844 protein-coding genes, 19 tRNA genes, 3 rRNA genes, 2 other RNA genes and 47 pseudogenes (2 of these 915 only partly in view) are annotated in these 922,746 nt (G+C 50.6%); 495 read left to right on the forward strand and 420 right to left on the reverse strand.

The features are described 5' to 3' along the window. Both RSJ68_01870 and RSJ68_01875 read right to left on the reverse strand, forming a co-directional pair. Nucleotides 1–406: the 5' portion of a DUF1853 family protein gene (locus RSJ68_01870; protein WNU97533.1), read on the reverse strand. Its footprint begins 446 nt before the window's first position; only the first 406 of its 852 coding nucleotides appear in the window; the start codon lies at nt 404–406; its stop codon lies off the left edge, out of view. A gap of 70 nt (nt 407–476) precedes the next feature. Beyond that, nucleotides 477–1,292: an RNA methyltransferase gene (locus tag RSJ68_01875; GenBank protein WNU97534.1), complete on the reverse strand. Its 816-nt coding sequence runs from the start codon at nt 1,290–1,292 to the stop codon at nt 477–479. Between the two features lie 183 nt (nt 1,293–1,475). On the opposite strand from RSJ68_01875, the gene RSJ68_01880 reads away from it, so the two are divergent. The 5 genes from RSJ68_01880 to RSJ68_01900 all read left to right on the forward strand — a co-directional run bounded on the left by RSJ68_01880 (nt 1,476) and on the right by RSJ68_01900 (nt 8,875). After that, the gene (locus RSJ68_01880) at nt 1,476–2,261 is read left to right on the forward strand and encodes an inositol monophosphatase family protein (GenBank protein ID WNU97535.1); all 786 of its coding nucleotides are present in this window, start codon (nt 1,476–1,478) and stop codon (nt 2,259–2,261) included. Between the two features lie 198 nt (nt 2,262–2,459). Continuing rightward, nucleotides 2,460–3,761, forward strand: a complete 1,302-nt coding sequence (locus RSJ68_01885; protein ID WNU97536.1) for a TolC family protein — start codon at nt 2,460–2,462, stop codon at nt 3,759–3,761. A gap of 39 nt (nt 3,762–3,800) precedes the next feature. After that, nucleotides 3,801–5,984, forward strand: a complete 2,184-nt coding sequence (locus tag RSJ68_01890) for a type I secretion system permease/ATPase (protein ID WNU97537.1) — start codon at nt 3,801–3,803, stop codon at nt 5,982–5,984. A gap of 92 nt (nt 5,985–6,076) precedes the next feature. Further along, nucleotides 6,077–7,303: an HlyD family type I secretion periplasmic adaptor subunit gene (locus RSJ68_01895; protein ID WNU97538.1), complete on the forward strand. Its 1,227-nt coding sequence runs from the start codon at nt 6,077–6,079 to the stop codon at nt 7,301–7,303. A gap of 261 nt (nt 7,304–7,564) precedes the next feature. After that, complete coding sequence (locus RSJ68_01900; protein WNU97539.1) at nt 7,565–8,875, forward strand: GTP-binding protein; 1,311 nt, start codon at nt 7,565–7,567, stop codon at nt 8,873–8,875. A gap of 255 nt (nt 8,876–9,130) precedes the next feature. On the opposite strand, the gene RSJ68_01905 is transcribed toward RSJ68_01900, so the two are convergent. Both RSJ68_01905 and RSJ68_01910 read right to left on the reverse strand, forming a co-directional pair. After that, nucleotides 9,131–10,360, reverse strand: coding sequence for an MFS transporter (locus tag RSJ68_01905; protein ID WNU97540.1), 1,230 nt, complete (start codon nt 10,358–10,360; stop codon nt 9,131–9,133). Nucleotides 10,361–10,868: 508 nt separating this feature from the next. Beyond that, nucleotides 10,869–12,128: a glutamate-5-semialdehyde dehydrogenase gene (locus RSJ68_01910; GenBank protein ID WNU97541.1), complete on the reverse strand. Its 1,260-nt coding sequence runs from the start codon at nt 12,126–12,128 to the stop codon at nt 10,869–10,871. A 324-nt stretch (nt 12,129–12,452) separates the two neighbouring features. Here RSJ68_01910 and RSJ68_01915 point away from each other — a divergent pair, with 324 nt between their 5' ends. After that, nucleotides 12,453–12,653: a hypothetical protein gene (locus tag RSJ68_01915; protein ID WNU97542.1), complete on the forward strand. Its 201-nt coding sequence runs from the start codon at nt 12,453–12,455 to the stop codon at nt 12,651–12,653. 6 nt (nt 12,654–12,659) lie between these two features. Here RSJ68_01915 and waaF read toward each other — a convergent pair whose 3' ends face one another. The 9 genes from waaF to RSJ68_01960 all read right to left on the reverse strand — a co-directional run bounded on the left by waaF (nt 12,660) and on the right by RSJ68_01960 (nt 21,623). Beyond that, nucleotides 12,660–13,682: a lipopolysaccharide heptosyltransferase II gene (waaF, locus tag RSJ68_01920; GenBank protein ID WNU98331.1), complete on the reverse strand. Its 1,023-nt coding sequence runs from the start codon at nt 13,680–13,682 to the stop codon at nt 12,660–12,662. Between the two features lie 95 nt (nt 13,683–13,777). Beyond that, a complete protein-coding gene (locus RSJ68_01925) occupies nt 13,778–14,374 on the reverse strand; it encodes an excalibur calcium-binding domain-containing protein (GenBank protein WNU97543.1) in 597 nt (198 codons plus the stop codon). Between the two features lie 321 nt (nt 14,375–14,695). Then, nucleotides 14,696–16,312, reverse strand: coding sequence for an FAD-dependent 5-carboxymethylaminomethyl-2-thiouridine(34) oxidoreductase MnmC (gene mnmC, locus RSJ68_01930; GenBank protein ID WNU97544.1), 1,617 nt, complete (start codon nt 16,310–16,312; stop codon nt 14,696–14,698). Nucleotides 16,313–16,486: 174 nt separating this feature from the next. Continuing rightward, nucleotides 16,487–17,377 (reverse strand): NAD(+) kinase, encoded by an 891-nt coding sequence (locus RSJ68_01935; GenBank protein ID WNU98332.1) that lies wholly within the window; start codon nt 17,375–17,377, stop codon nt 16,487–16,489. Between the two features lie 20 nt (nt 17,378–17,397). Further along, nucleotides 17,398–17,970: an SCP2 domain-containing protein gene (locus RSJ68_01940; protein WNU97545.1), complete on the reverse strand. Its 573-nt coding sequence runs from the start codon at nt 17,968–17,970 to the stop codon at nt 17,398–17,400. Nucleotides 17,971–18,146: 176 nt separating this feature from the next. Beyond that, nucleotides 18,147–18,941 carry an SDR family oxidoreductase gene (locus RSJ68_01945; protein WNU97546.1) on the reverse strand — a complete coding sequence of 265 codons (795 nt, stop codon included), beginning with the start codon at nt 18,939–18,941 and terminating at the stop codon, nt 18,147–18,149. A 12-nt stretch (nt 18,942–18,953) separates the two neighbouring features. After that, on the reverse strand, nt 18,954–20,117 hold the full coding sequence (locus RSJ68_01950; protein ID WNU97547.1) for a hypothetical protein: 1,164 nt from the start codon (nt 20,115–20,117) through the stop codon (nt 18,954–18,956). Nucleotides 20,118–20,316: 199 nt separating this feature from the next. Further along, the gene (gene gloB, locus RSJ68_01955) at nt 20,317–21,066 is read right to left on the reverse strand and encodes a hydroxyacylglutathione hydrolase (GenBank protein ID WNU97548.1); all 750 of its coding nucleotides are present in this window, start codon (nt 21,064–21,066) and stop codon (nt 20,317–20,319) included. 125 nt (nt 21,067–21,191) lie between these two features. Then, complete coding sequence (locus RSJ68_01960) at nt 21,192–21,623, reverse strand: type IV pilin protein (protein WNU97549.1); 432 nt, start codon at nt 21,621–21,623, stop codon at nt 21,192–21,194. A 331-nt stretch (nt 21,624–21,954) separates the two neighbouring features. Here RSJ68_01960 and RSJ68_01965 point away from each other — a divergent pair, with 331 nt between their 5' ends. The 6 genes from RSJ68_01965 to RSJ68_01990 all read left to right on the forward strand — a co-directional run bounded on the left by RSJ68_01965 (nt 21,955) and on the right by RSJ68_01990 (nt 28,605). After that, nucleotides 21,955–23,136, forward strand: coding sequence for an efflux RND transporter periplasmic adaptor subunit (locus RSJ68_01965; protein WNU97550.1), 1,182 nt, complete (start codon nt 21,955–21,957; stop codon nt 23,134–23,136). Nucleotides 23,137–23,231: 95 nt separating this feature from the next. Next, entirely contained in the window at nt 23,232–25,169 is a 1,938-nt protein-coding gene (locus tag RSJ68_01970) for a MacB family efflux pump subunit (GenBank protein WNU97551.1), read from the forward strand. Nucleotides 25,170–25,260: 91 nt separating this feature from the next. Then, complete coding sequence (locus tag RSJ68_01975) at nt 25,261–25,935, forward strand: glutathione S-transferase (GenBank protein WNU97552.1); 675 nt, start codon at nt 25,261–25,263, stop codon at nt 25,933–25,935. A 231-nt stretch (nt 25,936–26,166) separates the two neighbouring features. After that, nucleotides 26,167–26,643: a DUF1877 family protein gene (locus tag RSJ68_01980; GenBank protein WNU97553.1), complete on the forward strand. Its 477-nt coding sequence runs from the start codon at nt 26,167–26,169 to the stop codon at nt 26,641–26,643. A 213-nt stretch (nt 26,644–26,856) separates the two neighbouring features. Then, complete coding sequence (locus RSJ68_01985) at nt 26,857–27,147, forward strand: helix-hairpin-helix domain-containing protein (protein ID WNU97554.1); 291 nt, start codon at nt 26,857–26,859, stop codon at nt 27,145–27,147. A 75-nt stretch (nt 27,148–27,222) separates the two neighbouring features. Next, complete coding sequence (locus tag RSJ68_01990; protein WNU97555.1) at nt 27,223–28,605, forward strand: TolC family protein; 1,383 nt, start codon at nt 27,223–27,225, stop codon at nt 28,603–28,605. A 299-nt stretch (nt 28,606–28,904) separates the two neighbouring features. Here the strand turns inward: RSJ68_01990 and RSJ68_01995 are convergent, their stop codons facing one another. The 13 genes from RSJ68_01995 to RSJ68_02055 form a co-directional block, all read right to left on the reverse strand. Continuing rightward, nucleotides 28,905–29,168 carry an Arm DNA-binding domain-containing protein gene (locus tag RSJ68_01995; protein WNU97556.1) on the reverse strand — a complete coding sequence of 88 codons (264 nt, stop codon included), beginning with the start codon at nt 29,166–29,168 and terminating at the stop codon, nt 28,905–28,907. A 375-nt stretch (nt 29,169–29,543) separates the two neighbouring features. After that, nucleotides 29,544–29,861, reverse strand: coding sequence for an XRE family transcriptional regulator (locus RSJ68_02000; protein ID WNU97557.1), 318 nt, complete (start codon nt 29,859–29,861; stop codon nt 29,544–29,546). After that, nucleotides 29,858–30,196: a type II toxin-antitoxin system RelE/ParE family toxin gene (locus RSJ68_02005; GenBank protein WNU97558.1), complete on the reverse strand. Its 339-nt coding sequence runs from the start codon at nt 30,194–30,196 to the stop codon at nt 29,858–29,860. The genes RSJ68_02000 and RSJ68_02005 overlap by 4 nt, the downstream gene beginning before the upstream one ends. A gap of 562 nt (nt 30,197–30,758) precedes the next feature. Further along, the gene (locus RSJ68_02010; GenBank protein ID WNU97559.1) at nt 30,759–32,495 is read right to left on the reverse strand and encodes a DUF927 domain-containing protein; all 1,737 of its coding nucleotides are present in this window, start codon (nt 32,493–32,495) and stop codon (nt 30,759–30,761) included. Further along, nucleotides 32,492–33,616 (reverse strand): primase-helicase zinc-binding domain-containing protein, encoded by a 1,125-nt coding sequence (locus tag RSJ68_02015; GenBank protein ID WNU97560.1) that lies wholly within the window; start codon nt 33,614–33,616, stop codon nt 32,492–32,494. The genes RSJ68_02010 and RSJ68_02015 overlap by 4 nt, the downstream gene beginning before the upstream one ends. Continuing rightward, nucleotides 33,613–33,828: a PTS sugar transporter subunit IID gene (locus RSJ68_02020; protein WNU97561.1), complete on the reverse strand. Its 216-nt coding sequence runs from the start codon at nt 33,826–33,828 to the stop codon at nt 33,613–33,615. Before RSJ68_02020 ends, RSJ68_02015 begins: the two co-directional genes overlap by 4 nt. A 136-nt stretch (nt 33,829–33,964) precedes the next feature. Then, nucleotides 33,965–34,216 (reverse strand): hypothetical protein, encoded by a 252-nt coding sequence (locus RSJ68_02025; GenBank protein ID WNU97562.1) that lies wholly within the window; start codon nt 34,214–34,216, stop codon nt 33,965–33,967. Nucleotides 34,217–34,503: 287 nt separating this feature from the next. After that, nucleotides 34,504–35,046 (reverse strand): terminase small subunit, encoded by a 543-nt coding sequence (locus tag RSJ68_02030; GenBank protein WNU97563.1) that lies wholly within the window; start codon nt 35,044–35,046, stop codon nt 34,504–34,506. 68 nt (nt 35,047–35,114) lie between these two features. Further along, complete coding sequence (locus RSJ68_02035; protein ID WNU97564.1) at nt 35,115–35,813, reverse strand: hypothetical protein; 699 nt, start codon at nt 35,811–35,813, stop codon at nt 35,115–35,117. Between the two features lie 16 nt (nt 35,814–35,829). After that, complete coding sequence (locus RSJ68_02040) at nt 35,830–36,069, reverse strand: helix-turn-helix domain-containing protein (protein ID WNU97565.1); 240 nt, start codon at nt 36,067–36,069, stop codon at nt 35,830–35,832. Nucleotides 36,070–36,133: 64 nt separating this feature from the next. Then, entirely contained in the window at nt 36,134–36,349 is a 216-nt protein-coding gene (locus RSJ68_02045; GenBank protein ID WNU97566.1) for an AlpA family phage regulatory protein, read from the reverse strand. 146 nt (nt 36,350–36,495) lie between these two features. Beyond that, nucleotides 36,496–37,308, reverse strand: a complete 813-nt coding sequence (locus RSJ68_02050; protein WNU97567.1) for a hypothetical protein — start codon at nt 37,306–37,308, stop codon at nt 36,496–36,498. A gap of 15 nt (nt 37,309–37,323) precedes the next feature. Continuing rightward, nucleotides 37,324–38,556 carry an integrase arm-type DNA-binding domain-containing protein gene (locus RSJ68_02055; protein ID WNU97568.1) on the reverse strand — a complete coding sequence of 411 codons (1,233 nt, stop codon included), beginning with the start codon at nt 38,554–38,556 and terminating at the stop codon, nt 37,324–37,326. A 371-nt stretch (nt 38,557–38,927) separates the two neighbouring features. On the opposite strand from RSJ68_02055, the gene RSJ68_02060 reads away from it, so the two are divergent. Next, nucleotides 38,928–39,920, forward strand: a complete 993-nt coding sequence (locus RSJ68_02060; GenBank protein ID WNU97569.1) for a site-specific integrase — start codon at nt 38,928–38,930, stop codon at nt 39,918–39,920. A 190-nt stretch (nt 39,921–40,110) separates the two neighbouring features. Here RSJ68_02060 and RSJ68_02065 read toward each other — a convergent pair whose 3' ends face one another. From RSJ68_02065 to RSJ68_02080, 4 genes and pseudogenes are all read right to left on the reverse strand, one after another. Continuing rightward, a complete protein-coding gene (locus RSJ68_02065) occupies nt 40,111–40,632 on the reverse strand; it encodes a nucleoside triphosphate pyrophosphohydrolase family protein (GenBank protein WNU97570.1) in 522 nt (173 codons plus the stop codon). 111 nt (nt 40,633–40,743) lie between these two features. Continuing rightward, nucleotides 40,744–41,679, reverse strand: a complete 936-nt coding sequence (locus RSJ68_02070) for a DUF3596 domain-containing protein (protein ID WNU97571.1) — start codon at nt 41,677–41,679, stop codon at nt 40,744–40,746. Next, nucleotides 41,649–41,837, reverse strand: coding sequence for an excisionase (locus RSJ68_02075; GenBank protein WNU97572.1), 189 nt, complete (start codon nt 41,835–41,837; stop codon nt 41,649–41,651). Before RSJ68_02075 ends, RSJ68_02070 begins: the two co-directional genes overlap by 31 nt. A gap of 1,411 nt (nt 41,838–43,248) precedes the next feature. Next, nucleotides 43,249–43,821: pseudogene (locus RSJ68_02080) on the reverse strand (IS5 family transposase). A gap of 89 nt (nt 43,822–43,910) precedes the next feature. Here RSJ68_02080 and RSJ68_02085 point away from each other — a divergent pair. Further along, the gene (locus RSJ68_02085; GenBank protein WNU97573.1) at nt 43,911–44,888 is read left to right on the forward strand and encodes an IS30 family transposase; all 978 of its coding nucleotides are present in this window, start codon (nt 43,911–43,913) and stop codon (nt 44,886–44,888) included. Between the two features lie 10 nt (nt 44,889–44,898). On the opposite strand, the pseudogene RSJ68_02090 reads toward RSJ68_02085, so the two are convergent. The 3 genes and pseudogenes from RSJ68_02090 to RSJ68_02100 form a co-directional block, all read right to left on the reverse strand. Then, nucleotides 44,899–45,296 (reverse strand): annotated as a pseudogene (locus tag RSJ68_02090) (transposase). 1,045 nt (nt 45,297–46,341) lie between these two features. Beyond that, on the reverse strand, nt 46,342–46,674 hold the full coding sequence (locus tag RSJ68_02095; protein ID WNU97574.1) for a hypothetical protein: 333 nt from the start codon (nt 46,672–46,674) through the stop codon (nt 46,342–46,344). A gap of 19 nt (nt 46,675–46,693) precedes the next feature. Beyond that, nucleotides 46,694–47,480 (reverse strand): annotated as a pseudogene (locus RSJ68_02100) (transposase). 101 nt (nt 47,481–47,581) lie between these two features. Here RSJ68_02100 and RSJ68_02105 point away from each other — a divergent pair. The 4 genes from RSJ68_02105 (at nt 47,582) to RSJ68_02120 (ending at nt 50,755) form a co-directional block, all read left to right on the forward strand. Then, the gene (locus tag RSJ68_02105; protein ID WNU97575.1) at nt 47,582–48,388 is read left to right on the forward strand and encodes an integrase core domain-containing protein; all 807 of its coding nucleotides are present in this window, start codon (nt 47,582–47,584) and stop codon (nt 48,386–48,388) included. A gap of 84 nt (nt 48,389–48,472) precedes the next feature. Further along, on the forward strand, nt 48,473–49,102 hold the full coding sequence (locus RSJ68_02110) for a DUF4143 domain-containing protein (GenBank protein WNU97576.1): 630 nt from the start codon (nt 48,473–48,475) through the stop codon (nt 49,100–49,102). A gap of 32 nt (nt 49,103–49,134) precedes the next feature. After that, nucleotides 49,135–49,983 carry a hypothetical protein gene (locus RSJ68_02115; protein ID WNU97577.1) on the forward strand — a complete coding sequence of 283 codons (849 nt, stop codon included), beginning with the start codon at nt 49,135–49,137 and terminating at the stop codon, nt 49,981–49,983. A 112-nt stretch (nt 49,984–50,095) separates the two neighbouring features. Then, on the forward strand, nt 50,096–50,755 hold the full coding sequence (locus tag RSJ68_02120) for a phosphoesterase (protein ID WNU97578.1): 660 nt from the start codon (nt 50,096–50,098) through the stop codon (nt 50,753–50,755). A 209-nt stretch (nt 50,756–50,964) separates the two neighbouring features. Here the strand turns inward: RSJ68_02120 and RSJ68_02125 are convergent, their stop codons facing one another. The 22 genes and pseudogenes from RSJ68_02125 to tagF form a co-directional block, all read right to left on the reverse strand. Continuing rightward, entirely contained in the window at nt 50,965–53,034 is a 2,070-nt protein-coding gene (locus RSJ68_02125; protein WNU97579.1) for an RHS repeat family protein, read from the reverse strand. Nucleotides 53,035–53,174: 140 nt separating this feature from the next. Continuing rightward, nucleotides 53,175–53,498: a hypothetical protein gene (locus RSJ68_02130; protein ID WNU97580.1), complete on the reverse strand. Its 324-nt coding sequence runs from the start codon at nt 53,496–53,498 to the stop codon at nt 53,175–53,177. Nucleotides 53,499–53,510: 12 nt separating this feature from the next. Next, nucleotides 53,511–53,987, reverse strand: a complete 477-nt coding sequence (locus RSJ68_02135; protein WNU97581.1) for a hypothetical protein — start codon at nt 53,985–53,987, stop codon at nt 53,511–53,513. 51 nt (nt 53,988–54,038) lie between these two features. Continuing rightward, nucleotides 54,039–54,149: pseudogene (locus tag RSJ68_02140) on the reverse strand (RHS repeat-associated core domain-containing protein). Nucleotides 54,150–54,179: 30 nt separating this feature from the next. Then, nucleotides 54,180–54,473 carry a hypothetical protein gene (locus tag RSJ68_02145; protein ID WNU97582.1) on the reverse strand — a complete coding sequence of 98 codons (294 nt, stop codon included), beginning with the start codon at nt 54,471–54,473 and terminating at the stop codon, nt 54,180–54,182. Between the two features lie 9 nt (nt 54,474–54,482). Continuing rightward, nucleotides 54,483–58,778, reverse strand: a complete 4,296-nt coding sequence (locus RSJ68_02150; GenBank protein WNU97583.1) for a PAAR-like domain-containing protein — start codon at nt 58,776–58,778, stop codon at nt 54,483–54,485. An 83-nt stretch (nt 58,779–58,861) separates the two neighbouring features. Beyond that, nucleotides 58,862–59,998 carry a DUF2169 domain-containing protein gene (locus RSJ68_02155; protein ID WNU97584.1) on the reverse strand — a complete coding sequence of 379 codons (1,137 nt, stop codon included), beginning with the start codon at nt 59,996–59,998 and terminating at the stop codon, nt 58,862–58,864. 12 nt (nt 59,999–60,010) lie between these two features. After that, nucleotides 60,011–62,284 (reverse strand): type VI secretion system tip protein TssI/VgrG, encoded by a 2,274-nt coding sequence (gene tssI / locus RSJ68_02160; GenBank protein ID WNU97585.1) that lies wholly within the window; start codon nt 62,282–62,284, stop codon nt 60,011–60,013. A 142-nt stretch (nt 62,285–62,426) separates the two neighbouring features. Beyond that, nucleotides 62,427–65,984 carry a type VI secretion system membrane subunit TssM gene (gene tssM / locus RSJ68_02165; protein WNU97586.1) on the reverse strand — a complete coding sequence of 1,186 codons (3,558 nt, stop codon included), beginning with the start codon at nt 65,982–65,984 and terminating at the stop codon, nt 62,427–62,429. 31 nt (nt 65,985–66,015) lie between these two features. Next, a complete protein-coding gene (tssL, locus tag RSJ68_02170; GenBank protein WNU97587.1) occupies nt 66,016–67,281 on the reverse strand; it encodes a type VI secretion system protein TssL, long form in 1,266 nt (421 codons plus the stop codon). 24 nt (nt 67,282–67,305) lie between these two features. Further along, the gene (tssK, locus tag RSJ68_02175; protein ID WNU97588.1) at nt 67,306–68,649 is read right to left on the reverse strand and encodes a type VI secretion system baseplate subunit TssK; all 1,344 of its coding nucleotides are present in this window, start codon (nt 68,647–68,649) and stop codon (nt 67,306–67,308) included. A gap of 25 nt (nt 68,650–68,674) precedes the next feature. Continuing rightward, on the reverse strand, nt 68,675–69,301 hold the full coding sequence (gene tssJ, locus RSJ68_02180) for a type VI secretion system lipoprotein TssJ (protein ID WNU97589.1): 627 nt from the start codon (nt 69,299–69,301) through the stop codon (nt 68,675–68,677). 143 nt (nt 69,302–69,444) lie between these two features. Further along, nucleotides 69,445–72,096, reverse strand: a complete 2,652-nt coding sequence (tssH, locus tag RSJ68_02185; GenBank protein ID WNU97590.1) for a type VI secretion system ATPase TssH — start codon at nt 72,094–72,096, stop codon at nt 69,445–69,447. Between the two features lie 89 nt (nt 72,097–72,185). Continuing rightward, nucleotides 72,186–73,226: a type VI secretion system baseplate subunit TssG gene (gene tssG, locus RSJ68_02190; protein ID WNU97591.1), complete on the reverse strand. Its 1,041-nt coding sequence runs from the start codon at nt 73,224–73,226 to the stop codon at nt 72,186–72,188. Next, nucleotides 73,223–75,199, reverse strand: a complete 1,977-nt coding sequence (locus RSJ68_02195; GenBank protein WNU97592.1) for a type VI secretion system baseplate subunit TssF — start codon at nt 75,197–75,199, stop codon at nt 73,223–73,225. The genes tssG and RSJ68_02195 overlap by 4 nt, the downstream gene beginning before the upstream one ends. Further along, entirely contained in the window at nt 75,196–75,708 is a 513-nt protein-coding gene (gene tssE / locus RSJ68_02200; GenBank protein WNU97593.1) for a type VI secretion system baseplate subunit TssE, read from the reverse strand. Before tssE ends, RSJ68_02195 begins: the two co-directional genes overlap by 4 nt. A gap of 33 nt (nt 75,709–75,741) precedes the next feature. Further along, on the reverse strand, nt 75,742–76,557 hold the full coding sequence (locus RSJ68_02205; protein ID WNU97594.1) for a type VI secretion system accessory protein TagJ: 816 nt from the start codon (nt 76,555–76,557) through the stop codon (nt 75,742–75,744). Nucleotides 76,558–76,716: 159 nt separating this feature from the next. Continuing rightward, a complete protein-coding gene (locus RSJ68_02210) occupies nt 76,717–77,199 on the reverse strand; it encodes a type VI secretion system tube protein Hcp (GenBank protein WNU97595.1) in 483 nt (160 codons plus the stop codon). Between the two features lie 88 nt (nt 77,200–77,287). Then, the gene (gene tssC / locus RSJ68_02215) at nt 77,288–78,787 is read right to left on the reverse strand and encodes a type VI secretion system contractile sheath large subunit (protein ID WNU97596.1); all 1,500 of its coding nucleotides are present in this window, start codon (nt 78,785–78,787) and stop codon (nt 77,288–77,290) included. Nucleotides 78,788–78,820: 33 nt separating this feature from the next. After that, nucleotides 78,821–79,339: a type VI secretion system contractile sheath small subunit gene (gene tssB / locus RSJ68_02220; GenBank protein ID WNU97597.1), complete on the reverse strand. Its 519-nt coding sequence runs from the start codon at nt 79,337–79,339 to the stop codon at nt 78,821–78,823. Nucleotides 79,340–79,407: 68 nt separating this feature from the next. Beyond that, nucleotides 79,408–80,475 (reverse strand): type VI secretion system protein TssA, encoded by a 1,068-nt coding sequence (gene tssA / locus RSJ68_02225; GenBank protein ID WNU97598.1) that lies wholly within the window; start codon nt 80,473–80,475, stop codon nt 79,408–79,410. A gap of 4 nt (nt 80,476–80,479) precedes the next feature. Further along, nucleotides 80,480–81,031, reverse strand: a complete 552-nt coding sequence (gene tagF / locus RSJ68_02230) for a type VI secretion system-associated protein TagF (GenBank protein ID WNU97599.1) — start codon at nt 81,029–81,031, stop codon at nt 80,480–80,482. A 374-nt stretch (nt 81,032–81,405) separates the two neighbouring features. Here tagF and RSJ68_02235 point away from each other — a divergent pair, with 374 nt between their 5' ends. From RSJ68_02235 to RSJ68_02325, 19 genes and pseudogenes are all read left to right on the forward strand, one after another. Then, nucleotides 81,406–85,644 (forward strand): DUF6531 domain-containing protein, encoded by a 4,239-nt coding sequence (locus RSJ68_02235; protein WNU97600.1) that lies wholly within the window; start codon nt 81,406–81,408, stop codon nt 85,642–85,644. A gap of 11 nt (nt 85,645–85,655) precedes the next feature. Beyond that, nucleotides 85,656–85,988 (forward strand): DNA polymerase III, encoded by a 333-nt coding sequence (locus tag RSJ68_02240; protein WNU97601.1) that lies wholly within the window; start codon nt 85,656–85,658, stop codon nt 85,986–85,988. Nucleotides 85,989–86,397: 409 nt separating this feature from the next. Next, on the forward strand, nt 86,398–86,814 hold the full coding sequence (locus RSJ68_02245) for a CTP synthase (protein ID WNU97602.1): 417 nt from the start codon (nt 86,398–86,400) through the stop codon (nt 86,812–86,814). A gap of 287 nt (nt 86,815–87,101) precedes the next feature. Next, complete coding sequence (locus tag RSJ68_02250; protein WNU97603.1) at nt 87,102–87,836, forward strand: hypothetical protein; 735 nt, start codon at nt 87,102–87,104, stop codon at nt 87,834–87,836. A gap of 74 nt (nt 87,837–87,910) precedes the next feature. Continuing rightward, nucleotides 87,911–88,381 (forward strand): hypothetical protein, encoded by a 471-nt coding sequence (locus RSJ68_02255; protein WNU97604.1) that lies wholly within the window; start codon nt 87,911–87,913, stop codon nt 88,379–88,381. Between the two features lie 262 nt (nt 88,382–88,643). Then, complete coding sequence (locus RSJ68_02260; GenBank protein ID WNU97605.1) at nt 88,644–89,417, forward strand: RHS repeat-associated core domain-containing protein; 774 nt, start codon at nt 88,644–88,646, stop codon at nt 89,415–89,417. A gap of 4 nt (nt 89,418–89,421) precedes the next feature. Next, the gene (locus tag RSJ68_02265; GenBank protein WNU97606.1) at nt 89,422–89,640 is read left to right on the forward strand and encodes a hypothetical protein; all 219 of its coding nucleotides are present in this window, start codon (nt 89,422–89,424) and stop codon (nt 89,638–89,640) included. A 407-nt stretch (nt 89,641–90,047) separates the two neighbouring features. Next, nucleotides 90,048–90,437, forward strand: a pseudogene (locus RSJ68_02270) (hypothetical protein). A 189-nt stretch (nt 90,438–90,626) separates the two neighbouring features. Next, the gene (locus tag RSJ68_02275) at nt 90,627–92,024 is read left to right on the forward strand and encodes an RHS repeat-associated core domain-containing protein (GenBank protein WNU98333.1); all 1,398 of its coding nucleotides are present in this window, start codon (nt 90,627–90,629) and stop codon (nt 92,022–92,024) included. A 32-nt stretch (nt 92,025–92,056) separates the two neighbouring features. Further along, nucleotides 92,057–92,485, forward strand: coding sequence for a hypothetical protein (locus RSJ68_02280; GenBank protein ID WNU97607.1), 429 nt, complete (start codon nt 92,057–92,059; stop codon nt 92,483–92,485). A gap of 254 nt (nt 92,486–92,739) precedes the next feature. After that, nucleotides 92,740–92,997 (forward strand): hypothetical protein, encoded by a 258-nt coding sequence (locus RSJ68_02285; protein WNU97608.1) that lies wholly within the window; start codon nt 92,740–92,742, stop codon nt 92,995–92,997. A gap of 14 nt (nt 92,998–93,011) precedes the next feature. After that, complete coding sequence (locus tag RSJ68_02290) at nt 93,012–93,425, forward strand: hypothetical protein (GenBank protein WNU97609.1); 414 nt, start codon at nt 93,012–93,014, stop codon at nt 93,423–93,425. Nucleotides 93,426–93,556: 131 nt separating this feature from the next. Continuing rightward, nucleotides 93,557–93,838: pseudogene (locus RSJ68_02295) on the forward strand (RHS repeat-associated core domain-containing protein). Nucleotides 93,839–94,005: 167 nt separating this feature from the next. After that, the gene (locus RSJ68_02300) at nt 94,006–94,269 is read left to right on the forward strand and encodes a hypothetical protein (GenBank protein WNU97610.1); all 264 of its coding nucleotides are present in this window, start codon (nt 94,006–94,008) and stop codon (nt 94,267–94,269) included. A gap of 9 nt (nt 94,270–94,278) precedes the next feature. Further along, a complete protein-coding gene (locus tag RSJ68_02305; protein WNU97611.1) occupies nt 94,279–94,602 on the forward strand; it encodes a DNA polymerase III in 324 nt (107 codons plus the stop codon). A 77-nt stretch (nt 94,603–94,679) separates the two neighbouring features. Next, a pseudogene (locus RSJ68_02310) lies at nt 94,680–94,931 on the forward strand (type IV secretion protein Rhs). Nucleotides 94,932–94,975: 44 nt separating this feature from the next. Beyond that, nucleotides 94,976–95,719, forward strand: a pseudogene (locus RSJ68_02315) (RHS repeat-associated core domain-containing protein). Nucleotides 95,720–95,817: 98 nt separating this feature from the next. Next, nucleotides 95,818–96,624, forward strand: a complete 807-nt coding sequence (locus RSJ68_02320) for an integrase core domain-containing protein (protein ID WNU97612.1) — start codon at nt 95,818–95,820, stop codon at nt 96,622–96,624. A 129-nt stretch (nt 96,625–96,753) separates the two neighbouring features. Continuing rightward, nucleotides 96,754–97,328: pseudogene (locus RSJ68_02325) on the forward strand (IS30 family transposase). Nucleotides 97,329–97,400: 72 nt separating this feature from the next. On the opposite strand, the gene RSJ68_02330 reads toward RSJ68_02325, so the two are convergent. The 6 genes and pseudogenes from RSJ68_02330 to RSJ68_02355 all read right to left on the reverse strand — a co-directional run bounded on the left by RSJ68_02330 (nt 97,401) and on the right by RSJ68_02355 (nt 100,842). Further along, nucleotides 97,401–97,814, reverse strand: coding sequence for a hypothetical protein (locus RSJ68_02330; protein WNU97613.1), 414 nt, complete (start codon nt 97,812–97,814; stop codon nt 97,401–97,403). Beyond that, the gene (locus RSJ68_02335) at nt 97,804–98,088 is read right to left on the reverse strand and encodes a hypothetical protein (protein WNU97614.1); all 285 of its coding nucleotides are present in this window, start codon (nt 98,086–98,088) and stop codon (nt 97,804–97,806) included. The genes RSJ68_02330 and RSJ68_02335 overlap by 11 nt, the downstream gene beginning before the upstream one ends. Before the next feature lie 31 nt (nt 98,089–98,119). Continuing rightward, nucleotides 98,120–99,748: pseudogene (locus RSJ68_02340) on the reverse strand (portal protein). A gap of 12 nt (nt 99,749–99,760) precedes the next feature. Then, nucleotides 99,761–100,081 carry a hypothetical protein gene (locus RSJ68_02345; protein WNU97615.1) on the reverse strand — a complete coding sequence of 107 codons (321 nt, stop codon included), beginning with the start codon at nt 100,079–100,081 and terminating at the stop codon, nt 99,761–99,763. Between the two features lies 1 nt (nt 100,082). Then, a complete protein-coding gene (locus tag RSJ68_02350; GenBank protein ID WNU97616.1) occupies nt 100,083–100,529 on the reverse strand; it encodes a GNAT family N-acetyltransferase in 447 nt (148 codons plus the stop codon). A gap of 228 nt (nt 100,530–100,757) precedes the next feature. After that, nucleotides 100,758–100,842, reverse strand: a tRNA-Leu gene (locus tag RSJ68_02355). 133 nt (nt 100,843–100,975) lie between these two features. On the opposite strand from RSJ68_02355, the gene RSJ68_02360 reads away from it, so the two are divergent. From RSJ68_02360 to RSJ68_02380, 5 genes are all read left to right on the forward strand, one after another. Beyond that, complete coding sequence (locus RSJ68_02360; protein WNU97617.1) at nt 100,976–101,644, forward strand: hypothetical protein; 669 nt, start codon at nt 100,976–100,978, stop codon at nt 101,642–101,644. Beyond that, a complete protein-coding gene (gene ribA, locus RSJ68_02365; GenBank protein ID WNU97618.1) occupies nt 101,637–102,230 on the forward strand; it encodes a GTP cyclohydrolase II in 594 nt (197 codons plus the stop codon). Before RSJ68_02360 ends, ribA begins: the two co-directional genes overlap by 8 nt. Before the next feature lie 114 nt (nt 102,231–102,344). Further along, nucleotides 102,345–103,445 carry a conjugal transfer protein gene (locus RSJ68_02370; GenBank protein WNU97619.1) on the forward strand — a complete coding sequence of 367 codons (1,101 nt, stop codon included), beginning with the start codon at nt 102,345–102,347 and terminating at the stop codon, nt 103,443–103,445. Nucleotides 103,446–103,452: 7 nt separating this feature from the next. Further along, nucleotides 103,453–103,917, forward strand: a complete 465-nt coding sequence (locus tag RSJ68_02375; protein WNU97620.1) for a low molecular weight protein-tyrosine-phosphatase — start codon at nt 103,453–103,455, stop codon at nt 103,915–103,917. A 334-nt stretch (nt 103,918–104,251) separates the two neighbouring features. Continuing rightward, nucleotides 104,252–104,773 (forward strand): thioredoxin family protein, encoded by a 522-nt coding sequence (locus RSJ68_02380; GenBank protein ID WNU97621.1) that lies wholly within the window; start codon nt 104,252–104,254, stop codon nt 104,771–104,773. Nucleotides 104,774–105,280: 507 nt separating this feature from the next. Here RSJ68_02380 and pntB read toward each other — a convergent pair. From pntB to RSJ68_02400, 4 genes are all read right to left on the reverse strand, one after another. Then, a complete protein-coding gene (pntB, locus tag RSJ68_02385) occupies nt 105,281–106,666 on the reverse strand; it encodes a Re/Si-specific NAD(P)(+) transhydrogenase subunit beta (GenBank protein ID WNU97622.1) in 1,386 nt (461 codons plus the stop codon). A 108-nt stretch (nt 106,667–106,774) separates the two neighbouring features. After that, nucleotides 106,775–107,428: a LysE family transporter gene (locus RSJ68_02390; GenBank protein ID WNU97623.1), complete on the reverse strand. Its 654-nt coding sequence runs from the start codon at nt 107,426–107,428 to the stop codon at nt 106,775–106,777. A gap of 72 nt (nt 107,429–107,500) precedes the next feature. Beyond that, nucleotides 107,501–107,869, reverse strand: a complete 369-nt coding sequence (locus RSJ68_02395) for a hypothetical protein (protein WNU97624.1) — start codon at nt 107,867–107,869, stop codon at nt 107,501–107,503. Between the two features lie 190 nt (nt 107,870–108,059). Further along, a complete protein-coding gene (locus RSJ68_02400; protein ID WNU97625.1) occupies nt 108,060–109,601 on the reverse strand; it encodes a Re/Si-specific NAD(P)(+) transhydrogenase subunit alpha in 1,542 nt (513 codons plus the stop codon). 218 nt (nt 109,602–109,819) lie between these two features. Here RSJ68_02400 and gloA point away from each other — a divergent pair, with 218 nt between their 5' ends. Further along, nucleotides 109,820–110,227 (forward strand): lactoylglutathione lyase, encoded by a 408-nt coding sequence (gene gloA / locus RSJ68_02405; protein WNU97626.1) that lies wholly within the window; start codon nt 109,820–109,822, stop codon nt 110,225–110,227. 72 nt (nt 110,228–110,299) lie between these two features. Here the strand turns inward: gloA and RSJ68_02410 are convergent, their stop codons facing one another. The 3 genes from RSJ68_02410 to RSJ68_02420 all read right to left on the reverse strand — a co-directional run bounded on the left by RSJ68_02410 (nt 110,300) and on the right by RSJ68_02420 (nt 114,107). Further along, entirely contained in the window at nt 110,300–111,439 is a 1,140-nt protein-coding gene (locus RSJ68_02410; GenBank protein ID WNU97627.1) for a class I SAM-dependent RNA methyltransferase, read from the reverse strand. 185 nt (nt 111,440–111,624) lie between these two features. Next, nucleotides 111,625–113,013, reverse strand: a complete 1,389-nt coding sequence (fumC, locus tag RSJ68_02415; GenBank protein WNU97628.1) for a class II fumarate hydratase — start codon at nt 113,011–113,013, stop codon at nt 111,625–111,627. Nucleotides 113,014–113,225: 212 nt separating this feature from the next. After that, nucleotides 113,226–114,107 (reverse strand): YicC/YloC family endoribonuclease, encoded by an 882-nt coding sequence (locus RSJ68_02420; GenBank protein WNU97629.1) that lies wholly within the window; start codon nt 114,105–114,107, stop codon nt 113,226–113,228. Nucleotides 114,108–114,268: 161 nt separating this feature from the next. On the opposite strand from RSJ68_02420, the gene rph reads away from it, so the two are divergent. The 6 genes from rph (at nt 114,269) to RSJ68_02450 (ending at nt 121,214) form a co-directional block, all read left to right on the forward strand. After that, nucleotides 114,269–115,000, forward strand: coding sequence for a ribonuclease PH (rph, locus tag RSJ68_02425; protein WNU97630.1), 732 nt, complete (start codon nt 114,269–114,271; stop codon nt 114,998–115,000). Between the two features lie 377 nt (nt 115,001–115,377). Beyond that, on the forward strand, nt 115,378–116,595 hold the full coding sequence (locus RSJ68_02430) for an aspartate kinase (GenBank protein WNU97631.1): 1,218 nt from the start codon (nt 115,378–115,380) through the stop codon (nt 116,593–116,595). Nucleotides 116,596–117,022: 427 nt separating this feature from the next. Next, nucleotides 117,023–118,333, forward strand: coding sequence for a paraquat-inducible protein A (locus tag RSJ68_02435; GenBank protein WNU97632.1), 1,311 nt, complete (start codon nt 117,023–117,025; stop codon nt 118,331–118,333). Beyond that, nucleotides 118,330–119,991 (forward strand): intermembrane transport protein PqiB, encoded by a 1,662-nt coding sequence (gene pqiB, locus RSJ68_02440; protein WNU97633.1) that lies wholly within the window; start codon nt 118,330–118,332, stop codon nt 119,989–119,991. The genes RSJ68_02435 and pqiB overlap by 4 nt, the downstream gene beginning before the upstream one ends. After that, nucleotides 119,991–120,509, forward strand: coding sequence for an ABC-type transport auxiliary lipoprotein family protein (locus RSJ68_02445; protein WNU97634.1), 519 nt, complete (start codon nt 119,991–119,993; stop codon nt 120,507–120,509). Before pqiB ends, RSJ68_02445 begins: the two co-directional genes overlap by 1 nt. A 63-nt stretch (nt 120,510–120,572) precedes the next feature. Then, complete coding sequence (locus RSJ68_02450; GenBank protein WNU97635.1) at nt 120,573–121,214, forward strand: glutathione S-transferase family protein; 642 nt, start codon at nt 120,573–120,575, stop codon at nt 121,212–121,214. 90 nt (nt 121,215–121,304) lie between these two features. On the opposite strand, the gene RSJ68_02455 is transcribed toward RSJ68_02450, so the two are convergent. Next, nucleotides 121,305–122,345 (reverse strand): histidine kinase, encoded by a 1,041-nt coding sequence (locus tag RSJ68_02455; protein ID WNU97636.1) that lies wholly within the window; start codon nt 122,343–122,345, stop codon nt 121,305–121,307. A gap of 77 nt (nt 122,346–122,422) precedes the next feature. On the opposite strand from RSJ68_02455, the gene argH reads away from it, so the two are divergent. From argH to ispG, 10 genes are all read left to right on the forward strand, one after another. After that, the gene (argH, locus tag RSJ68_02460; GenBank protein ID WNU97637.1) at nt 122,423–123,802 is read left to right on the forward strand and encodes an argininosuccinate lyase; all 1,380 of its coding nucleotides are present in this window, start codon (nt 122,423–122,425) and stop codon (nt 123,800–123,802) included. Between the two features lie 225 nt (nt 123,803–124,027). Beyond that, nucleotides 124,028–124,687: a (d)CMP kinase gene (cmk, locus tag RSJ68_02465; protein WNU97638.1), complete on the forward strand. Its 660-nt coding sequence runs from the start codon at nt 124,028–124,030 to the stop codon at nt 124,685–124,687. Nucleotides 124,688–124,842: 155 nt separating this feature from the next. Then, complete coding sequence (gene rpsA / locus RSJ68_02470; protein WNU97639.1) at nt 124,843–126,528, forward strand: 30S ribosomal protein S1; 1,686 nt, start codon at nt 124,843–124,845, stop codon at nt 126,526–126,528. A gap of 10 nt (nt 126,529–126,538) precedes the next feature. After that, nucleotides 126,539–126,853, forward strand: a complete 315-nt coding sequence (locus tag RSJ68_02475) for an integration host factor subunit beta (GenBank protein ID WNU97640.1) — start codon at nt 126,539–126,541, stop codon at nt 126,851–126,853. A gap of 354 nt (nt 126,854–127,207) precedes the next feature. Continuing rightward, nucleotides 127,208–128,344, forward strand: a complete 1,137-nt coding sequence (zapE, locus tag RSJ68_02480; protein ID WNU97641.1) for a cell division protein ZapE — start codon at nt 127,208–127,210, stop codon at nt 128,342–128,344. A 118-nt stretch (nt 128,345–128,462) separates the two neighbouring features. Next, nucleotides 128,463–128,888, forward strand: a complete 426-nt coding sequence (ndk, locus tag RSJ68_02485; protein WNU97642.1) for a nucleoside-diphosphate kinase — start codon at nt 128,463–128,465, stop codon at nt 128,886–128,888. Between the two features lie 260 nt (nt 128,889–129,148). Then, nucleotides 129,149–130,243 (forward strand): 23S rRNA (adenine(2503)-C(2))-methyltransferase RlmN, encoded by a 1,095-nt coding sequence (rlmN, locus tag RSJ68_02490; GenBank protein WNU97643.1) that lies wholly within the window; start codon nt 129,149–129,151, stop codon nt 130,241–130,243. 2 nt (nt 130,244–130,245) lie between these two features. Continuing rightward, a complete protein-coding gene (gene pilW, locus RSJ68_02495) occupies nt 130,246–131,001 on the forward strand; it encodes a type IV pilus biogenesis/stability protein PilW (GenBank protein ID WNU97644.1) in 756 nt (251 codons plus the stop codon). A 4-nt stretch (nt 131,002–131,005) separates the two neighbouring features. Continuing rightward, nucleotides 131,006–131,878 carry a DUF4115 domain-containing protein gene (locus tag RSJ68_02500; GenBank protein WNU97645.1) on the forward strand — a complete coding sequence of 291 codons (873 nt, stop codon included), beginning with the start codon at nt 131,006–131,008 and terminating at the stop codon, nt 131,876–131,878. A 2-nt stretch (nt 131,879–131,880) separates the two neighbouring features. Next, nucleotides 131,881–133,146 (forward strand): flavodoxin-dependent (E)-4-hydroxy-3-methylbut-2-enyl-diphosphate synthase, encoded by a 1,266-nt coding sequence (gene ispG, locus RSJ68_02505; protein WNU97646.1) that lies wholly within the window; start codon nt 131,881–131,883, stop codon nt 133,144–133,146. A gap of 255 nt (nt 133,147–133,401) precedes the next feature. On the opposite strand, the gene RSJ68_02510 is transcribed toward ispG, so the two are convergent. Both RSJ68_02510 and nirK read right to left on the reverse strand, forming a co-directional pair. After that, nucleotides 133,402–134,157: a formylglycine-generating enzyme family protein gene (locus RSJ68_02510; GenBank protein ID WNU97647.1), complete on the reverse strand. Its 756-nt coding sequence runs from the start codon at nt 134,155–134,157 to the stop codon at nt 133,402–133,404. Nucleotides 134,158–134,577: 420 nt separating this feature from the next. After that, nucleotides 134,578–135,786, reverse strand: coding sequence for a copper-containing nitrite reductase (gene nirK / locus RSJ68_02515; protein WNU97648.1), 1,209 nt, complete (start codon nt 135,784–135,786; stop codon nt 134,578–134,580). 463 nt (nt 135,787–136,249) lie between these two features. Between nirK and RSJ68_02520 the strand changes: the two genes are divergently transcribed. Continuing rightward, on the forward strand, nt 136,250–138,505 hold the full coding sequence (locus RSJ68_02520) for a nitric-oxide reductase large subunit (protein WNU97649.1): 2,256 nt from the start codon (nt 136,250–136,252) through the stop codon (nt 138,503–138,505). Between the two features lie 236 nt (nt 138,506–138,741). Here the strand turns inward: RSJ68_02520 and RSJ68_02525 are convergent, their stop codons facing one another. The 3 genes from RSJ68_02525 to RSJ68_02535 all read right to left on the reverse strand — a co-directional run bounded on the left by RSJ68_02525 (nt 138,742) and on the right by RSJ68_02535 (nt 143,588). After that, nucleotides 138,742–139,989, reverse strand: coding sequence for a hypothetical protein (locus tag RSJ68_02525; GenBank protein WNU97650.1), 1,248 nt, complete (start codon nt 139,987–139,989; stop codon nt 138,742–138,744). 128 nt (nt 139,990–140,117) lie between these two features. Further along, a complete protein-coding gene (locus RSJ68_02530; GenBank protein ID WNU97651.1) occupies nt 140,118–142,535 on the reverse strand; it encodes a TonB-dependent hemoglobin/transferrin/lactoferrin family receptor in 2,418 nt (805 codons plus the stop codon). Between the two features lie 57 nt (nt 142,536–142,592). Further along, the gene (locus tag RSJ68_02535; GenBank protein WNU97652.1) at nt 142,593–143,588 is read right to left on the reverse strand and encodes a Slam-dependent surface lipoprotein; all 996 of its coding nucleotides are present in this window, start codon (nt 143,586–143,588) and stop codon (nt 142,593–142,595) included. Nucleotides 143,589–144,277: 689 nt separating this feature from the next. Between RSJ68_02535 and RSJ68_02540 the strand changes: the two genes are divergently transcribed. Then, on the forward strand, nt 144,278–145,798 hold the full coding sequence (locus RSJ68_02540; GenBank protein WNU97653.1) for a surface lipoprotein assembly modifier: 1,521 nt from the start codon (nt 144,278–144,280) through the stop codon (nt 145,796–145,798). 226 nt (nt 145,799–146,024) lie between these two features. Continuing rightward, a complete protein-coding gene (greB, locus tag RSJ68_02545; GenBank protein WNU97654.1) occupies nt 146,025–146,516 on the forward strand; it encodes a transcription elongation factor GreB in 492 nt (163 codons plus the stop codon). 114 nt (nt 146,517–146,630) lie between these two features. Here the strand turns inward: greB and rpsO are convergent, their stop codons facing one another. Further along, complete coding sequence (gene rpsO / locus RSJ68_02550) at nt 146,631–146,900, reverse strand: 30S ribosomal protein S15 (protein WNU97655.1); 270 nt, start codon at nt 146,898–146,900, stop codon at nt 146,631–146,633. A gap of 475 nt (nt 146,901–147,375) precedes the next feature. Between rpsO and RSJ68_02555 the strand changes: the two genes are divergently transcribed. Beyond that, nucleotides 147,376–147,861, forward strand: coding sequence for a disulfide bond formation protein B (locus RSJ68_02555; GenBank protein ID WNU97656.1), 486 nt, complete (start codon nt 147,376–147,378; stop codon nt 147,859–147,861). A 71-nt stretch (nt 147,862–147,932) separates the two neighbouring features. Here RSJ68_02555 and RSJ68_02560 read toward each other — a convergent pair whose 3' ends face one another. Continuing rightward, complete coding sequence (locus tag RSJ68_02560; protein WNU97657.1) at nt 147,933–149,351, reverse strand: sodium:alanine symporter family protein; 1,419 nt, start codon at nt 149,349–149,351, stop codon at nt 147,933–147,935. Nucleotides 149,352–149,723: 372 nt separating this feature from the next. On the opposite strand from RSJ68_02560, the gene RSJ68_02565 reads away from it, so the two are divergent. The 4 genes and pseudogenes from RSJ68_02565 to RSJ68_02580 all read left to right on the forward strand — a co-directional run bounded on the left by RSJ68_02565 (nt 149,724) and on the right by RSJ68_02580 (nt 152,991). Further along, nucleotides 149,724–150,452 carry a YebC/PmpR family DNA-binding transcriptional regulator gene (locus RSJ68_02565; GenBank protein ID WNU97658.1) on the forward strand — a complete coding sequence of 243 codons (729 nt, stop codon included), beginning with the start codon at nt 149,724–149,726 and terminating at the stop codon, nt 150,450–150,452. A 316-nt stretch (nt 150,453–150,768) separates the two neighbouring features. Next, entirely contained in the window at nt 150,769–151,668 is a 900-nt protein-coding gene (locus RSJ68_02570; protein WNU97659.1) for a zinc ABC transporter substrate-binding protein, read from the forward strand. A 233-nt stretch (nt 151,669–151,901) separates the two neighbouring features. After that, nucleotides 151,902–152,771 (forward strand): meta-pathway of phenol degradation family protein, encoded by an 870-nt coding sequence (locus RSJ68_02575; protein ID WNU97660.1) that lies wholly within the window; start codon nt 151,902–151,904, stop codon nt 152,769–152,771. Between the two features lie 40 nt (nt 152,772–152,811). Next, nucleotides 152,812–152,991 (forward strand): annotated as a pseudogene (locus RSJ68_02580) (hypothetical protein). A gap of 195 nt (nt 152,992–153,186) precedes the next feature. Here RSJ68_02580 and RSJ68_02585 read toward each other — a convergent pair. Further along, entirely contained in the window at nt 153,187–154,083 is an 897-nt protein-coding gene (locus RSJ68_02585) for an IS3 family transposase (protein WNU97661.1), read from the reverse strand. Continuing rightward, entirely contained in the window at nt 153,987–154,337 is a 351-nt protein-coding gene (locus RSJ68_02590; GenBank protein ID WNU97662.1) for a helix-turn-helix domain-containing protein, read from the reverse strand. Before RSJ68_02590 ends, RSJ68_02585 begins: the two co-directional genes overlap by 97 nt. A gap of 227 nt (nt 154,338–154,564) precedes the next feature. Here RSJ68_02590 and RSJ68_02595 point away from each other — a divergent pair, with 227 nt between their 5' ends. From RSJ68_02595 to RSJ68_02620, 6 genes and pseudogenes are all read left to right on the forward strand, one after another. After that, entirely contained in the window at nt 154,565–154,978 is a 414-nt protein-coding gene (locus RSJ68_02595; GenBank protein ID WNU97663.1) for a hypothetical protein, read from the forward strand. A gap of 229 nt (nt 154,979–155,207) precedes the next feature. Further along, nucleotides 155,208–155,639, forward strand: a pseudogene (locus RSJ68_02600) (hypothetical protein). Nucleotides 155,640–155,712: 73 nt separating this feature from the next. Continuing rightward, nucleotides 155,713–156,075 (forward strand): hypothetical protein, encoded by a 363-nt coding sequence (locus RSJ68_02605; protein ID WNU97664.1) that lies wholly within the window; start codon nt 155,713–155,715, stop codon nt 156,073–156,075. A 44-nt stretch (nt 156,076–156,119) separates the two neighbouring features. Next, nucleotides 156,120–156,440, forward strand: a complete 321-nt coding sequence (locus RSJ68_02610; protein ID WNU98413.1) for a hypothetical protein — start codon at nt 156,120–156,122, stop codon at nt 156,438–156,440. Nucleotides 156,441–156,582: 142 nt separating this feature from the next. Beyond that, nucleotides 156,583–157,164: a C39 family peptidase gene (locus RSJ68_02615; GenBank protein WNU98334.1), complete on the forward strand. Its 582-nt coding sequence runs from the start codon at nt 156,583–156,585 to the stop codon at nt 157,162–157,164. Nucleotides 157,165–157,293: 129 nt separating this feature from the next. Beyond that, entirely contained in the window at nt 157,294–158,955 is a 1,662-nt protein-coding gene (locus RSJ68_02620) for an electron transfer flavoprotein-ubiquinone oxidoreductase (GenBank protein ID WNU97665.1), read from the forward strand. A 375-nt stretch (nt 158,956–159,330) separates the two neighbouring features. On the opposite strand, the gene RSJ68_02625 is transcribed toward RSJ68_02620, so the two are convergent. After that, nucleotides 159,331–163,164, reverse strand: a complete 3,834-nt coding sequence (locus tag RSJ68_02625; protein ID WNU97666.1) for an FAD/FMN-binding oxidoreductase — start codon at nt 163,162–163,164, stop codon at nt 159,331–159,333. A 333-nt stretch (nt 163,165–163,497) separates the two neighbouring features. On the opposite strand from RSJ68_02625, the gene ffs reads away from it, so the two are divergent. Then, nucleotides 163,498–163,594: signal recognition particle sRNA small type (ffs, locus tag RSJ68_02630), an RNA gene on the forward strand. A gap of 409 nt (nt 163,595–164,003) precedes the next feature. On the opposite strand, the gene RSJ68_02635 is transcribed toward ffs, so the two are convergent. Continuing rightward, nucleotides 164,004–164,354, reverse strand: coding sequence for a helix-turn-helix domain-containing protein (locus RSJ68_02635; protein WNU97667.1), 351 nt, complete (start codon nt 164,352–164,354; stop codon nt 164,004–164,006). A gap of 215 nt (nt 164,355–164,569) precedes the next feature. Between RSJ68_02635 and cysI the strand changes: the two genes are divergently transcribed. Both cysI and RSJ68_02645 read left to right on the forward strand, forming a co-directional pair. Continuing rightward, nucleotides 164,570–166,324 (forward strand): assimilatory sulfite reductase (NADPH) hemoprotein subunit, encoded by a 1,755-nt coding sequence (cysI, locus tag RSJ68_02640; protein WNU97668.1) that lies wholly within the window; start codon nt 164,570–164,572, stop codon nt 166,322–166,324. A gap of 446 nt (nt 166,325–166,770) precedes the next feature. Beyond that, nucleotides 166,771–166,890, forward strand: a pseudogene (locus RSJ68_02645) (IS5/IS1182 family transposase). A 120-nt stretch (nt 166,891–167,010) separates the two neighbouring features. Here the strand turns inward: RSJ68_02645 and RSJ68_02650 are convergent. Beyond that, nucleotides 167,011–168,525: a polyamine aminopropyltransferase gene (locus RSJ68_02650; protein ID WNU97669.1), complete on the reverse strand. Its 1,515-nt coding sequence runs from the start codon at nt 168,523–168,525 to the stop codon at nt 167,011–167,013. A gap of 213 nt (nt 168,526–168,738) precedes the next feature. Between RSJ68_02650 and purF the strand changes: the two genes are divergently transcribed. Then, on the forward strand, nt 168,739–170,283 hold the full coding sequence (purF, locus tag RSJ68_02655) for an amidophosphoribosyltransferase (GenBank protein WNU97670.1): 1,545 nt from the start codon (nt 168,739–168,741) through the stop codon (nt 170,281–170,283). Between the two features lie 438 nt (nt 170,284–170,721). Here the strand turns inward: purF and RSJ68_02660 are convergent, their stop codons facing one another. Continuing rightward, on the reverse strand, nt 170,722–171,186 hold the full coding sequence (locus RSJ68_02660; GenBank protein WNU97671.1) for a winged helix-turn-helix transcriptional regulator: 465 nt from the start codon (nt 171,184–171,186) through the stop codon (nt 170,722–170,724). Nucleotides 171,187–171,322: 136 nt separating this feature from the next. On the opposite strand from RSJ68_02660, the gene RSJ68_02665 reads away from it, so the two are divergent. Beyond that, nucleotides 171,323–172,582: a D-amino acid dehydrogenase gene (locus RSJ68_02665; protein WNU97672.1), complete on the forward strand. Its 1,260-nt coding sequence runs from the start codon at nt 171,323–171,325 to the stop codon at nt 172,580–172,582. A gap of 245 nt (nt 172,583–172,827) precedes the next feature. Here the strand turns inward: RSJ68_02665 and RSJ68_02670 are convergent, their stop codons facing one another. The 7 genes from RSJ68_02670 to RSJ68_02700 all read right to left on the reverse strand — a co-directional run bounded on the left by RSJ68_02670 (nt 172,828) and on the right by RSJ68_02700 (nt 180,609). Beyond that, nucleotides 172,828–174,165: a DUF3482 domain-containing protein gene (locus RSJ68_02670; GenBank protein ID WNU97673.1), complete on the reverse strand. Its 1,338-nt coding sequence runs from the start codon at nt 174,163–174,165 to the stop codon at nt 172,828–172,830. Between the two features lie 71 nt (nt 174,166–174,236). Beyond that, on the reverse strand, nt 174,237–175,577 hold the full coding sequence (locus RSJ68_02675) for a DUF2868 domain-containing protein (GenBank protein ID WNU97674.1): 1,341 nt from the start codon (nt 175,575–175,577) through the stop codon (nt 174,237–174,239). A 353-nt stretch (nt 175,578–175,930) separates the two neighbouring features. Next, on the reverse strand, nt 175,931–178,156 hold the full coding sequence (locus tag RSJ68_02680; protein ID WNU97675.1) for an NADP-dependent isocitrate dehydrogenase: 2,226 nt from the start codon (nt 178,154–178,156) through the stop codon (nt 175,931–175,933). Between the two features lie 177 nt (nt 178,157–178,333). Next, the gene (locus tag RSJ68_02685) at nt 178,334–178,993 is read right to left on the reverse strand and encodes a hypothetical protein (GenBank protein ID WNU97676.1); all 660 of its coding nucleotides are present in this window, start codon (nt 178,991–178,993) and stop codon (nt 178,334–178,336) included. 160 nt (nt 178,994–179,153) lie between these two features. Further along, entirely contained in the window at nt 179,154–179,585 is a 432-nt protein-coding gene (gene nusB / locus RSJ68_02690; GenBank protein ID WNU97677.1) for a transcription antitermination factor NusB, read from the reverse strand. A 145-nt stretch (nt 179,586–179,730) separates the two neighbouring features. Further along, nucleotides 179,731–180,210: a 6,7-dimethyl-8-ribityllumazine synthase gene (gene ribH, locus RSJ68_02695; GenBank protein WNU97678.1), complete on the reverse strand. Its 480-nt coding sequence runs from the start codon at nt 180,208–180,210 to the stop codon at nt 179,731–179,733. 75 nt (nt 180,211–180,285) lie between these two features. After that, the gene (locus RSJ68_02700; protein ID WNU97679.1) at nt 180,286–180,609 is read right to left on the reverse strand and encodes a DUF2185 domain-containing protein; all 324 of its coding nucleotides are present in this window, start codon (nt 180,607–180,609) and stop codon (nt 180,286–180,288) included. A gap of 72 nt (nt 180,610–180,681) precedes the next feature. Here RSJ68_02700 and RSJ68_02705 point away from each other — a divergent pair. The 11 genes and pseudogenes from RSJ68_02705 to RSJ68_02755 all read left to right on the forward strand — a co-directional run bounded on the left by RSJ68_02705 (nt 180,682) and on the right by RSJ68_02755 (nt 191,623). Then, a pseudogene (locus RSJ68_02705) lies at nt 180,682–180,792 on the forward strand (IS5/IS1182 family transposase). A 193-nt stretch (nt 180,793–180,985) separates the two neighbouring features. After that, on the forward strand, nt 180,986–181,705 hold the full coding sequence (gene rnc, locus RSJ68_02710; GenBank protein ID WNU97680.1) for a ribonuclease III: 720 nt from the start codon (nt 180,986–180,988) through the stop codon (nt 181,703–181,705). Between the two features lie 188 nt (nt 181,706–181,893). After that, entirely contained in the window at nt 181,894–182,820 is a 927-nt protein-coding gene (era, locus tag RSJ68_02715; GenBank protein ID WNU97681.1) for a GTPase Era, read from the forward strand. 46 nt (nt 182,821–182,866) lie between these two features. Next, complete coding sequence (gene thrB, locus RSJ68_02720) at nt 182,867–183,784, forward strand: homoserine kinase (GenBank protein ID WNU97682.1); 918 nt, start codon at nt 182,867–182,869, stop codon at nt 183,782–183,784. Nucleotides 183,785–184,309: 525 nt separating this feature from the next. Then, a 16S ribosomal RNA gene (locus tag RSJ68_02725) occupies nt 184,310–185,850 on the forward strand. Between the two features lie 101 nt (nt 185,851–185,951). Next, nucleotides 185,952–186,028, forward strand: a tRNA-Ile gene (locus tag RSJ68_02730). A 5-nt stretch (nt 186,029–186,033) separates the two neighbouring features. After that, nucleotides 186,034–186,109, forward strand: a tRNA-Ala gene (locus tag RSJ68_02735). A 431-nt stretch (nt 186,110–186,540) separates the two neighbouring features. Then, nucleotides 186,541–189,432: ribosomal RNA gene (locus RSJ68_02740) — 23S ribosomal RNA — on the forward strand. Between the two features lie 93 nt (nt 189,433–189,525). Continuing rightward, nucleotides 189,526–189,639, forward strand: a 5S ribosomal RNA gene (rrf, locus tag RSJ68_02745). Together the 16S, 23S and 5S rRNA genes with 2 tRNA genes alongside form the textbook arrangement of a ribosomal RNA operon. Nucleotides 189,640–189,987: 348 nt before the next feature. Beyond that, the gene (locus tag RSJ68_02750) at nt 189,988–190,287 is read left to right on the forward strand and encodes a helix-hairpin-helix domain-containing protein (GenBank protein ID WNU97683.1); all 300 of its coding nucleotides are present in this window, start codon (nt 189,988–189,990) and stop codon (nt 190,285–190,287) included. A 443-nt stretch (nt 190,288–190,730) separates the two neighbouring features. Then, nucleotides 190,731–191,623: pseudogene (locus RSJ68_02755) on the forward strand (transposase). Between the two features lie 215 nt (nt 191,624–191,838). On the opposite strand, the gene RSJ68_02760 reads toward RSJ68_02755, so the two are convergent. Both RSJ68_02760 and RSJ68_02765 read right to left on the reverse strand, forming a co-directional pair. Then, nucleotides 191,839–192,816, reverse strand: a complete 978-nt coding sequence (locus RSJ68_02760; GenBank protein WNU97684.1) for an IS30 family transposase — start codon at nt 192,814–192,816, stop codon at nt 191,839–191,841. A 109-nt stretch (nt 192,817–192,925) separates the two neighbouring features. Further along, nucleotides 192,926–194,251 carry a sugar porter family MFS transporter gene (locus RSJ68_02765; protein WNU97685.1) on the reverse strand — a complete coding sequence of 442 codons (1,326 nt, stop codon included), beginning with the start codon at nt 194,249–194,251 and terminating at the stop codon, nt 192,926–192,928. A gap of 545 nt (nt 194,252–194,796) precedes the next feature. Here RSJ68_02765 and dld point away from each other — a divergent pair. The 5 genes and pseudogenes from dld to RSJ68_02790 all read left to right on the forward strand — a co-directional run bounded on the left by dld (nt 194,797) and on the right by RSJ68_02790 (nt 198,855). Continuing rightward, on the forward strand, nt 194,797–196,488 hold the full coding sequence (dld, locus tag RSJ68_02770) for a D-lactate dehydrogenase (protein WNU97686.1): 1,692 nt from the start codon (nt 194,797–194,799) through the stop codon (nt 196,486–196,488). Nucleotides 196,489–196,667: 179 nt separating this feature from the next. Further along, nucleotides 196,668–197,216 carry a carboxymuconolactone decarboxylase family protein gene (locus RSJ68_02775; GenBank protein WNU97687.1) on the forward strand — a complete coding sequence of 183 codons (549 nt, stop codon included), beginning with the start codon at nt 196,668–196,670 and terminating at the stop codon, nt 197,214–197,216. A gap of 154 nt (nt 197,217–197,370) precedes the next feature. Beyond that, on the forward strand, nt 197,371–198,459 hold the full coding sequence (locus tag RSJ68_02780; GenBank protein ID WNU97688.1) for an acyl-CoA dehydrogenase family protein: 1,089 nt from the start codon (nt 197,371–197,373) through the stop codon (nt 198,457–198,459). A gap of 85 nt (nt 198,460–198,544) precedes the next feature. Beyond that, entirely contained in the window at nt 198,545–198,715 is a 171-nt protein-coding gene (locus RSJ68_02785) for a rubredoxin (protein ID WNU97689.1), read from the forward strand. 5 nt (nt 198,716–198,720) lie between these two features. After that, nucleotides 198,721–198,855 (forward strand): annotated as a pseudogene (locus RSJ68_02790) (IS5/IS1182 family transposase). Nucleotides 198,856–199,047: 192 nt separating this feature from the next. Here RSJ68_02790 and RSJ68_02795 read toward each other — a convergent pair. From RSJ68_02795 to tkt, 5 genes are all read right to left on the reverse strand, one after another. Continuing rightward, nucleotides 199,048–199,137 (reverse strand) — tRNA-Ser (locus RSJ68_02795). Between the two features lie 81 nt (nt 199,138–199,218). Further along, nucleotides 199,219–199,309, reverse strand: a tRNA-Ser gene (locus RSJ68_02800). An 80-nt stretch (nt 199,310–199,389) separates the two neighbouring features. Beyond that, the gene (gene yaaA, locus RSJ68_02805; protein ID WNU97690.1) at nt 199,390–200,169 is read right to left on the reverse strand and encodes a peroxide stress protein YaaA; all 780 of its coding nucleotides are present in this window, start codon (nt 200,167–200,169) and stop codon (nt 199,390–199,392) included. A 159-nt stretch (nt 200,170–200,328) separates the two neighbouring features. Then, complete coding sequence (locus RSJ68_02810) at nt 200,329–202,341, reverse strand: LTA synthase family protein (protein ID WNU97691.1); 2,013 nt, start codon at nt 202,339–202,341, stop codon at nt 200,329–200,331. 397 nt (nt 202,342–202,738) lie between these two features. After that, on the reverse strand, nt 202,739–204,718 hold the full coding sequence (tkt, locus tag RSJ68_02815) for a transketolase (GenBank protein WNU97692.1): 1,980 nt from the start codon (nt 204,716–204,718) through the stop codon (nt 202,739–202,741). Between the two features lie 519 nt (nt 204,719–205,237). Between tkt and ccoG the strand changes: the two genes are divergently transcribed. The 13 genes from ccoG to RSJ68_02880 all read left to right on the forward strand — a co-directional run bounded on the left by ccoG (nt 205,238) and on the right by RSJ68_02880 (nt 210,804). After that, entirely contained in the window at nt 205,238–206,749 is a 1,512-nt protein-coding gene (ccoG, locus tag RSJ68_02820) for a cytochrome c oxidase accessory protein CcoG (protein ID WNU97693.1), read from the forward strand. Nucleotides 206,750–206,752: 3 nt separating this feature from the next. Further along, entirely contained in the window at nt 206,753–207,322 is a 570-nt protein-coding gene (locus tag RSJ68_02825; protein WNU97694.1) for a FixH family protein, read from the forward strand. A 351-nt stretch (nt 207,323–207,673) separates the two neighbouring features. Beyond that, the gene (locus RSJ68_02830; GenBank protein ID WNU97695.1) at nt 207,674–208,219 is read left to right on the forward strand and encodes a type IV secretion protein Rhs; all 546 of its coding nucleotides are present in this window, start codon (nt 207,674–207,676) and stop codon (nt 208,217–208,219) included. A 101-nt stretch (nt 208,220–208,320) separates the two neighbouring features. Then, a complete protein-coding gene (gene pgsA, locus RSJ68_02835; protein WNU97696.1) occupies nt 208,321–208,881 on the forward strand; it encodes a CDP-diacylglycerol--glycerol-3-phosphate 3-phosphatidyltransferase in 561 nt (186 codons plus the stop codon). Between the two features lie 85 nt (nt 208,882–208,966). Then, nucleotides 208,967–209,042, forward strand: a tRNA-Gly gene (locus RSJ68_02840). A 38-nt stretch (nt 209,043–209,080) separates the two neighbouring features. Continuing rightward, nucleotides 209,081–209,156, forward strand: a tRNA-Gly gene (locus tag RSJ68_02845). A 26-nt stretch (nt 209,157–209,182) separates the two neighbouring features. Further along, nucleotides 209,183–209,258, forward strand: a tRNA-Gly gene (locus tag RSJ68_02850). A 22-nt stretch (nt 209,259–209,280) separates the two neighbouring features. Beyond that, a tRNA-Gly gene (locus RSJ68_02855) sits at nt 209,281–209,356 on the forward strand. 27 nt (nt 209,357–209,383) lie between these two features. Then, a tRNA-Cys gene (locus RSJ68_02860) sits at nt 209,384–209,457 on the forward strand. A 10-nt stretch (nt 209,458–209,467) separates the two neighbouring features. Next, nucleotides 209,468–209,545, forward strand: a tRNA-Cys gene (locus RSJ68_02865). Nucleotides 209,546–209,569: 24 nt separating this feature from the next. Further along, nucleotides 209,570–209,659, forward strand: a tRNA-Leu gene (locus RSJ68_02870). A 198-nt stretch (nt 209,660–209,857) separates the two neighbouring features. Continuing rightward, a complete protein-coding gene (locus RSJ68_02875) occupies nt 209,858–210,301 on the forward strand; it encodes an Arm DNA-binding domain-containing protein (GenBank protein WNU97697.1) in 444 nt (147 codons plus the stop codon). After that, nucleotides 210,226–210,804, forward strand: a complete 579-nt coding sequence (locus tag RSJ68_02880; GenBank protein WNU97698.1) for a tyrosine-type recombinase/integrase — start codon at nt 210,226–210,228, stop codon at nt 210,802–210,804. Before RSJ68_02875 ends, RSJ68_02880 begins: the two co-directional genes overlap by 76 nt. Nucleotides 210,805–210,909: 105 nt before the next feature. Here the strand turns inward: RSJ68_02880 and RSJ68_02885 are convergent, their stop codons facing one another. Next, nucleotides 210,910–212,037 (reverse strand): PilT/PilU family type 4a pilus ATPase, encoded by a 1,128-nt coding sequence (locus RSJ68_02885; protein ID WNU97699.1) that lies wholly within the window; start codon nt 212,035–212,037, stop codon nt 210,910–210,912. Nucleotides 212,038–212,224: 187 nt separating this feature from the next. Between RSJ68_02885 and RSJ68_02890 the strand changes: the two genes are divergently transcribed. From RSJ68_02890 to RSJ68_02935, 10 genes and pseudogenes are all read left to right on the forward strand, one after another. Further along, on the forward strand, nt 212,225–212,926 hold the full coding sequence (locus RSJ68_02890; protein ID WNU97700.1) for a 5'-methylthioadenosine/adenosylhomocysteine nucleosidase: 702 nt from the start codon (nt 212,225–212,227) through the stop codon (nt 212,924–212,926). A gap of 141 nt (nt 212,927–213,067) precedes the next feature. Beyond that, a complete protein-coding gene (lepA, locus tag RSJ68_02895; GenBank protein WNU97701.1) occupies nt 213,068–214,861 on the forward strand; it encodes a translation elongation factor 4 in 1,794 nt (597 codons plus the stop codon). After that, complete coding sequence (gene lepB, locus RSJ68_02900) at nt 214,861–215,880, forward strand: signal peptidase I (GenBank protein ID WNU97702.1); 1,020 nt, start codon at nt 214,861–214,863, stop codon at nt 215,878–215,880. Before lepA ends, lepB begins: the two co-directional genes overlap by 1 nt. A gap of 312 nt (nt 215,881–216,192) precedes the next feature. Further along, entirely contained in the window at nt 216,193–217,077 is an 885-nt protein-coding gene (locus RSJ68_02905) for a DMT family transporter (protein WNU97703.1), read from the forward strand. 323 nt (nt 217,078–217,400) lie between these two features. After that, on the forward strand, nt 217,401–218,378 hold the full coding sequence (locus RSJ68_02910) for an ABC transporter substrate-binding protein (protein WNU97704.1): 978 nt from the start codon (nt 217,401–217,403) through the stop codon (nt 218,376–218,378). Nucleotides 218,379–218,675: 297 nt separating this feature from the next. Then, complete coding sequence (locus RSJ68_02915) at nt 218,676–219,473, forward strand: ABC transporter permease subunit (GenBank protein ID WNU97705.1); 798 nt, start codon at nt 218,676–218,678, stop codon at nt 219,471–219,473. After that, nucleotides 219,473–220,165 (forward strand): ATP-binding cassette domain-containing protein, encoded by a 693-nt coding sequence (locus RSJ68_02920; protein ID WNU98335.1) that lies wholly within the window; start codon nt 219,473–219,475, stop codon nt 220,163–220,165. The genes RSJ68_02915 and RSJ68_02920 overlap by 1 nt, the downstream gene beginning before the upstream one ends. Before the next feature lie 238 nt (nt 220,166–220,403). Beyond that, nucleotides 220,404–220,478: pseudogene (locus RSJ68_02925) on the forward strand (ABC transporter ATP-binding protein). 311 nt (nt 220,479–220,789) lie between these two features. Continuing rightward, nucleotides 220,790–221,404 (forward strand): CadD family cadmium resistance transporter, encoded by a 615-nt coding sequence (locus RSJ68_02930; GenBank protein WNU97706.1) that lies wholly within the window; start codon nt 220,790–220,792, stop codon nt 221,402–221,404. 282 nt (nt 221,405–221,686) lie between these two features. After that, entirely contained in the window at nt 221,687–222,784 is a 1,098-nt protein-coding gene (locus tag RSJ68_02935) for an NnrS family protein (protein WNU97707.1), read from the forward strand. A gap of 113 nt (nt 222,785–222,897) precedes the next feature. Here RSJ68_02935 and yciA read toward each other — a convergent pair whose 3' ends face one another. The 3 genes from yciA to rluD all read right to left on the reverse strand — a co-directional run bounded on the left by yciA (nt 222,898) and on the right by rluD (nt 225,596). Beyond that, nucleotides 222,898–223,335, reverse strand: coding sequence for an acyl-CoA thioester hydrolase YciA (gene yciA, locus RSJ68_02940; GenBank protein ID WNU97708.1), 438 nt, complete (start codon nt 223,333–223,335; stop codon nt 222,898–222,900). A gap of 103 nt (nt 223,336–223,438) precedes the next feature. Then, the gene (gene pgeF, locus RSJ68_02945; GenBank protein ID WNU97709.1) at nt 223,439–224,212 is read right to left on the reverse strand and encodes a peptidoglycan editing factor PgeF; all 774 of its coding nucleotides are present in this window, start codon (nt 224,210–224,212) and stop codon (nt 223,439–223,441) included. Nucleotides 224,213–224,471: 259 nt separating this feature from the next. Next, nucleotides 224,472–225,596 (reverse strand): 23S rRNA pseudouridine(1911/1915/1917) synthase RluD, encoded by a 1,125-nt coding sequence (rluD, locus tag RSJ68_02950; protein ID WNU97710.1) that lies wholly within the window; start codon nt 225,594–225,596, stop codon nt 224,472–224,474. On the opposite strand from rluD, the gene RSJ68_02955 reads away from it, so the two are divergent. Beyond that, nucleotides 225,595–226,401: an outer membrane protein assembly factor BamD gene (locus RSJ68_02955; protein WNU97711.1), complete on the forward strand. Its 807-nt coding sequence runs from the start codon at nt 225,595–225,597 to the stop codon at nt 226,399–226,401. The two genes, rluD and RSJ68_02955, sit on opposite strands and share 2 nt — an antisense overlap. A gap of 114 nt (nt 226,402–226,515) precedes the next feature. On the opposite strand, the gene ilvA is transcribed toward RSJ68_02955, so the two are convergent. Beyond that, the gene (ilvA, locus tag RSJ68_02960) at nt 226,516–228,042 is read right to left on the reverse strand and encodes a threonine ammonia-lyase, biosynthetic (GenBank protein WNU97712.1); all 1,527 of its coding nucleotides are present in this window, start codon (nt 228,040–228,042) and stop codon (nt 226,516–226,518) included. 214 nt (nt 228,043–228,256) lie between these two features. Between ilvA and RSJ68_02965 the strand changes: the two genes are divergently transcribed. Next, a complete protein-coding gene (locus RSJ68_02965) occupies nt 228,257–229,510 on the forward strand; it encodes a D-alanyl-D-alanine carboxypeptidase family protein (GenBank protein ID WNU97713.1) in 1,254 nt (417 codons plus the stop codon). Between the two features lie 85 nt (nt 229,511–229,595). Next, nucleotides 229,596–230,258: a YecA family protein gene (locus RSJ68_02970; GenBank protein ID WNU97714.1), complete on the forward strand. Its 663-nt coding sequence runs from the start codon at nt 229,596–229,598 to the stop codon at nt 230,256–230,258. A 72-nt stretch (nt 230,259–230,330) separates the two neighbouring features. Here RSJ68_02970 and RSJ68_02975 read toward each other — a convergent pair whose 3' ends face one another. From RSJ68_02975 to RSJ68_02990, 4 genes are all read right to left on the reverse strand, one after another. Next, the gene (locus RSJ68_02975; protein WNU97715.1) at nt 230,331–230,819 is read right to left on the reverse strand and encodes a DUF456 family protein; all 489 of its coding nucleotides are present in this window, start codon (nt 230,817–230,819) and stop codon (nt 230,331–230,333) included. 209 nt (nt 230,820–231,028) lie between these two features. Beyond that, entirely contained in the window at nt 231,029–231,988 is a 960-nt protein-coding gene (ttcA, locus tag RSJ68_02980) for a tRNA 2-thiocytidine(32) synthetase TtcA (GenBank protein WNU97716.1), read from the reverse strand. A gap of 144 nt (nt 231,989–232,132) precedes the next feature. After that, nucleotides 232,133–234,298: a heavy metal translocating P-type ATPase gene (locus tag RSJ68_02985; GenBank protein ID WNU97717.1), complete on the reverse strand. Its 2,166-nt coding sequence runs from the start codon at nt 234,296–234,298 to the stop codon at nt 232,133–232,135. Nucleotides 234,299–234,397: 99 nt separating this feature from the next. After that, nucleotides 234,398–234,607, reverse strand: a complete 210-nt coding sequence (locus RSJ68_02990; protein WNU97718.1) for a heavy-metal-associated domain-containing protein — start codon at nt 234,605–234,607, stop codon at nt 234,398–234,400. Between the two features lie 147 nt (nt 234,608–234,754). Between RSJ68_02990 and cueR the strand changes: the two genes are divergently transcribed. The 4 genes and pseudogenes from cueR (at nt 234,755) to RSJ68_03010 (ending at nt 237,303) form a co-directional block, all read left to right on the forward strand. Next, nucleotides 234,755–235,147 carry a Cu(I)-responsive transcriptional regulator gene (cueR, locus tag RSJ68_02995; protein ID WNU97719.1) on the forward strand — a complete coding sequence of 131 codons (393 nt, stop codon included), beginning with the start codon at nt 234,755–234,757 and terminating at the stop codon, nt 235,145–235,147. A gap of 10 nt (nt 235,148–235,157) precedes the next feature. Next, a pseudogene (locus RSJ68_03000) lies at nt 235,158–235,532 on the forward strand (transposase). A gap of 398 nt (nt 235,533–235,930) precedes the next feature. Next, nucleotides 235,931–236,716, forward strand: a complete 786-nt coding sequence (gene ygiD / locus RSJ68_03005) for a 4,5-DOPA dioxygenase extradiol (protein ID WNU98336.1) — start codon at nt 235,931–235,933, stop codon at nt 236,714–236,716. Nucleotides 236,717–236,721: 5 nt separating this feature from the next. Further along, a complete protein-coding gene (locus RSJ68_03010) occupies nt 236,722–237,303 on the forward strand; it encodes a DsbA family protein (GenBank protein WNU97720.1) in 582 nt (193 codons plus the stop codon). A gap of 313 nt (nt 237,304–237,616) precedes the next feature. Here RSJ68_03010 and RSJ68_03015 read toward each other — a convergent pair whose 3' ends face one another. Both RSJ68_03015 and RSJ68_03020 read right to left on the reverse strand, forming a co-directional pair. Beyond that, a complete protein-coding gene (locus RSJ68_03015; GenBank protein ID WNU97721.1) occupies nt 237,617–238,552 on the reverse strand; it encodes a dihydroorotate oxidase in 936 nt (311 codons plus the stop codon). A 251-nt stretch (nt 238,553–238,803) separates the two neighbouring features. Next, nucleotides 238,804–239,985: an aspartate aminotransferase family protein gene (locus RSJ68_03020; protein ID WNU97722.1), complete on the reverse strand. Its 1,182-nt coding sequence runs from the start codon at nt 239,983–239,985 to the stop codon at nt 238,804–238,806. 148 nt (nt 239,986–240,133) lie between these two features. Between RSJ68_03020 and RSJ68_03025 the strand changes: the two genes are divergently transcribed. Both RSJ68_03025 and RSJ68_03030 read left to right on the forward strand, forming a co-directional pair. Then, a complete protein-coding gene (locus RSJ68_03025) occupies nt 240,134–240,472 on the forward strand; it encodes a hypothetical protein (GenBank protein WNU98337.1) in 339 nt (112 codons plus the stop codon). Nucleotides 240,473–240,480: 8 nt separating this feature from the next. Further along, entirely contained in the window at nt 240,481–240,783 is a 303-nt protein-coding gene (locus RSJ68_03030) for an NF038104 family lipoprotein (GenBank protein WNU97723.1), read from the forward strand. 107 nt (nt 240,784–240,890) lie between these two features. Here RSJ68_03030 and RSJ68_03035 read toward each other — a convergent pair whose 3' ends face one another. Next, nucleotides 240,891–241,691 carry a phosphatidylserine decarboxylase gene (locus tag RSJ68_03035; GenBank protein WNU97724.1) on the reverse strand — a complete coding sequence of 267 codons (801 nt, stop codon included), beginning with the start codon at nt 241,689–241,691 and terminating at the stop codon, nt 240,891–240,893. A 219-nt stretch (nt 241,692–241,910) separates the two neighbouring features. On the opposite strand from RSJ68_03035, the gene uvrA reads away from it, so the two are divergent. The 3 genes from uvrA to RSJ68_03050 all read left to right on the forward strand — a co-directional run bounded on the left by uvrA (nt 241,911) and on the right by RSJ68_03050 (nt 245,896). Next, a complete protein-coding gene (gene uvrA, locus RSJ68_03040; protein WNU97725.1) occupies nt 241,911–244,781 on the forward strand; it encodes an excinuclease ABC subunit UvrA in 2,871 nt (956 codons plus the stop codon). Nucleotides 244,782–244,807: 26 nt separating this feature from the next. After that, entirely contained in the window at nt 244,808–245,461 is a 654-nt protein-coding gene (locus RSJ68_03045; protein ID WNU97726.1) for a hypothetical protein, read from the forward strand. Between the two features lie 285 nt (nt 245,462–245,746). Beyond that, entirely contained in the window at nt 245,747–245,896 is a 150-nt protein-coding gene (locus RSJ68_03050; GenBank protein WNU97727.1) for a hypothetical protein, read from the forward strand. A gap of 475 nt (nt 245,897–246,371) precedes the next feature. Here the strand turns inward: RSJ68_03050 and RSJ68_03055 are convergent. The 4 genes and pseudogenes from RSJ68_03055 to corA form a co-directional block, all read right to left on the reverse strand. Further along, nucleotides 246,372–246,470, reverse strand: a pseudogene (locus RSJ68_03055) (inorganic pyrophosphatase). 238 nt (nt 246,471–246,708) lie between these two features. After that, nucleotides 246,709–247,065 (reverse strand): annotated as a pseudogene (locus tag RSJ68_03060) (DUF5339 family protein). A gap of 182 nt (nt 247,066–247,247) precedes the next feature. Beyond that, entirely contained in the window at nt 247,248–247,730 is a 483-nt protein-coding gene (locus RSJ68_03065; protein ID WNU97728.1) for an acyl-CoA thioesterase, read from the reverse strand. A gap of 129 nt (nt 247,731–247,859) precedes the next feature. After that, the gene (gene corA, locus RSJ68_03070; protein ID WNU98338.1) at nt 247,860–248,933 is read right to left on the reverse strand and encodes a magnesium/cobalt transporter CorA; all 1,074 of its coding nucleotides are present in this window, start codon (nt 248,931–248,933) and stop codon (nt 247,860–247,862) included. Nucleotides 248,934–249,152: 219 nt separating this feature from the next. On the opposite strand from corA, the gene RSJ68_03075 reads away from it, so the two are divergent. The 3 genes from RSJ68_03075 to RSJ68_03085 all read left to right on the forward strand — a co-directional run bounded on the left by RSJ68_03075 (nt 249,153) and on the right by RSJ68_03085 (nt 250,951). Further along, complete coding sequence (locus tag RSJ68_03075; protein ID WNU97729.1) at nt 249,153–249,548, forward strand: hypothetical protein; 396 nt, start codon at nt 249,153–249,155, stop codon at nt 249,546–249,548. Between the two features lie 146 nt (nt 249,549–249,694). After that, a complete protein-coding gene (locus tag RSJ68_03080) occupies nt 249,695–250,654 on the forward strand; it encodes a DnaJ C-terminal domain-containing protein (GenBank protein ID WNU97730.1) in 960 nt (319 codons plus the stop codon). A 15-nt stretch (nt 250,655–250,669) separates the two neighbouring features. Then, nucleotides 250,670–250,951: a chaperone modulator CbpM gene (locus tag RSJ68_03085; GenBank protein WNU97731.1), complete on the forward strand. Its 282-nt coding sequence runs from the start codon at nt 250,670–250,672 to the stop codon at nt 250,949–250,951. 85 nt (nt 250,952–251,036) lie between these two features. Here the strand turns inward: RSJ68_03085 and RSJ68_03090 are convergent, their stop codons facing one another. After that, on the reverse strand, nt 251,037–251,456 hold the full coding sequence (locus RSJ68_03090; GenBank protein WNU97732.1) for a hypothetical protein: 420 nt from the start codon (nt 251,454–251,456) through the stop codon (nt 251,037–251,039). A gap of 188 nt (nt 251,457–251,644) precedes the next feature. Between RSJ68_03090 and RSJ68_03095 the strand changes: the two genes are divergently transcribed. From RSJ68_03095 to cls, 5 genes are all read left to right on the forward strand, one after another. Then, nucleotides 251,645–252,376 (forward strand): uroporphyrinogen-III synthase, encoded by a 732-nt coding sequence (locus RSJ68_03095; GenBank protein WNU97733.1) that lies wholly within the window; start codon nt 251,645–251,647, stop codon nt 252,374–252,376. After that, nucleotides 252,363–253,877: a uroporphyrinogen-III C-methyltransferase gene (locus tag RSJ68_03100; GenBank protein ID WNU97734.1), complete on the forward strand. Its 1,515-nt coding sequence runs from the start codon at nt 252,363–252,365 to the stop codon at nt 253,875–253,877. Before RSJ68_03095 ends, RSJ68_03100 begins: the two co-directional genes overlap by 14 nt. Next, nucleotides 253,874–255,097: a heme biosynthesis HemY N-terminal domain-containing protein gene (locus tag RSJ68_03105; protein WNU97735.1), complete on the forward strand. Its 1,224-nt coding sequence runs from the start codon at nt 253,874–253,876 to the stop codon at nt 255,095–255,097. Before RSJ68_03100 ends, RSJ68_03105 begins: the two co-directional genes overlap by 4 nt. A 119-nt stretch (nt 255,098–255,216) precedes the next feature. Then, nucleotides 255,217–256,278 (forward strand): uroporphyrinogen decarboxylase, encoded by a 1,062-nt coding sequence (gene hemE, locus RSJ68_03110; GenBank protein WNU97736.1) that lies wholly within the window; start codon nt 255,217–255,219, stop codon nt 256,276–256,278. Between the two features lie 305 nt (nt 256,279–256,583). Next, complete coding sequence (gene cls / locus RSJ68_03115) at nt 256,584–258,077, forward strand: cardiolipin synthase (GenBank protein ID WNU97737.1); 1,494 nt, start codon at nt 256,584–256,586, stop codon at nt 258,075–258,077. Between the two features lie 104 nt (nt 258,078–258,181). Here cls and RSJ68_03120 read toward each other — a convergent pair whose 3' ends face one another. Then, nucleotides 258,182–259,105, reverse strand: a complete 924-nt coding sequence (locus tag RSJ68_03120) for an RluA family pseudouridine synthase (GenBank protein ID WNU97738.1) — start codon at nt 259,103–259,105, stop codon at nt 258,182–258,184. A gap of 571 nt (nt 259,106–259,676) precedes the next feature. Next, nucleotides 259,677–259,877 carry a hypothetical protein gene (locus RSJ68_03125; protein ID WNU97739.1) on the reverse strand — a complete coding sequence of 67 codons (201 nt, stop codon included), beginning with the start codon at nt 259,875–259,877 and terminating at the stop codon, nt 259,677–259,679. Between the two features lie 452 nt (nt 259,878–260,329). Here RSJ68_03125 and hisS point away from each other — a divergent pair, with 452 nt between their 5' ends. Beyond that, on the forward strand, nt 260,330–261,625 hold the full coding sequence (gene hisS, locus RSJ68_03130) for a histidine--tRNA ligase (GenBank protein WNU97740.1): 1,296 nt from the start codon (nt 260,330–260,332) through the stop codon (nt 261,623–261,625). After that, nucleotides 261,626–262,255 (forward strand): tetratricopeptide repeat protein, encoded by a 630-nt coding sequence (locus RSJ68_03135; GenBank protein WNU97741.1) that lies wholly within the window; start codon nt 261,626–261,628, stop codon nt 262,253–262,255. A 261-nt stretch (nt 262,256–262,516) separates the two neighbouring features. Here the strand turns inward: RSJ68_03135 and RSJ68_03140 are convergent, their stop codons facing one another. After that, complete coding sequence (locus RSJ68_03140) at nt 262,517–262,750, reverse strand: Blp family class II bacteriocin (protein WNU97742.1); 234 nt, start codon at nt 262,748–262,750, stop codon at nt 262,517–262,519. A gap of 271 nt (nt 262,751–263,021) precedes the next feature. On the opposite strand from RSJ68_03140, the gene der reads away from it, so the two are divergent. Continuing rightward, entirely contained in the window at nt 263,022–264,479 is a 1,458-nt protein-coding gene (gene der, locus RSJ68_03145; GenBank protein ID WNU97743.1) for a ribosome biogenesis GTPase Der, read from the forward strand. Between the two features lie 42 nt (nt 264,480–264,521). Here der and RSJ68_03150 read toward each other — a convergent pair. Then, nucleotides 264,522–264,626, reverse strand: a pseudogene (locus RSJ68_03150) (IS5/IS1182 family transposase). Between the two features lie 325 nt (nt 264,627–264,951). Between RSJ68_03150 and hfq the strand changes: the two are divergent. The 9 genes from hfq to RSJ68_03195 all read left to right on the forward strand — a co-directional run bounded on the left by hfq (nt 264,952) and on the right by RSJ68_03195 (nt 270,149). Next, entirely contained in the window at nt 264,952–265,242 is a 291-nt protein-coding gene (hfq, locus tag RSJ68_03155) for an RNA chaperone Hfq (protein ID WNU97744.1), read from the forward strand. Nucleotides 265,243–265,332: 90 nt separating this feature from the next. Further along, nucleotides 265,333–265,902 carry a class I SAM-dependent methyltransferase gene (locus RSJ68_03160; GenBank protein ID WNU97745.1) on the forward strand — a complete coding sequence of 190 codons (570 nt, stop codon included), beginning with the start codon at nt 265,333–265,335 and terminating at the stop codon, nt 265,900–265,902. A 52-nt stretch (nt 265,903–265,954) separates the two neighbouring features. Continuing rightward, the gene (locus RSJ68_03165; GenBank protein ID WNU97746.1) at nt 265,955–266,329 is read left to right on the forward strand and encodes a SirB2 family protein; all 375 of its coding nucleotides are present in this window, start codon (nt 265,955–265,957) and stop codon (nt 266,327–266,329) included. 15 nt (nt 266,330–266,344) lie between these two features. Next, a complete protein-coding gene (gene folK, locus RSJ68_03170) occupies nt 266,345–266,839 on the forward strand; it encodes a 2-amino-4-hydroxy-6-hydroxymethyldihydropteridine diphosphokinase (protein WNU97747.1) in 495 nt (164 codons plus the stop codon). Between the two features lie 221 nt (nt 266,840–267,060). Continuing rightward, nucleotides 267,061–267,696: a deoxynucleoside kinase gene (locus RSJ68_03175; protein WNU97748.1), complete on the forward strand. Its 636-nt coding sequence runs from the start codon at nt 267,061–267,063 to the stop codon at nt 267,694–267,696. A 109-nt stretch (nt 267,697–267,805) separates the two neighbouring features. Continuing rightward, nucleotides 267,806–268,243, forward strand: a complete 438-nt coding sequence (locus tag RSJ68_03180) for a peroxiredoxin (protein WNU97749.1) — start codon at nt 267,806–267,808, stop codon at nt 268,241–268,243. 170 nt (nt 268,244–268,413) lie between these two features. Next, the gene (xerD, locus tag RSJ68_03185) at nt 268,414–269,289 is read left to right on the forward strand and encodes a site-specific tyrosine recombinase XerD (GenBank protein WNU97750.1); all 876 of its coding nucleotides are present in this window, start codon (nt 268,414–268,416) and stop codon (nt 269,287–269,289) included. 247 nt (nt 269,290–269,536) lie between these two features. After that, on the forward strand, nt 269,537–269,737 hold the full coding sequence (locus RSJ68_03190; GenBank protein WNU97751.1) for a (2Fe-2S)-binding protein: 201 nt from the start codon (nt 269,537–269,539) through the stop codon (nt 269,735–269,737). A gap of 163 nt (nt 269,738–269,900) precedes the next feature. Then, the gene (locus RSJ68_03195; GenBank protein ID WNU97752.1) at nt 269,901–270,149 is read left to right on the forward strand and encodes a glutaredoxin family protein; all 249 of its coding nucleotides are present in this window, start codon (nt 269,901–269,903) and stop codon (nt 270,147–270,149) included. Between the two features lie 545 nt (nt 270,150–270,694). On the opposite strand, the gene rfbD is transcribed toward RSJ68_03195, so the two are convergent. Then, a complete protein-coding gene (rfbD, locus tag RSJ68_03200) occupies nt 270,695–271,558 on the reverse strand; it encodes a dTDP-4-dehydrorhamnose reductase (protein ID WNU97753.1) in 864 nt (287 codons plus the stop codon). A 511-nt stretch (nt 271,559–272,069) separates the two neighbouring features. Here rfbD and RSJ68_03205 point away from each other — a divergent pair. The 3 genes and pseudogenes from RSJ68_03205 to RSJ68_03215 all read left to right on the forward strand — a co-directional run bounded on the left by RSJ68_03205 (nt 272,070) and on the right by RSJ68_03215 (nt 275,206). Then, nucleotides 272,070–273,476 carry a calcium-binding protein gene (locus RSJ68_03205; GenBank protein WNU97754.1) on the forward strand — a complete coding sequence of 469 codons (1,407 nt, stop codon included), beginning with the start codon at nt 272,070–272,072 and terminating at the stop codon, nt 273,474–273,476. 160 nt (nt 273,477–273,636) lie between these two features. Next, a complete protein-coding gene (locus tag RSJ68_03210) occupies nt 273,637–274,503 on the forward strand; it encodes a phosphoribosylaminoimidazolesuccinocarboxamide synthase (GenBank protein WNU97755.1) in 867 nt (288 codons plus the stop codon). Between the two features lie 210 nt (nt 274,504–274,713). Next, a pseudogene (locus RSJ68_03215) lies at nt 274,714–275,206 on the forward strand (IS30 family transposase). A gap of 57 nt (nt 275,207–275,263) precedes the next feature. Here RSJ68_03215 and RSJ68_03220 read toward each other — a convergent pair. The 5 genes from RSJ68_03220 to RSJ68_03240 form a co-directional block, all read right to left on the reverse strand. Further along, nucleotides 275,264–275,830, reverse strand: a complete 567-nt coding sequence (locus RSJ68_03220) for a peptidylprolyl isomerase (protein ID WNU97756.1) — start codon at nt 275,828–275,830, stop codon at nt 275,264–275,266. A gap of 149 nt (nt 275,831–275,979) precedes the next feature. Next, on the reverse strand, nt 275,980–276,543 hold the full coding sequence (locus RSJ68_03225; protein WNU97757.1) for a YceI family protein: 564 nt from the start codon (nt 276,541–276,543) through the stop codon (nt 275,980–275,982). Nucleotides 276,544–276,704: 161 nt separating this feature from the next. Beyond that, complete coding sequence (locus RSJ68_03230; protein ID WNU97758.1) at nt 276,705–279,152, reverse strand: DNA translocase FtsK 4TM domain-containing protein; 2,448 nt, start codon at nt 279,150–279,152, stop codon at nt 276,705–276,707. 170 nt (nt 279,153–279,322) lie between these two features. After that, entirely contained in the window at nt 279,323–280,687 is a 1,365-nt protein-coding gene (locus RSJ68_03235) for a sodium-dependent transporter (protein ID WNU97759.1), read from the reverse strand. Nucleotides 280,688–280,973: 286 nt separating this feature from the next. Continuing rightward, a tRNA-Pro gene (locus RSJ68_03240) sits at nt 280,974–281,050 on the reverse strand. Nucleotides 281,051–281,319: 269 nt separating this feature from the next. Here RSJ68_03240 and RSJ68_03245 point away from each other — a divergent pair. Next, complete coding sequence (locus RSJ68_03245; protein WNU97760.1) at nt 281,320–281,793, forward strand: FxsA family protein; 474 nt, start codon at nt 281,320–281,322, stop codon at nt 281,791–281,793. Nucleotides 281,794–281,883: 90 nt separating this feature from the next. On the opposite strand, the gene RSJ68_03250 is transcribed toward RSJ68_03245, so the two are convergent. The 4 genes from RSJ68_03250 to znuD form a co-directional block, all read right to left on the reverse strand. Continuing rightward, complete coding sequence (locus tag RSJ68_03250) at nt 281,884–282,444, reverse strand: hypothetical protein (GenBank protein WNU97761.1); 561 nt, start codon at nt 282,442–282,444, stop codon at nt 281,884–281,886. 127 nt (nt 282,445–282,571) lie between these two features. After that, nucleotides 282,572–283,072, reverse strand: coding sequence for a hypothetical protein (locus tag RSJ68_03255; GenBank protein ID WNU97762.1), 501 nt, complete (start codon nt 283,070–283,072; stop codon nt 282,572–282,574). Between the two features lie 477 nt (nt 283,073–283,549). After that, nucleotides 283,550–285,460: an alpha-amylase family protein gene (locus RSJ68_03260; protein WNU97763.1), complete on the reverse strand. Its 1,911-nt coding sequence runs from the start codon at nt 285,458–285,460 to the stop codon at nt 283,550–283,552. A gap of 453 nt (nt 285,461–285,913) precedes the next feature. Then, nucleotides 285,914–288,202: a TonB-dependent zinc receptor ZnuD gene (gene znuD, locus RSJ68_03265; GenBank protein WNU97764.1), complete on the reverse strand. Its 2,289-nt coding sequence runs from the start codon at nt 288,200–288,202 to the stop codon at nt 285,914–285,916. 58 nt (nt 288,203–288,260) lie between these two features. On the opposite strand from znuD, the gene RSJ68_03270 reads away from it, so the two are divergent. Further along, nucleotides 288,261–288,515 (forward strand): hypothetical protein, encoded by a 255-nt coding sequence (locus RSJ68_03270; protein ID WNU97765.1) that lies wholly within the window; start codon nt 288,261–288,263, stop codon nt 288,513–288,515. Here RSJ68_03270 and RSJ68_03275 read toward each other — a convergent pair. Together RSJ68_03275 and RSJ68_03280 are read right to left on the reverse strand one after the other, a co-directional pair. Further along, a pseudogene (locus tag RSJ68_03275) lies at nt 288,505–288,968 on the reverse strand (cupin domain-containing protein). The gene RSJ68_03270 and the pseudogene RSJ68_03275 overlap by 11 nt on opposite strands. Nucleotides 288,969–289,063: 95 nt before the next feature. Then, nucleotides 289,064–290,473 (reverse strand): leucyl aminopeptidase, encoded by a 1,410-nt coding sequence (locus tag RSJ68_03280; protein WNU97766.1) that lies wholly within the window; start codon nt 290,471–290,473, stop codon nt 289,064–289,066. Here RSJ68_03280 and RSJ68_03285 point away from each other — a divergent pair. Genes RSJ68_03285 through lptG form a run of 3 tightly spaced genes read left to right on the forward strand, consistent with a single transcriptional unit; the run spans nt 290,460 to nt 292,823 of the window. Continuing rightward, nucleotides 290,460–290,630, forward strand: coding sequence for a hypothetical protein (locus RSJ68_03285; protein WNU97767.1), 171 nt, complete (start codon nt 290,460–290,462; stop codon nt 290,628–290,630). The two genes, RSJ68_03280 and RSJ68_03285, sit on opposite strands and share 14 nt — an antisense overlap. Before the next feature lie 10 nt (nt 290,631–290,640). Beyond that, nucleotides 290,641–291,756, forward strand: a complete 1,116-nt coding sequence (gene lptF / locus RSJ68_03290; protein WNU97768.1) for an LPS export ABC transporter permease LptF — start codon at nt 290,641–290,643, stop codon at nt 291,754–291,756. Beyond that, a complete protein-coding gene (lptG, locus tag RSJ68_03295) occupies nt 291,753–292,823 on the forward strand; it encodes an LPS export ABC transporter permease LptG (protein WNU97769.1) in 1,071 nt (356 codons plus the stop codon). The genes lptF and lptG overlap by 4 nt, the downstream gene beginning before the upstream one ends. Nucleotides 292,824–293,092: 269 nt before the next feature. On the opposite strand, the gene aroD is transcribed toward lptG, so the two are convergent. Further along, complete coding sequence (gene aroD, locus RSJ68_03300) at nt 293,093–293,866, reverse strand: type I 3-dehydroquinate dehydratase (GenBank protein WNU97770.1); 774 nt, start codon at nt 293,864–293,866, stop codon at nt 293,093–293,095. A 456-nt stretch (nt 293,867–294,322) separates the two neighbouring features. Between aroD and RSJ68_03305 the strand changes: the two genes are divergently transcribed. Beyond that, nucleotides 294,323–295,738 (forward strand): SLC13 family permease, encoded by a 1,416-nt coding sequence (locus RSJ68_03305; protein ID WNU97771.1) that lies wholly within the window; start codon nt 294,323–294,325, stop codon nt 295,736–295,738. 109 nt (nt 295,739–295,847) lie between these two features. Then, nucleotides 295,848–296,357 (forward strand): peptidylprolyl isomerase, encoded by a 510-nt coding sequence (locus RSJ68_03310; GenBank protein WNU97772.1) that lies wholly within the window; start codon nt 295,848–295,850, stop codon nt 296,355–296,357. A gap of 772 nt (nt 296,358–297,129) precedes the next feature. On the opposite strand, the gene fghA (RSJ68_03315) is transcribed toward RSJ68_03310, so the two are convergent. Next, on the reverse strand, nt 297,130–297,957 hold the full coding sequence (fghA, locus tag RSJ68_03315; GenBank protein WNU97773.1) for an S-formylglutathione hydrolase: 828 nt from the start codon (nt 297,955–297,957) through the stop codon (nt 297,130–297,132). A gap of 8 nt (nt 297,958–297,965) precedes the next feature. Continuing rightward, the gene (locus RSJ68_03320; protein ID WNU97774.1) at nt 297,966–299,102 is read right to left on the reverse strand and encodes an S-(hydroxymethyl)glutathione dehydrogenase/class III alcohol dehydrogenase; all 1,137 of its coding nucleotides are present in this window, start codon (nt 299,100–299,102) and stop codon (nt 297,966–297,968) included. A 333-nt stretch (nt 299,103–299,435) separates the two neighbouring features. Here RSJ68_03320 and RSJ68_03325 point away from each other — a divergent pair, with 333 nt between their 5' ends. Then, on the forward strand, nt 299,436–300,242 hold the full coding sequence (locus RSJ68_03325) for a calcium-binding protein (GenBank protein WNU97775.1): 807 nt from the start codon (nt 299,436–299,438) through the stop codon (nt 300,240–300,242). 220 nt (nt 300,243–300,462) lie between these two features. On the opposite strand, the gene RSJ68_03330 is transcribed toward RSJ68_03325, so the two are convergent. The 5 genes from RSJ68_03330 to RSJ68_03350 form a co-directional block, all read right to left on the reverse strand. After that, nucleotides 300,463–300,960 (reverse strand): YbhB/YbcL family Raf kinase inhibitor-like protein, encoded by a 498-nt coding sequence (locus RSJ68_03330; GenBank protein WNU97776.1) that lies wholly within the window; start codon nt 300,958–300,960, stop codon nt 300,463–300,465. A 107-nt stretch (nt 300,961–301,067) separates the two neighbouring features. Next, nucleotides 301,068–301,727, reverse strand: a complete 660-nt coding sequence (ung, locus tag RSJ68_03335) for a uracil-DNA glycosylase (protein ID WNU97777.1) — start codon at nt 301,725–301,727, stop codon at nt 301,068–301,070. A gap of 103 nt (nt 301,728–301,830) precedes the next feature. Then, a complete protein-coding gene (gene dsbD, locus RSJ68_03340) occupies nt 301,831–303,636 on the reverse strand; it encodes a protein-disulfide reductase DsbD (GenBank protein ID WNU97778.1) in 1,806 nt (601 codons plus the stop codon). A gap of 304 nt (nt 303,637–303,940) precedes the next feature. Continuing rightward, the gene (locus tag RSJ68_03345; protein WNU97779.1) at nt 303,941–304,597 is read right to left on the reverse strand and encodes a response regulator transcription factor; all 657 of its coding nucleotides are present in this window, start codon (nt 304,595–304,597) and stop codon (nt 303,941–303,943) included. Continuing rightward, nucleotides 304,594–306,390 (reverse strand): histidine kinase, encoded by a 1,797-nt coding sequence (locus tag RSJ68_03350; GenBank protein ID WNU97780.1) that lies wholly within the window; start codon nt 306,388–306,390, stop codon nt 304,594–304,596. The genes RSJ68_03345 and RSJ68_03350 overlap by 4 nt, the downstream gene beginning before the upstream one ends. 236 nt (nt 306,391–306,626) lie before the next feature. Between RSJ68_03350 and RSJ68_03355 the strand changes: the two genes are divergently transcribed. Next, nucleotides 306,627–307,187 carry an NTP transferase domain-containing protein gene (locus RSJ68_03355; GenBank protein WNU98339.1) on the forward strand — a complete coding sequence of 187 codons (561 nt, stop codon included), beginning with the start codon at nt 306,627–306,629 and terminating at the stop codon, nt 307,185–307,187. A gap of 122 nt (nt 307,188–307,309) precedes the next feature. Here RSJ68_03355 and RSJ68_03360 read toward each other — a convergent pair whose 3' ends face one another. From RSJ68_03360 to rnr, 4 genes are all read right to left on the reverse strand, one after another. Next, on the reverse strand, nt 307,310–307,609 hold the full coding sequence (locus RSJ68_03360; GenBank protein WNU97781.1) for an IS3 family transposase: 300 nt from the start codon (nt 307,607–307,609) through the stop codon (nt 307,310–307,312). Between the two features lie 14 nt (nt 307,610–307,623). Next, nucleotides 307,624–308,205: a DDE-type integrase/transposase/recombinase gene (locus tag RSJ68_03365; GenBank protein WNU97782.1), complete on the reverse strand. Its 582-nt coding sequence runs from the start codon at nt 308,203–308,205 to the stop codon at nt 307,624–307,626. Continuing rightward, entirely contained in the window at nt 308,109–308,453 is a 345-nt protein-coding gene (locus RSJ68_03370) for a helix-turn-helix domain-containing protein (protein WNU97783.1), read from the reverse strand. The genes RSJ68_03365 and RSJ68_03370 overlap by 97 nt, the downstream gene beginning before the upstream one ends. Nucleotides 308,454–308,556: 103 nt before the next feature. Then, on the reverse strand, nt 308,557–311,049 hold the full coding sequence (gene rnr / locus RSJ68_03375) for a ribonuclease R (protein ID WNU97784.1): 2,493 nt from the start codon (nt 311,047–311,049) through the stop codon (nt 308,557–308,559). Between the two features lie 93 nt (nt 311,050–311,142). On the opposite strand from rnr, the gene RSJ68_03380 reads away from it, so the two are divergent. The 4 genes from RSJ68_03380 to RSJ68_03395 all read left to right on the forward strand — a co-directional run bounded on the left by RSJ68_03380 (nt 311,143) and on the right by RSJ68_03395 (nt 312,918). Continuing rightward, a tRNA-Leu gene (locus RSJ68_03380) sits at nt 311,143–311,229 on the forward strand. Nucleotides 311,230–311,266: 37 nt separating this feature from the next. Then, nucleotides 311,267–311,353, forward strand: a tRNA-Leu gene (locus tag RSJ68_03385). 94 nt (nt 311,354–311,447) lie between these two features. Next, nucleotides 311,448–311,538: transfer RNA gene (locus RSJ68_03390), tRNA-Ser, on the forward strand. A gap of 168 nt (nt 311,539–311,706) precedes the next feature. Next, nucleotides 311,707–312,918 carry an integrase arm-type DNA-binding domain-containing protein gene (locus tag RSJ68_03395; protein ID WNU97785.1) on the forward strand — a complete coding sequence of 404 codons (1,212 nt, stop codon included), beginning with the start codon at nt 311,707–311,709 and terminating at the stop codon, nt 312,916–312,918. Nucleotides 312,919–313,213: 295 nt separating this feature from the next. Here RSJ68_03395 and RSJ68_03400 read toward each other — a convergent pair whose 3' ends face one another. From RSJ68_03400 to RSJ68_03460, 13 genes are all read right to left on the reverse strand, one after another. Further along, on the reverse strand, nt 313,214–313,825 hold the full coding sequence (locus RSJ68_03400) for a phage virion morphogenesis protein (GenBank protein ID WNU97786.1): 612 nt from the start codon (nt 313,823–313,825) through the stop codon (nt 313,214–313,216). A gap of 51 nt (nt 313,826–313,876) precedes the next feature. Further along, on the reverse strand, nt 313,877–314,290 hold the full coding sequence (locus tag RSJ68_03405) for a phage tail protein (GenBank protein ID WNU97787.1): 414 nt from the start codon (nt 314,288–314,290) through the stop codon (nt 313,877–313,879). A gap of 12 nt (nt 314,291–314,302) precedes the next feature. Continuing rightward, nucleotides 314,303–314,521, reverse strand: a complete 219-nt coding sequence (locus tag RSJ68_03410; GenBank protein WNU97788.1) for a TraR/DksA C4-type zinc finger protein — start codon at nt 314,519–314,521, stop codon at nt 314,303–314,305. Then, nucleotides 314,518–314,775 (reverse strand): Rz1-like lysis system protein LysC, encoded by a 258-nt coding sequence (lysC, locus tag RSJ68_03415; GenBank protein ID WNU97789.1) that lies wholly within the window; start codon nt 314,773–314,775, stop codon nt 314,518–314,520. Before lysC ends, RSJ68_03410 begins: the two co-directional genes overlap by 4 nt. 53 nt (nt 314,776–314,828) lie before the next feature. Next, nucleotides 314,829–315,143, reverse strand: a complete 315-nt coding sequence (locus tag RSJ68_03420) for a hypothetical protein (GenBank protein ID WNU97790.1) — start codon at nt 315,141–315,143, stop codon at nt 314,829–314,831. Between the two features lie 13 nt (nt 315,144–315,156). Further along, nucleotides 315,157–315,696 (reverse strand): TIGR02594 family protein, encoded by a 540-nt coding sequence (locus tag RSJ68_03425; protein ID WNU97791.1) that lies wholly within the window; start codon nt 315,694–315,696, stop codon nt 315,157–315,159. Nucleotides 315,697–315,706: 10 nt separating this feature from the next. After that, nucleotides 315,707–316,081: a phage holin family protein gene (locus RSJ68_03430; protein ID WNU97792.1), complete on the reverse strand. Its 375-nt coding sequence runs from the start codon at nt 316,079–316,081 to the stop codon at nt 315,707–315,709. Then, the gene (locus RSJ68_03435; GenBank protein ID WNU97793.1) at nt 316,078–316,446 is read right to left on the reverse strand and encodes a putative holin; all 369 of its coding nucleotides are present in this window, start codon (nt 316,444–316,446) and stop codon (nt 316,078–316,080) included. The genes RSJ68_03430 and RSJ68_03435 overlap by 4 nt, the downstream gene beginning before the upstream one ends. Nucleotides 316,447–316,452: 6 nt before the next feature. Next, nucleotides 316,453–316,665: a tail protein X gene (locus tag RSJ68_03440; protein ID WNU97794.1), complete on the reverse strand. Its 213-nt coding sequence runs from the start codon at nt 316,663–316,665 to the stop codon at nt 316,453–316,455. A 1-nt stretch (nt 316,666) separates the two neighbouring features. Further along, nucleotides 316,667–317,152 carry a head completion/stabilization protein gene (locus RSJ68_03445; protein WNU97795.1) on the reverse strand — a complete coding sequence of 162 codons (486 nt, stop codon included), beginning with the start codon at nt 317,150–317,152 and terminating at the stop codon, nt 316,667–316,669. 139 nt (nt 317,153–317,291) lie between these two features. After that, nucleotides 317,292–317,951 carry a phage terminase small subunit gene (gene gpM, locus RSJ68_03450; protein WNU97796.1) on the reverse strand — a complete coding sequence of 220 codons (660 nt, stop codon included), beginning with the start codon at nt 317,949–317,951 and terminating at the stop codon, nt 317,292–317,294. A gap of 126 nt (nt 317,952–318,077) precedes the next feature. Next, nucleotides 318,078–319,085: a phage major capsid protein, P2 family gene (locus RSJ68_03455; GenBank protein WNU97797.1), complete on the reverse strand. Its 1,008-nt coding sequence runs from the start codon at nt 319,083–319,085 to the stop codon at nt 318,078–318,080. Between the two features lie 19 nt (nt 319,086–319,104). Next, a complete protein-coding gene (locus tag RSJ68_03460; protein ID WNU97798.1) occupies nt 319,105–319,908 on the reverse strand; it encodes a GPO family capsid scaffolding protein in 804 nt (267 codons plus the stop codon). 155 nt (nt 319,909–320,063) lie between these two features. Between RSJ68_03460 and RSJ68_03465 the strand changes: the two genes are divergently transcribed. Together RSJ68_03465 and RSJ68_03470 are read left to right on the forward strand one after the other, a co-directional pair. Continuing rightward, nucleotides 320,064–321,893 (forward strand): terminase family protein, encoded by a 1,830-nt coding sequence (locus RSJ68_03465; protein ID WNU97799.1) that lies wholly within the window; start codon nt 320,064–320,066, stop codon nt 321,891–321,893. A gap of 9 nt (nt 321,894–321,902) precedes the next feature. Continuing rightward, entirely contained in the window at nt 321,903–322,919 is a 1,017-nt protein-coding gene (locus RSJ68_03470) for a phage portal protein (GenBank protein ID WNU97800.1), read from the forward strand. A gap of 33 nt (nt 322,920–322,952) precedes the next feature. Here RSJ68_03470 and RSJ68_03475 read toward each other — a convergent pair. The 4 genes and pseudogenes from RSJ68_03475 to RSJ68_03490 form a co-directional block, all read right to left on the reverse strand. After that, nucleotides 322,953–323,132: pseudogene (locus RSJ68_03475) on the reverse strand (DNA cytosine methyltransferase). Nucleotides 323,133–323,381: 249 nt separating this feature from the next. Beyond that, a pseudogene (locus RSJ68_03480) lies at nt 323,382–323,999 on the reverse strand (DNA cytosine methyltransferase). Continuing rightward, nucleotides 324,000–324,197, reverse strand: coding sequence for a hypothetical protein (locus tag RSJ68_03485; GenBank protein WNU97801.1), 198 nt, complete (start codon nt 324,195–324,197; stop codon nt 324,000–324,002). Nucleotides 324,198–324,217: 20 nt separating this feature from the next. Beyond that, a complete protein-coding gene (locus RSJ68_03490; GenBank protein ID WNU97802.1) occupies nt 324,218–326,575 on the reverse strand; it encodes a replication endonuclease in 2,358 nt (785 codons plus the stop codon). Between the two features lie 84 nt (nt 326,576–326,659). Between RSJ68_03490 and RSJ68_03495 the strand changes: the two genes are divergently transcribed. Then, a complete protein-coding gene (locus RSJ68_03495; GenBank protein ID WNU97803.1) occupies nt 326,660–327,187 on the forward strand; it encodes a hypothetical protein in 528 nt (175 codons plus the stop codon). Nucleotides 327,188–327,347: 160 nt separating this feature from the next. On the opposite strand, the gene RSJ68_03500 is transcribed toward RSJ68_03495, so the two are convergent. The 5 genes from RSJ68_03500 to RSJ68_03520 are packed head-to-tail and all read right to left on the reverse strand — an operon-like array spanning nt 327,348 to nt 328,729. Then, entirely contained in the window at nt 327,348–327,482 is a 135-nt protein-coding gene (locus tag RSJ68_03500) for a hypothetical protein (GenBank protein ID WNU97804.1), read from the reverse strand. Beyond that, nucleotides 327,479–327,673: a hypothetical protein gene (locus RSJ68_03505; protein ID WNU97805.1), complete on the reverse strand. Its 195-nt coding sequence runs from the start codon at nt 327,671–327,673 to the stop codon at nt 327,479–327,481. Before RSJ68_03505 ends, RSJ68_03500 begins: the two co-directional genes overlap by 4 nt. A 23-nt stretch (nt 327,674–327,696) precedes the next feature. After that, complete coding sequence (locus RSJ68_03510) at nt 327,697–328,164, reverse strand: hypothetical protein (protein ID WNU97806.1); 468 nt, start codon at nt 328,162–328,164, stop codon at nt 327,697–327,699. Nucleotides 328,165–328,176: 12 nt separating this feature from the next. Next, nucleotides 328,177–328,479 (reverse strand): ogr/Delta-like zinc finger family protein, encoded by a 303-nt coding sequence (locus tag RSJ68_03515; protein ID WNU97807.1) that lies wholly within the window; start codon nt 328,477–328,479, stop codon nt 328,177–328,179. Continuing rightward, entirely contained in the window at nt 328,457–328,729 is a 273-nt protein-coding gene (locus RSJ68_03520; protein ID WNU97808.1) for a DUF1778 domain-containing protein, read from the reverse strand. The genes RSJ68_03515 and RSJ68_03520 overlap by 23 nt, the downstream gene beginning before the upstream one ends. Before the next feature lie 111 nt (nt 328,730–328,840). Here RSJ68_03520 and RSJ68_03525 point away from each other — a divergent pair, with 111 nt between their 5' ends. Continuing rightward, a complete protein-coding gene (locus RSJ68_03525) occupies nt 328,841–329,017 on the forward strand; it encodes a hypothetical protein (protein ID WNU97809.1) in 177 nt (58 codons plus the stop codon). On the opposite strand, the gene RSJ68_03530 is transcribed toward RSJ68_03525, so the two are convergent. Both RSJ68_03530 and RSJ68_03535 read right to left on the reverse strand, forming a co-directional pair. Next, nucleotides 329,014–329,277, reverse strand: a complete 264-nt coding sequence (locus RSJ68_03530; GenBank protein WNU97810.1) for a hypothetical protein — start codon at nt 329,275–329,277, stop codon at nt 329,014–329,016. The genes RSJ68_03525 and RSJ68_03530 overlap by 4 nt on opposite strands. Before the next feature lie 10 nt (nt 329,278–329,287). Next, entirely contained in the window at nt 329,288–329,416 is a 129-nt protein-coding gene (locus tag RSJ68_03535; protein ID WNU97811.1) for a hypothetical protein, read from the reverse strand. A gap of 115 nt (nt 329,417–329,531) precedes the next feature. Here RSJ68_03535 and RSJ68_03540 point away from each other — a divergent pair, with 115 nt between their 5' ends. Next, nucleotides 329,532–329,708, forward strand: coding sequence for a hypothetical protein (locus RSJ68_03540; GenBank protein WNU97812.1), 177 nt, complete (start codon nt 329,532–329,534; stop codon nt 329,706–329,708). A 66-nt stretch (nt 329,709–329,774) separates the two neighbouring features. Here the strand turns inward: RSJ68_03540 and RSJ68_03545 are convergent, their stop codons facing one another. The 3 genes from RSJ68_03545 to RSJ68_03555 form a co-directional block, all read right to left on the reverse strand. Then, the gene (locus tag RSJ68_03545) at nt 329,775–329,996 is read right to left on the reverse strand and encodes a hypothetical protein (protein WNU97813.1); all 222 of its coding nucleotides are present in this window, start codon (nt 329,994–329,996) and stop codon (nt 329,775–329,777) included. A 247-nt stretch (nt 329,997–330,243) separates the two neighbouring features. After that, on the reverse strand, nt 330,244–330,441 hold the full coding sequence (locus RSJ68_03550; protein WNU97814.1) for a hypothetical protein: 198 nt from the start codon (nt 330,439–330,441) through the stop codon (nt 330,244–330,246). Between the two features lie 40 nt (nt 330,442–330,481). Continuing rightward, nucleotides 330,482–330,676 (reverse strand): YdaS family helix-turn-helix protein, encoded by a 195-nt coding sequence (locus RSJ68_03555; protein ID WNU97815.1) that lies wholly within the window; start codon nt 330,674–330,676, stop codon nt 330,482–330,484. A 111-nt stretch (nt 330,677–330,787) separates the two neighbouring features. On the opposite strand from RSJ68_03555, the gene RSJ68_03560 reads away from it, so the two are divergent. From RSJ68_03560 to RSJ68_03600, 9 genes are all read left to right on the forward strand, one after another. Continuing rightward, nucleotides 330,788–331,456: a S24 family peptidase gene (locus RSJ68_03560; protein WNU97816.1), complete on the forward strand. Its 669-nt coding sequence runs from the start codon at nt 330,788–330,790 to the stop codon at nt 331,454–331,456. 33 nt (nt 331,457–331,489) lie between these two features. Next, nucleotides 331,490–332,146, forward strand: a complete 657-nt coding sequence (locus RSJ68_03565) for a hypothetical protein (protein WNU97817.1) — start codon at nt 331,490–331,492, stop codon at nt 332,144–332,146. After that, nucleotides 332,139–332,609 (forward strand): S24 family peptidase, encoded by a 471-nt coding sequence (locus RSJ68_03570; GenBank protein ID WNU97818.1) that lies wholly within the window; start codon nt 332,139–332,141, stop codon nt 332,607–332,609. The genes RSJ68_03565 and RSJ68_03570 overlap by 8 nt, the downstream gene beginning before the upstream one ends. 185 nt (nt 332,610–332,794) lie before the next feature. Then, nucleotides 332,795–333,169, forward strand: a complete 375-nt coding sequence (locus RSJ68_03575) for a hypothetical protein (GenBank protein ID WNU97819.1) — start codon at nt 332,795–332,797, stop codon at nt 333,167–333,169. 1 nt (nt 333,170) lies between these two features. Further along, on the forward strand, nt 333,171–333,674 hold the full coding sequence (locus RSJ68_03580; protein ID WNU97820.1) for a helix-turn-helix domain-containing protein: 504 nt from the start codon (nt 333,171–333,173) through the stop codon (nt 333,672–333,674). After that, entirely contained in the window at nt 333,671–334,102 is a 432-nt protein-coding gene (locus tag RSJ68_03585) for a hypothetical protein (GenBank protein WNU97821.1), read from the forward strand. The genes RSJ68_03580 and RSJ68_03585 overlap by 4 nt, the downstream gene beginning before the upstream one ends. Before the next feature lie 145 nt (nt 334,103–334,247). Further along, the gene (locus RSJ68_03590; protein ID WNU97822.1) at nt 334,248–334,679 is read left to right on the forward strand and encodes a hypothetical protein; all 432 of its coding nucleotides are present in this window, start codon (nt 334,248–334,250) and stop codon (nt 334,677–334,679) included. Continuing rightward, nucleotides 334,654–335,148 carry a helix-turn-helix transcriptional regulator gene (locus RSJ68_03595; GenBank protein ID WNU97823.1) on the forward strand — a complete coding sequence of 165 codons (495 nt, stop codon included), beginning with the start codon at nt 334,654–334,656 and terminating at the stop codon, nt 335,146–335,148. The genes RSJ68_03590 and RSJ68_03595 overlap by 26 nt, the downstream gene beginning before the upstream one ends. Next, nucleotides 335,145–335,558 carry a hypothetical protein gene (locus tag RSJ68_03600; GenBank protein ID WNU97824.1) on the forward strand — a complete coding sequence of 138 codons (414 nt, stop codon included), beginning with the start codon at nt 335,145–335,147 and terminating at the stop codon, nt 335,556–335,558. The genes RSJ68_03595 and RSJ68_03600 overlap by 4 nt, the downstream gene beginning before the upstream one ends. 51 nt (nt 335,559–335,609) lie before the next feature. Here the strand turns inward: RSJ68_03600 and RSJ68_03605 are convergent, their stop codons facing one another. Genes RSJ68_03605 through RSJ68_03615 form a run of 3 tightly spaced genes read right to left on the reverse strand, consistent with a single transcriptional unit; the run spans nt 335,610 to nt 339,787 of the window. Continuing rightward, nucleotides 335,610–336,851, reverse strand: a complete 1,242-nt coding sequence (locus RSJ68_03605; GenBank protein WNU97825.1) for a contractile injection system protein, VgrG/Pvc8 family — start codon at nt 336,849–336,851, stop codon at nt 335,610–335,612. A gap of 18 nt (nt 336,852–336,869) precedes the next feature. Next, nucleotides 336,870–337,319 carry a phage tail protein gene (locus RSJ68_03610; protein ID WNU97826.1) on the reverse strand — a complete coding sequence of 150 codons (450 nt, stop codon included), beginning with the start codon at nt 337,317–337,319 and terminating at the stop codon, nt 336,870–336,872. 11 nt (nt 337,320–337,330) lie between these two features. After that, nucleotides 337,331–339,787, reverse strand: a complete 2,457-nt coding sequence (locus RSJ68_03615) for a phage tail tape measure protein (GenBank protein ID WNU97827.1) — start codon at nt 339,785–339,787, stop codon at nt 337,331–337,333. Nucleotides 339,788–339,814: 27 nt separating this feature from the next. Between RSJ68_03615 and RSJ68_03620 the strand changes: the two genes are divergently transcribed. Beyond that, nucleotides 339,815–339,937 carry a hypothetical protein gene (locus tag RSJ68_03620; GenBank protein ID WNU97828.1) on the forward strand — a complete coding sequence of 41 codons (123 nt, stop codon included), beginning with the start codon at nt 339,815–339,817 and terminating at the stop codon, nt 339,935–339,937. A 256-nt stretch (nt 339,938–340,193) separates the two neighbouring features. Here the strand turns inward: RSJ68_03620 and RSJ68_03625 are convergent, their stop codons facing one another. The 12 genes from RSJ68_03625 to RSJ68_03680 all read right to left on the reverse strand — a co-directional run bounded on the left by RSJ68_03625 (nt 340,194) and on the right by RSJ68_03680 (nt 352,561). Beyond that, nucleotides 340,194–340,550 (reverse strand): hypothetical protein, encoded by a 357-nt coding sequence (locus tag RSJ68_03625; protein ID WNU97829.1) that lies wholly within the window; start codon nt 340,548–340,550, stop codon nt 340,194–340,196. A 66-nt stretch (nt 340,551–340,616) separates the two neighbouring features. After that, nucleotides 340,617–341,123, reverse strand: a complete 507-nt coding sequence (locus RSJ68_03630) for a phage major tail tube protein (GenBank protein ID WNU97830.1) — start codon at nt 341,121–341,123, stop codon at nt 340,617–340,619. Between the two features lie 9 nt (nt 341,124–341,132). After that, nucleotides 341,133–342,305, reverse strand: coding sequence for a phage tail sheath subtilisin-like domain-containing protein (locus RSJ68_03635; protein WNU97831.1), 1,173 nt, complete (start codon nt 342,303–342,305; stop codon nt 341,133–341,135). Nucleotides 342,306–342,420: 115 nt separating this feature from the next. After that, the gene (locus tag RSJ68_03640; GenBank protein WNU97832.1) at nt 342,421–345,978 is read right to left on the reverse strand and encodes a hypothetical protein; all 3,558 of its coding nucleotides are present in this window, start codon (nt 345,976–345,978) and stop codon (nt 342,421–342,423) included. After that, nucleotides 345,971–346,630 carry a hypothetical protein gene (locus RSJ68_03645; GenBank protein WNU97833.1) on the reverse strand — a complete coding sequence of 220 codons (660 nt, stop codon included), beginning with the start codon at nt 346,628–346,630 and terminating at the stop codon, nt 345,971–345,973. The genes RSJ68_03640 and RSJ68_03645 overlap by 8 nt, the downstream gene beginning before the upstream one ends. A gap of 9 nt (nt 346,631–346,639) precedes the next feature. Beyond that, complete coding sequence (locus tag RSJ68_03650; protein WNU97834.1) at nt 346,640–347,380, reverse strand: hypothetical protein; 741 nt, start codon at nt 347,378–347,380, stop codon at nt 346,640–346,642. Between the two features lie 65 nt (nt 347,381–347,445). Continuing rightward, nucleotides 347,446–348,468 (reverse strand): phage tail protein, encoded by a 1,023-nt coding sequence (locus RSJ68_03655; GenBank protein ID WNU97835.1) that lies wholly within the window; start codon nt 348,466–348,468, stop codon nt 347,446–347,448. Nucleotides 348,469–348,476: 8 nt separating this feature from the next. Further along, nucleotides 348,477–349,061, reverse strand: coding sequence for a phage tail protein I (locus RSJ68_03660; GenBank protein ID WNU97836.1), 585 nt, complete (start codon nt 349,059–349,061; stop codon nt 348,477–348,479). Next, nucleotides 349,058–349,951, reverse strand: coding sequence for a baseplate J/gp47 family protein (locus tag RSJ68_03665; protein ID WNU97837.1), 894 nt, complete (start codon nt 349,949–349,951; stop codon nt 349,058–349,060). Before RSJ68_03665 ends, RSJ68_03660 begins: the two co-directional genes overlap by 4 nt. A gap of 5 nt (nt 349,952–349,956) precedes the next feature. Continuing rightward, the gene (locus RSJ68_03670; GenBank protein ID WNU97838.1) at nt 349,957–350,283 is read right to left on the reverse strand and encodes a GPW/gp25 family protein; all 327 of its coding nucleotides are present in this window, start codon (nt 350,281–350,283) and stop codon (nt 349,957–349,959) included. Then, entirely contained in the window at nt 350,280–350,903 is a 624-nt protein-coding gene (locus tag RSJ68_03675) for a phage baseplate assembly protein V (protein WNU97839.1), read from the reverse strand. The genes RSJ68_03670 and RSJ68_03675 overlap by 4 nt, the downstream gene beginning before the upstream one ends. Nucleotides 350,904–352,066: 1,163 nt before the next feature. Beyond that, nucleotides 352,067–352,561 carry a hypothetical protein gene (locus RSJ68_03680; protein ID WNU97840.1) on the reverse strand — a complete coding sequence of 165 codons (495 nt, stop codon included), beginning with the start codon at nt 352,559–352,561 and terminating at the stop codon, nt 352,067–352,069. 29 nt (nt 352,562–352,590) lie between these two features. On the opposite strand from RSJ68_03680, the gene RSJ68_03685 reads away from it, so the two are divergent. Beyond that, nucleotides 352,591–353,383, forward strand: a protein-coding gene (locus RSJ68_03685; protein WNU97841.1) for an IS5 family transposase whose coding sequence is annotated in 2 segments (ribosomal slippage) — nt 352,591–352,854 and nt 352,856–353,383 — 792 coding nt in all. Because the reading frame shifts where the segments join, the coding sequence is not laid out codon by codon here. 216 nt (nt 353,384–353,599) lie between these two features. On the opposite strand, the gene RSJ68_03690 is transcribed toward RSJ68_03685, so the two are convergent. Next, the gene (locus RSJ68_03690; GenBank protein ID WNU98340.1) at nt 353,600–355,027 is read right to left on the reverse strand and encodes an acyl-CoA dehydrogenase family protein; all 1,428 of its coding nucleotides are present in this window, start codon (nt 355,025–355,027) and stop codon (nt 353,600–353,602) included. A gap of 188 nt (nt 355,028–355,215) precedes the next feature. On the opposite strand from RSJ68_03690, the gene RSJ68_03695 reads away from it, so the two are divergent. Then, nucleotides 355,216–355,908: a VIT family protein gene (locus RSJ68_03695; GenBank protein WNU97842.1), complete on the forward strand. Its 693-nt coding sequence runs from the start codon at nt 355,216–355,218 to the stop codon at nt 355,906–355,908. Between the two features lie 247 nt (nt 355,909–356,155). Here RSJ68_03695 and glgB read toward each other — a convergent pair whose 3' ends face one another. Beyond that, nucleotides 356,156–360,466, reverse strand: a complete 4,311-nt coding sequence (gene glgB / locus RSJ68_03700; GenBank protein ID WNU97843.1) for a 1,4-alpha-glucan branching protein GlgB — start codon at nt 360,464–360,466, stop codon at nt 356,156–356,158. Between the two features lie 275 nt (nt 360,467–360,741). After that, a complete protein-coding gene (locus RSJ68_03705) occupies nt 360,742–361,221 on the reverse strand; it encodes a peptidylprolyl isomerase (GenBank protein WNU97844.1) in 480 nt (159 codons plus the stop codon). Between the two features lie 573 nt (nt 361,222–361,794). On the opposite strand from RSJ68_03705, the gene RSJ68_03710 reads away from it, so the two are divergent. The 6 genes from RSJ68_03710 to RSJ68_03735 all read left to right on the forward strand — a co-directional run bounded on the left by RSJ68_03710 (nt 361,795) and on the right by RSJ68_03735 (nt 368,643). Beyond that, entirely contained in the window at nt 361,795–362,109 is a 315-nt protein-coding gene (locus RSJ68_03710) for a hypothetical protein (protein ID WNU97845.1), read from the forward strand. Nucleotides 362,110–362,243: 134 nt separating this feature from the next. Continuing rightward, nucleotides 362,244–363,611 (forward strand): FAD-binding oxidoreductase, encoded by a 1,368-nt coding sequence (locus tag RSJ68_03715; GenBank protein ID WNU97846.1) that lies wholly within the window; start codon nt 362,244–362,246, stop codon nt 363,609–363,611. A 139-nt stretch (nt 363,612–363,750) separates the two neighbouring features. Beyond that, the gene (locus RSJ68_03720; protein ID WNU97847.1) at nt 363,751–364,737 is read left to right on the forward strand and encodes a malate dehydrogenase; all 987 of its coding nucleotides are present in this window, start codon (nt 363,751–363,753) and stop codon (nt 364,735–364,737) included. 67 nt (nt 364,738–364,804) lie between these two features. Next, nucleotides 364,805–365,977 (forward strand): NYN domain-containing protein, encoded by a 1,173-nt coding sequence (locus tag RSJ68_03725; protein ID WNU97848.1) that lies wholly within the window; start codon nt 364,805–364,807, stop codon nt 365,975–365,977. A gap of 136 nt (nt 365,978–366,113) precedes the next feature. After that, on the forward strand, nt 366,114–367,040 hold the full coding sequence (locus RSJ68_03730) for a hypothetical protein (protein ID WNU97849.1): 927 nt from the start codon (nt 366,114–366,116) through the stop codon (nt 367,038–367,040). Nucleotides 367,041–367,329: 289 nt separating this feature from the next. Further along, nucleotides 367,330–368,643: a hemolysin family protein gene (locus RSJ68_03735; protein ID WNU97850.1), complete on the forward strand. Its 1,314-nt coding sequence runs from the start codon at nt 367,330–367,332 to the stop codon at nt 368,641–368,643. Nucleotides 368,644–368,855: 212 nt separating this feature from the next. On the opposite strand, the gene RSJ68_03740 is transcribed toward RSJ68_03735, so the two are convergent. Further along, nucleotides 368,856–370,322: a DUF3360 family protein gene (locus RSJ68_03740; GenBank protein WNU97851.1), complete on the reverse strand. Its 1,467-nt coding sequence runs from the start codon at nt 370,320–370,322 to the stop codon at nt 368,856–368,858. A 474-nt stretch (nt 370,323–370,796) separates the two neighbouring features. Between RSJ68_03740 and RSJ68_03745 the strand changes: the two genes are divergently transcribed. From RSJ68_03745 to RSJ68_03780, 8 genes and pseudogenes are all read left to right on the forward strand, one after another. Further along, a complete protein-coding gene (locus RSJ68_03745; protein ID WNU97852.1) occupies nt 370,797–371,273 on the forward strand; it encodes a Fur family transcriptional regulator in 477 nt (158 codons plus the stop codon). Beyond that, on the forward strand, nt 371,261–372,190 hold the full coding sequence (locus RSJ68_03750) for a GTP-binding protein (protein ID WNU97853.1): 930 nt from the start codon (nt 371,261–371,263) through the stop codon (nt 372,188–372,190). The genes RSJ68_03745 and RSJ68_03750 overlap by 13 nt, the downstream gene beginning before the upstream one ends. 152 nt (nt 372,191–372,342) lie before the next feature. Then, nucleotides 372,343–373,113 (forward strand): annotated as a pseudogene (locus tag RSJ68_03755) (phospholipase D family protein). A 90-nt stretch (nt 373,114–373,203) separates the two neighbouring features. Then, nucleotides 373,204–374,256, forward strand: coding sequence for an ABC transporter permease subunit (locus RSJ68_03760; GenBank protein WNU97854.1), 1,053 nt, complete (start codon nt 373,204–373,206; stop codon nt 374,254–374,256). A 35-nt stretch (nt 374,257–374,291) separates the two neighbouring features. Next, a complete protein-coding gene (locus RSJ68_03765; GenBank protein WNU97855.1) occupies nt 374,292–374,468 on the forward strand; it encodes a hypothetical protein in 177 nt (58 codons plus the stop codon). After that, nucleotides 374,465–374,848 (forward strand): type II toxin-antitoxin system death-on-curing family toxin, encoded by a 384-nt coding sequence (locus tag RSJ68_03770; protein ID WNU97856.1) that lies wholly within the window; start codon nt 374,465–374,467, stop codon nt 374,846–374,848. The genes RSJ68_03765 and RSJ68_03770 overlap by 4 nt, the downstream gene beginning before the upstream one ends. Before the next feature lie 30 nt (nt 374,849–374,878). Then, the gene (locus RSJ68_03775) at nt 374,879–375,901 is read left to right on the forward strand and encodes an ABC transporter permease (protein WNU97857.1); all 1,023 of its coding nucleotides are present in this window, start codon (nt 374,879–374,881) and stop codon (nt 375,899–375,901) included. 154 nt (nt 375,902–376,055) lie between these two features. Beyond that, nucleotides 376,056–377,597: a fatty acid--CoA ligase gene (locus RSJ68_03780; protein WNU97858.1), complete on the forward strand. Its 1,542-nt coding sequence runs from the start codon at nt 376,056–376,058 to the stop codon at nt 377,595–377,597. Between the two features lie 36 nt (nt 377,598–377,633). Here the strand turns inward: RSJ68_03780 and RSJ68_03785 are convergent, their stop codons facing one another. After that, entirely contained in the window at nt 377,634–377,798 is a 165-nt protein-coding gene (locus RSJ68_03785) for a hypothetical protein (protein WNU97859.1), read from the reverse strand. Here RSJ68_03785 and RSJ68_03790 point away from each other — a divergent pair. The 5 genes from RSJ68_03790 (at nt 377,785) to RSJ68_03810 (ending at nt 383,096) form a co-directional block, all read left to right on the forward strand. Next, complete coding sequence (locus RSJ68_03790) at nt 377,785–379,332, forward strand: dipeptide ABC transporter ATP-binding protein (GenBank protein ID WNU97860.1); 1,548 nt, start codon at nt 377,785–377,787, stop codon at nt 379,330–379,332. The genes RSJ68_03785 and RSJ68_03790 overlap by 14 nt on opposite strands. Before the next feature lie 150 nt (nt 379,333–379,482). Next, a complete protein-coding gene (gene trxA, locus RSJ68_03795) occupies nt 379,483–379,815 on the forward strand; it encodes a thioredoxin TrxA (GenBank protein ID WNU97861.1) in 333 nt (110 codons plus the stop codon). Between the two features lie 97 nt (nt 379,816–379,912). After that, nucleotides 379,913–381,937: an excinuclease ABC subunit UvrB gene (uvrB, locus tag RSJ68_03800; protein ID WNU97862.1), complete on the forward strand. Its 2,025-nt coding sequence runs from the start codon at nt 379,913–379,915 to the stop codon at nt 381,935–381,937. Between the two features lie 91 nt (nt 381,938–382,028). Further along, on the forward strand, nt 382,029–382,559 hold the full coding sequence (locus RSJ68_03805) for a hypothetical protein (protein ID WNU97863.1): 531 nt from the start codon (nt 382,029–382,031) through the stop codon (nt 382,557–382,559). 21 nt (nt 382,560–382,580) lie between these two features. Next, complete coding sequence (locus RSJ68_03810; protein ID WNU97864.1) at nt 382,581–383,096, forward strand: hypothetical protein; 516 nt, start codon at nt 382,581–382,583, stop codon at nt 383,094–383,096. A 136-nt stretch (nt 383,097–383,232) separates the two neighbouring features. Here RSJ68_03810 and RSJ68_03815 read toward each other — a convergent pair whose 3' ends face one another. Beyond that, on the reverse strand, nt 383,233–384,201 hold the full coding sequence (locus RSJ68_03815) for an IS110 family transposase (GenBank protein WNU98341.1): 969 nt from the start codon (nt 384,199–384,201) through the stop codon (nt 383,233–383,235). A gap of 519 nt (nt 384,202–384,720) precedes the next feature. On the opposite strand from RSJ68_03815, the gene RSJ68_03820 reads away from it, so the two are divergent. After that, entirely contained in the window at nt 384,721–385,116 is a 396-nt protein-coding gene (locus RSJ68_03820; GenBank protein ID WNU97865.1) for a DUF305 domain-containing protein, read from the forward strand. A 231-nt stretch (nt 385,117–385,347) separates the two neighbouring features. Here the strand turns inward: RSJ68_03820 and RSJ68_03825 are convergent, their stop codons facing one another. The 6 genes from RSJ68_03825 to RSJ68_03850 all read right to left on the reverse strand — a co-directional run bounded on the left by RSJ68_03825 (nt 385,348) and on the right by RSJ68_03850 (nt 391,411). Next, nucleotides 385,348–386,667: an MFS transporter gene (locus RSJ68_03825; GenBank protein ID WNU97866.1), complete on the reverse strand. Its 1,320-nt coding sequence runs from the start codon at nt 386,665–386,667 to the stop codon at nt 385,348–385,350. A 340-nt stretch (nt 386,668–387,007) separates the two neighbouring features. Next, nucleotides 387,008–387,856 carry an ABC transporter ATP-binding protein gene (locus tag RSJ68_03830; protein WNU97867.1) on the reverse strand — a complete coding sequence of 283 codons (849 nt, stop codon included), beginning with the start codon at nt 387,854–387,856 and terminating at the stop codon, nt 387,008–387,010. Beyond that, nucleotides 387,843–388,706, reverse strand: a complete 864-nt coding sequence (locus tag RSJ68_03835; protein ID WNU97868.1) for an SDR family oxidoreductase — start codon at nt 388,704–388,706, stop codon at nt 387,843–387,845. Before RSJ68_03835 ends, RSJ68_03830 begins: the two co-directional genes overlap by 14 nt. Before the next feature lie 156 nt (nt 388,707–388,862). After that, nucleotides 388,863–389,843, reverse strand: a complete 981-nt coding sequence (locus RSJ68_03840; protein ID WNU97869.1) for a PHB depolymerase family esterase — start codon at nt 389,841–389,843, stop codon at nt 388,863–388,865. A gap of 32 nt (nt 389,844–389,875) precedes the next feature. Next, nucleotides 389,876–390,322: a tetratricopeptide repeat protein gene (locus RSJ68_03845; protein ID WNU97870.1), complete on the reverse strand. Its 447-nt coding sequence runs from the start codon at nt 390,320–390,322 to the stop codon at nt 389,876–389,878. Nucleotides 390,323–390,493: 171 nt separating this feature from the next. Then, nucleotides 390,494–391,411, reverse strand: coding sequence for a LysR family transcriptional regulator (locus RSJ68_03850; GenBank protein WNU97871.1), 918 nt, complete (start codon nt 391,409–391,411; stop codon nt 390,494–390,496). A gap of 154 nt (nt 391,412–391,565) precedes the next feature. Between RSJ68_03850 and RSJ68_03855 the strand changes: the two genes are divergently transcribed. After that, nucleotides 391,566–392,708, forward strand: coding sequence for an alpha/beta hydrolase (locus tag RSJ68_03855; GenBank protein WNU97872.1), 1,143 nt, complete (start codon nt 391,566–391,568; stop codon nt 392,706–392,708). Between the two features lie 152 nt (nt 392,709–392,860). Here the strand turns inward: RSJ68_03855 and RSJ68_03860 are convergent, their stop codons facing one another. The 5 genes from RSJ68_03860 to xseA form a co-directional block, all read right to left on the reverse strand. Continuing rightward, nucleotides 392,861–393,610, reverse strand: a complete 750-nt coding sequence (locus RSJ68_03860; protein ID WNU97873.1) for a methyltransferase domain-containing protein — start codon at nt 393,608–393,610, stop codon at nt 392,861–392,863. A 222-nt stretch (nt 393,611–393,832) separates the two neighbouring features. Next, nucleotides 393,833–394,123 (reverse strand): CsbD family protein, encoded by a 291-nt coding sequence (locus tag RSJ68_03865; protein ID WNU97874.1) that lies wholly within the window; start codon nt 394,121–394,123, stop codon nt 393,833–393,835. Beyond that, nucleotides 394,113–394,922 carry a sulfite exporter TauE/SafE family protein gene (locus RSJ68_03870; GenBank protein ID WNU97875.1) on the reverse strand — a complete coding sequence of 270 codons (810 nt, stop codon included), beginning with the start codon at nt 394,920–394,922 and terminating at the stop codon, nt 394,113–394,115. Before RSJ68_03870 ends, RSJ68_03865 begins: the two co-directional genes overlap by 11 nt. 3 nt (nt 394,923–394,925) lie before the next feature. Continuing rightward, entirely contained in the window at nt 394,926–395,693 is a 768-nt protein-coding gene (gene pssA, locus RSJ68_03875) for a CDP-diacylglycerol--serine O-phosphatidyltransferase (protein ID WNU97876.1), read from the reverse strand. 547 nt (nt 395,694–396,240) lie between these two features. Continuing rightward, nucleotides 396,241–397,590: an exodeoxyribonuclease VII large subunit gene (xseA, locus tag RSJ68_03880; protein WNU97877.1), complete on the reverse strand. Its 1,350-nt coding sequence runs from the start codon at nt 397,588–397,590 to the stop codon at nt 396,241–396,243. A 151-nt stretch (nt 397,591–397,741) separates the two neighbouring features. Between xseA and RSJ68_03885 the strand changes: the two genes are divergently transcribed. The 11 genes from RSJ68_03885 to rfaD all read left to right on the forward strand — a co-directional run bounded on the left by RSJ68_03885 (nt 397,742) and on the right by rfaD (nt 406,830). After that, nucleotides 397,742–398,938, forward strand: a complete 1,197-nt coding sequence (locus RSJ68_03885) for a PIN domain-containing protein (protein ID WNU97878.1) — start codon at nt 397,742–397,744, stop codon at nt 398,936–398,938. Between the two features lie 52 nt (nt 398,939–398,990). Next, nucleotides 398,991–400,010 (forward strand): tetraacyldisaccharide 4'-kinase, encoded by a 1,020-nt coding sequence (gene lpxK, locus RSJ68_03890; protein ID WNU97879.1) that lies wholly within the window; start codon nt 398,991–398,993, stop codon nt 400,008–400,010. A 49-nt stretch (nt 400,011–400,059) separates the two neighbouring features. Continuing rightward, nucleotides 400,060–400,740 (forward strand): hypothetical protein, encoded by a 681-nt coding sequence (locus tag RSJ68_03895; GenBank protein WNU97880.1) that lies wholly within the window; start codon nt 400,060–400,062, stop codon nt 400,738–400,740. 49 nt (nt 400,741–400,789) lie between these two features. After that, entirely contained in the window at nt 400,790–401,371 is a 582-nt protein-coding gene (locus RSJ68_03900; protein WNU98342.1) for a DUF2059 domain-containing protein, read from the forward strand. A gap of 59 nt (nt 401,372–401,430) precedes the next feature. Next, nucleotides 401,431–401,613, forward strand: coding sequence for a Trm112 family protein (locus tag RSJ68_03905; GenBank protein ID WNU97881.1), 183 nt, complete (start codon nt 401,431–401,433; stop codon nt 401,611–401,613). Beyond that, complete coding sequence (gene kdsB, locus RSJ68_03910; protein ID WNU97882.1) at nt 401,610–402,371, forward strand: 3-deoxy-manno-octulosonate cytidylyltransferase; 762 nt, start codon at nt 401,610–401,612, stop codon at nt 402,369–402,371. Before RSJ68_03905 ends, kdsB begins: the two co-directional genes overlap by 4 nt. Nucleotides 402,372–402,381: 10 nt before the next feature. After that, nucleotides 402,382–402,900, forward strand: coding sequence for a 3-deoxy-manno-octulosonate cytidylyltransferase (locus RSJ68_03915; protein ID WNU97883.1), 519 nt, complete (start codon nt 402,382–402,384; stop codon nt 402,898–402,900). An 82-nt stretch (nt 402,901–402,982) separates the two neighbouring features. Beyond that, nucleotides 402,983–403,630 (forward strand): adenylate kinase, encoded by a 648-nt coding sequence (adk, locus tag RSJ68_03920; GenBank protein ID WNU97884.1) that lies wholly within the window; start codon nt 402,983–402,985, stop codon nt 403,628–403,630. Between the two features lie 348 nt (nt 403,631–403,978). Continuing rightward, the gene (gene pyrF / locus RSJ68_03925; GenBank protein WNU98343.1) at nt 403,979–404,719 is read left to right on the forward strand and encodes an orotidine-5'-phosphate decarboxylase; all 741 of its coding nucleotides are present in this window, start codon (nt 403,979–403,981) and stop codon (nt 404,717–404,719) included. A 54-nt stretch (nt 404,720–404,773) separates the two neighbouring features. Further along, nucleotides 404,774–405,736 carry an ADP-heptose synthase gene (hldA, locus tag RSJ68_03930; GenBank protein ID WNU97885.1) on the forward strand — a complete coding sequence of 321 codons (963 nt, stop codon included), beginning with the start codon at nt 404,774–404,776 and terminating at the stop codon, nt 405,734–405,736. An 89-nt stretch (nt 405,737–405,825) separates the two neighbouring features. Continuing rightward, the gene (gene rfaD / locus RSJ68_03935; protein WNU97886.1) at nt 405,826–406,830 is read left to right on the forward strand and encodes an ADP-glyceromanno-heptose 6-epimerase; all 1,005 of its coding nucleotides are present in this window, start codon (nt 405,826–405,828) and stop codon (nt 406,828–406,830) included. 81 nt (nt 406,831–406,911) lie between these two features. Here the strand turns inward: rfaD and dapC are convergent, their stop codons facing one another. From dapC to pdxH, 5 genes are all read right to left on the reverse strand, one after another. Next, complete coding sequence (gene dapC / locus RSJ68_03940) at nt 406,912–408,099, reverse strand: succinyldiaminopimelate transaminase (GenBank protein ID WNU97887.1); 1,188 nt, start codon at nt 408,097–408,099, stop codon at nt 406,912–406,914. Between the two features lie 278 nt (nt 408,100–408,377). Beyond that, complete coding sequence (locus tag RSJ68_03945) at nt 408,378–409,547, reverse strand: nitronate monooxygenase family protein (protein ID WNU97888.1); 1,170 nt, start codon at nt 409,545–409,547, stop codon at nt 408,378–408,380. A 321-nt stretch (nt 409,548–409,868) separates the two neighbouring features. Further along, nucleotides 409,869–410,795: an aldose 1-epimerase gene (locus RSJ68_03950; GenBank protein WNU97889.1), complete on the reverse strand. Its 927-nt coding sequence runs from the start codon at nt 410,793–410,795 to the stop codon at nt 409,869–409,871. A 74-nt stretch (nt 410,796–410,869) separates the two neighbouring features. Next, nucleotides 410,870–411,919, reverse strand: coding sequence for a pseudouridine synthase (locus RSJ68_03955; protein ID WNU97890.1), 1,050 nt, complete (start codon nt 411,917–411,919; stop codon nt 410,870–410,872). A 223-nt stretch (nt 411,920–412,142) separates the two neighbouring features. After that, a complete protein-coding gene (pdxH, locus tag RSJ68_03960; GenBank protein ID WNU97891.1) occupies nt 412,143–412,775 on the reverse strand; it encodes a pyridoxamine 5'-phosphate oxidase in 633 nt (210 codons plus the stop codon). Nucleotides 412,776–412,898: 123 nt separating this feature from the next. On the opposite strand from pdxH, the gene dut reads away from it, so the two are divergent. The 12 genes from dut to nrdD all read left to right on the forward strand — a co-directional run bounded on the left by dut (nt 412,899) and on the right by nrdD (nt 427,994). Continuing rightward, entirely contained in the window at nt 412,899–413,351 is a 453-nt protein-coding gene (gene dut / locus RSJ68_03965) for a dUTP diphosphatase (protein WNU97892.1), read from the forward strand. Between the two features lie 167 nt (nt 413,352–413,518). Next, nucleotides 413,519–414,910: a nucleobase:cation symporter-2 family protein gene (locus RSJ68_03970; GenBank protein ID WNU97893.1), complete on the forward strand. Its 1,392-nt coding sequence runs from the start codon at nt 413,519–413,521 to the stop codon at nt 414,908–414,910. Between the two features lie 122 nt (nt 414,911–415,032). Then, a complete protein-coding gene (locus tag RSJ68_03975) occupies nt 415,033–415,947 on the forward strand; it encodes a hypothetical protein (GenBank protein WNU97894.1) in 915 nt (304 codons plus the stop codon). Between the two features lie 955 nt (nt 415,948–416,902). Beyond that, complete coding sequence (locus RSJ68_03980; protein ID WNU97895.1) at nt 416,903–417,451, forward strand: hypothetical protein; 549 nt, start codon at nt 416,903–416,905, stop codon at nt 417,449–417,451. A gap of 190 nt (nt 417,452–417,641) precedes the next feature. Then, nucleotides 417,642–418,568, forward strand: a complete 927-nt coding sequence (locus RSJ68_03985) for a hypothetical protein (protein WNU97896.1) — start codon at nt 417,642–417,644, stop codon at nt 418,566–418,568. 411 nt (nt 418,569–418,979) lie between these two features. After that, a complete protein-coding gene (locus RSJ68_03990; protein ID WNU97897.1) occupies nt 418,980–419,519 on the forward strand; it encodes a hypothetical protein in 540 nt (179 codons plus the stop codon). Between the two features lie 322 nt (nt 419,520–419,841). Next, nucleotides 419,842–420,768, forward strand: coding sequence for a hypothetical protein (locus tag RSJ68_03995; protein WNU97898.1), 927 nt, complete (start codon nt 419,842–419,844; stop codon nt 420,766–420,768). After that, on the forward strand, nt 420,765–421,193 hold the full coding sequence (locus RSJ68_04000) for a hypothetical protein (protein WNU97899.1): 429 nt from the start codon (nt 420,765–420,767) through the stop codon (nt 421,191–421,193). Before RSJ68_03995 ends, RSJ68_04000 begins: the two co-directional genes overlap by 4 nt. 747 nt (nt 421,194–421,940) lie before the next feature. Beyond that, a complete protein-coding gene (locus RSJ68_04005; GenBank protein ID WNU97900.1) occupies nt 421,941–424,160 on the forward strand; it encodes a putative Ig domain-containing protein in 2,220 nt (739 codons plus the stop codon). After that, on the forward strand, nt 424,147–425,202 hold the full coding sequence (locus RSJ68_04010) for a putative Ig domain-containing protein (protein WNU97901.1): 1,056 nt from the start codon (nt 424,147–424,149) through the stop codon (nt 425,200–425,202). Before RSJ68_04005 ends, RSJ68_04010 begins: the two co-directional genes overlap by 14 nt. A 439-nt stretch (nt 425,203–425,641) precedes the next feature. After that, nucleotides 425,642–426,178, forward strand: a complete 537-nt coding sequence (nrdG, locus tag RSJ68_04015; GenBank protein ID WNU97902.1) for an anaerobic ribonucleoside-triphosphate reductase activating protein — start codon at nt 425,642–425,644, stop codon at nt 426,176–426,178. Between the two features lie 34 nt (nt 426,179–426,212). Further along, nucleotides 426,213–427,994: an anaerobic ribonucleoside-triphosphate reductase gene (gene nrdD / locus RSJ68_04020; protein ID WNU97903.1), complete on the forward strand. Its 1,782-nt coding sequence runs from the start codon at nt 426,213–426,215 to the stop codon at nt 427,992–427,994. A 201-nt stretch (nt 427,995–428,195) separates the two neighbouring features. Here nrdD and RSJ68_04025 read toward each other — a convergent pair. Then, nucleotides 428,196–428,466, reverse strand: a pseudogene (locus RSJ68_04025) (hypothetical protein). 190 nt (nt 428,467–428,656) lie between these two features. Then, nucleotides 428,657–429,529: a pirin family protein gene (locus RSJ68_04030; GenBank protein WNU97904.1), complete on the reverse strand. Its 873-nt coding sequence runs from the start codon at nt 429,527–429,529 to the stop codon at nt 428,657–428,659. Nucleotides 429,530–429,692: 163 nt separating this feature from the next. Between RSJ68_04030 and RSJ68_04035 the strand changes: the two genes are divergently transcribed. From RSJ68_04035 to RSJ68_04070, 8 genes are all read left to right on the forward strand, one after another. After that, nucleotides 429,693–430,049, forward strand: a complete 357-nt coding sequence (locus RSJ68_04035) for a helix-turn-helix domain-containing protein (protein ID WNU97905.1) — start codon at nt 429,693–429,695, stop codon at nt 430,047–430,049. A 124-nt stretch (nt 430,050–430,173) separates the two neighbouring features. Next, the gene (locus RSJ68_04040; GenBank protein ID WNU97906.1) at nt 430,174–430,659 is read left to right on the forward strand and encodes a DUF4189 domain-containing protein; all 486 of its coding nucleotides are present in this window, start codon (nt 430,174–430,176) and stop codon (nt 430,657–430,659) included. A 405-nt stretch (nt 430,660–431,064) separates the two neighbouring features. Further along, the gene (locus RSJ68_04045; protein WNU97907.1) at nt 431,065–431,889 is read left to right on the forward strand and encodes an amino acid ABC transporter substrate-binding protein; all 825 of its coding nucleotides are present in this window, start codon (nt 431,065–431,067) and stop codon (nt 431,887–431,889) included. Beyond that, a complete protein-coding gene (locus RSJ68_04050; GenBank protein WNU97908.1) occupies nt 431,879–432,595 on the forward strand; it encodes an amino acid ABC transporter permease in 717 nt (238 codons plus the stop codon). Before RSJ68_04045 ends, RSJ68_04050 begins: the two co-directional genes overlap by 11 nt. Before the next feature lie 9 nt (nt 432,596–432,604). Then, a complete protein-coding gene (locus tag RSJ68_04055; protein ID WNU97909.1) occupies nt 432,605–433,372 on the forward strand; it encodes an amino acid ABC transporter ATP-binding protein in 768 nt (255 codons plus the stop codon). Between the two features lie 191 nt (nt 433,373–433,563). Next, nucleotides 433,564–435,486 carry an ATP-binding cassette domain-containing protein gene (locus RSJ68_04060; protein WNU97910.1) on the forward strand — a complete coding sequence of 641 codons (1,923 nt, stop codon included), beginning with the start codon at nt 433,564–433,566 and terminating at the stop codon, nt 435,484–435,486. Between the two features lie 288 nt (nt 435,487–435,774). Next, complete coding sequence (locus RSJ68_04065) at nt 435,775–436,143, forward strand: nucleolar protein (protein ID WNU97911.1); 369 nt, start codon at nt 435,775–435,777, stop codon at nt 436,141–436,143. A gap of 150 nt (nt 436,144–436,293) precedes the next feature. Then, nucleotides 436,294–436,845, forward strand: coding sequence for a hypothetical protein (locus RSJ68_04070; protein ID WNU97912.1), 552 nt, complete (start codon nt 436,294–436,296; stop codon nt 436,843–436,845). 168 nt (nt 436,846–437,013) lie between these two features. Here RSJ68_04070 and folE2 read toward each other — a convergent pair whose 3' ends face one another. Beyond that, nucleotides 437,014–437,787: a GTP cyclohydrolase FolE2 gene (folE2, locus tag RSJ68_04075; protein ID WNU97913.1), complete on the reverse strand. Its 774-nt coding sequence runs from the start codon at nt 437,785–437,787 to the stop codon at nt 437,014–437,016. A gap of 181 nt (nt 437,788–437,968) precedes the next feature. Between folE2 and RSJ68_04080 the strand changes: the two genes are divergently transcribed. The 4 genes from RSJ68_04080 to hflX all read left to right on the forward strand — a co-directional run bounded on the left by RSJ68_04080 (nt 437,969) and on the right by hflX (nt 441,803). Further along, nucleotides 437,969–439,126: a PLP-dependent aspartate aminotransferase family protein gene (locus tag RSJ68_04080; GenBank protein WNU97914.1), complete on the forward strand. Its 1,158-nt coding sequence runs from the start codon at nt 437,969–437,971 to the stop codon at nt 439,124–439,126. 93 nt (nt 439,127–439,219) lie between these two features. Next, the gene (locus RSJ68_04085; protein WNU97915.1) at nt 439,220–439,678 is read left to right on the forward strand and encodes an META domain-containing protein; all 459 of its coding nucleotides are present in this window, start codon (nt 439,220–439,222) and stop codon (nt 439,676–439,678) included. 128 nt (nt 439,679–439,806) lie between these two features. Then, the gene (locus tag RSJ68_04090; protein WNU97916.1) at nt 439,807–440,586 is read left to right on the forward strand and encodes a ferredoxin--NADP reductase; all 780 of its coding nucleotides are present in this window, start codon (nt 439,807–439,809) and stop codon (nt 440,584–440,586) included. Nucleotides 440,587–440,612: 26 nt separating this feature from the next. Beyond that, on the forward strand, nt 440,613–441,803 hold the full coding sequence (hflX, locus tag RSJ68_04095; protein ID WNU97917.1) for a GTPase HflX: 1,191 nt from the start codon (nt 440,613–440,615) through the stop codon (nt 441,801–441,803). Nucleotides 441,804–441,990: 187 nt separating this feature from the next. On the opposite strand, the gene RSJ68_04100 is transcribed toward hflX, so the two are convergent. After that, the gene (locus tag RSJ68_04100) at nt 441,991–442,116 is read right to left on the reverse strand and encodes a hypothetical protein (protein WNU97918.1); all 126 of its coding nucleotides are present in this window, start codon (nt 442,114–442,116) and stop codon (nt 441,991–441,993) included. Nucleotides 442,117–442,535: 419 nt separating this feature from the next. On the opposite strand from RSJ68_04100, the gene RSJ68_04105 reads away from it, so the two are divergent. Together RSJ68_04105 and RSJ68_04110 are read left to right on the forward strand one after the other, a co-directional pair. Further along, complete coding sequence (locus RSJ68_04105; protein WNU97919.1) at nt 442,536–445,007, forward strand: heavy metal translocating P-type ATPase; 2,472 nt, start codon at nt 442,536–442,538, stop codon at nt 445,005–445,007. Nucleotides 445,008–445,137: 130 nt separating this feature from the next. After that, nucleotides 445,138–445,928, forward strand: a pseudogene (locus RSJ68_04110) (IS30 family transposase). Between the two features lie 21 nt (nt 445,929–445,949). Here the strand turns inward: RSJ68_04110 and RSJ68_04115 are convergent. The 18 genes and pseudogenes from RSJ68_04115 to leuC form a co-directional block, all read right to left on the reverse strand. Then, complete coding sequence (locus RSJ68_04115) at nt 445,950–446,648, reverse strand: DUF3108 domain-containing protein (protein ID WNU97920.1); 699 nt, start codon at nt 446,646–446,648, stop codon at nt 445,950–445,952. Nucleotides 446,649–446,808: 160 nt separating this feature from the next. After that, complete coding sequence (gene purN / locus RSJ68_04120; protein WNU97921.1) at nt 446,809–447,435, reverse strand: phosphoribosylglycinamide formyltransferase; 627 nt, start codon at nt 447,433–447,435, stop codon at nt 446,809–446,811. Nucleotides 447,436–447,651: 216 nt separating this feature from the next. Continuing rightward, nucleotides 447,652–448,473 (reverse strand): FKBP-type peptidyl-prolyl cis-trans isomerase, encoded by an 822-nt coding sequence (locus RSJ68_04125; GenBank protein WNU97922.1) that lies wholly within the window; start codon nt 448,471–448,473, stop codon nt 447,652–447,654. 129 nt (nt 448,474–448,602) lie between these two features. After that, nucleotides 448,603–449,043, reverse strand: a complete 441-nt coding sequence (locus RSJ68_04130) for a DNA polymerase III subunit chi (protein ID WNU97923.1) — start codon at nt 449,041–449,043, stop codon at nt 448,603–448,605. 121 nt (nt 449,044–449,164) lie between these two features. Beyond that, nucleotides 449,165–450,775 (reverse strand): NAD(P)-binding protein, encoded by a 1,611-nt coding sequence (locus tag RSJ68_04135; protein ID WNU97924.1) that lies wholly within the window; start codon nt 450,773–450,775, stop codon nt 449,165–449,167. A 67-nt stretch (nt 450,776–450,842) separates the two neighbouring features. Further along, nucleotides 450,843–451,235: an adenosylmethionine decarboxylase gene (gene speD / locus RSJ68_04140; protein WNU97925.1), complete on the reverse strand. Its 393-nt coding sequence runs from the start codon at nt 451,233–451,235 to the stop codon at nt 450,843–450,845. Then, nucleotides 451,232–451,393 carry a hypothetical protein gene (locus RSJ68_04145; GenBank protein WNU97926.1) on the reverse strand — a complete coding sequence of 54 codons (162 nt, stop codon included), beginning with the start codon at nt 451,391–451,393 and terminating at the stop codon, nt 451,232–451,234. Before RSJ68_04145 ends, speD begins: the two co-directional genes overlap by 4 nt. 3 nt (nt 451,394–451,396) lie before the next feature. Beyond that, entirely contained in the window at nt 451,397–452,929 is a 1,533-nt protein-coding gene (locus RSJ68_04150; protein ID WNU97927.1) for a DUF4178 domain-containing protein, read from the reverse strand. 270 nt (nt 452,930–453,199) lie between these two features. Then, a complete protein-coding gene (locus RSJ68_04155) occupies nt 453,200–454,222 on the reverse strand; it encodes an SPFH domain-containing protein (GenBank protein WNU97928.1) in 1,023 nt (340 codons plus the stop codon). An 86-nt stretch (nt 454,223–454,308) separates the two neighbouring features. Then, a complete protein-coding gene (locus RSJ68_04160) occupies nt 454,309–454,707 on the reverse strand; it encodes a DUF350 domain-containing protein (protein WNU97929.1) in 399 nt (132 codons plus the stop codon). Nucleotides 454,708–454,952: 245 nt separating this feature from the next. After that, nucleotides 454,953–455,015: pseudogene (locus RSJ68_04165) on the reverse strand (transposase). Nucleotides 455,016–455,133: 118 nt separating this feature from the next. Next, nucleotides 455,134–456,204, reverse strand: coding sequence for a 3-isopropylmalate dehydrogenase (gene leuB / locus RSJ68_04170; protein ID WNU97930.1), 1,071 nt, complete (start codon nt 456,202–456,204; stop codon nt 455,134–455,136). Nucleotides 456,205–456,270: 66 nt separating this feature from the next. After that, complete coding sequence (locus RSJ68_04175) at nt 456,271–457,134, reverse strand: DUF1444 family protein (protein ID WNU97931.1); 864 nt, start codon at nt 457,132–457,134, stop codon at nt 456,271–456,273. A 38-nt stretch (nt 457,135–457,172) separates the two neighbouring features. Continuing rightward, nucleotides 457,173–457,634: a YhcH/YjgK/YiaL family protein gene (locus RSJ68_04180; GenBank protein ID WNU97932.1), complete on the reverse strand. Its 462-nt coding sequence runs from the start codon at nt 457,632–457,634 to the stop codon at nt 457,173–457,175. Between the two features lie 64 nt (nt 457,635–457,698). Then, a complete protein-coding gene (leuD, locus tag RSJ68_04185) occupies nt 457,699–458,340 on the reverse strand; it encodes a 3-isopropylmalate dehydratase small subunit (GenBank protein ID WNU97933.1) in 642 nt (213 codons plus the stop codon). An 88-nt stretch (nt 458,341–458,428) separates the two neighbouring features. Then, entirely contained in the window at nt 458,429–458,566 is a 138-nt protein-coding gene (locus RSJ68_04190; GenBank protein WNU97934.1) for an entericidin A/B family lipoprotein, read from the reverse strand. A gap of 36 nt (nt 458,567–458,602) precedes the next feature. Next, entirely contained in the window at nt 458,603–458,740 is a 138-nt protein-coding gene (locus RSJ68_04195) for an entericidin A/B family lipoprotein (protein WNU97935.1), read from the reverse strand. Between the two features lie 154 nt (nt 458,741–458,894). Next, nucleotides 458,895–460,301 carry a 3-isopropylmalate dehydratase large subunit gene (gene leuC, locus RSJ68_04200; protein ID WNU97936.1) on the reverse strand — a complete coding sequence of 469 codons (1,407 nt, stop codon included), beginning with the start codon at nt 460,299–460,301 and terminating at the stop codon, nt 458,895–458,897. Between the two features lie 291 nt (nt 460,302–460,592). On the opposite strand from leuC, the gene gshA reads away from it, so the two are divergent. The 14 genes and pseudogenes from gshA to RSJ68_04270 all read left to right on the forward strand — a co-directional run bounded on the left by gshA (nt 460,593) and on the right by RSJ68_04270 (nt 475,435). Beyond that, complete coding sequence (gene gshA, locus RSJ68_04205; GenBank protein WNU97937.1) at nt 460,593–461,945, forward strand: glutamate--cysteine ligase; 1,353 nt, start codon at nt 460,593–460,595, stop codon at nt 461,943–461,945. A 148-nt stretch (nt 461,946–462,093) separates the two neighbouring features. After that, nucleotides 462,094–464,319 (forward strand): DNA internalization-related competence protein ComEC/Rec2, encoded by a 2,226-nt coding sequence (locus RSJ68_04210; GenBank protein ID WNU97938.1) that lies wholly within the window; start codon nt 462,094–462,096, stop codon nt 464,317–464,319. Nucleotides 464,320–464,455: 136 nt separating this feature from the next. Then, nucleotides 464,456–466,195: a potassium/proton antiporter gene (locus RSJ68_04215; protein WNU97939.1), complete on the forward strand. Its 1,740-nt coding sequence runs from the start codon at nt 464,456–464,458 to the stop codon at nt 466,193–466,195. Nucleotides 466,196–466,484: 289 nt separating this feature from the next. Continuing rightward, on the forward strand, nt 466,485–466,781 hold the full coding sequence (locus RSJ68_04220) for a helix-turn-helix domain-containing protein (protein ID WNU98344.1): 297 nt from the start codon (nt 466,485–466,487) through the stop codon (nt 466,779–466,781). Beyond that, nucleotides 466,685–467,581 (forward strand): IS3 family transposase, encoded by an 897-nt coding sequence (locus RSJ68_04225; protein ID WNU97940.1) that lies wholly within the window; start codon nt 466,685–466,687, stop codon nt 467,579–467,581. Before RSJ68_04220 ends, RSJ68_04225 begins: the two co-directional genes overlap by 97 nt. A gap of 158 nt (nt 467,582–467,739) precedes the next feature. Beyond that, nucleotides 467,740–469,086, forward strand: coding sequence for a replication initiation factor domain-containing protein (locus RSJ68_04230; protein ID WNU97941.1), 1,347 nt, complete (start codon nt 467,740–467,742; stop codon nt 469,084–469,086). 45 nt (nt 469,087–469,131) lie between these two features. Further along, nucleotides 469,132–469,422, forward strand: a complete 291-nt coding sequence (locus RSJ68_04235; protein ID WNU97942.1) for a hypothetical protein — start codon at nt 469,132–469,134, stop codon at nt 469,420–469,422. A gap of 4 nt (nt 469,423–469,426) precedes the next feature. Continuing rightward, complete coding sequence (locus tag RSJ68_04240; GenBank protein ID WNU97943.1) at nt 469,427–469,624, forward strand: hypothetical protein; 198 nt, start codon at nt 469,427–469,429, stop codon at nt 469,622–469,624. Between the two features lie 170 nt (nt 469,625–469,794). Then, nucleotides 469,795–470,037 (forward strand): hypothetical protein, encoded by a 243-nt coding sequence (locus RSJ68_04245; GenBank protein ID WNU97944.1) that lies wholly within the window; start codon nt 469,795–469,797, stop codon nt 470,035–470,037. A gap of 15 nt (nt 470,038–470,052) precedes the next feature. After that, entirely contained in the window at nt 470,053–470,364 is a 312-nt protein-coding gene (locus tag RSJ68_04250; GenBank protein WNU97945.1) for a hypothetical protein, read from the forward strand. Between the two features lie 344 nt (nt 470,365–470,708). Continuing rightward, nucleotides 470,709–472,403 carry an IgG-binding virulence factor TspB family protein gene (locus tag RSJ68_04255; GenBank protein ID WNU97946.1) on the forward strand — a complete coding sequence of 565 codons (1,695 nt, stop codon included), beginning with the start codon at nt 470,709–470,711 and terminating at the stop codon, nt 472,401–472,403. A gap of 8 nt (nt 472,404–472,411) precedes the next feature. Beyond that, nucleotides 472,412–472,693: a DUF2523 family protein gene (locus RSJ68_04260; protein ID WNU97947.1), complete on the forward strand. Its 282-nt coding sequence runs from the start codon at nt 472,412–472,414 to the stop codon at nt 472,691–472,693. 2 nt (nt 472,694–472,695) lie between these two features. Then, on the forward strand, nt 472,696–473,871 hold the full coding sequence (locus tag RSJ68_04265; GenBank protein WNU97948.1) for a zonular occludens toxin domain-containing protein: 1,176 nt from the start codon (nt 472,696–472,698) through the stop codon (nt 473,869–473,871). A gap of 602 nt (nt 473,872–474,473) precedes the next feature. Beyond that, nucleotides 474,474–475,435: pseudogene (locus RSJ68_04270) on the forward strand (IS110 family transposase). A gap of 209 nt (nt 475,436–475,644) precedes the next feature. Here the strand turns inward: RSJ68_04270 and dcd are convergent. From dcd to rdgC, 3 genes are all read right to left on the reverse strand, one after another. After that, nucleotides 475,645–476,211 carry a dCTP deaminase gene (gene dcd / locus RSJ68_04275; GenBank protein WNU97949.1) on the reverse strand — a complete coding sequence of 189 codons (567 nt, stop codon included), beginning with the start codon at nt 476,209–476,211 and terminating at the stop codon, nt 475,645–475,647. 71 nt (nt 476,212–476,282) lie between these two features. Further along, entirely contained in the window at nt 476,283–476,699 is a 417-nt protein-coding gene (locus RSJ68_04280; protein WNU97950.1) for an MORN repeat-containing protein, read from the reverse strand. 63 nt (nt 476,700–476,762) lie between these two features. Continuing rightward, on the reverse strand, nt 476,763–477,662 hold the full coding sequence (rdgC, locus tag RSJ68_04285; protein ID WNU97951.1) for a recombination-associated protein RdgC: 900 nt from the start codon (nt 477,660–477,662) through the stop codon (nt 476,763–476,765). Nucleotides 477,663–477,817: 155 nt separating this feature from the next. Between rdgC and RSJ68_04290 the strand changes: the two genes are divergently transcribed. Beyond that, a tRNA-Glu gene (locus RSJ68_04290) sits at nt 477,818–477,893 on the forward strand. Between the two features lie 542 nt (nt 477,894–478,435). Here RSJ68_04290 and recB read toward each other — a convergent pair. The 7 genes from recB to RSJ68_04325 form a co-directional block, all read right to left on the reverse strand. Further along, a complete protein-coding gene (gene recB, locus RSJ68_04295; protein WNU97952.1) occupies nt 478,436–482,077 on the reverse strand; it encodes an exodeoxyribonuclease V subunit beta in 3,642 nt (1,213 codons plus the stop codon). A gap of 346 nt (nt 482,078–482,423) precedes the next feature. Next, a complete protein-coding gene (locus RSJ68_04300) occupies nt 482,424–483,701 on the reverse strand; it encodes an O-acetylhomoserine aminocarboxypropyltransferase/cysteine synthase family protein (GenBank protein ID WNU97953.1) in 1,278 nt (425 codons plus the stop codon). Nucleotides 483,702–483,789: 88 nt separating this feature from the next. Then, nucleotides 483,790–486,555 carry a DNA gyrase subunit A gene (gyrA, locus tag RSJ68_04305; GenBank protein WNU97954.1) on the reverse strand — a complete coding sequence of 922 codons (2,766 nt, stop codon included), beginning with the start codon at nt 486,553–486,555 and terminating at the stop codon, nt 483,790–483,792. 182 nt (nt 486,556–486,737) lie between these two features. Beyond that, nucleotides 486,738–487,298, reverse strand: coding sequence for an elongation factor P (efp, locus tag RSJ68_04310; protein ID WNU97955.1), 561 nt, complete (start codon nt 487,296–487,298; stop codon nt 486,738–486,740). 40 nt (nt 487,299–487,338) lie between these two features. Further along, entirely contained in the window at nt 487,339–488,490 is a 1,152-nt protein-coding gene (gene earP, locus RSJ68_04315) for an elongation factor P maturation arginine rhamnosyltransferase EarP (GenBank protein WNU97956.1), read from the reverse strand. 48 nt (nt 488,491–488,538) lie between these two features. Further along, a complete protein-coding gene (locus tag RSJ68_04320) occupies nt 488,539–488,817 on the reverse strand; it encodes a hypothetical protein (GenBank protein WNU97957.1) in 279 nt (92 codons plus the stop codon). Between the two features lie 37 nt (nt 488,818–488,854). Then, nucleotides 488,855–489,799 (reverse strand): class I SAM-dependent methyltransferase, encoded by a 945-nt coding sequence (locus tag RSJ68_04325; protein WNU97958.1) that lies wholly within the window; start codon nt 489,797–489,799, stop codon nt 488,855–488,857. A gap of 337 nt (nt 489,800–490,136) precedes the next feature. Between RSJ68_04325 and RSJ68_04330 the strand changes: the two genes are divergently transcribed. Then, a complete protein-coding gene (locus RSJ68_04330) occupies nt 490,137–491,510 on the forward strand; it encodes a DEAD/DEAH box helicase (GenBank protein ID WNU97959.1) in 1,374 nt (457 codons plus the stop codon). Between the two features lie 217 nt (nt 491,511–491,727). Here RSJ68_04330 and RSJ68_04335 read toward each other — a convergent pair whose 3' ends face one another. The 3 genes from RSJ68_04335 to eno all read right to left on the reverse strand — a co-directional run bounded on the left by RSJ68_04335 (nt 491,728) and on the right by eno (nt 494,111). Beyond that, on the reverse strand, nt 491,728–492,222 hold the full coding sequence (locus RSJ68_04335; protein ID WNU97960.1) for a hypothetical protein: 495 nt from the start codon (nt 492,220–492,222) through the stop codon (nt 491,728–491,730). 307 nt (nt 492,223–492,529) lie between these two features. Further along, on the reverse strand, nt 492,530–492,808 hold the full coding sequence (gene ftsB / locus RSJ68_04340; protein WNU97961.1) for a cell division protein FtsB: 279 nt from the start codon (nt 492,806–492,808) through the stop codon (nt 492,530–492,532). A gap of 16 nt (nt 492,809–492,824) precedes the next feature. After that, nucleotides 492,825–494,111: a phosphopyruvate hydratase gene (gene eno / locus RSJ68_04345; protein ID WNU97962.1), complete on the reverse strand. Its 1,287-nt coding sequence runs from the start codon at nt 494,109–494,111 to the stop codon at nt 492,825–492,827. A 660-nt stretch (nt 494,112–494,771) separates the two neighbouring features. Here eno and guaB point away from each other — a divergent pair. After that, entirely contained in the window at nt 494,772–496,235 is a 1,464-nt protein-coding gene (gene guaB, locus RSJ68_04350) for an IMP dehydrogenase (protein ID WNU97963.1), read from the forward strand. 71 nt (nt 496,236–496,306) lie between these two features. On the opposite strand, the gene RSJ68_04355 is transcribed toward guaB, so the two are convergent. From RSJ68_04355 to RSJ68_04380, 6 genes are all read right to left on the reverse strand, one after another. Continuing rightward, nucleotides 496,307–498,214 (reverse strand): ATP-binding cassette domain-containing protein, encoded by a 1,908-nt coding sequence (locus RSJ68_04355; GenBank protein ID WNU97964.1) that lies wholly within the window; start codon nt 498,212–498,214, stop codon nt 496,307–496,309. A gap of 118 nt (nt 498,215–498,332) precedes the next feature. Next, complete coding sequence (purE, locus tag RSJ68_04360) at nt 498,333–498,818, reverse strand: 5-(carboxyamino)imidazole ribonucleotide mutase (GenBank protein WNU97965.1); 486 nt, start codon at nt 498,816–498,818, stop codon at nt 498,333–498,335. 79 nt (nt 498,819–498,897) lie between these two features. Beyond that, nucleotides 498,898–499,632, reverse strand: coding sequence for a tetratricopeptide repeat protein (locus RSJ68_04365; GenBank protein WNU97966.1), 735 nt, complete (start codon nt 499,630–499,632; stop codon nt 498,898–498,900). A gap of 4 nt (nt 499,633–499,636) precedes the next feature. Beyond that, nucleotides 499,637–500,305 carry an O-methyltransferase gene (locus RSJ68_04370; protein WNU97967.1) on the reverse strand — a complete coding sequence of 223 codons (669 nt, stop codon included), beginning with the start codon at nt 500,303–500,305 and terminating at the stop codon, nt 499,637–499,639. Between the two features lie 10 nt (nt 500,306–500,315). After that, nucleotides 500,316–500,501, reverse strand: coding sequence for a DUF3460 family protein (locus tag RSJ68_04375; protein ID WNU97968.1), 186 nt, complete (start codon nt 500,499–500,501; stop codon nt 500,316–500,318). Between the two features lie 134 nt (nt 500,502–500,635). After that, nucleotides 500,636–501,964: an anaerobic C4-dicarboxylate transporter gene (locus RSJ68_04380; GenBank protein WNU98345.1), complete on the reverse strand. Its 1,329-nt coding sequence runs from the start codon at nt 501,962–501,964 to the stop codon at nt 500,636–500,638. A gap of 331 nt (nt 501,965–502,295) precedes the next feature. Between RSJ68_04380 and RSJ68_04385 the strand changes: the two genes are divergently transcribed. The 5 genes from RSJ68_04385 to RSJ68_04405 all read left to right on the forward strand — a co-directional run bounded on the left by RSJ68_04385 (nt 502,296) and on the right by RSJ68_04405 (nt 506,997). Beyond that, the gene (locus RSJ68_04385) at nt 502,296–503,582 is read left to right on the forward strand and encodes a CAP domain-containing protein (GenBank protein WNU97969.1); all 1,287 of its coding nucleotides are present in this window, start codon (nt 502,296–502,298) and stop codon (nt 503,580–503,582) included. Between the two features lie 128 nt (nt 503,583–503,710). Continuing rightward, the gene (locus RSJ68_04390; GenBank protein WNU97970.1) at nt 503,711–503,944 is read left to right on the forward strand and encodes a cytochrome b6; all 234 of its coding nucleotides are present in this window, start codon (nt 503,711–503,713) and stop codon (nt 503,942–503,944) included. After that, nucleotides 503,941–504,381: a DUF971 domain-containing protein gene (locus RSJ68_04395; protein ID WNU97971.1), complete on the forward strand. Its 441-nt coding sequence runs from the start codon at nt 503,941–503,943 to the stop codon at nt 504,379–504,381. The genes RSJ68_04390 and RSJ68_04395 overlap by 4 nt, the downstream gene beginning before the upstream one ends. A gap of 208 nt (nt 504,382–504,589) precedes the next feature. Beyond that, the gene (gene ubiE, locus RSJ68_04400) at nt 504,590–505,327 is read left to right on the forward strand and encodes a bifunctional demethylmenaquinone methyltransferase/2-methoxy-6-polyprenyl-1,4-benzoquinol methylase UbiE (GenBank protein ID WNU97972.1); all 738 of its coding nucleotides are present in this window, start codon (nt 504,590–504,592) and stop codon (nt 505,325–505,327) included. Between the two features lie 455 nt (nt 505,328–505,782). Next, on the forward strand, nt 505,783–506,997 hold the full coding sequence (locus RSJ68_04405; protein WNU97973.1) for a pyridoxal phosphate-dependent aminotransferase: 1,215 nt from the start codon (nt 505,783–505,785) through the stop codon (nt 506,995–506,997). 550 nt (nt 506,998–507,547) lie between these two features. Here the strand turns inward: RSJ68_04405 and metW are convergent. Further along, nucleotides 507,548–508,129, reverse strand: a complete 582-nt coding sequence (gene metW, locus RSJ68_04410; protein ID WNU97974.1) for a methionine biosynthesis protein MetW — start codon at nt 508,127–508,129, stop codon at nt 507,548–507,550. After that, a complete protein-coding gene (locus RSJ68_04415; protein ID WNU97975.1) occupies nt 508,126–509,265 on the reverse strand; it encodes a homoserine O-acetyltransferase in 1,140 nt (379 codons plus the stop codon). Before RSJ68_04415 ends, metW begins: the two co-directional genes overlap by 4 nt. A gap of 157 nt (nt 509,266–509,422) precedes the next feature. Here RSJ68_04415 and RSJ68_04420 point away from each other — a divergent pair, with 157 nt between their 5' ends. Next, nucleotides 509,423–509,623 carry a hypothetical protein gene (locus tag RSJ68_04420; protein WNU97976.1) on the forward strand — a complete coding sequence of 67 codons (201 nt, stop codon included), beginning with the start codon at nt 509,423–509,425 and terminating at the stop codon, nt 509,621–509,623. Nucleotides 509,624–509,725: 102 nt separating this feature from the next. Here the strand turns inward: RSJ68_04420 and RSJ68_04425 are convergent, their stop codons facing one another. Then, nucleotides 509,726–510,622, reverse strand: coding sequence for an IS3 family transposase (locus tag RSJ68_04425; protein ID WNU97977.1), 897 nt, complete (start codon nt 510,620–510,622; stop codon nt 509,726–509,728). Then, on the reverse strand, nt 510,526–510,876 hold the full coding sequence (locus RSJ68_04430; GenBank protein ID WNU97978.1) for a helix-turn-helix domain-containing protein: 351 nt from the start codon (nt 510,874–510,876) through the stop codon (nt 510,526–510,528). The genes RSJ68_04425 and RSJ68_04430 overlap by 97 nt, the downstream gene beginning before the upstream one ends. A gap of 55 nt (nt 510,877–510,931) precedes the next feature. Here RSJ68_04430 and RSJ68_04435 point away from each other — a divergent pair. Next, nucleotides 510,932–511,408: pseudogene (locus RSJ68_04435) on the forward strand (IS5 family transposase). 222 nt (nt 511,409–511,630) lie between these two features. Here the strand turns inward: RSJ68_04435 and RSJ68_04440 are convergent. Continuing rightward, complete coding sequence (locus RSJ68_04440; protein ID WNU97979.1) at nt 511,631–512,059, reverse strand: Spy/CpxP family protein refolding chaperone; 429 nt, start codon at nt 512,057–512,059, stop codon at nt 511,631–511,633. A 255-nt stretch (nt 512,060–512,314) separates the two neighbouring features. Between RSJ68_04440 and rpe the strand changes: the two genes are divergently transcribed. From rpe to RSJ68_04460, 4 genes are all read left to right on the forward strand, one after another. Next, complete coding sequence (gene rpe / locus RSJ68_04445; GenBank protein WNU97980.1) at nt 512,315–512,998, forward strand: ribulose-phosphate 3-epimerase; 684 nt, start codon at nt 512,315–512,317, stop codon at nt 512,996–512,998. Between the two features lie 87 nt (nt 512,999–513,085). Continuing rightward, nucleotides 513,086–513,406, forward strand: coding sequence for a hypothetical protein (locus tag RSJ68_04450; protein ID WNU97981.1), 321 nt, complete (start codon nt 513,086–513,088; stop codon nt 513,404–513,406). Nucleotides 513,407–513,661: 255 nt separating this feature from the next. Continuing rightward, nucleotides 513,662–514,813 carry an ATP phosphoribosyltransferase regulatory subunit gene (locus RSJ68_04455; protein ID WNU97982.1) on the forward strand — a complete coding sequence of 384 codons (1,152 nt, stop codon included), beginning with the start codon at nt 513,662–513,664 and terminating at the stop codon, nt 514,811–514,813. A gap of 105 nt (nt 514,814–514,918) precedes the next feature. After that, nucleotides 514,919–516,217: an adenylosuccinate synthase gene (locus tag RSJ68_04460; GenBank protein ID WNU97983.1), complete on the forward strand. Its 1,299-nt coding sequence runs from the start codon at nt 514,919–514,921 to the stop codon at nt 516,215–516,217. 172 nt (nt 516,218–516,389) lie between these two features. Here the strand turns inward: RSJ68_04460 and RSJ68_04465 are convergent, their stop codons facing one another. Then, nucleotides 516,390–516,740 (reverse strand): RidA family protein, encoded by a 351-nt coding sequence (locus RSJ68_04465; GenBank protein ID WNU97984.1) that lies wholly within the window; start codon nt 516,738–516,740, stop codon nt 516,390–516,392. Between RSJ68_04465 and RSJ68_04470 the strand changes: the two genes are divergently transcribed. From RSJ68_04470 to aspA, 5 genes are all read left to right on the forward strand, one after another. Then, nucleotides 516,741–516,980, forward strand: a complete 240-nt coding sequence (locus RSJ68_04470) for an ABC transporter permease (GenBank protein WNU97985.1) — start codon at nt 516,741–516,743, stop codon at nt 516,978–516,980. Further along, nucleotides 516,977–517,459, forward strand: a complete 483-nt coding sequence (gene ybaK / locus RSJ68_04475) for a Cys-tRNA(Pro) deacylase (protein ID WNU97986.1) — start codon at nt 516,977–516,979, stop codon at nt 517,457–517,459. Before RSJ68_04470 ends, ybaK begins: the two co-directional genes overlap by 4 nt. Before the next feature lie 174 nt (nt 517,460–517,633). After that, complete coding sequence (locus RSJ68_04480; GenBank protein WNU97987.1) at nt 517,634–518,245, forward strand: DnaJ domain-containing protein; 612 nt, start codon at nt 517,634–517,636, stop codon at nt 518,243–518,245. A gap of 160 nt (nt 518,246–518,405) precedes the next feature. Continuing rightward, entirely contained in the window at nt 518,406–519,281 is an 876-nt protein-coding gene (locus RSJ68_04485; GenBank protein WNU97988.1) for a DMT family transporter, read from the forward strand. Nucleotides 519,282–519,460: 179 nt separating this feature from the next. Further along, nucleotides 519,461–520,858 (forward strand): aspartate ammonia-lyase, encoded by a 1,398-nt coding sequence (aspA, locus tag RSJ68_04490; protein ID WNU97989.1) that lies wholly within the window; start codon nt 519,461–519,463, stop codon nt 520,856–520,858. Nucleotides 520,859–520,987: 129 nt separating this feature from the next. On the opposite strand, the gene RSJ68_04495 is transcribed toward aspA, so the two are convergent. Continuing rightward, a complete protein-coding gene (locus tag RSJ68_04495; GenBank protein WNU97990.1) occupies nt 520,988–521,155 on the reverse strand; it encodes a hypothetical protein in 168 nt (55 codons plus the stop codon). Here RSJ68_04495 and RSJ68_04500 point away from each other — a divergent pair. Both RSJ68_04500 and RSJ68_04505 read left to right on the forward strand, forming a co-directional pair. Further along, a complete protein-coding gene (locus RSJ68_04500) occupies nt 521,154–524,300 on the forward strand; it encodes an ABC transporter ATP-binding protein/permease (protein ID WNU97991.1) in 3,147 nt (1,048 codons plus the stop codon). The two genes, RSJ68_04495 and RSJ68_04500, sit on opposite strands and share 2 nt — an antisense overlap. A 374-nt stretch (nt 524,301–524,674) precedes the next feature. Beyond that, on the forward strand, nt 524,675–525,217 hold the full coding sequence (locus RSJ68_04505) for a lipocalin family protein (GenBank protein ID WNU97992.1): 543 nt from the start codon (nt 524,675–524,677) through the stop codon (nt 525,215–525,217). Nucleotides 525,218–525,478: 261 nt separating this feature from the next. On the opposite strand, the gene RSJ68_04510 is transcribed toward RSJ68_04505, so the two are convergent. Then, entirely contained in the window at nt 525,479–525,985 is a 507-nt protein-coding gene (locus RSJ68_04510) for an HPP family protein (GenBank protein ID WNU97993.1), read from the reverse strand. 88 nt (nt 525,986–526,073) lie between these two features. On the opposite strand from RSJ68_04510, the gene RSJ68_04515 reads away from it, so the two are divergent. Both RSJ68_04515 and RSJ68_04520 read left to right on the forward strand, forming a co-directional pair. Next, a complete protein-coding gene (locus RSJ68_04515) occupies nt 526,074–526,610 on the forward strand; it encodes a TetR/AcrR family transcriptional regulator (protein WNU97994.1) in 537 nt (178 codons plus the stop codon). A 220-nt stretch (nt 526,611–526,830) separates the two neighbouring features. Further along, a pseudogene (locus RSJ68_04520) lies at nt 526,831–527,498 on the forward strand (class III extradiol ring-cleavage dioxygenase). Here the strand turns inward: RSJ68_04520 and RSJ68_04525 are convergent. After that, nucleotides 527,487–527,747 (reverse strand): hypothetical protein, encoded by a 261-nt coding sequence (locus RSJ68_04525; GenBank protein ID WNU97995.1) that lies wholly within the window; start codon nt 527,745–527,747, stop codon nt 527,487–527,489. The pseudogene RSJ68_04520 and the gene RSJ68_04525 overlap by 12 nt on opposite strands. Nucleotides 527,748–527,850: 103 nt before the next feature. After that, the gene (locus RSJ68_04530) at nt 527,851–528,708 is read right to left on the reverse strand and encodes a LysR family transcriptional regulator (protein ID WNU97996.1); all 858 of its coding nucleotides are present in this window, start codon (nt 528,706–528,708) and stop codon (nt 527,851–527,853) included. 107 nt (nt 528,709–528,815) lie between these two features. On the opposite strand from RSJ68_04530, the gene RSJ68_04535 reads away from it, so the two are divergent. Together RSJ68_04535 and RSJ68_04540 are read left to right on the forward strand one after the other, a co-directional pair. Next, entirely contained in the window at nt 528,816–529,046 is a 231-nt protein-coding gene (locus tag RSJ68_04535) for a DUF2798 domain-containing protein (protein ID WNU97997.1), read from the forward strand. A 151-nt stretch (nt 529,047–529,197) separates the two neighbouring features. Next, complete coding sequence (locus tag RSJ68_04540) at nt 529,198–530,058, forward strand: EamA family transporter (protein ID WNU97998.1); 861 nt, start codon at nt 529,198–529,200, stop codon at nt 530,056–530,058. Between the two features lie 64 nt (nt 530,059–530,122). Here the strand turns inward: RSJ68_04540 and RSJ68_04545 are convergent, their stop codons facing one another. From RSJ68_04545 to fghA (RSJ68_04555), 3 genes are all read right to left on the reverse strand, one after another. Further along, nucleotides 530,123–531,916 carry a 2-isopropylmalate synthase gene (locus RSJ68_04545; GenBank protein ID WNU97999.1) on the reverse strand — a complete coding sequence of 598 codons (1,794 nt, stop codon included), beginning with the start codon at nt 531,914–531,916 and terminating at the stop codon, nt 530,123–530,125. A gap of 250 nt (nt 531,917–532,166) precedes the next feature. Then, nucleotides 532,167–533,171, reverse strand: a complete 1,005-nt coding sequence (locus tag RSJ68_04550) for a 2Fe-2S iron-sulfur cluster-binding protein (protein WNU98000.1) — start codon at nt 533,169–533,171, stop codon at nt 532,167–532,169. 184 nt (nt 533,172–533,355) lie between these two features. After that, a complete protein-coding gene (gene fghA, locus RSJ68_04555; protein ID WNU98001.1) occupies nt 533,356–534,204 on the reverse strand; it encodes an S-formylglutathione hydrolase in 849 nt (282 codons plus the stop codon). Between the two features lie 449 nt (nt 534,205–534,653). Here fghA (RSJ68_04555) and RSJ68_04560 point away from each other — a divergent pair, with 449 nt between their 5' ends. The 10 genes and pseudogenes from RSJ68_04560 (at nt 534,654) to RSJ68_04605 (ending at nt 543,959) form a co-directional block, all read left to right on the forward strand. Next, entirely contained in the window at nt 534,654–536,366 is a 1,713-nt protein-coding gene (locus RSJ68_04560; GenBank protein WNU98002.1) for a proline--tRNA ligase, read from the forward strand. A gap of 16 nt (nt 536,367–536,382) precedes the next feature. Next, a complete protein-coding gene (locus tag RSJ68_04565; protein WNU98003.1) occupies nt 536,383–536,646 on the forward strand; it encodes a hypothetical protein in 264 nt (87 codons plus the stop codon). A gap of 132 nt (nt 536,647–536,778) precedes the next feature. Beyond that, nucleotides 536,779–537,033 (forward strand): hypothetical protein, encoded by a 255-nt coding sequence (locus RSJ68_04570; GenBank protein ID WNU98004.1) that lies wholly within the window; start codon nt 536,779–536,781, stop codon nt 537,031–537,033. 12 nt (nt 537,034–537,045) lie between these two features. Continuing rightward, nucleotides 537,046–537,531 (forward strand): helix-turn-helix domain-containing protein, encoded by a 486-nt coding sequence (locus tag RSJ68_04575; protein ID WNU98005.1) that lies wholly within the window; start codon nt 537,046–537,048, stop codon nt 537,529–537,531. Between the two features lie 170 nt (nt 537,532–537,701). Then, a complete protein-coding gene (locus RSJ68_04580) occupies nt 537,702–538,667 on the forward strand; it encodes a proline racemase family protein (protein WNU98006.1) in 966 nt (321 codons plus the stop codon). Next, complete coding sequence (locus RSJ68_04585) at nt 538,664–539,911, forward strand: FAD-dependent oxidoreductase (GenBank protein WNU98007.1); 1,248 nt, start codon at nt 538,664–538,666, stop codon at nt 539,909–539,911. Before RSJ68_04580 ends, RSJ68_04585 begins: the two co-directional genes overlap by 4 nt. Before the next feature lie 43 nt (nt 539,912–539,954). Further along, nucleotides 539,955–540,818 (forward strand): 4-hydroxy-tetrahydrodipicolinate synthase, encoded by an 864-nt coding sequence (gene dapA, locus RSJ68_04590; protein ID WNU98008.1) that lies wholly within the window; start codon nt 539,955–539,957, stop codon nt 540,816–540,818. A gap of 12 nt (nt 540,819–540,830) precedes the next feature. Beyond that, nucleotides 540,831–542,300, forward strand: a complete 1,470-nt coding sequence (locus RSJ68_04595) for an aldehyde dehydrogenase (protein ID WNU98009.1) — start codon at nt 540,831–540,833, stop codon at nt 542,298–542,300. Nucleotides 542,301–542,375: 75 nt separating this feature from the next. Continuing rightward, nucleotides 542,376–542,486: pseudogene (locus RSJ68_04600) on the forward strand (IS5/IS1182 family transposase). 21 nt (nt 542,487–542,507) lie between these two features. Next, nucleotides 542,508–543,959 (forward strand): alanine/glycine:cation symporter family protein, encoded by a 1,452-nt coding sequence (locus tag RSJ68_04605; protein WNU98010.1) that lies wholly within the window; start codon nt 542,508–542,510, stop codon nt 543,957–543,959. A 321-nt stretch (nt 543,960–544,280) separates the two neighbouring features. Here the strand turns inward: RSJ68_04605 and RSJ68_04610 are convergent. The 3 genes and pseudogenes from RSJ68_04610 to RSJ68_04620 all read right to left on the reverse strand — a co-directional run bounded on the left by RSJ68_04610 (nt 544,281) and on the right by RSJ68_04620 (nt 545,347). Beyond that, nucleotides 544,281–544,511, reverse strand: a pseudogene (locus RSJ68_04610) (SCP2 sterol-binding domain-containing protein). A gap of 242 nt (nt 544,512–544,753) precedes the next feature. Beyond that, a pseudogene (locus tag RSJ68_04615) lies at nt 544,754–544,929 on the reverse strand (DHHA1 domain-containing protein). A 181-nt stretch (nt 544,930–545,110) separates the two neighbouring features. Further along, the gene (locus RSJ68_04620; protein ID WNU98011.1) at nt 545,111–545,347 is read right to left on the reverse strand and encodes a DUF6429 family protein; all 237 of its coding nucleotides are present in this window, start codon (nt 545,345–545,347) and stop codon (nt 545,111–545,113) included. Between the two features lie 133 nt (nt 545,348–545,480). On the opposite strand from RSJ68_04620, the gene RSJ68_04625 reads away from it, so the two are divergent. Further along, nucleotides 545,481–546,341: a hypothetical protein gene (locus tag RSJ68_04625; GenBank protein WNU98012.1), complete on the forward strand. Its 861-nt coding sequence runs from the start codon at nt 545,481–545,483 to the stop codon at nt 546,339–546,341. A gap of 261 nt (nt 546,342–546,602) precedes the next feature. On the opposite strand, the gene alaS is transcribed toward RSJ68_04625, so the two are convergent. Continuing rightward, complete coding sequence (gene alaS, locus RSJ68_04630) at nt 546,603–549,227, reverse strand: alanine--tRNA ligase (protein WNU98013.1); 2,625 nt, start codon at nt 549,225–549,227, stop codon at nt 546,603–546,605. Between the two features lie 228 nt (nt 549,228–549,455). On the opposite strand from alaS, the gene RSJ68_04635 reads away from it, so the two are divergent. Beyond that, entirely contained in the window at nt 549,456–550,586 is a 1,131-nt protein-coding gene (locus tag RSJ68_04635; GenBank protein WNU98014.1) for a polyamine ABC transporter substrate-binding protein, read from the forward strand. Nucleotides 550,587–550,657: 71 nt separating this feature from the next. Here RSJ68_04635 and RSJ68_04640 read toward each other — a convergent pair whose 3' ends face one another. From RSJ68_04640 to trpS, 4 genes are all read right to left on the reverse strand, one after another. Further along, nucleotides 550,658–552,181, reverse strand: coding sequence for a phospholipase D family protein (locus RSJ68_04640; protein ID WNU98015.1), 1,524 nt, complete (start codon nt 552,179–552,181; stop codon nt 550,658–550,660). Between the two features lie 146 nt (nt 552,182–552,327). Continuing rightward, nucleotides 552,328–553,332, reverse strand: a complete 1,005-nt coding sequence (locus tag RSJ68_04645; protein WNU98016.1) for an adenosine deaminase — start codon at nt 553,330–553,332, stop codon at nt 552,328–552,330. A 17-nt stretch (nt 553,333–553,349) separates the two neighbouring features. Beyond that, complete coding sequence (locus RSJ68_04650; GenBank protein WNU98017.1) at nt 553,350–553,889, reverse strand: hypothetical protein; 540 nt, start codon at nt 553,887–553,889, stop codon at nt 553,350–553,352. Nucleotides 553,890–553,963: 74 nt separating this feature from the next. Beyond that, a complete protein-coding gene (trpS, locus tag RSJ68_04655; protein WNU98018.1) occupies nt 553,964–554,974 on the reverse strand; it encodes a tryptophan--tRNA ligase in 1,011 nt (336 codons plus the stop codon). 261 nt (nt 554,975–555,235) lie between these two features. Here trpS and clpB point away from each other — a divergent pair, with 261 nt between their 5' ends. Continuing rightward, entirely contained in the window at nt 555,236–557,809 is a 2,574-nt protein-coding gene (clpB, locus tag RSJ68_04660) for an ATP-dependent chaperone ClpB (protein ID WNU98019.1), read from the forward strand. A 112-nt stretch (nt 557,810–557,921) separates the two neighbouring features. Here clpB and RSJ68_04665 read toward each other — a convergent pair whose 3' ends face one another. Further along, nucleotides 557,922–558,830: a Dyp-type peroxidase gene (locus RSJ68_04665; GenBank protein ID WNU98020.1), complete on the reverse strand. Its 909-nt coding sequence runs from the start codon at nt 558,828–558,830 to the stop codon at nt 557,922–557,924. Nucleotides 558,831–558,963: 133 nt separating this feature from the next. Between RSJ68_04665 and RSJ68_04670 the strand changes: the two genes are divergently transcribed. Together RSJ68_04670 and RSJ68_04675 are read left to right on the forward strand one after the other, a co-directional pair. Further along, nucleotides 558,964–560,049 carry a metallophosphoesterase gene (locus RSJ68_04670; GenBank protein ID WNU98021.1) on the forward strand — a complete coding sequence of 362 codons (1,086 nt, stop codon included), beginning with the start codon at nt 558,964–558,966 and terminating at the stop codon, nt 560,047–560,049. A 206-nt stretch (nt 560,050–560,255) separates the two neighbouring features. Further along, complete coding sequence (locus RSJ68_04675; GenBank protein ID WNU98022.1) at nt 560,256–560,852, forward strand: LemA family protein; 597 nt, start codon at nt 560,256–560,258, stop codon at nt 560,850–560,852. Between the two features lie 126 nt (nt 560,853–560,978). Here the strand turns inward: RSJ68_04675 and RSJ68_04680 are convergent, their stop codons facing one another. Next, nucleotides 560,979–561,125, reverse strand: coding sequence for a hypothetical protein (locus tag RSJ68_04680; GenBank protein WNU98023.1), 147 nt, complete (start codon nt 561,123–561,125; stop codon nt 560,979–560,981). Between the two features lie 83 nt (nt 561,126–561,208). Here RSJ68_04680 and RSJ68_04685 point away from each other — a divergent pair. Further along, nucleotides 561,209–561,403, forward strand: a pseudogene (locus tag RSJ68_04685) (IS5/IS1182 family transposase). Between the two features lie 30 nt (nt 561,404–561,433). On the opposite strand, the gene lgt reads toward RSJ68_04685, so the two are convergent. Together lgt and RSJ68_04695 are read right to left on the reverse strand one after the other, a co-directional pair. Next, nucleotides 561,434–562,288, reverse strand: coding sequence for a prolipoprotein diacylglyceryl transferase (lgt, locus tag RSJ68_04690; protein WNU98024.1), 855 nt, complete (start codon nt 562,286–562,288; stop codon nt 561,434–561,436). 112 nt (nt 562,289–562,400) lie between these two features. Further along, a complete protein-coding gene (locus RSJ68_04695; GenBank protein ID WNU98025.1) occupies nt 562,401–563,531 on the reverse strand; it encodes a M14-type cytosolic carboxypeptidase in 1,131 nt (376 codons plus the stop codon). A gap of 308 nt (nt 563,532–563,839) precedes the next feature. Here RSJ68_04695 and argB point away from each other — a divergent pair, with 308 nt between their 5' ends. Further along, nucleotides 563,840–564,730, forward strand: coding sequence for an acetylglutamate kinase (gene argB / locus RSJ68_04700; GenBank protein ID WNU98026.1), 891 nt, complete (start codon nt 563,840–563,842; stop codon nt 564,728–564,730). A 149-nt stretch (nt 564,731–564,879) separates the two neighbouring features. Here the strand turns inward: argB and ppx are convergent, their stop codons facing one another. Beyond that, nucleotides 564,880–566,388, reverse strand: a complete 1,509-nt coding sequence (gene ppx / locus RSJ68_04705) for an exopolyphosphatase (protein ID WNU98027.1) — start codon at nt 566,386–566,388, stop codon at nt 564,880–564,882. 280 nt (nt 566,389–566,668) lie between these two features. On the opposite strand from ppx, the gene RSJ68_04710 reads away from it, so the two are divergent. From RSJ68_04710 to RSJ68_04720, 3 genes are all read left to right on the forward strand, one after another. After that, a complete protein-coding gene (locus RSJ68_04710; protein ID WNU98346.1) occupies nt 566,669–567,298 on the forward strand; it encodes a lytic transglycosylase domain-containing protein in 630 nt (209 codons plus the stop codon). Between the two features lie 129 nt (nt 567,299–567,427). Further along, nucleotides 567,428–568,810, forward strand: a complete 1,383-nt coding sequence (locus RSJ68_04715; GenBank protein ID WNU98028.1) for an MFS transporter — start codon at nt 567,428–567,430, stop codon at nt 568,808–568,810. Nucleotides 568,811–568,813: 3 nt separating this feature from the next. Next, nucleotides 568,814–569,329, forward strand: coding sequence for a single-stranded DNA-binding protein (locus RSJ68_04720; protein WNU98029.1), 516 nt, complete (start codon nt 568,814–568,816; stop codon nt 569,327–569,329). Between the two features lie 216 nt (nt 569,330–569,545). Here the strand turns inward: RSJ68_04720 and RSJ68_04725 are convergent, their stop codons facing one another. The 4 genes from RSJ68_04725 to RSJ68_04740 all read right to left on the reverse strand — a co-directional run bounded on the left by RSJ68_04725 (nt 569,546) and on the right by RSJ68_04740 (nt 571,934). After that, a complete protein-coding gene (locus RSJ68_04725) occupies nt 569,546–570,283 on the reverse strand; it encodes an SDR family oxidoreductase (GenBank protein ID WNU98030.1) in 738 nt (245 codons plus the stop codon). 14 nt (nt 570,284–570,297) lie between these two features. After that, entirely contained in the window at nt 570,298–570,996 is a 699-nt protein-coding gene (locus tag RSJ68_04730) for an antibiotic biosynthesis monooxygenase (protein ID WNU98031.1), read from the reverse strand. Between the two features lie 7 nt (nt 570,997–571,003). Next, complete coding sequence (locus RSJ68_04735; protein ID WNU98032.1) at nt 571,004–571,300, reverse strand: YciI family protein; 297 nt, start codon at nt 571,298–571,300, stop codon at nt 571,004–571,006. Between the two features lie 73 nt (nt 571,301–571,373). Next, entirely contained in the window at nt 571,374–571,934 is a 561-nt protein-coding gene (locus RSJ68_04740) for an NAD(P)H-dependent oxidoreductase (protein WNU98033.1), read from the reverse strand. Between the two features lie 243 nt (nt 571,935–572,177). Between RSJ68_04740 and RSJ68_04745 the strand changes: the two genes are divergently transcribed. From RSJ68_04745 to RSJ68_04755, 3 genes are all read left to right on the forward strand, one after another. Next, nucleotides 572,178–574,193: an N-6 DNA methylase gene (locus RSJ68_04745; protein ID WNU98034.1), complete on the forward strand. Its 2,016-nt coding sequence runs from the start codon at nt 572,178–572,180 to the stop codon at nt 574,191–574,193. Between the two features lie 32 nt (nt 574,194–574,225). Further along, nucleotides 574,226–575,584 (forward strand): restriction endonuclease subunit S, encoded by a 1,359-nt coding sequence (locus tag RSJ68_04750; GenBank protein WNU98035.1) that lies wholly within the window; start codon nt 574,226–574,228, stop codon nt 575,582–575,584. Nucleotides 575,585–575,717: 133 nt separating this feature from the next. Then, a complete protein-coding gene (locus RSJ68_04755; GenBank protein WNU98036.1) occupies nt 575,718–576,623 on the forward strand; it encodes a LysR family transcriptional regulator in 906 nt (301 codons plus the stop codon). A gap of 118 nt (nt 576,624–576,741) precedes the next feature. Here RSJ68_04755 and RSJ68_04760 read toward each other — a convergent pair whose 3' ends face one another. Next, complete coding sequence (locus RSJ68_04760) at nt 576,742–577,614, reverse strand: helix-turn-helix transcriptional regulator (GenBank protein ID WNU98037.1); 873 nt, start codon at nt 577,612–577,614, stop codon at nt 576,742–576,744. Nucleotides 577,615–577,699: 85 nt separating this feature from the next. On the opposite strand from RSJ68_04760, the gene RSJ68_04765 reads away from it, so the two are divergent. Next, complete coding sequence (locus RSJ68_04765) at nt 577,700–578,479, forward strand: SDR family oxidoreductase (GenBank protein WNU98038.1); 780 nt, start codon at nt 577,700–577,702, stop codon at nt 578,477–578,479. A gap of 80 nt (nt 578,480–578,559) precedes the next feature. Then, nucleotides 578,560–578,763 (forward strand): annotated as a pseudogene (locus RSJ68_04770) (IS5/IS1182 family transposase). Nucleotides 578,764–578,904: 141 nt separating this feature from the next. Here RSJ68_04770 and hemA read toward each other — a convergent pair. After that, nucleotides 578,905–580,158, reverse strand: a complete 1,254-nt coding sequence (hemA, locus tag RSJ68_04775) for a glutamyl-tRNA reductase (protein WNU98039.1) — start codon at nt 580,156–580,158, stop codon at nt 578,905–578,907. Nucleotides 580,159–580,307: 149 nt separating this feature from the next. Continuing rightward, entirely contained in the window at nt 580,308–581,099 is a 792-nt protein-coding gene (locus RSJ68_04780) for a polyamine aminopropyltransferase (GenBank protein WNU98040.1), read from the reverse strand. A gap of 242 nt (nt 581,100–581,341) precedes the next feature. Between RSJ68_04780 and RSJ68_04785 the strand changes: the two genes are divergently transcribed. The 4 genes from RSJ68_04785 (at nt 581,342) to panC (ending at nt 583,457) form a co-directional block, all read left to right on the forward strand. Next, nucleotides 581,342–581,417 (forward strand) — tRNA-Thr (locus RSJ68_04785). A 35-nt stretch (nt 581,418–581,452) separates the two neighbouring features. Further along, nucleotides 581,453–581,528: transfer RNA gene (locus tag RSJ68_04790), tRNA-Thr, on the forward strand. A 132-nt stretch (nt 581,529–581,660) separates the two neighbouring features. Further along, a complete protein-coding gene (gene panB / locus RSJ68_04795; protein WNU98347.1) occupies nt 581,661–582,449 on the forward strand; it encodes a 3-methyl-2-oxobutanoate hydroxymethyltransferase in 789 nt (262 codons plus the stop codon). A 171-nt stretch (nt 582,450–582,620) separates the two neighbouring features. After that, the gene (gene panC, locus RSJ68_04800) at nt 582,621–583,457 is read left to right on the forward strand and encodes a pantoate--beta-alanine ligase (protein ID WNU98041.1); all 837 of its coding nucleotides are present in this window, start codon (nt 582,621–582,623) and stop codon (nt 583,455–583,457) included. Between the two features lie 171 nt (nt 583,458–583,628). On the opposite strand, the gene RSJ68_04805 is transcribed toward panC, so the two are convergent. From RSJ68_04805 to dnaB, 6 genes are all read right to left on the reverse strand, one after another. After that, entirely contained in the window at nt 583,629–584,123 is a 495-nt protein-coding gene (locus RSJ68_04805; GenBank protein ID WNU98042.1) for a PilX family type IV pilin, read from the reverse strand. Between the two features lie 17 nt (nt 584,124–584,140). Then, nucleotides 584,141–584,713, reverse strand: a complete 573-nt coding sequence (locus RSJ68_04810; GenBank protein ID WNU98043.1) for a pilus assembly protein — start codon at nt 584,711–584,713, stop codon at nt 584,141–584,143. Continuing rightward, nucleotides 584,692–585,684, reverse strand: a complete 993-nt coding sequence (locus RSJ68_04815) for a prepilin-type N-terminal cleavage/methylation domain-containing protein (GenBank protein WNU98044.1) — start codon at nt 585,682–585,684, stop codon at nt 584,692–584,694. The genes RSJ68_04810 and RSJ68_04815 overlap by 22 nt, the downstream gene beginning before the upstream one ends. Next, nucleotides 585,684–586,394, reverse strand: coding sequence for a type IV pilus modification protein PilV (gene pilV, locus RSJ68_04820; GenBank protein WNU98045.1), 711 nt, complete (start codon nt 586,392–586,394; stop codon nt 585,684–585,686). Before pilV ends, RSJ68_04815 begins: the two co-directional genes overlap by 1 nt. A gap of 12 nt (nt 586,395–586,406) precedes the next feature. Further along, entirely contained in the window at nt 586,407–587,099 is a 693-nt protein-coding gene (locus tag RSJ68_04825) for a Tfp pilus assembly protein FimT/FimU (protein ID WNU98046.1), read from the reverse strand. Between the two features lie 156 nt (nt 587,100–587,255). Further along, nucleotides 587,256–588,662, reverse strand: coding sequence for a replicative DNA helicase (gene dnaB / locus RSJ68_04830; GenBank protein WNU98047.1), 1,407 nt, complete (start codon nt 588,660–588,662; stop codon nt 587,256–587,258). A 157-nt stretch (nt 588,663–588,819) separates the two neighbouring features. On the opposite strand from dnaB, the gene RSJ68_04835 reads away from it, so the two are divergent. Further along, nucleotides 588,820–589,401, forward strand: a complete 582-nt coding sequence (locus tag RSJ68_04835; GenBank protein ID WNU98048.1) for a superoxide dismutase — start codon at nt 588,820–588,822, stop codon at nt 589,399–589,401. A 327-nt stretch (nt 589,402–589,728) separates the two neighbouring features. Here RSJ68_04835 and RSJ68_04840 read toward each other — a convergent pair whose 3' ends face one another. After that, nucleotides 589,729–591,357 (reverse strand): ABC-F family ATPase, encoded by a 1,629-nt coding sequence (locus RSJ68_04840; protein WNU98049.1) that lies wholly within the window; start codon nt 591,355–591,357, stop codon nt 589,729–589,731. 99 nt (nt 591,358–591,456) lie between these two features. On the opposite strand from RSJ68_04840, the gene RSJ68_04845 reads away from it, so the two are divergent. Together RSJ68_04845 and RSJ68_04850 are read left to right on the forward strand one after the other, a co-directional pair. After that, nucleotides 591,457–591,651, forward strand: coding sequence for a hypothetical protein (locus RSJ68_04845; protein ID WNU98050.1), 195 nt, complete (start codon nt 591,457–591,459; stop codon nt 591,649–591,651). A gap of 23 nt (nt 591,652–591,674) precedes the next feature. After that, nucleotides 591,675–592,136, forward strand: a complete 462-nt coding sequence (locus tag RSJ68_04850; GenBank protein WNU98051.1) for a DUF4124 domain-containing protein — start codon at nt 591,675–591,677, stop codon at nt 592,134–592,136. A gap of 200 nt (nt 592,137–592,336) precedes the next feature. On the opposite strand, the gene RSJ68_04855 is transcribed toward RSJ68_04850, so the two are convergent. Together RSJ68_04855 and RSJ68_04860 are read right to left on the reverse strand one after the other, a co-directional pair. Then, nucleotides 592,337–593,344, reverse strand: a complete 1,008-nt coding sequence (locus RSJ68_04855) for an IS5 family transposase (protein WNU98052.1) — start codon at nt 593,342–593,344, stop codon at nt 592,337–592,339. A 79-nt stretch (nt 593,345–593,423) separates the two neighbouring features. Then, complete coding sequence (locus RSJ68_04860) at nt 593,424–594,302, reverse strand: cupin-like domain-containing protein (GenBank protein WNU98053.1); 879 nt, start codon at nt 594,300–594,302, stop codon at nt 593,424–593,426. Between the two features lie 146 nt (nt 594,303–594,448). Between RSJ68_04860 and RSJ68_04865 the strand changes: the two genes are divergently transcribed. From RSJ68_04865 to pnp, 11 genes are all read left to right on the forward strand, one after another. Beyond that, the gene (locus RSJ68_04865) at nt 594,449–594,784 is read left to right on the forward strand and encodes a hypothetical protein (GenBank protein ID WNU98054.1); all 336 of its coding nucleotides are present in this window, start codon (nt 594,449–594,451) and stop codon (nt 594,782–594,784) included. A 13-nt stretch (nt 594,785–594,797) separates the two neighbouring features. Beyond that, the gene (locus RSJ68_04870) at nt 594,798–595,388 is read left to right on the forward strand and encodes an aminodeoxychorismate/anthranilate synthase component II (protein WNU98055.1); all 591 of its coding nucleotides are present in this window, start codon (nt 594,798–594,800) and stop codon (nt 595,386–595,388) included. A 67-nt stretch (nt 595,389–595,455) separates the two neighbouring features. Then, nucleotides 595,456–596,490 (forward strand): anthranilate phosphoribosyltransferase, encoded by a 1,035-nt coding sequence (trpD, locus tag RSJ68_04875; protein ID WNU98056.1) that lies wholly within the window; start codon nt 595,456–595,458, stop codon nt 596,488–596,490. Nucleotides 596,491–597,005: 515 nt separating this feature from the next. Then, nucleotides 597,006–597,677, forward strand: a complete 672-nt coding sequence (locus RSJ68_04880) for a hypothetical protein (protein ID WNU98057.1) — start codon at nt 597,006–597,008, stop codon at nt 597,675–597,677. 20 nt (nt 597,678–597,697) lie between these two features. Continuing rightward, the gene (locus RSJ68_04885; protein ID WNU98058.1) at nt 597,698–598,753 is read left to right on the forward strand and encodes an HlyD family efflux transporter periplasmic adaptor subunit; all 1,056 of its coding nucleotides are present in this window, start codon (nt 597,698–597,700) and stop codon (nt 598,751–598,753) included. Nucleotides 598,754–599,086: 333 nt separating this feature from the next. Further along, entirely contained in the window at nt 599,087–601,087 is a 2,001-nt protein-coding gene (gene glgX, locus RSJ68_04890; protein ID WNU98059.1) for a glycogen debranching protein GlgX, read from the forward strand. Nucleotides 601,088–601,291: 204 nt separating this feature from the next. Beyond that, nucleotides 601,292–603,772, forward strand: coding sequence for a glycogen/starch/alpha-glucan phosphorylase (locus RSJ68_04895; GenBank protein ID WNU98060.1), 2,481 nt, complete (start codon nt 601,292–601,294; stop codon nt 603,770–603,772). 313 nt (nt 603,773–604,085) lie between these two features. Beyond that, nucleotides 604,086–605,522 (forward strand): MBOAT family protein, encoded by a 1,437-nt coding sequence (locus RSJ68_04900; GenBank protein WNU98061.1) that lies wholly within the window; start codon nt 604,086–604,088, stop codon nt 605,520–605,522. 15 nt (nt 605,523–605,537) lie between these two features. After that, entirely contained in the window at nt 605,538–606,614 is a 1,077-nt protein-coding gene (locus tag RSJ68_04905) for a DUF459 domain-containing protein (protein ID WNU98062.1), read from the forward strand. Nucleotides 606,615–606,727: 113 nt separating this feature from the next. Further along, entirely contained in the window at nt 606,728–607,837 is a 1,110-nt protein-coding gene (locus RSJ68_04910; protein ID WNU98063.1) for an SGNH/GDSL hydrolase family protein, read from the forward strand. Between the two features lie 235 nt (nt 607,838–608,072). Then, nucleotides 608,073–610,193, forward strand: coding sequence for a polyribonucleotide nucleotidyltransferase (gene pnp / locus RSJ68_04915; protein ID WNU98064.1), 2,121 nt, complete (start codon nt 608,073–608,075; stop codon nt 610,191–610,193). 398 nt (nt 610,194–610,591) lie between these two features. Here pnp and greA read toward each other — a convergent pair whose 3' ends face one another. Both greA and RSJ68_04925 read right to left on the reverse strand, forming a co-directional pair. Further along, nucleotides 610,592–611,068, reverse strand: a complete 477-nt coding sequence (gene greA / locus RSJ68_04920) for a transcription elongation factor GreA (protein ID WNU98065.1) — start codon at nt 611,066–611,068, stop codon at nt 610,592–610,594. 356 nt (nt 611,069–611,424) lie between these two features. Continuing rightward, nucleotides 611,425–614,565: a DNA translocase FtsK gene (locus tag RSJ68_04925; GenBank protein ID WNU98066.1), complete on the reverse strand. Its 3,141-nt coding sequence runs from the start codon at nt 614,563–614,565 to the stop codon at nt 611,425–611,427. A 130-nt stretch (nt 614,566–614,695) separates the two neighbouring features. Here RSJ68_04925 and RSJ68_04930 point away from each other — a divergent pair, with 130 nt between their 5' ends. Further along, nucleotides 614,696–615,373 (forward strand): energy-coupling factor ABC transporter permease, encoded by a 678-nt coding sequence (locus tag RSJ68_04930; GenBank protein ID WNU98067.1) that lies wholly within the window; start codon nt 614,696–614,698, stop codon nt 615,371–615,373. Between the two features lie 101 nt (nt 615,374–615,474). On the opposite strand, the pseudogene RSJ68_04935 reads toward RSJ68_04930, so the two are convergent. Next, nucleotides 615,475–615,978: pseudogene (locus RSJ68_04935) on the reverse strand (IS30 family transposase). A gap of 32 nt (nt 615,979–616,010) precedes the next feature. Here RSJ68_04935 and RSJ68_04940 point away from each other — a divergent pair. After that, nucleotides 616,011–616,621, forward strand: a pseudogene (locus RSJ68_04940) (integrase core domain-containing protein). Nucleotides 616,622–616,736: 115 nt separating this feature from the next. On the opposite strand, the gene clpP reads toward RSJ68_04940, so the two are convergent. The 4 genes from clpP to ppsA all read right to left on the reverse strand — a co-directional run bounded on the left by clpP (nt 616,737) and on the right by ppsA (nt 622,394). Beyond that, a complete protein-coding gene (clpP, locus tag RSJ68_04945) occupies nt 616,737–617,357 on the reverse strand; it encodes an ATP-dependent Clp endopeptidase proteolytic subunit ClpP (protein ID WNU98068.1) in 621 nt (206 codons plus the stop codon). 88 nt (nt 617,358–617,445) lie between these two features. Continuing rightward, nucleotides 617,446–618,756 (reverse strand): trigger factor, encoded by a 1,311-nt coding sequence (gene tig, locus RSJ68_04950; GenBank protein WNU98069.1) that lies wholly within the window; start codon nt 618,754–618,756, stop codon nt 617,446–617,448. Between the two features lie 329 nt (nt 618,757–619,085). Then, the gene (locus RSJ68_04955; protein WNU98070.1) at nt 619,086–619,772 is read right to left on the reverse strand and encodes a peptidoglycan DD-metalloendopeptidase family protein; all 687 of its coding nucleotides are present in this window, start codon (nt 619,770–619,772) and stop codon (nt 619,086–619,088) included. A 237-nt stretch (nt 619,773–620,009) separates the two neighbouring features. Continuing rightward, on the reverse strand, nt 620,010–622,394 hold the full coding sequence (ppsA, locus tag RSJ68_04960) for a phosphoenolpyruvate synthase (GenBank protein WNU98071.1): 2,385 nt from the start codon (nt 622,392–622,394) through the stop codon (nt 620,010–620,012). A 418-nt stretch (nt 622,395–622,812) separates the two neighbouring features. On the opposite strand from ppsA, the gene RSJ68_04965 reads away from it, so the two are divergent. Then, nucleotides 622,813–623,634 carry a pyruvate, water dikinase regulatory protein gene (locus tag RSJ68_04965; protein WNU98072.1) on the forward strand — a complete coding sequence of 274 codons (822 nt, stop codon included), beginning with the start codon at nt 622,813–622,815 and terminating at the stop codon, nt 623,632–623,634. Nucleotides 623,635–623,854: 220 nt separating this feature from the next. After that, complete coding sequence (locus RSJ68_04970; GenBank protein WNU98073.1) at nt 623,855–624,694, forward strand: DUF4198 domain-containing protein; 840 nt, start codon at nt 623,855–623,857, stop codon at nt 624,692–624,694. A gap of 106 nt (nt 624,695–624,800) precedes the next feature. On the opposite strand, the gene lolD is transcribed toward RSJ68_04970, so the two are convergent. Continuing rightward, nucleotides 624,801–625,487, reverse strand: a complete 687-nt coding sequence (lolD, locus tag RSJ68_04975; protein ID WNU98074.1) for a lipoprotein-releasing ABC transporter ATP-binding protein LolD — start codon at nt 625,485–625,487, stop codon at nt 624,801–624,803. Next, the gene (locus RSJ68_04980; GenBank protein ID WNU98075.1) at nt 625,480–626,730 is read right to left on the reverse strand and encodes a lipoprotein-releasing ABC transporter permease subunit; all 1,251 of its coding nucleotides are present in this window, start codon (nt 626,728–626,730) and stop codon (nt 625,480–625,482) included. The genes lolD and RSJ68_04980 overlap by 8 nt, the downstream gene beginning before the upstream one ends. A 235-nt stretch (nt 626,731–626,965) precedes the next feature. Here RSJ68_04980 and RSJ68_04985 point away from each other — a divergent pair, with 235 nt between their 5' ends. Continuing rightward, on the forward strand, nt 626,966–627,250 hold the full coding sequence (locus tag RSJ68_04985) for a hypothetical protein (protein WNU98076.1): 285 nt from the start codon (nt 626,966–626,968) through the stop codon (nt 627,248–627,250). Nucleotides 627,251–627,342: 92 nt separating this feature from the next. On the opposite strand, the gene recR is transcribed toward RSJ68_04985, so the two are convergent. The 3 genes from recR to RSJ68_05000 form a co-directional block, all read right to left on the reverse strand. Continuing rightward, nucleotides 627,343–627,963, reverse strand: coding sequence for a recombination mediator RecR (recR, locus tag RSJ68_04990; protein ID WNU98077.1), 621 nt, complete (start codon nt 627,961–627,963; stop codon nt 627,343–627,345). Nucleotides 627,964–628,039: 76 nt separating this feature from the next. After that, entirely contained in the window at nt 628,040–629,575 is a 1,536-nt protein-coding gene (locus RSJ68_04995) for a SurA N-terminal domain-containing protein (GenBank protein WNU98078.1), read from the reverse strand. A gap of 81 nt (nt 629,576–629,656) precedes the next feature. After that, a complete protein-coding gene (locus RSJ68_05000; protein WNU98079.1) occupies nt 629,657–630,010 on the reverse strand; it encodes an ArsC family reductase in 354 nt (117 codons plus the stop codon). Between the two features lie 120 nt (nt 630,011–630,130). On the opposite strand from RSJ68_05000, the gene RSJ68_05005 reads away from it, so the two are divergent. From RSJ68_05005 to RSJ68_05020, 4 genes are all read left to right on the forward strand, one after another. Continuing rightward, the gene (locus RSJ68_05005; GenBank protein ID WNU98080.1) at nt 630,131–630,988 is read left to right on the forward strand and encodes a folate-binding protein; all 858 of its coding nucleotides are present in this window, start codon (nt 630,131–630,133) and stop codon (nt 630,986–630,988) included. A 132-nt stretch (nt 630,989–631,120) separates the two neighbouring features. Beyond that, nucleotides 631,121–633,121 (forward strand): DNA helicase Rep, encoded by a 2,001-nt coding sequence (rep, locus tag RSJ68_05010; GenBank protein ID WNU98081.1) that lies wholly within the window; start codon nt 631,121–631,123, stop codon nt 633,119–633,121. 121 nt (nt 633,122–633,242) lie between these two features. Further along, nucleotides 633,243–633,605: a transfer-messenger RNA gene (ssrA, locus tag RSJ68_05015) on the forward strand. A gap of 1,171 nt (nt 633,606–634,776) precedes the next feature. Next, entirely contained in the window at nt 634,777–635,046 is a 270-nt protein-coding gene (locus RSJ68_05020; protein ID WNU98082.1) for a hypothetical protein, read from the forward strand. A gap of 466 nt (nt 635,047–635,512) precedes the next feature. Here RSJ68_05020 and RSJ68_05025 read toward each other — a convergent pair whose 3' ends face one another. From RSJ68_05025 to trpE, 11 genes are all read right to left on the reverse strand, one after another. Then, entirely contained in the window at nt 635,513–636,379 is an 867-nt protein-coding gene (locus RSJ68_05025; GenBank protein ID WNU98083.1) for an ATP-binding protein, read from the reverse strand. A gap of 8 nt (nt 636,380–636,387) precedes the next feature. Further along, on the reverse strand, nt 636,388–637,017 hold the full coding sequence (locus tag RSJ68_05030) for a riboflavin synthase subunit alpha (GenBank protein ID WNU98084.1): 630 nt from the start codon (nt 637,015–637,017) through the stop codon (nt 636,388–636,390). A gap of 19 nt (nt 637,018–637,036) precedes the next feature. Next, a complete protein-coding gene (gene trmB, locus RSJ68_05035; protein WNU98085.1) occupies nt 637,037–637,744 on the reverse strand; it encodes a tRNA (guanosine(46)-N7)-methyltransferase TrmB in 708 nt (235 codons plus the stop codon). 518 nt (nt 637,745–638,262) lie between these two features. After that, on the reverse strand, nt 638,263–640,050 hold the full coding sequence (gene lpdA, locus RSJ68_05040; protein WNU98086.1) for a dihydrolipoyl dehydrogenase: 1,788 nt from the start codon (nt 640,048–640,050) through the stop codon (nt 638,263–638,265). 87 nt (nt 640,051–640,137) lie between these two features. Beyond that, on the reverse strand, nt 640,138–641,757 hold the full coding sequence (aceF, locus tag RSJ68_05045; protein WNU98087.1) for a dihydrolipoyllysine-residue acetyltransferase: 1,620 nt from the start codon (nt 641,755–641,757) through the stop codon (nt 640,138–640,140). Between the two features lie 240 nt (nt 641,758–641,997). After that, complete coding sequence (gene aceE / locus RSJ68_05050) at nt 641,998–644,661, reverse strand: pyruvate dehydrogenase (acetyl-transferring), homodimeric type (protein WNU98088.1); 2,664 nt, start codon at nt 644,659–644,661, stop codon at nt 641,998–642,000. Between the two features lie 382 nt (nt 644,662–645,043). After that, entirely contained in the window at nt 645,044–645,661 is a 618-nt protein-coding gene (locus RSJ68_05055; protein ID WNU98089.1) for a Smr/MutS family protein, read from the reverse strand. A 94-nt stretch (nt 645,662–645,755) separates the two neighbouring features. Then, nucleotides 645,756–646,238, reverse strand: a complete 483-nt coding sequence (locus tag RSJ68_05060; GenBank protein WNU98090.1) for a GNAT family N-acetyltransferase — start codon at nt 646,236–646,238, stop codon at nt 645,756–645,758. 78 nt (nt 646,239–646,316) lie between these two features. After that, nucleotides 646,317–647,453, reverse strand: a complete 1,137-nt coding sequence (locus RSJ68_05065) for a 5-(carboxyamino)imidazole ribonucleotide synthase (protein ID WNU98091.1) — start codon at nt 647,451–647,453, stop codon at nt 646,317–646,319. Nucleotides 647,454–647,648: 195 nt separating this feature from the next. After that, complete coding sequence (locus RSJ68_05070) at nt 647,649–647,936, reverse strand: GIY-YIG nuclease family protein (GenBank protein WNU98092.1); 288 nt, start codon at nt 647,934–647,936, stop codon at nt 647,649–647,651. Nucleotides 647,937–648,173: 237 nt separating this feature from the next. Next, nucleotides 648,174–649,649 (reverse strand): anthranilate synthase component I, encoded by a 1,476-nt coding sequence (gene trpE, locus RSJ68_05075; protein ID WNU98093.1) that lies wholly within the window; start codon nt 649,647–649,649, stop codon nt 648,174–648,176. A 229-nt stretch (nt 649,650–649,878) separates the two neighbouring features. On the opposite strand from trpE, the gene aroA reads away from it, so the two are divergent. The 5 genes from aroA (at nt 649,879) to RSJ68_05100 (ending at nt 657,500) form a co-directional block, all read left to right on the forward strand. Continuing rightward, nucleotides 649,879–651,177 (forward strand): 3-phosphoshikimate 1-carboxyvinyltransferase, encoded by a 1,299-nt coding sequence (gene aroA, locus RSJ68_05080; GenBank protein ID WNU98094.1) that lies wholly within the window; start codon nt 649,879–649,881, stop codon nt 651,175–651,177. Between the two features lie 122 nt (nt 651,178–651,299). After that, entirely contained in the window at nt 651,300–652,241 is a 942-nt protein-coding gene (gene miaA, locus RSJ68_05085; GenBank protein WNU98095.1) for a tRNA (adenosine(37)-N6)-dimethylallyltransferase MiaA, read from the forward strand. Between the two features lie 15 nt (nt 652,242–652,256). Next, entirely contained in the window at nt 652,257–652,979 is a 723-nt protein-coding gene (gene tadA, locus RSJ68_05090) for a tRNA adenosine(34) deaminase TadA (GenBank protein WNU98348.1), read from the forward strand. A 141-nt stretch (nt 652,980–653,120) separates the two neighbouring features. Continuing rightward, the gene (mfd, locus tag RSJ68_05095; protein ID WNU98096.1) at nt 653,121–657,005 is read left to right on the forward strand and encodes a transcription-repair coupling factor; all 3,885 of its coding nucleotides are present in this window, start codon (nt 653,121–653,123) and stop codon (nt 657,003–657,005) included. A 237-nt stretch (nt 657,006–657,242) separates the two neighbouring features. Then, a complete protein-coding gene (locus RSJ68_05100) occupies nt 657,243–657,500 on the forward strand; it encodes a hypothetical protein (GenBank protein ID WNU98097.1) in 258 nt (85 codons plus the stop codon). A 1,292-nt stretch (nt 657,501–658,792) separates the two neighbouring features. On the opposite strand, the gene RSJ68_05105 is transcribed toward RSJ68_05100, so the two are convergent. From RSJ68_05105 to hpnD, 4 genes are all read right to left on the reverse strand, one after another. Beyond that, a complete protein-coding gene (locus tag RSJ68_05105; GenBank protein WNU98349.1) occupies nt 658,793–659,287 on the reverse strand; it encodes a contact-dependent growth inhibition system immunity protein in 495 nt (164 codons plus the stop codon). Nucleotides 659,288–659,511: 224 nt separating this feature from the next. Beyond that, nucleotides 659,512–660,231, reverse strand: coding sequence for an SDR family oxidoreductase (locus tag RSJ68_05110; GenBank protein ID WNU98098.1), 720 nt, complete (start codon nt 660,229–660,231; stop codon nt 659,512–659,514). A 112-nt stretch (nt 660,232–660,343) separates the two neighbouring features. After that, nucleotides 660,344–661,657, reverse strand: coding sequence for a hydroxysqualene dehydroxylase HpnE (hpnE, locus tag RSJ68_05115; GenBank protein ID WNU98099.1), 1,314 nt, complete (start codon nt 661,655–661,657; stop codon nt 660,344–660,346). Next, nucleotides 661,654–662,502 (reverse strand): presqualene diphosphate synthase HpnD, encoded by an 849-nt coding sequence (hpnD, locus tag RSJ68_05120; protein ID WNU98100.1) that lies wholly within the window; start codon nt 662,500–662,502, stop codon nt 661,654–661,656. The genes hpnE and hpnD overlap by 4 nt, the downstream gene beginning before the upstream one ends. A gap of 196 nt (nt 662,503–662,698) precedes the next feature. Between hpnD and hscA the strand changes: the two genes are divergently transcribed. The 3 genes from hscA to fdx all read left to right on the forward strand — a co-directional run bounded on the left by hscA (nt 662,699) and on the right by fdx (nt 665,429). After that, entirely contained in the window at nt 662,699–664,561 is a 1,863-nt protein-coding gene (hscA, locus tag RSJ68_05125) for a Fe-S protein assembly chaperone HscA (protein ID WNU98101.1), read from the forward strand. Between the two features lie 78 nt (nt 664,562–664,639). Then, nucleotides 664,640–665,002 (forward strand): TIGR02328 family protein, encoded by a 363-nt coding sequence (locus RSJ68_05130; GenBank protein WNU98102.1) that lies wholly within the window; start codon nt 664,640–664,642, stop codon nt 665,000–665,002. A gap of 85 nt (nt 665,003–665,087) precedes the next feature. Beyond that, nucleotides 665,088–665,429: an ISC system 2Fe-2S type ferredoxin gene (gene fdx, locus RSJ68_05135; GenBank protein ID WNU98103.1), complete on the forward strand. Its 342-nt coding sequence runs from the start codon at nt 665,088–665,090 to the stop codon at nt 665,427–665,429. A 135-nt stretch (nt 665,430–665,564) separates the two neighbouring features. Here the strand turns inward: fdx and RSJ68_05140 are convergent, their stop codons facing one another. Continuing rightward, nucleotides 665,565–666,176, reverse strand: coding sequence for a hypothetical protein (locus RSJ68_05140; GenBank protein ID WNU98104.1), 612 nt, complete (start codon nt 666,174–666,176; stop codon nt 665,565–665,567). Between the two features lie 260 nt (nt 666,177–666,436). On the opposite strand from RSJ68_05140, the gene iscX reads away from it, so the two are divergent. Beyond that, the gene (gene iscX, locus RSJ68_05145) at nt 666,437–666,634 is read left to right on the forward strand and encodes a Fe-S cluster assembly protein IscX (protein ID WNU98105.1); all 198 of its coding nucleotides are present in this window, start codon (nt 666,437–666,439) and stop codon (nt 666,632–666,634) included. Between the two features lie 7 nt (nt 666,635–666,641). Here iscX and RSJ68_05150 read toward each other — a convergent pair whose 3' ends face one another. Then, a complete protein-coding gene (locus tag RSJ68_05150; protein WNU98106.1) occupies nt 666,642–666,881 on the reverse strand; it encodes a hypothetical protein in 240 nt (79 codons plus the stop codon). A gap of 96 nt (nt 666,882–666,977) precedes the next feature. Between RSJ68_05150 and metF the strand changes: the two genes are divergently transcribed. Together metF and metE are read left to right on the forward strand one after the other, a co-directional pair. Then, nucleotides 666,978–667,856: a methylenetetrahydrofolate reductase gene (gene metF / locus RSJ68_05155; protein WNU98107.1), complete on the forward strand. Its 879-nt coding sequence runs from the start codon at nt 666,978–666,980 to the stop codon at nt 667,854–667,856. A gap of 135 nt (nt 667,857–667,991) precedes the next feature. Beyond that, complete coding sequence (gene metE / locus RSJ68_05160) at nt 667,992–670,268, forward strand: 5-methyltetrahydropteroyltriglutamate--homocysteine S-methyltransferase (GenBank protein ID WNU98108.1); 2,277 nt, start codon at nt 667,992–667,994, stop codon at nt 670,266–670,268. Between the two features lie 246 nt (nt 670,269–670,514). On the opposite strand, the gene RSJ68_05165 is transcribed toward metE, so the two are convergent. Both RSJ68_05165 and RSJ68_05170 read right to left on the reverse strand, forming a co-directional pair. Beyond that, nucleotides 670,515–671,234, reverse strand: a complete 720-nt coding sequence (locus tag RSJ68_05165) for an S-methyl-5'-thioinosine phosphorylase (GenBank protein WNU98109.1) — start codon at nt 671,232–671,234, stop codon at nt 670,515–670,517. A gap of 264 nt (nt 671,235–671,498) precedes the next feature. Beyond that, a complete protein-coding gene (locus RSJ68_05170; GenBank protein ID WNU98110.1) occupies nt 671,499–672,569 on the reverse strand; it encodes an AI-2E family transporter in 1,071 nt (356 codons plus the stop codon). Between the two features lie 232 nt (nt 672,570–672,801). On the opposite strand from RSJ68_05170, the gene purM reads away from it, so the two are divergent. Next, entirely contained in the window at nt 672,802–673,836 is a 1,035-nt protein-coding gene (purM, locus tag RSJ68_05175) for a phosphoribosylformylglycinamidine cyclo-ligase (protein WNU98111.1), read from the forward strand. Nucleotides 673,837–673,919: 83 nt separating this feature from the next. Here purM and RSJ68_05180 read toward each other — a convergent pair whose 3' ends face one another. Beyond that, the gene (locus RSJ68_05180) at nt 673,920–674,363 is read right to left on the reverse strand and encodes a DUF4124 domain-containing protein (protein ID WNU98112.1); all 444 of its coding nucleotides are present in this window, start codon (nt 674,361–674,363) and stop codon (nt 673,920–673,922) included. Nucleotides 674,364–674,531: 168 nt separating this feature from the next. Beyond that, nucleotides 674,532–675,014, reverse strand: a complete 483-nt coding sequence (locus tag RSJ68_05185) for a pyridoxamine 5'-phosphate oxidase family protein (GenBank protein WNU98113.1) — start codon at nt 675,012–675,014, stop codon at nt 674,532–674,534. Nucleotides 675,015–675,407: 393 nt separating this feature from the next. Between RSJ68_05185 and dnaQ the strand changes: the two genes are divergently transcribed. Beyond that, on the forward strand, nt 675,408–676,130 hold the full coding sequence (gene dnaQ, locus RSJ68_05190; GenBank protein WNU98114.1) for a DNA polymerase III subunit epsilon: 723 nt from the start codon (nt 675,408–675,410) through the stop codon (nt 676,128–676,130). Further along, nucleotides 676,127–676,816, forward strand: a complete 690-nt coding sequence (gene ispD / locus RSJ68_05195) for a 2-C-methyl-D-erythritol 4-phosphate cytidylyltransferase (GenBank protein WNU98115.1) — start codon at nt 676,127–676,129, stop codon at nt 676,814–676,816. The genes dnaQ and ispD overlap by 4 nt, the downstream gene beginning before the upstream one ends. A 107-nt stretch (nt 676,817–676,923) precedes the next feature. On the opposite strand, the gene crcB is transcribed toward ispD, so the two are convergent. Then, nucleotides 676,924–677,286 carry a fluoride efflux transporter CrcB gene (gene crcB, locus RSJ68_05200; protein ID WNU98116.1) on the reverse strand — a complete coding sequence of 121 codons (363 nt, stop codon included), beginning with the start codon at nt 677,284–677,286 and terminating at the stop codon, nt 676,924–676,926. Nucleotides 677,287–677,500: 214 nt separating this feature from the next. Between crcB and RSJ68_05205 the strand changes: the two genes are divergently transcribed. Continuing rightward, complete coding sequence (locus RSJ68_05205) at nt 677,501–678,064, forward strand: alpha/beta hydrolase (protein ID WNU98117.1); 564 nt, start codon at nt 677,501–677,503, stop codon at nt 678,062–678,064. 104 nt (nt 678,065–678,168) lie between these two features. Beyond that, complete coding sequence (gene hpnC / locus RSJ68_05210; GenBank protein WNU98118.1) at nt 678,169–678,984, forward strand: squalene synthase HpnC; 816 nt, start codon at nt 678,169–678,171, stop codon at nt 678,982–678,984. A gap of 317 nt (nt 678,985–679,301) precedes the next feature. Here the strand turns inward: hpnC and RSJ68_05215 are convergent, their stop codons facing one another. Beyond that, nucleotides 679,302–680,711, reverse strand: coding sequence for a tetratricopeptide repeat protein (locus tag RSJ68_05215; GenBank protein ID WNU98119.1), 1,410 nt, complete (start codon nt 680,709–680,711; stop codon nt 679,302–679,304). Between the two features lie 227 nt (nt 680,712–680,938). Here RSJ68_05215 and RSJ68_05220 point away from each other — a divergent pair, with 227 nt between their 5' ends. From RSJ68_05220 to RSJ68_05240, 5 genes are all read left to right on the forward strand, one after another. Next, entirely contained in the window at nt 680,939–681,370 is a 432-nt protein-coding gene (locus RSJ68_05220) for a type II toxin-antitoxin system RatA family toxin (GenBank protein ID WNU98120.1), read from the forward strand. After that, the gene (locus tag RSJ68_05225; GenBank protein ID WNU98121.1) at nt 681,363–681,638 is read left to right on the forward strand and encodes an RnfH family protein; all 276 of its coding nucleotides are present in this window, start codon (nt 681,363–681,365) and stop codon (nt 681,636–681,638) included. Before RSJ68_05220 ends, RSJ68_05225 begins: the two co-directional genes overlap by 8 nt. Nucleotides 681,639–681,704: 66 nt before the next feature. Next, nucleotides 681,705–682,283 (forward strand): aminoacyl-tRNA hydrolase, encoded by a 579-nt coding sequence (gene pth, locus RSJ68_05230; protein ID WNU98122.1) that lies wholly within the window; start codon nt 681,705–681,707, stop codon nt 682,281–682,283. Between the two features lie 27 nt (nt 682,284–682,310). Next, nucleotides 682,311–682,517, forward strand: coding sequence for a dioxygenase (locus tag RSJ68_05235; protein ID WNU98123.1), 207 nt, complete (start codon nt 682,311–682,313; stop codon nt 682,515–682,517). Continuing rightward, nucleotides 682,514–682,897, forward strand: a complete 384-nt coding sequence (locus tag RSJ68_05240) for a VanZ family protein (GenBank protein WNU98124.1) — start codon at nt 682,514–682,516, stop codon at nt 682,895–682,897. The genes RSJ68_05235 and RSJ68_05240 overlap by 4 nt, the downstream gene beginning before the upstream one ends. Before the next feature lie 89 nt (nt 682,898–682,986). On the opposite strand, the gene RSJ68_05245 is transcribed toward RSJ68_05240, so the two are convergent. Together RSJ68_05245 and lon are read right to left on the reverse strand one after the other, a co-directional pair. Next, complete coding sequence (locus RSJ68_05245; GenBank protein WNU98125.1) at nt 682,987–683,256, reverse strand: HU family DNA-binding protein; 270 nt, start codon at nt 683,254–683,256, stop codon at nt 682,987–682,989. 184 nt (nt 683,257–683,440) lie between these two features. Then, nucleotides 683,441–685,903, reverse strand: coding sequence for an endopeptidase La (gene lon / locus RSJ68_05250; GenBank protein WNU98126.1), 2,463 nt, complete (start codon nt 685,901–685,903; stop codon nt 683,441–683,443). Between the two features lie 200 nt (nt 685,904–686,103). Between lon and RSJ68_05255 the strand changes: the two genes are divergently transcribed. The 7 genes from RSJ68_05255 to RSJ68_05285 all read left to right on the forward strand — a co-directional run bounded on the left by RSJ68_05255 (nt 686,104) and on the right by RSJ68_05285 (nt 692,546). Further along, nucleotides 686,104–686,370: a DUF493 domain-containing protein gene (locus RSJ68_05255; GenBank protein WNU98127.1), complete on the forward strand. Its 267-nt coding sequence runs from the start codon at nt 686,104–686,106 to the stop codon at nt 686,368–686,370. 1 nt (nt 686,371) lies between these two features. Then, nucleotides 686,372–686,989 (forward strand): lipoyl(octanoyl) transferase LipB, encoded by a 618-nt coding sequence (gene lipB, locus RSJ68_05260; GenBank protein WNU98128.1) that lies wholly within the window; start codon nt 686,372–686,374, stop codon nt 686,987–686,989. Next, nucleotides 686,989–687,957 carry a lipoyl synthase gene (gene lipA / locus RSJ68_05265; GenBank protein WNU98129.1) on the forward strand — a complete coding sequence of 323 codons (969 nt, stop codon included), beginning with the start codon at nt 686,989–686,991 and terminating at the stop codon, nt 687,955–687,957. Before lipB ends, lipA begins: the two co-directional genes overlap by 1 nt. A gap of 62 nt (nt 687,958–688,019) precedes the next feature. After that, the gene (locus RSJ68_05270) at nt 688,020–689,777 is read left to right on the forward strand and encodes a hypothetical protein (GenBank protein ID WNU98130.1); all 1,758 of its coding nucleotides are present in this window, start codon (nt 688,020–688,022) and stop codon (nt 689,775–689,777) included. Nucleotides 689,778–689,859: 82 nt separating this feature from the next. Then, entirely contained in the window at nt 689,860–690,075 is a 216-nt protein-coding gene (locus RSJ68_05275; GenBank protein WNU98131.1) for a hypothetical protein, read from the forward strand. Then, nucleotides 690,072–690,626, forward strand: a complete 555-nt coding sequence (locus tag RSJ68_05280) for a hypothetical protein (GenBank protein ID WNU98132.1) — start codon at nt 690,072–690,074, stop codon at nt 690,624–690,626. Before RSJ68_05275 ends, RSJ68_05280 begins: the two co-directional genes overlap by 4 nt. 204 nt (nt 690,627–690,830) lie before the next feature. Further along, nucleotides 690,831–692,546: a DUF2326 domain-containing protein gene (locus tag RSJ68_05285; GenBank protein WNU98133.1), complete on the forward strand. Its 1,716-nt coding sequence runs from the start codon at nt 690,831–690,833 to the stop codon at nt 692,544–692,546. 93 nt (nt 692,547–692,639) lie between these two features. Here the strand turns inward: RSJ68_05285 and RSJ68_05290 are convergent, their stop codons facing one another. The 5 genes from RSJ68_05290 to RSJ68_05310 all read right to left on the reverse strand — a co-directional run bounded on the left by RSJ68_05290 (nt 692,640) and on the right by RSJ68_05310 (nt 698,348). Further along, nucleotides 692,640–693,653 (reverse strand): TniQ family protein, encoded by a 1,014-nt coding sequence (locus tag RSJ68_05290; protein WNU98134.1) that lies wholly within the window; start codon nt 693,651–693,653, stop codon nt 692,640–692,642. Then, the gene (locus tag RSJ68_05295) at nt 693,650–694,543 is read right to left on the reverse strand and encodes a TniB family NTP-binding protein (protein ID WNU98135.1); all 894 of its coding nucleotides are present in this window, start codon (nt 694,541–694,543) and stop codon (nt 693,650–693,652) included. Before RSJ68_05295 ends, RSJ68_05290 begins: the two co-directional genes overlap by 4 nt. Beyond that, entirely contained in the window at nt 694,540–696,402 is a 1,863-nt protein-coding gene (locus RSJ68_05300; GenBank protein WNU98136.1) for a DDE-type integrase/transposase/recombinase, read from the reverse strand. The genes RSJ68_05295 and RSJ68_05300 overlap by 4 nt, the downstream gene beginning before the upstream one ends. Beyond that, a complete protein-coding gene (locus RSJ68_05305) occupies nt 696,399–697,046 on the reverse strand; it encodes a heteromeric transposase endonuclease subunit TnsA (GenBank protein ID WNU98137.1) in 648 nt (215 codons plus the stop codon). Before RSJ68_05305 ends, RSJ68_05300 begins: the two co-directional genes overlap by 4 nt. A gap of 582 nt (nt 697,047–697,628) precedes the next feature. Further along, a complete protein-coding gene (locus tag RSJ68_05310; protein WNU98138.1) occupies nt 697,629–698,348 on the reverse strand; it encodes a helix-turn-helix transcriptional regulator in 720 nt (239 codons plus the stop codon). Between the two features lie 213 nt (nt 698,349–698,561). Between RSJ68_05310 and RSJ68_05315 the strand changes: the two genes are divergently transcribed. The 25 genes and pseudogenes from RSJ68_05315 (at nt 698,562) to RSJ68_05435 (ending at nt 709,652) form a co-directional block, all read left to right on the forward strand. Next, the gene (locus tag RSJ68_05315; protein WNU98139.1) at nt 698,562–698,816 is read left to right on the forward strand and encodes a helix-turn-helix domain-containing protein; all 255 of its coding nucleotides are present in this window, start codon (nt 698,562–698,564) and stop codon (nt 698,814–698,816) included. 68 nt (nt 698,817–698,884) lie between these two features. Further along, nucleotides 698,885–700,876, forward strand: a pseudogene (locus RSJ68_05320) (Mu transposase C-terminal domain-containing protein). Between the two features lie 39 nt (nt 700,877–700,915). Beyond that, nucleotides 700,916–701,829, forward strand: a pseudogene (locus RSJ68_05325) (AAA family ATPase). Nucleotides 701,830–701,918: 89 nt separating this feature from the next. Beyond that, nucleotides 701,919–702,185 carry a hypothetical protein gene (locus tag RSJ68_05330; protein ID WNU98140.1) on the forward strand — a complete coding sequence of 89 codons (267 nt, stop codon included), beginning with the start codon at nt 701,919–701,921 and terminating at the stop codon, nt 702,183–702,185. Next, entirely contained in the window at nt 702,178–702,315 is a 138-nt protein-coding gene (locus tag RSJ68_05335; GenBank protein WNU98141.1) for a hypothetical protein, read from the forward strand. Before RSJ68_05330 ends, RSJ68_05335 begins: the two co-directional genes overlap by 8 nt. A 2-nt stretch (nt 702,316–702,317) precedes the next feature. After that, on the forward strand, nt 702,318–702,656 hold the full coding sequence (locus RSJ68_05340) for a type II secretion pathway protein L (protein ID WNU98142.1): 339 nt from the start codon (nt 702,318–702,320) through the stop codon (nt 702,654–702,656). Beyond that, complete coding sequence (locus tag RSJ68_05345; protein ID WNU98143.1) at nt 702,653–702,826, forward strand: hypothetical protein; 174 nt, start codon at nt 702,653–702,655, stop codon at nt 702,824–702,826. Before RSJ68_05340 ends, RSJ68_05345 begins: the two co-directional genes overlap by 4 nt. Continuing rightward, a complete protein-coding gene (locus RSJ68_05350) occupies nt 702,819–702,989 on the forward strand; it encodes a hypothetical protein (protein ID WNU98144.1) in 171 nt (56 codons plus the stop codon). The genes RSJ68_05345 and RSJ68_05350 overlap by 8 nt, the downstream gene beginning before the upstream one ends. Beyond that, entirely contained in the window at nt 702,986–703,459 is a 474-nt protein-coding gene (locus RSJ68_05355) for a hypothetical protein (GenBank protein WNU98145.1), read from the forward strand. Before RSJ68_05350 ends, RSJ68_05355 begins: the two co-directional genes overlap by 4 nt. A gap of 193 nt (nt 703,460–703,652) precedes the next feature. Further along, entirely contained in the window at nt 703,653–704,480 is an 828-nt protein-coding gene (locus tag RSJ68_05360; protein WNU98146.1) for a hypothetical protein, read from the forward strand. Between the two features lies 1 nt (nt 704,481). After that, on the forward strand, nt 704,482–704,727 hold the full coding sequence (locus RSJ68_05365; protein WNU98147.1) for a hypothetical protein: 246 nt from the start codon (nt 704,482–704,484) through the stop codon (nt 704,725–704,727). A gap of 14 nt (nt 704,728–704,741) precedes the next feature. Continuing rightward, on the forward strand, nt 704,742–705,263 hold the full coding sequence (locus RSJ68_05370) for a host-nuclease inhibitor Gam family protein (protein WNU98148.1): 522 nt from the start codon (nt 704,742–704,744) through the stop codon (nt 705,261–705,263). Then, complete coding sequence (locus tag RSJ68_05375; protein WNU98149.1) at nt 705,263–705,508, forward strand: hypothetical protein; 246 nt, start codon at nt 705,263–705,265, stop codon at nt 705,506–705,508. Before RSJ68_05370 ends, RSJ68_05375 begins: the two co-directional genes overlap by 1 nt. A 167-nt stretch (nt 705,509–705,675) precedes the next feature. Next, nucleotides 705,676–706,110: a gp16 family protein gene (locus RSJ68_05380; protein WNU98150.1), complete on the forward strand. Its 435-nt coding sequence runs from the start codon at nt 705,676–705,678 to the stop codon at nt 706,108–706,110. Continuing rightward, the gene (locus tag RSJ68_05385) at nt 706,091–706,519 is read left to right on the forward strand and encodes a Mor transcription activator family protein (GenBank protein WNU98350.1); all 429 of its coding nucleotides are present in this window, start codon (nt 706,091–706,093) and stop codon (nt 706,517–706,519) included. The genes RSJ68_05380 and RSJ68_05385 overlap by 20 nt, the downstream gene beginning before the upstream one ends. Nucleotides 706,520–706,660: 141 nt before the next feature. Beyond that, nucleotides 706,661–707,167 (forward strand): TIGR02594 family protein, encoded by a 507-nt coding sequence (locus RSJ68_05390; GenBank protein WNU98151.1) that lies wholly within the window; start codon nt 706,661–706,663, stop codon nt 707,165–707,167. Beyond that, a complete protein-coding gene (locus tag RSJ68_05395) occupies nt 707,164–707,337 on the forward strand; it encodes a hypothetical protein (protein ID WNU98152.1) in 174 nt (57 codons plus the stop codon). Before RSJ68_05390 ends, RSJ68_05395 begins: the two co-directional genes overlap by 4 nt. A 2-nt stretch (nt 707,338–707,339) precedes the next feature. After that, nucleotides 707,340–707,504 (forward strand): hypothetical protein, encoded by a 165-nt coding sequence (locus tag RSJ68_05400; GenBank protein ID WNU98153.1) that lies wholly within the window; start codon nt 707,340–707,342, stop codon nt 707,502–707,504. A 2-nt stretch (nt 707,505–707,506) separates the two neighbouring features. Continuing rightward, the gene (locus RSJ68_05405) at nt 707,507–707,740 is read left to right on the forward strand and encodes a hypothetical protein (protein ID WNU98154.1); all 234 of its coding nucleotides are present in this window, start codon (nt 707,507–707,509) and stop codon (nt 707,738–707,740) included. Then, a complete protein-coding gene (locus RSJ68_05410; protein WNU98155.1) occupies nt 707,715–708,131 on the forward strand; it encodes a hypothetical protein in 417 nt (138 codons plus the stop codon). Before RSJ68_05405 ends, RSJ68_05410 begins: the two co-directional genes overlap by 26 nt. After that, nucleotides 708,028–708,348 (forward strand): hypothetical protein, encoded by a 321-nt coding sequence (locus tag RSJ68_05415; protein WNU98156.1) that lies wholly within the window; start codon nt 708,028–708,030, stop codon nt 708,346–708,348. Before RSJ68_05410 ends, RSJ68_05415 begins: the two co-directional genes overlap by 104 nt. After that, complete coding sequence (locus tag RSJ68_05420) at nt 708,345–708,671, forward strand: hypothetical protein (protein WNU98157.1); 327 nt, start codon at nt 708,345–708,347, stop codon at nt 708,669–708,671. The genes RSJ68_05415 and RSJ68_05420 overlap by 4 nt, the downstream gene beginning before the upstream one ends. A gap of 11 nt (nt 708,672–708,682) precedes the next feature. Continuing rightward, nucleotides 708,683–708,949, forward strand: a complete 267-nt coding sequence (locus tag RSJ68_05425) for a hypothetical protein (protein WNU98158.1) — start codon at nt 708,683–708,685, stop codon at nt 708,947–708,949. Then, the gene (locus tag RSJ68_05430; protein WNU98159.1) at nt 708,946–709,143 is read left to right on the forward strand and encodes a hypothetical protein; all 198 of its coding nucleotides are present in this window, start codon (nt 708,946–708,948) and stop codon (nt 709,141–709,143) included. The genes RSJ68_05425 and RSJ68_05430 overlap by 4 nt, the downstream gene beginning before the upstream one ends. Before the next feature lie 2 nt (nt 709,144–709,145). After that, nucleotides 709,146–709,652 carry a DUF1804 family protein gene (locus RSJ68_05435; protein ID WNU98160.1) on the forward strand — a complete coding sequence of 169 codons (507 nt, stop codon included), beginning with the start codon at nt 709,146–709,148 and terminating at the stop codon, nt 709,650–709,652. Here the strand turns inward: RSJ68_05435 and RSJ68_05440 are convergent. Beyond that, the gene (locus RSJ68_05440; protein ID WNU98161.1) at nt 709,649–709,918 is read right to left on the reverse strand and encodes a hypothetical protein; all 270 of its coding nucleotides are present in this window, start codon (nt 709,916–709,918) and stop codon (nt 709,649–709,651) included. The two genes, RSJ68_05435 and RSJ68_05440, sit on opposite strands and share 4 nt — an antisense overlap. A gap of 12 nt (nt 709,919–709,930) precedes the next feature. Here RSJ68_05440 and terL point away from each other — a divergent pair, with 12 nt between their 5' ends. From terL to RSJ68_05590, 30 genes and pseudogenes are all read left to right on the forward strand, one after another. Further along, nucleotides 709,931–711,553, forward strand: coding sequence for a phage terminase large subunit (gene terL, locus RSJ68_05445; GenBank protein ID WNU98162.1), 1,623 nt, complete (start codon nt 709,931–709,933; stop codon nt 711,551–711,553). After that, a pseudogene (locus RSJ68_05450) lies at nt 711,553–713,121 on the forward strand (DUF935 domain-containing protein). The gene terL and the pseudogene RSJ68_05450 overlap by 1 nt, the downstream one beginning before the upstream one ends. After that, nucleotides 713,108–714,433 carry a phage minor head protein gene (locus RSJ68_05455; protein WNU98163.1) on the forward strand — a complete coding sequence of 442 codons (1,326 nt, stop codon included), beginning with the start codon at nt 713,108–713,110 and terminating at the stop codon, nt 714,431–714,433. The pseudogene RSJ68_05450 and the gene RSJ68_05455 overlap by 14 nt, the downstream one beginning before the upstream one ends. A gap of 127 nt (nt 714,434–714,560) precedes the next feature. Then, entirely contained in the window at nt 714,561–714,977 is a 417-nt protein-coding gene (locus RSJ68_05460; protein WNU98164.1) for a phage virion morphogenesis protein, read from the forward strand. A 230-nt stretch (nt 714,978–715,207) separates the two neighbouring features. Further along, nucleotides 715,208–716,269 carry a phage protease gene (locus RSJ68_05465; protein ID WNU98165.1) on the forward strand — a complete coding sequence of 354 codons (1,062 nt, stop codon included), beginning with the start codon at nt 715,208–715,210 and terminating at the stop codon, nt 716,267–716,269. Further along, nucleotides 716,269–717,177 carry a Mu-like prophage major head subunit gpT family protein gene (locus tag RSJ68_05470; GenBank protein ID WNU98166.1) on the forward strand — a complete coding sequence of 303 codons (909 nt, stop codon included), beginning with the start codon at nt 716,269–716,271 and terminating at the stop codon, nt 717,175–717,177. The genes RSJ68_05465 and RSJ68_05470 overlap by 1 nt, the downstream gene beginning before the upstream one ends. A 65-nt stretch (nt 717,178–717,242) precedes the next feature. Next, nucleotides 717,243–717,653: a hypothetical protein gene (locus RSJ68_05475; GenBank protein ID WNU98167.1), complete on the forward strand. Its 411-nt coding sequence runs from the start codon at nt 717,243–717,245 to the stop codon at nt 717,651–717,653. Then, on the forward strand, nt 717,653–718,078 hold the full coding sequence (locus RSJ68_05480) for a phage protein Gp36 family protein (protein WNU98168.1): 426 nt from the start codon (nt 717,653–717,655) through the stop codon (nt 718,076–718,078). The genes RSJ68_05475 and RSJ68_05480 overlap by 1 nt, the downstream gene beginning before the upstream one ends. Then, nucleotides 718,062–718,723: pseudogene (locus RSJ68_05485) on the forward strand (phage protein Gp37). Before RSJ68_05480 ends, RSJ68_05485 begins: the two are co-directional and overlap by 17 nt. Beyond that, the gene (locus tag RSJ68_05490) at nt 718,710–718,901 is read left to right on the forward strand and encodes a DUF2635 domain-containing protein (protein ID WNU98169.1); all 192 of its coding nucleotides are present in this window, start codon (nt 718,710–718,712) and stop codon (nt 718,899–718,901) included. The pseudogene RSJ68_05485 and the gene RSJ68_05490 overlap by 14 nt, the downstream one beginning before the upstream one ends. Then, complete coding sequence (locus RSJ68_05495) at nt 718,901–720,322, forward strand: phage tail sheath subtilisin-like domain-containing protein (protein WNU98170.1); 1,422 nt, start codon at nt 718,901–718,903, stop codon at nt 720,320–720,322. Before RSJ68_05490 ends, RSJ68_05495 begins: the two co-directional genes overlap by 1 nt. Before the next feature lie 49 nt (nt 720,323–720,371). Beyond that, a complete protein-coding gene (locus tag RSJ68_05500) occupies nt 720,372–720,749 on the forward strand; it encodes a phage tail protein (protein WNU98171.1) in 378 nt (125 codons plus the stop codon). A 3-nt stretch (nt 720,750–720,752) separates the two neighbouring features. After that, on the forward strand, nt 720,753–721,118 hold the full coding sequence (locus tag RSJ68_05505) for a hypothetical protein (GenBank protein WNU98172.1): 366 nt from the start codon (nt 720,753–720,755) through the stop codon (nt 721,116–721,118). A 50-nt stretch (nt 721,119–721,168) separates the two neighbouring features. Next, nucleotides 721,169–721,327 (forward strand): hypothetical protein, encoded by a 159-nt coding sequence (locus RSJ68_05510; GenBank protein ID WNU98173.1) that lies wholly within the window; start codon nt 721,169–721,171, stop codon nt 721,325–721,327. 29 nt (nt 721,328–721,356) lie between these two features. Continuing rightward, the gene (locus tag RSJ68_05515; protein ID WNU98174.1) at nt 721,357–721,704 is read left to right on the forward strand and encodes a hypothetical protein; all 348 of its coding nucleotides are present in this window, start codon (nt 721,357–721,359) and stop codon (nt 721,702–721,704) included. Nucleotides 721,705–721,798: 94 nt separating this feature from the next. Then, complete coding sequence (locus RSJ68_05520) at nt 721,799–723,970, forward strand: PRTRC system protein F (GenBank protein ID WNU98175.1); 2,172 nt, start codon at nt 721,799–721,801, stop codon at nt 723,968–723,970. Further along, nucleotides 723,970–725,235 carry a DNA circularization N-terminal domain-containing protein gene (locus tag RSJ68_05525; protein WNU98176.1) on the forward strand — a complete coding sequence of 422 codons (1,266 nt, stop codon included), beginning with the start codon at nt 723,970–723,972 and terminating at the stop codon, nt 725,233–725,235. The genes RSJ68_05520 and RSJ68_05525 overlap by 1 nt, the downstream gene beginning before the upstream one ends. Continuing rightward, complete coding sequence (locus RSJ68_05530) at nt 725,225–726,400, forward strand: phage tail protein (protein WNU98177.1); 1,176 nt, start codon at nt 725,225–725,227, stop codon at nt 726,398–726,400. The genes RSJ68_05525 and RSJ68_05530 overlap by 11 nt, the downstream gene beginning before the upstream one ends. After that, on the forward strand, nt 726,397–727,059 hold the full coding sequence (locus RSJ68_05535; protein WNU98178.1) for a phage baseplate assembly protein V: 663 nt from the start codon (nt 726,397–726,399) through the stop codon (nt 727,057–727,059). The genes RSJ68_05530 and RSJ68_05535 overlap by 4 nt, the downstream gene beginning before the upstream one ends. 111 nt (nt 727,060–727,170) lie before the next feature. Then, a complete protein-coding gene (locus tag RSJ68_05540) occupies nt 727,171–727,518 on the forward strand; it encodes a phage GP46 family protein (protein WNU98179.1) in 348 nt (115 codons plus the stop codon). 25 nt (nt 727,519–727,543) lie between these two features. Further along, nucleotides 727,544–728,596: a baseplate J/gp47 family protein gene (locus RSJ68_05545; GenBank protein ID WNU98180.1), complete on the forward strand. Its 1,053-nt coding sequence runs from the start codon at nt 727,544–727,546 to the stop codon at nt 728,594–728,596. A gap of 1 nt (nt 728,597) precedes the next feature. Then, nucleotides 728,598–729,161: a YmfQ family protein gene (locus tag RSJ68_05550; protein ID WNU98181.1), complete on the forward strand. Its 564-nt coding sequence runs from the start codon at nt 728,598–728,600 to the stop codon at nt 729,159–729,161. 2 nt (nt 729,162–729,163) lie between these two features. Next, nucleotides 729,164–730,249 (forward strand): phage tail protein, encoded by a 1,086-nt coding sequence (locus RSJ68_05555; GenBank protein WNU98182.1) that lies wholly within the window; start codon nt 729,164–729,166, stop codon nt 730,247–730,249. 30 nt (nt 730,250–730,279) lie between these two features. Continuing rightward, the gene (locus tag RSJ68_05560) at nt 730,280–731,020 is read left to right on the forward strand and encodes a hypothetical protein (GenBank protein ID WNU98183.1); all 741 of its coding nucleotides are present in this window, start codon (nt 730,280–730,282) and stop codon (nt 731,018–731,020) included. Nucleotides 731,021–731,032: 12 nt separating this feature from the next. Continuing rightward, the gene (locus RSJ68_05565) at nt 731,033–731,293 is read left to right on the forward strand and encodes a hypothetical protein (GenBank protein ID WNU98184.1); all 261 of its coding nucleotides are present in this window, start codon (nt 731,033–731,035) and stop codon (nt 731,291–731,293) included. Beyond that, nucleotides 731,290–731,610 carry a hypothetical protein gene (locus tag RSJ68_05570; protein WNU98185.1) on the forward strand — a complete coding sequence of 107 codons (321 nt, stop codon included), beginning with the start codon at nt 731,290–731,292 and terminating at the stop codon, nt 731,608–731,610. The genes RSJ68_05565 and RSJ68_05570 overlap by 4 nt, the downstream gene beginning before the upstream one ends. A 3-nt stretch (nt 731,611–731,613) precedes the next feature. Next, the gene (locus RSJ68_05575) at nt 731,614–732,018 is read left to right on the forward strand and encodes a hypothetical protein (protein ID WNU98186.1); all 405 of its coding nucleotides are present in this window, start codon (nt 731,614–731,616) and stop codon (nt 732,016–732,018) included. Then, a complete protein-coding gene (locus tag RSJ68_05580; GenBank protein ID WNU98187.1) occupies nt 732,015–735,545 on the forward strand; it encodes a hypothetical protein in 3,531 nt (1,176 codons plus the stop codon). Before RSJ68_05575 ends, RSJ68_05580 begins: the two co-directional genes overlap by 4 nt. A gap of 189 nt (nt 735,546–735,734) precedes the next feature. Then, the gene (locus tag RSJ68_05585) at nt 735,735–735,851 is read left to right on the forward strand and encodes a Com family DNA-binding transcriptional regulator (protein ID WNU98188.1); all 117 of its coding nucleotides are present in this window, start codon (nt 735,735–735,737) and stop codon (nt 735,849–735,851) included. Nucleotides 735,852–735,928: 77 nt separating this feature from the next. Continuing rightward, nucleotides 735,929–736,708 carry a DNA adenine methylase gene (locus RSJ68_05590; GenBank protein ID WNU98189.1) on the forward strand — a complete coding sequence of 260 codons (780 nt, stop codon included), beginning with the start codon at nt 735,929–735,931 and terminating at the stop codon, nt 736,706–736,708. A 190-nt stretch (nt 736,709–736,898) separates the two neighbouring features. Here RSJ68_05590 and typA read toward each other — a convergent pair whose 3' ends face one another. Then, entirely contained in the window at nt 736,899–738,710 is a 1,812-nt protein-coding gene (typA, locus tag RSJ68_05595; protein WNU98190.1) for a translational GTPase TypA, read from the reverse strand. Between the two features lie 495 nt (nt 738,711–739,205). Between typA and bfr (RSJ68_05600) the strand changes: the two genes are divergently transcribed. The 5 genes from bfr (RSJ68_05600) (at nt 739,206) to recA (ending at nt 745,255) form a co-directional block, all read left to right on the forward strand. Next, nucleotides 739,206–739,670 carry a bacterioferritin gene (gene bfr / locus RSJ68_05600; protein ID WNU98191.1) on the forward strand — a complete coding sequence of 155 codons (465 nt, stop codon included), beginning with the start codon at nt 739,206–739,208 and terminating at the stop codon, nt 739,668–739,670. Between the two features lie 22 nt (nt 739,671–739,692). Then, on the forward strand, nt 739,693–740,166 hold the full coding sequence (bfr, locus tag RSJ68_05605; GenBank protein WNU98192.1) for a bacterioferritin: 474 nt from the start codon (nt 739,693–739,695) through the stop codon (nt 740,164–740,166). Between the two features lie 417 nt (nt 740,167–740,583). Next, nucleotides 740,584–742,869, forward strand: coding sequence for a formate C-acetyltransferase (gene pflB, locus RSJ68_05610; protein ID WNU98193.1), 2,286 nt, complete (start codon nt 740,584–740,586; stop codon nt 742,867–742,869). A 292-nt stretch (nt 742,870–743,161) separates the two neighbouring features. After that, nucleotides 743,162–743,974, forward strand: a complete 813-nt coding sequence (gene pflA / locus RSJ68_05615; protein WNU98194.1) for a pyruvate formate lyase 1-activating protein — start codon at nt 743,162–743,164, stop codon at nt 743,972–743,974. Between the two features lie 234 nt (nt 743,975–744,208). After that, a complete protein-coding gene (recA, locus tag RSJ68_05620) occupies nt 744,209–745,255 on the forward strand; it encodes a recombinase RecA (GenBank protein WNU98195.1) in 1,047 nt (348 codons plus the stop codon). A gap of 333 nt (nt 745,256–745,588) precedes the next feature. On the opposite strand, the gene RSJ68_05625 is transcribed toward recA, so the two are convergent. Next, nucleotides 745,589–746,629 carry a Gfo/Idh/MocA family oxidoreductase gene (locus tag RSJ68_05625; GenBank protein WNU98196.1) on the reverse strand — a complete coding sequence of 347 codons (1,041 nt, stop codon included), beginning with the start codon at nt 746,627–746,629 and terminating at the stop codon, nt 745,589–745,591. 118 nt (nt 746,630–746,747) lie between these two features. Here RSJ68_05625 and rbfA point away from each other — a divergent pair, with 118 nt between their 5' ends. From rbfA to truB, 3 genes are all read left to right on the forward strand, one after another. Continuing rightward, complete coding sequence (gene rbfA / locus RSJ68_05630) at nt 746,748–747,119, forward strand: 30S ribosome-binding factor RbfA (protein ID WNU98197.1); 372 nt, start codon at nt 746,748–746,750, stop codon at nt 747,117–747,119. Nucleotides 747,120–747,201: 82 nt separating this feature from the next. Beyond that, nucleotides 747,202–747,612, forward strand: a complete 411-nt coding sequence (locus RSJ68_05635; GenBank protein WNU98198.1) for a hypothetical protein — start codon at nt 747,202–747,204, stop codon at nt 747,610–747,612. A gap of 1 nt (nt 747,613) precedes the next feature. Beyond that, nucleotides 747,614–748,528, forward strand: coding sequence for a tRNA pseudouridine(55) synthase TruB (truB, locus tag RSJ68_05640; GenBank protein ID WNU98199.1), 915 nt, complete (start codon nt 747,614–747,616; stop codon nt 748,526–748,528). A gap of 179 nt (nt 748,529–748,707) precedes the next feature. On the opposite strand, the gene RSJ68_05645 is transcribed toward truB, so the two are convergent. After that, complete coding sequence (locus tag RSJ68_05645; GenBank protein WNU98200.1) at nt 748,708–750,051, reverse strand: polynucleotide adenylyltransferase PcnB; 1,344 nt, start codon at nt 750,049–750,051, stop codon at nt 748,708–748,710. A gap of 148 nt (nt 750,052–750,199) precedes the next feature. Here RSJ68_05645 and RSJ68_05650 point away from each other — a divergent pair, with 148 nt between their 5' ends. The 4 genes from RSJ68_05650 (at nt 750,200) to yddG (ending at nt 754,502) form a co-directional block, all read left to right on the forward strand. After that, nucleotides 750,200–750,595, forward strand: a complete 396-nt coding sequence (locus RSJ68_05650; GenBank protein WNU98201.1) for a hypothetical protein — start codon at nt 750,200–750,202, stop codon at nt 750,593–750,595. A gap of 78 nt (nt 750,596–750,673) precedes the next feature. Further along, entirely contained in the window at nt 750,674–751,648 is a 975-nt protein-coding gene (locus RSJ68_05655; protein ID WNU98202.1) for a class 1 fructose-bisphosphatase, read from the forward strand. A gap of 527 nt (nt 751,649–752,175) precedes the next feature. Then, on the forward strand, nt 752,176–753,228 hold the full coding sequence (bioB, locus tag RSJ68_05660; protein ID WNU98203.1) for a biotin synthase BioB: 1,053 nt from the start codon (nt 752,176–752,178) through the stop codon (nt 753,226–753,228). Nucleotides 753,229–753,593: 365 nt separating this feature from the next. After that, complete coding sequence (yddG, locus tag RSJ68_05665; protein WNU98204.1) at nt 753,594–754,502, forward strand: aromatic amino acid DMT transporter YddG; 909 nt, start codon at nt 753,594–753,596, stop codon at nt 754,500–754,502. A gap of 168 nt (nt 754,503–754,670) precedes the next feature. Here yddG and RSJ68_05670 read toward each other — a convergent pair whose 3' ends face one another. Then, a complete protein-coding gene (locus tag RSJ68_05670; protein WNU98205.1) occupies nt 754,671–755,714 on the reverse strand; it encodes a sulfate ABC transporter substrate-binding protein in 1,044 nt (347 codons plus the stop codon). A 317-nt stretch (nt 755,715–756,031) separates the two neighbouring features. Next, complete coding sequence (locus RSJ68_05675; GenBank protein ID WNU98351.1) at nt 756,032–756,658, reverse strand: NAD(P)H-hydrate epimerase; 627 nt, start codon at nt 756,656–756,658, stop codon at nt 756,032–756,034. A 316-nt stretch (nt 756,659–756,974) separates the two neighbouring features. Here RSJ68_05675 and RSJ68_05680 point away from each other — a divergent pair, with 316 nt between their 5' ends. From RSJ68_05680 to RSJ68_05695, 4 genes are all read left to right on the forward strand, one after another. Further along, on the forward strand, nt 756,975–757,241 hold the full coding sequence (locus RSJ68_05680) for a FeoA family protein (protein WNU98206.1): 267 nt from the start codon (nt 756,975–756,977) through the stop codon (nt 757,239–757,241). Between the two features lie 169 nt (nt 757,242–757,410). Then, nucleotides 757,411–759,279, forward strand: coding sequence for a ferrous iron transporter B (locus RSJ68_05685; protein WNU98207.1), 1,869 nt, complete (start codon nt 757,411–757,413; stop codon nt 759,277–759,279). After that, the gene (locus tag RSJ68_05690) at nt 759,276–759,404 is read left to right on the forward strand and encodes a FeoB-associated Cys-rich membrane protein (protein WNU98208.1); all 129 of its coding nucleotides are present in this window, start codon (nt 759,276–759,278) and stop codon (nt 759,402–759,404) included. The genes RSJ68_05685 and RSJ68_05690 overlap by 4 nt, the downstream gene beginning before the upstream one ends. A 116-nt stretch (nt 759,405–759,520) precedes the next feature. Next, the gene (locus tag RSJ68_05695) at nt 759,521–762,451 is read left to right on the forward strand and encodes a class I SAM-dependent DNA methyltransferase (protein ID WNU98209.1); all 2,931 of its coding nucleotides are present in this window, start codon (nt 759,521–759,523) and stop codon (nt 762,449–762,451) included. Nucleotides 762,452–762,604: 153 nt separating this feature from the next. On the opposite strand, the gene mpl is transcribed toward RSJ68_05695, so the two are convergent. Beyond that, nucleotides 762,605–763,981: a UDP-N-acetylmuramate:L-alanyl-gamma-D-glutamyl-meso-diaminopimelate ligase gene (gene mpl, locus RSJ68_05700; GenBank protein ID WNU98210.1), complete on the reverse strand. Its 1,377-nt coding sequence runs from the start codon at nt 763,979–763,981 to the stop codon at nt 762,605–762,607. A gap of 134 nt (nt 763,982–764,115) precedes the next feature. Here mpl and RSJ68_05705 point away from each other — a divergent pair, with 134 nt between their 5' ends. Beyond that, nucleotides 764,116–764,829 carry a class I SAM-dependent methyltransferase gene (locus tag RSJ68_05705; GenBank protein WNU98211.1) on the forward strand — a complete coding sequence of 238 codons (714 nt, stop codon included), beginning with the start codon at nt 764,116–764,118 and terminating at the stop codon, nt 764,827–764,829. Nucleotides 764,830–764,881: 52 nt separating this feature from the next. Here RSJ68_05705 and RSJ68_05710 read toward each other — a convergent pair whose 3' ends face one another. The 3 genes from RSJ68_05710 to RSJ68_05720 form a co-directional block, all read right to left on the reverse strand. Next, entirely contained in the window at nt 764,882–766,408 is a 1,527-nt protein-coding gene (locus RSJ68_05710) for an iron ABC transporter permease (GenBank protein WNU98212.1), read from the reverse strand. Nucleotides 766,409–766,683: 275 nt separating this feature from the next. Then, a complete protein-coding gene (locus tag RSJ68_05715) occupies nt 766,684–767,751 on the reverse strand; it encodes a PD-(D/E)XK nuclease family protein (protein ID WNU98213.1) in 1,068 nt (355 codons plus the stop codon). A 71-nt stretch (nt 767,752–767,822) separates the two neighbouring features. Beyond that, the gene (locus RSJ68_05720) at nt 767,823–768,722 is read right to left on the reverse strand and encodes an NAD(P)H-hydrate dehydratase (GenBank protein ID WNU98214.1); all 900 of its coding nucleotides are present in this window, start codon (nt 768,720–768,722) and stop codon (nt 767,823–767,825) included. Between the two features lie 128 nt (nt 768,723–768,850). On the opposite strand from RSJ68_05720, the gene RSJ68_05725 reads away from it, so the two are divergent. After that, a complete protein-coding gene (locus tag RSJ68_05725; GenBank protein WNU98215.1) occupies nt 768,851–769,510 on the forward strand; it encodes a cytochrome b/b6 domain-containing protein in 660 nt (219 codons plus the stop codon). Nucleotides 769,511–769,570: 60 nt separating this feature from the next. Here the strand turns inward: RSJ68_05725 and RSJ68_05730 are convergent, their stop codons facing one another. After that, on the reverse strand, nt 769,571–770,170 hold the full coding sequence (locus RSJ68_05730; GenBank protein ID WNU98216.1) for an ABC transporter substrate-binding protein: 600 nt from the start codon (nt 770,168–770,170) through the stop codon (nt 769,571–769,573). Nucleotides 770,171–770,297: 127 nt separating this feature from the next. On the opposite strand from RSJ68_05730, the gene RSJ68_05735 reads away from it, so the two are divergent. Next, nucleotides 770,298–770,801, forward strand: coding sequence for a DUF1841 family protein (locus RSJ68_05735; GenBank protein ID WNU98217.1), 504 nt, complete (start codon nt 770,298–770,300; stop codon nt 770,799–770,801). A gap of 184 nt (nt 770,802–770,985) precedes the next feature. Here RSJ68_05735 and radC read toward each other — a convergent pair whose 3' ends face one another. Continuing rightward, nucleotides 770,986–771,666 carry a DNA repair protein RadC gene (gene radC / locus RSJ68_05740; protein ID WNU98218.1) on the reverse strand — a complete coding sequence of 227 codons (681 nt, stop codon included), beginning with the start codon at nt 771,664–771,666 and terminating at the stop codon, nt 770,986–770,988. Nucleotides 771,667–772,544: 878 nt separating this feature from the next. Between radC and potA the strand changes: the two genes are divergently transcribed. The 5 genes and pseudogenes from potA to RSJ68_05765 all read left to right on the forward strand — a co-directional run bounded on the left by potA (nt 772,545) and on the right by RSJ68_05765 (nt 777,122). Then, a complete protein-coding gene (gene potA, locus RSJ68_05745; protein ID WNU98219.1) occupies nt 772,545–773,669 on the forward strand; it encodes a polyamine ABC transporter ATP-binding protein in 1,125 nt (374 codons plus the stop codon). A 15-nt stretch (nt 773,670–773,684) separates the two neighbouring features. After that, nucleotides 773,685–774,650 carry an ABC transporter permease subunit gene (locus RSJ68_05750; protein WNU98220.1) on the forward strand — a complete coding sequence of 322 codons (966 nt, stop codon included), beginning with the start codon at nt 773,685–773,687 and terminating at the stop codon, nt 774,648–774,650. Beyond that, nucleotides 774,650–775,540: an ABC transporter permease subunit gene (locus tag RSJ68_05755; protein ID WNU98221.1), complete on the forward strand. Its 891-nt coding sequence runs from the start codon at nt 774,650–774,652 to the stop codon at nt 775,538–775,540. The genes RSJ68_05750 and RSJ68_05755 overlap by 1 nt, the downstream gene beginning before the upstream one ends. A gap of 89 nt (nt 775,541–775,629) precedes the next feature. Further along, nucleotides 775,630–775,871: pseudogene (locus tag RSJ68_05760) on the forward strand (hypothetical protein). A 6-nt stretch (nt 775,872–775,877) separates the two neighbouring features. Further along, nucleotides 775,878–777,122, forward strand: coding sequence for an FAD-binding oxidoreductase (locus RSJ68_05765; GenBank protein WNU98352.1), 1,245 nt, complete (start codon nt 775,878–775,880; stop codon nt 777,120–777,122). 176 nt (nt 777,123–777,298) lie between these two features. Here RSJ68_05765 and RSJ68_05770 read toward each other — a convergent pair whose 3' ends face one another. The 6 genes from RSJ68_05770 to hscB all read right to left on the reverse strand — a co-directional run bounded on the left by RSJ68_05770 (nt 777,299) and on the right by hscB (nt 783,808). Beyond that, on the reverse strand, nt 777,299–778,126 hold the full coding sequence (locus tag RSJ68_05770) for a d-alanine-poly(phosphoribitol) ligase (GenBank protein WNU98222.1): 828 nt from the start codon (nt 778,124–778,126) through the stop codon (nt 777,299–777,301). 117 nt (nt 778,127–778,243) lie between these two features. Beyond that, on the reverse strand, nt 778,244–778,546 hold the full coding sequence (gene yfaE / locus RSJ68_05775) for a class I ribonucleotide reductase maintenance protein YfaE (protein WNU98223.1): 303 nt from the start codon (nt 778,544–778,546) through the stop codon (nt 778,244–778,246). 119 nt (nt 778,547–778,665) lie between these two features. Further along, entirely contained in the window at nt 778,666–779,799 is a 1,134-nt protein-coding gene (nrdB, locus tag RSJ68_05780; protein WNU98353.1) for a class Ia ribonucleoside-diphosphate reductase subunit beta, read from the reverse strand. Nucleotides 779,800–780,071: 272 nt separating this feature from the next. Further along, nucleotides 780,072–780,644 (reverse strand): hypothetical protein, encoded by a 573-nt coding sequence (locus tag RSJ68_05785; GenBank protein WNU98224.1) that lies wholly within the window; start codon nt 780,642–780,644, stop codon nt 780,072–780,074. A gap of 20 nt (nt 780,645–780,664) precedes the next feature. Then, on the reverse strand, nt 780,665–782,944 hold the full coding sequence (gene nrdA, locus RSJ68_05790; protein WNU98225.1) for a class 1a ribonucleoside-diphosphate reductase subunit alpha: 2,280 nt from the start codon (nt 782,942–782,944) through the stop codon (nt 780,665–780,667). 357 nt (nt 782,945–783,301) lie between these two features. After that, nucleotides 783,302–783,808, reverse strand: coding sequence for a Fe-S protein assembly co-chaperone HscB (gene hscB, locus RSJ68_05795; protein ID WNU98226.1), 507 nt, complete (start codon nt 783,806–783,808; stop codon nt 783,302–783,304). 82 nt (nt 783,809–783,890) lie between these two features. On the opposite strand from hscB, the gene RSJ68_05800 reads away from it, so the two are divergent. Continuing rightward, on the forward strand, nt 783,891–784,112 hold the full coding sequence (locus tag RSJ68_05800; protein WNU98227.1) for an alternative ribosome-rescue factor A: 222 nt from the start codon (nt 783,891–783,893) through the stop codon (nt 784,110–784,112). Here the strand turns inward: RSJ68_05800 and iscA are convergent. From iscA to iscR, 8 genes are all read right to left on the reverse strand, one after another. Next, nucleotides 784,072–784,392 carry an iron-sulfur cluster assembly protein IscA gene (gene iscA / locus RSJ68_05805; protein WNU98228.1) on the reverse strand — a complete coding sequence of 107 codons (321 nt, stop codon included), beginning with the start codon at nt 784,390–784,392 and terminating at the stop codon, nt 784,072–784,074. The two genes, RSJ68_05800 and iscA, sit on opposite strands and share 41 nt — an antisense overlap. 64 nt (nt 784,393–784,456) lie before the next feature. Continuing rightward, nucleotides 784,457–784,702 (reverse strand): recombinase RecA, encoded by a 246-nt coding sequence (locus tag RSJ68_05810; protein ID WNU98229.1) that lies wholly within the window; start codon nt 784,700–784,702, stop codon nt 784,457–784,459. A 624-nt stretch (nt 784,703–785,326) separates the two neighbouring features. Continuing rightward, entirely contained in the window at nt 785,327–785,713 is a 387-nt protein-coding gene (gene iscU / locus RSJ68_05815) for a Fe-S cluster assembly scaffold IscU (GenBank protein ID WNU98230.1), read from the reverse strand. 38 nt (nt 785,714–785,751) lie between these two features. Beyond that, a complete protein-coding gene (locus RSJ68_05820) occupies nt 785,752–786,354 on the reverse strand; it encodes a putative adenosine monophosphate-protein transferase Fic (protein WNU98231.1) in 603 nt (200 codons plus the stop codon). Further along, nucleotides 786,351–786,539 carry an antitoxin VbhA family protein gene (locus tag RSJ68_05825; GenBank protein ID WNU98232.1) on the reverse strand — a complete coding sequence of 63 codons (189 nt, stop codon included), beginning with the start codon at nt 786,537–786,539 and terminating at the stop codon, nt 786,351–786,353. The genes RSJ68_05820 and RSJ68_05825 overlap by 4 nt, the downstream gene beginning before the upstream one ends. Before the next feature lie 49 nt (nt 786,540–786,588). Continuing rightward, complete coding sequence (locus tag RSJ68_05830) at nt 786,589–786,717, reverse strand: hypothetical protein (protein WNU98233.1); 129 nt, start codon at nt 786,715–786,717, stop codon at nt 786,589–786,591. 383 nt (nt 786,718–787,100) lie between these two features. Further along, nucleotides 787,101–788,315, reverse strand: a complete 1,215-nt coding sequence (locus RSJ68_05835) for an IscS subfamily cysteine desulfurase (protein ID WNU98234.1) — start codon at nt 788,313–788,315, stop codon at nt 787,101–787,103. A gap of 29 nt (nt 788,316–788,344) precedes the next feature. Next, on the reverse strand, nt 788,345–788,791 hold the full coding sequence (gene iscR, locus RSJ68_05840; GenBank protein WNU98235.1) for a Fe-S cluster assembly transcriptional regulator IscR: 447 nt from the start codon (nt 788,789–788,791) through the stop codon (nt 788,345–788,347). 352 nt (nt 788,792–789,143) lie between these two features. Between iscR and RSJ68_05845 the strand changes: the two genes are divergently transcribed. After that, the gene (locus RSJ68_05845) at nt 789,144–790,316 is read left to right on the forward strand and encodes an alpha-hydroxy acid oxidase (GenBank protein ID WNU98236.1); all 1,173 of its coding nucleotides are present in this window, start codon (nt 789,144–789,146) and stop codon (nt 790,314–790,316) included. 130 nt (nt 790,317–790,446) lie between these two features. On the opposite strand, the gene RSJ68_05850 is transcribed toward RSJ68_05845, so the two are convergent. The 5 genes from RSJ68_05850 to RSJ68_05870 all read right to left on the reverse strand — a co-directional run bounded on the left by RSJ68_05850 (nt 790,447) and on the right by RSJ68_05870 (nt 795,138). Continuing rightward, on the reverse strand, nt 790,447–791,229 hold the full coding sequence (locus RSJ68_05850; GenBank protein ID WNU98237.1) for an RNA methyltransferase: 783 nt from the start codon (nt 791,227–791,229) through the stop codon (nt 790,447–790,449). A gap of 212 nt (nt 791,230–791,441) precedes the next feature. After that, on the reverse strand, nt 791,442–791,987 hold the full coding sequence (locus RSJ68_05855; protein ID WNU98238.1) for a sigma-E factor negative regulatory protein: 546 nt from the start codon (nt 791,985–791,987) through the stop codon (nt 791,442–791,444). A 72-nt stretch (nt 791,988–792,059) separates the two neighbouring features. Further along, complete coding sequence (gene rpoE / locus RSJ68_05860; GenBank protein WNU98239.1) at nt 792,060–792,659, reverse strand: RNA polymerase sigma factor RpoE; 600 nt, start codon at nt 792,657–792,659, stop codon at nt 792,060–792,062. A gap of 82 nt (nt 792,660–792,741) precedes the next feature. After that, nucleotides 792,742–794,112, reverse strand: a complete 1,371-nt coding sequence (gene tilS, locus RSJ68_05865) for a tRNA lysidine(34) synthetase TilS (protein ID WNU98240.1) — start codon at nt 794,110–794,112, stop codon at nt 792,742–792,744. A 66-nt stretch (nt 794,113–794,178) separates the two neighbouring features. Next, complete coding sequence (locus tag RSJ68_05870; protein ID WNU98241.1) at nt 794,179–795,138, reverse strand: acetyl-CoA carboxylase carboxyltransferase subunit alpha; 960 nt, start codon at nt 795,136–795,138, stop codon at nt 794,179–794,181. A 219-nt stretch (nt 795,139–795,357) separates the two neighbouring features. Here RSJ68_05870 and RSJ68_05875 point away from each other — a divergent pair, with 219 nt between their 5' ends. Beyond that, nucleotides 795,358–795,759 (forward strand): RNA-binding S4 domain-containing protein, encoded by a 402-nt coding sequence (locus RSJ68_05875; GenBank protein WNU98242.1) that lies wholly within the window; start codon nt 795,358–795,360, stop codon nt 795,757–795,759. Nucleotides 795,760–795,907: 148 nt separating this feature from the next. Here the strand turns inward: RSJ68_05875 and RSJ68_05880 are convergent, their stop codons facing one another. The 3 genes from RSJ68_05880 to RSJ68_05890 all read right to left on the reverse strand — a co-directional run bounded on the left by RSJ68_05880 (nt 795,908) and on the right by RSJ68_05890 (nt 799,299). Next, on the reverse strand, nt 795,908–797,026 hold the full coding sequence (locus tag RSJ68_05880) for a hypothetical protein (protein ID WNU98243.1): 1,119 nt from the start codon (nt 797,024–797,026) through the stop codon (nt 795,908–795,910). A gap of 244 nt (nt 797,027–797,270) precedes the next feature. Beyond that, entirely contained in the window at nt 797,271–799,028 is a 1,758-nt protein-coding gene (gene recD / locus RSJ68_05885) for an exodeoxyribonuclease V subunit alpha (GenBank protein WNU98244.1), read from the reverse strand. Between the two features lie 64 nt (nt 799,029–799,092). Continuing rightward, nucleotides 799,093–799,299, reverse strand: coding sequence for a hypothetical protein (locus RSJ68_05890; protein ID WNU98245.1), 207 nt, complete (start codon nt 799,297–799,299; stop codon nt 799,093–799,095). On the opposite strand from RSJ68_05890, the gene rlmJ reads away from it, so the two are divergent. The 4 genes from rlmJ (at nt 799,243) to RSJ68_05910 (ending at nt 803,187) form a co-directional block, all read left to right on the forward strand. After that, nucleotides 799,243–800,088, forward strand: coding sequence for a 23S rRNA (adenine(2030)-N(6))-methyltransferase RlmJ (gene rlmJ / locus RSJ68_05895; protein ID WNU98246.1), 846 nt, complete (start codon nt 799,243–799,245; stop codon nt 800,086–800,088). The two genes, RSJ68_05890 and rlmJ, sit on opposite strands and share 57 nt — an antisense overlap. Nucleotides 800,089–800,191: 103 nt before the next feature. Next, complete coding sequence (gene dinB / locus RSJ68_05900; GenBank protein ID WNU98247.1) at nt 800,192–801,250, forward strand: DNA polymerase IV; 1,059 nt, start codon at nt 800,192–800,194, stop codon at nt 801,248–801,250. A 130-nt stretch (nt 801,251–801,380) separates the two neighbouring features. Beyond that, complete coding sequence (locus tag RSJ68_05905) at nt 801,381–802,112, forward strand: phosphoadenylyl-sulfate reductase (protein WNU98248.1); 732 nt, start codon at nt 801,381–801,383, stop codon at nt 802,110–802,112. A 316-nt stretch (nt 802,113–802,428) separates the two neighbouring features. After that, nucleotides 802,429–803,187 carry a carbonic anhydrase gene (locus tag RSJ68_05910; protein WNU98249.1) on the forward strand — a complete coding sequence of 253 codons (759 nt, stop codon included), beginning with the start codon at nt 802,429–802,431 and terminating at the stop codon, nt 803,185–803,187. 142 nt (nt 803,188–803,329) lie between these two features. On the opposite strand, the gene cysD is transcribed toward RSJ68_05910, so the two are convergent. After that, entirely contained in the window at nt 803,330–804,244 is a 915-nt protein-coding gene (gene cysD, locus RSJ68_05915) for a sulfate adenylyltransferase subunit CysD (GenBank protein WNU98250.1), read from the reverse strand. Between the two features lie 271 nt (nt 804,245–804,515). Between cysD and cysG the strand changes: the two genes are divergently transcribed. Continuing rightward, the gene (gene cysG / locus RSJ68_05920; GenBank protein WNU98251.1) at nt 804,516–805,931 is read left to right on the forward strand and encodes a siroheme synthase CysG; all 1,416 of its coding nucleotides are present in this window, start codon (nt 804,516–804,518) and stop codon (nt 805,929–805,931) included. Nucleotides 805,932–806,015: 84 nt separating this feature from the next. Here the strand turns inward: cysG and RSJ68_05925 are convergent, their stop codons facing one another. Both RSJ68_05925 and RSJ68_05930 read right to left on the reverse strand, forming a co-directional pair. After that, nucleotides 806,016–806,234, reverse strand: coding sequence for a YdcH family protein (locus RSJ68_05925; GenBank protein ID WNU98354.1), 219 nt, complete (start codon nt 806,232–806,234; stop codon nt 806,016–806,018). 439 nt (nt 806,235–806,673) lie between these two features. Next, nucleotides 806,674–806,802: a hypothetical protein gene (locus RSJ68_05930; GenBank protein ID WNU98252.1), complete on the reverse strand. Its 129-nt coding sequence runs from the start codon at nt 806,800–806,802 to the stop codon at nt 806,674–806,676. Nucleotides 806,803–806,831: 29 nt separating this feature from the next. On the opposite strand from RSJ68_05930, the pseudogene RSJ68_05935 reads away from it, so the two are divergent. After that, nucleotides 806,832–807,624 (forward strand): annotated as a pseudogene (locus RSJ68_05935) (IS5 family transposase). A gap of 316 nt (nt 807,625–807,940) precedes the next feature. Here RSJ68_05935 and cas2 read toward each other — a convergent pair. The 9 genes from cas2 to cas3 all read right to left on the reverse strand — a co-directional run bounded on the left by cas2 (nt 807,941) and on the right by cas3 (nt 818,212). Continuing rightward, on the reverse strand, nt 807,941–808,234 hold the full coding sequence (gene cas2, locus RSJ68_05940) for a CRISPR-associated endonuclease Cas2 (protein ID WNU98253.1): 294 nt from the start codon (nt 808,232–808,234) through the stop codon (nt 807,941–807,943). Nucleotides 808,235–808,308: 74 nt separating this feature from the next. Further along, nucleotides 808,309–809,322, reverse strand: coding sequence for a type I-C CRISPR-associated endonuclease Cas1c (gene cas1c, locus RSJ68_05945; protein ID WNU98254.1), 1,014 nt, complete (start codon nt 809,320–809,322; stop codon nt 808,309–808,311). 10 nt (nt 809,323–809,332) lie between these two features. Next, complete coding sequence (locus tag RSJ68_05950; GenBank protein ID WNU98255.1) at nt 809,333–809,890, reverse strand: hypothetical protein; 558 nt, start codon at nt 809,888–809,890, stop codon at nt 809,333–809,335. A gap of 40 nt (nt 809,891–809,930) precedes the next feature. Then, nucleotides 809,931–810,581: a CRISPR-associated protein Cas4 gene (cas4, locus tag RSJ68_05955; GenBank protein WNU98256.1), complete on the reverse strand. Its 651-nt coding sequence runs from the start codon at nt 810,579–810,581 to the stop codon at nt 809,931–809,933. Nucleotides 810,582–810,595: 14 nt separating this feature from the next. Beyond that, nucleotides 810,596–811,462 (reverse strand): type I-C CRISPR-associated protein Cas7/Csd2, encoded by an 867-nt coding sequence (cas7c, locus tag RSJ68_05960; GenBank protein WNU98257.1) that lies wholly within the window; start codon nt 811,460–811,462, stop codon nt 810,596–810,598. Nucleotides 811,463–811,473: 11 nt separating this feature from the next. Continuing rightward, on the reverse strand, nt 811,474–813,252 hold the full coding sequence (cas8c, locus tag RSJ68_05965; protein WNU98258.1) for a type I-C CRISPR-associated protein Cas8c/Csd1: 1,779 nt from the start codon (nt 813,250–813,252) through the stop codon (nt 811,474–811,476). Next, a complete protein-coding gene (cas5c, locus tag RSJ68_05970) occupies nt 813,249–813,923 on the reverse strand; it encodes a type I-C CRISPR-associated protein Cas5c (GenBank protein WNU98259.1) in 675 nt (224 codons plus the stop codon). Before cas5c ends, cas8c begins: the two co-directional genes overlap by 4 nt. 97 nt (nt 813,924–814,020) lie before the next feature. Further along, nucleotides 814,021–815,850 carry a DUF262 domain-containing protein gene (locus RSJ68_05975; protein ID WNU98260.1) on the reverse strand — a complete coding sequence of 610 codons (1,830 nt, stop codon included), beginning with the start codon at nt 815,848–815,850 and terminating at the stop codon, nt 814,021–814,023. A 79-nt stretch (nt 815,851–815,929) separates the two neighbouring features. Then, nucleotides 815,930–818,212: a CRISPR-associated helicase Cas3' gene (cas3, locus tag RSJ68_05980; GenBank protein WNU98261.1), complete on the reverse strand. Its 2,283-nt coding sequence runs from the start codon at nt 818,210–818,212 to the stop codon at nt 815,930–815,932. A gap of 751 nt (nt 818,213–818,963) precedes the next feature. On the opposite strand from cas3, the gene RSJ68_05985 reads away from it, so the two are divergent. Both RSJ68_05985 and RSJ68_05990 read left to right on the forward strand, forming a co-directional pair. After that, a complete protein-coding gene (locus RSJ68_05985; GenBank protein WNU98262.1) occupies nt 818,964–819,173 on the forward strand; it encodes a heavy-metal-associated domain-containing protein in 210 nt (69 codons plus the stop codon). A 79-nt stretch (nt 819,174–819,252) separates the two neighbouring features. Beyond that, entirely contained in the window at nt 819,253–820,782 is a 1,530-nt protein-coding gene (locus RSJ68_05990) for an ABC transporter permease/substrate-binding protein (protein ID WNU98263.1), read from the forward strand. Between the two features lie 102 nt (nt 820,783–820,884). Here the strand turns inward: RSJ68_05990 and RSJ68_05995 are convergent. The 8 genes and pseudogenes from RSJ68_05995 to RSJ68_06030 all read right to left on the reverse strand — a co-directional run bounded on the left by RSJ68_05995 (nt 820,885) and on the right by RSJ68_06030 (nt 828,959). After that, nucleotides 820,885–821,514 (reverse strand): annotated as a pseudogene (locus RSJ68_05995) (IS30 family transposase). 88 nt (nt 821,515–821,602) lie between these two features. After that, nucleotides 821,603–822,325, reverse strand: a complete 723-nt coding sequence (locus RSJ68_06000; GenBank protein WNU98264.1) for a thermonuclease family protein — start codon at nt 822,323–822,325, stop codon at nt 821,603–821,605. 69 nt (nt 822,326–822,394) lie between these two features. Further along, complete coding sequence (gene rpiA, locus RSJ68_06005) at nt 822,395–823,066, reverse strand: ribose-5-phosphate isomerase RpiA (protein ID WNU98265.1); 672 nt, start codon at nt 823,064–823,066, stop codon at nt 822,395–822,397. A gap of 70 nt (nt 823,067–823,136) precedes the next feature. Next, the gene (ispF, locus tag RSJ68_06010) at nt 823,137–823,616 is read right to left on the reverse strand and encodes a 2-C-methyl-D-erythritol 2,4-cyclodiphosphate synthase (GenBank protein ID WNU98266.1); all 480 of its coding nucleotides are present in this window, start codon (nt 823,614–823,616) and stop codon (nt 823,137–823,139) included. Nucleotides 823,617–823,867: 251 nt separating this feature from the next. Next, nucleotides 823,868–825,727 (reverse strand): dihydroxy-acid dehydratase, encoded by a 1,860-nt coding sequence (ilvD, locus tag RSJ68_06015; GenBank protein WNU98267.1) that lies wholly within the window; start codon nt 825,725–825,727, stop codon nt 823,868–823,870. A 303-nt stretch (nt 825,728–826,030) separates the two neighbouring features. Next, a complete protein-coding gene (locus RSJ68_06020; protein WNU98268.1) occupies nt 826,031–827,485 on the reverse strand; it encodes a LutB/LldF family L-lactate oxidation iron-sulfur protein in 1,455 nt (484 codons plus the stop codon). Next, complete coding sequence (locus tag RSJ68_06025; protein WNU98269.1) at nt 827,482–828,183, reverse strand: lactate utilization protein C; 702 nt, start codon at nt 828,181–828,183, stop codon at nt 827,482–827,484. The genes RSJ68_06020 and RSJ68_06025 overlap by 4 nt, the downstream gene beginning before the upstream one ends. Next, the gene (locus tag RSJ68_06030; GenBank protein WNU98270.1) at nt 828,180–828,959 is read right to left on the reverse strand and encodes a (Fe-S)-binding protein; all 780 of its coding nucleotides are present in this window, start codon (nt 828,957–828,959) and stop codon (nt 828,180–828,182) included. The genes RSJ68_06025 and RSJ68_06030 overlap by 4 nt, the downstream gene beginning before the upstream one ends. A 427-nt stretch (nt 828,960–829,386) precedes the next feature. On the opposite strand from RSJ68_06030, the gene RSJ68_06035 reads away from it, so the two are divergent. Then, nucleotides 829,387–830,796, forward strand: coding sequence for an MFS transporter (locus tag RSJ68_06035; protein WNU98271.1), 1,410 nt, complete (start codon nt 829,387–829,389; stop codon nt 830,794–830,796). Between the two features lie 287 nt (nt 830,797–831,083). Continuing rightward, nucleotides 831,084–832,637 carry a YdgA family protein gene (locus RSJ68_06040; GenBank protein ID WNU98272.1) on the forward strand — a complete coding sequence of 518 codons (1,554 nt, stop codon included), beginning with the start codon at nt 831,084–831,086 and terminating at the stop codon, nt 832,635–832,637. 292 nt (nt 832,638–832,929) lie between these two features. On the opposite strand, the gene RSJ68_06045 is transcribed toward RSJ68_06040, so the two are convergent. Beyond that, nucleotides 832,930–834,471 (reverse strand): OFA family MFS transporter, encoded by a 1,542-nt coding sequence (locus tag RSJ68_06045; protein ID WNU98273.1) that lies wholly within the window; start codon nt 834,469–834,471, stop codon nt 832,930–832,932. 147 nt (nt 834,472–834,618) lie between these two features. Between RSJ68_06045 and RSJ68_06050 the strand changes: the two genes are divergently transcribed. From RSJ68_06050 to trxB, 7 genes and pseudogenes are all read left to right on the forward strand, one after another. Then, nucleotides 834,619–834,921: a hypothetical protein gene (locus tag RSJ68_06050; GenBank protein ID WNU98274.1), complete on the forward strand. Its 303-nt coding sequence runs from the start codon at nt 834,619–834,621 to the stop codon at nt 834,919–834,921. Nucleotides 834,922–835,063: 142 nt separating this feature from the next. Continuing rightward, a complete protein-coding gene (locus RSJ68_06055; protein WNU98275.1) occupies nt 835,064–835,792 on the forward strand; it encodes a hypothetical protein in 729 nt (242 codons plus the stop codon). Nucleotides 835,793–835,956: 164 nt separating this feature from the next. After that, nucleotides 835,957–836,958 (forward strand): porphobilinogen synthase, encoded by a 1,002-nt coding sequence (hemB, locus tag RSJ68_06060; protein ID WNU98276.1) that lies wholly within the window; start codon nt 835,957–835,959, stop codon nt 836,956–836,958. A gap of 185 nt (nt 836,959–837,143) precedes the next feature. Next, a pseudogene (locus tag RSJ68_06065) lies at nt 837,144–837,254 on the forward strand (IS5/IS1182 family transposase). A gap of 24 nt (nt 837,255–837,278) precedes the next feature. Continuing rightward, on the forward strand, nt 837,279–837,575 hold the full coding sequence (locus RSJ68_06070; protein ID WNU98355.1) for a helix-turn-helix domain-containing protein: 297 nt from the start codon (nt 837,279–837,281) through the stop codon (nt 837,573–837,575). After that, nucleotides 837,479–838,375 carry an IS3 family transposase gene (locus RSJ68_06075; protein ID WNU98277.1) on the forward strand — a complete coding sequence of 299 codons (897 nt, stop codon included), beginning with the start codon at nt 837,479–837,481 and terminating at the stop codon, nt 838,373–838,375. Before RSJ68_06070 ends, RSJ68_06075 begins: the two co-directional genes overlap by 97 nt. 219 nt (nt 838,376–838,594) lie before the next feature. After that, nucleotides 838,595–839,545: a thioredoxin-disulfide reductase gene (trxB, locus tag RSJ68_06080; protein ID WNU98278.1), complete on the forward strand. Its 951-nt coding sequence runs from the start codon at nt 838,595–838,597 to the stop codon at nt 839,543–839,545. 327 nt (nt 839,546–839,872) lie between these two features. On the opposite strand, the gene ftsH is transcribed toward trxB, so the two are convergent. Both ftsH and RSJ68_06090 read right to left on the reverse strand, forming a co-directional pair. Then, entirely contained in the window at nt 839,873–841,828 is a 1,956-nt protein-coding gene (ftsH, locus tag RSJ68_06085; GenBank protein WNU98279.1) for an ATP-dependent zinc metalloprotease FtsH, read from the reverse strand. A 64-nt stretch (nt 841,829–841,892) separates the two neighbouring features. Then, nucleotides 841,893–842,513 carry an RlmE family RNA methyltransferase gene (locus tag RSJ68_06090; protein WNU98280.1) on the reverse strand — a complete coding sequence of 207 codons (621 nt, stop codon included), beginning with the start codon at nt 842,511–842,513 and terminating at the stop codon, nt 841,893–841,895. Between the two features lie 108 nt (nt 842,514–842,621). Between RSJ68_06090 and yhbY the strand changes: the two genes are divergently transcribed. Beyond that, nucleotides 842,622–842,906, forward strand: a complete 285-nt coding sequence (gene yhbY / locus RSJ68_06095) for a ribosome assembly RNA-binding protein YhbY (protein ID WNU98281.1) — start codon at nt 842,622–842,624, stop codon at nt 842,904–842,906. Nucleotides 842,907–843,086: 180 nt separating this feature from the next. Here yhbY and thrC read toward each other — a convergent pair whose 3' ends face one another. Further along, nucleotides 843,087–844,499 (reverse strand): threonine synthase, encoded by a 1,413-nt coding sequence (thrC, locus tag RSJ68_06100; GenBank protein ID WNU98282.1) that lies wholly within the window; start codon nt 844,497–844,499, stop codon nt 843,087–843,089. A 143-nt stretch (nt 844,500–844,642) separates the two neighbouring features. After that, nucleotides 844,643–845,014, reverse strand: coding sequence for a hypothetical protein (locus RSJ68_06105; GenBank protein WNU98356.1), 372 nt, complete (start codon nt 845,012–845,014; stop codon nt 844,643–844,645). Nucleotides 845,015–845,162: 148 nt separating this feature from the next. On the opposite strand from RSJ68_06105, the gene RSJ68_06110 reads away from it, so the two are divergent. Together RSJ68_06110 and RSJ68_06115 are read left to right on the forward strand one after the other, a co-directional pair. Continuing rightward, entirely contained in the window at nt 845,163–846,575 is a 1,413-nt protein-coding gene (locus RSJ68_06110) for a hypothetical protein (protein WNU98283.1), read from the forward strand. Between the two features lie 332 nt (nt 846,576–846,907). After that, nucleotides 846,908–848,221 carry a replication-associated recombination protein A gene (locus RSJ68_06115; protein WNU98284.1) on the forward strand — a complete coding sequence of 438 codons (1,314 nt, stop codon included), beginning with the start codon at nt 846,908–846,910 and terminating at the stop codon, nt 848,219–848,221. Between the two features lie 216 nt (nt 848,222–848,437). Here RSJ68_06115 and RSJ68_06120 read toward each other — a convergent pair whose 3' ends face one another. Continuing rightward, the gene (locus tag RSJ68_06120) at nt 848,438–849,595 is read right to left on the reverse strand and encodes a sugar transporter (GenBank protein ID WNU98285.1); all 1,158 of its coding nucleotides are present in this window, start codon (nt 849,593–849,595) and stop codon (nt 848,438–848,440) included. Nucleotides 849,596–849,731: 136 nt separating this feature from the next. Here RSJ68_06120 and RSJ68_06125 point away from each other — a divergent pair, with 136 nt between their 5' ends. From RSJ68_06125 to RSJ68_06140, 4 genes are all read left to right on the forward strand, one after another. Continuing rightward, nucleotides 849,732–850,109 carry a hypothetical protein gene (locus RSJ68_06125; protein ID WNU98286.1) on the forward strand — a complete coding sequence of 126 codons (378 nt, stop codon included), beginning with the start codon at nt 849,732–849,734 and terminating at the stop codon, nt 850,107–850,109. 132 nt (nt 850,110–850,241) lie between these two features. Next, nucleotides 850,242–851,492, forward strand: coding sequence for a serine hydroxymethyltransferase (gene glyA / locus RSJ68_06130; GenBank protein WNU98287.1), 1,251 nt, complete (start codon nt 850,242–850,244; stop codon nt 851,490–851,492). A 163-nt stretch (nt 851,493–851,655) separates the two neighbouring features. Beyond that, a complete protein-coding gene (gene hemF / locus RSJ68_06135) occupies nt 851,656–852,561 on the forward strand; it encodes an oxygen-dependent coproporphyrinogen oxidase (protein ID WNU98288.1) in 906 nt (301 codons plus the stop codon). Then, nucleotides 852,561–852,725, forward strand: a complete 165-nt coding sequence (locus RSJ68_06140) for a hypothetical protein (protein ID WNU98289.1) — start codon at nt 852,561–852,563, stop codon at nt 852,723–852,725. The genes hemF and RSJ68_06140 overlap by 1 nt, the downstream gene beginning before the upstream one ends. A 420-nt stretch (nt 852,726–853,145) precedes the next feature. On the opposite strand, the gene tpx is transcribed toward RSJ68_06140, so the two are convergent. Together tpx and RSJ68_06150 are read right to left on the reverse strand one after the other, a co-directional pair. Beyond that, on the reverse strand, nt 853,146–853,640 hold the full coding sequence (gene tpx / locus RSJ68_06145; GenBank protein WNU98290.1) for a thiol peroxidase: 495 nt from the start codon (nt 853,638–853,640) through the stop codon (nt 853,146–853,148). Nucleotides 853,641–853,793: 153 nt separating this feature from the next. Beyond that, nucleotides 853,794–854,168, reverse strand: coding sequence for an MTH938/NDUFAF3 family protein (locus RSJ68_06150; protein ID WNU98291.1), 375 nt, complete (start codon nt 854,166–854,168; stop codon nt 853,794–853,796). Nucleotides 854,169–854,516: 348 nt separating this feature from the next. On the opposite strand from RSJ68_06150, the gene RSJ68_06155 reads away from it, so the two are divergent. From RSJ68_06155 to RSJ68_06170, 4 genes are all read left to right on the forward strand, one after another. Then, nucleotides 854,517–855,824, forward strand: a complete 1,308-nt coding sequence (locus tag RSJ68_06155; protein ID WNU98292.1) for a homoserine dehydrogenase — start codon at nt 854,517–854,519, stop codon at nt 855,822–855,824. After that, the gene (locus RSJ68_06160) at nt 855,817–856,251 is read left to right on the forward strand and encodes a hypothetical protein (protein ID WNU98293.1); all 435 of its coding nucleotides are present in this window, start codon (nt 855,817–855,819) and stop codon (nt 856,249–856,251) included. Before RSJ68_06155 ends, RSJ68_06160 begins: the two co-directional genes overlap by 8 nt. A 142-nt stretch (nt 856,252–856,393) precedes the next feature. Next, on the forward strand, nt 856,394–857,230 hold the full coding sequence (locus RSJ68_06165; protein ID WNU98294.1) for a neutral zinc metallopeptidase: 837 nt from the start codon (nt 856,394–856,396) through the stop codon (nt 857,228–857,230). 121 nt (nt 857,231–857,351) lie between these two features. Further along, the gene (locus RSJ68_06170) at nt 857,352–858,734 is read left to right on the forward strand and encodes a phosphomannomutase/phosphoglucomutase (protein WNU98295.1); all 1,383 of its coding nucleotides are present in this window, start codon (nt 857,352–857,354) and stop codon (nt 858,732–858,734) included. 152 nt (nt 858,735–858,886) lie between these two features. On the opposite strand, the gene RSJ68_06175 is transcribed toward RSJ68_06170, so the two are convergent. Continuing rightward, on the reverse strand, nt 858,887–859,315 hold the full coding sequence (locus tag RSJ68_06175) for a hypothetical protein (GenBank protein ID WNU98296.1): 429 nt from the start codon (nt 859,313–859,315) through the stop codon (nt 858,887–858,889). Between the two features lie 315 nt (nt 859,316–859,630). Here RSJ68_06175 and RSJ68_06180 point away from each other — a divergent pair, with 315 nt between their 5' ends. Then, the gene (locus tag RSJ68_06180; protein WNU98297.1) at nt 859,631–861,406 is read left to right on the forward strand and encodes an assimilatory sulfite reductase (NADPH) flavoprotein subunit; all 1,776 of its coding nucleotides are present in this window, start codon (nt 859,631–859,633) and stop codon (nt 861,404–861,406) included. A 293-nt stretch (nt 861,407–861,699) separates the two neighbouring features. Here RSJ68_06180 and RSJ68_06185 read toward each other — a convergent pair whose 3' ends face one another. The 6 genes from RSJ68_06185 to RSJ68_06210 are packed head-to-tail and all read right to left on the reverse strand — an operon-like array spanning nt 861,700 to nt 867,972. Next, complete coding sequence (locus tag RSJ68_06185) at nt 861,700–862,356, reverse strand: MarC family protein (protein ID WNU98298.1); 657 nt, start codon at nt 862,354–862,356, stop codon at nt 861,700–861,702. 11 nt (nt 862,357–862,367) lie between these two features. Next, complete coding sequence (rodA, locus tag RSJ68_06190) at nt 862,368–863,531, reverse strand: rod shape-determining protein RodA (protein ID WNU98299.1); 1,164 nt, start codon at nt 863,529–863,531, stop codon at nt 862,368–862,370. Next, nucleotides 863,524–865,563: a penicillin-binding protein 2 gene (gene mrdA, locus RSJ68_06195; GenBank protein ID WNU98300.1), complete on the reverse strand. Its 2,040-nt coding sequence runs from the start codon at nt 865,561–865,563 to the stop codon at nt 863,524–863,526. The genes rodA and mrdA overlap by 8 nt, the downstream gene beginning before the upstream one ends. A gap of 9 nt (nt 865,564–865,572) precedes the next feature. Next, the gene (gene mreD / locus RSJ68_06200) at nt 865,573–866,076 is read right to left on the reverse strand and encodes a rod shape-determining protein MreD (protein WNU98301.1); all 504 of its coding nucleotides are present in this window, start codon (nt 866,074–866,076) and stop codon (nt 865,573–865,575) included. 7 nt (nt 866,077–866,083) lie between these two features. Continuing rightward, nucleotides 866,084–866,923 (reverse strand): rod shape-determining protein MreC, encoded by an 840-nt coding sequence (gene mreC, locus RSJ68_06205; GenBank protein WNU98302.1) that lies wholly within the window; start codon nt 866,921–866,923, stop codon nt 866,084–866,086. An 11-nt stretch (nt 866,924–866,934) separates the two neighbouring features. Next, the gene (locus RSJ68_06210) at nt 866,935–867,972 is read right to left on the reverse strand and encodes a rod shape-determining protein (protein WNU98303.1); all 1,038 of its coding nucleotides are present in this window, start codon (nt 867,970–867,972) and stop codon (nt 866,935–866,937) included. 226 nt (nt 867,973–868,198) lie between these two features. Between RSJ68_06210 and gatC the strand changes: the two genes are divergently transcribed. The 8 genes from gatC to uvrC all read left to right on the forward strand — a co-directional run bounded on the left by gatC (nt 868,199) and on the right by uvrC (nt 877,105). Then, nucleotides 868,199–868,489 (forward strand): Asp-tRNA(Asn)/Glu-tRNA(Gln) amidotransferase subunit GatC, encoded by a 291-nt coding sequence (gene gatC, locus RSJ68_06215; GenBank protein WNU98304.1) that lies wholly within the window; start codon nt 868,199–868,201, stop codon nt 868,487–868,489. A 169-nt stretch (nt 868,490–868,658) separates the two neighbouring features. Next, nucleotides 868,659–870,116, forward strand: coding sequence for an Asp-tRNA(Asn)/Glu-tRNA(Gln) amidotransferase subunit GatA (gene gatA / locus RSJ68_06220; GenBank protein WNU98305.1), 1,458 nt, complete (start codon nt 868,659–868,661; stop codon nt 870,114–870,116). Then, nucleotides 870,116–870,988 (forward strand): DUF535 family protein, encoded by an 873-nt coding sequence (locus RSJ68_06225; protein WNU98306.1) that lies wholly within the window; start codon nt 870,116–870,118, stop codon nt 870,986–870,988. Before gatA ends, RSJ68_06225 begins: the two co-directional genes overlap by 1 nt. A gap of 100 nt (nt 870,989–871,088) precedes the next feature. Beyond that, nucleotides 871,089–872,519 (forward strand): Asp-tRNA(Asn)/Glu-tRNA(Gln) amidotransferase subunit GatB, encoded by a 1,431-nt coding sequence (gene gatB / locus RSJ68_06230; protein WNU98307.1) that lies wholly within the window; start codon nt 871,089–871,091, stop codon nt 872,517–872,519. A 147-nt stretch (nt 872,520–872,666) separates the two neighbouring features. Next, nucleotides 872,667–873,785 carry a class I SAM-dependent methyltransferase gene (locus RSJ68_06235; GenBank protein WNU98308.1) on the forward strand — a complete coding sequence of 373 codons (1,119 nt, stop codon included), beginning with the start codon at nt 872,667–872,669 and terminating at the stop codon, nt 873,783–873,785. A 40-nt stretch (nt 873,786–873,825) separates the two neighbouring features. Next, a complete protein-coding gene (locus RSJ68_06240) occupies nt 873,826–874,509 on the forward strand; it encodes a 16S rRNA pseudouridine(516) synthase (GenBank protein WNU98309.1) in 684 nt (227 codons plus the stop codon). Between the two features lie 304 nt (nt 874,510–874,813). Then, entirely contained in the window at nt 874,814–875,131 is a 318-nt protein-coding gene (locus RSJ68_06245; protein ID WNU98310.1) for a stress response protein, read from the forward strand. 138 nt (nt 875,132–875,269) lie between these two features. After that, nucleotides 875,270–877,105 carry an excinuclease ABC subunit UvrC gene (uvrC, locus tag RSJ68_06250; GenBank protein WNU98311.1) on the forward strand — a complete coding sequence of 612 codons (1,836 nt, stop codon included), beginning with the start codon at nt 875,270–875,272 and terminating at the stop codon, nt 877,103–877,105. Between the two features lie 48 nt (nt 877,106–877,153). Here the strand turns inward: uvrC and RSJ68_06255 are convergent, their stop codons facing one another. Further along, complete coding sequence (locus RSJ68_06255) at nt 877,154–877,981, reverse strand: SDR family oxidoreductase (GenBank protein ID WNU98312.1); 828 nt, start codon at nt 877,979–877,981, stop codon at nt 877,154–877,156. Between the two features lie 126 nt (nt 877,982–878,107). Between RSJ68_06255 and RSJ68_06260 the strand changes: the two genes are divergently transcribed. Further along, the gene (locus tag RSJ68_06260; protein WNU98313.1) at nt 878,108–878,566 is read left to right on the forward strand and encodes a cytochrome c; all 459 of its coding nucleotides are present in this window, start codon (nt 878,108–878,110) and stop codon (nt 878,564–878,566) included. 194 nt (nt 878,567–878,760) lie between these two features. Here RSJ68_06260 and RSJ68_06265 read toward each other — a convergent pair whose 3' ends face one another. Both RSJ68_06265 and RSJ68_06270 read right to left on the reverse strand, forming a co-directional pair. Then, complete coding sequence (locus RSJ68_06265; GenBank protein ID WNU98357.1) at nt 878,761–878,979, reverse strand: 4-oxalocrotonate tautomerase family protein; 219 nt, start codon at nt 878,977–878,979, stop codon at nt 878,761–878,763. Nucleotides 878,980–879,309: 330 nt separating this feature from the next. After that, on the reverse strand, nt 879,310–880,275 hold the full coding sequence (locus tag RSJ68_06270; protein ID WNU98314.1) for a tRNA-dihydrouridine synthase: 966 nt from the start codon (nt 880,273–880,275) through the stop codon (nt 879,310–879,312). A gap of 89 nt (nt 880,276–880,364) precedes the next feature. Here RSJ68_06270 and RSJ68_06275 point away from each other — a divergent pair, with 89 nt between their 5' ends. From RSJ68_06275 to RSJ68_06290, 4 genes are all read left to right on the forward strand, one after another. Further along, a complete protein-coding gene (locus RSJ68_06275) occupies nt 880,365–881,324 on the forward strand; it encodes a nucleoside hydrolase (protein WNU98315.1) in 960 nt (319 codons plus the stop codon). Between the two features lie 48 nt (nt 881,325–881,372). Beyond that, entirely contained in the window at nt 881,373–882,926 is a 1,554-nt protein-coding gene (locus RSJ68_06280; GenBank protein ID WNU98316.1) for a glycosyltransferase, read from the forward strand. Nucleotides 882,927–883,090: 164 nt separating this feature from the next. After that, nucleotides 883,091–883,852, forward strand: coding sequence for an endonuclease/exonuclease/phosphatase family protein (locus tag RSJ68_06285; protein ID WNU98317.1), 762 nt, complete (start codon nt 883,091–883,093; stop codon nt 883,850–883,852). 243 nt (nt 883,853–884,095) lie between these two features. Next, nucleotides 884,096–884,944: an RnfABCDGE type electron transport complex subunit B gene (locus tag RSJ68_06290; protein WNU98358.1), complete on the forward strand. Its 849-nt coding sequence runs from the start codon at nt 884,096–884,098 to the stop codon at nt 884,942–884,944. A 236-nt stretch (nt 884,945–885,180) separates the two neighbouring features. On the opposite strand, the gene RSJ68_06295 is transcribed toward RSJ68_06290, so the two are convergent. The 3 genes from RSJ68_06295 to RSJ68_06305 all read right to left on the reverse strand — a co-directional run bounded on the left by RSJ68_06295 (nt 885,181) and on the right by RSJ68_06305 (nt 890,895). After that, a complete protein-coding gene (locus tag RSJ68_06295; protein ID WNU98318.1) occupies nt 885,181–886,524 on the reverse strand; it encodes an aldehyde dehydrogenase family protein in 1,344 nt (447 codons plus the stop codon). 285 nt (nt 886,525–886,809) lie between these two features. Continuing rightward, entirely contained in the window at nt 886,810–890,358 is a 3,549-nt protein-coding gene (locus RSJ68_06300) for a calcium-binding protein (protein WNU98319.1), read from the reverse strand. A 378-nt stretch (nt 890,359–890,736) separates the two neighbouring features. Next, complete coding sequence (locus RSJ68_06305) at nt 890,737–890,895, reverse strand: hypothetical protein (protein WNU96094.1); 159 nt, start codon at nt 890,893–890,895, stop codon at nt 890,737–890,739. 1,108 nt (nt 890,896–892,003) lie between these two features. Here RSJ68_06305 and RSJ68_06310 point away from each other — a divergent pair. Then, complete coding sequence (locus RSJ68_06310; GenBank protein ID WNU96095.1) at nt 892,004–893,212, forward strand: uracil-xanthine permease family protein; 1,209 nt, start codon at nt 892,004–892,006, stop codon at nt 893,210–893,212. Nucleotides 893,213–893,264: 52 nt separating this feature from the next. On the opposite strand, the gene RSJ68_06315 is transcribed toward RSJ68_06310, so the two are convergent. The 7 genes from RSJ68_06315 to RSJ68_06345 form a co-directional block, all read right to left on the reverse strand. Further along, a complete protein-coding gene (locus RSJ68_06315; protein ID WNU96096.1) occupies nt 893,265–894,719 on the reverse strand; it encodes a TolC family protein in 1,455 nt (484 codons plus the stop codon). A 591-nt stretch (nt 894,720–895,310) separates the two neighbouring features. Beyond that, on the reverse strand, nt 895,311–896,423 hold the full coding sequence (locus RSJ68_06320) for an ABC transporter permease (GenBank protein ID WNU96097.1): 1,113 nt from the start codon (nt 896,421–896,423) through the stop codon (nt 895,311–895,313). Between the two features lie 148 nt (nt 896,424–896,571). After that, nucleotides 896,572–896,910: a hypothetical protein gene (locus tag RSJ68_06325; GenBank protein ID WNU96098.1), complete on the reverse strand. Its 339-nt coding sequence runs from the start codon at nt 896,908–896,910 to the stop codon at nt 896,572–896,574. Between the two features lie 263 nt (nt 896,911–897,173). Continuing rightward, nucleotides 897,174–898,070 (reverse strand): peptidoglycan DD-metalloendopeptidase family protein, encoded by an 897-nt coding sequence (locus RSJ68_06330; GenBank protein WNU96099.1) that lies wholly within the window; start codon nt 898,068–898,070, stop codon nt 897,174–897,176. Nucleotides 898,071–898,245: 175 nt separating this feature from the next. Next, a complete protein-coding gene (surE, locus tag RSJ68_06335; protein ID WNU96100.1) occupies nt 898,246–899,001 on the reverse strand; it encodes a 5'/3'-nucleotidase SurE in 756 nt (251 codons plus the stop codon). A 128-nt stretch (nt 899,002–899,129) separates the two neighbouring features. After that, nucleotides 899,130–899,969 (reverse strand): protease HtpX, encoded by an 840-nt coding sequence (gene htpX / locus RSJ68_06340; protein WNU96101.1) that lies wholly within the window; start codon nt 899,967–899,969, stop codon nt 899,130–899,132. 182 nt (nt 899,970–900,151) lie between these two features. Continuing rightward, nucleotides 900,152–900,754: a DUF4230 domain-containing protein gene (locus tag RSJ68_06345; protein WNU96102.1), complete on the reverse strand. Its 603-nt coding sequence runs from the start codon at nt 900,752–900,754 to the stop codon at nt 900,152–900,154. A 322-nt stretch (nt 900,755–901,076) separates the two neighbouring features. Between RSJ68_06345 and ribBA the strand changes: the two genes are divergently transcribed. The 3 genes from ribBA to mutL all read left to right on the forward strand — a co-directional run bounded on the left by ribBA (nt 901,077) and on the right by mutL (nt 905,429). After that, nucleotides 901,077–902,417, forward strand: coding sequence for a bifunctional 3,4-dihydroxy-2-butanone-4-phosphate synthase/GTP cyclohydrolase II (gene ribBA, locus RSJ68_06350; GenBank protein WNU98359.1), 1,341 nt, complete (start codon nt 901,077–901,079; stop codon nt 902,415–902,417). Between the two features lie 268 nt (nt 902,418–902,685). Beyond that, the gene (locus tag RSJ68_06355) at nt 902,686–903,309 is read left to right on the forward strand and encodes an EVE domain-containing protein (GenBank protein WNU96103.1); all 624 of its coding nucleotides are present in this window, start codon (nt 902,686–902,688) and stop codon (nt 903,307–903,309) included. A gap of 128 nt (nt 903,310–903,437) precedes the next feature. Further along, nucleotides 903,438–905,429, forward strand: a complete 1,992-nt coding sequence (gene mutL / locus RSJ68_06360; protein ID WNU96104.1) for a DNA mismatch repair endonuclease MutL — start codon at nt 903,438–903,440, stop codon at nt 905,427–905,429. Between the two features lie 70 nt (nt 905,430–905,499). On the opposite strand, the gene RSJ68_06365 is transcribed toward mutL, so the two are convergent. The 6 genes from RSJ68_06365 to RSJ68_06390 form a co-directional block, all read right to left on the reverse strand. Next, nucleotides 905,500–905,649: a hypothetical protein gene (locus RSJ68_06365; GenBank protein ID WNU96105.1), complete on the reverse strand. Its 150-nt coding sequence runs from the start codon at nt 905,647–905,649 to the stop codon at nt 905,500–905,502. Nucleotides 905,650–905,861: 212 nt separating this feature from the next. After that, complete coding sequence (locus RSJ68_06370) at nt 905,862–906,002, reverse strand: hypothetical protein (GenBank protein ID WNU96106.1); 141 nt, start codon at nt 906,000–906,002, stop codon at nt 905,862–905,864. Between the two features lie 290 nt (nt 906,003–906,292). Further along, entirely contained in the window at nt 906,293–906,973 is a 681-nt protein-coding gene (locus RSJ68_06375; protein WNU96107.1) for a Sir2 family NAD-dependent protein deacetylase, read from the reverse strand. A gap of 45 nt (nt 906,974–907,018) precedes the next feature. Beyond that, nucleotides 907,019–907,219: a hypothetical protein gene (locus RSJ68_06380; protein ID WNU96108.1), complete on the reverse strand. Its 201-nt coding sequence runs from the start codon at nt 907,217–907,219 to the stop codon at nt 907,019–907,021. 345 nt (nt 907,220–907,564) lie between these two features. Then, nucleotides 907,565–908,341: a ferredoxin--NADP reductase gene (locus tag RSJ68_06385; protein WNU96109.1), complete on the reverse strand. Its 777-nt coding sequence runs from the start codon at nt 908,339–908,341 to the stop codon at nt 907,565–907,567. Between the two features lie 237 nt (nt 908,342–908,578). Continuing rightward, the gene (locus RSJ68_06390; protein ID WNU96110.1) at nt 908,579–910,915 is read right to left on the reverse strand and encodes a TonB-dependent siderophore receptor; all 2,337 of its coding nucleotides are present in this window, start codon (nt 910,913–910,915) and stop codon (nt 908,579–908,581) included. A gap of 250 nt (nt 910,916–911,165) precedes the next feature. Here RSJ68_06390 and RSJ68_06395 point away from each other — a divergent pair, with 250 nt between their 5' ends. From RSJ68_06395 to ruvB, 7 genes are all read left to right on the forward strand, one after another. Beyond that, complete coding sequence (locus RSJ68_06395) at nt 911,166–912,935, forward strand: ABC transporter ATP-binding protein/permease (GenBank protein ID WNU96111.1); 1,770 nt, start codon at nt 911,166–911,168, stop codon at nt 912,933–912,935. Nucleotides 912,936–913,065: 130 nt separating this feature from the next. After that, the gene (locus tag RSJ68_06400) at nt 913,066–914,376 is read left to right on the forward strand and encodes a DUF2130 domain-containing protein (GenBank protein WNU96112.1); all 1,311 of its coding nucleotides are present in this window, start codon (nt 913,066–913,068) and stop codon (nt 914,374–914,376) included. Between the two features lie 248 nt (nt 914,377–914,624). After that, on the forward strand, nt 914,625–915,032 hold the full coding sequence (locus tag RSJ68_06405) for an NfeD family protein (GenBank protein WNU96113.1): 408 nt from the start codon (nt 914,625–914,627) through the stop codon (nt 915,030–915,032). A 39-nt stretch (nt 915,033–915,071) separates the two neighbouring features. Beyond that, nucleotides 915,072–916,031, forward strand: a complete 960-nt coding sequence (locus RSJ68_06410; protein ID WNU96114.1) for an SPFH domain-containing protein — start codon at nt 915,072–915,074, stop codon at nt 916,029–916,031. Between the two features lie 310 nt (nt 916,032–916,341). After that, nucleotides 916,342–917,595, forward strand: a complete 1,254-nt coding sequence (locus RSJ68_06415; GenBank protein ID WNU98360.1) for a multifunctional CCA addition/repair protein — start codon at nt 916,342–916,344, stop codon at nt 917,593–917,595. Between the two features lie 119 nt (nt 917,596–917,714). Then, a complete protein-coding gene (locus tag RSJ68_06420; protein ID WNU96115.1) occupies nt 917,715–918,023 on the forward strand; it encodes a hypothetical protein in 309 nt (102 codons plus the stop codon). Between the two features lie 71 nt (nt 918,024–918,094). Continuing rightward, a complete protein-coding gene (gene ruvB, locus RSJ68_06425; GenBank protein WNU98361.1) occupies nt 918,095–919,126 on the forward strand; it encodes a Holliday junction branch migration DNA helicase RuvB in 1,032 nt (343 codons plus the stop codon). A 118-nt stretch (nt 919,127–919,244) separates the two neighbouring features. On the opposite strand, the gene RSJ68_06430 is transcribed toward ruvB, so the two are convergent. Together RSJ68_06430 and nadE are read right to left on the reverse strand one after the other, a co-directional pair. After that, complete coding sequence (locus tag RSJ68_06430) at nt 919,245–921,269, reverse strand: recombinase (GenBank protein WNU96116.1); 2,025 nt, start codon at nt 921,267–921,269, stop codon at nt 919,245–919,247. 155 nt (nt 921,270–921,424) lie between these two features. Beyond that, nucleotides 921,425–922,216 (reverse strand): NAD(+) synthase, encoded by a 792-nt coding sequence (nadE, locus tag RSJ68_06435; protein ID WNU96117.1) that lies wholly within the window; start codon nt 922,214–922,216, stop codon nt 921,425–921,427. Between the two features lie 479 nt (nt 922,217–922,695). Between nadE and RSJ68_06440 the strand changes: the two genes are divergently transcribed. Further along, a protein-coding gene (locus RSJ68_06440; GenBank protein ID WNU96118.1) for a BCCT family transporter crosses the window boundary here: on the forward strand, nt 922,696–922,746 show its start. It continues 1,977 nt past the right edge of the window; only the first 51 of its 2,028 coding nucleotides appear in the window; the start codon lies at nt 922,696–922,698; the stop codon falls past the right edge of the window.

A 922,746-nucleotide genomic window follows, 5' to 3' on the forward strand; every position in this document is an offset into this window, starting at 1 on the left:
CGCTACCGCTGCCGTAATATTTGCAGGTCAGTTCGATGTGGTAGGGTTTGCCGTTGATGGAGGCGATGAAATCGGCGGCGCCTTGCATGAGGTCGTCTGAAAACACGGGCAGGTTGCAGGCGTGCAATTCGGTATGCGGCGCGTGGGCAAACCAAAATGCGATCAGGCGTTCGGCGTAGATGCCGAGTCGGTTGCTGAAGGGGGCGTGTTCGGCGAGATAGTTGTCCAGCGGGGCGGGATTGCCGTCCAAATCCAAAAGATAGCGGAAGCCGCGTTCGCCCAATAGCTCGCGGACGCTCAATTCGCAACCGCTTTGCCAAAGCGGCGGGGCGGTCAGCAGGGTGGCGAGGTCGCGGACGGTCGGGGTGGTGAGTTTCCACCATAGGGCATCTAGGGCGTAGTTCATGGCTGTATCTGGTTGATAGTTTGGCTGAGGTCGTCTGAAAACTTGCAATCAAGTTTTCAGACGACCTTTTTCAGTCTTTCTTCTTCAAGCGATGGCTGACGGTATTGAAAAAGCCGCGCAGGATGTCGATGTCTTCGGTTTGCGTGTTGGCGCGGCCGAACAGGCTTTGCATTCGGCGCATCAGGCGTTCGCTGTTGCGGCGGTTGAAGAATCCGATGTCGTCCATGACGTTTTCCATGTGGGCGACCATGCCTTTGATTTGTTCGTGTGTAGCGGCGTGGTCTTCTTGTTGCAGGTGGGTCATGGGCATATCGGTCTGGCTGAAGATTTCGTAACACACGACCTGAACGGCTTGGGCGAGGTTGAGCGAGAAATAGTCGGGATTGCCGTTGATGGTCATCAGACGGTTGCACGCCTGTACTTCTTCAATGCTCAAGCCGAAGGTTTCGTTGCCGAAGACGAGGGCAACTTGTTCTCCGCGTTGTGCCGCCTGCAATAATTCGGGAACCAGTTCGCGCGGGGTTTGCAGTGGCGCGGTGATTTCGCGGCGGCGGCTGGTAAGGGCGCAGGCAAGTGTGGTGTCGGCGAGGGCTTCGTCGAGTGTGGCGGCAATCACGGCGTTGTGCAATACGTCTGCCGCGCCGGAAGCGAGGATGAAACTTTCCTCCGGCAGTTGGAAATCTTTCGGGTTTTCGGGATTGAAAACGGGCGGTTGCTCGGTCATCGGCGTGGACATCAAATTCGGGGCGACAATGGTGAGGTTGTGCAGCCCCATGGTTTTCATGGCGCGGGCGGCGGAGCCGATATTGGCGGGATGGCTGGTGCGGGTGAGGATGATGCGGATGTTGCCGAGATAGTCGGGCAATTCGGGCTTGGCTGAAGTCATGTTTTGTTTTCGGTTTGTTCGGGAATCGGGTATAATACGCCATCTTTTTGTTTTCAGACGACCTTTCGCCTTTGGGCTTGAGAGGTCGTCTGAAATGTTCTTTAACAACGTCGGAAACGTACAAACGTTGCGTCCGGTGCAGATGCGCCGGACGGTATTTTACCTGATTTAGAAAGAAAACCCATGAATCCGTTTTTAAATACCGCTTTCAAAGCCGCCCGTAAAGCCGGGCAGATGATGATCCGCGCAAGCGGCAATCTGGATGCCGTCAAAGTTGACAGCAAGGCATTCAACGATTTCGTTTCCGACGTTGACCGCAATTCCGAGATGATTTTGGTGGAAGCGCTTAAAGAAGCCTATCCGCATCACAAAATCACTTGCGAAGAAGGCGGTTCTCACGGCAAAGCCTCTGCGGAATACGAATGGATTATCGATCCGCTCGACGGTACGACCAACTTCTTACACGGTCATCCCCAATACGCGATTTCTATGGCGCTGCTGCACAAAGGCGTGTTGCAGGAAGCTTTAGTGTACGCACCTGAACGTAACGATGTTTACATGGCTTCGCGCGGCAAAGGCGCGTTGCTCAACGACCGTCGTATCCGCGTTTCTTCCCGCATTGAGTTGAACCGCTGCTTGATCGGTACCGGCTTCCCTGTTGTCGACCAAAGCATGATGGACAAGTATCTGGCTATTTTGAAAGACTTTTTGGCAAAAACGGCCGGAGGTCGCAGAGAAGGCGCGGCTTCGTTGGATTTGTGCGCCGTGGCGGCCGGCCGTTTGGACGGTTTCTTCGAGTTCAACCTCAAACCTTGGGATATTGCCGCAGGCGCGCTGATTGTGCAGGAAGCCGGCGGTATCGTTACCGATATGTCCGGCAATGAAGGCTGGCTGGAAAGCGGGGATATTGTGGCAGCCAATCCGAAAGTGCTGGCGCAAATGTTGCAAATCATTAGCGTCCATCTGTAAACAGGAGGTCGTTTTCAGACGACCTTTTGCTCGTTTTTAATACGGTGTCGTGATTTAGCAATAGTAGGAATATCATCCATGTTACTTTCAGGAGCAGATAACTACCTTTTATCGCAATCTGAAAACAGGGATTCCGATTAATGATAATATGCTCAAAGAATTGATTTGCAACAGGCCTCCCCTCTGCCAATCTGATAAATGACGAACCGTATTGTTGTGAATAATATGAAGAAAAAAACTTTTTTGAATCGTCCCAAGACATCCGTTTTCCGCACCGGGCAAATTGCTGCCGCAGTGTGCGCGGCAGTATGCGCGGCAACGGCGCAAGCCTACCCTTTGCAGGCTATTTTAAGGGATGCCATGGTGTCCGACCCGATTGTGAAGGAAGCGAAAGCAACCGAAGATTCGGCCAAAAGTACGACGAAGGCGACCCGTGCGCGCCATTATCCCGTATTGACGCTGACGGGTACCAAAGTTTTGGCGCAGAAAAACAAATATTCCAGCAACGATATGAATGACGGTGTCGGCATACGCGGAACTTTGAATGTATATTCATGGGGCGCCATCAATGCGGCGGTACGGCGCGATAAAAACAGAGAGCAATACTACCATCATCGTTATTTCGAAAATCAGGAACGTCTGGGCAGCGACATCGGCAAACTCTATTTGACCGCATTGCGCGCGAAAGAAATCCTGCGCATCAACCGTCAGAGCTTGGTCCGACACAATAATCTTCTGAAAGATTTGAATATTATCGTGAAATACGATAGCGGCCGCCGTTCCGAACTCATTGAGGCGCGTGCGCGCCTGTTGCAGGTCGAGTCATCCATCGCGCAACAACAACGTACGATGGAGTTGGCGTTGAGCCGTTTGTCCCGCTACACCGGACGGCAGTTGACGGCAGAGGATTTGGAAGATCCGTTTGCCAACGACAGCGCGGAATCATTGGTTCGTCGTTTCAAAACAGCCGATAACAATACTAATCCTTCCTATCGGGCGCAGGTGGCAGAACGCGACAGCGTGAAGGCAGATTTGGACGTTTCCAAAGCAGAGCGCCTGCCCGCCGTGAATCTGGAAGGTAATGCGAACCGCGACAACAGACAGCTTTATTTAAATGTGGCATGGAATGTCTTGGACGTTGCCGCGCGCCATAATGTGCAGAAAAATGCCGATGCCCTGATTGCTGCCGAATCGAAATCCGAGCAAATTATGCGCGACATCACCGAAAAAACCCAAACCGCCGAAATCGACATGCGCGAGAGCGAACGCCGTGCCGATATTGCCGCGCAACATATTGCCGCTCAAAAAGACGTGGTTAAAACTTACGAGCTGCAATTCAAAATCGCCCGCCGCACGCTGACCGACGTTTTGGGCGCATACAACGAATTGTCCAGCATCGAGCAGGAAAACATTTCGGCGCGCAACGACTTCCGCGATGCCGCGTTGGATTATCTGGCTGCGCAGGCGCAAATGGCGAATTGGGCAGGCTTGAAGCAATAACATAAAATCTTAACATCATTACTCATTACGCGAATTATCATGAAAGCAATCATTGAACATATTGTGTTGGTTACCCGTCTCTTAGGGGCGCCTGTGTCAGAAGCCGCGCTGACGGCAGAGGTGGTGCGGGATAAAAAACTCAATGTCAACTATCATTCCCTCGTCGAAGTCTTGCGCAGCCACGGCTTCGAAAACACATTGTCCAAGCGCAATCTGGAAGACATTCCATCGCTTGCCGTTCCTGTGATGATCATTCTTCACAACGAAGAGGCTGCCGTCATTACCAATATCGAAGGTTCGGGTCGGAACAGGAAATATCATATCCGTCAGGTAGATGGCTTGGAGCAGCAGCTTGATCATGACCAGCTTTCCGGTCTGTATCTGGGTTACTGCTGGTTTATCAAGCCCAAAATGGCGGCGGACACGCGTTCCGAACTGCCTGAATACCACCTTCCCAAAGCATGGTTTTGGAAAGTCATTTGGCGTTTCCGCAGCTATTACTATCAAGTGATTTTGGCGACCGTCATTATCAACTTCCTCGCCTTGGTCAGCTCGTTGTATGTCATGAACGTGTACGACCGCGTCATTCCCAACCAAGCCTATGAAACCCTGTGGGTTTTGAGTATCGGCGTTGTCCTCGCCATTTTGTTCGAATTTGCCGCCAAGATGATACGCGGCCATTTGACCGACATCGCCGGTAAAAAAGCCGACCTGATTATCAGCTCCGCCTTGTTCCGTCGCGTGATGGCATTGCGCCTTGCCGACCGTCCCGCTTCGTCCGGCTCATACGCCAACAACCTGCGCGAATTTGAATCCGTACGCGAATTCATGACCAGTGCGAGCCTGTTGACTTTGGTGGACTTGCCGTTCCTGTTGCTGTTTATTTTTGTTATTTCGATAGTCGGCGGCAAACTGGCATTGGTTCCTTTGGCGATTATTCCGATTGTCGTCATTGTCGGCTTCATCGTTCAACGCCCCTTGTCGCGCCACATTAACGAATCCATGAAAGAAAGCTCGCAACGTTCAGGCCTTGCCGTAGAAGCCATTGAAGGCATCGAAACCCTGAAAACCAACAATGCGACTTCATGGGCGCAACAACGCTGGGACGAATACACCGCTAAAACCTCCGCTTCATCCATCAAAGTAAAAGATACCAGCAACTTCATGGTCAACTTCGCTGTTGCCATGCAGCAGCTCAATACTGTCTTTTTGGTCGTTGTCGGTACCTATCTGATTCATGCCGACAACCATGCGGAACGGATTACCATGGGTGCGCTGATTGCCTCCGTTATTCTGTCCGGCCGCGCGTTGGCGCCGTTGGCTCAAGTTGCCGGCCTTGCTACCCGCTTCCAACAAGCGAAGCTGGCGTTAAGAGGCGTGAACGACATTGTTTCCCGTCCGATCGAACGCAGCCCCGAACGCAAATACATTACTTTGGACAACGTTCAAGGCAATATCGCTTTTGAAAACGTAACGTTCAAATACAAAAACGAAAGCAACAACGCAGTTGACGAGTTACGCATCAACATCCGACCCGGTGAAAAAGTCGGTATCCTCGGACGTATCGGCAGCGGTAAAAGTACCATGCTGAAACTGGCGAGCGGTCTGTACGATACCGAAAAAGGCAACGTAACCCTCGACGGCGTCGATATGCGCCAACTTGATCCGAATTTCCTGCGGAACCAAGTCCTCCTGTTTAGCCAATCTCCACGCCTTTTCTTGGGAACATTGCGCGAAAACATGGATTTGGCGCGTACCGACAGCTATTCGACCGACCAAGACCTACTGACCGCACTCAAACGTTTCGGTCTGGACCAAATCATCCGCAACCACCCGAGAGGCTTGGATATGCCTTTGGGTGAAGACGGTTTGGGTCTGTCCGGCGGTCAAAAACAAATCATCGCCCTCGCACGCATGACGTTGCGCGACCCCAAAGTCGTCCTTTTGGACGAGCCGACAACCAGCCTCGACCAAGGTACCGAACGCATGGCATTGAACGCGATTGCCCACTGGGGACGCAACCGCACCATGCTCTTGGTCACCCACCGTCCGCAAGTGCTGCAAATCGTTAACCGCATCATCGTAATGGAAAACGGCAAAGTCGTTATGGACGGCCCGCGCGATTTAGTGTTGCAAAAACTGATGCAAAACGAGCAAAACAAAGTCAAAGCAGCACAACAAGCGCAGGAAAACCAACGTCCCGGCGAAGCGGCGCAAGCATGACGAAAAGGGAAAAGGTCGTCTGAAAACACAAGCAGAAAGCGTTTCAGACGACCTCTTTGAAAACAACAAACAGATACCGAAGATTCATCATTATGAGCGAAAACAACGTTAAATCCAAAGACCTGCATCTCATTAACGATTTGAATGCAGCCTTGCAAAAAGAAAAACACAGCGGCCAATTTTGGGTCATCATCCTGTTTTTCCTGCTGCTCGTCGTCTTTGTCGTATGGGCATACAACAGCACCGTTGAAGAAGTAACCCGCGGCAACGGCAACGTTATCCCCAGCAGCCGCGAACAAGTCATCCAAAGCCTGGACGCCGGCGTCATTACCCAAATGATGGTTAAGGAAGGCGATTTGGTCGAAAAAGACCAAATTCTGCTGAAGCTCGACGATACGCGCAGCCTTGCCGTATTGCGCGAGAGCGAGGCCAAAGTCCAAAACCTCGAGGCCACCATCGCCCGCCTGAAAGCCGAAGCTTACGGCGGCAAACTCACGTTCCCCAACAGCGTCAGCCCCGAACTCCGCCGCCGCGAAACCGCCGCATATAACGCCCGCCGCCAAGCCATGACCGATGCCGTACAAAGTCTGGTACAAAGCAAAGCGGCGCTTGACCGCGAAATCGCCATTACTGCACCTATGGTGGCACAAGGCGTCATGTCCGAAGTCGAACTCCTTAAAATGCGCCGCGAATCCAGCGATCTGACCCTGCAAATTGCCGAACGTCGCAACCGTTACAGAACAGATGCCAATAACGAACTCGTACAATCCGAATCCGAGCTGGCGCAATCCAAAGAAAACATGGCCATGCGCGCCGACCCAGTTGACCGCTCCCAAATCCGCTCCCCCATGCGCGGCATCGTCAAAAACATCAAAATCAATACCATCGGCGGCGTAGTCAACCCGGGCGAAGAAATCATGCAAATCGTCCCCGTTGACGACAAACTCCTTGTCGAAGCCTATATCCGTCCGCAAGACATCGCCTTCGTTCGCGCAGGACAGCCTGCACTGGTCAAAGTCAGTGCATATGACTACTCCATCTACGGCGGATTGGAAGGCAAAGTTACCCTTGTCGGCGCAGATACCGTCAGCAACTCCATGCAAAGCCGTGCCAACGATCTGAAGCTCGACCCCAACCAAGTTTACTACCGAGTCATCGTCCAAACTGAGAACAACGCCCTGAAAGACAAAAACGGTAAAAACATGCCGATTATTCCGGGCATGGTTGCCACAGTGGACATTAAAACCGGCGAAAAAACCATCTTCCAATACCTGATCAAACCGATTACCCGTATGAAACAGGCATTGAGCGAGCGTTAATTTCCCGAATCAAACTTGCTTAACAGTCAAAAGGTCGTCTGAAAAACCGGTACGGGTTTTCAGACGACCTTTTTGTCAGATAGGGAATATTTTGGCAGCGCTCATGCCTATCTGTACGGAATAGGGGCTTACAGTATTTTCAATCCAATCCGCTTTTTTACGAATATAACGAAATCATCTTTTTTTAAAACCAAGCATTCTTTCCCATTTTCAGACGACCTCATTAAAGTAACGTGCAATCCGAGAATTAAGGAAAGAACCATGACCGCAACCACCGCCCCGCTTTTGCGCTTCATCACCGCCGGCAGCGTCGACGACGGCAAATCCACCCTCATCGGCCGCCTGCTCTACGACAGCAAAACCCTACTGACCGACCAGCTCGACAAACTCAACCGCGCCGCCGAAAACGGCGAAACGCCCGACTTCGCCAGCCTCACCGACGGCCTTGCCGCCGAGCGCGAACAAGGCATCACCATCGATGTCGCCTACCGCTATTTCGCCACGCCCAAGCGCAAATTCATCATCGCCGACACGCCCGGACACGAACAATACACCCGCAACATGGTAACGGGTGCATCGACCGCCGACGCCGCCATCGTCCTGATAGACGCAACGCGCGTCGATTTTTCCGGCGGCGAACCCGTCCTCCTGCCACAGACCAAACGCCACAGCGCGATTCTGAAACTCTTGGGTTGCCCCAACATCATCGTCGCCGTCAACAAACTCGACCTGCTCGACTTCGACGAAACCAAATATCAGACCATTACCGCAGCCTACCGCAAGCTGGCGGAACAAATCGGCCTCCAAGCCCAAATCCACTTCCTGCCCATCAGCGCGTTAAAAGGCGACGACATCGTTAACGCCAGCAGCCAAACCCCGTGGTATCAAGGTTTGCCACTTTTACCCCTGCTCGAAAGCCTGCCCGTCAACCGCCAAAACGCCGCCGACCAAGCCGCCCATTTCCCCGTGCAACGCGTCGCACGGCAAGACGGCAGCAGCAGCGACGACTTCCGCGGCTATCAAGGCAGGCTGGAAGCAGGCCGTCTGAAAACCGGCGACGAGGTCAAAATCCTGCCTAGCGGACATACCGCCAAAATCGCCGAAATCTACAATCCAAACGGCAAAACCGAATCCGCCGAAGCAGGCGAAGTGCTGACCGTCACGCTCGACACCGACCTCGACATCTCGCGCGGCAACAGCATCGCCGCCGCCGACAGCCCCGTCGCGCCCGAACAGCAGTTTCAAGCCGCGCTGTGCTGGTTCGACGACATCCCGCTCAACCTGCGCCGCAAATACCTGCTGAAACACACCACCCAGACCACCCCCGTCAAAATCAGCGCGATTTCTTACGTTTGGGACGTGAACACCCTCAGCCGCGTCGAATCCGCCGACACGCTCAAACTCAACGACATCGGCAGCGTCAGCCTCAAAACCCAGCAGCCGATCGCCGCCGCGCCCTACGAAGAAAACCATGCCCTCGGCGCGTTCATCCTGATAGACGAAGCCACCAACCACACCGTCGCCGCAGGCATGATACGCAAGGCTGACCAAACGGACAGTTTTGAAATTTAAAACAAGGGCATCTTGAATTGAAGAGGTCGTCTAAAAAACCGAAGCAGAGTTTTTCAGACGACCTCTTCAGTTTGGCAGATTAAGGCAGGGAATATGGCAGGTAGGCTTTAAGCCATACGGCGTTGCCTTATCCTCAGCCAGCGCGGTGGGAAATCACAGTGAATTAAAATAACAAAATCGCGGCATGGCATTTTTCATTTGGATACATGGTAAAAGGTCGTCTGAAATCGGAAAGAAAGGTTTTCAGACGACCTCTCATGACGGCTCGTCTGAATCAAACAGGCTTCGGCACGCATACAGCAGCCCGCCCGCCAATACGGCAAGGCCCACCGCCGCCCAGTACGCATCGGCATAGCCGACCGCCTTTGCCAGCCGCAGGGCGGCGAAACCGGCCGCGTAACTGCCGAGCAGGATGACGGAAAATTGCAGGCTGCTGTCGAGTGCGGCAGTGGCGCGGTCGGATTTGTCCATCACTAACGCCAGTATCACCGGCAGCAGCAGCGTGTAGCTCAGGCTCAGGGCGATGATTTGCGCGGGCGGCAGCCAAGGGTGGACGCGGGCGAGCGCGTCGATGGCGGTCATGGACGCCAAAAGCGGCAGTTGCAGCGCGTAGAGCAGGAACACGAGTTTACGGCGCGGATAATTGCGCGAAAACCAGCCCGACAGTGGCGTAACAATCAGGCAGGCAACAGGAATGCACACCGCCAGAATCCCGCCCGTCTGCTTCGGGGTGAAGCCCAAATCCGCCAGCTTGGGCACAAAAGTCGCCGCCGCAAACGCATACGGCGCGGCAACGGCAAACAGCAAAACCAGCCACCGCCAGCCCGTTTCAGGCCGTCGCCAAAAGGAGATCAGCCGCGCCGCCAACGCCGTCAAACCGCCTTGCGCCGTCGGGCTTTCCGGCTCGCGGTAGCACAAGAGTTGCAGCAACATCAGCAGGCTGAACGCCAGCATAAAGCCCGCCGCCGCCGTCTGCCCGTATTCCTGATACAGCCACAACACCAGCGCGCCGCCGATTATCTTGCCGCCGCGCGCCGCCATCGTCTGAATTACACCGCCGAAACCGCGTTCGCGGTGCGGCAGGACGATGCACGACAAGCCCAGCATCGCGCAGCCGTACACCGCCGACATTGCCGAGAGCAAAACGCAGCAGGTCAAAAGCAGCGGGAAGTTCTGCGTGATGTCGGTGCAGGCCATCAGCCCGAACACCGCCGAAAGCCCCAGCGTCGCCGCCGGCAGCCAGCCGCGAAACCGCCCGAACCGCCCCGCCGGCCGCCGCTCCATCAGCGCGGCAAACAACACCTTCGCCGCTTCGATACCGCCGATTAAATGTATCCAGCTCAGTTGGTTCAGGCTGTAACCGTGGTTTTTCAAAATAGCGACCAGCGCGACCAGATAAAAACCGGTCAGCGTGAATTTGTAGGTGCTGCCGCCGATAAGAAGCAGCCAGTCGCGCGGGGCGGGGGATGCGGGGGTTTGCGGCATGGTGTTTCCTTGGTTTCTACAGGTAAGTCTATAGATTGGATCGCAACCTTCGTTTTCACGCTTGATAATGGTATCCCCGCATTTTTACTGTAGTAAGTATCGTTTCCTAAATCACCGTAGAATATGGTATGTCCCGAACTGCCATATAAAGTATCATTATGGTCCGTACCGGTAATGAGGACGGATGGGTTGTTTTTTAAAGAAAGCGATGTCTCAGCCATAATAGTTCTCCTGTGGAAAAATGGATGGCAAGAGTGAATAATAATTTATATCTAATTGAAATTAATAATTTTTTTATTATATGGCATGATGTCGATTGTATCGGGGAAAGCAATAATAGAGAAAGTATATTAAATTAATATATTATTTAGTATGTTAATTTAGAATTAGAAATAATCAGGTGAAATATTTGGTGTGCCGATAATAGGGAAAGTAAAACAGAAAAGGTCGTCTGAAAACTATTTTTCAGACGACCTTTTTACCGTTTATCACTCAAGAAAGCGACGGATTACTCCCGTACCTGTCCGTCGCCCAACACTATCCATTTCTGCGAAGTCAGACCGTGCAGGCCGACGGGTCCGCGGACGTGGATTTTGTCGGTGGAAATGCCGATTTCCGCGCCGAGGCCGTACTCGAAGCCGTCGGCGAAGCGGGTGGAGGCATTGACCATGACGCTGGCGCTGTCGACTGTGCGCAGGAAGGTGCGGGCATCGGTGTAGGATTCGGTTACGATGCTGTCGGTGTGGTGGCTGCCGTGGGTGTTGATGTGTGCGACGGCTTCTTCGAGGCTGTCGACGATTTTGACGGAGAGAATGGGGGCGAGGTATTCGGTGTCCCAGTCTTCTTCGGAGGCCGTCTGAATGTGGGACAGGATGGACAGGGTACGCGGGCAGCCGCGCAGCTCGACGTTGCGGGTGGCGTATTTCTCTGCCAGTACGGGCAGGATTTCGGCGGCGCGGCTTTGGTGGACGAGCAGGGTTTCCATGGTGTTGCAGGTGCCGTAGCGCGAGGTTTTGGCGTTGAAGGCGATATTGACAGCTTTTTCGGCGTCGGCGGCGCGGTCGATATAGACGTGGCAGATGCCGTCGAGGTGTTTGATGACGGGCACGCGGGCTTCTACGGCGATGCGGGAAACCAGCGATTTGCCGCCGCGCGGGATGACGACGTCGATAAACTCGGGGCTTTGCAGCATGGCGCCGACGCTTTCGCGGTCGGTGTTTTCAATCAGGCTGACGGCCGCTGCGGGCAGGCCGTTTTCAACTAACGCCTGCGTAATCAGTTTGGAGAGCGCCATATTGCTGTTGAAGGCTTCGCTGCCGCCGCGCAGGACGCAGGCGTTGCCGGACTTGAGGCAGAGGGCGGCAGCATCGACGGTTACGTTGGGGCGGGATTCATAAATGATACCGACAACGCCCAGCGGGACGCGCATTTTGCCGATTTGCAGGCCGTTTTCGCGGGTGCGGAATTCGTCCATTTCACCGACGGGGTCAGGCAGGGCGGCAATCTGGCGCAAACCTTCGCACATGGCGTCTATGGTTTTTTCGGTCAGCCGCAGGCGGTCGAGCAGGGCGTCGTTCAAACCTTTCTGCGCGGCCTGTTCCATATCTTGAGCGTTGGCGGCGAGGATGGCGGTTTGATGGTGTCTGATGAGTTCGGCAGTGCGCAGGAGTGCGGCGTTTTTTTGCGCGGTCTCTGCGGCGGCGACAACATAGGAAGCCTGCTTGGCGGCGGACGCGGTGCGGCGGACGTAGTCTTGGATGTTTTGCATGGTATTTCTGCGGAAAAAGTGGGAATGGGTTGATGATAAGGTCGTCTGAACGGGAATTCAATACAAAACAGGGTGGAGGCGGCTAACTTGCGGTTTGTTTCACGGCAGTATGGGGTTTCGAGGTCAATGGTGGAAAGGTCGTCTGAAAATTTGAAAGTGGGTTTCAGGCGGCAGTTAGTCGGGCAGTTATTCCCACTTCTGCATAGGCAGGGGCGGGAATAACGATGGTGGATAAACACCGTATCGGGAAGCGTTAGATTTTGTGGGCAAAGCCCACGCTACTTCTGTCTGAAAAGATAGGGTGAAGGAGAACAAGAAGCCTCTATGCCGTCATTCCCGCGCAGGCGGGAATCCAGAGATTTCAAGCCTTATCAATCTTTAAACATTCCTAAAAATCAAAGTCTGGATTCCCGCCTGCGCGGGAATGACGGCGTGGGTATTGCCATTTTAATCTGTTTTGGAAGGCAGGTTTCAGACGACCTTTTGTCGTATGGTCTTACTGCTGATTACAGGATTGTCGGTTGATGTTTATTAGGATTCCGTTTCCGCCAATTCCTCCGCCGCTTTTTGAACCATGTCCGGCGTGAGTTTGTTCAGGCAGTCGGTGTGTCCCAACGGGCATTCGCGTTTGAAGCAGGGCGAGCATTCGAGGTGCAGGCTGACGATTTTGGCTTTTTGGCTCAAGGGCGGGGTATGGTCGGGGCTGGACGAACCGTAGGCGGCGACGAGTTTGCGGTCGAGGGCGGCGGCGAGGTGCATCAGGCCACTGTCGTTGCAGACGACGGTGTCGGCGCAGGAGAGCAGGTCAATCGCTTCGGAAAGGTTGGTTTTGCCGCAGAGGTTGGTGCAGAGGCCGTCTGAAAGTCGGTTGATTTCTTCGGCGATGTCGAAATCTTTTTGCGAGCCGAACAGCCAAACCTGCCAGCCCTCCGCCAGATAGCGGCGGCCGAGTTCGGCAAAATGGCGCGCGGGCCAGCGTTTGGCGGGGCCGTATTCCGCGCCCGGACAGAAGGCAAGAACGGGTTTGTCGGTGTTTAAGCCGTATTTGGCAAGCGCAGCGGCGCGGCTTTCGGGGGAAATGGTGAAACGCGGGTTATCAGAATGTCCGTTGAAGTCCGCCTGCGTCGGGTGGGCGAGGGCGGTGTAGCGGTCAACCATCAGGGGCAGGGCGGCTTTGTCGAGTTTACGGATGTCGTTGAGCAGCAGATAGCGCGATTCGCCGACGTAGCCGGTGCGCTGCTTGATGCCGGTGGCGAAAGCGATGAGGGCGGATTTGAGCGAGCCGGGCAGGACGATGACTTGGTCGTAACCCTGTTTGCCCAGTTCGCGCCCGATGTGCCAGCGTTTTTTCAGTTCCAACGCGCCGTGTCCGAACGGGTTTTCGATGACGCGGCTGATTTCGGGCATACGCTCGAACACCGCCATCGACCATTTGGGTGCGAATGCGTCTATGGTGCAGCCGGGATGGAGTTCGTGCAGGCGGCGGTAAAGCGGCTGGGTCATGACGCAGTCGCCGATCCAGCTCGGGGTGATGATGAGGATTTTTTTGGACATGGTGGTAGGGTAGGTTTGTATTGCGCGATATTGTAGCCGATTTAAAAAGGTCGTCTGAAAAACATTTTCAGACGACCTTTTTGCATTGTGGGCGATTAATGCCAACGGCTGTCGTTTTCGCACGGAATACCGTCATGATCACCGTCCATTTTGGTGTTTGGGCAGTTTTTGATAAAAAATTCCGCCTCTTCCAAAGAGTTCATTTGGGAACAGTGCTGACGACTGTCGCATTTGAATGCAGTGGTAGTGTCGGTGGCGGCGGCGGAGCCGGTTGAAGCAGTTGAACCGTGTTTGAAAGCAGTACGCCCGCTTGCCGCGTCTTTCCATGCCTTGCGTTCGGCTTTCATCTTTTCGGCAACTTCGGACACCATCGTAACCGGTGCAGCCGCCGTTGTTTCCTGTACCTGACGGCGGTATTCCTGCCAATAGTTCCAGCCGAACCATCCGCCTGCGGCCAAGAGGGCAATGACGGGGATGATCCACAGGAGTTTGGAAAAGGCTGCTTTAAAAGGCTCGGGCTCGGGGGCGAAAAAGTCGGTTTCGCCGATGCAGTCGGAAGCGAAGCAGATGTTTTCCGCTTCGTCGCGTCCGCGTCTGCCTTTGATGATTTCAAACGATACGCGCTGACCTTCGGCGGGCGGGTGCGGCAGTGTGGTGAAGGCGGAGAGCGGGGCGAATATTTCCTTGCCCATGTTTTCTTCCCGGATGGCTCCGAACCTCCGATTATCGTTCCAGCGGATGATGGTTCCGTAATGACGCATTTTATCTATATAGAATAGTTGTTGTTTAGGTCGGTATTTTAAACGAAATCTATAAATGGACAAGAGGAAGGGTTGATATTTATATGTAAATTTCGGGTTTTAAAGTTAAGAAAGATATTTTTGAAAACAGGTTGTTAATATTTTTATGATTTTATGGGTACTTTGTTGTTGTCATGCCGGGGTCGTCTGAAAACGCGTCTTCATGTTTGAGCGAACGTGCTTTATCCGCTTTCAGACGACCAGTGTGTTGTATCAAAGCAAAGGCTGCTGCCGCACGATGGCGCGGATGATGGCGCGGTTGGGGTGCAGGGCGGTGCGCAGGCGTTGGGACAGGGGCTGGGGCAGGCTGAGGATGTCGGCGGCAATGGCGGCGGCGCAGACGGGGGCGGTGGCAAGGCCGCGCGTGCCGTGGGCGGTGTTGATGTAGGCGTTCGGCAGGTAGGGGCAGGGGATGTTGTCGAGGCGGTAGTTTTTATCCAGCGAGAGTTTGGCGTAGGCGGTTTGCATGGCGGCGATGTCGCCGAGCGCGCCGACGACGGGCAGGTGGTCGGGGCTGTCGCAGCGCAGGGCGGCGTGTCCTTGCGGTTTTGCAAAGGGGTCGTCTGAAAACGAGCAAGGCGAGTTTTGCTCAAACAATGATTGCGCCAATGGCGGGTTGAGCTGTTGCAGGGCGGCGCGGTTGGCGGTTTCTTCGTGCGGATGCCAAGCGTCGTCGTTGCTGTTGAGGACGAAGGTTGCGCCGTAGCAGTGTTGCCCTTGCCAGCTCGGGCTGATGTAGCTTTCACCGGATAGGGCGCAGCGCAGGCGTTTGGAAAAACCGCTTGCCGCCGTTACGCCGGTTTGCCCGCGGATTTGGCGGAACGGCAGGGCGGAGACGTTGGCGTCGGCGGCGTTCGGGCTGTGTGCGCCCATGCAGTAAATGATGTGGGTTGCGCTGAAGCTGCCGCGCGGTGTGTGTGCCGTCCAGTTTGCGCCGTCGTATTCGGCGGAGGATAAGGGCGTGTCTTCGTGAAACGCAATCAGCGGGTGATTCAGCAAGGCGCGGACAACGGCGGGCGGGTTCAGCCATACGCCCTGCGGCCAGTAGAGGCCGTCTGAAAAGACGTCTATGCCTGCAATTTGCGCGGCTTCGTCGGTGGACACGCTGCGGTAAAGGTGGGCGTGATGTTGCTGCAAACCCAATGCCTGATTGCGTTTGCGTTCGGATTCGTCAAAATTAAGATGCAACACGCCGTCGCCGCCCCATGCGTCGAAATCGGGCAACAGGTCTTGCAGCAGGCGGCGGGTGTAGCCGTAGCCGGCCAGCAGCAGTTCGGTCTGCTCGGTGTCGTGCGGCGAGATTTTGGCGTAGAGCAGCCCTTGGCGGTTGCCGCTGCCGCCTTGCGCCGCTTTGCCCGCTTCCAAAACGGTAACGCGCACGCCGTGTTCCGCCAGCTTGCGCGCGGTTGCGGCGCCGGCTATGCCCGCGCCGATAACCAGCGCGTGTTCGGGCGGAGTGGTGGCTTGAGGTCGTCTGAACCAAGGTTTGACAGGCTTGGGGGCGGCTTGCGGTACGGCTTCGGTCTGCCATTCGATACGGTCGAAATGTTCGTGCAGGCTGTCGGCGCAGTGTGGCGGGACAAGCCAGAGATGTACGTCGGGCAACAGGTTTTCCAGAAAGTTGACGCTGTTGAACTGAAGGCATTTCACGGCTTGGTCGAGGCGGGTTTTCAGACGACACTCCAACTCGGTCGGGGCATCGGACAAAGGAAAATCGGGCATGCGGTTTTCGCTCAGACAGGCAACCAGATGCAGCGGCGTGGGACGGGTTTCGATCACGCGGGCAAGTTCGGCGAGAGCGGGCGGGGTGTTCCAAGCGAGGATGGGCATAGCGGGGTCGTCTGAAAAAAGTAGGTAAACGGGTAAAAGTATCTCAGTAATTTTTATCGTCTTTTATCATCAATTTTTAGTGTAAATGATTGATGAATTTTGTTATTCCAGCCTGCGCGGGAATGACGGGATATCTGAAAACTGGGCAATCGGGTTTCAGACGACCTTTTGCGTTTATACGAGCTGTTCGCCCCAGTGGAGTTTTTGGCGCAGGGTTCGGAAGTATTGGTAGTCGGTAGGATGGAGGATGCGCAGGGGGTTGTGGTAGCGGCGGATGATGATGCGGTCGAGGTTTTGTACGTCGATGAAGGATTGTCCGTCGAAATGGACGCGGGCATCACCGCTTTGGGTAACGAGGATTTCGATTTCGGAGGTGTCGGGGATGGCGATGGGGCGGTTGGTCATGGATTGGGGGCAGATGGGCACGAGGGTGAAGGCGTGCAAGCCTGCCTGCATGATGGGGCCGCCTGCAGCAAGGGAGTAGGCGGTGGAGCCGGTGGGGGTGGAGACGATGAGGCCGTCGGAGCGTTGGGTATAGACGAATTCTTGGTTGATGAAGACTTCGAACTCTATCATTTGGCCTGCACCGCCGCGCGAGAGGACGGCGTCGTTGAGGGCGAGGGCGCGGTGGAAGGTTTGTCCGTCGCGGACGAGGGCGGCTTCGATGAGGATGCGCTCTTCGGGCAGGTATTTGCCTTCGAGGACGGGCAGCAGCTCTTCGGTCATGTTTTCGCGGGGGATTTGGGTGAGGAAGCCTAAATGCCCTTGGTTGATGCCGATAACGGGTACGGCGCGGGGAGCGATTTCGCGGGCGACGGAGAGGAATGTGCCGTCGCCGCCGAGGACGATGACGAGGTCGCAGTGTTTGCCCAAGTCGGATTTGCTGACGATGTGGCAGCCGACGGTATCTTGAACATAGATGCAGCGTTCTTCTATGCCGATTTCGTCCAGATAGACGGTGAGGCCGTGTCCCTGCAGGAAGTGGATGAGGGTGTGGGCGGTGTTTTGGATTTCGGGGGTATTGGGGCGGGTTACGATACCGATGTTGTGAAACGGGCTGTTCATAGGCATGGGTCGTCTGAAAATTAGTCTATCCAGATGTCGCGTTCGAGCCGGTCGAGGCGTTCGTTGAGGCGGGCGACGTCATCGCGCAGTTTGTCCACTTCTTCCATCCAGGCGGACAGGGTGGCGGCGTCGATAACGGGGGATTCGGGTTCGCGGGAAAAGTCGCTGATTTGCTCGGCTATGCTTTGTCCGATTTTTTTGACGGTTTGCCCGATGTTTGCGGCGCGTTCGCTGATGCTGCCTGCGAGTGAGTCGCCGAAGATGCGGGCGAGGTCGTCTGAAGCGTAGTAGCGCAGGCTGCCGAGTATGGGCAGGACGGTCATGCCGAGCATGAGGTCGCCTTCGAGGCTGATGTCGCCGACACCAGGTTCTTGTCCGGTGAGTATTTTGCGGATGGCGCTTTGGTGGAAGGTGATGAGGGTGTCGGCGGGTTGGTCGGCGGTTTCGAGGAAGCCGTCGTGATTGATGCGTCCGGTCAGTCCGAATCCGGCGAGGTTGAGGCTCAGGGTTTTGCCTGACAGGCGGGACAGGTCTTGTTGATGTTCCGGATTTTGCTGTATCAGGTGGTTGATAACGGGAAATAGGGCGGACATAGGGTGTTCTCGATACTTTCGGGCTTGGGGTTGTATAGTGGGTGAACTTGATTTGTGCGGCGATGTTTCGCCTTATCCTGATTTTGTCGACTCACTACGTTAAGTAAGACTGTGTTTTTTGGTTTTGGTTTTGCCGCTGCCGAAAGGTCGTCTGAAACGGTTGCGGAGCGCCAATTTTACAGGCTTAATCCGTCGGCGGAAACGGTATTTACAATTTTGCCGCCGCCGGTGCCGTCGGGCGCGAAATTGGGCGGTGGGAGGCCGAGTTTGGCGGCTTCGGCGGTATAGAAATCGCGGCGGGTCGGGTGGCGAGGTTCGACGATGTTGCGGATGCGCCTGCCGTTTGGATGGAGGGTCGTCTGAAACAGGGTTTCGACGGCGATGTCGCAGTGGACGATATTGACGGGCCGGTTGCCGCCCGGGATGTTTTGCTTTTGAACAAGGCGGCTGACGGGGTGGCGTTCGGTGCAATAAAGCCCGCCCAGACGCAGGATGTCGATGTTCGGCACGCCGCTGTCGAGCAGGTATTGTTCGGCAGCAAGGATTTGGCGGGCGGATTCGGTTTGCGGGTCGGGTATGGCAGTTTCGTCGCATTCGCGCGCTTTATCGCCGTAAACACTGGTGCTGCTGGTGAAAATCAGATGCTGCACATTGCACGCTCGGGCAAGTTCTGCCCATTGTTTGACGGTATCGGCGTAATGCGTCAGCGAGGATGGCGGCAAAAGGCAGAACCAAACGGGTTTGTCGGCGTGGTGCCGCCAAAAGCTTGTATCACGGGCAAGGTTCGCGCCTTGAAACACGTCGTCTTGATTGAGGTCGAGGGTGTCGAGGTGTATGGGCAGATTGATATCGTCCGAAGTCAGGCTGCGTTTGATAGCGGCAACGCGGCTGCCGTTTTCGTAAAGTTTCTGCGCCAAAGGACGACCGAGATAGCCTAAGCCTAAGATGGATGCGTCGGGGGAAGTATTCATGATTTTGATGGTTTAGATGTAGTCTTTTACGTTCGGGCTTCTGCCGAACACGGCTTCGTGAGATTGGCGGATACAGAGCCGGTTGAACATGATGCGTTGGGTTTGTTCGCCGTCGATAATCTTCACTTTGCCTTGCAGTTTCGGCGCGTCATGATGGAAAGTATTTTTAAAATCGTGCCAGCGTGCGGCTTGCAGATGGACGACGGCAAACATATCGTGGGAAATATTGACGCCGATGCTGATGAGTTCGGACGATGCCTGAATGCAGAAACCGCTGTCGCCGAAGAGGCACAGCCCCGTATCGTCGGGATAGCGGAACAGCTCGATTTTCACGGCTTGAGGTTCGGCAAAAACGGCGCAGAACAACCGCTCAAACAGCGACGGTTGTGAAACGCCTTCGCTCAACATGCCATACAGCCCTGAGAGCCAGTTGACATAGCCGAGAAAGGAAAAATGGAAATCCTGCATGATGGATTCGATGCGTTTCGGATCGCGGCGGCTGATGAGGCTGACGAACTCGAATCCCGCTTCGGGGAGCCGTGAACGCAGGATTTGAAGCAGGCGGTAGGCAAACGGGTTTTGATGGTTGCGGGGATTGCGCAAAATGCCGAGGAATTTGAGTCGCAGCACGCGCCACAGCGCATCGGGGACGTTGACTGAGTCTGTTTGGGTGAAACCGGCTTCGCTCGTTTTGGCGAAACTCGCGCTGCTCGTTTTAACGAAACTCGCTTCGCTCATTTTCAGACGACATCCGGGCAGCGCGCGCAAGTGTTCGCAGGCATCTTCGTAGCCGCTTTCGTGGCGGTTGAACCAGCTTTCGAGGTTGTATTGGTTGCCGGTGTTTTCAACGAAAGTCAGCGTGTAGAGGTTTTTCGCAGCCAGATTGCCGATGATGTTGACGCTTGCCGCTTCGGGCGGGGCGGCCGGTTTGGCAGAGTGTTTGCGTTTTTTCCCTTCATCATGCGGCTGATGGGGATGAGTGCCAAACAAGGATAGGGGCAGCCGGTAAACATTTTGGTTTTGCGGGCTGACTTGGGGATTGTGCGCATGCTGCCGTTGCTCGGTTTGGGCGATATAGTGGTGTTCCTTGGTCGGATTCGCCGTCAAAAGCGCATAGGGCTTGCTGCTACCTTCGGGCAGAGGCTGGTCGCCTAGGATGAAAACTTGTCGGGTCATGGCTTGGGAAAGGTCGTCTGAATGTGCCGATTATAGTTTATCGGGGCGAAAGTATTCAAAATCCCTGCAATAGATTGGAATGCAGGTTTTATGGCCGATTGAAATAAAAGGGCTGTCATTCCCGTCCGTGTTTATACAGGCACGGGAGAAGGCATCAATTGTTTGGGTTTGAATTGGCTGGATTGAGTTTTCAGACGACCTAAAACCGGTTTTTCAATTCCCGCAGCGCCGCGAACACTTCCAAACCGTTGTTCAATCGCTTCCCTGCCAATTCCTCAACCCGTTCGCGGACTTGGGGCAAATCGACCCGTAAAAACGGATTGATTTTGCGTTCATGCGCAAGGGTTACGGGCAGGGTCGGCGTATCTTCCGCCGCGCGCAAAGCCGCTTGAATATCGGGATTTTCCGGTTCGATAAATTCGGCGAAACGCAGATTAGAGGCGGTGTATTCGTGCGCGGGATAAAACAGCGTGTCTTCGGGCAACTGATTGAATCTTTGGAAACTGTCGTACAACTCTTCTATCGTTCCCGTAAACACCCTGCCACAGCCGGCGGAGAATAAGGTATCGCCGCAGAAAACGTGCAGACCTTCGGCGTTTTCCAAAAGATAGCTGACGTGGCGGTCGGTATGGCCGGGCGTCGCCCACACGGTAACCAGCCCGTCGCCAAAAGGAAACTGCGTACCCGCCGTAACCGTATGCGTTGCCACATCGATATCCGCTTCGCCGTACACGGGCGATTCCATAAAGCCGTTTTTGAGAGATTGAACTCCGCCGATATGGTCGTGATGCAGATGGGTAATCCACGTTTGCGCCAGCATCAGGCGGTTACGGACGAGGAATATCAAAACGGGCGTGGCATCGGACGGATCGACGCAGGCGGCGTGGTTGCCGTCTTGAATCATCCAAATGTAGTTGTCGTTTAGGGCTTTGACGGGGGTGATTTTCATGATGTGGTTTTCTGACTTGGAAATGGCAGATTTTAGCTGATGATGAAAAGGTCGTCTGAAAATCTTGAACAAGTTTTCAGACGACCTTTTATATGAACGGAGAAGAATGCGGCAGCAGGTTCGGATTATTTTTGGTCTATGTGTTCATATCCGGGACAATCTGCATTGCTTGCCCAAAAGATACCGTCGCTGTCGAGATAGACGGAGCAGGTCTCTTTGCTTTTGTATTCGTCATTCGGCTTGGCTTCGAGCAGGAAGCCCGAGGCGGACGGATTCTTTTTCTCTTCTGGGGTGTTTCGATAGTTGAAAAACTGGATGGTGAAGTATTCGTTTTGAACCAGGTCTGTTGCCGGGAAATTCTCAAACGTACGGTTTTGCGCGTAGAAGCGTTCGAGGTTTTTGGCATTGATCAGCAGCTCGGAACGGACGTTCTCCAAGCGGCTTTTACGGATAAAGCGTTCGTAGGAAGGATAGGAGAGGGTGGCCAGGATGGCGAGGATGACGATGACGATGAGCAGCTCGACCAGCGTGAAGCCTTTTTGTAATGTGTTTTTCATGATATGTCGTAATTTTTATTGTATGGGCGGGAATTCAGACTGTAATTATAGTTCTTTTCTCCCATTTTGAATGTTTGGATAAATTTCAGGATTGGGAAAATATGTAAATGCGTTGCAATATCTTGGAAATGGTTTTTTATAAAATGATTATAAAACAATTCATTATGATTTTATTTGATTTGCCGTTGACTTGGCTGGAGTAAAGGCTTGCAGTAAAATCCGCCCGTTTTCAGCGTTTTCGGCGCGTTTTCGGCGGATAAGTGTTGGGATTATGCGACATGAGTCGGGTGCCGGATTGAACAGATGAAATGGATGAATCAGAAAGTCAGTTATGGCAAAAATCATTAATAAATGGACGGTTGGAATAACGGTTGCTGCGGTACTTGGGTTTGCTGCGTGGTCTTATTTCCAGCCCGAACCTCAAACTTCTTACATCACGGAAACGGTCAAACGCGGCGACATCAGCCAGACGGTATCCGCTACGGGCGAGATTTCGCCGTCGAATCTGGTGTCGGTGGGCGCGCAGGCTTCGGGGCAGATTAAGAAGCTGTACGTCAAGCTCGGGCAGCAGGTTAAAAAGGGCGATTTGATTGCGGAAATCAATTCGACCACTCAGGTGAACACGCTGAATACGGAAAAATCCAAGTTGGAAACGTATCAGGCGAAATTGGTTTCTGCCGAAATTGCGTTGAACAGCGCGGAGAAGAAATACAAGCGCGAGGCGGCTTTGTGGAAGGAAAACGCGACGTCCAAAGAGGATTTGGAAAGCGCGAAGGATGCGCTGGCCGCGGCTAAGGCAAACGTTGCCGAGCTGAAGGCTTCCATCAAGCAAACCAAAATTTCCATTAATACCGCCGAATCGGAATTGGGCTATACCCGCATTACCGCGACGATGGACGGTACGGTGGTGGCGATTCCGGTGGAAGAAGGACAGACGGTGAACGCGGTACAGTCCACGCCGACGATTATCCAGTTGGCGAATCTGGATACGATGTTGAACAAAATGCAGATTGCCGAAGGCGATATTACCAAGGTCAAAGCGGGGCAGGACATTTCGTTTACGATTCTGTCCGAACCGGATACGCCGATTAAGGCGAAGCTTGACAGTGTCGACCCGGGCTTGACCACGATGTCGCTGGGCAGCTACACCACCAGCACGGACACGACTTCCAATGCGATTTACTACTACGCCCGCGCTTTGGTGCCCAATCCCGACGGCAAACTTTCTATCGGTATGACGACGCAGAATACGATTGAAATCAACGGCGTGAAAAACGTTTTGCTCGTGCCGACGCTGACGATTAAAAAACACGACGGCAAATCGTTTGTCAGCGTTTTGGGTGCGGACGGTAAAGCTTCGGAACGCGAGATTACGGTCGGTCTGAAAGACAGTATGAATACCGAAGTCAAAAGCGGTTTGAAAGAAGGCGACAAGGTGGTGATGTCGGAAATGAGCGCGGCGGAGCAGGCCGAGGCGGCACAACGCGCCATGCAGGGCGGTCCGCCGAGATAAATAGGCAATAGGTCGTCTGAAAGTTTTGTTTCTTAGCAAAATCCCCTTTCAGACGACCTTTCCACTCCACACATCATTATCGGTCGGAAACACTTATGAGCTTAATCGAATGTAAAAACATCAACCGCTACTTCGGCAGCGGCGCGAACCGCGTTCATGTTTTGAAAGATGTCAGCCTGTCGATAGAGAAGGGCGATTTCGTCGCCATCATCGGGCAATCCGGTTCGGGCAAATCTACGCTGATGAACATCCTCGGCTGTTTGGATAGCGCGACTTCGGGTTCGTATCAAATCGACGGCATCGAAACCGCCAAAATGGAGCCGGACGAACTGGCGGCATTGCGGCGCGAACGCTTCGGCTTTATTTTCCAACGCTACAACTTGTTAGGCTCGCTGACGGCGCGGGACAATGTCGCCCTGCCTGCCGTGTATATGGGCATGGGCGGCAAAGAGCGTTCTAATCGTGCGGAAAAATTGTTGCAGGATTTGGGTTTGGAAGGCAAGGAAGGCAACAAACCCAGCGAGCTTTCCGGCGGTCAGCAACAGCGCGTCTCCATCGCCCGCGCCCTGATGAACGGCGGCGAAATCATCTTTGCCGACGAACCGACCGGCGCGCTCGATACCGCCAGCGGCAAAAATGTGATTGAAATCATCCAAAAGCTGCATAAAGAAGGGCATACCGTGATTATGGTGACGCACGATCCCGGTATTGCCGCCATCGCCAACCGCATCATCGAAATCCGCGACGGCGAAATCATCTCCGACAGTTCAAAAAATCCCGAAATCCCCGAAAGCAAAATAGAACGCATCAAAGAAAAATCTTCGTGGCTGTTTTATTACGACCAATTCGTCGAAGCCTTCAAAATGTCGGTGCAGGCGATTATGGCGCACAAAATGCGTTCGCTCCTCACCATGCTCGGCATCATCATCGGCATTGCCTCGGTCGTGTCCGTCGTCGCTTTGGGCAACGGTTCCGAGAAAAAAATCCTCGCAGACATCAGCGCGATGGGGACGAACACCATCAGCATCTTCCCCGGGCGCGGTTTCGGTGACAGGCGCAGCGGCAGGATTAAAACCCTGACCATTGACGATGCCAAAGTCATCGCCAAGCAAAGCTACGTCGCTTCCGCCACGCCGCAAACCACCTCCGGCGGCACGCTGACTTACCGCAACACCGATTTGTCCGCCTCGCTTTACGGCGTGGGCGAACAATATTTCGACGTGCGAGGGCTGAAGCTGGAATCAGGCCGCCTGTTTGACGAGGGCGATGTAAAAGAAGACGCGCAAGTCGTCGTGATCGACCAAAACACCAAAGAAAAACTCTTTGGCACAGACGTCAATCCCTTGGGCAAAACCGTCCTCTTCAACAAACGCCCGCTGACCGTCATCGGCGTGATGCAAAAGGAAGAAAACTCCTTCGGCAACGCCGACGTATTGATGCTCTGGTCGCCCTATACGACCGTGATGCACCAAATCACCGGCGAGAGCCACACCAACTCGATTACCGTCAAAATCAAAGACGATGCCAACACCCAAGTCGCCGAAAAAGGGCTGACCGAGCTGCTCAAAACGCGGCACGGTACGGAAGACTTTTTCATGAACAACAGCGACAGCATCAAGCAGATGGTTGAAAGCACCACCGGCACGATGAAGCTGCTGATTTCCTCTATCGCCTTGATTTCATTGGTGGTCGGCGGTATCGGCGTGATGAACATCATGCTGGTGTCCGTAACCGAGCGCACCAAAGAAATCGGCGTGCGCATGGCGATTGGCGCGCGGCGCAACAACATCCTGCAACAATTCCTGATTGAAGCGGTCTTAATCTGTATTATCGGCGGTTTGGTCGGGGTAGGGCTGTCCACTGCCATCAGCCTCGTGTTCAACCAATTCGTTACCGAATTTCCGATGGAAATTTCCATCGGCTCCGTCATCGGCGCGGTTGTCTGTTCCACCGCCATCGGCGTAGCGTTCGGTTTTATGCCCGCCAACAAAGCCTCCAAGCTCAATCCGATTGATGCCTTGTCTAAAGATTAAGGTTTCAGACGACCTCCAAACCCAAAGGGTCGTCTGAAAACCCCGTTTGGCTATTGTCATCACAATGAACATACACACCGAGGAAAACCGAATGATTACCCTGCATGTATTGGCACAATCCCGCGCCCTGCGCATCGTCTGGCTGCTCGAACTCATCGGCGCACCGTATCAAATCAAAACCTACGCGCGCCATCCCGAAACCCAGCTGGCACCCGACGAACTCAAAGCCGTACACCCGCTGGGCAAATCCCCCGTTATCGACGACGACGGATTCGTGCTCAACGAAAGCGGCGCGATTACCGACTACCTGATTCAAACCTACGGCGGCGGACGCTTCATGCCCGAACGTGGCAGCCAAGATTACTGGCATTATCAACGCTGGCTGCACTATGCCGAAGGTTCGCTGATGCCCTTGCTTTTGCTCGGGCTGGTGTTCCGCAAAATAGAAAACGCCCCCATGCCGTTTTTCATCAAACCCGTTGCACGCAAAATCAGCGGCAACGTCAAAAACGGCTTTATCGAACCGCAAGCCGCCCTGCATCTAGCCTATGTCGAAAACGAATTAAACGGCAAAGATTGGCTGGTCAACAACCGGCTCAGCGGCGCCGACATCATGATGAGTTACCCGCTGCAAGCCGCCGCCGACCGCTTCGGATTGGCGGACTATCCCAACATCCGCGCCTATTTGCAGCGCATTGAAAACGACCCCGCCTATCAAACGGCGGTACAGAAAGCAGGCGGCCCGCTGCTGCGTTTGGATAAATAAGGTCGTCTGAAAAAGCAAAAGTCGGGTCAGACAGCCCGACACAACACCGAACACACGATTCACACAATACATTGCGAAAACAGCCCGAGCGTCGTCCGAATCCGCAACATATAGTAGATTAACTAAATCAGGACAAGGTGAGGCAACGCCGTACTGGTTTAAAGTTAATCCACTATATTTCAGACGACCCCTCCCGAAACAGGCACTTCAGCCTTCAATACAAGGAAACCTATGGACGTTTACGCAACATACACAGCCTATCCGCAAAGCGGCATCGAACAAATCAAAGCCTCCTCCGGCACCCCCGCCGCCGTATCAGAATGCAGCGCAGGCAAACTATGGGACGCGCTGCATTTCGTCCTGACCGGCAAAGGCTCGGACGATGCCGACGCGGCAAACCCGTTGAGCAAAGCCATTATCGGCAACATCCTGCGGCAGGACGAAGAAGCGGGCGAACACACCGGCTGGATCGACGATACCGAAACCGCCGAAGTAGCCCAAGCCCTGAACCAAGCCGACTTCGCCGCGCTGCTCGACGGCAAAACCGCAGCAGATTTTCAAAACAACCAAATCTACCCCGATATTTGGGGCGATGAAAAAGCCTTTGCCGAAACCCGCGCGGAATTGGCGCAGCGGTTTAAAGAACTTGCCGCGTTCTACCAAACCGCCGCCGAACAGCATTGCGGCGTGGTGGTCAGGATTTCATGATTTCAGACGACCTTTTTGAATGGGAAAAGGTCGTCTGAAAAAAGTAAGTCGGATACTTGTATCCGACATAAATTCAAATAAGAAATGGCTTTGTCGTTATTACTGCGCAGGCGGGAATGACGGCGGCGAAAGTAGCGTGGGCTTTGCCCGCGAAAACAAGTTGATCCATCCGATTGTAGGTTTTCAGGCGGCCTTCAAAACAAAGGGTAAAACATGAACCCCGACAAAGTACAACGAAGCAAGCTGAATACATTGACCGACCTGCCCAATGTCGGCAAAGCCGTGGCGGAGGATTTGGCTTTGCTCGGCATCACGCAGCCGCAGGATTTGGCGGGTCAGGACGCTTACGAAATGTACGACCGCCTGTGCAGCCTGACCGCAACCCGACACGATCCCTGCATGATCGACATTTTCCTGTCGCTGGTTGATTTTATGCAGGGGAACGAACCGAAGCCGTGGTGGCATTTTACGGAACAGCGAAAAGTGTTTTTAGCCGATAAATAAACGCAGCCGATGAGATTGTTCAGACGACCTCCAAACTTTTCAGGTCGTCTGAAACCTTAAACCGAAAGACACAACATGCAGACAAAACCTTTTTTTCAGACGGCCTTATCCCTGTCGCTCGCCCTTGCCTTAAGCGCGTGCGCCGTCCACGGCACCGACCAAAACCTCACGCTCGAATCGACGGGGCAGGTCATGAGCGCGGCGGAGACCGCCGAACGTTACGACGTGAACGGCAACTGGTGGGAAATCTACCAAAGCCCGCAGCTCAACGCCCTGATGACGCAGGCTTTGGAAAACAATATCGATTTGAAACAGGCGGCCATCAGCGTCAATAAAGCCCTGTATCAGGCGAATATTTTGGGGGCGGATTTGGTGCCGTCGTTCAGCGGCTCGGTGGGCGCGTCCACATCCAAAAACCTGAAAACCGGCAGCCATGGCAACACCTTCAGCAGCCAGCTCGGCTTGAGTTACGAATTGGATTTGTGGCGCAAACTCAGTGCCACCGCCGACGCGCAAGTATGGGAATACCAAGCTACGCAGCAGGATATGGCGAACACGCGCCTGACTTTGATCAACAATGTCGCCGACGCCTATTTCAATATCGCTTATCTCAACGAAGCCATTGAATTGGCGCAAAAATCCCTCAAACAATATCAGGAAATCAACCGCATTGCCGATGCCAAGTTCCGCTACGGCAGAGCCGATTCCAGCCAGCCGATGCAGGCGAAACAATCGCTCTTGAGCGCGCAAAACAACCTGATTTCCCTGAAAAACAGCCTCGACACGCAAAAACAGGTTTTACGCAACCTGCTCAATCTCAAGCCGAACGAAGCCATCGCCGCCGACCCCGCGCAATACCGCCTGCTGCCCGTCAAAGGCGTGAACCTCGACGTACCGATTACCGTGTTGGCGAACCGCCCAGACCTGCGCGCCGCCGAATACCGCCTGCAATCCTCGCTCCAGTCCGTCAAAGCGCAAAAACGCAGTTGGTATCCCTCGATTACATTGGGCGCGAGCTTGAGCACGTCATCTGAAAAAGCCAAAAGCGCGTTCAATATCCCGCTCTTGGGCGGCTCCGCCACCATCAACCTGCCGTTCCTCAACTGGCAGACCATGAAATGGAAAGACAAAACCGCCCAAGCCAATTTCGACAGTGCCAAACTCGACTTTGAAAAAGCCCTGACCACCGCGCTGAACGAAGTCAACACCAACTACCTCGCCTACCAAAACGCCCAAGCCGCGCTCAACAACCAAGAACAGCGTTACGCCTTGGACAAGAAAAACAGCCGCTACTACCAAGTGCGCTACCAACACGGCAAAAACGAGCTGAAAGACTGGCTCGAAGCGCTGAACACGGAATACGGCTCCGCCCAAAACGTGCTGAACCAGCGGTACGAAACGCTGAAATACGAAAACATGGTGTATAAAGCGATGGCAGGACGTTATACGCCGAAGTAGGAATGAACAAATTAATCGAAGATGCCGGTTCTTTATTTGACTGACCTGATGCACAAGAAATACTTACTTTAAAACCACGGCAAATGGCTAATTACGGCGGATTTAAGCATTGGTTCTTTCTGATTTTTCCGCACATCGCAAAGAGCAGCAGTCTCAATAGTTTTGTCGGTGCTTTTTTGATGCATTGTGCCATGCAACAACAAAAGCACCGACATTTTTATGCCGATTCGGGTAGATTTGTGTAAACGGGAAAAGACGAGAAACGGGGAACAATAAAATGTAATACTGAATAAAATTATTTATATACAAATGGTTGTATAAAAGTAGGGCGGAGATACAAGCAAGCAGCGGGCGTTTTCGGCGGCTTGGCGGGCTTCTACCAGTGATACGGTCGGATATTTGCCGATTGAAAGCGTTTTCCGTTTGCCGTTATACGAAAAGTCAAACCGCCATAACTTCCCGCCGTTCCTATTGATATACAGATACAAGCCCTTCCCGTCATTCAGCTTGAATGGTTTTTCGGAGGGTATGGCGTTTTTGATTTGGCGCTCGTTCAGCTTCATTTTTACGGTATTTTTTCGAGGTATTTTTCAGATACCGCAAAAGATACCGTAAATTTTAGGTTACTTCAATTAAGATGAATTAGACGGAATTATACAATCAGGAAGAAGACAATAGGATAGCAATCAGCCTGAAAGACCTGTATTTACTGAGATTGGTTGATGGTATTAGACAGGATTAAACGAAAAAAAAAACGCCTGAAATTTTCAAGCGTTTTTGTATGTTGGGATAAGACACAAACCAAAGGATTAATACATTGTTTTATATCATTAAAATAATCAAGAAATGAGGATATACCCCCAAATAACCCCCCATTTTGTCAAAGTCAAAATTTTTCAGGGGTAAGCATTACTCCACTTTAGCTGTTCGCCATCAGATTAGCGGCTGATATTCAGTTCCGCCGTTTTGCCTGTCTTAGCAAGCATGGTTAATAACGCATCTATCGTGAACTTGCTGATTTTGCCGTTTACCAAATCGGAAACACGGGGGCGGCTGGTGTTAAAGATTTCTGCCGCCTGTTCCTGTTTCAAGTTCTGCTCTTTTATCCATGCGCTGACGCTTTCGGCAAGCTGTAACTTGGTTCTGATAATCATATCGCTATGTGCCTTGAGTTTGGCGGCTTCGTCAGGCTGAAAACCCAAATCGGCAAAAACATTACCGCCTACCGGTGTAATATGCGTGGTTTTCGATGTCATTTTTCTATCTCCTGTATCAATGCCCTATATCGGCTCTTGATAATTGCTGTGTCTTTCGGGGCGGTTTTTTGGCTCTTCTTTTGGAAGCTGTGCAATACATAGACGGCTTTTTCAAACTTAGCCACATAAACCACTCTAAACGCCCCGTCGGGCAAACGTTTTCTAAGTTCCATAACCCCGCTGCCAAGACTAATCATCGGTTTAAAGTCTGTCGGCTCTAAGCCATTTTGGATCAATCCCAATTCATAGCCGAAATGCCTTACCGCTTCAATCGGAAAGGCTTTTAGGTCTTCTAGCGATGTATCACGCCATTCAATCGGCTTCTCTCTGTTCATGTATCAAATTTTATACAGATAAGCAGCAAGAGGCAAGAATAAAGAAAAAGCGTATATATACAAAAAAACGCAAAATCGTTTGGTACCTTTGGTACCAATGGCTAAAAGCCTTGCCAGTCATGGCTTTCACGGTACCAAAACACATATCTTAACTTTGGTACCGTTTGGTACCGCTCCTATTTTTTGGGCGTAACCATATGAATATAAAGGGGTACCAAATAGTACCAAATCGGTACCAAGTAAATTTATGTTCATTTGGTACCGTTTTTTCTTTATTTTTATATTGATATTCATATGGTTATAAATGTAAAGTTTTGTGGTTCCAAAGGTACCAAATGATTTTGCCTCGCGCATAGGGTTTTATCTGTCCGCGCGTATTGGTCTTGAAATTATTTATCCCTCGTCTGTCTTTGTCGGTCATGGCGGAAACAGGACGTAATTGTGCTATCAGCGCGCTTTGCCGTTTGGGTATGGATTGTCTGAAGTAATGGGCGCAAAAAAGCCCGCCTGTATCAGTCATGGCGGGCTTGGTGGGCGTTTTGAATTAACCCTATGCAAACGGTCAGTCGTCCAGTTCCATATTGGGGGTCAGCACATAAAACCAGCCGTTCCCTTTCCGCTGGTGTTGGTAGCCTTTGTTTTTGTGGTTGTATTTCAGCAATCCCCCGTCTGACAACACGCGGCAAACTTTCAATTCATCGAAGCTTTGGGCGATTTCATCGGCAAAGACGCGGCGGATTACCCATAATTCCAATTTCTCCCCCTCCTGTTTCCGATAGCCTGCATGGTCTTTGTTGGTACTTTTATCGCTCCAGTCCACAAACCTCATACCCAATGCGTATAGGTCGATAAAGTCCTCCGCCTGCTCGATGATTCGGCGGTCTTCGTGTTTCCCCGCCCCGTTGGTTTCCAGCCATTCATCAAAGCATTGTTTCACGCCTGCCATGCCTACGCCTGCGGGCAAGCCTGTAACGGGGGCGGCAAGCTCCAAAGCGGCGGCGGCAAGGGCAAAGCGTTTCGCCACTCTTCGCGCCTGCCCTGACAATTCGGGGACGGTCTCCATAAATGCGGTCATGCGCTCGTTTGCCTGCCGTTTAGCTTGTTCTAGGTCGTCTGAAAGCCGTCGGATGAACGCCCTGCCCGCCGCTCCGTGATATTGTTCGGCGGATTGGGCGATATGTTCGCTCAATAATGCGCCGCTCTCGAAGCCGTGCAAGGTGTCGTAAATACCGTATCGGGCGGCGGCTCTGATACTGGGCAGACGGGCGGCTTGCCCGGCGTTCCAATCGCCTTTGTGGTGTTTCAGGATGGAATCGGGGGTCTTTTCGCCTGTCGAGAACATCATCACTTTCCAGCGGCTCAAGGCGCGGTTGCCGCCCTGTTTTGCGCCTTGCACTTTGTTGATTCCGTTCATGACGCTGTAAACAGTGTCGCCGATGACGTGGGGGCTTGCCTGCCCGATTTCGTCCAATACCAGCAAGCCGTCATTGCGCGCGGCGGCGGTATTGGAAAAGCCTATTTTTGTGCCGCTCCAAGACAACAGGCTGCCCGATGGTCTGCCCCATACGCTCAAGGCTGCTTTGGCGGCGGTGGTCTTGCCGTCAGATGAATCGCCCGTCAGATGGAAACCGCCCGATTCTTCGCTCAACAGGGACAGCAAGGGGGCGGCAAAGGACGCGCCCAATGCCAGGCAAAGGCGGCTGTTTCCCGCTGCGTATCGGGCGATATTTTGCTGCCAGTCGCCAAGCTCTCCGTTTGGTCGGTATGCCGCCGCTTGGCTGGTGTCGCCGTTGTAGATGACGGCGGGGGTTTTGCCGTCTGCCGTGATGGTTTCGCCGCTGGGCATGATGTAGGTGTCGCCGTGCCAGCCCGCGCGGTCGGTAATGGTAAAGGCGGTACGGCTGCCCTGTGTCTGCAAATAATCTGCTAGTCTTTCCCTTTTTGCCCGCCCGCTCATGACGGTTAAGCCGTAACCCTGCAAACGCTGCCAGCCCTGAACCGTGCCGATTTCCGCTTGTGGGATGGCGGCGGTCTTGGTTTGGCGTGTGATTTTGTCCTGCCAGCGGATAACGCGGTAATACGCGCCGTCGTTGTCCTGCCCTGTGCCGATGATGTCGATAGGGTCGGAAAGCAATAGCGGCTCTGCTTCGATGGCTTCGCCTTCTTTGCTTGTCCTGACGTTTATCCACCATACGCCCCGATGGTCGGTATCGAAGCGGGGGCGCGGGCGGTATGGTTCGATGTCGTTGATGTTATAGTTTTTGGTGCTTTCCTGCTTCGCTGTTTCGGTATTTTTCATGCTGCTTTTCCTCCGGTGTTTTGTATGAGGTCGTCTGATTGGGTTTCAGACGACCTTTTTGCTTCTTTCAGTTCGTCCAATGCGTCATAGCCTGCCGTGTCGCTCTGCCATATGCGCGCCTTGATTCCCTGCTTGATGGCTCGAACTGCCAAATCATGCGCGGCTTTGAAACCTACGGGGCGCGGGGTGTCATTATCGGCAATAATCGCAATCTCTTTCAGGTCGTCTGAAAGCAGGTATTTCGCCAAGCTGTTTGCGCTCAAGGCGGCGGATAAGCCCCAATCGCGGGCTTGGAACAGTTCGCGGGCGGCAAGGGCGGTTTCTATGCCCTCTGCGATGACAAGCCGTCCGTTTTCAGGGGTGGGGAACAAGTGAACCGCCATGCCTGAAATGCTGCCCTGTTTGCGGCTCTGCATTTTCTTGGCGGGCAGGGCTTCGCCCGTTTCGGGGTGTTTGATTGCCAGCTTCTGATAATGCGGGGCATGTAGCCCGTCCTCTCCATATGGCTTGTCATAGGTCGTCTGAAAATAGGTCATGTGTAAGCCTTGAAGCCCTCCGCCCGTATCGCGGATGGCGCAAACCATACAGGGGAAACGACCGATAAAAAGCGGCTTGTCCTCCCCCGTCGTCCAATAATCCGCCTCTCTCAAAAAACGGACGTTTTCAGGTAACTGCACCATGTCCAAACCGCGTGATTTCAAATACTGCACGGCGGGGGAATCGGCGGTTATCGGTTCTGCCCCGTCCCACAATGCTGCAAGTTTGCCGATTTGGTCTTTTTCGGGGCGTGGTTGCGTCTGTGGGCGTGTGGGCGGTATCGGTAAGGGGTTTGCACCGCCCATGTTCAACACGCCCGCTACGGCGTGCAATGCTTCGTCAAAACCGCAATTCAGGTAGTGCATTACCAAGCCGAAACCGTCGCCCGCGCCGTTCTCCCAATGGCTGCAAATGAATGTGCCGTTGCCGTCCTTGTCGTCGTACCTGAAACGGTCTTTACCCCCACACGCGGGGCATGGCTGGTGTTTGTTTTTCAAGTATCGCTGGTCTATGCCGATGGCGGCGTGGATTTCCTGCCAGCGGTATTGCGCGGTGGCTTTGATGTCTTGATAGGTCGGTTTCATTGCTCTGCCTCCCCTGTTACAGGTTCTAAAACTATTCCCGCCATCGGGTCGGTCTCCCATATGGTCGGTGTTGTCTGTATTGCCTGCTCCGTGTCTGCATGGGCGGGCTGGTTACAGGCTCGGATTGCCAAAGCCATCAACAACACCCCAAACACCAGCAAAGCGCGGTTGGAATAGCGGCGGAAACGGTCGTTTTTGTCAGTCGGTTTCATGGTTTCATGTCCTCCATGCCCCAGCGCACCAAAAATATCAAGTATCGAAAAATCAGATACTTACAAAAACACTAGGGCGAAGTTTGCCCTATGCCGTCCAAAACGGGCGGCATAAAGGCGGGTGTTTTTCAGGGATTTAGCGGATTTGTTCGGCTGTCGTTACACTGAAAGCAGCCCATGCTTTTAGGTCGTCTGAAAGCGAAGCAATAAACGACTGACAGGCGGCAACGGCGGCGGCGTGTGATGGATAGATACCCAAACGGCGGGCGGTACATGAATGAACGTCAATATCGGCTAAATACGCGGTCGGTTCGTGGACGACGGCGCAAAAGCCTTGTTCTGATGGGTATTGAACGTCTTGGATTTGAATAGAATTTGAAGATTGCATTTGAAATGCTCCTAGTTAAATTGAGATTTGAGAAATGCCCGAAATAGGGGGCGGTGCTCTCTCCTGTAACTAGTCAGGCGTGGGCGTTGCCGCTACCACACACCGCCATAACTCGTGATAGGTCGTCTGAAATGCTAACGTTTGATAACATTACAAACGCCCGTAAAAGAATTTTGGCGATAAAAAATCAGCGTTTACCCTGCTGATTTGGGCTAGTTAATTTAAGAGAGAACCTAAATTCTGATTCTCAAGGCTCGATTTGTCAAATGATTTTTGCATTGGACGGGTTAAATTATTTTGTCCAGCACAATCAAGACAGTTGCATACTCAATGCGCGCTATGTCGTTTCCAACGATTCCGATGATGTCGGCAAGCGTAATTTCACTGTACGGCTTATTAAAAAAAGTGTTGCTGACTTGCTTTATTTCCTCTTGGCTTAACGGGCATTTGCGCTCTTCCTGTTTCACTTGGCTGATTTCCGCCTCTGCCTTGATTTCCGCCTTATCCACCAGCAAGCCCAGCATTTTTGCCTTGCCCATCGTTGCCGATACCGCCGCGCTGCTTTGCGGTGTAGGGGCTGCCAATGCGGCCGCCCGCGCCTGTTCCAGTTCGCTCAACAGGTCGCCCACCGTTACCGCGTGGCGTTGCCGTGCCTCTGCCTTGAGGTCATCTACCATCGCGGAAATATCGGGGTCTTGAAGCAGCTTATAGGCTTCATTCGTTACCGTTTCGGGCTTCATGTTGTCGGCGTTGTAGGCTTGCCGATATGCTTCGCTCGCATTACCCGTTTCCACATACAGACGGGCAAACTGTTCTTGTTTCGGGGTCATGTCCTTAATCCTTTTAGAACGCCGCCCAATAGCGATTTTTCAGCCTTTGGGCGGTTGTTTGAGTGTTGCTATTTCAAATTGTCCAAAGCCGCTTCTTTTTCTTTCTCCACGTCTTCCAAGATGTCGAAAATAGCGTTTTCTTCCCCGCCTGTGCCGTCCATCATGTTGAAGAAGCCGGGTAAACGTAAATCAATGATTCGATTTGGCAGGGATTGCCCATAGGACGGGCAATCAGCCCGCAAACCGTTTTCTTGTAGCTTCGTTTTCATCTCAACGGCGGCTTTACCGATTCCCACCAATTTCGCGGCAGCTTTGATATAGGCGCGCGCGGCTTCCATATACTCGGGCAAGTGGGTTTCTTCTATATCGATGACAAACATTTCATATCGGGAAACGAACAATAAATTGCGAAGCTCTGAAATGCGGTTCAGATGCTGGCGGCGTTCATCAAAAAGGCTTTCCAACAGTTCTTTTTGCGCTTCCAGCATATCGGCGGCGCGGTCTGCCTCTTCGCGTTTGGCGGCAATCTCTGAATCAAGCCCTTTGGCTTCTTCGCTGTTTGTGGGTTTGCCCATTTTCAATAAATTGGCAAATATGCCTTTGCGTCTGTTTCGTAGCCCCGCAAATTCATTGATAACCGCCTGCGCTTCTGTAACGCCCGCTTCTGCCGCTTCAATTTGGGCGGTCAGTTCGCTGCATTTGTCCTCTTCCTCTTTCAGTAACTTTTGGCGGGTCTCAAAAGTTGTCTTTGTATATTCGATATTCATAGTTAAAGCTCCTGATTTAATTGATTAATACGAATCGACCGCGTTTCACGGTTTCCCCGAATTGGTTGGTTACTTCTTCCATCACGGTAACGATGTCATGCCCCGCCCTGCGAAGCTCCATGATGCGCGTGTTGTAGCCCAATATGCCCATTTGGGAAAGCTCCCATGATGTAACGCTGCCCTGTTTCAATCGGGACAAAACGCGCTCTCGTTGACTTGGCGTTTTGGGTTTGCCGTTGGTAGAATAGCTGCTCATGCTTAATAATCCTTTCCGCCGTCTGAATGTCCGTTCAGGCGGCATTTGTTTTGCGCCTGATAAATCAATTTGCCCGCTCTTCGCGTTTGGCTGCCAGTTTTCCAAGATACTCTTCAATCTCACTGGAAAGCCAGCCGGTAATATTTTCGGAAAGTTTGATAGGCTTAGGAAAATCAGGGCGGTGATGGCGGCTCTTAGGGTTTGCCCAATTCCAGATAGTCGCACGGGAAACACCTAATTCACGGGCTACACTTTCTGCTCTTAATACTGTGTTATTCATTTACTTTGCCTTTCGTTTGTTTGGATTAACTGGGTGTATTTTGCGAAAGACAGGCAAACAAAAAAACGGAATCAGGATTTAACTTGACCTGATTCCGCTTGTTGAAAGCCCTATAAATAAAGGCTGGAAAGATAGATTACTTTTTTTTATTTTTCGGGTTTTCTTCCCGTTGCAGCCCAATCAGGGCGAATGATTTGCGCTATTTTATCTGCCATTGTTTGCGTGATTTTCCCTCCTGATTGCTCAATTACCCATTTAGCAATATCTGAATTATTTGGCTGTGTGTCTTTTTCAAGTGGGGATGCGTTTCCCCAAAATTTGGAAAATGCTTGATTGGCAAGTTGTAGTGTTTGTGGTGGGCTATTGTAATTAGCTTGTTTATTTTCATTTTGTGGGTGTGTTGATTTTAGACGGCTAATTTCATCTTGAAGATTGTGAATGAGTGTAGGATATTCCGCAAACTCACTAGTTGCCATAAATAAATCAGGTTTCGTTCTCTCTATTTTTTCAGGTAAGGTGTTAGAATTTCCTGTTAGATAATCAAGTAAGCTGCCTAACGTATCTCGATATGCGTTAGTTGCTTCTTTAGTGTTAAGCAATAATTTACTTTCGGGAATACCTCCAGATTCTTCTATTTCTATTAGTTCGTCATATAAAATAAAGTAGCAGTCATCATACTGATAAAAATCAAGCATGGAATCAGATTGAATTTGTGCATCGTGTAAATTTTCAGTAGTAAATATGAAACTACAAGAGTAAAAATCATAATCTAAAAGCCAAGTGGCAATATCTTGATAAGTTATCTCAAGAGATGATTTACCGCCCCGTTCTTTAAGTTCATCTTTAAAATCATTTTTTATTTTTTCAAATAAAGATTGAATAGTTAAATAGTATTTACTATTTGCCATTCGCTTAAATTCTCGTTGAAGAATATTTTTTTGTGCCTGTGTTTTTTTCATTTGTAGAATTTAGCCTCAATGTGCCTTGTTATATTCAATCAGTTGCAATGCTTGGTTGTATCGCTCCCGCAAATAGTCGCTATACCATTGCATAAATTCTTTGCGCTCATTCAGATAATCGGCGCGGTTATAGGCGGCGCGGATTTTGTTGTTTTCAATGTGGGCAAGTTGTCGCTCTATCGCGTCAGGGTTGAAACCTTGTTCATTCAAAACACTGCTGGCAAGCGAGCGGAAACCATGCGGGGTTACTCTGCCTTTGTAGCCCATGCGCTCAATGATTCGGCTGATGGTTGCGTCGCTGATAAAACCGTCCGTCTTGGTGCGGCTCGGAAACAGAAACGGCGTATTGCCTGTAAGCTCTTTCAGTTCTGCCAAAAGTTCAAGCGTCCAGTCAGCCAGCGGCACGGCATGGGGCGGTTTCGGCGCGGTCTTTTCGTGCTTCATACGCTGGGCGGGAACTGTCCATATTGCCGCGTCAAAGTCTATTTCATTCCATTGTCCGCCCCTTAGTTCCGTGCTTCGTAAAAAGGTCAGCATATTCAAAATCAGGGCTATTCTGTTTTGCGGCTCAATCTCTGCCAATATCAGGCGGCGAAAAAACTCGGTCAGTTCTTCACGGGGCAGGGCGGGGCGATGGTCGGTCTGCTTGGCGGGGATGTATTTCCGCAATGAATAGGCGGGGTTGGTTTCCACTACTTCAAGCATGACAGCATAGTCAAATATCGAGCCTGTCCATTCCCTGATTTTTTCCGCCGTATTGTTCACGCCCCGTGTCATTACGCCGTCGAGAACCGTTTTAATATCGCTTACCCTGATTTCCTGTATCGGCATTTCGCCGATAACGGGGAAAACGTCGGTTTCAAAATATCTCAACACTCGGGCGGCGTGGTTTTCTTTCCAGCGGATTAGGTTGTCAGAATGCCAGCGGCGGGCGATGGCTTCAAAGGTATTTAGGGCGGCGGCTTGCCGTTCGCGTTTTTCCTGTTGCTTGGCTTCGCTGGGGTCTTGCCCCGATACAAGCAAGCGGCGGGCATTTTCGGCGGCTTGGCGGGCTTCTACCAGTGATATGGTCGGATATTTGCCGATAGTAAATGTTTTCTCTTTGCCATCTATACGGTATTTCAGGCGGAAAATTTTCCCACCTGCTGGGGTAACTTCAAGATACAGGCCGCCCCCGTCAAATAACTTGGCTTTCTTTCCAGTATCAGACGGCTTGGCGGCTTTGATTTGGCGGTCGTTTAGGGGCATTGGGGGTATGTTTTTTATGAGTGTTGTCAGATTCCCCGAATCATACCCCCATATTTTGGTTTATTCAATTATACGGCATTGGGGGTATTTAGACATTTGGCAAGGGGGTTAATAGCCTGAAAGCCTTACCAGTATTGAATCTTGATTACTGCGTTAGATTTGATTAGACAAAAAAATAACCCCTGAAAGGGGTTAGGTGGTGCGGACGGAGTGCGATTAAACAGATAATAGGTTATGATTGATTAGTGTTAATTTGAATCTATTTAATATACGAAACAATATGATATAAATTGAAGATAGTTGATTATGATTGATTATGGTCTTTTATAACATATAATGGCTTGTCCCTAATTTGTCCCAAACCTATACCGATGGCAACAATCGAAAAACGGAACGGTAAATACCGTGTCAAAGTGCGCCTGAAAGGTGTTACCAAGTCTGAAACATTTACTTTGAAGTCTGATGCTGTTGCTTGGGCGGCGAGGACTGAGGCGGCAATTTTAGACGGCATTCAGGGAAATGCGCCAAAAAGCCTATACTTCGCCGACCTGATCGTCCGATACCGTGATGAAATCACTCCGACGAAACGAGGAAGTAGGGCGGAAACGTACCGGCTGAATCGTGCGCTACGGTCTGAATTGGCTGATATTAAGGTTGGTGATTTGCGCCCTTATCATTTTGCTCAGTGGCGCGATAATCGAAAAAAAGAGGTACAGGACGCAACAGTAAGGCGTGAACTGGAAACCCTTTCTGCCGTATGCCAAATGGCGGTCAAGGAATGGGGGCTTCTGCCGTCAAATCCTCTATTGCAAATCCGCCGCCCAAGTAAAGGCAAGGCGCGGAATTATATTCCGTCCGACGAAATTGTTTCGGCGGTGGTGCGCGAACTTGGTGTCGTCGATGATGTGCCTATTATCACGACAAAACAACGTGTCGGCTTAACTGTCCTGTTTGCCATTGAAACTGCGATGCGAGCCAGTGAAATCTGCAACATGGCTTGGCGGGATGTATACCTAAACCGTCGCGTCGTGCATCTGCCGATAACGAAAAACGGGAGCAGTCGGGACGTACCATTATCCAAAAAGGCGATGTCGATACTGGATAGATTGCCACGTTCTGATAGTGGTTCTGTGTTTGATATAAGCTCCCACACGCTTGACGTGATGTTCAGACGTGCGCGGGCTAGGGTCGAGGGGGCTGATGATTTCCATTTCCACGATACGCGCCACAAAGCATTGACGCGCATGGCGGCGAAAGTCGAGCCTATGCAACTAGCAAAAATTAGCGGTCATAAGGATTTACGCATATTGCTGAACGTGTACTATAACCCCGATATTGGGGAGCTTGCCGATTTGTTGGATTGAAAAAACCGCTTGTTAAGGCGGTTTCTTTATTTCTGTCGGCGGCGACGGATAAAGTCGTGTACTTCGGCTTTCGGCCATAACCGTTTGCGCGGCGAAATTACAAACGGCTTTGGAAAGTCAGACTGCTTGCAAGTCTGATTAACGAATGTTGCGCGTTTGACGTGTAGTAATTCCGCGCATTCTTGCGCTGTTAGATACATCTTCTGCCCTTTCGTATTTTCATCAGGCGGTATTTCCGCCGCCTGTCGGATTGGTAGTTATTCAGCCGACGGCGCATTATTGTTCCGTACAAACTCGCCAAATCGGGCTTAAAGTAATTTTCGCCTTTTACGATTTTCCCGTTCTCGTTGAAAATCGGATTGCCGTTTTCGTCAAACTTGCTCCAGTTTGACAAATTGACTTCTTTCAGCGCGCCGACCATATCAAAGCCCATCATATATCCCACGCCGATTGCCGTTACGATTTGGTCGCATAACGCGTCTAAAATCTCGATAGACTGATTTTCATCCATGCTTTCAACGCCTTTTAGATATGGGGCGCAATCACTCTTAAAACGCAACTCTTGCAAAGCCACATCATCGCAATGTAGATTCATGGCGTTGCACATTTCTTTGATTTCTTCAAAATGACAAGCAAACTGAACCATCACATCTTTACTGGTCGGATTTGGTTTTGCTGCCTTAAGCCAATTAATGATTTTTTCAATGTTCATTTATAAACTCCTATTCGATTTGTACGATGTATTCTTTTTTGTCATGCGGCTTGTTTTGGTTTACCGCCTGCGCTTGGTAGTAGGGGCTCAATCCGTAGGGAGTAATACAGGTTATGACGTTGATTTACTCGACCCTGTAATGGCGTGCTGCCACGGTCTCCAAGGTACTTTGTCATTCTCAAACAGGTTGCCGGTTTTTGGATTGATGAAAACGTATCCGCTTGCTAGTCCTGTTCTTTGCCATTGTCTGCGTAAGGCTTCCAAGGGGCGGCTATTGAGTTCGATGTCTCGGCAGCTGTGGGTTTTAGTGCTTTTGAGCTTGCCAGCCACGGATGCTTTGTTTACGCGCACGCACTGCCTCTGGAAGTCGATGTCCTGCCAAGTGAGGGCGATGAGCTCGCTGGTACGCATACCGCTGAAAAAGGCCAGTTCGAAGTAATTGTGAAACACAGGTTTGTTTTTCAGGTAGCCTAGGATGGATTCGGTCTCTTCGAGCGTAAACGGGTCGGGCGGCTCTTTCTGCACTTTGGCGTTGGCTAGATGCTGGGCGGGGTTGTCTTTTATCCTACCGTCGCGGAGCGCAAGAACAAACGGCTGCCGAATAACGGTGGCGACGTTATTGCGAGTTTTTGCGCTACAGTCTAAGGTAGCCAGCAGCCCGGCTAGGGTACTGTACTGGATACGGTCTGTCGGCATTTCGCCAATTTTAGGCAGGACGTGGCTGTTGAGCATGCCGCGATAGAGGGATAGTGTGGAGTGGGATAGCTGGTTAACGGTGGCTAGCCAGGCTTCGGCCATCTCACGGAAGGTGGGGCTGCGCTCCGTTTCTTCAGCCCGTTTGGAATCGGGGAAGAATTCGGCGTAGTCGAATACGCCGATGTCGATTCGGGTACATACTTCTTCCCAGAGTTTAGTAGCGTGCCGGATGTTAGCGGTGGTGGGCTTGAGCGGCAGGCTTTCCCAACATCGTTTACCCCGATACATGAACCATATTTTGATACTGCGATCGCGGATAACTACACCGGTTGGTATTCGTTTCGTTGCCATTTTTCTACCTCTTTTACGTTGATTAAGATGTGGCGGTCGGGCGCACGGTAGTAGTGGAGTCCCTCTACCCAAACGCCGGTGCTGATTTTGTCCCTTAAAGCCTTTTCTGTATAGCCTGACAATTCGGCGTAACGTTTCAACTGGATTTGGTTCAGCATATTCAATCCTCCATATGAGTAATTAGGACTTGCAGTAAGTGGTCGTAGTACCGTAGCCAACCATGTGGCGGACATCAGGTAACCTGAGTCGTCTTTCTGTTTGCATTTTTCCTCCAAATTTAGAGTTCGCCTTTAAGCGGCTTAGTTAATCCATTGTCCACGGCAGATTGTGTTCCACACTGCGTCGTGGCGGGTGATTTACCGTTGGGATAAGCAACAGTGTCAGGTGCGCATCCATTGCCTATATCGGTACCTGCTATATTAGCAGCAAGAAGCCCTAAAATTTTTTCAGCCCATTCTCAAAGAATGGATGAATATTGGCAGACATATGGCGGTTTGAAACGTGGAAAAGCCCTTGTTCACTGAGTGAATAACAGGTTACTTTGGATTGACGTAGTTAGTTATCCCTATAAAAAGTACGATAGTCACAAGTGCATTCATGTAATGGAACTAGGTTCTGTTAATGCTGAGTGCCGCACGGTTTTTAATATAAAGTAGAAATAACATTAAATATCAATGGATTGATATTTTTGAAATGGTTTCTACCCGAGCCCTTGGCAAAACTCACTAACCAGAGAACTTGGTCAGGCACACTTTCCCATCTGCTTAGTCTAATCAGGCACCGATTGAGCGGACAAGGTTCTAATATCCCCTACGCTGATGTAGGTCTCGTTGGTGTTATCCGGACTTGGTCCATCGGTGGCTGACAAAATCAGGTCCGCACATTGGTGCAAACGGAATCTGTACCACCACCGGCAATGACTATGATGCATGCCGGGTTAAAGGCACTTTAAGCTCGCTCACAGCATATCTGCACCGATTCAGAAAGTCATACCTACGGACAAAGGGCAGATTGTCGAGACCAAATCGGCAATCAAAAGGGGTATTGAGGTAGAAAGCAAGGTTCTCTGACAAGGCAGACAGCCTTGCTTGGAAGCAGGGATGGTTGCAAGGATCTAGTTCTTATTACTCACTGAAAGATAAAACCTAAGCAAGAGGTGATGATGCATACCAACGACCAGCAGCTATCTTCCCTAGTGACCGGAGAGTACCTAGGTCCGTTGTAGATGCTTCCGTTGCAGATGGTTCCGGTGTTGATACTGTTTTCATTGCCCGCAGCATTTGTTTTCATTCAATGATCTAATAAGCCATTTAATATTATCAATAGAATAGTCTATCGACATCTTTGATGTATACAGAATAACTGCTCCATCCAGCCTTCAGGCAACAGCCGGAAGCATCAATGACATGGTTGGAGACCTTTGTAAAATACCTCTCTTCACCTTTTCGCTAACAGCCGAAACCCAAACACAGGTTTTCGTCTATTTCCGCCCCTAATTGCTCCTGATTTTACCCAAATGCCCCCTTAATCCTCCCCGGATACCCGATAATCAGGCATCCGGGCCGCCTTTTAGGCGGCAACAGGCACACTTAGCCTGTTGGCCGCTTTCAACAGGTTCAAACACATCGCCTTCAGATGGCTTTGCGCACTCACTTTGAGCAGACCAAAATAGGCTGCCCGGGCGTAGCGGAATTTACGGTGCAGCGTACCGAAGCTTTGTTCGACCACATAACGGGTCTTCGACAAATATCGGTTGCGTTTGGTTTGCGCTTCCGTCAGCGGACGGTTGCGGTGGGCTTTGCGCATAATGCCGTCTAACAACTGATGCTCTTTCAGATGTTGCCGGTTTTCCTTGCTGTCGTAGCCTTTGTCGGCATAGACGGTCGTACCTTCGGCAATGCCTTCCAACAAAGGGGACAGATGGTTGCATTCATGGGTATTGGCGGGAGTGATGTGCAGTTTCTCGATATAGCCTTCCTCATCGGTACGGGTATGTTGTTTGTAACCGAGTTTGTAGAGGCCGTTTTTCTTTGTCCGGCGGGCATCGCTGTCTTTACTCGGTGTGGTTTGTCCGCTGACTTGTCCTTCTTCATCGACTTCTATGGCCTGACGCTGTTTGCTGCCGGCGGTCTGAATAATGGTGGGCGGATTCGCATTTGAAGTGCAACTTTCCATAACAGAAAAAGGCCAGTATGCGGTAGCATACGGCCTTTCCTGCAAGAAAGATTGCCATGGGCTACACACAACTGACCCAAGACGAACGATACCATATCCAATACCTGTCCCGCCACTGTACCGTCACAGAAATCGCCAAACAGCTTAACCGCCACAAAAGCACCATCAGCCGCGAAATCAAGCGGCACTGCATCCAAGGGCAGCAATACAGAGCCGATAAAGCCCAACGGCAAAGCCGGCTGACCAAACAGCGTAAGCGAAAACCCTATAAACTCGATTCGCAGCTGATTCAACACATCGACACCCTTATCCGCCGCAAACTCAGTCTAGAACAAGTATGCGCCTACCTGCGCAAACACCACCAGATCACACTCCATCACAGCACCGTTTACCGCTACCTTCGCCAAGACAAAAGCAACGGCGGCACCTTGTGGCAACATTTCAGAATATGCAGCAAACCCTACCGCAAACGCTACGGCAGTACATGGACCAGAGGCAAAGTACCCAACCGTGTCGGCATAGAAAACCGACCCGCCATCGTCGACCAAAAATCCCGCATTGGCGATTGGGAGGCCGACACCATCATCGGCAAAGGACAGAAAAGTGCATTACTGACCTTGGTCGAACGCGTTACCCGCTACACCATCATCTGCAAATTAAAGAACTTAAAAGCCGAAGACACTGCCTGGGCAGCCATTAGGGTATTAAGGGCATATAAAGCCAGAGTCCACACCATCACCATGGACAACGGCAAAGAGTTCTATCAACACACCAAAATAGCCAAAGCATTGAAGGCGGAAAACTATTTTTGCCGTCCTTACCATTCTTGGGAGAAAGGGCTGAATGAGAACACCAACGGACTCATCCGACAATATTTCCCCAAACAAACCGATTTCCGAAACATCAGTAATCGGGAAATACGCAGGGTTCAAGATGAGTTGAACCACCGGCCAAGAAAAACACTTGGCTGCGAAACGCCAAGTGTTTTATTCTTGAATCTGTTCCAACCACTGGTACCCTGGTGTTGCACTTGAAATCCGAATCCAAGGTGGCGTCAATGACGGCGGCGGATGCTTTCTCTACTTTTAAACCTTTTTCAGTCAGTTGGCAGTTAATCAGTTCGAGCAATTCGGACAGGGTGTCGTCTTGCGCCGCCGGTTACGGTAGCGGCATAAGGTGCTGTAATCGAGGATGCTCAGTTCGTCAAAACGGCAAAACAGGTTGAAGTCGATGCGGGTGATGAGGCTGTGTTCGAGTTCGGAATCGGAGAGGCTGTGCCATTGTCCGAGCAGGACGGCTTTGAACATGGACAGCAGTGGATAGGCGGGACGGCCACAGTGGTCTCTAAGGTAACGGGTTCTTTGACAATTCAGGTATAGTGGGAAGCGGTCGATGTGTTTGGCAATCATGGCTTGGGCGGTTTGTTGGAAGAAGGTGCTCATGAGAAATCCCCTAAATGTCTTGATGGGAATTTAGGGGATTTTGGGGAATTTTGCAAAGGTCTCGGCCTATGTAAAAAATCTTGGGTTAGTTAAAGAGTCATCAGCAATAAATTCTTTAGAGCCTTTGTTGTCATTGGAAGAGAAAAAGTAGCAAGGTAAACAAAACTTGGTAGCCAGTACAGAAAAATTCCAGCCATGGTTTGCCAGGCCGATGTACTAAGGTTCGTGTTGGAAAAATTTTTACTTAAGTTTGGGCCACATTTATTTTTTCACAGAGTGTTCTACTACTGTCTCATAAAAATAAAAAGATGAAGGACTGGTTTGCAAAGAATTATTTATCATTGGAGGAAGAGACTCTGAAAAATATGAGCGATATATAAAGATTTCGGAAAAATTTTTCTTGGGAGGTAAAACTTTTATTGTTTTGCCTCCCGAATTTTTTTGAAATTATAGATTTGGGAAAAGTGGAGCTATGATATGTCTTAGAGATTGCTTTTTTTGTTTAAAGCGCATACTTATATTTATATATACTATATAAGTACCTATTATAAGAATATATATATTATATATAGTATATATACATCGGTGATTTTGGAAATTTTGGCTGACTTCCCCCATCGGATTTGACACGACGGTCATCGGATTGTCGAGACGGGATTCAGTAAGAAGCCCGTCGGCATACTCCGAGTTTGGTCGTCAACCGAACGAGGGCGAAGCTGATTTTATGTTATCGGGTTCGGCTCGACAGCCTTCGGGTTGGTAGGTGGGTTGATGACAAAAGGGAAATAGTCGAGTATGCCAATATGAAGATGTATGCAAGCCGTTAGTTATGTCTGCCGAAGCAATAAATTCATCCTACACGGTACCAATGACCAATCGGGGGTTAACCAAACCAAGAGCAGATTCGCGAGATGAATCTGTCCACCCGATAATAAAAAGGCCACCCAATCAGGGCGGCTTGTTTATTGGCTGGCGATTTAGTTAATATTGGTTCCACCAATAATTATCAGAATTGTAGTTGGGATCCTAGGATACCGATGATGTTTTAGAAGGGCAGGGCTGAATATCTCTGGTTGAATGTAGATAGGTTATGGAAAGGATGTTTGATGCCTTGCACCTCCTCCACGAGCGCATTGATATCACTACGGGTCGAACGCAGTATCCACTGCTGTTCTGTTGAGCGTACTTGAAGTAGGGAAGCCCGTGTACCGTGCTCATCCCTTAGCGCCATCTGAACCCCGTCAAAAACGCTCTGTAGCTGCGAAAGGCCATACTCTAGTTTCAGCAGTTGTTCGGACGTGCATTTGTCGGGTAGGTTGCCTAACTGGAACGAACGGTTCTTTTTTAGTCGGGTTAGCGTATCGGTAAGCGTCATCATCAGCTGCTTCGTGTTATAGTCAATTAAAATCAAAATAGGACAGTAGCGCATCGTCAAATCGGGCGTAATCAGACAATACGGTTCGCAGATACCGCTTAATATTCGCCCACACCTTCCCAATCGGGTTGAGCTCGGGTGAATAAGGTGCAAGAGGCAATACCTTATGTCCCCATTTTTCCGCCATTTCCCGTAAGACACCCATACGGTGAAATCGCGCATTATCTAAAATAATCACCGGTTTTTGAGTCAATGCGGGCAGCAGGCATTGCTGAAACCACGCTTCAAAAAAGACTCCGGTCATCGTATTTTGATAAACCATCGGAGCAATCAGCCGGCTGCCGACTTGTGCGGACACCGGAGATAAGCGTCGGTATCTTTTTCCACTTATCTGCGCTTTCACTATTTGCCCTTTCGGGCTGCGGGCATAGGGACGGAACAGGTAGCGGTCAAATCCTGTTTCATCCAATAAACGCGTTGGCAGTCGGAAAATTCGGCCGGCTGTGTCAAATAATGCGTTACTTTGGCCGGGTCTTGTTCTTTGCAAGTGGCGGTCTTTTTTTGCGCGTCATCCCCATCTGTTTGAGTGCATAGCAAACGGCGGCTGGCGTACAATCAAAACGTTTGGCGATTTCATGCAGACAGGCATCCGGGTGTTGCCCAACATATTGAGCCGGTTTTTGCCTATCCAATTTGACGGCATTCAGACCGGTAACTTGATGTTTTAGGCTGCCTGTTTGTTTTTTAGGGCGAATCCACAGGTAAAGCGTGTTTCTTGACAAGTTAAACGTTGCTGCGGTTTAGCTGATGTTTTTGCATTGGTCGTAATAGTTTAAAGCTTTGTCCCTTAAGTCCGCAGCTGTAGAAACTAGTAGCGTTGTTTACAGTATTTCCAGGAGAATACTGAAACATGAACATGCACAAAAATACCCGCCTCACCCCGCACCACCGACAAGCCATTTGGCCGGCCTACACGCAGGGGAAGGAAAGCGTCACCTCCCCGGCACGCCGCTACCAAGTCAGCCGCGTCACCATCTACCGCGCCCTTAAAGCCGCAAGGGCCAAGCTGCTCAAACCGCAAACCAGTACCAACAACCGTTTCAAACAGGCAAAGTACGGAATGAAACGCTTGGCCAAGGTAGAACGCAGCATTCAGGAAAAACTCAAAAAGCAGGCCAAACGCTACAATAAATCCTACCCCGGAGAGCTGGTGCATCTCGACACCAAACGGCTGCCGCTGCTCAAAGGGCAGAAAGTCACCGATAAGCGGGATTACCTGTTTGTCGCCATCGACGATTTCTCAAGGGAGCCATACGCCGCCATTTTGCCGGACAAAACCGCAGACAGCGCCGCCAAGTTTCTGACCGAACACCTGATTGATCCCTGCCCATACCTGATTGAGTGCGTTTACTCCGACAACGGTACGGAATACAAAGGCTCGGCCAACCATGCTTTCGGTGTAGCCTGTTACGAGAACGGGATTGGTCAAAAGTTTACCCGGGTTGCCCGTCCGCAGACCAACGGTAAGGCGGAGCGGGTTATCCGTACCCTGATGGAGATGTGGCATGAGAAACAGTCGTTTGAGAGTCCGGAACATCGGCAAAAGGAGTTGTGCCGCTTTGTTAATTTTTATAACACTGTGAAGCCACACCGCAGTTTGAACGGCGATACGCCGTTTGAGGTCTTGCAGGCTTATTTTTCTCAACCTGTTGTGTAAACAACGCGACGATTTTCTACACAGCCCGCAACCGACTGGCAGGTTTACTATGCCTCGTATGTCGCCACCTATATCGAACGCGACGTGCGCCAATTGGTCAATGTCGGCAGCAGCGGCGATTTCACTCGGTTCATGATTGCTATTGCCGCCCGCAGCGGGGAGTTATTGAATTACAGCAGCGTGGCCCAGGAAATCGGCGTATCGGTGGATACCGTCAAGCGTTGGCTCACCGTGCTGCAAACATCGGGCATCGTCTATCTGCTGCAACCCTACGGCAACAACCACCTCAAACGCGCCATCAAAACCCCGAAAGTCTATATGCTGAACACCGGCCTGATGGCCTACCTGACCAAATGGCTGACGCCGGAAACCATTCAAAACGGAGCCAAGAGCGGGCAGTTTTTTGAAACCTTCATCGTGGGCGAAATCATCAAATCCTTCCACAACCAAGGCCAAGAACCGCCGATTTATTTTTACCGCGACACCAATCAAAAAGAAATCGACCTACTGATCGAACATCAGCAGATGCTGTATCCCGTTGAAATCAAGGCTACCGCCAATCCCAATAAAAAAATGGCCGCCGCTTTCAACCTACTGCGCAATACGCTGCCGGCAAACGAATTGGGCATTGCCCACGGTACGATTATCAACCAGTACCCGCAAAAAATCTGGTTGGCGGAGAATTTGGTTGCCGTGCCTGCGGCCTATGTTTGAAGCTACCGAAACCGCCCTTCAAGGAATGAACCATGCCCAACACCCTCGACACCCCCATCTCATCCGAACATCCCCACGACAGCACCCTATCCCCCTGCAAGCTCACCGACTGGACCTTCACGCGCTACCACACGCCCGGCAAATCCGAGTATGCAGTGGTGTACGGCACGGTCGCCCAAGACGGGGCGGGACGCTTTGCCGCAGGTGGCCGAATCCGCACTTCGCCCGTTACCCGATGGGCAGCACCGCTGGCCCATACGCACAACTCGATGTACTGCTTGCCTGAAGGTGCAGGCTGCTTTTGCGACCTGCCCGCAACCTTGCAGCCTGTCATCGACTGTTTGGGCATCGATCCTGCCGAAGCGGTCGTTATCCTGCAAAATGCCTTCATGCAGCCTGCACATGCCTTGCCTGAAACCGCCTGTTTCGGCGTTCCGGTGATGCGGCCGGCAGGGCAGGGCGATTGCCCGGTCGTCATGGAACGCCACATCGCCGAATTGCCGTTCTACCCGTTTTGGCGGGACAGCAGCATCGGTTCCGCCCAAAGCCTGATAGACGGACAAGCCGCCGTGTTTCTGCACGATTGGAACGCATTCTGCCGCCGGTTTGTTCGTACTGGCAGACACCGCGGCCAAACCGACTACACAGGCAATCAGGCGGAAGACGGCCAATACAGCTATTTCGGCCTGCCGATTGTGCATACGCCAGAACAGGATAATGCTCCTGCCATATCGGAAGTCGACATCGCCAAACTACCGTTTTACACCTATTGGCACATCGCCTGCGCTTCCAATGTGCACCGGTTAGCAGACGGCACACGCGTTGTGCCCCTTGCCGATTGGGAAGCCTTCTGCCAACGGTTGGTATTGACCGGCAGATAGGTGGGCAAAAAAGTGCAGGCTGCTTTTTATCGCCCCAACCCTGTTTCAGACGACCTCTAAAGCAGCCTGCACCTTATTTTTCATTGTCAGATGACCAGAAACCGAGTATCCCATGCCTCAAACCTATTTCACCGCCGACTGGCACTTCTCCCATCCCAACATCGCCCAATACTGCCCGCAATTCCGCTTGCAAAGCGATAACGCCGACGAGCTGAACGAATACCTGATCGACTGCTGGAACCGCGTTGTTACCCCGCAAGACACTGTGTACAACCTCGGCGATGTCTGTTTTGCAAAAAAGCCCGCACACATCGAAGCCGTGCTGCAACGGCTCAACGGGCAACACCATTTGATCTACGGCAACCACGACTACCTGATTCGGCAAAACGAAGCACATTTCCTCAACACGCGCAAAGCCGACGGCCATCCGTTGCTCTCGTCCGCCAGCCATTACCTGCGGCTCAAACTGCCCGAAATCAGCAATACCGCGATTTTGTGCCACTATCCCTTATACGAATGGGACGGCATCCACCACGGCCTATACCACCTCTACGGCCATCTGCACGACCGCATGGCCGCCGTCAAAGGGCGTGCCCTCAATGTCGGCTGGGATATGCACGGCCGTTTCCTGACCGCACAAGATATTGACAGCTTCCTGCGCGACCTCCCTGCCGTGCAGTATTTCGACGACAAGCAAAACGTTATTGTCGGCAACAGCACGGAAGATGCGGCTGCAAAAGTTCGGGCGAGATTGGCGGCATTGAACCAATGAGCTTTTATTTTAGAAATGAATTTTCAGGTAGCCTTGAATAGTGCAGGCTGCCTGAAAAACAGTCGGCAAAACAAAAGGACGGGTTTCCAATCCGTCCTTTTTGCATCAGCAATACCGCCAAGTGTCCCGCATAAAATGAATGATCTCGTTTAACGGCACAGGCGAAAGCGTAAACAGCTTGTCCCCTTCCTGCTTCTCCACTTCCAAAATCAACATACAGCCTTCCGACAACTTCCCCGGTCGGTCAAATTCCAATTCTTTGATTTTGACCAACCGGATGATGCCGTTGTCCGCCAAGTTCTGTCGGTATGCCTCGCCCGTGTGCCCGTAAAAATGGTAGGTAAACGCCAGCTGGTCCAGCACATCGGCAATCTCTTCCGCGCCGTAACCGCTTTGGCTGTCGGCAAACCGTTGCGGGCGTTCTCTTCTTTGCTCGGCACTTTCCATTGGTGCTGGGCGATGAGTTGGCCGTTTTCGTTGTAGTCGAAGCAGGTGATGCTGTGGCGGTTGGCGGCGCGGACGAGGCTGCCGTCCAAGTCGTATTGGTAAGCGGTTTCCTGAACTCGGTCGCTGCCGTCGCGGGCGAGGGCGTGGATTAAGCGTCCCAATATATCGCGTTTGAACTCGGTCATCCGCAGCGGGGTTTGGCTGTCGAGGTCGTCTGAAAGCGGGACAGCGTCTTTTTTGGGGACGGGCTGTCCGCCCAGCTGCGCCATCAGTTTGGCGGCAAGGGAGGCGTCGTCGCCGAATTCGCGCTGCTCGACCAGCTCGTTGCCGGCGTTGTAGCGGTAGCCGGTCAGCTTATGGTCGAAACCGCTTTCGGCAATCAGGCGGTCGAGGACGTCGTAGGCAAAGCGGTAGCGGGCACCGTTTTCATTGGTGAGGCCGACCAGGCGGCGGGCTTTGTCGTAATGGTAGCCGAAGGTATGCCCCAGCGCATTGGTGCGTCGGGTCGGCAGACCGTCTTGGCCGTATTCGTAGGAAGTGGTATGGCCTTCGCCGTCGGTATGGGTTTTCAGACGACCTGCGGCATCGTAGCCGAAGGTTTCTTTGCTGCCGTCGGGATAGAGGGCGAGGGTAAGGTTTTGGTCGGCGTCGTAATGGTATTCGGTGTGCTGTCCCAGCGCATCGGTAATGCGCGCCAGCTGACCTTCGGGGGTGTAGGCCAGACGGGTTTCGTAACCGGAGCAGTCGGTAATGAGGTCGGGCTGGCGGTTTTCATTATAGTGATAGGCGGTGCTGCTGCCGTTGGGATCGGTTACCGACAGCAACAGACCGTTGCCGGCGTATTCGAAACGGGTGGTATGTTTCAGCGGGTCGGTATGGGTCAGCAGGTTGCCCGCTTCGTCGTAGGTATAACCGTCATAACGGCCTTCCGCATCGCTTTTACGGATCAGGCGGTAGCAGTCGTCATAATCGAAATGCAGGATGGCGCCGTCGGGGCGGACGATGGCCTCTACCTGCCCCTCGTTGCTGTACTGATAACGGGTAACGCGCCCCATCGCATCGGTATGGCTGAGCAGACGGCCCAAACCGTCGCGCTCCATCAATACGGCGCTGCCGTCGGCAAACACCCGTTTGGTCAGCTCGTTGTTGTAATCGTAATGATATTGCTCGGTACGGCCCAACACGTCGGTTACCTCGGTATAACCGTCGTGATAGGTAAAGCGCCATTCCTCGCCCAAAGAAGTCCGGTTGCGCAACACCTTGCCGGTCGGAGTGTAATGGTCGTATTCGTATTCCGACACCAATCCCGCCGCATCCGTGTGCGACACCATCAGATTGTTTTTATAGCCGAAGCTGCGTTTGACGTTGCCGTCGCGGCCGATGACGCGCAGCAGGTCGCCGCTGCCGTTGTATTCGTAGCGGACCAGCGGGCTGCCGACCCGGACCGTTTCGCCGAAGACGGGCAAACCCTCCAAGAGCGACACCGACAGCAGCCGCATTTTGGGCGACTGTTCATCCGCCACATTGCCGAAGTTCAGCGAGAACCCCCGGCCGTTGCCGTCGATGACGTATTGCGGCAGACCGGTCAGCGGATGATAGACGAAACGCTGATGGTTGCCGTTGGCGTCTTCCACCGCCACCAGCGGGAAGAGGGTGGAATCTTCGTCCGAACCGTCTTCCGCGACCACCAAAGGCGCAAAACGCAGCGCTATCGAACCGTCCAGCGACGCAATGACATAATGCCCGTCCGGATTTTTACTGAACCAAATCTGTTCGCTCTCGAACAATACCGGTTCCTCATCGTCTTCATCGACTTCCGGCAGCGGGAACAAACGACCCTGTTTAGGTCGTCTGAAAAGATTTTCAGACGACCTGATAAGTCATTGGAACAAGAGGCTGCGTGCGTGCCTTGGGATATGCACTCTATATGTATGCAGGCTACGGCTTGCTGTATAGTTTTTTCATTTGAGGATCAAATTTGTTTTGAACCATCAAAATTTGTATCTAACCCATCTATATATTTCTCAAAATCAAGGTTATATAGTTTTTTTAAATTTCTAATCCAGATAACAAATTCAAAGAAAATCTTAATATTTTCATCAGTTATTTCAAATATACCGTTGTCTTGATGAGACTCTTGTATAGCTAAGATAATTCTCTTAAATATTTCTTTATTTTTTCTAATTTCATCAATAGGTAACGTTTGTAATCTATCAATAAAAAGTAATTCATCTTCAATACTTAAAATAGAGGGTAAGTTTTCCAATTTTTCATTTAGTTTAAAAATAGAATTCATATTATTTCCTGGTTAATATGGTGAATTTTTTAAAGGTATATGAGCTCCATTAGGGTCAGATTTAAATGGTCCCCATGTACCATCGGTTCTTAATGATCCTTTGGGACCTGTAATTCTGACAGTTGGTCCCTGAGCAGCATTGGATGTAGGAAATTTCACCTGTGCTGCGGGATTTGCACCATGCCCATGAACGGAATAAGTACCATCATTATATTTAAATCCACCGTTGGGGAATTTTTGAGGATCTGATTTCCATTGATTTTGCAAATTTTGTTTCTTAGCCCATGCCTGAATATCCTTATGATCTACTTTACCATTTTTTAAGAGTTTATCAGGGGATTTTGGTTTACCTAAGTTTTTGCATTTTCCAACACATTGTTTAGCAGCTTTATATCCCATCTTTCCTACTTTAGATAAGAGACTTATCGCTACTCTTCCAGCAACTAATAAGCCGGAAAGCAATGCGGGAATAAAAGCCCATAATCCCAATGGGTCAACCCACCCCTTTACATTCGGTGCAAACGCATACAGATTCCCCCCACCCATCAACCCAATCGGATCCTGATTTACAAACCGACCCGCATCAGGCTCATAATACCTAAAGAAGTTGTAATGCAGCCCCGTCTCACGGTCGGCGTACTGGTTTTGCAGGCGGGTCGGCTGATATTACATATCAAATAATCATATTCTTGGATATATAACTGTGTATTGATCTCCTAACTCCAACTTGAGTTTTTTAAATAATTTTTCACCTTCGTCTTTAAAAATATTTTCTTTCTCTATATTTTCAAATCCAGAGTTTAGAGGTTCATCTATATTTAAGGTTTCATCATATTTATTTGCCCACCCCAACAATTCTTCAGCAAGAGACTTAGATATTGGTAAAGAATATGGATCTATATTTCCAAAATTATCATCATCCATACCCCATATGGGAAAACATTTATAGTCAGGCATTAATTTAATTTTTTTCATTTTATCGTCCTATCTTATTACTCTACCTGCCGGATTTGCACCGACAATAAACCCGTTACTTCCAGTAGTAACCGCGATACGGCTTTTCTGCCCGTTTACCATTACTTCATAAATAGGCCTTCCCATATCTTTTCCTTGATGACCAACAATTTTTCCTTTTGTTACTGCATCCATTACGACAGATGGTACTTGTTCCCTAGATACCCCTATACGAGCAAAATCATCCCCATGTCTTTGGAGAATATGCTCTAACCCTGCCTTAGCATTTCCCTTCTCTAGAAAGACTACTTTTCCTGAGGCATCTCTTCCGGTAGCAATCAAATCATCAGGACTAAATTTTACTCCTTTAGATTTTAATTCGTTGACGTCTTTAGGATCAACTTTACATTTACTACACTTAGATTTAGAAAAAACTTTAGATATTAGTTTGTGAATGGCCTTGAAAAGCCCAGCTCTTAAACCTAAGGTATCAGTCCAAATGTTTATATTCGGAGCAAACCAATACAGATTCTCCCCACCCAACAACCCAATCGGATCCTGATTCACAAACCGACCCGCATCCGGCTCGTAATACCTGAAGAAATTGTAATGCAGCCCCGTTTCACGGTCGGCGTACTGGTTTTGCAGGCGGAACGGTTGGTAAGCACTATCCGTTACCTTGGTTTCCTCTTTCAGACGACCCCAGCCGGTGTAGTTGCCGAACCACAAGAGCTTGCCGTCCTTATCGGTCATCTCGCGCGGGATGCCGATTTGGTCGCAGTGGAAGTAGTGGGTTTGTTGTCGGTTTTCGCCGTCTTCGTTGGTCCGGTTATGTACCTGCGCCAGCGGTTCGTAGGAATCCGGGTCTGCGTAGATATAGGTATATCTGCCGTCCGGCTGGATTTCCTGCAAGAGATGGCTGCCGTCCCAAACGAAGCGGGTTTGGTTTTCGAGGCTGCCTGAAACTTCTCCGTCTTTCAGACGACCTTTGCCTATCCTTCTGCCCAAGGCATCGTAGGTGTAGGACCAAGTTTCTTTTGTGCCGTCCTTTTTGAAGATTTCGGCTTTAACCAGTTGGTCGTGCAGGTCGTAGAAATAGTTCTGCACTTCGCCGTCGGCCAGCTCGCGGTGGATGAGGTTGCCGAAATTGTCGTAGTAATAGGTCGTGCCGTTGTAGGTTTTCAGGCGGTTATCGGTGATGGCGGCGCGGCCGTCTGAAAGCGGCGCAGTCGTTTTGCCCTCTCCCCGACCCTCTCCCACGGGAGAGGGGGTAGGGTATGGTTTGACCTTTTCCGTCGGGATGTCGAGGATATTGTGCGCAGGGTCGAAGGCGAACAGTTCGTTGCCCGCTTTTGTGATCCTGCCCAGTTTGTCGTACTCGAACCGGGTCGTTCCCGTCCGCTGGTCGGTGCTGTGGGTCAGGTTGCCGGTGCGGTCGTAGCCGTAGTTGCGTTTGACGGCGGTTTGGCCATAGCCCGCCGCGACTTTGGTTTTGCCTTTGCCGCCTTCCGTCAATTCATTGAGGGTGGCGATTTGCCGTTTCAGACGACCTAAGGGGTCGAGTTCGTAGCGGCTGGCGAGTTTACCCTGTGTGCGGTAGATTTCGCGGTGCAGCTGATCACGTTCGATGTCGGTGATGACTTCGTCGTCGAGGCTAATTTGGTGCAGGTGGCCGCTGCCGTAATACAGATAGTTGATTTGTCTGCCGTCGGGCAGGACGGTGGCGGTGCGGTTGCCGTTGAAATCGTAGTGGTAGCGGACGGTTTCGGTAACGGGCAGGTACAGCATGTCGTACTGCGCATCGCGCCAGTCGGTGTCGGGCAAACCGTTTTGAGCGTTCTCTTCTTTGGACGGCACCTTCCATTGGTGCTGGGCGATGAGCTGGCCGTTTTCGTTGTAGTCGAAGCAGGTGATGCTGTGGCGGTTGGCGGCGCGGACGAGGTTGCCGTTCGGGTCGTATTGGTAAGCGGTTTCCTGAACCTTGTCGTTATCGCGGGCAAGGGTGTGGATTAAGCGTCCCAATACATCGCGTTTGAACTCGGTAATCCGCAGCGGGGTTTGGCTGTCGAGGTCGTCTGAAAGCGGGACAGCGTCTTTTTTGGGGACGGGCTGTCCGCCCAGCTGCGCCATCAGTTTGGCGGCAAGGGAGGCGTCGTCGCCGAATTCGCGCTGCTCGACCAGCTCGTTGCCGGCGTTGTAGCGGTAGCCGGTCAGCTTATGGTCGAAACCGCTTTCGGCAATCAGGCGGTCGAGGACGTCGTAGGCAAAGCGGTAGCGGGCACCGTTTTCATTGGTGAGGCCGACCAGGCGGCGGGCTTTGTCGTAATGGTAGCCGAAGGTATGCCCCAGCGCATTGGTGCGTCGGGTCGGCAGACCGTCTTGGCCGTATTCGTAGGAAGTGGTATGGCCTTCGCCGTCGGTATGGGTTTTCAGACGACCTGCGGCATCGTAGCCGAAGGTTTCTTTGCTGCCGTCGGGATAGAGGGCGAGGGTAAGGTTTTGGTCGGCGTCGTAATGGTATTCGGTGTGCTGTCCCAGCGCATCGGTAATGCGCGCCAGCTGTCCTTCGGGGGTGTAGGCCAGACGGGTTTCGTAACCGGAGCAGTCGGTAATGAGGTCGGGCTGGCGGTTTTCATTATAGTGATAGGCGGTGCTGCTGCCGTTGGGATCGGTTACCGACAGCAACAGACCGTTGCCGGCGTATTCGAAACGGGTGGTATGTTTCAGCGGGTCGGTATGGGTCAGCAGGTTGCCCGCTTCGTCGTAGGTATAACCGTCATAACGGCCTTCCGCATCGCTTTTACGGATCAGACGGTAGCAGTCGTCATAGTCGAAATGCAGGATGGCGCCGTCGGGGCGGACGATGGTTTCCACCTGCCCCTCGTTGCTGTACTGATAGCGGGTAACGCGCCCCATCGCATCGGTATGGCTGAGCAGACGGCCCAAACCGTCGCGCTCCATCAATACGGCGCTGCCGTCGGCAAACACCCGTTTGGTCAGCTCGTTGTTGTAATCGTAATGATATTGCTCGGTACGGCCCAACACGTCGGTTACCTCGGTATAACCGTCGTGATAGGTAAAGCGCCATTCCTCGCCCAAAGAAGTCCGGTTGCGCAACACCTTGCCGGTCGGAGTGTAATGGTCGTATTCGTATTCCGACACCAATCCCGCCGCATCCGTGTGCGACACCATCAGATTGTTTTTATAGCCGAAGCTGCGTTTGACGTTGCCGTCGCGGCCGATGACGCGCAGCAGGTCGCCGCTGCCGTTGTATTCGTAGCGGACCAGCGGGCTGCCGACCCGGACCGTTTCGCCGAAGACGGGCAAACCCTCCAAGAGCGACACCGACAGCAGCCGCATTTTGGGCGACTGTTCATCCGCCACATTGCCGAAGTTCAGCGAGAACCCCCGGCCGTTGCCGTCGATGACGTATTGCGGCAGACCGGTCAGCGGATGATAGACGAAACGCTGATGGTTGCCGTTGGCGTCTTCCACCGCCACCAGCGGGAAGAGGGTGGAATCTTCGTCCGAACCGTCTTCCGCGACCACCAAAGGCGCAAAACGCAGCGCTATCGAACCGTCCAGCGACGCAATGACATAATGCCCGTCCGGATTTTTACTGAACCAAATCTGTTCGCTCTCGAACAATACCGGTTCCTCATCGTCTTCATCGACTTCCGGCAATGGGAACAAACGGCCCTGATCGTCGATATAGGCCAATCCCGACGCATCGCGGATGATACGTTGGCAGCCCGGCACGCTCCAGCCCTCGCCGAGCCAGCCGGTACCGTCTTGGTCGGAATAATAGCTGCGGCTCCAGACCAGCGGCAGGATGCCCTCAAAAGCAAAGTCGGTTTCTTTCTCCAAAAACTTCAGCCCGTGTATCGGATTGACCGGGCGGCCGGCAGCGGCGGCGGCTTTACAGGAAATACAGGGTTTGGGCGGCAGTTTCTTTTTGAACTTGTTGTTCATGTGGAACATATCGCCGGCGCGTATGATATGGCGCTTGCGGATTTTAACCGAAGAGGAGTGCATCATCGGCCAGGCGGGTTTGGTGGCGGTGCGGGAAAGCACACCCTTGCGGCCCGGAAGGGCGGGTTCGTCGCCGGTGGTGCGGTTGGTTTTACTGGCCTTGAAGACGAAGGCGGGCTTGCGGTTGAGGCGGACGTCTGTGGCGACGGTTTGGGCACCGCCTAAGTCGGCGAAGAGCGGGAAGGGGATGGGCGGTGTGACAGGAGGAGCAGGAGGGGGCGGCCAGCAGAAATCGGGGACGGTAAAGACGACCCTGAAGTCACTGCTTTTACGGGCGATTTTATTGAATGCCATGGCGGCTTGCTCCTGTTAGGGGATGGGGTCGTCTGAAAGCTGGATGAGTAAGGGTTTAGGGTTTCAGACGACCTATTTGTGGTTTATGCGTGTGCTGCCAAAGATGGTGGGATTGGGATAAATTCATCCTGTGAATCCCGACAAGCTTGGGCGGCCGCGATTTGATCTGCCCGTTCGTGTCGGGCGATGAATCTGAGCTGGCATGCCGCAATTTCCAGCTCCTCCGGAAAAGATGTGCGGTAGCTGCAATCAATGCGGCGTTGTTCTACATCGACGAGGATGGTGTCCAATACCATATCTTTGCACAATGACGAGTTGTTTGCCGTATGGGCGTGGACGAACACGGTCTCTACCGGCAAATCAACGGTAAATCGTTGGTTGGGTGCTTGGAAGGACTGCACCATACCGGTAAAGGTCAGTTCGTAAATATGGTTGGGTTTCAGATGGGGAAGCTGCAACGAGGGATGGGCGCCGTTCCAATAAGCCATAGAAAAATCTTCAGGCAGTAGCGGGGCGCGGTTGGCTATCCATTGCGCATCGGCAGTGCCGGTATGTTTGGCTCGCAGTGCGAAATAACGGGGCATAAAGCCGAAGCCTTCGGGCGAGGCCTTATCGGACGGATCTCGCACGGGGTGTGCAGGGTCGTAGATTTGATGCGCTTTCAGTGTCCGCTTGAACCCGTTTTTTTTGAGTTCGGCCTTCGGATAGTAGCCGATACCGATGGCGTTTTGTTGATAGCCTTTGTGGTCGTCTTCGACTGCGCTGCCGCCAAAGGCAAACTCATAGCGGATAGGCAGGGAAAGGATGAGGTCGGGTTCGCTCAAAGACCATCCTGCCGCCTCCCGCACCCAGTAACGTTCCCCGGTAAGCGCCAGGCTTTTTTGGTAATCGCCGATTCTTACGGATACGGTAAATTGCCGAGAGGGAACGTCGTCGGGCGCATAGGCGGTGGCATTGACGACCAAGTCGGTTTTGGGCTTGTAGAGGCTGAAGTCGCTTTCAAACTGAGTCGAGGTTTGCGAGGGATCGCCGTAATAGGTATCGGCAAACGTGAGCGGCGTTTGCTTACGGGCAAACGCAAGCTCCGTTTTTCCTGTTTCCGGGTCAATTTCAAACTCGTAGCTGACTTTGGCGACGACTACATCATAAGCCCGATCTGTTTGGTCGATATTTTTAAACTGCTGCGTATGAAAGCAGGTAAAGTTCTGCAACTCAAACATGGCGTATCTTCTCTAGTTGATATCGACTTTTTTGCCGTCGATGTCCACTACTTTGGTGCCGACGATCTTGATCGTTTTGCTGACGATGCTGATTTTGTTTTTATCAATCAAAATCATGGAACTACCGACTTGTATGGTAATTTTCTTGCCTGCGGACAAGGTGATGTTTCGACCTGCGTTGAGGCCGATGTTCATACCGGCGTTGAGCCCCATCACTAAGCCGACGCTATGCATTTCTGCACCGACGACATTGGTCATCCAGCCTGCACCGACGTTCAACATATAGCCGGCACCGATGTTGGTCATCTGACCGATGCCGACATTGTTCATGCCGTTTAGACTGACGGTTTCCTGTTTGTTGCCGCCGATACTGCTGATTTCGTTGACAACAACGGTCTTGTTGCGGTTGGCACCGACGGTCAGCGCTTGGTTTTTGCCGACAGCAACGTTCTGGTCTTGTCCGACGGTCAACGCTTGGCTCTGACCTATGCCTACTTTTTCGTTCAAGCCAACAGAACGGCTGCGGTTTTTACCCACGTTGACACTTTGGTCTTTACCTACGCTGGTACTTTGATTGTCACCAACACTAATGCTTTGGTTTTGGGTAATGCTGGAAGTCTCGTTTTGACCCACCGATTTTGTGCGGTTTTGGGTAATCGAAGCCGTTTCGTTTTTTTGGACGGTTTTCGCCCGATCGCCTACTACTGTAACGGTTTCGTTGTTACCGATCGTGGTGGTACGGTCGTTGTTAACGTTGCGGGTTTCGTTATTTTTAACCAGCGAGGTCAGGTCTTTTTGCGCTTGGAAATTGACCATCTCGGAACCGGCAGTATCGTTGAACATCAGTTCATTGAAGTTGGCCAGTGGCGAATTAAAACTTTTACTTTTGATGCCTGACTGCTTAGCCGCAGCAGGAAAGCCCCATGGTGGCGACATTGCGCTGTTGTACAGACGGCCCAGTACAATCGGTCGGTCGGCATCTCCGTTGATGAAGTCAACCAACACTTCTTCACCGATACGCGGAGTGTTGATAGAACCGTATCCCGCGCCGGCAGAACCTTGCGTTACCCGAACCCAGTTGGAGCTGTTTTCATCCATTTTGCCGTAGCGGTCCCAATGGAACTGGACTTTAATATCACCATACTCGTTGGTGTAGACCTCTTCTCCGGCAGGGCCTGTTACCGTCGCCGCTTGTGTGCCCAAAACTTTGGGTTTTGGCGTTTTAAGGGGAGGGCGGTATGGGTAGGATTTGGGTAATACGCGGAATGAAATTCTGAATTTGCCGATACGGTCGCCGGTAGTATAGCCGGCTTCTTCAAAATCATAATCTGCTTTCAGAATGGTGTATTCGGTATTGGATGACGAGTGCGGGTGCTTACTCAGGGTAAACGTATAACCCGGAGCCACCGTCAATGCAGTACCCGAACCGGTAATGATCTTGGTTTGGCTTTTCAGATCTTCACTGCGTACCTGACTGTAATTTTGTGCTTCGGAAACATCGCTAAAGCCGGTATAAAAATCATAATGTTCCATCGGGACAGAACTGAAATCGTGAACCGAATCAGAAGATTTCATCGGGACTTTAGCGTTTGTATAATTGTATTCTTGGGTCACGAACTGGCTGGATTTCAGGGCATCACGCTCCTCCCAAACATCGATATAGGCGATGTTGGGTGCGCCGGGTGCAGTATTTTTGGAATGGTAAGGAATATTAGGAGAAGGGATGGCTTCCAGAATACCCACATCATCAGCAATAACCAGCTCGTGCGAGCCGTTGCTGTGGGTAAAATAATAGTAAATGCCTTCCTGTTCAAATAGGCGGCTCAGGAAGTCAAAACTGTTTTCCTGATATTGGACACAAAAGCCCCTTGTACGATAGCTTTTTTGGCATTTTACTTGGAAAGGTAATCCGAACGGGGACAAGACTTCATTGGTAATATCCAGAACAGACTTATCGACAAATACCCTGCTATCGGTGTTCTGCGTGAGGTACCACATAAACGGACGGGCTGTGCAGGTATAGGCATGATAGTCTTCTTCATCTTCATCTTCGCCGATATAGCCGAAGTCAGTCACCAAACCGTTCAAATAGCGCGGACTGCCTGCTTCTGTATCAATTTCCAATGTTATAGGCTGACCGATAATATCTTTGCCTTGTAAATTGGAATCTTTGGAAACCAAAGTGATATTAAATTCAAAAAGGTTGGAAACAAATTCCGTTCCAAGCATTTTTTTGAATAAAAGTTGTGATCCCAAAGGTGTATGAGCAATTACTGTTCTATTCATTTCGGGAAATTCCTTGTTTACATTAAAAACCAATTTCGCTTCAGTGTCAGATTTTCTATTTTTCAATCACACACAGGACTGTGGCAGAAACTTGTTGGAATATGTGATTTCAGACGACCTGCTTACATTCGCACTACGACCTTCAAACGCACTGAAAATTCCTTAATTTATTTAAATTAAAGGGGTTGAAGGCTGTAGAAGTAGTAAATTCAAGCACAACGTTTTTGCCTTGGATGTTGTATTCGACAACGGTAGTGTTTCCTGTTTGACGAATGATTTTTCCTTTTTCAATCAGACGGAATATTGACCATTGTCCGGTTGAGCTGATACCCGCACTATTGATTTGCGGAGAGGAAACATCGATTTTTGCCAAGGCATTTTCTTCTTTTGAAGGCCAGGTAAAGGTTGCAGGATTGACTGGACCGTGACTGTATACATAGCTTTTCCCTGCATAAGAAATATTCACACTTTCCAGGCTGGAATCAAGGAGCAAGACCTTGACTGTAAAGTCAAAAGTAGGGGTTTCAGATCCTTTGTCGAAATATCCTTGTCGGATTGTTGCAATGTCGTTCAGTTTGGAAAAACGGTCTTTAAATGCGCTGTTTTTGGCCGTTAATGTTTCCAGTTTCTCTGAACGAGCCAATACGGCGGCCTCCCCTGACAAATTGGTAAACTTGCTGTACATGCCGTTTGGACCAAATATATTGCTGAAGCTTTCCAAGGCAACATTGGTCTCAGAACCTCTATCAAAAGGGTATCCCTGTTGATGTATTTCTTGGCAACTGTTTGTTACGGTTGCCAACTGTTTTTCCAAGGTGGACATAAGTTTTTCATCGACAATCTTGTCGGTGTTTTTCAAAATAATCTCAGAAAAACTGTCTAACATTGGGCGGAAGGGCATAGGAAGCCGGTTTACTTCAGCTTTGTATTTCACAAACGGATCATCAGGAGGTAAATCTACGCCTTTTTCAACTGCAACATTAACGGCAACCAAATAAACGTACAGATCATTAATGGCTTCAGTAACGCTGTTAATAGCCGGAGGTTGATCGTTTGTGGTTTCAGTTAAGCTATGGAAATCTGCAAAAGCATCATCAACGGGAGTGGCCAGTTTTAAAGCAGACAATTCATTTTTTACATTAGCCTCTCCTTCAGCATCTAGGAGCTTTGACAGTCCTGCTCTATTTAACCAGTCAGCAATTTTACTGTCTGCTTTATCCGTTATCTTTTTATCAATGGTAAGCGTCGTATTGTCGCTGATACCTTTGATGATATTGACTAAAGGAGAATTTTTCTCTGATAGAAGCTTGGCAATCTGAATACTTTCTCGAGATGACTTGGGCGTAACCAATGACAAATCAGACAAATAGTTATTCCATGCCTTGATGTAATTGCCGAAATAAAGCTTTTGAGCACCTGAAAGAACAGAAGCTTTGCTTTGGCTTTGTGATGCATAACTACCCAATACCCAGTTGTCTTCATTAAAAAACTGTTCTGCCGACTTGACCATAGTAGGCAAGACTTTGGTAATGTAAGCCTCTTTGGTATAAATGAAGTTAATCGGTTCTTTTAAAGCTCCGCCGGTTTTACGACGAAACAATAAGTGGCTTTGTACGCCGCCCATGCTTGAAAAAGAAACAGGTGTGATTCCTTCTTTGCCTGAGAGAGCAACTGTGTTGATGGTATCTTCCAGTACCATAGTGGCAATATCTCTTTGTGCAATTTCCTGCCTGCGGCGTTCTACCATTTCTTCATCATAGGGTACGCTGGGAGTAATGCTTTGTTTGGAAAGTATTTGGTTTAAAGCTTTCTTAAGAGATTTTTTCTGTTGCTCACTCATACCTGAAGATTCTGCTTTAGACAAATTAGTCATCAGCCAGTTTTGCATAAAAACGGCATCAAAATGTTCTTTGTCGTACATCATCAGATAAGCTTTTAAAGCATTGTAGCCATTGATTTTATCTGAACCGCTAGTTGTACGCAGAAGTTCATCTAATTTGAAGCTGATTAAAGGCATCACGTTGTCTTGAAGGATTCTGCGGTAGGCTGATTCTCCAACGTCTTCCATGTGCCCGCCTTGATAAAGGCCCATACGATAGCTGAGGGGAGGGGAAGACAGATCGGGAATCTCTCTACTGCTGGTTGTATCTTTGACATGTTCTGCAAATGTTACTGCTTTAAGCAGGTCAGGAGCTTCTGTGTATTTCTTCGCCTCTTGCCCCAGTTTGGTTGCTTTATCGCCAACCTGCTCAAGATATGAGCGATTATTCGAATAACTATTCAGCATCATGGCTAAGCAGGCAGTAACTATGGTGACAATGGCTCCAATGCCTAACCAATAGAGCATTTGCTTTTTAACAAACCAAGATTTATTTTCTCCCGCCAGGTTTGCTTCACTAAGGATGACGTCAGAGAACAGTCTGTGCAGGAAAAAGCTTCTCTCGTTATTTTGAGTTTTGGTTCGATCCGAATCCAAGTATTTTTTCGATAATTGGAAATCGTTTTGCAAGCCATCCAAGATGGGATTGAAATGTTGTCCCGTTTGGGTACCACTTGAGAAATAAACACCTCTCCAAGAGATAGGTTGCTCAAATTTTGAAGATTTAGATAACTCTTTAAATAGAGAAAGCACCGCCTGATTAAGACGTTCAAATTCTTCAGGAAAAGCAAAAGCTGCGGCTTTATCTTCAGAAGACTCCAATTGGTGAATAGTGCCCAACATAGAGGAGCGCAATTTATCCACAACTTCTGATAAAGCGTTGGAAGCAGTGGCAATAGGAGTCTCCATCCCTTCTGTATCAGAAAGAGAAATACCTAAATATTGGTTTCTTTGTTCTTCCGTCAGATGATCGAAGAATTTGTCAAAACCATGCAGCAAATCCAGTTTGGTTATCATAAGATAAACAGGGAAATGTATACCTAATTTGGTATGCATTTCGTGGATTCTTTTGCGAAGTTCTGCAGAAATTTCGGTAATATTGGTTTTACCGCCTAAAAGGTCGTCCACTCCTACGGTAACTACTACACCATTGATAGGTTGTTTGGGACGGTAGCGCTTCAGCAGGGAGACAAATTCTTCCCAGTCGCTGGAGTCTTTATTGCTGTGGTTGTCATGTAAAGACAATCTGCCTGCAGTATCAAGAAGTACGATTTCATCTGATAAAAACCAATCGCAATCGCGTGTTCCTGCCAAGCCGCTTACAGATGTTCCTAAAGTGCTTTCTAGGGGGAAGTTGAGACCAGAGCGTTTTAACGCCGTTGTTTTACCGGAGCCTGCAGCACCTAAAACAACATACCACGGCATTTGATAAAGATACTGACCTTCTTCCAATCTCGCCAATAAACTATTTTTAGATTTGGAGAATTTGGCGTTTTTCAGTATCTTATCCATTTCAGCAAACTGACGGCTCATTGAGCTGACATCGCTTGCATTTTTCAAGATGGGTTCTTGCGCTGCACGGATTTCCTTCAGTAAGGCAGCGTTTCGGCGTGACTCACGATATTGGCGAAATATGGCTTTAGCTAACCAAATGCCGATAATGGCTGCACATACGGCAAGGCGAATGGTCTTGTTTGCTAAAGGACGGATTTCACCTATGGAAATCAGTGGACCGATAAACCATACCAATATAATCAGACCGGCGATACCCAGCATTACCCATAAAGAACGGGAGCCTAGAAAATAAAGAATTTTTTTCATATTTGTTTTTCCGTATCAATCCAATTTCAGATTATTGATGTGTACTTACATCACTGCTTGGCTGAGTAGTGGAAGTATTGGTTTTTACTTCTACTGCACTACCCAGTTTGGGGCCGGTTCCAGTTGTGAATAAGGTGATTTCAACCCTTCGGTTTTTGGCTCTATTTTCCAAAGTATCATTTGGGGCAACAGGATCGGTCGAGCCACGTCCCTCTGAACGAATACGAGCTCCGCCATTTTTGATGTAATTCAATAAAATTTCTTTTACTGCGTCTGCACGAGCTTGAGAGAGATGCCAGTTGGATGGGAAGTTCAAGCTCTGAATGGGCTGATTGTCTGTATATCCGGTCACTACGATTTGTCCTTCTACGCTATCCAAAGCTTGGCTGACTCTAGCCAAGACAGGGTAATACTGGTCTTGGATTTGCGCTGAACCAGACTCAAAAAGACCATCACCCAAAATAGTAACCGTACTTCTGTCTTGGAAGTCTTCCACAGAGACTAGTTTTCTAGCAATTTCATTTTCCAATAAAGGCCGTAACCGGACGGTGCCTTGTGTTTCTTGCTGTTTGGCTGTGACAGGAGGAAGTTTTAGATTGTTGACTTTTGTACTGACAGTATCAAAATCATCGCCTAAAGACCATTGCATAGCAAAGTAGCCTACTCCCGAGACAACAGCTCCTAAAACACCTATTACCCATAAAGGAATAGTAAGTCTCTGTTTTCTCTGGATGGTATTTGTAATGATTGGATTGTGTTTGAAAAGAGCAGCGGTTTGATCTGGCCTTTTGCTGTGGATTAAGGCAAGCAAGTCTCTCTTGATTTTGTCGATTTCAAGTTCGCCACTGTTTAATACTTGATATTTGCCTTTGTAGCCAAATTGCAAACATAAGTACATGAACTCTAATAAATCAATATTTTTATCCGGATCCTGCTTTAGATTTTGAATAATCTCAAAAAAACGCTCTCCGCCCCATGTTTCGTCATAGAAAGATACTAACAGGCTGTTTTTGGACCAAGTTTCATCTGCCCAACCCGCACGAACAGCCAATTCATCTACGAATGTACATAGGCAGTATTTTGCAGCCCGGATAGCGTCGTACCTTGCTCCTTTTTTTTCAGCATTTTCTTCAAAATTATTGATTAGGATAGAAAATTTATTGATCAAACTGTCGGTAGACAATTGACTGGTAGTTTGCTGCATCGCATTGACTAAGATAAAAACCGGTTTGGCAGCCTCAATCAAAGGGTTATAAATATTTGCGATGCCGTGTGCAGCATTATTCTGGTTATCCATAATGAAATTCCAAATTAAACCAAATTAACTTAAAGACTTAATTGCCCAAAATTCAACATCTAAATTCGGAAAATTACCGGCTAAATGAAAGGCTATGCCTGATGAAGTATCAAACATGTCCCACAGCTCGTGCTTTTTGTCTAATTCAAAATAGACATAACCGCTGTGGTATGGCAATTCTCTTGGTGCAACAGATAAAGCGTGCACCCTAATTCCAGGCAGGTGGTAAGCAACCAATTCTTTTACTTTTTCCACGGTACCTATTTTTACTACGCTAGGAATTTTTTGGCGCAATGCTTCGTTCGGCATATCGGCTTTAATCGCAAGAACAAATGAAGCTTTGTCCAGTAAACTTTGGTCTGGTGTTTGAGCAACGCGAGTCGCTTCATCACGCATATCAAGCGGAATCCTAATCGCTCGTTGTTCAAGTACGATAGATAATGATTTACGTAAATTGAAAAATAATTTACCGAAACATGAGGTTAGGTCATTATGCTCATATACTGGGATATTACCTACTTTGCGAGAAGGTAGGAAGGTCATTAAATCAGCACATAGTTTGGATAAATTAATAAATAATTGTTCAGGGTGTGTTTGTCGTGCGCCTTCATTTTCGTGATGCAAATATGCCAAATATCGATTAATAGTTTGAAGCATCATGAAGTCCATAACTTCAACAGAGCCGCCGGTGTTAGGATCATTCACAGCATTAGCCAAGCTATTGCTTTTTTGCATCAATAAACCATATATCTCTGAAATATAAGCCTTTAAATGCTGTTGCTTTTGACTTCCGAGACAAGGCGGGATATATGATTCGTCCAGAATGATTTCAAAGTCCGCAGAGCTGGAACGGATAAGCGCAATGGGCAGGGCAGTTTGTCCGCTGGTTAAGTCGTTTTCTAAAACCAACATCGGATTAAGATCTGCCAGTGTTACTTGACGACCATCTAATTCAGTATTTGTAGTGTCTGCTAGAGTTTTATTAAAGGCTTTGTAGCGACATGAGTCTGAAGAATCCTGATTGGGAAAATAAATCTCATTATTTACAGAAGAAGGCAGAGTAACAGCTAGGCAGATTTTGGTGTCTTTAATATTTGCAGGAACTTTCAGACTCAAATTTTCGAGTTGTTTTTGAGAGAACAAAAATACAGAACCATCAGGGAAAACACCTTCTGCTTCATTAATACCGATTACCCCTCGTTTGAGGCCGTCTGAATTTAACACCAGCGAAGAGAATCCCCAAAAATGCCCCTCTTGAGAAACGGCTAATTGACGTAGGCCGGATTCAAGATAACGTTCAAATTGCTGGAAATGCTGTGGGGTAATAAAGATACCCTCTGACCAGACTACTTTTGCTTCTATTGCCATTCCTTCATCCTTAATCTTTTAGTTATTATTTTTCTTCACGGAAAACGCCTTTACTAAGGTCGCTGCCGTATTTGCGCGCTTTTCCGTTTTCTTTAATTTTTTTATCGTCAGGGTGCCGCTCTTTATATTCCTTTAACATGTCCTTCATTTCTGGCTTTGATAATTGAGTTAATTTATTTTTGCCGACATTTACATAGAAATAATGTTTACCAAATTGATACCATCGTTTCTTCTGCTTCAATAATACCAATTGCCATTGACTGTTATCCAAATCTCGATAACTCGCGACTACTCCTAAATATTTCAGGTGGGAATCCATTTTAATCGGCAATATGGTAACCGTATCAGGATGCAGCATGAATTGGTTTTGCTGGATTAACTTCTCACCTAAATTTTCTTTGGCATTGTTGGTAAGTTCAAAATAGTTTGATTTTTTGAACTCTCCATCAGAAGACAATTGATATAAATCCAATCTGATGGGAGAAGGTTGACCAACTATATTTGGATTTGCATCAGGAGAAACTATGATTTGTACATCAATTTTTTCCCCACTCTCATCAGATTCTTTAGGGGGTTTATGGTCGGAAGCACATGAGCTTACCATTAAGGATATCATTAAGAATGATATATATTTTATTAGTTGTTTATGCATTTTAATTGCCTTCAAGTCCATCAATATAGATTACGTCTGACAACAAATATTTCAATCAGTCATACAATATATAACTACTAGGGAAATAAATAGGTTCGTTATAATTAATTTGAAAGACTAAATTTTTTTAATATTTTCTAAAATTATAAAGTATTTTTCTTGCGGGGGTTATATTTATATTGATAAGTAAAGTCATGGTTACTTACATCAATATTTACATTTAAAACTTGTTTGCCTTGAGTTGCACAAGTAAGCAGTTCACGACTGATTTGCGGTAAAACTGTATTGGTCAGAATCGCATCAATCATGCGGCCACCTGACTCAACTTCTGTGCAGCGCGAAGTAATCAGCTTGAGCACTTCTGGCGTGTAGTGAAGGTCGATACCGTGGTTATCTTTAATTCGGTCTACGATACGGCTTAATTGTAATTCCACAATTTTTGAGAGCATATCGTCGGATAACGGATAGTAGGGAATCACTTGCATGCGACCTAGTAGCGCGGCAGGGAAAGTTTTCAGCATGGGAGCACGCAAGGCTTTGTTTAAACCTTCCGGAGTAGGCAGCATTTCAGGGTCATCACACATATCCATAATCAAATCCGTACCTACATTGGTAGTCAGGATAATGATGGTATTTTTGAAATCGATATAACGGCCTTCACCATCTTCCATCCAGCCTTTGTCGAATACTTGGAAAAAGATTTCATGCACATCCGGATGTGCTTTTTCTACTTCATCAAGCAAGATGACGCTATAAGGTTTGCGTCGTACGGCTTCAGTCAGTACGCCGCCTTCACCATAACCGACATAGCCCGGAGGCGCGCCTTTCAGGGTGGATACGGTATGAGCTTCCTGATATTCGCTCATATTGATGGTAATTACGTTTTGTTCACCGCCATACAATGTATCAGCCAGAGCCAATGCTGTTTCGGTTTTACCCACGCCTGAAGGACCTGCCAACATGAAAACACCGATAGGTTTGTTGGGGTTATCCAGATTCGCACGTGATGTTTGGATACGACGGGCGATTGCATCCAAACCGTGACGTTGGCCAATGATGCGTTTGTTTAAAGTATCGGCAAGTTGCAAGACGGCCTCAACTTCGTCTTTCATCATTTTGCCAACGGGAATACCTGTCCAGTCAGCTACAACGTCGGCAACGGTGCGACTGTCCACTAAGGGCATAACCAGCGGTTGGATGCCTTGCAGTTTTTTCAGTTTGTTAACCAACTCTTTTTGGCGGGTATGCAGCTGCTTGGTTTCTTTCTCAGCCGTTCCTTCTTCCGCTTGCATGATTTGTTCACGTACTTCTAACAGCCCAGTAACCAAGTCTGCTTCAGATTTCCATCTGTCTTCTAATTTTTTCAGACGACCTTCAACTTCAGTTAATTCTTTGCCGATATTGGTTATCCGTGTTTCAGAATCGAAACTGAGTTTTTTCTCACGTTCCAAATTTGCTTGTTCAAGTTTTAATGCCTCGGATTTCTTCCGCAAAAATTCAATACTGCCAGGAACAGCATGCTGGCTGACAGCAACACGCGCGCAAGCGGTATCAATCAAGCCGACAGCTTTATCGGGAAGTTGGCGTGCAGGGATGTAGCGATGGGAAAGTTTCACAGCTGCCTGAATTGCTTCATCGAGAATAATCACGTTATGGTGTTTTTCCAAAGAAGCGTTTAATGCTCTAAGCATGTTGATGGCTTTGTTTTCGTCGGGCTCATCCACTTGCACCACTTGGAAACGGCGGGTCAGGGCAGGGTCTTTCTCAAAGTATTTTTTGTACTCTGCCCATGTTGTCGCGCCGATGGTACGCAGTTTGCCTCGGGCGAGCGCAGGTTTGAGCAGGTTGGCTGCATCGCCCGTACCGGCTGCCCCGCCTGCACCAATCAAGGTATGGATTTCGTCGATAAAGAGCACAATGGGGGTCGGGCTGGATTCTACTTCGTCCATAACCGCTCTGAGTCGTGATTCAAATTCTCCGCTGACGCTGGCACCTGCTTTGAGTAAACCGATATCCAGCAGGATTAATTGAACGTCTTTCAATCCGGGCGGAACATCTCCGGCCGCCAGACGCAATGCCAATGCTTCGACGACGGCTGTCTTACCGACACCGGCCTCACCTGTGAGAATCGGATTGTTTTGACGGCGGCGCATCAGGATGTCAATCATTTGTCTGATTTCGGTATCGCGACCTGTCAGGGGATCTATTTCGCCATTTTTGGCTTTTTCAGTGAGATTGCTGCCGTATTTGGCCAAGGCACTTTCTTTGTGGGTAGCGTTAGGCTCCGAAGATAAAGCATTTTGGGTAACATCAAGATTTTCTTCAGAGTTTGCAGTAATCGCGATAATATTGTTCACCAATGTTTCAGTTTTGATTTTGAGGAACTCGGATGAAATATTGGCCAAAATGCTCTGCAACGTCTTATTTTCAAGCATGGTGTAGAAAATATGAGCAGTACGGATTTTGTCGGTACCGAATTTGAGCGAGCTGTATGTCCAAGTTTGCTCGACAAGGGTTTGGATATGTTCGGAAAAATCGATAACGGCAGTAGAACCTGCAGGAAGTTTTTCAACCGCTGTCAATACATCTTTTCGGACTTTGGCTTCGTCTAAATTAAAACTGTTGATCAGGCAGAAGATATCGGTTTTTTCGGTTTGCAGCAGAGAATGAAGCCAGTGAACCAACTCAACGTAGCTGTTTTCACGAAGACGGCAGAAGGTGTAGGCATTTTCCAGAGTTTTATACAAGGTGGTATTCAACTTGCCAAATAATACGCTGCGGCTGATGTTTGACATGATGTGTCCTTAATTAAGTTATTCCAAGTATGTCTAAAAACAGTTTGAAAGAAGCTTTTCTCAACAAAGGGGCCGTCTGAAAAAGCTGTTTAATGGTTGCTGACGATCAAGTCTTCGGCGTCACGGGAAACATTTCCCAGCCAAGTTGTTAAGCCGAGTTGTGTTTGTCCGCCTAAGTCCATGAGCGGTACTTCTTTTTGCATTAAAACAGGCTGTATATCCCATTCATATTCATCTGCGGCAAACAACCTTACCCACTCCCGTAGGCGGGCGGTATTGATACCGTCTTTGAAGAATGATCGGTAAGCGGGTAGGGTAAGCGGACCGATAATAATGCGGAATTTGCTTTGAACATCGTAAAGCTTGTCGCCCAGCAGCAGGCCATCTCCCAGCGTATAGTTACCCATGATGCCGATTTGTGTTTTTTCTTCCGCAACCTCAACCCAATACCCGACATTGGTTTGAATGGTAACGGGGACTTTGAAATAACGGTTGAGTAATTGCTGAAGATTGGCTGCTGAACGGCTTTGCTTCATCAGCAGGCCGGCAAAATAACGCTTGGCAAATTCGTGGATTAAGCCTTTGTTATGTATGGCCGGTGTATCCAGCCCATTAAAGCTGACGATATATTTCCCGAAACGGTCTTCAGCATTTTTATCTAAAGAAATAATGCTCTGAGCGTTGGCCCATGCCCGATAGAACAAGACAGCCAGACGGTGTTGCAACATATTGGCAAAACCGGTCCATGTCCGGTCGCCGTGTTGGTGTTGACGCTCATAGGCATATTCGGTCAAATGCAGGGGCAGGGGGCCGGATGGGCCAAACAAACCGAATCCATTAATGGAAATTTCCACATAACGCGGCGATAAGGCAACCGATTGGATGTTGCGGGGAGCAAAAATAAGCGATGGCTCTTGGCGAATCCTTATTTTTTCCATTTTCGGGCTGACGGCTTTGCCCAATAATTTCCCGCCGGTAACAAATTTGACGGACTCAAGCTGGCGCAAGAGTGAAAAATAATCGTATTTATAGGGCTGGGAGGCAACTTTGTTTAAAAAGCCCGTCAGTTTTTCATCCCATGTATCGTCCAATGCGTCGCCAAAATCTGTTTGAGCGTTAACCCGACTCATACGATTACCCTCTCTCCAACAGCAGTCGGCCAAGTAGCCATATGTCCTTGTTGGAGCGTGTCAATTTGAAGCTGTATGAATGAGTTAATTGACACCAAACGTTGGAAGTAATGGTTCAAAACCGAGCCGAACAGGAAGGGATGGATACCGCCCAATTGCGCTTCATCCAGCGTAACCGTGATTTTGATGCCTCGAACAGGCGCTGCAACTCCGTAATGACGGACCACCTTGTTCACGGTGGAGGTCTCAACACGTGTAATCGACTCAATCTGTTTTTTCAGCAAATCATTTTCAGAAGAAACAAACACCATTAAAAGCTCTTTTAAGGTGACGGGCGTATCTTCCTGATCGATGTTTAACAATGACAGATAGTTCAAGCTTAATTGGTTTAAAAACGACCAAAGTGTCCGATCCTCACTCACAGCTGCTTGAGGACGTGTTAACTTAGAAATCAGCTTAATAGAGTTAACCGGCAGGAAACCTTCAATCAGGAAATCGGACTCTCCGTCGCGCGGCATCATCAGCGGTAAATCCCTGCTGGTACACCAGGCATCTACGGAAAGATGCTGTATGCCGGAATTGAAAGCGTAATCTCGATTGTCGGACAGAGACAAAAACACTTCGCTGCCCAAGTAGGAAGAACGGAAGCCATTTTTGACAGAATTTTCCGATGGGACTCTGTCTGAACGCCGTGCTGAAAAATAAGCATGCTGAGTTTGGGCTTCGGGGAAGAGCCCCATATCCGGTGATTTGTACATCGGTGAAAATGCAACGGTTTGACGGTTGTTGGTGTCAAAACCTTTTACTTGTTCGATGGCGTAGATTTCATAATTTAAAGGTTGTGTACGGTCGATGATGACGTGGTGTTCCTGGTCTTGGATATTTACAGGGAAGCGGGAGCTTTTTTTTCTGAATAGATTTACCACAGGCACCGCATTAACGGAAAAATCCTCTACACTGATCAATTCTGTCAATTCAGGTATTTTGTTGCTGAATAAAAATGAAAGACTGAAATAACGTTTGCGGTAGGTAATGATTTTTTTATTGACACCCTTATCGTTTACGATTTCTTCCAAATGTTCGGGTACTTTGGGCAAATGTCCGTCATTCTCAGCCTGATGGACAGCCTGTTTGATATCTTTTTGAGCGACAAACAGGAATTTTTCCGGCAGGCGCGCGTATTCCTGCATAATCCGGAATGCGCTGACGGATTTGTCCAAATTAAACGATAAGGCTTCATCTTCCCGAAATCCCCGATGTTCCGGTTTGGAGGACAACGGGTAATACCATTGTTTGGGGTTCTCATAACTGTGGCAAACGACGCCCACGCATTCGGAAGCCAGTAAAAACAGCAGTGCAGATGATTTAGAAAGTTCCGTACCTAAAAACACAGACAATTCATCCGGCAACATTTCCGAACATGCGCCAGGTACGCTGAGTGAGAAGTCCAAACGCAAGGCAGATTGCACTTTTTTCCCGGCAGATGCCTTGAGCGCGGGAAGCGTACTTGGTAAATAGCCGAGCGAATCGGTATATTTGGCTTTTTCTATGCGTAAAGGTAGGATTTCAGTGGTTTTGGTTACGGAAAACGGGCAACTTACCTTGAATTCGTCGATGGGTAATGAGCGCAATACTCTGCCACGTTCCAGTAGATTGATCACGTCGGCGTTGTATTGACCGGTAGGTTCCAAATTGACAATCGCTGCTGCCGGTTTCTGATTGATGAAGTCGGGGTAAACGACTTCCAAGATTCTTTGTACGAAACGGGGATATTCCGCATCCAGCTTGAGTTGGGTGCGGGCAGTGAGAAAGCTTACACCTTCCAATAACCTTTCAACATAAGGGTCGGGGATGTCGGTTGTATCCAGTGCCAATCGGGAGGCGATTTTGGGATATTGCTGTGCAAATTCCCTGCCCATTTCCTTCAGGAAGGTCAGTTCTTTATTGTAGTAAGACAATAATTTGTTATTCAAGACCTATTTCCCCCATCTAACAAGTCAAACAACCCGGTCTCAACATCCATACTGGTTCGTAGCAGGAACTCTTTGGGATAAGGATTGAGTTTCAGGTAACCTTTGACTTCAATAATAAGTTTGTTGTGTAAAGCATCATCATCATCGTCTACGGTATTCACGATAACTTGCAGGGTTTTGCTTTCGAGGCGTGGTTCGAAATCGATGATGGCTTGTTTGATATTTTGTTCTACATCCTGCCATTCTATGTCGGAGAAATTCACTCCCGACAGGGGCGGAATGCCGTAATTGAGTGTGGACGAGCGCACATTAACAGGCAGATCTTTCTCCATGGTTTCCACTTGCATGTTGCAGGTATTCAGCAAGTAAAGAATATCGCGCAGCACTGCCTGCCGATATTGGTCAAGATTGATGACCTGATCGGGGCGTGCCTCTTTTTTTTTGCGCGGCTCTTCATCTGTCAGTCTGTCAAACAAAGAAGGCAGCAGTTGGTTTCTGAATTGCGACATGATGGATTGCGAGAGTCGGAGGATGGATAAGGTTTAACGCTGTTGTCCGAATTTAATATTGCGAATATCCAAGAGACCAAAATCATGGCTGTCGGTATACAGGGTTTTTTGACCCATGCCTGTAAAGAGCTGTTCGGCTACTTCTATCCAGTCTGTTTGCGAACAGTTCATCAACATATCCGACCATTCGGTTTCTGCATCCGGCAAAACGGCATAGCGGGCAGGACTGGTACATTGGATGCATTCGCCGTCGGTAAATTTGATTTCAGACGACCTCCAGATGATGTCGAGCAACGAGCTTGGTGCTTTGAAAGCTATACTTTCAATAGAGTCCCAAGTTTGCCAATAGTAGTGGCCTTGATAGAAGAATTCATAAACAAAAGCAGTACGTACATCGCCGTCCATAATCCAGTCGCTGTCGGTTTCAGCAACCGATTTATCTGCCAGAATATAAGTGATGTGCGCTGGTGTACCGTCGATACAGTCGGATAAGGCTTCGTAGTCGGCAGTGAGAGCAGAGCTTTTTTTCTCTGCAACATGAGCAACTAAAGAGAGTTGTTTTTGAAGAATATCGAGTTTGCTTGCGTGCTGTTCCAGAGTTTTAGGTTTCTGCTGTGTTTCCAAAACTGCCTGGCGATGCATTTCAGCAGAAATGTTTTCAATAAGGTAGAGCATCAGGGGCTTTTGAGTATCGGGAAACAGTTTTTGGTATTGCCCGATTTGCTTTAAAGCCTGTTCCCATTTGGCACTCAGACAGAGGTATTGAATCAATGCCAAACGATGTTCCTGATTGTCAGGATTTGAACGTACAAGCTCAATCATGTCCGTTAATTTAGTCTTCAAATCCATCCCAGCAACTCCTTATTTATTTGTATAAAGTGTGTAATAGTCGAAACCCGATTAACTTTTCAGGAGGAAAGAGGTCGTCTGAAAAGTAAATTTATTGTAATAAAACCTGACTTAAAACGCCTTTTAAGCCAGGCTTCTGCAGTTAAATGCGCATAGTGGTTATGCGGATTTGTTTTCTTTGATGTTGAAGGCCATTTGAACTTCAGCGCCTTTAGAACCTTTATCGGTTTGTTCCCAATATTGGTTTTTCACTTTGGCAGCTTGGAATGAGTAACGCATTTTCAGCTCATCGCTGTTTTGTACACCGATGAATTTCACGCCGGTTACCAAGACATCTTCCAAAGTGGTGCGCGAATATTCGATTTGTTCGCCACCGGCTTTGCATACGGAAATTTCTACTTTGCTCAAGTGTTGGCCGGTAGCACAGTTTTTCAGAATGGTCGGAGCGGCTTTATCAATAGCGGCAACTACGGTCAAGTCATTGAAATTGACTTTACCGGCACCACCGCCACCACCGCTGGTCATCGAACCGGGTTGCTCGGCACCCCAGTCAAAACTTTCGATGTTGGTCCAGTCTTTGTGGTTGGAATCTTTTGATTCTCCGTTAACACCTTCAACTTTCATGAACATATCAATAGCCATGTTTTTACTCTCCTTGTTAAAAGGTTAAAAAAATTAAGGGATTTAACAACAGGGCATGAACATGCCCACCTAAATAAACCAAACCCGACTATTCCTGTTTAGCCGAAGGCAGTTTGGAAACCAAGCGCAATGAAACGGTAAGGCCTTCGAGTTGGTAGTGCGGGCGCAGGAAGAATTTGGAAGTGTAATATCCGGGATTGTCTTCAACTTCTTCCACAACCACTTCAGCAGCGGCCAACGGTTTACGGGCTTTTGTTTCTTGAGTGGAGTTAATCGGGTCTCCATCTACATAATTCATAATCCATTCGTTTAACCAACGTTCCATGTCTTCACGCTCGCGGAACGAACCGACTTTGTCGCGTACGATACATTTCAGATAGTGCGCGAAACGACAGCACGCAAACAGGTAAGGCAGACGTGCAGACAAACGGGCGTTGGCGGTAGCATCAGGATCATAATATTCAGACGGTTTATGCAGCGATTGAGCACCAATAAACGCGGCCAAGTCGGTATTTTTACGGTGAATCAACGGCATGAATCCCAATGCTGCCAATTCGGCCTCGCGGCGGTCACTGATGGCGATTTCGGTTGGACATTTCATATCCACGCCTCCGTCATCCGTCGGGAATGTGTGGCAGGGAAGGTTTTCAACGATACCGCCGGATTCCACGCCGCGGATTGAGGTACACCAACCATAGTATTTGAATGAACGGTTAATATTTACCGCCATTGCATAAGCCGCATTAGCCCATGTGTATTTGTTGTGATCCGCGCCTTCAGTTTCTTCTTCGAAGTCAAACTCATCAACAGGGTTCGTTGTGGCACCGTAAGGCAGACGGGATAAGAAACGTGGCAGAGCCAAACCGATATAACGCGAATCTTCGGAATCACGCAGGCTGCGCCATGGGGCATATTCGGCATTTTGGAAAATTTTGCTCAAATCACGAGGATTGGCCAACTCTTGCCAAGATTCCATCTGCATCAGTTTGGGGGATGCGCCGGCGATGAACGGACAGTGTGCGGCGGCGGCAATTTTTTCAAGGCTATTGAGCATTTCCACATCGGGTGCAGAGTGATCAAAATAGTAGTCGCCAATCAAACAGCCGAAAGGCTCGCCACCAAACTGGCCGTATTCTTCTTCATAAATACGTTTGAATAGGGGGCTTTGATCCCAAGCGGTACCTTTGAAGCGTTTTAAGTTACGTGCAACTTCTTTTTTGGAGATGGGCAATACTTTGATTTTCAACAAAGTATCAGTTTCGGTATTGGTAACCAAATGATGCAGGCCGCGCCATTCGCCTTCCAGCTTTTGGAAATCTTCATGATGCAGAATCAAATTGATCTGTTCGGAAAGTTTTCTGTCGATCTCTGCAATAATCGCTTCGATGGTTTGATAAGTGTCGTCTGAAATAGTAATGGCGTTTTGCAAAGCTTGCTGTGCCAGTGTCGCTACGGCATTATTGACAGCACTTTTGGCTTCTTCAGTTTTGGGTTTGAATTCTTTTTGCAGCAGCTGTTCAAATTCATTTGCGGCAAACACACTTTTCGCGCCGCCGTCCCCTTGGATGTCTAATTGCTTTTCAATCATGATTCACGCTCACTTTATTGATTTCATCTGAAATTACTGCTCGTCTTTGGTTGTTGCTTTAGGTGCGGCTGCAAGGCTTTTCAGCAGCTCACTGTCTCCCAAGACTTTTCCGATTAATTCTTCAGCACCGCTCTTACCATCCATATATGAAAGCAGGTTGGCAAGCTCTGTACGCGCTTGCAGGAGTTCGTTTAAAGGACCTACTTTTTTGGCTATTGCTGCCGGAGAGAAATCATCCATGCTTTCCAATTCAAGCTCTACATTCAAGTTGCCTTCCCCGGTAAGCGTGTTTTTGACATTAAATGCGACACGCGGTTTGAGGGCTTTCATGCGTTCATCGAAATTATCTACGTCAATTTCCAAAAATTTACGTTCGGCTAATTCAGGTAGCGGCTCTACGGGTTTACCGACCAAATCTGCCATCACACCCATAACGAATGGAAGCTCAATTTTTTTCTCAGAACCGTAAAGTTCTACATCGTACTCAATCTGTACGCGAGGCGCCCGGTTGCGGGCAATAAATTTTTGTCCGGATGATTTGTTTCGTGACATATTCAATGACCTTTAAATGATAAAAGTTGTTTATTTAAACGAACTTTAAATATTGCGGATAGACTAGCTTATTCGTTGGAAGTTCCCGTTTCTTCGTCCTGCTTCCCGATCAAAACTTCCAGATTGGCAATGCTTTCAGGACTGATATCTTTCATGATGTCGTAGAAGTTCATATTCATTTGCCGCTGTACCCTGCGGATAAATAGTGGGGCAGGGTGGCTGGGTTCCAGCGTTTCAAAGTAAATGCAGATTTTTTCCAAAGCCAAATCGACATCAGCACGATTTTTGATATTCAGACGACGCCAAGCATCCGCTTCTTGCAGGGTTGATGGCTCTTGGGCAACGGTCGAAACGGATGTTTCAACAGGCTGTTCTGTTTGTTCTGCCTGTTGCAGCTGCGGGGTGCTTCCATCCTTGTAATTGACGGCTTTGTGAATGAGGGTAAGCGGCTTTTGAATCACCTCGAAATTAAGCGAATGTTCGTCTTGCAGCTGCGTTGAGAAAGTGTTTTGAATATCTTTCAGATAATCCAATGCTTGGATCAAGGCAATCAATTCCGGTTTGCCGGTGTCAGCGCTTACCCTGATGTCGAGCATCAATCGCTCTTTACCACCCGGATAGCTTTGCGGATCATTGCCTTGCAAGACAGAAACTGCTTCTTTGACGGTAATAGGCTGTTGGGTCAGACCGTTTACTAATAACTTGGCTGAAAATACTTCTTTGGCGATGCCATCAAGTGTCGTGAATGCACTTAATGCATTGATTCGATAAAACGGGTCGGGTTCGCCGTCCTCATCTTCGAGTTTGGGATATAGGGATTTCCAATATAAATCCACATTGGTTTTGATGGCCTCGCAGCCGGTGCAAAAGCCAACCAACCCGTGTTTTGCGGTAAGAGCCTGTGTGTAATAGGCTAAAACATGGAGGTCTTTTGATTCAGCCAGCAGTTGATTGCATAGCTTCTCTACTGTAACCCAATCAGGTTCTTCCGCAGGGATGATGGTGTCGCCATATTGTCTTTCCGGCTTTCCTTCCGCTGCACTTTGAAGTTCTAAAAAGCGGCTATCGTATTCAATATTTACCCCTTCAGGGGTGTCGGCGGAAATTGGTTCAGCCCATAGGGGAAATGTACTCATTTACTTATAATCCAAATATTTTATTGAACAGGGAACATGTCGGCTCCCCGTCTCTTTCTATATGGTTACCACTTTCGCATTCCATCCAAAAGCTACCGATGTTATCTGTTTTGGATAAAAAAATGAGGAAAGATTCAGATAATGGATTGCTAGGTTTGTGAATTGTATCTAAGCAATCTTTTAAAACACATTTACCATTAATCAATGTTTGGTTAAAAAAATCTATATTTTTGTAAAAAAAATTAATAGATTTTAACTGTTCGGAAGGAGTATAAAGCTTTTGAAATAATACAAAGGGATATTGCCGACCTGTTTGGTCCGAACTAAGGGCTGTTATACCAGTATAGGTAATGTTGTCAGGCAGTTTAATACAAAACAGCCAAATACGAGATGCGAAAAACGCCTTTCGGATAAATGGAATTAACTTATCTTGGTTGGTGCAACGATCAAACCATCCATCCCAAAAATTTTTATCGTTAGCTTGGAGATTTTCAGAAACAATAAAATCACGAGATTGATTTAGCTTTCCGAAAAAGTAGGTTTCTATTTGCCGCATAAATAACAATCACATGATGTAAAATTAACAAAAGATAAAGTTACTTAAGGTATTGGTTATGCTGCCTCAAACATATCCAATATGCCTGCTGTATATATACTTTACCATAATTTTGGTTTATGTATTAATATATTTTTTATTCGCTAAAATAATAAGTAAGGTAAATATTTTATGTTATTAGTATATTTACGGAACATTTATTGTAAATTTAGTATCTTAAGATACAATGTATTTACAGTTTGTTATTTGTTATAATTTTGTTGTAATGCTATTTCGAAACAGTCAGAATTATTTTGACTTAGTGTCTTAAGTCTCTAAAATATCTTAGTTTTTAATTTCAAAAGCAATAGAATCTCGACGGAGGGAGTAAGTGCATGGCCTCTTTCGGTAACACTTTTGGTGTTCTCATTCCTAAACCAGCCGCACCAGCCATGGTGTCTCAAGGCTCTGCCAATCCACCTGAGCCGCTGACCAATGCAGCCGGGCCGGTGGATGTGATAGAAATGGTTGCCGATGTTGCTTCCACTGCCCTTTCCATAGTTGCGCCTGATTCTGCTGCAGCCGATGCAGTTGATGCCATATCTGATTTGGTTTCTCTTGCGTCTATGATACCCGGTCAACCGGGCCCCAAACCCCCTTCCCGTAAAATGGTCAGCGGTTTTAGCGGCGGCATGGGTATGGGCTTCGATGGTGGGATAGTTACCTCAGGTCATGGCCACTGTATTCCTTGTAAGGTAGCTGCTGCCACAAATGTTGGTAACCCTGTAAATGCAGTGCTCGGTATCAAAGTCCTATTTGACGATACCGAGACCGACTTTGCTTTCGATTCCCCACTTCCCCTCGTTTGGCAGCGCAGCTACTATTCCGACCAAATAGGCAACGGCTGGTTGGGGCAGGGTTGGTCGCTGCCGTTCTCCATGCGTCTTGTCCGTACTGCCGACGGATTCCTTTATATTGATGAACAGGGCAGGGAAATTCCGTTGCCGGATATCAGCGACGAAGCGGACGAGCCTTATTCCGCAGCCGACGACGATGAAGACGATTTATATGAAGAAGAGGCTGCCCCAAGACCTGCTTCCGCCGAAGAAGATCCCTACGGTCTGGATGACGCCTATTTCGATCCTTACGAACAAATCTTCTTTTCACAGATTTCAGACGACCTCTACCAAATCGCCTCCCCCGACGGCGGCGCACGGCTACTGTTTGCCGAAGTCGATTCCGGCTGCGGCATTTACCAACTGGTCGCACAACTCGACCGCAACGGCCGCCATATCCGCCTCTGCTACGACGACAACGGACTGCCGCACAGCATCTACGACGGCAGCGGCCGACACTTCCGACCCGTATTCTCCTCCATCCGTCTGAACGACAACGATCCCGACTTCGACCCGGCCGGAGAACGGGACGTCTTCGTTTCCGAAGACGAGCGTTTCTACGACAACCGCCTCACTTCCGTCATCTTCAATGGTAAGGAACTGGTGCGCTACGACTACGACGGCTACGGCGATTTGACCGCCGTTTACGGACGCGACGGCAAAAAACTGCGCGGTTTCGCCTACCGCAACCACATCATGGTCGAACACAGCCAGCCCGACGGACTGGTGTCCCGCTACGAATACGACCGTTATGACACCGACGGCAAAGTGCTCAAGAGCAGCAACAACCTCGGCGAAGAATGGACGTTCGACTACCGTAAAGACCATACCGTCGTTACCGACGCATTGGGACGGACGGAAGTGTATGGTTTCGACGAAAACCGCGAACTCGTCTACCGCATCGACGCCGACGGACAGCGCAGCGACAGCGAACGCGACAGCTACGGCCGCATCACCGTAGAACGCGACCCGCTCGGACGCGAAACCCGCTATCTCTACGATACCGAAGGCAACGTCATCGCCATCACCGCGCCGGACGGCAGCAGCACCCAAATCGACTACCACGAAACCCTCAACCTGCCGGTTGCCGTCAACGATCCCGCAGGCAGGATTACCGCCTACACCTACGACGGACGCGGCAACCTCGTCAGCATCACCGACCCCGCCGGTTACACCACCAGCTACGGCTACAACGCCCAATGGCTGCCCGAAACCATTACCGACGCCTTAGGCAAAACCCGACACCTACACTACGACACCCTCGACCAACTCGTCTGCTTTACCGACTGTACCGGCGAAACCACCCGTTTCGGTTACACCGAATACGGCGATCTCGAAACCGTTACCGATGCACTGGGCCATATCACCCGCCACCATTACGACGCAGCGGGCAACCCCGTCCGTACCGACTATCCCGACGGCAGTCACGAAACCTTCGAATACGACCGCCTCAACCGACTGACCGCCTACATCGACGGACTCGGCGCCAAAACCGCCTACGAACTCGCAGTGGACGGACTGCCGCTCAAACGCACCAACGCGTTGGGCCATACCTTCGCCTACGCCTACGACAAAGCCCGCCGTTTGACCGTCCTCACCAATGAAAACGGCGAAACCTACCGTCTCGATTACGACCCGACCGACAACTTGATCCAAGAAACCGGCTGGGACGGCAAAATCACCGCCTACGGCTACGATGCCGCCGGACAACTGGTTCAACAGACCGAATACGGCCAAAGTCATAATGAAGGCCGTCTGAAAGACCGTCCCGAGACTTGGCACATCCACCGATTCAAACGCAACATTCTCGGCCAACTGATCCAAAAACAAAGCCGCAAAGTGTCCCACAAAAACGGACAAAGCAAAGACGAAGGCATCAGCCGCACCCGTTTCGACTACGACCCCATTACCGGCAACCTGACCAAAGCCCGCAACCGACACAGCAGCGTCGAACTTGCCTACGACGAACTCGACCGCCTCATCGGCGAAACCACCGTCCACAACGGCCAAAGTGCCACCGTAGGCTACCGATACGACCCGTTGGGCAACCGCATCCGCACCATCCTGCCCGACGGCCGCCATATCGATTACCTGTACTACGGCAGCGGACACCTGCACCAAATCAGCCTCGACGGCGAAGTCATAACCGACATCGAACGCGACAAACTGCACCGCGAAATCCAAAGGACGCAGGGCAGCATCAGCAGCCTGTACGACTACGACCCCATGGGTCGTCTGAAAAGCCAGCGTACCGTCCGGAGCGGCACACAAACACCCCGCGGCAAACAAAACCCGTTGGCCGGCGGCGCCGTCAACCGCCGCTACGCCTACGACAAAGCCGGCAACCTGATTCAAAGCGCCGACCAAAGAAGCGGCGTCCTCCATTACGTTTACGACAAAATCGGACGCATTCAAGAAGCCCGCAACAGCCAAACCGGCCGCAGCGAAACCTTCGCCTTCGACCCCGCCCACAACATCCTCGACATCCCAACATCTACTCCCTCTCCCGTGGGAGAGGGCAAAGCGACCGCTCCGATTTCAGACGACCCCAAAACTCAAGGTCGTCTGAAATCACCTGCCAACCCTAACCCTGTCAGCGGCAACCGCCTCAAAGAATACAACGGCATCGAATACACCTACGACGCATTGGGCAACCTGATCTACCGCCAGCTGCCCGACGGTGAAAACCAATATTACCAATACGATTTAGAAAACCAACTCGTCCGCGCCGAAATCAAAAAGCCCGCCGGCAATACCGAGATCTGGACATACGCCTACGACCCGTTCGGCAGACGCCTCTCCAAAGAACGCCAAGACAAACTTGCCTGGACGAGTACCGATCCGAAACGCACCCACTTCGTCTGGGACGGAACACGATTACTTCAGGAGTACACCTACAAAGGCAGCTACACCTATATCTACACCGACCAAGACAGCTACGAACCGCTGGCGCAAGTCTTTGACAACGCCAAAGACGGCAAACAATACCTCGCCTATTTCCACAACGACCAAATCGGCATACCGCGCGAGATGACCGACATCCACGGCAATCTCTTATGGTACGGCGAATACACCGCTTGGGGTCGTCTGAAAAAGGATGAACGGGTTTACAAGAATGCGCATCAGCCGTTCAGATTGCAAAACCAATACTTCGATGAAGAGACCGGACTGCATTACAACCTGATGCGGTATTACGAGCCAGAGGCTGGGCGTTTCATTAACCAAGACCCGATTGGGTTGTTTGGTGGAGATAATTTATATTCATTTGGTAATCAAGTATTGGATTTTATCGATCCACTTGGTTTAAAAATTTATGGCCATAGAAAAAACGGAACATTTAGGAAAAAACCTGGACCGAAATCCAAGAAGAAAAGCGCGGGTAAAGGGGAGTGTATCCAAAATAAAAAAGATGGTGATGCTCGCGAAGCCTTACATAAAAAAGACTTAGATGCCCAATATGGAGCTGACCGTATATTGAGTCAGAAACACTTGAGAAATAAAAAGGGCGAAATTGTTAGAGATCCCGTAACAGGTGAGTCTCGTAAGCTTGATTTTGTTATAAAAGGAGCTGGTAAAAATGGTGGTGGGCATGCTCAGGAAGTAACTAGTTTGACTGCGTCTAAGACGGCACAACGTGCTAAAGAATTAAGGATTAGAAATTCTGGGGGTATTTATGTTAGAGATGGGACATCCCTAATTAAAGTAGATGAATTATCTGAAATTATCCGATTGAAATAGAAAGGAAACTTATGGAAGCAAATGATATAGTTTTATTTGATTTTGATGCATTTATTTCAGGAAGTAAAGATGTTGATTACCAAGAAGCAATAAAAAAAATGTCTTTGTCTTTGATGAAATTTTTAATAGAAAATGATTTGTTGGTAAATATAAATCCTTTTAATCAAGATGGATCAGTAAAAAATGATTTAATTATTAAGAAATCAAATTTAACGGATGAAGGTTTTCAATTATTCGTTAAACCAGTAAATAACTGGTGGAATGCTTTGGATAGGGGAACTCCTCCCGAGAAAGTTACTATTTTGGAGAATGGGTTGAAAAAAATTCGTGCTGTGAAAAAGTAATTTTCTAGCAAGCCGTAGCCCGCACAAAACCTTCAGTCCTGACGTAGGGTGTGTGCGGTACACACGCACGCGGTTTCTGTTTTTCAGACGATCTCACTATCTTCTTTGAGGTCGTCTGAATCATTTGTTCTTTAACAATCTCATTAGCAGTTGACATAGAGGTCGTCTGAAAACGAACTTTCAGGCGACCTTCATCTTATTTCGTCAAAAATGTGCGCACGAAAGGGTTTTCATATCATACTGCTGCCTTTGAAATAGAATAAAAGGCGTATATAAAATCATGTAGGAAGGATGATTTCGGAAACCAAACGGCAGGGATTAATTTCTAGGAAACAGGCAGCAAGATTGCGTAGAATTATTGGTAAATGTTCCTAATTTTATTAATGTAAATATATTGGAAAGGGTTAATATGACCTACTTGATTAAGCCATATGAATCAATTGGTGATTTTGTATTTGGTACTTCTATTGAGGAAATACAAGAAAAATATGGAAAACCAGCAAGAATGGTTGAAGATAATATTATGAATAATAAGGTGGAATATAGGAATGCTTGTGAGTTAGTTTATGAAAACGATAAATTGGTTTATGGATATTGCTTAAAAGATTCTAATCCCATATTAGGAGATATTGATATATTTAAAAATTCAATCGAAGACCTTAAAGCTATCGATTCAGAATTTATCGAAGGAAAAAAATATATTCTTTTTAAGAATCTCGGGATTTGTATAGGAGGTATGACAGGAAAAAAAATTCCTGAAGGCAAGTTATTAATTGCATTTGATAAAAATCACTTTGATTTTTTTGAATGTTTTATCGAGGTGTAATCGAACTGTAGTCAATGAAACTTCCAATTTCGATGTAGAGTAAGCCGCAGCCTACACAAAACCTTCAGTCCTGACGTAGGGGGTGTGCAGTACGCACGCACGCGGTTTCTGTTCAGACGACCTCAAAACCTTCTTTGAGGTCGTCTGAGCCATTTGTTCTTTAACAATCTCATTAACAGTAACATAGGGGTTGTCTGAAAACCGACTTTCAGACGACCTCTGCCAAATCGCCTCCCCCGACGGCGGCGCACCGCCTCACCTCCGTCACCTTCAACGGTAAGGAACTGGTGCGCTACGACTACGACGGCTACGGCGATTTGACCGCCGTTTACGGACGCGACGGCAAAAAACTGCGCGGTTTCGCCTACCGCAACCACATTATGGTGGAACACAGCCAGCCCGACGGACTGGTGTCCCGCTACGAATACGACCATTACGACACCGACGGCAAAGTGCTTAAAAGCAGCAACAACCTCGGCGAAGAATGGACGTTCGACTACGATAAAGCCCGCCGTCTGACCGTCCTCACCAACGAAAACGGCGAAACCTACCGTCTCGATTACGACCCGACCGACAACTTGATCCAAGAAACCGGCTGGGACGGCAAAATCACCGCCTACGGCTACGATGCCGCCGGACAACTGGTTCAACAGACCGAATACGGCCAAAGTCATAATGAAGGCCGTCTGAAAGACCGTCCCGAGACTTGGCACATCCACCGATTCAAACGCAACATTCTCGGCCAACTGATCCAAAAACAAAGCCGCAAAGTGTCCCACAAAAACGGACAAAGCAAAGACGAAGGCATCAGCCGCACCCGTTTCGACTACGACCCCATTACCGGCAACCTGACCAAAGCCCGCAACCGACACAGCAGCGTCGAACTTGCCTACGACGAACTCGACCGCCTCATCGGCGAAACCACCGTCCACAACGGCCAAAGTGCCACCGTAGGCTACCGATACGACCCGTTGGGCAACCGCATCCGCACCATCCTGCCCGACGGCCGCCATATCGATTAATCGAACGCGACAAACTGCACCGCGAAATCCAAAGGACGCAGGGCAGCATCAGCAGCCTGTACGACTACGACCCCATGGGCCGTCTGAAAAGCCAGCGTACCGTTTGGAGCGGCACACAAACGCATCACGGCAAACAAAACCCGCTGGCCGGCGGCGCCGTCAACCGCCGCTACGCCTACGACAAAGCCGGCAACCTGATTCAAAGCGCCGACCAAAGAAGCGGCGTCCTCCATTACGTCTACGACAAAATCGGACGGATTCAGGAAGCCCTCAACAGCCAAAGCGGCCGCAGCGAAACCTTCGCCTTCGACCCCGCCCACAACATCCTCGACATTCCAACATCTACTCCCTCTCCCGTGGGAGAGGGGCTGGGGAGAGGGCAAAACGACCGCCCCGATTTCAGACGACCTCCAAACTCAAGGTCGTCTGAAATCACCTGCCAACCCCAACCTTACCGGCGGCAACCGCCTCAAAGAATACAACGGTATCGAATACACCTACGACGCACTGGGCAACCTGATCTACCGCCAGCTGCCCAATGGTGAAAACCAATATTACCAATACGATTTAGAAAACCAACTCGTCCGCGCCGAAATCAAAAAGCCCTCCGGCAACACCGAGATTTGGACATACGCCTACGACCCGTTCGGCAGAAGGCTTTCCAAAGAACGCCAAGACAAACTCGCCTGGACGAGTACCGACCCCAAACGCACCCACTTCGTCTGGGACGGAACGCGATTACTTCAGGAGTACACCTATAAAGGCAGCTACACCTATATCTATACCGACCAAGACAGCTACGAACCGTTGGCGCAAATCTTTGACAACGCCAAAGACGGCAAACAATACCTCAGCTATTTCCATACTGACCAAATCGGCATACCGCGCGAGATGACCGACATCCACGGCAATCTCTTATGGTACGGCGAATATACCGCCTGGGGTCGTCTGAAAAAGGGTGAGCGTGTTTATCAGAACGCACATCAGCCGTTTAGATTGCAAAACCAATACTTCGATGAAGAGACGGGGCTGCACTATAATTTCTTCCGTTACTATGAGCCAGACACTGGTAGATTCATCAATCAGGACCCGATTGGGTTGTTGGGTGGGGATAATCTTTATGAATTTTCACCCAATATAAATAGTTGGTTTGATCCTTTAGGATTAAGTCCTAGAAATTTGCCAGGAATTGCATCAGGAAGTGGTAATTCAATTGGAAAAAAATGGTTGAAGGGTACACATGGAAATGCTGGTGTATTTCCTAAATCTGTAGCAGATAAATTACGTGGTAAATCTTTTGATAGTTTTGATGATTTCCGAGCTGCCTTTTGGAAAGAAGTAGCAAAAGATCCAAAATTAGTTGAGGGTTTTTCGGAGACTAATAAGAAAAGGATGGCTCAGGGAAAAGCACCTAAAGCAGCCAAATGTCAACATGATGGTAAAGTAAGCTCGTATCAAATACATCATAAAACTCCCATTAATCGTGGTGGTGGTGTTTATGATATGGATAATATGCTGATTGTTACACCAAAATTCCATAAAGAGATACTAGAACCGAAATACCATTTTGGAAGAGGATAGCATTATGTTAGATAGATTATATTTAATCAAACTGATTGATCAGTTAAGAAATTTTGAAGGTTCAGAAGAGGATGAAGATGTATTTCTTGAAAAATTAGAAAATTTGGTCACAGATCCAAATATATCAGATTATATATATTGGACAAACATGAGCTCTGAGGAAATAGCTGATAAAGTACTTAGTTACAAACCTATTATCCTCCCTGATTTAAGCAAGCCGTAGCCTGCACAAAACCTTCAGTCCCGACGTAGGGTGTATGTGGAACGCACGCGGTTTCTGTTTTTCAGACGACCTCACTATCTTCTTTGAGGTCGTCTGAACCATTTGTTCTTTAACAATCTCGTTTCCGAAGCAAGCCGTAACCCGCATGAAACCTTCAGTCCCGACGTAGCAAGCAGTAGCCCGCATGAAACCTCCAATCCCGATGTAGGGTGTGTGCGGAAAGCACGCACGTGGTTTTTGCTTTTCAGACGACCTCAATACTTTCTTTAAGGTCGTCTGAACCATTTGCTCTTTAACAATCTCATTAACAGTAACATAGAGGTCGTCTGAAAACCGACTTTCAGACGACCTCTGCCAAATTGCCTTCCCCGACGGCGGCACACGGCTGCTGTTTGCCGAAGTTGATTTTGGCTACAGCGACCGGCTGGGACGGCAAAATCACCGCCTACGGCTACGATGCCGCCGGACAACTGGTTCAACAGACCGAATACGGTCAAAGCACCGATAAAGACCGTCTGAAAGACCGTCCCGAGACGTGGTACATCCACCACTTCAAACGCAACATCCTCGGCCAACTGATCGAAAAACAAAGCCGCAAAGTCTCCGGCCGCAACGGACAAAGCAAAGACGAAGGTATCAGCCGCACCCGTTTCGACTACGACCCCATTACCGGCAACCTGACCAAAGCCCGAAACCACCACAGCAGCGTCGAACTCGCCTACGACGAACTCGACCGCCTCATCGGCGAAACCACCGTCCACAACGGCCAAAGCGCCACCGTAGGCTACCGATACGACCCGTTGGGCAACCGCATCCGCACCATCCTGCCCGACGGCCGCCATATCGATTACCTGTACTACGGCAGCGGACACCTGCACCAAATCAGCCTCGACGGCGAAGTCATAACCGACATCGAACGCGACAAACTGCACCGAGAAATCCAAAGGACGCAGGGCAGCATCAGCAGCCTGTACGACTACGACCCCATGGGTCGTCTGAAAAGCCAGCGTACCGTCCGGAGCGGCACACAAACGCTTCACGGCAAACAAAACCCGCTGGCCGGCGGCGCCGTCAACCGCCGCTACGCCTACGACAAAGCCGGCAACCTGATTCAAAGCGCCGACCAAAGAAGCGGCGTCCTTAATTACGTTTACGACAAAATCGGACGCATTCAGGAAGCCCGCAACAGCCAAACCGGCCGCAGCGAAACCTTCGCCTTCGACCCCGCCCACAACATCCTCGACATCCCGACATCTACTCCCTCTCCCGTGGGAGAGGGTCGGGGAGAGGGCAAAACGACCGCCCCGATTTCAGACGACCTCCAAACTCAAGGTCGTCTGAAATCACCTGCCAACCCCAACCTTATCAGCGGAAACCGCCTCAAAGAATACAACGGCATCGAATACACCTACGACGCCTTGGGCAACCTGATCTACCGCCAGCTGCCTAATGGCGAAAACCAATATTACCAATACGATTTAGAAAACCAGCTCGTCCGCGCCGAAATCAAAAAGCCCGCCGGCAATACTGAGATTTGGACATACGCCTACGACCCGTTCGGACGACGCCTCTCCAAAGAGCGCCAAGACAAACTCGTCTGGACGAGTACCGATCCGAAACGCACCCACTTCGTTTGGGACGGCAGCCGCCTATTGCAGGAGTACACCTACAAAGGCAGCTATACCTATATCTATACCGACCAAGACAGCTACGAACCCTTAGCCCAAGTCTTTCACAACAACCAAGACGAAGAACAATACCTCGCCTATTTCCACAACGACCAAATCGGCATTCCAAAAGAAATGACCGATATCCATGGTAATCTCTTATGGTACGGCGAATACACCGCCTGGGGTCGTCTGAAAAAGGACGGGCGGGTTTACAAGGATGCGCATCAGCCGTTCAGACTTCAAAACCAGTATTATGATTCTGAAACAGGACTCCACTATAACTATTTCCGCTATTACGATTCAGACACAGGACGTTTTGTAAGCCAAGACGTGATAGGTTTGGTAGGAGGAGAAAATTTCTATCAATTTTCCCCCAATACACAAAGTTGGATTGATCCTTTAGGACTCAAAGAACTTTATTATCTTGTTGCAAGAAAAGATGGTTTTTACCCTGTAATGGAATGGGGTAAACGTAAGCCTGTGGGTAAGATATGGTTGAAAAAAGGAGATATTTGGAAAATTGGGGAAACAAAAAATATTGTAAAAGGTGTTCAGCGTCGGTATTCTCAAAAATGGTTAGATAGAAATAATTTAAAATATATAAGAGTCATGAAGGGACCTAAGAAGGCTATGCAACGTTGGGAAAGGTTGAAAATTATTAAATATATTAAGAGAAGGGGTAAATTACCAGCGGGAAATAAATGTAAGCATTAGTTTTATTTTGTTTTTAAGATAAGGAGATGAATATGGAAATACGAACTACGAGTGACTCTCCAAAATGGAGTAAAGTTAGTATATTAGATAGCGAAATAGAGAATGGCTTACAGCCTATTCTGAAAAAATATACTGAATTTCCTTTTGATTTAGTGTTATGTTTCAGGTGTTTAGAAAAAGATAGCGGCTGGAAATCTAAATCTCGATATTCAAAAGAAGATAATTATAATGCCCTTGGATTTGACATTGTTGTTTATGAAGAAGATTTTATACCCATTAAAAAAGATATAGATGCACAAAGAAAGATACTAGGTAAGGAGTTTTATCGATATTTTTTTGAAACCATGAAGAAAAAAGAAAGACAATTTCCTATACTTAAAAAAATTAACCCTAATTTCTTATATGATGTTGAAAAATGGTTATTGGAAAATAAATGGATAGATGCTATTAGTGAATCATAGCAAGCCGTAGCCCGGACAAAACCTTCAGTCCTGACGTAGGGTGTGTGCGGTAAGCACGCACGCGGTTTCTGTTTTTCAGACGACCTCACTATCTTCTTTGAGGTCGTCTGAAACATTTGTTCTTTAACAATCTCATTAGCAGTTGACATAGAGGTCGTCTGAAAACCAACTTTCAGACGGCCTTTGTTGCACCGTACTTAGGACTTAAAGAACTTTACTACTTAACAGCTGCTAACGATGGTTTCTATCCTGTAATGGAATGGGGTAAGCGTAAGCCTGTAGGTAAGGTTTGGTTGAAAAAAGGAGATATTTGGAAAATTGGAGAAACACGGAATGTTAAGAATGGGATTCAAAGACGATATTCTCAAGCATGGCTGCGAAGAAATGATTTGATATATAAAAGAGTGATGAAGGGACCTAAAATTAAGATGAGAATATGGGAGCGTCTAAAAATTCTTAAATATATTAAACGAAGAGGAAAATTACCCCCTGGTAATAAATGTAAACATTAATAAAAGGAAAGAATATGTTATTTGCAACATGTGATTATCCATCGTGGACAAAAGTAGATAAAATTTGTGATGAATTTTATGGAGTAGAACCAATTATTAAAAAGTATCCTATACCATTTTCTATCGGGTTTTGTTTTAGATGCTTGGAGAAGGATAGTGGTTGGAAATCAAAGTCTAGATTTTCTAAAAAGGATAATGATTTGGGATTTGATATTGTCGTATATGAGGAGGATTTTATTCCTATTAAGAAAGATATTAATGCTCAAAAAAAAATTATTGGAACTGAATTCAAAGATTACTTTTTTGATATAATGAAAAAATATGAAAAAAAGTTCCCAGAATTAAAGGAAATTAATCCTAAGTTTCTTTTAGAAATAGAAAAATGGCTCATCGAAAATCAATGGATTGAACCTATTGAACAAGCGTAGGTTAGTTTGAAGCCAACCAAAGTTTAAGGTCGTCTGAAAACAACTTTCAGACGACCTTTAATATGTGGTAGTTTAATTACTATGCCTATGACGCATTTAGTAACCTGATTTACCACTAAATCAGCATATCAAGAGAGATGACCGACATCCACGGCAATCTGTTGTGGTACGGCGAATACACCGCATGGGGTCGTCTGAAAAAAGATGAGCGCGTCTATCGGAATGCTCATCAGCCGTTCCGACTGCAAAACCAGTACTTCGATGAAGAGACCGGGCTGCACTATAATTTTTTCCGTTACTATGAACCTGATATGGGTCATTTCATCAATCAAGATCCAATTGGGTTGTTTGGTGGAGATAATCTATATTTATTTGGTAATCAAGTATTGGATTTTATCGATCCACTTGGTTTAAAAATTTATGGCCATAGAAAAACGGAACATTTAGGAAAAAACCTGGACCGAAATCCAAGAAGAAAAGCGCGGGTAAAGGGGAATGTATCCAAAATAAAAAAGATGGTGATGCTCGCGAAGCCTTACATAAAAAAGACTTAGATGCCCAATATGGAGCTGACCGTATATTGAGTCAAAAACACTTGAGGAATAAAAAGGGCGAAATTGTCAGCGACCCCTTAACAGGTGAATCTCGTAAGCTTGATTTTGTGATTAAGGGTGCTGGTAAAAATGGTGGGGGGCGTGCTCAAGAAGTTACTAGCAAGACTGCTTCAAAAAGTAGTCAACTTGCAAAAGAAGAAAGGATTAGGGATGTTGGTGGGGTCTATGTCAGAGATGGCAAAAGCTTGGTTCATGTTGACGGAATATCCGAAATTATTAGACTACCTTAGGAGATTATCATGGATATGACATTATTTAATTTTCAGACATTTTGGGAGGCAAACTCTGATGAAGACTATCGTGAAGATATTATCAGAATGTCTATTGCACTTATGACATTTCTTAAAAAGAATGGTTTACTTGTTGATATTGAACCCTTTAATGAGGATGGCTCTATCAAAGAAGATTTGATTATTCGAAAATCAAATGTAACTGATGAAGGATTCCAATTATTTGTTAAACCAGTAAATAATTGGTGGAATGCTTTGGATAGGGGAACTCCTCCCGAGAAAGTTACTATTTTGGAGAATGGGTTGAAAAAAATTCGTGCTGCGAAAAAGTAATTTTATATTTTCAGACGGTCTCAATATCTCTTTTGAGGCCGTCTGAAACATTCGTTCTTTAAAAATTTCTCATTCACGCATTGGGCAACCTGATCTACCGCCAGCTGCCCAATGGCGAAAACCAATATTACCAATACGACCTCGAAAACCAGCTCGTCCGCGCCGAAATCAAAAAGCCCGCAGGCAATACCGAAATCTGGACATACGCCTACGACCCGTTCGGACGACGCCTCTCCAAAGAACGCCAAGACAAACTCGCCTGGACGAGTACCGATCCGAAACGCACCCACTTTGTCTGGGACGGAACGCGATTGCTTCAGGAGTACACCTAACGACCGCTCCGATTTCAGACGACCCCCAAACTCAAGGTCGTCTGAAATCACCTGCCAACCCCAACCTTACCGGCGGCAACCGCCTCAAAGAATACAACGGTATCGAATACACCTACGACGCACTGGGCAACCTGATCTACCGCCAGCTGCCCAATGGTGAAAACCAATATTACCAATACGATTTAGAAAACCAACTCGTCCGCGCCGAAATCAAAAAGCCCTCCGGCAACACCGAGATTTGGACATACGCCTACGACCCGTTCGGCAGAAGGCTTTCCAAAGAACGCCAAGACAAACTCGCCTGGACGAGTACCGACCCCAAACGCACCCACTTCGTCTGGGACGGAACGCGATTACTTCAGGAGTACACCTATAAAGGCAGCTACACCTATATCTATACCGACCAAGACAGCTACGAACCGTTGGCGCAAATCTTTGACAACGCCAAAGACGGCAAACAATACCTCAGCTATTTCCATACTGACCAAATCGGCATACCGCGCGAGATGACCGACATCCACGGCAATCTCTTATGGTACGGCGAATACACCGCCTGGGGTCGTCTGAAAAAGGACGAACGGGTTTACAAGGATGCGCATCAGCCGTTCAGACTGCAAAACCAGTATTATGATGAAGAGACCGGACTGCATTACAACCTGATGCGGTATTACGAGCCTGAGGCGGGGCGGTTTGTGAATCAGGACCCGATTGGACTGTTGGGTGGAGGGGACAATTTTTACAAGTTCGCTGTAAATGCTCAAGGTTGGATTGATCCATTGGGCCTTTCTCGTAATAGGTTGGCTACAGTAGGAAAAACACCATCAAAAGTAAGTTGTAGAAATCAGTAGCGTTGTTTACAGTATTTCCAGGAGAATACTGAAACATGAACATGCACAAAAACACCCGCCTCACCCCGCACCACCGACAAGCCATTTGGCCGGCCTACACGCAGGGGAAGGAAAGCGTCACCTCCCCGGCACGCCGCTACCAAGTCAGCCGCGTCACCATTTACCGCGCCCTTAAAGCCGCAAGGGCCAAGCTGCTCAAACCGCAAACCAGTACCAACAACCGTTTCAAACAGGCAAAGTACGGAATGAAACGCCTGGCCAAGGTAGAACGCAGCATTCAGGAAAAACTCAAAAAGCAGGCCAAACGCTACAATAAATCCTACCCCGGAGAGCTGGTGCATCTCGACACCAAACGGCTGCCGCTGCTCAAAGGGCAGAAAGTCACCGATAAGCGGGATTACCTGTTTGTCGCCATCGACGATTTCTCAAGGGAGCCATACGCCGCCATTTTGCCGGACAAAACCGCAGACAGCGCCGCCAAGTTTCTGACCGAACACCTGATTGATCCCTGCCCATACCTGATTGAGTGCGTTTACTCCGACAACGGTACGGAATACAAAGGCTCGGCCAACCATGCTTTCGGTGTAGCCTGTTACGAGAACGGGATTGGTCAAAAGTTTACCCGGGTTGCCCGTCCGCAGACCAACGGTAAGGCGGAGCGGGTTATCCGTACCCTGATGGAGATGTGGCATGAGAAACAGTCGTTTGAGAGTCCGGAACATCGGCAAAAGGAGTTGTGCCGCTTTGTTAATTTTTATAACACTGTGAAGCCGCACCGCAGTCTGAACGGCGATACGCCGTTTGAGGTCTTGCAGGCTTATTTTTCTCAACCTGTGGTGTAAACAACGCAACGATTTTCTACAATTAAGGGGGTATTTGGGTAAAATTAGGCGCAATTAGGGGCGAAAACAGCCGAAAACCTGTTTTTGGGTTTCGGCTGTCGGGGGAAGGGCCTTTTTGCAAAGGTCTCAATATGCAGCAAACCCTACCGCAAACGCTACGGCAGCACATGGACCGGGGGCAAAGTGCCCGACCGCGTCGGCATAGAAAACCGACCTGCTATCGTCGACCGGAAAACCCGCATCGGCGATTGGGAGGCCGACACCATCATCGGCAAAAATCAGAAAAGCGCGTTATTGACCTTGGTCGAACGCGTTACCCGCTACACCATCATCTGCAAATTAAAGAACTTAAAAGCCGAAGACACTGCCCGGGCGGCCATCAGGGTATTAAAGGCATATAAAGCCAGAGTCCACACCATCACCATGGATGACGGCAAAGAGTTCTGCCAACACACCAAAATAGCCAAAGCATTGAAGGCGGAAACCTATTTTTGCCGCCCTTACCATTCTTGGGAGAAAGGGCTGAATGAGAACACCAACGGACTCATCCGGCAATATTTCCCCAAACAGACCGATTTCCGAACATCAGCGGTCGGAAGATACGCAGGGTTCAAGATGAGTTGAACCACCGGCCGAGAAAAACACTTGGCTGCGAAACGCCAAGTGTTTTATTCTTAAATCTGTTCCAACCACCGGTACCCTAGTGTTGCACTTGAAATCCGAATCCAAGGTGGCGAACTGTTCGATAGCTTTTTCAGCTACCTACAAATTCTCGTTTAACTTGTCGCCGCCAAATTCAGGGTCTGCGCGTGAAGCCGCTTCCCATTCTGAGCTTGCTTTTTCAACGGCTTTGATTTGTTGCTGCGCCAAATGCGGGGCAATTTTGCCCAAGATGATGTCAGCCTTTTCTTGGGATAAACCGGCTTCTTTGGCTGCTTCGGCGTAAAGATTGATGGTCTCTTCGTCAAACTCCATACCTTCGGCGGCTTGAAGTCGTACTTTTCAGGAACTTCAGATTCGGAGTCTGCATTTTGTTCGTCCTGATTGCCTTCGTGGTCTTCAGGTGGTGGGGCATTGCCCTGATTGCCTATTGTATCAAGCAAGGTTTGTCCTGTTTGATTTTGCGGCTCAACTCCGGATTCTGCGCCCGATGTTTCGTTTTCTGCGCCTTGCTGGTCCTCAATACTCATTGTTGCCCTCTTCGGTTAGAATCAAATGAAAATTTGAGGTCGGTTGGACATTGCTTAACAGCTTCAAGCCCATATTCCGCCTGCCTTCGTTAAATGCGGCGATTGACTGGCTTTCGTGAAATGTTGAACGCCATACACCAGCATCTTCTAAAAGGTGGCGAACGATGCGCCGACCACGCTTTTCTGACATAAGCCATTCAAAGTCTGCCTTTTTCTGCTCTTCCAGCAGGCTGTCTTTTCTTTTTTTGGCTTCAAGGTCGTCATGTTTTGTCATTTTATACAGTCATCCTTTTATTATATGCAGACTAATATTCGTCATCAGACAGGCTTTGAGCCTGTGCTAAAGATGGGGCAATTACTGCGCCTTGCTCCATTTGCTGAAGTTGTTGCGCTTGCGCCTGTTGCTCCATGCGCTGCTGGCGAATTGCTGCCACTTCTTCAGGGTTCATCAAGATGCGCGGGTCAATACCCAGTGAATCGGCGTATATCTCCGCCCACTTGTCGCCGTTGAAGTTGTCTAAAACTTCGGGCTTGACTTGGGCAACCGATGCCAAAGCCCCGACAAATCGGTCAATGCCATTCACGCCGATGGCACGCTGCGCCTGCACCAAGATGGAAACAAGGACAACATTTATATCTTGGTCGGCTATCGCGTCAGGCAGCGGCGGTAAAATCCCTGCGCGAACCATTGCATCAAATGTAATTTCAATGAGTGGGTCAATAAGCTCATTTTGCAGACGCTCAAGCACCGGCCCCAATATCAACATCTTTTCTTCATGACGCTCCGCCACTTCGGTGGCGGTCATGTTTTGCGATTGCTGGGATACCATCAAAAACAGGTCGGCATAAAATGCGGACTGGACACGCTGGCGAACATCGGCAATATCTTCAAGCAGATGGTTTAAATCTATCCGTACAGCAAAAGCGGAGCGGATGGTGTCTCCCGTTCCGTTTGAGTCGTGATACAAGATGCCGCCCGGCAAAAAACCTGCCGACTGTGTTTTCATGTCGGTTGGTGCAATGATTGGCGGGTTGACTTGGTAGTCAATGCCTTTGAGTTTGCTGGTTTGATTGAATTGAAGCTGCTTGATGTCGCCAAGCGCGGTCATCGCAGGGCTGTTGCCGTACACATTGTTGTCGGTGATGTCCCATCTTGGGCAAACAGCGGGGAAACGAAGGAACCCGGATTCTCGCAAAATCTTTCCTTCTTCTGCGCCTGTCTCGATATACACCGACTTGTACGGCATATTTTTCGAGTCTTTACGCGCTGAATCTCTGTCTCGGCGCGGCTCGATTGCATGGATGATTTTCACTTTCGCATCGTATTTGCCGTCTTCATAATTTTTCCGAGTCGCGTCGCTGACATTCTCAATGCCAAACTCTTCAACCGTTTCACCGACGGTTTTTTCAAATTCGCGGTAAATCGTATCGATTTCACCACGCCAGTTTGAGGCAACGGCATATTCTCCGATTGTCAGCGGGTAGCATCTGATTACATCTTCATAGTCGGGAAGAATGATGCAGGCAGCCGTACCAAATGCCGCCAACTCCTCGTACATCGAATGAAGCGAGCCATAGATATTGCTGCGCTGAAAAACAGACAACATCATGCTCTCGACTTTTGACAGCTACTCCTTTACTTCATGGTACTGGTTCATTTCGTCATCGTGCATGGCTAGCTTGAACCACGGGCGAGAAGGGGAGGTTAGCCCGCCCATCAGACCGGCAGAAAGTATTTTCAATGCGCGGATCGGAGTATTGTCGTAAATCTTGTTATGCTTCTTGCGCCGGTTATTTGAATCACCGTCAATAAATCGACCATTTCGCGGCAGGATGTTTTCTGAAATTTCCCGCCAATGGCTAATCCATGATGTACGCTCGGTCTTTAAAGATTCCCATCGGCGGTGTATTTTTTTGCGTTGCTCTTCCATCATGTCAAATACCCATCAAATGCCCAGTAAAGTCTGCTTACCAAGCTTCAGGCTGTTTGGGTCAATACCTGATGCGCCTGTCAGCATAGTTGAACCTGCGCCGCCTGCTGCTTGCTGTTGTTGGCTTAAAACAGACTGCGCATCAGTTTTTTTCTGATTGGCTTTGTTGGTTTCGATGTCCGCCTGAGCTTGCGCATTACGCGCATTTTCTTTTGCCTGATTGGCGGCGGACTTATTCGCCTTGTCTTGTTTGTTTGCTTGGTATAGTGATGCGCCGACGCCAGCCACGCTGGCTACGCTGGCTGCCACCAATGCGATTGGAACTGCTGCTGGCATATTACAAACCTTTCTGAAATATAATTTCTTCTTGTTGGAAGTGAAGCCGCTCCAGCAACTTGGCAAAATTGCTGTTCGGCTTTGCGTGGTATAGGACTTTTTTTGCGCCTGCCGCTTTGGCGGCTGCTTCAAAATCGCGCATCAGCTTCAGCCCCGCTCGACCTTTGCGATGAGACGGGTGAATGAAAAGCAGGTCGTGTTGCGCTATCAGTTGCTCGTAATGCGGATGGCGGGAAAGGAAACCTGATACATACCCGACAATCTCACCATCTGCTATGGCAGCAAAGGCAATAATTCCGCCTTGCTCTTCCAATATTTGATAGGTCTGAATATCCAATTCGGGCGGACGGTCTGAAAAATCAGATTCCGTCTCCTGCCAGTGCATTACCGACAGTCTGCGCGTCTCATCGAAATGCTCAGATATTTTCACCGGCACGATTTCAATCATAAAAAAATCCCATTAACGAATAATGGGATTGTATTTCTTGGAACGGCGATTATATGCAGACCTAGTGTATTTGATTGGCTGTTAAAATGTCAGAAAGCCGCCTGATGACTAGGCGGCTTGGGATGATGGAAATTACTTGTATGGAAGGATTATTGTTGTGGCAGGTTTTGGCATGGTGTCCCATTTCTGTCCCTGTATATCATAACTATATGATTTATTTGATATTTATGGTGCGGACGGAGAGACTCGAACTCTCACACCTCTCGGCGCCAGAACCTAAATCTGGTGCGTCTACCAATTTCGCCACGTCCGCGTGATGAAACCGAAGATTATACACAAAGTATCCTGCTCTGCAAACAATCTTTGGCTTGAAATTGCTTTATTCTGACCGATATAATGGCAGGTCGGTTATCTGCCGGAACACACTAATATCAAAGAGGAACATCATGCCTGTTTTACTGATTCAGGATTTTTTACAGACACAGGGTTTGAAGCTGTCTTCAGACGACCTCCGTATTGCTTATCTGACCGCAAAGACGGTGATGGATATGGGCAATGCTTCGATTGACCGCTCGGTTTTGTGGCGTGAGGAAGACGGCTGGAAGCTGGCAGACCATATTGAAGAAACGCCAGAAAACGAAACTTTGCTCAAACAGGTTTTCATGGCTTTGGATTCGGTATTCAGCCGTGCAACAGCCGTCAAGAGCGCGGCGGTTTACATCCACCTTCCGGGCGAACCGCATGCAAGGCTGGTTCGTATCGCAGCACAAGGCGAGCCTTTGGAGAACCTGCTGGCGGTTCATGAAGAAAACGGTACGGTTTACCTTGCCTGCCGTACGGCGCAAAGCGGTTGGATGAATATTGCCAACGATATAGCTTATTGGCTTTCGCTGGACGAAATCCAAGGCAGCCGGAACGAGGGCAGCGGAAGCCAGTTGTCCATCCCTGTGGCAACGCAAAACGGCACGGTTTTGGGCGTGGTTCACGTTGAATTTGCCGATAAAGATCAAGCCGATGACGCAGCCCAAACAGATTGGTCGGCGCTGGCGTTGGCACTTGCCGAGCCGCTGAAAGCATTGGCAGGCATCGAAGACAAGGAAGAAGAACATGAATAATACCTTGAAATTCGTTGCTTCCTGCCGCCTGCCGACCGAATGGGGCGACTTCACTATGCACGGTTTTGAAGAACCGAGCGGACAAGAACACATCGCCTTGACGATGGGCGATTTTTCAGACGACCTCCCCGTCCTGACCCGCATTCACTCTGAATGCTTGACCGGCGATGCGCTGTTTTCCAAAAAATGCGACTGCGGTCCTCAGCTTGAAGCGGCGATGAAAGCGGTTCAACAAGAAGGGCGCGGCGTGATCGTTTACCTTCGTCAAGAAGGGCGCGGCATCGGTTTAATCAACAAAATCCGTGCCTATAAGCTTCAAGACGAAGGGATGGATACGGTCGAAGCCAACCTCGCACTCGGACTGCCCGTTGACGCACGCGACTTTACGCTTGCCAAGCAAATCTACGACCATCTGAATATCCGCGCCGTCAAGCTGTTGACCAACAATCCTGAAAAAATTCAAACGTTGAAAGATGCAGGCATCAATGTCGTCGAACGTATTCCGCTCCATGTCGGCGAGAATGCGGAAAACGAACGTTATCTGCACACCAAAGCCGATAAATTGGGGCATATGATTTTTGATTGAGGGCAGGCGGGCGTATTTCCCGCCTTTTTTCGTTTTCAGACGACCTTTTCCCAATCCGTATCCCGATATTGTTATAATCCGATCTGTCCGGACCAACCACCGATTTATATCCATATGAACACCTTCATCCTACCCGACACACGCCCTTATCCGCAGACTCCGGTTAAAAACCATTTACTGATAAACGCCTCCCTGCTCGCACACGGCACGACCGCCGCAACCCGCAAGATTGCTGTGGGGCAGTTGCAAACCGAAATCCGCAGCCAGCTTCATCAAAACTACTACGTCAACCTGTCCGTCGCTATGACCATGGCGCCCGATGTAGAGACTTACAACGCGCTGATGCAGAGCATCAACCAAGTGTTATCCGCCGAAAACGACGATGAAGCCCAATGGTTTGCCCTGCCCGTCGTCATCGTCGCCGGCTGCAAACAGGAGCGATCGCTGTCCCTGACGCTGCCTACCGAGGCGCTGACCGCCTGCCTGTCCAACTATCCCCACTTGCGCGCCTTAACGCAAAACGCCCAATGGCTGCCCTTCCTCGCCCATTCAGACGACCTGAGCGGCATCACGCCCGAACAGTGGTGGAAGGCGAAACAAAACAGCGAATCCGCCGCCGCGTTCCTGCAAACCTTTGAAGACAAACCGCTGATTTGCCCCGAAGGACAGTCCGTCCACGTCGTTTACGCGCTGGGCTACGGCGACAAAAACCTGCAAACCGCCTTGGGCGTCAACCTGCAACAGGCAGGCCTGCCGCTGATGCAGGTTTGGCAGGAAAGCCTTGCCGCCGCCGGCGTTACCCTCTTCACCAATCCGCTGTCTCCGAACACCCCGCTCCAAGCCCTGACCGACGGCAGCCACACCCGTCAGCGCATGGCGATGGACGTGTTCGCCACCAACGCCATCCGCGCCATCCGTATGCAAAGCCCGCGCGTCGGCGTCGTCATCGCCGCAAGGGCGGACGGGCAGATTCTGTTCGGCTTCAACGCGACTGACAGCGCGTTTGAAGTCGTCCCGCAAGTGTTCGTGTGGAACCTTTCGTCTTCCGACAACATCGCCGTCATCCAACACAACTTCCTCGACCTGATGGCGGAATGCCGCGTCGAGCATATCCGCATCCTGCACGACGTTTTGCCGGAAAATGCCGACCTGCCGACCTACGCGCAGTCCCTGTCCCTGGACGGACACAACCCATTCTTCTCCGAACATGCCTAAACCGCCTATGAAAAACCATTCCGTACTCTTCGTCTGCCTCGGCAACATCTGCCGCTCCCCCATGGCGGAATACGTCCTGCGCCACCGCGCCCGCGAAGCAGGCGTAGCCCACCGCGTCCGCACCGACAGCGCAGGCACATCCGGCTGGCACGACGGCGAAAACATGCACCAAGGCACGCGCAAAATCCTCGCCGCCCACGGCATCGACCATCAAGGTTTTACCAGCAGCAAAGTGCGTTCCGAAGATTTTGATGAATTCGACTTCATCATCGCCATGGACGACAACAACCTTGCCGAACTAGAAAAAATGTTCGGCAAACACCCTGACAAAATCTTCAAACTCACCGACCTTATCCCCGAAAGCGGCTACCGCCACGTCCCCGACCCGTGGTACACCGGCGACTTTGACGAAACCTTCAGACTTGTGGACGCAGGCAGCGTCGCGCTGCTGAAAAAGCTCGGCTTGGTTTGAATCGGTTGACACAACATTTAAAGTTGAACGCAATGCAGTAAGATAAAAGGTCGTCTGAAACCTAAAACTTAGGTTTTAGACGACCTTTTGTTGACGAGATGGCTGGGGTAGGGCGGCTAAATGAGAGATAAACACTACCGTAGCGCGAGTTCAACCCGTAGCAAACTGACGCTCCTCAACCACCACGGGCAAAGCCCACGCTACACAACGCTACTTCGCCCGCCCATTGCCATACATCAAAAGGTCGTCTGAAAAAAGCCGTTTCCCGCGTTTCAGACGACCCCGCCGCCGCGAAAAGCGTATACTTTCCTTATCGCAACCAAGGAGCCGAATCATGAAAATCCTGCCCGTCCTGACCGCCGCGCTGCTCTTGTGTTCCTGCGCTGCCGACCGTGAAACCGAAGCCCTGAAAAACAGCCTGTCCGAAGCGCAAACTGCCGTGCGCCTTTCCGCCGAAAACACCAAGCGTCTGGAAGGCACCTATTCCGATATCTACTTCCACCTCGACAGCCTGACCGTCGAGAGCTTCAAAAAACGCGTCGCCAACGGAGACACCGTTTACGCCTACATCGGCCGCCCGAGCTGCGGCGACTGCAACGCCTTCGAGCCCATGTTCAAACGCTACATCGCCAGCCGCAACCTGAACGGCAAAATCTACTTCGTCAACGTCCACCGCCTGCATCAAGACAAAGAAGCATGGACCGCGTTCCGCCAACAATACAAACTCGGCGGCACGCCCGTCCTAGCGAAATACAGCAAAGGCAAACAAATCAACAAACTTGATTTGGAAGAAAACGGCGGCAAAATCAGCGCCGAAGACTTGGAGAAATGGCTGGACGCAAACAGCTTGCGGTAAACAGCCTGTTTGGGATTGCACCGTTTGAGGGTTAGAGATTTTGCGGAGGGATGAAGAGAGGTCGTCTGAAAATGGGATTTTGGTTTCAGACGACCTTTTATTACATCAACAATCTTGTTCCTTCCCCCGTCCGGCGGGGGAAGGTTAGGATGGGGGTGGCTTTGTGGTTTTAAGCAAAATCAAATTCGTGCAGCCCATAGAGCCACCCTCTCCCCTGCCCTCTCCCGCCGGATGGGAGAGGGGGCATGCTGCAAGTCGCAGCATAAATTTCTGCCCAACTACCGTCATTCCCGCGCAGGCGGGAATCTACTTTTAAATCTCGGCAACTGTTTTTCAAACATCAGTTTCTTAGAATTTCCGATGAATTCCCGTCGTAACCTGTCCTCGCGTAGGCAGGGGCGGGAATGACAACAGTAGAGGTGTTTAATGTGGTTTGTTCATAAGAAAAGGTCGTCTGAAAACCTTTAAATCAGGTTTTCAGACGACCTTTTGTCTTGGCTTCAGATGTTATTTCTTCAATTCCGCCAAGATCTCGTCAACGGTTTTCTTCGCGTCGCCGAAGCACATTACGCTGTTTTCGTTGAAGAACAGCGGATTTTGTACGCCTGCGTAGCCGGTATTCATCGAGCGTTTGAAGACGACGACTTCTTTTGCCTTCCACACTTCCAACACGGGCATACTGGCGATCGGGCTGTTCGGATCAGTTTGGGCGGCGGGGTTGACGGTGTCGTTCGCGCCGATGACCAGCACTACGTCGGTTTCGGGGAAGTCGTCGTTGATTTCGTCCATTTCCAAAACGATGTCGTAGGGGACTTTGGCTTCGGCGAGCAGTACGTTCATGTGACCGGGTAGGCGGCCGGCGACGGGGTGGATGCCGAAGCGTACTTCAGTGCCGTTTTTACGCAAAAGCTCGGTGATTTCGGCAACGGGGTATTGTGCCTGCGCCACTGCCATGCCGTAGCCCGGGGTGATGATGACGCTGTGGGCGTTTTTGAGCATTTCGGCGACTTCGGCGGGTTTGGCTTCGCGGTATTCGCCGACTTCTTGGCTGCCGGAGGCTGCGGCGGAACCGTCGGTACCGAAACCGCCTGCGATGACGGAGATGAAGGAGCGGTTCATGGCTTTACACATGATGTAGGACAGAATCGCGCCGCTGGAGCCGACCAGCGCGCCGGTAACGATGAGCAGGTCGTTGGAGAGCATAAAGCCTGCCGCTGCGGCCGCCCAGCCGGAGTAGGAGTTCAGCATGGACACGACCACGGGCATATCCGCGCCGCCGATGGAGGCGACCAAGTGCCAGCCGAATGCGAGGGCGATCAGGGTCATCAGGATGAGGATGAAGCCGCTGCCGTCAACGGATACGAACACCAGCATCAGGATAAAGGATAAAACCAATGCGGCGAGGTTGAGCTTGTGTTTGGCGGGCAGTTGTAGCGGCGCGCTGCTGATTTTGCCGTTGAGCTTGCCGAATGCGACCAGCGAGCCGGTAAAGGTTACGGCGCCGATAAAGATGCCCAAATACACTTCGACCAGATGGATGGTGTGCATATCGTGCGAAACGTTGCCCGGCTCGATATAGCTGTTGAAACCGACCAATACGGCTGCCAAGCCGACGAAGCTGTGCAGAAGTGCAATCAGTTCGGGCATTTCGGTCATTTCTACTTTTTTGGCTTTGTAGATGCCGATGGCGGCGCCAATCAGCATGGCGATGATGATCCAGCCCAGTCCGTGGGTGTTTTCGGAAAACACGGTAACGAACAAGGCGACTGCCATCCCGGCGACGCCGGAATAACAGCCTTGCTTGGCGGTTTCCTGCTTGGACAGCCCCGCCAGCGAAAAGATGAACAGTATCGCGGCTACGATGTACGCCGCTGTAACGAGTCCTGAAGACATGGTGATTCTCCAATTATTTGTGAAAGTAAATGTGTTTGGAAATTAGAGGGTCGTCTGGACAATGGTTTCAGACGACGTTTGTACAGAGTTTCTTCTGCCCCCGTCTGTTTACGCGCCGTCCTTTACTGCCGACTGCAACAGTTTGACACCAAGCAGCCCCAACACCGCCCCTGCCGCCTTGTCGATGTAAAAAGCGGCTTTGCCGAAAAAGCTGCGGATACGGTTCTGCCCAAGCAGAAAGACTATCATGCTGTCCCATACGAAAATCAACGCCACCATCCACACCCCCAAACCGATTTTCAGCCCCGTGCCGACGGTGGGGGTCAGTATCACGGCAAAGAGGCTGATATAAAAGATGATGTTTTTCGGGTTGGACAGCCCCGACAGCAAACCCAAGCCGAATTCTTTGAAAAAGGAGGACTGGGTGCGGTTTTCGGCAGACATGCCGCCGATAAAGTCATAATCGCTGCGTTTGGCACGAAAGGCATGAATAGCCACATACATCAGGAAACAGGCGCCTGCAACTTTCAAGCCGACCATCAGCCACAGCGAACGGGCAATCAGCGAACCGACCCCGAGCATACATAGCACAATATACACCGCATTTGCAACCGCAATACCCGCCGCCACACCGACCGCATGATTGCGCTTGTGGCGCAGCGCGCTGCGGACAATCAGCAGGAAATCCGGTCCCGGACTGATGAGCGCGAGAAAGTGTGCGACAACGACGGTGGTAATCAATGTAAAGGTTTGTGCATCCATAAGTCTGATTTTCCAAGTTCCAATGGTTTCATTAAACAAGCCGCTGTTCAGGCTGCCTTGCATCCGTGCGATTCACGGTCTTGGTTGATTCCCGCAAGGCTGCCTGAATATCCGCTGCGAGCTGCCGTCTTTGCGGTTTATATAAACCAGACAGAAGCTGCCGTCGGGCAGAAAGCGGTTTTTCTCATTATCCAATGCCGACAGCGGCGTGGCGGTTTGCGCCATATCGAACAGTTTGGTAAATGCCAAATGTCCGTCGCCGCCCGTGCCGAAACAGCAGCCGCTTTTTTCGTGCAAAGCCACCGTATCGGCGGCGGTATGGCTGCGGATGCCGTCTGAAAATCCGTCAAACGCATAATAGCTGCCGCCGGAAATGCGGACGGAGGCAAAAGCAGCGGACGGGGCAAGCGGCAGTAAAACAGTCAATCGCTTTTTCGGCATGATTTCCCTTCAAACCGAATTCCGTCAGACGGCAGCAGGGAGGTCGGACATTGGTGCACGGCTTGGGCCTCATTGTGCGGCGGCTTTGTCGGGCATGAATGCCCGACCTGCGGTTTCAGGCTGCATCTAACGGGCGATCGGATGTGAAATCCGAACCTACGCAGGGAAAGGCAGCCTGAAACCCTCTGCCTTATCCTTTCCTAAACATATTCAACATCCGGCGTGTTACGAAGAAGCCGCCGAAGATGTTGACGCTGGCAATCAGGATGGCGATGAAGGCAAGCAGGGTAACGAAGCCGTTGCCTTGGCTGATTTGCAGCAGCGCGCCGACGACGATGATGCCGGAAATGGCGTTGGTCACGGACATCAGCGGGGTATGCAGCGAGTGGCTGACGTTCCAGACGACGTAGTAGCCGATGACGCAGGAGAGGACGAACACGATGAAGTGGTTCAAGAATGCTGCGGGTGCAACCGCGCCAACCCACAGCACCAACACGGCGGCGATGACGGCGGGCGCGAGTTTCTTCCACAGGGGAACGGGTTTCGGCTCCGGCTTGGCGGCAGGCGCGGCTTTTTCAGACGGCGTTTGCTGCGGCTGGGCGGAAACTTGAATCGGCGGAGGCGGGAAGGTGATTTCGCCGTCGCGGGTAACAGTCATATTTCGGATAATCACGTCTTCAAAATCCAGTGTGATTTCGCCGTCTTTGTTCGGGCTTAACAGCTTGGTCAGGTTGACCAAATTGGTGGCGTAAAGCTGGGAAGACTGTCCGGCAAGGCGGTTTGCCATGTCGGTGTAGCCGATGATTTTCACGCCGTTGTCGGTTACGAACAATTCGCCCGGTTTGGTGAGTTCGCAGTTACCGCCCGTCGCCGCCGCCAAATCGACGATGACGGAGCCGGATTTCATGCTTTCCACCATTTCTTTGGTAATCAGCTTGGGCGCGGGTTTGCCCGGAATGGCGGCGGTGGTGATGATGATGTCCACTTCCTTCGCCTGCTCGGCAAAGAGCTTCATCTCGGCGGCGATAAATTCGTCGCTCATCACTTTGGCGTAGCCGTCGCCGCTGCCGCCCGATTCTTGCGGGAAGTCGAGTTTCAGGAACTTACCGCCCATCGATTCGATTTGTTCCGCCACTTCCAAGCGGGTATCGAACGCGCGCACCACTGCGCCGAGCGAGTTTGCCGTACCAATCGCCGCCAAACCCGCCACACCTGCGCCAATCACCAAAACCTGCGCGGGCGGCACTTTGCCGGCGGCAGTGATTTGACCGGTGAAGAAACGGCCGAAGGCGTTGGTGGCTTCAATTACGGCGCGGTAGCCACTGATGTTTGCCATCGAAGACAAAGCGTCCAAAGCCTGCGCGCGGGAAATGCGGGGCACCATGTCCATCGCCAGCGCGTTCACTTTCTTGGCGCGCAAGGCTTCGACCAAAGCCTCGTTTTGGCGCGGCCACAGGAAGCTGACGATGGTCTGCCCTTCTTTGAGCAGCGGCAGCTCGCCTTCGGACGGCGCGTTGACCTTATAAATCAAAGGACAGGCCCAAACCGTCGCTTTATCGGCAACGGTCGCACCTGCTGTTTGGTAAGCGGCATCGTCCAAACTCGCCGCCAAACCTGCGCCGCTTTCGACAACGGTTTCAAAGCCCAGTTTGCTCAACAGGGCAACGGTGGCAGGCGTACAGGCGACGCGGGTTTCGCCGGATAATGACTCGCGTGGGATACCGATTTTCATCTCTGAATCCTTTTTTAGGTTGTCTGTATATAAATGTTAATATGTTTCATATAATTCCCTTATAGCGAATTTTTCGACGGCTGGCAATAGCTGCGGCGGATGGTTTGCTTTTACGGTAAAGGTCGTCTGAAAGCTTATGTTTGCTGCCATTGATACGGGTTAGGGCTTGCGTTTCGTGTTAAAATCCTGTTTTAACAACATATAAAAGGAACACAATCATGCGCCTGCTCCACACCATGCTGCGCGTCGGCAACCTTGAAAAATCCTTGGACTTTTATCAAAACGTTTTGGGCATGAAGCTCTTGCGCCGCCACGATTATCCGGAAGGCCGTTTCACGCTGGCTTTTGTCGGTTATGGCAGCGAAGCTGAAAATACGGTTTTGGAACTGACCCACAACTGGGATACCGAAAGCTACGATTTAGGCAACGCCTACGGCCACATCGCTATCGAAGTGGACGATGCTTATAAAGCTTGCGAACGTGTAAAAGAAATGGGTGGAAAAGTCGTGCGCGAAGCAGGGCCGATGATGCACGGCACGACCGTTATTGCTTTTGTTGAAGATCCCGACGGCTATAAAATCGAGTTTATTCAGAAAAACAGTGGCAATGATTCGGTGAAATACTGATTTTTTGTCAAAAGGTCGTCTGAAACGTTTGGTGAAACCCGCCAAATCTGTTTCAGACGACCTTTATCATATTTATCGGTTCGACCCTTTGACCATATCCATCAAAAACAGGCGGCAGTCTAAGTTGCCGTTGTAGAGCGGGATTTTGCGTTTGGGCGAAAGACGCATGAATTTCGGCATATCGCGGTCGCCGGTAAACATTCCCGCCAGCCAGCCCGCGTAATGCTGCTTCAACCACGCGCCCAACTGCGGATAAAGGGCTTGTAAGGCTTGGATTTCGGCAAGGCGGACGCCGTAAGGCGGATTGGAAATCAAAATGCCGCCTTCTCCGTTCGGACGGGTGTCCTGCGCGTCTTTGACTTCAAAACGGATAAACGTGTCCACTTCGGCAGCTTGGGCGTTGGCAACGGCAGCGCGAATCATATGGCGGTCGTTGTCGCTGCCTGAAATCGGGGCAGGCGCGGGGCGGATTTGCGTTTCGGCTTCGTGTTGCAGCGTTTTCCAAAGGGCGGTATCGAAATTTTTCAGCTTTTCAAATCCGAAACGGCGCATCAAACCGGGCGCGCGGCGGGTGGCAATCCACGCGGCTTCGATGACGATGGTGCCGCTGCCGCAAAACGGGTCTTGGAAAGGCTGCGTGCCGTCATAGCCCGCCAGCAGCAGCAACCCTGCCGCCAAGTTCTCGCGCATCGGCGCTTCACCCGTGTCTTGGCGGTAGCCGCGTTTGAACAAGGCTTCGCCGGATGTGTCGATGAAAATTTGAATGTCGCGTTCGTCGATAAAGGCATGGATGCGGATGTCGGGGCGGATTTTGCCGACGCTGGGGCGCGCGCCGCAAGTGTCGCGGAACACGTCGCACACGGCATCTTTGATTTTCAGTCCTACGAAATCCAAACTTTTGACTTGGGCACGTTTGCCTTCTACTTTGACTTTGAAGGTTTGTTCCAAGCCGAACCAATCCGTCCAGCGGATATTTTTCGCCACTTTATAAATCTCTTGTTCGCTGCGGTAACCGCTTTTGGTCAGGCGCAGCAACACGCGGCTGGCTGTGCGCGAATGCAGGTTGATGCGGTACACCTGCTCCATACCGCCTTTGCACGCGACGCCGCCGTCAACGGCGCGGATGTCTTGGCATTTGAGTTGTTCGAGTTCTTGGGATAAAGGGGCTTCGAGACCGCGCGGACAGGTAACGAAGAGGGAATAAGTGGTCATGCGAACCTTTCGGGGTAGGGCGGTTGAACTGGGATTGCGATAATTATAATGCTTTTCGCAACGGGATTATCGAAAGGTCGTCTGAAAATTGCAGAAAGCGGGCGATATGGCTGTTGAGATAAAGAAGGTCGTCTGAAAACCAATCCCGGTTTTCAGACGACCTTTACCGTATTTCAAACCATCAATCAGCGCGGATGAACCATATCGGCGGGGACAACCAGTTCGTCAAACTCTTCGCCTGTCAGCAAGCCCAACTCAACGGCGGTTTCGCGCAGCGATTTGTCGTTTTTATAGGCGGTTTTGGCGACTTTGGCGGCGTTTTCGTAGCCGATTTTGCGGTTCAATGCGGTAACGAGCATCAGGGAATGGTGCAGGAAATAGTCGATTTTTTCCGGTACGGGTTCGATGCCGGCGGCGCAGTTTTCGTTGAAGCTGTTGCATGCGTCGCCCAATAGGCGGATGGATTGCAAAAGGTTGTAGGCGATAACGGGCATATAGACGTTCAGCTCGAAATTACCCGACGCGCCCGCCATGCCGATGGTAACGTCGTTGCCGAACACTTGGCAGCACACCATGGTTATCGCCTCGCATTGGGTTGGGTTGACTTTGCCCGGCATGATGGACGAACCCGGTTCGTTTTCGGGGATTTTGATTTCGCCCAAACCGCAGCGCGGGCCGCTTGCCAGCCAGCGGATGTCGTTGGCAATTTTGTTCAGGCTTGTCGCCAGCGTTTTCAGTGCGCCCGAAGCGGCAACGGCTGCATCGCGTCCGCCCAAGGCTTCAAATTTGTTCGGCGCGCTGACAAACGGCAGGCCGGACAGTTCGGCGAGTTTGGCGGCGGCTTTTTCGGCGTATTCGGGATGGCTGTTCAAACCCGTGCCGACTGCCGTGCCACCCAAAGCGAGTTCGTACAAACCTTTGAGCGCGTCGTTCAGACGACCTAAGCCGTGGTCGAGTTGGGAAACGTAGCCGGAAAATTCTTGTCCCAAAGTCAGCGGCGTCGCGTCCTGCAAGTGGGTGCGGCCGATTTTGACGATGGGGGCGAATTCTTTGGCTTTTTTGTCCAAGGTGTCGCGCAGGGCTTTTACCGCCGGAATAAGGTGGCGGTTGATTTCAATCGCGGCGGCGACGTGGATGGCGGTCGGGAACGCGTCGTTGGTCGATTGCGCGTGGTTCACATGGTCGTTGGGATGGACGGGCTGGTACGCCGCCAAACCCGTACCGGCGATTTCGTTGGCGCGGTTTGCCAGCACTTCGTTCATGTTCATATTGGACTGCGTGCCGGAGCCGGTCTGCCATACTACTAAAGGAAACTGCCCGTCGAGCTTGCCGTTCAACACGTCGTCCGCCGCCTGCGTAATCAAATCCGCCTGCTCAGGCTTAATCCTGCCGAGGGAAACATTGGTGGCGGCTGCGGCTTTTTTCACCAGCGCCAAAGCATAAATCAGCGGCTGCGGCAGGGTTTCGCCGCCGATTTTGAAATTGTTGCGGCTGCGCTGGGTCTGCGCGCCCCAATAGGCTTCGGACGGGACTTCGACATTGCCCATGGTGTCGTGTTCGGTACGGGTGCTCATGCGTTTCTCCTGAATTAAATGATAATGCAAATAATTTGCAAGCGTATTATAGCGGGCAGGAGGTCGTCTGAAAAGCGGGGGAAGGGGGTTTGGTAAATAGGGTGAGGCAGTATATTGAACAATAGGGCAGGGTGCGGATTGCGGTATCAAAAAAGGTCGTTTGAAAAGCGGAAAATGGCTTTTCAGACGACCTTTGCTTTATTTTTGAAGGCTTATTCGATGTTTTGAACCTGCTCGCGCATTTGCTCGATTAAGACTTTCAGTTCGACTGAAGCCTGCGTGCATTCCGCCGCGATTGCTTTGCTGCCCAGCGTGTTTGCCTCGCGGTTCAATTCCTGCATCAGGAAGTCCAAGCGTTTGCCCGCGCTGCCTTTGTTTTCTGTCACAATACGGCGGACTTCGGCGATGTGCGTGCGCAGGCGGCTGAATTCTTCGTCAACGTCCGATTTTTGGATAAACAGCGCAAATTCCTGTTGCAAACGGTCATTGTCGATATTGCCGACTGCTTCCGCCAAACGCGCGTTCACCTTGTCCATATGCGCCTGAAGCAGGCTGGGGAACAGTTCGCTCAAGGCATCCACGATTTCTTCCATGCTGGACAAACGTTGCAACAGATGTTCGCCGAGTTTTTTGCCTTCGCGTTTGCGGGCGGCGGCAAACTCTTTCAACGCTTCGTCCAACAGCTCTTGCACGGTTTTCGCCAAAGCTTCGGGGTCTTCGCTTTGACCTGCCAATACACCCGGAAAGCGCAACACTTCAGCGACTGTCAGCTTGCCGAAACCGTGTTCCTTGCGCCAAGTTTTGTTCAAATCGGACAACTGTTTCACCAATTCTTCATTGGTTTCCAAACTCTGCCCGCCGACTGCCGCGTCCTGCAACTGAATACGGCATTCCAGTTTGCCGCGTGCGGCCGAAGCCGCAATTTTCTCGCGCAACGCGCCTTCCAGATAACGCAATTCTTCAGGCATACGGAATTGGACATCCAGATAACGGTGGTTCACCGCGCGGATTTCCAAGTTCACGCGCTTGCCGCCGCATTCGCCTGCGGCATTGGCAAAGCCGGTCATACTGTGGATATGGATGGATTGAGTCATGGTTTTACTCCGTTTCAATATACGAGTGAAAGTGGCGGGACTATAACACAATATAGGATAAGGTCGTCTGAAAACGATTTCAGACGACCTTAAACAGCCATCCAGCCGAATCCCGTATAATACCGACCACAAATTTTCACCGCTTCCCCAAAGGACAAATCATGAGCAGTTACACCCGCACTTCACGCGCTGCCGACAGCCTGCGCGACATCAAAATCACCCCGCACTTCCTGCCGCACGCCGACGGTTCGTGCCTTATCGAATGCGGCAACACCAAAGTTATCTGCACCGCTTCCATCGACGAAAATGTTCCGCCGTTCCTTCGCGGCAAGGGGCAGGGCTGGGTTACTGCCGAATACGGGATGCTGCCCGCGTCCACCGCCTCGCGTATGCGCCGTGAAGCCACGGCAGGCAAGCAGTCGGGTCGCACTCAGGAAATCCAGCGTCTGATCGGGCGTTCGCTGCGCGCCGTCGTAGATATGGAAAAACTGGGCGAACGCCAAATCCTAATTGACTGCGACGTGATTCAGGCTGATGGCGGAACGCGCACCGCGTCTATTACCGGCGCATTCGTCGCACTGCAAATTGCGGTCAACAAGCTGCTTTCAGACGACCTCATCAGCGAAAATCCCATCCGCGAAGCCGTTGCCGCCGTCTCCGCAGGCGTCGTGAACGGTGTACCGCTTTTGGATTTGGATTACCCCGAAGATTCCGGCTGCGACAGCGACGTCAACATCGTTATGACCGTTTCGGGCAAAATCATCGAAATCCAAGGCACGGCGGAAGGCGCGCCGTTCAGTTTGGACGAATTGGGCAAACTGATTGCGCTGGCACAAAAAGGCATCGGCCAACTGGTGTTGCACCAGCAGACGGCTTTATCTGCAACGGTCTGAGTACAAGATGTTGTTTGAAATCCAATGATAGATTGTGGATTGTAGGGCTTTAGGTAATTTGGTCGGACCCCTTGTACACGAAAATCGACTCCGAATCAGCGTTTTCTCGGCGTATCGCATGACACGCGTCAAGCCGGGCATACGCTGGAAGTCAGGTTTTTACGGACTCTGACTTAATAGAAGGCTGTCTGAAAAACTGTTTTTCATCATACGGTTTTTTGTGCAATCCGAAATAAAAAAGCCTTTTCATGACAATAATCAACCGATGTCTGAGAAAGAGTCGCCGGTTCTTGAATTTCATGTAAAAAATAGTAATAATAAGCCCTTTTCCAGCAAACCCTGCTGCCCTACCAACTCCCCTCAAGAAAGCACGAAACATGGCGTTAATCGTACATAAATACGGCGGCACATCAGTAGGCTCGCCCGAACGCATTAAAAACGTAGCCAAACGTGTCGCCAAAGCCCGCGCCGAAGGACACGACATCGTTGTCGTCGTATCCGCCATGAGCGGCGAAACCAACCGCCTGGTTGCGCTGGCGCACGAAATGCAGGAGCATCCCGATCCGCGAGAGCTGGACGTAGTTTTGTCCACCGGCGAGCAAGTGACCATCGGCCTTTTGGCGATGGCATTGAAAGACATCGGCGTGGATGCCAAAAGCTATACCGGCTGGCAGGCCGCCCTCAAAACCGATACCGCCCACACCAAAGCCCGCATCGAAAGCATTGATGACCAAAGAATGCGTGCCGACCTCGACGCAGGCAAAGTCGTCATCGTTGCCGGTTTCCAAGGCATCAGCAGCGAAGGCAATATTTCCACGCTCGGACGCGGCGGTTCAGACACCTCCGCCGTTGCGCTCGCCGCAGCCCTCAAAGCGGACGAATGCCAAATCTATACCGATGTAGACGGCGTTTACACCACCGACCCCCGCGTCGTGCCTGAAGCGCGCCGCATGGATACGGTTACATTTGAAGAAATGATCGAACTGGCAAGCCTCGGTTCGAAAGTTTTGCAAATCCGTTCAGTAGAATTCGCCGGAAAATACAAAGTGCGCCTGCGCGTACTGAGCAGCCTGCAAGACGGCGGCAACGGCACTTTAATTACCTTTGAAGAGGACGAAAACATGGAAAGAGCTGCCGTAACCGGTATCGCATTCGATAAAAACCAAGCCCGCATCAACGTGCGCGGCGTGCCCGACAAACCCGGCGTCGCCTATCAGATTTTAGGCGCGGTTGCCGATGCCAACATCGAAGTGGACATGATCATCCAAAATGTCGGCAGCGAAGGCACCACTGATTTCTCCTTCACCGTACCGCGCGGCGAGTACAAACAAACCATTGAAATCCTGACCAAACTGCAAGACAGCATCGGCGCAGCCGCCATCGACGGCGACGACACCGTGTGCAAAGTCTCCGCAGTCGGCTTGGGCATGCGTTCGCACGTCGGCGTCGCCGCCAAAATCTTCCGCACCCTTGCCGAAGAAGGCATCAATATCCAAATGATTTCCACCTCGGAAATCAAAGTTTCCGTCTTGATTGACGAGAAATACATGGAACTCGCCACCCGCGTCCTGCATAAAGCATTTGATTTGGGTTAATCGGGTTATATGCTTGAAAGGTCGTCTGAAATTTTATTTTCAGACGACCTTTTATTTTATTGTGGTAAAGTAGCCCAGTTTTTTGAATCAGGCATTTTTGAGTGAAAAGATTACAGGGGAGGGTGGTGGTATAGCGGATTAAAATTGTAATGATACAGCGTTGCCAACGCCCTTATATACTATCCGTAAACGGCACCCGTTGCCGCTTTGTCTCATTTTTATTTTAATCCGCTATAACAATGTAGATATTTACTGTTTTGATTTACTCCGGCTTGTCAGATATAGGCAGTAACAGCAATGTATTCAGACGACTTTTTGATGCCTTGATATTTTGATGTCTTGATATTTAGTGAGGTTAGGCTATCTTTCTGTTTTCCCTTATAATGCCGAGTCTTTCTATACACTTTTCCGTCCTCCCCCTTTTCCCATGAAACCGATTTCTAGCTATACGCGCTGGTGGCGTTATAAATCCTACCTGCCCGACGCATCGCTGCCGGCGCATACGGTGGATTGCCCGGACTGCGGCAACCGCATGGATATTCCGCGCCTGCGGCAGGGACAGGAAGCGCATTGTCCGGTGTGCAATCATGAAGTAGTCGAGGTAGAAAACAATCCTTATGTTGCGCCGCTGGCTTACGCGGCGACTTCGCTGATTCTGATGGCGTTTGCGTACAGCATGGTTTATATCCGAGTGGAACTCTTAGGCGTAACATCCGTCTTGTCGCTGCCGGAAATGATGCTGCTCCTGATTTATCAGGATTACGGCTTTCTGGCGGAAGTGATGTTCGTCCTCACTTTCGGCGCACCGGTATTGTTTTTGCTGCTCTGCCTGTACGTTTATACCGCGCTGGTGCGCGAGCGGGCATATCCTGCGCTGCGGTTTGCGACGCGGGTTTTGGTCAGGCTGCGTCATGCGATTATGGTGGATGTGTTTTTTATTTCCACTTTGGTGGCGTATATCAAGCTCTCTTCTGTGGCGGCAGTGGAATTCGGCTCGGCGTTTTATTTGATGTTTGCGCTGTCGGTCATGCTGATTCGGACTTCGGTCTCGATTCCGCAGCATTGGGTTTATTATAAAATCCACAAACTGACGGGCGGGGATGCGGTGCAAACGGCATCCGACGACAAAACCTGTTGCAGCCGCTGCCTGTATTTCCGCGATAAAGACGAGCAGCCTTGCGAGGTCTGCGGTGCGGATTTGTACCGCCGCCGCCCGAAAAGCCTGAGCATTTCGCTGGCGTTTTTGATTGCGGCGTTTATCCTGTATTTCCCCGCAAATATTCTGCCGATTATGATTTCGTCGAACCCTACCGCACTGGAAGTCAATACGATTTTCAACGGCATTGTGTATATGTGGAACGACGGCGACAGGCTGATTGCGGTGATTATTTTCAGCGCGAGTATTTTGGTGCCGGTATTGAAGATTATCGCGATGGCGGTTTTGATTGCGTCCGCTTATTTCAAACCGCCGATGAGCGCGTCGAAAATGTCGGTGCTTTACCGGATTACCGAATCCATCGGCCGCTGGTCGATGATCGATATTTTTGTGATTATTATTTTGATGAGTTCTTTCCACACCAACATGGCGCGCGTCGTCCCCGGCGGGGCGGCGGTGTATTTCTGCCTGGTAGTGGTATTGACCATGCTGTCTGCCTATTATTTCGACCCCCGCCTGATTTGGGACAGGCGGCAGCAGCTTTCAGACGACCCCGATTCCGACGATAACCAGAAACAATGAAAAAACACGATTCTTCTCAAACGCATCGCGCACCCGCGCGCGTCAAAAAAACCAATGTCTTCACGTCTATCGTGTGGCTGATTCCGCTGATTGCGCTGATTGCGGGCGGCTGGCTGCTGGTAAAGGACATCCGCAACCGAGGTCCGGTCGTCACGCTTTTGATGGACAGCGCGGAAGGCATTGAAGTCAACAATACGGTGATTAAAGTGTTGAACGTCGATGTCGGACACGTTACCCGCATCAAGCTGCGCGACGACCAAAAAGGCGTGGAAGTTACCGCCCAGTTTAATGCGGACGCAACCGATCTGATACGCAGCGATACCCAGTTTTGGGTGGTCAGGCCGCGTATCGATCAGAGCGGTGTAACCGGTTTAGGTACGCTTCTTTCAGGTTCTTATATCGCGTTTACGCCCGGCAAAAGTGAAGAGACAAAGGACGTATTTGAAGTGCAGGACATCCCGCCGATTGCCGCCATCGGACAAAGCGGCCTGCGTCTGAAGCTGGTCGGTCAAAACGATAAAATCCTCAACGTCAGCAGCCCGGTGCTTTATGAAAACTTTATGGTCGGACAGGTAGAAAGCGCGCATTTCGAGCCTGCCGACCAAACCGTGCATTACACCATCTTCATCCAAAGCCCGAACGACAAATTGATTAATTCGGAAAGCCGCTTTTGGCTGGAGAGCGGCATCAATATCGAAACCACGGGCAGCGGTGTGAAACTCAATTCCGCTCCTTTGCCCGCGTTGCTTTCCGGCGCAATTTCGTTTGATTCGCCGAAAACCAAAAACAGCAAAAATGTGAAAAGCGAAGACAGTTTCACGCTTTACGACAGCCGCAGCGAAGTGGCAAACCTGCCCGACGACCGTTCGTTGTATTACACCTCGTTTTTCAAACAGTCCGTACGCGGGCTGACCGCCGGTTCGCCTGTCGAATATAAAGGACTGAATGTGGGCGTGGTTTCCGACGTTCCCTATTTTGACCGAAACGACAGCCTGCATCTGTTTGAAAACGGCTGGATTCCCGTGCGCATCCGCATCGAGCCGTCGCGCATGGAAATCAATGCCGAAGAACAAAGCAAAGAGCATTGGAAACAACAATTCCAAGCAGCTTTGGGCAAAGGTCTGACCGCCACCATTTCCAGCAACAACTTGATTACCGGCAGCAAAATGGTCGAACTGACCGACCAACCCTCGTCTTCGCCCAAGCTGAGACCGCACACCGTTTACGCAGGCGATACCGTCATTGCCACTCAAGGCGGCGGTTTGGACGATTTGCAGGCGAAAGTGGCGGATTTGCTGGAGAAATTCAACAACCTGCCGTTGGATAAAACCGTTGCCGGGTTGAACGGCTCGCTTGCCGAACTCAAATCCACCCTCAAATCCGCCAATGCCGCCCTAAGCTCCATTGACAAACTGGTCGGCAAACCGCAAACGCAAAACATTCCGGACGAGCTGAACCAAACCCTGAAAGAATTGCGTCAAACCCTGCAAGGCGTATCGCCGCAATCGCCCATCTACGGCGACGTGCAAAATACCCTGCAAAGTTTGGACAAAACCCTCAGAGACGTACAGCCCGTCATTAATACCTTGAAAGAAAAACCCAACGCGCTGATTTTCAACAGCAGCAGCAAAGACCCCATCCCGAAAGGAAGCCGATAATGCGCCTCTTCCCGATTGCCGCCGCCCTGACGCTTGCCGCCTGCGGCACCGCGCAAAGCCCGCAATATTTCGTCCTGCCCGACAGCCAATACATCCGGCCGGCGGCTCAAGGCAGTGAAATAGCGGTCAAAGTCAACCTTGCCGAACCGCTTGCCAACGGCGGCCTCGTTTACCAAACCGACGCGTATCATGTGAATCTGGCGAAGAACCACCTTTGGGCGGCGCCGCTCGACGGTGCGCTGGCGGCAAACCTCAGCAACAAACTCAACCGCCTCAACCCGCGCCATACTTTCGTTCCCGCCTCGCGCAGCCAAAGCGGGCAAACCCTGAAAATCTATGTTGAAGCCTTCCAAGGCAGCTATCAGGGGCAGACTACCGTCAGCGGCTACGCCCTGTGGCCGGACGGGCGCAACAAACCGTTTGACGTTACCACCCCGCAACAAGGCGACGGCTATACCGCCATGCTGGAATCTTTGGAAAACGGTTTGAACGAAGCAGCAAAAAGCATCGCCTATTGATGAGGTCGTCTGAAAACCCGCTGTGGTTTTGCCAAAACCATTCATCGTGTAAAAGGAAGAAACATGCACAACATCACGCTCTACACCCATCCCTTTTCACGCGGCAGATACGTCGTATGGATGCTCAAAGAATGCGGCGCGGAATACACCGTCGTACCCGTCCAGTTCGGCACACAAATGAAATCCGCCGAATATCTCGCCATCAATCCACAAGGGCAAGTCCCTGCGCTCAAATTTGGTGATGCTGTACTGACCGAATCGACCGCCATCATTACCTTTTTGGCGGAACAGTTCCCCGACAAACACCTCATCCCTGCCGCAGGTACATTGGAACGCGGCGAATACTACCGCTGGATGTGTATATTGATGCACCTCGAATACGCAGCCTTCAACAAACTGCACAACCTGCCCGTCGATACGCCCGAATGCCGCCTCCAAATCGGTTACGGCGATTTCGATACCGCATGGAACACCTTGCGCGAACACTTGAAAAACCGCGACTACATCGTCGGCAACAGCTTTACCGCGATGGATTTGTACTGCTCCGCGCTGATTCTGCACTTAACGCAAAATTGGAAAGTGTTGCCCGCCGATGAATCCGACGTATTGCAACGCTACGCCGCCAAACATCTCGCCCGCCCTGCCTTTGCCGAAACCACAGCATGGATGCTGGAAACCGCCGCCCAAATGCCGCCTGCAGAGTAAATCAAGGCTATTAAAATAAAAAGGTCGTCTGAAAACCCTTTTCAATCGGGTTTTCAGACGACCTTTGTTGTCATATTCGATGATGTTTTCTCAACCGAACAGCCTGTTCACATCAGAGGCTTTTTTGCGGTAAGGCAGGCGGATGTCGACGCGGAAAATGCCGTCGAGTTGGCGGCTTTGGATTTTGGCATCGTTGTCGTACATCAGCGTCAGGCGTTCTTTGAGGTTGTGCAATGCCATCGAGTTGCCTTTGTGCGGTTTGGTGTTTTCACTGCTTTCGGGCGGGGTGTAGGGGTTTTCGATACGGATATAGATGGATGATTTGTTGAGCTTGGTAAACACGGTGATCATGCCGGGGCGGTGGGTCGACTCGACGCCGTGGAAGACCGCGTTTTCCAAAAGGGGTTGGAGCAGGAGGTGCGGCGTTTCCGCGTCATCGGGCGCCTGGTGCTGCCACATAACCTGCACGCGCATATGACCCATACGGATTTGTTCGATGGCGATGTATTCGCGAGCCCATTCGATTTCTTGTCCTAAAGAGCTGCTTTGGCTGCCGTCGCGCAGTTGGGCGCGGAAGAGGTTGGCGAGGTTTTCCAACAGGGTTTCCGCATCATACGGGCGCAGGCGGATGAGGCTGATGGCGGCATTGAGGCTGTTGAACAGGAAATGCGGGCGGATACGGGCGGTCAGCGCGCTGAGGCGGGCTTCGGAAACCGAAGGTGCAAGGCCGTTGCGGCGGGAACCTTCGTAATACATCAATCCGAGCAGGAACAGGTTGAACAGGAAAAAATGTTGCGAGAGCGTTCTGCCGTGTGTTTTCAGAATAAAGAAATCGACGATTGCAAATATCGATAAGTTCAAAAAATAGGTAATAATGACGCCGTAGGGCGATGTTTTGATGGCAGGGGTGAAGATATTGACGAAATAGGCTTTGATCAAAATACCCAAAAATACGGGGAAAATCCATTTGGAGTGATGGTAAATTTCTGCGGAATAGGAGAGTGAGGAATCGCTGATTAAGGGCAGAAAAAACAGACTGCCCAAGACAATAATCAAAAGGCGCACGACTGTCGCGGAATTGCGCAGGTCGGGGGCGGCGAATGTATTGTTGATTTGACGTATAATAGACATAAAATTTCCAACCGTTTTCTTTTAATGCGTTTATACGAGCCTTATTGGCTCTGTTATTTTATCTGAAGGACGAAACCATGAGTAAGGACAAAACCTGGTCGGGCCGTTTTAACGAGCCTGTTTCCGAGCTGGTGAAAAAATACACCGGTTCGATCGATTTCGACAAACGGCTTGCCGAGTGGGACATTCAGGGTTCGCTGGCGCACGCGCAAATGCTTGTTCAATCAGGTGTTTTGAGTGAAGAAGATTTGGCGGCGATCCGTCGGGGAATGGCGGAGATTATAGCAGAAATCAAGGACGGTACTATTTCTTGGTCGCTGGATTTGGAAGACGTTCACATGAACATCGAACGCCGCCTGACCGAAAAAATCGGCGATGCCGGCAAACGCCTGCATACCGGCCGCAGCCGCAACGACCAAGTCGCCACCGACATCCGCCTGTGGCTGCGCGACCAGATTACCGTCATTCAAGACCTGATTCGGAGCCTGCAAACGTCCTTGGTAGATTTGGCGGAACAAAACGCCGAAACCGTCATGCCCGGTTTCACCCATCTGCAAGTCGCCCAGCCCGTCAGTTTCGGACACCACATGCTCGCCTACGTCGAAATGCTCGGACGCGATTTCGAACGCATGACCGACTGTCGCAAACGCGTCAACCGTATGCCGCTCGGTGCTGCCGCCCTTGCCGGTACGACTTATCCGATTCAGCGCGAAATCACCGCCGAATTGCTGGGTTTCGAACAAATCTGCCAAAACTCGCTCGATGCCGTATCCGACCGCGATTTTGCCGTCGAGTTCACCGCCGCCGCCTCGCTGATTATGGTTCACCTGAGCCGCCTGTCTGAAGAATTGATTTTGTGGATGAGTCCGCGTTTCGGCTTTATCGACATCGCCGACCGCTTCTGTACGGGTTCATCCATCATGCCGCAGAAGAAAAATCCTGATGTGCCCGAACTCGTGCGCGGCAAATCCGGCCGTGTCATCGGGCACCTTATCGGCTTGATTACCCTGATGAAATCGCAGCCCTTGGCGTACAACAAAGACAATCAGGAAGACAAAGAACCGCTATTTGACACCGCCGACACGCTCATCGACACCCTGCGGATTTACGCTGACATGATGCGCGGCGTGACCGTCAAACCCGACAATATGCGCGCCGCCGTGATGCAGGGCTTCGCCACCGCCACCGATTTGGCGGATTACTTGGTGAAAAAAGGCATGCCTTTCCGCGACAGCCACGAAGTCGTCGCCCAAGCCGTGCGCCATGCCGACCAAGCGGGCGTCGATTTGAGCGAACTGCCGCTCGAAGTCCTGCAAGGCTTCAGCAACCTGATTTCAGACGACGTGTACGGCGTACTGACACCCGAAGGTAGTCTGAACGCGCGCAACCACTTGGGCGGAACCGCGCCGGAGCAAGTCCGCTTCCAAGTGAAACGCTGGAGGGAATTGTTGGTTTAAAGAGAAATAGATAGAAAGGTCGTCTGAAAACCGAAAATAGGGCTTTCAAACGACCTTTTCTGGTGAAGTAACTGATGAATAGTCAGATTTGCTTTTTAACATTATCCCCGTAAAATTCCGGGTCGTCGTAGAACTTTAACCATTGCCCGCATATTCGAAAAATAAGATATTTTCGGTGCATCTGTTTTCAGACGACCTCCTACATTATTCTCAGAAAGCCAAAATATGAATACCAAACAAAAAGTCATCGCCATAGACGGACCCAGTGCATCGGGGAAAGGCACAGTCGCTTCCCGCATCGCTCAGGCTTTAGGGTTCGATTATCTGGACTCCGGCGCGTTATACCGCCTGACCGCGCTGTATGCGAAGAAACGGGATGTGGAATGGAACGATGAAGAGGCGGTTGCCGCGCTGGCAGAAAATCTGCCCGCCCGCTTTGAAGGCACTCAGGTCTTTTTGGATGATGAAGACGTTTCGGGACAAATCCGCAGCGAAGCCATCGGCATGGGCGCTTCTGCAGTGGCGCAGTTGCCAAAAGTGCGTGCCGCGCTTTTGCAGCGGCAGCGTGATTTTCTAACGGGAAAAGGTTTGGTCGCCGACGGGCGCGATATGGGTTCGGTTGTTTTCCCCGATGCGGCGTTAAAGGTTTTTCTGACCGCAGGTGCGAAAATACGGGCGGAACGCCGCGCCAAACAAATCGGCATTCCATGCGAAGGCTTGGAATTTGAACGGATTTTGTCGGACATCGAGGCACGCGATGAAGCGGACCGCCGCCGCAGCGTCGCGCCCTTAAAGCAGCTTCCCGATGCGGAACTTTTGGATACGAGCGGGCTGAGTATCGAAGAAGCTGTAAAAAAAGTGCTTGATTGGTATCATAAAGTTTGAAATTTAGGGTATAATCCCTGCGTTTTGTTTCAGACGACCTTTGGAGCATCCGAAGGTCGTCTGAAATATTTATTTTCAAAGCCTGCCGTGCCAAGGGCGGCAGGCATTCTCCAACCTACCCCGCACCCCTTGGCGGTGTACCGAAAAGAGTATATATGACTATGGAAAATTTTGCCCAGTTGCTTGAAGAAAGCTTTACCCTGCAAGAAATGAACCCGGGTGAGGTGATTACTGCCGAAGTCGTGGCAATCGATCAAAACTTCGTTACCGTTAATGCAGGCCTGAAATCAGAATCTCTGATTGACGTTGCTGAATTCAAAAACGCTCAGGGCGAGATTGAAGTTAAAGTTGGCGATTTCGTTACCGTTACCATCGAATCCGTTGAAAACGGCTTCGGCGAAACCAAACTGTCCCGCGAAAAAGCCAAACGCGCTGCCGACTGGATCGCTTTGGAAGAAGCGATGGAAAACGGCGACATCCTGTCCGGTGTTATCAATGGCAAAGTCAAAGGCGGCCTGACCGTTATGATCAACAGCATCCGCGCATTCCTGCCGGGTTCTTTGGTTGACGTACGTCCCGTTAAAGACACTTCCCACTTTGAAGGCAAAGAAATCGAATTCAAAGTCATCAAACTGGACAAAAAACGCAACAACGTCGTGGTTTCCCGCCGTGCCGTTCTGGAAGCTACTTTGGGTGAAGAGCGCAAAGCCCTGCTGGAAAACCTGCAAGAAGGCTCTATCATCAAAGGTATCGTTAAAAACATCACCGACTACGGTGCATTCGTTGACTTGGGCGGCATCGACGGCCTGTTGCACATCACCGACCTGGCATGGCGCCGTGTGAAACACCCGAGCGAAGTTCTGGAAGTCGGTCAAGAAGTTGAAGCCAAAGTCCTGAAATTCGACCAAGACAAACAACGCGTTTCTCTGGGTATGAAACAACTGGGCGAAGATCCTTGGAGCGGTCTGACCCGTCGTTACCCACAAGGTACCCGCCTGTTCGGTAAAGTATCCAACCTGACCGACTACGGTGCGTTCGTTGAAATCGAACAAGGTATCGAAGGTTTGGTACACGTTTCCGAAATGGACTGGACCAACAAAAACGTACACCCAAGCAAAGTCGTACAATTGGGCGACGAAGTCGAAGTCATGATTCTGGAAATCGACGAAGACCGCCGCCGTATCTCTTTGGGCATGAAACAATGTCAAGCCAATCCTTGGGAAGAATTTGCCGCCAACCACAACAAAGGCGACAAAATCTCTGGTGCGGTTAAATCCATCACTGACTTCGGCGTATTCGTAGGTCTGCCCGGCGGTATCGACGGTCTGGTTCACCTGTCTGACCTGTCTTGGACTGAAGCCGGCGAAGAAGCTGTACGCAAATACAAAAAAGGCGAAGAAGTTGAAGCCGTTGTATTGGCAATCGACGTTGACAAAGAGCGTATCTCTTTGGGCATCAAACAACTGGAAGGCGATCCTTTCGGTAACTTCATCAGCGTAAACGACAAAGGTTCTTTGGTTAAAGGTTCTGTGAAATCTGTTGATGCCAAAGGTGCCGTTGTTGCCCTGTCTGACGAAGTAGAAGGCTATCTACCTGCTTCCGAATTCGCAGCCGACCGCGTTGAAGACCTGACCACCAAACTGAAAGAAGGTGATGAGGTTGAAGCCGTTATCGTAACCGTCGACCGCAAAAACCGCAGCATCCGCCTGTCTGTTAAAGCCAAAGACGCTAAAGAAAACCGTGAAGCCCTGAATTCAGTCAACGCTGCTGCAACCGCCAGCGCAGGTACTACCAGCCTTGGCGACTTGCTGAAAGCCAAACTGTCCGGCGACCAAGAATAAGGTTGCAGACATGACGAAGTCTGAATTAATGGTTCGTTTGGCAGAAGTTTTTGCCGAGAAAAACGGTAACCAATTGCTGGCAAAAGACGTCGAATACAGCGTAAAGGTTTTGGTTGACACCATGACCCGCTCGCTGGCTCGCGGTCAGCGTATTGAAATCCGTGGTTTCGGCAGCTTCGATTTGAACCATCGCCCGGCCCGTATCGGCCGCAACCCCAAAACCGGCGAACGTGTGGAAGTGCCTGAAAAACACGTCCCTCACTTCAAGCCCGGTAAGGAATTGCGTGAACGTGTGGACTTGGCTTTACAAGAAAATGCCAACTAAACCTGAGTAAACGAACGCCGCAGAAATGCGGCGTTTTTGTTGTCTGAAAATATGGTTCTCTATTGTTTTCGTAATTTGGGTGGGATTTGTAATGGAAAATTCATAGGGGCGTCTGAAATCATCTATAATACGTTTCTTTTAATGATTGCCCGTTGATAAAACGTATAGTGGATTAACTTTAAATCAGGACAAGGCGACGAAGCCGCAGATAGTACAGATAGTACGGAACTGATTCACTTGGTGCTTCAGCACCTTAGAGAATCGTTCTCTTTGAGCTAAGGCGAGGCAACGCCGTACTGGTTTAAAGTTAATCCACTATAATTGTCAAACCCAAAAACATAATAAAGGTCAGATATGAGTGATAGAGGTCAACTGTTTGTCGCCCCTCCGTTTGAAAACCACAGCCCGCTGACTTGGTATCAGGCGGCAGCTGAACAACCGAATTTCATCCGCGATGAAGCACAGGCGCGGGCGATTGAATATTTGGATCGTTTGTGGACGGAACTGATGATGTTCAAACGCAAACGCAATCGTTTCCTAGGGCGCAGCCTGCGCTCTCCCCAAGTACCGAAAGGTCTGTATTTTTACGGCGGCGTGGGTCGCGGCAAAAGTTTCTTGATGGATGCTTTTTTCGGCTGTTTGCCATACCGCCGCAAACGCCGTGTCCACTTTCATGCCTTTATGGCGGAAATCCATAAGCGTTTGAAAGACTTGAAAAGTGAAGCCAACCCTTTAAAAGCAGTTGCTGCTGAGATTGCCAAAGAGACCCGCGTATTGTGTTTTGACGAATTTCACGTCAGCGATATTGCAGATGCGATGATTTTGGGTCGCCTGCTGGAAAACTTGTTGAGCGAAGGTGTGGTTTTGGTGGCAACTTCCAACTATGCTCCGTCCGAGCTTTATCCCCAAGGTCAAAACAGAAGCAGCTTTCTGCCGACCATCGCGCTGATTGAATCCAGTCTGACCGTCTTAAATGTTGACGGGGGGGAAGACTACCGTCTGCGTACTTTACGTCCTGCCGAGATTTTCTTCGTTCCCAACAATGAAGAAAACGAGCAGAAACTGGCTGCTTTATTTAAAGAAATGGCGGGAATTGCTGAATTGAATCCCGGTGTCAGCGTAATACACGGGCGCGAAATTCCGCACAAAGCCCAATCCGACCGCGCCATTTGGTTCGATTTCCGCGCTTTATGTTTTGGTCCGCGTTCGCAAGCCGATTACCTCTATTTGGCCGAACATTATGAAATGGTGTTCGTATCAGGATTGGAACGTCTGACGCCGCAGGAAAAAGCCGAAGCGCGCCGCCTTACATGGCTGATTGACGTATTGTACGATTTCCGAGTAAAACTCTGTGCCACCAGCGCGGTAAGCGTAAACGATATTTATGTCGAAGGCGATTTCGCCGAAGAATTTACCCGTACTGCCAGCCGTATGGTGGAAATGCAATCGGAAGTTTATTTGGAGCAACCGCATCTGACGTTAAAAAAATAAGATTCAGGAGAAGAAAAAAGAGTGGCTTTCCCCAAAGTATACTGAAATTTGATAAAATAGTAGTTCATTTTCCCCAACCTCAGACTATTGCACAACGCAATAAAAACAAGGACATAATATGGCTATTGAGCGCACGATCTCCATCGTTAAACCCGATGCTGTAGGTAAAAATGTAATCGGCAAAATTTACAGCCGTTTTGAAGACAACGGACTGCGTATTGTCGCCGCCAAAATGAAGCACCTCAGCGTGCGCGAAGCCCAAGAGTTTTATGCTGTCCATAAAGAGCGTCCTTTTTACGACAGCTTGGTTGCCTTTATGACCAGCGGTCCTGTCATGATTCAGGTGTTGGAAGGTGAAAATGCCGTTGCAAAAAACCGTGAACTGATGGGCGCGACCAACCCTGCGGAAGCCGCTCCCGGTACGATACGTGCCGATTTTGCCGAATCTCTCAGCGTAAACGCCGTACATGGTTCTGACAGTCTGGAAAACGCAGCAATCGAGATTGCCTACTTCTTTAGCCAAAGCGAAATCTGCCCGCGTTAACGATAGATGCCGTTCGAACGTCCGACCGGTTCGGGCGTTTGGACGGTTTTGTCGATATTGTTTGTCTCAATCTATTTTCAGACGACCTTTCTCAAATGGGGGTCGTCTGAAAATATGATAGAAGAAGCTTGGAAATAAAAGCTGTTTGCTCAACAAGATTCAGTGCATGTTCAAACCCACTATGTAACGCCCTAATCCGCCGGATTCGCAAGATTTATCAAGACAGCCTTTATTAAAAGCTTTACCAAGAAATAAACCACATGAAAACCAATCTGCTGAATTACGATTTAAACGGACTGACCCATCATTTTGCCGAGATGGGCGAAAAACCGTTCCGCGCCAAACAAGTCATGCGCTGGATCCACCAAGCCGGTGCGCAAAGTTTCGATGAAATGACCGATTTGGCAAAATCCCTACGCCTGAAACTCAACGAACAGGCAAGCGTGGATGTGCCTAAACTAATGATGGCGCAAGAATCCGCCGATGGGACGCGCAAATGGCTGTTGGATGTAGGAACGGGCAACGGCGTGGAAACAGTGTTTATCCCCGAAGCAGAACGCGGTACGTTGTGTATTTCCTCGCAAGTCGGCTGCGCATTGGAATGCACCTTCTGCTCTACCGGCCGCCAAGGTTTCAACCGTAATCTGACCGCTGCCGAAATCATTGGGCAACTGTGGTGGGCAAATAAAGCAATGGGCGTTACGCCGAAAAACGAACGCGTGATTTCCAATGTAGTCATGATGGGCATGGGCGAGCCAATGGCGAACTTTGATAATGTCGTTACTGCGCTGAGCATTATGCTGGACGATCATGGCTACGGCCTCAGCCGCCGCCGCGTTACCGTTTCTACATCGGGTATGGTGCCGCAAATGGACAGGCTGCGCGATGCGATGCCTGTTGCGCTGGCAGTATCCCTTCATGCTTCCAACGACGAAGTACGCGATCAAATCGTTCCGCTGAATAAAAAATATCCGTTGAAAGAGTTGATGGCGGCATGCCAACGCTATTTGGTCAAAGCACCAAGAGATTTCATTACTTTTGAATACGTTATGTTGGACGGAATCAATGACAAAGCGCAACATGCGCGCGAACTGATTGAGCTGGTAAAAGACGTACCGTGCAAATTCAATCTGATTCCGTTCAATCCTTTCCCCAATTCCGGCTACGAACGCTCTACCAATGAAAATATCCGCGTTTTCCGCGATATTTTGCAGCAGGCAGGATTCGTGGTAACCGTCCGCAAAACACGTGGCGACGATATTGACGCAGCTTGCGGTCAATTGGCAGGACAAGTACAAGATAAAACACGCCGCCAACAAAAATGGCAGCAGATTTTGGTTGAACAACAGAGCTGATTATGAAACTGAACATTTGGCAACCCATTATTTTAACTTTGGTTTTGGGCGCATGCGCCGGCCCGAAAGGTCCAAGCAGAGCGGAACGTGCGACACAGGTCGCCAATATCAAAACCCAGTTGGCTATCGAATACATGCGCGGGGGCGATTACCGTCAAGCAACGGTCAGTATTGAAGAGGCATTGAAAGCGGACAGCAGCAATGAAGATGCATGGCTGGTTCGCGCACAAATCTATCAATATCTCAAAGTGCGCGAAAAGGCGCAGGAAAGCTTCCAAAAAGCCCTATCCTTGAAACCTGACAATGCGGAAATCAACAATAACTACGGCTGGTTCTTGTGCAGCGAGATGAATAATCCTGCCCAGTCCATCAGTTATTTTGACAAAGCCCTGGCCGATCCGACTTATCCTTCTCCGTTTATCGCCAACCTCAACAAGGGCATTTGCAGCGCGAAGATGGGACAATATTCGCTGGCAGAAGCTTATCTCGAACGCTCTTTGGCTGCGCAACCTCAATTCCCGCCTGCGTTTAAAGAATTGGCAAGGACCAAAATGCTGGCAGGCAATTTAAACGAAGCGGACTATTATTTCCGTCAATACCAAAGCAAAGTCGATGTCTTGCAGGCAGATGATTTGCTGCTGGGTTGGAAATTGGCGACTGCTTTGGGCAATAGCCAGGCAGCCTACGAATACGAAGCCCAGCTAAGGGCAAACTTCCCCTACTCGGAACAATTACAGGCGGCAACCACAGGTAAGTAACCACATGGAAAATCAAAAGAAAAACGAATACGACATTCAAACTGCCCAATCATTGGGAGATGAGCTGAGACAACTCAGACAAAAATCAGGTTGGGATATTGACGAAGTAGCGCGACGGTTGAAACTGTCTGCCGAACAAATTGAAGCGCTCGAAAAAGGAGACTATTCTTTCTTTTCAGGATTGGTCTTCGTTATGGGCTATCTGCGTTCTTATGCCCGTCTGTTGAAAATCGATGAAACAACCATTACGGGTCGTCTGAAAGCCATTTCCGCGCCGGAAGAAGACCATGTCTATCTGGTAGACCGCAAACAAAATACCGGCTTAAACTACCAAGATGGTGAAAAAGTCGGTTTTCCCAAATGGGTTTTGGGCATGGCGGCGCTCATCCTGCTTGGCGGCGGTATTTATGTTTGGCAAAGCAAGTCCAATCATGAAAACGAACAACAAGTCGCGCAAAACAGCGATGCAGTACGCAACAGTATGCAGACGCCGGATTTGAAAAAAGAAAATGTTGCCGTTTCCAATATGGCAGAAAACGGCAAACAAGAAATATCCAATGCCGAAAAAGCAGCTTCAAGTGTCGCCGAATCCGAAGCAGCGGCATCTGAACCTGAAGTCAACGTCGATTCAGACGAGCTTTGGATTAAAGTCCAATACCGAAGCAATCTGATTATCACCGACAAGAAAGGTACCATGATTTTCAGCCGGATCATTCCCGCAGGCAGTGAAAAACGCTTTAAAGGCGGGGCGCCTTACAACGTTTGGATCGGCATTGCCGCAGGTGCGCAAGCCAATTACGGCGGAACGCCCATCCAGCTGATACAATACCGCGCCGCAGGTGAAAAATCCGCTTCATTTGTAGCAGGAAAAAAATAAAGATGAACACACCCAAACGCCGCCAAACCCATCAAGTACAAATCGATCATCTCACCGTCGGTTCGGATGCCCCCGTTGTCGTGCAATCGATGACCAATACCGACACCGCAGATGCTAAAGCAACCGCCCTGCAAGTCAAAGAATTGAGCGATGCAGGCTCAGAAATGGTGCGCATTACCGTCAACAGCCCGGAAGCCGCCTCCAAAGTTGCCGAAATCCGCCAACGTTTGGACGACATGGGTTACACCACCCCGCTGATTGGCGACTTCCATTTCAATGGCGAACGTCTGTTGGCAGAATTTCCCGAGTGCGGCAAAGCCTTGTCCAAATACCGCATCAACCCCGGCAATGTCGGCAAAGGCGCAAAAGGTGATGAAAAATTTGCCTATATGATTCGGACTGCCGCCGAAAACGACAAAGCCGTCCGTATCGGCGTCAACTGGGGTTCGCTTGACCAAAGCCTCGCCAAGCGCATGATGGATGCCAATCTGGCGTCCTCATCGCCCAAACCGCCTGAAGAAATCATGAAAGAAGCCTTGATTATTTCGGCGTTGGAATCTGCTGAAAAAGCCGTCCGATTAGGTTTGCCTGAAAACAAAATCATCTTGTCGTGCAAGGTCAGCTCCGTTCAAGATTTGATTCAGGTTTACCGCGAGCTGGGCAGCCGCTGCCAATATCCGCTCCACTTAGGCTTGACGGAAGCAGGTATGGGCAGCAAAGGCATTGTCGCTTCGACTGCCGCCTTGGCCGTACTGCTTCAAGAAGGCATCGGCGACACTATCCGCATTTCCCTGACCCCCGAACCCGACAGCTCGCGCACGCAGGAAGTCATCGTCGGTCAGGAAATTCTACAAACCATGGGACTGCGCTCGTTTACCCCCATGGTTACCGCCTGCCCGGGCTGCGGACGCACCACCAGCACAGTCTTCCAAGAGCTTGCCCAAGATGTACAAAATTACCTTCGCCAAAAAATGACCGTATGGCGCACCCTTTACCCCGGTGTAGAATCTTTAAACGTTGCCGTAATGGGCTGCGTCGTTAACGGACCGGGCGAAAGCAAACTGGCAGACATCGGCATCAGCCTGCCCGGAACCGGCGAAACCCCTGTTGCCCCGGTTTATGTTGACGGAGAACGCAAAGTGACTTTAAAAGGCGACAATATCGCAGCCGAATTCTTAGAGATTGTCGAAGAATACGTCAAAACCAATTATTGCGAAGGCGGTGTAAAACGCGGTCAAAACCGTATTATCCCGATACAGTCAGCTTGATAGGAATGAATAAAGGTCGTCTGAAAAACATTCAGACGACCTTTTGGTTTGCCGGTATATTTATTAATGAAAATTACGAAGAGGTAGAGGAACAGACCAGTTGCTTGGAATATTCAGCCCGTTAGAAACTTGGTCATGCTAAATTTGTTAGGCACGAGGAGGTTTTGTCCATTCGCTATTTTCAAATTAACCTAAAACTCAAAAAAAAGGCGATACCTTTCAGTACCGCCAAAGCTGCTTTGGTGATGAAACCTGTTATTTCGAGGCGCAACGGAAGCCTAGGTTGTGCAGGACGTATTTCGATTGCAGGCTGGTGCGAATGCCGTAGCGCAGGAAGGCGGCGTAATTTGATGGGTCACTGGAGCCTACGGATGCGCCGCTGCAAAACATTTGCGTATCGGCATTGCCTGACGAGAGCAGGCTGCTGTTGAAGTCTTCCGTCCATTCCCAAATCAGGCCGTGCATATCGTAAATGCCCCAGTAGTTGGGTTTGCTTTTGCCGACATCGCGCAAGCCGTTTCTGCCGCCGTCTGCATACCAGTCAAGAATGGTACGGTTGTATCCGGGTTCGGCAGAACCGTTTTTCTGTGTGGCGGAGGCCAGTCCGGCAAATTCCCATTGGTCTATGGTCGGCAGGCGTTTGCCTTGCGCAGTACAGTAGGCATTGGCGGCAAACCAAGATACGTTGGTTACCGGATGTTTCAGTTCGTTGGGTTTGGGTGCGTAGCTGTTGCTGCCGGTTTTAACCCAGTGTTTGAGGTAGGCAGGCTCGGCTTGTTTGGAGCTGACTTTGCCTTTTTGCCACTGCGGGTGTTTTTTGACAAACTCTGCAAATTCGGCATTGGTAACGGGATATTTGTCGATTTGGAAGGGTTTGACTTTAATGAGGCTTGTTTCTTTCTTCAGATAGAGCGGGCGGTAGCTGCCGCCTTCAACTTTTGCCATTTCGGCCGCCGCTGCACTGCCGCTTGCGACAAGGGTAAAGAAGGCGAGGAGTGGTATGAGTTTCATAACGGGCTTTCTCATCTGAATACGGAGTATTAGGCTCTGATTATATAGCGAAACCGGATAAAAATCCTTAAAAGCCGTCTGATTATTGTGCTTTGGGCTTGTCGGTTCGTGCATATAGTGGATTAACTTTAAACCAGTACGACGTTGCCTCGCCTTAGCTCAAAGAGAACGATTCTCTAAGGTGCTGAAGCACCAAGTGAATCGGTTCCGTGCTATCTGTACTGTCTGCGGCTTCGTCGCCTTGTCCTGATTTAAATTTAATCCACTATACTTGAAACTGGTTTTTCAGACGACCTTCGATACTTGATAGGTCGTCTGAAAAACCAATCTTTCGATTGGTTGTGGAAGAAAGCCACTGTTGTCCTTGCATCAGCCGGAACAGCAGTGGCTTTTTTCTGTCTCTACGCCGAGATGACTGGATTAGTAGCCGCCTTTACCTGCAGATGCTGCGGAAGCAGGCGCTGCTGCGGAAGATGCAGGGGCAGCCGGAGCTGAAGCGGCAGGGGCTGAAGCCGCACCGCTACCTGCATAGGCTTTGTCTTCCAGTTTTTTGGTCATGATTTCAGGGTTCTCTGCGCCCTCTACTTTCAATTGACCCAAAGCACCTTTGTTGAACGCACGGAAGAGAGAGTGGTCAACCACAGTGTAGCTGCCCGGGATGTCGGCTTTAAATTCGATAATCGCTGCACCACCGGCAGGAATCAGGGTACTTTGTACGTTTTCGTTGATCAGTTTGCCAGCTTCTACGTAAACTTTGTCGAAGATCTCACCGATAACGTGGAAGGAAGATACCAAGTTAGGACCACCGTTACCAACGTACATACGAACGGTTTCACCAGCTTTAGCTTTCAGAGCGTTGTCGCCGGCGATAGAACCTACGTGACCGTTAAATACAACGTATTCAGGTTGTTCTGCGATGGCTTTGTCCATATCGAACGGTTGCAGGCCTTGCGCACCTTTTTTGCCTTTAGTGTAGAAGTCACCTTGTACGATGTAGAACTCTTTGTCCACTTTAGGCAGGCCTTCTTTAGGTTCAACCAAAATCAGACCGTACATACCGTTGGCGATGTGCATACCGACAGGGGCAACGGCACAGTGATAGATGTACAGACCGGGTTGCAGGGCTTTGAAGCTGAATGTAGAAGTACGACCCGGAGCAGTGAAGCTGGCTTCTGCACCACCGCCTTGACCGGTAGCAGCGTGGAAGTCAACATTGTGCGGTACGGTAGAAGACGGGTTGTTAGAGAATTCGACTTCTACGGTGTCACCTTCGCGTACGCGGATCATGCGGCCCGGAACGTCGCCGTCAAATGTCCAGTAGTGGTATTCCACGCCATCGTCCATTTTCATGGTTTTTTCAATGGTTTCCATTTTGACGCGTACGCGTGCAGGATGGTCGCGGTCGATGGCAGGCGGAACTTCAGGAGCGTGGGTGGTTACCGCGTCGATAACAGGCAGATCGGCTGCAGGCGTTTCGGCAGCAGCTTGAGCACCGGAAGCAGGAGCCTCGGAAGCTGCAGGAGCGGAAGCGGAAGCGGTTTGCTCGGCAGGTTTTTGGGCGGCTTGTTCGCCACAAGCGGCTAAAGCAAAAACTGAAGCAATGATTGCAGCTAAAGCTTGGCGTTTCATAGTTGTCATTTCCTTTAGTTAATTATCTAAGAAGGTTAGGGTAAATTCTCAAACTCTGTTATCTGCGGCATACCGCTTTTGGCACTTTCTGAACGTCTATATCCGTCTCGTCTGAAAGGCATCTCTTGTGAACTTTTGTAGGATTATGTAGGCGGATTCGCTGTCATATCTTGACTTAAGTCAATTAATTCATTGAATATGAACCTTTAGCGCCATTCTTAATACTTAATGATTAGTCAAAACTACATCAAATCATCTATTATTATTCACATGTTTTATCCAATTCTTCGCAAAAATGATTTTGAATTTTGAGAATAAGAATTATTATTGACTATATACCTGTTTTTTAAAGATTGTTGTTAAGAGAATATTTCTTTTGCCTGAAAAGAGTGCTACAATCTTTAACATTCATATAGTATGAATTTATAAGCAACCACTTTTTACCAAAATAAGGAGTTCTGAAATGGGACAGTACAAGAAGCTATGGTATACGCTGTTTGCCGTCTTGGCAGTCTGCTTCACCATACTTGGCTACATGGGCAGCGAGGTTTATAAAAAAGCCCCGCCTTACCCTGAGAAAGTCGTTTCGGTATCAGGCAAGCAGCTGATGACCAAAGACGATATTTTGGCAGGTCAATCAGCCTGGCAAACTACAGGCGGTATGGAAGTCGGTTCCGTATTGGGACACGGCGCATATCAAGCTCCGGACTGGACTGCCGACTGGCTGCACCGCGAGCTGGCCGCATGGTTGGATTTGACCGCGCAAGAGGCTTACGGCAAAAAATTCGACGAGATCTCTCCTGAAGAACAAGCCGTGTTGAAAACCCGCCTTGCCGACGAATACCGTAATCAAAGCCGTATCAAGGAAGACGGCAGCGTCGTCATCAGCGATACCCGTGCCAAAGCCATTGAGAGCATTCTGCCTTACTACCACGGAGTATACGGCGATGATCCCGCCCTTCAGACGACCCGCGAACACTTCGCAATGAAAAACAACACATTGCCAAGTAAAGAAGCGCGTGAAAAACTGTTCAACTTCTTCTTCTGGACTTCGTGGTCTGCTTCGACCAACCGTCCTGACGAAACTTTCACCTACACCAACAACTGGCCGCACGAGCCTCTGATCAACAACGTGCCGACTACTGAAAACTACATGTGGTCGTTTACTAGTATAGTCTTGCTGGTGATGGGTATCGGCTTTTTGATGTGGGGTTACTCCTTCCTGACCAAGCACGAAGTTGTGGAAGTTCCGACTGAAGATCCGATTTCCAAAATTCAACTGACTCCTTCCCAAAAAGCACTGGGCAAATACGTCTTTTTGACAGTCGCCCTGTTTGTGGTGCAAGTGCTGCTGGGCGGCCTGACCGCGCACTATACCGTCGAAGGTCAAGGTTTCTACGGCATAGACGAAGCACTGGGCTTCGAAATGTCCGACTGGTTCCCTTACGCATTGACCCGTACTTGGCACATCCAATCCGCCATCTTCTGGATTGCAACCGGCTTCCTGACGGCAGGTCTGTTCTTGGCTCCGATTGTTAACGGCGGCAAAGATCCCAAGTTCCAACGCGAAGGCGTAAACCTGCTCTACATCGCTCTGTTTATCGTCGTGGGCGGTTCTTACGCAGGCAACTTCCTCGCCCTGACGCACGTCATTCCGCCCGAGGTGAACTTCTGGTTCGGACACCAAGGTTACGAATATCTCGATTTGGGCCGTTTCTGGCAACTCCTGCTGATGGTCGGCCTGCTGTTGTGGCTTTTCCTGATGCTGCGCTGCACGGTATCTGCCTTTAAAGAAAAAGGTGTGGATAAAAACCTGTTGGCGATGTTTGTATCCTCAGTGGTAGGTGTCGGTGTGTTCTACGCGCCCGGTCTCTTCTACGGCGAGAAATCTCCGATTGCCGTCATGGAATATTGGCGCTGGTGGGTAGTTCACCTGTGGGTAGAAGGCTTCTTCGAAGTGTTTGCTACCGCAGCCTTTGCCTTCATTTTCTACAACATGGGTTTTGTCCGCCGCAGTACCGCTACCGCATCTACTCTGGCTGCCGGTGCTATTTATATGTTGGGCGGCGTGCCGGGTACGCTGCACCACCTGTACTTCACAGGTTCTACTTCAGCCTCTATGGCAATCGGCGCCTGCTTCTCCGCGTTGGAAGTCGTACCGCTGGTGTTGCTGGGTCGCGAAGCCTACGAGCATTGGTCTTACCAGCACAATTCCGACTGGGCGAAACGCCTGCGTTGGCCGCTGATGTGCTTTGTAGCAGTTGCCTTCTGGAACATGATCGGTGCCGGCGTATTCGGCTTCCTGATTAACCCGCCGATTTCCCTGTTCTACATCCAAGGCCTGAACACTACCGCAGTCCACGCACACGCAGCCTTGTTCGGTGTGTACGGCTTCTTGGCACTGGGCTTCGTATTGCTGGTTGCCCGCTACCTGAAACCAAACGCACAATTCGACGAAAAAGTGATGACTTGGGGCTTCTGGCTGCTCAACGGCGGTTTGGTCGGCATGATTGCCGTCAGCCTGCTGCCGGTCGGCGCCATCCAAGCACATGCGGCCATCACTCATGGTCTGTGGTATGCCCGTAGCGAAGAGTTCCTGCAAATGGAAATCCTCGACACCCTGCGCTGGGTACGTACGGCAGCTGACTTGATCTTCATCGGCGGTGCAATCTGCGTAGCCATCCAAGCAACCAAAATCGTATTCAGCCGCGATAAATAAATCCTAGCTTGAATACCCCCTGCAAAAGGTCGTCTGAAAGTTCCAGACGACCTTTTCTTTTGGAAGATAGAAGAAACTTAATGGGGAGTTGCCTGAAAGGGGTAGGGCAGCTTAGCTTGGTCCATGCTCGCTTACGCCTTATTATAGTGGATTAAATTTAAATCAGGACAAGGCGACGAAGCCGCAGACAGTACAGATAGTACGGCAAGGCGAGGCAACGCCGTACTGGTTTAAAGTTAATCCACTATATCAAACATCGGAGCCATGCCGTTGATGTATTGGGTTTGCTGAATCTGCTCGTCGCTGGCAAACATTCGGTCAAACACGCTGCGGACTTCGTCGGTCAATTCTACGTTCAGGTTTTTCAGGGATTGATACACCTGCTTCAGCCATGAACGGAAACGGCGGAATACCCCGCGCAATTCTTCGCTTGGTGCTTTACCCTCGTACAGGTAGGCTTCGAAACCGCGCGCCCATTTCTCGTGATTCTCGCGCTGCTCGTCCAGACTCATTGCGTCCCATGCGGCAAGGTCTTTCACGCCGAACCAATCTAAGGTCGTCTGAACGTCGGACAGGAATTGCCGTTCCTGCCCGGTCAGGTTCTCGGCAGGCTTGGCGGTCAGGTCGCGGGCGATGCGGGTATTCGTCTCAAGGAAGAAATGCCCCAGTTCGTGGACGAATGTAGAAGCGTCGGCGTTTTTCAACAGGGCAATCAGGTTATGCTCACGGCTGAACATTCCACGGTCTGCGCCGCCTTGATACAGTATGTCTTGATTGGCGTCGGCGTTGGGGGTAGAATTTGAGTTGTGGGATATGCCCCCTTCCGCTTCGGGCGTTAGGTTTGATAGGGACACGGCGTGTTGTAACACGTCTTGGGCATTAGCCGATTGGGGATACTTCCACATAGAAACGGTGCGTAAATCGCGCCGTTTTTTGCTACTGTCGGCAAGATACACAATCAACCCATCGTCAAACTGTTTTGCAAATGCAAAGCGTCTGTTGTTTGTTCCTTTGATTGGCTCACTGGCTATTGCGTCATAATTTGAAACAATATCAGTGATTCGGCTTATGTCTTCGCCTGTGATGGCAATCTGTCCGCGCTTCGCTTCGCTTTCTGCGTTTCCATGGTTGTTTTTGATGTGTTCAATCGCGCTTTGATTTACAGATACAGAATAGCCCGATGTTTCGGGAAATTGTTCTTCCAATCGGGTATTGCGAGTATTCCAAAACACGGCCTCTGCTTTATTGTTTCCGTTCCATAAATCCGCTGCGTCCTGCGGGTTTTCGCTATGCACCCATCCGCGCGGCGGGTTGCTTGCCAACGCCTGATTCAATACGCCGTCGTCAATCAGGCTTTCTCCGACCACGTTTAAACCGCCGTATGCCGCATCAAAATCACGGATTCCCATATTCAGACGACCTGCAAGGGCTTCAACGGCGCGGGCGTACAGCGTCGCATTGGCTTCAGCCTGCGTCTTGTTCATTATTTGTTTTTATTCCATAAACGTTTGGTGAGGATTTTCTCTGCCGATTGTTGTACGTTAATAGAAAAAGGTCGTCTGAAACTTGGATTTCAAGTTTCAGACGACCTTTCTTGTTACTTCAAACGCTTTTAGAACTTGGCTTCAAGCGTGAAGTTGTAGCTTCTGCCCGGAGAAGTGAAGCGTTCTATACCGGCATGGGTTTTGTTGTCGACGCGGTTGACTATGCCGAATTCGCGGATGCTGCGCAGCGATTCCCAAGTATAGTATTTTTTGTTGCCGATGTTGTACGCACCGGCGCGCAGGGTGAAATATTTGCCCAAGTTGACGTAGCCTGTCAGGTCGAAAAGCGTATAGGCTTTGCTGTGCTTGGCAAAAGGCCAGGGATTGTTCAAATCATCACTGCTGTGGACGGTGTCAGACGGTTTTTTAGCTGCGGTGTGGGTCAGGTATGCGTTGATGCCCCAGCGTTTGGAAGGAGCATCGTAGCCCAGGTTGTAAACGGCAGACCACGGGGAAAGGGCGTTAATCGGGGTTTCCTGTCCGTTGGTCTGTTTGGCTTTGCCTTTGATGTAGCTGACGTTGATACCTGCGTGCGTGCCTTGCGGCAAACCGATGCTGTCAAGGTTCCATGTGCCGTTAAATTCCAAACCTTTCGCCCATGCGGAGGAACGGTTTTGGTTTTGCCAAACGGGTGAGCTGACCAAGGCGGTACCGTCGGAAATCGGCGCATAATTAGGGCTGTTGGGGTTGTCGGAAGATACGCCCATGTAGGTCAACTCGATAAAATTACGGTAGCGGGTTTGGAAGCCGGAGAATTTAAAGTTTCCTGCTTTGCCGCTGCCGGCAAGTCCCAGCTCGAAGTTTTTGGCAGTTTCCGCCTTCAGGTTAGGATTGGCTTTAAGGTAGAAGTCAGGATGCGGAAACAAGAGCCAGGTTTCGTCCGAAGTCGGCGCGCGAAAGCCAGTGCTGTATTTTGCCAAAAGATTCAAATGCGGTGTGAATTTCCAGTCTAGTCCTAAGCCGTAGCTGAAACCGCTGTGTTTACGCTCGCTGCCAAGATAGGGGAGTTGGCTGCGAATAGCGGTAGAGTAGTTGGGATTGTCCTTGGCTTTGCTGCTGCTGCTGTCGTAGCGAACCCCGGCATTGAGGCGGTATTGGCTGCTGTCGCCGAATTGGAAGGTGTTGTTCCAGTAGGCAAAACGGTTTTTGGAGGAGCTTTCGACCAGCATGGTTAATTCTTGATTGTTGGACGTTTGGTATTTCGGGTCGTATAGGCGTACCCAATAGCTATGATCTCTATTGCCGTTGTCGTTTTTGGAACCACCCAATCCGTATTGCATTGCCCATACCGATTTGGAGAAGTCGATTTGTTTTTCGGCATCGGCACCGAATTGGGTATTTTTTTGACGGATGTTGCGGAACATATGGTACACGTCGCTGTTGACCCCGTTGCTGGCGTAATCGGTCGGCAAATCCCAGGTCCAAGTGCTCATGTCGATGGTTTGACGGTCGTAACGCAGGTTAAGACTGTCCCATGGACCTTTGTCAAGTTGGTTTTTGTATTCGAAACCGATGCGTTTGCGGTAGGAGATGTCTTGGCGGGAACGGGTGTCGCCCAGTGCGTCGCCTTTCCAGTCTGCCGCCCACATATTGGACAATTCGGTCGTTGTGCGGTCGGTACGAGAGTCTTCGTAAATCCAGCCGATACGGTTTTGATCGTTGAAGTTGTAACCCAGCTTGAACAGGGTGCTTATGTTTTCCCAATTTTGAGGGTCAGGTTTGCTGCGCGCTATGCCGCGGCTGCCGTAGTTGGTCATGCCGGCATTCGGACTCCAGCTTTGTTTGCTGTCGGTGATGACGGTATCGGCAGCGTCGCTGTTGTTTTTGGTTTCTTTACCGAAACGGCGGGTATAGACCATCAATGCATCCAGTCCCAACCAGGTTCCTGCGGCGGTTATGCTGCTGAATTTTTGGCTGTTGCGTCCGATATAGCCGCCTTTAATGCCTAAGTGGTAAGGTTTTTCTTCGGAAACATAGTCGCTTGCGGATTTGGTTTTATAGTTGACGGCACCGCCTAATGCGCCGCTGCCGGATTTGAGCGAGTCCGCGCCTTTGGTGATGGTAACTTCCGAGAAGTTTTCGGGTTCGGAAGTGTTGCGGTTGGCATTGAAGTTGCCGTGTGCGCCGAACAGTTCTTGGAATGCTTCAGACGACCTGCTTTCTGCTTGTGCCAGCCCGTCCACGTTGATGGCGACACGGTCTTTATCGACGCCGCGTATGGTAAAACCGTTAGAACCTGAGCGTCCGCCTTCGACGACGCTGACGCCCGGATCATAGCGTACCAAGTCGTTTTCATCAGAGACCATTTGTTTATCCAATGCCTGACGGCGGACTTTCTCTTCGCCGAGTTTTTGGGCTTTACGGCCGCCGATGACTTTGACTTCATTCAAGTCCTGATGGGCTTGTGGTACGGGGTCGGCAGCGAAGGCAGGGAAAGTTTGGCTGACAATGGCTGCCAGCAGTACGGGTTTGAAGGGGAAGGACATTTTTTGCCTCTTTAAGATGTACTGAATTATCGGTTTATTGGGATGTTTGATGTGCGGTTACTTGCTGACAGGTGTCAAGCTTTTATCTGTAGTATCGCGGTCTGATGAGTTTTCTACACCGCCGAATACGGTATCCAACGATTTATCGGCATTAAAGGTTACTTTACCGCCTATGCTGACTTCTGTTGGATGTCCGCCGTTGAATTGACCGAAGAATTTCCCTTCGACTTTTCCGTTTTTTCCGTCGGATTCGGCAGTGCCCGAGAAATCAACGCCGTTGATGCCAACATCTTTCATCACAACATCCGGACCGTAATCCGCATTACCTAAAATCGTGCCGCCGAGTTTGTTGGTGTTGAAATTGGCAGTCAGCAGCGAAAGCTTGGGCGCGGTTTTTTCAGACGACCCAAAGGATTTTCCGGGCTCATAGGTGGAGGTAACGATATTGCCGTTGCGGACGCGGACTGCCCAAACTTCGTATGTGGTTTTGCCTTTTGCCACTGTACTGTCCGACGGTGTGCTCCATGACGGTTTCGCCGTTCCGACGGGTTTGCCGCCGACAAACAGGTCTGCCGTGCCGTCTGCATTTATCCATGCGCCGAATTTGAGATGGTCCTGTTTGGTTGCCGGGGCGTTGATGAACTGTCCGGAATTGCTGCAACAGACAAACAGTTTTCCACCTTCAGACAAAGGCTGACCTTCGTGGCGGGTACGCAGGGCATAAGACGGGCTGGAATAGGAGGGGACAATCGGGTCGGAATATGAGCTGATGTTGTAATAGTTGCCGGAAGGGGTTTGATAGACATATTGTTTATCGGGGTAGCTGCCCCATGATGTTTTCACTTCGAGCTCCGCTTCATGCAGACTGCCGCCTTTACGGGAAAGGGTGTTTATGGTCTTTATTGCACTGCTCTCATCACTCAGCTTGATATTGGCGATAGGTTGCGCTGTCGGAATGGCAACGGGGACTTTGGGTTCGGATGCGCCTCCTCCCGTGCAGGCAGTCAGGATCAGGGTTGTTGCCGCAGAAATTGCAGGTACTTTGATTTTCATGACAGATCTCACTTAATTGGTATATATTTTATTAAATAATGATAATTATTACTAATTATATTCAAATATTGTGTAATAATTATAATATTTTGGCAATACCCAAATGGTTTTTAATAATTTAAATAGTTTTTAGAGTTAATATTAGGTAGTAAATAAATGAATGATATTGAGTTGGAATTTAATCTGAATGTCTGATTTGATGCCGCTACTTCGTTGCCGGTAGAGGAAATTAGTGTAGTGTGGATCAAGCTATCGCTCTGGATATGGAAGATATATAGTGGATTAAATTTAAATCAGGACAAGGCGACGAAGCCGAAGACAGTACAAATAGTACGGCAAGGCGAGGCAACGCCGTACCGGTTTAAAGTTAAGCTACTATATTAGGCGAGTTCGGTCGGTTGGCTTGATTCATTTCGTGAATCTACGTTGAATAACATTTGAATAATTTATAAAACCATAAAAATAAATCAGTTATGTTTGTTTTGGAATTTTACCTCTATAATGCTGCATCTTAATGCGAATCTGTTGCTTTTACGCAAAAAAGGTCGTATGAAAAGTTTCAGACGACCTTTGATAGCCGTAAATCCCTGACAGGGGGAATCAGTAGGGCATGGCGGTTTGCATTTGGCTATCCCTGCGATATACACATATATTTCGGATGATTTTGAATGTTAAGAATAAAACAAAAAATGGTTTCGGTATCTTTATGCTGCCTGTTGCCTTCCGCAGTCTTGGCTGAATTGCCCGAAGGGGGTGTCCGGCAGGATTCGCCTTCTCAGGATGCTGCCGTACAAGTGCAGCAAAAACAATGGCTGGATATTTTGTCCGAAGAAGAAAGGTCGTCTGAAAAGAATGAGAATGTCGGCGAACCGACTGTGGTCGGCGATGATTTTTTAGCGGCAAACCCGCGTATTCTAGAGGACGCGCTGATTCAAGCACTTAACGGCAATAGCGCAGATTTGGTTTCTTCGCTTGCCGCACTTTACCGCAAACAGCCCAACCACAATCCCAAGCTGATTGCACGTGCCGATGCTTTGCTGGCAAAGTTGAAAGGGCGGACTTTCGAAGCGGTCGAGCGTTATCGTACCCTTTATGAATCCGACGTTTCAGACGACCGCATATTATTGGATTTAGCGGCGGCAGAGTTTCAAGATTATCGTTTGGGCGAAGCGGCGGCGCATTTCCGCCATGCCGCGCAGCGCGATATACCTGCCCCCGTTTTGGAAAACGTCAAACGTTTTCAAGAAGCCGTCAAGCGGCAGACAGAATGGAAATGGTCAGGCGGAATCAGTCCCGTGCATAGCGATAACGCCAACAACGCTGCTCCGCGTTATTGCATCGAAACAAGGGGGCAAACCGCATGCAGCGTTACTTTGCCCGTCAGTGCCAACGGCTTGAATTACGAATTGAACACCGAAAAACTCACCCCGCTGTACGGGCATCACGCCGTCAAATTCCGCGCCAACCTCAGCGGAACGAGCTATTTTTTCGACCGCCAATCGGCTTACGACGATGCGTTTGGCAGGGCTTATTTGGGCTGGCAGCGCAAGGACGGCAAACAAACCGTCAGCGTTTTACCGTTTTATCAGGCACAGTTGGCGGGCAGCAGCGAATTTGACAGCAAAAAAGAAAAAAACCGCCGCGCCGCGCCCTATATGCTGGCACACGGGGTCGGCGTACAGCTTTCGCATATGGTCAATCTCGGCAACGCGACACAACTTTATTACTCGCTGGAACGCTACCGCCAAAACTATCGGGAAACCGATCGTGCGCTGCGTAACGACGGTTGGCACGACGGCACCTATCTCTCCCTGGCACGCCGTTTCGGCAGAACGACCCTGTTCGGTGGTTGGCAATACAACCGCTTTGTTCCTGAAAACAAAAACATACGCAATGCCGTCAACAATGCCGCCTACCGCCGCAACGGGTTCAATATAGGCTGGATACAGCAATGGCCGTTTTTAGGCGGGCTGAACAGCCGCCTGACCGCTTCATTTGCCAACCGCCGCTATAAAGGTATTATGGCATTCGGCACGGAGCCGCAACGCAACCGCGAGCGCTCCCTCTCCGTCAGCCTCAGCCATGACAAATTGTCCTACAAAGGCATCACGCCGACCTTGAATTACGGATACAGCCGCATCCGCAGCAATGCCCCTTATGCACGACGCAGCAGCCGTCAATGGTCGTTGGGAGCTGAATGGAATTTTTAAAAACAGCCTAAAATTCGAATACTTAATCAATAAAGGTCGTCTGAAAACGGGCATCGTAGGCTTTCAGACGACCTTTGCGGCATTTTCAAGCCGATGGATAGGGTTTTGCAATCAATATAGACAGCTTGAACCTTCCGTCTTAAGGACGGTAGAATCAGTCATTTCAATGCGGCAGTTCGGAGTTTTGTTGAAACTGCCGTATATCCTAAATAATCAGATATATATCATGAGTACCGAAACCAAAAACTACATTACGCCCGTTGGTTGGCAGGCGTTGAAAGACGAGCTGTATCAACTGGTCAATAAAGAACGTCCCGAAATCGTCCAAATCGTCAACTGGGCGGCAAGCAACGGCGACCGCAGCGAAAACGGCGACTATCTTTACGGCAAACGCCGTATGCGCGAAATCGACCGCCGCATCCGTTTTCTGACCAAGCGTTTGGAAGCCGCCGTCGTCGTCGATCCTGAATTGCGCGAAGCGACCGACCAAGTGTTTTTCGGCGCAACTGTCGGGCTGTTGCGCGGCGACGGACGCGAGCAAACCGTCAAAATCGTCGGTGTCGATGAAATCGATACCGCGCAAAACAAAATTTCTTGGATTTCCCCGTTGGCGCGTTGTCTGATTAAAGCGAGAGAAGGGGACGAAGTCATCTTGAATACACCGGAAGGGTGCGAGGAGATTGAGATTTTGTCGGTGGAATATATACGGATAGATTAAATCTCTCGCAAGCATAAGAGATAGGTCGTCTGAAAACTTTACCAATACGTTTTCAGACGACCTTTTCCATAAAAAAAACACCGCTTTTGCAAGCGGTGTCCGGTAAAGCATAAATTATTTGCGCAGACCCAAGCGGGTAATCAGGTTGCGGTATGTATCAGGTTGGGTACGGCGCAAGTAAGACAACAGACGGCGACGTTGGCTGACCATTTTCAACAGGCCGCGACGGCTGTGGTGGTCTTTAGGGTTGGCTTTGAAGTGGGGAGTCAGGTCGTTGATGCGGAAAGTCAACAGAGCGACTTGTACTTCAGAAGAGCCGGTATCGCCTTCTTTGCGTTGGAAATCTTTAACAATTTGTGCTTTTTGTTCTACGGTCAATGCCATGATGGATAACTCCGAAAAATAAAAGAACCGTTATTCGGTTCGGACAAGTTTGACGAGCGCGAACCCGTTCAAACTCCTGAAGTCTTTTTGTGAAGACGGGCGGATTATGCCACAGTTTCATCTGTTTTGCACGGCTGAATCCTGTTTTTGATACGAAATTGTGGAAATGTCGTCTGAAAATGTATCGGGGTGTGGCGTAAAGTATGTGCGAGAAATTTTGATTCGGTGCATTTTACAGCAGGTTAAAATGGAAAATATTCCCATCATTCCTGACCTTCCTGAACAGATGTGAATCCGGGCTTCTGATTTCGGAAAGATTCAGCGATTATTGCGGATTGCCAAATAACGGGTGGGTACTTTTTTGAATTTCAGCGAATGGGCAGGGCTTTTCGGGAAGGGATTGGTTTTGTAGTAAAATAGACACCGATTGACGGCATGAAGAGGTCGTCTGAAATTTACAAAGAGCTTTGATATTATGAATTTTTTTAGAAAAACAGCCTTGTTTTTGCTCGTTTTATCCGTATTGGCTGCCTGCGGTTCGTTTGTTTCGCAATATGTTTTAGGGATGAATCCCTGCGTATTATGCATCGTGCAGCGTTTGTGCGTATTGGCAGTCGGGATGGCGGCTTTGCTGGCGGTATTTTTCCGCCAGTCTTCCAAAGTGGGGCGGACGTTTTCCGCTTTGCTTATCAGCGCGCCTGCTGTGTACGGGATAGGGACGGCGGCTTATCAGTTGTGGTTGCAAAGTCTGCCGCCGGGTACGGCACCTTCCTGCGGCGCTCCGTGGACGTTCCGCTTGAAGGACTGGCCGTTGTTTGACTGGTTCGAACCCATCGTGCGCGGCTTCGGCAATTGCGCCGTACCGGATTATTTTTTGGGTATTGCGCTGCCGGTTTGGAGCATCGCTTATTTTTGTTTCGTTGTCGTATTGGTCTGGTTTGCTTGGTTGAAAACGAAGTAAACGAAATAAATGTCCGGAATTTAAAAAAGGTCGCCTGAAAACTTTTCAGACGACCTTTTCACGATTGCGGATTAAGCCTTGTCGTGGAATTCGTGGAATTCATATTGGTAGGACAAGCCTTTGCCTGCTTTTTTCTGCGCCAAATAATCGTCGTAAACGGCGCGGATTTCTTTGCGCAGGAGGAATAGGGCGATTAAGTTGGGGATGACCATGAAGCCGTTGAACATATCGGACAGGCTCCAAACCAAATCGACTTTGCCTAGCGTGCCCAACACGATAGCCAGCAGCACGAGCGCGCGGTAGATGCCCAAGTGTTTTCCCCTGAAGAGGAAGCGGATGTTGGACTCACCGAAGTAGTACCAGCCGATGATGGTGGTGAAGGCGAAGAAGGTCAGGCATACGGCGAGCAGTTGCGAACCGAAGCCGGGGAAGGCTTTACTGAAGGCGAATTGGGTCACCGCCGCGCCTTGTTCGCCGGAAAGGTTGGCATCGGTCAGGAGGATAATCAGTGCGGTGGCGGTGCAGACCAAGATCGTGTCGATGAACACGCCGATAAATGCCGCCAAGCCTTGTTGAACGGGGTGGTTAACGTCGGCGGTTGCGTGCGCGTGCGGCGTCGAACCCATACCTGCTTCGTTGGAAAACAGCCCGCGTGCCACGCCGTAACGGACGGCTTCGCGCATACCGATACCTGCCGCGCCGCCTAACACGGCTTCGGGATTGAAGGCGGCGGTAAAGATGTGGTTGAACATCGGTACGATGTGGTCGGAGAATTCAAACAGGATAACGACGGCACACAAAATATAGATAATCGCCATAAACGGTACGACGAATTGGGCGATGTTGGCGATGCGGTTTACGCCGCCGACGATAATCATGCCCGCAAGGACGGCGAGGGTGATGCCCACTGCCAAAGCCGGTACGTTAAAGGCGATGGTAACGGAGGAGGCGATGGAGTTTGCCTGCGTAGCGTTACCGATAAAACCCAGCGCGATAATCAGGGCGATGGAGAAAAAGCCCGATAAGAAACGCGCCGCGCCGCGCCCAATTTTCGGGGTCAGACCGTGCGTAATGTAGAACGCGGGGCCGCCGATGTATTTGCCGTGGCTGACGACGCGGTATTTTTGCGCGAGCAGGGCTTCGGCAAAAATCGTGGACATCCCCAAAACGGCGGAAAGCCACATCCAAAAAATCGCGCCCGGCCCGCCTGCGGTAATGGCGGTTGCCACACCGGCGACGTTGCCCGTGCCGATTTGGGCGGAGACGGCAACGGCGAGTGCTTGGAATTGCGACAAAGATTTATCGTCTTTGTCTTTTTTGGAAAACAAACCGCCGAAAACGGATTTAAACCCCGCCCCCAATTTGGTAATCTGCGGCGCGCCCAGATAGAGTGTGAAAAACAGGCCGATGCCCAAAAGGGCGTAAATCAGCATGTAATCCCACAGAATCAGATTGACTGCGCCCACCAGTGCAGACAATTTTTCTTCCATAATTACAAACCTTATATTGAAAAATGAACAGATGACGGCATTCTGCGGCGGTTACTCCGTTGAATGCCGTTGTGTCGGACGGCGCGGCGAGCAGGCCGGCTGCGTCCGTTTCGCCCCAAGTTGTCAACAATCCTGAAGCAGGCCTGCATGATACCGTAAACCTTTTGTGAGGCAAACGAAAAAAAGGGTCAGGTTTGGGCAAAGACAAGATTTTTGCGTTTGTCGGGCTCTATCGGCGTTTTCAGACGACCTTTTAGGCAGAATGCAGGGTCGTCTGAATATTTTAGGTATATTCAACCTATGTTAAAATGCGCCCTTTGAAAATGAGCAAGAGTCCGCCGGATAAGGCGGAAAATCGAAAGGAATCCATATATGGCAGGTCATAGCAAGTGGGCGAATATCCAGCATAAAAAAGCCCGTCAAGATGCCAAACGCGGCAAAATCTTTACCCGTTTAATTAAAGAAATCACCGTCGCAGCCCGCATGGGCGGCGGCGATCCCGGCGCCAACCCGCGCCTGCGCCTGGCTTTGGAAAAAGCCGCCGAAAACAATATGCCCAAAGACAACGTGCAACGCGCCATCGACAAAGGTACGGGCAATTTGGAAGGTGTGGAATACATCGAACTGCGCTACGAAGGCTACGGCATCGGCGGCGCGGCGCTGATGGTGGACTGCCTGACCGACAATAAAACCCGTACCGTCGCCGACGTGCGCCACGCGTTCACCAAAAACGGCGGCAACTTGGGCACCGACGGCTGCGTAGCGTTCAACTTCGTGCATCAGGGTTATTTGGTGTTCGAACCCGGCGTTGACGAAGACGCGCTGATGGAAGCCGCTTTGGAAGCCGGTGCGAAAGACGTTATCACCAACGACGACGGCTCCATCGAAGTCATCACCGCCCCGAACGATTGGGCGGGCGTGAAAGCGGCATTGGAAACCGCAGGCTACAAATCCGTTGACGGCGACGTCACCATGCGCGCCCAAAACGAAACCGAACTCTCCGGCGAAGACGCCGTCAAAATGCAGAAACTGATTGACGCGCTGGAAGATTTGGACGACGTGCAGGACGTTTACACCTCCGCCGTTTTGAATCTGGATTAATAGGAAAGATTGAAAGCAGGCCTGATGGGTCTGCTTTTTTTGCGTTTAAGATTTTTAGGGGTTTGTTTGCTGAAATCTTCAATTTTCAATGGCTCGTGGGCAAAGCCCACGCTACAACGTTTGTCGGCAACACAATGCCGTAGCGTGGACTCCGTCCACGAAAACAATAGGTGCGAAGGTCGTCTGAAAACTAAAAATTGCAGTACCTAAAAACTTTTAGGCTAGGGAATCCTCTATAAGCGGAGGCTGCTTGAAGATTCCGTCCCACTGTTTTAAAATAAAAATGTTACGTTATATCAATCTGGAGAGAGAAAACATGAAACATTGGAAACTTGGCGTCATCGCTGCATTAATGTCCAGCGCAGTTTATGCAGCCCCGATGAACGTCGTTACCAGCTTCAGCATTTTGGGCGATGTTGCCAAACAAATCGGCGGCGACCGTGTTGCCGTGCAAAATTTGGTCGGTGCCAACCAAGACACCCACGCCTACCACATGACCAGCGGCGACATCAAAAAAATCCGCGGTGCAAAATTAGTCTTGCTCAACGGCTTGGGCTTGGAAGCGGCTGATGTTCAGCGCGCCGTCAAACAAAGCAAAGTCCCCTTCGCCGAAGCAGCCAAAGGCATACAGGCGCTTAAAGCCGAAGAAGGCGAACATCATCACGACCACGAAGGCCACCACCACGACCACGGCGAATTTGACCCGCACGTCTGGAACGACCCCGTCTTGATGACAACCTATGCCCAAAACGTCGCCAACGCCCTGATTCAGGCAGACCCCGAAGGTAAAACCTATTACCAACAACGCTTGGGCAACTACCAAGTGCAGCTGAAAAAACTGCACAGCGACGCTCAAGCTGCGTTTAACACCGTTCCCGCTGCTAAGCGCAAAGTCCTGACCGGACACGACGCGTTCTCCTACATGGGCAAACGCTACAATATCGAGTTCATCGCCCCGCAAGGCGTGAGCAGCGAAGCCGAGCCGTCCGCCAAACAAGTGGCTTCCATCATCCGCCAAATCAAACGCGAAGGCATCAAAGCCGTGTTCACCGAAAACATCAAAGACACGCGCATGGTTGACCGCATCGCCAAAGAAACCGGCGTCAACGTCAGCGGCAAACTCTACTCCGACGCACTCGGCGGCGCACCTGCCAATACTTACATCGGCATGTACCGCTACAACGTCAAAGCCTTGACTGATGCGATGAAAAAATAAAACCGCTTGATTGGTTTGAATCGAAAAAAGTCAAAAGGTCGTCTGAAAACGAAAATATGGTTTTCAGACGACCTTTTGTTTATAAGCCGCTTCAAACGGCATTTTACGCAAAAATAAAACCTTCATAGAAAAAAAATCAGATTTAAAGGCGTCATCAAAAATATCAGTTAGACAAACTACACTAAATTTCATTAATACCCGCAAAATTTAATTTAAACCAATAAAACAACAATATGAAAAATATCCTTATTTCATTCGTTATCGTTGCTCCGTTGGTTGTCCGCGCCGACCTGCCTTTGAATATCGAAGACATCATGACGGACAAGGGCAAATTGAAACTCGACGCTTCCGTTACCTATATCAACAGCGAAAACAGCCGTTCCGAACTTGCTGCGCCAATTTACATTCAGACCGGCTCCGCTTCCTTTATCCCCGTCCCGACCGAAATTCAGGAAAACGGCAGCAACAGCGATATGCTCGTCGGCACACTCGGTCTGCGCTACGGCTTGACCGGAAACACCGAAATTTACGGCAGCGGCAGCTACTTGTGGCGTGAAGACCGACAATTCGACGGCGAAAGCAGCAAAAACCGCGACAAGCACCTCTCCGACGTATCCCTCGGCATCAGCCACACTTTCCTCAAAGACGACAAAAATCCCGCCCTTATCGGCTTTCTCGAAGGCACGCTTTACGAAAAATCACGCGGCAAAGCCCCGTCAGGCAAATCATGGCTGATTGGCGCGACCACCTACAAAGCCATCGACCCCGTCATCCTCGCCCTGACTGCCGCCTACCGCATCAACGGCAGCAAAACCCTTTCAGACGACGTCAAATACAAAGCAGGCAACTACTGGATGCTGAATCCCAATATATCCTTCGCCGCCAACGACAGAATCAGCCTCACGGGCGGCATCCAATGGCTGGGCAAGCAGCCCGACCGACTGGACGGCAAAAAAGAATCCGCAAGGAATACATCTACCTACGCCCATCTCGGCGCAGGCCTCGGCTTCTCCAAAGCCACGTCTTTAAACGCATCCGCACGCTTCAATATTTCAGGGCAGAGCAGCTCCGAACTGAAATTGGGCGTACAGCATACGTTTTAAGCAGGCTTTGATTTTCCAACCTTGTAAAAAAAGGACTTTTATGAAAAAACAAATTACCGCAGCCATGATGATTCTGACGATGATTGCCGCTCCCGCAATGGCAAACAGCATGGATAATCAGGCATTTGAAAACCAAGTGTTCCACACGCAGGCAGATACGCCTATGCAGTTGGCGGAGCTTTCTCAGAAGGAAATGAAGGAGACTGAGGGGGCTTGGGTTGCTCTTGCATGGCGGGGAGTTACTGTAATGTCGCGTGGTTTTACTCATATAATTAAAGGAAGTAAATTATCTCAGGGGCAGGCAGTTAATGTGTTACGTAATGGTGGTAATGTAATTACTAATAATCAGAGATATTCAGCAAAACTGGCGCAAAATGAACTGGCCCCCAAATCTTGGACACTCATAAAAGCCTATTCAGGCGCTCTGTGCAAGCCGGGTTCTGTATGCGACAGGACTCAGCTTTTTCAATTTCAAACTGCAACGCTCCCGGTTGTAGTAATCCATATAGTCATCTATCTGCTTCATCAATTCATCTACCGTCAATTCACCTGCGTTATAGAAACACTCCGTCTTCAACACCGCAAAGAAACTCTCCATCGGCGCATTGTCCCAACAGTTCGCCTTTCGCGACATGCTTTGAACCATGGAATGCCCCGCAAGCAATTCCCTATACCCCGCCGTACGGTACAGCACGCCTTGGTCCGAATGAAGAATCGTTCCTTTAGCAGTCAGACGGGGTGCGGCTTTTTCGAGCATTTCCTTCACCATTTCGCTGTCGGCTCTGCGGCTCATGGCGTAGGCGGCGATCTCGCGGTTGAACAGGTCCAATATCGGAGAGAGGTACAGTTTGCCGTCCTTTCCTTTGAGTTCGGTCACGTCTGTCAGCCATTTCTCGTTGGGCTTTTCGGCTGTGAAAAGACGTTTGAGGAGGTGTTCCGATATTTCGCCCATGGCGGGATGGCGGTAGGCTTTTTTCGCCCGTATGAGGGCTTTCAGTTCCAACTGCTTCATCAGCCGCGCCGCTTTTTTGCGGTTCCAACCCAATGCGGCGGCAATGCGCCTTTGTCCGTAGCGTCCTTTATGCCGCCGGTAGGTTTCGACAAGGAGGGCTTTGTCGGCTGCGTCGGGATCGGGCCGGTCTTGGTGATGGTAGTAAAAGCTGCTTTTGGGCAGGTTTGCGATGTGCAGCAGGTATTTGAGCGGGTGTTGCGCCCTCAGTGTTTGGACGGTTTGGCTTTGTCCTTTGCGGTCTGCTTTTGGCTGAGGGCTTTTAACTCCTTTAGGTAGGCGACCTCTGCGCGCATATAGCACAACTCTTCAATAAGCTCCGCCTGTGTTTTTTCTTGGTCGGGTTTGTCGGCGATGAAGGGGTTTTTGCGGTGTTGGGGCATGGTTTTGGATTGGGGATGTTCAAGTGCGCCGATGCCGCCTTCTTGATAGGCGGTTATCCAACGTCTCAGGTGGGTTCGTGAGATGCCGTAGTGGTCTGCGGTACGCTGTTGGCTGCGTATGTGCAGGTAGTGGAGTACGGCTTGGTATTTGAAGTGTAATGTATATTTGCTCATAAAAAACTGCACCTTGTGAGTTGGAGGGGGGATGTCCAACTTTTGGGGTGCAGTTCAAAATGCATGGGGTAAAAATAATGTGATTCGTCATGATGCTCATGGTACTCATAAAAGTTATATGCCACATTATCAACACAAAAGTTCGAAAGTTACAGGTCATACCTTTTATCGTAAATAGTTAAATAGTCTGGCTTAATTTTTATTAAGCCAGATTTGGAATAGTTGTTATGTCTTCTGCAATAATTGTTTATTTCGATAAACCAACAGATACAGAGCTTCTAGGTTTTTCGAAATATAATGAACACACTTTGTTTCATATTGGGTATAAGAATTTTTCCCTATATGAATGGATATATACTTCTTCAGAGGGAGAAGGAATATATCCTGAAATTTTTTCTAATAAGCGTGGTTATCTCGAATTTATCAAAAAAAATAAAAAGAACCTAAATTTAAATCATTTTAGGCTTTGTGAAGAATTATTAAAAAGATTAAGGGGGATTCCCCAAGATTTTTTCCTGTATGTAGGGGATATGAGTGATATGAATAAATTAGAGATGCTTCCAAAAAGTTTATTGTCTTTAAATGAGATAACAGATAAAACCTTGTTAAGAGAAGATGTTGTTTACCGTATTAGTAAGTAGTTAGGTTTTATTTTTATTAAATGATTTGAGGTTTTCGGTAAGTATAGATATAAGGTTGAGTTATAACCAAACATTCATGTGATTCAACGGTTTTGTTGGGCTTGGCAACTCGACCTGCGCTTGCTGAAATTGGGCGTACAGTTATACTTTTAAGCGGGCTTTGATTTTCTAACCTGTAAACAACAAGAGAATTTCTTCGCCCTTGGGAATCAAAATCTACGGACAGATTATGGAAAAACCGCTTCTAACCCCTCCTTTTTTTCTATTTGAAGATGTGTCTTTGGATATATTTCAAGGATTGTCGGAATTGGAAAAGAAAATAGAGCAGCAGGATTTGATGGATGATGTTTACCCCTTTCATTAGCCAAGTGAAAGGGGCTTTAAAATAGAGCAGCAGGATTTGATGGATGATGTTTACCGTGCTTTTGATTCGGTTGGAAATATTCTGAATTTCCGTATAGTAGAAAAAGAGCAAAAAGGGTTTTGGGTAAGTACCAAAATCAAAACAGTTGTATTTGATTCGGCGGATATGTCTTCCGATGATCTTTTTCTGAAATGCTTACAGTCTTCATATCAGGCTTATTTTGAAACTGAACCTGCCGGTTTAGATAAACGGCAGCTTATGGAAACGTTAATTCAAAAATGCGGATTCAGTTGTTGACGAAAAAATGGATCTTGAAATAACAGAATCTGGTTTCGACCATGTATGAGATAAAAAAATTTCTTTCGGCTGTTTGATTGCCACATCGCAACCCTGCGAATTGCTGACAAAATCTTGGGGTGAAACTTTTTCTTTAATTATGAAGAAGATGGATTTATGGATTTATTTCAGATTTTGTGAGGGAAATATTTATACAATAAGGAAGAATGAAACTGAATCTTGTCTTACAGAAAGAGGAGGTGAATGGTTGAAACATATTTATGAATTTAATCGGGGAAGTTTTATTTTTTCTGATGTGCTTCTAAAAAAGAGAGAAAGCGAAGAGAATTTTGCAGAAATTGTTTTAAAATCAATAAAAAATAATAAAATTTTGACAGTTAAGGTACGGTCAGACTTGCATTTTGACTTAAGAAATATTTATCGTATTGAGATGTAATAATGCAATTGATATGTGCTGATTGGACAGGTATAGGAAATTTTATGAAAACCTTCGAAAAAACATGGTCTGCCCAATATCGGGATATAGAGATTGTGGTACACAATTTTTGGAATTTGGAGCGGACAGGGGCGGAAGTCTATATCAACGGAAGGCGGGTTTATCATAACGAAGCCGAGATGGCGTATGCTCCTTTGCATTCGCTGATGGGGGAATACCTGGAATTTGAAGAAAGCGGTACGAAAATTACCGTTGAAATCGGCAGCGCGTGGCATTTTTGCGGTATGGCTTGCCGTATTTCGATAAACGGAAAATATCATGCCGGAAATAGGATTGTCTGGTTTGCTAAGAAAGCCGGCATGTAAGAATAATTTTGCAAGAGGTCGCCTGAAAGCCTTTTCAGACGACCTCTTACATATATCTTTAGAAGGTATGATGATGTTTAAACGTATTTGTCTGTCAGTGCCTATTGCCGTTTCTTTATCCGGTCCTCTGAATGCTGCACCGATGTTTAACGATAATCCTGTTGTTTACGGAAAAATCAAAGTGCAAAGTTGGAAAGAGAGGCGCGATTTCAATATTGTGAAGCAGGATTTGGATTTTTCCTGCGGGGCGGCTTCGGTGGCGACGCTTTTGAACAATTTTTACGGGCAAAAGCTGACGGAAGAAGAAGTGTTGAAAAAGCTGGATAAGGAGCAGATGCGTGCGTCGTTTGAGGATATGCAGCGCATCATGCCTGATTTGGGTTTTGAGGCGAAAGGCTATGCTCTGTCTTTCGAGCAGCTTGCGCAGTTGAAAATTCCCGTCATCGTGTATCTGAAATACCGTAAGGACGATCATTTCTCGGTATTGCGCGGTATAGACGGCAATACGGTTTTGCTTGCCGACCCGTCGCTGGGTCATGTTTCCATGAGCAGAGCGCAGTTTTTGGATGCTTGGAAAACCCGCGAGGGAAATTTGGCAGGTAAGATTTTGGCGGTTGTGCCGAAAGGGGCGGATACTGGCGGGGATAAGGCGTTTTTCACACGCAGTCCGAAACGTCAGACGGAATTTGCGGTCGGGCAGGTAAAATGGCGGCGTGCTGATTGAAATTCCGGCAAAGGTCGTCTGAAAACCGAAAATATGGTTTTCAGACGACCTTTGTTGTATTTGGTAACTATATGTTCCCGTTGTATAATCGCGGGTTTTCAATTCAATAATAAACATACAGGAACCGCCATGACAGAATCCATCACCCGCGACAGTATGCAATACGATGTCGTGATTGTCGGCGCAGGCCCGTCGGGTTTGTCCGCCGCCATCAAACTCAAGCAGCTTGCCGAAAAAAACGGGCGCGAAATCAGCGTTTGCGTGGTGGAGAAGGGTTCTGAGGCGGGTGCGCATTCGCTGGCGGGTGCGGTCATCGATCCGATTGCGCTGAATGAGCTGATTCCCGATTGGAAAGAAAAAGGCGCGCCGCTGACGCGCGCGGTAACGCAGGACAAAGTGTTGTTCCTGACTGAGAAAAAAGCGTTCAATCTGCCGGTTACTCCTAATTTTGACAATCACGGCAATTATATCGCCAGCTTGGGCGAAGTTGTGCGCTGGTTGGCGGAGCAGGCGGAAAATATGGGCGTGGAAATCTATCCGGGCTTTGCCGCTGCCGAAGTGCTGTATCACGAAGACGGTTCGGTCAAAGGCATTGCAACCGGCAATATGGGTGTAGGTAAAGACGGCGAGCTGACCGACAGTTTCCAGCCCGGCATGGAGCTTTGGGCGCAGCAAACCCTGTTTGCCGAAGGTTGCCGCGGTTCGCTTTCCAAGCAAATCATCGAGCGTTTCCAACTCGACCGAAACAGCCAGCCGCAAACTTACGGCTTGGGCATCAAAGAGATTTGGGAAGTGTCGTCTGAAAAACATCAGCCAGGTCTGGTTATACACAGCGCGGGCTGGCCGCTGGACAGCAAAACCTACGGCGGCGCGTTTGTTTACCATTTCGACGACAACAAGGTCGCCGTCGGTTTTGTGGTCGGTTTGGACTATCAAAACCCTTATCTGTCGCCGTTTGAAGAGTTCCAACGTTTCAAAACCCATCCGGAAATCCGCAAAACCTTCGAAGGCGGTCGCCGTATCGCTTACGGCGCGCGTTCGCTGATTGAAGGCGGTTTGCAAAGCCTGCCGAAGCTCTCATTCAAAGGCGGCGTTTTAATCGGCGATGCCGCCGGATTCCTGAATATGCCGCGTATCAAAGGCATCCATACAGCCATGAAATCCGCCATGCTTGCCGCTGAAGCCGTGTTCCCCTTGTTGGAAAACCTCGAAGAAGTGGAAAGCTTCGACAGCGGCAAAGAAGCGTCGGATTATCAGCAACGTTTTGAACAAAGCTGGCTGTATCAAGAGCTTTACGCTGCGCGTAACGTCCGTCCGTCATTCAAATGGGGCGTTTACCTCGGTTCAATCTATACCGGCATCGACCAGATGATTTTCAGAGGCAAGGCCCCGTGGACCTTGAAACATCACGGCAAAGACAACGAGCAGCTCAAAAAAGCCGCCGCGTGCAAGCCGATTGATTATCCGAAACCCGACGGCGTGTTGACCTTCGACCGTTTAAGCAGCGTCTTCCTCGCCAATCTCGCGCACGAAGAAAACCAGCCCGACCATCTGGTGCTGAAAAATCCGCAAACGATGATAGACGTGAACTACAAAGAATACGCCTCACCCGAAACGCGCTATTGTCCGGCCGGTGTCTATGAAATTGTTGAAGAAAACGGCAGCCCGCGCCTGCAAATCAACGCCGCCAACTGCGTGCACTGCAAAACGTGTGACATCAAAGACCCGACGCAAAACATTACTTGGATTTGCCCCGAAGGTGCGAGTGGACCGAATTACGGCGGGATGTAGGTTCGGCGGTAGCTTGGGCTAAGTTGCAAACATTTGCCGCGCCGGATAAAAAAGGTCGTCTGAAAATCTTGGTTTAAGGTTTTCAGACGACTTTTTTTCATAGTCGGAAAGTGTTGAAGAAGGGATAGGATTTTATCTGCTTAAAACGTAAAGGTCGTCTGAAAGAAAGGAGATGGGAATACAGAGTTCACAGGCAAAACCCAAATCCTGAACCGTCCCCTTTTCAACTTTGGAAGATAAAGGAAATTTATCAAACTGCTTTCGGCGACTTGGTTCATCAAAACAGTCTTTACTCCAACCTTCCAAAGTCTCTCCGCCGATTTAATGAATGACGGTTTTCAGACGACCTTTGAGGTCGTCTGAAAACCGTACGCCTTACAGCAACACTTTCTCCACGCCGCCGTTGTTGGCTTTTTTCACAAACTCGTCCAGCCAGTTTTCGCCGAGGATGTGTTTCGCCATTTCGATGACGATGTAGTCGGCGGGCATGTCGTTGTCGTCGGCGTAGCGGCTCAGGCCTTGCAGGCAGGCAGGGCAGGTGGTGAGCATTTTGACGGGTTCGCCCTGCGGCAGCTCTTTGAGGTTTTTCTCGATTTCTTCCTGTTTGCGGAATTTGACTTGGGTGGCGATGTCGGGGCGTTTGACGGCGAACATGCCGGATTCGCCGCAGCAGCGGTCGCTTAAGACGACTTTCTGCCCCATGAGGCTGCTTGCCATTTGGGTGGCGTTCATGGTTTTGATGGGGGTGTGGCAGGGGTCGTGATAGAGGTATTGCTGACCTTTCACGCCGTTCAGTTTCACGCCTTTTTCGAGCAGGTATTCGTGGATGTCGATGATGCGGCAGCCGGGGAAGATTTCTTCAAAGCGGTATTTTTCGAGTTGGTCGTAGCAGGTGCCGCAACTGACGACGACGGTTTTGATGTCAAGGTAGTTGAGGGTGTTCGCCATGCGGTGGAAGGCGACGCGGTTGTTGGTGCTCATTTGCTCGGCTTTTGCCTTGTTGCCGCCCGCGTCTTGCGGATAGCCGCAACACATATAGCCGGGCGGCAGGACGGTTTGTACGCCGACGTGCCAGAGCATGGCTTGGACGGCGAGTCCGATTTGGCTGAACAAACGCTCGGAACCGCAGCCGGGGAAGTAAAACACGGCTTCGGCATCTTCGGGCGCGGCGGGGTTGCGGATGATGGGGATACTTTTGTCGTCTTCGATGCTGAGCATGGAGCGCGGTGTTTTAGCGGGCACGCTTTTGGGCAAAGGACGGTTGATGAAGTGGATGATTTGTTCTTTGACCGGGGCGGTGCCGACGGTGGCTTTGGGTTCGGCTTTTTGTTTTTTGGTGCCGACGGGCAGGAGTTTGCCGATTTTGTAGGCGAAATTCTGCGCGGGGAAGCCGGTCTGTATCATGGCGGCGCGCAGGACTTTGATGGTTTTCGGGCCGGTGGCGTTCAGGAACGCCATGCCCATCGATGCGGCGGGCGCGAAGCGTTTGTGGCCGGAATCGGCAAGGTAGTTGCGGATGGCTACGGTTACGTCGCCGAAGTCGATGTTGACGGGGCATGGTTTGACGCAGCGGTGGCACACGGTGCAGTGGTCGCCGATGTCCATGAGTTCTTCGAAGTGTTTGATGGAAACGCCGCGGCGGGTTTGCTCTTCGTATAAGAAGGCTTCAGTCAGCAGCCCCACGCCGAGGATTTTGTTGCGCGGGCTGTACAGCAGGTTGGCGCGCGGGACGTGGGTGGAACAAACGGGTTTGCATTTGCCGCAGCGCAGGCAGTCTTTGACGGAATCGGCGATGGTGCCGAGGTCTGATTTTTCCATAATCAACGATTCCGCGCCCAAAAGCTCGAAAGACGGCGTGTAGGCGTTGCGTAAGTCCGAGCCTTTCATCAGTTTGTGACGGTTGAATGTGTGTTTGGGATCGACTTGGTTTTTGTAGTCCCAAAACGGTTGCAAGTCTTCATCGGTCAGAAATTCGAGCTTGGTGATGCCGATGCCGTGTTCGCCGGAAATCACGCCGCCGAGCGAGCGGGCGAGTTTCATGATGCGCTCGACCGAACGGTAGGCCGTCTGAAGCATTTGGGCGTCGTCTGAATTGACGGGGATGTTGGTGTGGACGTTGCCGTCGCCGGCGTGCATATGCAGGGCGACGAAGACTCTGCCGCGCACGGTTTTGGCGTGGATTTTGCCCAAACCTTCGATGATTTTGGTGTCGGTTTTGCCGCTGAAGATTTCGGCGAGCGGTTTCATTACGTCTTCTTTGACGGACACGCGCAGGCGGAAATCGCGGAATGCGGTGAAACAGCTCTCGTCGTCTTTGGCTTCGGGCGCGGCATGGACGGCTGCGCCGTAGCGGGCTTTGTAGTCGGCAAGCGGCGTATCCAGATGGGCGAGCAACCAGTCCCAACGCGCTTTGACGGCGGAAACGTGGGCAAGGGCGTGTTTGCCGCGTTCGCCCAAAAGTTCGGCGGTCGGCAGGTCCGTACCCATTTTGTCGATAGGGAGTTTGCCTGACAGATATTGCTCCAATGCGGCGCACAGGGTGAGTTTGTTTTGGATGGAAAGCTCGATGTTGATGCGTTCGATGCCGTCTGAATACTCGCCCAGCCGTTCCAGCGGAATCACCACGTCTTCGTTGATTTTAAAGGCGTTGGTGTGCTTGGCGATGGCGGCGGTGCGGCTGCGGTCGAGCCAGAAGGTTTTGCGCGCTTCGGGCGACACGGCGATAAAGCCTTCGCCGTCGCGGGCGCGGGCAAGTTCACAGATGTGTGCGGCGGCGGCCTCTACGGCGGCTTCGTCGTCTGAAACCACGTCCGCCAACAAAACCATTTTCGGCCGTCCTTTGCCCGCCGCTTTGGTGGCGTAGCCGACGGCGCGGACATAACGCCAGTCCAAATGCTCCAAACCCGCCAGCCGAACGCTGTCGTGGGCGAGCAGGAAATCGCGGATTTCGACGATAGAAGGCGTGGCGGTGGCGACCGTACCGAAAAATTCCATACACACGGTACGCGTGTATTTCGGCATTTTGTGCAACACGAAGGCGACGCTGGTGATGATGCCGTCCGTACCTTCTTTCTGCACGCCGGGCAGGCCGCTCAAGAATTTGTCGGTAACGTCTTTGCCCAAACCGACTTTGCGGAATTTGTGGCCGGGGATTTCCAAGCGTTCGGTTTTAACGACATTGAGGCCGTCTGAATCCAGCGTGTGAACGTCGAACACGGCGGTTTCTTCGTCGTGGATTTTGCCGAAATTGTGGCGCACGCGCTCGATGCGCAGCCATTCGCCCTGCGGGTTGACCATTTGCCAGTAGGCGAGGTTGTCCAACGCCGTCCCCCACAGCACGGCTTTTTTACCGCCCGCGTTCATCGCCACATTGCCGCCCACGCAGGACGCATCGGCGGAAGTTGGATCGACGGCGAACACCAAACCCGCCTGATGCGCGGTTTCTTCCACCCGCCGCGTTACCACGCCCGCGCCGCAATGGATAATCGGATGTTTGCCGTCCAAGCCCGCCAGTTCGACAAATTCCACGCCGCGATGCTTGTCCAGCTTTTCCGTATTGATGACCGCGCTCATGGCATCCAAAGGCACGGCACCGCCGGTATAACCCGTGCCGCCGCCGCGCGGGATAATGACCAAATCCAGCTCGATTAAGGCGCGCACCAAAGGCGCGACTTCCGCCTCCGTATCGGGATTGACGACGACAAACGGATATTCGACGCGCCAGTCGGTCGCATCGGTAACGTGCGTCACCCGCGCCAGCCCGTCGAACATAATATTGTGCGGCTTGGTGATTTTGCTCAAACGTTCCAAAATCTGCCGCCGCTTTTGGCGCGTTTCGTCAAAGCCGCCGTCAAAACGCTCGACCGCCTTTTCCGCCTCCGCAACCAATACATCGACTTGCGGATTGTCGTCGCGGCGTTTGCGGATTTCGTTCAAACGGTGGCGCATTTCGCGCACCAGCGCGGCACGGCGTTTCGGGTGGTCCAGCAAATCATCGACCAGATACGGATTGCGCACGACCACCCAAATATCGCCTAACACTTCAAACAGCATCCGCGCCGAACGCCCCGTCCTGCGCTGTCCGCGCAAGTCTTGCAGAATCTGCCACGCTTCGTCGCCCAATAATCGGATGACGATTTCGCGGTCGGTGTAGGAAGTATAGTTGTAGGGAATTTCCCGAATACGCTGCGGGGCGGTAGTCGTGGTCATGGTGGCGGTGTGTCCGTATGATTATTGGTATGGCGAAACTGCGGAAAGCTGCAGCATGATTTCGCCGTATTTTTATGAAAAGGTCGTCTGAAAGCGCAGCTTCAACGAAGTTAAAATGATTTTCAAAACAATCAGACAACTCGTTGGAAAAGCGATAATGTAGTTTAAATTCCGATGTTTTTCAACGGAAAAGGCGAAAAATGTTTCAATAGGAATAATTTTCAAAAAGGCAAATATTGTTGACAATTTAAAGGTAAAAAGACTTTTCAGACGACCTTCGATGCCGTCGCGCTTGAGTTTTCCCGTAAAACAGTTATAATGCCACTCTCTTACGGCGGGTCTCCCCGCATGGTAATTCGGAACACCGGGTCAGGGGCGGAAGCCAGCAGCCCACTCCGATGCGTCAGTGCCGGGGGTCTGGCTCGCCACCCTATTAAAAAACACCGAAGATGGATTGGTCTTCGGTGTTTTTGCTTTTGTAGAATCCGGGATGGGGAAAAGGTCGTCTGAAAGCTGGACTGCCTCCCAAATCTTGGATACCCGATAAAAGCCCTATTCAGGTGCTCTGTGCAAGCCGGGTTCTGTATGCGACGGGACTCGGCTTTTTCAATTTCAAACTGCAACGCTCCCGGTTGTAGTAGTCTATATAATCGTCTCTCTGTTTCATCAACCGTGCCGCTTTTTTGCGGTTCCAACCCAATGCTTATGCCGTTCGTAGATTTCGGCGATAAGGGCTTTGTCGGCTTCATCGGGGTCGGGCCGGTCTTGGTGATGGCAGTAAAAGCTGCTTTTGGGCAGGTTTGCGATGTGCAGCAGGTATTTGAGCGGGTGTTGCGCCCTCAGTGTTTGGACGGTTTGGCTTTGTCCTTTTCGGTCTGTTTTTGGCTGAGGGCTTTTAACTCCTTTAGGTAGGCGACCTCTGCGCGCATATAGCACAACTCTTCAATAAGCTCTGCCTGCGTTTTTTCTTGATCGGGTTTGTCGGCGATGAAGGGGTTTTTGCGGTGTTGGGGCATGGTTTTGGATTGGGGATGTTCAAGTGCGCCGATGCCGCCTTCTTGATAGGCGGTTATCCAACGTCTCAGGTGGGTTCGTGAGATGCCGTAGTGGTCTGCGGTACGCTGTTGGCTGCGTATGTGCAGGTAGTGGAGTACGGCTTGGTATTTGAAGTGTAATGTATATTTGCCCATAAAAAAACTGCACCTTGTGAGTTGGAGGGGATGTCCAACTTTTGGGGTGCAGTTCAATGTTCAGACGACCTTTTTTCTATTTGGTGCAGTGTGCCCCTACATTACAGGTAATCTTTTGGATATAACGAAATCATCTTTAAATCGAACAAACCATTCTTTCCCATTTTCAGACGACCTGATTAAAGTAGCTCCAAACTGAGAATAAGGAGCACCCTATGACGACCACCGCCGACCCGCGCGCCAAGCTGCCCGACACCCCGCTTTCCGGCAACGAAGCCCTGAAAGACCGCAGCGACTATCTGCACGGTACCATCAAAGACGATTTGACCGATGACTTTACCGGCGGCTTTACCGCCGACAATTTCCAGCTCATCCGCTTCCACGGTATGTACGAGCAGGACAACCGCGACATCCGTGCCGAGCGTACCGACCAAAAACTCGAACCCCTAAAAAACATGATGTTGCGCTGCCGCTTGCCCGGCGGCATCATCACACCGGCGCAGTGGCTGGGCATAGACGAATTTGCCGGCGACCACACTATTTACGGCTCCATCCGCCTGACCAACCGCCAAACCTTCCAATACCACGGCATTTTAAAAACCGATTTGAAGCTGGCGCACCAGTCCCTGCATAAACTCGGCCTCGATTCCATCGCCACCGCCAGCGACGTCAACCGCAACGTACTCTGCACCAGCAATCCCGTTCAAAGCCCGTTGCACCAAGAAGCCTACGAATGGGCGAAACGCATCAGTATGCACCTCCTGCCGCGCACTATGGCATACGCCGATGTCTGGCTGGACGGAGAAAAAGTGTTCACCACCGAACCGACCGAACCGCGCAACAAAGAAATCGCCGACGACGTCGAGCCCATTCTCGGCAAAACCTACCTGCCGCGCAAATTCAAAACCGCCGTCGTCATCCCGCCCGACAACGATGTAGACATCCATTCCAATGATTTAGGCTTCGTCGCCATCGAAGAAAACGGCAAACTTGTCGGCTTCAACGTCCTTGTCGGCGGCGGGCTGTCCAGCGAACACGGCAACACCAAAACCTACCCCAACACCTCCTACGAATTCGGTTTCGTCCCCCTCGAATACACCCTCAACGCCGCCGAAGCCGTCGTCAGCACCCAGCGCGACTGGGGCAACCGCAGCGACCGCAAAGCCGCACGTACCCGCTATACCCTCCAGCGCGTCGGCGTCGAAGTGTTCAAAGAAGAAGTTGAACGGCGCATGGGCATCAAGTTCGAACCTATCCGCCCCTACGCCTTCACCCATCGCGGCGACCACATCGGCTGGGTTAAAGGACTCGAAGGCAACTGGCACCTGACCCTGTTTATCGAAAACGGCCGCCTGCTCGACTACCCCGGCAGACCGTTGAAAACCGGCGTGCGCGAAATCGCCAAAATCCACCCCGGCGACTTCCGCCTGACCGCCAACCAAAACCTCGTCGTCGCCAACGTCCCGCCCGAGCTGAAAGACACCATAGACAAAATCGCTAAAGAACACGGCTTAATCAGCAAATCCATCACCATCCAGCGCGAAAACTCCATGGCGTGCGTCGCCCTGCCAACCTGTCCGCTGGCGATGGCGGAAGCCGAACGCTTCCTGCCGTCGTTCTCCGACAAAATCGACGAAATGTTCGCCAAATACGGCTTGGAAGACGAATACATCGTTTTGCGTGTAACGGGTTGTCCCAACGGCTGCGGCCGCGCCATGCTCGCCGAAATCGGTTTGGTCGGCAAAGCCGTCGGCCGCTACAACCTCTACGCAGGCGGCAACCGCGAAGGCACACGCATCCCGCGTCTCTTTAAAGAAAACATTACCGAACCCGAAATCCTCGAAATCGTCGACGGCTGGGTCGGAAACTGGGCGCAAAACCGCCTCGACGACGAAGGCTTCGGCGACTTCGCCATCCGCACTGGTATTGTCAAACCTGTTCTCGATCCGCCACGCGATTTTTGGGTATGAGTGCAGGTAAGGAAGGATGTACAGGAAGAAAGGTCGTCTGAAAAATTCAGACGACCTTTTGGATTTTGAGAACAACGGTTTTCTCGGGCGAACGCGGGACGCAATCGTTCGCTTTAGGGGCGGGTTGGAAGGCCGTTTGAAAAGTTGTCGTGGTGCAGGCTGTGTCTCCAGATTGCTGCAGTCGGACAGACGGCGGGAAGGAAAGTTTTCGCTGGCAAAGCCCATGATGCGACATCCTATTCGAAACGTCTTCCGAATCTGGCAAACATACTTAATTTTAATTCCGGCATATCATTAAATTCCATCATTCCCGCCCCCGCCTACGCGAGGACAGGCTACGGCGGGAGTCCATCGTAAAACTTGAGAAACCTTGGTTTGAAAAACAGTTTCTGAATTTCAAAAATGGATTGCCGCCTGCTCAGGAATGACGACAACCGGTAAATTGCGTATCTGAAAGAAAGTATAGTGGATTAAATTTAAATCAGGACAAGGCGACGAAGCCGCAGACAGTACAAATAGTACGGCAAGGCGAGGCAACGCCGTACTGGTTTAAATTTAATCTACTATAATTTAGCTATAGCCCGACTTTGGGTTGGCAAACTCGAAAAAATAAGAGTAAGAGTTGAAAGCCGGTAGTCAAAAGGTCGTCTGAAAGTGTTCAGACGACCTTTGTTTTGGGAAAAAGCTCAACGGATGACGTTGCGCCAGTCGCTTTCGAAATAGCTGACGAGGATTTGGTTGTTCAGATAGTTCGGCTCAACCTTGCGCCTTGCCATGTCCGGCGGGAAGCGGAACATTTCGGCGGCGGTTTGGGCGTTCAGATAACGCGTAGGGACGTCGAATTTCTGCGGGACGGGGAATTGTTTATCGAAGCCTGCCAACACAAATCCCCATTCGCCGAAGGAGGGGACGTAAACGTGATATGGGGCGGTGGAAAGGCCGGCGGCTTCGAGGGTGGAGACGACCGACCAGTAGGCGTTGGGGGCGAAGTAGGGCGAGGTGGATTGGACGACGATTTTGCCCTGCGGATGAAGATGGCGGGCGACGAGGCGGTACATGGGGACGGAGTAGAGTTTGCCCAGTGAGAAGTTGGACGGGTCGGGCAGGTCGATGATGATGACGTCGAATTTTTCAGACGACCCCTCCAGCCATTTGGCGGCATCGTCGTTGACGACGTGCATTTTGGGGTGGGACAGCGAGCCTTGGTTGAGCGCGCTTAAGGTGGCGGAGGTTTTAAAGGTGGCGGTCATGTCGGGGTCTAAATCGACTAGGGTAACGTGTTTGACCTGCGGGTATTTCAAGACTTCGCGCGCCGCCAATCCGTCGCCGCCGCCGAGGATGAGGATGCGGGAGGCGTTTTGAACCATCTGCATGGCGGGCAGGACGAGGGCTTCGTGGTAACGGGCTTCGTCGCGCGAGGAGAATTGCAGGTTGCCGTTGATGTAGAGGCGGGTGTCGTCTTTCCAGCGGGTCACGACGAGCCGTTGGTAGGGCGAGTGGCTTTGATAGACGACGGGGTCGCCGAAATAGCTTTGTTCGGCTTTGAAGGAGATGCGGTCGGCGTAGGCGAAAGCGGCGGCGAGGACGGACAAGACAATCAGCGCGTGCAGGCGGATGGCGCGGTAGCGGGGCAGTTCGGCTTTGAATACGCGTGCGGTCAGGTAGGCGACGGCGGCGTTGAGGATGCCGAACAAGAGGGCGGAACGCGCCATGCCGAGTTTGGGGGCGAGGAGAAGCGGAAAGAGCAAGGAAACGGCGAGTGCGCCCAAATAGTCGAAGGTCAGGACTTTGGAAACGAGTTCTTTAAACTCTGCGCCTTTGCGGTTTAACACGCGCATCACCAACGGGATTTCCATGCCGACGACTGCGCCGACAATCAACACGAAGGCGTAGAGCAGGGTGCGGAACGGGGCGGCGGAAAGCCCGAAGGCGACGAACAAGGCCAGTGCGGAAATGCCGCCGATGATGCCGACCAAAAGTTCGATTTCGATGAAGCGGTGCAACACGTCTTCGTCTTTGATGTAGCGGGTCAGGTGCGCGCCTATGCCCATCGAGAAAAGATAAAGTCCGATGACGGAGGAAAACTGCAAAATGCTGTCGCCCAAAAGATAGCTCGCCAACGCGGCGATGATGAGTTCGTAGGCGAGGCCGCAACTGGCGACGATGAAGACGGAGATGATGAGGGTGCGGTTGGCGGTCATGGTGTGGTAGGAATAGGGTTTGAGCTGCTATTGTATATTGAAATAGGGATGGTCTGCCGCAAAGGTCGTCTGAAAAACTCCAGCCGTTTGTTCAGACGACGTTTCCGTATTTTTGGGGTTGACATGAAAATATTGTCAACAATTTGGGCAACTTTGTCCGATTTATTCTATAATTCTAGTTTCCAAGTTAACCTCGAATTCGGAGAAGACGATATGTGCGGTGTATTAGGTTTGGTCAGCCATGAGCCGGTAAACCAGCTTCTGTACGACGGTTTGCAGATGTTGCAGCACAGGGGGCAGGATGCGGCGGGCATTGTAACGGCCGAGGGCGGCACGTTCCATATGCACAAAGGCAAAGGCATGGTGCGCGAAGTGTTCCGCACACGCAATATGCGCGATTTGGTCGGCAACGCGGGCATCGCCCACGTCCGTTATCCTACGGCGGGCAACGCGGGCAGCAGCGCGGAAGCCCAGCCTTTCTACGTCAGCTCGCCTTTCGGCATCGTGTTGGCACACAACGGCAACCTCACCAATACCGCCGAACTGTATGAAAACGTGTGCAACAAACACCTGCGCCACGTCAACACCAGCTCCGATTCCGAAGTCTTGCTCAACGTATTCGCGCACGAATTGCGCCGCGAAGTCTCTAAAAACGCCAATCCCCACCGGCTCAATATCGACAATATTTTCAACGCCGTTGCCGAAGTCCACCGCCTGGTGCGCGGCGCATACGGCGTGGTTGCCATGATTGCGGGCTACGGCATGCTCGCTTTCCGCGATCCTTACGGCATACGCCCGCTGGTGTTGGGTTCGCAAACCGACGAGGCAGGCAGAAAATCCTATGCCGTCGCCTCCGAATCCGTTGCCTTCAATGCGCTTGCCTACGATTTGGAACGCGATATCCAGCCGGGCGAAGCGGTATTCGTCGGCTTTGACGGCACACTGATTGCCCGTCAATGCAGCGACCGCGCCAAACTCAGCCCCTGCCTCTTCGAATACGTCTATTTTGCCCGTCCCGACTCCGTGATCGACGGCGTATCGGTTTACCAATCGCGTTTGGACATGGGCGTGTCCTTAGCGGAAAAAATCAAACGCGAGCTGCCCGTGGACGACATCGACGTCGTGATGCCCATTCCCGACACCAGCCGTCCCAGCGCGATGGAACTTGCCGTCCACCTCAAAAAGCCTTACCGCGAAGGTTTGATTAAAAACCGCTATATCGGCCGCACCTTTATCATGCCCGGTCAGGCGACGCGCAAAAAATCCGTGCGCCAAAAACTCAGCCCGATGGAAACCGAGTTTGAAGGAAAAAGCGTATTGCTGGTGGACGATTCCATCGTGCGCGGGACGACCAGCCGCGAAATCGTCGAAATGGTACGCGCAGCGGGCGCGCGCAAAGTCTATATCGCCTCCGCCGCTCCCGAAGTACGCTATCCCAATGTGTACGGCATCGACATGCCCACGCGCGAAGAATTGATTGCCAACGGGCGCAGCGCGGCGGAAATTGCCGCCGAAATCGGCGCGGACGGCATCGTTTTCCAAAATTTGAGCGATTTGGAAACCGTCGTCAAAGCACTCAATCCGCAAATCGAATCCTTCGATTCGTCCTGTTTCAACGGCATCTATCAAACCGGGGACATCGACCAAGCCTACCTCGACCGCCTGTCCGCCGAGAAATCCGGCTGCGGCGGCTTGAAAATCCACCCGAGCAGGATGGAACACAGCATCAGCATCAGCGATACGGGTGACGAAGAATAAAACCGGTTTGAACGATTAAGGCAAAAGGTCGTCTGAAAACCGCCCTCCTTTAAAGGGAAAGGGTTTTCAGACGGCCTTTTCCCTTTGAATGAAAGAGCCTGATTTTGCCAAAGGGTTATTCTTAATTTATTTATACTTCATGGAATATAACTACAAAATACAAAAATACAACAATCAAAGAGAAACTTTACAAGAAAAAACTTGCATTACTTCCGCTTAAAGCGCATAATTCGTCCCGTTAGCTGGTTCGAGTAGTCAGTTAATAGTTTCTCCTCTATTTCTCCTTTGTAGACTTGGCACACATCTTATTGATGTGTGCATTTTTTTTTGCTTTTTTCTTTCAATCTAATGATATAAGCAAAGAAGTTACAATATTTCATATTTCCCTATCTACTATCTACCAGTGTAATTATTCTAATCTTGGCTTCTGTCCTACACTCAATCCAAATCCAATACCGTTTCTTCTTTTACTTCCTCCATCACCACATAACTTCGGCTTTCCGCCGCGGCAGGCAGGTGCAGTAAAATATTGCCCAACATATCTCGATAGGCCGACATATCGGGCAGGCGGACTTTAATCAGATAATCGTATTCGCCCGATACCAAGTGGCATTCCAAAATTTGCGGAATCCTCATGACTTCCCGACGAAAATCTTCAAAAATATTGCCTGACTTCGAACGCAGCTTCAATTCGACAAAAATCAACAATCCTTTGCCCAATAAATTCGGATTGAGGCGGGCGTGATAGCCGGTAATGAAATTATCGCGCTCCAGCCGTTTGACGCGCTCGGTAACAGGCGTAGTCGAAAGCCCCACTTTCTCCGCCAGCTCCGTCATCGGTATCCGGGCGTTTTGTTGCAGAAATTTTAAAATTTTCAGATCGGTTTTATCCAGTTCTTTCATGATGCTTTTCCTTTTGAATGTCATTAAATAGGGATAATACATACGAAATTATTAAAAATAAAGTGAATATCTCTAATAAAAATATCCTAAACTAGCCATTCATAATTAAAAATAATTTAAATTTTAAGGAGAAGATATGAAGCTGATTGTTTTGGGCGCAGGTATCGCCGGAGTTTCAACCGCATGGTATTTGGCTTCCGAAGGGCATGACGTAACCGTCATCGACCGCGCCGACGATGTGGCAATGGAAACCAGCTTTGCCAATGCCGGGCAGCTCTCTTACGGCTACACCACGCCTTGGGCGGCTCCGGGTATTCCGCTCAAGGCCTTGAAGTGGATGTTCAAGCAACACTCGCCCTTAATTTTTCAACCCGACGGAAGCCTGTTTCAAATCCGCTGGCTCAAACAAATGCTGGACAACTGTACGGCGGAGCGTTATCAAATCAATAAAGAGAGGATGGTTCGGATTTCGGAATACAGCCGTGAAATGTTCCGTCTTTTTAAAGAACAGGAAAACATTGATTTTGAAGGTAGGAACAAGGGGACTTTGCAAATCTTCCGCACGCAAAAAGAAGTTGCCGCTGCTGAAAAAGACATTGCCGTTTTAGAACGTTACGGCGTTCCCCTACGTCGTCTGAAACCTGAAGAATGCTTGGAATTCGAACCCGCGCTACACCATGCTTTACCTAAAATCGCAGGCGGATTGCACCTTCCTGCCGATGCCACCGGCGATTGCCGTCTGTTTACCCGAAAACTGCGCGATTTGTGCATACAGAAAGGCGTGCGTTTTGAATTCGGACATCACATACGTCGCATCATACACGACCGATGCCGCATTACTGCCGTTGAAACCGACCAAGGACAGTTTGAGGCAGACGCATTCGTATGCGCCTTAGGCTGTTTCAGCAGAACGGTTTTGGAGGATTTGGGCTGGGATTTGCCGATTTATCCGGTAAAAGGCTATTCATTGACCCTCCCTGTCGTTCATGATGAAAAAGCGCCGGTTTCCACCGTTCTTGATGAAACATACAAAGTTGCCATCACCCGCTTCGACAAACGCATCCGCGTCGGCGGTATGGCGGAGTTGTCAGGTTACGGATTGCATTTATCCGAAAAACGCCGTGCTACTTTGGCATTGGTCGTCAACGACCTTTTCCCGGGCGGCGGAGATTTGCAGCAGGCGGAATTTTGGAGCGGGTTACGGCCGATGACGCCAGACAGCACGCCGCTTATCGGCAAAACACCATTGGAAAACCTGTTTTTGAACACAGGACACGGGACTTTGGGTTGGACCATGTCGCTCGGCTCTGCCAAACTGGCCGCCGATATAGTCTGCGGTAAGGAAACCGAAATCCGCAGCGATGATTTGGGTTTGTCTCGTTACACGAAAGTTTGACGGCGCAATGCGCTGTCTTTGTAAAAAGGTCGTCTGAAAACGGATATAGCAAGTTTCCTCAAACCTATATTCCGACTTTCAGGCGACCTTTTTCAATTCGGTATTGTGTTGTTGCGGGTAAAATCCACGCTGCGGCGTTTTTTTGGATTTTCGGCCCGCTACATTTAGTAGAGTGGGGGAGGTTGCAGATATGGCAAAGGTCGTCTGAAAGCCTGGAGTTAAGGTTTCAGACGACCTTTGATTTTTTATCCGCCCAATTTCCGGCTCAAACTTTCCGTATATTCCTCGCGCTCGGCGCGGCTGGTTTCGGGGAGGTGGGTGTTGAGGGACGACCATTTCCACCTGCTGCGCGCTTTGTTGAGTTCGGACGGGAGTTTGTCCGGCGTCCAGGGCGCTTTGCGGCTGTGCAACTCGACTTGCGATTGCGCCGCATGGCCACGCGTTTGCAGGATGTGGAGCAAATCGAGGGCGCGGGCGGCGAGCAGGGTCAGGGTTTCGGGGTCGGTGTGCAGGGTTTGGCGACCGGTGAGCTTGTCGGAAATGGTGCGGGTATTGGGCAGGATACCGCCCAAAAAACCGCCGATTGCCGTACCCAATCCGAGCGAACCGCCGAGCGTGGCGATGTCCAGCCCCAAGCCGATGAGTGCGCCGGTTGCCGCGCCCGTGCCGGTACGGATGCCGTATTGTTTGAGTAACTCGCTGTCGAACGGATCTTGATGGAAGGCTTTGGGCACCCAGTCGCCGCCGTCGATTTCGCTGTGGTAGAAGCGGTAGAGGGCAAACAGCCGCTGCTGCATCTGTCGTTCGAGCTGGCGGATTTCTGCCTGCATGGTTTGCAGGACGGGCGCGGGGTCGTCGTTTTCGTCGATTTCCTGTGTGAAGGCTGCCACATCGAGCAGGAAACCTGCGATTTCGTGGCGCGCTTCTTTGTCCAGACGCGTCCATTCGCGGCGGCGGGAAGCGGTCAGGCGGTCGATGATGTCATGCTGCGGCAGCATGGTGGCAAGCTTGTTCCAGAGGTTCAATTCGCCTTCAAAATCGAAGGCGACGGTGTCGAACCCTGCGAAAACGTGGAGATTGCGGCGCGCCAGCATGGTCGTCCACGCTTCGGGAAGCTGTCCGCCGGTAAAGTTGAACACGGGCATGACCGGTTTGGCGCACCATGACAGAATGGTCAATTCGTCCCGATATTTGTCGAGTACGGGTTCGCGCGCGTCGATGACGTACAACGCCATATCGCTTTGCAAAAGCTGCCGCAGCACTTTGGCTTCTTGGTTGAAATCGTGATGCGCGCCGTGGCTGTCGAGGAACTTTTGCAGCCGCTCAATGCCGTCGGCGCGTGCATCCGTATGGGTTTCCAGCCAATCCAAAACGCCGCCCGCGTCTTCGAGCCCGGGCGTATCGTACAGGTACAGCAGCGTGTCGGCGCCGTCGGTAATCGCGGCTTCTTCGACATGACGCGTGGTGGACGGGGCGTTTTTGACTTCGCCGAACCCGCTGTCGCGCAACAGGGTGCGCAGGAGCGAGGTTTTGCCGGTATTGGTGTGCCCGACGACGGCGAGGGAAAGGGGTTGGTTGTTCATCATATTTTGAGAGAATGGATTTTCAGACGACCTTTTTCAGGATGGCGGCTTAACAGGGCATTTCAAGTGCGTTATTGGCTTTTCAGACGACCTTCCTGCGCCGCCTTGTCAGGTTCCAGCCATGCCACGTCGCACTCTGCCAACGCGTTGCGCCAGTGGTCCAATGTTTCGGACAGGTCGTCTGAAAGCGCCCGTTCCGTCAAAAGCTGCACCACCGCCCCGCCCTGCGCTGCTTCCGAGAGTCGGACAATCTGCCGCAACACGCCGCGGTCGGGGACGGTTTCCGCGCGCACACCGATGAGGAGCTGGGCGGGTTTCTGTTTCAATTCCGTTTCCAAAGCGGCAACCTCTTCCCGATTCGCCGCCACGCCTTTATCCAGCCATTCCTGCGCCAGCCTGCCCGCAAACCATGTGCCTTCGTGCCATTCGGTTTCCAGCATGACTGCCCACTTGGGCGCGTCGTTTAAGGTGATTTTCGGGGAAACGGCGGACACGGTTTCCCGACGCGTATCCGCATCGACGATTTTATTCTGCCAACGGCGGATGACCGCCTGATAATAAGGCTTCTCCAAATCCAGCTTGCTTTGGCTTGTTTTTAAAAAGATTTTGCACACCACCCAAGCCAGCAGGCGCGGCAGGATGCCGTAGCAGGCAATGCTGCCGACCAACAAGCCCGACCACGCGCGCGCATCGGCGATGTTGCCGTTCAGACGACCTTCGACCACCGCCCGCGCGTCCGGGGCGGGGAAACCGAGTTTCGACGGCAGCCATGCCAGCATCTCCACCGCGCGTACCGAAGCGGCATTGGTCAACAGCGTGCTTTCCCAGTTGAACGTATATTGGCGCACCAAAAGCAGCAGCAATACCGACACCAGCATCCCGCTCAGGGTGCAGAGCCATAGACTGTGCGAAGTCGCGCCGGCGATCCAACGCGCCGAAGGCTGCCGCCATTCGTCCGCATACAGCCGGAACACCGCCTGATTGACGGGGTCTTTACCCCGAAACCACGTCGCGGGACTGCTGAAAAACCGCCCTACTTTCACGCGCAGGAACAACGTTGCCAGCCATACCGCCAACATCAGCGTATTCATGCCCAACACACCCGCCAAAATCAGGAAAAAATTTAGCCCTTGGCTGTCCATCAAAAGGTAAGTGCCGGAAAATCCGGTACTGAACATCACCGTCGCCGCCACGACCCACAGCCAAAACGACCCGGTCTGCACTTGTTCCAAGGTATGCCGAAGCCGGCGGTCTCTGTCTATCATCTCCGCGCGGCGGATGATTTTTCCTTCCACACCGCCCTCGACATGACGCAACGCCTCCGTCGCCTGCACGGGATCGCCGGCAAAAATATAGCCGCCCTCTTCCAAAATACGGACAAGTTCGGCGAGTTTTCGGGATGGGTTCAACATAAAAAGGTCGTCTGAAAGGGATGGTGAAAACGCAAAGATTTTATCACAGCCCTTTTCATCCGTAGGCAGGATTCTTGAGTCCGGTTTTTATAGCAAATGGCAAGGCTCGTTTATTTTGAGCGCCTTTTCCGCCACCAGCCTCATTATTTCGACGTAAGCGGGGATTTATTGGAAACCCTAAGAAAGAGAGATTGGCAAAGCGTCGGTAAAATTCAAAACCAGTTTTTCAGCCGGCGTTGCAAGGACGAAAAATAAGAACTGTATAAAAGCTAAGTACCAAAAAGGTCGTCTGAAAACCTTTAAATACAGGTTTTCAGACGACCTTTCATGTTTACAGCCTTACCGTAATGCTTTTACAGCTTTGCCAATGCCTGATTGAACGTTTCGCTCGGGCGCATGGCTTGCGCGGCTTTTGCAGCGTCGGGGGCGTAGTAGCCGCCGATATCGGCTGCTTTGCCTTGCGCGGCGGAAAGTTCGGCAACGATTTTCGCTTCGTCGGCGGTCAGGGTTTCTGCCAACGGCGCAAATACCGCTTTCAGTTCTGCGTCTTTATCCTGAGCTGCCAGTTCTTGCGCCCAGTAGAGGGTGAGGTAGAAATGGCTGCCGCGGTTGTCGAGTTCGCCTGCTTTGCGTTTGGGCGATTTGTCGTTCAACAGCAGTTTTTCGGTGGCGGCATCGAGCGTATCGGCGAGGACTTGGGCTTTGGTGTTGCCGGTTTTTTGCGCCAGATGTTCAAACGATACGGCGAGCGCGAGGAATTCGCCCAGCGAGTCCCAACGCAGGTGGTTTTCTTCGAGGAATTGTTGGACGTGTTTCGGTGCGGAGCCGCCCGCGCCGGTTTCAAACATACCGCCGCCGTTCATCAACGGAACGATGGACAGCATTTTCGCGCTGGTGCCGAGTTCCAAAATCGGGAAAAGGTCGGTCAGATAATCGCGCAAGACGTTGCCGGTTACAGAAATGGTGTCTTCGCCGTTTTTCAGACGACCCAAGCTGAACTTGGCGGCTTCTTCGGGAGCGAGGACGCGGATGTCGAGGCCGTCGGTATCCAGTTCGGCAAGATAGGATTTGACTTTGGCGAGCAGGCTTTTATCGTGCGGACGGTTTTCGTCGAGCCAGAACACGGCGGGCGTGTTACTCAGGCGGGCGCGGTTGACGGCGAGTTGTACCCAGTCTTTGACGGGGGCGTCTTTGGTTTGGCACATGCGCCAGATGTCGCCAGCTTCAACGTCGTGCTGCATCAGGACTTTGCCCGCCGCATCGATGACTTGAACTTGACCGTCGGCTTCGATTTCGAAGGTTTTATTGTGCGAGCCGTATTCTTCGGCTGCTTGCGCCATCAGACCGACGTTGGGCACGGTACCCATGGTTGTCGGATCGAACGCGCCGTGTTCGCGACAGAAGTCGATGGTTGCTTGATAAACGCCTGCGTAGCTGCTGTCGGGAATCACGGCTTTGGTGTCTTGCGCTTTGCCGTTTTTGTCCCACATGCGGCCGGAGTTGCGGATCATCGCGGGCATGGAGGCATCGACGATAACATCGCTGGGGACGTGCAGGTTGGTAATGCCTTTGTCGGAATCGACCATCGCCAAATCAGGGTTGGCGGCGTAAACGGCGGCGATTTCGGCTTCGACGGCAGCGCGGGTGTCCGCATCCAGTTTGTCCAGATTGGCAAGCAGGTTGCCGAAGCCGTTGTTGACGTTGACGCCGGCGGCAGCCAGTTTGTCGCCGAATTTTTCAAAGACGGGTGCGAAGAATACTTTGACGGCGTGTCCGAAGATAATCGGATCGGACACTTTCATCATGGTGGCTTTCATGTGCAGCGAGAACAATACGCCTTTTGCTTTCGCGTCTTGCACTTGTTCGGCAAGGAAAGCGAGCAGGGCTTTTTTGCTCATCACGGTCGCGTCGATGATTTCGCCGGCTTTCAGGGCGACGGGCTCGCGCAGCTCTTTTTTGTTGCCTTGTTTGTCGGTGAACACGATGGATACGGAAGTCGCATCGGGTACGGTAACGGATTGTTCGTTATGGAAAAAGTCGCCGCTTTGCATGGTGGCAACGTGGGTTTTGGAGTCTTTGGTCCATGCGCCCATGCTGTGCGGATTTTTTTTCGCAAAGTTTTTCACTGCTTTCGGCGCGCGGCGGTCGGAGTTGCCTTCGCGTAAAACGGGGTTGACCGCGCTGCCTTTGATGCGGTCGTAACGTTCGCGTACGGCTTTTTCTTCATCGGTTTGCGGGTCGGCAGGATAGTCGGGGACGGCAAAGCCTTTGGCCTGCAATTCTTTAATTGCGGCGGTCAGTTGCGGTACGGATGCGCTAATGTTCGGCAGTTTGATCACGTTGGCGTCTGGCTGTTTCACCAGTTCACCCAACTCGGCAAGCGCGTCGGGTACGCGCTGCGCTTCGGTCAGATATTCGGGGAACGCCGCCAGAATGCGGCCGGACAGGGAAATATCGCTGGTTTTGACTTCGATACCGGCATGACGGGTAAACGCCTGCACAATCGGCAGCAGGGATTGGGTCGCCAGCGCGGGGGCTTCGTCGGTATGGGTGTAGATAATGGTGGCTTTGCTAGTCATGGGATATTCTCTTGTAGGTTAGGTTTTTCTTTTCGAATGCGGCGCAAAAGCGCGCTGCGTGGCTATTATGGCATATTTCGGCAGGCTTGGGATATGGTTTTAATATGTTATCAATCAGTTTGCAAAAAGGCCGTCTGAAACGGCTTCGGTAGCGTTTTCAGACGACCTTTGGGGGGATTATAGGGAATATTTTTTCTTTAATGCACGGACGGCTTTCAATATTTCTGCATTGCTTTTCTTAATTTCTTCCTGAGCTTTATTTTGTTTTTCTCGAAAAGCCATTACACCCAATCGGTTTATTTCAGGATCTTTTTCTCCTTCACCCATCAAGGTTTTTTGATGTTTTATCAAATATTCCAAAACCTTACTTGCCAATATATTGATTTCGACCCTCCGGTTGACCACTGCTTTAATTTCAGGATCGCGGAAATCAGCATCCAAAAATCTTCCGGTAACTTTTTTCCACTCATCATCCAGCTTTTTTGCAGCTTCAAAAAATTCTGGAGAATGTGTCGAATTTTCTCCGGCCCGGTTAAATTCATCTTGTGCCGCCATCAATTCCGAATGAGACTGAAAAACGATTTCGAAAAATTTGACCAAATCCGCCCGTCCGTATGGCGATTTCACATTTGAAATAGGAATCGGCTCCAGCAGTTTCGGATCAGGCTCAGGAAAGTCGTTGATCATTTTGGCATACCCGGCGGGCAGCATGACCTTGCCTTTGGAAGACTGCACCGCAACGCGTTTTTCGGCAACGGGTTTGGCAGCGGCGCTTACGTTGACAGTCAATGCGGATGCGGTCAGCAACACTGAAGCGAAGCGGATGAAAGCAGTCATAAAGCTCCTTAAATATTGCGTTGATAATCTGTTAGTCCGACGGTGGTAAAAAAGGTTTCTTATTTTCAGACGACCTTCGGGGGCGATGTAAACTCCCATGTCAAACAAAAAAAGCCGTCTGAAATTTTCAGACGGCCTTTTTCATGATTGCTCATTTAAATTATGCATTGCCGCGTTTCGGATCGTTCGGGCGCAGTTGGGCGGCGAGTTTGTCGAGGATGCCGTTGACGAATTTGTGTCCGTCGGTGCCGCCGAAGGTTTTGGTCACTTCGATGGCTTCGTTGATGATGACGGGGTAGGGGGTTTCGGGCATCGCGCTCAATTCGTGACATGCCATCAGCAGAACGGCGCGTTCGATGGGGCTGAGGTCTTTTTCGTCGCGGTCGAGCAGGGGGCGGATTTGCTGGATGTATTCGGCGGCGTGGGTGTGCGTGCCGAAGAAGAGTTTGTTGAACAGCTCTTCGTCTGCTTTGGCAAAGTCGGGCTGGTCTTGGATATTTTTGGCGATTTCGGGGGCGGCGGTGTTGTTGATGCCGGCTTGGTAGAGGGCTTGTACGGCTAACTCGCGGGCGCGGCGGCGTGGGGTTTTCATGGGGATTCCTTCGTTGGCGGCACGGTAGGTGCGGTAATGAATGTTTGAGACGACCTCTGTCGGATGACGGGTCGTCTGAAAACGGTTTGTCCGGCAGATGGTGCGAAACCGGAATGCGGCAAAGCTAAGGGTTTCGCGTTCGGGCTTATTCTTCTTCGTCGTCAAACTGCTCTTCAATCAGGCGGTTGACGAGGTTGGCGCACTCGACGGCGACTTTGGCGGCGTCGGCGGCTTTTTCTTCAATGCGCGCGACGGCTTGTTCGTCGTTTTCGGTGGTCAGGATGGCGTTGGCGATGGGGATGTTGTAGTCGAGTCCGACACGGGTTACGCCTGAACCGGATTCGTTGGAAACGAGTTCGAAGTGGTAGGTTTCGCCGCGGATGACGACGCCGATGGCAATCAGCGCGTCGTATTGCTCGGAGGCTGCCATGTTTTGCAGGACGAGCGGCACTTCGAGCGCGCCGGGTACGGTGGCGATGGTGATGTTGTTGTCGGCTACGCCCAATTCTTGCAGGGTGCGGCAGCAGACTTTGAGCATTTCGCTGCCGATTTCGTTGGTAAAGCGGGCTTGTACGATGCCGATGCGTAGGTGTGCGCCGTCGAGGTTCGGGGCGATGATGTTCATGGTGTTTCCTTGTATTTTGAGCGGTAAACGGGTTTTCAGACGACGTTTGACTTTTCTGAAAACGATATTGGGGATTTATTCCTGCGGCTGCCAGTCGGCAACGGCTTGAAAATCGCCGTCTTCGCCGATTTCCCATGCGCTGCCTTCGGGTTGGGTTATCAGCTCGGCGATGGCGGGATTGGACTGGGTAATTTCGGAAAGGCTGACGACGCTGAAATTGTCGGGATCGTCGGTGTATTCGTCGGTCTCGTCGCCGCTGAAGAAACGCCAGCCGCTGTCGTTTTCGAAAACGGGGGCTTCGCGGTAGAGGAAGCCGACGGGTTCGCCTTGTTTGGCTACCGTATTGGTCACGATGCAGCGGTCGAGGGCGGCTGAGAGGGCTTGGGCAAATTTATTCATTGCGGTGTGTGCATGCCGTAAAAATTGTGCGGATTTTATCATGATTAGGGCAGCCTCTGCACCGTGTATCTTTATAGTGGATTAACTTTAAATCAGGACAAGGCGACGAAGCCGCAGACAGTACAGATAGTACGGCAAGGCGAGGTAACGCCGTACTGGTTTAAAGTTAATCCACTATATATTTGCCGCTTATGGTTTGATGGTACAATGCTGGTCGTCTGAAACGCGCTGAACTGTGTTTCAGACGACTGTTGCAGCCCTAAAGTGTTTCCGTATTTGCATGAAGTGCCGAAACGCATTCGGGTTGGTTTGGGAGGCTGGATTTTCGCCGCCTCTCGCCCGATACGCCGAAGCAAGAAGAAAGACAAACGTCCTCATGAAAACAGATGTGTTAAAACAGCAGGCGCATGCCGCCATTCAGAATAAACTGGGTTACCATTTCAAAGATACCGCGCTTTTGCAGCAGGCGCTGACCCACCGCAGCTACCATGCGAAAAACAACGAGCGTTTCGAGTTCGTCGGCGATTCGATTTTGAACTACACCGTCGCCAAAATGTTGTTTGACGCGTTCCCCAAGCTGACCGAAGGCGAATTGTCGCGTTTGCGCGCGAGCTTGGTCAATGAAGGCGTGTTGGCGGAAATCGCTTTGGAAATGAATGTCGGCGACGGGCTTTATTTGGGCGCGGGCGAATTGAAAAGCGGCGGATTCAGACGACCCTCCATCCTTGCCGATGCTATGGAAGCGATGTTTGCCGCCGTCAGCTTTGATGCGGATTTCGCCGAGGCGGAGAAAGTGGTGCGGCACTTGTTTGCCGAACGCGTCAAACGCGCCGATTTCAAAACGCAGGGCAAAGACAATAAAACCGCCCTGCAAGAAGCCCTCCAAGCCCGCCGCCTTGCCCTGCCCAAATACCGCATCGAAGAACAAATCGGACATGCCAACGACAGTATGTTTTTGATTTCATGCGACTTGGGCGAACTCGGCTTCATCTGCAAAGCACAAGGCAGCAGCCGCAAAGTTGCCGAGCAGCAAGCCGCCAAAGAAGCGCTGCAATGGCTCGAGCAACATCATCCTTTGAAAAAAGCGAAAAAATAGCCGATTTATTTTTCAGACGACCTAGGGTCTGACGACATTCAATAGTTTCCGTGCTTTTTATCCCTAAAGCGGCATCTTCCGCCTTAAATCTTCCGCTTTGTGAACAAAAATCCACTTGGAAAATTAAATCTCGACAGCCCCTATGACAAGACGAAAAGGTCGTCTGAAACTTCAAACAGAAAGCCATCATGGACATCGAAACCTTCCTGCAAAACGAATCTAGCCATCCCGCCGACTACCGTTGCGGCTTCGTCGCCATCGTCGGTAGACCCAACGTCGGCAAATCCACGCTGATGAACCACCTCATCGGGCAAAAAATCAGCATCACCAGTAAAAAAGCCCAAACCACGCGCAACCGCGTTACCGGCATTTACACCGACGACACCGCCCAATTCGTTTTCGTTGATACCCCCGGTTTCCAAACCAAACACCGCAACGCCCTGAACGACCGCCTCAATCAAAACGTAACCGAAGCGTTGAGCGGCGTCGATGCCGTCGTTTTCGTCGTCGAAGCCATGCGCTTTACCGATGCCGACCGCATCGTGATGAAACAATTGCCGACAAACACACCCGTCATCCTCGTCATCAACAAAATCGACAAAAACAAAGCGGGCAGCAGCGGTTTGCAGGAATTTATCGACCAAATCAGCGCAGAATTCAAATTTGCAGGGCATGAAACCGTCAGCGCCAAACACGGATTGGGCATCGCCAACCTGCTCGCGCGCCTCAGACCTTACCTTCCCCAAAGCGTGCCGATGTATCCGGAAGAAATGGTGACCGACCGTTCCAGCCGTTTCCTCGCCACCGAAATCGTGCGCGAAAAACTGTTCCGCTACCTCGGCGAAGAGCTGCCCTACGCCATGAACGTGGAAATCGAACAATTCGAAGAAGAGGAAAACGGACTCTACCGAATTTACATCGCCGTATTGGTCGATAAAGACAGCCAAAAAGCCATCTTAATCGGCAAAGATGGGGAAAAATTGAAAAAAATCTCCACCGAAGCCCGCCTCGATATGGAAAAACTGTTTGATACTAAAGTGTTTTTAAAGGTTTGGGTCAAGGTCAAATCAGGCTGGGCGGACGACGTGCGCTTCCTCAGGGAATTGGGTTTGTAGGTCGTCTGAAAATACTGTAATTAATTGTTTACACTGGATTGAGTTTATGTCTGTCTATACTAATATTTCTGATGAGCAAATACGGGAGTTTTTGTCAGATTATGATCTGGGGGAATTTGTTTCCCTGCAAGGCATTGCACAGGGAATTACCAACAGTAATTACTTTTTGAATACTTCTAAAGGCAGCTATGTTTTAACTGTATTTGAAGTGTTGCGTCAGGATGAATTGCCATTTTTCTTGAATTTGAACAAGCATTTGAGTAGTAAAAGCGTAGCTTGTCCAAGTCCGATTGTACGAAAAGATGGAAAGCTGGATTCGGTATTGGCAGGTAAACCGGCTTGCGTCGTTACCAGATTAAATGGTGCGGATACCGCATGGGCGACCGAGGCGCAGTGTTTTAACACGGGAGCAATGTTGGCCAAAATGCATTTGGCGGTTCAAGATTTTCCCGAAAAAATGGAAAATCCCCGATATAACACATGGTGGAAGCAAGCTTATGAACAATTATTGCCACAGTTGAATGAGGCTGATGCCCAGTTGCTGGGTAAGGAAATTTCGGATTTGGAAAACAATCTCGGCGGTCATTTGCCATCCGGCATCATTCATGCCGATTTATTTAAAGACAACGTTTTGTTGGATGGGGAAAATGTGGCTGGGTTCATCGATTTCTATTATGCATGTAATGGAAATTTCATGTATGACTTGGCAATCGCAGTAAATGATTGGTCGAGAACTTCTGATAACAAGTTGGATGCGAAGTTATGCAAAGCGTTTATTGACGGTTATGAAAACATTCGTCCGCTATCTGATGCGGAGAAGGAATATTTTCCTGTGGCGCAGCGGGCTGGGTGCGTACGCTTTTGGGTATCAAGACTGCTAGATTTTCATTTTCCCCAAGAGGGTGAGATGACTTTTATCAAAGACCCAAATGTTTTTAGGGATTTGTTATTAAGTCTGAACTGAATTTGGATATGTTGTAGTGATTTCAAAGGTCGTCTGAAAAAGATTTCAGACGACCTTTGGTGTTATTAGGTGTTGGGAGTTGAGTTTCTGTTTGTTGATGTGTGAATTGAATTGTTTTGGGCTGTTTGGGTTTGGATTGATGGTGTTTTGAAAGTTCTGAAATAGTGTCTGAAATAAAAGTTGTTGAATTTCAGGTTGTTGTCGGGTTTTGTAGAATTTTTTATTGTTTAGGAGTTGACGGTTTTTGAGGGGAGGGGTATAGTTCGGTTCTTCGCTGCTTCGGCGGTGATTGAACGAACAGGCAAGTATATCACAGTTGGTCTGATTTTTCGAGGTTTTAAGAAAAGTTTTGATTGACAATGAGATGAAATGCTTTATAATTCGTTTTCGCTCTTTAACAAAACAGATTACCGATAAGTGTGAGTGCGACAGCCTCACACTGTTTGAAAGACAGACAAGATGATGTTTTAGACATTGTCCTGTCGGTTTCTTTGAAGCAGACCAGAAGTTAAAAAGTTAGAGATTGAACATAAGAGTTTGATCCTGGCTCAGATTGAACGCTGGCGGCATGCTTTACACATGCAAGTCGGACGGCAGCACAGAGAAGCTTGCTTCTTGGGTGGCGAGTGGCGAACGGGTGAGTAACATATCGGAACGTACCGAGCAGTGGGGGATAACTAATCGAAAGATTAGCTAATACCGCATATATTCTGAGGAAGAAAGCAGGGGACCATTTGGCCTTGCGCTGTTTGAGCGGCCGATATCTGATTAGCTGGTTGGTGGGGTAAAGGCCTACCAAGGCGACGATCAGTAGCGGGTCTGAGAGGATGATCCGCCACACTGGGACTGAGACACGGCCCAGACTCCTACGGGAGGCAGCAGTGGGGAATTTTGGACAATGGGCGCAAGCCTGATCCAGCCATGCCGCGTGTCTGAAGAAGGCCTTCGGGTTGTAAAGGACTTTTGTCAGGGAAGAAAAGGGCGGGGTTAATACCCCTGTCTGATGACGGTACCTGAAGAATAAGCACCGGCTAACTACGTGCCAGCAGCCGCGGTAATACGTAGGGTGCGAGCGTTAATCGGAATTACTGGGCGTAAAGCGGGCGCAGACGGTTACTTAAGCAGGATGTGAAATCCCCGGGCTCAACCTGGGAACTGCGTTCTGAACTGGGTGACTAGAGTGTGTCAGAGGGAGGTAGAATTCCACGTGTAGCAGTGAAATGCGTAGAGATGTGGAGGAATACCGATGGCGAAGGCAGCCTCCTGGGATAACACTGACGTTCATGCCCGAAAGCGTGGGTAGCAAACAGGATTAGATACCCTGGTAGTCCACGCCCTAAACGATGTCGATTAGCTGTTGGGCAGCATGACTGCTTAGTAGCGAAGCTAACGCGTGAAATCGACCGCCTGGGGAGTACGGTCGCAAGATTAAAACTCAAAGGAATTGACGGGGACCCGCACAAGCGGTGGATGATGTGGATTAATTCGATGCAACGCGAAGAACCTTACCTGGTCTTGACATGTACGGAACCCTCCAGAGACGGAGGGGTGCCTTCGGGAGCCGTAACACAGGTGCTGCATGGCTGTCGTCAGCTCGTGTCGTGAGATGTTGGGTTAAGTCCCGCAACGAGCGCAACCCTTGTCATTAGTTGCCATCATTAAGTTGGGCACTCTAATGAGACTGCCGGTGACAAGCCGGAGGAAGGTGGGGATGACGTCAAGTCCTCATGGCCCTTATGACCAGGGCTTCACACGTCATACAATGGTCGGTACAGAGGGTAGCCAAGCCGCGAGGCGGAGCCAATCTCACAAAACCGATCGTAGTCCGGATTGCACTCTGCAACTCGAGTGCATGAAGTCGGAATCGCTAGTAATCGCAGGTCAGCATACTGCGGTGAATACGTTCCCGGGTCTTGTACACACCGCCCGTCACACCATGGGAGTGGGGGATACCAGAAGTAGGTAGGGTAACCGCAAGGAGCCCGCTTACCACGGTATGCTTCATGACTGGGGTGAAGTCGTAACAAGGTAGCCGTAGGGGAACCTGCGGCTGGATCACCTCCTTTCTAGAGAAAGAAGAGGCTGTCGCATTCACACTTATCGGTAAACTGTAGAAGATGCGGAAAAATGCTTGAGTGAAGACAAGGTTCGCTTAAGAAGAGAATCCGGGTTTGTAGCTCAGCTGGTTAGAGCACACGCTTGATAAGCGTGGGGTCGGAGGTTCAAGTCCTCCCAGACCCACCAAGAACGGGGGCATAGCTCAGTTGGTAGAGCACCTGCTTTGCAAGCAGGGGGTCATCGGTTCGATCCCGTTTGCCTCCACCAATACTTTCCAAATCAAAGCGAGTTAAAAAGGCAGTGTAACTGCTTTCTTTTTTTCTAAAGAGAAGTCTGCTGACGAATCAGTTTGACGGAAAAAGAAAGGCTGCTATAATAATCAGCTCATTTTGATTTGCGAAGTAAATAGCAATATTGAACGCATCGATCTTTAACAAATTGGAAAGCCGAAATCAACAAACAAAGACAATGTGTCTGTTTTTGATGATTGGCCGATTGCAAACGGTCAGTTGTCTCCCGAACAGGAAAAGAAAAACAGGTACAGTATTTGGGTGATGATTGTATCGACTTAATCCCGAAAGACAAAAGGCGGGATTAAGACACAACAAGCAGTAAGCTTTATCAGAGTAGGAAATTCAAGTTTGATGTTCTAGTCAACGGAATGTCAGGCAAAGTCAGAGAAGTTCTTGAAATGATAGAGTCAAGTGAATAAGTGCATCAGGTGGATGCCTTGGCGATGATAGGCGATGAAGGACGTGTAAGCCTGCGAAAAGCGTGGGGGAGCTGGCAATAAAGCTATGATCCCGCGATGTCCGAATGGGGAAACCCACTGCATTCTGTGCAGTATCCTAAGTTGAATACATAGACTTAGAGAAGCGAACCCGGAGAACTGAACCATCTAAGTACCCGGAGGAAAAGAAATCAACCGAGATTCCGCAAGTAGTGGCGAGCGAACGCGGAGGAGCCTGTACGTAATAACTGTCGAGATAGAAGAACAAGCTGGGAAGCTTGACCATAGTGGGTGATAGTCCCGTATTCGAAATCTCAACGGTGGTACTAAGCGTACGAAAAGTAGGGCGGGACACGTGAAATCCTGTCTGAATATGGGGGGACCATCCTCCAAGGCTAAATACTCATCATCGACCGATAGTGAACCAGTACCGTGAGGGAAAGGCGAAAAGAACCCCGGGAGGGGAGTGAAATAGAACCTGAAACCTGATGCATACAAACAGTGGGAGCGCCCTTGTGGTGTGACTGCGTACCTTTTGTATAATGGGTCAACGACTTACATTCAGTAGCGAGCTTAACCGAATAGGGGAGGCGTAGGGAAACCGAGTCTTAATAGGGCGAAGAGTTGCTGGGTGTAGACCCGAAACCGAGTGATCTATCCATGGCCAGGTTGAAGGTGCCGTAACAGGTACTGGAGGACCGAACCCACGCATGTTGCAAAATGCGGGGATGAGCTGTGGATAGGGGTGAAAGGCTAAACAAACTCGGAGATAGCTGGTTCTCCCCGAAAACTATTTAGGTAGTGCCTCGAGCAAGACACTGATGGGGGTAAAGCACTGTTATGGCTAGGGGGTTATTGCAACTTACCAACCCATGGCAAACTAAGAATACCATCAAGTGGTTTCTCGGGAGACAGACAGCGGGTGCTAACGTCCGTTGTCAAGAGGGAAACAACCCAGACCGCCAGCTAAGGTCCCAAATGATAGATTAAGTGGTAAACGAAGTGGGAAGGCCCAGACAGCCAGGATGTTGGCTTAGAAGCAGCCATCATTTAAAGAAAGCGTAATAGCTCACTGGTCGAGTCGTCCTGCGCGGAAGATGTAACGGGGCTCAAATCTATAACCGAAGCTGCGGATGCCAGTTTACTGGCATGGTAGGGGAGCGTTCTGTAGGCCGATGAAGGTGCATTGTAAAGTGTGCTGGAGGTATCAGAAGTGCGAATGTTGACATGAGTAGCGATAAAGCGGGTGAAAAGCCCGCTCGCCGAAAGCCCAAGGTTTCCTACGCAACGTTCATCGGCGTAGGGTGAGTCGGCCCCTAAGGCGAGGCAGAAATGCGTAGTCGATGGGAAACAGGTTAATATTCCTGTACTTGATTCAAATGCGATGTGGGGACGGAGAAGGTTAGGTTAGCAAGCTGTTGGAATAGCTTGTTTAAGCCGGTAGGTGGAAGACTTAGGCAAATCCGGGTCTTCTTAACACCGAGAAGTGACGACGAGTGTCTACGGACATGAAGTAACCGATACCACGCTTCCAGGAAAAGCCACTAAGCTTCAGTTTGAATCGAACCGTACCGCAAACCGACACAGGTGGGCAGGATGAGAATTCTAAGGCGCTTGAGAGAACTCGGGAGAAGGAACTCGGCAAATTGATACCGTAACTTCGGGAGAAGGTATGCCCTCTAAGGTTAAGGACTTGCTCCGTAAGCCTCGGAGGGTCGCAGAGAATAGGTGGCTGCGACTGTTTATTAAAAACACAGCACTCTGCTAACACGAAAGTGGACGTATAGGGTGTGACGCCTGCCCGGTGCTGGAAGGTTAATTGAAGATGTGAGAGCATCGGATCGAAGCCCCAGTAAACGGCGGCCGTAACTATAACGGTCCTAAGGTAGCGAAATTCCTTGTCGGGTAAGTTCCGACCCGCACGAATGGCGTAACGATGGCCACACTGTCTCCTCCCGAGACTCAGCGAAGTTGAAGTGGTTGTGAAGATGCAATCTACCCGCTGCTAGACGGAAAGACCCCGTGAACCTTTACTGTAGCTTTGCATTGGACTTTGAAGTCACTTGTGTAGGATAGGTGGGAGGCTTAGAAGCAGAGACGCCAGTCTCTGTGGAGCCGTCCTTGAAATACCACCCTGGTGTCTTTGAGGTTCTAACCCAGACCCGTAATCCGGGTCGGGGACCGTGCATGGTAGGCAGTTTGACTGGGGCGGTCTCCTCCCAAAGAGTAACGGAGGAGTTCGAAGGTTACCTAGGTCCGGTCGGAAATCGGACTGATAGTGCAATGGCAAAAGGTAGCTTAACTGCGAGACCGACAAGTCGAGCAGGTGCGAAAGCAGGACATAGTGATCCGGTGGTTCTGTATGGAAGGGCCATCGCTCAACGGATAAAAGGTACTCCGGGGATAACAGGCTGATTCCGCCCAAGAGTTCATATCGACGGCGGAGTTTGGCACCTCGATGTCGGCTCATCACATCCTGGGGCTGTAGTCGGTCCCAAGGGTATGGCTGTTCGCCATTTAAAGTGGTACGTGAGCTGGGTTTAAAACGTCGTGAGACAGTTTGGTCCCTATCTGCAGTGGGCGTTGGAAGTTTGACGGGGGCTGCTCCTAGTACGAGAGGACCGGAGTGGACGAACCTCTGGTGTACCGGTTGTAACGCCAGTTGCATAGCCGGGTAGCTAAGTTCGGAAGAGATAAGCGCTGAAAGCATCTAAGCGCGAAACTCGCCTGAAGATGAGACTTCCCTTGCGGTTTGACCGCACTAAAGAGTCGTTCGAGACCAGGACGTTGATAGGTGGGGTGTGGAAGCGCGGTAACGCGTGAAGCTGACCCATACTAATTGCTCGTGAGGCTTGACTCTATCATTTGAAGAACTTCAAATAAAAAGCTTACTGACTGATTCAGTCATCACCGGATATATTGATTGAGGCTTTGCCGATTTGTACAGTTTAAGTTTGGCGGCCATAGCGAGTTGGTCCCACGCCTTCCCATCCCGAACAGGACCGTGAAACGACTCAGCGCCGATGATAGTGTGGTTCTTCCATGCGAAAGTAGGTCACTGCCAAACACCTATCCTAAGCCCCCGACAGATGTCGGGGGCTTTTACTTTGTATCGTTGACGGGTTTGGCGAACCGGACATCCCTGCCTTGTATGGCGGCGGTGGGCAAAATGGGGTGATACGCCGAATGCTCCGGTTGCAGAAGGATGGACGCTTGATGATGCGGGCGGGTACGCTCCGAAATTGAGGCGGGCTAGCAGATGTTGCGGAATCAATACATTTGGAGATAGTAAGGTTGGAAATATTTAAAATTGTTTGAGTTGAAATAATGGAAAGGATATGATAATAAGATATACAGTGGTAACGCATTCCGGGCGTTGCCGTCCATATTAACGAAACGATAGGAAAACGTCCTTATGAAAAAATTCCTCTTTGCCGCACTCTCCGTTTTGACCGCCTCGCTGTCGCTGGCAGCCGTCAACATCAACACCGCTTCCCCGTCCGAATTGGAAGCCCTGCCCGGCATCGGTCCGGCCAAAGCGAAAGCCATTGCGGACTACCGCCAGCAGCACGGTGGCTTCAAATCGGTGGAGGAGCTCAAAAACGTCAAAGGCATCGGCGAGGGCATCTTCTCCAAACTGAAGGCCGAAGCAACCGTCGCGCCCGCACCCGCAAACCCAAAAGCTAAAAACGCCGTCCCGGCACCTAAAAAATAAACCCGAGTGCCCCTCTAGAACAGGAATATGCGTAGTAAATTGGGTAATGAAAAGGCCGTCCGAATGCAGACTGGAGTTGGACGGTCTTCGTGCCTATAAAAATTATTGAAACTGCCTGCTCTGTTCGCGGACAATGCTAACCGCGTCTCCGCCAAATATCGCGTTCACGTTCATTGCTGTGGATAGCGGTCAGGGGAGGTAGGGGTAGAGAGCTTTTGAGGGGGAAGAGAAGATCAAAAAGGCTAAGAAGAGACCAAAAGAGAATAGATACGATCTTGTAAATGTTTCGAGTTGCAAATCGGTTTTAGATGGACTTAGACCTTTGCAAAATTCCTACTAAGACATTTAGGGGATGTCTCATGAATACCTTCTTCCAAAAAACTGCACGGGCCATGATAGCAAACACATTGACTGCTTACCCACTATTGAAGTTGGATTAGGTAATTGATTGACACTCGATCGAGCATACCTGAATCGTCAAAGAACCGGTACCACCGTGACCTTCCCGCTATCTCCTGTTGTCCATGTTCAAAGCTGTCTTGCTCGGCCAGTGGCACAACCTTTCCGAACCCGAACACAGCCTCGTCACCCGCATCGATTTCAACCTGTTTTGTCGTTTTGATGAACTGAACATTTCAGATTACAGCACCTTATGCCGCTATCGCAACTGGCGAGTGCAAGGCAACACCTTTTCCGAATTGCTGGAACTTATTAAACGACAATTGACCGAAAAGGTCTAAAAGTAGAGAAACTATCCGCAGCACTACTATTGGCAGTAAACAGAACCAGACCGAAGAGGCGGATGAGGAAAAACATGTCAGTGGCCAAACCACACCAAGCAAGACCCAAAATGCCTGCCGAACAAAGAAAAACAGCCTTTACAAAATCGGTTAAAAAATATACTTACACTGATGCGCAAAATTATATCGAGAAACTGAACACCTCTCCCGCCAATAGCTATGATTGCAACAACTATCTGTTCCCTTTGCCCGAAGGTCTGGTCGAAGGTGCGGCCATCTATACCGACAAAGGCTACGCAGCAAGGTAAACCGGCAACATTTGGAAGATTATCGGGTGTCGACGGCATTATGTGCAAAGATCACCGCAGCCGCCCGCTGACGTAAGCTCAAATGAAGCGTAAACGATGTTTGTCGAAAACCCGTTATGTGGTCGAAAAAAACTTCGGTACGCTAAACCGTAAATATCGATCTCGCTACGCTCTAGCAGCACAGACTATTTCAGGCTGCTCAAAGTGAATGCGCAAAGCCATCTAAGAGCGGCATATTTGAATCTGTTGAAAGTGGATAACAGGCTAGGAATGTTTGTTGGAAATTAAAAGGTGGCTCGAATACCCGATTAACCAGTATTCGAGTATAAAAAAAGAAATTTAGCAGAGAAAGAGCTTAAAATCCTTGTTTGGATTTCGGCTTTCGGGAATAAGAATTTTGTAAAGTTCTCTGCTTGTCTTCATTACGTCAATTAGAAAGGTCGTCTGAAAACCTGATTCGGTTTTCAGACGACCTTTTTTTCAGACGGCCTTGGATTCGGATTTCAAGTGCAACACCAGGGTACCGGTGGCTGGAACAGATTCAAGAATAAAACACTTGGCGTTTCGCAGCCAAGTGTTTTTCTCGGCCGGTGGTTCAACTCATCTTGAACCCTGCGTATCTCCCGATCGCTGATGTTTCGGAAATCGGTTTGTTTGGGGAAATATTGCCGGATGAGTCCGTTGGTGTTCTCATTCAGCCCTTTCTCCCACGAATGGTAAGGGCGGCAAAAATAGGTTTCTGCCTTTAATGCTTTGGCTATTTTGGTGTGTTGGTAGAACTCTTTGCCGTTATCCATGGTGATGGTGTGGACTCTGGCTTTATATGCCTTTAATACCCTAATGGCCGCCCGGGCAGTGTCTTCGGCTTTTAAGTTCTTTAATTTGCAGATGATGGTGTAGCGGGTAACGCGTTCGACCAAGGTCAATAACGCGCCTTTCTGATTTTTGCCGACGATGGTGTCGGCCTCCCAATCGCCGATGCGGGTTTTCCGGTCGACGATGGCAGGTCGGTTTTCTATGCCGACGCGGTCGGGCACTTTGCCTCCGGTCCATATGCTGCCGTAGCGTTTGCGGTAGGGTTTGCTGCATATTCTGAGATGTTGCCACAAAGTGCCGCCGTTGCTTTTGTCTTGGCGAAGGTAGCGGTAAACGGTGCTGTGATGGAGTGTGATCCCGTGGTGTTTATGCAGATAGGCGCATACTTGTTCGGGACTGAGTTTGCGGCGGATAAGGGTGTCGATGTGTTGAACCAGCTGCGAATCGGGCTTATAGGGTTTTCGCCGGTGCTGTTTGGTCAGCCGGCTTTGCTTCTGTGCTTTTTCGGCGCTGTATTGCTGTCCTTGGATGCAGTGCCGCTTGATTTCGCGGCTGATGGTGCTTTTGTGGCGGTTAAGTTGTTTGGCGATTTCGGCGATGGTGCAGTGGCGGGACAGGTATTGGATATGGTATCGTTCGTCTTGGGTCAGTTGTGTGTAGCTCATGGCAATCTTTCTTGCAGGAAAGGCCGTATGCTACCGCATACTGGCCTTTTTCTGTTATGGAAAGTTGCACTTCAAATGCGAATCCGCCCACCTTTTCGTTCATATCGATTCAAGCATCTTCTTTAATCAGTGATTTGGACAATTCCTCCAACGGCACGCCTTTGGTTTCGGGCATCATCGTCATTACGAAGAAAAGCTGCAACACCATCATCGCCGTGAAGCAGACGAACACCCAACCCGCCCCAATGCTGCCGAACAGGAACGGAATAGCAGCAGGAATGGAGGCGGCAAGCACCCAGTGGGTCGAGCTGCCCAACGCCTGACCTTGTGCACGCAGGTGGCTGGGGAAAATTTCGGAGATAAACACCCAAATCACCGTACCCTGACCGATGGCGTGTGCGGCGATAAAGAGGAAGAAAAAGAGCGGAACCGCCATGCCTTTCCAGCCGAGGAAGAAGGCAAGCGACACCAAACCGAGCGAAATGATGTAGCCGAACGAGCCGATATACATCAGTTGGCGGCGGCCGAATTTATCGATTAATGCCAAGCCGACGAAAGTGAAAATCAGGTTGACCAAACCCACGCCCACGCTGCCGCCCAAGGCCGCGCTTTTTTCCAAACCGGCGATTTCAAAAATACGCGGTGCGTAGTAGAGGAAGGCGTTGATGCCCGACATTTGGTTGAAAAACGCAATCAGGAATGCCAGTAAAACAGGCAGGCGGTATTTTTTCAGCCACAGGCTTTCTTTTTTACCGCTGTCTTCGCGGGTGGAGGCGACCAATTCTTCAATGTCCGCATCAGGATTGACCAAGGCAAGCACTTTGCGCGCTTCGTCGATACGCCCTTTCATCACCAACCAGCGCGGCGAAAGCGGAATGCTCAACACCATGACGGTATAAATCAAGGCAGGGACGACTTGTACTCCCAGCATCCAACGCCAAGTGTTCTCGCCCAAATTCAGACCGGAGAAAATATAGTTGGAAAGATAGGCAATCAGGATACCGAAGACGATGTTGAATTGATACATCGCCACCAAGCGTCCGCGTTTTTCGGCAGGCGCGATTTCGGTAACGTAGGCAGGCGCGGCAATGGTCGATGCGCCGATGCCCAAGCCTCCGATGAAGCGGAAGAAGGCGAAGGAATAAGGGTCGTTGACCAAGGCAGAACCGAGCGCGCCGACGACATACAACGCGCCGATGACAACCAGCGTTTTTTTACGCCCGAATTTATCGGTCGGTATGCTGCCAAAGAGCGCACCGATGACCGTCCCCCAAAGCGCAGATGACATAACGACCAAGCCGTGGAACCAATCCGGGCTTTTCCACAATTCCTGCAATGCCTGATCGGCACCGGAAATCACGACGGTATCGAAACCGAACAGAAAACCCGCCAGCGCGACCGTAATGGACCATCTGAGAAGTTTTGACTGATTCATGAAGCGTCCTCACTTGATTGACAGTTAAGAAAACCCTACCCGCCGCGCTCCGTATAAACGGAAAGCGGAGCGGCAAAACTTCTGTTTTCAGCCGGTTTTAGTAACGTGCCATCAGGCAAGACGCGCGGGAGATTTTAGTTGGAAGAATAGAAAGGCGCGGCTTTCTGAAGAATGATGTTATTGTTGAGAAGCATTTTTTATTGATAAAAGGCCGAGTCATTATGTTTTAAAACTCATAGGCTGGCAAGACGCTATCAGTGTCAAAATTGATTATTCACAAAGTTTGCACCGGAAAGGGATAGGATCGTCTGAAAACCAAAGCTTGGATTGAATAAGGTTTTTTGTTGAGGGGTGTTTCAGATGATGGTACGGCATTCGGTCAAAATATCGGGGCGATTCGAAAAATTTGCCTTCAGACGACCTTTACTTTACTTTGTTGCGTTACTACAATATTTTCATTTCGATATATCGGGTCGATTGCCTGCGTTTCCCGCAGATATATATCTCCCCGGAAGAACCACAAACAAACCCATCAGGAGCGCATCATGAACGCCTCGCAATTAATCAGCAGCCTGACTCAAACCGTCGGCGAAAAATACATCATCACCGACCCCGCGAAAACCGAACAATACCGCCAAGGCTACCGTTTCGGCGAGGGTAGGGCGTTGGCAGTGGTGCGCCCCGGAACCATTCTGGAAATGTGGAAAATTTTGCAGGCCTGCGTCGAAGCGGACGTGATTGTGATTACGCAGGCGGCGAATACCGGTTTGACGGGCGGCTCGACCCCCGACGGCAACGATTACGACCGCGACATCGTGATTGTAAACACCATGCGGATGAACATCATCCAAACCATCAACAACAACGAACAAGTCGTCTGCCTGCCCGGCTCTACCCTGAACCAGCTCGAATTGCTGCTGAAACCTTTGGGGCGCGAACCGCATTCGGTCATCGGCTCTTCCTGTATCGGCGCGTCTGTCTTGGGCGGCGTGTGCAACAATTCCGGCGGCGCATTGGTGCAGCGCGGCCCTGCCTACACGGAAATGGCGCTGTTCGCCCAAATCAACGAAGAGGGCCAACTGGAGCTGGTCAACCATTTGGGCATAGATTTGGGCGATACGCCCGAAGAAATCCTGACCAACCTTCAAGGTCATCACTATCAGAGAAAAGACATCACGCAAGACGCGGGTAAAGGACACGACCATGCCTATTGCGACCATGTCCGCCAAGTGGACGAGCCGACCGCCGCGCGCTTTAACGCCGACCCCGCGCGCCATTACGAAGCGTCCGGCTGCGCGGGCAAACTGATGGTTTTCGCCGTCCGCTTGGACACCTTCCCGCAAGAGAAACAAACCGCCGTGTTCTATATCGGCACTAACGACATCAACGAACTGACCGACATCCGCCGCGCCGCCTTGGGCGAATTTGAAAGCCTGCCCGTTTCCGGCGAATACATCCATCGCGACGCTTTCGATATTGCCGACGTGTACGGCAAAGACACGTTCTACGTCATCAAGAAATTCGGTACGCACCAACTGCCGAAATTATTTGATTTTAAAGCCAAAGTTGATCGCTTCGGCAAAAAAGTCAGCTTTCTGCCCAAACATTTTTCCGACAAGGTCATGCAGTTCGTCAGCAAATACCTACCCGACCACCTACCCAAATCCATGCGCGATTACCGCGACAAATACGAACACCATCTGATTCTGAAAATAGGCGGAAAAGGCGTGGATGAAGCGCGCGCGTTTTTGAAAGAGTATTTTGCGCACCACGGCGGCGCGTTTTTCGAATGCAACGCCGAAGAAACCCAAGCCGCCATGCTGCACCGTTTTGCCGTCGCCTCAGCCGCCATCCGCTACCGCGCCGTGCATGACGACGAAGTGGAAGATTTGGTGGCGCTGGACATCGCCCTGCGCCGCGACGACCGCGACTGGTTTGAAAAACTGCCGTCGGAAATCGACAATAAAATCATCCACAAACTCTACTACGGACATTTCATGTGCCACGTTTTCCATCAGGATTACATCATCAAAAAAGGCAACGACTGCATGGCATTGGAACACGAAATGCTGCATCTCTTAGACCAACGCGGCGCGCAGTATCCTGCCGAACACAACGTCGGACATTTATATGAGGCCAAACCCGCGCTCAAACAGTTCTACCGCAAACTAGACCCGACTAATAGCTTCAATCCGGGTATAGGCAAAACCAGTAAGAAGAAAAACTGGGCTGAATGATAAGGTTGGGATGGTATAAGTAAATGAAAGGTCGTCTGAAAACTGTATTCGGTTTTCAGACGACCTTTTTGCTTATAACTTTTGGTTTGTAGCACATAACCAATCAGTCTTTCCCGAAAAACGCCAATCGGAGTAGTATGCCATATTCCGTTCAATACACTGAAAACAAAGGTATAAATATGGCACGCTTAACCGTACACACCGTCGAAACCGCTCCCGAAGCAGCAAAACCCCGCGTCGAAGCCGCACTGAAAAGCAACGGCTTCATCCCGAACCTCATCGGCGTGCTGGCCAACGCGCCCGAAGCGTTGGCCTTCTATCAGGAAGTCGGCAAGCTGAACGCCGCCAACAGCCTGACTCCCGGCGAAGTGGAAGTCATCCAAATCATCGCCGCCCGCACCAACGAATGCGGTTTCTGCGTGGCAGGCCACACCAAGCTGGCGACCCTGAAAAAACTCCTGTCCGAACAATCCATCAAAGCCTCGCGCGCATTGGCGGCAGGCGAATTTGACGATGCCAAGTTGGGCGCGCTCGCTGCGTTTACCCAAGCCGTGATGGCGAAAAAAGGCGCGGTATCCGATGCCGAACTCAAAGCCTTCTTCGACGCCGGCTACAATCAGCAGCAGGCTGTCGAAGTCGTAATGGGCGTTGCCTTGGCAACTTTGTGCAACTACGTCAACAACGTCGCGCAAACAGACATCAACCCTGAATTGCAGGCATTCGCCTAATTCTGACCCAAGGTCGTCTGAAAAGCGTCGGCAAAACCGTTTGCCCGTTTTTAGACGACCTTTTTCAAAACCGCTGTCTCTGTAACAGACCGCGTCCCCTTTCAAACGGAACGCCCTTCCCGCGCCGTCTCCACCCATTTTCAAGGATAAGACCATGAACCGTGAAACCTTATTGTCTCAAGTTGCCGAACTCGTCAAAGCCAAACTCAAACCCTTAGTGGACGAAATCGACCGCAATGGTTTGTATCCCGAAGATTTTATGCGCGAACTCGGCGCCATCGGCGGTTTCGGCGCAGTCGGCACGGAAGCGGAAGGCGGCAACGGCTTGGGTTTGGCGACGCAAATCGCCGTCCTGCGCGAAGTCGGCAAAGAATGCGGCGCGACCTCGTTCAGCGCATGGTGTCAGGCGGCTTGCGCGTGGTATCTGCACCAAACACCCAACCAAGCCGTCAAAGACAAATACCTCGCCGACATCCTGCAAGGCAAAGTCTTGGCGGGTACGGGCATGTCCAATACCGTCAAACACCTCGCCGGCATTGAAAAACACAACCTTCAAGCCGAGCGCGTGGACGGCGGCTACAAAGTCAACGGCGCGCTGCCGTGGGTATCCAACATCGGCGAAGACCACATCTGGGCAAATACCGCCCAAATCGGCGACGGCTACGTCATGTTCATCACCGGCGGACAATGGGAAGGCGTGACCCTGCAAGCCTGCCCCGAATTCTGCGCCCTCGAAGGCACGCGCACGTTCAGCCTGAACTTCAAAGACGTATTCATCCCTGACGAAGACGTGATCGCTGCGCCCGAACAGTTCTCCGACTACATCTCCTCCATCAAGTCCGGCTTCATCCTGCTGCAAATCGGTATCGGCGCGGGCGTGATCGACGGCAGCCTCGGCATCATCCGCATCGCCAACGTCGTCAACGCCGAGGTCAACAGCTACCTCGACGACAGCTACGACAGCCTCAAAGCCGCCTTGGACGAAGCATGGCAAACCACCGAACGACTGGCAGACTTGGCTTGGAACAACACGCCCGACAACCTCGCTACGCTGAAACTGCGCGCAGCCGCCGCCGAGCTGACGCTTGCCGCCGCCCAATCCGCCGCCTTACACGCCGGCGCCAAAGGCTACCTCATGCGCAGCCCCGCCCAACGCCGCGTCCGCGAAGCCATGTTCGTCGCCATCGTTACCCCCGCGTTGAAACACTTGCGCAAAGAAATCGCGGCGCTGGAAGCGGCATAAGGGCTGAAACAGACTAACAAGAGGTCGTCTGAAAACCTTTTACCAACCGTTTTCAGACGACCTCAACCATCAGAAGGAACACACCATGGCACAATACATGTGCGGCCCCTGCGGCTGGATTTACGACGAAGACCTCGGCGATCCCGAACACGGCATCGCCCCCGGCACCAAGTTCGAAGACATCCCCGACGATTGGAAATGCCCCGAATGCGGCGTGGGCAAAGAAGACTTTTACCTGCTGGATTTTGTGATATAGCTTTATATAGTGGATTAAATTTAAATCAGGACAAGGCGACGAAGCCGCAGACAGTACAGATAGTACGGCAAGGCGAGGCAACGCCGTGCTGGTTTAAAGTTAATCCACTATACAAACTGAAAAGGTCGTCTGAAACGTTGGGTCAAACGGTTTCAGACGACCTTTTTCAATGAAGCTTTTTCATTTTTCGGATGGATAAACAGAAGTAAACGATAAGGCTTGGCTACTTCTTGTTTGAGTTTGTTCTAACAATCCGAGGAGGGGTTTTATTGAGGGAGACTTCAGGAGAAAAACAAAAAGCCGCTGTTTTTGCAGCGGCTTTTTGTCCGATTTGGCGGAAACGGTGGGATTCGAACCCACGGAGGATTTGCACCCTCAGCGGATTTCGAGTCCGCTGCATTCAGCCTCTCTGCCACGTTTCCGTAGAATAAAGTAAAACCAAATAAAAATGTTGTTGGCTGGGCTTCACTTCATTTTTATTTGGTTTTTCTATTTTCAAGAAATGGCGGAAGCGGTGAGATTCGAACTCACGGAGGGCTATCAACCCTCGACGGTTTTCAAGACCGTTGCATTAAACCGCTCTGCCACGCTTCCGTCTCTTGAAGCGGGAATAATAATGAAATTTGTCGGGTTTGCCAAGCGAAATTTTAAGGTGAATATTTAGTTTTTTGTTTTTACTTGGTTTGTTCTTTGCGCATGAACACCCATTCGGACTCGTTAGACGCGGCTGCGTTAAATGAGTAGCCTTCGTAATCAAAGTTTTTCAGCATTTCCGGGTCGGTAATATTATGTTCCGCCGCGTAGCGTACCATCAGTCCGCGCGCGCGTTTGGCGTAGAAGCTGATGATTTTGTATTTGCCGTTTTTTTCATCCTTGAAAACGGGGATAATCAGGCGGGCTTTGAGTTTTTTAGTGTTGACGGATTTGAAATATTCTTGCGAAGCGAGGTTGATTAATATGTCGCTGCCTGCTTGGGCAAGGGTGTCGTTCAGCAGGTCAGTGATGATGTCGCCCCAAAATTCATACAGGTTCTTACCGCGTGTGTTGGCAAACGCCGTTCCCATTTCCAAGCGGTAGGGCTGCATCAAATCCAGCGGACGCAGGACGCCGTAGAGGCCGGAAAGCAGGCGGACGTGTTGTTGCAGATATTGGATTTGTTCGGGTTTGAGGGTGTCTGCGGCGATGCCTTCGTAAACGTCGCCGTTGAACATAAAGACTGCCTGTTTTGCGTTGTCGGGGGTAAACGGTGTATGCCATTCGGCGTTGCGCTCGGCGTTTAAGAGGGCGATTTTGTCGGAAACATGCATCAGCTCGGCGATTTGCTGCGGGGCAAGTTCACGCAGTTGGCGCATCAGGATTTCGGCTTCCGCCAAGAGGTCGGGTTGGGTGAATTCTTTGACGGGCGCAGGGGCTTTTTCATTGAGGTTTTTAGCGGGGGAAAGGACGAAAAACATGATGGACTCGGAGATGTGATAAACAGCGGCATTGTAGGTTTAAAATGTTTTGTGGGCAAGTTTGATAAGTGAAGTAAATGCCGTTATAGCAAAGGCGGTTTATATGGATATAAAAAGGTCGTCTGAAACTTTTCAGACGACCTTTGGCGATAAACGGATTTATTGGGTGCTGATAATCCGGTTGATCTGCCATTCAAGAAACGGCGTATATGCCGAGGCGCGGCGGATAATGGCTTGGTCTTCGTTATCCGGCGTGCTTGGGCGGCTTTCGGCGGTTTGGATGTTTTTGTTGTCCCATTTGTGGAATGCTTTGCTGTGTTGATGATAGAAACCGCGTTCGGTAATGATGACTTCGGGGTTGTAGCCGTAGCCGCACCATGCGGAATCAGGTTGCGGGGCGGTGAGGTTGCAGCCGGTTTGGTAGTAGCGCGATTTGGACAGGCTTAAGTTGTAGAGGGTCGGCAGGATGTCTTTGTGCGAACCTGCGCGTTCGGGATGGTATTCGGCGTTGCCGCGGTAGGCTTGCGGAACGTAAAGGTAGAAGGGGACGCTGTGGCCGAGTGCGGCATCGGCGGATTCGGGATAGCCGATGGCGCGCATATTGTGGTCGCCGGTGGCGGCGATAATGGTGTCGGGCGCGATGGTTTTCACTTTGCCGATAAAGCGGCCGAGTTGGTCGTTGCTGTATCGGAAGGTGTTGAAAATTTCATTCAGCTCTTTGCCTGAGGCGAGGTTGGCAAGGCGTTTTTGCTCTTGTTCGTCCAAACGGAAGTTTTTCGCCTGATGCGGCGCGGGCAGGCGGTAGGGCGGATGGTTGGTCACGGACATCATCATGATGAATACGGGCGTGCCGCTTTTTTCGGCGCGCGCGAGTTCTTCTTCGGCATAACGGAACATGAATTCGTCGGGTACGCCCCATGTGTCGGATTTTGCCTCGGGATAGTGGGTTTTGAGGGTGTTTTCATCGATGATTTCGTTGACGCCCAAGTGCCGCAGGAAGGTGTCGAAATCGCGCCAGCCGCCGTTGCCCGCCGTAATATAGACGACGCGGTAGCCGGCATCGAGATAGGGTTTGAACATGTTGCCTGGGAAGGTTTTGTTTTTGGCAAGGGATTGGCTGAGGTTGAGGCGCGGGCTGCGGACGAAGAAGCGGTGCAGGGTGTCGCTGGTGCCGTCTCCCTCGGAAACGAATTTGCGGTACACCCAGTCTTGCTGCCAGTGTTTGCCCAGTTCGCCCAAGAGGTCCCGTTCGGGATTGTCCATGTTCAAAAGATGCGCGCTCATGCTTTCCATGACGGTGAGTACGACGTTGGGACGGTGTTTTTCGACGGCGGCGTTTGCGGCGGTTTGGGCAAAGAGCTGCGTCAAGTCGGCGTCGGTTTTTTTATCGAGCAGGGTACTGATGAGCCGGCTGCCGTCTTCGTCGGAGACGGGATGGAAGTCGTTGCTGTTGCGGTATTCGTTGACTGCCCAGCTTAGGGAGGTCAGGGCGTTGGGGACGAGTTTGTTGATTTGCGGTGCGGCAGAAATCTGCATGGCGGTCTGACGCAGGGGGAATTTGCCGAACGAGCCGCGTATGCCTGCGGCAAGCGCGAGGATAGGTAAGAGGACGGCGGCAATCCAAGCGGTTTTCCCCCATGAGGTCGTCTGAAAGCGGGTGCGGCGGTGGATGAGGCTGAAGATTTTGCCGAAAACGAAAGCTGCGGCAATCAAGGCGGCAAGACAGGGAATGACGGGATAGTCTGACCAGACGGTTTTCAGGACAGCGCGGGTATCTTCGTCCGCCAGCCCGAAGACGAAGACGTCAAATTGACGGTCGTAAACGCTGTAATAGAACCAGTTGCCCAGCGCGGCGGCAAAGACGGTCAGGAAAAGGACGGTTGCGACGGTAGGTAGGAGACGTAGGGTAAAGGCGGCGGTTTTCTGCGTAGCCAGTCCGAACAGCCCGATCAGGAAGGGGAAGGCGGCAGCAACGGAGGCGATTTTGATGTCGAACAACAGCCCTTTGGCAAACAAAGCCGCCAAATCGCCCGCATAACGGCTGCGGATGTCGTCTGAAACGAAATGGTGCAGCATGAAGAAACGTTCGGCGGAGAAAACGGCGACGATGGATGCCCATAAAATCAGGCAGATGAGGATGGTTTTCCGATAGGCGGTAAGGCGGGTCATCATAATTGGCGGGGAAGATGGGTTGGATGTAAATTTATATCAAATTTAGTAAGGTTTAATTTTACGGTTTAGCGGTGCGGCTTTCAAGATATGGCAAAAGATTATTGGGAATAGGAGGGGTTCAGACGACGCTTTATCCGACATTTCTGCGCTACTTCATTTATGTAGGAAGGGTTGCGCCGCTGTATGGGTATTTGGATTTTTGTTAAACCGGTTTGGGCGGTTTTATAGTGGATTAAATTTAAATCAGGACAAGGCGACGAAGCCGCAGACAGTACGGATAGTACGGCAAGGCGAGGTAACGCCGTCCTGGTTTAAAGTTAATCCACTATAAAGGAAAAAGGTCGTCTGAAAATCTTATCTCCCGTTTTCAGACGACCTTTGATGCGATGGCTGCCGCTTACAGCACTGATTTCAGAGTATCCACCACATTTTCCACGGTAAAGCCGAATTCTTTGAACAGCAGTTCGGCAGGGGCGGATTCGCCGAAGCGGTTGATACCGACGACTGCGCCGTTCAGTCCGACATATTTGTACCAGCCGTCGGCGTGTCCGGCTTCTACGGCGATGCGCGGCAGGCCTTCAGGCAGGACGGCGGCTTGATAGGCGGCGTCTTGGCGGTCGAAGACGTTGGTGGACGGCATGGAAACGACGCGTACGGCGATGTTTTGCGCGGCGAGGGCTTTTTGCGCTTCCAGAGCCAGATCGACTTCGGAACCGGTGGCAATGATGACGGCTTGGGCGTTGCCTTGGGCTTCGCTGATGACGTAGCCGCCGCGTTTAATGTCGTTCAGTTGTTGTTCGTTGCGCGCTTGGAATTTCAGGTTTTGACGGCTGAAAATCAGGCAGGACGGATGGTCTTTGGCTTTTACCGCTTCCGCCCATGCCACCAGCGATTCGGCGGTGTCGCACGGACGCCATACGTCCATGTTCGGAATCAGGCGCAGGGTGGCGGTTTGCTCGATGGGTTGGTGGGTCGGGCCGTCTTCGCCGAGGCCGATGGAATCGTGGGTGAAGACGAAGACGGGGTTGATTTTCATCAGCGCCGCCATGCGCAGGGCGTTGCGTTCGTATTCGCTGAACATCAGGAAAGTCGCGCCGAAGGGTTTTACGCCGCCATGCAGGGCAAGGCCGTTCATGATGGCACCCATGCCGAACTCGCGCACGCCGTAGTGGATGTAGTTGCCGCCTTTGTCGCGGGTAACGGAGACACTGCCCGACCAGTCGGTCAGGTTGGACGGAGTCAGGTCGGCAGAACCGCCCACCAGTTCAGGCAGCTCTTTAGCGAGGATTTCGATGCTGTTTTGGCTGGCTTTGCGGGTGGCGATGGTTTCGGCTTTGGCGCACACTTCTTTCAATGCGGCTTGAACGTATGCATCGAAATTGTCCGGCAGTTTTTTATCCATGCGGCGCACGAATTCTGCGGCTTCGGCAGGATATTTTGCTTGGTATTGCGCGAACAGCTCGTTCCATTCCGCTTCCAGTTTCGCGCCTTGTTCTTTCGCGCTCCATGCGTCGTAAATTTCTTGCGGGATTTCAAAGGCGGGGTAAGCCCAGCTCAAATGTTTACGCGTGGCTTCGATTTCATCCGCACCCAAAGGCGCGCCATGGGTTTTGTGGCTGCCTTCTTTGTTGGCGCTGCCTTTGCCGATTAAGGTTTTGCAGCAGATGAGGGACGGTTTGCCGGTTTCGGCGCGGGCGGCTTCGATAGCGGCTTGAATGGCGGCGGTGTCGTGGCCGTTTACATTGGGAACGACGTGCCAGCCGTAGCTTTCAAAGCGTTGCGGGATGTTTTCGGTAAACCAGCCGTCCACTTTGCCGTCGATGGAAATATTGTTGTCATCATATAAAACAATCAGTTTGCCCAAGCCCAAAGTGCCGGCGAGCGAACAGGCTTCGTGCGATACGCCTTCCATCAGGCAGCCATCGCCCATGAAGACGTAGGTGTAGTGATCAACGATGTTCAAACCGTCTTTATTAAATTCGGCGGCAAGGATTTTTTCCGCCGATGCCATACCCACCGCGTTGGCAATGCCTTGTCCCAACGGGCCGGTCGTAGTTTCCACGCCGTCGGTGTAGCCGTATTCGGGGTGGCCGGGGGTTTTGCTGTGCAGCTGGCGGAAATTTTTCAAGTCTTCAATGCTCAGGTTGTAGCCGGTCAGGTGCAACAGGCTGTACAACAGCATGGACGCGTGGCCGTTGGAGAGGATGAAGCGGTCGCGGTTGTAGAATTTGGGGTTGGCGGGGTTGTGGCGCAGGAATTTCGTCCACAATACTTCCGCCATTTCCGCCATACCCATGGGCGCGCCGGGGTGGCCGGAATTTGCTTTTTGAACGGCATCGGCCGAGAGGAAACGGATTGCGTTTGCCAGTTGAGACATTTTGTACCTTCCTTGCTGTATTGGTTTGAAACGGTAATAACGGTAAAGAAAATTCCGTTGATTATCGCCCGATTCGGTCAGGCTTTCAAGGATATGGGCGGCTTTCAGACGACCTTTCCGTCTATCAGAAGGACAACTTCAAACCGGTACGGCATCGGTTTCGCGTTGTCCTGTTTTAAAAATTGTCCGCATAAGGGGTCGTCTGAAACAGGCAAAGCAGATGAGATTAACTGTTATTCCGTTTTGAAACAGTAGTTTATAAATTTTTATCGGAGATATAGCGATTCGCTATAAGCATAGCGTCATCGGTTATATGCAACTGCTTGAATATCGCCGATTTCAGACTTGGGCAACGGAAAAATCAAAACGGGTGGCATATAAAAGCCAAGTAGGGCTTTTTGCTTTGGTCAAGCTCAAATGATATGATTCCGACGCATATAAAAGGTCGTCTGAAAAACCAATCAAACCAGTAATCAGAATAAAAGACCTGCGCGCAAACACACGAAGGAACACTGAAAAATGTCAACAGAAAACCAAGCCGAAAACGCTGTGTCAGAAGAAAAAAACGCTGCTCCGAAAGAGCAGTCCGAGAAACCGGCAAAAACCGCTCCGCCCAAACCCTCAAAACCCAAATCCAGCGTCATCCAAATCCATCCCGAAGGCGAACGCATCCATCCGAAAAAAGCGGAAGGGCGGTTCGCCAAATTGCGTATTGCCGCCGTATTGGCGACGCAGTTTGTGTTTTATGTGATTCCGTGGTTCAACTGGAGCGGCCGTCAGGCGGTGCTTTTCAATATTCCGGACCGACATTTCTTCATTTTCGGACTGTCGCTGGGTATGGGCGACTTGATTTACCTTGCTCTGTTGCTGATGATTTGCGCTTTCGGACTGTTTTGGTGGACGACGATTGCCGGACGTTTGTGGTGCGGTTATTCCTGCCCGCAGACGGTTTACACCGAAATCATGTTGTGGATCGACAACTTAGTCGAAGGCGACCGCAACAAACGCCTGAAGCTGGAAAAATCGCCGTGGAATTTCACTAAAATCCGCATCAAAGCAACTAAAGCCCTGCTGATTTTCCTTGTCTGCGCGTGGACAGGCATTACCTTTGCGGGCTGGTTTGTCCCGATCCGCCAGTTCGTTCCCGACTTGTTTGCCGGAGCAGCAGGCGGCGGCGCGATGTTTGCCGCAGCGTTTTACGGCTTCATGACCTTCTTCTTTGCCCACGTTATGCGCGAGAAAGTGTGTCTGCATATGTGTCCGTATGCACGCTTCCAAAGCGCGATGTTCGACAAAGACACGCTGATTATTTCTTACGATACCGAACGCGGCGAACCGCGCGGCGCACGCAAGAAAACTGCTAATAAGGAAGACAGCGGATTGGGCGATTGCATCAACTGCACCATGTGCGTACAGGTCTGTCCCGTCGGTATCGATATCCGCGACGGTTTGCAATACCAATGTATCGGCTGTGCGGCGTGTATTGATGCCTGCGACGAAATCATGGACAAAATGGGCTACCCGCGCGGTTTGATACGCTATACGACCGAAGGCGCGTTGGAACACGAATATCCTGAAAGCGACATCAAAAAACGCTTGAAACGTCCGCGTGTGGCGGGATACGGCGCTGTTTTGCTGGTGGTTATTATCGCTTTCTTGGTCGGACTTTCCACCCGTAAAATGGTCGAAGTCGATATTTTGAAAGACCGCGGCGTGATGGTGCGCGAAAACAGCAAAGGTTGGCTGGAAAACGCATACAACCTGCGCATTATCAACAATAGCGAAAACGAACAAGTGATGACTGCGGCAGTCAAAGGCTTTGAAGAAATTGCCCTGACCGGATTGCCGGAAGGCGGCGTGAAAATCGCACCGCGCCAAACGTTGACCATCCCTGTCCAAGTTTCCACCATTCCCGAATACGCCGACAAGGGCAGCCATCCGATTGAGTTTACCTTCACTTATCGCGAAACCGGCAAAGCAGATGGCAAACCCACTATCTTGGAAGAAGAAGCAACCTTTATCGGAGAATAAAACGTGTCCGAGCAAAAACAAGTCAAACCTTGGTACAAACACATTTGGCCGTGGGTGTTGATGGCGGGGCCTATTTTCGTCGTGATTGCCAGTGTCGCCATGTTCTTCGTCGCCAAAGAACATGCAACCGATTTGGTAACGGACGACTATTACAAAGACGGCAAACACATCGACATCCAGCTTCACCGCGATGAAGAGGCAGTGAAGCGGCATATGCAGGTGCAAGTGCTGATCAGTCCGGATAAAGATGCTGCCAAAGTCTTTGTCAGCGGAGAATTTGATCCCAAACAGCCTTTGAATCTCCTTTTGATGCACCCGACTAAAAAATCGGAAGACCAAACTGTCAAACTGCGCGTCGTCAGCGCGGAAATCCAAAACGGCCGTATGGAGTATGAAGCGACTTTCAAACCCCTGCCGCCGACCAACCATTGGTATCTGCGCGTGGAAGACAGTTCAGGTGTTTGGCGGGTGGAAGACAAATGGATCGTCAGCCAAGGCAATGCGATCAATTTGACCCCTATGGACAAATTGTTTGGTAATGCCGATCAGAAACCGAAAGATTCAGGACAGTAGTTTGTTTGACAGGCTCAAAAGGTCGTCTGAAAAATTTCAGACGACCTTCATACTGTAAGGTTTGTGATGATGTTGGCGCAAATATAGTGGATTAACTTTAAACCAGTACGGCGTTGCCTCGCCTTAGCTCAAAGAGAACGATTCTCTAAGGTGCTGAAGCACCAAGTGAATCGGTTCCGTACTATCTGTACTGTCTGCGGCTTCGTTGCCTTGTCCTGATTTAAAGTTAATCCACTATAAAGAGGGTAGGGGATATGGCAGTATCGGTTGTAAACGTAGCTGAATGACTGCTAAGGCAGAGCAATCGTTTTCAGACGACCTCGGTCGTCATGGAAGGAACAAGGATAAGATATGAGCAAACGCTGGCGTAGGCTGACGGACAACGAAATCAAAATGGCAAAGCTGATTTTTGCCGACAGCATTGATTACGCCTGCGTCAAAATTTATCGCGGCATTCCTTGTCTGCCTACCATGCAGGTTGCCGTTTCGCCCAATGGGAACATCTATTTCCCGCGTAATAACTGCCCTGACGACTTCGCCCTTGCTTCCGCGTCCTATCAAATATGGATGATTCATGAATTGACCCATGTTTGGCAGTATCAGCAAGGCTTTAAAACTTGGTTGGGCGGATTATTTTTGTTCGTCAGCGGAGGTTACCGTCACCGTCGTGCCTATCTCTATCCCAAGCTGTCCGATATTTGTCATTTCAGTATGCTGAATATGGAGCAGCAGGCGGATTTATTGGCGCATTATTACGCGTCGTGTTATCTAAAAGGCAACATATACAACGCCCAAAATCAAACCTTTCAAAGCGTTTTAAAGTCATTTATTGACGACCCGTGCCAAAAAGAATGGCTGCCTCAATGCAGGTTTTATCGAAAAAACAAACGGATTTGAAGGCTTTTGCTGTCTGAAAGATGGTGAAAACATATGCTTTCAGACAGACAAGTCCGTTATAATAGGCAAATTAACTATCATAACCACATCAAAGGTAAATCATGCCTTGGAACATACCGATTTTTCTGACTTGGATGCGTGTTTTGCTGATTCCGGTCTTTACTTTGCTGTTTTTCCTGCCAAAAGGGTGGATTGCACCGGAAACCGTCAATTGGACTGCCGCTATCATTTTCGCACTCGCAGCCGTAACCGATTGGTTTGACGGATTTTTAGCAAGGCTTTGGAAGCAAACCTCCGATTTCGGCGCCTTCCTCGATCCCGTTGCGGATAAATTAATGGTAGCGACCGCATTATTGCTGCTGGTCAGCCTTGGTCGTACTTATGTTATTTTCGCCATTATCATCATCGGCAGGGAAATCACCATTTCCGCTTTGAGGGAATGGATGGCGCAAATGGGCAGACGCAGCAGCGTTGCCGTTGCCACCATCGGCAAATTTAAAACCGCCGCGCAAATGGTTGCCATATTTTTATTGCTCTTAGCCTCTAATCAGTTTGACAATATTTTTTACCAGACAGGTAACATATTGATGTTTATCGCATCTGTATTAACACTCTGGTCAATGTTCTATTATCTGAAAATGGCATGGCAGGAAATCAAATAAAAAATAAAACAAACCTCTTGACGACAAGTTTCAAATCCATAATAATTGCGTCTTCTTCGGAAACAGCAGCAAAAACAGATATTCGGCGGGAATAGCTCAGTTGGTAGAGCGCAACCTTGCCAAGGTTGAGGTCGCGAGTTCGAGACTCGTTTCCCGCTCCAAATGAATCCTGTCTTAGTTGATATAAAGTTTCTCCGATGCGGGAATAGCTCAGTTGGTAGAGCGCAACCTTGCCAAGGTTGAGGTCGCGAGTTCGAGACTCGTTTCCCGCTCCACAGTTTAATTTTCAGATGTGTCCCATGCGGGAATAGCTCAGTTGGTAGAGCGCAACCTTGCCAAGGTTGAGGTCGCGAGTTCGAGACTCGTTTCCCGCTCCATCCTTAAGGCACATTTGGATATGCGGGAATAGCTCAGTTGGTAGAGCGCAACCTTGCCAAGGTTGAGGTCGCGAGTTCGAGACTCGTTTCCCGCTCCAGTTTAAATACTACCTGGTAGTTTGTTTGGCGAGATAGCAAAGTGGTTATGCAGCGGATTGCAAATCCGTCTACGCCGGTTCGATTCCGACTCTCGCCTCCACTCATTTCATGGCGGGGTGGCAGAGTGTTTATGCTATAAGGGGTGCAACCCTTATACAGGCCGGTTCAAATCCGCGCCCCCGCCTCCAAATTTTCAATATAAAACAGTCTGCGCCCGGGTGGTGAAATAGGTAGACACAACGGACTTAAAATCCGTCGGCCCTAAACCGGCCGTGCCGGTTCGATTCCGGCTCCGGGCACCACAGCCGCTTTTAAAGCGGTTATTTTTTTGCCTATTGCAGTCTAACACCGTAAACCAAAGCCAAGACAGATAAGGCTTTCCGCTGGTTTTGGTATCTATTTGTCATCTAATCCCGCCTAATCCGCCCTAATTGAAGAAACCTAAAATTTACGGTATCTTTTGCGGTATCTGAAAAATACCTCGAAAAAATACCGTAAAAATGAAGCTGAACGACCGCCAAATCAAAAACGCCAAGCCCGCCGAAAAACCATTCAAGCTGAATGACGGGAAGGGCTTGTATCTGTATATCAATAGGAACGGCGGGAAGTTATGGCGGTTTGACTTTTCGTATAACGGCAAACGGAAAACGCTTTCAATCGGCAAATATCCGACCGTATTACTGGTAGAAGCCCGCCAAGCCGCCGAAAACGCCTGCCGCTTGCTTGTATCGGGGCAAGACTCCGGCGAAGCCAAACAACAGGAAAAGCGCGAACGGCAAGCCGCCGTCATTAATACCTTTCGGAACATCGCCGCCGAGTGGCACAAACACCGTGAAACGGGATTGACAGGCAATCACGCCGCCCGTGTATGGGACAGCTTGGAAAAGGACGTTTCCCTGCGCTGGGCAGTTTGCCCGTCAGTGAAATCAAAGTCAGTCAGGTAAAAGCGGTGGCAGCAAGGGGAGCGCTTGAAACGGCGGGGCGGATATTGCAGCGCATCAAGTCTGTTTTCACTTATGCGATACGGACGGAGCGGGCAAAGAACCACCCCGCTGTTCCTTTGGTAGGTTTAATCAAAGCCCCAAAAAAGAAACATCAGCCCGCATTACCGCAATCCGAGCTGACCGAGTTTTACCGTCGTTTGATGTTGGAACAAGCCGAACAGCAAACAAAAATAGCCATGCAGCTAATCATGCTGACCTTTGTCAGAAATGGAGAGCTTAGGACAGCGGAATGGTCGGAATTTGATTTAGACGGGGCAGAATGGAGCATACCCGTCGCCAAGATGAAGATGAAAGCCCCGCATATCGTCCCCCTTGCCGATTGGACGCTTGAACTCTTGGTAGAAATGAAGGAGCTGACAGGATATAGCCGTTATCTGTTCCCATCGGTAAAAGACCCTGACAAGTATATGAGTGAAAACAACGCGACGTTTTCCTACACCTAATGTCCTATGGAAGCTTTTATGCAGTGAACTATGTAATTTAATTGGTTATTTAAAAGGTCGTCTGAAAAGTATTTTTCAGACGACCTTTGCTCATTTCGACAACTTTTAAATCAGTTCCAAATCTGGGCCGGCGTTTTGGGCGCGGCGGCTGCGCAGTTGGATGTCCAAACGCAGGTCGTGGGCGGAGTCGGCGTTTTTAATAGCGTCTTGGAAGCTGATGTCGCCGCGTTCGTACAGCTCGTAAAGCGCTTGGTCGAAGGTTTGCATGCCCATGGCGGTAGATTTTTTCATCATTTCTTTAATGCCGTGGATTTCGCCTTTTTGAATCATCTCGGAAATAATCGGCGAATTGAGCAGGATTTCCACTGCGGCTACGCGGCCCTTGCCGCCTTCACGGGGAATCAGGCGTTGCGAGATGAAGGCTTGCAGGTTGAGCGACAAGTCGGTCAAAAGCTGGGTGCGGCGCTCTTCGGGGAAGAAGTTGATGATGCGGTCAAGCGCCTGGTTGGAGTTGTTGGCGTGCAGCGTGGCGAGACAGAGGTGGCCTGTTTCGGCGAACGCCAAGGCGTAGTCCATGGTTTCGCGGTCGCGAATCTCGCCGATGAGGATGACGTCCGGCGCCTGACGCAGGGTGTTTTTCAGTGCGGCAAACCAGTTTTCAGTATCCACGCCGACTTCGCGCTGGGTAATGATGCTTTTTTTGTGTTGATGGACAAACTCAATCGGGTCTTCGATGGTGATGATGTGGTCTTGGCAATTTTCATTGCGGTGGTCAACCATCGCAGCGAGCGAGGTCGATTTGCCCGAACCGGTACCGCCGACGAAAATCACGAGGCCGCGTTTTTTCATCACCACGTCTTTCAAGACGGGCGGCAGATTGAGGCTGTCGAAATTCGGGATTTTGCTGGTAATGGATCGGAACACCAACGCCGTCGCGCCGCGCTGCACCATGGCATTGACACGGAAGCGGCTGGTGTCGGGCAGGCTGATGGCGAAGTTGCATTCGTTGGTGGAGGAAAACTCTTCGATTTGTTTGGTGGACATAATCGAAAAAGCGATTTCCATGCATTTTTCGGAGGTCAGCGGCTCGTCGGTAATCGGCGTGATTTTGCCGTCCACTTTCATCGCAGGCGGGAAATTGGTCGTAATAAAGAGGTCGGAGCCTTTGTATTTGTTCATATGGCGCAGCCAAGTGAACAATTCGTCTTTTGCGCTGGGAGGATTGGTCATCATGATATTGGGTAATTTCGGTGGTTATTTTATTAAAATGGATTATATCAAATAAATCATGATACATAAAAATGGCAAGATTACCGTATCGAATAATAAGACAGGCGGGCAATATGGCGGATTCAATACGGGTATGGAATGCCGCCGCTGCTGTTATAATACCGCCCACAATTTTATGGAAAGGTAAAAAATGTCTGTACAAACAGTTGCGGTCATCGGCGCGATGGAGCAGGAAATCGAGCTTTTGCGCGAAGCAATGGGTAACGTCAAAAGCGTGTCTTTCGGTAAGTTTACCGCCTACGAAGGCGAGATAGCGGGCAAACGCATGGTATTGGTATTGAGCGGCATCGGCAAGGTCAACGCTGCGGTTTCAACGGCTTGGGTTATCCATCAATTCACGCCTGACTGCGTCATCAATACCGGCAGTGCGGGCGGCTTGGGCAAAGGTTTGAAAGTCGGCGACGTAGTGATCGGCACGGAAATCGCGCACCACGACGTCGATGTAACGGCGTTCGGCTATGTTTGGGGACAAGTGCCGCAACTGCCCGCCGTATTTGTTTCAGACGACCTCTTGGTCGGCAAGGCAAAACAGGCGGCGGAAGTGTTTGAAGGCGCGGCGGTAGAACAAGGTTTGATTGTCAGCGGCGACCGCTTTGTCCATAGCAGCGAAGGCGTGGCGGAAATCCGCAGCCACTTCCCCGAAGTCAAAGCGGTGGAAATGGAAGCAGCGGCGATTGCGCAAGCTTGCCACCAGTTGAACACGCCTTTCGTCGTGATCCGCGCGATGTCTGACTCGGCGGATGAAAAAGCGGACATCAGCTTTGAAGAGTTTTTGAAAACGGCGGCGGCAAGCTCGGCGAAAATGGTGGAAAAGATTGTCGCGTCGCTGTAAAACACGCATAAAATCATGCGGAAACAGTAAATTTCCGCTAGAATGTCAGGCTATTTCACTTTGCCTGAAGGTCGTCTGAACGGTCTATTTGATTTTCAGACGACCTTTTCAAAATCACTGCTTATCTTTCAAAATAACAATATGAAAAATATCCGAAACTTCTCCATCATTGCCCACATCGACCACGGCAAATCGACGCTTGCCGACCGCTTCATCCAATACTGCGGCGGCTTGGATTTGCGCGAAATGAGTACGCAGGTGCTCGACTCCATGGACATCGAAAAAGAGCGCGGCATCACCATCAAAGCGCAAACCGCCGCGCTCAACTACAAAGCACGCGACGGACAGGTGTATCAGCTCAACCTGATTGACACGCCGGGACACGTCGACTTTTCTTACGAAGTTTCCCGTTCGCTGTCCGCCTGCGAAGGCGCTCTGTTGGTCGTTGACGCATCGCAAGGCGTGGAAGCGCAAACCGTGGCGAACTGTTATACCGCGATTGATTTGGGCGTGGAAGTCGTGCCTGTTTTGAACAAAATCGACCTGCCCGCCGCCGACCCCGAACGCGTGGAACAGGAAATCGAAGACATCATCGGCATCGATGCCGTCGGCGCGGTGCAATGTTCCGCCAAAAGCGGCATCGGTGTGGAAGACGTTTTGGAAGAAATCGTTGCCAAAATCCCCGCGCCGACCGGCGATGAAAACGCGCCGCTGCAAGCCGTTATCGTCGATTCGTGGTTTGACAACTACGTCGGCGTGGTCATGTTGATCCGTGTGAAAAACGGCATCATCAAGCTGAAAGACAAAGTGCGCTTTATGAGCACCAAGGCGGAAACTCAGGTTGAGCAACTGGGCGTATTCACACCGAAATCGGTTCAAAAACAAGAACTCAAAGCCGGTGAAGTGGGCTTTTTGATTACCGGCGTGAAAGAATTGGGACAGGCGAAAGTCGGCGATACGGTGACTTTGGTTGCCAACCCCGCTTCTGAGCCGCTGCCCGGCTTCCAAGAAGTACAAAGCCAAGTATTCGCGGGACTCTACCCCGTGGAAAGCCACGACTACGAAGCTTTGCGCGACGCTTTGGAAAAATTGCAGCTTAACGATGCTTCGTTGAAATTCGAACCTGAAGTTTCTCAGGCATTGGGCTTCGGCTTCCGCTGCGGCTTCTTGGGTCTGCTGCACTTGGAAATCGTGCAGGAACGCTTGGAGCGCGAGTTTGACATGGATTTGATTACCACCGCGCCGACGGTGGTTTATGAAGTCGTGTTGAAGAGCGGCGAAAAAATCGAAGTCGAAAACCCGTCCAAACTGCCCGACATCGGCAGCATCGAAACCATTCTCGAGCCGATTATTACCGCGACCATCCTCGTGCCGCAGGAATACGTCGGCAACGTCATGACTTTGTGTAACCAAAAGCGCGGCGTGCAGGTCAATATGCAGTACATGGGTCGTCAAGTCATGCTGACTTACGATTTGCCCATGAACGAAGTTGTAATGGATTTTTTCGACAAACTCAAATCCACTTCGCGCGGCTATGCCTCGCTGGACTACCATTTCAAAGAGTTCCAACCGTCTGATTTGATTAAGCTCGACATCATGGTCAACGGCGAAAAAGTCGATGCCCTGAGCCTGATTGTGCACCGCCAAAGCGCCGTTCACCGAGGCCGCGAACTGGCAGCGAAAATGCGCGAGCTGATTCCGCGCCAAATGTTCGACATCGCCGTCCAAGCCGCCATCGGCAGCCAGATTATCGCCCGCGAAAACGTCAAAGCCCTGCGTAAAAACGTCTTGGCGAAATGTTACGGCGGCGATATTACCCGTAAGAAAAAACTTCTCGAAAAACAAAAAGCAGGCAAACGCCGCATGAAACAAGTGGGCAACGTGGAAATCCCGCAAAGCGCGTTCTTGGCGATTCTGCAAGTGAGCGACAAATAATGAGCACAAATTTAATCTACGGCGCGATTGCCGCCATCGTTATCGGCATTTTCCTTTATTTCATAAGCAGCAAAGAACGTCAGGAAAACGGAGAATGGAGCTCCGGTCTGCAATGGGCGTATCTTTTGTGCATGATCGGCGTTTTCGGCATCCTGTCTTTTTACATGAGCTTTACCGCCGTATTGCTGATATTTGTCGTATTCACCGGCATCGTTTGGGCAATCCACAAAGGTCGTCTGAAAAAAGACCCGTCGCACCAGGACAAAGCCCACTTTACCGACTACATGAGCGGCTTTTTCCCGATCATCCTCGTCGTCTTCATCCTGCGCACCTTCATCGCCGAACCATTCCAAATCCCATCCAGCTCCATGCGCCCGGGCTTGGTTAAAGGCGACTTCATCCTCGTAAACAAATTCGCCTACGGCATCAGAACCCCGATTATCAACAACGTCCTGATTCCGACCGGACAAATCGAGCGCGGCGACGTCGTCGTGTTCAACTACCCCGTCCAGCCTGAAATGAACTACATCAAGCGCATCGTCGGACTGCCGGGCGATACCGTCGAATACCGCGACAAAGTCCTGACCGTCAACGGACAAGTTGCCCCCGACCAACCGAACGGCACTTATTCCTACCCTGACGATACCGAGCCGTCCGCAATCCACAACCCCGAACTTTTTCAGACGACCCTCAACGGCAAAACCTTCAACATCCTGAAAGAGCCGGGACAGCCCACCATCTCGATCCCCGCGCTCGACAAATACCGTATGGAAATCATGCCTGAAAACGATTATTCCGTAGAGCAAAGCGGTTTGGAACACTGCCAATACGCCGAAGACGGCAGCGGCTTTACCTGCAAAGTGCCCGAAGGCCGTTACTTCGCCATGGGCGACAACCGCGACAACAGCGCCGACTCCCGCTACTGGGGCTTTGTGGACGACAAACTTATCGTCGGAAAAGCCTTCTTCGTGTGGATGAACTTCGGCGATTACAGCCGCATCGGCAGCAGCATCCAATAAGTTGCCCGTTTCATTCCGATAAAGCCAAAGGTCGTCTGAAAATCAGTTTTCAGACGACCTTTGGCTTTTCGGCGGAATAACTTGAAAGCAGGTTCTCATCATTGTCAATTTCCAGTTATCTATGCGGAAGCGGTTTTGTTTTGAAACCTGATCTGTATGGTTAAGTTTCCGAAGCGTACTGATTTTTCTCAGGAGAAGCCGGAAGGGAAATAAAATATTGCACCTACTTATTATTCTTTCGGATTCGCGTTACCATGCACAATCCTTTTCATCACTTTAAATCCTCATGCCAATCCGTTGCCGAGTAAGTTCATGAATATCCGTTCCGACTCTTATGCAGCACCATTTCTCATCTTCGGCTGCGTCTTATTCGGGCTGGGAAGCCTGATCGTCAGATTCGTCCCCGTAGGCCCGTATGCAGTTGCATTTTGGCGGCTGCTGATTGCGGCGGGCGTGTTTTGGCTGCTCTGCCGTTTTTTCGGGCAAAAGCTGCCTAAAAGCAGAAGGGCGGTCAAATATGCCATGTTGTCCGGCATATTTCTGGCGTTTGATTTGTCATTGTGGCATGAAAGCGTATATGCGGTGGGGCCCGGGATTTCCACATTGCTCAACAGCTTGCAGATATTTTTCCTGTCTGCCATCGGATTTTTCTTTTTTCAAGAACGCTTGAACAGCCTGCAAGTTGTGAGCCTGATATTGGCAGTTGGCGGGATTGTCCTAATCGGCAGTCCCGAGTTCAACCACAATGCCCACGCCTTATGGGGCTTTGTCAGCGGAATTGCGTCGGGCGGGCTTTTGGCATTGTCTATGGTGTTCGTCCGCAAAACGCATGAAGTCGAAAGGGTGGCGCTTTTTCCGATGATGATGGTTTTGAGTTTCGGCGGCGCGTTGTCCCTGATTGTCCCCGCGCTGATTTTCGACAGCAACGCCCTATACCCGGCGCGATGGCGCGATATAGGCTTGGTCTTGATATACGGCGTGGTCATGCAATGTTTGGCATGGGGGATGATTGCCTATGCAATTCCGCTGCTGTCCCTGTCTTTAACCGGTTTGCTGTTGCTTTCCGAACCTGTTGCCGCTTTACTGATTGATTATTTTTGGCTGGACAAGCCGATCAACACTTTACAGTGGTTTGGTGTTGTTTTGACTTTGTCGGCGATTTATCTTGGTTCTTTAAAACCGAAAAACACAAATTAAACCGTATTGGGAAATAAAAGGTCGTCTGAAAACCGTTTTCAGACGACCTTTTATTTCAATATTATTGATAGGTGTAATGCCGAAAAAAATCTGCGTTTCTATATATAAACGGATGTCGGGACAATCGTGCCTTTACTTCCATTTTCTTTAATAGCATAATGAATAAAAATTATTATCAGAATGTGGATGGAAAAACAGAGTTGCGGATCTAGATAGGCTGTGGTGTGTCCATTCCTATGTTTGGCGCAGCTCAAATCCATCTTAGAGGGATTCTGTTAAACAGCCCGGCTGAAGCCCGTGCTACCTAACCAGGAGATTGAAAAATGGAACTGAAAAGACGTGATTTCTTAAAAATGACCGCCGCACTGGCAGCGGCAGGCGTTTCGCCTTCATTGTTGGCTGCCGGTAAAGAACAATTTACCGTGTACGGCGCGCCGGCGATGCCCAGCGTCACTATTGCAGTAGCGGCGTTGCAGGGCAAGCTGGCGAAGCAGGCAGATGTGTCGCTCAAGGTTTGGCGTTCGCCCGACCAGCTTCGCGCGGGCGTGGCGAGCGGGCAATTTAAAGTGATGATGAGTCCGAGCAATGTCGGCTTGAACCTGCGCAACCAAGGGCAGAAAGTCGGCATGGTGAATATTTTGACCAACGGCATCACGCAGTTGGTCTGCAAAGGCAGCGCGATTGCCTCGCCGCAGGATTTGGTCGGCAAAAAAATCCTTGTGCCGTTTAAAAACGACATGCCCGACATCGTGCTGCAAGCCTTGTTGAAAAAACTGAAAATCGACGCGCACAAAGTCGGCATCACTTACACTGCCACGCCGCCCGAAGCAGTAGGGCTGTTTTTGAGTAAGGACTACCACGCCGCCATCCTGCCCGAACCGATGGCGAGCGCGGGTATGCTCAAAGGCAAAACTATGGGCGTGAACGTCGTGCGCGGTTTTGATTTGGTGAAAGCATGGGGACAGGCGTTTGACACCAAACCGCTGATTCCGATGGCGGGCATCATCGCCAACGAAGAATATTTTCACGCACACAAAGCGCAGTTTGACATCTTCCATCAAGATTTGAAAAACGCGCTCAACTGGATACTGGCCAACCGCCAAAGCGCGGCAAAAATCGGCAAAAACTACCTCCCCGCCCCCGAACCCGCCCTAGTCATGGGCTTGGACGGCGCGCGGCTGACGGTAACCAAAGGCAGCGAAGTGAAGAACGAGATTTTGAAGTTTTACGAAATCCTGATGCAGTTCAACCCGAAACTTCTGGGCGGCAAGCTGCCGGATAATGGGTTCTTCTTGGCTTAACGGGGGGGGGAGAAAGGCCGTCTGAAAAGGGGGAGGGTGGTCGTGAATGCCTGATTTACCATTTTTCAGACGACCTATCAGCAACGTAGGTCGGATTCTTGAATCCGACATTTCGGTTAAAAGGGCTGTCGGATACGAGTATCCGACCTACTTTTTCAGACGACCTATCAGCAGCGTAGGTCGGGTTCTTGAACCTGATATTTTGGCTAAACGGGGCTGTCGGATACGAGTATCCGACCTACTTTTTTCAGACGACCTATCATCCCCAAACCATCCCCATCAACCAACACACAAACCATGATTAAAACCGACAAAATACGCAAACCGCAGCCTGCGGTGTTTTACATCATTGACTACCTTTGGAGCGGCTTTGCCGGTTTGAGCGTGGCGATGATGGTAGTGGCGTTGTGGGCGTGGGGCAGCGCCGTGTTCGGCGAGTTTATGCTGCCTGCGCCGGTGGAGGTGTTTCAAAAGTCGTTTGATTTATTGAAACATTTTCAGGAAAACGAAATCGGGATTTCGCTGTGGCGGTCGGTGGTGGGCATTTCGGTTGCGCTGGCGGCGGGATTGGCGGCGGGGCTGGTGGCGGGCAGATTTAAGACGGCGATGGCGTTGCTCAAGCCTGTGATTACGGTTTTGTTGGCGATGCCGCCGATTATTTGGGTGGTGATGGCGTTGTTTTGGTTCGGTTTCGGCAATCCGAGCGTGCTGTTTACCATCATTGTGTTGGTTGCGCCGCTGACGTTTGCGAGTGTGGCGGTCGGAATGGCGAGCGTGAACAAACAGCATGAGGAATTGTTTGATGCTTATAAATTAGGCCGTCTGAAAAAAATCCGTTATCTGTATATCCCGCATCTGACGGGCTATGTGATTTCCAGCATCGGCGTAGCGGTGGCGATGGGGGTGAAGGTGGTGATTATGGCGGAACTCTTGGGCGCGAGCGAAGGCGTGGGCGCGCGGATTGCGGACGCGAGGGCGATGTTGGAGACTTCGACGGTGATGGCTTATGTGGTGTTGGTTATCGTGTTTGTGTCGCTGTTTGAATACCTGATTACCAAGCCTTTGGAAATTTTGTTTATGCCGTGGAGAAGATGATGCTCTATCTTGAAAACGTGCGTTTTGAAATTCTCCGCGATCCCATTGTGCGCGATTTCAGTTTGAACCTGCAACACGGCGAAGTAAAAGCTTTGTTCGGGCCGAGCGGCTGCGGCAAGACGACGGTTTTGCGGCTGATTGCGGGTTTGGAAACGCCGAAATCGGGCACGATACGCAATACTTTCCGCAAAACGGGTTTTCTGTTTCAGGAAAACCGCCTGCCGGAAAACTTGACCGCGATGCAGAATATCGCTATTTTTATGGACAAACCCGATGAAGGCGAAATCGTCGCGCTGGCGGCGAAAGTCGGGCTGACTGCGGGCGATTTGAACAAATATCCGACCGAATTGTCCGGCGGCATGGCGAAACGGGTAGCATTTTTGCGCCTGCTGCTGTGTGGTTGCGACCTTGCTTTGCTGGACGAGCCGTTTGTCGGTTTGGACCGCGATTTACGCGATATTTTGGTTGCCATGCTGGTGGAAAAAATCGAGCGGCAGGGCATGGCGTGTATGCTGGTAACGCACGACCGATTCGAAGCCGCGCGCCTGAGCCATGAAATCATGCTGCTTTCCACTAAGGGCATGAACGTGCAAAACGTGATAACCCTGCCCACGCCGTTGTCCGAACGCGATTCGGCTTTTGAAGAAACCGTGGTGGCAAGAGAGTTTCAGGGGATTCATTATTATGAGTGATGAGGGGAAATTTGAATATCTGACGAACCTTGCGGTTCGTTGCCCTCTCCCTAACCCTCTCCCACGGGGCGAGGGGATCAGGTTGCTGAAGATCAGAGAATGTAGAATTGGGAATCAGATGGCAGGTAAACCTGAAAATGCTCGGATTCGATAGCCCTAGCCCTCTCCCTGTGGGAGAGGGCTAGGGAGAGGGTAAGCAAGCCGCAGGCTTGCCTCTTCGGTGAAAGGTACGAATCTGTTGTCCGAACGCGATTCGGCTTTTGAAGAAGCCGTGGTGGCAAGGGAGTTTCAGGGGATTCATTATTATGAGTGATACGGGCATTTGAGTGTCTGACGAACCTTGCGGTTCGTTGCCCTCTTCCTAACCCTCTCCTACGGGGAAAGGGGACCAGGTTTCTCAAAATCAGAGAGCCGTAGAATTGGGAATCAGATGTCAGGTAAACCTGAAAATGTTCAGGCTCGACAGCCCAATTCCCTCTCCCCATGGGAGAGGGCTAGGGAGAGGGCGAGCAAGCCGCAGGCTTGCCTCTTTAGCGAAAGATACGAATCTGTTATCCGAACGCGATTCGGTTTTTGAAAAAGCCGTGGTGCCAAGGGGGTAGGGGATTCATTATGAGGTGCTTTATGTTTTCGACTGTGATTACTGCTGCTGTTTTATATATTGCTACAGCAGTAGATTTGTTGGTAATACTATTAATATTTTTTGCTAGAGCAAATACTAGAAAAGAATATCGAGATATTTATATCGGACAATATTTAGGTTCTGTAATTTTAATATTAGTTAGTTTATTTCTAGCTTTTGTTTTGAATTATGTTCCGGAAAAATGGGTGTTGGGTTTATTAGGTTTAATACCGATTTACTTAGGTATTAAAGTTGCTATTTACGACGATTGTGAGGGCGAAAAAAGAGCTAAAAAAGAATTGGATGAAAAAGGGTTGTCAAAATTAGTCGGTATTGTTGCTTTGGTTACAGTTGCTAGTTGTGGTGCAGATAATATTGGACTTTTTGTTCCTTACTTTGTGACTTTAGATCTTGTCGACTTATTAGTTACTCTTCTTGTATTTTTAATATTGATTTTTGTTTTAGTATATGCAGCACAAAGATTGGCTAATATTTCAGGTGTTGGTGAAATTGTAGAGAAGTTTAGTCGTTGGATAATGGCTGTTATTTATATTGGTTTAGGATTATTTATTATTATTGAAAATAATACAATTCAAACAATAATATCAATAATATGAATGATACGGGTATTTGAGTATCTGACGAACCTTGCGGTTCGTTGCCCTCTCCCTAACCCTCTCCCACGGGAGAGGGAATCAGGTTGCTGAAAATCAGAGAGCGCAGGATTGGGAATCGGATGGCAGGTAAACCTGAAAATGTTCGGGAACGACAGTCTGATCCCCTCTCCCCGTGGGAGAGGGCAAGCAAGCCGCAGGCTTGCCTCTTTGGCAAAAGATACGGCCCTGGCCACCCAATAAATCCATATCCAGAAGCATCTTCATGCAGAATCAAGCCAAACCATGAATAAATTCTTCACCCACCCCATGCGGCCGTTTTTCGTCGGCGCGGCGGTACTTGCCATACTCGGCGTGTTGGTGTTTCTCATCAGCCCCGGTGCCATCGTCTTGCACCGCCAAATCTTCTTAGAACTCATGCTGCCTGAGGCATACGGCGGTTTTCTGACTGCCGCCATGCTCGAATGGACGGGTTATAAAGGTCGTCTGAAACCTGTTGCTACTTTGATGGCGGCATTGTTGCTCGCCGCATCCGTCCTGTTGCCGTTTGCGACGCAAACCTCTTCGTTTTTCGTCGCCGGCTATTGGCTGGTGTTGCTGCTGTTCTGCGCCTGGCTGATTTGGCTTGACCGCAACACTGACAACTTCGCCCTGCTGATGCTGCTTGCCGCGTTTACCGTTTTTCAGACGGCCTATGCCGTCAGCGGCGATTTGAACCTGCTGCGCGCGCAAGTGCATCTGAACATGGCGGCGGTCATGTTCGTATCTGTGCGCGTCAGCGTCCTTCTGGGCGCGGAAGCTCTTAAAGAATGCCGTCTGAAAGACCCCGTATTCATCCCCAACGTCGTCTATAAAAACATCGCCATCACCTTCCTGCTGCTACACGCCGCCGCCGAACTTTGGCTGCCCGCGCAAACCGCCGGTTTTACCGCGCTCGCCGTCGGTTTCATCCTGCTTGCCAAGCTGCGCGAACTGCACCATCACGAACTCCTGCGCAAACACTACGTCCGCACCTATTACCTGCTCCAACTCTTTGCCGCCGCAGGCTATCTGTGGACAGGCGCGGCGAAACTGCAAAACCTGCCTGCCTCCGCGCCCCTGCACCTGATTACCCTCGGCGGCATGATGGGTGGCGTGATGATGGTGTGGCTGACCGCCGGACTGTGGCACAGCGGCTTTACCAAACTCGACTACCCCAAACTCTGCCGCATCGCCGTTCCCATCCTCTTCGCCGCCGCCGTCTCGCGCGCTGTTTTAATGAACGTGAATCCGATATTCTTCATCACCGTTCCCGCGATTCTGACCGCCGCCGTGTTCGTGCTTTATCTGTTGACGTTCGTACCGATATTTCGGGCGAATGCGTTTACGGACGATCCGGAGTGAGTGTTTCTGTTTCATCCCGTCAGTCAATGGCAAGCCCTGTATCGCCTTAAGTCAAAAGGTCGTCTGAAAATCTCCAACATGGGTTTTCAGACGACCTTTGCTTAAATCAGGGTTTAAATCAGACCTTGCAGTTTAGGGTTGCCTTCTTTTGGAATAGGGCGTGTGTTGCCTTCGCTGTCGATGGCGACGTAGGTAAAGATGGCTTCGGTAACGAGTTGGCGGTCTTCGGTCAGGTGGTCGTTCATCAACGTTTTCACCCAAACTTCGATTTTCAGTTGCAGCGAAGTATTGCCCACGCGCACGCAGCGTCCGTAGCAGCAAACGACGTTGCCCACTTTAACGGGGCGGATGAAGTTCATTTCCTGAACGGCGACGGTAACGATGCGGCCTTGCGCGATTTCCGCCGCCAAAATGCCGCCGCCCAAATCCATTTGCGACATAATCCAGCCGCCGAAAATATCTTGGTTGGGATTGGTGTCTTGCGGCATGGCGACGGTGCGCAGCAAAAGCTCGCCTTGAGGGTGGGAGCGGTGTTCGTTTTTTTGAGTCATGAGAATATCCTTTTGAGCGGTGCGGATTGGGTGGGTTTGAATGTTGGCGGATTAAGTCTTGCGAAGGTCATCTGAAAGAGGATGGGGCGTTTCAGACGACCTTTTATACCTGTTCCAACCAAATTAGGCTGACCATGCGGCCGGTTTGTCCGTCGCGGCGGTAAGAGAAGAAAGTGTCGCGCTCTAAGACGGTGCAGTGTGTGCCGCCGTAAATCATGTCCACACCTTCGCGGCGCAGAACCAAACGCGCCAGCGCGTAGATGTCGGCAAGATATTTACCGCCGCCGATGTCTTCGAATGCGTCCGCCGCTTCGGGCATGGGGGCACAAAATGCGTCGAACACGTCTTGTCCGACTTCAAACGCGTCCGCGCCGATGGCAGGGCCGAGATATGCCATGATTTCGACGGGCGCGACATTCATTGCGGCTATGGTGTTTTGCAGCACGCCGCCCGCCAAACCGCGCCAGCCGGCGTGTGCGGCAGCGACGACCGTCCCTGCTTTATCGCAGAACAAGACAGGCAGGCAGTCGGCAGTCATCGCGGCGCAGGCGGCTTTGCCCGAGTTGTCCACCGAAGCGTCTGCGTCGGGTGTGTTGCCCAATGCGTCGGCAGCGTTGACGACGATGGTGCTGTGGATTTGATTGAGGTAGGCAACGGGCAGCCCGACCTGTTCCTGCACGATTTCACGATTGCGGCGCACGGCATCAGGATCATCACCGACGTGCGAACCGAGGTTCAAACTTTGATACACGCCTTGGCTTACGCCGCCGTTGCGGGTGGTAATCAGGGTTTTCACGTTGGCAGGCGCAGGCCAGTCGGCTGTCAGGAAATTTTTGCCTTGCGGGGCGAGGTTTAAGGTTTCTGTGATGGTTTTCATGGTGTGTCGGAATAGGTGCGTAGCAGCAAGGGTTTATTAACTGCTCTTAGGGTAAATGGATGTTTGGTTTTTCGTCATTCCCGCGCAGGCGGGAATCTAGAGATTCGGGATTGCTGTAAATTTTTAATTGTCGCTGAGAAATCAGAGGTTCGGATTCTTGCCAGTGCAGCATGAATGATGCCATTGGATAAACCTTATCTAAACTTTATATGAAGTTCGTTTTCAGACGACCCTTGAGTAACAGGTCGTCTGAAACACCTTAATCCCTCACATAAACCACTTCGACGTCGTAGTCGTCTTCGTTCCAATCATCATCGTCATCCGTGCCGAGTTTGTCCTGCCATTCTTCTTCTTTGCTCAAAGACGAATCCAAGCCTGCTTCGAGGCGCAGGACAGAGAGCAGGTGATACATATCGTCGGGAATCGGGGCTTCGAAGGAAACGGTTTCGCCGGTTTTCGGATGGACGAAACTCAAGCGGTAGGCATGCAAAGCCTGACGCGCACCCAGACTTTTAACGGCTTCTTTCACCGGTTCGCTGCACGGATGGCGCAGGTTGCCGTAAACGGGGTCGGCGGCAAGCGGGTGGTTGGCTTCGCGCATATGGACGCGGATTTGGTGCGTCCTGCCTGTTTCGAGCGAGCATTCGATGTAGCTGTGGGCAAGATAGCGTTCCAACACTTTGACGTGTGTCACGGCAGGTTTGCCGCCGAATTTGACGACTGCCATTTTCAGGCGGTTGTGCGGATCGCGTCCGATTTGGGTTTCGATTTTTCCGTCAAAGGGAACAATGCCATTGGCGACGGCGCGGTAAATGCGTTTGACCGTGCGTTCTTGAAGTTGCTGCACGAGGGAGTTTTGTGCAGGCAGGGTTTTGGCGACCACCATCAGGCCGCTGGTTTCCTTGTCTAGCCTGTGGACGATGCCCGCGCGCGGAATCTGGCTCAATTCGGGACAATGCGCCAGCAGGCCGTTGAGCAGCGTCCCCGTCCAGTTGCCTGCGGCGGGGTGGACGACCAGTCCGGCGGGTTTGTTGACGACGATGACGGTATCGTCTTCGTACACAATATCCAAATCCATCGCTTCGGGTTTGAACGCGAGATTCTCTTCGCTCGGACGTACCGTTACGCTGATGGATTCTCCGCCTATCATTTTGTCTTTGGGTTGGGCGGGCTTATCGTTTACAATAACCGCGCCTTCTTTAATCCACGATGTCAGGCGGCTGCGCGAATAATCAGGCATGAGCTTTGCCAACACCGCATCCAGCCGCCCGCCCGCAAGCTCCAGCGGAACAGTCAAATTAACACAACTTTCTGCTTCGGGGGCTGACGTAAAGTCTAAATCGTCGCTATAATCGGCTTCATTATCAAAGGAAGTATTCTGCATGAAAAAAATTCTTTTAGTAGTTTCGTTAAGTCTGGCACTGGGTGCCTGTGCAAGCAATAAAGGTACGGTCGATAAAGACGCGCAAATCACACAAGATTGGAACGTGGAAAAACTCTATGCCGAAGCGCATGACGAGTTGAACAGCAGCAATTATACGCGAGCCATCAAGTTATACGAAATTTTAGAATCCCGCTTCCCCAACGGCCGCTACGCGCAACAGGCGCAGCTGGACACCGCATACGCCTATTACAAAGACGACGAGCCTGAAAAAGCCCTCGCCGCCATCGACCGCTTCCAGCGCCATCACCCGCAACATCCGAATATGGATTACGCGCTTTACCTCAAAGGCTTGGTTCTGTTCAACGAAGACCAATCCTTCCTCAACAAACTCGCCTCCCAAGACTGGTCCGACCGCGACCCTAAAGCCAACCGCAGCGCATACCAAGCATTTGCCGAATTGGTACAACGCTATCCGGAGAGCAAATACGCCGCCGACGCCACCGAGCGCATGGCGAAACTGGTGGACGCATTGGGCGGTAACGAAATCTCCGTTGCCCGCTACTACATGAAACGCGGCGCCTACCTCGCCGCAGTCAACCGCGCCCAAAAAATCGTCGAGCGTTACCAAAATACCCGCTACGTCGAAGAATCGCTCGCTATGATGGAGCTGGCTTACAAAAAACTGGACAAACCCCAACTCGCCGCCGACACCCGCCGCGTCTTGGAAACCAACTTCCCGCAAAGCCCCTTCCTGCAACACCAATGGCAGCCGAACGACATGCCTTGGTGGCGCTACTGGCGTTAAGCACATCAAATTCAGGACAGTTGATACGGATTGGTATCGGTTGTCCGAAAGATGAAAGGTCGTCTGAAAACCATCAAACAGGGTTTCAGACGACCTTTTATATTTCCCTTCCAATCACGCAAGGAACAGGCGGTATGCGGCGTTTTGGGTTTCGTCCTGATAGCTGTAACCGAGGCTTTCGAGGAAGTTTTCGAAGGCTTGATTGTCGCCGGGCGGGACGTCGATGCCGACGAGGATGCGGCCGTAGTCGGCGCCGTGGTTGCGGTAGTGGAAGAGGGTAATGTTCCAGCCGCCCTGCATATGGTTGAGGAAGCGGGCGAGTGCGCCGGGGCGTTCGGGGAACTCGAAGCTGATTAAGCGTTCGTGGGCGACTTTTGTTGTGCGTCCGCCGACCATGTAGCGGATGTGAATTTTGGAGATTTCGTCGTCGGTCAGGTCGACATTGGGCAGTCCGGCTTCGGTCAGTTGGCGGCTGATGACGGCGAGGTCTTGGGAACCTGCGGTTTGCAGGCCGACGAAGATGTGGGCTTTTTGGTCGTCGCCGTATCGGTAGTTGAACTCGGTGATGTTGCGGCTGCCGAGCAGGTTGACGAATTTGAGGAAGCTGCCGCGCTCTTCGGGGATGGTAACGGCGAAAATGCCTTCGTTGCCTTCACCCAATTCGCTGCGTTCGGAAACGTGACGCAGGCGGTGGAAATTCATGTTGGCGCCGCTGGTTACGGCGATGAGGGTTTGGTTTTGGATGCGGTTGCGGGCGGCATAGGTTTTCAAGCCGGCAAGGGCGAGGGCGCCTGCGGGTTCGGTGATGCTGCGGGTGTCGTCGAAGATGTCTTTGATGGCGCCGCAGATGGCGTCGGTATCGACGGTGATGATGTCGTCCAAGAGGTCGCGGCAGAGGCGGAAGGTTTCTTCGCCGACGACTTTGACAGCGGTACCGTCGGAGAAGAGGCCGACGTCTTTGAGGCTGACGACTTTTCCGGCTTCGACGGATTGCTTCATGCAGCAGGAGTCGTTTGTTTGCACGCCGATGACTTTGATGCTGGGGCGGACTTGTTTGACGAATGCGGCAACGCCCGCAGCCAGTCCGCCGCCGCCGATGGGGACGAAGATGGCATGGATGTCGTCGGGACGCTGGCGCACGATTTCCATGCCGACCGTGCCTTGTCCGGCAATCACGTCGGGGTCGTCAAACGGGGCGATGTAGGTCAGTTTTTCTTTTTCTGCCAACTCCATCGCGTAATCGTAGGCATCGTTGTAGGAAACGCCTTTGAGGACGACTTCGCCGCCACGGCTTTTGACGGCGTCGATTTTGATTTTGGGCGTGGTTTCGGGCATGACGATGACGGCGCGGCAGCCCAAACGCTGTGCCGAAAGGGCGACACCTTGTGCGTGGTTGCCTGCGCTGGCGGCGATGACGCCGCAGGCGAGCGCTTCTTTGGGCAGCTTCGCCATTTTGTTGTACGCGCCGCGGATTTTGAAGGAAAACACGGGTTGCAGGTCTTCGCGTTTGAGCAGGACGTTGTTGTTCAGACGACGTGACAGCCCGATTGCGGGTTCGAGCGGCGTTTCGACGGCAACGTCGTAAACGGAGGCGGTCAGGATGCGGATGAGGTAATCGGAATAAGAGGGGCGGTTGTTCATGGTTTTGTGTGCCGGAGGATTATTTCAAAAGGAGTGTCCGCCGCCCGCGTCAAACTTTGCCAACAAAACGGCGGAAAGGTAAAACCATACCCTCGAGGTCGTCTGAAATCAAGAAAAATCTTAGCAAAGCGAAGTTGCGGCGGTATAATGACTGCCTTTTGTGCCAAACCGCACGACGCGGTTGTTTTTATTTCTGTTTCCGCACCACATCCCGATGAAAAAAACATTATCCGTATTGATCGCGGCAATGATGATTGCCGCCGCGCAAGCCGCGCCGCAAGCGGCTAAAAACAACGCAGCCCCTGCTGTTGCAGCTTCCGAGCCTGCGCCTGCCGCCGCATCCCAACCCGAAGCCATGATGCCCAGCATCAACAGCCCCGATGCGCCGCCTGCCATTGCCGCTGCCGCCTACATCGTTACCGATTTGCAAAGCCATCAAGTGCTTGCCTCCGGCAATATCGACACCCAAATCGAACCGGCTTCGCTGACCAAAATGATGACCGCCTACCTCACGTTCAAGGCTTTGGAAAACGGCACATTGCGCGCCGACCAAATGCTGACCGTGTCCGATGCAGGCTGGAAAATCGAAGGCTCGCGGATGTTCCTCAGTCCCAAAGTTCCCGCCAGCGTCAGCGATTTGATTAAAGGCATGATTGTCCAATCCGGCAACGATGCTGCCACCACGCTTGCCGAAGCCATGGGAGGCGGCTCGGTGGACGTGTTCGTCCAACAAATGAACGACGAAGCCAAGCGTTTGGGCATGACCAAAACCCACTTTAAAAATCCGACCGGATTGGCTGCCGAAGGCCACGTTTCCACCGTCGGTGATTTAGCCATTTTGTCCGCCGCGCTGATACACGATTATCCGAAATACTATCCCGTATTTTCGATTAAATCCTTCAAATACAACAATGTCGAACAGCCAAACCGCAACCTCCTGCTCTACCGCGACTCCAGTGTCGACGGTCTGAAGACGGGACACACCGAAAGCGCAGGCTACAACCTTGCCGCTTCCAGCAAACGCAACGGCAGACGCATCGTTTCCATCGTCGTAGGCACCGACTCCACCGAAGCCCGCGCGTCCGAAAGCGGCAAACTGCTCAACTGGGCGTTGCAGGCATTCGATACGCCCAAGCTCTACAACGGCGGTGAAATCATTTCCAAGGTCAAAGTTTATAAAGGCAGCAGCAAATCGGTGAACGTCGGCTTCCTCGAAGACGTGTACATCACGATTCCCCACGATGCCGGACAAAACATCAAACCGATTTTAGAAACCGTCCAGCCCGTTGTCGCCCCGATACGCAAAGGTCAAACCTTGGGCAAACTCAAAATCGTCAAAGACGGCAAAGTCATTACCGAGAAAAACGTCGTCGCCCTCCATTCCGTTGAAGAAGGCAGCTGGTTCAGACGGATGTGGGATGATATCGTATTGTGGTTCAAAGGCTTGTTCGGCAGCAGTTCGAAATAGGCAGGATTGATGAAAAGGTCGTCTGAAAATGGTTTTCAGACGACCTTTCGGATAACGGATATATCATTAAAAATAAGGAAAAACCATGCAATTACAAGCATTTGACGAAGCATCCCGCGTGCGCCTGATGCAGCTGCTCGATGCCAAATCGGAACAACACAACACCATGCGCTGCGATGAGGTACAGGCATTTATGATGGCTTTGTTGAGTGGTCCCGATGCCTTGAATCCGAACGATTGGCTGCCTGAAGTGTTGGGTGAAGAATCATTGTTTGACGCGAAAGAGCGTACCGAAATCGAGCGTTTGGTGATGGCGCTGGCGGCTGATTTGCGTATCAAGCTCGGCAGTAAAATGTTGCCCGATTTGTGGTTTTACGAAGATGCAGCGGGCAATCCCGACGTGTACACTTGGTGTAACGCCTATCTGTATGCCTTGGATGTCGTGCCGACCGATTGGTTTGAAGCAGTCGATCAGGAGGAGTTTGAAGACCTGTTTTATCCGATCATGGCTTTGGGTGGCATTTACGACGAAGAGCAAAACGGCGAAATCATTTTGCACCTGACTGAAAAAGAACTTTCACAACTCGAATCCGACCTGCCGCATGTCCTGCTGGATATTTACTGGTATTGGCAGGCAATCATCAATAAACCGCAAACCGTACGTCGCGAAGGTGAAAAAATCGGGCGAAACGATTCTTGCCCCTGCGGGAGCAGTAAAAAATACAAAGCCTGTTGCGGCAATGGATAACTTTCCGATCAGGTAAAAAATCAAAAGGTCGTCTGAAAAACCATTTTCAGACGACCTTTTGCAATGATCAGGTTAAAACCAGCTTGCCGCCCACATAACTAGAAGGATCATCACAATCGTCAAGGCACAACCGATTTTGGCAACCGTACCGATGATGAAGCCGATAAACGTCCCTAGTCCGACTTTGCCCGCCTGCCACATATCGCGGCGTGCCAAGAATTCTCCGACACCCGCGCCGATGAGCGGGCCGAACAACAGTCCGGGGATGGAAAAAAACGCGCCGACGATACCACCGATTAGCGCTCCCCAAACTGCAGTTTTACTGGCTCCCGTATATTTTGCCCCTAATGCGCCTGCGACATAATCCATCGCCGTGCCGATGGCAGCGACAACGGCGAGAAAAATTAGGGTGTTTGTACCGTAAATCTGATAATCGCCGGCATATGCAAGCAGCCATGCGCCGCCGAACATCAATCCCAATCCGGGAATAGCGGGATAAACCGTGCCGAGCAGTCCGACACAGATGGCGATTAAACCGAGCAGGATGAAAATGGCAGTCATAACAGTCCTTTTTTGATGGAAGGGAAAAGGGTATGCGAAGCACGCTGAGCTTGTTTTGCGGCGGATTAAAATGGAACGGTTTGTATCGTCTTTCCCGTAAAATCCCAGTTTTCAGACGACTTACCGTATTATGGTTGCACGTCCTGATGATTCAAGGCAGGTTTGTGCAAAGAAATAAAAAATCCGGACAAGGCATCCGGATTTTTGTTTTATGCGCCGCAAGTTTTCGGCTTGTTTGCCAGAATGTTGATGATTTTGCGTTCGGGTTTGGACGGGGTGATTTTGATTTCGCTTTCGTCTTCTTCGCTGCCGTCGGAGTAGCGTTCGGGCATTTTTTCGTTGTCAAACGCCAAATCGCCGCCGTGTTTCAAGGTTTGACCGCGTTCCAAACCGACGAAGTCGAAAAGCTCGGGGTCGGCAAGATGGGAGGGTACGACGTTTTGCAGGGCGGAGAACATGGATTCAATACGGCCGGGGAAGCGTTTGTCCCAATCGCGCAGCATATCGCCGATGACTTGGCGTTGCAGGTTGGGCTGCGAGCCGCAGAGGTTGCACGGGATGATTGGGAATTGCTTCAGTTCGGCATATTTGATCAAATCTTTTTCTTTCACATACGCCAGCGGGCGGATGACGATGTGTTCGCCGTTGTCGCTCACCAACTTGGGCGGCATGGCTTTGAGTTTGCCGCCGTAAAACATATTTAAAAACATGGTGGCGAGGATGTCGTCGCGGTGGTGTCCCAAGGCGATTTTGGTGCAGCCCAATTCTTTTGCAGTGCGGTAGAGAATGCCGCGGCGCAGGCGGCTGCACAGCGAACAAGTCGTTTTGCCTTCGTCCAATACGCGTTTAACGGTGGAGTAGGTGTCCTCTTCGACGATTTTGTACGGTACGCCTATGCTTTCGAGATAGGTCGGCAGCACTTCTTCGGGGAAGCCCGGCTGTTTTTGGTCAAGATTGACGGCAACCAGTTCGAAATCAATCGGCGCGCTGGCTTGGAGCTGGCGCAGGATGTCTAGGAGGGCGTAGCTGTCTTTGCCACCGGAGAGGCAGACCATGATTTTGTCGCCCGGCTCGATCATGTTGAAATCGTTAATCGCGTCGCCGACGGCGTGGCGCAGGCGTTTGTTGAGTTTGTTGTTCTCTAATTCTTGCTTGGTTTTTTTGGACATGGCGGTTTGTGCTTTGAAATAAGGAAAATTTAAGGGCGGTATTGTACCGCAAAAAGTGTTTGGAAACCGCATATTAGAAAAGAAAGGTCGTCTGAAAGAGGGAAGGGGTTTCAGACGACCTTTGCTTTATATTACGCGACTATATTACTCAATCTTCACCCGTTTCAACCTCAACGCATTGCTCAACACCGAAACCGAACTTGCCGCCATTGCCGCGCCCGCGATGATGGGATTTAAGAAGCCGAGTGCGGCGAGCGGGATGCCCAAGATGTTGTAGAAGAAGGCGAAAAACAGGTTTTGCTTGATGTTTTTCAAAGTGGCTTGCGATACCAGTAGGGCATCGGCGAGTTGGTTGACCGAATGCTGCATCAGCGTGGCGGATGCGGTGTGTTCGGCGACGTCCGCGCCGCCTTTCATGGCGAAGCTGACGTTGGCGGCGGCGAGTGCGGGCGCGTCGTTGATGCCGTCGCCGACCATCGCCACGGTTTTGCTGGTGGCTTTGAGTTTCTGCACTTCGGCGGCTTTGTCGCGCGGACTCATGTTGCCGAAGGCGTGGGCGATGCCCAGTTGTTTGGCGACGTATTCGACCGTGCCTTGGTTGTCGCCGCTCATGATGTAAACGTCGATGCCGTGTTTTTTCAGACGGCCTATGGCTTCGGCGGTATCGGCTTTCAGCGCGTCGGCGAGTGCGAATGCGCCGATGGGTTTGCCGTTGGCGGAAACGGCGACGATGCTTGCGATGCGCCAGACGTCGTCTGAAAGGTTTTCAGGTAGCTTTAATTCGGCAAAATCAAGTTTGCCCGCTTTAACCAATCCCGCGCCTTCGACTTCGGCGGTAATGCCTGCGCCGACGACAGTTTGCGCGTTTTGTGCGGCGGGAATCTCCAAACCGCGCATTTGGGCGGCGGAGACGATGGCGCGGGCGAGCGGGTGGGCGGCGTTTTGTTCGACGGCGGCGGCGATGCGGTACAAAGCGTCTTTGTCAAAGCCGCTATCGGGAACGCAATAGACGGCGGCAACCTGCGGCCTGCCTTCGGTCAGCGTGCCGGTTTTGTCCAACACGACGGCATCGACGTGGGCGGCTTCTTCCATCGCCGCTGCGTCTTTAAACCAAATGCCGTGTTTTACCGCCTTGCCCATGCCGACCATAATCGCGGCGGGCGTCGCTAGACCGAGCGCGCACGGGCAGGCAATCACCAAAACGGCAACGGCGTGCATCAGCGCAACCGTCCAATCGCCTTTAACCAGCCAAGTGGCGATAAAAGTCAGAAGCGCGATGCCCACGACGGCAGGCACGAACACTGCCGCCGCCTTGTCTGCCACGCGCGCAATCGGCGCCTTGCTGCCTTGCGCTTCGGAGAGCGCGTTCATCATGTCGCCGAGCAGGGTTTGGCTGCCGAGCTGCGTGGCGCGGTAAACCACGCTGCCCTCGGTCATCAGCGCGCCCGCCAACACTTTGCCGCCCGCCTTTTTCTCTTCGGGATTGGACTCGCCGGTAAGGTGGCTCTCATCCGCCCAACCGCTGCCGCTCTCGATGATGCCGTCGGCAGCGATGCGTTCGCCGTGGTTGGCGCGGATAAGGTCGCCGATTTGCACTTGGTCGATAGGCAGTTGTTTCCATTCGCCATCGCGTTGCACGTTGACTTGGGTCGGCGTGAGTTTGAGCAGCAAGCCCAAGCTGTTCAGGCTGGATTTTTTGGTGCGGTGTTCCAAAAATTTGCCCAGCGACACAAAACCGATCACCATCACGCCTACTTCAAAATACACGTGTGCCATGCCGTGCGCCGCGTGCGGGCTGAAAAACAGCATATAAACGGAATACAGGTAAATCGATACCGTGCCGATGGTAACCAGCACGTCCATATTCGCCAACCCGCCCTTAATGCTTGCCCACGCGCTTTTGTAAAACGGGATTGCCAGCCAAAGCTGCACCACACTCGCCAATGCGAACTGCCACAACGGCGGAATCATCCAATCGTGCTGACCGATCATCATTCCCGCCATGCCGATCAGGAACGGAATATTGATCGCCAGCAAAAGCCACAACCGCCAGCTTACATGCGCGGTTTCTTCGGGTTGCGGCAGCGCGTCTTCCGTCTTTTCCTTCGCGCCGTAACCGGTTTTCTCGATAATTTTGGCGATGTCGGCGGCGGAGGTTTGGCTGTCGTCAAACACCACCTGCGCTTCCTCGCTGGCAAAGTTCACCCCCGCCGATTCGACAAAATCTTTTTTGTTCAACACTTTTTCAATGCGCGAAGCGCAGGCCTGACAGGTCATGCCTTCGATTTGGAAACGGACTTTTTGTTGCATGGTTTCTTCCTTCTGAATGTGGTTGGGCTACCTGAAAAAAGCGGAGCAGGGTTTTCAGGTAGCCTTTGGGGTGTTGCAGTCGATTTGTTGCGATTCGATTTACAAAGCCGCATCAAAGCCACCGTCTTCCACCGCTTCTATCAGCGCGGCGGGGTTGGTTTGGGCGGGGTCGAATTCCACGACGGCGTTCTTGTTTTCCAGGCTCACTTCGGCCTTGTCCACGCCGTTTACGCCTTCGAGGATGCTGGTAACGCTTTTCACGCAGCCGCCGCAGGTCATGCCTTCGATGTTTAATGTGATGGTTTGCATAGGGTTTCCTTTCTGTTGGAATGAGGCTGAGGTTTTAAAGCCCGTTGCAGCCAAAGCTTTCAGGTAGCCTGAAATGATGGGTCTGCTCTTGCTTTCCCGCTAAGTGCCGCCACTATAAAGCTTCACCCGAAGTAAAGGTCAAGCATCATGATGAACATCAGCCAGGCCGCGGCCGAGAGCGGCCTTTCCGCCAAACAAATCCGCTACTACGAAAAACACGGCCTGCTCGCCCCGGCCGCGCGCAGCGAAGCGGGCTACCGCCGCTACGGCCAGGCCGACCTTGCCCGGCTGCGCTTTATCCGCCATGCACGGGAAGTGGGCTTTTCGCTGCCGCAGATCGGGCAGCTTTTGAGCCTGCAACACAACCCGCAGCGCACCAGCCGCGAAGTGAAAACGCTCACCGCGCGGCACATCGCCGAGCTGGAAGCCAAAATCGAACGCTTGCAGGGCATGGTGGCCGAGCTGCAACGCTGGCACGATGCCTGCGCGGGAGACGACTGCCCAGATTGTGCGATTTTGGCCGGGCTGGAGGAGCGTTAGGCGGCTTGGGGCCAATACACATGAGTGCAACCACCTGTTGCCTTTGTTGGAAGGCATTGCCGAAGGTACGACCGTCTATGCCGATAAAGGCTATGACAGTAAGGAAAACCGGCAACATCTAAAAGAGCATCAGTTGCTGGACGGCATTATGCGCAAAGCCCACCGCAACCGTCCGCTGACGGAAGCGCAAACCAAACGTAACCGCTATTTGTCGAAGACCCGTTATGCGGTCGAACAAAGCTTTGGTACGCTGCACCGTAAATTCCGCTACGCCCGGGCAGCCTATTTTGGTCTGCTCAAAGTGAGTGCGCAAAGTCATCTGAAAGCGATGTGTTTAAACCTGTTGAAAGCGGCTAACAGGCTAAGTGTGCCTGTTGCCGCCTAAAAGGCGGCCCGGATGCCTGATTATCGGGTATTCGGGGAGGATTAAGGGGATATTTGGGTAAAATCAGGAGCAATTAGGGGCGGAAATAGACGAAAACCTGTGTTTGGGTTTCGGCTGTCGGGGGAAGGGCTTTTTTGCAAAGGTCTCAATTTGCTATTAAAAAATAATATTCTGGCGTTGAGTTATCAGTCATAGAATTAAGTGCTTTTAGGCAGATTAGATTGATTTAGGTATTGCTATTGAAATCCGAATCTTCGGACCTCTTTTTAACTTTGCAGCAAAGCCAAAGAATACTTCATCATTTCCTATTGGGAAATTATATTGTTCATAAATTGAGATTTATTGCTTAATCATTTATCCGTACAATCCACCTCATCAAATATTTTAAGGAGGCAATGATGAAAAAAATGCCTGTATTGTTTGTTGGGCATGGTAGTCCGATGAATGTGTTGGATAAGGAAAATCCTTTCGACCAAAATCTCAGCCTGATTACGCAAAAGTTTGCCAAACCCAAAGCGATTTTGATGATTTCGGCGCATTGGTACAGCGGACGTTTGCAGGTTACATCGGGTGAACATCCTGAAATGATTTACGATTTTTACGGATTTCCTGAAGAACTGAGCCAAGTGCAGTATCCGGCGCCCGGTTCGCCCGAATTGGCGGAGCAGGTGCGCTCGTTATTGCAGCCGGAGAATGTCGGGCTGAATCCGATGCGCGGTTTTGATCACGGTGCGTGGGCGGTGTTGAAATTTCTGTATCCCGATGCCGATATTCCTGTGGTACAACTCAGCCTTAACCGTTTGCAGTCGGCGGAATGGCATTTCAATTTGGCGAAAAAATTATCCGCCTTGCGCGAACAGGGTGTGTTGATTATCGGCAGCGGCAATATTATCCATAATCTGAGCGTGATGAGCAGGGCGCATATCAATCAAATCGGCGCGAGTTATGATTGGGCGTTTGCGTTCCGTGAAGCGGTCAATCAGGCGATTGTCGAGCGGGATGACGACACTTTGATTCATTACGAACGGCTGGGCGAAAAGGCGATGCTCTCCGTGCCGACGCCGGAACATTATCTGCCTTTTCTTTGCATCATGGCATTGCGCGAACCGGATGATGCCATTACGTTTTTCAACGACAACCTTGTCGCAGGTTCGCTCAGTATGACTTCGCTTTTAGTGGGGTAAAAAATATGGCAGCGCAAAAGATTCTTTATTTGTTTGATCCGCTTTGCGGATGGTGTTATTCCGTTTCAGACGGCATTTCAAAATTGGCGCAAACTGCTGATGTCAAACTTGTTCCGACAGGCTTATTTTGCCGCGACAAAATCATGTTGCCCGATTGGGCGGAACATGCTTGGGAAAACGACCGGCGCATCGCCAAGCTCGCAGGGCTGCCGTTTAGCGAAAATTATCGCAAAAACATTTTGCAGCAGCCGACCAATTTCAATTCTTTCGCCTTGGTGCAGGCTTTAACGGCGGTGCAAACTACCGAGCCTGCTCGCGAACCGGAAGCCTTGCGTGCTTTTCAAAAAGCACGTTACGAAGAAGGTTTGGATACGGCAAAATTGGATGTATTGGCAGATGTTTTATGCCAAATCGGCTGTCAGCAAGCGGTTGGGATTTTAAAAGATCGTGCAATCGAACAGCTTGCCAAACAGCGTATTGCTGATGGTGCCAATCTTGCGCAACAGTTTGGTGTCAGCGGTGTGCCGTTTGTGGTGGAAGAAACCGGGCAAGGTTGGAGGCAAATCCGTACGGAAAGCTTGTGGTAAAAGGAAGGGGCGAAAGCCCCTTTTTTGCGGTTGCTTAACTGACAATGATTGAAAAAGCCAGGGTTGCTGACATAGGCTAAGTGTGAAAGCAGCCTGCGTTTCAATAAAAAAGGAAGGGGCAGGGGCTGTTTTTTGTTTTTCAGACGACCTGTTTGACGACCTGTTTTTAGATGATATTTTGAAGGATCGGGTTAGATTTGACAGTTGAAGCGGTTCGGGAGATGAAGAGCATTTCTGAATGCGTAAATACTAAGGTCGTCTGAAAGCCCGATTCAGGTTTTCAGACGACCTTTTCCCCTTCATCCGAGTAGACTTACCCCAGATATTTCAGTTTGCCTTTGAAGTCTTCGAGCGTCTCGTAGCCTTTTTGTACCATGATGGCTTTCAAGCCAAGCGAAACGCGTTCGAAAACTTCGACGCCTTGTTGATGCAGTGCCGTGCCTATTTGTACCATGCTCGCGCCGCACAAGATATGTTCAAACGCATCGCGACCGGTATAAACGCCGCCTGTACCGATGATTTGGATGGACGGATTCAATCTTTGGTAGAACGCGTGGACGTTGGCAAGCGCGGTCGGTTTGATGTATTCGCCGCCTATGCCGCCGAAGCCGTTTTTAGGCCGGATCACGACGGATTCGTCTTCGATATACATGCCGTTGCCGATGGAATTGACGCAGTTGACGAATTTCAGCGGATGGCGGTTGAACACTTCCGCCGCTTGGTCGAAATGGACGATGTCGAAATACGGCGGCAGTTTGATGCCCAAGGGCTTGTCGAAATAGCCGAAGGCTTCGCCCAAAATCCGCTCGGTCGTTTCAAAATCGTAGGCGATTTGCGGCTTGCCGGGGACGTTCGGGCAGGAAAGGTTGAGTTCGGTAATGCCTTTAAAACCGCTGTTTTGCACTTTTTTCAACAGCGTGTGTGTTTCATCGGGCGACATACCGACCAGCGAGAGGAAAAATGTCCGTTCGGGCTGCGATTCTTGAAGGCTCAGCAAATAATCCAGATAGTAATCAATGCCTTGATTCGGCAAACCCATGGAATTGATGCTGCCCAGCGGTACATCGCGGTAACGCGGCTCGGGATTGCCCGCACGCGCTTCCAGCGTCGCCGTTTTGGTGACGAAGCTGCCCGCGGCGGATTGCCTGACTTCTTCCAATTCTTCTACGGTCATACACGCCACGCCTGCGGCGTTCATCAGACAGTTGTCAAAAGAAAAACCGGCGATTTGCGTTCTCAATGACGGCATATCCTGCTCCTTTCCCTTGAAAAATCAATTTGTTTGCGAAGCGTAACACGAATAGTCGGCAAAATTTTTAACAAACATCAAATGACAGACAATGTAGGGAAATGTTGTTTTATATGATGAAGGAAAGGTGCAAAAAAGGTCGTCTGAAAACCTGTTTTGTTTGTCTTCAGACGACCTTTAATGTAAATAAGCCATGGTGATTGAAAAATTTTTGAAATCACCAAGAAAGCCTTGGTTCATAATTTCTTAAATCAGGCTATCCATTCAGTTAATGCAGCCTCCAAGCGTTTCAGCCCTTCCGCCATATCTTCATCGTTTAGCAGCAGGCTGGGGGCGAAGCGCACGACGTCGGCTCCGGCAACCAATACCATCAGGCCGTGTTTCAATGCAGCGGCGGTAATTTCCGAAGCGCGGCCTTTGTATTTGTCCGCCAACACACAGCCGATGAGCAGCCCCATACCGCGGACCTCTTTAAACACGCCGGTTTTCTCGCCCAATTCCCGCAGGGTCGTCTGAAATTTTTGTCCTTGTTTTTCAACATGAGCTAAGGTTTCCGGCGCGTTGATAATGTCGAACGCACGACTACCAACGGCGCACGCCATCGGATTGCCGCCGAAAGTAGAACCGTGCGTCCCCGGTCCGAAGGTCGGCGCGATTTTGTCAGTGGTCAGAATCGCGCCGATAGGGAAGCCGCCGCCCAATGCTTTGGCGGAGCTGATGATGTCGGGCGTAATGCCGTAATGCTCGTAGGCAAACAGTTTGCCCGTATGCCCCATACCGGTTTGCACTTCGTCCAAAATCAGCAATGCGCCGTGTTCGTCGCACAAACGGCGCGCGGCTTGCAGATATTCCTGCGTGGCAGGCAGGATGCCGCTTTCGCCTTGAATCGGCTCGATGATTACGGCGCAAGTGTTTTCGTTGATGGCAGCTTCCAATGCGGCAATATCGTTGAACGGAACATGGGTAATGCCTTGCGGCAGCGGCGCATAGTCTTTGCTGTATTTGGGCTGGCCGCCGACAGAGACGGTAAACAGCGTTCGTCCGTGGAAGCTGTTCAGGCAGGAGATGATTTCGGTTTTGTGTTCACCAAAATGATCGCGTCCGTATTTTCGTGCCAGTTTCAGCGCGGCTTCGTTGGCTTCAGCGCCGGAATTGCAGAAAAACACTTTGTCGGCAAAGGTATGCTCTACCAGCTTTTGCGCCAATTCCTGCGCGGGTTTGGTGGTGTAGATATTGGAAATATGCCACAATTTTTGCGACTGCTCCGCCAGCGCGGCAATCAAATCGGGATGGCAGTGTCCCAACGCGTTGACCGCAATGCCACCCGACAAGTCGATGTATTCACGGCCTTCGGTATCCCAGACGCGGCTGCCGAGAGCGCGTTCGGGAATCATGGGGGCGAATGAAAAATTGGGGGTCAGGTAGTTTTGCATCCGATTTCCTTTGCAGTGGATGATTTATTGAAAATAATCGGGGATTATGCGCCGCCTGAAACAAAGCTTCAAGCAGGAATGGGCGGGACGCAATGAAAGTAGAAATTTCGGCTACAATATGGATTTTACCGACCGTAGAAAGAAGATTATGAACATCCTGCCTTATCAGACTGAAATTGCCGAGCGTATGCTGGTTGGCACCGAAGGCGAAACCATTCATCCCGACGCGCAATTTGTTCAAACGGCCAACGGCTATTGGATAGCTTGGCACGAGGGCGATGCAGCCCTGCTGGCTCCCGATACGCCACCCGATATTCCGTGTTTTTGGGTAGAAGGGGCGCAAAGTTTGGAAGAGTTGGTCGAATTGGTCGAAAACGGTGAGTTTGACGAAATAGAAGAGTTTGACGGCGACGATGACGCGTGGCACGAACACGCGGCAGGCTGTGATGGCGGGCATGACGGTCATTGCGGATGTCCGCATTCATGAAAATGAAGATGAAAACCTTGCTTCTGCCTTTGGTCCGCCTGGCGCTGAACGGCTGCGTCGTCAGGGCGGCAGTCGATTTGGCGGCAACGACCGTCATGACGGCGGGCAAGGTTGTCGTCAAAGGTACGGGCGCAGTTATTGATGCCGTCATTCCCGACAGAGATAAAAAGAAAGACAAAGAAAAGGATAAAGGTAAAAACCGCCATCCTGTTTCAGACGACGGTGTGTATCCGGGTTCTTATCCGCCTGCATCGGAAGAGGGCGGTTACTCTGTTCCGCAAGATTCAGGATATTCGGACAGGGGATGGTAAGGACGGATGTCTTTTGTCCTTGCAACCATATAAAAAGGTCGTCTGAAAGGTTTGAGCGCGACCCGCTCGACTCATTTTCAGACGACCTTTTTGTTTGTGGGAAGGTTTTAATCCTTTAAAGCCTGCTTAGCGGCATTGCGGACTTTATCGGCAGCCGCTTCGATTTCGGATTGAGCAACTTCGGCAGCGGTTTGCGCCGGAGCGCGCGTTTGCGTTTGTGCGGCGCTTGCGGATTCAGTCGGTGCCGCAGCTTCAGGGGCTTGGAGCGACAGGCGCGCCAAAACAGTGCGCACGCCGGTTACTTTGTCGCCGATGGCAACTTGTGCCTGCGCGTCAACCGGCAGATACATATCGACGCGCGAACCGAAGCGGATAAAGCCGTAGCGTTCGCCGCGCGCCAGTTTCTCGCCTGCTTTGGTGTAACACAAAATGCGGCGGGCAACCAAGCCTGCGACTTGGACGAAAGTGATTTCGCGGCCTGACGCAGTGGTCGCCAGTACGGCGTTGCGTTCGTTTTCGGTACTGGCTTTGTCCAAATCGGCGTTGAGGAATTTGCCTTTATTGTATTCGACGGCGGTTACGGTGCAGTCGGCAGGCGATTTTTGCGAGTGGACGTTGAAGACGTTCATGAACACGCTGATTTTCAACGCTTCGGTATCACGGTAAGGATCGCGCGCGCGCTCGACGACGACGACGCGTCCGTCAACAGGGCTTAAAATCGCTTCGGGATCTTGCGGGATTTCGCGGGCGGGATCGCGGAAAAATTGCAGGGCAAATACGGTGAAAATCCAAAACGGTAGCGACCACCAGCCGCAGCAGGCAGACACCAGCAAACTCAATACCAAACCGCCGCCGATAAACGGCCAGCCCTCGCGGGCGATAATCGGGTGGGGGTACAGACGGTTCATAAATCAATCCTTTTCTATTCAAATTTTATTCAAATCGCCGCCATTATAACGGAATCCGATACGCTTTTAGCGGCTGCGCCCGTTTTTCGGACGGAATGCGAAAGAAGGTCGTCTGAAAACCTGTCTCCTCCGCTTTTCAGACGACCTTCCGCAATCTGAAACCCAAGCGAAAAGTGTTACAATAGCCGTTTTATTTTAGCCGCTTAAGACAGTCCGACCATGTGTAACCACCATCATCAAAACGACAGCAAAACTCCCCACTCAGAAGCCCGCGACAACGACACCATCCGCATCCGCGGCGCGCGCACGCATAATTTGAAAAACGTCGATTTGGACATTCCGCGCCACAAGCTGGTGGTGGTAACGGGGCTGTCGGGCAGCGGCAAGTCGTCGCTGGCGTTTGACACGCTGTATGCCGAAGGCCAACGCCGTTATGTTGAAAGCCTTTCTGCCTATGCCCGTCAGTTTTTGCAGATGATGGACAAACCCGATGTTGATTTGATCGAAGGCCTGTCGCCCGCGATTTCCATCGAGCAGAAATCCACCAGCCACAATCCGCGTTCCACCGTCGGCACGGTAACGGAAATCCACGACTACCTGCGCCTTTTGTACGCACGCGTCGGCACGCCGTATTGCCCCGAACACAATCTGCCGCTATCTAGCCAGACCGTGTCGCAGATGGTCGATGCCGTATTGAAACTGCCGGAAGATACGCGCGTGATGATTTTGGCGCCGGCAGTACGCGAGCGTAAGGGCGAGTTTGTCGACTTCTTTGCCGACTTGCAGGTGCAGGGTTTTGCGCGGGTGCGCGTGGACGGTGAGGTCTATCAGTTGGACGAAGTGCCGAAGCTGGAAAAAAACATCAAGCACAATATTGACGTGGTCATCGACCGCGTGAAAGTGAAGGCGAACATCAAGCAGCGGCTGGCGGAAAGTTTTGAAACCGCGCTGCGCCACGGCAACGAGCGCGCGCTGGCGATGGAAATGGACAGCGGCGAAGAACATTGGTTTTCCGCGCGTTTTGCCTGCCCCGTGTGTTCGTACAGCCTGCCCGAATTAGAGCCGCGCCTCTTTTCATTCAACAACCCGATGGGTTCCTGCCCGACTTGCGACGGCTTGGGCAACACCAATTTCTTCGACCCCGAAAAAGTGGTCGCCCATCCCGAATTGTCGCTGGCAACGGGCGCAATTGACGGCTGGGACAAGCGCAACCAGTTCTATTTCCAAATGATTCAATCGCTGGCGCGGCACTACGGTTTCGATGTGCAGGCTGCTTGGGAAACGCTACCTGAAAAAGTGAAAAAAGTCGTGTTGCACGGCTCAGGCAAAGAAGTCATTGATTTCACTTACCTGTCCGAACGCGGCACCACCTTTAACCGCAGCCACGCCTTCGAAGGCATCATTCCCAATCTCGAACGCCGCTACCGCGAAACCGACAGCGAAACCGTGCGCGAAAAACTGCGCGAATACCAAAACCACCGCGCCTGCCCGAGCTGCGGCGGCGCACGTTTGCGCAAAGAAGCCCGTTACGTTTACGTCAGCGGCGAACCTTTACACGAAGTCTCCGCCTGGCCGCTGACCAAAACCCACCAATTCTTTGAAACGCTGGATTTGGACGGCAACAAAAAACAAATCGCCGAAAAAATCCTCAAAGAAATCACCGAGCGCCTCGGCTTTCTGATTAACGTCGGACTGGATTACCTCAATCTCTCCCGCTCCGCCGAAACCCTCTCCGGCGGCGAAGCCCAGCGCATCCGCCTCGCCAGCCAAATCGGCAGCGGCCTGACCGGCGTGATGTACGTATTAGACGAACCCTCCATTGGCCTGCACCAGCGCGACAACGACCGCCTGCTCGCCACCCTCAAACGCCTGCGCGATTTAGGCAACAGCGTGATTGTGGTCGAACACGACGAAGACGCTATCCGCGAAGCCGATTTCGTCGTCGATATGGGCCCCGGCGCGGGCGAACACGGCGGCAACGTACTGATTGCCGACACCCCCGAAAACGTCGCCAAATGCGAAAAATCCGTTACCGGACAATACCTCAGCGGCAAAAAATCCATTGCCGTGCCGTCTGAACGCACGCCCGTCAATCCCGACCGAATGCTCGTCCTCAAAGGCGCGCGCGGCAACAACCTCAAAAACGTTACCCTCGAACTGCCGCTCGGTTTGATTACCTGCATCACCGGCGTATCCGGCAGCGGCAAATCCACCCTGATTAACGACACCCTCGCCAAAATCACCGCCCGCGAACTCAACCGCGCCCAAGAAGAACCCGCCCCATACGACGACATCCGCGGCCTCGAACACCTCGACAAAGTCATCAACGTCGACCAATCCCCCATCGGCCGCACCCCGCGCTCCAACCCCGCCACCTATACAGGCCTGTTCACCCCCATCCGCGAACTCTTCGCCGGTGTCCCCCTCTCGCGCGAACGCGGCTACAACGTCGGCAGATTCTCCTTCAACGTCAAAGGCGGCCGCTGCGAAGCCTGCCAAGGCGACGGCGTAATTAAAGTCGAAATGCACTTCCTGCCCGACGTGTACGTCCCCTGCGAAGTCTGCCACGGCAAACGCTACAACCGCGAAACGCTCGAAATCCAATACAAAGGCAAAAACATCAGCCAAGTCCTCGACATGACCGTCGAAGAAGCCCGCGAATTTTTCGACGCCGTCCCCACCGTATCGCGCAAACTACAAACCCTGATGGACGTAGGCCTCGGCTACATCCGCCTCGGCCAGTCCGCCACCACCCTCTCCGGCGGCGAAGCCCAGCGCGTCAAACTCGCCTTGGAACTCTCCAAACGCGACACCGGCAGAACGCTCTATATCCTCGACGAACCTACCACCGGCCTGCACTTCGCCGACATCGCCCTGCTGCTGGAAGTGATAGGTCGTCTAAAAGGCAAAGGCAACTCGATTGTGATTATCGAGCATAATCTTGACGTTATAAAAACGGCTGATTATATTGTCGACTTAGGGCCGGAAGGCGGCGATGGTGGGGGGAGGATTATTGCTTCAGGTAGCCCCGAGGAAGTGGCGAAGGTTAAGGGAAGTTATACTGGGAAGTATTTGAAGAATATATTGTAATTTCTTAATTCAGAAGGCATATGAAAATGAAGCAAAAAAATGATTTTAATGGTGCGAATTTTAATGGATCAACACAAATTGGAGAACAGCGTACAACCATACAAGGTGATCAGTACAACGTCAATCAATATAATAACTATGCAAATAATCAGTTAGATAATGAGAAAACGAAAGTATATACAGTTGAACCAAAATGGAGAAGCCCTTTTACAATGGGAGTATTAACTTGGATTAGCGTTTTTCTTGGTATTGCAGGAATAATACCTTTGGGTGCACTCATCTCTAATATACTTAATACTTTTAATTCTCCTATACAAATAAATAATAATGAGTGGTATAATTTAATTTTATTTGTTTTATTTTTATTGTGTTTGTTCATATGTTTGATTGCAATTAAGCTTCGTGAAATTACTAGTAAGCAAATTAGATTGCCATTGTTTCATAATTATGCCATTAATGGAAAAGGTTACATATTAACATTAGAAAAAATCAAGCCAAACCTCTGTCCTTTTTGTGGAGGAAGAATGAAATATTACAATAAACCGACTAAATGGATAGATTTTCGTTACCCAAATGGCAAATTAAAAAAGAGGAAGGTTACCGAAAGAACTCCTGCGGTTGAATGCATACGGAACGAAAACCATTGTTATGAGATAGATCCAGCAGAAGATAAGGTGTGATGTAAGCAAGCCGTAGCCTGCATACCCAGCCAACTGCGTGCGTGGCTACGCCACAGACCCTACCTGCGAATCACGCGAAATTTTAAAACCAACGCGTAAGGTGTGTGCGGTACGCACGCACGCGGTTATTTGATTGACGGTTTGCCGTTTCAACTTTTAACTTTGTCGAAGCTGGCGCTTTCAGACGGCCTCCAATGCCGTCTGAAAACATTAGCTCCAACAAAGTTAAAACCTTAAACAACAAACCATTCCTTCTCCAACACCCAAACCACAAACAAAAATCCTATGGCGCGTTATCGCAGAAACTTCACTGTCGGCGGCACATTCTTTTTCACCGTCAAACTCGCCAACCCAAAATCGCGCCTGCTTGTGGAACATGTCGGCTTCGCGTACAGCAAGCGTAGGTCGGATACTTGTATCCGACAAAATCTTTAACTCCCGTCATTTCAATCCATTGCAACAATGCCCAAAATGTCGGATTTGAGAATCCGACCTACGCCAAGCTTTTCAGACGATCTCCAATGTCGCCTGAAAACGTCAGCAAGCCGTAGCCTGCTTACCAAACCGACCGCACGCGGTTATTTGATTCATGGTTTGCCGCTTCAAAGTTTTCAGACGACCTCTGATGTCGTCTGAAAACGGTTTGTCGGATACTAATATCCGACAAACCTTCAACTCTCTGCCTTTTTCCGATTATGTCGGCAACAATTTAACGGTTTAAATTTAAACCGCTATAAATGTCGGATTCGGGAATCCGACCTACATTCTTCAAATTGCGGCTACGGCAAAATCCAGAGTGCGGCCAAACAATTCAACCTGCCTTGTTTGTCTCTGCAAAAATCAAAAAAGGTCGTCTGAAAACTTATTAAAATCAATTTGTTAGATGACTTCTTGTCATGATTTCAAACCATTATGCCTGTTTGTTCCAACGTTCGATGGATTCTTTGATAACCTGTTTCGCTTCTTTCACGTCACACTAATGCTCAACTTTGGCCGAAACTGCTTTTTCGTAGCTTTACCCCCAACCGACCGTGTGCGTGGCTGCGCCACACAACCTACCTGCAAATCATGCGGAACTTTAAAATCAAATCGTAGAGTGTGCGCGATCATCTAATTGAAGGTTTGCCGTTTTAAATTTTCAGACCACCTTAAAGGTCGTCTGAAAGCAAATTGCAGATTGAAAGGTATAAATAAAAAAAACGGATTCTGAGTAGTCGGAATCCGTTTTCGCTATAAGATGTCTCGTATTATTTAGCTTCTTCTTTAGTCGCCGCAGCCTCGTCTTTGGCTTCTACCGCAGCGTCTTTCGCTTCTTCGGCAGCTTCTTTTGCCTCTTAGGCTTTATCTTCAGGAGAAGCGGCAGGGGCATCGCCTTTCAATCCATCCAAAGCTGCTTTACAGGTAGCGTCTCTTTGGTCGGCAGGCATATCTTTTAAGGCTGCTTTAGTTTGCTCAAATGATTTTTGCATCAGGTCTTTTGTGCCTGCATCAACGCCTTTAGTAATGTCGGCAAAGGCTTTTCCGTATTCGTCGTAAACAGCAGAATAAGAGCTGCCGCCACATGCGGACAAAGATAGTGCGGTAGCAGAGTTGCCAAATAAAATAAATGATGCTTCTTAATTGAATTTATGAAAAAAAATTGAAATTATTTAAATAGCAACTGAGTTTCGTTTGGTACTTTAGCGAAATTATCATTTTTCTTGTTCAATGAAAAAAGGTCGTCTGAAAACCTGAAACATGGTTTTCAGACGACCTTTGTCTTGTAATCTGTTTTGTCCGTTCGTTTTCAGCATCCGCAGGAAGTCTCGTCGGATGTCTGAAGGCTCAAGGCTTTGCGTTTTTTGGCTTTTTCGTAACGGCAGCGTTGGCGTTCGGTGGTGATTTCCAACGGTGGGACGGGAACGGGTTTGCCGTCTTCAACCGCGACCATGGTGAAGTAGCAGCTGTTGGTATGGCGCACTTCGCCGTTGCGGATGTTTTGCGCCTCGACGCGGATGCCGATTTCCATGGAGGTTCGGCCTGTGTAGTTGACGCTGGCGTAGAAGGTTACCAAGTCGCCGACGTGTATCGGCTCTTTAAACAAGACTTTATCGACAGACAGGGTAACGCAATAATTACCGCTGTAACGGCTGGCGCAGGAATAAGCGACTTGATCGAGCAGGCGCAAAAGTTCGCCGCCGTGGACGTTGCCGCTGAAATTGGCGGTGTCGGGCATCATCAGTTCGGACATGATGAGTTCGTGTGAAGGGAGCTGGCGGGTTTGGTCCATGGTGTTCCTCTTTTTAAAATGAATGTTTGTGTTAGACGGGCGGCCGTTCAGTGGTTGGGATGGTTTTCAGACAACCTTGCCGATTGTATTTAATATATGAATATACGGAAATTGGATTTTTTTATGGGTTTATAACCATTTTCTGCGCGAGAAGAAAATCAGCAGCCCGACAATGATGCACAGCATCAAACCCAAAACCATAAAATAGCCGTAATGCCAATGCAGCTCAGGCATGTTGTCGAAGTTCATGCCGTAGATGCCGGTGATGACGGTCAGCGGCATGAAGATGATGGTGATGACGGTCAGGACGCGCATTTGCTGGTTCATGCGGTTGGACTGGAAGGAAAGGTAGATGTCCATCATGCTCAACACCATGTCGCGCGAGGCGTCGAGCGATTCGATAAGCTGCATGATATGGTCGTACACGTCGCGCAGATAAACGGTGGACTCGCCTTTGAAAATGGCGAAATCGCCGCGCACGGCAAGCTGATAGAACACGTCGCGCAAGGGCAAAAGCGTGCGGCGAAGGCGGACGGCGTCGCGCTTGAGTCGGTGGATTTTGCCGAGAATATCGCTGTTTTCGTTTTTAAACAGGGATTTGTCTATGGCTTCGACGCGGTTGTTGTACTCTTCCAAAACGATGAAATAGTCGTCCACGATGCGGTCGAGCAGGCAATAGGCAAGGAAGGCGGTATTTTTGCCAAGGATGCCGCGCGGGTTTTCGCTCATTTGGCGGCGCAACTGGCTGAACAGCCCCAGCGGTTTTTGCTGGAACGACAACACGAAATCCTTGCCGATAATCAGATACACTTGGTCGGAATTCAGTTTGCCGGCGGCGGTGTAGTGGTAAACCTGCGCGGCGATAAACAGATAATTGTCGTAGTCTTCGATTTTGGGGCGTTGTTTACGGCTGAGGATGTCTTCGATGACCAGCTCGTGGATGCCGTAAGGCTCCAGCGTGTGTTTGAGCAGCGTGGCGTCGTTGATGCCGACAAAATGTAGCCAGTTGGTCTGCCCCGCTTGCGGGCGGGCGATGTCGGGCAGTTTTTTACCCGCGAGATAATCGTGTTGGGCAAACGTATCGGCGGAATAAAGCGTCTGATGGATGGCGGAACGCGGCGCGTTGTCGGTATTGCTGCGCGGGACGGTTTGGTCTTGCGGGATTTCTGCGGGTATTGTCTCGGGAGCGGGTGGTGTGTTCATCATGATTGAAAAGGTATGTCTGAAGGTCGTCTGAAAACGGAATGTTTTTTCAGACGACCTTGGTTTTAAATTATTAGCATTGTAACAGAGTAGGGCAGACACCGAGGTCGCCTGAAAAGTGAAAGGCGGCGCATATTCAAAGTATGTTGTTTCGGGTATAGTGTCGTCTGTTGGTACACGGTTGTTTCCTTTGCGGGAAAAATTTTTGGAGCTGTAAGAATGTTTAAACGTCCTGAAGAAATCATTGTTTTGGTGCTGGCTGTTTTATGGGTGGTCTTGACGTATTTTTTGGCCGCATATTGCGGGGCGGATGCTTATACGGTGATATTGATCACGGGGCTGACTTTGGTTTGGGCGGCGGTATGTTTCCGCTTTTGGCAGAAAGGCTGGGAACGCAATATTTGGCCTGTTTTTTTGGGATGCCTTGTCGTTTGCTGGTGGCCGATGTTGGATTGGCTCGCCGTCAAAGATATTGTTGTGCCGAATTCTGAGACGGGTGCGATTGTAGTTGCGAAACCTTGGTACGCAGGCTGGATTTTCAAGTCTTTTCTGGCTTTGCTGCCTGTCGTTGCCGGATATGCATTTAAATGGAAAAAATCGCGTAATGTCCAATAATTCGGTTGGTCAAGCATCAAATCAATCTGTCAAAACGCCGTTTGCCGAAACGGCGTTTTTTATTTCCGTCGGGCTTGATTTTAGAGCGATTGCCCTTAACTATAAATCCAATAAAAATTTTGGGTATTATTAATCAAAGGAATAACATGGCAGAAAAAAATTATTATGAAATATTGGGCGTCGCTAAAGATGCGGATGAAGCCGCTATTAAAAAAGCCTACCGTAAGCTGGTGCGCAAATACCATCCTGATGTGAGCAAAGAGCCGGATGCCGTTGAGCGTACGGCGGAAATCAACCGTGCTTACGAGACGCTTTCCGACAAGGAGAAACGTGCCGAGTATGATGAAATGTTGGCAAACCCTTATGGCCGCAACGCAGGGGGTAATCCGTTCGGACAAGGCGGAAACCCGTTCGGCAACGGTTTCGACGGCGGAGGTTTCCGTTATGAGTATCGGGAAGGGGAACCGTTCGGCGCGGGCGACTTTAATTTTGAAGACTTGTTTTCATCGTTCCGCCACGCCGGCTCCCGACCCGAGCAGCCGCGCGGCCCTGTCAAGGGAGAAGACCAACACGCCGAATTGAGCATTGATATTTACGCAGCCTATACCGGTGCGGAACGCAGTCTGACTTTGAATGTGCCGACTTTGGACGAATATGGCCGTATGGCTTATCAAAGCAAAACCCTCAACGTCAAAATTCCCAAAGGCATCGCCGAAGGCCAGCAAATCCGTCTGGCAGGGCAGGGGCTGCCGGGCAGCAACGGCGGAGCGAACGGGGATTTGTACTTGAAAATCAAGTTCCACGACCGGCCGGACTTGTACGTCAAAAACAGAAAAGACGTATATCAGACGATAGACGTCAAACCGTGGGAGGCGGTATTGGGCGGCAAAATCATCGTTCCTACCGCATCCGGCCGCTTACAGGTCAATCTGCCTGCCAACACTCAGAGCGGCAAAACCATCCGCCTTAAAGGCAAGGGCATTCCGGCGAAAGAGGCGGGAGACCTATACTTGAATATCCGCATCAATGTCCCTGTTGCAGAAAGTGAAGCCGACCGTGCCGCATGGGAAAAACTGGCAGAACATTTCGCTGCGAAACACGCATGAAAGAAAGGATAAACCATGACGCAATCCACCGACATCACATTGACTTTTGAAGAAATTATTGCTGTCAGCCATTGCCGCCGAGATTGGCTGTTGGAACTCATCGAGGAAGACATCATCAGCATAGGCGGCAAGCCCGAACAAACTACGTTCAGCGGTTTCCACCTTGCACGTATCCGTCGCGCACAGCGTTTGAGCCGTGATTTTGAAGCTGGCATCCCGGCGTTGGGCTTGATTATGCGGCTTTTAGATGAAGTGGAAGAGCTGAGGAAAGCACAGCGGCCGTCGGTGTTACTGTAAGAGGAAGAACAATAAGGCGTTGTTATTTGTAAACAAAGGTCGTCTGAAAAATATTTTCAGACGACCTTTTCATGTATTCGACAAACTAACGGCATTGCAGCCAAGTCCGTTTGAGATGATCGACATCCGTCACTTTGCAGACATTTCCGGAGCAGCTGACCGAATAATCTACTTTGGTCGGATGCCCCCATTGTTTGAAGCCGGCACGAATTTTGCCGTTGGGCAAGGCAGACACGCTGACCTTGACTTCAGTTTCAGGATCCTGACTGTTCCATATCGGATCGGCCTCTATGCACAAATCCGCCGACCGAGAGGCAATACGGATGGCTTTTTTCAAAGAAGCATCGGCATATCGGTTCAAAATCTTCACGCCCGATTCATCATCGCGGCTTGCTTCTTGATAAATCTTCTTCACCAAACTGACCTTGGCGGCATTGTCTCCGCTTGCAAAAGAGACAGACGGCACCAGTAACGCAGCGAAAAGTATTGTCGCTATTTTGTTCATATTATGTTTTCCTAAAATCGAATTCTGCCCAACCTACCGTCCAATACCCTATTGAAACCATACTCAGTATTGACTTGGCAGGGTTCAGCCGTAAAAATACAAAAAGAATTATATCCATTGGATATGCTTTTTCAAACCGATTTAAACGTCATCGCCCCATTATCCATCCTATAAAGAGGTCGTCTGAAATGCCTGTCATGCTGATTGTCCGTCCGTCCGCGCGTGCGGGAGATGATGTGCGCACCTGTTCGCAGGCAGGGTGGCGCGCGCGGGTGTTGAGTCCGGTTGAAATCGAGCCGGACGAAGCAGCATTGCGCGGTTTGAAAGAACAGTTTTCCCGCGCGGATGCGGTGTTTTGGGTCAGTCCGACGGCGGTTGAAACCGCTGCGCCGTATGTGGATTTTTCAGACGACCTAAAGGTTCAGGTGGCGGTCGGGCAGGCAAGCGGTCGGACTTTGCAACGCTGCGGCGCGAAAAATGTGTCTGTGCCGCAAGAAGGCAACGACAGCGAGGCGGTGTTGCGGCTGCCGGTTTGGGATACGCTGCCGCAAGGCGCACGCATATTGATTGTGCGCGGACGCGGCGGGCGCGATTTTTTGGTGGAGTCGTTAAAGAAAAAAGGCTTTGCAGTGGAAATCGCGGAAGCGTATTTCAGACGACCTAATGAATTGAATTGGCAGGATTTTGATGCCGAATCCATTGATGCCGCCTTTATCGCTTCGGGCGAACTGGTACGCGGGCTGTTTGCGCAGGTTCCGCCGCAATTTTCCCGATTCTTCGAATCCTTGTTATACTTCACCCATCATCCGCGCATAGCCGACGCGCTTCGCGAGGCGGGTGCGCGCCACATACGGGTCGTCGCTTCTCTGAAAGCGGCACTTTCATCATTTCCTAAGGAGCAAACCGATGAGCCGGTCTGAAGACAATCCATCCGAAGCAAACGAAGCCGGTCGGCCGATTATCGTCGACAGTCAGGGTAACGCGGGGTCGTCTGAAACAGTGGCTCCGAAAAAGGCCAAGCAGCCTAAAACCTCCGAATACGCAGGAACACACATGTCTGAATCTAAAAATCTTCCCCAAAACCAACCCGCCCCCGTCATCATCAAACAATCCGGCGGCAGAGGGCTGGCGGTAGGCGCGCTGGTGCTGGCGCTGCTGGGTTTGGGCGCAAGTGGCTTTTTGTTTGTGCAAGGACAAAACGTCTTGAAAAACCAAGAGCTTTCGTTTAACCAAAAGCTCGATAAAGCCGCCCTGGGTGAATCTGAAAACGCTTTACTTCTGAAAGACCATTTAAACCGCCAAACCGCCATCCAAGCCGAATTGGAGCGCTTGGGCAAAGCCCAAATGGCAAACAGCGAACAAATCCTGTTGACGCAAAAAGCGTATCAGGAGCTGACCAAAGGGCGCGTCAACTGGCTGGTTGACGAAGCGGAAACCATGTTGAACCTCGCCTCGCAGCAACTGCTGCTGTCGGGCAACGTACAAGGCGCGGCGGCAGTGTTGGAACACATCGACAGCCGCCTGAGCCGTTTCGACCAGCCTGAGCTGCTGCCCATCAAACAAGCCGTCAGCCATGATTTGGCGGCATTGAAAAACCGTCCTTATGTCGATATTTCCGGCACGGCGTTGCGCCTTGATCGTTTGGAAACCGCCGTTTCCGGCCTGCCGCTGGTGTTGGACGGCGTATTACAGCCGGGCGAGCAGGCGCAAAGCAACGGCGCATCTTCAGGCTCTTGGTGGCAAAACGCTTGGGACAAATCTTTGGTTGCGTTGAAAGGACTGGTGGAAGTCCGCCGACTCGACAATAAAGACGCGATGCTGCTGTCGCCCGAACAGGCGTATTTCGTCCGTGAAAACCTGCGCCTGCGCCTTTTGGACGCGCGTACTGCGTTGTTGCAGCACAACGGCGAAGTTTATCAAAGCGATTTGAACTACGTTGAAGCGGCGGTCAGACAATACTTTGATGGCAAATCACCCGCAACACAGGCATGGCTGAAAGAGTTGTCTGAATTGAAAGCGCTCGATGTGCGCATGATTTCAGACGACAGCTTGAAAGCCAGCCTCAGCGCAGTTCGCGCTTATCAAGACGGCACGCGCACTCCGGTCGCACTGCCCGAACCCGTAACGACTGCTGCGTCTGCTCCTCTGCCCTCCGCCGCTTCCGAAGTGGCCGTTCCTCAAACCGCCTCGCAGGTAAATGAAACTGCTTCCGCACCGAAAACCGCACCGGCTCCAAGGGCTCCCCATCCTGCCAAAGCAAGACCCGCCCCTGCCGCCCAAACAGACGCGAAGCCTTTAGAAGCTCCGGCGCTGCCTTCCGAGACCAAACCGCAAAACATTTCCAAGCCGGAAAAGAAAGCGGCTCCTGAGAAACAAAGCCGCCCTGCCGCCGATGCTGATACCAAAGGAGGCCGTGCATGAAAGCCGTCGTCTGGATTGTCGTTTTATTTGCTGCCGCAGTCGGTATCGTCCTAACTTCCGGTATTTACACGGGTAATGTCTATATCGTCGTCGGACAGGTCATGATGCGGGTCAACCTGCACGCCTTTATCTTAGGGCTGGTCCTGTTTGTCGTTACCCTGTATTTCCTAATCAAATTCATCGTCGGCCTGATGAACATCCCCGCCCGTATGCAGCGTTTCGGCACGGCGCGCAAAGGCCGTCAGGCAGCCGTCGCTTTGAACAGCGCAGGTTTGGCGTTTTTTGAAGGCCGCTTTGAAAAAGCGGAGCAGGAAGCCGCCAAAGTATTGGAAAACAAAGAAGCCGGCGACAACCGCAACCTCGCGTTGATGCTGGGCGCGCACGCCGCCGACCAAATGGAAAACTTCGAACTGCGCGACCACTACCTGAAAGACATTGAAAAACTGCCGAACAAACAGCAGCTTTCCCGCTATCTGTTGTTGGCAGAGTCCGCACTCGGCCGCCGCGATTATCCGACTGCCCTGGAAAATCTGAACGCTGCCGCGCGCATTCATCCCAACCTGTCCCGCCTCGCCCGCCTGCAACTGCGTTATGCCTTTGACCACGGCGATGCGGAAGATGTGTTGGCGAAATCCGAAAAACTGATGAAAGTCGGCGCGATTAACGATTTTGAAGCGGAGCAATACCAAAGCTGGGCATACCGCCGCCTGTTGGCTGAAGCATCAGACGCAGCCGGTCTGAAAACCTGTCTGAAGCGCATTCCCGAAGCACTCAAGGCGGACGAATTGTGTGTCGCCATTGCCGAAAAATACGAGCGTCTCGGACTCTATACCGAAGCCGTCAAATGGGTGCGCCAATACTACCCGCAAAACCGCCGCCCCGAACTTTTGGAAGCCTTCGTCGAAAGCGTCCGCTTCTTCAACGAACGCGGCCAGCAAAAAGCCATCGACCTTGCCGATTCTTGGCTGAAAGACAAACCCGACGACGCGCCGTTGCTGATGTACCTCGGACAGCTTGCCTATGGCCGCAGCCTGTGGGGCAAGGCGCAAAGTTACCTCGAAGCCAGCATCGCCCTGCAACCGAGCATCGCCGCCCGCCTCATGCTGGCGCGCGTACTCGACGAAACCGGACAACCGCAAAAAGCTCAGGAACAGCGGAAATTGGTTTTGGAAGCCGTCTCCGATGACGAACGCCACGCAGCGTTGGAGCAGCATAGCTGAGTTTGGGAAACATCTTTATCTATCTCCTTTTCAGACGACCTTTCATTGCGGAAACCGCCGCAAAGGTCGTCTGAAAACCGTTTTCCTTCCCCGTTTTACAAACAAACCGAAAGCCCCATATGACCTCTTTGAAAAACGACACCTTCCTCCGCGCCCTGCTCAAACAGCCCGTCGAATACACGCCGATTTGGATGATGCGTCAGGCGGGGCGTTATCTGCCCGAATACAAAGCCACGCGCGCGAAAGCGGGCAGTTTCCTCGATTTGTGTAAAAACACCGAATTGGCGACCGAAGTCACCATCCAACCTTTAGAACGCTTCGATTTGGATGCGGCGATTCTGTTCTCCGACATCCTGACCGTCCCCGACGCAATGGGCTTGGGACTGTATTTTGCCGAAGGCGAAGGCCCGAAATTCGAACACGCCTTGCAACACGAAGCCGACATTGCCAAGCTGCAAGTTCCCGATATGGAAAAACTGCAATACGTCTTCGACGCCGTCGGCTCCATCCGCAAAGCATTGGACGGCCGCGTACCGCTTATCGGTTTCTCCGGCAGCCCGTTCACGCTCGCCTGCTATATGGTCGAAGGCGGCAGCAGCAAAGAATTCCGCACCATCAAAACCATGATGTACTCGCGCCCCGATTTGCTGCACAAAATCCTCGACACCAACGCCCAAGCCGTTACCGCCTACCTCAACGCCCAAATCGACGCGGGCGCGCAGGCTGTGCAGATTTTCGACACTTGGGGCGGCGTCCTGAGCGATGCGGCGTTTAAAGAGTTCAGCCTCAAATACATCCGCCAAATCATTGCCGGATTGAAACGCGAAAGCGAAGGCAGGCGCGTTCCCGTTATCGTGTTTGCCAAAGGCGGCGGACTGTGGCTGGAAAGCATGGCGGAAATCGGCGCAGACGCATTGGGCTTGGACTGGACGTGCAACATCGGCGAAGCACGCCGCCGCGTCGGCGACCAAGTCGCCCTGCAAGGCAACTTCGACCCGTTTGCCCTCTTTGGCACACCCCAATCCATCCGCACCGAAGTCGTGCGCATCCTTGCCGACTACGGAAACGGCAGCGGCCATGTCTTCAACCTCGGACACGGCATCAACCAACACGCCGACCCCGAACACGCCAAAATCTTAGTCGATACCGTACACGAACTGTCGCGCCAATATCACGCTTGATTGAGCGTGTAACGTAAAAGGTCGTCTGAAAAATCGCCATACTCGTTTTTCAGACGACCTTTGTATATACTCATCATCTGAACCTTACCGCCTCAAACCAGTCAGACTCAAAAATATAGTGGATTAACTTTAAACCAGTACGGCGTTGTCTCGCCTTAGCTCAAAGAGAACGATTCTCTAAGGTGCTGAAGCACCAAGTGAATCGGTTCCGTACTATCTGTACTGTCTGTGGCTTCCTCGCCTTGTCCTGATTTAGTTAATCCACTATACATCCGCTCCCGCCATTCCTCTACCGCCTATCGAACATGACTTTTCTAAAAGACATCACCTGGACAGAAATCTTCATTTTCGCCCACACCTGCGCCGCGCTCGGCTGCGTCTTGCGCGTGTTGTACAAACAAAAAAACATTGGCTCCACGTTTGCCTGGCTGATTATCCTCTTCCTTTTCCCTGTCTTCGGCACCATTGCCTACCTGCTTATCGGCGAGCCGCGGCTCGGCACGGCGCGGGCAAAGCGTACGGACGAGATGAACCGTTTTTATCAAGGTTTCGTCGAAACTTACCTGTCTAACCTTTACCTTGATATCGGCGACAAAGTCAAATCCCGTTATCACGGCATCAGCAAAGTCGCTGCGAGCGGAACGGGACTTGGCGCGACGCGCAACAACGCCATGACGCTGCTGTCCACCACCGATGAAATCATCGACACCATACTTGCCGACATCCGTGCCGCCCGCCATTCCTGCATGCTCGCCTTCTACATCATCGAACCCGAAGGCAGGATAGAAGAACTGTTAAACGAACTCCTCGCCGCCGCCGACAGAGGTTTGGATTGCGCCATCCTCGCCGACGCCGTCGGCAGCAGCCGCTTTTTCGACAGCGGCTGGGTAGAAACCCTGCGCGAAGCCGGCATAGAAGTCCACGCCTCCTTGCCCGTCGGCGTCTGGCGCACCTTCTTTACCCGCACCGACCTGCGCAATCACCGCAAAATCCTCGTCATCGACAGCAAAATCGGCTACACCGGCAGCTTCAACCTCGTTGATCCCCGCTTCTTCAAAAAAGATTCCGGCGTCGGCGAATGGGTGGACGTCATGATGCGCTGCACCGGCCCACTGGTACTCGAACTCTCCGCCGTCTTCTTTGCCGACCTTGCCGTCGAAACCGACGAAAACCTCGAAAGCGTGCAGCAATATCTGACGCAGGCGCAAGAGCGCATTCCCGAAATCCTTCCCGAAAAAATGCAGCAGGGCGACATCGTCGCCCAAGTCATCCCCTCCGCGCCAGAACAGGGCAGCCACGTCATTTACGAAACCATCATCAGCGCGATTTACGCCGCCACTAAACAAATCACCATCACCACCCCCTATTTCGTCCCCGACGAACCCCTCCTGATGGCATTGACCATCGCCGCCAAACGCGGCGTCAAAGTTACCCTGATCCTGCCTGCCAAAGTCGATTCCTTCATGGTGCGCTACGCCTCCCGCGCCTACTACCCCATGCTGCTCGACGCAGGCGTCAAAATCGCCATGTTCGAAGGCGGGCTGCTGCACGCCAAAACCATGACCATAGACGAAGACTACGCCCTCTTCGGCACGGTCAACATGGACATGCGCAGCTTCTTCCTCAACCTCGAAATCAGCCTCGCCATCTACGACCGCGACATCACCAAACAAATTTGCAACCTCCAACGCGACTACCTCAAAAACAGCAGCTACATCACCGTCAAAGCATGGCAGCAACGCTCCAAATTCCGCGGGCTGATTGAAAATACCGTCCGCTTAGTCAGTCCGCTTTTGTAGCAGATGAAAATGGACTCGTACCGTCATTTTCCGCAGGAATTCCAATAATAAAGGTCGTCTGAAAACCAGCTTTCAGACGACCTTTATCAAATACAACTCTACCGCTAAAACTCAAAACCGCTTTCAAATATCCGTGCCTGTCCGCTGATAGGATCGGTAAACTCAATTCTTTTTGCCAAAAGTTTCAAAGGTTTCCCATAATCCTCATCACCCGCCGCAGACGGAACGGGATAAAGTGCATCGTTCATCAGCGGCATGCCCAGGCTCATCATATGCACGCGCAGTTGGTGTTTTTTTCCCGTATGCGGCGTAAGGCGGTAGAGGCTGAACGCGCCGCGGTTTTCGATAAGCTCGATCGTCGTATGCGCGTTCGGCTCACCTTCTACTTCAAGTGTCGTAAAAAATTTTTCTCCGCGCACCATGCGTGAAGAAACATTCAGCGGATAAGCCAAATCCGTCCGCGTAGGCGCGATTGCCTGATAAGTTTTGCAGACAGTTTTATTTTGGAACATGGTTTGATAATCGCGGCGCGTGGCAGGATTGTGCGACAGCAGCATGACCCCTGCCGTATCCTTATCCAAGCGGTGAATCGGTGTAATGTCCGCTACATTCAAATGCTGCAATTGCGGCCGCAGGCGCAGCCGGGTCAGCAGCGTTTCACGCAAAAAACGCCCGCTGGGGATGACGGGCAGAAAATGCGGTTTATCAACCACGATAAGATGTTCATCGACAAACAGAATCTTCTCTTCAAACGGAATCCGCGGTTCGCTGTCCCTGCTGGTTTCACGGTAATAAAACATCGTCTCGCCCGCTTCAAACACCGTATGCTCGTTAAACGGCGTCCCGTCCGCACCTACCACAAAGCCGCTGTTCAGCCGCCTGCGCCAATTTTCTTCACCGACAAAAGGAAAGCGTGTGCAGAGAAAATGCAAAAGCGACAGGCCGTAGAACTCTTTTTCATGCGGCAGCACCAAATAGCTGGGCTTTACACCGTCTAAAAGGGGTAGGGGGTTGGAGCGTTTTTTCATGCGGCGGATTGCTTATAAAAAAATTGTATAAAAATGATTGAATGGTTCTGTAATTGATAAATTCGACTGTCTAAACGGATTTAAGCTTTTGATTTAGCGTTTTATCATCATTTTTTTAAAAAAAAATTTACAAAAATTGTTGACAATAAATATTTGATAAATTAATTTTTTAAAAAATATGATGAGAAACCGAGGAAGGCATGAAAAATATTTTCATCCCAATTTTTCCTTTGTGCCGTCTGTTGCTTTAGCTGAATTTTCTTTACTGATAGGGAAAGGGTTAAATTATAAGCTGCTGTCATTTATGTAAATAGTGAAAGTTGGCATTCGGAATTATCTTCTGCTATCTACATCCAGACAGACCCAGCAAGTTTATTTTCATTTCAACTGAACTTCAAGAAAATAATCGGAATAAGAATATGGGCTTGAGTATGGTAGGCATACCTTATGATATAAGAGAAAAGGCAGAATTGTATGGTAACGTCAGTTATTTATGGGAGGAAAGCCGTAATTTAAATGGTATGCTTAAAATAAAGCCAAGGATAAGAGCCTATAAAATATCAATTAGGGATTAATTATACTGCTGTTTAGGACGGTGAAAATCCGGCTTTATTAAATCATTTGTTGGCGGAGTTATAGGAGGAGCTGCTGGTGGATGTTCGCCATCATATTTATCTGCATCTTCTCCATCAAGAAAACCGCTGCTGACTCCAATTTGAATGGTGATGCGAAATGTCAAATTTGTACATAACATTTGCTTTGGTGATTGCATTCAATATTATTTTACGCAAATTATATAAAAAATTTGCTTGTAAAAATGGTTGGTGTGAGTTCATCTATTATTTTGTTATCTTTTTTCTTAATGTTTACATATTTGTTCGTTATGTGAAATGGTGAGATATACGGCAGTTAAGATGATATATGCTGTTGTATATTTATTCTTGGTGAATATGATGAGGATGGTGTTGCTTTTTTATATAAATTATTTATGAGGAAGATGCTGAACGTGATACGTCTTTTTTTACTTGAAGTCCGAAACGTCAGACAGAGTCCGCGGTCGGACAGATAAAATGGTGGCGTGCATTTTGAATTTGAGCCAATAAGGTTGTCTGAAAATTTTTTTAGACGACCTTTTGGCTCAAATCCTTCATCGCCGAAACCTCACAACTCCTTAAAAATCAGCTATAATTGCCGACTATTTTGATTACGGTATCCCTATTTGAAATGGCACAAAAAATCCAATCCGTCAAAGGCATGAACGACCTTTTGCCCGTCGAACAAAAAGATTTCAAGTTGACCGCTGCGTTTTGGCAGGCATTTGAAGATGTGGTCGGCCGCTGGACGCGTGCTTATGGTTATCAGCAAATCCGTACGCCGATTGTCGAGCAGACGGGTTTGTTTGTCCGCTCCATCGGCGAAGAAACCGATGTGGTCGGCAAGGAAATGTATACCTTTTCCGATTCCAACGACTCTTTGAGCCTGAGCCTGCGGCCGGAAGGTACGGCATCCTGCCTGCGTGCGGTGGTCGAACACAATCTGTTGTACAACAGCCCGCAAAAGCTGTGGTACATGGGTCCGATGTTCCGCCGCGAGCGTCCGCAAAAAGGACGTTATCGCCAGTTTCATCAGGTCGGTATCGAGGCTTTGGGTTTTGAAGGCCCGGACATCGACGCGGAAATCATCGCGATGTCGGCGGATTTGTGGGACAAGCTGGGTATCCGCGATTACCTGACTTTGGAAATCAACAGCTTGGGCAACCGAGAAGAACGTGCGGCGCACCGTGCGGCTTTGGTCGAATATCTGACCCGTTATGAAGACAAATTGGATGAAGACAGCAAACGTCGTCTGAAAACCAATCCGTTGCGCGTTTTGGATTCTAAAAATCCCGATTTGCAGGAAATCTGCAATGCCGCGCCGCATTTGACTGATTATCTGGGCGAGGAATCGCGCAATCATTACAGCCGTTTCAAAGCCATGCTGGAAGGCTTGGGCATTCAATATGTTGAAAATCCGCGGCTGGTGCGCGGCTTGGATTATTACAACCAAACCGTTTTTGAATGGACGACCGACAAACTCGGCGCGCAGGCGACGGTGTGCGGCGGTGGCCGTTACGACGGTTTGATTGAAGAGCTTGGCGGCAAGCCTGCGCCGTCCATCGGTTTTGCGATGGGTATCGAGCGGCTGCTGCTGCTGGTTAGCGAATACGGTTCGCTGGAAGTCAATGCCGCACCTGACGTGTACGCCATGCATCAGGGCGAGGGTGCGGATTTGCAAGTGATGAAATACGCGCAAGCCTTACGCGCACAAGGTTTCAACGTGATGCAGCATTCCGGCTATCAAAGCCTGAAAGCGCAAATGAAAAAAGCCGACAACAGCGGCGCGCGTTTTGCCCTAATTGTTGCGCAAGACGAATTGGCGAACGGTACGGTTACGCTTAAAGACATGAACGGCGCACACGGTCAGCAAACCGTCGCCGCCGACGATTTAATCCACACTTTACAACAATGGAAGAACGCATAAATGGCAGCCCATCTCGAAGAACAACAAGAATTAGACAATTTTAAATACTTTTGGAAAAGTACCGGCCGATGGCTGTTTGCCCTGCTGATCGCGGCGGCATTGGGCTATTTGGGCTATACCATGTATAAGAGCCATAAAGCCTCGCAAAGTCAGGAAGCTGCCGAAGTATTGGCGAAAATCGTCGATAAAATGCAGGCAAAAGCCTCGCAAGCCGAAGTGAATGCCGATTTGACCAACCTCCAGCAAAATTACCCGGACTCCATTGCCGCCGCGCAAGCGACGCTGATGGCGGCTGCGACCGAATATGATGCCCGCCGTTACGATGTGGCGGAAGGTCATCTGAACTGGGTGTTGAAAAACCAAAAAGCCCCGCTGGTTCAAGCATTGGCGGCGCAGCGTTTGGGCATCGTCCTGTTGCAGCAGAAAAAATACGATGCCGCGATTGCCGCCTTGAATACGAAAGTTGAAGCAGATTTCGAGCCGCTGCTTTTGGAAGCGAAAGGCGATGTTTATGCCGCGCAAAACAAAACCAAAGAAGCCGCGCAAAGCTATCAGCAGGCTTTGGAAAAGCTGCCTAAAGACGCTATCGAACGCGAATTGCTTCAAATGAAGCTGGATTCGCAAAAATAAAATAAGGTTGTTTGAAAGGCAAATTATCTGTTTTTAGATTTTAGTAGAAAGCACATAGGCACGATATAAATAATCGTGCTGATAAGCAGTCCGACTATGATTTTAAGCGGTTGATCTGTACGATAAACTCCGAAAAGCAAGCCGATACCTAAATTCACAGGGGGGAAAATCAATAGCGATGCAAAAATAAATTTCTTCATGATATGAAAATCCATGAAACATGAAATATGACAGGCTGAGGCCTGCCATATTTCAAATCAATTACCACCAACAACTTGCTATATGAGAGGCGGCACCACCGACAGCTCCTAATACGAAGCCTGAAGCAGCTCCTAAACCTGTACCGATACCAGGGGTTACCGACCCCATACCTGCGCCAATAATAGCAGAGCCGATTGCTCCTTGCGCTATTGACTTGCCATAGTTTTTCCAACTGCAACTGTTTTCGCTACCACCAAAAATTTGACTTAATTCTTGAGAAGATAAAGTTTCCATAATTCAGTATCCTTTTGCAAGATTAATAACGAAATAAGAATCAAAACTATCTGATTCGTTTTTTTTTGATTCTTGTTTTTGTCAAAATTCTTATTTTTATATAAATAATCGTAAAAAAAATAAATAAATTTGTTTATTTTAATTCGATAATAGAAAAATAAAATAAATATTGAGATAGCTTTTGTTGATTTCTCCAACCTGTGTTTTGAAAACACCTGCTCGTGTTGCAGGTTCGCTTCCGAACCGACACTTGATACAGAAAGACCTCATCATGAAACCCACCATCGCCCTTGTCGGCCGCCCGAACGTCGGCAAATCCACCTTGTTCAACCGCCTGACGCGCACCAAAGACGCGCTTGTGCACGACCTGCCCGGCCTGACCCGCGACCGCCATTACGGACACGGCAAAATCGGCAGCAAACCTTATCTCGTCATCGATACTGGCGGTTTCGAGCCGGTTGTGGACAGCGGGATTTTGCACGAAATGGCGAAGCAGACTTTGCAGGCTGTCGATGAAGCCGACGCCGTTGTGTTCTTGGTGGACGGCCGCACCGGCTTGACCCCGCAAGACAAAATTATTGCCGACCGCCTGCGCCAAAGCCCGCGCCCCGTTTATCTGGCGGTAAACAAAGGCGAGGGCGGCAACAGAGCCGTGCTTGCCGCCGAGTTTTACGAGCTGGCATTGGGCGAGCCGCACGTTATTTCCGGTGCGCACGGCGACGGCGTGTATTACCTGATTGAAGAAATTTTAGAAAACTTCCCTGAGCCTGAAGCCGAAGAAGCTGATGTAAAACATCCCGTTTTTGCCGTTATCGGTCGTCCGAATGTCGGCAAATCCACGCTGGTTAACGCCATTCTCGGCGAAGAGCGCGTGATTGCCTTCGATATGGCAGGCACGACGCGCGACAGCATCCACATTGATTTTGAACGCGAAGGCAAACCGTTTACCATCATCGATACCGCAGGCGTTCGACGTCGCGGCAAAGTTGATGAAGCGGTGGAAAAGTTCTCCGTTATCAAAGCCATGCAGGCGGTTGAAGCGGCAAACGTTGCCGTTTTGGTGTTGGACGCGCAGCAGGACATCGCCGACCAAGATGCCACGATTGCCGGTTTCGCCTTGGAAGCAGGGCGTGCGCTGGTGGTTGCCGTCAATAAATGGGACGGTATCAGCGAAGAGCGGCGCGAGCAGATTAAACGCGACATTTCCCGCAAACTATATTTCCTCGATTTTGCCAAGTTCCACTTCATTTCCGCATTGAAAGAACGCGGTATCGACGGATTGTTCGACAGCATTCAGGCAGCCTACAACGCCGCCATGATTAAGATGCCGACGCCGAAAATCACCCGCGTCCTGCAAAGCGCCATCGAACGCCAACAGCCGCCGCGCGCAGGTTTGGTGCGCCCGAAAATGCGTTATGCCCACCAAGGCGGCATGAACCCGCCCGTGATTGTGGTACACGGTAATTCTCTGCACGCGATTTCCGACAGCTATACGCGCTACCTGACCCAGACGTTCCGCAAAGCCTTCAACCTGCAAGGCACGCCGCTGCGGATTCAATACAATGTTTCGGAAAATCCGTATGAAAATGCGGAAGACAAACCGAAGAAAAAACCGCTGCGCCGCGTCAGCCTGAGCAACCGCATCGAAAAACGCGAAGGCCGCAAGGAAGAGAAAAACCGTTTTAAAAAGAAAACCAAAGTCAGCGTGAAAAAACAGCACAGCAAATAAATCTGACGGAACAAGGGGTGCACCGCGAGTGTGCCCCTTTTATAGTGGATTAAATTTAAACCAGTACGGCGTTGCCTCGCCTTGCCGTACTATTTGTACTGTCTGCGGCTTCGTCGCCTTGTCCTGATTTAAATTTAATCCACTATAGATTGCGGTCGGGACGAATAGGGCGGTTGGGGATGAATCCTCTTGAAGATGGTTTGATAAGATGTTGTAACGGAAAGGTTTTATCCGAAAACAAGGTCGTCTGAAAATCCAAATCTGCCGACCTGTTCCCTATGGTAAAAATCGTTTGTATTAAAATGATTTGTATAACGCATTTGGGTAAAAAATCGTTGGAACGCCCGTCGTTTGATAGAGGTTTGCATATTCTTACGGAAAAATAGTTGGTAATTTTTCTCGTTCGGGTCTACAATCCGACTCATGTTCGTTTTCAAAACGATTTCAAAATCATAATAATGGAGCTTAGAATATGACAGCTAAAGGACAAATGTTACAAGATCCTTTTTTGAATGCGTTGCGTAAAGAGCACGTTCCGGTTTCGATTTATCTGGTCAACGGTATCAAACTGCAAGGCCAAGTCGAGTCGTTTGACCAATACGTCGTTCTGCTGCGTAATACTTCCGTTACCCAAATGGTTTATAAACACGCCATCTCAACGATCGTTCCTGCCCGTGCCGTAAGCCTGCAACACGAGAACAAACCCCAAGCCGCTGCGGCTGCCCCGGTTCAAGTTGAGACCGTGCAACAACCTGCCGAATAATGTATGTAACGCATTAATCGATTCTGATACCTTACCGCTTGGCCGGTAAGGTATTTTTATTTTCAGACGTCCCCTGTACGGTTTCATCTTATGCAGCTCGAAAACATCCTCCCTTTTGCACACTCGCTTCTCAAACAAGCCTTAAAACCTGATGCCCGCGCTTTGGACGGTACGGCGGGAAACGGCAACGATACGCTGATGTTGGCGCGTTCGATCGGCAGCGGCGGGAAAGTGTGGGCGTTTGATATTCAAGAGCAGGCATTGGCAAACACCCGAATGCGCTTGGAAGAAGCCGGCATGGCGGATAGGGTGGAACTGATATTGGACGGACATGAAAATCTAGCCACCTACATCCGCGAACCGCTGGACGTGGCGGTATTCAATTTCGGCTGGCTGCCTGGCGGCGATAAAAGTTGTACGACAAAAGCGGCAACCAGTATCCGCGCGTTGACATCCGCCTTATCGCTGCTGAAAACGAGCGGGCTGGCGGTTGCCGTCCTGTATCCCGGGCATGAGGCGGGGCAGCATGAAGCGCAGGCAATCGAAGATTGGGCGCGGCAGCTGCCGCAGGATGAATTTACCGTTTTGCGTTATGGTTTTATCAACCGCCGCAACTGCCCGCCGTATTTGTTGGCGTTTGAAAAGTTACGTCAAGAATGAAGGTTTGGGGTAGAATAGGCGCTTCTTTCAAAAACAATAACGTGCGACCGCTATGCAATATCTGTTTGTAAAATACAGCCATCAGATTTTCGTCACCATCACCATTTTGGTGTTCAATATCCGCTTCTTCCTGCTTTGGCGGCATCCTGACAAACCTTTGGCGGGCATCTGGAAAGCCCTTCCCCACCTCAACGACACCATGCTGCTCTTTACCGGCTTGTGGCTGATGAAGATTACCCACTTTTCGCCCTTCAACGCGCCCTGGCTCGGCAGCAAAATCCTGCTGCTGCTGGTTTACATCGGGCTGGGCATGGTCATGATGCGCGCCCGTCCGCGTTCGCCGAAGTTTTATACCGTTTATGTTTTGGCAATGGCTTGCGTCGGTTGCATCGTCTATCTTGCCAAAACCAAAACGCTGCCGTTTTAAAAAGGTCGTCTGAACATGCCGCAAACCCAATTTGCCGTCATCGCATTAGGCAGCAACCTTGCCGAACCCGCCCGCCAAGTCCGCGCCGCCTTGTCCGTGCTGGAGGCGCATCCGCAGATTCAAATCGAAAAAACTTCCTCGCTGTATGTGACCGCGCCGGTCGGCTACGACGATCAGCCTGATTTCGTCAATGCCGTTTGTTCCGTCCGCACTTCATTGGACGGCGTTTCGCTGCTTGCCGTGTTGAACCGTATCGAGGCGGATTTCGGGCGGGAACGCACGTTCCGAAACGCCCCGCGCACATTGGATCTGGACATCATCGATTTTGACGGCATTTCCAGCAACGACCCGCATCTGACCCTGCCGCATCCGCGCGCGCACGAACGCAGCTTTGTGATGAAGCCGCTGGCTGAAATCCTGCCCGATTTTGTTTTGGGCGAACACGGACGGGCGGCTGCTTTGGCGGCTGCTTTGGGAGATGAAGGCATACGTCTGTTGGAAGCTGTTTGAAGCAAGGTAGTGAAATAAAAACGCCTGTTTGCTTTGATCGCGTGTCGAAGTTTCTATTTGAAGCAAGCTAGGTTCAAGAGGTCGTCTGAAAAGGGAAATGGCTTGGCAGTTTCCTTTTTCAGACGACCTTTCAAGAAGGACGGCGGCAGGTTTGGGCAAATTCCGTCGGTCTGATAAAATGCCTCTTTCCAAAATATCAAAACAAAATCATTAATCAAACCATGAACTACCGTTATATTGTCGTCGAAGGCTCCATCGGCAGCGGGAAAAACGCCTTGAGCCGCCGCCTTGCAGAACATTTCAGCGCGCTGTCGCTGGCGGAAAACCCCGAACACAACCCCTTCCTCATGAAGTTTTACGCCAACGCCTCCCATCACGGCTTGGCAACCGAGCTTTTTTTCCTGATGCGTCGAGCCGAAAGCGTGGACATCATCAAAAACGAATACGCACAAGGCGGCATGGTGGTCGCCGATTTCCTGTTGGAAAAAGACCGGATTTTCACGCCGGTCGTGTTGAATGAAGACGAGCAGCAGCTCTTTGCCGATTTGAAACAAAAAATCCTGCCGCAGTATCCCGCGCCCGATTTGGTGATCTACCTGCAAACCGCTGTGGACGGCAACCGCAAACGCCTGCAAAAACGCGGCGACGGCATCATCAATCTTTTCCCCGAAGGCTATTTGGGGCGGATACACGAGGGATACAGCCAGTTTTTCCACCTTTATCAAAATTCCCCGCTGCTGACCGTCAATGCCGACGAGTTGGACTTGCAAGGCAATGACGAACATTTCCAACTGTTGCTCAATGCGCTGAACGATTTGCAGGGAACGCGCAATTATCTCAATTTGAGAGAACGCTGACGCAGTTTGCAAGATTGTGGTGAAACGCCGAAGCGGCTATGTTGGGGGATTCATTTTATTCCTTGCCCGCTTCTGCGTTTCCGTCTTAGGTCGTCTGAAAGGAGACATCATGACCCAATACCGATTCACTTTGCCCTCAAGCAGCGGCAACGACTTCGATTCTGCCGAACATCTGCCGCTGATTGTCTATTTCTACCCCAAAGACAGCACGCCCGGCTGCACCACCGAAGGCTTGGATTTCAACGCCCGTTTGCCGCAATTCAAAGAACTCGGCTATACCGTCGTCGGCATCTCGCGTGACGGCGTGAAATCGCATCAGAATTTCTGCGCCAAACAAGGCTTTAATTTTGAATTGTTGAGCGACAAAGACGAAACCGTGTGTAAAATGTTTGACGTGATCAAGCTGAAAAAGCTCTACGGCAAAGAGTCTTTGGGTATTGAACGCAGCACATTCGTATTGGACGCAAACGGCGAAATCATCCACGAATGGCGCAAAGTCAAAGTCGCCGGACACGCGCAGGAAGTGTTGGAAACGCTATCCCGATAAACCGTAATGCAGCAAAAGGTCGTCTGAAAACGAACATGGCGGGCTCTGCCTAAGCAGGTTTTCATTTTCAGACGGCCTTTTATAATGGATGTCAATCAGGGCAGGGTTGCTTGTCCTGATTCATATTAAATCCACGATACACACCATCTTCGGACTGCCCGTAAAACCTCATGACAGACGAAATCATAGACAAACTGCTCGAATCCCTGTGGCTGCAAGACCGTCTCAGCCACAACACCTTGCAAGGCTACCGCCGCGATTTGGAAAAAATCGCCGCGCGCTTGGAAGCGGGCGGGCATACTTGGTTGGATGCCGAAGCCGCCGATTTGGCGGATGCCGTCTATGCGGCGGACGAAAAACACAGCTCGCAGGCGCGCGCCCTGTCCGCCTGTAAACGCCTATACGCCTGGTTGGAAGAGACCGAGCGGCGGACGGACAACCCGACCCGTTTCCTCAAAGCCCCGAAACAGACGCAAAAGCTGCCCACCCTGATTACCGAAGCGCAAATCGAAAACCTGCTCGCCGCGCCCGATACCGATACGCCGCACGGCCTGCGCGACAAAGCCCTGCTCGAAGTCATGTACGCCACAGGTTTACGCGTAACCGAAGCCGTCAAGCTCCAACTGGGCGACCTCGACCTCAACCGAGGCTGCATCCGCACCATAGGCAAAGGCGACAAACTGCGTATCGTGCCTATGGGCGAAGAAGCCGTTTACTGGGTCGAACGCTATTGCGCCGAATCGCGCCCGCTACTGCTCAAAAACAAAATCTGCGACGAAGTCTTCGTCAGCCAAAAACGCAGCGGCATCTCCCGCCAACTCGCATGGATGATTGTCAAAAATTATGCGGACGCCGCCGGCATCACCTCGCTCAGCCCGCACGGCCTGCGCCACGCCTTCGCCACCCACCTCGTCAACCACGGCGTCGATTTGCGTGCCGTACAACTCATGCTCGGACACGCCAACATCAACACCACCCAAATCTACACCCACGTCGCCAACATCCGCCTGAAAAACATCGTTGACGAACACCATTCGCGAAACTAGACGATTCCATTAAAAAGGTCGTCTGAAAACGGAAATTTCGTTTTCAGACGACCTTTTTTGTTGATATGGCATTAAACATTCAAAATGAGTTAATTTATAAAATATCAATCGGAATATATATTTCAATAGAAAATTACCAAGATAAACCAAGAGGTAAACCTTGCAATGCAAACAGTTTTTATTTATATTCATGTTTAAGAATAAAACACACTATCAATACTGAGCGAAAGAAAACACGGAGCACATTATGTTTGTCTGCATCTGCAACGCCATTACCGACCACGAAATCAAAGAAACCATCGCCGCAGGCGCAAGTACGATGAGCGATTTGCAGGCTCAATTAGGAGTAGCTACTTGCTGTGGGTGTTGCAGCGAATTGGCTGCTTCGTTTCTGAATATCAACAATGCCCAAACTACCATTACCGCCGGTATTAATGTTCAGTCTTAATTTCATCTAGAATTCAAACAAGGTCGTCTGAAACCAAAATCTTTGGTTTCAGACGACTTTTTGCATCTACTCTAAAATAAAACAGTATATGCCGAACTGCCGTTTTGAAGTTAATCGGCTATACCTTACAATCTCGATTTCCGTTTACAGTAAAGAGTCTATTATGAAACTGACGTTGATGTTTCGCGAATATTGCAGCCTCTGCCACAAAATGCGCGAACAGCTTAAACCATATCAAGAAAGATTTGGCTTTGAGCTGGAAATTCTTGATGTTGATGAAGATCCTGTCTTGGAGGAAAAATATAATGAACTTGTCCCTGTTTTGCTTGATGGCGAAACAGAAATTTGCCATTGGTTTTTGGATGGGGAAAAATTGAAAACCTTTTTGGAAACAAAATGTGATGGGGTATAACGGCTGAAAGTATTTCTGTTTTGATAAGTTGGTTTCGATAAATTGAAAACAGCTCGTCTGAAAAATTTTCAAAGAATTTCAGGATTTTGTTCTTACGCTACCGCTATATGAATAAAAGGCTGCCTGATTTTTATTTCAGACAACCTTTGAAATATCATGAGGGGTAAGCATCATCCCCTCTGTTTTGTTTAACCGGCTACGGGTGTAGTCGTCGGAGCAACCGGTTTTCCGGTGAAGGAGGCGCGTTTTGCGGCTTGGTAAATAGCCAGTCGTCTGCGATGTGGCATTATTTTTCCTTTCTGTGATTTAAAGGATTATCCCGAAATAAAGATGAATAAAATCATAAACTTACCGTTTAATAATCCTATCGTTGATTGTTTATTGGGCTTTTATCGCTTATTCAATATATTGTGAGATGTTAGATTATAATGATAGCTGTTTTTTATTTAAACTAAAAGATGAATTGTGTAAAGTTAAATACCTGTTTCGTAAGGCTTGACGTTTATATAAAAAAGCCCCTGATAACAGGGGCTTTTCAGTAAAGATTAGTCCAATTTACCGATGATGTCGTTTAAAGCTTTTTGCCAGTCAGAGGGTTTGATGCCGTAATCGTTTTCGATTTTTCGACAATCCATAATACTGTACTCGGGACGTGGTGCAGGAAGAGGATATTGATCAGTGGTGATGGGTGTTAATTGCGGCATTTTGAAATTATTGTCATGTTTTAGTGCTGTTTGAAAGATAGCTTGACTGAATTCATACCAAGTAACAGATTTGTTGCCGCCGAAGTGGTAGATCCCTCTAGAAGGCGATGGGTGTTGCAAAAGGGTAATGATGGCTTGCGCCAAATCCCCCGCATAGGTCGGGCATCCGATTTGATCGTTGACAACGGAAAGGCTGTCTCGTTCTTTTGCCAAGCGCAGCATGGTTTTAACAAAATTATTGCCGTATTCGCTAAATAGCCAAGAGGTACGGATAATCGTGCTTTCAGGATTAGCGGCAAGCGCGAGTAGTTCGCCGGCAGCTTTAGTGCGGCCATATACGCTTTGCGGATTGGTGTAGTCATGTTCACGATAGGGCGTTTTGCTTGTCCCGTCGAAAACGTAATCGGTCGATACATGGATAAATCGGGCATGAACAGAACGTGCTGCGTCGGCAAGATTGTGAACGGCTGCGGCGTTAACGGCAAATGCTGCAGGAACGTTTGTCTCTGCGCGATCGACAGCGGTATAGGCAGCGGCATTGACAATTGCATCGGGTTGAAAGCTTTGAACCATATTGCGTACAGCATCAGCATCCGTAATATCCAAGGAAGAGGAGTCAGTGGCAATCAGCTCCCAATTATCAGGAAGTCTGTCGCGGAAGCAGTGTGCGAGTTGTCCTTTAGAGCCTGTCAGCAGAGTCCTCATGGTATATCTCCTTAATGAATATTGTTTCGGCAAGATGGACATCATTATAGAGCAAACATCAGCTCTTAACAGCATTTTACGCCTTCACCGTTTTGAACTTATGTTTATCGGAAAATTTGAACGGGGTAAGGAACGATCGTTGCAATGTCTCGCTAATATTTGGTGGTAAGATAAGACGGATGATGAAAAATTTTGTTTGAAGGAGAAAAAAGGAATCTCTGTTGTGGAAAAAAACAATAAATAGTACGTTGAAATAAATAATATTATTTCGATAAAATAATCAATATCTTGTTTTTTAAAAAGGAATTATCATTAGAATAAAGTGTCAATTTAAATTTGATTGCTTTAAAAAATGTTTCCATTCGTCTGAAATTTCAACCGTTAGCGAATTGAAAAACAGTTAATCATGAAATATCACTAGAATAACAGTGTAGGCGGTTTGATCGATTTACATTTTGTCAAAAGGCCTATGCTTCTTAATTACACATATTTATTCTGGGAGTGATTTATCATGACTTATCATTATGGCGGCTATTCTTCTAAAGCCCACTTCAACTCATACTGTCCACCGGTTAAATCCTATAATCCTTACTGCCCTCCGAGCCATGGCGGATTCGGTTACAAAGGTAGTTTCCATAACTACGGATCTTCTCACGGCATCAAAGTAAATCACGGCAAAATCGGTCATGGTGCCTACTGCCCACCGCCGAAACCTGTGTACAAATGTATTATTATTGATTTCAACTGCAATCCGGGTAAACCTTATTACCCTAAACCGGCTCCAAAACCGGTTCCTCCGAAGCATGTTGATCCTTACTGCCCACCGGTTGAACCAAAACCACAGCCTCAACCACACCCGCAACCCCAACCTAAGCCGCAGCCACAACCTCAGCCGCAGCCTAAACCTCAACCGCAGCCCAAACCGCAGCCTAAACCCAACGATAAAGACTGCAAAGATTGTGTTGATGATCAAAACCAACAAAATACTTACGGACATGACGACAAAAATCCGGGCAACATTATTCATGTTGATGGTTCGACTAAAGATAAAAATGGTCTGACCAATACTGTAGGTACTGATAAGAAAGATACCATTTACGGTACTAGTGGCGAAGACGTGATTTATGGCGGCGACGGTGCCGATGTGATTTACGGCGGTGACGGCAACGACACTTTGCAAGGCGGTAACAACGGTGACTCTCTGTACGGTCAAGGCGGTAAAGACTACCTGCAAGGCGGTGAAGGCAACGACTACCTGAACGGTGGTGCCGACGCTGATATTATGCGCGGTGGTGATGGTAATGACGTTTACTTTGTTGATCACAAAGGCGACGAGGTTATCGAATATGGTAATTTAAACGGCGGTATTGATACTGTCCGTACAGTAATCGACTACACCCTGACCGACAACGTTGAGCACCTGTTCTTGCAAGGTTCCGGCAACCTCAGCGGTACCGGTAACGCTCTGAACAACGACATCAACGGCAACTCCGGCAACAACCACCTGTACGGCTTGGCAGGCGATGACTGCCTGGTGGGTAAAGACGGTAACGACTACCTCGACGGCGGCATCGGCAACGATGTCCTGATCGGCGGTACCGGCGACGACACCTACTTCTTCGATAAAGGTTACGGTCGCGACACCATCCAAGACGAAAGCGGTAACGATACCCTGCAATTCGGTAAAGGTGTTTCCGCTTCCGACGTATTGTTAAGCAAATCAGGCAACAACCTGACCGTATCTGTCGGCAACAGCGACTCTGTTACCATTGACGACTGGTTCTCCGGTAACAACCATAAGATCGAAAACTTCAAGTTTGCCGATGGCAGCACTTACGAAGTAACCGGTCATGGCGATTACTATTCTCTGTCAGCTGTAAACAGCATCCAACAACAAACCCAAGTGCCTAGCATCTAATCAGCTATACTTAGGATTGATAAGGTCGTCTGAAAGCGTCTGCATCCGTGCAAAACGTTTTCAGACGACCTATTTTGTAAACAATCTGACCCAAAAATCCAAATTCGGATAAAATAACGGAATCCTGTTTAAACCGAGTCAGCGAAGGGAGAAACCTGAAATGTCCGAAATCAGCTTGAAAAAGATTTACTCCGGAAAAGTACGCGATTTATACGAAATCGACAGCAAACGCATGTTGATGGTCGCATCCGACCGATTGTCTGCATTTGACGTGATTTTAGACAATCCGATTCCGGGTAAAGGAGAAATTCTGACGCAGATTTCCAATTTCTGGTTTCAAAAACTGGCGCATATCATGCCCAATCATTTTACCGGCGATACGGTTTATGACGTGTTGCCTGAACATGAAGCCAAAGCCATCGAGAAACGCGCGGTTGTTGCCAAAAAACTGACTCCTGTCAAAGTAGAGGCGATTGTGCGCGGTTATTTGGCGGGCAGCGGGTGGAAAGATTACCAAAAAAACGGTTCTGTCTGCGGCATCAAACTTACCGAAGGGATGAAAGAAGCGCAGCAGCTTCCGGAAGTGATTTTTACCCCGTCCACCAAGGCTGCCGTCGGCGATCATGATGAAAACATCAGTTTTGAAGAATGCGAACGCATTATCGGTAAAGAGTTGGCGGCTGAAGTGCGCGCTAAAGCCATTCGGCTTTATACGGAAGCCGCAGAATATGCAAAATCACGCGGTATCATCATATGCGATACCAAATTTGAATTCGGGCTGGATGAAAACGGTACATTAACCTTGATGGATGAAGTACTGACGCCCGATTCCAGCCGCTTTTGGCCGGCGGACCAATATCAAGTCGGCACCAATCCGCCGTCTTTTGACAAGCAATTTGTCCGAGATTGGCTGGAGCAAAGCGGTTGGAACAAAAAAGCTCCGGCGCCGGAAGTCCCTAGCGATGTGATTCAGAAAACAGTTGATAAATATTGGGAAGCATTAAATCTTTTAACCAAGGAATCATAAATTTGGTAAGAGGTTAGCGGATTCGGATTTCAAGTGTAACTTTCTATAAAAAAATAGGCCGGTATGAGGCAGCATATGGCTTTTCCTGAAAGTAAAGATTGCCATGAACCGCATACAACTGACGATACCCTATCCAAATACCTGTCACGCCACTGCATCATCACTGAAATCGCCAAACAGCTTAGTCAACATAAAAGACCAACAGCCGCGGAATCATGCGGCTCCCTCGTCGACCCAAAATCCCGCATCGGCGATTAGGTGGCCGACACCATCATCGGCAAAGATCAGAAAAGCGCATTATTGACCTTGGTAGAACGCGTTACCCGCTAACACCATCATCTGCAAATTGAAGAAATTAAAGGCCTGAGACACTGGCCGGGCAGCCGTTGGGGCTTAAAGGCACATAAAGACAGAATCCACACCATCACCATGGATAACGGCAAAGAGTTCTACCAACACACCAAAATAGCCAAGTTATTGAAGGCGGAAACCTATTTTTGCCGCCCTTACCATTCGTGGGAGAAAGGGCTGAATGAAAACACCAACGGACTCATCCGACAATATTTCCCCAAACAAACCGATTTCCGAAAAATTAGAAATCGGGAGATACGCAGGGTTCAAGGTGAGTTGAACCACCGGCCGAGAAAAACACTTGGCTGCGAAATGCCAAGTTTCATTCTTGAATTTGTTCCAACCACCGTAACTCAAGTTTGGCACTTGAAATCCGAATCCAAAAACCTTTTTATTGGATTCGCGATATTTAATGGGTAACGGATATACGTTCGATAATAATGGGTTTGATTGGGACGTTTTGATGGAAGCCGCGTGTTTCAGTCGGCGTTTTGCTGATTTGGCGTACGACATCCATGCCCGAGGTTACTTTGCCGAAGACGGCATAGCCGTAGCCTTGCGGGGTTTTGTTTTTGAAGTTGAGAAATGTATTGTCGGCAGTGTTGATGAAGAACTGGCTGGTGGCGGAATTAGGATCGCCGGTACGCGCCATGGCGATGGTGCCGACAGTGTTTTTTAAGCCGTTGTCCGCTTCGTTGATGACGGCTTTATCTGTGGCTTTTTGGGCAAGGTCCGGGGTAAAGCCGCCTCCTTGAATCATAAAGCCGTCGATAATGCGGTGGAAAACGGTGTTGTCGTAAAAGCCTTTGCGGGCGTAGCTGACGAAGTTGGCGACGGTTTTGGGTGCTTTGGTTTCGTCGAGCGACAGGCTGATGTTGCCCATATTGGTTTCGATGACGGCGCGTGTCTCGGCTTGGGCATTGAAGGCTGCGGCAAGGGCAAGGGCGGCGAAAGTGAGTTTGAGGGTTTTGTTCATTTGAGTGTTTCTCGTAGTGTGAAAATCAAACGTTATTATCGCGGATTTTATGTGAAATCTCTAAAAGGCGTTGTGAAATATTTTAAGGTCGTCTGAAAACGGATACAGCAAACTTCGTTTTCAGACGACCTTATGTGTTGCGCAGCGGCTTATTGTTTGGCTGCTTCGATTTGAATGTCGATGCGGACGTTTTTGGTCATGCCTGCATCAACCAGATAGTCCACGCCCCATTTGGTGCGGTCGATGGTGGTGCTGAAGTCGCCGCCGCAGACTTCGGTTTTCGCCATCGGGCTTTGGTAGCAGTTGAATTTTTCGGCTTTGAGTTTGACGGGGGCGGTTTTGCCGTGCATGGTCAGATTGCCGTCAACGGAGAGCAGTTTTTTGCCGTTGAAGTTGAATTTGGTGGAAACGAAGCGGATGTTCGGGTATTTGGCGGCGTCAAAGATGTCGGCGGATTTTAAGTGGTCGGTAAAGTGTTGCGAACCGCTTTGCAGGTTGGCAACGGGGATGGTGATGTCGATTTTGCCGGTGCGTTTTGCTTGATCGAAATCGACAGAGCCGGTCAGACCGTAGAAACCGCCGACGTTGGTGCTGGTGTTGAAGTGGTCGATGGCGAAACGGGCGTTGGCGTGGTGTTCGTCCACTTTGTAGGTGGCGGCGGAGACAGTACCGATGGCGGCGGCTGCGAGTGCGGCGAAGATGATTTTTTTCATGATTCTTGTCCTTTGTGTGAGGTTGTAAAGGGATTTATCTTAACATAGGAAAGGGTAAGAATCATTTCTTACGGGTGAACGGTGAGTTTACTAATATTTGATAAAAAGGTCGTCTGAAACCGATATTTCGGTTTTCAGACGACCTGTGACTTTTATCGGGATCACAACTGGTCTTTTTGTGCCAGAATCCTGCGGCTGCCGTTGATGTCGGCGGAGGAAACGACGCCGGCGTTTTCGAGCGCTTCCATCAGGTTGGCGGCGCGGTTGTAGCCGATGCGCAACTGGCGTTGCAGGGAGGAGATGGAGGTTTTTTTGCTTTCCAAAATGTAGGCGACGGCTTGGTCGAACAATTCGTCGCTGCCTGCATTCGGATTGACGATGTTGGTGGTTTCCAGCGCGGCTTCACCGCTGAGCAAACCTTCGACATAGTCAGCGGGGGCTTGCGATTTGACGTAGTTGACGACTTGATGCACTTCGTCGTCTGAAACGAACGCGCCTTGCAGGCGGGTCGGTTCGGCGCTGCCCGGTTGCAGGAACAGGGAGTCGCCGTATTTCAGCAGTTCGTCCGCGCCCATTTGGTCGAGGATGGTACGGCTGTCGATTTTACTTTGTACGGTAAACGCCATACGCGTCGGGATATTCGCTTTAATCAAGCCGGTGACGACATCGACGCTCGGTCGTTGGGTCGCGACAATCATATGGATACCGGCAGCACGCGCTTTTTGGGCGAGGCGGGCAATTTGTTGCTCGACGGCTTTGCGTTCGGTCATCATCAGGTCTGCCAACTCATCGATAACGACCACAATCATCGGCAGTTTTTCCAGCGGCTCGGGGTCGTCCGGATTCAGACTGAACGGGTTGGGCATGGGTTTGCCCGATGCTTTGGCGGCTTCGACTTTTTGGTTGAAGCCTTCCAGATTACGCACGCCGGCGTGGGAAAGCAGGCGGTAGCGTTTTTCCATTTCGGCAACACACCAATTCAACGCCTGCCCCGCTTCGCGCATATCGGTAACGACCGGGCAGAGTAAATGCGGAATACCGTCGTAAATGCTCAATTCGAGCATTTTCGGGTCAATCATGATGAAGCGGACTTCGTCGGGCGTGGCTTTGAAAAGCATGGACATAATCATGCCGTTCACACCGACGGATTTGCCCGAACCGGTCATACCGGCGACCAAAAGGTGCGGCATTTTTGCCAAATCGCCGACGACGGGCGTACCGGAGATGTCTTTACCCAGTGCGACGGTCAGCTTGGATTTGGCTTCGGTAAACACGGGCGAAGACAAGATTTCGCTCAACATCACATCTTGGCGTTTTTCGTTGGGCAACTCAATGCCCATAGTGTTTTTGCCCGCAATGGTTTCCACGATGCGCACGGATTGCAGCGACATGGAACGCGCCAAATCTTTAGACAGGGCAACGATTTGGCTGCCTTTTATGCCTTGCGCGGGTTCGATTTCATAACGCGTAATCACAGGGCCGGAAGTGGCGGACACGACTTGCACGCCGATGCCAAATTCTGCCAGCTTGGATTCAATCAGTTCGGCAGTGCGCTCCAATTCGGCAGGATTGATGCTGACGGGTTCGCCGTTGGGCAGGCGCAGCAGGTTCATGCTGGGTTTGTGGTATTCGCCTGTCTGTTGCGGCTCGTTGTCTTCAAACAAAGAAGCCTGAATTTTGGGTGGTGGCGCGACGGAGACCGCAACGGATTTGCGGTTGCTGGTGCTGCCTGCAAGCGGAGTAACGGGCGTGGCGGTGATGTTTTTGGCTTCTTTCACCATGCGGCGGGTGTTTTCCGTTTCCAAGGCTTCGGCGGTCGAGCCGTCGTCCTTGCGTCTGCCCAATGCCTTTTTCAGACGACCCCAAATGCCTGAAAACAGGCTTTCGGTATTGCGTCCAGTTTTTGCCATGACTTCCAGCCAAGACACTTGCGCCAGCAAGGAAACGGAAAGCAGCAGCATGACGCACATAATCAGCAGGCTGCCGGATTTGCCCAGCAGCCAAGCCAAGCCCGAACCTGCCAAAGCGCCGACCAAACCGCCCGCACCGACAGGCAGGGTTTCGTCCAAAGTATTTTGAAGGGTGAAATATTCGAGAATCGGGCTGCACACCAAAAGCAGGAACAAAGCCAGCGCGGCAACGCCATGGTTGTACGATTTGTAGTTTTCGCGCTTTTGCAGCGGGCGGAAATTTTTATAGAGGAAAACGCACGAAGCGGCGATCCACCACCAAAACGACAGACCAAAAAGATAATAGCCGACATCAGAAACATACGCGCCAAACAGCCCGCCGAAATTGGCGATGTCGTCCGATTTCGGCACGCTGCGCGACCATGCGGGGTCGGTCATTTTGAAGCTGGCGAGGGAAATGGCGATGAAGACCGTCACCATCAGCCCGAAGAGCCACAGCGCGTCGTTAATCAGATTGACGACATGCTCGGGGCGCGCTTTTTTTTCTTCATTTTTTTGCAGCGCTTTGGCAGCCTTCAAACGCTCGGAAACCTTGTTCGGCTCTGTCTGCGCCTTCGTTTGGCTTTGACGGAGCGTGCTCGGTTTGGCGTTTGTTTTGGCTTTAGTTTTTGATGCGGTTTTAGAGGGTTTTGCGGTCATGGATGGATTTTTGGTATTCGGTATAGGTCGTCTGAAAAGGGAAAACCGACGGGGAATCAATCCGTCGGGTGTAATGTGTGTAAGGTTTAAATTATACCGTATTTACCGTTTCTTATAAAACAAGGTCGTCTGAAAAGGTTTTCAGACGACCTTGTTGTCCTAATTAGACTTTAGAACAGGTTGCTGACAAAAATCAGCAAAATCACCAACGGCACAAGGTATTTCACATAAGCAAACCAAATATTGACCGTCGTATGGTTGCCTTTATAAAGCAATTCGTCCTTCGCTTCGTCCTTCATCACGAAACCGACAAACAGCGCGGAGCCGAGCGCGGTCAGCATAAACAAGATATTGCCACTGATGTAGTCAAAGGCATCGAAAATATTTTTGCCGAACACGGAAACATCTTTCCACGGACCATAGCTTAAAATGGACGGAATATTGCCGAAGATAAAGATGGCAGCCAATACAATCGTAATCGCGGCGGTACGGCGGATTTTGGTTTTTTCCTGAATGGTCGTAATCAACACTTCATAAATGGTCAGCGAAGTCGTCAGCGCGGCAATCAGAAGCAGCGAGAAGAAAATCACGGCGAACACAGGTCCCGCCCACATATTTGAGAACACAATCGGCAGGCTTTGGAACACCAAAGTCGGGCCGGAATTGGGCGCGACGCCGAAGCTGAAGAGCGACGGGAAAATCATAAAGCCCGCAAGTACGGCGATGATGGTATTGGTAATTGCCGTAATGACTGCGGTTTGCACCAGATTTTCGTTTTTATCCAAATAGCTGGACAAAGTAATCATCACGCCGAAACCCAAGCTCAAGGCAAAGAATACCTGCCCCAAAACGAAGACGAAAAGTTCGGCGGTAATCTTGCTGAAATCAGGCTTCAGATAGAAAGTAATCCCTTCCATCGCGCCCGGCAGGGTAACGTTGCGCACGACCATGGCAATCAGGAATAAAAACAGCAGCGGCATCAGGTATTTCGCCGCTTTTTCAATACCGCCGATAACACCTTTGACCAAAATCCATTGGTTCACCGCCACAAACAGCAGCGTATAAAAGGCAATTTCCCAAGGGCTGTTTTCGATGTGTTCGGTAAAGAAGCTTTTCGTTATTTCGCCGCTGACAGGGCTGGAAATATTCAGATTTCCGCTAATAATATTAACGATATAGCTGATCACCCAACCGCCGAGCACCATGTAATAAGCCATAATGCCGAACGCGCCGAGTAAGCCCATCCAGCCGATCAGTTTCCAAATTTTGGCGACAGGTTTGCCGTTCAACGAGCCGCCGAACGCGTCCAGCGCGTTCACACCTTTGCGCCGTCCGATGACGTTTTCCACCAAAATCATCGGAATACCGATAACAAACATGGCGATACAGAATAAAAACACATACGCGCCGCCGCCGTTTTCACCGACCAAATACGGGAAACGCCACGTCGCGCCGAAGCCGACAGTCGCGCCGGCAACGGTAAGGATATAAGTCAAACGGTTGGACCAAGTTTGACGGGGTTGGTTGGAAGACATAAAACACCATCTGCCTTGTTGGGAAAACTTGAAATTATACGCGAACGGATTAACGGTTCTTAACTGAATATCAAAAAGCTTTATAGTGGATATATCTAGTAAATTTGTATTTTTCAGAGGATAACCATAAATATGAAGGTTATCTGAAAATAAAACAGGGGATATAGCTGGATACATCGGTAAATCAATGTCATTTTCTACCCCATTAAAATGGCAGTGTTCGTACTCGAAACCACGATATGAAAAAACCTGCTTTGATCATGAAATCAAAGCAGGTTTTGATATTTGGTCGGAATGAGAGGATTCGAACCTCCGACCCCTTCGTCCCGAACGAAGTGCGCTACCGGGCTGCGCTACATTCCGAATGAGCAGGCATTATAGAGGAATTTTCGGCAGGATGCACGGATTTTGTCGGAGAAACTGTCGGGATTCGGATAAATATTTGGATAATAAACATCTTATCGATATATCTATCGGCTTGGGTTTGAAAAGGTGGGAAATACTTACCGTTTTTCACATTTTCCTTGCTTGAAAGCAGGGATTTTATCTTTATGTTAGTATCCGCTATGGCTTCGAATATAAATACGGATTGGTCAGAATCGCTTCGGCTTAGAGATTAAGGAACAGTAATTATGCAATTTTTCGGTATCGGTTTTTTGGTTTTGATTTTTTTGGAAATCATGTCGATTGTCTGGGTTGCCGACTGGCTTGGCGGCAGCGTGGCGTTGCTGCTGATGGTCGTCAGTTTCGTATCCGGCGTATTTATGTTGCGCAATACGGGTCTGTCCGGCATTTTACTGGCAGGAGCGACGATACGGAGCGGAGGAAAGGTTTCGCTTTATCAGATGCTATGGCCGATACGCTATGCTGTGGCAGCGGTGTGCCTGATGAGTCCGGGCTTTATTTCGACGGGATTGGCATTATTGCTGTTGTTGCCGTTTAAAGGTCGCCCGGTTGTGCAAGCGGAGACGGATGGGAATATATTTGGGCAGCGGCCGTTTTCAACTAAAGCACAAGATGATGATGTGATTGAGGGCGAATATACGGTAACGGGTGAAGATTCGGATACGAAGCATCAGGCTTACATCGAACATAAAAAAGATTGAGATACGGAATCTGTCAGCCGGAATGGTTGGCTTGAAATAAAAAGGTCGTCTGAAAATATTTTCAGACGACCTTTTGTCATTGTTGCCGAATTAACGGCGACGACCGAATCCGCGACCCATCGGGCGGCGGTAGTTGGAAGGTTGTTGGGTGGTTTGACGGTAGCGGGGTTGTTGTTGAGCCTGCTGCGCGGGGATGCTGCGGGTATTCAGTTGCTGGCTGGTACGGCCGTTTGGACGGGCAGTTTGGTAGTAATGGGTACGGGCGCGCTGTGCAATCGGGCTGTTTTGGTTGTTCGCACGGGTGAATTTGTTTGCCAATGCATTACCGATAAACGCGCCTGCGGCTGTACCGATCAGGCTTTGAAGCAGCCAGCTTCCTGTGGATTGGTCGTAAATATATTGTTGTCCGTCTTTGCCGGTAACGGGTTGACCGTTGTTGCCGTTAGCTTGCGCTTCGACAGGGATGGTGTCTTGTACGGCTTCGGGAGTGAGTTGGTAAACGGTATTGTCCTGCTGGCCGTTTTGCTGTGCCAATTGTTGTTGCAGGGCTTCGATTTGTTTTTGCTGCTGTTCAAGCTGTGCTTGCGTATTGTCTTTGCAGGCGGCAAGGGCGAAAGCGGAGAGCGCGGCTAAGGTGATAATTTTTTTCATTGTTGTGTGTTTCCTTGGTCGGTTGTCATTAATGCCGTCTTATGTAAGTCGGCGGCGTGGTTCTAAGCGCGTGGCCTGCCTGCCATATGGTGTGTTTTGGGGATTTATCAAGCAAGGTTTCTCTTTTTTACAATGGGAGTTTCGGTAGTTTGGCTGCAAAAGCAAGACTGTCGGCAACAATATTTCCTTGAGGTTTCACTTCGTGTTCGGTTTCCATAATAAGCAGTTTGTCGGGGCGGCGGGCGTGCAGGCTCATGTGCATTTCAGCGGGGGAGAAGGGGAGGTGATGGTGTTTGGCAAATGTTTGTGCGCGTTGATTGGCGGTTTTGAGCATGGGCATCAGGGTGATGTCGAGATGGAAGCGGCGAACACCCAAAATAAGGATGCGTGCGGCGAAGAAGTCGGCTTCTTCCGTAAACACGGCGGGACTGTTGCAGTTGAAGTCGTGGCGTTCGGCTGCAATCAATGTGGCGAGAGAGCGGATTTGCGGAATCAAGGCCTCGCTGATAAGGCCAGAAGTTTGGGGAACGGGGTCGTCTGAAAATGTGTTGTGGCTGTTGCCGTCAACAATCATATGGCAGCGGTGGAGGGTTTGTGGACGTCTTTGGATATTTGCAGAGAGGTTCATGGCTTTTCCTTTATTTACAACTGTTCGCATCGTTTATTGGGATTGGCGGCCACGAAGGGTATAAAAAAAGCCGCTCAATCAGGGCGGCTCTTGTTTTGCTGTTCATTTCCGTCTGTTTCAGACAAGCGCAAAAAAGTACCGCACATTTGTGTGGTACCAATAGAAGAATGCGTTTGAATGCTTAGCGGTTTGCATGACGGTATTTTGCTGGATATTGAATATATATGCGCTGAATTCTAAATCAGAAAGTCGAATAATTTCAATACTTGATGGATAAATTTGATTAATAATTTTTCAACTTTTTGTAATTAATGGAATTTATTTTTAAGCTGTGTATGGAAAGGCGCATTGTATGCGGATGTTGGGGAAAGTATCATCGCTTGGGTAGGTTTGATGCCTTATATTTTAAATAGGTCGTCTGAAAACGGGCAATGCCGGTTTTCAGACGACCTTTGCGTTTTTAAGCTGCCTCAATCATCAGGCGATTTCGAGCCACATCACTTGGTAGGGGCGCAGCACCAAATCTTGATTCAATGCCACGGTTTCGCCGCTGATGAGGTCTTTGGCGCGGGCGGGCATGGCTTGCAGGGTGTGCGCGCTGATGGTTTGCGGGTGTTCGCTGAAGTTGCCGAACGCCAACAGCGCATTGTTTCGGATGTAGCCGATGATGTGTTTGTTGTTGGTGTTGAAAGTAACCAGACGGCCGCCGTTCAAACGCGGGTTGTTTTGGCGGATGTCTATCATGTGGCGCAGGCCTTGATAGATTTGCCCTGCCGCGGTTGACGGGTCGTGGCGCTGTTCGTACAACTCGGCGTTGTAACGCGGACGGTGCGCCCAGCGGCTGTCGTCGCTCTTATTGCTGTCGCTTGACCAGTCGTCGTCGTTGAGCGTACCGACTTCGTCGCCGAGATAAATCAGCGGCAGACCGCCGGTACTCAGGGCGATGCTGTACAAGAGTTTGATGCGGTCAACGGCGTGGGGGTCGTGTTGCGCCAAACCGGCGAGGGCGGCGGCAGTGCCGCTGACGCGGCAGTCGCCGGTGTTGGGGTTGTATTGGAAGGGGACGCCGCGCGCGAAGCTGCCGTCGAAATGGTTGACGAAGAAGCGGTTGAGGAATTGGCGGTGGTCGTAACCGTGGATGCCGAATTGCGATGCGTCTTCGTCGGCAAACGTCCAGCCGATGTCGTCATGGCTGCGGACGTAGTTGACCCATGCGGTATGGTTGGGCAGGTTGTGGCGGTAGGAAAGGGCTTGGTGGAGCAGGTTGACCTCGCGGGTGGCGAGGGTGTTCCACAACAATGCCATTTGCAGCGGGTTGTAGCCGATTTGGCATTCGTCTTGTCCGATGTATTGAACGACTTGGTCGGGGTGGACGATGGCTTCGGATTTGAAGAACACGGCAGGTGCGGCGATGCGCATGACGGCGTTGAACGCGCGGATTAAGGCATGGGCTTGCGGCAGGTTTTCACAATCCGTGCCCATTTGTTTCCAAATAAAGGCAACGGCGTCCATACGCAGGATGTCAACGCCCAAATTGGCGAGGAACATCATTTCGCCCGCCATGGCGCGGAATACCCAAGGATTGCTGTAATTCAAATCCCATTGGAAGGAATTGAACGTCGTCCATACCCAGCGTCCGTCTTCTAATTGGGAGAAGCCGCCCGGATGCTGGTCGGGGAAGATTTCGCGTAGGGTGCGGTCGTATTGGTCGGGCATCCAGCGGTCGGGGAAAATATAGTAGAAATTATCGAAAAGCGGATTGCCGGAGGCGCAGCCTTTTGCCCATTCGTGTTCGTTGGACGTGTGGTTGAAGATGAAATCGACGACGGCGGAAATGCCCGCTTTGTGCAGCGCGGCAATGACATCGCGCAAATCGTCTATCGTACCCAAAGCCGGATTGACGTCGCGGTAGCTGCTGACTGCATAGCCGCCATCGCTTTTGCCCTCAGGGCATTTAAACAGGGGCATCATGTGCAGATAGGTCAGCCCCAGCTCTTGAAAATAAGGAATTTTGGCTTTCAAGCCTTTCAAATCGCCCGCGAACAAATCGACATAACACACGCCGCCGACTTGTTTATTGGACAAAATCCAATCGGGGTCATTCTCACGCGTGGCATCGATGGCTTTCAGAGACTTGTCGCGTTGGGAATAGCTTTGCCATGCTTGTGCAATCAGTTGTTCCAGCATGGGCAGGACGGCTTCGTTGTCGTTGTAAACGTTGTCCAGCTCGTGCATCAGCTTGGGAAAATGCTCGTTCAAACGTCTGTCAAACTGTTTCCAGTCTTCGGAAGCTTCGACGGTCGCACGCTGCTGGGGGCTGTATTCTGCCAAGGCGCGCTCTTTGAGATGATGCAGGGTCAAATCGACCTGTTGGGTCTGGGTCAACATGATGTTTACTCCGAGTTGAGGTTGGATTTGTTTGGAAGCCTGATTCCGGCGGGAACGCTGGCCGGAGACAGGCTTATCATACTTTAAGAAACTACTTGTGAACAGAGTTTGGAGAGGAGTAACCGCATTGTTTTATGTGGAATTTTTTTAAATCTAGGGCGGCGGGTGTGCTTGGGGTAACTGTATATATTATTTAGAGAAAAATTTCATGTATGGAAGACGGTAGGGCAGGGGGATGTTTGGGACGAAGGGGGGGTGGAATATCGGATACCTGTCGGATGATTTGGTTTACAAAGGTTTATGACGAGCGCGGAAAGGCTGGATTAATAGTGAAATCAGACGGATGAAAACAATTTCCTTTGACGGAAGTCAAATGATTGGGATGACATGAAGGAATGAATAGAAAAGGTTTTCAGAGGTCGTCTGAAAACCTTTTCTCTTGTCTATCACCCCTTAAAACTTAAAGTTCACGCCGCCGGTGAAGCTGCGTCCCATTTGCGGGGTGTCGGACAAGAAGCTGCTGTGGGCGTAAACGGATTGGTTGAACAGGTTGTCTGCTTTGACGTACCAATTCCACTCGCCGTAGCCGGTGCGGCGGCGGTAGTTTGCGCCAAGGTTGAGCATATGGTGTCCGGGCGTACGCGTTTCGTAGCGGGCGAGTTTGTTTTGGGCAAACACGCGGTAGTAGTCGAGATGGGCATCAATGCGATCGGTCAGCGCGGCATTCAGGTGGAAACCGAGTCGTGCGGCGGGCACGCGCGGGGCGTTTTGGTCGGCTTGGGCAATGAGTGGGCGGTTGCCGTAGGCGTCTTCCCTACCGGGCAGCGATGGAAGGTTTTTCAGACGACCTTTGACGTAGTCGCCGGAAAGTCCGATGCGGTAGCGCGGCGTGGGTTTGAAGAAGATTTCGCCTTCCGCGCCGTAGAAGTCGGCGCCGGATTGGTTGTAGCGCACGAGCTTCATTTCGCTGTCGTCTTCGATGGATTTGGGGCCGCGTCCGTCGTTTAAGGTTTGGGCGTAGATGTAGTTGCCGAAGCGGTTGCGGTAGAGTGCCAGATTGTATTGCCAGCGGTCGCCTTCGTAGCCCAACGCGAGTTCGATGTTGTTGGAACGCTCTTTGTTGAGGTGTTTGTTGCCGACTTCAAAGGTGTTGGTGGCGACGTGTTTGCCGTGTGCATACAGCTCTTGCGTTGACGGCAGGCGTTCCTGATGGGAGGCGGTCAGGCTGAGTTTGTGCTGGGGCGAGAAATACCAGTTGCCGGAAAGCGCGAACGAGCGGGCGGTTTGGCGGTGCGCGCCGAGGTCGGGCAAGGGTTGGTTGTAGTAGTTTTCCCGATCAATCAAGGCTTTGTCGTACTGAATGGCGGCTTTTTGTTTTTCCACGCGCACGCCGCCTTCAAGCGAGAAGTTGTCCCAATTTGCCTGTTCTACGCCGAAAAAGCTGTAATGATGCACATCGTTGTCGATCAGCATCGGTTGTTGGACGGTTTCGGGAATGGCGGAAAGCGCGCTGGATTTTTGGGTCAGGTATTGCACGCCCCAACTGCCTTTCAGACGACCTATGGGCAGGTGGCGCAATTCGATGCGTGCATTTTGCGTTTTGTTTTTGAAGAAGTTTTCCACCGCATCGCCCGCTTTTTCATCGTGGCGGTATTCGTTGCGGTTCAGATGCACGCGCAAGGCTTCGAAACCGGGGAGCGGCTGCTTCCATTCGGCGCGGATTTCGTAGCGTTTGTTGCGCAGGTCTATCCACGGTCTGCCGCTGTGGGTATGTGCGTGTGCATTATCGTCGTCGTGGAAGCCGCAGCTCAAGCCCGGATTGTCGTAATCGATGTCTTCTTCGGTCAACAGGTGCGGATAAAGCTGCAAATAGCGTTTGTTGATCAGGCTCTTCTGCCAGATGATGTCGGCGTGGCAGTCGTCGTAGAGATGGCTGTGCGCAGGCAGGCCGTAGCGGTCGCGACGGTCGCTGTACGCCGCGCCGATAAAGCCTTTCTCGCCAACCCAAGACAGCCCGATGCTGCCCGTTTGCGAATCGGCGTGGCTGTCGGGCAGGCGTTTCAGACGACCTTCTTCCTTGCGGTAACGCGGTACGGCATAGTCGCCTGATTTGCGGTACAGCCCTTCGGTATGCAACACGAAGTTTTTGCCCAGTCCGACATTGATGCCGCCGGACGTGAGTTTTTCCAGATTGCCGCTGCTCAAACGCAGCCCCAGTTCGCCCGATACGCCGTTTTCAGGCATTTTTTCAGGGATTTTTCCGTCGGCAACATCTACCAAACCCGCCACATTGCCCGAGCTGTACAACAGCGTTACCGGCCCGCGCAGGATTTCAACCTGTTGCGACAAAGCGGTATCCACCATCAGGGCATGGTCGGGCGAGAAATCTGCCATGTCGCCGGTTTCTCCGTGATGGTTCAACACTTTAATCCGTCTGCCCGTTTGCCCGCGTATCACAGGCGCAGACGCGCCGCCGCCGTATTGCGAAGCATGGACGCCCGGTACACCGTTGAGCGCGTCGCCGAGATTGACGGCTTTTTGCCGCAACGTATCACCGCTGATGATTTTGTCGGAGGCAGTCGAACTGTGCAGCAGCCCCGAAGTGGCGCGCGGACGGTTTTTGCCGACGACGTTGACCGTTTCCAAGTCCACCGTCTGCTCGGTTTCATGCGCTTGGGCGAGAATGGGGGAACTGATTAAAAGAATAGATAAAACAATAGGTTTAAGCGTGGTTTGTGTCATTTTAGGTTTCCCGTCATATTTCAAATAAATTGTTATTATATAACATCACATCATTAATATGACAAGAATTCAAGGAACAAACCGCATTTGGTGCGGCAAAACAGCCAAACCAAAACCCATACAAACAGCGAAAACCAAAGGTCGTCTGAAACCCAATATCTTGAAAATGATGAAAAAGACGGAAACAGCGGCAGCGCGTCATCCCCCCGTTTGCTTGGAACGAATCATGTTGCCTAAACAACAAAAAAGGTCGTCTGAAAACGCAATATGGTTTTCAGACGACCTTGTCGGTTTGATGACTGCTATTTGGTAGCTTGGGCGGCGGCGGTCTCGGCAATCAGGTCAAGGAAGACCAGCGGCTCTTTACCGATGTTCTTCAACGCATGGGACTGGCCGGGGCGGGCGATGGTGATGTCGCCGGCGCCGACTTGAGTCTGTTTGCCCGTGTTGTCGGTAAACACGCCTTTACCCGATACGATGATGTAAACGTCTTCGTTGTCAGTGTGTTTGTGTTCGCCGATGGATGCGCCCGGCGGCAGGGTTAGCCAGCCGATTTCTCTAAACGCGTCTTGGGCGGCGGTTTGGTGGCGGGTGAAGGCAAAACGGCCGAGCAGCGGACCTTTGCCTCCGGCTGCGTTTTCGCGGTTCCACTCCGCCAAGTCGGCTTTTTTGTACACTTGGACGCTGCGGTCGGCAGGTTTGGCCTGTTCCTGACGGTCGTGCCGAGCAGAAAGGCGACGGACAATGCGGCAAATAGCGGTTTCATCATGGTTCTCCGTTTGTCGGGTTATGTCAGAAGATGATGCGTTCCGTTTTCAGACGACCTGCGGGGTCGGTTGCTTGCCCCGCAGGCATCCAAGTTTATTTCACGTTGCGCAGATAGTTCAGCAACAAGGGAACGGGGCGGCCGGTCGCGCCTTTTTCGCTGCCTGATTTCCATGCCGTACCTGCGATGTCGAGGTGCGCCCACGGGTAGTCTTCGGTGAAGTAAGACAGGAAGGTGGCGGCGGTAATCGTGCCTGCGCCGGGCGTGCCGATATTGGGGATGTCGGCGAAGTTGGATTTGAGCTGGTCTTTGTAGGTTTCAAAGAGCGGCAGTTGCCATGCTTTGTCGTCCACGTTACGGGAGGCGGCGAGCAGGCTGTCGACCAAATCTTGATTGTTGCCCATCACGCCGCTGACGTCATGACCCAAGGCGATGATACACGCGCCGGTCAGGGTGGCTACGTCGATGACGGCTTTGGGCTTGAACTGCTCGGCGTAAGTGAGCGCGTCGCACAAAATCAGACGGCCTTCGGCATCGGTGTTCAACACTTCAATCGTCAAACCTTTCATGCTCTTCACGACGTCGCCCGGTTTGTTTGCCGCGCCGGAAGGCATGTTTTCGCAGGTGGCGACGACGGCGACGAGGTTGATCGGCAGTTGCAGTTTGACGGCGGCGCAGAAGGTGCTGATGACGGTTGCCGCGCCGCACATGTCAAACTTCATTTCGTCCATGTTCAAACCGGGCTTAAGGGAGATACCGCCGGTGTCGAAGGTGATGCCTTTGCCGACCAGAACGACGGGGGCGGCTTCTTTGTCGGCTGCGCCGAAGTAGCTCAATTCAATCAGATAGGGGTCTTCCACGCTGCCTTTGGCGACCGACCAGAACGAACCCATGTTCTCTTTGATGTAGTCTTTTTCGATGATTTTGGCGTGTGCGCCCAGTTTTTCAGCTTCGGCTTTGGCGGTGCGCGCTAAAAATTCGGGCGTGCATTCGTTGGGCGCGGCATTGCCCAAGTCGCGGCAGAGGCTTTGTCCGTAAACCTGCGCTTCGGCGACGCGCAGGGCTTCTTTGACGGCGGCTTCGTGTGCGGTGTGGAACACGGCTTGTGCGAATTTGGCGGGTTTGGCTTCTTTTTTGTAGCGGTCGAAACGGTAGGCGGCGTTGCCGAACGCGATGGCAAACGCTTCGGCAACGGCGGCGGCTTGCGCTTCATCGAAGGCATGGATGTCCGCATTGACCGTTTCCTGATTTTGCGCCCATTTGGCGGCTTCGGCGGCGGCTTTGTTCAGCGCGGCGCGATCGGTTTTTTCGAGGTGGACGACGGCGACTGCCTGCAAACCGTTGTCCGTCGGGATTTTGGTGTCGGCAAAAGTTTGACCTTCTTCAAGCGAAGACAAAAGGGCAAGGGCGGTCGGGTGGTTTAATTGCGCTTCTTCGGTGCAGACAAATAACTGCGCGCCTGCCTGTTGCGGCTGCAAGGTTCCGGCTTTTGTGCTAAATTCCACGTTTATTCTCCTGATTGAGATGGTTTCGGGTAGTTTCAGACGACCCTTTGCATCAAGAGGTCGTCTGAAAACGGTTGGAAAGATTGTACTCCATTTGAGAGGTCGTCTGAAACCTTGCGCAGACAATCCGCCTGCGCCGAACCGCTACCGCTCCTAGCCGCGATTCTATGATTTATCAAAGAAACTTCATCAAAGAACTCTCTTTTACCGCCGTCGGCATTTTCGTCGTCCTCTTGGCGGTGTTGGTTTCCACGCAGGCAATCAACCTGCTCGGCCGTGCCGCCGACGGGCGCGTCGCCATCGATGCCGTGTTGGCATTGGTCGGCTTCTGGGTCATCGGCATGACGCCGCTTTTGCTGGTTTTGACCGCGTTCATCAGCACGCTGACCGTGTTGACCCGCTACTGGCGCGACAGCGAAATGTCGGTCTGGCTCTCCTGCGGGCTGGCGTTGAGGCAATGGATACGCCCCGTCATGCAGTTTGCCGTGCCGTTTGCCCTGCTGATTGCCGTCATGCAGCTTTGGGTCATGCCGTGGGCGGAACTGCGCAGCCGTGAATACGCGGAAATCCTCAAGCAGAAGCAAGAATTGTCCATGGTGGAAGCAGGCGAGTTCAACAGCCTGGGCAAGCGCAACGGCAGGGTTTACTTCGTCGAAACCTTCGACACCGAATCGGGCATCATGAAAAACCTTTTCCTGCGTGAACAGGATAAAAACGGCAACGACAACATAATCTTCGCCAAAGAAGGCAATTTCTCCCTGAACGACAACAAGCGCACGCTCGACCTGCGCAACGGCTACCGTTACAGCGGCACGCCCGGCAAAGCCGACTACAACCGTGTTTCCTTCCAAAACCTCAGCCTGATTATCAGCACCACGCCCAAGCTCATCGACCCCGTTTCCCACCGCCGCACCATCCCGACATCCCAACTTATCGGCAGCAGCAACCCGCAACATCAGGCAGAATTGATGTGGCGTATCTCGCTGACCGTCAGCGTCCTCCTGCTCTGCCTGCTTGCCGTGCCGCTTTCCTATTTCAACCCGCGCAGCGGCCACACCTACAACATCCTCGTCGCCATCGGGCTTTTCCTGATTTACCAAAACGGACTGACCTTCCTGCGCAATGCCGTGGAAGATGGCAAAATCCATTTCTGGCTCGGACTGCTGCCCATGCACATCATCATGTTCGCCATCGCCGTCGTACTCCTGCGCGTACGCAGTATGCCCAGCCAGCCCTTCTGGCGGGCGGTTGGCAAAAGTCTGACATTGAAAGGAGGAAAATGAACCTGATTTCACGTTACATCATCCGCCAAATGGCGGTTATGGCGGTTTACGCCCTCCTGGCCTTCCTCGCCCTGTACAGCTTTTTCGAGATCATCAACGAAGTCGGCGACTTGGGCAAAGGCAGCTATAACGGCGCAACCATGGCGCAATACGTCCTCATGCAGATGCCCGCGCGCGCCTACGAACTCATGCCCCTCGCCGTCCTCATCGGCGGACTCGTCTCCCTCAGCCAACTTGCCGCCGGCAGCGAACTGACCGTCATCAAAGCAAGCGGCATGAGCACCAAAAAACTGCTGCTGATCCTGTCGCAGTTCGGACTGATTTTCGCCATCGCCACCGCCGCGCTCGGCGAATGGATTGCCCCCGTCCTCAGCCAAAAAGCCGAAAACATCAAATCCGCCGCCATCAACGGCAAAATCAGCACCGGCAATACCGGCCTTTGGCTCAAAGAAAAAAACAGCATCATCAACGTGCGCGAAATGCTGCCCGACCATACCCTGCTGGGCATTAAAATTTGGGTGCGCAACGACAAAAACGAGCTGACGCAGGCAACGGAAGCCGAATCCGCCGTTTTAAACAACGACGGCAGTTGGCAGTTGAAAAACATCCGCCGCAGCACGCTTAGCGAAGACAAAGTCGAAGTCTCGACCGCCACCGAAGAAAACTGGCCGATCGCCGTCAAACGCAACCTGATGGACGTATTGCTTGTCAAACCCGACCAAATGTCGGTCGGCGAACTGACCACCTACATCAGCCACCTCGAAAACAACAACCAAAACACCCAGATCTACGCCATCGCCTGGTGGCGCAAATTGGTTTACCCCGTCGCCGCCTGGGTCATGGCACTCGTCGCCTTCGCCTTCACCCCGCAAACCACCCGCCACGGCAATATGGGCTTGAAGCTCTTCGGCGGCATCTGCCTCGGCTTGCTGTTCCACTTCGCCGGACGGCTCTTCGGGTTTACCAGCCAACTCTACGGCGTCCCCCCCTTCCTCGCCGGCGCATTGCCCACCATAGCCTTCGCCCTGCTCGCCGTTTGGCTGATACGCAGGCAGGAGAGAAGGTAAAAGATGGATTCGGAGAAAACGTCGTCTGAAAACGGTTTTGCGAAATACGCTATGCCTGTTTTCAGACGATGTTTTGTTTGGCTTGATGTTGGGTAGAGCGGAGTAGTGGAGGGTACGATTTATTTAGATTGTTATAAGCTAATCCGCTGTAAAAGTCGTCTGAAACCAATCCGTCGCTTAGGAGATTTGCCCGACAAATTGTTGAAACAAAGAAAACGAGGTCGTCTGAACGCGGTTTCAGACGACCTTTTGTTTTTTTGTATTTGTATTTATTGTTGTCCGGCGGTGTTGCCGTTTTCCAAAACATCCAAAATGTTTTTCAGGTTGGCGGAATCGAGCTGACCGGGGGCGGAGGCGGCTCCTGCCGTGCCGAATGTGATGGCGGAGCCGAAGGTCGAGCCTGCGATGCGGCTGACGAGTCCGAGCTTGCCCATGGAGATGGTAACAATCGGGCGGTTTGCGGTTTGACGGGCTTCCCAAGTGGCGTCCAAAAGCGTCAGGACATCGGCAGGGCTTTGGGGCATCACGGCGATTTTGCAGATGTCCGCGCCTGCCTCTTCCATTTTTTTCAGACGACCTGTGATGTCCGATTTGGCGGGCGTTTGATGGAAATCGTGGTTGCTCATCAGTACAGAGGTGTCGTGCGCTTTGGCGGTAGCAACCGCTTGGCGGACTTCGCTTTCGCCGGCGGAAAGTTCGATGTCGATGATGTCGATGATGCCTGAAGCGGCGGCTTTATCGAGCAACTCGAAATAATACGCTTTGCTGCAAGGGTATTCGCCGCCTTCCTCTGCGCGTCGGAAGGTGAACAGCAGCGGGGTTTCGGGAAACGCATGGCGCACTGAGGCAGCCTGAGCAAGCAGGTATTCGGGATTGCCTGCTTGGGCGAAATAGTCGGCTCTGAACTCGATAATATCGAAACAGGCGTGTTCGAGGTTTTTCAGGGCGGCGGATAAGGCTGCTTCGTCTCGGGCAACCAAGGGAACGACGATTTTCGGCTGTCCGCTGCCGAGCGTGAGATGGCGGATGGTCAGGGTTTTCATGGTTTTTCTGCTGTATTGGTGCGGTGGCTGTCGAGCAGCGGATCGGGGAGCGGTGTCCAAACGACGCCGTCGATGCCGCTTTCGGTCAGGCATAGGTTGAAGATGCGGCATCATAGCACGATAACGCTATGACTTAGGTTTTCAGACAGCCGCCTTGTCGGCTTCGCAGCAAAGAGGTCGTCTGAAAGCCAAAAAGATATTTCCATTTCCCATCAACCTGTTTATGCAAAAACCTTGCCCGATTGTTAACATTATATTTACACTACACCCGATTACAAATATACTCATTGCCATGCCGCACGGCTTTGTTTGCCTGAAATCCAAAGCCTGCGAACAACCCGCCGCGGGAAACAAGAAAAACCGATTCAGTGAAATCAATAAAAAAGCAATGTCAGGCGATGAGCCTATGCTTCAGCGGTTTTAGAGATTTCACGTTATGTTTCAGAGGAATACTCCATGGACTTACATGCAAAGGACAAAACCCAGCATCCTGAGAATGTCGAGCTGCTCAGTGCGCAAAAGCCGATTACCGACTTTAAGGGCCTGCTGACCACCATCATTTCCGCCGTCGTCTGTTTCGGCATTTACAGCATCCTGCCGTACAGTACCGATGCCAACAAAGGTATCGCACTGTTGATTTTCGTTGCCGCGCTTTGGTTCACCGAAGCCGTCCACATCACGGTAACCGCATTGATGGTGCCGATTCTCGCCGTCGTGCTCGGCTTCCCCGATATGGACATCAAAAAAGCGATGGCGGGCTTTGCCGATCCGACGATTTATATCTTCTTCGGAGGCTTCGCGCTTGCCACCGCCCTGCACATGCAGCGTCTCGACCGCAAAATCGCCGTCAGCCTCTTGCGCCTGTCGCGCGGCAATATGAAAGTTGCCGTGTTGATGCTGTTTGCCGTTACCGCCTTCCTGTCCATGTGGATCAGCAATACCGCGACCGCCGCCATGATGCTGCCTTTGGCAATGGGTATGATGAGCCATCTCGATCAAGAAAAAGAACGCAAAACCTACGTATTCGTCCTGCTCGGTATTGCCTACTGCGCCAGTATCGGCGGTTTGGGCACCGTAGTCGGTTCGCCGCCGAACATGATCGCCGCCAAAGCCCTGAATCTGGACTTCGTCGGCTGGATGAAGCTTGGTCTTCCTATGCTGCTGTTGATTCTGCCCTTGATGCTGTTCTCCATGTACGTCATTCTCAAGCCTAATCTGAACGAGCGCGTTGAAGTCAAAGCCGAGTCTATCCCGTGGACGCTGCACCGCTTGATCGCGCTGTTGATTTTCTTGGCTGCTGCCGTCGCTTGGGTATTCAGCTCCAAAATCAAAGAAGCGTTCGGCATCTCCAACCCCGACACCGTCATCGCCCTGATTGCCGCCGTCGCCGTCGTCGTATTCGGCGTGGCGCAATGGAAAGAAGTCGCCCGCAACACCGACTGGGGCGTATTGATGCTCTTCGGCGGCGGTATCAGCTTGAGCGCGCTGCTGCAATCTTCCGGCGCATCCGAAGCATTGGGTCAGCAGGTGGCTACCACTTTCACCGCCGCGCATCCGCTGCTGGTGATTTTCGTGGTCGCCACCTTCATCATCTTCCTGACCGAGTTCACCAGTAACACCGCCTCCGCCGCGCTGCTCGTGCCCATTTTCGCCAGCATCGCCACGCAAATGGGGCTGCCCGAACAAGTTTTGGTATTCGTTATCGGCATCGGCGCATCCTGCGCGTTCATGCTGCCGGTGGCCACACCGCCCAACGCGATTGTGTTCGGTACGGGCTTGATTAAGCAACGCGAAATGATGAACGTCGGCTTGCTGCTGAACGTCCTCTGTATCGTATTGGTTGCACTGTGGGCTTATTTCATCCTGATGTAAACCCGTAAAACCATAACCACAAGGTCGTCTGAAAGAATATTTTTCAGACGACCTTGAAGTTTTTCCGCCCGGCACCATTTCCAAAAAGATTCTTAACGAAAGGAAACCCATGATTATCCTGCACACCAACAAAGGCGACATGAAAATCGAACTCGATTTCGACAAAGCCCCCGTTACCGCCAAAAACTTCGAGCAATACGTCAAAGACGGCTTCTACGACGGCGTAATCTTCCACCGCGTCATCAAAGGCTTCATGATTCAAGGCGGAGGCATGGACGAGAACATGAACGAAAAAGAAACACGCGAGCCGATTCAAAACGAAGCGTCCAACGGCCTGCCCAACGAGAAATACACCATCGCCATGGCGCGCACCTCCGACCCGCATTCCGCCAGCGCGCAATTCTTCATCAACACCGCCGACAACGCCTTCCTGAACTTCCGTTCCAAAGAGCTGTACGGCAAAACTGTCGTCCAAGACTGGGGCTACGCCGTATTCGGCAAAGTCGTCGATGGTTTTGACGTGGTCGATGCCATCGAAGGCGTCGCCACCAAACGCCACGGCTACCACGACGACGTACCGACCGAACCTGTCGTCATCACCAAAGCCGAAGTGGTATAAATTTGACGCGTTACATCCCATGACGCAAAAGCAGCCTGAAACGGGCTGCTTTTTTTGCGGATAAGGCATATCGCCGGCTTCTTTGGTTTTTGATGAATCAGTTGCCATCAACCGTCAGCAATCAATCAAACAAATCTGTTGCATTGGCAGCGTAGCGTGGGCTTGACGCAAGGAAAAATATGTAGGACGAAACTGGGCAGGGCGGTATGCCTGACTGTTTTTTGTAATCCGCAACGAAACAGCCGAAACCCTGTGTTTGGGTTTCGACTGTTGGGGGTGAAAAGGGCTATTTGCAAAGTTCTCGATAACAACAAAAGGTCGTCTGAAAACAGGTTTTCAGACGACCTTTTCGTTTTTTACTTCTCAACAACGGTTTAGGTTGGAATGGGGGAATAGTTAAGTAGAATGAGCGAGGAAATTTTGCAAAGGTCTCCTCATGCTGATTCTAGGAGATAGCTGATTTTAATAGCACTTTTTCATCATTTGAGACCTTTGCAATAACATGAGTTATTAAAATTTTATGCTCAATACCATTTTCAAAATGAGAAACCTCCCTGATTTCTTCTACTTTTTTCTCAATATCAGAAAGGTTTTAGCCAATTGAAAATTTTTTAGCACATTTTTATGCGTCAAATTTTGTTAACAGACTATTTTTGCAAAGGTCTCCATTTATAAAAACAAAAGGCATCAATCCGATGCCTTTTTAATTCATTAACATGAAAAATTAACGTTCACTTCAACGTTTAATCGATTCAAGAATCACTTCTTTGGCTTACTTCAAAAATGCCGCATGATACGCAATGTGCTCACCAATAAAACTGGCAATGAAGTAATAGCTATGATCGTAGCCTTTATGGAAGCGTACATCGATCGGCTGGTTTGCCGCACGACAGGTTTCAATAAAATCTTCGGTACGCAATTGTGTTGGCAAAAACTCATCTTCTAAGCCCTGATCAATGCGCATACCTTGCATTTTATAGCCTTGTTGAATAAGCGAGTTGGCATCATATTGCTGCCATTTTTCACAATCTTTTCCTAAATAAGCAGAAAAAGCTTTCTCCCCCCAAGGCACGAGACTTGGCGACAAAATGGGCGAAAAGGCAGAGACACTTTGATAACGTTCTCGGTTTCGCAGTGCCAATACCAATGCGCCGTGTCCGCCCATTGAATGCCCCATAATGGAACGTTTGCCGTTGGTAGGAAAATTTTCCTCAATCAGACTGGGCAACTCGTTCAAAATATAATCATACATTTGATAATTCGTCGCCCAAGGCTGCTCGGTCGCATTCAGATAGAAGCCTGCACCTTGCCCTAAATCATAAGCCGCATCGTTCGGCACTTGCTCTCCGCGAGGGCTGGTATCGGGGGCAACCACAATCACTTGATGTTCTGCCGCATAGCGCTGAAAGCCTGATTTGGTAATGAAATTTTGTTCAGTACAGGTTAAGCCGGAAAGCCAATAAATCACACCAAGTGGTCGATTCTCCTGATTATCCGGCAAATAGACGGCAAATTTCATTTCGCATTGAAGCGTTTGGGCATGATGTGCCCAAACTTGTTGCGAACCGCCGAAAATTTGATGTTGTTCAATCAGTTTCATCACGGGCCTTAGTAATGAATAACAGAGCGGATCGATTTACCTTCGTGCATCAACTCAAAGGCTTCATTGATTTGATCGAGTGTCAGTGTGTGGGTTACAAACGGTTCTAACTCGATGTCGCCTTTCATTGAATCTTCGACCATTTTCGGAAGTTCGGAGCGGCCTTTCACGCCACCAAAAGCCGAGCCTTTCCAAACACGACCGGTTACCAACTGGAACGGACGAGTTGAAATTTCTTGTCCTGCACCTGCTACGCCGATGATAATGGATTGTCCCCAACCACGGTGTGCACTTTCTAATGCTTGACGCATTACGTTTACATTGCCGATACATTCAAAGGTATGGTCAATGCCCCATTTATTGATGTCTAACAACACATCTTTGATTGGTTTATCGTAATCGTTCGGGTTTAAGCAGTCAGTCGCACCAAACTGTTTTGCCAACTCGAATTTTGCGGAATTGGTATCAATGGCGATAATGCGCCCCGCTTTGGCTTGACGCGCACCTTGCACCACAGCCAAACCAATCGCCCCCAAGCCAAACACGGCCACAGAGTCGCCTTCTTGCACTTTTGCCGTGTTATGTACCGCACCAATACCTGTGGTAACACCGCAGCCGAGCAAACATACTTGTTCGTGGTTGGCTTCCGGGTTGATTTTCGCCAGTGAAACTTCGGCAACAACAGAATATTCACTGAAAGTCGAACAGCCCATATAGTGATAGATCGGCTGACCTTGATAAGAAAAACGCGTCGTGCCGTCCGGCATTAAGCCTTTACCTTGCGTCTCACGTACCGCAACGCATAAGTTGGTTTTGCCTGAATGACAAAACTCACATTCACCACATTCAGCGGTGTAAAGCGGAATGACGTGATCACCCGGTTTGACGCTTGACACACCTTCGCCCACAGCAACGACCACACCTGCACCTTCGTGCCCAAGCACCACAGGGAATACGCCTTCAGGATCGCTTCCTGATAATGTAAATGCATCAGTATGGCACACCCCCGTATGGGTATTGCGGATTAGCACCTCGCCTTTGCGGGGCATTTCTACATCGATTTCCACAACTTGTAAGGGTTGATTTGGCGCGAATGCTACCGCGGCACGAGATTTGATGGTTGAATTGGTTTGTTTGATTTCCATTATTTTTTCCCATTAATTCACTAACAAAGTTACTAAATGACACCAGTTTATACTTTGGACTCCAGTTTGAAGCAAGCGTTTTTCGCAATTTTGCTCCGACAGTAGCATGATTGACTGAAGATGTAAAATGTAATTAGCATTTTATTGGAATACTATCAAATATCATTTTTATTTTAAATTAATAAACAAAACAATAATATAAATTATTATATCTTTCTCATCATTTCATTCGCCGATCAAATCCTCGTTGAGATGTGCAAGAAAAAAATCCTTTAATTTTATATAGATAGAATTATTTATATTCCTGGCAACTTGATCTCAAGGAGAGCCATCATGGCCAATACATTGCACTCTTTATCCCGCAGCGCAGCAAACAATAAATCAGACGTCCTTAAAGGAACGCCCCATGATGACGTTTTACATGGCAGTCTCGGACATACCACATTCTACGGCGGCTTGGGCGACGATATTTATTACAGTAAGAACGCAGGCGACACCATTGTTGAATATGCAAATGAAGGCAACGACACGGTTTACGCCGATACAACCTTTACCTTACCGACCCACGTCGAAAACCTGACACTGGAAGGCAACGGCAACACCTTCGGATTTGGCAACAACTCTAACAATATTCTGATAGGCAACAGCGGCAACAACCGCTTGAGCGGTGAAGACGGCAACGATTTCCTGTACGGCATGGGCGGCAACGACACCCTGTCAGGTGGCAATGGAAATGACCATCTCAACGGTGGAGACGGTGATGACTATCTTGCAGGCGGCTCGGGTAGCGACACCATCATCACAGGTGAAGGCAAAGACACCGTCGCCTTTACTGCATCAGATATTCGTGAAGGCAGCATAGATCGCGTGGTCGAATTTGACCCTAATACGGACAAACTCGACCTATCTGGTATGCGTTCATTGCTGACTGGCAGCAACGCCAATTTGAGCTGGTCAAAGATGTTCGTTGACAAAGACCCTGAGGTCATTCTCCAAAAAGACCATCCTTATCTCATCTTTGATACAGAGCAGCAGACTCTTGCTTATCGTGCAGCAGGTTCAAGCAGTAGCACCGTATTTGCCAAATTCGATAGCGACGATCCATCAAAATGGTTGGATGCATCCAATATCATCGGCTAAAGACCCGTGAAAAAGAACCGACAGTTTGAAATGAATCTGCTTTTTAAACTCCAAAGCAAAGATTTAAAATAAACATTATTTGAAATAAATCGTCAGTTCATTCTAAGCTGATTCAATAAAAACGTCGTCTGAAAACGTAGTTACAGGTTTCAGACGACGTTTCTGTTTCTAAGATTGCGCTTTCTGAAAAATCTGGCAAAGGTCTCAAACTGCTTAAACTTTATACGTCATACGTTCCCATTACGCTTGCGCTGTCCAAGATATGTCCCTGCATGGCGAAATGCAGATCGTTGAAGCGGAATCCGCGCGGCAGGTTTAATACGGTGTCGAGTGCGTAAACAATGAGTTCGTAGCGGTGGCGGCAGTTGGGCGGATACATGCCGCCGTAGCCTGTGGCTTCTTCGATGTCCAACTTGCCCAACAGGCTCGCCCAACTGTTTGCGCCTTGCGTGTAGTCGGTGGCGGTCAGACTTTCGTTTTCGGCGATGGAGGTGCGTTTGAGGTCGGCAATCAGCCAGTGTGTCCACACAAATCCGCTGGCGGTGATGGCGTCTTTGTCTTCCAGAACGACGGCGAAGGATTTCGTGCCTTCGGGCGCGCCGCTGATTTCAAAAGGGATGGAGTAAGTCGGCATGTTGTTCGGACTGAACTGGTTGCCGCGCTTGCCGTATTTGTCTTCAAATTCACCGTTGACAATGGCTGAAGTCGTTACCTGCATAGTGTTCTCCTATGGGTTGGGGAAGGGGTCGTCTGAAAAAGGAAGGCTTGTTCAGACGGAGGGTGGATTGTTCGGTTTGCCAGGCTGCCGTTTTCAGACGACCTGTTTTATACCTGCCAATCTATCGGCGTTATCCCATTTTCCTGCAAATAGGCATTGGAGCGGGAAAAGTGTTTGCAGCCGAAGAAGCCGCGATAAGCGGACAGCGGCGAGGGATGTGGCGCGCTGAGAACGAGATGGCGGCTGCGGTCGATAAACGCGCCTTTTTTCTGCGCGTGGCTACCCCAAAGCATGAAAACGACGTGTTCGCGGTTTTGGTTGATTTGGTTAACGACTTCGTCGGTAAAGCGGTCCCAGCCCAAAGTGGCATGGGAATGCGCCTGTCCCGCGCGGACGGTCAGGACGGTATTGAGCAGTAAAACGCCCTGTTCCGCCCAGTGTTGCAGATAGCCGTGTTGCGGGATACGGAAGCCTTCGATGTCGTCCGCCAGCTCTTTGTAAATATTGACCAGCGAGGGCGGGACGGCGATGCCTTCGCGGACGGAAAACGCCAGCCCGTGCGCCTGTCCTGCACCGTGATACGGGTCTTGCCCCAGAATCACGACTTTGACGTTACCGAATTCGGTCGCTCTAAAGGCGTTGAACACGTCTTCGGCGGGCGGATAGATAATTCGCCCCATGCCGCGCTCTTTTTTGACGGTTTCGATGATATGTTGGAAATAGGGTTCGGACTTTTCCGAGCCGATTGCTTCGTGCCAAGTTTGCATCAGGCTGCCTTTGTGAAAGGGGACAGTAGGCATTATAGTGCGGTTGTTTGCAAAAAGGTCGTCTGAAAAACCTGTTTCATGTTTTTCAGACGACCTTTCGTCTTTATTTTTCGTTTTGTTTGTACCAGTTGATAAATTCGTCCGGCTTGGCGAAGCCGAGCAAGGGATCGCTGCGGCGGCCGTCAGCGTGGATGGCGAAAATGCCCGGCGGGCCGTAGATTCCGTATTCTTTGTAGAGTGCCTGATGTTCGGGCGTGTTGGCGGTTACGTCGATTTGGAAGAAGCGTTCCATATCGACGGCTTCATGCACTTGCGGCTGGTTGAGCGTGTAGTTTGCCATTTCTTTGCAGGAAATACACCAGTCAGCGTAGAAATCCAAAACGACGGGTTTGTCGGGGTTGGCTTTCAATGCGGCGTCCATGGCGGCTTTGAGTTCGGCGACGTCGGTGAACATTTTGCCGTGGCCGGTGGTTTTGCCTGCTTTGGACGGGGGAGACAGCGTCAGGAAGTGGTGCAGGGCGGTGGTTTGTTTGTTTGCGCTTTGCCAGCCGAACCATGCGCCGCCGATGATGAGCAGGAAGCCTAAAACGGAGGCTGCGGTTTTCAGACGACCTTTCTGTTTGCCGGATTTAACCAGCAACATGACGGCAGGGACGATCATGAGCAGGGTGTAAAGCGCGACAACGAGGTAGTAGGGCAGGTGCGGTGTGGCGAGATAGACGGCTACGGCAAGCAGGATGAAGCCGAAGGCGTATTTGATGCCGTTCATCCAGTCGCCTGCTTTGGGCAGGACGTGGCCGCCGAATGTGCCGATGAGGATCAGCGGAACGCCGGTGCCGAGTGCCAAGACATACAGCGCCAGTCCGCCCAAAACGGCATCGCCGGTTTGTCCGATATAGCCCAAGGCGAATCCGAGCGGCGGGGCAACGCAGGGGCCGACGATCAGCGCGGAGAGTATGCCCATGACGAAAACGGAGAAGATTTTGCCGCCGGAGAGTTTGCTGCTTTGGTTTTGGAAATAGGATTGGACGGCGTTGGGCAGTTGGATGTTGAAGAGTCCGAACATGGAAAGCGCGAGGACGACCATCAGGCCTGCGGCGGCAAGGACGACCCATGCCTGTTGCAGCCATACGGTCAGAAGGGCGCCCGTCAAGCCTGCGATGACGCCGACCAGCGTGTAGGTCAGTGCCAAACCTTGCACATACGCTACGGACAGCGCGAAGGCGCGGCCTTTGCCGGCGGTTTTATCGCCGACGATGATGCTGGAGACTATCGGTAAAAGCGGATACATACAGGCGGTAAAGCTCAAGAATACCCCTGCGGTAAAAAACGCCAACAGGTTGGCGTTTAATGTTTCCCAAGATAATTTGAAGCGGCTGCCGTCGTCGTTTTGCGAGGCTTTAGGCGCGGCGGCGGGGGATGGTTTGGCGGAATCGGGTTGCAGGAAGCGGTCTTTAGCGGATATGGGTTCGTCGCTTTGCGGCTGGTACAGGCCGTTGCCATTAATCTCGAAAGACGTGTCCACGGGCGGGTAACATACGCCGGCTTCGGCACAACCTTGATAAGTCAGCGTCAGCTTGTAGGTCGGCGCGGCTTTTTTGTAAGGCCAGTTGACCTGCGCGGCGCGGTGGAACACGGTTTGTTTGCCGAAAAACTCATCTTCTTTGGCTTCGCCTTTGCTGAAAACCGGTTCGCCCAATACGCCTTCAGGCGCGGTAGCGGCGACGATTTTCGATTGGTACATATAGTAGCCGTCGGCGATTTTGAATTCGACGTTGATGCCTTTGTCGGTAACGTTCACTTGCGGCACAAACGCTTTTTCAGGCGGCAGCAAATCGTCGGCATTTACAGCGAACGCGCTGGAACACAGGGCAAAAAAGGCGGTAAAGAAGTAAAGGAGTTTTTTCATGGCGTCTTCTCGGTGGAAGGGTTGAACAGGCGCATTATAAACGCAGCAGCCGTTTATAGGCCTTAATTTATATTAAAAGTTGCGATTGAATTTATATTAAAGTTGCGATTGTTTTTATCGTCGCTAGAGGTGGATTATCGGACTGCTTGATAGATGATGCCCGTCGGATTGTCTCTTTTTCATAGCCGATTGGAACGGGAAAGGTCGTCTGAAAACGGATAGGGTAAATTCTGTCCAAACTATCCAAACCATTTTCAGACGACCTTTCATGTTTTACCGCTTGAGTACCGGTATCTTGAGCCGTTTAATTGATTTCAGGCTGCGGGACTTTGTGCTGAACGGCGTAAACGGCGGCTTGGACGCGGCTACTGAGGTCAAGTTTTCGCAGCAGGTTTTGAACGTGAACCTTGACGGTGGATTCTGCCAATTCCAAATGACGGGCGATGACTTTGTTACTGTGTCCGGCGGCGAGGTAGCCTAAGATTTCGAGTTCGCGCGGGGTGAGGGTAGAGAGTGCCTGATCGGTACGCGGTGCGGACGGGGAAATCAGGGATTGGACGAGGCGGGTGGTCATTTCGGGAGAGAAGACGTTGTCGCCGTCCACGGCTTTGCGGATGCTGTCGAGCAGGAAGTCGGCGTTGATGTTTTTCAGCAAAAAGCCGCGTGCGCCGATGCGCATGCATTCGGTCAGGTCGTCGCTGTCTTCGGAAACGGTCAGCATGATGACGGTTTGGTTCGGGTTGACGCCCAAGATTTGTGCCAGTGCTTCGCGACCGTTCATGACAGGCATGTCAAGGTCGAGTAAGACGACGTCGGGTTTGAGCTGTTCCGCCATTTTGACGCCGGACAAACCGTCGGCGGCTTCTCCGATGACTTCGAAGTCGCTTTGACGGGAGAGCAGGGCTTTGATGCCGCTGCGGAAGAGTGTGTGGTCGTCGATCAGGATAATTTTAATGGTCATGAGAATGTTCTCTTGTGTTTGGGTAGGGTTAGGGTAACGGTTGTGCCTTCATCCGGTTTGGAGCTGACTTCTAATTCTGCGTGGATACGTTGGGCGCGTTCGCGCATGATGCCCATGCCGACATGTTCGCCGGAAAGCGTGTCCAGGTGAGCGGGATCGAAACCTACGCCGTCATCGCGGATGATCAGCGTGAAGTCCTGACGGTTGTCAATGCTGACGGTAACGTTGCGTGCCAAGGCGTGTTTGCGGATGTTGGACAGGCTCTCTTGGAGGATGAAGATAATCTGTAACTGCTCATCGTTGTTCAATGCCGCGCCTTCATCCCTCCATTCGGTACTGACGTTGATTTTGGTCTGCCTTTCAAATCGGGTAAGCAGGGCAGAAACGGCTTCAGGGAAGTCTTTGTTACTGATTTTGGTGCGGAAGTTCAGCAGTAGTTCGCGTACGTCTTCATAACATTCCTGCACGCCGTCTTTGATGAAGCGGATATTCTCTTCAGCTTGTTCTTTTTGGTTTGAATAGAATGCGCTTTCCAGCATTTGGACTTGGAGGTTTAGGAAAGTCAATGCTTGTGCGATGCTGTCGTGCAGGCCTTGGGCAATCAGGTTGCGCTCCTGTAAAACGGCCAGCAGGCGGCGTTCTTGCTCGAGGCGGCTGTTGACGATGGAAACGCCTAATTGTCCGCTTAATGTACGCAGCAGTTCGTTGTCGTTGTTATCTGGTTTAAGGTCGTCTGAAAAATACAGGTTTAAAACACCCAGTTCTTCTTCTTGATAGCTGATGGGGAAAACGGCGTGTTTGAGTGCCGTTTTATCCGGGGCAGTATCCGGCTCATCATCCGAATCATCAGGCAGCCCGATGGACGCCACTATGTCCGTGCGTTTGCGTTCGTTATCCCAAAGGCGGATGCTGCCCGCTTCTGCGGAGACGGCAGGCAGGGTGCGCTTGAGAAATTCTTCCGCCGCCTGTTGGGGGGTGAAAGTTTGATGCAAATCGCGGGTGGTTTGATAGAGCAGCGTCAGATCACGGTTTTGTCGCGCCAGGTCTTGAGTTTGACGTGCCACTTGCCCCTCTAAATCGGTATAAAGCGTCTTTAGCCGGCTGCTCATTTGGTTGAAGCCTTTGTTGACTTGGGCAAACTCGCTTATCTGGTCTGTGTCGATCTGAACGCCGAACCTGCCTTGGCTGATGGTCTTTACACCGTCCCTCAGTGTTTCCAAAGGCCGGATAATCCATGCATAGTGCCAGATAATCATTAGTCCCGCCGCCGCAAAAATCATCCCCATCATAATCATTTGAAAGCGGCGCAACCATAGTGTGTTTTTCTCATTGGCGTGTTCCATCGCCTGTAAAAACAGTTCTATATTGGCTGCAAAACGGTAGAGCTTGATTTGGTCGGGGCGTTCGTAACGGCGCAGGACGGGTTGTATGTTGGCTTTCCAGTCTTCAATCAGCGCGGTCTGTATCAGGTCGTAGGCGGGCGGTGTTTCAGAGGGCATCAGAGGGTGTATGGCGTTACTCTGGCTGATGCTGTTGAGGTTTTGTTCGAATTCGCGGATTTGATTGTTGATTTGCGCCTTGGGTGCGCGTTCGCCGACCATGTAGGCAAGGCGGTAAACCTGCGTCCGCAAGTTGCCTGCATCTTCGATAACGGTGGCGGCATTTTGCAGCCTCCAAGAGAGTACTAAAGTCAGGATGACGGACAAAAGGGCGGAGCCGACCCATAATATGGTCAGCAGCTTCAAGCGCGAAGACAGGCTCAGGCGGTTTAAAAAACGGAATGTGAAAGACATAGAAGGTATATGCCGTTGGAAGTTTTCGGTCGGTTACTGTGTAAACATATCATTCATTCGGCTTAGAGGCAATCGGACCGACGAGATGGTTGCCATGAAATAGAGATGACACTGTTTCAATGTAAAATCATGTTATGATAAAATTCAAATTATATGAATTTTATCATAAGCCCGCTCACTCGGATGAAGACTTTCAGACGACATCGGGTAACCAAACCGCTTCACAAAGGATAAATATGAAAATATTTGCGTTGATATCGGCAGGGGGACAGTCAGACGGCGTAGATAAAGGCCTGTTGCTCTGGCAAGGAAAAACGTTGATTGATTGTGTTATCGAAAGGATTAGGCCGCAAGTTGACCATATTGCCATCAGTGCCAACCGTAATTTGGAAAGTTATGCCGTCAGAAGCCCGCACCTGCTGCCGGATGCAAGGCAATGGCGGTATTTGGGCGGATTGGCTGCATTGTGTACCGCTGCCAATGATTTGCAGATTGCCTCTGCCGACTGGCTTTTGGTTGTGCCGTGCGATATGCCTAATTTGCCGGATGATTTGGTAGAAAGGTTTCAGGCAGTTTCTAAAAAAACACCTTTGTGCAATGCCTTTTATATCGAAACACCTGTAACGCCGCATTACAACGTGATGTTCATCCGCCCGCAAATTTTACAAAGTACCGTACCTTATTTGAATTCAGGATTAAGGACGGTGAGGGGGTGGTTGCAGCAACAGCGTGCCCGTGTCTTACAATTTGACCATGATGATTGTTTTATCCGTTACGGAAAATCAAACATTGCCTGAGCTGAAAAATTAAATATATTCAAACTACTGGCATTTATTTGTTGCGAAATGAATGTCATTACACAAAAGGTCGTCTGAAAATTGAACTGGCCCCCAAATCTTGGACACTCATAAAAGCCTATTCAGGCGCTCTGTGCAAGCCGGGTTCTGTATGCGACAGGACTCAGCTTTTTCAATTTCAAACTGCAACGCTCCCGGTTGTAGTAATCCATATAGTCATCTATCTGCTTCATCAATTCATCTACCGTCAATTCACCTGCGTTATAGAAACACTCCGTCTTCAATACCGCAAAGAAGCTTTCCATCGGCGCATTGTCCCAACAGTTCGCCTTTCGCGACATGCTTTGAACCATGGAATGCTCCGCAAGCAATTCCCTATACCCCGCCGTACGGTACAGCACACCTTGGTCCGAATGAAGCATCGTTCCTTTAGCAGTCAGACGGGGGCGGCTTTTTCGAGCATTTCCTTCACCATTTCGCTGTTGGCATTGCCGCTCATGGCGTAGGCGACGATTTCCCGGTTGAACAGGTCCAATATCGGCGAGAGGTACAGTTTGCCGTCCTTCCCTTTGAGTTCGGTAACGTCGGTCAGCCATTTTTCGTTGGGTTTTCGGGCTTTGAACCGGCGTTTGAGGAGGTGTTCCGATATCTCGCCCATGGCGGGATGGCGGTAGGCTTTTTTCGCCCGTATGAGGGCTTTCAGTTCCAACTGCTTCATCAACCGCGCCACTTTTTTGCGGTTCCAACCCAATGCTGCGGCAATGCGCCTTTGTCCGTAGCGTCCTTTATGCCGCCGGTAGGTTTCGACGAGGAGGGCTTTGTCGGCTGCGTCGGGATCGGGTCGGTCTTGGTGGTGGTAGTAAAAGCTGCTTTTGGGCAGGTTTGCGATGTGCAGCAGGTATTTGGGCGGGTGTTGCGCCCTCAGTGTTTGGACGGTTTGGCTTTGTCCTTTGCGGTCCGCTTTTGGCTGAGGGCTTTTAACTCCTTTAGATAGGCAACCTCTGCGCGCATATAGCACAACTCTTCGATAAGCTCTGCCTGCGTTTTTTCTTGGTCGGGTTTGTCGGCGATGAAGGGATTTTTGCGGTGTTGGTTCATGGTTTTGGATTGGGGATGTTCGAGTGTGCCGCCTTCTTGATAGGCGGTTATCCAACGTCGCAGGTGGGTTCGTGAGATGCCGTAGTGGTCTGCGGTACGCTGTCGGCTGCGTATATGCAGGTAGTGGAGTACGGCTTGGTATTTGAAGTGTAATGTATATTTGCTCATAAAAAAACTGCACCTTGTGAGTTCGAGGGGATGTCCAACTTTGGGGGTGCAGTTCAAATTTCAGACGACCTTTTGTGATTGAAGGAGGTTTGGGGTTGCAATATCAGCCGTTAGCCTTGCTTCTGCCTTTGCGCTTGGTTGGCGCGGTATCCGAGGTTTTCACCTTGATTTTCACGCTTTTGCTTGGCTTCTTGTCTTTGCGTTTGGCTTTTTCCGTTGCCGTTTTGGCTTTGGCGGTTTTCTTTTTGCCGTTTTCAGACGACGTTGCTGCGCTTTCCGGTTGGGTTTTGCTGCGGCGTTTGGCGGCGGGTTTTTCCTGTTTTACAGGCGTTTTCATCGCGTCGTCGATTTCTTTCGCCGTCAGTTTGTGCTTAGTTTTCGAGCCGGTTTGGGCGGTGGTTTTGGTGCGGCGTTTTTTGCCGCTGCTTCCGCCGCTGATCAAGGTCAGGTCGATTTTGCTGGTGTCCAAATCGGCGCGCGCCACTCGGACGCTGACTTTGTCGCCCATGTTGAAACGGATGCCGCTGCGTTCGCCTTCTATCGCCATGATTTCGGGACGGAAGTTGAAATAGTCTTCGCCCAAATCGCTGATGTGTACCAAGCCGTCGATGTGGATGCCGTCTAAGGTAACGAAGAGGCCGAAGTTGGTCATGCCGGAGATTTTGCCTTCGAATATTTCGCCGACTTTATCGCGCATGTAATAGGTTTTCAGCCAATTTTCCACGTCGCGGCTGGCATCGTCGGCGCGGCGTTCGCAGAACGAGGTATGGACACCCAAAGCCTGCCAGCTTTTGCTTGGCGTGTAGGTTTGTTGGTTCAATACGGCTTTGATGGCGCGGTGGACGGTCAGGTCGGGATAGCGGCGGATGGGGGAGGTGAAGTGGGCGTATGCTTCGTAGGCAAGGCCGAAGTGTCCGTCGCAATGCGGTTCGTAAACTGCCTGCTGCATGGAGCGCAGCATCATGACTTGCAGCAATTCGGCATCGGGTCTGCCTTTGAATTGTTCGGCAAGTGCGGCATAGTCTTTTGGCGTCGGGTTGTTGCCGCCACCCAGTTGCAAACCCAATAAGCCGAGCTGCTCGCGCAGGGTGGCGAGTTTTTCGGGCGTCGGGCCTAAGTGGTTGCGGAAGAGGGCGGTGTGCTTGTTTTTTATCAGGAACTCTGCCGCGCAGACGTTCGCCGCCAACATACATTCTTCAATCAGTTTGTGGGCGTCGTTGCGGACAACGGGCACGATTTTTTCGATTTTGCCGTTGTCGTCGAAAAGCATTTGGGTTTCGACGCTTTCAAACTCCACCGCGCCACGTTCGAAGCGTTTTTTCTGAAGGATTTTGAAGAGTTTGTAGAGGGTGTCGATTTGGGCTTTGTGCGGATGGTCGAGGTCGTCTGAAATCCAATCCCAGACTTGGTTGTACGTCAGACGGGCATGGGAACGCATAACCGCAGGGTAGAAGCGGTATTCTTTAATATTGCCCGCGTAAGTGATGACCATGTCGCATACCATGCACAAACGCTCGACATCGGGATTGAGCGAGCAGATGCCGTTGGACAGGTTTTCCGGCAGCATCGGAATCACGCGGCGCGGGAAGTAAACGCTGGTGCTGCGTTCCTGCGCGTCCGTGTCGATAGCGTCATCAGGACGGACATAATGGCTGACATCGGCAATCGCCACGACCAAACGGTAATTGCGCCCGATTTTTTCGGCAAACACGGCATCGTCGAAATCGCGCGCCGTTTCGCCGTCTATGGTTACCAAAGGTAAATCGTGCAAATCGACGCGGCCTTTCAAATCGCTTTTACGAACACGGTCGGGGATTTTTTTTGCGGCTTTGGCACACGCTTCGCTGAATTGGTGCGGCAAATGGTGTTTGCGCACGGCGATTTCGATTTCCATGCCGCTGTCGGCATAATCGCCTAATACTTCGATGATTTTCGCCACGGCAGGGCGGTTTTGCTCAGGATAAGTCTCGATTTCGCCGACGATGACCTGACCGGATTCGGGTTTGAAATGCGCGACGCTGTCAGGTTCCAAAACGATGCTTTGGTTCAGGCGTTTGTCTTCTGCTTCCAAAATCGCCACGCCGCGATCCATATAGAAACGTCCGACCACTTTGCTTTGCGCGCGTTCGACAATATCTAAAACCGTTCCTTCGCGGCGGCCTCTGCGGTCAATGCCGGCAGGGCGGACGGTAACGATGTCGCCGTGCATGATGCCGCGCATTTGGCGTTCATATAAAACAAAATCGCCGTCTTTGGTGGGCGTGAGCGGTACGGCGAAGCCGAAGCCGTCTTTGTGCGCCTCGACACGGCATTTGACCAAATCCAATTTGTCCGCCGCGCAAACCGCACCGCGGCGGTTGATTAAAACCTGACCGTCCCGCGCCATCGCTTTCAGACGACGTTCGAAAAATTCGTACTCTTCTTCCGTAATCGACAACTCGCGTGCCAAGACTTCGATTTTCGACGGCACGCCTTTTTGCTCCAATAATTCAATGATCCACTCCCTGCTTGGCAGCGGATGTTCGTAACGTTGTTTCTCCCGTTTCAAAAACGGGTCTTTTTCTCGTAAATTTAAAGATTTAATATTTTTGTTCATTTTATTGGTTGACATTCTTTTTCTAAAATATATAATGACCGCTTCTTTGCGAAATAGTCAATCACTGTAACGCAAAACAGGAAATAAAGCAAAGCCCAGGTGGCGGAATTGGTAGACGCGCTAGCTTCAGGTGCTAGTGTCCTCACGGGCGTGGAAGTTCGAGTCTTCTCCTGGGCACCAAACCTTTTGGTCGCCGCTTTGCTTATCCATCCTAATTGCCCAGGTGGCGGAATTGGTAGACGCGCTAGCTTCAGGTGCTAGTATCCTCACGGGTGTGGAAGTTCGAGTCTTCTCCTGGGCACCAAATCAATTATCCGGCTTATCCGGATTTTTTATTGAATAGATTTATTTGTCTGATTAAGCTACAATATCAGACAACAAAATATGTTTGATTCCACAGAGAGGTGGATGAGTGGTTTAAGTCGCACGCCTGGAAAGCGTGTATACGTGAATAGCGTATCGAGGGTTCGAATCCCTTCCTCTCTGCCAATTACTTTTTTAAAAGTTTTTCATCACTTTTAAATCTATATATAAATGGCTAAGTTATCAAAGACTTAGCCATTTTTTATATTTGTATGTTTTAAATCTATTTCTAGTACATACAGATTTTTTTGATTTTTTTATGGTATTTTATGTGTTATCAACAAGGAGTAACACATGCCTAAAATCGTAACGCCTTTGAGCTTGTCTCAAATCAAAACCGCCAAACCCAAAGACAAGGTTTATAAACTTTCCGACGGCGGCGGGCTGGCTTTATGGGTTTTGCCGTCCGGTACTAAATCTTGGCGGCTACAATACCGCCGAGCCGATGGGAAAATGGACACGATGACTTTAGGACTTTTCCCCCGCTTCGGGTTAGCAGATGCTCGCGCTTGGCGGGAGGAGATATTGTCTAAAATTAAAAAGGGCATAAATCCCAAATTGATTTCAGACGACGTAGCCGCAGCATATCGGTTTGAAAATTGTTTGGCGCGGTGGTTTGACAAATGGCGCAAGTCTGGGGGCAAACAGGGGACAGGGAAGAATCCCCGTTATGCGGAGCAGGTCTTGGCTGCGATTGAGCTTAATGTCTTGCCGACATTCAAGGGGCGCGATATTCGGTCAATCACGACGGCGGAAGTTGTCGCGGTGTTGCGCAAGATGGAGCAGCGGCAGGCGTTGGAGTATCTGCGGCGGGTAAAAGGTAACTTGGGGCTGATGTTTGATTATTTTGTTGCTGACGGCTCTATCCCTTCGAATCCTGTTGCGGTCATCGGCAAGCAGGTTTTTGACAAACCGCCCGAACGTCATTTCGATGCTTTGCGATTCGACCAACTCCCCCTTTTAGTTGAACGCCTCGAAACATCAAAAGATATTGGAGACCGAGCGCGGCTTTTAATTTACTGGCAACTGTTGAGCATGACGCGCCCGTCTGAAGCGGCAGGGACTAGACTGTCAGAAATAAATCTCAAGGCAGGCATTTGGGAAATACCTATCGAACGAATGAAGACACGCCCGCATATTGTTCCATTGAGTTCGGCTTTGAAAACTATTTATTTCGAGGCTATCCGCCTTAATGTGAACGGTATTTATTTGTTTGAGGGCGCGGGATTCGCTAAACCCATGTCCTCCGAAACTGTTCGTATAAAACTACGCTCCAAGATGGGACTTAACACAACGGCGCACGGCCTCCGAAGTTTGGCGCGAACATACCTGCGCGAAGTTTATAAAATCCGCAGAGATGTCGGAGAGATGCTACTTTCTCACGGGATATCCGACAAAACAGAACGCGCCTATGATCGCTCCGAACTTTTAGACGAGCGGCTGGAGATGCTCGAGAACTTAGGGCGCGATGTCATGGCTCTTCGCGACCGTTATCGCACTAAATGATGTTATTCGCTATGTGGTCGTCTGAAACATTTCAGACGACCTTTTTTTGTGTTGCCGCCCCTGCGACGACGGGCGGCGCGCGCTCCCCCTCCACGCCCGCGGGCTTTGCGGGGGTGTGTTTTTTTATGCAGCGATAGAGTAGGCGGGAATCCTTATGTTTCATGGGATTTTCGGCTTTTTTGGGGTACTGGTTTTTTATGCGTTTTTATGCAAGATTATGCATTTTCATGCTGATTTATGCACCGCCTTTAAAATACAATAATAAAGCCGTCTGATTTTTTTCAGACGGCTTTTTTCAATCGATTTTTAGGGCTTGTAATAACTGGTCTGTGACGTATTGCAAATCCTCTTTCGGCAATCCCAATAACAGGCGCGATGGTAGGTTTTTACCGGAATTACCATCTTCGTGTTCAGTGGCAATGGCTGCCGCTGAACCGCCGAACCAACCAATTTGCGCGCGGTTGGCATCTGCCTTTTGACGCAGCCAGCGGGCGGCACCGAGACGTCGGAACATTGCCATTCGGGATGCTGTCGACGTTTTCAGGTATAAATATTCTCGTCGGAATCCCAACAGTCCGCGTTCTCCCTCGAACCGAACTAATTCTTTTCCGTTTTCCGTCCGGCTGTATGCGATGCGCCCTGTGTAGTTGTCACCGTATTTTTCCCCGAAAAAACGAAACGGTCGACCGTTCAGCCCTTCGCCATCCCGTATGCGGCGGAACATAAAGCGGTCGCCCTGCCGCTTAGCCATTGGATTGCCGTCAGGCTCCACGTTTGCCCGAATCCGTTCGCGGTTCCGGCGGCGCAGTTCGGTTGCGATTGTACGCAAAAGTTTGGCGCGGACAGACGGCTTGAGTTGCAGTGACAGATGGCGGATTTGCGCGACAAACTCTTCCAATTCTTGCATTTGTTTATCCTTTTAGCAAAAAGGGCGCATGATTGCGCCCCGCATTGATGCCTAAAAAGCCTGTCTCGGCGGCTCCGCCTTGACTTTGTATGTGACCAAACCATTATCATCAAGTCCAGCGATGACGGTCTCAGTCAATTTAAGCTCTATCATCACATCCCACACGTCTGACTCTATCGGTTCAGCTTCAAAAATAAAGGCGCGTGATGATGCGTCCGCACCCGGACACAAAATATCCGGTTGATTTTCTTGTAGCCACTTATTCACAATCAAAAAAAGATACGCAGGATCGCGATGGAACTCCTGAATAAAAATATTGAGCGTGTACTTCGCTTCATAACTCAATGTATTGCGTTTCGGAATAATCTGCCCCGACAAAACCGTCAGACGCAGACGGTCAGGGGCGGCTTTAAACTCCGGCAGCGTTTCCTGTATGGCAAGACGCAGGCTTTTTGGTTTTTCCATTTTCAGACGACCTTATTTTGTAAACCGCTGTCGCTGTTCTTCGATGCGTTGGCAGTCAATACATAAACGGCAACCCGGTACTGCTTCTCGACGCGCTTCGGGGATGATTTCACCGCACTCTTCACACTCTTGGGCGGATGGCGCGGCGGATTCTTTTTCCTTTTGGCGCAACAGCCAGAATTCGCGCATTTTTTGCTCTAAGTCGCAGGCTTGGTCAATGATGTCGGTCATGGTGTAGCTTTCCCTTCTTCATCGCCTTTGAGGCAGGCTGACAAAGCGTCGCGATAGAGGCGGCATTGTTCAAACGCCGAGCGATAGGCAATCAAGGCGCGAACCATGTCCGCATTGGTTGAAATCTCTTCGGGCGGGTAGGCTTCACACTTCGGCACCGGCGGGCATGACTCGGCAGCCTGTACAGATACCGGCGGATTATGGGTGCAGGCAGTAAGGGCAACGGCGGCAACGAGAACGGAGAGACGTTTCATTTTTTATCTTTCATAGTTTGATGTTTAAAAGGGCGCAATCATGCGCCCCGCTGTTATTTTTTATTGATGGTTCTGGCTACATCTTCGGGCAGTTTTTCAGACGACCATTCATGATGCTTAGTCAGTGCCGCTTCGACTTGGCTGTTTTTTTCAGCCTGCACCTTCATAATTTGGTTTACCTGCTCCTGCAAACTTTGGGCGCGGGCTTTATAAATCCTGATTGTTGCGTCTTTCGACTTGATGGCGGCTTCCTGCGCGGCGACTGTTTGTGTCAGTGCCTTATTGCTTTTTCGCATGTACATCAAGCCATATCCGAGGACGGAGACGGTCAGGATATAAGACACGACAACAACAATAGCTGTTTTCATATCATCTCCCTTTCTAGGCTTCGCTCACGCCTGCTGCCGCAGTGCCGGTAACGATGGGCAGGTTATAACGCTCCTCTGACGGGAACGATTTAACCGGCTTACCATCAACCAATTTAGACGGCCAGTAGCAGCCATCGATGTCGGCGGCGTTAAACGGCACGATTGATACGGCATTGCCCTGATTACCGCCCCATCCCATAATCTGCCCTTTGGCGTTTTTGCCGCCAACGAAAAACACATGGCCGCCGCCTTTGCGGGATTTCACGGCGATACAGCCATAGGCAGGTTTAGAAAGCTTGGTTAGACCTGCTTCAGACCATGCCTTTGCACGATACCAATCCTTGATGACGGCGCGCCCGCTTTTGCCGAGACAGTACCCGACAAACAGACCGCACCAAGGCGTCTCGTCGTCTGCGTACCACGCTTTTGCAGCATTGGGAAAGTTTCCCATCTCTTTGAGCCAAGACTGGATAATCGGGTTATGTTTCGCACCGACGATTTCTCTTAATCCGAGGTGCCGGCGGGCTTCCGCCATCCAAGGCAATTCAGTCATATTTTTTCCTTTAATTGTGTGTTTCAGATGTTGTCCGACCTTCTTGCATCAGGTTTTTCGATGACTGGCTTACCGCCTGTCGTTTCAAAAATCCTTGATTTGCGGCGATAGGTCGGGTTTTTTTCGGGTTAATTTTGCTGACGTTTCCGCCGCTCCATAACACTGCACCCGTGTGCAGGGCGAGACCGAAAATCAGTAGCCATGTAGTGAGTGATTCGATGGCAAAGGCGGCGGCCAGTGCGAGACTGCAAAACCACACGATAGACAGATAGGCGATTGCCGCACTCAACGGCTTATGCGTCTTTCCGCGCGCGTCGAACATGATGATTCTCAGGGCGGCGGTCAGGGATAAAGCAATGATGGCGGTGGTTTGGACGGTATTCATACCTCTTTTTCCTCTTCCAATTCCGTGTTTTTCAGACGACCTTGGTCAATCAGGCGCATGATGCGTTGCAGTCCCAATACCAAACCGGCAGAAAAGAGGGCGGCAGCAGTAAAACTATTGATGCGCAGCTCGTCGCCCGGCATCAGCCAGTTAACAATATCTTCCGCTCCGTCGTAACCAAAAATACCGCCAACAAAGGACACGGCAAACAACCAAGCCTTATTGATCGGGCGTTCTGCCTTTTGGCTTAGGACAAACAGGGATGCGCCGATAAGCGCGCCAAACGCGACGGAGGCGTGGACGTGGTAGCTTCCGATGACGATAACGGCGGCATTGACGGCAGTGGTGGTTTTATCGTGGGTCATAACGTTTCAATCCCATAGGTTCAGGGTGGATTTTTCTTGTATTTCTTCGTATTTCGCTGCTTCGTGCAGCCTTATTTTTATGCCGGCGGGCAGCAGGGCAGGGTAGGCGGACAAGCCGTAATTTGCTGTCAGGATGCGCTCGGTATGCCCTGCCGATGTGCCATAGTGCCGCCATGCGATATTTGCGACGGTGTCGCCTTCTTTCGTTATGTATTCCATTTCAGATTAATTCCGCATCGCATCTTCTTTCGCCCATGACGGCGGCGGTCGCGTAGTGGGCTTCGCGGCGGTAGTCCTCCGCCTGACTTTGCTTCATTTCTGCCCGCTCGCCCGCTTTTCCCGATGGCTCTGTGTCCGCGTATTTTTCAAGCAGTAGGGATTTGGCATAGCAATAGACGGCGCGGCGGTAATGGATGGTTTTGACGGATTCGCCATTGATGACGTCGTCTGAATCGCCAGTTTCGGCAAGCGTGGATTTGCCGACCTGAACGGCGGAAATACGGTATTTTTTAAGCTGTCCGTTGACATGTGCGACGGCTTCGAGGGCGGCGTGATATACGCGCGAACTGGATATGTTCGCCTCTATCCGCATGACTTCGCGGAAGTTTGTTAAGTCAATAACGGGAAAAAACGGAATGCTTCGGATTTCGGATTGGTCGAATTCCTGCCGCCCTTGGTCGGGGTTATCGGCGAAAACCATCGTCATGTTTTGTATCCATACTGAAGAAGCCCGCCCGATGTTCAGGCGGGCTTCGGAATAGAGGCGCAGAGGCTTTTACGGATAAGGCCGTCCGCAATTAATCGGGAGGACTTTCCGCAGGCTTGCGCCCGGCGGGGGGAAGATTTCAGCCTTCAAGCTGTTTTTTGAGTGAGGCAATACGGGATTTGACGCCGATTTTGTCGGAATACTGCAAAGCGGATTCGTAGTAGCCTACGGCACCCTGAACGTCTCCGACTTCTTCGGCACGCTCGCCACATGCTTTGAAAAACTTGGAGCGCACAATGTCCGTCAGATTGATTGTGTGCATACCTGTCTCGTCATCCGTACTGCTCAAGAGAGCGAGCAATTCAGCATGATTTTCGGTACTTAAAGCGGCACCGGTGGCAAATTGCTCTGCCAATTCTTCAACCAACAGGTCAGGCAAGTCGCGGCGGTAGTCGTCTTGCACCTTCATGCCATGCTTGATAGCGAACAGGATGTACGGCACGGCAGTATCGAGGTCGCCAATGTCAATCAGCCACAAAAGCGCAGTCGTGAAGACAGGGTCTGATTCAGACGGCGTCCCTGCTTGGTACACGTCTTCGAGCCACGGCAGATATTTCAAAATCATGCCTTTTTTGGCTTGGACCTTATCGGAAACCGCTTTGATTTGGCTCAATACGGCGCGGTCTGCGTTGAGGGAGGCGAGCAAGCGGCGGTACGGTTCGGCGGCATTGATGTCCTCTCCGTTTTGCGCGGCTTGCTCGGCCAAAACTTGTTGTTTATGTGCTTGGGCGGGTGTCATTATTTTTCTTTCTGTGATGTCGTCTGAAACTCAATCGCCGCAACCCATACGGGGTGAAGCTCGTTTCAGACGACCTTTTGACAGCCGACGGACGCTTGATGCTCTTTTTTTAGTCCGTCGGAATTTTTACTTCACGATTTTGATGTTTTCGACCAAGGCGGCCGCGCCATACTCTTCGACGACATAGCAGATGTTTTCCGATTGGTAGTCTGCGATGCGGTCAAATTCAGGCTCGTCCACCAATTTGCGGCGGTGGCCGCCTTTGTGGAAGTAAATCGACAGATTTTCCAGCGGCGTAACCAGCAGGGTATTTTTCGGGAAATATGGCACGGTAACGACCGGCAGACCGCCCAAGCGTTTTTCGCTCATGATGATGTCGGCTGGACGCAGCTCACTTGCCTTATTACCTGCTTCTTTGATGACTGCGAAGTATTTTTCAGACAACAAAGATTGATGGCAGATAACGGTCATGCCCGGCATATCGTGGAACTCTTCGTCAATCAGGTTTTCCATGACGTCGGTAACGAGATGGTCGATTGATGTGTATGGTTTACCTGTACCGATTTCGATTGCCGTCGCAGCCCCACCCATGACGTTGGTCGCTGCATTTTCGCGCAGATGCTGTAACCAGCCTTTTTGAACATCCTGCAAGAGCGGATTGCTGGCAAAGTTGGTGGTCGCAGCGGCAGACGTGCCGTTGAAGCCAATGGCAATCAGGCTCAAGGCTTTAGATTTGACGAGCTGGTTATTAATCAGCTTGACGTATTCGGGGTGGGCGCTCCAAGAGTCCATGTCGTCGTAGCTGACTTGAGTGTCAAAATTGACTTTTTTGCACAAATACTGGCGGTCGCTCAGGTTGTGATATGGCTTGGGTTGGCGGCGAACGCTGCCGTCGCCGTTTTTGGTATCGGTACGGGAGGCGTTCAAACCAGTCGATAAACCGATGATGGAACCGGCAATTTCGGTTTTGCTGATGATGTTGATTTTCTGCAAGAAAGTAGATTGCAGACGTACTGCTTCGCGCATTTTTTGAGATACGGCGGGCTGTACGTTGAATTGTCGCGCAATACCTGCGGCGGTTGTGCCGTTGGCTTTTGCGACGGCATTGATGTATTGCTGAATGTATGGGTGCATTTTTCGCCTTTACTTGTTATCAATATTCGGAATCTGCGACGGTGGTCGCGCCGGTGTGCGCGGCGGCGGCATTGACAGGGGTCGATTCGACTTTTGCTTTAAAGGCCTCGAATTCTTGTCGCAATGCCGCGTAGTCTTCGACGATTTTTCCAGTGATTTGCGCCGATTGCTCCAATTCTTTAGTCAGGGCGGCAATTTCTTGGCTGTAATCGATTTTTTGCGGTTCTTGGCTTGGCTGTTCGGGGGCTGTTTTTTTGCTGAACATTGCGTCGTGAATGACGGCAAAAATGCCTTTTTTCTCTGTTTTCGGTTGGGTTTCGGCTTGGGGCATATCTTGACTTTCCATTTGTGTGTATGCGGCGGTGAAATTGGGGTCGTCCGGGGCAATTTGTCGGAATTTGAGCATTGTTGTACCCATCGAGGCGGGCGAGTCGGTCATCGCGATACCAACCAAATAGGCTTTGCCGGTATCGCCGAACGGCTTCATCAACTCCATCGAGGTGAAGACTTTTTCGCGGTCTTTGATGTAGCCCAGCATTTTTTCAGTCGGGTCGATACGGGCATACAAACGGGTCACGCCGTCGGTCGTTTCGGCTTTGAGTTCGAGGACGTCGCCCAAGCCCGAATAGTCGTTTTTCGGGCTGTATGGGCGGTAGTGTTCCAAGTTGATGCGCGCGCCGTACAACTCGGGGTCATATGCGGCAGCAGCGGCAATGAGGTCGGCGGATTCGATGGTGCGTCCATCAACGGTTGCACCTGATTTGCCGATGCAGAACCATCGGTCGCTAAATTTTTCTTTGGTTGATTTGGAGGATTTATCCATTTTTGCCTGCTTTGGTGTTTGTCCGCTTTATTTTGTCATTTGCGCGGAGCGAGGCAAGCGGAGGGGGTTTTCCGTGTGATTTTCAAGTCATGCCAAATGGGCGTGTCGGGCGGATTTGCCCGAAAATCGGGGGATTAAAGATATTTTTTGAGCTAATGGAAAAACGTCAGAACATCGAAATCGCGCAGAATATAGACCCGCGCCTTGTGGCGCGTTCTCTTTACTGGCAGGGCTGGAAGATTACCGCTATCGGGCGGCATTTAGGGCTGAAGCCCGCTACGGTGCATTCTTGGAAGCAACGGGAAAACTGGGATGGCGGGACGCCGATGCAGCGCGTCGCCTCTTCTATTGAGGCGCGCTTAATCCAACTCGTCAACCTCCCGAACAAATCGGACAGCGTTTACAAAGAAATGCGCCAGCTTTCCGCACTAATGAGCGGGGAGGGTAGTAAAAGGTCGTCTGAAAAATCGGAAATGCCGAAGGACAACCGCTTTGACGGCGCAGACAAGCCGCCTTTTGACAGCGTGCCGACCATAGACCGCCCGCCGCGTGAACGTACCGAGCGCACCGAACGCAGCCGCACCCGCTCCGTCGAAAAACCGCCGAAAAACTATATCGCGCCGGAGCAGCAGCAGCGCATGATAGAGATTTTCGAAGAGCAGTGTTTCGATTATCAGCGGTATTGGGGCGAGATTTATCGGACGCACCGTTTCCGAAATATCTTAAAAAGCCGCCAAATCGGCGCGACTTTCTACTTCGCCCGCGAAGCCTTCCTGACCAGCCTAAAAACGGGCATCAACTCCATTTTCCTGTCCGCGTCCCGCGCGCAGGCGTATCAGTTCAAGCAATACATCCTAAACCTCTGCAAGATGGTCGATGTCGAGCTTAAAGGCGGCGATACCATCTCGCTGCATAACGGCGCGGAACTGCATTTTTTAGGCACCAATTCACGGACGGCACAGGGGCGCAACGGCAACTTGTACGTCGACGAATATTTCTGGATTCCCGATTTCGAGCGTTTGCAAACGCTCGCCGAGCCGATGGCGAGTCAAAAGCACCTGAAAACGACCTATTTCTCCACGCCGTCATCCGAAGGCCACCCGGCTTATAGTTTTTGGTCAGGCGCGATGTTTAACGAAGGCCGTCCCAGAAGAGAGCACATCAAGCTTGATTTGAGCCATGCCGCTTTAAAACACGGTCGTCAGGATGCCGACGCGCAATGGCGGCAAATCGTCACGATTCATGATGCGCAGGAATCAGGCTGCAACCTCTTCGATATTGATTACCTTCGCCAGCGCAACTCGCCCGACAAGTTCGCGCAGCTTTTTGAATGTCAATTCGTCCCTGACGGCGAGGGCGTGTTTCACTTTGCCGACCTGCAAGCCTGCGGTGTCGAATCGTGGGATTGGACTTGGTACAAACCTGACATGATGCGTCCGGCGGGAAATATCCCCGTATGGATAGGATACGACCCGAGCTATACCGGCGACGCGTCCGGCTTGGTGGTCGCCGTTCCACCACAACGCAACGGCGAACCATTCAGAATCTTGGAAACACACATGATTAATGGGGCGGACTTCGAATCTCAAGCGAAAATCATTCGCGGCATGACCGAGAAATTCAACGTTACCAAAATCGTCATCGACGCAAACGGTATCGGCGCGGCGGTGTACGACCTTGTTAAAAAATTCTACCCGCCCGCCATCGGCATGACCTACACGCCCGACATTAAAGGGATGATGGTTTTAAAAACGCAGAACCTGCTCAAAAACAAACGTATCGAGTGGGACGCGGGCAAAATCGATTTGCAGATGGCGTTTATGTCCGTCCGCCGCGCAATTACCGCCAGCGGACGAAACATCACTTACGAATCGACGCGCAGCAAAGCCGCCAGTCATGGCGACTTGGCTTGGGCAGCGATGATGTTGTTTTATCAAGAGCCGCTGGACAATGTTGTCAGCGGACGTTTTGAGATTGATAGTTAAAGGATTTTTATGTCTGATTTAAATTCGACAGGCAATGAACCACGCACAGATTTAGAGATTTTCAGTTGGGGTTACGACGAGCGTTTGTCTTGGCTCGGCGCGGCGTGGGAATGCGCCGACAACGGCCATTACTACGAACTGCCCGTCAATCAAGAGGACTTGATCGGATTGCTCCGTGCCGGCGTACATCATTCGTCCGCCCTGCATTGCAAACTGAATGTCTTAACCTCCACATTCGAACCGACCGCGCTTTTGAGCCGCGCCGAATTTAAAAAGCTGGCATTCAATTTCCTCGTAACCGGCAACGGCTATCTGTCGGCGGAGCGCAACCGCTTCGGCAAGGTTTTGGGATTCAAAAACCGCCTGTCCGTCTATATGCGGCGGTCGTCTAAAAAATACGAAAAAGACGGTTACTTCTATCTGCGGTCGCACGTCATCGCGACGGCTGACTTTATCCCCAAATCCGACGTCATCCATTTGATGCAGCCCGATTTGGTGCAGGAAGTTTACGGCATTCCCGACTATTTGGCGGGCTTAAGTTCGGCAGAGCTTAACCACTCGGCGACGACCTTCCGCCGCCGCTACTACGACAACGGTAGCCATGCAGGCTTTATCGTGTACGCAACCGACAACAATATGAATAACGACGATTGGAACAATCTCAAGGACCAATTTAAAAAAGCGCAACGCGAAGGCAATTTCCGCAATGTCTTTTTGCGCTCGCCTGACGGTAAACCTGAAGGTATCAAACTGATTCCGATTTCAGAGGTTGCCGCCAAGGATGAATTTTTAAATATTAAAGGAGTAACCTCCCAAGATATGCTGACGATACATCGCGTCCCACCGTCATTGATGGGGGTTGTCCCGACGGCGGCGGGCGGATTGGGCGATGCACGGACGGCGGCGGAAGTGTTCGCCGCGAATGAAATCGAGCCGATACAGGCGGCGTTTCTCGAAGCAAACGACGCATTCGGCGCGGATGTGTTTAGATTTAAGCCGTACACTTTGGCAACAGTCGGGAAATAGGAAAAGGTCGTCTGAAATATTTCAGACGACTTTTTACTTTATTCTATCTCCAATCCATCGCATGACCGGAACTGCCATACTGTTTCCTATTGCCATGTATCGCGGAGTGTCCGGGCATTGTTCGGCTGGCTTGTTTCGCCACGGAATCCGAGTGTAGTTATCCGGGAATCCTTGCAGCCTTTCGCATTCGAGGGGGGTTAGTTTTCTCACTCTGGGGAAATTGATAACGCAATTTCCGTTGCAGATTTGGTCCGAGTTAACGCCCCATTCAGTGTTTAACGTTGCTCCAATTTTGGAGATTAATAAAGTCTCACTACCACCAGACAGCGCGCCTCCTTTTCTTTTTACTGTGCCGCCTAAATCGGATTCTCGATATGTTCCAAAGCTGCTTTCAATAAAGGCGGTAGTTTCTTCCTCCTTTTTTCTGCCCTGTTCAAGATTCCTGTTTTCGCCCGGTTGCTCAAATAGTATTTCGGCGACACGTCTGTCTCGATTACCTGCAATAAGAAACACTCTTCGGCGGCGTTGGGGGACTCCGAAATATTGGGCGTCCAGTATTCGCCATGCGATTTCGCATTTGTCGGAACGCACAATACCTGCACCCGTCCATCTTCCCCCTGTTGGGACAAGCTCTTTGGACTCGCCAAGCAAAGCTGCCAAAAAACATCCGAAGGCGTTGTCTCGCGTTGAGAGGACTCCGGGGACGTTTTCCCACAATAGGATTGCATCGGGTTTCCCGAGTTTTCTTCGAATAGTGTTAATTGCATTTAAAATCCTTACAAAAACAAGTGTTAAGTTTCCTCGATTGTCTTCTAGGCTTTTCCGAAGCCCGGCAACCGAAAAAGCCTGACACGGCGTACCACCGACCAAAATATCAGGGGCTTCAATTTCCCCCGATAAAATCCGTTCCGGCAACGTTGTCATGTCGCCATAGTTAGGGATGCTTGGGTAGTGGTGCGCCGAGACGGCGCACGGGAAAGGTTCGATTTCCGAAAACCATGCCGGCTCAAATCCCATGCCCTGCCACGCTACGGATACCGCTTCAATCCCGCTGCAAACACTGCCATATCTCAAAACCATTTATTCATCCTTGTATAAATACTCGTCCCGCATTCTGATGACCTCGTCCCGCTTATAGAGGTTGTCCCGCCCCACCAACTTCGGCTGCGGTATCAGCCCCGCCCGGCGGCGCGCCCAAATGGTTGTCGTGGACGGCGGCTTTTTGCCCGGTATCGTCCATAGTTTCTTCACTTCGTCCAGGGTAATGTATTCGCCCATTTTTATTCCTTTCCTATTGGTCAGTTTCTATTAATCAGTTTGTCATTCATTGCCTGCGACGCTTCACGGGCGGCGCGGGCGGATTTAAGAACGCTTTCGACGGTGTCGTATTGCGGTTTTTGGTAGCGGACCGTCTTCGCGCGGATATTGGCTTCGTCGGCGGCTTTGATGGCGGCGAAGTCAAAAACAGGTTCTTTCGGGGTCAGTCCGCTGACGAGCGGACGGCGCAGTTTCTCGATACCGTGGATGTATTCGCGGTAGTTTCGTTGTTCTTTTCGGGCGGCTTCGCCACGGATGGCGGTGTCTTTCGCTGCTGCTTCGATTTTTTCGCGTGTTTCGCGGCTCATGTATCCCAGTTCCTCGATGCTGGCCATATCAATCATGTCTTTTTGATATTCGTTTTCCAGTTCCGGGCTTAATCCGGCGTTTGCCAAACCGACGGCGTTTTGCACCGAAAAACCGTGTTTCCAAATAAGCCATTCGGCGGATTCGGTTTTTTCTAAGTCGGTCAGGGTTGCCGCCGCTGGGCGACTGCTTAATTTTTGTGCAGATTTGGGGTCGAATTTCATTTTCGTAGAGTTATTGACACAAGTCCAAGCGGCGGCGGTGCCGCCGTTTTTTTTCAAAACCCACGAATGGACGCGCGAAATTTCGACGCGTCCTGTGGCTTTTTCGTAAACGCCCATGATGCGGTCGGCAGGAATTTCGCCGTAGCAGTTCGGCTCTTTCGCCTCTTCGCGGTACAGTCCGAGACGGACGTTTTTGCGCGATACGGACTCGCCGCCCAAAAGGACGGTAAAACGCATCCAGTCGCCCATGTCGGCAGCCTGTTGGGCGAGCATTAAAAGGTCGTCTGAAGCGTCGGGGTTGATTCGGCGCAGTTCGCGCCAGATGGTAACGGGGCAGCCGCCAATTTGCTGGAACTGGCGGATACCGTGATGACTTGCCCATGCGTCCACGCGGACGGCGGTTTCCGCCATGCTCAACAGCGCGTCAGACTCATAGTCAACACCCAAGCCATCGCCGCTTTGACTTTTGCCGTCGATGTTTTTGGCGATATATTTGGCGATATAACCGGCAGCCGAGCCGCGCGCCCAGTTGATGGCTTCAAAGTCAACGCGGGCAGAGGCGGGACTTTGCTTCCAAAATTTAAAATATTTGGATTCCCAGAATTTCGCCTCGGTTTTCAGACCGGCGCGGATGGCGGCGAGCGTAGGCGCGCTGCCTTGTTTTGCACGGATTTTTGCTTGGATTCGGCGGGCTTCCGCGTCCGCTTCTTTCGCAGTCGCCAAGTATTTCAAACCCAGCTCTTCGCGGTTTTCTCGGCAAGCGTGTTTTGCCACGACGCGGCGGAAGGCAAGGCGGTGTTGCTCTTCCATGAAGACAAGGCCGTGCCAGTGCGGCGTACCGTCATGATGCGGCTCGGCAACGCGGAAACCGTAGATTTTGATTTTCAGACGGCCTAATTCTGCACAGACACGCGCCCATACTTTATTTAAGTATTCCTGCGCCTGCGACGGCATTTCTCCGCTGAATTTCTCGTTCGGCTTGCCGAAGTGGTGCATACGGTGCATACGGGACGGGCAGGTAATCGTAAAGAATTCGCCGACGTGGTTTTTCAGGCGGGCGATTTCCTCGAAGCCGCGAATACGCACCATCAATTCGGCGCGGCGCAGGGCGGGGTTTGAGACAGAGACTTCGGACAAAGCCTCAAGCGTAAATTCTTGCCCCAGCTCATTAATCGCAATCATGGTTTGCAGCATGGCAAGGTTGCGACGCTTTTGCGCCAAACGGCGGAATACCGCTTCATCAGAGGCATAGAGTCCCGTTTTGCGGGACACAAAGCCAGCCTCGCGGCGGTAGCGTTCGGCGGCGCGCGCGAAAATGCGGCGAAGCTGGCGACGCCAAAACTTCGGAGCTTTCAGACGAGCCTCAATCGCTTCGGGGATTTTGTCCTTGAATACTTTTTTTGTATCGATGCCGTATTCGGAAGCGGCATAGTGGATCAGACCGGCGAGACTCCAGCCGATACGTTTTTTAAAATAGATGTCCTTGGCTGCGTTATCAGCAAGGACGCGGATGTCATCGTCCGAAGCGTCCAAACCTGCCGAACGGACGGCAGGCGGCAGAATGGTCAGATTGTCGAGCAAGGTTTTCAGACCGTCTTCGGCGCGGACACGCGCGGCGGCGGGCTGAATGCCGCCGTCCAACTGACGGACGACCAAATCGGTAAAGAACGAGCGCGCTTTTGACGCCTCGGCAGGTTTCAGGCTTTCAAATCCTTCGTGCAATACAGGCGGAATCAGCAAAAAGGCTTTGGCGGCGTAGTCTTGCTGCGCCGCCCTGCCTTTAATAACGTTATTGCTGATATTTCCCATGATTTTTTCCTGTAAAAGGTCGTCTGAAATACCCGTCTGTCCGAGTAGTCAAGCGTCTGTCCGCTTTGTCTTTGCTCCGTTAGAATGGAAGCTCCTAAACAACCTTCCCGGAGACTTGAAATGAAGCTCAATCGCGAACTTCAAAGAAAAATATTGTCAGTCCTGACAGAGTGCTTCCCCAAAGACCCGCCACCAAATTTCCTTCATACCTTGCGCGCCGAATACGGCGAGGATGAAACAGACGGCAATCTGATGTATTTGGAAATGCACGGACTGGTCAACGTCAAACTTACCCACTTCGTAAGCGGGGCGTATTCCATCGATTATGTGAAACCGACCGAAAAGGCTTTTGATTTCCTTGCCGAAGACGGCGGTCTTTCTGCGGTTTTAGGGGTCGTTACGGTCAGACTGGATGCGGAAACCCTGCGGGAATTGGTCGCCTTGAAAATAGACAAGGCAGACATTCCGACCGGTCAAAAAGAAACTCTGCTTAAAATTATTCGCTCTCTGCCGGAGGAGGGGTTAAAGCGGTTATCGTCCCGATTGATTGAGTTCGCTTTGGACAAGGGCGCGGATTTAGTGAAACTGCTTGATATATCCGGCGGCCTCTAATCGTTGCCAAGTGGCGAAATCGGATGCTTCCGACTTCGCCCAACTCCATATCAAATTCTTCAATCGTGCGGTCTGAACATTCAGGCTCGGATACCATCAGTCGATTACCGGTATCGCACCATATGTACTGGTCGGCTTCATATATCTGCATGGTTTCATCTCAATGCTTAAAATAGTCCTGAATTCTTTCTTCGATTTCCGCGTCCAGCTTCTTCTGCTCGATTTTGTAATCTACATAGAGCCAAGCAGCGAGCGCGGCGGCAAAAACAATGCCGATGACTGCGATGATGCTCATTGCCCCACCTCCTGTGGAATTTCAGCGTCGCCGCCCATGTGGTCGAATGTCGGCGATTCGTAAGCGCGTACAACGTCCGTTTCAGGCAGCGTTTGCGGCGGATTCGGTATGTTTCCGTGGGTCGAACCAAGCATAAAAGACGAGGCGGCGAGCATCAGGGCGAGGATGATGTAGCGGATTTTGATTTTCATGATATTTCCTTGTCGGGTCGGGTTCAGGCAGCTTTAAGGTCGTCTGAAACAGGGTTTACTTTCATTTTTCTGCCGGCGTATGCAGCGCGGGCTATTTTTTCGTCTATGGCTTCAAGCTGCCGGGCGGCTTCGGAAAGCTGGAGAACCGGCAAACCCAAGCTGTACACTACGTTTTGCTGATTCAGCATGTTGCCCAGCCGGGCGATTTCCTTTATCAACTTCTGACTATCTGCCAGAGCCTTGCTTTGCTCCGGCGTAACCAGCCAACCCCTGACGACTTCCGTATCGTTGTACGCCGTCAACGGCTGACGGTCTGTATTTCGTTCCAAGAGCGCGTCGCGCTCCAAGCCGTTCATGATTTTTGCGTTTTTGGTTTTACTGCTTGCCAACGTTTCACCGATATTTCGAATTGCATCAGCATGGGCTTTAGTCTTGAAAAGACGCGACTGCCGCCCTGAGAATCCCCATTTCTGGACGATTTCGCCGTTCATTTTTCTCTCCCTTTACAACAGATTTTTCTGACTGCTTTCGCCGTGTTGTTCGATGATTTCGTCTGCCGTCATCTGCGGCGGCACCAAGGCAGGGTTTTGATGCAGCGGACTGGGCGGGGAGATGGTTTTAATAACTTCCGTCGCCGCCACGCCCGACCAGCCGCATGAAGCATTCAGGCATTGCACCGAGCTATAACGGACGAGGTCTGTCATCTTCCGACTCGCCGTTACCTTGCAGCGGCTGCCGCAGCAAGGGCAGGTAATCTGTACCCGCATATTTCCGTGTTCCGCCTTACTGATGTTGCGCTGCGCCATTTTCATCTCTCCGTTTCAGGTCTGCCGATGCGGCTTCAAAGGCGCGCAGATACATTTCCGCGTATTCCAGCGCAGCCTCGGCGGCGAATGCCGACAACGACTTACCGGAGGCAAAGGCAGCCTGCTCGAGTAAATCCAACTCTTCGCCGTAGGCTTCGATTTCAATCACGCCGAACGGCGCGCGCGGCGCGGCGGGATACACATCGGCGGCGCGATGGTCTTCGATTTTGTGAATACAGTATTGGCACATGACGTTTCCTTTTTTGGTTGATGCCGACTGTCCGGCGGGTCAAGCGTCTTTCCGCTTTGTCATAACCCCGTTACAATGTCATTTCCAGTAACCGTAAACGGAGTAATTAAAATGAGACTTTCCGAATTTGAAGTTTTACAACTTGCAGCTACTTTAGTCGCCCCTTATGCCAGCCGTTATGTAAGGGATGATCAATATGTTGAACATATGTTCTACATTGCTGAAGCCATTAAGAGCGAACTTCATAAACGAAAGCCTAAAGGCAGCCTTGAAATTGATTTGAGTTAGTCCAAATCCTTCAACTTCGTTTCAAGTTGTCGGCGTTTTGGTTTTTCCTCCTTTGGAATCCGACCGAACCGCCGACGATTCAACCGTTTCAATTCCTTCATGATGACTCGGTTCACAGCTTCGATACCGCCGTATTCCGCCGCATTTGCCGCCATCGCCTCACCCGCGATGCGGACTTGCTCTTTCAGCAGATCCCAATCAGCGATGGTCAAGATTCCATGCTTAAACGCACGTTTTTGCCATTTACTCAATTTCTTCATTTCATACTCCTTATTTAGTTTGGTTTTGCTGGCTTACTGCTGCCAGTTCCTCAATAGTCATCGATTTGCCGATTTCGGCAATCATCTTCAATGTCTTTTCCATCTGCCCGCTTCGTGCGGGCTTTTTCATTGCTGTCATCTTTCTGCTCCTTGATTGGGGTTGATGCCGTCTGTCCGGCGGGTCAAGCGTCTTTCCGCTTTGTCATCACTCCGTTACAATGTCATTTCCAGTAACCATCAACGGAGAAACTAAAATGTCTCAAAAAAGCTATGAAAAAGCCCTTGAACTGACTACCGAACTTCTCAAGTCTGGCAATATCGCCATCTTTGGCGATTATCCGCATGGTCGGGAGCGGGCTATCCATCTTGCGGAATTCGTTGAAACCCTCGCCGACCGACTTGAACAAATCGAATCTAAGCATCTTCAATAAGCCGAAATGCTCGAATCAAGCCTTCCGCCAAGCTTTCCGGGTATAGGCTTGAGTTTCTAGCCGCTGTCAGAACAACTTTTTTGATGGCGGCTTTTTCCTGCTCGGCTTTTGCCGATTCATACGCCCGCGCAATCCATCCTTGCCATGCGTAATCAATGCTACATCTTCGTAGTAGACATCACCATCATCATCAACTACGGTTTTCAGGCGGTCAGCGTCGTTTCTAACTTTGCACCACGCCTCAAAATTCATGCGTTCTACATCTTCTCTTACTACGATTTCTTTCATTTTTCTGCTCCTTGGTTGGGGTTGATGCCGACTGTCCGGCGGGTCAAGCGTCTTTCCGCTTTGTCATCACTCACGTTACAATGTCATTTCCAGTAACCGTAAACGGAGTAAAAAATGAGTAATTCTTACAATGAGGCTTTTGAACTGACTCGTCTGATTCTGCAAACCCGTCCCGATCTTTTGGTCAAACAGGTTGAAGATGACAAATCGGCAATGGAGAGTGCCCAGCGGGTCGTCCAGTTTGCAGTTACAGTTTCCGACCGTCTTGACGAATGGAAACGTCACATGACTCAATCATCTTGAAAGCCTTTATCAGTCCATCCGCCAATTTTTCGGGGTCGCTTGATAATTTAAAATCCTTACCGACCTGTTCGGTAACGATTCTTTTCAGCAGCCGTCTGTCTTTTTTCGATAGGCGGCTTTTTTTGTTTTTCTGTTTTTTCATTTTTCTGCTCCTTGATTGAAATGAAATTTAATTAGGTAAATTATAAAAATACGTCTGGTCTCAAATCTTCACGACGCACTCCATAACCCAGTTTTTCAATTTCCACTGCAACTTCTGCTGGGATTTTATTTCTCCCTTTTAGCCAACTATTTACAGTAGAACGATTTTTCCCGAGTCTTTTAGCAAGGGCAGCTTGTCCACCTGCTGCGTCAATAGCTTTTTCTAGATGTTTCATAAGAACTCCTGAAGTTTTGAAAAGTATATTTAAAATAATCTAAAAAGTAAACTAAAAATAGCCGATTTTTGTCTATTTAAAATTTACAATGTTGAAAATATGGAGAATTTTATGACTTATGATTTGGCGAAATGGGCGGTAGAAGCAAGAAAACGGGCAGGGATGACGCAAGAACAATTTGCCTTTGAACTTGGCTTCTCAACGAAGGCAAGCGTGAATGCGATTGAAAAAGGTCGGAACAAGCCGACCTTTGAAACAATGGTAAAAATATCGGAAATTTCAGGCTTCCCATTGCCATATCTGACAGTAAGGTCGTCTGAAAATCATTCAGACGACCTTGAAACGGCACGCTTAGATTTATATGACGTGTCCGCATCTTGCGGCAGCGGTCATCTCAACGTCGACTATCCTGAATTGCTGCATTCGCTGGAAATACCGAAGACTGCACTTAAAGAGCTGCTCGGCACGGACAACCTGCATGGCGTTAAGCTGATGTCGCCAGATGGAGATAGTATGGAGCCGACGATACCGCCGAAATCTATCACTTTAATCAAAACTGACGTCGCCGAATTTGAATCCAGCGGCGTGTATCTTTTTACGTTTCAGGGCTATACCTACATCAAACGCCTGGCGCGCGGCAAAGCAGGCATCATCCATGTAACGAGCGATAATCCGATTTACAGTAAATCCGACTTCGTTATTGAGCCGGAAGAATTTGATGATTTGTTTATTCACGGCAAATTTTGGAAGGTACTGCCGTTGGATTTTTTGGATATTTAGTTTTTAAGAAAAAGGGATTTTATGAATGAGGGAATGTCTGATTTAGTAGCCGTCTTTGTCTTGAGCATGAGCACGTTTTACGCCGTTTGGCTATCGCTGGAGTTTTCTTGCAAAAGTAAATTGCACCTGCTATGGACGATTCCTGTTGGCTTTTTTGGCTGCTTCGTGGCGATGGCGATATTTTCGCTTGTTGTCAGCCAGTTACATGACTTTTTATTTATTTCGACGGTTTGCGCGGTATTCCTGCCGCTCCCTCTTTGGCGGATGCTCAAACGCAGGAAAGAGGCAGCATTGCCGACCGAGCAGACCATCCCAAAAGATGCGGCATCGTCATCACCACTTGAATCGCTCAAGAATTTAAAAAGCAACCTTGATTTAATTAAAAAAAACAAAGTCCAGCGCCATGGCGAAGTGAAAAAAGTCAAAACTAAGACCCAAACCGAACGCATCCGCAGAAATTACAGCAGAAAATCGGCTGGTTTTAAAAAACTGGAAATCGGCGACAGAATAACTTTTGACTACACCAACGCCAATTACGAAACTTCGACGCGTAGGGTGCATATTACTGAGCTTGACGGGGTTTATATCAAAGGGGTCGATTTAGACAAACATGCCACGCGTACTTTTCGATCAGACAGGATAAACGGGGGAATTATTAATATGGATACAGGAGAGGTGTTTTATGTGTAATAACAAAGGTTGCTCGAAATCAGACGACCCTTCAGGCGACCATATCCGTTTCGAGCGGCTGGACGTGATCGCCGCGCTGGGCGACGGCTACATCAACAACGAGACGGCGGAGGTGGTCGATTTCGTCCATGTCGATAAAGCGTGGGCGCGCGAAAAACTCGGCGGCAACCTCTCCCGCATCCAAGTCATCACGGCACGCGGCGATTCCATGCAAGGCACCATAGAGGACGGCGACGTACTCTTCGTCGATACCTCCGTCCGCTCGTTTGAGGGCGAGGGCGTTTACCTCCTGTCCTTCGCCGACGGCCTAAAAGCCAAACGCCTGCAAGCCTCCGTCAGCGGCGGGCTGCTCGTCATCAGCGACAACCCGCTATACCGCACCGAAACCATCGAAAACGACAAGTTGGAAAAACTAATCATCTGCGGCAAAGTCCGCGGCGCATGGCACTTGTCGGGATTTTGAGACAAGCGGCAGGTTGGCTGCCCAATCCGAGTTACCTGAAATCGAACTCTGTCGTCAGCCTGAACGAATTCAGCGGTTTGACGGTACACGGTAAATTTTGAAAGGTTTTGCCGCTGGATTTTCGGGATATTTATGATTTGGCAATGGTAAAAAAACAATTGTAATTAACTTAAAAGTTAACTATTATGGCGGAATTGATTTATAAGGGTTTGGTGTACGGCTGCGTCCTGTCTGACGAAGCTGTCGAACAAATCGGATTCGACGGGGAAAACCTGCCGGAGCGTATTTGCGGTGAAGACTCGGAAGAGCTTTGGGTTCGCATCATCCGTTATTGCGATGGTGAAAAGCTGATAGAGCCATTCGAGCTCAACTGTGAAGGACTCCCTTTCTGGGCAGTCAAAACCGCCCGACCCGAAAGCCTGCGGGCTTATTTTTGGCATGACGGAAACATTATGGTCATCAGCCATTTCATCAAGAAAAACACTCAAAAACTTACCCGTGAAGACCATCATAAAATGCGCTTGATTATGGATTCTTACAATCGTAATGGAGGCTTTTGATATGAATATGCCGATACTCAATAAATTGCTCGGACGTTTCGACTTCCGCAAAAAACATAACCGTACCGACTTGAATATCCAAGCTGTTGACCAGCTGCGCGAAGCCATGGAAAGCAAAGGAATCAGACAGAAAGATATTGCGGAAAAGCTGGGTATTTCTCCCGCCGCCGTATCTAAAACGCTGTCGATGTCTGAAAAAAATCTTGAATTGAACACCATCGCGGATTTTGCGACGGCTATGGAACTGCGTTTTTCTTTGTCCCTTGCTCCTGATCCGCACTGCGCCGATAAACACGCCGCTATCAAAAAAGAGCTTAAGCATTTCAGTTACAGTAAAGCTGTGTTTAACAATCCCCTTCTAGATGTCGATACCATTCGAGATATTAATACCCTTCAAAATATCAATACCCTTCTAGATATTAATACCCTGCGAGATGATAAGGAGCAACTCGAATTCGGCGAATTTAGGGAAATTTCGGTCTCTTTGAAAGCGGAGGGTGTATGAAAATCATTCTGACCGACATCGCGCCGTTAAATCTGAATATTGACACTGGCGGTTTGCGTGCCGTCCCCGTCTCCGGCGATGCGCCGATTTTGAATGTTGAAGAACGCCTTGAACTTCAGGCTGACGGCTTCAGGGTGGCAGTCAATGCCCCTGCTATCGAAGTCAGATGTTTGGCGGTCTATCAATATCTGTCCAAATCAGACGAAGCCATACGACCTTTAATTGATATTAATATGGCTTACTTGGCGGCTTTTGATGTGATTTCCGATCCCCCTGTGGATTTGACTGAAATGGGAAGCAATCCTGAAAAAATGCGGATTTTGCTCGACTTTACCGAACAAGCCGTCCGTTTCAAAATCAGCACTATCCTGAATCAGTTCGGCATCCGCACCCGCTATCCTTTGGCGGCTTTCGAGGTCAATTTATAGTTTCATTCCTAAAATAATAAAAGGTCGTCTGAAATATTTCAGGCGACCTTTCTGATAAGGGTGTACGTCTTAATTTGGTATTTGTCGGGATTTTGAGACAAGCGGCAGGGTGGCTGCTTGCGGAATATAACTAAAAAGATATATTATGCAACTTATTGTTCACGATCATGCGGAAGCGGATTTGGAACGCCTTTTCGAGAGTAATGAGGAGGCGGTCGGTTATATCGATAGAGTGATTACGCTTATCGATGATACGCCTGCGCTTTTTGACAAGCTCTTTTCTGAAAGCTACTGCCGCGATTACGATCAGCCCATCGGGCTTTTGGGCATGGAATGCAAACGTGTGGCGGTGTTGTGGCGTGCGGATATACGCGTGATGCGGCTACGGCTCGATGAGGAATCTGCGCTTTCGCTGCGTATTTTGTACTGCGTTCGAAATGAGATGCAGCCGAACCGGACGTTTATCCGGAAAATCTATATTTTGGCGGTTGCCGACAAATCCGAGGGCTTCGATTATCAGCCCGATCATCCGATTATGCGGAGAATCCAAAATGACTATGCAAAAATCGAATATTGAAAATTGGACTGCCTTCGGGGCGGTCTGTCTGTTTACGGCTTCTGCGGTGTCTTTTTCCGCACCTGCCGCTGCTGCGACTATCAGAACTTCTACGGTATTTGTTGCAGGCAAGCAGGTCTTGCCGCTTTCTGATGCGTCAGATGCTTGCTGCTATGTGGAACGTGTTCGCAAAAATCCGCGCCGTGCGGCGGCGATGGACAGAGCAGGCAAAAAGCTGGCTGCAAGACTTGATGCGGATACTGCTGGGCCAACGTTTGCATCGTTGCGTCTAAAAAACGGCTTGACGCAATCTGCGCTTGCTGAAAAAACGGGGCTTAAACAGTCTTATCTTTCACGCATTGAAAACAACCGCTGTACTTTGAGCAATGATACAGTCGATAAACTGGCTGCGGTATTCGGTATCGGACCTCTTGACGTACGGGCGGCTTTTGACCGTCAGTGGGATTTTGTGGAAGGACTCAAATCATGATGCCTGTATCGCTGCATATTCAATATTGCGACAGTATCATCCGCCATGCGGACGATTTCCGTTACAGTCTGATTGGTATTTATCCGGGGGTCTGTCCGCTGCCGTCGCGCGATTTTGTATTGGCTCAATTAAATCTTTGTCTGATTTTCGAGATTCCGACTTCGAGAAAGGATTTGAGCTTTGTTCCTTTGCGCCTGGAGATTCTTAGGGATTCCGATGTTTTGTCAGTATTTGAAATGCCGCCTGTCGGCAATGCTCCTGTAGTATCGGAAAATCCTGAAGTGTTCAGCGGGCTGGTACATCATAGTTTGGATAATCTTCCTGTATCGGTCGGAGATAAAATTTGGGCGAGACTTGTAGTGGGTGATGTTGTGGCAAATGGAAATTCCCTTAAGTTTATCGCTATGTAAGCTGAAATTTTGAAAGGTCGTCTGAATTTTTCAGACGACCTTTTGTTTTGGTCAGGGTTTGGAAACTGCGGCGGCAAAGTTTGGGCTGACTTCGCCTTCATAGAGGACAATCGGTACATCTATCAGGCTTTGGAGTTTGACGGCGGTCGTCAGTCCGTTGCCGTCTAGGGTGTGGACGGTTTCTTTTCCGACCCATTTCTCTGCGTCGATTTCGGGTTTGAAGCCTTGCAGGGTTACGGGGCTTTCGGGCGCGATGTCGGGGCGGCCAACGGCTAGGGAAATGTCGAATTCCATTGCGCCGCGTTTTAGTTTTTTGTATGCGGCGCGCGCGCCGGTGGCGGCGGTTTTGGGGCTTTGGTAGGTATGGCGCAGGGTTTTGATTTTTTTGCCGGTGGTGTCCGCCTGCTTGATTTCGGTTACTTCTTTGGTGGTGGTTTTGTGGGTTTTGCCGTCTTTGCGCTTGGTCTTGTATTTTTTGGTGGTGGTAACGGTTTTTTTGACGGGGTCGTAGTTGTCTTCGGTGATGACGACTTCGTGCTTTTTCCCCGTCTGCTTGTCGATGTAGTAGGCGCGGACGGCGTTGTAGCTTTCGGTATTGCTGTATCTGAATGTGTATTGGTCGCCGCTGTTGCGGGTAATCCTGATCGTGGGCAACGGCTGCCCGCTGGCGGTCGTGGCTTCGCCCGATGAAACAAACAGGAGGCGGCCATGTTTGACTGTTGCGATGGCGTCGTAGCGTTCGGCAAGGCGCGACAAGAAGGCGGCGTCGGATTCGTTGCTTTGGTCGATGTGGTCGATTTTTTCTTCTTGGTAGGCTTTGCCGATGATTGGTGTGTAGCCGTTGGCGGCGGCAATGGATTCGATGATTTCTTTCAGGCTGGTTTTGTGCCAGCTTTTTTCTTTTGCCTCGGAAAAGCGGTCGGATGTGTCGGCGGATTGGGCGGTGATGTGTAGGGTGTCGGGTGCACCGCTCCAGCTTACTTCAGTAATTTTGTAGCTGCCTTTATCGACAATGCCTGTTTCGATGTAGCCTAGGGCGATGGTTATCTCGGCAGACTTCGGGGGCAGGGCGAGCGCGCCGTCGTGGTCGGACAGGCTTACGGTCAGCTCGTCCGCCTCGAAGCCGCTTTTGTCGGTCAGGCTGATGGAGATGATGCGGGATAGGGCGTCGGTATTGAACGGCTTGCCGTTGATGGACAGCTTGGCGACGGGCGTCAGATGGTTGCCGCCCGTGTCGGTTATGGCGTTAAAGATTTTTACGGCTTGGTCTTTGATGGTGGTCAGGATGGTCATGGCGTTTTGCTTTTCGGTTTAGATGCCTGCGATACGGCGGGCGATGGACACGCCGAGTTGCAGGGCTTTGCCTTTTAATCCGAGCGGGCTGTCGGATACTTTTTTCAATTCGAGGCTGAAACTGATGGCGCGGGCTTTGCTGTCGTGCATGAGCTGACCTCTGTCCTCTTTGATGGACGTGATGACGTATGCGCCCATTATCTGCCCGGTACCCAGTATCAGGTTGTACGGCTTGCCGCGCTCTGCCATGAGGCGGAGCATGGACAGGGAGGTATCGCCGCCTGTGATTTCTGGGCGCAGTTCGGCGGATAGGGTGATGGTTTCTGTATCCGGTCCGATGTATTGCACGGGGTTGATACCGCCGCCGACGGTTGATTGTTCGGGGTGCCGCCAGCCGTTTTGACGGCTGATGGTTTGGAACGGGATGGTGCGTAACATAAATGGGAAAAATCCGAGTGTTGCCAGCATTTTTTTTATCCTTAGTCGTCTTTGAACGCGCTGCGGGCGCGGCGCGCTGCATTAGCGGTTATTTGTTCGATTTGGCGACGGACTTCGCGGGCAATTTCCGCCGCACTGCTGCTGCCGCCGTTGATGGTGATGTTGATGTTCATGCCGCCACCGCCGCCGCGGTTGAAGTCGGCGGCAACGGGAACGGCTCCGGCAAGGGCGGGGCGTGTCTCGGGCGCGGAGGACGGCAGGATACTGCCCAACGCAGTCAATCCTGCTTTGCGGATTTTGTCGAGTACCCGCCATCCGCCAAAACGTGCGACGTCTCGTTGATTAAAGACGACCTCGCCTTTGTGGACGATACCGGCGGGGGTATTGACGCCGCCCGCGCCGGTATAACCGCCCGTCGAATAGCCTTTGTTTGGGATGGATGTACCCAAGCCGTAGCCTGATGCGCTGCCGCCCTGAGCGGTCGGGGCTTTTGTGGAAAAGGCTTTTTTTACCCATTCATACGCACCCATCGCGGCGGATTTGAGGGCATTCAAAGGGGCAAGGGCTACCTGCGCCGCCTGTGCAATCGGATTTTCTCCGCCGAATACCTTTTTGAGCCATTCCCAGCCGGTGATGAAGGCCGCTGTTAATGTATTCCACTTGGTGTAAACGAGATAGATGATGCCGACTATGGCAGTCAGCGCAAGGCCTATGGGATTTAATGTCATGAAACGTAGGGCAATGCCTAATACTTTAAGAATACTCATGCCGAATCCGCCAAAGGCAATGCGGGCGGCGGCAAAGGGGACGGCAACTGCGGCAATAACTGCGGCCAGCCCTGCTAAGGCAGTCATTGCTGCGGTTGCATAAAATGCGATTTTTCCAAGTTTGGCGGCGGCCTCTGGATTTTTTACCGACCATTCGTTGAACTTATCCAATAAGCCTGAAATGACATTCATGCCGTACTCTAAGCCTGAAAACATACTGCGCCCAAAGCCTGATTCGGTATTGAAGAGCTTATTTTTGAACATCTGCCATTTGGACGACATGGTGTTAACACGAATTTCGAACTCTTTGTCGAGGCTGCCTAAAGCGTCCGGGGAGGTGGCAAGGCGGATTTGCTCGCGCCAAAGCTCTGTATTAGCGACAAGTTGGGCAAATACGCGGTTATATTCGCCGCCTGCCAAGCCTTTGAGGATGCCTGCTTGTTGCTCTTTCGGCATTTTTTGGACGGCGGCAATGATTTTTTCAAGCGTACCTTGCGCGTCTTCGACCATGCCTTTTTGGACGGATTTTGCGTCCATACCTATGCTTTTCAGGGCTTCCCGTACGGGTTTCATATCAGGCGCGGTACCCAGCCTTGTCATGAGGCTGCCGACGGCCTTTGCTGCCGTACTCGACTCAACGCCCGTACTAATAAGGGCGGAACCCAAGGCAGCAACGTGTTTTTCGCCCATCTTCGCCAAACCCATACTGCCTGATACTTCGTTCATGTAGCTGATGAGCTGGTCGCCTGAAACCAGTGCGTTGTCATCGAGATAGTTCATGACGTTGACTAGTTCAGAAGCGGCTTCTTTGGATAATTTGAAGTTTTGGCGAATGCGCCCCAGCTCTTCGGCAAGAGCCTCCGGATCTGCTGCTTCAAAGGCATTTGCAGCTTTGACGGCTTCGGTCACATAGGCAGCAAGCTCTTGGCGTGGGATATTCATCTTCGCGCCGGCAGTCATCATTTTCATGATTTCGACGGTAGCCATGGGCAATCCATCGCTTAGTTTTTGGACTTCGGTGCGCATTCTGGCGATTTCTGCATGATTGAGGCTGCCATCTGCGTTTTTAAGGCTGCCGACTTGGCGAATCAGTCCCTGCATTGCATCTTCTTCTGACATGGCTGTATTGATGGCATGCCCTGCACCTTGCCTCATGGTGGCAGCCTTGCTACTTGTCCATGATGAGACACCCGATGCAATACCTGCGATGGCGGCGGCCTTGATTCGACTCTGTTGCCGTTTTTCCAGCTTTTCTAAGGCGGTGGACTGCTTTTCGATTTGGGCAGTAGTCTTCTGCATACGGGCGGCAATCTCTGCCTGCTCTTTTTCAAGGTTTTGTCCGGATACGCCAACTTTTTCCATGTGGTCTTTGTAGCGTTTTAGCTGCGCGGATTGTTTTTCGTATTCGTTATTCAGCCTTTCTCCTTCACGGGTCAGCTTTTTGAGTTCTGCCGCCTGTTTTTTTGTGGCAACGCCCGTTTTGTCGATTTCGGCAGTAAGACGGCTTGTGGCGGCAGAATTACGGATAATTTGCTCATTCAGACGGTTGAAATATTGTTCTGCCTTGCCGATTTTTACCAGTGCGGTTTGGGCGCGCTCGAGATCTCGCATTTCTTTTTTGTTTTTCGCCAATTCGCCCGACAGCCCGCTACTACTTTTTTTAATTCTGTCAAACGTTTTGCTTGCTTTGTCGGCGGCTTTGAGGATAATATTAATTGTCTTGTCTGTCATGGCTCGAGCTTTAAGATGAAACGGAAAATGAAAAATCAAATCTTGGCGGATTCGGTTTTGAATGCAGTCGATTCTGTCATTTGGTGGTATGGCGCATTATTTTGGCTTTTTGTTGCCGTCATTGCCCTTATGGTATGGATGCTTCCTTGATTATTTTGTCGATTGAAAAGGTCGTCTGAATTGATTTCAGACGACCTTTTTTATTGCCCTATATTTTCGGATTGAATCCGGTTTATTTCTTCTGCTTTTGCCGCCCAACTGTTTAACCTGTATAGGTTTTGTTCGGCAAACCAATCAATCGACCCTTTAAATGTGATTGCGCAGAGGGCGAGGGCATCGTCTATTGGGTAAAACTTTTGCGGATCGCCGTCAACGTCATCTTCCCAAATATCAGGGACGGAATTTATCAGCCGGCTGAAAGTGTCTGCTCGGTAGCGGAATCTTGGAAATAACCCAATTCCGCAAAGGCTTCCTGAATCTCTACTTTCGCTGACGGCGGTGCTGAAAAAAAATCTACGGCGGAGTTGAGGGCTTGCGCGTCCGCCATGCTGAATCCGCCATATTGAGCCATGCCGATTTTGGGCGTACTGATTTTTGAGAGCAGCTTTTGGATGGTTTCCGTGTGCTTGATTTTAATCAGGTCTTGCCCTAAGCCCGCCATGTCTTTGGCGAGCGGTTCGCGGAGGGTGTAGGCCGTGCCGTTTGATACGGTTACGATAATGGTGTTGTCCGGGTTGATTTTGATTTTGGGTTCTTGCTGCATTTTTTGCGCCTTTGAATTGATTGTTGTCGGTCGGGCTTTTGCTGCCCGACCTTTGCTTTTTGACGATTACAGACCTAATGCGTTGCGGATGCCGGCGCGAATGTCTTTACCGCCGATGACGAGTTTGTTTGCCATCAGGTCGCATTCGAAAATGACTTCGCCGTCAACTGTTTCTTTCCAGTAGGTCAGGGCGTACTTAAATGTCTGTTCGCCGCCTTCGCCTGCTTTGTCTTCGTTGCGTGTGGTCTCGATGATGCGTCCGCGGGCTTCGCCTACCAATGTTTGATAGGTTTCTTCGTCCTCTTTGTGCAACGCGCCTTGGTAACGCAGCAGGTTGCCATTAATTTTATGGCTGATTGATTTGAACAATTCGAGGTCAAAGCCCTTGCTTGTCAGCTCAAGCTCGAGTTTTTCAATGCCGTGAATGACTGTGTATTCACCCAGACCACCACCCGGCGTGTAGTCTTCGGTTTTGAATTTGATGTCGGGGCGTTTGACGGTCATCAGGACGCCGTCTTTGTTGAGGCCGTCGGTAAATACGTTAAAACTTTTGAGGATGCGTGGTAACTGCATTTGCTGTCCTTATACTGTGGTCGGTTTGATGTTTGACGCAAACTCGATGACGCGGTCGGTCAGGTTAACGATAAAGCGATCGGAGACGTGTTGGTTCAGTTCGATGTTTTCCAACGGCGGGGCGACGGTAAATTCGTAGTCAAATGCGAAGATGCCGTTTGATACGCGCTCTTTTTCGATTTTTTTCGGGTCGATGAATACCTGCGCGCCCAATAACCAACCTTTATAGACTTTTTCCGCCAGCTTCGCGTTGATTGTGTTGATGATGTCAATCATCAGGGAAGGATGCATCGGTTTATCCATTGCCCAGAGGAAACTTTCGGCGATGGTCTCTTTGATAATTGATGCAACACGGACTGTCGGCTCGAATGCCCAAATCGGATCTGCCGAGCATGTGCGGTTGCCCCATACGCGGAAACCTTTTTCGCGGATCAGGGTCGTTACGTCTAGGTTGTTGAGTGTGTTCGCATCTGAATTAATGTCCAACAGTCCGAAGCTGCGCGGTGATTTGATGGCGGACACGCCTTGAATCTCTGTATTAGATATTGATTTGTGCGGACCGATTTTTTCGTCAAGCATGGCGCGCGCGCCTAAGATTCGGGCAATAGTGGCAGCGGTCTGCGGCGTTCCGTTTGCGCCTGCCGTCATAAACTCATTGTCGATTAACATGAGATTATTTTGTCCAAAACCTTGGCGGTAGGTTTGCACTGCCGGAATCTCGTCAGCCCCTCCCGCAGAAGCATAGACGAATCCACCCAAGGCGTTGGCAGCCACGCACAATTCAGCGGTTACGTCGGCATCATCCAATTCTGGCGCACCGATAATCTTTGGCTTGAAGCCAGTACGGACAGGGGCTTGACGCAGGATTTTTGCGCCTTTAATTATTGCTGCTTTTTGTTCAGCGGGTTTTGCCGATGATGCTACGCGGACTACAACAATCTGCGCATCTGCTTGGTCATAGATGGCATCTAACGATTTTCCCAGCGTGCCTTTACTGCCGGCTTTTCCCAACAGACTGCCGACAGATGTAGCAAAAATCGGAGTATCCAGCGGAAAGGTCTTCGCGTCAGCATCTTCAGATGTAGCAACTAAGCCGATGATGTTGCTGGCAATGTCTGATACGGCGCGCGCACCGTGGGTATATTCGTTGGCAGTTACGCCATGCATTCGTTTTGCAGTCATATTTTTATCCTGTTTATGTCTTTCCTAATTTTTTTCCAATCGCCCTCTCTACTCAAGTATGATTTTTTTTTATCAGGTTTTTAAGGTCGTCTGAAACTATCTGACGACCTGTCCATTACTCTATTCCATACTTGACCATCAGTGCTTCTGCTTTTTTATTGGCATTTGAAACGTCTCCGCTCAAAAACTCGATACCCGCACCGATGGTGATGTTGCGTCCGGTATTACCGGCATGATTGATGCCGAATCTGATTTTGTTGTAGTCCTTGCCCGCTTTGATCGTCAGTGCGGCGACATACCATTTGCCGTACGCGTACATCGTGGTCGGGCTGACGACTTTGCCGTCAATGGTCAGGTCTTCGTTGGCGCGCAACTTGAAGCCTCCCGCCTCATTAGTAACGACCAAACCGTTATTGACGATGGCACTGTCTTTGAGAACGATTGCTGCGTATGCACTGCCGTCCGTGCCACCCGCTGAAATTTTGAATGGGAAAACTACCGCACTGTCTGACGTGCCGTCAGACTCGACGCCCTCGGTCTCGATATAGCGCACGCCTTTACCTTTACTGGTTGCTGCCATCATGACGCGGTGCCCGTCCTGCTCGCCAAACGCGCCAACCCAGCCTTCAGGTTCGCCCGCTCTTACAGCATTATTCTCAGTTTTGAGTTTTGATACACCATTGCTACCCAAAGCCTCAGTAGCCGTCGCTTCTACGCCGTCAAACGTAAATTTGATGGACGTTTCGGGCTTGGCCGCAGGCTGGCTTTGCGCCTGATCGCTATTTGTCAGTGGGTTAGCTGGCGTTACAGGTGCCGGTGTTGTCGGTGCCGGAGCCACAGGCGTTGTCGGCTGTGCAGTAGCCGTTGCGCCTTGTGAGCCACTGTCAGATTGCGGCGTGTTCGTAGGGCTTGGAGTAACCGTACCAGCTGCCTTCATAGCCGCCATCTCGGTCTTAAGGGCTTCAAGCTGCATCTCAAACGATTTTTGTTTGATGGCATCCAAGAAATCCTGTTGAGTCGTCGGCGCATAATTGCTATGCACACTAACAACTTTATCGCCGCGCAAACTGCTTCCGGTCCATACATCCAGTCTGTCTGTCATTTGGTCGTATTCGTAGTTCCCGAATACTTCGCACTTGTCCAATGCCCCGCCGTAAAAGCCGAATGAACCAATGCCGTCACGGTATTTCATGCTATTGCTAACATACGGGTCGCCGAAAGGTTTTTTAGCCTTTTCGACGCTCGAATATGGCGTAACGTCTGCATAGTTGCAAGCGATAGTAGCCCCGCGAAGATTGCCAATGGTAATTTGACGCGCAAAGTTGCCTTCAGGCGAGTTTTGAACATAATTTCGGGTAATCACGCTGCCAAGCATTGTACCGTGTCTTCCTTCAGCCCCTACCAACATTCCGTAGGTAAAGGTATTCACATACGCTTCAGCCGTAGCCCCAGACCCGCCGCCGCCTTCGATGGTAACGGTAGGCGGAACCATGTAACGGCTGCCAACGCGCTCAATACGAATTTCGATGACTTTGCCGTCTTTGATTTTGGCGCGTGCCTTGGCGTCATAGGCTTCATCGCCGCCGCCTGTGATTATCACTTTCGGCGGCGATGTATAACCGCTGCCGCCATTGGTTACTTTGATGTCCGAAATTTGATTCAAACCGTAAAAAGTACCGAAAGGCAGGGCAAAAGTGAACTGGTTGTTATCAATCACAAAATGGTTATGCCCAAAGTTGCAAATCAGTCCGCGCGGCGCATAAACGATATTGTCAGCCCAAACCTGATGGCAACGAAGCCACCATTTGCCAGCATCTTTACGGAATTTCACGCCTGATGCCCCGTTGATTGGATGCAAACCAAACAAGCCTGAAACAATCACATTGCCGCGAATTTCAATGTTACTGTCTTGATACGGGAATGAATACGGGTCGGCGGTGTCTTTACTGTTGCGCGGGTCTTTAGGGTTAATCAACTTACTTGCAAACAACTCTTCGATAACGGTTGACACGCCGTAATACATTGCGCGTCCGCTGTTATTGATGACCTTGACGTTATTGCCCGTATGAATATCCATGATTTTACGTTTACCAAGACCGAAAACGTTGTCATGGATGAAGACGTTATCTAACGGCAAATAACGGCTGGTACATTGCTGATAGCCCGGGTCGATTGAGGTAGTACCACCAATTCCTCGGACGTGCTCGAGGTGCGCGTCAGGGTGTCCGACGACGGAGTCAGGGGCATATATGCCGCAAAGCTCGTACCCGCTCGCACGAATAGCCTCAACCCCGCAAATATAGTTGTGGGTAAAGTACCCACCGGTGATTTTAGTGTTTACTGCAACAATACCTGCATCGTAAGCAGCTTTTGAATCACGCGCATCGACTTGCTCGCCATCGGGCGCACCATACAAGCCGCAAACAATGCCGCCGCCGTTAAACCCGCGAACGTCAAAATACTCTATATGGGTTCGATTTGTGCCATAGATGCGCCATCCATAGGCACGACTACCGATTTGACCGCCGCGCCATTTACCCCATGTATCTCCAGTAGTACCGTCATGTCGCGGAAATTTAGAATTTCCGTTTGCATCCCAATAGCCGCCTGCTGAAAGATAACGAGTGCCGTCTTCATCTCGGATGTACTGGAGTACCTGCTCTCCTGAGAACCAACCTTCAAAATTCTTAATGCCTTCACAAATAAGGCTATTATTCATGTAGGTTGCATTATCAACAATAGGATATGTGGTGGTATTAAAGCCAGCCTCCGCCACGCCTTTTTCCGCCATACCTGTACCAAGATGCGGGTTTTCTTTAGACCATCCGTCAATCGGAGGCCATAGCATTTTGTCAAGGTCTGCCCCTGACTTATAGCCATACTTCAGGTATGCGCGGGTTGTGATATTGCCTGCGTGGATGATGCGAGTGCCTTCAGAACCATCACAAAGGTGGAAGGCATCCTGACCATGCTCTTCGACAATAAAAGTACCCTTCGTAAAATCAATCGTATTGAATTTGAATTTACGGAACGCCAAACAAGGCTGGCAACCGTGAAGCGTCAATCTGACTTCATCAGGGATTCTTTTTCTAACTCCATCTTCTTCTCGCCAACCATAACCGACACCGCGCGTTTTAATACGGTTGTCCGCGCCGAAATAATCAGGGGCATAACCGACGTTTTTAGTCAGCGGGAATACGCCGCCGCGCGTGGAAATCCAAACATTGGACGGCAACTTATCCAGCCACGCCTGAATAAGTTGGACGATTTTCAACGCTTCTGCTTGATTGATGTTTTTCTCTTTCTCGTAATGACGAGTGCGAACCTTCTCTTTAAGGTCTTCAGGCAACGCGTCTTCGATGTAGTAAACACCCTGTTCAAGCGCAATGCGGGATGCTTCCTTGACCTGCAATTCTTCAAAATTGCTTTGCTGTTTGTACAGACTATTGGCAACCTCTGCACCTCCCAAAGCAATACCTACCTCCCTTGTAAGGGCTGTCGGAGTAATGAGCTTAGTGATGGTTTTGCCGCCATACTGCAACTCGCCTGCTTCGTTTACGGCAGGTTCGATGGCTGCCAGTTTTTTGGCGTCCGCCGCCGTATCCTTTGCCGCCTTCGTATTCTTGGCAATTGCCGATAACGCTTTTTCTAAGTTATTTAATTCTTTAGCCATTTGTTTCACCTAAATCTTTCATAATATCCGCCAACGCCTCGTCACTAACCCCGCCATTGTCCGTTGCCGGTTGCGTTGGGACAGGAGTGGGCGTTGCCGCCGCGTTGTTACCCGTGCCGCCAGTTGCCGGTTGCGTTGGTGCGGGTTGTGTAGGTTGAGTAGGTTGTTTTGCACTACCGATGTTTTCTTTAACAACCGTTTCGACGATTTTTCTGATTTCTTCGGCTGTCAGCATTTTTGATGTCTCGACTGACGGAGTGGGTGATGCCATAACCACTAAACCCTGCTCCATGATGCTGACGCGTACCGGCTCAGTAGCCTCACCGATAAATCCGCTGACGTTTGAGATTGACGGCGCGATATATACGTCGCCTTTTAGGACGGTTGAGACGATACCGCCAAAAATGGCACGGAGATCGTATTGTCCGTTTGCCCATGCGACATTTTGAGTCAGGGCGGCAGGAAATGTAATAATGATTTCGCGCCCGCTGACACTAAGCTGCGGCCTCAACTCTTCACCCGTCTGACCACGAACCGTCATTGCCCATTGAGCTTCACGCGGCTCAAATGGGAGTCCGCCGCCGTCAAAACCGACGCGAAAAACTCGGGTATCACCACGGTACAGGGTCAAATTTTTGGTTTGGATGCTCATTTTTATGCCTTAAAAGTCAAATTCGATTTTGATGGCTTCGATTTCTTCGATTGTGTTGGCGGCGGCGATTTTTTCAGCTAATGCCTGACGGCGTCCGGCAACTTCTGCGCTCAATTCCTGATACTCTTTTGCTTTACGCAGAACAGCAGCTTTTAGGTTGTCTGAACCGATTCCACGAGCGGCGGCGATGCGATCGATTACTGGCGTCGGTGCAGACGGATTTTTTTCCCACTCGCGGGCTTCGGCAGCTTGGTCTACCCAGCTCTGCACTTCAAAGGCGGGCAGGTCGTCCATGCCGCTTTGTTCATTGACAATTGCTTGTGCTTGTTGGTTGAGGCGAGACAATGCGATGGATTTGGCGGTGGCGAGTTTGGTCTCTTCTGCTTCGGCTTTCTTGGCTTGGTTCTCAATCCATTTTTTGCCGTCCCATTCGCAGTATTCGTTCGCGGGTTCAAGCAGGGTCAAGTCGTTGGTAAGTCTGCCCACTTTGTCGATGATGACGGCAACGCCGTCTGCTTTACGGTACGCTGCCTTGCCTCGATGGTCTTCGATGATGTCCCAGTCTGAGCCATTCCATCGGGCGACATATCCGGCTGAAATTTTTGGCGGCGTGGTGTCAATACAGCCTGCTGGAATCAGGTAACTGCCGTCGCGGGCGTAGATGTCCAATTCGGCATTAATCTGACCGATATAAATATTGTCTGCGTCAAGCTGACAGACGGGTTTAGTCCATTCGATGTTTTGGCTCATTTCTTTTTCCTTTTCCATAAGGTCGTCTGAAACGTGGTTTCGGTTTTTCGGACGACCTTTTCAAATTAAATCTTGATGATGTATCTCATAGCCACGTTCATCGGGCGCGTTTCCACACCGCCTGCGGCGCCGGTTGTGCCTTCGTTATCAACGGATACAGTCGATGGATTATGCCCCCTGTCGGTATCGGCGCCCAGTCTTACCCCGATGCCGTGGGTATGGCTGCGAAATTCGTCCGCCTGCCAACTGCCCAAGACGCGACCGGCGTCCCGACCGCGACCGGCGTCCCAGCCGCGAATAAATTCACCGCGAAGGTCTGGCAGGTTGAATGTTGTACTGCCGTCGCCCGCTCCGTAGCGCGTTCCGATAACGGCGAACAGCGTGGCATAGGTCTGACGGGATACCGCCGCGCCGTGACACTCAAGCCAGCCGTAAGGCACTGCTTCGCCCGCTAAGGCTACAACCGTGCCGCTTGGTGCTGATACGTTGAAAAATATTTGGTCAACTTTTGCCACCAGTCCGGGGACGTCCCAGCCGATGGATATCCGATGCTTTGAGCCGCTCGAAGATGGCGAAACATCTATTGTTTCGGCTTTTAATTTTGACAGGGCATACGATGACGGCACGGTATTGGTACCGGTATGCTCTGGATTATGGGAAATGCTCCGTTGCAAAAGCAGCGGCGAATTATCGTACTCGATGACTCCGTTGTTTTTTAAAGCCAGTGCTTTATTATTGTTTTTGTTGCGCAAAAAAACCTGATCCGCGTCGGAGTCGATATGGATATATTTGTTGGCGGCGTAAAGCGCAGGCGAGGCTGCCACGGCAATGCCTTTTGTAAACACGGTATTGCCGCCAAATGTTTTGTCGCCGTTGATGGTTTGATCACCGGTAATCTTGACGGTGTCGGTGTTTTCACTGATTTTTTTATCGACGGCTTTGAGACGGATGTTTAAATTGTTTGTCCTGTTGGCGAGTGCCTGCAAAGGCTGGTTTATTGGGGCATCCGCGCCGCCAATGACTTTATCGCCCGGTTCAACCAGATAAACATATTGCGTGAATTCGTTTTTTTCGATTGCGTTTGCCATAATTTTCCTTAAGCTGCGCCGAAGTTATATTCGCCATTAAATTCGATTTCGCCATTCCAGTAGATGGCGTTGCTTCTGTAGTCCATCTCGACCAATCGGCAACGGAGCGGCACGATTTGCCCTAGCCATTTTTTTATCTTTTCGACCTCTCTGTTTGTAATCGGACGGCTCAGTTTGATTTTGTATTCTGCCCAGTCGCCTTCCTGACCACCGAAAACGAATGTCCCGTCAAAATAGGCGGTGCCATCCCAATACAGACTTCCGTAGTTTTCAATTATCTCAATGTCGCCATATCCCAAGTCTTTGAATAATTGTCGTATTACGGACGGTGTCCCTTTTCTTTCGTGGATTTTGATGTATTCGGCGACAATTCGCCGACGGGCGGATTCGGTTTCGGCAATGTCCCAGCCTTCATCGCTGCCTATTGAGTTTTCCCAAGCCAGCCAAGGCAGCCATTCCGGCGGGCAGTCAACTGGGCGGCGGGTTCGTGCGATTTCATTCAAGTCAAATAATTGCGCCAGTTCCGCTGATGTCAGTTTTGATAGCGCGTGTTGCAATTCGGTGCTGCTGCTTGGTTTTATGCTTTCTGTCATGTCATATTCTCCAAGCTGATTTCGCTGATTTCGATGTATTCTCCGTCGCTACAATTTATGTCTTCCAACGGTGATGCCATTTCGATTTTTTTAACGCCGTCGGTATCCAGCGCACCGATAATTTTTGACAATGCGACGCTTGCACCTAATCTGCTGTTTTTTTCGAGCATTTTTTTTAAGTCATCAAGCTGCTTGTTTTTTACCAAGGTCAAATCCGGACCCGATTCGTATCTAATCCTTGCGGCAATCCTGACTGCCTTCGGGCGACCGGCTTTAACTTTTACGGTATCGCATAAGGGGCGGCGGGTCTCCGCGCTCAAATAATCCTGCGCCGCCTGCAAAATTTCTGCCGATGGCACGCCGTCCGCTGCCTTAATAAAGACGCAGACCGTACCTGCAACCTCTCGGACGGCGCGCGCGTCAATGATTTTCGGGTGAGCGTCTAATGCATGGGCTTCGTAGGCGGCGCGCGGACCGGCTGCGGCGAGTTTTTCGGGGTAAAGTTGGACGCGACGGCGCAGGTCGTCGTCTGTTTCGTAAAGTGCTTCGACGGGAGGCAGGGCAGTTGGGTCGGCTTGACGCACTATTTTTCTTGTTATCCCCTTCGCGGCGGCAAGGTGGTCTAAATCGCTACCTTGGGCAAATGCCAGCAACGTCGATGCTGCCGCTTGGTTGATGCGCTGCCTAAGTATCATTTCTTGGTAGGCTTGCTGTTGCAGGTCTATTGTCAGCGGCTCTGATTCCAGCGACAGGGTTGCTGCAATAGTTTCTCGGACGGATGATGGGACAAGCTCAAGCAGTGCTGTTTTTTTGCGCTCGAAAATCGTTTCAAAATCTAATTCTTCGATGACTTTCGGAGCGGGAAGGCGGGTTAAATCGATTTCGGCCATTGTCTTTACTCTATTTTGAATATTTGCTCTGTCCCATCTTCAAGGGCGGTATGGATGGCTACTTTCAGACGACCTTCGGCGGCGGCCTGCACGTCAAATTGGATTTGGCTGATTTTGATTCGTGGCTCCCATGTTGCGATGGCAGTTACTATTGCTTGATGGCTTACGGCAATAACGGCAGGGGTCATCGGCATATCTATCAATTCAGGGAGCAGGCTGCCGTAATCTTCTCGCATTACACGGGTACCGATGCGGGTGAAGAGAATGTTTTTGATTGATTGGGCAATGTGTGTTTTTAATCCGATCAAGCGTCCTGTTTTGTCGTCGGTCATTGCGGCTGTCCTGTCGTTCCGCCGCTGTCTCCCTTATGGGTATGGGTGGTCAGGTTTATTCCGTTGCTGATAATGCTGCCCGATTGTTGACGAATTGTTCCGTTAATAACGGCTGCCGCTCCACCTGTGCCACCGCTGCCTGACATACCGCCTTGGTATGTGAGCAGCCCTTTGACATTTAGCGCGCCTTCAATATCGGTCATGGGGCTGTCAATAGTCAGATGTTTTGTGTGTACCGTTGCAGATTTTTCGGCAGTGATGTCTGCGGTTTGTATTCCGCTGATTTTTAAATGGCGGCGAACGTGGTCGTAGTTTATTTCCGCCCCATCCGGTAATCTGATGATGGTTTCATTTGGGTTTTGTGATGGTGCTGGGTATTGGGTACTGTCGATGCCGCATAAGACGATGCCGTTTTCTGTTTCGCCGCTTGGCGATAAGATGAGGCAGGCTTCGCCGATGCTTGGCAAACGCCAAATCGATACGCCACCGGCAGCAGGGGTTTTATATTTGAGCCAGTCCGTCAACAATCCGCCATGTTGTACCCGGATACGGTTTGACACTGGGTCAACCTCTTGCACGGTGCCTATTTTTATGAGGTTCTCTAATTGACGGGCTGTCATGGGATTATGTTGTCTCCGATTTTTATATTTTCTGCTGCCGATTTGCTGACAAACATGGCTCGTCTTTCAAACTTCCAGCCATTTTCGTTTTGCAATTCGAGGTAACAAACCACAATCCGCAGAAAAACAATGGACGGCTTTTGATTTTCAGTATGGTGCAAGGTTCTTTAAACATGATGCCTTCTCAATTTTGGAAAAGCCGCCGTTGATTGGCGCAACGGCGGCTTTTGGGATTGCCGTCTTTCCGGCTGTCATGCTTACAACTTTCCAAGGAGTATCACTTCAGATGACAGGCTTATTTTCACAAGCTCCGCAGATATGGGCAAGTGGTGGTGTTTTTGTATGTGTTTTTTAAGTTTCGATGCGGTAAAAATGTAAAAGGTCGTCTGAATTGTTATCAGGCGACCTCTTTTCATTTTAGATGTTTTATTTGTTATTTAATATGTTACTTTTCTATTTTAAAAAATATTCTGTTTTTAAATCATTAGGTTTTTATTTAATCTTAATCCCTTCCTCTCTGCCAGATTTTAAAGGCACTGTTTAAAGCAGTGCCTTTTGTTTGACTAATAAAAATTGGGGCTGAAGCAGATTGGCCTTAAATATCATACCCATTTCTCAGGGTTTTTAATTACCGTTTCGGTACGCCAAAGTTAAAAAAACTTCACATTTCTTCGAAGCTACACAAAAAGATTTTCCAGTTATTTCTGTTGTATTTACGTAAACCTTCTTATCCTCAAATTTTGCAGAAAAAGATGAGGTCGTCTGAAAACAAAAACTTTGTTTCAGATGACATTGACAGGTAGGTCATCCATGTTTTGCCTTGTTTGCGAGGATGGTGAACAGAATACCCTGCGGTTGAATGACTGATCACTGGAGTAGATAAGAAAGAAAGCCCCTCTACTTAGGGGATTAAGACTGGATAATTTGTGCTTCATCCCAAGCCTTAGCATTGAAAACAAAGCCCCGCCAATTGCGGTTGCGGATTTAAAAAAGGTCGTCTGAACATTTTCAGACGACCTTTTTATTATTTGCTATTCGTTCTCGCGAAAAATTGTCGTTTTAACCTCTGGGCAAGCCGGTTTCATTCACTGGAAAAATAGGGAGCGGTCAGATTTGTTTTTCAATCATAAAGCCCGCCTATCAGAATAGATCAACTGCGACAGCTATTTGTTTTCACCGTATTTATCATGCAGATTTCGGATTTCTTCTTTCAACCATTCATCCCATTCAGGGCGTAGGCGGCAGAGTTCTTTATTCCAATACAGACAGTCCCAAGCCATGCTGCGCGAGGCTTCGGTATCGCACTCGAACATTCGGGCGACAAAAGGTTCGAGCGTTTGCGCGCTTTTGAACATACCGCCGTATTCTCCGTAAGTGCGGCAGGTTTCGGGATGGAGCATTTCCATCAGCGTTTCAATGTCGCTCTGCAACGTAAGCCATGAACCGTTTGACTCATCCAACCCAAGCACATCGCGCAGCCAATGTCTGATGTTTTCCAAACCTTGAAAACGCGGGTCATGCCACAGCAGGCGCAGGGCGGCAAGCTGACTTTCGGCTTCCGTCCGACCTTGCGGGTTTTCATGATCAAAAAGGGAAACGAGTTCGTACAACGCACGATTGCGCTGCTTTTCCGGCAGCGCAAGTAAGAACGTGTTCATTGTCTCAGCCTCTGCTGTAAACTATCGGCATGAACAGAAAAACCTACCCAAGCGATATCAGTCGCGAGCAATTTGCGCCTCTCCTTCCCCTGCTGGAAAGTGCCCGTAAACGCACAGCGCCACGCCAGGTGGACTTGTACGATGTCTTTTGTGCCATTCTCTACCTGCAACGCACTGGCTGCTCCTGGCGCGCTTTGCCGGGCGACTTCTCCAAATGGCGCACCGTGCATTCCTACTTCCAGAGATGGACCGAACCACGCGAGAGTGGCATCAGCATCCTTGAGGAAGCATTAAAAAAATCAGTTAGTTGCGGAGCGCCGCAAGCAGGGGCGCCATGAAGCAACTACTTTCCTGATTATTGATGCGCAGAGTGTGAAGAACACGGATACCGCCATGGAAAAAGGCTACGATGCGGGCAAGAAGGTTAGCGGTATCAAGCGACATATAGCGGTTGACACGCAAGGTTTGCCGCATGCCCTTGCGGTAACGACGGCGGATGTTACGGATAGAAAAGGCTGCCTGGTGGCATTGGAACGTGGGCGGGATAATCTTGGTGCGATACAAAAAATCCTTGCTGACGGTGGTTACACGGGTAAGGCATTTGCTTCGTCGGTACAGGAGTTGATTGGTGCGGAGGTAGAGATTGCCAAACGAAACGAATTGCACCGTTTTGCAGTATTGCCGAAGCGATGGGTAGTAGAGTGCAGCTTTTCCTGGTTGGAAAAGAACAGGCGGCTTTGGAAAAACTGCGAGCGTAAGTTGAGTACCAGTCTGCAAATGGTAGCTTTGGCTTTCTTGGGAGTCCTGCTACGAAGACTATGAACACGCTCTAAGATGTCGCAGACTTGTTCGGGAGTCTGCCAAAGAGGAAGTTTGGAGAGGGTCATGGGCTTTGAGGTCGTCTGAAAGTCAATGAACATGACTAAATTACTTGATTCATTTGATTTTCGTAACAAAGCTGCTTTTGAATTGAAAATATGAAAATCCGCCCTAGGTCGTCTGAAAACCGATTTCAGACGACCTCTCTGCCTTAAACCATCAACCGCAATATCGGCAGTCCAATATGTCTTTGCGGATGTCGTTCAACAGGAAGGCTGCGGTGTCTTCGTGTTCCGCTTGTACGAAGGCGAAGAGTCGGGCGATGATTTTGCCGATGAAGACTTTTTGCAAGGCGCAGGCGTCGGTCAGGGTGCGTTCCTGCAGGAAGTTGCGGATGTCTTCGGGTAAAGTGTAGTCGCGCGCAACGGCGGCAAAGCGGGCGTCGGTTTGCAGGCGGTCGAGCAGGGTTTGGTTTTTGTCCAATTTAATGCCTGCTTCTTTTTCTTCGGCGGTGGCGCGGACGAACTGGTCGTAAATTTCGGCATAAAGCATATCGTTCGGACCTTCGAAGATGGTGAAGGGGCGGATGTCGATAGCGATATTGCTGGCGGTGTGTCCGCGTTCAAACCCCTTCGCGCCCAAGAGTTTTTGCAACATTTGCGCGGCGGCGTAAGTGTATTCCGTGGCGAGGGTTTTGATGATGTTTGCCTCCATCAGCTGATGGGCGACGGGGGCAACGGGCGAAACGCAATGGCAGACGTAGCGGTAAAGAATCTCGGAAACCTGATGGCGGCGTTGGATTTCGCGGCGTTCGTAATCGACAAATTTGATGTCGTGGCGGACGTATCGGTTCAGGTTGTCAAGGATGTATTCCATGATGCCGTGCGTCATGCCGATCAGTTGCAGGCGGCTGCGGATAAAGATGTTTTGGAACGCGCGCAAACCGGCGGCATCGCTCTGCGAGAGTTTCATGACGGCGGCAGCGGGCATTTCGGCATCAATGCGGTTGACGGCGTAACGGACGGCGCGCAGGCCTTCGGATGCGAGGGCTTCGTAGCGGATGTATTGCTTGGGAACGAGCAGCAGGTTGATGACTTTGGAGAGTTTGCCGTTTTTGCGCTCTTTGGCGGCAACGAGGAGAAAGTCGCTTTGCGAGTTGCCCTGCCAATATTTCGCGGCGTTGACGTAAATCGTTTGTTCGTCGATGTATTCGTAGTAGGACTGCATTTCGCGGGCAATCGCCGCGCCGGAGGTTTCGGGTTCGGTAATACCCAAACCACCACCCTCGCCTTTGAAAACCATGTCCAAACCTTGCGCGACTTGCGCTTCGTCGCCAAACTCTTGCAGAGGCTGCAACACCAGCGCACCTTCGATGCCGGTACGCAGGGTAACGGGCACGCCGTAATGCCCCGCAATCCGCAGGACTTCTTGGATTTCAAACTGGCTGCCCTTGCGGCCGCCATGTTTTTTGTCGAGGAAGGGCAACAGCAAACCCGCCTGCTTCAAGGCAAGCCATTTGTCTTCGGGCAGGTATTGCATGAGATTGAGGTCGTCTGAAAAAATGCGGCGGAATGCGGATTCGATATGCTTTAAAAAAGCAGCCGTGTCCATAGTTGACGGCTGCGCGCTTGATTCGGTGTGTGTCATCATGATTCTCGGTTAATCGACGGTTATTAGAGTTTAGAGCTAAATTTCTAGGATTTATACCACAAACCCGTTTAAGCGACAATGATTATCAAGTGTGGACGGATTTTCAGCGTGCAAACGCATGATTACGCCGCCCCGACAAACCGATACGGTGCTACCATAACGCAAAACACCGCCGGAACACTGCCATGTATTCACAACACAGCGAACGCCATTTCAGCAACCGCAACAACTGGCTGCGCGCGAGCGTATTGGGCGCGAACGACGGCCTGATTTCCACCGCCTCACTGCTGACCGGCGTCGCGGCTGCCGCCCCCGATTTCCAAACCCTGCTGCTGACGGGCGTTTCCGCCCTGATCGGCGGCGCGGTCTCGATGGCGGCGGGTGAATATGTTTCCGTATCCAGCCAGTCGGACACGGAAAAAGCCGATTTGCACAAAGAACGCCACGAATTGGAAGCCAATCCCGATGCCGAACTGGCAGAACTGACCGAAATTTACCGCCGCCGCGGTTTGTCCGACGCACTTGCCGCCGAAGTCGCGCAAGCATTGATGGAACACGACGCGCTCTCCGCCCATGCCCGCGACGAAATCGGCATCACCGAAACCTCCGCCGCCAAGCCCATGCAGGCCGCGCTTGCCTCCGCCGGTTCGTTCTGCGCCGGCGCGATACTGCCGCTGCTGATCGCGCTGACCGCTCCCGCCGCCCTGATCCCTACGCTGGCGGCAACCACTTTGTTCGGACTCGCCGCGCTGGGTTACGCTTCTGCCAAACTCGGTGGCGCACCTGTCGCCCCCGCCGTCTTGCGCGTGTGCCTGTGGGGTGTGGCGGCGTTGGCCGTTACCGGCTTTATCGGCAAACTGGCGGGAGTAGCGGTTTGAACAAGGTCGTCTGAAAACTCAGCCTCAATGAAGAGGAAAGTATTTTCAGACGACCTTTTGTTATATCCGTTTGTCTTCACACAACATCCCTTACCAGTCAAAACTAATGTCATCAGGCATATCGAACTTTATCCGCTATCCCGAAAAATTTCAGACGACCCCTTCATCTCAAAAGGTCGTCTGAAACAGACAAAGCGGTTGGTTTGAACCTGTCTTTCTGCGTTCAAAAAACAAGTTCAGTTCAAGCTTAGGCTTCGCCTTCTGCCTGCTCGGCTGCCTCCGTTGCGCTTGGCTCGGCGGCTTTGTAGAGGTAAACCGTTGCCAGCGGCGGTACTTTGACGGCGAGCGAGTTGGGTCTGCCGTGCGACCAGATTTCTTCGGTTTGCAGGGTTTGTCCGGCGGATACGCCGCTGCCGTTGTAACCGGGGTCGTCTGAATTGAGGATTTCGCGGTATTCGCCGGCTTCGTTCACGCCGAAGCGGTAGCTGTCGTGGACGACGGGCGTGAAGTTGCTGATGACGATGACGCGGTTGCCTTCGCGGTCCCGGCGTTCGAAGACGAAGACGGAATTGTTGCCGTCGTCGGCGACCAGCCATTCGAAGCCTTCCGGCCATTGGTCAAGCTGGTAAAGCGGCGCGGTGTCTTTATAGACGCGGTTCAAATCGCGCACGAAGTTTTGTACGCCTTTGTGCCAGCCGCCTTCTTGGTCGAGCAGGAACCAATCCAGTCCTTCGTTGTAGTTCCACTCTCTGCCTTGCGCGAACTCGTTGCCCATAAACAGGAGTTTTTTGCCGGGGAAACCGTACATGAAGCCGTAGTAGGCGCGCAGGTTGGCGAATTGCTGCCAGCAGTCGCCGGGCATCCGTCCGAGCAGCGAGCGTTTGCCGTGTACGACTTCGTCGTGCGAGAGCGGCAGGACGAAGTTTTCGCTGTATTGGTACATCATGCCGAAGGTCATTTTGTTGTGGTGGTATTTGCGGTTGATGGGGTCTTCCATCATGTAGCGCAAGGTGTCGTTCATCCAGCCCATGTTCCATTTGTAACTGAAGTTCAAGCCTTCTTGGCGGGTTACGTTGGCGAACGAGGTGGATTCTTCGGCGATTTCGGTGGCGGAGGGGACAACCTCTTTCAGCATGGTGTTGGTATCGCGCAGGAAGGCGATGGCCTCGAGGTTTTCATGGCCGCCGTATTGGTTGGGTATCCATTCGCCGTCTTTGCGCGAGTAGTTGCGGTAAATCATGGAGGCGACTGCGTCCACGCGGATGCCGTCGAAACCGAAACGCTCTATCCAATACAAGGCATTACCTTGCAGGAAATTTTTGACTTCGTTCCTGCCGAAGTTGTAAATCAGGGTATTCCAGTCTTGATGGTAGCCTTCGCGCGGGTCGGCGTGTTCGTACAGCGCGGTGCCGTCAAACTTGGCAAGCCCGTGGTCGTCGGTCGGGAAGTGTCCGACCACCCAGTCGAGGATGACGCCGATGCCTTCGTCGTGGGCGGCTTTAATCAGGGCGCGCAACTCGTCGGGCGAACCGAAACGGCTGGTCGGCGCATACAATCCGGTCGCCTGATAGCCCCACGAGCCGTCAAACGGGTATTCGGAAACGGGCAGGAATTCGATATGGGTGAAGCCCATGTCTTTGACGTATGCGACCAATTCTTTGGCAAGCTGTTCGTAAGTCAGCCAGAAGTTGTTTTCAGGATTGCGTTTCCACGAACCCAAATGCACTTCATAAATACTGATGGGCGCGTCAATGGCATTGGCGCGGGCGCGGAAGTCGGGTGTGTCCACTTTTTCCGGCAAACCGCGCACGACAGATGCGGTATTCGGACGCAACTCTGCGCCGAAGGCATACGGGTCGGTTTTTTGCCGCACATCGCCGTTGGCATCGCGGATTTCAAATTTGTAGAGGGCGTTGAGTTTGACGGCGGGGATGAAGATGTCCCAAATGCCGTTGTCGCGGTGGAAACGCATGACGTGGCGGCGGCCGTCCCAGTGGTTGAATTCACCGATGACGGACACGCGCTGCGCGTTCGGCGCCCATACGGCAAAGCTCACACCTTTCACGCCGTCCACTTCGGCAAAATGCGCGCCCAAAGTTTCATACGGACGCAGGTGTTTGCCTTCCGCCAGCAACCAAGAATCCATATCTTTCAGGGCGGAGCCGAAGCGGTATGGGTCTTCTTCGCGCACAGGCTCGGCATCTTCGGTATAACGGACGTTCAAAGCATAGTCGGGCGCGCCTTCGGGCAGCACGGCAACGAAGAATCCGCGTTCATCGACTTTTTCAGACGACGTAATCACCTCGCCGCTTTCTCGGTTGACAATATCCACGCCCGAAGCGTTCGGAATCAGGGTCCGCACGACCTCGTCGCCTTCGGCAAGGCGGTGTCGTCCCAAATAGGCGAACAAATCGCTGTGGGTGGCAAGAAACAGGCTTTCGACCGTGTCGCGTTCGACTTGGTCAAGCTCGTGATAAGGCTTCATCCGGCTGTTTTTCTTCATGCGTACCTCTCCAATCATGGCAAGTTGGCCGCCCATCAGGCGGTTGTGGGGAAAATCTTCAAGCGCGACGGGCATTTTGCGCGCCCAGTTGGGATAACCCTCGGAAACGCCCGGCACATTCAGGTTGTCGCTCATGCCCAGCAGGTTTTCCAGTTGCACCGCATACAGTTTGCTGCGGCTCATGGCGGCATACCGGTGCAAGGCGGTTAACAGCGTTTCATCAATTTCAGACGACATCTCGGCATCGGAAGGCAGGCAGCCTGCGTGTTTCAACTTATCGAACAAATCCGCCTTGTCGTGTTCGCGCGCTTCCAAGGTCGTCTGAAAAGTTTCCGCATCGGGAATCGTACCCAAGCGGAACATCAAATCCAAATCCTTGCCCGTCCAATAGCCTGCCAAGGGTGCGACATCGTGCGTACTGACCACCGTAATCGCCTGTTCGGGATATTCTTCGGGCAACTCAAAGCCGTGCCAGCCTTTGCTGAAATACACGACCTTATAAGAAAACACCTGATAGCGGTTCAGCAAATACCGCGCTTGGTCGGGTACCGTTCCCAAATCCTCGCCGATAACGACGCATTGGTTCCGCCGGCTTTCCAAAGCCAGGATGGCAAACATCACATCTGCGTCGTAATGCACATACGCGCCAAAGTCCGCCGTCTCGCCCGCAACCCACCACAGACGGCACAAAGCCATCACATGATCAATGCGCAAGATGCCGTAAAGCCGCATATTTTCACGCAACAGTCGGACGAACTTCTCATAACCCGTGTGCTTCAACATCATCGGATTGAGCGGCGGCAAATCCCAGTTTTGCCCTGTCGGGCTGAACGGATCGGGCGGCGCACCGACCGCCATATCCATGCAGTAATCGGCGCGGTTGAGCCAAGTGTCCGCGCTGCCGCGTGCCACGCCGACCGCCAAATCGCCGTAAATCCCCAGCTTCACGCCGCGCGCCGCAGCCGCCTCGTTCACTTCGCGCAACTGCTCCGCGCAAAGCCATTGCAGCCACATATAAAAACGGATTTCGCGGCGATGACCCTGTGCAAATCGTTGAACCGCCTCGCCATGCGGATCATGAAACTCCGACGGCCAAGACAGCCAACCCACTTCGCCGGAGCGGTTGTAATACTGATCCAACGCCTCAAACAAACCGAAGCCTTCCAAAGCCTCTCCGCGCTCTTCGACAAAGGCGTCAAATGCCGCCCGCTCTTGTTCGGCGGCTTCGCATCCGTCGTTTTCAAACGCGTCAAACGCCCTCTGCAAAGCATCGCGCTTGAACGCCCAAACCGCCGTATAAGCGACGGTTTCCGTAATCCGCAACGCCGCAATGCGCTGGCAGATATTCGGCTGCTTGAGCCAGTTTTTCAGCTTTTCGTTATAGGAGAACGCGCCGACCTTCTCCACATCCAGATAAATCGGATTGAGCCATTCGCGCGAAGACGGGCTGTACGGGCTGGCAAAAGCAGGTTTGGCACTGAAAAGCGCGTGCAGCGGATTGATGCCGACGAAATCCAGTTGCTTATCCGCCGCAAACGCCATCAAATCCAGCAAATCGGTAAAATCCCCGATGCCCCAGTTCCGTTGCGAACGCAGGCTGTACAAATGCGTCGTCAGCCCGTTCATGCGCAAACCGTGTTCCAGCATTTTCGGCTGATAAACCGACTGCGGCGCAACCACCAGCCGCACCTTGCGGACGTTGCCTTCCACTTCCGCAGACAAAGTGTAATAGCCGCAAGCCAAAGCCGGCAGCGCAACCCAAAGCACGCCGTCTTCGCCATGGTTCAACGGCAAAACCTGCCGTCCGCCTGCTTCGTCTTCCAAGCAAATTTCAGCCGCGCCATGAAACTCGGAAGGCAGTCGCAAAGACTCCCGACCGTTTTCATGCGCGACCAAAGTATCCGCATAAAGGTCGTCTGAAAAACCGTCCTGCTGCAAAGCCTTAATAATCCCTTCCAAAACCTCGGGCTTGGCCGCATGATAAATTCCACCGATGTCGTGGAAACCCAAATCAATACCCAAGCCTGCAGCCTGCTCTTCCAAATGTTCGCTCATGACACAATTCGCCTGTTTACAATAAACCGAATCTTAATATAAATAAGATTGAATGTTTCCTATAATTCAGAGAAAACAAACGTTCAGACCAGAATTTCCCTGCTTAGTTTGACTTATCCCAAAATTTTTAGGCGATGGGGGCAGCTCAATTTTGATGGTTGTCGGAATGTTTCATCTATATTTGGGTATGGGTTTGCAGGATATAAAAAGGTCGTCTGAAAACAGAAACCCAATCCTGTTTTCAGACGACCTTTTATTGTTTCAAATTAGATTAATTAGTGATGATGACCGTGCGGACCGTGAACGTGGCCGTGTACGATTTCTTCTTCAGTCGCATCGCGCACGCCGTCAACTGTCGCTTTGAACAAGATTTTCATGCCGGCAAGCGGATGGTTGCCGTCTACTACGGCTTTGCCGTCTGCTACATCGGTTACGCGATAAACCAAGACATCGCCGGTTTCAGGATCATCGGCTTCGAACATCATGCCGACTTCGACATCGACGGGAAATGCGTCGACATCTTCGATACGCACCAGATTTGAATCCTGTTCGCCGAACGCATCATCGGGAGACAGCGCGACTTCAACGGTATCACCGACGTTTTTTTCGTGCAAAGCTTCTTCCACCAAAGGGAAAATGCCATCGTATCCGCCGTGCAGATAGACGATGGGTTCTTCGGTTTTGTCCAGCAATTGGTTGTCCGCATCATACATTTCATAGTGAAGCGAAACCACGGAATTTTTTTCAATAGCCATTTTTCATCCTTAATCATGACTGTTTATCAAAACAGGCTTTATTGACAACCCTCTGCCAACAAATCCTAAATATTTTATCACACTACCGACCTACACGGAAATTTATAGTAATATTCAAAAATTAACATTATAAAATATAACAATACAAATATTAACTAAGATAACACAAAAACGTAAATTTTGATAATATTTAAATGAGTGTCGCTTTTTTACAACTGTCGTTCTTATGCTTAATGAGTTTTGAATATTGCGACCAAGGATCCGAACTGGCAGAAATGCCTGATTTATTTAGATATAAATGCATGAAATAAATAAATTTTTAAGTTGATGTTTATCTCGAATACATCTTTAGCGACCATCTGTGCTGATTAGTTCTATCCCCCACTTTAGAACATCAGGTATTGATTAGAAGTTACTAAAAAAATACTAATTCATCTGTACCGTTGCACCGATCCACCCTGTCGGGCATAATGCAGGAAATTCAGCAATGAATTTTTACTCTAAATGGAACGGATTAATACCGTTTCAATTGTTCTGTTTTTTGTTTAAATCGATTTAAAGAAGGTTCTCAAAATGAAAAAATCCCTGATTGCTGCTGCTCTGTTCTCTTTGGCTCTTGCCGCTTGCGGTCAAAAAACTGCAACCGAAGCAGCTTCTGATGCTGCTGTTGCCGCATCTGAAGCTGCTTCTGATGCCGCTGTTGCCGCTACCGAGGCTGCATCTGCTGCTGCATCTGCCGCTACCGAAGCTGCTGTTACTGAATCTGCCACTGAAGCTGCCGCTGCATCCGCTGCACATAACGCCGCTGCATCTGCTGCACATAACGCCGCAGAAGCGGCTCAAGACGCTGCTTCTGCTGCAGCCGCTACCGCTTCTGCTGCAAAATAATATTTTTACAGTTAAGAAAGCAGGATACGGATTGTATCCTGCTTTTTTGTTTTTCAGACGACCTTTACCGTTTTTCGCCTCCCTTATCCGCTATATAATCTTCCGTACACACACAAACCATCCTGCTGCCCGTTATGCCCAATCTGTACGACTGTTTTCTTGAATTCCTTTCCCCTGCCGAAATCCTCGAAGCCACTCCGGCCTTGTTAAACGACCAGCGCCGCCGCTTTGTTTCCGAACCGGACATCATCTTGCAACCGCATTCCATAGAAAATGTACAAGAAATCATGCGGTTTTGTTTTGAACACCGTATCCCCGTTACCCCGCAGGGCGGCAATACCGGTTTGTGCGGCGCAGCGGTAGCTTCCGGCGGCGTACTGCTCAACCTTTCCAAAATCCACCGCATCCGCGAAATCAACCTTGCCGACAACAGCATCACCGTCGAAGCAGGCGTAATCCTGCAAAACGTCCAAAAAGCGGCATCCGAAGCGGGCAGACTGTTTCCCCTCAGCCTTGCCAGCGAAGGCTCGTGCGAAATCGGCGGCAACATCGCCTGCAACGCCGGCGGATTAAACGTTTTACGCTACGGCAGTATGCGCGACTTGGTATTGGGTTTGGAAGTCGTCCTGCCTAATGGCGAACTTGTTTCCCATCTCCAACCGCTGCACAAAAATACCACCGGTTACGACCTGCGCCACCTCTTTATCGGCAGCGAAGGCACGCTCGGCATTATCACCGCCGCTACGCTCAAACTCTTCGCCCGTCCGCAAACCATAGCGACCGCATGGGTAGGTTTGGATGACATCGAATCTGCCGTACAGCTTTTAACAGCCGTACAAGGGCATTTTGCCGAACGCCTCACCAGTTTCGAGCTGATCAGCCGCTATGCTTTGGCATTGTCTTCCGAGTTCAGTCATCTCAAACAGCCGACCGATGCAAACTGGCACGTCCTGCTCGAACTGACCGACTCCGTTCCCGATGCCGCGCTCGACGAAAAACTTGCCGAGTTTCTCTATCAAAACGGCCAAGAAAACAGCATCATCGCGCAATCCGAACAAGAGCGCCTCGACCTGTGGACGCTGCGTGAAAACATTTCCGCCTCCCAGCGCAAGCTCGGCACCAGCATCAAACACGACATCGCTGTCCCGATTGCCCAAGTCGCCGCCTTTGTCCGTCAATGCGCCCCCGCCTTGGAAGCCCGTTTTCCGGGTATACAAATTGTCTGCTTCGGACATTTGGGCGACGGCAGCCTGCATTACAACACCTTCCTGCCCGACGTCTTGAGCAACGAAGCCTACTGCTACGAAGATGCCGTCAACACCATCGTCTATGAACACATCCTCGCCTGCCACGGTACCATCGCGGCGGAACACGGTATCGGCACCATCAAAAAACACTGGCTCCCCAGCGTCCGCACTCCGTCCGAAATCGCCCTGATGCGCGCCATCAAAGCCCAGCTTGATCCGCACAACATAATGAATCCGGGCAAACTCCTGCCGTAAGCAATATTTCAGTATTTGCCAAAATCGAAAAGGTCGTCTGAAAATCTATTCCCAGTTTCAGACGACCTTTTCATTCTCTAATACTCAATGCTGTTATAATCCGCAAACCAAGTAAAACAACGACTTCAAAAGGAAAAACATGACACTCAAGCCTCCCGTCCGCATCGCCGTTACCGGTGCTGCAGGGCAAATTGCCTATGCGACCCTGTTCCGTATCGCCGGCGGCATTATGCTCGGACGCGACCAACCCGTTATCCTGCAACTGCTCGACCTGCCACAGGCGCAACAGGCATTGCGCGGCGTGATTATGGAAATGCAGGATTGCGCTTTCCCGCTCCTTGCCGACATCTTTGCCACAGACGACCCCGAAGTCGCCTTCAAAGATGCCGACATCGCCCTCTTGATCGGTGCGCGCCCGCGTACGCAAGGCATGGAACGCGCCGACCTGCTGCACGCCAATGCCGAAATTTTCAAAATACAAGGCGCGGCGTTGAACAAAGTTGCCCATCGCGACGTCAAAGTCCTCGTCGTCGGCAACCCCGCCAACACCAACGCCTACATCGCCATGAAGTCCGCGCCCGACATCCCCCCGGAAAACTTCACCGCCCTGATGCGTCTCGACCACCACCGCGCCGTCAGCCAAGTCGCCGAGAAAATCAACCGCCCGATTCCTTCCATCGAGCAAATGTGCGTCTGGGGCAACCACAGCCCGACCATGTACGCCGACTACCGCTACGCCACCAGCAATGGCGAGTCCGTCAAAGACATGATTACCGAACCCGATTGGAACACCGAAGTCTTCATGCCGAAAATCGCCGGACGCGGTGCCGCCATCATCGCCGCGCGCGGTTCGTCGTCCGCCGCCTCCGCTGCGAATGCCGCCATCTACCACCTGCGCGACTGGCTGCTCGGCAGCAGCGGCAAATGGATAACGATGGGCGTCCCCTCCGACGGCTCTTACGGCATCCCCGAAGGTTTGATTTTCGGTTTCCCCGTTATTTGCGACGCAGGCAGCTACCGCATCGTCCAAGGCTTGGACTTGTCGGATGAATTCAGCCGCCAACGCATCGCCGCGACACTGGCGGAGCTGGAAGAAGAACGCGCCGCCATACAAGATATGCTTTAAAAGATCGAGGTCGTCTGAAAACCGGTTTTCAGACGACCTCGACTGACATGAATACCACGGAGTCCCCATGACCACATTGGCCAACAAAAAACTCGCCGTCCTCATCGACGCCGACAACGCCCCCGCCGACATCATCGACCGACTGCTCGAAGAAGTTGCCAAATACGGCATCGCCAGCGTCAAACGCATCTACGGCGACTGGAGCCACGGCCTTTCCAAATGGAAAGCCGCCCTCCTGCCCCACGCCATCATCCCCGTCCAACAATTCGCCTACACCAAAGGCAAAAACGCCACCGATATGGCGTTGGTTATCGACGCGATGGACTTACTGTACAGCGGCAATTTCGACGGCTTCTGCATCGTATCCAGCGATTCCGACTTCACCCGCCTGGCAAGCCGCCTGCGCGAAAGCGGGCTGACCGTGTATGGTTTCGGCGAAAAGAAAACGCCCGAAGCCTTCCGCAAAGCCTGCGACAAATTCATCTACACCGAAATCTTCCGTCCCGAAAAACAACGCCAAGAAAAAGAGAAAAACAGCGGCAAAAACACCCCTGCCGCCGCCCCAGACGCGCTGTCCCTGCTCAAACGCGCCGTGCGCGAAAACGCCGACGACCTCGGCTGGGCAAACCTCGGCCCCATCGGCAGCTACATCAGCAAAATCAATCCCGATTTCGACTCAAGGCTGTACGGCTACGGCAAACTCTCCGACCTCATCAAATCCTTCGACATCTTCGAACACCGCACCGACAACAACCAACTCCAAGTCCGCCGCCGCAAATCCGCCGACAAGCCGACAGAGAGGTCGTCTGAAAACCCGGTGGCAACCCATCAGGCAGGAGAAACCGTTTCAGACGACCCCAACGCCGCGCAAAAACGCAAAACGCGCGGCAAAAAAACCAACCCAACCAAAAACGAAAATACCGCACCAAGCCCTGCGGCAGACACCGCGCAACCGACACCCGCCAAACCCGAACCCGCCGCCAAAAGCAGCAAACTGCCCGTTACCCGCGTTATCCCTACCGTACAGCAGGCAGTCGACACCCACGCCGACGAACAAGGCTGGGCGCGTTTGAGCGACGTATCGAAGCAACTCGCCGCACAAGGCACCGACCCGCAGCAATACGGCTTTGAAACCATAAACCACCTCATCCACGCCATCTACACCGACTGGCTGGAAATCAAAAAAGCCGGCCGAGGCGAACGCCTGCGCATTAACAAACGCTTTACCGCCAAAGGCTAAGCCATAGATTTGAAGGACAAGGATAATCTGCCGCCCACAATCCACAGAGGTCGTCTGAAAACCTCAAAACCGTTTTCAGACGACCTTAACCTATTAATAGGTTATTAATAAATAATTTAAAAGGATAGATAGTAAAATGCCCAATTCCAAACGCAAAGAATTTTTTAAAACCTTACGGAATGATTTTTCAGAATATGGTATGCAAACCTTATTACTTGGATTAACCGCAGTAATAACCACTTTGTTATCAAGAAGATCATCACAAGAAAGATTCATAGATATTCTTGTCAACCACATTATACCAAGTGATGAATTTATCCCAAAATTAAATACTTATATTTTATCAGCGATAATATTCTTTCTTATTCTAACCATTCTATCCACCACTCTTCCTATTCTTTTTAATAAAATAATTAAAAAAGAAAAACAATCAACTATAATAAACAATACCGATAATAAAACAATAAGTGACGAAAATCCTAGTAAAATAGATAAATTAAAAAAAATTCATATCAAGTTTGGCAGCCATCTTATATTTAAAAGAACTGCTTCTACAATAGCAAATACTGGCTCGGTGATACTATTGTTAGCATTTTTTGTTACACTTTTATATTGGTTCCCCCAATTTTTTAACCTAAACAAAGAGGAAATAGAAGAAATAAGCAATAAGGATTTAGTTATCTTTTGGGTAATTGCATCAATATATTTCTTTGTTTCAATATTCTTGAAGAGTATAAGCACTGTGTTCATAGAAGAACCAATAAAACGATCAAAAAGAAAATCCTCGTCGCAGAACCTCCCTAATAACAAAAAAACAACTCCCTGTGAGGTAAGCGGTACCACACCTCTAGAAGACGTAATTCGCCAACTGAAGCTTCCTAACTCAAAAAAACAGGAAACTATTGCCGACCTTATTACGCATTCCTTTGTTTGGGTTAATGATGAATATGAGGTTAAACTCAAAGACCCTGAAAATCTAAAAATCGAGCTAATTTTAGTGCCTAAACAAAGCGATACAAATCAACCTCAAAACTCAGTTGAAAAAACTAAAAACATATCTTAAGGACTATCAGCATGACGAGTAACGAGCCGCAAAAATTGGTCTACAGGCGCTGTTCGGGCACAGCCGAAATGCGTGTCGGCAAAGTAGCTTGCAGCATCGAACTGCTGGGCAAATAAACCCGTTATTTGCCGCTACGTTTTTTATGTAACCGCAGCCAAAAGGCAAAAGGTCGTCTGAAACCTGAACCGCTCCCAAAGTTGGACGCCCCATCCAACCACAAGGGGCGATTCGTCGTTCAGACGACCTTTAATGCTAAAATGTCCTCTGTTTGCCACACACACCGTTTTTCATGAATATTCTCGAAGCCTTATTATTATTGGTCCTGCTGATCGTCATCAGCGCATTCGTTTCCTGTTCCGAACTCGCGCTCGCCTCGGCGCGCAAAATCAAATTGCAAGTCATGGCAAAAGACGGCGGCGACACGCGCGCGCTCGACGTGCTCAATATGCAGCAGCAGCCGGGCAGTTTCATCACCGTCGTCCAAATCGGTTTGAACGCCGTTGCCATTCTCGCCGGTATCGTCGGCGAAGCGGCGGTGCGCCCTTATTTTGGCGGTTTGTTGGCAAACGCGGGCAGTTGGGGCAGTACCGCCGCGTCGCTGCTGACGTTCGCGCTGGTCACGGGCAGCTTCATCCTGATTGCCGACCTGATGCCCAAACGCATAGCGATGACCCATCCCGAAGCGGTGGCGGTGCGCATCGTGCGGCCGATGATGTTTTTGATTTTTATCCTAAAGCCTTTCGTTTGGACATTTGACGGACTGGCGAACGCGATATTCAAACTCTTCAAAATTTCCACCGTCCGCCAAGAGCAGCTGACCTCGGAAGACATTTACGCCGTCGTCGATGCGGGCGCACAGGCGGGCGTATTGAAAGAGCAGGAACACTACCTGATTGAAAATATTTTCGACATGCAGGCGCGCAAGGTGACTTCCACCATGAGCACGCGCGAATACATCGCCTATTTCGATAAGAACGACGGCAGCGATACCGTGTTGGAAATCATGTCGGAAAAACCGCACAACAAATTCTTGGTGTGCGATGGCGATTTGGAACGCGTCATCGGCTACATCGAATCACACACGCTGCTGACCTTGTTTTTAAAAGAAAAAGACGTCCGCCTGACCGACAAGCGCGTGTTGCGCAAAGCCTTGTTCATCCCCGACACACTGTCGCTTTACGATGTATTGGAAACCTTCAAAACTTCCGGCGAAGACTTTGCCGTGGTGGTGAACGAATACGCGCTGGTGGTCGGCGTGGTGACGTTGAAAGACGTGATGAGCATCGTCATGGGCGAGCTGGTCAATACCGAAGAAGAGCCGCAAATCATCCGCCGCACCGAAGATACTTGGCTGGTGGACGGCGCGACCCCGCTCGCCGATGTAATGCGCGCGTTGGACATTGAGGAATTTCCCCATTCGGAAAACTACGAAACCATCGCCGGCTTTATGATGTATTCCCTGCGCAAAATTCCAAAACGCACCGATTTTTTGGTTTACGCGGGCTATAAATTTGAAATCATCGACACCGAAAATCTGAAAATCGACCAGCTTTTGGTGTCTAAACAAGGGGAAGACGTAGCCAGCCAGCCGGTAAGTTGCTAAAAACTTTTTTCTGAAATAGCGTTACCAAATCTATTGTCTTAATATCTCAAATAACGAAAGGTCGTCTGAAAATCAGTTTTTCAGACGACCTTTTATTTCAAAGCTTATTTTAAAACCCAAACCAATGCCGATTATACGATTTATCCGAAATTCGCGGTTTTCAGACGACCTCTAGTTCTAAAAAAGTCGTCTGAAACGCTGGCACTACTTTGTTAATGCAGATTTCTAAACTGCTCGAGGAAGGCGGGAATACCGGGCAGCATGCCTACTGCGCCCATTGCTGCGCAGAGAATAACAAAGCCGACGGTAGGTACGACGACGCGACCCATAAACCCGAGTTCCGCGCTGCGTTCTTTGCATCCGATTAAGCCCAAGTTGTCCAAAAGCATGGTCAGCGACCAGCCGAAAACAGGGTTGACCAGTGCGGAAGAGAACACAACGATGGCGGCGGACTGGGTGGTTTTACCCTTGCGCGTCATTTCCATGCCGGCTTCCAAAAGCGGAACATAGACGCCGACAATCAGCGCAACGCTCAATACAGGCTGCCAAATCGCCAAATCCATGGGATAGCCCCAGACGGATGCAATGATACAGAACAAGGCAGTCAGTATCGCGCCTGCGGGAATCGGTCGTTTGGCGATAGAGGCGGGAACGATGTAGGTTCCCCATGAAGAGGTAAAATTCGCGCCGCCCAATACCGAGCCTGCGACTTGGCGGACGGAACAGGTGAACATGGTGTCGTCGATGTTCATCAAGGCTTTTTCGGATCGCTCGGGATAGCTGATTTTTTGGAACACTTGATGCCCTAAGAAATCAGGCGACCACATGGCAACGGCGAGTACGGCAAAGGGGAATACGACCAAAAAGCTGTCCATCGTCGGTAAACCCATCATCCAGCCGGTATTTTCACCCCACCAGTAGGCAGGACTCATGGGCGGCAGGCCAGGAGCGGTTTGGAAGGAAAACGGCGCACCCAAAAGATAGGCGGTAAAGCCTGCCAGCACACAGCCCAACGGGACGGCAAGCCAACGCTTGCGCCAATGTTCCAGCAGCGCATAGAGCAAGATGGTGCCGATGATCACGATGAAGGCAATGTAGCTTTTGTCAAAACCGCCTGCCCATTCAAAAAGTTTCTTGACCTGTCCGGTCGTACCGACGAAGCCCAGATACAGCAGCAGCCCGCCGCATACGCCGTTGCTCGTCAGTTTCGCCATCAGGCTGCCGCCCTTGGTAATGCCCAACAAGAAGCCGAACACACCAATCAACAAACCGAAAGCCAGCGGATGGCCGCCTGCGGCAACGACGATAGGAATCAGCGGAATCAGCGGTCCGTGCGTACCGGGTAAGTTGGAAGTGGGAAGAAAGAGGCCGGAAAGCAGCAGGATGAAGATTGAAGCAATCAGCAGCTCGTAACGGACGTTTTGCGGCAGAAAGGTGTCGGGCAGACCCAACGGCACGGCAAACGCCGCCGCCACTGCGCTGACCATCACCACCTTGCCAATCGTTCCCGCCACAGCAGGAATCAGGTCTTCGGGTTCGAAGCGGTAATCGCGAAACGGCAGATTGAGCCGCCAGCGTTTGGGCTGCATGATTTGCAGCTCGTGTTCCAAATACGCCTCACGGCTTTCAAAGTCCGACGACGGCTTGTGCATGCCGGAATATGATGTGTCGTGGTTCATAATTTCTCCTTTGGTCGACTTGTTTTTGGTTTTGTCGGCAATCGCCGTCCGACTTTTTATATCCGCTCCGAAAGCGGCTATACACGGCAAAACCGGTAGTCGGAATCGGGCTGTGTTGTCAACAATTTAGTTTTTGGATACTAACACACAAATTATCCGGTACAAGTAAAAATTTTCGTTTTGGTATGAATAAGTTGGAAAAACAACAAAAAAAGGTCGCCTGAAACTTCAGACGATCTTTGTTTTGAAATTTTTAATCCTCCAAACAGATACAAAGGGGAAGAGTCATTCCTCTCGGTAAAATGACAGGTTTATTTTTAGGTATTTGGATTTTGAAGGAGGATTATTATTCGCTGTTTCCAAGGGTTTCCCCATGTTTTTCGCTCCTGAAAACAACAGCAGTTTAAACCAAACGGAAACACGTTATAATGTAATCCTCTCCGTTCAGAATATTAAGGTCGTCTGAAAGCCTTTATGAAACACGCAATCAAACAAAAAATCCTCGAACAGGCACGCCGTGACGGCGTACAGGTAACCGCTTTGCGCGAGCAGGTGCTCGATATCGTTTTGCAGCAAAGCGGCGTGATTAAAGCCTACAACGTCTTGTCGCAGATGCAGCAGCAAAGCGAGGGCGTGGTTGCGCCGCCGACGGCCTACCGCGCCCTTGATTTTTGGGCGGAGCAGGGCGTTTTGCACAAAGTGGCGGCGGTCAACGGCTATATTTTGTGCAGCCACGCGCAGCACGAGTGCGACGACCATTGCCACGACCACGAAGAAGCCGAAGCGCACCACAGCGCATTTATTTTGGTCTGCACCGAATGCGGCACGGCGGACGAGCAAACCCTGAGCCACGAATGGGCGGCACTGTGCGCAGGCGTTGCCGAAAGCGGCTTTGCGCTGAAAGAAGAACACGTTGTTTTAACTGGAATCTGTAAAAAATGTCAGAAGTGAAAAAAACCAAAGTCCACCTGATTTCAGGTTTTCTGGGAACAGGCAAAACCACCGCGCTCAAAAGCCTGATGGAGCAGAAAGACCCGAACGAAAAATGGGTCATCATCGTCAACGAGTTTGGCGAAATCGGCATTGACGGAGCGGTATTGAGCGACAACGGCATCCCCGTGGCAGAAATCGCCGGCGGCTGTTTGTGTTGCACCGCCGGCCCGCAAATGGGCGTAACCGTACAGAAAATGCTGCGCGATGCCAAACCCGACCGCCTGATGATTGAGGCAAGCGGACTGGCGCACGCCGCCAGCGTCATCGACGAATTGAAAGCCAAACCGCTGGACAGCCTTTTGGAAATCGGCGCCGTCTTTACCGTCGTCGATCCGCGCCAGTTCATCAACCCTGATTACGCGCAGCAGGCGTTGTATAAAGACCAAATCGGCATCTGCGACGTATTGGTCGCCAGCAAAACCGATTTATGCACCCCCGAACAGCTTGCCGAATTTCACGACAAAGCGGCAAAACTGTTCCCGCCCAAAGCCAAAGTGGTTGAAGTCCAAAACGCACAACTCGACATCCAATGGCTCGACATTCCCGTCATCGAAAAATCACGCTACCGCCTCAAAGCCCTGCCGGACAACACCATGGGCTTCCAGTCGCAAGGTTTCACTTTCCCCGCCGGACGCGATTTCGACGGCGAAAAGCTGACCAACTTCTTCAACGACCTGCCCAAATTCACAGACGGCCTCGTCCGCGCCAAAGGCGTGTTCCAAGTGCTTGGCACATGGGTGTGGCTCAACTGGGTGGACGGGCAATGGGGTGCCAACCAAGTCTCATGGCGCCGCGATTCGCGCTTCGAGCTGATTGCCAAATCGTTTGATGCGGATTTGATTGAAAAGAAACTGCAAGAGGCTTTAGAAAAATAAGGGAGGTCGTCTGAAAGTTTGCCGCAGCAATTTTCAGACGACCTAAGCGATAGTGAAGTCTATTGTTTCAATTGTCAGAAGAATATAAAGCAACTGTGTAGCGTGGGCTTTGCCCGCGAACAAATTAAATAGACATTGCAGGAAAGAAGAAAATGGCAAAATTTTTAAATACCAGCGGTACAACGTATTACTTGGAAGAATTAATTAAAAATGCACAGGAACGGCTTTATTTGATCAGTCCTTATCTAAAATTAAACGATAGGGTAAAAGAGCTTTTAGAAGACAAAGACCGCATGAAAATTGATGTGCGGATTGTATATGGTAAAAGTGAATTGCAGCCTTCAGAGGCAGCCTGGTTGAAAAATTTAAATTATGTTCGTACAAGCTATTGTCCGAATCTTCACGCAAAATGTTATGTCAGCGAAGATGCTTGCATTATTACAAGCCTGAATTTATATGAATTCAGCCAAATAAATAATAATGAAATGGGTATCTTACTGAAGCGTAGTGAAGATGGAGAAGTCTATCAAGATGCTTATAGCGAAGCGCAGCGTATTATCCGTATTAGCGATGAAGTTAAAATTTCAGTTGACGTCGTAGAAAAAGAGCAAGTGGCGTAGAAAAGTCAAAATGCAGAAATTGCTAAAAAATACGATACATTAACTGTCGCTAAGCTGGCAGAAAAATGGGGAGTAACGACGGAAGAATGCAATGCGAAACTGTGTCATGCAGGTTTGCAGGAAATAGACGGTAAGTTCTACCGTTTGACAGATACAGGTAAGAAAGCCGGTGCACTTATCAAAAAAGGACGTTACGGATATTTTATTGTGTGGTCGGATAGTTTGACATTGGAAATGGTCGAAGCGGCTGGCAATAATCAGAAAGATTTGCTGGATAGGTTTATTAGCTGGCTTATCAGTTAAATTTTTTACAAGTATTAAAAGTATAGGTCGTCTGAAAGCAATCCGTACTTTTCAGACGACCTTCAAACCCAAATAGAGGAATACCCAAGCATGTACCGTTACATCCTCCACCGCCTATTACTCTTAATCCCCACGCTGTTGGGGATTTTGGCGATTACTTTTGCCGTTATCCAATTCGTGCCGGGCGGGCCGGTGGAGCAGATGGTGCAGCAGTTGACGCATGGTGCGGTCAGCGGCGAGACGGCGAATGCGACGGCGGGCAATATCATGAAAAACGGCAACCGCATCAGCCCGGAAGATTTGGCGGCGTTGAATGCGCTGTACGGTTTCGACAAGCCGCCGCTGACGCGGTTTGCGGATATGGTGTGGCGGTTTGCCCGTTTTGATTTGGGCAACAGTTTTTTCCATCATGAAACCGTGTTCGAGCTGGTCAAACAGAAAATGCCGGTGTCGATGAGCTTGGGCTTGTGGACGTTTTTCCTGACTTATCTGATTTGTATTCCGTTGGGCATTGCCAAGGCGGTGCGCGACGGCAGCCGTTTTGACGCGGTAACGGGGATGGTGGTGCTGGTCGGTTATACCATACCGCCGTTTGTGTTGGGTTTGGTGCTGCTGGTGTTGTTCGGCGGTGGCAGCTTTTTTGCGTGGTTCCCGCAGGGTGGTTTGGTCGGCGATGATTTCGACACGTTGTCGTGGGCGGGCAAAATCAAGGATTATCTGTGGCACATGGCGCTGCCGATTACGGCTTCGGTGGCGGGCAGTCTGGCGGTAACGACGGTGTTGACGAAAAACGTGTTTCTTGAAGAAATCCGCCGCCAATATGTTTATACCGCCCGCGCCAAGGGTTTGCCGGAAAAGCAGATTTTGTGGAAACACGTTTTCCGCAACGCGATGATTCCGCTGATTACCGGCTTCCCCGCTGCCTTTATCGGTGCGTTTTTCACCGGCAGCCTGCTGATTGAAACCTTGTTCTCGCTCGACGGGCTGGGGCTGCTTTCCTACGAGGCGGTGATGAAGCGCGATTATCCGGTGGTGATGGGGACGCTGTATGTGTTCACGCTGATGGGTTTGCTGGCGAAATTGGTGTCGGATATTTCTTATTCGTGGGTCGATCCGCGCATTCATTTCGGCGGACAGAAATAGGTCGTCTGAAAACTTAAAGAATTATGGAGTTAAATATGATTAAACGTTTAAAAGATATTTCTGAAGAAAGCCGCGAACATAAAAACGATGGTGCAAAAGTAGTCCGTATGGAATTGCAGGATGATGAAGCAACCAAACGGTTGGTCATGCATAGCGCAAAGCGCGTAATTGCCGCGCATAAGTCAGAATTGGAAAAGTTGGCTTATAAATGAATAATATAAATACGAATTTTGTTATTTTTGTACATGATGAAATCCTGTATCAAACCAAAGTAGGTAAAACAGGGGTCGATTTAGGACGCTTGGAAAGTGTTTTAGGCAGAGTTGACCAGCAAATTTATTACAATCAAATTGATAATGCTTTTGAGATAGCAGCATGGTATGGCGTAGCTTTGGCAAAAGGTCATGCTTTTGTTGATGGAAACAAGCGTACCGGATTGGCAGTAATGCTGACATTTTTGGAAATTCAAGGCATTGATATTCAATATAATACTGGTTTGGATGATTTGATGGTCGATATTGTGGAGAGTAAATTGCCACATGAAACGTTAGCCGAGAAAGTGGCAGAATTTCTTTATCATTTAATGATTTGAATATTCAAACGACCTTTGTGCAACCCAATTATGAAAACACACACCTCAAACCCCACTTGGCAGGCCTTCAAGCAACACAAACGCGGCTGGTTCGCGTTGCGGGTTTTAGCCGTTTTGTTCGCCGTTGCGCTGCTTGCGCCTTTGTGGAGCAATGACAAGCCGTTGTGGATACGTTATCAGGGCGAATATTATTTTCCGCTGGTAAATGAATACAACGAAACCGTGTTCGGCGGCGATTTCGACACGCCTGCCGATTACCTCGACCCGCTGATACGCGGCAACATCACGTCAAACGGTAATTACGCCGTTTATCTGCCCAATCCCTACGACGCTGATACGCTCAATGATTTCGACACGCAGCCCGACCCTGCAAGTCCGTCCGAAAGGCACTTGCTCGGCACGGACGACCGCGGTCGCGATGTCTTGGCGCGTTTGGTTTACGGATTCCGAGATTCTCTGCTGTTCGCCCTTGCGCTGACTTTGGTAACGACCGTAATCGGCGTGATTACCGGCGCGGTGCAGGGTTATTTCGGCGGCAAGACCGACCTTTTGATGCAGCGTTTTATCGAAATCTGGGGCGGGATGCCGGAGCTTTACCTGCTGATTATCCTGTCTTCGTTTTTTAATCCCAGTTTGTTGATTTTGCTGGTGTTGCTGTCGCTGTTTGGTTGGATGGGGCTGTCCGACTACGTCCGCGCCGAGTTTTTGAAAAACCGTCAGGCGGATTACGTTTTGGCGGCGCGTTCGATGGGCGTGGGTAACCGCGCGATTATGTGGCGGCACATCCTGCCCAACAGCCTGACGCCCGTATTGGCATTTCTGCCTTTCCGTATCTCCGGCGCGGTGCTTGCGCTGACTAGTTTGGATTTCCTCGGTTTGGGCGTTCCCGCGTCGCAGGCGAGCTTGGGCGAACTCTTGGCGCAGGGCAAGGACAACTTAGACGCTTGGTGGATAGGCTTGTCCACCGTCGGTACGCTGACGATTATGCTGCTTTTGCTGGTGATGATAGGCGAGGGCTTGCGTCAGGCGTTTGACGTGCGCGCTAGGGGATGATTTTCCGTATTGCGGATGAATAAAAAATAGCCGATAGTTCATTTTCCTGCTATATAGATGGCTTTTCAGGCCGATGCTTGTTTTCAGGGCGAAAAACCTGTTTATGGGCGCGACCGCAAAAATATTTTACTCACTTAATTTTTGAAGAATTACAATGAATCAAACACACAACACAAATTTCTACGAAATGCTGTCCGCTGCCTGCCGTAAAAACGGCAAAGGTACTGCGGTGTTCAACGACAAAGAAAAAACCACCTACCACGCACTCAAGCAGGAAGTCGATGCCGTAGCCGCATATCTGCAAAATATGGGTGTCAAATTCGGCGACAAAGTGGCTTTGGCGGTATCCAATTCGCCGGAGTTTATCAGCGCCTATTTTGCCGTCTCCGCCATCGGCGCGGTTGCCGTACCGATGAATACGTTTTTGAAAAACAACGAATACGCGTATATTTTGAACGATTGCAAAGCGCGGTTTATGTTTGCTTCGGCAGGTTTGCAGAAAGAATTGAAGGGGCTGAAAAAACAGACCCGTGTTGAAAAAATCATTTGGATAGGCGAGGCGAAAGCGGCGGACGAAGTCGATGTGCGTTTTGAAGAAGCGCGCCGTTTTTCGGGTATGCCCGATTTAAGCCGCCAACCGAAAATCGATGATTTGGCGCATATTATTTACACTTCCGGCACAACAGGTCATCCCAAAGGCGCATTAATCAGCTATGGCAACCTGTTTTCCAACCTTGAGGGCATCGAGCGCATTTTTAAGATTTCCAAACGCGACCGCTTTGTCGTGTTCCTGCCAATGTTCCACAGCTTTACGCTGACGGCTATGGTATTGCTGCCGATTTATATGGCGTGTTCGATTATTTTGGTGAAATCCGTTTTCCCGTTCTCCAACGTTTTGAAACAGGTTTTATTCAAACGCGCGACCGTGTTTTTGGGTGTACCCGCGATTTACACCGCCATGAGCAAGGCGAAAATCCCTTGGTATTTCAGATGGTTCAACCGCGTCCGTCTGTTTATCAGCGGCGGCGCGCCTTTGGCGGAACAAACCATCCTTGATTTTAAAGCGAAGTTCCCGCGTGCCAAGCTTTTGGAAGGCTACGGTTTGAGCGAATGCTCGCCTGTCGTCGCCGTCAACACGCCCGAAAGGCAAAAAGCCCGCAGCGTCGGCATCGCCTTGCCCGGATTGGAAGTCAAAGCCGTCAACGACGAATTGGTCGAAGTGCCGACGGGCGAAGTGGGCGAACTTATCGTCAAAGGCGGTTCGGTCATGCAGGGCTACCTGAATATGCGCGATGCCACGGACGAAGCCATCGTCAACGGCTGGCTGAAAACAGGCGATTTTGTCACGATAGACGAAGACGGCTTTATCTTTATCGTCGACCGCAAAAAAGACCTGATTATTTCCAAAGGGCAAAACGTTTATCCGCGTGAAATCGAAGAGGCGATTTACAAACTCGACGCCGTCGAAGCCGCAGCCGTCATCGGCGTGAAAGACCAATACGCCGACGAAGAAATCATCGCCTTTATCCAACTCAAAGACGGCGAAACGTTGGACGAAGCCGACGTGCGCGCCCATTTGCGCCGACATTTGGCGAATTTCAAAATCCCCAAACAGATTTACTTTAAAGACGAACTGCCGAAAAACGCCACGGGCAAAGTGTTGAAACGGGTGTTGAAAGAGCAGTTTCAGAAATAATTAAGCGTTCAGACGACCTCGGTTTGCGGGTTTGAATCAGAGGTCGTCTGAAAAGCAGAAAGCCGATGTTTGCTGGGCGCGTTTCTTGTTCATCATTAGATATTGGCTTATTGCTTCGTAAAGATTTCTGCCCGTGCGGCGGGTATTGCCGATTTGATTCCAACCGTTTTCAGACGACCTCGATACCATGACGAAACCCATCCTTGAAATTGAAAACCTAAACGCCTTTTTCCCCGGCAAGCAAGTCCTGCACGATGTCAGCCTGACCGTACAGACCGGCAGGAAACTGGCATTGGTCGGCGAGAGCGGCAGCGGTAAAACCGTGTTGGCGCAGGGCATTATGCGGCTGAATCCGCTGGTGTCGTTTGAAGGCCGTCTGAAATTTTGCAGCAACGATTTGCTGACCCAATCCGAGCGTGCCCTGCAAAAGCTGCGCGGGCGGGAAATCGGCATGGTGTTTCAAGAACCGATGACCGCGCTTAACCCCGTGATGCGCGTCGGTGCGCAGATTGCCGAAGTGTTGACCCTGCATCTGGGTTTGGACAAAAAACAGGCATGGGCGAGGGCGGTCGAACTCTTGACGGAAACCGGCATCCGTGAGCCGGAGCAGAAAGCCTTTGCCTATCCCTTCCAGCTTTCCGGCGGGCAGCGGCAGCGGGCGATGATTGCGATGGCGGTTGCCGCCGAACCCAAGCTCTTGATTGCCGACGAACCGACCACCGCCTTGGATGTCGCCGTACAGGCGCAGATTCTCGATTTGTTGGCGCGCTTACAGCAGGCGCACAACATGACCATGCTCTACATCACCCACGACCTGAACCTTGTCCGCCGCTTTGCAGACGATGTCGCCGTGATGCGCGGCGGACGAATTGTCGAAACGGGCGCAGCGGCGGAAGTGTTCGCACGTCCGCAACACGAATACACGCAAATGCTGTTGAACGCCGGTGCCGCGCGCAAGGTCGTCCCTTTGGCGGACAATCCCGCCACCGTCTTGCAGGCGGAGCAGCTTTCCGTTGCCGTCAAAGAAACGGCGGGCTGGTTCAAAAAACGCAGCAAAACCCTGCTGGAGCCGGTTTCCTTCGATTTGAAAGCGGGCGAAACGCTGGGCATCATCGGCGAAAGCGGCTGCGGCAAAACCACGCTGGCAAAAGCCGTGATGCACCTTATCGATGCGGAAGGTCGTCTGAAAATCAACGGCGAAGCCTGGACACGCGAATCGAGACGCGACATCCAAATGGTGTTTCAAGACCCGTTCGGCGCATTCAACCCGCGCATGAACGTCTTTAATATCGTTTCCGAAGCCCTGCGCGTTCACGAACCCGATTTGTCCCGCGCAGAAATGCGGCAGCGCGTGCAAGACGTATTGCGGCAGGTCGGACTGCCCGAAGACGCGCTCGAACGCTATCCGCACGCTTTTTCCGGCGGACAACGCCAGCGGCTCGCCATCGCCCGCGCCATCATCGTCCGCCCGAAAATCCTCGTTTTGGACGAACCCACCAGCGCGCTCGACGTACAATGGCAGCAACAGATTCTGGAGCTGCTCGCCGATTTGCAGAAAAAACACGGTCTCAGCCTCATCATCATCAGCCACGACCTCGCCGTCATCCGCGCCCTGTCGCACCGCGTGATGGTGTTGAAAGACGGAAAAATCGTCGAAGAGGGCGGCTGCGAAACCGTATTCGCCAACCCTTCCAGCGATTACACGCGCCATCTGATGAGCTTCAGGGCAGGCTGAACTGTCGGATAGGTCGTCTGAAAAACATTAGCCAATCGCGATGGCGGCCTTACAAAAAAACTATTACACTTTGGCGACACTTGAAATTTTCAGCACCAAGCCCTATCCTGCACAACATCTGATTCAATTTGACACAAAAAGGAAAAACTCATGAGCAGCGAACTGATTATCCACACTACTGATGCAAATTTCGAACAAGACGTTTTGAAATCCGACGTTCCCGTATTGCTGGACTTCTGGGCACCTTGGTGCGGCCCTTGCAAAATGATCGCTCCGATCTTGGACGACATCGCCGCCGAATTTGAAGGTCGTCTGAAAGTCGTCAAACTCAACATCGACGAAAACGAAGCCACCCCCGCCAAATTCGGCGTGCGCGGTATTCCGACGCTGATGGTGTTTAAAAACGGCGAAAACGTCGCCACCAAAGTTGGTGCTTTGGCAAAAGGTCAGTTGACCGCATTTGTAAACGCTTCTTTGGCTTAAGTTTCAACAACGCAAAAGGTCGTCTGAAAATTTTCAGACGACCTTTTTGCTATAATTTCCCTTTTCCCCGAACTAGAAAACAGGTACAGGCGGCAATATGGAAGTCATCCAATACCCAAATTCCCCCTTCAAACTCCACCAACCCTTCCCGCCCGCCGGCGACCAGCCCACCGCTATTGCCGGCCTGCTCGAAGGGCTTTCAGACGGCCTTGCCTATCAAACCCTGCTCGGCGTAACCGGTTCGGGCAAAACCTACACCATGGCGAACGTCATCGCCCAAAGCGGCCGCCCCGCCATCATCATGGCGCACAACAAAACCCTTGCCGCCCAGCTCTACGCCGAAATGCGCGAGTTTTTCCCCGAAAACGCGGTGGAATATTTCGTCTCCTACTACGACTATTACCAACCCGAAGCCTATGTGCCCAGCCGCGACTTGTTCATCGAAAAAGACAGTGCAATCAACGAACACATCGAACAAATGCGCCTTTCCGCCACCAAAAACCTGATGACGCGCGACGACGTGATTATTGTCGCTACCGTGTCCGCCATTTACGGTATCGGCGACCCGACCGAATATCAGCAAATGGTGTTGTCCGTCAAAGAAGGCGACACCATCGAGCAGCGCGACATCATCGCCACGCTCGTTTCCATGCAGTACGAACGCGGCGATTTGGACTTCAAACGCGGCAGCTTCCGCGTGCGCGGCGACGTGATTGACGTGTACCCCGCCGAAAGCTCCGAAAACGCCCTGCGCATCAGCCTGTTTGACGACGAAATCGACCGCCTCGATATGTTCGACCCACTTTCAGGCAGCCTGCACCAACGCGTCGGCCGCTACACCGTCTTCCCGTCCAGCCACTACGTTACCCCGCGCGACACCGTCTTGCGCGCCTGCGAATCCATCAAGGAAGAATTGCGCGAACGCATCGAATTTTTTGCCCGCGAACAACGCCCCGTCGAACAACAACGCATCGAACAACGCACCCGCTTCGACCTCGAAATGCTCTACGAAATGGGTTTCTGCAAAGGCATCGAAAACTACTCCCGCCACTTCTCCGGCAAAAAAGAAGGCGAACCGCCGCCCACACTGATGGACTACCTGCCCGACAACGCCATCATGTTCATCGACGAAAGCCACGTTACCGTCACCCAAATCGGCGGCATGTACAAAGGCGACGCATCGCGCAAGCAAAACCTCGTCGATTACGGCTTCCGCCTGCCTTCCGCCCGCGACAACCGCCCGCTCAAGTTCCACGAATTTGAAAAAGTCATGCCGCAAACCGTCTTCGTTTCCGCCACTCCCGCCAAATACGAAGAAGAACACGCCGGACAAGTGGTCGAACAAGTCGTCCGCCCCACCGGGCTGGTCGACCCCCAAATCATCATCCGCCCCGTTGCCACCCAAGTCGATGACTTAATGAGCGAAATCAACGACCGCATCCAAAAAGGCGAACGCGTACTCGTTACCACCCTCACCAAACGCATGGCGGAGCAACTCACCGACTATTACAGCGAACTCGGCATCAAAGTGCGCTACCTGCACAGCGACATTGACACCGTCGAGCGCGTTGAAATTATTAGAGATTTGCGGCTCGGTCTGTTTGACGTACTGGTCGGCATCAACTTGTTGCGCGAAGGCTTGGACATCCCAGAAGTCTCCCTCGTCGCCATCCTCGACGCCGACAAAGAAGGCTTCCTGCGCTCCCACCGCAGCCTGATTCAAACCATAGGCCGCGCCGCGCGCAACGTGAACGGCGTCGCCATCCTGTACGCCGACAAAATCACCGACTCCATGAAGGCCGCCATCGACGAAACCGAACGTCGCCGCGAAAAACAGATTAAATTCAACGAAGAACACGGCATCGTGCCGCAGCAGATTAAAAAACAGGTCAAAGACATCATCGACGGCGTGTACCACGAAGAAGACGGCGGAAAAGGTCGTCTGAAAGGCAAAAATAAGGTTAAAGTCGGCGAAATCCACAACGAAGAAGACGCAATTAAAGAAATCGCCAAACTGGAAAAAGCCATGCAGCAGGCGGCTAGGGATTTGCAGTTTGAAGAGGCGGCTGTGTTGAGGGATAGGATACGGGGGATTAAGGAAAGTCTATTTGGTAGTATTTAGAAAATCTTTTTAGGGTTAGATTAATATGAACGTAGTTTTTTTATTTAATTCAGATCATCCAACTTTGGATTCTTATTATGGTTTTTCCATCATGAAAGCCATTTTAGAAACTCATGTATTACAAAGCACAAAACGTAGCATGCGCGTATCTATTGGAGATGTTATCATTCACAATGGTGAAAAGCCACTGAGGATAAATGATTATAGAATAATACTTAAAGAAATATACACACCAACCACACTAAATCTCATCCATAGAGAAAAACTTTATAATTCATTTCTAACTTCAACAATTTTTTGTTGGATGTTTCAAAATATGGATATAAAAACAGCTCAATCACTTCATGAAAAACTTAATATTTTTGATCCTTATTTGGGAGCTATGGATATTAAATTCTCAAATAATATCCATCTTCAGGTTTTTAGAAACAGTTTGATTGAATTGTTCCGTATTGAGAACGGGATTATTTCCATATTCTATGGTTTTAATGAAGATCCAGAAAATTATGAAAATGAATTGCTCGTGCAACATGGTTTTAAAGTAAAGCATGAATGTATAGGAGCAAGAAGAACAATATTCGATAACTTTGATACGTTGAATCATTTCAAAAGGATTGAGTAATTTGAGGAATTTTTTACAAACATGCTTGATCTGAAAAATGAAGACATATCGGATATTATCTATGCACTAGAAGAGCTTCATCCTAAGCTTTTTGATGTATTAGCAGCTGCTTCTAGAACATTAGAAAGGGCAGAGACTGATGAAGATTTAGCCCAAGCAGCATTATCAGGTAGAAGATTTTTGGAAAAATTGGCAGACTATCTGTTTCCTGCTCAAGAGAAACCCTGGAGAGATAGAAAAGTTGGAAAAACCCAATATAAAAATAGAATTTGGGCATACATTACTATTGAGTGTGAAAAAAATAATAATATGTCTTCTTTAGAAACTCTTGGGAAAGAGACTGACAGATTAATTGATTTGTTTAATGCTGGATTACATGCTAATCCAACTAAAGAGAAAGTAGAAGCTGCATTCTGTGATCTGGTTAAATGGCTTGTGGCAATTATTAAAATTAACCCAGCATCAGTCCGAAAACCAAATCTAGCATATGAAGAAGAACTTGAGAATTTTCTGATGACTTTTTTAGATAACAAATAGCAAGCCGTAGCCTGCACCCCCGTCAACCGCGTTCGTGGCTGCGCCACACACCCCACCTGCGGATGGCACAAACTTTAGAACCAAGGTGTAGCAACTGTATTTTTCACCCCGTCGGGCAAAAATACAAAAACTCAAATCAAGCCGTTCGGATACCGTTTTCGGTGGTACCGTTTTCGGCAAAATAATCACGCATCCGGGCATTCAATATCGTCAACAGTTTGCGCATACATGCCGTAACGGCAACCTTATACGGCTTACCCTTGGACAGCAGGCGCTGATAGAAATCCCGAATAAGCGGTTCAAAACGTGTCGCTACCACGGTAGCCATATACAGCGCCTTACGCACCGCAGACCTTCCGCCGAAGCAGCGGCTTTTGAATTTGGTTTCACCACTCTCCCTCGGGTGCGGGGCAATGCCGACCAAACTCGCTATCCGTTTGTGGCTCAACCGCCCCAATTCGGGCAGCATCGCCATCAGCGTAGCCGTCGTTATCGAACCGATACCTTTGATTTGCTCTGCCACTTGGGCTTTGCCGTCAAAATGCGTGTGGGTGTGGTCGTCGATTTGTTTGTCCAATTCGTCAATCAGCCGGTCAAAATGGGCAATCAGTTGTTTGACGCTTTCGACTTGCGTTTCATGAACCTGATGCAGACGGTTTTTCTCGGCAGTCCGCATATCCACCAGTTGGTTGCGGCGGTTAACCAATGCTTCCAACACTTCTTCCGCTTCGGTGGGCGGGTGGTAGAGCATGGTTTGCCAACCTTCTTTCTGCGTCATCATCTGTGCGAAGAAGGCGAGCATTTGGGCATCTTTGGCATCGGTTTTGGTCAGCGACTGCGATTGGGCAAACTGATGCGTCTGACGCGGGTTGGCGATGATCACGGCCATACCTGCGCGGTGGATGGCTTTGGCGGCGGGGATTTCGAGACCGCCGGTGCTTTCCATCACAACGAGGGCGACGTTGTGCTTTTTAAGGTATTCGATAGTATGGGCGATACCTTTCGGGTTGTTGGTTTCGGTTTTGGTTTTAGACAAAGACGAAACGGCGATGACGAAGTTTCGTTTGGCGATGTCGATGCCTGCGTAATTGTGTTGGGTACTCATCATAAACCTGCCTTGCATTCGGTTGTGTTGTCTGGCAACTGTCCGGTTGTGTCGATGGGTTGCCCGACCGCTCCCTAAGCTACTCAACGGTTGTTTGCCTTGGGTGTGTACGGATGGCGGCCGGGCGGTTTGTTGCTATGATACGGGAGTTCCGATATACAAGGGTGTGTGCGGTACGCACGCACGCGTTTTTGTCATTCAAAACATTGTTTCAAATTTTCAGACGACCTCAAACGTCGTCTGAAAATCTCTTAGCATAAAGGTTGTCTGAAAACCGTGAATCCGTTTTCAGACAACCTTTGTTTCATTTCAGCAAGCGTAGGTTGGGTCAAGACCCAACAAAACTGTTAAATTTTACGAAATGTTGGGTTTGCAACCCAACCTACATTTTGCTGTCCCTCATATCGAATATTCTTTTATTTTAGCACCTCACCAAAAATTTTCGGAATAAATATTGACTTTAACCTTAGGTCAAAGTTTATATTTTGTGCTCCTTCAGTTATCACATAGGCGAAAAACATGAAAAAACTTATGACTTTTATCACACTTAGCGCTATTGCAATTTCAAATTATGCCCAAGCTAATGAACAACCGCATCAAGCACACATGAATATGCCAATGCCGACAGATTCTGCAATGCAACAAGAATTAATGCAAGGCATGGATCAAATGAATCAAGACATGATGGCAGCTGCGCAATATAAAGATCCTGATGTTGCTTTTGCAGCAGGTATGTTGCCACACCATATTGGCGCAGTAAAAATGGCGGAAGTTGAATTAAAATACGGAAAGGATCCTGAAATGCGTAAGCTTGCTGAGGATATTATTAACGCACAACAAGCGGAAATTGAACAAATGCAAAAATGGCTTAAAGCACACAACAAAAAAGCAAGCCGTAGCCTGCATCCCCGCTAAACGCGTTCGTGGCTGCGCCACACACCCCACCTGAGGATGGCACAAACTTTAAAACCCAGGTGTAGAGTGTGTGTGGTACGCACGCACGCGTTTTCATCATTCAAAACATTGTTTCAAACTTTCAGACGACCTCAAAAGTCGTCTGAAAATCTCTAGCATAAAGGTCGTCTGAAAACCAATTTGGCGTTTTCAGACGACCTTTTGCTGATTTTGGACTGTCGATACGGTTGTTTAAGAGCTGATTTCCTCCAGCGTCCTGCCTTTCGTTTCTTCGCCTAAAGCCAAAATTACCAATACAATCAGCATCATCACGCCGGCGAACATCATGAATATATTGCCGAATCCGCCGCTGCCGCCGACCATTTGGGCGACCACCATAGGCGCGAGGATGCCGCCGATGCGTCCGATTGCGCCCGCCCAGCCGGAGGCGAAGGCGCGGAAGCGGAGGGGGTAGAGTTCGGGCGTGTAGGTGTATAAAACGCCCCATGCGCCGAGGTTGAAGAACGACATCAGGCTGCCCCACGCCATGACTTCGGCGGCGCTGCTGCTTTGTCCGAAAAACCACGCGCAGACGGCGCAGGCGGCGAGAAAGCCCGCCAAAGTCGCTTTGCGCCCGATTTTTTCCACCAATGCCGCTGCCGCGATGTAGCCGGGCAGTTGCGCGACAATCATCACCAGCACATATTCAAAGGTTTTGACCACCGTATTGCCTTGTTCGACCAAGAGTTTCGGCAGCCAAGTAAAAATGCCGTAATAGGAAAAGACGATGCCGAACCAGACCAGCCACAGCATCAGCGTGCGCCGTGCGAAAGGCTGTTGCCACAGTTGCATGAAACGGATGCGCTGTTTTTGCTGTTGCGGCGGTGCGATGGCTGTTGCGGCGGGCGTAATTCCCGCTTCCTCTTCCAAGCGGCTGACCAGTCGGTGCGCCTTGTCCGTTTTGCCTTGCGAGAGCAGGTATGGGACGGATTCGGGGATGAATTTCAACACCAGCGGGATATACAAAATAGGCAGCGCGCCGATTAAAAACGCGCTATGCCAGCCGAATTTTGGGATAAAGAAATAGGAAGCGAGTGCGGCGGCAAGCCAGCCCAAGCCCCAAAAACTTTCCAGCAACACGATGAACCGACCGCGTACTTTCGGCGGGGCGTATTCGCTGACCAATGACACCGCGACAGGGAGCTGTCCGCCCAGTCCTACTCCAACAAAGAAGCGGCAGGTAAGTAGTGTTGCAATGTCAGGTGCAAAGGCGCATAGGCCTGTCGCCGTGCTGTACACTGCCATGGTCGCGGCAAATACGGTTTTCCTGCCGAAGCGGTCTGCCAGCCAGCCGCTCGCTACCGCCCCCAGTGCCATGCCGATAAAGGCGATGCTGACTATCCAGCCCAGTTGCGCCGGCTGCAAACCCCATTCTTTGCCCAATGCGGGCAATATAAACGACACGATGCCGGTATCCATTGCGTCAAACAGCCAGCCGATGCCGACCAATACCAGTAATTTGTAGTGGAACCTGCCCGGCGGCAATGCTTGCAGGCGGGAAAGAATGTCCATCTTGATTCTCCTTTGGGGTTTTGAGGAAGTATATATAGCAGATTCGCTTGATTTTTAATACGGTACCTGCCAGCTGCCGTCATTCCCGCGCAGGCGGAAAACCGTCGGAAACTTTGAACAACAGATATTTGCAAAACGGTTGCCTAAATTCAAAAGTGGATTCCCGCCTGGGCGGGAATGACGACATAGATGCTTTTGATTTGGACTTACAGTAGAGTTTTTGCGAAATTGGGTATTACCGGAAAGTAGGCCCGGTGCTTGAGCGTGTACTGAAAATGGTTTGGGGTCGTCTGAAAACGATTGGGCAAAATCCAATATGTCCGTTTTCAGACGACCTTTTCTAATTTTCTTCTTTTGCCCAATGCTCTCTTACCCGCGCTTTGCCGTCCACGTCCAGACGGCGGTAAAGATTGATGACTTCATCGGCGGAGACGGTGTTTTCCGGCTGCGCCGCGCCGAACAGGGAGCGCACATAGTCATCCGCCGGATGGTTTTGAATATCCTGCGGCGTATCGACCTGCACCAGCCTGCCTTGGTGCATCACGCCGATGCGGCAGGCGAGTTTGGCGGCTTCGCTCATGTCGTGGGTAACGAAAACGATGGTGGTGCCGAGTTTTTTGTGAATCAACGACACGGTTTCCTGAAGGGAAGCGCGGGCGAGCGGGTCGAGGGCGGAAAAGGGTTCGTCCATCAGCAGGATGTCGGGTTTGGCAGCGATGGCACGCAGGATGCCGATGCGCTGCTGTTCGCCGCCGGAGAGTTCGTGCGGATAGCGGTTTAGGTAGGTTTCGGGCGGCATACCGACCAGCTCGAGCAGTTCGTTCACGCGCGATGTGCGCTTCGGTTTGTCCCAGCCCAAAATGTCGGGCATCAGCTCGATGTTCTGCCGCACGGTCATGGTAGGGAACAGGGCGATTTGTTGCAGCACATAGCCGATGCGGTGGCGCAGCCCGCGGATGTCGTAATCTTTGATACGCCTGCCGTTGAAATAAACATCGCCGTCGGTCGGCTCGGTCAGCGCGTTAATCATTCGCAGCGTGGTGGATTTACCGCTGCCCGAACCGCCCACCAACACGAAAAACTCGCCTTGGTAAATGGTGAGGTTAAGTTCGTTCACGGCGGTGTGGTTGTCGTAGCGTTTGCTGACGTTTTTGAATTCGATTAAGGGAGTATGTTCAGGCTGCATCATAAATATCCTTTGCAACTTCGACAAAACGGCGCGGCTCGCGTTCTAGCAATTTCGGCAGGTCGTCTGAAACGGCGGCAAGTTCGCCTTTAGCAATGGCGGTGTAGGTGGAAACCCACGCTTCAATCTGCCAGTCGGGCGTGTCAGGGTACGCAGCTTTGCGGCTGGCGAAGGCTTCTTCCACGGTTTCGTTGTGGTAGCGGTGCGGTTTACCGGTGATTTTGGTTAGGACGGCGGCTATTTCAGCGAAGTTTAATGATTGGGAACCTGTCAGCGTGTAGGTTTGATTATCGTGGCGGTGGTTGCCGCATGCGATGTCGGCGATGACGTTTGCCGCCGCTTGGGCAACATCGCGCTGCGAAACGCAGGCAACGCGCCCGTCGTCGGCAGGGCCTGCGATGATGCCGCCTGCGTTGGCAATCGTTGCCATCATCTCGCTGTAAAAATTGTCGCGCAGAAAGGTGTAACGCATATTTGTTTGTCGGATCGCATTTTCGGTAACCGCATGGGTGCGCGCCAGCGTGAAGGTGCTGTCCAACGCCGCCTGTGCAAAAGAGAGATAGACAATGTGTTTCACGCCCGCTTCCGAAGCAGCCTGCACCAAAGTCAAATGCTCCTGCTCGCGCGTCGGGCTCTCGGCGGCGGACACCATAAACAGCACCTCCACCCCGTTTAACGCCTGCTTGGCAAGCTCCAAATCGTCATAGGCAAACCGCCGCGCTTCGCAGTTCGGCAGGGCGGGCGCTTTGGTGGGGTTGCGCAGCGGCAGAATCAGCGGCAGGCCGCGTGTGTTCAGATGACGGGCGACCATGCCTCCGATGTTGCCGCTGGCGCCGGTGATGGCGATGTTCATGGGGAACTCCTTGGGAAGTGGAGGAAAATAATAGGGGAAGGATAGCTGAAAAAGTGGCTTTAGGGTAGACGGATTTTCAGACGACCTTTTAGAAGTAGTAAAGGTCGTCTGAAAACCGATATGAAGATTTTTCAGACGACCTTAGAATCACAGAACTCATTTCTCCCGTTTCTGCTGCATCAGCCAATCACGGGCTGGTTCGAGCAGGTAGGCGTAATCAAACGAATACATATGCTCCGCGCCTTTGTGGGTGCTGTTTTCTGGAATCACCGTATTCGGCGTGAAGCGGATGAAGTTGATGCGTCTGCCTTGGGCAAGCATTTGTTGGACTTTTGCGTTTTGTTCGGACTGCGGCAGTTTGGCGGAAAACTCGGTTTCGGCGTAGGCGACTTTGTTTTGTTGCAGCATTTCGCCGACTTGCGCCATGCCTGCCGATGCCTTCGGGTCGGCGGCGGAAACGGTGTAGATGAATTTTGCCCGCGTCAGCGGTTTTAATACGTTGATGTCCCATTGGCTGCCGACGAACATGGAAGCGGCGAAGAAATCCGGCTCAATGCTGTTGAGATAAAAGGAAATCATGCCGCCCATGGATTGGCCGGTGGTGTAAACGCGGTCGGGGTCGATCAGTTTTTGGGTCATCAGGCTTTTGACGAGGCGCAGGGTCATGCCGACTTCGTCTGAGGTTTGCCATTGGTCGTTAACCGCCGTTTCGGTGTAGGACGGCACGAGGACGAAGGCGGGGTGTTTCGCCTGCGCTTCGTCGGTTGCCCAAATAATGCCGCCGTAGCCCTGCATCAGCGGGGCTTTCACGCCTTTGCCTGCGGTACTGGCGTCGGCAATGAACATCACCAGCGGGTATTGGCGGCCGGGTTCGAGATTTTTCGGCGTGTACAGGTTGTACTGCATTTCCTTGCCCGTTTGCGGGTCTTTGAAGGTCAGCACTTCAAAACGCGGGGCGATTTGCTCGCGCAGGGCGAGCAGGCGGCTGTCGTAGGATTTGTCCGCGCCGCCGTATTGCTTGTCCCAAGCGGGATTTTGCGTGCTTTGGGCGGCGGGGCTGTTTTCAGCGGTGTTTTGCGTGGCGGTGCAGGCTGCCAGCAGCAGGCCGGCGGCGATGACGGTGGCGGTTTTTTTCATGAGATTACTCCTTAAAAGGTTGAGGGAAACAGTTAATTTGCTTTCACGCCCAAGCGGTTCAGCGCGTCAATGGCAGGCTGGGAAACATGGTCGCCGCGTGCGGCGGATTTCTGATACCAGCGCACGGCTTGGGTCATGTCTTTTGCCGTACCGATGCCGTTTTCGTAGCAATAGCCCAGCCAGTATTGCCCCGTGATGTCGCCCGCTTCGGCAGCCTGCGTGAAGTAGACAAAAGCGGTTTGTGCATTTTTGGCGACGCCTTCGCCGTTCAGATACATCAGGCCCAGATAACGCGGCGCTTTCATATGCCCCGCCTGCTGCGCCTGCTCAAAGTAGGGCTTGGCGTGTTGGTAATTCTGTTTTTGATACAGGGCGATGCCTTTGTCCAGCAGGGCTTTCGCCTGCTCGTTATGCTGCGGGACGGCAGAACAGGCGGCGAGAAGAGCGGAGATGGCAAGCGCGGATAGTTTGGATTTCATGGGTGTTTCTTTAAAAGTGGGGAAAGGGGGATTGTAGGAATATCATGCGTTTACGGCAAGCGGCGGGGTGCAGGCTGCCATCGGTCCGAATCTGCGATTCGGCAAACCGATGTGCGTGCCTGTGGTGCTGCTTTTCGGGCTTTCAGACGGCCTTAAAAGCAGCCTGCACTTTCAGGTAGCCTCTTTGCCATACATTTCCCGCAACACCTCCGTCAGCCAGTCGAACACCTTTAACACGCGCACGGAAGTTACTGTGCGTTGCGGGCGGTAGATATAGAGTTGCCACGGGCGGCGTGGGATTTCGGGGAAGAGTTCCACCAGTTCGCCGTTTTGCAGGTGGGTTCGGCACAGATGTTCCGGGATATAGGCGGCAACGCTGCCTGTCAGTGCGGCGGCGAGTTCGTTGGCAGGGTCGTCTGTGATGAAACGGATGTTTTTTGGGAAAACGTGCATTTCTGCGTTGAGCGGCCAGCCCCACGGGCGGTTGGTGTTGGCGTTAATGAGCGACGATGCGGGAAAACGGTCGGTTAATTCGTCTAGGCTTTGCGGCGTGCCGTGGCGGGCGAGATAGGCGGGGGAGGCGACGATTTTGTCGGTGGTGTCGCAGATTTTGCGGACAATCATCAAATCTTCTGCCTGTGTCCCGATGCGGATGCCGATGTCGAGTTGGTTTTCCACCGCGTTAAGTTTGGCGTCGTTGCTGCGCCAATCGATATAAAGTTCGGGATAGTCGGCGCATTTTTCCAGCAGGCGGGCGAGTATGCGGCCGTTATCGTTCCACTGCGGTACGGTAATGCGGACGATGCCGCGTATCTCGTCTTTTTCTTTGGCGGCAGAAAACAGGTTTTCGCTGTCGGCAAGGAGCTGCTGGGCGCGCGGCAGGAAGGCTGCGCCAAACTCGGTCAGGTGGATATTGCGTGTGTTGCGGGTAAAAAGCTGTTCGCCGAGGTGTTGTTCCAATTCGGCAATCACGCGCGTTACCACCTGCGGCGAAACGGACAGGCGCAGCGCGGTTTCGCGGAATTGCAGGGTCTCGGCGGCGGAGCAGAAGTATTTTAGGGCGTTGAGTTTGTCCATTTTGATTTTCAAGGGATTGGTTCAGGTCGTCTGAAAACCTTTTCAGGCAGCCTGCACCTTAATTGTTCCATATTCTAGAATTAACAATTCAGATTTTATTCATTGTTTGCCAAACAGTCCATCCCTATAATGCACTCATTCAATAAACAAATCACAGAGCAACCCCATGAAAAACCAAGTTAAAAAATCATTCTTGAAAACTGCTGCCGCAGCCGCCGTTGCATTGACTTTGTCCGCCCCTGCGCTGGCAGACGTGTCCATTACCCCGATGAAAGGAGTTCAAACCAAGCTTACCCAAGAATGGGACAAAATTTTCCCCCAGTCCAATAAAGTGGAACACCACAAAGTAACATTCAAAAACCGCTACGGCATCACATTGGTTGGTGATTTGTATGTGCCGAAAAATATCCGTTCAGGCCAGAAACTGCCCGCAATTGCGGTGGCCGGCGCGTTCGGTGCGGTGAAGGAGCAATCCAGCGGTCTATATGCCCAAGCGATGGCAGAACGCGGTTTTGTAACCTTGGCATTTGACGGTTCGTTCACCGGCGAATCGGGCGGCGAGCCGCGCAATATCGCATCGCCCGAAATCAATACCGAAGACTTTTCCGCCGCCGTTGATTTCCTCGGCCTGCAAAACTTCGTGAACCGCGAACAAATAGGCATCTTGGGCATTTGCGGTTGGGGCGGTATGGCGTTGAACGCCGCTGTGGGCGATACCCGCATCAAAGCCGTCGCCACCAGCACCATGTACGACATGACCCGCGTGATGGCCAACGGCTACGAAATCAACATGAAGCAGAACGCCCAAGGCGGCTACGACCGCGCCCCCGCGCAAACTGCCGAAGCGCGTTACCAAGCCAAACAGGGCATGAACCCCCAACGCTGGGCAGACGCGGAAAGCGGCACGCCGTCGCACGGCAGCCCCGACAACCACCTGCCTTCGCAAGACAAATTGACCGCCGACACCCCGCAGTTTGTACGCGAATATTCGGGCTTCTACAAAACCCAACGCGGCTACCACCCACGCTCCGTCAATTCCAACGGCGCATGGTCGCAAACCACCCCGCTGGCGTTCATCAACATGCCGATTCTGCAACGCGCAGGCGAGTTGAAAGCCCCCGCCTTAATCGTTCACGGCGAAAAAGCACACTCGCGCTATTTCAGCGAAGACGCATTCAAATCTCTGGGCAGCCAAAACAAAGAGCTGTACATCGTGCCGGGTGCGAACCACACGGATTTGTATGACAACACCACTGGCAAGATTCCGTTTGATAAGTTTGAGCAGTTCTTTAAAGCGAATCTGCATTAAGGTCGTCTGAAGAGGGCTACCTGAAAATGTAGGGAATCCTGTAAATTGACAGCCTGCACTTTTTTGTAACGAGTGCAGGCTGCTTTTTATTTTTCAGACGACCTTTTCAGATTTCGAGGTCGTCTGAAAAAAAAACAGGCGTAGCAACTATTTCAAATAGGTTTGCGGAAAGTAATGCAGTAAAAGCGGTTGTTCCACAGCAGCCGCGTTTTCTTTTCCTGTACGGTTTCGAGAATGCAGTTTTCGATTTGTGTCAGGTCGAAATCGGTGTCTTGGAAATAGTTCCGCGTGAATAGGCTTTTTTTGTATTGTTGTTGGATGAAGTCGGTGGTTTCGTCTGCGATCATGATTTTGGTGCCGGGTTTGGCGATGCGCAGCATTTCGTTGATGGCTTTTTGTTTGTCGCTGAAAAAATTGATGCCGCCCACATGGAATACGACGTCGAACATATTGTCGGCAAAGGGTAAATCTTCGGCGTTGCAGTGTACCAAGTCCAAGTCCGCTGCTTTTTTCCGCCATACGTTGCGGCAGCGTGCCAACATGCCGAGCGACAGGTCGGCGCCGGTCAAATCCAGCGCGGAGAGGTTGATGTCGGCGGGCAGGTGGTTTAAATCGGTACCAGTGCCGATGGAGACATAGAGTGCGGTGCAGTCCTGCCGCCATTCCAGTTCGCCCATCAGGCTGCACCGCATTTCGTTGATGCTGTTGCCGTATCTGAAGCGGGCTATCCAGCGTTCGCCGAAATCGTACCAACGGGCGAGGCGGTTGTACATTTTCATGTATTTGGCGTTGTCGCCTGTTACGTTGTCGGAATCGAGGCACAACAAGATGCCATCTTGTTCGGGCGGAAGCGGGTTTTGCAGGGCGGGTTTGAGTTTTGGGATGAGTTTGGCGGAAGGCATGGTGCTTCTCCTGTGGATGGTTGAACGATGCGTATTTCGAGTCGGGATTCGGCAAAACCGTTAAAGCATTGGATTCATCTATCCAACTTATCCGGCGGGGTCGTCTGAAAGCTTGATTAGATGGGGAGCAGGCGATTTTAGAGTGGCTGCGCTGTCTGAAATAAAGGCCGTCTGAAATCGTGTTTCAAACGGCCTTTTGACATAGCTTAAGACAAGGATGGATTAGAACTTGCTTTTGATGTCGTCAATCAGGTTTTCGGCTTTTTCTTTTGCCTCATCAACCAGATGTCCTGCTTCTTCTTTGCCTTTTTTCAATACGTCGCTTGCTTTTTCCTCAATGTCGGCGGCAACTTCTTTGACTTTGCCGATGCCTTGTTGGATTACGCCCTCTGCTTCGAGTTTGGGATCGTCTAAGAGTTCCCCGGCTTTCTCTTTTACATTATCTCCGAATTGGTCTAATTTACCACTCGAGCCTTCTAATGATGGCAGCGTTTGGGAAAATTCAACGGACAAGGTTCCAAGCCATTTTTATGGCAATCAGCAGCAGCATGATGCCGAAGGAGATTTTAAGCCGGCGGGCGGGGAGTTTGTGCGCGGTTTTGACGCCGATCGGGGCAAACATCATGGTGGCGATGCTGAGGATGGCAACAGCGGGTAGATAGAGGAAGCCGCCGGAGCCGTGTGGCAGGTCGGGAACGTTCCAGCCGGTAACGAGATAGCCGATTGTGCCGGCGAGCGCAATCGGCCAGGCGAGGCCGGAGGATGTGCCGATGGCGCGGTGGGCGGGGAAGTTGCAATACATCAGGAAGGGGACGGACAGCGAGCCGCCGCCGATGCCGACCCAGCTCGAAGCTGCGCCGAACAATGTGCCGACCGCGCTTAAGCCGGGTAGGGCGGGCAGGTGGCGCGAGGCTTTGGGTTTGGAGTCTGTCAGGGTTTTGAGGGCGATAAGGGTTAGGAATGCGATAAAGAAGATTTGCAGGGCGCGGGTAGGCATGTATTTGGCGGTTACCGCGCCGATCAGTACGCCGAATATCATGGAGGGGGTCATACGGCGGACAGTCTGCCAGTCGATGGCGCTTTTTTTGTGCTGCGCGTACATGCTGGAGAAGGTGGTGAATACCATGACGGCGAAGGATGTACCGATGGCGAGATGTTGGGCGTAGGGGTGGCTGCTGATGCCTTGCAGTTGCAGTGTCCACAAGACGACAGGGACGACCAGGGTACCGCCGCCTACGCCGAACAATCCCGCAATAAAACCCGCCGCGCTTCCGACGGCGAGCAGGGCGAGGATAATATCCCAAGTCCACATTTTTCAGACGACCTTTTTGGTTTTACGGCGTTTTTTCAACCAGCGCCATACCGCCATGATGTAGCCGGATAGGCTGTAACCCAGGAAAAACAGAAAAAGTACAAGCGAAGGTTTCCAGTTGATGAGCAGCAAGACCAACACGGTAAGCACCATGCCCATAAACGGGACTTGGCGGCGGATGTTGATTTCTTTAAAGCTCCAAAACGGGATTTGGACAATCATGGAAATGCCGGCGAAAAGCGTGATGCCCAAAGCCCACCAATGCACGCCGGGGAAGCGTTCGATGCTGTGGTTGACCCAAATCAGGCCGACAATCAACGCGGCGGCGGTCGGACTGGGAACGCCGATGAACCAGCGTTTATCGACTTTGCCGATAAGCGTATTGAAGAGGGCGAGGCGCAGGGCGGCGCAGGCGCAGTAGATGAAGGCGACGGAATAACCGATTTTGCCAAACTGCCAAAGCTGCCATTTATAGGCAATCAAGGCGGGCGCAACGCCGAAACTGACCATGTCGGCAAGGCTGTCGAGCTGTTCGCCGAACGCGCTTTGGCTGTTGGTCAGCCGTGCCACGCGACCGTCCATGCCGTCGAGCAGCATGGAGAGGAATACTGCAATCGCCGCCGTCTCATAACGCCCGTGCATGGATTGGGTGATGGCGAAAAAGGCGCAGAACAACGCAGCGATGGTAAAGGAGTTGGGCAGCAGGTAAATACTGTTCCGACGCAGAGAATTGCGCGGCGGGATTGGCGGTTGGTTTTGCATGTTGTCCATAATCGTTTGATGATGCAGTACAAAGCAGATGGAGGGATTATACCGTATTGAGATGAAAATGATTCCGGAATGTGCAGGAGGTCGTCTGAAAATGTGTGAACACAACTGGGTTTGTTCACTTTCAGACGACCTTTTTACCGAAATATGAGTTTTGCTGTCTTTCTAAAAACAGGAACAATCAGTCGTAAATTGCCATATTTTTATCAAATCCGAACAACCAAACAACAGCGTGTAACGTGGGCTTTGCCCGCGAAAATCATGATTGGCCCGCGGACTCGGCATTCATGCCATATCGGCGAAAGGGATTCGTGAGGGACGGGCCGTCTGAAAACAGGCGGATCAAATTTTGTCAAAGCAAATGTTCAAATAATAAGCGCAAAGAAAAAGCATCAGAACCGTCATTCATCCGGATTTTTGGTTTTCGGAAGGATTCGGAACGCCATTATTCCAAATCTCCGGATTCATACCTGCGCGAGAATAACGGCAAGGGCGGTTTCTATTTTAATCGACCCTGTTTTCAGACGACCTTTTTCATTCAAGCCGATGGTTAATCAAACAATTCCCGCTGCGCCTGCTCTTTGGTCACGCGCACGTCGGTTTCGCCGTCGGCAAAAGTGATGTGCAGTTTCTGCCCTTGCTTCAAAACATCGGCGTTGCGGATGACTTGTCCGCGTGTGTTTTTGACGACGGAGAAGCCGCGCTCCAGAATCTGCTGCGGCGAGACGGCTTCGAGCAGGGCGGTTTGGGCGGTCAGGCTTTGTCGGCGGTGGGCGAGCAGTTGGCGGAAGGCGTGCGACGAGGTCGTCTGAAAACGGTCAATGTCTTGCCGGTAAACGGAAATATCGGGGCGGCAATGTTTCAGGGCTTGGGTTTGGCGTTCGAAACGGGCGGTGTGGGCGCGGACGTTTTGCGTCATCGAGTAGGACAGGGTTTGCGCCAGTTTGTGGATGTAGGTGCGCTGTTCGCCGAGTTTTTGGCGCGGGTGGCGGATTTGCCGCGCGAGCCAGTCGAGCTTTTGGCTGGCATCGAAATAGCGTTGTTCCAAAACGGTTTTCAGACGACCTTGGGCTTGGGCGAGACGGTGTAACGATTCTTGGCGGTTGGGGCTGACCAGTTCCGCTGCGCCGGTCGGTGTGGGCGCACGTACGTCGGCGACGAAATCAGCAAGCGTGAAATCGGTTTCGTGTCCCACGCCGCTGACGACGGGAATCGCGCAGGCTTCGATGGCGCGCACAACAGGCTCTTCGTTAAACGCCCACAAGTCTTCAATGCTGCCGCCGCCGCGACAGACAATCAACACATCGCATTCGGCGCGTTGCGATGCGGTTTTGATCGCTTGGGCAATCTGAAACTCGCTGCCCGCGCCTTGAACGGCGGTCGGATAAACGATGACGGGAATTTCGGGCGCACGGCGTTTCAGGGTGGTAAAGACATCGCGCAATGCCGCCGCCGCCAGACTGGTTACGATGCCGATACATTGCGCTCGGGCGGGTAAAGGTTTCTTGCGTTCCGCCGCAAACGCGCCTTCCGCCTGCAACTGTGCCTTCAGCCGCTCGTAGGCTTCGTAAAGCTGTCCCAAGCCTTTGAGCCGCACCTCGTTCACCGTGATCTGAAATTCGCCCCGCGCCTCGTAAATACTGATTTTGCCCGCCACTTCGATATGGTCGCCTTCTTTCAAAGGTTTCGCCAAACGTGCCGCCGCACCCTTGAACATCGCGCAACGCACCTGCGCGCGACTGTCTTTGAGCGAGAAATAATAATGTCCGCTGGCGGCACGGGTCAGGTTGGACACTTCACCCGCAATCCAAAAGCCGGCAAGATGGTCTTCCAGCAAGGCTTTGGCGAGGGCGTTGAGTTCGGATACGAAAATGGAGGAGGGCGCGAAGAGTTCGGACATCGGGAGGGCGGGAAGAAATGGGGAAAGGTTGGATTATAAGGGGTTTCGGGCGGCATTTGTGCGGAAAGGGCCGTCTGAAAGAAGTCTTTGCCGGATATTATTTTAATAGTATATTGTCAACCTCTAAACGAAAACATTACGGGATACTGTTATGAAACATATTTTGATTGATTTTGAAAACGTCCAACCGGAAGCATCGCAATTGAGCGGAGTGAGTGAAGAAAACTGCCATATCTGGCTTTTTCTGGGGAAGCTGCAACAAAAAACTTTATCGGTGGAGCTTTGCGAAGCCTTATGCAGGTTTGGGAAAAATGTTCATTTCGTACGGATCGCAAAGACAGGCAAAAATGCTTTGGATTTTTATCTTGCCTATTATTTAGGCAAGATTACGGAACGGGACAAGGAGGCATTGATATGCATTCTTTCGAGGGACGGGGGATTTGATGTTTTAGTCGAACATTTGGAAGATGCGCATTTGTGTAAGGGTATTGTCAGATTGGGAAGTTTGGAGGATGCAGGGAAGAATGAGGAATTGTTATTGGAAATGAAAAAACAACAGATAGGACAAGAACCTAATCTTTCAAAGGATAAGCACTCCGCCGAAGAAGCGGAAATTGTGTATTCTGAACCTGTTGCTTTACATCAATCTCCTACATTTATTAATTCATGTGTACGAAAGGTAATTGCAGCATTAATTCCGCCCAGTGCTTTCAGACCGACCGTTTTTCACAATTTGGAATCGCGCTTGCATTCTGTTTTGTATCAAGAATTAATCCCCTTTAATCAAGAACAACAAAATGAAATAGTTGGGAAAATTATCCAAAGTATGCTTAATAAAAAACTGATTTCGTTCAATCCTGATACTAATTTTGTGAATTATCACATTAGCAGTAATGATATTTTAGAGAAGTTGACGTGCAAGCTGATTGAATCAAAAAGTAAAACGGTACAGGGCGCTAGAAATGTTCTGCGTTCGCAATCTAAAATATTTTGTTTGGAAGTGGAAGAAAATACATTAGATGATATTTTAAAATACTGCGAATTCCAGCAATTGATACGTATCAAAGGCGACAAGATAGAATATGCCCCTTTCCCTTTGGAGATTCAAATTCCGAAACGGATTGATATTATCAGCAAAGAAGAAGATATTAAGATACTGAATGCAGTACAGAAATTTTTTAATAAGTCAGCTAAAAATAAACCAAAAACCAAAAAAGCAATAATCAATTCTTTCAAATCCATTCTGAAATTATCGGATAACCATATTGAAAAATTAATTAATGTGCTTGTCAGTCAGAAAAAATTTTCTATTGATAATTTAGGGAAAGTGAACTATCCAAAAAAATAAGGTTTGCCTGTTTTGGATATTTCCCTTATCCCATACCCCAAAAGATGCCCGAATGCCCAAACTCCATCAAATCATCGAACGCCATTGGCAACGCCCCAATCCGTTTTTATCTTTCCTGCTCAAACCCTTATCCATACTTTTCGCCAAAATTGCAGCAAAACGGCGCGATGATTTCGTTTCAGGCCGTCTGAAAAGCGAAAAGCTGCCCGTGCCTGTGGTCGTGGTCGGCAATATCCATGCGGGTGGGACGGGGAAAACGCCGATTGTCGCCGCGCTGGTGTCGGGTTTGCAGGAAAAAGGCGTCAAGGTCGGCATCATCAGCCGGGGCTACGGGCGCAAGAGTAAAGAGGTTCATGTATTGAATGCCAAGAGCCGTGCGGAAGATGCGGGCGATGAGCCTTTGCTGCTGTTCCGCAAAACCGGCGCACCGACGGCGGTGGGCAGCAGCCGTGCGGAGGCAGGCAGGGCGTTGCTGGCGGCGCATCCCGACATCAGGCTGATTGTAGCGGACGACGGTTTGCAGCATTACGCCCTGCGGCGGGATGTGGAAATCGCGGTGTTTCCGGCCGCAGATACGGGGCGCACGGATTTGGATCTGCTGCCCAACGGCAGTTTGCGCGAACCTTTGTCGCGACTGGATTCGGTGGATGCGGTCGTCGTCAGCGGAGGCAAGGCGGATGCGTCGTTTGTGCCGTCTGAAAACATGTTTCACAGCCGTATCGAAACGGGACAGATTTACCGTTTGAACCAGCCGTCCGAATTACTGGGTACAGGTCGTCTGAAAAACCAAACCGTCGCCGCCGTGGCGGGCATCGCCAAGCCGGAGCGCTTTTTCGATTCGTTGCGGAACATGGGCATCATATTGAACCAAACCGTCGCGCTGCCCGACCATGCCGGCATCGCAGCGGCAGATTTGCCCGATGCGGATGCGGTCATTATTACGGAGAAAGATGCGGTCAAGTTTTCAGACGACCTCAATATGAATCATGTATGGGTGTTGCCTGTTTGTGCGATAATCGAACCTGATTTGGCGGCGTTTGTTTCAAAAATGTTAGAATCTAAACGCTTATAGATGTTTCCCGGATGTTTTAAAACAGTTTCAAACAACGTAATAGGAGAGAATGATGAAATTGAAATATTTGCTGGTTTTTTGTGCAGCTTTATTAACTTGCGCTCAAAATGTGGTTGCCAAAAAAAGGGCAAGGCCGAGTGATAGTGCTGCGGTTAAATTTCTGGAAATCCAAGGCATAAACAGCTATTACGCAGATAAGTTAGAAAGCTCTTTGGAGATGGTGGATAAAGAGATCAATGCCCGTTTGTTGTCTATGACTCCTTTAACTCAAAGAGGAAAGATGCGGGCATTGATAAGCCGCTATATTGAAGATATGCATGCCGAATTGACCCATCCGGAGATGGAAAGACAATGGCTGGATCAAGAAAAGCGCGCAGTACAAAAACTGTTCACTCAAGAAGAAGTCGATGTGATCAACCGGTTTTTCTCTTCAGCCCAAGGGAAAAATATTTTGAAGAAGATAAGAAACCGCCAACGGCGCGGCGGAGGCATTAGAAATTATTTGAGCCGCTCGGAAATTGAGAAGATTTCCGAAGCATTTGGAGATGGTGCCGGAAAATCTGCACTTGGAAAAATAGAACGGTTTGATAAGCTGAATGATAAGATTATCCACAGAACTTTGAGCGACAATTTCAGCAATGCAAGCGATAGATATACGCCTGCGTTTGAGGAACAGGCACACCGTCTTTTGAGTAAAGGCAATAAACTTTTACCGAAATTTTTCAAATAAAGCTTTAGTCGTCTGAAAATATTTATTTTTTGTTGAAAGGAAAAGAATGATGAAACTGAAAACTTTGTTATTGCCCTTCGCCGCGTTGGCATTGTGTGCCAACGCATTTGCCGCTACACCCAGCGATGCGTCGCTGGAGCGTTGGTTGGATACGCAGAATTTTGACCGGGATATGGAAAAAAATATGATTGACAGTTTCAATATTGGATTTAAACCATATGCAGATAAAGCCCTTGCCAAAATACCGGAAACGAAAAAAGAGCAAATGGCAAAAGCTATTGACCGTTATCGCGAAAATGTTTTGAAAGATTTGATAACGCCCGAAGTGAAACAAACTGTCCGCAATACTTTATTAAAGCATGCTAAATCGACATACACGCAAGAAGAAGTTGACAGCATGATTGCCTTTTATAGTTCGCCTATCGGGCAGGCTGTTGTTGCCAAGACGCCTCTTATGCTCAAGCAAGCGATGAGTGAAATATCGACGTTTGGATTTGCATTAACAGAAAAAGCTGTGCAGCGTCATACGCCTGAATTTGCAAAAGAGATACAAGGTATCATGTGTGGCGACAAAAACCCTGATACAAGCTGTAAACAAGCCAAACAGGTTGGGAAAAAGCATAAGAAATAAATTATAGTCGTCTGAAAATATTTCAGACGACCTCCAATTTATCAAACGAAAGAAACCCCATGGAAAAAAAATTCTTAGACATCCTCGTCTGTCCCGTTACCAAAGGCAGGCTGGAATATCATCAGGACAAACAAGAGTTGTGGAGCCGTCAGGCGAAGCTGGCTTATCCGATTAAAGACGGCATTCCCTATATGCTGGAAAACGAAGCACGAGCGTTGAGCGAAGAGGAACTCAAAGCATGACCGAATTTGTCGTATTGATTCCGGCGCGGCTGGATTCATCGCGCCTGCCCGGAAAAGCCTTGGCGGATATTCACGGCAAACCGATGGTCGTGCGCGTTGCCGAACAGGCGGCAAAAAGCAAAGCCGCGCGCGTCGTCGTTGCCACCGACCATCCCGACATTCAGACGGCCTGTCAGGCGCACGGCGTCGAAGTCGTCATGACTTCAAAACGGCACGAAAGCGGCACGACGCGCCTTGCCGAAGCCGCCGCCGCGCTGAAACTGCCGCAACATCTGGTGGTCGTCAACGTACAGGGCGACGAACCGCTGATTGCCCCCGAACTTATCGACCGCACCGCCGAAGTTTTAGTGGAAAACAACGTACAGATGGCGACCGCGGCACACGAATTGCACGATTTCGACGAATTTATGAATCCCAACGTCGTCAAAGTCGTCCTCGACAAAAACCGCAACGCCATCTACTTCAGCCGCGCCCCGATTCCCTATCCGCGCGATGCCATGCGCGCCGAAAAACGCGAATTGCCTGCCGAAACCGCCGTCCTGCGCCATATCGGCATCTACGCCTACCGCGCCGGTTTTCTGCAACGCTACGCCGAAATGAGCGTTTCGCCGCTGGAAACCATTGAATCGCTGGAACAACTGCGCGTCCTGTGGCACGGCTATCCGATTGCCGTCGAAACCGCCAAACAAGCCCCCGCAGCCGGCGTGGATACGCAGGAAGATTTGGACAGGGTCCGAGCCGTCTTTGAGGCCGTCTGAAAGGAAAAACATGACCGATTTACGCCATTTGAGCCGCGAAGAGCAAAAACTGCTTGCCGATGTTGCCCTGCTGGTTCAAAACGACGACCAAGAGTTTAACTATGAAATGTTGAAAGCCGCCGCGCCGGACGAAGCCAGCGGCGAGTTTTGGTTCCGTATGGCGGAAACGCTCAGTACGCTGCCGCCCAACCGTTCGCTGGATTTGCGCTTTAACGGCGGCAGGCTGACGGTTGCCGTGTCGATTTTGTCGGTATTGCTGCAAGACAGCCCTGAAATTCCGCAGCTTTGGGCGCAAAAGGTGATTGCGCTCAACTACTTGGCACACGGGCATCAGACCCGCGCGCGCGGTTTGGCGCAGCAGGCGGACAAGGCGGCGGAAGCCAATGAGGAAGAGTATTTGGCGAAGACTTTATCGCAAAACCTGCTTTCCACTTTGCAAGACGCATTGAAGCGTTTTCCCGAAGACACATGGTTTGCCGAAATGCGCGATGACGCATGGAAACATTTCGGCGCGGAACAGGCCGTCTGAAGTTTTGAACGATAAACGCAAGCCGTGTAAAATCATTTGAATCACGTTTCAAATCCATACTACTTAACAAAAAGGAACACCCATGAAAGTATTATTGTTAGGCGCGCCGGGCGCGGGCAAAGGCACTCAGGCTCAATTCATCACCGCTGCGTTCAGCATTCCGCAAATTTCCACCGGCGACATGCTCCGCGCTGCGATTAAAGCAGGCACGCCGCTGGGTTTGGAAGCGAAAAAAATCATTGACGAAGGCGGCTTGGTGCGCGACGACATCATCATCGGCATGGTCAAAGAGCGCATCGCGCAAGACGACTGCAAAAACGGTTTCCTGTTCGACGGCTTCCCGCGCACGCTGGCACAAGCCGAAGCGATGGTTGAAGCGGGTGTGGATTTGGACGCGGTCGTTGAAATCGACGTACCCGACAGCGTGATTGTCGACCGCATGAGCGGCCGCCGCGTCCACTTGGCTTCCGGCCGCACCTACCACGTTACCTACAATCCGCCCAAAGTCGAAGGCAAAGACGACGTAACCGGCGAAGATTTGATTCAGCGCGACGACGACAAAGAAGAAACCGTCAAAAAACGCCTTGCCGTGTACCACGAGCAAACCGAAGTGCTGGTCGATTTTTACAGCAAGCTGGAAGGCGAACACGCGCCGAAATACATCAAGGTTGACGGCACTCAGCCGGTAGAAGCCGTGAAAGCCGAAATATTGGGCGCATTGGGCAAATAAATCGAAAAGGTCGTCTGAAAACAGGAAATCAGGTTTTCAGACGACCTGTTTTTGATAAACAGCGTGTTGCAACCGAAAAATAATCATTCGGCGTCATTCCCGCGCAGGCGGAAATCCATTTCTGAATTTGGGCAATCGCTGTTTAAATCTGATGAACTGAGTTTTATCAATGGATTCCCGCCTGCGCGGGAATGACGGCTGATGTACCGGTTCAAATTTATCCGAAACAGTTTGTCGGGGGCTTGAGTCCGCGTAGGTGGACATCAATGCCCGACCTACGGTTTGAATTTACGTTGTTACTGCGAAAAAGACGATAAAGGTCGTCTGAAAACCCAAAACGAAAACACCATGAATCCTTTAATCACCGACTTCCAAACTCCGCAACAACGCACCCCCGTCATCGTTGCCCTTGATTTTGCCAACGAAAAAGACACGCTCGGATTCGTCCGCAACCTTGATCCGACGTTGTGCCAAATCAAAATCGGCAAAGAACTGTTTACCGCCACGGGGCGCAGTTTGGCGGAAAGCCTGATTCATCAGGGCTTCAAACTCTTTCTTGATTTGAAATACCACGACATTCCCCACACCGTCGCGCAAGCCTGCAAAGTCGCCGCCGACATGGGCGTGTGGATGGTCGATATGCACGCATCGGGCGGCCGCCGCATGATGGAAGCCGCCGCCGAAGCCGTTGCCGGATACGGCACGAAGCCGCTCTTAATCGGCGTAACCGTGTTGACCAGCATGGAACAAAGCGATTTGGCGGAAATCGGTTTGAACATCGCCCCTGAAGAACAAGTCATCCGCTTGGCAAAACTGGCGCAAAGTTCGGGCTTGGACGGCGTGGTCTGCTCCGCCCAAGAAGCCGCGCCACTGCGCCGCGAATTGGGGCAGGATTTTGTCTTGGTAACGCCCGGCATCCGTTTGGACGTTGCCGGCAACAACGACGACCAACGCCGCATCATGACGCCCGCCGAAGCATTGGCAGCGGGTTCGACTTATCTGGTGATGGGCCGTCCGGTAACCAAAGCTGCTGATCCGGTAGCCGTATTGCGCGAAGTGAACCGCGTAGCGAACCTTGAAGCAAACTGATTTTCAGACGACCTTACAGGTTGAGGCCGTTTGAAAAAACACAACGGAGGCAATATGCCCACCAAGTTCCAACAAGAAACCCTCAAATCCCGTTTCGCACAAGCCAAAGTCCTTGTTGTCGGCGACGTGATGCTCGACCGCTATTGGTTTGGCGACGTGTCCCGTATTTCGCCCGAAGCGCCCGTGCCGGTGGCCAAAATCGGACGAATCGACCAACGTGCGGGCGGAGCGGCGAACGTTGCGCGCAACATCGCTTCGTTGGGCGGCAAAGCAGGGCTGTTGTCGGTAACCGGCGACGACGAAGCCGCCAACGCGCTCGACGCGCTGATGGCGCAGGACGGCGTCGCCTCCTATCTGATGCGCGACAAACAAATCGCCACCACCGTCAAACTGCGCGTCGTCGCCCGCAACCAGCAGCTTATCCGCCTTGATTTTGAAGAACATCCCAACCGCGAAGTGTTGGAGCAAATCAAGCAGAAATACCGTGAAATATTGCCCGAATACGACGCAATCATTTTTTCAGACTACGGCAAAGGCGGCCTGTCGCACATCTCCGATATGATAGATTGGGCGAAACACGCCGGTAAAACCGTATTAATCGACCCCAAAGGCGACGATTACGAAAAATACGCCGGCGCCACACTGATTACACCCAATAGAGCCGAATTGAAAGAAGTGGTCGGCAGTTGGAAAAACGAAAGCGAGCTGACCGAAAAAGCGCAAAACCTGCGCCGCCACCTCGACCTGACCGCCGTTTTACTGACCCGCAGTGAAGAGGGCATGACCCTGTTCAGCGAAGGCGAACCCATTTACCAGCCCACCCGCGCCCAAGAAGTTTACGACGTATCCGGCGCAGGCGACACCGTCATTGCCGGAGTGGGCTTGGGGCTGGCGGCAGGCTACACCATGCCCGAAGCCATGCACCTCGCCAATACCGCCGCCGGTGTCGTCGTCGCCAAACTCGGCACGGCGGTTTGCTCGTTTGCAGAGTTGAACAAAGCATTGGAAGAGCAGTAATTTCTTTTTCAGACGACCCCGTCTTTCCAAGGTCGTCTGAAACGAGTGCAACGAGTTTCGCCAAAACCAAAAAACAAAGGAAACCCAATATGACCATCATCGTAACAGGCGCGGCCGGCTTTATCGGCAGCAACATCGTCAAAGCCCTCAACCAACGCGGCATTACCGACATCGTCGCCGTCGACAACCTGACCCGTGGCGAAAAATTCAAAAACCTTGCCGAGTGCGAAATCGCCCACTACCTCGACAAACACGAATTCATCCGTCAAGTGCGCGGCCATCTTCTGCCTTACGAAAACATCGAAGCCGTCTTCCACCAAGGCGCATGTTCCGACACCATGAACCACGACGGCCTCTACATGATGGACAACAACTACCAGTACACGCTCGACCTTTTGGACTGGTGTCAGGACGAACGCATCCCCTTCCTCTACGCCTCCAGCGCCGCCGTGTACGGCAAAGGCGAAATCTTCCGCGAAGAGCGCGAACTTGAAAAACCGCTCAATGTGTACGGCTACTCCAAATTCCTGTTCGACCAAGTATTGCGCCGCCGCATGAAAGAAGGCCTGACCGCCCAAGTCGTCGGCTTCCGCTACTTCAACGTTTACGGACAACACGAACAACACAAAGGCCGCATGGCATCCGTCGCCTTCCACCATTTCAACCAATACCGCGAACACGGTTACGTCAACCTGTTCGGTGCCAACGACGGCTACGGCAACGGCGAACAAACCCGCGACTTCGTCAGCGTCGAAGACGTCGCCAAAGTCAACCTCTACTTCTTCGACCACCCCAATCTCTCCGGCATCTACAACCTCGGCACCGGCCGCAGCCAACAATTCAACGAACTCGCCGCCGCTACCGTCAACGCCTGCCGCGCCGCCGAAGGCAAACCTGAACTGAGCTTAAAAGAGCTGATAGAAGAAGAACTTATCCGCTATATCCCCTTCCCCGACGCGCTCAAAGGCAAATACCAAAGCTTCACCCAGGCCGACATTACCAAACTGCGCGAAGCCGGATACAAGGAAGAATTTTTGGATGTCAAAGCAGGTGTCGGGCGCTACGTCAAATGGATGCTGGAAAATTTGGCTTGATTTGAAATGCCCATGAAAAAGGTCGTCTGAAAACTCAGATTTAAAGTTTTCAGACGACTTTTTATTGAACCGTTACCTTATTCAGCGATACAGGGAAACGATGGTTTCGGCGGCTTTGACGCAGCTGTCGACATCGGCGACCAAGGCGATGCGGACGTAGCCTTCACCGGGGTTGCCCCATTCGGTATCGCGGGCGAGGAAGCGGCCGGGGAGGACTTGGATGGCGGCTTTTTGCCAGAGATTTTTGGCAAATGCCAAATCATCGCCGTTCGGTACTTTCAGCCAGATATAGAATGATGCGTCGGGCAGTTTGACATCGAATGCCTGTTGCAAAATGGGGATGACGCGGTCGAATTTTTCCTGATACAGGCGGCGGTTGGCGATGACGTGTTCTTCGTCGTTCCATGCGGCGATGCTGGCGCGTTGGACGGGGATGCTCATTGCACTGCCGTGGTAGGTGCGGTAGAGCAGGAAGTTTTTAAGCAATTCGACATCGCCTGCGACAAAGCCGGAGCGCAGTCCGGGAACGTTGGAACGTTTGGAGAGGCTGGTGAACATGACGATATTGCGGTTGCTGCGCCCTAATTGTGCTGCCGCCTGTAAGCCGCCTATGGGTTTGTTGCCGTCGAAATAGATTTCGGAATAGCATTCGTCGGAAGCAATGATGAAACCGTATTTGTCTTGCAGATCAAAGATTTCTTGCCAGTCTTCCAGTTGCAGGACGCTGCCGCTGGGGTTGTTGGGCGAGCAGACGAACATGACTTTGGTGCGTTGCCATACGTCTTCGGTAATGCTTTTCCAATCGGGCTTAAAGGACGGGGCAGGGCAGTTGGCAAAACGGATTTCGCCGCCGCCGAGAATGGCTGCGCCTTCGTAGATTTGGTAGAACGGGTTGGGGCTGAGAACGACGGGTTTGAGGTCGTCTGAAACGGGGTTTAAGACGGTTTGAACGAAGGAAAACAAGGCTTCGCGGCTGCCAAGTACGGGCAGGACTTCCGTGTCGGGGTTGACGGTCAGTCCGTCGTAACGGCGGCGCATCCAGTCGGCACAAGCTTGGCGCAGCTCGGGCAGACCTGCGGTCAGGGGGTATTTTTCCAGTTCGTGCAGCGAGGCGGTCAGCGCATTGGTGATGACTTCGGGGGTAGGGTGTTTCGGTTCGCCGATATGCAGGTGGACGGGGGTGACGCCTTCGGGAGGGTTAACGCCCTGCATGGCTTCGCGCAGGCGGGCAAACGGATAGGGTTGGAGCTGGTCGAGTAGTGGGTTCATGGGTGTTCCAAATGTCTATCGAGACGGTCATCTTAGCATTTTTTATGCGGATTTTGTTGACAATGTGTCCATAGAAAGGGAGGCGGCGTTGGGAAAAGCTCGTCTGAATATCGGTTTCAGACGACCTTTTTAAGCATCACGCGATTTGCAGGCAAAATATAGTGGATTAAATTTAAACCAGTACGGCGTTGCCTCGCCTTGTCCTGATTTAAAGTTAATCCACTATAAAAGGGCACATTGAAATATGCCCTTTTTTAGCGTTCATCTGCGGATATGAATTATTTGGCTGCTGCGGGAAGAGCGCCGTTGAGCAGATATTGGATGGTTTCTTGCACCGTGCGGATGGCGTTGCCAAACGGTAGCGGGTCTTTACCTCGGAAAAACAAGCCCTTATCGACTTCGCCACGGAAAGCGGCAGAGAGTTGGATATCAATGCAGAATTGTCCGGCTTTTGCCAAACCGTCGCGCAGGCCGCAGCTGGTCAGACAGTTCAAGCCTTGCGTACAGCGGCGCGGGTCGGCTTTGGCATTGGCTTGCAGCTTGGATTCGCGCTTGATGTAGCTGTCTAGGAATTTGGTGCGCACACCGCGTGCGGGCAGTCCGGCGACGGACATAAATTCGACAACATGCTCGGTTTCTGCGCCTGCCAGCGTTTTTTTGAAGTTGATGTGGGCATCTCCTTCTTCGGTAACCGCAAACGCCGTGCCGATTTGGACGGCGGACGCACCCCAGTTTTTCAGGGCAGTTTTGACTTTTTCAAAGTTCGCCATGCCACCGGCGAGGATGAGCGGGATTTTTTCACTTTCAAGACCTAAGTTTTTGAATACTTCGAAAGTTTCTTCGATGACGCGTTTGAATTCAAACTTGGCATCGTTCACACCTGCCACGCTTGCCGCGCCCAAGTGTCCGGCAGCGTGTGCGGGATGCTCGATAACGATGGCGTCGGGTAAAACGCCTTTTTTCATCCAGCGTTTCAATACGATACCGATACCGCGTGATTCGGACAAAATCGGGAACAGGGCGACATCTTTGTGATAACCCTCGGTCATTTCGGGCAAATCCAACGGCAATCCCGCGCCCATCACAATCGCGTCCGCACCCGATTCGCAGGCTTGGCGGACGTAGGCGGCGTGGTCTTTGACGGCTTTCATGACGTTGACGGCAATCATGCCTTTGCCGTTTGCGTCGGCTTTGGCTTTTTGGATTTCGCGGTCAAGCGCGGTGCAGTTGAGTCGGGTGTATTTTTCTTCGCTCGGGTTGATTTTGGATTCGGCGAGCAGGTCGTCATGCAGGTGGCGCAAATCGACGCTGGCAATCGTGCCGACACCGTTTTCGCGGGCGACCGCGCTGGAGAGTTTCGATGCGGAAACACCCACGCCCATCCCGCCTTGGACGACGGGAATCAATGATTTGCCTCGGATGTGCAATGGGTCGAAGTTGTTTTGCATGTATGGGTTCCTTGATGGTTTCGGGTGGTGTTTTTAATAGACGGTATCTGTATCGAGGTTGCTTTTATCGGCTAAATGACGCCTGTTTTAAGATTTTAGGAATTATACTCTAATCAAATAGGAAATTAGAGTTTTAATACAGTTTCTTTGTTAAAATAATCTTAATATATTGTTAATTAAGAAATTATTGTTTTGATTGTTGGCGGTGTGCTGCGGCATTTTTTGGGACGAATGCGTCGCTTAAAAATCGAAAAGGTCGTCTGAAAACCTGATTGGGCGTTTTCAGACGACCTTTGCTTTGCCGGTAAAGGTTCGGGCTGTTTACGGACGGTTGGCAGCTATATGGTAGCGCGTTTCAAATGCGGCTTCTTCTCCTGCGTCCAGTTTGATTAACCCTAAGCCGTTGTTGAAACAGTCGGGTGCGCCACTGAGGTTTTCGATAGCGATGGTGTCGCGGGTCGATGGGGTGAAGATTTGCAGGTAGGGATAGGATGCGTCGGGGTAAATGCTCAGGGTCAGTCCGTTGCCTGAAAGCGTGCAGGCGGCGGGTTTGCTGCGTGCCAAGACAAAGCTGTTGTCCAATTCGATGCCTGCCAGGCTTGAGGTCGTCTGAAAACGGGTGTCGTCGATGATGCTGCCGTCAGGAACCAAATCGGCATCGAAGCCTAGGCGTTTGCTGCTGTCAATTTCCAGTGACCAGTCGTCGGTTGTGCCTCCGAGCGTGAAATAGGGGTGCCAGCCGTCTGCGAGCGGCATGGCGGTTGCGCCTTGGTTGCGGACGATGGAGCGGATGCTTAAGCCGTCTGCGCTGAGGCGGTAGCGGACGGTCAGGCTGAAGGGGAAGGGGTAGCCGCTGTCGTCTTGTGCGTAATCTGCGCGGATTTCGACTTCGGCGGATTGGGCGTCGGCATGGCTGTGTACGAGGGCGAACTCACGGTCATACATCAAACCGTGTGCCGCGTGTTCGGCGAGTTTGAATTTGCCGCACTGATACGCTTTGCCATCAAAGCTGTATTTGCCGTGGCGCAGGCGGCAGGCGTACGGGCTGAGTTTGCCGCTGCGGAACCATTCCGTCAGGCTCTCGCGGGCGTGTTGCGGGGTATCGTAGGCTTTGACGATGTTGAACCATGTGCCGTCGGGGCGGCGGATTTCGTAGCGGTTGAGCAGCCCGCCGTAAAGATAAATTTCCGCGCGCAAATCGGGGGAGGCGAGCAGCAGGCGGTCATTTTCGGTTTTGAGTGTGAACATGAAGCGGCTCCTGATTGGGGTTGAGGCAGGGTGTATAAAAGGTCGTCTGAAAAGTTTTCAGACGACCTTTGCGGTCAGGATTTCTTCCGGCGGCGTTCGCCCGGCAGCAGCATGTCCGCCCATTTGATGATGTTGGCGACTTCGGCGGGGTTGAGTTCGTAGAACTGCCCGCGTTTGAGGCGGTTGGGCAGGCCGATGGGGCCGAAGCCGACGCGCACGAGGCGACTGACGGTGAGGCCTTGGCTTTCGAATATGCGGCGTACTTCGCGGTTGCGGCCTTCTTTAATCACGACGTTGTACCATTTATTTGCACCTTCGCCGCCTTGTTCGTAGATGCGTTCGACTTTTGCCAAGCCGTCTTCGAGCATCACGCCTTCTTCGGTGAGGCTGCGCATTTGTTCGGTGGTCAGCCCACCCAGCACGCGCACGGCGTATTCGCGTTCGACTTCGAAGCTGGGGTGGGCGAAACGTTGGACGAGTTCGCCGGAGGTGGTCAGGATGAGCAGGCCGCTGGTGTTGATGTCCAAGCGTCCGATGGCGACCCAGCGGCTGCTGGCGGCCTGCGGCAGGCGGTCGAAGATGCTGACGCGGCCTTGCGGGTCGTCGCGGGAGACGATTTCGCCTTCTTGTTTGTAATACAGGATGATGCGGGGCAGGCGATCCGCCCATTTGAGTTTGATGATGCTGCCTTTGACGGTAACGTGGTCGTCGGGGGTGACTTTGTCGCCCAGTTGCGCGGTTTTGCCGTTGACCGTTACCCAGCCGTTGTTAATCCATTCTTCCATTTCGCGGCGGGAACCGACGCCGGACGCGGCAAGCACTTTTTGCAGGCGTTCGGGTTCCATGCGCGATAGGTCGCTGCGGCGCTCTTTCAAATCGCGCGCGCGTTCCATGATTTTTTGGTTGGGATTGCGGACGACGAGTTTTCTGGCTTTGGCGGCGCGCTGTTTGGGGGTGTTTTGCGGCTTGAGGTCGTCTGAAACTTTTTGTCCGTAAGGTTTGGAAGCGGTTTTGCGCGTTTCGTCTTTGGGACGGGCTTTGCTTTTGAAAGGTTTGGCGGTTTTCTTGGCAGACGGGGCTGCGCCGTCGCGCCATTGGCGTTTGCTGGTGGGTTGCTTGGACATGGGATTCTCCTAACGCGTTTGATGGCAGCGGGTTGAATTTGAGCAAGTCAAATTCAACCCGCTGCGGAAAACGGTTCTTCTGCGGCGGTAGCGGCAGGATAAGTTACGGATAAAAGGCCGCCTGAAAACGAATGAAACGAGTTTTGTTAAAACGTTTTTATATTTCAGACGACCTTTTGCTGGAGTCGGGATTTTACCCTATCGGCTTGAAGCTGTGGGAAGTTTAAGGCGACAGCCGCTCGCGTATCCAGTTGCCGTCAACCAAACGGTATTGGATGCGGTCGTGCAGGCGGCTGGGGCGGCCCTGCCAGAATTCGATGCGGTCGGGAATGACGAGATAGCCGCCCCAATGCGGCGGGCGCGGGACGTGCAGCGGGTGTTTCGCGCCCACTGCCGCCGCTTTGGCAACCAACATCGCCTTGCTCGACAACACTTCGCTTTGCGCGCTTGCCCATGCGCCGATGCGGCTGGTGTAGGGGCGGCTGTCGAAATATTCGTCCGAAGCGGCGGCATCCAGTTTTTCGATTCGCCCTTCAACGCGCACCTGCCGCTCCAGCTCTGGCCAGAAAAATGTCATGGCGGCAAACGGATGCGCGTCAAACGAGCGTCCTTTGCGGCTTAAGTAATTGCTGAAAAACACAAATCCCTGCGGATTGACTTCTTTCAGCAGCACCATGCGGCTGTTCGGCCTGCCGTCTTCGCCCACGGCGGCGACGTTGACGGCGGTCGGCTCGTTGACTTGCGAATGAATCGCCTCGTTCAGCCATTGCTCGAACTGGACAATCGGGTCGGCATGGCATTCCGATTCCGACAGTTCGCGCTTGCTGTAATCTTCGCGGATATTGTGCAAATCCATGATGTCCTCCGATACTCACGTTTATTTGAATGAATCATACCCCGTTTTTTCAGACGACTCCAACGATAGGGAGGGGGAATATGTGTATAATCCGCGTCAAATCAAATGAAACGGAAAAAAATCATGCGAACCGAAGTCGAAATGAAAATCCTCAATCCGAAAATGGCGGACAAACTTCCCGCCTACGCCACGCCCGGTTCTGCCGGACTGGACCTGCGCGCCTGTTTGGACGAAGCCGTAACCCTGCAACCGGGCGACACCTATCTCGTTCCAACCGGCCTAGCGGTTCACCTTGCCAATCCCGACTACGCCGCCGTTTTGCTGCCGCGTTCCGGCCTGGGACACAAACACGGCATCGTCTTGGGCAACTTGGTCGGACTGATCGACTCGGACTATCAGGGCGAACTCAAAGTCTCCGTGTGGAACAGGGGCAAAGAAGCGTTTACCATCGAACCGATGGAACGTATCGCGCAAATGGTCATCGTTCCCGTCGTCCAAGCCTCGTTTAAAGTCGTGGACGAATTTGCCGCCAGCGAACGCGGCGAAGGCGGCTTCGGCAGCACGGGCAAGGCGTAAACCGCCTGTTCACATATAAAGGTCGTCTGAAAACTTGCGATGCGGGTTTTCAGACGACCTTTTTGCCGTATTTGTATTGCAGGCTGAAATTGATAGAACATGCAGTATTGGTTACAATTTCGTTTCTTAAAATTTTTTAACGTTTGAAAACGTATAGAAAGACTGTAATGGCTGAAACAATGAAAAAACAGGTGGACTCGCCTGATTTGGTGTACGGTTTGGAAGACAAACCGCCATTCGGAAATGCCTTATTAAGCGCGATAACGCATCTTCTGGCGATTTTTGTGCCGATGATTACGCCCGCGCTGATTGTGGGCGGCGCGCTGGAATTGCCGGTGGAGATGACGGCGTATCTCGTGTCGATGGCGATGGTGGCGTCGGGTGTCGGCACTTATTTGCAGGTCAACCGCTTCGGACCGGTCGGTTCGGGGATGCTGTCTATCCAGTCGGTGAATTTCTCGTTCGTTACCGTCATGATTGCGCTGGGCGCTGGTATGAAAGAGGGCGGATTGACTAAGGATGCGATGATTTCGACGCTGTTGGGCGTATCGTTTGTCGGCGCGTTTTTGGTGTGTTTCTCGGCATGGCTTTTGCCGTATTTGAAAAAAGTGATTACGCCGACGGTCAGCGGCGTGGTCGTGATGTTGATTGGTTTGAGCCTGGTACACGTCGGCATTACCGATTTCGGCGGCGGCTTCGGCGCGAAGACGAGCGGCACGTTCGGCTCGATGGAAAACTTGGGGCTGGCGTCGCTGGTGTTGCTGATTGTGTTGATATTCAACTGCATGAAAAATCCGCTGCTGCGTATGAGCGGCATTGCAGTCGGGCTGATTGTCGGCTACATTGTCGCGCTGTTTTTGGGCAAGGTGGATTTTTCCGCACTGCAAAACCTGCCGCTGGTTACGCTGCCCGTACCGTTTAAATATGGCTTTGCTTTCGACTGGCACGCATTTATTGTAGCGGGCGCGATTTTCCTGTTGAGCGTGTTTGAGGCGGTCGGCGATTTGACTGCGACGGCAATGGTGTCCGACCAGCCGATTGAAGGCGAAGAATACACCAAACGCCTGCGCGGCGGCGTGTTGGCGGACGGTTTGGTATCGGTAATTGCGACGGCTTTGGGTTCGCTGCCGTTGACCACTTTCGCGCAAAACAACGGCGTGATTCAGATGACCGGCGTGGCTTCGCGCCATGTGGGCAAATATATTGCCGTGATTTTGGTGCTGCTGGGTTTGTTCCCCGTTGTCGGACGCGCCTTTACGACGATTCCGAGTCCGGTTTTAGGTGGGGCGATGGTTTTGATGTTCGGCTTGATTGCGATTGCGGGCGTGCGGATTTTGGTCAGCCACGGTATCCGCAGGCGCGAGGCGGTGATTGCGGCAACGTCGGTCGGTCTGGGCTTGGGCGTGGCGTTTGAACCGGAAGTGTTTAAAAACCTGCCTGTCTTGTTCCAAAACTCCATTTCCGCCGGCGGCATTACGGCAGTTATCCTGAACCTGCTTTTGCCGGAGGATAAAACCGACAAAGTCGTCAAAATCGATACCGAGGGGCTGGAACATTAAGTTTCAAACGTAAACAAAAAGGTCGTCTGAAAATTTGATTTTCAGACGACCTTTTTGATAATCCTATTACATAAATATGACATTCGTGGAATAATCTGAAAACTTTAAAAGCAGGCAACAATATGATTAAAAACAAGAAAATAATTTTGTCGATTTTAACTTCAGTTATCTTGTCCTCAATTTATTTTTTCAACAATTACCGTATCTTCTTCTCTCCTTTTGAAATCCTCAGCAACAAAATCATAGAACAGAATCTGCAAGGGATTTGCGTGGACGAGGGAAGGAAATTGAGTAAGGAAGAGTTGCTGAGGCGGGCTTTGGTCAGCTATTTCACGCATGAATCGACAGGGCAGTATTTCGATGACCCATCTGACTACGCCTGGAAGGACAGATGCCCCACGGAGAAATCGTGTCAGTTGTATATGATGCCCGCTATCGAGATGGGGGATTATATCTTTGACAAGGAAAAAAGAATATCGCTATTAAAGGCAAGGGATAACGGAGTTACATTCAGCAGGGCGGATCAGTTTTTTCCAAAAAATGTCCGCTACCAATCGCACAAGCTGCCCTTCGGGTTTTATGCCTCAAACAGATTCAGTTCTTTTTACCCTTATGACTGCTGCGGTATCAAGGAAAAGTCAGAGTTGTTGAAATCTGATTATCCGTTCAATGGTACACCCGATTTATTGGAACAAAGAGGGCTGGGAAATTATTTTTTGGATTTAAAAATAGTAAGCGAAGGAATTAATGTTTATTATCATAGATATATTGTTAATAATTGTGGACAATATATTCCTGATAAATATTCTTCCGTGCAAGGAAATTATACTAAAAATATGACGACTTCCTATGGATTTTATCTGCCTCAAGATTTTATTCAAATTGTTTCCGAAATTCCTATTGGCTGTTGGAAATGGAATTATGGTAAACCTGATAATTCTACCATAAATTCTCTAACAAAATCATTTGATTATATTTTTCATTACCAAACTCTTTGGGATGGTAATGATTTTTACAGTTGTCCTAAGAAACCTTAAATCACACGAGAAAATGCAATAATGTCTCGAATTAAAAATTTGTTTTAGATTTGTCATGTTAAAAAATAAAATCATAATATATTTATTTTCTGTATTGGTATTTACGCTGATATTTTTTCTTTTGTTTAGATTGAAATATTTTTTTGTTTTAGATGATTATTATAACAGATATAACACTGATATTAGTTACATAAATTCGGAAGAAGTAAGCCGTTTATATGAGAAAAAACAATACGATTACTCTTGTGGTTTGATTACTATATATACTACATATTCTAGCGATAATAGCGCACATAATCTATGCTTAAATTCTAAGATTAAATTTTCATCTAATACTATTGAAAAAAACTATCGAATTGTGAGATAGTTACCGAGAATTTTATAGGAAAAGAATATTTATTTTATAGAACTAAGTATACATTTAAAAATGATATTGATAGCATTTGGGGAACTTTAAATATTAATTACTTCTCTGCTGGAAATGATGCAAAGAATGATGCAAATTTTTCATATTATTCATTAATACATAATATGAATACAACATCGGCAGATGGAGGAGGAGAGTTCTTATTGAAAGATATTAATATTAAACAGAAAACTAGAATTTGGAAGTCTGTTAATATTTATGGGGTGGAAGGTAAATACACTAAAGATGATTTTTCAAATTGCTCTAGTGTTATATCTTCTGATAAATTATTTGTTAATTAATAAGCAAGCCGTAGCCTGTATAAAGTCCCTGTTTTATCAGGTGTCGAAGTATTTTCTTATTATTTATAGTTACAGAAAATTCCTCCGTCTAAAACGGATATTTTGTCGAATAATTGGAGATGAATATGCAAGTGTTTGTGTATTATTTAATCAGTTTATTTTTTGGAATTATTCCAGGTTTTATTTTTGGAGTTAAAATTTATCTTAGGATTTCGGGAAATAAATTTTAAATGAATAGGAAAGAGCTATGATAGGAATACTTTTTTTTATTGCCAATATCACTATATTTGGTTTATTGGGATTTATTGTTGGGATAGTATTTGAATGGAAAAGCAAAAAATATGAAATCCTACATTCTGAAAAAAGGATTTTGTTCTATATTGTCGGTGCGATACTTTGGTTTTTTATAATGTTTGGTGATGAAATAATAGGTATGTATCAGCTAAAAAAATTATGTGAGTCTGAAAAAATATTTTTAATAAAGGATGTCAGTAAACTAAGTAATAAAAATTTAATTTTGGAATTTGATAGTAAAAATCGTGGGAATGTTAGGTATTCTGCTATACCTATAAAATATAATATATCGAAGTATTTGGATGCTTCAAATAAAAGTGAAATTTTTACATATAAGACATATACGCCATACGGAGGGTGGTTTTCTCGAATGATGGCATCTTTAATCGGCGCAGGAGGATATGTATTGTTTTTTGATAAGAAAGAAGTATGTAAATCATCAGATTATAATATTTTGCAAGAGAAATATAAATTCTCAATATCAGATGTTATCTATAAATAATTTAAGCAAGCCGTAGCCTGCATAAAGTCTCTGTTTTACCAGGTGGTATGTATGCGGAATAGACGCACGCAGTTGTTTGGATTTGGTATTGTAAGGTCGTCTGAAAATTTCAGACGACCTTTTTGATAATCCTATTACATAAATATGACATTCGTGGAATAATCTGAAAACTTTAAAAGCAGGCAACAATATGATTAAAAACAAGAAAATAATTTTTGCGATTTTAACTTCAGTTATCTTGTTCTCAATTTATTTTTTCAACAATTACCGTATCTTCTTTTCCCCTTTTGAAATCCTCAGCAACAAAACCATAGAACAGAATCTGCAAGGGATTTGCGTGGATGAGGGAAGGAAATTGAGCAAGGAAGAGTTGCTGAGGCGGGCTTTGGTCAGCTATTTCGCACATGAGTCGTCGGGGCAGTATTTCGATGACCCATCTGACTACGCCTGGAAGGACAGATGCCCCACGGAGAAATCGTGTCAGTTGTATATGATGCCTGCTATCGAGATGGGGGATTATATCTTCGACAAGGAAAAAAGAATCTCGCTATTAAAGACAAGGGATAACGGAGTTACATTCAGCAGGGCGGATCAGTTTTTTCCAAAAAATGTCCGCTACCAATCGCACAAGCTGCCCTTCGGGTTTTATGCCTCAAACAGGTTCAGTTCTTTTTACCCCTATGACTGCTGCGGTATCAAGGAAAAGTCAGAGTTGTTGAAAGCTGATTATCCGTTCAATGGCACACCCGATTTATTGGAACAAAGAGGGCTGGGAAATTATTTTTTAGATTTAAAAATAATTAATTCAAATTTAACAGATAAAATGGAAGTATATTATATGAGATATATCATAAATAATTGTGGATTATATCTTCCTGAAAAATATTCTTCTGTAAAAGGCGATTATACAAAGCATATGACTACAGATTATGGTTTCCATATTAATGAGAATTGGATTCAGGTAGTTACAGAAATTCCTGTTGGCTGTAGAAAATGGAGTAATGGAAAACCTGATGATTCTGTAACGCGTTTACTTTTTAAAAGATTGGATTATATTTTCAACTACCAAACCATTTGGAATGGTAATGATTTTTACAGTTGTCTCAAAAAACCTTAGACTACACGAGGAAATGCAATGATGTCTCAAACTAAAAAATTTGTTTTGGATTTGTCTGGAAATTATACAAGCGAAGTATTGTATGAGACGTATTCGTTTGGTTGTTTAGGTTTAGTGTTGAAATGTTGTTTGAAAATTTCAGATGACCTTTTATATCACAAATATAACCACTGGGTAAAAACACTTTGTCTTTTTATTTCATTTGTGTAGAATATTTCAAGCTGATAGATATTTGATTATCCTAATGATCAATTAGAAAATTTTATTGCTAGACGTGATGGAAGGGTTATGACAGCGGTTACTTATTACATTTTTATTTTAGTCATCGGAATTATTCCTGGGTTTAGGATTGGGGCAAGGTTTTACAGAAAAAGGCATTCGGAAAGAAAGAGAAAGGTAAGGACTTAAATTATGATAGGTATTCTTCTCCTGATTCTTCATATTATTATCTTTGGGGCGGTCGGGTTTGTTCTTGGTGTAGCATTTGAGTGGCAGCATGCAAAGCAGAGTACTCTACTTGATTGTAAAAAAACAAAGTTATATCTCTTTATAAGCCTTATTTTAGGATTTGGATTTATGTTCTTTGATGAGCTAATAGGATTGATTCAGTTTGAAAAATTATGTAATCAATCCAGTATTGTATTTCTGCATAATCCTAATGAGATAAAAAATAAGGATTTAATAGAAGTAAGATATAAAAAAAGTAATGTTGGATTTTCTTTTTTAGAAATTTATTATTATAAGAGGGAATATGTTGATTCTCATGGAGAAAAATACATTATCGTTTATCCTTATGTAGCTAAAGGGGGGTGGATTTCAAAAGTATTGAATGGAGCTGTAGGGGGAGAGAAAACGCCTTTTCTCTTCTCTAATAGGTACTGTAATCTTCATTATATCAACTCAATTGATAAGTTATATAATTTTAATATAGTCAAAGAGATTGATTTTTAAACGTATATATATTTGAAAATCATACTATGGAATTTTTATTAATACTATTAAAAATATTGTGTGGTGTGCAGTTTATACAAAAGTAACTGAAGCCGCTAATTCAGGTTCAATAGGATGAGAGACATTGTAAGGGAGAGCAAGCCGTAGCCTGCATAAAGTCTCTGTTTCATCAGATAGGATGTATGCGGAATGGACGCACGCGGTTGTTTGGATTTGGTATTGAAAGGTCGTCTGAAAATTTCAGACGACCTTTTTGATAATGCTATTGCATAAATATGACATTCGTGGAATAATCCGCGAACTTTAAAAATCAGGTAACTATATGATTAAAAATAATAAAATAATTTTGGCAATTTTAACTTCAGTTATCTTGTTCTCAATTTATTTTTTCAGCAATTACCGTATCTTCTTTTCCCCTTTTGAAATCCTCAGCAACAAAGCTATAGAACAGAACCTGCAAGGGATTTGCGTGGACGAAGGAAGGAAATTGAATAAGGAAGAATTATTAGCCAGAGGAATGACCAGTTATTTCAGATATTTATCACAAGGTAGATATTATGACGAAATGAATAGTGAATGGAGAGAATATTGCCCTGTCGATGGTGCTTGTTGGCTTACTTCTGTTGGGAAAGCAAGCATAGCAGAATATATTTTTGATAGCAGAAAAAGGAAGTTTTTAAATCAAGAAGAAGGCAAGAAAATTCTTTTCTCTAACTCAGGTTTACTATTTTCATCAAAGAATAATCCAAAAATAAATAATGATAGTTTTTATTCTGTTATAGAAAACAGCTCCGTTCATTTTTTCCCGTATAAATGTTGCAGTATTAATGATAGAAAAGATTTAACGGAAGATGATTTCCCATTTTTAGGAGTGCCTAATTATCTAGAAGAAAGAGGTTTAGGAAGCTATTTTTTAAATGTTTCTGGTTTACATATTGGAAAAAATAATAACTTAACTTATATAAATAAAAAGTATATTCTGAGTAATTGTGGTGATTATTTGCCTGAAAAATACTCTGTAGCATCACCATATTCGGGTACATATGAGATGAAAGCTCACAATGAATTATATATCCCATACAAAAATTTTGAAGTTTATAAAAAATATATTTTTGATTTAAATATATGCTCAAAATGGGTAAATAATAACACACCTTTATATAAAGTTGATATTTCTAACCCTGAAGAAAAAGTTATATGGGATGGACAATATCTTTTTTCTTGTAACGTCAAAAGGAATCAAAAATGAACCAATATAAATTTTTTGAATTAGATTTAAATACAAACTATGCCAATAAGGTTCTATCTTACTATTTATGGGGTATGGATGACCCCCCTTCAAAGACCAATTTAATATCTGAAAATTGGGTTGATAGAGCAAAAACAGATCAAATTGTTTTAAATATCGATACAAGAAGTTTTTTGGATAAAACTGGTTTATATCAATATCACCCCTATGAGTTTGGTGTTATTCGAAAGTTTTTCAATAATGAACATGAAAATGGAAGTAAAGATTTTAATGTTTTAAAAAATGGTAATCTTCAAAAATTTTCTAATGGGGAGTTATCGCTTACTTACAATGAAATTAGAAGTTATCTCTATAGAGAAAGCAATAATCCTGATTCTAATTATATGAAATCAGCTCTACCTGTTCGAGACTATTACTTTTATTAGGATAAGGATTATAACGCTGAATACTTAAGTAAGAATGCCTTTGTTTTTGGTTCGGTTAAGTTAACTTTTGATACAAATAATATTCGTTTTATTGTTGATAAAAATGGTAATCCTTTGCGATTTGAAAATTTTAAATTATTTCCTTATAGCAAGATAAATATTGGAGATTACAATGAAAGAAATGGAGACTTTCAAGATAACTTTGATTTTAAGGGAAATGGCAGCTTAACAGATGTTGTCAACACTTTACTTGAACGTATAACTGATCCTTTCAGCATTGGTAAAAAAGTCTTGTTTCAATATATCGGTGTTGATGCACTGGAAGGTAAAACTATTCACCCTATGGAATATAATAATACTATTATTCATCCCTATATTGATCCTTATGTTCGACCTAAATTTGAGGCTTATGTTCAACCTCAAATCAATAAGATGAGGATGGTATCAAAATTATTTGGTTTCTTGAAGGAGTTTCAATCTATTCAAAATTCAGGCGTAATTGATTATTTGGATGATGCTAACCAATTGGTTATCTATGGAACTCAGTCGAAGGATACTTTGAATGATTACAAAATCAAAAAGGTTCTGAGTGTAGATATCGAAAAAACTGACACTCAGGAGCAGGAGTTGGATTTAAGTAAAAATATTGATTTGAATACTATCAGTACCCATATAAATACTTTAATTAGTTCATTATTCCCTCCCAGTGTCAATATAGCGAAAGAGCTGGGACTATTTAATGAATTGATGCAACAGATAACCGAGTTAAACCATTATCAGAAATATACGAAATATGGTGCAACCTATATTGCAGGAGAAGGTAACGATACCCTTATCGGTACTGAATATTCAGACCGTTTCTTAGGCGGCAACGGCGACGATATCTACCGTATCAACGGTTTAGACAATGTCTTCGACAGCGACCACAAGGGGTCAATCGTGTTTTCAGACGACGTCCGCGCGTCCCGTTTTATCCGAAACAGCGAAAGCGACGATACTTGGTTGAGCGTGGGTGCGGACGGCAAGCCTGACGGTTTGATGACGGCGGTGCGTCCTGCGCTTTCCCATTCGCTGTTGGTGAAGCACGGTAAGGATATGGCGGTCATTCGCGGTTTCTTTGAAGGCGAGAAATCGGATGTTTCGGCTTTGGGGATCACATTGATGACCAAAGAGAAGCCTGCCATGCCCGATTCGGAGGCCGGGGAAGGCTCTTTGGTGCGTACCGACGGGGTCGGCGCGGCGGACAAGTACAATGTGTTCTATGCAAATGCGCAAGACCGTTGGTTCAATCTGACGGGCGGCAATAAGGATGATGTGCTGTTTGCGGGCGGTGCGGGCAGGCTGACGGTGTCGGCAGGTGCGGGCAACGACCGTGTGTACGGAAGCTACGGCGCGGACGTCATCAACGGCGGCGAGGGCAACGATTTGTTGAACGGGAGCAATTTTGCGGGCAACAAAACCGAGGCGCAGAAGGCGGAAGACCGCGACATCATCATCGGCGGCGCAGGCCGGGATTTGATTTACGGCGGCGTGGGCGACGATGTGATTTATTCGGAGCTGACAGACAGCCATCTGTCGGAAACGGGTTCGTCCGAACGCGGCGACTGGGTTGCTGCGGGCGAGGGTGATGATGAGGTTTTCGGCAGCGCAAACCGCGATTTGATTACGGGCGGCGAAGGCAGCGATACGGTCTTCGGCGGCGCGGGCGACGATGTGATTCTGGGCGACGGCTTTTTGCGCGCCGGCAGCCGCGGACATTATATTTCCACGGGTGGCGGGGACATTTATTTCAATTACGGTACGGTTGCGCCCGTTATGCCGTTGGTGCCGGGCTTGGTCATGCCGCGTCCGGTACGGATTCCTGCCGGTACGCTGAGCTACGAATATACTTGGGGCGACGGTAAATGGGATCCGAACTATCTGAACAGCGCAAGCCGTACGCACAACGATACGGATGCTTGGGATGTTGTGATTGACGCCGAGACCGGTGATTACGCGCTGACGGCGAAAATTGCGCCTTCGGACAATGTACACCGCGTTGCTGCGGGCGGTGCGGCGGATGTGCTGCATGGCGGCGCGGGCAATGATTTGCTTGTCGGTCAGGACGGCAACGATGTGCTGTACGGCGGTTCGGGCAATGATATTTTGTGGGGCGACGACAACCGCGACGCTGCGGTATCGGGAGACGATTACCTGGACGGCGGGGAGGGCGACGACAGGCTCTACGGCGGCAAGGGACACGATACGCTGGCAGCGGGCGCAGGACGCGACCTGCTCGACGGCGGCGAGGGTTTCGATTCTTATCTCTTTGCGTCCCGCGATTTGCAGAATGCCGATGATGTGAAAACCATACGCGATGCGGGCGGGGAAGGCGCGATCTTTATCGACGGCGTTTCGCTCGACAGTACGGTTTGGACGGCGGATGCCGATAAGCCTGATGTCTGGCATTCGGCGCAAGGTTGGACGCTGGCTCTGATGGGCACAAGCCTGGTTTTGACGGGCGCGACGTTCCAAGGACAGATTGCGATAGAGAATTTCCGCGATGGAATGTTTGGATTGGCGTTGCCTGCGCCCAATGCTGCTCCGCAGGCGGATAAGGCAGTTGAAACTTTGTCGGTATCGGCGGATAAGCTGTTCAGCCATCAACTTGCGGATGATTTGTTCCGCGACGACAAGGGTGTCGTGCGCTATGAATTGACTTTGGCGGACGGCTCGCCCCTGCCCGAAGGTTTGGCGTTTGATTCGGCAAGCCGTACTTTGAGCGGCAAAGTGTCGTCTGAAACGGATAAATTGGTTCTGAAAATCAGTGCGTTCGATGACGAGGGTTTGTCGGCGTCCCAAGATTGGACGTTGGCAATCGGGGCGGAAAACCATGCGCCCGAAGTGCAGGGTCGTCTGAATACGCAATACGCACGCGCGGGACAGGAATGGAAGTTTGCATTGCCGGAGGGGATTGTTTGCCGATAAAGACGGCGATGCGCTGACTTACCGCGCGACGCTTGCCGATGGTGGCAGACTACCTGAAGGCATGGATTTTGACGGTAAACGCGGCGTATTCGGCGGCAGGGTTCTGCAATCGGGCAGCTTTGATTTGAAAATTACGGCAGCCGATACGCAGGGTGCAACGGCAGAAGCCGCTATGCGCTTGGAAGTATTGGGACGTGCGTCGGGACAAGACAGGATTTTGACCGGAACGGACGGCGAAGATCTGCTACGCGGCGGCTTGGATAGTGATGTGCTGGCAGGCGGTGCGGGCAATGATACGCTGTATGGCGGTATAAACAGCAGCGATGTTTACCTTTTTGCAGCGGGACACGGACACGATACCGTCAGGGATGCGACTTATCAGGGCGGTAAATTTACCGATACGCTGCGCTTCGATGGCGCGGTTTCCGGTTCGGTCAGATTTATCCGCAGCGGCAACGATTTGACCGTCAAGGCATACGGCGAAGACGATTCGGTAACGGTCGCCAATTATTTCCAGTCGGTTGCCAACCGTCATGTACGTTTCGAGTTTGCCGACAAAACCTTGGATGCGGAAGCCATGAAAACAGCGGCTATGGAAATATATGGCTCCGATACAGGCGCGACGCTGACGGGCTGGCACGGCAACGATACGATTCATGGCGGCGCGGGCAACGATAAAATCTACGGCGGCTACGGCAAAGACACGATTATCGGCGGGAAAGGCGATGATTATCTGGCAGGCGGTATCAACACTGCGGATACTTACGTTTTTGCAGCGGGACACGGCAAAGATACAGTAGCCGACGGCTCAACCCGTGCGGGCGTGTTTACCGACCGTTTGGTGTTTGAAGGGGTGAAACAGGCAGATGCCGTGTTCGCACGCGCCCAAGACAGCCTGCTTATCCGTGCTTTCGGTGAAGGGGATGAGGTGAAGGTTGAGCATTACTACGCTTCGGCACAATCGCGAGACCTCAGTCTGAGTTTTGCCGATCAGATGGTGAATCCTGCACAATTGTACGAACGAGTGCAGCATATTGTCTGATTGAAGGCTTGGGGAATGTGTAAAGGTCGTCTGAAAACCTGGAAACGGGTTTCAGACGACCTTTTCTGTTTTTGAGATTTAGACTGGGGCTCATTCGATAATGGCGGTATTTTGTCTCATAAAGCGCCGTCTTCCGCATTAAAAATGCTCGTAAGATGTTCAATCTTGCTGTGCTTTTTGCCTTGAATCCGGCATTTTCTGTGCCCAAAACCGACTCATTTCAAATTGTCAGTCTGCCTTGAAGCAGGTCTTTGCCATAACGGAGTTTGCTTATCACGACTTATTTTTCGTATTGGAAGCCGGTCTTGATTTGTAATTTCAATATGGGAAATTATTAAAAACTATCATATTGGTTTGTTGCATTGTTAAATAAAAATACCATATCTTGTGTTCTTATGATTTAATTCACACCATATATTGTATTTATGCGTGGCAAGTCATGGCAGCGTTGAAATTCACAATCGAGCAAATTGTCTGGCAGGAAGTGCCGGGTGAAGTGTCGCTGGCGTTTCTGTTTTCCGGCTGCCCGCTGCGCTGCAAGGGCTGCCATAGTGCCGATGCGTGGAAAGAGGGTGTCGGCACGGAATTGACCGAGGATTATTTGAGAGGTCGTCTGAAACGCTATCGCGGGCTGATTAGCTGCGTGTTGTTTATGGGCGGGGAATGGCAGCCGGAAGCCTTGCAGAAAATGTTGGGCATCGTGACGCAGGCGGGGTTGAAAGCCTGTTTGTACACCGGTTTGGAGTGTGAGGAGCTGGAGGCGGTTTCAGACGGCATCCTGCCTTATCTGACGTATCTGAAAACCGGCCGTTGGCAGATGGAGCTGGGTGGCTTGGACAGCCCGACAACCAATCAGAAATTTATCGATTTGCGCACGGGCGAGGTGTTGAACAGCTTGTTTATCAAAGACAAACCCGCGCCCAAAATCATCCCGATTACGACTCAGCCGCAGGCGGCCGCTTTTCAGACGGCCTGAGGCTTTTTATCCAACCCACACAGGAGGAATTAACATGATTCGGCTGCATCCCGAACAGTTAAACGGCAAACTGCAATTCATGCACGACTACATCAGCGCGCAAAACGCGGCAGACGGCTCGAAAATGGACGCCAATGCCAACGTTACCCAGAAAAACATCGCTACGATGGAAGCGGAAATCATGAAAGACTTTTTCGTGCAGATTAACCGTGCCCAAGTGTCGCGCAAAATCGCCGAAATTTTCGACCAATCCGTTGCCGACGAATACATCCGCCAGATTGAGGCGCATGAGATTTATGTGCACGACGAAACCAGCCTCAAGCCTTATTGTGTGTCGGTTACGCTGTATCCTTTCCTGCTCGACGGGTTAAGCAAACTTGGCGGCGAATCTAAGGCGCCGCAGCATCTGGCTTCGTTTTGCGGCTCATTTATCAATCTTGTGTTTGCTATCAGCGCGCAGTTTGCCGGCGCGGTGGCGACGGTGGAGTTTCTGACCTATTTCGATTACTTCGCCCGCAAAGACTACGGCGACGATTATTTGGAAACCCACGGCAAAGAAATCGCCAACCATATGCAGCAGGTGGTATACAGCATCAACCAGCCCGCAGCCGCGCGGGGCTATCAGAGCGTATTTTGGAATATTTCCGTTTACGATCAATACTATTTCGACGCGATGTTCGGCGATTTCGTCTTTCCCGATTTCAGCAAACCGGTGTGGGCGAGCGTGGCGAAGCTGCAAAACTTCTTCCTCAAATGGTTCAATCAGGAGCGCACCAAAGCCGTTTTGACTTTCCCCGTCGTGACCGCTGCGATGCTGACCGACGGCGGCAAATGCAAAGACACCGTGTTCGCCGACGAAATGGCGAAAGAGTTGGCGGAAGGCAATTCCTTCTTCGTCTATCTTTCCGACAACCCTGACTCGTTGGCTTCCTGCTGCCGCCTGCGCAACGCCATCGAAGACCGCACCTTCAGCTACACACTCGGCGCGGGCGGCGTGGCGACCGGTTCTATCAATGTCATCACCATCAACATGAACCGATTGGAGCAAGACGGGCGCGATCTTGCCGCCGAAGTGGGCAAAATCCACAAATACCAATACGCCTACCGCAAACTGATGGAAGAATACCAAGCCGCCGGAATGCTGCCCGTTTACGATGCAGGCTTCATCACCCTGGACAAACAATTCCTCACCATCGGCATCAACGGCATGGCGGAAGCCGCCGAATCGCAAGGCATCAAAGTCGGCTACAACGACGATTACATCCACTTCGTCCAAGGTCGTCTGAAAACCATATTTGAAGCCAATCAAGCCGCCAGCAAACACTACGGCGTGAAGTTCAACACCGAGTTTGTTCCCGCCGAAAACCTCGGCGTGAAAAACGCCAAATGGGACAAAGCCGACGGCTACAAAGTCAGCCGCGAATGTTACAACTCCTATTTCTACGTCGTCGAAGACGAAGAAATCAACGCGCTCGACAAATTCCTGCTGCACGGCAAAGAACTGGTGGACTGGCTCGACGGCGGCTCCGCGCTGCACCTGAACCTCGACGAAGCCCTGCCCGAATCCGGCTACCGCTCGCTCTTGGACATCGCCGCGCAAACCGGCTGCAACTACTTCTGCGTGAACGTGCGCATTACCATCTGCAACGAATGCGGCCATATCGACAAACGTACCCTGCACGCCTGTTCCGCCTGCGGTTCGCACGACATCGACTACGGCACCCGCGTTATTGGTTATCTGAAACGCGTATCCGCATTCAGTAGCGGACGGCGCAAAGAACACGCACTACGGCATTACCACCGCAAAGCGGCTTGATGGTATTGAATAGATAAAGGTCGTCTGAAAACCGGTTTGGGTTTTCAGACGACCTTTTAGGTTTTATCTATGACTTAATAAAGGATGGACAAGTTTAAACTGCGGTATTTAGAAAGTTTAAACTCAATTAGCCTATGAGGCTGAGAATAAGAAAAACGACCGATACGCTGTACCGGTCGTTTTTTACGAATACCTGCTAAATTAGAACCAAGCTTTGATCAAAGCGGCAGTACCTGCGATACCGCCAATCAGACCGACAGCACCGGCAGCGGTACCCATTGCACCGTTGATTTGGTCTCGTTTGTTGGCGCGTTTTTCACGTTCCAATGCCAGCTCTTCGGAAACGTTTGTACGTTGGCGACGGTGTTGTTCCAGGTTGTTCCGGTTCTGCGCGGGAAAGTTGGGCAGAGACGCGGTTATTTCTTGTTTTGAGGGCAGCAGAGTCCTTGTTGACAATCAAATCGCCTACGGAGCTTCTTTAAAATTAACTGCGTAAGTAATTAAGTGTCAACAGGCTTGCATACAAAGGTTTGTATCGTTTAGTCGAGCCATATTTCATAGACAAAAAGAAATTGTCCCAGCAATTGAGACAATCTGAAATAAAAATATAATTAAGCCGGAAGACAGGTAGGCTGCCCATAGCTAAGATTTCTTTGGACTGTTTAATTTATGCTGCCGAATTTGCCGCTTTTGAAATCGCTGATGGCTTGGCGGATTTCTTCGGCGGTGTTCATCACAAACGGGCCATAGCCGACGACAGGTTCGTCAATCGGGACGCCGGAGAGCAAAAGGATTTTGACTTCTTCGCTGCCGGCTTCTATGTGTACGTTGCCGCCGCTTTTCTCAAAGCCGACCAGTTGTCCTGCGCCTGCCTGCTCTTTGCCGTTTAGGGTAACGTTGCCCCGCAGGACGACCATGGACAGGTTGTGGGTTTCAGGTATTTCCAATACGGCTTTTTTACCGTCATTCAAAACGATGTCCCAGACGTTCATTTCGGTGAAGGTGTCGGCTGCGCCTTTTACGCCTTTGTATTCTCCGGCAATCAGCCGCAGGCAGCCTGCTTCGTCAGGGAACTCAACCACGGGGATACCGGCTTTGGCGAGATGCTGATAGCGCGGCGGCGTGTTTTTGTCTTTGGCGGGCAGGTTGACCCAAAGTTGGACCATTTCAAACAGTCCGCCTTTTTTGCTGAAGTTTTCGGAGTGGAATTCTTCATGGATGATGCCCGAGCCTGCGGTCATCCATTGCACGTCGCCTTCGTAAATGATGCCGCCTCCGCCGCTGGAGTCGCGGTGTGCCACTTCGCCGTGGTAGGCGATGGTAACGGTTTCAAAGCCTTTGTGCGGGTGTTGGCCGACACCGCGCGGGCTGCGGGCTTCGTTGGGGGAAAATTCATAGGGTGCGGCGTAGTCGAGCATCAGGAAAGGGTTGGTGCCGCGGTCGTCCCCCATGTGGGAGAACAAGGGTTGGACGAGGAAGCCGTCGCCGACCCAGTGTTGGCTGTTTGCACGGTAGATTTGTTTGACGTTGCGCATGATGAGGTTCCTTCTTGCGGGGTCGTCTGAAACCTTTTCAGACGACCTTTGTGTAATGAAATTAATAATGTCATGGTTGCCATACTTTGTTGCATGTATTATATGGGGTACAAACTTATTCGCAAGTACGCACAATTTTTATACTGTTATTCGGAGGTAAATAATGGCGGAAACAGAACCGACACACGGCGCCTGCTGTCCGGTCGTTAATACTTTGGATATTATCGGCGGCAAGTGGAAGGTATTGATTTTATATTATTTACACGGGGAAACCCGACGATTCAACGAATTGCAGCGTCTGCTGGCGGGCGTTACCCAGCGGATGTTGACGTTGCAGCTGCGCGAGTTGGAGTACGACGGTATTGTCCATCGCGAAGTGTATCCGCAGGTGCCGCCGAAGGTGGAGTATTCGTTGACCGCGTTCGGACGGACATTGATGCCCGTCATCGAGGCGATGCACCGCTGGGGTGAGCAATATGCCGCAGAATGTGTGAAACACAGAAAGCAGCCGCAGGAATAAGTCGTTTCAGACGACCTTTAGTCCGTCCGAGCAGGACAAGGTCGTCTGAAAGGGGCATATATCATGCTGTTCTTTTGTTTTATAATGACAACAGCCGATGTAAATAAAGTAATCAGGGATGAATATGAAAAAAACAGTTATTGCATTGCTTCTTGCCGTATGTGCAGGTACTGCGGGGGCGGCGGATACTTATGGCTACTTGGTCATGTGGCAGAATCCTGCGGATGGCGGCAGTGCCGTACAGCTTAAAACAACCAAAGAAAATGCTTCGCAACTGGAAGCAAATGCCGAATTGGAGGCTTTCTGCCGCGCACAAGATACCCTTTCGGGCGTGCAGCAGGGGCAGGCGACGGGGTGTAAGTCGGTTATTCCGCTTCACAATACCTGTATTGCGCTCGCTTATCCGAAAGCGCAAGGCGGTCTGACGGCGGAAAATGTAGTTGCCATTACTTCTCCGCGTTTTAAAAGCGTCCATCAGACTGCGTTGAACCAATGTATTAAAAAATATGGGACGCAAGGTCAATGTGGTTTGGAAATTGCGTATTGTACGTCCGCTGATTTATATAGCGGTCAGGTCAGGGCGTTTTGGAACCGCTTGAAATCGTTGTAAGTCATTGAGTTGATTTTTATGGTGCAGCGATTTAAGACAAAAAAAGGTCGTCTGAAAATCGGATTTCGATTTTTCAGACGACCTTTGCTATGTCCCGGTCATCTCTGCGTTTTCATTTAAGGTAGCAAGGCGCAGGCAAAACAGAACGCCATTCCCTTTGAATCTGCGCGCAGCACCATCATTGCGAATATCAAGCCGAATCATGATGCGGATGATAAAGAGAGTCGTCTGAAAGCAGAAAAGAGCAGCTCATCCTCCTTTTCAGAGGATCTTTGCTTGAAAAATGATGGTTTTACGGCTTCCTTTATCCGTTTCGGAATAAGCGTTATAAGAAAGTATTCTTTGTGTTTGCCGTAATTTCACTTAGAATGCTGCCCTTGCACACTTTTTCTTCAGGAGAGGATTATGTTGAAAAAATTCGTACTCGGCGGCATGACCGCATTGGTTTTGGCAGCCTGCGGCGGAGAGGGCGGCAGCGCGTCTTCTTCTGCTCCCGCCCAATCTGCCAACGCTTCCGGTTCTTTAATCGAGCGTATCAACAATAAAGGTACGATTACCGTTGGTACCGAAGGCACTTACGCGCCGTTTACCTACCACGACAAAGACGGCAAGCTGACCGGCTACGATGTGGAAGTTACCCGCGCCGTTGCCGACAAACTGGGCGTGAAAGTCGAATTTAAAGAAACGCAATGGGATTCGATGATGGCGGGTTTGAAGGCGGGACGTTTCGACGTGGTGGCAAACCAAGTCGGCCTGACCAGCCCCGAACGCCAAGCGACATTCGACAAATCCGAACCTTACAGCTGGAGCGGTGCGGTTTTGGTTGCGCGCAAAGACAGCAATATCAAATCCATCGACGACATCAAAGGCGTCAAAACCGCACAATCCCTGACCAGCAACTACGGCGAAAAAGCCAAAGCTGCGGGTGCGGAACTCGTACCGGTGGACGGTTTGGCGCAATCGCTGACCCTGATTGAACAAAAACGCGCCGATGCGACTTTGAACGATGAGTTGGCAGTTTTAGACTATCTGAAGAAAAACCCGAATGCCGGCGTGAAAATCGTTTGGTCTGCGCCTGCCGATGAAAAAGTCGGTTCCGGCTTGATTGTCAATAAAGGCAATGACGAAGCCGTGGCGAAATTTAGCACGGCAATTAACGAGCTGAAAGCCGACGGCACGCTGAAAAAACTGGGTGAACAATTCTTCGGAAAAGACATCAGTGTTAAATAATTTTCTTGCTTCGCTGCCGTTTATGACGGAAACACGCGCCGATATGATTGTCAGCGCGTTTTTGCCTATGGTCAAAGCCGGTTTTATGGTCTCGCTGCCGCTGGCGGTGGCGTCGTTCCTGATCGGGATGGTGATTGCCATCGCCGTGGCTTTGGTACGGATTATGCCTTCGGGCGGCATCGTGCGGAAAATCCTGCTGAAACTGGTGGAAACTTATATTTCCATCATCAGGGGGACGCCGCTGTTGGTGCAGCTTGTGATTGTGTTTTACGGACTGCCGTCCGTCGGTATTTTCATCGATCCGATTCCTGCCGCCATCATCGGCTTCTCGCTCAATGTCGGCGCATATGCTTCCGAGACCATACGCGCGGCGATTTTGTCCGTGCCGAAAGGGCAGTGGGAAGCGGGTTTCTCCATCGGCATGACCTATATGCAGACTTTCCGCCGCATCGTCGCGCCGCAGGCATTCCGCGTCGCCGTGCCGCCTTTGAGCAATGAGTTTATCGGCTTGTTCAAAAATACCTCGCTCGCGGCGGTGGTGACGGTAACGGAACTGTTCCGCGTCGCGCAGGAAACGGCAAACCGTACCTACGACTTCCTGCCTGTCTATATCGAAGCCGCATTGGTTTACTGGTGTTTCTGCAAAGTGCTGTTCCTGATTCAGGCGCGCTTGGAAAAACGCTTCGACCGCTATGTCGCCAAATAAGGAGAAGCCATGATTAAAATCCGCAATATCCGCAAAACCTTCGGCGAAAACACCATTTTGCGCGGCATCGATTTGGATGTCGGTAAAGGGCAGGTGGTTGTCATCCTCGGACCTTCAGGCTCGGGTAAAACGACGTTTCTGCGCTGCTTAAACGCGCTGGAAATGCCTGAAGACGGACAAATTGAGTTCGACAACGAGCGACCGCTGAAAATCGATTTTTCCAAAAAAATGACAAAGCACGACATCTTGGCATTGCGCCGCAAATCCGGCATGGTGTTCCAACAATACAATCTCTTCCCGCACAAAACCGCGTTGGAAAACGTAATGGAAGGTCCGGTTGCCGTACAAGGCAAACCTGCCGCCCAAGCGCGCGAAGAAGCTTTGAAATTGCTGGAAAAAGTCGGCTTGGGCGACAAGGTTAACCTTTATCCCTACCAGCTTTCCGGCGGTCAGCAACAGCGCGTCGGTATTGCCCGCGCACTGGCGATTCAGCCTGAGCTGATGTTGTTTGACGAACCCACTTCCGCGCTGGATCCCGAATTGGTGCAAGACGTATTGAACGCCATGAAGGAATTGGCGCAAGAAGGCTGGACGATGGTTGTCGTGACCCACGAAATCAAGTTTGCGCTGGAAGTTGCCACTACCGTCGTCGTCATGGACGGCGGCGTCATTGTAGAGCAGGGCAGTCCGAAAGAGTTGTTCGACCACCCTAAACATGAGCGTACGCGGAAATTTCTGCAACAAATCCGTAAAGATTCGGCGGATTATCGACATTAAGCCGTTTCGTTACATCAAAGGTCGTCTGAAAACGGATATAGCGGGTTTCGCTCAAACATCCTCCGTTTTCAGACGACCTTTTTTCATCATGGATTTACATTGAAACGCTACGGCACCAACGAACGGCGACATCACGCTGTTTTCGCTATAAAATACCGCCTTTCCCATTTTTCCGCCCGTCCCTTACCATCATGATTGAAATCAAGAACCTCACCCTGCAACGCGGTTTGAAAGTCCTGCTCGACAAAGCCAACGCCACCGTCAATCCCGGTCAGCGGGTCGGTTTGATCGGTAAAAACGGGACGGGCAAATCCAGCCTGTTTGCCTTAATCAAGGGTGAAATCACGCAGGATGGCGGCGATATTTCGATTCCGAAAAATTGGCGGATGGCTTCCGTTTCCCAAGAAACGCCGGACTTGGACATCTCTGCGTTGGACTACGTTTTACAGGGTGATGCCGAGTTGCAGGCTTTTCAGACGACCTTGGCGCAGGCGGAAGCGCAAAATGACGGCATGAAACAGGCGGAATATCATGCCAAATTGGAAGAAATCGACGCTTATACCGCGCCGGCTCGTGCAGCGAAATTGTTGAATGGGCTGGGTTTTTCGCAAGAAGAACACAGCCGTCCCGTCAAATCCTTTTCAGGCGGCTGGCGTATGCGCCTGAATCTTGCGCAAGCCCTGATTTGCCGCGCCGATTTGCTCTTGCTTGACGAACCGACCAATCACTTGGATCTGGAAACCGTCTTGTGGCTGGAAAACCACCTTGCCTCTTTACCCTGCACGCAAATCATCATTTCCCACGACCGTGACTTCCTCAATGCGGCCACCACCCAAACCATCGAATTGTCCCAGCAAAAGCTCACGCAATACGGCGGCAATTACGATTTTTACCAAAACGAACGCGCGCAACGTTTGGCGCAGCAACAAGCCGCCTATGTCAAACAGCAGGCACAAATCAAACATCTGCAATCCTTTATCGACCGCTTCAAAGCCAAAGCCACCAAAGCCGTTCAAGCGCAAAGCCGTATGAAGGCATTGACGAAGCTCGAGCGCATCGCTCCCGCGCATTTGGACAGCGAGTTTTCCTTTGAGTTTTATAATCCCGACCATCTGCCCAATCCCTTGCTGAAGCTGGAACACGCTGATTTGGGTTACGAAGGCAAAACCGTCCTGCATGACATTACCCTGTCGCTGGAGAGCGGCGCACGTTACGGGCTATTGGGTGTCAACGGCAGCGGTAAGTCTACGTTTATCAAAGCTTTGGCAGGCAAAATCGATTTGCTCTCCGGCAGCATCGTCCGTTCTGAAAAACTCAATATCGGCTATTTTGCCCAACACCAGCTCGACACTATCCGCCCCGACCAAAGCCCTGTTTGGCACATTCAGCAGCTTTCTCCCGAAGTGCGCGAACAAGAAATCCGAAATTTCCTCGGCGGCTTCAACTTTGTCGGCGATATGGCGTTGCAGAAAACCGAACCCTTTTCCGGCGGAGAAAAAGCCCGCCTCGCCCTTGCCATGATTATCTGGCAAAAACCGAATTTGCTGCTGCTTGACGAGCCGACCAACCATTTGGACTTGGATATGCGCCACGCCCTGACGCTCGCGCTGCAAAGTTTCCAAGGTGCCTTAATCGTCGTATCACACGACCGCAGCCTGCTTGAAGCCACTACCGACAGCTTCCTTCTGATTGACAAAGGTCGTCTGAAAAACTTTGACGGCGATTTAAACGATTATCGTCAATGGAGGTTGGCGCAGGAAAACGCCACAACCGCGCCTGCCGCTTCCGCGCAAAGCCAAAACCGCAAAGACACCAAGCGTATCGAAGCACAAATCCGTCAAGAAAAAGCCCGACGCGGCAAGCCGATACAGCAGAAAATCGACAAAGCCGAAAAAGAAATGGCACAGCTTTCCGAAATTCAAACAGCATGTGAAACATTTTTGGCACAAGAAGAAGCCTATTCGGACGAAAATAAAACAAAATTACAACAAACCCTCACACAATTAACAGAAATTAAAGTAAAATTAACACAAATAGAAGAAAACTGGCTTTTGTGGCAGGAGGAGCTAGAGCAAATCCTGACGGAAATCGACGCAGAATTTACACAACTATAAATACTTCGCAGCGAGGGTTTCCGTACTTGCCTTCAGAAGCCGCCAAAAATACAGTTCGGAATGGTCATTTCAGATCGTCGGACTGTATATAGTGGATTAACTTTAAATCAGGACAAGGCGACGAAGCCGCAGACAGTACAGATAGTACGGAACCGATTCACTTGGTGCTTCAGCACCTTAGAGAATCGTTCTCTTTGAGTTAAGGCGAGGCAACGCCGTACTGGTTTAAAGTTAATCCACTATAAAAACAAAAATAGATCGTCTGAAAACTCAAACTACGGAAAACATATGCGTTCACGAATCAAGCAAGGGGCACTTATCGTCGCATCCTCCCTCATTTTGGGCTTATCCCTCCACACCGCAGCAGCCGTCTTCAGCTGCCATTCCGGTAACAGCAAAACCTACACATCCGAACCATCGGGAAACTGCACAGGCGCGGATCTGCCCAAAATCAGCAGCCACCAAGGCGGTGCATACCGTCTGAAAATCAACAAATTAAGTAGCGATACCGAAGAAAAGGCGGCCAAGCCCAAGAAGGCGCGTTCAAAAGAAAAATCGCGGGAAAAGGCGCAAGAGCAAGAGACAAAGAGCAAAAACGCCAAATCACGCGCCAAAAAATCGGATAAAGCCGCAAAAACGTCGTCTGAAAACGAGTGAGGCAATTTTCGCTATAACGAATGAGACGGTTTGGTTTGAAATTAAAAAAGTCAGCCGTCCTATTTGAGAGAATATGCTGGCATTGTTATACTATTACAACTGAATTCAATATCTATCGAACAATTACTTATTCCACATTACGACCTTACCATGAAACAATCATTCCACGCATTGGCAGCTTCATTGCTGATGTTTGCCGCCGCATCAGGCACACAAGCTTCCTCTAAAATCTATACCTGCACAGTCAACGGCGAAGTTGTCTATACTTCGCGCCCATCCTCAAACTGCCATTCGGCAGATTTACCGACCATAGGCAAATACAGCAGCACGCGCTACGATGCTCCCGCTTTAGAAATGCCCGAGCCTGCTGCCGAAGCTCCGTCAAAACGAGCCGGCAACGCAAAACCTGCACCTAAAAATACCGCTAAGGCAAATCCTGCACCTGCGCCCATCCGTCCGGCTCCTGAAGTCGCAGCAACGCCTGCGCCCAAGTCGCCCGGCAGCACTAGCCGCCGTTCGATTTTGGAAACAGAGTTGAGCAACGAGCGTAAAGCATTGGGCGAAGCGCAAAAATCTCTGGCGCAAGCCCGCGTAGCCAAAGGCGGTCATATCAACCAACAGGAAATCAGCAGCCTGCAAAGTACGGTGCTCGACCGCCAGCAAAACATCCAAGCCCTGCAAAGGGAGTTGGGGCGACTGTGATAATTCAGTCAACCGGGTAGAAGATTTAAACTGAATATAAGAAGGACGTTACACTTGTCCTAAATGAAGTTCTATGAAGTCAATCCACGACACAAAAGGTCGTCTGAAAACTGATTTTCCGGTTTTCAGACGACCTTTCCGATTTTTTTGCTTGTTTTTTTTGCTTGTTTAAGGATAAGCAATATAAGCGTAAGCCGAGTGGTTGTGTATCGATTCGAAGTTTTCGCTCTCGACGATGAAGCTTTCGATGCGTCCGTCGGCAATCAGCGCGGTGGCTACGTCGCGCACCATGTCTTCCACGAATTTCGGGTTTTCATAGGCTTTTTCGGTCACGTATTTTTCATCGGGGCGTTTGAGCAGTCCGTAAAGCTGGCAGCTTGCCTGCGCTTCCACGCAGTCGATGATTTCCTCGATACCGACTTCGGCATTGGCGGTCAGGCTGACGGTAACGTGCGAGCGTTGGTTGTGCGCGCCGTATTGGGAAATTTCTTTGGAACACGGACACAAAGAGGTTACGGGTACCATGACTTTCAAATTGTGGCTGTATGCGCCGTTTTTGATTTCGCCCGTCAGGGTAACGTCATAGTCGAGCAGGGATTGGATGCCGGAAACAGGTGCGGATTTTTTGCGGAAGAAGGGGAAGGAAACGCTGATTTTGCCGGAATGAGAGTTTAAAAGGGCAACCATTTCGGCGGTCAGTTTGTGCAGCCTGTCGAAATCCAAAGCCTCGGTTTGTTGCTCCATCAACGCCACGAAGCGCGACATATGCGTGCCTTTTTGGTCGGCGGGCAGGAAAACCGTCATGGTCAGGCGGGCGACGGTGGATTGGCTGCCTTCGGCGGTATTTAAAGTAATCGGGAAGCGCAGGTCTTTGATACCGACCTGGTTAATCGGCAGATTGCGTAAATCGCGGCTGGATTGCACGTCTGCAATGGCGTTCATGCGTTGTTTGTCCTTAATTGTCGGATTGTTGGGGTGTGTGTCGTTTGGAAACGGATTCATGCCGTCCGTTTTGCAAATGCGAGATTATATCACTTGCAAACCGTGTCCGCATTGATTGTTTCTATTTTTCGGATAGTGATAAAATCCTGAATTATTCATATCTTTATAAGGTTGAACCGAGATGAAATTCGCCACCAAAGCCATCCATTCCAGCTACGATTGCGACGAACACAACCGCGCGCTGATGCCGCCGATTTATCAGAACAGTATGTTCGCGCTGCACGAAATCGGCGAGCAGGTTCCCTACCGCTATTCGCGCCTGAGCAATCCGACCCGTCAGGTTTTGGAAGACACGGTTGCCGATTTGGAACGCGGGGCGGCGGGTTTTGCCTTTTCCAGCGGCATGGCGGGCATTGATGCCGTGTGGCGTACATTCCTGCGTCCGGGCGACACCATCGTCGCCGTTGCCGATATTTATGGCGGCGCGTATGACTTGCTGGTTGACGTATATAAAGAGTGGGGCGTGAACGTTGTCTTTGCCGATTTGAGCAACCCCGACCGCTTGGACGAACTGCTTGCCGCGCACAAGGTGAAACTGGTTTGGCTGGAAACCCCGTCCAATCCGCTTTTGAGATTGGTGGACATCAAAACGCTTGCCGCCAAAGCCCACGCCGCCGGCGCATTGGTCGGCATCGACAACACCTTCGCCACGCCGTATCTGCAACAGCCGCTGGAGATGGGCTGCGACATCGTGTTCCACTCCGCCACCAAATACCTTTGCGGACACTCCGACGTATTGATGGGCATCGTCGCTGTCAAAACCAAAGAACTGGCGAAACCGCTGCACGACATGATGGTGCATACCGGCGCGATTGCCGGCCCGATGGACTGCTGGCTGGTGTTGCGCGGCATCAAAACGCTCGCCTTGCGCATGGAGGCGCACTGCAAAAACGCGCTCGACATCGCCCGCCGCCTTGAAGCCCATCCCGCCGTGGAAAAAGTGTTCTATCCCGGCCTGCCGTCTCACGAACATTATGAACTGGCGAAAACCCAAATGCCTAAAGGCATAGGCGGCGTGGTAACGGTTTACCTCAAAAACGACACGCGCGAAGCGGCAAACAGCGTGATTAAAAACATGAAACTGGTCAAAATGGCGTCCAGCCTCGGCGGCGTCGAAAGTCTGGTCAACCATTGCTATTCCCAGTCACACAGCGGCGTGCCGCATGATGTGAAAATGGAAATGGGCATCAAAGTCGGCCTGCTGCGCTTCTCCATCGGCATTGAAGATGCGGACGATATTTGGAACGATATTTCCAAAGCTTTGGATTCGACGCTGTAAAGATAAAGAGGTCGTCTGAAAAGTGCGTAGCGGGTTTCGCTGAAGCGGTTTCAGACGACCTTTTAGCTGACCTCACGTTAGAAAGGCAAAATCATGGAAATCCTGATCCCCACCCTTATGACCGCAATCATTCTGACCGCCTGTACTTCGCCTGCTGAAAAACCGCAGCCGTCCCAACCTGTCACGTCGTCTGAAAAACCATCCGAACCGCGTCAAGCGTCAACGCCGGCTTTGGCAGCGAAATGGTTTGTGGTTTCTTTCGACAAATTCACCGAAAAAGATTTGGCGGGCAGAACGGCTTTTTTGGATTTGAGCAAAATGCCCAAGGCGCATGGCAAGATGGGTTGCAATCATTTGACGCTTCAAGCGCAGGAAGCCGGAGCGGGTAAAATTGATTTTGGTCCGATTGCCACGACGATGATGCTGTGTGAAGACATGAAGCTGGAAGAGGCTTTCTTGAACATGAAAAGCGTGTGGAACTATCGTTTTGACGGCAATGATTTGATTTTGGAGCAAAACGGCAAAACCATGCGCCTGCGCCGTCAGCCGTAAATTTTGAGTTTCAGTTCCGCTTCAAGGTCGTCTGAAAACCGGACAATCAGGTTTTCAGACGACCTTTCTTCAAGCGAACGGGTATAATACCTCTCGTTTCCCATCCCGCACACACAAGGAATCCCATTATGGCAGCCTCGCCCGAAGCCAAGTTTACCGAAGAAAAAGTCTTGTGGATTAAACACCATACGCCCAAACTGATGACTTTTGCCATCAGCCGCCCTGAATCCTACCGCTTCTCGGCGGGGCAGTTTTCGCGGCTCGGGTTTCGCGACGGCGAAGGCTTTATCTGGCGCGCGTATTCCGTCGTGTCCGCCGAATACGCCGACACGCTCGAATATTTTGCCGTTTTGATAGAAGGCGGCCCTATGTCCGCGCGGTTTGCCGCCATGAAAGAGGGCGACACCATACTGCTCGATAAAACCGCTACGGGCTTCCTCCTGCCCGAACGCTTCCCCGACGGCAAGGACTTGGTCATGCTCTGCACCGGTTCGGGCATCGCACCTTTCCTCTCCATCATCGAGCAACCCGAAATCTGGCAGCGTTTCGACCGCTTGATTTTGGCGCACTCAGTTTCTTTCGCCGATGAACTGATTTTCAGACGACGTGTTGAAGCGTTGAAAGACCATCCGCTGATTGGCGAATATTTCCACAAATTCCGCTTCGTCCCCATTACCACGCGCGAGGAAACCGAAGGCGCGTTGAGCGGCAAGCGCATTCCCGAGCTGCTGAAAGACGGCAGCCTCGAAACATACGCGGGATTCAAGTTCACCAAAGCGGACACGCGCTTTATGGTCTGCGGCAATCCCGCCATGGTCAAAGACACGTTCCAAGCCCTGATGGACTTGGGCTTCGCCATGCACCGCAACCGCATCCCCGGCGAAATCATGATGGAAAACGGGTTTTAAGCCCTTTGAAAAAGAAAGGATTTTCCTTGTCCAAACGCAACATTTTCCCCGTCGACAAATCTTTGGAGCAACCCGAACGCGTGATGCTGGTCGGGGTGATGTTGAGTGCGGATTATTCGGGCGCGAACGAAGTGCGCGAGCGGACTTTTCAGACGACCTTGGACGAGGCGGCGGAATTGGTCGCGGCGGCAGGCGGCGAGCTGGTGTTGCGGGAAACCGCCAAGCGCGACAAGGCGCATACGGCTTATTTCGTCGGCACGGGTAAGGCGGAAGAGCTGGCGGCGGCGGTGAAGCTGCACGACATCGGCTTGGCGGTGTTCAACCATGAATTGACGCCGACGCAGGAGCGCAATTTGGAGAAAATCCTGCAATGCCGCGTCCTCGACCGCGTGGGTTTGATTTTGGCGATTTTTGCCAAGCGCGCCCAATCGCAAGAGGGGAAATTGCAGGTGGAGCTGGCGCAGTTGAACCATTTGAGCGGGCGGCTGGTGCGCGGCTACGGGCATTTGCAGAGCCAGAAGGGCGGCATCGGCCTGAAAGGGCCGGGCGAGACGCAGTTGGAAACCGACCGCCGCTTAATCGGGCAGAAAATCACGGCGTTGAAAAAACAGTTGGCGCAAGTGAAAAAACAACGTGCCACGCGCCGAAAATCGCGGATGGAGGGTCGTCTGAAAACCTTTGCCATCGTCGGTTATACCAACGCGGGCAAGTCCAGCCTGTTCAACCGTCTGACCAAGGCGGACGTGTTGGCGAAAGACCAGCTTTTTGCCACGCTGGATACGACGGCGCGGCGTTTGTTCCTGTCGCACGAGGCGGGCGTGATTCTGACGGATACGGTCGGTTTCGTCCGCGATTTACCGCACAAGCTGGTGTCGGCGTTTTCGGCGACGCTGGAGGAAACGGCTTTGGCGGACGTGCTGCTGCACGTCGTCGATGCGTCCAATCCCGATTTCGAGCGGCAGATGGGCGATGTGAATGTGGTTTTGGAGGAAATCGGCGCGCATGAAGTGCCGCAGCTTGTCGTGTACAACAAAATCGACCTGCTGCCGGAAGGCGTACGCGGGGCGGGCGTGTTGCGGGACAATTCGGGACGCGCCGTCGGCGTGAATATTTCGGTTGCGAAAAGTCTGGGCTTGGACGCTTTGCGCGAGGCGATGATTGAACGGGCATTGGAAAACGGCGGGAAGAGGTCGTCTGAAAACTTTGAGTCCGAATAAAAACAAGGTGTTTTGACTGCCGTTGTTTCTCAATGGGAAGGACGGCGGGCGGATTTCGATTTCGATCATTGTTTGCCGCCGCGTGTTTCAAGAGGTCGTCTGAAAAAAATAAAGGCCGTTTGGAAAACAAAGATAAATCAGGGAGGGTTTATCTTTATTCCAAACGGCCGTTTAAAAGGTTTCCCGCTTAGTGGGGGAGGAGGCGGCGTTTTTTCAAAACGTTTTCGTAAATCATCCATGCCGCCAAGCTCAGGTAGGCGACGCTGGACAGGATGCCGATAACGGCAAAAATAGGTAGCAGGCGGTCAATCATGATGTTTTCCCGAGTAAGAAGTTAATGAAAAATTTTGTGTAAAAGCGTAATGTTTTGTATTTTTTATTGTACTGTTTGTACGGAATATGCGTGTAGTATGCAGCTTCAAATCGAGTCGGTCAACAAAAATGTATGGTGTTTTTTTAAAAAAGTTCCTTTTTTACATTAAAATAATCGGTAAATTCGACCGATATGCGGTATGGTATGGCAACCGTTCGTCTATCGATAAAAGGATATATCATTGAAAAATATAAATAAATAATATAAAAATATGCAAATTGTTTTAAAATAAACGTTTTGTAAAATATTTTTAAAAATCTGCTGAAAAGCGACACTTTAATAAAGTTTACATTTTTAAACATTTCAAATCCAAGTTTCAAGCGGCAAACCATCTGCCGGCACACCATCAGGCACATATTATGAATCAAACGGAAAGAACCTGTTTCCATTGCGGTCTGGAAGTCCCCGAACACCTCCATTTGACCGTCCGCTACGAAAATGAAGACCATGAAACCTGCTGCGCGGGTTGTCAGGCGGTGGCACAGAGCATTATTGATGCAGGTTTAGGCAATTATTACAAACAGCGTACCGCCGATGCGGAAAAATCCGAATTGCCGCCGCCGGAAGTGTTGTCGCAACTGAAATTGTATGATTTGCCCGAAGTGCAGGCGGATTTTGTCGAGGTCGGGGAAGGGGATGAACGCGAGGCGGTGTTGATGCTGGGCGGCATTACCTGCGCGGCGTGCGTATGGCTGATTGAGCAACAGCTTTTGCGGACGGCGGGCGTGGTGCGCGTGGATTTGAATTACAGTACGCACCGCTGCCGCGTGGTGTGGGACGAGGGCAAAATCGCGCTGTCGGACATTCTTTTGAAAATCCGCAAAACGGGTTATACCGCCGCGCCTTATGATGCGCAAAAAGTCGAGGCGCAGGCGCAGAAAGAGCGCAAACAGTTTATCGTCAGGCTGGCGGTGGCGGGTTTGGGTATGATGCAGACGATGATGTTTGCCGTGCCGACTTATCTTTACGGCGGCGACATTGAGCCGCTGTTTTTGGAAATCCTGCACTGGGGCGGCTTTTTGATGGTGCTGCCTGTCGTGTTTTACAGCGCGTTGCCGTTTTACCGCGGCGCATGGCGCGATTGGAAAAACCGCCGCGTCGGCATGGATACGCCGATTGCGATTGCGGTCGTGATGACCTTTGTCGCGGGTATTTACAGTCTCGCCGTCAACGCGGGGCAGGGGATGTATTTCGAATCCATCGCCATGCTGCTGTTTTTCCTGTTGGGCGGGCGGTTTATGGAACAAATCGCAAGGCGCAGGGCAGGAGATGCGGCGGAGCGGCTGGTGAAACTTGTTCCCGCGTTCTGCCACCGCCTTCCGTCTTATCCCGACAGCGAGGAAATCGAAGAAGCGGCGGTTGTACAGCTTCAGGCGGGCGACGTGATCGTCGTCAAACCCGGCGAAGTCATTCCTGTGGACGGCACGGTGTTGTCCGGCGAGAGCGAAGTGGACGAAGCCATGTTGACGGGTGAGAGCCTGCCCGTCGTCAAAAGGTCGTCTGAAAACGTTACTGCAGGCACGCTCAATACGGGCAGCCCGCTTGTTATCCGAACCGACCGCACCGGCAACAACACGCGCCTGTTGCACATCGTCAAACTGCTCGACCGTGCGCTCGCCCAAAAACCGCGCGCCGCCGAGCTTGCCGAGAAATACGCCTCCAGTTTCGTGTTTGGCGAGCTGCTGTTTGCCGTACCCGTTTTCATCGGCTGGACATGGTATGCCGACGCACAAACCGCCTTGTGGATTACCGTCGCGCTGCTGGTCATTACTTGCCCGTGCGCACTTTCGCTTGCCACGCCGACCGCGCTTGCCGCCTCCACAGGCGCGCTTGCCGACGACGGCGTGTTAATCAGCGGTAAACAAAGCCTCGAAACGCTCGCCCAAATCGACGATGTCGTGTTCGACAAAACCGGCACGCTGACCAAAGGACAACTGTCCGTCAGCCGAATCATCCCCTTAGGTCGTCTGAAAACAGCAGAAGCGCTCGCCGCCGCACAAGCCCTGGAGCAACAATCCGAACACCCCATCGCCCGCGCCATCTTGAACCACACGCTTTCAGACGACCCCGCCCCTGCGCCAGAATACATAGTCTCCCAACGCGTCAACCGCATCGGACAAGGCGTCAGTGCGCAAATGACTTATAAAGACGAAACCCAAGTTTGGGCATTGGGACGCGCCGATTTCGTCGCCGGAATAGCCGGCGTGTTGCCTGACCAAGCCGCCAACATCGAACACGCAGGCAGCATGGTGTTCCTCGGCAACCAAAGCGGATTCCAAGCCGTCTTCCTGCTCGAAGACCAAATCAAAGACAGCGCCGCCGCCATGCTCGACACCCTCAAACAACAAGGCATCCGCACCCACCTACTCAGCGGTGACCGCACAAATGCCGTCGCACAAGTTGCGCAGGCGCTCGGTTTAGACACCTACCGCGCCGAAGCCTCGCCCGAAGACAAACTCGCCTATGTTGAAGACTTGCAGAAACAGGGCAAAAAAGTTTTGATGGTCGGCGACGGCATCAACGATGCCCCTGTCCTCGCCCAAGCCGACGTATCCGCCGCCGTTGCAGCAGGCGCCGATGTCGCACGCGACGGCGCCGATCTGGTCTTGCTCAACGACGACTTGAACATCCTGCCCGCCACCATCGCCCAAGCTCGCCGCACACGCGAAATCATCCGCCAAAACCTCGCCTGGGCAAGCGCATACAACATCATCGCCGTCCCGCTCGCCGTCTTAGGCTACGTCAAACCCTGGATCGCCGCATTAGGCATGAGCATCAGCTCGCTGTTTGTCGTGGGCAATGCGTTGAGGCTGTTGAAGAAGAGGAAATAGGTGGTTTCGGAAGGGAGGGGTCGTCTGAAAAACCGGATTTTGGGTTTTCAGACGACGTTTTTATTTGGGTGGCGGATTCGGATTTGAGTGTAACTTTCCTGTAAGAAATATTGCTATGGGCGACACATAGCTGACCCAAGACGAACGATACCCTATCCAATACCTGTCCCGCTACTGCAACATCGATGAAATCACCAAACAGCTCAACCGACACAAAAAAACCATCAGCCGCGAAATAAAACGCCACTCCGCCCAAGGGCAGCAATACGGCGCCGAGAAAGCCCAACGACAAAACCGGCTGACCAAACAACGCCGGCGAAAACCCTATAAGCTGATTTGCAGCTGATTCAGCGCATCGACACCCTTATCCGCTACAAGCCCAGAGGCAAAGTGCCCAACCGTGTCGGCATAGAAACGACCAAAAAATCCGCATCGGCGATTGGGAGACCGACACCATCATCGGCAAAGATCAGAAAAAGCGCATTATTGACCTTGGTAGAACGTGTTACCCGCTGCACCATCATCTGCAAATTGAAGAACCTCAAAGCCGAAGACACTGCCCGGGCAGCCCGTTAGGGCATTGAAGGAACATAAGTCGGAGTCCACACCACCACCATGGTTAACGGCAAAGAGTTCTGCCAACACACCAAAATAGCCAAAGCATTAAAGGCGGAAACCTATTTTTGCCGCCCTTACCATTCGTGGGAGAAAGGGCTGAATGAAAACACCAACGGACTCATCCGGCAATATTTCCCCAAACGGACCGATTTCCGAAACATCGGCAATCGGGAGATACGCAGGGTTCGAGATGAGTTGAACCATCGGCTAAGAAAAACACTTGGCTGCGAAACGCCAAGTGTTTTATTTTTGATTTGTTCCAACGACCTGTACCCTAGAGTTGCACTTGAAATCCGAATCTAAGAACCTTTATAGTTAAGGATTTCAGGGTTTGACAGGTTTGCCGTTGATGCTGACGGAAGTCAGTTTCAAATCGTAGGTTTTGCCGTCGTCGGTATAGCTGATTTGGGCGGGGATGTTGCCCAAGGCGGTGGCGAAAGAATAGGTAACGGTGTCGTCGCCGCGTTGTACGCGGTATTTTTCGACGGGTGTGGCTTTGCCGTTCAGGGTATAGCTGCCGCTGCCGATTTTGCTCATACCGCTGACGGGATAGATTTTTTTGCCGTTGGTGATACTCAGGCGGGCAGGCAGTTTCGCATCGTTGGCGGCAAGCTGCCATGCCAGCGTGAACAAATCGCTGATGTTGCCGCCGACGGTTTCGGTTTGCAGATCGCCTGTTTTACCGTAGGTAACCTGATTGCCTCTGAATTTGGCTTCGGCATAGGTTTTACCGCCGCGGACGTCTTTGTAGTAACTCGGGCGGATAGTGTTGCCGCTGATGCTGCCGCCGGATTCGAAACGGATATGGTAGAGCGGGACTTTGATGGTTGAGACGACTTTGTAGCCTTTACCGTTGCGGGTAAAGGTCATGGTCGCAGGCAGGGTGAGTCCGTTGTAGTGACCGGCATATTGCAGGGAGACGGATTGCGGTAAGTTGGCGGCATGAGCGCTAGAGATAAATACGGGTGATGCAAATGCAGCTATCGTTAGGTTTAGGGATAAAGCGCGAAGATAGGGTTTCATGGCATATCTCTATATATCTGATGTCGTGAAAATACGTTGTTTCCGAATCGGTGAAGTTAGCTATTATAAAGTTTGGTTTGTTAGGATATGAATAATTATTTATAGAAATGCAAAAGGACATTATAAAAAAGGCCGGAGTTAATCCGGCCTTTTATGGGGTTTAAGCCAAGAGGGTTTGTCCTTCGGCGTTGCGTTTTGAATTGAACACGCGGTTGCCTTCGATTTTCAGACGACCTGCGACAAAATCGGCAACGGCTTGCGGGAACAGGCGGTGTTCGACGGTCAGGACGCGTGCGGCAATGTCGTCGGGCGTGTCGCCGTCGAGTATCGGGACGATGCCTTGCGAGATAATCGGACCACAGTCCAGTTCAGGGGTTACAAAATGGATGGTACAGCCTGCGACGCGGCAGCCGGCTTCCAGGGCGCGTTCGTGGGTGTGCAGGCCGGTAAATGAGGGGAGGATGGACGGGTGGATGTTGATCAGGCGGTTTGGGTAATGGGCGCAGAATTCGGGCGTGAGGATGCGCATAAAGCCTGCGAGGACGACCAAATCGGGTTGATAGACGTCGATTTTTTCCATCATGGTTTGGTCGAAAGCGAGGCGGCTGGGGAAGTCTTTGTGGTTGAGGCTTTCGGTGGCGATGCCGCGTTCGGCTGCCCAAGCCAGTCCGGCGGCGGTTGTGCTGTTGCTGAGGACGGCGGCGATGCGGGCGTCTGGAATGGCGGCATTGACGATGGCCTGCATATTGCTGCCGCGGCCGGAGATGAGGATAACGATGTTTTTCATGGTGTCGGGCTTTCGGATTTTTCAGGCAGCCATTGTATAGCAAAATAAAATCAGAATGCTATGCGTGATATGGACGGGAATCGGATTTGCAAAGGTCGTCTGAAGCGGATAAACCGTACCATTGCTGCCTGAAAACAGATAACGGCAGTTGGGGTGGATTTGTAATGAAAAATGCCCGAAACGGATTGGGTTCGGGCATTGGGTTAAAGCGCAGGTTTATTGGACTTTTTTGATGTCAACTTGACCGGGGGCAGGCTGAAAGTCTTCAGGTTTGCCGATTTTAACCAGCTTCACGTCGAATACCAAAGTGGAATTCGGGCCGATTTTCCCACCGGGAACAGGCTGATCGCGGTAGGCGAGTTTGGATGGGATATAGAATGTTGCTTCGCCGCCTTCTTTCAAGAGCTGGATACCCTCGGTCCAGCCGGGGATGACTTGGCTGACAGGGAAGGTAACAGGACCACCATTGGCTTTGCTGCTGTCGAAGACGGTACCGTCAATCAGGCGGCCTTCGTATTCAACGACGACGATGTCGTCTTTCTTAGGCTGTTTGCCGTCCCCTTCTTTGGTGATTTTGTATTGCAGGCCGGAGGCGGTGGTTTTCACGCCTTCTTTAGTCGCATTTTCTTTGAGGAACGCTTCGCCTTTTTCCAGGTTGGCTTTGGCGTCAGCTTGAAGTTTTTCTGCGGCTTTGGTTTGTTGTTCGGTCAGGAATTTCATCATGACTTCCTGCGCCTGGGCTTCGGTCATTTTGTTTTCTTTGCCTTCATAAGAAGCCTGCATGGCTTCGATGAAGACTTTCATATCAATTTCCGCACCTTGATCTTTCATTTGTTTTAAAGATCTGCCGATGTCCATACCCATTGCGTAGCTGGCTTGTTGGGCCGGTGTACCGATAGAAGATGCGTCTGTTGCGGCAGAAGCTGCGGATGCGGGAGCAGAGCCAGCCGCAGGTGTATTGGCGTCTTTTTTGTCGCAGGCGGTCAGTGCCAATGCGGCGGCGATTGCCAATGCGCTGAATTTGAAAGTTTTGTTCATGGTGTTTTCGTCTTTTAAAAGGGTCAGTAAAAGAAAGTCGGGATTATAGCCCAGTTTGATTCAAAAGGAATCAAAGCTGTTTAAATTTTTGGCTTGAATTGTAAAGCTGTTTTCAGACGACCTTCGTTTTCAGGCTTTTCCGGTCATATTGTGGTGTTCGATGGTAAAGCCGCTTTTTTTGTATGCACTGAAGCGTTCGCGGGCGTCAGCGAGTGCTTCCAAACTGCTGCCTACGATTTCGAGTACGCGGGCGGGAATGACAGGGGCTTCGTTCCAAAAGTCGGGCGAGAGATTGAGGATGGTAGCGTTTTCAGGGACGGTGGGCAAAGTATCGCCGAACGCGAGCCATACGGGTGTTTCAGACGACATGGGTTGGTCGGGTTGCCAAATTTCGTGCGGAATGAAACTTTCAGGGATTTGCTGCCAAAGGTCGCGGTCGAGGCGGCGGATTGTCTCGGCAGAATCCGACCACACCAATATTTGTCCGCCGTCGCGTATGGCGCGCGCAATCAGGCGGCAGGCGAAGGCGGCGGGGTCGGCGGCGTGGGTGTAAAAGGTGGCTTTGGGCATGGCGCGGGAGTGGGGCGGGAAAATAGGGATTATAGTGAAAACGGGTTGAAAGGGCTATCGGGCTTCCTGTATTGGATTTCAAACCTTTTGTCTTTGTTTTTTCAGACGACCTTTGCGGCTGTCAGCCCCGTTCCAACACCTTCCTCGCCGCTTCCACACCCCAATACAAGGCTTCTTCGAGTACCGAATAGCCGCTCAAATCGCTGTGGGCAAACAGCAATCCTGACGCTCGGTTTCTGATTTTTAACAAAGATTCGTCGTTCAGATAACCGGCTTTCGGTACGCTCATGCCGTGTCCGCGTACCGTAACATCAACGTGGGAAACGTGTTGCCAGAAGCTCTCTCCGTAGGCGGCGATCAAATCTTTGGCGGCGAAGTCGCGCAGTTCTTCGTCGGTGGCTTCGAGCAGTTGGCGGCGGACGGCTTGCGGGGTGTCATGGTTGAGCGCGGCGTAGGCAGTAAAAATCGTGCGCTCGGGGCGGGCGATGCGGATGAGCTGGTTGGTGGCGACGACGTAGCCGAGTCCCTGGCTGCCGTAGATGACGTTATCCCACGCCGTTTCGCTGTTGTTTTTTTCTTTCGGGAAGCTGTGCAGCTCGAAATTGGCGACCAACCACGGGGCGTATTCGGGAATGTTCAAACCGTATTGCGCGGGATTTTCGACGATTCGGGCGGCGACCATCAACGGCATGGCGGAGATAACGTGTTGCGCGGTCAGGGCGACGGTTTCGCCGCTTGAATTGTCACGCAGCCAAACTTCAATACGGTCGTCTGAAAGCGGTTTGATTTTGACGGCGGATGCGTTGACGGAAGCGGGTTTGTCTAGGCGGATGCGGTTTTCAGACGACCATTGCCAACCTTCCTGCAAACCGGCGTGGCGGCGCAAGTTTTCAGAAAGGTGCGCCAGACCTTCGGGCCAGGTCAGGACGGTTTCCGCGCTGTTGCGGGCGGCGAAGTAATGCAGTCCGGCAAAGGCGGATACTTGCGCTATGCCCTGTCCGTAATCGTCGCGGCAGCAGTAATCGAGATACCACAAGAGTTCTGGCGAGGTATAGTCCTCTTGCGTAAGCCATTGTTTGAACGTCAACGTATCGAGTTTGCGCCACGTTTCGTCTGCCGAAGACAGGGCTATCGGAATGGCGAAAATCTTTTTGCCGTCGCTGCCGTAAGCCTGTTTCAGACGACCGATTAAATCAAAAAAGCGTTTGGAATCCGCATCTTCTTTCGGCAACAGGTGTTCCTGCCATTTATCCAGATACAAAAGGCGCGACTCGGGCGCGTAAACCAAATCGGTTTCCCTGAAACTGCCGTCCGATTGCAAGATACCAAAATCCGCCAGCATCTCGCGCACATACACGCTCTCTTTCGACGGCAACGCGAGATAATGCGCACCGCTCGGCGCTTGCAGGCCGCCTGAAGCGGCGTAGGCGGCATTGTTGCCGTTGCGCTCGAACCCTTCCGCTAACAATACATCACGATGACCATGTTTCGCCAAATACCACAACGCCCCCAACCCCGCCGCGCCGCCGCCGAGTATCAACGTATTGCATTCGTAACGGCGGCTCGGCGGGCTGAGCAATTTCCCGTCGCGCAACAAATGCCCCAACGGCAGCCCGACGCGGTTGACGGAAACCGGCGGTTTGCGGTTGAGGCGGTTGTAAGTCAGCCAAGAGAAAGAGGAAGCGGCGGCAAGCGCGGCGGTGTAACTGAGAAATTGACGGCGTGTCGGCATGGGGGTGAATGTCGGTTTAGGGTTCTGACAGGTCGTCTGAAAACATCAAGACGGTTTCAGACGACCTTTACAGGTTTTGTTGTTCTACTGGCGGCTGAGTATCGTCCAATATTCCTTCGCCACGTTGCGCAACCGTCCAAACAGCCCATTCTGCCGTCAATTCCCTGCACAATATTTCCTTCACTTTTTCCAATTTCATGCCGCCGCAGATAAATGCGTCTATGGCGGCGAAGCGGTGTTCCGGCCAAGTGTGGATGCTGATGTGGGATTCGGCGAGCAGTAACACGCCGGTAATGCCGCCTGCGCCGCCGAAGGTGTGGAAACGTTCGGCGAGGATAGTCGCTTCTGAGGCTTGGGCGGCGGCTTTGAGGACGGTTTTCAGACGACCCTCGTCTTTCAAGACGGCTTCATCACAGTCATATAAATCCAAAAGACCGTGGTTGCCGGGGATATGGGTCATTTATGACCTCCGGAATAACCGCTACCGCCGTAATAACCGCCGCCGTAATAGCCGCCGGAGTGCATACGTGAGCCGTCGGAGTCGGAAGAACCGTAGCTGATAATCATGGAAATGACGATGATGATGGTACTGAAAATGATGTAAGTAGTTCTCGACATGGTTTAATCCTCGTCCTCGTCCTCGTCCTCGTCTTTTTTGCCCATAGTCCACATTAACCAGGCTCCTATGAGGATGACTGAGGGGGTGGCAGGGTTGTCGCTGATTATCAAAGCAGGGAGGTTGACGACAACCAAGATGGCGGTCATCACGATTCTCAGTGATTTATCAATACCGTCTGCCGCCATTTTTGCGGTGTAATGCGGTGCGCGGCTGCTCAGGCTAAATGACTCGGCAACTTCGCTGTAATCAATTGGCACGCTTTTGCTCCATGCCATTTCGTGCGTGTTCAATTCGGCAGAAAGTTTGCGGTTTTGTCCGTCACGGTAGTCGCTGTAATAGTTCAAATCGCCCCTTCGGATGCGCCAGTAGAACGCGCCGGCCGCGACTTCGACCCTGCCGCCGTAGTCGTAAAGTTTGCCGCAGCCTTGCGGTTGGCGGTTGCGGTCGAGGCGCGGCCATGTATTTTGGGTTTGGGAAAGGCTCCAGCCGTCATCGGATTCGACCAGCCACAGGAAACCTTGCGTCGGGTTGTAAAGCAGATATTCCGACCATTGGCCTTCGGGCGTGAGCACGCGGTTGGCGCCGTTAAACAGGTTGTCGAATGTTTCCTGTGCGTCGGTTTCGGCGTATCTGACTGCGCCCATAACGTAAAATTCGCGGTTTTTCAGACGACCTTGTCTGCCGACGGGCAGGGTAAACAGGCTTTGCTGCGACGTGCGCATGGCGTTGGCGGTAATGAGTTCGGCTTTGTCTTTGCCGATTGCCAATTCGCTGCCGCAGCTTGGGCAGTTGAGATGGGAGGTGAGGCCGTTGACCCAGTGGACGGACGAGCCGCAGTTGGGACAGTTTTCTGAGGAAATACTGCCTTTCAGACGGCCTGCGCTTTCTTTGATTTCGTCTTCGCTGCGGGCGTTTTCCAGCTTCAAATCATCCAAGTTCACCATGCGGCCGAAGAAGGTTTCGGGGGTGTCGCCGCTGTAATCGAGCGTGATGAAAAGGTCTTCGCAACGCCAGTCGGCGACTTTGTTCTGACGGTCTCCGTTCAAAACAAACGGCAGCTCGCCCTGCGCGGCAGCGCGTTTCAAGCTGATGTGGCGCACGTCTGAGGCGACATAGCGTTTGCTTTGGAAAGTCAGTTCGCTAAATCCCGCCCGAATGTCCTCAAAGCGCGGCGGGTCGTCGGTTTCGACGGGCATGGTCATCACATACAAATCGCCTGCTTCCGAAAGCCAGCCCGTCCTGCCGTCGTCAAACAGCACGTACCATTCGTTCCATGCGCCGTCGTCGTATTGCACCTGAAGCCGTCCGACCAGGGTGAAGCGTTGCGTAACAAATGTGCCGGCCGTACCGATTTGCAGCAGGCTGAAATCTTCCAGCAATGCGGAATCGCGGCCGGAATCGACGATACCGTCATCCTGCCGTACCAGCATGCTGTTGCAGTAGCCGCACACCAGCGTAACGGCTGAGGCGGAATGCGCTTCGACAGGCGCGCCGCAGCTCGGGCAGTCGGTTTTAAAGAAGGGGGTGTTTGACATGTTTGCTTTTTCGAGTGGAAAGGAAGGTTTCAGACGACCTTTTTACAGCGGATTTGAATAAAAACTTACCGTGTCGTCATCTCCGCACAGGCGGGAATCCATTTTTGAAATTCAGAAACGGTTTTTCAAATCAGGGTTTCTTAAGTTTGACGATGGATTCCCGCCTGAGCGGGAATGACGACACTGAATTTTGATGTAAAAACGAATTTTTAAAACCACCGACAGGCCATCTGAAAACCCGTAATCTGTTTTCAGACGACCTTCTTAATATCAGCCGATCAACTGTTTCAACACTTCCGCTTTGGCTTTATCGTAATCCTCTTGAGCAATCAAACCGCCGTCCAGCAAAGATTTGAGTTTCGCCAATTTTGCCTGCGGGTCTTCGGAGGCCGTCTGAACGGTTTGGGCGGGTTGTGCTGCCGGTTGCGCCGCGGGCTGCATCATGCCCGCCATCGCGCCAGCCATTGCCTGACCGACGCCAGCGCCTACGCCCAAGCCTGCGCCGATTCCGGCAAGTCCGCCTTTGTTTTGCGCGGCGAGCGGGATGGATTCGGCGGTTTGGTATTGGGTGTAGCGTCCCAAGTCGCCGATGACGCCCATGGAAATTTTCTTATCCAAGGCTTCTTGGATGGCGGCAGGCAGAGTGATGCTTTCGACGGTGAAGTTTTCCAGCGTCAAGCCGAGTTTGGCAAATTCCGCGCCGAGCAATTCGCCGATTTTTTGCGACAGCAAAACTTGGTTTGCCGCCATGTCCAAAAACGGAATGCCGGAGCTGCCGAACGCCGCCGCGAGTTGGGTGACGGTGATATTGCGCAACTGGTTTTCCAACTCGGCGCCGCTGTATTCTGCCGCTACGCCGCTGACTTCTTTGAAGAATTTTGCCGGATCGCTGATTCGGTAGGCGTACATGCCGAACGAGCGCAACTGCACCGCGCCGAACTCGGCATCGCGCACGGTAACGGGTTGCGACGTACCCCATTTCCGCGCAAGCTGTTGTTTGGTATTGAAAAAGTAAACGTCGGATTTAAACGGGGATTCAAAGAGTTTGTCCCAGTTTTTCAGGTTGGTCAGCAGCGGCAGCGTTTGCGTGTTGAGTGTATAACGGCCCGGTCCGAACACGTCGGCGGTTACGCCCTCGTCAACAAACATCGCCATCTGCGCCTCGCGCACGGTCAGGCTCGCACCGTTTTGGATTTCCTCGTCGGCAATTGGGAAACGCCACATCAGCAGGCTGTCGTCGGGATTCGGCCATTGGATGACGTCGATAAACTGTTTCTTGATAAAGTTGAACATTGCGGTTCCTTATTTTGAAGAATGGGAGAATACGGAGCGGGGAGGAAATGCGGCCAGCCGTAAATTTTGCAAACTGTTTATAAAAATCAGGTCAAACAAGCGGCATTCAAGATACCTATGGACACGGACACCGCGCCAAACAGTGCGCCGACGGCGACGTTGTTGCCGATAAGTTCTTCCGTTGCGCCTTTAATCATCATCGTGGCGGCAAAATACACCAAAATCTGAATCACTGCCGCGGCAAGGCCCCACAGGATAAAATCGACGAAACTGACGCTGTGGGCAATGCTGGACGCGAGCGTCAGACAAAATCCGACCAGCGCGCCGCCGAACGACAAGGCGCAGGCAAGGTTGCCGTTTTTAATCAGCCGCAATTCTTCCGCAGGGGTAATCCGCAGATACACCGCGCCGAAAACGGCAGTCATCGCTACACCCGCAAGCATATATTGCAGGTAAAGCAGGTATTGGGGCAGGGAAATACTCACGATAGGGTTTCCTTGTCAGATAATTTTGATGTTTTTGATTATGCCATATTTCAACAGTAAAGGTCGTCTGAAAAGGGGTTCAGACGACCTTTACTGTTTTTTGCTTTGTTTTGGGTTATCAGGCAGGCGGAGGCAGAAGAGAGAATGAGACTATAGTGGATTAACTTTAAACCAGTACGGCGTTGCCTCGCCTTAGCTCAAAGAGAACGATTCTCTAAGGTGCTGAAGCACCAAGTGAATCGGTTCCGTACTATCTGTACTGTCTGCGGCTTCGTCGCCTTGTCCTGATTTAAAGTTAATCCACTATATAACCTGTCCCGCACTATTCTCGATAAGGCCTCAAAAAGCTCTAAAAATCGTCTGAAAAAATGCGCGGAGTTTTCCGCGCATTTTGCTTAAAACATACTCTCGTTTTCAGACGGCCTTTTACAAAGCGGCGAGTACCGCGTCGCCCATTTCGGAGCAGGAAACGAGTTTCGTACCTTCTTCGTAAATATCGCCGGTGCGCAAGCCCTGTTGCAGCACTTTTTGGACGGCGTTTTCGACTTGTTGCGCGCGGGCTTCGTCGTTCAGGCTGTAACGCAGCAGCATGGCGAGCGAGAGGATGGTGGCCAGCGGGTTGGCTTTGTTTTGTCCGGCGATGTCGGGTGCGGAGCCGTGTGACGGTTCGTACAGGCCTTTGCCGTTTTCGTCCAGCGAGGCGGAGGGCAGCATGCCGATGGAGCCGGTCAGCATGGAGGCTTCGTCGGAGAGGATGTCGCCGAAGATGTTGCCGGTGGCAATCACGTCAAATTGTTTGGGCGCACGTACCAACTGCATGGCGGCATTGTCAACATACATATGGGAAAGCTCGACATCAGGGTATTCTTTGCCGACTTCCTCAAAGATTTCGCGCCACAGTTCGGTGGTTTCCAAAACGTTGGCTTTGCCTACGGAGCAGACTTTTTTGCTACGTTTTTGGGCGGATTGGAAGGCAACGTGGGCAATACGGCGGATTTCGCTTTCGCTGTATTTCATGGTGTTGTAGCCTTCGCGTTCGCCGTTTTCTAACACACGGATGCCGCGCGGCTCGCCAAAGTAAATATCGCCGGTCAGTTCGCGTACGATAAGGATGTCGAGGCCGGCTACGATTTCCGGTTTCAGAGTGGAAGCGTTGGCCAGCTCGGGATAAAGGATGGCAGGGCGCAGGTTGGCAAACAGATTCAAGTCTTTACGGATAGCCAACAAGCCGCGTTCAGGGCGCAGCGGACGGTCGAGATTGTCGTATTGAGGAGAACCGACTGCACCAAGCAGTACCGCATCGGCTTTGCGGCAAAGGTTTTGCGTGAATTCTGGATAAGGATGGCCGTATTCGTCATAGGCTTCGCCGCCCAAAGGCGCGTATTCGTAGCTGACATCCAAACCTTGTTCGATAAGTTTGTCGAGTACGCGGACGGTTTCTGCAACGATTTCAGGGCCGATGCCGTCGCCGCGCAAGATAGCGATATGTTTGGTCATTTCGGGTTTCCTTATGGGAAGGTTTTAGGTAAAGGGCAGGTCGTCAGTTTTTCAGACGGCCTTAAATCAATTTGCTCTGAAAACGCTGATTGTACCATTATGGTACTGGTAAAGTTGGGTAGAAATCGCATAGGCAGAGTCTTCAAATGCCTGCAGGGCAATATTCGCCATCGCCTGCAAAGCCTCTTCATCGGACGGGCTGCAAACGAGCAGGGCGTTGCGTGCCGGGACTGCAAAAACAGGATTGGCCGGCAGCATAGGGTCGTCTTTAAGTACTTCGTCCAAAAGCAAAATCAAGGAAGCATCATAGTCGTTGTCCAAATGGATTTGGGCTAATGACCAACCTTCGGCATGATGAATTTGGACACGTCCATTCATCCGTTGGCGCAAATTATCCATGGCGGTACGATACAAGGCGTCTTCATTTTCAATACCGGCCTCTTCCATATGCTCACGATTGAGCGTATGCATGGATTCTTCCGTATCTACCATATAAAGCAACATGATATCGCCCGCAATCGGTTTATATGCCAGATAATCGGCAGGTTCGACTTCGTCCGTATTTGTAATCAGTCTGGCATTTTCCAGATAAATCGTATTTTTAATCGTCGGAAGAATTTGTTGTGCCGAAACACTGGCATCAGTATCTTGAATCTTATAGATAACCGCTAAATTGGCTGCAACAATAGCTTCCAAGGCCTCGGGATTTTGCAGATAACTTGTGTAATGGTTGCTCAAATATGTGCTGAATGATGCTTCATCGTCTTTGGAAAAATGGACGATGATAGGCGAAGAAGCAATATTTTCACCCCAGTCGATTTTTGCCTCAAGATGCAATTCTTCTTGAATGCGGCGGGCAAAGTATTCGACAAATTCCTGCCAAGTCATTAATTTAGGTTTGGAGCGGAACAACCTGCTGAAAAAAGACATATTGTGTCCTGAATAAGGGGATAAGGCCATCTGAAAAATTATAGACGTTCGGTTTCAACACGGATTTTAAAAACAACTTTACGTATGTTCGGTCTGTCGCCGACCAATGGGGCATGCGCATCATTCGGGTAAAATAGCGCAAATTCGCCGGGCTCCAAAGTTAACCAGGTTTCCGGCTCGCAATCGAAAAATTCGATATCGCGCTTTTCGTTGTAGCCTAAACCGTTTTTCAGACGGCCTCTGTCTATCCAGCCATATGTTTCGCTGCCATCAATCGGTGTTTGAATATCAATATGTTTTAAGTGCACTTCAGGCTGGGCTTCTCCCTGCGTCCTCATCGGATCGCTGCCGATAAAAATACGGATATTGGGATTCTCGCATGGCACTTGGCCGTCCGGCAGCTTGGCAAAATCTAAGGTCTGCAACAGATGGAAGGCTTCGGCAAAGTCGGGATGCAAGGCAGCGTAGCGGCTGGCATTGCTTATGGTATCGGTAATCATAATATATTTGTGTAGATTAAAGGCCGTCTGAAACACTTACATTTTTCAGACGGCCTTTTGTATATCAACCGTTAAACAGCCAAGGCTGGCTTTGACGGCGTTTTTCTTCGAAGGCGTGAATTTCGTCAGCGTGTTGCAGGGTTAGGCCGATTTCGTCCAAGCCGTTTAAGAGGCAGTGTTTGCGGTGTTCGGTAATATCGAATGTAAATGTTTCACCGCTAGGGGTGGTCAGGGTTTGTTCGGCAAGGTCGATGGAGAGCTGATAGCCTTCGTTGGCTTCAACTTCTTTGAAAAGCTGGTCAACCTGTTCTTCTGTCAAAACGATAGGTAAAAGGCCGTTTTTGTAGCAGTTGTTGAAGAAGATGTCGGCAAAGCTGGGGGCGATGACGGCGCGGAAGCCGTAGTCGTCCAATGCCCAAGGGGCGTGTTCGCGTGAAGAGCCGCAACCGAAGTTTTTACGCGTCAACAGGATTTGTGCGCCTTGATAGCGTGGCTGGTTCAGGGAGAAATCCGGATTCAACGGGCGTTTGCTGTTGTCCATGCCCGGTTCGCCGTGGTCGAGGTAACGCCATTCGTCAAAGGCATTGGGACCGAAGCCGCTTCGTTTGATGGATTTTAAAAATTGTTTGGGGATGATGGCGTCTGTATCGACGTTGCTGCGGTCGAGCGGGGCGACGATGGCGGTTATTTTGGTAAAAGGCTTCATGTTCTGTACTTTTCTGTTTGTCGGAAGATTATAAGAAGATTACAAAATGCCCCGTCATACGGGGCATTTGGGATTGAATCAAGACAATTTAGTAAGTTTTGTCTTTTTCAGCGGTATCACTAACGGCAGTGCCGGCAGCTTTGACATCTTTGCCCATACCGGAAATAGTGTTGCATGCTGACAAAAGGGTTATAGCGGTCAAGGCAATAAGTGCGAATTTTTTCATAATCATAGTTCCTTACGGGTGGTCAATGTTCATCAATTAGTAGCTTTTTACAGACTCGGCAGAACCGCTGACGGCGGATCCGGCTGCGCTGACATCTTTACCTACACCGGAAACGGTGTTGCATGCTGACAGCAGGGTCATAGCGGTCAAGGCAATAAGTGCGAATTTTTTCATTTGAAGCTCCTAAATTAATCAATCAATCAAAAAGTACAGTGTGTTTTGCTGCGTTGTTAATAATATGCTGCATCCGGATAAAAGGCAATAGGCCGACTGATGCGAAATTTTGATGCTTAAGATATAAACAGATATAAACAGTAATAAATCAATTTTACAAGCTGCGGATATCGGTAAATTTACCCTTTACCGCAGCGGCGGCAGCCATAGCGGGGCTGACAAGGTGCGTGCGCCCGCCGTTGCCTTGGCGGCCTTCGAAGTTGCGGTTGGAGGTGGAGGCGCAGCGTTGACCCGGAGTCAGGCGGTCGGCATTCATGGCGAGGCACATCGAGCAGCCCGGTTCGCGCCATTCGAAACCGGCATCGATGAAGATTTTGTCCAAGCCTTCTTGTTCCGCCTGCCGTTTGACCAAGCCGGAGCCGGGAACGATTAACACGCGCTGTACGTTGTCGGCTTTTTTACGGCCTTTGGCGACGGCGGCGGCTTCGCGCAAGTCTTCGATGCGGCTGTTGGTGCAGGAACCGATGAATACGATGTCGACGGGGATTTCGTTCAGCGGCGTACCGGCTTCCAAACCCATGTATTCGAGGGCGCGTTCCATGCCGCTGCGTTTGACGGGATCGGTTTCTTCGGCAGGGTTCGGCACTTTGCCGCTGATGTCCAAAACCATTTCGGGTGATGTGCCCCATGTTACTTGCGGTTCGATGTCTTCGGCTTTGAAACGGTATTCTTTGTCGAATACCGCGCCTTCGTCGGAAACCAGCGTGCGCCAGTATTCGACGGCTTTGTCCCATGCTTCGCCTTTGGGTGCGAAGGGTTTGTCTTTGACATAGTCGATGGTGGTTTGATCGACGGCAACCATGCCGGAGCGCGCTCCTGCTTCGATCGCCATGTTGCACAGGGTCATGCGGCCTTCCATCGAAAGGCTGCGGATGGCTTCGCCGCCGAACTCGATGGCATAGCCCGTGCCGCCTGCCGTGCCGATTTGTCCGATGATGTAGAGGGCGACGTCTTTGGCGGTAACGCCCGGTTTCAGACGACCTTCAACGGCAATCAGCATGGATTTGGATTTTTTTGCGGTAATACACTGGGTCGCCATGGTGTGTTCGACTTCGGAAGTGCCGATACCGTGTGCCAGCGCGCCGAAGGCGCCGTGGGTAGAGGTGTGCGAGTCGCCGCAGACAACGGTCATGCCGGGCAGGGTTGCGCCTTGCTCCGGACCCATGACATGAACGATGCCCTGACCTTTATCCATAAACGGGAAGTAGGCGAGTGCGCCGAACTCTTTGATATTTTTGTCTAAAGTATCGACTTGCAGCTTGGAAATCGGGTCTTGGATGCCTTTGTCCCAATCGCCGGTCGGGGTGTTGTGGTCGGCGGTGGAGACGACGCTGTCGATACGCCACAGCTTGCGCCCCGCCATTTTCAGGCCTTCAAACGCTTGCGGGCTGGTGACTTCGTGCACTAAATGGCGGTCGATGTAGAGCAGGACAGTGCCGTCTTCTTCTTCGCGGACGACGTGGCTGTTCCAGAGTTTGTCGTAGAGGGTTTGTGCGCTCATGATGGGTTATCTTTGCTTATTAATAATGGGTTATCTTTGCTTATTAATAATAGGAGTAGATGGTTTGTTTTGATGGGCGGATTTTAGGCTTTTTACAGGGGCAGTGCAATAGAAATTTGTCTAATTTCTACATTTCCCCGTAAAAATCTAAAAATAACTTTCAAAAATTGGACAAATTGTAGAATTGTTGACAAAAAGAGGTATTTTATTTGAAACAATGCTTGTCGTACCGCCTAAAAAAGCACTATCATTTCCATCCGTATCCCACATCCGACAACAGAGGTATAGAGAATGAAATTACCGGTTATGGCTGCCGAACATCTGTCGCAACTTCAGGCGTTTGAAGCGAAAATCTTGTGCAACCACGCCAAAATCGAAGCATGGTTCCGTTCGCAATGGAACGCGCACCGCCCGCCGTTTTACGGTTCGGTCGACATCCGCAATGCCGGTTACAAAATTTCGTCTATTGATATGAACCTGTTTCCCGGCGGTTTCAACAACCTGAATCCGAATTTCATCCCGCTGGCGGCAGTGGCGGCGCAAGATGCGGTACAGCGCGCCTGCGAAACGGCAAAATCCGTATTGATTATTCCCGAAAACCATACCCGCAACACGTTCTACCTGCAAAACGTTTACGCACTCAGCGAGATTTTACGCTCGGCAGGGTATGAAGTCCGTTTGGGCAGCCTGAATTCGGAAGTTACCGAACCGACCGAATTTGAAACCGCGTTGGGCGACAAAATCCTGCTGGAACCTTTATTGCGTACCCGCGAGCGCGTTCATCTTGCAGACGGTTTCTCGCCTTGCGTCGTCTTGTTGAACAACGACTTGTCCGCGGGTGTTCCCGACATTCTCAAAGGTATCAGCCAAACCGTATTGCCTCCTCTGCACGGCGGTTGGACGACGCGCCGTAAAACAGAACATTTCAGCGCATACAACCAAGTCGCCGCAGAATTTGCCAAACTGATTGATATCGACGAATGGCAGATTAACCCGTATTTCGAAAAAATCGGCGGGTTGGACTTCCAAGAGCGCGAAGGTGAAGACGCGTTGGCGGAAGCGGTAGAACGCGTGCTGGCAAAAATTCAAGCCAAATACGACGAATTGGGCATTACCGACCAGCCTTTCGTTATCGTCAAAGCCGACGCGGGTACTTATGGCATGGGCGTGATGAGCGTCAAATCCGCCGACGAAGTGCGCGGGTTGAACCGCAAAAACCGCAACAAAATGGCGAAGGTGAAAGAAGGCTTGGAAGTCAGCGAAGTGATTGTCCAAGAAGGCATTTATACCTATGAAACCATGAACGGCGCCGTGTGCGAACCCGTCGTTTATATGATGGACCGTTTCGTTATCGGCGGCTTCTTCCGTGTGCACGAAGGACGTGGCGCGGACGAAAACCTCAACGCCGGCGGCATGGTGTTCGTCCCGCTGTCCAACAGCATCCCCACCGGCAGCGGCGACAACTCCCAAGAAGCCCCCGAAGCCTGCAAACGCGTATTCGAAGAATGGGACTCGCTCGGTATGCCGCGCTCTGAAAAAGATTGCGATGTGGACAACGAACACAACCGCCTCTACGTTTACGGCGTAATGGCTCGCCTGTCGCTGCTTGCCGCCGCGCTTGAGTTGGAGCAAACCGCTCCGTAAAGCGTGTTTGGTCTGATTATTTAAAATAGTAAAGGTCGTCTGAAAGCCATAGTTTAGGTTTTCAGACGACCTTTTTCATGACGTTTGTAGGAAATTCAATTATTATCCCCACCTGATTTCAAAATTAATAATAAAAAGGGAAACAGTTTTGCTGAAATATTATGGATTGCCGTTTTGGGCAGTCGGCGTCATCGCCTCGTTCGCTTTGCCGTCCATACCGCATTGGGCTGCGTGGCTGGCGGCGGCATTGGTTTTGCTGGCGGCTTCGCAGCGGTTTGCGGTGGCGGGAATGATGCTGTGCGTCCTGCTCGGCGCGGCTTACGGCGTGTTTCGGACGGAATCGGCTTTGTCGGCGCAATGGCCGTTAAACGGAGCTTCGGAGTCGGTGTTGACGGTTGAAGTCGCGGATATGCCGCGCGGTGACGGGCGGCGGGTGCAGTTTGCGGCGAAGGCATGGACGGAGGATGGGCGGCAGTTTGATTTATTGCTGTCGGATTATCAGAAACGCGATTGGGCGGTAGGCAGCCGCTGGAAAGTGTCGGCACGGCTCAAGCCGGTTATCGGCGAAGTGAACCTGCGCGGGCTGAACCGCGAGGCTTGGGCGTTGGCAAACGGTTTGGATGGCGCGGGTACGCTGGGCAAAGGCAGGAGCTTGGTTCGCGAGGGCGGCGGTGTCGGCTTGGCGGTGTGGCGCGATGCAGTCAGCCGCCGTTGGCAGGCTGTCGGGGCGGACAGTCCGGATTTTTCGGACGGTATCGGTCTGATGCGGGCTTTGAGCATAGGCGAACAATCGGCGTTGAGGCCCGAACTGTGGCAGGCGTTCCGACCTTTGGGCTTGACGCACTTGGTCAGCATTTCGGGGCTGCACGTTACGATGGTGGCGGTTTTGGCGGGTTGGCTGGTCAAACTGATTTTCAGACGACTGCCTTGGATACCGGCAAAACCGCGCGTGTGGATTTTGGCGGGCGGCGCGGCAGGGGCTTTGTTTTATGCGCTGCTGGCGGGCTTTTCCGTGCCGACGCAGCGCAGCGTCTTGATGTTGGCGGCGTTTGCCTGGGCTTGGTGGCGCGGCAGTCTGTCTTCGGGCTGGACGGCGTGGTGGCAGGCTTTGGCGGTGGTGTTGCTGCTCGATCCGTTGGCGGTTTTGGGCGTGGGCACTTGGCTGTCGTTCGGCTTGGTTGCCGCCTTGATTTGGGCTTCGGCAGGTCGTCTGAAAGAACGCGGCTGGCGTTTGGCTGTACGCGGACAATGGGCGGCGACGATGTTGTCGGTGGTATTGCTGGGCTATATTTTTGCGTCGTTGCCCATCATCAGCCCTTTGGTCAATGCGGCGATGATTCCTTGGTTTTCTTGGGTGCTGACGCCGTTGGCGCTGCTGGGGTCGGTGTTGCCGTTCGCGCCTTTGCAATGGGCGGCGGCAGGTTTGGCGGAATACACTTTGCGCGGCTTGGTTTGGCTGGCGGAGGTGTCGCCTGAATTTGTCGTAGCCGCCGCGCCTGTGCCGCTGTTGGTTTTGGCTTTTGCGGCAGCCTTGCTGTGGCTTTTGCCGCGCGGGCTGGGTCTGCGGCCTTGGGCGTGTTTGGTGTTGGCTGGATTTGTGTTTTACCGCCCCGACCGTTTGGACGACGGGTTGGCGCGGATTACCGTGATGGATGCGGGACAGGGTTTGTCGGTGTTGGTACAAACGCGCGGCCGCAACCTGCTGTTTGACACGGGTACGGCGCAGGCGGCGCAAACAGGTATCGTACCAAGCCTGAACGCCATGGGCGTGCGCCGTTTGGACACGCTGATTCTGTCGCATCACGACAGCGACCACGACGGCGGTTTGGACGCCGTTTCCGATATTGAAATCGGCGAAACGCTGGCGGGACAGCCTGAGTTTTATCCGACCGCAAAATTTTGCGCCGAAGCGCAATGGCAATGGGACGGCGTGGATTTCGAGTTATTGAGGTCGTCTGAAAACCCGGTCGGTGAAGACAATGACCGAAGCTGCGTCTTGCGCGTCGTTTCCGACGGACAGGCATTGCTGGTTACGGGCGATTTGGGCGTCAAAGGCGAAGCGGGGCTGGTAGAACGCTACGGCAGCTCGCTGTACAGCCAGGTTTTGATATTGGGACACCACGGCAGCAATACGGCTTCATCCGGCGGTTTCCTGAACACGGTCTCCCCCAAATACGCCGTTGCCTCCAGCGGCTACGCCAATGCTTACAAACACCCCACTCCCGCTGTCCAAAACCGAGTCCGCGCACACGGCGCGACTTTGCTGCGGACGGATTTGTCGGGGGCATTGGTATTTGAGCTGGGCGGCGATGAAGTCTTTAAAGGTCGTCTGAAAAAGGATAAGTTTTATTGGCAGAAAAAGCCGTTTGAGTAAAGCGGTTTGCTGTATGAACAAAGCCGTCTTTCAGACGGTTTTTTATTTCTGCATAATGGGTAGGCATTCGGTAAATCTTATTGATTTTATGATATAATTTCGCCTTTTTTTATTGACGGCAAGGGACTTTTGCAACGTGAACTGGATGAACAATCTGTTTTTGCTCGGCGGGGCGTTATTGTTTTTAAGCGTGGTTTCGACCACTTTGTCGGCAAGGCTGGGGATGCCGCTTTTGTTGGTGTTTCTGACGGTTGGAATGTTGGCGGGTGAGGACGGTATCGGGCGCATCGATTTTGACAATTTCGTTTTGGCCAACGTCATCAGCCAGCTTGCGTTAGCCGTCATTTTGCTTGATGGCGGATTGCGGACCCAGCTTTCAAGTTTCCGAATTGCATTGAAGCCTTCTGCGGTATTGGCGACATGGGGCGTGTTTGCCACTGTGTTGTCTTTGGGCTTGTTCGCCACGTTTTATTTGGGTTTGGATTGGAAATTCGGCGTACTGATGGCGGCGATTGTCGGCTCGACCGATGCGGGGGCTGTGTTCAGCCTGCTGCGCCACAGCGGCGTGCGCCTGAATGACAGGGTACAGGCGACTTTGGAAATCGAATCCGGTGCGAACGATCCGATGGCGATTTTTTTAGTTACCGCCCTGATTACCATGATTACCAACCCCGAACAATCAGGTGTGTTGGCGTTTTTATGGATGCTGCTGTTCCAAATCGGCTTCGGCCTGCTGATGGGGTGGGCGGGCGGAATGGTGTTGGCGAAACTCGTACGTCGTCTGAACCTTGCGGAAGGATTGTACGCGCTGATGATTGTATCAGGCGGCCTGTGGGTATTCGCATTTACCAATACCATCGGTGGCAGCGGCTTCTTGGCGGTTTATCTGGCGGGGATTATCGTCGGCAACCAGCATACCCGCGCAACCGAACACGTTTGGCGCGTGATGGACGGCCTGGCGTGGCTGGCGCAGGCGACTTTGTTCGTCGTGCTGGGTTTGTTGGTAACGCCCAGCAGCGTTTGGGAAAAAAGCGTCGATGCCTTGGTTATCGCCGTATTCCTCATGCTGGTCGCCCGTCCGCTTGCCGTTTTCAGCGGCTTGTGGAAATTTGGATACAGTGTGCGTGAAAAAGCCTACATCAGTTGGCTCGGGTTGCGCGGCGCAGTACCGATTTCTTTGGCGATGATGCCTTTGGTCATGGGCGTGCCGAATTCTGAACTGTTGTTCAATGTCGCCTTTGCCGTCGTCGTACTTTCCCTGCTGATTCAAGGAACGACGATACCCGTCATGGCGCGTCTGCTCAAGGTCGCCATGCCGCCCAAACCCGAGCCGGAAGGAATGCACGACATTTGGCTGTCGGAACGCGAAGCCGTGGCTTTGTTTTCTTTCAAGGTAACTAAGGAATCTGAGGCGGAAGGCAAGCATCCCGATGCCGTCGCCCCCATTTCGGAGTCGTTTGACTTGCGCTGTTTCGCGCTGATACGTGACGGGCGGAAAATTGAAATGCAGAATGATACGGTTTTGAGGGAAGGAGATACGGCTTGGTATATCCTGCCTGACAGCCAAGTGGACAAAATGGCGAAATACTTCAGTGAAACTGGGCAGAATGTGCGCGAAAATTTTGATTTCTTCGGCGAATTTGCCGTCGACCCGTATGTCAATACCGGCGATTTGGCAGCGGCGTACGGGTTGAAGCTGGAAGACGGCGAAGCCGGTATGAGCCTGCTCGAATGGTTTCAATCCAGAGGAGGCAGCGCGCAGCCCGTCGAGGGTGACCGCATTGTCGTTGACGGGTTTTCATTGACGGTTAAAGAAACCGATCAGAACGGTGTCGTGAAGAGTATGGGGTTGAAAGTACCGCGTCGGAAAAGCTAGGCTATGTCGTGATTTCTACATAAAAAACCAAACGACGACAGATTTTCTGTATATTGGTTCTTGCAATATTTATTGCGGTGATGGTACGGTCTTATGTTTGGGAACAATATAGTGGATTAAATTTAAATCAGGACAAGGCGACGAAGCCGCAGACAGTACAGATAGTAAGGAACCGATTCACTTGGTGCTTCAGCACCTTAGAGAATCGTTCTCTTTGAGCTAAGGCGAGGCAACGCCGTACTGGTTTAAAGTTAATCCACTATACCAAGCCGTACTCCACTATCTGCATATACGCAGCCAACAGCGTACCGCAGACCACTACGGCATCTCACGAACCCACCTGAGACGTTGGATAACCGCCTATCAAGAAGGCGGCATCGGCGCACTTGAACATCCCCAATCCAAAACCATGCCCCAACACCGCAAAAACCCCTTCATCGCCGACAAACCCGACCAAGAAAAAACACAGGCGGAGCTTATTGAAGAGTTGTGCTATATGCGCGCAGAGGTCGCCTACCTAAAGGAGTTAAAAGCCCTCAGCCAAAAGCAGACCGCAAAGGACAAAGCCAAACCGTCCAAACACTGAGGGCGCAACACCCGCTCAAATACCTGCTGCACATCGCAAACCTGCCCAAAAGCAGCTTTTACTACCATCACCAAGACCGGCCCGATCCCGACGCAGCCGACAAAGCCCTCCTTGTCGAAACCTACCGGCGGCATAAAGGACGCTACGGACAAAGGCGCATTGCCGCCGCATTGGGTTGGAACCGCAAAAAAGCGGCGCGGCTGATGAAGCAGTTGGAACTGAAAGCCCTCATACGGGCGAAAAAAGCCTACCGCCATCCCGCCATGGGCGAAATATCGGAACACCTCCTCAAACGTCTTTTCACAGCCGAAAAGCCCAACGAGAAATGGCTGACAGACGTGACCGAACTCAAAGGAAAGGACGGCAAACTGTACCTCTCTCCGATATTGGACCTGTTCAACCGCGAGATCGCCGCCTACGCCATGAGCCGCAGAGCCGACAGCGAAATGGTGAAGGAAATGCTCGAAAAAGCCGCACCCCGTCTGACTGCTAAAGGAACGATTCTTCATTCGGACCAAGGCGTGCTGTACCGTACGGCGGGGTATAGGGAATTGCTTGCGGGGCATTCCATGGTTCAAAGCATGTCGCGAAAGGCGAACTGTTGGGACAATGCGCCGATGGAGAGTTTCTTTGCGGTGTTGAAGACGGAGTGTTTCTATAACGCAGGTGAATTGACGGTAGATGAATTGATGAAGCAGATAGATGACTATATGGATTACTACAACCGGGAGCGTTGCAGTTTGAAATTGAAAAAGCTGAGTCCTGTCGCATACAGAACCCGGCTTGCACAGAGTGCCTGAATAGGCTTTTATCGGGTGTCCAAGATTTGGGGAGTAGTTCAAAGTTTCAGACGACCTTATATATTGCCATCCCAAAGGGACGGCTAACAATATTTAACGCCCTTTTACTTTGAAAGTAACAGGGCTTTTTTGTTGCCCGTCGTTTAAGGGGTACCGCTATGAAAGACAAGATGGAAGATATCAAGAAAGCGTTTGCCGCCGACATGGCGGACGCGCAAGCGGACGGCAAGGCGGCGGCAGACGCTTCAAATCTTCCCCCCTTATCTAACAGGGGGGGTACAGAATCCGAAGACGTCGGCACATTCCAAGAAGCCTTTGAATGTTACGAAACCTATATCTTAGACGGTAAAGGCAACCTCTTAGGCGTTCCGCTCCGTCGCGGTGTATCCGATTCAGCCTTTATCGACCAAATCAGTTTTTCATTTCACGAAAAAACCTTTTTCGACAAATACGGTGTCCGTGTAAGCCTTTTGGAAGACGAAGATTTCATCCGCGCTGCCTCCATGCTCGCCGAAGAAGTTTTCGGTTTCGGTATCTACAAAGAGTCCAAAGGTTCGGGCGGTCGTTTCTATGAGCGTTGCTGGTTGATGGGTTCGGAAGACGCCCTGTACGGTCGCGTCCATTTTGGCGGCCAACAAAATACCATTCTTTTCGAACTCACCGGCACAGGTTGCGGCGTCGCAAAAGAAGGCTGGGAATCCCGACTTTTCGCATTCCTGACCAATGCAATCCGCCCAAAAATAACCCGCGTTGACGTAGCCAAAGACTTTTTTAACGGCGAATACAGCCCGAACCAAGCCCGTGAAGACCGTAATAAAGGTCTGTTTACCTGCCATCACGTCAAACCAAAAGGCGAATGTTTGGGTTCCGACTGGGAAGAAGACGACGAAGCCAAAATGACTAAAGGCAAGACCTACGGTATCGGCTCCCGTGAATCGTCCAAATACGTTCGCGTCTATGAAAAAGGCAAGCAGTTGGGCGATAAAACAAGCAAATGGACGCGCTTTGAAATTGAATTCAAAGCAAAAGACATCGTTATCCCTTTCGAAGTTTTGCAGAATCCGGGTGAATATTTCGGCGGTGCATATCCGATTTGCGAACGCTTCGCACAAAAGGCAACGCGCATACACGCGGTTAAGGAAGATAAGGTCATTTCAGCCGACCGTTACCTTGAATGGGTGAAGAAGCAGTTCGGACGTGCGGCGAATGGTCTGAAATTCATTTTTCCCGAATTGGACAAAGCCAAACTGTTTGAACTGATTGAGCCGAATCATCACAAGCTGCCAAAGTCTTTGGCACCCGAAGCCTATGACTGCGCCTTTTTGAAAGCCCAAGCCATTCATGAGCAGCCTGCATTCAAACCGTATAAAGACCCTTTCGATATGTACGCATATTACGAGAATCTTGAAAAGCAGCTTGAGCAGCAAAAAGACGTCACAAATGAAGAAAGCTACAACAACTTTATCTACGACAAATTCGCAAGATTACCGTTTTCATGGGCTTAAAGCGTCTGCCCGCAAAGACGTTTAATCACACAAGGAAACCAAAAAATGAATATCCAACTTCAAGGCCACATCGTCGGCGTTAAAAAATTCAGCGGACAAATCGAAGGCAAGAACTTCGATTATTGCCGCCTGATTGTCGCCACGCCCTTAGACAGCTCCCAAGGTAACGCATTGGGCAGTTCTACCACTGAATACGATTTTGGCGGCTCTGCAAATTTCGAGCAGTTCCGAAACGCCCAATTTCCGATCGAAGCAAACCTAAACGTAGAAATCGTCACTACGGGCAAGACTCAAAAACTGAAAGTCATCGGTTTTCAAGCCGTTAAGAAAGGCTGATTGAATGCAGAAAGTCTATGTTGTCCAGTCCGTATCAACAGGGGACTTTCTGTATCTCTCCCCTGAAACGGGCGACATCGGACATACAAAATTAATCACGAACGCCGATTATTTCTACGACTTCGAAGAAGCCGTGAACGCCGGCTTAGAAGAAATCGGCAATCAATACGAATTTGTCGTATTCGGATTTTTGAAAGATTGAAAAATGAAACAGAAAGTGCCCCTCTCATTCAAATTAAGTTTGGGCGGGTTGGTTTTTTTCCTACTGGTTTTAATTGCATCAGTTTGGTACCTGTACGGTTAAAAGACTTGCGGTCAGTCTCAAAACAACCGCATCACTTTTTTATCAACCCTTATTGAAAGGAAAACGCTATGAAACTCTTAAACGTAGCAAAAAAATATGGCAATAAAGTTATTGCTGCAACAGCCCTGACAACCGCTTCCGCTTTGGCTGCTGCCGACGGCGTCGATTTGTCCGGTATCGGTACGACCGCTGCCACCGAGATTGCAAAATTTGCCGTAATGGTATCCGCAATCGGTGCTGCCGTTCTGTCGGTTATCGTGTTGATGCAAGGCTTCCGCATGGCCTTCAGCATGGTTAAAACGGCCAAATAACTGAAAGGGTAGGACATGGGGTATCGCGTCGGATTGCAATGCTTTTCTACAACGGAAGAAGCGCATGACTATGTATTGTCTCAAGTCCTACCTACCGTAACGGCGGATGTCAAAGTCGTACGCCCTTACAAAAACGGCAAAGACTGGTATTTGAACGAGCAGAAAATCAATTTGAGCTTCCCGCAATGCGACATAGCCGAACAAATACAATTCGGCGTATTGGTCGGCGCGCCGTTCATCGTCTTATTGGTGCTCGTATTCGGTATCAGGATGATAAAACGGCTGATTGAATCGGTTACGGAGCATCAAGGTGGTGGCGATGATTGACTTTTGGTTTTTATACGGATTCGGCGCGGTCTGTTTGGCATCGCTGATATTTTTTTGATATTCAAAAAGGGTATAATCCCGACTTTCTGCAACCGTTACGAAAGTTAGGATTATGTTTATTTCAGAATACCATTTAATTCAGTTTCAAACTGGTTCACATGTTTACAGGGACTTGCCGCAGGCGTTGATTTATTACAGGGAATTGATGAGAAAAGGTGTTTTTAAAGCTCCTTTTTCTTTTGATATTTTTAGAAATTTCTTTCATAGATATGATAGTGATTTTATAGAAATTCAGTTTCCCGATGCTTCGACTCTGCTAATTAAATTAGATGAAGCTAAATGTTATGTATCACATCCAAGAACGAAGTTTTTTAAAGATTATTCTATGTTGTAGTCTATTTATATCAGTTAAAGCCTTTGCTGAAGGACCTGTTGGACATTTTGAACGAGTCGAAGTCTATGATGATGGTCGATATAAAGGCATTAGGGGAATTAATAAGAGTACCCCCTATAAACATGGTAGAGTTTGGCAGGGGGTATTTGATAGTCATACTGGACAATATGCTAGTTTTGATGGGCAAGACTTAAGAGTTCGCCATGCTAGAACAGGATTAACTTCATCATCTAAAATTTCTACGACCATCGAAAGCCGCGTCTCCAAATCCACAGTCTTCCGAAACCTCCTATCCCGTGCAAGATTAGGCGGCAAATACGCCGTCCAACGCGCCGCGGGCAAACTCGGTGCAGGTCTTTTAGGCGGTCCCGCCGGGTGGGCAATAACCGCGGCTCTGACAGCATATGACCTTGCCGCCCCGCACGCAGCTAGCGAAGGCTATTACTATGACGAAAAATACGAAGACTTCGTCAAGCCCGTAACCTATGTCTATTGCGTGGCAAGTTCGGGCGTATGTACCGACCAGCGAGTTCAAGAAACAGTCATGAATCCAAAAGCCGTATACGCGGATATGGGACCCAATCCATCAGATGCCGAAATCAATAAAAAACTGTGTTCTAAATTAGATGTTCAGCATTTCGGTTTTGAATATCCCGACCGTTTTAGTAAAAAAGACGCAAAATTCAACGCAAGAAAAGATACCTGTGAGGTTGAGTTTAATGTTTTGAAGGAAGTCGGTTTTTTGAGTCCGGGCAAAACGACCACATCGGAAACACGTGTAATGGAACGAGTACCCAAAGTCAAAGAGCCCATACCGCAAAGCGTATTTGATAAAGCCGTCCAACCGTCGGCAGACGCCAGCCCGTCTAAATATGTCAACGCAACCGCAAATCAAGATGGCAGTGTTCCGGGCGAATCACAGGGAAATCCAACCGTACCGAATGGCACAGTAGTAACCCTCGGCCCTGCAACCGGACCTGATAATAAGCCAGTACAGGTAACAATCAATTTTAGAACAGGTTCAGACGGCAATACATCGGCAGACGTAAAAGTAACCCCGCGACCCGACCTCACACCGGGCAGTCCTGCCGCTCCGAATTACACGCCTGCTCCCGTCCCTCCGCCTGCAACAACCCCTACAACAACACCGGGCGATAATGGCAAACCCGATGGACAGCCGAATAAAACACCTGACGACAATCCGAAGGACAACCCTAAACCCGACCCCGACGACAGCCCTAGCGGCAAAGACAAACCAAAACCCGACGATAAGCCCGACCCTGACGGCAAAGACTATCCAAAAAAGGACGAAAGACCTAAAGAGGACGATAAGCCAAAGGAGGACGGAGGTTTGCTCTGTAAAGTGTTCCCGAACATTTTGGCCTGTGATGAATTGCCCGAAAAAGAAGAACCCAATTTAGAGATTCCTCAAGAAACTATCGATTTGAACTTCACACCTGACAATACCTTTAGCGAGTATGGCGAATGCCCTGCTCCCGTAACGTTTCAGGCGTTGGGCGCGGAATACAAAATCAGTCTTGAGCCGGCGTGTAATTTAGCTGCCATGATGCGCCCCTTTATTATCGCAATGGCTTGGCTGGTGGCTTCGTTCTTCGTGGCCAGAGTTGTCAGAAATAACGCATAGGGGGATTTATGAAATTTTTAGCTGCTCTTGCTCCATATTTGATAAACCATGTTGTCAAATACATTCTGACTGCCTTAGGGGTGTCTATAATTACCTATGTTGGTTTTGACGCCCTTATGAGTAATCTCAAAAATCAATTTATAAGCAGCATGGGGGCGGTTCCCGCCGGCGCGATCCAAATTTTTTATATCGCAGGTGGCGGCGTGGTTTTGAACATCATGTTCGGAATGCTCGCATTTGTCGTAACGTTTAAAACCCTGTCTAAATTAAGCTTCGGCAAGAAAGGATAAAGATGGCCGCCATTACTCTGATAACAGGCAAACCAAGAATCGGCAAAACCGCCTTTGCCGTCGAACTGCTTATGTTTGATGACTTCTATAAAGGCCGAAAAATCTTCTCCAACATCAACGGCCTTTTGATAGACCATCATAAACCGCCGGAAGGGCATAGCTGGGAAGACATGCATGAATGGCTGAAATGGAAAGAGAATATAGGCTCTGTCGTCATCTATGACGAAGTGCAATATCTGTTTCCGACACGTTCCAGCGGTTCAAAAATGCCTGAAAACGTCGCCTTTTTGAACATTCACGGCCATTACGGTATCGACATGATACTCATCACACAATCGCCCAAGCTGCTTGACGTGAATTTGCGAGAAGTCGTCAATAAGCATATCCATATAGCTGCAAACAAAATGGGTGGTCTGACAAGGTTGGAATGGAACGAAGTAGCCTTAAACCCGACCCAACAGGCAAGAAACGCCTTGTCCAGTTCGCATAAAATCAGACAAGAGGTTTTTGAATACTACAAATCCGCCGAAGTGCATACCGCCCATTCGCACGTCAAATCAAGGTGGTATTACGTAATAATTGCCATGTTGTTTATCCTGCCGTGTATCTTAGGTTTGGTCGGATTCATGGGCTATAAGATGTATCAGGGTTATAAGGAAAAAGCAGGAATAACGGCACAGGCCGAAGCAGCAAATGAAGATACAGGTTTCAAAAATCCGCTTGACCCTGAAAGCCAAAAAGAAATGATGCCGCAAAGCGGTATTCAGGGGCAAAACCTCAAACCTGAAGACTTTGTGCCAACGCTCGCCGAAAAGCCCGAAAGCAAACCCATCTACAACGGCGTCCGCCAAGTCAAAACATTTGAGTACCCTGTCGGCTGCGTCGATGGCGGAAAAAGTGGCTGTACCTGCTATTCCGCCCAAGGAACACCCTTAAAAGAGATAACCAAAGCCATGTGCAAAGACTACGCTAAAAACGGCTTGCCGTTTAATCCGTATAAGGACGAACAACAACAGGCAGCCCAACAGCCACAAACCGCCCCGCAGACCGCCTATGAGCCTGAAAACAGCCAAGTCATCACAATGGGCGGGCAAAGCCCAAAAAACCTAATGTATGACGGCTACGTCGAAGCAGGTCAACAGTTTGCACAACGCGGCGGGGTTGTAGGTACTCAATGAAATAAAGGTCGTCTGAAATTCAGACAACCTTTTTTATTATGTTTTATTTAAAGATAAATATTATGTTTTTTGTTTGGTTTCAATGATATGGTTTTTGCCCGGCGAAATTTTCATTAATATATCTAAAAGGTGACCTTTATTTTTAAGGAATTGGGATTTAAAGAGTCAAGGGGGAAGTTTTGTAAAGATTGGGAGTGTTTTTTGCCCAATCTTTATGAATACCCCCTTTACTCTTTAAAGCACAAAATTACGCTTGTGGTAGGTGGGCAGGAAGGGTTTTATTTCCTGCCCGCCTGCCACGTGGCGAACGTCCCCGAAGGGTCGCCGAAGGCAAATATTAAGATTTAAGCAATTTTATTTCTTCCGGCGACGTTAAAAATCCCATTTTTAAGCAAAATTGAGCTCCACCGGCTGCAATAAAATGCCAAAATGAATCATGCTATACTTAAACTCGGCAAAGGATTAGCTACCCTATGCCGAAGCCGTCCAGCCTGACAACGACCAAGCCTAAAGGCTGTCAAGAAGATTAGGCGGGCGGCTTTATTGTTTGTTAAATTGAGTAGTATCAAAGAACCTAGATTCTGAATAAGTAAGGGTAATCTATGCGAAACGCCGTAGGACTTGATATATCAAAGACGACTTTTGACGCAACCGCCATCATTGGCGGCATCGAAAATTCTGCCAAGTTTGATAACGACAGCAAAGGCTTTGAGCAGTTCAAACACTGGTTGACAGAATTAGGCTGTACTGACGCGCATATCTGCATGGAAGCCACGGGCAACTACTACGAAGGCATCGCCGACTACATAGGCAGCCTGTACAAAGTATCAGTCGTCAACCCGCTGAAAATCAGCAAATACGCCGAAAGCAGGTTTACCCGAACCAAAACAGACAAACAAGACGCAAAACTGATAGCCGAATACTGTCAGACGGCCAAAGCCCAAGACCTCGTGATCCGAAAACCAGTCATAAACGACGGCTACAAACTCAAACGTCTCTCCGCTCTCTATGCCCAACTGACCGCAGACAGCACCGCCAAAAAAACAGACTCGAAGCCGCAAAAGACACCTTTGTCGTCAAAATCTGCGAAAGCAACATCAAGCATTTGCAGCGGCAAATAAAGGCAGTCAAAAAAGAACTGGAGAAACTCACGAAGCAACCCGCATTGAAAGAACAGACCGACAGACTGGCCACCATACCCGCCATCGGCAGGCTGACCGCCGTCATGCTGCTGAACTACCTTTCAGGCGCGGATTTCCAAACATCAAACAAGTTTGCAGCGTTCGCAGGATTAACGCCTCAAATCAAAGATTCCGGCACATCGGTAAGAGGCAAACCGAGTCTGACTAAGTACGGCAATCGAAGACTACGCGCCATGCTCTTCATGCCCGCCATGGTCGCCTATCGGATAAAGGCATTCCCAGACTTCATTTCACGCCTTGAAGCCAAGAACAAACCCAAAAAGGTAATTATTGCCGCCATCATGCGTAAACTTGCCGTCATCGCCTATCACGTCCACAAAAAAGGCGAAGACTACGACCCGAACCGCTATAAAGCGGCGTGATTGAACCAAAAAAATCACGGCATTTCAAATGAAACGCCGTGACATCGTTGTGTGCAAATATCACTCAATTTAAATATTATGCAAATCAACGGTTTGTAAATTAAATGTAAAGATGATATTGTCAAGTAAAGTAGTATCTTCTTGTATCGTGCCTGCATTTTATGTTCGGCAAAATGAAACGCTCTATATTTTGCCGGCTTATCCAATCATCAGGTTTTCGGCAGGGTAACGCCGGTTTGTCCCATGTATTTGCCGTTGCGGTCTTTGTAGGAAGTTTCGCAGATTTCGTCGCTCTCGAAGAAGAGGACTTGCGCCACGCCTTCGCCGGCATAGATTTTGGCGGGCAGGGGGGTGGTGTTGGAAAACTCGAGGGTCACGTAGCCTTCCCATTCCGGCTCGAACGGGGTGACGTTGACGATGATGCCGCAGCGGGCGTAGGTGGATTTGCCCAAGCAGACGGTCAGGACGTTGCGCGGGATGCGGAAGTATTCGACCGTACGCGCCAGCGCGAAGGAATTGGGGGGGATGATGCAGCAGTCGTCTTCGACGGTGACGAAGTTTTTCGGGTCGAAGTTTTTGGGATCGACGATGGTGCTGTTGATGTTGGTGAAGATTTTGAATTCGTTGGCGCAGCGGATGTCGTAGCCGTAGCTGGACGTGCCGTAGGAGATGATGCGCTGTCCGTTGGCTTCTTTGATTTGGTTCGGCTCGAAGGGGTCGATCATGCCGAACTCTTCGCTCATGCGGCGTATCCATTTGTCGGACTTGATGCTCATAATGTTTTCCTTGTTTCTTGCGGTTTTCAGACGACGTCTGCGGAGAGGTCGTCTGAAAATGCGGGACGGGGTTATTTGGTTTTGGGCAGTTTCACTTCTTTAATCATGCCGTTTTCGCATTTCATGATGAAGACGGTTTCGCCGTTTTGCGAGGCGGTGAATTTGCCGTGCGCGAGGCCTTTTTTGAACGTGCCCGACAGTACCATGTTGCGGAACTTGGTGCTGTTGGAATTGAACGGTTCGATGAAGGTTTCGCGGTTGGCGGAGACGGTGTAAACGCCTTGTCCGTCGAATTTGCCGTTTTTAAACGCGCCGGTGTAGCTGCGTCCGTCTTGGCAGCGCCATGTGCCTTTGCCGGCGGGTTTGCCGTCTTTGCCGACATCGCCGTCGTAGGTGCAGCCCGGTTCCTGATAGGAAGTCAGGACGGCGGCAGAGGCGGGGAGGGCAAGCATAATGGCAAGCGGCAGGAATGCGAAGTGTTTAAACATAAAGGTTGTCCATCGGATGTAGGTTTCAGACGACCTTTTATCGTGTAAAGGTCGTCTGAAAAATTAGTCTTGCCAGCCGCCCAAATAGGAAACCAGCTCTTCCAACATGGTGCTGACGGATTCCGCCATCAGGATTTGCGAGGCGAAGGCAAGGCTGGCGGCATCGTCGCCGTTGCTCTCAGCTTCTTCCTGCAATACGTCGAGGTATTGGATGCGCTTGAGCGTGAAGTCTTGCGTGAGGATGAAGGCGATTTGCTCGCGCCACACCAAGCCCAGTTGGGTCACGGTTTTGCCGTTTTTGACGTGTTGGACCACTTCATCGGCGGTTAAATCTTGTTTGGATACTTTGACGACGGGAACAACATCGCCTACGCCTTTGAGTTCGCAATCGCTGTCCAATTCAAAACCGCCTTCGCAACGCCCTTGCAACAGCCACTCGGTCATCAGGGAAGAGGGCGATTGCTTGGTATTCGGCAGCGAGGCTTCCAAACCGCCCAAGGCTTCGCGCAGCTTGGTCAGGATGTTTTCCGCTTTGGCGGAAGCTGCGTTATTGACAAGCAGATAGCCGTGGCGGGTGTTGAACACCGCTTCAGTACGGCTGCTGCGGGTAAACGCGCGGGGCAGCAGGTCGTCTGTAATTTGTTCTTTAAGCTCTTGTTTTTCCTTGCGGCCGACATTGCGGGCTTCATTGTTTTGGATTTCCGCCACCTTCTCTTCCAAAATATCGCGGATGACGCCGGCGGGCAGGACTTTTTCTTCTTTTTTCAGAGCGACGCGCAAAGTAAAGTCAGCAGGGAAAACGAGTTCGGGAGAGAACGAAACCGGTGCGGCAAAGCCTTCGCTGGACCAGTCCAAACCTTGGCAGCGGGTAAATTCAGCCTCCGCAAGTTTGTCGGCAAGTACGTCCGCTTCGGGCAGCTTTTCTTTGTTGAGCGGATAAAAACTGATCTGCTTGAACCACATGGTTTGTTTTCCTTTTCATTAAAAGCGGCATTATACAGGCAAAGCCGATACAAAGATAAGGAGCAGAAGGGTCGTCTGAAACGAGTTTGACCATAAAAAACGCCTGACCCGTTGACAGCGTTTTAACGCTTATGTATAGTTCGCAACTCGGTTACGCGCCCATCGTCTAGAGGCCTAGGACACTGCCCTTTCACGGCGGCAACCGGGGTTCGAATCCCCGTGGGCGTGCCAGATTTTCAATAAACCCTTACTGGAGAACAGTAAGGGTTTATTTTTTGCTTTTGCGAATGGATGAGATTGGATGTTGGCTTTTTTCATACAGCCATTTTAGCGGGGCATTATTCTTAATATTTAGATAAATCGCCGGATTTTATCTTCCGTAATTTCATCAGCAATATCATATTGTTCACGAGTGAATAAACTATATAAAAAATTCAAACTCTTTAAAATTTTTTAGAAATCTTCTTTATCTTTCTAACCAAATCATATGATTTGACTGGGACTTGGAATATCTTAATACCTAATGACCCGTTTATACCTAATGACCCGTTTTTCTTCAAACATATTGAAACTTTTGCAATAACATGAGTTATTAAAATTTTATGCTCAATATAATTTTTAAAATGGAAAACCTCCCTAATTCCTTCTACTTTTTCTCAATATCAGAAAGATTTTAGTCAATTGAAATTTTTTAACACATTTTCATGCGTCAAATTCGCAGGTCGTCTGAAAACACTGATGTGTGTATTTTCAGACAACCTTTTTCATTCCATTTACAGCCATTGCACCAAGGATTCGGTATCCAAGTCCCATTGCCAGATGCCGTTCTCCGTGCCGTCCAATCCGCGCAGGAAGAGGTATCGGATGGCGATTTTGGGTAACGGCTTGCTGCGCAGTTTGAAATAGCGGGCTACGGCGATGGCGTAGATGAGCGCTTGCAGGTAGTAATGGTGGTCTGCTACGGCTTCGTTCATGGCTTGTTGCGTATAGGCTTCGGCGTTGTCGCCCAGATGGTTGGATTTGTAGTCGATGATGCATACGAGGTCGTCTGAATCTTGGCAGACCATGTCGATGAAGCCGTTGAGAAAACCTTGTACGTCTTGGAAATCCAATCTTTCTGCGGCTTCGATACATTCCGGTGGCAGTGAGCTGTTTTCGCGGGCAAACCAGCGGCGCAGGTCATGGAGTTTGAAGTCTTCGGTGTAGAGGGTGAACCCCATTTCAGGAAGGCGGCGCTCGGGTGGGATTTCAGACAGGCTTTGTGCAGCAAGGCGCGTTTTGCGGCAGGTGTCGAGCATTTGTTTGACGGCATCTGTCCAGAGTAGGTCGAAGCCGTAGCGGGTCAAGGTTTCGGCTATCAGGCTGCTTTGGCTTTCGGCGCTTTGGGCAAAGTCGAATTTTTCCAACATTTCATGCAGGCAGACGCCGGCATTGGCGCCGCGCGGGAAATGGTGGATGTCGGCATTTAGGAGGTCGTCTGAAACGGGGAGGGTGTTTTCAGACGACCTTTCTGTTTCGGCGGCGGTTTCTGCGGGGTCGAGTGCAGGTTGTAATTCTTCGCGTTCGTCATCCCGGGTTTTGACTTGGCGGCTGAGGCCGGTAAAGCTGGTATGCCGGATGAACTGAAATCCGCGGGCAGGGATAACGGCGGCTTGATAGAGGTCGTCTGAAAGATGGCGGTTTTGCGCGGCAGAGGGTTGCGGCGCGTCTTCGGAAAAGCTGAAGTCGGTATGTTCGGGGGGATTGTTGAGGAAACGCAGCCAGTTGTTTTTCAGCATTTGCAGCTCGCCTAGGGCTTTGTTTGCTTTGCGTTCCTGGTCATAGGCCCGGCGGGTATCCGCCCGATTGCTGTCGGCGCTGCCTTCAAGCAGGTAGGCAAAAGGGGAATCGGCGGTATCGCCGCAATGGGCGGCATAAAGGACGAGCTGCTCTTCGGCACGGGTCAGCGCGACGTAAAGCAGGCGCAGGCGTTCCGCCATTTCTTCGTCGGCAAGGTGGATGCGGTCTTCTTCGTCGAGTTGCGATTTGGCAAGCAGTTCCGTGGTGTGGTCGGCGGTGTGGAGGATTTGCCAATCGGCGGGCTTCATGTCTTTCGCGTCCCAAACGAAAGGGCAATAGACCAAAGGATATTGCAAACCTTTGGAGGCATGCATGGTAACGATTTTGACCAGTGCTTCATCGCTTTCAAGCCGTAACAGTCCTGATTCTCCGACAGATCGGTCTTGCGCCAGGCTGATTTGGTTGTTGAGCCATTGATGTAGGGCGGCGGGGCTGAGGCTTTGTCCTTCTTCTTCGGAGAGGCACTCTAAAAGCTGATGGAAATTGGTGAGGCCGCGCTCGTCGCCGCGTGCAAGCAGACCGGTTTCGATGCCGTGCAACGAGGAGAAGTGTTGCAGCGCGGCATAAATCCCGCTTTTCCGCCAAATGGCAACGGATTCAGCGGCAGTGTTTATCCAGTTTAATAATTCAGCTTCGTTGCGGTTGAGTTGATACAAGGCTTGCGCGTCGTAGCCGAACAATGTGCCGGATAAGACGAAGCGCAGCGAGCCGATTTGTCCGGGATTGAGCCAATAATCCAACAGCGCGGCAAGGGCGAGGGCTTCCGGCGTGGTGAAAACCGATTCCCTTGAGAGTAGAACGCTTTGTATGCCGCGCGTTTTCAGCGCTTTTGCTATCATCACGCCTTCGTTAAACGTCCTGACCAAGACGGCAATATCGCCTGAAACGACCGGTCTGTTTTTGAATTTCAGACGACCTTCGGCAGCTTCGTTGAGCGTGTGGGCGATTTCGTCGGCGCAATATTCGGAGGCACGGCGGCGCAAGATGTCTTTGTTGAGCACTTCGTCGTCTTTGCCGTTGAGCCAGCGTATCTGTATGGCGGTGCGGGGCGGCGAAAGCCGGCTTTCGGAACGTGCGGCGCCGACTTCGGTATAGTCTATGCCGTCCAAGACGAAAGGACGGTTTTTGCAGCGGAACAATGCGCCTATGCCGTTAATCAGCTTGGCATGGCTGCGGTAATTGGTCGCCAGCGTGTAGCTGTGTTGCGCGTCGGCTGCGGCTTGCAGATAGGCGTAAATGTCGGCGCCGCGAAAGCTGTAAATGGCTTGTTTCGGGTCTCCGACTAAGAATAAAGGCTTGTTTTGGCTGATGAAGATTTTTCGGAAGATTTCGTATTGCAGCGGATCGGTGTCTTGAAATTCGTCAATCAAAGCGATGCGCCAGTTTTGCGCCACCGCCTGAGCCAGTGAATCGGCCTGCGGGTTGTCGGTCAATGCGTCGTAAACGTCAAGCAGCAAATCGTCGAAACCGCGTTCGCGTTTGGATTTTTTCTGCTCGCTCAGACTGGCATTAAGATGGTCGAGCAGGTCGAGGTGGAGCAGGGTAAGCGTCTCTTCTTCGGCTTGCACGATGGCAGCTGAATCTGCGCCGAGATTCGCCAATATCTGCAAATCGGCAAAGGCGGCAGCATCGGGAGTATTGCCTTTTTTGACTTTGGACTCTAAGGCTTCTACGGCAAACATGGGCAGCTTTTCTGCCGTCGTTTTGCTAAAAGAAGGAAGGGCATCGGATTGGGCGGCGGATTGGAGTTCGAGAAAGACGGTTTTGAATGTTTTTTCTTGATAGGATTGCCCATTTAATATCGGACGGATGCGCCAGAATGTTTCTTCCAAAGCGTCCAGTTTGGAACGCACTTTTTCCCATGTTTTCCGAAAGTTTTCCTGTGCGGCGATTAAGTCTGCTTCGGGTCGTCTGAAAACCAAATACGGACGGCTGACGAACTTTTGTATTGCCGCCAGCATGGTTTGCGGCGTTTGGCGGCGTTGGAATACCAGCTTCGCCAAAACGGGATGATTGACGATGCGGTCGCGCCAAAAATCTTGAGCGGGAATCAGCAGGCGGTCGCGGTTGTCTTCGGTCAACTCGACATCCATAGGCGCGCGGCACAAAAACGCATAATCGCGCAAAATGCGTTGGCAGAAGCCGTGAATGGTATAAATCGCGGCGTTGTCGAATTGTCCGATGGCGGCCTTGAGGCGGACAATCAGCCGAGCCCGACTTTCTTGAGCCAATGCCTGTTTGAGCAAACCGGTCAGAAACACATCGCCCGGATGATTGTCTCGGCAGTATGCTTCAAGGTCGTCTGAAAGATTGTCCGTATCCTCCACGCTCTCCAAAGCCTGCAATACTTCGTCCAAACGTGCGCGCAAACGGGTTTTCAATTCCGCCGTTGCCGCCTTGGTAAAAGTAACGGTCAAAATGCTTTCGACCGGCATCTGCTCAAGCACAACCAAGCGTGTGAACAAAGCCGCAATGCCGTAGGTTTTGCCCGTGCCGGCGGAGGCTTCAATCAGATTGGTACCTGCTATGGGGATGCTTAGGGGATCGAAGGCTGGAATGGGGATGTTGGCGGGCATGATAAGGAGAGGATGAGTTAAGGAATAACAGGATACGGAGATAATTTTGCTCTTGCGCTTCAGATTGGTTCCCAATCTTCACCGTTTAAAGTGGCTATATTTTTCGCTATTGCCGAAGCGTTGTTGGATTTGTTGTCGGGCTTCCCGAGACGGACGATATTGTTCTGTCTTACCATCAGGTAATTTTATTCTGTGTATGGGGATACCCAAATGCTTGGTATCGGAGCATAACATTAGAATTGAAAAAAAGGTCGTCTGAAGACAGGTATTTTCCCAAACAGAGAAATGATTTTCAGACGACCTTTTTAAGCGGAGGCTTTTTTATCTAAGTACGGTCGTTATTTGCCTATACCCGTGCCGCTTCCAATGCCTGCGCCAAGTCGGCAAGCAAATCGTCGATATGTTCGATGCCCACGCTCAGGCGTACCATATCGGGACTGACACCCGCTGCGGCAAGTTCGGCATCGTCAAGCTGGCGGTGGGTAGTGGTGGCGGGATGGGTGGCAAGCGATTTGGCATCGCCGATATTTACCAAGCGTAGGAAGAGTTGCAGTGCGTCGATGAATTTCGCACCGGCTTCGCGTCCGCCTTTAATGCCGAAACTCAGCAAACCGGAGGCTTTGCCGCCGTAGTCGCGGTCGATTAAGGTTTTGTACGGGCTGTCAGGCAAGGCAGGATAGTTTACCCATTCGACCTGCGGGTGTTTCTTTAAGAATTCGGCTACTTTCAAGGCGTTTTCACAATGATGCTCCATGCGCAGGGCGAGGGTTTCCAAACCTTGCAGCAGTAAAAACGCGCTGTGCGGCGATAGGGCGGCACCGGTATTGCGCAGCGGGACGACCCGGGCACGGGCGATGTATGCGGCCACACCAAAATGCTCGCAGTAGTTTACTCCGTGGTAGGACGGGTCCGGTTGGTTGAAGGTTCGGTCAAAACGCGGATTACCTGCCCATTGGAATTTGCCGCCGTCGATAATGGCACCGCCAATCGTTGTGCCGTGCCCGCCGATGTATTTAGTCAAGGATTGGATAACGATGTCGGCGCCGTGTTCGATGGGACGGAACAGCGTGGGCGTAGCTACAGTATTATCTACCATTAAAGGCAGCTCTTGAGCGTGCGCGGCTTGGGCAAATGCCTGAATATCGACGACATTGATGGCGGGATTGCCGATGGATTCGCAATACACCAGTTTGGTCCGGCTGTCCGTATTGGCGGCGATTTCTTCAGGTTTGGCAGGATCGATAAAGCGTACTTCTATGCCTTGGTGCGGCAGGCTGTGGGCAAAGAAATTATATGTGCCGCCGTAGAGGGTTTGGGTTGCGATGATGTTGTCGCCTGCTTCAACCAATGTTTGAACGGCATAGGTAATCGCCGCCATACCGCTGGCAACAGCCAATGCGGCAATGCCTCCTTCCAGAAGGGCGACACGCTCTTCTAAAACGGCAGTGGTCGGATTCATGATGCGGGTGTAGATATTGCCTGCTACATCAAGGTTAAACAGGTCTGCGCCATGCTGCGTGTTGTCGAAAGTGTAGGAAGTGGTTTGGTAAATCGGGACGGCAGCGGATTTGGTGGTCGCCTCGGATTGATAGCCTGCATGCAGGGCGATAGTTTCCCGTTTCATATGAATATCCTTGTAGTGAATTAAACATTAATAAATAGAGGCCGTCTGAAAAAACGTAGATTGTTTTTCAGACGGCCTGTTTCTTGCTTTATTGCGGTGTATTGTCTTCTGTCGTTACGTTTGACTCGGTAGTGTTTTCTTCATCTGAAGCTGACGCGTCTTCCGGCTCTTCCGCTACCCGCTCGAGGCTGACCAGTTGCTCGCCTTCGTCCAGATTAATCAGGCGCACGCCTGCTGCGGCGCGGCCGGTTTCGCGGATTTGTTCGACTTTGGTGCGGATGAGGACGCCGCCGCTGGTAATCAGCATCAGGTCGTCGGTTTCGCCGACCAACGTTGCGGCGACCAAATCGCCGTTGCGCTCGCCGGTGTTGATGGCGATATTGCCTTGTCCGCCTTTGTTTTTACGGCTGTAATCGGCAATCGGAGTGCGTTTGCCGTAGCCGTTGGCGGTGGCGGTCAGCACTTGCAAATCGCTTTGCGCGGCTTCGGGAGCGAAGGTAATCAGGCTGACGATTTTGCCGTCGGCAGGCAGGCGCATACCGCGTAAGCCGCCGCTGCCGCGACCAGACGGACGCACACCGTGTTTGCCGCTTGGCAGGGCATTTTCGTTGTCGACGGTTTCGTCTTCGAGGTCGTCTGAAATCTCGGTTTCGATGTCGGCATCTTCCGCTTCGTCGTTACCGGATTTTTCCCAGTATTCGTTGAAGCGGATGGCTTTACCCAAGTTGGAGAACAGCATGATGTCGTCCGAGCCGCTGGTTTGCGCGGCGCCGACGAGGTAGTCGCCTTCTTTGAGCGCGATGGCTTTGATGCCTTGGCTGCGGACGTTTTTAAAGGCTGAAAGCTGGACTTTTTTCACCATGCCTTGTGCGGTGGCGAAGAAGACGTATTGGTCTTCAGGAAATTCGCGCACAGCGAGGATGGCGCTGACTTTTTCGCCTTCTTCCAACTGGATGACGTTGTTAATCGGACGGCCGCGGCTGTTGCGACCGCCTTCGGGCAGTTTGTAAACCTTGATCCAGTGGCACTTGCCGAGGTTGGTGAAACACATCAAATAGTCATGCGTGTTCGCGACGAACAAGGTTTCGATGAAGTCTTCGTCTTTGGTGGCCGCAGCCTGCTTGCCGCGCCCGCCGCGACGCTGCGCCTGATAGTCGGTGGTCGGCTGGGTTTTGATATAGCCGCCGTGGGTCAGGGTAACGACCATTTCACGTTGCGGAATCAGGTCTTCATCGGCAATGTCGCCGCCGAACGGGTTGATTTCGCTGCGGCGTTCGTCGCCGAAATTGGTTTTGGTTTCTTCCAATTCTTCGCGGATGATTTGGGTGATGCGTTCCGGTTTCGCCAAAATGTCCAAAAAGTCGATGATTTTTGCCATGATGTTTTTATAATCGCCGACAATTTCTTCTTGGTCGAGGCCGGTCAGGTTGCGCAGGCTCATGCGCAGGATGGCGTCGGCTTGGATTTCGCTCAGATAATAGCCTTGTTCCTGCAAGCCGAGGTTGGCAGGCAGACCTTCGGGGCGCGCCATGCGCAGGTCGAGATCGGTACGGCTCAACATGTCTTCCACCAAGCCGCTGCGCCATGCGCGGGACAACAGTTTTTCTTTGGCTTCAGGCGCGTCGGCGGATTCTTTAATCAACCGAATCATCTCGTCGATATTGGACAGGGCGACGGCTTTACCTTCGGCGATATGGCCTTCATGACGCGCTTTTTTCAAGCGGAACAAGGTGCGGCGGGTAACGACTTCGCGACGGTGGCGCAGAAATTCCGCCAAAATCTGTTTCAGGTTCAACAGGCGCGGCTGACCGTCAACCAAAGCAACCATATTGATGCCGAAGCTGTCTTGAAGCTGGGTGAGTTTGTAGAGTTGGTTTAAAACGACTTCGGCGTTTTCGTTGCGTTTCAATTCGATAACGACGCGCATACCGGATTTGTCAGATTCGTCGCGCAGGTCGGATACGCCTTCCAACGTTTTTTCGCGCACCAGTTCGCCGATTTTTTCCACCAGCTTGGCTTTGTTCACCTGATACGGAATTTCGTCGATGATAATGGCTTCGCGTTCGCCGTTTTTGCCTATGGGTTCGATATGGGTTTTACCACGCATGACGACGCGGCCGCGGCCGGTTTTATAGCCTTCGCGCACGCCGCTCAAGCCGTAGATGGTTGCGCCGGTCGGGAAATCAGGGGCTTGCAGGATGTTGATTAATTCGTCGATTTCGGTTTCGGGTTCATCCAAAAGACGCAGACAGGCGTTGACGGTGTCGGTGAGGTTGTGCGGCGGAATGTTGGTCGCCATACCGACGGCGATACCGGACGAGCCGTTGACCAACAGCGCGGGGAAGCGGGTCGGTAACACCAGCGGTTCGTGCTCGCTGCCGTCGTAGTTCGGACCGAAATTGACGGTTTCTTCTTCGATGTCCGCCAGCATTTCGTGGGCGATTTTCGCCATGCGGATTTCGGTATAACGCATGGCCGCGGCGCCGTCGCCGTCAACCGAACCGAAGTTGCCCTGACCGTCGATTAAGACGTAACGCATCGAAAAATCCTGCGCCATGCGCACGATGGTGTCGTAAACCGCAGAATCGCCGTGCGGATGGTATTTACCGATGACGTCGCCGACGATACGCGCCGATTTTTTGTAGGCGGCATTCCAGTTGTTTTTCAGCTCGTGCATGGCGTAAAGCACGCGGCGGTGCACCGGCTTCAAACCGTCGCGCACATCGGGCAGCGCGCGGCCGACAATCACGCTCATGGCGTAATCGAGATAGCTTTTGCGCATTTCGTCTTCAAGGCTGACGGGCAGGGTTTCGAGTGCGAATTTATGGTCGTTGCGGATAGTTGCGTCGGTCATGGTTTTCTTTATTTCGTATGGCAAAAATTAGCTCGAATTTTAGCATAAAAACGGCTTGGAAAGGGCGTTTTGCGGGGCAATGCGGCAAATCCGGGCAACTTACAGAACGATGGTTGTAAAAATAGATAAAAGGTCGTCTGAAACTTTTCAGACGACCTTTTATCTTGAACCGAAGCTGATGCTTAAGCGCGTTTGCGGAATTCGCCGGTACGGGTATCGATTTCGACTTTGTCGCCGTTTTCGATGTAAGACATCACTTGGATTTCAGTACCGCCGACCAGACGCGCGGTTTTCATCACTTTGCCGGAAGTATCGCCTTTAACGGCAGGCTCGGTGTATTCAACTTCGCGTACGATGATGGTAGGCAGTTCGACAGAAATAGGGTTGCCTTCGTAAAAAGTTACTTCGCATTGGTCTTCCATGCCGTCAACGATGAATTTCAACGCGTCGCCGATGTTGTCGGCTTCGATTTCGTATTGGTTGAATTCTTCGTCCATGAAGACGTACATAGGGTCGGCAAAGTAGCTGTAAGTACAGTTTTTGCGGGACAGGATGACGACGTCGAATTTGTCGTCGGCTTTGTAAATGGTTTCGGAAGCGGCACCGGTCAGCAGGTTTTTCAGTTTCATGCTGACTTTGGCGGAAGAGCGGCCGCCTTTGATGTATTCGGTTTTTTGAACGACCATAGGATCGTTGCCGACCATGAATACGTTGCCGGCGCGCAGTTCTTGTGCTGTTTTCATGTATTGTCCAATCAAATCGGTTGTAAATAAACGCGCTATTTTAGCGTATTTTTTTAAGCTTTGAAATAAAGGCGGCGAGTTTTTCGGGGGCGGAAGGCTGCTCGAAAAGATGACGGCTCCAGTCCTCCGTACCTTGCCGCCAGTCGTTTTGGTGTTGTTGCAGGATTTGCCAACATTCGAGGCGCTGCGTGGCGGATAATGCCTCTCCGCCGTTGAGGTCGTCTGAAAGGCGGCGGTGTGCCGAGGCGGTTTCGGGCGTGTAGAAGCCGTGTGCCTTATCCCAAAAGGCGTGGAGTTTGTCGAGATGGACATGCTCGTCTTGCGGGTAGATGTGCCAAAAGAAGGGTTTGCCGGCAAGCTGGGCGCGGACGAAACTGTCTTCGCCGCGTATCACGACGCAGTCGGCGAGGTGCAGCAGTTTGTCGAAATCCTGTTGCGGCACGAAAGGGATTTTGACGAGGCGGACTGAGGTCGTCTGAAAAACATCGCCGTCGTTTTGCAGGGCGTTTTGCGGAATGACGCCGCTTTGTTTGAGGCTGTCGATGATTTGCGTCCCAGCCAGCAGCAGGGTCATCGGGCTGCCTGCCTGTTGCCACATGTCCAGCCATTTTGCCCAAACATCGCTCCGGTAGCCGAAAAGCAGCCATTCGGGGGCATTTTTTTCTGGAAGCATCAGCCGCTCTCGCAAGGCTTCGCTATCAAAACGGACGGCATCACGGTAATCGCGTTCGCGTATCAGCCCGCCGCTTTTTTCGCTGAAACCCATAAACCAAAAATATTTTTGAACACCCTCCTGCGGCGAAGGCATCAGATGCAGCCTTTCATTGCTTTCCTCCGCGCTCAAATACTCCCAATTCAGCCAAAGCGGCTTGTGTTGGCGGATGATGTGCAACACATTTTCAGGCAGATCACAGGCGAAAGTTTCGATGACAATATCGGGAACAGGCGCATTATTAATATCCGCCACTTCAGCATGCCAAGTGCGGACATAAATATCCTGATGAACGCAGGGAACGTCGGGCAAATCGGGACAAAGCGCACGCAAAGCAGACACATCGTCCGTCCACAAATGCACCTGCCAACCAAGTTCACGGTGCAAAACACGGGCAAGCCGCAGGGAAACGCCGATGTCGCCGAAATTGTCGATGACGTTGCAAAAAATCCAACAAACAGGAAAAGCGTGTGTATTCATAAAAGACTCGAGGTCGTCTGAAATCGGTTTCAGACGACCTTTTCAAAACTAAAACGCGCCGAAATAGTGGAACAAATACACAATCAGCAAAACGATTGGAATAAACAGCAGCATGGTTTGACGTTTCAAATCAAACTCTTGCTTAATATGATGCTTGATGGTGTCGAAAAGGACGAATTTGAACAGAAACGTCGCTTCGCAGGCAAGGATGATGCCGTTGATTAAGTGTTGCGCCGCGTCTTCAGGCGGATTGACGGCGAAAACAGCAAGCGTCGCCAAGGGTATCAGGCAGACGGCAAGCCAATGGATGATGAGCGGTTTGGACATGGTGTGTAATCAGTTCAAAATAATTGGAAGAGGGCGGTTATTTATGTCTGATTTCCCAACACTGATGGATTTTCTTGTTGCGGAAATCGTCGGGAACGGATTGTTTGGAAATGTCTTTGACGGCGTATTGTTCCGATACCGAATCGTCCAAGACGAAGCTGCGCAAGTTGTTGGAAAAGTACAAAATGCCGTCTGAAGCGAGCAGGTTCATCGCGCCGTCAATCAACTTTTTGTGGTCGCGCTGGATGTCGAGGATGCCGGGCATCTTTTTGCTGTTGGAGAAGCTGGGCGGATCCATGACGATGAGGTCGAACTGTTTGCCTTCGGCGGCGGCGTTTTGCAGGTATTGGAACACGTCGGCGCGGACGATTTTGTGTTGTTCGGGGCTGATGCCGTTGAGTTCGAAATTGCGTTTCGCCCAATCGAGATAAGTATTGGACAAATCGACGGTTTCGCTGGACGCTGCGCCGCCGGTGGCGGCATAGACGGTGAAGCTGCCGGTGTAGGAAAACAGGTTGAGGAAGCGTTTGCCCGCTGAGGTTTCGCCGACTTTTTTGCGCGTGTTGCGGTGGTCGAGAAAGAGGCCGGTGTCGAGGTATTTGTCGAGGTTGACCCAAAACTTGCGGCCGTTTTCGGTGATGACGAAATCGTCGCCGGTTTTGCCGGTTTTCTCGTATTGCTGCAAGCCTTTTTGGCGTTCGCGGCGTTTGAGGTGGATTTGTTCGAGCGCAAAACCGGTAACGAAGGCGACGGCTTCCAATACTTCGGCAAGCCACGTTTCGTATTCTTCGAGCTGCATCAGCCAGCCGGTATCGTATTCCTGAAGGTGGATTTGGTCGCCGTAAACATCAACGGCAAAGGGGAATTGGGGGATGTCGCGGTCGTAAATGCGCCAGGCTTCGATGCCGTTGCGTTTCGCCCATTTCATGAGGTGTTTGATGTTTTTGCCCATGCGGTTGGCGAAGGGTGTGATGTCGGTCATGGTTTCAGACGGCCTGAATGAGGATTGGGAAGGGTTTGAATTTTAACGCACTTGATGCCTTTTTGCTTGACCGTTATCCATAAAATCTATATTATCCGCCGTTCGCCTTTTTATACGAAGCCATCGTCTTCCAACCTAAACCGCCGTTTCGGGCGCGTTTCTTTTATTGCTTGCATATTTGCCAAGCCTTTCTGTGCAGGTTGTCGTCGATGTTAACCACAAGCAAGATGCTTGCGACAACCCTGTAACTTCACATTTCCCGTTTCGTTACTTTCCTTTGCTTCAGGTCGTCTGAAAACCGTTCAGACGTGCGCGTTGTTGTCTCTTTAGGATAGCCATGTCTATTAAATTTGCCGATTTGAACCTTGATAAAAACATTTTGTCCGCCGTGCGCAGCGAGGGTTACGAAAGCCCGACGCCGATTCAGGCGCAAGCCATTCCGTTTGCTTTGGAAGGCCGCGACATCATGGCTTCGGCGCAAACCGGCTCCGGCAAAACCGCCGCCTTCCTGCTGCCGACGTTGCAGCGACTGACCAAACGCAGCGAGAAATCGGGCAAAGGCCCGCGTGCGTTGGTGTTGACGCCGACCCGTGAATTGGCGGCGCAAGTCGAGAAAAACGCGCTGGCGTACGCCAAAAATATGCGTTGGTTCCGCACCGTCAGCATCGTCGGCGGCGCATCGTTCGGCTACCAAACCCGCGCCCTGAGCAAACCGGTCGACCTGATTGTCGCCACGCCGGGCCGTCTGATGGACTTGATGCAAAGCGGCAAAGTCGATTTCGCCCGCTTGGAAGTGCTGATTTTGGACGAAGCCGACCGTATGTTGGACATGGGTTTTATCGACGACATCGAAACCATCGTCGAAGCCACCCCGACCGACCGTCAGACTTTATTGTTCTCCGCCACTTGGGACGGCGCGGTCGGTAAGCTGGCGCGCAAACTGACGAAAAACCCTGAAATCATCGAAGTCGAGCGCGTGGACGACCAAGGCAAAATCGAAGAGCAGCTGCTGTACTGCGACGATATGCGCCACAAAAACCGCCTGCTCGACCACATCCTGCGCGACACCAATATCGACCAATGCGTGATTTTCACGTCCACCAAAGCCATGACCGAAGTCATCGCCGACGATTTGTACGAAAAAGGTTTCGCCGCCAACTGCCTGCACGGCGACATGCCGCAAGGCTGGCGCAACCGCACGCTGATGGATTTGCGCAAAGGCCGCTGCAAAATTTTGGTTGCCACCGACGTCGCCGCACGCGGTATCGACGTGCCGACCATTACCCACGTCATCAACTACGACCTGCCGAAACAGGCGGAAGACTACGTCCACCGCATCGGCCGCACCGGACGGGCAGGGCGCACGGGCATTGCGATTACCTTCGCCGAAGTGAACGAATACGTCAAAGTGCACAAAATCGAAAAATACATCGGCCGTAAATTGCCCGAGCTGACCGTCGAAGGCATGGAACCGACCCGCAAGCGCAAATCCGCAGGCGGCAAGCCGAAAGGCAAAGGCGGCTGGGGCGATCGTAAATCCGGCGGCTGGCGCGGCGATAAGAAACCGGGTAAAGAAGGCTTCGGCGGCAAATCGCGCGGCGAAGGTTTCAAAAAAGAAGGATTTAAGAAAGGCGGCGAAGGCTTCAAAGGCAAACGTAAAGCCAACGATTCTTTCGGCTCGAAACCAAGCCGTCTAGCGAAAAGAGGCTGATGCTAAAGCCAAATCAATAGCGGGTATAGTGGATTAAATTTAAATCAGGACAAGGCGAGGCAACGCCGTACTGGTTTAAAGTTAATCCACTATATGAAGAAACTTTGATACCGCGTTGCCTAACAAAAAGGTCGTCTGAAAATCGATTTCAGACGACCTTTTTATTATGATGAGACGAAGGAGAGTTTGAGACAGATGGGTTCAATACGCCATAAATTTATACCGGCTCATGCGCCCATTGAGGAAGCGTGGTTTTCTGTTTGCAAAATGCAAATAACCGCTGTCCGCTGAATTTCTCAAACATCAGCTCCACACCGCTTTGCAAGCGCAAAATCAGTGCGGAAGGTGTATCTATTTTGATAAAGTCGATGCGGTGCTGTACCAGTTTTGCAATAGTCGAATACAAATCAAGCTTGTCTGCATGATTGAAGAACCAGGGATTAAGACTTAACCAGCGTCCTCCGTTTAATGGCTCTCCGGGTTGGAAATCAGCACGGATTTGAGTAAGGCGGTCGTCTGAAAAATGCAGTTCAATATTGCCATAAAGCCAGATATTCCATCCCTTTTTCACTAAAAGCCCTTTAGGAACGCATTCGGGAGCGGGGAACATTTGTAAAATCATTTCTGCAGTTTGTCCGATTTCCAGATAATCAAATCGGCCTGTGGTCAGAAAGTCAAACATATCGACAGAAATCGGAAAGTGGTAACGCATGGCAAGCTTCAGACGAGGTAGGAAGAATGGCGTTATATTAGTTCAAAAGTCAAATGCAATCAATTCTTATTTCTATTTTTAGTTGATTTCACTATTTGAGGACATTTCATTTTTTGTACAATTTAAAATTAAGATACTCTCATTAATACCGTCATTTCCGCATAGGTAGGAATATGAAAGTTTGAAGTAGCAGCAAACTCTGAATATTTTTATAAAACCAAGTTGTTTTCGCGGGGAAAGTCCAAGCTACAGATAAAAGAAGGTCGTCTGAAATTTTTCAGACGACCTTTTATTCCCATCAGGGCAATTAACGGCTGCGTTCGATAAAACGGTAATAGGTTTCGCCGTCTTGGACGTAACCCAATTCCACACGGGCAATTTCAGAAATCGCTTCTTGACCGTTCGCCAAATCATCGACTTCCGCAGCAAGGAACTGGTTGCGCAAAGTGAGCGTCTGGTTTTTCTCCTCCTGCACGGAAAGTTGTTCCTGCAATTCTTCCGTATGCGCGATACTGCCTTTTCCAAACCAAAGGCTGTATTGGCAGTAAGCAAGCGCGATGGATAAAACAACAGTTACCCACTTCATACATCAATACCTTTTCTTATTTGCCCAGTTGATAGAATGCGGCTTTGCCGGGGTAGTAGGCAGCTTCTGCCAATTCTTCCTCGATGCGCAGCAGTTGGTTGTATTTCGCCATGCGGTCGGAGCGGCTCAATGAACCGGTTTTGATCTGCATACAGTTGGTAGCGACTGCCAAGTCGGCAATGGTGCTGTCTTCAGTTTCGCCCGAACGGTGGCTCATTACGCTGGCGTAACGGCTGCGTTTTGCCAAGTCAACCGCTTGCAAGGTTTCGCTCAAAGTACCGATTTGGTTGACTTTGACCAGCAATGCGTTTGCCACGCCTTTTTCGATTCCTTCGGCAAGGATTTTCGGATTGGTTACGAACAAGTCGTCGCCGACCAGTTGTACTTTGCTGCCGAGTTTTTCGGTGAGGAGTTTCCAGCCTTCCCAGTCGTTTTCATCCATACCGTCTTCGATGGAGATAATCGGGAATTCGTTAACCAAGCCTTCAAGGTATTCGGCAAATTCTGCGCTGGTGTAAGAACGGCCTTCGGCTTCCAAGTGGTATTTGCCGTCTTTGTAAAACTCGCTGGATGCGCAGTCCAAAGCAAACAAGACATCATCACCTGCTTTGTAACCAGCAGCTTCGGTTGCTTCAACCATCAGTTGCAGAGCTTCTTTGTGGCTGTTCAGGTTAGGGGCGAAACCGCCTTCATCGCCGACAGTAGTCGGGAAGCCTTTACCGTCGCACAGTTTTTTCAGCGCGTGGAAAATTTCAGCACCGCAGCGCAGGGCTTCGCGGAAGGATTTTGCGCCGACAGGCATAATCATAAATTCTTGAATGTTCAGGCTGTTATTGGCATGTTCGCCGCCGTTGATAACGTTCATCATCGGAACAGGCAAAGCCATAGGACCGGCGCCGCCCAAGTAACGGTACAGCGGCAGACCTGAATCTTCGGCAGCCGCGCGGGCAACAGCCATAGAAACTGCCAAAGTAGCATTCGCACCCAAATTGCCTTTGTTTTCAGTGCCGTCCAGCTCGATCATGATTTTGTCGATGTAGGACTGTTCGTTGGCATCGATACCGATCAGGGCTTGGGCAATTTGGTTGTTGACGTGTTCAACTGCTTTCAATACGCCTTTGCCCGAGTAGCGGGATTTGTCGCCGTCGCGAAGTTCCAAAGCCTCTTTTTGACCGGTAGACGCACCGCTCGGTACGGCGGCACGGCCCATTACGCCGGACTCCAGCAATACATCGCATTCTACGGTAGGGTTGCCGCGTGAATCCAAAATCTCGCGGGCAAAAATATCAACGATTGCGCTCATAAATATTCTCCAAATGAGGATGAAAAAAGAAAAGTAGCTTTGTTACATTTCAGACGACCTATGAGTGTCGCTGAAAGCACATCAACGGCGATTATACCGATGGTGGTATTGGAATTACGATGAAACCGACTTTAAGTTTGTTTCACGTCAACATCGGTTTTGCACAAAAAATAATATCTGCTCAAGCAGCCCCGCATTTTAACAGTTTTTGAGGTTTCAGGGCAGGGGAGCTTGCTGAGAATGCTTTGTTTTAGGCAGGAAGGTCGTCTGAAAAACGATTCGAATGAGCATTTAACCAACCGATAATATTCAATATCTTTTCGAATTTTGAGATAAATGAGGATTTTTTAAGGGCTTGGAGAGCAGCATTGTCTAATCTGTGATAGCCGCTGCTTTCAATAATGCGAACCATGTTTGAGTGACTATTTAAAGCCCTTACGCCGAGAATGGCTTGTCCTTTCTCTCCATTTTCTAGGAAATAAACAGGATATTTGGGAACAGGTATATGGGCAACTTTGTTGAAAAAGCAAAATCGGTATCAAAATTTCCGCGCATTTATTATCGTGTAAAAAAATAACAAAGGCCCTGCAAAATTTTGTAAGGTTGGCATTTAAATGCTATAATGCCGTGCATCTTGCACAAACTGAAAGACTGAGCATCATGCGTATCGTAGAAAAAGCCTATACTTTCGACGATGTTTTGTTGGTTCCTGCACATTCAACCGTGCTGCCACGAGACGTTAAACTTCAAACCAAGCTCACCCGCGAAATCACGCTCAACCTCCCCTTACTTTCCGCCGCAATGGACACCGTTACCGAAGCACGCCTCGCCATTTCCATGGCGCAAGAAGGCGGTATCGGCATTATCCATAAAAACATGACGCCTGAAATGCAGGCGCGTGCCGTTTCCAAAGTGAAACGCCACGAGAGCGGCGTAGTGAAAGACCCGGTAACGGTTGCCCCGACGACGCTCATCCGCGAAGTATTGGAAATGCGCGCGCAACGCAAACGCAAAATGTCCGGCCTGCCCGTCGTCGAAAACGGCAAAGTAGTAGGTATCGTTACCAACCGCGACCTGCGTTTTGAAAACCGCCTCGACCTGCCCGTTTCCGCCATCATGACCCCGCGCGAACGCTTGGTTACCGTCCCCGAAGGCACAAGCATCGACGAAGCGCGCGAACTGATGCACGAACATAAAGTCGAGCGCGTTTTGGTCTTGAACGAAAAAGACGAACTTAAAGGCTTGATTACCGTAAAAGATATTTTGAAAACCACCGAGTTTCCGAATGCCAACAAAGACTCCGAAGGCCGTTTGCGCGTAGGCGCGGCTGTCGGCACCGGCGGCGACACCGAAGAGCGCGTAAAAGCCTTGGTCGGAGCAGGAGTCGACGTCATCGTCGTCGATACTGCACACGGCCATAGCCAAGGCGTTATCGAGCGCGTGAAATGGGTGAAAGAAACCTATCCGCACATACAAGTCATCGGCGGCAATATCGCAACCGCCAAAGCCGCTTTGGATTTGGTCGCAGCAGGAGCAGACGCCGTCAAAGTCGGTATCGGACCGGGTTCGATTTGTACCACCCGTATCGTTGCGGGCGTAGGCGTGCCGCAACTGACCGCCATTCACAATGTTGCCGAAGCCCTCAAAGGCACCGGCGTTCCGCTGATTGCCGACGGCGGCATCCGCTTCTCCGGCGACATCGCCAAAGCTCTGGCAGCAGGCGCATACAGCGTCATGCTCGGCGGAATGTTTGCCGGTACGGAAGAAGCACCGGGCGAAATCGAACTCTACCAAGGTCGTTCGTACAAATCCTACCGCGGTATGGGTTCTCTGGGTGCAATGAGCCAAGGTTCTGCCGACCGCTACTTCCAAGATAAAACCGACAGCACCGACAAATATGTCCCCGAAGGCATTGAAGGCCGCGTTCCCTACAAAGGTCCGATTGTGAACATCATCCACCAACTGACCGGCGGCCTGCGTTCCAGCATGGGCTATTTGGGCTGCGCCAATATCGCAGAAATGCACGAAAAAGCGGAATTTGTAGAAATTACCTCCGCCGGTATGAGCGAATCCCACGTTCACGATGTTCAAATTACCAAAGAAGCGCCGAACTATCACCGCTAAGGTAAAGTGAAAAAAGGTCGTCTGAAAGTTTCAGACGACCTCTTTCTATTGTTTGAATAATGCCCTAAAAATCAGATTGCTTCACCGTTCTGCTTCGCCTCTAGAAGCTCCCAGCGTTCCAATTTTTCCAAGAGCAGTGTTTCGATTTCTTCGGCACGGTTTTGCAATGTGCCGGCTTTCTCATAATCTTTGAAGATTTCAGGATCGGAAAGCTGCACGTTGATTGCCGCCTGTTCGGTTTCCAAGGCGGCGATTTCGTCGGGCAGGGTGTCGAGTTCGCGCTGTTCTTTGTAGGAAAGTTTGATCGTGCGGTTGGCTTTGGGTTTGGCTTTTTCCGGTTCTGCGGTTGTTTTCGGCGCGGAGGCCGTCTGAATTTTCTCTTCGCGTGATTTTGCGTCGATATAGTCCTGATAGCCGCCGATGTATTCTTTCAGACGACCTTGCCCTTCGAAAACAATGCTTTGGGTAATCACATTGTCGAGGAACATACGGTCGTGCGAGACGAGGAATACCGTGCCTTGGTAATCGCGCAGCAAATCTTCAAGCAGCTCTTGGGTGTCGATGTCTAGGTCGTTGGTCGGTTCGTCCAAGACCAGGATATTGGCGGGACGGGTGAAGAGTTTTGCCAGCAGAAGGCGGTTGCGTTCGCCGCCGGAGAGCGATGAGACGGGGCTTTGCGCGCGGGCAGGGTGGAACAGGAAATCTTCCAGATAGCTCATGACGTGTTTTTTCTTGCCGCCGACTTCGACGTAATCATTGCCTTGTCCGAGCGTGTAAAACACAGTGTCGTTTTCGTTCAACGCGCTGCGGAACTGGTCGAAATAGGCGACTTCCTGCTTGCTGCCGATGCGGATTCTGCCGTAGGTCGGCTGCAATTCGCCCAGAATCAGCTTGAGAAAGGTGGTTTTGCCGATGCCGTTTGGGCCGATTAAGCCGATTTTGTCGCCACGCTGCAAGATGGCGGAGAATTTGTCCATAATGACTTTGTCGCCGTAGGCAAACGAGGCGTGTTCCAGCTCGGCGATGATTTTGCCGCTTTTCTCGCCGCTGTCGAGCTTGAAGTTGACTTGTCCTTGCACGTTGCGGCGTTCGGCACGCTGACGGCGCAGTTCTTCCAAACGGCGCACGCGGCCTTCGTTGCGGGTACGGCGCGCTTCGATGCCTTTGCGTATCCACGCTTCTTCCTGCGCGTGGAATTTGTCGAAGAGGCGGTTGTGTTCCGCTTCAACCGCCAATTCCTGCGCTTTTTTCTCGCTGTATTTGGAGAACGAGCCGGGATAGGAGCGCAGAATACCGCGGTCGAGTTCGACAATGCGCGTGGCAATGTTGTCCAGAAAACGGCGGTCGTGGGTAATCACGACCAAGCTGCCTTCAAACGCTTTGAGCAGGTTTTCCAGCCAGATAATCGCGTCGATGTCCAAATGGTTGGTCGGCTCATCCAGCAGCAATACGTCGGGCTTCTGCACCCAAGCCTGCGCCAGGGCGACGCGCTTTTTCTGCCCACCGGAGAGGTTGCCGATTTTTTCATTTTCCGGCAAACCGAGTTCGCCCAAAGTCTGCTTCACCGCCGCATCCAGCTTCCAACCGTCCTTCGCTTCGATTTCAAGCTGTAATTCGTTGAGTTCTTTCAATAAGGTTTCACTTGAACCATTTTCCAACTCATGGCTGACGCGGTGGTAACGGCGCAGCAGGTCGCGGATTTCGCCCAAGCCTTCGGCGACGGTGTCGAATACGGTGGCTTCTTTGTCGAAAAACGATTCCTGCGGCACATAAACGATTTTGAGGTTGTTTTGAACGATAATCTGCCCGTCATCGAGCTTCTGCACGCCGGCGAGGATTTTTAGAAACGAAGATTTACCCGCGCCGTTGCGGCCGATTAAGCCGATTTTTTCGCCGCTGTCGAGTTGGAAGGAAGTTTTGTCGAGCAAGGCGACATGGCCGACGGCAAAAGAAGCGTTTTCTACGGATAAGATGTTCATAAGGCAGATTGAGAAAGATGAAAGGGTATGGATTTTAAACGATTTTGAAGGTTTCTTTGAAATCAGGCAAAAAGGTCGTCTGAAAACGAAAATCCGTTTTCAGACGACCTTTTTTACATCAGGCTTCGGGCAGTTCCATGTCTAAAACGGTTTGCTCCTGCTTGGCGCGGAAATCGGCAAGTTTTTGCGCCAGCTTGAGATCTTCGTTGGCAAGCAGCGAGATAGCGAACAGGGCGGCGTTGGCGGCTCCTGCCTCGCCGATGGCAAAAGTGGCGACGGGAACGCCTTTGGGCATTTGCACGATGGAGAGCAGGGAGTCTTCGCCTCGCAGGTATTTGCTGGGTACGGGAACGCCCAATACGGGGACGGTGGTTTTGGCGGCAACCATGCCGGGCAGGTGTGCCGCGCCGCCTGCGCCCGCGATGATGGCTTTGATGCAGCGGTCGCGGGCGGTTTCGGCGTATTCGAACATTAAATCGGGGGTGCGGTGTGCGGACACGACGCAGGCTTCGTATTCGACGCCGAACTCTTTGAGAAACTGCGCTGCCTGCTGCATGACGGGCCAGTCGCTGTTGCTGCCCATGATGATGCCGATTTTGGCCATATTTGCTCCTATTGTATAAAACATTATTCAATGAATGATTTCAGACGACCTTCGAATAAGGGGGAGATCGTCTGAAAAGTTATCGTTGCTTGATACTGATAGCGGCGCGTTTGGCAGCTTCGCTATCGGGATAGCTCTGTATCAGCTTGCGCCATGTGTTGCGGGCGATGTCTTTCTGTTGCAGCTTGTATTGGCATTGTCCGATGCTGAAGAGCGCGTCGGGGGCTTGCGGGCTGTTGCGGAAGCGGTTGGCGTAGCGGCCGCCGATTTCGATGACGGATTCGCAGTGGCCCATGCGCTGCTGGCTTTGCAGCAACAGATACATATTGCGGCGCGCAATATCGCTGCCGTTACCGCCGTCGGCTTCCTTCAGAATGGCTGCCGCCGCCCGATAATTCCCGTTGCGGTAGTATTTGGACGCACGCTCGTAAAGACGGGTTTCGTTTAGGGTAAGCGAATCTGTTTCGGTCGGTACAGTACCGCCGTTCTCCAGATAATGTTTTTTGAGTTTCTGGTCGTCTAAGCGTTGCGACACGGTTTTCTTAGCAGGACGGGAGTGGATTTTGTTTTGCTGCTCGATTTGCTGCAAACGAAGGTTTACCGCCTCCATTTCCCGCTCAATGCGTGCAACCTGTACGCCCAAATGGTCGATTTGTGTCTGTTCGTCGAGCTTGGGATAGGGGATGGATACTTTCTGCGTGCTATCGGGAATATCCGGCAGCGAAAAAGTGTCGTCTGAAGTCGGGGATGAAACGGAAGTACAGGCGGCGGTAAAGGCAATGGGAAGCAGTCGGATAAGCAGGTTTGTTTTCATCGGTTTATTTTTTCATTAGAAGGGTCAATCCGTCGCCGACGGGTAGGGTAATGGGAACGATACGTTCATCTTCGGGCAGGCTGCGGTTGAATGTTTGCAGTATTTTCAGGCTGGGCGGGGAGTGTTCGTCGCTCTCATGCAAGACCCGGCCGTTCAGCAAAACATTGTCGATGGCGATAATGCCGCCCTTACGCACAAGCTTCAGGCAACGTTCGAAATATTGCGGGGTAGGGGGCTTATCCGCATCTATCAGGGCCAGGTCGTAACTTTCCGCTTCACCTTGCGCTATCAGGTCGTCCAAAGTCAAAAGGGCGGGTTGCAGGTGCAGTGAAATTTTGTGTTCCACTCCTGCCGCCCGCCAAGTTTCGCGCGCTATGTCGGTAAATGTTACGTTGATGTCGCAGGCGGTAACTTTGCCATGCTCGGGCAATGCAAGCGCGACGGCGGTGCTGCTGTATCCTGTAAACACGCCGATTTCCAAATATTTTTCGGCACGGATAAGCTGCGCCAACCAAGAAAGCAGGGCGGCTTGTTCGCGGGCGATGGCCATATTGCCCAATCGGTGGGAAAGTGTGCGCTCGCGCAATGCGGCAAGGACGGGATGCTCCGCCTGTCCGATGGTATTGAGGTAGTCCTGTAGTCCGGCAGGTGTGTTGGATGTGCGGACGGTCATTTCGGCACGATCAGTCTTGATAGTATGTATAGGGTTTTTTAGCAACTTTGGCAGCCTCAAACTCTGCCTGCTCTTGCGGATTTAATTCGACATCCCAAAGCAGGTGGCGGTTTTCGAGACGTTGCGTTTCCAGTTGCGGATTGTCTTCGATAAGTTTGTCGAGAAACTGGGTGGCTTCGGATTTGTAGTGGTACATTTTTGTACGCTCCGTGGGAATAGGGTCGTAAAAGACGGGTTTTGTTATGCGGTGATATTATAGCGGATAATCCTAATGCAAAGGTCGTCTGAAAACCTATTTTGTGTTTTCAAACGACCTTTTTTCAGACGACCTTAAAAGAAGTAATTCGCCAGCAGCAAACCGAATACCAAGCTAAACGCCATGCTCAAGAGGCCGGGAATCATAAAGCTGTGGTTGAAAATGAATCTGCCGATTTTGGTCGAACCCGTGCTGTCAAAATCAATCGCCGCGATAATCGGACCGTAGTTCGGGATGAAGAAATAGCCGTTTACCGCGACAAACGTGCCGATGATAATTGGGGCAGGAATGCCCAGCGAAATACCGATGGGGAACAGCGTTGCAACGGTCGCCCCTTGGCTGTTGACCAAGACGGACAAAACGAACAGGGCAAACGCAAAAGTCCACGGCGCAGTTTCGACCAAATGCGATACGGTTTCTTTGACTTCAGCCAGATGACCGTGCATCAGCGTGTCGCCCAGCCATGCCACGCCGAATACGGCGATAACGGCACGCATCCCCGCATGGAACACCGAGCCTTTGGTAATCGCGTTACCATCCGGTTTACACAGCAGGATAATTAGCGCGGCAGCAGAAAGCATGACGATTTCGATGGCGTGCGCCATGCCCATCAGTTTCGGGCCTTCTTCCGTTTGGAAGGTCGGGCGCAACTCCGGTACGGCGCCCATGACTACCACCAGCAATGCGGCGGCAAGGAAAATCCCGACTGAAAGTTTCGCCTCTTTGCTGACAGGCGCGTTGGAAACTTCAGTCGAATCTTTTTCGTTGGCTTCTATATATTCCGGGTCTCTCAGCAACGCCTGATAATGCGGGTCATCTTTCAATTCTTTACCGAGCTTGTTGACGAATATACAGGCAAGGCCGATACCTAAAATAGTTGAAGGAACAGTCACTTTCAGCACATCAGCCATCGTGATGTGTTGCGGCTCAAGGTAGGTAACGCAGGCAACGACCGCGGCCGCAATCGGGCTGGCAACAATGGCGAATTGCGACGCGATGACCGCCATCGTCAGCGGACGCGACGGGCGGATGCCGTTGCGGCGGCTGACTTCGGCAATAACGGGCAATACCGAATAGGCGACGTGTCCCGTGCCTGCCAATACGGTAAACAGATAAGTCACCATAGGGGCGATGAAAGTGATGTATTTCGGATTGCGGTGTAAAACGCGGGTGGCGATTTTAATCATGTAGTCCAAGCCGCCGCTTGCCTGCATCGACGCAGCAGCGGAAACGACCGCCATAATCATCAGCATCACATCAATCGGCGGACTGGTCGGCTCAAGATGGAAACCGAAGGCCAAAACCGCCAGCCCGATACCGCCGATCACGCCCAAGCCGATGCCGCCGACCTGCGCGCCGATTAAGATACACACCAGTACGATGGCGAACTGGATAAAAAACATTGTGGACATGAAAACTCCGTAATTTGAGGATATAAAGCAAATATCAGCTTCAGGCTGGTCAAACCAATACCGATGGAGCAAATATTCAATATTTTCAACAGACAAAAAAAAGGATGAAGTCATTTGCCCATAAAATACAAAAACTTCATCTTTTAATATGACGGGAATTATAAATCAGGCAGATAAGCTTAACAATATTTTACTGTAATAAAAATACATTTATTTTACTTGGCCGGCACTTTTCAGACGACGTTTACGGATATTATGCTGTATGATTCGCCAAGTTCTTCCATCATTACGTTAAACTCACTTTACCCTATAAAATGACAATATGAAATCCATCTCCATCTGGCTGGTAATATTAGCAGGCGCGCTTGGTCTGTTTTATTACCAGCAAAATCGCTATTTCTTTTCAGACGACCTTATCCACCCGCAAGCCGGTCAAGACCGTTCGTCCGTAGAATCTTTAAGCGGCTTGGGTTACCTTAATTTTTTGCGTGCCGCTGCCGGTTTGAATCCCCTGTCGAATTCCCCGGTATTGGAACGCTCAGCCCGAAGGCACGCCAAATATCTGCTGATCAATCCTGAAGACGGCCATGACGAAAAACATCGAAACAATCAGTTTTATACGGGATACAAGCCCTCCGACCGCGCCCGCAAGGCCGGCTATTATTTCGATGGGGTTCATGAAAACATCAGCACGGGCGAGTACCGCCATCAGGATGGATTTAAAAGCACGCTTGTCCTGCACGAGCAAACCGATGCCCTGATGACAGCCATTTACCACCGTTTTTCTTTGCTTGATCAAAATATTGACGAGGCGGGCGTAGCTGTTGAGCATGGCAACGGAAAAACCGCCGTCGTTTTCAATCAAGGCAACCGGGAATTCAATCATTGGTGTTCGTTAGGGCGATCCTATCCGGAAGCGGGCCGCCGTTTCTATAAAAATTCTTGTTTCAATGGCTCTATCGTTTACGCCGACGAAATTAAAAATCAAACAAAATCAGCGTATATCGCTTATCCGAAGGGAAATTTTGCCGCGCCGGATTTTTACGGCGAACATCCCGATCCCATGCCCGGTTATGAATTTACCGGAAATCCCGTCAGCATTGCATTTTCAGACGACGGGGGCGAAGCCAAGATGCTGTCGTTCAAACTTTATCAAGGCAAAAACGAAATCGACAAAACCAAAATTTTGGATAAATACACAGATCCAAACGGACAGTTGACCGACAAACAATTCGCGCTTTTCCCACTATCGCCGCTCGAATACGACACTGCCTACCGCGCCGTATTCGAATACAGTCAAAACGGTAAGAAACAGAAAGCAGAATGGACATTCAAAACCAAAAAGCCCGATTATCCCTATTTTGTCGTCAATGGCGGAGAAACGCTTGCCGTCAAACCGGATAACATTTATTTCATCCATTGGAAAAACCACTGGTGTCTTCGCGAATGCGAGAAAATCACATTCCGTCCGCGGGGTGATGCAAAGCTTGAGGTTTTGGAACGCAAACCCGGAGGCTTCCTCGTGCGCCTCAAAGGAAAAACCGGCACAGCCGTGCGCCTAATGCCGAATGAAGAAACAGAAAAAGCAGTTGTCCTGCTTATCGAGTAAGCCAGATAAAGCAAAAGCCAAAAGGTCGTCTGAAACAGGCGTTTCCGTTTCAGACGACCTTTTATCGAAATTAGCCTGCAAAACTGATAGAATGATCCGACTTCAAGTTCAGCAACCCTTGCGCAGCCATGAGCCGTCATCACAAAATCAATGCCAATACCCGCTATGCCTTCATTTCTATCGCTTTGATGGTTTCGGCGTTTTTAATATTTGCAGGACTGATGATGTTGCCTTTGGGCTTAAACGGACAGATGAGGATAAATCTGATACGCCTGTCCCTTTATTCAATTTTGCTGTTTGCTGCGGCCGGGGGCGTTTTTTCCATCAGAGTTGCGTGGCTGCGTAAAAAATCCGGAGTATGACTGTGAACGAAAACAACCTTATTCCGACGGAAATCCGTCTGTCGAAAGACCGAGCATTGCTGACGCTGCGTTACGATGCCGATGAAAAACCACTTTCCGCAGAGTTTTTGCGTGTTTATTCGCCCAGTGCGGAAGTGCGCGGACACGGCGTAGGGCAGGAGGTTTTACAAACCGGAAAGGCAAGCGTTACCGTTGCTGATTTGGAGCCGGTCGGCAATTACGCTTTGAAAATCACTTTTTCAGACGGCCACAACAGCGGCCTGTACGACTGGGCCTATCTGCACAAACTGGCACACGATCACGACGCGCTGTGGACGGACTACCTGCGCCGTATGGAGCTGGCTGGTGCGTCCCGTGTCCCTTCTCCTGACGATTTGAATGCCGAACCGAAATCCGGCCATGCCTGCGGCAGCGGAGGTTGCGGAGGAAGACATTGACAAAAGGTCGTCTGAAAAGATGGAACTGAAATTTTTAGGTACCGGAGCGGGCTACACACAACGTTACCTGTTACTCAACAGCCGCTCGTTTTAAGGTGGGATAGGCGAAAAATATATTTCCCGCGTCGAAAGCGATTGGCGATTTCTTCGACGTATTCAATATCTGAATTCATATTATTTTAATTTTAAATTTCAAAAGGCAGGCAACATGAGCAACCACAAAACCCATTTTGGTTTCAGTACCGTAGATGAGAACGAAAAAGCAGGCAAAGTAGCCGAAGTATTCCATTCGGTAGCGAAAAACTATGACATTATGAACGATGTGATGTCCGGCGGCCTGCACCGTGTTTGGAAGCATTTCACCATTAATACCGCACGCTTGAAAAAAGGAGACAAAGTATTGGATATTGCCGGCGGTACGGGCGATTTGTCTCGCGGCTGGGCCAAACGCGTGGGTAAAGAGGGCGAAGTTTGGCTGACCGATATCAATTCTTCGATGCTGACCGTCGGACGCGACCGACTGCTCAACGAAGGCCTGATTCTGCCCGTGTCGCTGGCTGATGCGGAAAAGCTGCCATTCCCCGATAACTATTTCAATCTGGTTTCCGTCGCCTTCGGCCTGCGCAACATGACGCACAAAGATGCCGCGCTGAAAGAGATGTACCGCGTGTTGAAACCGGGCGGCACGCTGCTGGTATTGGAGTTTTCCAAAGTCTACAAACCACTGGAAGGGGTGTACGACCTGTATTCCTTCAAGCTGCTACCGGTCATGGGCAAACTGATTGCGAAAGATGCCGACAGCTATCAATATCTCGCCGAATCCATCCGTATGCATCCCGATCAAGAAACTTTGAAACAGATGATGCTGGACGCGGGGTTCGACAGTGTGGATTATCATAATATGAGCGCAGGGATTGTGGCATTGCATAAAGGCGTGAAATTCTAGGGAATAAAATTCTAAGATATCCATCAAAAAAAGCTATCTGATAGTCAAGTTAGCCTTGGATTCGGATTTCAAGTGCAACATTCAGCCCCCTGTGTTGTAAATACAAGTAGTTGGAACAGATTCTTACGGTGTTTTTTTGTGGCGGTTAAGCTGTTTAACGATTTCAGTGATGATGCAGTAGTGGGGCAGATATTGTATTTTACAGGTATAGTTCGTCTTGGGTCAGTTGTGTGTGGCCAGCCCATGGCGATCTTCCTTGCAAGAAAGGCCGTATGCTGCCGCGTAACGGCCTTTTTACGTTATGGAGAGTTGCACTTCAAATCCTAATTGTCCGACGCTTGAAATTTTGAACGCGGTTTCAGGCGACCTTTTTTCGGTCGCATAAAATACTTCCTTTCCGCCTGCAAACGGAGTACATTTACCCCCATTGTTAACAATTTTACGGAACACACATCATGGAGAAATTTCCCAAATCGTCCAAGCTGGACCATGTTTGCTACGACATCCGCGGACCGGTACACAAAAAAGCCCTGCAACTCGAAGAAGAAGGCCATAAAATCCTCAAGCTCAATATCGGCAACCCCGCGCCGTTCGGCTTTGAAGCACCCGATGAAATCTTGGTGGACGTAATCCGCAACCTGCCGACCGCTCAGGGCTATTGCGATTCCAAAGGGCTGTATTCCGCCCGCAAAGCCATCGTTCATTACTATCAAACCAAAGGTCTGCGCGACATTTCGGTCAACGACGTTTACATCGGCAACGGCGTGTCCGAGCTGATTACCATGTCCATGCAGGCGCTTTTGAACGACGGCGATGAAATCCTGATTCCCTCGCCCGACTATCCGCTGTGGACGGCTGCCGCCACTTTGGCGGGCGGTACGGTGCGCCATTATTTGTGTGACGAAGAAAACGACTGGTTTCCCAACCTTGCCGATATGGAAGCCAAAATCACGCCCAAAACCAAAGCCATCGTCGTCATCAATCCCAACAATCCTACCGGTGCGGTGTACAGCAAAGAAATCCTGCTCGAAATCGCCGAGTTGGCGCGCAAACACGGTCTGATCATCTTCGCCGATGAAATCTACGACAAAATCCTCTACGACGGCGCGGTTCACCACCACATCGCCGCACTCGCCCCCGACCTGCTGACCATCACCTTCAACGGACTCTCCAAAGCCTACCGCGTTGCCGGATTCCGCCAAGGCTGGATGGTGCTCAACGGCCCGAAAGAACATGCCAAAGGCTATATCGAAGGCCTCGATATGCTCTCGTCCATGCGCCTGTGCGCCAACACACCCATGCAACACGCCATCCAAACCGCTTTGGGCGGCTATCAAAGCATCAACGAATTTATCCTGCCCGGCGGCCGTCTGCTGGAGCAGCGCAATAAAGCATGGGAACTTGTCAACCAAGTTCCCGGACTGTCCTGCGTCAAACCGATGGGCGCGATGTATATGTTCCCGAAAATCGACACCGAAATGTACGGCATCTATGACGACATGAAATTCATCTACGACCTGCTCGTACGCGAAAAAGTCTTGTTCGTCCAAGGAACAGGGTTCAACTGGATACGCCCCGACCACTTCCGCATCGTTACCCTGCCGTACACCTACCAAATCGAAGAAGCCATGGGCAAACTCGAACGTTTTTTGCAGACTTACCGACAATAATCGAATAAGGCAAAAGGTCGTCTGAAATAGGTTTCACATGGTACTCTTCTTTAACAGGCTGCTCTTTTCAGTTAAGGTTTTATTAAATAATATCTTTGTTAATTAAGCAAAATACCAACCTTTATCAACTATATAGAAGTTTGAAAATAATAAAATTTTTTAACTGATTGCAGTCGGAAGGCTAGCTCTGCCTATCAGGGATAAAAATCAAACGGCTTTGATGGTTTATCCCATCAAGGCGGTTTTGGCATCATGCGTATTTTCGGGATCTTTTTGATATTGAATTAAGCGCAAAACAAGACAGATTCGAGTGCGTCAAATGAAGCTGCTATCGCACTAACTCCTCAACGAATGTCCAATAAGTCCGGATTTCCACCCTCTGCTTTTACGCTCCAAATCCATCACATTTCATCAAACACAATTTCCAAATTCCAAATAAGGTTTATTAACATAAAGAGGTCGTCTGAAAATTTGCCACTCCATTTTTCAGACGACCTATTGTTAATAGAACCAAAAAACCTGTTATTGCCAGCAAGGTGCTCAATCCATCTTACCCGACGCGGTAAAACGCCAAGCTGCCCAACAGGTTGGGGAAATGTTTGACCTGTTTGTTGCCCGTCATGACCGCGCGCTCGAGGACGCGGATTTTATTTTTGGCGCACAATAGATCAAAGTCTTTGAGCGTACACCAATGGATATTCGGCGTGTCGTACCAATGGTAGGGCATGCGTTCGGAAACCGGCATATGCCCGCCGACGGCGATTTGGAAGCGGTTGCGCCAGTAGCCGAAATTCGGGAAGCTGACAATCGCCTGTTTCGCCACGCGCATGAGGCAGCGCAGGATTTTCTCAGTATTCTGCATGGCTTGGATGGTTTGGCTCAAGACGATAACGTCAAACGTCTGGTCGCCAAATTCTGCCAAACCCTGCTCCAAATCGGCTTGGATGACGTTTACGCCGCGCGACATGGCGGCGATGACGCTGTCGGTGTCGATTTCGATGCCGTAGCCACTGCATTTTTTGTGCTCCACCAAAGCCGCCAGCAATTCGCCGTCGCCGCAGCCCAAGTCCAAGACGCGGCTGCCTTCGGGAATCCAGTCGTAAATCAACTGCAAATCGTCGCGCAAATTCATGATCGGCAATCCTTGTCAACATTGTTCATATAAACCGCTACGGCGCGCATATAGGCCTCGTCTTCCATTAAAAAGGCATCATGGCCGTGGTTGGATTTGACTTCGATATACTGCACCGGCTTGTGCGCGGCAATCAGCGCTTTGACCAGCTCTTTGGAACGCGCGGGCGAGAAACGCCAGTCGGTGCTGAAGCTGGCGACAAAAAATTTCGCTTTCACATTTTGCAGGGCGCGGGTCAGGCTGTCGCCGAAATCCGCCGCTGGATCGAAATAGTCCAAAGCCTTGGTCATGAGCAGGTAAGTGTTGGCATCAAACCGCCCGACGAATTTGTCGCCCTGATAGCGCAGATAGGATTCCACCTCAAATTCAACGCCATAGCCGTATTGATAGCCGTTGGAACGCAAATCGCGTCCGAATTTTTTGCCCAAACCGTCTTCGGCAAGGTAAGTGATGTGCCCCATCATACGGGCAATCCGTAAGCCCCGTGCGGGAACGGTATTGTGGCTGCGGTAATGTCCTTCGTTGAAATCGGGGTCGGTCAAAATCGCCTGACGCGCTACATCATTAAACGCGATATTTTGCGTCGAGAGTTTCGGCGCAGACGCAATCACTAAGGCATGGCGCACGCGCTCCGGATAGGAAATCGTCCACTGCAAAGCCTGCATGCCGCCCAAGCTGCCGCCGACAACCGCCGCCCATTGTTCGATGCCGAGATAGTCGGCAAGCGCGGCTTGGGATTTTACCCAGTCCTTCACCGTAACCACCGGAAAATCCGCGCCGTATTCCCTGCCCGTTTCAGGATTGATCGACAAAGGCCCGCTGCTGCCGTCGCAGCCGCCCAAATTGTTCAAACCGACCACGAAAAAACGTTCCGTATCAATCGGTTTGCCGGGTCCGACCATATTGTCCCACCAGCCCGCATATTTATCCTCTGCCGAATGCCTGCCCGCAACATGATGGTTGCCCGACAGCGCATGGCAGATTAAAACCGCATTGTTTTTTTCGGCATTCAGCTCACCGTAAGTTTCAATCATCAGATCGAAACGCGGCAAAGTTTTACCGTTTTCCAAAACCAGCGGCATCTCAAACGGAATTTTTTGGGGCGTTACAATGCCCACCGAGGCACTTTGACTCATATCCTGTTCCAACAAATGCGGCGAAAAGCGTTATTATATAGCAAACGGCATGACTTTTTGACACGGTCGGACAAGCAGCCTGACACGCTGAAACATCCGTTCCCATGCCGCCGCACCCAAACCATACTTTTTCAGACGACCTCCCCCGCTTCCCGATATGATAGGCAGACTTTTCCGTATTTTTTTCTTTTTCGCACTTGCCGCGCTGATCATCAACCGCCTCTTCAGCCGCAAGCAAAAACGCGCCCTGCGCGATGTCGCCAAAATCAGCGCATGGGTGCTGCTCGGTGCAGCCGCAGCGACGCTGTTTTGGTATCTGGTCATGCTGTATTTCAAACACATTCCGGATTCTTATTGAACGGATGTTGATAGCCGGAAAACTAAAAGGTCGTCTGAATACCTTATTTATGGTTTTACCCCCCCCAAAAAAAAAAATCTTGGACACCCGATAAAAGCCTATTCAGGCGCTCTGTGCAAGCTGGGTTCTGTATGCGACAGGACTCAGCTTTTTCAATTTCAGACTGCAACGCTCCCGGTTGTAGTAATCCATATAGTCATCTATCTGCTTCATCAATTCATCTACCGTCAATTCACCTGCGTTATAGAAACACTCCGTCTTCAACACCGCAAAGAAACTCTCCATCGGCGCATTGTCCCAACAGTTCGCCTTTCGCGACATGCTTTGAACCATGGAATGCCCCGCAAGCAATTCCCTATACCCCGCCGTACGGTACAGCACGCCTTGGTCCGAATGAAGAATCGTTCCTTTAGCAGTCAGACGGGGTGCGGCTTTTTCGAGCATTTCCTTCACCATTTCGCTGTCGGCTCTGCGGCTCATGGCGTAGGCGGCGATCTCGCGGTTGAACAAGTCCAAGATTGGCGAGAGGTACAGTTTGCCGTCCTTCCCTTTGAGTTCGGTAACGTCGGTCAGCCATTTTTCGTTGGGCTTTCGGGCTTTGAACCGGCGTTTGAGGAGGTGTTCCGATATCTCGCCCATGGCGGGATGGCGGTAGGCTTTTTTCGCCCGTATGAGGGCTTTCAGTTCCAACTGCTTCATCAACCGCGCCACTTTGTTGCGGTTCCAATCTAATGCGGCGGCAATGCGCCTTTGTCCGTAGCGTCCTTTATGCCGCCGGTAGGTTTCGACGAGGAGGGCTTTGTCGGCTGCGTCGGGGTCGGGTCGGTCTTGGTGGTGGTAGTAAAAGCTGCTTTTGGGCAGGTTTGCGATGTGCAGCAGGTATTTGAGCGGGCGTTGCGCCCTCAGTGTTTGGACGGTTTGGCTTTGTCCTTTGCGGTCCGCTTTTGGCTGAGGGCTTTTAACTCCTTTAGGTAGGCGACCTCTGCGCGCATATAGCACAACTCTTCGATAAGCTCTGCCTGCGTTTTTTCTTGGTCGGGTTTATCTGCGATGAAGGGGTTTTTGCGGTGTTGGGGCATGGTTTTGGATTGGGGATGTTCGAGTGCGCCGATACCGCCTTCTTGATAGGCGCGTATCCATCGTCTCAGGTGGGTTCGGGAAATGCCGTAATGATCTGCGGTACGCTGTCGGCTGCGTATGTGCAGGTAGTGGAGTACGGCTTGGTATTTGAAGTGTAATGTATATTTGGTCATAAAAAAACTGCACCTTGTGAGTTGGAGGGGATGTCCAACTTTTGGGGTGCAGTTCAATGCCCGTTGGACAAAGAAAAACGGCCTCTGCAAACTCGGTTACAAACAACATACCCGTACCGATGGGGAAGGCTATATCGAGAAACTGCATATTACCCCCGCCAATACCCATGAGTGCAACCATCTGTCCCCTTTGTTGGAGGGCCTAACCGAAGGCACGACCGTCTATGCCGACAAAGGCTACGACAGCAAGGAAAACCGGCAACATCTGGAAGACCATCAGTTGTTAGACGGCATTATGCGCAAAGCCCACCGCAACCGTCCGCTGACGGAAGCGCAAACCAAACGCAACCGATATTTGTCGAAGACCCGTTATGCGGTCGAACAAAGCTTTGGTACGCTGCACCGTAAATTCCGCTACGCCCGGGCAGCCTATTTTGGTTTGCTCAAAGTGAGTGCGCAAAGCCATCTGAATGCGATGTGTTTGAACCTGTTGAAAGCGGCTAACAGGCTAAGTGTGTCTGTTGCCGCCTAAAAGGCGGCCCGGATGCCTGATTATCGGGTATTCGGGGAGGATTAAGGGGATATTTGGGTAAAATCAGGAGCAATTAGGGGCGGAAATAGACGAAAACCTGTGTTTGGGTTTCGGCTGTCGGGGGAAGGGCTTTTTTGCAAAGGTCTCTATATAGTTCAAAAGGTCGTCTGAAACAGGATTTCAGACGACCTTTTTGTACGGATCAATCAGGAAGGCGATATGTCAGCGAAGGCAGGAAGAAAGCCAAATCTGGCGTTGGCGTGGATTGAGCAGGTGGTAGAAACGGTGTTGGATTTCCAATTCTTCCACGGCGAAGTCCATGCTCGACAAGTAGCGGGTTTCGACATAATCGCGGGCGTTGTTTTGATCGAAATTATCTGCCGCAAGGATTTTCATAATGACTTGGCGGCGGTTACGGTCTGTGCGGACGAGTTTGCGGTATGCTTTGTCCGATGCCTGTTTGTAATCATTACGGATACGGCGCAAAGCATTGTGTTGGTCTTGCGTCAGATTAAGGGAGCGGATGTCGCAATTGGCTTGAAAATCGTCCAGCTTGATATATTGGGGGCCGGCGTGCGCTTGACCGACAGCCGTCAGTAGCGCAACCGATAATGCACAGAGGGGTAAATAAGATTTGAATCCGACAGACACAGCGTTTTCCTAGTTTCCGTAACCGCGCAAATATACCCGATTAGCGTGTGAAAGGCAGTATCCCTCCAGTTAACTTTTGTTAACTTCATATCTTTATTTTATTTCTGACAAAACATATCCTTAACCTATAATTATTTATGCATATGCTTACTTTTGTTAAATATTAATAATGCATAGTTAGTGTTGTGTGAGGCGTTGGTGGTAGAATATGAAAAATTATCTGTTTATCAAACCACACCATCCGACTGGATTTCTATGAACCACAATTTCCGTATTGCGCCCAGCATCTTATCCGCCGATTTTGCCCGTTTGGGTGAGGAAGTAACGAAAGTTATCGAAGCGGGAGCCGATTTGATTCATTTCGACGTGATGGACAATCATTATGTGCCGAATCTGACTTTCGGCCCTATGGTCTGCGCGGCGTTGAAGCCTTATGCCACCGTGCCGATTGATGTGCATCTGATGGTCGAACCCGTTGACGATCTGATTCAGGCATTTGCCAAAGCAGGGGCGTCAATTATCACGTTTCATCCCGAAGCCAGCCGCCATATCGACCGCAGCCTGAGCCTGATTAAAGATGCAGGCTGTCAGGCAGGGTTGGTGTTGAATCCGGCAACTCCTGCTTACGTTTTGGAAAACGTATTGGACAGGCTGGACATGGTATTGTTGATGTCGGTCAATCCCGGTTTCGGCGGACAAAGCTTCATCCCGCATACCCTTGAAAAAATCCGTCAAGTGCGGGCGATGTTGGATCGGTACGAAGCGCAAAGCGGGCGGCACATCGCCATTGAAGTGGACGGCGGCATCAAAACCGACAATATCGCCGCCGTCGCGGCGGCGGGTGCCGATACTTTTGTGGCAGGTTCCGCCATCTTTGGCAAGCCGGACTATAAGGCGGTGATTACCGAGATGCGTGGACAACTGGCGCACCTTGGTTGAGTCGGCTTTGAGGTCGTCTGAAAACAAACGTAGTGGATTTTGCGAAAAGCAATATCATCATGTAGATATAGATTTTAAGGTTTTATTATGAAAAATTATTGGTTTCAAAAAAGTTTGAAATTTGTTGCGGCAGCGATTTTGGCTATCTCTCCGCTGGCTGTGTCAGCACATGGGATGCATAAGCACAAACCTTTATCGTTGGAAGAATTGCCGGAAATCTGCCGTCAATATTTCGCACGCGCAGACGAGTGTTATAAAAAGGCAGGCAAGAAAGCCGATTTTCAACGCAACAATACAAAATTTTTATTTCAATCGCTGCCTGCGGCAGATTTGGGACAACGGCAACGTATGTGCCAAATTGCGATGGATTCTTTTAAAGAGAAAACAAGCAATCTCCATTGCGAATAGAGGATTGCCCATCTTTTTTCAGACGACTTTTGTATGAAAACAGGCTGCACAAAACTGTTTTGTATGGTAAAGTCTGCTTTTAATAACTCGGCGGTTTAAAGCCGTCATTCAGGGGCTGTTTGAATTTAAAATCAGATTTGTTGGAAACGCTGCATCGTTTGCGCGGCGTATTTCGAGAAACGGGCTGTTTGCCTGTCTGGTTTTAAATTCAAGCAGCCCTTTGCGTTTACAAAAACAGATAGAAGGTAGATTCCCATGCAATCTTGGCAGCTTCCCGAACATGTTGCCGATGTGTTGCCGACCAACGCCCGACAGTTGGAAAGCGCGCGAGAGCAGTTGTTGACTTTGTTCCGAGTGCACGGTTACGAGCTGGTACAGCCTCCGCTGATGGAATACAGCCATTCCCTGCTGACACACATTGACGCGGGTTTGTCTTTGAAAACCATTTTGGTGGTCGATCAGCTGAGCGGTCGGCAGTTGGGCATCCGCGCCGACATTACGCCGCAAGTGGCGCGTATCGATGCGCATCTTTTGTCCGCCAATCAAGGGATTAACCGATTGTGTTACGCAGGTCCTGTGTTGCACGCGCGGCCGGAGGGTTTGCTCAATATGCGCGAACCTTTGCAGGCGGGAGCGGAGATGTATGGTTTCGCCGACATCCGGGCGGATATCGAACTGATTGACCTGATGCTCAAAAGCATGAAGATTGCCGATATGGGCGAGGTTTTGCTGTCGCTGGGCCATATCGGCGTATTCCGCGCTTTGTCCGATGCGGCGCATTTGGATGCGGAGCAGTCCGCAACGCTGCTTGCGTTGATGCAGGATAAAGATACCGAAGCGGTCGAAGCGCAGGTTAAGGCTTGGAAGCTGGACGGTATGTGGGCGAAAGCATTCTCGCTGCTGCCGCGTCTGTATGGTGGACGTGAAGTGTTGTCCGCCGCGCGCGAACGATTGCCGGATCTGTCGGCAGTCGGCAGCGCGTTGGACGAATTGCAGGCAGTGTGCGACGCATTCCCGAATCAGAAAGTCCATATCGACTTATCCGAACTGCGCGTCGACAATTATCACACCGGCTTGCTGTATGCGGCATACGGTTCCAATTTCCATGACGCGGTCGCACGGGGCGGGCGTTATGACGGATTGGGCGAATATTTCGGCCGTGCGCGTCCGGCAACGGGATTCAGTTTCGACTTGCGCAGCTTTATCGGACGTTTGCCCGCCATTGAGCGTCAGCCCGTCGTCTTGGTTGATGCGGAAGATGCCGAAGCAGCACGCGAAGCAGTCGAAGCCTTGCGTGAACAAGGGCAGTGTATCGTTGTCGACTACGGTATCGGACACAATGCTTCGGAAGAGGTTGCAGGTCGTCTGAAAAAGGCGGACGGCGTTTGGCAGGTTGAGAAAATTTAAATACCCATTCATAGCGGATTAAAGGCAAATCAGGGCAGGGCGCAAAGCCGTCTTGGTTTGAAGTTGATTCACGATAATTTTCTAATATTAATAGGTTATATGGCTATGGCTAAAAATGTTGTAGTAATCGGCGTCCAGTGGGGCGATGAAGGCAAAGGTAAAATCGTTGACTGGCTGGCGGAAGAAACCAGCGGTGTCGTGCGTTTCCAAGGCGGCCACAATGCGGGTCATACTCTGGTCGTCGGCGGCAAGAAAACCATTTTGCGCCTGATTCCGAGCGGCATCCTGCATGAAAACTTGGATTGCTTCATCGGTTCCGGCGTTGTCGTTTCCCCCGAAGCATTGTTGGGCGAAATCGACGAGTTGAACGCAGCAGGCGTGAAAAACGTTAAAGGTCGTCTGAAAATCGCGCCGACCTGTCCGCTGATCCTGCCTTACCACATTGCGCTTGACCAAGCCCGCGAAGCATCGCGCGGCAAAGGCAAAATCGGCACGACCGGTCGCGGCATCGGCCCAGCCTACGAAGACAAAGTGGCACGCCGCGCCATCCGTGTCGTTGATTTGCTGCATCCTGAAAAACTGCGTGAAAAACTGGATGCCATCCTCGCTTATTACAACGTTCAATTGCAACATCTGCACAATGCCGAGCCGGTTAAAGCGGAAGATGTGATGGCGGTTATCGAAAAAGTCGCACCGCGCATTACGCCTATGATTACCGACGTATCCCGCGTGTTGAACGAGAAAAACAAAAACGGCGAAAAACTGCTGTTTGAAGGCGCGCAAGGTACGCTGTTGGACATCGATTACGGCACTTACCCCTTCGTTACCTCGTCCAACTGCTTGGCGGGAGCCGCTTCCGCAGGCGCGGGCGTAGGTCCGCAAATGCTGGATTATGTTTTGGGTATCGTCAAAGCCTATACCACGCGCGTCGGTTCAGGCCCATTCCCGACTGAATTGTTCGACGAAGTAGGCGCAGGTTTGGCAGAACGCGGACACGAATTCGGCTCCGTAACCGGCCGCGCACGCCGCTGCGGTTGGTTTGATGCCGCCGCGTTGAAACGCTCCATCCAAGTCAACGGCATTTCCGGCATGTGTATCACCAAGCTGGACGTGATGGACGGCATTGAAACCATCAATATCTGCGTCGGCTACGAATTACCCGACGGCAGCAAAACCGACATCCTGCCTTGCGGTTCGGATGCGGTAGAAACCTGCAAGCCGATTTACGAAACCATGCCCGGCTGGAGCGAATCGACTGTCGGCGTGAAAAGCTACGACGCATTGCCTGCCAATGCCAAAGCATATTTGAAACGCATCGAAGAAGTCTGCAGCGCACCGGTAGCCATCGTCTCTACCGGCCCTGACCGCGAAGAAACCATCGTTTTGCATCATCCGTTCGCATAATGCTTTGATTGTAAAAGGTCGTTTGAAAACTTGGGCTTTCAGACGACCTTTTTGTATTGATAGGTGATTTACTTTACCGTCAATCCAATCGCTCTGCTTTCGTTGCATTTTTTATGAAAGGGGTCGTCTGAAAAATCAACTGTGGTTTTCAGACGACCCTTGTCCAATCCAATCACTTGCACACGGCGGATACTTTGATTTCGACCGCCCATTCCGGTTTGGCGAGTTTGGCTTCGATGCAGGCGCGGGCAGGGGCGCGGCCGGGGGCTGTCCAGGCATCCCAGGCTTCGTTCATGGCGGCGTAGTCGTTCATATCGGTCAGGAAGATGGTGGCTTCGAGGATGTGTGCTTTGTCGGAGCCGCATTTTTCAAGCCAATGGTCGATTTGTGCCAAGACATTTTCAGTCTGGGCTTTGGCATCGGCTTCGGGATTTTCGGGAACCATACCTGAGAGGAAGACGAATCCTCCGGCGCAGACGGCTTCGGAGTAGCGTTCGGTGGTACCGAGGTATCGGATATTCATTTGATATTCCTTGAGGTTGGGCGCACGGGGCATTCTGTCCTGTTGTCGGATTTCGGCTTTCCGATTTTGTCGGAACAGGACGGCGGATATTGGGCAGGGGCTTATGGTAACATTCAGCTTGATTGTCTGCCACAGCAGGCGGGCGGTTTTGTTGTTTTTGAAAAGATGCGGAAACTATTTTTACGCGTCATTGTCATATTAATTTTAGGTCGTCTGAATATTATTGGAACTGCATCATGAGCAAAAATACCGATTATCCGGTTACTCCTGCCGTCCGTTTCTTGCGTACACATCAAATTGATTTTGAGCCTTATATTTATGTTTATGAGGAACACGGCGGGACAGGGCAGTTTGCACAGTTGTTCGGCGTGGGCGAGCATCAGGTGGTCAAAACCATTGTGCTGCAAAACGAAGCGAAGAAAGGGCTGGTTGTCGTGATGCACGGCGATAAGCAGATTTCCACCCGCAATCTGGCGCGCGATTTGGGCATGAAACACATCGAGCCTGCCGATCCGAAACAGGCAAACAAATGGACGGGCTATCTGGTGGGTGGGACGACGCCTTTCGGTATGAAAACCCGGTTGCCTGTGTATGTTGAAAAAAGTATTTGGGATTTGGAGAAAGTTTATATCAACGGCGGCAAGCGCGGATTTATCATCGGTGTCAGTCCGCAGGCTTTGCGGGCTTTGAATCCGCAGGATGTACAGGTCGCCGTCTAAAGGGATGCAAAACGGTTTTAAGTCGGGAAACGCAGATTCGGGCAAATTTGAAGGTTTTATAAAAAGAACACAATGCCTGATTTTATATCTGTTTTCATTCTGTCAAACAGCCTGTTGGCGTGATTTCACGGTATCGGGCTTTGGCAAACACAAACCAAAGAGGCACACCCTAATATGGAAAACCGTAATTTTTATGAAATTCTCGGCATTTCGGCGGATGCGGACATTGCAGAAATCAGAAAAGCTTATCGCGATTCGGCAATGAAATACCATCCCGATCGTAATCCCGGCAATCCCGAAGCGGAAGAGCGTTTTAAGGAAATCCGTCAGGCTTACGATACGCTGGTCGATCCCGAACGTCGGGCATGGTACGACGAGTCGCTCCGTGAATTCAGCGGTAGAAGCGGGCAGACCGCCAGCCAGCAGACCGGTAGCGAGCATACGGCGGAAGCGCCGCGCCAAGACGGCGACCGGACTTATGTGATGGCGATGTATGCCTTGTTTGCCTTGGCATTTGCGACCTTGGTAATGCCTGTTGCCGGCATCGTTTTGGCGTATGTAAAACGTGGCGATATGGGAGACTCGGTTTATAATAATCACGCAGACTATCTGATTAAAACCTTCTGGGGCGGTCTGGCGGGGTTTGTTTTGAGTAAAATCACCGCGTTTATCGGCATCGGCTCTGTGTTGCTGTTTTTGGTATCGGTTTGGTTTGCTTACCGTCTGGCGGCAGGTTTTGTCAGACTGACGGACAACAAGCGTATGTCTTTGGATACTTGGTTCTAAGCGCAACCGCCCGCCTTGTTTTCAGACGACCTTCGCATCCCGGGGTCGTCTGAAATTTTTGTATGGGTCGTTTGCGGGAAACTAAATATCAAAACAGGACACCAAGAAAGTCGTCTGAAAATTTGTCCACGCATCCGACACATTCAATCAAAGGAAAAACATGATTTATTTATTGGCAAGCATACTGTGCAGCGTGTCTGTGTCGGTATTGCTCAAATTGGCGCGTAAGAACAAAATCGACGTCGCGCAGGCGGTGGCGGTGAACTACATCGTCGCAGTAGCGCTGACGGCTTGGGTGTTGAAACCCGATTTGAGCAACCCGAAAGCCTTTTTGCCGACTTGGTGGCTGTTTGGCGCGCTGGGCGTGCTGCTGCCTTCGGTGTTTGTGATTATGGGCAAGGCAGTCGATGCGGCGGGTATCGTCAAGTCTGATGCGGCGCAGCGTTTGTCTTTGATATTGCCGATTATTTCCGCGTTCGTCATTTTTGGCGAAGCGTTGACCGAAGGCAGGCTGATAGGCATCGTTTTGGCGTTTGTGGCTTTGTTCTGCCTGTTGTGGAAAGCCGACGGCGGCAAGAAATCAGGCGGATTGGGTACGCAAATCACGCTGCTTGCGGGCGTTTGGGCGGGCTACGGCATCATCGATATCCTCTTCAAACAGCTTGCCAAAAGCGGTACGGCGTTTTCCGGCAACCTCTTGGTCGCCTTCAGCCTCGCCGGTATTTTGATGTTCGGCTACCTTTTCTCCCAATCGACCAAATGGACGAAAGAAGGCATTATCGGCGGCATCGTCTTGGGCGGTTTGAATTTCGCCAACATCGTTACCTACATCACCGCCCACCAAATGATGAAAGACAACCCGACGCTGGTCTTCGCAGGCATGAACATCGGCGTCATCGTCTTGGGAACGCTGGTCGGCGCGATGGCGTTTAAAGAAAAAATCAGCAGCATCAACGCCGCAGGCATCAGCGTCGCCGTCTGCGCCATCGCCTGTTTGTTTTACTGGCCGCAGATACGGGGACTGGTCGGTATGTAAGCATGTAAAAGGTCGTCTGAAAAAGGTTTCAGACGACCTTTTACCTTTCGGGTGGGAGTGTTTTTCCTGCTTTGATAACAACGGCGCATTTGCAGCTAGACAACCCATGCAAAACGGTCTAATGTTCCGCCTGCATATGCACATTACTTGATAAACCAACGAATGAGAAGGTAAGAGAAATGACTGTCCGTATCGAACACGATTTGCTGGGCGACCGCGAAATTCCCGCCGAGGCGTATTGGGGCATCCATACTTTGCGCGCGGTGGAAAACTTTAAAATTTCCAATCAAAAAATTTCCGACGTACCGCAGTTTGTCCGCAGCATGGTGATGGTGAAAAAAGCGACCGCGCAGGCAAACGGCGAATTAGGAGCGGTAAAACCCGAAATTGCAGCCGCCATCGAGAAGGCTTGCGACGAAGTGTTGCTTAAAGGCCGCTGTCTCGACCAATTCCCGTCCGACGTGTATCAAGGCGGCGCGGGGACTTCGGTCAACATGAATACTAATGAAGTCATCGCCAACCTTGCTTTGGAAGTGTTGGGCTACGAAAAAGGTCGCTACGACATTGTTAACCCGATGGATCATGTGAACGCCAGCCAGTCCACCAACGACGCCTATCCGACCGGCTTCAGGCTGGCGGTGTATTACAGTGTCGGCGGGTTGCTGGAAAAACTGGCGTTGCTGAAAGACGCGTTTGCCGCCAAAGCCGATGAGTTTAAAGATGTTTTGAAAATGGGTCGTACCCAGCTTCAAGATGCCGTGCCGATGACGGCGGGGCAGGAGTTTCAGTCTTTCCAAGTGTTGCTGGAAGAAGAGATTTTGAATCTGGACCGCACGCGCGCCCTGCTGTTGGAAGTCAACTTGGGCGCAACCGCCATCGGCACGGGCGTGAACACGCCGAAAGGCTACGCGGCTTTGGCGGTGAAAAAATTGTCCGAAGTCAGCGGCTTGGATTGCAAACTGACCGAAAACCTGATTGAAGCGACTTCCGACTGCGGCGCGTATGTGATGGTACACGGCGCATTGAAGCGCACGGCGGTGAAATTATCGAAAATCTGTAACGACTTGCGCCTCTTGTCGTCCGGCCCGCGCGCCGGTTTGAAAGAGATTAACCTGCCGGAAATGCAGGCAGGCTCGTCGATTATGCCCGCCAAAGTCAACCCCGTGATTCCCGAAGTGGTCAACCAAGTCTGCTTCAAAGTCATCGGCAACGACACCACCATCACCTTCGCCGCCGAAGCGGGGCAGTTGCAATTAAACGTGATGGAGCCGGTCATCGCGCAATGTATGTTTGAAACCATTTCCCTCTTGGGCAACGCTGCGGTAAACCTCGCCGAAAAATGCGTCAAAGGCATTACCGTCAACCGCGAAATCTGCGAACGTTATGTGTTCAACTCCATCGGCTTGGTTACTTATCTAAACCCGTATATCGGACATCACAACGGCGATTTGGTCGGCAAAATCTGCGCCCAAACCGGCAAAGGCGTGCGCGAAGTCGTGCTCGAACGCGGCCTGTTGAGCGAAGCGGAACTCGACCGCATCCTGTCGCCCGAAAACCTGATGAACCCGCATTTGTAAGATAGGGCATAAAGAAAAGGTCGTCTGAAAGCCTATGGACAAGGTTTTCAGACGACCTTTGTTCGATGTATCCTTTCATTATGTTTCACGGTATTAAGGGAAATTTTCAGACATATTCAATTTCCTTGATTAGGCTGTTATCCGCTTTTTCAGACGACCTTGAGGAGATAACTGATGAAGCGGATACATACCTGCGGGTGAGGCGTCGGCAGAGCTTTTAAGCCGTAAGCCCGATGGAATCAGCCGTGACGAACAGGTCGTCTGAAATCCCGTTTTCTGCAAAAAAGGTTGCATCATGAACACCGTTTCCATCCAAAACCTTTCCCACCGCTACGGCAAGACCCTTGCGCTTGACGATGTGTCGCTGGACATTCCGAAAGGCGCGACGGTCGGTTTGATCGGGCCGGACGGGGTGGGCAAATCGACGCTGCTCTCGCTGATGGCGGGGGTGAAGGTGATTCAGGACGGGCGGGTGGAAGTGTTGGGCGGCGATATGGCGGACAAGGACGTGCGGCGGGATTTGTCGCACCGTATCGCCTTTATGCCGCAGGGTTTGGGGCGCAACCTGTATCCTACCTTGTCGGTGTATGAGAATATTGATTTTCATGCGCGGCTGTTTGGTTTGGACGGGCAGGAACGCACGCGGCAGATTGCGCGGCTGATGGAGGCGACCCGCCTTGCGCCGTTTTCCGGCAGGGCGGCGGGCAAGCTATCGGGCGGGATGAAGCAGAAGCTGAGTTTGTGCTGCGCACTGGTGCACAGCCCGGATTTGTTGATTTTGGACGAACCGACCACGGGCGTGGACCCTTTGTCGCGCCGCCAGTTTTGGGCGCTGGTGGACGATTTGCGGCGGGAACACGCGGGCATGACCGTGATTGTGGCGACCGCCTATATTGAAGAGGCGCAGCGTTTCGAGCGGCTGCTGGCGATGGACGCGGGCAGGCTGCTGGAAAACAAGCCTACTGCCGACGTGCTGGCGGATTACGGCACGGACGTGTTGGAAGAGGCCTACGTTAAAATGCTGCCGCCGGAGAAACAGCAGGGTTCGGGCGGTTTGGACATTACGCCGTTCGTCCCCGACCCCGATGCGCCGCCCGCGATGGAAGCGCACGGCCTGACCAAGCGTTTCGGCGATTTTACCGCTGTGGATCACGTCAGCTTTACCATTCAAAAAGGCGAGATTTTCGGCTTTCTCGGCAGCAACGGCTGCGGCAAGTCCACCACCATGAAAATGCTGACCGGCCTGCTGGAAGCGACCGAAGGCGCCGCCACGCTGTTGGGCAAGCCGATAGACGCGGGCGGCTTGGACACGAAAATGCGCGTCGGCTATATGTCGCAGGCGTTTTCGCTGTATGAAGAACTGAGCGTGCGCCGCAATCTGGATTTGCACGCCAGACTCTACCAGATGGGCGCTAAAGGCGCGGCGGCGGTGGAAGAAGCCCTGCAACAGTTTGATTTGGCGGACGTTGCCGACACCGCGCCCGCATCGTTGCCGCTGGGTATACGCCAACGTCTGCAACTGGCCGCCGCCTGCCTGCACCACCCCGAAGTATTGATTTTGGACGAACCGACTTCGGGGGTCGATCCCGCCGCGCGCGATATGTTCTGGCGGCATCTTCTGAAACTCTCCCGCGAAGACAAAATCACTATTTTCGTTTCCACCCACTTTATGAACGAAGCCGCCCGCTGCGACCGCATTTCCTTTATGCACAAAGGCCGCGTGCTGGCGGTGGGCACGCCCGCCGAACTGGCGGCAAGGCAGAATGCGCCGGATTTGGAAGAAGCGTTTGTGCAGTATCTGATTGAAGCGGAAGGCGGGGACGGTGGGGAAAGGTCGTCCCGTCAGGAGGCTGCGCACTCTGAAAGTGAACAGCGCGAGTTTCGCCAAAATACAGACGGCGTGCGTGAACAAGGTTCACACACACTACCAGCGGAAACTCCGACCGTAGGGTGTGTGGCGCAAGCCACGCACGCGGAAGGGGAATCGGGTAACGGACGTTCGGAGTTTTCAGACGACCTGTATGAACAAAGCGCAACGTCGTCTGAAAACGAATGTAGTGAGTTTCGCCAAAACGCAGACGGCGTGCGTGAACAAAGTTCACACACCCTACCTGTGAACAATAAAGCGGAATTGTCCGAACCGACCGTAGGGTGTGTGGCGCAAGCCACGCACGCGGAAGGGCAATCGGATAACGGGCATTTTGAACTTTCAGACGACCTTCAAGGAAAAGATATAGGGTCGTCTGAAACCCCAAACGGCGTGCGTGAACAAAGTTCACACACCCTACGGGACAACCCAAACACCCAAACCTTCAAATACCGCTTCTCCATGATTTGGACTTTCGCCCGCCGTGAAGCCAAAGAACTCCTGCGCGATAAAATCCGCCTGTTTTTTGCCGTGTTCGGCCCGTTGATTATCATGGCGTCGGTATCGTGGGGGATTTCGTTTGACGTGCGGAATCTGAAATTAGCCGTTTACGACCGCGACCAAACTGCCGCCAGCCGCGAGCTGGTCGAATATTTCGACGGTTCGCGCTACTTCCTCCAACAGCCGCCGATACAGTCCGAAGCCGAAATCGACACCGTGCTCAAAAGCTCCGGCGCCATATTAGTCATCGATATTCCGAGCGGTTTCGGGCGTGATTTGGCGCGCGAGCTCAAACCCGAAGTCGGTTTTTATGTGGACGGCTCCATGCCGTTTAACGCCACCAATATCCGCGGCTACATCGGCAGCCTGATCACCGCCTACACCAAAGACCGCATCGCCGAAAGCGGGCTGCCCGTTTCGCTCAAAGCCCCCGCCGGCATCGAACCGCGCTTTATGTACAATCAGGATTTCGACAGCATCAACGCCATCGCCCCGGGCGTGATGATGCTGGTGTTGATGATGATACCCGCCATGATGTCGGCGGTCGGCGTGGTGCGCGAACGCGAAATCGGTTCCATCGCCAATTTCTACGCATCGCCCGCCGCCGTGGCGCAATATCTGATCGGCAAACAGCTTCCCTATATCGCCGTCGGCATGGTCAATTTCGCCGCCATGATGCTGATGATTATTTACCTGTTCGGCGTGCCGCTCAAAGGCTCGTTTACCGGACTTGCCGTCGGCACGCTCTTGATGGTGTCCGCCAGCACCGCGCTGGGGCTTTTGATTTCCTGCTTTGTGCGCTCCCAGCTTGCCGCCATCTTCGCCACCGCCATCATCACCATGATCCCCGCGCAAACCTATTCCGGCTTTCTCTACCCGCTGTCCACTATGGAAGGCGGCGCGCTGGTTATCGGCAAAACCTTCCCGTCGTCGTGGTACTACACCGTCAGCGTCGGCAGCTTCACCAAAGGGCTGCACACCGCAGACCTGCTGCATGAATACGCCGCCATCGCCGCCTTTGCCGCCACCAGCCTGATTCTGGCGTGCGTGTTGTTGAAGAAACAGGAGAAGTAGAAAAAGGTCGTCTGAAAATTTTTCAGACGACCCCTGTCTATGCCAGCCCTTTTTCAGACAATTCCACCCTTTGACCGATGTCTTTCAGGTTGGAATATTGTTCGACCAATCGCAGCAAGTCGTCAGGCTGATTGCGGACATCCACATGAAAATGCTGAGTAAATCTGCACGAAAGTATGCGTATCAATAACCGGCGTTGCAGCACCGACCGCCAACAATCAAAAAAAACACCAAGCCGCAGAGCATGGCTTGCCAGACATTGTTGTCAATAAGCCTCCGGTTTATCCGGTAAGTGTTCCAATATTTTTACTCAAAGTGGTGTGTTGTCTTTGCCGAAATGATATATGCTGATATTTTTTAAAGGAGCGTGCAAGATGAAAATTAAAGGATTGTTATTATTAGGAACTATGTGTTTTGCTGCTTACGCACAGTCGGAAAGTTTGCCTCCGCTGCAAACCGTTCCGCAAGTAGATGTGCAGCGTTATGCAGGACAGTGGTACGAAATCGCGCGATTGCCTATGCCTTACCAAAGTCATTGCGTATCGGATGTGACGGCGTTTTATAAGATAAAAAACAAGGACACTATCAGCGTGACCAACCGTTGTTTGAAGGCGGATGGAACTTGGTCGGCGGCAGAAGGGCTGGCATATGTGCAGAATGCGGAAAACACCAAGTTGAGCGTGACTTTTCTGCCCAAAGCGATTCGATGGCTGCCTGTAGGCAAGGCACCTTATTGGGTGATGGCTTTGGATAGCAATTACCAATATGCGATGATAGGACAGCCCGATAGGAAATATTTGTGGTTGTTGTCGCGCAAACCGAGCATGGATGAATTGGTATATCAAGCGTATTTGCAGCAGGCAAAAGAGCAAGGCTATGATTTATCTGCGCTTATTCGTACCAAGCATAGGAAGTAAAATACCTTGAATGAATCTTTTGAAGTAGAAAAAGGTGTCAACTTCTGAAAGAAAGCGACAGCCCGCTGCCCGTGTTCGACAGCACCGCCATCCATGCGCTTGCGGCGGTAGATGCGGTGCTGGCGGAATAAGTGGGGCTTTTGATGAAACCGCTACAGAGTGGGGTCGCCGGGAATAGCAGTGGAGCATGTTTGGGAGACTTAGATTGGGGATTGGATGGTTTATCTGAATTGTCCAATCCCGAAAAAGATTAAAGCGGCTTTACAACCAATAAGTCGGATACCGCCGTCCTTTGCCCAAATTATTGTAAACCAAGGCCACGGCCACCAAAATCAGCGACCCAGCCAAAGTCGGCGTAATCAAAAAATCCCAGCCCACGCCACCGAGCATCACAATCAAAGGATTGGAGCCTGCCGGCGGGTGCGGTACGCGAAACAGCAACATCAATGCCACCGCCGTGCCGACAGCCAAAGCCATTACCCACCAGCCTGCACCGAATGCCGCCATAAATACCAACCCCGTTAAAGTGGCGACAAAATGTCCTCCGATAACGTTTTTAGGCTGTGCAAAAGGACTTTGCGGATAGGCAAAGACCAACAAGCAGCTCGCGCCGAACGAACCCAACACCAAAGGCAGGTTTGCCGCATTCCCTATTCCGGCAAAAGCACCCGTTGCCAACGCCGCGCCCAGCCATGCGACAGCGATAACACCATAAGGCAGTCTGGGCGGGCATTTTTCATAGGCGGCAAAAAGTTTTTTCTCTGACATTTTAATATTCTCCAAATCAGTTAAAATACACCAATCGGTATATTTTTAAATACTATACCAGTCGGTATACTTTATGCAAGGATTTTTTATGTCTATCAAAGAAAACATCATCCGCACTGCCCACGACCTGTTTTACAAGGAAGGGTTTCACGCATCAGGCGTAGAATTGCTGGCGCAGAACGCCGGTACAACCAAACGCACACTATATGCCCATTTCGGCAGCAAAGACGGCTTGATAGATGCCGTTTTGGACTACCGCCATGAACAATTTATGGACAAACTTGCTGCGGCATTGGATGAAAAACCCAAAGCGCAAACCGCCCGTGCCTATCTTGACTTTATCGCCAATTGGACAAAATCTCCCGATTTCTGCGGCTGCATGTTCATCAATGCCTGCGGCGAATATGCCGACCCAAACAGCAGCCCACACCAAAAATCTGCCGCCCACAAATCCCAAATCCGTGATTTTTTACGGACGCGTTTGAGCGAAAGCGGCACAGATACAGATAATGCTCAGAAACTTGCCGATAAAGTATTTTTATTGGGAGAGGGTTTGATTGTTGCCGCGCAAACGGGACAATGTGATATGGCAGTAGAAGATTTGGTAGATTGTCTGCTGATGTAGGAAGTCGCCTGGATATTCAAAGCATAAGTGCAGGCTGCTTTTGATTGCGCCAACCACGCACCCACCCGTGCTTTCAGGCAGCCTGTTAAACAACAAAAATAAAACACAAAAGCTATAAACCGCCCGATGATTTCCCATTAAGAAAATATATCCTTCCCCAAACGGGATTGTTCGCACAAAATTTCCCGTAAAATCATCCGCTAAGGCTTCATCCGCATTGAGCAAAAATTTAGCCATTCTGATGATTTCGGCGCACTGGTACGGCAACCGTTTGCAGGTAACGTCCGGCGAACGTCCCGAAATGATTTAAGATTTTTACGGCTTCCCCGCAGCACTCAGCCAAATGCAATATCCCGCGCCCGGCTCGCCCGAACTGCGGGGCAGGTGTGCTCGCTGTTGCAGCCTGAAAATGTAGTAATGAACCCGGAGCGTGGCTTCGACCACGGCGCGTGGGCGGTGCTGAAACGCCTGTATCCTGAAGCCGACATTCCCGTAGTGCAGCTCAGCTTGAACCTGATACAACCTGTACAATGGCATTTCGATTTGGCGAAAAACTCGCCCCGCTGTGCGAACAAGGCGTGCTGGTGGCCGGCAGCGGCAACATCGTGCACAACCTGCGCACCATGCGCTGCGAACCTGCCGGAGGCTACGGTCGGGCAATAGACTTCCGCAATACGGTCAACCCCGCCCTTACCGTGCGGGACAACGACACGCTGGTGCATTACGAACGGTTGGTGGAAGCTGCCGCACTCTCCGTGTCGTCCCCCGGAACACTACCTGCCGCTGCTCTACACCGCCGCGCTGCGCGAACCGCAGGACGATATGGAAATATTCAATGACGAACTCGCTTTCGGCTCAATCAGCATGACTTCCGTTTTAATCGGGTAAAAGGCCAAGACAAAGCAACGCGGGCCGGAACACCTGCTCGCCTGCCCAAAAGCCCGCTACGAAGACGGCTTGGACACGGCAAAATTGGACGTGTTGGCCGACGTATTGCGACAAATCGGCTGCACGCAGGCAGCGGAAATCCCAACCAACCCCGCTGCCGAAGCGCAAGCCAAGCAGCACATTGCCGAAGGGCAGATTGCTTCGTACAGTTTGGACACTAACCGCCATTGTGCTGATAGTTTCCTGCAACTGCTCCGCCGAAGGAAAGGAACTAGGGCTAAAGCAGCACTGCCCAAACGAAAAGCAGCCTGTACTTTGAATTTTCAAGTGCAGGCTGCTTTTTCAGGATGGATTATCCATTTCCCAATACATTGCCCCAATAATCCGCCACTGCCCTTACGCTGGGGCTGCGGCGCACGTCTTCGTGCATCACCAGCAAGAGTTCCGCTGCGAATTCAGGTAGCAGGGCATCCGGATTGAGTGAGACGGGATGCAGCCTGTCGGCAGGGAAAACAGCGAAATCAGGCAGGATACCGATGCCGATTTGTTCGCACACGGCTTGTTTGACGGCGGCGAAGTCGTTGCTGGAGAAGGAAATGTCGGCATCTTCGCCGATTTGTTCAGCAAACCAGCGGGAAAAACGGGTGTTTACGGCAATCTGCACGAAACGCCAGTCTTCGCGGCGGATGGTTTTCAGGTAGCCTTCATGGCCGTAGATGCGGTAGGAGAAATGGGAGATGCGGCGCACGGCAAGATCGTTTTGGGTGGGGCGGACGAGGCGCAGGGCGATGTCGGCTTGGCGGCCGTGCAGGTCGGCGAGTGCGGCATCGCTTTGAATGATAAGGCGTATATTGTTGTGTTTGTGGTAGAAATCGGCAATGTGAGGCATCAGCATCAGTCGGGCAACGAATGGCGGTGCGGAAATGACAACGCTGTGCCGCAGCTCGGCCTGTTCGCGCGCGGTACGCTGCAACATGCTCATATCTTTGCAGATTTCGCAGGCATGGCGATAAAGTCGTTCGCCTTCGGGAGTGAGCAGGTAGCGTTTGCCGATGCGGTCGAACAGGTGCAATCCGAGTGCGTTTTCCAGCTGGGCGATTTGTCGCGAAACGGTGCTGTGCTGCACGCCCAAGTGTTCGGCAGCGGCGGTAAGAGTTTGTTTTTCGACGAGAGTGGTGAAATAGCGGATACCGTTCCAGTCCCAATCCATTATTGCCTCCTTTGTGCATTTTTTGGCTGTGTTTGCCAATTTATCTTATTTTCGTATTTTTATAAACGATTTAAACTGCGCAATATGAACTTTTTGAGAGAAACTAGATGAAAAAATTGCCGAAAAAATACGCGGGTGTATTGTTTTCTTTTTACGCCTCAGCGGTGATGGTGCTGATTGTGAGCGCTGTGCTGGTGGCGCTGAATACCGGCATCGACGCGGGCTACCTGCTGCGCTTGTTGAAATCGTATTTGATTACTTGGCCGGTGGCCTTCGCCAGCCTGCTCGGCGTGCGTCCGTTGGTGGTAAAATGGGTGGCGGCTTCGGTGACGGATTGAGGCTGCCTGAAAACGCAAAAAGCAGCCTGCACTTGTGTTTTAAAATGTGCGGGCTGCTTTTACATCATACCCATCCCGTTTCCAGACGGTTTCACAGGCTACCTGAAAACGAAGTTTCTGGGAAGCTAAAACGCCGAACACAAGGAATCCTATGTCCAGCCGCACCGCCACCATCCTGACCACCGCATTCGCCCCGTTGATTTGGGGCAGCACCTATCTCGTGACCACCGAATTTCTGCCGCCGGACCGACCGTTCACCGCCGCGCTTATCCGTGTTTTACCCGCCGGGCTTTTGCTGTTGGCGTGGACACGGCGTATCCCCAAACGCGATGAATGGGCGACGGTTGTCTTGCTCGGTTTTTTAAACATCGGCTTTTTTCAGGCCATGCTGTTTGTGGCGGCGTATCGCTTGCCGGGCGGACTGGCGGCGGTGTTGAGTTCGACGCAGACGCTGATGGTGCTGGTGTTTACTTGGTTAATCGGCAAAACCATGCCGCCTAAAGCAGCTTGGGCTTGGTCGGCGGCAGGGGTTTTGGGGATTGCGCTTTTGGTTTTGTCGCCGCAGGCGCGCTATGACGGGACGGGGATTTTGGCGGCATTGGCGGGCGCGGCGGCGATGGCGTTGGGCGTGTATTTGTCGAAACACCGCCGCACTTCGCTGCCCATATTGGCGTTCACCGGCTGGCAGCTTTTCATCGGCGGATTATTTTTACTGCCCGTCGCCCTGCTTGCCGAACCGCGGCTCGAATCTTTAAGCCCCGCCAATATCGGCGGCTATCTGTATTTGAGCCTGTTTGGTGCCGTATTGGCTTATGTGTTGTTTTTCAGAGGAATCGCCAAACTTTCGCCTGCTGCGGTTTCGTCGTTGGGATTGCTCAGCCCTGTCTCGGCATTTATCTTGGGCTGGCTGTTTTTAGGGCAAGGGATGGACGCGAAGTCGCTGGCGGGATTTGCGTTGGTGTTGGTATCGATATTCGGTGTACAGCGGGCGGTCATGAAAAAGGTCGTCTGAAACCTCAAAATCCGGTTTTCAGACGACCTCTTTGCTTTTAAAAATCAAATCAAACCATTTAAGCTCAAATCGTACCGCTGCCCTGCGCTTTCGGTTTGGCTGCACCGAATTCCAGTTTGCTCAAGGCGGAGAGGTAGGCTTTGGCGGTGGCGACCAAAACGTCGGTATCTGCGCCCTGACCGTTGACGACGCGGTTGCCGCGTGCCAAACGAACGCTGGTTTCGCCTTGGCTTTCCGTGCCTTGCGTTACGGCGTTGACGGAATAAATCTGCAAAGTCGCGCCGCTTTGCGCCACGCTCTCAATCGCTTTGAAAATCGCATCGACAGGGCCGGAGCCGGTGGCGGAAGCGCGTTTTTCTTCGCCTTTGATGCTGAACACGATGTCGGCGCGCGGCTCTTCGCCGGTTTCGGTGCTGATTTTTTGGGAGATGAATTTGTAGCTTTCCGCGTTCATGCTGCCCATTTCGTCGGACACCAGCGCGTGCAGGTCTTCATCGAAGATTTCGCGTTTTTTGTCGGCGAGTTCTTTGAAGCGGGCAAATGCGGCGTTCAGTGCCTCTTCGCTTTCCAACTCGATGCCCAAATCCGCCAGTTTGCTGCGGAACGCGCTGCGGCCGGACAATTTGCCCAAGGTCAGGCGGTTGGTTGACCAGCCGACCGATTCGGCAGTCATGATTTCATAGGTTTCGGGGTGTTTCAACACGCCGTCCTGATGGATGCCTGATTCGTGTGCAAAGGCGTTTGCGCCGACCACCGCCTTGTTGGGCTGAATCGGATAGCCGGTAACGGTGGACACCAGTTTGGATATCGGCACGATTTGCGTGGTGTCGATGCCGGTTTCCAAGCCGAAAAGGTCATGGCGCACTTTCAACGCCATCACGATTTCTTCAAGGCTGGCATTGCCTGCGCGTTCGCCCAAACCGTTGATGGTGCATTCCACCTGGCGCACGCCTGCCTGAATAGCGGCCAGCGAATTGGCAACCGCCATGCCCAAGTCGTTGTGGCAGTGGGTCGACCAGACTACTTTGTCGCCGTTGGGCACGCTTTTGATGATGTTGCTGATACGCTCGTACCACACGGAAGGGATGGAGTAGCCGACGGTATCGGGAATATTGATGGTGGTCGCGCCCGCTTCGATAACCGCCGTAAAGATTTTGGCGAGGAAGTCCAAATCCGAACGCACGGCGTCTTCAGCGGAAAATTCCACATCGTCGGTGTATTCTTTGGCGATTTTCACTGCTTTGACCGCCGCATCGATGACCTGCTGCGGCTTCATTTTCAGTTTGTGCTCCATATGGATGGGGCTGGTGGCAATGAAGATATGGATGCGTTTTTTCAGCGCGGGGGAAACGGCTTCACCTGCTTTGCGCACATCGTTTTCAACGGCACGCGCCAACGAGCAGACTGTGGATTTGGTGATGATTTTGGCAATCGCATTGACCGACTCGAAATCGCCCGGGCTGGCGGCGGCAAAACCTGCCTCAATCACATCCACACCCATTTTCTCCAACTGGCGGGCAATGCGGATTTTCTCCTCTTTGGTCATGGATGCACCGGGCGACTGCTCGCCGTCGCGCATGGTGGTGTCGAAAATAATTACGCGGTTGGTCTGTGTCATTTCTGTTCTCTCCAGAGATTCGTTTTTTTGTAAAAAAGCATTCAAATCCAGCGGCCTGCCTTGCGCTTCCGCCAGCGCGGTCAGCTTTTGCAGTTGCGCCAAAGGCAGCGACCCGCGCGTGCGCCATTTATAGATGGCTGCGGTTGTTGCGGCATTTTCGGGATCGTGCTGTTTCAACGCTTCGGCAAGTGCATTCACGCCGCCGAAATAAGCAACTAAGCGGTCAATGTCTAATTGCATGATACTCCTTGTCCAAATTTTATCGAAATTATGGTTTGCTTTGGAAGGAGATTATACACATTTTAGACAAAACGACAATATATTTTTCTAAAAATACGGATTTACTTTTTAAATCCAGAATTATTTTATACATTTTGTCCAAAAAGAGTCAAATTAAAGGTCATCTGAAAAGCTCCAAGCTTCGTTTTCAGATGACCTTGATGGTGTTTGTCTGGCTGTAATAAACCAGAGGGGTAATAAAACTGGGTTATTATGCCGGCGAAAACGCATCCGAATAGAAGCTTGTCTCAGGCAAACTGCATTGTGCGGTTAAAACCGATTTCGCACTTTCGGTCATGGCGACGGAACCGCAGGCATAAACTTCATAACCGCTCAAGTCGGGATAATCTTTTGCGGCGGAGGTTTGGACGTATCCTTTTTCGCCTTGCCAACCCTCAGCAGCTTTTGATAGGACGGGGGTGAAGCGGACATTTTTCAGACGACCTGTCAGCTCTTGCGCTTCTTCGAGTGCGTACAAATCATCTTGGTGACGCGCGCCCCAGTAGAAATGGACGGCGCGGCTGCTGTCTTGGCGGATAAGGTCGAGCAGGATGCTGCGGATGGGGGCATAGCCTGTACCGGTTGCCAAAAGGATGATGGGTTTGCCGCTGTCTTCCTGCAAGGTAAACGAACCGAGCGGACCTTTGATGCGGACGATGCCTTTTTCTTTGACTTTGGGTTCGCTGCCGAAAATCATTTCCGAGCAGACGCCGTTTTCGCGCCTGCGGATGTGCAGTTCCAAAATGCCTTCTTGGTCGGGCGAATTGGCGATGGAGTAGCTGCGGCTGACGTTGCCCGGCAGCAGTAAATCAATGTATTGCCCGGCGTAGAAAGCAAACGGCGGGGCTTTGGGCAGGGCAAGTTTCAGGAGGGCGACATCGTGTTTGAAAACCATGCTTTCAATACGGGCGGGCAGGGTGCGGACGGGTAGCGCATTGGCGTTGTAGCCGGGGATGTTGATGCTGATGTCGCTTTGCGCGGTGGTGCAGCACATCAAAATCTTGCCCTGCGCTTTCTCCGCTTCGGATAAGGCCTGTTCGGAGTGTTCGTCCATTTGAATATTGCCGCTCACCAGTTCGGCTTTGCATTGCCCGCAGGCCCCGCTTTTGCAGGAATGGGGCAGATTGAGGTTTTGACGGGCGGCAGCGGCTAAAACTGTTTCGCCGTCGTTGGCGGTAAAGGTGGTTTGGTCGGGTAGCGTAATGGTGTGGGTCATGGCTTGGCGTGGTTTGAATAGATTAAGTTAAAAGGTCATTGGATTCGGATTTCAAATACAACATTCGGGTACCGGTGGATTGAACAGGCTCAAAAGTAAAACACTTGCCTTTTCGCAGCCAAATGTTTTTCTCGGCCGGTGGTGTAGACAACGCGATGATTCCTACACTTTATGAATGGCGGACTTACAAACCCAATGCCTCAGCATGAAACTCGATATGCGAGTCGATAAAGCTGGCGATGAAGAAATAATCGTGTCCGTAGCCGGGGCGGACTTTGTATTGCACGTTGAAGCCGTTGGCGCGGGCGGCATTGACGAAGGCTTCGGGTTGTAATTCGTTGGGGAACAGCGGGTCGATGCTGCCTTGGTCGATGAGTATCGGCAGCTTGCGTGAGGTCGTCTGAACGAGCGATGTGCTGTCGTAAGCCTGCCAAGCCTCCGATTCCGCGCCCAGATAGGCGGCAAACGCCTGCTTTCCGCCCCGGCTGGCGGTCGGATGGCACAAGGGGGAGAACGCGGAAACGGCGGCGTAGCGTCCCGGATTTTTCAGGGCGATGGAAAGCGCGCCGTGTCCGCCCATGCTGAAACCTGCGATGCTGCGTTCTTGGGTGGCGGGGAAATGCCGTTCCACCCAATCGGGCAGTTCGCGGCTGATATGGCTGTACATCTGATAATGCGCCGCCCACGGCTGTTCGGCCGCATCGACGTAAAATCCCGCGCCTTGTCCGATAAACTCGTCCGTACTGTCGCTGATATGGCTGCCGCGCGGCGAGGTGTCGGGAAAAACGACGATGATGTTCCATTGCGCGGCAAAACGCTGGATGCCGGTTTGGCGTATCAGTTCCGAGCCGTCGCCGTGCAATCCCGACAAGAAATACAAAACCGGCGCGGGATAGCCTTTCAATACTTGCGGCGGCAGGTAGATGCCGAAAGTCATATCGGTTTGGCAGGTTTTGGAAAAGCAGCGGTATTGCTCTTGATGGCCGTTGAACATTTTGGCGCGGGAAAGCAGGTGTAATTCGTGTGCGGACATAGATGGGATAGTGCGAAAAAAGTGAAGGCATCATCTTAACAGAAAGACCGCGTTACGGGCTTTTAAAAACCTATCGAACGGTATGGTTTCAGACGACACCAATCTATACACAAACTCTGTGGATAAGTTTGTTGATAAGCTTTGGGTAATCGGAATTTTTGCTTTTGGAACAACCCAAGCCTTTCGGTGCTTAAAAAATAGTCAAATAAAATACAATAAAATCAATTAGTTATAAAAATAAAAAATTTAAAAGCCTTTATGGGAAAAATCTATAAGCAAAACAAGCCAATGCGAAATTGTGTATAAAAAGTGATTGACACGCCCGATAAATGTCAAATGAGTTGACTGGACAAGCAAGGCATCGGCTGTCGCCCTATGGGGAAAAACTTCAATCCCCCTGCCTTTCGCGTTACAATACGCGCTTACTTTTTTACACAGAAAAACACACCATGAAAGCCAGCCAATTTTTCATTTCCACCCTGAAAGAAGCCCCTGCCGAAGCCGCGCTTGCCAGCCACAAGCTGATGATTCGCGCCGGTCTGATTAAAGCCAACGCGTCTGGCCTTTATACTTGGATGCCGATGGGGCTGCGCGTGTTGCGCAAAGTTGAAAACGTCGTGCGCGAAGAAATGGCGCGCGCGGGCAGCGTGGAGTTGCTGATGCCGGTGGTGCAGCCTGCCGAACTGTGGCAGGAATCCGGCCGCTGGGAATTTTACGGTAAAGAACTGCTGCGCCTGAAAGACCGCCACGAACGCGATTTCTGCATGGGCCCGACCTGCGAGGAAGTCATCGCCGACATCGTGCGCAAAGAAATCAACAGCTACAAACAGCTGCCGAAAAACTTTTACCACATCCAAACCAAATTCCGCGACGAAGTGCGTCCGCGCTTCGGCGTGATGCGCGCGCGCGAGTTCGTCATGAAAGACGCCTATTCCTTCCATGCCGACTACGCCTCGCTTCAGACGACCTATGATGCCATGTACGATGCTTACTGCCGCATCTTCACCCGTCTGGGCTTGGAATTCCGCCCCGTCGCCGCAGACACCGGCAGCATCGGCGGTACCGGTTCGCACGAGTTTCAAGTGTTGGCGGAAAGCGGCGAAGATGTGATTGCATATAGCGACACTTCCGATTACGCCGCCAATATCGAGCTGGCTCCGACCTTGCCGCTCAAAGGCGAACGCGCAGCCACTCAGGCAGAGCTGGCCAAAGTACACACGCCGAACGTCAAAACCATTGATTCATTGGTTGATTTCCTCAGCATTCCGATTGAAAAAACACTGAAATCCATCGTGGTCGAAGGCGAAAACGAAGGCGAAATCGTCTTATTGCTGTTGCGCGGCGACCATGAGTTCAACGACATCAAAGCCGAAAAACTCGCAGGCGTGAAATCGCCGCTGACCATGGCAGATCCTGCCGCCATCCGAGTGCAGTTCGGTGCAAACGGCGGCTCGCTCGGCCCTGTCGGCTTCACAGGCAAAGTCTATGCCGATTTTGCCACCGAAAAAGGCGCAGACTGGGTTATCGGCGCGAATGAAGACGACTACCACTATACCGGCTTCAACTTCGGCCGCGACGCCGCCGAGCCTGAATTCGTCGATTTACGCAACGTCGTTGAAGGCGACGAAAGCCCCGACGGACAAGGCCGTCTGAAACTGGCGCGCGGCATCGAAGTCGGACACGTTTTCCAATTACGCGACAAATACACCCAAGCCATGAACGTGAGCTTCCTCGACAACAACGGCAAATCGCAAATCATGGAAATGGGCTGCTACGGCATCGGCATCACCCGCGTCGTTGCCGCCGCCATCGAGCAGAACAACGACGAAAAAGGCATCATCTGGACAAAAGCGATGGCGCCGTTTGAAGTCGTTATCGTGCCGATGAACTACAAAAAATCAGACTCCGTACGCGAAGCCGCCGACAAAATCTACGCCGAACTGCTAGCGGCAGGCGCGGACGTCCTCCTCGACGACCGCGACGAACGCGCAGGCGTGCTGCTGAACGACTCCGAGCTTCTGGGCATCCCACACCGCATCGTCATCGGCGACCGCGCCTTGAAAGAAGGCAATGTCGAATACGCCGAACGCCGCGACAATCAGGCACAAACCGTGGGCTTGAATGAAATCGCCGGCAAAGTATTGGCTGCATTGAAAGACTAATGACGGTTTAAAACGGATGCAGATGAAAGAAGGTCGTCTGAAAACTGGAAACAGGTTTCAGACGACCTTCTTTATTTTGAAATCAAAATCAGCAGTAAAAATCAGGAAAACACATGATTATTTAGTCAAGTATGTTTTTACCACCTCTGCTATTTTTATGAAAAAGATGGGCGGCGCTACTAATGAATCTGAAAATTCAAGCTGGACGGCAACTTTGGCTTCGCGTATGTTCAAAGTGTATTTTAGATGTATACCTGCAATGATTCGAGATATTTTATAGTGGATTAACTTTAAACCAGTACGGCGTTGCCTTGCCTTGCCGTACTATTTGTACTGTCTGCGGCTTCGTCTCCTTGTCCTGATTTAAATTTAATCCACTACATTATTGTAACTCTCACGGATACCAACAACCATGCCTTCCAGCCCTTTTCCTCTTTCAGTTTGTCCGGAAAATGTGAATGACCTTATCCGCAGTCTGAACATGTTTGCACCTGTCTTGCAGGTATTGCCCAGTACGGTGTTTTTTGTAAAAAACATGCGGGCGGAGTATGTCTATGCCAACGATACGCTGTTGCACCGCTTACAATTGTCAGATATGGCGGCTTTGATTGGGAAAACATCGGAAGACCTGTTTCAGTCGGAATGGGGACAACGTTATACACAGTAGGACAGGGAAGTTTTGAACGACGGCAAAATCATCAACAATAAGCTGGAGCTGCATACTTATGCTTCGGGAGAACTGGGCTGGTGTATCACGCATAAAATGCCGGTGCGCAATCCTTTGGGTGAAATTATTGCCATGCTTGGTGTGTCTGTGGATGTGGAAACCAATGACAGCAACCGCCCCGAGCTGAATAAAAAAGTCGCGCTGATTGAAAAATACATTGCCGGCCACTTCGACCAAAACATAAAAATGAAAGACTTGGAAGCCGTTTCACGTCTTTCCACCGCCCAAATCGAGCGTTATTTCAAAAAGATTTTCCACATCACACCTTCGCAATATATTCAAAAAATACGCATCGAAGCAGCCATGGCGATGTTGGAAACAGGCTTGTCGGTAACGGAAATTTCTGCCCGCTGCGGCTATTCCGATCACAGTGCATTTACGCGTCAGTTTAAGGCACTGGTAGGATTGGTACCATCTGAATTTAAGAAATCAAGATAACAGTAACCGTACGGAAATGCCTGTCTGAAAATAGTTTTCAGACAGGCATTTTTTGTTTTAAGTGTGTCTGAGTGTGCACATTTCCGCATAAAAAACGGGAAATTCATCAAGACGGCGGCAGCAGCGATTTTGTAAGGTTAACGGAAGTTTTTTAGCGATAGGATTTTGCTATGCCGCATACCGAATATACTTTTTCCGTGATTGACTCCCATACCGGCGGTGAGCCGACCCGTGTAGTGTATGACGGATTTCCCGAGCTTTTCGGCAGCAGTTTGCAGGAGCAGTGTGCCGATTTTGCCAAACGTTTCGACCATTTGCGTCGTGCGCTGATTTTGGAGCCGCGTGGTTCGGAAGTTTTGGTCGGGGCGTTGTTGTGCAAGCCGCAAGCCCCTACTTCTGTCGCCGGCGTGATTTTCTTTAACAACAGCGGTTATTTGGGTATGTGCGGCCACGGCACCATCGGTTTGATTAAAACGCTGCAACACCTCAAACGCATTGATATCGGCACGCATATCATCGAAACGCCGGTGGGCGATGTACGCTGCACGTTGTATGAAGACGGCTCGGTCAGCGTGCGCAACGTACCGGCCTACCGCTACCGTAAAGACGTGTCGCTTGACGTTGAGGGCATTGGCAGCATCACCGGCGATATTGCTTGGGGCGGCAACTGGTTTTTCTTGGTGAATGACCACGGCTGCACCATCTCGCCCGACAATCTGGAGCAATTGACTGATATTTCATGGCGCATCCGCACCGCGCTGAATGCGCAGGGCATTAGCGGCAAAGACGGGCAGGAAATAGACCACATCGAGCTGTTCGGGAAAACCGATACTGCAGACAGCCGCAGCTTTGTGCTCTGTCCCGGCAAAGCTTACGACCGCTCGCCTTGTGGCACGGGCACCAGCGCGAAGATGGCCTGTTTGGCTGCAGACGGCGTGTGGCCATCTGAAAAAGAGTGGGTGCAGGAAAGCATAATCGGCAGCCGCTTTGCTGCTTCTTATGAAACACTTTCAGACGACCTTCATTCGGAAGGTCTGATAATCCCCACCATCAAGGGAGAGGCACATATTCATGCGGCATCGGAAATTTTTGTAAACGCGGATGATCCGTTCCGCTACGGAATTGAAACATCATGAGCAGCCAAATTTTTTCTGCAGCCGTGGTTGGTGGCGGCATCGTCGGATTGAGCATCGCGCTGGAATTGCAGCGTTGCGGCGAAAGCGTACTGTTGTTAGAGCGGGACACTGTATGCGGAGGCGCATCTTATGGCAATGCCGGGCATATCGCCACCGAGCAGGTGTTTCCGATTGCATCGCCGGACGTGCTCAAGCAACTGCCGAAAATGCTGCTCGACCCGCTTGGACCGTTGCGGCTGGACTGGAAATACCTGCCTAAAATCACGCCGTGGCTGTTCAGCCTGCTGTACAACCTTACGCCCAAACGCTTCCAGCACAGCCACCGCGCCCTGATGGCACTAAACAGTCTTGCTTTGGCTGCATGGAGGAAGTTTGCACAAGAATGGAGAGTGGAACAACATATCCGTATCGACGGTTCGCTGTTGGTGTGCGAAACCGAAAACGGGCAATCAGCGTTACAGAAACACGGCAGGGTGTTGAATGAATTAGGTGTGGTCAACGAATGGCTTGACTATGCCGGTCTGCATGAACGCGAACCTGCGCTGGCCGATACGCAACGCGGTGCGCTGTTTTACCCTCATACCGGTCATGTGGTCGATTTGGCAGGTATGGCGGCTGATTTACAGCACGCTTTCATACAGGCGGGCGGTACGATCAGTGAACATACCGACGTTTCCGATATCCAATTATTTTCAGACGACCTGTTCCGCATCATAGGCGGTAGTAAGGCGTTTGAAGCCAAACATGTGGTGATTGCTGCCGGTGCGTTTTCTAAACCATGGTTGAAAAAACTGTGCGGCAGCGACGTACCGCTTGATGCGGAACGCGGTTACCACCTGATGTTGCCGCAAAGCCTAAATATTTTGAACGTGCCGGTAAGCAGCTTTGAGCGCAAATTCATCATGACGCCCATGAACGCAGGCTTGCGCCTGGCCGGTACAGTGGAGTTTGCCGGGCTGGATGCACCGCCGAATATGGAACGGGCTCAGCAGCTCTTTCACTTGGCAGAATCTATGCTCAAAGGTCGTCTGAACCGGCAAGGTGCCGTGTCGTGGATGGGTTTTCGACCGTCGATTGCCGATTCCCTGCCGGTAATCGACCGAAAAGAAAACATTTTTCTGGCGTTCGGGCATCAGCATTTGGGCTTAACCCAAGCACCGCTCACCGCAAAACTGGTGAAAGCCTTGTATTTTGGAGAACAGCCTGCAATAGATTTAAGCCCTTACCGTTTTAGCCGTTTCTGAAGCGAGCAAACCGAATCACGATTCATCTCAAGAGGAGAAACATATGAATATCGAAGGTATTTTAGTTCCCATCGTTACCCCGTTTACCGCCGACAATCAAGTGGATACCACGCTGCTGGCCGAATTGGTGGACGCGTTTATTGCTAAAGGCGTGCGCGGCATCGTAGCCTGCGGCACCACGGGTGAGTATTACGCTTTGTCGGAAGCCGAACGCGAAACCGTATTGACCACCATCGTGAAGGCCGCTGCTGGCCGTTGTACGCTGATTGCCGGTGTCAGCGATATGTCGAGCGAAGTGGCTGCACAACGCGCCGCCCGAGCTAAAGAATTAGGCTACGACGGGCTGATGTTGTCGGCGCCGCCATACAGCCTGCCGTCGCAGCAAGGCATTATCGAGCACTTTGAATATGTGGCGTCTAAAACCGACTTGCCGATTATTCTCTACAACTTTCCCGCGCGTATCGGCGTAGAACTCGAATTTGAAACTGTGGTGCATTTGTCGAAACATCCCAACATCGTCGGTATCAAAGAAAGCACCGGTAATTTCTCTAACGCGTTGCGTATGATCCAGGCGAAATTCGACAACTTCCAAGTCGTGTGCGGCTGCGACGACCAACCTTTGGATTTCTTCTTCTGGGGTGTGAAAAGCTGGATTGCAGGTGCGGCCAATGTGTTCCCAGGTGAGCAGGTTGCCCTGTTTAACGCTGCCCAAGCCCAAGATTGGGATAAAGCCCGCCAGATTCTTACCGACCTTTATCCCGCCCTGCATTCGATGGAGTCGGGCGACTACAACCAAAAAGCTAAAATCGGCTGCTTAAACGGTACCAAACCCGCCGGAAAAGTGCGCCTGCCGCTGCACAATCTGACCATGCAGGAAGCCGCCGAGTTTACGGCATTGTTGAAATAAAGGAGCCGCAGTATGAAAACCATTGAACAAATCTTCGAGGCCGCCAAAGCAGGCAGCCTATGGGCGGGGAATTTGATTCCGAACCACGCCGATTCGGGCAGAAAGCTGGAAAACCGCACGCCCATCGACAATTCACTCATCGGTTACATCGCCGACGGGAGCGAACAGGATATAGATGCCGCCGTACGCGCCGCGCGTTCTGCGTTTTCAGACGACCTTTGGGCAGGCAAAAGCCCATCTGAAAAACGTGCCGTACTGCTGCGTTGGGCGCAGTTGATTGAAGAACACGCCGAAGAGCTGGCAGCGTTGGACTGTATCGACGCGGGCAAGCCCATCAGCGAGTGTATCAACACCGATATGCCCGCCACCATTGAGACCTTTTATTTCTACGCAGAATATGTAGATAAAGCCTTTGGCCGCGTCGCCCCCACCGGCAACGACGCGCTGGGTTTGATTGTGCATGAGCCGGTCGGCATGGTCGGCGTAGTGTTGCCGTGGAACTTCCCCGCGCAGATGTTTGCATGGAAAGTGGCACCTGCTTTGGCGGCGGGTAATTCGGTGATTGTAAAACCTGCCGAACTGACTTCGCTGAGCGCCTACCGCATGGTGCAGCTGGCGCATGAAGCGGGCGTGCCTGAAGCAGCGCTGACGCTGGTTTGCGGCTTGGGGGAAACGGTCGGCAAGGCTTTGGGTGTGCATCAAGATGTGGACATGGTGGCCTTTACCGGCTCGACCGAAGTCGGACGCTATTTCTTGGAATATTCGGCGCAAAGCAATTTGAAAGAAATCGTCTTGGAATGCGGCGGCAAAAGTCCGCAAATCGTGTTTGCCGATGCGGATATAGACAAAGCGATACCGTTGATTTTAGCCGCCGCGTTCTGGAATATGGGTGAAAATTGCAGCTGCGGTTCGCGCCTGATTGTGGAAGCAAGTATCAAAGATGCCCTGCTGGCCAAACTTTCAGACGACCTCAAGCAAGGCTGGAAAGTCGGCGATCCACGCCTGCCTGAAACCAACCTCGGTCCGATGGTGGAAGAAGCTCATTTTGATAAGGTGTGCCGTTATTTCGATACCGCGCTGAAAGAGGGCGGCAAACTGATCACCGGCGGTCAAACCGGCGAAGGCTGGTATTTTGATCCGGCGATTATCGACGGTGTAACTGCGGACATGACAGTGTTTAATGAAGAAATATTCGGCCCAGTGCTGGCGGTAACCACATTCAGTAGCGAAGAAGAAGCCGTCCGTTTGGCAAACCAATCGGATTACGGTCTGGCCGCTTCGTTCTACACATCCAATGTAAGCCGCGCCCACCGTGTTGCCCGCAAAATTCAGGCAGGTACGGTATCGGTAAACGGTTTTTCGGAAGGCAGTATTGCTACACCGTTCGGCGGCTACAAACAATCCGGCTTCGGCGGTCGCGACAAAGGCGTGGAAGCGTTTGAGCAATACACGCAGGCAAAAACCATTTGGTTTATGGAATAACACAAAATAAAGCTCAGGTCGTCTGAAACTGGCAGCTTTTACCAAGCCAAACCTTTTTTCAGACGACCTTAGATAACAACATATAGTGGATTAAATTTAAATCAGGACAAGGCGACGAAGCCGAAGACAGTACAGATAGTACGGCAAGGCGAGGCAACGCCGTACTGGTTTAAAGTTAATCCACTATAAAACCGCAAAGGAGAAGAGATGGAAAAGATCGTCAGTACGCTGGTGGACTATATCTGGGGCAACGGCTTGGTTTATCTGGCTTTAGCCGTTGGTCTGTATTTCACCGTTATTACTAAAGGAGTGCAATTCCGCTATTTGCCCGAAATGATCCGCCTGCTGAATGAAAAGCAGGAGTCCGGTGCGGGTATTTCTTCGTTTCAGGCATTCTGCATGTCGCTGTCGGGACGCATTGGTGTCGGCAACATCGCCGGCGTAGCGACCGCTATTGCCGCGGGCGGTCCGGGCTCTGTATTTTGGATGATTGTGATGGCTCTGTTGGGTGGTGCCAGCGCGTTTGTAGAATCCACTTTGGCGCAGATTTATAAAACCAAAGTCGGTACGGAATACCGCGGCGGCTCTCCTTATTACATCGAGCGCGGCTTAAAGATGAAAGCCTTTGCCATGCTGGTAGCCGTAGTGATTTTCCTGAGCTACGGCGTGTTAGTGCCGGGCATTCAGGCCAATACCATTGCTACATCGTTTGAGAACGCCTTCGCACTGCCTGCATGGAGCACCGGTGCTGCAGTTTCCATGATATTGGCGTTTCTGATTTTTGGCGGCACCAAACGCATCGCCCGTGCCGCCGACAGTATCATTCCGCTGATGGCTGTGGGTTATGTCGGTCTGATGTTGATTGTATTGGTAAACCACGCCTCGAAAATCCCCGAAACCTTAAGCCTGATCATCGGTAGCGCATTCGGTACGGACGCGGTATTCGGCGGAATTGTCGGTAGCGCGATTTCCTGGGGGGTGCGTCGCGCCGTGTTCTCAAACGTAGCCGGTGCAGGCGAAGCAACGTTCAGCTCGGCTGCCGCTGAAGTAAGCCATCCTGTGAAACAAGGTTTGGTGCAAGGCTTTTCGGTGTATATCGATACCGTGATTGTCTGCACCTCCACCGCTATCATGATTCTGATTACCGGTATGTATAACGTACATCCGGTCGGCATGAAAACGCCGCTTGTGGAAAATATTCCCGGCGTGGAAGCCGGCTCTGCTTACACGCAGGCTGCATTGGGTACTGTGTTCGGTAATTTCGGCGGCGCATTTGTGGCGGTCGGTATCTTCTTCTTTGCCTTTACCTGCCTGCTGGCTTATTACTACATCGCCGAAACTGCGCTGCTCTATCTCGACCAAAAGCTGAAATACCCAATACTCAGTATGATTCTGCGGTTGGTGTTTTTAGCGGTGGTGTTTACCGGCAGCGTACAGTCCGCCAGCCTGATGTGGGGCTTAGGTGATATAGGCTTCGGCAGCATGTGTTATCTCAACCTGATTGCTATCGTATTTCTCAGTAAACCCGCCTTACGTGCGCTGCATGATTACGACCGCCAGAAAAAAGCCGGTCTCGATCCGGTATTCGACCCGCGTGTAGCCGGGATTGAGAATGCCGAATTCTGGATAGAACATATGCAACAACATTATAGGCGCTAAGTTTGCTCTGTTACGATAGATGAGCAAAGTAGTTGGAGGATCTAGGTTTTAAGTGCAACATCTGATTTAATTGAGCAGACCCGTTTAATAAGTACCTCATTTGGTGCTGGATAACACAACAGTTATGTAGGTGTGTTGTTCGGCACTACTGTATATGGTGTACCAGGACATGTCTAAATTTGCCTGAAATCCTCCCTTTCAAAAAATACTGTCAAAGCGGTTCATTAGTATTTTCATTTGATTCCTGATCTCACTAATGTGCACTGGACTTCCTGCTTGGAAAATCTTTGCACTTCAAATCCAAATGTGTGAACCCTGCGTTCAATCGGACAACTGCCGTTTCAAAAACCAATCGCCGAACGGCCAGTCCACGCTGTCGAGCAGGTTTTTGGTAATCAGCCCAAGTTCGGTATCGCCTTCAATTTGCAGTTTGCGGTTGAAAAACAAAGTATCCGGGTCTTCCTCGCGCATCATCATGCGCATAAAGTCGATGCCGTTGGCGGCAAGGCGCAAATCGGGCGTGCCGAATAAATCCGCGTCGATGGATTTTTCTAAATCTTAGTAAATTTGTCCAACAATTCAGTGTTTGCCGCATAATTGGTGTCGGTGGATGCAAAGACAGCTATTTGAAGTAATTTTCTTGTGCGTTGAATTTTTTGGAGACGTACCCTGATAATGTCATGGTTCATATGGTTTCCTTTATAGTTTCGAAAGAGGTCGTCTGAAATTTTTTCAGACGACCTCTTTTCTCTATGTTAATCAAACAACTTGCCGCTTAGCCAGTCTTCCACGCTTCACAGTATTTCAGGCAGTTTTGCAGTATCCGTTCCCCGGCCTGTATCAAATCCAGTTTGCCGCCGCTTTTACCGCCGACTTGTTCGGCTGCGAATTTGACAAAATCTCCGGCTTTCACTTTTCCGGTCATGGCTTTGGATATACCGGTGCACAGCGTATGGCGTAGCCTATGCACGCGGTTGGAAGGGGCTAAGGTTTGCTGAAAGTACAGGCTGCTTTTGATAAAGATGGGTCGTCTGAAAATTATTTCTCGGGCAGCTTTGAGATTACGGGCAATATAAAGTTTTGTTGGGTTATGATCCAAGCTACGTTTGCTTCGGCGCAGGCAACATAAAGCCAATGTCCGCACAACCTTGCTACAAATCCGATTCTCCGCCAAACATCTCTTCTGCCAAGGCTTTGGCTTTTTCCAAACCTTCAGGGGTGAGATAGGCGGATTTGGCTTTACCCCAAGGCTGGCTGATTAAGCCTTGTTCGTGCAGGCTATTGAGCAGGTCAAAATCGTAGCCTTTCCAAAAACGGCCGTCTTCAAATTCCAATGCGCCGATTAGGGCAAGCAGGGCGTTTTCCATTTTTTGGCGGTTGTAGGGCATGGGTTGGGGCTTTCTTGATTTGGATTGATGGGGTGAGATGTGGAAGAATGCAGGCTACTGCTTACTACACTTGTCAATCTTGTAAAGTTTAAAGAGAATGTATCATTTAATTGGACAGAAGAAAGAGCTTAATATGTATGACAAGTTAAAAGAGCGATATGAAAATTTTTTAGATCAAATAGCAAAATTAAAACTCTCTTATCGTATCACATCTAGAACATTTGAATGTTTTTTAAACGAATTATCAAAAAAACAAGCCAACTTTGATAAATTAAATCTTGATCTTACTGAAAAATGGACTCTACCTACAAATATTGAAAATTACTATTTTATAAATCCTTATACAGGGAAAACTGAATTACATAGAAACAATCAATTTGATTACAAAGAATATGCTGAGCAATGTTACATTCATAGAAATAAACAATATCAGTGGTTGTTAGTTGATGGATATGAATTATTTGAAGAGTATATTATTGATCTATATAAGATATGTTGTCATCACTTTAAAATAAAGCATCTCCGCCTTGATAAAGATAAAGAAGGGGATATGGATAATATGGAATTAAAAAAATATGTTAATAAAATTATTGTAAAATTTAGAGATAAAACCCCAAATATTAAAATAGATGAGAAAAATAATAAGACTGGAAAGAATCTCTTTTTTTATGTAAAGATGATTGAACAATTTCGTCATATTATCGTCCATAAAAATGGAAAAGTATCTGATGTTGATACGATATTAAAAAATATTCTGAATAAATCTGGTATTACAGGAAATAAAGAGTTAGAACCACAATATAAAAAAATTATTCAAGGGTATATTTACACTAACGCGGAAAAAAGAGAATTATTAGGAGTTATTGTATTAGAAGATTATAAAATAAATGAAATTGTGTCATGCAGAAAATTTGAAGGCTTAGCGAATGATTTATTAGGGTATGCCTTTATTCTTTCCTGCAATCTACTACTGACATTGAAAAATAATACATAGTAAGTCTTAGCTCCATATTACTTCACATCTTGCTCAATGGCACTGTATTTTTGTATGAGAGTAGATATAACAAGCAGAGCTTAAGCCATGATCCAATATCATCATTGAATTTTCCTAAATACTTGGGGTATTGCCTTAATCTGCTATATTAGGAAAGGAAAAATCTCAAAAAATTTATCCTAATATCTATATATCTTACTAAGAAGGTCGTCTGAAAAATTTTTCAGACGACCTTCTCTACTTAACTTAATACATCACTCATCAACTCAGCTTACTGTTTACCCAGCCTTCTGCCGAATTCAGCATCGTGCCGACTTGAGAAGCATCCGTACCCCCTGCCTGTGCCAAATCCGGTCTGCCGCCGCCTTTGCCGCCGACTTGTTCTGCTGCGAATTTGACCAAATCGCCGGCTTTCACTTTGCCGGTCAGAGCTTTGGATACGCCGGCGCACAGGGAGACTTTGCCGTCGTTCACTGCCGCCAAAAGAATCACGGCGTTGTCGGATTTGCCGGTTAAGTCGGTAACGATTTCGCGCAGGGCGGCTGCGTCGGCTTCGATTTGGGCAGCGACGAGTTTGGCTGCGCCCAAGTCTTTAGCGTTGTCCAAGAGTTTTGCGCCTGTGTGGACGGCGAGTTCGGCTTTAGCTTTTGCCAACTCTTTTTCCAAGGCTTTGGCGTTTGCGGCGTTGGCTTGGATTTTGGCGAGTACGTCTTTTTCGGTTTGGGCTTTGGTCTCAAAGATGATGTTTTTCATCAGGCTTTCTTGGTTTTGCGCCCATGCCAGCGCGGCAAGGCCGGTAATGGCTTCTACGCGGCGGATGCCTGCGGCGATGCCGCCTTCGCTGATGATTTTGAAGAAGCCGATGTCGCCGGTGCGGGCGACGTGGGTGCCGCCGCACAGTTCGGTAGAGTATTCGCCCATGGTGATGACGCGGACGAAATCGCCGTATTTTTCGCCGAAGAGCATCATGGCGCCGGATTTTTGCGCGTCTTCAATGGACATGGTTTCTACTTTGACGGGCACGTTGGCGATAATCGCGGCATTGACGCGGCGTTCGACTTCGGCGATTTCTTCCGCGCTGATGCCTTGCGGATGGGAGATGTCAAAGCGGGTCAGCTCGGCGTTTTGCAGGCTGCCTTTTTGTTCAACGTGTGTGCCCAAAACATCGCGCAGGGCTTTGTGCATCAGGTGGGTAACGCTGTGGTTGCGCATGATGCTGTCGCGGATGTCGTTGTCGATTTCGGCGGATACGGCATCGCCCACTTTCAGACGGCCTGATACGACTGCGCCGAATTGTCCGTGTACAGCGGCTTTGATTTTCTGCGTGTCTTCAACGCGGAAGCGGTTCTCGCCTGCGAAGATAAAGCCTACGTCGCCGACTTGGCCGCCGCTTTCGGCGTAGAACGGGGTTTGTTCCAAAACAACCACTCCTGCTTCGCCCGCTTGGAGTTCGTCCACGGCTTCGCTGCCTTTGTATAAGGCGATGATTTTGGTTTCTTGACTGCGTTTTTCGTAGCCTGTGAACTCGGTGTCCGCGCCTGTGTAGTCCAGTTGCGCGTTGGCTTTGAAGTTTTGCGCGGCGCGGGCGCGGGCGCGTTGGGCTTCCATTTCGCGGTTGAAGCCTTCTTCGTCCAAATCGATATTGCGTTCGCGGCAGATGTCGGCGGTCAAATCGTATGGGAAACCGTAGGTGTCGTAGAGTTTGAAGATGATTTCGCCATTCAGTTTGTTGCTGCCTTTGGCCAATGCGTTTTCCAGCAAAGCCATGCCGGTTTCCAAAGTTTGGGCAAAGCGGCTTTCTTCGTTTTTCAGGGCTTCTTCGATTTGAGCTTGTTTTTCTTTCAACTCAGGATACGCGTCGCCCATCGCTTTCACCAAATCGGGAACGAGTTTGTAGAAAAACGCCTGTTTCTGACCGAGTTTGTAACCGTGGCGCACGGCGCGGCGGATGATGCGGCGCAGGACATAGCCGCGGCCTTCGTTGGACGGCATCACGCCGTCGGCAATCAGGAAGGAGCAGGAGCGGATGTGGTCGGCAACGACTTTCAGGCTCGGCTCGTCCATGCTGAACGGCGCGCCGGTTTCGCGGGCAACGGCTTTGAGCAGGTCTTGGAACAGGTCGATTTCGTAGTTGCTGTGGACGTGCTGCATCACGGCCGCCATGCGCTCCAAGCCCATGCCGGTATCGACGGACGGCTTGGGCAGCGGGTTCATATTGCCTTGCTCGTCGCGGTTGAACTGCATGAATACGCAGTTCCAAATTTCAATCCAGCGGTCGCCGTCTTCTTCAGGGCTGCCGGGAATGCCGCCCCAGATTTCTTCGCCGTGGTCGTAAAAAATTTCGGAACACGGACCGCAGGGGCCGGTGTCGCCCATCTGCCAGAAGTTGTCAGACGCGTATTTCGCGCCTTTGTTGTCACCGATGCGGACGATGCGCTCGGCAGGCATACCGATTTCGTTCAGCCAAATGTTGTAGGCTTCGTCGTCTTCGGCATATACGGTCGCCAAGAGTTTTTCTTTGGGGATGTTCAGCCATTCGGGGGAAGTGAGGAATTCCCAAGCGAAGTGGATCGCGTCGCGTTTGAAGTAGTCGCCGAAGGAGAAGTTGCCCATCATTTCAAAGAAGGTGTGGTGGCGGGCGGTGTAGCCGACGTTTTCCAAGTCGTTGTGTTTGCCGCCTGCGCGTACGCATTTTTGCGCGGTGGTGGCGCGGTTGTATGGGCGTTTGTCAAAGCCGAGGAATACGTCTTTAAACTGATTCATACCGGCGTTGGTAAACAGCAGCGTCGGGTCGTCGTGCGGCACGAGGCTGGAAGAGCGGACGATGGTGTGGTTTTTGGATTCGAAGAATTTTAGGAATTTTTGGCGTAGTTCGGAGGTTTTCATGATGTTTCGATGTCTCTACTAAAAAGGTTTCAGACGACCTTCCCGGCCGTATGTAATTGTGGAAAGAAAATGGGTGCTATATTACCGCAAAACCTTGTTTCTAGCTATTGAATCAGGGACTTTCAGACGACCTTCCGACTATCGCCCCAATGGAAATTGCTATCAGATAGTGCGTGCCTGATTTATAATCCCTTACTTTCCCTTCCACCCGATATGTAAGGAATGATAATGACCAAACATCTGCCACTCATCGCCCTGACCGCCGTCATGCTCGCCGCCTGCGGAGGTTCGGATAAAAACACCTCCGACAAAGCGGGTCAGGCGGGAAACCAAAATGTATTGAGGATTTACAACTGGTCGGAATACGTCGATCCCGAAACCGTCGCCGATTTTGAAAAGAAAAACGGTATCAAGGTAACTTACGACGTGTACGACAGCGATGAGACGCTGGAAAGTAAAGTATTGACCGGAAAATCGGGCTACGACATCGTCGGCCCGTCCAATACCTTCGTCGGCAGGCAGATTAAGGCAGGTGCTTATCAAAAAATCGACAAATCCCTGATTCCCAACTATAAAAACCTCAATCCCGAATTGATGAAACTGATGGAAGGCGTCGATCCGAGCCACGAATACGCCGTTCCGTTTTATTGGGGAACCAACACCTTCGCCATCAATACCGAGCGCGTAAAAAAAGCCTTGGGCACGGACAAACTGCCGGACAACCAATGGGATTTGGTGTTCAACCCCGAATACACATCCAAGCTCAAACAATGCGGCATTAGCTACTTGGACAGCGCGGCAGAAATTTATCCTATGGTGTTGAACTACATGGGTAAAAACCCCAACAGCAACGATACCGAAGACATCAAAGCGGCAACCGAGCTGCTCAAGAAAAACCGCCCCAACATCAAACGCTTTACCTCGTCCGGCTTCATCGACGACTTGGCTCGCGGCGATACCTGCGTCACCATCGGCTTCGGCGGCGACTTGAACATCGCCAGACGGCGTGCCGAAGAAGCGGGCGGCAAGGAAAAAATCCGCGTCATGATGCCCAAAGAAGGCGTAGGGATTTGGGTGGACTCCTTCGTTATCCCGAAAGATGCGAAAAACGTCGCCAACGCCCACAAATACATCAACGACTTCCTCGACCCCGAAGTCGCCGCGAAAAACGGCAATTTCGTCACCTACGCCCCTTCCAGCAAACCCGCACGCGAATTGATGGAAGCCGAGTTCAGGGACGACCGCACCATTTTCCCGAGCGACGAAGATTTGAAAAACAGCTTCATCATGGTTCCTATCCAGCCCACCATTTTGAAATTCATGGTCCGCCAATGGCAGGGCGTGAAAGCCGGCAAATAATTCGATACGGATAGATTAAAGATCGTCTGAAAACTTGAAATACAGGTTTTCAGACGATCTTTTGTTGGTTTTTACAGCAATCCTTCTATCGGCAGGAAGGAAAAGATTTTGGAGGTAACACGTTTCCAGAATTTGGCTTCCGGCTCGGCGGAGTAGGTTTTCTGGGTGGCGGGGTCGTGCCAGTGCAGTTTGTTGTATTTGTCGAGGGTAACCTGATAGGCGTATTTGGGGGTGGTATTGACGAGGGTGCGCTGCATTTCGCCTGCGATTTTGGGGCTTTCGAGGACGACGCCCATTTCGGTGTTGAGTCTGGCGGAGCGCGGGTCGAGGTTGAATGAGCCGATGAAGACGCGTTTCTCGTCCACGATGAAGGTTTTGGCATGCAGGCTGGTGGCGGAGTTGCCGGTCAAACCGCGGTCTTTGGTGGTGGGGACGGCGTGGTTGGGTTGCAGCTCGTAGAGTTTGACACCGGCTTTGAGCATTGGTTTGCGGTATTTGGCGTAGCCTGAGTGGACGGCGGCGACATCGGTCGCTTGGAGCGAGTTGGTCAGGACGGTTACGTCCACGCCGTTTTTGACGAGTTGGTCGAGCGCGCGTACGCCTGATTTGGTGGGAACGAAATAGGGCGAAACGAGATAGACGCTTTTTTCGGGCGTTTTCAGGGCGTCCTGCATGCGGTCGAAAATGGGCGGTTTGTGGCGGTCGCGGTCCAGCCCTTTGGCGGGGTCGTCGCTGATCAGGCGGGTATGAACGCTTTGCCAGTCTATGCTGTTGCTCTGCATTTTTTGGTAGAGTTCGGACTCTTCAATGCTTCTGCGGTAACGGTTGACAGTATCGCTTTTGTCTTTGTCGTCGTAACCCATCTCTTGGAAGCCTTTTTCGATATCGCCTTTTTTGATGATGCTGGCGACGGTGTAGGAGGAATGGCTTGCCCAATAGCGGTCGAAGTCTTGAGAAACTTTGGTCACGACGCGGCCGGTGGCGAGGATGTCGAGGTCGGCAAAGATGGTGTCTTCGCCGACTTTAAAATATTCGTCGCCGATATTGCGCCCGCCGAGGATGGTGGCGCGGTTGTCTGCGGTGAAGGATTTGTTGTGCATCCGGCGGTTGAGGCGCGGGAAGTCGGTCAAATAACCCAGCGCGCGCCATTTGCGGCGGACGAAGGGGTTGAACAGGCGGATTTCGATATTGGGATGGCTGTCGAGGGCGAGCAGGACGTTGTCCAGACCGTTGGTGTTGTTGTCGTCCAGCAGCAGGCGCACGCGCACGCCGCGTTCGGCGGCACGGTGGATCAGGTTGAACATGAGTTTGCCGGAGATGTCGTTGTGCCAGATGTAGTATTGGAGGTCCAGGGTGTGGTCGGCGGCTTCAATCAGGGCGGCGCGGGCGACGAAGGCTTCGTGCGCGTCGTTGAGCAGATAGACATTGGAAATATCGCCTCCGGTTTTGGCAGTGGCGGTGTTGAGCAGGGCATCCATGCGCGGGGCGGAACGGATGTCGAGGTAGTGGCTTTCAGGGCGATCGTCCAGTGAGGGCAGGCCGGCGCAACCTGTCAGAAAAACCGGAAGCATAAGGATGAGATGGATTTTTTTCATTCTTGAGGGCGTTTCAGACGACCTTTTTCGCTGAAACGATATTTTTATTTAGAAGGGTCGTCTGAAAGGAAGTTCGATGTTTATACGGTTCGCATTTTAACCGAGAACAAAGCCGACCGGATTGCTTTTTCAGGTCGGCTTTGTGTCTAAACATGGATGCCGTCGATTTCGGCGTACCGTTTTGCTTTTTCTTCCTCGTTTAAAAACGAGGCTTTGAACGAGTTTTTGCACAAGGTGCGGATGTCTGCTTCATTCAAATCCAATGCGTCAGCAAGTTCGATGAAATTTTGGTTGAGATAGCCGCCGAAGTAGGCGGGGTCGTCTGAATTGACGGTAACCAATACGCCACGCTCAAGCATGCGGCGCAGGTTGTGCCGGGACAGGTCGCCGACGACTTTTAGTTTGAGGTTGCTCAATGGACAGACGGTCAGGGGCATTTGCTCGGCAATCAGGCGCTGCATAAGCGGTTCGTCTTCTTCAGAGCGCACGCCGTGGTCGATGCGGACGACTTTCAGTAAATCCAACGCTTCCCAAACGTATTCGGGCGGGCCTTCTTCACCGGCATGGGCGACGGCGGGAAAACCTTGCGCGCGGGCTTGGGCGAAGACGCGCTCGAATTTCGAGGGCGGGTTGCCGAGTTCGCCCGAATCCAGCCCGATGCCGTCGATATGTCGTCTGAAAGGCTGTGCTTGGGCAAGCGTTTCAAACGCGGACTCTTCGCTCAAATGCCTCAGGAAACACATAATCAGCCTGCTGAAAATGCCCCATTTTTCCTGCGCTTCCAGACGGGCGCGGGTAATGCCGTTGATGACGGTTTCAAACGGTACGCCGCGCGCGGTATGGGTTTGCGGGTCGAAGAAGATTTCGGTGTGGACGACGTTGTCCTCGCGGCAGCGGGCGAAATAGGCGGTGGTCAGGTCGTAAAAATCCTGCTCGTGGAGCAAGACTGCCGCCGCAGCGTAGTAAATATCGAGGAAGGACTGGAGGTTGTGAAAATCGTAAGCGCGGCGCACGGCGTCTACATCCGCATAGGGAATGGAAACGCCGTTGCGTCCGGCGATGGCGAACATCAATTCCGGCTCGAACGTGCCTTCGATATGGACGTGCAATTCGGCTTTAGGCAGGGTGCGGATTAAGGTGTGTACGGTCATGGGCGGCACCCGCTCGATCAATAGTGGCGGCGGCGGAAGTAGAACATTCCTTCGCTGTCGAGTTCGAGGATGTAGCGGCCGTTTTGAACGGCGGCATAACCGCTTTTGCCAGCCTGATACGGTTGCAGGGCAGCGTGGGAGAGGAGGTAGCTTGTCAGTTTGCCGCCGTCTTCGGCGATGTTGCCGACCAGTTTGGCAAACAAGGCATGGCATTTGCCGTTTTCAGTCCAGCCCAAAGGCTCGCCTTTGTCGCCGGTTTCCATACATTTGCCGCTGATGACTTCCAAATCGTTGGGGTGGTTGCCGATCAGTTGGATGACGTTTTGTTCGGACAAGCCGTTAATCGGATAGCTGATTTGTTTTTTGCCGTCGTTGGTTTTGCCTTCGCTGCTTTGACCTAAATCCAAGCCTGCGATGGCGTTGTTGTCGATGTATTTGACTTTAAACGCGGGTTTTGGCGCAGCTTCGGCGGCATTTTGGGCGGGCTCGGCAGGAGCTTCGGATTTGCCGCAGGCGGCAAGCAGGAGGGCGGATAAGAGAATCGGAAAGGCTTTCATCGGATATTCCTTGTTTTAAACAGGAAAAGGTCGTCTGAAAATAGCGGACTGCTTTTCAGACGACCTTTTGAGATTTACTTCAATGGGCGGATGCCGACGGCGTCGCGTACTTGGTCCAGCAGTTCGCGTGCTTCTTTGCGCGCTTTGGCGGCACCTGCCTGCAGGATGTCTTCGATTTGCGAAGGATTGGCGGTCAGCGCGTTGTAGCGTTCGCGCGGTTCTGCCAGCTCGGCGTTGATTTTGGCGGCCAAGAGTTTTTTGGCTTCGCCCCATGCCAAGCCTTCGGCCAGCATTTGCGTAAACTCTGCGGTTTCAGACGGCGTGGAGAAGGCTTTGTAGATTTCAAACAAGGGGCTTTCGTCGGGCTGTTTCGGCTCGCCCGGCTCTTTCATGTTGGTAATGATTTTGTTGACCGATTTTTGGGTTTTCTTGTCGTTTTCCCAAAGCGGAATAGTGTTGCCGTAGGATTTGGACATTTTGCGTCCGTCCAAGCCGACCAAGAGTTCGACGTTTTCGTCGATTTTCACTTCGGGCAGAGTGAAGACTTCTTTGAAGCGGTGGTTGAAGCGGCCGGCGATGTCGCGCGCCATTTCGACGTGTTGGATTTGGTCGCGGCCGACGGGCACTTCGTTGGCGTTGAACATCAGGATGTCGGCGGTCATCAGGATGGGGTAGCTGTACAGGCCCATTTCTACGCCGTGGTCAGGGTCTTCCTGATTGTTTTCGATATTTGCCTGCACGGCGGCTTTGTAGGCGTGGGCGCGGTTCATCAGACCTTTGGCGGTAATGCAGGTCAGAATCCAGTTCAATTCCATCACTTCGGGAATGTCGCTTTGGCGGTAGAAGGTGGTGCGCTCGGGGTCGAGTCCGCAGGCAAGCCAAGTGGCGGCAACGGCTTTGGTAGATTGGTGAATCATCTCCGGCTCGTGGCATTTGATGATGCCGTGGTAGTCGGCGAGGAAGAGGAAGGATTCGGTATCGGGGTTTTGCGCCGCGCGGACGGCGGGGCGGATGGCGCCGACGTAGTTGCCCAGATGCGGGATGCCGGTAGTGGTTACGCCGGTGAGGACGCGTTTCTTGCTCATGGGGATATCCTTAATGGCTCAAGGTCGTCTGAAAATGAAATAGGGATTGATTATACCTGATTCCCAACGAGTTTTCAGACGACCTTTTTATAGTGGGCATACCGACTTATTCACAGCTTTTTCTGATGTAATCTATTTTAAAAACAGATTGATACTATATTTTTTAATATTTTGGTAAATTTTTCTCTTGAGTTATCCACAGGCGACACTATATAGCGTTTATTAGAAAGATATTCGTTTCAGAAGAAAGGAAACCTAAAGATGAGATTCGACAAATTAACCGCCAAATTCCAACAAGCCCTTGCAGAAGCTCAGAGTTTGGCGTTGGCTGCGGACAGCAGCTATCTGGAAGCGGGCTTTGTACTGAAAGCCCTGCTTGACGACCAAAACAGCGGAGCCGCCGCGCTGTTGGCCCATGCGGGCGTGAACGTGCCGCAGGTGAAACAGCGTTTGCAGCAGCATTTAAACAGCCTGCCGAAAGTGTCCGGTCAGGGAGGCGATATTCTGCCCAGCCGCGAATTGCAGGCAGTGTTGAACCTGATGGACAAAGCCGCAACCAAACGCGGAGATGCCTATATCGCCAGCGAACTTTTCCTGCTTGCTTTGGTGCAGCAGAACGATGCGACCGGCAAAATCCTGAAAGAAGCCGGCGCGACCGAACAAAATATCAATGCCGCGATTGACGCGGTACGAGGAGGACAAAACGTGAACGATGCCAATGCCGAAGACCAACGCGATGCGTTGAAAAAATACACGCTCGACCTGACCCAGCGCGCCCGCGACGGCAAACTTGACCCCGTTATCGGTCGTGATGACGAAATCCGCCGTGCGATTCAGGTGCTGCAACGCCGCACCAAAAACAACCCCGTGCTGATTGGTGAGCCGGGCGTGGGTAAAACTGCCATCGTCGAAGGCTTGGCGCAGCGCATCGTCAACGGCGAAGTGCCTGAATCCCTGCGCAACAAACGCCTGCTGGTTTTGGACTTGGCAGCATTGATTGCCGGCGCGAAATACCGCGGCGAATTTGAAGAACGCTTGAAAGGCGTGTTGAACGATTTAGCGAAAGACGACGGCAACACCCTGATTTTCATCGACGAAATCCATACTTTGGTCGGTGCTGGCAAAACCGACGGCGCGATGGATGCGGGCAATATGTTGAAACCGGCTTTGGCGCGCGGCGAACTGCACTGCATCGGCGCGACCACCTTGGACGAATACCGTCAATACATCGAAAAAGACGCGGCACTCGAACGCCGCTTCCAAAAAGTATTGGTCGGAGAACCCAGTGTGGAAGATACCATCGCCATTTTGCGCGGTTTGCAGGAACGTTACGAAATCCACCACGGCATCGACATCACCGACCCCGCCATCGTTGCCGCCGCAGAATTGAGCGACCGTTACATCACCGACCGCTTCCTGCCCGACAAAGCGATTGATTTGATTGACGAAGCTGCCAGCCGCATCAAAATGGAGCTGGACAGCAAACCCGAGCAGATGGATAAACTCGACCGCCGCATCATCCAGCTCAAAATGGAAAAAATGCACGTTGCCAAAGAAAGCGACGACGCCAGCAAAAAACGTTTGGAGCTGATAGACGAAGAGATCGACGGCCTGCAAAAAGAATACGCCGATTTGGACGAAATCTGGAAAGCCGAAAAAGCCGCGTCTTCCAGCACCGCCGACATCAAGAAACAGATGGACGACATCAAAGTCAAAATCGAGCAGGCCAAACGCCAAGGTGACTTTGCCCGTGCGTCCGAACTAGAATACGGCGAGTTGCCGAAATTAGGTGCACAGTTGCAGGCGGCAGAAAGCAACCCCGACGGCAAAAAACAAAACAAACTCTTCCGCACCGAAGTCGGCGCGGACGAAGTGGCTGAAATCGTATCGCGTATGACCGGCATTCCTGTGTCCAAAATGATGGAAGGCGAACGCGACAAGCTGCTGAAAATGGAAGAAGTATTGCACCGCCGTGTGGTCGGTCAAGACGAAGCCGTGCGCGCCGTGTCCGACGCCATCCGCCGCAGCCGCTCCGGTCTTGCCGATCCGAACAAACCCTACGGCAGCTTCCTGTTCCTAGGCCCGACCGGTGTGGGTAAAACCGAGTTGTGCAAAGCTTTGGCAGGCTTCCTGTTCGACAGCGAAGATCATCTGATTCGTATCGATATGTCCGAATACATGGAAAAACACGCCGTTGCACGCCTGATCGGCGCGCCTCCGGGTTATGTCGGCTACGAAGAGGGCGGCTACCTGACCGAACAAGTCCGCCGCAAACCGTACAGCGTGATTCTTTTGGACGAAGTGGAAAAAGCCCATCCTGACGTGTTCAACATCCTGCTGCAAGTATTGGATGACGGTCGTTTGACCGACGGACAAGGCCGCACCGTGGATTTCAAAAACACCGTCATCGTCATGACTTCCAACATCGGCAGCCAGCACATTCAACAAATGGGTACGCAGGACTATGAAGCCGTGAAAGAAGCGGTGATGGAAGAAGTGAAAGCCTACTTCCGCCCAGAAATGATCAACCGCATCGACGAAGTGGTCGTGTTCCACGGACTGGATCAGGAGAATATCCGCAACATTGCGAAAATCCAGCTCAAAGGTTTGGAAAAACGTTTGGAAGCGCAGCACCTGCACCTGAAAGTGGACGATGCCGCCTTGGATTTGATTGCCAAAGCCGGTTTCGACCCCGTGTACGGCGCACGCCCGCTCAAACGCGCCATCCAGTCGGAAATCGAAAACCCGCTGGCCATGGCGTTGCTCGAAGGCAAATACGCGCCCGACAGCACGATTCATGTGAAAGAAGAGGGTGGCAGGCTGGTATTTGCCTGATTTGAGTGTAGATTGAGATAAAGTGATGAAAAGGTCGTCTGAAAACCTGATTATGGGTTTTCAGACGACCTTTCGTCTTAGGGCTTCAATATTTCACATCGGCAACGCGGTTTTACAAATCCTGCAAACGCTCGACCGAAGGGGCGTAGTAATATGCGCCGGACACGGCGGTGGAAAGATGCTTGAGCAGCAGGTCGGTTTTTCCGTCGGTGTCGCCGAACATGCTCAAGAGCTGCGCTTCGATGTTGTGCAGGGTGTTGCAGTAGGAAGTGAACATCAGGCCGTGTTCGCCGCTGATTTTGCCGAAAGGCAGGCTGCGGCGGACGATTTCCAGGTCCACACCGTTTTCTTGCAAATCGACACGGCCCAAATGCGATTCGGGCAGGCGCACGTCTTCGCTTAATTCTTCGTTGGCTTCTTTGCTGCGGCCGATGCTGGCTTCTTGTTCGGCAACGGGGACGGCATCCCACTTTTTCAGGTCGTGCAGGTATTTTTGCAGCAGGACGTAGCTGCCGCCGGCATCGGGTCGACCTTCGGGGATAATGGCGACATTGCAGACGTTTTCATCGCCTTGCGGGTTCTCGGTACCATCGACGAAGCCGTCCAGTCCGCGCTCTTCATACAGACGAAAGCCGTGTTCCTCGGTGGCGACATCGATGCTGTCGCCAAACGCTGAAAAGACAGATTGTGCGAGTGCATAGGCAGCGTTTTGGCGGTAGGCTTGGATGTGGATGTAGATATCGTGTTGGGTCGCAGGGGCAAGGCCGTTGCCCATGACTGGGAAGGGCTTGATTTCGCCGCCTTCTTCTGCGTGTCCGAACGCTTTCCATGCGTCGCTGCCGAAGGCGATGGTCATGCCTAAAATATCTTCTGGAAAGCGGGTTTTGAGGGTTGCCAAGGCTTCAAGCGAGCTTCGGCAGGCGGTTTTGATGTCGTCGTAGCGGCCGTCGCGGATGTCGGCTTCGATGAATATGCCAGCTTGGGCGTGATCGGGGATGATGGAGGTTTGCGGGCGGTTCATTGCGTTTCCTTTCGGATTTTATGGAGTTTTTCGGGCAATATTATAGCACTTAAGGTTTTCAGACGACATCGTCTGAAAGGGCGGATATGATAGAATCCGCCGTTTGTTTTTTGATGTTCGACAGGTTCGCTTTATGTTCGGCACGATGTTTTTGATTATGATTGTATTGCTCCAGCTTTTCACGTTCGGGCTGGGGCGTTCGTTGCAATGGCTGTTCGCGCCGGTGGTCGGCAAGGCGGGTAGGCGTTGGCTGATGGGGGTGTCGTATTTCGTGACTAACGGCCTGCTGACTGGGCTTTTGTTGGAATTGGGACATTTTATGTTCCGCATCATGGCGTTTTGGATGGTGTTGCTGCTGTTTGTGATGTATGCGGCACTGGCGACGTTTGTCCTGTTCCTGCTGCTGCGCAAATTCGTGTCCAGCCGGTCGCTGTCGCGCAGCCTGCGCTTGTTTGCGCCGCTGTTTGTGTTCGGCTTGGTCGGCTTTGGGATGTACAACGCCTATACGCCCGTTGTCCGTCATCAGACCGTCGTGATTGATAAGAAAATGGACAAACCGCTGCGTATCGGCATGGCAAGCGACCTGCACTTGGGGATTTTGTTCGGCGCGCGGCAACTGGATAAGCTGGTGGACATCATGAACCGCGAAAAAGTCGATTTAATCCTGTTGCCGGGCGATTTGATGGACGACAACGTCGATGCCTACCGCAAAGAGAATATGCAGCCGCATCTGGGTCGTCTGAAAGCGCCGTTGGGCGTTTACGCGACTTTGGGCAACCACGATATGTTCGGCGACAGCGCGCGCATCCGCCATGACCTCGAAGCGGCGGGCATTACCGTGCTCGGCAACCAAGTGTTGCAACACGACGCGTTCCTGCTTGTCGGCCGCAACGACGATGTGGACCACGACCGTCCGTCTGTCTCTCAGTTGCTGGAAAACCACGATACCGACCAGCCCGTTTTCCTGATGGACCACCGCCCGACCGAAGTCGAGGCGCACGCCAAGCTGCCTATTGACGTTCAAGTTTCCGGCCATGTCCACAATGGCCAAATCGCACCGGCAAACCTGATTGTGCGCACGCTCTACCGCCTTGCCTACGGCTACGAGGAAATCGGCGGAAGACACTTTTTTGTCACTTCCGGCTACGGTTTCTGGGGGATTCCGCTGCGCTTGGGTTCGCAGTCGGAAGTGTGGGTGATTGATGTGAGGGGGAGGTAATTTATTGAAATTAAAATATAAGGTGTATGAAAAAGGTCGTCTGAAACAAAATTCGGACGGCCTTTTTTATGACTTATGGGCAAAAAAAATCTATTTGGGTTATAATGCCATCAAACTAAATCAAATTTGCAGATTGACTATTGTTTTTTTAAAAATCTGCAAAATACTCAACACATTACTTCAATAAATAACCAAGGATGAGCATTATGGGAATCATTAGTCTTATTTTCATCGCCGTGATATTGGGCTTTCTGCTGATTAATTTCAAGCAAAAACTCAGCCGTTGTAAAAAAGATTACCAAGAATCTTTCGTTGCATTGCGTATCGCTTTGGCGTGTAGGCATCAGGCAGTCAGGCATGTTTTAGATGCGTCAAAAATCTACTTGGGGCGCGAAGGTGGCGATATGGATAAAGGTTTGTTATCCGCTTGTGGCGATGCAGAATCGGTATTGAGCCAGGCATCCAAATCTTTTTCTCCGGAATCGTTTTCCCGCCTGTGCAAGGCGGAAGCGGAATTGAACAAATTGCTCCGAAGCCTGCAGGAAGCTTTGGAAAAAAAATTAAAACAACGACCTGACGAAGGGTTGAAAAGCCAGCTTGAAATGCTGGATGCAGCTGAAAACGACGTTGTTTCCACGCGCCGTGCTTACAACTGCTCCGCAGAACGCTACAACCGCATACTGAGAAAGTCCACGAGCGGAATTATTGCGAAGGTATTGGGCTATCATGTCAAAGCAAGCCTGATTAAATTTGAAGACAACAATGGCCCTCAAATGAGCAAACATTTACTGGCTCGTTCGTAATCCTTATTTGAAAGTATGACGGGTTTGGATGGGACTCCCTTATCGTCATCATCCCTTGTCCGATAAAAAGGTCGTCTGAAAACCATGTTTCAGGTTTTCAGACGACCTTTGTTTTTCAAAACGGAATCAACCGCCGCATGCGCCGCAGCAACCGCCTTCGCTGTGGCCGCCGCGTTTTTCTTCGTTGTTGACTACGGGCAGCTCGACTTCTTCAGACTGTTCTTTTTTGTCTTCGGGCAGGTCGTTGACTTTGATTTTGTTTTCTTCTGACATTTTAGGCTCTCTTTAAAAAAGGGTGGAAAGGTGTGCCAAGATACCATCGGGCGGCGGATAAACCAAGTCGGATTTAAGATTTTTTGCGATTCGGTTTGATGAATCGCAAATCGTGCCGGTTTAGGATGGTTGATGTGCGGCTGATATGATGACGGGACGCTTGTTATAGTGGATTAAATTTAAATCAGGACAAGGTGACGAAGCCGCAGACAGTACAAATAGTACGGCAAGGCGAGGCAACGCCGTACTGGTTTAAAGTTAATCCACTATATCGCGTCCCGTTTGGGTTTTCAGACGACCTTTGGGCATCAGTTCAGGCGGTTTTTCTTACCGAACCAGACGAAACCGATCGCGCCCAAAACAATCATCGGAACGCTCAACCATTGTCCCATCGACAAGCCCAAGGTGAGCAGACCGAGATAGTCGTCGGGCTGGCGGGCGTATTCGGCAATGAAGCGGAAGAAGCCGTAGCCGCCGAGGAAGAGGGAGGCGACTTGTCCGGTCGGACGCGGTTTTTTGGAAAAAATCCATACGACGATGAAAAGGCAGATGCCTTCCAGCGCGAATTGGTAGAGTTGCGAAGGGTGGCGTGGCAGTACGTGGTATTGCTGCATCCATTCCGCCCAAAGCGGGTTGCGTACGGCGGCGTTGAGGTCTTCTGCGCGCGCTTGCGGGAAGCCCATTGCCCAAAGGGCGTTGATGTCGGTAACGCGGCCCCAGAGTTCGCCGTTGATGAAGTTGCCGATACGGCCGGAAGCCAAGCCCAGCGGAACAAGCGGCGCAACAAAATCCATGGTTTTCAAGGTGCTGATTTTGTGTTTGCGGCTGAACAGCCACATGGCGATGACGACGCCCAAGAAGCCGCCGTGGAACGACATGCCGCCTTCCCAAACTTTAAGCATTTCGAGCGGATGTTCGAGGTAGTATGAGAATTTGTAAAACAGGATATAGCCGAGTCGTCCGCCGAGTATGACGCCCAACACACCCCAAGTCAGGAAGTCGTCGAGCATTTCTTGGGTAAAGACAGTGTTGCCTTGTTTGATGCGGCGACGTCCCAGCCATAGGAAAAGCATAAAACCGACGATATAGCTGAGGGCATACCAGCGGATGGCGACTGGTCCGATACTGATTGCAATGGGGTCAAACTGCGGATGTATCATCATGATGTGTGTTCCTTATTGGAAGGGCGGTTTATGTGTTTTTAGCCCGACAAAGGTCGTCTGAAAATCCCGATTTGAATTTTCAGACGACCTTTTGCGTGATGGGGAGAAATAATTATCGTAAATCATCGACAACGTTCAAGACAGCCGACAACATGGCTTCGCCCAAGCGCAGGGAGCGTTGACCGTTCCAGCCGAAGTCGTCGTCGGGCAGGTTGGCGTTGTCTTTAAACGGCATTTCCAGCGTATAGGCGAGGCAGTCGAAACGGTTGCCCACCCAGTTGGTCGCGAGCGTCATGTTTGCCTGACCGGGTGCGTCTTTTTCATAGCCGTATTCGTCTTGGAAGTCGGGGCTGGCGGAGAGCAGGGCGGTTTTGAACTGCGTTTCCAGTGCGGCGATGCGCGGATTATAGTTTGGCACGCCTTCCGTACCGGCGACAAAGACAAACGGCAATGCTTCGTCGCCATGAATGTCCAAGAACAAATCCACGCCGGTTTCCAGCATTTTTTCGCGCACGAGGAAGACTTCGGGGCTTTTTTCCAAAGCCGGGCTTTCCCATTCGCGGTTGAGGTTTGCACCGGCGGCATTGGTGCGCAGATTGCCCAGTACCGAGCCGTCGGGGTTCATGTTCGGTACGATATAGAAAGTGGCGCGGTCGAGCAAGATGCGTGCGGTCGGGTCTTGCGGATCGAGCAGGCGGCCGAGCAAGCCTTCGATAAACCATTCCGCCATCGTTTCGCCCGGATGCTGGCGGGCGATAATCCAGATTTTCATGTCGCTTTCAACTTGGTTGCCGATGGTCAGCAGGTTGATGTCGCGGCCTTGCACGGTACTGCCCAAGTCGTCGATGCGGCAAAGCCCGCTGCCTTGCGCGTCGCCCAAGAGGTTTAAATGCTGCTCGTGGGAATAGGGTTCGAAATAGGCGTAGTAAACGCTGTTGGAGAGCGGCGTATGGTTGATGGTCAACACGCCGTTTTCGTATTCGGTCGGGACGCGGAACCAATTTTGGCGGTCGTAAGAGGCGCACGCCTGATAATCTTCCCAGCCTTTGGGATAAGCCGAATCCGCCGCGTTTTCAAAGTGCATCACGCAATTCTGATACGCCGCACCTTGCAGGCGGAAATAAAACCATTGGGCGAAATCGGAAGCGTTGTCCGGACGCAGCTCCAAGCGGATATTGGCGGGATCGGTCAGGTCTTTGACGACGACGGAGCCGGCGTCAAATTGAGTGCTGATTTTAATCATGGGAAAGTCCTCGGTATATCGGGTAAACCGGATAACCGTTGTTTGAGAAAATGTGTGGGCGATACCGTATCCGTCGGCGACGGCAAACGGATATACCCGAATCCGTTGATTCTACCATTCCGACGGGCGCATCCTCAACCGATAAGGGCTGCGGAATGTTGTTTCAGACGACCTTTGACGTTAAGATAGGGCAGATTCACTTTAAATCGGGACAAGACGGCAAAGCGGCAAATAGTTGCAAAGCTGATTTTTACTGATTCAAAGGTAATCCGCTATAATGATTAAATTGTTAATAATGAGACACGATTATGAGCGAATCCCACCCCATTTCAGCAGCCGACAAAGCGCGTATTTTAGCCGAAGCCCTGCCGTATATCCGCCGTTTTTCCGGCTCCGTCATCGTCATCAAATACGGCGGTAACGCCATGACCGAGCCTGCTTTGAAAGAAGGCTTCGCCCGCGATGTCGTTTTGCTCAAACTGGTGGGCATCCACCCCGTCATCGTCCACGGCGGCGGCCCGCAAATTAATGAAATGTTGGAAAAAATCGGTAAAAAAGGCGAATTTGTGCAAGGTATGCGCGTGACCGACGGCGAAACGATGGACATCGTCGAAATGGTGTTGGGCGGTCATGTGAATAAAGAAATCGTCTCACTGATTAATTTGCAGGGCGGACGCGCGGTCGGCGTCACCGGACGCGACAACCATTTCATCAAAGCGAAAAAACTGCTGGTCGATACGCCCGAACGGGCAGGCGTGGACATCGGACAAGTCGGTACGGTCGAAAGCATAGACGTACGCCTGATTGAAGGATTGATCGAACGCGGCTGCATCCCCGTCGTCGCGCCCATCGGCGTCGGCGAGAAAGGCGAAGCGTTCAACATCAACGCGGACTTGGTCGCAGGCAAACTGGCGGAAGAGTTGAACGCGGAAAAACTGCTGATGATGACCAATATCGCCGGTGTGATGGACAAAGAAGGCAACCTGCTGACCAACCTCACGCCAAGCCGTATCGGCGAATTAATCGCAGACGGCACGCTCTACGGCGGTATGTTGCCCAAAATCAGCTCCGCCGTCGAAGCGGCAAGCAACGGCGTCAAAGCCACCCACATCATCGACGGCCGCCTGCCCAACGCGCTTTTACTGGAAATCTTCACCGATGCGGGCATAGGCTCGATGATTTTGGGCGAAAGGTCATAACGGCCCGCAGATGAGTCAAGGCTTGCCGAACAGCAGGCCTTGTAAATGCCCGAATACTAAATATACAAAAGGTCGTCTGAAAACCTGTTTCAACGTTCATAGAGAATGCTGAAACGGATTTTCAGACGACCTTTTTACTATTTTCAGCCCTATTGAGGCTGCACGTTGAAAGGCATATCGATTTTTTGCCATTGCGCGCTTTCGTAGTCAAGCGCGGCGGCGATTAGGGGGTGTTGTTCGAGCCAGTTTTGGCTGATACGCAGGATGAAGCCTTTGCCGGTTTCGTCGGCGCGCAGTTGGGTTTGCGGCGGCAGATCCAAAGGCAGGCGGGCGCGGCAGAAAAGTGCGGCGAGGCGCAGGGAAAGGACGGCGTACCAAAGCATTTCGCTGCTGCCGACGATGTCCGCCATTTTTTTCATGTCGCCGCGGTGTCCGATGACCAGTTGCGCGAGTATGGTTTGCTCTTTGCGGGAGAAACCGGGCATATCGGCGTTTTCGAGGATGTAGGCGGAGTGTTTATGGTAGCCTGTGTGGGCGATGTCGAGCCCAATTTCGTGCAGTCTGCCTGCCCAGCCGAGGTATTGTTGCCATTGGGCAAGGTCTTGGACGGTTACGTTTTTAGCGTGGCACAGGCTGTCCATAAAGGCTTGCGCGGTTTCGGCGACGCGTTTGGCTTGGTTGAGGCTGACATGGTAGCGGTTTTGGAACTCGGCGGTCGTCTGATCGCGCATGTCTTCGTTCAAACCGCGTCCGATCAGGTCGTAGAACACGCCGTCGCGCAAGGCGGCTTCGGTAACGGTCATTTTGGTGAGTTCGAGTTCTTCAAACGCTGCCATCATGACGGCCAGTCCGCCGGCGAACACTTCTACACGTTCTGGCTTGAGGCTTTCGAATTTGGCTTTTTTGACGGAACCGGCTTCAATAATACGGTCGGCGAGGTAGCGCATGCCTTTGTAGGTGATGTCGGCTTCTTGGGGCAGCTCGGCGGCGATGAGGTCGCGGATGGATTTGGCGGAGCCGGAGGTGCCGATGGCGAAATCCCAACCTGTACGCTTCATGAGTTTGCTGATGCGCTGGATTTCGTTGCGTGCGGCGGAGATGGCGGCTTGGAAATCTTTGGCGGTGATTTTGTTTTGGAAAAAACGCAGGCTGTAAGTGACGCAGCCTAGGGGCAGGCTTTCGGTGGCGAGCGGCTGGAGGTCGGAGCCGATGACGAATTCAGTCGAGCCGCCGCCGATGTCGATGACGAGCATCTTGTCGCCGTTGGGCGGCAGGGTGTGGACGACGCCGGTGTAAATGAGACGGGCTTCCTCTCGACCTGCGATGATTTCGATGGGGAAGCCCAGTGCGGCTTCGGCTTTGGGTAGGAATTGGGCGATATTTTTTGCTACGCGGAAGGTATTGGTCGCCACAACGCGCACTTGTTCGGGCTTGAACCCGCGCAGCCGTTCGCCGAATTTAGCCAAACAGTCCAAGGCGCGTTCTTGGGATTCTTCGCTGAGGTTCTTATGTTCGTCCAAACCGGCGGCAAAACGCACCATTTGTTTGAAGGAATCAATGACTTTTAGTTGTCCGTTGTTGTTTTCGCAAACTTGGAGGCGGAAGCTGTTGGAACCTAAATCGACGGATGCCAGGACGTTGGTGGGCGTAGTGGTCATGAAAAAATACCGGTGGATAAACGAAGGTCTAATGTTACTCTGTCCCGCCGTTGATTGACAATATCGCAGATCAACTTTAAACCGCCGCAATATTGCACTGCGTTGATGTATCACTCATTGTCTGTTTCAAGTCAATCTGCTCATCAATGATACACGCCACCTTTGATTCCGCACGGAGATATTCTTATAATATCCGTTTTGCAAACGTCAAAAGGTCGTCTGAAAACGAAAATAGGTTTTTCAGACGACCTTTAAACCGAGTAAACGAATGACAGTACACATGAAAACGGAAAACCTTATCCTCACGCCCGAATCCCCGTCCCGCCGCCGCTTCTTACTGGCAGGGGGCGCATTGCTGCTCAGCCCTGCAGCCGCACTCGCCGGCGCGCAACGCGAAGAAACGCTTGCCGACGATGTCGCTTCGGTCATGCGCAGCTCTATCAACAATGTCAACCCGCCGCGCCTCGTGTTCGCCGATCCAAACGAAGGCGAACGCTGGCTGGCGGCGATGTCCTCCCGCCTTGCCCGCTACGTTCCCGACGCTGCCGAACGCCGCCGCCTGCTGGTCAACATCCAATACGAAAGCAGCCGCGCAGGGTTGAATACCCAAGTGATTTTGGGTTTGATCGAAGTCGAGAGCGCGTTCCGCCAATACGCCATCAGCGGCGTCGGCGCGCGCGGGCTGATGCAGGTCATGCCGTTTTGGAAAAACTATATCGGCAAACCTTCGCACAACCTGTTCGACATCCGCACCAACCTGCGCTACGGCTGCACCATCCTGCGCCACTACAACAATATCGAAAAAGGCAACATCGTCCGCGCCTTGGCGCGCTTCAACGGCAGCCTGGGCAGCAACAAATACCCCAACGCCGTCTTAGGCGCATGGCGCAACCGCTGGCAATGGGGCTGACCGCAGTGTATAAACGGCTGCGGTCCGTGCAAATGCAAACCCTTTTGAATCCTGTATAATCCGCACATCTGATAATTTTAAAATTTCAGACGACCTCAAAATCCTACCGGGTCGTCTGAAAAACCGTTTATGGCAAAAGACACCCGCATCCAAATGTTCCCGCACGAATGGCGTGCCAGCACCACCCTCTCCGGCGTTTACGCACTGCGTATGTTGGGGATGTTTTTGGTTCTCCCCGTTTTGTCCTTATATGCCGCCTCATTGCCCGGCGCGGAAAACAACAAAACCTTGGTCGGTCTGGCAATGGGCATCTACGGACTGACACAGGCTTTGCTGCAACTGCCTTTGGGCATCGCTTCCGATAAGTTCGGACGCAAAAAAACCATTTATGTCGGACTGATTGTCTTTGCCGCCGGTAGTTTTCTTGCCGCTGCCGCCAACTCATTGCCCATGCTGGTTGCCGCGCGCGCCATTCAAGGGGCGGGCGCAGTCAGCGCCGCAGTAACCGCGCTGCTTGCCGACTTGACCCGGGACGGTGTGCGTACCCGCGCAATGGCGATGATAGGCTTAAGCATAGGTTTGACCTTTTCCGTCAGCCTGGTGGTTGCCCCGATGATTGCCGATATTATCGGCGTACCCGGATTGTTTATGCTGACCGGCATCCTGACCGTCATCAGCATAGGCGTTGTCGCTTGGATGACTCCTGATCCCGAAGTATCAAAGCTGCACGAAGACACACAGGCGCAGCCCTCTCGCATGGGCGAAGTCCTCCGAGACCGCCAGCTTCTCAACTTGGATTTCGGCATTTTCGCGCTGCACGCCGCACAAATGGCGTTGTTCACCGCCCTGCCTTTTGCCATGACGCAGCTCGGTTTGGAAAAAATCCAGCATTGGAAAGTCTATCTGCCCTCGACCATCGCAGGGCTGGTGATTATGATCCCCCTCATCATCATCGGCGAAACCCGCAACAAGCTCAAGCAAGTCTTCATCCTCGGCATCGCCTGCATTGCCGCGGCGCAAATCGGCTTATTGTTCGGCATGCACTCGATTTGGCTGATTACCGCCTATCTGGTTGTTTACTTTATCGGCTTCAACGTATTGGAAGCCAGCCTGCCGTCCATGGTGTCTAAGATTGCACCGGCCGATTTGAAAGGCACGGCAATGGGCGTTTACAATACCATGCAGTCCGTCGGGCTGTTTGTGGGCGGCGCAAGCGGCGGATGGCTGTTTCAACAATACGGCTTTGCAGGTGTTTTCACCTTTTGCAGCGTGTTGATGTTGCTATGGCTGGTCATCGCCGTACTCGCGCCCGCGCCCAAACCCGTCAAAAACCTCAGCTATCCCGTCAGCCCCGCATGGCAGGAAAAACACGATTCGCTCTACCAAGCATTATCCCAAGTCGAAGGCGTTGAAAGCATTACCTTCAGCGCAGACAAACAAACCATTTACATCAAGGCGTTGCAAAAAGGATTTGACCAAGAGGCCGCCGAAAACATCATCACAGGAGTTTAAAAAATGTCATTGAACAAAGTCATCCTTATCGGCCGTCTCGGTCGCGACCCCGAAGTCCGCTATATGCCCAACGGCGAAGCCGTCTGCAATTTCAGCGTCGCCACCAGCGAAACATGGAACGACCGCAACGGCCAGCGCGTAGAACGCACCGAGTGGCACAACATCACCATGTACCGCCGCCTCGCCGAAATTGCCGGACAATACCTGAAAAAAGGCAGCCAAGTATATCTGGAAGGCCGCATCCAAAGCCGTAAATACCAAGGCAAAGACGGCATCGAACGCACCGCATACGACATTATCGCCAATGAAATGAAAATGCTCGGCGGCCGCAACGACAACAGCGGCGGCGCACCTTACGACGACGGCGGTTACAGCCAAGGCGGCTACCAACAACAAGCGCCGCAGCAACAATACCAAGCCGCCCCGCAAAACCAAGAACCCCCTGCCGCCCCCCGCCGCCAAGCTCCCGCCGCACCGGCAGCCCCTGTCGAGGACATCGACGACGATATTCCATTTTGAGTTATATAAACAACCCAACAATATTGCTTGATACAAACCGCCGAGGTTTGAGGATAGATTGGGTATCCGTATTGGATGAAAGCAATCCGTCAGACTTTGAAAGCCATTTACAAAATGCTTTGAAATTTGGCCGCGCTTTTATTGTCGATACCCTCAAAGTACAAAGGTCGTCTGAAACTTTAATTTCAGACGACCTTTCCACTTTTCAAACAACCGTCAAACTTCCTGGCGAGTAGGCCGGAAGATGATTTCGTTTATATCCACTTCCTCAGGTTGACTGATTGCGAACAGGACGGTGCGGGCAAAGCTGGAAGCGGGAATCTCATTGTGAGCATAGAAGTTTTCCATTGCGCCGCTAGCCATTTCAGAGCTGCTGCCATGCTTTAATTCGCTTTCAACTGCACCCGGGCAGAGAATAGTAGTACGCAAGTTGTAAGGTTTAACTTCCTTGCGCAGGCTTTCAGAAATGGCGCGTACCGCGGTTTTGGTCGCAGAATAAACAGCACATAATGGCCCCCAAACGTGTCCGGCTACGGAAGAAACATTGATGATCTGACCGCTCTTTTGTGTTTTCATGGTCGGTAAAACGGCTGCAATGCCATGTAAGACGCCCTTGATATTGATATCGATCATTTGATTCCATTCATCCACTTTCAATTCCTCCAATAAGGAAAGTGGCATGACACCCGCGTTGTTGAGCAATACGTCGATGCGGCTGTATAAATCCAACGCGCGTTGTGCCAAGGCTTGAACTTCGCCTAATTTAGTGACATCCGTTTGCACGCAGTGGTCGTGCGAGATACCCAATTCGTCAGCAAGGACGTGCAGGCGGTCTAAACGGCGCGCGCCCAAGATGACTTTTGCGCCTGCCTGCACCAAATGGCGGGCGGTTTCCGCACCCAGCCCGCTGGATGCGCCGGTGATAATGACAACTTTGTTTGCTACGTTTTGCATAATATTCTCCTTAATTAACGGATAAAGTGTAATTGGCCTTGATTGCCCAAATAGGTCGTCTGAACAGCGGTGAATTGCTTGTCAGCAACCATATCGGCGGCCTGTTGCAGATAATCTTTGAAATGCGGCGTTTCGCGGTGCGCCTGATAGGCGGCTTCGTCGGCGTAGATTTCAAAAAATATCCATTGGTTCGGCACGTCTTGTCGGGTGGCGGCATACATTACCAACACTCCATGTTCCGCTTGCAGTGATTGCGCCACTTCCGCGCGGACGATTTTGCTGAATGCGGCGTTGTGTTCAGGTTTGACGGTAACGCTGACCAAACGGGCTTGCGTTGCGGCGGTCTGTTTTACCTTTTTATCGCCCAAGAATTGCGGTACCAACGCCATACGTTTTTTGTGATTGGTCAAAATCTCAGGCGATACTTTGACAAACGCCTGATATTGCGGCGAATTGCGGTGGATTTGATAAGCTGCGCCATCGGCGTAGATTTCCACCATATACGCCATTTCAGGATTGTCTTGCTGTTTCACGGAATACATGGCCAGCGTGCCTTTTTCATTGGCGATGGACGTGCCGATATTATGCTCGGCGACTTGGTCGTATTTCGCCGTTTTACCTTGTGCCACACCCAATTCAAAAAAATTCATCAAGGGCGCAGCCTGCGCGTTCAATGCCATGATTACCCCAAAAAGTGCGGTCTGTTTTTTCATCGTTTTTTTATTCAGGCTTTGAACTGTTCGATATTCGTTGCCACCATTTTGGCGTGAATTCGTGAATGGCGTAATTTGCCAAATTCGGATAATAGGAATCTTCAGACAAAATGCGGTCTAATTCCGCGCGATTTTCCGTTTGGGCGATAATTACGCCAGCACGCTCGCGGTCGGTGAACGGGCCGACAATCAAGAAATTGCCTGTCTGATGGTATTTGGCAAACCATGCTGCATGTTTTGGAAATAGTTCCTCGTGTTGTTCTGGTGTAATGTCTTCGTTTACAGCAATGTCGATGATGTACATAATTTTTCCTCAATATTGAATGGATTTGTTGGGCGGACGTTCCTGCCCGCCGTTTTCAGACGACCTTTGACGATTAAGCCGCAGCAGCTTTGATTTGAGCCACCAAACGCGCCGCGTGTTCGCGCGCCTGTTGTTTTTGGGCATTGACGGCTTCTTCGTTATCGCGGTCGGTGTAGCCGATACCGCAGGTGTACACGGGTTGTTGATAATCCAGCCCACACAAGGCAGCGAAGGTTTCAAACTGCGGCAGATAGTCTTCCACCGAGTGTTTGAAGAAGCCGTCTTTTTGATACAACGCGGCGGGCGCGCCGGTACTAAATGACACGATGAGCTTTTTGCCACCCAGTTTCGCGGTCGAGCCGTGCGCAAAACCGTGTACGAATACTTCGTCAATCCACAACTTCATCAAACCCGGCACCGAATACCATGAAAACGGGAATTGCAGCACAATCACATCGGCTTTCAGCAGCGCATCTTGTTCGGCGGCAATATCAAACCGACGGTTCGGATACAGCGCGTCCAGTTTGCGGATTTCGGCTTGTGGCAGGGATTTTTCCACTTCCGCCAAAATTTCGGCATTGGCCAGGGAATGTTGCAAATCGGGGTGTCCGGAAATAATCAGGATGTTTTTCATGTTCGGTTTCCTTATAGGGGTTTAACGGAAAAGTGTTTTTAAGCCTTATCGCTTGCTGATGGGGGGTATTATACGCAGGATGTTTTTTATGATTAGACGCATAATTACTAAATTACTTTTAGGTAAAATCTAATAATTGATGATTCATCCTATAGGTAACTAATCACTGACATTGATAGTCAAGAGACGGCAGAATAGTTAAAATACGCAAATTTTATTGCCTTATTTCAGAAGGACAACATCATGGCCAACCAACCAACCAACCAACCAATTAGCCTAAGTGCAATCTTAAAAGATTCCAACTACAAACTTTCCCAATTCAGCACCAACCAAGTTGCCAAACTTGAATCTCAAATCAGCGAAAAAGTTGTCAAAGGCAAAACCCACTATTATTTGACCTGCCGTATCCGTAATAAAGAAATCAAATTAACACCCGAAGAAGTTGTCCGCCAACTGTATCTAATGATTTTGATGGATGACTATGGCTACCCTGCCGAACGCATTCAGTTGGAGTACGGTGTTACTTTTGGTCGGGACGACAGTAAACGGGCAGATATTGTTGTATTTGACAAAGATAATCCGAATGCTGCCTATATCATTGTCGAACTCAAAAAGCCTAAACTTAAAGACGGTAAAGAACAGCTCAAATCCTATTGCAACGCCACGGGCGCACCAATCGGTGTATGGACGAACGGCGATTCCATTTCTTTTTATCACCGCAAAGACCCAAATTATTTTGAAGATATTCCCGCATTGCCAAGAGTATCGGAAAAACTGTCTGACGTATTGAATGAAAAATACACCATCGATGACTTAATCCGAAAAGATAAGCTCGTCAACGAACGCAAGTCATTGAAAGATTTGATTTTAGAAATGGAAGACGAAGTCTTGGCAAATGCCGGCGTGGATGTATTTGAAGAACTCTTCAAGCTGATCTTTACCAAGCTCTATGACGAAATGGAAAGCGGACGGAACAAAAAACGCTACTTGGCATTCCGCAACAGCGGCGATACTGAAATCGAATTGAAAAACAAAATCCAAGGTCTGTTTGAAAAAGCTCGTGAAAAATGGGAAGGCGTATTTTCCGAAGACAGCAAAATCCAGCTTACCCCTTCGCATTTGTCCGTCTGCGTTTCTTCACTGCAAGACGTGAAGCTGTTCAACTCCAATTTGGATGTGGTGGATGAAGCTTTCGAATACCTGATTAACAAATCCAGCAAAGGTGAAAAAGGACAATATTTTACGCCGCGCTATGTGATTGATATGTGCGTAAAAATGCTCAATCCGACTGCTGATGAAACCATTATTGATACAGCAGCCGGCAGTTGCGGCTTTCCCGTCCACACAATCTTCCACGTTTGGGAACAGATTTTAAAAGCGCAAGGCTTGGAAAAAAGCCATTTGTTTACCAGCGAAGAAAAGCCTGCCGAATGCACCGATTACGTTACCAAGAAAGTTTTTGCTATCGATTTTGATGAAAGAGCAGTGCGTGTTGCCCGCACACTGAACTTGATTGCAGGCGACGGGCAAACCAACGTCTTGCATTTAAACACGCTGGATTGGGAACGCTGGGATGAAAAAACCAAAGATGAAAACTGGCTCGATACTTACGGCAACGGTTGGAAAGGTTTGCGCAAACTCAGAAAGCAAAAAGACAGCAACCGCGATTTCGGTTTCGACATCCTGATGGCGAATCCACCGTTTGCAGGCGACATCAAAGAAAGCCGTATTTTGGCGAAATACGAACTGGGGAAAAAGCCCAACGGCAAAGCCCAAACCAAAGTTGGGCGCGATATTCTCTTTATCGAACGCAACCTGGATTTCTTAAAAGACGGCGGACGCATGGCAATCGTGTTGCCACAAGGGCGTTTCAACAACAGTTCCGACAAAGCCATCCGAGAATTTATCGCAAAACGTTGCCGCATCCTTGCTGTGGTTGGTTTACATGGGAACGTATTTAAACCACATACCGGCACCAAAACCAGCGTTTTATTCGTGCAAAAATGGCATGACACCCTTTGCCCGAAAGTGGAAGACTACCCGATTTTCTTTGCCACCATGCAAGAACCCAGCAAAGACAACAGCGGCGACAAAATCTTTGTCCGCAATGAAGACGGTACGCCCGTGCTGGATAGCCACGGGCATTTGATCGTCAAACACGACCTGTTCAACCACGACGGGAAAACAGGAGACGGTATTGCCGAAGCCTTTTTGGAATTTGCCAAAAAAGAGAAATTGTCTTTTGCGGGAAAGCCCTAAGCCCCTTTGATGCCGCGAAATATCAGCGGTTGTTGGAGGGGCTGGAAGTAAGAGAGGTTCAACTTAGCCGTATTTTAGAAAATAAAGATGGTCGGTTTGATACGGATTTCTGGATAAAAGAACCTATTTTAAATCCACAATTGACGTATCGAAGAATTGGTGAATGCTTGAAAGTTTCTCAATATGGGATTTCTATTGAGATGAATGAAGAGGGAATAGGTCAGCCTATTTATAGGATGAATGAAATTCATAACATGCTATGTGATTTTTCTGTATCTAAATTTGCTCAAGTAACAAACAGTGAAATTTTGAAATTTAAATTAAACAATAGAGATGTTTTATTTAATAGAACAAATTCATTTGAGTGGGTAGGACGAACAGGTATTTACTACAAACAGCCAAATAGAGACTTTATATTTGCTTCTTATCTTGTGCGTTTTGTTCCTGATGAAAATATTATTATTCCTGAATACTTGACAGCTTATTTAAACTCAAAATATGGGATATGGGATTTAAAACGGAGAGCTAGACAATCAATTAACCAGACAAATATTAATCCTGAAGAAGTAAAAGAAATTTTAATCCCTATCTTGCCAATTAGATTTCAGTTGGAAATAAAATCTAATTTTGATAAAGCTAGAGATAACTTTATTGAATCAGAAAGAGTTTACCAAACAGCCCAAAACCTGCTTTTAGAGCATTTAGGCTTAAAAGATTTTAAGCCGCCCGCTCAAGCAGTCAATATCAAATCCTTTGCCGACAGTTTCGGTACATCGGGTAGGCTGGATGCGGAGTTTTATCAGGAAAAGTATGAAAGCTATCTGAAAAAGATTCAGGCCTATCCGAACGGTTGCGAACTGATAAGAACGGCTTGTAAATTGAAGGATGCGAATTACACGCCTAAAGATAATCAGACATACCGATATATTGAATTATCCAATATTGGAAATTTAGGGGAAATTACAGGGGCAAGCTTGGATTTAGGATGCAATTTGCCAAGCAGGGCAAGACGGAAAGTCAGTAAAAACGACGTGATTGTTTCAAGCATTGAAGGCTCGCTTGCCAGTTGCGCCATCGTATCGGAACAGCATCATCAGGCGTTATGTTCAACTGGCTTTTATGTGGTGTCGTCTGAAAAAATTAATTCGGAAACTTTGCTGATATTGTTTAAATCCGAGCCTATACAGCAGCTTTTAAAACAAGGTTGCTCAGGTACAATTTTGACGGCTATCAATAAAGACGAATTTTTGAACATTCCCTTACCTTTGGTTGATGCAAATATCCAAACCCAAATCGCCGATTTAATCCGACAATCCGACCGCTTGCGCCAAGAATCCCAAGCCCTGTTGGAAGAAGCCAAGCGTAAGGTGGAACAAGCGATTGAGGGGTAAGTTTTAGTTCATTGCCAAGTAAAAGGTCGTCTGAAAAATCTTCAGACGACCTTTTGTCTGCCTAAACGTTTCGTAATATATTTGTTATGATTAGACGCATAATTACTAAATCACTATTAGGCATAATCTAACAATGGACAATTCATTCTACGGCCAGCTCAACGTTTTCCAAACCATCGCCCAAGAAGGCAGCATTTCGGCGGCAGCGCGCAAATTGGAAATCGCCGTACCTTCGGCGAGCCAAGCATTAAAGTTATTGGAGCAGAAAATCGGCGTGCCGCTGTTTCACCGTACCACGCGCAATATCCAGCTCACCGATGCCGGCAGGCAGCTTTTGGAGCGTACCGAACAAGCCATGGCAACGCTACATCAGGCTTTTGAGGAAGTGCGGAATTTTGGCGGGCAGGTGAGCGGCACGGTGCGGATTACCATGGCGCGGGTAATGTATCAGCTTGTTTTGCGCCCGCATTTGGCGGAATTTCACCAACGCTATCCGCAAATTCAACTGGAAATTTCTCTGAATGACGGGCTTTCGCACCTGATTGAGGATGGTATCGATTTAGGGATTCGCTTCGGCAACCGTTTGGATGAAGGCATGGTTGTCCGCAAGCTGATGAACGGCACGCAGGAAGGGCTGTACGTCAGCCAACGCTACGCCGCGCAACACGGCATGCCGAAAACGCCCAAGGATTTATCTGCCCATCAACTCATCGGCTACCGTTTTATCTCGTCCAACAAAATCGAGCCGCTGGTGATTGCGCAAAACGGGCAGGAAACCGCAGTGGAAATGGATACGCCGCTTATCTGCAACGACCCTGAAATCTTATTGGATGCCACCCGCCAAGGCTTGGGTATTGGACGGGCGTTTACCCACAATATGCAGCAACAGCCCGACCGCGCGGATTTTGTGCCCGTGCTGCAAAAGTATTGGCGGCAGCATCCGCCGTTGTATCTTTATTATCTGCAACACAGCCAGCGGACGAAAAAGGTGCAGGCGGTGATTGAGTTTTTGCTGGAGAAAACGGCGCAATACCGTTGAAGTTGGGCAGCCTGAAAACGGATGAAACGGTAAGCGGCAAAGCTAAATTTCAAAAGCAGCCTGCACTTTGTTTTCCAAAGGTGCAGGCTGCTTTTTATTTTTCAGGTAGCCTTTCATTTCAGCCAGCCCCATAAGCTGCCAAATAACTTTCCCGAAACGCTTTGGGTGTAGTGTTTTGCTGTTTTTTAAAAAATTTGTTGAAATGCGTGGCTTTCTCAAAACCCAGTTGCAAGGCGATTTGTTTGACGGATTGCGGTGTATGAATCAACAAACGTTTGGCTTCCAGCAGCAGGCGGTCAGTGATGACGGTTTTGGCAGAAAGCCCGCTTTGTGCAAGGCAGAGCGTACCCAGCGTTTTTTCGCTGCACGCCAGTTGAGCCGCATAAAAACCGACTTGGTGTTGCGTAGAAAAATGCTGTTCCAACAATCGGTTGAATTGTTGCCAACGCAGGTTTTGTTTATCTTCAGGCTGCATGTTTTGCGCGTAGAGCGTAATCAACAGCGTGAGAAAAGCCTGTAATTGTGCTTGAATCAAAGGATGGGCATTGTTGTTTTGCCAGTCGGCATAGCGGCAACGTTTGAGTTGCGTCAAGGCAGGCAGCAGCAATTCTGCGTGTGATGCATCGACTACTTTGCGATAGGGAAGGTTTTGCCATTCTTGGCTCAGATGCGTAGGCAGAAGTTCGGTAGGAAAGGACAATCCCCAGCCATCCCAGCCCTGCATAGATAAAAAATGGTGTACCTGATTGGGACGTATCAGCAGCCATTCTCCTGTCTTTTGCACTATCTGTTCAAAATCCAAAAGATGCCGACATTCGCCCTCGGTTACCCATAGCCAAATATATTGGTCAAATCGGTGTTGGCTGCCTAACTGGGTGCGCGCCTGTTCGTCATCAGGGTGCTGGCTTTGCCAAAATTCGCTGAACAGACAGATTTCCAACTCTGTCCGAATGATATGTGTAATTTCAGCATAACTTCCGATTTTTGCCATAAATATGCCCGTTATTACCTTTTTATTCAGTTTGTTTTGCCGGATAATACCTTCCATTGATTTTTAACACAACAGGAAAAGAAACATGGCTCAAACAGCATTGATTACAGGCGCATCAAACGGTATTGGTTTGGAATTGGCAAAAATCCACGCCAAACAAGGCGGTGATTTGGTGTTGGTGGCGCGAAGTGCAGACAAATTAAACGCCTTGGCAGATGAATTACATAATCAATACGGTGTTAAAGTCGCCGTCATTGCGAAGGACTTGGCGCAGCCGAATGCCGCAACGGAAATTTTTGCCGAAACCGAACGTTTGGGCATTACAGTTGATATTTTGATGAACAACGCAGGCATTGGCGGTCATGGACGCTTTTTTGAGCGTGATTTGGCAAAAGACACGCAGATGATTCAGCTCAATATCACCAGCCTGACGGAGCTGACCCATCTCTACCTACAAGGCATGGTGCAACGCCGTTCGGGGAAAATTCTCAATGTGTCTTCTACCGCATCGTTTCTGCCCGGTCCTTTACAAGCAGTGTATTACGCCAGCAAAGCCTATGTAACGTCATTCAGCCAGGCTATTGCCGAGGAAGTGCGCGAGTTCGGCATCACCGTAACTGTGCTTTGCCCCGGAGCCGTTGCCACGGGATTTGTACAGGCAGGCGATTTACAGAATGTTGATGCGTGGAAAAACGCCAAATCCGCCCAATCCGTTGCCGAATACGGCTATCAGGCAATGCAACGCGGCGAGTTGGTTGCATTTAACGAAGCCAAATTGAAATTTGCCTCAGATTGGGTAATACCGCTTCTACCGCGCAAAACCGTTTTGAAAATGTCGCGTATGGCGATGGAAAAACGGAAATAGGAAAATACAAAGCAGCCTGAGACCTTTGCAAAATTTTCCAAATCCCCTAAATTCCCACCGAGATATTTAGGGGATTTTCTATGAGCATCTTCTTCCGGCAAACCGCACAAGCCATGATAGCCAAACATATCGACTGTTCCCCCACTGTCGAAGTTGGATCAGGTGATTGATTGGCAACCGATCTAACAATTCCTGAATTATCAAGGAATCCGTTACCTTAAAACCACCGCGGCCATCCCGCCTATCCGTTTTTGGCCACATTCAAAGCCGTCCTGCTCGGAGAACGGAAACAGCCGAAAATATGTGTTGGAATTTTAACTGTTGGGTAAAAAGGGTTATTTCGCAAAGGTCTTGGCTATTTTTGAAAATACTAGGTCGTCTGAAACGCTATTTGAGATTTCAGACGACCCTTATATTTTATAGCTTCAATCATTTTTGTCTAAATGATAAATTTGGGCAACGGCTTCTACAAGATCACTGTCGGTTGAGCCTGCTTTATTGAGGGTGCGGGTAGGGGAATGGAGCAGTTTGTTGGTCAGTTGGATGGAGAGGCGTTCGAGGACTTCTTCGGGGGATGTGCCTTTTGCCAGTTGTTTCATTGCATTTTCCAGCACTTGTCTGCGGGCGCGCTCGCCCTCGTCGCGAAGTGCGCGGATAAGCGGGACGCTTTGGCGGCTTTTTTGTTGTCGGATAAATTCACTGACTTTTTCTTCAACCATGGCTTCGGCGGCTGCGGCGGCTTTTTGCCGTGATTCTTTACCGCTTTGGACGATGTTCATCATATCGTCGACGGTATAGAGATAGGCATCTCCAAGTTCGCTCACTTCTGCTTCGATGTCTCTGGGGACGGCCAAATCCAATAGGAAAACGGGCATGTTATGGCGTTGTTTCAAAGCGCGTTCAACCATGCCTTTGCCGACCAACGGAAGCTGGCTGGCAGTTGAAGAAACGACGACATCGTATTCGTGCAAAATTTCAGGCAGGTCGGTCAGCAGGCGAGGTTCGGCAGTAATGCCGAGTTTATCGCACAATTCTTGTGCACGGGGCAGGGTGCGGTTGGCAACGGTAATCAGTTTGGGGTTTTTCGCGGCAAAGTAGGTGGCCACCAGTTCAATCATTTCGCCTGCGCCGATAAATAAAACATTCAAATCGGCAATATCAGGGAAAATTTGTTCCGCCATTTTGACCGAGGCGGATGCCATAGATACGGAATTTTCACCGACGGCGGTATCGGTACGGATTTCTTTGGCTACTGAGAAGGTTTTTTGGAACAGCGCATTGAGGTGTGAATTGATGCTTTCCTGCTCTTGGGCAACACGGACTGCATCTTTGATTTGTCCGAGGATTTGCGGTTCCCCCAACACCATGGAATCCAGCCCGCAGGCTACGCGGAAGGCGTGTCGGATGGTTTCGTTGTTGTCTAAAGTGTAGAGGTAGGGACGGATTTCTTCGATAGGAAGATTATGATATTCGGCGAGCCATTCAATAATCCGCTCGGTATCGCCGACGCAGTAGAGTTCGGTACGGTTGCAGGTAGACAGAATGACGGCTTCGTCAGCGGTCGGACTGTGTGCCAAAGCGCGAACGGCATCGGGGAGATGCTCGGCGGCGAATGCTAATTTCTCGCGTATGCTCAGGGGCGCAGTTTGATGATTGAGTCCGACGGCGGTGAGTTGCATGGGGAGGATGTTTTGCGGAATGGTGTGTGTCGGGCGGTATTATAGCCCAATTCAGATATGAAATGAACGGATAAGGAAGAGCGGATAAATGGCGGTCGTCTGAAATTTTATGTATCGGCGGCTTTAGGTTTTCAGACGACCTGTTCATCTCACAGATAAAAATGTTTGCCGTTGTTCGGGTTGCTGGCTTTCAAATCGTTCAACATCCGTTTGAAATCCAAACCGTATTGTCCGCTTAGCTTTTCCGCGCGTTTTTTCAGTTTATCGAGGTTTTGCTCTTTCGGACTGCTTTGGAACGCCATCACCGCCATATTGCCGTGGCTTTCGGCGGGCAGTTCCAACACGCGGCCTTCGAAGACGTTGAGCAGTCGTTCGATGAATCGTTGGTAGCGTTTATCGCCGCTCCACCAGTTGGTGACGAACACGCCGTCGGGCGAGAGGGCATGGCGGCAGTCTTGGAAGAAGGGTTCTTCAACCAGCGCGTCGATGATTTGTTCGCCGTCGAAGCCGTCCACCAAAATCACGTCGGTATTGTGGCGGAACACTTTGATGTATTCCGCGCCGTCCGCTTCGACGATTTCGAAGTTTTCCCCTTCAAACGGCAGCTCGAACAGGCTGCGGGCGACGGCGATGACCTGCGGGTTGATCTCCACGGCGGTTTGTTTGGTGTCGGGCAGGTAGCTGTCTATCCAGCGCGCGAACGAGCCGCCGCCCAAACCGATTTGGGTGATGTGTTTCGGCGTTTCTTCCGCAAACAGAAGCCAGCCCATCATCGCGCGGCTGTACGACAAAACCAGTTCGGCGGGATGGTCGAGGTTCATCGAGCTTTGGATGGTGTCGCTGCCTAAATGCAGCGAGCGGATGTTGCCTTCTTCGGAAATGCCGACTTCGGGCAGGTCGGACTTGGCGGGGCGCAGGCGGCGGTAGGGGTGTCGTGGCATGATGTGGACGGATGGAGGGGAAAGGGGAGTATTTTATCAGAGTGTCGTCTGAAATGCTTTTTGTGCGGTTGTTTTTCAGACGACCTTGCGGCTATATGCCTGAGCGGCTTGGTTCATATATGGGGTAATCATTACGCCTGAAATAAATTTCTTTTTAAATCAAATATTTTTTATAAAAATTTACTTTGTGGGCGACAGGCTCTTGCCAAGCGGGGCAGTTAACGGGATAATTCGTCTTCTTTGCCGGTATAGCTCAGTTGGTAGAGCACCTGACTTGTAATCAGGGGGTCCCGAGTTCGACTCTTGGTGCCGGCACCAGTTTATCGCTGAAGTGCCGCAAGGTATTTCAGTAAGCCGGTATAGCTCAGTTGGTAGAGCACCTGACTTGTAATCAGGGGGTCCCGAGTTCGACTCTTGGTGCCGGCACCAATCAAACAGCCCGATTGTGAAAGCAGTCGGGCTGTTTTGCGTTTGCCGTTCGGGTGGCAGGGCGGCGGGCATTTCACTATAATAGCCCGTTTTAATCTAAAAGGTCGTCTGAAAAAGGCGGAACACATTCTAATGATTACTGTGAACACACTGCAAAAGATGAAGGCAGAAGGCGAAAAAATCGCCATGCTGACCGCCTATGAATCCAGCTTTGCCGCGTTGATGGATAATGCCGGCGTCGATGTCTTGCTGGTGGGCGATTCCTTGGGCATGACCGTGCAGGGACGCAAATCCACGCTGCCCGTCAGCCTGCACGATATGTGTTACCACACCGAAAACGTCGCACGCGGTACGGAAAACGCGATGATTGTCAGCGACTTGCCTTTTGGTGCGTATCAGCAGAGTAAAAAACAGGCGTTTGCCGCCGCTGCCGAACTGATGGCGGCGGGCGCGCATATGGTCAAACTCGAAGGCGGCGTTTGGATGGCGGAAACCACCGAATTTCTGCAAATGCGCGGCATTCCCGTCTGCGCCCATATCGGCTTGACCCCGCAGTCCGTGTTTGCATTTGGCGGATATAAAGTGCAGGGGCGGGGCGATAAGGCGGAAGCCTTGTTGGCAGATGCGAAAGCACACGACCAAGCAGGTGCCGCCATCGTATTGATGGAATGTGTACCGGCGGAATTGGCGAAAAAAGTAACCGAAACCGTCTCTTGCCCGACCATCGGCATCGGCGCGGGCGTGGATTGCGACGGACAAGTTTTGGTCATGCATGATATGCTCGGCATTTTCCCGGGTAAAACCGCCAAATTCGTCAAAAACTTCATGCTGGGCAAAGACAGCGTCCAAGCCGCTGTTGAAGCCTATGTCCATGAAGTCAAAGCCAAAACCTTTCCCGCTGCGGAACATTCGTTTGCTTGATACCCTCAACTGAAAAAGGTCGTCTGAAAAGGTTTTCATCGTGAAAACCGAATTTCAGACGACCTTTGTTTGTCCGTGTTCCCAGCGTATAATCGGCGCGTGATTTTCGGGCTGACAAAATACAGCGGCTGAGCGCCGCAATCCCGAAAAAGATAAAGGACATTTTCCACCATGCAAATCATTCATACCATTAAAGAATTACGCGAATGGCGCAAAAACGCAGGCAGCGTTGCCCTTGTGCCGACTATGGGCAATCTGCACGAAGGCCATCTCGCCCTCGTTCGCGAAGCCAAAAAACGCGCCGACAACGTCGTCGTCAGCATATTCGTCAACCGCCTACAATTCGGACAGGGCGAGGATTTCGACAAATACCCGCGCACCTTGCAGCAAGACGCCGACAAACTCGCCAACGAAGGCGTAGCTGTCGTGTTCGCGCCCGACGAAAAAGAGCTGTATCCCAATGTCGAGCAACGTTTCAACGTCGAACCGCCCAACCTCCAAAACGAATTGTGCGGCAAATTCCGCCCCGGTCATTTCCGCGGTGTCGCTACTGTCGTCAGCAAACTGTTCAACATCGTCCAACCCGATACCGCCTGCTTCGGCAAAAAAGACTATCAGCAGTTGGCGATTATCAAAGGCTTTGTCGAAGACCTGAATTTCAATATCGACATCGTTCCCGTCGATACCGGCCGCGCTCCCGACGGACTCGCGCTTTCCAGCCGCAACCAATACCTCAGTGAAGCCGAGCGCGCCGAAGCCCCGCGTCTGTACCGCGAATTGCAGCGCGTCGCCGCCGAACTCAAAAACGGCAATCTCGATTATGTCGGACTGGAAACAGAAACCGTCCGCCGCCTGACCGAAGCCGGCTGGGTGGTTGATTACGTCGAAATCCGCCATGCCGAGAGCCTCGCCGTCGCACGCACCGGCGACAAAGCCCTCGTCGTCCTCGCCGCCGCCCGCTTGGGAACGACGCGTCTGATTGACAACTTGGAAGTCAGCTTGGCTTGAACGTTGGCATAGAAAAAGGTCGTCTGAAAACCAAATGTGTTTTCAGACGACCTTTGTTTGCTTTATCGCTATATTTTGGAATATGGATAGCCGATATTATTCGACAAAACTAGATTTTAACGAAATAGATCTTGAGGTTTAAAAAGTAAATAAAAGAGCCGATTTACTCCTCTATTTTTTATAACCTACCTGTTCACAGCCTGTATTGCTGCCGTTTTTGCTTGTTAACTTGGTTTTAGCCGATTCTGCATCAGTACATTTATAGGCATTGCCCAAACTATCTATCCAAACGGAAAGTTTGTAATCAGTACCGGTTTTCGGAGTGGCAAAAAGATAATAAGCCCTGCTGTTTTTAGCGTCCTTATTTTTCATTTCACCGCTGAAGTCGTATTTGGCAGCGACCTCGGGCGCAGCTTTGTAGGTCTTAACCAATCCCGTATCTCCCTCAATTTCATCTTTTATTTTAAGGGTAGGATTTTTGACTAATTCGGTTTTTAAGGCATTGTTAATAGCAAGCAGTTCCGTATGTGCTTGGGATTGGTAGCCACGTTCGATGTATCGGATATAGGAAGGGTAAGCGATGGTACTGAGGATGCCAATAATGGCAACAACAATCAGCATCTCAACCAGCGTAAACCCTTGAGATTTAGTGATAGACGTATTCATGATTTTATCTATTTATTTTATTCGTTGGCCACATAAGATTGTAGTATAACCACCGTATTTTCGTTTTTTCCCCATGCTTTGGCGGTAACGCGGTAAATGGTACGGTTGTCGGTGGAGTTGGTGCTTAGGTATTCGATAATGAAACGAGGATTTGCCTTAGCACCACTGTTTTTTCTGGGATATTCTTCACCGTTTTCATCGATACATTTTTTCTTACCGCATTCACGCACCCACGCCTCAACTTTTGAAGTGCCATTCACAATAATCGTGCCTGAGGAAGTGGAATATGAACCTGCATCAACGTGTGCCGCTTTGCATAAACCATCAGTACAATCATCAGTAAATGGTTTTTTACCGTCTTCGATTTCATAAATGTGGTTCTCACCCTCACGCAATGCTGCTTCCGCAAGTGTGGTAGCAAATTTATGGTCGGCGTCATTTGTACTGATACGCTGCTCGGTATTATAGGACTGGGTCGCAGTAACGACGAGCAAGGCGATGACGATCATGATCATCAGGACGATGAATAATGCGAAGCCCTTTTGTGCAGAGGCTTTAGCAGGATGGTTTAAAGTAATCGGTCTGCGCATTTGTTTCCTCCGCGTACAGTCGCGTTGATTCGATAAATTTTTACTTCATTATCATTACTTCCACCTGCGTTAATACTACCAAGTTCTCTTTTGTCATTACTGTTCAGCAGTAACTCAATAGATGCAGGTGTTTCTTTAGCAAGATCTGGATTTTTTGGAGGAAGTTCATCGCTATATGTAAATGTTTCATCCTCTCCTAGAGTTTGTCCTTGATTTTGCGTATTTCCGGTAGGAGCCGATGCCGCTTTGCTTTCTACATCTGTCTGAGGGCACTTTTCTACATAAAAATAACGGATTTTCATGCCCTTAATTCCTTTGATCAATAGCTGCGGATTACTCCATTCACCATCATCTGTCAGTTGGAAGCGGTAAAGACCTTCTTGCCTACCTACCGTGCCAACAGCGTAAGCATTTACCTCATGTTTCATGATGGAAATATTGCCCGCTTGGGAACCATCTGTCTTTAAAGCTGCTTTACTATCAGTAATTTGCTTGCCTGGTTTGGTAATGTTTGTGCAGCTGCTGGCTACTACTGTTGCCTCGTTTGGTGATGCGGTATCTATGCCGTATTGGAAAATCAGCGCCTTACCGCTCTGTTCGAAGTCAGTCACACCTAAAGAATCTGTTTCTCTGACGGCAGGAAGCATGTTTCCGCTACCTTTAAGCTTGAGAAAGTCTTTGGAGCCTGAGTCAGCGATAACGGCTTGGGCATCATAGGCCGACATATTGAAACAACCGAAGTTTCCAGCCATGCGGGCATCACGTACGATCTGATTAGATGCGTTACGCAAATCCTGTTGGACGTTTAGACGGGAGGTTGCAGCGGTGTTTAGGCTTCGGGCGGTAAAATAGCCTGAGCTGACGGCCAGCAGGACTATCATGCTCAATGCGCTTGCCACAAGGAATTCGATCAAACTGAAGCCTTGCATACCTGTTTTTACCGGAATGTGTGGGCAGTTTTTATTATTCATTATCTTTCCCTTACGCGTACTTGGTAGGTGTAAACAATCGAGTCTTCGGTTTTTTTAATGCTGCTTGCTGCTTTGTCACTTTCTGCATCTTTAAGCCATAATACTTTGATAACGGTGTCCGCAGCTTCATCGTTATCGCAATTTGGCTTAAACCCCCCACCTTCAAAGGTAGGCTCTTTATTTTTACTATCTCGGCATACTACATAATAAAACTCTGAAATATCGGAATCGCGAAAAGCTTTGTCTAAAGCATCATGAAATTGACCAAGCTGCGCTTTAGCCAACTCTTCTTTTTTCATGCTCTCTTTCAACGGACCTTTTTTCAAGGGCTCAGTAGAGGAATCACCGTATGTGGTGTAGTAATCGCTATAATTCTTACACCACCCTCTACCATTCCTGCTATTAGTTGCTCCCGGTTTAGGGGTTGGACATTCCACAAGTCTCGGGTTAATCAACATCCCTTCGACTAAATTTTGGGTAAGCTGGGATACGATGGTTTGCCCTTCCGCTTCGCGTACGCTGGAAACGGTACGCAACTGGATGGCGAGTAGGGCGAGTACGCCGATTGCGAGGACGAACATGGCGACCAAGACTTCAATTAAAGTCATACCTGCTTGGTTAGGTTTGGAAAAATCTGAATAACGGGTTTTGGCGAAACTCGCTTTGCTCATTTTCAGACGACCTTTTGTATGTAATGTTATGTATTTCATAGGATGGTATTTTTATTTTTTGGGTTCGGGACTTTGAGATTCTGAATATTGGCAAAGGGGTCGCGAATCTGATTTGGCGCAGATTTCGACGCGACCGCTGCTGTCGATAAGGACGATACTGGCGCGGGATTTTTTGGTTTCTTCGGTCGTTGCGGCGGAATCGGTCATGCTGATTTTGATGTAGCCGTCGGCGTATTTGAAAGTTGTTGATTTATCCAGTGTTTTAGAGGCGGTGTATCCGAATGTACCGTTGGGCATAAATGACCAGAATACGGCCTCACCGTCATCAGCATTATCTTTTCCAAATGCGACGTGTTGGAATGTATGGGAAACTTTGGCAGGGTCGGTACCGTTGAGGACTATGGAGCGCAAAGAAATATCACTTGTGTCATTTTTATAGGCTACGTCCCGATTTGTATCGGCATAGGCGAGCAAGCCGCTGCTTTTTTGGCTGCTATCGCATGTGCCGTCAGCCAAGCCGTGTTTTCTAACTTTTACGGGACAGACATAGACAGGGAGATTGAGGCGGACTGCTTCGGCTCTTGCAAAGCGCAAGAGGTTTGCCACCTGCTCTGCCTGACTGGCAGCGCGGCGGGAGGCAATCCATTCGCTCATATTGGGAAGGGCGATAGTGGCCATGATGGCGGTAATAGCGATCACGACCAACAATTCGATTAAGGTAAAACCTTTTTGTTGTGCGTACATGAGTGGTAAAAACGTCTGGAGTTAAGTAATGTGTTTTATCATCCGGCTTAGAATATTTTTATCGCCGGAATTATGCGGTTTGGTTCATTTTAAACGATATTGGGATGGATTGCCTAATAAAATATGAAATTTGCTTGGTTTTCAGGCTGATTTGTCTCAATCTTCCATCAATGCGGATTCGGGTATGTAGGCTGCATTATCGAATTTGGTAAATTGCCCCATCCAAGTAAGGAATACTTTCCCGACGGGACCGTTACGGTGTTTGCCGATAATACATTCTGCGATGCCTTTCATGGGGGATTCTTGGTTATAGTATTCGTCTCGGTACATAAACATAATCAAGTCGGCGTCCTGCTCGATGGCACCGGATTCCCGCAAGTCGGACATCATCGGGCGCTTGTCGGTACGCTGCTCTACGGTACGGCTCAACTGCGACAAAGCAATAACAGGAACTTGCAACTCCTTAGCCAAGGCTTTGAGGGAGCGCGAAATTTCACCGAGTTCTGAGGCGCGGTTGTCCGAACGGCCTGAGCCTGCCATCAATTGCAGGTAGTCAATCACGATCAAGCCCAATTTTCCGTTGAACTGGCGTGCAAGGCGGCGGGCGCGGGCGCGCAGTTCGAGCGCAGTCAAGCCCGGTGTTTCGTCAATATACATAGGCGCATCGGAAAGCTTGACCACAGCTTCATTCAGACGACCCCAGTGTTCATCTTCCAATCTACCTGTTTTTAAAACATTTTGGTCAAGCCTGCCCACCGAACCCAGCATACGCATCACCAGTTGCGCGCCGCCCATCTCCATAGAGAATACGGCGACAGGCAGCTTGCCCTCTACGGCAACGTGTTCCGCAATATTGATCGAAAAAGCAGTTTTACCCATAGACGGACGACCCGCTACGATAATCAAATCGCCGGGCTGGAGACCTGAGGTTTTTTTATCCAAGTCGATAAACCCTGTCGACACGCCGGTCACTTCATCAGGATTATCGCGGGAATAAAGCATGTCGATGCGCTCGACTACTTCCTTCAAAAGCGCAGGCATTTCGAGAAAGCCCTGTTTGGATTTAGCCGTACTTTCCGCAATTTGGAACACCTTGTTTTCCGCTTCATCCAAAAGCTGCCCCGCATCCCTGCCTTGCGGATTGTAGGCGCTACGGGCGATTTCGGTACCGACTTCGGCAAGTTGGCGCATGATGGAACGCTCGCGCACGATTTCGGCATAGCGGCGGATATTCGCAGCGGACGGCGTGTTTTGCGCCAAAGTAATCAGGTAATTGAATCCGCCCGCCGCCTCCAATTCTTCGTTACGCTCCAAACTTTCCTGAACGGTAATCACGTCGGCAGGACGGCTTTCGTTAATCAGATTGGCGATGGCGCGGAAAATCAGGCGGTGTTCGTGTCGGTAGAAGTCTTCACCGGTAACCACATCGGCGATTCTGTCCCAAGCCGAATTCTCGAGCAAAAGACCGCCCAAAACGGATTGCTCCGCCTCCATAGAATGCGGCGGCAGCGACAACGCGCTGACTTCGCGGTCTTCAGACGACGTATCGGGATAATCGTTCATGGCGGCAATCCTAAGTGAATGGAAATTGGAAACCGTTATTATAGCGCAGCGCAAGTTTAACTGGTTTCTCTGATTTAAAGCAGGTAAAATAACGAAGCTGTCCGGTTTATACCGAGCAGCGGACACTACCAAAAACAAATAATTTAGGAGCACTAAAATGGAACATAAGCTGCCACAACTGCCTTATGAACTGGACGCATTGTCCCCGCATCTGAGCAAAGAGACTTTGGAGTACCACTACGGCAAGCACCATCAAACCTACATCACCAATCTGAACAATCAAATCAAAGGTACCGAATTTGAAAACCTGCCTTTAGAAGAGATTGTGAAAAAATCTTCAGGCGGCGTGTTCAACAACGCAGCCCAAACTTGGAACCACACCTTCTACTGGCTGGGTTTTACGCCCAAAGGTCAAGGCAAACCTTCCGGCGAGCTGGCCGCCGCCATCGACGCCAAATGGGGCAGCTTCGAGAAATTCCAAGAAGCTTTCAATGCTTGCGCGGCAGGCACTTTCGGTTCAGGTTGGGCATGGCTGGTGAAAACCCCTGCCGGCGAATTGGATTTGGTTTCCACTTCCAACGCGGCAACTCCGCTGACCACTGAAAACACTCCGCTGCTGACCTGCGACGTATGGGAACACGCCTACTACATCGACTACCGCAACAGCCGCCCCAACTACCTGAAAGGTTTCTGGGAAATCGTCAACTGGGACGAAGTTGCCAAACGCTTTGCTGCTTAAATAATCGGTTGATATGAAAAGGTCGTCTGAAAACTTGGATTTGGGTTTTCAGGCGACCTTTTGTTGTTGCTTATGATTTCTCCGATATTTTAGAAATATTGGAAATGGCTGAAACTCCAGAATCTTGGATTAGTTTCTGGCAATAAGATTAATGGCGGCGCAAGTTTGGTAACACGATATATGCCTGCTTATTTCCATCATAGGCAACCGAATTAGATGCAACTTGTTTAAACATTTTATAAACGGATTTTAAAAAATAAACGTCGTCTGAAAGATACAGTCTTTCAGACGACGTTGGTGTTTCAGACATTGATTAAAACGGCGTAATTAAGCCAAGCCTTTTTTCTCCAGATAACTTTCGTAATCGCCCAGATAGTGTTCGTAGCCGCCTTTGCCGTCCAGCTCGATGATCTGGGTGGCGAGCGAGGAGACGAATTGGCGGTCGTGCGATACGAAAATCAGCGTGCCGTTGTATTTCTCCAGCGCCATGTTCAGCGATTCGATGCTTTCCATGTCCATGTGGTTGGTCGGTTCGTCCATAATCAGCACATTGGGTTTCAGCAACAGGAGTTTGCCGTAGAGCATACGGCCTTTTTCACCGCCGGAGAGGACCTGCACTTTTTTCACCACATCGTTGCTGCCGAAGAGCAAACGCCCCAAAGTACCGCGGATGACCTGTTCGTCGTCGCCTTCCTGCCCCCATTGGCGCATCCATTCGCTCAGGTTCATATCGACATCGAAGTCGTTTTCATGCTCTTGAGGGTAATAGCCAACGTTGGCTTTTTCCGCCCATTTGATGGTGCCTGCATCGGGGGCGATGCCTTCAGCGTATTCGGGATTAAACACGCCGGCGAGAAGTTTCAGCAGGGTGGATTTACCCGCGCCGTTGGGGCCGATGATGGCGAGGCGCTGGCCGGCTTCGAGGATGAAGCTCAGGTTTTTGAACAACTGGGTTTCAAAGCGTTTGGCCAGATTTTCGACTTCAACCGCCTGACGGTGCAGCTTGGCTTTTTCATCGGCTTCAAAGCGGATATACGGGTTTTGACGGGTGGAAGGCTTGACTTCGACCATCTCGGCTTTGATTTTGTCTGCCTGTTTCAGACGACTGGTTGCCTGACGGGCTTTGGATTTGTTGGCGGAGAAGCGGGCAACGAACTCTTGCAGCTCTTGCAGTTTCTCTTTTGCCTTGGCGTTGTCTTTCAGGGCGCGTTCGCGCGATTGGGCGGAGGCGAGCATGTAGTCGTCGTAGTTGCCCGGATAGATGGTGATGGTGTTGTAGTCTAAATCCGCCATGTGGGTGCAGACTTCGTTCAAGAAGTGACGGTCGTGCGAGATGATGATCATGGTGGAGTCGTATTGGTTCAACACACCCTCCAGCCAGCGGATGGTATTGATGTCCAAGTTATTGGTCGGTTCGTCAAGCAAGAGAACATCAGGTTTGGAGAACAGGGCTTGCGCCAGCAATACGCGCAGCTTGAAGCCCGGGGCGACTTCGGCCATGGTCGCATTGTGCAAATCTTCGGAAATGCCCACGCCGCTCAACAGTTCGGCGGCGCGCGCTTCGGCGGTGTAGCCGTCGTATTCGGCGAACTTGGCTTCCAGTTCGGCGGCTTTCATGTAGTCGTCTTCGGTGGCTTCGGGGTTGGCGTAAATCGCGTCGCGTTCGGTCATCGCCGCCCACATTTCGGTGTGCCCCATCATCACCACGTCCAGCACGCGCATATCTTCGTAGGCAAACTGGTCTTGGCGCAGCTTACCCAAGCGCACGCCGTTTTCAATCGCCACTTCGCCCGCAGTCTGTTCCAAATCGCCGCCGAGGATTTTCATGAAGGTGGATTTGCCCGAACCGTTCGCGCCGATCAAGCCGTAGCGGTTGCCTTCGCCGAACTTGACGGATACGTTTTCAAACAGCGGCTTCGCGCCGAACTGCATGGTAATGCCGTTGGTAGAAATCATTATTGGTAAAACCTTTATAAATATAGATAAACAGGGTGTTATAATCGCCGGCGATTGTAGCATATTTTGTATAGGTCGTCTGAAACGGGGGCGGAGGAAATGGAAACTGAAAAAATCTATTACGCCGTGATTATTCTGTTGTGTGCCGCATCCATGCTGCTCAGTCCGTTTTTCTACATCCGCCGCACACGTTCAGGCGCAGAATTGCGCCACGCACCTCGGCAATGGAAGCCGATTATTATTGCCAATTTGGTGATGATTATTGCTTTGGTGGTATGGTGGATATGGTTTTGATGAATTTGATGAAAGGTATAAGAATGAATAAATTGATTTTAAGCACATTACTGCTCGCATTTTCCGCCGCTACGACGGCATCCCCCGTATTTGAATGTATCGACAAATCAGGGCGTAAAACCTATACGCAGACCGGCGGCAAAAACTGCAAACCGGGCAATATCGGCAGACCTTCGGTTTATACCTCCGCCGCACCGTCCGCACACTCGGCATCAGCAAACGCTGCTTCAGGAAACGTTCCTTCCGAACAAATGCCGCCTCCACCAGCCGGCGTAATACCCGGTTCATCTTCGGCGCAAAACGAATTGGCTCAGGCACAGAAAAATCTGGAAGAGGGCAAACAGGTCCGTTATGGCAACGAGCGAAACTACGCCCGCTATCAAGAACGGATTAAAGGTTTGGAGAATCAAGTGAAAGCCGCGCAGGAACGGGTTAATGCGGCAAACAGTATGGGTGGTGAAGGTGAGATGATGCCTGAGTATTGATAGAAGAAAAGATTTCGATAGAAAGGTCGTCTGAAATACCGTTTTCAGACGACCTGAGACCTTTGCAAAAAAGCCTTTCCCCGACAGCCGAAACCCAAACACAGGTTTTCGGCTATTTCCCTCCCCAAATACCTCCTAATTTTACCCAAATACCCCTTAATCCTCCCCGGATACCCCATAATCAGGCATCCGGCCGCCTTTTAGGCGGCAACAGGCACACTTAGCCTGTTAGCCGCTTTCAACAGGTTCAAACACATCGCCTTCAGATGGCTTTGCGCACTCACTTTGAGCAGACCAAAATAGGCTGCCCGGGCGTAGCAGAATTTACGGTGCAACGTACCGAAGCTTTGTTCGACCACATAACGGGTCTTCGACAAATATCGGTTGCGTTTAGTTTGTGCTTCCGTCAGCGGACGGTTGCGGCAGGCTTTGCGCATAATGCCGTCTAACAACTGATGCTCTTTCTGATGTTGCCGGTTTTCCTTACTGTCGTAGCCTTTGTCGGCATAGACGGTCGTACCTTCGGCAATGCCTTCCAACAAAGGGGACAGATGGTTGCACTCATGGGTATTGGCGGGAGTGATGTGCAGTTTCTCGATATAGCCTTCCTCATCGGTACGGGTATGTTGTTTGTAACCGAGTTTGTAGAGGCCGTTTTTCTTTGTCCGGCGGGCATCGCTGTCTTTGCTCGGTGTGGTTTGGCCGCTGACTTGTCCTTCCTCGTCGACTTCTATGGCCTGACGCTGTTTGCTGCCGGCGGTCTGAATAATGGTGGCGTCAATGACGGCGGCGGATGCCTTCTCTAATTTTAGGTTTTTTTCGGCCAGTTGTCGGTTAATCAGTTCCAGCAATTCGGACAGGGTGTCGTCTTGCGCCAGCCGGTTGCGGTAGCGGCATAAGGTGCTGTAATCGGGGATGCTCAGTTCGTCAAAACGGCAAAACAGGTTGAAGTCGATGCGGGTGATGAGGCTGTGTTCGAGTTCGGGATCGGAGAGGCTGTGCCATTGTCCGGGCAGGACGGCTTTGAACATGGACAACAGGGGATAGGCGGGACGGCCGCGGTGGTCTCTAAGGTAACGGGTTCTTTGACGGTTCAGGTATTGTTCGATCGGTTGCCAATCAATCACCTGATCCAACTTCAATAGTGGGAAGCGGTCGATGTGTTTGGCAATCATGGCTTGTGCGGTTTGCCGGAAGAAGGTGCTCATGGAAAATCCCCTAAATGTCTTGGTGGGAATTTAGGGGATTTTGGGAAATTTTGCAAAGGTCTCGACCTTTATGTTCGTTTTAACGAGGCATGCCGCGTTCCCATGCGCGGCGGGCGCGTTTGCAGGCAAGCTGTTCTTTCCAATTCATGTAGCGTGCTTTGAAGCGGGCTTTCATGAAGTCATCGAACTTGCGCTGTACGGTCAGGTTCCACAGGCTGTGTGCCTTAACCGCCCAGCTTTCATCCCATGCGCGCAGGGAGATGGAGAATGAGCCGTCAAGGTATTTCATCCAATGCCACCAGCCGGTCGGCATGAACAGGGTGTCGCCGTATTCCAAGAAACATTCGATGCCCTCGACGCCCTCAAGCTCGGGGAAGCGTTCGGTATCGGGATTGTCGACGTGGTAGTCTTCCAGCGCGTAAGTGGCAAAAGGAATGCGGAACAGACGCTCTTTCCATTTGTAATCGAACAAGATGATGTGTTTCTTGCCGAAATGCGTATGGAAGATGTGCGCCATATCGATGTCGTAGTGCAGGAAGGTTTCCGAACCGGTACCGCCGAAAAACAGGGTAGGGTATCGGTCTAAGAATCCGCCCATCAGCTCTTTGGGGAAAACGTAATCGTTCAGCAAGGCGGGAGCGTGTTTGATGGGGTCAAATAAGAAAATCCGCAAATCCGTCGGCTCGCGTTTGATCAGATCGATATAGTCGCTGAAGCGCATTTCCGTACTGGCGGCGTTAATCGGCGCGGAAGGGTCGGCTTTGGCGCTGTCGTACAAGGGAACGACGATATCGCCGACAGTTTCTTTCATATAGTCCAGCGACCATTTGTCGCGGGCAGGCCAGTTGCGGGTCAGTCCTTTGATCACGACAGGACGGCGCGGCTTGAGATAATTCTGATAAAAATCTTCGCGGCTGATGTCATCAACAACATCAATCGGAGTAAGTTTGAAACCCATAAGCAAATCTCTTTTTGGAATGTAAGACTGATTTTAAGTGAATCTTTCGGAAGGAGGCAAGCGATGTTTCAGACGACCTGATTGGAATCAAGAATCGCGGTTAACTGTGATATTATGTCGATATAAATATTCCGTCCGAAACGCTTATGAACGATGCAGACGATTATTTGGGCAAGATGCCTTTTTTTATTGTATTCCTCGACCCGCTGCACACGGATTTCCACAGCAGCGGCAAGCCTCTGAACGAATACATTGCCCGCCATCCGCTGATGCACGACAAGCTGCACCGCCCCGCTTTTGCCGCCAAAGTGTTGGAAATGGCAGCAAACAGCAGCAATATGCGTGTATTTGTCCGCAAAGCGGATGCGCTGATTAAGCATCCGCTGCATTATATTGTCCGTAACGGCGTTTTCAGAACCGAAGAGCAGATGTGGGCGTTTATCAATTCGCCCGAAAACATTGCCGCCGTCAAACAACCCTAAAAGGCCGTACCCCATGCTTTTGTTCATTGATAACTATGACAGTTTCACTTACAACATCGTCCAATATTTCGCCGAACTCGGTCAGGAAGTCGTCGTCCGCCGCAACGACGATATTACGCTTGAAGAAATCGAAGCTTTGAAACCGCAATATCTCGTTATCGGGCCGGGTCCTTGTTCGCCGAAAGAGGCGGGCATTTCGGTCGCTGCCATGCTCCATTTCGCCGGCAAGCTGCCGATTATGGGCGTGTGCCTCGGGCATCAGACGATAGGCGAAGCGTTCGGCGGGGATGTGGTGCGGGCAAAAACGCTGATGCACGGCAAAGTTTCGCCCGTGTTCCATTTGAACAAAGGCATGTTCAAAGATTTGCCCAATCCCGTTACCTGCACGCGTTATCACAGCCTTGTCATCGCCCGCGATACGCTGCCCGATTGCTTGGAAGTAACCGCATGGACGGAAGATCAGGAAATCATGGGCGTGCGACACAAGGAATACGCCATTGAAGGCGTGCAGTTCCACCCCGAAGCCCTGTTGACCGAACACGGACACGATATGTTGAAAAACTTTTTGGAAGAATTTAAAAACTTCCAAGCGTCCGCCGCTTAAACCAAACGTCGTCTGAAAACTTTCAGACGACGTTTGACGTAAAAATACCCGTAAAAAGGATTGAACCATGATTACACCGCAACAAGCCATCGAACGCTTAATCAGCAACAACGAATTGTTTTACGACGAAATGACCGACCTGATGCGCCAGATTATGAGCGGGCAGGTGCCGCCAGAACAAATCGCCGCCATCTTGACCGGATTGCGGATTAAAGTCGAAACCGTATCGGAAATCACCGCCGCCGCCGCCGTCATGCGCGAATTTGCCGCCAAAGTGCCGCTGAAAAATTCAGACGACCTCGTCGATATTGTCGGCACGGGCGGGGACGGTGCAAAAACCTTCAATATTTCCACGACTTCAATGTTTGTCGCGGCGGCGGCAGGCGCGAAAGTCGCCAAACATGGCGGACGCTCCGTTTCCTCGTCCAGCGGCGCGGCGGACGTGATGGAGCAGATGGGTGCGGTGTTGAACATTACGCCTGAGCAAGTCGCCGAAAGCATCCGTCAAACAGGCTTGGGCTTTATGTTTGCCCAAAACCATCACAGCGCGATGCGCCACGTCGCGCCTGTGCGCCGTTCGCTCGGGTTTAGAAGCATTTTCAATATCTTGGGGCCGCTGACCAACCCCGCCGGCGCGCCGAACCAGCTTTTGGGCGTGTTCCACATTGATTTATGCGGCATCCTGTCGCGCGTATTGAAACAGCTTGGTTCCAAACACGTTTTGGTCGTGTGCGGCGAAGGCGGTTTGGACGAAATCACGCTGACGGGCAAAACCCGCGTTGCCGAGCTGAAAGACGGAGAAATCCGCGAATACGACATCAGCCCCACAGATTTCGGCATTGAAATCCGCCGCGATTTGGACGAAATCAAAGTCGCCAACGCGCAAGAGTCTTTGGAAAAAATGGATGAAGTGTTGAGCGGCAAACATGGCGCGGCACGCGACATCGTCCTGCTCAACGCCGCCGCCGCGCTCTATGCCGGCAATGTCGTGCCTTCGTTGTCGGACGGTGTCAAAGCCGCCGAAGCAGCCATCGATTCAGGCAAGGCAAAAGCGAAAAAAGAAGAATTTGTCCGCTTTACGCAGCAATTTGCCAAAGAGTAAGCAAAGGTCGTCTGAAAACGGGAAGCCAGTTTTCAGACGATTTTTTATAGCAACTCTCGAATATTCGGATATTGATAAGGCGTTTATTTATGTTGATGCTTCCCTTCAAATCGTCTGAAACCGTTTTTTCAGACGACCCATATCCTTGTAAAACAAATTTAACTATCGGATTTTAATGATAATTGGAAGATGGCTTGCATTGAAGGCGGGGGCGGTTTGTTATATAGTGAAATAAAAAAACAGACCGGATGATTGAGTCGGGGCGTTTTGCGTGCTTTATATAGTGGATTAACTTTAAACCAGTACGGCGTTGCCTCGCCTTGCCGTACTATCTGTACTGTCTGCGGCTTCGTCGCCTTGTCCTGATTTAAATTTAATCCACTATAAAATAAGAGTTGGTTGGCATTTGTATCGGGCAGGGTTGGGATGATGCGTTGACGGTTGACGGCAGCGTCCGCAGACAGCCTGATATTTCAGAAGATTTTTGTTTCATTTGAGTCTTGGATATTTGTCCTATGACAACAATACAGGCAGATGAGGTGAAGATAATGAACGGTGTGACCAGTGCGCAATTTATTTCTGCAGGCATTCATTTTTATCCCAGATGCGGCTACAAGCGGCTGTCGGAGCAGGCAATCGCGGAGCATTTGAATTCGAATTTGGAAACGTTCAACAGGATGTTTGCTGACAAAGACGAATTCGTGAAGGCGATGTTGATTGAGTACAGCAATCGGGCTTTGGGGCGGGTGTCGTTCGATTTTGCCCAAAATATCGAAGATACGGAGCGGCTGTATCAGATTGTCTGGCGGCTGGCGGTGACGATACGTGAGCATTTGGCGTGGATACACAGGATGCTGCTGGATAGCGAAGAAGGCGTGGATTTGATTACCAAAGCGTTGAAAAAGCAGCATAAGATGCTTGCCTACGGGATGATCCGGCATATCAAGAAGTGCAACGGTAGGGAGGGTGTGTCGGAATTGGAATTGTTGAATCAGTTTGAGTTCCTCAATGGCGCGGTTATCTCGCCGATGATTATGAACACGCGCTACCGTATGTTGGGGATACTGACCGATGAGATGAACGGGCGGCATGAGGATTTGCTGACCGATTCGTCCATCCACCAAAGGATAGATTGGGCGTTTGCCGCGCTATTTCCGCAATACCGCTCTAAGGCGCGCCCGTTTTGACGATTAAGGTGTAACGCAACATGAAAAAAGCTGTTATTGCTTCTTTTGCCGTCGCGCTGGCTGCGGGCGGTGTGTGGTATGTCCTTCAAAACCAAAAAGAAACCCTGCCGGCATGGATTGCGCAATCCAACGGGCGGCTGGAGCTGAACCGCATCGATGTCGCCAGCCTGTATCCGGGGCGGGTGAAGGCGGTATTGGTGGAAGAGGGCGCGGACGTGAAAGAGGGCGATATTCTGGCGGAACTGTCGTCTGAAACCAGCAACAGCCGTTTGGAAGAAGCGCGGGCAGCGGAATTGCGGCAAGAAGAGGCGGTCGGGCGCGCCAAAGCTGCCGAAGCGCAGATGAAACAGACGGTTGCGCGCGCGCAGGCAAATGTGGACGCGAATAGGCAGCAGCTTCGCGTGGCGAAAATGGAGCTGGACAATGCGCGCAAATTGCTTGCCGACCAGCTGGTGTCGCAATCGGAAGTTACCAAGCGTCAGGCGGATTATGAGCGTGCTGTCGCGGCGGTCAAAGCGGCTGAAGCGGCGCGGGACGAAGCGCAGGCGACGGTAGCGCAAAGTGCCGCCGCACAAGCGGAAGCGCGCGCCGGTGTCGAACAGGCGAGGGCGGCAGTCAAATCGGCAACATCCGCCAACGATGATATGAATATCCGAGCGCCAATAGCGGGCAGGGTGGAATACACCATTGCGGAAGCGGGCAACGTGGTCGCGGCGGGTTCGAAAGTGGTCAGCCTGCTTGATCCTGCCGATGTTTCGATGAATATTTTTCTGCCGACCGACAGCATAAGTCGTCTGAAAGTCAATGATGAGGCGCGTATCCGTTTGGACGGCATTGATGCGGTGTTCCCCGCCAAAATCAAATTTATCGCGACGGACGCGCAATTTACGCCCAAGTCGGTAGAAACGGTTGATGAACGCGCGAAACTGATGTTTAAAGTGAAATTGCAAGTGCCGCGCGAAACGGCGGTGAAATACAACCGTCTGCTGAAAGGCGGGCTGACGGGCAATGGTTTTGTAAAAACCGACGCTAAGGCGGCTTGGCCTGCCGAGTTGGCGGTGAGGTTGCCGAATTAATAGCGCTCAAATTCGGACGGCCTCAAGTTAAAACAAAGGTTTATGGCTAAAAGAGGTCGTCTGAAAACGGGATTTTGCTTTTCAGACGACCTCTTTCCCTTCAAGCATCACCACTATATAGTGGATTAAATTTAAATCAGGACAAGGCGACGAAGCCGCAGACAGTACAGATAGTACGGAACCGATTCACTTGGTGCTTCAGCACCTTAGAGAATCGTTCTCTTTGAGCTGAGGCGAGGCAACGCCGTACTGGTTTAAAGTTAATCCACTATAAAAAGAACATCTATCCGGAAGCGCAGCCCGAAGCGTCTCCATCAAATCAGGACAAACAAAATGAAAACCAAAACATGGCGCATTGAAGAAGGTGCGCCTTATCCGATGGGCGTGTCGCTGACTGAGGAAGGGGCGAATTTTGCGCTGTTTTCCATTCATGCCGAAAAAGTCGAGCTGTGCCTCTTTGACAAGGGAAAGGAAACCCGGTTGGAAATGCCTTCGCGGCGCGGGTCGGTGTTTTATGGTTTTGTGCCGGAGGTCGGGGCAGGGCAGCGGTATGGTTTTCGTGTTTACGGACGCGCTGATGCGCCGGGCGGCCCGTGTTTCAATCCAAACAAATTGTTGATTGACCCGTATTCTAAAAAAATCGACGGCAAACCGAGTTATCGGGATGATGAGGAAATGGCGTGGTTCCGTCCGGAAGACGGGCGGGACAATGCGGCGGTGGCACCCAAAAGCGTGGTAGTGGGCGACGATGATTTCGATTGGGGCGACGACCGCCGCCCGAACCATCCGTGGGGCAGGACGATAGTGTACGAAGCCCATGTGAAAGGGTTTACCAAGCAGTTCCCCGATTTGGAACACGCGGGAACGTATCAAGCCCTGACCGATCCGCGCGTGATTGATTATTTGAAAACTTTGGGCGTTACCGCCGTCGAGCTGCTGCCGGTACACCAGCATTTGGACGAATACCACCTGCAAAAAATGGGCTTGAGCAATTATTGGGGCTACAACACTTATTCCCATTTTGCCGTCGAGCCGTCTTATGCCGCCGATGCCGAGCGCGCGGCGGAAGAGTTGAAGCAGGCGGTCAAAGCCTTGCACCAGGCGGGCTTGGAAGTGATATTGGATGTCGTGTACAACCATACCGCCGAGCAGGATGAAAAAGGTCCGATGCTTTGCCAGCGCGGCATAGACAATGCTTTGTGGTATTGGCTGAAGCCCGACGGCAGCTATGAAAACTGGTCGGGTTGCGGCAATACGTTGAACATCGTCCGCCGCGACGTAACTCGCTGGGCGGCGGACAGCCTGCGCTATTGGGCGGAAGCGTTTCATGTAGACGGTTTCCGCTTCGACTTGGGAACGGTATTGGGGCGCGAACCGGATTTTCAGGCTTACGGACGCTTTTTTCAGGTGGTGTACCAAGACCCCGTGTTGGCACGCTGCAAACTGATTGTCGAGGCGTGGGACATCGGCGAAGGCGGCTATCACTTGGGCAATTTCCCGCAGCCTTTTGCCGAGTGGAACGGACGTTTCCGCGACGATATGCGCGCGTTTTGGGTGTGGGAAAGCGGCAATTTAGGTGCGTTTGCCGAACGTCTGGCGGGGTCGTCTGATATTTTCAACCACAGCGGCCGTCATCCTTCCGCCAGCATCAATTTCATCACCGCACACGATGGTTTTACGCTGCGCGATTTGGTCAGCTACAACGAAAAACACAACCATGCCAACGGCGAAGACAACCGCGACGGGCATAACGAAAACATCAGCTACAACCACGGCATCGAGGGCGAAACCGAAGATGCGGCAATTTTGGAAGACCGCTCCTACACCGTCAAAGCCTTGCTTGCTTCGCTGTTCCTTGCCAACGGCACGCCCATGCTGCTGGCGGGCGACGAGTTCGGCAACAGCCAACAGGGGAACAACAATAGTTATTGTCAGGACAACCCGATTACTTGGCTGGATTGGCAGCAGGCGGACGAAGCGTTGCAAGGCTATACGCGCGATTTAATCCGCCTGCGCCAAGAAATCAAATTATTGGGCGATGATGTCTGGTGGAAACAAGAGCGCGTCCGCTGGCTCAATATTCAAGGCGAACCGATGAGCGAGCTTTGTTGGCACAACCGCGGCGCAAAAGCCATGCAGATCGTTTTGGATGATGAATGGCTGCTGTTGATCAACGCCAAACGTAGTCAACAAATATTTAACCTGCCTCAAGGAAGTTGGCAGATTTCTTGCGTACCATCCGAGAAGTTTAATTACAATACAGACGGCAAACTGACAGTCGAACATATGGGTATTTGGATTTTGCAGCGTAAGCATACATCGCCGAGTATATGACATACGTCATTAATAAGATGTTTTTAAAAGAAACCCTATTATTTACACTGCCTCAGTTATAATGCTGAAGATGAGTAATAAATTTACCTGATTGACTTTGCTTGACGGAACATAAAGGCATTTGGTTTTTCAGACGACCTCAGACCGCCAAAAGATACAAATTCCCCCGCTTCATCATCCCATCCCCAACAGAGAAAGGCTATCATGGCTAAGAAAAAACAACCCATTTCAGGTTTTGATTACGTCATGCCGAAACCGGATGCCGAAACCATCCGCAAGTCCATCGTCTATAAATTGATTTTCATTTTGGGCGTCGATCCGAAAGAGGCGACCGAACACCAATGGCTCAACGCCGCCATGCTCGCCGCGCGCGACCTGATTGCGGAAGACTTCCTTAAAACCCGCCGCGCCCACATCGACAACGGCAAACGCATGGTTTACTACCTTTCCATGGAATTCCTGTTGGGACGCGCCTTCGTTAACGCTTTGATTAACGAAGGCGTGTATGCCGAATTTGAAGAGGCGTTCAAACAACTGGGTAAAGAGTTCGCCGACATCTGCGAACAAGAACAAGACCCCGGTTTGGGCAACGGCGGTTTGGGTCGTCTTGCCGCCTGTTTCCTCGACTCGCTCGCTACTTTGCGCATTCCCGCCATGGGCTACGGCATCCGCTATCAATACGGTATGTTCAAACAAGAAATCGTGGACGGTCAGCAAGTCGAAAAACCCGATTTGTGGCTCGACCAAGATTTGGCATGGCAAATCGGCCGTCCGAACAAACAATACGCCGTCAGCTTCGGCGGACAGGTCATCAATATGGGTGACAAAAAAGAATGGCATCCGAGCGAAGAAATTTCCGCGATGGCATACGATGAAATCATTCCCGGCTACGGCGGCGACGTTGCTAATCCGTTGCGCCTGTGGACGGCTCACGCCGGCAACCGCTTCGATTTAGCAGACTTCAACCGCGGCGATTACGCTTCCGCCGTCCGTGCGCAAAACAGCGATGAAAACATCTCGCGCGTCCTCTATCCGAACGACTCCACCGACAGCGGCCGCGAACTGCGCCTGAAACAGGAATATTTCCTTGTTTCCGCATCCGTACAAGACATCGTGGCGCGCCACAAATGCCGTTTCCCCAGCATCAAAAACCTTGCCGATAAAGTCGCCATCCACCTGAACGATACCCACCCCGTACTGGCGATTCCCGAGCTGATGCGCATCCTGATTGACGAAGAAGGCATTGCGTGGACCGAAGCATGGAATATGTGCTGCAAGATTTTCTCTTACACCAACCACACCCTGATGAGCGAAGCCTTGGAAACTTGGCCGGTCGATTTGATGGGCCGCCTGCTGCCGCGCCATTTGGACATCATCTTTGAAATCAACGCCTACTTCCTGAACGCCCTGCGCGCCATCGGCAACTTTGACGACGACTTCGTCCGCCGCGTGTCCATCATCGATGAGAACAACGGCCGCCGTGTCCGCATGGCATGGCTGGCGGTTATCGGTTCGCACAAAGTCAACGGCGTGGCGAAAATCCACTCCGACCTGATGACCACTTCCATATTCGCCGACTTTGCCAAAGTGTTCCCCGAACGCTTCACCAACGTAACCAACGGCGTAACCCCGCGACGCTGGATCAACATCGCCAACCCCGAGTTGACCCGCTTCCTCGATAAACACTTGGGCGAACAAGACTGGCGCCTGCATTTGGACAATCTGACCAAGCTCAACGAAAAAGTTGACGATGTAAGCGTGCAGGCAGAATTCGGCGCAGTGAAAAAAGCCGCCAAAGAACGCCTCGCCAAATACATCGAAACCGAATTGGGCATCAAGGTCAACACGGACGCGCTGTTTGACATCCAAATCAAACGCATCCACGAATACAAACGCCAAGCGTTGAACGTGATGCACATCGTCGACCGCTACAACAAAATCCTGGAAAACCCGGATTTCGACTGGCAGCCGCGCGTCTTCATCTTTGCCGGTAAAGCCGCATCCGCCTACTACATGGCGAAAAAAATCATCCGCCTGATTAACGACGTAGCGAAAACCATCAACAACGACGAACGCATTCGCGACCTGATTAAAGTCGTCTATATCCCGAATTACAGCGTCAGCCTCGCCCAAATCATCATCCCCGCCGCCGATTTGCACGAACAAATCTCATTGGCAGGCACGGAGGCATCCGGCACCAGCAACATGAAATTTGCCCTCAACGGCGCGCTCTGTATGGGTACGCTGGACGGCGCGAACGTTGAAATTCTGGAAAAAGTCGGCGCGGACAACTGCTTTATCTTCGGCAACACCGTCGAGCAAGTGGAAGAACTCCGCCGCAACGGCTACGACCCGCTGGGCTACATCGAACGCGATCACGACCTGCGCCGCGTCGTCAACCAAATCAGCAGCGGCACGTTCTCCCCCGAAGAACCGAACCGCTACAACGACGTCCTGCAACCTTACGGCGATTTCTATCAACTGATGGCGGATTTCCGCAGCTACATCGACACGCAATACAAAGCGGACGAACACTACCGCGATGTTGCTGCATGGCGAAAATCCGCATTGATCAACATCGCCAACATGGGCTTCTTCTCATCCGACCGATCCATCGCCGACTACTGCCGCGATATTTGGTACATCAAGCCGCTGACTTTGAAAGAGCTGCCTAAGCACCAATAAAGTGGATATCGATTAAGCAGTAAACAGGAACAGCCTATACGGGAAAGTATCGGCTGTTTTTTATTGTGTAATATTTTAAGAGAGGCTCGAATATTGCTCTTTCTCGGAGAGGCTGGTATTCAAAATAATCATAAATAAATTAATGCTATGTTCAAATGACCTTAATCTGTCCAATCTTTTTGACGAACGGTTATTTTTTTGGATTAGCGTTAGTTGTATAAATTCAGACACTTATTTACAATATATGGTTCGCTTCGAGTTGCCAAACCTATATTTCAGGGCATCTGAATAATAAAAATTTCAAGGAACACTTATGCCGTTGCTGTCGATTGAATTCGCGGTATTTTTTATTGCTTTTTTGCCTATTTATTGGGCATTTGTCCGTATGCCGTCGATGCAGAATGTTTTGCTTCTGCTGGCGGGAATGGGCTGGCTGTATCACTTGAATCCCATCTTTGCCGCCATAATTGCCTGCTATTCGTCCTGCGTGCATTTGCTCGGCCTGTTGATGTCGTCTGAAAACGAAAACGTACGGAAATTCTGGCTGGGCTTCGGCGTAGCGACTGCTTTGGCAGTATTGTGTTTCTTCAAATATTTCGACTTTTTCCGCCCGTTTATCCGCCAATACACGGGGCAGAGCGAGATTGTCGATATCTTGATGCCTTTGGGGCTGTCTTATTACACATTTCAATCTTTGGCTTATTTGGTGTACTGCTGCCGTCATCCGATGGGCGACCGCTTTGCGTGGCATGAATTGCTGCTGCATTTGAGCTTTTTCCCGACGATTACTTCCGGGCCGATTATCCGTGCCGCGGCGTTTAAAAGCATAGACGGCGAACAGGCGGGGGCTTTGGAACAGATTCGGACTGCCGAACCGCGCGCATTGGTACGCCCTGCGCTGGCGGTGTGCTTGATTTTGCTGGGCATTGCTAAAAAATGGTGGCTGGCGGGTGCGCTAGGAGACGGCTGGGTATCGCCCGTTTTCGAGAATCCCGCCCAATTTGACGGCTGGGGCGTGTTGTCGGGGGTGTACGGCTATACTTTCCAGCTTTTCTTCGATTTTTCAGGCTATTCGGATTTGGTCATTGGGATGGCGATGCTGCTCGGTTTCCGCCTGCCGAAAAACTTTGCCGCTCCGCTGCGCGCATTCAATATCCGCGACTTCTGGAACCGTTGGCACATCAGCCTTTCCACTTGGATACGCGACTATATTTATATTCCTTTGGGCGGCAACAAACACGGCTTCGTCCTGACGCAGTTCAACTTGCTGCTGGCAATGGTGTTGTCGGGCGTTTGGCACGGCTACGGCTGGAATTTCCTGCTGTGGGGCGCGCTGCACGGCGTGGCATTGATTTTGCTCAACTGCGGCGACAAAATATTCGGGCGGGACGGTTCACGTCGTCTGAAAATCTTGCGTCCGCTTGCCTGGTTCGTCACTTTCCATTTCGTCTGCTTCACTTTCGTCGTGTTCAACACCGGCAGCCTCGCCGATACGCAGATGGTATTTGATGCCTTGTTCGCCAACGAATCGGGGTGGGAGGCTCCAAAGCAGGCGGATATCCTGTTGCTTGCCGCGTTTGGCCTGATGATTTTGCTCTACCCGTATTTGCTTCGCCTGTTTGACGGCGCAGTGGCGGCATTGGAAAAAATGCCGATGTGGCTGTGGTTTATACCGCTGACGCTGGTGTTGGTGTTGATTATCGTATTGGCGCCGTCAGGCATCCCGGGCTTTATTTACGCCGATTTTTAAAAGGACAATCAGAATATGAAACGCTTTATTTCCCTGTTTGCCTCCCTTTTGGTTTGCGCCTTTGGCGCGGCGTGGTTCAGTCAAGACTCCATCAATGCCTATTGGCAGCAAACCTATCATCAGGCTTCTCCGTTGGAGCCTTTGTCCGAATACGAATGGTGGCGCACGGGCGCGAAGCTGCAACAAGACGCATACGCCTTTTCAGACGACCTCAAAGCACGTTTGGCAGGACAGCCTGTGATTGCCGAACCGGAACCTCAAATCGCTGAAGAAGACGGGTCGTCTGAACAAAATGCGCAGCTTAATGCGTCCGAACCGCACGAAAAAAACCGTCCCGCCGACGGACGTCAACCCCAAACGGCACAAAACGGCGGACAACCCGAAGCACATCGTCTCCCCATTACCCCACCTGCCAATATCGTTCTCGGACAAGGCGACAAAGTCTTTTTTGCCGGCGACTCGATGATGCAGGGCGTTGCACCTTTTGTTGAAAGAAGCCTGAAAAAACAATACGGCATCCAGTCGGTGAACTTAAGCAAGCAAAGTACCGGATTGTCCTATCCCAAATTTTTTGACTGGCCGAACACCATCGAACAAACGCTGAAACAACAAACCGACATCCGCCTTCTGGTTGTTTTCCTCGGTCCCAACGACCCGTGGGACTTCCCGAAAGGCAAAAAATACCTGAAATTCGCCTCGCCCGAATGGTCGGAAGAATACCTCAGCCGCGTCAACCGCATCCTGACCACCGCCGAGCAACACCATGTGCAAGTCATTTGGATGGGCATCCCTTATATGAAACAGGCAAAACTTAACAAGCAAATGCGATATCTCGACAAACTTTTAGCAGACGAGATCAGTCCAAAAGCCCTGTGGATACCGACCGACAAACTCCTCAGCAACGGCTCGGACACCTACGCCGACTCCGTCAACATCAATGGAAAAATCATCCGCTACCGCAGCAAAGACGGCATCCACTTCTCTGCTGAAGGGCAAAAACTGCTCGCGGATAAAATCATGGAAAAAATCGTTTTTCAGACGACCCCTGAAATGAACGGCGAAGAACGCACGGAACAATTATCCGCACGTTAAGCCCGTATCGGCAGCAAAAGGACGGCGTTTTGTTTATCCAATGCCGTCTTTTTCGTTACAATAGCCCTCCGCCGCGTCAAAAGACGTCGTCTGAAACCACACACAGGAAACTCATGAACATCAAAACCCTGTCCGTATCCCTTACCGCATTGTGCCTGTCTGCCGCCGCCCCCGCCGCCGATATGCTGCTGGAAAACTACGGCAGCAGCCGTCCCGCCTGGCTCTCCAAGCTCAAAAAACTCGACCGCAGCTCGGACGGCAAATTCCGCATCCTCCAAATCGGCGATTCACACACCGCCGGCGACCTTTTCACCGAACAACTGCGCCTGCGCCTCCAGCAAAAATGGGGCGACGGCGGCATAGGCTGGGTTTACCCCTCTACCGTCAAAGGACAGCGTAGCGCAGCCGTCCGCTATGACGGCTCATGGCAGACCGTCAGCAGCCGCAGCGTTTCAGACGACTTCCCCTTAGGCGGCATCATCGCCAAAGCCAACGGCAGCAGCGTTACCATCAGCGCCAAAGACGGAAGCAGTGGCGAAAGGCAGATTTCCGTTTTCGCCAAGCCCGTCCTGCCCGAGCAAACCCTGTCGTTCAACGGACGCGAAGTTTCCGCCGGAAGCAGCGGCTGGCAAATCATCCGCAGCAACGGCCGCCTGCCGCTGACCCTCAGCAGCTCCATGCCTTGGGACATCGGCTACATCAATATCGAAAATCCCGGACGCGGCGTAACCGTTTCCGCACTCGGCATCAACGGCGCGCAACTGACCCACTGGTCCAAATGGCGTCCCTCTTGGCAGGATGACCTTGCCCAAACCCGCGCCGACCTCGTTATCATCGCCTACGGCACCAACGAAGCCTTCGCCCGCGATTTGGACATCACAGCCACCGAACAAAGCTGGCGCAGCTACATCCGCCAAATCAAACAAAGCCTGCCCGACGCAGGCATCCTGATTCTCGGCGCGCCCGAATCCCTGAAAAGCACTTCAGGAAGCTGCGGCACACGTCCCGCCACCTTAAGCAGCATCCAACAAATGCAGCAGCGCGTCGCCCGCGATGAAAAAATCATGTATTGGTCGTGGCAGAACGCGATGGGCGGCGAATGCAGCATGAAAAGCTGGATGAACCAAGGCCTTGCCGCCAAAGACGGCGTCCACTTCTCAGGCAAAGGCTACCGCCAAGCCGCCGACCGCCTCGCCGACAGCTTGATACAAATGGCGGATTAAACAAAAGGTCGTCTGAAAACGAAGATTCAGATTTTTCAGACGACCTTTCGCTGTCATGAATGCTTGGATTTATTTACATTTGCTATTATAATGCGCGTTTGGATTGACCGTTTGAAGTCGTCTGGAAAATATAGTTTTTACCAACCGCCGCACACCTGAAACCCTAACTATGCACATTCTCACTTTTAGTGTGCATTATTAGTGTTTTAGCGTGCGGCATTCTGAAAGGAACGAAATGTTCGATAAACACGTTAAAACCTTCCAATATGGCAATCACACCGTTACCTTGGAAACCGGCGAAATCGCGCGCCAAGCCGCTGCGGCTGTTAAAGTATCGATGGGCGACACAGTTGTTTTGGTTGCTGTGACCACCAACAAAGAAGTCAAAGAAGGTCAAGACTTCTTCCCTCTGACTGTTGATTACCTTGAGCGTACTTATGCTGCAGGTAAAATCCCCGGCGGTTTCTTTAAGCGCGAAGGCAAACAAAGCGAAAAAGAAATTCTGACCAGCCGTCTGATCGACCGTCCTATCCGCCCGCTGTTCCCGGAAGGTTTCTACCACGACATCCAAATCGTTGCGATGGTGGTTTCCGTTGATCCTGAAATCGATTCCGACATTCCTGCCATGCTCGGCGCGTCCGCTGCGCTGGTGTTGAGCGGCGTACCGTTTGCCGGTCCGATTGGTGCCGCGCGCGTAGGTTATGTAAACGGCGTGTACGTATTGAACCCGACCAAAGCCGAATTGGCAAAATCCAAGCTGGACTTGGTGGTTGCAGGTACATCCAAAGCCGTTTTGATGGTGGAATCCGAAGCTAAAATCCTGCCGGAAGACGTGATGCTGGGTGCCGTCGTTTACGGTCACGACCAAATGCAGGTAGCGATTAATGCCATCAACGAGTTCGCCGACGAAGTAAACCCTGAAGTATGGGATTGGAAAGCGCCTGAAACTAATGAAGAATTGGTTGCCAAAGTGCGCGAAATCGCAGGTGAAGCAATTAAAGAAGCATTCAAAATCCGTCAAAAACAAGCGCGTTCCGCTAAATTGGACGAGGCTTGGAATGCAGTGAAAGATGCGTTGATTACTGAAGAAACCGATACTCTGGCTGCCAACGAAATTAAAGGTATTTTCAAACATTTGGAAGCTGACGTTGTCCGCACCCAAATTTTGGAAGGTCAGCCGCGTATCGACGGTCGCGATACCCGCACCGTCCGTCCGCTGGACATCCAAACCGGTGTATTGCCGCGTACACACGGTTCCGCCCTGTTTACCCGTGGCGAAACCCAAGCCCTTGCCGTAGCGACTTTGGGTACTTCTCGCGACGAGCAAATTATTGACGCGCTTTCCGGCGAATACACCGACCGCTTCATGCTGCATTACAACTTCCCGCCGTATTCTACCGGCGAAGTGGGTCGTGTCGGTGCACCGAAACGCCGCGAAATCGGACATGGTCGTTTGGCAAAACGCGCATTGGTTGCCATATTGCCGTCTCCTGAAGAATTCAGCTACACCATGCGCGTTGTTTCCGAGATTACCGAGTCCAACGGTTCGTCTTCTATGGCTTCCGTCTGCGGCGGCTGCTTGAGCCTGCTGTCTGCCGGCGTACCTTTGAAAGCACATGTTGCCGGTATCGCGATGGGTCTGATTTTGGACAACAACAAATTCGCCGTATTGACCGACATCTTGGGTGATGAGGACCACTTGGGCGACATGGACTTTAAAGTTGCCGGTACGACCGAAGGCGTAACCGCGCTGCAAATGGACATCAAAATCCAAGGTATTACCAAAGAAATCATGCAGATTGCCTTGGCGCAAGCCAAAGACGCGCGTCTGCACATCTTGGGACAGATGAAAGCCGCCGTGGCAGGTCCGCAAGAGCTGTCCGCTCACGCTCCGCGCCTGTTTACCATGAAAATCAACCAAGACAAAATCCGTGAAGTCATTGGCAAAGGCGGTGAAACCATCCGTGCGATTACTGCTGAAACCGGTACTGAAATCAATATCGCGGAAGACGGCACCATCACTATTGCTGCAACCACTCAAGAAGCCGGCGACGCTGCGAAAAAACGTATCGAAGAAATCACTGCCGAAGTGGAAGTGGGCAAAGTGTACGAAGGTACTGTGGTTAAAATCCTCGACAACAACGTCGGCGCCATCGTCAGCGTGATGCCGGGCAAAGACGGTTTGGTACACATCAGCCAAATCGCCCACGAGCGCGTACGCAACGTCAGCGACTATCTGCAAGTCGGTCAGGTTGTGAATGTGAAAGCATTGGAAGTGGACGACCGCGGCCGCGTGCGTCTGTCTATCAAAGCATTGACCGAAGCTCCTGCGCGCGAAGAAAAAGCGCCTGAATAATCGTTGAGCCGATTTTGATTGATAAAAGGTCGTCTGAAAGATTTCAGACGACCTTTTTTACTGAATGCGGATAAACAAAATAGGGGGGGCAGGAATGTGGAATTATAGTGGATTAACTTTAAACCGGTACGGCGTTGCCTCGCCTCAGCTCAAAGAGAACGATTCTCTAAGGTGCTGAAGCACCAAGTGAATCGGTTCCGTACTATCTGTACTGTCTGCGGCTTCGTCGCCTTGTCCTGATTTAAATTTAATCTACTATAAGTTATCTTGTGTCGGAACTTTGATTTATGGTTCTTTTTGAACAGCAATTAGATTGAATGTTGAAGAGGTCGTCTGAAAACCATTTTCCTTGGTTTTCAGACGACCTCTGTTCTCTTTATATCGGCTATTCGGGGCAATCAGATATATTGAACCGAAATAATGTCGTATTCGCGTACGCCGCCGGGGGCCTGTACTTCGGCGACATCGCCTTCCTCTTTGCCGATTAGGGCGCGGGCAATGGGGGAGCCGACGTAGATTTTGCCTTCTTTGATGTCTGCTTCGTCTTCGCCGACGATTTGATAGGTAACGTGTTCTTCGGTTTCCAAATCTTCCAGCGTTACGGTCGTGCCGAAGACGATTTTGCCTTCTGCGTGGATTTCAGCGGGATTGATGATGTGCGCCATGGACAATTTGTGTTCCAACTCGGAAATTCGTCCTTCGATAAAGCCTTGTTTTTCTTTGGCGGCTTCGTATTCTGCGTTTTCGGACAAGTCGCCGTGCGAACGGGCTTCGGCGATGGCTTCGATGATTTCGGGACGGGCGACGCTTTTGAGGCGTTGCAATTCTTGTTTGAGCAATTCTGCGCCGCGTACGGTCAATGGAATTTTTTGCATGGTTTGTCATCTCCGCAAAAGCGTTTGGACTGCTTTTGCCTAGTAAAAAATGCGGTAAATATATAGTGGATTAAATTTAAATCAGGACAAGGCGACGAAGCCGCAGACAGTACAGATAGTACGGAACCGATTCACCTTGGTGCTTCAGCACCTTAGAGAATCGTTCTCTTTGAGCTAAGGCGAGGTAACGCAGTACTGGTTTAAACTTAATCCACTATAAAATCCGCAAAATGAAAATAAAAATACAAGCCGCCCAAATCTCGGCGGCTTGTCTGTGTAAGAATGAATGGCGGTATTGTACCAAAATCAGGGGAAACTGCAACGGCAATCGGCTTTTTCCCTGCTCTGGTGTGGCTTTAGTCCAAATGTTCGCTGCTTTGTGCCAAAACGGTACGGTTGCCGTTGGTTTCGGCAGGGGAAACGATGCCGTCTGCTTCCATTTGGTCAATCAGGCGGGCGGCGCGGTTGTAGCCGATGCGTAATTGGCGTTGGATACCGGAAATGCTGGCTTTGCGCGTTTTCAGAACGACGGAGACGGCTTCGTCATACATCGGATCAACTTCGCTGTCGCTGCTGCGGCTGATGCCCGGCAGATCGTCGGTTGTGCCGCTCATCAGAATATCGTCGATGTAATCGGGTTCGCCGAATTGTTTCAAATATTCGACTACGCGGTGTACTTCGTCGTCTGAAGCGAATGCGCCGTGGACACGTTGCGGATAACCTGTACCGGGCGGCAGGAACAGCATATCGCCTTGTCCGAGCAGGTTTTCTGCGCCCATTTGATCGAGAATCGTGCGGCTGTCGATTTTACTGGATACTTGGAAAGCGATGCGTGTCGGAATGTTGGCTTTGATCAGACCTGTGATGACATCGACGCTGGGGCGTTGCGTGGCAAGGATCAAATGAATACCTGCCGCGCGGGCTTTTTGGGCGAGGCGGGCAATCAGTTCTTCGATTTTCTTGCCTGCGGTCATCATCAAATCAGCAAACTCGTCAACCACGACTACGATAAACGGCAGTTTTTCCAAAGGTTCGGGATCATCAGGCGTCAGGCTGAACGGGTTGGCAATTTTCATGCCTTGTGCGGCAGCTTCCATGATTTTTTGATTGAAGCCCGCAAGGTTGCGCACGCCTACATGGCTCATCAGACGATAGCGTTTTTCCATTTCGTTGACGCACCAGTTGAGCGCATTGGCCGCCAGCTTCATATCGGTAACGACAGGCGCGAGCAGGTGCGGAATGCCTTCGTAAATGCTCAATTCCAGCATTTTCGGGTCAATCATAATCATGCGCACGTCTTCAGGTGTCGCTTTGAAGAGCATAGATAAAATCATGGCATTAACGCCGACCGATTTACCCGAACCGGTCGTACCGGCAACCAGCAAATGCGGCGCTTTGCCCAAGTCGGTAACGACGGGCTGACCGGTAATGTCCTGACCGAGCGCGAGCGTCAGCTTGGATTTGGATTCGGCAAACGCGGGTGAATTGAAGATTTCGCTCAGGCGTATCATTTGCCGTTTCGGGTTCGGCAACTCCAAGCCCATGCAGGTTTTGCCAGGAATGGTTTCGACAACGCGGATAGAGGCAACACCGAGCGAACGGGCAAGGTCTTTTTCGAGGTTCATGACCGAATTACCGCGCACGCCGACATCAGGTTCGATTTCGTAACGCGTAATCACCGGACCGGAATAGGAATCCACGACTTTGACTTTGACCTTGAATTCCGCCAGTTTCTCTTCGATGGTGATGCTGTTGTTTAATAATTCTTCTTCGGTTTGCGTAGCGGCAGGGTCGAACTGGGGCGGAAGGAGCAGGGCGGTAGTCGGCAGATGGATACTGTTCGTCTGCGGGTTGGTAAGGTCGTCTGAAGCCGCATCCCAATCATCGTCACCGTCAAACCACGGTGTTTTATTGGTTTCAATATTTTCAGACGACGTTTGCTCGTGTGGCAGGTCGCGTCCGAATACATCCGCGGTATCGTTGTCTGTTTCGGAATCAACGTCCTTAATTGTGTCGCTTGCCGATTCGCGAATCAGGTAATCATGTATGGAGATTTCCGGATTGTTGCTGATGTGTGCGTTAACTTCCGATTCAAATACGGAAACGGACGGATGATTAAGGAACACGGGTGGTTCGGGAATGTCGATTTTGTTTTCGGGTAAATCGAATTTGGGCGGTTTCGGAATATCGACCGCAGGTGCCGGTACGGGCGGTACGGGAGGCGGTTCGATGACGGTTGCGTCAGGAGCGGGCGGACGGGAAATAAAAGTGTTTTCACGAACGGTGCGGGACAGTTTGGCGGGAACCGCCGCTTTTCGGCTGGCGATAGGGGCTTGGTTTCTTGCGGAGAAGGATGATGTGGCTTTCGCCGTTGGTTGTTTGATACTTTCGGCTTCCTGTTGAGAAAATTGTCGGCGGGTTATTTTTCCTGCAGCAGCTTCGGAGTGCTTGAGCATGCGGCGGCGGTTTGCGGGCAGTTTCAGATTGGCAAAAATATCCTCATCTTCAATAATTTGAGGCTGGTATCCGCGCACAGGGGCAACGGCTGCGGCAAGTTTGTCGCGAGCGGCACGGCGCATGGCGAGATTGTTTTGGATGTCGATGACGTTGATTTCGTCTTTTTGACCGTAATAGTTGGCCGTAGAGGGGACGGATTCACGTTCGGCAGTACGCAAAGCGGTTTGTGCCGTTTCGATATGGGGTCGGCCGGCTTTTTCCAGGTGAATGCTGTCCACATAAGATTTAACGCGTTCGCGCGTACGGCGTAAGACAGGGTCGTTGAAATCAATGACTTCCAAACCTTTCATCGGTGTAACCGATGTCCGTACCAAACGGATTTCCGGTTCGCTTTCAGTAGTGATGGCAACGGGGTTTTGTTTGGCGGTTTGATGTTCTTCCCATTCTTGGACGGCAGCTTCAGTCAGCGAGCGGGTGGCTTCTTCCAAAGTAATCTCTTCGAAGGCACCGCCCGTTACCAAGCCGGGCGTATATTCCGGCGTATCGGACGTTTCGAACGGTACGATTTCCGGATATTGCTCAGGTTTGTGGGCATTTGGACGGACTTTTTTAGGGGGGATGTCGGGTGTTTGGGGAAATTCAGGCTCGTGGAGGTATTCCGGCTCGAAATCGGTTTCAGACGACGTTTCGTATGCGGGCGATGAATCTGCCGCATCTTCTTGTACGGAAGGGGAAACTTGGAATGCACCCATAGCCTCCGCCAGCGAGCTTGGAGAGAAAGAGGAGTCGTCTGAAAGCGTTTGCGTACGTTTCTTGTAGTCGTGTTGCGCCGCTAAAAGACGCAGGCGGGCGATGGTTTTGTTGCCTGTGGTTTTTGCTTCTTCTGCAAGTTCGTATGCTTCGTCCGGATTTTCGTCAAAATCCCTGCCGCGTTTCAGACGGGTCAGCTCGCGTTCCCAATCTTGTTCTTGTTTTTTGTGCAGTAAAAACACGATGCCGATGGCAAGCAATAAAATAATAATCAGCACGCTCCACAACATATTAAAATTTTCCCGAGTCAAAAAAGCAAAGTCCGTTATTCTAACGCTTTTTAGAGTGAAACAAAACCGACAAGGCTTTGTTTCCACTATAATCGGGTCGTCTGAAACGCTTTTTAAACATTGAGGATATATGCTTTTCCAAACGGGATGGTTTTCGGGTTTGATTTTGGCCGCTGCGTGGTGCGTGTTGGTTTTATTGTTGGCATTATCCGCGCCGAAGGCTTATCGTGATTTTCGAAAACATGGTTCGGCAGCCGCATTGGCAGGGATTATTTTGGCGTCGGTCTGGAGCTTGAATGCCACCCCTGACGGCGGGCAGCTTGCGGGGATGAGTTACCATCTGTTGGCGGTCAACCTGATTGCCTTGATGCTCGGCGTGCCGCTGGCATTTTGGGTCTGTGCGTTGCTGTATTTGCCCTATGTCTGGATATTCGGCTCAGATTGGCAGGCTTATCCGGTCAATGCGCTTGCGCTGTTTCTGCCTGCGCTGGCGGTCAATTTGCTGTCGCGCGCCTGGGTCAACTGGCTTCCTGCCAATATTTTTATCTTCATTTTTGTCAATGGTTTTTTAGCATCCGCAGCAGGCATGCTGCTGACCGGGGGCGTTTTGGTTGCTATATTGGACAGGGTGCGGGCTTTTCCTGAAACGACATTGTGGAGTACGGCATTTCCCGTGTTTTTCCTCATTGCATGGGCGGAAGCGTTTTTAAGCGGTATTACTGTTGCTATTTTTATTGCGTTAAGGCCGCAGTGGATTAATACGTTTGATGACGGACGCTATCTGAAACCGTCGAATAAGATTTGGTAAAAGGTCCTGGGATTCGGATTTCAAGTGCAACAACTATGGTACCGGTGATTGAAACAGATTCAAGAATAAAACACTTGGCGTTTCGCAGCCAATTTCTAATCTTTGCCGACGATGGTGTCGGCCTCCCAATCGCCGATGCGGTTTTTTTGGTCGACGATAGCAGGGCGGTTTTCTATGCCGACGCGGTTGGGCACTTTGCCTCCGATCCATGTGCTGCCGTAGCGTTTGCGGTAGGGTTTGCTGCATATTCTGTGGTGTTGCCACAACGTGCCGCCGTTGCTTTTGTCTTGGCGGAGGTAGCGGTAAACGGTGCTGTGATGGAGCGTGATTTAGTGGTGTTTGCGCAGGTAGGCGCATACTTGTTCAGGACTGGGTTTGCGGCGGATAAGGGTGTCGATGTGCTGAGTCAGTTGCGAATGGAGCTTATAGTGTTTTCGCTTGCGCTGTTTGGTAAGACGGCTTTGCCGTTGTGCTTTTTCGACACTGTATTGCCGCTCTTGGGTACGGTGCCGTTTGATTTCGCGGCTGATGGTGCTTTTGTGGCAGTTTAGCTGTTTGGCGATGGTGCAGTGCCGGGACAGGTATTGGATAGAAACCAGCAGCATTGCTTACAGTATTTCCAGGAGAATACTGAAACATGAACATACACAAAAACATCCGTCTCACCTCGCACAGCTCCAAGCCATTTGGCTGGCCTACGCGCAGAAAAGGAAAGCGTCACCTCCCTGGCACACCGCTACCAAGTCAGCCGCATCACCATTTACCGCACGCTTAAAGCCGCAAGAGGCAGACTGCTCAAACCCCAAACCAGTACCAACAACCGTTAAGCGGGACTACCTGTTTGTCGCCATCGACGATTTCTCAAGGGAGCTATACGCCGCCATTTTGCCGGACAAAACCGCAGACAGTGCCGCCAAGTTTCTGACCGAACACCTGATTGATCCCTGCCCATACCTGATTGAGTGCGTTTACTCCGACAACGGTACGGAATACAAAGGCTCGGCCAACCATGCTTTCGGTGTAGCCTGTTACGAGAACGGGATTGGTCAAAAGTTTACCCGGGTTGCCCGTCCGCAGACCAACGGTAAGGCGGAGCGGGTTATCCGTACCCTGATGGAGATGTGGCATGAGAAACAGTCGTTTGAGAGTCCGGAACATCGGCAAAAGGAGTTGTGCCGCTTTGTTAATTTTTATAACACTGTGAAGCCGCACCGCAGTTTGAACGGCGATACGCCGTTAAAAGGCTGAGTAAAAAATATGGGTTCCATATTAGTGGGTCGATAAAAGGATTTTATAACAAGGCAAAGGTCGTCTGAAAACCTTTAAACAGTTTTCAGACGACCTTTAATTTTTGCGAAAACATTTAAACTTGCAAAGAAGCGCGATTTTCCAGAACTTGGTCAATCAAGCCGTATTCTTTGGCTTCTTCGGCAGACATGAAGTTATCGCGATCGGTGTCGCGTTCCAAATCTGCCAAGTCGCGTCCGCAGTGTTTCGCCATCAGGCGGTTGAGCTTTTCTTTGAGTTTTAAAAGCTCGCGGGCATGAATCTCAATATCGGATGCCTGACCTCCCAAACCGCCATTGATTAAAGGCTGGTGGATCATAATACGGCTGTTAGGCAGGGCGAAGCGTTTGCCTTTCTCGCCTGCCGAGAGCAGGAATGCGCCCATGCTTGCCGCTTGTCCCAAGCACAAAGTGGAAACGTTGGGCTTGATGAAATTCATGGTGTCGTAAATCGACATGCCTGCCGTTACCGAACCGCCGGGAGAGTTGATGTAGAAGAAAATATCTTTGTCCGGATTTTCACTCTCCAAAAACAACAGCTGGGCAACCACCAAATTGGCGGACTCGTCGGTTACCGGGCCAATCAAAAATACGATGCGCTCTTTCAAAAGGCGCGAGTAAATATCAAATGCACGCTCGCCGCGGCCGCTTTGTTCGATAACGGTAGGAACGAGGTAATTATTGAAATCGAAGGACATTTTTGTCTCCTGTCAATGTTGCGAAAGCACCAAAGGGGGGGCTTTGGTGCTTTCAAGTTGCCTGTTTCAGACGACCTTTTGAAGATGATTAGGCTTGTGCGCCCATCACTTCGTCAAAAGACAAAGCTTTTTCGGTTACTTTGGCTTTGCCCAAAACGAAATCAACGACGTTGCTTTCTACTGCCAAAGAAGTCGGACCTTGCAGGCGGGAAGGCTCTGCGTAGTACCAGTCGATCACTTCTTGAGGATCTTCGTAGCTTTCTGCGAAGTTGGCAACAACGGCTTTGATTTGCTCTTCAGTCGGTTCCAGTTTGTTTTCTTCAACCAGTTTGGCCAAAATCAGACCCAAAGATACGCGGCGTTCGGCTTGCTCTTTGAACATATCCAAAGGCAGATCCAAGTTGGCAGCGTCAGCCATGCCTTGGTTGACGAAGTTTTGTTTCATTTCGTTTGCCAAGCGGGCGGCTTCTTCATTTACCAAAGCAACAGGCGCTTTCAGCTCTACGGCTTTGAGCAGCGCGTTCATTACAGATTCTTTGGTTTGTTCGTTCACGCGGCGCTCAACTTCGCGGCCCACGTTTTTCTTCACTTCTTCGCGCATTTTGGCAACGTCGCCGTCGGCGATACCCAATGCTTTAGCGAAGTCAGCGTCAACTTCGGGCAGGGTGGGTTCGGATACGTTGTTCAATGTGATGGTGAAGACAGCGGATTTACCGGCAACGTCTTTACCGTGGTAGTCTTCAGGGAAATTGACGGTAACGTCTTTGCTTTCGCCTGCCTTCATGCCGACTACGCCGGCTTCAAATTCAGGCAACATTCGACCTGCGCCCAATACGAAGGCGTAGTTTTTGGATGCGCCGCCGGCGAAAGGTTCGCCGTCGATTTTGCCTTCGAAGTCGATGATGACGCGGTCGCCGTTTTGGGCTTCGCGCTCAACATGGTTGAAGCGGGTGCGTTGTTTGCGCAGGATTTCTACGGTTTGGTCCACTTCGGCATCGCCGACGGAAGCGGTTACTTTTTCGACTTCTTGTGCAGACAAATCGCCGATAACGACTTCAGGGAACACTTCGAAAATCGCAGCGATTTTCAGGGATTCTTTATCGTCTTGTTCTTCAACGCCTTCGAAACGCGGATAGCCGGCAACTTTCAATTCTTGGGCAACGGCAACATCGTAGAAGCGGCGTTGGACCATTTCGTTGATGACATCATTTTGAGCGCTTGCACCGTACATTTGGGCAATCATTTTTAAAGGGGCTTTACCCGGACGGAAACCGTCGATTTTTGCACGGCGTTGGGTTTGTTTCAGTTTTTTATCGGTTTCTGCGTTGATTTCGGACCAAGGCAGAGACAGCACTACTTTGCGTTCCAAGTTTTCTAAAGTTTCGACAGTTACGCTCATCGTAAGACCTTAATTTGTTGTGTTAAATAAAAAATGGGAATCCTTTTACCAATGATGACTGCAAAAGCGGCTCCGACCCATCGGGGCTTTTATCGTCCGTTGCTTGCAAAAGGCAGGAAAATTAGCTGGCTAGTATATCACAATGTTTGATTGACTGGATAATATAGTGAAATCATTGCAAAACGGTTGCCACATCTGTCCGCTCCGGCTTGGAAAAAGTAGTTGGATGGGAGATAGATGGCGGCATTCCGATAAACTTATGCGGAGCTACAAATGTCGTCTGAAAGTCGGAAGAGAGTATTCAGACGACCTTTTGAAGTTTGAGGATGTTAATTGGGCAAGTATGGCATAGGATTGACGGCTTTGCCGTTCAGACGGACTTCGAAATGCAGCTTTACGCTGTCGGTGTCTGTGCTGCCCATCGTTGCAATCTGCTGGCCGGCTGCGACCTGATGGTCTTTTTGTACCAGTAAGGCATCATTATGTGCATAAGCTGTAATCGCATAATCATTGTGGCTGATTAAAATCAGTTTGCCGTAACCCCGTACTTCTTCTCCGACATACAATACCTTCCCCGCAGCTGCGGATTTTACAGGTTCTCCGGGTGTGCCTGCTATATCGATGCCTTTATTGGTTGTTCCGTTGTATTGCTTGATAACGGAGTTGCGTCCGTTTTCAACAGGCCATTGTAAGTTCAAGCGGTTGATCGGTACGACGGCCTGAGTTGCTTGCTTTGATTGGGAAATAGGGCGCGTATTGCGTCGGACGCGTAAGACTTGACCTACTTCGATTTTAGAGGTGTCTTGCAGGTTGTTCCAAGATGCCAATGTATGGATGCTTTGGCCGTGGCGTTTGGCAATTTGGGATAGTGTGTCGCCGGACTTGACTCTGTAATATCCGTCCGGGACTCTGTCTGTCGGTGAACCGCTTCCGGCGCAGGCAGCCAAAAAAAGTGCCAGGCAGAAAGGGCTTAGTCGTTTGAAGGTCGTCTGAAAAATAGGAATGGTGTTCATCATATGTCTATTTAATAAAAATCAGTGAATGAATTGTCTTCAGACGCTTTATTTGGGTGAAGGTTCATCGGCTTTTGAGATGTTTTATGAATGTCAAATGGCGGCAGAATTTTATCTTTTTGATTAGAAGCATATTTTACTCAGCGTAAAATAAAGTCAAATTATATCTGCCGTTAGATGGCTAAAACAAATCCCCCGTCCGCTTTAGGGATGGGGGATTTTTAGATTTTATAAAAAATCTTATTTATTCAACTCATTAGCCAAATACAGCCAAGTTTCGATGACGGTATCCGGATTCAGGGAAACGCTTTCGATGCCTTCTTGAACCAACCATTTGGCAAAGTCCGGATGGTCTGACGGACCTTGACCGCAGATACCGACGTATTTGTTTTGCTTGCGGCAGGCAGAGATTGCCAAATGCAGCATCACTTTGACGGCAGGGTTGCGTTCGTCAAATGATTCGGACACCAAGCCGCTGTCGCGGTCGAGGCCGAGGGTCAGTTGGGTCATGTCGTTGGAGCCGATGGAGAAGCCGTCGAAGTATTGCAGGAATTGTTCTGCCAATACCGCGTTGCTCGGCAGTTCGCACATCATAATCAGGCGCAGGCCGTTTTTGCCGCGTTCCAAACCGTTTTCTTTCAAAGCTTTGACAACAGCTTCGGCTTCGCCCAAAGTGCGGACGAACGGAATCATGATTTCGACGTTGGTCAGACCCATTTCGTCACGGACGCGTTTGAGGGCTTTGCATTCGAGCGCGAAGCATTCTTTGAAGCTTTCGGCGACATAACGCGCCGCACCGCGGAAGCCCAGCATCGGGTTTTCTTCGTGCGGTTCGTAAATGCTGCCGCCGACCAAGTTGGCGTATTCGTTGGATTTGAAATCGGACATACGGACGATGGTTTTACGAGGATAAACCGATGCGGCCAATGTCGCCACGCCTTCGGCGATTTTATCGACGTAAAAGTCGACAGGGGAGGCGTAGCCGGCGATGCGGCGGGTAATTTCCGCTTTCAATTCATCGTCTTGTTTGTCAAATTCCAACAAGGCTTTCGGGTGGATGCCGATTTGGCGGTTGATGATGAATTCCATGCGTGCCAAGCCGATGCCTTCGCTCGGCAGGTTGGCGAAGCTGAATGCGAGTTCGGGGTTGCCGACGTTCATCATGACTTTAACCGGCGCTTTGGGCATATTGTCCAAGGCAACGTCGGTGATTTGTACGTCCAGCAGGCCGGAATAGATGAAGCCTGTATCGCCTTCGGCGCAGGATACGGTAACTTCTTGACCGTTGCTCAGCAATTCGGTTGCGTCGCCGCAGCCGACTACGGCAGGAATACCCAGTTCGCGCGCGATGATGGCGGCGTGGCAGGTGCGGCCGCCGCGGTTGGTAACGATGGCGGAAGCGCGTTTCATTACCGGTTCCCAATCCGGGTCGGTCATGTCGGTAACGAGTACGTCGCCTGCTTCCACAGAATCCATTTCGGAGGCGTCTTTCACCAAGCGGACTTTGCCTTGACCGACTTTTTGACCGATGGCGCGACCTTCGCACAATACGGTTTTATCGCCGTTGATATCGAAGCGGCGCAGGTTGCGGCTGCCTTCTTCTTGGGATTTCACGGTTTCTGGACGGGCTTGCAGTATGTAGAGTTTGCCGTCCAAGCCGTCGCGACCCCATTCGATATCCATCGGGCGGCCGTAGTGTTTTTCGATCGTCAGCGCATAGTGTGCCAACTCGGTGATTTCTTCGTCGGTAATGGAGAAGCGGTTGCGGTCTTCTTCAGGAACATCGACGTTCATCACGGATTTACCGGCTTCTGCTTTGTCGGTAAAAATCATTTTGATTTGTTTCGAACCCATGGTTTTGCGCAGGATGGCAGGTTTGCCCGCTTTCAGCGTGGGTTTGAATACATAGAATTCGTCGGGGTTGACCGCACCTTGTACGACGTTTTCACCCAGACCGTAAGATGAAGTCACGAAAACGACTTGGTCGAAGCCGGATTCGGTGTCGAGGGTGAACATGACACCGGACGCGCCGCTGTCGGAACGCACCATGCGTTGCACGCCTGCGGAGAGGGCGACTATGTCGTGTTCGAAGCCTTTATGAACGCGGTAGGAGATGGCGCGGTCGTTGTACAAAGAAGCGAATACATGGCGCATGGCTGCTTTGACGTTTTCCAAGCCGTTGATATTGAGAAAGGTTTCCTGTTGACCTGCAAACGATGCGTCAGGCAGGTCTTCGGCGGTTGCAGAAGAACGGACGGCAACGGAAATATCCGCGCCCCCTGCGTCTGCAACCATTTTGTTCCATGCTGTTTCGATTTCGGCATCCAGTTGTTCGGGGAAGGGCGTATCCAAAATCCATTGGCGGATTTCTTTACCGACGCGCGCCAGTTCGGCGACATCTTCCACATCCAGTTGTGCCAGTGCGGCGGAAATACGCTCGCTCAGTCCGTTGTGCGCCAAGAATGCGCGGTAGGCTTCGGCGGTAGTGGCAAAACCGCCGGGGACGCGGACGCCTTTTTCAGTCAACTGACTGATCATTTCACCTAGGGAGGCGTTTTTGCCGCCCACGCTTTCAACATCAGTCATACGCAGGTTTTCAAACCAAATTACGTAGTTGTCAGCCATTTGTGTGTCCAATCCAAGATATGTTAAAAAAGAAACGAATACGCTTTGTTATTTTAAGCGATTCAAACGGCTGCTGTCATGCTTTTTCTGTCCCGAGTGATTTGCAGGTCGTCTGAAAAATTGCGGGCTTCAGGCGTGTAGTCAAATGAAATCTGATGGAGAAACCATTATTCCCATTGTCTATTTCTTTGTAAAACATAAGGTTTGAAATAGATTAATGACTGATTGATAGAGTTTGGAAAGGTTTTTGATGGGTATAAAATTTTAAGATAATTTAATTATTGGAATAAAAATGCGTTTATAAAGTAGTTTGATTTTGGTGTAGTTGGGTGTAATTTAAGCGTATTCCCTTTATTTAGAAGGTTTCAGCTGCTATGATGACTGCCTGCAACCATTTAAAATTTTAGAGGATAACCGAATGACCGCCCCGCGCCATGTGTTTTATATTTCCGACCGTACCGGCCTGACTGCTGAAAATATCGGTGAGGCACTGCTGAATCAGTTTGGCAGAATCGAATTCAAACGCCACACCTATCCTTTCATTGATACGCCTGAAAAAGCGCGTACCGTCGTCGAAATAGTCAACCGCAACGCTCAGGAAAACGGTTTGCGCCCGATTGCCTTCGTCAGCGTCGTTAATGACGAAATCCGTGAAATCATCAAAAAAGCGGGCGCTTTCCATATCAATTTTTTCGAAACCTTCCTCGGGCTTTTGGAAAAAGAACTCAACACCGAGGCGGTTGCCGCCGAGCAGGGGCACCACAGTATCGGCAATACGCAACGCTACGATGCGCGTATGGAGGCGGTCAATTTCTCGCTCAACCACGACGACGGCGTCAGCGATAAAAACCTGAAAGAAGCCGATGTGATCCTGATGGGCGTATCGCGTTCGGGCAAAACGCCGACCTGTCTTTACCTCGCCCTGCAATACGGCATCCGCGCCGCCAATTACCCGCTGATTCCCGACGATTTGGAATCCACCGACCTGCCGCGCATGGTCAAACCTTACAAAGACAAACTGTTCGGCCTGACCATTCAACCCGAACGCCTGCAGGCCATCCGTCAAGAGCGCCGTCCGAATTCGACTTATGCCAAAATCGATACCTGCCGCAGTGAGATTTCCGATGCGCAAAATATGTTCAAACGCCACGGCATCCCGTTCACCAATACGACGGATAAATCGGTGGAGGAACTTGCCGTCCATATCCTTCAAGCCTGCAAATTGAAGCGGCGTTTTTGATTTTCTTAAAGTATGAGCAAGAGGTCGTCTGAAAAGCAATTTGGTGTTTCAGACGACCTCTTGTTTTCTATCATTCAGCCTAAATAGATTTCTAGTTCTTTGTAACTAAAAACAATCATCAATAATATTTACATTTTGAAATAAAAAGAGTAAGGTTGCCTTGCTTTTCGGGCTTTCCGTTGGCTTTTGAACCGTAAACAATCAAATTTGAGGAAGAAACATGAAAAAATTATGGATACTTGGCGCATTGGGCTTGAGCATGGCGGCGCAGGCGCATGATTTGTGGGTGTCGGCTCCGGTGCGTTTAGATTCGGGCGGTACGTTGAAAGCGGATTTGGGTTACAGCCATGATTTCCCGAATGTCGAAAAAATCGCCGACGACCGCGTGCATATTTTCAAACCGCTGCAATTGACGGACAAATCCGGGAAAACCGTTGATTTGACGAATAAAGGCGAAAATTACCAATATGTTTCCAAATCCCGCCTGAAAGACGGTTCGTATTGGGTCGGCGCAGTGTACAAACCGACGTTCTGGTCGCAAAACAGTGAAGGCTGGAAACAGAAAACCTTGAAAGACCTGCCCGGCGCGACTTATTGCGAACAGGCCCAGATGTTCGGCAAGGCGTTTTTGCAAGTGGGCAGCGCAGGTGTGGATGAAAGCGTGTTGACCCGTCCGGTCGGTCATGAGTTGGAACTGGTTCCGCTTAAAAATCCGAATGAAGTTAAGGCAGGCGGCCTTTTGCCGATTAAAGTGCTTTATAAAGGCAAACCGTTGGCTAAAGCGACGGTAACGGCAAGCTCGGATACGCTAGCGGAAATGGATTTGGCGGCGACGCACGACCACCGCGAGCCTCAAGGTTTCTCAGGGAAAACGGATAAAGACGGCGTCGTCAACGTGATTCCTTTGATCGACGGTTTGTGGAAAATCAAAGCCGTCCATCAGGCAAACTATGCCGATAAAAGCGTTTGCCAAGAGGGCAAGTCGTATGCAACGCTGATTATGCCCGTCGGAACAAAACGCGCGGCTGAACGGCATGAACACCATCATCATCAACACTAATCAAGTGTGAATGATCGAAAAGGTCGTCTGAAAAAGTTTTCAGACGACCTTTTAATGATACGATAGTATAAAATTTAACATAATATATATTATGCGAATTTGTATATCATGCTTTACTTTGTAAGTATCCATCCTGCATGGTCATTACTCTTTCAAACCGTACAGCAAGCTCATCATCATGAGTAACAACAATCAGACTTGTATTTAATTCTGTTTTCAGATCCATCATCATGTCCAAAATGTTTTGGGCATTTTTCCTATCTAAATTACCTGTCGGTTCATCAGCCAGAAGGCATTTGGGGCGTGTAACTAAGGCTCTTGCGATAGCAGCGCGCTGTCTTTCACCTCCTGACAGTTCGCTTGGACGATGTAATATCCTTTGTTTCAATCCAACTTTTTCGAGCATATCGGCAGCTTGTGTTTCTGCTTCCGCTTTGTTTTTTTTGCCGATTAAAAGCGGCATCATTACGTTTTCAAGTGCAGAAAATTCAGGCAGCAAATGATGGAACTGGTAAACAAAACCCAGATAATTATTGCGCAATTCTCCCAGTTGTCTCTGAGACATATCGCTTATGTCTTGATTCATCAGGGTAATTTTCCCCTCTGATGGTTTGTCCAAACCGCCTAAAATATGTAAAAGGGTTGATTTACCGCTACCTGACGAACCGATAATACTGATACCTTCTCCTTCTTTTACTTCAAGATTCAGGTTTTTCAATACTTGTACGTTTAATGAACCGTCCCTGTAACTTTTTCCGATATTTGTGCATTTCAATACAATATTGTTATTCATATCGTAGAGCCTCCGCCGGTTGTGTTTTGGCTGCACGCCAACTTGGATAAAGTGTGGCAAGGAATGCCAATCCTAAAGAAATACAGGAAATAACCGCCACATCCCGCATGTTGACGTCGCTGGGCAAATAGTCGATAAAATAGATTTGTGAGTTGATAAGGTGAACGCCGAAAAGTTTTTCAAAGAATGCAACGATTTTGCCGACATTCCAACCGAGTAATACGCCGCATACCACGCCGATAAGCGTTCCAAAAAAGCCTGCAAAAGCCCCTTGTACCATGAAAATTTTCATAACTCCTGATGGCGCAAGACCCAATGTGCGCAAAATGGCAATATCGGCTTGTTTCTCCGTTACCGCCATCACTAAGGACGATACCAAATTGAAGGCTGCAACGGCGATAATCAACGTCAGGATGATGAACATCATGCGTTTTTCCAACTCTACTGCTTCAAAGTAGCTGCGGTTATTGAACGTCCAGTCTCTAACCCAAATTGAATCTTTTTTGGAAGGCGGGATTAAATTTGCAGTAAACGAGGGAGCATTTTGCGGATCAGCCAGTTTCAGGCGCAGCCCGCCGAAATTTTCACCCAATCTATACAATACTTGGGCATCTTGGATATGCGTCATCGCCAGGGAATTGTCTACTTCATATACGCCTGTTTTGACTAAGCCTACGACGTTGAACTGTTTCAGACGAGGTACGACGCCTGCGGGGGTAACATTGCCCTCAGGGGTGATAACGGTAACTTTTCCTCCGACTTCCGCGCCTAAAGCTTGAGCCAGGCCTTCTCCTAAAATAATATCGAAGTTACCGGGTTTCAGACTGTCGAAACTGCCCGCAGGCATATCTTTTCCATAATCTACAACATTCTTTTCTTCGGATGGCAAGATACCGCGGATTTGAACCCCTCTAACTTCCCCCGCATTGGCAAGCAAGGCTTGGTCGGATATGTAAGGCGCGCTTGCCAGCACTTCTTTTTTATCTTTGACGATTTCACGAAGGTTTTGCCACCCTAACCCATTGCCATTATCGTAATAACCGATTTCAGCATGAGGGGCGACATTCAGTAACTGCCCTCTGATTTCCTTTTGAAAACCGTTCATTACAGACAGTACGGTAATCAGAGCGGTAACGCCTAATGCAATACCGATAATTGAAATCATGGTGATAAACGACATGAATCCATTGCGTTTTTTCGCCCTGAGATAGCGAAGTCCGATCCATGTTTCCAAAGAAACCATCCGAATGCTCCAGTGTATGTTGAAAATCGGATATTGTACCGTAAAATACCGCCCTAGTCCGAGTCATTCCGATAAGCCGACATCCGTATGTAAATGCCGACGGTCAAATTGCCAAGTACCGTAAATTTCGCCCTGAGGCTTGCATAATCCGTCATATGGCCTTATTCTGAGCAAACGGTACACACTACCGATATTAAAAAAGGAAACAACCTCTATTAAAAAAGGAAACAACCTCATGAAAATCAGTAAAATTTTGGTTTTGCCCATCATTGCTGCCGGCTTGGCTTTGAGTGCCAATTCATACGCAAAAGAAATCAAAATTAGTTCAAATAACACATCTTACTCTGATGCAGACGTCCAAAAACTGGCTGCGACTGCAGTCGGGATGGGTGTTAAAGAGCCTGTCAGCCTGAATGCGGGTAGCGGGATTGTTACCGTATCCGGCAACAGCGCGACAACCTGTACATTTAAAGTCGGCAGCGGTTCGTCTCCGCAAATTCAAGGCGTAAGCTGTAAATAATTTATCCGATTGATTTCGTTACATCATTTTTTCATAACAAAGGTCGTCTGAACATTTTCAGACGACCTTTGTCATTGTTAGCGTTGATTGCCCTACTCTTCCGTCGAATCGGTTTTCAACATACGCCGTTCATATACTGCCTGTGCCAAAGTGCCAGCATCGACGTATTCAAGCTCTCCTCCTAAAGGAATGCCTCGCGCAAGGCGGCTGACTTTATAGGGCAAAGGTTTGAATAGTTCTGCCAACACATAGGCCGTCGCATCACCTTCGGCGGTAAAGTTGGTTGCGATAATAATTTCTTCCACTTCGCTGCTTTGCAGGCGCGCAACCAGTTTGTCTAAAGAAATATGAGAAATATCCATGCCTTGGGCAGGACTGACCTGTCCCATTAAAACGAAATAAAGTCCGTCATGGCAATTGGCCGTTTCCATATTAGAAACATCGGCAGGCATATGGACTATCATCAGCCTGCGGGGATCACGGTTGGCATCGGAACAAATCTCGCATAAATCACTTTCACAAAAATTGTTGCACATCCGGCAATGCTGAACCTGCAACAAAGCGTATTGCAAAGCCTCAACCAAATTTTGGGCTTCCTGCCGTTTATGCTGCAAAAGTTGATGTGCCATTCTTTGTGCAGACTTGGGACCGACATTGGGCAGAACTTTCAAAGCGTTAATCAGGCGTGTCAACGCATCGGGTGATTTACTCATTTTTTCAGACGACCTTTGAGGGATTTGTAAACGAAACGGTCGGGAATATCCGACCGTTTGCTTAAAATGTGCCGTTTTATTCGGCAGAATTATCCAGTTTTTGCGAACCCAGAACCTGCTCAATCTGCTTACTCAGATATTGCAGCAACCGGCTGAATATATTGGCAGATTGGTTTTGTACCAAAGCCTGTTTGGCGGCGGGAATTTGTGCAGAAACATTTTCCGGTGCAGCAATGCTTTGAACTTCCATAATAACCGGCGAAGGCAGCCCTTCCAACAAAGCAAAAGCCGGTTTGCCATTCGCAGGGCGGGCTTTGATCAATTCGTTGTAGGCTTCGGGCGGCATGGATTTTCGAGCGTCCTGTGCTGATAACTGCTCAATGGGCGACCATTGTAAATCTACGTTCTTTCCTGCTTTCAAGTCCGCCAAAGTTTCTTGCGCTTTCTTCTCGGCAAGTTTTACCGATTCGCTACGGACATAGGCAGTCTGAACTTTATCTCTCGCTTCGGTAAATCCGGCTGTTTTTTCTTCACGGACTTCTTTGGCGCGAACGACCCAAACGGTATTGTTGTCAATATTGATAATGTCTGAATTGTGTTTTTTCTTCAAGACATCTTCGCTGAATGCCGCGCTAGTCAACGCATCGGGCATACCTGCTGCTTTGGCATCGGCCTGCGTCAGCCATTGATCGGAAGTTTCGATTTTCAAACCTAGTTTTTTCGCCGCCTCATCTAAGGAATTCGGATGATTAAACGCTTCTTCAGCAAGCTTTTCTTTGGCAGCATTAAAATCGGCGGAGGCTTTTTTAAGTTTCAAAGCAGCCTCAATGCGTGCTTTTTCTTTATCGAACTCAGGCTTGGGGGCATTTTGTGGCAATGCGGCAACTTCTTCGTCGAATACTTTTTTGACTTCATCCGCACTGACGCTTTGTTTCTCCGCCAAATGAGCTGCATTAAGGGCAACGTATTCAAGCTTCACGGCTTGGGGAATCAGATAATCTTTTTTATGCGCTTCATAATAACGTTGCAAAGTGGCATCATCCGTTTTGACTTGTGCCGCAAATGTTTCCGGTCTGAATGTAAATGAACGGATGGTACGGTTTGACTGAGTCAGCTTAATCAGCTGCTCTGCCTGAGAATCGCTGATAATTGCCCCGTTTTGAACCAGGTTAATCAAATTTTGCAAGGCAAACTGCTCGCGCAAATCATCAATAAATTGGTCTTCGGACATACGGCGTTGGCTCAGATATTGCGTAAACAATGCCTGACTGAACTTACCGTTGGCATCATGAAATGCCGGATCATCAACAATAGCCTGCTTAACCTGATCCATAGATACGTCTATGCCCATCATCTTTGCGCCCTCTTTCAGGTAGGCACGCTGAACCAACCCGCTAAATATGGCTTCGCGGCTTTGCCCGCCGCCTGCGGCCTGATCCGCCTGTACGGCATTATTCAAGGTATGGTCGCTTATTTTTTCGCTGCCGACCTTGACGATATAGTCGGAGCCGGAGTTTCTCGCAGTTTCGACACCAAAGCCGACAAAGGTCAGCGCGATCAGACCCAGTAGGATTTGGGCGGGAGTTTTATATTTTTCAACGGTATGGAACATATTGGTTTGAGGGCGTAATGGTTAATGGCAAACGCGCATTGTAGCGTTTTTTCAAGGATTCCGCATCTTTCAGACGACGTTTTATTCCGAAAAAATCTTCTGATAGTTTTCGACAGAAAATCCGACGTAAACCCTGCCCTCTTTACGCAAAACCGGACGTTTGATCAAACTTGGATTTTTCGCCATCAGTCGGACCGCCCCGTCCGGACTATTTTCGGCAGCTTGACGGTCGGCATCGTCAAGTTTGCGCCATGTCGTACCACGTTTGTTGAGCAGGATTTCTAAAGAAACCTGTTCCAGCCATTGGCGGATAACTGCCTCGCTCGGGGCGTTTTTCTTAAAATCGGAAAATTCGTACACAATATTATTTTCAGCCAACCAGTTGCGTGCCTTTTTAACAGTGTCGCAATTTGTGATTCCATATAATTCGATCATGCTGTTTCTTTCTTGTTGATGCTTGGTAAGCTCTCATTTTACTACATTCCCTAAGTGAAATAAGCTAGAATACCTGTCCGCAATCCCTTAATCGGGAAACAGGTTATAGAAGGATTCACTATGCAAAGCCGTTTACCTTTTTTCAGCGTCATCCGTGTCGGCGGAGAAGATCGCGCTTCATTTCTCCATGGCCAACTATCCAATGATATTAACCACTTACCTGTAAATCATGCCTGCTACGCGACTTACAACACACCTAAGGGACGTGTTTTGGCGAATATGGTTGTATTAAACCGAGGGGAAGATTTATTGCTGGTTATGGCAGCGGATTTGGCTGAATCGATTGTGAAACGGCTGCGTATGTTCGTATTGCGCGCCAAAGTTGAATTTACCCCCCTACCCGATTTTGCCGTTGCAGGCATGCTCGATGAAAGCTGCCATGCTACCCCGCCCGACTCACCCAGCCTTTCTTTTGAGGCATCACTGGAAAACGGTGTATATACCATTCCCCTGCCCCATAAAGGTCGTCTGAAAATCGGTGAGGCGGCGCTGCTTCCCGAATATGATGCCCAAGCCGAAAATGCGTGGAATCTGCACGAGATCCGCAGCGGCTATCCATGGATTTCTGCTGCGACCAAAGAAACCGCTGTTGCGCAAATGCTCAACCAACACATCATCGGCGGCGTACATTTCAAAAAAGGCTGCTACCCCGGTCAAGAAATTATTGCGCGCGCCCAATATCGAGGCCAAGTAAAACGCGGGCTGGCGGTATTGAGCGGAGATTCATTGGAAGCAGCAGGTGTAGGCGTGGTTTCCGAAGATGCGGAAGCCGGACAAATCATCAACACTGCGCTAACTGAAAATGGCAGCTTAAGCCTTGCCGTCATCAAGTTTTCCGCAGCGCAATCTCCTCTTACGGATGCAGACGGTAACGTATTGAAACAGGGAAAACTTTTCTTTTCCGTTTCTGAGGAATAGCCCGTCCAAGATAACAAGGTCGTCTGAAATCTTTTTAAAATAAGGTTTCAGACGACCTTTTATCTCCTCATTACATCCCGTTTCGACGGCTGTTATATAATTCTCCCACACACACTCCCCTACTCTTTCCCCATGAAACTCAACCCCCAACAGCAAGCCGCCGTCAAATACCTCGGCGGGCCTCTGCTCGTGCTCGCCGGCGCCGGCAGCGGTAAAACCGGCGTGATTACGCAAAAAATCAAGCATTTGATTGTCAACGTCGGCTATCTGCCGCATACCGTCGCCGCAATTACCTTCACCAACAAAGCCGCTACGGAAATGCAGGAACGCGTCGCCAAAATGCTGCCCAAGTCGCGAACGCGCGGGCTGACGATTTGCACGTTCCACTCTTTGGGCATGAAGATTCTGCGCGAAGAGGCGAACCATATCGGTTACAAAAAAAACTTCTCCATCCTCGATTCCACCGACAGCGCCAAAATCATCGGCGAACTTTTGGGCGGCACGGGAAAAGAAGCCTTATTCAAAGCGCAGCACCAGATTTCCCTGTGGAAAAACGATTTGAAAACGCCCGAAGACGTACTTCAGACAACCTCCAACGCCTGGGAAGAACAAATTGCGCGCGTGTATGCGAGCTATCAGGAAACCTTGCAAAGCTATCAGGCGGTGGACTTCGACGACTTAATCCGCCTGCCCGCCGTGCTGTTGCAGCAAAACAGCGAAGTACGCAACAAATGGCAGCGGCGGCTGCGTTATCTGTTGGTTGACGAATGCCAAGACACCAACACCTGCCAATTTACGCTGATGAAACTCTTGACCGGCGCGGAAGGTATGTTTACCGCCGTCGGCGATGACGACCAATCCATCTACGCATGGCGCGGTGCGAACATGGAAAACCTGCGCAAAATGCAGGAAGATTATCCGCAGATGAAAGTCATCAAGCTGGAGCAAAACTACCGCTCCACCGCGCGGATTCTCAAAATCGCCAACAAAGTCATCGAAAACAACCCCAAGCTGTTCACCAAAAAACTTTGGTCGCAGTTCGGCGAAGGCGAAATCGTCAAAGTCGTTGCCTGCCAAAACGAGCAACACGAAGCTGACTGGGTCGTCAGCCAAATCGTCAAACAGAAGCTGGTCGGCGGCGACAAAACCCAATACGCCGATTTCGCCGTGTTATACCGCGGCAACCATCAGGCGCGGATTTTTGAAGAAGCCTTGCGCAGCGCGCGCGTTCCCTACCAACTCTCCGGCGGGCAGAGTTTTTTCGACAAAGCCGAAATCAAAGACGTTTTGTCCTATTTGCGCCTGCTTGCCAACCCCAACGACGATCCCGCCTTCCTGCGCGCCGTCACCACGCCCAAACGCGGCATCGGCGATGTAACGCTGGGCAAGCTCAACACCTACGCGCACGAACACGAATGTAGCCTGTATGAAGCCGCACAAACCGAAGAAGCCCTTGCCCTATTGAACAACACCAACCGCCAACACCTGCAAGCCTTTATGGATATGTTCGGCAGCTACCGCGCCAAAGCCGAAACCAGCGAAGCGGGCGAACTCATCAACAGCCTGCTCAAAGAAATCGACTACGAAAACCACCTGCTTGCCAGCGAAGAGGGTAAAGCCGGCGAAATCAAATGGCGCAACGTCAGCGACCTGACCGGCTGGCTAGAGCGCAAAGGCGAGCAAGACGGCAAAAACATCATCGAACTCGCCCAAACCGTCGCCTTGATGACGCTTTTGGAAGGCAAAAGCGAAGAAGAAGTCGATGCCGTCAAACTCTCGACCCTGCACGCCTCCAAAGGCTTGGAATACCCATACGTTTTCCTCGTCGGCTGCGAAGAGGGCATTCTGCCGCACAACGACAGCATCGAAGAAGACAACGTCGAAGAAGAACGCCGCCTGATGTACGTCGGCATCACCCGCGCCAAACGCCAGCTTACGCTGACCCACTGCGTCAAACGCAAAAAACAAGGCACATGGCAGTTCCCCGAACCCAGCCGCTTCATAGATGAAATGCCGCAGGAAGACATCAAGATTTTAGGGCGCAAAGGCGGCGAGCCGATTGTGAGCAAGGAAGAGGGCAGAAGTCATCTTGCGGGAATGCTGGATATGTTGGCGGCGAAAGGGAAGGGCTGAAACGAGAGAGGGGCAGGTAAAAGGTCGTCTGAAAGCTGAACTGCGTGTTCAGACGACCATTGTTATACCCGTTCTGCTTGGCAAAACAGCCTAGTAGACGTATAATCAATCCTTCACATCTGGGGGCGATCTTGGTTTCGACGGGGGTTGCAAAGCAGATGCGGGCATACCGGGGTCTCAGATTTCCCGTAAAACACTGAATCTAAATAGTCGCAAACGACGAAACTTACGCACTGGCCGCTTAAGGCCTGCCGTTGCAGCAGTCTGTCAATGGGCTGTGTAGCGCAAGCTACCGCAACGTCATCTTACATTGACTGGTTTTCCGCCGGGTTACTTGGTGGGAAATAAGATTCAAGGTAACTGGTTTCTAGAAGGCCTGTCGGTCGGCATGATAGGAACGAGATTTTAAATAGACACGACTAAGTATGTAGAACGCTCTGTAGAGGACTTTCGGACGGGGGTTCAATTCCCCCCGCCTCCACCAAGATATCCGATAAGTATCCAATACTTATCTTAATTTTTGTGTTTTTTGGCACACTATTGGCACATTTCCCATCAAAAAGCTGCTCGATTTTAGACTTTTTACGCTGCTTGTCGGCCAAGTCAATCCAGCGGAAATAATTTTCAATTATCATCTTCATGGTGCTGTGCTCCGTTTCTTCAGCCCGTTTGGAATCGGGGAAGAATTCGGCGTAGTCGAATACGCCGATGGCGATTCGGGTGCATACTTCTTCCCGGAGTTTAGTAGCGTGCCGGATGTTAGCGGTGGTGGGCTTGAGCGGCAGGCTTTCCCAACATCGTTTACCCCGCGATACATGGACCATATTTTGATACTGCGATCGCGGATAACTACACCGGTTGGTATTCGTTTCGTTGCCATTTTTCTACCTCTTTTACGTTGATTAAGATGTGGCGGTCGGGCGCACGGTAGTAGTTTAGTCCCTCTACCCAAACGCCAGTGCTAATTTTGTCCCTTAAAGCCTTTTCTGTATAGCCTTACAATTCGGCGTAACGTTTCAACTGGATTTGGTTCAGCATATTCAATCCTCCATATGAATAATTAGGACTTGCAGTAAGTGGTCGTAGTGCCGTAGCAAACCATGTGGCGGACATCAGGTAACCTGAGTCGTCTTTCTGTTTGCATTTTTTCTCCAAATTTAAAGTTCGCCTTTAAGCAGCTTAGTTAATTCATTGCCCACGGCAGATTGTGTTCCACACTGCGTCGTGGCGGGTGATTTACCGTTGGGATAAGCAACAGTGTCAGGTGCGCATCCATTGCCTATGTCGGTACCTGCTATATTAGCAGCAAAAAGCCCTAAAATTTTTTTCAGCCCATTCTCAAAGAAGGATGAATATTGGCAGACATATGGCGGTTTGAAACGTGGAAAAGCCCTTGTTCACTGAGTGAATAACGGGTTACTTTGGATTGACGTAGTTAGTTATCCCTATGATAGTCACAAGTGCATTCATGTAATGGAACTAGGTTCTGTTAATGCTGCGTGCCGAATTGTTTTTAATATAAATTAAAAATAACATTAAATATCAATGGATTGATATTTTTAAAATGTTTTCTACCCGAGACATTGGCAAAACTCATTAACCGTAGAACTTGGTCAGGTACACTTCCCCATCTGTTGAGCCTAATCAGGCACCGATTGAGCGGACAAGGTTCCAATATCCTGTGCGCAGATGTAGGTATTGCTAACGTTATTCGGACCTGGTTTATCGGGGCTGAAAAGATCAGATCAGCGTTATTAGTGCAAATGGAATCCGGTACAGCAGTCACTGCCGTTAACGACTGTGATAAATGCCCGGTTAAAGGCACTTTAAGACTTGCTCAAAGCATATCTGCACTGATGCAGAAAGTCATACTTACGGGCAATGGGCAGATTGTCGAGAGCAAGTCCAATCAAAAGGGGTATTGAGGCAGACAGCCTTGCTTGGCTGAAAGATGATTGCAAGGACCTAGTTCTTTCACTCAGTGAAAAGTGAAACCTATATCATCAATTAATTATCTTTTCTTTAAGCCTGTCGATTCCCTCGACAGCCGAAACCCAAACACAGGTTTTCGGCTGTTTCTATCCCTAATTATTCCTAATTCTACCCAAATACCCCCTTAATTCTCCCCAGACACCTTATAATCAGGAATCCGGGCCGCCTTTTAGGCGGCAACAGACACACTTAGCCTGGCTTGTGCGGTTTGCTGGAAGAAGGTGCTTATGTAAAATCCCCTAAGTGTCTTGGGGGGAATTTAGAGGATTTTGGGGAATTTTGCAAAGACCTCATATAGAGATTCAAAGCGATGCTGTCGGAAGAAATTGAAGCGAAAAAAGCGTTACCAATCATTATCCTCCCGCAGATTTCAGTACGGCAGACCTATTTCCCAAAAACTCAATCCAAAACCCGTTGTTCCGGCAAACGTCCCGCCCAATCGCACGCAAACTGCCAAGCTGAACGCCCCGAGCGGTTGCCACGCATTTGCGCCCATTGCAATGCCGCCTTGTGTGCCGTTTCATCAAAATCCACGCCGAAATCATCCAACCAATTTTCAACCGCTTGGAGGTAGTCGTTTTGATCAAACGGATAAAAACTCAACCACAAACCGAAACGGTCGGACAGGGAAATTTTTTCCTCAACAGCTTCTTTTTGATGAATTTCGCCGCGTATGCCCGTTGTCCCGATATTTTCATCCATATATTCAGGCATCAGGTGGCGCCGGTTGGACGTCGCGTACACCAACACTTTGCTGCATCTTTGCGACAAACCGCCGTCCAATGCGGTTTTTAGGGCTTTGTAGGTTTCATCACCGGTTTCAAACGACAGGTCATCGCAGAATACGATGAATTTTTCGGGACGGTCTTTCAGCAAAAAAAGCAGCGCGGGCAGGCTGACCAAATCGCTCTTATCAACTTCAATCAGACGCAGCCCTTGTTCGGCATATTCGTGCAACAGGGCTTTGACCAGCGAGGATTTGCCCGTTCCGCGCGAACCGCTCATCAAAACATTATTCGCGGAGCGGCCTGCCAAAAACTGCTCGGTATTGCGTTTGAGCTTTTCAGTTTGCGTCCCGACGGCAGCCAAACGGTCAAGCGGGAATGTATGCGGGTTTGGCAGGCTCTCCAAAATCCCTTTTTTACCGACGCTGTGCCAACGGTAAGCCAAAGCGTTCCAGTCGGTTTTACCGGGTTCTTCGGGCAATACCAAATCAAGACGGTTTAAAACGGAATAGGCTTTTTGCAAAAAGGCGGCGAGTTTCATATGTGCTCCTATCGTCCTGATGTGGCAGGATTTTGCTGCGCCATCACGCGCATTACGGTATCGACAACGGCTTGGGTTTGCGGATCGATTTCGATATTGATGATGTCGCCCTCTTTCCGGCTGCCAAACAAAGTGCGCGTTAGAGTTTCCGGAATCAGGTGGACATTGAATTCCGTTTCGGTAACGTCGCCTATGGTCAGGCTGCAACCGTCCAAGCCGACAAAGCCTTTGCTCAAAATATAAGGTTTGAGCTCAGTCGGCAGTGCAAACCATACTGTACGGTTAAACTCGCTGCGCTCTATCCGCGTAATCCGCGTAGTCGTCATGATATGCCCGCTCATGACGTGTCCGCCGATTTCATCACCGAAACGGGCGGCACGTTCGAGATTGACGGCATCTCCCGTTTTCAGACGACCTAAATTGGTCTTTTCCAAGGTTTCTTTCATCAAATCAAAGCTGACCGTATCGCCGTCGATTTGGGTAATGGTCAGGCAGCAGCCGTTGTTGGCGACGGATGCGCCGATTTGCAGATGTTCGGTCATCCCATCGGGCAGCTTGACGATATGGGTACGGAAATCGGCGGACGGTTCGCGGATAGCGATGATTTCGCCGACACCTTGGACGATACCTGTAAACATGGGAGATTCTCCAATCGGTTTATTTGATGCGTTTGAAAACCAAATCCCAAACGCCGTGCCCCAAGCGTTTGCCGCGGGCTTCAAATTTCGTTTCGGGACGGTAGTCGGGCGTAGGCGCGTAATCGGCGGCGGTATTTTGCAAATTGTCAAAACCGCTCAACACTTCCAGCATCTGCTGCGCGTACTCTTCCCAGTCGGTCGCCAGATGGATATAGCCGCCGACTTTCAGCTTGGGCAGCAATTTCTGAACAAACGGCGTTTGCACCAAGCGGCGTTTGTTATGGCGTTTTTTGTGCCAGGGGTCGGGAAAGAAAATGTGGATGCCGTCGAGCACGTCGTCTGAAAGCATATTTTCGACCACTTCGACCGCATCGTGCCGCATCACGCGGATATTGCCGATGTGTTCTTCTTCAATCAATTTCAAAATGTTGCCGACGCCGGGACCGTGTACATCAATCGCCAAAAAGTCGGTATCAGGTAGGCGCTTGGCGATTTCAACAGTCGCCACACCCATGCCGAAACCGATTTCCAACACCTTGGGACGGTCGCTGCCGAAACGCTGATTCAAGTCCAACACGGAATCTTGGTAATCGATGCCGAACTGCGGCCACATCGTATCAATAGCACGCTGCTGCGCCGCAGTCATATGCCCTTGACGCAACACAAAGCTGCGGATGGAGCGTTTGTGCGCTTCAGGAACGGTGGAATCCGGAGTTATTTCGTTCATAAATTATTTCTTGTATCTGATAAAACTGGGGAAAGGTCGTCTGAAAATCTGCAGTATGGTTTCAGACGACCTCCGAATGTATGGGGTCAACCGTTAAACAGTTTGTTTTTATTGTTGATGGATAAGCATGAAACAAGCCGCGGACAGTATCAATCCTACCGAACTCATTTGCTTGCTGTTTTAAAGCATGACTAAATGGCTCACTTGGAGCTTAGGCACGCATTCTTGTTCATGCATTATATAGTGGATTAAATTTAAATCAGGACAAGGCGACGAAGCCGCAGACAGTACAGATAGTACGGAACCGATTCACTTGGTGCTTCAGCACCTTAGAGAATCGTTCTCTTTGAGCTAAGGCGAGGCAACGCCGTACTGGTTTAAAGTTAATCCACTATATCGTTAATGAAATCACTATCACTGACAATATGCTGTTTGACGAAAAGGTCGTCTGAAAGATTCAGACGACCTTTGACTGATAAATGCAATATCAGCAGTTTAATTCAACTGACTGAATACACTTATTTTTTCTTTTGAGCCGGCAGGTCGGTACAAGTACCCAGCGCCACTTCGGCAGCCATACCGATGGATTCGCCCAAGGTCGGGTGCGGGTGGATGGTTTTGCCGATGTCTTCAGCGTCGCAGCCCATTTCGATGGCCAAGCAGATTTCGCCAATCATATCGCCGCCGTTCGGACCGACGATACCGCCGCCGATGATACGGCCGGTTTCGGCATCAAAAATCAGCTTGGTGAAGCCGTTATCGCAACCGTTGGCAATCGCGCGACCGGAAGCAGCCCACGGGAAGTTGGCTTTGGTAATTTTACGGCCGGATGCTTTGGCAGACAATTCGGTTTCGCCAACCCATGCCACTTCGGGAGCGGTGTAAGCCACGCCCGGAATCACGCGTGCATCGAAGTAGGCTTTGTGTCCGGCACAATTTTCAGCGGCAACGTGGCCTTCATGAACGGCTTTGTGCGCCAGCATAGGCTGACCGACGATGTCGCCGATGGCGTAGATGTGCGGCACATTGGTACGCATTTGTTTGTCGACTTCGATGAAGCCGCGGTCGGTTACGGCAACGCCTGCTTTTTCGGCGCTGATGAGTTTGCCGTTAGGCGCACGGCCGGCGGCAACCAATACGGCATCGTAGCGTTGCGGCTCTTTCGGCGCGTTCGCACCTTCGAAGGTAACGTAAACGCCGTCTTCTTTCGGCTCGACTGCGACGGTTTTGGTGTTGATCATGATGTTGTCAAAACGGTATTCGTTTTGTTTTTGCCATACTTTCACCAAATCGCGGTCGGCACCTTGCATCAGACCGTCCATCATCTCAACAACGTCAAGGCGTGAACCCAGCGTGCTGTAAACCGTACCCATTTCGAGACCGATAATACCGCCGCCGATAATCAGCAATTTGGCCGGTACTTCTTTCAGAGCCAAAGCGCCGCTGGAATCGATGATGCGCGGATCTTCAGGAATAAACGGCAGCTTGGTTACACGGCTGCCCGCTGCAATGATACAGTTTTTGAACGCAACGATTTTTTTCTCGCCGGTAGGCGTAGCCTGCTCGTATACGTCGCCGGTTGTCAGCGACACTTCCAAGTGATGCGGATCCAAAAATTGACCGTCGCCTTGGATAACGTCCACTTTGCGGCCTTTAGCCATACCTGCCAAACCGGTAGTCAGGCGGGAAACCACGCCGTCTTTGTAGCCGCGCAGCATGTCGATGTCGAGTTCAGGCTCGGGGTATTTGATGCCGTTGGCAGCCAAGTGGCGCACTTCGTCGATAACGGCAGCGTTGTGCAACAAGGCTTTGGAAGGGATACAGCCGACGTTCAAGCAAACGCCGCCCAAAGTTTTATAACGCTCGACGATAGCAACTTTCAAGCCTTCGTCAGCAGCGGCAAATGCAGCGGAGTAACCGCCAGGGCCACCACCCAATACGACCACGTCGTACTCTGCATCGGCAGAACCACCGAATTGCGCCGCTTGCGGTGCAGGAGCGGCAGCTTTAGGGGCTTCTTGCGCAGGGGCGGCAGCAGGTGCTTCGGCTTTAGGAGCGGCAGCCGCGCCTTCGGCTTCAACAACTACAATCAAGCCGCCTTCAGAGATTTTGTCGCCGACTTTGACTTTGACTTCTTTGACCACGCCCGCAACTTCGGCAGGCACGTCCATCGTCGCTTTGTCGGTTTCCAAGGTAATCAGGGTATCATCAACGGCGATAGTGTCGCCTACGTTCACTTCAACCGCGATAATATCTACATTTTCGTGTCCGCCAATGTCGGGCACTTTCAATTCAACTAAGCTCATGTCTAATCTTTCTGAATGATATTCGGACTTCTGTTTTCAGACGACCTGTCAGGTTGTTTGCTGGAGGTCGTCTGAAATACGCTCGGATTACAGGGTAATGCGGCGGAAGTCTTTCAACAGGTTCGCCAGGAATACGGTGAAGCGCATACCGGCGGCACCGTCGATAACGCGGTGGTCGAAGGACAGGCTCAACGGACACATCAGGCGTGGAGCGAACTCTTTGCCGTTCCAAACCGGTTTGATTTGGGATTTGCACACGCCCAAAATAGCAACTTCAGGTGCGTTCACAATCGGAGTGAAGCCTGTACCGCCGATGCCGCCCAAGCTGGAAATGGTAAAGCAGGCGCCTTGCATTTCTTGCGGTTTGAGCTTGCCTTCGCGGGCTTTCTTAGACAATTCGGTCAGCTCTTGGCTGATTTCTTTCAGACCTTTTTGATCCACGTCTTTGATTACGGGAACAACCAAGCCGTTCGGCGTATCAGCTGCGAAACCGATGTTGAAGTAGTTTTTCAGAACCAGATTGTCGCCGTCCAAAGAAGCGTTGAATTCTGGGAAGGCTTTCAGCGCGGAAACGGAGGCTTTGATGATGAACGCCAACGGAGACAGTTTCACGCCTTCACGTTCCCATTCTTTGTTCAGCTGTTTGCGGAATTCTTCCAATTCGGTCATGTCCGCTTCTTCGTGAACGGTAACGTGCGGAATGACTACCCAGTTGCGGGACAGGTTTTGACCAGAAATTTTCTTAATGCGGGACAACTCTTTAACTTCGACATTGCCGAATTTGGAGAAGTCCACTTTAGGCCACGGCAGCAAGTCCAGACCGCCGCCCAAAGATGTGCCGGCAGCAGCAGGTTTCGCCGCACCGCCTTGCATCACAGATTTCACAAAGGCTTTAATGTCGTCGCCCATGATACGGCCTTTCAAGCCGGTACCTTTGACTTGACCCAAATCTACGCCCAATTCACGCGCCAGTTTGCGTGCTGAAGGACCGGCGTGTGCTTTGGCGAAAGCAGCTTCGTCGATTTTGGCTGCGGCAGGTGCAGGAGCGGCAACAGGAGCCGGGGCGGCGGCAGGCGCGGCAGTCGGAGCAGGTACAGCTGCCGGTGCTGCGGCTTGAGCAGGCGCGGGAGCGGGAGCGGCGGCAGAACCGGCGGTTTCCACTTCGATAATGGCAGTACCTTCGGATACTTTGTCGCCGACTTTCAGGAATACGGCTTTAACGACACCGGCGGCAGTACAAGGTACGTCCATAGTCGCTTTGTCGGTTTCCAAAGTAATCAGCGTGTCGTCTTCGGCAACGGTGTCGCCCACTTTGACTTCAACGGCGATTACATCTACATCAGTATGACCGCCAATGTCGGGAACGGCTACTTGAACGGTTGCGCCGCCTGCGGGAACGGCAGCGGGCGCAGCGACAGGCGCAGGTTGTGCTTCAGCGGCAGGAGCCGGAGCAGCTTCAGCAGCGGCAGTACCGGTTTCAACGGTCAGAATCACGCCGCCTTCGGAGATTTTGTCACCGACTTTGACTTTTACTTCTTTCACAACGCCTGCTGCATCGGCAGGTACGTCCATAGTGGCTTTGTCGGTTTCCAGTGTAATCAGGGTGTCGTCAACGGCGATAGTGTCTCCCGCTTTGACTTCTACGGCGATGATATCGACGTTTTCATGACCTCCGATATCGGGTACTTTGATTTCTACGATACTCATTTGAGTTCCTTTGATGATTTCGGTTTGAGGTCGCCTGAAAAACAGTTTCAGACGACATCACTTATGTTTTCCGGCACGGATAACCATTTCCAGGGCAGCCTTTCTGCGCTTCGAACCTTTTGCACAACTTGCGCCCGCTGCTTGTTAACTGGAGGTTTATCCGTTATACAAACCGTCAACGTATTCTTAATTCAGACGACCCCGCAAGCAAATTGACTTTGAGGTCGTCTAAAAACAGGATTAGCGTTTCCAGCTTGGCGCCACGTCGGCATTGATGCCGTATTTTTCGATGGCTTGTTGAACGGTTTCTTTGCTGACTTTGCCTTGTTCTGCCAATGCGCTCAATGCTGCCACGGCAACGTTGTAGCGGTCCACTTCGAAGAAGCGGCGCAGGTTGGCACGGCTGTCGGAACGGCCGAAACCATCGGTACCCAAGACATGGTAGTCGTTCGGGATGTACGCGCGGATACGGTCGGCATAGCTGCGGATATAGTCGGTAGCGGCGATAACCGGACCGTCATGACCTTGCAGTTGCGAGGTAACGAAAGGCACTTTTTCAGCTTCCAGCGGATGCAGGCGGTTGAAACGTTCTACTTCGATGGCATCGCGGTGCAGCAGGTTGAAGGATGGGCAAGACCAAATGTCTGCTTCTACGCCGAAGTCGGCTTTCAGCAATTCGGCACCGGCAATCACTTCTTGCAGGATGGTACCAGAACCCATCAATTGAACTTTCTTGTCGCCTTTACCGCCGGCTTTCAGCAAGTACATACCTTTCAGGATGTCTTGTTCCACGCCTTCGGGCATATCCGGATGAGTGTAGTTCTCGTTCATCAGGGTAATGTAGTAGAACACGTCTTCGTTATTGGCATACATGCGGCGCAGACCGTCTTGTACGATAACGGCTACTTCGTATTGGAAGGTCGGATCGTAAGAAACGCAGTTCGGGATCAAATCAGCTTGAATGTGGCTGTGGCCGTCTTCGTGTTGCAGACCTTCACCGTTCAAGGTTGTACGACCGGCAGTACCACCCAGCAGGAAGCCGCGTGCGTGCATATCGCCGGCAGCCCATGCCAAGTCGCCGACACGTTGGAAACCGAACATAGAGTAGTAAATGTAGAACGGAATCATCGCGAAGTCGCTGTTGGCATAGCTGGTCGCTGCAGCAATCCAGTCAGCCATCGCGCCAGGCTCGTTAATACCTTCTTGCAGGATTTGACCGTCAACGGATTCTTTATAGAACATCAGTTGGTCTTTGTCTTGCGGGGTGTATTGTTGGCCTTTCGGGTTCCAAATACCGTATTGGCGGAACATGCCTTCCATACCGAAGGTACGGCTTTCGTCAGGAACGATAGGTACGACGCGTTTGCCGATTTTTTTGTCTTTCAGCAAAGTAGACAGAATGCGGACGAAAGCCATAGTGGTTGAAAATTCACGGTCGCCGCTGGATTTCAGTTGAGTCTCAAATGCTGACAATTCAGGCACTTCCAGAACTTCTTGGGTAGGCTTGCGTTGAGGCAGGTAGCCGCCCAAAGCTTCGCGGCGTGCGTGCAGGTATTTGTACTCTTCACTGTCGGGAGCAAAAGTCAGGTAAGGCAGATCGCCGCTGTCGATTTGCTCGTCGGTAACCGGAATGTCAAAGCGGTCGCGGAATTGTTTCAAAGACGCTTTGTCCATTTTTTTGGCTTGGTGGGCAACGTTTTGACCTTCGCCGGATGCACCCATACCATAACCTTTAATGGTTTTCGCCAAAATTACGGTAGGTTTGCCGTCTGCATGGTTAGCTGCGCGGTCATAAGCGTTGTACACTTTTTGAGGGTCGTGACCGCCGCGGTTCAATGCCCAGATTTGCTCATCGGTCATATCGGCAACCAATGCTTTCAATTCAGGGGTATTGAAGAAGTGTTCGCGGACGTACGCGCCGTCTTTGGATTTGTAAGTTTGGTAGTCGCCGTCCAAACATTCTTCCATGCGTTTGCGCAGGATGCCGTCTTTGTCTTTTGCCAAGAGACGGTCCCAACGGCGGCCCCAGATGACTTTAACGACATTCCAGCCTGCGCCTGCAAAGTTGCCTTCCAATTCTTGGATGATTTTGCCGTTACCGCGGACAGGACCGTCCAAACGTTGCAGGTTACAGTTGATGACGAAAATCAGGTTGTCCAAACCTTCGCGTGCTGCCAATGCGATTGCTCCTTGCGATTCAGGTTCGTCCATTTCGCCGTCGCCGCAGAATACCCATACTTTACGGCCTTTGGTTTTTGCCAGACCGCGGGATTCCAGGTATTTCAGGAAACGGGCTTGGTAAATCGCCATGATCGGACCCAAACCCATAGATACGGTCGGAAATTGCCAGAAATCAGGCAGCAAGTGCGGATGAGGGTAAGAAGGCAGACCATGTCCGTCCACTTCCTGACGGAAATTGTTCAGTTGGTCTTCAGTCAGACGGCCTTCAACGAAAGCGCGGGCATAGATGCCTGGAGAAACGTGGCCTTGGAAGAATACCAAATCACCTTCTTCGCCTTCGCCTTTAGCTTTCCAGAAGTGGTTAAAACCCACTTCGTACATGGTTGCGGCAGATTGGAAAGATGCAATATGACCACCCAGCTCCAAATCTTTTTTACCGGCGCGCAATACGATGGCGGCGGCGTTCCAGCGCACGAATGCACGGATGCGGTGTTCGATGTTTTGATCGCCCGGAATGCCTTTTTCGTCTTCAACCGAAACGGTATTCAAATACGGGGTGGTTGTGCCGTGAGGCATACGGACGCCTTTGTCGCGGCTGTATTTAACCAGATGCTCCAACAAGTATTGTGCGCGTTCGCTGCCTTCGTATTCTAGAACTGAGCTTAACGCGTCCAACCACTCTTGGGTTTCAATCGGGTCAACATCGTGTAATTGGGTGGACATAGTATCTATCCTTATGTTGAGTGTTATTCAATGACGGAGGGTTATACCCCTAATGTTTTCGTTTGCGAAAATTGGTATACAAAAACGAAAAGTTTCTAAAATCAAATCAAATAAAATTAGATAATCTAAATCTTTTCAATCAGTTAAAAACCGGATTAAAAACAAAAGACGCACTGGTGAATTTATTTGAATCTGCTTCGCTTCGAATCCTATCAGCAAACGGTATAACTAGCAAATTTCAATTTAATATATTCAAAAACAATCAAACTTTTCCCATTTAATTTTCTTTTTTAACACAAAAACGAAAATAAAATGAAAAAAACCGAAATAACCTTTTAACTGTTTTTGAAATAGCTTTGCTGCTATATTTCAGACGACCTTTTTACTGCTCCTCCGAATGCCGGCGTTTGATAAGGATGCGGACAGCGCCGTCATTACCCTCGCGAGGTTCGATATAGGCAAGGACATCCGGATGCTGCATCAGCCAACGGCGCGTCATATTTTTTAAAACAGGTTTATAGCCTGTCGAACCCAGTCCGCTGCCGTGGACAATTTCGGCACAAACGCCGCGCTTTTGGACAAACACGATAAACTCATTTAATACCTGTTGCGCTTCTTCTTGCGTATAGCCGTGCAAATCAACATCGGCAACGACGGGATAATGGCCGTTACGCAGGCGTTGCAGGTCGTTTTTACCTTGCCCGTTCTTACTGAACGAAGCAGGCGGCTCATCCCAACCGCCGTTGCCGATATAAAAATAATCTTCCTCATTTAATGAAGATGCTTCTTTCGGACGCGGCTTTATCGGCGATTTATCGCGTGGAGCAGAATAATATTGCGAAGTTTGTTTCAACGGGGTTACCGTCCCGACCATGCTTGCAAAATCCGCATTTTCGGCTTCCTGCTTTTTAGCTGCCGCTTCTGCTGCAGCCTTTTCTTCCGCTTCTTTTTTCGCCTGTTTTCCTAAGGCCTGAAGGGTAGATTGGAAATCTGTTTTCATAAATGGATACCTGAAACGCTAAATGATTTTCAGACGACCTCTTTTACAAACAAGGTCGTCTGAAAATGGGAAAATAATTTACGGTTCTATCTAACTAAAGATATTTCCGCATTAATTCGCATTCGACTTTAACTTCCCGATTCAACTGCAATACCGCAGAACCCAAAGATTCATAACGGTTGATGCGGTAAAACGGAACGGAATTGAGCGAAGCATAAAGTTTTAAAAAACTCAATCCGGCATGATGCGCCAACTCTTCGGCACGCCTCAGCAATGCCGTACCCAAACCTTGATTATGGAAAATCGGATGCACATAAAGCGCGTCTAATTGCGCTTCCTTAAAATCGACTTGGAAAAATCCACGGATGGCCCCTTTGTATTCCACCACCCACAAAGCCTTATCCGGATCGTCGATGGTATGGCGGTAGCTTTCAGTGTCCAACAGCGCTTCCCATGCCTGAAGCACATTCTCGTCGTAGCTTCGAATGCAGGCAAATTGGGCGGCATGAAGATGGGCATTATGGATGGCTTGGCAATCTTGTACTGTGGCGGGACGGAGTATGGTCAACAGGCTCATGATTCGGTACGTTATATCTAGCTTTCAGACGACCTTGATTGATTCTGAGGTCGTCTGAACATTCTAAAAATTAGCAAATTATAAACTTTGATGCAGTTTCACTGCCGCTTCAAAAGCAGTATCGGCATCGGTGGACAAAACAGTGAAATGCCCCATTTTGCGACCTTTCCGCGCGGCTTTTTTGCCGTATAGGTGCAGGTGTGCATTCGGATAGCTTTGCAACGGCAGCCAATTCGGTTCGCCGTCGTCTTCCTGCCAAACGTCGCCCAAAATATTCGCCATGCAGCATGAAGAAAGCAGCTTGGTGTCGGCGGGCGGCAGATTGCACATAATGCGTACCTGCTGCTGGAACTGGTCTGCGGCGCAGGCATCGATGGTGTGGTGGCCGGAATTGTGCGGGCGCGGGGCGATTTCGTTGACGACCAATTCGTGCGTGTCGCCGACGACGAACATTTCCACCGCCAATACGCCGACATAATCCAATTCGTCCGCCAAGCGTTGCGCCATTTGCCGTGCCTGTTGTTGCACGTCGGCACTCAGCCGCGCGGGGACGATGGAATAGGCGAGGATGCCGTTTTCGTGGATGTTTTCGGCGGGGTCGAAGGTTTGCACGTTTTCATTGTTCAGACGACATACAATAACGGAAATCTCGCCGCGCAAATCCACCATTTTTTCCAAAACACAATCCACGCCGCCGTGTTCGGCAAACGCGGCTTTGAGTTCGTCCACCGTTTTGACGCGGATTTGCCCTTTGCCGTCGTAGCCCAACGTAGCCGTTTTCAGGATGCCGGGCAAAAATTGCGCGCTTGCTACGCTGATGTCGTCTGAACGGTAAACCGCTTGATACGGCGCGGTTTGCAGCCCCGCTTTGCGTATCCATGCTTTTTCCTGAATACGGTTTTGCGCGATGGCAACACAGTCGCCGCTGGGGGAAACGTTGGTATGCTTTGCCAGAAAGCGCATCGCGTCGGCATTGACGTTTTCAAATTCAGTGGTAACCGCGGAGCATTTTGCCAACTCGTCCAAAGCGGCTTGGTCGTCAAACGGCGCGCACAAATGGCGGTCGGCAAATTCCGCCGCCGGCGCGTTCGGATCGGGGTCGAGAACGGTGACTTTGTAGCCCATGGTTTTGGCGGCAACGGTAAACATTCTGCCTAATTGGCCGCCGCCGAGGATGCCGAGCATGGCGGGAGGGAGGATGGGGGTTTTGTTCATAGTGTTTTAATCTGTCTGTGTTCTAATGTTTATTTCAGGTTGTCTGAAACCGTCAATCCGTTATTCCCGCGCAGGCGGGAATCCAGAGTGCAATGTTTAAAGATTCCTGAAACCTAAAAGTCTGGATTTCCGCCTGCGCGGAAATGACGAAATTCAAGGGGTGCCAGGGTGAATTTACATGTTTTGAAACGATGGTTATTTAATGATTTCAAACCATAAATCCTGCCAACCTGGATTTTTCTCTTCGATAAGGCGCAGCTTCCATTGTCGATTCCATTTTTTCAGTTGCTTTTCCCTGGTAATGGCGTGTTCCATTGTGGAATGCATTTCGTACCAAACCAACATGGTTACATGATGCTGATTTGTAAATCCTTGCGCCAAATGTTCTCTATGTTGGTAAACACGTTGGGTGAGATTGGATGTTACACCGATATACAGCGTTCCGTTTCGTTGGCTGGCGAGTATATAAACGGCAGGTTGCATCATGTTTCCGCAAAAAACTTTAATCCGTCACTCCCGCGTAGGCGGGAATCCAGGCCTCAATCTTTCAGAAATCTTTAGAGATTCCCGTAATTTTAAATTTCTGGATTCCCGCCTGCGCGGGAATGACGAGGCAAAAGCCCCTTTTCTAATTAAACTTCTAATCAAACGATTGCTGCTTATTGTTTGGATTTTCAGACGGCCTGTTGATTCCTTAAAGGCCGTCTGAACACTCCAAGTCTACCTATCCAACCCCTCCTGCACCATCTGCGCTGCCCTAACCACTGCTCGGGCCTTATTCTGCGTTTCCTGCCATTCGGAAGTCGGGTCGGAGTCGGCGACGATGCCTGCGCCGCTTTGGACGTATAGCGTGTTGTTTTTCACTACGGCGGTGCGGATGGCGATTGCCAAATCCATGTCGTTGTTGAAGCCCCATACGCCGACGGCGCCGCCGTAGATGCCGCGTTTGCTGGGTTCGACTTCTTCGATGATTTCCATCGCGCGGACTTTGGGTGCGCCGGAGAGTGTGCCGGCGGGGAACGTGGCGGCAAGGATGTCCATGTTGGTAACGCCCTCTTTCAGACGACCTTCAACGTTGGAAACGATGTGCATCACATGGGAGTATTTTTCAATCACCATTTTGTCGGTTACTTTGACTTCGCCCGTTTTGCTGATGCGGCCGACGTCGTTGCGTCCTAAATCGATAAGCATGACGTGTTCGGCGATTTCTTTGGCGTCGCTTAATAAGTCTTGTTCGTTGGCAAGGTCTTCGGCGGGAGTTTTGCCGCGCAGGCGCGTACCGGCGATGGGGCGGACGATGACGTCGTCGCGTTCGCGGCGGACGAGGATTTCAGGCGAGGAGCCGACGATGTGGAAATCACCGAAATCGTAGTAAAAGAGGTAAGGCGAAGGGTTGAGCGTGCGCAGGGCGCGGTAGAGGGCGAGCGGGCTGTCGGTAAATTCCATGCTCATGCGCTGGCTGGGGACGACCTGCATACAGTCGCCAGCGAAGATGTAGTCTTTGATTTTGTTGACACAGGCTTTGAACGGCTCTTCGCCGAACTCGCTGACGGCTTCGGTGTGTTTGCTGCCGAGCGAAAGCGGGATGGCGCAGCTTTGGCGCAACTGGGTGCGGATGTCTTCGAGGCGTTCGCGGGCGCGTTCGTAGCCGTCGGGCTGCGACGGATCGGCGTAAACGATGAGGTGGATTTTGCCGCTCAAATTGTCGATAACTGCCAACTCTTGCGACAGCATCAGCAAAATATCGGGCGTGCCGAGCGGGTCGGCTTTGGCGGTGTTTTTCAGGCGGTGGGCGAAGTGTTCGAAATTGTAGATGGTTTCGTAACCGAAGTAGCCGACCAATCCGCCGGTAAAGCGCGGCAGGCTTGGGATTTCGGGCGTTTTGAAGCGGTTGTGGAAGGCTTCGATAAAGGGCAGCGGATTGCCGTCATGTTGCTCGACGATTTCGCCGTTTTGATAAACATCGACGTGTTTGCCGCCGGCTTTGAGATAGTGGCTGCAAGGCAGGCCGATAAAGGAATAGCGGCCGAAACGTTCGCCGCCGACAACGGATTCGAGCAGATAGGTATAGGGGCGGTTGGCGAGTTTGAGATAGAGGGAAAGCGGTGTATCCAAGTCGGCAAGGAGTTCTTGCACGAGCGGGATGCGGTTGTAGCCTTGGGCGGCTTGGGCTTGATATTCTTGTTTGCTGATCATTTCGGTTCCGTTTGTCGGGTATTTTCAGACGACCTTGCGAACGTGTAAAAGTCTTTGAAAAAGCTTGGAACGACGCGCTTAGCGGGCAGAAAAAACAAGCCCGCGCCATCGTCGCAAAATTGCGGAAAAGTATAACATTTTATGCGGATTGTTGACAGTTTTGGTTTTTCAGACGACCCCTCCCTGCCGTATAATGCCGTTTTCTGTTTCCGCTTCCCAAACGACCATCATGACCGAATCCATCCGCCTCCCCGCCGCCTCGCTCAAACCTTCTACCGTCGCTTTGCCCGGTTCCAAAAGCATCAGCAACCGCACTCTGCTGCTCGCTGCCTTGTCCGACAATACTTGCGAAATCCATTCCCTGCTCAAATCCGACGATACCGACCGTATGTTGGAAGCGCTTGATAAACTCGGCGTTGAAATCGAATATCTTGCCGAAGGTCGTCTGAAAGTACACGGGACAGGCGGACACTTCCCCAATCGGACTGCCGATTTATTTTTGGGCAACGCGGGAACAGCGTTTCGTCCGCTGACCGCCGCGCTTGCCGTTTTGGGCGGCGATTATCATCTGCACGGCGTGCCTCGTATGCACGAGCGCCCTATCGGCGATTTGGTAGATGCGCTGCGGATTGCCGGCGCCGATGTCGAATATCTCGGCAACGAACACTATCCACCGCTTCATATCGGCGAACGCCAAGACCGCGGCGAGCGTGTGATTCCGATTAAAGGCAATGTGTCCAGCCAGTTTTTGACCGCCCTCTTGATGGCGCTGCCGCTGACCGGACAGGCATTTGAAATCCGTATGGTCGGCGAGTTGATTTCCAAGCCCTATATTGACATCACTTTGAAACTGATGGCGCAATTCGGCGTACAGGTTGCCAATGAAGACTACCGTGTCTTCAAAATCCCCGCCGATGCCCGCTACCACGCGCCCGAACACTTGTACGTCGAAGGCGATGCTTCCAGCGCGTCCTACTTCCTCGCTGCCGGCTTGATTGCCGCCACGCCCGTCCGCGTTACCGGTATCGGTGCAAACAGCATACAGGGCGATGTCGCCTTTGCCCGTGAGCTGGAAAAAATCGGTGCGGACGTGGTTTGGGGCGAAAACTTCGTCGAAGTCTCGCGTCCGAAAGAACGTACCGTCCAAGCCTTTGATTTGGATGCGAACCATATCCCCGATGCCGCCATGACCCTCGCCATCGTCGCCCTTGCCACAGGACAAACCTGCACGTTGCGCAACATCGGTTCATGGCGCGTCAAAGAAACCGACCGCATCGCCGCGATGGCAAACGAGTTGCGCAAACTCGGCGCGGAAGTCGTCGAAGAAGCCGAAGCGATTCACATTACCCCGCCTGAAATACTGACGCCCGACGCCGTCATCGACACTTACGACGATCACCGCATGGCGATGTGTTTCTCGCTGGTTTCCCTGTTGGGCGTACCCGTCGTCATCAACGACCCGAAATGCACCCATAAAACCTTCCCGACTTATTTTGAAGTGTTCTCATCGCTGACCGACGCGGTTTAAAGCGGAAGAACGTTTACCCAAACAAAAAGGTCGTCTGAAAATATCGTTCCTCAATCCAACGCCGAACCGTTTTCAGACGACCTTTTGCTATAATCCGTCCGTTTCCCCACGCCCCTTTTGATATGAACACCCCAAAAGCCTTTGCCATCCTCGGCCCGACTGCCGGCGGGAAAACCGCCCTTGCCTTGAAAATCGCCGAAGCCCTGCCGGTCGAAATCATCAGCCTCGATTCCGCGCTGGTGTACCGTGATATGGATATCGGCACGGCAAAGCCGACCGCCGCCGAGCTTGAAGCCGTACCGCACCACCTTATCGACATCATCCCGCCGACGGAGTCTTACAGCGCGGCGGAGTTTGTCGGCGACTGCGTGCGGCTGGCGGAGGAAATCCGCGCGCGCGGCAGGCTGCCTTTGATTGTCGGCGGTACGATGATGTATTTCCACGCGCTGACCGAAGGCTTGAACGACCTGCCCGAAGCCGATACCGCCGTTCGCGCCCGGTTGCAGGAAGAAAAAAACCGATACGGCTTGGCGCATCTGTATCAAAGCCTGCAAACCATAGACCCTGAAACCGCAGGTCGTCTGAAACCGAACGACAGCCAACGTATCGAACGTGCTTTGGAAGTGTACCGCCTGACCGGCAAGCCTTTGAGCGCGCATTTTACCGAAAAAGCCGAATACACCCCGCCGCTCGACCTTTGCACCACCGCCCTGATTCCCGAAAACCGCGCCTTGTTGCACGAAAACATCGCCCGCCGTTTCACGCAAATGCTGGAACAAGGCTTCATCGACGAAATGCGCGCCCTGCGCCAAAAATATCCCGAGCTGACCGCCGATATGCCCTCCATGCGCTGCGTCGGCTACCGGCAGGCATGGGATTACCTCGAAGGTTTGACCGATTACGACATCTTTGTCGAAAAAGGCATCGCCGCCACCCGCCAGCTTGCCAAGCGCCAACTCACTTGGCTGCGCAAAATTCCATTGGCGCGCAGCATCGACCCATACACCGACGGCAACCACGTTCAGACGACCTTGGCACTCGTCCGCCGCCATTTCCAAATCTAAAACGCCATGCCGACCCTGTTGACCACGCCGCCCGTCGCCCCGCAAACCTTAGCCGCCCTGCAAGCCCTCGGCATCCGCAGCGTAGAGGAGCTGCGCGAAACCGGTTCCGTCCAAGCCTTCCTACTACTCAAAGCCGCTGGACTGACCGTTACCCGCAGCACGCTTTGGCAACTCGAAGCCCTGCTGCTCGGTATCAAACCGCAAGACCTACCGCAAACGCAGAAAACCGCTTTGGAACAAGCCCTTAAAAACAATCCGCCCGTCGCCGTTTTCCCCACGTCGTCTGAAATGGAAACCTTCATGCGCGCCGCCTTGGCGCAGGCAGAACAATCCGCCCGCATCGGCGAAATCCCCGTCGGCGCGGTCGCCGTCTCCAACAACCAAATCATCGCCGCCGCCCACAACACCTGCGTCAGCGACCACGACATCAGCCGCCACGCCGAAATTCGCGCCCTTGCCGCCGCGGGTGCCGCCCTTCAAAACTACCGCCTCGACGAGTGCGACCTCTACATCACGCTCGAACCCTGCGCCATGTGCGCCTCCGCCATCATCCAAGCCCGCGTCCGCCGCGTCATCTACGGCGCTGCAGAGCCCAAAACCGGCGCGGCAGGCAGCATTGTCAATCTGTTTGCCAACCCGCTGCTGAACAAACACACGGCAATCAAGGGCGGCATTTTGGAAGACGAATGCAAAGCCGTTTTACAGGCGTTTTTTCAGACGAGGCGCAAACAGGGTTGAAAAACTAAAAAGGTCGTCTGAAAACCAACCAAACCATCCTATCCCTTACACCCGCTTTTAATCTGCTAAAATCCCGCTTTTACAACCCACCACGGCAGCCCGAAAAATTTTCCGGCTGCCGCAAGCCATTGTCCCTACGCCATGAACTACCCTATCCCCAAACCCCGTGAAAAATCCCGTTGGCTCAATCTTTCGCAAGGCTCGCTGCCGCTGGCTTTGGCGCGTTATCTGCCGCATAAGCGGCTCAAAGTCGTGCTGACCCAAGATGCGGAACAGGCGTTGCGCCTTCAGACGGCATGGCGGTTTTTCCGTCCGCACGATACGGCGGTGTTCCTGCCAGACTGGGAAACGCTGCCTTACGAGCGTTTTTCGCCGCATCAGGATTTGGTGTCGGAGCGGCTCTCGGCGTTGTGGCAGATTAAAAGCGGCGCGGCGGACGTGTTGTTCGTGCCGGTTGCCACAGCGATGCAGAAGCTGCCGCCCGTGCCGTTTCTGGCGGGGCGTACGTTTTGGCTGAAAACGGGGCAGACTTTGGATATAGGTCGTCTGAAAACCGATTTGGTGGATGCGGGTTACAACCATGTTTCCCATGTTGTCGCGGCGGGCGAATTTGCCGTGCGCGGCGGCATTGTGGATTTATTCCCGATGGGCAGCGAGATGCCTTACCGCATCGATTTGTTCGACGATGAAATCGACAGCATCAAAACTTTCGATACCGAAACACAACGTACTATTTCTCCCGTTTCCGAAATCCGCCTGCTGCCGGCGCACGAGTTCCCCACCGACAGCGAGGCGCAAAAAATCTTCCGCAGCCGTTTCCGCGAGGAAGTCGATGGCAATCCGAACGATGCCGCTGTGTACAAAGCCGTCAGCAACGGCCATTTCGGTGCGGGCGTGGAATATTATCTGCCGCTGTTTTTTGAAAACGAGCTGGAAACGCTGTTTGACTATATCGGCGAAGATGCGCTGTTTGTCTCTTTGGGCGATGTTCACGCCGAGGCAAACCGCTTTTGGAGCGACGTCAAATCGCGTTACGCGATGGCGCAGGGTGATGAAACCTATCCGCCTTTGCTTCCACAGCATTTGTATCTCTCTGCCGATGTGTTCGCAGGCCGTCTGAAAAACTACGGACAGGTGCTGCCCGATGTTTCCGGCAAGGAACACACCCTGCCCGACCTTGCCGTCAACCGCCAATCCGACGAGCCGTTGCAGGCATTGAAGGATTTTCAGACGACCTTTGAAGGACGGATTTTGCTGTGCGCCGAAAGTCTGGGACGGCGCGAAACCATGCTCGGCTTCTTGCAGCAAAACGGTTTGAAAGCCAAACCTGTGTCCGACTGGCAAGGCTTTTTATCGGCACACGAGCCGCTGATGATCACGGTCGCGCCGTTGGCATACGGGTTCAAACTGGGCGGGCCGCAATCCCCGAGCCAACAGCAACCTACTCCCGCCTCCGAGGGAGAAGGCAAAGCGGTTACCGACCAAACCGAATTTTCCGCAGCCGCAACAAACCCTCTCCCTAGCCCTCTCCCGCAGGAGAGGGAACAAAATGCAGCCGCCGTTTCAGACGACCTGAAAACTGAAAGCAGCCTGCACTCCGTCGAAAGTAGTCTGCACGGGCAAATCCAACAGCAACCTGCCCCCTCCCCCGTGGGGGAAGGTTGGGGAGAGGGCAAAGCGGTTGCCGCTCAAACCGAATTCTCCGCAGCCGCAACAAACCCTCTCCCACAGGAGAGGGAACAGAATGCAGCCACCATTTCAGACGACCTGAAAACCGAAAGCAGCCTGCATCCCGTCGAAAGTAGTCTGCACGGGCAAACCCGACAGCAACCTGCCCCCTCCCCCGTGGGGGAGGGTTGGGGAGAGGGCAAAGCGGTTGTCGCTCAAAGTGCCATCGCCGTCATCACCGAATCCGAGCTCTACCAATACGTTGCCCGTTCGCGCGTCCACAACCGCCGCAAAAAACACGCCGCCGTTTCAGACGGCCTGTTGCGCGACCTTGCCGAAATCAATATCGGCGACCCCGTCGTGCACGAAGAACACGGCATCGGGCGGTATATGGGCTTGGTAACGATGGATTTGGGCGGCGAAACCAACGAAATGATGTTGCTCGAATACGCGGGCGAAGCGCAGCTTTATGTGCCTGTTTCGCAACTGCATTTAATCAGCCGCTACTCCGGTCAGGCGCATGAAAACGTCGCCCTGCACAAGCTCGGCAGCGGCGCGTGGAACAAGGCGAAGCGCAAAGCCGCCGAAAAAGCGCGCGACACCGCCGCCGAGTTGCTCAACCTCTACGCCCAACGCGCCGCCCAATCGGGACACAAGTTTGAAATCAACGAGTTGGACTACCAGGCGTTTGCCGACGGCTTCGGCTACGAAGAAACCGAAGACCAGGCCGCCGCCATCGCCGCCGTGATTAAAGATTTGACGCAGGCGAAGCCGATGGACCGCCTCGTGTGCGGCGATGTCGGCTTCGGCAAAACCGAAGTCGCCCTGCGCGCGGCGTTTGTGGCGGTGATGGGCGGCAAACAGGTTGCCGTCCTCGCACCGACCACGCTTTTGGTCGAGCAGCACGCGCAAAACTTCGCCGACCGCTTCGCCGATTTCCCCGTGAAAGTCGCCAGCCTTTCGCGTTTCAACAACAGCAAAGCCACCAAAGCCGCGCTCGAAGGCATGGCGGACGGCACGGTCGATATCGTTATCGGCACACACAAATTGGTGCAAGACGACATAAAATTCAAAAACTTAGGTTTAGTGATTATCGACGAAGAACACCGCTTCGGCGTGCGCCAGAAAGAGCAGCTCAAACGCCTGCGCGCCAATGTCGACATCCTTACCATGACCGCCACGCCGATTCCGCGCACCCTCAGCATGGCGCTCGAAGGCCTGCGCGACTTCTCGCTGATTACCACCGCGCCCAGCCGCCGCCTTGCCGTGAAAACCTTTGTCAAACCGTTCAGCGAAGGCAGCGTGCGCGAAGCCGTGTTGCGCGAACTCAAACGCGGCGGGCAGGTATTTTTCTTGCACAATGAAGTGGATACCATCGAAAACATGCGCGAGCGGCTGGAAACCCTGTTGCCCGAAGCCCGCATCGGCGTGGCGCACGGACAACTGCGCGAGCGCGAGTTGGAACAAGTCATGCGCGACTTTTTGCAACAAAGATTCAACGTGTTGCTCTGTTCCACTATCATCGAAACCGGCATCGACATTCCCAACGCCAACACCATCATCATCAACCGCGCCGACAAATTCGGGCTGGCGCAACTGCACCAGCTTCGCGGGCGCGTCGGCCGCAGCCACCACCAAGCCTACGCCTACCTGCTCACGCCCGAATACATCACCAAAGACGCAGAAAAACGCCTCGACGCCATCGCGGCGGCAGACGAACTCGGCGCAGGTTTTACCCTCGCCATGCAGGATTTGGAAATCCGCGGCGCAGGCGAAATCCTCGGCGAAGGGCAGTCCGGCGAAATGATACAGGTCGGCTTCACGCTCTACACCGAAATGCTCAAACAAGCCGTGCGCGACCTCAAAAAAGGCCGCCAGCCCGACCTCGACGCACCGCTGGGCATCACCACCGAAATCAAACTGCACAGCCCCGCCCTGCTGCCCGAAAGCTACTGCCCCGACATCCACGAACGGCTCGTCCTCTACAAACGCCTCGCCGTCTGCGAAACCGTACAGCAAATCAATGCTATACACGAAGAACTCGTCGACCGCTTCGGCCTGCCCGAACAACCCGTCAAAACCCTCATCGAAAGCCACCACCTGCGGCTCTCCGCCAAAGAATTGGGTATAGACGCCATCGACGCGACCAGCGAAGCCGTCACCGTTACCTTCGGCAAACACCACCAAATCGATCCGACAGAAATCATCCTGCTGATTCAGACAGATAAAAAATACCGGCTGGCCGGGGCGGATAAGTTGAAGTTTACGGCTCAGATGGAGGATGTGGAGATGAGAATTAAGACGGTGAAGAGTGTCTTAAAGACTTTGAGAGAAAGAGTGGTAGCAAGTAGAGGTTAGTGAAAAAAGGTCGTCTGAAATTTTTCAGACGACCTTGCAATACCATTTATACAGAAAACAGAATATCATTGGTGATGTCTACAACAAGTTGAGCCTGTATAAGTATAGTATGCACCATGAAGTACACATATAGTTTAACAATTTCACACAACTATTTTTTTAGCAATCTATACTACCAAATTGTCAATCAATTTCAAATAATTAGCATATAAAATATTAAATTAAAAAGGATACGCAATGCTTCATGCTGTTATACATGGTAAAAGTAGTCGCTGGTTAAAAGATGCTAAAAAGAAATTTTCTACTCAATCTGAAGGTAACCATCAACGCATACCACGAGAAGATGAAATTACATCTACTATTTTTGGAGTCATGAAATATCTTGATTCTAAAGCCATATACCGTTTTTTTCGTCTTTTATCTAGGCAAGACATTCCAAACAATATTCATGTTACTCATGAAATTGTTTTTTGGAGCCGCAAACAACATAAATAGAAGGATAAATCAACAAAGATTACTGAGCCAGATTTGTTAGTGTCTTTTTGTGTTGATGGAAAAAAAGAAAACTATATTGTTGAACTAAAATGGGGAATCAACTCTCATTTTATGGAAGATCAATCAATTAGAGAGAGAGTGGGAGAATTTCCAAGAAGGGAAAACATGTTTAATTTATATAGCCAATAGTATTCACCCTAATTTTTATGAAAAAAAGAAAAATTATCCCTGGTATGCAATTACTTGGTTGCAGTTTTTAGAGATAGTGTTAGCAGAATGCAATAATACTGAATCAAAAAATTATCATATTTATATGAATGATCTAAAATTATTTTTAGAAAAGCTGAATATTAAACGATTTAATTTCTTTCCTTTCCTTCCTATCCCAAGTTATTCAGTATGGGATAATAAAGCATTTGAATTAGTAAATTTTACCAGAATCAATGTTACTCAATTGAAAAATCAATGGAAGATTAACAATGGATAATTATTTAGAACAAGGCAGAAACATTACAACCGCATTAAACGAATTGGATAAATTTTTTATAGAAATTGATGTACTAAAGGATCTACTAATCAATACATTAGATAAATTTCTTAATAGTAGTACAAAATTTAAAGCTTCGAATCATCAATAAAGTTATCATATTTCAAATAGCGGGTATCTATTCCCTTGGTGTAATATAAGTATCGCCATTTTTGATAAGAAAAGAAGAAAATTAACTGATGATCTAGCTTATAGGTTTATTAACTTCCAATTTTCATTTAGTGATGAAAGTGTTGCAATTCCTAATCAAATAGATAGACCTTTAATTCATATTAGTTCATCAGGTATGAGGCATGGTAGCGAATGGTTTATTAGATATCCAACAGAAGAAATTTTATATTTTGATGAAGAGCTGGATCATTTTCGTTAGAAAATAATGCGATTATTTGGTCAAACTATGACTATGGAGATAAATTTTGGCATTATAGTATCGACTTATTGAAAATAAATTCCCATAACTTCCAAGAACTCTTAATTAACCCCGTATACCGTCTTTTACATGAAGAACCATTACAGATAGTACCAAACTCCGCCTTGGATAATGCTTTAATTCGATACGAAAACTTGGAAAGCATCATAAAATAATAATGTGAAATTAACTCATTAAAATTATTACCAACAATAAACCATAGCCCGCATGAAAGCTGCAGATAGGGTGTGTACGGCACGAACGCACACGGGCTTCGAATGTAAAAAAGGTCGTCTGAAAGAAGTTTCCGGCTTTCAGACGACCTTTTGTCAAATATTATCGGCAGCGGCTCAATGCCAACCTTAAGTCTGATCCTATTTCTTCAGGGCTGTTATCCAATGATAAAATTACATCGTCTGCATCAATGGCATCCCACGCTTCCAGCTTGACATGGCGGCTCGGGCTGATTTTCAGGCAGCCGTTGTGCAGCCAAATATCCCCGCTCATCATGTTTTTAAATAGGGCGCGTCTGGTTTTATAGCCCAAGTTCCCGCATAGGTTGGCAACCCAATCCTCATAGCGTTGCCGAAATTTTTCGGCATCAAAAAAATCTTGGTCTTCCGGACTGTCATAAACGAAAGTCCTGCTGTTCGCCAACGCTTGCAAAACCGTCGCGCCTAAAGTTTCATTGTCGGTATCCAATGGCAGGATATGAGGGGGATATAGGTGATCTATTGCCGTTAACCCCAAACCTGAACATGTTTGAACAATCAGAGCTTCTTCATTAGCATAAAAAACTGCCCAATAATTTTTATCCTGTTTAAAAATCATTATTTGATCTCCGTAATTTTGACTGTAATGTTCGATTTTTGCCATACTCTACCACACGTTGCAACTGCAATCTTTGCTCCTTATTGGTTTGTGCAGCAAGCAGGCCGTAGTCCGCATAAAACCTTAAGGCAGGTTGAGGAAAGGCTTCATGAGCGAATAAAGAAGCAATAAAAAGGTCGTCTGAAATCTTTTCAGACGACCTTTCAAATTACGGTAGAAGCAAATCAAAGATAAACGATTTCGCCGCTACGCCCCCTGCTCTCTTCACTTGCCCACCAAACAAACTGGGGCAATACGTCTTCGTAGTTTTTACGTTCGCTCTTCGATTCGCCGGGATGGGATTTGATGCGCTGCGGAGAATTAATCGGACCGGGGATCAGAACATTGGCACGCAGATTTTCAAAGCGTTCCCATTCGTCGGCGGCAACTTTACACAAATAATTCAATGCGGCTTTGGATGCACCGAAACCGCCCCAGTAAGCTTTCGGGGTTTCGCCGTGGCTTTCGCCGACGAAGATGACGGACGCGTCGGGCGACTGCTTCAGCAACGGAAGCAGCGCGCGGGTCAGACCCATCGGTGCAACGGTGTTGATACGGTATTGGTTGACCCATTCGGCGACGGTTTGAAAATCCAAAGGCGAGAGCGCGTAAAAATAGCTGGCGCAATGGACGATACCGTCGAGTTTCCCCTGAATCGCTTCGCCGATGGTTGCAGCAAACTGCTCGAATTCTTTTTCTTCCGCGCCGATTAAATCGAAACAAATGGCAAACGGCTCGGGACAGCCTGCTTCGACAATCGCATCATAAACTTTTTCCAGCTTTTTTTGATGGCGCGCAACCAGAATAACGGTCGCCCCCGCTTCAGCATAGGCTTTGGCCACTTCTTCACCCAAGCCTTGCGATGCTCCGGTTACCAGAATCGTTTTATTTTGCAATGTCGACATAATTCTTCCTTGATTGTGAAATTTAAGGGATTTAAGATATTTTAACGGTTTGCCGTGTCTTGTAAAGGCAATCGGAATAGGTCGAAACTCGGATTTGAGTTTCAGACGACCTTTATATTAATCCGAAATCTGCCAAACACATTTCCGCCGCCGTCAAACCTGACTGTACCGCCGCTTCCAACGTAGCCGGATAGCGCGAATGCAGGTAGTCGCCTGCCGGATAGATGCGCCGCTGGTGCAACCAAGCAAAGTTGGGAGTATCGGAATCAGGCATGCAGGCTGTGGTCGCGCGTTTTTCGGTGATGACGCGTTCGGCCTCGGGTTCGTCCAAATAAGGGCAGATGCGTTTTACATCGGCATGGACTTTCTCTGCCCATTCTTGGCTTTTGAACGCGCCGACATGGTCGGAAACGCTGATGACGGCGGCGACTTCGTTTGCCGGCAAACCAAGTGCGCCGCGATACACCAGCCATTGCGCCGTACCGTCGGCAAATCCGGTCAGCGGCGCAGGCAGATGGACGGTAACGGCATAGCGCAGATAGACGGTAGTAATTGAGTGATAACGGAGATTTTGATAGGTCGTCTGAATATAGTCGGGAGTATCTTCAGGGAAAAGATGGACGGCATGATACGGCGCAACCGCAACAATGACGGCATCAAAAACCTCATCATTCACAACGACACGTCCGTCAGGAAGGTTTTTCAGACGACCTACGCGGGTTTCAAGACGGATGTCCGCACCGCATTGCTTGAGTTTTGCCACCGCAGGTTCGGCGATGATTGCGCCTAAATCGCGCTTGAGCAAAAGGTAGTCGCTGCCGGATTTATCCGCCCATACGCCGTCGGACAAAACATTGCACAACACCCGCAAACTTGCATGTTCCAACGGCGTATTGAGCGCGCCCCACACCAGCGGCTGCCAAAACTCTGCAACCAGCCTGCGCGGGACATTGCGCTGCCGCAGCCATTGGGCAACGGCCAAATCAGCGCGCTTGCCGCGTGCGTAATGCTGCAACGCAGCCATATCAGATAACAGCTTGGTTTTCAGTGAAAACGAAACGTTTTTAGCACGCAATATGCCGGTCAAAATATGCAGCGGCGAAGGAAGATTGGTACTTTGAAACTGCAAACCTTCATACATATGCCATTGCAGGGGCAAACGGCAAAAAGCAGCTTCAGGGTCAGTACCAATGTGTTCCATCAGCGTCAAGACACCGTGATAAGCACCGAGCAAAATATGCTGCCCATTATCCAGAAAGCTGAATCCGTCGGTATTTCCAGCCAAAGTACGCGCCCTACCCCCAGCCTGCCGACCGGCTTCAAACACAGTAACATCAGCACGGCGCGCCAGCAACACTGCGGCAGACAAACCTGCCCAGCCTGCGCCGACAACGGCAATTTGCGGGCGAAGATGCGGAGTATTCATGGCTTAAATCCGAATAACCAAGTTTTCAGGGCGATACGCTTTTTACGCGGCGAAGGAATGGCAATTTTATAAGTCAAGACGTTTTGCGCGCCGTCGCGGTCGATTTCGTTCAGCAACGCGTAATAAATCGCCGCCATCACCAACCCGACTTTTTGGGATTTTTTATCGGCAGCAGGCAACAGCGACATCGCCTCGCGATAAGTCTCACGGGCGCGTGAAACTTGAAAGCGCATCAGTTCGGTAAAATTATCCGTCGGCTTACACTGCATAATCACGCTTGCAGGCACGTCAAACCGCTGCATTTCCTCCATCGGCAGGTAAATCCGACCGTTGCGTGCATCCTCGCCGACATCGCGGATAATGTTCGTCAGTTGCAGCGCAAGGCCCATTTTATCGGCGTATTCCAGCGTTCGGTCGTCTGAAAATCCCAAAATCCGCGCAATCAGGCAGCCGACTACGCCTGCAACGCGGTGGCAATACAGTTTCAACTCTTCAAAACTACCGTAACGCGCCTGAAGCAAATCCATCTGCATTCCGTCGATTAAGGCTTCCAATTCATATTTCGGCAGCTTGAAGATTTCCTTTATCTGCCGCAAAGCCTGATTGACCGGATGCTCCGGCACCTCGCCACCGAACACCTTGTCCAAATCGCCGCGCCACCAATTCAGCGTTGCCTGCGCCACATTCGGATCGGAGCAGTCATCAACCACATCGTCCAATTCGCGGCAAAAAGCATACAAAACCGTTATCGCATCCCGCTTTTCCTGCGGCAGGAAACGGAAGCCCGACAAAAAACTGGAGCGGCTTTCTTCTGCCTTCTGGCGACAATAATCAAGTCCTTGCACGGCGTGTCCTAAAAATTATCATAATAGTAAAATCAGATTTTATCGGATTTGGGGCAGTAGGGAAATTTCAGACGACCTTTATAAATAAAAGGAATCCGATTATCGCAATTCCCTACCAAACCACTCAACTATCCGCCCGAAATCTGTTAAAATACCGCCCTATCCTAATAAATACAGCATCAAAAGGCACACAATCATGGCTCTTTTGCAGATTTCCGAACCCGGCATGTCCGCCGCTCCGCATCAACACCGTCTCGCCATCGGCATCGACTTGGGTACGACCAACAGCCTGGTTGCTACCGTCCGCAGCGGCAGCCCGGTTTGTCTGACCGATATTGACGGGCGCACCACCCTGCCCTCCGTCGTCCGCTACGGCGAAGGCGACGCCGTCGAAGTCGGCAAAACCGCCCTTTCCGCCCAAAAAACCGACCCGCTGAACACCATCAGTTCCGCCAAACGCCTGATTGGTCGCACGCTGACCGACCTCGCGCATGAGGCGCAATACCTGCCCTACCGGTTCACGCCCAACGAGCGCGTGGTCGAGCTGAACACCCGCCAAGGTGCCAAAACGCCTATCGAAGTGTCGTCTGAAATCCTCAAAGCCCTCAAATCGCGTGCCGAAGAAACATTGGGCGGCGATTTGGTCGGCGCCGTCATTACCGTTCCCGCCTATTTCGACGATGCCCAACGCCAAGCCACCAAAGATGCCGCGCGTTTGGCGGGCTTGAACGTATTGCGCCTGCTCAACGAGCCGACCGCCGCCGCGATTGCCTACGGGCTGGACAACGCCTCGGAAGGTACGTTTGTCGTTTACGACTTGGGCGGCGGTACGTTCGACGTATCCGTATTGCAACTGACCAAAGGGCTGTTTGAAGTCAAAGCCACCGGCGGCAACAGCGCATTGGGCGGCGACGATTTCGACCACCGCCTGTTCTGCCACCTGCTTGAACAAAACGACCTTTCCAAACTCAACGAGCGCGACAGCCAGCTTCTGCTTTCCCTTGTCCGCGCTGCCAAAGAACAACTGACCGGCCAAACCGAAGCCGTCGTCGAAGCCACGCTTTCAGACGGCCGCAAAATCCATACCGTCATTACCCGCCAAGAATTTCACCACCTGACGCAAAATCTGGTGCAAAAAACCATAGAGCCGGTTAAACAAGCCCTGAAAGACGCTGGCGTGACCAAAGCCGACATCAAAGGCGTAATTATGGTCGGCGGTTCTACCCGTATGCTGCACGTTCAACAAGCGGTCGCCACCTTCTTCGGACAAACCCCGCTGAACAACCTCAACCCCGACGAAGTCGTCGCGCTCGGCGCCGCCATACAGGCGAACGTCCTTGCCGGCAACAAAACCGACGGCGAATGGCTGCTGCTGGACGTTACCCCCTTGTCGCTCGGTTTGGAAACCTACGGCGGACTCGCCGAAAAAATCATCCCGCGCAATTCCACCATCCCCACCGCACGCGCGCAGGATTTCACCACCTTCAAAGACGGTCAAACCGCCATGACGATACACGTCGTACAAGGCGAGCGCGAACTCGTTTCCGACTGCCGCAGCCTTGCCAAATTCACCCTGCGCGGCATTCCGCCCATGACCGCAGGCGCAGCGCGTATCCGCGTTACCTTCCAAGTGGACGCCGACGGCTTGCTGTCCGTTTCCGCACAAGAACAAAGCACCGGCGTACAGGCGCAAATCGAAGTCAAACCTTCCTACGGTTTGGACGACGACACCATCACCCAAATGCTCAAAGACAGCATGAGCAACGCCGCCGAAGACATGGCGGCACGCGCCCGTGCCGAAGCCGTGGTCGAAGCCGAAAGCCTGACCGGTGCCGTCAACGCCGCCCTTGAATTGGATAGCGATTTGCTGGATGCCGAAGAGCTTGCACAAATCCAACAAGACATCGCCGATTTGCAAGGTCGTCTGAAAGACGGCAACGCCGAAGACATCCGCGCCGCCGTCGCCAAACTCAGCCGCAGCACCGACAACTTCGCCGCCAAACGTATGAACCGCAACATCCAACGTGCGCTGACAGGGCAAAGTGTGGACGATATTTGACGGCAAACAGTTTCAGACGACCTTGTAAAACACAAGGTCGTCTGAAAATCTAATATCCCAACCGATCCGATTTCTTCTATGCGACTCTGGCACCAAACCCTCATCCCGCTACTCCCCCGCGCCCAGCTTTTGGGGCAACACCGCGAATGCGCCGCCCTGCGCGGAGCAGGCTGGGGCAGGCCGCACGCGACGGTGAATTACGTCTTCACCCATTCGCCTGACAAGCTCTATCTGTATCACGCGCTGATTATGGAAGAAATGGAAAAACGCGGTTACAAACCCGACCCGTTGTGGAAAGACCCGCTGTACCGCGGCAAAGCGGTTGCCCCTTATCCCGCACACGATATCGAAGCCGCCGATTCACCGATTTACCCCGAACACGATGATGCGTATCTAGACGAATGTCTGGAAAATTTAAAAAGCAAAGGTATCATGTTATAAACGGTTTCAGACGACTCCTTCATTACAAAAGGTCGTCTGAAAACGACTGACAAACCCTATCCACCCATTACAAGAGACAATAAAAATGCCCAAAATCACCGTACTCCCACACGCCGTATTATGTCCCGAAGGCGCAGTCATTGAAGACGCACCCGAAGGCAAAACCGTCCTTGACGTACTGCTCGACCACGACATCGAAGTCGATCACGCCTGTGAAAAATCCTGCGCCTGCACCACCTGCCACGTCATCATCCGCAAAGGCTTCGACAGTTTGGAAGAGCCGAGCGATCTGGAAGAAGACCTGCTCGACCAGGCATGGGGCTTGGAAGCCGACTCGCGCCTGAGCTGTCAGGCAGTGGTTGCCGACGAAGACTTGGTGGTGGAAATCCCCAAATACACCATCAACCACGCGCGCGAAGATCATTGATGCAAAGAGGTCGTCTGAAACGGATACAGCAATGTTCAGACGACCCCTGCCAAATTTTGAGCAAACAAAAAGTCGTCTGAAACTGCCTTACCGACCGTTTTCAGACGACCTTCCGTCAAATCGCTGCCAAATCGTTTATTTGGAACGTGGAACGACAAATCTCAAGCGGGAGATCTTCATTGACGCAGCGGCTTGGGCAACAGGGTAGCGTTCCACTTCACCTTTAACATTGATCATACTGAGGCGGCTGCCGCGGCGGGTAATAATGCTCTTAGGTTCGGGCTTCGGTGCCGGTTCGTTTTTTGTTGCGGTTGTAACGGATTTCGGCGGTTCGGGGACATATCCCGCCAAGCCGAAGCGTTTGATGATTTTATTTGCGGCATCCATATAACGCTGTTTTGCTTCTTCGTTTTCCACCGCCATATCGTCAAGCGCCACAGACACGTCGTTGCCGCAGCCGACAATACGTTCCGCAATACGCGAATACACCATCCAGCGTTTCAAACGCAAAGCGCCCGCATCTTCGTCCGGCGCAGCGGCATCCAAAGCAATCATGCCGTAACGCTTGCCATAACGGAGGCGCAGCGAAAGCCGCTTCAGCCCCTCGCTCTCGTCCAGCATCTGATAAAGCTCGCGGATAAGCAGCAGCAGGCGGTCGAACACGCCCGCTTTAGCAAGATAATTAGGATCATCGGAGGCGAGCGCGTAAATAAGTTTGGATAATTTGGCATTGAGTGCGTTGTTCATCGATTTTCCTGTTATTCATACTATAATGGATTTCTTTAAGAACCATTCCAAATGATTTGGTTGCATGACAAAGTGTAAATTTTCCTTAGTGAAAGTCAGAAAAATGTATTAACGTACGCCTTGAAAATATTACATAGGAAAATACCATATGCGATTTCAGACGCATTAATCATTGCCGACACAAATTTCCCCCAAAGCATTAAAACCTAAACAAGCCATCCCGAATCAAACCATTCGGACACTCCAAAAGGAACGACATCATGAAATGGACAGACACCCAACGCATCGCCGAGGAACTTTACGACCTGCACGGCGACAGCATCGACCCGAAAACCGTTCGCTTCACCCAACTGCGCGACCTGATTATGGCGCTGCCCGACTTCGACGACGATCCCGCACGCTGCGGCGAACGCATCCTCGAAGCTGTGCAACAGGCATGGATTGAAGAGGCTGAGTGAGGCAACATCATTTGCAAGCTAAAAACCAAGACGTCGTCTGAAAATTTTTCAGACGACGTTTGAATGGGTTGATAGCCAACTCAAGCGCGAAACATCTTATTGCTTTTGCGTTACCAACAAGAATACAAGCCATTGAAATCCATTTAATTTCAAAGTATTCCCACACATCAGAATATGTATTTTCTCCCCGGCTTGCCCTCATATGAATAGAGGCAAACATAATGGCAACCATATTAAAATAATTCATAAACTTTCTGAAAATTTTGAATTTGACTCATACACAAGGCAAATTTATCATACAAGCCTGAAAACGTTTAAAAAAGACAACCGAGGTACACAGCCAATGAGTTACGCAAAAGAAATCAATGCGTTAAACAACAGCCTTTCCGACTTGAAAGGCGACATCAACGTTTCGTTCGAATTTTTCCCGCCGAAAAACGAACAAATGGAAACCATGCTGTGGGACTCCATCCATCGCCTGCAAACCCTGCATCCCAAATTCGTCTCCGTAACCTACGGCGCAAACTCCGGCGAACGCGACCGTACGCACAGCATCGTCAAACGCATCCAACAGGAAACCGGCTTGGAAGCCGCGCCACATCTGACCGGCATCGACGCCTCTCCCGACGAATTGCGCCAAATCGCCAAAGACTATTGGGACAGCGGCATCCGCCGTATTGTCGCCCTGCGTGGCGACGAGCCACCCGGTTATGAGAAAAAACCGTTTTACGCCGAAGATTTGGTCAAACTCCTGCGCTCCGTCGCCGACTTCGACATCTCCGTAGCGGCATATCCGGAAGTGCATCCCGAAGCAAAATCCGCACAAGCCGACCTGATCAATCTGAAGCGCAAAATCGATGCGGGTGCAAACCACGTCATCACCCAATTCTTCTTTGACGTAGAACGCTACCTGCGCTTCCGCGACCGCTGCGTGATGTTGGGCATCGATGTCGAAATCGTTCCCGGCATCCTGCCTGTTACCAACTTCAAGCAACTCGGCAAAATGGCGCAAGTAACCAACGTCAAAATCCCGAAATGGCTGTCGCAAATGTATGAAGGCTTGGACGACGACCAAGGCACGCGCAATCTGGTGGCGGCAAGTATCGCCATTGACATGGTCAAAGTCCTGTCCCGCGAAGGCGTGAAAGATTTCCACTTCTACACGCTCAACCGCAGCGAGCTGACTTACGCTATCTGCCATATTTTAGGCGTGCGTCCTTAAAGCCGAAAACGGTTTCAGACGACCTCAGGGGTCGTCTGAAAAACAAAACGCCGCCCCATCCGCCCTATTCTGATTTACAATACCGACCGATTCGGATTGAACCGGTCCTTACAAAATCCAACTGGAGAGTTCAACATGACAACATTACATTTCTCAGGCTTCCCGCGTGTCGGCGCCTTCCGTGAATTGAAATTCGCCCAAGAAAAATACTGGCGCAAAGAAATCAGCGAACAAGAGCTGCTCGACGTCGCCAAAGACCTGCGCGAAAAAAACTGGAAACACCAAGCCGCTGCCAACGCCGATTTCGTTGCCGTAGGCGATTTCACTTTCTACGACCACATCCTCGACCTGCAAGTCGCTACCGGCGCGATTCCCGCCCGTTTCGGCTTCGACAGCCAAAACCTGTCTTTGGAACAATTCTTCCAACTTGCGCGCGGCAACAAAGACCAATTCGCCATCGAAATGACCAAATGGTTCGACACCAACTATCACTACTTGGTGCCTGAATTCCATGCCGATACCGAATTCAAAGCAAACGCCAAACACTACGTTCAACAACTGAAAGAAGCCCAAGCTCTCGGTCTGAAAGCCAAACCGACCATCGTCGGCCCGCTGACCTTCCTGTGGGTCGGTAAAGAAAAAGGCGCAGTCGAATTCAACCGCCTGAGCCTGTTGCAAAAACTGCTGCCCGTTTACGTTGAAATCCTGAACGCTTTGGTTGAAGCCGGTGCCGAATGGATTCAAATCGACGAGCCTGCTTTGGCTGTTGACCTGCCTAAAGAATGGGTAGAAGCCTACAAAGACGTTTACGCCACTTTGAGCAAAGTAAACGCCAAAATCCTGTTGAGCACTTACTTCGGTTCCGTTGCCGAACACGCCGCATTGCTGAAAGCCCTGCCCGTTGACGGTCTGCACATCGACTTGGTACGCGCTCCTGAACAACTGGATGCGTTCGCCGACTACGACAAAGTCCTGTCTGCCGGCGTTATCGACGGCCGCAACATCTGGCGCGCCAACCTGAACAAAGTTTTGGAAACTGTCGAGCCTCTGAAAGCCAAACTGGGCGAGCGTTTGTGGATTTCCAGCTCTTGCTCGCTGTTGCACACCCCATTTGACTTGTCAGTTGAAGAAAAACTGAAAGCCAACAAACCTGACCTGTACTCCTGGTTGGCATTTACCCTGCAAAAAACCCAAGAATTGCGCGTTCTGAAAGCCGCATTGAACGAAGGTCGCGATTCCGTTGCCGAAGAACTTGCCGCCAGCCAAGCTGCCGCTGATTCACGCGCCAACAGCAGCGAAATCCACCGTGCAGACGTCGCCAAACGCCTTGCCGACCTGCCTGCCAACGCAGACCAACGCAAATCACCGTTTGCCGACCGCATCAAAGCGCAACAAGCATGGTTGAACCTGCCCCTGCTGCCGACGACCAACATCGGTTCTTTCCCGCAAACCACCGAAATCCGCCAAGCACGCGCAGCCTTCAAAAAAGGCGAACTGTCTGCCGCCGATTACGAAGCCGCGATGAAAAAAGAAATCGCCTTGGTGGTTGAAGAGCAAGAAAAACTGGACTTGGACGTACTGGTACACGGCGAAGCCGAGCGTAACGACATGGTCGAATACTTCGGCGAACTGCTGAGCGGTTTTGCATTCACCCAATACGGCTGGGTACAAAGCTACGGTTCACGCTGCGTGAAACCACCGATTATCTTCGGTGACGTAAGCCGCCCAGAAGCCATGACTGTCGCTTGGTCTACTTACGCACAAAGCCTGACCAAACGCCCGATGAAAGGCATGTTGACCGGTCCTGTAACCATCCTGCAATGGTCTTTCGTCCGCAACGACATTCCGCGCGCTACCGTGTGCAAACAAATCGCACTGGCTCTGAACGACGAAGTATTGAATCTGGAAAAAGCAGGCATCAAAGTCATCCAAATCGACGAACCTGCCATCCGCGAAGGCCTGCCTTTGAAACGCGCCGATTGGGATGTCTACCTGAACTGGGCCGGCGAATCCTTCCGCCTGTCCTCCAGCGGTTGCGCAGACAGCACACAAATCCACACCCATATGTGCTACTCCGAGTTCAACGACATCCTGCCCGCCATCGCAGCTATGGACGCCGACGTCATCACCATCGAAACTTCACGTTCCGACATGGAACTCTTGACCGCGTTCGGCGAATTCAAATACCCGAACGACATCGGGCCGGGCGTTTACGACATCCACAGCCCGCGCGTACCGACAGAAGCCGAAGTGGAACACCTGTTGCGCAAAGCCATCGAAGTCGTACCGGTTGAACGCCTGTGGGTGAACCCGGACTGCGGTCTGAAAACACGCGGTTGGAAAGAAACTCTGGAACAACTCCAAGTGATGATGAACGTTACCCACAAACTGCGTGCCGAATTGGCGAAATAAGTTTGAACTAGCGTAATCAATCAAAAGGTCGTCTGAACATTTTCAGACGACCTTTTTATATGGTTTAAAGAATCAAGAGAAAAACATAGTGGGTTAACTTTGAAGCAATACGGCATTGCCCCATCTAAGCTTCGTAGGGGAAATTCCCAACAATAAAACAACAGATGGAACATTTTCACAGGCTTTACGCCGCATTTAGATCCATTATCATGTACTGATTTAAAGTCAATCTAAAAAAGATGTTTATTACAAACCCGCAAGCAAGCTGCGGATTTTTAGGACTGCAAGCTCCGTTTCCATGCCACAGCCGCCCGTGTCCGTCATTTTGCCGCTGAGGCAGCGGATGTCGGTGATGCCGCAGAAGTGGGCGTATTTCATGCCCAGTTCGCGGGCGAGGACGGCTTCGGGCATTCCGGTCATACCCAGTACGTCCACGCCGTCACGGCGGTAACGTTGGATTTCGGCGCGGGTCGGCCAGCGCGGGCCTTGCAGGCAGCCGTAAACGGCTTGGGTGTATAAGGGCATTTGGTGCTGTTGCGCGTGTTCGGCAATTTTTTCGCGCAGTCCGGCGGAGTAGGGTTCGAGAAAATCGGTGTGTACGACCGGTTCTTCCTGTCCTTCAAAAAAGGTGTCCTTGCGGCCGTAGGTGTAGTCGATCAAGTCGTCGGGCAGGACGAGTGCGCCGTTTTCAAAGCGGTCGTTGATGCTGATGACGGAGGAAACGGCGACGATGTATTCCGCACCTATGGAATGCAACGCCCAAATGTTGGCGCGGTAGTTGATTTCATGCGGCGCGACGGTATGGCCGAAGCCGTGCCGCGCGAGGAAGATGATGTCCTGACTGCCCAGTTTGCCGCTTAAGACAGGGCTGCTGGCCAGTCCGTAGGGGGTACGGACGATTTTGCGGTCAGTGATGCTCAGTTCGGGCAGCTTGGTCAGGCTGCTGCCGCCGATAATGGCTAACATATGATCCTTGTGTAAGTGATTTCAGGGAGTGAGTGTCGGAAAGAAAAAGGTTTGCAAGACAGCCATGATGATGGAAAACAGGATTAACACCTTCATTTTTTCCGGAAAGCTGTATCCGTCGGCTAGGGGAAGCACTTCCCATAGCAACATCGACAGAAAACCGGATATAAACCAAAGTGCAAAATTGTTCAACATGGCCGTCGAAGAAAGACTGGGAGGTCGTCTGAAAACCCATATCTGTTTTCAGACTACCTTTTTGCCCTTTTATTTGTGTTTGTAAAAACGGCTGTGGAAATAAGCGTTCACGCCTTCGCGCAGCAGGACTAAGGTTACGGCGGCAAGCGGCAGACCCACAAGCATTCCGACAAAACCCATGAGTTGTCCAAAAGCCATTAGGGAAAAAATTACCCAAAAAGGCGACAAACCGATACGGTCGCCAACAATCTTCGGAGTTATGAGGAAGCTTTCCAGCAACTGTCCTATGCCAAAAATTACCCACACCATAATCAGCCCGTTCCATGTGCCAAACTGCAGCAAAGCGGCAACAGTAGCCAACAAAAGACCGGTAAATGCACCCAAATATGGAATGAACACCAAAATACCGGCAATCATACCGATGGCGAAACCCGAATCCAGTCCGACCAGCATCAGACCGATGCCGTACACCAGCCCCATAATCAGCATCACCATCAACTGCCCGCGAAGGAATTCGCCTAAAACTTCATCCATATTGCTTGTGATGCGCGAATAAAAGTCAATAAAGCGGCGAGGAACCAACGCACTAATCGCGTAAGCCCAGCGTTTCCAGTCCAACAGAAAGTAATAAAGCAAAAGCGGCAGCAGTATCAGATTGGTCACACTACTAATAACGTTACCGCTCTGACGCATTAGTGTAGGCATCCAATCCGTTAACGTATTACTCATTTCACCAGTATGGGATTGCAGCCAGGCAACCACTGAGTCCTGATCGATTTGCATATAATCGCCTGCTGCATTGTTTAACCAAGGCAATAGTTTATTTTGTATGAAATCAACAATTTGAGGAAAGCGGCTGACCATATTGTTAAATTGATTGATCAACATAGGAACAATAATTAGCATCAACAATAGCAAGAGTAGTAACGCCAGTACCATCACTATCATAGAAGCCGGGCCCCGTTTAATCTTTTTTTTCTGCAACCATTCCACGAGCGGATTGAGTACATAAGCCAATACTGCCGCTACAATAAACGGCGTCAGAATATTGCCCAGGGCATACAGTAACCAGACAAAAGCTACAATTACCAAGCCCATAATGATCCACGGCTTCGAACCGCGCGTTTTTTTCTGATACATATAACCTTTTAACCTTTCTATGTGTGTTTCTGTGCAATTGGCCTAAATTATTTAAAATTATTTTCTAAGGGACTTGACCTGTTCAACTTGCGGGTTATGATAAATTGAAAGCCTTTTTCTAGAAACTCGGAATTATTTACAAAATCACTGAAAAATCCAAGCCCCTGCCTGCAAAATAAGGTAAAATGCTCGGCATCTTTTTTTCGTCTCAATCATGATAAGGAACCCATTCATGAACACTTCATTGAGCTACCGCGACGCTGGCGTGGACATCGACGCCGGCGATCAACTGGTTGAAAGCATCAAACCTTTTGCCAAACGCACTATGCGTCCCGAAGTGTTGGGTGATTTGGGCGGCTTCGGCGCATTGGTCGAAATCAGCAAAAAATACAAAAATCCCGTCCTTGTCAGCGGCACCGACGGCGTGGGCACTAAGCTCAAACTCGCCTTCGACTGGGACAAACACGACACCGTCGGCATCGACCTCGTCGCCATGAGCGTCAACGATATTTTGGTTCAAGGTGCTGAGCCTTTGTTCTTCCTTGACTATTTCGCCTGCGGCAAACTCGATGTCGCCCGCGCTACCGACGTGATTAAAGGCATCGCCCAAGGCTGCGAAGAATCCGGCTGCGCCCTTATCGGAGGCGAAACCGCCGAAATGCCAGGCATGTATCCCGAGGGCGAATACGATTTGGCAGGCTTCGCCGTCGGCGTGGTCGAAAAAGAGCGCGTCATTAACGGCCGCAGCATCAAAGCAGGCGACATAGTGTTGGGCTTGGCTTCCAACGGCGCCCATTCCAACGGCTATTCACTCGTCCGCAAAATCATCGCCCGCGACAATCCCGATTTAGACGCCGAGTTCGACAACGGCAAAACCCTGCGCGAAACCATCATCGCCCCGACCCGCCTGTATGTGAAACCCATCCTCGCCGCTTTGGAAAAATTCACCATTAAAGGCATGGCGCACATCACCGGCGGTGGCATCACCGAAAATGTGCCGCGCATCCTGCCTGAAAACACCGTCGCCCAAATCGACGCCAAAGCATGGGAATTGCCCAAGCTGTTCCAATGGCTGCAACAGGCAGGCAATGTGGAAACGCAAGAAATGTACCGCACCTTCAACTGTGGCATCGGCATGGTGGTCGTGATTGCCGAAGAGGATGCCGACGCGGTGCAGGCGTTCTTAACCGAACAAGGCGAAACCGTTTACCGTTTGGGCAAAATCCGCGAACGCAACGGCAACGAGCATCAAACCCAAGTGGCTTAAATCACAAGCCTGAATCTAAATAAAAGGTCGTCTGAAACAGCCAAACCATCTGTTTCAGACGACCTTTTAAATTTTGTAACCCATTAATTGCAATATTTGGCAACATCCCCTTGATACCGTTTGACCAAATCATCACGATTGGCAACGCGCGCGCTTTCGGCAGACTGTTGGTTCATTCGTGCGACACGGCAGTTGTCTTCTTTGTTTTTACGGTTTTCTTCCTCAATTTTTTTATTTTGCTCCTCAATCAGTTTATTCTTAGCCAACATCCGCTCATTTAATTTCGCCTGTTGCTCTGCCAGCGTACCCTCGTCCGCAGCTTCGGATTTGGGTTTGGCTACCGCTTTGACGCTGTGCGTACGGATATTCATCACATTGGAGCGGTCAAGCTGGAGCCGGTTCGGCGTATCGGAATAGCTGTTTCCCTTGCCGTTTTTCCATGTATAGACACTGTCAGCCGCCAATGCGCCGGAAGAACACAAAACTGCCGCCGCCAATACGGATAATGCAGAAAGTTTCAATTTCATTAAAATTCCCCTATTCAAATGATGAGCGATTAATTTGAAATGACAATATTGTACTTGATTTTAAATAATATGTCATAACAAGACGATTACTGTGTATCAAAAAGCAAAAAAATCGCCCCTTTAAACATTTAAGGGGCGCAAAAGGAACACAAACCACTACCAAAACTGTTACAAGGCAAATCCTCCTGATTTTAATTGATGGGTTGCCGGATAAAGTGCTTTCATCAAATCATGCGGTGAAAGCGATAAATCTCTGCTGCCTGTCGTCAGACGCCCCTGCTTCGGGGTCAGTTCAAGCAGACAAGTATCTTTAGCCTGGATAAACTTATTTTTCGTCTGTCGCAACCGGCGTTGTAAAGCGGAAACAACTTTTTCATATAAGCTGTCTTTTTTCTGTACTTCCCGGGTATTTGCCACCCAGCTCAGACGAATATCACTGGTTTCGTCCTCAATCAGCAAAATGCCCGCTTCTACTTGCTCTGCCTTATTCATACAAGGCAGCCAAACATAATAGCGTCCGTCCAGCGTAATGTAGAATACATCGTGAACTTCACAATCGTTGCAGCATTGGGTTGCCAAAAGCGAACGGATGGTTTGTTGATGCAGTCTTAGAATATCAAGGGAGACTTGCTTGAAAATACTTTCCGGCATTTCATTCTCCTTTCATTCTGTTGCGCTGTCGTTTCGTTTCGATGAGTTGCATTATACGAGTATTTTTTAATTTTGCAAATGATAATTGTTACTATTTTTTAAAACAGAAATAACACAATGATTTAAAAAGAAATTAATTTTTTAAAAGTTGAGTATTTTACTCAGGATTTAGTATCCATCAGCCTTTTGAAAGACAAACTGCTTTCGCTCGTCTGAAAATTGTCAGCAATTTCTACTTTTGGTAACCATAAGACGGCTCATACCCCACTTGTCTAAAATATTTTCCCTCATCTAAACAACATCCCAATAAGAATACAAAGCAACACCACTCTATACTTTCACCCCCTCCTTGAGTATGATACGAGACATTTTTTCATTCAGTCATTGGAGCATTTGATGAGACGCCAGATTATCCTTGATACCGAAACCACCGGCCTTTACGCCGAAAACGGCGACCGCTTGGTCGAGTTTGCAGGACTGGAAATGGTCAACCGCCAAATGACCGGACGCTTCCTGCACCTTTACGTCCATCCCGAGCGCGATATGCCTGAAGAAGCCGCACGCGTACACGGGCTGACGATTGACGTTTTAGAAGAAAAAAACGCTCCGCCGTTTGCAAAGGTCGGACAAGAAATCAGCGAATTTATCCGTGGCGCGGAATTGATTATCCACAATGCGAAATTCGACGTAGGCTTCTTAAATATGGAATTCCGCCGCATGGGTCTGCCCTCCGTCGAAGAGCTTGGTTGTGAGATTACGGATACGCTGGCGATGGCGCGTGAAATGTTTCCTGGGCAAAAAGCCAGCCTGGATGCCTTGTGCAACCGCCTCTCCATCGACAGAAGCAAACGCGTACTGCATGGCGCTTTAATCGACTGCGAGCTTTTAGGCGAAGTTTATTTGGCGATGACGCGCCAACAATTCGACTTAATGGGCGGAGAAGGCGAAGAAGAAACAAAAGAAGACAAGCCCGTCATCATCGCCGAAACAAAACGTTCGTCGCACTTAAAAGTCATCAAAGCCAATTCTGAAGAGCTTGATGAACACGAAAAATATCTCGACGCGCTGGGAGATGTCTGCATATGGAGGCAGGCAGCCGCGGGAGAGAATGTATGAACAGACGGCACATCGCCCTGATTCCCGCCGCAGGGGTCGGCGCTCGCTTCGGTGCAGGCAAACCCAAACAATATATCCGGATACACGGCAAAACCGTCTTAGAGCATACGGTTGCCATTTTTACACAGCATCCGCTTATCGACTTGGTCGCTATTATTGTCTCACCTGATGATCCTTTTATTAATCATCTTCAGACAACCTCTGATAAGACAGTGGTTTTCAACGTCGGAGGCAATACCCGGGCAGAAACCGTCCGCAACGGTGTGCAAACACTGATGGAAAAAAGGTTATCGGATAACCACGATAATATTTTGGTTCACGATGCCGCCCGCTGCTGCCTGCCCCAAGATGCCTTGTCGCGTCTGATTCAGGAAGCCGGAACAAAAGCAGAAGGCGGCATTTTGGCCATTCCCGCAGCCGACACCATCAAACGTTCCGATACCGACGGACAAATTCTGGAAACCGTACCCCGTACAGACTTATGGCAGGCACAGACACCGCAGCTTTTTCAAGCCGGATTATTGAATCGCGCCCTATCCGCCTCCGACTTAAACGGTATTACCGATGAAGCCTCTGCCGTAGAACAACTGGGCATAAGGCCTCTACTGGTACAGGGGGATATCCGCAATCTCAAATTAACCCTCCCTCAGGACGAATTTATCATACGGCTGCTTTTGAATACTTGAATAACCTCGACAAAAAGGTCGTCTGAAAACCAGAATTTGGATTTTCAGACGACCTTTTTGTCGGTAAGCAGTAAAGCAACGCTAGCACAACCTCGAATAGTTTTGCCTCATTTCAAACAATGGGCCAACCAAATGCCCGCTGCCGTCAATATAAACGAACCGCCGATATGGAGGAATACGGATAATGCAGCAGCCATCCACCGCCCATCCTGTATCATAGCCACCGTCTCAAGGGAAAAAGAGGACAATGTGGTCAGACTGCCTAAGAAACCGGTAATCAACAGCAAACGCCATTGAGGATCTGCGACCCATTCGGCACAAAATCCGATAAGCAAAGCCCCTATCCAGTTTGCAGCCAGCGTCCCCCAGCCCAAAATCGGCGCAGCGGGAAGCAGCAGACCAAGTATCCAACGCAATACCGCGCCGACAACCGCACCTAGGGCAACCGGAAAAATATTTAAGAAGTTCATAATCAAATTAAAAACAAACTGAAATTACCGTACGCAAGGTCGTCTGAAAATAAAAATACCGATGTCTCCAAGCTTTTACAGACATACTTGCTTAGATTGAATCCAAAGTTCAAATAGTTCTTACCAAAGGTAACGATAAAACTGAAATAAACAGTGAGTGTTATAATAAATGAATCGACACACCCGACAGGTCGTCTGAAAAGGAGTAATCGACATGCACCGACGCGTCTTTATCGTACACGGTTTTGAAGGCAATCCGCACGGCAACTGGTTTGACTGGCTCTCGGCACAAGTCCGCGCCGCAGGCTTCCAAGCCGACGCGGTGGCGATGCCCAATCCCGAACGGCCGACCGTTTCTTCTTGGCAGTTCGCCCTCGACCAACACATCGGCAAACCCGACGAAAATACTTTCTTAGTCGGGCACAGCCTAGGCTGCATCACCCTTCTGCACTTCCTCAGCCGTCAGCAGCCCGAAAAAATCGGCGGCTTAGTACTGGCGGCGGGATTCGCCGACCCCCTGCCCCCGCTGCCCGTCCTTGATGCCTACATCAAAGGGGCCGCGCCCGAATTCGACATCCTGCGCAAAATCCAAATGCCTAAACACTGCATTGTCTCCGACAACGACACCCACGTTCCGCCCGAATTGACCTTGAGTATGGCGGAAAAACTCAAAAGCCCCGTTACCCACATCGCCAAAGGCGGACACCTGATGGCATCCGACGGCTTCACAGAACTGCCGCAAGCTTGGGAAGTATTGAAACCGATGCTTACGGGCTAGAATATCAGCCGTCAAGCACTTCAAATTTCACATTACAGGGCATCTGCCCGCAAAAAAACGAATCGACATTCTATCACCTGCAATACCTGAATCCCGAATCCATCATGTCCGTCAACCATTACGAAAATTTCCCCGTCGGCTCGCTCGTCATGCCGCGCCGCCTGCGCAAGCCTACCCATGCCGTTTACGCTTTTGCACGCACTGCGGACGACCTCGCCGATGAAGGCAATGCCGAAGCCGATGAACGCTTGCACGCTTTGGACGAACTTAAATCCGAACTTGACCGCATACAATGCGGCGAAACGCCGCTGACCCCGCTAATGCAACGTTTGCAACGTGAAGCTATCGCGCCTTTCAAGCTGCCGCTGCAGCCGTTTTACGATCTTTTGTCCGCATTCAGTCAAGATGTTGTCAAAACCCGTTATCAGGATTTTGGCGACCTGATCGATTACTGCCGCCGTTCCGCCAATCCGGTCGGGCGCATTATGCTGCACCTGTACGGACAAACCGACGAAGTCAGCATCGCCCAAAGCGACGGCATCTGCACCGCGTTGCAACTCATCAACTTTTGGCAGGACGTTGCCGTCGATTGGCAGAAAGGCCGTGTTTATATCCCGCAGGACGACTTGCAAAAATTTAACGTCAGCGAAGCGCAAATCGCCGAAGGTAAAGCAGATTTTGCGTTCCAAAGACTGATGGCGTATGAATGCAACCGCGCGTTCCAAATGCTCAAAGGCGGTTCGCCCTTGGGTAAAACGCTGAAAGGCCGTTTGGGATTTGAATTGCGGATGATTATTGTCGGCGGACAACTGATTTTGCAGAAACTGGACGGCTGCAAATACGATATGTTTACACAACGCCCTATTTTGGATAAAAAAGATTGGCTGATTATTTTGAAACGGGCATTCTTGAAGAAATAAACCGGCCGGCGCAAAAGGTCGCCTGAAAACTCAGCTTCAAGGCTGTTTTCAGACGACCTCATCACAGCCCTCTCATCAAATGTATCTTGAAAAATAGTTACCTTATCCTCGTTTGTAGTGAGAATACATCGCCAACCTAATCAATAATTTCAAATCGTAAAAATTATTCTCTTTGAACTTGGCAAGGCAACGTCCTACTTGTTAAACCCGCCATAAACTCATTTACTTGGGATATACATAAATCAAACGTTGTCTGAAAGCCTGACGGTTTTCAGACAACGTTTAATATATGATCTATTGAAACGCCGGCATTCGGCTTAAGCCACTGCCTGCCGCCATTGCGCCAAAAGCTGCTTCAATACATCAGGCTGATCGTGTCCGTTGCGGATAGCGGCTTCCAACCATTTACACGCTTCATCTGCATCATGCGCTATGCCCGTTCCGTTAAAATAAAGGCAGGCAAGATTGTATTGCGCCATTGCATCATGGTTTAGTGCCGCTTTTTCGAACCATTCTGCCGCCTTGGCATAATTCTGTGCCGTACCGTGTCCGTTGTAATACATCATGCCCAAATTGGTCTGCGCCTTCCCATGACCCAATAAAGCCGAACGTTCATACAGCCTCAACGCTTCCGAATGATCGGGATGGCGATTCAAACCATAATGCGCGGCAAACGCCTGCTGATAAAGTTGCTCTGCTTCCTGCTTCTTCAAAGCTTTTTCTTTTGCTTCGGCATATTCCTCGGGTTTATTGCCCAAGGCAATATCGGCAAGCAGTTTCTGATGTGCCTGGATATTTCCTTTATCCGCTGCCTGACGGTAATAGCGCCGTGCCTTCATAGGGTCGGGAAGCACACCCAGACCATAACGGTAAATATCGCCCAAAATCCTTAAGGCTTCGGAATGCTGCTGTGCAGCCGCTTTTTCCGCATACGCATGAGCCTTGCCGGTATTGCGTTCCACCCATTTTCCCAATAGGTAAATTTCTGCCAATCTTACCTGTGCGTCGCTGCTGCCTCCTCTTGCCGCAGCCTTCAAACGGTGTATGGCCTCTGTCGGATCAGTTTCCAGCAGTAAATCCGCCAACATGGTTTGTGCGGCAGCAATCCCGCTATCGGCTGCATGGCGCAGATGAACGACGGCAAGCTGCTTGTTCGGGTCAGTTCCCTGTCCTAATTTATATTGCAGTCCCAGCTGCCAATGTGCTGCAGGAAAATCCTGCTCCGCAGCTTGTCGGTAAAACAAATGTGCCTGAGCAAAATCGGGAGGCGAGGCATATTGATGGTGTTGCGCTAAAAAGTATAATGCCTGCGGATGATGCTGAGCGGCAGCCATGTACGCCCATTGCAACGCCTCTTCATGCCGCCCACCGTCATGCAAACTCCGCATCAGCTTAAGCTGGGCATGGATGATACCTTCTTCAGCCAGCTCCTTGTAAGCTGCCATCAATGTATTGAAAGGCATGCCTTGTGATTCTTGAATCTGGAGCAGATTGTATCGAGCATAAGGATGCCCGCTTCCCGCCGCCTGCTGCATCAGTCTGATACCTGCCTGCCTATCCGCCGAAGTCCCTAAGCCCTGCAACAGACAGCCTGCAAGTTGGAATGCGGATTCCGCATGCCCGGCTTGCGCAGCCTGACGCAACAAAGGAACGGCTGCTTCAAAATCAGGAGGTGTCCTAGCCAAATGTGAAATTGCTTCCCTGTAAAATGTGTCAGCGGTATTCATTTTTATAATCCGATTTATCTAAAATGCGCCGGATAATTAATTTTTCTTGTTTTATGCTATACAAACCAACCGGCGGCCAAGTCGCGCAAGTTTATCAGAATTTTGCCCCCTTGTTTATTCTATTATAATAATTCTTTTATTCTCAAATATATAATACGGTAAAGTGTCGTCTGAAAAAGACGGTAAACTCGTTTATAATACGATTTTTCTTTCAGGCCGTTTTAACCATGAAAAAGGTTGAAAAAAACGTATTGGTGCTGCACAGCGCAAAACAGATGTTCGACTTGGTCGATAAAGTTGAGGACTATCCAAACTTTCTCCCATGGTACAGTAAAACCGAAGTCATAGAGCGCAAAGATAAGGAACTCAAAGCACGGCTGTTCATGGACTATATGGGTGTGCGTCAATCTTTTGCGACACACAACCACAACATTCCCGGCTCGGAAATCCGTATGGACTTGCTGGAAGGCCCTTTCAAAACCTTGCGCGGTACATGGAAGTTTATCGATTTGGGCGGTGATATGTGTAAAATCGAATTTCGTTTGGAATATGATTTTTCCAATATGCTGCTTTCTACCGTCATTTCCCCCGTATTCAACCACCTCTCCGGTACGCTGGTCGATGCATTCGTCAAAGAGGCAGACAGACGCTATGCTTGAAATCGAAATTGTTTACGGAACGGCTGAAAAACAGATATTGCGCTCAATCCGTATTGAGCAAGGAGCAACTGCAAGGACGGCTGTGCGTCAAAGCGGCTTGGATAAAGATTTTCCTGAATTGGATTTGAATGCGGCCCCTTTGGGTATTTTTGGAAAAAGAGTCAAAGATGACGTTTTGTTGCGCGACCGAGACCGTATCGAGATATACCGCCCTTTACTGATTGACCCGAAAGAAGCAAGACGCAAACGGGTCGGTAAAACCAAATAAAATGCTTGAAAAGGTCGTCTGAAAACCGTTTGCTGTTTTCAGACGACCTCTCTTTGAGGAAACACAATGTCAAATAAAATCAAAATGATTGTAGGACTGGGAAATCCCGGTTCGGAATACGAACAAACGCGCCACAATGCCGGATTCTGGTTTATCGACGAATTGGCATGGCAATATAAAGCTACTTTAAAAGAAGAAAAAAAATTCTTCGGCTCAGTAGCCCGCATCAGCATATCCGGCTCAGACTTATGGCTTTTAAAACCTTCAACATTTATGAACCGCTCCGGTCAGGCAGTAGCCGCGCTGGCGCAATTCTACAAAATCAAGCCTGAAGAAATCCTGGTCGTCCATGACGAACTGGATATACCGTGCGGCAGGATAAAATTTAAATTGGGTGGGGGAAACGGCGGTCATAACGGCTTAAAAGACATTCAGGCACGCTTGGGAACGCCTGATTTTTACCGCCTGCGCTTGGGTATCGATCATCCGGGAGACCGAAATCTGGTTGTCGGCTATGTCCTGAATAAACCCAGCCCGGAACACAGGCAGCAAATTGATGAAGCCATCAATAAATCATTAAAAGCCGTTCCCATGCTGTTAGCCGGAGAATGGGAAGAAGCCGTACGTTTTTTACACAGCAAATAAATTTCAGACGACCTTTGGGAGCAAACAATGAATGAGCTTCTAGAATTAATTCAAACAGAATCTGTCGGAACGGTAGAAGAAACACTGGACTTTTTCTTATACGAATGCAGCTTGGACGAAGCACCGACCATTGAAGAAGTCAAACTATGGCGTGATGAACTGGACAAACGGGGGGATAAATTTATCCGTTTGTCCGCCATCTGCCAAAAATGGCTGGATGAGGAAACACAATGAAACTGCCTTTGAATAAGTTTACCTTGTTAGCAGCAGCTTGGTTTGCAGCAAGTATTTACGCATTACTTTTCAAAGAGTCCGGCAATGCGCCCCCTCCCTTTCCCAATTTCGACAAGGTTGCCCATTTCATTACGTTCTTTGCACAAACATGGTTAATAGCCAAAATCTTTTTAGCCGAGCAAAAACACGTGCCTTATAAAAAACTATTGATATTCGCCTTATTGTTTGCCTTCTTTAGCGAATGGGCTCAAGCAACGTTTACAACGACAAGGGAAGGCTCACTTGGAGACGGAATAGCGGATATGCTTGGCACAATGGCTGCCTTATGGTTTGCCAAAAAGGTAGAGACTGCAAAATTACAGAATCAAAAGCCTATCTGATGCCATATTCGAATACTGAAAACTTCTTAGGCAGTCTATAAAATAAAAAACCGATTCCCCATATGGAATCGGTTTTTTACAAGGGAAAATTACAGGGCATCTTTCAATGCTTTACCGGCACGGAATTTAGGAGTTTTAGCAGCAGCGATGGTCAGAGGCTCGCCGGTTTTAGGGTTGCGGCCTTGACGTTCTGCGCGTTCGCCAACGTAGAAAGTACCGAAACCGACCAGAGTTACGGTGTCGCCTTTTTTCAGAGCGTTGGTTACAGCATTGGTAGTGGCATCCAGAGCTTTTTGGGCGGCAGCTTTAGAAATGCCGGCTTCTTGAGCAATTGCTTCGATCAATTCAGACTTATTCACAATCAGTCCCTTCCTATCGTTGAAAATAATGAAATGCCCGAATACTCGGGGCTTCGTACTTTTGAGTACCTTTGCGCTTTATAGCAATTCTGAAAATACCGTGTCAAGCAAAAAATGCGGAATTGCCCTATTTTACAGGCTTTCAAGGCAAACCCGCATCTTTTGCAACACATTTTTTACAAAATCAGTGTTTGGTCGCTTTCGCCCTTGACTTAGGCTTGGCGGCTTCAACCTGCGCCTCTTCGGTACTTAAAGGCGCAACCCAAGGTGTCGGCTGGCTTTCCAAGCCCAAAGCGAGGACTTCGTCTATCCATTTGACCGGATGGATGATCAGGCCGGTTTTCACGTTTTCAGGGATTTCTTCCAAGTCTTTGACGTTGTCTTTCGGAATCAGGACGTGTTTGATGCCGCCGCGCAAGGCAGCCAACAGTTTTTCCTTCAAACCGCCGATTGGCAAGACTTCGCCGCGCAGGGTGATTTCGCCTGTCATCGCCACATCGGCGCGCACCGGAATTTTGGTGAAGGCAGACACCATCGCCAAAGTCATGGCAATACCTGCGCTCGGGCCGTCTTTCGGCGTTGCGCCTTCGGGAACGTGAACATGGATGTCTTTTTTCTCGTAAAAATCAGGAGCCAAACCCACTGATTCTGCACGGGAACGGACAACAGACCATGCCGCGGACACAGATTCCTTCATCACATCGCCCAACTGACCGGTACACTGAATCACGCCCTTGCCCGGCAACGCCACGGCTTCGACAGTCAGCAATTCGCCGCCGACTTCCGTCCACGCCAAACCGGTAACCTGTCCGATACGGTTTTCACTTTCGGCAACGCCGTAATCGAAGCGGCGCACGCCCAAGTAGTCATGCAGGTTTTTCTCATTGACTTTAACCGCCTTAGGCTTGGCTTTGCTGGTTTTCTTGGTTTCAGACGACCTCTTCTTATCTTCGTTCAAGGTAATCTGCATCACCACCTTGCGGCAGATTTTGGCAATCTCGCGATCAAGCGAACGCACACCGGCTTCACGCGTGTAATAACGGATAATATCGCGTACCGCGCTTTCTTCAACCACCAATTCGCCTTCTTTCACGCCGTTGCGTTTCATTTGTTTTGGCACGAGATACTGCATGGCGATATTGATTTTCTCGTCTTCGGTATAGCCGGACAAACGGATGATTTCCATGCGGTCGAGCAACGGGGTCGGAATATTCAAGCTATTAGATGTGGCGATAAACATCACATCGCTCAAATCGTAATCCACTTCCGCATAATGATCGGCAAACTTGTTGTTTTGCTCAGGATCGAGCACCTCAAGCAACGCGCTGGAAGGATCGCCTCGGAAGTCGCTGCCCAATTTGTCGATTTCGTCGAGCAGGAACAGCGGATTCTTCACGCCTGCCTTAGCCATGTTTTGCAGGATTTTGCCTGGCATAGAGCCGATATAGGTGCGGCGGTGGCCGCGGATTTCGCTTTCGTCGCGCACGCCACCCAAAGCCATACGGACATATTGGCGGCCTGTTGCTTTGGCAATGGATTCTCCCAAAGAGGTTTTACCCACCCCCGGAGGACCGACCAAACACAGAATCGGACCTTTGAGCTTGTCCATACGTTTTTGGACGGCGAGGTATTCCAAAATCCGTTCTTTGACTTTTTCCAAGCCATAGTGGTCGGCGTTCAACACCAAATCGGCTTTGGCAATGTCTTTGCTGACACGGGATTTTTTCTTCCACGGCAGCTCAAGCAAAGTATCGATGTAGTTGCGTACCACGATAGATTCCGCAGACATAGGCGGCATCATTTTGAGCTTTTTCAGTTCGGACAGGCATTTCTCTTCGGCTTCTTTGGTCATGCCCGCTTCTTTGATTTTTGCTTCCAACGCATCCAGTTCGCCGCGTTCGTCTTCTTCGCCCAATTCTTTCTGAATCGCTTTCACTTGCTCGTTCAGATAATACTCGCGCTGGGATTTTTCCATCTGGCGTTTGACGCGGCCGCGGATGCGTTTTTCGACCTGCATGATGTCCAGTTCGGATTCCAACTGGGCGAGCAGAAACTCCATACGACCGATAATGCCGAAGGTTTCCAAAATCTGTTGGCGCTGCTCCAGTTTCAACTGCAAATGCGCCGCAATCGTGTCCACCAAACGGCTGTTATCATCGATACCGTTGATGGTATTGATGATTTCGGCAGGGATTTTTTTATTTAACTTGGCGTATTGGTCAAACTGGGTAAGCAGCGTGCGACGAATGGCTTCAATATCGGGATTGTCCGCATCCGCATACTCATCGACAGCTTCGACATGTGACAGGAACAATCCGCCACTCTCTTCAATGGTCAATACTCTGCCGCGCCGGATACCTTCGACCAACACTTTCACCGTGCCGTCAGGCAGCTTCAACACCTGCAAAACCTGCGCGACCGTACCCGTACGGTGCAAATCGGACGCCGTCGGATCTTCGGTGTTCGGGTCGATTTGCGCCAGCAAAAACACCGGATCGTCATTCGCCATTGCCGCTTCCAATGCCGCAATGGATTTCGGGCGGCCTACAAACAGCGGCAGCACCATATGCGGATAAACGACGACATCGCGTAAAGGCAGGGTTGCCAGTGCGCTGTATTCCTCAAAATGTTTTTCTTTTGTCGGCATATTGTTCTCTACTTGGTAATAAATTTGGAATGTGGCTTAAATTGGGATGGAAAAGCGTATTTCAAGACTTGAAAAAGCCGATGTACGCTTCTATTTTTATCGGCAACTTTTTGCGATAAAATACACGCCGTTCGAGGTCGTCTGAAAGGCTGGAAACTTTTCAGACGACCTCTCGGCATACAGCATATCAGGAGTCAGCCATGACCGACCAAACCTCACTCATCGAATTCCCCTGCCAATTCCCTATCAAAGTCATGGGCAACGCGCATCCCGAATTTGAAAAAAATATCTTGGAAACCGTCCGCCAGCACGCGCCCGATACCGAACCCCACCACATCACCACCCGTCAAAGCAGCAAGGGCAACTATACCGGTGCAACCGTCAAAGTAAACGTCGAAAGCAAAGAGCAACTGGACAAAATCTACCGCGCCCTGACCGATCACGAAATGGTGAAAGTAGTGTACTGATATGAAAATCGTGCATAAAGGCATGGTCGAGTACCAACCGACTTTCGAAGCCATGAAAGCGTTCAATGCAGCCCGCGACGAACATACCGAAGACGAATTATGGGTGGTCGAGCATCCGCCCGTCTTCACACAAGGCCTGGCAGGCAAACCGGAACACCTCCTGATCCGCGACGACATACCCGTCGTCCAAATCGACCGGGGCGGACAAATCACTTATCACGGTCCCGGCCAGTTGGTCATTTACACCATGATCAACTTCAAACGCCGCAAAACCAGCGTCCGCAACATCGTTTCCGCGCTTGAAAACAGCATCATCGCCACGTTGGCGGAATACGGCATTGAAGCGGCGGCAGACCCGAAACGCCCCGGCGTTTATGTCGGCGAGCGCAAAATCGCCTCACTCGGCTTGCGCATCAAAGACGGTTCCGTCTATCACGGCCTGGCATTAAACGTAAACATGGACTTAAGCCCGTTTACCCACATCAATCCCTGCGGTTATGCCGGCATGGAAATGACACAAATCGCGGATTTTGTCCAACCCTGTCCCACCTTGGACGAAGTTGCGCAAAAACTGACCGCACACCTCGAGACACAACTCACACCGAAAGCGAACAATTAATGAGCGAAATCAAAGTTGACGATCCCAAACGCGGCGTCAAACTCAAAGGAGCGGACAAAACCGCCCGCATCCCCATCAAAGTCGTCCCCCTTCAGGAAAAACTGAAAAAACCCGAATGGATACGCGCCAAACTGCCGTCACGCAAATTCTTTGAAATCAAAGACATTTTGCGCGAACAAAAAATGCACACCGTTTGCGAAGAAGCTTCCTGTCCGAATATCGGCGAATGCTTCAGCAAAGGCACAGCAACCTTCATGATTATGGGCGACATTTGTACCCGTCGCTGTCCGTTCTGCGACGTAGGACACGGCCGCCCGAATATGCTCGACCCCGACGAACCGAAAAACCTCGCAGAATCCGTCAAAGCCATGAACCTGCGTTACGTCGTCATCACTTCCGTTGACCGCGACGACCTGCGCGACGGCGGCGCACAGCATTTCGCCGACTGCATCAAAGCCATCCGCGAAACCAGTCCGAACACCAAAATCGAAATCCTCGTTCCCGACTTCCGCGGCCGCTTGGACATCGCGCTGAAAATCCTTGCCGAAACCCCGCCCGACGTGATGAACCACAACTTGGAAACCCATCCGAGCCTGTACAAAAAAGCCCGTCCGGGTGCCAACTATCAGCACTCCCTCGACCTGCTGCGCCGCTACAAAGAAATGATGCCGCACATCCCGACCAAATCCGGCATCATGGTCGGCTTGGGCGAAACAGACGAAGACGTGCGCGAAATCATGCGCGATATGCGGGCGCACAATATCGAAATGATTACCATCGGCCAGTACCTCCAGCCTTCAGACGGACACCTGCCCGTCTTGCGCTACGTCACGCCCGACCAGTTCAAAATCTTTGAAAAAGAAGCATACGAACTGGGCTTCACCAACGCTGCCATCGGCGCCATGGTCCGCTCAAGCTACCATGCCGACGAGCAGGCTGCCGAAGCATTGCGCGAATGTGAATTCTGACGCTATTTGCGACTGAACTACGCTATTTGCGACTTTATAACGATAAGTTCGACTGGGCAAATATGGATCAACAACCAGTTATTGAAATTGCCGAATTCCCACATGATAATAAATTGTGGCGAATTGATAGGTTAGGGAAGATTTTTTCCCAATTGAAAAATAACAATAACCTGTTTATTGAAGTCTATTTACGCCCAGTTAACTTTCATGATAATTCTGTATATAACTTTGCTAGATTTGATAATTCTGGTAGAGAAATTCCAGAATATAATCAATTAAAAAAGATTCCTGTTAATATAGGCTTGCTTCCTATTTTAAGAGTTGGATCTCTTTGGATAAAAGGAAAACTTCAAAATAATAAAGCAGTTACAGATATAGTTACTCTTAAAAATATTGAAATAAATGCAAATACAGTAGAAATAATTAATAGCAATTACAAAATAAAATATTTAGATTCAAGCGGAAGAGAGCAAGAATGCAAACTATTGTTGCAGAAAAATTTTGCAACAGATGCAAAAGTACCTTTTTCTTGCTTAAAAATTCAAAATGAGAATTACAAAAATGGAATAATTATTCCAGTAATAGAAATTATCCGTTTTTATTATGCCTGTTCAACTAGACTAGCTCATTTAACATTTTCTAATCCAGAAGAAATTACAAAAATTTCATATGCGATAGATAATGAAACAGACAAGGTAGTCATTAAATTACCACAGCAATATACAGATCAAGAGGCCTTTATTTTAGCAAGAATATTGACTTCAGATATTGCTTTATCCGGATTCTTTCAGATTAAAAACTCCCTAATAAAAATAGGTTTTAACGAACAACCAACTACATTATTATCTACCAATTTCCCATTTATCAATTCAACCAATTTAGTGGTTCGCGGTATTAAAATTGTTGATAGATTCTTAGTTACGGAGATTTGTTCTTGTTCGGCTCCTTTTCCCGATATTTCTGTTGATAGGAATAATGACAACCGAAAGGGAGATAAGAAAACAGATATACCTGATGATGAAAAGAAAGAGTATCGAAGAGAGGGACGAACTTCCAGTCTCAAAGGAAACTCCATTATCCAAAATCAATATGAATCAGACACTTGCGTATCAACATTACAATTTGACTTAAACATAAATTGCTTTTCAGATTTGATCGGTAAAAAGATTGAAAAACCCAAAAAACCGTTTAATGAATACAAAGCACAGAAACTTGTTATAAATGAACAAATGAATGTAACCGGCTTAGGCGCGGATTTAGGTACATGGGGCCAAACTACAATTGCACCTGCGTCCATTAGCACATTTAATACCCAATCCGAAAAACACAATAGAGATGCCTTAGCTGCAACTTTTGAAAATTCCGTACGGGCTATCGAACATTTGAATGAAGAATATTCAAATATTCAAGCAGCTATCTATATGTCCAGCTCTCCGGCTTGTGAGTTTGTTCCATTAACTGATTCAGCCCATAAAGCCCAATGGTCGTATCTTGTTTCCAAAACCAAAACAAGGCGTAAGGTATTATTAGGAAAAATTGATTATAAAGATAGGACATTTTGGTTGATTGAAATTCAAGCTCGGAAAAGTGAGCATTTCGTTACAGCAATTATTTATTTTGAGACAAATGACGAGATGAAGTATCTGGGTCAATTGTTATACGTCTTGGCAAAAAAACGAGGAATTTGGGATAAAATTCCCAAAAGAACTAGTTTGCAAATTACTACTCTAAAACATACGCATAAAGATATTGCGAGTTTTGCACGGAAAATTAGCGAAAAAGTTTTTGAATTTACGAATAATTTAGATTTTAAAAAATAAGTTTTCAGCCCCTAAAGCTGGTACATGTTTTAATGGGGTATTCAGTTTAGATTGTATTAAAAACTTTGAACTTGGAAAAAATATGGAACAATTTATTCAATGGATTAAATCAGATATAGGAGTAACAATTGCTTGGATAGTTGGTGTAGTTTTTCCCGTTATAGGTCTAATTGCAACGCTTTTTAAGTTCAAAAAGTCAAAACATGATAAAAAAAACAATATTATAAATCAATCTATTCAAGGCGATAATAATCAGCAAGCGGGGAAAAACATTATCAAACGAAAGGGTAAACCATGATTGGCGGAAAACATCAGCAAGATATAAGCGGAAATAATAATATACAAGCTGGTGGGGATGTTATTAATAACATTACTTACTATCAAAACACCGATGTAGATATTTTATCAGCGATTGAAAAGGTGCTGAGCGGAATATATAAAAACGCTCAAAATGGAGAAGAATTTACTCCAATAGATACAAAATCTTATACCATCGAAAATAAAATTAACTTTAATGAAATTTCTTATTTTGATCCATTAGAAGACTTCCAGGAGGGGTATCACTATGTTAAAAATCAAATCAAAATACTTTCTGAAGTAGATCCTGCATGTGAAACAAGCATTACCCAGCATATTAAACATTATTATCGTAAGATACGCCGCAAAAATACTAATTGTTCTGCAGATAAAATTATTGAAAAAGTCTGTTCCGAAATTGAAACTGCATTAATTGGAAAGAACACAAGACTTGCTCTAGAAGAACAAAAAGCTGTTGAATTTGTGGTATTCTATATATTTGCAGAATGCAAAATTTTTGACAAACCACCATCCGACTATGCTTCTCAATAGGACAGAACCCCAAAAAAGCCTTTACTCTGTAGGGGCTTATTTAATAGGTAAACTTCGTGAATCCACGGAGCCATTTTATGCTGTAGAAATGTTTGAAAAATACGGTAACCAGCTGAATGTCAGCTTTCCTCAATTCATGCTAACACTTGACTGGTTGTTTCTGGCAGGCTTAATTGATTCGAATGGTGATGGAAGATTAAAAAAATGTTTCTAAAAAAATTTACGCTAACTAGTGAAACAGGTAAGACCATTAGGGAAGTAACCTTCAAAAAAGGCATTAATATCATCTTAGGCAGTTCGGATGAAAACCAACAAAACTCTTCCAATAGTTTAGGTAAAACTACCCTAATTCGCTGTCTTGATTTTTGCTTGGCAGGTAAAGACGCAAAAGCTATTTACACCGATTCTGAATTTAAAACAGAAAACCGCCTAGTTGTTGATTTTCTCAAAAAAGAAAAACCTACATTCAAACTTACACTTTCACACTCTTTTGATGCATCCGATGAAATCATTATCGAACGTTGTCTTGATCTAACCGCTCGAAGCAAAATTACTAACTATATTGATGGCAAAAAATACAAGCACGAAGAGTTTGACCTAAAGCTGAAAGAGCTTTTGTTTAATTTTACCGACCCCAAACCTACTCTACGCCAATTACTTGGAAAATTTATCCGCCAGCGGGACAACCAAATTGATAAGATATTATATTTCAATGGAAGTTTTTGCAAAAATGTTGAATATGAAAAAATTCATCTGTTTTTATTCGGCTTTAATCAAACAAATCTGTTAAGTAAAAAATCCGAAGTAGAGAAGCAACAGCGAAGTATAGAAAATGCACTTTACGTATTGGAAAAGCGTAATAGCATTAGCTCATTGAAGCAACGAATCAATTTGATTGAAGGTGAACTTTATGATTTAGAAGCTCAGCGCAATGCTTTTAACATTTCCGATAAATATGACGAAGAAGCGGCGCAATTAGAGAATATTCAAATTCAATTAAACAAAAACGAACAATTACTGGCAGAACAACGTTTAAAACGGAACGGTGCAAACGAAAGAATTACGCGGTTAGAGCGTGACGCAGTATCTGCAAACGGTAGTACTTTGCAATATCTCTATGAGGAAGCAAATTTTTATAACGAAGAATTAGCAAAGACTTTTGATGAAGTAGTTAATTTTCATAATACTATGCTGAAAAACGAAATCGCTTTTCTTAAAAAAAGCATACAAAAAAGCGATACTCGTATTTCTGAGTTGGAAAACGAGCGTTCTTATTTGACTGACGAATATAATCGGCTACTTTATAAATTAGGACAAACTGGCTCATTACGTGAATACACTAAACTCAACGACAGGATTGCCACCAAATACAAAGAAAAGGGAGAAGCAGACGCATTATTAGAAGAGCTAAACCATTACATTGGAGAATCAAAAGAACTAAAGGAAAAATTAGATAATCTCGTAGAAGAAATGCATAGAAATACTGAACTACTAGATGAGAATTTGAAAATATTCAATTTCTACTTTTCCAAATATACCGAACAGTTAACCGGCCAAAAATACTTGTTGTCATTCAACCTAACTAAAGATACTAACATATTTAAATTTCAAATAGATGAGTTTAACCACAACCCAGGCTCAGGAGAAAAACAAGCAGTAGTAATGGCCTTTGATTTAGCTTATATGGCCTTTTGCAATGATAAAAACCTTAGAAGACCGTTATTTGCAACTCAAGATAAAATCGAAGTTGTTGATATTCAGAAGATTTCTGTATTATTCAACTTGGCAAATCAACAAAATGGCCAATTAATTATTCCTATTATTAACGATAAAATTAAAGATTATCCTGATTTGGAAAAAGATACAGTTTTATTTTTGACTTCTGAAGATAAATTCTTTCGTATTGATAATGCCAAATGATGCCCATAACCCACCTCTTTAGTAGGTTTTATTCTATCTTTCAGACAGCACGCTTAAAATTAGAGGCTAATCTACTTCGACCTCATCAAAAACTCATAACTTCCGATATAATTCCTTATAAATATTCCTATTCATTTGAGAAACAATTTGACGAAAATCATCAGGACAATCTCGGAAATCTTTCAGTAAATGGTTATATCGAATTACTTTATCATGCCATGCTTGGATCAAATTATTCGGATAATTTTGCAACAACCACATACAAGAATAAATCGTGCTGTGTCGTTCCACCAAACTGCGACTTTCCCAACTCAGTCGACGAGAACGTTCTAATTGAACTGGAGTCTGATGTATTTGCTTGCACAAATAAGAGTACAAATCCGGTGCAAACTTCTTTGATGTAGTAATCGCCAAAAAGTGATGCAGAATTTTTAGTTGTTCTTTTTCAGATTGGTTAAAAAGATAATCAAGATTAGCAATTCGGTTTAACCAATTTTGCCATTGCAGCCTGATTTCATCATTAAAGAAAATAACATTCTCACAAGGACTGTTGCTCAAGTCATATTGACAATTCCAACAATATTTCAACTCTGTAAAGCGCTGCAAATTAGGTTTACCTAAATCTTGTCGGTGAAAAGCAACATATATACCACATTTAGGACAGCAATCATGCATCATGATTTGATGTATTGGACAAAATGTATATAGGGCTATGCGCCATGATTTTCGGAAATATGTTTCATTGTCAGTAGCTAGACATAGCGGGCAATAAACAATAGCATTATTATCGCGTTTACGGTGATTGGCTTTAAGGCTGTTTATCCACGTCAATTGTCCTGAAAAATTGTTTTTGTCAAATAATCGACCTTGTAGGCTATCTAATGTGGTTGTTTTGATTCGAATGGTTGAACAGCCTGTTTTTTCAGCCAATGTATTGACCAACCAGTCAGGAGTATGGCGATCTATATCCCTATTCCATATCTCATAATTAGGAAATAGCAAATGACAGAAGGTTTGTACTTTCAACCCGTTTGCATGTGCTAAGCGAACCAACCATGATGTAAACAATTCATCAGGATAAGGTTTCGGATGAGCGGGTAAAATCATCTGAGTTTATCCAATTGACGTTTACGTTGGCTTGGGCTAATCCAGTTGATTGAATTTAAGATTGTTTCGTTAATACATTCAGTTTGTTGTTGAATAGCGGCTACAGCAGCTTGTGTCAGCAAACGAGAAAGCTCTCCAATATATCCTTCACTCATGGCATATAACTTTGTAGCCAACGAAATTTCATGTAAATCCGACGGTTGACTAAGCGGCAGCATCCGTTCAAAGCTCATCAATAAACGCATAAAATCCTTATTTAATTCCCAACGAGGAAGCACCGCAGGTTCAAAACGGTTGGCCAACTGTGCATCAGTTTGAATGGCTCGATATGCGTCTTTAATACCTACACCTACAATCGGAATTTGTAATTCATTTCCTAAGTATTTAATTACATTTAAAAACGTTTTCTGCTTATTCAAACTCCCGGAAAGGATATGGTGGATTTCATCAATAATCAACATTTTAGTATTAACGTATTTGAGCAAATGAAGCACTTGGGCAAGTTTTTTATCTGTCCTGTCATGAGTTTTATAGGGGGCAAACAGTAAATCTAAAATAGCATTGTAAAAACGGCTTTCATCAGGTATAGGCGGTGCTTGAATAATCACTACTGGTGCGATAATACCATTTCCATGTGGATTATCATGGGCTGGATGTTGCCGCAAAAAATATTTAATCAACATGGTTTTACCGTTATTAGTATCACCAACCAACAACATATTAGGCATACGGTTTTGTTTCGGGAAACTTAGCAAATCTTCCAGTTTTACCAAAATCTGTTGAGCCTGCGGATAACCTATCCAACGTGGGGAACGTATGTATTCAATGCGCTCAATATCACTATACTTTAGTTGTTCTTCTGCTTTGGGAGAAAGGTGAGGATAATTCATGATAAATCGTCCAAATCTTCAAAAGGCTGAATATCATCAAACATATTTTCCTCATTTTCAGACGATATAATATTCCTCGAATCAATTTGAGGCATAGGTAAAGATGCTCGAGTACTTTGATCTAATTGGCGACGTTGTTGAGCGCGACGGATGGCTTTAGTCTTACCTTGAGCTTGCTGTTCCAATTCTCGCATTCGTCCGTATGCTGCAAAAATCATGTTCTCATCAATATTCTGTTTCTGCTCATTTTTTAATTGTCTCTGAATCTCTCGTAACTCCCAAATGCTGATAACCGGATTCGAACTGTTCCGATAAGGTATTGGAAAATACATCAATAAATCTGGGTCATAAAACCAAATCACGCTCAAATCACGTGGATCTATGCGAAAAATGAACTGGCGAGCCTGTCTAGGATTAGTCGGATTAGTTGCTGCAATCCACGGTCGTAAAACGTCATGCCAATAAGTGATTTTATGGATAACTACCCCATATTGCTGCACCGTTCGCATTTCAAACGGCATAAAGGTCAAGCGCAATAGTGTCTCATCAACCACTTTATCAGGTAATCCTGTTCCTAAAGAAACATCATCTCCTAATACACCTGATTTCCATTTGGCTAACGGTGAGATTCCCAATCCAGAATGAGTACGCTGATGATAAACATCACAAATAAATAGTGTTAACCACGTTTCAAATTCAGTTAGCGTTAATGCCGCCTTGCTTTCGGAAGCATAATCTTTTCTTTGTTGTGTATTTGCAAAAGTAGTACCAGTTAAACCGTGGACTTCATCCAAAATCGTACCCAGTAAACGCTCAATGTGTCCTCCGAAATGAGGACGTGCCACAGGCCTCCACTCAATTTCAATACCGTATTGTTTACACGCCTTTTCCAGCACTTTGCCACGGAATTCTTTTGCATTATCCAAATGAATTTTGCGTGGCAAACCCCACACAGGCCACCGCCCTTTCACTCCATGTTTTGCCAACCAGCTTTCTTTAGACAAAATACTATGTGCTAAACACAAACCTGTAGATAATGCACTTGGTGGATCGAATGACACATAAAATCCCGTAACCATTCGGCTGAACACATCAATCGCCAGCGTAATCCACGGCCTACCAATAGGCTTACGATATACATCATCGACTAAAATAATGTCTAACTTTGTATGATCTATTTGTACCACTGAAAGCGGATAATCGGCATTTGGAAAGCTACCTTGTAAAGGAGAAAATTTCATTTCTGCTGCTTTATGGCTTAGCCGTTTAGCAGTTTTAATTTGAGGCGCAATATTTTTGATTCGAGAACGAATGGTATTAGCATGAGGAGCTGGTAAATTTTGTTTATGGCAACGCCGTGTAATTTCTCTAATGATTTTCTGTATTGATTTACGTTGTGTGCTTAAATAATCCACTTCCAATACTTGCCTGATAAGCTGTTCTACATCATCAGAAAGCTGTGTTTTACCACTATCACTACGCTGCTTACGTGTTAAAGCAGTCAGAACGCCGCTTTCCTTATAACTTTTTAACCAGCGATAAACCGTACTGATATGTACACCGCATTCGGCAGCTCTCGCTTGAACATCAGATTTACTACGTTTTGGATTTCGGATAAGTGGCTCAATTACATCGAAATGTTGTTGAGCTAATTGCCATTTTTGCTCAGGAATACTATCTAAGTGGGTTAATTCAGCACTCTGGACTGTTGATAGATCCGCTAATTTTGCTTGGTAATCTGCACCGGTTACACTATCGCGTAACTGATATGTTTCTAAATCCAGGACTGCTGTAATTACACAGATTTTGTTTTGAAACAAAACCATTGCACCGACATTCACATTTAAAGTTGCTTTCATTTTTTAAACCATATAGCGGATTGCATAGTGAGTGGTTGATTTAAATCTGCGCCAATTTTTCGTTCTGCAATTAAGTACCACAATACAGGCAATAATTTTGCTTGATTGTATTCATCCTGAAAAGTCTGTTGAATAAGCTGTTTAGGTGTGGATTTTTTCAATTCGCGTAACGATTCATCCAATAAAGTCATATATGCTTCGCTGTATTCGCCAGATAAGCCATTTTGTTGATATGGCAATAAAAAGCGTACATTGCATAAATAATCAGTATGAATCTCTAACTCTGTAATCAGTTTAAAATGCCAACCGTGTAATTTGCAAAAATGTAAGGCAGCCTGAAATTTAGGTTTGAGTTCACACCAGTTTTTACGTAAATCGCTACGATATTTTACTTCGTAAATAATTACATCATTTTGATAATGAACCAAAACATCAGGGGTATAGATATGCTTCTTTCCTGCTGGGTCAAACCACTCAATCGTGATAGGCTGTACTTCGAAATGCTGCACATTAGAATCAAATTCCAGCAGAGTTAAAAAATCACGCTCCAAAGATGACTCATAAGCTGCAATGCCTATAGCTTTGTTATATGGAGCGATACCTGTAATATTTCGATAGTTTTTAGGAATTTTACGGATTGGCATAGTTTTATATGTGTAGTAGAAAAAGGATTAAAAGGAAGACAATCTTAATGAGTTAATGCCCTTTATCAATAACCCAAACTCAATTAGCTTTCTTATAATTTAGTCTCAAATAACAATATTATTTTCAAATCTTAATGCAAAATTTTTGTTTTCAGTCGCAAATAACATTATTAGAAGTATAAGATTTTGCATATTCTAGTCGTAAACAACATTGGAATTCACAGCGAAAGTCATGGCGGCGGTTGCGGTCATCACTGATAAATGGAAAAGGCGTAAGTAATTTTAGTATTGCTTACACTGTTCGCTTTTTTGCATGGCTGTTTTAAAAAAGTACAAACAACTTAATCATTTCCCGTAAAAAAGGTCGTGTGGGGGACTGTTAGTTTTTGCACAAATAATAAGTAATATAAAAAAACGCCGAAATCTCTTAAAGACGTGGATTTCGGCGTTTTTGTGTTTGAAAAAAAGTTGCATCAGCTTTTTCACAAAACCGCGCGGGAATGCGCGGTTTTTTGTTGAAAGCTGTCGGGTTTTGATGGGGTTTTGATAGGTTTTTAAACGGGTTTTAAGAGGTTTTTAAAATCAGTTCACGGAGCGGCCGAACCATTCGACGCGACCGACGATGGCGATGTCGTCGTCTGTATGGCTTAGGTCTATTTCAAAGGGGGCGTAATGTGGGTTGGCTGATGTTACCAATAGCTTGCCCGGCATACGTTGCACGCGTTTGACGAAAAGGTCGTTTCCTATGCGTAGGACGTACAGGCCGTCGCGCGGCTCGGTTTCGGCGTGGTTGATTAGGATGTTGTCGCCGTGGTTCAGGATGCCTTCCATGCTGTCGCCTTTCACGGCGATTACGGAGAGTTTGTCTGTTTGGCGGGTAACGTAGTTTTCTATCCAGTAGCGGCGGAAAGCCATACAGAATAGGGGTTTTTCGTCGCTTACGGTTTGCCCATGCCCTGCTGCAGCTTCGACGCTGTACCGTGGAATAAAGACGAATTCGCGCAAATCGACGGGATTGCCGAGCGTATCGACCGCGCCTGCGTCGGTATCGGATACGGGGAAGGCTCCGGCATTCTCAGGACGGGCGCGGTCAAGGTATGGCACGCCCTTGCCTGTCAGCAACCAGTTGAGATCGCAGCCTGTAACCTCTTGAATCTTGACGAGGTAATCAGCCGTTGGGACGGCTCCCTCTTTCCAAACTCTATTAAAACCAGACGCTGACATGTCTATCTTGTTATAGATGTCAGACGGTTTTACACCTTCAGGCCAAAGGGATTTAAGCCTTTCTAAAAAAGTATCCATAGTATTCACTCATTTAAGCAAAACATTAAGCAAAAAAGTGTTTCTTTTGCTTAAATAAAATTACTCAAATAATCAAAAAGTTATTAAATTAATCTCTTTTTTGCGTAAAATAATTTAGCAAAAGAGTTGCAAGAAACTATTTTGCTAAATATAATTCACTCACTTACTCAATAACAGCGGGTAACAAACCTACTTAATTAAGGAAATGCAAAGATGAAAAAAAAGCAAGAAACCATGACAGATTGGCATCGTGCTGACATTGTGGCTCGTCTTAAAAAGGCGGGCTGGTCGGTAAGGGCATTATCTATTCAAGCCAATTTAGCACCAAATACATTGGGAAAGGCTTTAGATGCACCATACCTAAAAGGCGAAAAGATTATAGCTGCTGCAATCGGAGTACCTGCAGAGGAGATTTGGCCTTCTAGGTTTGAGAAAAGAAACCGTAAGCCTACTTTCCCAAGTCTGTAAATAGATAACGGTTTTGCTAAAGAGTTCCAAAAGGGTAACGCATTTAAGCAAAAATAGAAAGCGTAAATATGAAAATATCTGCATCAGATATTGCGAAACTAGGTATCCCAAGTCTGCCAACTGATAGGCAAGGGATTGAATACCATGCCAAGAAAAATAATTGGCGACACTGTTTTGAGCAAATAGGAAGAGGCCGCCCCAAAAAGCTGTATGAAATCGCCTCCCTCCCCGCCGAAATCCGAGCCGCCATTATGAAACGGCAGTCGGACGAACTGACGGAGAAGATGCCGAAAACCCTGCCCCAAATCAGACAGGAGAAGACGGCGATGTCGCCTCAAGTCTTGGCGGAAGCGGCAAAGCGGCTGAACGAGAAACAACGGTCGGTGGCGGATGCGCGATGCGCGGTGGTGGCGGCGGTGTTGGGTATCAAATATCAATACGGGTGCTCTGCCAAGGTTGCGGTGGCTCAGTTTTTGAGACTGCTGGCGGAGGGTAAGTTAGACGAGGTTACGCTCGCCAACTTGGAAACGGCCAATGACCGCAGCCGGTCGGCAAAGGTTGGCGAACGCACTTTAGACGGCTGGATTTCTGCCTACCTTAAGGCGGAAAACGCGACGGAGCGGCTGGTTGCTTTGGCTCCGAAGACGACGAAGGCGGTCAAACCGATTGAGAGCTACGGTTGGTTGCCGATGTTTATGCAGTTTCACAATATCCCGTCCGCGCCGAAACTGGCACACAGCTACCGCCGATTTGTGCAGTGGGCTGAAGCGGAAAATATGCCGGTCAATGATGTGCCTAACTTGAGTATGGTGCGGCGCGTTTGGGAAAAGCTCCCGCTGATTATGCAGGAGCGCGGCAGGAAAACGGGGGCGGCTTATAAATCGCTGCTGCCTTATGTGAAACGTGATTGGGGGGCTTTGAAGCCGAACGATGTTTAGATCGGCGACGGCCACAGTTTCAAAGCGAAAGTCGCGCATCCGGTACACGGCAGGCCGTTTAAGCCTGAAGTTACGGTGATTATCGACGGATGTACGCGGTTTGTAGTGGGATTTTCGGTGTCGCTGGCTGAAAGTTGCGTAGCGGTATCGGACGCGCTGCGTATTGGGGTCAAGCACTATGGTTTGCCGATTATCTATTACTCGGACAACGGCGGCGGTCAGACGGGTAAGACGATAGACCATGAAATCACGGGTATTACGTCCCGACTGGGTATCCGACATGAAACGGGTATCGCGGGCAACCCGCAAGGGCGCGGCATCATCGAGCGATGGTGGAAAGACAATCTGATTGAAATGGCGCGACAGTATGAGACTTTCACGGGCAGCGGGATGGACAGCAGCACGAAGAACCTGATGTACCGCAAGATGGAAAGTGCGTTCAACGCCTTGGAAAAAGGCAAGGTGCCGACGCAGGAGCAGCAAAAATATTTGAAAAAACTGCCGAGCTGGTCGCAATTTATCGCGGATGTGGTCAAGTGTATCGACGAATACAACAACCGCCCGCACGGCGAGCTGCCCCGACATCCTGACGGCGGGCATTATACGCCGAAGGCTTATCGGGAAATGAGGCTGGAACAGGACGGTATCGCGCCGGATATGTTGTCGGCGGAAGAGCTTGCGACGATGTTTATGCCGCAAGAGGTGCGAAAAGTTCAGCGAGGTTGGCTGGATTTGTTCAACAACTCTTATTTTTCGGTCGAGCTGGCGGAGTATCACAAGGACGAGGTACGGGTCAGCTACGATTTGGACGACGCTGCCTTTGTCAATGTATTTGATATGGATGGCAAGTTCATCGCTAAGGCGCAAATCAACGGCAATACCCGCGAGGCGTTCCCGGTCAGCCGACGCGACCAACTGGCAGAAAACCGCCGAAAAGGCAAAATCAAGCGGGCGGAAAATGCGATCAGGATCGCGAATGCGGAAGTCAATCCGGCTTTGGAACAGGCTGAGGTTTGGGACGAGCTGGGAAATTTGGGCGGAAAAGCCATCGAGGCGGAGTATGCGGTATTGCCGAAAACGGGTACAGACGACGAGATTGTCTTGTTTGAGGCGGATATGTAGTCAAAACGGTTTTAAAACACTTTTAATAAGGAAAACATCATGACAAATACGGTCAACAAAGCACTGCAACAAAAACTGGCTGAATTTAAAGCCAAATCAGGGATGAATCAGACGATGCTTGCACGCGGTATCGGGGTATCTCCGGCATCTATCAGTATGTACCTGAATGATAACTACGCGGCAAAAGGCGGAAATTATGAAACCATCGAGCCGAAAATCGAAGCGTTTTTAGAGGTACAGGAAAGTAAGGCGCAACGCGAAGAGCTGGTGTTGGGGTTTGTATCGACCAAGACAACCCGCCGAATCTCTGAAGTGATGCGCGACGCACACGAAGCAGGCGACACAGTGGTGATCTACGGCCAAGCGGGCTTAGGTAAGACGCAAGCGGTCAAAAACTACTGCGAAAAGAATCCCGCCGCCATCCTGATTGAGGCTAATCCGAGCTTTACGGCACTTGTCCTGATGCGCAAGCTGGCGGCAGCGGCGAAGGTCTCCACGGTCGGCAGCCTGAATGATTTGTTTGAATCGGTATCTGACCGCCTGCGCGATTCTGGTCGTCTGATTGTGGTCGACGAAGCAGAAAACCTGCCATTACGCGCCCTTGAGATTATCCGCCGATTGCACGATGACACGGGCTGCGGGTTGGTTTTAAGCGGTATGCCCCGACTGGTGGCGAATTTGCGCGGTAAGCATGGCGAGTTGGTACAACTTTATAGCCGAGTGTCGGTTGCGCTGAATTTGGGCGACTCGATGCCGGACGAGGAATTGGAACAGATTGCACGGGCAGCCATGCCGGAAGCTGATGATGAGACGATTGCGGAACTGGTTAAGCAAAGCAACATACGCGACGGATGAGCAAGTTGATGCGCGGTGCGGTACGAACGGCAAACAAAAACGGCATCAAAATGCAATCGGGCATCATCAAAAAATACTCGACATTGATTATCCGATAGGTCGTCTGAAACGGTAAGTCTTTGACAGGGCTATATATTTTTTTACCCTATGATTTTAATAAGTTGTTGTTTTAGAAGGAAAACGCAAAATGCAAGTTTTGAAGAAAGTTGATTGGAAGATGTTTGTGGCGCGCTCTTTTTGGCGGTGGGTGCCGGTTGGTTTGACGGTGGGCGTGTGGTGTTTTGTGGGTGGAATGGCGTTGTATGGCTGCACCCAAGAACCCGAACCGGTTGCGAAAGAGCTGACGAAGGTTGAGGCGATGGAAAGACAGGCGGATTTGGAAGTTTTGAAAATGGAACGTGCCTACGAGGCAATGAGTGTGGAGCAAAAAATGGAAGGAGTGGTTTATGAATAAGGTTAGACGCCCTAAACGGGGGCTGAATCGAGTCAAGAAATTGGCATTGAAACGGGCGGTCGAGGAAATCCGCGCCAAATACGGCGAACGGGCGATTATGAAGGGATGGCGTGAGCCAGAAGGGAAGTAAAAATGTTAACCAAGTTAAAACCCTGCCGAGTTTGCAAACAGATGAAGCCTGAAGTGGCATTTGCGTGGACTTGGGATAAAAACGGGGGGCGGAAACGGACGCACCGATGTGCGAAATGTTGGGCGGAGCAGATGGAAAAAGAAGCTCAAGCGAATATGGAATGGCATCGCGAAAAGCGCGGGACGGTACTTGAGTTTGGACGACCTGCCGTCGCCCGCTCGGTTTGGGGCGATAGCTGGCCCACTGCTCCTGCGATTATGGATAACCGGTACTGGACGGCAACAGATACGCGCAAAGCGGATGCCGAATGGGCGTTGAAATTTAGGGAGTCTGCGAAATGAGCTTTAAAAGACGGAACAACGATTGGCAGGCATGGGGACAACACCGCCGCCGCGCGACGAAGTTTATGGTCAAACGAAACCGCGAGCAGGCAATCGCGGAATATCAGGCGCAGTTTGAAGATCAGGACGGCAAAGGTCGTCTGAAAACGGAAGGAAACAAAGATGAATGAAAAAGACTTAGTCGAATGGCTCGAAGACCGTGGCGAGCTGATGGTCATGAAGAAGGATGGCGAGGGATTTGTGATTGCCGCCCGCGCGCCGGACGGTATTTGGAAAACGGCAGAGGCGGCAACACTGACAATGGCAATAGAAGCTTGGGAGGAAATACGATGAATATCGCTAGACCGAATAAAGAAGACCTTGACGCAGTATGGGAGTTGGTCGCGTTTTTAAACAAAATTGAGCAGGGTTTGAATCCGATTTATCAACCTGCCGACCCAGAGGATGAAGACGATTTTGAATATCTGAGTGATGCGCCTGCGGATGAAGTGTTTGAAGCTTTGGAATCTAAGTCTGCCAACGCCGGTTTGTCTTGGATTATGACCGTATTGGATACCTTACTGTCTTCGAATAACGACATTGTTGACCAAGAATCTAGTGTTTTGGATTTCTCTCCGAAATTTAAGCAGGCCGTAAAGGATACGGAAAGATTGGATTTCTTAATTGAAGTCGGGTCAGCCGAATTTTCAAAAGAAAATGGTGAGAAGGCCTGTTGCAGCTTAAACGAATATGGCATTAGAGGCTATGGAAGCAATTACCGCGAAGCCTTGGATGATGTGATGAAAGAGTGGAAGGAGATGTGATGACTACCGGAATGATGATTTATCTCTTGAGCTGCGGGCTGATTGGTTTGGCGCTGGTGGTTTTGGCACTGATGAGCCTGATTGAAAACTAGGTTAAGCAGCGTACTAAAGCTGTTGTTTTGGATGCCTGCGGTATGTTTTTTGGGTTGGTTGTTGTCCTTGTGGCGTTTTTGGCGATTCTCGGGGTGATTAAATGAACATCAAATGCCCGAACTGCGGAGCGGTGCATAGCTTGGACAGTTTAATCAACGATGCCGCCGCATCGTCTGTATTGCGGGCTGTGTTGGATATGGACGCTGAAATGGGCAAGGCGGCGATACGTTATGTCGGCTTGTTCCGCCCCGCCAAGTCGCAGTTGAGCTGGGCGCGTACCGCGAAGCTGTTGAACGAGTTGATGCCGATGATGAAAGCGCAGACGGCGGAGCGCGACGGCGTGTCCCATCCCGCTCCCGCCGAGGCTTGGCTGCACGGCTTTAACGAAACCGTCAACGCCCGCGACCAAGGTCGTCTGAAACTGCCGCTGAAATCACACGGTTATTTGCTGGAAATTGTGAGCCAGTGGCAGGGTTCGGGGTTGCCCTCTCCCCAGCCCTCTCCCACGGGGAGAGGGGGCGAAGGCGGAGCGCCGTCCAAGCTGCGGCAAGGTGTGGCAGCCTTGGGCGCATGGGCCGGTGAAGATTGGGCAAAACAGGAAATCGCGGCAGGTTTTGCATTGCTCGCCGCGCTCAATCTGCCCAACCGCCCTGCAGCGCAAGACCTGCCGGTAGTCGCGGAAATTTGGTATCGGAAACTGATCGAAACCAAGGAAATCGTCTCGCCGGAGTATGACCCGAAACGTATTCAGACGGGATTTAAGGTGTTGCAGCAGTCGGAAACATGGCCGCAACCCGCCGAACTGCTCCGCAACCTGCCGCCACGGTTGATACCCAGGGCGATGTTGGCGAAGCCCGCGCCGGACAAAGAAAAGGGCCGTCAGAAAATGGCGGAAGTGAAAGAAGCTTTAAGTAAGAAAGGTAAGTGAAATGAAAGAGTATGTTTTTAAAATTGTTTCGGAAGATGGGAAGTGTCGCGTCGAGTTGCCCGAAATCAAGCTAAACGGCGAGTATCAAGCTCCTGACCTGATGGCTGCGTTGACAAGGGAGTTTTTAGGCAGCGTATGTAGTGATGCCGCCCGAGATGCGGAAGGATTTATGAAGGCTGCTGTCACTAATTTAAAAGCATTGCAACTGGCAAGACAGTTGAGAGATGCGGAACGAAAAGTAAATTAAGAAAGGAAAAAGAAATGGCTAAACAACGTATCAAACAGGCGGCAATCGAAGCCGCACAAGACAAAACCGAGGTAACGGCGCATATCCGCACCATCGGCGACCTGAACCGCGAAATCAAACGCTTGGAAACCGAAGCGGGCGATAAAAAAGCGGTGATTGAAGAAGAATACGCCGCGCTTGCCGCGCCACTGAAAGCCGAATCGGAACGCCTGACCGCCGCCGTCGCCGCCTACTGCGAGGCACACAAGGACGATCTGACGGAAAACGGCAAGACCAAGACGGTGGATTTTGTGACAGGACTCGTCAAATGGCGCATCCGCCCGCCTAGTGTCAAAGTAACAGGCGTTGCCGCCGTCTTGGCGTGGATGTCGGAAAAAACGGCATATCAAAGCTTTATCCGCACCAAGCAGGAAATCGACAAAGACACCATCCTGAATGAGCGCGAGCAGTTCGCCAATGGTCAAGTGCCGGGTATTAAGATTGTGTCGGGACTTGAGGATTTTGTAATTGAGCCTACGGAGCAGGAGTTGATGTGATGGAAAACGGAAACTTAAATACCGATGAGCTGGAAGTTTTAAGAATTGCCGCACGCGATTCCTTCTACATCCATGCTCAAGTCGAAAACGCCAACCGCAAATTGGAAACTGCTCTTCGCGTTTGGGAAAAAGTGAAAGAAGGAGAAAAAGAAGCTATACGCAATCGAAAAAAAGCCTTTATTTATTACTGCGTCGGGGCAGTTTGGTTTTCTCTTTCGTTGATTTTATCTTTTTTTGACTTTTAAAGCTTGATTAAAAACCGTCTGAAATGGGGTTTAAAACCTGTTTCAGACGGCCTTTTTTGTGTCTGTCAGTTTCGCAAAAAAAAAAACAGTGGCTTGCTACAACATATAGTATTTTATCTGTATAATATGCGTTAATTAATCAATATATTGTGTTTTATGGGTTCAAGATGCGCCGTGCGTTGATTGCGAAAATCAAGATTGCTCAAAAGGAGCTGGGCTTGGACGACGATACCTATCGCGCGGTGTTGGAGCGTGTGACGGGCAAGCGGTCGTGTGCGGATATGGATGTTTCTGAACTTGAGTATGTTGTCGCTGATATGCGGTCGCACGGATTTAAGCCTAAAGCAAAAGGTAATCCGCATGGCAAACCGCATCTTCGTCGGACATCATCGGCAGCAATGTTGGACAAAGTCGAAGCCCTGCTGACCGTCGGCGGCAAACATTGGAACTACGCGCATGCGATGGCGCGGCGGATGTTTGGTAAGGATAAGGTCGAATATTTAGACGATACGCAGCTACATAAACTGGTTGCTGCGTTGCAGATTGCGGCTAACAGGAAAACGGAAAAAGCGAGTGGGGATGATGGAGTTCGAAAAAGTTGAACATTTATTGCCGGATACCGTGTTGGACATTGTGGATGTCATCGGACTGGCGGCGACGGAACAGCTGGTCAAGGCGATTGGCGGGGCGCGGTTTAAATTTGGCAAGGGTAAGGTGGACACCGAGCGTTTGGCAATTTTGGTCGAAGCCATCGGCGAAGTGAAAACGCATGAGCTGTTGCGGGTATATGGTGGCGAGGAATTGTATGTGCCACGTTGCGGCAAGGCGTTAATACAGTTGAGAAACCATAGGTTTTATCAGGAGTTTGTCAAACTGCGCGATGTTGATAAGGAGAGCGGGCTTATGGCGATGACGAAGCTATGCCCTAAATACGGTATCTCTTCGCGCACGGGATATACAATTATCAATGAGATGAGCAGACCTGCGGCACGGCAGGCGGCTTTATTTTAGGCAGTGATGTGTGACCAGGCTTTGGCCGTCTGTATTCAGACGGTCTTTTTTTTGGTCTGTCGGGGTTGAAACATCTACCGTTCAGGACGATGGGTTAAAGACGGTTTAATGGGGTTTTAAAACTATCCATTTGAGGTATGTATGGCTCAACAAAAAGAACTCCCTTGGGTGGCTGAAGCGCGAAAGTATATCGGCCTCGCTGAAGTCCCCGGTAAAAACCACAATCCAATGATTTTAAACTGGCTGCACGGGTTGAAGGCTTGGTGGAAAGATGACGAGACGTCGTGGTGCGGCGTGTTCGTCGCTCATTGCCTGCGAATCGGCAATCGAGACATCCCGAAGGATTGGATGCGCGCCAAAGAATATGCCTTTGCCGGTAAACGCCTGTCAAAACCTGCTTATGGCTGCCTAGTGGTGTTTACGCGCCAAGGCGGCGGTCATGTTGGGTTTGTTGTAGGCAAGGACAAGGCAGGCAATCTGTTGGTTTTGGGCGGCAACCAAGGCAACCGCGTCAGCATCGCGGCATTTCCGGAATCCCGAGTGGCTGCGTATGTATGGCCGTCTGTCGGCGGTGCGCCTCTTGACCCCGCTCCGGAGCGTTACAACCTGCCATTGGGCGGTGCGGCAATGAGCAGGAGCGAGGCATGAAAAAGTCTTTGATTGCTCTGGCATTGGCGGCATTGAAACCGCAGGTGCCTGAATTTGAGATTAAACCTGCCCGCATGGGCAATTTAAAACAACACCCGAGCCTGCGCTTGGGTAAGTCGGGCGTGGCGGCTGCCAAACGCGCGGCGCGTAAACGCAAGAACCGTCGTTAATCATGGGACAGGTTGAGTTTTACGAAAAGATGATTGAGCAATGGTCGCGAAAAAGCCGCGAGGCAAGCGAACGGGCGGACTTGCCTGCATTTGAATTTGCGGAGAGCGAACTTGCCAATTATCGGGAAATGCTGAAACGGCATCTGCAAAACGGGAGTGTGAAATAAATATGCGGATTTTCGACATTTTTAAAAACCCTGCGACAGGCAATGTGTCGCACTCGAAGCTGTGGGCAAATATCGCCTGCGCGGCAGGGACGGTTAAGTTCGTCATGTTGCCCGACCCGTCGGCAGAAATTTGGGGGGTGTATCTTGGCATTGTTGGCGGCTATGCCGTGGCACGCTCTTTGGTAAGCGTGAAGCGACAGGAGGTCGAGAATGACGCTCAAACTGTTGACGAATAAATGGGTGCTGAGTGGCTTGGCTGCCTTTTTGGCACTGATTTTGGCGGCATCGTATCAGCAAGGCTACAAGACGGCATACCAAAAACAGCAGGCAGTCATCGACAAGATGGAAAAAGACAAGGCGGAGGCCTTGAGGCTGTCGTCCCAAGCATACGCCCGTGAGCTGGAGCAAGCCCGCGAGGAAGCAAAACAATCTGAAGCCAAGGCGCACGCCGTCGGTGTGGCTTTGGCGCAAAAACAGGCGGAAGTCAGTCGTCTGAAAACGGAAAACAAAAAGGAAATCGAAAATGCGCTTACTCAAGACCGCCAAAAAGCAGGCGGCGGTTGTATTGACGGCCTTGGCTATCACAGCCTGCGCCTCTACACCCGCGCCCTCGGCTACGGAAATTAAGATTGTCGAAAAGGCGGTCATGCCGACACCGCCCGCTGCGTTGATGGTTGCGCCGGTGCGCCCGAATCCGCCGAAAGACGGCAAGACGGCAACGCTGCTCGAACACGCCGCTGAGTTTGGCGGCTATGTTTCGGAACTGAAAAACCAAAATCAGGCTTGGCGCGATTGGGTCAACAGTCAACTCAAAATTGACAGTCCGTCGGAGGTCGCAAAATGACCTATCAAGAGTTGGTGCAGCGCGTGATTGCCTGCCGCCATGCCGATTTGGAGTTGGGCTTGAGCAGAGCAAGAGAGCAAAAGCCGTTTGTCGAACATGTGTCCTCGTTGTTGGATAAGGCGGGGATTGAGTACGCAGTGCGTATGGATAAGGATTTTCAGACGACCTTTTGTGTGGAATTTGACGGTAACGCGGAGGCGGCTGTCTATTCTGCGGTGTCGCCTTATTACCTGATTTTTTCAGGGGGTGGCGAATTCGAGGTGGCAAGTCGTCATCCTGACGGCTACTCCGTCCGTATCGTATTCGGCGATGTGCCGGTTTAAAGGGGTTTTAAATGGACTTTGAATTTGGTTTTAAAACCCTGTGGCCGATTGCGACTGCCGCGTTTTGGTTTTGGGTCAACGGCATTTCAGGCCGTCTGAAAGAGGCGGATAAGCGCATTGAAGGCCTGAAAGAAGAGCTACACGAAGTCAAGCTCTCTTATCACACCAAGCAGGACGCCCAAGCCGACAGAAAAAATATCGCGGCATCTTTGGAGCGAATCGAAAACAAACTTGAAAAAATGAATGAAAAATTAGACAGGAAAGCGGACAAATCATGAGCGACCCGATTTTAGAAGCCTTGGCGCGGATTGAAAACAAGACTGATCAAACTCTGAAAAATCAGAAGGAAATGCAGGCGGAAATTGCACAAATCCGCCAAGACACAAAACGCACGGCCATTACATTCGGCGCAATCGGCGGCAGTGTGATTACGGTCGGTTGGGAATTGATTAAAGCGAAAATGGGACTGTAATTATGGCTCACCCGCAGGAAATCCGTGAAAAGTTACGCCGGCTCTATGTGAGCGGCGAGCAAACTTTGGAAACGGCGGCCTTGATGTGCGAAATCCCGCAGGCCACTGCGCGTGCGTGGAAACGTGCGGATAAGGAAAAAGGCGACGACTGGGACAAGATGCGCGCCGCCTACACTTTGGCCGGCGGCGGTATCGAGGACTTGAGCCGTGCGATGTTAGCCGGTTTTATGGTGCAGTACAACAGCACGATGACGATGCTGCAGGATTCGAGTACCGAAGATTTGCCGCCATCGGACCGTGCGAAGCTGTTGGCCAGCTTGGCTGATGCGTTTACCAAAACCGTATCCGCCAATGCGCGCGTGATGCCGGAAACGTCAAAACTGGCGACGGCTTTGGAATTGATTGAGTTCTTGATGGCGTTTGTGCAAGAAAAACACCCCAAACATTTGCCTGCCTTTGTGGAGGTATTGGAGCCGTTTGGGGTGGAAGTGGAGAAGAAGTTTGGTTAGTTGGGTGCTTTTACTGAAGTATAAGCATTATAAATTGGTACATATTTAGCTCTTCCTTCTTGGACAAGCTCGATAGCGCAATTTTCGATATCTAAATAGCCTGCACTTATGCCTAGGTTGTGAAGAATTTTAGGCTGCATATTAGCTACATCGATACCACAAAATGGATAATGTAAAGATTCATTTATTTTGATACGATTTTCTTTCTCAAACTCATAGTAGGCTTCAATCACCTGATAAATAATGTCTTTTAATGTTTCCGGCATTTTAATATCCATATGAAAACTAAAGAATTCCTCAAATCCCTTGCCGAACTGGCCGCTAGCCTGCGCCAAGTCATCGAAGCGGAAGTGGACGGCTTCGATGCGTCGCCCAAGGCTATTGCTGCACGCCGTGCCAAGGTGTTTGACCCGGTAGGCGGTTACGAATATTTCGTGAATACCTACTTCCCTCATTATATCCGCTCGCCTGAGAAATCCGAACTGCATGCGTTTTTATTCAGCCGGCTGCCGGAGATTATTCGCTCCCCTAAAGGGGAAAATGAGGCGGTGGGCGCGCCGCGCGGCGAAGGTAAATCGACGCAGGTTACCCAGCTGTTTACGTTGTGGTGTATCGTGACCGGTCAAAAACATTATGCCGTTATTGTGATGGACAGTATCGACCAGGCATACCCAATGCTCGAAGCCATCAAGGCGGAATTGGAATTTAATCCGCGCCTGAAAACCGACTTCCCGGAAGTATGCGGACAAGGCCGTGTATGGCAGGCCGGTACGATTGTGACGACTAATGACGTTAAAGTCCAAGTGGCCGGCAGCGGTAAAAAGCTGCGCGGTTTGCGTCACGGCCCTTACCGTCCTGATCTAACTGTTTTGGACGATATCGAGAATGACGAGCAAGTCCGAAATCCCGAACAACGCGACAAACTCAATGCGTGGCTGACTAAGACTGTATTGCCTCTGGGCGGGGTCGGCCAGAAATACGATGTGATTTATATCGGCACGATTTTGCATTACGACAGTGTGTTGAACCGAACCCTGAATAACCCGTTTTGGCACGGTATTAAGTTTAAGGCGATGAAACGCTGGCCCGACCGCATGGATTTGTGGGACAGATGGGAGGAACTTTTCCGAAACGACGGCGAGACGGTGGCCGAGGCGTTTTATCTCGCCAACAAAGACGAGATGGAGCGCGGCGCGCAAACAAGCTGGGCGGCTCGCGGCGTGTTGGCGTTGATGAAAATCCGCGCCCGTGACGGTCATGCGACATTTGACAGCGAGTATCAAAACGACCCGGTCAGCGGAGAAGATGCGCCGTTTGCGAAATCTATGAAATTCTGGACAGACCTGCCGTCCGATTTGGTGTATTTCGGTGCGCTTGACCCGTCACTCGGAAAGGCAGGGGCGAGTCGTGACCCGTCCGCGATTATCATTGGCGGTTATCAACGTGAAACCGGCAAACTGTATGTCGTTGAGGCTCAGATTAAAAAACGTCTCCCTGATTTGATTATTGAGGACGTTATTCGATTGCACCGTCAATATCGTTGCAAACTGTGGTTTGTCGAGACGGTTCAGTTTCAGGAGTTTTTGAAAGACGAGCTGGTCAAGCGCAGCGCGGCGCGTGGAATACCTGTCCCGGCGCGGGCGGTCAAGCCGGTATCGGACAAACTTTTGCGGATTGAGACTTTGCAGCCGCACATGGCAAACGGTTTGATTCTGTTGAATGAGAGCCAACAGACGCTGATACAGCAGTTCCGCCATTTTCCAAAGGCTGATCATGATGATGGTCCTGATGCCGTGCATATGCTCTGGTCGGGGGCGGTGGCGAATTGTGTGCCGATAGAATGGCAAAGTCCTACCGATAACGATTTTGATGGCGAGATAAAAAGTAAATGGAGCCGATAATGGCAAAAAAGGACAATAAAACTAAAATCCAAAAGCCCGAAGCTGCATTGCAGACGGACGTGGCTCAAATCACGGCGACCGGTCGAGTAATTGCTGAGCATCCGTCCAATTTTATTACGCCTCAAAAAATGCGCGCCCTCTTTGAGGACGCGGAAAGCGGCGACATCCGCGCCCAACACGAGCTTTTCGTGGACATTGAGGAGCGCGACAGCGACATCGCGGCAAATATGGGTACGCGCAAACGCGCGCTGCTGACGCTCAACTGGCGCGTCGCCCCGCCGCGAAATGCGACGCCCCAAGAAGAAAAGCTGTCCGACCAAGCTTATGAGATGCTGGACGGACTGCCTACCCTCGAAGACCTGATTATGGATTTGATGGACGCGGTCGGACACGGCTTTTCCGCGCTAGAGGTCGAGTGGGTATTTTCAGACGGCCTTTACCTACCCCGAAACTTTGTCCACCGCCCGCAAAGCTGGTTCAAATGGGACAAAGACGACGGGCTGCTGCTGCGTACCCGCGAAAATCCGGAAGGCGAATCGTTGTGGCCGCTGGGCTGGGTCGTTCATACCCAAAAATCGCGCAGCGTCCAGCAGGCGCGTAACGGGCTTTTTCGCACGCTTGCCTGGCTGTATATGTTCAAACACTACGCCGTTCACGATTTTGCCGAGTTTTTAGAGCTGTACGGCATGCCCATCCGTATCGGCAAATACGGCGCGGGCGCAACCAAAGAGGAAAAAAACACCCTGCTTCGGGCGGTGGCGGAAATCGGCCACAACGCGGCGGGCATCATGCCCGAAGGTATGGAAATCGAGCTTCACAACGCGGCAAGCGGTACGACGGCAACCAGTAATCCGTTTTTGCAGATGGCGGACTGGTGCGAAAAATCGGCGGCACGGCTGATTTTGGGGCAAACGCTGACCAGCGGCGCGGACGGAAAATCCAGCACCAACGCGCTGGGCAATATCCACAACGAGGTACGCCGCGATTTGCTGGTGTCGGATGCAAAACAGGTGGCGCAAACCATCACAAGTCAAATCATCGGACCGTTCCTGCAAATCAACTATCCCAATGCCGACCCAAACCGCGTGCCGAAATTTGAATTTGACACGCGCGAGCCGGAAGACATCGCGGTTTTTGCCGACGCTATCCCGAAACTGGTGGATGTCGGCGTACAAATCCCCGAAAGCTGGGTGCGCGACAAATTGGTAATTCCAGATGTGTAGGAGGGTGAGGCTGTGTTGGCGCGGCAGGTATCGGACAATCCGGTAAACAGAACCGCATTGGCGGCTTTATCCGCCCACGCCGTACCATCTAAGGCTACGGGCAGGCATCAGGAAATATTGGACAGCGTATTGGATGACGCGCTGGTTGAACCCGATTTCAATTCGCAGCTCAACCCGATGGTGCGTCAGGCGGTTGCCGCACTTAATGCCTGCAACAGCTACGAGGAGGCAGATGCCGCACTGAATGCGCTTTATCCGAATTTGGACAACGCGAAACTGCGTACCTATATGCAGCAGGCCTTGTTTATCAGCGATATTTTGGGACAAGACCATGCCCGCGCCTGATTTGGGATTTGCCTTAAGTCTGCCGCCGAAAAAGGCAATCGAGTGGCTGGAAAGTAAAAAGGTTACGGCAGAAAGCTACCGCAATCTGACCGCCTCTGAAATCGCAAAAGTCTATACGATTGCCCGTATGACCGACTTGGACATGCTCAATGACATCAAAACATCGATGGTTGAATCGGCAAAGAGCGGGCAGTCATACAGCGACTGGTGCAAAGGCATCTTAAATTTGCTCAGCAACAAGGGTTGGCTGCATCCCAACGGACACAACGGCAAAGACATTATCGACCCCATGACGGGCGAGGTGTTCGGCGCGCCGCGAAGGTTGGAGACGATTTACCGTACAAATATGCAGACCGCCTACAACGCCGGGCAGTATCAAGGCTATATGGCAAATGTCGATGCGCGACCCTATTGGATGTATGACTCGGTAGGCGACAGCCGCACCCGTCCCGCTCATGCGGCTATGGACGGGCTGGTGTATCGGTACGATGACGCTTTCTGGACGACTTTTTACCCGCCAAACGGCTACAACTGCCGCTGCTCGGTCATTGCTTTATCAGCGCGCGATGTCGACCGGCAGGGGCGGATTGTCGGGCAAAGCACGTCGGACAATCTTGTTGAGACCCATAAAATCTACAATAAGAAAGGCGACACTTATCTGACCCTTGCCTATAAAGCACCGGATGGCAGTCTGTACACGACCGACCGAGGATTTGATTACAACGCCGGACGAATGAACTACCGCCCCGATTTGGACAGGTACGACCGCGCCTTGGCTCATGAGTTTGCCAAGGCGGAAATGGGCGGTCCAGATTTTAAAAGCAGTTTCAAACAGCTCGAAAAAGAGTTTTATGAAGTAAAAGGTCGTCTGAAAATCGATGGCAAACCGGATAAAGAGCAAAAAATCAAAATCCGGAACGCGCTGTCAAGACAGCTTAAATTTGCCGCTGGAGTGTTGAGTAAGGAGACACAGGAGCTGACAGGCATGGCGCGGGCGACGGTGTGGCTGTCTGATGATACGTTGGTTAAACAGGTAGACAGCCGTGAGGGGCAATCGTTTGGGGCAGACTTATATGCCATGCTGCCTGATTTGATTTATGCGCCAGAATATATCTTTTATGATAACGGTCGGGGTAAAGAGAGTTTTGTTTTACTTGGAAAGCCGTTGTCAGATAACGACAAATACAGGTTGATGGCAGTTTTGAAATATCTGCCGCAGTACGATTCGATTTTTTTGGATTCGTTTCGCCGGGCGGATGAAAAAGAAATTGTTAAGAGCAAGAAACGCTATGAAATGAAAAAAGGCTACTAAGTCGGACTGCAATCCCGACACACTCTCGCTTATGTAACGGATACCAATCCCAGTCCGAGGACTGCATAAGGGCTGCGGAGGGCAGACAAATTCACCGCTTTTTTAGTAGCCTAGGCAGGATAATACCATGATTGATGTCAAAATAGACAATATCTTTGTCGTCCTAAACCAAATCGAGCGTCTAGGCAACGGCGTCGAAAACCGCTACCTGCTGATGCGCCGACTGTCCGAAACCATGCACACGGCGGTCAAGCTCAATTTCCGCTATGCAGGCCGTCCGAAATGGTTGGGGCTGAAATACCGCGACGGCAAGCCGCTTTCGGATTCGGGTCGTCTGAAAGACAGTTTTTCCACACTGTCAGACAACGATACCGCCCTTGTCGGTACGAATATCGTCTATGCCGCCATCCACAACTTCGGCGGTATGGCGGGGCGCAACCGCAAAGTTCGAATTCCGCAACGGGAATTTTTGACGCTGACGGACGACGACAAACAGGCTTTGATGGACGATGTGCAGGATTATTTTTCGGGTCTGATACCGTGAATTTATAAAACCCTCAAAAACGCGCTTTTTAGCGCGTTTTTTTATGCGGGTAATACAAACACCTACCCAAGATATAAAAATCAATCCTAGACGCTTCTAAAAAGCCCCTGAAAACGATTAATTGTGTATCGCGCGGACAGGTTTTAAAAAAATGGCGGGAGGGTTTGAAGCACGCCTACTCTTTGTTGTTTTTTCAAATAGGCAAAATGACAGTATTGAGAGAGGTACACATGTCCAAAAATGTACAAAAAACCCTACTTGCCGTGTGCAGTTTCGAGGTGCAGCCCAAAGACGGGCGAATCCAACTGCTGCCATATGGCGAATTTCGCGCAGTAGATGGTCGTCCGACTGATGTCCCTGCGTGGTATCTGACTGAAGAGAACGGTCATGATGTCGCGTTGTTGGCCAACAGCTCGCGCAATCAGTTGGTTGTCGATTATGAACACCAGACGCTCTACAAAGAGAAAAACGGACAACCTGCACCTGCCGCCGGTTGGATGCGTTGGCTGGAGTTCACGCCTAAAGGCATGTTTGCCGAAGTGGAGTGGACGGACAAGGCGGCTGCGGCAATTGCCGCAAAAGAGTATCGCTACATCTCTGCTGTGTTTTCCTATGACACAAAGGGATATGTAACCAAAATTTTTCACGCCGCGCTGACAAATTTCCCCGCGTTGGACGGCATGGACGAGGTGCTGGCGGCAGCGTCGGCGCAAATTTTAAAACCGGAAACGGAGCAAAACCCTATGAAAGAGTTGTTACAACAACTGTTCGGCCTGTCTGAAGCAGGCGAAGAAGAACTGAAAGCGGCTTTGTCCGCCCTGCTGGCTGCCAAACCTAAAGAAGTGGCTTTGTCTGCTGATGTGTTTGCACAGTTGGCAGAGAAAGACAGCCGCATCGCGGCATTGACGGCGCAAACCGCCAAGCCTGATTTGACTAAATACGCGCCTATCTCGGTGGTTCAAGAGCTGCAAAGCCAAGTTGCTGCCCTGACCGCCGAGCGCGAAGCCGACAAAGGCAACGAATTGATTACCGCCGCGCTGACTTCAGGCAAATTGCTGCCTGCTCAGAAGGAGTGGGCAGAAGGCGTATTGAAACAGCCGGGCGGCTTGGCATTTTTGACCGGCTTTATTGAAAACGCCCAACCTGTCGCAGCTTTATCCGGCACACAAACAGGCGGCAATTCGCCGGAAGAACGTGTTGCTGCACTGACTGCAGAGGAAGAGCGTGCCGCGAAAATGCTGGGTATGACCCCAGAGGAATTTAAAAAAGTGAAAGAAAGTGAAGGTAAGTAATGGATAAGGCAGCAATTTTAGCCGCCCTGACGGCAGCATTCCGCAAAGAGTTTCAGTCCGGCTTAGATTCGGTTAAGCCTGACTACCCTGCTATCGCTATGACTATTCCGTCAACAACATCGACGAATACTTATGCGTGGCTGGGCAAATTCCCGCAAATGCGCGAGTGGGTCGGCTCACGTCAGATCAAAAAAATGAGCAATCAGGCAATGAGCTTGGAAAACAAAAAATTCGAAGCGACTGTCGGCGTGGCTCGCACTGACATCGAAGACGACCAAGTAGGTATGTACCGTCCGATGATGGCCGCAATGGGTGAATCCGCTGCCGCTCTGCCTGATACGTTAGTGTGGGGTCTGCTCAAAAAAGGTAAAACCACCATTGGCTACGACGGCCAATACTTCTTCGACGTTGACCATCCAGTTTTCGAAAACCACGATGGCACAGGTCAAAACACGCCTTATTCCAACCTGACTACCGGTACAGACAACGACGCACCTACATTCTACGTCGTTGACGACACCAAAACCCTGAAGCCTTTGATTTTCCAAAACCGCACCGAAACAGAGTTCGAAACCAAATTCGATCCGTCTAAATCCGACCGTGTGTTCATGGAAGACGAATATCTGTATGGCTCGCGCCGCCGTTGTAATGCCGGTTTCGGTTTGTGGCAGTTGATGCACATGGCAGAAAAAACCGCGTTGACCCGCGAAAACCTTGCCAAAATCATCGTGCAAATGCAAAAAACCAAAGCTGATGGCGGTTATGTCTTAGGCATTAAACCAAGCCTGTTGGTCGTCCCGCCCGAGTTGGAAGACAAAGCCCGCGAACTCTTGGAAGCCGACAAAATCAACGGCACGACCAATACCTTCAAAGGTCGTCTGAAACTGCACGTTTGCGTGCATCTGTAAACCCCAAACCGCTTTCAGGCGGTCTTTAAAACCTGTTTAAAGACCGCCTGAAACAAGGAGTAAATATGGCAAAAGCAAACAACACTGAAGATTTGGAGCAAATCGGCGAAGCAGGTGTCGGCGCTGACGCTGAAAAAATCCAAGCAGAACTCAATGCCTTGAAGGCAGCGCATGAAGAAGCTCAAGCGAGAATCGAAGCCCTGACCCTTGAGTTGGCAAAAGCCAATGAAGAGAAACAGGCAATTTCCCATGAACTTGCCGAATTGAAAGCTGAACACACTAAGCGCGCAGCCGATGCTTTGGCAGAAAGCCGCGACGTCATGTTGGTCAGCACAGGTGTCGATGGCAACGAATTTTGGCGCGCAGGCATTTTGTTTAATGGCGAATGGCGTGAAGTCAAACGCGCCGAGGTTGGTGAGAAGGCATGGGCTGCAATCTGTGCCGAGCCTGCATTACAACGGAAGGTGGACGAGTAATGGCTTATGCCACAGTGGCGGACATGATTGCGCGTTTTGGAGAGCTGGAGGTTTTACAGCTTACCGACCGCAATCAGGAAGGTGTTATTGACAAGGCTGTCGCAAAAACCGCATTGGATGATGCTACTGCCGAAATCGACGCCTATCTCGGACGGTTCAAGCGACCATTTGGGAAAATCCCTCCGTTACTGGTGCGCCTATGTTGTGATATCGCCCGTTACCGTTTGACGGCGGCTCAGGGGATTTTAATCACAGAGGAAATCCGAAACCGCTACAAAATCGACGTATTGGAAATTTTAAAGGCACTCGCCAGCGGAGATATTCAATTGGGTATCGACGATGCCGGTGAGGAAGTCAAAGCCGAAAACACTGTGATATTCGTCAACGGTAAAAACAGGATATTCGCCCGTGATAACAAAGATTGAGCAAGCAATTGTAAGCCGTCTTAAAAATGGCTTGGGTCGAATGGTTCGAACTGTCAAAAGCTACAGCGGCGAACTGGAAGACTTGGCAACACAGGTAATGGTGCTTCCTGCCGTATGGGTAACCTATGGTGGCAGCCGTATCGAGCCGAAAGCAACTGGGAAGAAACGGTATCAAGACAGCGCGGAATTTGTTGTGATGGTTGCTACCCGGTCTCTTAGAAACGAGGCGGCATTAAGACAAGGCGGCACGGATGCACGCGAAATCGGCAGTAACGACTTGTCTATGCCGTACGCCGCCTATTGGACGGGCAGAGTCTGGGGTTTAGTGATTCACGCGGGTTGACCCCAAAGGCAGTACGCACCCTTGCCAATAATGTTTTGGTGCAAAACTCGGCGGTCAGTGTGTTCGCAATTGAGTATGTTCTACGGTTTGACAGCTTTGCTTTGGAGGACGGTCGATACCCTGAACGCCAGAATGACCAAAGCCACCCTGATTTCATCTTTAGCAGATATTCGGGCAAATCCGATGCTGCATACCCGGACTTTACCGGCGTAGATGGCAAAATTTTTGACCCAAACGGCGGAGAGGTGCCGTTGCATGTTGATTTGAAGGAAAAAAAGGATAAACAAAATGGCAATGATTAAAGTAGTTGCTGCGGACGGTCTGCGCGTCCCGTTGTCCAACCATCCCCATGAGTACATCGAGCAAGAGCCGGTCGAAATTGATGGCGACAACTTGTATTACCGCCGCCTGCTCATGGATGGCGATTTGGTAGAGGTCGCCGATGAATCGGAAGCGTATAAAGCGAAAGGAGCTAAATAATGGCTGACGCTATCAGTTTTGACACTATTCCGGGCAGTATTCGCGTACTGGGGCAGTATATCGAATTTAATACGCGAAATGCGGTTCAGGGTTTGCCGCAAAACCCGCAAAAGGTTTTGATGCTTGCGCCGAAAACAGGTGGAACACAGCCCGAACTGGAGCCGATTCAGCTTTTTAGCGACGCGCAAGCGGCTGATTTATTCGGCAAAGGCTCTCTTGCTCATTTGATGGTCCGTCAGGCTTTCCGAAATAATCAGTATCTTGATTTGACAGTTATCGCTTTGGCAGATAACAGCGCGGGTGTGGCTGCTGAAGGCAGCATCGTCATCAGCGGTACGGCAACAGGGCCGGGAGCGGTAACTGTTTCCGTCGGTGGGCGTGATGTTAGCGTTTCCGCTGCCAAGGGCGAGACGGCTGTTGATGTGGCTACACGCCTGCGTGCCGCCATCGAAGCATCCGACCTGCCTGTTGTGCCAGTGCTGACCACGCCCGCATCAAACGGCAAGCTGACGCTGACCGTCAAATACAAGGGCGAGGTCGGCAACGAGCTGGGCTTGTCCTGCGATACGGGCAATACCGGTCTGACCTATCAAATCAGCGCGTTTGCCAAAGGCGCGAAAAACGCCGAAATCGCCGCCGCCCTGACCAAAGTGGCGGGCAGACACTACCACATCATCTGCTCGGCATTTTCAGACGACGTCAATGCCAAAGCATTGAGCAGCCATATCGAGCAGGTTTCAAATGCCATCGAACAGCGCGGCTGTATCGGCGTTTTGGGATGGCGCGGCACGATTGCGACGGGTACGGCATACACCGCCAAACTCAACGACGGCCGCATTACCTGTGCTTGGTACAAGGGTGCGGCAGAGCCGAACGGCATGATTGCTGCGGGCTACGCGGCGGTGCTTGCCTTCGAGGAAGACCCCGCCCGCCCCCTGAATACTTTGGAAATCAAAGGTCTGAACGTAACACCAGACGCGCAATGGCCGCTGTTTGCCGAGTGCAACAATGCGTTATACAACGGTTTGACACCGTTGGTAATCGTGAATAACAAAGTCCAAATCATGCGCGCCGTGTCAACGTACACCAAAAATCCTGCAAATGCCGACGACCCCGCCCTCTTGGATATCACGACGATTCGCACGCTGGACTACGTCCGCCGCTCAATCAAAGAGCGTATTGCGCTGCGTTTCCCTCGTGACAAGCTGTCCAACCGCACACCTCTCAAAGTCAAGAGCGAGATTTTGGACGTGTTGATTAAGCTGGAGCAAGCGGAAATCATCGAAAACGTTGAAGCGAACAAAGGCAAACTCTTAATCGAGCGCAGCCAACAAGACGCCAGCCGCTTGAACGCGGTCATCCCATCGGATGTCGTCAACGGTCTGCATGTCTTTGCCGCCCGCGTAGATTTGATTTTATAAACTGTTCAGACGGCCTTTAAGGTCGTCTGAAAAATTGAAAGGATAAAACATGAGCGACGCTACCTACGCAGGCGCGGTAATTATGGAGGTCAATGGCCGCGACGTCGAAATCATCAGCATCAAACCGCAGACTACCACTGGACGCAAGCCCGTTAAGACCATGAACCGGCAAGGTCGTGTTTTGGGATACGCCGACGGCGTAACCGAACACAAGCTCAGTCTGACTGCTGCCATTCCGATTGACGGTACCGAAATTGACTGGGATAACATCACTAAAGCCAAAATTACGATTTACCCCATCAACGACGAAGGCAGACGCACGTCTTATTTGGACTGTTTTACCGTTGATACCAGCGAACAATACGAAGTCGACAACGAAGCCCGTATCGACATTGAGATGGTTGCGCTGCACAAAATTAAGGAGTAATGCGTGATTACCGTCAAACTGACCCACGGACTGACCTATCAGGATAAAACTGTTGCCGAAATCCGCCTAAAGCCCTTAAGTGTCGGTGGCGAGCTGGCGGCGTTTTCCCTGATCGACGATTTACCTGAACTGCCCGGTGACGCCACAAAAGCCGAACTGCTGCAACGCGACGTCATCGAGACGTTGACCTATTGGTCGCAGCAGATTGTCGCCGACAATATTCCGTCCGACATCATGACGGCGCAGTGGCTGATGGATAATCTGTCCACCCAAGACTATCATATTGTGATGGCGGCACAGGAAGACTTGCGCCTAAAACCGTCCGCCGCTACGGCGAGCCACGACGCGCCGTCGGCGGCGGAGCAGTAAAACGCAGCTACCTGACGGCACACAAAAACTACCGTCAGGCGGTCATCCTGATGGCAAAGGCGGGTATAGGCGCGGACGCGGTGCGTCAAATGTGTCACGCCGAGCTGGCGGCATGGTTCGATGATATTTTGGCAAGTTTGGGTATCAAAACGCCTAAAGACGACGGTGTGATTATCTCTCGGCGGCAGAAGAAGCCTGAAGACAGGTAGATTTACCATAGTTATAATAAAGCCGTGCAATGTCGCACGGCTTTTGTTTTAGTGAAGTGATGGATAATAAACAGCATATGAATGTCCCGCCGGAGATATTGGAAAACCTACGTCCGTATAAGGCACATATCGAGCGATTGTGCCTGGAATGTGGGTATCACGGTTTAATGGGGGTTATAAAAACCGAAGAGCCTTGGTATGTGTCCCTTAGTTTTCTGATTTTATTTGCCATCGGCTTAGTGGCTTATATCTATTTTTCAGTTTGGGTTATGTTTGCAGTTGTGTTTGTTACAGCTTTGATTATTGCAGGGTTAAAGGACGGGAAATGCAAAACTGTTACATTATGCCCTTGTTGTAAAAAAGAAATCAGCGATTAAAGACGTAGGAGGGGTTGAAATCCGTACCGCCCTCCCTTAAACAGCCTTTAAACGATAATTGACCCTGAGTTAATACGTTTAAAGGCTGTTTTTTATGGCAAACGGAATCTTGAAGCTGGTTCTGGCACTGACCGGGAAGGACGACGGGGCGCGTCGGCTGCTGGCGGATACGCAGCGTCAATTGGAGCGGACGGCAAAATCGCGGGAGGCGTTGGAAAAGTCGGCACGATACTACGCGATGACGGGCGTACGCTCGGAACAACAGATACGCCGGGAAATCCTACAGACACAGGCGGCTTACAACCGTCTGGCAAAAATTGGCGCGGCATCGAAAAACGATTTGGCACGGGCGGCGGTTGCGACGCGCAACCGTATCCGCGAGCTGAACGCGGAATTGAAACAGGGTGCGGGGTTTGCGGACAGGATGGGCAAAATCGGACGGGCGGGCGCGGCTGTCGCTGCGGGCGGTGCGGCGGCATATGCGGTTTTAAAACCCGCAATGAATGACCGCAAGCAGCTTGACGAGAACATCAACCGCGTGGCGCGTCAGGCGTTTATTGAGGACAACAGCAAGTCGGCGGCTTGGATTGCCACCGAAGGCGCGCGGCAGGTCAAGGATTTGGCACTCGAACTCGTGCAGAAAAACGGCGGCAACCACGACAAAGCCTTGGATGTCATCAGCGGCATGATGACGACGGGTCTCAATTTTGCCCAAACCAAAGAGGAGGCGCAGGCGGCCTATGCCTTTTCGCTCGCCTCGGAAGGCAGCGGCGCGGATACGTCAAAACTGATTAAAACCCTGAAAGACGGCGGGATGAACGGCAAGGATTTGAAACTTGCCCTCGAACACGTCTTGCAGTCGGGGTTGGACGGTACATTTGAGGTTCAGGACATGGTGCGCGAGCTGCCCGCCCTGCTGCCTGCCGCTCAACAGGCAGGCATGAACGGCGTAGGCGGTTTGGACTACCTGCTCTCGCTCTTGCAGTCTGCGGCAAACAAATCGGGCAGCCCCGCCGAAGCGGCGACCAATGTGCAAAACCTGTTAAGCAAAACCCTGTCGCCGGACACAATAGGTCGTCTGAAAAAGATGGCGAACCCGAACGACCCCAAAAAAGGCGTGGACTGGGTAGGCTCGGTATTGAAGGGTAAGGAAAACGGCGAAAACGCGGTGCAGGTGTTGTCCCGCCTTGCCGATGCCATGTTGGCAAAGGATAAGCAATACCAAGATTATCAGGCACGCGCGGCGGCAGGCGATAAGACGGCGGCGGAGCAGGCAAATATGCTTAAGGGCGCGCTTTTGGCGCAACTGTTGCCTGATTTGCAGGCAAAACAAGGCTTGCTGGCTGCAACGGATATGACGCAAATCCGTGAATATATGGCTTCGTTGGCTGGCGTAACCTTGAACAACGGAAAAATCGGCAAAATCAACGAAGCGCGGATGATGACGGATGCCGCCAAGCAGGAGCAGGCGGAATCGGTAAAACTCTTGGAAGAGAGCCTGACCAAGACGCTGGTGAAAGCGGAAACGGCGTTCAAGCAACTGGCAGCGGAATACCCTAATGCCACTCTAGCCCTGCAAGCCCTGACGACGGCGGCAACAGCGGCGTCTGCCGCAATGTTATTAACCGCCGGTGGCGGTAAAGGTGGCGGCTTTCTGAAAGATGTAGGTAGTAAAGCGTTGGGATGGGGTAAGGCTGCGGCAGGCGGCGTGGCAGCAGGTGCCACAGCGGCAGGCGGTAAGTTGCTGTCATGGGGTAAATCTGCCGGTAGCGGATTAATGAATAATCCTGCGTTGGTTAAACGGGCGGGATTGTTGGGCATGTTGCTGTATTCCGAGTCTTTGGGGGACGGCACATTGCCAAAGGGTTTGCGTGGTACCAAGACAACTCCTGAAATGATTAATCGCCTGAAAAACAACGGTATCCGATTTGAACCTGCGCCGAAGCGGGAACAGGCGCGGGGTGGTGTCCCTCAGTATTTGGCTGCTCCGTCAGCGCAGCCTACCGATAAGATGTTGTCTCCGTTGTTTTCAACGCAGACGGCGGCGTATCAGGCAGCCATTCAGCAGCAGACGGCGGCGTATCAGGCTGCATTGGCGCAGGATACGGCTGCAGTTACAACAGGTTTGGCACAAGTGCAAAGTGCGATGGCGTCGGCAAGTCAGACCATCAATACCAACGTGAGCCTGAATATTGACGGACGTGTTATCGCGAATGAGGTATCTAGACAGCAAGTACAAATCTTCGGTCGGGGAGCAGGACAATAATGTGGCACACCATCCTACAACCCGCGTCCTACAAGGGCGTGGGCTTTGAAATTGAGAATATGGACGAGCGCAACGGCAAGGCTCTCGCCGAACACGCACGGCCTTTTGTAAACGGTATCGACCTCGAAGACATGGGGACGACTGGCCGTGAAGTGCAATTGAGCGCGGTCTTTTGGGGTAAAGGTTATGCAGGCCGTCTGAAATCCTTATTGGATAAGCTGGAAGAGCGTGGCGGTGGAGTTTTGGTACATCCCGTATGGGGACGAATGCAAAACATGATTGGGGCGAGTTGGAGCTACCGTCATGAGGCGGATTACTCGGATTTTGCCCGTTTGGATGTGACATTTCGTGAAGCGACTGAGGCACAGCTGATTTTCGTCTTTGAAAACAGTTTCCTGATGGGCGTTGAGCGGTTGATTGCGCAGATTGATACCTACCGTGCTGCAGGAGAGGGGTTTATCGACGCACTTACTGCCCAGGTGGCGGCGGGGCAGGCTCTGCGCGGCAGTGCTGCGGGTTTATGGAGTGTTGCATCGGGAGTGTTTGAAGCGGTTCGTTCGTTGTTTGATTTGGATTCAATTCGTTTTCCGTCGCGTGGCGGATATAGCCAAAAGGCTTTTAAAGCAGGGTTCCCGCGCCTAATTGCAGATGTATCCTCAATGACTACGGAGGGGTTGCGGCAGGCTGCTTATTTGGACAGACAGGACAAAGGCGGTGCCGGTGCGCGGCAATGTTATGACGCGGCGGCGGCTCGGGCTGATACGGTGGCAACCTTAGTGGCTGATTTGGGCAAAGGTCGTCTGAAAGATAGCGTAAAGCGGCAAGTTGAGACGGTAGGTTTGATGGTTAGACTGATGTCAGATGCGGCTTTGACTGCTGTTGTGGCGGATTTGGTCGATGCTGACGGCGAGACGATGACTGCGCCCGAATTAATGCACATCAACCGTGATATGCGTTTGCGTTTTCAGACGACCTTGACGGCTCTGCGACAGGCAGACGGAGCAGGTATGGAGGATGCCGGTTACACGGTTATCGAGGCGGTGCGAGAAACTGCCGGTCGTCTGAATGCCATGATTGCCGCGGCAATCAATCAAAAACCTCCGCTCTTGGTGCGTCCTGCGCCCATAAATGGAACGATGCACCAAATCGCCCATGAATTTTACGGCGACTTAAATAGGGCTGACGAGCTGATACGGCTTAACCCGCATATCGTTCATCCTGCCTTTGTGAAACGTGATACTTTGGTTAATTTGTATGCAAAATAGTTCTTATAACTACGAAATAGCCGTCCGAGTTGCTGGGAAGGAACACCGGCATTGGGAAAGTTACGACATCGACGGTGACTTCCTTATTCCTGCCGACGGCTTTGAATTCATGGTCGGATTGCCTTACGGGGAATCTGAAATTCCCGATTTGTCAGGCGAGGCTTGCTCGGTTGTGATAAACGGGCAAACTGTCTTAACTGGCATTATCGACACGCAAATGCACGATAAAGAAAAAGGCCGCCGCAGTCTGCGCTTGTCTGGGCGTGACTTCGCGGGATTGTTGGTTGACTGCGCCGCCCCTCAGTTGAATGTTAAAGGCATGACGGTATTGGCCGCTGCTCAAAAGCTGGTCGCGCCATGGTCACAAATAAAAAAAGTAGTGCTGAAAGCTGAGAAAAACCCGACCTTAGACAAAATAGACATCGAGCCGGGCGAGACGGTTTGGCAGGCTTTGACCCATATTGCCAACTCTGTGGGATTGCATCCTTGGATGGAACCGGACGGTACTTTAGTTGTCGGCGGGGCAGATTATGCCAGCCCGCCTGTAGCTACACTTTGTTGGAGCAGGAATGATAAACGCCGAAATACCGAACGTGTCAGTATTGAGCGAAGTATTGAGAACAGGTTTTCCGAGGTTACTTTTTTAGGGCAATCCCATGCCAAGAAGGGCGATAGCGCGAAGCATGACCTGAAATGGCAGTACAAAGACCCGACCATGACGTTGCACAGACCAAAGACGGTAGTGATATCTGACGCTGAAAACCTTGAAGCTCTTAAACGGCAGGCTAAAAAGCAGCTTGCCGACTGGCGGCTTGAAGGGTTTACCTTGACGATAACGGTCGGCGGGCATACGACCGAGGACGGCACACTCTGGCAGCCGGGGCAGCGTGTCCACGTCATTGATGAAGAACACGGTATCGATGCTGTCTTTTATCTGATGGGGCGGCGGTTTATGCTCAACCGTATGGACGGGACGGCAACGGAATTGCGGCTCAAGGAGGATGGTGTATGGGTGCCTGACGCTTATGCTACGAAATCCGAATCGGCGCGCAAGCGTTCAGGCAAGAAAAAAGGCGTTACCGACAAACAGAAACAAGCCCCGAAAACAGGCGCAAGAAACGGTAAAACAGGAAAACAAGCAACAGAAACGGCGGTATTTCAATGAGTTTGGTAAAAATGGCAAGAAAGACGGCGCAGGTGGTGCAGCAAATCGGCGATACTATGCGCGCGGCGTTTCGCGGGAAAATCACACTGGTGGTGTCGTCCGAGCCTATCCAGCGTGTACAGCTTAACGGCTTGGCTGACGAAGTGCTGCAGGAGTTGGAGCATTTGCAGGAGTTTGGTTTTGCCAGTAACCCGCCTGAAGGTTCGGAAGCAGTGGTCATTCCGTTGGGCGGCGATACGACCCACGGTGTGGTTGTGGCCACACAGCACGGCAGTTTCCGGATTAAGAATCTGAATCCTGGCGAAACGGCGATTTTCAGTCAGGACGGTGCGAAAATCGTGATTAAGCGCGGGAAAATCATTGAAGCTGACTGTGATGTGTTTAGGGTCAACTGTCAACACTACGAGGTCAACGCATCATCGGCGGCTGATTTTAAAACACCCAAGCTGGAGACAAGCGCGATCTTGACGGCACAGGGGCAGTTCAACGGCAACGGTGGGATGGCGGTCGAGGGCGGCAGCGGAGCACGGTTTAAAGGAAATATCGACCTTAAGGGAGACTTTGAGAGTACAGGTAAGGTTACCAATAACGGCAAAAACATCGGCTCAGACCACAAACACCGTGGCGACAGCAACGGCACGACATCCGAACCGCTTTAAATCTTTACGGCATTCAAAAGGTCGTCTGAAACATTTTCAGACGACCTTTTTGTTTAAGGGTTTGAAACACTTACGCTCTTTAAATGCAGTCAAAAACGAGAAAATGACAGCATGGACAAACAACTAGACCCAAACAGCGGCGACTACACAGGCCGCATGACCGATAACCTGCAAAACGCAGTTTATATCCGCCTACTGACGCCGTTGGGCAGCTGGTGGGCGGATAAATCGGTCGGCTCATTGTTGCATCTGTTGCAACGTGAGAAAGACTTGGAACGGGTCAGTCTGTTGGCAGAGCAGTACGCATCAGAGGCGTTACAGCCCATTGTGGATAGCGGCAGAGCAGACAACATTACCGTCAAAGCAGGGCAGCCGCGAAACGGCAGCCTGATACTGAGCATCCGTGTAGAGACTGCAACAGGCGCGTTCGATTACAGCCATAAAGTCCCTCTGATTTAAAACCGATTTAAAAGGCCATTATCAAGTGTTTAAAACCCCGACATTCGAACAGATACGCGACACGATTCTGCGCGATACCAAGAGTATTTGGCCGTCGGCAGATGTCAGCGAGGACAGTGACCACTTTGTCCACGCCAGCCGTCTTGCAAGCTGCGCGATGGGGCAATACGCACATCAACACTGGATAGCCCGTCAAATATTTCCAGATACTGCAGACAGCGATTATTTGGAACGACACGCCGCCATGCGCGGTATTTATCGTCGAAATCCGACAACTGCGACGGGCGAAGCAAAACTGACGGGTATTGCAGGCAGCCAAATCGCTGCAGGTCTGCAAATCAGAGCAGGAAGCAGGCTCTATCAAGTCAGATTCGCGGGCGAAATTAGTGCGAACGGTGTGGGCAGGGTCAGAATCATGGCCTTGGAATCTGGTGCAGCGGCGAATACGAACGAAACCTCTGCCGAAATGATGGCCGCGCCGATTGGCGTGTCGTCCGACTGTACCGTGTCAGCCGAGGGAGGGACAGACGGCGAAAGTGACGCATCTCTGTTGGCAAGATTGCTTGAAATCCTGCGCAGACCGCCTGCCGGTGGCAATAAATACGATTACCGCAACTGGGCATTGAGTGTTGATGGAGTGACCGCCGCTTATGTTCATCCATTGCGCCGAGGTTTGGGTACGGTAGACGTGGTCATTACATCTGAAAACGGTCTGCCGTCCGATGAAACCATTAAGAAGGTACAGGACTATATCGACGATGTACGCCCAGTCACGGCTAAGAATGTGGCCGTACTTAAGCCTGATATCACAGCATTGACGGTGGAAATGCAGGTCAAGGTTGATGGCGTAGCATTGGAATCAGTTAAAGAGCGAATCAAAGTCGCTCTGACAGAGTATTTCGACAGTTTGATACCGGGCGACAGCGTGATTGTGTCGAAGATTGAGGCAGCAATCAGCAATACTGATGGCGTGATTGACCGAAAACTGGTCTCTCCGGCTACGAATTTGGCAGCAGATACATCAAACAAGGTCGAATGGTACAAGCTCGGTAATTTAGTTATCACAAAGATGGTGTGACATGGGATATAGAGAGACCTTATTAGGGCTATTGCCTCCCGTGTCATACGCCCGCACTGCGCCGCGTATCCGCGCGCAGGCGCAGATTGACGGTAAAGCCTTGGATGAAGTTCAGGAACACGGTTTGACGGTTACCAATGCAATCAACCCAGCGACATCGGGTGATATGTTACTGGATTGGGAGCGTGTCTTGGGGCTAATTCCAGACGGCAAAACACGGCAAGAGCGAATACTTGCCGTGCTCGCAAAGCTTAATGAGACAGGCGGGCTGTCGATACCTTATTTCGTCCAACTCGCAGCTGCTGCGGGCTATCAGATACAGATTACCGAACCACAGCCCTTCCGTGCAGGGGTAAACAGAGTTGGCGACCGGCTCGGTCACGAAGATGTGATTTATGTGTGGCGCGTGAATATTAAAAACGGCAACAACCACATTTATCAATTCCGTGCGGGGGTTTCAACGGCTGGCGAACGGTTGAGTGGCTACGGTGACGCGTTTATCGAACGTGTTATCCAAGATTTAAAACCTGCACATACAGATGTGCATTTCACTTATGAGAGGTAGCGATGTATCCAATTGAGACATCGGACAAGCTGTTTCGTGACGGCAACGGCACCAGCGAACTGGGAACAGTTCTTCCTGCATGGTGGTTAAACCAAGTTCAGGCGGAATTAATAGGCATTTTGGAAGCGGCGAAATTGTCGCCTGAGAAAAACAATCAGAACCAAGTCCGTCGAGCCATTGAAAAACTGATCGGTGACGAAGTCGGCAAAATCCAAGAGGCAAACAATCAGGCTGACGGCGGTAATGTCAAAACGACAGGTAATCAAAACGTCAATGGTATGAAAACGTTCCTTGCTGAATTCAACGCTGCCAAGGGATTGTCTGTATCTGATACCAAAGCCTTATTGGACGGCGGAAATGTACTTAACTTAGGCGCAAATGCCGATGGTGGTTACCTGTTCAATAGGAAATCAGGTAAGGAATTACGGCTTGCCAACAACGGCAGCCTGTTATACGACGGGTCAGACATTATTACCGCCCGCAAAGTAAGCCACAACCCCGATGACCAAACGGTTGCAACCGTACCGTCATCGTTTGCGCTCAATAAGGCGTTTGACAACTCAATCAAGCGCGGAGGCGCAATCGGGCTGGGCGGAGCGGCGCACCAGATTGCTATCGGCTGGGACACGCCCGGACTGATCGCCAAAATCGATAACCACATCTTTAACGTCGGCGTCCCGACAGGCGCAATCGCCTATTTTCCCTATGCCGCCGCCCCCTTCGGCTGGCTAAAAGCAAACGGCGCGGCAGTGTCGCGCACCGTCTATGCCAACCTATTCGCCGTCATCGGCACCGCTTATGGCTCAGGCGACGGACGAACTACCTTTAATCTCCCGGATTTGCGCGGCGAATTTATCAGGAGTTGGGACGACGGGCGAACTGTCGACAACGGACGTGTCCTAGGATCATGGCAGGCAGATGAATTCCGAAGCCACAGTCACGGCATCGGTATCAGCCGCATGACCGACACCGACAGGGGGAGCAATCTGTCAACCGTATCGGTTGACACTGTCGGCCAAACCGACCCGGCTGGCGGCATCGAAACGCGCCCTAGAAATATCGCCCTGCTGGCATGCATCAAGGCATAAGCCGCCTTAAACCGTTTAGAAAGGTAAAAAATGACCCAAAACATCCAATGGACAAAACCCGTCTGCCAACTTGATGCCGACCATCTCTACATCGGCCAAACCACAGCCGATCTGGACATCATGGCACGCGACGGAAGCTATCTGATTCCCGCCGGCTGCATCGATACCGACCCGCCCGAAATCAGCGCAGACCGCGCCGCCCGCTGGAACGGCGAAGGCTGGGATTCCCTCGAAGACCATCGCGGCAAAATCGCCTACCGAAAAACTGACGGTACAGCCGTTACCATCGACCAAATCGGCAGCCTTTCAGACGATCTGACCATGATTGCCCCGCCATCGGAATATTGCGAATGGGACGGAAAAAAATGGACGGAAAGTCAAATCAAAAAAGCAAAAGCGGACGAGATTAAACTCGCCTCCGCAAAAGGTATCGCCCTGCATCGCCTCAATCAACATGCCCAAGCCATCGTCAACGATCAAAGCGGCATGGATGACCTTCCGGCCTTTGAAGTACAGAGCTGGCCGGTGCAAGCATCCGAGGCCCGCGCATGGCAGGCGGACAATTCCACTCAAACTCCTGTCCTTGACCAAATTGCCCAAGCAAGAGGCATCAGTCCTGACAAACTCAAAGCGGCTGCCCTCAAAAAAACCTTGGCCTATGAATCCCTTTGCGCCACCGTCGCAGGCAAAAGGCAGGCAATCGGGAAACAAATCGAAGCCGCCAAAACCCTAGACGAATTGAACACCATCGATACCGAAATCAGCTTGTAAGGTCGTCTGAACATGAAACAAAGCATCAAAAACTATATGAGAAATATCGCCATTGCCGCCGACCAGCTCGCCAATGCCATGATTGCAGGCAGTCCGGACGAAACCGTCAGCAGCCGTGTCTACCGAGGTGCAGTGTTGGCGGCACAGCCGACCCGCGTTGCCCGCATGGCGTATCGCGCAATAAATACACTGTTTTTTTGGCAGGACGACCATTGCCGTGCGGCCTACCTGCGAGAAAAGCAGCGGGCGCACTTACCGGATGGGTTGAAATGACCGCCCACGCTGATTTTGCCGTCAAACAAGGTACCACCGTACCGCTGACCTTTGCCGTACTTGACGGCAAGGGAAAGCCGCATCCATCGCTTAAACATCTGGACAGTGCAGTTTTGACCATTGCCCCGACAGCCGCAGAGGCTTTTGCCTTGCCCCTCTCCGTCAAGCCGGGCGGCATCGGTACGCTCTTGACGGCAGAGCAGACACGGGGATGGAGATGGCGGTGGGCGCGGTACAGCGTGCGCGTTACCGTAAAAGGCGTCGCCGCCGTGATTTACGAGGGCAATCTGACCCTTGAGACAGAGTTGGGAGCTTAACAAATGGCAGAGATAAAAGGCGGTATTACCGTCAGCGGCGGCAGCGTTGACAGTATGCCGGTCATCCTCGACGGGCGTACAAGCCTGTACACCGAGGCTATCGAAAGAGGCTTGATAGAGCCTGATACGACTTATGAGCAGTTTTTAGAGCGTTTGGCAGTCAAGCCGGGCGAACTTAAAAAGGCTGTCAAAGAGGCAGTCGCCGCCGATTTGGATAATAAGGTAAACGCTGCGGTAGCGGTTGCGGTCGCCCAGCTCAAATTAATCGGCTCTGGCAATGTCGCACCGGTGCAGCCCAGCCCGCAACCCGATCAGCCCGTTGCGCCCGCGCCGAAACCTGCGACCAATACCGACCTGTCTGATGAGGCATTAGCAAAAGTGAATAAAATTTTAGGAATTACGCGATGACATCAAACTTAGACCAAGCCATTGTAGCGATTGCAACAACGGCGGCGGACGCCAAAAAACTGGCAGCCATCGAACCTGCCGTAAACGAAGCAGGCGAGTTGCAGTATGGCGGCAAAACCATCACTAAACTTATTACACCATCGACCCTTACCAGAGAGGTGGGAGTTGCTTTGGGCGGCCCTGATGTTGCCAATAGTCTGTACAAACAGCAAAGCAATTTTGAAGAATTTCAGGTCAAGGAAGCATCCCGCATTGCGCTTGAACAGGGTGTTTACTACATCGAAGACGCGTTGCCTGAAGACCTTAAAGAGAAGGTTCGCACTCGTCATTACGAAAAAGAGAAAAACATCAATCAAGCAGAAGCGTTGAAAATCGTCCAACTCATTCAGGCGTGGCTGGATAAGTTGCCGTCCAATGTTTGGATTTCCACGCGCGGCGGCGTGTTCCCGCTGACCAAAAACGTCGGTTATGCCCCCGATTATTTCGGCGCGGACAACCGCATTAAAACTCGCGGTGTCGGTTATGGTTTCAAACCTGGAACTAAGGAAAGAATACCCGATGAAGTCAGATTGACGCTTCACGGTTGCCAGCCTTGTTTGGCGTTCCGTAAATTCAAATTCAATACGATTGATTTTACGAAGGGTACTTTTATTGTCGAAGAGCATGGTCAGGATGCCTTCCACCTTTGTGATGGTTCTGAAGGCACTCGCATCATCCACGCAGGCAATATCACAACCCGCGCATACCTGAAGTATGGCTATAAGTCAGGGGCAGACCTTGACAAAATGCTATGGCCTCCGATTGACGGATGGTCTAAAGAAAACCCGCATCTTGGTACAGGTATGGCGGAAAAAGGCGTGGCGGAGGCTGGCTTTAATACCACCACATATCCTATTGTTGATAATGCAACCTACATGAATAATAGCCTTATTTGTGAAGGCATTAAGAATTTTGAAGGTTGGTTCTCAGGAGAGCAGGTACTCCAGTACATCCGAGATGAAGACGGCACTCGTTATCTTTCAGCAGGCGGCTATTGGGATGCAAACGGAAATTCTAAATTTCCGCGACATGACGGTACTACTGGAGATACATGGGGTAAATGGCGCGGCGGTCAAATCGGTAGTCGTGCCTATGGATGGCGCATCTATGGCACAAATCGAACCCATATAGAGTATTTTGACGTTCGCGGGTTTAACGGCGGCGGCATTGTTTGCGGCTTGTATGGTGCGCCCGATGGCGAGCAAGTCGATGCGCGTGATTCAAAAGCTGCTTACGATGCAGGTATTGTTGCAGTAAACACTAAAATCACCGGTGGGTACTTTACCCACAACTATATTTGCGGGGTTGAGGCTATTCGTGCGAGCGGGTACGAGCTTTGCGGCATATATGCCCCTGACTCCGTCGTCGGACACCCTGACGCGCACCTCGAGCACGTCCGAGGAATTGGTGGTACTACCTCAATCGACCCGGGCTATCAGCAATGTACCAGCCGTTATTTGCCGTTAGATAACGTCTTCATCCATGACAACGTTTTCGGTCTTGGTAAACGTAAAATCATGGATATTCATACGGGCAATAACGTCAAGGTCATCAATAACAGCGGACGCGCAATGTATTACGGCGTGTCAACCGTTATCGAAGAGTTGTTTGCAAGTAAGTTGATTAACCCTAAAGACCCGCGCAACAGTAAAGACACCGCCGACCCGTATTCATTCCCGTATCAAGACAGTAACATTGAAATTCGCGGCAATGTGATTGTTTCAGGCTTGTTTGGTTTGCATCCAATCAACGGGGCATCAGGCGTGAAATTCCGTAAAGATGCTGGCAAATGGTGGCTTCGTTGCCATCAGGTTTGGGCTGACAATATCGTTTATGCGCCGCGCGGACTGATTTGCAACTTTGGGCATAACCATTTTGTGATTGATAACAACCAGTTCACTTTTGCCCTGCCTTTCGGTACTTTTTACGGTTTGAATCAAATTTCGGACATCAAAGTAACCAATGGCGGCAGCGGTTATACATCGCCGCCGAAAGTGATAATCACAGGCGGCGGCGATGAAGCCTATGACGCCAAGGCACGCGCCAAAATCAAAGACGGCAAAGTCATCGAAATTCGTATTGAGCGCGTTGGCAGCCGTTACATGGTTCCGCCTACCGTTACCATCGAAGGCGGCGGCGGGTCTGGGGCTACGGCTGAAGCGTATGTGAATACCTTTACCTACGGAATGTTGGTAGGGGCTGAAGGAAGACACGGTACAATGCTTGGCAGCGTGATTACCCGAAATTATGTTCAAAACTCGCCTGAAGGCAACTTTGCGCGTCAAATTACCATTGGCAATCTTCGCGGGGCTACTATCGCTTGCAACTATGCAGACGTTACGCCATATTCGAGCGTCGAAAAGGCTAAAAAACCTTTCGGCGACCCGTATGTTAGCAATAGCATGAAATACCGTGACGGCATTGGTTCATTCGGCTTTTACGGCGGGGCATTGGACAAGTGCGAAGTATTCGGGAACTACGAATACGACCAAATGACAGACAGACTGGATGTATGGACCGGAAGCAGTTTGCGCGGCGATAAAGTTGTTAGTGTGCATAGCAATTATGCGCCGACGACTCAACAGGATTTCTTGGATGCCATCAAACAAAAATCGTTTGAGATGCAGCTTGAAGCCCTTAAGACCGAGATGGCGGCTATGAAGGCGGCTGGTACGGTTACTCCAAGCCTTGCGAACACGCCGCAATCTGACAGTGGCTCACAAGGCGCAACGGCTACTGCACAGCCGACAACGCCTGTGGCTCCGGCACCGACAACACCGGCACCTGTAACGCCAGCTAACCCACTGACAAATAGCGATCAGGCGCAAAGCCAGCCTGCGGCCAAGCCCGAAACGTCCATCAAATTTACGTTTGATGGAGTTGCGGTGACAGCTACCGAGATTGTTGGTAGCAACGGTACATCCAAACTAAAAACCGAAAATAACTCAATAAAATCTGGCGAGCCTGATGAGTGGGTTGGCGCGTTTGGAGAGGTTGACGGACATAAAGTCATGTTTGCGAGTGCAGCCGGTACAGATAAAGGCGTACGCTATATTGAGAGTGATGGCATTGCGTCTGATGGATCATCAGATAGTGCAATCATTGTGCCGATTAAAATATCTGCAACATCGAGCAATGGCGGGGCTTTTGCAGCGATAGTCCTTAATGGCCGAAATATAGTCAACTCAGGTCTGCTGGTGACGGACGCAGATGGCGGATTTAAGTTGCGACCTGTTGACGGTACGACCGTTAACGGACAACCAATTTCCGCCCAAAAAATCTACGAATACGACAAATGGCATGTTGCCGTTATCACCGTAAAATCAGGCGATGAGCGTCGATTTGATAAAGTAAGATTTGGCATTAACCACGTAAGCAACTCGGGGCGTAGTGCAACGATTGGTGCAGGCATCGAGTTTGTTCAAGGCGACATCAGTAAGGCAGCCGAAAAAGCCGCTACGCTGATGACGGAGTACGGGATCAGTTGATCTATAAATTAAAAGGTCGTCTGAAAACAGACGACCTTTAGAAGGAGATTTAAGAATAAAGTGGGACGGCGACGTAGCAGTGCGGGAACACCGCTACGCCAGCCAAGCAGAACAAGCCTGCATTGACTTCTAAGGCCGCCTTAGTCTCTAGAGACCGGGGCATTCTATCTGATACAGGAGTGGATGCAAATGCAAATTTATCGTGAGTTACGCTGCAAATACTGCGGCAAATTACTGGCAAAAGGCAGCGGTTTCGTGCAAATAAAATGCACACGCTGCAAAAATATTAATTCTTTCAGTAACTAAAAAATCAGTAGAGTGCCGTTGAGCATCATATTAATTCTGTTTCCGAGCGTCCCGAATGCCGCAAATTAGGAGTATATATGATGCAAAAAACACAACAAACTCTACCGATTATCCCTTGGATGGGCGGCAAACGCCGATTGGCAAAACACCTGTTGCCCATGTTTCCCGAGCATTCGTGTTATGTCGAGCTGTTTTCCGGCGGCGCGGCGTTGTTCTTTATGCGCCCAACGCCTGCTAAAGTAGAGGTACTCAACGACATCAACGGACAGCTCATCAACCTGTACCGCGTGGTACAACACCATTTTGACGAGTTCGTCCGCCAGTTTGAGTGGACACTGACAAGCCGAGAGGTCTTTGCCCGCCTGCAAAGCACGCCGCCTGATTGCATGACCGATATTCAACGAGCTGCCCGGTTCTTTTATTTGCAGCACAATGCCTTCGGTGGCAAGACCGTCCATCAACATTTTGGCACGGCTACCACGTCAAAAGCGTGGGATGCGTCGCAGATTGAGGTTAAATTAAAGGCTGCTAAAGACCGTTTAAAAGGTGTTTATATAGAAAGCGAACCGTGGGAGCGTTGTTTAAAACGATATGACCGCGAGCACACTTTCTTTTACGCTGATCCACCATATTGGCAAACGGCAGGCTACGATAGTGCTTTTGATTGGTACCAATACGAGTTGATGGCAAAGGCAATGGCGGAGAGCAAAGGTAAGGTCATGTTATCCATCAATGACCACCCTGATATAAGGGCGTTGTTTAAAGATTTTCGTATTACTCAACTGGAGTTGGCTTATACCGTAGGCAGGGATAAGACGGGCAAAACCAGCGGCGAATTGGTTATTTGTAACTGGTAAAAACAAAAGCGACGTTTCCGTCGCTTTTCTTACTTTCTGCTATCCGATATATAGTGCAAAAGCTGTCGCAACTTTTAAAACGTACCGAGTGCAAAAGTTAATGTAACAAAGTGCAAAAGGCGGCGGCGGCTTACAGTCGTCTGAAAATTTTCAGACGACTTTTTTTCATTTCATCAACAGTCTAGTGGAATCAATCCAGCTTTTTAAAGTGGCGGCGGCGTTCGAGTTCGCTCAGATAACGCTTGCGCAGGCGGATGGACTGCGGCGTGATTTCAACGAGTTCGTCATCATCGATAAACTCGACCGCACCTTCCAGCGTCAGCTTGATCGGCGTGGTCAGGCGCACGGCTTCGTCGGTGCCGCTGGCGCGGATGTTGGTGAGTTTTTTACCTTTGAGCGGGTTGACCACCAAATCATTGTCGCGGCTGTGGATGCCGATAATCATGCCTTCGTAGATTTTATCGTTGGGCGACACGAACATACGGCCGCGGTCTTCCAGATTCCATAAGGCATAAGCGACGGCTTCACCTTGCTCTTGGGAAATCAGTACACCGTTGTGGCGGCCGGGCATATCGGGTTTCACGGGCGCGTAGTCGTCGAATACGTGGCTCATCAGGCCGACGCCGCGCGTCAGGGTCATGAATTCGCCTTGGAAACCGATTAAGCCGCGCGCGGGAATATGGTATTCGAGGCGGGTACGGCCGTTGCCGTCACTTTCCATATTGGTCAGTTCGCCGCGGCGGCGGCCGAGTTCTTCCATTACCGCGCCTTGGTTTTCGTCCGGTACGTCCACAGTCAGGTTTTCATATGGTTCGCATTTTTGACCGTCGATGTCGCGGTACACCACGCGCGGCTTGCCGACTGCCAGTTCAAAGCCTTCGCGGCGCATGTTTTCCAGCAAAATGGTCAGGTGCAGTTCGCCACGTCCGGATACGCGGAACACGTCGGCATCGGCGGTATCTTCCACGCGCAGGGCGACGTTGGTCAGCAATTCTTTTTGCAGGCGGTCGCGGATTTGGCGGCTGGTCACGAATTTGCCTTCGGTACCCGCCAACGGGCTGGTGTTCACCATAAAGTCCATGGTCAGCGTCGGTTCGTCCACGCTCAACATCGGCAAGCCTTTGGGGTTGTCTTTGTCGGTGATGGTTACGCCGATACCGATGTCTTCGATACCGGAAATAATCACGATGTCGCCAGCTTCGGCTTCTTCAAGCGGTACGCGTTCCAAACCTTTGAAACCCAAAAGCTGGTTGATGCGCCCTTGGGCAATTTGCTGATCGTGGTTCATCACGGCAACGACTTGGCCGGGTTTGATACGTCCGTTCAGGATACGACCGATGCCAAGACGGCCGGTGTAGTTGTCGTAGTCGAGTTGGGAAATTTGCAGTTGCAGCGTTTCGTCCGCGCTGCCGCTCGGTGCGGGCGTGTGTTTTAAGATGGTGTCGAACAGCGGACGCATGTCGTTGCTCTCGTCGGTTTCTTCCAGTTTGGCGAAACCGGACAGGCCGGAAGCGTAGACAATCGGAAAGTCCAATTGCTCGTCGGTTGCGCCCAAGTTGTCGAAGAGTTCGAAAGTTTGGTCGATGACCCAGCTCGGGCGGGCGGACGGTTTGTCGATTTTATTGATGACGACGATCGGTTTCAGTCCCAAAGCCAAGGCTTTTTTGGTAACGAAACGGGTTTGCGGCATCGGGCCTTCCTGCGCATCTACCAACAATACGACGCAGTCCACCATACCCAAAACACGCTCCACCTCGCCGCCGAAGTCGGCGTGTCCCGGAGTGTCGACGATGTTGATGTGGTAGCCTTCGTAATCGATGGCGGTATTTTTGGCGAGGATGGTAATGCCGCGTTCTTTTTCAAGGTCGTTGCTGTCCATCACGCGTTCGTCAACCTGCTGGTTGGCGCGGAATGTACCGGATTGGCGCAGCAGTTGGTCAACTAATGTGGTTTTGCCGTGGTCGACGTGGGCGATGATGGCAATGTTGCGAATTTGTTTCATGGTGATATGTATTTCAAATGATTTTTATCAAAAAGTAACTCGCGATTATATCACGGTTCATCTTATCGGACGGAGGGGGAGTAGATTAAATTTGAATTGGTACGGCGTTTGTCCTGGTTCAACCGTCATTCACTATATGTGTACTGCGGCACAGTTTGACGATATAGTGGATTAACTTTAAAAGCATTTGAGAATAATTAATAATAAAATTTGATTGGATTTTATAATTTATTTGCTTTTATTTATGGTTAAAGAGTGTAAATGTTTTTGAATGTTGAAATGGATTCTTAATACCAATGGCAACAAATATCTATATAAAACAAGATATTGAATTTTCAGACGACCTTTTAAGGCTTCTGTTTCTTTTGATAATTGTTTGTATTTTAAATAGAAAATTTGTCAAGCGTCAGGCTTTTTCATACAATTCAGCCATCAAGAAACAACACGCAATGTTTTTTACAGACACTTTACAATTTCAAAGAAAGAGAAAGAATTATGCAAGGCAATCAAGCTGTTATCGATTATATGAACGAACTGTTGTCCGGCGAGCTGGCTGCACGCGATCAATACTTCATCCACTCACGCCTGTACTCCGAATGGGGCTACAACAAACTGTTCGAACGTCTGAATCATGAGATGGAAGAAGAAACCACTCACGCCGAAGACTTCATCCGCCGTATCCTGATGCTGGGCGGTACGCCTAAAATGACCCGTGCCGAACTGAACATCGGTACCGACGTGATTTCCTGCCTGAAAGCGGATTTGAACACCGAGTACGAAGTACGCGATGCATTGAAAAAAGGCATCAAACTGTGCGAAGAAGCACAAGACTACGTTACCCGTGATTTGATGATTGCCCAGTTGAAAGACACTGAGGAAGATCACGCCCACTGGCTGGAACAACAACTGCGTCTGATCGAACTCGTCGGCGAAGGCAACTACTACCAAAGCCAACTGTAATTAAGCGTATAAGGAGCTGAAAATGAAAGGCGATCGCTTAGTTATCCGCGAATTGAATAAAAACTTGGGCTTGCTTTTGGTTACCATCAACCAATATTTCCTGCATGCCCGCATTTTGAAAAACTGGGGCTTTGAAGAATTGGGCGAACATTTCTTCAAACAGTCCATCCGCGAAATGAAATCCGCAGACGATTTAATCGAGCGTATTTTGTTCTTGGAGGGTCTGCCTAACCTGCAAGAATTGGGCAAACTGCTGATCGGCGAATCAACCGAGGAAATCCTGTCCTGCGATTTGACGAAAGAACAGGAAAAACACGATGCCCTCATCGCTGCCATCGCCATCGCGGAACAACAGCAAGACTACGTCAGCCGTGATTTGTTGGAAAAACAAAAAGACATCAACGAAGAACACATCGACTGGCTCGAAACCCAGCAGGAGCTGATCGGCAAAGTCGGTTTGCCGAACTACCTGCAAACAGCGGCGCAAGAGGACTAAAACACAAACCACTGCCAAATATAGCAGTCCCTGCACCCATAAACGGCATATCTTTTCGGATATGCCGTTTTTCTTTTCATCAAGCCCGTCTGGAAAACAGTATTTCAGTTTTTCAGACGACTTACCTTCTTCTAAAGAATATGTAACCCCATGAAACCCCAACCCCATACAAAAGCCCTGAAAACCGGACAAGTTTTCATGGCTTAATTTTATATTCTACACTTGTTTACACGCTAAAGGCTTGAAAAATAAAATGTAGTTTTAAGTAATAACTGTTCTCATTGATGTAAGTCAAAAAAACATCGGGTATGCATTCACATCTCCGCCAATCGTTACACTTCATAGAGCTAAAGTGCTATTCTGCAAAGGTAAATTTCTTCTACCTATAAATTCTATCTGACAAATTAGGAGCTTGATATGTCAACCGATGTACAGCAACGCCCTGCCGCTTGGGAAGGTTTTGTCGGCGGTAATTGGGAAACCAATGTCGACGTGCGCGATTTTATTCAGAAAAACTATACGCCTTATGAAGGCGATGCGTCTTTCCTCGCGCCTGCAACCGAGGCGACGACCAAACTGTGGGCGGAAGTGATGGAAGGCATCAAAGTCGAAAACCGCACGCACGAACCCTACAAAATCGATGCGCAAGTTGTGTCCGGCATTACCAGCCATGCACCGGGCTATATCGATAAAGATTTGGAAACCATCGTCGGCCTGCAAACAGATGAGCCTCTGAAACGCTCGATCATGCCGTTCGGCGGTTTGAAAATGGTACAAGACGCGTGCAAAGTGTACAACGTCGAGTTGAACCCCGAAGTTAGCGAAATCTTCACCAAATACCGCAAAACCCATAATCAAGGCGTGTTTGACGTTTATACGCCCGACATCCGCCGTTGTCGCAAATCCGGTGTGATCACCGGTTTGCCGGATGCTTACGGTCGTGGTCGCATCATCGGCGACTACCGCCGCGTGGCATTGTACGGTATCGACTTCTTGATGAAAGACAAACTCAACCAGTTCAACTCGCTGCAAGCCGATTTGGAAAACGGCGTGGATTTGGAAGAAGTCATCCGCCGCCGCGAAGAAATCAACGACCAATACAAAGCCTTGGGTCAAATGAAAGAAATGGCAGCCTCTTACGGCTACGACATTTCCGGTCCTGCGAGAAATGCACAAGAAGCCATCCAATGGACTTACTTCGGCTACCTTGCCGCCGTTAAATCGCAAAACGGCGCCGCCATGTCGTTCGGTCGCGTGTCTTCATTCTTGGATATCTACATCGAGCGCGACCTGAAAAACGGCGTAATTACCGAAACCCAAGCGCAAGAATTTATCGACCATTTGGTGATGAAACTGCGTATGGTCCGTTTCCTGCGTACGCCCGAATACGACCAACTCTTCTCCGGCGACCCGATTTGGGCAACCGAATCCATCGGCGGTATGGGTTTGGACGGCCGCACGCTGGTAACCCGCACCAACTTCCGCGTGCTGCACACCCTGTACAACATGGGTCCGTCTCCCGAACCGAATATCACCGTGTTGTGGTCCGAACAACTGCCGCAAGGCTTTAAAGAGTTTTGCGCCAAAGTGTCCATCGACACCTCGTCCATCCAATATGAAAACGACGATTTGATGCGTCCGGATTTCAACAGCGACGACTACGCCATTGCCTGCTGCGTCAGCCCGATGGTGGTCGGCAAACAAATGCAGTTCTTCGGCGCACGCGCCAACTTGGCGAAAACCCTGCTGTACGCAATCAACGGCGGCGTGGACGAAAAATCCAAAGACCAGGTCGGCCCGAAAACCGAACCGATTATGGACGAAGTTTTGGACTACGACACTGTCTTTGCACGCATGGACAAATTCATGGATTGGCTGGCAACCCAATACGTTACCGCGTTGAACATCATCCATTACATGCATGACAAATACAGCTACGAAGCCGCGTTGATGGCGCTGCACGACCGCGACGTGAAACGCACTATGGCTTGCGGTATCGCCGGTTTGTCTGTGGCCGCCGACTCACTGTCCGCCATCAAATACGCCAAAGTCAAACCGATTCGTGATGAAAACGGTATTGCCGTCGACTTTGAAATCGAAGGCGAATATCCGCAGTTCGGTAACAACGACGACCGCGTGGACGATATTGCCTGCGATTTGGTGGAACGCTTCATGAAAAAAGTGGCGACCCACAAAACTTACCGCAACGCAACGCCGACCCAGTCCGTGTTGACCATTACCTCCAACGTCGTATACGGCAAAAAAACCGGCAATACGCCGGACGGCCGCCGCGCAGGCGCACCGTTCGGTCCGGGCGCCAACCCGATGCACGGCCGTGATGTCAACGGCGCCGTCGCTTCGCTGACTTCCGTGGCCAAACTGCCGTTCGAGTTTGCCAAAGACGGTATTTCCTACACCTTCTCCATCGTGCCGGGTGCATTGGGTAAAGACGAAAATTCCCGCGAACGCAACCTCGCAGGCCTGATGGACGGTTACTTCCACCACGAAGAAGGAGAAGTGGAAGGCGGCCAACACCTGAACGTCAACGTATTGACCCGCGAAACGCTGGAAGACGCGATGAACAATCCGGACAAATATCCGCAACTGACCATCCGCGTGTCCGGTTACGCCGTACGCTTCAACTCGCTGACCCGAGAACAGCAGCTTGACGTGATTACCCGCACCTTTACACAAACCATGTAAAGCAAAGGGTTTACAGTAAACCAAGCCGGGGGACGGATTATCCGGAACCCGGCTTGATTTTGCTTGAAGCAATGGTTTGATAATATCAAAATCCAGTGGATTAACTTCAAATCAAGACGACCGAAGGCGGTACAATAGAGTTATCATTAAAACCCATTTACCTATTTAAAAACAGCCCATAAACTTCCCACAACAGGGAACGCAATGCCCGCATATTAATCCAATAAGAAGAACCCTCTGCAACACAAAAACAAGTTTTCAGACGACCCCAATATCCGGTACATCAGACACCATGCAGACATCCATCGCCATCAACCCCGAAACGCCCGCCCCCGCCAAAGACCTCGGACACCGCCATTACAACGGCAAAGGCATCGTCCATTCCGTAGAATCCTGCGGCGCAGTGGACGGTCCCGGGTTGCGCTACGTCCTCTTCCTGCAAGGCTGCCTCATGCGCTGCCTCTACTGCCACAACCGCGACACATGGGACTTGCACACCGAACAGGCCCAAGAAATGACCGTGCCCGAAGTCATGAAGCAAGTCATGTCCTACCGACACTACCTGCGCGCCACAGGTGGCGGCGTTACCGCCACAGGCGGCGAACCGCTCCTGCAATACGAATTCGTACGCGACTGGTTCACCGCCTGCCGCGAACACGACATCCACACCTGCCTCGACAGCAACGGCTACGCCCTGCATTACGATTCCATCCTTGACGACCTGATCGACCACACCAACCTCGTCATGCTCGATTTAAAACAAATCGACCCCGAAATCCACAAAGTCCTCGTCGGCATCCCCAATACCAAAACCCTCAAATTCGCCCACTACCTCGCCGAACGCAAACAGCCCGCCCGCGTCCGCTACGTCGTCGTGCCGGGCTATACCGATGACGACCGTTCCGCCCACCTGCTCGGCGAATTCATCGCAGACATGGACAACGTCGAAATGGTCGAACTCCTTCCTTATCACGAACTGGGCGCGCACAAATGGGCATTGTGCGGCGACACCTACAAACTCACCGGCGTACATCCGCCTCCCAAAGAAACCATCCTCAAAATCAAATCGATTTTGGAAAGCTACGGCAAAAACATTATCTATTGAGTTCAAATCCAAAAAGGTCGTCTGAAAATGAAATATTCGCTTTCAGACGACCTTTCAGCACTCTTAATACATCCAAACATACAACTCATAAATCATATAATTCAGATAATTAACAACAATTTATCCAAAATATGAAATAAAACCGAAATAAAACTATACTTTTTCTTAATTTATGCGATAATAGCTAAACAAATTCTTAGCTACTTTGATAACATCCCTTACGAGAACAGCACCATGTCAGACGAAAAAAGCAAAGCCCTAGCCGCCGCCCTTGCCCAAATTGAAAAAAACTTCGGCAAAGGCTCCATCATGAAAATGGACGGCAGCCAGCAAGAAGAAAACCTTGACGTCATCTCCACCGGCTCGCTCGGCGTGGACTTGGCACTAGGCGTCGGCGGTCTGCCGCGCGGCCGTGTCGTGGAAATCTTCGGCCCCGAATCCTCCGGTAAAACCACGCTCTGTCTCGAAGCCATTGCCCAATGCCAGAAAAACGGCGGTATCTGCGCCTTTATTGACGCCGAACACGCCTTCGACCCGATTTACGCCCGCAAACTCGGCGTTAAAGTAGAAGAACTCTACCTCTCCCAACCCGACACCGGAGAACAGGCTTTGGAAATCTGCGACACCCTGGTACGTTCCGGCGGCGTGGACATGGTCGTTGTCGACTCCGTAGCGGCCCTCGTACCCAAAGCCGAAATCGAAGGCGAAATGGGCGACAGCCATGTCGGCCTGCAAGCCCGCCTGATGAGCCAAGCCTTGCGCAAGCTCACCGGCCACATCAAACGCACCAACACACTGGTTGTCTTCATCAACCAAATCCGTATGAAAATCGGCGTGATGTTTGGCAGCCCCGAAACCACCACCGGCGGCAACGCCCTCAAATTCTACGCTTCCGTCCGCCTCGACATCCGCCGCACCGGACAAATCAAAAAAGGCGACGACGTTATCGGCAACGAAACCAAAGTCAAAGTCATCAAAAACAAAGTAGCGCCCCCGTTCCGCCAAGCAGAATTCGATATTCTGTACGGAGAAGGCGTAAGCTGGGAAGGCGAACTGATTGACCTTGGCGTCAAATATGACATAGTTGAAAAATCAGGCGCATGGTACAGCTACAACGGCGCCAAAATCGGACAAGGCAAAGACAATGTCCGCGTATGGCTGAAAGAGAATCCCGAAATCGCCAACGAAATCGACGCCAAAATCCGTGCCGCCGTGGGTATCAACGTTGATATTACCGAAGGCAAACTGGACGACACCGACGGTGAACGTCCTGAGGAATAAGCCTCTGCCAGTCTTTCAATAAAAAATATGAAAGATCGTCAGAAAACGAATATAGCAGGTTTCGCTAAAAGTTTTCAGACGACCTTTCCGCACTCAACAGAAAACATAGCCTTAAAAATGATAGAAATGCCTACATCGTCATTCCTATAAAGGTAGGCATCTGAAAATTAGAAATTACGGCCATTTTTAAATGTTACCGAAGAAATACCCAAGATCTGGATTCCCGCCATAGCCTGTCCTCGCGCAGACACAGGAGAAAATAGTGACTTCCGAGTTAATCTTCTGTATTTTAAAAAATTTCAGAAATCCTGTTCCCTGCAACTTTTAATCTCCCTACACCTTCACCCGACGCCCTGATCTCGCGCTTTCATATACTTTTTCCAGCAGCCCCAATACCTCCGCCACTTGGCGCGGTTGCACCGCTGCGGGAGATTTGCCTTGCAGCGCGTCATAAAGATTTTCATAAAACGCCGCATAATTTCCGCTGACGCTTTCGATTTTTTTGCGGACGACTGCCCCGTCGATTTCCGTATGCAGGATGCCCCATTCGTCTTCCGATTCACGGTTCCACGCTCCGACGGGTTGCGCGCCGCCGAGCAGCAAGGCTTCTTGGTTGTCGGCGTTTTGTTTGACGTATGAACCGCGTTTGCCGTGCAAGGTCATGAACGGCAAAGGTTCGCGGGCATATTTGCTTGCGGTCAAGGCGACTTTTTTGCCGTCGGCGTAATAGAGCACGATATAGAAATTGTCGTCGCTGACCGCTCCTTCATGTTGATAACGCACATCGGCATAAAGCTCGTCGGGCATCCCGAAGATATTGACCGCCATATCCATGAGGTGCGAACCCAAATCGTACACCAGCCCTACCCCCGCCTCGCCCGTTTCCTTCCAGCGTTTTTTGTTCAATGCAGCCGCATAACGCTCGAAACGGAACTCCGCATCCACAATTTCGCCCAAGAGGTCGTCTGAAAGCAGTTTTTTGGCGGTCAGCGGCGCGCTGTCCCAACGGCGGTTTTGGTAAACAGTCAGCAATACGCCCTGCCGCTCGGCGAGTTCCGCCAGTTCCAAGGCTTGCGCCGCCGTGGCGCACAATGGTTTTTCCACCACCACATTTTTACCCGCACGCAAAGCCTGAGCGGCAAAATCGAAATGCGTCTGGTTCGGCGTGGTCACGACCACTAAATCCACATCGTCGGTAAGCAACTCCTCAAACGAACGCACGGTCTGCGCCTGCGGCAGGACTTCCTGCGCCCTATTGCCGCTGCGTTCAAACACGCGCACAACTTCAAACCGCGCATCCGCACGCCAAAACGGCAGATGGAACACCTGCGCTGACATGCCGAACCCCGCCAATCCGATTTTGATTTTCTGCATAGCCAAACTCCTTTTCAGACGACCTCAAATTGCCGTATATCCGTTATAATACCGCACTTATTTCACACAGGCGGTCTGAAAACAAAGTTGAAACGGCCGCCGCCGTTTAAGGAAAACCATGAGAAAACCGCAACGCGGCTATGCCCGCCAAGACCGTGTCAAAGAACAAATCATGCGCGAACTGGCCGAGCTGGTCCGCACCGGCCTGAAAGACCCGCGCGCAGGCTTCATCACCATCAACGAAGTCGAAGTCACCCGCGATTACAGCCACGCCACCGTGTTCTACACCGTCCTCGACGACAGCACCCGCGACATCACCGAAGAAGCCTTGGAACACGCCAAAGGTCATTTGCGCAGCGAGCTGGCGAAACGCATCAAACTCTTCAAAACGCCGGAACTGCACTTCAAATACGACGAATCGCTCGAACGCGGCATGAGCATTTCCAGCCTCATCGACCAAGTGGCGGCGGAAAAGCCGGTGGAAGATTAAAAATAAAGCTCTTCTGAACACCCGGTATTAAAACCGAAGATCTGTTTCAGACGGCCTCCTTGCTCTGCTTTAGGATATATCCATGACCTTTCCCGAATTTCTATTGTTTTTAGTCTTTTTCTCCTATTGTGCCTGCTACGCTTTCAGTTTGCGCAAAGGGACAACTGTCTTTAATACCGCATCGGGCAACGAAATCCACATAGGTAAAAACGGGCATTACTCGGTTTGGCATGATGGAGACGGACAAATCCCCTTCCGCATCACCGACCTAAACGGGCGGGAAGCACCTCTCTCCAAACCGCTGTTTCATGCCAGTTTCCGCCGTACCGGCGGCCGCATCACGCTTTTAAAGCAAGGCCGTCTGAAAAAAGGCAGCTACACAGTAGAAACACCAAATCCGCACAGCCACATCATCCTCAGAAAAACAATATCGGAAACGCCGATCATCCTACTCGGCACTTACATCTTATCCCTTTCCTTCCTCCTTCACTGACATGACCGCCAAACCCGCCAAACGCCCCGTCAACGGCGTCCTTCTGCTCGACAAGCCCGAAGGACTTTCCAGCAACACCGCCCTGCAAAAAGCCCGCCGCCTCTACAACGCCGAAAAAGCGGGGCATACCGGCGTACTCGATCCTTTGGCGACCGGACTTTTGCCCGTCTGCTTCGGCGAAGCGACCAAGTTCGCCCAATACCTGCTGGATGCCGACAAAGCCTACACCGCCACGCTGAAACTCGGCGAAGCCAGCAGTACGGGCGATGCCGAAGGCGAAATCATCGCCACCGCCCGCGCCGATATTTCCTTAGCCGAATTTCAGACGGCATGCCAAGCCCTGACGGGCAACATCCGCCAAGTGCCGCCGATGTTTTCCGCCCTCAAACACGAAGGCAAACCGCTGTACGAATACGCCCGCAAAGGCATCGTCATCGAACGCAAACCACGCGACATCACCATTTACGCCATTGATATTACCGAGTTTGACGCGCCCAAAGCCGTCATTGACGTACGTTGCAGCAAAGGCACCTACATCCGCACCCTAAGCGAAGACATCGCCAAACACATCGGCACGTTCGCCCACCTGACCGCCCTGCGCCGCACCGAAACCGCCGGTTTCTCCATCCGCGAAAGCCACACGCTCGAAGCCTTGGCAGAATTAAACGAAACCGAACGCGACGCCCTGCTCCTGCCCTGCGACGTTTTAGTGCGGCACTTCCCCAAAATCGAACTAAACGACCGCGCCGTAACCATGCTCAAATGCGGCCAGCGCCCGCAGTTTACCGAAAACATCTCCGCCGATCAGCCCATCCGCGTTTACGACAGAAGCGGAACATTTATCGGCTTGGTGGAATACCAAAAAGAAATCGGTCGCCTCAAAGCCCTGCGGCTGATGAATACGGCGAAAGAATGAAGAATCTGATTCTTAAGTGAAAATATAGAAAAGGTCGTCTGAAATATAGTTTTCAGACGACCTTTTCAGTTGAATTTCTTAAAATATTGGCAGATTTGAAACAACCGTTCTAGCCCCATGAAAAAAGTCGTCTGAAAACCTGTCATACCCGTTTTCAGACGACTTTTCGACTATTATCTCTATTGCCCTTGTTCCGTTTTCTTTTTGCGCGGACGGCGGCGGCGTTTCTTTTTCACACCTTCGTTGCCCTGCGCACGAGCATGGTTTGTCGTCATTTCATTGCGCAAACCTTCATCGGCATGCTGGAAACTGTTCCACCATTCGACCGTTTGGCGGTCAATCTCGCCCACTTCGCCGCGCAACACCAGAAAGTCGTAAGCAGCCCGGAAACGCTGCTGCGCGAGCAGGCGGTGCGGACGGGCGCCGCGCATCTGTTCGAATTGCGGTTGGAACTGCCAGATTTCCCGCATGGTCGCGGCAAAACGCTGCGGCACGCCCCAACCTTTTTCAACATCGCTCCGCAGGGATTCGATAGCGTCTGTCAGAGCAGGCGTAGGCTTTTGCCCCTGTGCCAGATTCCGTTGCCAGCGTCGGTTGACATCCGGCCACAATACGGCAGCCAAGACGAAGCCGACTGAAACCGATTTGTCCTGACGCAGCCGCTCGTCAGTGTTTTTCAGTGCAAGCGAAATAATGCGGTTTTCAGGCTTTTCCGCCGATTTCAACGCAGTCAAAAGCGGATGGATGTCGTCTGAAACACCCAAGCTGTTAAGTTTTTTCAAACATTCCCGCGCATGGCCGGAAAACAGCAGCTTCATGATTTCGTCAAACAGGCGGGCGACGGGTTCGTGTTTCAGACGACTAGCATACTCGGGAATCGGCGCGGCAGTGGATTCTTCCACCGAAAAGCCAAGTTTGCCCGACAAACGTACGGCGCGCAGGATACGGACAGGATCCTCGCGGTACCGCTCCGCAGCATCGCCTATCATAACCAGGCTTCTGTCGGCTATATCGTTGACGCCGTTATGGAAATCCAAAATTTCTTCGCGTATCGGATCGTAATACAACGCATTGCAGGTAAAGTCTCGGCGCATCGCATCTTCTTCTATGCTGCCATAAGTGTTGTCTTTCATAATCCTGCCGTGCGCGTTTTGCTGCACCTTGCCGCCGCCGCGGAATGTCGTTACTTCTATGGTTTCCGGACCTGTCATGACATGGACGATTTGAAAACGCCTGCCGATGATGCGGCTGCGGCGGAAAATTTTTCTCACCTGCTCCGGCGTAGCATCGGTGGCGACATCGAAGTCTTTAGGCTCTACACCCAACAGCATATCCCTGACCGCCCCACCTACGATATAGGCTTTGAATCCTTCCTCTTGCAAACGTTTGACGGTTTTTTCCGCTGCAAAACTGATCATATCCGCGCTGATACGGTATTCTTCAGCGGGGATGATTTCTTTGCGAACCTCGGTTTGCCTGCTCTGTCTGCCGGACAAAACTTTGTTCAGCCATTTTTTCAACATATTCCTGATACTCTTTCTTGTTATCCTTCCGCCTGCAAACGGAAGCCACCGATGCGGGCGGGGCGTCATTATACCTTAAGTTGCGCTAACCTACGTCGTCTGAAGCCTTGCCGCCTCCGGCTGGCAGGCGCAGCAGTTTTAAATTACAATGAACCAAACTTATCCTTCCTGTCCGATGATGAAAAAAACCAACGTATTATCCTTATTCCTCGCCCTTGCTGCGACCGCCTGTTCAGACGGGTCTTCCGACAGCGTTACCGACAAATTCAAAAGCGAATTCCGCAAAGGTTTTGTCGAAGGCGCAACGGAGCAATGCGTTGCCAAAGTACCGAAAACAAGCCTGCTTTCGGAAGAAACCGTACTTCAAGTCTGCACCTGCACTGCCGAAAAGATGGCAGACCGCATTTCGGTGGAAGATATGTCTGCCATCCTGTCGGGCAATATCAGTGAAAACGTTAAAGAACAAATCAAACAGAGCACCACGGACTGTTTGAAAGAAACTGTCGGTTTGGACGGCAAGCGCGCCGCTTCGGCCAGTAAATAAACACCCCCCCCCTTCTTCAAACCTCGTCTGAACCTTTTTCGGACGTTTTTCAAAATCATTCAAGAAATCGAGTTTGACATGACCACATTCGCGCAATTCCTTCCGGAACATTTACAGCAAAACGCCCTGCCCGAACAATTAGGCAGCGTATTGGAATCCGTCATCTCCGCCTGCAGCGAAATCAGCGGAAAAGTCCGCCTCGGCGCGCTTTCAGGCGTTTTGGGTATGGCAGGTACAGGCAACATCCAAGGTGAAGACCAAAAAAAACTCGACGTTATCGCCAACGATATTCTCATCCGTATCTTAAAAGACAATCCGTCTGTTGCCGGTTTGGCAAGCGAAGAGGAAGACACTTTTGTCGCCGCCCATCCTGACGGACGCTATTTGGTTTTGTTCGACCCGCTGGACGGCTCGTCCAACATTGATGTCAACATCTCCGTCGGCACAATTTTTTCCATTTTGGAGAAACCCGAAGGCGATTTGGAAACGGCGTCATTTTTGCAAAAAGGCCGAGATCAAGTTGCCGCAGGTTATGTTTTATACGGCCCGCAAACCCAACTGGTCTTGACCGTCGGACACGGTGTTTCCGTCTTTACTTTGGACGAGGACGGCAATTTTGTGATGACCAAAGAAAATCCGCGCGTTCCCGAAACCACCAAAGAATTTGCCATCAATATGTCCAACCGCCGCCATTGGCTGCCGCCCGTCCAACGTTATATCGACGAATTGCTGGCAGGTGAAACCGACAGTCGCGGTAAAAACTACAATATGCGCTGGGTTGCCAGCATGGTTGCCGAAATCCACCGCATCCTGATGCGCGGCGGCGTGTTCATGTACCCTCAAGACAAACGCGATCTCTCCAAACCGGGCAAACTGCGCCTGATGTACGAAGCCAACCCGATGAGCCTGATTTTGGAACAGGCAGGCGGCGCAGCTTTCGACGGACAGACCGACATGCTGGATGTCAAGCCGGTCGGATTGCACCAACGCGTCGCCGTCTTCATGGGCAGCAAAGAAGAAGTGGACTATATCCGCAAACTTCATCAAGCCTGACAGGTGTAAAAATTAAATGTATAGTGGATTAACTTTAAATCAGGACAAGGCGACGAAGCCGCAGACAGTACAAATAGTACGGCAAGGCGAGGCAACGCCGTACTGGTTTAAAGTTAAACCACTATAAAAAGGTCATCTGAAATTACCGTGTATGTTTCAGACGACCTTTTCCCAATATTCTGAAAATTGGAATGACCAGATAAAAAAATACCTCCTTACCTTGCTTCCGATTATCCATGCTTTATGTGAATTCCGCTGTGGATATATCAAATTAATAATTGATATAAAAGAAGAAAATATAATTGATTAAAAAACAGGCAGATAAAATTCCCAAAAAATAAGCAGAATTTGTCAAGCCTTTGCTGACCGCCGACTAGAATTTTTTTGCCCCCGTTTTTCAAACGCGTTACACTTCCTCCTCGTCTGTTTTCAGACGACGTTTCACTCCAACCGTGCCGCTGCCGTCATTGCGCCGGCAGTCAGGCAGTCAGCGTCATTGCGCCGCTGTAAATACGAAAGAACACACTATGACCATCTCTCCCGTCGCCTTGCGCCGTAAGACCGAGCGCAAGCCGCATCCGACCGCGCGCTATTGGAAAAAATGCGATGTCGAAGCCCTGTTCGGACTTCCCTTCCTCGACCTCGTTTACCAAGCCGCCGAAATCCACCGCCAAAATTTCAACCCGCGCGAAATCCAGCTTTCCACCCTGTTGTCCATCAAAACCGGCGGCTGCCCCGAAGACTGCGCCTACTGCCCGCAATCGGCGCACCACAACACCAATCTGGGCAAAGAGCAGATGATGGATGTGGACGAAATCGTCGAAAAAGCCAAAATCGCCAAATCGCGCGGCGCAAGCCGTTTCTGCATGGGCGCGGCATGGCGCGGCCCCAAACCGAAAGACGTGGAGACGGTTTCCGCAATCATCAAAGCCGTGAAGGGTTTGGGCATGGAAACCTGTGGCACGTTCGGTATGCTTGAAGATGGTATGGCGGAAGACTTCAAAAAAGCAGGTTTGGACTATTACAACCACAACCTCGACACCGACCCCGAACGTTACAACGACATCATCCACACGCGCAAACACGAAGACCGCATGGACACCTTAGGCAAAGTCCGCAACGCCGGTTTGAAAGTCTGCTGCGGCGGCATCGTCGGCATGAACGAGACCCGCGCCGAACGTGCCGGACTGATTGCCAGCCTCGCCAACCTCGACCCGCAGCCCGAAAGCGTACCGATTAACCAGTTGGTTAAAGTGGAAGGCACGCCGCTTGCCGATGCCGAAGATTTGGATTGGACGGAGTTCGTCCGTACCATCGCCGTGGCGCGGATTACCATGCCGCACAGCTATGTCCGCCTTTCCGCCGGACGCTCGAGTATGCCCGAATCCATGCAGGCAATGTGTTTCATGGCGGGCGCGAACTCGATTTTCTACGGCGACAAACTCTTAACCACCGAAAATCCCGACGAAGACGGCGACCGCCTGCTGATGGAAAAGCTGGATTTGTATCCGCTGCAGTTTGAGCTGGAAGAAGAATACGAAGCGGCGCAGGAAACGCCCAAGATTAAGGTCGATTATTAATCCTTCCACAAAAACACAAGGTCGCCTGAAAACGGGTATCAACGTTTCATTTCGTTGAAACAGATTTTCAGACGACCTTTTTTGTAGAGATGAAAATAAGATTCAAGCATTATGCCACCTTGTTTGCCTCCCATCTTTTCCATTATAATTCGCCCTTGAAAAAACCTTCGTTTTTCTGTGGAATCGCTCTCTAAAAAAGAGCAAGTTTTTCCTAGATTCCCGCAAAACGATACAAAGGTCGTCTGAAAGCATCATTCAATGAAGCGATGTTTTCAGACGGCCTTTTTGAACACGCAGACAGGCAGATTCAAACAAAAACATTACCGTCTCTCGCCATTCCATCCGCACTTCCAATACACCGCATCATGTTCCGTATTACCGCCTATCCCATCTCCCCGAAACAGGCCACCTTCATCGGCCTTTTCGCCGTCTGTTTTTGGAGTTCCGTCATCGGGTTAATCCGTACCTTGAGCCTGCACATGGGGGCGGTAGGCGGCGCAGCGGTCATGTACAGCCTTGCCACGATATTGCTGCTGCTGATTTTCGGCAAACCCGATTTGCGCCGCTTCAGCCGGAATTACCTTTTTTGGGCAGGTATCTTTTTTGTCGGCTGCGAATTGTGCCTGTCCCTTTCCATCGGATATGCGGACAACGCCAGACAAACCGTCGAAATCGGCATGGTCAATTATTTATGGCCGACTTTTACCATCATCGGCGCGGTCTGGTTTAACAAACAGCCGGCAAAATGGTGGATCGCCATAGGCTTTGCACTATCCTTCATCGGCATTGCCATTGTCTTGGGCGGGGAAGGCGGATTGTCCCCAGCCCATATTTACCGCAATGTCCTCGCAAATCCCGCAGGCTATATCATGGCGCTCTTGGACGCGCTGTTTTGGGCGGCATATTGCACACTGACCGCGAGGGTTAAGGCGCAGGGTAATGCCGTCGGCTTTTTCTTTTTCCTCGTTTCCTGCGTTCTGTGGGCTAAATATTTTGCAGGCAGCTACGGCAGCCTCAATTTCGATACCGAATCAGTCTTATATGCGCTTGCTGCCGCATCCTGTATGGGTTTGGGCTATGCAGTGTGGAACATCGGCATCTCGCGCGGCAACATGACCGTTTTGGCAGGAGCATCTTATTTTATCCCCGTTTTCTCCGCCCTGATTTCATCCTTCCTGCTCGACGCACCGCCTCCTACGGAATTTTGGCAAGGTGCGGCGATGGTATGCATCGGATCGGCCGTATGCTGGTTGGCAACACAAAAGAAAGCATGACCGCACCTCTAAATCATAGAAATAAGATTTTCGGTTGAGACATATACCGATAAAAGCGTAACCGCCCCCGACCGTATCACATCTCAACACAACGTCGTCTGAAAACCGACATGGCAGGTTTTGCTCAAGCCGGTTTTCAGACGACGTTTTTCTTATCAAAGTACCAACTTATCTTTTGGGCGACAGTTTATCGACCAGACCGCCGTCAGCGAAGAATTTTTTCATGATTTCATCCCATGTACCGAATTTTTCGTTGGGGCTGAAGGTTTCGATTTCGGGGAAATCTGCTTTGTGTGCGGCGAAGACTTCGGCATTGCGCGGACGCAGGTAGAGTTTGGCGGCAAGCTCCTGCGCGGGTTTGCTCCATAGATATTCCAAATATTCCTTAGCGGCTTCCTGCGTACCTTTCTTGTCGGCAACGCTGTCCACAACGGCAACAGGGGTTTCAGACAGAATGGTATAGCTCGGATAAACGATTTCAAACTGATCTTGGGTCAGTTTTTTACTGACGTGATTCGCCTCGTTTTCAAAGGTAACCAAAACGTCGCCGATATTGCGCTGACTGAATGTTGTCGTGGCGGCACGTCCGCCGTTTTCAAACACAGGCGTGTTTTTCAGGACGGAAGCGGCAAATTCCTGCGCTTTGGCTTCATCGCCGTTGTTGGCTTTCAAACCGTAAGCGTATGCGCCAAGGAAAGCATAGCGGCCATTGCCGGAAGTTTTCGGGTTGGCGAGTACGATTTTGACACCGTCTTTCGCTAAGTCGTTCCAGTCTTTGATTTGTTTGGGATTGCCTTTGCGGACAAGGAAAACGGTTACGCTGGTATAGGGAACGGCATTGTCCGGCAGACGTTTTGCCCAATCGGGTTTAATCAGCCCTTTTTGAGCCAACAAATCGATGTCGGAAGTCTGGTTCATGGTAACGACATCCGCCGCCAGGCCGTTGGCAACAGACAATGCCTGCTTGCTGGAACCGCCGTGCGACTGTTGAATGTCTATGTCTGCGCCCTTGTGTTTGCTTTGATATTCTTTGACAAACAAAGGGTTGTATTCCTTATAAAAATCTCGTGCCACATCATAAGAAACATTCAATAGTTTCACACCTTTGCCGTCTGCCGCAGGAGAAGACGGTGAAGCGGTGTTTTGTTCAGATTGCGGCGAGCATGCCGCTAAAACTGCGGCGGCGAAAAGGGCGGTTGTGCGGACAGTCATTTTGTTCTCCAAATATTTGACAGGCACACTTTATACCGACGTTTCAGACGACGGAAATAATGTTTGCTTTCGGGTTTAGCGATTTTGGTTATAAACCCCAAACTTCGGCCAATGCCCGATGATTTCATATCGATTGGGAATTTAAAGCACTCGGAAGTTTTTCTGCACGATATACTTTCCGATCGTATCGGCTTCTTCCATATTGCAGGACTTTATTCCATATTCAATCTCAAAAACAACGTCGTCTGAAAACAGGCACAGCAGACTTTGCTAAAGCCATATTTTCAGACGACGTTTTATCTAAACCCAGAAGAGGGCTACTCTATCCCAATATCCAAACACACGGTTTCGCCGCAATATGCTTTGCCTGCGTCAGTCATATGCGCGGGTTTGTAGGCGGCGAAGGCGTAGGTCAGATCGGCGCGGAAGGTGTCTTTGTCTGCTTCGCCTGTGTCGCAGTTCAGCCCGGTCGGGATGTCCAGCGCGATTTTGAAACCGTCGGCTTGATTCAGCAGGCGGCAGACAGCGGCGGCTGTTTCGGGCAATGCGCCGCTGAAGCCTGTTCCGAAAATGCCTTCGATAACGAGGCCGTAACCTGTTTTCAGACGACCTTTGAGTTCGTCAGGGCGGATAATGCTGACGCCGTCCGCATGATTCAAACGCTCGCGGTTCAACTGCGCCAGCGGCGACAGTTTGTCTCCCAAGACGAAAACAACATCTACCTGCCAATCCCGATCCGACAACGCGCGCGCGATGACCAAACCGTCGCCGCCGTTGTTGCCCTTGCCGCAAACGATTAACGCGCTCCCTGCTTTGGGGAAACGGCGCAGCAAATCCGCGGCGGCGGCTTGTCCCGCGTTTTCCATCAGTTGCTCGAAAGTCGTGCCTTTATCGACTGCCATTTGTTCGTGTTCGCGCATTTCTGCGGCGGTGTAGATTTTCATCATTCGCTCCTTTTCTCTTTTCTGCCTATCAAACATCCAAACGAAAACCTTATCAATAGCCCTTCCCGACTTTCCCGTCAAATCATTCGCTTTTTTTGATTTGCCGCAAGAGGTCGTCTGAAAACCAAGTTTTGGGCGGTTTTGAATTTGATTTTTATGTTAATAATATTTATTATCATAATAAAATAAAACAATAAACAATCAAAACTACTTCTTTTGCGGGGACGGGCTTTGGGACATACCTTTGTCCCGCCCTGTGTCCAATTCGTCTTCACAGGCTGTCTTTTTTTCAATCGAAACGAAAGTAAAACACCCTATGTCTGCCATACCTTTATCAAAACTCAGTAAAGGCGCGGTCGCGCACATCGATTCCATCGTCCCCAATCCGACTTTCGGCGCACTCGACCCGCTGGTTACGCGCCGCCTTGCCGATTTGGGCTTTTCAAGCGGAATGCCGTTGCAGGTGATTGCCGTCGGCGGATTCGGACGCGGCCCGTTTGCCGTACGCTTGGGCAACCAGTCGCAATTCTCGTTGCGGCAGGAAGAGGCGGGAAAAATTATGTGCCATGTGATTGACGGCTGACCGCCGTACACGCAGGCAGGCTTCTATTTTGAAAATGCGGCATAGGCGGATTTAATCTGACCGCCCCATCCTTTTCAGACGACCTAGGTCGTCTGAAAACGCCGTTTCAAAGCCTTTTCCCCAATCCAACGCCAAACTCATCACACAATCAAACAAGGAGAATAAATAAATGGAACTAAGCTATTTTGCCTTGATTGGCGCGCCAAACTGCGGCAAAACCGTTTTGTTCAACGGTTTGACCGGCTCACATGCCAAGGTTGCCAATTATCCGGGCGTAACGGTCGATAAGCGCGAGGGTGCCTTCCTCGACGACGAGGCGGTCCGCATTATCGACCTGCCGGGCACATACAGCCTGCGCACGACCAGCCCCGACGAAGCGGTGGCGAAAGATGTGGCCGTGGGCAAGCTGGGCATTCCGCCCGACGCCATCATCGCCGTTGCCGACGCGACCAACCTGCGTATGACCCTGCGCATGATTCTGGAACTGAAAACGCTGGGACTGCCTATGGTGGTGTCGCTGAATTTGAGCGACGTCGCCCGCAGAAGGGGCTTGAATATCGACGCTGCCAAACTGAGCGAGCTGCTGGGCGTACCCGTTTTGGAAACGGTCGCAGTGAGCGCATCGGGCGTACAGGCAGTACGCGAAGCCGTAGCGAAGCTGCCGCGCAAACGCTCTTTCCCCGCCAACCCCGCCTCTGCCGAACGCACGCTCGATGCGCTGGAGAGCGAAAAACTTTATCAAGAAGTCGAATCGATTTTGGCACAGGTCGTCCGCACGGAAATGACGCTGCCCGCATGGCACAAAAAACTCGACGACATCGTGCTGCACCCCGTCTGGGGCATGATTATGCTGCTGGTCATCCTGTTTATGGTGTTCCAAGCGGTTTACACATGGGCAGCACCGATTATGGACGCCATCGAAGGCGGCTTTACCGCACTGGGCGAATGGGTGGGCGCCAACATGGAGCCGGGCATCCTCAACGACTTGATCGTCAACGGCGTGATTGCCGGTACCGGCAGCGTGTTGGTGTTCCTGCCGCAGATTACGATTCTGTTCGCCTTCATCCTGCTTTTGGAAGACTCCGGCTACCTGCCGCGCGCGGCGTTCCTGCTGGATAACGTGATGGCGAAAAGCGGCCTGTCCGGACGCTCGTTTATCCCGCTCCTGTCGAGTTTCGCCTGCGCCGTCCCCGCCGTGATGTCGGCGCGTACGATTCACGACCCGCGCGAACGCCTCGTGACCATCGCCGTCGCCCCGCTGCTGACCTGCTCCGCACGGCTGCCCGTTTACGCGCTGATTATCGCCGCCGTCATTCCCAACCGCACGGTGGGCGGGATTTTCAACCTGCAAGGGCTGACGCTGTTCGTCCTCTATATCGCAGGCATCCTGTCGGCTGCTTTGGCGGCGTACATTATGAAACGCTTGGCGCGGATGAAAGGCAACGTGCAACAATTCCCGCTTCTGATGGAGCTGCCGACCTTCCGCACGCCCAACTTCAAACACATCATGACCAGCCTGTGGGACAGGGTAAAAGCCTTCCTGAAACGCGCCGGTACGATTATTTTCGCGCTGACCGTGATCCTGTGGGGCTTGGTAAGCTGGCCGCAACCGCCTGCAGGCGCAACGGGCGCGGCAATCGATTACAGCCTCGCCGGCACCATCGGCCACGCCATCCAGCCGCTGTTCGCCCCGCTGGGCTTCACTTGGGAAATGTGTATCGCCATGATTCCGGGCATCGCCGCGCGTGAAGTCGTCGTTGCCGCGCTGGGTACGGTCTATGCCGTCAGCGCGTCGTCTGAAGACGCCGTACAAAACGCACTGATTCCGATTGTGCACAACAACTGGGGCCTGCCGACCGCCTTCGCCTTCCTGGCTTGGTATGTGTATGCTCCCATGTGCGCCGCGACATTGGCTGTGATTAAACGTGAAACCAAATCCACAAAAAATATGGTGATGATTACAGGCTATTTGTTCCTGATGGCTTACTTCGCCGCATTCGTGGTTTACCAAATTTCTTCAAGGATACTATCGTCATGACTCAATATATTATCGTCGGCTTGATTATGCTCGCCTGCGTATTCTTCCTCTTGCGAAAATTCGTGTTCAAACCGAAAAAACGCGACTGCAGCAGCGGCTGCGGCAAATGCGGCGGTTGCGGCTGAGTATGGATAGCTAGGAAGCAGAAAGGTCGTCTGAAATGGTTTCAGACGACCTTTTTAACGCAAACCGTTATAATAACGCCCCATCCATTTCCACAATACATTCATTGCATAAAGTCATGAAAACCTTGCTCCAACTCCAAACCGCCGCCCAAAATTTCGCCGACTACTACAAAAACCAAACCGACGAACGCCGTGAAAAAGACACCTTTTGGAATGAATTTTTCGCCATTTTCGGCATAGACCGCAAAAACGTCGCCCACTTCGAATACGCCGTTAAAGACCCGAGCAACAACACCCAATTTGTCGATGTCTTTTGGGAAGGCATCTTCCTGGCTGAACACAAATCCGCCAACAAAAACCTGGCCAAAGCCAAAGAGCAGGCGGAGCGTTATTTGCAGGAAATCGAGCGCACCAAGCCGTCTGCCTTACCTGAATATTACGCCGTCAGCGATTTTGCCCATTTCCACCTTTACCGCCGCGTGCCTGAAAAAGGCGTGGAAAACCAATGGCAATTCCCGCTGGAAGCATTGCCCGAATACATCACGCGCGGCGTTTTCGACTTTATGTTCGGCATTGAAGCCAAAGTCCGCCAAATTCAAGAAGAAGCCAACATTCAAGCGGCGGCGGCCATCGGCAGGCTGCACGATGCCTTGCAGGAAGAAGGCATTTACGAAGAACACGAACTCAGGCTCTTCATCACGCGCCTGCTTTTCCTCTTTTTTGCCGATGACAGCGCCGTTTTCCAGCGCAACTATCTCTTTCAAGACTTTTTAGAAGGCTGCAAAGAAGCCGACACGCTCGGCGACAAGCTCAACCAACTCTTTGAATTCCTCAATACACCCGACCGAAAGCGCAGCAAGACCCAAAGCGAAAAATTTAAAGGTTTCGAATACGTCAACGGCGGCCTTTTCAAAGAACGCCTGCGCACCTTCGACTTCACCGCCAAGCAGCACCGCGCCTTAATCGACTGCGGCAATTTCGACTGGCGCAACATCAGCCCCGAAATCTTCGGCACGCTCTTCCAATCCGTCATGGACGCGCAAGAGCGGCGCGAAGCGGGCGCACACTACACCGAAGCCGCCAATATCGACAAAGTCATCAACGGCCTCTTTTTAGAAAACCTGCGCGCCGAATTTGAAGCCGTCAAAGCCCTCAAACGCGACAAAGCCAAAAAACTCGCCGCCTTCTACCAAAAAATCCAAAATCTGCAATTCCTCGACCCGGCCTGCGGCTGCGGCAACTTCCTTATCGTTGCCTACGACCGCATCCGCGCCCTTGAAGACGACATCATTGCCGAAGCCCTCAAAGACAAAGCGGGCGGACTGTTCGACAGCCCGTCCGTCCAATGTCGTCTGAAACAATTCCACGGCATCGAAATTGACGAATTTGCCGTCCTTATCGCCCGCACCGCCATGTGGCTCAAAAACCACCAATGCAACATCCGCACGCAAATCCGCTTCGACGGCGAAGTCGCCTGCCATACGCTGCCGCTCGAAGACGCCGCCGAAATCATCCACGCCAACAGCCTTCGGACACCTTGGCAGGCGGCGGACTACATCTTCGGCAATCCGCCCTTTATCGGCTCGACTTACCAAACCAAAGAGCAGAAAAACGACCTAGAAAGCATCTGCGTCCATATCAAAGGCTACGGCCTGTTGGATTACGTCTGCAACTGGTACGTCAGAGCCGCCGGCATCATGGCGCAGAATCCCCGCGTCCGTACGGCATTCGTCTCCACCAATTCCATCTGCCAAGGCCAGCAGGTCGAAATCCTTTGGGGCAGCCTTTTGAACCAAGGCATCGAAATCAACTTTGCCCACCGTACCTTCCAATGGACGAGCCAGGCCGCAGGCAAAGCCGCCGTCCATTGCATCATCGTCGGCTTCAGCCGCAAACCGCAAACGTCGTCTGAAAACGGCGGCGCAAACGCTTCGGAAAATCCCACCCTGCCCAAATACCTCTACGACTATCCCGACATCAAAGGCGAACCCGTAAAACACGCCGTAGCCAACATCAATCCATATCTGATTGATGCGCCCGATTTGATTATTGCCAAGCGCAAAACCCAAATCAGCGGGGAAATTGAAATGTGCAAAGGCAATCAACCGACCGACGGTGGCAACCTTATCCTTTCAACCGATGAAAAAGACACCTTGATTGTCGATGAACCCTTGGCAAAACAATACATCCGCCCCTTTATCGGCGCCGAGGAATTCATCAACGGCAAAGCCCGTTGGTGCCTTTGGTTTCATGATGTAGCCGACGTCAAGCGTAACAACGACTTAAAAAAAATGCCGAAAGTACGAACCCGTATTCAGGCAGTCAAAGCCATGCGTGAAGCCAGCAGCAAAGCCGCTACGCAAAAAAAAGCCGCTACCCCGTGGCTCTTCGACGAAATCCGCCAGCCTTCAGAAGGCAATTATCTGATTATTCCGAGTACTTCTTCTGAAAGACGTCATTTCGTACCCATTGATTATGTTTCTCATATTATGATAAACAGCAACGCAAATTTTACCCTTCCAAACGCCACCCTTTTCCACTTCGGCATCCTCAGCTCCACCATGCACAATGCCTTTATGCGTACTGTCGCAGGTCGTCTTAAAAGCGATTACCGCTACTCCAATACCGTCGTGTACAACAACTTCCCCTTCCCCGAAAGCTGCCGCAAACCCGACGATGATGAAACTGCCCGTCAGGAAACCACGGGCAAAAAAGGCAAAAAACCGAGGTCGTCTGAAAACAGCCCCCTCCGCGCCGCCATCGAATCTGCCGCCCAAGCCATCCTCGACATTCGCGAGAAATACCGTGCCTATGCGCTTGCTAAAAATCTGCCGCCCCCTACGCTCGCCGAACTCTATGCGCCCGACGCAGGCTATCCCGACCTCGCCAAAGCCCACGCCGCCCTCGACAAAGCCGTCGATAAAGCCTACGGCTACAAAAAAGGCAAAAACACCGACGACGAGGCAGAACGCGTCGCCTTCCTGCTTGACCTGTACCGAAAAGCAATAGAAAGCAAAAACGCCAAGCCGCCCAAAAAATCCAAATAAAGGCAAACGGCAAACCCGGCCGGGTTTATAGCCCCCCCGCCGGAAATATCGGGCCTGCCCCATCCCATCCCATTCCTTCACAACAAAAAGGTCGTCTGAAAACCAAACTCCGGTTTTCAGACGACCTCAATCATTCCAAAATTTCAACCAACCTTATTGCAACGCTTCCAGCAGCTTCCCGTGTATCCCGCCGAAACCGCCGTTGCTCATCACCAAAATATGGTCGCCTGCTTCGGCATTTTCCACGATTTCGGCGACGAAGGCATCGAAGTCTTTGCCGACGTGCAGCTTGCTGCCCAAAGGCGCAAGGGCTTCGGCGACGTTCCAGTCCACACCTCCGGCGTAGCAGAACACTTGGTCGGCACCCTTGAGGCTTTCGGGTAAGGCGGCTTTCATGGTACCGAGTTTCATGGTGTTGGAACGCGGCTCGAGGACGGCGAGGATGCGGGCGTTTCCGACGCGCTGGCGCAGGCCTTCGATGGTGGTTTCGATGGCGGTCGGATGGTGGGCGAAATCGTCGTAAACGGTGATGCCGTTTACCGTGCCTTTGATTTCCATGCGGCGTTTGACGTTTTTAAACGCGCTCAAGGCTTCGCAGGCTGTCTGAATATCGACGCCGGCATGACGTGCGGCGGCAATGACGGCGAGCGCGTTCATGCGGTTGTGTCCGCCCATCAAATCCCATGCGATGTGTCCGGCTTTTTTGCCGTCAAGCAACACGTCGAACGAGCCGTCGGCATTGACTTCGCCGACCTGCCAGCCGTGTTCGGTGCCGAATTTTTCTACCGGTGTCCAGCAGCCTTTGTCCAAAGTGTCTTGCAGGCTTTGTTGTTGTCCGTTGCAGACGATTAGACCTTCAGACGGCACGGTGCGCACGAGGTGGTGGAACTGGGTCTGTATCGCGCCCAAGTCGGCAAAGATGTCGGCGTGGTCGAATTCCAGGTTGTTCAACACGGCGGTACGCGGACGGTAATGTACGAATTTGGAGCGTTTGTCGAAAAAGGCAGTGTCGTATTCGTCGGCTTCGATGACGAAAAACGGCGATTTGCTGTTCGGGTCTTGGCGCGGTGTTTGCGGCAGGCGGGCGGAAACGCTGAAGTTTTCCGGTACGCCGCCGATGAGGAAGCCCGGCGCGAGTCCGGCATATTCCAAGACCCATGCGAGCATGGACGCAGTGGTGGTTTTGCCGTGCGTCCCCGCCACGCCGAGTACCCAATGATGATGCAGCACGTTTTCCAACAGCCATTGCGGGCCGGAAATATAAGGCAGGCCGCGGTTCAAAATCGCTTCAACCACATCCATCCCGCGCTTGGCGACATTGCCGATCACGTAAACGTCGGCTTTAAATTCGTCCAACTGCGCGGCATCGAAGCCTTCGTGTACGTCTATGCCTAAGGCTTCGAGCTGGGTGCTCATCGGCGGATACATCTTCGCGTCGCAACCGCTGACTTTGAACCCCGCTTCTTTGGCAATGGCGGCCACCCCGCCCATAAACGTGCCGCCGATACCGATAATGTGGATGTGTTTCATGATAAGACCGTCTTTTGAATGAAATAATGGGAAAGCCGCCATTATAGCGGAGTTTGGATGCAGGGGTCGTCTGAAAAGCAAAGCTGTGGCAAGATGGACAATATAGAAGATTTGAACTGAACAGGAGAAAGCCCATGCCCAAGCTGACACCCCAAATGTTCGCTTTTCTGCAAGAGCCTCAAGTTGAAGCCGTTTTGCTGCGGCTCTACACACAAGCCTTAAAGCAAAACAGGCAGATGTTTTTTCATTTTCTGCCCAAGATTTTCAAACTGTTGGGCAAAGGGCTGGATTGGACGGGGGAAAACGAAAGTTTTTACGAAGACAAATACATCCCCATCGCACCACAACAAGGCAAGTTTTTGTACATGCAGGCTTTGGCATCGGATGCAAAAAACATCGTCGAATTTGGGACTTCCTACGGCATTTCGACGCTGTATCTTGCCGCAGCCTCCAAGCGCAACGGCGGGCGCGTCATCACTTGCGAATATCTGCCGCACAAAGCCGCCGCGGCGAGAAAACATTTCCAAGAAGCCGGTTTGGCAGACTATATCGAGCTTCGCGAAGGCGATGCGCTGGAAACCTTAAAAGACTTAGCCATCCGCCCCGATTTCGTCTTGCTCGACGGCTGGCCGGATTTGGTATTCCCCGTATTCAAGCTGCTGGAACCCAATCTTGCCGACCGCGCGGTCATCGCTGTGGATGATGTGGAAGGCTTTTCACCCGCCATGCAGGATTATCTCGATTACGTCCGCCGTCCTGAAAACGGTTATATTTCATCCACGCTAAAACCTTACAAAGCGTTGGAATATACGGTCAAAACAGGCAACCATACCGAAAAGGTCGTCTGAAAACCGGTTTTACCAAGATGAAACCGCCTTTTCAGACGACCTTCAATATGATTCAGTCCTCGTCCTTTCCGTCCAACAGCAAAAACACCATCGTCGCAAACAGCATCAGTACCGCCGTCAACACCATCGCCCTCGAATAATTGTCCGCCCCCGCCCTACCCAGATAGGCGTAAATCAGGGTGGTCAGCGTCTGCCATTCGGGACGTGCCAAAAACAGCGTTGCCGCAAACTCGCCGACGCAGGTTGCCGCCGCCAAAGTCAGCCCGCGCCTGAAAGCAGGTTTCAGCAATGGGGCGGTGATGTAAAAGGTCGTCTGAAAACGGTTTGCCCCCATAGTCCTCGCCGCCTCGCCATAGCCTTGCGGCAACGCATCCCACGCCGCCAAAACATCTTTGGCGACAAACGGATACGCCAACAGCGCATAAGCGGCAATCAAAAGCGGCAGCGATGCCGTCCATTGCGGATACAGCAGCAGCACGCCGAACGCCACACAGACCGGCGACACCATAAACGGCAAAAATACCGCCCCCCTCACCCACGCCGCACGTCTTGCCAAGCAGGCATACGACACGCCCAATACCGCAGCGGCAGCGACCGCCGCTGCCGAAAAACGAACGGTGTTCCAAAGCGCCGCCAGCGTTTCGCCCTCGAGCAATACCCGCCAAGACCCTCCGGCAAGGACAGCCTGCCGGACAACCGCAAGCAGGGGCATCAGGCAGCACACACACAACACCGACAATACCGCCGCGACCATCAGCCGTTCCGCCGCTGTTTCGGGCTTGCGCGGACGCGGTGCGGCGTGTGCCTTGTCCGCATCCGTCCGACGGCTCAACCGCGCATACAGCAACCCCGCCGCAGCGGTAATCCCCAACACCAGCCATACCAAGACGGAAGCCTGCGCCATATCCAATTCATACGCAATCAGCCGGTAAATCTCTACTTCCACCGTCGCATAGCGGTCGCCGCCCAACAGCAAAGCCAGTCCGAACCCCGAAAAACAATACAGGAAAACCAAACACAAACCGCCCGCCAACCACGGGCGCAATACCGGCCATTCCACCCTTAAAAACCGCTGCCAAGCCCCCGCCCCCAAAGCCTGCGCCGTTTGCAGTCGCGCCTCGGGAACCTGCAAAAATCCCTGATACGCCGCGCGCACCAAAACCGGCAGGTTGAAAAACACATTGCCGTAAATCAACAGATACGGCGTATCCTGCCAGCCCGCCCAAACGGCACCGTTTGTGCCGAACAAAGCCAACACGCCCATACCTGCCACCAAAGTCGGCATCACGAAAGGCAGCATCAACAGCCTCAACACCAAAGCGCGTCCCCGGAAATCCAAACGCGCCAACACCCACGCCGCAGGCACGCCCAAAATCCCCGCCAGCACGCAGGTTGCCAAAGCCTGAAACACCGTCCATAAGATAAGGTGCTGCATATAATCATCGCGCAACACCCCGCCCCATGCACTCCCGTCGTAAAAAGCCAGCGCAACCAAAGGCGCGACGACCATCACGATAAGGAAGCCCAAAGGCAGCAGCGCGAGCAGTAAAGTGGAACTGAAAGAGCGGATGGAAGACATGGTTTGATGCTGTATGAAAATTAAAAAATATAGGATTAGGTCGTCTGAAAAACGGTTTCAGCAAACCTGCCAAGCCGCTTTCAGACGACTTTTTTAAAACTAAGATGCTTGATGGTAAGGTATCAGGCAGATGGCAAGCCAATGGATGATGAGCGGTTTGGACATAGTGTGTGATGGACAAAATAAGGATGATGGAAAAAGAGCAAGTCGGCAGTTTAATCGGTACGGGAAAGGATTTCAAACGGATGGTTAGGTCGTCTGAAATCCTTTCTGTATTATTTTTTAAAACGTAAACTGGGTATTTGTGCCTGCTTTGGAGACTGCGTATCAGCTTTGAATGTTTTCTGAAACTCTATGAAAAATTCTTGATATTTCAAAATATTTTTAATAACACCCTCCCTATCCAATTTATCGTTACCAAACCACCCCTCTCGCTCAACCACGGCAAACGTCATGGTTTTCCCCTTCCCAAACTTTTTCGGTTTTTTAATCTCGAAGAAACCTTCTTTGCGAGCTTCCGATATAAACAAATCAAAAAGTTTTTTTCGTATTTGTCTTCTATCATTTTCAGCACTCTCGTCAGATATATTGACCTTAAAGCAAAGCCTTGCCTTACTTTGCTCCAACTGCATATAAATAAAATTTTTGTCTGTCAGCGGCAATTTAGAAAAGGCATACCACCAAAAACCGCCACTGGGATTATTTGCATAATCCCACCACATATCTGCCGCTGGTAATTCATTTTCTAAAAATTGAAAAAATCCCTGCCAATCAATACCCTGCCATTCCGTAATGGCTATCTCTCCAAATTGATTATTTTTCTCCTCCAGCCTTTTAATCCGCTCGAGAAAATCTATAAAAATATTATTCTTTATAAGATCCGTATATTTTTCGAGAATACGAATAAGGTTTTTCCTGTCAAAAACCTTGAACCCTTTATTTTCCACTCTTGTCAGGCTGGCTTTGTTTTCATTACCGGTTTTTATATAAATGCAGACAATGCTTTTACCTTTCGTCATTCTCTCCGCAGCTTCCCTATACCGGTTTAGCTGATTAGAATGCTCCTTAGTATTGGTTTTGTCTTCAATTACAATAAAATATTTATCATTTACCTCAGCCCATATATCAATATTTTCCCTTTGCCTCCCTGCTTTCACAGAAGTAATTTTTTCATCAAAATTCGGATAGTGTGATTTGATTAATTCTGTAACAAATTCCCGCGCACATTCATTTAAAACCTCATCTTCTCGTTTGCATCCCCCATCGGCAAACAGCAATAGCCAAGTAATAAAAGCATCCTGACTCAGTTCTTTAGTGGCTATATCAAAAATATTCGGTTTCATTTTTTCCCTTTTTTATCTAATAACAACACACAGGTCGTCTGAAAACCGTTTTCAGACGACCTCCTTCCTGCTCAATTTTTTGTTTTATCCGTCATCAGCCGATTTCTCAACCATCTGGCGGCAGGTGAGATTTCGCCTGCGAGCATACCGGTTTCCACACCCGTCGAGCGTTTGATGACATCCGCCGCTGCGCCGTGCAGCCATACGCCGGCGCAAGCGGCTTGGAACGGCGGGATGCCTTGCGCGAGCAGGCTGCCGATGATGCCGCTTAAAACGTCGCCGCTGCCTGCGGTGGCAAGTCCGGCGTTGCCGCTTGGGTTGGTATAGACCGTGCCATCGGGCGCGGCGACCAGTGTGCGGTATCCTTTTAGGACGGTTACGGCTTGGAATGTTGCGCTGATGGTTTGGACGGCGGACATTCTGTCTTGCTGGACGGCTTGGGTGGATGTACCGAGCAGGCGGGCGGCTTCAGCGGGATGCGGGGTCAGAACCAGATGGCTGCGTTTTTGTGCGGCTTCGCGGGTTTCGGGATGCGACCTTGCCAGCAAAGTCAGTGCATCGGCATCGAGCAGCAGCGGTGCATCCTGATTTTGCGTCAACACGGCATTTAAGATTGAGTCGGCAGTTTCGTCCAAACCCATGCCGCAGCCGACCGCCCATGCGCTGATGTCCTTGCGTTTCAGCAGGTCTTCGGCAGTCGCCAGCATGATTTCGGGGCGTTCGGGGATGACGGCAAAGGGCAAGGCGCTTTGATTGAAGCCCGCCCACACTTTGCCGCTGCCTTGATAAACCGCGGCGGTGGAAGCGAGAACAACGGCTCCGCTCATGCCCGATGCGCCGCCGACGACGGCGAACGTGCCGTATGTCCCTTTGTGCGATTCTGCCTGACGCGGGGTGAATACGTCGGGAAATTGCGAGGTCGTCTGAAAAAAATCGGGCGTATCGGGGAGCTTATAGGACGGGTTCATCATCAATCTGCCTGAGTTTGGGATAAAATAGCGGATGCGTGGCGAAAAGAGGATGTCTTTTATCGACTGTTGTTGTCACGATTCTACCGCCCCGTATAGGAACACTACAACCGCACAACAAGGAATATTTAATGAAACAAAAAATCAAAGTCTGGGATTTGCCAACGCGCCTGTTTCACTGGCTCTTGGTCTTGTCAGTCGGATTTATGTGGTACAGCGCGCAGGCTGGCGGCGGGATGCTGGTTTGGCACTTGCGCTGCGGGCTGCTGGTGGCGGGGCTGATTGTCTTCCGCCTGTGTTGGGGCTTGTGGGGCAGCGATACGGCGCGGTTTTCGCAATTCGTGCGCGGTCCGTCGTCCATCCGCCGCTACCTGCAAGGCAGCCTGACGGAAAACGAACAGCCCGGACACAACCCTTTGGGCGCGCTGATGGTCATTGCGCTGATTGCGGCGGTTTTGCTGCAAGCGACGACGGGCTTGTTTGCCGCCGATGAAAACACGTTTACCGACAGCGGCTATCTGAACCATCTGATCAGCTCGGACACGGGCAGCCTGATGCGCAAAATCCACGTCAATTTCTTCAACCTGCTGGCGGCATTGGCAGGGCTACACATCGTTACGGTCTTGGCGTATAAGTTTTTGAAGAAAAAAGATTTGATCCGCCCGATGATCAGCGGCTACAAGTATATCGAGGGGCAAACCGTTACCTTGAAATTTGCTTCCGCCGCCAAACTGATTGCCGCATTGGCAGTGGCGGCTGCGGCGGTGGCTGCGATTTTGATGTTGAAATAACAATTTGAACAAATAGAAAAAGGTCGTCTGAAACTTTCAGACGACCTTTTGTCATTGGATTTATTGCTTTTTCAGCCCTTTGGCTTTGACGGTCGCAATGGTGCCGTCTATGCCTTTTTGCTTGATAAGCTCGCCGAACTGGTTGCGGTAAACCGTTACTAGGCTCGTTCCGTCCACGCGGATGTTGTAGATTTTATAGGCAGGGCCGACCTTATAAAGCTGGTAGGCTACTTCGTATTTCGTCCCTTTTTTGGTGTGCAGTTCAGAAAATACGTCAAACTTATTGCCGTTGACCGTCATTTTCGGCAACAGCCTTACCTGCGCATCCGCCGCGCCGATTAAGGCGGAATGCGAATACATGGCTATAATCATGTCTTTAAAAGCGTGGATAAATTCCGTTTTCTGAGCGGCGGAGAATTCACGCCAAGGCGCGCCGACCGCCAAAGCGGAAATGCGTTCGTAATCCAGATAACGGTCTGCATATTGCTCGATCTGCTTGACCTTTTGCGCCTCGCTCAAAGAGCCGTTGCGCGCAATTTTCAAAACTGCATCTATATTCTGCTGCATCTGAGCCTGTGCGTGGTGTGTTTCAGCCGCCACATAAGGCGCGGCAACCACCATCGGGACAGATAATACAAAAGCGGACAAATAAGGGTTCATCGTTATTCCATAAGATAAGAAGCAAAGCTGCATTTTAAAACGCCCTGAGGCATAAACCGTTAATCAAATGTAAAAGCAGGAAAGATAACTATATAATCGCCCTATCCGAATTTCTGAAATTCCCGCCATGTACGATGTCAACACACACGATGTCCGCCGATTTTTCGCCCATGTCTGGCAACAACGCCTCACCCCCCTGCAACTGGACGGGTTGCAACAAAAAGCCCTGCGGATTATCGAAGCCCATCCCGAATACACCCACTATCTCGAAAATATCGAAGACTATCTGGACAAAACCTGGACGCCCGAAGAAGGAGAAACCAGTCCCTTCCTGCATATGTCGCTGCATCTCTCCCTGCAAGAACAAGCAGCCATCGACCAGCCGCCCGGCATCCGCGCCATACACGGACAACTCTGCGCGCGCTATGGCGGCGATTGGGTACGTGCCGAACACGATATGATGGATGCGCTGGCAGAAACCATATGGGAAGCGCAACGCTACGGACGCGGCTTGGATGTCAATGCCTATATGACTCGGCTGCGAAAACTGGTCGGACTGGGGCAGGAAGAAACCGCCCGCATCAATCCGCACGAAGTCGGCGTGTCCGACATCATCAGCGAAAGGGCTTAAGATCATCTGGGTTAGAGAAAAGAATTTTCAGACGATCCTTCATGTCCGTTTGTTTATAATATCAATTGTATTCAAGGCATTAATCATCAATATCTATCACACTAAAATCAGTAAAGAGGTCGTCTGAAATCCGTTTTCAGACGACCTCTTTATCCCAACCTTTGCCCCGCCAAGCAATATCACTTTACCCTTCCATATACCCCTGTTCCCGCATCGAGCAGGCTTCTGTCGCCGTAACAATAAAATGGTCTAAAAGCGAGACATCAACCAATGCCAAAGCCTGTTTCAGACGACCTGTAAACGCGATGTCCGATTGCGAAGGCGTTGCCGAACCGCCGGGATGATTGTGCGCGATAATCAGGCTGTCGGCGTATTCGTCCAATGCGAGCTTGACGATTTCCCTGATATAGACGGTATTTTCCGCCACCGTTCCGCGCGAGAGTTCGCGCATGGCAATCAGCCTGTTTTGGCGGTTGAGCAAAAGCGCGGTGCTGACTTCTATCTTTTCATGCCCCAAATGCAGGCGCAGATAATCGGCAACGGCTTTCGGGCTGGAAAGCGTGATGTTTTCCTGTAAATCCTCACCCAAAATCCGCCTGCCGATTTCTTTAACGACGGCAAACTGGGTAAAACTCGCCAAACCCATGCCCTTGTATGCGGAAAGTGTTTTAGCGTCGGCGCTCATCAGTTTGCCCAAGCTGCCAAACTCGTTCAGCAGATAACGCGCCAAATCCACCGCGCTCATCCCGCGCGTACCGACCCGCAGCAAAATCGCCAATAACTCCGCATCGCTCAATGCACCTGCACCATGTGCCAACAATTTCTCGCGCGGCCGCTCGCCTTCAGGCCATTGTTTGATACTCATGTTTTACCCCTTGCGTGAACATTCACGAAAAAATTTGTTTGAAAATCTGCTTGTTATTGCACTTTCTGCAACAAAATGCTTATCAAGCAATTAATGTAAATATTTCATATTTTATTATATTTTGAATGAATATTTAAAATATAAGCATAATATTCATATAAATTAATTGCATAAAAACAACGCACTCAACTTTGCTCATGAAAGCGATTGCCTTTCCTTATTCACCCGTATGGATTGACCGCAGATTCAATCTAACAGGTTTCAAAATGTCCTGTTTAAATCAAATCCGCGGGAAATCAGCCCCTTCGGGCAATTTCATATTGCCCATTTGATACTCATGTTTTACCCCTTGCGTGAACATTCACGAAAAAATTTGTTTGAAAATCTGCTTGTTATTGCACTTTCTGCAACAAAATGCTTATCAAGCATTAATGTAAATATTTCATATTTTATTATATTTTGAATGAATATTTAAAATATAAGCATAATATTCATATAAATTAATTGCATAAAAACAACGCACTCAACTTTGCTCATGAAAGCGATTGCCTTTCCTTATTCACCCGTATGGATTGACCGCAGATTCAATCTAACAGGTTTCAAAATGTCCTGTTTAAATCAAATCCGCGGGAAATCAGCCCCTTCGGGCAATTTCGTATTGCCCATGCGTGCCATAGGCTAATATAATAGCGAGTTCGGCGGAGGCGGTTTATCCTTGGATTTCCACCCGTTTCCCATCCATGCTGCCCGTGCGCTTCACAAGAGTTTCAGACGACGTTTCGACGTTGCGACTCCCGCCAGCAATCAAACAGCTTTTTATCACCCTTTCGAAAATCCGTTTTGCCGGTACTCGTCATTTTTATTGGAGTATTGCCATTATGACCGCAACCACTGCGTCTTCAGCCAAACCTTATCTTAAAATCCAAGGCTTGGTGAAAAAGTTTGGTGACAATTACGCTGTCGATAACATCGACTTAGATATTTATCAACATGAAATCTTTGCCCTTTTGGGCAGCTCCGGCAGCGGCAAATCCACGCTGCTGCGTATGCTGGCGGGCATGGAAAGCCCCAATCAGGGCAAAATCATTCTGGACGGTCAAGACATTACCAAACTTGCCCCCTACGAGCGCCCCATCAATATGATGTTTCAAAGCTATGCCCTGTTCCCGCATATGACTGTGGAGCAGAACATTGCCTTCGGTCTGAAACAAGACAAAATGCCCAAAGATGAAATCGCTGCGCGCGTGGAAGAAATGCTGCGTCTGGTTCAGATGACCAAATACGCCAAGCGCAAACCGCATCAATTATCCGGCGGCCAGCAACAGCGTATCGCTTTGGCACGCAGCTTGGCAAAGCGTCCGAAAATCCTGCTGCTTGACGAACCTCTCGGCGCGTTGGACAAAAAACTGCGCCAACAAACCCAGCTCGAATTGGTCAACACGCTCGAACAAGTCGGCGTAACCTGCATCATGGTCACGCACGACCAAGAAGAGGCGATGACGATGGCGACCCGCATTGCCATCATGTCCGACGGTCAGTTGCAACAGGTTGGTACCCCCAGCGATGTGTACGACTACCCCAACAGCCGCTTTACCGCCGAATTCATCGGCGAGACCAATATTTTCGGCGGCGTCGTGATTGACGACCATGCCGATTATGCCGTTATCGAATGCGAAGGCTTGGAAAACCACGTCCGCATCGACCACGGTCTAGGCGGCCCGAGCGAACAAGACATTTGGGTCAGCATCCGTCCCGAAGACATTGATTTATACAAAGAAAAACCCGACCACTTGGGCAGCTTCAACTGGGCAAAAGGCACTGTGGAAGAAATCGCCTACTTGGGCAGCTTCGCCATCTACCACATCAAACTCGCCAACGGCCGCGTCGTCAAAAGCCAAGTTCCCGCACCTTATTGGTATGTCCGCAACATCACGCCGCCGACTTGGGACGAAACTGTCTATATCAGCTGGCCGGAAAACCAACCGACTCCGTTGTTCCGTTGATTTAAGGGGAATGAGATGAACCTTAAAAAACTGAAAAACAAACTGTTCCGCCGCCCGGGTCAGCGCGCGGTCATCGCCGTGCCGTATATTTGGCTTTTGGTGCTGTTTCTGATTCCGTTTGCCATCGTGCTGAAAATCAGCTTTGCGGAACAAGAAATCGCCATTCCGCCGTTTACGCCGCTGACCAGCGTCGATGAAGATTTAGGTCGTCTGAACATCGCCATCAGTTATCAAAACTATGCCGATATCTTCCAAAATTTTTGGAATACCCTGAATCCGTTCGGCGACAGCGAAAACAGCAATATCTATCTGATGACCTACTGGTCTTCGATTAAGACTGCGCTGACGACGACCATCATTTGTCTGCTGATTGGTTATCCGACCGCCTATGCGATTTCACGCGCCAATCCCGCCATGCGCAACGGTCTGCTGCTTGCCATCATGCTGCCTTTCTGGACTTCCTTCCTATTGCGCGTCTACGCATGGATGGGCCTGCTGGGACACAACGGCATCATCAACAATTTCCTGCTCAAAATGCAGATTATCGAAGAGCCTTTAGACCTGTTTTACAACGCGTTCTCGCTGAACTTGGTCATGGTTTATGCCTATCTGCCGTTTATGATTCTGCCGCTTTACACGCAACTGGTGAAACTCGACAACCGCCTGCTCGAAGCGGCTTCTGATTTGGGCGCAGGACCGATTAAATCGTTCTTCACCATTACCCTGCCCCTGTCTAAAACCGGCATCATCGCAGGCTCCATGCTGGTTTTCGTACCCGCAGTCGGTGAATTTGTAATTCCCGAGCTGGTCGGCGGTTCGGAAAACCTGATGATCGGTAAAGTTTTGTGGCAGGCGTTCTTCGATCAAAACAACTGGCCGTTGGCTTCCGCTGTCGCCGTCGTCATGGTCGCACTGCTGGTCGTGCCGATTGCATTGTTCCAGCATTATGAAAACCGCGAATTAGAAGAAGGATCCAAATAATGCAGAAATCCCGATTATCCTGGTTCCTGAAACTGATGCTGATGCTGTCGCTGGCGTTTCTGTATATTCCGCTGGTCGTTTTGGTCATCTATTCGTTCAACGAATCCAAGCTGGTTACCGTTTGGGGCGGCTTTTCAACCAAGTGGTACAGCGCATTGCTGGAAAACGACACCATCTTGGAAGCCGCTTGGCTGTCGCTGCGCATTGCCGCCGCATCCTCGCTTGCAGCCGTCGTTTTGGGCACGCTGGCAGGCTACGCGATGGCGCGCATCAAACGCTTCCGCGGCAGCACCTTGTTTGCCGGTATGATTTCCGCGCCTATGGTTATGCCTGACGTGATTACCGGTTTGTCCATGCTGCTCCTGATTATTCAGGTGCAAATGTTCCTGCAAGGCAGCGGCGAATTGCTCCAAAGGCTTTACTTCGACCGCGGTTTCTTCACCATTTTCCTCGGACATACGACGCTTTGTATGGCATACATTACCGTCGTCATCCGCTCGCGCCTGGTGGAGCTTGACCAATCGCTCGAAGAAGCCGCCATGGACTTGGGTGCGCGTCCGCTGAAAATCTTTTTCGTCATCACCCTGCCCTTGATTGCCCCTGCCATCGCTTCAGGCTTCCTGCTCGGCATTACCCTGTCGCTGGATGATTTGGTGATTACCTCCTTCCTGTCCGGTCCCGGTTCTTCCACATTGCCGCAGGTGATTTTCTCCAAAATCAAGCTGGGTCTCGACCCGCAGATGAATGTGTTGGCAACCATCCTGATCGGCATTATCGGTACGCTGGTCATCGTCATCAATTACTGGATGATGCGCCAAGCAACCAAACGTGATCGGGAAGCCGCCGAAGCCTACCGTCAGGAAAAGCTTGCCGCAGAAAAAACAAATTGACCCAATCAGACAGGCTGACCGCATCAATGCAAGGTCAGCCTGTTTTCTTCACACAACCCGTTTAACCCACTTTTCAGACGACCCTCAACTATAGTGGATTAAATTTAAATCAGGATAAGGCGACGAAGCCGCAGACAGTACAGATAGTACGGAACCGATTCACTTGGTGCTTCAGCACCTTAGAGAATCGTTCTCTTTGAGCTAAGGCGAGGCAACGTCGTACTGGTTTAAAGTTAATCCACTATACCCTCCAAAGGTCGTCTGAAACCACACAAAGCATTACCCTATGATTCATCCCAATTTCAAAGAATACCTTCCCTCCTATTATTTCAGCACCATCAATCCCCACGCCGCTTATCCCAAGCTTGAAGGTCGTCTGAAAACCGAGACCTGCGTCATCGGCGGAGGATTGACAGGACTTTGCACCGCCCTTCCCCTTGCCGAAAACGGACGCGAAGTAACCGTACTCGAAGCCGCCCGTATCGGCTTCGGCGCATCAGGGCGCAGCGGCGGGCAAGTCATCAGCGATTACGCCTGCGGTATGGAAGAAATCGAAAAACAAGTCGGCTTGGAACAAGCCCGCTGGTTTTGGCAGCAATCCCTGCAAGCCGTCGAACTCGTTGACGAACGGGTTAAAAAACATCAAATCGCCTGCGACTGGCAGCGAGGCTATGCTACCGTCGCCATCCGCCCGCAGCATTGGGAAGAATTGCAACAATGGCATGAACACGCCCGACAACATTACGGCGCTACCCATTACCAACTCTGGGATAAAGCCACGCTCAAGCAACAACTTGCCAGCGATATGTACTTGGGCGCACAGTTCGATCCTCATTCCGGCCATCTCCATCCGCTCAACTATACCCTGGGCATCGCCCGCGCCGCTGCCGAAGCAGGCGCGCAGATTTTCGAACAGTCCCCGATGACCCGTATCGAACCCTATCAAGGCGGCTGGCTCGTCCATACCCCGGACGGCAGCATCGAATGCCAAAACCTCGTGTATGCCGTCAACACCTACGCCGGTTTGCATCAAAAATTCAAGCCATTGGAAAAAAAAGCCATCGCCGTCAGCACCTTCATCATCGCCACCGAACCGCTGGGCGAACGCGCCAAAGAACTCATCCGCAACAACATGGCTGTCTGCGACAACCGCCACGTCCTCGACTACTACCGCCTTAGCGCGGACGGCCGCCTGCTCTTCGGCGGCAAAGACAACGAATTCATCGACGATCCCGACCGCATGACCGAGCTTGTCCGCCAAGACATGCTCAAAGTCTTCCCCCAGCTTGCTGATGTCAAAATCGAACATTCATGGGGCGGCGAATGCGACATCACCGCCAACCTCGCCCCCCACTTCGGAAGACTCGCGCCCAATGTTTACTATGCCCAAGGCTACTCGGGACACGGCATGGCAATTACCGGCATAGCAGGCCTTGCCATTGCCGAAGCCATCATAGGTGACGATGGTCGTCTGAAACCGTTTGAAAAACTCAAACACCCCAGCATCATTACCCAACCTTTCCTGCGCAAACTCGGCTCCTTCCTCGGCTCGAAATATTACCAATGGAAAGACAGCCGTTAAGCATCTGGTTAATCTCGAACACATCAACAAAAGGTCGTCTGAAACCCGATTCAGGTTTCAGACGACCTTTTCGATATTGAATTGAAGGCTTCCAATCAAACTGCTATCTCATCAAATGTTCAACGAACGCTCGATGCATTTAGATTCCTACCCTCTCCGTTTGTGCTCCAAACCCATTACATCAAATGAATCCCGCTTGCCGGATTGGAAACATTTTCATATACGGTAATCGAAACAATTTTTCCACTTTCGTCGAACACAATTTCCAGATAAGGCTTATCAGGGCTGCGGTCGCGGTTGAAAAGGCGGAATACCCGTTGCGCCTCAAAAATCTTTCCGTGTGCTTTCAAATATTCGGGCAACTGGCTGATGTTTTGAAAACTGCCGCCAAACCCGCCACCATGTTTCTTAAGATATTCCGGCGTTCCTCCTATACCGAAATTACGCGTTATCCTCAGCGGCTGATTCGAACCTTGGCTTTTATGATCGCCTGTTGATAAAACCAACGTATCCCGTTGCCTGAGTGCTTTCATTTCTTGTACCACCGGTTCTACCGCCTGCTGATTATAGCTCCGCTCCCCTTTTACCATCTGATCAATAGCCTCTATCACTTTATCAACGTTTTTAGGATCATTCGGATCAATATCAGGGAACAGTGCCTGCTCCAGCGGGTCATCTCCGCCGGGAATGCCCCAAATCGCCGCCAATTCTTTAGGGCTGCGTTCAAACAAACAACTGGAATCGATATTCTCGGCAACCTGACGGACAAAATCGTCAATGCCTTCAATCTGATGCAGGTTGGTACAATTTGAAGAAGGTGCGCTTTCTACTTTGTTTATGTCCGTTTCTACGGTCTTATCATTTGTATTGGATTTCTCGGAAACAGAAGATAAAGGTGCAGAAACGACAGATTCTTTTACCTTATCCTGTTTGTCAGGAGAGCAAGCCGCCAATAAGACGGCGAGGGATAATAAGAAAAATTGGGATGTATTGTTTTGGATCATTTTAATTTTATGTTTCCAGTAATGTGTATTTAAAAAACGAAAATTAGTCAGTTGATAGATTCAAATAAAAACACTCATATCCCTATTCGAATCCACTACCAATCTAATCAATTAAAGTTATTCCTGCTCATCAAACAAGCCGACATCGAACAAATCTGGTTCACTCACCCGCCCACGGCAATCAACCTTAATGTCCTCATTTACCCGACAGCAACACGGCAGAATCTCGCCGGGCGCGACAAACGCCAGCGGGAAATCGTCGTAGGATACCCTGCCGTCCAATATTTTGACGCGGCAGGAACCGCAATAGCCGCTGCGGCACTGATATTCGACCTCGTGGCCGGTGCGCTCCAAGCCCTCCAATAAGGTTTCTCCCTCTTGAAGCTCGAAGGTTTTGTCGTGTGTGCTGATGAGTGCCATCGTTATCCGTTTAAGCGGGAAAGGCCGTCTGCACGGTGTAACCGAAATCTTTGATTTCGTTTCTGCACCTGTTCAGACGACCTCTGATGATGGAAATGCGGAAAAACCGCCGAGTTTGATTACAGTTCGAAATCGCCCAAATCATCCGCGCTGACTTCCGAATCGATCTGACCGATTAAGTAAGAAGAAATTTCGACTTCCTGCGGCGCGACCTGTACGTTGTCGGACGACAGCCACGCGTTAATCCACGGAATCGGGTTTTGGGTGGCGCCTTCAAATCCGGCAGGCAAACCGACCGCCTGCATACGCAAGTTGGTGATGTATTCGACGTATTGCGCCAGAATTTCCTTGTTCAGACCAATCATCGAACCGTCTTTAAACAGATAGGCCGCCCATTCTTTTTCCTGCTCTGCCGCTTTTTTGAAGAGTTTGAAACATTCGTCCTGCAATTCGACGGCGATTTCCGCCATTTCAGGATCGTCTGAACCGGCGCGCATCAGGTTGAGCATATGCTGGGTGCTGGTCAGGTGCAGGGCTTCGTCGCGGGCAATCAGTTTGATGATTTTAGCGTTGCCTTCCATCAACTCGCGCTCGGCAAAAGCAAACGAGCAGGCGAATGAAACATAGAAACGGATGGCTTCCAACACATTAACGCACATCAGGCAGAGATAGAGTTTTTTCTTCAACTCACGCAAAGACACGGTAACGAGCTTGCCGCCGACATTGTGCGTCCCTTCGCCCAACAGGTTGTAATACTGGGTATATTCGATTAAATCATCGTAATAGCAGGCAATATCTTCGGCGCGGGCGATGATGTATTCGTTCTGCACGATGTCGTCGAACACGACTGACGGATCATTCACGATATTGCGGATAATATGGGTATAGCTGCGCGAGTGGATGGTTTCGCTAAAGCTCCACGTTTCAATCCAAGTTTCCAGCTCGGGAATCGACACCAAAGGCAGCAAGGCAACGTTCGGACTACGACCTTGAATGGAATCGAGCAAGGTTTGGTATTTCAGATTGCTGATGAAAATGTGTTTTTCGTGTTCGGGCAAGTTGGCGTAGTCAATACGGTCGCGCGACACGTCGATTTCTTCCGGCCGCCAGAAAAACGACAGTTGCTTTTCAATCAGTTTTTCAAATACTTCGTATTTCTGCTGGTCATAACGGGCAACATTTACCGGCTGACCGAAAAACATCGGCTCTTTCAGCGCGTCGTTTTTGGTTTTGGAAAAGGTGCTGTATGACATGACTAGGTGTTCGCAGGACATGGCTGTTTTCTCAGGTTGATTTAAATCTAAAAGTAGGATAGGCGACTTCTAGGCTATGCAAAGCATATGGGTCGTCTGAAAATTTTTATTTTGAGCCTTATTGCAATCGTGGTACAATTTGTCTCAACAAAACGCATGAGCAGGCATGAAACCATTTCAGCGTTTGTCCGGCCTTTTTTAGGCTACTAGCCCAAGAGCAGTTATAAAGCGAAGCCTGTACTGACAACCCTTGCTTTTAAGTGAGGGTTGTTTTACTTTGGGCGTTTGATTCTCTTATTGACCAATGTATTATGTAATAACACAAAGAAACCGACCGGTTTTCTCCTTACTTTTGTTCCGTGATTTTCTTTGTAATCCCCATCCCGTATATATGCACTATTAATGTAAATATGTACATCATGTTTTGGAGATTTGGCTCTTTGAAGTGAAAAGTAAATTTCATAATCTACTTTTTTACCGTTTTTATCCGTTACTGATATGGTCAGAAACTTATCGTCAGCCGAAGTGAAATAACATTTGTTTCTACTAATTTCACGCATAATTTGCGGCAACATTTTTGAAACCTGGTAGCGCTCGAAACAAAAAATTCGTGTTTCTTTAGCCGTTACATAATGCAATGCAGATTCAATATCTGATAACTTTTCTCCCTTACGTTTATTTTCACCTCTTGTAAAACAATGTGTACTAAACTCGATAATACAGCGGTATCGTTTTTCCGCCGTACCATCACTTTTAGCAGGTTGAATATAGTCACAAGAAAACGCAGTTAAATGCGTTAGATCATATTCAATACCTTGATAATCAAATTTAGGAAAGGCTTTCAATTACTTCACCAAAGCCCTTATCAAATCTTGCAAGCCCCACCTGCACAACCGTCATCCTGAATATCGGTCTGTGTATCGTCCGCGCCGTCGCGGGTGTTGTGGTAGTACAGGGTTTTGACGCCGTATTTGTAGGCGGTCAGCAGGTCTTTGAGCATTTGTTTCATGGAAACTTTGTTGCCTTCAAATTTGCCCGGGTCGTAGGCGGTGTTGGCGGAAATCGCCTGATCGACGAATTTTTGCATCACGCCGACAAGTTTCAGATAGCCTTCGTTGCCCGGAAGCTGCCACAGGGTTTCGTAGGCGTCTTTCAGGGTTTCAAACTCCGGCACGACTTGTTTCAGGATGCCGTCTTTCGAAGCTTTGACTGTTACCAAGCCGCGTGGCGGCTCGATGCCGTTGGTGGCGTTGGCGATTTGCGAACTGGTTTCAGACGGCATGAGTGCGGTCAGGGTAGAGTTGCGCAGACCGTATTTGACGATGTCGGCGCGCAGGCTTTCCCAGTCGCACAACAGCGGTTCGCTGCACACGGCATCCAAGTCTTTTTTGTAGGTGTCGATGGGCAGTTTGCCTTGCGAATAAACGGTTTGGTTGAACAGCGGGCATGCGCCGTATTCTTTGGCAAGGTTCACCGATGCTTTGAGCAGGTAATACTGCATGGCTTCAAAGGTTCGGTGGGTCAGGCCGAGCGCGGAATCGTCGCTGTAACGGACGCCGTTTTTCGCCAGATAGTAGGCGTAGTTGATGACCCCGATGCCGAGCGTGCGGCGGTTCATGGTCGCGGTACGGGCGGCTTCGACCGGATAGTCTTGATAATCCAGCAAGGCATCAAGTGCGCGCACAGTCAAATCGGCAAGACCTTCCAGCTCGTCCAAGCTGTTTAATGCACCCAAGTTGAAGGCGGACAAAGTACACAGGGCGATTTCGCCGTTCGGGTCGTTGATGTTATCCAGCGGTTTGGTCGGCAGGGCGATTTCCATACACAGGTTGGACTGGTGCACGGGTGCGACGCGCGGGTCAAACGGGCTGTGCGTGTTGCAGTGGTCAACGTTTTGGATGTAGATGCGTCCTGTTCCGGCGCGTTCCTGCATCAGCGTGGAGAACAAATCGGTAGCCGACAAAGTACGTTTGCGGATGTTCGGATCTTGCTCGTATTTCGTGTAGAGACGCTCGAATTCGTCTTGGTCGGCAAAAAATGCGTCGTACAGACCGGGGACTTCGTTGGGCGAGAACAGCGTGATGTTGCCGCCTTTAATCAGGCGGGTGTACAGCAGGCGGTTGATTTGCACACCGTAGTCCAATTGACGGATGCGGTTGTCTTCCACGCCGCGGTTGTTTTTCAATACCAACAGGCTTTCGGCTTCGATATGCCACAAGGGATAGAACAAAGTTGCCGCGCCACCGCGCACGCCGCCCTGCGAGCAGGATTTAACCGCCGCTTGGAACATTTTGAAAAACGGGATGCAGCCGGTATGTTGCGCTTCGCCGCCGCGGATTTCGCTGCCCAAACCGCGGATACGTCCGGCGTTGATGCCGATGCCCGCGCGTTGGGAAACGTATTTCACAATCGCGCTGGTGGTGGCGTTGATGGAATCCAAACTGTCGTCGCATTCAATCAATACGCAGCTTGAGAACTGGCGCGTAGGCGTGCGCACGCCGCTCATAATCGGGGTCGGCAGCGATACTTTAAATGTGGAAACGGCATCGTAAAAACGTTTGACGTAGTCCAAACGGGTCTCTTTCGGGTATTTGCTGAAGAGACACATCGCCACCAAAATGTATAAGAACTGTGGCGTTTCATAAATCTGGCGGGTAACTCGGTTCTGCACCAGATATTTGCCTTCGAGCTGCTTCACGGCAGCGTAGGAAAAGGTCATGTCGCGGCTGTGGTCGATATAGGTATTCAGCTCGTCAAACTCTTCGCGGCTGTAATCTTCGATGATGTGGCGGTCGTATTTGCCCGCATCGGTGAGTTTTTTAACGTGGTCGAAGAGATGCGGCGGTTCGAACTCGCCGTAAGCGATTTTGCGCAGGTGGAAAATCGCCAAACGCGCAGCGAGATATTGATAGTCGGGCGTATCCTGCGAAATCAGGTCGGCAGCCGCCTTGATGATGGTTTCGTGGATGTCGTCGGTGCGGATGCCGTTGTAAAACTGGATGTGCGATTTGAGCTCGACTTGCGATACGGAAACGTTTTTCAAGCCTTCCGCCGCCCAAGTAACGACACGGTGGATTTTGTCTAAGTCGAGATTTTCCAAACGTCCGTCGCGCTTGGTTACTTTCAAATCAGTCGGTGCATTCATCGTGAGCTTTCTCCATCCTGAAACACAAGATACAGTATGTATTAATATCGAGTGGCACAATATAGTGTATTTTTCGTCGCTTATCCAGTCTTGACAAGGCCGCTGTTTTGAAATCGGGCTTTTCCCAATTTTCTTTCAGACGACCTCTTTCCCTATGATTCAAGCCTTACCGCAAAGATGCGTTTTTTAGCATCAAAACCCTCATTCGGCTATGCGCTTATGAAATAAGGCAAATTCGGATTTGTGTTAAATTTTGAAAATATAATGGCATACAACATGATGAAATAAGCAATAAAGGTCGTCTGAAACCTTATTCCGGTTTTCAGACGACCTTTCAGATGCTCAAAATCTAGGTATTTAATCTTGCAATGCGGCGGCGATTTCGTTGCGCAGTTTGTTTAAAAACCTGCCGTGGCGCACCCATTGAGCGGCAGCTTCGTGGTCTTTCGCTGCAAAGGCCGTCCGCAAATCTTGATACAGCTTGTCTTGTTCGCGGCTGATTTCTTGATCCAACGCGCGCAGGGCTTCGTTGTTTTGCTCCATTTGCGCATCCATCAGCGCTTCGCGCCATTCCATTTGCTGCATGAGAAATTCAGGAGCGAAAGAGGTATGCTCCGGCGCGTCGGCGTCGATGCTCAATGTCTTCAACAGGTACGCAGCACGGTCGATGGGATTTTTCAAGGTACGGTAGGCATCGTTGATGGTAGAAGACATCATCACTGCCTGCTTTTGCTCGAAGGCGGAGGCTGAAGCGAATTTATCGGGATGGAAACGGGCAGCCAAGGCGCGGTAGGTTTGCTCCAAGCTTTCGGCGTCGATATCGAAAGCGGGTTCAAGCTGGAAGAGTGTGAAATATTGGGACATGGCGGGATAATTAATGTGAAATTTTCGGCAGAAACCTGATTTTGCCTTATAATCCGCTGATTCTTAACCAAAAGGACTGAATATGAGCAGTAAAGTGCAACACAATAAAGGCAAAATACGCGACAATGCCTTAAAAGCCTTAGTAAAATCCGATTTGTTCCGACACAAGGTGGAACGGAAAAGAAAAGGCAAAGGCAGCTACAACAGACAGGAAGCGAAAAAATGGCGGGACGGTTTTGATACTGTCCCGCCGTTTTTATGTCTTAAACGTGGAAGCTCTCGCCACAGCCGCAAGAGTCTTTGACATTCGGGTTTTCGAATTTGAAACCTTCCTGCAAACCTTCTTTGGTGTAATCGACTTGCGTGCCGTCCAGATAAACCAGACTTTTCGGGTCGATATAGATGCGGGCGCCGTGTTCTTCGAATACCAAATCTTCGGCGCTGGCCTCATCGACAAATTCGAGGTTGTAGGCCATGCCCGAGCAGCCGCTGGTTTTCACACCCAAGCGCACGCCCAAGCCTTTGCCGCGTTTGGTCAGGTAGTTGTTGATGTATTTGGCTGCATTTTCTGTGATGGTAATCATGCTTCTTTCCTTATTTCGCAATCATTGTTTTACCTACTTTCATTTTCAGACGACTTCTTGCCTTTCAGGTCGTCTGAAAACGCTGTTTTGCCCACGCTATCGCGGCAGAAACGGCGGCTTTTGCCTGCGGACTGTTTTTCCAACAGGTCGAGCCGGTCAATTTTGCGCCCTGTTCCAAAACATCGTCCAAATCCGCTGCCGCCAGCGTGGCAACATCATCCAAACCCATTTGCTGCAAACGCTTCAATACGGTTTTGCCTATGCCTTTGACGGCAAGCAGGGATTGGGCTTCTTCATCGGTAAAAGGCATTTCGTGTCCTTTGATTTTGCAGACGTATTGATAAATATAAGCCTACGGCTTATCGCCCTCTCCCTAACCCTCTCCCGCGGGGAGAGGGGATAGATTGGCAGGCAGTCCCAAATTTGACGACAACTTCAAAAGGATTAAGTTTCTGTGTCCTTACCCTCTTCTTCATGAGAGAAGGCATGCCGTTTCTTTTGATTTTGCAGGCGTATCGACCAAATATAAGCCTGCGGCTCATTGCCCTCTCCCTAACCCTCTCCCGCTGGGAGAGGGGATAGATTGGCAGGCAGTCCCAAATTTGGCGGCAACTTCCAAACGATTAAGTTTCTGTGCCCTCACCCTCTTCTTCACGAGAGAAGGCATGTCGTCTCTTTTGATTTTGCAGGCGTATCGACTAAATATAAGCCTACGGCTTATCGCCCTCTCCCTAACCCTCTCCCGCGGGGAGAGGGGATAGATTGGCAGGCAGTCCCAAATTTGGCGGCAACTTCCAAACGATTAAGTTTCTGTGTCCTTGTCTCCCACCTCTGAGTGAGAAGGGAACAAGCCTTCGAGTTTACTTTTTCCGGAAACCCTAAGACTTTCAGGAATCCTACAAACGTCCGCCGACAAAGCGCCAACTGAATCGGTTTATTTGTTTTCCTGACGTTTGCGATAATCGGCAACAGCCGCTTTCACCGCATCTTCAGCCAAGATGGAGCAATGGATTTTCACAGGCGGCAGTTCCAGTTCTTCGGCGATTTCGCTGTTTTTGATTGCCAGCGCGTCATCCAAGCTCTTGCCTTTGACCCACTCGGTAATCAGGCTGGAAGAAGCGATGGCAGAGCCGCAGCCGTAAGTTTTAAATTTCGCATCTTCGATGATGCCTTCGTCGTTCACTTTGATTTGCAGGCGCATCACGTCGCCGCAAGCAGGCGCGCCGACCATGCCGGTGCCGACAGACTCGTCGTTTTTATCGAAAGTACCGACATTGCGGGGGTTTTCATAGTGATCGATTACTTTATCGCTGTATGCCATGATGTGGTTTCCTTAAAATATCGTGGTTTGTTGATGTTTTAGTCGTCTGAAAAAGACGATTGTTCTAAATTGTCTAAAATTAATCGTGCCAATAAACTGCTATCGGCATGGTATGCCTGAATACAGGCTTGAATCATTTGTTCGGCAGAGATATTTTGCCAATGTATCTGCAAACCGTTTTTCATTGCCAATTGCGTTATAAACAGACGCAATGTTCTGCCGTTTCCTTCACGAAAAGGATGTAGGACGTTCAACTCGCCTAAATAATAGGCTGCACGCTCTGCAAACTTATCTTTATCCAAGCCATGCAAATAGTTTTCGCTTCTCAGCTTCTCCAAAAGTTTGCGGCTTTCGTTTTCGATAAAAGCAAAATTGGCAAATCGGGTATTACCTTTGGAAATATCAATCCGCCGGATTTCGCCCGCCCAATCATAAACATCGCCAAACAGTTCGCGATGAATGGTCTGTAAATGCGCCAAATCGAAATTGCCCATAATGGGTTGCAAAAGCAGATATTGGGCGCGAACGGCGGAAAATTCTTTTTCGGCGGTTTCCAGCAATTCACTATCTTGGATGGAGAGCTTGTTTTTAAATACTCCCCCATTCATATAAATGGTGTCTTCTCCGCCGTATTTGCTCATTTTTCCGCCATTCTTTGTTTGATACCGTCCAAAGCCTCATCCAAGCTGATTTTGCCTTCTACCAAACGCTGCATATCATGTATGGCCTCCGGGCTGATGTTCAACTGCTCCATCCGCCATGAGCCGATAATGGAATGCGTCGTTTGCGGCAAATGATGCTGCTGTTCCTGATTTTGTAGGGACATAAGGATTCCTTATTTTGCCTCTAAATTTTTTCAGACGACCCAAGCCACCTTAGATTTTGCACGCGCCGCCTTCGCAGCCGTCGTCGTTTTCCGAATCGACGCCGCCCTCCACGGTAACGCCGTCAAAATCTTCAAGCAGGTTGTCGAGATTATCGAGGTCGAGTTCTTGTTCGTTCATGGGTTGCATCCTTGATTTTAATGTGGTGGCTTTTAGGTCGTCTGAAAAGGTCTTTTTGAGGTTTCAGACGACCTTTTTTGTTTTTAATATGTGGACTAAGTGTTATCAAACTTAATGTTTCGGGTGATTTAACAGATTTGTTGGGCTTCTTCCCATCTTTAATAACTTATTGAATTAAACAGAGACATTATGTTATCATTGACCTAGATTTATTTGGAAAAAAAATGAACCCAAACAAAGCAATAGCTTTGCTGGTTGCGCTTCTCCTATTTGTACAGGAACCAAGGTCGATTGAAAAATGCCGTGCTCCTGTGCACTTAGAAGCACCTAAATCATCGAAATAATAAGCCAGCACGGTGGGAAGCCTGTGCTGGCTTCCGTTTTTAATGCGCTGCCCATTCAATCGAGTTCAAATCAATCCCGTCTTTGAACATTTCCCACAGCGGCGACAGTTCGCGCAGTTTGCCGATTTTGGATTTGATCAGTTCTGCGGCAAACTGTACTTCTTCTTCGGTGGTCATGCGGCCGAAGGTGATGCGCAGGGATGAGTGCGCCAGTTCGTCGTTGCGGCCGAGCGCGCGCAGGACATAGCTGGGTTCGAGCGAAGCGGAGGTACAGGCGGAGCCGCTGGATACGGCGAGTTCTTTCACTGCCATAATCAGGCTTTCACCTTCGACGAAGTTGAAGCTGACGTTCAGGTTGTTCGGGGCGCGGTGTTCGAGGTCGCCGTTGATATAGACTTCTTCGATGCCTTCGATGCCTTTGAGGAAGATGTCGCGCAGTTTGCGGTAGTGCGCCATGTCTTGCTCGAGTTCTTCTTTGGCGATGCGGAAGGCTTCGCCCATGCCGACGATTTGGTGGGTCGGCAGAGTACCGCTGCGGAAGCCGCGTTCGTGGCCGCCGCCGTGCATTTGGGCTTCGAGGCGGACGCGGGGTTTGCGGCGGACGTACAGTGCGCCGATGCCTTTGGGGCCGTACACTTTATGACCGGACATGGACAGCAGGTCGATTTTGGCGGCTTCCACGTCAACAGGCACTTTGCCGCAGGCTTGGGCGGCATCGACGTGGAAGATGATTTTGCGTTCGCGGCAGATTTCGCCGATGGCGGGAATATCTTGCACGACGCCGATTTCGTTGTTCACCCACATTACGGAAATCAGGATGGTGTCGTCGCGGATGGCTGCTTTGAGTTCTTCCAAATCAATCAGGCCGTTTTCTTGTACGCCGAGGTAGGTTACTTCAAAGCCTTGACGTTCGAGTTCGCGCATGGTGTCGAGCACGGCTTTGTGTTCGGTTTTTACGGTGATGAGGTGTTTGCCTTTGGTTTTGTAGAAGTTTGCCGCACCTTTGATGGCGAGGTTGTCGGACTCGGTCGCGCCGCTGGTGAAGACGATTTCTTTGGGGTCGGCGTTAATCAGGGCGGCGATGTCGGCGCGGGCTTTTTCGACAGCTTCTTCCGCTGTCCAGCCGAATGCGTGGCTGTTGGAAGCGGGGTTGCCGAAGGTTTCGGTCAGATAGGGAATCATTTTTTCGGCAACGCGTTTGTCAACGGGTGTGGTGGCGGCGTAGTCGAGATAAACGGGGGTTTTGACGGTCATGGTTCGCTCTTTCTTTTTCTGTAATGTACTTAATGGATATGTGTAAATTGGATGACGTGGCTGCCGTCATCGCTGTTTTTCTGTTCGATGATGCTTTGCAGGGTAACGCTGCTGAGGTAGTCGTTGATGGTTTTATTCAGGTTTTCCCAAAGGTCGTGCGTCAGGCAGGGCGCGCCGTGGTGGCAGTTGGCTTTGCTGCTGCATTGGGTGGCGTCCAGCTTGTCTTCGGCGGCGGAAATGATTTGGGCGATATTGATTTGTGCGGGAGGGGCAGCGAGGATGTAGCCGCCGCCAGGGCCGCGCAGGCTTTCAACCAGCCCGGCGCGCCGCAGTTTGCTGAATAGTTGTTCGAGATAGGAAAGCGAAATGCTTTGGCGTTCGCTGATGGCGCTGAGTTTGACAGCGCCGGTTTGCGCGTTCATCGCCAAATCGATCATGGCGGTAACGGCAAAACGCCCTTTTGTGGTCAGTCTCATGGTAGGTGCCTGTGTCGGCTTTTTTATAGTGGTGCGATTGTCTAATATCTGAGTGATTCAGTCAAGTATATTCGGGCGTCTTCCGATTGTTTGTTTAAATGACTGTGCGAATGGATTTTTATCTGCCTGAAAATTTCTGTTTTTTATCTGAAACTTAAATCCGAGGTCGTCTGAAAAGTGCTATCGCCCCGCTCTTTGCAGGGTTAAAACCATTTGCTTTATACTTGCGATTGATATAGATTATTTAATTCATACTGAATGATTATGGTATTGCAAAAGGCCGTCTGAAAGCGCGCTGCCCTTTTCAGACGACCCAATCCATATGCAACCCCCTTAACAGAGGCAATCAACAATGAAACGTGATTTGAGTAAAATGACCTGTATCGAAGACCTGCGCCTTGTCGCCAAGCGCAAGATGCCGCGCATGTTTTACGATTACATCGATTCAGGTTCTTGGACGGAAACCACCTACCGTGATAACACTTCGGATTTCAAGGATATCCGCTTCCGACAAAAGGTATTGGTCAATATGGAGGGCCGTAGCCTGGAAACCAAAATGATCGGTCAGAACGTGAAAATGCCGGTGGCGATTGCTCCGACAGGCTTTACCGGCATGGCACACGCCGACGGCGAAATCTTGGCGGCGCGGGCGGCGGAGAAGTTCGGCATTCCATTTACGTTGTCCACCATGTCCATCTGCTCGATTGAAGACGTTGCCGAAAACACCAGCGCGCCGTTTTGGTTTCAGCTTTATGTGATGCGCGACCGCGAGTTTATGGAAAACCTGATTAAGCGCGCGAAGGATGCCAAGTGTTCGGCATTGGTTTTGACCGCCGATTTGCAGGTTTTGGGCCAACGCCACAAAGACATTAAAAACGGCCTTTCTGCGCCGCCGAAACCGACCATCGCAAATTTAATCAATCTGGCGACCAAGCCCGAATGGTGCATGAAAATGCTGAACACGGAACGCCGCACATTTCGCAATATCGTCGGACACGCTAAAAACGTCGGCGATTTGTCCTCGCTGTCTTCATGGACTTCCGAACAATTCGACCCGCGCCTGAGCTGGGACGACGTTGCACGCATTAAAGATTTGTGGGGCGGCAAGCTGATTATCAAAGGCATTATGGAACCTGAAGATGCGGAAAAAGCAGCGAAAAGCGGCGCGGACGCATTGGTTGTTTCCAACCACGGCGGCCGCCAACTCGACGACACCATATCCGCCATCAAAGCTTTGCCCGACATCGTCAGCGCAGTCGGCAGCGACATCGAAGTTTGGATGGACAGCGGCATCCGCAGTGGTCAGGACGTCCTTAAAGCATGGGCTTTGGGCGCAAAAGGCACGATGATAGGCAGGGCGTTCCTCTACGGCTTGGGCGCATACGGTGAAGAAGGCGTCACCCGCGCGCTGGAAATCCTGTATAAGGAAATGGACATATCCATGGCGTTTACAGGCCACCGCAATATTCAGGACGTCGATGCAAGCATCCTGCAAAGCACGCGCTGGCCTGATGACAAATTCTGATTGCTTTGAAACACCAAACCGGCGGTTAAACAGATTAACCGCCGGTTTGGTGTTTTGAGCTTGCAGTAGATAAGGTTTTCAGACGACCTTAATCAGTTTTTTACCAAACGGACCGGTCGTCTGAAAGTGCTTACGCAATGCGTTGGCGCATTTGCTCGAAGAGGCATACCGTTGCCGCCATGGCGACGTTTAACGACTCGGTCTGTCCCAACATCGGGATTCTGACGCTGCCGTCGACTTTTTCTAAAATTTCCCGACTCACGCCGCTGCCTTCATTGCCGAAAACCCAGGCGCAAGGAGCATTTAAATCCAGTTGGTACAAGTCGGAAGGATTGCGCCCGTCCAAAGCGGTCGCCCATATTTTGTCCTGATAAGTATCCAGCCAATGCGGTAGAAAAACGCGGCTGTATATGTCCAGCAGAAAATGCGCCCCCATACCCGCACGCAATACCTTGGGCGACCAAATATCGACACAGTCATTACCTAACACAATCTGCCTGATGCCCGAAGCTGCCGCGCTGCGTAAAACCGTACCGACATTGCCCGGGTCTTGCAGCCTGTCCAACACCACGCAGTCGCCGCTTAAAGGCAAATCCCCTTGCGGCGGAATCTCTATCCAAGTCATCACATCGTCGGCATCGTTCAAACTGGTGATTTTAGACAAGGCTTCGTTTCCGACCCAAGTAATACAATCTTCGTCCAAGCTGCTGATTAAATTTCGGATTTCAGGATGCGTGTTTTTACTTTCGGGCAAATACACTTGTTTGGGCGTATATCCCGCCTCTAAATAGACCTGCAAAAGATGCACGCCTTCCAACACGGTTTGCCCATATTCCCGGCGTACTTTAGATTGTGAAAGCAGCTTGGACAAATGCTTGAGCTGCTCGTTTTGCGCGGAGGTAATTAATTTCATGTGGCGCATTATATAGCGGATTCAAATAAAAAAGATACAGCACAATACCGTCCGACTTTGTTCAACCTGCTTTTTCAGACGACCTCAAGATACATCCGTTCAAAAATAAAATCCCTGCCCGAATAGCTCGGGAAGGGATTTTTCTGCCAGATGAAAATCTGTATCTCTATACAATTTTCTGTATCTCTATTCTTTCTGTATCTCTATTCAATTTAATGAACGGCGGAGTCCTGTTGAATCTGCACTTCAGTTCGAACCGTAGTCTGACTCACACCCTTTTCATTCTTTACAGAATCAGGCAGTACCACAGTATCTGAAGCATTTTTTACTGTCGGATTAGCAGCTACGGGAACAATATGTTTCTGCTGGTTTTTGGTGTCAACAGCTTTTTCCGCAATCATGCCTGACGAATCGTCCCTCACTTGCGGACCGAATTGCCATACGGCAACGGCAACGGCAACCACGCTGGCGGCAACGGCAAAATAATTGAAGAACGAGTTGTTCGCAGCTTGAACGTCCTTAACAGGCAGCACAGCGGCAACTTCGGCTTCATAACGCTGCTTGTGTTCTTCACTGATTTCGGCAAGCGTAGCGGTAAATGCTGCGCTTTGCATAAAGTCAGCATCACGTCCTGCGCCTGCTTTGTAACGCATGCAATCGCCCAACAGATGGTATTCGTACCATGCTTCTGCAGCAGCATCTTCTGACAAAAGACGGTCAAGCATTTCATCATTTATTTGATTGCTATCCATCAGCATGGAAACATATTCTCTTGTTCTATTCATTGTCGTCACCATTTCATTGTCCCATCTAATCTATAAATCTGTTTTTTACCATCTTTGATTTCCAGAGGTTTCCAACAACGGCCTCAAATCTTTTGCTATGACTTCCCGCGCCCTGAAAATACGGGATCGAACGGTCCCTATCGGACAATCCATAATCTTGGCTATTTCTTCATAAGACAGACCTTCCATTTCACGCAGGGTGATGGCTTTTCGTAAGTCTTCGGGCAAATGTGAAATTGTCAATTCTACTGTTTGCAGGATTTCCCGATTTATCATTTCAGCTTCCGGCGTATGGTAATCCGCAATCTGGTCCGACAAATCCAGAATATCGCCGTCTTCATTGGCGGTCTCTGCACTGACGAAGGGCAGTTTCCCTGAGGTTACCAAGAAGTTCTTGGCAGTATTGATCGCAATCCGATACAACCAAGTATAAAAAGCGCTGTGTCCTCGAAAATTCGGTAAAGCCCGATAAGCCCTGATCATTGCCTCTTGCGCCACATCGTTGACTTCGTGTTCGTCTTTGACAAAACGGGAAATCAAGCGGATGAGCCGACGCTGATATTTGGACATCAGCAACTCGAATGCTTTTTGTTCGCCCTTCTGCGCGCGCTCTACCAAGGCCTGATCAATCTGGCGATCATTCATATCTTACCTTTTATAATAACTGCATTATAAGCTATAAAATAGTAAAGCGTGCCGTGCCAGTTAAAGACAACTGCCGCCGTATTTAGTTCCATTTATATCTCAAAAATTTTCCGTAAACCGGTAAAAAACCGTCAAACCCTTGAAAATCGTGGCTTACCGTAAGGTTAACAATAGCAATGCAGTTTCCGTCAGTATTTGTGATAATCGGCCAGCATTTTCTGACGAACGGTACGATATGGTTTTCTTGCAACACTTTCTTAACGTTTTTATACAAAAAACCTACATTCATCATATCATCACTGCCCGCCGTCCGAATGATTCCTTCTTCTTCCAAGACCGATTCGGGCAATCCGTTGCGGTGCGGTGCCAGAAAAAAGCCGTTTTCTTGGAGAATATCTTTCAGACGACCTCTGACTTCTTTTCCCTTTATCCAATCCGCGTCTGCAAACTGGTTTTGTTTCAATATGAATAAAAAATCCCGGTATAAACATACCGATGTTTCGCCGAACTGCCATTGTGCAGTTTCTGCTTCCAACAGTATCCGCGCAAAATCCGCCAGCTTTCTCGGAGAACTTTCCACAATCTCATTCTCTTTAAAAAACCGCCAAAGAATCCGGCTGCGGCGCGCTTCGCTGAATGTCTGCCAACGGCTGACTTGGAAGCGTCCGCTTTGACAAACCGTCTGATAATCCGCTTCGACAACTTCGTCCAAAATCGCCAAATCGGTTTGCAAAGAACGGATGTTGGCACACACATGACGCTCAAAATTCGGAATGCGCTCCCGCCAAACCGGCAACGCCTCGTAACGCATCCAATTTCTTAAAAAAGCTGTATCGGCGTTACTTTCATCTTCGATGTTCGGCAGATTGCAGGCAGCGGCGTAGTTTTCCAATTCTTTTCGGGAAAACGTCAGCAGCGGCCGCCAAATTTGCGTTCCCTCATCCAGCTTGCGCCATTGCGGCATGGCGGCAAGTGCTTTAATGCCGCCGCCGCGAACCGCCGCGAGCATGAATGTTTCAATTTGGTCATCCTGATGGTGCGCCAGCGCGATGATGCCGGAGGGGTCGTCTGAAAACGTCTGATAACGCGCTTTCCGTGCGGCAGCTTCGATTCCCAAGCCGTCTTTTTTGACTTCAACTTTTACGCTTCTAAACGGCACATTCCATTCTTGGCATAAGCGTGTGCAAAACCCCAGCCAGTCATCCGCATTGCGGCTCAATCCGTGATGAACATGCAAAGCGTGTACATTCAAACCAAGCTCTTCCCGCAAACACGCCAGCATATGCAGCAACACCACCGAATCCAAACCGCCGCTCAATCCGACCGTTACCGTACAACCATCTGGAAGCGAACGCGCCGAAAGACGCAGGGTTTCCAACAAACTGCGGCATTGAGGCGGGAGGTTTTCAGACGACGTCGGGTTCATATGGCGTAATCTATATTGTGTCGGCAAGGCAAGTTCTTAGAAATGAAAAAGCAGGCAGGGGGGCTTCTGCCTGCTTTTCTGCACATTAATTGTTTACTTATCCGTAAACTTGCCGTAAGCCATAATCCGGTCGAAACGGCGCGACAGCAAATCCGCCATCGGCATATTTTGCGCTTCGCGCAACTCGGTTTCCAACACCGTTTTGACGTTTTTCATGGTCGTTTCAAAATCTCGGTGCGCCCCGCCCAAAGGCTCGTTGATCACGGTATCGATCAAATCCAGTTCTTGCAGGCGTTTGGCGGTAATGCCCAAGGCTTGCGCGGCATCTGCCGCTTTTTCGGCAGTTTTCCACAGAATAGACGCACAACCTTCCGGAGAGATAACCGAGTAAGTCGAATATTGCAGCATATTGACGTAATCGCCGACCGCAATCGCCAGCGCGCCACCGGAACCACCCTCGCCGATAATGGTACACAAAACGGGCACACGCAGGCGGGTCAATTCGTACAGGTTGCGTCCGATGGCTTCGGACTGACCGCGCTCTTCCGCGCCGATACCCGGATACGCGCCCGGCGTATCGACAAAAGTCATCACGGGAATATTGAATTTCTCGGCGGTCTGCATCAGGCGCAGTGCTTTACGGTAGCCTTCAGGGCGCGGCATACCGAAATTGCGGCGGATTTTTTCTTTGGTATCGCGGCCTTTTTGATGGCCGATAACCATCACGCTTTGACCGTTGAAGCGCGCCAAACCGCCGACGATGGCATGGTCGTCTGAATAATGGCGGTCGCCGTGCAACTCTTCAAAATCGGTGAAAATGGCTTGGATGTAATCTAAGGTGTAAGGACGTTGGGGATGGCGTGAAACCTGCGAAATCTGAGCGGGCGTCAGCTTGTTGAAAATCGATTTGGTCAAGTCGTTGCTTTTCTTCTGCAATCTGGCGATTTCATCGGAAATATCGACGGCGGATTCGCCCTGCACAAAGCGCAGCTCTTCGATTTTATTGGTTAATTCGGCGATGGGTTGTTCAAAATCCAAAAAAACTGGTTTCATAGGGTGAAGCTCTCGGTAGGGACGCTGCCGCTATCATACGCCAATCAGGCATATTTGGCAGCATTTCTCATGGAGGATATGCCGTGCAAAACGGCAGATAATCGGGCGGATGCCTTTTCAGACGACCTTTTGCGGATGATATAGTATATCTGCACTAAACAAATGAAGTGCCGTATCTTATGATAAACTTCCATTCAGTTCAATCATTTCAAACAGGCTATGAAAAACGAACACGACAATACGGCGATGCGGCTCGACAAATGGCTTTGGGCTGCACGCTTTTTCAAAACCCGCGCACTGGCTCAAAAACATATCGAATTGGGCAGGGTTCAGGTCAACGGCGCCAAAGTCAAAAACAGCAAAAACATCAGCGCGGGCGACATCATCGACCTGACGCTCAATTCGCTGCCTTACAAAATCAAAGTATTGGCACTCAACCACCAGCGCCGCCCCGCCCCCGAAGCGCGTCAGCTTTACGAAGAAGACATGAAAACCGCCGCCGAACGCGAAGCGCAGAAACAACTCGACCAAGCAAGCCGCATCAGCGCGGCGTATCCCGACGGCAGGCCGACCAAACGAGACCGCCGCCAACTCGACCGCATGAAACGCGACAGCTGGTAGGATTCGGAGTTTGTCTTGGTGGAATCGTACTTTTCAGACGACCTTTATCAGGAAACAGGTAAAGGTCATCTGAAATCTTATCCGAACTAAAACAGGCAGGTTTTCCCTGCCTGTTTTTTCGTTTCTACAAAACCTTTATCCAAAAGTCTTAGAATTTGTATTCCACCTGACCGCGCAAGACGTTGACGTCTTGTCTGCTTGAACCGGCAGTCGGGGTAACTTGTTTGCCCGCCAAGTAAAAGCCTGACACTTTCCAGTTTTTCCAAGGAACGTAGGTCGCGCCGACTTGTACGCCTTGTACGTTTTTACTGTAGTCTTGTACGGAAGATACGCCCGAAAGCGCACCGACGCGGCGGTAATTCAGGAAGACGTCGTAGGAATTGCGGACTTTCCAGTCGGCGAGTTTGTAGCGGACTTCGGTGAACACGCCGTCGTTTTTGATTTTTTGTCCTGCGTCGTTATAGGCTTTGATGTTGGACTTGCTGACCGCCGCCATCCAACGCCAATCGTCGTTGAATTTGACATCTGCGCCGATTTCGCCGAAGACGGCGTTTTTCTTCGCGTCGCGCACGTCTATGTCTTTCATGTAGCTGACGGTTGCGCCGACGTTGATGTTTTCGTTAATCGGCAGGCTGCTTTGAATGGCGGCGAAGTGTTTGCGGCGGCCGCCTATGCCCCATACGTTGTCGTTGAGGCTGCCGGTACGGCGGCCTGCGTAAATTTTGGTGGGCAGGGTTTTGTTGTCAAAGAAGATTTCACCGCCGGTTACTTCCGTATCCCAGACACGTCCGTAGGAGGAAAATGCGCCGAATTTACCGACGCGGGCTTTGATGCCTTCGGTAATCGAGCCTTCGGCATACAGTTTGTTCACGGGAACATCATGGTCGCCGTTGAATTTGCCGGTTTTCAAGTCGATGTTGGGTTCGATTTGGGTTACCAGTTTCCAGTCTTTATAAAGTTTGGCGCGCAACCAGAATTCGGCGTTGAAATTGGTATTGGAGGCGTCGGGCGTGGGATTGGTGCTGCTGTTGTTGGCATTGATGTCTTTGGTGTCGGCACGGACGCGGAATGTGCCGTTTACGGTCAGCAAATCGTTGAAAATACTGATTTTGTCCTCGTCTTTGCGGATGACGCTGCCCGAATTGACGTAATCGCTCGTCGTTGCCAATGCGGCGGCATCGCGCTCTACGCTAGCGGTTTCTGCAAATGCGGTGGGTAATGCCGCCAAGGCAGCGCATACAACGGCAAAGTTTTTTTGGATATTCATGCCAATCTCCGATTGAAGGGTAAAAGGTATTTTTAACAAAAATTCCTAATCAATATTTGTTAGAAATTTACTAATTTTTGTAATCGAACGGCTGTAATCCTATGAAAGACGGCACAAACCGTCAAGAAGATTTAGAGTATTATGCTTATTTCCAAACTGATTTTGACGCATATCAATAGAGAAAGGTCGTCTGAAAACTCCCGGCAGCATCCGTTTCGTTTTCAGACGACCTTTAGGGTTTGATTCAAGCTTTCGGCACGAACATCGCGTCCAAGATGTCGCCCAATGCCGTGCGGCGGGTTTTGCGGGTCTCCACCGCCAACCGCCATTGTTCTTCATTTCCCCAAAAGACGAAGCGTTCCCGTGCGCGGGTGATGGCGGTGTAGAGCAGCGCATTGTTTAAGCCCGACAGCGCGTCATCCCCGCCCTGCTCTATTTTCCCCGACGGCGGCAGCAGCCAGACTTCCCGATATTCCGAACCCTGGCTTTTATGCACGGTCATGGCGAACGCGGAATCAAACTGCGGCAGGCGGCTGATGGCGATTTTTTTGAAACCGTCCGCATTCGGAAAATACGCCGCCAAGCCGTTCGCCGATTCCGCGTCGGGCATAATCAGCCCGATGTCGCCGTTGAACACTTCCAGCGTATAGTCGTTGCGCGCAATCATGATGATTTGTCCCGCGAACCACGGCGTATCCGCGCCAGCCCGATGTTTGCGTTGCAGATAGCGGCAATACTCTTCGTTGAACGCCTCCGCGTCCTGCCGCCATGCCGCCAAAACGACCACATCCGCCGCGTGTCCGAATGCCAGCGCCACATCGTTTTTATCGACTGCCTGCCAGTATTTTTCGTGTTTGCGGTAAAGCAGCTCCACCTGCTGTTTCAGACGACCTTCGCGGATTTCCAGCTCGTTGGGGAACAACGTAAACTGCGCCCAACCTTCCCCGCTCTTACCCGACACAACCGACCTCGCCAAGCAACCGATGCCGCTGTCTGCACCGAAACGGTGGCTGACCGTCAGTTGCGCGACGTTTTGCGACAAAGCCGGCGGATTTTCCTCCACGGGGAAACCGTGTTCCGGCAGATAAATGCTCAGCTGCTCCGCCGTCTCCTTATCCAAAACCGTCCGTCTCGACAACGCCGCCAATACCGCACCAACGCCGACCGAGGGCAGTTGGAACTCGTCGCCCAAAAAAATCACACGGCAGCCCGACGGAATCGCACGCAGCAAGTGAAGCAGCAAGGAAACATCCAACATCGAAGCCTCATCCACCACCAACACATCCAAAGGCAGCGGACGGTTGCCGTCAAACGCAGGCAGCATTTGCGGCGGGCGCAGTTTCAAAAGGCGGTGAACCGTCTGCCCTTCCAGCGCGGACAAATGATTGCGCACCGCATCCGGCATCTCGAAACCGTCCACCGCCCGATGCAGCGCGCGTGCCATATGCGCCGCCGCCTTGCCCGTCGGAGCCGCCAGCGCGATACGTGGCAGGCGCGTGGCAGAGTTGGTGCAAATCAGCCCCAAAAGTTTCGCCACCGTCGTCGTCTTGCCCGTACCCGGTCCGCCCGTAATCAGCATAAACGTCTGAAGCAAGGCAAGCCCCGCCGCATCCCGCTGGCCTTCACTTCCTTTATCGGCAAACCAGCCGGACAAGTTTTGCGACGCGCTCATCCAATCCACAGGCTCGACTTCCGCTTCTGCCAAACGCTTGATTTCAGCCGCCAAATCATGCTCGAGCTGCCACATCCGCCCCAAAAACAGCTTTCTGCCCTGCAACACCAACGGCGACGCGCCCTGCCCGACCGTCGGCGCCAATCCCGCCAATTCCTCCGCCTCGCCCTCATCCAGCCAAACAAACGAATGCCCGTTCTGCAAAGCCGCAAACAGCCGCAACACATACGGCGTCTGCACCGCAGCATGCTCCGGTACGCAACGCTCCAGCAAATGCCCGGCCGCTTGAGCGGCGACAAGGTTCAAATCATCGGCAGTATTCTCAGCCATCTTCGTTTCCCGTATTGAAAAAAGGTCGTCTGAAAACGGACATCCAGTTTTCAGACGACCTGTATTATATCGGACAAAACAAAAATTTCCGCGACGGCAGCCTGTCAGGACGGTTTACTTCCAGCGCAATCCCAAGGTCGTCTGAAAGCCCGGCAACAGTCCCGCTGCATTTGCGGATATAATCGCCCTTCCCTGTTTTCAGACGACCCCTGCCATGCTCAGCTACCGCCACGCCTTCCATGCCGGCAACCACGCCGATATGCTCAAACATTTCACCCTCTTCCTTACACTGGAATATTTCAACCTCAAAGACAAACCGTATTGGTATATCGACACCCACAGCGGCGCAGGTTTGTATGATTTGCGTGGCGAGCAGGCGCAGAAGGTCGGTGAATACCGGCAGGGGATTGCACGGCTGCTTCAAGCAGATGCGCTGCCTTCGGATTTGTCCGACTTTACCGGTCGTCTGAAAGAAATCCTGCCCGATGAAAACCTCTACTGCGGCTCGCCCTGGCTTGCCCGCTTTCTCACCCGCGACTGCGACAAACTTCGCCTATTCGAGCTTCATCCTGCCGATTTTGCGCATTTGCAAAACAACATGAAAGAAGCCCGCCTGGGCAAACGCGGGCAAATCTCGCAAGCCGACGGCTATCGCGGACTGATTTCGCTGCTTCCCCCGCCGCCGCGCCGCGCCGTGGTACTGATCGACCCACCCTATGAGGAAAAACAGGATTACCGCCGCGTCGTCCAAACCCTGCAAGACGCGCTCAAACGTTTCGAGTCGGGCTGTTATCTGGTTTGGTATCCCTGCTTGAACCGCGAAGAGAGCCGTAAGATGCCGGAACAGTTGAAAAAACTCATGCCCGAAAATTACCTTCAAGCCGAGCTTTATGTTCACAAAGCTCGTGAAGACGGCTTCGGTATGCACGGCAGCGGGATGTTCGTCGTCAATCCGCCCTATCTGCTGGCAAAAAAATTGGCGGATACGCTGCCCAAGCTGACGGAAATTCTGGCTCAAGATGATGCGGCGCGTTTCGTTTTAGACTATCAAATCAAATAAACCGGCAAAGGTCGTCTGAAAACTGGAAAACAGTTTTCAGACGACCTTCCCCTATCGTTTTCCGCTAAAATACCCGTCTCTTTTTCCTTCCTGACCGTCTTCAATGTCCCAGCGCAAAATCATCCATATCGACATGGACGCGTTCTACGCATCGGTGGAACTGCGCGAGCAGCCGCATTTGAAAGGGCTGCCCGTGGTCGTCGCGTGGGAGGGCGCGCGTTCGGTGATTTGCGCCGCATCGTATGAGGCGCGGCAGTTCGGGCTGCATTCCGCGATGTCGGTGGCGACAGCGAAAAGGCTGTGTCCGCAAGCGGTGTATGTGCCGCCGCATTTCGATTTGTACCGTCAGGTTTCCGCGCAGATTCACGCCGTATTCAGGCGCTATACTGATTTAATCCAACCCCTGTCGCTGGACGAAGCCTATCTTGACGTGACCCATAATTTCAAAAACATCCCTTACGCCAGCGAAGTTGCCAAAGAAATCCGCGCCGCCATTTTTGCGGAAACCGGCCTGACCGCTTCCGCAGGCATCGCGCCGAACAAATTTTTGGCGAAAATCGCGTCGGACTGGCGCAAGCCGAACGGGCAATTCGTCCTGCCGCCGCACAAAGTCATGGCATTTTTGGAAACCCTGCCCTTGGGCAAAATCCCCGGCGTGGGCAAGGTAACGTTGAAAAAAATGCAGTCGCTGGGTATGCAGACGGCAGGCGATTTGCGCCGTTTCGAGCGTGGCGAACTGTTAAACCATTTCGGACGCTACGGCTACCGCCTCTATGATTTGGCACGCGGTACGGACGAACGCCCCGTCAAAGCCGAACGCGAACGCCTCCAAATCTCCACCGAAATCACCCTGCCCGAAGACCTGTCGCTCGAACAGGCGGCAGGACATCTGCCCCATCTTGCTGAAGACTTGTGGCGGCAAATCTCACGCAAAAACGTCGAAGCCAAAGGCGTAACCCTCAAGCTGAAAACCCACGATTTCCGCATCATCACCCGCTCCCTGACCTACTCTTCCGTCCTGCCCGACACCGACGCCCTGCTTTGCGCCGCGCAAACCCTGATGCAGCGCGTGCCACCCCAGCGCGAAGACGCCTTCCGCCTGATCGGCATAGGCGTGAACCACCTCGTGCCGAAAGACCAGCAGCAATCGCTTTGGTTATAAAGAAATAGAAAAGCATTCTTTCCCCTTCGCGCGAGACCGCCCGACAATAATGTTCCGTACAAACTTTCAGACGACCCCTTTTGCCGCAAGAGGGGTCGTCTGAAAACAAAAACCAAGGAACAAGCCAACCATGTCCCTCTTCCGCCCCCAGCTTTGGTGCATCCCGACGACAGGCGAAGCCGAACGGCGCCAGCTGCCCGAGTTGACCGCCACGCTCGAAACCCGCCTCAAACACATTGCCCGCCGCTATCCGCAAGCCGTCTTCGCCTCCAGCCTTGCCGTCGAAGACATGATCATTACCGACGCCATCTGCCGCCTGAAACTCCCCCTGCGCATCATCACCCTCGACACAGGCAAGCTCAATCCCGAAACCGCCGCCCTGATTACCGCCGTCAACGTCCGTTACCAAACCGAGTTGGAAGTTTTCCACCCCGACCCCGAAAGCGCGCGACAGTTTGAGCAGGAATTCGGCGCAACCGCCATGTACGACAGCGTCGAGCTGCGCCGCCGTTGCTGCCACATCCGCAAAATCGAGCCGCTCAACCGCGCCCTGAAAAACGCCCCCGCCTGGCTGACCGGACAACGCCGCAGCCAATCGGCAACCCGCAGCGAATTGGATTTTGAAGAAACCGACCAGAGCCGCAACATCGTCAAGTTCAACCCCATTTTCGACTGGGAAGAAAACGACGTCTGGGCATACGCGCAAGCCTACGACGTCCCGCTCAATGCCCTGTATTTCCAAGGCTACCCGAGCATAGGCTGCGAACCCTGCACCCGCCCCGTCAAAGCAGACGAAGACATCCGCGCCGGACGCTGGTGGTGGGAAAGCAAGGACAGCAAAGAATGCGGCCTGCACAAATAAACCTTGGCAGGCATGACAGAAAAGTCGTCTGAAAAACCGAATTCAGGTTTTCAGACGACCTTTTTCACGAGTCGGCTTTCCTTAAATTTTTAAGGTGTGAAAAATAGGCATTTTCTATTTCAAATTATTATCAATTTTCAAAACGACAACATCGTTTTGAAAAAATGAATTCGCCTTAACTTCATAGCATTAACAGAATTAACCCAAGAAGGCTTGACCTAATGATTTAATATGGCTATGGTTAAATAAAAAATAACAATAATCTACATACGCACCGCAATGCTTTTCCCCTCCTCCTCACAGAAAGGATATTGCAATGCCCTGCTTGACCCGTACGTTACCTCGTCTGACTGTTTTCCTGCTGTCCACCTTCGCAGCATTCTCCGCCGCCGCACACGGAAACCACACCCATTGGGGTTACACCGGACACGACTCCCCCGAAAGCTGGGGCGAGCTTTCTGAAGAGTTCCGTTTGTGTTCCACAGGCAAAAACCAATCCCCCGTCAACATTACCGAAACCGTCTCCGGCAGACTGCCTGCCATCAAAGTCAATTACAAACCGAGCGCGGTTAACGTGGAAAACAACGGCCACACCATCCAGGTCAATTATCCCGAAGGCGGCAATACCCTCAGCGTGAACGGACGCACCTACACCCTGAAACAATTCCATTTCCACGTCCCCAGTGAAAACCAAATCAAAGGCCGCACCTTCCCAATGGAAGCCCACTTCGTCCACCTAGACGAAAACCGCCAGCCTTTGGTATTGGCAGTATTGTACGAAGCCGGCAAAACCAACGACCGCCTCGCGCCTATATGGAACGTGATGCCGATGAAAGAAGGAAAGGTAAACCTCGACAAAGCCTTCGACGCCGGCACCCTGCTGCCGAAACGGCTGAATTACTACCGCTTTGCCGGTTCGCTGACCACGCCGCCGTGCAGCGAAGGCGTATCGTGGCTGCTGTTGAAAACCTACGACTACATTGATCAGGCGCAGGCAGAAAAATTCACCCGCGCCATCGGTTCACACAACAGCCGCCCCGTCCAGCCGCTTAACGCGCGCGTTGTCATCGAATAAACGTTAAAGCCGTAAACGAAAAGGTCGTCTGAAAACCAAATTTAGGTTTCAGACGACCTTTTTTCGCTCTTCAGCACAATATTTTCGGAACAAAGTCCTCGGCTTGGGTTTCAACTCAAACTGATTTCGCCTGCAGCTCCGCTCAAAAATACCCCGCCTTTTTGCGCTCTTCCATCGCTGCTTCCGACACGCGGTCGTCCATGCGTGTGGCGCTACGTTCGGAGATGGTGGCCGCTGCGGTTTCGGCGATGATGTCTTCGGGCGTGGCGGCGGTGCTGGCTACGGGGCAGGTGCAGGAAATGTCGCCGACGGTTCGGAAGCGCACGTCGCGGATTTGGGAAACTTCGCCTTCGCGTTTCGGCGTCAGCGGGGTAACGGGGACGAGCAGCCCGCCGCGTTCGACGACTTCGCGTTTGTGGCTGTAATAAATCGGCGGCAGCGTGAGGTTTTCGCGGGCGATGTATTGCCAGATGTCGAGTTCCGTCCAGTTCGAGATGGGGAACACGCGCATGTTTTCGCCGCTGAATAGCCGCGTATTGTAGAGCGACCACAGTTCGGGACGCTGGCTTTTCGGGTCCCATTGTCCGAATTCGTCGCGGAACGAGAAAATCCGCTCCTTCGCCCGCGCTTTTTCCTCATCGCGCCGCGCGCCGCCCATCAGCGCGTCAAAGCCTTGTTCTTCAATGGTTTCCACCAGCGTCACCGCCTGCGCGGCGTTGCGCGAATCGGTTTCGCGGCGCAGGACAACCGTGCCTTTTTTGATGGAATCTTCGACGCTGCCGACCACCAGTTGCACGCCCGTGCGCGCCACGGTTTCATCGCGGAACTGAATCACTTCGGGATAATTGTGCCCCGTATCGATATGCAGCAGCTTGAACGGCAGCTTGAGCGGGCGGCCTTCGAGTTTGAACGCTTTGACCGCCAGCGCCAGCAAAACGACGGAATCCTTGCCGCCGGAAAACAGCAGCGCGGGATTTTTCGCTTCGGCAACGACTTCGCGGATGATGTAGATGGACTCGGCTTCGAGCCAGTCTAGGTGGTGGTTTTGAATAGACATATTGTTCTCTTTAGCAAAACTCGGATAGGCGGTACTCTAAAGAGGTCGTCTGAAAAACGGAAAGAATGGTTTGTTTGAAGCAAAGATGATTTCGTTATATTGGCGGGGTCGTCTGAAAAGGGATTGGCGTTTTCAGACGACCTTTTTGCCGCGCGACAACGGAAACGGCACATATAACCAAATTCGATAAGATAAGCAAAAACCATTCTTTCCGCCGAAGCCTGCGGGATTTTAAGATGGGCGGAACGATAGCTTAATAAGAGAACACGCCATGAACCATTATCCCCTGTTTGCCGATTTGAACGGCCGCCCCGTCCTGCTGGCGGGTGCGGGCAAAGTGGCGGAACGCAAAGCCGAAAGCCTGTTGCAGGCAGGGGCTGCGGTCAGGGTTGTCGCCCGCGAACTCAATCCCGTTTTCCAAAAATGGGCGGAGGAAGGCAAAATCGAATGGCTGGGCAGCGAATTTCACGAGGATTATTTGGACGACGTATTTTTCGCCGTCGCCGCCACCGACGATTACGCTTTCAACCGCCGCATCTTCCAAGCGGCGGAGCGGCGGGCTAAGCTCTGCAACACCGTCGATACTGCGGATTTGTGTTCCTTCACCGTCCCCGCCGTCATCGACCGCAGCCCGCTCAAAATCGCCGTCTCCAGCGGCGCAACCGCTCCCGTTTTGGCGCGCAAGTGGCGGCAAATCATCGAAACGCTCATCCCGCTGCACACCGGTCAAATGGCGGCACTCGCCGGCAAATGGCGCAACGCGGTCAAAGCCAAAATCAAAGGCACGGCAAACCGCCGCCGTTTTTGGGAAAACCTGTTCGACAGCCGCTTTAACGCACTCGCCGCCCAAGGCAACCTTGATGCCGCCGAAGCAGAACTTGCCGCGCAGCTTGACGGCTTCGGCGCGGCAAAAGGCGAAGTCGTCCTTGTCGGCGCAGGCCCCGGCGACGCAGGGCTGCTCACCTTGCATGCTTTGCAGGCGATACAGGCGGCGGATGTTGTGTTCCACGATGCTTTAGTTTCAGACGACGTCTTAAGCATGGTGCGCAAAGACGCGGACAAAATCAGCGTCGGCAAACGCGGAGGCTCGCACCACGTCCAACAAGAAGAAACCAACCGCCTCCTGGTCGAATACGCCCGCCAAGGTTTGCGCGTCGTCCGGCTCAAAGGCGGCGACCCCTTCGTTTTCGGGCGCGGCGGCGAAGAAGCCCAAGTCTTGCGGCAGGCAAACATCCCCTACCGCATCATCCCCGGCATCACCGCCGCACTGGGCGCGACCGCCTACGCAGGCATCCCCCTGACACACCGCGACTGCGCCCAAAGCGCGCTCTTCGTTACCGGGCACAGCAAACACGACGGCCACCAACCCGACTGGCGCACGCTCGCCCTAAGCAACCAAACCCTGGTCGTCTATATGGGCACGCTCAAAGCCGCCGAAACCGCCGAAAAACTGATGGCGCACGGACGCAGCGGCGACACACCCGTCGCCATCGTCTCCAACGGCACGCTCCCGCACCAAAGCGTCGTGACAGGTCGTCTGAAAAACCTGTCCGAGCTGGCAGAAAACGCCCCGCGCCCCGCGCTGATCGTCATCGGCGAAGTCGTTTCCCTGCGCGACGAGTTGAAATGGTTTCAAGAAAACCCCGCGCAAAGCCGCCTTCACACGATGCACGAACAAGTCGCCTGAAGCATTGGTTCAAACTGTTTAAACAAACAAAAGGTCGTCTGAAAACCCCAATCCGGTTTTCAGACGACCTTATTCAAATCCCGATTACTTGCCTGAAGCCTTTTGCAACAGAGCGTACAACTCGTCTTTCAGTTTCAATTTGGCTTTTTTCAGCTCCTCAATTTCTTCAGAACCGCTGGTAACAGGATTATTAACCAAACCTGTAATCTTATCGTCCAACTCATTATGCTCGTCAAACAGACGGGCGAAGTGGGCGTCTTCTTGTTTTAATTTGGAAATTAAATCGCGATATTCCGGAAACATTTTGTTTTCCTCTTTCGTTAATATGAATAAAACGGCGCAATGCCAAGAAAAGTATGTAACTGCCAGTAGTTTTATTATAACAAAGCTGCCATTTTTATCCAGCCCCTTGCCAATCAAATCCTGCATTGCATCAAATTTATCCGACAGCCCGAAGCTGGAAAATCTGATTTGATCAGAACAGAACAAATCCGATTACAGTCGTCTGAAAGACAGAGATTTGATGGATTGACGATTTCCTATTCCACAGATAATTTTTCAGACATAACCATCAAGAAGCAAATGGTTAAAGACGGTTTAAATCAGTAAAACACAGTCTGGTTTCGACATATGGTTAGCGAAACCTGAGACGTCCTGACAGTCTACGCTGTGGACGTTTTTGTTTCAACACACAGCCGCCCGAAGGCAGCTGGCACATCGTCCCCGTCAATCAAATGCGAGGTCATCGTTTCAACACACAGCCGCCCGAAGGCAGCTGGGATGGCAGTCGAATCACTGACAAGCCTTGAAGCGGTTTCAACACACAGCCGCCCGAAGGCAGCTGGGTGATGACGACTAAGAACGTGTTCATTGTCTCAGCCTCTGCTGTAAACTATCGGCATGAACAGAAAAACCTACCCAAGCGATATCAGTCGCGAGCAATTTGCGCCTCTCCTTCCCCTGCTGGAAAGTGCCCGTAAACACACAGCGCCACGCCAGGTGGACTTGTACGATGTCTTTTGTGCCATTCTCTACCTGCAACGCACTGGCTGCTCCTGGCGCGCTTTGCCGGGCGACTTCCCCAAATGGCGCACCGTGCATTCCTACTTCCAGAGATGGACCGAACCACGCGAGAGTGGTATCAGCATCCTTGAGGAAGCATTAAAAAAATCAGGTAGTTGCGCAGCGCCGCAAGCAGGGGCGCCATGAAGCAACTACTTTCCTGATTATTGATGCGCAGAGTGTGAAGAACACGGATACCGCCATGGAAAAAGGCTAAGATGCGGGCAAGAAGGTTAGCGGTATCAAGCGACATATAGCGGTTGACACGCAAGGTTTGCCGCATGCCCTTGCGGTAACGACGGCGGATGTTACGGATAGAAAAGGCTGCCTGGTGGCATTGGAACATGGGCGGGATAATCTTGGTGCGATACAAAAAATCCTTGCTGACGGTGGTTACACGGGTAAGGCATTTGCTTCGTCGGTACAGGAGTTGATTGGTGCGGAGGTAGAGATTGCCAAACGAAACGAATTGCACCGTTTTGCAGTATTGCCGAAGCGATGGGTAGTAGAGCGCAGCTTTTCCTGGTTGGAAAAGAACAGGCGGCTTTGGAAAAACTGCGAGCGTAAGTTGAGTACCAGTCTGCAAATGGTAGCTTTGGCTTTCTTGGGAGTCCTGCTACGAAGACTATGAACACGCTCTAAGAAATGCATCAGGTGCGGCGTTTCAACACACAGCAGCCCGAAGGCAGCTGGCTCTGGTGGGGATGGGCACAACCCAATTCCATAGTTTCAACACACAGCAGCCCGAAGGCAGCTGGCGCCTCTCTCAAAAGCCTTGCTCCATCAGGTTTCGCAGCCCCGATTTCGCTAAACTCTCAAGAAAAGCGTGAACGCGAGTATAACACAGCCTTGTCCGTTACACCCGCATTCGCAATATCCTGATTGTTAAAGAACAATCCCAATTCGCCAACCCTGCCGCATTTTCATGAGAACTACAGGTTGGCGATTCACACAATCAACGTATCCTTAAACACATCTACCGCCGGTTTTGCGCCGTGGTGTTCCACTTTCCGTCGCCATTTGCTGCCCAGATGGTAAAAGCGCAGGCTGTCAGTTTCGGGATTGTAGGTTTTCAGAAGTTTGTCTTTCAAAACAACCCACTGATCGGGCGCGATGTCGCATTCGAACACTGAATACTGCACGCGCACGCCGTAGTCCAGACACAATTTCGCCACGCGCCGCAGCCTAGCCTGCCCTTCTGCGTCTTCCAGCGAAATATCGTAAGTAATCAGCATTAGCATTTTGTATTCCCATGTACAGGCTGCTTTAGAGGTCGTCTGAAAACATCCAACCCGATTTCAGACGACCTGCAAACCTATCTCATCAAAAACGGCGGGTATTCCGCCAAATCTCCGCGCAAGTGCCGTGCCAACAGCATCGCCTGAATATACGGCAGTAGCCCGATTTCCACTTCCTCGCCTAAAAACGGATGAACGATTTTCTCCTGCTTTTTCGCCTGCAAGGCTTGGAACACGAGCTTACGCGCCTCCGCTTTTAAGCTCACCGCGCCGCTTGCCTCGGTAACGAAATCCTGCGGTTTGATTTGCCCTCGGTTAATCAGCGACAACACCAGCCTGTCTGCCCACCATGCTCGGAATTCTTCCAAAATATCTTGCGCTAAGCTGTCGCGCCCCGGTCGGTCGGCGTGCAGAAAACCCACCTGCGGATCCAGCCCCACGCCTTGCAGCGCGCCGCTGATGTCCTTGCCCAAAATACTGTACACAAACGACAAGAGCGCGTTCACTCCGTCTCTGGGCGGACGGCGGTTGCGCCCATCAAAAATAAAGCCGCTTTTTTCGCTCAAAAGTTGCCCGAACACTCCGAAATAACGCGCCGCCGCATCGCCCTCAATGCCGCGTACCACGTCCAGCTCCGCCGCGCCCTTCAACTGCCGCAGCGAAATGTTCAAAGCATCGACCGCACTTTGAATCGCCGCATTCTCGCCGTAATTGCGAATCTGTCGCTGAAGCACCCGCTTACTCGCCTGAATCTTCGCCGCAATGATATTGCGCGCAATCGGCACAGGATTTTGCTCCGACACCCGATACTGCGCCCGACGCAGCAGCACATTGCCGCTCTGCCGCCCTTGAAGCCGTCCCAAGAAACGCCCGTTTTCCGTAAAAAACGCCAAATTCACATTATTTTCGCCGCAAAACCCCAGCAGAAAAGGCGACACCAGCACATTTCCAAAACAGAAAATATGCCCGATGGAATGCACCGGCAACTGCGCTACCTTCTTACGCTCCTGCTCCACCACCAGCGTCTCCCGCTCCTTATGCAGATAACTGCCTTGGGTGGTGATGTAGAGCGTGTTTTGCAGTTTGCGCATGGGTGTATTCCTATCTATTTTCTAAACTACTAGGCTTACCAAAAATTCCTTTTTCATATACCGCCAACCAATCTAAAAAACTAGACACTAAAATGTGGTCATTTATGTTTTTATGACCAGGTCCTTTCTTAACGATACCAAGGAAATTTTCAGGTAATAATGGTGCTTTGTTTCCAAAGTACCAAAAATCTTTACATATTAGAACATTCGTAGAATTCAAATCATGGCTCATATTGCCTTCATCATGGAAAGGGTTATTTAACTGAGTCCAAGTTCCATTCTCTCTATAATAGATATTATCTCCTTTTCTTCTTAAAATATTTTCATCACTTGGTTTTTTAACTTGATATATGGGATTTTCAAAATATTCATTCATATTCACTACATCCGATACTTGAGCTGCATAAATCAATCGATTTTTATAAGCTCCTGTGCTAGAGCCTATTCCAACAAGAATATCCCCTATTTTTGCACTATTTCTTATTTTGGGTTTGCATGTGGCGAGAGTTAAAAAGCCACCATAAGGATTAGGAGCAAAGCCATAATCATGTGTAATGATATAACTCATTATTTTCATAATCTCATCTCTATTAAATAATCTAAAATCACTATTCCCCAAACAACCCCGCCACATACCCCACACTCCTATCCCATTTCCCCAGCAGCTCCGGCTGACAAATTTCCACCAGCGAGCAGGCTTTGCAGCGTTTGCCGTAGTCGGGCGGCGGGGTTTGGCCGCTGTTTAGAAGTTCACGCACGGCGGTGATGGTGGCGAGTGTTTGGGCGCGTAGGTCGTCTGAAAATATGATGGGGACGCGGTGGCGGGTTTGCATGTACCACAGCGCGCCCTCAGAGACGGTTTGCCCCGTCATTTCTTCCAAACACAAACCTTGGGCGCAAAGCTGGATTTCGTCCATCGGGTCGGGTTTGGGCTTGCCGCGTTTGTATTCCACAGGTTTCAGACGACCTGTTTTCGTTTCCACTTCCACCAAATCCAACACGCCGCTGATGCCCAATTTTTCCGCCGAAACATGCACCGTCCGCTCAAAGCGCACGCCCTTGCGCGTTTCCGGCTCGCCCGAATCCACCCGCTCATGCAGCGCCTTGCCTTGCGCGGTCAAATAATTTTCCGCCCACGCCTGCTCATTGTGAATCAAGGCGCATTGACGCGGGCAGAAGGCGTAGTGTTGCAGGGCCGAAAGGGGAATCAGGCGCGTGTCCTGATTTTCCCTTTGGATTTCGGCTAAAAGTGCGGTCATCTTTTTAAGTGTTTTTAAAGCAGTTCTTCCACACTCACGCCATTGAGGCCGTCTGAAACCACGCTGATTTTGTAATCGCCAAAACCGCTTGCGGGCGTACCTGATTCGCCGTTTACGCGTTCGACTTTTACGGCGTCAAACAGTTTATGTGCAGGCTGGCTGCCGAGTGCGCTGTCGTGTTTAAAAACAATCAGTTTGCGTGCCGCCATTTCGCCACGGGCGGCGGAGCGGTCGTGTTCAAACATTAGTTGCAGGGATTGCCAGAGTTTGGCTAAGTCGTCGTCTGAAAAACCGGTTTTAGCGGCAAGGTTTGCGGAGATAAAGCCGTGCACGCGGTAGAGCGCGTAAGGGACGATGTATTTGCGCCCCATTGTGCGTTCTTTTTCCAAGTCTTTTTCGTTGGTTACCGCCATGCGGGTGATGGAAACTTCCAGTGGCACAATCGGGTCGATGGATTGGGCGAACGCCAGTTGTACCGGGCCGCGCACTTGTCCGCTGTTGACTTCGGTGGTCATCACAGCTCCGAAGGTGCGGATGTCGAAGAAGTTTTTACACATCCATGCGGTAATGTCGCGGGCTTTGGCTTCGTTTTTTGGCAGTTTTTTGGCTTCCGACTCAATTCCGAGTGCCTCATAAGCGCGTTTGTTTTGCAGGTTTAACACGCTTTTTTCTTTAACGTAGATTTCGTAACCGGCTTCGTTTTCGCTGCTGATTTCTACAAAATTACGGATTTTGCGCTTCAGACAGACATCGGTTACCAAGCCTTTGCTGGATTCAGGATCAAGACGCGGCATATTGCCCGCATCGGGATCGCCGTTGGGGTTGCCGTTGGTTACGTCAAAAAAGTAAACAAATTCATAGCGGTTTTGAATGGCAGACATTTTCTAGCTCCTTAGTTTTCAATGGTTTCAGCGGTTTCTTTTTTGGCAAAATAGCCTTGTTTTTGGTGGTAATAGCCGATGGCGAAGCGGCCTTGCTCGTCAATGCTCAAATGGCGCGGAAAGGTTTCGGGCAGTTTGGCAATGATTTCGCCCAAATCTTTATCCAAATTCACCGCCATGCCGGCTTTGTCTTTACGCAAACGCGACAAATGGTGTTTTGCACCCGACAAAAGGCGCGGAAAAACCGAAAACGGCACGGCGGATGCAGAGCCATAATAACGGTCGGCAATACCGGCATTTAATTCGCCCAACGCCTGATATTGAATGCGCTCCAACACGGCAAACAGCCGCCCTAAAAGATAGGCGCGATTCGGGCTTTCATTGTTCAAACTCATAGGAACTCCTTCTTCGATAAAACCTTTTCTAAAACGCCGCTCTAATACGGCTTTCATCATTGCCACGCGCAGTCCGTTTACATCGCCGTCGGCGCGGATTCGGGTAATCAGTTGCGACAGCAAACTTAAGGGGTACGGCGTGCCGCAAATCACGGCGCAGGTCATTTCACCTGCCAATACGGGCGAGATATTTTCACTTTTGCCCAATACGGCAGTTTGCAATAAGAGTCGCCAAATAGATGGCGGCGTTTTCCACGCGCAAGGCTCAAGGGCTAAATCTTGCCAATGCTGCGCCAAATTTTCCGCCAATTGCCCAAACGTGGTGTCCAGCCAAAAGCGAACAGAAATCCGCGCGGCATTGGGGGCAAGCCCTAAGATATAAAAACGGGTATTGGGAGAGAGTTCGGGCGCAATTTCTTGCAGCGGACGACCTTTGCCAATTTGTTCCAATACGTTGAAAACTTTGGCGCTTTCTTGTTCGTCATCCGGCGGCGTGAACACTTGCGCGAAAAAGCCTTCGGCAGCCTGCGCCGTGGCGTTATCGTCCGCTTCCGCCCAAAAGACCGTGCTGGCATCGCCGATGGTCAGGCAGTGATTATTTTCGCGGCGCAACAGATAGTTCAGCGCAGTGGTGTAGGCAAAGGCGGATTGTTCGGAAACAGGGGCATTTGCGCCTTGCTCCTTGCCAAAAGAGGCAAAGGCTTCTTTGTTGAACGAAATAATCGAACCGCCGGAGCTTTGTCCGCCAAACACGCCTTTAATCGCAGGATGCAGCCGTGCAATCGGGGCTGTATCGCCACTAATCAAGCACAAGCCCTCAAGCGCCTCGTCGCTTTTCAGGCAGCCTGCCCACAAGGTTTGCGCGGCTTCGCGTTTATGAATAAGTGCGGTCGGTTTTTCAAGAGAAAATGCGATGTTGGCATCGAGCATTTCGGCAGGCAGATTTTCGGCAGCGAAATGTGCAGGCTGCCAGTTTTGCAGAAAACGGCACAAGGCTTGCAAGCCTTCATCGTCGCTGTTTTGCAGTAAATCGAGATGGTATTGCTTGAAGGCGTCAAAGGTTTTTTCAGACGGCGTAAACGGTTTTTCTTTGGCTTCGGCTTTGTTTTTATTGGCTTCTACGCCAAGCGCGTAGGCGGTTTTATCCCACAAAAAATTCGGTTTGATGCCCGACGTGCGTTTTTCAGGGCGCGGCACACTCATCAGCTTCGGCTGCGGCTTTTTATCGGCAGTCAGATTCGGCACAACGGTTTTCAGGCGACCTTCTTTATCCAACACCAAAATCCAGCCGATTTTCTCCTCGCTAAAGCCATAAGGTGGTACTTTCGGATTACCCATTTCATCGTTTTCCGCTGCCAAACGGCGGTAATAGCGGGCAAGGGACGCAAGAATCATGCTTTCACCTCCTCGGCGTAAAACGGCGGCACATCAATCACGCCCTCTTTCATTTGTGCGCGGAAAAAATGCGGCGTGTTGCCGTGGTCAAAATCAATATCGTGCAGCATCCAGCCTAAATCGCGGTTTACCTCGTTTTCCGATAACGCCGACGGCGGCAGCGGCTCGCCTTCGTCAATCAACGCAAAATCGGCAGGAAATTCACGCACGCCCAAACAAGGCTGCTGAAAGCATTGCCCCTTTTTCGCACGGCGTTTGAACATCTCGATATGCTTGGTAACGGTCTCATCCGCGCCTGCTTTTGCCGTCAGCACCGCATGGGCTTCAATCACATAAGCCACGTCTTTAAGCACCGTCGCCGCGCGCTGCTGGCGATCGTCTTCAATCAGCGTATATAAATCGGCAACATTCTTGCGCTTCATCGCGCCGCTGACCTTACCCGCCGAAATCTTGCCACCCAACTCATTGCGCCGCACCGACTCAAACCGAATCGGCTTCAACACATAAATCCGGTCAATCACCCACCGAATCGCCGGCTTCCAATGCACCGCCGCCAAAATCCCGCGCGCCGCCGACGGCGTGATGACATCATAAGACACCCGCTCCACCTTCATCTCCGGACGGGTAAAACAGGCATAATCGCCCCAAACGTGTAGGCGGATTTGGTTCATTTGGTTCTCCTTTTGGTTGGAAAGTGCGGTTTCAGACAACGTTTTGAAACGTTAGCGAAAATGACCGCACTTTTGCTTATTGACCTAATCCTTTCTATTAAGCCCAAATCATTTTGGCAATTTTAAATAACAGCATATGGCGTTCTTCTAATGCATTTCGATCAAATTCATTAATTGCCTTTAATTCGTTTAATTCGTGTTCTTTCTTAAACCGTTCCAGATCAAGATTAGATTTGTAGAAATCCTCTCTCAATGTCTCATTCCAAAGCAAAGTGCCAGAATAAGTTTTTAATTTTTGTTGATAAACCTCATTGCTGCTAGAAATATTATCTTTTCCTTTTAATAACAAAATTCCACCTAATCTATTTCTTTCAACAAGAAAAGTATCTTCATCTTCAAAATGTTTTTGGCTTTCTTCATTTCGAGATAGGATGTGCTCGATATGAAAACCATTCTTAGCACCTGTTTTTGTAACCAAATCTTCATAAGTATGCCGCATTTTTACATTAAACTGCTCTGCAAGAAATCCTTCTACCCGAGCAAAGAAATAGCGTTTAAAGCGGGTATTTAAATTATCTCCTGTCGTTTTAAATAAGGAATAGATCATTGATTCTTCAGATGTTGTTTTATCTTTTAATGCGTCCTTCAGCTCTTTATCGAATGCAGAACGGATAATTTCGTTGTTATCAGCATTGCGAATGCTTGCTGCAATCCTATGTAATGCCTCTTGGAAGTCGTTACTTTCATAAACGCTCTGAAGTTGCAGTAAAGAAAACAGTCTGTCTGTTTCTAGTGCAATTTTTTTAATTTTCTCCTCTTCTTTCTCATCATTAATCTTACAGGCTGACAGCCCCAATAAAAATACACCATCAATGTCATTCAAGCGGTTAAACGCAAATCCACCTATTTCATCTTTTTTAAGATGAGTTGATAGTTTCACATATAAATCTGCATAATAAGTAAAATCGTTATCCAAGAAATCCATAACACCTTGTGGATTATGATCCAGTTTTAAATTTTGCTGAAACTCACTTGAAAACATTAATCGATGATAATCGCCGTCATAACGTTTAGCATCACTACGATTTTGACTAAAACGGGCTTTTAAATAAAAACGGAAAAAACGATCGGTCTCATCATCAGATAACTGATTAATTGCACGAGTTTTATCTTCCCAAAGTTGGTTATATTGCTTCTTATCCAAGATAATCTTATCAATTTGTCCAAGTAACTTACCTTTGAGAATTTCGTAAGGCTTCAAGCGTACTCCTCGGTCATTAATAACTTCAAATACCATAGGAACATCTGTCTGTTCTACAGATAAATTAATCAATACCAAGCGACGTAAAAAATAAAATATAAATGTTTCTAATTGATGTTTTCCATCTATATTTTGCTCTAGCCAAGATTTAACTACCTTATAGTTTTTAACCATATTTTCAGCAGTTAGTCCACTATTTGTTGGTGCTTCGTCAATCTGCTCTTCAAATAATGCCTCCAGCGTTAACAAATGAGCCTCATGTCTCATCCAAAAAGTTTTCTTATAGCCTGATTGACCGAATATTTTACTTTTTACCCAATCAGATAGCTCACTCTTATTAGCGATCGCCTTATGATACAAGTTTAATAAGATCAAAGTTAAAGTTGTTAATCGTTGCTGTCCATCTACAACATAAACCCTTCCATCTATGGTATTAGTTACATAAGTATTTAAGTAATACCACGGATATTTACTGTCAATAACTTGTTCATCAGGAGGCAAGCTACTATTCTGTTGGTAGACTTCATTAAATTTATAAAAAATATCATCTAACAACCTTTTTACTGGTTCTTGTGTCCATTTATATTCACGTTGATAAAAATCAATGTAATATTGAGTATTACTAAAAACTTTATCTATATTTTGTTTATCAGGGGAAATATCCATAATTTTTTCCTTTGGTTAAGTTAATAAATATCTAAAATAAGAGTAGTAATACATCTACCCATCTCAGCACTTAGTTTACTCAAAAAACTAAATTCTCAGTTTTGATAAAAGCATTATCCTCCCAACTCAATCCCGCCACTTCATCATACAAATCCAGCCCAATCAGCGTATAAAACTGTTTACCGAAGTTTTTCTCGTTAATTGGTTCAATACGTCCTGCTTTATATAAAGCGGCAAGGGCTTTTTCGGGGATTTGGACGGTATAGGGTTGCAGTTTGCGTAGCAGCCCGCCGATGTGGTCGGCGTGGTGCAGGCTGCTAATGAGGTTTTCGGCATCGACATCGAACGGAATAATCAGCGGCTGCATATGGCTTTCGATCATGCGGAACTTATCAGCGATGGTTTGGAATGGGAAATCGAGGTTTTGCCCTGTATCGTTGTGCATTTTCAGGATTTTTTTATTGTCCAGTTCGCTGCCTTTTAATTGATAAAGCTCGGCGAAGTAGGCGGCGACGGCTTGGGTGGATAAGAGGTCGTCTGAAAAGCTGTCGGCGGTCAGGCGCATAACGGCGGCTTGGGCGGCAAGTTCGGGCGGGGCTTTCCATTGTTCTTCAGGCGCGAATATCCAGACAAAGCTGTTTTCAGACGGCCTTTTGCCTTCGCGGTTGCAGCGTCCTGCGGCTTGGGCAATGCTGTCTAAACCTGCTTCGGCGCGCATCACCAGCGGAAAATCCACATCAACGCCGGCTTCAATTAAGGAGGTGGCGATAACGTGGCAGGGTTCGTCCTTTTTCAGACGGCCTCGGATTTCATCGAGTTTTTGGCTGCGGTGTTTGGCGCACATTAAGGTGGTCAGGTGGAACGTGCCGTCAAGGTGTTTGGCTTGGTCGTACAGGCTGCGGGCGTGGCGGCGGTTATTGACGATGACGAGCATTTGTGGGTGTTCGGTAAGTTTGTCGAGCAGGTCGGCGTCGGTTTGTGTGCCGATGTGTTGCACGGTGGTGCGGCGCAGTTTGTCAAAAAGTGCGGTCGGTTTTGGGGCTATTTCGCGCACGTTTTCAAAGCCGCGATAGAAGCCGTTTTCGGCTTGCACAGCTGGCTGGGTGGCGGTGCACATGACGACGCTGCAGCGGTAGTTTTTCGCCAATTCTTTGATGGCTTGCATGATGGGCAGCAAAAGACTGAGCGGCAGCATTTGCGCTTCGTCGAGGATGATGACGGAGCCTGCGATGTTGTGCAGCTTGCGGCAGCGCGAGGAGCGGTCGGCAAAGAGGGATTCGAAGAATTGCACGGCGGTGGTCACGACAATCGGCGCGTCCCAGTTTTCCGAGGCAAGGCGCAATTTGTCTTTGGTGGCCTCATTTTGCAGTTTGCCATCGTCGAAGGTGCTGTGGTGTTCCAACACGGCTTGTTCGCCCAATTCGCCAAAGGCTTTGCGGAATTCGGCGGCATTTTGTTCGATGATGCTGGTAAACGGGATGACGTAAATCACGCGCCGCATACCGTGCCGTTTGGCGTGTTCCAGCGCAAATGCCATGGAAGTGAACGTTTTGCCGCCGCCCGTCGGCACGGTGAGCGTGAACAGCCCTTGCGGTTGTGTCGCTTGTTCTACGGCATGATCGAGAATTTCGCTGCGCAGGCGGTTTAAGGCGGCATTACGTTTTTCGGCTTCGGTTTGCGCTGTAGCTTGGGCGATACGTCGTCTGAAATCGTTGATGAATTGATTGAAATTGTGTTGTAAGGCGTTTAACTTAGGATAATCGCCGCGCTTGACGGCTTTGTTTTCTAGGTTTGAATAAAAGGCTTCAGTATCAAGATAATCAGCATCCACCAAGCAAGAATAGAGCATTCGGGTGAAGAAGGCGTATGAGAAAAAAGGATGATGCGCATCGGCTTTAAGTGGAGGTGCAGGCAGTTTTTGAGGGAGTTTGATTTCTTGTTGCCACAGGTTATCGAGGGCGGGAATATCTGCGCCAAATTGCAAGGCTAAACGATCCTTTAACGTGTGGCGGTTATCGCCTTCTCCATTTCCATTTGCTAATCCGGCATGGTGCCCTGCGATGCAAAACGCCATCAGTTTGCCGATAACATTTCCCCAACGCTCGACTGCAATTTTGGCTCCGGCGGTAGCATGATCAACTGGAGAGCCACCATGCAATCGGTGATTAAAGGCTTCCGAATATTTCCCTAAGTCATGAAGCCGTCCCGTCTGGCGGGCAATTTCCTGCGCACCGAATACTCGAGCAAACTCTGCCGCCATTTCCCCAACATTTACCAAATGACTTTGCAAGGTTTGCCAATGTTCGTAAGGCAAGAGATTGCCGAGTTCGTCTTGGGCGGAATGGGCGTAGTAGGTCATCATCTAGATCCCCTTGGGTATTCTCACAGCCGGAGACCTTTGCAATAACATGAGTTATTAAAATTTTATGCTCAATACCATTTTCAAAATGAGAAACCTCCCTGATTTCTTCTATTTTTTTTCTCAATATCAGAAAGGTTTTAGCCAATTGAAAATTTTTTAGCACATTTTTATGCGTCAAATTTTGTTAACAGACTATTTTTGCAAAGGTCTCAGCCGGGCTATTTCTGTTTTCTGCCATCTGTCTTTGCAAAGACAGGCTGCGGGAGCCAGTTTGTTTTACGGATATGGGCGATGCAGTCGCAATTCACATCGATTCTCCAAATTTGAAACGTACAAAGCCTTAACAAACAAGCCATATAAATAGCTTGAGGTTGAAAAATCGGAAATCTGCGGAAAGAGGTCGTCTGAATGACAGATAAAGTAGATAGTTGGGAATTTATAATGTCATTATTTTATTCGTTATAATTATCCGAATATAATACATTACTTATAATTAATAAATAACAATATCAATCTGACTACTTGTGAGCAATGGAACAAATCAAACGTAGCGTGATGGCTTAGCATAATAAACGGTGAGAATCTAACGATACTATGTTTTCAGACGACCTGCTTGACTTTGCCCCTACATTTGGGGTTATAGTTGATTGGATTTGAATTATGGCTTGCTTCTCTGCCTCATCTTGATTTTTGTTAATTCTTCATATTTTATTGTTTTTTAGACTCAATTCGTTCACAGAAAGGAAATCCTATGGAAACCCTTACCCTCAATATCGGCGGTATGACCTGCGGCGGCTGCGTGAAAAGCGTTACCCGTATTTTGGAAAACACGCAAGGCGTTGCCAAAGCTGAAGTCAGTTTGGATAACAAAAATGCAGTCATTGAATTTGATCCTGCAAAAACCAATCCCGAAGCGTTGATTGAAGCTATCGAAGATGGCGGATACGACGCAGCTTTGTAACTTTTTAAGGTCGTCTGAAAAATATTTTCAGACGACCTTTTGATATAGTTGAAGTTCTTTTTTGTTTGAATAGCGGCTTATGTTAAATTTACTTCCCGCACCGCCAGCCGAGTTGTGGCAGGCGACGCTTGAACACCTCCGCCTCTCCCTGATTGCCCTGCTTTGCGCCGTCGCGCTTGCCGTACCGCTCGCCGTATGGCTGGCGGACAAACGGCGTTGGGCGGAAGGTGTTTTGCAGGTAACCAATATCCTGCAAACCATTCCGTCTCTCGCGCTGCTCGGCTTGCTGATTCCCTTTGTCGGCATCGGCTCGCCGCCGGTTTTGATTGCGCTGACGCTCTATGCCCTGTTGCCGATTTTTCAGAACACCTATCTCGGTTTGAGCCAAATCGATCCCGCCATCAAAGAAGCGCACACCGCGTTCGGCTTGTCCCGTTGGCAGGCGTTGTGGCGCATTGAATTGCCGATGGCGTTGCCTGCCATGATTTCCGGCATCCGCACCGCGTCCGTATTGATTATCGGCACGGCGACACTCGCCGCGCTTATCGGTGCAGGCGGTTTGGGCAACCTGATTTTGCTCGGCATCGACCGCAACAACATGGCGATGACGTTTACCGGCGCGCTGTTGTCCGCCCTGCTCGCCGTATTGGTCAGCGGCGGCATCGGCATACTGCAAAAGTCCAAGCACAAAATGCCGATTACCGCCGCCCTGCTTGCCATCCTTATCGCCATCAGTTTGGCACCGATTTTTCAAACGAACCCATCCGAACAAAAAATCACCATCGCAGGCAAGCTCGGCAGCGAACCCGACATCCTCATCAATATGTACAAACAGTTGATTGAAGAAAATAATCCGCGCGCGCAGGTGGCGCTCAAACCCAATTTCGGCAAAACCTCATTCCTGTTCAACGCCTTAAACAGCGGCGAAATCGACATCTACCCCGAATTTACCGGTACCGTCCTCGAAAGTCTGGTCAAAGTCCCTGCCGAACAGCAAAACCGCCGCCTTTCCCCCGAACAGACCTACCAAACCGCCAAAGACCTGCTCGCCCAACAACAGCGGCTGACCTTTCTGCCGCCGATGGCATACCAAAACACCTACGCCCTCGCCGTCAGCCAAGACTACGCCGCCGCGCACAACCTGCACAAAATCTCCGACCTCAAACGCGTGCAAAACCAAATCCGCGCCGGCTTTACCCTCGAATTTACCGACCGCGCCGACGGCTACAAAGGTCTGCAACAACATGGCATACAGTTTAGCCGCCTCTCGACGCTCGAACCCGCCCTGCGCTACACCGCCCTGCTAAACGGCAAAATTGACCTCGTCGAAGCCTATTCCACCGACAGCGACCTCAAACAATACCGCCTCGCCGTCCTTTCGGACGACATCGCCCTGTTTCCTTCCTATCAAGGCGCGCCGCTGATGAAAACCGAGTTTGCCGAACAGCATCCCGACATCGTGAACGCATTGAACAAACTGGCAGGCAAAATCAGCGAAGCCGAAATGACCGAAATGAACTACCGCGTGAAAGTAGGCGGAGAAAAACCGGCAGATGTGGCGCGGGATTATTTGCAGAAAAACGGTTTGATAAACGATAAGGGCAAATGATTCAGGTCGTCTGAAAAACAGGTTCATGTTATTGAAACGGGTTTTCAGACGACCTTGAATTCGGATTTCAAGTGCAACACCAGGGTACAGGTCGTTGGAACAGGACAAAAATAAAACACTTGGCGTTTCGCAGCCAAGTGTTTTTCTCGGCCGGTGGTTCAACTCATCTTGAACCCTACGTATCTACCGATCGCTGATGTTTCGGAAATCGGTTTGTTTAGGGAAATATTGTCGGATGAGTCCGTTGGTGTTTTCATTCAGTCCTTTTTCCCAAGAATGGTAAGGGCGGCAAAAATAGGTTTTCGCTTTCAATGCTTTGGCTATTTTGGTGTGTTGGTAGAACTCTTTGCCGTTATCCATGGTGATGGTGTGGACTCTGGCTTTATAGACCTTTAATACCCTAATGGCCGCCCGGGCAGTATCTTCAGCCTTTAAGTTATCCAATTTGCTGATGATGGTGTCGGCTTCCCAATCGCCGATGTGGGATTTTTAGTCGACGACGGCGGGTCGGTTTTCTATGCGGTTGCGCACTTTGCATCTGAGTTTGTGGCAGATAAGGGGGGCGATGCGCTGAATCAGCTGCGAATCGAGCTTATAGGGTTTTCGCTTGCGCTGTTTGGTAAGGCGGCTTTGCCGTTGTGCGTTTTCGGCACTGTATTGCTGTCCTTTGATGCAGTGCCGCTTGATTTCGCGGCTGATGGTGCTTTTGTGGCGGTTGATCTGTTTGGCGATTCTGTTATGGAAAGTTGCATTTCATTCAAATGCGAACCCGCCGTCGTCTGAAAAGTTTTCAGACGACTTCTTGCTTTATATTTCCTTCTTACCAAATCCCCAACCATTTTTCTTCCGATTTTGAGTTTCCGCGTCCTTCTTGTGCTTCGCGTTCCTTTCTTCGGAAATCCCAGGGTGCTTGCGGATTTCTACCGCTCCACAAACCTTTACGTTTTTGTTTTGCCTGCTTTTGGGCGGCGGCGTAATCGGTATAGGCGGTTTTGCTTTGCTGTTTTCTGGCATAGCTGTCGTAATGCCATGCCGCGCCGTCGCGCAGCTGCACAAGGTTCAAATCGGTTGCTCCAACGGATACCTGCGCAACTTCGCGTTGGTAGCGGTCTTTTTCGAATACGCGTACTTTCACTTTTTTGCCGTCAGCCGCGGCAATAAGGTTGTCGCGCGAACGTGTGCCGTATGCCTGATTGATTTCGGGCGCGTCGATATACGCCATGCGGATTTTGTGTTTTGCACCGTCTCCGTCGATGACATGAAGGGTATCACCGTCGTGGATTTTGATGATTTTTCCGTGATAAGTATAGGGGGCTTTTTTATGTATGCCAGTCTTGTCCACTTCGTTTTCAGACGACTTTGGCCTGATTGTATCGGTCAGTAGCGCACCGACGGCCTCTAAGCCGAAATGACGGCTGTCTGTAATATCGGAAACAATCTGAACGCCTGATTGAACAAGTTCGGTATCGCGTGAGCTGTAACCCAATGCGCCCAATACAGACAGGAAAACGGGCAGCCATTTGAGCATGGTGGTGGTCTTCATAATTTGAGAATGATAAGGTCGTCTGAAAATCGATATTGGTTTTCAGACGACCTTTGCTGTTTATTGCCTTTAATTTTGTCCGGGCTTGATGACTTTGGCGCCCTGCTCTGTGCCCAAGATCAACAAATCCGCGGCATTGCGGGCGAAGATGCCGTTTTCGAGAACGCCGGTGATGCGGTTGATTTCATCTTCCATAGTCAGCGGACGGTCGATATTCAAGCCATAGACATCGACAATTTGGTTGCCGTGGAAAGTGGTGTAATCTAAGCGCAATTCGGGCTGTCCGCCCATTGCCAAAAGTTTGCGCGACACCAGCGAACGCGCGCCGGGCAATACTTCTACGGGCAGCGGGAATTTGCCCAAGCGAGATACATACTTGCTTTCGTCGGCGATACAGATGAATTTGTCAGACGCACTGGCGACGACTTTCTCGTTCAGATGCGCACCGCCACCGCCTTTAATCATTTGCAGCATATGGTTCACTTCGTCCGCGCCGTCAACATAGACAGCCAGCCCCATCACATCATTCAGCGATACTTCGGGGATGTCGTATTGCGCCATCAGTTCGCTGGACTTTTTAGAAGTCGAAACCGCGCCTTTGATTTTTTTGCCGCTTTTGCCCAACGCTTCGATAAACATATTGACGGTCGAGCCAGAGCCGATACCGATGTATTCGTTTTCGGGTACGAATTCCACCGCTTTCTCAGCGGCAATGCGTTTCAATTCATCTTGAGTAGCCATGAGTTCTCCTTAATGGGATGTGGGTCAATAGGATTATCTTAACATTTTCATGCCGTTTGTGCTTGCCTGCTTACGCTTTTTCCAGCAACACCGCCGCTTGCGCCTCGATGGCTTCCATGCGACCCAGATAACCGAGCTTTTCGTTGGTTTTGCCTTTAATGTTCACATAGGTCGTCTGAATGCCCAAATCGGTGGCAATGTTGGCGCGCATGGCGGGAATGTGCGGCGCGAGCTTGGGCTTTTGCGCGATGATGGTCGTGTCCACGTTCACAACGCGCCAGCCTAAAGCCTGCACGCTCTTATATGCTTCGCGCAATAATAAGCGGCTGTCGGCATCTTTAAACTCGGCGGCGGTATCAGGGAAATGGCTGCCGATGTCGCCCAAGCCCGCCGCACCGAGCAATGCGTCGGTAATCGCGTGCAAAAGCGCGTCGGCATCGGAATGACCGAGCAGGCCTTTTTCAAACGGAATATTTACGCCGCCGAGAATCAAATTGCGACCGTCGACGAGTTGGTGGACATCGTAGCCTTGTCCGATACGGATATTCATGTTTTGTCCTTTTTTCAATGTCAGGTCGTCTGGAAAACGGGTTTCAGACGACCTGACATATGGGTATCAAAGTTTCGCAGCCTTTTGCCTAATTTTCCATCAGATACCCGCTTGAAACTTTTTCAACCGATACAAGCAATAAAATAAATCGCTGAGAGATAAGTCATGGATACGGTTTCGCCGTAAACATTGATTCAAACAGAAAAAAGGCAGGAGCGTTTCCGATGGCCTCCTGCCCGTAATATACCGAATCAGCGTTCGATTTGCGACACATCGCGCACCGCGCCTTTGTCGGCGGAGGTCGCCATGGCGCCGTAGGCGCGCAGGGCGGCGGAGACGTAGCGGTCGCGGTTTTCCGGTTTCCACGCTTTGCTGCCGCGTGCTTCCATTTCGGCACGGCGTTTTGCGAGTTCTTCGTCAGACACTTTCAGGTTGATGCTGCGGTTGGGGATGTCGATTTCGATGGTGTCGCCTTCGTGCACCAAGCCGATTGCGCCGCCTTCCGCCGCTTCGGGCGAAGCATGGCCGATGGAGAGGCCTGATGTGCCGCCGGAGAAGCGTCCGTCGGTCAGCAGGGCGCAGGCTTTGCCCAAGCCTTTGGATTTCAGGTAAGAAGTCGGATACAGCATTTCCTGCATACCCGGGCCGCCTTTCGGGCCTTCGTAGCGGATGATGACGATGTCGCCGGCGACGATTTGGTTGCCCAAAATGCCTTCGACGGCGGCTTCTTGACTTTCAAACACGCGGGCGCGGCCGGTGAATTTGAGAATGCTCTCGTCCACGCCTGCGGTTTTCACCACGCAGCCGCGTTCGGCGATGTTGCCGAACAAGACCGCCAAACCGCCGTCTTGCGAGTAGGCGTGTTCGACGTTGCGGATGCAGCCTTTTTGGCGGTCGAGGTCGAGGGTTTTCCACATGCGGTTTTGCGAGAACGCTTGGGTGGTGCGCACGCCGCCGGGCGCGGCTTTGAAGCGTTCGATGGCGTGGGTGTTTTCAGGATTGGTCACGTCCCATTGTTCAATCGCGTCTTTCAACGTCGGTGCGTGGATGGTGTACACGTCGGTGTGCAGTTTGCCCGCTTTGTCCAATTCTTTCAGGATGGCGAAGATGCCGCCCGCGCGGTGCACGTCTTCCATGTAGTAGTCGTGATTGTTGGGCGCGGTTTTGCAGATGCAGGGCACGACGCGGCTTAAGCGGTCGATGTCGGCCATTTTGAAATCGACACCCGCTTCGTTGGCGACGGCGAGCAAATGCAGGATGGTGTTGGTGGAGCCGCCCATGGCGATGTCCATAGTCATGGCGTTTTCAAACGCTTTTTTGGTGGCGATGCTGCGCGGCAACACGGTTTCGTCATTTTGCTCGTAATAGCGTTTGGTGATTTCGACAATCATGCGGCCCGCTTCGAGGAACAATTCTTTGCGGCCTGCGTGGGTGGCGAGGTAGGAGCCGTTGCCGGGCAGGGACAGGCCGAGCGCTTCGGTCAGGCAGTTCATGGAGTTGGCGGTGAACATGCCGGAGCAAGAGCCGCAGGTCGGGCAGGCGTTTTGCTCGACTTCTTCGACTTGCTGGTTGCTGACATTGTCGTCCGCCGATTCAATCATGGCGTCAATCAAGTCCAAACGGCGTTCGGGCTGGATGTTGGCCACGCCGATGACTTTGCCCGCTTCCATCGGACCGCCGGAAACGAAGATGGTCGGAATGTTCAGGCGCATGGCGGCAATCAGCATACCCGGGGTGATTTTGTCGCAGTTGGAAATGCACACCAGCGCGTCGGCGCAGTGGGCGTTGACCATGTATTCGATGGAGTCGGCAATCAAATCGCGGCTGGGCAAGGAGTACAGCATGCCGCTGTGTCCCATGGCGATGCCGTCGTCGATGGCGATGGTGTTGAATTCTTTGGCGATTGCGCCGGCTTTTTCAATTTCGCGGGCAACCAGTTGGCCCATGTTGTGCAGATGGACATGGCCGGGCACGAATTGGGTGAACGAATTGGCAACGGCGATGATGGGCTTGCCGAAGTCGGTTTCCATCACGCCGGTGGCGCGCCACAATGCGCGCGCGCCCGCCATATTGCGGCCGTGAGTAGAGGTTTTGGAGCGGTAGTCTGGCATTTTGCATTCCTTTATTTATATGATAAGGCCGTATCTAACAGGCAGGCTTCGCATTCTGAAATGCGCTGAAATGATTGCCTGCGACCTATAAAAATAGTTTGGTATTTTATACCAATTATGTTTGGCAAAGAACTGCTATTTTGTAGTAAAACTAAGCAGTATTTGCTTATCCTGTGTTTGCTTCAATAATAAACAGAAGGTCGTCTGAAATGCTTCTCAGACGACCTTTCTAACTTTTCACAAGAAAAAACTTAGACACATATCATGTTCAAATATGGGTCATTGCCCTTATGATTTTCAGCTTTACGCTTTTTCTTTTTGGCGCATTTTTTCCGCCATTATTTCATGCAGCGTTTTTTTGGCAGGTTTCATCGGAACGCGGTTATCCGTCCAGCCCAGTTGCTTGCTCGGTGTCAATGCACGGAATTTGGTAGCCGCCCAACCGAAGGCGCGGTAGGCCTTGCTGCCGCTGAAAATACCGTTGAATGTGCGCCATGCCATTTGTTCGCCGAAGGTATGCGATGCACCTTGTCCGCGGATAGGATGCGGCACGACTTCGGACGGCGAACGTTGTGCTTCGACACGCAAACGCTGCATTTGTTCGGTAATCGGGATGCGTACCGGACAAACTTCCACGCACGCGCCGCACATCGTACAGGCGGTCGGCAGGTCGCGGGTGGCATCCAGACCCAACAGGTGCGGAGAAATAATCTCGCCGATAGGACCGGGATAGGTTGTGCCGTATGCCGCGCCACCGATACGGGTATAAACCGGACAATGGTTCATACACGCGCCACAACGGATACATTGCAAGGTGCGGCGCATTTGATCTTCGGCATAGGCTTGACTGCGGCCGTTGTCGAGCAGAACCAAGTGCATTTCCTGCGGGCCGTCTAATTCTTCACTACGGCGTGGGCCGGTAATCATGTTGAAATAGGTGGTAATGTTCTGACCGATGGCAGAACGCGGCAGCAGGCTGTACAAGGGAGGAATATCGGACAATTTCGCCACAACTTTTTCAATACCGGTAATGGCGATATGCACGGGCGGTACGGTAGTACTCAAGCGACCGTTGCCTTCGTTTTCCACCAGACACAGCGTACCTGTTTCTGCAACAGCAAAGTTTACGCCACTCAAACCGACATCGGCAGTGCTGTAAATATCGCGCAGGGCTTTGCGGGCGAAGCCGGTCAGTTGGTCTACGTCGTCCGTAAGCGGAGTTCCAAGATTTTGGTGGAAAAGTTCGCTAACCTGTTCTTTGGTTTTGTGGATAGCAGGCATCACGATATGGGTCGGTTTTTCGCCTGCCATTTGGACGATAAACTCGCCCAAGTCGCTTTCCACTGCTTTAATGCCTTTTGCTTCAAGATAATGGTTCAGCTCGATTTCCTCGCTGACCATCGATTTGCCTTTGACCATCAGCTTGCCGTTTTTGGCAGTAATGATGTCGTGGATGATTTCGCAGGCTTCGGCCGGCGTTTCCGCCCAGTGTACTTTTACGCCCAGCTTAGTCAGGTTTTCTTCCAATTGCTCCAGCAGGGCGGGCAATTTAGACAATGAGCGCTGACGGACGTGTTCGCACAAATCACGCAGGTTTTGCAACTCTTCTTCGTCGGACAAAACGGCTTTACGCTTGGTCATCAGCATATCCATCGCGGTACGCAGACTCTTACGCAAAGGCTTGTCTTGAAGGGAAATTGCGGCGTTTTGTTTGAAAGTTTCCGGCTTCATGTGGAACTTGATGGTTTGCGTAGTCATGCGTTTTCCTCCAAATCGGCAGGGGAAATGTGGTCAGGCAGGATGGCGAGAATGACCAAATCACGCGGACCGTGTGCGCCATAAGCAAGCGTCAGTTGGATGTCTGCGGTTTTGGACGGGCCGGAAATCAGGAAAACATTGGTCGGCATACCGTTTTCCACCAGTTTTTCACCTTCGACAGCGTTGTGAAATTCGTTATACATTTTCGCCGTATCAAACAGGCAGAAATGCACGGGCGGAACAAGGCTCAACGTACGCGGCTCTTCGGGGCTGGAAAACAGCATCAGCGTACCGGTGCGGGCGATCCCGCATTGCGATCCGCTAAAGCCTGCATCGATGTTCGCGAAGAACTCGGTTTTCCAAGTATCGATTTCGCGTTCGAAAGCAATCGGTTCGATATTGCTGTCCACCAGCGCGGCACGGGCGATTTGTCCGTGTTCGGTCGCTAACGACAGCAGGATGTTTTTCAAACCTTTGCCTTCGGCTGCTTGACGGAATACTTGCGGCCAGCCGGTTTTGGTCACCCAATAAATTTCGGTTTTGACGGCGCGCATAGCGGCAGCCCAATGTTTCAGACGCTCAACTTCGTTGTCCCAAGAAACACCCATTTCACGGTAATAATCAAAAACCGCAGGCTCTTCCATCGGCAATGCGTCGGCTTTTTTCAGTTTTGCCAAAATATTTTCGCGCGCGCTCATGCTTTGCCTCCGGTACGTTCCAACAAGAAGGATGCGATGTGTTTCGGACGCGGCATATTCGGTTCGTCCTTAGCGATTTTGCCGCCGATGTTCATCATGCAGCCGCAGTCCGCGCTGATAATTTCGGTCGCACCGGTTTCTTTTAGCGCGGCAACTTTGTCTGTTACCATCGCGCCGGAAATATCCGCTTGTTTGACAGAGAATGTACCGCCAAAGCCGCAGCATTCGCTTTCATGGTCGTGAACGATACGTTCAACGTTTTCCATACCGTCAATCAACTGCCAACCTGAAATATGAACGTTCATTTCGCGGCGGGCGGCGCAGGAAGTGTGGACGGCGACTTTGACCGGCTCGCCTTTGTCTTCAGGCTTGTAGCCGATGGCAAGCAAGAAATGAGTAAACTCAATGATGCGGTTGGCACAATCAACCGCTTTGGATTCGTATTCTGTATTTTTAAACAGGGTAGGCCAGTGATGTTTCATCATGCCGCCGCACGAGCCGGACGGTACGACGATCAGCCAGTTTTCAGGGAAAAGGTCGAGTTGCGCTTTGGCGACATCAAACGCCTCGGTCGGATGGCCGGAAGAGTAGGCGGGTTGGCCGCAGCAGCTTTGCGCCATCGGGTAATGAACCCGTATGCCTTGCTGCTCGATTAAAGTAATGGCATCCATGCCTGCTTCGGGCATGAAAAGATCGAGGACGCAGGTGCCGAAGAAATAGACATCCGTCGGCTTGCTGTCGAATGTAGTGATTTTGGGTGGGGTGATTGCGCTCATTTTTTCGTTAACGGGAGTACCCGTTTTTCTTTGTATAAATAGACGGCTACTTTAAGTAATTGCATGTAGGCGGTCAAGTATAATTTTAAAAAATAATATTGGAATCGGATGACTGCTAAAACCTAATACCCACATATCTTGAATCGTCCTTATATATGTTAATTGTTATCATTATAATCAATCTCTAATATATTCATAATTAAACAATACTCGAAATAAATTACTTATGAACTCACTGCCGCTATAACGACTGTCATTCCATCACTCAACTTCAAAGGTCGTCTGAAACTCATCGCTTAAAAGTACATTGCTCAAACAATATTCTAAAACTGAATCAGATTAAAAATATTATTTGCCAATAGCTGCCTTTTGCTACCCTTACCCTCTTTCAGACGACCTCCTGCCAAATCAGTTACAATTCATCCCTATGAACAAAACCGAATCAAATGTTTCGGAAACGCCGCCCGTCCGCCCGTCCCGATGGCTGCCCCTGCTGTTGGCGATTGCGATTTTCATGCAAATGCTGGACGCGACGATTCTGAACACCGCCCTGCCCGAAATCGCCAAAGATTTCAAAGTATCGCCACTCAATATGCAGCTGGCGGCGATTTCCTATACGCTGACCGTTGCCCTGCTGATTCCTTTAAGCGGCTATTTGGTGGACAGGTTCGGCACTAAAAACGTATTTTTCGGCTCAATCGGCATTTTTATGCTCGGATCGGAATTGTGTGCGGCGGCAGCCAATCTGCCCATGCTGGTGATGGCGCGGGTGATTCAGGGCATAGGCGGGTCGATGTTGGTACCCGTACCGCGCCTGACGATTTTGCGCGTGTACGACAAATCCCAACTCTTAAACGCCATCAACTATGCCGTCATGCCCGCGCTGATCGGACCAATATTCGGTCCTTTGGTCGGCGGCTATTTGGTCGAATACGCATCTTGGCATTGGATTTTCCTGCTAAACCTGCCCATAGGGCTGCTCGGTGTCTTGCTGGGCTGGCGGATTATGCCCGATGTCAAAGGCGAAAATACCGCGCTGGACTTGAGCGGCTACCTGACTTTCGCTTCGGCGGCGTGTCTCTTGATGTTGGCAGTGGAAATGGTGTCCCACTCTGGCGCGGTTTGGTTTTCGCTCTTGCTCGCGCTCGGCGGCACGGCATTCGCCCTGCTCTACTACCGCCACATGAAAACCGCCGCCAACCCGATTTATGCGGCGGATTTGTTCCAAGTCCGCACCTTCCGGCTGGGTCTGACAGGCAATCTGTTCAGCCGGCTCGGCATCAGTTCCATCCCCTTTTTGCTGCCGCTATTGTTTCAAGTCGCGTTCGGCTTTGCCGCCAGCGTATCCGGCTGGCTGGTCGCGCCCGTCGCTTTCGCCTCGCTTGTTGTCAAACCGCTCATCAAGCCCCTGATGTCGCGCTTCGGCTACCGCAGCGTGTTGATTTGGAACACGCGCCTCCTCGCCATACTGATTATGCTGCTTGCCCTACCCGACGCCGACACGTCCTTAAGCGTCTGGATAATCCTGCTGCTCCTCATCGGCACCTGCAACTCCATCCAGTTCTCCGCCATGAACACCCTGACCATCGCCGACCTGCGCGCACACCAAACCGGCAGCGGCAACAGCCTGATGGCGGTCAACCAACAACTCGCCATCAGCCTCGGCATTGCGCTCGGCGCGCTTATCCTGCAAAACTGGTCGCAAAGCAGCTTCACCGCAGGCAACCTCCATCTCTCATTCCGCCTCACCCTGCTTTCCATCGGCTTGATTACACTCGTCTCCAGTACTATATTCAGCCGCCTGCACATTTCCGACGGACGCAACCTAACCGACTGAACATTTCCCCAAACCTTAAAGGTCGTCTGAAAGATATTCCACGCTTTTACCCGCACCACCCATCCGTCAAAGCAACTGACGGAAACAGTAAAAACTGCATTTGAACATCATTTGAAACCTAATACAGACATATCCAAACACTACCCGCCAACACCTACCGAACAATCGAAAAAACAGCCCAAAAATTTTCAGACGACCCATATTCTTCACAGGAAGCCGCCACACCAAAAAGACAAGCAAAGCAAAAAATGCTATGCTTAATGCTTTCAATCTGTGTGTCTGAAGCAATGAAAAAGTATCTTATTCCGGTTGCTGCCGTAGCCGTAGCAGCCGCACTTGGCACCCCCTACTACCTCGGCATCAAAGCAGAGGAAAGCCTTACCGCACAACAAAAACTCTTACAAGAATCCGGTTTTCTAACCGTAGAATCGCATCAATACGAACGTGGCTGGTTCAGCGCAACGGAAACCACCGTTATCCGCCTGAAACCTACTCTTCTTCAAAATACGCAAAAATACCTTCCCGACAACCTGAAAACCATCCTGCAAGAGCCGATTACGGTTATCAACCACATCAGCCACGGACCGTTTGCCGGCGACATAGGCACTCAGGCGCACATCGAAACCGAGTTCAAATATCACCCTGAAACCGAAAAAGCATTATCACGCTTCTTCGGCAAACAAACGCCGGTAACGATGAGCAACACCATCTATTTCAGCGGCAGCGGCAAACTGGATTTGAGTATACCCGCTTTCGATTACGAAGAGCTTTCCGGCATCAAGCTGAACTGGAAAGGTCTGAGCGGGCATACCGACTATAAAAAAGATTTCCAAAGTTATAGCCATGACTATCTGGCTCCCTCCCTTCAAGTCAAACTGGCGGACAAGGGCGACATTTCTCTGGAAAACCTACATTTCCAATCTGAAACCACAAGCGGCCTCAACAAACTGTCTTTAGGCAAAAGCAGCACTACGCTGGATAAATTCCTGCTCCAGTGGAAAGACAACATCGATTACAACATCAAGCTGAATGAATTGGTGAACTTAGTTACCAATCTACAAATCGGCGCGTTTATCAATCCGACAGGCAGCATCCCTCCGTCAAAAATCAAAGTCAGCAAACTGAAATTTGAAACCGATACTCACGAAGCGGAAAAGTTCATCAACAGCGAAGGCCGCTTCCAATTTCAAGACCTGACTTACGGCGACGAAAAATACGGCCCGTTGGACATCAATATTGCCGCCGAACACTTGGATGCCTCCGGCCTTCTTGCGCTGAAAAATAAATTTGCCGAAATTGCAGATAAAAAAATGAGCGAAGAAGAAATCCAAAACGCCTTGATACAGACCGCCAAGAACGAGGCTTCAAGCCTGTTTACCAATAATCCTATCTTAAATGTTAAGACCTTCAAATTCACGATGCCTCAAGGTGATGTCGATGTCAGTGGCAAACTGCTGTTTAAAGGTCTGGCAACAAAAGATTTGAACAGCCTCAGCGATATGCTGAAAAAAACCGAAGCCGGATTTGACATGGCGGTTCCGCAAAAACTGCTCGAACAACTGGCAATCAGTCAGGCACGCAGTATTTTCAGCGTCAATCCCGACGATGAGGCAAATGGGCAGGCAGGTATCGAAGACGTTACCGAAACCCTGCGTCTAATGGTGGACAGCACCATCCGCAGCATGGCGGACGAAAAATATCTGACGCTGGAAAACGGTACGGTCAAAACCAAGATGACTTTGCAAAACGGTGAACTGAAGCTCAACGGCAAAGTCCTTCAAAGCGATCCCGAACCGGATTTTGATGAGACGGATATGGTTTCCGAACCATCCCATCCATAAACCGAAAGGTCGTCTGAAAATTCAGACGACCTTTTTTCTTAGCGGGTTTAATTTATAGTCAATATACAAAATAAGAATGACTTTTTCGTTATTCCTCGAGGCATAAGGAGTCTGATTTTTAGAAATATTCAAAAATCGCCTTAATTTCGAATTTCCAAACTCCTCTCCACAAAAATGACTGGATGGAGAATCTCATATAAACCCGCTATATCGACACAGCCTCCAATCATAACCAATATCAAAAAGGTCGTCTGAAAACTTTTCAGACGACCTTTTGCTCATCAATCCGCTTTTAACGGAACAAGCCCAATGCCTTAACGAACACCATCACCACGCCGTAAACCAGCGGGACACCGACCAAAGCCCAACGCCACCAAACCGAAAAACCGCCTGCCGCAACTTTTTCCTGCAACAAGTAGGCATCGGAAACAGCAGTTTCGTCATCGGGGTTGCTGCTGTGTGCTGCTGTTTTGATGTCGGTTTCGTGGTGTTTTTCATGCACGGATTTGACGGCAAGGTTACACAGCAAACCGACAATCAATAATCCTGCCATGATATACATGGTAACGCCGTATGCCTGCGCGGCGGGAACACCGCTGTCGATTTGGCTTTGGCGGATGTAGTTCACCAAGACCGGCCCGATAACGGCAGCGGTTGACCACGCCAGCAAAATACGCCCATGAATCGCGCCGACTTGATAAGTGCCGAACAAGTCTTTCAAATAAGCCGGAATCGCGGCAAAACCGCCGCCATACATGGAAATGATGACGCAGAATCCAATAATAAACAAAGCCTTGTTTCCGCTCTCGCCAATGGACGGAATAGCAAAATACAGCAGCGAACCGAGTACGAAAAAGATGGTGTAGGTATTTTTACGTCCGATTCTGTCGGAAACGCTGGACCACAAAAACCGCCCGCCCATATTGAACAGGCTCAAAAGGCTGACGAAACCTGCCGCCGCCCCCGCGCCGATTGCCGCTTGTTTGCCGACCGACGCTTCTGAAAACAGCTCCTGAATCATGACCGAAGCCTGTCCCAAAACGCCAATACCGGCAGCTACATTCAGGCACAACACCCAAAACAACAGCCAAAATTGCGGCGTTTTCATCGCTTGGGAAACATTGACATGATTGCTGCTGACCAACTTGTTTTTAGTTTTAGGCGCGATATAGCCTTCAGGTTTCCAACCCTCCGCCGGCACGCGGATGGTGAATGCGCCGAACATCATTAACACAAGGTAAAACAGTCCCAACACGACAAAAGTCGGCGCGACGCCGACCGACACGTCGTCTGAAAACGCATTCATCAATGATACGGACAAAGGCGAAGCAAGCATTGCACCGCCGCCAAATCCCATAATCGCCAAACCCGTCGCCATGCCTGGTTTGTCGGGAAACCACTTCATCAAAGTGGACACAGGACCGATATAGCCCAGCCCCAAGCCGATGCCGCCGATCACGCCGTTGCCCAAATAGAGGAGAAACAGATTATGCGTACCGACGCCGAGTGCCGACACAAAAAAGCCCAAGCTGAAACAGCACGCCGCGACAAACATCGCCTTGCGTGGGCCGACACGCTCCATCCAAGTGCCGAACAAAGCAGCAGACGCGCCCAACATAGCCAGCGCGATACTGAAAATCCAGCCCACAGTCGTCAGCTTCCAATCTCCGGCTGCCGATCCGGTAATGCCGATAAGCTTGGTCAGCGGCGCGTTAAACACGGAATACGCATAAATCTGCCCGATGGCAAGATGCACCGCCAAAGCGGCAGGCGGCACCAGCCAACGGTTGAAACCCGGCTTGGCAATCGTCGCCTCACGGTCTAAAAATTTCATAAAAGCCTCTTGATGTCGAATGAAAAACAGCGTTCTCCGCGAGGAAAACGCCTTAAATTGTTGACAATATTGTACCACGCTTCCGCATGGGCTTTACTCCGCTTAACATGAGTTTTTTGAGTAAGAAAGATAAAAATCATTCATAATATGGACTTACTCCCACCTAATCATGCACGCTCCAACATGACTTTTATCGCCCTCACCAATATTTTTCTGATTGTCTTATTCGTTTTCACCATGCTGTTCGTTCGGTGGCGCAACCGTAAACTCAAGCAAGCATACCTCGCACGGCTTCTGAAACAGCCCGAAACTTTCGAATGGCTCTCACGCAATCTGAGTGATAACAATGCCGAGGATATTCAGGCAATCCGGACGCATTTCGGTTTGCCATTACAGGAATCCAAACAGCTTATTAATATTTTCCGCAGTCAAAATCCCGGCAAAAGGTAATGTAATGATTCTTTTCAGACGACCTTTACCCCTTTAAACAACCATTCACCCCTAAATTCCTCCGTTTGAAAAATATTTTGCTATTGGTTGTATTTCTATGTTAAATAATACAATCTACCTCTAATAAAATAATAGTTCCATCATGACACATATTACCCTTAAAACACATATTCCTTGCATTCTGCTCGCTTCCGTATTGCTCGCCGGCTGCCAAAACTATCAGGCAGATCAAAGCCGCCGCAGCAAAATCGCGCAATTCGCCATCAATCATCCCAAGGCAGCGCAAACGATAGGCGTAGAAGACAAAAATTCGACCAACCTGACCAGCAATGCTGCCCGTTTTGCCAGACGCACAGGTTTAGACGACCGTGCCAACGGCGAAGGGCGCGGGACGCAGGTCAATGCCGTCCGCCAGGCATTATGGCAGGCCGCCATTTCCTCCCAATTCGACAGCGAAATTGCAGACAGGGCGGGCAATGCCTACCTGTCCGACATGGAAATCCGCGAAGGCAAAACCGACTATTACAGCCGCTTCCTCGCCGATCAAGCCGTCGATCAGCGCAATAACCGTATCGGACGCAGCATTGGCAGCGGCAAACCCGGTGCGGACATGAAAACCATCCTGCAAAGTGTTTTGTTCTACTACCATAAAGTCGGACTGTGGACGGCTTCCGAAGTCAAAGCATCCAACCGTAAGGTGTGGCGTATCAGCCAAGAAAAACTGAGTGAAGCAGAATATCGGCGTGCGCTGGCAAACATCGAACCGCTGAATGCCGACGGCATGTTTCCGAACGAACAACGCATCCTAAAAACAGATGCGCTCGAAGAAATCACAAAAGTCTTCAGGGCGATTACCCGGGTAGAAGACTGATTTTCTATCAGATAACCTTCCCGATTCCGAAGGTGCTTCAGTAATCCTCCAAAACAGCGTAAACTGTCGCAAACCCATTTTCAGACGACCCCTGCTTGCAAAGAGGTCGTCTGAAAACATTTCTCCTGCCGATTCAGCCGTTTCCAGAAGGACAAAGGACGATTATGAACTTCCCACCGCGTTACGTTTCCGCCACCCGTATGCGCCGCATGCGCAAAGACGACTTTTCCCGCCGCCTGATGCGCGAACACACCCTGACCGCAGACGATTTGATTTACCCCGTTTTCGTACTCGAAGGCAGCAATCAGGAAGAAGCCATCCCCTCCATGCCCGGCGTAAAACGGCAAAGCCTCGACAAATTATTGTTCACCGCCGAAGAAGCCCTCAAGCTCGGTATCCCCATGCTGGCACTCTTCCCCGTCGTTACCCGAAATAAAACCGACTTGGCGGAAGAAGCCTACAACCCCGAAGGACTCGTTCCTACCGTCGTGCGCACCCTGCGCGAGAAATTCCCCGAACTCGGCATCATGACCGACGTCGCCCTCGACCCCTACACCATCCACGGGCAAGACGGGCTGACCGATGCAAACGGCTACGTCCTCAACGACGAAACCATCGAAGTTTTGGTGAAACAAGCCTTGTGCCATGCCGACGCAGGCGCGCAGATCGTCGCCCCGTCCGACATGATGGACGGCCGCATCCTCGCCATCCGCGAAGCCCTTGAAGACGCAGGACACATCCACACCCGCATCATGGCGTATTCCGCCAAATACGCTTCCGCATTTTACGGCCCGTTCCGCGATGCGGTCGGCAGTTCCGGTAATTTGGGCAAAGCCGACAAGAAAACCTACCAAATGGACCCCGCCAACACCGACGAAGCCCTGCACGAAGTCGCCCTCGACATCCAGGAAAGCGCGGATATGGTGATGGTCAAACCCGGACTGCCCTATCTTGACGTTGTCCGTCGCGTCAAAGACGAGTTCGGCGTACCGACTTACGCCTACCAGGTTTCCGGCGAATACGCCATGCTTCAAGCCGCGATTCAAAACGGCTGGTTGGACGGTGAAAAAGTCATACTCGAAAGCCTGCTCGCCTTCAAACGCGCCGGTGCCGACGGCATCTTGACCTATTACGCCGTCGAAGCAGCCAAATTACTGAAAAAATAAAACACACATAACGGCATTGGTTTTCCTGTAAGTTAGCCCAATGCGCTGGATATAGTAAATTCGGCAAAAGGCTGGTTGAAAGGCAAAAGGTCGTCTGAAAATTTGAACTGCACCCCAAAAGTTGGACACATCCCCTCCAACTCACAATGTGCAGTTTTTTTATGAGCAAATATACATTACACTTCAAATATAGTGGATTAAATTTAAATTAGGACAAGGCGACGAAGCCACAGACAGTACAGATAGTACGGCAAGGCGAGGCAACGCCGTACTGGTTTAAAGTTAATCCACTATACCAAGCCGTACTCCACTACCTGCATATACGCAGCCAACAGCGTACCGCAGACCACTACGGCATTTCCCGAACCCACCTGAGACGATGGATACGCGCCTATCAAGAAGGCGGTATCGGCGCACTCGAACATCCCCAATCCAAAACCATGCCCCAACACCGCAAAAACCCCTTCATCGCCGACAAACCCGACCAAGAAAAAACGCAGGCAGAGCTTATCGAAGAGTTGTGCTATATGCGCGCAGAGGTTGCCTATCTAAAGGAGTTAAAAGCCCTCAGCCAAAAGCGGACCGAAAAGGACAAAGCCAAACCGTCCAAACACTGAGGGCGCAACACCCGCTCAAATACCTGCTGCACATCGCACACCTGCCCAAAAGCAGCTTTTACTACCACCACCAAGACCGGCCCGACCCCGATGCAGCCGACAAAGCCCTCCTTGTCGAAACCTACCGGCGGCATAAAGGACGCTACGGGCAAAGGCGCATTGCCGCCGCATTGGGTTGGAACCGCAAAAAAGCGGCGCGGCTGATGAAGCAGTTGGAACTGAAAGCCCTCATACGGGCGAAAAAAGCCTACCGCCATCCCGCCATGGGCGAAATATCGGAACACCTCCTCAAACGTCTTTTCACAGCCGAAAAGCCCAACGAGAAATGGCTGACAGACGTGACCGAACTCAAAGGAAAGGACGGCAAACTGTACCTCTCTCCGATATTGGACCTGTTCAACCGCGAGATCGCCGCCTACGCCATGAGCCGCAGAGCCGACAGCGAAATGGTGAAGGAAATGCTCGAAAAAGCCGCACCCCGTCTGACTGCTAAAGGAACGATTCTTCATTCGGACCAAGGCGTGCTGTACCGTACGGCGGGGTATAGGGAATTGCTTGCGGGGCATTCCATGGTTCAAAGCATGTCGCGAAAGGCGAACTGTTGGGACAATGCGCCGATGGAGAGTTTCTTTGCGGTGTTGAAGACGGAGTGTTTCTATAACGCAGGTGAATTGACGGTAGATGAATTGATGAAGCAGATAGATGACTATATGGATTACTACAACCGGGAGCGTTGCAGTTTGAAATTGAAAAAGCCGAGTCCTGTCGCATACAGAACCCGGCTTGCACAGAGCGCCTGAATAGGCTTTTATGAGTGTCCAAGATTTGGGGGCCAGTTCAGTTTTCAGACGACCTTTCTTGAATACACTTTCCCGATAACTGATTTACCATTCACAATCGACCCTTATCAATTTCAATACTGCCAGCATATCCCAATAATCCCAACGGACGCAGCTTAGATTTTCAAGTAAAATCTACCCTGTCTGAAACACACTCAATCTCTCAGTAAGGAAAACATCATGAGCAACCATCACAAACTCATCATCCTCGGTTCAGGCCCCGCCGGCTACACCGCCGCCGTCTATGCCGCCCGCGCAAACCTCAAGCCCGTCATCATTACCGGCGTCGAACAGGGCGGACAACTGATGACCACCACCGAAGTCGACAACTGGCCCGCCGATGCCGAAGGCGTACAAGGCCCCGAACTGATGGCGCGTTTCCAAGCCCATGCCGAACGCTTCGGCACCGAAATGATTTTTGACCAAATCCACACCGTCGATTTGCAAAACCGCCCCTTCACCCTAAAAGGCGACATGGGCGAATACACCTGCGACGCCCTGATCGTCGCCACCGGCGCATCCGCCAAATATCTGGGGCTGCCCAGCGAAGAAACCTTTGCCGGCAAAGGCGTATCCGCTTGCGCGACCTGCGACGGTTTCTTCTATAAACAGCAAGACGTAGCCGTTGTCGGAGGCGGCAATACTGCCGTAGAGGAAGCCCTTTACCTCGCCAACATCGCCAACACCGTTACCCTGATCCACCGCCGCGACAGCTTCCGCGCCGAAAAAATCATGGTGGACAAACTCATGCAGCGCGTTGAAGAAGGCAAAATCATCCTCAAGCTCAACAGCAATCTGGACGAAGTCTTGGGCGATGAAGGCGGCGTTACCGGCGCTCGTCTGAAACACAATGACGGCACTACCGAAGACATCGCCGTCAAAGGCGTTTTCATCGCCATCGGCCATAAACCCAACACTGACATTTTCAAAGGCCAGCTCGATATGGACGAAACCGGCTACCTGAAAACCAAAGGCGGTACAGGCGACAACGTCGGCGCGACCAACATCGAAGGCGTATGGGCGGCAGGCGACGTCAAAGACCATACCTACCGCCAAGCCATCACCAGCGCAGCTTCAGGCTGCCAAGCCGCACTGGATGCCGAACGCTGGCTCGACCGCCAAGGGTTGTAAAACATCTCTGTATTGTATGGAGTAGAAACCAGTTCGATTAGACTCATTCCAAACAAGCTGCTAACCCGATGTCCATATGACATTTTAAAAATTAAACATAAGAAAAAGTCGTCTGAAAATCCTAATCCCAGTTTTCAGACGACCTTTTTGTATTAATTACGAGATTTAAAAAAAGCAATCACATTACAACCTTCTAATTCTGACGACCTTCATTCCTTCTACTTATAACAGTAAAACTATACAAGCTGTACTTCTTCGCCTTACCCGTTTTGCAACAGTCATAATAAAATAAAAACGGCAGATTGAATAAGCTGCCGTTTTCCATGTTTATGATTTATTTCCAGAATCTTCGGAATTTCTGATCGGAGCAGATTCCTCAACGATAGTTTCCAGAGGTTCAGGCTCTGTTGCAGATTCGGATTGTTCCGGCTCATCCTGACGAATATTGTGACTGTAATCTTTTGGCGGGCTAGGTTGTTTGCCTGCCATAATTTCCAACACTTGATCACGATCGATGGTTTCCCAATCCATTAAAGCTTTACACATGGTTTCCATTTTATCGCGGTTTTCATCAAGGATTTTGTAGGCTAACTGATATTGTTCGTCCAAAATACGACGTACTTCAGCATCAATATCTTGTTGCGTTTTTTCGGAAATGTTTTGAGAACGGGTAACGCTGCGTCCTAAAAATACTTCGTCTTCGTTTTCCGAATAAACCATGACGCCCATTTTATCGCTCATGCCGTAACGGGTTACCATCTCCCGCGCCATTTGCGTGGCACGTTCGAAATCGTTGGCAGCACCGGTCGAAATTCGGCCGACGAAGATGTCTTCGGCAATACGGCCGCCAAACAAGATGGAAAGCTGACTGAGCATTTGGTCTTTATACATGCTGATACGGTCGCGTTCGGGAAGCTGCCAAGTCAAACCGAGCGCACGGCCGCGCGGCATGATGGTTACTTTATGAACGGGATCAGTAAACGGCAGGCTTTCGGCAACAATCGCATGACCTGCTTCATGGTAGGCAGTCGCACGTTTTTCGTCTTCATGCATTACCATGCTGCGGCGTTCTGGACCCATATAGATTTTGTCTTTGGCATCTTCGAAATCGCTTTGGTCGACTTTGGTTTTATTCCGACGGCCTGCAAACAGGGCGGCTTCATTAACCAAGTTGGCCAAATCCGCACCGGAAAAACCGGGGGTACCTCGAGCCAAAGAACCCAAATCAACAGATGAATCCAAAGGCACTTTTTTTGCGTGTACTTTCAAAATCTGTTCGCGACCGCGGATATCGGGTAGTGGAACCACCACTTGCCGGTCAAAACGGCCGGGACGTTGCAAAGCGGGGTCTAATACGTCCGGACGGTTGGTTGCGGCAATAACGATAACGGTCTGGTTGCTTTCAAAACCATCCATTTCTACTAAAAGCTGATTCAAGGTTTGTTCGCGTTCGTCGTTACCGCCGCCCAAGCCGGCACCGCGCTGACGGCCCACAGCGTCGATTTCGTCAATAAAAATGATACAAGGGGCGTTTTTCTTCGCTTGTTCAAACATATCGCGCACGCGGCTTGCACCGACCCCTACGAACATTTCAACAAAGTCAGAACCTGAGATACTGAAGAACGGTACGCCTGCTTCGCCTGCAATGGCTTTTGCCAGCAAAGTTTTACCTGTCCCCGGACTGCCCGCCAGTAAGATACCGCGCGGTACGCGCCCGCCCAAACTTTGATAACGGCTTGGAGCTTTCAGGTAATCAACGATTTCCTGTACTTCCTCTTTTGCCTCATCGCAACCGGCAACATCGGCAAAGGTAACTTTGTTGGTGTCTTTGTCCAAAAGGCGGGCACGGCTTTTACCGAAAGAGAATGCGCCGCCCTTACCGCCGCCACCGCTCTGCATACGCATAAAATAGAACCATGCGCCAATCAGCAGCAATACCGGCAACAGGCTGTAAAACAGGCTGGCGAGCATACTTGGTTTTTCTTCGGGGATAACGTTGACGCGGACTTTATTGTCCAAAAGCGTTTTAACCAAATTATCGTCCAAAGGCGCATTGGTGAAGAAAGAGGTTTTATCGGTACGCTCGCCTTTAATCAGATAACCGCTGACGACTGAGCCTTCGATATTGACATTGGCTACTTCACCGTTGTTTACCTGTTGGATAAATTGAGAGTATTCGATTTGCTGCTTGTTTTCCTGCTTGCTGGTCAGAGCGTTGAATGCGGCCATCAGGCCGACGCACAAAACAACCCAGAGCAGAATTGACTTAAAGGTATTCCCCACTTAGCCAGGCTCCATGATATAAAGATAAACGAAAGAAAGATTTTAAAACACGCTGTCTGTATTGTCAGCGTTTATTTTTTCCTAATAAATAAATCTCACTGGAACGATTGCGCGATGCCTCGGGCTTGCGCGTCTGCACCGTTCCGAAGATTTCGCGCATGGCTGCCATATATTCCTGATAGCCTGCTCCCTGAAATACCTTCACCAAAAAGCTGCCGCCCGTTTTCAAATGATTGACGGCAAAGTCCAAAGCCAGTTCGCATAAATAAAAGCTGCGGGCTTGGTCGGTTACGGCGTTACCCGACATATTGGGTGCCATATCGCAAATTACAAGGTCTAGCGGACGGGCATTCAGCAGGGTTTCAAATTTTGCCAATACTTCGTCTTCCCTGAAATCGCCCTGAATAAAAGAAACACCCTCTATTTCATCCATAGGCAGGATATCCAATGCGAACACGCGCCCTGAATTGCCGACCAGTTTTGCCGCTACTTGCGACCAGCTTCCGGGCGCGCTGCCTAAATCCGCCAAAACCGTACCGGGTTTAATTAATTTGTCTTTTTCGTTGATTTCCAGCAGTTTATATGCGGCACGGGCGCGATAGCCGTCTTTTTGCGCCATGTGGACGTAATGATCGTTGACGTGTTCGTGAAGCCAGGCTTTTGATGATTTTGAACGTACTGCCATAATTTATTTAATGATTTAGAGAAACGCCGTATTGTACGTTATTTTCCCCCGAGATTGCGCCAAATCGCGTACAATGCCGCATTATTCTTTCTTTTCAAGCACTAGAACATGACTGACAATAAATTAAGCACCAAAGAAATTTTGGAATTGAAAGCCCGCGCCCATCACCTTCATCCTGTTGTAATGGTGGGACAGCAAGGTTTGACCGAGTCCGTTATCAAAGAAACCGATGCCGCCCTGACGGCGCATGAGTTAATCAAAGTCCGTGTATTCGGCGACGACCGCGCCGAGCGCGTTGAAATTTGCAATGCGCTGTGCGAAGCCGTCGATGCGCAACTGGTTCAGCATATCGGCAAGCTGTTGGTGTTGTGGCGTAAAAACCTAGAGGCTTGAGAAAGCGTTTGGTTTCAAATAAAGTGAGGTCGTCTGAAAGCCTTGATTGGTTTTCAGACGGCCTTTAATTTTATGAATCTTGAAATCAGTGTAGAGATAAAGGCAGATCATTTTTTATCAAGACATGAAAGGTCGTCTGTAACACGAAAGCATGTTTCAGACGACCTCTCGGACAACGGCTTACTTATCTAAGGTTTCGCGGATGATTTCTTTGACGGCGGCTGCATTGTTCGGCACGACTCGGACGCGCTGAGGCAATTTTTCCAAACCTTCCAGCGCGGCAGGGCGCGGAATGGCGACATCGCCGACGGCTTCGTGTATGGTCGCATCGAATTTCGCTGCCAACGCGGTTTCCAAACACACAACCGTCTCCCCCTCTTCGCGCACTTCGCGGGCGACTTTTACGCCGTCGGCAGTGTGCGGGTCGATGAGTTCTTTATCTTGCTCGTAAACCTGTTTGATGGTGGCGAGGCGGTCGGCGTGGGTAGATTTGCCGGAAGTAAAGCCGTATTTGCCGCCGACTTTTTCCAAGGCAAACTGCAAATCAAAGCCCTTGCCCGCCGCGACTTCCGCCCACAGCGTGTTGATTTCCTGAGGATCGCGATCCATCAGGTCGAACACGAAACGCTCGAAATTAGACGCTTTGGAAATGTCCATAGACGGGCTGGAGGTAACATAAGTATGCTCGCTGTTGCGCGGGCGGTATGCGCCAGTTTTGAAAAACTCGTCCAACACATCGTTTTCATTGGTCGCGACAATCAGGCGGCGGATAGGCAGGCCCATCTGTTTGGCGATGTGTCCCGCGCAAACATTGCCGAAGTTGCCGCTCGGCACGCAGAAACTGACCTGCTCGTCATTGCTTTGCGTCGCCTTGAAATAGCCCGCAAAGTAATAAACCACTTGCGCGACGATGCGTCCCCAGTTGATCGAATTGACCGTACCGATATGGTATTTTTCCTTGAACGCGGCATCGTTCTGCACCGCCTTCACAATATCCTGACAATCGTCAAACATCCCCTTCACGGCGATATTGTGGATATTCTCGTCTTGCAGGCTGTACATTTGCGCACGCTGGAACGCGCTCATCTTGCCGTCGGGCGACAGCATAAATACATTTACGCCCTTTTTACCGCGCAAGGCATATTCCGCAGCCGAACCCGTATCGCCGCTGGTCGCGCCCAAGATATTGAGTTCCCTGCCCTTTTGGTTCAACACATATTCAAACGCATTGCCCAAAAACTGCATCGCCATATCCTTGAACGCCAGCGTCGGGCCGTTGGACAGGGCTTGGATTTTGATACCGTCGGACAAAGTACGCACAGGCGTGATTTCCTTAGAGCCGAACGCCGCTTCCGTATAAGTACGGTTCAGAATATCGCGCAAATCGTCCGCCGGAATATCCGTAACAAACAGGCTCATCACCTCAAACGCCAGCTCCGGATAGCTCAAACCGCGCCACTTGTCCAAAGTCTCGCGGCTGACCTGCGGATAACGCTCCGGCAGCATCAAACCGCCGTCGGGCGCCAGTCCCATCAACAAAACCTCGCTAAACGGTTTATGCGCCGTCTCGCCGCGCGTACTGATATATTTCATGATTTCTTCTCTATAAAAACAAAAAAATTGTTGATCCAAACAGGAAGCCCGTCTGCGAATCATCCCGCAAGCCGCCCTATCCCGACCTTAATCCACTATAAACTTTCAGACGACCCCGATACACAGAGGTCGTCTGAAAAACATTATCTATACAAACGCTTGAAACAAGCATTGACGGTTTTCACCGTTACCGACGCAATCGCCCGATCGCGCGAAGAAGGATTCAAAACATCCATCAACTCTTGCGCGGACACCTGATTCGGCGCTTCCTCGCTCGCGCAACCGCAGATTTTATCTTCCCACTCGCGCTGCTTGTCCGCGCTCATCGTCAGCGCGACCAAACGCCACTCGTTGCGCTTGTTCAACTCCGAACGGCACTGATGATCGACCGCCATTTTCACCACGCTGCCGCCGATACCCGTACCGCCGCCCAAACCGCCGAACGCCGAGTCAGAATCATAAGCGCAACCGCCCAACAACGCCGCCACAGAAGCAACGGCAACAACCTTTTTCATATTCATAGCCATCCCTTGCCGCAAGGTCGTCTGAAACGCCCCGCAAAGTCTTTAAATAAACGCGTATTATACCGTAAGCGGCGTGAGATGGGGGATTGGGGAAAGTCGGGGTATAATCCGTTTTTTTGGGAAAATAGAGAATTTATCAATGGTTAAAAAATTAAAAGTTAAATTAAAAGCTCAATCAAAAGCTAACTCAAACGAAAACACGCAAAACCCTAAAGAGAATCAAGAGAAAATGGCTGACGAGGGTATTCAAAAGCATTCAGAGCATACCGCTGCAAATAAACAGCCTGAATCAGAAGACAATGTACAGAATAAAAATAAACCTACGCGCTTATGTAATTTTTTTATAAAAATTAAAGAATGGAGAGAAGCAAGAAAAAATAAAAACTCAAAGAAGGCAGATGAAAATGCCACAGAAAACAATGATGCTGCAAAACAGGCAGAAATAAAACAAACTGATACGGTTGAGCAACCCAAAGAGCAAAGAAAACCATCTGATCATTTGGAAACCATCAGCAAACTCATCGGAATATCGACAGTATTAGGGATACTCGTCGGTGGATTTGTTATATTTGCTTATCTCTTAAAGATTAATCAATTAAGCATTCTTCCTGATGTATTCAGCAATCCGTCTAGCCTAATCGCTGCAAGTACAATTTTTATAATTATTTTTATTATTATATTTTTATTGTATCAACTTTTAGTGTATTTATTATTACCAGATTTAGCTCTTTTAATACAGGACATTCGAAGCCTAAAATCTCCTAAGTCAAATCGCTCTGATAAAAGCGTTGGATGGGTAAAAATATTATTATTTATAATATTTTACTTGGTATTTGTTTATGCTCTTTCTCGATTACTCGAAATTTTTTTAAAATATTTATTCCCACAAGCAAAAAATATATATCCACTTGTGATAATAATAAATGTCTTTATAGTTCTCTATTATTTTTATGAAAAATGGATTAAAGATCCCAATTCAATTTATAAAATTCCAATTAAGGGAGCCATGACATATATCATAACATTATGTCTATTGATATTCGGTTTTAGCGATAAAATAGCAATTTTATATTTTACCCATTCCATTGAAATTCCTGAAAACTCTTCATGGTATTTACTACACAATAACTTCCAACAAAACAACGGCTCTCAAGAAATCAACGGCATCGACAAAAATGACTTTATCAAGTTAAAACAAAATTTCAAATGTTCTATTCTTTCAGAAAAAGAAAAAGAAGACAAAAACATTAATTGTTCTCCGATTCCCGAACAACGCAACAACGCCCTATACGGTTATATGGCGTGGAATTTGGGCGACACCAAGGTTTTCTGTCCACCAACTATTGATAATCAAAAAGCCGACTCCACTAAAATTAAAGATGACGACTCTAAAACTGAAGAACAAAAAGCAGCTGACGAATTAGCTGCTAAAGAAGCTAAAAAATTAGCTGAAGAATGTATCGTCATCAGCGGAAAAGCCCTGCAAATTTTGCCGGAAGGTTATATCTCTACCGAACCTATCCAACAACTAAAATATGATGTAAAAAAGTAGACAATCGGGATCAACTGCTGCAACTGTAATCATGATTCGCCAAGAAACAAGGATGGTCATCCTGATATAGGATACACGGACAAAAAAATCTGCCAGTAAGTTATGGCAAATCCATACCGTCATTCCCGCGCAGGCGGGAATCCATCTTTGGAGATTGGAGATAAGTAAAGCCATAAAAATCAATCAACTGAAATTCACAAACGGATTCCCGCCTGCGCGGGAATGACGGCTGTGATGTATCCTGTCTTTATTGTTCCCTTTGCCATCCGTCTGTTTTCAGACGACCTGCTATAATCCACGTCGTCTGAAAACCCTCTTTCACGGAAACCGCCATGTCCGACCTCTTCACCCGCCAACCCGATGCGCCGCTTGCCGAACGCCTGCGCCCGCATACGCTTGATGATGTTATCGGGCAGCAGCATTTAATCGGCGAAGGCAAGCCGCTGCGTGTGGCGGTGGAAGGCGGGAAGCCGCATTCTATGTTGCTGTGGGGGCCGCCGGGTGTGGGCAAGACGACGTTGGCGCGGATTTTGGCGCAGAGTTTCAATGCCCAGTTTCTGCCTGTTTCCGCCGTATTTTCCGGCGTGAAAGACATACGCGAGGCAATCGACAAGGCTGAAATCGCTTTGCAGCAGGGACGAGCGACGATTTTGTTTGTCGATGAAGTCCACCGTTTCAACAAGGCGCAGCAGGACGCGTTTCTGCCCCATGTCGAAAGCGGTTTGCTGACCTTTATCGGTGCGACGACGGAAAACCCGTCGTTTGAAGTCAATCCCGCGCTGTTGAGCCGCGCGCAGGTGTATGTTTTGCAATCCTTGTCTTCAGACGACCTCAAGAAACTGATTGCCAAAGTATTGGCCTTGCCCGAATACCAAGATTTCACGATTGAAGCCGATGCGCAGGAGCTGCTTGTCAATACCGCCGACGGCGATGCGCGCAGATTGTTGAATCTGTTGGAACAACTTTTACGCGCCGCCGACACACGTCGTCTGAAAACCCTGACCGCCGAATTTCTCGCCGACAGTCTCGGGGCGCAAATCCGCCGTTTCGATAAAGGCGGCGAGAGTTTCTACAACCAAATCTCCGCCCTGCACAAATCCGTGCGCGGTTCGCATCCGAATGCCGCGCTGTATTGGTTCTGCCGTATGCTCGACGGCGGCACCGACCCGCGCTACCTCGCCCGCCGTATCGTGCGCATGGCGTGGGAGGACATTGGGCTTGCCGACCCGCGTGCCTTCCAAATCGCCAACGATGCCGCCGCCACTTTCGAACGCTTAGGCTCGCCCGAAGGCGAACTCGCGCTGGCACAAGCCGTGCTGTACCTTGCTGCCGCCGCGAAATCCAACGCGGGCTACAAGGCATACAACCAAATGCGCCGCTTCGTCAAAGAAAACGCCAGCGATGAAGTACCCGTCCACCTGCGCAACGCCCCGACCAAATTGATGAAAGAATTGGGCTACGGACGCGAATACCGCTACGCCCACGACGAACCGAACGCCTACGCCGCCGGCGAAAGCTATATGCCCGACGGCTTGGACGAACCCGATTTCTACCAACCCGTCCCGCGCGGGCTGGAAATCAAAATCGGCGAAAAGCTGGAATGGCTGAAATCGCTGGATGAAGAAGCGTTGGATAAGCAGAAGTAAATGGTGTAGATAAAGTTTCAGACGACCCCAAACGTCGTCTGAAAATCCGATCATCGAAAAGAAAAACCGGATTTCCATCAAAGGAATCCGGTTTATTTTACTCCACACTTACAAATTCATTCTGACGCCTACGCGGACGGAGCGTACCGGCAGCGGGGCGATGTATTTAAATAAAAAAGAAACGTTTTCAGACGACCTCTTTTTTATACAACCCTCTTATTTCCGCATTTCAACCAACATCCGACACACGCCTAATCCTGCCGCTGCCAAGATCGCGGCGACAAAGCCGATGTTGGAAATGCCTGCCCAGACGGTAACGTAATGTCCCAAAAGCGCGCCGCCGCCGATGCCGACGTTGTAGAGGCCTGAGTAAATCGAGTTGGCTACATCCGTCGCATCCGAGGCAAAGTCCAATACTTTGGAGACCATGCCGAGGCTCAAGACGACGATGGCGATACCCCAGACAAACACCAGCGCGTAAACGGCTATCGGGTAAGCGGCAAGGGGAAGCAGGCAGAGCGTTGAAGCCATGATGACAGATACCGAAGTCAGCAGGAATACGCGTTGGTGTTTGGCAAACCATTTGCCGAACAAATACGACGCGGCAAATCCCGCCAGCCCGTACAGGCTCAAGACGATGGTCACTTGTTCGGGTGCGAAGCCGCCGGCTTGCAGGACGAAGGGTTCGATATAGCTGTATGCCGTAAAGTGGGCGGTAATCAGGAGGACGGTCAGCGCGTAGAGTAGCATGAGGTTTTTGCGCTTGAGCAATCCGGGCAGGCTTTTGAGCGAACCTGTGTTCACGCTGGGCAGCAGCGGCAGGTTTTTCGCCAATATGCCCATGACCGCTGCCGCGCAAAGTCCGATAAGCAAAAAGCTGAACTGCCAGCTTGAGTGTTGCCCGATAACGCGCCCAAGCGGAATGCCTGCCACCATCGCCATGACCGTCCCCGTACTGAGTAGCCCCAAAGCCTGATTGCCTTTACCCTGCGGCGCGACACGTACCGCCAGCGAGGCGGTAATCGACCAAAACACGGCGTGCGTCAGGGCGATGCCGATGCGGCTGATGAGCAGGATTTCGAAACTTCGGGCGAAATAGGAAACGATGTGGCTGAGGGTAAAGAACGCGAAGAGGATGAGCAGCAGCTTTCGGCGTTCGATGTTTTTCGTTGCCAGCATCAGCGGCAGCGACAGCAGCGCGACAATCCACGCATACACGGTAATCATGATGCCGACTTCGGTCGGCGGCATATTGAAGGTCGCGCCGATGTCGCTCAATAGGGCAATCGGGATATATTCGGTGGTGTTGAAAATGAATGCGCCGACTGCCAGGGCGATGACGCTTAGCCATTGTTTGTTTGTGTTTGCTGACATTGAGGTTTCCCTTTTTATATTTTTCTTCAAGATTTTAACGAATCTGTAATTATACTACTTTCAGACGACCTTCCTACTGCGCCGACACAAAATTCCGCCCTAGACGCTCCCGCCTCATCGGCATACAATCATTCGCATGAACACCAAACGCCCCAAGCTCTCCCGTTTTGCCCATATTTACGGCATGAACGGGCAATTCGTCCTGTTGGAACAGCATTCCGAGTGGATGCCGGTCAACGATGCCGACTACGACAATGCGCCCGCCTTGCCGGAGGGGTTCGTGTTTGCGGACGAAGCGTTCTATACGACCGACGGCAGCGTGCCGCCGCTTGTCCTGCCCGACAACATCAAAATCTTCAACGAAGAAGCGCGCAAACTCGAACGCCGCAGGCTCGATGCGCTGGCTTTGGAAGAGTTGGGCAAAAACCTCGCCGCCGCCCAAGCCGAGAGCGACCTCGAAGCCCTGCTCGAAAAAATCGAATTTCATTTGAAACAAGACAATCTGTTCAAATAAAACTTTTCAGACGACCTCCCAAGCAGCAAAGGGGTCGTCTGAAAGATAAAATCGTTGACAATCCAAACCGATTTGGTACATTGTTCAACACTTATCAATCCCCGTTTCCCAACCGACAAAGGAGTCGAGAAGATGTTTTCAAAAAGCGTCAACCTAGCCCAATATGATCCGGAGCTGGCAGCCGCCATCGCCCAAGAAGACCAACGCCAGCAAGACCACGTCGAACTGATTGCTTCCGAAAACTACGTCAGTTGCGCCGTGATGGAGGCACAAGGTTCGCAATTGACCAACAAATACGCCGAAGGCTACCCCGGCAAACGCTACTACGGCGGTTGCGAATACGTCGATATCGTCGAACAGCTGGCAATCGACCGCGTCAAAGAACTCTTCGGTGCGGAATACGCCAACGTCCAACCCCATTCCGGCTCCCAAGCCAACCAAGCCGTGTACGCCTCCGTCCTCAAACCCGGCGACACCATCCTCGGCATGAGCCTCGCACACGGCGGACACCTGACCCACGGCGCGAGCGTTAACATTTCCGGCAAACTCTACAATGCCATTACCTACGGTTTGGATGAAAACGAAGTCCTCGATTACGCCGAAGTCGAACGCCTCGCGCTTGAACACAAACCCAAAATGATTGTTGCCGGCGCATCTGCCTACGCCCTGCAAATCGACTGGGCGAAATTCCGTGAAATCGCCGACAAAGTCGGTGCCTACCTTTTCGTCGATATGGCGCACTACGCAGGTCTGATTGCCGGCGGCGAATACCCCAACCCCGTCCCATTCTGCGACTTCGTGACCACCACCACCCACAAAACTCTGCGCGGCCCGCGCGGCGGCGTGATTTTGTGCCGCGACAACACACATGAAAAAGCGTTGAACTCTTCCATCTTCCCAAGCCTGCAAGGCGGTCCGCTGATGCACGTCATCGCCGCCAAAGCCGTTGCGTTCAAAGAAGCCCTGCAACCCGAGTTCAAACAATACGCGAAACAGGTGAAAATCAATGCCGCAGCGATGGCGGAAGAATTGGTCAAACGCGGCTTGCGCATCGTTTCCGGCCGCACAGAAAGCCATGTTTTCCTCGTTGACCTGCAACCGATGAAAATCACCGGCAAAGCCGCCGAAGCCGCATTGGGCAAAGCAAACATCACCGTCAACAAAAACGCCATCCCGAACGACCCGGAAAAACCGTTCGTTACCTCCGGCATCCGCATCGGCTCCGCCGCCATGACCACGCGCGGATTTAACGAAGCCGACGCCCGTGTCCTTGCCAACCTCGTTGCCGACGTTTTGGCAAATCCTGAAGACGAAGCGAATCTGGCAAACGTCCGCAAACAAATCACCGCGCTTTGCGACAAATACCCCGTTTACGGCGCGTAACCGGCTTGCCCGTTTAAGCATCTTGCAACACGGAAAGGTCGTCTGAAAATCCCGAAAAAGGGTTTTCAGACGACCTTATTTGTTCATTTCAGACTACAATACCGAATTAAATTCTCTCATCAACCCGACGAACTCCGTCTCATCATAAAAGCAAGGAATACCCATGCACACCGAAGCCGTTTTAACCGTATTGAAAAACCTGCAAAACCAAATCTGCACCGCGCTTGAGCAAGAAGACGGCGGGGCGGTGTTTGCGCATGAGGAATGGACGGGCAAATTGGGTGTGGGCGAAACCCGCGTCTTGAAAAACGGCGCAGTATTCGAGCAGGCAGGCGTGAATTTTTCGCATGTGAAAGGCAGCAAAATGCCCGCTTCGGCGACGGCGCACCGTCCTGAATTGGCGGGCGCGGCGTTTGAGGCGATGGGCGTGTCGCTGGTGATTCATCCGAAAAATCCGTATGTGCCGACCAGCCATGCGAACGTGCGCTTTTTTATCGCGTATCCGGAAGGCGGCGAGCCTGTGTGGTGGTTCGGCGGCGGCTTTGACTTGACGCCGTTTTATCCGTTTGAAGAAGATATTTTGCACTGGCACACGGTCGCGCGGGACGTATGCGCGCCGTTTGGGGAAGCGGTTTATCCCGAGTTTAAAAAATGGTGCGACGAGTATTTTTACCTGAAACACCGCAGCGAAACGCGCGGCGTGGGCGGTTTGTTCTTCGACGATTTGAACCGCTGGGATTTCGATACCTGCCTGAAGTTCATCAAGGCGGTCGGCGAAGGCTATATCGAAGCGTATCTTCCGATTGTGGCGAAACGCAAAAACACGCCGTACGGCGAACGCGAGCGCGAGTTCCAGCTTTACCGGCGCGGGCGTTATGTGGAATTTAATTTGGTTTGGGACAGGGGTACGCTGTTCGGTCTGCAAAGCGGCGGGCGCACGGAAAGCATTTTGATGTCCATGCCGCCTTTGGTGCGCTTCGAATATCAATACGCGCCCGAAGAAGGTTCGCCCGAAGCGCGGCTGAACGAGTTTCTCACCGCCCGCGACTGGCTCTCGGAGATGAAATAATGGAGGATAAACGCAAGCCCGACGCCCATCCTTCGGACAAATTCATCCTTGCCATGATTGTCATGGCGGTGTTCCTGGTGATCATCATCGGCGGCGGATTTATCGCCGTAGAATATTTCAAGGCGCATCCCGAAGTGTTTGAATTGAAGCCGCCTGCGAAATAGTTATAGTAAACACACTTAACTTTAAATACAGCATATCACCAAATTCCGTCATTCCCGCGCAGGCGGGAATCCATTGTAAAATTTGAGAAACCTCGATTTGAAAAACAGTTTCTGAATTTCAAAAATGGATTCCCGCCTGCGCGGGAATGACGACAACCGGTAAATTGCGTATCGAAAATAAAGTATAGTGGATTAAAATAAAAATGAGACAAGGCGGCAACGCCCGCCGTGTACGGGTAGTACATAAGGGCGTTGGCAACGCCGTATCATTGCAATTTTAATCCACTATATCTTTACTGTCTGCGGCTTCGTCGCCTTGTCCTTATTTAAATTTAATCCACTATAATTTAGCTGTAGGAAGAAAGACAAAAGGTCGTCTGAAACTTTTCAGACGACCTTTTTCAGCTTTAAAACCCTTGTTTACAAAACAGCCAAAGCCGCGTCGTAATCAGGCTCGTTGGCGATTTCGGCAACCAGTTCGCTGTGCAGGACTTTGTCGTTTTCGTCCAAAACCACAACGGCACGCGCAGTTAGTCCGCGCAACGGGCTGTCGGTCAGGGCAACGCCGTAATCGGCGGCAAAGCTGCTGCGGAACGTAGACAGGTTCACAACATTGTCCAAACCTTCCGCGCCGCAGAAGCGGGCTTGGGCAAACGGCAGATCGGCGGAGATGCACAACAAGACCGCGTTGTCCAAAGAAGACGCGCGTTGGTTAAATGTACGCACGGATTGGGCGCACACGCCGGTGTCGACGCTTGGGAAAATGTTCAATACTTTGCGTTTGCCCGCAAAATCCGCCAAAGTTTTCTCGGACAGGTCGGCGGCGGTCAGGCTGAATGCAGGCGCGGTTTGACCGACAGCGGGCAGGTCGCCGGAAGTATGGACAGGGTTGTCGTGGAAGGTAATTTGAGCCATAAGGGTTTCCTTTTTGGGGTTGACAGAAAAATATTGACGAGGATAGAAGGTTTTTATCTGTTTGCCAAGCGATACATAATTAAAGGCGATATGCTCAAAACAGGTCGTCTGAAAAATTTCAGACGACCTATTTCATATGCGCCGTATGCCTGTTCACACCCAAAGCCAAGCCCAAACGCTGCGCCCTTCGCCTTGCAGCAACACCAGCGTGCGGCAGGCGGAGGCTGTGTTCATACATTCCAACCCGATGCCGTGTGCGGCAAGTTCGGCGGCGATTTTCGGATGGAGGAACTGCTGCTTCTCCCCCGTGCCGATAATGATGACTTCGGGCAAGCCGTCCGAATCGGAGGTCGTCTGAAACAGGTCGGCGGCAGTCAGTTCGGACGGCGTTTGCACGTTCATTGCTTCGATTTTGCCGTTGTGCCAGATGATGGGCGCGGTGTAGGTTTTGCCGCCCGCTTCGATTGCGCCCGCCCGATAAGCGGTCAGGCTTAGGGTTTCATCGGTTTTGTTTTCTTCAATCAGCATTTTTCTTCCGTTTCTTTCTCGGCTTGATATATCAATTTCAAACAGGCTTGCCGCCCTTTCGCCGCGTTCCGTAAAAAAGGTGCAAAATCAGGCAATTTCAGGTAGGATGGGCGACTTTAGCCTGCGTCTTCCGCCCTTGCAAAATCAGCATTATAGTGGATTAACTTTAAACCAGTACGGCGTTGCCTCGCCTTGCCGTACTATCTGTACTGTCTTCGGCTTCGTCGCCTTGTCCTGATTTAAATTTAATCCACTATATCAATCCCCTGCGGCGGCGTCACGTTTCGGGCTTTCTGAATTTCTGTTTTTACTTTTTGATTTAAGAGAATCGGCTCACAAGGAGGCACAATGAAGCCAGTAAACATCGGTCTTTTAGGTTTAGGTACGGTCGGCGGCGGTACGGCTGCCGTGTTGCAGGACAATGCGGCGGAAATCAGCCGCCGTTTGGGACGCGAAGTGCGCATCAGTGCCGTATGCGACTTGAGCGAAGAAAAAGCCCGCCAAATCTGCCCGTCCGCAGCCTTCGTCAAAGACCCGTTCGAACTGGTCGCGCGTGAAGACGTCGATGTCGTCGTCGAATTGTTCGGCGGTACCGGCATCGCCAAAGATGCGGTATTGAAAGCCATTGAAAACGGCAAACACATCGTTACCGCCAACAAAAAACTGCTCGCCGAATACGGCAACGAAATCTTCCCGCTGGCGGAAGAAAAAAATGTCATGGTGCAATTTGAAGCGGCTGTGGCGGGTGGCATCCCGATTATCAAAGCCCTGCGCGAAGGCCTCGCCGCCAACCGCATCCGCAGCATCGCCGGCATCATCAACGGCACCAGCAACTTCATCCTCTCCGAAATGCGCGAAAAAGGCAGCGCGTTTGCCGACGTATTGAAAGAAGCGCAAGCATTGGGCTACGCCGAAGCCGATCCGACCTTCGACATCGAAGGCAACGACGCAGGCCACAAAATTACTATCATGAGCGCGCTGGCATTCGGCACGCCGATGAACTTCCCAGCCTGCTATCTCGAAGGCATCAGCAAACTCGACAGCCGCGACATCAAATATGCCGAAGAACTCGGCTACCGCATCAAACTTTTGGGCATCACCCGCAAAACCGATAAAGGCATCGAATTGCGCGTCCATCCGACCCTGATTCCCGAAAGCCGCCTCTTGGCAAACGTCAACGGCGTGATGAACGCCGTGCGCGTCAACGCCGATATGGTCGGCGAAACCTTATATTACGGCGCAGGCGCGGGCGCATTGCCGACCGCTTCCGCCGTGGTTGCCGACATCATCGACATCGCACGCCTGATTGAAGCGAATACCGACCACCGCGTACCGCATCTGGCGTTCCAACCCGCACAAGTCCAAGCGCAAACCATCCTGCCTATGGACGAAATCACCAGCAGCTACTACCTGCGCGTCCAAGCCAAAGACGAACCGGGTACGCTGGGGCAAATCGCCGCGCTTTTGGCAAAAGAAAACGTGTCCATCGAAGCCTTAATCCAAAAAGGCGTCATCGACCAAACCACCGCCGAAATCGTGATTCTGACCCACAGCACGGTCGAGAAAAACATCAAGCGCGCCATTGCCGCCATCGAAGCATTAAGCTGCGTGGAAAAACCGATCACCATGATCCGCATGGAAAGCCTGCATGACTGAGCCGAAAAACGAAATGTCCGCTGAAGAGCAAGCCGCGGCGCGTAAAAAAGCGAAAGCCAAAATCCGCACCATCCGCATTTGGGCGTGGGTCATTTTGGCACTGCTCGCCGCGACTGCCCTGCTCTCGCAATGCGCCATGTCCAAACCGCAGGCTAAGCAGAACATCTTTGAATCTTGCGTGAAAAACATCCCCTTTGCCGAAAAATGGCAAAACGATTTGAAAGCAAGAGGCTTGGATTCAAACAACAGCAAACTCGCCACCGATTACTGCACCTGTATGTGGGACAAGCCTTTGGACAAACTTTCCGAAGAGCAAATCCGTTCATTGGGCAAACTCAGCCCTCAAGAGCAGCTCGACCTGCTCGGCGGCGCGCAAGCGTTTGAAGATCGCGACAAGCAGTGTGTGACAGGTTTGAAGGCGGAATAATCCGGTTTTAACATAGCAAAAAGGTCGTCTGAAAAAACTCCGTTTGGTGTTTTCAGACGACCTTTTCTCATATAGGCAGGCATCACTCCGCCCCTTCACGGTATAATCAGCCCATATCACTTCACAACAAGGAACACACAAGATGGATTGGAAAGGACGCGAACAGAGTCAAAACGTAGAAGACCGACGCGGCAGCAGCGGTGGAGGCGGCGGTAGGACGCCCGGCATCCTCGGCATCATCGTCGTTTTGATCGGCGCTTATTACGGCGTCGATTTGAGCGGCTTGGTCGGCACGCCTTCCATGGGTACGGGTTCAACCCAAACCTCCCAGCTCAAACCTCAAGAAGAAGCCGAACTGAACGAACTTGCCCGCGTCGTCCTCGCCGATACGGAAAAAGCTTGGGGCAGCTATTTCAAACAAATCGGACGGACCTACACCCCGACCACGCTGGTGTTATACAACGGCGGCACATCCACCGCCTGCGGCATGGGTCAATCGGCAATGGGGCCGTTTTACTGCCCGGGCGACAAAAAAGTCTATCTCGACTTAGACTTTTATAGGGATATGCAGACCAAACTCAACTCTGCCAGCGATGCCGCGTTTGCCTACGTCATCGCACACGAAGTCGGACACCACGTCCAAAACCTGCTCGGTATCCTGCCTAAAGTCCACAGAATGCAGCAGCAGGTCGGCAAAAAAGAAGCCAATGCCCTTTCCGTCAAACTCGAATTGCAGGCGGACTGCTACGCGGGCATTTGGGGGCATTACGCCGTCAACAATAATATCTTCAAACCCGAAGACATCCCCAAAGCCATGCTGGCTGCCGAATCCGTCGGCGACGACCGCCTGCAGAAAGACGGGCAGGGCTACGTCGTTCCCGACAGCTTTACACACGGCTCGTCCGAACAGCGCATGGCATGGCTCAAACGCGGTTTGGACAGCGGCGACATCAATCAATGCAACACTTTCGGCAATTGATTGAAACCGCAGTGAATGGTTATTTGATATAACCCCCAAAGGTCGTCTGAAAGCCTTCAGACGACCTTTGCCTATGTTAGAATAAGCCCGTTTTCCATTCACAATCACAAAGGAAACCATCATGGCAAACATTGCCCGCGACATCTTCAAAGCCTACGACATCCGAGGCATTGTCGGCAAAACCCTGACCAACGAAGCCGCCTACCTCATCGGCAAAGCCATCGCCACCCGAGCCGCCGAAAAAGGCATCACCCGCATCGCACTCGGACGCGACGGACGCTTGAGCGGTCCCGAATTGATGGAACACATCCAACGCGGCTTTACCGACAGCGGCATCGACGTCCTCAATGTCGGCATGGTCGCCACCCCCATGCTTTATTTCGCCGCCATCAACGAATGCGGCGGCAGCGGCGTGATGATTACCGGCAGCCACAACCCCCCCGATTACAACGGCTTCAAAATGATGCTCGGCGGCGACACCCTCGCAGGCGAAGCCATCCAAGGACTGCTCGCCCTGATCGAAGCCGACAAACTGACCGCTTCCGATAAAAAAGGCAGCGTAACCGAAAAAGACATTTCCAGCGAATACCACAACCACATCGTCGGCCACGTCAAACTCAAACGCCCCATGAAAATCGCCATCGACGCGGGCAACGGCGTAGGCGGCGCATTCGCAGGCAAGCTCTACAAAGGTTTGGGTAACGAAGTGACCGAACTTTTCTGCGAAGTGGACGGCAATTTCCCCAACCACCATCCCGACCCTTCCAAACCGAAAAACCTGCAAGATTTGATTGCCGCGCTGAAAAACAGCGACGCCGAAATCGGCTTGGCTTTTGACGGCGATGCCGACCGCTTGGGCGTCGTCACCAAAGACGGCAACATTATTTATCCCGACCGTCAGCTCATGCTGTTCGCCCAAGACGTTTTGAGCCGTAATCCCGGCGCGAAAGTCATCTTCGACGTCAAATCCACCCGCCTGCTCGCACCGTGGATTAAAGAACACGGCGGCGAACCCGTCATGGAGAAAACCGGCCACAGCTTCATCAAGTCCACCATGAAAAAAACCGGCGCGCTGGTTGCCGGCGAAATGAGCGGACACATTTTCTTCAAAGAACGCTGGTTCGGCTTCGACGACGGCATGTACGCCGGCGCGCGCCTCTTGGAAATCCTGTCTGCCTTTGACAATCCGTCCGAAGTCCTGAACAGCCTGCCGCAAAGCATTTCCACGCCCGAACTCAACATCGACCTGCCCGAAGGCAGCAACGGCCATCAGGTTATCGACGAACTCGCCGCCAAAGCCAAATTCGAAGGCGCGACCGAAATCATCACCATCGACGGTCTGCGCGTAGAATTCCCCGACGGCTTCGGCCTGATGCGCGCCTCCAATACCACACCGATTTTGGTGTTGCGCTTCGAGGCAGATTCCGACGAAGCCATCGGGCGGATTCAAAACCAGTTCAAAGCCGTCATCGAAAGCAATCCCGCGCTGAAATGGCCGCTGTAAACGGTTAACGCTTTAAAGCTCGAAAGGTCGTCTGAAAACAGAAATGCAGATACTGCCAAACTGTTTTCAGACGACCTTTTGCTGTTTTCTGAATTTAATATCCCTTCCCCTAGAGACGAATTCAATTTCATGTCAGTCATGACTGGCGCTTATTACAATCGCAACTCTTCAAAATGGTTACTTACCGTAACATTTGAAACAGTAGGAAAATCCATCAGTTCTGGGTTGATTATGTAATTTGTCAAACTATCAGAAGGATTCAAATGGTAAATAGTCGTCAAAACATTAACAAAAAACCTTTCCCCTTTTACCGTTATTTTTTCATCGACATCCGTTATAAAATAAATTTCCCTATCTTTCAGATATATGATTTGATTTCTCTTCAAATCTACCGTCCATTCCTCAATCGATTTATTCATGAGTGCATTTTGAATATACAGTTCAAACTGATGGCCATAAGAAAAATCTATTCCTACTTTAATAAATAAATCATCTCCAAAAAATTTGGATTCAAAATCAGCCCATAGCTCATCTTGAAATTTTTTATTTACTTCTTTTATGAAATCATTAAATTCAATCATCTGATTACCTCCGACGGCAGCTTTATATAAGCTGCTTGATTAGTTGTCCGATGGACATCTGCGCTTTTGCTGCCCCTTAAAAATCTCAAAGGATTATAGTCGGGTCGTCTGAAAACCGATATCAACCCTCTCCCCCTCTCCCAATCCAGAATATAACGAAATCGCATTAAATTAAAACCAAGCATTCTTTCCGTTTTTCAGACGACCTGTTTACAGTATCGCCACTGTTTTCAGAAAAATCACCATTCAACCAAACAATTAAAGCCGCGCAGGCAACGATCTGCCTCAAGCAGCCGTCCGCACAAAGGAACCGACATGACCCCGGCCAACCCGCTTCCCAACGAACTTTCCGCACAACTCGCCGCCCTCTCGCCTACACAGCTCGCTTGGCTTTCCGGCTACTGCTGGGCGCAAAGTCAAGGGGCGGCGGGCGGTTTGAGTGTTTCCGCAGCTCCCGCCGTTGCAGCCCCCGCGCGACGCGTGTTGGTCTTATCCGCCTCGCAAACGGGCAATGCGCGCGGCGTTGCCGAATCTTTACACGCCAAACTCAAAAACGCCGACGTAGAAGCCGTATTGAGCAGCGCGGGTGACTTCAAAAGCAAAACCCTGCCCGATGAAGACATCGTGTTATTGGTAACATCCACGCAAGGCGAGGGCGAGCCGCCCGAAGAAGCCCTGCCGCTGTATAAATTCGTCTTCGGCAAAAAAGCCCCCGATTTGGGCAAACTCACTTTTGCCGTCTTAGGTTTGGGCGATTCTTCCTATCCCAATTTCTGCCAAGCGGGCAAAGACTTTGACGCCCAATTTGCCGAACTGGGCGCACGTCGTCTGAACGACTTGGGCATCTGCGATTTAGAGTTCCAAAGCGCCGCCGACGCGTGGATAGAAGCCGTCGTCCCCCTAGTTGCCGAGCTTGCCGCGCAAACCGCCGCCGCATCCGTGGCAACCCCTGCCGCCCCTCAAACCGCAGGCACTGTCTATACCAAAGACAAACCCTATACCGCCACCCTGTCCGTCCGCCAAAAAATCACGTCCCGCTCCGCCGAAAAAGACGTGGAGCACATCGAAATCGACCTGTCCGGTTCCGGACTGCACTATCAGGCAGGCGACGCATTGGGCGTACTCCCGCTCAACGCTCCCGCTTTGGTTCAAGAAATCCTCGATTTGCACCAATTAAGCGGCGAAGAAAAAATCCGCCTTTCAGACGACCTCGAAACCGACATCCGCACCGCCCTGACCGAGTCCGCCGACATCACGCAAAACACGCCGGCACTCGTGCAGCAATACGCCGAATTGTCCGGCAGCGAAGAACTCAAAACCACAGCCGCCGACAAAACCCGATTGGACGCCTACCTCGCCGCCACCCCGCCCGTCGGCGTCTTCGCCGCCTACCCCCATCCCTTGGACGCGCAAACCCTGTTCCAACTTTTCCGCCCCCAAACCCCGCGCCTTTACTCCATCGCCTCCGCGCAAGACGAAGTCGGCGAAGAAGTCCACCTGACCGTCGGCGTCGTCCGCTTCGAACACCACGGCAACACCTACACCGGCGCAGCCTCAGGCTATCTGGGCGAACGCCTTGAAGAAGGTGGTGAAGTACGCGTTTTCGTCGAACCCAACCCCAACTTCCGCCTGCCCGCCGACGGCGACACCCCCGTCATCATGATAGGCGCAGGCACAGGCATCGCTCCCTTCCGCGCCTTCATGCAGCAACGCGCCGCCAACGGCGACAACGGCAAAAACTGGCTCATCTTCGGCAACCAACGCCTCGCCGACGACTTCCTGTACCAGCTTGAATGGAGCGATTACCGCAAAGACGGCACCCTCACACGCGCCGACTTGGCATGGAGCAGGCAGGGCGAACACAAAGTCTATGTCCAACACAAAATCGCCGAACACGCCGCCGAAGTCTGGAACTGGCTGCAACAAGGCGCACACCTCTACGTCTGCGGCGACGCCATCCGCATGGCACGCGACGTAGAAACCTCCCTGCTCAACGTCATCGAAACCCAAGGCAAACTCAGCCGCGACGATGCCGAAGACTATCTCAACGAAATGCGCGAAGACAAACGCTACCAACGCGACGTCTATTGATACCGCCCCAAACGAAAGGTCGTCTGAAAAGCCCAAATCGGGTTTTCAGACGACGGCGAATTCGTATTTGAAGTACATCAATTACAGAAACGGCAGCATACGGTCTTTCCTGCAAGAAAGATTGATATGGGCTCTACACACAACTGACCTAGACGATAAAATTAAAAGTCAGGACAGTTGAAGAATATTGCAGGACATGTCATCTAAAACACAAAACCATTTTCAGACGACTTTTTATGTTGAAAAATATGAACAGACACACGATAAATTCCGCCTTCTGCGCAATCTATGAGCTACCCTGCCAGTTGCGGGAAAATGGATTTCAATCCGGCAACGATGATTTCTACGGAGACGGCGGCAAGCATCATGCCCATGATACGGTTAAGGATGGTCAGTCCTGTCGTACCCAGTTTTTTGCTGATTCGTCCTGCAACAACGAGGATGGCGTAGCAAATCAGGCTGACAAGGAAGCCTGCGGCGAGAATCAAAGCAATATCGCTGTAATTTTTGGCGGCTGAGGCGTAGATGATGACGGTGGAGATACCGCCCGGACCGATGGTGATGGGGATGGCGACGGGAACGACGGCGATGGCTTTGGCGTTTTTTTGGATGTGTGGTACAACACCCTCTTCCTTGTCGCCACCGATATTTTGTTTGGCGGGGTTATCGTTGCCGTTCATCATGGAGATGGCGATAAGCAATACCAAAATACCGCCGCCGACTTGGAAAGAGCCGACGCTGATGCCTAAGATTTTCAACAACATCCCGCCCGTCAAGGTGAAGACGGCAATGACGATGAAGACGGCGAGCGCGGCGGTGCGGGCGATGCGGCGTTTTTCTTTGGTGCTGTGATCCTGCGTCAAATCGAGGTAAATCGAAAGCGCGCTGAACGGGTTGATCAGTACAAGGAAGGCAACCAAAAGTTTGCCGATTTCTACACCTAATTCCATTTTTTATTCCCTTATTGGTTTTTTGTAGAGACGTTTACGTCCGCTTTGTCATTGAATTCGTAGCGGCGTTTGGTTTTGTGCTCGCTGGAAATACCCATCAGCAGCGCAAGTACGGTCATGATGGAGAGTGTTGCAGTGCCGCCGTAGCTGACCAACGGCAGGGGGACGCCGACAACGGGCAAAATGCCGCTCACCATGCCCATATTCACAAAGGCGTAGCAGAAAAAGGTCATGGTCAATGCGCCGGCAAGCGTGCGGCTGTAAAGCGATTGGGCTTTGGCGGCAATCAGCAGTCCGCGCGTCAGGATAACGAGGTAAACCAGCAGCAGCAAGATGTTGCCGATCAAACCGAATTCTTCGCCATATACGGCAAAAATGAAGTCGGTCGTGGACTCTGGAATGTAATCCAAATGCGTTTGTGTGCCGTTGAGCCAGCCTTTCCCCCAGACACCGCCCGAACCGATGGCAATCATGGACTGGATGATGTGGTAGCCTGCGCCCAAAGGGTCCTGCGTCGGGTCAAACAGTGTCAGGACGCGGGTTTTCTGATAGTCGTGCATCCCGTAGTTCCATAAAAGCGGCAATGCGGCAACGAAGGCGACGATGGCGGCAAAGATGACTTTCCACGGCAGACCTGCGAAAAAGACGATGAAAATACCCGATGCCATAATCAAAACCGCCGTACCCAAGTCGGGCTGTTTCAAAATCAGCGCAACGGGGATGAGGATTAAAAGCATGGCGATGACGTAGTGAAACCATTTCAGACGACCTTCGTGCCGCTGGAAGTACCAAGCGACGGTCATGGGCAGGACGATTTTCATGATTTCGGACGGCTGGATGCGCGTGAAACCCAGCTCCAGCCAGCGTGTAGAGCCATTGACGGTCACGCCTGCGACTTCGACGGCGACAAGCAGCAACACGCCAATCAGGTACATCGGCAGCGCAACCTTTGCGGCATCACGCGGCTTGAACGAGGCGACAAACCACAGCAGTGCAAAGCCGACAACCGTATGCAGGGTTTTGTGTTCAAGCTGGCCGAAATCCTGCCCGTCCGCCGAATAGAGCAAAAACAGGCTCATAATGTAGATGGCGAGCATGGGGAAAAACAGCCACGGGTCTATCGGAGCAGATACGGTACGCTTGATTTTTGCCCACATTCCAACCGTTTCATTCATGATTTGCTTCCTCCTGTTTCAGACCGTAGGCTTTTTGGAATATGGTCGGCGGTTGGGGTTGTGTGCGGTGTTGTTGCGGTTCGGGCATTCCGCCTGCGTCGGGGTCGTCTGAAAACTGCTGCGGCTTGACGTTGAGCATATAAAAATCGGTCAGGCTGCGGGCAAGCGGTGCGGCGTAGGCACCCCAGCCGCCGTTTTCCAGAATCACGGCAATGGCGATTTCAGGTTTTTCCAAGGGGGCAAACGAAATAAACCACGCATGGTCGCGGTGTTGCTCGCGCAAGGCTGCGGCGTTGTAACGACCGCCCTGCTTGATTTGCACAACCTGCGCCGTACCCGTTTTGCCACCCATGCTGTAAGCCAATCCGCCGCCGATGCGGTGTGCCGTACCGCCCGGTTTCAAGACTTTCTCCATCGCCTGTTTGACGTATTCGAAGTTATCTTGTTTGAACGGGATTTTGTATTCGGGATTGGGATTGATACGCGTGATTTTGCGTTTGTCGAAATCCAACAATTCTTTCACCAAATGCGGTTGATAAACCACGCCGTTATTGGCGAGCGAAGCGGTGGCGTGTGCCATTTGCAGCGGGGTGTAAGCGTTGTAACCCTGCCCGATGCTGACCGAGACCATCTCGCCTGCACGCCATTCTTTGGCGGTAGGATCGGACGATTTGGCAAAGCGTTTCGCCTTCCATTCGCGGCTGGGCAAAACGCCCGTATATTCGCTGGGCAGGTCGATGCCGGTTTTTTTGCCGAACCCGAATTGCGCTAAATACGGCGATGCTTTGTCTATGCCCATTTCGTAGCCCAAGCGGTAGAAAAAGGTATCGGACGACACCTGTATCGCCTTGCTCAAATTCGCCGAACCGTGACCGCTGCGTACGGAATCTCGGAAGACGTGGCGGCTGCCGGGGATGCTCCATGCGCCGGGCGCGGGAACGACCGTCGTTTGGGTAATTTTGCCGCTTTCCAGCAAAGCCATGCCCATAAACGGCTTAAACGTCGAGCCCGGCGGATACAGACCTTGCGTTACGCGGTTGACCAACGGCTTTTTCCAGTCATCATTCAAGGCTTTCCAAGTTTCGCTGTCGATGCCGTCGATAAAGAGGTTGGGATCGAAAGAAGGTTTGGAAACGAAAGCCAACACCGTACCATCTTGCGGATTGATGGCGACAATCGCCCCGCGCCTGTCTCCCAATATTTTGTCCGCCTCTTGTTGCATGCGGATGTCCATGCCCAAGCGCAAAGTTTGCCCCATGCGCGACGGCACTTTTTTCAAGACGCGAACAATATTGCCGTAAGCGTCTTTTTCCACTTCTTGATAGCCGGGCGCGCCATGAAGCTGCGGTTCGTAATATTTTTCCAGCCCCGATTTGCCGATGTGCGTGCTGCCGCGATAGAGTGCAGTCAAGCCCTCTTCTTCCAAAATTTCCTGATCTTTGTCGCTGATGCGGCCGATGTAGCCTAAAAAGTGTGAAGTCAGCTTGCCATAAGGATACTCGCGGAAAGTGCGCGAATTGACTTCTACGCCTTTAAACTCATTAAGATGCACGGACAATTTCGCCGCTTCTTCATCTGTCAGGCGCAGCTTGAGCGGGATGTTTTCAAATTTGCGGTAGCTTTCGCGGTATTTGTGGAAACGCTTCAAATCGGTAGGCGTAATATCGACATACTTCCGCAAGGCTTCGATGACATCCTCCATCTTGCCCTCAATACGGCTGGGGATGACTTCCAGCGAAAACACGGGATAGTTTTTTGCCAACGGTACGCCGTTGACATCTACGATTTCGCCGCGGACAGGCGGAGTCGGAATTAATGTGATGCGGTTGCTGGATGCCTGCCCGGAAAAATCGTCATGCCGGAACACCTGCAAATAAACAAACCGAGCCACCAATGCGGCAAACAGAACCACAATCAGGATAAACGCTACCAGCAGACGCAATAAAGAATCGGCTTGCGCCGCCTTTGCAGTCTGTGTTTTACCGCTACCGCCATTTTTCAGACGACGTTTCATAGTATTCAGTATAGACATGGTTTCACGTTATCTGTTGGCGCGATAGAAATTGGTCAGCATCAGCATCAACTGGCTCAAGAAAGGCCAAAGCAGCGCGCCTGCCAAAGGCGCGATGAAACTTTGCCAAGTAATGATTTGGTTGTTGAGGAACAGGCGCGCCGCCACCAAGACCGCCTGATGGCAGAACAATGCTGCCAATACCGCCCCGATCTGCATGATGTGGCCGTAGAGCATGATTTGACGGCGCGTGTTCAAGACGAAATACACCATGACCGTATAAGACAATGCGTGCAGCCCCAAAGTCGCTGCCGTTGCGGCATCGACTATCAAGCCGAGCAAAAACGCAATGCCCATGCCGACGCGTTGGGGATGATGCATAGACCAATAAAGCAGCATCAGCGCAGTCAGTTCGGGCAGCCAAAAAAACACATCAAAGGGAAAAGGCATGAAATCGACAAGCATGGTTACGGCAAAACTTGCCGCAATCACGCCGACAGGCATGGCACGGTAGGAATCGTCAAAATCGTTCATGAATGATTTATTGGGAAGAATGGGAAGAAGACAGAACCAAAACAAAGCGGCTGCGGCGCAAGGCGGCAAACGGGGTCAGTTCTGTGTCGTAATAAGGCGTACCGGAAGCGCGGACGACTTTATCCACACGGGCTACGGGAATACCTGCCGGATAAATGCCGTCCAAACCGGAGGTAATCAAAACATCCTGCGGCTTCAAATCCGAGCCCGTCGGGAAATAGCGCAAATCCAAACCCACGCCGTTGCCGTAGGCGAGATTGCGTTCGCCGGTACGCTCAACCGCAACAGGGACGATGCTTTGCGCAGCCGCCATCAGCTCGACTTCCGCACTGTTTGCGTGAACCAATGTAATCCGCCCGATTAAGCCGTTTTGGTCGATAACGGTATCGCCTGCCGCCACCCCTTCGCCACTGCCTTTATTGATAATCAAACGCTCGGACAGCGGGTCTTTGCCACTGGACAATACTTCAGCACCGATGACATTGCTTATGCCTTTTTGTTGCAAGCCGTATAGCTTTTTCAGCTCCTGCAATTCGCTCAGATTGACCTTATCGCGTTGAAGCTGGATTTTCAGACGACCGTTTTCCTCCAAAAGGAGACGGTTTTGTTCCAACAGCTCGGTTTGTGATTGAGATTGGTTGGAAAAATATTGATAGAGACGGACCGGCTGGTTTGCCAGCCATTGCACCGGATAAAGAATCTCCGCCGCCGCAGTGCGCACGGGCTGCATCAGGTTGAAACGGCCGTCCGCCACCATAATGCCTGCGCCCAGTAACAAATACGCAATAAAACGAGGCAACAGCTTTTGACCCTTTGCCTCGTCAAACCGTAAAGAAGAATGTTCCATTTCAGCCTGCCTTATGGGTTATCCACAAAGACGGCATTCCATTTGCCGATATAATCCAAAGCTTTGCCCGCACCATAAGCCACACAGTTCAAAGGCTGGTCGGCAATACCTACAGGCAGCCCCGTCGCATCCGCCAAAACCGTATCCATGCCGTGCAACAGTGCGCCGCCGCCTGTCAACATAATTCCCCTGTCGGCAATATCGCCTGCCAACTCAGGCGGAGCCTGTTCCAACGCAAGGAGAACGGCGCGGATAATCTGATTAACCGTTTCGCTCAAAGCCTCGCGCACCTCTTCTGAAGTAATGGCAAGCGACTTGGGCGTACCTTCCGCCAAATCGCGACCTTTAATCCGCATGGCGGTTTCGGTTGCAAAACCGGAGGCAGAACCGATTGTTTTCTTCAATTCTTCAGCCGTTGCTTCACCAATCAACACGCCGCGATGACGGCGAAGATAATGCACGATGCTCTTATCAAACTCGTCGCCCGCCGCACGGACGGAGGCGGAATAAGCCATACCGCCCAACGACAAAATGCCGATTTCCGTTGTGCCGCCGCCGATATCCACCACCATCGAACCGGCAGTGTCCTCAATCGGCAGCCCCGCACCCAAAGCAGCCGCCATCGGCTCCTCAATCAAATGTACGGAAGATGCACCTGCGGCAAACGCAGAATCCAAAATTGCCTTGCGTTCCACTTGGGTTGCCCCGCCCGGCACGCAAATCACTACACGCGGCGGTACGACCGAATTACCTTGTGTTGCCTTTTTAATCAACATACCCAGCATACGCTCGGCAATCGTAAAATCAGCAATCACCCCGTCCCGCATAGGACGGACGATTTCAATATTGCGCGGCGCGCGCCCCTGCATTTTCTTGGCTTCCGTACCCACGGCAACAATCTTGCTTTTACCGCCCGTACCCGATTGAACCGCCACCACAGACGGCTCGTCCAAAACAATGCCTTTACCGCGCACATAAATCAACGTGTTTGCCGTACCCAAATCAATGGCGATATCGTTGGAGAAAAAACGGGATAAAAAACGAAACATAAAATACCTGAATATCGGCCCAGCACCGATTTTATTTAATTGTTATTCAAAATATTAAAAACATGGAAACAACGCCTTTTCAGACGACCTCCCCACTCCCCGTATGAAACGCATGGCGAAATCACACGCCGTTTGAGTAGTTTTCGGTTATAATTCCTCGTTTCATCGAAGAAGAACGCAATGATACCCCAATAAAGGGGCGTTTGCTATCAGACAAGGATTTTTTATGGCTTTAAGCTTAACCGATGTGGAAAAAATTGCCAAACTCTCACGCCTTTCGCTGACCGAGGAAGAAAAAGGCAAAACCCTCTCAGAATTGAACGACATTTTCGCCATGGTCGAAAAGATGCAGGGCGTGAATACAGACGGTATCGAGCCGATGGCACACCCCCACGAAGCCGCCCTGCGCCTGCGCGAAGATACAGTTACCGAAACCGACCATGCCGCCGAATATCAAGCCGTCGCGCCTGAAGTGCGCAACCGCCTGTATATCGTGCCTCAGGTAATTGAAGAATAATTTTTTCAGACGATCTCATTATCTTGAAATATGAAATCTAAACTTGGGTCGTCTGAAACTCGTTTTTTTCCTTCGAAATTTCAATCACTGTTCAGCCTACGTTTTCGGCAACACTTTCCGAATATTTGCCTGAAAACAGAAACCGTCTCAAATTAGGAATCATGGCGCAATGACCCAATACACCCTCAAACAAGCCAGCCAACTGCTGCAATCCAAACAAATCTCCGCCGTTGAACTGGCAACCGAATACCTCGCCGCCATTGCTGCACAGAACCCGGCCATCAACGGCTACATCACCCTCGACCAAGACAAGACCCTCGCCGAAGCCCGTGCCGCCGACGCGCGCATTGCGCAAGGTAATGCCACCGCGCTTACCGGCGTACCCATCGCCTACAAAGATATTTTCTGTCAAACAGGTTGGCGCAGTGCGTGCAGCTCCAAAATGCTGGACAACTTTGTCTCCCCCTACACTGCCACCGTCGTTCAAAATCTGCTTGACGAAGGCATGGTAACGCTTGGCCGTACCAATATGGACGAGTTTGCCATGGGCTCGACCAATGAGACCTCGTTCTACGGCGCGACTAAAAACCCGTGGAATCCCGAACACGTCCCAGGCGGTTCATCCGGCGGTTCCGCAGCGGTCGTTGCCGCACGCCTTGCTCCTGTCGCACTCGGTTCAGATACCGGCGGCTCTATCCGCCAGCCTGCTTCACACTGTGGCATCACCGGCATCAAACCCACCTACGGCACAGTTTCCCGCTTCGGCATGGTTGCCTACGCTTCCAGTTTCGACCAAGCCGGTCCGATGGCGCAAACCGCCGAAGACTGCGCGATTTTGCTCAATGCGATGGCGAGCTTCGACGAGCGCGATTCCACCAGTTTGGAACGCAGCAAAGAAGACTACACCCGCGACTTGGACAAACCGCTCAAAGGCATAAAAATCGGTCTGCCTAAAGAATATTTTGGTGAAGGCGCGGATGCCGATGTGCAGGCTGTTTTACAAAGCGTCATCGACCTTTTAAAAGCGCAAGGCGCGGAAACTATTGAAGTTTCCCTGCAGCAAACCGCCCTATCCATCCCCGCTTACTATGTCCTCGCTTCCGCCGAAGCCAGCACCAATCTTTCCCGCTACGACGGCGTGCGCTACGGCCACCGCGCCGCCCAATTCGGCGACCTTGAAGAAATGTACAGCAATACCCGCGCCGAAGGCTTCGGCAGCGAAGTCAAACGCCGCATCATGATTGGTACTTATGTGTTGTCGCACGGCTACTACGACGCCTATTATCTGAAAGCCCAAAAACTGCGCCGCCTTGTTGCCAACGATTTTCAGACGGCCTTCGCGCAATGTGATTTCATCCTCGCGCCGACTGCACCCACTGCCGCTCCGAAACTCGGCAGCGACATCCATGATCCCGTGCAGATGTACCTTTCCGACATCTACACCATCGCCGTGAATCTGGCCGGATTGCCCGCCCTGACCCTACCCGCAGGTTTCAGCAACAGCGGACTACCCATCGGCGTGCAGTTCATCGGCAACCACTTCTCCGAAGCCAAAATTCTTGGCGCAGCGCATCAAGTACAGTTGGCAAGTGATTGGCACACCCAAACCCCTGATGGAAAAGCATAATGCCGGAGCAGTTTGTTTTTCCAGATTTCAAGACCGTATATAAAGATGCGCCGAAATTTCAAATCCAGCATTTGAAATTCTCCTTACGCAGATTGTTTACACGGCAACAAGTCAAAGATTTTGAAAACTTTGTCAACGCCTCCGCGCCACACCGTACCTTTTTCCAAAGGTGGCCCCAAAATGCCTATCCGTTGATACACGCCTTTGTTGACCAACGCTTCAACAGACGGCGCAGGCTGCAAGTCATGAAAGAAGACCTGCTGACAGCCGAAAAACTGTTCGGGCAGGAAACGCTCGCCAATATGACGACGCGCAAATTCCATGTCGTTCTGGCGCATCTTTCAGACGACCTGACTTTATGGCTGAACCGGAACGATGATTGCGTGGATGAAGGAATGTGGTCGCTATCCCTGCGCGACAGCGAAGGAAAACGTCTCTACATGGCTACCTTCGCCCTAGTTGACGGCAGATTGCTGGCCGCCTCTATCCAAGGCCCTGCGGGGGAAGAAGCTAAAGACCTTGTACGCAGCCTGACCAAACGACTCCACGGTCTGCGCCCGCAGCAGCTGATGGTAACCGCCCTGCAATATTTTTCGACATCGCTCAATTTGGGCGGCGTTATCGGCATTGCCCAAGAGCATCAGGTCAAACTGCGCTGGCGGCTGAAGAAACGGGTCAAAATGAATTACGACCTATTTTGGCAGGAGAACGGCGCAACGCTCGAAAGCGACGGCTACTGGCATCTGCCGCAAATCCCGCCGCGAAAAGACTTGGCGGAAATCGAAAGCAAAAAGCGTTCGATGTACCGCAAACGTTACCAAATGCTGGATAACATGGTAGCCGAGATGCAGGCTTGCTTTCAGAAAACTTGATTCTGCGTTTTCAGACGACCTTTGCCATTTGAAAAACAAACAGGTCGTCTGAAAACGGCTGACCACTTTATATTATCGACATCAAAAGAAAGAACCCCTTATGACCTGGGAAACAGTAATCGGCTTGGAAATCCACGTCCAGCTCAACACCCAATCCAAAATCTTCAGCGGCGCATCGACCGCGTTCGGTGCGGAACCCAATGCGCACGCCAGCGTGGTGGAATGCGCACTGCCGGGCGTACTGCCGGTAATGAACCGCGAAGTCGTTGAAAAAGCCATCAAATTGGGCTTGGCGTTGGATGCGGAAATCAATCAGAAAAACGTGTTCGACCGCAAAAACTACTTCTATCCCGACTTGCCCAAAGGCTATCAAATCAGCCAGTTGGATTTACCGATTGTCGAACACGGCAAGCTGGAAATCGTAGTCGGAGACGATGTGAAAACCATCAACGTAACCCGCGCGCACATGGAAGAAGACGCGGGCAAATCCGTGCATGAAGGCCTGAACGGCGCAACCGGCATCGACCTGAACCGCGCAGGCACGCCGTTATTGGAAGTGGTATCCGAACCCGAAATGCGCTCCGCCGCCGAAGCCGTTGCCTACGCCAAAGCCTTGCACAGCTTGGTAACCTGGCTGGACATCTGCGACGGCAATATGGCGGAAGGCTCGTTCCGCGTCGATGCCAACGTATCTGTGCGTCCGAAAGGTCAAGCGGAATTCGGCACGCGCCGCGAGATTAAAAACCTCAATTCCTTCCGTTTCTTAGAGCAGGCGATTAATTACGAAGTGGAAGCGCAAATCGAGATTTTGGAAGACGGCGGCAAAGTACAGCAGGCGACCATGCTGTTCGACCCTGAAAAAGGCGAAACCCGCGTGATGCGTTTGAAAGAAGACGCGCACGACTACCGCTACTTCCCCGACCCCGATTTGCTGCCCGTCATCATTTCAGACGACCGGTTGCAAAAAGCCAAAGCAGAAATGCCAGAGCTGCCGAAAGAAATGGCGGCGCGTTTCGTGGCGGATTACGGCGTGTCCGAATACGACGCGCGCCTGCTCACCGCCAGCCGCGTGCAGGCTGCCTATTTTGAAGAAGCCGCCAAAGCCAGCGGACAAGGCAAGCTGACTGCCAACTGGATGAACGGCGAACTCGCCGCCACGCTGAACAAAGAAGGCGTGGAACTCGCCGACAGCCCGATTACCGCCCCGCGCCTCGCCGCGTTGGTAGGCAAAATCGCCGATGGCACATTAAGCAGCAAATTGGCGAAAAAAGCCTTTGAAGCCATGTGGGCCGAACCCGAAGCCACTATCGCTGAAATCATCGAAAAACACGGCTTGCAGCAGATGACCGATACCGGCGCGATTGAAGCGATGGTGGACGAAGTGCTGGCCAACAACGCCAAAGCTGTAGAACAATTTAAATCCGGCAACGAAAAAGCCCTGAATGCGATTGTGGGACAAGTGATGAAGGCCAGCAAAGGCAAAGCGAATCCCGCACAGGTTCAAGAACTGATTAAAGCCAAACTGGCTTAATCCGTTATCACACAGGTCGTCTGAAAGCAAAGTTCCAACGAAGGTAAAACGGGAAACAAGCTTTCAGACGACCGTAGATTCCGCTTTCAATACATACTTCCCGAGATATAGTAAACTTACCGTCGGTTTTCCTTTCTCTTTGCCTTCATGTTCCCCATTGTCCCCACCGACCGCGCCGCTGCCGAATGGCGCAACGAAAGCACGCAGAAGCCGCCCAAGCAGGCGGTTTATGTGCATGAAAGCAATGCCGCCGATATTCTGAAAAACGCCCACGCCCACACGGCAACCGTTTGGACGGGCGATTTCCACAACGCCAAGCAAGTATTGGCTGCGATGAAAAAGCGCGTCCGCAGGTCGTCTGAAAAAACGAAAAACGCGCCTGCCGATATCCAGACGGCCTTCCACACCCACCGTATGAAACAGGCGCAGCAAAGCCGCGTGTTGAACATGCTTGCCGTCGAAATCGGCGCGGGTTTTCAGTTAAGCAACCCGCGCTCGCCCGACGTCCGCGCCGCCCTTGCCGATGTCTACGCCGAGCCGAACGACGCGCCGTTTTTGCTGCCGCTCAATCAGCTTTTGGGTTTTATCGGCGCACACGAATGGCACAAAAAAGGCATAGACATTCCGCAGCTTGACGGCAAAATCCACGTTCCTTTCGGCGTGTTCTCGCCCCTGCGCGGCGAATATTTGGACCTAATCGCCCAAGCGCCGTTAAATCCCCATATTCAGACGGCGTTCGACATCGGCACAGGTTCCGGCGTTATCGCCGCCATCCTTGCCAAACGCGGCATTCCCAAAATCACCGCCACCGACACCAACCCCAAAGCCATCGCCTGCGCAACCGCCAACCTCGCCCGCTTCGGGCTGGACAAACAAGTCGCCGTCCAAGCCGTCGATTTGTTTCCCGAAGGACGCGCCGATCTGATCGTCTGCAACCCGCCGTGGCTGCCCGCCAAACCGACTTCCGCTATCGAAACCGCTCTCTACGATCCCGACAACGCCATGCTGACCGCCTTCTTAAACGGCGTGCGGCAGCATTTAAACCCGCAAGGCGAAGCGTGGTTGATCATTTCCGACTTGGCGGAACATCTGCACCTGCGCGACCACGATTTTCTGGAACAATGTTTTCAGACGACCTCTTTAGAAGTGGTCGATATTCTGAAAACCAAACCGTGCCACCGCAAAGCCGCCGACGAATCCGACCCGCTCGCTTTCGCCCGCAATCGGGAAACCACATATCTCTATCGTTTGAAAGCGAAGTCCTGATATACAATTAGGTCGTCTGAAACCCGTTCCCGCCATTCCCATGCAACTGATCAAATACCTCCAATCCCAAGGCATAGGCAGCCGCAAACAATGCCAGTGGCTGATTCAAAACGACTGTGTCGAAATCAACGATACGGTCTACAACGACGCCAAAGCTGACATCGATCCCGCCGAAGTCCAAACGCTGCGCATAGACGGCGAAGACATCGTCATCGTGCCCATGCCTTATTTTTATATCCTGCTCAACAAGCCCGCCGATTACGAAACCTCGCACAAACCGCAGCAATACCCCAGCGTCTTCAGCCTTTTCCCCGATCATATGCGCAATATCGACATGCAGGCGGTCGGCAGGCTGGATGCGGATACGACGGGCGTTTTGCTGATTACCAACGACGGGCAGTTCAACCACCGCGTTACCTCGCCGAAACACAAAGTGCCCAAAATCTACCGCGTTACCCTGAAGCATCCTGCCGACGACAGCCTGTGTGAAACGCTGAAAAACGGCGTCCTGCTGCACGACGACAACGAAACCGTCCGCGCAGCCGAAGCCGTTTTGGAAAACCCGACCACCCTGCTGATGACCATTACCGAAGGCAAATATCATCAAGTCAAACGCATGGTCGCCGCTGCCGGCAACCGCGTCGAACACCTCCATCGGGACGAATTTAACGGACGAACGGTAGAAAATTTAGCCTCAGGGGAGTGGAAATTCATCACAGTTTGAAAATTTTGAAGTTTTTTCAAAAAAATTTTAACCATTATGATTTTTTTATTTGTTTAAAAACATGATGATATGATTGTTAAGGTGTGATTAACCAAACTTAACGTCATCATTCGTGAACTATTATATAATTCGCGTGTCTGAGTAACACTTGCTTCGAGAGAAGTGAGTAAGTGAGTAAGACGTTTTCCCCGTAATGTGTTTGGCCATCTATACTTTTCCCCTTAGTATAGATGGTTTTTTTTATCTTTGATTTCAATTCTTTCAGTCAAGTTCTTTCATTCAATCCTACAAACAGGAGAGCGTCATGTTACTCAAAAAAGGCTTGCTTTCTACTTTGTCCATTCTGATACTGGGTTTTTCCGCCCACACTGCCGATGCAGACACCCACAAACGCCACCATCCGCGAACTCAAGCCGAACATGGCAAACTGCATCCCGCCTGCAAAAAGTACCTCGACCGCCGCGCTGCATGGTACAAATACAAAGGCAACCGTGCCGAATTGAAAGAAAACCGAAAAGCCCGCAAAGCTTTCCGTCAGCTACCCTATAAAGAACAACGCATCCAATGCCGCGCCGCTTACGAAGCATTTGATGATTTCGATCAAGGCAAATTCCGCCGTTAACAATCATATCGGTAAAGGTCGTCTGAAAACGGGTTTTTATTTGAGAAAACCTGTTTTCAGACGACCTTTTGTTATATTCCTGAAATATAGTTTCCCCTATAATTCCGACTTTCCAGCCCCTATACTACCACCCGCCCCATGACCACGGACTTCGACATCCCCCTTTTCCTCAAAAACCTGCCCAACCTGCCCGGCGTATACCGTTTTTTCGACGAAGGCGGCAACGTCTTATACGTCGGCAAAGCCGTCAACCTCAAGCGGCGCGTGTCCGGTTATTTCCAAAAAAACGACCATTCCCCGCGCATCGCCTTGATGGTGAAACAGGTTCGCCACATCGAAACCACCATCACCCGTTCCGAATCCGAAGCCCTGATTCTCGAAAACAACTTCATCAAAGCCCTGTCGCCCAAATACAATATCCTTTTCCGCGACGACAAAAGCTATCCCTACCTCATGCTCAGCGGACATCAATATCCGCAGATGGCGTATTACCGCGGCACGCTGAAAAAGCCCAACCAATACTTCGGCCCCTATCCCAACAGCAACGCCGTGCGCGACAGCATACAAGTCCTGCAAAAAGTCTTCATGCTGCGTACCTGCGAAGACAGCGTGTTCGAACACCGCGACCGCCCCTGCCTGCTGTACCAAATCAAACGCTGCACCGCGCCCTGCGTCGGCCACATCAGCGAAGAAGACTATCGCGACAGCGTGCGCCAAGCTGCTACCTTCCTCAACGGTAAAACCGACGAACTGACCCGCACCCTGCAACACAAAATGCAGACCGCCGCCGCCAACCTGCAATTTGAAGAAGCCGCCCGCTACCGCGACCAAATCCAAGCACTCGGCATCATGCAGAGCAATCAGTTCATCGACAGCAAAAACCCCAACAACCCCAACGACATCGACCTGCTCGCACTTGCCGTTTCAGACGGTCTCGTCTGCGTACACTGGGTCAGCATACGCGGCGGGCGGCACGTCGGCGACAAAAGCTTCTTTCCCGACATCAAAAACGACCCCGAACCAAACGGACAAGACTACGCCGAAGCCTTCGTCGCCCAACACTATCTGGGCAAAAGCAAACCCGACATCATCATCAGCAACTTCCCCGTCCCTAACGCATTGAAAGAAGCCTTGGAGGGCGAACACGGCAAACAAATGCAGTTCGTGACCAAAACCATAGGCGAACGCAAAGTCTGGTTGAAAATGGCGGAACAAAACGCACAAATGGCGATTGCCCAACGCCGCCTGCAACAAAGCAGCCAGCAACACCGCATCGACGAGTTGGCAAAAATCCTGAACATGAATTCAGACGACCTCAACCGCCTCGAATGCTTCGACATCAGCCACACCCAAGGCGAAGCCACCATCGCCTCCTGCGTCGTGTACGACGAACAAAACATCCAACCCTCGCAATACCGCCGCTACAACATCACCACCGCAAAACCCGGCGACGACTACGCCGCCATGCGCGAAGTCCTCACCCGCCGCTACGGCAAAATGCAGGAAGCCGAAGCCAACGGCGAGGCCGTCAAATGGCCCGATGTCGTATTGATTGACGGCGGCAAAGGACAAATCGGCGTCGCCGTATCCGTATGGGAAGAACTCGGGCTGCACATCCCCTTGGTCGGCATCGCCAAAGGCCCCGAACGCAAAGCCGGCATGGAAGAACTCATCCTCCCGTTCACCGGCGAAACCTTCCGCCTGCCCCCGCACAGCCCCGCCCTGCACCTCCTGCAAACCGTGCGCGACGAATCGCACCGCTTCGCCATCACGGGGCACCGCAAAAAACGCGACAAAGCCCGCGTTACCTCCTCTCTGAGCGACATCCCCGGCGTAGGCAGCAAACGCCGCCAAGCCCTGCTCACCCGCTTCGGCGGTCTGCGTGGTGTCGTTGCCGCCAGCAAAGAAGATTTGGAACAAGTCGAAGGCATCAGCAAAGCATTGGCGGAAATCATTTACGAGCATCTGCATTGAAAGATGCACTTCAAATGCAAATCCGCCGACCTTTCTTCTTTCAAAACCCTATTTGAACCACGACTTAATCCGTGCAAACAAAGACATACTCTGTTTCTCAAAATTCTCCGCCTGTGCGGGTACGGGCAGCGTATTGCGGATGACTTTCATACCGGCAAAGGTTTGGGCGACAGGCATGATTTCGATGGAGTTGACGTTCATGTGCGCCGGACGCTGATAGAGCCACAAAGCCGTATCCGCAATGTCTTGCGGCTGGATGGACTCGACGTTCTCATAAACCTTTTCCGCCCGCTCGTCATCGCCCTTAAAGCGGACGTTGGAAAACTCGGTACCGCCGCACAAACCCGGCTCGATGTTGGTGACGCGGATGTTTTTATCCGCCAATTCCGCACGCAGGTTCATGCTGAACTGGCGCACAAACGCCTTGGTTGCGCCGTACACGTTGCTGCCCTCGTAGGCATAGCTGCCGGCAATCGAACCCAGATTCATGATATAGCCTTGTTTGCGCTCCGCCATTTGCGGCAGGATTTGGCGCGTCAGGAAAGTCAGACCGATAATGTTCGTTTGAATCATGGTTTCCCAATCGCCGAAATCTGCTTTGTCCGCCGTTTCCAAACCCAACGCCAATCCGGCGTTGTTGATCAGGCAATCGATTTCGGCAAAATTTTCAGGCAGACTGTCGAGCGCGTTGCGTATCGACTCGGTACGCGAAACGTCCATTTCCAAAGGATAAAACCGCTCGCCCAATTCGGCTGCCAATGCCTGCAGTTTCTCGCCGCGCCGTGCCGCGCCGATAACGGAATAACCGGACTGTACAAACGTGCGGCACATCGCCTCGCCGAAACCGGCTGACGCGCCGGTAACCAAAATCGCCATAACTATTTCCTTTCTTTTCTCGTTTTGTAAACCCATTTCAGGTATGATTGCAACTTTTCAGACGACCTCTTCGGATGTCGTCTGAAAAATATGAATAACAAAATACTATCACAGGACACCAAAGCCATGAATACAAAACTCTTCTCAGCGGCGCTGCTCGCTGCCCTGACCCTTGCCGCCTGCGGCGGCGGCGCACCCGCGCAACCCAAAGGTCCGATCTCCGAAGACCGTACCACCGCGTTCAAATCCATGATGCCCGAGTTCTCCAGCATGGGCAAAATGGTAAAAGGCGAAGAACCTTACGACGTGGAAAAATTCAAGCAGGCTGCGGCAACTTTTGCCGAAACCAGCAAAAAACCTTTCACCTTCTTCCAATCTGACGACAAAGGCAACGGCCGCGCCCTGCCTGCGGTTTGGTCTGATGCGGCCAAATTCAAAGCCGAAGAGGACAAATTCGCCGCTGCCGTTGAAAAACTGAACGCCGCCGCGCAAACCGGCAAGCTGGAAGAAATCAAAGCCGCTTACGGCGAAACCGGCGCAAGCTGCAAATCCTGCCACGACACCTTCCGCGCTCCGGAAGAATAAGCCGCTGCGCAGAAACACAAAAAGGTCGTCTGAAATCCGGTTTCAGACGACCTTTTGATTTTCGATGAACAGGAAAAAAGTCATATCCGAACATTGCGGACAAGTATCCCAAACCGGCTTTTTGTATCGCTGTCATTTCCTTTTTCGCGCAGACGCAAACCGATATGACGCTATCCATTCCCGACGAGGCGCGCTTATCCTGATTTTTTCGATTTGGCGCGGCGCACGGTAATGCTCTCGCCCCCGATACCCCAGTTATCCATATCCACTTCGTCAATGACGACGACCGTGGTCTGCGGATTTTTATTCAACACACGGGCAAGCAGCTCGGTAACACCGCGGATAAGCTCGGCTTTCTGTTCGGCACTCGGAGCCTCGCTGCCGCCCGTTACCTTGATATTGACGTAAGGCATCATTGTCCTTTCTGAAAATGTAGTAAATTCAAATAAACCGATTCATACCGTCCTTCTTGCTTCCGCCTGCGCAGGAAGAGAAATATAGTGGATTAAATTTAAACCAGTACGGCGTTGCCTCGCCTTAGCTCAAAGAGAACGATTCTCTAAGGTGCTGAAGCACCAAGTGAATCGGTTCCGTACTACCTGTACTGTCTGCGGCTTCGTCGCCTTGTCCTGATTTAAATTTAATCCACTATAACGGCTTAGAAACGTCCTGTTTTTATTTTATTCCGCCTTAGGCGATGGGTTTAAAGGTCGTCTGAAAACTTTCAGACGACCTCATCATTATCAGGCATTCATCTTGTCTTCAAACGCCGCCAAAATCCGCGCGACTTCTTCCGCGTCTTTGACCGCCCTTACCGCGTCAAACAATTCCTGCGCTTCTCCAAATTCTTTCTTCATCATGCCCAGCCATTGTTTCAGGCGGGCGACGGGGTATTTGTTGTTCGCTTCTTTGGCGAGACACAAGTGGAAAAATTGGTTTATCCACACTGAAACTTCGGCGAAATCGGTATCGCGGACGGTTCCGCCGTTTTCGTATTGTTTGATTTGGCGCGCCAAATCGGGGCGGATGACGGCGCCGCGACCGAGCATGACGCTGTTGCAGCCCGTCATCTCTTTAATGCCGATATAGTCTTTGAGGCTGAACACGTCGCCGTTGGCGGTTACGGGGATGGCGACGTGTTCGCGGATTTTGCATATCCATTCCCAATGCGCGGGCGGTTCGTAGCCTTCGACTTTGGTGCGCGCGTGTACGGTCAGGGCGCAGGCTCCGCCTTCGGCAATGGCGGCGGCGCATTCGAGCGCGAGGCTTTTGTCTTCGTAACCGAGCCGCATTTTGCCGGTGAGCGGGATATGTTCGGGCAGGCGTTGGCGCAGGGTTTTGACGATATGGTGGATGAGGTCGGGCTCTTTGAGCAGGATGGCGCCGCCTTTGTGTTTGTTGACCGTAGGAGCGGGGCAGCCGAAATTGAGGTCGATTTTGTCCGCGCCGAAGCGGACGGCTTCCAAGGCGTTGACCGCCATATTGTCGGCGTCGCTGCCCAAAAGCTGGACGGTACAGGGCGTGCCGGTGGGGGTCTTGTTGCCGTTGGCGATTTCGGGGGCGTATTTGAGCCAGGTGGAACGGGAATGGACGGTGTGGGTAATGCGGACGAACTCGCTGACGCATTCGTCGTAGCCGCCGATACGGGTCAGCAAATTGCGCATCACATCGTCCACCAGCCCCTGCATGGGCGCAAGGATAAGCTGCATATCGGAGGAGGTCGTCTGAAAAAAAGGAAATGCGTATTGTAGCGGTATATCGGTTAAAATACACGCTTTCCACATAGACGGCGCAAGCGATGGCGATGAACGAAAAAATCCGTTTGATTATCGATACCGACCCCGGGCAGGACGATGCCGCGGCCATTTTGGCGGCACACGGTCTGGCACGGCGCGGCTTGGTCGATTTTTTGGGCATGACCGTCGTCGCCGGCAATGTCGGCATGGCGTTGACGGCAAAAAACGCGCGCATCGTCTGCGATTGGGCGGGCGAGGAAGATTTCCCCGTTTACGCCGGCGCAGCCAAGCCTTTATTGCGCGAGCTGGAGACGGCGGAAGCGGTACACGGCAAAACGGGCTTGGACGGTACGGCGTTGCACGAGCCGCGCTGTCCTTTGCAAAAGCAGCACGCGGTTGCATATTTGGTGGAAACCTTGAGCCGCGCCGAAGACGCTTCGATGACTTTGTGTCCGATAGGCCCGCTGACCAATATCGCGCTGGCGTTGAGCATCGCGCCGGAAGCCGTCCGCGCCATCAAACGCATTGTCTTGATGGGCGGCAACTATTTTGAAGCGGGCAACATGACGCCTGCCGCCGAATTCAATTTCTTCACCGACCCGCACGCGGCGCAAATCGTGCTGCAAAGCGGTGCACCGATTACGGTTTTGCCGCTGGACGTTACCCACAAGGCGCAAATCACTTCCGAACGCATGAACCGCCTACGTCGTCTGAAAAACGCCAACGGCAGCCGTTTGGCGGATATTTTGCAAAGTTACGAACGCTTCGACATTCAACAGTTCGGCTTGGAGGGCGGCCCGCTGCACGACCCTTGCGCCGTTATCTGTGCCGTGTTCCCCGAATTGTTTTCAGGCAGGATGTGCCGCGTGGATGTGGAGACGCAAAGCGGACTGTCCACCGGCGCGTGTGCCGTCGATTGGCACGGCACGACCGGCAAAGCGCCCAACGCGCTTTGGATAACCGAAGTCGATGCCGACCGTATGTTTGAAGAACTGACCGCCGCCATTGCCAAACTGCCTTGATTTCCCGATTTTGATTTTTCAGACGACCCCTTTTCAGACGACCTCATCATGAACCCGAAAATTCCCGCCACAGCAGCCATGTTGGTCAAAAATTCGGAACGCTATCTGCACGAAGTTTTGACCGCGCTTCAAGACTTCGACGAAGTTTTGCTGCTCGACAACGGCTCGACCGACCGTACCTTTGAAATCGCCGAACGCTTCACCAACGTCAGTTATTACAAATACGACTTCATCGGCTTCGGTCCGATGAAAAACCTCGCCGCCCGCCTCGCGCAAAACAATTGGATCTTCAGCATAGACAGCGACGAAGTGGCAGATGGCGAACTGATTGCCGCCATCCGCAAAGCCGTGGCGGAAAACAAAGAACAAAACATCTTCTCGCTCTCGCGCCTGAACCACTACAACGGCCGTCTGATCAAAGCCTGCGGCTGGTATCCCGACATTATCCCGCGCCTTTACCACCGACGCTTTACCCGCTTTTCCGACCGTCAGGTACATGAATCGCTGATCTTGCCGCCCGATGCAAACGTCCGTCCGCTCGAAGGTCGTCTGAAACACTATTCCTTCGAAAACGCCGAAGGGCTGATTCAGAAAATGCAGCAATACAGCTCGCTCTACGCCGAAGAAAACCGCTACAAAAAAGACAGCTCACCCTTCAAAGCCCTGTTGCACGGCAGCGTATCGTTTGTCAAAAACTACCTGCTCAAACGCGGTTTCGCCTACGGCGCGGACGGCTTGACCATTTCCATCGCCAATGCCCAAGGTTCGTACTACAAATATGTCAAACTTTACGAGCGCAACCGCAATATCAGCGTCGCCTTGATTATTACCACCTACAACCGTCCCGACGCGCTGGAGCTGGTTTTAAAATCCGCACTCGCGCAAACCCGCCTGCCCGACGAAATCATCGTCGCGGACGACGGTTCGCGCCAAGACACCGCCGAAGTCGTCGAGTTCATCCGCAGCCACACCGACATCCCCGTCAAACATTCTTGGCGGCCGGACGACGGCTTCCGCGCCGCTGAATCGCGCAATCGCGCGCTGGCGCAGGCAAAAAGCGACTACATCATCCTTATCGACGGCGACATGATACTCGACCCGTCCTTCATCGCCGACCACCTCAAGCTCGCACGCAAAGGCAGGCTGATACAGGGTTCGCGCGTTATCCTGACCCAAAGCCGCACCCAAGAAATTTTAGACTCCGGCGAATTGCCCGATTTGTCCGTGTTCAGCCAAGGCATAGAAAAACGCCTGTCCGCCCTGCGCTGCCGCAGCCTGTCCGCCCTGATCGGCAGACAAAGCAGCCGCAAACACAAAGGCATCAAAACCTGCAATATGGGCTTTTTCCGCAGCGATGCGCTGGCCGTCAACGGCTTCGACAACCGCTTTGTCGGCTGGGGACGCGAAGACAGCGAGTTCGTCGCCCGCCTCTTCCATAACGGCATGAAACGCCACAACCTTAAATTCGCCGGCATCGCCTACCACCTCTGGCACCACGAAGCCGAACGCGACGCCCTGCCGCAAAACGACGCCCTGCTCAAAGCCACGCTGTCCGAACAAAAAATCCGCTGCGAACATGGCGTGGACGAGTTTATAAAATAAACCGTTTTACGCGTGTTTCCCCCTCAAACGTCGTCTGAAACCTTTCAGACGACGTTTTACCTTCAAGCAGCCGCCAGACCATCAAATCTTTACTGAAACCAAACACTTGCAGTGTTATACTATCAATACAACGACAAACTACTCACACACTACGGTTACACATCATGCCCCCCCGCCCGATTACCATCACCTCATACAACATGCACAAAGGCATGTCCGCGCTCAACCGCAAAGTCCAAGTGGACAGCATGGCGGAAGAGCTTCGCGGCATAGGCTCGGATGTCCTGTTTTTACAGGAAGTGCAAGGTCAGCACCTGACCCGCAGCAGCAGGCTGCCCGATTTTCCCGAAAAACCGCATTACGATATCCTCGGCGACCGCCTTTCCTACAACCGCAGCTACGGCAAAAACGCCGTATACCCGCAGCGCCACCACGGCAACGCCATCCTCAGCCGCCTGCCGCTGGAAACCCGCCACAACCTCAACATCAGCGTCAACAAACTCGAACAGCGCGGCGTACTCCATTGCGAAGTCCTGCCCGAAGGCTGGGAAACCCCGCTCGTCTGCCTCTGCGCCCACCTCAACCTGCGCGAACCCGACCGCGCCAAACAATATCGCGCCATCTTCGAATACGTCGTGCATCACATCGACCCGCAAAGCCCGCTGATTCTCGCCGGCGATTTCAACGACTGGCGGCAAAAATCCGCCCTGTCCTTAGGCAACGCCTTGAACCTGAACGAAGTATTCGTGGACAGCAACGGCAAACGCCCCAAAACCTTCCCCGCCCGCCTGCCCGTCCTCAGCCTCGACCGCGTCTATACCCGCAACTTGGAAGTCCTAGACTCCCAAATCCACAACGGCAAAAACTGGCAACGCCTCTCCGACCACTTGCCCTTGAGCGTCAAAGTCAGACCCAAACTGCCTTGAACGTTCCAATACCAAAGGTCGTCTGAAAACCTGAAATCGGGATTTTCAGACGACCTTCCATATCCACGTTCCTGCCCGCCACACCGTATGAGGTTCAAATACAGGATACTTATAACATCATTCACATTCCTACTTGAATTTGCTGCAAAACGATAGAAGAATCTCTTTTATTTTCAAACCCTTTATTCCCCTATACTTCGTTTCCCGATAAAATACGCCTTTTCGATTTTGACTCTATCCGCCATGCTGACCGACCTTCAAGCCATCAACCGCCTGCTGCCGCAAACTCAGTGCCGAGAATGCGGCTATCAAGGCTGCCTGCCTTATGCACAAGCTTTGTTGCACGAGGATGCGCCTGTTAATCTGTGCGCACCCGGAGGAGAGGCGGTGATGGTCGATATTGCTGCCTTATTAGGCAAGCCGCGCGTTGCGCCGGTCAAAACGCAGCCCAAAGCCGTCGCCTTGATAGACGAAGCCGCCTGTATCGGCTGTACCGCCTGCATCCGCGCTTGCCCTGTCGATGCGATTATGGGCGCAAGCAAGTTTATGCACACTGTCATCAGCGACGAATGCACAGGCTGCGGACTCTGTCTCCCGCCTTGTCCGGTGGATTGTATCGACATGATACCTTCCGAACAGGAATACCTCCCCGCCGCACGCAGCCTGAGCCGTTCTTCCGAAGCGCGTTTCGCCGCCGCCGAACACGCGCAAAGCCGCTTTGATTGGCACACCGAACGCAAAGCGCGCGACGAGGCGGAACGCAAAGCCATGCTTGCAGAGCGCGAAGCCGCCGTTAAAGCCAAGCAGGCGCAAATTCAAGCCGAAACCAAAGCTGCGTCCAAACCTACTTTCAATCCTATGGATTTGATTGCCAAAGCCATGGCGAAAGCACAATCCCAACAAGACAAGCTGGTTGCATCCGACAACCGTGAAGCATTCAAAAACCGGCAAATCGAAGAAGCCAAAGAGCGCGCCGAATTGCGCCGTGCCCAACGCGATGTCAAATATGGCAACGAAGAAGAAAAAGCTGCTGCGCTTGCCTACCTGCGCCGTTATAAAGCGGAGCAAGAGGCAGCCAAAGAAATACGGTGATGTCGGTGAAGAGACTTTGAAGGTCGTCTGAAATAGGTTTTCAGACGACCTTATGAAAAAGATCCCGCTATTCCGGGCAGATGAAAATCCTTATTCAATAATCGGAAATTTCCAATTACATCACTCCTACTGAGAATATTGAGAAAAACAAACCGCCGCTTCAACAAAAAGAAGGTCGTCTGAAAACGCAACATAGACAATCCCGGCGTTTTCAGACGACCTTTTTTAATCCGTCCTTATTTCTGCCAATACGTTTTCACGTTCACAAATTCATACAACCCGAATTCAGACAATTCCCGTCCGTAACCTGATGCCTTGACGCCGCCAAAGGGTAGGCGCAGGTCGCTGCTGGTGTGGCGGTTGATAAAGACCGAGCCTGCTTGGATTTTTTCGGCAAACTCCCAAGCGCGGCGGGTATTGGCGGTATAGATACTGGCGCCCAATCCGTAGGGCGTATCGTTGGCAAGGGCGACGGCGTGTTCCTCGTCCTTCGCCCGCAAGATCATGGCAACCGGCCCGAAAACCTCTTCATTCCAAACGCGGCAGTCGGAATTCACTTTGTCCAACACGGTGGCAGGGTAAAACCAGCCCTTTCCTTCAGGAATGAAACCGCCCGTCAAAACTTCTGCGCCGTGTGCGACTGCGTCCTGTACTTGAGTGTGTACGTTTGCGCGCAAGTCTTCGCGGTGCAACGGGGCAAGTGTGGTCGCAGGGTCTTTGGGATTGCCCGTTTGCAATTTGGCGCATTCGGCAAGGAACAGGGGAATGAAGCGGTCGGCAACGGCTTCGGTTACGACGATTCGTTTGGCTGCGTTGCAAGACTGACCCGCGTCGCGGAAACGCGAATAACAGGCTTCGACGGCGGCACGTTCGAGATCCGCATCGGGCATGACGATGAAGGGGTTGCTGCCGCCGAGTTCGAGGACGGTTTTCTTGAGGTGCATTCCCGCATGGGCGGCGAGCAGGCGGCCGGTCCGCGTCGAGCCGGTAAACGCCATCGCATCGGTGTCTTCAATGGCTTTCAAGGTATCGTCGTTATCCAACCATGCGCCAATTAACGGAAGGTCGTCTGAAACCAACTCCAACAGCGCAGCGCTGACCCGCGCAACACTGGGCGCAGGTTTGACGGCACAAGCATTTCCCGCGCACAGGGCTGGAATGGCAAAACGCAAAACCTGCCAGACAGGATAGTTCCACGGCATGACGGCAAGCACAACACCCAACGGCTCAAAACGCACCTGGCTGAGGCTCGCCTGCGTGGCAATGGTCTTATGCGCCAGCAACTCGGGGGCAAGGCGGACATAATATCGGATGAGTTCGACCGATTTATCCAGTTCGGCACGGCATTCATGCAGGCAGCGCCCGACTTCTTCACAAACCATTTCCGCAAGCCGCTCCTTGTTTTGCGCCAAACGCTCGGCAAAGGCTTGCAGCAAAGCAGTCCTCCCGGTAACGCCCAACCGCGCAAACGCCTGCTGGCGCAACTTCAACGCTGCCAATTCTTGTGCAAACTCTGCATAACCCTGCGCAGGACGGCGGCAAAGGGTTTCGCCGGTATAGGCATTGATGCTGTGAAACATGGTTCGGCTCCTTTGTATGTCAGTTTTATTTTAGGTCGCCTGAAAAACAAGGTGTTTTCAGACGACGTTTATTCATCATCAAAGAAACGCGATTATATAGCAAACTTAGATAACTCCATGCAGTCCTATTCTAAATAGACAACCTGAACGAAAAAGAATTTATGTAACTCGATAATCACTCATTAAAAAGTAATCGAAATATCTAAAATAAGCCTAAAAAATAATAAAGGTCGTCTGAAACCCTGTTTCCAAGGTTTTCAGACGACCTTTCATCATCAACACAGATTACAGAATGCCATTAACAACTTCTTCCGCAGAAACCGTCTTATCAGCAAATGTAAACTGAGCATACTGATAATTCTTACTGCTGAAATAGTTCTGGAGACTGACCTGATCATCTCCGCCATAAGCTTTGACGACCAAATCATTACCCAAACGGCTGAATACCGCATCCGAGAATACTGCATTCTCAAACAACAACGTATCAGTATGTTCCAACAGGCTGCCGTAATCGGAAACCACATCCTTGCCGTGACCTTTGGCAAAGACGTAGGTATCGGCTTCATTATTGCCACCGTTCAGTCTGTCGTCTCCGGCTCCTCCGTTCAGAATGTCGCTGCCTTCGCCGCCGTACAAAATATCGTTGCCGTCGCCGCCATATAAGGTGTCGTTTCCATTTTCACCATTAAGCGTGTCGTTACCTGCGCCGCCATCGATCTCATCGTGCGTACTCCAACCGGACAATGTTTCATCACTATCGCCGCCTTTCATATTCAGACCGGCATCATTGAAATCAACGGTTTTGTCGTCAAATGCAAAACGGACATGACGGTAGGAGTCGCCAAGGAAGAAATATTCAACGGTAACCTGATCTTCGCCGCCGTAGGCCTTGACGATCAGATGGTTGCCCGAGCGGGTAAATACGGCATCGGAAAATTTTGCACCTTCGAATTTCAGAGTGTCTGTATGCTCGATATTGTTTGCATATTCGGAAACCACATCCCTGCCGTGGCCTTTCTCGAAGACGTAGGTGTCGGCACTGTTATTTCCGCCATACAGTCTGTCGTCTCCCAAACCGCCATGCAGGATGTCTTTCCCGTCTCCTCCGTTCAATACGTCGTTTCCTTCTCCGCCGCTCAGCGTGTCTGAACCGTTTCCACCCTCTAACGTATCATTACCTTTGCCGCCATTGAGAACGTCATTACCGCTTCCTGCTTCCAAACGGTCGTCTCCATCATTGCCGTCCAGCAAGTCATCAGTGTTCCAGCCGTACAAAGTATCGTTATCCACTCCACCTTTTACTGTCAAGGACGCTTCATCCAAGGAAACGGTTCTGTCGTCGAAGGCAAAACGGACATGACGGTAGGAGTCGCCAAGGAAGAAATATTCAACGGTAACCTGATCTTCGCCGCCGTAGGCCTTGACGATCAGATGGTTGCCCGAGCGGGTAAATACGGCATCGGAAAATTTTGCACCTTCGAATTTCAGAGTGTCTGTATGCTCGATATTGTTTGCATATTCGGAAACCACATCCCTGCCGTGGCCTTTCTCGAAGACGTAGGTGTCGGCACTGTTATTTCCGCCATACAGTCTGTCGTCTCCCAAACCGCCATGCAGGATGTCTTTCCCGTCTCCTCCGTTCAATACGTCGTTTCCTTCTCCGCCGCTCAGCGTGTCTGAACCGTTTCCACCCTCTAACGTATCATTACCTTTGCCGCCATTGAGAACGTCATTACCGCTTCCTGCTTCCAAACGGTCGTCTCCATCATTGCCGTCCAGCAAGTCATCAGTGTTCCAGCCGTACAAAGTATCGTTATCCACTCCACCTTTTACTGTCAAGGACGCTTCATCCAAGGAAACGGTTCTGTCGTCGAAGGCAAAACGGACATGACGGTAGGAGTCGCCAAGGAAGAAATATTCAACGGTAACCTGATCTTCGCCGCCGTAGGCCTTGACGATCAGATGGTTGCCCGAGCGGGTAAATACGGCATCGGAAAATTTTGCACCTTCGAATTTCAGAGTGTCTGTATGCTCGATATTGTTTGCATATTCGGAAACCACATCCCTGCCGTGGCCTTTCTCGAAGACGTAGGTGTCGGCACTGTTATTTCCGCCATACAGTCTGTCGTCTCCCAAACCGCCATGCAGGATGTCTTTCCCGTCTCCTCCGTTCAATACGTCGTTTCCTTCTCCTGCTGTAATAAAGTTGGCAAGTTCGTTGCCGTAGAGCATATCGTCTTTTTCCGTACCGGTTTTATGGCCGAGTTTTTCCATCGCTTCTTTGCCCATGGCTTCGGCATATTGTTCGAATGTACCGCTGTTTACAGCATCCAGCGAATATTGCGCCATCAGCGATGAGAGTTCGGTAAATGCGTTATCACCCGAACTGATTTTGCTGTACGCTAAAAATTCGCCCAAATCCACAAAGGCTTTTTCAGGGCTGCGAGCGTACACTTCACCAAAGAGAGCGGCGACATCGGTGAAATCGAGTTTGAATTCGCCGTTTTCCAGCTTCAGTCCGATTTTGTTCAAATACGGTTGCAAACGGGTTTGGAAGAGCAGGTTTTCATAAACGTTGTCTGTCAGCTTGCCGTAAGTTTCGCGCACGGTTTTGAGGAAGCTTTCCATCTGCTCTTTGCTTTGCACATAGATAACACCGGACTTTTCACCCGAGAATGCGTCCAATGCTGCAATTTTCGTGCGCAATTCATGCAGCTTTTCTTTGTACTCGTCTGAAACGCTGCCTACCATCAGCATTGCCTTTTCCTGTCCCGGAGTCAATGCGACACCTTCGTTCGCAGTGCGCAGCATGGGGGCGGAGAAACGTGTACCGACGCTGTAATTCGGATCGGTTTGCGCCCATTTGTCAACCAGATCGTCCAAGAGGGCTTTTTGCTGCGCCTTGGTTTCCGCTTTGGTATATGCCTGCAATGCTGCGGCAAGTGCGGGCGAAAGGGCTGCCGCTTCGCGCAGATCGCGCAAACGGCCGATGCCTTGCAGGTTTGCCGCCGCACGCTGTTCGTCGGTCAGATTGACGGATTGGCTATAACGGCTGTAAAGCGTATTGTTGCCAAACAACAAATCGCCCATTTTGCGCACATTGCCGTCTTTGCCGGTATAGCTGCCTTCCTGCGCCAGACGGTTACCATTGCCAAGATTTTGATTGGTATCTTGATATGCAACATTCAGAGACTGTACGCCGACTTCTTCCAACGTAAACAACTCCTCTTTTTGGCTGACACCATCTTGATTCAAATCACGCCATACGCGCAATTTGTCAAAGTCAGCATCTTTAGCATCGACCACGCCGTCGCCATTAGAATCATATTCTGCCAAAGCCGCATAGCCGTGCGCCGCCTTCGTGCCGTCTTTCAAAACGGAACTGTCGCCGAAAAGCTCCTTGCCGTCATTGATGATGCCGTCGCCGTTGCGGTCAACAACCAACAAACCGTCGTCTGAAGCCACCCAGCCTGAAGCCGTGCGGATACCGTCGCCATCATGGTCGAACAATACGCCTTTGTAGCCGTTGTGGGAAACGGTTTCGATACCATCGCCGTCTAGGTCTAGGGTAAGCGGATCGTAGATGTGGTATTTGCCATCTTTGTTATACGTCTTAAATGGCTCAAGAACCTTATCTAAGAAGTCCGTTAAATCCAATAAAGCGGGCAGTAGCCCTTCTTCTAGCTGTTCTTTATAGAAATTCTTCCACCCTTGGTCCGCCTTTTCAAATAAATCTTTTAAGAATTTCTCCCAAGCGGCAGGTGAGATTGCTTTTTCAAAACCTTCACCAAATGCAAAGGCCTTAGGTAGAAACCATTTCTCAAAATCTTTCAACTTTTTATCATATAACTGACCATTTTTATCAGAAATAGTCTTCAACAACTCTGAATTATTCAGAACCAAGTTAGCTCCTGTTGACAAACTACCAATTGCCGCTGCCCATCCTTCAGCAGGATTTACACCAGGTTTGGTAGAAGCATAAATCTGCGCCATCCCAGACAAACTAGACACGATCCCTAAACCCGCAGATGCAGCTTTATCAAATTGTCCTTTCTTCAAATATGCATAAGTTGCAGCCATAGAAGCTGAAGCAACTGCCCCATTCAATTGATATGCAGCTCCCGTCAACATAGCACCAGCTGCATTTGCACTACCAGAGAGACCTGCATTGGCTACAGAAGCTCCCATAGCAGCACTTGTAGCAGCGAAAGATCAGGCTGCGATTGCAGCATCAAGGCCATCCAATGAATTTCTATCTGCTTCAGGCGTAGCTAAATATTTCTGAATATTATTAGCATTTTGAATCGCATCAGCAGTACTTAATCCATTTTCGCGTGCAATATTTAAAAAACTAAATCCAACGTTTGACATTCTCATACTCCAAATTTTAAACTAAAAACCACAACCCAAAAAACGGAAATACAAATTGCAAAAAATATAAATAAATTAATATATTGAACAATATAAAAAATTATATTAATTTGTTTAAAAAATTTACTTGACTCTGTAATATTACCAATAATAAACTTTACACTAGAGGAAAGAAAAAAAAGAGTGATCCCCCCACCATAGAATATATACTTATTAATTCTTACAAAAATAATAAAAATATCATAATATTCTCTCCTGTATACATATAAAATTCCACCTAATAAAAAATAACATATCATAAAGATAAAATAAAAAATACATATAAAAATCTTTACCATATCTTAAAATTTCAACCGAAATATCTTTTATTAATTTAATAAATATAGAATGGGTTACAAACCCAATATTCAAAAGTAGTCTAAAGCAATATCTGTTTTTCAATAATCTTCCATAACAATAACAAAATACCAAACAGATACTCAACTTGTAATTTTGAGTAAAATACCATTATATCTATAAATCTACAATCCATTTCAGATAAACGGTATTTAATTCAAACAAACGTACCATTACAATTGTAAATACAACAAAAAATCGTCTGAAGCTTTTTCAGACGATCTTTTTATATTTGATGAAATTTTTTAACATATTGTTTCATTTCAGTAAATATAATCATTAATTATTTATAAAACTATTATTCCAATTATAATTTTATTCTTACATGATATTTCACTACTTCTATCTACAACCTATTTTTTGATAATTTTTGTAACTTTGATAACCATTGATAGCATTTAAGACAATGTACAGATTTCCGCTTCCATTTTAAACATACAGAAATAGATACATAATCAGGACAAACCTCAGCCTGTCATTTCATTGCATACAGGGATTGATGATTTAAAGCCATTCTCGCTGTGCATCAATTTTTCGTGTATCAGCTATAAGCAGGTTGTTATATATATATATATGAATGAAGAATGGTACTGCAAATGGGATATTTCCATTTACAATCTGTTTTTACCTCGAATCCGCGTTAAATTAATGTTCATCCGGCTGCCTAGACAGTATAATTCCCGCCGTTTGAATCGAATATACGAGGTTTCGGATGAATCAGCTTAAATTGGCGGTTTCGGGTGCGCAGATTTTGTTTGTGGCGTTCGGTGCGATGGTGCTTGTGCCGCTTCTGACGGGGTTGAACCCTGCTCTGGCATTGTTGGGCGCGGGGATTGGGACATTGTTGTTCCAATTGGTTACTCGGCGTAAGGTGCCGATTTTTTTGGGTTCTTCATTTGCCTTTATCGCACCGATTATTTACTCGATTGGTGAATGGGGTCTGCCTTCAACGATGTTTGGCCTGTTTGCGGCCGGCTTTATGTATTTTGTATTCGCAAGCTTAATCAGGTGGCGCGGGCTAGCGGCGGTTCACCGCTTGCTGCCGCCGGTAGTCATCGGACCGGTGATTATGGTGATCGGTTTGTCGGTAGCCGCTGCGGCAAGCAGTATGGCTATGGGGCAGGCTGACGGCAAACAGGTAATTGATTATGCAGACTCGTTGATTTTGTCGGGCTTTACTTTTGCGGTAACGGTCGTGGTGTCGGTTTTTGGCAGCCGCATGATGAAACTGGTGCCGATTTTGATCGGTGTGGCCTCGGGCTACACATTGGCTTTGATAATGGGCTTGGTAGATACTGCCGCCATCGTCAATGCGCCTTGGTTTGCAGTGCCTCATTTTGAAACGCCGCAAGTCAACTGGCAGGCTGCGCTGTTTATGCTGCCGGTGGCGATTGCACCTGCCATCGAGCATATCGGCGGTATTATGGCTATTGGCAATGTTACCGGTCAAAACTATACGAAAGATCCGGGTTTGGATAAGACGCTGGCGGGCGACGGCTTGGGCGTATGCGTAGCCGGTTTGATCGGTGGACCGCCGGTAACGACTTACGGCGAGGTTACAGGCGCGGTGATGATTACGAAAAACAGCAATCCTATCATCATGACTTGGGCGGCGATTTTTGCCATTGCAATGGCGTTTTTCGGTAAATTCAATGCGTTTTTAGCTTCCATCCCAATGCCTGTCATGGGCGGCATTATGCTGCTTTTGTTCGGTACGATTGCATCTTTGGGTGTTAAAACTCTGATTGATTCGAAGGTTGATTTGATGCTGCCTAAAAATCTGGTTATCGTCAGCTCTGTGTTGACAACAGGTATCGGCGGCATGGTCATCAAAATCGGTACGTTAAGTTTTGCCGGAGTGGGCTTGTGTGCAATATTGGCCATTATTTTGAATATACTGTTGCCGGATAGAGAACAATAGTCTTCAGCTTGAAAAGGTCGTCTGAAATTTTTCAGACGACCTTTTTGCTTCTTTATTTCGACCAACCGCCGCCCAATGCCTTATACAGCGACACCAGCATCTGCGCCCTTGCCAGCCGCGTCGCAATCAGGTTTTCCTGCATTTGTTCTTCAGAGATGTGGGCTTTGAGGGCGACGTCCAGCGTTTTGTAGCCGTTGCGGAACATTTTTTCCGTATCGGCCGCGTGGCGTGCCGCCTGATTATGGGCGGTTTGCAGCAGTTCGGTTTGACGGCTTAGCGATTCCACGCCTTGATACGCACTGTCGACTTCGCCCAGCGCGGTCAGGAGCCGTTTGTCGTATTCCAGCAATGCCGTCTGAAGACGCGCGTCGGCGGCTTTGATATTGGCCTTGATGCGGCCGTTGGTGAACAGCGGCGTCTGTATGCCCACCGACAGCAAACTTGCCCAGCCGGTCAGCGAACGGTCACCGTCCACACCGATACGTCCGCCCTGCCCCATAAAGCTGATGGTGAAGCGTGGCAGTAAATCGGCTTTGGCACTGGCGAATTTGGCGGCATAGGCATTGACTTGCGCCGCCTGTGCGCGCAGGTCGGGGCGGCGTTCCAGCAAACCTTGCGGCGTCTGTCCGCCCGGTGCGGAGGGTTGGTGCGCCAACGCATCGACAGACGATTCTGGCAGCGTAAACGTCTGCGGCACGTTGCCGGTCAACACGGCGATACTGCGCACATATGCGGCGTATTCCGCCCCTATCGTGGCGCGTTTGGCTTCCGCCGAGGTCAGTTGCACTTTCGCCTCGTTCACTTCATAGCCGCTGACATGTCCCGCCTTAAAACGCCCTTCGATATAGCGAACCATACGCCGCAGGGTGGCAACGGTTTGGTCGGCGGTTTTCAGACGATCTTGAGCCGCACGCGCTTTGAAATAATTGTCGGCAATATCGCCCGCCACCAGCATTTGCGCGCCGTACGCCAGCTCTTGTTGTCCGAGCGCGGCATAACGGGCGGCATCGGCATCGCTGCGTTTCTTGCCGAAAATATCCGGCTCCCACGAAGCGGTCAGTCCGCCGTATAGGCTGGTGCCTTGAGAATCGATGGTGTCGCCGTTTAAAGTCGAGGCCTGCGGATAACGCGAGAGCAACGCCCTGGCATTACTGTCGAGCGGATTATCCATTTTGCTGTCATTCGCCCCCGCCTTGCCGCTCAGTCCGACGATCGGCCCCAAATCGGCACGCGCCGCCCCCGCCAAGGCACGGGCTTCGTTCAGACGGCTGACGGCGATTTTCACATCATGTCCCTGCGCCAAACCCTGCGCGATTAATCCGCTTAACACCGGATCGTTCCACTGCCGCCACCACGCCCCAATGTCCGCATTGCCCTTTGCCGCCGCATCCTGCGTAAACGCCTGGGGTAATTGAACCTGACTGTTTAACGGAACTTCTGTGTTTTTACAGCCTGCAAGCGCCAAGGCTGCGGCAATACACAATAAATGGATTTGATTGAATTTCATCGTATTTTCCTTTTTGAAAAGGTTTTAGCGTTCCGTTTTGGCGAAATTTGCTTCGCTCGTTTTCAGCGTGCGCCGCCTCTTGACAGGACGACCTTTCAGAAGATTTTTTGCGAAACCTAAATGTAAGCCTGCGGCTTACTGCCCTCTCCCTAACCCTCTCCCGCGGGGAGAGGGGACAAATTAGTCGAAACCCTAAAAACGGTTTTGTTTCACTATCCTCAATCCCCTCTCCCATGAAGAGAGGGAGCAAAATTGGCGGAAAATCCAAAGCATAGTTGGGTTTCAGCATCCTCAATCCCCTCTCACCGTGGGAGAGGGCTAGGGAGAGGGCAGCAAACCGTCAGGTTTGCTTTTTATCGATCCCCGGTTTTGCAGAAGCTCTATCCCCAAAAGCCCTAACTTGTTCAAGAACGGCAAAAGGTCGTCCCGCCAGTCGGCAAACTCAGCGAGATACTTATCCAAGGCCGTCTGAACGACATCCAATAATGCTTGTTTGTTTGGGTAATTTCTCACGGAAGTTCCCTTGTCAGTTTTAGCGAAACTCGCTTCGCTCGTTTTCAGAGTGCGCAGCCTCCTGACAGGACGGCCTATCTAACCCTGCCTCTCCAGCATCCCTTGAAACCGCAACAATGCCAGCCATAAGAATCCTACGCCGATACAGCCCATGATCAGCATATGCCCCCACACGATTTCAATCCCCGCGCCGCGGAACAGGATGTCTTGCGAGAATTTCACAAACTGCGTCAGCGGCCAATATTCGCTGATCAGTTGCGCCGCGTGCGGCATGTTGCTGCGCGGGGATGCGCCGCCGGCAAACAGGTTCATCACGATATACACCGGCAGCATCAGCATACCGAACTGCCCCATCGTCGATGCGAACGTGGCAATCATGATGCCCAGCGACGCCACCGAAAACAGGAACAACGCCAACCCTACCGCATAAAGCGGCACCGAACCGATGAGCGGCACACCTATGCTCAAATGCACGATAAACCACAGCGACGACAATGCCGCCACCCAAATCACGGCGGCATTTGCCAACACTTTGCCCATCATCAGTTCGAACGCATTGACCGGCATCACCAGCAAATGCTCGATTGTGCCGCGTTCGCGTTCGCGGATAACCGCCGCCCCCGTCAATAAAATCAGCAACATACACGACATCGAGCCGATTTGCGAAGTCGGCATGAACCACGAGCTCTCGCCGTTGGGATTGTAATAAGTATTGATGACGGGGTTGATTAACTCCGGCCGCGTCACGCCGGTGAATTCGTAAATTTCGCGGTTGATAATTTGCGAAAGATACGAAGCGCCCACCCCCGCCTGCGTCATCGACGTCGCATCAACCAAAAGCTGCAAATCAGGATTGCGCCCCGCCGCCATGTCGCGCTGAAAATTGGGCGGCACTTCCAAAATAAAGGTGAACTCGCCCTTATCCATCAATTCGTCCGAATCTTCGCGCCGCACGTCCTCTACCGGTTTGAAAAACGGATGCTGCACGGCATCGCGGATACGCATGGACAAAACCGAACGGTCTTGGTCGATGATGCCGACGGTGGCGTTTTTCAAATCCGCGCCGACCTGCGACATCTGATAAATCGTAGCGGTGAAGATGTACGTAATCAGCACCATCAGCACCGGATCAGTCAGCACGCTGCCGAACTCTTTGAGCATCAGGGTCAGAATGTTTTTCAGGGTACGCATGGGGATTCCTGTTTAAACGCTATGGATGAAGGTCGTCTGAAAACCTTATCTGTTCTTCAGACGACCTTTGTACAGTATATCGCCTACTATCTGGTTCTTCATGGAAATCACCAAATTCACCGGCATTACCGCCATACTGCAAAAATTTTCACAGGCAACATTTACCGAAACGCAATTTTTTGTTTAAACCCGCAACGTAAGTCAACTGCTTGATTACCAAGATATTCGTATAATCTTCAAGCGCACGGATACTGTGTGTCTCGCTGGGTTCGAGTCGGACGATTTGCAGGCCTTCGGTATGTAAAGTTTCAGACGACGTCGAGATTTGCGCACTACCGTTCAACACGATCAACAAAATAATCGCTTCGGCTTCATAGGGCGGAATTTCATTGTCTTTCTGCAAAGAAAGCTGGACGATTTCCTGATCAGTATCACTGCTGATCACCCCGCCCAACAAGGCTTTGGGATCTAAGGTATATTGTTTCATCATCGCTCCTTTTCTATTTTTACATTTTCAAAAATTAAGAACATACATACGGCCGTTTTCACAGTATATATTCTTGAAAACCAATATTTAGGGCAGCATATCGGTATAAAGTTCTACTCAAACAGCCCCTTTGATAAATTACCCGGACAGGCACAGACATAATCATTTCCGAAACAGGGAGACCTACATTTTCATCCGCGCTGTGAATTACGGATTTAATTTAAAAGGCCGCCCGAATAATCGGGCGGCCTTCAGTTTGTTCGTCAGAATGCGATATAAGTGGCAGGATTGACCGGTTTGCCGTTTTGACGGACTTCGAAGTGAAGTTGAGTACGGTTGGCATCGGTATTACCCATTTGTGCAATGGTTTGTCCGCGTTTGACATTTTGTCCTTCATTGACGAGCAGACGTTGGTTGTGTCCGTATGCGCTCAAGAATGAGGAGTTGTGTTGGATGATGACAAGGTTGCCATAACCGCGCAAACCCGAGCCTGCATAAACCACTTTACCGTCTGCGGCAGCTACGACGGGCTGACCCGCATTACCGCCGATGTCCACGCCTTTATTGCTGCCGCCAAAGTTGGCAAGGACGTTACCGTTGGTCGGACGCTGCCATGTAATGCCGCTGACTGTACGGGTTGCGCCGGTAGCAACTGTCGGCGTATTGAGAGGTGCAGGAGCAGGCTTGGCAACGAGTGCAGGTGCAGAATATGACGGTTTGGCTGCCGCAGTCGAAGCAGGGGCAGTATAACCGGCCGGTTTGACGCGCAGATTTTGTCCGATGCTGATGTTGTTGTCAGTCAAACCATTCCATTCACGCAGATTGTCTTGGGTAATATGGTAGCGTTTGGAAATATTGTAGACGGTATCGCCACGGACAACAGTATGTGTCGCCGCATTGATGTCAACCGGCGCATAGGACGGAATATAGGCACCGCCGGAAACAGGTGGCGTATAGCTGCTGTTGGCAGCCGGAGCAGAAGGAGGAGTATAAGGGGCATCGTTGGCTGCCGGCGCATTTGTGCCGTAAGGGGTCGCACCATAAGGATTGGAAGAAGTACCGGAACCGGCATTACCGACGACGACGGGGGCGGGTTGCTGGCTGGTACATGCGCCCAATGTCAGGGCGAAAGCGGCATAAAATGCGGTTTTTTTCAACATAATCGATGACCTTTATATCGGGGTTATTGTCTTGATTGGTGCATATCATAATAAAAATAAGCCCGCCCCTCAAGTATCGGGGCGGTTAGGGACTGTTAAAATCGGCTTGCCACGCCTGTTTCAGAACAAAAAGATCGTCTGAAAACACTCGGCAAAAAAACAGAAATCTGTGTGCTTATCCCTCTTTACCGTCCTGCCAAAATCCGCTGACTGCATCCATATGGCGGTAGGAAGTCAAATCGATTTGCAGCGGTGTAACCGTGATAAAGCCCGCCTCACACTCCCCGAAATCCGTACCTTGCTCCCGGTCGGAAATATCGCCGACGGGACCTATCCAATAAATAGACTCACCGCGAGGATTCTTCATCGGGATAACGCTTTGCTCATGATGCCGCCGCCCCAACCGCGTTGTTTTGATACCTTGTACCGCATCCGGCGGTACGGCGGGAATATTGATGTTCCAAAGGACAGGCGTTTTAGGAGAATTTTTCAACAACCGCTCCAATATCATCCAAGCCGCCTGTTCCGCCGTCTGCCAATAACGCCCCCGCGTATCGTTCAAAGACAACGCAACGGCAGGAATGCCCATCAGGAAGGCTTCGGTCGCTGCGGCAACCGTTCCCGAATAAAGCGTATCGTCTCCCATGTTCGCACCATTATTGATGCCTGAAAGGACCAAATCGGGTTTAAAATCCGAAAGTACATGGCAACCCACATGAATACAGTCGGTGGGCGTACCGTCAACATAATAAAACCCGTTTGCCGCCTGCTTCATTTGCAAAGGGCGGTCGAGCGTCAAAGAATTGCTGACGCCGCTTCGGTCGCGTTCGGGAGCAACGATGCGGACATTGGCAAACTCCGCCGCCACCCTCGCCAAAATGGCTATGCCCTGCGAAGAGTACCCGTCGTCATTGGAAATCAAGATGTTCATTGTTATAGCTCTCTGAAAAGGGATGCTATTGTATCGCCCCCATACTGCGGCCGTCTATCCGAAACACTCATGAAAAAAGGTCGTCTGAAACCAAATTTGGTTTTCAGACGACCTTTTGTTTTTTCGCATTACAGATTTTTCAAGCGCGCAATGCGGTTATCCAAAGAAGGGTGCGTACTCAGCAGGGAATCTTTGGCATCACTGGCAATCCCCATCGCATTCATCTGCTCGGGCAAATCGCTCGTGCTGCCTTTCAAACGTTGCAGCGCGGCAATCATTTTATGCGCACCGACCAACTTGGCGGCACCCGCATCCGCACGGTATTCGCGCTGACGGCTGAACCACATGACGACGATGCTTGCCAAAAAGCCGAACACAATCTGCAACACCATGCTCACCATAAAATATGTGCCTTGCGAAGTGCTGCCGTCGTTATTGCGGGCAATCATGCCGGAAACGACGCGTGCCAAGAAAACCACAAACGTATTGACGACACCCTGTATCAGTGTCAACGTAACCATATCACCGTTGCCGACGTGCGCCATCTCGTGCGCCAAAACCGCTTCGACCTCGTCCCGGGTCATATGATCGAGAAGGCCGGTACTGACGGCGACTAAGGAGCTGTTGCGTGTCGCGCCGGTTGCAAAAGCATTCGACTGAGGAGAATGATAAATCGCTACCTCAGGAGTTTTGAGACTCCATTGACGGGCCTGCGCTTCAACAGTTGCCAAAAGCCATGCTTCTTCTTCGCTGCGCGGTTGAACGATAACTTCCGCACCCACCGAGTTTTTAGCGATGGTTTTGGACATGAGCAAAGAAATAATCGAACCGGTAAAGCCGACGACGGCAGAATACGCCAGCAGGCTGCCGACTTGGTCCGTACTGTTGATACCGAGGACTGCCAAAACAATCCGGATGACGACTAAAACCGCGATATTGGTTACGAGAAACAGAAAGACACGTTTCACCAGTGTTCCTTTAAATTTGTTTGTTATGTAAAAAATGAATTCTTCAAATACCTTACAAAAGGCAATGTATTTTCTCAAAAAGTCTCGCCTACCGAAACACCTTATTGGGAAAAGGTATGCAAATCCAAATACACTTTTGGTTACCCACTCGCAATATTATGCTGTCAAACGTCATCCAGCGTTCAGTTGCACTGCCCCACTGCCGCCGGATAAACCGATACCTGCGTCTGCGTCAGGGCAAACAGGTTTTCAAGCTGCGTTTGCGCCTGACGGTTGGCGTGATCCAAAATCTGGGCTTTACACGCGCTGGCGAGGACTTGTTTTTTGGCTTCGTCCTGCACGGTTTTGAACACCGCCTTATCCACCGGCAAAAGGTTGAACGAGCCGGTTTGGATGTCGTACACCTCGATATTTTCCAAATCGACACTGAGGATTTCTACGGGCGGCAGGCTGATGAGGACTTTTCCGTCCACGATATTGACGTTGTCGGCGTGAAGTTTGTCCAAATCCAAGCCCGCCAACACTTTGCCGCGCACGATAAACAGACCGCTTTGAGAGTCCTGCCACAATCTGCGCCAGTCGCCTTTTTTCTCGGTGCGGATGATGGTATCGATGTAAAAAGCCGTGCTTTCCAAGCGGTTCATCTGCTTAATCTGCATCAAAACGCCTTCGCGCGAAATCGCTTCATGGGCGTTGTCGTTGCGGTGCTGGGCATAAAACCAGCCGCCCGCCGCTGCGACTGCGCAAAAAACAGATATTAAAATCAATCGGTAAACCATTTTCATCAGGTTAGACCCTTTTCGGTTGCGTTAAACTTATAGTGGATTAAAATTGCAATGATACGGCGTTGCCAACGCCCTTATGTACTACCCGTACACGGCGGACGTTGCCGCCTTGTCTCATTTTTATTTTAATCCACTATAACGCCCATATTCTTTCAAATGTTCAGATTTCAAGCAAAGGTCGTCTGAAAACGCCATTTTTGTTTTTCAGACGACCTCCTGTCGAAACATTACCAAAAAGTAATAAAAATCCGCCATCAAACAAAGTTTGCCTTTTGGTAAAGACAAGACTACAATCGCCTACATCCTTTCAGCCACGCAACACATCATGAACACCACCGACCTGCGCCGCCGCAACCTGCGGCAATGGATAGCGGACAAATACGGCGGCCAGCAAACCCGTTTTGCCGAAGCCATCGCTATCAACCAAGGCGAATTGTCCGCCCTTCTGAAAAACAAATCCTTCGGCGAGAAAAAAGCCCGCAAGATCGAACAGGCGGCGCAAATGCCCGCTATGTGGCTGGATCAAGAACACGCCACAACCCAACCCGACCATCAAGAAAGACGCACCATGCCCCACATTTCCTCCATCCCCGAAATCCTCGCCGACATCAAAGCCGGCAAAATGGTCATCATTACCGACGCGGAAGACCGTGAAAACGAAGGCGATTTGCTGATGGCGGCGCAGTTCGTCACCCCCGAAGCCATCAACTTCATGATCAAACACGCGCGTGGACTGGTTTGCCTGCCGATGGAAGGCAGCATGGTCGAACGGCTCGGCTTGCCCATGATGACCCAGAAAAACGGCGCGCAATATGGCACCAACTTCACCGTTTCCATCGAAGCGGCGCAAGGCATCACCACCGGCATTTCCGCCGCCGACCGCGCCCTGACCATCCAAACCGCCGTCTCCCCGACCGCCAAACCCGAAGACATCGTCCAACCCGGCCACATCTTCCCGCTGCGTGCGCAAAAAGGCGGCGTCCTAGTACGCGCCGGACACACCGAAGCCGGCGTCGATTTGGCACAAATGAACGGGCTAATCCCCGCCGCCGTCATCTGCGAAATCATCAACGACGACGGCACCATGGCGCGTATGCCCGAACTGATGAAGTTCGCCGAAGAACACAACCTCAAAATCGGCACGATTACCGACCTTATCGAATACCGCAGCCGCACCGAAAGTCTGCTCGAAGACATGGGCAACGCCCCCGTACAAACCCCGTGGGGCGAATTCCAGCAACACGTTTACGTTGACAAACTCTCCGGCGAAACCCACCTCGCCCTCGTCAAAGGCAAGCCCACCGCCGACACCGAAACCCTCGTTCGCGTACACGAACCCTTCAGCGTCATGGACTTCATCCAAGCCAACCCGCGCCATTCCTGGTCACTGCCCAAAGCCCTTGAGCGCATCCAGCAAGCCGACAGCGGCGTCGTCATCCTCCTGCACCGCACCGAAGACGGCGCCACCCTGCTCGACCGCACCCTGCCCAAAGGCGCCAACCAAGCCTACAAATGGGACAGCAAAAGCTACGGCATCGGCGCGCAAATCCTCGCCGGCCTCAACGTCGGCAAACTGCGCGTGTTAGGACAGCCTTCCGCCTTCACCGGCCTGACCGGCTTCGGCTTGGAAGTCGTCGGCTTTGAAGAAGCAGAAAACAAATAAACCGCCTATCTTGTCAAAAGGTCGTCTGAAATCCCGATTCCGGTTTTCAGACGACCTTTTGCTATAAATTACCTGATTCAGCCAACCTCCCATAAAAGTTATTATTATATTTTATTATAAATAAAAACAATAATATAATAAATTAAGAATAATTTAAGAATAATTTTTATTTCATTTGAAATTAAAATATAGCATAATAATCTTCATCAAGAAGGGAGCACTTCCTCCTGATATTTTATTTAATCCTAAAAAACAAAAGGATCTAACTATGCCCAACAGCTATATCGACCGCCGCACAGAAATATATAACCAACGAAATCAAAATAAGATTACGTTGAGTTTACGTTTATCCATTAAAGATGATTTGATTTTGCAAGAGCTTGCTGATGCTTGGGAAACAACCCGCCAAGACATCATTAATGATTTAATTCAAGAATTCATTATTCAAGACTGGGAGAACAAACGAATGATTGACAAACAAAAAGACGAAGAATTTGATAATTCAACTACAACACGATATTTCTTATTAAATACTAATAGTGCCAACGACTTGGAAGACCATAATTTCATGATGACAAACCAAGTAGCTGCTGCATTTGAAGATGGCTACAAAGAAAAAATCTGTCGGATTAAAAAAGGAGACTATGTATTCCTATACGCCTCCGGACAAGGAATTGTTGCATATGGTCAAGCAACAGGAATCGTAGAGAAAACTCATCATTATGGCGTTGATAATAAAACATTTTTTCAGAAACTAGAACATTTTGTCGATTTAAGTCAAAATCCAATCAAAGCAAGACAGGTTAAATCCATTTTGGGACGTTCTTTTCCTTTTGCCCAAACATTATCTCAGATTACTGATGGGGAAAAACTTTTGGAGAATCTCAAATAAGACAAAGTAAGGCTACAAGTATTCTGTAAAACAGCAGTTAAATTTCAAAAGGTCGTCTGAAATCCCGCTTCCGGTTTTCAGACGACCTTTTGCTATAATACCCGCCAGTTTGAAAACGGAAGAAACCCATGTCCCGAATCGCCGCCCTGCCCGACCACCTCGTCAACCAAATCGCCGCCGGTGAAGTGGTCGAACGCCCCGCCAACGCCCTGAAAGAAATCGTCGAAAACAGCATAGACGCAGGCGCGACGGCGATTGAAGTCGAGTTGGCGGGCGGCGGTATCCGCCTCATCCGCGTCAGCGACAACGGCGGCGGCATCCACCCCGACGACATCGAACTCGCGCTCCACCGCCACGCCACCAGCAAAATCAAAACCTTAAACGACTTGGAACACGTCGCCAGCATGGGCTTTCGCGGCGAAGGCTTGGCAAGCATCGCCTCCGTCAGCCGCCTGACCCTGACCAGCCGCCAAGACGGCAGCGCGCACGCGACCCAAGTCAAAGCCGAAGACGGCAAACTCAGCAGCCCCACTGCCGCCGCCCACCCCGTCGGCACCACCATCGAAGCCGCCGAACTCTTCTTCAATACCCCCGCGCGGCGCAAGTTCCTCAAATCCGAAAACACCGAATACGCCCACTGCGCCACCATGCTCGAACGCCTCGCACTGGCGCATCCGCACATCGCCTTCTCGCTCAAACGCGACGGCAAACAAGTGTTCAAATTCCCCTCCCAAAGCCTGCACGAACGCATAGCCGCCATCGTCGGCGAAGACTTTCAGGCAGCATCCTTAGAAATCGACAGCGGCAACGGCGCGCTGCGGCTCTACGGCGCCATCGCCAAACCCACCTTCGCCAAAGGCAAAACCGACAAACAATACTGCTTCGTCAACCACCGCTTCGTGCGCGACAAAGTCATGCTCCACGCCGTCAAACAGGCATACCGCGACGTATTGCACAACGTCCTCACCCCCGCCTTCGTCCTCTTCCTCGACCTGCCGCCCGAAGCCGTGGACGTCAACGTCCACCCCACCAAAACCGAAATCCGCTTCCGCGACAGCCAGCAGGTGCACCAACTCGTGTTCCACACCCTCAACAAAGCCCTCGCCGACACCCGCGCCGACTTGACCGAAAGCGTCGGCAACGCAGGCGAAGTGTTGCACGAAATCACAGGTATCCGTCCCGCGGCAACGTCGTCTGAAAACGAGCCTAACGGGTTCCACCCAAACCCGACCACGTCTGAAAATATTTTCGCCGCCGCACCAAGCACACACGCCTCCGAACCGCGCAACGCCTTCAGTTCAGGCAAAACCGCCCCCATGCCCTATCAGGCAGCACGCGCGCCGCAGCAACGCAGCCTGTCCCTGCGCGAAAGCCGCGCCGCCCTCAACACCTACGCCGAACTCTTCAAAAACACCGCAGCCGATGAGGCCGATATCGAGTTGGCACAATTCGAACAAGCACGCTTCGGCAGCACATCCCCCACGTCGTCTGAAAACCCCGCACGTGCCTTTTCAGACGACCCCAAACCCGAACTGCCGCCGCTCGGCTTCGCCATCGCACAACTATTAGGCATCTACATCCTCGCCCAAGCCGAAGACAGCCTGCTGCTCATCGACATGCACGCCGCCGCCGAACGCGTCAACTACGAAAAAATGAAACGCCAGCGGCAGGAAAACGGCAACCTGCAAAGCCAACGCCTGCTCATCCCCGTTACCTTCGCCGCGTCCCACGAAGAATGTGCCGCCCTCGCCGACCACGCCGACACGTTGGCAGGCTTCGGGCTGGAATTGTCCGACATGGGCGGCAACACCCTCGCCGTCCGCGCCGTCCCCGCTATGCTTGGAAAAGCCGATGTCGTCTCGCTCGCCAAAGACGTATTGGGCGAACTCGCCCAAGTCGGCAGCAGCCAAACCATCGAAGAACACGAAAACCACATCCTCGCCACCATGTCCTGCCACGGCTCCGTCCGCGCCGGCCGCCAGCTCACCCTGCCCGAAATGAACGCCCTCCTGCGCGACATGGAAAACACCCCGCGCAGCAACCAATGCAACCACGGCCGCCCGACCTGGGTGAAACTGACGCTGAAAGAACTGGACGCACTGTTCTTACGCGGACAATAAAGTTGGTGAAAAGCAAAGGTCGTCTGAAAACGGATTTAAGCTTTCAGACGACCTTTTGTCTCAAATTCAATCAAAAAAACCAACCGTAGCGTGGGCTTTGCCCGCGAAAACCTCCGCCAAACCTATCTTTAAAAAACTCAAAGAAACCCTTATCCATCGTCATTCCCGCGTAGGCGGGAATCCAGACCTCGGCATTTCGGAATGATTTCAAAGCTGCCATAACTTTAAACTTCTGGATTCCCGCCTGCGCGGGAATGACGACGGTAGGTTAGCCATGTGTGAGGGAGGGGAAAAAGTGAAGCAAGTGCAGGCTGTGTCAAACCCTAACAAAAATTACTGAATCTTCTGCGATACCCAATTTTCAACCTAATCTATCGCCAAATCAAAAGGTTTCAGACGACCTTTTAATTAAAAACTCCTCCCATCGATAACCTAAACGTAGCGTGGGCTTTGCCCACGAAAACCACCGCCAAACCTATCTTTAAAAAACTCAAAGAAACCCTTATTCATCGTCATTCCCGCGCAGGCGGGAATCCAGGCTTCGGCATTTCGGAATGATTTCAAAGCTGCCATAACTTTAAACTTCCGGATTCCTGCCTGCGCGGGAATGACAGCGATAGGTTCGTCATCTAGGGGCAAGAGTGAAGACAATATCCACTCTTATAGTGGATTAACTTTAAACCAGTACGGCGTTGCCTCGCCTTACCGTACTATCTGTACTGTCTGCGGCCTCGTCGCCTTGTCCTGATTTAAAGTTAATCCACTATAACATTTAAACTTCCCGCCAAACAATCTCCAACCCCATAACTCCATACAATACCAAAGGTCGTCTGAAACTTCTTCAGACGACCTTTCCTTAATTCTCAAACCCGACCAATCAAATACTCGACCAATGCCGGCACACCTTCCGCCGCGCGTTTCGGAATCACTTCGACATCCGCGCCCACGCCTTGCGGGTTCGGATCGACCAGATAGCGTTCCGCATCGGGCGGCGCGTAATGAATCAGCGAAGCTGCCGGATAAACCTGCATTGACGTGCCGACAATCATGACCACATCCGCATCGCGCATTTCCTCGACCGCCGCGTCAAACATCGGCACTTGTTCGCCGAAAAACACGATATGCGGGCGCATCGGATTGCCTTGGCTGTCGCGCACATCGTCGGTCTGCTCGCCGGTAAATTCGATGATTTCGTCTTCATCGACGGTGCTGCGCAGTTTGTTCAGCTCGCCGTGCAGGTGCAATACTTTGCTGCTGCCTGCCTTCTCGTGCAGCGCGTCCACATTCTGCGTGATGATGTGCACATCGTAATATTGCGCCAGCTTGACCAACGCCAGATGCGCGGCGTTCGGCTCGGCGGCATTTGCCTGAAGCCTGCGCTGGTTGTAAAAATCAATCACGAGCTTGGGATTGCGCGCCAAGGCTTCGGGCGTACAAACATCTGTAACCTTATGTCCTTCCCACAAACCGCCCGCATCGCGAAAAGTCAGCAACCCGCTGTCGGCGCTGATTCCCGCGCCGGTCAGGACAACGCATTTTTTCATTGTTCGGACTCCTTATGTCGTCTGAAATTCATATTGCCAAACGGCTCAATCGTCCGGATGGAAACGCGCGGCGGCACGCTCTTTGGCGGCGGTTTCCTTGTCTTTCAATTTCGTTCCCAGACCAAGGCGTTTTTCGTATTCCGATTGCGGCGTATCGTCATCCTGCATGCCGAATGCGCTGGCGTTGACCCAAAGCGCGAGAAGCGAAACGACAAAGGCGCAAAAACCTATGATGTACCAAAACATTTGTTTTCCTGTATTTTTGATGTGCAATAACGAAGGGCGCGATAATCGGGAATGAAACGGCAGATTGGAAAGGAGTAAATTCAAATAAGAAATACCTGCCGCGGCAATCACGGTACAAATATTTTCTATTTGAAGCCACTGTCAAACAGTCAAACTGCCTACCCGCCGCCTTTCATATAGCGGTTTGTAAAGATATGAAATGTATCACAAAGCCGATGTGATATAAATTCTCCCGCCTGATTCTTTCATTCGTTTACCTATTATCGGTTTAAAAGCCAAAAGGTCGTCTGAAAAGTTTTCATAACTTTTCAGACGACCTTTATCTATCCTTAAAAAACAAAACCCTTATTGATCCACAAATGCGCGCTCAATCAGGTAGTCGCCGCGTACACCGGTTTTCGGGGAGACGGTCAAACCAAAATCGTCCAGAACTTTGCAGGTGTCTTTCAGCATGGCCGGGCTGCCGCAGAGCATGGCGCGGTCGTCTTGCGGGTTGATTTTTGGCAGGCCGATGTCTTCAAACAATTTGCCGCTTACCATCAGGTCGGTCAGGCGGCCGTGGTGTTCGTAGTCTTCGCGGGAAACGATGGGGTAGTAAATCAGTTTTTCTTTAACCAAGTCGCCGAGGTATTCGTGTTCGGGCAATTCTTTGGTGAAGCGGTCGTAGTACGCCAAATCTTTTTTGTAACGCACGCCGTGTACGAGGATGATTTTTTCAAATTGCTCGTAAATTTCAGGGTCTTTGGTGATGCTCAAGAAAGGGGCGATGCCGGTACCGGTACTCAACAGGTAAAGGTGTTTGCCGGGATTCAGGTCGCCGGCAACCAAAGTTCCGGTCGGTTTTTTGCTGATCAACACGTCGTCGCCGACTTTAAGGTGTTGCAGGCGGCTGGTCAGAGGGCCGTCTTGGACTTTAATGCTGAAAAATTCGAGGTGTTCTTCCCAGTTGGCGGAGGCGACGCTGTATGCGCGCATCAGCGGCTTGCCGTCCACCATCAATCCGACCATGACGAATTGGCCGTTTTCGAAGCGCAACGATTCGTCTCGGGTGCAGGTAAAGGTGAAATACGCATCCGTCCAGTGGTGTACGGACAATACTTTTTGGGTATTGAATGCTGCCATTTGAGTTTCCTGTCGGTAAATCCGTCTGATCGCGCGGGTCGGGCGGATGATGGTTTAAAAGGGTTTTCAGACGACCTCTCTCGCCTGTGAATAGATAATGCCGAATTAGAGCAAACGCGCAATTTTAAACGAAAATATTTATCATCACAATGCTTGCTTTTTAGTAAAGGTCGTCTGAAAACCCAGATTGAGGATTTTCAGACGACCTTTGTCTTTGCCGGTTGACCTGTTCGGATATTAGAAATCCAATTCCGCTTTCAGCCAATAAGTACGCGGCATGCCGACGACGGCGAAGCTGCGGTCGTATTGGCCGCGCTGTACCTGCCAGTAGTTTTTGTTGAACAGGTTTTCCACCGAACTGCTGACGGTCAGGGTATTTTTGCCCAGCTTGGTTTTGTAGCGCGCGCCTACGTCAACCAAGGTATAGGACGGGAAAGCGTATTGTTTTTGCGTGTCTTGGTAAGACTTGCCGAAATACGAAACGTTGCCGTTCAAGGTCAAGCCTTTGGCAAACGGGGTGTCCCACTCTACGCCCGCTTTGGCAATTACGCGCGGGTTGGCAACTTGTACGCCGTTTACCAGCATATCGCGCGAATTCGGATAATTCTTCACGGTCGATTGCAGGTACATCAGGCCGAAATTCGGGCGCAGGGTTTTATTCAACAGGTTGGCATAAGCATTGAACTCGATACCGCGGCTGCGTTCCATGCCTTGCTCATCTCCGGCTGCGCCGCCTTGCGCTTTATAACGGGCAAAATCGGTGTTGTTGCCATAGGTTAGACTGCCGTTGGCATTGGTCTGACCGCGCCAATAGCCCGGGCGTTTAATTTGGAACGCGTTCAAAGTGGTGACAAAGTCGCCCCAGTTTTTACGCACGCCGACTTCAAACTGACGGCTGACGCGCGGTTTCGACATCGTAGTTTCACCTGAATCATCGGTTTTGATGTCGGCAGGCTCTAAGTCTTCCATATAGTTGCTGTAAACCACCAAATCAGGTTGCGGCACCCATGCGGCCATCAACATCGGGCTGAAGCGTTTGGCATCGCCGCTTTTACCTTCTTTTTTATTGGTGTATTCAACAGCTTGGAAGCGTCCACCCAAGGTCAGGCGGTATTTGTTATCGGCAAAGCCCAGCGTATCGGACAAGGCAAGGCTATTGACTTTAATATTGGCATCGAGGTTTGCCGAGCTTTCCACAGTGGCTGGATAGTCTGGACGGAATGAAGCCAGTTGGGCGGCAATATCACCGTTTGTCTTAATCACGACACTGCTGCCGCCTGCCGCCGAACCGCGCAGAGTGGCGCGTTGTCGGATGATGCGGTCGAAGGCAGTGCTCCAGTTGTGGCTGACCGGACCGGTTTCAAACTCGCCGCGTGCGGACAAATTCATACTCAAAGTACGGAAATACTGGTCAGTCAGACGTGCCGTACCGGTCGTATATTGATGACCATCAGCACATGCTTTAGCACTTGAAGTTGTTGAATCCCATTGTGTCGTTGATGTAGCGTTTGAATTTATAAGACGAGTACGAGCAGCATATGAATTACAAATAGTCGGAGAAATCAACGTGCCGTAATAACGCGCCTTGTTGTAACCGATACCGCCGGTAATTTGCGCATTTTCAAACGCATCCCATTCGAAAGTCAGCATATTGGTTCGACCGACGGTGTTCTGCCAGTTCCAACTTGGCAGCAGGTTCACTTTGCCGTCGGGCGCGTCAAACAAGCGGCCGTTGGCGTTTTGAATATCCTGCATGCGCGCGCGGCCGCCGTTGGTTTTGCGTTTCGCGTAGATGGAATCGAACGCCACGCGCAGTTTTTCGCCGCGGTAGTCGGCATTTAAAGCAAATTCTTTGTTGTCTTCGTTGTAACCGTGGCGCGGGGTGTCGCCGTGGCGCAGTTTGCCGTTGGCGCGCACGCCGAATTCTTTGTTTTCGCCGAAGCGTTGACCCAAGTCGAATGTGCCTTGAGCGCGGTTGTTGCTGAACCAGCCCAAACCGATTTTACGGTTGCCTTCGTCGGCGGCTTTTTTGGTCTCGATATTGACGGAACCGGATACCGCGCCTTCAGGGTCCATGCCGTTTACGGCGGTGGACGCGCCTTTAATCAGTTGCGCGGAGCCAACTTGCACGCTGGCCGTGCCTTGCGTGCCGTACATACCTGCCAAACCGTTGACGCTGAATTGGCGCGCATCAAGCTGATAACCGCGGAAATACAAGCCGGTCAGCGTGTTGCTTTCGCCGCCGAACTGCCAAATGGAAGCGTCTTTTTTCGCTACGGCATCCACCAAAGTACGCGCTTCGGTGTTGTTGAGGGCTTGTTCGTCGTAGTTGACGACGGTAATCGGCGCGGTAAAGGCGTTGGCTTTGCCCAATACGCCCAAGTTCACGCGGTCGCGCAAGTCGCCGTCGCTGGCGATGGAGTAAGAACGGGCGGCTTTGACGCGTTTGGCGTCGGCGCGGACATGGACTTCCTGCAACTGCTGTTGCACAGGGGCTTCGGGTGTCGCTTCATCGGCGGCATAAGAAAACGCGCTCATAATCAAAAGCGGCATCAGGGCTAATTTGCTGTTCATAGATTCCTTCTGTCTCTGAGGTGGGTTATTTTTGTTGCAATAAACGTTAAAAATCACAAAGTAATTTTGCTGCGGAATTATATTTGATAACATTCTGCTTTTCTATAAAAAGTGATGATAACTATTTGTAAAAACAAAAATACAACATAAATCAAAACTTTTTCCATAGTAATTGTAAATTATTTTATTAAGCAGAGAATGCGGGTTTCAGACGACCCCTGCCCGCTGCCTGCCTCAAGAGACAACGCACATGCAAAAATGGCAAATCGAGCTTTATTCCACGCCGTCTTGGCTGTTACAGACCTTATTGATGGTCGCCGCCGCCTCGGCGGTGATTCTGTTTTTGGCACGTGAAACGCGCTTCGGGCGCGAGTTTGCCTATATCCTGCGGCTGTGTCTGACGCCGAAAAGCGCGGTCAAAGTATTGCTGCTGATTACGGCGATGATTACGCTGCTGCTGACCGAAGTGCGGTTGAATGTATTGAGTACCTTTATGTCCAAAGGGCTTTACGACTCGATGCAGGATTTGAACGCCTCCGCGTTTTGGATGTTTGCAGCGATGAACGCGGGCGTGGTGTTGGTACGGGCGTTTAACAACGTCGTCAACGACTTTCTCGATCAAGGCTTGGCGATTAAATGGTCGGAGCGGCTCAATGAAGTGCTGACAACGCGCTGGCTTGCCGACAAAAACTACTACCGCCTGCAAATGCGCCGCCATGCGCCGGACAACATCGACCAGCGTATCCAACAAGATGTGCAGGATTTCATCGCCTCGACCATAGAATTTGTGCGCGGCATGGTCAATTCGGTCGTTACCTCGCTCGAATTTGCCGTTGTTTTGTGGGGCTTGGCGGGCATCCTGATCGTGTTCGGCTTCGACATTCCGCACGGCATCGTTTGGTTTGTCTATATGTTTGTGATTTTGGCGACCTTTATCGCCATGTGGATAGGCAACCCGTTGATTCGTTACAACTATGAAAACGAAAAGCTCAACGGCGACTACCGTTATTCCCTCATTCGCGTGCGTGACCATGCCGAAAGCGTGGCGTTTTACAGCGGCGAAAAACACGAACACGACCAGCTTGCCGACCGCTTCAAAGCCATCATCCGCAACCGTTGGCGCATTGCGCGACAAAGCGTCTGCCTGAGCGGCTTTAACGATATGTTCACCAACGGCATCAAACTCTTCCCCATTATTTTGCAAGCTCCGCGACTGTTTGCCGGACAAATCAAAATCGGCGACATCCAGCAGACCGTCCAAGCCTTCGCCCGACTGCAAAACGCCCTGTCCTTCTTTCGGATGTTCTACAACAAATTTACCGCCTACCGCGCCCGACTGGAGCGTCTGTACGGCTTTTTACTGAGTACGGAAGAACACCACAGCGCACAACAACCCGACATTACCGAAGTTTCAGACGACCTCTCGCTGGAAAACGTCGCCCTGTTCCGCCACAACGGCGAAATTCTGTTGAGCGGCATCAACGTCAACCTCAAAAGCGGCGATTCCCTGCTGATACGCGGCCCGAGCGGTTGCGGCAAAACCTCGCTGCTGCGCGCGCTGGCGGGGCTTTGGCCGTTCGGCAGCAGCGGCAAAGTCAGCCGTCCGCCGCATCAAGACATCCTCTTCCTGCCGCAACGCCCCTACACGGCGCAAGGCAGCCTGCGCGACGCGATTTGTTACCCCGACATCGACAAACAGCATCCCGAACTAGCCGAAGCCATGAATACCTGCCGCTTAGGTTATCTGATTGATAAACTGGACAAAACCGACGACTGGCAACATAAACTCTCCCCCGGCGAACTGCAACGCGTCGCCTTCGTCCGCGCCCTGCTCTCGCAACCCAAAGTCATCCTGCTTGACGAAGCCACCGCCGCCTTGGACGAACCGACCGAGGCCCTGCTCTACCGCTCCTTAAAGCAAAAACTGCCGCAGAGCATCATCATCAGCATCGGGCACCGCAGCACACTCAACGAGTTTCACGATTTCAGTCTTGATGTCGGCAACGTAGCTTGCGATTGAATTTAAAGCAACGAGGTCGTCTGAAAACCCGTAAGGGTTTCGTCAAAACGAGCGCAACGAGTTTCGCTAAAACTTTTTCAGACGACCTTTCTGCTAAAATGACACGCTTCAAATACAAGGGAAACCCGCCATGCACGAAATCAAATGCCCGCACTGCCACACCGCGTTTACCGTCAACGAAGCCAGTTACGCCGACATCCTGAACCAAGTCCGCACCCAAGAATTTCAAACCGAAATCCACGAACGCCTGCAACAGGCGCAGATGCAGTTTCAAAGCGATATGCAGCTTGCCCAAGCGCAGGCGCAAAATCAGTTCGACAAAATCCTAGCCGACAAAAACCACGAAATCGCCGCCCTATCCAACCAAATCAACGCCTACGAAAAAGACAGCAAACTTGCCGCCGCCGAGATTGAAGGTCGTCTGAAAGCGCAAATCGCCGAGCAGGATAAATTGATTGCCGAGCTGAAAGCGCAGGCAAAATCGCTGGAAACGGCGAAAAACATGGAAAAAGAGCTGGAAATCACCAAAGCCGTTGCCGAAAAAGAGCGCGAATTGGGTAATTTGAACACGCAGCTCATGCTGCAATCCAAAGAAAACCAGTTGGAAAAACAAAGCCTGCGCGAAAAATACGAAGCCGAACTCAAACAAAAAGACGAAACCATCGCCTTCTACAAAGACTTCAAAGCCAGACAGTCCACCAAAATGATAGGCGAAAGCCTCGAGCAGCACTGCGAAACCGAATTCAACCGCATCCGCACCACCGCCTTTCCACAAGCCGTTTTCTGCAAGGACAACGACGCCAAAACCGGCAGCAAAGGCGACTACATCTACCGCGAAACCGACGAAGAAGGCAACGAAATCATCTCCATCATGTTCGAGATGAAAAACGAAAGCGACGAAACCGCCACCAAAAAGAAAAACGAACACTTTTTTAAAGAGTTGGACAAAGACCGCAGAGAGAAAAACTGCGAATACGCCGTACTCGTCTCACTCTTGGAAGCCGACAGCGAACTCTACAACAACGGCATTGTCGACGTGTCCTACGCTTACCCGAAAATGTACGTCGTGCGCCCGCAGTTTTTCATCCCCATCGTCTCCCTGCTGCGCAACGCCGCGCTCAATTCATTGAAATACAAACAGGAATTGGCACAAATGCGCGCGCAAAACATCGACATCACGCATTTTGAAGAAGACTTGGACAAGTTCAAAACCGATTTCGCCCGCAATTACGAACTCGCCAGCCGCAAGTTCCAAACCGCCATCGACGAAATCGACAAAACCATCAGCCACCTGCAAAAAACCAAAGAAGCCCTACTCTCTTCAGAAAACAACCTGCGCCTCGCCAACAACAAAGCAACCGACCTGACCGTCAAAAAATTAGTGCGCAAAAATCCGACCATGAAGGCCGCCTTTGCCGCGTTGGAGAAAAAAGAGGATTGAGGTTCGTATGAAGTAAAGGTCGTCTGAAAGCGGCCTTCCCCGTTTTCAGACGACCTTTCCCGAGTCAAAGCCGTTTGAATATTACCTGCGATACAGCTATGATGAAGCCTGTCCCTACACATTGATATAGTGGATTAAATTTAAATCAGGACAAGGCGACGAAGCCGCAGACAGTACAGATAGTACGGCAAGGCGAGGCAACGCCGTACTGGTTTAAAGTTAATCCAATATAATGAAAGGAATCCCGCATGACCGCTTGGTTTATTGCCGCTGCCGCCGTCCTAATTGTCGAACTGTTTGTCGGCACTGTATATCTCTTGGTGGTCAGCGCGGCTTTGTTCGGTGCGGGATTGGTGTATTGGCTGACCGGTGATACTTCGATTGCCGTTGTTGCGGCAGCCGTTTTGTCTGCCGCCGGTATCTGGGTAGTACACAGCAAGTTCAAAAAAACTGCGCCCCGTCAAGAATTGAATGATGATTTGGACATCGGACAGACCGTTCATATCCTCCGCCACCTTCACGGCGATTGTTATGAAGTTTCTTATCGGGGGACGCGCTGGCAGGCGCAGACTGAAAATGCCGACGCCGTTCAGACGACCTCCACCGCCGTGATTACCGGTAAAAACGGTAATGTTTTACTCATTCGTTTGAATTAATTCAATAATCCGCCCTGTTGTGGTTTAAAAGGAAAAATAATGGACTTTTCATACAGCTTCCCCGTCATCTTGCTGATTGTCGTCGTGATTTTCGGCTTCAAGTCGTTTATCGTCGTGCCGCAACAGGAAGTTTACGTCGTCGAACGCCTCGGCAGATTCCACAACGCATTGACCGCCGGTCTGAACATCCTGATTCCTTTCGTTGACCGCGTCGCCTACCGCCACTCGCTCAAAGAAGTGCCTTTGGACGTTCCCAGCCAAGTCTGTATCACCCGCGACAACACCCAGCTTACCGTTGATGGCATCATCTACTTCCAAGTAACCGATCCGAAGCTCGCGTCTTACGGCTCCAGCAACTACATCATGGCGATTACCCAGCTTGCCCAAACCACGCTGCGTTCAGTTATCGGCCGCATGGAGTTGGACAAAACGTTTGAAGAGCGCGACGAAATCAACAGTATCGTCGTTTCCGCGCTCGACGAAGCGGCAGGCGCATGGGGTGTAAAAGTATTGCGTTACGAAATCAAAGACTTGGTTCCACCGCAAGAAATTCTGCGTTCCATGCAGGCGCAAATTACCGCCGAACGTGAAAAACGCGCCCGTATCGCCGAATCCGAAGGCCGCAAAATCGAGCAAATCAACCTTGCCAGCGGTCAGCGCGAAGCGGAAATCCAACAGTCCGAAGGTGAAGCGCAAGCCGCCATCAACGCGTCAAACGGTGAAAAAATCGCCCGCATCAACCGCGCACAAGGTGAAGCCGAAGCCCTGCGTCTGGTTGCCGAAGCCAACGCCGACGCCATCCGCAAAATCGCCGAGGCAGTCCGCTCAGAGGGCGGCTCCGAAGCCGTCAATCTGAAAGTTGCCGAGCAATATGTCGAAGCCTTCAGCAATCTGGCAAAAGAAAGCACCACGCTGATCATGCCCGCCAACGTCGCCGACATCGGCAGTCTGGTTTCCGCCGGACTGAAGATTGTGGACGGCAACAAAGCGGCAAAATAAACCTTACGTTTTGCCACAAGGTCGTCTGAAAACGAGTGCAATGCGTTTCGCTAAATTAACAGCGAATTTTGCCGAACCGTTTTTCAGACGACCTTTATTCAAATATAGTGGATTAAATTTAAATCAGGACAAGGCGACGAAGCCGCAGACAGTACAGACAGTACGGAACCGATTCACTTGGTGCTTCAGCACCTTAGAGAATCGTTCTCTTTGAGCTAAGGCGAGGCAACGCCGTACTGGTTTAAAGTTAATCCACTATACATTCTGATTGTTACCAAAGACCAATTCAATGACTCAGAAAACACACACCATCAAAACCTACCTCGTCGGCGGCGCCGTCCGCGATTATCTTTTAGGTTTGCCCGTCAAAGACCGCGACTGGGTGGTCGTCGGTGCTGACGCGCAAACTATGCTGGCGCAAGGCTTCCAGCCGGTCGGCAAAGATTTTCCCGTGTTCCTCCACCCCGAAACCCACGAAGAATACGCCCTCGCCCGTACCGAACGCAAAACCGCCAAGGGCTATGCCGGTTTCAGTTTTCACGCCGACAAAGACGTTACGCTGGAGCAAGACTTGATGCGCCGCGACCTGACCATCAACGCGATGGCGCAGGATTCAGACGACCTCATCATCGACCCCTTCGGCGGACAACAGGATTTGGCGGCGGGTATTTTGCGCCACGTCTCGCCCGCCTTTGCCGAAGACCCCGTCCGCATCCTGCGTACCGCCCGCTTTGCCGCGCGCTACGGGTTTGAAATCGCTGAAGAAACCATGAAACTGATGCGGCAGATGGTAGAAAACGGCGAAGCGGAGGCTTTGGTTGCCGAACGTGTCTGGCAGGAGTTGGCGAAAGGTTTGATGGAAAAAAATCCCCGCAGGATGATTGAAGTATTGCGCGAATGCGGTGCGCTGAAAGTCTTACTGCCCGAAGTCGATGCCCTCTTCGGCGTGCCGCAACGCGCCGACTATCATCCCGAAATCGACAGCGGCATCCATACGCTGATGGTACTGCAACGCGCCGCCGATATGGGTCTGACGCTACCCGAACGCTACGCCGCCCTGCTGCACGATTTGGGCAAAGCCAAAACCCCGCCTGACATCCTGCCGCGCCACCACGGACACGACCTGGCCGGCGTCGAGCCCGTGCGCGAAGTCAATCAGCGGCTGCGTGCGCCGAGACACTGCGCCGAGCTTGCCGAACTTGTCTGCCGTTGGCACATCATGTTTCATAAAGCCGTAGAACTTAAAAGCAAAACCATCTTGACCGTTTTGAAAAAAACCGACGCTTTCAGACGACCCGAACGCTTCGCCGGCGCCTTAAACGTCTGTATTGCCGACACGCAAGGCCGTCTGAACCGCGAAAATACGCCCTACCCGCAGCGCGCGTACTGGCTCGCCCTGCTCGAAGCCGCCAACCAAGTGCATTCGGGCAAAATCGCCGCCGAATGCCGCGCGCAGGAAAAAGCGCACCTAATCGCCGAAGAAATCGACCGGGCGCGGTTGGCTCAAATCGCCCCATTGCAAAAAGCGTTTCGGGCGGCGCAAGACAAAACAGAAAGACATTAAAACGCCAATGCAGCCACTTTTAAAGTTTTGAGGACGATACCCAACCCAAGCTTTGAAACAGCGGCCGCCATATCCGCTATAATCTGCCTCTCAGCTATTCCGTTCCAACCATAAAAATCATGACCATTCAGACCGATTTATTGCCTAAAATCAACAACGAAGATTACCAACGCCTCATCCTCAAACACAGCGTAGAATTCAGCCAAGGCGAAATCCGCCTGCTGAACGAAATCCTCGAAAAATTCACCTTCGACGTCGTTCAGGCGCAGGCATTGGCGCAGGCGGTGATGCAGCAGGTGCGCTTCGACCCTAACGCCTACCACATCGACAGCGACGACGAAGACACCACAGGCATCTGCCCCCACTGCATCAACCCGCCCATGCCGCCCCTGCGCGATTACCTCGTTTGGCGCGAAACACGCGGCTGAATCCCTTTCAAAAAGGTCGTCTGAAAGCGGCAAACCGATTTTCAGACGACCCCGAACCCACCGGAAAACCCATGTTGCAAACCGACAACCTGACCGCCGCCCAGCCCCAGCGCATCATCACTGCACAAAGCATCTCCTCGCAGGAAGAGCTGCTCGAGCGCGCCCTGCGCCCTAAAACGCTGGACGACTATATCGGGCAAGACAAAGCCAAAGAACAGCTCGCCATCTTCATCCAAGCCGCCAAAAAACGCGGCGAAGCCCTAGACCACACCCTGCTCTTCGGCCCGCCCGGACTGGGCAAAACCACATTGGCGCACATCATCGCCAAAGAACTGGGCGTCAACCTGCGCCAAACCAGCGGCCCCGTACTCGAACGCGCCGGAGACCTTGCCGCCCTTCTGACCAACCTCGAGCCGCACGATGTATTGTTCATCGACGAAATCCACCGCCTCAGCCCCGTCGTTGAAGAAATCCTCTACCCCGCGCTCGAAGACTACCAGCTCGACATCATGATAGGCGAAGGCCCTGCCGCCCGTTCCGTCAAAATCGACCTGCCGCCCTTCACACTCGTCGGTGCAACCACCCGCGCAGGTATGCTGACCAACCCTCTGCGCGACCGCTTCGGTATCGTTGCCCGCTTGGAGTTTTATCAAAATCAAGACCTTGCCACCATCGTCAGTCGTTCCGCCCAATTACTGCAACTCGACATGGGCGAAGAAGGCGCGATGGAAGTCGCCAAACGAAGCCGCGGCACGCCCCGGATCGCCAACCGCCTGCTGCGCCGCGTCCGCGATTTTGCCGATGTGAAAAACAACGGCGTAATCGATGCCGCCATTGCCGATGCCGCTTTAAGTATGCTGGATGTAGACGCGCAAGGTTTGGACGTCATGGACAGAAAATTCCTCGAAGCCATCCTGCACAAATTCAGCGGCGGTCCCGTCGGTCTTGACAACGTTGCCGCCGCCATCGGCGAATCTACGGACACCATAGAAGACGTTATCGAACCCTACCTCATCCAACAAGGCTTCCTGCAACGTACCCCGCGCGGCAGAATGGCCACCGAACGCGCCTACCTGCACTTCGGCTTGAAAATGGAAAAATAAGCGTATTGAAATGAAGAAAGGTCGTCTGAAACCGGATTTTTGGTTTTCAGACGACCTTTTCGTATCCATTCGAATGGAAGACTTGAGTCAGGATAAAGGCAAGCGTTTTTCTCGCAAGCTAGTGTCTGTCCTCACCCTCTTTGGCAGTATCTTTCCCGCCGTCTTTATCTGTCTGAGCCGGCGTAACCGGGAAAAACAAGATCAGCGGGTTGGCTTTAATCTGCTGCCAGAAACTTTTACACAAATTGCCGACGCTGTCGATTTTTGTGTCGCGCGAACGCAGGGCGACGAAGAGGGCGAGGGTGAAGCTGACGACGAGATTGACCAGGCCGATGGCCAAGACGCTGCAAATCCCGAGCATGAATGTATCAAAGCCGACATTGCCGCTGACGGCGGCGTAGCCTAGGTTGGCGGAGGAGAAAGCGACATGGCGGATGTCCAGCGGCAGGCCGAGGAGGTGTCCGAAGTAGCCGGTCATGCCCAAGAGCATTCCGAAGATGAAGTTGCCGAACAGCGAGCCGTAGTGTTTGTGGATGTAGGCGGCAAGGACGCGGCGGGGTTTGGGGCGCATGATTTTGCGCAACAAGGGGTTGAAGGGCAGGCGTTGCCGCAGGTTAAGATAATCGGCGCGGTTGTCGAAGAAGCCCGCGATGATACCGGAACAGAACAGCCACAAGCCAGCAATAGCCGCATACCATAAGGTCGGTCGATTGATGATGTCTATGGATTTGAACTCGTAGGCGGTAGTGTGGGCATCGAGTATGGGCTGTTGGTGCAGATGGGCATAGCCGAACGATATGGCGCACGCCAAAAGGATGGCGATGGAAACGTTGCCGAAGACGGCGACGCTTTGGGAGCGGCATACGTCGATAAGGAGCCTGGCGAGTTTGTTGTCCACCGCTTTGCCGCCTTCGTTGAGATCGACCTGTTCGGCGAAGCTGGCGGCGGTCATGGCGGGCTGTTTGGTGGCGACGGTGCAGTGCAGCATGTGGATGAACATAAAACCTATGCCGTAGTTGAGCCCTGCCAACAAAGAGGTAACGAAGGGGCTGAAGCCGAGTGAACCGATATGGATTTTGTGCAGCGCCATCAGAGCGATGATGACGCCTCCGCCCGCCGCGGAGTAGAACATTTTGAAATATTCTTTGCGGTTGCGGGTGATGTAATGCTCTCCGTGGTGGCTTTTGTTTTCGCTGATGCTGCGGGCGAGCATGTGGATGCTGCTGCGGCGCAGGTGGCGGGTACTGTATTGCTCGACCGCGGCGTAGATGAGGGAATTCATCAGGGTAATGGTCAGTCGGTTGCGGTTGCCGGCATCGGTTTGGATGTCGGTAAGCAGTTTGAGACGGTTTATAGTCTGCTGGAGCCGTTCGAGCAGGTGGGCGACTTTGACGGACGAGCCTGAACCTGCGCCCGTCCCTCTTCGGCGCAGATAGTCGATCTGGCTGCAACATTGGTCGAACATGACTTCCAGATGGGCGGTGTCGTAAGAGGCTGTGTTATTGCGGTAGTGTTCAACCAATTTTGTAATTTCGCGCTGAAGTGCGATAAAGGGAGAATCGGCTTCGAGCAGGCGCGGAGCGATCCGGATGAGATCAGGCTCGAGGGCTTCTGATGCAATCCAAATGGCAAGCATTTCCATAGCGCGCAGCCGGGCGTCAACCAGCTGGCGGCAGGCGTTTTGCAGCAAGGCAGGATCGACGCTGGAGCGGATATGGTCGTAAAGGCCCAACCATTGGCGGATACTGAGGGTTTGCAGCCAGTCGTCGTCGTTTTCGGAATGGAAAAGGTAGAGGAACACTTCGCGCAGGTTGGCAAAATCCTTGTAGGACGGGCTGAAGCGTTCGTAGATGCGTATGCCCATCTCGCGGGCAAAGCTGGTCCGTGAGAAGATGCCGAGTTTGATCAGCGCGGGATAGATATGGACTTGAGAAAGCCAGTGGTAGAAGCGGCCGCTGAAACTTTTTGCGAGCTCTTCGTCTTGTTTGAGCGTGGCGATAATCAGGTCGAAACGTTCTGCCGCCTGTTTTTTGCCGCCGCGCCGCAAAAATTTGATTAAGGCATTCAGAATAAGGACGAAATCGGTGTCGGTCAGACTCTTCGACAGAAGAGGATGTAGATTTTGGTGAGTAATTTTTTCCATTGCGGTATTTTTACACAAAACGGCGGGTTTGATAAGTTTAGGCAATTTATGCAATCCGCGGTAAGTACCGTCGATATTATGAAGCCGTGCCTGATGGATTATGCCATCTTTGTTTTTTAAGGTCGTCTGAAAACCGTTTTCAGACGACCTCTTGTTTATTTCAGCATCTCTTCGGGGATTTTGCAGACGGGAATCGGATTGACTTTGTGTTGCATGGCTTTGTGCAGGCGGGTGTAGATTTCCAAGACTTCGCGCTGCCTGCCTTCAAAATCTTCAGGACGGTGCGTGCCGTAAACGCTCATCGCCCATTCGAGTTCGGGATAGCTTGCGCCCATCTGTTCTTCGTCCGTGCGCTCGGTATCCCAAAGGCCGTCGGTCGGTACGGCTCTTTGGATAGACTCGGCGATGTCCAGTTCGGCGGCAATTTGATAAATCTGCGTTTTGGTCAAGTCGGCAATCGGGCTGATGTCCACGCCGCCGTCGCCGTATTTGGTGAAAAAGCCTACGCCGAAATCTTCGATTTTGTTGCCCGTACCGGTAACCAGCAAACCGTTTAGCTGACCGTAATAATAAAGCGTCAGCATCCGCAGGCGGCTGCGGGCGTTGGCAAGCGCAAGCTGTTTGGCGGGGAACTCGGTTTCATCGACCTCGACATCGGCGGCAAAAGTATCGAAAGTCGGCGTCAAATCCACACGCATCCCGCTGACGTTGGAAAACGCCTGTTCCAACCGGCGGATGTGTTCCTGCGCGCGGCTGATTTGGTCGGCTTTTTGGCGGATGGGCATTTCAAGCAGCAGAACCTTCAGCCCCGTCCGTGCCGCGATGGCAGAAACGACTGCGGAGTCGATACCGCCGGAAACGCCGACGACAAACCCCTTGGCGTGTGCGGCGGCGGCATAGTTTTTCAGCCAGTCGGCAATATGGCGGATAACGGCTTGGGTCTGCATAGTCAGGCTCCTGATTTGAAAGGGGGAATCATACCCGATTTTGAGAGGCTGCGGCATATGGACCGGACAGGTCGTCTGAAAATCGGTTTCGCAGCTTTCAGACGACCTTCCCCCTGTTTTCATCAGCAATAAAATCCTGCTGAAATTTCGCACAATCTTTCCCAATTTGAAACAATCCCCTGATTTTGTTATTATTCCTTCAAACAAAGAAATAATCATCATCCATTTTGTCTCACCCGGCCCTCATTACGGCTCATTCATCTGTGCGTTTTTACTCTCTTTTTCCCTTGTTTTTCATCCGGCAGGACGGTTTAAACGCCATTCCTTTTTTGTCTGCGTTTTATAGTGGATTACCAAAAATCGGGAAAGTCTCGGACCCTGTCCGACAGACCACGTTTCATTCCCAGTTTTTGTTAATCAACCATATACAGCCTTGCGCCCGTATCCGCCTGCCTCACCATCCCAAAGGAGGTCAAGGTTTGTCTTTATTTCATTTCTTACGCAACCGCTCTTCGTTCAATCCCTTCGTC

The organism is Neisseria sp. DTU_2020_1000833_1_SI_GRL_NUU_006 (genome assembly GCA_032388755.1).
In the GTDB taxonomy this organism is placed as follows: Bacteria; Pseudomonadota; Gammaproteobacteria; order Burkholderiales; family Neisseriaceae; genus Neisseria; species Neisseria sicca_C.

Excerpts from the sequence above, each read along its gene's own strand:
- purM (WNU98111.1), top strand. The coding sequence starts at position 672,802 with ATGAACACTTCATTGAGCTACCGCGACGCTGGCGTGGACATCGACGCC.
- mreD (WNU98301.1), bottom strand. The coding sequence starts at position 866,076 with ATGAACGATTTTGACGATTCCTACCGTGCCATGCCTGTCGGCGTGATT.
- RSJ68_06030 (WNU98270.1), bottom strand. The coding sequence starts at position 828,959 with ATGAGCGCAATCACCCCACCCAAAATCACTACATTCGACAGCAAGCCG.
- RSJ68_03455 (WNU97797.1), bottom strand. The coding sequence starts at position 319,085 with ATGCACCCATACATTCAGCAATACATCAATGCCGTCGCAAAAGCCAAC.
- RSJ68_04355 (WNU97964.1), bottom strand. The coding sequence starts at position 498,214 with ATGAACATCTTATCCGTAGAAAACGCTTCTTTTGCCGTCGGCCATGTC.
- RSJ68_03245 (WNU97760.1), top strand. The coding sequence starts at position 281,320 with ATGCAATTTTTCGGTATCGGTTTTTTGGTTTTGATTTTTTTGGAAATC.
- waaF (WNU98331.1), bottom strand. The coding sequence starts at position 13,682 with ATGTCCAAAAAAATCCTCATCATCACCCCGAGCTGGATCGGCGACTGC.
- RSJ68_06405 (WNU96113.1), top strand. The coding sequence starts at position 914,625 with ATGACCGCTTGGTTTATTGCCGCTGCCGCCGTCCTAATTGTCGAACTG.
- RSJ68_04835 (WNU98048.1), top strand. The coding sequence starts at position 588,820 with ATGGAACATAAGCTGCCACAACTGCCTTATGAACTGGACGCATTGTCC.
- RSJ68_03660 (WNU97836.1), bottom strand. The coding sequence starts at position 349,061 with ATGACAGAAAGCATAAAACCAAGCAGCAGCACCGAATTGCAACACGCG.
- RSJ68_05565 (WNU98184.1), top strand. The coding sequence starts at position 731,033 with ATGAAACAAAGCATCAAAAACTATATGAGAAATATCGCCATTGCCGCC.
- RSJ68_02245 (WNU97602.1), top strand. The coding sequence starts at position 86,398 with ATGACCTACTTGATTAAGCCATATGAATCAATTGGTGATTTTGTATTT.
- RSJ68_04060 (WNU97910.1), top strand. The coding sequence starts at position 433,564 with ATGATTGAAATCAAGAACCTCACCCTGCAACGCGGTTTGAAAGTCCTG.
- RSJ68_02660 (WNU97671.1), bottom strand. The coding sequence starts at position 171,186 with ATGAAAGAACTGGATAAAACCGATCTGAAAATTTTAAAATTTCTGCAA.
- RSJ68_03715 (WNU97846.1), top strand. The coding sequence starts at position 362,244 with ATGCCCAATCTGTACGACTGTTTTCTTGAATTCCTTTCCCCTGCCGAA.
- RSJ68_05385 (WNU98350.1), top strand. The coding sequence starts at position 706,091 with ATGGAGTTCGAAAAAGTTGAACATTTATTGCCGGATACCGTGTTGGAC.
- metE (WNU98108.1), top strand. The coding sequence starts at position 667,992 with ATGACAACATTACATTTCTCAGGCTTCCCGCGTGTCGGCGCCTTCCGT.
- RSJ68_02240 (WNU97601.1), top strand. The coding sequence starts at position 85,656 with ATGGAAGCAAATGATATAGTTTTATTTGATTTTGATGCATTTATTTCA.
- RSJ68_03845 (WNU97870.1), bottom strand. The coding sequence starts at position 390,322 with ATGAAATCCAAACTATCCGCGCTTGCCATCTCCGCTCTTCTCGCCGCC.
- alaS (WNU98013.1), bottom strand. The coding sequence starts at position 549,227 with ATGAAAACCTCCGAACTACGCCAAAAATTCCTAAAATTCTTCGAATCC.
- RSJ68_03535 (WNU97811.1), bottom strand. The coding sequence starts at position 329,416 with ATGACAGCAATGAAAAAGCCCGCACGAAGCGGGCAGATGGAAAAGACA.
- bfr (WNU98191.1), top strand. The coding sequence starts at position 739,206 with ATGCAAGGCAATCAAGCTGTTATCGATTATATGAACGAACTGTTGTCC.
- mreC (WNU98302.1), bottom strand. The coding sequence starts at position 866,923 with ATGGAACATTCTTCTTTACGGTTTGACGAGGCAAAGGGTCAAAAGCTG.
- RSJ68_06055 (WNU98275.1), top strand. The coding sequence starts at position 835,064 with ATGACACATATTACCCTTAAAACACATATTCCTTGCATTCTGCTCGCT.
- RSJ68_05240 (WNU98124.1), top strand. The coding sequence starts at position 682,514 with ATGAAACTGCCTTTGAATAAGTTTACCTTGTTAGCAGCAGCTTGGTTT.
- hemB (WNU98276.1), top strand. The coding sequence starts at position 835,957 with ATGAACTTCCCACCGCGTTACGTTTCCGCCACCCGTATGCGCCGCATG.
- RSJ68_05675 (WNU98351.1), bottom strand. The coding sequence starts at position 756,658 with ATGAAAATCTACACCGCCGCAGAAATGCGCGAACACGAACAAATGGCA.
- RSJ68_04885 (WNU98058.1), top strand. The coding sequence starts at position 597,698 with ATGAAAAAAGCTGTTATTGCTTCTTTTGCCGTCGCGCTGGCTGCGGGC.
- RSJ68_05390 (WNU98151.1), top strand. The coding sequence starts at position 706,661 with ATGGCTCAACAAAAAGAACTCCCTTGGGTGGCTGAAGCGCGAAAGTAT.
- lptF (WNU97768.1), top strand. The coding sequence starts at position 290,641 with ATGATTTATCAAAGAAACTTCATCAAAGAACTCTCTTTTACCGCCGTC.
- RSJ68_05315 (WNU98139.1), top strand. The coding sequence starts at position 698,562 with ATGAAAAAAAAGCAAGAAACCATGACAGATTGGCATCGTGCTGACATT.
- fumC (WNU97628.1), bottom strand. The coding sequence starts at position 113,013 with ATGAGCACCCGTACCGAACACGACACCATGGGCAATGTCGAAGTCCCG.
- hfq (WNU97744.1), top strand. The coding sequence starts at position 264,952 with ATGACAGCTAAAGGACAAATGTTACAAGATCCTTTTTTGAATGCGTTG.
- RSJ68_04900 (WNU98061.1), top strand. The coding sequence starts at position 604,086 with ATGCCGTTGCTGTCGATTGAATTCGCGGTATTTTTTATTGCTTTTTTG.
- RSJ68_05275 (WNU98131.1), top strand. The coding sequence starts at position 689,860 with ATGGAACAATTTATTCAATGGATTAAATCAGATATAGGAGTAACAATT.
- RSJ68_06315 (WNU96096.1), bottom strand. The coding sequence starts at position 894,719 with ATGAAATTCAATCAAATCCATTTATTGTGTATTGCCGCAGCCTTGGCG.
- tssH (WNU97590.1), bottom strand. The coding sequence starts at position 72,096 with ATGTCAAACATCAGCCGCAGCGTATTATTTGGCAAGTTGAATACCACC.
- gloB (WNU97548.1), bottom strand. The coding sequence starts at position 21,066 with ATGAAAATCACCCCCGTCAAAGCCCTAAACGACAACTACATTTGGATG.
- RSJ68_05825 (WNU98232.1), bottom strand. The coding sequence starts at position 786,539 with ATGTCCCTACAAAATCAGGAACAGCAGCATCATTTGCCGCAAACGACG.
- trxA (WNU97861.1), top strand. The coding sequence starts at position 379,483 with ATGAGCAGCGAACTGATTATCCACACTACTGATGCAAATTTCGAACAA.
- pth (WNU98122.1), top strand. The coding sequence starts at position 681,705 with ATGTCAAATAAAATCAAAATGATTGTAGGACTGGGAAATCCCGGTTCG.
- RSJ68_04725 (WNU98030.1), bottom strand. The coding sequence starts at position 570,283 with ATGCAAAACGTAGCAAACAAAGTTGTCATTATCACCGGCGCATCCAGC.
- RSJ68_04040 (WNU97906.1), top strand. The coding sequence starts at position 430,174 with ATGAAAAAAACAGTTATTGCATTGCTTCTTGCCGTATGTGCAGGTACT.
- RSJ68_04115 (WNU97920.1), bottom strand. The coding sequence starts at position 446,648 with ATGAAACCCTATCTTCGCGCTTTATCCCTAAACCTAACGATAGCTGCA.
- yaaA (WNU97690.1), bottom strand. The coding sequence starts at position 200,169 with ATGTTTTTCGTCCTTTCCCCCGCTAAAAACCTCAATGAAAAAGCCCCT.
- RSJ68_04145 (WNU97926.1), bottom strand. The coding sequence starts at position 451,393 with ATGTCGAGAACTACTTACATCATTTTCAGTACCATCATCATCGTCATT.
- rdgC (WNU97951.1), bottom strand. The coding sequence starts at position 477,662 with ATGTGGTTCAAGCAGATCAGTTTTTATCCGCTCAACAAAGAAAAGCTG.
- RSJ68_04380 (WNU98345.1), bottom strand. The coding sequence starts at position 501,964 with ATGTTTTTTATCCAGTTCGCCATCGTACTGGTGTGTATCTTAATCGGC.
- cas1c (WNU98254.1), bottom strand. The coding sequence starts at position 809,322 with ATGCGCAAACTGCAAAACACGCTCTACATCACCACCCAAGGCAGTTAT.
- RSJ68_03250 (WNU97761.1), bottom strand. The coding sequence starts at position 282,444 with ATGAAAAAAATTATCACCTTAGCCGCGCTCTCCGCTTTCGCCCTTGCC.
- RSJ68_03895 (WNU97880.1), top strand. The coding sequence starts at position 400,060 with ATGATGAAATTGAAATATTTGCTGGTTTTTTGTGCAGCTTTATTAACT.
- RSJ68_05495 (WNU98170.1), top strand. The coding sequence starts at position 718,901 with ATGGCTGACGCTATCAGTTTTGACACTATTCCGGGCAGTATTCGCGTA.
- RSJ68_02965 (WNU97713.1), top strand. The coding sequence starts at position 228,257 with ATGAAAAAAACATTATCCGTATTGATCGCGGCAATGATGATTGCCGCC.
- RSJ68_03470 (WNU97800.1), top strand. The coding sequence starts at position 321,903 with ATGTCTGATTTAAATTCGACAGGCAATGAACCACGCACAGATTTAGAG.
- RSJ68_04460 (WNU97983.1), top strand. The coding sequence starts at position 514,919 with ATGGCTAAAAATGTTGTAGTAATCGGCGTCCAGTGGGGCGATGAAGGC.
- ispD (WNU98115.1), top strand. The coding sequence starts at position 676,127 with ATGAACAGACGGCACATCGCCCTGATTCCCGCCGCAGGGGTCGGCGCT.
- der (WNU97743.1), top strand. The coding sequence starts at position 263,022 with ATGAAACCCACCATCGCCCTTGTCGGCCGCCCGAACGTCGGCAAATCC.
- RSJ68_05930 (WNU98252.1), bottom strand. The coding sequence starts at position 806,802 with ATGAACACGTTCTTAGTCGTCATCACCCAGCTGCCTTCGGGCGGCTGT.
- RSJ68_05650 (WNU98201.1), top strand. The coding sequence starts at position 750,200 with ATGAACCAAACTTATCCTTCCTGTCCGATGATGAAAAAAACCAACGTA.
- truB (WNU98199.1), top strand. The coding sequence starts at position 747,614 with ATGACCGCCAAACCCGCCAAACGCCCCGTCAACGGCGTCCTTCTGCTC.
- RSJ68_02410 (WNU97627.1), bottom strand. The coding sequence starts at position 111,439 with ATGACCACTTATTCCCTCTTCGTTACCTGTCCGCGCGGTCTCGAAGCC.
- RSJ68_03355 (WNU98339.1), top strand. The coding sequence starts at position 306,627 with ATGAAAATATTTGCGTTGATATCGGCAGGGGGACAGTCAGACGGCGTA.
- ispF (WNU98266.1), bottom strand. The coding sequence starts at position 823,616 with ATGAATATCCGTATCGGACAAGGCTACGATGTCCACCAACTCGTCGAC.
- RSJ68_05420 (WNU98157.1), top strand. The coding sequence starts at position 708,345 with ATGACCTATCAAGAGTTGGTGCAGCGCGTGATTGCCTGCCGCCATGCC.
- RSJ68_02205 (WNU97594.1), bottom strand. The coding sequence starts at position 76,557 with ATGGATTTGAAGACTAAATTAACGGACATGATTGAGCTTGTACGTTCA.
- RSJ68_06400 (WNU96112.1), top strand. The coding sequence starts at position 913,066 with ATGCACGAAATCAAATGCCCGCACTGCCACACCGCGTTTACCGTCAAC.
- surE (WNU96100.1), bottom strand. The coding sequence starts at position 899,001 with ATGAACATCTTGATTTCCAATGACGACGGGTACTCTTCGCAGGGCATA.
- RSJ68_04845 (WNU98050.1), top strand. The coding sequence starts at position 591,457 with ATGGAAACTGAAAAAATCTATTACGCCGTGATTATTCTGTTGTGTGCC.
- RSJ68_03780 (WNU97858.1), top strand. The coding sequence starts at position 376,056 with ATGAATCAAACACACAACACAAATTTCTACGAAATGCTGTCCGCTGCC.
- RSJ68_04620 (WNU98011.1), bottom strand. The coding sequence starts at position 545,347 with ATGCCCTACAACCGCCAAAAAATGGAAAACGCCCTGCTTGCCCTAATC.
- RSJ68_03830 (WNU97867.1), bottom strand. The coding sequence starts at position 387,856 with ATGATGCAGCCTGAACATACTCCCTTAATCGAATTCAAAAACGTCAGC.
- ygiD (WNU98336.1), top strand. The coding sequence starts at position 235,931 with ATGAAAAAAATGCCTGTATTGTTTGTTGGGCATGGTAGTCCGATGAAT.
- RSJ68_03765 (WNU97855.1), top strand. The coding sequence starts at position 374,292 with ATGATTAAACGTTTAAAAGATATTTCTGAAGAAAGCCGCGAACATAAA.
- dapC (WNU97887.1), bottom strand. The coding sequence starts at position 408,099 with ATGAACCCACTACTCGACCAGCTCCAACCCTATCCGTTTGCCCGCCTG.
- dsbD (WNU97778.1), bottom strand. The coding sequence starts at position 303,636 with ATGAAAAAACTCCTTTACTTCTTTACCGCCTTTTTTGCCCTGTGTTCC.
- RSJ68_03195 (WNU97752.1), top strand. The coding sequence starts at position 269,901 with ATGAAACTGACGTTGATGTTTCGCGAATATTGCAGCCTCTGCCACAAA.
- RSJ68_02085 (WNU97573.1), top strand. The coding sequence starts at position 43,911 with ATGGGCTACACACAACTGACCCAAGACGAACGATACCATATCCAATAC.
- RSJ68_03740 (WNU97851.1), bottom strand. The coding sequence starts at position 370,322 with ATGAACCACGACACATCATATTCCGGCATGCACAAGCCGTCGTCGGAC.
- RSJ68_04740 (WNU98033.1), bottom strand. The coding sequence starts at position 571,934 with ATGAAAAACATCCTGATTATTTCCGGACACCCCGATTTGCAACATTCC.
- RSJ68_05355 (WNU98145.1), top strand. The coding sequence starts at position 702,986 with ATGAATATCGCTAGACCGAATAAAGAAGACCTTGACGCAGTATGGGAG.
- RSJ68_05490 (WNU98169.1), top strand. The coding sequence starts at position 718,710 with ATGGCAATGATTAAAGTAGTTGCTGCGGACGGTCTGCGCGTCCCGTTG.
- RSJ68_04665 (WNU98020.1), bottom strand. The coding sequence starts at position 558,830 with ATGAACCGCCCGCAAACCTCCATCATCCCCGATCACGCCCAAGCTGGC.
- RSJ68_06210 (WNU98303.1), bottom strand. The coding sequence starts at position 867,972 with ATGTTTCGTTTTTTATCCCGTTTTTTCTCCAACGATATCGCCATTGAT.
- RSJ68_03690 (WNU98340.1), bottom strand. The coding sequence starts at position 355,027 with ATGACACACACCGAATCAAGCGCGCAGCCGTCAACTATGGACACGGCT.
- uvrC (WNU98311.1), top strand. The coding sequence starts at position 875,270 with ATGACCACGGACTTCGACATCCCCCTTTTCCTCAAAAACCTGCCCAAC.
- RSJ68_06305 (WNU96094.1), bottom strand. The coding sequence starts at position 890,895 with ATGTCAAACGTTGGATTTAGTTTTTTAAATATTGCACGCGAAAATGGA.
- RSJ68_02700 (WNU97679.1), bottom strand. The coding sequence starts at position 180,609 with ATGAATAAATTTGCCCAAGCCCTCTCAGCCGCCCTCGACCGCTGCATC.
- RSJ68_05375 (WNU98149.1), top strand. The coding sequence starts at position 705,263 with ATGGAAAACGGAAACTTAAATACCGATGAGCTGGAAGTTTTAAGAATT.
- RSJ68_03140 (WNU97742.1), bottom strand. The coding sequence starts at position 262,750 with ATGGAAACTTTATCTTCTCAAGAATTAAGTCAAATTTTTGGTGGTAGC.
- hpnC (WNU98118.1), top strand. The coding sequence starts at position 678,169 with ATGTCCGTCAACCATTACGAAAATTTCCCCGTCGGCTCGCTCGTCATG.
- RSJ68_05705 (WNU98211.1), top strand. The coding sequence starts at position 764,116 with ATGCCCAAGCTGACACCCCAAATGTTCGCTTTTCTGCAAGAGCCTCAA.
- argH (WNU97637.1), top strand. The coding sequence starts at position 122,423 with ATGAGTAAGGACAAAACCTGGTCGGGCCGTTTTAACGAGCCTGTTTCC.
- thrC (WNU98282.1), bottom strand. The coding sequence starts at position 844,499 with ATGAAATATATCAGTACGCGCGGCGAGACGGCGCATAAACCGTTTAGC.
- RSJ68_02665 (WNU97672.1), top strand. The coding sequence starts at position 171,323 with ATGAAGCTGATTGTTTTGGGCGCAGGTATCGCCGGAGTTTCAACCGCA.
- ruvB (WNU98361.1), top strand. The coding sequence starts at position 918,095 with ATGTTGCAAACCGACAACCTGACCGCCGCCCAGCCCCAGCGCATCATC.
- recD (WNU98244.1), bottom strand. The coding sequence starts at position 799,028 with ATGGCTGAGAATACTGCCGATGATTTGAACCTTGTCGCCGCTCAAGCG.
- RSJ68_03575 (WNU97819.1), top strand. The coding sequence starts at position 332,795 with ATGGCGGAATTGATTTATAAGGGTTTGGTGTACGGCTGCGTCCTGTCT.
- RSJ68_04070 (WNU97912.1), top strand. The coding sequence starts at position 436,294 with ATGAAACAATCATTCCACGCATTGGCAGCTTCATTGCTGATGTTTGCC.
- RSJ68_03095 (WNU97733.1), top strand. The coding sequence starts at position 251,645 with ATGCCTGTCATGCTGATTGTCCGTCCGTCCGCGCGTGCGGGAGATGAT.
- RSJ68_04005 (WNU97900.1), top strand. The coding sequence starts at position 421,941 with ATGCAACAGATAACCGAGTTAAACCATTATCAGAAATATACGAAATAT.
- RSJ68_04625 (WNU98012.1), top strand. The coding sequence starts at position 545,481 with ATGTATGACAAGTTAAAAGAGCGATATGAAAATTTTTTAGATCAAATA.
- RSJ68_06185 (WNU98298.1), bottom strand. The coding sequence starts at position 862,356 with ATGGAATTAGGTGTAGAAATCGGCAAACTTTTGGTTGCCTTCCTTGTA.
- rbfA (WNU98197.1), top strand. The coding sequence starts at position 746,748 with ATGAGAAAACCGCAACGCGGCTATGCCCGCCAAGACCGTGTCAAAGAA.
- RSJ68_05880 (WNU98243.1), bottom strand. The coding sequence starts at position 797,026 with ATGAATATCCAAAAAAACTTTGCCGTTGTATGCGCTGCCTTGGCGGCA.
- trpE (WNU98093.1), bottom strand. The coding sequence starts at position 649,649 with ATGATCAGCAAACAAGAATATCAAGCCCAAGCCGCCCAAGGCTACAAC.
- RSJ68_03425 (WNU97791.1), bottom strand. The coding sequence starts at position 315,696 with ATGACTGAATTGCCTTGGATGGCGGAAGCCCGCCGGCACCTCGGATTA.
- RSJ68_04650 (WNU98017.1), bottom strand. The coding sequence starts at position 553,889 with ATGAAAGCCTTTCCGATTCTCTTATCCGCCCTCCTGCTTGCCGCCTGC.
- trpD (WNU98056.1), top strand. The coding sequence starts at position 595,456 with ATGATTACACCGCAACAAGCCATCGAACGCTTAATCAGCAACAACGAA.
- nrdG (WNU97902.1), top strand. The coding sequence starts at position 425,642 with ATGGCAGCGTTGAAATTCACAATCGAGCAAATTGTCTGGCAGGAAGTG.
- rpoE (WNU98239.1), bottom strand. The coding sequence starts at position 792,659 with ATGAATGATCGCCAGATTGATCAGGCCTTGGTAGAGCGCGCGCAGAAG.
- RSJ68_05475 (WNU98167.1), top strand. The coding sequence starts at position 717,243 with ATGGCAAAAGCAAACAACACTGAAGATTTGGAGCAAATCGGCGAAGCA.
- RSJ68_05690 (WNU98208.1), top strand. The coding sequence starts at position 759,276 with ATGACTCAATATATTATCGTCGGCTTGATTATGCTCGCCTGCGTATTC.
- RSJ68_06325 (WNU96098.1), bottom strand. The coding sequence starts at position 896,910 with ATGAAACAATATACCTTAGATCCCAAAGCCTTGTTGGGCGGGGTGATC.
- RSJ68_03270 (WNU97765.1), top strand. The coding sequence starts at position 288,261 with ATGACAAGAATTCAAGGAACAAACCGCATTTGGTGCGGCAAAACAGCC.
- rlmN (WNU97643.1), top strand. The coding sequence starts at position 129,149 with ATGAAAACCAATCTGCTGAATTACGATTTAAACGGACTGACCCATCAT.
- RSJ68_05415 (WNU98156.1), top strand. The coding sequence starts at position 708,028 with ATGCGCTTACTCAAGACCGCCAAAAAGCAGGCGGCGGTTGTATTGACG.
- rph (WNU97630.1), top strand. The coding sequence starts at position 114,269 with ATGAGCAGTTACACCCGCACTTCACGCGCTGCCGACAGCCTGCGCGAC.
- RSJ68_02760 (WNU97684.1), bottom strand. The coding sequence starts at position 192,816 with ATGAGCTACACACAACTGACCCAAGACGAACGATACCATATCCAATAC.
- RSJ68_03645 (WNU97833.1), bottom strand. The coding sequence starts at position 346,630 with ATGAGCATCCAAACCAAAAATTTGACCCTGTACCGTGGTGATACCCGA.
- RSJ68_03325 (WNU97775.1), top strand. The coding sequence starts at position 299,436 with ATGGCCAATACATTGCACTCTTTATCCCGCAGCGCAGCAAACAATAAA.
- RSJ68_02025 (WNU97562.1), bottom strand. The coding sequence starts at position 34,216 with ATGCAATCTTCAAATTCTATTCAAATCCAAGACGTTCAATACCCATCA.
- RSJ68_04080 (WNU97914.1), top strand. The coding sequence starts at position 437,969 with ATGAAATTCGCCACCAAAGCCATCCATTCCAGCTACGATTGCGACGAA.
- RSJ68_03465 (WNU97799.1), top strand. The coding sequence starts at position 320,064 with ATGGAAAAACGTCAGAACATCGAAATCGCGCAGAATATAGACCCGCGC.
- RSJ68_04570 (WNU98004.1), top strand. The coding sequence starts at position 536,779 with ATGCCTTCCAGCCCTTTTCCTCTTTCAGTTTGTCCGGAAAATGTGAAT.
- rnr (WNU97784.1), bottom strand. The coding sequence starts at position 311,049 with ATGAACAAAAATATTAAATCTTTAAATTTACGAGAAAAAGACCCGTTT.
- aroA (WNU98094.1), top strand. The coding sequence starts at position 649,879 with ATGACCGAATCCATCCGCCTCCCCGCCGCCTCGCTCAAACCTTCTACC.
- rpe (WNU97980.1), top strand. The coding sequence starts at position 512,315 with ATGAACCACAATTTCCGTATTGCGCCCAGCATCTTATCCGCCGATTTT.
- RSJ68_02975 (WNU97715.1), bottom strand. The coding sequence starts at position 230,819 with ATGACTGCCATTTTCATCCTGCTCGGTTTAATCGCCATCTGTGTCGGA.
- mfd (WNU98096.1), top strand. The coding sequence starts at position 653,121 with ATGAACTACCCTATCCCCAAACCCCGTGAAAAATCCCGTTGGCTCAAT.
- RSJ68_05465 (WNU98165.1), top strand. The coding sequence starts at position 715,208 with ATGTCCAAAAATGTACAAAAAACCCTACTTGCCGTGTGCAGTTTCGAG.
- cas2 (WNU98253.1), bottom strand. The coding sequence starts at position 808,234 with ATGCTAATGCTGATTACTTACGATATTTCGCTGGAAGACGCAGAAGGG.
- rpsA (WNU97639.1), top strand. The coding sequence starts at position 124,843 with ATGACTATGGAAAATTTTGCCCAGTTGCTTGAAGAAAGCTTTACCCTG.
- RSJ68_02885 (WNU97699.1), bottom strand. The coding sequence starts at position 212,037 with ATGATGACCAATCCTCCCAGCGCAAAAGACGAATTGTTCACTTGGCTG.
- RSJ68_03945 (WNU97888.1), bottom strand. The coding sequence starts at position 409,547 with ATGCAAAACAACTTCGACCCATTGCACATCCGAGGCAAATCATTGATT.
- RSJ68_06235 (WNU98308.1), top strand. The coding sequence starts at position 872,667 with ATGTTCCCCATTGTCCCCACCGACCGCGCCGCTGCCGAATGGCGCAAC.
- cas5c (WNU98259.1), bottom strand. The coding sequence starts at position 813,923 with ATGAACCAAATCCGCCTACACGTTTGGGGCGATTATGCCTGTTTTACC.
- pgeF (WNU97709.1), bottom strand. The coding sequence starts at position 224,212 with ATGAAAACCATCACAGAAACCTTAAACCTCGCCCCGCAAGGCAAAAAT.
- RSJ68_05380 (WNU98150.1), top strand. The coding sequence starts at position 705,676 with ATGCGCCGTGCGTTGATTGCGAAAATCAAGATTGCTCAAAAGGAGCTG.
- RSJ68_02000 (WNU97557.1), bottom strand. The coding sequence starts at position 29,861 with ATGACATCGAAAACCACGCATATTACACCGGTAGGCGGTAATGTTTTT.
- RSJ68_02530 (WNU97651.1), bottom strand. The coding sequence starts at position 142,535 with ATGTCCTTCCCCTTCAAACCCGTACTGCTGGCAGCCATTGTCAGCCAA.
- RSJ68_03675 (WNU97839.1), bottom strand. The coding sequence starts at position 350,903 with ATGACAGCCCGTCAATTAGAGAACCTCATAAAAATAGGCACCGTGCAA.
- RSJ68_04195 (WNU97935.1), bottom strand. The coding sequence starts at position 458,740 with ATGAAAAAATTCGCACTTATTGCCTTGACCGCTATGACCCTGCTGTCA.
- RSJ68_03525 (WNU97809.1), top strand. The coding sequence starts at position 328,841 with ATGAGACTTTCCGAATTTGAAGTTTTACAACTTGCAGCTACTTTAGTC.
- RSJ68_02680 (WNU97675.1), bottom strand. The coding sequence starts at position 178,156 with ATGACTAGCAAAGCCACCATTATCTACACCCATACCGACGAAGCCCCC.
- RSJ68_03160 (WNU97745.1), top strand. The coding sequence starts at position 265,333 with ATGCAGCTCGAAAACATCCTCCCTTTTGCACACTCGCTTCTCAAACAA.
- RSJ68_05130 (WNU98102.1), top strand. The coding sequence starts at position 664,640 with ATGCGACTCTGGCACCAAACCCTCATCCCGCTACTCCCCCGCGCCCAG.
- tssI (WNU97585.1), bottom strand. The coding sequence starts at position 62,284 with ATGAATAGAACAGTAATTGCTCATACACCTTTGGGATCACAACTTTTA.
- RSJ68_05280 (WNU98132.1), top strand. The coding sequence starts at position 690,072 with ATGATTGGCGGAAAACATCAGCAAGATATAAGCGGAAATAATAATATA.
- RSJ68_03560 (WNU97816.1), top strand. The coding sequence starts at position 330,788 with ATGACTTATGATTTGGCGAAATGGGCGGTAGAAGCAAGAAAACGGGCA.
- RSJ68_03990 (WNU97897.1), top strand. The coding sequence starts at position 418,980 with ATGATAGGTATTCTTCTCCTGATTCTTCATATTATTATCTTTGGGGCG.
- pssA (WNU97876.1), bottom strand. The coding sequence starts at position 395,693 with ATGGACAACATGCAAAACCAACCGCCAATCCCGCCGCGCAATTCTCTG.
- RSJ68_04860 (WNU98053.1), bottom strand. The coding sequence starts at position 594,302 with ATGGGTTTCAAACTTACTCCGATTGATGTTGTTGATGACATCAGCCGC.
- pntB (WNU97622.1), bottom strand. The coding sequence starts at position 106,666 with ATGTCTTCAGGACTCGTTACAGCGGCGTACATCGTAGCCGCGATACTG.
- RSJ68_02010 (WNU97559.1), bottom strand. The coding sequence starts at position 32,495 with ATGAAAAATACCGAAACAGCGAAGCAGGAAAGCACCAAAAACTATAAC.
- panC (WNU98041.1), top strand. The coding sequence starts at position 582,621 with ATGCAAATCATTCATACCATTAAAGAATTACGCGAATGGCGCAAAAAC.
- RSJ68_04395 (WNU97971.1), top strand. The coding sequence starts at position 503,941 with ATGACTGTGAACGAAAACAACCTTATTCCGACGGAAATCCGTCTGTCG.
- RSJ68_05590 (WNU98189.1), top strand. The coding sequence starts at position 735,929 with ATGATGCAAAAAACACAACAAACTCTACCGATTATCCCTTGGATGGGC.
- RSJ68_04925 (WNU98066.1), bottom strand. The coding sequence starts at position 614,565 with ATGTTGTGGAGCGTGCTGATTATTATTTTATTGCTTGCCATCGGCATC.
- RSJ68_02615 (WNU98334.1), top strand. The coding sequence starts at position 156,583 with ATGTTTAACGATAATCCTGTTGTTTACGGAAAAATCAAAGTGCAAAGT.
- RSJ68_02155 (WNU97584.1), bottom strand. The coding sequence starts at position 59,998 with ATGTTTGAGTTGCAGAACTTTACCTGCTTTCATACGCAGCAGTTTAAA.
- RSJ68_05875 (WNU98242.1), top strand. The coding sequence starts at position 795,358 with ATGAAAAACGAACACGACAATACGGCGATGCGGCTCGACAAATGGCTT.
- RSJ68_05270 (WNU98130.1), top strand. The coding sequence starts at position 688,020 with ATGGATCAACAACCAGTTATTGAAATTGCCGAATTCCCACATGATAAT.
- RSJ68_04125 (WNU97922.1), bottom strand. The coding sequence starts at position 448,473 with ATGAACAAAACTTTCAAATTCAGCGCATTGGCAATCGCCGCCGCATTG.
- lipB (WNU98128.1), top strand. The coding sequence starts at position 686,372 with ATGAAAATCGTGCATAAAGGCATGGTCGAGTACCAACCGACTTTCGAA.
- RSJ68_03545 (WNU97813.1), bottom strand. The coding sequence starts at position 329,996 with ATGAAAGAAATCGTAGTAAGAGAAGATGTAGAACGCATGAATTTTGAG.
- RSJ68_02070 (WNU97571.1), bottom strand. The coding sequence starts at position 41,679 with ATGGCAACGAAACGAATACCAACCGGTGTAGTTATCCGCGATCGCAGT.
- rfbD (WNU97753.1), bottom strand. The coding sequence starts at position 271,558 with ATGAGGACTCTGCTGACAGGCTCTAAAGGACAACTCGCACACTGCTTC.
- RSJ68_04605 (WNU98010.1), top strand. The coding sequence starts at position 542,508 with ATGGAAAAGATCGTCAGTACGCTGGTGGACTATATCTGGGGCAACGGC.
- xseA (WNU97877.1), bottom strand. The coding sequence starts at position 397,590 with ATGTCCGAACTCTTCGCGCCCTCCTCCATTTTCGTATCCGAACTCAAC.
- RSJ68_03970 (WNU97893.1), top strand. The coding sequence starts at position 413,519 with ATGGCTGAAACAATGAAAAAACAGGTGGACTCGCCTGATTTGGTGTAC.
- RSJ68_02420 (WNU97629.1), bottom strand. The coding sequence starts at position 114,107 with ATGACTCAATCCATCCATATCCACAGTATGACCGGCTTTGCCAATGCC.
- RSJ68_04505 (WNU97992.1), top strand. The coding sequence starts at position 524,675 with ATGAAAATTAAAGGATTGTTATTATTAGGAACTATGTGTTTTGCTGCT.
- RSJ68_05755 (WNU98221.1), top strand. The coding sequence starts at position 774,650 with ATGCAGAAATCCCGATTATCCTGGTTCCTGAAACTGATGCTGATGCTG.
- RSJ68_04560 (WNU98002.1), top strand. The coding sequence starts at position 534,654 with ATGAAAGCCAGCCAATTTTTCATTTCCACCCTGAAAGAAGCCCCTGCC.
- ndk (WNU97642.1), top strand. The coding sequence starts at position 128,463 with ATGGCTATTGAGCGCACGATCTCCATCGTTAAACCCGATGCTGTAGGT.
- RSJ68_02040 (WNU97565.1), bottom strand. The coding sequence starts at position 36,069 with ATGAGCAGCTATTCTACCAACGGCAAACCCAAAACGCCAAGTCAACGA.
- rnc (WNU97680.1), top strand. The coding sequence starts at position 180,986 with ATGAAAACAGATGTGTTAAAACAGCAGGCGCATGCCGCCATTCAGAAT.
- RSJ68_06260 (WNU98313.1), top strand. The coding sequence starts at position 878,108 with ATGAATACAAAACTCTTCTCAGCGGCGCTGCTCGCTGCCCTGACCCTT.
- recA (WNU98195.1), top strand. The coding sequence starts at position 744,209 with ATGTCAGACGAAAAAAGCAAAGCCCTAGCCGCCGCCCTTGCCCAAATT.
- RSJ68_03640 (WNU97832.1), bottom strand. The coding sequence starts at position 345,978 with ATGGCTAAAGAATTAAATAACTTAGAAAAAGCGTTATCGGCAATTGCC.
- RSJ68_03985 (WNU97896.1), top strand. The coding sequence starts at position 417,642 with ATGATTAAAAACAAGAAAATAATTTTTGCGATTTTAACTTCAGTTATC.
- RSJ68_03840 (WNU97869.1), bottom strand. The coding sequence starts at position 389,843 with ATGAAAAAAACCGCCACCGTCATCGCCGCCGGCCTGCTGCTGGCAGCC.
- tssA (WNU97598.1), bottom strand. The coding sequence starts at position 80,475 with ATGAGTACATTTCCCCTATGGGCTGAACCAATTTCCGCCGACACCCCT.
- yhbY (WNU98281.1), top strand. The coding sequence starts at position 842,622 with ATGACTGACAATAAATTAAGCACCAAAGAAATTTTGGAATTGAAAGCC.
- RSJ68_04450 (WNU97981.1), top strand. The coding sequence starts at position 513,086 with ATGAAAAATTATTGGTTTCAAAAAAGTTTGAAATTTGTTGCGGCAGCG.
- RSJ68_03570 (WNU97818.1), top strand. The coding sequence starts at position 332,139 with ATGTGTAATAACAAAGGTTGCTCGAAATCAGACGACCCTTCAGGCGAC.
- RSJ68_06355 (WNU96103.1), top strand. The coding sequence starts at position 902,686 with ATGCCCAACAGCTATATCGACCGCCGCACAGAAATATATAACCAACGA.
- RSJ68_01975 (WNU97552.1), top strand. The coding sequence starts at position 25,261 with ATGATTACCCTGCATGTATTGGCACAATCCCGCGCCCTGCGCATCGTC.
- RSJ68_02775 (WNU97687.1), top strand. The coding sequence starts at position 196,668 with ATGGCACGCTTAACCGTACACACCGTCGAAACCGCTCCCGAAGCAGCA.
- RSJ68_03680 (WNU97840.1), bottom strand. The coding sequence starts at position 352,561 with ATGAACACGTTCTTACTTGCGCTGCCGGAAAAGCAGCGCAATCGTGCG.
- uvrB (WNU97862.1), top strand. The coding sequence starts at position 379,913 with ATGGAAGTCATCCAATACCCAAATTCCCCCTTCAAACTCCACCAACCC.
- RSJ68_01925 (WNU97543.1), bottom strand. The coding sequence starts at position 14,374 with ATGGGCAAGGAAATATTCGCCCCGCTCTCCGCCTTCACCACACTGCCG.
- dapA (WNU98008.1), top strand. The coding sequence starts at position 539,955 with ATGAATATCGAAGGTATTTTAGTTCCCATCGTTACCCCGTTTACCGCC.
- RSJ68_02015 (WNU97560.1), bottom strand. The coding sequence starts at position 33,616 with ATGAAACCGACCTATCAAGACATCAAAGCCACCGCGCAATACCGCTGG.
- RSJ68_03810 (WNU97864.1), top strand. The coding sequence starts at position 382,581 with ATGCTTGATCTGAAAAATGAAGACATATCGGATATTATCTATGCACTA.
- rfaD (WNU97886.1), top strand. The coding sequence starts at position 405,826 with ATGACCATCATCGTAACAGGCGCGGCCGGCTTTATCGGCAGCAACATC.
- RSJ68_03950 (WNU97889.1), bottom strand. The coding sequence starts at position 410,795 with ATGTTCACACTCAAAACCGAAAATGACCGCCTGCTGCTCGCCTCCCCC.
- RSJ68_04245 (WNU97944.1), top strand. The coding sequence starts at position 469,795 with ATGAAACTCTTAAACGTAGCAAAAAAATATGGCAATAAAGTTATTGCT.
- RSJ68_03430 (WNU97792.1), bottom strand. The coding sequence starts at position 316,081 with ATGAATACCGTCCAAACCACCGCCATCATTGCTTTATCCCTGACCGCC.
- RSJ68_04240 (WNU97943.1), top strand. The coding sequence starts at position 469,427 with ATGCAGAAAGTCTATGTTGTCCAGTCCGTATCAACAGGGGACTTTCTG.
- RSJ68_05670 (WNU98205.1), bottom strand. The coding sequence starts at position 755,714 with ATGACTGTCCGCACAACCGCCCTTTTCGCCGCCGCAGTTTTAGCGGCA.
- gyrA (WNU97954.1), bottom strand. The coding sequence starts at position 486,555 with ATGACCGACGCAACTATCCGCAACGACCATAAATTCGCACTCGAAACC.
- RSJ68_05585 (WNU98188.1), top strand. The coding sequence starts at position 735,735 with ATGCAAATTTATCGTGAGTTACGCTGCAAATACTGCGGCAAATTACTG.
- rep (WNU98081.1), top strand. The coding sequence starts at position 631,121 with ATGAAACTCAACCCCCAACAGCAAGCCGCCGTCAAATACCTCGGCGGG.
- rpiA (WNU98265.1), bottom strand. The coding sequence starts at position 823,066 with ATGGCTACTCAAGATGAATTGAAACGCATTGCCGCTGAGAAAGCGGTG.
- RSJ68_03885 (WNU97878.1), top strand. The coding sequence starts at position 397,742 with ATGAAACATATTTTGATTGATTTTGAAAACGTCCAACCGGAAGCATCG.
- cueR (WNU97719.1), top strand. The coding sequence starts at position 234,755 with ATGATGAACATCAGCCAGGCCGCGGCCGAGAGCGGCCTTTCCGCCAAA.
- RSJ68_03090 (WNU97732.1), bottom strand. The coding sequence starts at position 251,456 with ATGAACAAAATAGCGACAATACTTTTCGCTGCGTTACTGGTGCCGTCT.
- RSJ68_05365 (WNU98147.1), top strand. The coding sequence starts at position 704,482 with ATGAAAGAGTATGTTTTTAAAATTGTTTCGGAAGATGGGAAGTGTCGC.
- RSJ68_02335 (WNU97614.1), bottom strand. The coding sequence starts at position 98,088 with ATGACAAAACATGACGACCTTGAAGCCAAAAAAAGAAAAGACAGCCTG.
- dld (WNU97686.1), top strand. The coding sequence starts at position 194,797 with ATGAACGCCTCGCAATTAATCAGCAGCCTGACTCAAACCGTCGGCGAA.
- RSJ68_03235 (WNU97759.1), bottom strand. The coding sequence starts at position 280,687 with ATGTCTTCCAACCAACCCCGTCAAACTTGGTCCAACCGTTTGACTTAT.
- RSJ68_05510 (WNU98173.1), top strand. The coding sequence starts at position 721,169 with ATGGCAAAGGCGGGTATAGGCGCGGACGCGGTGCGTCAAATGTGTCAC.
- RSJ68_04230 (WNU97941.1), top strand. The coding sequence starts at position 467,740 with ATGAAAGACAAGATGGAAGATATCAAGAAAGCGTTTGCCGCCGACATG.
- RSJ68_02290 (WNU97609.1), top strand. The coding sequence starts at position 93,012 with ATGTTATTTGCAACATGTGATTATCCATCGTGGACAAAAGTAGATAAA.
- RSJ68_05830 (WNU98233.1), bottom strand. The coding sequence starts at position 786,717 with ATGAACGAACAAGAACTCGACCTCGATAATCTCGACAACCTGCTTGAA.
- RSJ68_03750 (WNU97853.1), top strand. The coding sequence starts at position 371,261 with ATGTCAGAAGTGAAAAAAACCAAAGTCCACCTGATTTCAGGTTTTCTG.
- RSJ68_04155 (WNU97928.1), bottom strand. The coding sequence starts at position 454,222 with ATGTTCAACTTTATCAAGAAACAGTTTATCGACGTCATCCAATGGCCG.
- glgX (WNU98059.1), top strand. The coding sequence starts at position 599,087 with ATGAAAACCAAAACATGGCGCATTGAAGAAGGTGCGCCTTATCCGATG.
- RSJ68_05330 (WNU98140.1), top strand. The coding sequence starts at position 701,919 with ATGCAAGTTTTGAAGAAAGTTGATTGGAAGATGTTTGTGGCGCGCTCT.
- RSJ68_02050 (WNU97567.1), bottom strand. The coding sequence starts at position 37,308 with ATGAAAAAAACACAGGCACAAAAAAATATTCTTCAACGAGAATTTAAG.
- RSJ68_02210 (WNU97595.1), bottom strand. The coding sequence starts at position 77,199 with ATGGCTATTGATATGTTCATGAAAGTTGAAGGTGTTAACGGAGAATCA.
- lolD (WNU98074.1), bottom strand. The coding sequence starts at position 625,487 with ATGAATAACAATATTGTATTGAAATGCACAAATATCGGAAAAAGTTAC.
- RSJ68_03580 (WNU97820.1), top strand. The coding sequence starts at position 333,171 with ATGAATATGCCGATACTCAATAAATTGCTCGGACGTTTCGACTTCCGC.
- RSJ68_06295 (WNU98318.1), bottom strand. The coding sequence starts at position 886,524 with ATGTTTCACAGCATCAATGCCTATACCGGCGAAACCCTTTGCCGCCGT.
- RSJ68_03490 (WNU97802.1), bottom strand. The coding sequence starts at position 326,575 with ATGGGAAATATCAGCAATAACGTTATTAAAGGCAGGGCGGCGCAGCAA.
- folE2 (WNU97913.1), bottom strand. The coding sequence starts at position 437,787 with ATGAACGCCATTGCAGACGTGCAATCCAGCCGCGATTTACGCAATCTG.
- RSJ68_01970 (WNU97551.1), top strand. The coding sequence starts at position 23,232 with ATGAGCTTAATCGAATGTAAAAACATCAACCGCTACTTCGGCAGCGGC.
- RSJ68_03505 (WNU97805.1), bottom strand. The coding sequence starts at position 327,673 with ATGAAAATCAAAATCCGCTACATCATCCTCGCCCTGATGCTCGCCGCC.
- RSJ68_05530 (WNU98177.1), top strand. The coding sequence starts at position 725,225 with ATGCAAAATAGTTCTTATAACTACGAAATAGCCGTCCGAGTTGCTGGG.
- RSJ68_05890 (WNU98245.1), bottom strand. The coding sequence starts at position 799,299 with ATGTTTGAGCATATCGGCGTGGTTGCCGGCATGGAAGGCGTGGCGGTA.
- RSJ68_05845 (WNU98236.1), top strand. The coding sequence starts at position 789,144 with ATGAAACGTGATTTGAGTAAAATGACCTGTATCGAAGACCTGCGCCTT.
- RSJ68_05410 (WNU98155.1), top strand. The coding sequence starts at position 707,715 with ATGACGCTCAAACTGTTGACGAATAAATGGGTGCTGAGTGGCTTGGCT.
- RSJ68_05430 (WNU98159.1), top strand. The coding sequence starts at position 708,946 with ATGAGCGACCCGATTTTAGAAGCCTTGGCGCGGATTGAAAACAAGACT.
- RSJ68_03590 (WNU97822.1), top strand. The coding sequence starts at position 334,248 with ATGCAACTTATTGTTCACGATCATGCGGAAGCGGATTTGGAACGCCTT.
- RSJ68_03625 (WNU97829.1), bottom strand. The coding sequence starts at position 340,550 with ATGCAGCAAGAACCCAAAATCAAAATCAACCCGGACAACACCATTATC.
- RSJ68_04970 (WNU98073.1), top strand. The coding sequence starts at position 623,855 with ATGAAAAAATTATGGATACTTGGCGCATTGGGCTTGAGCATGGCGGCG.
- lepB (WNU97702.1), top strand. The coding sequence starts at position 214,861 with ATGAGCACAAATTTAATCTACGGCGCGATTGCCGCCATCGTTATCGGC.
- RSJ68_05055 (WNU98089.1), bottom strand. The coding sequence starts at position 645,661 with ATGAAAACAGATTTCCAATCTACCCTTCAGGCCTTAGGAAAACAGGCG.
- RSJ68_03760 (WNU97854.1), top strand. The coding sequence starts at position 373,204 with ATGTACCGTTACATCCTCCACCGCCTATTACTCTTAATCCCCACGCTG.
- RSJ68_02030 (WNU97563.1), bottom strand. The coding sequence starts at position 35,046 with ATGACCCCGAAACAAGAACAGTTTGCCCGTCTGTATGTGGAAACGGGT.
- earP (WNU97956.1), bottom strand. The coding sequence starts at position 488,490 with ATGAATACACACGCTTTTCCTGTTTGTTGGATTTTTTGCAACGTCATC.
- RSJ68_03035 (WNU97724.1), bottom strand. The coding sequence starts at position 241,691 with ATGAACCGTCTGTACCCCCACCCGATTATCGCCCGCGAGGGCTGGCCG.
- mnmC (WNU97544.1), bottom strand. The coding sequence starts at position 16,312 with ATGCCCATCCTCGCTTGGAACACCCCGCCCGCTCTCGCCGAACTTGCC.
- purF (WNU97670.1), top strand. The coding sequence starts at position 168,739 with ATGTGCGGTGTATTAGGTTTGGTCAGCCATGAGCCGGTAAACCAGCTT.
- RSJ68_02395 (WNU97624.1), bottom strand. The coding sequence starts at position 107,869 with ATGCCGAAAAAGCGATTGACTGTTTTACTGCCGCTTGCCCCGTCCGCT.
- RSJ68_03630 (WNU97830.1), bottom strand. The coding sequence starts at position 341,123 with ATGCAGTTACCACGCATCCTCAAAAGTTTTAACGTATTTACCGACGGC.
- iscA (WNU98228.1), bottom strand. The coding sequence starts at position 784,392 with ATGATTACCATCACAGAAAATGCAGCCAAATACATCAACAACTACCTG.
- RSJ68_06375 (WNU96107.1), bottom strand. The coding sequence starts at position 906,973 with ATGAAAAAATGCGTTGTCCTGACCGGCGCGGGAATCAGCGCCGACAGC.
- zapE (WNU97641.1), top strand. The coding sequence starts at position 127,208 with ATGAGTGATAGAGGTCAACTGTTTGTCGCCCCTCCGTTTGAAAACCAC.
- lgt (WNU98024.1), bottom strand. The coding sequence starts at position 562,288 with ATGATGATACATCCGCAGTTTGACCCCATTGCAATCAGTATCGGACCA.
- RSJ68_04330 (WNU97959.1), top strand. The coding sequence starts at position 490,137 with ATGTCTATTAAATTTGCCGATTTGAACCTTGATAAAAACATTTTGTCC.
- RSJ68_03065 (WNU97728.1), bottom strand. The coding sequence starts at position 247,730 with ATGGACCAAACCCGCCAGCTCCCTTCACACGAACTCATCATGTCCGAA.
- gpM (WNU97796.1), bottom strand. The coding sequence starts at position 317,951 with ATGACACCCGCCCAAGCACATAAACAACAAGTTTTGGCCGAGCAAGCC.
- RSJ68_06000 (WNU98264.1), bottom strand. The coding sequence starts at position 822,325 with ATGAAGACCACCACCATGCTCAAATGGCTGCCCGTTTTCCTGTCTGTA.
- RSJ68_01985 (WNU97554.1), top strand. The coding sequence starts at position 26,857 with ATGAACCCCGACAAAGTACAACGAAGCAAGCTGAATACATTGACCGAC.
- RSJ68_05290 (WNU98134.1), bottom strand. The coding sequence starts at position 693,653 with ATGATTTTACCCGCTCATCCGAAACCTTATCCTGATGAATTGTTTACA.
- recB (WNU97952.1), bottom strand. The coding sequence starts at position 482,077 with ATGCCCGCCAACATCCCCATTCCAGCCTTCGATCCCCTAAGCATCCCC.
- nrdD (WNU97903.1), top strand. The coding sequence starts at position 426,213 with ATGATTCGGCTGCATCCCGAACAGTTAAACGGCAAACTGCAATTCATG.
- RSJ68_03520 (WNU97808.1), bottom strand. The coding sequence starts at position 328,729 with ATGTGCCAATACTGTATTCACAAAATCGAAGACCATCGCGCCGCCGAT.
- RSJ68_02970 (WNU97714.1), top strand. The coding sequence starts at position 229,596 with ATGCAATTACAAGCATTTGACGAAGCATCCCGCGTGCGCCTGATGCAG.
- cmk (WNU97638.1), top strand. The coding sequence starts at position 124,028 with ATGAATACCAAACAAAAAGTCATCGCCATAGACGGACCCAGTGCATCG.
- RSJ68_03550 (WNU97814.1), bottom strand. The coding sequence starts at position 330,441 with ATGAAAAAACAGAAAAACAAAAAAAGCCGCCTATCGAAAAAAGACAGA.
- era (WNU97681.1), top strand. The coding sequence starts at position 181,894 with ATGGACATCGAAACCTTCCTGCAAAACGAATCTAGCCATCCCGCCGAC.
- RSJ68_06115 (WNU98284.1), top strand. The coding sequence starts at position 846,908 with ATGTCCGACCTCTTCACCCGCCAACCCGATGCGCCGCTTGCCGAACGC.
- RSJ68_05215 (WNU98119.1), bottom strand. The coding sequence starts at position 680,711 with ATGAATACCGCTGACACATTTTACAGGGAAGCAATTTCACATTTGGCT.
- RSJ68_05500 (WNU98171.1), top strand. The coding sequence starts at position 720,372 with ATGAGCGACGCTACCTACGCAGGCGCGGTAATTATGGAGGTCAATGGC.
- RSJ68_06245 (WNU98310.1), top strand. The coding sequence starts at position 874,814 with ATGTTACTCAAAAAAGGCTTGCTTTCTACTTTGTCCATTCTGATACTG.
- metF (WNU98107.1), top strand. The coding sequence starts at position 666,978 with ATGAGTTACGCAAAAGAAATCAATGCGTTAAACAACAGCCTTTCCGAC.
- RSJ68_04235 (WNU97942.1), top strand. The coding sequence starts at position 469,132 with ATGAATATCCAACTTCAAGGCCACATCGTCGGCGTTAAAAAATTCAGC.
- RSJ68_04500 (WNU97991.1), top strand. The coding sequence starts at position 521,154 with ATGAACACCGTTTCCATCCAAAACCTTTCCCACCGCTACGGCAAGACC.
- RSJ68_04985 (WNU98076.1), top strand. The coding sequence starts at position 626,966 with ATGAAAATCAGTAAAATTTTGGTTTTGCCCATCATTGCTGCCGGCTTG.
- clpB (WNU98019.1), top strand. The coding sequence starts at position 555,236 with ATGAGATTCGACAAATTAACCGCCAAATTCCAACAAGCCCTTGCAGAA.
- RSJ68_04495 (WNU97990.1), bottom strand. The coding sequence starts at position 521,155 with ATGATGCAACCTTTTTTGCAGAAAACGGGATTTCAGACGACCTGTTCG.
- RSJ68_03225 (WNU97757.1), bottom strand. The coding sequence starts at position 276,543 with ATGAAAAAAATCATCTTCGCCGCACTCGCAGCCGCCGCCATCGGTACT.
- ybaK (WNU97986.1), top strand. The coding sequence starts at position 516,977 with ATGAGCAAAAATACCGATTATCCGGTTACTCCTGCCGTCCGTTTCTTG.
- RSJ68_06345 (WNU96102.1), bottom strand. The coding sequence starts at position 900,754 with ATGAAAATGGTTTACCGATTGATTTTAATATCTGTTTTTTGCGCAGTC.
- RSJ68_02450 (WNU97635.1), top strand. The coding sequence starts at position 120,573 with ATGCACAACATCACGCTCTACACCCATCCCTTTTCACGCGGCAGATAC.
- RSJ68_01965 (WNU97550.1), top strand. The coding sequence starts at position 21,955 with ATGGCAAAAATCATTAATAAATGGACGGTTGGAATAACGGTTGCTGCG.
- RSJ68_05810 (WNU98229.1), bottom strand. The coding sequence starts at position 784,702 with ATGCCTTTTACCGATGAAGAAGCCCAATCCCTGCTTGCCGTCAAAGGC.
- RSJ68_02920 (WNU98335.1), top strand. The coding sequence starts at position 219,473 with ATGCTCTATCTTGAAAACGTGCGTTTTGAAATTCTCCGCGATCCCATT.
- gshA (WNU97937.1), top strand. The coding sequence starts at position 460,593 with ATGAAATTACCGGTTATGGCTGCCGAACATCTGTCGCAACTTCAGGCG.
- RSJ68_05235 (WNU98123.1), top strand. The coding sequence starts at position 682,311 with ATGAATGAGCTTCTAGAATTAATTCAAACAGAATCTGTCGGAACGGTA.
- ubiE (WNU97972.1), top strand. The coding sequence starts at position 504,590 with ATGAGCAACCACAAAACCCATTTTGGTTTCAGTACCGTAGATGAGAAC.
- RSJ68_03210 (WNU97755.1), top strand. The coding sequence starts at position 273,637 with ATGTCCGAAATCAGCTTGAAAAAGATTTACTCCGGAAAAGTACGCGAT.
- ilvD (WNU98267.1), bottom strand. The coding sequence starts at position 825,727 with ATGCCAGACTACCGCTCCAAAACCTCTACTCACGGCCGCAATATGGCG.
- RSJ68_03100 (WNU97734.1), top strand. The coding sequence starts at position 252,363 with ATGAGCCGGTCTGAAGACAATCCATCCGAAGCAAACGAAGCCGGTCGG.
- tssG (WNU97591.1), bottom strand. The coding sequence starts at position 73,226 with ATGAGTCGGGTTAACGCTCAAACAGATTTTGGCGACGCATTGGACGAT.
- RSJ68_01895 (WNU97538.1), top strand. The coding sequence starts at position 6,077 with ATGAGCGAAAACAACGTTAAATCCAAAGACCTGCATCTCATTAACGAT.
- RSJ68_05005 (WNU98080.1), top strand. The coding sequence starts at position 630,131 with ATGCAAAGCCGTTTACCTTTTTTCAGCGTCATCCGTGTCGGCGGAGAA.
- RSJ68_03775 (WNU97857.1), top strand. The coding sequence starts at position 374,879 with ATGAAAACACACACCTCAAACCCCACTTGGCAGGCCTTCAAGCAACAC.
- mpl (WNU98210.1), bottom strand. The coding sequence starts at position 763,981 with ATGAAACACATCCACATTATCGGTATCGGCGGCACGTTTATGGGCGGG.
- RSJ68_02235 (WNU97600.1), top strand. The coding sequence starts at position 81,406 with ATGGCCTCTTTCGGTAACACTTTTGGTGTTCTCATTCCTAAACCAGCC.
- RSJ68_05140 (WNU98104.1), bottom strand. The coding sequence starts at position 666,176 with ATGAACAACGCACTCAATGCCAAATTATCCAAACTTATTTACGCGCTC.
- gatC (WNU98304.1), top strand. The coding sequence starts at position 868,199 with ATGGCTTTAAGCTTAACCGATGTGGAAAAAATTGCCAAACTCTCACGC.
- RSJ68_04695 (WNU98025.1), bottom strand. The coding sequence starts at position 563,531 with ATGATTAAAATCAGCACTCAATTTGACGCCGGCTCCGTCGTCGTCAAA.
- hemA (WNU98039.1), bottom strand. The coding sequence starts at position 580,158 with ATGCAACTCACCGCCGTCGGACTCAATCATCAAACTGCGCCCCTGAGC.
- yfaE (WNU98223.1), bottom strand. The coding sequence starts at position 778,546 with ATGGCACTCATCAGCACACACGACAAAACCTTCGAGCTTCAAGAGGGA.
- RSJ68_04190 (WNU97934.1), bottom strand. The coding sequence starts at position 458,566 with ATGAAAAAATTCGCACTTATTGCCTTGACCGCTATAACCCTTTTGTCA.
- RSJ68_04720 (WNU98029.1), top strand. The coding sequence starts at position 568,814 with ATGTCATTGAACAAAGTCATCCTTATCGGCCGTCTCGGTCGCGACCCC.
- RSJ68_05800 (WNU98227.1), top strand. The coding sequence starts at position 783,891 with ATGAGCAGTAAAGTGCAACACAATAAAGGCAAAATACGCGACAATGCC.
- hemF (WNU98288.1), top strand. The coding sequence starts at position 851,656 with ATGCACACCGAAGCCGTTTTAACCGTATTGAAAAACCTGCAAAACCAA.
- pqiB (WNU97633.1), top strand. The coding sequence starts at position 118,330 with ATGAAAAAACACGATTCTTCTCAAACGCATCGCGCACCCGCGCGCGTC.
- tssB (WNU97597.1), bottom strand. The coding sequence starts at position 79,339 with ATGTCACGAAACAAATCATCCGGACAAAAATTTATTGCCCGCAACCGG.
- RSJ68_05435 (WNU98160.1), top strand. The coding sequence starts at position 709,146 with ATGGCTCACCCGCAGGAAATCCGTGAAAAGTTACGCCGGCTCTATGTG.
- RSJ68_03135 (WNU97741.1), top strand. The coding sequence starts at position 261,626 with ATGGCAGCCCATCTCGAAGAACAACAAGAATTAGACAATTTTAAATAC.
- RSJ68_03030 (WNU97723.1), top strand. The coding sequence starts at position 240,481 with ATGAAAACCTTGCTTCTGCCTTTGGTCCGCCTGGCGCTGAACGGCTGC.
- RSJ68_06170 (WNU98295.1), top strand. The coding sequence starts at position 857,352 with ATGGCAAACATTGCCCGCGACATCTTCAAAGCCTACGACATCCGAGGC.
- RSJ68_02320 (WNU97612.1), top strand. The coding sequence starts at position 95,818 with ATGAACATGCACAAAAACACCCGCCTCACCCCGCACCACCGACAAGCC.
- RSJ68_01885 (WNU97536.1), top strand. The coding sequence starts at position 2,460 with ATGACGAACCGTATTGTTGTGAATAATATGAAGAAAAAAACTTTTTTG.
- RSJ68_05750 (WNU98220.1), top strand. The coding sequence starts at position 773,685 with ATGAACCTTAAAAAACTGAAAAACAAACTGTTCCGCCGCCCGGGTCAG.
- RSJ68_04335 (WNU97960.1), bottom strand. The coding sequence starts at position 492,222 with ATGCGTTACCACTTTCCGATTTCTGTCGATATGTTTGACTTTCTGACC.
- RSJ68_05575 (WNU98186.1), top strand. The coding sequence starts at position 731,614 with ATGGCAGAGATAAAAGGCGGTATTACCGTCAGCGGCGGCAGCGTTGAC.
- RSJ68_04565 (WNU98003.1), top strand. The coding sequence starts at position 536,383 with ATGCAGATGAAAGAAGGTCGTCTGAAAACTGGAAACAGGTTTCAGACG.
- RSJ68_03900 (WNU98342.1), top strand. The coding sequence starts at position 400,790 with ATGAAACTGAAAACTTTGTTATTGCCCTTCGCCGCGTTGGCATTGTGT.
- crcB (WNU98116.1), bottom strand. The coding sequence starts at position 677,286 with ATGAACTTCTTAAATATTTTTCCGGTTGCCCTAGGTGCGGTTGTCGGC.
- RSJ68_04265 (WNU97948.1), top strand. The coding sequence starts at position 472,696 with ATGGCCGCCATTACTCTGATAACAGGCAAACCAAGAATCGGCAAAACC.
- RSJ68_05695 (WNU98209.1), top strand. The coding sequence starts at position 759,521 with ATGAAAACCTTGCTCCAACTCCAAACCGCCGCCCAAAATTTCGCCGAC.
- RSJ68_02785 (WNU97689.1), top strand. The coding sequence starts at position 198,545 with ATGGCACAATACATGTGCGGCCCCTGCGGCTGGATTTACGACGAAGAC.
- RSJ68_05295 (WNU98135.1), bottom strand. The coding sequence starts at position 694,543 with ATGAATTATCCTCACCTTTCTCCCAAAGCAGAAGAACAACTAAAGTAT.
- iscR (WNU98235.1), bottom strand. The coding sequence starts at position 788,791 with ATGAGACTGACCACAAAAGGGCGTTTTGCCGTTACCGCCATGATCGAT.
- RSJ68_05225 (WNU98121.1), top strand. The coding sequence starts at position 681,363 with ATGCTTGAAATCGAAATTGTTTACGGAACGGCTGAAAAACAGATATTG.
- dnaB (WNU98047.1), bottom strand. The coding sequence starts at position 588,662 with ATGAACGATTATCCCGATACGTCGTCTGAAGACCGCGAAGTCAGCGCG.
- pflB (WNU98193.1), top strand. The coding sequence starts at position 740,584 with ATGTCAACCGATGTACAGCAACGCCCTGCCGCTTGGGAAGGTTTTGTC.
- RSJ68_03655 (WNU97835.1), bottom strand. The coding sequence starts at position 348,468 with ATGGCAAACGCAATCGAAAAAAACGAATTCACGCAATATGTTTATCTG.
- RSJ68_03745 (WNU97852.1), top strand. The coding sequence starts at position 370,797 with ATGAAACACGCAATCAAACAAAAAATCCTCGAACAGGCACGCCGTGAC.
- lpdA (WNU98086.1), bottom strand. The coding sequence starts at position 640,050 with ATGAGCTTAGTTGAATTGAAAGTGCCCGACATTGGCGGACACGAAAAT.
- RSJ68_03585 (WNU97821.1), top strand. The coding sequence starts at position 333,671 with ATGAAAATCATTCTGACCGACATCGCGCCGTTAAATCTGAATATTGAC.
- RSJ68_05725 (WNU98215.1), top strand. The coding sequence starts at position 768,851 with ATGAAACAAAAAATCAAAGTCTGGGATTTGCCAACGCGCCTGTTTCAC.
- RSJ68_04715 (WNU98028.1), top strand. The coding sequence starts at position 567,428 with ATGGCAAAAGACACCCGCATCCAAATGTTCCCGCACGAATGGCGTGCC.
- RSJ68_03620 (WNU97828.1), top strand. The coding sequence starts at position 339,815 with ATGAAAAATCAAATCTTGGCGGATTCGGTTTTGAATGCAGTCGATTCT.
- RSJ68_02910 (WNU97704.1), top strand. The coding sequence starts at position 217,401 with ATGGAACTGAAAAGACGTGATTTCTTAAAAATGACCGCCGCACTGGCA.
- RSJ68_01875 (WNU97534.1), bottom strand. The coding sequence starts at position 1,292 with ATGACTTCAGCCAAGCCCGAATTGCCCGACTATCTCGGCAACATCCGC.
- RSJ68_05720 (WNU98214.1), bottom strand. The coding sequence starts at position 768,722 with ATGATGAACCCGTCCTATAAGCTCCCCGATACGCCCGATTTTTTTCAG.
- ilvA (WNU97712.1), bottom strand. The coding sequence starts at position 228,042 with ATGAACAACCGCCCCTCTTATTCCGATTACCTCATCCGCATCCTGACC.
- mutL (WNU96104.1), top strand. The coding sequence starts at position 903,438 with ATGTCCCGAATCGCCGCCCTGCCCGACCACCTCGTCAACCAAATCGCC.
- RSJ68_04485 (WNU97988.1), top strand. The coding sequence starts at position 518,406 with ATGATTTATTTATTGGCAAGCATACTGTGCAGCGTGTCTGTGTCGGTA.
- glgB (WNU97843.1), bottom strand. The coding sequence starts at position 360,466 with ATGAGCGAACATTTGGAAGAGCAGGCTGCAGGCTTGGGTATTGATTTG.
- RSJ68_06150 (WNU98291.1), bottom strand. The coding sequence starts at position 854,168 with ATGCTGATTGAAGAAAACAAAACCGATGAAACCCTAAGCCTGACCGCT.
- RSJ68_05580 (WNU98187.1), top strand. The coding sequence starts at position 732,015 with ATGACATCAAACTTAGACCAAGCCATTGTAGCGATTGCAACAACGGCG.
- RSJ68_02930 (WNU97706.1), top strand. The coding sequence starts at position 220,790 with ATGTTTTCGACTGTGATTACTGCTGCTGTTTTATATATTGCTACAGCA.
- RSJ68_02280 (WNU97607.1), top strand. The coding sequence starts at position 92,057 with ATGGAAATACGAACTACGAGTGACTCTCCAAAATGGAGTAAAGTTAGT.
- aceE (WNU98088.1), bottom strand. The coding sequence starts at position 644,661 with ATGTCCACCCAATTACACGATGTTGACCCGATTGAAACCCAAGAGTGG.
- hscA (WNU98101.1), top strand. The coding sequence starts at position 662,699 with ATGGCTCTTTTGCAGATTTCCGAACCCGGCATGTCCGCCGCTCCGCAT.
- RSJ68_04250 (WNU97945.1), top strand. The coding sequence starts at position 470,053 with ATGGGGTATCGCGTCGGATTGCAATGCTTTTCTACAACGGAAGAAGCG.
- RSJ68_04255 (WNU97946.1), top strand. The coding sequence starts at position 470,709 with ATGTATCACATCCAAGAACGAAGTTTTTTAAAGATTATTCTATGTTGT.
- tssE (WNU97593.1), bottom strand. The coding sequence starts at position 75,708 with ATGTCGCAATTCAGAAACCAACTGCTGCCTTCTTTGTTTGACAGACTG.
- RSJ68_06180 (WNU98297.1), top strand. The coding sequence starts at position 859,631 with ATGACCCCGGCCAACCCGCTTCCCAACGAACTTTCCGCACAACTCGCC.
- RSJ68_02120 (WNU97578.1), top strand. The coding sequence starts at position 50,096 with ATGCCTCAAACCTATTTCACCGCCGACTGGCACTTCTCCCATCCCAAC.
- pflA (WNU98194.1), top strand. The coding sequence starts at position 743,162 with ATGCAGACATCCATCGCCATCAACCCCGAAACGCCCGCCCCCGCCAAA.
- RSJ68_05150 (WNU98106.1), bottom strand. The coding sequence starts at position 666,881 with ATGAATTATTTTAATATGGTTGCCATTATGTTTGCCTCTATTCATATG.
- RSJ68_05550 (WNU98181.1), top strand. The coding sequence starts at position 728,598 with ATGGGATATAGAGAGACCTTATTAGGGCTATTGCCTCCCGTGTCATAC.
- RSJ68_02265 (WNU97606.1), top strand. The coding sequence starts at position 89,422 with ATGTTAGATAGATTATATTTAATCAAACTGATTGATCAGTTAAGAAAT.
- RSJ68_04385 (WNU97969.1), top strand. The coding sequence starts at position 502,296 with ATGAAATCCATCTCCATCTGGCTGGTAATATTAGCAGGCGCGCTTGGT.
- radC (WNU98218.1), bottom strand. The coding sequence starts at position 771,666 with ATGAGTATCAAACAATGGCCTGAAGGCGAGCGGCCGCGCGAGAAATTG.
- RSJ68_05180 (WNU98112.1), bottom strand. The coding sequence starts at position 674,363 with ATGAAATTGAAACTTTCTGCATTATCCGTATTGGCGGCGGCAGTTTTG.
- rpsO (WNU97655.1), bottom strand. The coding sequence starts at position 146,900 with ATGGCATTGACCGTAGAACAAAAAGCACAAATTGTTAAAGATTTCCAA.
- bfr (WNU98192.1), top strand. The coding sequence starts at position 739,693 with ATGAAAGGCGATCGCTTAGTTATCCGCGAATTGAATAAAAACTTGGGC.
- ppx (WNU98027.1), bottom strand. The coding sequence starts at position 566,388 with ATGACCACTACGCCCACCAACGTCCTGGCATCCGTCGATTTAGGTTCC.
- nirK (WNU97648.1), bottom strand. The coding sequence starts at position 135,786 with ATGAAACGCCAAGCTTTAGCTGCAATCATTGCTTCAGTTTTTGCTTTA.
- RSJ68_02475 (WNU97640.1), top strand. The coding sequence starts at position 126,539 with ATGACGAAGTCTGAATTAATGGTTCGTTTGGCAGAAGTTTTTGCCGAG.
- RSJ68_02525 (WNU97650.1), bottom strand. The coding sequence starts at position 139,989 with ATGAACAAGACGCAGGCTGAAGCCAATGCGACGCTGTACGCCCGCGCC.
- RSJ68_04745 (WNU98034.1), top strand. The coding sequence starts at position 572,178 with ATGGCCAACCAACCAACCAACCAACCAATTAGCCTAAGTGCAATCTTA.
- RSJ68_02750 (WNU97683.1), top strand. The coding sequence starts at position 189,988 with ATGAAAAAATTCCTCTTTGCCGCACTCTCCGTTTTGACCGCCTCGCTG.
- RSJ68_03835 (WNU97868.1), bottom strand. The coding sequence starts at position 388,706 with ATGAACATCGCCATCACCGGCGCCAGCGGCAACATCGGAGGCATGGTC.
- RSJ68_02620 (WNU97665.1), top strand. The coding sequence starts at position 157,294 with ATGACAGAATCCATCACCCGCGACAGTATGCAATACGATGTCGTGATT.
- RSJ68_04180 (WNU97932.1), bottom strand. The coding sequence starts at position 457,634 with ATGATTACCGATACCATAAGCAATGCCAGCCGCTACGCTGCCTTGCAT.
- RSJ68_02055 (WNU97568.1), bottom strand. The coding sequence starts at position 38,556 with ATGCCCCTAAACGACCGCCAAATCAAAGCCGCCAAGCCGTCTGATACT.
- RSJ68_04065 (WNU97911.1), top strand. The coding sequence starts at position 435,775 with ATGCGTTCACGAATCAAGCAAGGGGCACTTATCGTCGCATCCTCCCTC.
- tagF (WNU97599.1), bottom strand. The coding sequence starts at position 81,031 with ATGCGGCAAATAGAAACCTACTTTTTCGGAAAGCTAAATCAATCTCGT.
- RSJ68_02150 (WNU97583.1), bottom strand. The coding sequence starts at position 58,778 with ATGGCATTCAATAAAATCGCCCGTAAAAGCAGTGACTTCAGGGTCGTC.
- hpnE (WNU98099.1), bottom strand. The coding sequence starts at position 661,657 with ATGAATACTCCGCATCTTCGCCCGCAAATTGCCGTTGTCGGCGCAGGC.
- RSJ68_05105 (WNU98349.1), bottom strand. The coding sequence starts at position 659,287 with ATGATTTTTAAACAGGATAAAAATTATTGGGCAGTTTTTTATGCTAAT.
- RSJ68_03410 (WNU97788.1), bottom strand. The coding sequence starts at position 314,521 with ATGACCGACATCATTGACCAAGCCTGCGACTTAGAGCAAAAAATGCGC.
- RSJ68_02275 (WNU98333.1), top strand. The coding sequence starts at position 90,627 with ATGGGTCGTCTGAAAAGCCAGCGTACCGTCCGGAGCGGCACACAAACG.
- RSJ68_05185 (WNU98113.1), bottom strand. The coding sequence starts at position 675,014 with ATGCCGGAAAGTATTTTCAAGCAAGTCTCCCTTGATATTCTAAGACTG.
- RSJ68_05170 (WNU98110.1), bottom strand. The coding sequence starts at position 672,569 with ATGTATCAGAAAAAAACGCGCGGTTCGAAGCCGTGGATCATTATGGGC.
- RSJ68_03305 (WNU97771.1), top strand. The coding sequence starts at position 294,323 with ATGGACTTACATGCAAAGGACAAAACCCAGCATCCTGAGAATGTCGAG.
- RSJ68_04455 (WNU97982.1), top strand. The coding sequence starts at position 513,662 with ATGCAATCTTGGCAGCTTCCCGAACATGTTGCCGATGTGTTGCCGACC.
- RSJ68_02990 (WNU97718.1), bottom strand. The coding sequence starts at position 234,607 with ATGCAAACCATCACATTAAACATCGAAGGCATGACCTGCGGCGGCTGC.
- rluD (WNU97710.1), bottom strand. The coding sequence starts at position 225,596 with ATGCAGAATACTTCCTTTGATAATGAAGCCGATTATAGCGACGATTTA.
- RSJ68_05025 (WNU98083.1), bottom strand. The coding sequence starts at position 636,379 with ATGAAACTCGCCGCCTTTTTGCAAAAAGCCTATTCCGTTTTAAACCGT.
- RSJ68_05770 (WNU98222.1), bottom strand. The coding sequence starts at position 778,126 with ATGATCCAAAACAATACATCCCAATTTTTCTTATTATCCCTCGCCGTC.
- RSJ68_05685 (WNU98207.1), top strand. The coding sequence starts at position 757,411 with ATGGAACTAAGCTATTTTGCCTTGATTGGCGCGCCAAACTGCGGCAAA.
- cysD (WNU98250.1), bottom strand. The coding sequence starts at position 804,244 with ATGTCTATTCAAAACCACCACCTAGACTGGCTCGAAGCCGAGTCCATC.
- RSJ68_03610 (WNU97826.1), bottom strand. The coding sequence starts at position 337,319 with ATGCTGGCAACACTCGGATTTTTCCCATTTATGTTACGCACCATCCCG.
- RSJ68_03330 (WNU97776.1), bottom strand. The coding sequence starts at position 300,960 with ATGCAGGTAACGACTTCAGCCATTGTCAACGGTGAATTTGAAGACAAA.
- RSJ68_04130 (WNU97923.1), bottom strand. The coding sequence starts at position 449,043 with ATGCCCAAAGCCACCTTTTACACCCACGCCGCCGACCCCGCCGCCTTC.
- RSJ68_06090 (WNU98280.1), bottom strand. The coding sequence starts at position 842,513 with ATGGCAGTACGTTCAAAATCATCAAAAGCCTGGCTTCACGAACACGTC.
- RSJ68_06110 (WNU98283.1), top strand. The coding sequence starts at position 845,163 with ATGGTTAAAAAATTAAAAGTTAAATTAAAAGCTCAATCAAAAGCTAAC.
- RSJ68_04325 (WNU97958.1), bottom strand. The coding sequence starts at position 489,799 with ATGACCGACATCACACCCTTCGCCAACCGCATGGGCAAAAACATCAAA.
- RSJ68_04635 (WNU98014.1), top strand. The coding sequence starts at position 549,456 with ATGACCAAACATCTGCCACTCATCGCCCTGACCGCCGTCATGCTCGCC.
- RSJ68_03045 (WNU97726.1), top strand. The coding sequence starts at position 244,808 with ATGAAGCAAAAAAATGATTTTAATGGTGCGAATTTTAATGGATCAACA.
- RSJ68_02005 (WNU97558.1), bottom strand. The coding sequence starts at position 30,196 with ATGAACAGAGAGAAGCCGATTGAATGGCGTGATACATCGCTAGAAGAC.
- RSJ68_05405 (WNU98154.1), top strand. The coding sequence starts at position 707,507 with ATGCGGATTTTCGACATTTTTAAAAACCCTGCGACAGGCAATGTGTCG.
- RSJ68_04105 (WNU97919.1), top strand. The coding sequence starts at position 442,536 with ATGAATCAAACGGAAAGAACCTGTTTCCATTGCGGTCTGGAAGTCCCC.
- RSJ68_01915 (WNU97542.1), top strand. The coding sequence starts at position 12,453 with ATGCCGTCATTCCCGCGCAGGCGGGAATCCAGAGATTTCAAGCCTTAT.
- RSJ68_02380 (WNU97621.1), top strand. The coding sequence starts at position 104,252 with ATGAAAATCCTGCCCGTCCTGACCGCCGCGCTGCTCTTGTGTTCCTGC.
- RSJ68_03725 (WNU97848.1), top strand. The coding sequence starts at position 364,805 with ATGACCACATTGGCCAACAAAAAACTCGCCGTCCTCATCGACGCCGAC.
- RSJ68_03180 (WNU97749.1), top strand. The coding sequence starts at position 267,806 with ATGACCCAATACCGATTCACTTTGCCCTCAAGCAGCGGCAACGACTTC.
- RSJ68_05525 (WNU98176.1), top strand. The coding sequence starts at position 723,970 with ATGTGGCACACCATCCTACAACCCGCGTCCTACAAGGGCGTGGGCTTT.
- RSJ68_05070 (WNU98092.1), bottom strand. The coding sequence starts at position 647,936 with ATGCAACCTGCCGTTTATATACTCGCCAGCCAACGAAACGGAACGCTG.
- RSJ68_01950 (WNU97547.1), bottom strand. The coding sequence starts at position 20,117 with ATGACCCGACAAGTTTTCATCCTAGGCGACCAGCCTCTGCCCGAAGGT.
- RSJ68_04370 (WNU97967.1), bottom strand. The coding sequence starts at position 500,305 with ATGACCGTCCGCACATCCAACACACCTGCCGGACTACAGGACTACCTC.
- RSJ68_03785 (WNU97859.1), bottom strand. The coding sequence starts at position 377,798 with ATGGGTTTCGTCATGGTATCGAGGTCGTCTGAAAACGGTTGGAATCAA.
- RSJ68_06365 (WNU96105.1), bottom strand. The coding sequence starts at position 905,649 with ATGGCAGCTTTGAAATCATTCCGAAATGCCGAGGTCTGGATTCCCGCC.
- RSJ68_04730 (WNU98031.1), bottom strand. The coding sequence starts at position 570,996 with ATGAAAAAACAGACCGCACTTTTTGGGGTAATCATGGCATTGAACGCG.
- purE (WNU97965.1), bottom strand. The coding sequence starts at position 498,818 with ATGGCCAAAATCGGCATCATCATGGGCAGCAACAGCGACTGGCCCGTC.
- RSJ68_03120 (WNU97738.1), bottom strand. The coding sequence starts at position 259,105 with ATGAAAAAACGCTCCAACCCCCTACCCCTTTTAGACGGTGTAAAGCCC.
- RSJ68_04585 (WNU98007.1), top strand. The coding sequence starts at position 538,664 with ATGAGCAGCCAAATTTTTTCTGCAGCCGTGGTTGGTGGCGGCATCGTC.
- RSJ68_05555 (WNU98182.1), top strand. The coding sequence starts at position 729,164 with ATGTATCCAATTGAGACATCGGACAAGCTGTTTCGTGACGGCAACGGC.
- RSJ68_02685 (WNU97676.1), bottom strand. The coding sequence starts at position 178,993 with ATGACTGCTTTCATCCGCTTCGCTTCAGTGTTGCTGACCGCATCCGCA.
- eno (WNU97962.1), bottom strand. The coding sequence starts at position 494,111 with ATGAGCGCAATCGTTGATATTTTTGCCCGCGAGATTTTGGATTCACGC.
- RSJ68_02115 (WNU97577.1), top strand. The coding sequence starts at position 49,135 with ATGCCCAACACCCTCGACACCCCCATCTCATCCGAACATCCCCACGAC.
- RSJ68_03495 (WNU97803.1), top strand. The coding sequence starts at position 326,660 with ATGGAAGCTCCTAAACAACCTTCCCGGAGACTTGAAATGAAGCTCAAT.
- RSJ68_03975 (WNU97894.1), top strand. The coding sequence starts at position 415,033 with ATGATTAAAAACAAGAAAATAATTTTGTCGATTTTAACTTCAGTTATC.
- RSJ68_03770 (WNU97856.1), top strand. The coding sequence starts at position 374,465 with ATGAATAATATAAATACGAATTTTGTTATTTTTGTACATGATGAAATC.
- RSJ68_03720 (WNU97847.1), top strand. The coding sequence starts at position 363,751 with ATGACACTCAAGCCTCCCGTCCGCATCGCCGTTACCGGTGCTGCAGGG.
- RSJ68_03165 (WNU97746.1), top strand. The coding sequence starts at position 265,955 with ATGCAATATCTGTTTGTAAAATACAGCCATCAGATTTTCGTCACCATC.
- RSJ68_03510 (WNU97806.1), bottom strand. The coding sequence starts at position 328,164 with ATGAACGGCGAAATCGTCCAGAAATGGGGATTCTCAGGGCGGCAGTCG.
- ribH (WNU97678.1), bottom strand. The coding sequence starts at position 180,210 with ATGAACATCATCGCCCCGAACCTCGACGGCGCACACCTACGCATCGGC.
- RSJ68_05400 (WNU98153.1), top strand. The coding sequence starts at position 707,340 with ATGGGACAGGTTGAGTTTTACGAAAAGATGATTGAGCAATGGTCGCGA.
- RSJ68_06430 (WNU96116.1), bottom strand. The coding sequence starts at position 921,269 with ATGGAAAAAATTACTCACCAAAATCTACATCCTCTTCTGTCGAAGAGT.
- cysG (WNU98251.1), top strand. The coding sequence starts at position 804,516 with ATGAACCATTATCCCCTGTTTGCCGATTTGAACGGCCGCCCCGTCCTG.
- RSJ68_05975 (WNU98260.1), bottom strand. The coding sequence starts at position 815,850 with ATGGATATTTCCCCTGATAAACAAAATATAGATAAAGTTTTTAGTAAT.
- RSJ68_02065 (WNU97570.1), bottom strand. The coding sequence starts at position 40,632 with ATGAACATTGAAAAAATCATTAATTGGCTTAAGGCAGCAAAACCAAAT.
- lpxK (WNU97879.1), top strand. The coding sequence starts at position 398,991 with ATGCCCAAACTCCATCAAATCATCGAACGCCATTGGCAACGCCCCAAT.
- rodA (WNU98299.1), bottom strand. The coding sequence starts at position 863,531 with ATGAATGAAACGGTTGGAATGTGGGCAAAAATCAAGCGTACCGTATCT.
- pgsA (WNU97696.1), top strand. The coding sequence starts at position 208,321 with ATGCCTTGGAACATACCGATTTTTCTGACTTGGATGCGTGTTTTGCTG.
- metW (WNU97974.1), bottom strand. The coding sequence starts at position 508,129 with ATGAATTTGCGCGACGATTTGCAGTTGATTTACGACTGGATTCCCGAA.
- RSJ68_03420 (WNU97790.1), bottom strand. The coding sequence starts at position 315,143 with ATGAAAACAGCTATTGTTGTTGTCGTGTCTTATATCCTGACCGTCTCC.
- RSJ68_05520 (WNU98175.1), top strand. The coding sequence starts at position 721,799 with ATGGCAAACGGAATCTTGAAGCTGGTTCTGGCACTGACCGGGAAGGAC.
- RSJ68_04420 (WNU97976.1), top strand. The coding sequence starts at position 509,423 with ATGATAGGCAGACTTTTCCGTATTTTTTTCTTTTTCGCACTTGCCGCG.
- RSJ68_05060 (WNU98090.1), bottom strand. The coding sequence starts at position 646,238 with ATGAGCCTGTTGACCATACTCCGTCCCGCCACAGTACAAGATTGCCAA.
- znuD (WNU97764.1), bottom strand. The coding sequence starts at position 288,202 with ATGACACAAACCACGCTTAAACCTATTGTTTTATCTATTCTTTTAATC.
- corA (WNU98338.1), bottom strand. The coding sequence starts at position 248,933 with ATGAACACACCACCCGCTCCCGAGACAATACCCGCAGAAATCCCGCAA.
- RSJ68_01910 (WNU97541.1), bottom strand. The coding sequence starts at position 12,128 with ATGCAAAACATCCAAGACTACGTCCGCCGCACCGCGTCCGCCGCCAAG.
- RSJ68_06045 (WNU98273.1), bottom strand. The coding sequence starts at position 834,471 with ATGAAATTTTTAGACCGTGAGGCGACGATTGCCAAGCCGGGTTTCAAC.
- RSJ68_02610 (WNU98413.1), top strand. The coding sequence starts at position 156,120 with ATGAAAACCTTCGAAAAAACATGGTCTGCCCAATATCGGGATATAGAG.
- RSJ68_03190 (WNU97751.1), top strand. The coding sequence starts at position 269,537 with ATGTTTGTCTGCATCTGCAACGCCATTACCGACCACGAAATCAAAGAA.
- RSJ68_03530 (WNU97810.1), bottom strand. The coding sequence starts at position 329,277 with ATGAAGAAATTGAGTAAATGGCAAAAACGTGCGTTTAAGCATGGAATC.
- RSJ68_04405 (WNU97973.1), top strand. The coding sequence starts at position 505,783 with ATGGAGAAATTTCCCAAATCGTCCAAGCTGGACCATGTTTGCTACGAC.
- RSJ68_05165 (WNU98109.1), bottom strand. The coding sequence starts at position 671,234 with ATGTTAGCCATTATCGGCGGCAGCAGCCTGACCAAGCTGCCCGAACTG.
- RSJ68_05220 (WNU98120.1), top strand. The coding sequence starts at position 680,939 with ATGAAAAAGGTTGAAAAAAACGTATTGGTGCTGCACAGCGCAAAACAG.
- RSJ68_04280 (WNU97950.1), bottom strand. The coding sequence starts at position 476,699 with ATGTTTAAACACTTCGCATTCCTGCCGCTTGCCATTATGCTTGCCCTC.
- RSJ68_03105 (WNU97735.1), top strand. The coding sequence starts at position 253,874 with ATGAAAGCCGTCGTCTGGATTGTCGTTTTATTTGCTGCCGCAGTCGGT.
- RSJ68_02020 (WNU97561.1), bottom strand. The coding sequence starts at position 33,828 with ATGAAACCGACTGACAAAAACGACCGTTTCCGCCGCTATTCCAACCGC.
- RSJ68_04640 (WNU98015.1), bottom strand. The coding sequence starts at position 552,181 with ATGAAAAAAATCCATCTCATCCTTATGCTTCCGGTTTTTCTGACAGGT.
- RSJ68_04905 (WNU98062.1), top strand. The coding sequence starts at position 605,538 with ATGAAACGCTTTATTTCCCTGTTTGCCTCCCTTTTGGTTTGCGCCTTT.
- RSJ68_03515 (WNU97807.1), bottom strand. The coding sequence starts at position 328,479 with ATGGCGCAGCGCAACATCAGTAAGGCGGAACACGGAAATATGCGGGTA.
- RSJ68_03050 (WNU97727.1), top strand. The coding sequence starts at position 245,747 with ATGGCGCGTTATCGCAGAAACTTCACTGTCGGCGGCACATTCTTTTTC.
- RSJ68_03870 (WNU97875.1), bottom strand. The coding sequence starts at position 394,922 with ATGTGGACTTGGGATATTATCCTCGCCCTGCTCGCCGTCGGAAGCGCG.
- RSJ68_04855 (WNU98052.1), bottom strand. The coding sequence starts at position 593,344 with ATGAGCACCTTCTTCCGGCAAACCGCACAAGCCATGATTGCCAAACAC.
- RSJ68_02510 (WNU97647.1), bottom strand. The coding sequence starts at position 134,157 with ATGAAACTCATACCACTCCTCGCCTTCTTTACCCTTGTCGCAAGCGGC.
- typA (WNU98190.1), bottom strand. The coding sequence starts at position 738,710 with ATGAAACAAATTCGCAACATTGCCATCATCGCCCACGTCGACCACGGC.
- RSJ68_04545 (WNU97999.1), bottom strand. The coding sequence starts at position 531,916 with ATGCAATTAGACATTGACCGCTTAGTTGCTTATTTCGGCGGCGTGAAT.
- RSJ68_03310 (WNU97772.1), top strand. The coding sequence starts at position 295,848 with ATGATTATCCTGCACACCAACAAAGGCGACATGAAAATCGAACTCGAT.
- ribA (WNU97618.1), top strand. The coding sequence starts at position 101,637 with ATGAATAATACCTTGAAATTCGTTGCTTCCTGCCGCCTGCCGACCGAA.
- recR (WNU98077.1), bottom strand. The coding sequence starts at position 627,963 with ATGAGTAAATCACCCGATGCGTTGACACGCCTGATTAACGCTTTGAAA.
- RSJ68_04390 (WNU97970.1), top strand. The coding sequence starts at position 503,711 with ATGAGCCGTCATCACAAAATCAATGCCAATACCCGCTATGCCTTCATT.
- RSJ68_04530 (WNU97996.1), bottom strand. The coding sequence starts at position 528,708 with ATGGATTGGGACTGGAACGGTATCCGCTATTTCACCACTCTCGTCGAA.
- adk (WNU97884.1), top strand. The coding sequence starts at position 402,983 with ATGAAAGTATTATTGTTAGGCGCGCCGGGCGCGGGCAAAGGCACTCAG.
- RSJ68_03615 (WNU97827.1), bottom strand. The coding sequence starts at position 339,787 with ATGACAGACAAGACAATTAATATTATCCTCAAAGCCGCCGACAAAGCA.
- RSJ68_04035 (WNU97905.1), top strand. The coding sequence starts at position 429,693 with ATGGCGGAAACAGAACCGACACACGGCGCCTGCTGTCCGGTCGTTAAT.
- RSJ68_05515 (WNU98174.1), top strand. The coding sequence starts at position 721,357 with ATGTCGCACGGCTTTTGTTTTAGTGAAGTGATGGATAATAAACAGCAT.
- RSJ68_02765 (WNU97685.1), bottom strand. The coding sequence starts at position 194,251 with ATGAATCAGTCAAAACTTCTCAGATGGTCCATTACGGTCGCGCTGGCG.
- RSJ68_06025 (WNU98269.1), bottom strand. The coding sequence starts at position 828,183 with ATGAGCGCGCGCGAAAATATTTTGGCAAAACTGAAAAAAGCCGACGCA.
- RSJ68_03320 (WNU97774.1), bottom strand. The coding sequence starts at position 299,102 with ATGGAAATCAAACAAACCAATTCAACCATCAAATCTCGTGCCGCGGTA.
- RSJ68_03370 (WNU97783.1), bottom strand. The coding sequence starts at position 308,453 with ATGAGCAAATATACATTACACTTCAAATACCAAGCCGTACTCCACTAC.
- RSJ68_04995 (WNU98078.1), bottom strand. The coding sequence starts at position 629,575 with ATGTTCCATACCGTTGAAAAATATAAAACTCCCGCCCAAATCCTACTG.
- RSJ68_02650 (WNU97669.1), bottom strand. The coding sequence starts at position 168,525 with ATGACCGCCAACCGCACCCTCATCATCTCCGTCTTCATCGTCGCCAGT.
- potA (WNU98219.1), top strand. The coding sequence starts at position 772,545 with ATGACCGCAACCACTGCGTCTTCAGCCAAACCTTATCTTAAAATCCAA.
- RSJ68_02555 (WNU97656.1), top strand. The coding sequence starts at position 147,376 with ATGAATTTTTTTAGAAAAACAGCCTTGTTTTTGCTCGTTTTATCCGTA.
- RSJ68_03915 (WNU97883.1), top strand. The coding sequence starts at position 402,382 with ATGACCGATTTACGCCATTTGAGCCGCGAAGAGCAAAAACTGCTTGCC.
- RSJ68_02390 (WNU97623.1), bottom strand. The coding sequence starts at position 107,428 with ATGGATGCACAAACCTTTACATTGATTACCACCGTCGTTGTCGCACAC.
- RSJ68_02560 (WNU97657.1), bottom strand. The coding sequence starts at position 149,351 with ATGGAAGAAAAATTGTCTGCACTGGTGGGCGCAGTCAATCTGATTCTG.
- RSJ68_02435 (WNU97632.1), top strand. The coding sequence starts at position 117,023 with ATGAAACCGATTTCTAGCTATACGCGCTGGTGGCGTTATAAATCCTAC.
- RSJ68_03395 (WNU97785.1), top strand. The coding sequence starts at position 311,707 with ATGCCTAAAATCGTAACGCCTTTGAGCTTGTCTCAAATCAAAACCGCC.
- RSJ68_03980 (WNU97895.1), top strand. The coding sequence starts at position 416,903 with ATGATAGGAATACTTTTTTTTATTGCCAATATCACTATATTTGGTTTA.
- RSJ68_06035 (WNU98271.1), top strand. The coding sequence starts at position 829,387 with ATGAACAAAACCGAATCAAATGTTTCGGAAACGCCGCCCGTCCGCCCG.
- ttcA (WNU97716.1), bottom strand. The coding sequence starts at position 231,988 with ATGTCCAAAAAAACCAAGCAAGAATTAGAGAACAACAAACTCAACAAA.
- RSJ68_02105 (WNU97575.1), top strand. The coding sequence starts at position 47,582 with ATGAACATGCACAAAAATACCCGCCTCACCCCGCACCACCGACAAGCC.
- RSJ68_02810 (WNU97691.1), bottom strand. The coding sequence starts at position 202,341 with ATGATGACCCGCCTTACCGCCTATCGGAAAACCATCCTCATCTGCCTG.
- RSJ68_03860 (WNU97873.1), bottom strand. The coding sequence starts at position 393,610 with ATGCCTTCCGCCAAACTCATCCCAAAACTCAAACCCGCCCTGCAAAAC.
- RSJ68_04870 (WNU98055.1), top strand. The coding sequence starts at position 594,798 with ATGCTTTTGTTCATTGATAACTATGACAGTTTCACTTACAACATCGTC.
- cysI (WNU97668.1), top strand. The coding sequence starts at position 164,570 with ATGACGACCACCGCCGACCCGCGCGCCAAGCTGCCCGACACCCCGCTT.
- RSJ68_03345 (WNU97779.1), bottom strand. The coding sequence starts at position 304,597 with ATGACCATTAAAATTATCCTGATCGACGACCACACACTCTTCCGCAGC.
- RSJ68_02570 (WNU97659.1), top strand. The coding sequence starts at position 150,769 with ATGAAACATTGGAAACTTGGCGTCATCGCTGCATTAATGTCCAGCGCA.
- RSJ68_02360 (WNU97617.1), top strand. The coding sequence starts at position 100,976 with ATGCCTGTTTTACTGATTCAGGATTTTTTACAGACACAGGGTTTGAAG.
- RSJ68_04055 (WNU97909.1), top strand. The coding sequence starts at position 432,605 with ATGATTAAAATCCGCAATATCCGCAAAACCTTCGGCGAAAACACCATT.
- cas4 (WNU98256.1), bottom strand. The coding sequence starts at position 810,581 with ATGACCGCACTTTTAGCCGAAATCCAAAGGGAAAATCAGGACACGCGC.
- RSJ68_05335 (WNU98141.1), top strand. The coding sequence starts at position 702,178 with ATGAATAAGGTTAGACGCCCTAAACGGGGGCTGAATCGAGTCAAGAAA.
- RSJ68_06255 (WNU98312.1), bottom strand. The coding sequence starts at position 877,981 with ATGGCGATTTTGGTTACCGGCGCGTCAGCCGGTTTCGGCGAGGCGATG.
- guaB (WNU97963.1), top strand. The coding sequence starts at position 494,772 with ATGCGTATCGTAGAAAAAGCCTATACTTTCGACGATGTTTTGTTGGTT.
- RSJ68_02500 (WNU97645.1), top strand. The coding sequence starts at position 131,006 with ATGGAAAATCAAAAGAAAAACGAATACGACATTCAAACTGCCCAATCA.
- RSJ68_02445 (WNU97634.1), top strand. The coding sequence starts at position 119,991 with ATGCGCCTCTTCCCGATTGCCGCCGCCCTGACGCTTGCCGCCTGCGGC.
- tssL (WNU97587.1), bottom strand. The coding sequence starts at position 67,281 with ATGGATAACCAGAATAATGCTGCACACGGCATCGCAAATATTTATAAC.
- RSJ68_04510 (WNU97993.1), bottom strand. The coding sequence starts at position 525,985 with ATGTCAGAGAAAAAACTTTTTGCCGCCTATGAAAAATGCCCGCCCAGA.
- RSJ68_04430 (WNU97978.1), bottom strand. The coding sequence starts at position 510,876 with ATGACCAAATATACATTACACTTCAAATACCAAGCCGTACTCCACTAC.
- RSJ68_04300 (WNU97953.1), bottom strand. The coding sequence starts at position 483,701 with ATGAAACGGGAAACTATCGCCCTGCATGCAGGCTATCAATCCGAGGCG.
- RSJ68_04260 (WNU97947.1), top strand. The coding sequence starts at position 472,412 with ATGAAATTTTTAGCTGCTCTTGCTCCATATTTGATAAACCATGTTGTC.
- RSJ68_06370 (WNU96106.1), bottom strand. The coding sequence starts at position 906,002 with ATGGCAGCTTTGAAATCATTCCGAAATGCCGAAGCCTGGATTCCCGCC.
- ung (WNU97777.1), bottom strand. The coding sequence starts at position 301,727 with ATGCAAACTTGGCACGAAGCAATCGGCTCGGAAAAGTCCGAACCCTAT.
- tssC (WNU97596.1), bottom strand. The coding sequence starts at position 78,787 with ATGATTGAAAAGCAATTAGACATCCAAGGGGACGGCGGCGCGAAAAGT.
- RSJ68_06395 (WNU96111.1), top strand. The coding sequence starts at position 911,166 with ATGCAAAAATGGCAAATCGAGCTTTATTCCACGCCGTCTTGGCTGTTA.
- RSJ68_05000 (WNU98079.1), bottom strand. The coding sequence starts at position 630,010 with ATGATCGAATTATATGGAATCACAAATTGCGACACTGTTAAAAAGGCA.
- RSJ68_04580 (WNU98006.1), top strand. The coding sequence starts at position 537,702 with ATGCCGCATACCGAATATACTTTTTCCGTGATTGACTCCCATACCGGC.
- RSJ68_03695 (WNU97842.1), top strand. The coding sequence starts at position 355,216 with ATGTATTCACAACACAGCGAACGCCATTTCAGCAACCGCAACAACTGG.
- purN (WNU97921.1), bottom strand. The coding sequence starts at position 447,435 with ATGAAAAACATCGTTATCCTCATCTCCGGCCGCGGCAGCAATATGCAG.
- RSJ68_04865 (WNU98054.1), top strand. The coding sequence starts at position 594,449 with ATGAACGATGCAGACGATTATTTGGGCAAGATGCCTTTTTTTATTGTA.
- RSJ68_02595 (WNU97663.1), top strand. The coding sequence starts at position 154,565 with ATGTCTTCTGCAATAATTGTTTATTTCGATAAACCAACAGATACAGAG.
- fghA (WNU98001.1), bottom strand. The coding sequence starts at position 534,204 with ATGTCCGCACACGAATTACACCTGCTTTCCCGCGCCAAAATGTTCAAC.
- RSJ68_06140 (WNU98289.1), top strand. The coding sequence starts at position 852,561 with ATGGAGGATAAACGCAAGCCCGACGCCCATCCTTCGGACAAATTCATC.
- RSJ68_04815 (WNU98044.1), bottom strand. The coding sequence starts at position 585,684 with ATGAATAATAAAAACTGCCCACACATTCCGGTAAAAACAGGTATGCAA.
- RSJ68_06105 (WNU98356.1), bottom strand. The coding sequence starts at position 845,014 with ATGAAAAAGGTTGTTGCCGTTGCTTCTGTGGCGGCGTTGTTGGGCGGT.
- RSJ68_04840 (WNU98049.1), bottom strand. The coding sequence starts at position 591,357 with ATGATTTCTACCAACGGCATTACCATGCAGTTCGGCGCGAAGCCGCTG.
- RSJ68_04465 (WNU97984.1), bottom strand. The coding sequence starts at position 516,740 with ATGAATATCCGATACCTCGGTACCACCGAACGCTACTCCGAAGCCGTC.
- rlmJ (WNU98246.1), top strand. The coding sequence starts at position 799,243 with ATGCTCAGCTACCGCCACGCCTTCCATGCCGGCAACCACGCCGATATG.
- cas3 (WNU98261.1), bottom strand. The coding sequence starts at position 818,212 with ATGATGACCTACTACGCCCATTCCGCCCAAGACGAACTCGGCAATCTC.
- RSJ68_03955 (WNU97890.1), bottom strand. The coding sequence starts at position 411,919 with ATGTCCAAGCAACCCACCAGCAAACGCCAATGGCGCGACGGCGCAGCC.
- RSJ68_03255 (WNU97762.1), bottom strand. The coding sequence starts at position 283,072 with ATGAACCTCTCTGCAAATATCCAAAGACGTCCACAAACCCTCCACCGC.
- RSJ68_02625 (WNU97666.1), bottom strand. The coding sequence starts at position 163,164 with ATGACCACGACTACCGCCCCGCAGCGTATTCGGGAAATTCCCTACAAC.
- RSJ68_05395 (WNU98152.1), top strand. The coding sequence starts at position 707,164 with ATGAAAAAGTCTTTGATTGCTCTGGCATTGGCGGCATTGAAACCGCAG.
- RSJ68_05460 (WNU98164.1), top strand. The coding sequence starts at position 714,561 with ATGATTGATGTCAAAATAGACAATATCTTTGTCGTCCTAAACCAAATC.
- RSJ68_05570 (WNU98185.1), top strand. The coding sequence starts at position 731,290 with ATGACCGCCCACGCTGATTTTGCCGTCAAACAAGGTACCACCGTACCG.
- RSJ68_06040 (WNU98272.1), top strand. The coding sequence starts at position 831,084 with ATGAAAAAGTATCTTATTCCGGTTGCTGCCGTAGCCGTAGCAGCCGCA.
- RSJ68_02830 (WNU97695.1), top strand. The coding sequence starts at position 207,674 with ATGAGCAAACGCTGGCGTAGGCTGACGGACAACGAAATCAAAATGGCA.
- ftsB (WNU97961.1), bottom strand. The coding sequence starts at position 492,808 with ATGAAGTGGGTAACTGTTGTTTTATCCATCGCGCTTGCTTACTGCCAA.
- RSJ68_03025 (WNU98337.1), top strand. The coding sequence starts at position 240,134 with ATGAACATCCTGCCTTATCAGACTGAAATTGCCGAGCGTATGCTGGTT.
- aceF (WNU98087.1), bottom strand. The coding sequence starts at position 641,757 with ATGAGTATCGTAGAAATCAAAGTACCCGATATCGGAGGTCATGAAAAC.
- cls (WNU97737.1), top strand. The coding sequence starts at position 256,584 with ATGACTTTTCTAAAAGACATCACCTGGACAGAAATCTTCATTTTCGCC.
- RSJ68_03435 (WNU97793.1), bottom strand. The coding sequence starts at position 316,446 with ATGACCCACGATAAAACCACCACTGCCGTCAATGCCGCCGTTATCGTC.
- trpS (WNU98018.1), bottom strand. The coding sequence starts at position 554,974 with ATGAGCAAGAAACGCGTCCTCACCGGCGTAACCACTACCGGCATCCCG.
- iscX (WNU98105.1), top strand. The coding sequence starts at position 666,437 with ATGAAATGGACAGACACCCAACGCATCGCCGAGGAACTTTACGACCTG.
- RSJ68_03705 (WNU97844.1), bottom strand. The coding sequence starts at position 361,221 with ATGGCTATTGAAAAAAATTCCGTGGTTTCGCTTCACTATGAAATGTAT.
- RSJ68_03485 (WNU97801.1), bottom strand. The coding sequence starts at position 324,197 with ATGGGCGAATACATTACCCTGGACGAAGTGAAGAAACTATGGACGATA.
- RSJ68_06120 (WNU98285.1), bottom strand. The coding sequence starts at position 849,595 with ATGTCAGCAAACACAAACAAACAATGGCTAAGCGTCATCGCCCTGGCA.
- RSJ68_03400 (WNU97786.1), bottom strand. The coding sequence starts at position 313,825 with ATGCAAGAATTGGAAGAGTTTGTCGCGCAAATCCGCCATCTGTCACTG.
- RSJ68_04535 (WNU97997.1), top strand. The coding sequence starts at position 528,816 with ATGAAAAAATTGCCGAAAAAATACGCGGGTGTATTGTTTTCTTTTTAC.
- RSJ68_03500 (WNU97804.1), bottom strand. The coding sequence starts at position 327,482 with ATGAGCATCATCGCAGTCATCGGCATTGTTTTTGCCGCCGCGCTCGCT.
- RSJ68_05370 (WNU98148.1), top strand. The coding sequence starts at position 704,742 with ATGGCTAAACAACGTATCAAACAGGCGGCAATCGAAGCCGCACAAGAC.
- tpx (WNU98290.1), bottom strand. The coding sequence starts at position 853,640 with ATGGCTCAAATTACCTTCCACGACAACCCTGTCCATACTTCCGGCGAC.
- RSJ68_02880 (WNU97698.1), top strand. The coding sequence starts at position 210,226 with ATGGGACAGCTTGGAAAAGGACGTTTCCCTGCGCTGGGCAGTTTGCCC.
- RSJ68_01900 (WNU97539.1), top strand. The coding sequence starts at position 7,565 with ATGACCGCAACCACCGCCCCGCTTTTGCGCTTCATCACCGCCGGCAGC.
- RSJ68_06280 (WNU98316.1), top strand. The coding sequence starts at position 881,373 with ATGAACCCGAAAATTCCCGCCACAGCAGCCATGTTGGTCAAAAATTCG.
- RSJ68_01880 (WNU97535.1), top strand. The coding sequence starts at position 1,476 with ATGAATCCGTTTTTAAATACCGCTTTCAAAGCCGCCCGTAAAGCCGGG.
- hemE (WNU97736.1), top strand. The coding sequence starts at position 255,217 with ATGACCTCTTTGAAAAACGACACCTTCCTCCGCGCCCTGCTCAAACAG.
- RSJ68_06390 (WNU96110.1), bottom strand. The coding sequence starts at position 910,915 with ATGAACAGCAAATTAGCCCTGATGCCGCTTTTGATTATGAGCGCGTTT.
- RSJ68_03445 (WNU97795.1), bottom strand. The coding sequence starts at position 317,152 with ATGACGATGGTTTTCGCCGATAACCCCGACCAAGGGCGGCAGGAATTC.
- lepA (WNU97701.1), top strand. The coding sequence starts at position 213,068 with ATGAAAAATATCCGAAACTTCTCCATCATTGCCCACATCGACCACGGC.
- iscU (WNU98230.1), bottom strand. The coding sequence starts at position 785,713 with ATGGCATACAGCGATAAAGTAATCGATCACTATGAAAACCCCCGCAAT.
- RSJ68_04100 (WNU97918.1), bottom strand. The coding sequence starts at position 442,116 with ATGATTGACCGCCTGCTACCTATTTTTGCCGTTATCGGCATCCTGTCC.
- RSJ68_05480 (WNU98168.1), top strand. The coding sequence starts at position 717,653 with ATGGCTTATGCCACAGTGGCGGACATGATTGCGCGTTTTGGAGAGCTG.
- RSJ68_03205 (WNU97754.1), top strand. The coding sequence starts at position 272,070 with ATGACTTATCATTATGGCGGCTATTCTTCTAAAGCCCACTTCAACTCA.
- kdsB (WNU97882.1), top strand. The coding sequence starts at position 401,610 with ATGACCGAATTTGTCGTATTGATTCCGGCGCGGCTGGATTCATCGCGC.
- RSJ68_02330 (WNU97613.1), bottom strand. The coding sequence starts at position 97,814 with ATGAGTATTGAGGACCAGCAAGGCGCAGAAAACGAAACATCGGGCGCA.
- panB (WNU98347.1), top strand. The coding sequence starts at position 581,661 with ATGATTACTGTGAACACACTGCAAAAGATGAAGGCAGAAGGCGAAAAA.
- RSJ68_03670 (WNU97838.1), bottom strand. The coding sequence starts at position 350,283 with ATGACCGACGACAAAACAGGACGCTTGATCGGATTAAAAACACACATT.
- RSJ68_05625 (WNU98196.1), bottom strand. The coding sequence starts at position 746,629 with ATGCAGAAAATCAAAATCGGATTGGCGGGGTTCGGCATGTCAGCGCAG.
- RSJ68_02345 (WNU97615.1), bottom strand. The coding sequence starts at position 100,081 with ATGCCAGCAGCAGTTCCAATCGCATTGGTGGCAGCCAGCGTAGCCAGC.
- RSJ68_02145 (WNU97582.1), bottom strand. The coding sequence starts at position 54,473 with ATGAAAAAAATTAAATTAATGCCTGACTATAAATGTTTTCCCATATGG.
- RSJ68_05065 (WNU98091.1), bottom strand. The coding sequence starts at position 647,453 with ATGAACAAAACCCCCATCCTCCCTCCCGCCATGCTCGGCATCCTCGGC.
- RSJ68_03260 (WNU97763.1), bottom strand. The coding sequence starts at position 285,460 with ATGTTGACCCAGACCCAACAGGTCGATTTGACCCTGCATCATCTCAAA.
- RSJ68_05540 (WNU98179.1), top strand. The coding sequence starts at position 727,171 with ATGGACAAACAACTAGACCCAAACAGCGGCGACTACACAGGCCGCATG.
- trxB (WNU98278.1), top strand. The coding sequence starts at position 838,595 with ATGAGCAACCATCACAAACTCATCATCCTCGGTTCAGGCCCCGCCGGC.
- RSJ68_05870 (WNU98241.1), bottom strand. The coding sequence starts at position 795,138 with ATGAAACCAGTTTTTTTGGATTTTGAACAACCCATCGCCGAATTAACC.
- RSJ68_04090 (WNU97916.1), top strand. The coding sequence starts at position 439,807 with ATGGCAGCCTCGCCCGAAGCCAAGTTTACCGAAGAAAAAGTCTTGTGG.
- RSJ68_02675 (WNU97674.1), bottom strand. The coding sequence starts at position 175,577 with ATGTTGAACCCATCCCGAAAACTCGCCGAACTTGTCCGTATTTTGGAA.
- ispG (WNU97646.1), top strand. The coding sequence starts at position 131,881 with ATGAACACACCCAAACGCCGCCAAACCCATCAAGTACAAATCGATCAT.
- greB (WNU97654.1), top strand. The coding sequence starts at position 146,025 with ATGAGTACCGAAACCAAAAACTACATTACGCCCGTTGGTTGGCAGGCG.
- RSJ68_06385 (WNU96109.1), bottom strand. The coding sequence starts at position 908,341 with ATGGCAGCATTCAATACCCAAAAAGTATTGTCCGTACACCACTGGACG.
- RSJ68_05985 (WNU98262.1), top strand. The coding sequence starts at position 818,964 with ATGGAAACCCTTACCCTCAATATCGGCGGTATGACCTGCGGCGGCTGC.
- RSJ68_03995 (WNU97898.1), top strand. The coding sequence starts at position 419,842 with ATGATTAAAAATAATAAAATAATTTTGGCAATTTTAACTTCAGTTATC.
- glyA (WNU98287.1), top strand. The coding sequence starts at position 850,242 with ATGTTTTCAAAAAGCGTCAACCTAGCCCAATATGATCCGGAGCTGGCA.
- RSJ68_05310 (WNU98138.1), bottom strand. The coding sequence starts at position 698,348 with ATGGATACTTTTTTAGAAAGGCTTAAATCCCTTTGGCCTGAAGGTGTA.
- miaA (WNU98095.1), top strand. The coding sequence starts at position 651,300 with ATGAACACCCCAAAAGCCTTTGCCATCCTCGGCCCGACTGCCGGCGGG.
- RSJ68_02455 (WNU97636.1), bottom strand. The coding sequence starts at position 122,345 with ATGTCTATTATACGTCAAATCAACAATACATTCGCCGCCCCCGACCTG.
- RSJ68_03085 (WNU97731.1), top strand. The coding sequence starts at position 250,670 with ATGACGCAATCCACCGACATCACATTGACTTTTGAAGAAATTATTGCT.
- RSJ68_04670 (WNU98021.1), top strand. The coding sequence starts at position 558,964 with ATGTTCGGCACGATGTTTTTGATTATGATTGTATTGCTCCAGCTTTTC.
- RSJ68_03220 (WNU97756.1), bottom strand. The coding sequence starts at position 275,830 with ATGAACAAAACCCTCAAACTCACTTTCGCCGCCCTTGCCCTTGCCGCA.
- RSJ68_06175 (WNU98296.1), bottom strand. The coding sequence starts at position 859,315 with ATGATTGAATTTAATGATTTCATAAAAGAAGTAAATAAAAAATTTCAA.
- RSJ68_06270 (WNU98314.1), bottom strand. The coding sequence starts at position 880,275 with ATGCAGCTTATCCTTGCGCCCATGCAGGGGCTGGTGGACGATGTGATG.
- aspA (WNU97989.1), top strand. The coding sequence starts at position 519,461 with ATGACTGTCCGTATCGAACACGATTTGCTGGGCGACCGCGAAATTCCC.
- RSJ68_01980 (WNU97553.1), top strand. The coding sequence starts at position 26,167 with ATGGACGTTTACGCAACATACACAGCCTATCCGCAAAGCGGCATCGAA.
- RSJ68_05735 (WNU98217.1), top strand. The coding sequence starts at position 770,298 with ATGTACGATGTCAACACACACGATGTCCGCCGATTTTTCGCCCATGTC.
- RSJ68_05835 (WNU98234.1), bottom strand. The coding sequence starts at position 788,315 with ATGACCGTCAAAACCCCCGTTTATCTCGACTACGCCGCCACCACACCC.
- dut (WNU97892.1), top strand. The coding sequence starts at position 412,899 with ATGCGAACCGAAGTCGAAATGAAAATCCTCAATCCGAAAATGGCGGAC.
- RSJ68_05645 (WNU98200.1), bottom strand. The coding sequence starts at position 750,051 with ATGTTGAAAAAATGGCTGAACAAAGTTTTGTCCGGCAGACAGAGCAGG.
- RSJ68_02400 (WNU97625.1), bottom strand. The coding sequence starts at position 109,601 with ATGAAAATCGGTATCCCACGCGAGTCATTATCCGGCGAAACCCGCGTC.
- RSJ68_02350 (WNU97616.1), bottom strand. The coding sequence starts at position 100,529 with ATGATTGAAATCGTGCCGGTGAAAATATCTGAGCATTTCGATGAGACG.
- RSJ68_04375 (WNU97968.1), bottom strand. The coding sequence starts at position 500,501 with ATGTACCACTACAAATCCGAAGCCACCCAGTTTCTCGACAAACTTATC.
- RSJ68_06240 (WNU98309.1), top strand. The coding sequence starts at position 873,826 with ATGCAACTGATCAAATACCTCCAATCCCAAGGCATAGGCAGCCGCAAA.
- uvrA (WNU97725.1), top strand. The coding sequence starts at position 241,911 with ATGTGTAACCACCATCATCAAAACGACAGCAAAACTCCCCACTCAGAA.
- RSJ68_02255 (WNU97604.1), top strand. The coding sequence starts at position 87,911 with ATGGGCCGTCTGAAAAGCCAGCGTACCGTTTGGAGCGGCACACAAACG.
- RSJ68_04135 (WNU97924.1), bottom strand. The coding sequence starts at position 450,775 with ATGCCGACACGCCGTCAATTTCTCAGTTACACCGCCGCGCTTGCCGCC.
- RSJ68_04175 (WNU97931.1), bottom strand. The coding sequence starts at position 457,134 with ATGTCTTTTTTCAGCAGGTTGTTCCGCTCCAAACCTAAATTAATGACT.
- RSJ68_02130 (WNU97580.1), bottom strand. The coding sequence starts at position 53,498 with ATGAATTCTATTTTTAAACTAAATGAAAAATTGGAAAACTTACCCTCT.
- RSJ68_05855 (WNU98238.1), bottom strand. The coding sequence starts at position 791,987 with ATGCTGATGGATAGCAATCAAATAAATGATGAAATGCTTGACCGTCTT.
- RSJ68_04365 (WNU97966.1), bottom strand. The coding sequence starts at position 499,632 with ATGAAAACAAACCTGCTTATCCGACTGCTTCCCATTGCCTTTACCGCC.
- RSJ68_05285 (WNU98133.1), top strand. The coding sequence starts at position 690,831 with ATGTTTCTAAAAAAATTTACGCTAACTAGTGAAACAGGTAAGACCATT.
- RSJ68_04955 (WNU98070.1), bottom strand. The coding sequence starts at position 619,772 with ATGATGAACACCATTCCTATTTTTCAGACGACCTTCAAACGACTAAGC.
- RSJ68_03905 (WNU97881.1), top strand. The coding sequence starts at position 401,431 with ATGGAAAAAAAATTCTTAGACATCCTCGTCTGTCCCGTTACCAAAGGC.
- RSJ68_06380 (WNU96108.1), bottom strand. The coding sequence starts at position 907,219 with ATGTTTTGGTACATCATAGGTTTTTGCGCCTTTGTCGTTTCGCTTCTC.
- RSJ68_04150 (WNU97927.1), bottom strand. The coding sequence starts at position 452,929 with ATGTCAAACACCCCCTTCTTTAAAACCGACTGCCCGAGCTGCGGCGCG.
- RSJ68_04550 (WNU98000.1), bottom strand. The coding sequence starts at position 533,171 with ATGACCCACACCATTACGCTACCCGACCAAACCACCTTTACCGCCAAC.
- RSJ68_05100 (WNU98097.1), top strand. The coding sequence starts at position 657,243 with ATGCTTCATGCTGTTATACATGGTAAAAGTAGTCGCTGGTTAAAAGAT.
- lipA (WNU98129.1), top strand. The coding sequence starts at position 686,989 with ATGAGCGAAATCAAAGTTGACGATCCCAAACGCGGCGTCAAACTCAAA.
- RSJ68_02590 (WNU97662.1), bottom strand. The coding sequence starts at position 154,337 with ATGAGCAAATATACATTACACTTCAAATACCAAGCCGTACTCCACTAC.
- RSJ68_03230 (WNU97758.1), bottom strand. The coding sequence starts at position 279,152 with ATGACCGCAAAACCCTCTAAAACCGCATCAAAAACTAAAGCCAAAACA.
- terL (WNU98162.1), top strand. The coding sequence starts at position 709,931 with ATGAAAACTAAAGAATTCCTCAAATCCCTTGCCGAACTGGCCGCTAGC.
- RSJ68_06225 (WNU98306.1), top strand. The coding sequence starts at position 870,116 with ATGCCGGAGCAGTTTGTTTTTCCAGATTTCAAGACCGTATATAAAGAT.
- RSJ68_02985 (WNU97717.1), bottom strand. The coding sequence starts at position 234,298 with ATGCAACAAAAAGTCCGTTTCCAAATCGAAGGCATGACCTGTCAGGCC.
- RSJ68_02670 (WNU97673.1), bottom strand. The coding sequence starts at position 174,165 with ATGAACAACCAACCCCTTTCCCTCGCCGTCGTCGGGCACACCAATACC.
- lon (WNU98126.1), bottom strand. The coding sequence starts at position 685,903 with ATGCCGACAAAAGAAAAACATTTTGAGGAATACAGCGCACTGGCAACC.
- RSJ68_04710 (WNU98346.1), top strand. The coding sequence starts at position 566,669 with ATGAAAACGGAAAACCTTATCCTCACGCCCGAATCCCCGTCCCGCCGC.
- clpP (WNU98068.1), bottom strand. The coding sequence starts at position 617,357 with ATGTCCTTCGATTTCAATAATTACCTCGTTCCTACCGTTATCGAACAA.
- argB (WNU98026.1), top strand. The coding sequence starts at position 563,840 with ATGAGCGAATCCCACCCCATTTCAGCAGCCGACAAAGCGCGTATTTTA.
- RSJ68_06420 (WNU96115.1), top strand. The coding sequence starts at position 917,715 with ATGACCATTCAGACCGATTTATTGCCTAAAATCAACAACGAAGATTAC.
- fdx (WNU98103.1), top strand. The coding sequence starts at position 665,088 with ATGCCCAAAATCACCGTACTCCCACACGCCGTATTATGTCCCGAAGGC.
- RSJ68_03565 (WNU97817.1), top strand. The coding sequence starts at position 331,490 with ATGTCTGATTTAGTAGCCGTCTTTGTCTTGAGCATGAGCACGTTTTAC.
- RSJ68_04825 (WNU98046.1), bottom strand. The coding sequence starts at position 587,099 with ATGTACGCACAACAAAAAGGTTTTACCTTAATCGAATTGTTGGTCGTG.
- speD (WNU97925.1), bottom strand. The coding sequence starts at position 451,235 with ATGACCCATATCCCCGGCAACCACGGTCTTTTGGATTTATATGACTGT.
- RSJ68_01945 (WNU97546.1), bottom strand. The coding sequence starts at position 18,941 with ATGAATACTTCCCCCGACGCATCCATCTTAGGCTTAGGCTATCTCGGT.
- RSJ68_02890 (WNU97700.1), top strand. The coding sequence starts at position 212,225 with ATGTCTGTACAAACAGTTGCGGTCATCGGCGCGATGGAGCAGGAAATC.
- RSJ68_03605 (WNU97825.1), bottom strand. The coding sequence starts at position 336,851 with ATGACCATCCTGACCACCATCAAAGACCAAGCCGTAAAAATCTTTAAC.
- RSJ68_05710 (WNU98212.1), bottom strand. The coding sequence starts at position 766,408 with ATGTCTTCCATCCGCTCTTTCAGTTCCACTTTACTGCTCGCGCTGCTG.
- RSJ68_03015 (WNU97721.1), bottom strand. The coding sequence starts at position 238,552 with ATGCCGTCATTGAGAACGCAAATCGCCGGTTTTTCTTTTGACAACTGT.
- lptG (WNU97769.1), top strand. The coding sequence starts at position 291,753 with ATGAACCTGATTTCACGTTACATCATCCGCCAAATGGCGGTTATGGCG.
- RSJ68_04810 (WNU98043.1), bottom strand. The coding sequence starts at position 584,713 with ATGCGCAGACCGATTACTTTAAACCATCCTGCTAAAGCCTCTGCACAA.
- mrdA (WNU98300.1), bottom strand. The coding sequence starts at position 865,563 with ATGTCTATACTGAATACTATGAAACGTCGTCTGAAAAATGGCGGTAGC.
- RSJ68_05535 (WNU98178.1), top strand. The coding sequence starts at position 726,397 with ATGAGTTTGGTAAAAATGGCAAGAAAGACGGCGCAGGTGGTGCAGCAA.
- RSJ68_04515 (WNU97994.1), top strand. The coding sequence starts at position 526,074 with ATGTCTATCAAAGAAAACATCATCCGCACTGCCCACGACCTGTTTTAC.
- RSJ68_04085 (WNU97915.1), top strand. The coding sequence starts at position 439,220 with ATGGAAATCCTGATCCCCACCCTTATGACCGCAATCATTCTGACCGCC.
- yddG (WNU98204.1), top strand. The coding sequence starts at position 753,594 with ATGTTCCGTATTACCGCCTATCCCATCTCCCCGAAACAGGCCACCTTC.
- RSJ68_04595 (WNU98009.1), top strand. The coding sequence starts at position 540,831 with ATGAAAACCATTGAACAAATCTTCGAGGCCGCCAAAGCAGGCAGCCTA.
- gatA (WNU98305.1), top strand. The coding sequence starts at position 868,659 with ATGACCCAATACACCCTCAAACAAGCCAGCCAACTGCTGCAATCCAAA.
- pyrF (WNU98343.1), top strand. The coding sequence starts at position 403,979 with ATGAATCCTTTAATCACCGACTTCCAAACTCCGCAACAACGCACCCCC.
- RSJ68_05730 (WNU98216.1), bottom strand. The coding sequence starts at position 770,170 with ATGAACCCTTATTTGTCCGCTTTTGTATTATCTGTCCCGATGGTGGTT.
- RSJ68_05990 (WNU98263.1), top strand. The coding sequence starts at position 819,253 with ATGTTAAATTTACTTCCCGCACCGCCAGCCGAGTTGTGGCAGGCGACG.
- RSJ68_04805 (WNU98042.1), bottom strand. The coding sequence starts at position 584,123 with ATGAATACGTCTATCACTAAATCTCAAGGGTTTACGCTGGTTGAGATG.
- RSJ68_03350 (WNU97780.1), bottom strand. The coding sequence starts at position 306,390 with ATGTCTTTCACATTCCGTTTTTTAAACCGCCTGAGCCTGTCTTCGCGC.
- RSJ68_02905 (WNU97703.1), top strand. The coding sequence starts at position 216,193 with ATGAATATCCGTTCCGACTCTTATGCAGCACCATTTCTCATCTTCGGC.
- hscB (WNU98226.1), bottom strand. The coding sequence starts at position 783,808 with ATGTCCCAATATTTCACACTCTTCCAGCTTGAACCCGCTTTCGATATC.
- tssM (WNU97586.1), bottom strand. The coding sequence starts at position 65,984 with ATGAAAAAAATTCTTTATTTTCTAGGCTCCCGTTCTTTATGGGTAATG.
- ppsA (WNU98071.1), bottom strand. The coding sequence starts at position 622,394 with ATGGCTGACAACTACGTAATTTGGTTTGAAAACCTGCGTATGACTGAT.
- tssK (WNU97588.1), bottom strand. The coding sequence starts at position 68,649 with ATGGCAATAGAAGCAAAAGTAGTCTGGTCAGAGGGTATCTTTATTACC.
- RSJ68_05635 (WNU98198.1), top strand. The coding sequence starts at position 747,202 with ATGACCTTTCCCGAATTTCTATTGTTTTTAGTCTTTTTCTCCTATTGT.
- RSJ68_02075 (WNU97572.1), bottom strand. The coding sequence starts at position 41,837 with ATGCTGAACCAAATCCAGTTGAAACGTTACGCCGAATTGTCAGGCTAT.
- RSJ68_03710 (WNU97845.1), top strand. The coding sequence starts at position 361,795 with ATGAAAAAATCCCTGATTGCTGCTGCTCTGTTCTCTTTGGCTCTTGCC.
- RSJ68_03735 (WNU97850.1), top strand. The coding sequence starts at position 367,330 with ATGAATATTCTCGAAGCCTTATTATTATTGGTCCTGCTGATCGTCATC.
- RSJ68_05360 (WNU98146.1), top strand. The coding sequence starts at position 703,653 with ATGAACATCAAATGCCCGAACTGCGGAGCGGTGCATAGCTTGGACAGT.
- RSJ68_04880 (WNU98057.1), top strand. The coding sequence starts at position 597,006 with ATGACAACAATACAGGCAGATGAGGTGAAGATAATGAACGGTGTGACC.
- RSJ68_02285 (WNU97608.1), top strand. The coding sequence starts at position 92,740 with ATGGAATGGGGTAAGCGTAAGCCTGTAGGTAAGGTTTGGTTGAAAAAA.
- RSJ68_02955 (WNU97711.1), top strand. The coding sequence starts at position 225,595 with ATGAAAAAAATTCTTTTAGTAGTTTCGTTAAGTCTGGCACTGGGTGCC.
- RSJ68_05345 (WNU98143.1), top strand. The coding sequence starts at position 702,653 with ATGAGCTTTAAAAGACGGAACAACGATTGGCAGGCATGGGGACAACAC.
- RSJ68_01940 (WNU97545.1), bottom strand. The coding sequence starts at position 17,970 with ATGTCCGCCCTATTTCCCGTTATCAACCACCTGATACAGCAAAATCCG.
- RSJ68_04965 (WNU98072.1), top strand. The coding sequence starts at position 622,813 with ATGACCGCCCCGCGCCATGTGTTTTATATTTCCGACCGTACCGGCCTG.
- RSJ68_06125 (WNU98286.1), top strand. The coding sequence starts at position 849,732 with ATGAACACCAAACGCCCCAAGCTCTCCCGTTTTGCCCATATTTACGGC.
- RSJ68_02535 (WNU97652.1), bottom strand. The coding sequence starts at position 143,588 with ATGAAAATCAAAGTACCTGCAATTTCTGCGGCAACAACCCTGATCCTG.
- RSJ68_04045 (WNU97907.1), top strand. The coding sequence starts at position 431,065 with ATGTTGAAAAAATTCGTACTCGGCGGCATGACCGCATTGGTTTTGGCA.
- RSJ68_06285 (WNU98317.1), top strand. The coding sequence starts at position 883,091 with ATGCCCCCCCGCCCGATTACCATCACCTCATACAACATGCACAAAGGC.
- RSJ68_01995 (WNU97556.1), bottom strand. The coding sequence starts at position 29,168 with ATGAAGCTGAACGAGCGCCAAATCAAAAACGCCATACCCTCCGAAAAA.
- RSJ68_02565 (WNU97658.1), top strand. The coding sequence starts at position 149,724 with ATGGCAGGTCATAGCAAGTGGGCGAATATCCAGCATAAAAAAGCCCGT.
- trmB (WNU98085.1), bottom strand. The coding sequence starts at position 637,744 with ATGAACGAAATAACTCCGGATTCCACCGTTCCTGAAGCGCACAAACGC.
- RSJ68_03600 (WNU97824.1), top strand. The coding sequence starts at position 335,145 with ATGATGCCTGTATCGCTGCATATTCAATATTGCGACAGTATCATCCGC.
- RSJ68_02915 (WNU97705.1), top strand. The coding sequence starts at position 218,676 with ATGATTAAAACCGACAAAATACGCAAACCGCAGCCTGCGGTGTTTTAC.
- RSJ68_06165 (WNU98294.1), top strand. The coding sequence starts at position 856,394 with ATGGATTGGAAAGGACGCGAACAGAGTCAAAACGTAGAAGACCGACGC.
- RSJ68_03440 (WNU97794.1), bottom strand. The coding sequence starts at position 316,665 with ATGGAATACATAACGAAAGAAGGCGACACCGTCGCAAATATCGCATGG.
- RSJ68_02045 (WNU97566.1), bottom strand. The coding sequence starts at position 36,349 with ATGAATAACACAGTATTAAGAGCAGAAAGTGTAGCCCGTGAATTAGGT.
- RSJ68_02370 (WNU97619.1), top strand. The coding sequence starts at position 102,345 with ATGAACACCTTCATCCTACCCGACACACGCCCTTATCCGCAGACTCCG.
- RSJ68_02635 (WNU97667.1), bottom strand. The coding sequence starts at position 164,354 with ATGGGCAAATATACATTACACTTCAAATACCAAGCCGTACTCCACTAC.
- pnp (WNU98064.1), top strand. The coding sequence starts at position 608,073 with ATGTTCGATAAACACGTTAAAACCTTCCAATATGGCAATCACACCGTT.
- nrdB (WNU98353.1), bottom strand. The coding sequence starts at position 779,799 with ATGTCATACAGCACCTTTTCCAAAACCAAAAACGACGCGCTGAAAGAG.
- hisS (WNU97740.1), top strand. The coding sequence starts at position 260,330 with ATGGCACAAAAAATCCAATCCGTCAAAGGCATGAACGACCTTTTGCCC.
- lysC (WNU97789.1), bottom strand. The coding sequence starts at position 314,775 with ATGAAACGTCTCTCCGTTCTCGTTGCCGCCGTTGCCCTTACTGCCTGC.
- RSJ68_06320 (WNU96097.1), bottom strand. The coding sequence starts at position 896,423 with ATGCGTACCCTGAAAAACATTCTGACCCTGATGCTCAAAGAGTTCGGC.
- tssJ (WNU97589.1), bottom strand. The coding sequence starts at position 69,301 with ATGCATAAACAACTAATAAAATATATATCATTCTTAATGATATCCTTA.
- RSJ68_04980 (WNU98075.1), bottom strand. The coding sequence starts at position 626,730 with ATGGTTTCTTTGGAAACATGGATCGGACTTCGCTATCTCAGGGCGAAA.
- RSJ68_03790 (WNU97860.1), top strand. The coding sequence starts at position 377,785 with ATGACGAAACCCATCCTTGAAATTGAAAACCTAAACGCCTTTTTCCCC.
- RSJ68_05455 (WNU98163.1), top strand. The coding sequence starts at position 713,108 with ATGCCCGCGCCTGATTTGGGATTTGCCTTAAGTCTGCCGCCGAAAAAG.
- RSJ68_05440 (WNU98161.1), bottom strand. The coding sequence starts at position 709,918 with ATGCCGGAAACATTAAAAGACATTATTTATCAGGTGATTGAAGCCTAC.
- RSJ68_05255 (WNU98127.1), top strand. The coding sequence starts at position 686,104 with ATGACCGACCAAACCTCACTCATCGAATTCCCCTGCCAATTCCCTATC.
- dinB (WNU98247.1), top strand. The coding sequence starts at position 800,192 with ATGTCCCAGCGCAAAATCATCCATATCGACATGGACGCGTTCTACGCA.
- RSJ68_06265 (WNU98357.1), bottom strand. The coding sequence starts at position 878,979 with ATGCCTTACGTCAATATCAAGGTAACGGGCGGCAGCGAGGCTCCGAGT.
- RSJ68_02375 (WNU97620.1), top strand. The coding sequence starts at position 103,453 with ATGAAAAACCATTCCGTACTCTTCGTCTGCCTCGGCAACATCTGCCGC.
- bioB (WNU98203.1), top strand. The coding sequence starts at position 752,176 with ATGACCATCTCTCCCGTCGCCTTGCGCCGTAAGACCGAGCGCAAGCCG.
- RSJ68_02540 (WNU97653.1), top strand. The coding sequence starts at position 144,278 with ATGGTTTCGGTATCTTTATGCTGCCTGTTGCCTTCCGCAGTCTTGGCT.
- RSJ68_05560 (WNU98183.1), top strand. The coding sequence starts at position 730,280 with ATGACCCAAAACATCCAATGGACAAAACCCGTCTGCCAACTTGATGCC.
- RSJ68_04760 (WNU98037.1), bottom strand. The coding sequence starts at position 577,614 with ATGGCAAAAATCGGAAGTTATGCTGAAATTACACATATCATTCGGACA.
- RSJ68_06410 (WNU96114.1), top strand. The coding sequence starts at position 915,072 with ATGGACTTTTCATACAGCTTCCCCGTCATCTTGCTGATTGTCGTCGTG.
- RSJ68_02035 (WNU97564.1), bottom strand. The coding sequence starts at position 35,813 with ATGAATATCGAATATACAAAGACAACTTTTGAGACCCGCCAAAAGTTA.
- RSJ68_03075 (WNU97729.1), top strand. The coding sequence starts at position 249,153 with ATGTTTAAACGTCCTGAAGAAATCATTGTTTTGGTGCTGGCTGTTTTA.
- RSJ68_03460 (WNU97798.1), bottom strand. The coding sequence starts at position 319,908 with ATGGATAAATCCTCCAAATCAACCAAAGAAAAATTTAGCGACCGATGG.
- RSJ68_02875 (WNU97697.1), top strand. The coding sequence starts at position 209,858 with ATGAAGCTGAACGACCGCCAAATCAAAAACGCCAAGCCCGCCGAAAAA.
- RSJ68_05030 (WNU98084.1), bottom strand. The coding sequence starts at position 637,017 with ATGTTTACAGGTATCGTCCAAGGTGTCGGCGAAATCATCGCTATCCGC.
- RSJ68_04320 (WNU97957.1), bottom strand. The coding sequence starts at position 488,817 with ATGTCCAAACCGCTCATCATCCATTGGCTTGCCGTCTGCCTGATACCC.
- RSJ68_05205 (WNU98117.1), top strand. The coding sequence starts at position 677,501 with ATGCACCGACGCGTCTTTATCGTACACGGTTTTGAAGGCAATCCGCAC.
- RSJ68_02780 (WNU97688.1), top strand. The coding sequence starts at position 197,371 with ATGAACCGTGAAACCTTATTGTCTCAAGTTGCCGAACTCGTCAAAGCC.
- RSJ68_03730 (WNU97849.1), top strand. The coding sequence starts at position 366,114 with ATGCCCAATTCCAAACGCAAAGAATTTTTTAAAACCTTACGGAATGAT.
- RSJ68_05715 (WNU98213.1), bottom strand. The coding sequence starts at position 767,751 with ATGAAACCGAATATTTTTGATATAGCCACTAAAGAACTGAGTCAGGAT.
- RSJ68_04030 (WNU97904.1), bottom strand. The coding sequence starts at position 429,529 with ATGCGCAACGTCAAACAAATCTACCGTGCAAACAGCCAACACTGGGTC.
- RSJ68_03540 (WNU97812.1), top strand. The coding sequence starts at position 329,532 with ATGTCTCAAAAAAGCTATGAAAAAGCCCTTGAACTGACTACCGAACTT.
- RSJ68_05910 (WNU98249.1), top strand. The coding sequence starts at position 802,429 with ATGCCCTGCTTGACCCGTACGTTACCTCGTCTGACTGTTTTCCTGCTG.
- xerD (WNU97750.1), top strand. The coding sequence starts at position 268,414 with ATGACAGACGAAATCATAGACAAACTGCTCGAATCCCTGTGGCTGCAA.
- RSJ68_05300 (WNU98136.1), bottom strand. The coding sequence starts at position 696,402 with ATGAAAGCAACTTTAAATGTGAATGTCGGTGCAATGGTTTTGTTTCAA.
- pilW (WNU97644.1), top strand. The coding sequence starts at position 130,246 with ATGAAACTGAACATTTGGCAACCCATTATTTTAACTTTGGTTTTGGGC.
- RSJ68_03010 (WNU97720.1), top strand. The coding sequence starts at position 236,722 with ATGGCAGCGCAAAAGATTCTTTATTTGTTTGATCCGCTTTGCGGATGG.
- RSJ68_05905 (WNU98248.1), top strand. The coding sequence starts at position 801,381 with ATGTCCCTCTTCCGCCCCCAGCTTTGGTGCATCCCGACGACAGGCGAA.
- nadE (WNU96117.1), bottom strand. The coding sequence starts at position 922,216 with ATGCAGACCCAAGCCGTTATCCGCCATATTGCCGACTGGCTGAAAAAC.
- RSJ68_03805 (WNU97863.1), top strand. The coding sequence starts at position 382,029 with ATGAAAGCCATTTTAGAAACTCATGTATTACAAAGCACAAAACGTAGC.
- RSJ68_03405 (WNU97787.1), bottom strand. The coding sequence starts at position 314,290 with ATGGAAAAACCAAAAAGCCTGCGTCTTGCCATACAGGAAACGCTGCCG.
- RSJ68_04850 (WNU98051.1), top strand. The coding sequence starts at position 591,675 with ATGAATAAATTGATTTTAAGCACATTACTGCTCGCATTTTCCGCCGCT.
- cas7c (WNU98257.1), bottom strand. The coding sequence starts at position 811,462 with ATGTCTGCCATTCAAAACCGCTATGAATTTGTTTACTTTTTTGACGTA.
- ccoG (WNU97693.1), top strand. The coding sequence starts at position 205,238 with ATGTCAACAGAAAACCAAGCCGAAAACGCTGTGTCAGAAGAAAAAAAC.
- efp (WNU97955.1), bottom strand. The coding sequence starts at position 487,298 with ATGAAAACAGCACAAGAACTGCGCGCCGGCAACGTATTCATGGTCGGC.
- RSJ68_02575 (WNU97660.1), top strand. The coding sequence starts at position 151,902 with ATGAAAAATATCCTTATTTCATTCGTTATCGTTGCTCCGTTGGTTGTC.
- RSJ68_06050 (WNU98274.1), top strand. The coding sequence starts at position 834,619 with ATGGACTTACTCCCACCTAATCATGCACGCTCCAACATGACTTTTATC.
- RSJ68_05950 (WNU98255.1), bottom strand. The coding sequence starts at position 809,890 with ATGAGTTATATCATTACACATGATTATGGCTTTGCTCCTAATCCTTAT.
- gloA (WNU97626.1), top strand. The coding sequence starts at position 109,820 with ATGCGCCTGCTCCACACCATGCTGCGCGTCGGCAACCTTGAAAAATCC.
- RSJ68_03555 (WNU97815.1), bottom strand. The coding sequence starts at position 330,676 with ATGAAACATCTAGAAAAAGCTATTGACGCAGCAGGTGGACAAGCTGCC.
- gatB (WNU98307.1), top strand. The coding sequence starts at position 871,089 with ATGACCTGGGAAACAGTAATCGGCTTGGAAATCCACGTCCAGCTCAAC.
- RSJ68_04680 (WNU98023.1), bottom strand. The coding sequence starts at position 561,125 with ATGTCAGAAGAAAACAAAATCAAAGTCAACGACCTGCCCGAAGACAAA.
- RSJ68_02935 (WNU97707.1), top strand. The coding sequence starts at position 221,687 with ATGAATAAATTCTTCACCCACCCCATGCGGCCGTTTTTCGTCGGCGCG.
- RSJ68_06160 (WNU98293.1), top strand. The coding sequence starts at position 855,817 with ATGACTGAGCCGAAAAACGAAATGTCCGCTGAAGAGCAAGCCGCGGCG.
- RSJ68_04675 (WNU98022.1), top strand. The coding sequence starts at position 560,256 with ATGGGAATCATTAGTCTTATTTTCATCGCCGTGATATTGGGCTTTCTG.
- thrB (WNU97682.1), top strand. The coding sequence starts at position 182,867 with ATGTCTGTCTATACTAATATTTCTGATGAGCAAATACGGGAGTTTTTG.
- tig (WNU98069.1), bottom strand. The coding sequence starts at position 618,756 with ATGAGCGTAACTGTCGAAACTTTAGAAAACTTGGAACGCAAAGTAGTG.
- RSJ68_03855 (WNU97872.1), top strand. The coding sequence starts at position 391,566 with ATGAAAAACCAAGTTAAAAAATCATTCTTGAAAACTGCTGCCGCAGCC.
- RSJ68_02095 (WNU97574.1), bottom strand. The coding sequence starts at position 46,674 with ATGATGACGCTTACCGATACGCTAACCCGACTAAAAAAGAACCGTTCG.
- RSJ68_02305 (WNU97611.1), top strand. The coding sequence starts at position 94,279 with ATGGATATGACATTATTTAATTTTCAGACATTTTGGGAGGCAAACTCT.
- RSJ68_04645 (WNU98016.1), bottom strand. The coding sequence starts at position 553,332 with ATGACCGTACACACCTTAATCCGCACCCTGCCTAAAGCCGAATTGCAC.
- yciA (WNU97708.1), bottom strand. The coding sequence starts at position 223,335 with ATGACTCAAAAAAACGAACACCGCTCCCACCCTCAAGGCGAGCTTTTG.
- RSJ68_04000 (WNU97899.1), top strand. The coding sequence starts at position 420,765 with ATGAACCAATATAAATTTTTTGAATTAGATTTAAATACAAACTATGCC.
- RSJ68_03665 (WNU97837.1), bottom strand. The coding sequence starts at position 349,951 with ATGGCCGAAATCGATTTAACCCGCCTTCCCGCTCCGAAAGTCATCGAA.
- RSJ68_06310 (WNU96095.1), top strand. The coding sequence starts at position 892,004 with ATGAATCAGCTTAAATTGGCGGTTTCGGGTGCGCAGATTTTGTTTGTG.
- folK (WNU97747.1), top strand. The coding sequence starts at position 266,345 with ATGCCGCAAACCCAATTTGCCGTCATCGCATTAGGCAGCAACCTTGCC.
- RSJ68_06330 (WNU96099.1), bottom strand. The coding sequence starts at position 898,070 with ATGTTGAAAAAAACCGCATTTTATGCCGCTTTCGCCCTGACATTGGGC.
- RSJ68_06155 (WNU98292.1), top strand. The coding sequence starts at position 854,517 with ATGAAGCCAGTAAACATCGGTCTTTTAGGTTTAGGTACGGTCGGCGGC.
- RSJ68_05655 (WNU98202.1), top strand. The coding sequence starts at position 750,674 with ATGACCACATTCGCGCAATTCCTTCCGGAACATTTACAGCAAAACGCC.
- RSJ68_03635 (WNU97831.1), bottom strand. The coding sequence starts at position 342,305 with ATGACTGCAAAACGAATGCATGGCGTAACTGCCAACGAATATACCCAC.
- RSJ68_04895 (WNU98060.1), top strand. The coding sequence starts at position 601,292 with ATGGCTAAGAAAAAACAACCCATTTCAGGTTTTGATTACGTCATGCCG.
- RSJ68_01905 (WNU97540.1), bottom strand. The coding sequence starts at position 10,360 with ATGCCGCAAACCCCCGCATCCCCCGCCCCGCGCGACTGGCTGCTTCTT.
- greA (WNU98065.1), bottom strand. The coding sequence starts at position 611,068 with ATGCAAAAAATTCCATTGACCGTACGCGGCGCAGAATTGCTCAAACAA.
- RSJ68_05680 (WNU98206.1), top strand. The coding sequence starts at position 756,975 with ATGTCTGCCATACCTTTATCAAAACTCAGTAAAGGCGCGGTCGCGCAC.
- RSJ68_03650 (WNU97834.1), bottom strand. The coding sequence starts at position 347,380 with ATGAGCCAAAACATCGAATGGACTAAACCCGTCTGTCAGCTTGACGCA.
- RSJ68_04755 (WNU98036.1), top strand. The coding sequence starts at position 575,718 with ATGGACAATTCATTCTACGGCCAGCTCAACGTTTTCCAAACCATCGCC.
- RSJ68_06290 (WNU98358.1), top strand. The coding sequence starts at position 884,096 with ATGCTGACCGACCTTCAAGCCATCAACCGCCTGCTGCCGCAAACTCAG.
- RSJ68_02520 (WNU97649.1), top strand. The coding sequence starts at position 136,250 with ATGGGACAGTACAAGAAGCTATGGTATACGCTGTTTGCCGTCTTGGCA.
- RSJ68_06020 (WNU98268.1), bottom strand. The coding sequence starts at position 827,485 with ATGACTACGCAAACCATCAAGTTCCACATGAAGCCGGAAACTTTCAAA.
- fghA (WNU97773.1), bottom strand. The coding sequence starts at position 297,957 with ATGAAACTGATTGAACAACATCAAATTTTCGGCGGTTCGCAACAAGTT.
- RSJ68_03815 (WNU98341.1), bottom strand. The coding sequence starts at position 384,201 with ATGAGTACCCAACACAATTACGCAGGCATCGACATCGCCAAACGAAAC.
- RSJ68_05340 (WNU98142.1), top strand. The coding sequence starts at position 702,318 with ATGTTAACCAAGTTAAAACCCTGCCGAGTTTGCAAACAGATGAAGCCT.
- RSJ68_03360 (WNU97781.1), bottom strand. The coding sequence starts at position 307,609 with ATGCTTCATTCGGACCAAGGTGTGCTGTACCGTACGGCGGGGTATAGG.
- RSJ68_01890 (WNU97537.1), top strand. The coding sequence starts at position 3,801 with ATGAAAGCAATCATTGAACATATTGTGTTGGTTACCCGTCTCTTAGGG.
- RSJ68_05925 (WNU98354.1), bottom strand. The coding sequence starts at position 806,234 with ATGTTTCCGGAATATCGCGATTTAATTTCCAAATTAAAACAAGAAGAC.
- nusB (WNU97677.1), bottom strand. The coding sequence starts at position 179,585 with ATGAAAACCCCACGCCGCCGCGCCCGCGAGTTAGCCGTACAAGCCCTC.
- RSJ68_05850 (WNU98237.1), bottom strand. The coding sequence starts at position 791,229 with ATGAAATTAATTACCTCCGCGCAAAACGAGCAGCTCAAGCATTTGTCC.
- RSJ68_02060 (WNU97569.1), top strand. The coding sequence starts at position 38,928 with ATGGCAACAATCGAAAAACGGAACGGTAAATACCGTGTCAAAGTGCGC.
- RSJ68_01990 (WNU97555.1), top strand. The coding sequence starts at position 27,223 with ATGCAGACAAAACCTTTTTTTCAGACGGCCTTATCCCTGTCGCTCGCC.
- RSJ68_04930 (WNU98067.1), top strand. The coding sequence starts at position 614,696 with ATGCTTTTCCAAACGGGATGGTTTTCGGGTTTGATTTTGGCCGCTGCG.
- nrdA (WNU98225.1), bottom strand. The coding sequence starts at position 782,944 with ATGAATGCACCGACTGATTTGAAAGTAACCAAGCGCGACGGACGTTTG.
- RSJ68_05350 (WNU98144.1), top strand. The coding sequence starts at position 702,819 with ATGAATGAAAAAGACTTAGTCGAATGGCTCGAAGACCGTGGCGAGCTG.
- RSJ68_04480 (WNU97987.1), top strand. The coding sequence starts at position 517,634 with ATGGAAAACCGTAATTTTTATGAAATTCTCGGCATTTCGGCGGATGCG.
- cas8c (WNU98258.1), bottom strand. The coding sequence starts at position 813,252 with ATGATTCTTGCGTCCCTTGCCCGCTATTACCGCCGTTTGGCAGCGGAA.
- pdxH (WNU97891.1), bottom strand. The coding sequence starts at position 412,775 with ATGGATTTGCACAATATCCGCGAAGATTACAGCAAGCGCGAACTGTCG.
- leuB (WNU97930.1), bottom strand. The coding sequence starts at position 456,204 with ATGACCAAACATATCGCTATCTTGCGCGGCGACGGCATCGGCCCTGAA.
- RSJ68_03080 (WNU97730.1), top strand. The coding sequence starts at position 249,695 with ATGGCAGAAAAAAATTATTATGAAATATTGGGCGTCGCTAAAGATGCG.
- RSJ68_03825 (WNU97866.1), bottom strand. The coding sequence starts at position 386,667 with ATGGACATTCTTTCCCGCCTGCAAGCATTGCCGCCGGGCAGGTTCCAC.
- RSJ68_05425 (WNU98158.1), top strand. The coding sequence starts at position 708,683 with ATGGACTTTGAATTTGGTTTTAAAACCCTGTGGCCGATTGCGACTGCC.
- RSJ68_05305 (WNU98137.1), bottom strand. The coding sequence starts at position 697,046 with ATGCCAATCCGTAAAATTCCTAAAAACTATCGAAATATTACAGGTATC.
- RSJ68_04415 (WNU97975.1), bottom strand. The coding sequence starts at position 509,265 with ATGAGTCAAAGTGCCTCGGTGGGCATTGTAACGCCCCAAAAAATTCCG.
- RSJ68_06275 (WNU98315.1), top strand. The coding sequence starts at position 880,365 with ATGGCGATGAACGAAAAAATCCGTTTGATTATCGATACCGACCCCGGG.
- RSJ68_03820 (WNU97865.1), top strand. The coding sequence starts at position 384,721 with ATGAAAAAACTTATGACTTTTATCACACTTAGCGCTATTGCAATTTCA.
- pilV (WNU98045.1), bottom strand. The coding sequence starts at position 586,394 with ATGAAATACATAACATTACATACAAAAGGTCGTCTGAAAATGAGCAAA.
- aroD (WNU97770.1), bottom strand. The coding sequence starts at position 293,866 with ATGAAAACCCTGACCATCCGCCATCTCACGCTCGGCAGCGGACAGCCG.
- RSJ68_01960 (WNU97549.1), bottom strand. The coding sequence starts at position 21,623 with ATGAAAAACACATTACAAAAAGGCTTCACGCTGGTCGAGCTGCTCATC.
- RSJ68_05110 (WNU98098.1), bottom strand. The coding sequence starts at position 660,231 with ATGTCGACATTGCAAAATAAAACGATTCTGGTAACCGGAGCATCGCAA.
- leuC (WNU97936.1), bottom strand. The coding sequence starts at position 460,301 with ATGAGCGCACAAACCCTCTACGACAAACTCTGGAACAGCCACGTCGTC.
- RSJ68_03125 (WNU97739.1), bottom strand. The coding sequence starts at position 259,877 with ATGCAATCACCAAAGCAAATGTTATGTACAAATTTGACATTTCGCATC.
- dcd (WNU97949.1), bottom strand. The coding sequence starts at position 476,211 with ATGAGCATCAAGTCCGACAAATGGATACGCCGCATGAGCGAAGAGTTC.
- RSJ68_05470 (WNU98166.1), top strand. The coding sequence starts at position 716,269 with ATGGATAAGGCAGCAATTTTAGCCGCCCTGACGGCAGCATTCCGCAAA.
- RSJ68_04780 (WNU98040.1), bottom strand. The coding sequence starts at position 581,099 with ATGCCACGACACCCCTACCGCCGCCTGCGCCCCGCCAAGTCCGACCTG.
- RSJ68_04765 (WNU98038.1), top strand. The coding sequence starts at position 577,700 with ATGGCTCAAACAGCATTGATTACAGGCGCATCAAACGGTATTGGTTTG.
- RSJ68_01935 (WNU98332.1), bottom strand. The coding sequence starts at position 17,377 with ATGAACAGCCCGTTTCACAACATCGGTATCGTAACCCGCCCCAATACC.
- RSJ68_03020 (WNU97722.1), bottom strand. The coding sequence starts at position 239,985 with ATGCAAAACTACCTGACCCCCAATTTTTCATTCGCCCCCATGATTCCC.
- RSJ68_04735 (WNU98032.1), bottom strand. The coding sequence starts at position 571,300 with ATGTACATCATCGACATTGCTGTAAACGAAGACATTACACCAGAACAA.
- RSJ68_04540 (WNU97998.1), top strand. The coding sequence starts at position 529,198 with ATGTCCAGCCGCACCGCCACCATCCTGACCACCGCATTCGCCCCGTTG.
- RSJ68_02430 (WNU97631.1), top strand. The coding sequence starts at position 115,378 with ATGGCGTTAATCGTACATAAATACGGCGGCACATCAGTAGGCTCGCCC.
- leuD (WNU97933.1), bottom strand. The coding sequence starts at position 458,340 with ATGAAGCCTTTTACCAAAATAACCGCCATCGTCGCCCCGCTCGACCGC.
- tkt (WNU97692.1), bottom strand. The coding sequence starts at position 204,718 with ATGTCTCAACTGGCAAACGCAATCCGTTTCCTCTCGGCCGATGCCGTT.
- hldA (WNU97885.1), top strand. The coding sequence starts at position 404,774 with ATGCCCACCAAGTTCCAACAAGAAACCCTCAAATCCCGTTTCGCACAA.
- RSJ68_05820 (WNU98231.1), bottom strand. The coding sequence starts at position 786,354 with ATGAGCAAATACGGCGGAGAAGACACCATTTATATGAATGGGGGAGTA.
- RSJ68_04910 (WNU98063.1), top strand. The coding sequence starts at position 606,728 with ATGAACATCAAAACCCTGTCCGTATCCCTTACCGCATTGTGCCTGTCT.
- RSJ68_03595 (WNU97823.1), top strand. The coding sequence starts at position 334,654 with ATGACTATGCAAAAATCGAATATTGAAAATTGGACTGCCTTCGGGGCG.
- RSJ68_03175 (WNU97748.1), top strand. The coding sequence starts at position 267,061 with ATGAACTACCGTTATATTGTCGTCGAAGGCTCCATCGGCAGCGGGAAA.